The sequence below is a fragment of the Erwinia sp. E602 genome, from assembly GCF_018141005.1.
In the GTDB taxonomy this organism is placed as follows: domain Bacteria; phylum Pseudomonadota; class Gammaproteobacteria; order Enterobacterales; family Enterobacteriaceae; genus Erwinia.
This window is the reverse complement of sequence record NZ_CP046582.1, coordinates 2525221-3434776: the sequence shown is the minus strand read 5'-3', so window position 1 is coordinate 3434776 and position 909556 is coordinate 2525221. Positions and strand designations below refer to the sequence as shown.

Below are 909556 nucleotides of genomic sequence, written 5' to 3'. Positions count from 1 at the left end.
GTCCGCGCGGGTCAGCAGGTGCTTCACCACGCCGCGCACATAGTTGGCCCACATATATTCAGGGTGGCTGGTAATGGCGGCGTCCAGCGAGAAGCTGTCCTGCTGATTGTCGTAGTCGGCGGCAATGACCCGCACCTGACGGTCATCGCGCGGGCTGCAGGCGATCACCGTCTGATAATCAATCGCGCACGGCAGCACGAAGCCGTCGTTGTAGTCGGTGTGTTCGCCGATCAGGTTAACGCGGCCCGGAGCCTGGATGCTGTAGCCGGCGGCGTAGCCGAACTGGTCGTTAAAAATCTGTTGGGTGGTGCTCTTTAAGCTCATGCCTGGTCTCCGGTCTCGGTCTCGCGGAAGTGAATATCGCTGACGGCGCGCAGGCGTTCAGCCGCCTGCTCCGCCGTTAAGTCACGTTGGGTTTCGGCCATCATTTCATAGCCGACCATAAATTTACGCACCGTGGCGGAACGCAGCAGCGGCGGATAGAAGTGGGCGTGCAGCTGCCAGTGATCGCCGGCGTCTTCGGTAAACGGCGCGCCGTGCCAGCCCATCGAATAGGGGAACGAGCACTGGAACAGGTTATCATAGCGGCTGGTGAGCTTTTTCAGCGCCAGCGCCAGATCGTCACGCTGCGCGTCGTTCAGGTCGGTCAGGCGCTTAACGTGCGCTTTCGGCAGCAGCAGCGTTTCAAACGGCCACGCCGCCCACCAGGGGACCACCGCCAGCCAGTGTTCGGTTTCCACCACCGTGCGGCTGCCGTCCTGCCGTTCGCGGGCGCTGTAGTCAACCAGCATCGGCGAGCCGTGCTTTGCATAGTAGGTGCGCTGCAAATCGTCTTCGCGCCTGACTTCGTTCGGCAGGAAGCTGTTGGCCCACACCTGGCCGTGCGGGTGCGGATTGGAGCAGCCCATCGCCGCGCCCTTGTTCTCAAACACCTGTACCCACGGGTAGGTCTGCCCCAGCTCGGCGGTTTGCTCCTGCCAGGTTTTCACTACCGCCACCAGCCCGTCCAGCGTCAGCTCCGGCAGCGTTTTGCTGTGGTCCGGCGAGAAGCAGATCACCCGGCTGGTGCCGCGCGCGCTCTCACAGCGCATCAGCATATCCTCGCTCTGCGGCGCGTCCGGCGTGTCGGTCATCAGCGCGGCAAAATCGTTGGTAAACACGTAGGTGGTTTTATAGTCCGGGTTTTTATCACCGGTCACCCGCGTATTGCCCGGGCACAGGAAGCAGTCGGGATCGTGCGCCGGCAGTTTTTCCTGCGAAGGGGTTTCCTGCGCGCCCTGCCACGGCCGTTTGGCGCGGTGAGGGGAGACCAGCACCCACTGATCGGTCAGCGGGTTGTAGCGGCGATGGGGATGATCGACCGGGTTAAATTTTTCCATGGGGTTGAGTCACCTTCTGATGCAATAAGCCTGAAAGAAAAATAGCACACTGACCGGGCAGAAAGCGTGATCGGGTTGGAAAAAATGGAATCGTTTACACTGATTTTTTCTGCATGTCAGGCAGTAAATATAACCTTTAGTCGCGAAGGGGTCAGCCTGTGTTGTGTAAATTGTGGTAACGATTACACCAGCCTCTGTCAATGCTCTTCGGGAGGCGGGAGGTGTGTGCGTTGCGTAATGGGGGGACAGGAGCGACTGCGCAGGGCTGAGGAAGGATAACCCTGGGGAGATATGAAAAAATGGCCTGACAGGTTTGAGGAGAAGTCTGGCGACCCCGACGTCAGGGCACTGCGGGTTCCGCTCTCTGACGGCATGGATGTCGGGGCCACCGCTGAGTATATCGATAGCTATGTAAAGTTGCAGAACACCCGATAGGGGGCTAAAGAGATACGCTGTTGGAAGATCACTCCCTTAACTCCCCTCTTTCCACAGGCGAATTGCACAGGCGGCACAAATTTAGCCCGGCCGCTGAGAGAGTTCAGCGCCCGGGATTGTTTCATCTGCCGTCTTCCCGCAAGCCGCATTGTTCAGGTTACAGCGTCTCCTGCAGGTACCCGTAACCGTCACCTTCCGCCACAAAGCTCAGCCGGTGGGTGATGCTCTGCGGTGCATCCTCGGCATGATGCGAGACAAACAGCAGCTGGGTGCGGCCTTCGCCGATCAGCACGTCGACAAAACGCCTGACCAGCAGGCGGTTGATTGGATCCAGCCCCTGCAGCGGTTCATCGAGGATCAGCAGCGCCGGGTGTTTCACCAGCGCACGGGCGATCAGCACCAGCCGCTGCTGGCCCCACGACAGATCGTGGAACGGCGCGTTCGCCTGGGCCTGCATCCCCAGCAGATCCAGCCACTGGTTAGCCAGCATGATCTGCCGGTCCGAGACCGCCTGATAAATACCGATCGAATCGAAATAGCCGGAGATCACCACGTTGCGCACGCTGCTGCTGACCCGGTACTCCAGGTGCAGGCTGCTGCTGACGTAGCCGATATGCTGCTTAATATCCCAGATGGTTTCCCCGCTGCCGCGACGGCGGCCGAACAGCGTCAGGTCATTGCTGTAGCCCTGCGGGTGGTCGCCGGTCACCAGGCTGAGCAGGGTCGATTTACCGGCACCGTTCGGGCCGACGATCTGCCAGTGCTGGCCGCGATCCACCTGCCAGCTGAGGTGGTTGAGGATCGGCCGGTCGTTGTAGGCTACCACGCCGTCCTTCAGCACCACCCGTGGCTCTGCGTCCGCCAGCGTTGGAATGGCGCTGGCGTCATCGGGCTCCGGCAGGGTCATCCCGGCCAGCTGCTCGCTGTGCGCCAGCTGGGCGACCAGCGCCTGCTGCAGAATCGCCTCGCGCGGCCCGCTGTGGGTCAGCGTACATTCGGCCAGCACGCCGACCTGGCTGATAAACCCGGGGATATCGTCAAAACGGTTCAGCACCAGCACCAGGCTGAAGCCCGGCTGCTGCAGCTCACCCAGCACGCTGGCGAGGTTGGCGCGCGAATCAACGTCCAGCCCGTCAAAGGGCTCATCGAGGATCAGCAGGTCGGGCTGCGCCATCAGCGCCTGGCACAGCAGGGTCTTGCGCGTTTCGCCGGTGGAGAGGTACTTAAAGCGGCGATCCAGCAGTGCTTCAATACCAAAGCGTGCCGCCAGCGCGCGGCAGCGCTCTGCATCGCGCACCTCCTGCTGGATAATTTCGGCGGCGGTCAGGCCGGTATCGTCCTCATCCGCGCTGAGCATATCGGTGTTGTTGCGCTGCCACTCGTCGGCCACCAGCTTCTGCAGCTGCTCCAGCGACAGGCGGGCCGGGCGCTGGAACTGGCTGCTGACCCGGCCTTTTTCCGCCGGCAGCTCGCCGGAGAGGGCTTTTGCCAGCGACGACTTGCCGCTGCCGTTGGCACCGACCACCGCCCAGCTTTCGCCGGCGCGCAGGGTGAGATCGTTCAGGTTCAGGGTTCGGGTCGCGCTAAGGCGAAAGATGCCTTGCGTAATCTGCAATGTCGACATTATTCATTCCATTTTATGCATCACAAGGGTATTAACGTCCTGCGCTGCCGTGATGTCAAATTGCGCCAGAGGATTCAGAGCAGCGTCGCGACGATCGCCTTATCAGCATTAAAATATGCTGTCACCGGCACATCCGCCTGCAGTTTTAGCTGCTCAACCCGCGGGTTGCTGACCGTGGCACACAGCGTCTCTCCGCCAGGCAGGGCGATCAGCACCTCGCTGTGGCTCTCCCCCCGGAGGATCTGGGTCACCTGGCCGGCCAGCCGGTTATCCGCCTGTAACTGTTCCGGCGCATCGCGGCTCAGCTCAATCCACGGCGCTTTAATCAGCACCAGCACCTCTTTACCCGCCGCCAGCTGCAGGCGGTTGGCGCTGTGTTCGGTCAGCGCCACCCGGATGCGGGTCTGACCGTCGGCCAGCTCAATCTCCACGTGCTGCTGCACCGGCTGCGCATCGCGGGCCACCACCGTGCCAAAAAACTGATTGCGGGCGCTGGTCTGCAGCGAAAAACGGGCGATGGCCCCGAGCAGGCTGCCCGGGGGCACCCCGTCCTGCAGCACGTCAAACGCCTTCTGCTGGATCTGTTCCAGCAGCGCGTAGAGCTGCAGCAGGCGTTCGCCGTAGTCGGTGACCACCGCGCCGCCGCCGCCTTTGCCGCCGGTGGCCCGCTCCACCAGCGTGCGGTCCGCCAGCTGGTTCATCTCGTTAATCGCATCCCACGCGCTTTTGTAGCTGATCCCGGCCAGTTTCGCCCCCTGGCTGATCGAGCCGCTGGCCTGCACCTGCTTTAACAGTTCGATGCGGCGCGGATCGGCAAACAGCCGCTGTTGTAACTTCAGGATCAGGGAAATATCGGCCTGCATGGCATTCTCCGGGCTTAACCTAGCGTGGGGAAGAGTGTACCAGTTGCAGGCGGGCGTGGGCGGGGAATAAAAACAGCACGAAGGCACAAAAGGTCAGTGTAATCTTACTGACAGCCGCTACAATGGCTTCTTTGTTCAGCAAAATGAGGCTGCCATGCTGGAGTTACTGAAAGGCCTGGCCATAGCGATCCTGATGGTTCCTGTGGTGATGGCGATTATCCTTGGCCTGATTTACGGCCTGGGCGAAGTCTTTAACGTGATCTCGAAAGTGGGTCACCGCAACGACCAGCCGGCGAAAAACCGCCAGTAAACCCTGTTTTTCCGCGCCCGGCTCTGCCGGGCGTTTGCTTTTGAGCAGGCCTTGTGGCCCGCGATTCCTTCTCCCTCCGCTACGTTAATCTCTTCGTTTTTCCTGCCGGAACGGGTTCCTGCCTGATGGTACTCTTTCATCTGCCAGCAGGGTGACGTCTGCACGCGGGTGGGTGCTCAGTTTCTTTTCCTTTTCGACGTTTTTCCACCGCCCCTAAACTTCAGACCTGCTCTGCCGATATTTCCTGTGACGTCGCAGGCATGCATCGTTATATTATCAAGTAAATAACGCTCACCCCTCTCTGGAGAAAAGCATGTCTGTAAAATGGAATCATCTGCTGGCCGCGGCGGCCCTGACCTTCGGCAGCACCGGCCACGCGCTGGCTGCGGATAACATCACCGTGTTTGCGGCGGCTTCGCTGACCAACGCGCTGCAGGATATTGCCACGCAGTACGAACAGGGCAAAACGGTGAAGATCGTCTCCTCGTTTGCCTCCTCCTCAACGCTGGCGCGGCAGATTGAGCAGGGGGCGCCGGCCGACCTGTTTATCTCGGCCGACCAGCAGTGGATGGACTACGCCGTGGATAAAAAGAGCGTCGAGGTGGCCACCCGCTTCACCCTGCTGGGTAATGAGCTGGTGCTGGTGGCCCCGACCGCGGCGAAACCGCAGCCGGTCAGCATCAGCAAAACCACCGACTGGAAGAGCCTGCTGAAAGGCCAGCGGCTGGCGGTAGGCGACCCGGACCACGTGCCGGCAGGCATCTATGCCAAAGAAGCGTTGCAAAAGCTGGGTGCCTGGGATGAACTCTCTCCGCTGATGGCGCGCAGCAACAGCGTACGCGCGGCGCTGGCGCTGGTGGAACGCGATGAAACCCCGTACGGCATCGTTTACGGATCGGATGCGGTAGCCAGCCAGAAGGTGACGGTGGTCGGCACCTTCCCGGCCGACAGCCACAAGCCGGTGGAGTACCCGATGGCGGTGGTCAGAGACCATAACAACGCCAGCGTCACCGATTTCTACAACTACCTGAAAGGGCCGCAGGCCGCGGTCATTTTCAAAAAATATGGATTTACGCCTAAGTCATGATGTTACTCAGTGAACCCGAATGGCAGGCGGTCGCGCTCAGCCTGAAAGTGTCGGTGGTTGCCGTCGCCTGTAGTCTGCCGTTTGGGATCCTGATGGCATGGATCCTGGTACGTCGCCAGTTTCCCGGTAAAACCCTGCTCGACAGCCTGATCCACCTGCCGCTGGTGCTGCCGCCGGTGGTGGTGGGGTACCTGCTGCTGCTGGGGTTTGGCCGCCGGGGCGTGATTGGCGAGTACCTGTATGACTGGTTTGGCTTCAGTTTCGCCTTCAGCTGGCGCGGTGCCGCGCTGGCGTCGGCGGTGATCGCCTTCCCGCTGATGGTGCGGGCGATCCGCCTGGCGCTGGAAGCGGTGGATACTAAACTGGAGCAGGCGGCCCGTACCCTCGGTGCCGGTCGCTGGCGGGTGTTCTTCACCATCACCCTGCCGCTGACCCTGCCGGGGATTATCGTCGGCACGGTGCTGGCCTTCGCCCGTTCGCTGGGCGAGTTCGGTGCCACCATCACCTTTGTTTCCAACATCCCCGGCGAGACGCGCACGCTCCCCTCGGCGATGTATACCCTGATTGAAACGCCGGGCGCGGAAGGCGCCGCGGCGCGGCTGTGCGTCATCGCCATCGTGCTGGCGCTGGTCTCCCTGTTACTTTCTGAATGGCTGACCCGCTGGGGTCGCAAACGCTTAGGTCTCGGATGTTAGAACTCGATTTCAGCCAGCAGCAGGGCGATCATCTGCTCAGCGTGCAGGCCAGCCTGCCGGGGCAGGGGATTACCGCCGTATTCGGCGTCTCCGGTGCCGGTAAAACCTCACTGATCAACGCCATCGGTGGCCTGACCGTTCCGCAGCAGGGCAGCATTACGCTGAACGGCCGGGTGCTGAGCGACGCTGAACAGGGCGTATGGCTGCCGCCGGAGAAGCGGCGCGTGGGCTACGTCTTCCAGGACGCGCGGCTGTTCCCGCACTACCGGGTGCGCGGCAACCTGCAGTACGGCATGGCAAAAGCGATGCGGCCACAGTTTGACGCGCTGGTGCAGCTGCTGGGCATTGAGCCGCTGCTGAACCGCTTTCCGTGGACGCTCTCCGGCGGTGAGAAACAGCGGGTGGCGATCGGCCGCGCGCTGCTCACCGCGCCGGAAATTCTGCTGATGGACGAACCGCTGGCCTCGCTCGATCTGCCGCGCAAGCGCGAGCTGCTGCCCTATCTGCAGGCGCTGGCAAAACAGGTGAATATCCCGATCCTCTACGTCAGCCACAGCCTCGACGAGCTGCTGCAGCTGGCAGACAACGTGCTGGTGCTGGATAAAGGCGGGGTAAAGGCGTTTGGTCCGCTGGAAAAGGTGTGGGCCAGCAGCGTGATGCGGCCGTGGCTGCCCCGCGCCGAGCAGAGCAGCCTGCTGCGGGTGCAGGTGCTGGAGCAGCACCCGCACTATGAAATGACCGCGCTGTCGCTCGGCGACCAGCATATCTGGGTCAGCCGGGTCAACGCGCCGCTGCGGTCGCCGCTGCGCATCCGCATTCAGGCGGCGGACGTCTCGCTGATCCTGCAGCCGCCGGTGAACAGCAGCATCCGTAACGCGATCCCGGCGCAGGTGGTGGAGATGCTGGACATCGACCATCAGGTGGAGGTCAAGCTGCAGATCGGCCAGAGCGAGCTGTGGGCGCGTATCACCCCGTGGGCGCGCGATGAGCTGATGATCAAGCCGAAGATGTGGCTCTACGCGCAGATTAAGAGCGTGGCGATCGCGCCCTGATTACAGCACTTCGCGGTACAGCGTCTCGGCGATGCCCGGCTCGAGGTTGGTGCCGATCACCCGTCCGGCACGCGCCTTGATGGCATCGTCGGCGTTGCCCATCGCCACGCCCAGCCCGACGGTTTCCAGCATGCTGAGATCGTTATAATTATCGCCAAAGGCGATCACATCGCTCATCCGGTAGCCGTTGGCTTCCACCCAGCGCTGCAGGCGTTTGCCCTTGCTGTTACCGGCGCGGGCGATATCCACCTGATCGTGCCACGACCATTCGCAGGCCAGCCCCATCTCCGCTTCCACCCGTTCGGCAAACTGTTGCAGCTCGCGGGTATCGCCGTGGGACAGCGCAAACTTCCAGATCGCGGTGGCCGATTCGGCCGCCTCTGCCAGGCTGTTAACCTTGAGGAATGTCGGGCGCTGATGCTCAGGCAGCGACAGTCCCCAGTTAATGGTGCGGGTAACGTGGCCGGTCTCGGCCTGATAGAGCATCGCGTCATCAACGTACAGCAGGCCATGCATGCCCGATTCGTCGAGCATTTCGATCACCCGGCGGGCCTGATCTTTCGGCAGCGGATCGGATTCAATAACTCTTTTCGCCTGATAATCATACAAATAGGTGCCGTTACAGCAGATAGCAGGTGTGTCGAGCGCCAGCGCCTGATAAAAAGGGTGGATAGCCACGTGATGGCGACCGGTCACGATCAGCACTTTTACGCCGGCCTGGCGGGCCTTAGCCAGCGCGTCGAGGGATTCGGGGAGAATCGTTTTATTCGGCGTTAACAGCGTGCCGTCCAGATCAAGGGCGATGATGCGATAGCTCATAGTAGATTCCGTGATTGACAGGATAAGAAGACGTTGCCCGCGCCGTGATGGCGGCACTAACTGTGAAGTGGGGGGCAGCGCCTCAGTGTACACCTTGTGACGCCGGCCACAAACCGGCGACCGCATTCCATCCGCCGACGGTGGCCTGACGCTGCCACCGGCCTGATTATCCGTTCTTAACAAGGAGCATTCATGAAACAAGTTGTTTATACCGCCAGCCCGGAAAGCCAGCAGATCCACGCGTGGGATCTGAATGATGACGGCGCGCTGACGCTGCTGCAGGTGGTTGATGCCCCGGGCCAGGTTCAGCCGATGGTGGTCAGCCCGGATAAACAGTTCCTGTACGTTGGCGTGCGTCCGGATTTTCGCGTGGTGGCGTTTAAGATTGCCGCCGACGGCAAACTGACCGAAGCAGGCCACGCGCCGCTGCCGGGCAGCCCGACCCATATCTCCACCGATCGCGAAGGGCGCTTTATCTTCGTTGGCTCCTATAATGACGCCTGCGTCAGCGTCAGCCCAATCGGTGCCGACGGCCTGCCGGGCGCGCCGCTGCAGGTAGTCAAAGGTCTGGAAGGCTGCCACTCGGCGAATATCGATCTGAGCAACCAGACGCTGTTTGTGCCCGCGCTGAAGCAGGACCGCATTGCGCTGTTCTCGCTGGCGGAGAACGGTGAACTGACCCCGCGCGCGCAGGGTGAAGTGACCACCACCGCGGGTGCCGGCCCGCGTCATATGGTGTTCCACCCGAACCAGCAGTTCGCCTACTGCGTCAACGAACTGGACAGCAGCGTTGACGTCTGGCGCCTCGGCGACAGCGTCGAAAAAGTGCAGAGCCTGGATATGATGCCGGAAGGCTTCAGCGACACGCGCTGGGCGGCGGACATCCATATCACGCCGGACGGCCGCTTCCTCTACGCCTGCGACCGTACCGCCAGCATCATCACCGCGTTCAGCATCAGCGCCGACGGTGCCACGCTGACTATCGAAGGTTTCCAGCCAACCGAAACGCAGCCGCGCGGCTTCAACATTGACCACAGCGGCCAGTATCTGGTGGCCGCAGGGCAAAAGACCCACCATATCGAAGTTTACAGAATCACCGCTGAAAAAGGGCTGCTGCAGCCGCTGGCCCGTTATGCGGTCGGTCAGGGTCCGATGTGGGTGGTGATCCACGCGCTGTAAGTCAGCCAGGCTCGACCAAACGTAACAGCCAAAGGCGGGACGATCCCTAAGGCCGACAGGTTAAGGATCAGAAAATTTCCCGTTCAACGAATCCGAATCAACCCACCCTGAGGCGGGTTGATTCGTTTCTGGAAAGATGATTACGCATAGCAACAGAGGATCTCAAGAGGATCATTTACATCTGTCAGAAAATTTCGGTCAGAATGCATTATTCCTGAGACGGAAAGAACGGATGATTCGGTCCCATATTTCCACCAGTTCGGCATCGCTGTAAGCGGGTGGGGGCAGCGTATGGTTACTCAATGTCAGGTCAATAATCGGGTGTCGGAAATCCACTATTTTTTCATTGGCGATGACGTTAAAAAGTAGCTGTGCTGACGGATTGCCGGCTGATTTTTCTGACGGCGCGACGTTAAGCCATTCATCAGCCTCAAAGCCGGCTATCTCTGTTTTACCCTTCCGCAGCGTCCGTGCCTTAACTTCGGTAAGGTAAGGCTGAATTTCATGACTCCGCTCCAGCATACTCGTTGGATCACCAAGATAAGTATTGGTAGACACCGACAGAGAAAAAACCGGGCTGTGCGGATAGACAAAGGTAATATCTTCCTTCGGCTTGCCGTTGCCGTCGCGGATAAACCCCTCTGAGATACAGGTTCCCGGCTGCGTCGGGATTTCATCGTTTTTTCGGCCGCTCAGACGGGACATTACATCTTTCAGTTCCGCCAGTTTTGAGGGCTTAGTGTTAAGTTGATTTTCTCTCATCCCTCCGTTCAAATAATCAATGCGGTCCTGCTGGTATTTGGGGTCTGATACATCCCTTATCTCCGAGGAGATTATAAACGCCACCCCATTAACATACAGGTGCCCTTCCAAAATGCGCCCAAACCCCGCTGCGCTCTCATTTTTATTTCGGTCAAATATCACAGCATTCTCACTCAGCCGGTACACCTGCTTGAGAAAAGGCTGATCTACAGCATCAACCGTATGGCTGTCTTTCAGTCTCTGCTCCCGCAGCTCGATACGCTGCTCGAACGCCGGACGGTAGAGCCGCTGGCTGCTGATGTTCACCTCATTAATCTGAGCACGGTCCGTCAGGGTATTTTCGAATGATGCCGGAACCTCAAACACATAGCGCCCCACGCACTGGGCTTTGGTGGTGGCAAACAGGGTATCGACCATACGTTTTTCCTTGTCCGTTAACGCCGGTGGCGGATGCACAAACGTCACAAAATTGTGAATATAGAATCCTGCCGCCAGCAGCACTATCGCCAGCGGGATAAGCAGCTGAAACGGGATTTTTTTCATGGAGGCGGCACCTGCTGCACGATTTTCACCACCGAGCGGACCGTGAACACCAGGGCATCTGACAGGTCACTGTAAACCGAACGCGAGCGGTCCACGGGGTCAGCGGCATAGGCCCCTTCATGATCGACATCGGTCGCCAGCACGCCCCGAATACTGGAGGATGAGGTGCGGATCGCCGTGACCGGCACGGTGCCGTCACCGGGGGTTCCCGCCGAAATCAGCTTATGGGTTCTTAACGGGGAGAGCTCAAGCGGCTCTCCGGAATCCTTCCGGACCCTCTTCGCCTCCTTCACGTACGGCGGGATCCGCTCTTTCCACGTCAGGAATGCATCAGACGGATTGTCCGCACTGGCACCGTAAAACAGCCAGGTCTGCGGATGGTATTTGCTGTTCAGTTCCTCGATAAATTTTTTCACATCTACTTGTAATCTGTCCTGAAAAGCTGTCCATTCACCGTCAGTATCACCCAGCAGCAAATCCTGCTCACACAGCCGCCACCAGGCCGTTTTGTTCAGGTAAATTTCCTCATACGGGTTATCCACCGGCAGGGACAGCCGGGTACCGCTGCTCTCGATTTTCAGCCAGCCGGTGCCATAAGCACTGCCCGGCAGCAGCTGTAACGGACCGGGGGACTGGGCCAGCACCGGCATCAGCTTTTCTGCGCTGTCGCCGATAATCATACCGGTAATGCCGCGCTCGCCGGTTTTCATGCGCCGGTACGCTGCTGGTGAGCCCAGGTCCGGCATCACGCCGTGCACCATCCCCAGGATATTTTCCCGTCCGTTCATGTTCTCCGAGTAGTGCCGGGCCACCAGCCCCCCCATTGAGTGGGTGACCAGAATGACTTTTTTCACTGCCAGACGGTAGTAATACTGTCCCAGCACGCTGCGGATAAAGGTTCCCAGCATTGCTGCCGAATCAGCACAGGACTGCAGCCAGTTGTAACCAAAAACGTGCAGTGGAAATAAAAACCGGTGGCCGTGTGCCGCTTCTTCTTTCGTCAGCACCTGTTCCGCCGGCTCGTCGCCTATCCTGACGCCGGTAAAACGCTGTCGCGCCGTCTGCTGCTGGACTTCCCTGAAGTGATTTTCCGTCAGGATGTCGTCGTCACTGAGCAGGTACTGCAGCCGGTCGAGCGCCTCTCCGTAGCTCTTGTAAAACGCGCTTCCCCATCCCCGTTCGCGCCGGGAGGGGAATTTTTTCCCGTCCACGTCATCGTTAAAAATCGCTCCACTGTCGTCAACAGTTGTGGTCTTCGGATCCAGAAGCCGCTTTCTTGTTTTTGCGTTGGCAAGCGGCCATTTTTTTAGCGACGGAGCGCTGAACTGCCAGACCTCACCGTCCTCATTTTTCAGGTTTGACCCCATCACCCCCGGAATAAAAATCACCGGGATCACTTTGTCCGGCGGTTTAAGGCAGACCGCCACGTGATTTTTTTCTTTCGGATGGAAAGGGATCTCGAAATAAACCCGCCCGTTATCATCCCAGATCGGGCGATGATATGAACGGTTTTCAGTGTCGTCCATGCGTTAACCTCCTGTTATTTTCGCCGCAAACGGTATCAGCTCTGACCCTGTGCACGATGGTGTGTAAATGCTTTTTCTCAAAGCTGGCCGTTAAGGCGGTCACAGAACCCGACAGAAAAGCAACACATTGTTGTCTGTCAGTCCCTCAGCGGGCTGGGGGCGGATCCCGGTGCTGGTCAACGATGCCGAAATAAGAGTGCGGCCAGTAATACTGCCGGGGCGACGGGAACGATCGTCTGCAAGAGGGGGGAAGGAGTCGCGTTTTAAGCATCCGTTAGTAAAAGGAAAAAATGCCAGCCAGTCCTGACTGACTGGCATCAGGGTGATCCCCGCCTTAACTGTTTCTGTTGCCGGTGGCGGCCACCGCAGATGCGCTACAGGCCGGCTGCGGCCTTACTGTTTTACATCAGTTACACCATTTTCTGAACGGTCATTCCATTTCGCACAATTACCGTCCACCGCTGCTGGTTTTATAACCACGGCGCGGGTAGTGTCTGTAATTACCGCAATCAGGGAGGTGTAAGCATGGCAAAGCGTAAGCTTAAGGGGGATGACATCAGCCGGGAGTTGGCCCGCGTTATTGCGCCTTTTTTAGCCGATACGGCGTCGTTTCGCGGCATCAGGTTTCTGGCTGAACAGGCTGAAAAACCCAAACGTAAACTGGGCTTTCTCAAAGGCAAAGGGGCGGTTCCCGCCTGGTTTGACGAAATGGGCAGCCTGGATATTCTGGCAATGTTTGCAGGGAAATACGCATAAATGGATATTTTAATCGACACCAACGTACTGCTCTATATGGCCTACGCGCCGGCGCGCTTAACGCCAACGGTGGCCCACATCCTTGAAGATACCGATAAAACCCTCTGGTACAGCGCGGCCAGCATCTGGGAAGTGGTGATCAAAAGCCGCCTCAACCAGCCCGGCTTCATCGTCGACCCGGAACAATTCAGAATGGGCCTGTTCGAAGCCGGCCTGTTCGAACTGCCGATCAACGGTGAACACCTGCTGGAGGTTACCCATCTGCCAGAAAGCGTTTCCGAAGATCCCTTCGACCGCCTGATTGTCGCCCAGTCCCACTACAACCGGCTGCCGCTGCTCACCGGCGACGATAAACTGATTAACAGCGTAGGCGATTACATCACGATAATCCCTAACGGGTGATCGCCACCGGGAGTCACCGGATCCGCCCTCACAGCGCCAAATACCCTGCACCCGGCCGCCGATCCCGCAGCGAGGCCTTAGGACCGCAACACTACAGCCTGAAGGGGTGTGCGGTATGGGGACAGGTTAGCCGGGCGTATGCCGCACGGATGCGGCATCCGAGCCCCCATGGAGGGGTTCACGGCGACCCGGCGATCTGCCGCATACCGCGCACCCGGTCACCGATCCTCCAGCGAGTATTCACTGCCGCAAACCGCATACCGCGCACCCGGCCACCGAACCTGCAGCGAGGCTCCACTGCCGCATACCGCGCACGCGATCATCTATCCTGTAGTAACAAGGCTTCACTGCCGCAGATTACGGCGCAGGCTTATCCCCGGCCACGCGGATCACCACCTTACCGAAGTTTTTCCCCTCAAGCATACCGATAAACGCCTCCGGCGCATTGTCCAGCCCGTCGACAATATCCTCGCGGAACTGCAGCCGCCCCTGCGCCACCCACTGGCTCATCTGGCGGAAAAACTCATCGAAGCGATGGCCATAGTCCTGGGTAATGATAAAGCCCTGCACCCGCAGCCGCTTGCGCAGGATCGCGCTCTGCAACAGCGGCAGCTGGTCCGGACCGGCCGACGGCGCGGTACGGTTATAATCGGCGATCAGCCCGCACACCGGAATACGGCCTCTGGTGTTCATCAGCGGCAGCACCGCGTTAAACACCGCGCCGCCAACGCTCTCAAAATAAACGTCGATCCCTTCGCTACAGTGGCGGCTCAGCTGCTGGGCAAAGTTCGGGTCGCGGTGATCCAGACAGCGGTCGAAGCCCAGCACGTCCTCGGCGTAACGGCACTTGGCCGCGCCGCCGGCAATCCCCACCACGTGGCAGCCCTTGATTTTAGCGATCTGACCGACCAGCGAACCTACCGCACCGGTGGCGGCGGCTACCACCACCGTCTCGCCCGGCTGCGGATTGCCGATATCCAGCAGCCCCATATAGGCGGTAAAGCCCGGCATCCCCAGCATGCCCAGCGCCCACGACGGGTGCTGCAACACCGGGCCGCTGAGCTTCACCAGCCCGCTGCCGTCAGACAGCGCAAAATCCTGCCAGCCGCTGTAGCTCAGCACCCAGTCGCCGGATTTGAAATCGGCATGGTGAGACTGCTCAACGATCGACACCGTGCCGCCACAGATCGTCTCGTTAATCGCCAGCGGCGGCACGTAAGAGGGCGCATCGCTCATCCGCCCGCGCATATAGGGGTCAAGCGACAGCCACACGGTGCGCAGCAGCAGCTGGCCCTGGCCTGGCGTCGGCAGGTGCTGCGCCTCCTCGCGGAAGTCGGCGGCGGTGGGCGCGCCGTGCGGGCGGGATGCCAGTACGATGCGGCGGTTGGTTTGTCGGTCCTGCGGCATGAAAACCTCCGGTTAGCCAGAAAAGCGTCGGCCGTATTGCCGACTTTTTGCTGGCTAAAGCGTAGTGCATCTGCCGCGGAGTTTCCTTGCGCTACTGCGCGAAGCACGGCGTTTGCTTCCTGCGCCCTGCTGAATCCTGCTGAAACGGGCAGAACAAGCCGCAGGCAGATGCCCACGGTTTTGCCAGTCACCCGGGCCGCAGCGAGGCTCAGTCAGCACGACTGCCAGACACCCGGGCCGCAGCGAGGCTCAGTCAGCACGACTGCCAGTCACCCGGGCCGCAGCGAGGCTCAGTCAGCACGACTGCCAGACACCCGGGCCGCAGTAAGGCTCAGCCAGCGCTGAACAGCGCCGCACGCGCCACCGCCTGCGCGATGGCGTCCGTCAGCCGGGTCAGCGCCTCTGGCGTGATGATATACGGCGGCATCAGGTAGATCAGCCGGCCAAACGGGCGGATCCACACCCCCTGTTCGACAAAGAACTGCTGCATCGCCGCCATGTCAACCGGCCGCCGGGTCTCCACCACGCCAATCGCGCCAAGCACGCGCACGTCGGCCACCTCCGGCGCATCCCGCAGCGGCAGCAGCTGGTCGCGCAGCTGCTGCTCAATCGCCGCCACCTGCGCCGGCCAGTGGTTCTCCTGTAGTATCGCCAGGCTCTCGCTGGCCACCGCGCAGGCCAGCGGATTGCCCATAAAGGTCGGACCGTGCATAAAGCAGCCCGCCGCGCCGTTGCTGATGGTCTCCGCCACCCGGCGGGTGGTCAGGGTGGCGGACAGCGTCATCGCGCCGCCGGTCAGCGCCTTGCCGACGCAGAGAATATCCGGCGCGATGCCGGCGTGCCCGCAGGCAAACAGCCTGCCGGTGCGGCCAAACCCGGTGGCGATCTCATCGGCGATCAGCAGCAGACCGAAGCGGTCGCACAGTTCGCGCGCGCGCAGCAGATAGCGCGGATGGTAGAAGCGCATGCCGCCTGCCCCCTGCACGATCGGTTCGAGGATCACCGCCGCCAGCTGGCGGTGATGGCTGACGATAAGCTGCTCCAGCGCGTCGGCGTCCTGCTCGCGCCATGGCTGGTCAAAGCGGCAGTCCGCCGGGGCAAACAGCTGCTCTGCAAGGTAGCCCTGGTACAGGCTGTGCATCGAGTTCTGCGGGTCGCACACCGACATCGCGGCAAAAGTGTCGCCGTGATAGCCGTGGCGCAGGGTCAGGAAGCGTTGACGCTTTTCGCCGCGCGCCTGCCAGTACTGCAGCGCCATCTTCATCGCCACCTCCACCGCCACCGAGCCGGAGTCCGCCAGAAACACGCACTCCAGCCCGGCCGGGGTCATCGCCACCAGCCGGCGGCACAGCGCCACCGCTGCCGGATGGGTAATGCCGCCAAACATCACGTGCGACATCTCCGCCATCTGCGCCTGCAGCGCCCGGTTAAGCCGTGGGTGGTTGTAGCCGTGGATCGCCGCCCACCACGAGGACATCCCGTCGGTCAGCTGGCGGCCGTCGGCCAGCGTCAGCGACGTACCGCTGGCGGCAACCACCGGATAACAGGGCAGGGGGCGGGTCATCGAGGTGTAGGGGTGCCAGATATGGTCACGGTCAAAGGCGAGATCGTCTGGGGTCATAAATCACTTGTAAACCAAAAATAAAAAATTTAGTTTACAAGTATAACCAGGCCGTGAAGACAAATGACAGACTTTTTTGGAGCAAGCAATGGCAACACAATGGACCCTCTCTCAGGCACAGGCGCTGTTTGATAAGCCGTTTCTCGAACTGATGTTCGAGGCGCAGCAGATCCACCGTCAGCACTTTGACCCGCGCCAGGTGCAGGTCAGCACGCTGCTGTCGATCAAAACCGGAGCCTGCCCGGAGGACTGCAAATACTGCCCGCAGAGCGCCCGTTACAAAACCGGGCTGGCGTCAGAGCGGCTGATGGAGGTACAGGAGGTGCTCAGCTCGGCGCGTAAGGCGAAGGCCGCCGGCTCCGGCCGCTTCTGCATGGGCGCGGCGTGGAAAAACCCGCACGATCGCGATATGCCTTACCTGGAGCAGATGGTGCAGGGGGTGAAAGAGATGGGTCTGGAGACCTGCATGACCCTCGGTACCCTCAGCGACGAACAGGCGCAGCGGCTGGCCGGGGCCGGGCTGGATTTTTACAACCATAACCTCGACACCTCGCCGGAGTTTTACGGCAGCATCATCACCACCCGCAGCTACCAGGAGCGGCTGGACACGCTGGGCCGCGTGCGTGACGCCGGGATCAAGGTCTGCTCCGGCGGCATCGTCGGGCTGGGGGAAACGGTCAGCGATCGCGCCGGGCTGCTGGTGCAGCTGGCCAACCTGCCAACGCCGCCGGAGAGCGTGCCGATCAATATGCTGGTCAAGGTCAAAGGCACGCCAATGGCGGATAACGATGACGTCGATCCGTTCGATTTTGTGCGCACCATCGCAGTGGCGCGCATCATGATGCCGCGCTCCCACGTGCGGCTCTCCGCCGGGCGCGAGCAGATGAGCGAACAGACTCAGGCGATGTGTTTTATGGCCGGAGCCAACTCGATTTTCTACGGCTGCAAGCTGCTGACTACCGCCAATCCGGAGGAGGACAAAGACCTGCAGCTGTTCCGCAAGCTGGGCCTTAATCCGCAGCACACCGCCACCGAGGCCGGCGATAACGAGCAGCAGCAGGCGCTGGCCGCCCGGCTGCTGACCGCCGATACCGCCCTGTACTACAACGCGGCGCTGTGATGGGCTGGCCACAACGGCTGGACGCGGCGCTGAGCGCGCGTCATGAGCAGGGGCGCTATCGCCAGCGCACCGTCAGCGGCCAGGCGGACGGCCGCAGCCTGCAGGTGGACGGCTGCGACTATCTTAATTTCTCCGCCAATGACTACCTGGGCCTGAGCCACCACCCGGCGATCGTCCGCGCCTGGCAGCAGGGGGCGGATCGCTATGGCGTCGGGGCCGGCGGATCGGCGCATATCACCGGCTACCGCCAGCCGCAGGCGGAGCTGGAAGCAGAGCTGGCCGACTGGCTCGGCTACCCGCGCGCGCTGCTGTTTATCTCCGGCTTCGCCGCCAACCAGGCGACGATCCACGCGCTGGCGGGTAAACATGACCGCATCCTCGCCGATAAGCTCAGCCACGCTTCGCTGCTGGAGGCCGCCAGTCTCAGCCCGGCCACCCTGCGGCGCTTTCAGCACAACCGGCCGGACTCGCTGGCGACGCTGCTGGCCGGCGACTGCGCCGGCGAGACGCTGGTGGTCACCGAAGGGGTGTTCAGCATGGACGGCGACCGCGCGCCGCTGGCGGCGCTGCACCAGCTGGCGCAGGCGCACGGCGGCTGGCTGCTGGTGGATGACGCCCACGGCATCGGCACCTGCGGCGCGCAGGGGCGCGGCAGCTGTCAGCAGCAGGGGGTCAGGCCCGAGCTGCTGATCGTCACCTTTGGCAAAGCCTTCGGCGTCAGCGGCGCGGCGCTGCTGTGCGATGAGGCCACCGCCGACTACCTGCTGCAGTTTGCCCGCCATCTGATCTACAGCACCGCGATGCCGCCTGCGCAGGTCTGTGCGCTACAGGCGGCGCTGGCCTGCGTGCAGCAGGGTGACGAACGCCGCCAGCGCCTGCGGCAGAATATCGCCCGTTTTCGCGCCGGAGCCGCCGGACTGCGCGGGCGGCTGGCCGCCTCGGACAGCGCCATTCAGCCGCTGTTGTCCGGGGATGACGCGGCCGCCATGACGCTGGCCGCGAGACTGCGCCAGCAGGGCTGCTGGGTCAGCGCCATCCGCCCGCCCACCGTGCCGCCGGGCACCGCGCGGCTGCGCATCACCCTCAGCGCCGCCCATCTGCCGGACGATATCGACCACCTGCTGGAGGTGCTGCATGCTGCAGATCGTGAATAAACCGGCGGTGGCGGCGGCGTTTGGCCGCGCGGCCGGGCGCTACAACCAGCACGCGGAGCTGCAGCGGCTGTGCGGTGAACGGCTGCTGGCGTTTTCGCGCCCCGGAGAGGCGCTAACGGTGCTGGACGCCGGCTGCGGCACCGGCTGGTTCAGCCAGCGCTGGCAGCTGGGCGGCCACCGGGTGACCGCGCTGGATCTGTCGCCCGCCATGCTGCAGCAGGCGCAGGCCGGGGCGGTCGCCGACCGTTATCAGCTGGGTGATATCGAGGCGCTGCCGTTTGCCGACGGCGCGTTTGACCGCTGCTGGAGCAATCTGGCGGTGCAGTGGTGCAGCGATCTGGCGCAGGCGCTGGGCGAGCTGCGGCGGGTGACCCGGCCCGGCGGCCAGCTGCTGTTCTCCACCGTGGCGGCCGGATCGCTGCGTGAGGTCGGGCAGGCCTGGCAGGCGCTGGGCCAGGCGCCGCCGGTCAACCGGTTCCTCAGCCCGTCGCAGATCGCCGCAGCACTGCCTGCCGCCACGTTGCGGCCACTGACGGTGACGCTGGCCTTCCCGGACGTGCTCGGCGCCCTGCGCTCGCTGAAGGGCATCGGTGCCACCCATCTGCACGAAGGTCGCGGCGCGATGACGCTGTCGCGCCGCCGGCTGCGCCAGCTTGAAGCGGTGTGGCCACGTGACGCGCGCGGCTGCCTGCTGACCTATCAACTGATTTTAGGAGAGATTACCCGTGACTGAACGCTGGTTTGTAACCGGAACCGATACCGAGGTCGGCAAGACCGTCGCCAGCTGTGCGCTGCTGCAGGCCGCCGCATCCGCTGGCTACCGCTGTGCGGGCTATAAACCGGTGGCCTCAGGCAGCGTGCTGACCTCTGAAGGCATCCGTAACGAGGATGCGCTGGCGCTGCAGCGCCACAGCAGCGTCAGCCTGCCGTACGAGTGGGTGAATCCGCTGGCGTTTACCGAGCCGACCTCGCCGCATATCGTCAGCGCGGAAGAGCGGCGGCCGATCGACTTTACGCAGCTCTCCGCCGGGCTGCGGCGGATTGAGCAGCAGGCCGAGTGGGTGCTGACCGAAGGGGCCGGCGGCTGGCTGACGCCGCTCTCGGAGACCGCCACCTTTGCCGACTGGGTGGTGCAGGAGCGGCTGCCGGTGGTGCTGGTGGTGGGGATAAAACTCGGCTGCATTAACCACGCGCTGCTGACCGCGCAGGCGGTGATGGCCAGCGGGCTGCCGCTGGCGGGCTGGATTGCTAACGGTATTCAGCCCGCCGGGACACGCCACCGCGAGTACCTGGCCACGCTGACCCGGCTGCTGCCCGCGCCGCTGCTGGGGGAGATCCCGCATCTTGCAGGCGGCGAACGTGAGGCCGCCGGCAGGTATCTGTCGTTACCCTGACCCCTACACCGTCAGCCAGGTATCGATCATGCTGTCATCCAGCTGCGCCACCCGCCCGTGGGCGACGTTGCGGCCGCGGTGCAGCAGCAGAAAATAGTCCGCCACCCGGCGGATAAACGACGGCTGCTGCTCCAGCAGCAGAATGGTCATGCCAAATTCGTGATTGAGGCGGTGGATCAGGTTGCCCATCTCCTCCTCCAGCCACGGCGACATGCCGCCGGTAGGCTCATCAAGGATCAGCAGCTTCGGCATCAGCACCAGCGCCCGTGCCAGCGCCACCTGCTGCTGCTGGCTGATGGGCAGCTCGCCGCTGCGCGTATGGCGCAGCGACCACAGGGCCGGAAACAGGTCATAGACCATCGGCGGTATCGCCGGGTGACGCGCCGCTTCAACCCCCGCCAGCAGGGCGACCTGCAGGTTCTCCTCAACGCTCAGCTGTGAAAACAGCGGCCGGGTTTGTGGCACATAGCCAATCCCCAGCACCGCCCGTTTTTCCACGGGCAGCCCCAGCAGATCCTGCGGCTGCCCGTGCTCCTCCTGCCAGACCATCGACCCGCTGTTAACCGGCAGATGCCCCATAATGCAGTTCACCAGCGTGGTTTTGCCCATCCCCGGGCGGCCGATCACGCCGGTGCAGCTGCCCGCAGGCAGATCGAGGTCAACGTCCCATAAAATATGCTGCTGACCGTAAAACTGATTTACCGAGCGTAAACTGAGCATCAGACACTCTCCTTCAGACCGTTTTCGTGGGGCACCCGGCACGTCTGTGCCCCGGGTGGTGGCCGTCCGCCGGGCCAGTGACGCCGGCGGACGGAAAGCGGTAAGGGAGATACTGCAAATATCAGGCCAGGATGGGGTAAAAAAGCGCATTTTGTGATGGGGGAGGGGGTAATGCCGCCCGTTACGGGTAAGCCGGATTAATCAGTTTCCGGCAGTAATCGTCGCGCTGCACTGTGATGGTGCCGGGGATGAAGCGCTGGTGGTGCAGCCAGCGTTCACAATTGCAGCGGCTACGGCCCTGCGCGGTTCACCTGCAACATTCGCCACGGGAAAATGACGGATTAATGAGCAAAACTGTCGCCGGAGTGGGCTCGGGGATGACGAAAAAAAAGCAAAAAAAAATATTTAGCGGCTGTTAAGGGGGCAGGGGGAGAATTATGCACAGCCGATGCCCTGTGCGCTGCAAACACTTATCCACTATTCCTGTGGATAACCTTGTGCATTAGAGGATGAAAACCTGTGGCAGACGAGAGCGGGTGCGGCTTAGGCCTGGGTTGCTGCGAAACTCAGCTCAAAAGCAATCAGGTTTTTTTTCAACACGTTAACTAAAAGCAAGCCGCCCGTGGCCTGCAATCAATCCGTCACACTGTTTTCAGCCAGGGTGCTTGACAAATGTTAAAGATCCAGAATATCTGGGGATAACCTTTTGGCAGCAAAAACGCAGACGTTTGCGTGGCAAATGTGCGCCTCTGCGTTGCCGCCTGTGTCCCGCCATCATGCAGAATCACTGTTAATTTATCCAGTCTTTTTTGCTGGCAAAATCGGCAGGGCAGAGTAGAATTAGAAGCCGGTTCGCGAACAACGTCATCAGGTAGCCCGTCAATGAGCAAAGTTTTCACACTCAATTCAGATTTCAAACCCGCCGGCGACCAGCCTGAGGCCATTCGCCGGCTGGAAGAGGGGCTGGAAGACGGCCTGGCACACCAGACGCTGCTGGGCGTAACCGGCTCCGGGAAAACCTTCACCGTGGCCAACGTGATCGCCGACCTCAACCGTCCGACCATGCTGCTGGCGCCGAACAAGACGCTGGCCGCGCAGCTGTACGGCGAAATGAAGGAATTTTTCCCGGACAACGCGGTGGAGTACTTCGTCTCCTACTACGACTACTACCAGCCGGAAGCCTACGTGCCGAGCTCGGACACTTTTATCGAGAAAGACGCTTCGGTGAACGAGCACATCGAACAGATGCGGCTTTCCGCCACCAAAGCGCTGCTGGAGCGGCGCGACGTGATCGTGGTGGCCTCGGTATCGGCGATTTACGGCCTTGGCGATCCGGACCTCTACCTGAAAATGATGCTGCACCTGACCCGCGGCATGATCATTGACCAGCGCGCTATCCTCCGGCGCCTGTCTGAGCTGCAGTACGCCCGCAACGATCAGGCGTTTCAGCGCGGCACCTTCCGCGTGCGCGGTGAGGTGATTGACATCTTCCCGGCCGAGTCAGACGACTACGCGCTGCGCGTCGAGCTGTTCGATGAAGAGGTGGAGCGCCTGTCGATCTTCGACCCGCTGACCGGCCAGGTGACCCAGGATATCCCGCGTTACACCATCTACCCGAAGACCCACTACGTCACCCCGCGCGAACGTATTCTGCAGGCGATGGAGGAGATCAAGGTCGAGCTGGCGGATCGTAAGCAAGTGCTGCTGGCCAGCAACAAGCTGCTGGAAGAGCAGCGCATCAGCCAGCGCACCCAGTTTGACCTCGAGATGATGAACGAGCTGGGCTACTGCTCGGGCATCGAAAACTACTCGCGCTACCTCTCCGGCCGCGGGCCGGGGGAAGCGCCGCCGACGCTGTTTGACTATCTGCCCGCCGACGGCCTGCTGGTGATTGACGAATCCCACGTCACCATCCCGCAGATTGGCGGCATGTATCGCGGCGACCGGGCGCGTAAAGAGACGCTGGTCGAGTACGGCTTCCGCCTGCCGTCGGCGCTGGACAACCGTCCGATGAAGTTTGAAGAGTTCGAAGCGCTGGCGCCGCAGACCATCTACGTCTCCGCCACCCCCGGCAACTACGAGCTGGAGAAATCCGGCGGTGACGTGGTCGATCAGGTGGTGCGTCCGACCGGCCTGCTCGACCCGCTGGTCGAAGTGCGCCCGGTGGGCACCCAGGTCGACGATCTGCTCTCTGAGATCCGCAAGCGGGTGGCCATCAACGAGCGCGTGCTGGTGACGGTGCTGACCAAGCGCATGGCCGAAGACCTCACCGAATATCTGGAAGAGCACGGTGAGCGGGTGCGCTACCTGCACTCGGATATCGATACCGTCGAGCGCGTGGAAATTATTCGCGACCTGCGCCTCGGCAAGTTTGACGTGCTGGTGGGCATTAACCTGCTGCGTGAGGGGCTGGATATGCCGGAGGTGTCGCTGGTGGCGATCCTCGACGCCGACAAAGAGGGCTTCCTGCGTTCAGAACGTTCGCTGATCCAGACCATCGGCCGCGCGGCGCGTAACCTCAACGGGAAGGCGATCCTTTACGGCGATAAGATTACCCCGTCGATGGCGCGGGCGATTGGCGAAACCGAACGCCGCCGTGAAAAACAGGAGCAGTTCAACACAGACAACGGCATCGTGCCGCAGGGGCTGAACAAGAAAATTGCCGATATTCTGGAGCTGGGGCAGGGGCTGGCGAAGAACAAGGCCAAACCGCGCAGCATGAAGGGGCGCAGCGTGGTGGAGGACGATCCAACCTACGTCGACCTGTCACCCGCCGGGTTGCAGAAGCGCATCAACCAGCTGGAAGCGCAGATGCAGCAGCACGCGCAGAACCTCGAGTTCGAAGAGGCGGCCGCGGTGCGCGACCAGCTGCACGCGCTGCGCGAGCTGTTTATCGCCGCGTCCTGATGCCGGCTGAGGCGGACACCGGCTGTCCGCTTCAGGCTGGCCTGCCGCGAATGGCAGGCTGCGCAACGTCAGTGGTTTTCACCCAGCGACTGTACCGCCGTCTCCAGCGCCAGGCGCAGCAGCTGGCGGTCGTGGCGATAGGCGATATCGCCGGCTTCCAGCGGCTGTTTAATCACGATCCGCCCTGTCACCTCGCTGCAGTCGACCTTCGGCCCGACCACCAGCGCATCGATCGTCTCCCTGCCTATCGCCTTCTCCATTACCGCCAGTTTGTCATTAACGCTCAGCGCCGCCGCCGCCGGGCTGAGTTCGCGGCCAAGGTTGCCGATCCACACCATATGCGCCGGGGTGCGGCGCAGCGCCTGAGCGATCTCCGGCAGCAGCAGCACCGGCATCAGGCTGGTGTAGAAACTGCCGGGGCCGATCAGGATCAGGTCTGCTTCGCCAATCGCCACCACCGCTTCGCGGGTGGCGCTGACCTGCGGTGACAGCATCAGCTCCTGCGGCGCTTCCGGCATCAGGTCGATCTCGGTCTCGCCGTAGACCAGGTGACCTTCGTGACTCATCGCCACCAGGTCCACCGGCTGCTCTGACATCGGGATCAAAAAGGCATCGACCTTTAACAGGTTGCGGATCAGGTTGATCGCCTCCAGAGGGCGCACGCTGAGGTGATCCAGCGCTTTCAGCATCAGGTTGCCGAGGTTATGTCCGGCCAGCTCACCGTTGCCGTTAAAGCGGTACTCAAACATCGCTGAGGCGACGCTGGGTTCCGCGATCAGCTGGTTCAGACAGTTACGCATATCTCCCCAGGCGATGCCGCCTTCGGAGCGGCGGATGCGGCCGGTGGAGCCGCCGTTATCGGTGGTGGTGACGATGCCGGTCAGGCGGGAACCCAGCGGGGAAAGGGCGGACATCACGCGGCCGAGGCCGTGTCCACCGCCTAAAGCCACCACGCGATCCAGGTCGGCTAAGGTGCGATTACGCATTATGTGTTTTCATCTTGTTGTCAGGGTGTTTATCAGCTCTATTTTACGCTATCTGGCGCTAAACGGTCGGTAAAATACGCTATGCATCATAGTATATAGCGAAAAACCGTGCTGGAAAGCTGGCGCTATTAACGTTAGAATTTTTTTACCCGCGCTTACCCGGATGGGTAAGTCACACTTAGCCCTGAAACCTACGTCCGTCGCGGATAGGGTTTCCTGGCCGCAACCTTGAGTTGCCAGGGTGCAGAAAGAAATGCCTGCATCTCCCGAATCTGGAAAGGTGTCACGGTGCCACAATTTACTGACAGCTATGCGCGCAGGTTCTACTACCTGCGCCTGTCGATCACTGACGTGTGTAACTTTCGTTGCACCTACTGCCTGCCCGACGGTTACAAGCCGCAGGGCGTGCAGAACAAAAGCTTCCTGACGCTAGATGAGATCCGTCGCGTCACGCGTGCCTTTGCCGCCGCGGGCACCGAAAAGGTGCGCCTGACCGGCGGCGAGCCCTCAATGCGCCGCGACTTTACCGATATTATCGCCGCCGTGCGGGAGAACCCGGGCATTCGCCAGCTGGCGGTGACCACCAACGGCTACCGTCTGGCGCGGGATGTCGCGCAGTGGCGCGACGCCGGGCTGACCGCGCTTAACGTCAGCATCGACAGCCTCGACGCCCGCCAGTTTCACGCCATCACCGGCCAGGACAAGTTTCACGAGGTGATGCGCGGCATCGATGCCGCCTTCGACGCCGGCTTCAGCAGGGTGAAGGTCAACACCGTGCTGATGCGCGACGTCAATCACCACAGCCTCGGCACCTTCCTTGACTGGATCCGCACGCGCCCGATCCAGCTGCGCTTTATCGAGCTGATGGAGACCGGCGACGGCGGCGCGCTGTTCCGCAGGCACCATATCTCCGGTGAGGTAATTCGCGAGCAGCTGCTGCGCCAGGGCTGGGTGTGCCAGCCGCGCGCGCGCAGCGACGGCCCGGCGCAGGTGTTTCAGCACCCGGACTATCAGGGCGAAATCGGCCTGATCATGCCGTATGAGAAAGACTTTTGTGCCAGCTGTAACCGCCTGCGCGTCTCGGCGGTCGGCAACCTGCACCTGTGCCTGTTCGGCGACGGCGGCGTGCCGCTGCGTGACCTGCTGGCGGATGACGACCAGCAGCAGGCGCTGCAGGCGCGCATCGCCAGCAGCCTTGGTCAGAAAAAACAGACGCATTTCCTCCATCAGGGCAACACCGGCATTACGCAGAACCTGTCGTTTATCGGCGGATAAGGAATCACTATGGGTAAAGGTTTAGCCGAATTTGTGGCGCTTAACGTGGCGGTGCTGACCGTCTCCGATAAACATACCGCGGAGAGCGACAGCTCCGGCATCTACCTGCGCGAGGCGCTGAGCGAGGCCGGGCATCAGGTGGTCGACCGGCTGATCGTTGCCGATAACCGCTATCAGATCCGCGCCGCCGTCTCGCGCTGGGTCGCCAGCCGCGACGTGCAGGTGGTGCTGATTAACGGCGGCACCGGCTTTAACGCCAAAAACAGCACGCCGGAAGCGCTGCTGCCGCTGTTCGATCGCGAAATCGAAGGCTTCGGTGAGCTGTTCCGCATGGTGTCGTTTGAGGATATCGGCACATCCACCCTGCAGTCGCGGGCGGTGGGCGGCATCGCCAACCAGACGCTGATCCTCGCGGTCCCCGGCTCCACCAGCGCCTGTCAGCTGGCCTGGGAGCGTATTATCCAGGAACAGCTCGACGCCCGCACCGGGCCATGTAACTTCGTTTCCCACGTAAAGAAGCTCTGAATGTCACAGTTAACCCACATTAACGCCGCCGGCGAAGCCCATATGGTTGACGTCTCCGGCAAGGCGGAAACCGTACGCGAAGCCCGCGCCGAAGCGCTGGTGGTGATGGCACCCGCCACGCTGCAGATGATTACCGACGGCAGCCACCACAAGGGCGACGTGTTCGCCACCGCCCGCATCGCCGGCATTCAGGCCGCCAAGCGCACCTGGGAGCTGATCCCACTCTGCCATCCGCTGATGCTGAGCAAGGTGGAGGTGACGCTGGAAGCGCAGCCGCAGTTTAACCGGGTGCGGATTGAGACGCTGTGCCGCCTGACCGGCAAAACCGGCGTTGAGATGGAGGCGCTGACCGCCGCCTCGGTGGCGGCGCTGACCATTTACGACATGTGCAAAGCGGTGCAGAAAGATATCAGCATCGAGCAGTGCCGCCTGCTGAGCAAAAGCGGTGGCAAGTCCGGTGATTTCCAGGCGGTGGCGCATGATTAACGTGCTGTTTTTTGCCCAGGTGCGCGAGCTGGTGGGCACTGACCGGCTGACGCTGGCCGCCGACTACCCCAGCGTTGAGGCGCTGCGCGCTGCGCTGGCCGCGCGCGGCGACCGCTGGGCGCTGGCGCTGGAGTCCGGCAAGCTGCTGGCGGCCGTCAACCAGACGCTGGTTCCCGGCACTCACCCGCTTAACGTCGGGGACGAAGTGGCCTTCTTCCCGCCGGTCACCGGGGGCTGAGATGGATACACGTATTCGGGTCGGGGCAGAGCCCTTCAGCATGGCGCAGGAGTACGACTGGCTGGCGGACAGCCACGCCGACGGCGCGATCGTCACCTTTACCGGCAAGGTGCGTGACCACAATCTTGGCGACGACGTCAGCGCGCTGACGCTGGAGCACTATCCGGGAATGACCGAAAAGGCGCTGGCGGCGATCGTGCAGGAGGCGCGCGAGCGCTGGCCGCTGCACAGGGTGACGGTGATCCACCGGGTCGGCGCGCTGTATCCCGGCGATGAGATCGTGCTGGTCGGCGTCAGCGGCGCGCACCGTGGTGCGGCCTTTGCCGCCGCAGAATTTATTATGGACCTGCTGAAAACCCGCGCGCCGTTCTGGAAGCGCGAAGCCACGCCGGACGGCGAACGCTGGGTGGAGTCACGCGACAGCGATCGTCAGGCGGCCGAACGCTGGAAGGCGTGAGTGCCTCACCACAACGGCGGGCGCTGGATCGCATCACGCGACAGCGATCGTCAGGCGGCTGAGCGCCGGAAAGCGTCACTGCAGCGCTACGACGGTGGCAGCAGGCAAGGCATTATGCGCAGCGATAATCATGCGGCAGCGAGTCGCTATCCGCGTGCTGGCGTAACGCGCAGACAGGGTTCTGCGTTGGGCGATCCCCGTTGGCGGTCTGCAATCTTCGCTGCGACGATGTAAAATCGCTGCGGCAGGTTTTAAGCCGACAGGCAGTGGATATTGCCGTGCACAGCGGCTAGTCTTGGCTCATCGCATTTTGCCTCGCCCTGAAGGAACGCCATGACCCGCCGTTTTATGCATCGCTTCTCATTTATCGGCCTGCTGGTGCTGGCCGGCTGTAGCCAGCACCCCGCTAAACAGACTTCCGCCCCACGCCCGACCGACGTAAAGGTGCAGATCGCCCGCCTGCTGCCCGACAACGTCAGCAACCGTCAGGGCTGGTCAACGGATATGTACGCCGCGTTTAACGGCCTCAGTATCGACCCGTCCGCCAGCAATATCTGCGCGGTGATCGCGGTGACCGCCCAGGAGTCCAACTTCAACGCCGACGCGCCGGTGGCGGGGCTGCCGAAAATCGCCTGGGCTGAGATCGACCGCCGCGCCGGGCAGCTGCATATCCCGTCGTTCCTCGTGCATACCGCGCTGAAAATCGACTCCCCCACCGGCAAAAGCTACGCCGAGCGGCTGGACCGGGTAAAAAGCGAAAAAGAACTCAGCGCGATTTTTGACGATCTGATCGATACGGTGCCGATGGGGCAGAAGCTGTTCGGTAAGTTCAACCCGATCCATACCGGCGGCCCGATGCAGGTGAGCATCGCCTTCGCCGAAGCGCACGCCAGAGGCTACCCGTACCCGGTTGACGGTTCGATTCGCCGCGAGGTGTTCAGCCGCCGCGGCGGCATCTGGTTCGGCACCCAGCACCTGCTCGGCTACCCGGCCAGCTACAGCGCGCCGCTCTACCGCTTCGCCGACTTTAACGCCGGCTGGTACGCCAGCCGCAACGCGGCGTTTCAGGCGGCGGTGTCGCGCCTCAGCGGTATCAGGCTGGCGCTGGACGGCGATCTGATTGACTACGCTTCAGACAACGCCGGGGCGACCGAGAAAGCGCTGCGCACGCTGGGCAAACGCCTGGACTACAGCGACCGGGCGATCCGCCGGGCGCTGGAGAGGGGTGACAGCGCGGACTTTGAGAAAAGCGATCTGTGGCAGGCGGTCTTTGCGCTGGCCGACAAAGACGCCGGTAAGCGACTGCCGCGCGAGGTGCTGCCCGGCATTAAGCTGGAAAGCCCGAAAATCACCCGCAACCTGACCACCGCCTGGTTCGCCCATCGGGTGAACGGGCGCTACGAGGCGTGCCTGAAAAGGAATTAAGGACTCCGTTACGCGCTTTGGCGTTGCTGCCTGGGGCGTGGCTTTATGCCTGGTGCCTTGGTTGGTAATGCAAGCGCTGTAAGGAGCGTGGCTTTATGCCCGGTGCCTGGGTCGGCCGCTGGCAGCAAATCGCCGGGTCGCCTTAAATACCGTTGCTGGAGAGTGGGCAGACGACTTTGCATTGCTTGCCCGGCAAACCTGAAGCTTACTTCTCTCGTCAAGGTTTACTCGTGGCTGTGTAAAGTCATTCATTGCTATTGCCAGAAGTTGGGGGATACAGCAATTCTGCAACTATCTTGGTTGTGCCAGACCACTTTTGACTAAAAAATCCGAACCTAACGTATATAAATATCTAAGGGATAGGGGTGTGGAATTGTATGGATAATATAAAAAATCTATTAATTAATGACTTGGCTTTTTTTTATAAATGGTTTTTTATTTTGTTAACATTTTTCATAAAGGCATTAGATGTATAACCTATAAATAATAATTCGGTAAATATAGTGCTTCGTGTCTATAGCTTAAGGAAGCAATGTCATGGCTCTCTCTATGCCTTATGGTCATAAACCACGATTTAAAGACTTCGATCTCATTAGCATTTCAGATGAAACGATTCGAGAAGGTCTCGAAAGAGCACTTTTTGGTGCGCGTGATGAAGACAAGCTTGCTTTGGTTGAAATGATAGCCTGTACGGGTATAAAAGATATTGATATGGGGTCAGGACTCCAGGAAGCTAAGTTTCTATTGAGATGCCTTAATTCTCAGTGCCTTCTGAATAGAATTCCGCAAGATGTAAACTTCTTATTCAATCTAACCCTGAAAACATGGGAGCCGCTTAAAGAGTCATTGAAAATAATACCCAGAAAACTCCTGGAGAAAGTACATGTTAGTATTGGTATGGTTGAATTTCAGGAAGAGAAAAATTTACTGGCTAAAGCGCACGGTGAACTTTTCGATATTGGCATAAGGAATTTTAGATCGAGTATATTAAATGCATTTGATACTGAAATTGATAATGAACACTATGATTTTATATGCAGGCAAATTGAAAGAGTTAAAAAGCTTGGAATAGGTAAGGTAAGGATCAATGACTCAGTGGGAACATTGTATCCTGATGTTACGGCGATACTGGCCGCAAATTTGGTTAATGATTTCTCAAATATGACATTTTATCTTCATTCACATGACGACAGGGGATTGGGACTTGCAAACTCATTATCTTCCGTTTTCCATGGTTTTCAGATGATTGAAGGTGGAATAGCGGGATTCGGAAATCGGGCTGGGCTTGCAAATATAGAGGTTTTGAATCAGATATTTATCGAGAGGAATATTACGGTTAATGGAAAGAATCTCGATCCTCAGAAACTTAAAGATGCAGCGGGTTTGGCTGAAAAAACGTTTATTGTTATTCCTGATGTTTATAGGCCAGTCAGTGGTTTATTGGTTGAAAATGAAAATGCAGGAATAGTTAATGTGCCCGATTACCTAAACGTAAAACGGCCTGTAAAATATTTTGTTAATCAGGTGGGCTTGTTTGATGATACCGTGCGTCAGATCCTGAAAGATTCTGGGATGTTATCGGAGAAAATAGATGATCCAGATTTTATCTCGAAGGTTACAGGATATTTGGTGAATAAACTTGATTATGAAATCCTTCCGAAAAAACAAAGATTATGGCAAGAAATACATGACTCAATACTGTCTTTATATAGTGGTATTTTGAGAATTGATGATGTGGAAAAAACAGCTCTTCAAATATTACATCAGCAAGCAGTTGTGAATGAAATAAAAAGGAGGGAAGCATGAAAATTACCATGGTAGGGGCGGGCGGTGTTGGAGCTTATTTCGGTGCGGTGCTGCAGAGAGCCGGGCACAGCGTGCATTTTCTGGTGCGGGAACGCCATGCGGAAGCGATCAGGGCACGGGGGATTCAGGTAAGCAGCGGTGATGCGCCACCGTGGCAGGTCATGCCTGCTGGCGTAAGTACCCTGGCCAGTGACATCGGCGAATCGGATGCGGTGATCCTGGCGACGAAAGCGTTTCAGGTAAGCGATATGGCAGCCGGTCTGGCACCGCTGCTGCATGCCTCAACGCCGATACTGCCGCTACAGAATGGCATTACCGTTACCGATACGCTGGTGCAGGCCGTGGGTAAACAGCACGTGCTGGGCGGGGTATGCGTCATTATTTCCCATCTGCCTGAGCCGGGCCGCGTTCAACACCTGGGCGGCCAACCGGCGATTACCTTCGGTGAGCTGGATGGCAGCCGTTCACCACGCTGCGAATCGCTGGCTGCTGCGCTGACCGATGCCTCGGTAACTACGACACTCTCCGACGATATTTATCACGACATGTGGCGCAAGTTTATGCTGATCTCCTCTTACGGCGGTGTAGGCGCGCTCACCCGGCAGCCGGTAGGTAAAACCCGTAGCTTCCCGTTGACGCGTCAGCTGGTGCAGGATGCGATGCTGGAAGTCAGAGCGCTTGCTGAGGCATATGGTGTTCTGCTAACGGAGGAAGATGTGAAGTGGGCGATGTCACAGTTCGATGCCTTTACGCCGGACAGTACTGCATCAATGCAGCGTGACTTAGCCGCCGGGCGTAAATCAGAACTGGAAGATCAGAATGGCACGATCTGTCGGCTTGCAACGCAGGCCGGTGTCGCCGTGCCGGTACATGCCACTATTTATCGATCGATGGCACTACTGGAAAGCCTGCGCGGTGAATAAATTGCATTAATCCGGCACCCTCTGATGACCGGGTGCCGCTTAAAATAAACTTTTTTGCCGCATTGCTATCTGTCTGGATAACTTTTTCATTTTCCTGAACCTGAACCTGAACCTGAACCTGAACCTGAACCTGAACCTGAACCTGAACCTGAACCTGAACCTTGTGGCTTGCGAAGGGCTTTTACCTGATTTTTCGTCACCTTTGAAGCCTGATTGCCCCAGCTGTTACGTACAAAGGTGGCCAATGCGGCGATCTGGCTGTCGGAAAGCCGCTCCCCAAATCCCGGCATCGCCATCCCCGTCACAGACGTGGAGGTTACCGGTGCTTTGCCGCCGTAAAGGACCATACTGATTAATGAAGCGGGATCGTCTTCTGACAGCGCTGCGTTGTTGACCAGCGAGGGGTAGGTGCGTCGGTAACCCTCTCCATCCGATCGGTGGCAGGCTGCACAGTTATCTGCCCAGACCATGGCTCCCGCGATCATTATCTTATCCTGTTGTGTCAGGCCAGCATCAGCTGGCCTGGAACGATCCCCGCTGTTAGGCTGTGCGGGCGAAAGGCTTTTGAGATAGACAGCGATCGCCTGTAGGTCGCTATCGCTCATATACTGCGTACTGTTCTCCACCACTTCGGCCATTGAGCCAAATGCCATCTGATTTTCGGTCTGACCACTGTGCAGAAACGCGGCGATCTCCTGTTGCGACCAATGGCTAAGCCCCGCATATTTTCTGGCGTTAAGACTCGGCGCATACCAGCCCGCCACGGTATTGCCGGTCAGCCAGGCTGAGCTGCGCCCGTCAACATCCTTCTCCTGGTAAGCTATCCCGCGTGGCGTATGGCAGCTTCCGCAGTGGCCGGGTACTGCCACCAGCCAGGCACCTCGGTTCCATTGCTGGCTTTTAGTGGGATCGGCACGCCAGGGAGAATCGTCATGGAACAGCCAGTTCCAGACGTTAAGGGGCCAGCGAAAGTGCAGCAGCCAGGGGATCTCTGCACGCCGGTTTGGCTTTACCGCCGCCTTCACGTTCTGGTGAAAAAAGCTCCACAGCGCCTGAAGCTCCGCGTCGCTGAACTTACTGTAGGCGGTATAGGGCATCGCCGGATAGAGATTGTGGCCATCCTTAGCCCGACCATCACGCACCGCCCGGACAAAATCAGCATAATCGTAGTCACCGATGCCCGTGCGGCGCTCCGGAGTGATATTGGTGGAATAGACGATGCCAACAGGCGTGGCAAGAGCAACGCCTCCGGCGTAAGCAGCACCGCCCGATGCGGTATGGCAGCCGCCGCAGTCGGCAATCTGCGCCAGATAAGCGCCGCGAGTCGAAATGCTGTCCTGCGCCATTGCGCCGTGCAGGCCGCCGCCGAACATCAGCGGCAGCCACCACCAAAGCTTTATCTTCATAAACGGGTCCCTCTCACTAAACCAGCGACCCGGGTTGCTGAAAATAGCGAGTTTTAATGGCATGAGCCGCCCATAGCGCGGTTGCGCCCACCAGGCCGGTGGGGTTATAGGCCATATTTTGCGGAAATACCGATGCGCCGGTGACAAACAGGTTATGCACATCCCAGCATTGCAGGTAGCGATTTACCACGCTGGTGCGTGGATCGTTTCCCATCACCGTGCCGCCAGTGGTATGCGTGGACTGGTAAGGCCGTACGTCATAATGGGAGTGCAGATCCATAAAATTTGATTCAAAGCGTTGTGGCTGAATGGCCTCGGCAATCTCTGCCGCCCTGGCGGCAATAAAGCGCGTCATCATCAGTTCATTCTGCTGCCAGTCGAAGGTCATACGCAGCAGCGGCTGGCCGTGAACATCTCGCCAGGTTGGGTCGAGATCCAGATAACAGTGGCGGTAAGGCATCACCGATCCGGAAGAACCGATGCTCATAGTATGCAGATAGTGCTGCTGAATACCCTTTTTCCACGCTGAACCCCAGCGTGGCGTGTCGTGGGGCAATGGCATCTGTTGGATGGGGCGGCCACCGGTGATGGTGGCCGAAATCGTTGCGCCACCGATAAAACCTAATCCTGAGTGATCGAAATTTTCCGCATTGAAGTCATCAATAAAGGTGCCGGTACAGCCAGTAGCGCCGAACGGATTAAAGCAGGTCTCCTGACCGAAAAACAGGTTGATACCGCCGTTGATCTGATAGGCGTAGTTACGTCCGACCACACCTTCACCGCTGAGCGGATCGTAGGTTTTGCCGATCTTTGAAAGCAGCAGCAGCCGCACGTTATGCAGCTGAAAAGCGCTGAGCACCACTAACGCAGCGGGCTGAAAATGCGTCCGGCCCTGTGAGTCAATCCACTCGGCACCCACGGCCACCTTTTTGGCGGAATCAAGTACCACGCGCAGCACGTGGGCCTCGGTTCGCAACGAAAAGTTGGCAAACTGTCGCAATGAAGGCAACACCGCTGACTGCGGTGAGGCTTTAGACGCGTTAAAACAGCCGAAGCGCTCACAGTAACCGCAGTAATTACACACGCCTAGCTGCACGCCGTAAGGATTGGTCCAGGGTTCGCTGCAGTTGGCCGCAGGAACGGGAAACGGGCTGTAGCCCAGCCCTTCAGCGGCTTGCCCAAAAAGCGTACCGGCGTATTGCTGTTTCAGCGCTCGGGTCGGGTAGGGACCGGCGCGGGGGGCTTCGAACGGGTTGCCTCCGGCAATTTTGGTGCCATTGATGTTACCGGCCTGGCCTGCAGCCCCGCAGATTTTCTCAAATTTATCGAACCACGGCTCCATCTCCTGATAGCTAAACGGATAATCCTGAAGCTGCATATCTGCCGGAATTACGCCCGCGCCATAGCGTTCGCTGACCATCGATCGCATCTGCAAATCCGCTTCCAGCGGTCGCCAGAGCATCCCGTTCCAGTGCACCCCGGCACCGCCCACGCCATTACCCGGTAAAAAGGAGCCAAAACGTCGATAGGGCAGAGCGCGATCGGTCATCGAGTGACGTACAGTGACCGTCTCCCGGGCCGGATTCTGAAACAGTCGCAAACGCACGGCGTACGTCAGCTCGTCCATTATGCGCGGATAGGCGAAATCAGGCTGAGTATCGCGCTGTTCACCGCGCTCCAGCGCGAGGATCTTTAACCCACTGTCGGCCAGTTCGCGGGCCATCAATGAGCCCGTCCAGCCAAAACCGACGATCAGCACGTCAACCGGGGGATCGGTAATATCACTCATGCTTTTTCTCCCCGTTTGCCGCTGATATCCACCGGAGGCAGCGGATAGGGCTGGTTGGGGTGGTCCATTACCCACGGATAGTCCGCTCGTGCGCCGGGGAACCCGATCAGCCGCCAGCTGGCCATGCTCTGATTGCCCCCGTGAATCGGGTCGCTAAAGTAACCCTCCCGTGTATTCTCCAGCAGCTGCTCGAAAAACAGCGGTCCCGGCAGCATATCGAACTGCAGACGTCCGCTTTCCAGTGCCTGTAGCACCTCGTCCTGCTGAGTGGCGTAAAGGTTGGCAAACACCGCCTGAAAAAACTGCCGACAGTAGCCATCGACGGCGGCAATCCCCAAACGATACACCTGGCGCGGCACTAACGCTGACTGATAACCCAGCTCGGGTACGCCATCGGCAAACGGCGACTGCATATACCACAGCTGGCCGTATCCGTAGGGCAACTCCATCTGCTTATCAATAAACGCGGGTACCCCTTCTGCCAGAGCACCGGGGCCGAGTTCGTCGTCAGGGATCAGCCGCCGGCAGGCGGCACATAAGAAACGCCATTCGTCGGCGGTGAAAAACAGCGGCGCGTCTGCACGCAATCGCGGCGCTGCAGCTGCCACCGCTTCGGATGTGCGCAGTAGAGCGCTGCCCGCGCTGACCAGCGGAATCAGCGCCAGGCTGCGCTGTAAAAAACGCCTGCGCCCGGAGGCAATATCCTTCTGCTTCTTCATCGTTCACTTCCCTTATACAACGAACATGCGGCCCTGAGAGTCACTGCTCAACAGCTTTGCTTAAAACATGAACCAGCTACCACGCGGAGAAGATGAAAAGAGTAGGGCGAAAAGTAAAAATCAGGAGCGGCAGCACGTGCCGTGAAACAGGCATGATGTAGGAATAATAAGGATACTAAACGAGTCAGCGTGCTGATAATGCAGGGGATGATTCTTGAATGCCATTAGCACTAAATGAATAGAAGTATCGCTAATCGGAGCAACGATCTGCTGCGCAGAACAACCGGTTTAGTTGGATTGGTGGTGACGGGTGACTCTAAAGAGATGATCGCTCTACAGCGAAACAGAACTTAAAAGGCAATCGGGGTTTATCCGGGTTAGCGGACCTTCGGGCGCAGGGATGCGCCCGGCAGAGCCCAGGGACGTTACTGGCGTGTCCGCGATCCGGATAAACCCCGATTAGCCAGGCACCGGAACCCGCAGCGACCCGGCCTCAAAGCTACTCTTCCGATAGGCCATGCATCCAAACCCGCAGCGACCCGGCCCCAAAGCCACACATCGATTAGCCAGGCACCGGAACCCGCAGCGACTAAAGGCAGCGACGCCATAAGGGTGATGCCGCTGCCATACTCCGTTACGCCGCGTCCAGCTTAAACTGCTGCACGGTGTGCGCCAGCTGCTTCGACTGCTCCTCCAGCGAGGCCGCCGCCGCCGACATCTGCTGCACCAGCGCCGAGTTCTGCTGGGTGGCACCGTCCATCTGATTTACCGCCACCGTCACCTGACCGATGCCCTGCGACTGCTCGTCAGAAGCCGAAACGATCTCGCCAATAATGGTCTTCACCGAGGTCACCGCCTGCGTCATCTCCTGCATGGTCTGCCCGGCGCTCTGCACCAGCGTCACGCCCTGATCGACGCGCTCCGTCGACTCGGCGATCAGCGCTGAAATATCCTTCACCGCGTCGGCGCTGCGCTGCGCCAGGCTGCGCACCTCAGAGGCCACCACCGCAAAGCCGCGACCCTGCTCACCGGCGCGCGCCGCTTCCACCGCCGCGTTCAGCGCCAGAATATTGGTCTGGAAGGCAATACCGTTAATAATGCTGGTAATGGCCCCGATACGCTGCGAACTCTCGTCGATCTGCTGCATAATATGCACCACCTGCTGCACCAGCTGCTCGCCGCGCTGGGCAATATCGGTGGCGTTATCGGTCAGCGCGGTGGCCTGATGAGCGTTATCGGCGTTGTGCTTCACCGTCGCGGTCAGCTGCTCCATACTGGCGGCGGTCTGCTCCAGCGCGGCGGCCTGCTGCTCGGTGCGGGAAGCCAGATCGAGGTTGCCGCTGGCGATCTCTTCCGCCCCCTGACGCACCGAGTCGCTGGCGGCACCGATCTCCGCCACGATCGCGCGCAGCTGCTGCTGCATGGTGTGCATGGCGAAGAAAATACTCTGACGATCGTTAGCTTTGACCGGGATCTCTGAACGCAGATCGCCGTCGGCGACCAGCAGCGCGATATCCGCGGCCTGGCGTGCTTCACCGCCGATCGGCTTCACGATCTTACGGGTAAAGATCACCCCCAGCACCGCGCAGACGATGATGATGCTCAGCACCATCAGGATCAGCGCCTGGGTCAGCTGACGGTTAGCCGCCGCCATCACCTTATCCACCGGGGCCACCACGCCGAGATACCACGGCGTGGTACTGTTGCCGATATTCACCGGACGCCAGGTCTGCAGCACCTCTTCGCCGAGCACCGGATCGAAATGCTGCACGATCTGATTGCTGTAACCGTCGGTCTGCCCGTCGTAGGCCTTACCGGCCTGCTCTTTATTCGGGCTGGAGACGACCCGGCCGCCGTGGGAGATCAGCAGCGCATAGCCGGTGCCTTCCCACGGGGTGATTTTGCTTACCCGCTCCTGCAGAGAGGCAAGGGAGATATCGGAGGTCGCCACCGCCTTCAGCCTGCCGTCGTCAACGATCACCGCCGCAACCGACGTCAGCAGCGTAGGAACGCCGTTATAGGCATAGCTGTAAGGTTCGATCAGCATATCGCGCTGGGCTTTTTTCGGCAGAATATAATAATCGCCCTGGCCCGGTGTGAAGATCGAGGTCAGGTGGTGCAGGTTATAATTGCCGCCCGCATCGCGGTCGACAAACCGCGCGTAGCGCCCGCCAGGGGCCGGATCGGGCTGGGCGGCGAATTCCGCATCCCGGCCGTCGAAGGCGTTCTCCTCGAAGGTGATGGAGATCGACATATAATTTTGATTCTGCTTCAGCGCGTAGGTCAGCAGCTTATCGCCGACGGCACGATCGGTGATACCCGCCGCCGGCAGGGCCACCATGCTCTGGCCGACATCGCGCGCCACGGTGCGAGCGTAGTCCAGCTCGTTCTGGACCGCCAGCGCCTGGCTCTGGGCAATCTGCCCGAGATACTCTTCGGCCAGTCTCTTCTGCTGCTGGCCGGACTGCCAGCTCAGCAGGCCGATGGTGATGCTGAAGCCGAGGGTGATGGTGATCACTCCGGTAATCAGCATCAGCGTGCGGGTGCTCATTTTCTTTTTCTGACTCGACTGCGGCATCTGGCATTTCCCCGATTTAATAAGCTGTGTGCACGGACATTCCGTTAGTAGGCGAAATCCCTTGTGTACGATCTATCGGCTAAATCAGATCAATCTTTATCCGCCCTGGTGGCAAAAGGTGAACAAATACAACCGCTGCTCAATCAGCGCAAAACAGTCCGCTGCGCAACTGGCGCTAACCGGGTGGAATATGCCAGGCTTAGGCGAGTAATCACGCCTATTCAACTATTCATAAGGGGAGCATCATGGACCGATATCCGCGTTCCACGGATACCATCGTACAACGTGCCAGCAGCGGCCTGTCGACCTACATGGCACAGGTTTTCGGCTGGATGACCTGCGGCCTGCTGTTAACCGCGTTTGTTTCGTGGTTTGCCGCCAATACCCCGGCGGTGATGGAGCTGGTGTTTGCCAACCGCATCACCTTCTTCGGCCTGATTATCGTTCAGCTCGGGCTGGTGGTGGTGCTGTCGATGTGGGTGCAGAAGCTGAGCGGAGCGGCGGCCACCGCGCTGTTTATGCTCTATTCGGCGCTGACCGGCCTGACCATGGCCAGCATCTTCCTCGTCTACACCTACTCGTCGATCGCCAGCACCTTTGTGGTCACCGGCGGCATGTTTGGTGCGATGAGCCTGTGGGGCTACACCACCAAACGCGACCTCAGCGGCATGGGCAGCATGCTGTTTATGGCGCTGATCGGTATCGTACTGGCCTCGCTGGTCAATATGTGGCTGAAAAGCACCGCGCTGATGTGGGCTGTGACCTATATCGGCGTGGTGGTGTTTGTCGGCCTGACGGCTTACGACACCCAGAAGCTGAAAAACATCGGTGAAGGGATTAACGTTGAGGATAAGGAAAACCTGCGCCGCTTCTCGATCATGGGCGCGCTGACCCTCTACCTCGACTTTATCAACCTGTTCCTGATGCTGCTGCGCATCTTCGGCAACCGCCGCTAAAGCAAACGGGGCGCTGATTCAGCGCCCCGTTCACAATGGTCACCTGCATCTTTTCGTTCACTTCTGTGCACGAGTCTCTAAAAGCCACTCAGTCGCTAACAGGCAATCGGGGCGATCCGGATAAGCGGACTGTCAGCGCCCAGGGATGGGCGATGCCAAGCCTCCATGGATGGACTTGCGGCGTGTCCGCGTTCCGGAACGCCCCGATAAGCCAGGCATCGGAACCTGAAGCGACCCGGCCCCGGACCCAAAAGCCACGACTACTCCGCCGCCAGATTCTTCCTGCGCAGCGCCTTCGCCCGCCCCTCGAGCCACAGATAGAGCACCAGCGCCACCAGCAGCGGCAGAATAAAATAGATCAGCCGGTAGGCCAGCAGCGCTGCGATAATCGCCCCGTGGGTCAGATGCTCCCCGCGCAGCAGCGCCAGAAACACCGCCTCCAGCACGCCGATCCCGGCCGGAATATGGATAATCACCCCGGCAATGCTGCTGATTAACAGCACCCCCAGCACCTGCGGATAATCCACCTTCTGCAGCAGCAGCAGCCAGATAATCCCGCCCATCACCAGCCAGTTGGCGGTGGAAACCGCAAACTGTAACAGCGCCATCCGCAGCGACGGCAGCGCCAGCTTCTGCCCGCGCACCGTCCAGCGGCGGCGGCGTGAAAACGCGCACAGCCCCAGATAGAACAGCACAAAGGCCAGCAGTCCGATGCCGATAGCCCGCAGCGTGCCGCTGCCGATATACCAGCCGGACGGCACGCTCACCCAGCCGGCGCTGAACACGATCCCCGCCAGCAGCACGTAGCCCAGCCAGTTGGTGGCGATGCTCAGCGAAAAGATGCGCGTAATGGTGCTGCCGCTCAGCCCGAGCCGCGAGTAAAGCCGGTAGCGCATCGCCACGCCGCCTACCCAGGTGCTCAGCGTCAGGTTAAAGGCGTAACAGACAAACGACACCAGCATCACCTGGCGCTTAGCCAGCTTATGGCCGCAGTAGGCGCGGCCAATCAGATCGTAAACCCCGTAGGTCAGATAGCTGACCAGGGTCAGCGCCAGCGCCGAGGCGATCGCCACCCGGTTATAGCTGACCAGGTTCTGCCACACCTCCGCCCAGTCCAGCTTGCCGGCATACAGCACCAGCAACACCGTCACGGCGATAAAAAACAGCCAGGTGAGCACCTGCTTCAGTCGCGCAAAGCGCTTAGGTCGTTTGGCCATCAGGGCTTCACCTCATGATTATCGGTCGCGACCCGATCCTGGGTCTCCATCTCCGGCTGCACCGGCGGTGGCACCTGAGACAGCTTTGGGGTATGCGCGGGCAGCCAGCCGGCAATCGCCGGGAAATAGCGCAGGAAGTGGAAAACCACCACGCTTTTCGTCAGCTGCACCCAGCTCTTTGGCGGCAGCTGGCTCTCTTGCACCTGTTTACAGTCCTGCTGCAAAAGATGCTCAAGATTGTCGCGAAGCTGGCGGTTAAATTCGCGATCGTGAATGATCAGGTTGGCTTCCAGGTTCAGCGACAGGCTGAGCGGATCGAGGTTGCTGGAGCCAACGGTGGCCCACTGGCCGTCCTTCACCGCGATTTTCGCGTGCAGCGGACGGCGACAGTACTCGTGCACCTCCACGCCGCCTTCCACCAGATAGTTGTAGAGCAGCTCGGCGCCGACCTTTACGATCGGCATATCCGGCTCGCCCTGCACGATCAGCCGCACGCGCACCCCGCGCTGCGCGGCACGTTTCATCTCGCGCAGCAGGCGGTAGCCGGGAAAGAAGTAGGCGTTGGCGATGATCACGTCCTGGCGGGCGCTGCGCAGCATCTCCATGTAATGCTGCTCAATATCGTCACGGTGCGCGTCGTTATCGCGCCACACCAGCAGCGCCTGCGCGTCGCCCGGCGTGGCGTTTCTGGCCGGACGGTGGGCGCGGTGCCCCCACCAGCGTGAACTCTGCTGGCGGCTGCCCATCTGCTCGCGCACGAAGGCGGCGATATCATCGACTATCGGGCCTTTCACCTCCACCGCGTAGTCCTGCTTCGACTGCGGGCCGAAGCTGATATTGTGCTCCGCCGAGAAGTTAATACCGCCGACAAAGGCGATGCTGCCGTCCGCCACCACGATTTTGCGGTGCAGGCGGCGGAAGATGTTGGTGCGCATGCCGAACAGCGGCGGGCGCGGATCGTAGTAGAGAAAGCGCACCCCCTCCGAGGTCAGGCTGTGAACAAACTCGTCCGGCAGGTCGGGGGAGCCGTAGCCGTCGACCATCACCTCAATTTTTACCCCGCGCTTTGCCGCCGCCAGCAGCTCCGCGTGCAGCGCGTTGCCGACCTCGTCGTTAAACAGGATAAAGGTTTCCAGCAGCAGCGTATGCTGCGCCCGGCGGATCGCGCCAAACACGCGCGGGAAAAATTCTTCGCCATTCTCAAGCAACCGGATGCGGTTGCCGTCACGCCAGGTCAGATTCATAGATGGATTTCCACTGCCAGCGGTGCATGGTCGGACAGATGCGACCATGGCCGCAGGGGAAGGGTTTGCGGATGGCTGATGCCGACGTTACGCACGTAAATGCGGTCGAGGCGCAGCAGCGGAAAACGCGCCGGGAAGGTGCGTGCCGGGCGGCCGTTTTTACGGCTGAAGACCTCTTCCAGCCCGGCTTCGCGCAGCAACAGTCGGTTGGCCCGCTGCCGCCAGTCGTTAAAGTCCCCGGCCACCACCACCGGCGCGCCGGCGGGCAGGGCGTTAACCCGCTGGCTAATCTGCCGCAGCTGCGCCTGGCGATGCGCTTCACGCAGGCCAAGATGCACGCACATCACGTGCAGGGTCTCACCCCCCGGTATCGGGATCTGGCAGTGCAGAACGCCGCGCTTCTCGGTGCCGGCAACCGAAATATCCACGTTCTCATGGGCGGCGATAGGCAGGCGCGACAACACCGCATTGCCGTGGTGCCCCTGCGGATAGACGGCATTACGACCGTAAGCGTAGTTGCCCCACAGGCTATCCGCCAGATACTCATAGTGGGGGGCCTCCGGCCAGTTCGCCACCTGCAACGCGTGCAGCTCATGGCTGCCCATCACCTCCTGCAATAACACAATATCCGCCCCGGTGGCCCTCACCGCTTCGCGCAGCTCGGGCAAAATAAAGCGCCTGTTCAGCGCGGTAAATCCCATATGGGTATTGATCGTCAGAACGTTAAACGACAATCGCTGGCCGTTTTGTGACATACTAATGACGCTCTCCCTTTCAATTCATGAACAATAAAGTGTAGTCTTTGTCACAAAAGAGTGCTGAGAACGGCGTTTTTTTAAGGCATTGTCTGAAAGTTGAGTTAGTCTGAGAAAATCGTTACCGGCAGACGTCGGTAACTCGCCCGGCCGGCCCCGGTCGGTGCGATGCCAGGAGAAATACATGAAATGGTCTAACCGTATTCAGATTGTCACCGGACAAAACTGTGTACATATCGCACTGCACCTGCTGCTGATTGCCGCGCTGGTGTGGGGATGGCAGCATAAGATGTTGCTGCAGGTAAGCATGATTTTACTGGCGCTGTACGCCAGCGTGTTTGCCGCCATGCTGCTGACCCAGCGCTTACCGCGCCTGCGCCGCATCGGCGATTTCCTTGAAGATGTGACCACCACCTACTACTTCGGCGCGGCCATGCTGGTGCTGGTGCTGCTGTCTAAGGTTATCCACAACAACCTGTTGCTGGGTGCGGTGGGGGTGTTAATGCTGACCGGGCCGGCGATCGTTTCGCTACTGGCGAAAGAGCCCACGCGTTCGCGCCAGCGTTCACGCTAATGCTGACGGGCCACTTCGGTGGCCCGCTGTTTTTCGCACTCCGCATCCACCTTCTGCACGATCCCGGCACTGCTTTTTTTACTTTACAGACGCCTTTTACACCGCTCCGACGCACCCTTTTTACCGCACGCACGCCTTTTACTCGATTTTACACACCACCTGCAGGCGGATGTCGCCGCCTTGTGCCTGTCAGATCGCGGCCCTCTGACGGCAGGCGCTGTCACGCCCGGTAACGCATTTTCCGTGAAGAAGCCGAATAATAACTCCCTGTAACCGGTACGGATCTGTTATAATCCACCGCTTACGCACCGTGGTTTGTGCTCTCATTCAAGCGTCAGGCACCGCCTGGCGTCAACTCTCCCCCTGGAAACTACACCGCGACGCGGTCAGGGCGGATCCGGAGTCAGTCAACTTTATGTCATTTGATTCTCTCGGCCTTAATGCCGATATTCTGCGCGCTGTTGCCGAACAGGGCTATAACGAGCCTACGCCAATCCAGCGCCAGGCCATTCCAGTGGTACTGGCCGGCCGCGACCTGATGGCCAGCGCCCAGACCGGTACCGGTAAAACCGCCGGTTTCACCCTGCCACTGCTGCAGCGCCTGAGCAGCAGCAACCCGCACCCGAAAGGCCGTCGCCCGGTACGTGCGCTGATTTTAACCCCAACCCGCGAGCTGGCAGCGCAGGTTGCTGAAAACGTTCACGACTACAGCAAGTACCTCGACCTGCGTTCGCTGGTGGTGTTTGGTGGCGTCAGCATCAACCCACAGATGATGAAGCTGCGCAGCGGCGTTGACGTGCTGGTCGCGACCCCGGGCCGTCTGCTGGATCTGGAACATCAGAACGCGCTGGACCTGTCTAAGGTTGAGATCCTGGTGCTGGACGAAGCGGACCGCATGCTGGATATGGGCTTTATCCACGATATCCGTCGCGTGCTGGCCAAGCTGCCGGCCAAACGTCAGAACCTGCTGTTCTCCGCCACCTTCTCTGATGAGATCAAAGGGCTGGCGGAAAAACTGCTGCACAACCCTGAGCAGGTGGAAGTGGCTCGCCGCAACACCGCCTCCGAGCAGGTGACGCAGCACGTTCACTTCGTCGACAAGAAGCGCAAGCGGGAACTGCTGTCGCTGATGATCGGCAAGGGCAACTGGCAGCAGGTGCTGGTGTTCACCCGTACCAAGCACGGCGCTAATCACCTGGCCGAGCAGCTGAACAAAGACGGTATCACCGCCGCGGCGATCCACGGTAACAAGAGCCAGGGCGCGCGTACCCGTGCGCTGAGCGACTTTAAATCCGGCGGCATTCGCGTGCTGGTGGCAACCGACATCGCTGCCCGTGGTATCGATATCGAAGAGCTGCCGCACGTGGTCAACTTTGAACTGCCAAACGTGCCGGAAGATTACGTGCACCGTATTGGCCGTACCGGCCGTGCGGCCGCCGTCGGTGAAGCGCTGTCGCTGGTCTGCGTGGACGAGCACAAGCTGCTGCGCGACATCGAACGCGTGCTGAAGCGTGAAGTGCCGCGTATGGCGCTGGAAGGCTTCGAGCCGGACCCAAGCATCAAAGCCGAGCCGATCGTTAACGGCCGTCAGCAGCAGCGCGGTGGCGGCGGCGGTGGACGCGGTCGCGGTCAGGGCCAGGGTCAGGGGCGCGGTAACGGCGGCGGCGAGCGCAGCGGTAACCGGGGTGGCAACAGCGCTGCTGCCGGTACCGGTAACGGCGGTGAGCGTCGTCAGGCCAGCGGCGAGCGTCGTCAGGGCAACGGCGGCAACGCCGGTAACGGTTCTGCTGCCGCACGCGGCGGTCGTTCGGAAGGCGGCAGCGGTGCACCGCGCGTCAACCAGACCCGCCAGCGTCGTGGTAACTCCTCGAACAACGGCTAAGCAGACGCCGTGAGCGCGCCCCTCCCGGGGGCGCTGCGGCGGTCTGTTAACGTGGGGGGAGCCGCCCGGTTTCCCCCTTTAAACTCTGATCCACAGGTTTTTCCATGCGTGTGCTGTTAGCCCCGATGGAAGGCGTTCTCGACTCGCTGGTGCGTGAACTGCTGACCGACGTCAACGATTACGATCTCTGTATTACCGAATTTCTGCGGGTGGTGGATTCACTGTTGCCGGAAAAATCCTTCTATCGTCTTTGTCCTGAGCTGCATTATGCCAGCCGTACGCCTTCCGGTACGCGGGTGCGGGTGCAGCTGTTGGGGCAGTATCCGCAGTGGCTGGCGGAGAACGCCGCCCGTGCCGTGGAGCTGGGGTCGTGGGGCGTCGATCTGAACTGCGGTTGTCCGTCGAAGACGGTGAACGGCAGCGGGGGCGGGGCGACGCTGTTGAAGGATCCCGAGCTGATTTATCAGGGGGCGAAGGCGATGCGCGCGGCGGTGCCGGCACATTTGCCGGTGACGGTGAAGATCCGTCTGGGCTGGGATTCCGGCGCGCGTCAGTTTGAGATTGCCGACGCGGTGCAGCAGGCGGGGGCGACCGAGCTGGCGGTGCATGGGCGGACCAAGGAGGAGGGGTATCGCGCGGAGGCGATTAACTGGGCGGCGATCGGGGAGATCCGCCAGCGGTTGTCGATTCCGGTGATTGCCAACGGCGAGATTTGGGACTGGCAGAGTGCGCAGGATTGTATGGCGGCGACGGGCTGTGATGCGGTGATGATCGGGCGCGGTGCGTTGAACGTGCCGAATCTGAGCCGGGTGATTAAGTTCAATGAGCCGCGCATGCCGTGGGCGCAGGTGGTGGTGCTGTTGCAGAGGTATGTGCAGCTGGAGAAGCAGGGCGATACCGGGTTGTATCACGTGGCGCGGATTAAGCAGTGGCTGGGGTATTTGCGTAAGGAGTACGCGGAGGCCAGCGAGCTGTTTGCCCAGGTGCGGGCGTTGCCGACGTCGGCGCAGATTGCGGCGGCGATTCTGGCGGTGAGGGCGGAGTAGGTTGCCGGGCTGCTGGTCGCTTCAGGTTCCGGTGTCTGGCTAATCGGGGGCGTGGCTTCGGGGACGCTGGTCGCTTCGGGTTAAGGTGCCTGGCTAATCGGGGGCGTGGCTTCGGGGCCGGGTCGCTTCGGGTTCAGGTGCCTGGCTAATCGGGGCGTGGATTCGGGGCTGCTGGTCGCTTCGGGTTCAGGTGCCCGGCTAATCGGGGTTTATCCGGAACGCGGACACGCCAGTAACGTCCCTGGGCTCTGCCGGGCGCATCCCTGCGCCCGAAGGTCCGCTAACCCGGATAAACCCCGATTGCCTGCTATTTTCTGCGTCGCTGTGGTGTCGCTTCAGGTTTTGTACCTGGTTTGTCGCGGAGTAGCTTTGGGGCTGCTGGTCGCTTCGGGTTCAGGTGCCCGGCTAATCGGGGTTTATCCGGAACGCGGACACGCCAGTAACGTCCCTGGGCTCTGCCGGGCGCATCCCTGCGCCCGAAGGTCCGCTAACCCGGATAAACCCCGATTGCCTGCTATTTTCTGCGTCGCTGTGGTGTCGCTTCAGGTTTTGTACCTGGTTTGTCGCGGAGTAGCTTTGGGGCTGCTGGTCGCTTCGGGTTCAGGTGCCCGGCTAATCGGGGTTTATCCGGAACGCGGACACGCCAGTAACGTCCCTGGGCTCTGCCGGGCACGTCCTTGTGCCCGAAGGTCCGCTTATCCGGATAAACCCCGATTGCCTGTTATGTTCTGTGTGGCTGCCTTAAAAAACCGATCGAGTTAAATGAGTAATCAACCATCACCATTCATCATTCACAGTTCACAGTTCACAGTTCACAGTTCACAGTTCACAGTTCACAGTTCACAGTTCACAGTTCATCGTTCATCGTTCATCGTTCATCGTTCATCGTTCATCGTTCATCGTTCATCGTTCATCGTTCATCGTTCATCATTCACCGTTTATCAGTCATCATCAACGTCGCTATTATCAGGAAGCGAGGCTTTAGCGATCGCCTTTAATCAGCCGCCAGATCATCAGCAACATTGCCACCAGCACGATCCCGGCTGCCGCGAGGTAGATGGCGTCGACGCCCTGTCTGGCGATCAGCAGGCCGGCCAGCGGCCCGGTCAGGCCGAGGCCGCAGTCGAGAAAGGCGGAGTAGAGGCCCAGCGCGGAGCCCTGGTTCTGCGGTTTTACTTTGCGGATCGCCTCGACGCCCAGCGCCGGGAAGATCAGCGAGAAGCCGCAGCCGGTGAGGAACGCGCCAAGATCGACCTGCCAGACGCTGCCCGCCTGCCAGATTAGCAGCAGGCCGGCGCACTCCAGCATAAACGACAGCAGCGAGACGCGGATGGCGCCAAAGCGGGTGATGGTGTTGTTGAACAGCAGGCGCATCATGATAAAGCCGCAGCTGAAGAGCGTGAGCGCAAAGGCCGCGCCGTTCCAGCCGTGTTCGCTGAAGTAAAGGGTAATAAAGGTGGCGATGGTGCCAAAGCCGACGGTGCCGAGGCCGAGGCACAGGCCATACAGCCATATTTTGCCGAACACTTTGCTGAACGGGATGCGTTCGCCGACCGCAACCTGTACCGCCGGGCGGCGTCCGGCCAGCCAGTAGCCGAAGGCCGCCATCAGCATAATCAGCGTGGCGAAGCCGGGGATACCGGCCAGCGCGGTGAGCATGACGCCCAGCGGTGCGCCCAGCGCCATTGCAAGGTAGGTAGCCACGCCGTTCCATGAGATCACCCGCGCGCTCTGGGTGCTGCCGACCACGTTAATGCCCCACAGAATCGATCCGGTAGCGGTCAGGCTTTCGCCAAAGCCGAGCAGTACGCGTCCGGCGGCCAGCAGCAGCAGGCTGGTTAGCGGCGAGGCGTTAAGCCAGACCGCCAGCAGGGTCAGCAGACCGCTGCCGCCGCACAGTGCCAGCCCGACCCTGACCACTTTTTTCGGCCCGAGCAGGTCGGCATAACGCCCGGCCTGCGGGCGGCTGACCAGCGTGGCGAAGTACTGCAGGCTGATGATCAGCCCGGCGATAAACGAACCGTAGCCCAGCTGGTGGTGCACGTAGCCCGGCAGCACCGCCAGCGGCAGGCCGATCGACAGGTAACAGAAGAAGGTGAACACCACCACGGAGATAATGCGTTTGTTCAGTTGAGCAGAGGTCAGTGCAGCCGGTGCGGACATAAAGCGGAGCCAAAAACAGGATTAAGTAATCCACTATCATACCCTTAGCGTGCTAACAAAGCCTGCAAAGTTTGGCGACAAGTTATTACTATATATTGGGACAGAACGTAGGGACGCTAAAGCCGTGGCTTGCAGCTAAAAGCCTTGCTGTGGGTTAGGTGCCGGGGCTCGCAGTATGGGGGCGAAACGCCGGGAGGCTGAAGTCGTTGCTTAGCTAAAAGCACAGCTGCGGATTGGGTGCCGGGGCTCGCGGTATGGGGTCAGAACGCCGGGACGCCGTTGATGTATTGCAGCCCGAACATCCGGGCTGCAATACATCATCCGTCCATGGAGGCTCGGACGGCGCGTCCTGCGCCGTACGCCCGGCTAACCTGTCCCCATACCGCGAATCCTCCACGCAGCCGTTTCGCTGTTAGTAAAAACAAACAGGGTTTGTTGATTTCACCGGTATTACATTAGTTTTCGAGCCGTCTTCCATTTTCTTAAATTGGCTTGAATATCCACTGGCAATAAAGATATTCAGGCGTAAATTAGTTTTGTCGACACCAGTCGATATCAGAATTGGCGTTCTGATAACAGAGCAATGAGCGAGGGCGTTCTTGACGTCTTCCTGGCACAATCTCCCGGCTTAATTAAGCCGGGGAGGATTTGCGTCAGAATCATCATTTTCTCTGTGGCGAATGCCTGTTCTTTCTGGCAGATCTGAGAATACGAGTTTCTGACGTCAGTCCCGTATACAGAAGAGACGACATCATGATCAGAAAGACTATTTCTAATGAGACAGTTATCACCACTGTTTCAGCGCAATATCCAGCCACCTCTTTAAACGGAGGTGCAAAATGAACTACGGAATTTCCGATTCAGCCAGCCTGGACGATACCGAATTATGCGATCAGTGCCGGGCGCTGGCCTACGCGATAACTGAACTCCGTCAGCCGATAACGCGCGATGTACTCATGTGGATCCTGGTAGAGAAAATCGAGATGCTCAGCCTGCGCTTCGAAGATGAAAGTAGCATACTACCCGCAATCCCGGCTCTCACAGCGATCCACTAACGGACAAAAAACAGCCAAAAACACCTCACTAACAGCCACATGACTGCCAGAGCGAACGCCGCTGTAAAAGCAACACACCCGCAGCGACTCAGCAGCTCAAAGGCAATCGGGGATATCCGGATAAGCGGACTGTCAGCGCCCATGGATGGGCGATGCCAAGCCCCCATGGATGGGTTTACGGCGTGTCCGTGTTCCGGATATCCCCGATACGCCCGATCACGGCTCCCGCAGCGACTGACCGACAGCCACGTAATAACCCGACATGTCTGCTACCGCACCCGCAGCAACTAATCCACAGCAACCCAATAGCAACAATTAAACGCACAGCGATAAAAGCAACTCACCCAACAGCGACTCAGCAGCTCAAAGGCAATCGGGGATATCCGGATAAGCGGACTGTCAGCGCCCATGGATGGGCGATGCCAAGCCCCCATGGATGGGTTTACGGCGTGTCCGTGTTCCGGATATCCCCGATACGCCCGATCACGGCTCCCTTAGCGACTCACCCACAGCCACGCAATAACCCGCCACGTCTGCCACCGTTCCCGCAGCGACTAACCCACAGCAACGCAACAGCAACAAGTGAAAGCACAGCGACAAAAGCAACACACCCGCAGCGACTAACCGACAGCAACGCGATACCCCGATTCAGTACACCTCGGGCACAATCATCCCTTCCGGCACCGGGCTGCGACGATACTCATCGTGGCGCTCACGCTCCGGCAACGTAATCGACTTCGGCGCGGCATCCTCATACGGCACCTGACGCAACAAATGGCTGATGCAGTTCAGACGCGCCTTCTTCTTATCCACGCCCTGCACCACCCACCACGGCGCCTCATCAATATTGGTGCGCTCCAGCATCTCCTCCTTCGCCTCGGTATACTCCTCCCAGCGACGGCGGCTCTCCAGATCCATCGGGCTCAGCTTCCACTGCTTCAGCGGATCGTGAATACGGCTCAGGAAACGCAGCTCCTGCTCCTCATCGGTAATCGAAAACCAGTACTTCACGATCTGAATCCCGCTGCGGGTCAGCATCTTCTCAAACTCCGGCACGCTGCGGTAAAACTCCTCCACCTCCTGCTCGTTACAAAAGCCCATCACCCGCTCAACGCCCGCGCGGTTATACCAGCTGCGGTCAAACAGCACCATCTCACCGGCGGCCGGCAGATGGGCAATATAGCGCTGGAAATACCACTGCGTGCGCTCGCGATCGTTAGGGGCGGGCAGGGCGGCCACCCGGCAGGTGCGCGGATTCAGACGCTGGGTAATGCGTTTAATCACCCCACCTTTACCCGCCGCATCGCGCCCCTCGAAAATAATCACCAGCCGGTGGCCGGTACGCATCACCCAGTCCTGCATCTTCAGCAGCTCGCCCTGCAGACGCAGCAGCTCGCGGAAATAGTACTTACGCCACGCCTTCTCGTCCGGCGCCATCTCGCTGCCGTCGCCGAATCGAATGTCGTCAAGCTCCATCTCCAGCTCCTCATCGTAGCTGTCGTAAAACTCCTGCAACAGGCGCTGGTGAAAATTTTCTGATTTAAATTCATTGCCTTGCATAGACATGATCGGGCTCCGGAATCAAAGGCACCGTTGGGGGTGGCGGTGGTGCACCGCAGGGATGAAAAAAGTTACCCTTGGTAATACGCAGTTTGTGTGACAGAAAAATGACGGTGTCGGCGGGAATTTGCGCAAACGGTGCCGCCTGTAACAAAAACGTCATCAACCTGCGGCAGGATAGAGCCATTGCCGTCACCTGCCCCGCCGGGTACCCCTATGACCGAACGCCTGCCGCTGCTGCGGCAAAAAACTGACTTCAGTGACGATGTTTCCGGATTGATTTACGGCTATCGGTTTATCAGCGAACAGCCGCCCCAGGTACTGACGGTGCAGCAGTGTTGCGAAGCCTGGCAAGGCCCGCAGCAGGAGGGCAACTTCCTCTGGCTGCACGTAAACCTCAACCACGCCGCCGCGCCGCGCTGGCTGAAAACCCATTTCGCCGTCGATGATGATTTCTTTGATGAGATCCAGCACGGCTCGCACAGCACCCGCATTGAACGGCAAAACGACGCGCTGATGGCGGTGCTGAACGACGTCAACTTCGACCCGCGTGAAAGCGGCGAAGAGAACGCTACGCTGTGGATCTGGTGCCGCGACGGGCTGGTGGTCAGCGCACGACATAAACCGGTGCGGCTGGTCGAGCAGCTGCAGCGCCGTCTGCCCGAACTGGGGCTGCGATCTTCCACCGAACTGCTGGCCCAGCTGCTGGCGGAGCAGGAGGATCTGCTGGGGCTGATCGTGCGGCAGTCCAGCCTTTACGTCGATCGGATCGAAGAGCGCCTGCTCGGCCAGCACAGCAAAAGCAACCGCGCCGAGCTGGGGCGGCTGCGCCGCACGCTGATCCGCTACCAGCGCCTGCTGGCCCCGGAGCCGGCGGCGCTGTTTCGCCTGCTCAACCGGCCGCCGGCCTGGCTGCACTTCAGCGTGGTACAGGAGCTGCGCCAGTTCACCGAAGAGTTCACCGTGGTGCTGAACGACCTCAACGGCCTGACCGAACGCATCCGCCTGCTGCAGGAAGAGGTCACCGCGCAGCAGCTGGAGCAGAGCAACCGCACGCTGTTTACCCTGACGCTGATCACCGTGCTGGCGCTGCCGATCAACCTGGTGGCCGGCTTCTTTGGCATGAACGTCGGCGGCGTACCGCTGGCCAACAACCCGCACGGCTTCCTGCTGCTGGTGCTGCTGGTCACGCTGTTTACCGTCGCGGCGGCCTGGCTGGTACTGCGCAGGCGCGATAAAGAGTGATGAGGCGTAGGCGGATTATCCCGATTGCCCTGTAAATTTAAGTCGCTGACTCTAAGTCCCCTTTGATGCCGATCAACAGGATTTGGCCAGATTAAGGTCAGAACGCAATCCTGATCACTGGCCTGGATATCGATTATTGCTGGCTGCAGATTAGATTAGATTAGATTAGATTGGATTAAGACCTGTACCTGGACCTGTACCTGGATCTGGACCTGGACCTGGATTGATGTTTTGGTTTGGATTTTTTTGACTTATAAAACAGCGATTAGACAGCCTAAGTGGGAGGCCGTTGGGGGGACAGGTTAGCCGGGCGTATGCCGCAAGGATGCGGCATCCGAGCCCCCAGGGAGGGGTTCACGGCGACCCGGCGATCTGCCCGCCAACGGCCGACCTTGCACCAGGGCATACAACGATGCCCTGGCAGTTAAGTCTTTACTTCGGCTGGCTGTAGACCGGGCCAGGCTGGGTCAGGCCCTGAATGGCCGGAGCGGCAGTCTGATCGGCTGGCGCAGCGTCGGTTGCCGCAGGCTGTGCAGCATCGGTTGCAGGCTGAGCCGCTTCAGTGGTTACCGGCTGAGCGGCATCGGTCGCGGCCGGGGCCACCACGTTAGCGCCTTCGGTGGTCACCGGGGTCATTGGCTCCTCTTTCGGCAGCGCGCCATCCTGCTCCGGCACGGCGACCGGCTGGGTGATGTTCTCATCCGCCGGACCGTTAACCTTCACCGGCATACCGGAGCGCAGCTTCAGCGCGTCTTCCATCGCGGTGGTATTGACGCTGGCGTCGCTTACCACCTTGTTAACCGCCGCGCTCAGCGTCAGCGGCACCGGCTCACGGGATTTAAACTGCTCTTCGGTCTCGGACAGCGGATTGTGGATCTCGACGTAGCGCGAACCGTCCGGCTCAACCGAGGCCTTCACCGGCTGGTCGATAAACTGCACGCGGGTGCCGACCGGCACGTTGTCGAACAGCCACTTGATGTCGTCGGCGCGCAGGCGCACGCAGCCGTGGCTGACGCGCAGGCCGATACCGAAGTTGGCGTTGGTACCGTGGATGGCATACAGGTTGCCGATGTAGAGCGCGTACAGGCCCATCGGGTTATCCGGGCCGGCCGGGAACACCGGGGCCAGGGTCTCACCGCGCGCGGCGTACTCGGCGTGCATCTTTTTGGTCGGCGTCCAGGTCGGGCCGTCTTTCTTACGCTGAACGGTGGTGGTCCAGTTCACCGGGGTATCTTTACCCAGTTCGCCGATGCCGATTGGCAGCACCACCACGGTTTTCTTGCCTTTCGGGTAGTAGTAGAGGCGCATTTCGGCGCTGTTGATCACGATGCCCTCACGCGGCGCATCCGGCAGCAGCAGCTGCTGAGGGATGATCAGTTTGCTGCCCGCCTTCGGCAGGTAAACGTCCACGCCCGGGTTGGCTTCCAGAATATTGCTCAGCCCCATCTGATACTGGGCGGCAAAGGCTTCCAGAGGCAGCTTGCTGTCCTCAGGAATGGTGATTTCCAGGTTCTCTCCGGTCAGGCGGCTGTTGGCCGGCGGCAGGGGATAAACCACGGCAAAGGCGGAGTGGCTGACTGCCGCTGCGGCCAGAAACAGGGTGACAAACGCACGAATGGTCTTTTTCATAAATTCAGGTGTAGCGCCATGTAGACTGTTGATAAACGACCCAATCCGGCCTTTAAGGCCGGTTGCGCATTATATGTGCATTATTGCGTCAGGGGAAACCTGGATTTATCCTGCTGAACTATCTTTACGCTCAACTGTCGCTAAAGTCAGCAGTTCGCCGCCCCCGGGGCGGCTTTTTCAGGGCTGCCACTGCGGATCCTGATTGTCCAGGCGGCGGTTGAGGAAATAAGCCGCGCTGATCAGCGCCAGATGGGTTAGCGCCTGCGGGGTGTTGCCCAGCGCGTGCCCGCGGCTGTCGAACTCTTCGGCAAACAGCCCCAGCGGGTTAGCGTAGCTGAGCAGCTTCTCGAACTCAAAGTGGGCCTCCTCCAGCCGGCCGGCGCGTGCCAGGCACTCCACGTACCAGAACGAGCAGGCGGCGAACGCCCCCTCATCCCCCTGCAGCCCGTCGGCCGGGGTCTCTTCGACGTTATAGCGCCGCACCATGCCGTCGCGCACCAGATAGCGTTTGATGGCGTCCAGCGTTGCCAGCCAGTCCGGATCGGTGGCGGCGACGAAGCGTACCAGCGGCATCAGCAGCATCGAGGCATCGACAAACCTGCCGTTCTGCGTGGCGACAAAATGGCCGCGCTCCGGGCACCAGAAATTGTCCCAGATATCCTGGCGGATGGCGTCGCGCGCCTCGCGCCAGCGTTCGGCGGGCATCTGCAGCGAGCGTTTTTCACCGAGGCGCAGCGCGCGATCCAGCGCCACCCAGCACATCAGCCGCGAGTGCAGGAAGTGCTCCGGTTCACCGCGCATCTCCCAGATGCCGGCGTCCTTCTGCCGCCAGTGATCGGCAACGTAGTCAATCATCCGGCAGACGTGGTTCCAGCCGCGCTGCGAAATCGCCTCACCGTACTTGTTGGCGAGGTAGATGGCGTCCATCAGCTCGCCGTAAATATCCAGCTGGGTCTGCCGCCAGGCGTCATTACCGATGCGCACCGGGCTGGAACCGGCGTAACCGGCAAGGTGGGGCAGCTCGCTCTCGTGCAGCTCGGTGCCGCCGTCCAGCCGGTACATTACCTGCAGTTTTTCGACCTCGTGATGGCTGTTCTCCACGCAGCGGCCGACCCAGTGGGTAAAGCCGCGCGCTTCGTCGACGTAGCCGAGCCGCATCAGCGCGTACATGCTGAAGGAGGCGTCGCGGATCCACGCGGCGCGGTAGTCCCAGTTGCGCTCCCCGCCCAGCTCCTCCGGCAGCCCGAAGGTGGCGGCGGCGGCGATCGAGCCGTGCTGCCAGGAGGTCAGCAGCTTCAGCGTTAAGGCCGAGCGGTTGACCGCCTCGCGCCAGCGGCCACGGTAGTCGCTCTGCGCGCTCCAGCGCCGCCAGTACGCCAGGGTGTCGTGGAAGCAGAGGTCGTTATCGTCATCATCAAGGTGCGCATCGTCGGCGCTGCCGAAAATAAACTCGCGGCTCTCGCCGGCCTGCAGGGTGAAGCGCGCCACCGCCGCGGCCTCTTCCAGCTCAAACTCCACGTCGCCGGTCAGCCGCAGGCCGGGCTGGCCGTCGGCGCGAAACAGCACCGCACCGGGCTGCAGGGTGGCGCGGGTTTCAGCGCGGGCGTAGTCGTGCACCGGATTACAGCAGAGCTGAATAGTGGCGCTGCCGTGTACCACGTGGATGCGGCGGATGATGCGCGGCAGGCGGTCTTCCTGCTGACAGATCGGCATATAGTCGGTCACCTCGACCACGCCCGCGTCATCCAGCCAGCGGGTCTGCAGCAGGTTGGACTCCGGCAGGTAGATCTGCAGGCGGCGGGCGTCAGGCCAGTCGGGGCTGAGGCTGAACACGCCGGCGTCGTCGTTGTCCAGCAGGGCGCTGAACACCGACGGGCTGTCGAGGTTGGGCCAGCAGAGGTAGTCGAGGGTGCCGTCATTGGCGATCAGGGCGCAGGTGCGCAGGTCGCCAATCACACCATGATCTTCTATTGCACGTTTTACGTTTTTCATCGTGTTTCCTGAAGGAGTGGTGTTGAGGGCGTCACCTAACTATAGCCAAAAATAAGCCGGCAATTTTTGACGCCTTCAGGAAACGGCGTGGATCAGTCGTGCAGAAACTGCGCCTGCAGGGTGGCCTGCAGCGCCAGCATCGCCTGTTCGGCGTGCTGCATATGCGCGCGCATGATGCGTTCGGTGGCCGTGGCGTCGCCGCGGCGCAGCGCCTCGATCAGCTGATACTGATAGTCGATCCCCTGGCGGCGATCCACCGGTTCGGGCTGCTGGTAGATGTCTTTGCACACCGCCAGATCCTTCAGCAGCCGCTGCAGAAAGCGGCAGAAGAACGCCAGCAGCGGATTCGTCGAAAAACCGGCCACGACATGATGAAAGTCCAGCTCGGCCATGCGCTGGTCCCAGCGCTCCTGTTCGTCGGCAGGAGGGTGGTCGTAAATGCGGATCAGCTGATGCAGGCGGCTGAAGCCGGCCTCATCAATCTGCCCGATGGCGCTGACCGCCACCTGCGGCTCCAGCACCTTACGCAGCGCATAGATGTGTTCGATGCTCAGTTCGCGGGTAAACAGGTAGTTGCCCAGCAGGCTCATTGCGCGCGCTTCCGGCACGCTGTCGATAAAGGCACCGCCGCCGGGGCCGGTGCGGGTGCGGATTAAGCCTTCGGCTTCCAGCGCCTTAAGCGCCTCGCGCACCGTGCTTTTGCCGGCGGCAAAGCGTTCGGTCAGCGCCTTCTCCTGCGGCAGGCGGTCGCCGGGCAGCAGGTTATCGTCAATAATGCTCTGCTTAATGGCAGCGATAATTTCATCGGTGCGTTTGCGCCTGCCGCCTTCCGGCAGGCGTGATGAGATGTCGGACATAGTTACCTGTCTGTAGTACCGTTAATCGTGCCGGTTATCACGCAGTCAGCTGCGCAATAAACGGCACAAACGTTGTGCGACCAGGGCAGGCCAAAAACGCTACACCTGCACCCTGCGGCCGGGCGCGCTGGCCAGCAGCTGGCGGGTGTAGGGGTGTTCAGGAGCGCTGAACAGCGTGTCAGTCGTGGCGCACTCGACGATAGTACCAGAATTCATTACCGCCACGCGGTCGGCGATCGACTCGACCACCGCCAGATCGTGGCTGATAAACAGGTACGACAGGTTAAATTCGGCCTTCAGATCTTCCAGCAACAGCAGCACCTGCGCCTGCACCGATACGTCCAGCGCGCTGACCGGTTCGTCCAGCACCAGGATCTGCGCTTCGGCGGCCAGCGCGCGGGCAATCGCCAGCCGCTGCGCCTGGCCGCCGGAGAACTCGTGCGGGTAGCCGTGCAGCGCGTCGGCGGGCATCCCCACCGCCGCCATCAGCTGGCGCAGGCGCGGCGGGCAGGCCGATGCGCGGTAGCCGCACAGCCGCCGCAGCGGCACGCTGAGCTGCTGGCCGATGGTCCTGCGCGGGTTGAGCGAGGCAACCGGGTCCTGAAACACGTACTGGATGGTTTTGCCAAACGCCTGCACGCCGCGTCGGGCCAGGCGCGCGGCATCCTCGCCCTGAATGCGCAGCGTGCCGGCGGTCGGCGTTTCCAGCCCGACCAGCATCCGCGCCAGGGTACTTTTGCCGCTGCCGCTTTCGCCGACGATGGCCAGCGTTTCGCCCGGAGCAAGCGACAGCGAGATCGCCTTTACCGCCTCCACCGGCGGGGAGCGGCGCAGCCAGCCGCCGCGGCCGGGGTAGCTTTTACTCAGCTGCTCTGCCTCAATCACCTTATTCATGGTGCCTCCTTTGCGGCCAGCTCGCGCACCTGGCGCAGGAAGTCACGCCCCTGGCCGGGGCGCGGCACGCTGGCAATCAGCCGTTGGGTGTAGGCGTGCTGCGGCTGGCGCAGCACCTCGGCGGTGGTGCCGCTTTCGACGATCTGCCCCTGGCGCATCACCGCCACCCGGTCGCACATCTCGCCGACCACCGCAAAATCGTGGGTGATAAACAGCAGTGCCACGCCGCGTCTGTGACGCAGTTCATTGAGCATTGCGAGGATTTTCGCCTGCACGGTAACGTCCAGCGCGGTGGTGGGTTCATCGGCAATAATGAGCTGCGGATCGTTAGCCAGCGCCATGGCGATGCCGACCCGCTGGCGCTGGCCGCCGGAGAGCTGATGCGGCCAGGCGTCGAAGCGCTGGGCGGCGTCGCGGATGCCGGTATCCTCCAGCAGCGCGATCGCCTGCTGCCGGGCGGCCGTGGCGGAGAGCGGCTGGTGGCAGCGGATCGCCTCCACCAGCTGATCGCCGATGCGCATCAGCGGATGCAGCGAGGTCAGCGGATCCTGGAAAATATAGGCCACCCGCGCGCCGCGCCGCTGCTGCATCTGCGGCGCACTGAGGCCCAACAGCTCCTCACCGGCCAGCCAGACGCCGCCGCCGCTGATGATGCCGGGCGGTGAGGCCACCAGCCCGGCGATCGCCAGCGCGCTGACGCTTTTGCCGGAGCCGCTTTCGCCAATCAGCCCGAGGCACTCGCCGGGCTGCAGATGGAAACTGACGCCCTTCACCGTCGGCACCTGCCGGTTACCACGGGTGAAGTTCACCTGCAGATCGGCCACCTCCAGCAGCGCGCCGGGCTGGCGGCGATCAGGCACCGCCGGGCGCTGCACGGTGGTCATCGCCTGTGAGCGCAGCAGCGCGCCGGATTTCAGGCGCGGATCGAGCAGATCGCGCACGCCGTCGCCCAGCAGGTTAAAGCCGATCACCAGCAGGAAGATGGCCAGGCCGGGCACCAGCGCCACGTGCGGCGCGATAAACAGCTGACCGCGGCCCTGGCCGAGCATCGAACCCAGGTCGGCGTCCGGCGGCTGGGTGCCGAGGCCAAGGAACGACAGCCCGGCGGTTTCGAGGATCATCCAGCCGACGGTGGTCGAGAGCGCCACCACGATCAGCGGCAGCACGTTGGGCAGGATCTCGGTCAGCAGGATCTGCAGGTGGTTTTTTCCCGCCAGCCGCGCCGCCTGAATAAACGGGCTGTCGCGCAGGCTCAGGGTCTGGCCGCGCACGTTACGGGCAAAGAACGGGATATTAACCAGCGCGATGGCGTACAGCGCGTTGAGCAGGCCGGGGCCAAGCACCGCGACGATGGCCAGCGCCAGCAGGATATAGGGGAAGGCCATAATCATATCGATCAGCCGCATCAGCAGGCCGTCGGTGCGCCCGGCGGCATAACCGGCCACCAGCCCGATCAGCGTGCCGATCGTCGCCGCCAGCAGCGTGGCCCCCAGCCCCACCGCCAGCGACACCCGGGTGCCCCACAGCAGGCGCGACAGCATATCGCGGCCCAGCCCGTCGGTGCCGAGCAGGTGACCCGGCGTCAGCGGCGGGGCAAGCCGCTGCAGCAGGTTGGTGGCGTCCGGGTCGGGCAGCGGCAGCCAGGGGGCCAGCAGCGCGGCGGCGGCTGCCAGCAGCAGGATCAGCGCGCCCAGCGACGCCAGCCGGTTGTGCAGCAGCAGCGACAGGCCGCTGCGGCGGGATGAATACGCGTCGCTCATGATTTTATCCTCGGATCCAGACAGGCCTGCACGATATCGGTAACCAGGTTAATCAGCACACAGGCGACGGCGGCGACCAGCACGCCGCCCTGCACCAGCAGCAGGTCGCGGGTGGAGACCGCCTTGACCAGCATCGCCCCCAGCCCAGGCCACTGAAACACCGTTTCGATATAGACCGCGCCGCCGAGCACGAAGCCGGCCTGAATGCCGATGGCCGGCACCACCGCCACCAGCGCCACGCGGAAGGCGTGTCGCCAGATCACCCGCCGTTCGTTCAGCCCTTTGGCGCGGGCGGTGCGGATATAGTCCTGGCGCAGCACCTCCAGCATCGCGGTGCGGGTCAGGCGGGCGATCACCCCGGTGGCGACCAGCGCCAGCGCCACGCTGGGCATCACCAGGTGGTGCAGCAGATCGCTGAGGCCGCCGCCGCCGTAGACCGCCAGCATGCCGGAGGCCGGGAACCAGCGCAGGCTGACGGCAAACAGCATAATCATCAGCAGGCCGATCAGGAACGAGGGCAGCGAGATGCCGAGCAGCACCAGCAGGGTGATGATGCGGTCGCCCCAGCCAAACTGGCGCACCGCCGATACCACGCCGGCCAGCAGGCCGAGCACCACGCTGAGCAGCAGCGCGCAGCCGCCGAGCAGCAGGGTGGCGGAGAAGCGCTCCAGCACCTCGTCAATCACCGGCCGGTTCAGCACCCAGGAGTGGCCAAAGTCGCCGTGCAGCAGGTTATTGACCCAGATCAGGTACTGCTGCCACAGCGGCTTGTCCAGCCCCAGCTCCTGGCTGATGCGTGCGACGTTTTCCGGCGTGGCGTACGCGCCGAGCAGGGCCTGCGCCGGGTTGCCGGGGATCATCGCCATCAGCAGAAAGACGATCAGCGACAGGCCGATGACCACCGGGATCAGCCCGGCCAGCCGCTGCAGAATATATCGTGCCATCGTGCCTCCGTTACGGCTTGCTGACCTGATGCAGGATCAGGTTGAAGTTGGGTTGCAGCGCCAGGTTCTGCACCTGGCGCGAAGTGACCGCGTTCTGCTTCCAGTTGGCGACGAACAGCCAGGGCGCGTCGTCATGCACCACCGCCTGTACCTGACGATAAAGCGCCGCGCGCTGGCTCTGGTCGCTGGTGGCACGCGCTTTGTCCAGCAGTTCATCCACCTGCGGGTTGTGGTAGTAGCCGGAGTTAAAGCCGCCCTTGTCCGGCCAGGCGTCGCGGCGCAGGGTGAGGAACGGCAGGGTGTCCGGATCGTTGGTCATCCACGCCATTTCGGCCATCTGCGTCTGCGGCGTCAGGCCGGCGTTGACCTTGCTGAGGAAGGTGTTCCACTCCCAGGTCTGGATATTCACCTTCAGCCCGACGGCGCGCAGGTCGGCCTGGATGGCGGTGGCCATCGGGATCGGATCGAGCATGCCGGAGCCTCCGTCGGTGACGTAAAAGTTCAGCGTCGCCCCCGCGGCACCGGCGGCTTTCAGCAGCGCCCGTGCCTTGTCAGGATCGTAGGGATAAGGCTGCACCGCGTCGTTGCGCGCCCATGCAAAGGCGGAGGGGATCGGACCGTCGGCCACCTGCGCCGCGCCCTGCAGCACCTTATCGACCAGCGCCTGTTTGTTAACCGCATAGTTCACCGCCTGGCGCACCCGGCGGTCATCGAACGGCTTTTCGCGGTTGTTCAGCCAGACAAACCAGACGTGCGGCCCCACCGCCTGCTGCAGGCGGAACTGCGGGTCACCGGCGAAGCGCGCCACGGTATCCGGCGGCACTTCCACCATCACGTCCAGCCCGCCGGAGAGCATCTCGGCGGTGCGGGTGCTGCCGTCGGTGATTGGCCGGAACACCGCCGCCTTGAGTTTCGGCACGCCGTCCCAGTACGCCGCGTTGGCGTTAAGCAGCACCCGCTGGTTGGCCCGCCAGTCGCCGAAGCGGAACGCGCCGCTGCCCACCGGATGGCGGCCGAAGTCGCGGTCATACTTTTTCACCGCCGTCGGGGAGACGATCAGCCCGGTGGGGGTGGCGAGGTTCGACAGCAGCGGGGCGAAGGGTTTATCGAGGGTGAAGATCACCGTGTGGGCGTCCGGCGTGTCGATTTTCCGGATCGACGAGAAGAAGAAGCTCAGCGGGAACGGACCGGTGTGGTAGTACGGGTGCTGTTTGTTCAGCATCCGTTCAAAGGTAAAGCGCACGGCGTCGGCGTCCACCGGCGTGCCGTCGTGGAATTTCACCCCCGGACGCAGATGGAAGCTGTAGCGCAGGCCGTCCGGGCTGACTTCCCAGCGGCTGGCCAGCGCCGGTTCAATGGTCAGCGAGCCGGGCGCGTTGCGCACCAGGCCATCGTACAGGTTGACCAGAATGCGCGAATCGTTGGCGGCGGTGGCCACCTGCGGATCCAGCGACTGCGGCTCCGCCACCTGGCCGATAATCAGCACGCCGGGCGGCGTGGCCGCCAGCAGCGCCGGGGCCACCAGCGCCAGCCCGGCGTAAAGAGGGATCGCACGCAGCGTGGCGCGCAGCAGTCTGAGCATATTGACCTCGTTGTCGGTGCGCAGCGCGTGAACGCCGCTGGATACAATCTGTGCTGATTAATTTATGCGTATAAATAGCGAGATGTGCAATAATTTATCCATATAAATTTGATCTGGTACGCAGAAGAGGGGGCACTATGACCTTGTCGATCGTGGCGCGGGATGCGCTAAGCGGAGAGCTGGGCGCGGCCACCGCCACCGCCGGGCCGGCGGTCGGCGCACTGGTGATCCACGGCCAGAGCGGCGTGGGTGCCATCGCCACCCAGGCTTTTACCAATCCACTGTTTGGCCCGGACGGGCTGACGGGGCTGGCGGAGGGGCAGAGCGCGCAGGCGGTGCTGGAGAGCCTGCTGGCGCAGGATCCTGAACGGCAGCGGCGGCAGCTGATCCTGCTGGACGCCGCCGGCGGCAGCGCCCACTGGACCGGCGGTGAATGCGGCGGCTGGTGCGGCAGCCTGAGCGGGGAGGGCTTTGCGGTGGCGGGCAATCTGCTGGCGGGCGATACGGTGCTGCCGGCGATGTGCGATGCCTTTACCCGCCAGACCGGGCAGCCGCTGGCCGAACGGCTGCTGGCGGCGCTGCAGGCCGGGCAGCGCGCCGGTGGCGACCGGCGCGGCATCCGCTCCGCCGCGCTGAAGGTGTGGCAGCATCGCCGCTATGCGCAGATCGATCTGCGGGTGGACTGGTCCGCCGACCCGCTGACGCAGCTCGACGAGGTGCTGGCGCAGGTGCGCGCGCCGGATTACGCGGATTTTTTCCGGCAGCTGCCGGGGCGTGAGCCGGACTGGCAATAAAAAACCCGCGCGGCGGCGCGGGTTGGCGGGGAGTCATCTCTCCGGGGAACCGCAGCCTGGCAGGAGGGAATCATCCATTCTCTGCCTGGCTGGGCATTGCTCCACCCTCAGTCAGGGGTGCGGGAATAGCGTCCTGCTGCCCTGGCGGGCGTTATTCTACCGCCGCCGTTGTCTGCACCACGGGCTCAGCCTGACGTCCGGCCCGCCCTGCCGCCAGCTGGCGCATCTCATCCCACCACTGCTGCCAGCGTTCGGCAATCACCGGGGTGAAGAAGCGCGCGGCGCTGTTTACCGCGCCGGCGCGCAGGGCGCGCAGCTTGCCCGGATGTTGCAGCAGGTCGATCAGCGTGGCGGCCAGCGCCTCTTCGTCGCCGTCCGGCACCAGCTTACCGGCTTTAAAATTAGCCAGCAGATCGTGCGGGCCGTACTTGATATCAAAGCTGACCAGCGGCGTGCTCCACGCCAGCGACTCCAGGCCAAACAGCGGCAGCCCCTCCTGATCGGAGCAGATCACCGCGCAGCAGCTGTTGCGGTGGATCTCCGCCAGATCGCCGTTAAAGCCGTTGATGTGGATCTGTTTCTCCAGCCCTTTCTCTGCCACCTGCTGCTGCAGGCTGGCGCGCAGCCGCCCGACGCCGTAGGTGTGCAGCTCGGCGTCCGGCACCGCCTCCAGCACTTTTTCAAACACGCGTATCAGCAGGTCGTGACGTTTTTCCGGCGCGTAGCGCGCCATCAGCAGCACCCGCTTGCTGGCCTTTTTGCTGATTTTTTTCCCCGCCTGCGGGTTATCGATATGGTTAGGCAGCACCCGCATCTTCTCTGCCGGGAACCCTTCCTTCAGCAGGTCGCGATGCTGGGCTTCGGTCAGGACCAGCAGCCGGTCGTAAGCCGCATGGCTGTTCAGCACCTGCGAGTAGCTGTGCTTGAGGCGACCGTTGGTCAGGTAATGGGTGTTGTGCAGCACGCTGGTCAGGGTGCCGTTGCAGTACTTCTGCGGGCTGAGGCGCATAAACTCCAGCCACGGCCGGTTCTTATCCACCACAAAGTGCCACTCCACCGCCGGATCGAGGCACATGCCGGCCATCGCAGCGTTGAACAGCTCTTCGCTGGCCCAGCTGACGCTGTGGCCTGACGGCTGCCCGGCCTCGATGTCGTGCAGCTCGCTCTTCTGCTGACGCAGCTGATAGTGCCTGCGCAGCACGATGCGCTGACGGGCGTCGACCACGTCCTCATAGCACAGCTCTTTTTCCCGCCCCGGCAGGGCGTACTGCCGTACGTGCAGGCCGCCCGGCTGCGCGTCAGAACGCTTCAACAGCAGGCCATCGGCAAGGGCCGGCAGCGGGGCCAGTTTGCCGCCGTCACACAGCGGGGCCAGCCAGTCGTAGAGGCTCATTACCCGGGTGCGCTGCGGCAGTTTACCGCTGGCCTTAAAGCGGGCTACCGTCTCAGCCAGCTGCGGATTGAACGAGGAGATCAGGATCGTCGGGTCAAGGTTAAGATGGTCGTTAAACAGCCGCACGCGGCGCAGCGTCGCCACCTCAATGCCGTTGCCCACCTCACGCAGGTTTTCGCTGAGGAACAGGATGCGCGGCTCGCGCACGGCGGGCGTTAACCGCGCGGCGGGCAGGGCGCTGTCGCTGGCCTGCAGGCGTTTTGTCCGCGCGTCGGCCTTCGCTTTCGCCTGGTTCGCCCGCACGTACTTCAGGTAGGCGACATAGCCGGAGAGGTAGTGCTCGACGTCATCGATGCGCACGCGGAAGCCGTGGTGACGGATAAAGAAGCTGCCGGTGATACGCCCCGGGTTGCGGAAGAACATCGCCAGCTCCGGCCAGAAGAAGCCGTTCAGCAGGTAGCGGGCGCGGGCCTCCAGCGCCTGGTCGAACTTCGCCATATCGAAGCCGGCCAGCAGCGCCTGATGCTGCTCGTCCGCCGCGATTCGGGTAATCATCCGCTGTGCCGCCATCATCAGCTCCAGCAGCGTCGGGTAGGTGGTGATGCGGTTGGCGACAAAATCGAGGTGATCGCGCACGTTGTCGAGGCCGAACTGGTAGTAACGTGCCTCCGGGCGGTAGAGCGTCAGTTCGTTAACACAGTAGCTCAGCCAGTGGTCGTGGGCCTGCCAGTGCTTCTGCGCGATAAAGTAGTCGAAGGCGGTTTCAACCAGCTGCAGCCAGCGCGGGTTGCGGGTAATGCCGTACAGGCGCATCAGGGCAAAGGCGGCTTCGCCATCGTAGTAGATGATGCGGTGGGCGGCCTTCAGCGTCAGGTCCGGGTAGTTAAGCACGTGTACGAAGGATTTATCGGCCATCTGCATAAAGCCGATGCCGTTGGCCAGCCGCGCCATCTGCGCCAGGTACTGCTGGTCGCCGGTCAGTTCGGTGTATTTCGCCAGCGCGAGGATCGACACCGCGTTGCCGCCCAGCTTGATCTCATTGCCAACGTCCACCAGAAAATCGGCGTCGCTGCCGTCGGGCAGGGTCACCGTTTTGATCAGCTCGCGGCACAGGTGGCCCAGGGCGCGTTCAATGGCGGCCAGGTGCTGCGGGTCCTGGGTGACCTCCCAGCCTTCGAGCAGCGCATAGGTAGAGCTGGCGTGGCGCAGGGCGTTGGTCGAGGGGATCGGACGGTCAAAGCAGGGGAACCAGCCGTAGTTAAAGTCGCCCCCCGCGTTGATTTCACCCGCCAGATAGTGGCTGGCGCGGGTAATCACCTCCGGCAGCTGTGGCCCCGGCCACTTCTCCACCCGGCGATAGCCGTGGTGCCGCCCCTGATTTTCAATCGGCCAGATGCCGCTGGCGTCGGCGAACAGCCCACGGGTGTTGAAGGTCCACAGCGGCTGCTCGTCGTCAGTCGGCCAGCTCAGCGGCGTGCCAAACCGTTTTTTGCCGTAGTTTTCCAGGTTGCCGGCGTTTGGGATCGTCACCGGCGTGGCAGCGTCATACAGAATCGCCCAGGCACCCAGCTCCTGCGGCAGCATCGCCACGTTAAAACCGGCGTCAAAGGCCAGCCCGCGGCGGTAGTAGTTACGTTTGTTATTGCTCAGGCGACGCTGCAGCTCGCCCCACGCGCAGGGCATCACCTCATCGACCACGTCAACGCGCAGCCAGCGGATCTCCTGCTGCTGTCCGGCGTTCCACGCCTCCAGCAGCGCGCTGCCGCTGGCCCACGCCTGTTCAAAGCTGCTGCCGGTGGCGATCTGCGTATGGGCCTGCTGCTGCCCGTCGCTGACGCTAAAAAACAGCACCCACTGCGGGTAATTTTCCGGTAATGCGGCGACCACTAAGTTTTCCGCCGGCTGGCGGGCCGCCTGTAATAACGTGCTTAATAACATATCTTCTCCTCCAGAGATGATTAGCGCTCGCGCAGTGCTTCTTTGGCCCGGTTAAACGGTTTGAACAGATAGTCGATGACGGTTTTCTCGCCGGTCCTGATGTCAACGGTCGAGACCATGCCGGGGCTGATGGCGAAATGCTTGCCCAGCTTGTTGATCAGGAAGTCGACGTTGGTGCGGATAAACACCCGGTAGTAGTAGATTTCGGGTTTGGTCTCATCCTGAATGGTGTCGGGGGAGATCGACTCGACCACGCCGTCCAGCCCGCCGTAGATGGCGTAGTCGTAGGCGCTGATCTTCACCATCGCCTTCTGGCCCGGATGGATAAAGGCGATATCCCGCGGCGACAGCCGCGCTTCAATCAGCAGCTGATCGTTGAGCGGCACGATTTCCATCAGATCGCCGTTCGGGGGGATCACCCCGCCGATGGTGTTGACCTTGATATTTTTGACGATGCCGCGCATCGGCGAGCGCACGGTCAGGCGCTGTACCGAGTCGCTGCGCCCCTTAATCACCTCGGTGAGCGAAGCGGCTTCGGCATTGGCCTTCGCCAGCTCTTCGCGCGCCTGCACGTAGTACTGCGAGCGCAGATCGGTCAGCTTCAGGTCGAGGTCGGCCTTAGTGCGGCGCAGGCGCAGCACCTCCACGTTGCTGGCGGCGCCGCTGTTGGCCAGCCTCTCGGTCAGCGTCAGCTCGCGTTTTACCAGGTCCAGCGACTCTTTGATCTGCCGCTCCGAGTCGGTCATCTGCGCGCGGCGGGTGTTAAACAGGCGGCGCTCGGAGGCCAGCAGGTCAGGGTATTTTTCCAGCTCGGCGGGGAAGGTCAGCTTTTCATCGTTGACCTCGGCGGTCAGGCGGGTAGCCGACGCCAGCGCCGCCCGGTAGCGCGCCGCGCTTTCACCGACGCTCGACTCGGAACGGGTCGGGTCGAGCCAGGCGACGATCTGCCCGGCTTTGACCTCGGTGCCTTCACGCACGCTCAGCCCGGCGAGGATGCCGCCGTCCAGCGAGGAGAGGATCTGCTCGCGTGAGCTGGGGATCACCTTACCGGTGCCGGTGGAGACCTCATCCAGGGTACCGAACCAGGCCCAGGTGCCGGCCACCAGCAGCAGGGCGGCGGCCATCCACACCACGCGCACCGAACCGGCCAGCCTGCTCTCATCGCTGTTAGTGTTGTCCAGATCGGTGTCCAGCGAGATGGTGGCACCGTCAAAGCGGTTAGCGTCAGGCAGTTTTATTTTCATCGCTCAGCTCCTGATTGCGTTGCTTCTCATGGGCGCGGTTCATCGCCTTCTCTTTTGGCGCATCCATCACCAGCGCACCCTCTTTCAGCACCAGCACGCGGTTGGCCAGCTCAAGCACCGCCGCGCGGTGGGTGGCGACGATCAGCGTTCTGCCGTCCAGCCAGCCGTTCAGCCGCTGGATAAAGTCCCGTTCGGTGTGTTCATCCAGCGAGGCGGTGGGTTCATCGAGCAGGACGATATTCGGATCGCGCAGCAGCATGCGCGCCAGCAGCACCGACTGGCGCTGGCCGCCGGACAGCCCCAGCCCGCCCTCCATGATTTTATGCTCCAGCCCCAGCGACAGCTTTTTGATAAACTCCGCGCCGCCGGAGACCTCAAGGGCGGCAAAGATATCTTCATCACGCGCGTGCGGGGCACCCATGGTCAGGTTATCGCGCAGCGTGCCGTGAAACAGGCGGGCGTTCTGGGTCAGCAGGCCAATATTGCGCCGCAGGTCGGCGACGTCGATATGCGGCAGGCTGAGGTTGTCCAGCCGCAGCTCGCCGGAGATCAGATCCATACCGCCGGCCAGCGCCTGCAGGAAGGTGGATTTACCGGCACCGTTGCGCCCCAGTACCGCAATGCGCTCGCCGCGGCGGATCTGCAGCTTGGCGACGCGCAGCGCGTCCACGCGGGATTTCGGGTCATAGCGGAACACCGCCGAGTTGAACAGGTAGTCGCCGTACAGCGAGGCGCAGTGCACCCGCGCTTCGTCACCGCCGTTTTCCACCGGCAGCTGCATGATCGCGTCCAGCGCCTCTTTGGCCGATTTCACCTGCTGCCAGCGCGCCAGCACGCCGCACAGGCTGGCCATCGGGGCAACCATACGGGAAGAGAGCATGGAAGCAGCGACGATGGCACCGGTGGTGATCTGACCTTCAATCACCATCGGCGCACCGATCACGATCACCACCGCGTACACCAGGTTCTGAACGGTGCTGCCCCAGTTGATCAGCCCCTGGGTGATATGCCGGGTTCTGACCCCGGACTGCGCGGTAATCTGGATATAGCTGTTCCACTGCTGCTGGAAGCGCTGTTCGGCCTGCATCAGCTTGATATCTTCCAGCCCCTGCAGGCTCTCCACCAGAATGGCGTTACGCAGGGTGCTCTCCATCGTTGCCTGACGCGCCAGCCCCGCCAGCTTTTTCTGTAGCAGCAGGCCGGGGACGATCATCAGCACCGCGGCAACCGGCGCGATCCACGCCAGGTGCGGTGAAATAATCGCCAGCACGACAACAAACAGGAAGAAGAACGGCAGGTCGACGATCGCCGAGACGGTGCTGGAGGTGACCATCTCGCGCACCTGCTCCAGCTCGCGCACCTGGGAGATAAAGCTGCCGGTGGAGCGGGGCACGGCGCTGTTACGCAGCCGTAAGGCGTGGCCGAATACCCGGTCGGAGACGCGGATATCGGCACGCTTGCCGAGAATGTCGGTAATGTGGCTGCGCGTCTGGCGCATCATAAAGGAGAAGAACACGGCGATCAGCACGCCGCCAAACAGAACGTACAGCGTCGGGTAGGACTGCGCCGGGATCACCCGGTCGTACACCTGCATCGAGAACACGATACCGGCTAACGCCAGGGTGTTGATGATCAGCGCCGCCAGCATCACGTACCAGTAAGGCTTCAGGTCGCGCAGCACCAGGCTTTTCAGCCAGTCCGGCTTGTAGGTTTGCACATAGCTGTCGGCGCGCACGTCGCGGGCTACCGCAATCGGGCGGAAGGCGGCCACGTGGCGGATATCCGGCAGCAGCCCGCTGAACGACACTTCGGTGACCAGCTGGGCGTCGTTGATAAAGTTGATGCCGACGGTGTCCTTACCGTCGAAGCGCTCAATGACGCCGACCTGGCCGTCCTTTAACTCAACCGCCAGCGGCAGTCGCCAGCTGGAGATCTCGTCCTCTCGTGCATCCAGCAGCCGGGCGTTCAGTCCGGCCTGACGCCCGAGATTTTTAATCGTCGCTGCCAGCGGCTTCTGCTGCTGCCAGCCGGCGGCGGCCTTCAGGCCTCCGGGCGAGTACTCCAGCCGGTAGTGCGCGGCGATCAGCCCGATCGCCGCAACCCAGCTGTTGATCGGGCTTTTTTCGCCGTCGTCGGCGTCTGCCTGCGGTTCCTGTATCACCTGGCTCATGGCTGGATCTCCACTTGCTGAATGGTCTGGTTATCCAGAGCAAAGGCACTGCGAATATGGCCGGTGCTGTACAGACAGTCCAGCTGCAGGGTGCGCAACTGGGCGATGGTCTGCTGCTCGGTAAAACGTGACTGATAAATTTCCTGCTCGGCGTTCAACACGTCCAGCAGCTGACGGGTACCTAACTCCAGGTACTGTTGCTGATACAATTCGCGGGTTTTCTGGCCCAGCGCCTGCTGGCGTGCCTGGATCGCCAGGGTGGTGCTGAGGCTGAGCGCCTCATTCTGCGACGCGCTCAGCTGCTGACGCGCCTGCAGGCGGGCGGAGCGCACCTGGGCGTTGGCGGCTTCCAGCGTATGCTGGGCGGCGTTGCGTGTGGCGTCCAGCCCGCCGCCCTGGTACAGCGGCATCTCCACTCTCAGGTTGGCGGAGTACTGGGTGCGGTCGATGGTGGCGCTGTTCGGGTACTTGTCGTTAAGGTAGTGGGTGACCGTCGGCTCCAGCGAGATGGTCGGCATGCGCTGGGCGTTGGCGTAATCGACGCCGGCCTGCGCTTTATTGGCCGCCGCCCAGGCCGCCAGCACCGTCGGGATCAGCCGGTCATCCGGCTGCATCACCTGGCAGGCGTTCTGCAGTTTTTTCGGAAAATCGTCGCTGACTTTATTGACCGCCTGCCAGCCGAGATAGGTGGCCAGGGTGGCGCGCCAGCGGTCAAGGTTGGCACGATACTGCATTAAGGTCGCCCGCGCACCTTCGATACGGGTGTTGGTCTGCACCACGTCGGAGAGCGAGCTGGCGCCTTCATCGTTGCGCTGCTGCGCCAGGCCGCCGATGCTGTTGAGTGAATCTAACTGCTGCTGGGCAATGTTTACCAGCTGCTGATAACCCTGCACCTGGACTAAGGCAGCGGCGGTATCGTGGCCAATTTTATCGATGGACACCAGTACGTTAGCCTGCTGCTGCGCCACGCCGGCACTGGCGGAACGCACCGAGCTGTCGACTTTGCCAAAGTCATACAGCATCTGTGAAATGGATAACACCAGGCCGGGGCTGTAGCCGTGGCCGGCGTAGTTGTTGGCAATGCTGTTGTTAATGCCGCCGCTAATCTGCGGATAGTATTTGGAGCGGGCGTAGTTCACCTGCTCGTCCTGCTCAAACAGTTTTCCCACCTGTTCGGCAATATCAGGGTGCCACTGCACGGCGCGCTGCACCGCCTGGCTGATGTTCAGCGTCGGTGGGCTTTTATCCTGAAACTGCTCGGGGACCACGCCGGTCAGGCTGGGCAGATCCTGCTGGGGGACTAAACGATTGGCGCTGATGCGCGCGGGGGAGTCTTCATCCAGCGCTTCGGCGAAGGCTGAATGGTAAGGAATAAGTGCGCCGGTCAGCATCAGAAGGGCTGCCGCGCTGCGTTTACCGTGACGAAATCTTGACGTCATTGTTTTTCCTGTTTGCTGTTGTTGCTGTCTGACGTGTTGCCCTTTGATACGGCCAGGTACTTTTTTGTCATGTAACAATCCCAATTACTCCTTCAGCTAACCCTTAACAGGAAACAGGGGACCGGCGGCAGTCGCCACCGGCCCCTGGCAAATCCTTAGCGGCACGTCCCTGTGCCCGTTTTCATCCTCACCCCGCCGTTAAGACACGGTGTTGTTCTGCTGCTGTAACAACTCTTCCAGGGTAACGGTGGCATTCTCCAGCGTGACCAGTTCGGTAGAGCTGAACTGGGTGCCGTCGGTGCCGTCACGGTCGATGGAGACCACGGTGTTGCCGTCTTTGTGTTCCACAGAGACGAAGTTACCGATGGTATCCGCTGAACCATCCCAGCCTTCGAGCAGCTCGGAGACATCGATGTGGTCCTGACCGACGGTGAAGTCGGTAATGGTATCCACGCCGTTGCCACCCGTGGCGTCCTCTGCATCCAGCAGATGGAACACCACGGTATCCGCGCCGCCACCGAGGGTGAAGGTGTCGTTGTCAGCGGTGCTGCTGAGCTGGTCAGCTGCATCGGTGCCGGTGTGGATCGCAGTGTCAACACTGTGAATCTCACCGGTCAACGAGGCAGAGGTCGTCTGCAGCGCGCTGGCGGTCACGAGGCTGTCCGCATCCAGCGAGTCTGTGTCAGTTGACAGCAGGCTGAAGCTGGTGGCGGAGACGCCGTCATGCAGCGTGATGTTCAGCGTCGCGGTTGAGGTTCCGTTATGTGGGGTAGTAATCGCATACGTGAAGTGCTCAACTCCGGTTACCGACGAAGCCGCCACGCCCGGCGTCAGGGTATAGGTGTAACTACCGTCTGACTTGATCACCAGGTTACCGTGCAGCCCGGCGATGGTGGTGCCAGTGCTGCTGACCGCAGTACCGTTGACCGTGGTCACCAGGGTGCCCGCAGGAACGGTGCCCACGACGGAGCTGCTGTCGTTGGCCAGCACGTTTCCGATGGAGGTTGACGCGGTGGTCACCGGCAGATGGCTGATATCCGACGTCTCGGTGATGGTATTGGTAGGTAATACACCAATACCGCCGGTACGACCGAGCACCACCGCATACTGCCCGCTGTCCAGGTTGAGCGTGACGTTAGCCCCCGTTCCGCTAAGTCCAACCAGCCCCGTATAGATGTAATTCGCCTGCGACAGGCCAGTGTTGAGAACCCACTGTGTGCCGACCAGTTCATACACATACAGTGCCAGTGTCTGCGCTACCGCAACGCCAGTGGTAGAGCCGTGCAGCACCACCGTTTTCGAGCTGCCATCCGCCACATCGATCATCAGCGCATTGGTTGACGTCAGAACGCTAAGGTTGATGCTGCCTAACAGTGAAGCCCCGGCCAGTGACGTACTGACAACTGGCGCATGTACCGTATTGGTGACGTTACCGGCGACGCTGGTAAAGTCGAGTTCAATCAGGTCATTTGTTGCAATGACGTTGATTGCCCCCAGTACGGTGCCTGGCTGTGACACATGACCGACGCCATCCGTCAGGGTGACCGACAGGGTCGCTCCGGTGGTCTGCGCCGGGTTCAGCGTCACCGTGAAGCTGCCGTTAGCCGCAACGGTACCGGTGCCGATCGTTGCGCCGCCTGCGGTTTTCACCGTCACGGTGGTGCCCGCTTCACCGGTACCGCTCAGGGTCAGGCCGGTGTCCGCCACGCTCAGGTTGCCCGGTGCGGTTGGGGTAATGATATCGTCAGCGGTGACTGCCGCCACTGGCGATATATGACCCACGCTATCGGTCTGGGTGACCGACAGAACCTGACCATTGAGCTGCGCTGAGCTCAGCGGCACCGTGAAGTTACCATCCGTGTCAACCACGACGGTGCCCAGAATGGTGCCCGCAACGTTTTTAACGGTGATGGTGGTACCTGCTTCACCGCGACCCGTGAGGAACAGACCGTTATCTGAAACGTCCAGATTGGTCGGTGCCAGTGGGGTGCTGGTGTCGTCAGCGGCAACAGACGCCACCGGTGATACATGCGGCGGTGTCGCGTTATCGGTCAGCGTCACTGACAGCAGTTCGCCGTTGGTCTGCGCCGGGGTCAGGGTCACGGTAAAGTCACCGTTTGCATTGACCAGCGCGGTACCGAGGGTGGTGCCCGCCGCATTTTTGACGGTCGCCGTGGTGCCCGCTTCGCCGCGACCGGTCAGGAAGCCGCCGTTGTCGGAGACGTCGAGGTTGGTTGGGGCCAGCGGGACCGTGGTGTCGTCAGCGGTAACGGACGCCACCGGTGAGACGTGCGGCGGTGTTGCGTTATCGGTCAGCGTCACTGACAGCAGTTCGCCGTTGGTCTGCGCCGGGGTCAGGGTCACGGTAAAGTCACCGTTTGCATTGACCAGCGCGGTACCGAGGGTGGTGCCCGCCGCATTTTTGACGGTCGCCGTGGTGCCCGCTTCGCCGCGACCGGTCAGGAAGCCGCCGTTGTCGGAGACGTCGAGGTTGGTTGGGGCCAGCGGGACCGTGGTGTCGTCAGCGGTAACCGACGCCACCGGTGAGACGTGCGGCGGTGTTGCGTTATCGGTAAGCGTCACCGACAGCAGTTCACCGTTGGTCTGCGCCGGGGTCAGGGTCACGATAAAGTTACCGTTAACATCGACCAGCGCGGTACCGAGGGTGGTGCCCGCCGCATTTTTGACGGTCGCCGTGGTACCCGCTTCGCCACGACCGGTCAGGAAGCCACCGTTATCGGAGACATCCAGGTTGGTTGGGGCAAGAGGAACCGTGACATCGTCAGCCGTTACCGTCGCGGATGGTGAGCTCAGCACGCCGTCCGTAAGGGTGACTTTCAGGACTTCGCCGTTAAGCTGTGCCGCATTCAGAATCACGGTGAACGGCCCGCCTGGCAGTGCCGAACCGGTACCCACAATATCGCCTGCGGCATTGCGCACGGTGACATTTACCGGGACCAGATTAGAGTTAATGCCAGTGACCAACAGGCCGCCGTCGGCAACATCAAGGTTCGTTGCTGCATCGAGCGTGGTCGGGAAGTCCGCAGTTACCGTCGCATCCTGAGACTCATTATCTTTGGCATCGATCAGGTTAACGGTAAGCACTTCGCCGTTGATCTGTGCCGGGCTGATAGCGACCGTGAAGCTGCCATTCGCCAGTACCTGACCTTCGCCAAGCAGATCACCGGTGGCGCTGGTGATCCTGACGGTGGTCAATGGCTCACCACGACCGGTGACAACCAGACCATTATCTGAAACATCCAGATTGGTGGCGGCTAACGGTGCAGTGGTGTCTTCTGCCGTCACCGAGGCCGGAGGTGAAATATGATTCGCCCCGTCGGTCAGCGTTACTGACAGTACCTGGCCATTGGTTTGCGCCGGCGACAGCGTGACGGTGAAGTTACCGTCATTACCGACAAGGATGGACCCCAGCAGACTTCCTGTCGGTCCGTACACTTTCGCGGTGGTGCCCGGTTCACCGGTACCCGTCAGGATGGTGCCTTCAGGGTTGAGTGAGGTAATTTCCGGGGCATCCGGCGTGACCAGATCCTGCGCTGTCACCGTCACAGAGGCTGACTCGTGCAGAGCCGGGTCGGTCTGAGTGATCGTCAGTTGCTGACCGTTGATCTGCGCGGTTGGCAGTGTCACGGAGAAGCTGCCGTTCGGCAGAACGGTGGTGGTGGTGATGACGTTACCCAACGCATCGTAGACCTTGACGGTGTTACCCGCTTCACCATTGCCGCTGACGGTGGTTCCATCCGGCGTCAGTGTCACGTTGGTCAGTGCATCTGGCGTGGTGGTGTCAAGCGCCGTGATGGTATCCGGCAGTGAGGTATGGTTTGCGTCATCCGTCAGCGTAACCGACAGCACCTGGCCGTTGACCTGCGCCGGGCTCAGCGTGACGGTGAAGTTACCGTCTGCATCAACGCGCACTACGCCAACCACCAGGTTAGCACCCGCAGCATTCCAGACTTTGACAATGGTGCCCGGTTCACCGGTACCCGTCAGGATGGTGCCTTCAGGATTGAGTGAGGTAATTTCAGGGGCATCAGGTGTGTCAAGATCCTGCGCCGTCACAGTCACAGAGGCTGACTCGTGGTCGGCCGGGTCGGTCTGGGTGACCGTCAGTTGCTGAGCATTCGTCTGCGCCGTTGGCAGTGTCACGGAGAAGCTGCCGTTCGGCAGAACGGTGGTGGTGGTGATCACGTTACCCAACGCATCGTAGACCTTGACGGTGTTACCCGCTTCACCTTTACCGCTAATCACGGTTCCGTCCGGCGTCAGTGCGACGTTGGTCAGCGCATCTGGCGTGGTGGTATCCAGCGCTTTGACGGTTTCCGCAGCAGAGGTGTGCGTTGCATCGCTCAGGGTGACCGAAATCACTTCACCGTTGGTTTGCGCCGGGCTCAGCGTGACCGTGAAGTCACCGTTTTCATCGACGACCGTGGTACCCAGGTTGTTACCGGTAGGGCCGGTGACGTTAACCGTGGTGCCAGGTTCTCCGGTACCGGTGAGGGTGACGCCGTCAGGGGTCAGCTCCAGATCCTGCGGTGCATCCGGTGTTTCAGTGTCTGGTGCATTGATCGGAGTGGCCAGAGAGGTGTTAAAGCCATCGTTCAGCGTGACCGACAGCGCCTGTCCGTTAGTCTGGGCAGGTGTCAGATCGACGGAGAAGTTACCATCGGTATCGACCAGCGCAGATCCGAGCAGGGCGCCTGCGGCATTGGTGACCCGTGCCGTGGTGCCTGGTTCGCCTTTGCCTGTTACCACAGCACCGGCATCATCAATAGCAATATTGGTTGGTGCATTCGGTGTCTGAGTATCTGGCGCAGTAGCGATGCCTGGGACAGATGGATTGCCTGCACTGTCCGTCAGGATGACTGACAGTTTCTGGCCATTGGTCTGTGCTGCATTCAACGGTACGGTGAAGCTTCCGCCGTCACCGACCAGACCGGTGCCCAGCAGCGTACCTGTTGCGCTGTAAACAGCGACGCTGGTACCCGGTTCGCCCTGACCTGACAGCGACAGACCGCCCGCAGCAACGATCAGAGCCGTTGGTGCATCTGGTGCGTCGGCGTCTGCATCGGCGTCTGCATCCGCATCCGCATCGGCATCCGCATCGGCGTCCGCATCAGCGTCTGCATCGGCGTCGGCATCCGCATCGGCATCCGCATCAGCGTCGGCATCGGCGTCAGCATCAGCATCGGCGTCAGCATCGGCATCGGCGTCGGCGTCGGCGTCAGCATCGGCATCCGCATCGGCATCGGCATCGGCATCGGCATCGGCATCGGCATCGGCGTCCGCATCGGCGTCCGCATCGGCGTCCGCATCAGCGTCGGCGTCTGCATCCGCGTCAGCATCAGCATCAGCGTCCGCATCGGCATCGGCATCCGCGTCAGCATCAGCATCGGCATCCGCATCGGCATCGGCATCGGCATCGGCGTCCGCATCGGCGTCTGCATCGGCATCGGCATCCGCATCCGCATCCGCATCCGCATCGGCATCCGCATCGGCGTCGGCATCCGCATCGGCGTCGGCGTCCGCATCCGCATCGGCATCGGCGTCAGCATCCGCATCGGCATCGGCATCGGCGTCAGCATCCGCATCGGCATCGGCATCGGCGTCAGCATCCGCATCGGCATCCGCGTCGGCATCGGCATCCGCGTCGGCATCGGCATCGGCGTCAGCATCGGCGTCGGCGTCCGCATCGGCGTCCGCATCGGCATCCGCATCGGCATCCGCATCGGCGTCAGCATCGGCATCCGCATCGGCGTCGGCATCGGCATCGGCATCGGCATCAGCATCGGCATCGGCATCGGCATCGGCGTCAGCATCGGCGTCCGCATCGGCATCGGCATCTGCGTCGGCATCCGCATCGGCGTCAGCATCCGCATCCGCGTCCGCATCTGCATCTGCATCGGCATCGGCATCCGCATCCGCGTCGGCATCTGCGTCGGCATCCGCATCCGCGTCGGCATCGGCGTCGGCGTCCGCATCCGCATCGGCATCGGCGTCAGCATCCGCATCGGCATCGGCATCGGCGTCAGCATCCGCATCGGCATCCGCGTCGGCATCGGCATCGGCGTCAGCATCGGCGTCGGCATCCGCATCGGCGTCCGCATCGGCGTCCGCATCGGCATCCGCATCGGCGTCAGCATCCGCATCGGCATCCGCATCGGCGTCAGCATCGGCATCCGCATCCGCATCCGCATCCGCATCCGCATCGGCATCGGCGTCGGCGTCGGCGTCGGCGTCCGCATCAGCATCCGCATCGGCGTCGGCATCCGCATCCGCATCCGCATCGGCATCGGCATCCGCATCGGCATCGGCATCCGCGTCGGCGTCCGCATCGGCATCCGCATCGGCGTCAGCATCCGCATCGGCATCCGCATCGGCGTCAGCATCGGCATCCGCATCCGCATCGGCGTCGGCATCGGCATCGGCATCCGCATCGGCATCCGCATCGGCATCCGCATCGGCATCAGCATCCGCATCCGCATCGGCATCGGCATCGGCATCCGCATCGGCATCGGCATCGGCATCGGCATCGGCATCGGCATCCGCATCGGCATCGGCATCCGCGTCGGCGTCCGCATCGGCATCCGCATCGGCGTCAGCATCCGCATCGGCATCGGCATCCGCATCGGCATCCGCGTCCGCATCTGCATCTGCATCGGCGTCAGCATCCGCATCGGCATCGGCATCCGCATCCGCGTCGGCATCTGCGTCGGCATCCGCATCCGCGTCGGCATCGGCGTCGGCGTCCGCATCCGCATCGGCATCGGCGTCAGCATCCGCATCGGCATCGGCATCGGCATCGGCGTCAGCATCCGCATCGGCATCGGCGTCGGCGTCAGCATCGGCGTCAGCATCGGCGTCGGCGTCTGCATCGGCGTCCGCATCGGCGTCCGCATCGGCATCCGCATCGGCGTCAGCATCCGCATCGGCATCCGCATCGGCGTCAGCATCGGCATCCGCATCCGCATCGGCGTCGGCATCGGCATCGGCATCGGCATCCGCATCGGCATCAGCATCGGCATCCGCATCGGCATCGGCATCGGCATCGGCATCGGCATCGGCATCCGCATCGGCATCGGCATCGGCATCAGCATCCGCATCGGCATCAGCATCCGCATCGGCATCGGCGTCCGCATCGGCATCCGCGTCCGCATCTGCATCTGCATCGGAGTCAGCATCCGCATCGGCATCCGCATCGGCGTCCGCATCGGCATCCGCATCGGCATCGGCATCGGCATCGGCATCAGCATCGGCGTCCGCATCGGCATCCGCATCCGCATCGGCGTCGGCGTCGGCGTCGGCGTCCGCATCCGCATCGGCGTCGGCGTCGGCGTCCGCATCAGCATCCGCATCGGCGTCGGCGTCGGCATCCGCATCCGCATCCGCATCGGCGTCGGCATCGGCGTCGGCATCGGCGTCAGCATCCGCATCGGCATCGGCATCCGCATCGGCGTCCGCATCGGCGTCAGCATCCGCATCCGCGTCCGCATCTGCATCTGCATCGGCGTCAGCATCCGCATCGGCATCCGCATCCGCGTCGGCATCTGCGTCGGCATCCGCATCCGCGTCGGCATCGGCGTCGGCGTCCGCATCCGCATCGGCATCGGCGTCAGCATCCGCATCGGCATCGGCATCGGCATCGGCGTCAGCATCCGCATCGGCATCCGCGTCGGCATCTGCATCGGCGTCAGCATCCGCATCGGCATCCGCATCCGCGTCGGCATCTGCGTCGGCATCCGCATCCGCGTCGGCATCGGCGTCGGCGTCCGCATCCGCATCGGCATCGGCGTCAGCATCCGCATCGGCATCGGCATCGGCATCGGCGTCAGCATCCGCATCGGCATCCGCGTCGGCATCGGCATCGGCGTCAGCATCGGCGTCGGCGTCAGCATCGGCGTCCGCATCGGCGTCAGCATCCGCATCGGCATCCGCATCGGCGTCAGCATCGGCATCCGCATCCGCATCGGCGTCGGCATCGGCATCGGCATCGGCATCGGCATCCGCATCGGCATCAGCATCGGCATCGGCATCGGCATCGGCATCCGCGTCGGCATCCGCATCCGCATCGGCGTCAGCGTCCGCATCGGAGTCAGCATCTGCATCGGAGTCCGCATCAGCGTCTGAGTCAGCATCGGCATCCGCATCTGCGTCGGCATCGCTGTCAGCATCGGCATCGCTGTCGGAATCAGAGTCACTATCTGAGTCAGCATCGCTATCAGCGTCAGCATCACTGTCGGCGTCTGCGTCGCTGTCGGCGTCTGAGTCGCTGTCGGAATCGGAGTCGCTGTCGGAATCGGAGTCACTGTCGGAATCAGAATCGCTGTCGGAATCAGAATCGCTGTCGGAATCAGAATCGCTGTCGGAGTCTGAGTCGCTGTCGGAATCGGAGTCGCTGTCGGAGTCTGAGTCGCTGTCGGAATCGGAGTCGCTGTCGGAGTCTGAGTCGCTGTCGGAATCGGAGTCACTGTCGGAATCAGAATCGCTGTCGGAATCAGAATCGCTGTCGGAGTCTGAGTCACTGTCGGAATCGGAGTCACTGTCGGAATCGGAGTCGCTGTCGGAATCGGAGTCACTGTCCGCATCGGAGTCACTGTCCGCATCGGAGTCACTGTCCGCATCGGAGTCGCTGTCGGAGTCCGAGTCGGAATCACTTTCGTTGTTAGTATCGTTGTTGTCGCTATTCGATCCGCCAAGGCCGAGGGCCATGGCGCCGCCGCCCAGCAGGCCGGCACCGAGGAACGACAGACCGGCAGCATAGTTGCTGGATGCTTCGCCACCCAGCAGGCCTTCGATGCCGGCAATGGATGTGAAGTGGAAGCCGGTCGCGGGATCTTCAACCCACCAGAGTGCGCCCTGGCCATCCTGGATCACTAAATCACTGATATTGCCCTGGGCATCAGCGACAAAGAAATTCTGCAGTACGACTTTTTCGCCTGAATGTAGCGTTACGATCAAATCATTCCCGGAGCGGGTAGTGGCCGCGATATCGGCTCGCTCCAGGTTAAGCTTTACAACGCTGGGAGAGTTCAGCGTGACCGTTTCACCATTGATGGTGTTGGTCGCGCCGCTCTCCTTTCCGGTTACAGCTATGTTGTTCATAAACTTTTACTCCCATGAGGATTGGGCATTTGGCAGCGGAGAAGGCCCCGAGACAAATCGTTTACTTATTTGACTACGTGATGAAAAGACGTCATGCCTTGTTTTTATTAACCGTTCAAACTGTTAATTTTTATATGAAACTTAACTTTTAAAGGGCGATGAAAAACCACAGCCCGACAACTCCCTTTGCTGAATTCGTTAAACTGGTCTGACCGGTTACTCCTTTAGTAAACAGACAAGACGCTGCCGCCCCAGTTAAGGGGCATAAAAAAACAGGGTCCGGATCATTATTCCGGTTAGTTATAATTACATCTTCTTTTTATAATACTGACTTTCCATAGTCAGCTTGCTGCTAATACCGGGATATTACCGGGCTCCCAGACAAACCCCTGAACACCAGAAATATCGAAGGGTAATAAAATCTCTTTAAACTGATTATTTTCAACGCCATCGACAATCACCCCCTTACAGTAGGGGATCACATGTTCAATGATATTGCCGAAGGTATGGCTCTCGCCGTAGCGCCAGAAGAAGTTCTTATTGATCTTGACGTATTCAAAGTTGCCGTTGATCACCGTCACCAGGCTGGAGTTGCCCGCGCCGAAATGATCCAGCCACAGCGGGCAGTGGCGTGACAGCCGCTGCAGCATTTTCTCGCCACCCGGGGTGTTGAGATGGGAATACTCTTCGCTGATTTCAAAACGCAGCCTGCCGAGGGTGGCGATGCGGCGGGTGACGTCGCTGCTGCTTAACACGTGTTCGGCGATATCGGCGTCAACGTTGACGGAGATCAGCGGCAGCAGGTTGCCGCGGGTCAGACAGTCAACGGTGTCCAGCTGCTCTTCAAACAGGGCAATGCGCTGGCGGGCGGAAGCGGGGAACACCGGTTCGCCATGCCCGCCGCCCGGGACATCATTACCACGGGCGAGATCGACGTGAGTCAAAAGCTCAAAGGCAAACAGGTTTCCCTGCTGCGTATAGATGGGTTCAAGGACAAACTGCTCATTATCAGGCTTTACATTCATACTGCTGTCCTTTCCCATACCCAAAGAGTTAGTCGACCTGATGGATGGTGGTTTTCCATGCGCACGCAGACGCGAAGCCCACTGAAAGTGCCATTTATAGGTAAATTTGAGCTTAGTCATTTAATTCAGGCAATTGAAATTGGTTTGAATGTGATTGCAAGGGTTTTTTGATAGCTGATACCTATCATTTTACGTTGTATAGTAATAATCACCGATGTTGATTTGAGATTAGTCTCACTTAACGATGGGCCCGCGAGGCGGGAAGGGGACTAAAGTAGTAATTAAATGAAATTCATGGCTTTTTTCAATTAAGCATCTCTTAACAATTTGTCGACAATTGATGCGGCATTAAGATTAATCTTAGTTTTTCCGGTATTGATAAGTTTTACTACCCTTTTTTTGGTGAGATTCTGATGGTTTTTTGCTCGGATTTTCTGTTTCTTAATTGTGAAAATAGTAAAAAAGCTAAATTTTCTAACGCTGTTTTTGTGTAAAAGTGTGATTGGTATCACATTTATTTGGCTTAAATGGTCAAATTTGCTTTAAATTCAACGATGACAGGTGTGGGTGCGTTAAAGAATTGCTCGATGGACATAGACTATCTTTAACGCTGTGTGAAATTATTTTTTACAGGTTTAAATAAGTAAATCTTGTGAGTATTGTCACTTTATGGCGTTAATTATCACCTGAGGTCATTAGCGCGGGTGTCTGAGGTGCCGGTTCTTCAGCCAGCGCCTGGCGCCCCAGACCAGCCCGACGGCTAACAATAGCCAGACCAGATGTTTAAGGTGATGCTCAAGCTGGTGGAGCCAGGGGGCAATCACGCTACCGGCGAAAAAGCCCAGCGAGACAAAGAGAAAGGCCCACAGTGCGGCACCGCACAGGTTGAGCAGCAGAAAACGGCGCGGCGCAAGGCGGCTGGCACCGATGATCAGCGGGCCAATGAGGCGCAGGCCGTACATAAAGCGTACGCCGACAACGAACAGCACCGGCCGTTGATGGATCAACCTGTTGGCTCGTTCAATATGCTGCTGATGCCGCGTAAGCCGTTGCAGCAGGGATTCACCGTAGTAGCGGCCGATAAAGAACAGCGCGGTGTCGCCGAGCACGCCCCCGCACATCGCGGTGAGCACCACCCAGCCGTAGCGTAGCAGGCCTTCATGGGCGGCTACGCCGCCAAGCAGGGTAAAGGTTTCGCCTTCGGCCAGGCAGCCGATAAACAGCGCCCAGTAGCCGTACTGTGAAATAAGCGTATTAACATCGATCTGCACAATGAGACTCCCATGGATTTTCAGACGACTCAGTTTAGGCGTTAATTCGCGAGTCGGGGCAATAGCCTCTGCGGCAGATTATTTCTTATTGTTACTGAACCGCTTACTGATATTTATGCGTTGCCGCACAATAAAGCGTGGCGGCCTGCTTATACTTACCCTGATGCCGCCCGAAAAACAGACCGCTGGCGGTTCGTTGTTCAGAGGAGTGAAGATATGAACCATGTATGGGGACTTCTTGCGCATCCGAATCGTGAGATGCGTGACATCAAGCAGGAAAATGAAACGCTGTCTCACCATTTTACCCACCACGTGCTGTTAATGGCGCTGATTCCGGTGATCTGTGCCTTTATTGGCACCACCCAGATTGGCTGGAACGTCGGAGCCGGTGAGAATATTCTGTTGTCCTTTTCCAGCGCGCTGGGCCTGGCGGTGCTGTTTTATGCGCTGATGCTGGCCGGGGTGGCGGTGATGGGCCGGGTGATCTGGTGGATGGCGCGTGACTATCCGCAGCGGCCTTCGCTGCGCCACTGTATGGTCTTTGCCGGCTACGTGGCGACGCCGCTGTTCCTCAGCGGCCTGGTGGCGCTCTACCCGCTGGTGTGGCTGTGTGCGCTGGTCGGTACGCTGGCGCTGGCTTATACCGGCTATCTGCTGTACGTCGGCATCCCGCAGTTTCTCAGTATTGACCGGGAAGAGAGCCTGCGCCTGTCCGGCTCAACGCTGGCGATCGGTGTGCTGGTGCTGGAGGTGTTGCTGGCGCTGACCGTTATCATGTGGGGCTACGGTTATCAGCTGTTCTGACCGCTGTGCCGCCGGCCCGGCCGGCGGCAGTTGGTTACGCCCGGAAACGAATAATTCGTAGGAAAAGTCTTGGGTTGCGGCGTATTATTCCTGCGCCAGCCCCATCAGACCCTGTTTTTATGATGCGTGGCGGCGTGTGCACTCCACACCTGAACAACCAGCCGTTAAGTCCCTAACCGATGCCTGCAAAAATTCATTTATCTCTGTTAAGCCTCGCCATGTTGTTTTCAGCCCAGGGGATGCTGCCCTCTGCCATGGCCCGTACCGCGCCGGTTGAGTTAAAAACGGCTGCTCAGCCGGAAATTGCCTCCGGCAGCGCGATGATCGTTGACCTGAATAACGGCAACGTTATCTACGCCAACCATCCCGATCGCGTGCGCTCGATCGCCTCGATCACCAAGGTCATGACCGTGATGGTGGCGCTGGACGCGCAGCAGCCGATGGATGAGATGCTGAAGGTGGATATCAGCCACACCCCGGAGATGCGCGGCATTTACTCCCGCGTGCGGCTGAACAGCGAAATCAGTCGCAAAAATATGATGCTGCTGGCGCTGATGTCGTCGGAGAACCGCGCCGCCGCCAGCCTGGCACACCACTATCCCGGCGGCTATGACGCCTTTATCCGCGCGATGAACGCCAAAGCGCGCGCGCTGGGCATGAGCAACACCCGTTACGTTGAGCCGACCGGCCTGTCAATTCAGAACGTCTCCACCGCGCGCGATCTGACTAAGCTGCTGATCGCCACCAAGCGCTATCCGCTGATTGGCCAGCTCAGCACCACCCGCGAAGAGATGGCCAGCTTCAGCCACCCGAACTATACGCTGCCGTTCCGCAACACTAACCACCTGGTCTACCGCCCGGACTGGAATATTCAGCTGACCAAAACCGGCTTCACCAACGAAGCCGGCCACTGCCTGGTGATGCGCACGGTGATTAACCAGCGGCCGGTGGCGCTGGTGGTGCTGGATGCCTTTGGCAAATATACCCACTTTGCCGATGCCAACCGCCTGCGTAAGTGGATCGAAACCGGCAAGGTTTCCGCGGTCCCGGCCGCTGCGCTGAGCTATAAAAAGCAGAAGGCGGGGCAGGTGGCCCACAACGGCGTGGTCGACGACAGCGCCGTTGAGTGACGTGCGCGGCGGGGTGTCCCGCCGTTCTGTTCACCCTGCGCGGCAGGCGCATGCCGTCTGCCCGCATTCTCTGCTTATTCTTAGTGTATCGGCCAGGGCAAACGCCTAAACTGATCGGATTAAACTGGTGGTGCCGGCCGGCGCCTCTCTACAGGTATCAGGAACCTTTTCATGTCCCGCCTCTCAACGTTTCTTCGCGTCTTTCTGCTGATGCTGCTGGTGCTGTCACCGCAGTGGGCCAACGCGGCCGACAGCGACACCTCTCAGGCCAGCAGCGACGGCGCGCCAAAGGTGGTCAACGCCGCCGCCGAGCTGCCAAAAATGCAGAAGGTGCTGGATAAAATCAAACAGCAGGTCTCCGGCGAAACCAACGACGGGCGGCTGAATATCCTCAACGATATGTCGCTGGAGCTCTCCGGCGCGGCGGATACCCTGATGCAGGGCATCGTTCCGCAGCGCGCGCAGCTGGAGGCGCAGCTGGCGGTGCTTGGCCCGGCCCCCACCGCCGACAGCGGCGTAAAGGAGACTGCCGAGGTCACCAGCAAGCGCAGCAAGCTGGAAGCCCAGAAAGCGAAGATGGACGATCAGGTGAAACAGGCTGCCGCGATTAAAAGCGGGGCGATAAATCTGTCGGCGCAGATCGTTAACCTGCGCCGTGACGCGCTGAAGACCCAGCTGGCGCTGAACGCCGGCAGTATTTTTGGTCCGCGTTTCTGGGCACCGCTGTTTAACACCCAGGAGGAAGACAGCAGCAAAATCAGCGATTTTGTTGATGAACTGGCCACCACGGCGGCGCTCTCCTGGTCCGATGGCTGGCGTTTCGGCACTATCGCCTGGGCGCTGGCGGCGGTGCTGGTAGCCACCCTTGGCCGGCGTTATCTGGAAGAGTTTCTGGCCTGGGTGGGGATCAACCATCTGCCGGAAGGGCGCATGCGCCGCAGCTTCCTTGCGGCGGCGACGGCGCTGACCACCCTTGGCGCGGTGGTGCTGGCGTTTAACTTCCTCGATCAGGCGTTTACCCGCCATGACCAGGTGGTGGACGACGTGCGCACCTTTGCCGACAAGCTGGTGGGCCTGAGTATTTTCTGCGGGCTGATCGCCGGGCTGGGGCGGGCGTTTCTCTCCACCCGCCGGCCGTCGTGGCGCCTGCCGAATATCTCTAACGAGGTGGCGCTGGCGCTGAAACCCTATCCGCCGCTGACCGCCGCGCTGGTGTTTATCTTCCAGACGGTGGAGATCTTTAACAGCAGCGCCAACACCAGCGTGGGGACCACCATCTTTGCCAACGGCATGACCGCGCTGCTGGTCGGCGCGACCGCGCTGTCGATCAGCTTCCGTACCAACCGCGTGCGCCGGCGGATGCTGCTGGAAGGGCACCAGCCCGAAGCGCGTACCACGCTGGCCGGCCTGATCCAGATGGGCCTGACGCTGACCGGCGTGGCGATCATGATTACGCTGGTGATTGGCTATATCACCCTGGCGCGCTTCCTCAGCTATGAGCTGATCTGGGTGGGCATCGTCTTCGGCCTGTTCTACATCTTCAGCCAGCTGGTGGCGGACGGCTGTGAGAGCCTGTTCTCCACCAGCACCGCCTCCGGCAAGCGCATTCAGACCTCGCTGAACATTGATGCCCGCCATCTCGGCCAGGTCGCCGCGCTGCTCGGCGCGCTGGGTAAAACTATCCTGATCCTGGTCGCCGCGATGGCGATACTGAACGGCACCTTTGGTACCGCCACGCCGATTGAGCTGGTGCAGAAGGCGATTGAGTTCTGGGGCGGCAAGGGTCTGGAGTCGATGAATATCGTGCCGGCGCACGTGGTTAACGCGCTGGTGTGCCTGGTGGTCGGCATGTGGGTGCTGCGCTCGGTGAAGCGCTGGCTGGAGCACGATTTCCTGCCGAAAACCATGATGGACAAAGGCATGCGCGTGTCGCTGGTCACCCTGTTCAGCAATATCGGTTTTGTGCTGGTGATCCTGATGACGCTGTCGGTTATGGGCCTGCAGTGGAACAAGCTGGCGTGGATCGTCAGCGCGCTGTCGGTGGGTATCGGTTTTGGCCTGCAGGAGATCGTGAAGAACTTTATCTCCGGCCTGATCCTGCTGACCGAACGGCCGGTGAAGGTCGGCGATCTGGTGAGCATTAGCGGTATTGAGGGGGATATTCGCCGTATCAACGTGCGTGCCACCGAAATCCAGCTCAGCGACCGCTCGACGGTGATCGTGCCCAACTCGCAGTTTATCTCGCAGAACGTGCGCAACGCGACGATGGGCAACGCGCAGGGGGTGGCGACCATCACCCTGACCTTCCCGCTGGACATCGATCCGCAGCAGGTGCGCCAGCTGCTGCTCGACGTCTATGCCGATAATGAACGCATTCTGGAGACGCCAGAGCCGTCGGTGTCGTTTAAGGACCTCACCGCAACCGGAATCGTGCTGTCGGTGACCGGCAACGTCGCCAGCCCGCGCCAGGTCGGCGGGGCGAAAAGCGACCTGCTGTTCGATATCCTGACCCGCTTACGTAAAGAAGGGGTGATGCTGTCGACGCCGCAGACGATGATTATTGACCGGCCGCACCGCAGCCGCGGCGAGGATCTTCCACAGCCGTAACTCAGCGCGCGGGGAGTGACGAAGGGTCGGTCAGACGGCGCTCCCCATAATGAGGGGGTTAACGCGCCCCTGGCTGGCCGTCGATCCAGCTGACGATCTGGTGGAGTCCGGTGCTGTTAGAACCTTTAAACAGCACGGTGTCATCAGGCCGCAGCTGCGCCAGCAGCAGCGGCTTAAGCTGTTGCGGATCGTCGAGCAGGGCGATCCTTTTCTCCGGTTTGAGCTGCGCCCAGCAGCCTTGCCAGATCGCGCCGACCAGGCAGATGCCGTCGATGCTGCTGTCGTTAAGCTGCGCCGCCAGCTGGCTATGGTACCCTTCGCTTTCCGGCCCCAGCTCCTTCATCTCACTCAGCACCGCAATACGCCTGCCGCTGCAGGGCCGCTCGCTGAGCTGCTCCAGCGCGGCCTGCATTGAGCCAGGGTTAGCGTTGTAGGCGTCATCAATCAGTTCAAAGCCGGTGCCGTTGAGGGTCACCCGTTTTTGCTCGCCCCGCCCCGCCAGGGCGGTGAAGCCGGCCAGGCGCGCCAGGGCCGGTTCCAGCGGATAGCCGAGCGCCGAGACGGCCGCCAGCACGGCCAGGCTGTTGAGGGCCATATGCCTGCCGCCGGCCGCCAGCGAATAGTTTAGCGGCTGCCCGCAGACTTCGGCCGCCACGCGCTGCTGCACCGCATCATAGCCGATCAGCCGGGCGTCGCTGCTCTGATGGCTGCCGTAGTGCAGCACGCTGAGACCTTTCGCGGTGGCGGCCTGATGCACCGTTTCCCACTCCAGCATGTCGCGGTTCAGAATGGCGATACCGCCCGGCTGCATGCCGAAGAAGATGGCGCTTTTGGTTAACGCCACGTCGCGAACGGTGCTGTTCTCCCCGAGGTGGGCGGGCTGGATATTGGTGAAAATGGCGATGTCGGGCCGCGCCATGCGTGAACTGACCCCCATCCGCCCGATCGCCATCTCCAGTATGACGTGCGGGGTATCCCGTGGGACGGAGGCCAGGTTCCAGGCCACGCCGCGCGGCAGGTTGGCGTTGTGCGCACTTTTGCTGCTCGCCCCCCAGGCGGACAGGGCGTCCGCCAGCATCGCCACGCAGGTGGTTTTGCCGGCGCTGCCGGTAACGCCCAGCACCTTGCCCCGGATCTGGTCGCGCGCATAGCGGCCCAGGTTGATGATGGCGGTAAACCCCTCGCTGATTTTCAGCAGCGGCAGCCCGCTGTGCAGCAGCGGGGCCGGATCGGTGGTGATCAGGCAGGCGGGGGGCGGCACCAGCCGCAGGGCCGCTCTGGCCGGCATGCCGCTCTCATCCGCCTCGCTGCGGACCACCGCCATATTACCCGGCTGGCAGGCCGGCGCGTAAATCGATAAGCCGCTGGCCGCCCAGCCCGGCGGCGGCGGCGTCACCCACTCACCGCCGGTGGCGGCCTGCACTTCATCCGCCGTCCAGATCCGATCCTTATCTGCAAACAGGTGTTGCGTTGCTGGGGAAACACGCTTTTCTGCCTCTGCTGCCATAGTTCCTCCGCCACCCGGGTGGCCGATCCTGAGTCCGTGATAGTGTTGACTATTAACGCAAACCGCTGAAAAAACAATTCACCGCGCGGTTTTCAGCGCGGCGACGCGTCCGGCGCCGCCGCTTTCCCGCAGCCGCAGCCGCCCCAGTGCTTCTCGCGGGTGGTTTTGCCAATCCCCGGGTTAAAGCTGTTGGTGGGGTCAAGCCGCTGGTAAAACGCCTGCAGCTGCGGCTGGGCTTTGTACAGGTGGCCGACGTTGTGCTCGGCCGGGTATTCCGCGCCGCGTTCGTGCAGCAGCGCCAGCATTTTTTCCTTCAGCGCGTGCACGTCCGCCCCTTTTTTGACGATGTAGTCCTGGTGGAACACGTGGCAGAAGAAGTGCCCGTAGTAGAGCCTGTGGCTGATAAATTCGTCAAATTCAGCGGGCAGGGTTTCAAACCAGTCGCGATCGTTGCGGCGCAGCGCGATATCCAGCGCCAGAATATCCTCCACCTCCTCATGATGGACAGCGTGGTAGCGCACCGCCGCCCCGGCCGCCGCGAAGCGGTGCAGGAAGGCGTGGGCACCTTCTTTGCCTTCGCACTCGAAGAAATCGCCCTCTGCGTCGCGGAAAAAGTCCTGCAGGTACGCGCGGGCTTCGGCCACGCCGTCGCCGGACATTTTCAGCATCAGGTGGTGCGGGAAGCTGTCACGGTACGCCTTCATCCGTTTCGGCAGATGGGCGGGCAGCAGGGCGGTCAGCTTCTGCAGCAGGCGGTCGCTGAGGTGCGGCTTCACCCCTCTTAACTTTGCCAGCAGCGCGTCGGCGCGGCCTTTCAGCGCGAAGAACAGCGGCATTCTGTCGGTGCCGAGTTTGTCGATCATCACGAAGGTGTCTTTACCATAGCGCTCGGCGATATCAAAAATATCGCGGTGCATATACTCCCCGGCCACCGGCAGATGGCTGAAGTTCGCCAGTATATGGCGGCGGATCTGGTCGAGCACTGCGGTATCTGAGGTACCGATATAGAACACCTGCTGGTTGGGTTCGCTGACGAAGGTGTCCAGCCGCACCGCAAACAGCGCCAGCTTGCCGGCGCAGCCGGAGGCCTCATACAGGCGGCGGGCGTCGGCGTTAAAGCGCGACGGGGTGTCGGCGTCCACGTCGCGCACCCGTTCGGCGTAGTCGGGGTCGGAGGCGTGGCGCGGGTCCTGCCGCACGTCAGACGGCTGCCAGGTGTCGTCGTCCAGCCGGGTAAGGATCTGCTCGGCGCTGCTGCCGAGATCGATACCGAGGTGATTGACCAGCTGCAGTTTGCCGTCGGCGTTGATCTGCGCGTAGAGCGCCAGCTCGGTATAGGCCGGGCCGCGCCTGATCAGCGAGCCGCCGGAGTTATTACAGACGCCGCCGAGCACCGAGGCACCGATGCAGGAGGAGCCGATCACCGAGTGCGGCTCGCGCCCCAGCGGCTTCAGCGCCTTCTCCAGCTGATAGAGGGTGCTGCCGGGAAACGCCAGCACCTGTTTGCCCTCGTCCAGCAGGCGGATTTTGTCCATGCGCAGGGTGCTGATAATCACGATCTGGCGTGGATAGTCGCTGCCGTTCGGCGTCGAACCTTCGGTCAGGCCGGTATTGGCCGCCTGCATCAGGATAATCACGTCGGCGGCCACGCAGGCCTGCAGCACGCGCCACTGCTCCAGCAGCGAGCCGGGGAATACCACCGCCAGCGCGTCGCCCTCTCCCGAGCGGAAGCCTTTGCGGTAGCGCTCGGTCTGCGCCGGCTCGCTCAGCAGATGGGGGCGGCCGACGATGCGGCTCAGTTCAGCAATCAGGGCTTTTCCTGCAGGGGAGGGCGTGTGCATCGGCGGTCCTTTTCAGTGGTGGCTCCGCTGGCCGGGCGCTGTGCGCCGCCACGGAGAGGGGGGTTCATACAACATTCATAGTGCGCCAACTAGCTGCTATCCTCAAGGTATGACACACTGAATCAACTTGTTACCCCTGGGACAACAACAGTTAACCCTTCTGGTCACCTGAGAGAATCATCTGATGAAATGGATTTATGCGGCCAGCTTTGCTGCCACCCTCGTTCTGCAGCCTGCACGGGCTGAAACCGCCGCCGTGGCGCAGCCGCTGACCCCGGAAGCCCGCGACGCTTACGTTACCGGCCTGCTGAAGAAAATGACCCTTGATGAGAAGATCGGCCAGCTGCGCCTGATCAGCGTCGGGCCGGAGACGCCGAAAGAGGCCATTCGCGAGATGATCCAGCATGGCCAGGTGGGGGCAATTTTCAATACCGTGACCCGGCACGATATTCGTCAGATGCAGGATCAGGTGATGGAACTCAGCCGCCTGAAGATCCCGCTGTTTTTTGCCTATGACGTGATCCACGGTCAGCGCACGCAGTTCCCGATCCCGCTGGCGCTGGCCGCCAGCTGGGACACCGATGCGGTGGCGGAAGTGGGGCGGATCTCCGCGTATGAAGCCGCCGACGACGGCCTGAATATGACCTGGGCCCCGATGGTTGACGTGACCCGCGAACCGCGCTGGGGCCGGGGGTCGGAGGGCTTTGGTGAAGACACGTATCTGACCTCTGAGATGGGCCGGGTGCTGGTGAAGGCGATGCAGGGCAACAGCCCGGCGGATCGCTATTCGATCATGACCAGCGTCAAGCACTTCGCCGCCTACGGCGCGGTGGAGGGCGGGCGCGACTACAACACGGTGGATATGAGCCCGCAGCGGCTGTTCCAGGACTACCTGCCGCCGTATAAAGCGGCGCTGGACGCCGGCAGCGGCGGGGTGATGGTCGCGCTGAACTCGCTGAACGGCGTGCCCGCCAGCGCCGACAGCTGGCTGCTGAAGGACGTGCTGCGCGACCAGTGGGGCTTTAAGGGCATCACCATCAGCGATCACGGTGCGATTAAGGAGCTGATCAAACACGGCGTGGCCAGCGACCCGGAGGACGCGGTGCGGGTGGCGATCAAGTCAGGCGTGAACATGAGCATGAGCGACGAGTACTACAGCAAGTATCTGCCGGGGCTGGTGAAGCGCGGAGCGGTCACCGAAGCGGAAATCGACGACGCGGCGCGCCACGTGCTCAACGTCAAATACGATATGGGGCTGTTTAACGACGCTTACAGCCACCTCGGCCCGGCCAAAGATGACCCGGCCGACACCAACGCCGAAAGCCGCCTGCACCGGGCTGAGGCCCGTGACGTGGCGCGCAAAAGCCAGGTGCTGCTGAAGAACCGCCTCGACACGCTGCCGCTGAAAAACAGCGGCACCATCGCGCTGATCGGCCCGCTGGCCGACAGCCAGATCGATATGATGGGCAGCTGGTCGGCGGCCGGGGTGGCGAAACAGTCGGTTACGCTGCTGCAGGGGATGAAAAACGCCACCGCCGGCAAAGCGACCCTGCTGTATGCCAAAGGCGCCAACGTCACCGATAACAAAGGCGTGCAGGATTTCCTTAACCTCTACGAGCAGGCGGTCAGCGTTGACGCCGGCACGCCGCAGCAGCTGCTGGACGAAGCCGTGGAGACGGCGAAAAAAGCCGACGTGGTGGTGCTGGCGGTCGGTGAGGCGCGCGGTATGGCGCACGAAGCGTCCAGCCGCAGCGATCTGACCCTGCCGGAGAGCCAGCGTAAGCTGATTTCGGCCGTTAAAGCCACCGGCAAACCGCTGGTGCTGGTGCTGATGAACGGCCGCGCGCTGGCGCTGGTCAGGGAGAGCCAGCAGGCCGACGCGCTGCTGGAGAGCTGGTACAGCGGCACCGAGGGCGGTAACGCCATCGCCGACGTGCTGTTCGGTGACTACAATCCGTCCGGCAAGCTGCCGATGTCCTTCCCGCGTTCGGTCGGCCAGCTGCCGATCTACTACAACCATCTGAACACCGGGCGTCCGTACAACTTCGAGCAGCCGAACAAATACACCTCGCACTACTACGATGAGGCCAACGGCCCGCTTTATCCGTTTGGTTACGGCCTGAGCTACACCACCTTTACCGTTTCCCCGGTGACGCTGTCTGCCACCACGCTGCCGCGTGACGGCAAAATCGACGCCAGCGTGACGGTGACCAACAGCGGCAGGCGCGACGGTGCCACCGTGGTGCAGCTCTATCTGCACGACCAGGTCGCCAGCATCAGCCGTCCGGTGAAAGAGCTGAAGAGCTTCAGACGGATCATGCTGAAGGCCGGCGAGTCGCAGACGGTGACCTTCCCGATCGACGTCAATGCGCTTAAGTTCTGGAATGCCCGCATGCAGCAGGTGGCGGAACCGGGCAAATTTGACGTGATGATCGGGCTGGATTCGGTGCGTACGCAGAATGCAGAGTTCACTTATCAGTAAGGAACCGGGGTAAGGCGACGGAGATGCTGAACTTCAGAGACCGCATTCAGCAGCAGGTGTTTCGCGTTAACGGCCTGTCGCTGAACGAGTTTGACCTGTCGCAGCCGCCGGGCGATCCGGGCCTTTACGGCCCGGACAGCGCGGTCTGGCAGGTGCACGGCGATTTTCCCTCAATGCTGTGCGGCGGTATCGCCGCGCTGCTGTTGCAGATGCAGCACCCGCTGGCGCTGGCCGGCGTGTGGGACCACTCAACCTTCCGCGAAGATATGCTCGGGCGGCTGCGGCGCACCAGCCAGTTTATTGCCGTCACCACCTTTGGTAACCGGGCCGATGCGCAGACGCTGATCGAACGCGTGAAGCGGATCCACCTGCACATCACCGGCACCGACGCCGACGGCGTGCCTTACGCCGCCAGCGATCCGGCGCTGCTGACGTGGGTGCACGTGGCGGAAACCTGCTGCTTCCTCGCCGCCCATCTGCGCTACAGGAATCCCCACCTCAGCCTGGCCGACCAGGATCGCTATTACGCGGAAGCGGCGCTGGTCGCCGTAGCGCTGGGCGCGCGGCAGGTGCCGTCCAGCGTGGCGGAGGTGGCGGCCTACCTGCAGCGCATGCGCCCGCAGCTGCGCTGTGACGCGCGCACCCGCGAGGTGCTGGCGCTGCTGATGAACGCGCCGGCCCCCTCGTGGCAGGGGCGGCCGGCGATGAAGGCGATCCTGCTGGCCGGTACCGAACTGCTGCCTGAGTGGGCGCAGCAGGGGTTTTCGCTGCGTTTCAGCCCGCTGCGGCGGCGGGTGATCCGCGGCCGCATCCGGCTGATTGCCGCACTGCTGCGCTGGGCGGTGCGTCGTGGCGCGTACCAGAGGGCAATGGCGCGAATGGGGCGCTGAGGCTATTTTGAGACTTTTACCCTTGTTCTGAGCAGGCATAACGCGCGATTCTGCCCTATTCTCCGGGAAGACCCCGTACACTAATCATTGAGGCGTTATGACACAGCCCATCACCCTTGCTGAGGTCAGCAATCAGCAGCAGACGCTGATCGCCATCGTTGAGCAGGATGCGCGGACGGCCTACTTCTACATCTGGCCGGCTGAAGCATTTCGTAGCCAGTTTGCCGTGCGCGGCTGCTGGCTGCGCAACCTGCTGCCGGCCCCGGCGGAGGAAGATCTTGCCGCGATGCAGCAGGGCATTGCGCCGCTGCTCGGCGCCGAATACTGCCGCACCCTGCAGGCGGAGCCGATGCTCGACCCGGCCGCGCTGCAGGTGGTGTGGGAACCGGGTGACGACGGCGCGGCGCTGTGGTATCAGGGCCAGCTGCTGGCGGTGATCCCTGGCTGGAGCCTGTATCAGCAGGAGCAGGTGAGTTTCTCCGCCGGCTGCATCAGGCCGAACCGCCTGACCGCGCCGCTCGGTTCGGCCTCCACCAATCCTAATTACGCCAGCGCGCAACAGCATCGCCAGTTCTGGCGGGACTGGCAGGACGGCCAGCCGTGGGAGGCATTGCAGCAGGAGATGCTGCAGTGTTACGAGGCGCAGTTTGGCGAATCGTTAAAATATTACGCCATCGATCGGGGCAGCTGGCCACCGATGGCCATCTCTCAGCACTATCATCAGGGCTGCTGGGTGTTTCTGACGCTGGGGATGGGCATCCGGCCGATGCCGTGGGTGGATTACCTCTATCAGGAGCTGGCTCCACAGCACCGGCGCACCGAGCTGGCACTGGCCATTGATGCACAGGTGATGACCGAAGATAACGCGGTGCAGATGGCCAGCGGGCTGGCCAGCATTGCCCACCTGCCGTGGTCGCAGCTGAGCTGGCTGGGGGAGGGGCACACGGTGAGTTCGACGCAGGCTCCGGTCGGCTTTGAAGGCTTTATCCTCTCATCGGTTCTCGGGCGTGACGCCGGGCAGTTTACGCTGCCGAAACGCGAAGGGGACAAGGTTAATCTGCTGTGGGCCGCGCCGATTACCCGCCAGGAGCAGACGTTTGCCACCGCGACGGAGAGCGGCGGAGATGAGCTGGTGGCGCGGCTGCTGCAGTACGGCGTCGGGCACGTGTTCCGCGCCCGCCAGCAGGTGGTGGAAACGGAAGAGTAGGGCGGAGCCTCTGGCTGCGGGATCGGCGCATGGCGGTGGCCACCGCACGAATTTATGCGCAGGGATCGGCGTGACTATGCAAGAATAGCGCCGATTAGCCACGAGGAGTTCGCATGTCCGCAATTGAAGTGATCCTGGTCGATCGCCACGATCGCCCAACCGGTAAAATGGAGAAGCTGGAGGCGCATGAGAAGGGGCTGTTGCACCGTGCCATCACCGTCTATGTCTTTAACTCCCGCCATCAGCTGCTGTTGCAGCAGCGCGCCAGCGGCAAGTATCACTGTGGGGGATTGTGGAGTAACTCCACCTGTGGTCACCCGTACCCCGGGGAGCCGACGCAGCACGCGGCGGAGCGCCGTCTGCAGGAAGAGATGGGCCTGACGCTGACGCTGCAACCGGTATTTGAGCTGAGCTACAATCTGCCGTTATCCAACGGCCTGATTGAGCATGAGTACGGGCACGTGTTCTTTGCGCTGAGTGACCAGACACCGCAGGCTAATCCGCTGGAGGCCGACGGCTGGCGCTACGCCTCGCTGCCCGAGCTGGCGACAGAAATTGAACGCTTCCCGCAGCGCTTTACCCCGTGGTTTCTGCACACCTTTGCCCGTATTCCGGCTGAGTTCAGCCGTTTTCTCGCTGGCCGCTAGCCACGCGTGCGTCATCCGATCCTGCGATCGGCGCCGAGGTGTTCACTTCCTGCGGTAGGCGGGGGGCGGTTACGTCGGCCGCAGCCGACGACGGCGGACGATCAGGAGTAGAGGATCAGCGTATAGCCGGTCAGCATCACGCCACCAATCCCACCGAGTGCCATCAGCACAAACATCGTTACCACGCCAATTTTTTGCCAGTTCATTATGTAACCTGTTGAGTCCGGGGAGGGCGAATTATACCCCCTTCACCGGACAGAATTAAGCCGTAACGGCGATTTTATTGCGCCGTGCTGGCGGGTTTAGCAAAAAACAGCGTTACCCGCGCCACTTCCACGCCGAATTTTTTCATCGAAGTGACGTTCATCAGATGGCGGGCGTCCTGCTGGTAGATCCAGTCGTCGAAGTTCAGCTGGTAGCTGCTGCCGTCGGTTTTCACCGTCATGGCGTAGCGCCAGTTGAAGGCGTTGCCGCTGGCCCGTCCGCTGGCTACGCCGATAATATCGCCGGCGGTGCCGCGGTAGCTGCCGTCTGCCAGCCGGTGGATCTGCCAGACGCGGGTCTGCTTCTCACCGTCGTCATAGACGAAACGTTCATCCAGCGTCAGCGTGTCGCCGAGCACTTTGCCCTGAATGGTCACCTCGAAGCGGCGTATCTGCTTGCCGCGCCAGTCCTGCACCATACCCCAGGCGCGGGACTCACCGTTAAACCAGGCAAAAATATCGATTTTCGGCTCGGCGGCCTGATAGGACTCCAGCGCGGTGCCGCAGCCGGACAGCAGCAGGCACAGGGTTAACAACAGCGATCGCCACATTATTGATCTCCGGTAAGTTGCTGACGCAGGTCAGGGTACTGGGTTTTTTCTGACAGCCAGATAGCAAGGAAAGCGTCGCGGAACGCCGCGTCGAAGCGCGGCTCCAGCGGTTCGATCGGCGTGCGGGTGCCGGCCGGCTGCCAGAAGAACTGTCCGCCGCGCTCGTCCGCCTGGAACGCCAGCCGATCGCCGTTGCTGACGTCCGGCCACAGCGTGCTCAGCTGCTGCAGCCAGCGCTGGCGCTGCGGCGCGCTGCCGATCTGCTGCGCCTGCCACTGCTCCTGGGTTGCCTCCAGCAGCGACTGACGGGTGATATCGCGACGGTAGGTGATCACCAGCGCCAGCGGCCAGCGCTGCGGCTGCCAGCGTCCGTCGGGCGTCAGCAGCTGCGAGTCGTACAGAGTAAACGGCCCCCAGCTCAGCGTAGCCCGCCCGACGTTATGCCAGCGCAGCCAGTCGCTGGCCAGCAGCGGCGGTGTACAGAACAGCAACAGCAGGCACAGCATGGTTTTCATCGCAACCTCCGCAGCGCATTTTGGTCGTTACAGATTCAGATTCTGCCAGCAGACTTCAGATTTCAGGCTTCAGGCTTCAGGCTTCGGGCTTTGGGCTTCAGGCTCCAGGCTCCAGGCTTCGGGCTTCGGGCTTCAGGCTTCCGGCTTCGGGCTTCGGGCTTCGGGCTTCAGCCTTCAGGTACCCGGTATCAGCTTTCGGCTGGCGGGCAGCAGCAGCGCCCAGCCGATGGCAAGCAGAGTAAACACCTGCCAGCCCTGCTGGTGCAGCTGCATGGCGCCAAGACGCTCGCCAATGTAGTAAGAGAACGGGCCGCTCAGCGCGCCGAGCCCCATCAGCCACGGCCATGTCAGCCGGTAGCGCTGCAGAAACAGCGGCCACCAGCAGGCAAAGGCCAGCCAGAGCGCCAGCATCCAGCCGGGGAACGTGGCGCTGCTGTTAAAGCTGAACAGCCCGCACCGCAGCCACAGTCCGTCTATCGCCACCCCAAGGGCGGCCAGCAGCAGCAGCGGTAACCTGCGCGCCGGCGGGCTGCACAGCCAGGCCAGCAGCGCCAGCAGCAGCAGGGGGATAGTCGCCGCATCGCGCAGGCTCACCGCCAGCGTCCAGAACAGGTTGAACGCCAGGGTCAGGCCCGCAAAGCGGCGGCCGCTCATGGCCGCTGCAGGGTCAGTTGCACGGTGCCGATGGTGCGCGCGTGAAAACCGGCTTCGCAGTAGCAGAGATAGAACAGCCACATGCGGCGGAAGCGTTCATCAAACTGCCCCTGCGCCAGCTGCGGCCAGGCGCTGTCGAAACGCTGCCGCCACTGCTGCAGGGTGCGCGCATAGTCAGCGCCGATCTCCAGCCGGTCGGTGAGCACAAAGTCACTGACCTCGTTAACCGTTTTTTGCAGCAGGCTGATGGCCGGCAGAAAGCCGCCGGGGAAAATATAGCGCTGGATAAAGTCCACCCCGCGGCTGTAGCTGGTCAGCCGCTCTTCGCTGATGGTGATCGCCTGCAGCGCCAGCCGGCCACCGGGCTTCAGCAGCTGCTGGCAGCGGCGTATAAACAGCGGGATATAGGCTTTGCCCACCGCTTCAATCATCTCGATCGAGACGATTTTGTCGAACTGTCCGCTGAGGTGGCGGTAATCTTCGCACAGCACGGTGACCCGGTCGCTGAGTCCGGCGGCGGCAATACGCTGGCAGCACCAGGCATACTGTTCGCGCGAGATGGTGGTGGTGGTCACCCGGCAGCCATATTCGCGGGCGGCAAACTCCGCCATCGCCCCCCAGCCGCTGCCGATCTCCAGCAGGTGATCCTGCGGGCCGAGCGCCAGCTGGTCGCACAGCCGGCGCATTTTCGCCTGCTGTGCCTGCTCCAGCGTCATCTCCGGCTGCGGGTACCAGCCGCTGGAGTAGAGCATGGCATCATCGAGAAAGGCGCGGTAGAAATCGTTGCCGAGATCGTAGTGGGCGGCGATATTGCGCTGCGCCTGGCGCACGCTGTTGCGCCGCAGGGCGTGCAGCAGCTGGTTCAGCGGCGTGCTCAGCCAGCTGAAGCGGGACTCCATCCGGTCGGTGACCGCCATGTTCTGCGCCAGCGTCTGGATCACCGCGGTGAGATCCGGCGTGTGCCAGTCGCCATCCATCCAGCTTTCAGCCGCCGCAATGCTGCCGCCAAGCAGCACCCGGCGATAGACTCTGGAGCGGCTTACCACCACTTCCGCCTGCAGCGCCGCCTGTGGGTCGCCAAAGAACTGCCTGCCGAGCAGCGGGTCGTGCAGCAGCAGGCCCGCACCTTCAATATGCTGCAGCAGTGAAAACAGGATCCGTCGCGAGGCGGAAAAACGTTTGCCGCCTTTTGTGCGGCGCGTCAGGCTTACGTCGGTGCCAGGCATGTTTTATTTCTCCGGCTTGTGATGGTCATAGACCGGCGCACCCTTGCGCCATAATTTCCACGCCTGCCAGTAAATGGCCAGCGCGGTGCGAACGGTCATCAGCGGAAATCGCCAGAGAAAATGGCGCAGGTTAGGGCGGGTAAGCGGCTGGCTGCGCAGGTGCAGCGTGGCGTCAAACTCGCGACCTTCACGGTGATTTTCAATATGTACGGTCAGCGACCTGCCCGGCGGCGAGAGCCGCCAGTGATACACCATCTCCAGCGGGTTAAACGGCGAGACGTGAAACGCTTTTTCGGTGGTTTCACTGCCGTCCGGCTTAACCGCGTAAGTATGGCGCTCGTTCCACGGCGTGTTTCTCACCTCCGCCAGCATCCAGCGCAGTTCACCCGCCTCATCATAAAGGTAGTAGAAATTGACCGGATTGAATGAACAGCCGAAATAGCGCAGCTGGGTCAGCAGCAGCACCCGGCCGCTGAGCCGTTCGCCGGTCAGCTCCGCGATGCGCGTCTGCGCCCGCTGTTTGATGTCGCCGCCGCCGAGGTAATCGTCGGCGCAGAAGCTGGCGGCGTTGAAACGACGGCGGCCGATGCCTGCCTTATGCAGCAGCGGCAGCTCATCCAGATCGATCAGCGGCATAAAGATGCGGTAGCTGAACCGGTGATCGACCGGGGTAAAGCGGCGATGGCGCACGTGGCCGCTGTAGAGCAGGCTGTTCACAGCAGGCCCCGCTGTTCCATACCGGCCACCACGTCCAGCGCGCTGCGCACCCCGTCTTCGTGAAAGCCGTTGTAGCTCCAGGCTCCGCAGAACCAGCTGCGGTTATCGCCGTTGAGCTGCAGCCGCTGCTGCTGCGCCAGCGGGCTGCGCAGGCCAAACTGCGGATGGTGATAGCTGAAGCGGTGCAGAACTTTATCCGGATCGATGGTCTCGCTCGGGTTAAGCGTGACGCAGAAGGTGTGCGGTGCGCGGATCCCCTGCAGGATGTTCATGTTGTAGGTGACGCTGGCGCCGAGCAGTTCGTCGCCGCCGTCGCTGTCGTTCAGCCGGTAATTCCAGCTGGCCCAGGCGGCACGGGCGGTCGGCAGCAGCCGGGTGTCGGTGTGCAGCACCACCTCATTGGCGCGATAAGGGATGCCGCTGAGCATATCGCTCTCCGCTTCGCTGGCGTCCGCCAGCAACTGCAGCGTCTGATCGCTGTGGCAGGCGAAAATCACCTGGTCGTAGCGCTGGCTGCCGCGTGAGCTCTCCAGGGTGACGCCGTGCGCATCGCGGGTAACGCGGGTCACCGGCGTGTTGAGAAACACCTGGGTCTGTTCGCCAAGCCGCGGCATCAGGCGGCGAATATACTCGCGTGAGCCGCCGGGCACCACAAACCACTGCGGGCGATGAGTGACGTCCAGCAGCCCGTGGTGGTTGAAAAAGTGCAGAAACTGCGCCAGCGGCATCCGCCGCATTTCGGCCAGCGAGGTGGACCAGATCGCGGCGCCCATCGGCAGGATGTAGTGGCGGGCGAAAAAATCGCTGAAGCGGTGCTGGCGCAGAAATTCATCGAGGATGCTGCGATCGGTGCTGCGCGTCAGCCACTTTTTAGCACAGCGGTTAAAGCGCAGGATTTCGCTGAGAAAGTGCCAGAAGCCGGGTTTCAGCAGGTTGCTGCGCTGGGCAAACAGCGTGCTCAGCGTATGGCCGTTGTACTCCAGCCCGCTGCGGTTGTTGCGTACCGAAAAACTCATCTCGGTGGGCTGGCTGGTGATGCCTAACTCATCGAGCAGCGCCAGAAAGCGCGGGTAGGTACGGTCGTTATAGACGATAAATCCGGTGTCGATTGCCCACTGCTGCCCGTCCAGCTCGACGTCAACGGTGGCGGTATGCCCGCCGGGGCGCGGCCCGGCCTCGTACAGGTCAACCCCGGCGCGCGACGCCAGTTTCCAGGCGCAGCTCAGCCCGGCAATGCCACTTCCTATGATTGCTATCCTCAAGATGACCTCGTCATGCGCTGGGTAAGGCGGCGTTGCAGGCGCTGTGGCAGCCGGGAGGTCACCTGCAGAATAAACGCAAACAACCGCGGAAATGCGATTTCAGCCCGTCCGCGGGCGAGGCCGCGGCGGATGTACTTTGATGCCCGGCTGACGGTAATCATCATCGGCATCGCGAAATCATTACGCCGGGTCAGCGGGGTATCAACAAACCCCGGCAGCACCAGGCTGATGCCAATCTGCCGCCACTGCAGATCCTGCGCGAGGCTGCGGGCAAAATAGGCCAGCGCGGCCTTAGAGGCTCCGTACGCTTCCGCACGCGGCAGCGGGACCAGACCGGCGGTCGAGCCGACCAGCGCCACCCGGCTGCCGGCGGCCATCTGTGGCAGCAGCACCTCAAGGCAGTTGACCGGGCCGATAAAGTTGGTCTGCATCACCCGCTGGACTTTGGCCGCTTCCACCACGCCGTTGTCGAGGTACTCGCAGCTGCCCGCGCAGAGGATCACCAGCTCCGCCGTGCGGCCCTCTAACGCCGCGTGGGTATCGGCCAGATCGGTCATATCAAACAGGCACAGATCGATGCCCGGATGGCGGGCGGTCAGTGTCGCCAGCCGCTGCGCGTCGCGCCCGCAGGCGGTGACCTGCCAGCCGTCGGCAGCGTAGTCCAGCGCCAGCTGGTGGCCAATGCCGGAGCTGGCCCCGGTAATCAGTACACGATTCATGGTCGTAACCGCCGCTTAATCAGCCCGGTTACCGTCCCCAGTAGCGGCAGCCTGTCGTACAGCATCGCGCCCAGGTCGTAGTAATCCTGCTGGAAGTGAATTTTGTCATCGGTAAACTTCAGGTAGCTGCTGCCCTCCAGCTGCTGCGCGGCACCGCGCTGCAGGGCGGGGTGGGCAAAGTCCATCCGCCATAGCAGCAGTGCGTCATCGTCAAACTGACGGGCTAAGGTGACGTCAAACCGGCAGTAGCGCAGGTTTTTCAGCAGGCTGGCGAAGTAGTGTTCCAGCTGCGGCAGACCCTGGTGTACGCCCACCGGATCGCGCAGGCAAATCTCAGGATGATAAATCTCTGCCAGTTCTGACAGAGGGCGAGCGTCCAGCGACCGGTAAAAACTCACCAGCCGATCGAGTGTGGCCTGCTGCAACTGCGACATGGTTCACCCCTTACTCTCCGTGCCAGGCGATAAGGAACCCCTGTTCCTGCCACCAGGTCAACTGCTCCTGCTGACGCTTGGTTAACGGTTTACCGGTATAAACGAAAATCTGCTGGCCGGGGAACAGCTCCGGCCGCGGCGAATCCAGCGGTTCAGCCAGCACGTCGATGCGCCAGCCCTGTTGCGACAGCCGCCAGGCTTCCAGCCACAGGCGGGTACGATCCTCGTTACCCCAGCCGATCAGCAGCGCGTTATTGCCGGCGCGCTTGCGCGACCCGGCAAGGCAGAAGGTGACGTAGTCAATCAGCGCGCCGTCCAGCAGGCTGCACAGCGCACGTGCGGTGTTTTGATCGAGGTTCAGCCGCTGGCGGATCGGCACGTAGACCCGATCGATCATCTCAGCTGCCGGGTTCTCACGGCCGGTGGCGGCGATTTTTGCCCGCAGTTTTGCCGGCCGGACGGTGCGCAGAACGGTCAGGATCTCCTCCTGCAGCGCCCCCCATCCATCATCAAGGCTGATATTTTCGCCATCGAGCAGTGCCTTAACCTTACCGACCGGTACGCCGCTGCCGATCCAGCGCTTGATCTCTTCAATGCGCTGAATGTCGTCTTCATCAAACTGACGGTGGCCGCCTTCCGTGCGTTGAGGTTTAAGCAGGCCATAGCGACGCTGCCAGGCGCGCAGCGTAACCGGATTGATGCCGCAGCGTTCGGCAACGTCGCCGATGCTGAATAAGGTCATGGATTACCTCTTGAAGCTTAAAGAACAGTGAACAACCTAACCAATTATAGCAGTCTGTACAATAAATTTATTGGTGTACAACTTGTAAAGAATCTGAAAAACGCCTTAGCCGGTCTTTCGCCACGCGATATTCACGATAATTCACGCACCTGTACCGGCTCTCCTGCGGCGGCCGTGCGCGCCAGTGCGTCAGCCTGCGGCGCTACGCTGTTGAGCAGAAAAGAGTATACCCACCGGCGTTTTGCAGGCTGTATACCGGTGCACTCTGCCGGTCCCCGGCGGTCATCTTTAGCGGCGTGCCGCAGGAATCGTTTTTCAGGGCTGACGCGGTGGCGATACTGTGTAAAAATACAGCCCTGTTTCATCAATAGTGGTTGTTATGGCGTTAACTGCCGCGTTAAAAACGCAAATCGCCGGGTGGTACAAAGCCCTGCAACAGCAAGTTCCTGATTTTATCCCCCGTGCACCGCAGCGGCAGATGATTGCCGAAGTGGCAAAAACGCTCTCCGGGGAGGAGGGGCGGCACCTGGCGATCGAAGCGCCGACCGGGGTGGGTAAAACCCTCTCTTACCTGATCCCCGGCATCGCCGTTAGCCGCGCGGAAGAGAAACCGCTGGTGGTCAGCACCGCCAACGTGGCGCTGCAGGATCAGATCTACAGCAAGGATCTGCCGCTGCTGAAGAAGATTATCCCCGATCTGCGCTTCACCGCGGCCTTTGGCCGTGGCCGCTATGTCTGTCCGCGCAACCTGTCGGCGCTCTCCACCGACGAGCAGCAGCAGGGCGATCTGCTGCTGTTTCTCGACGACGAGATGACCGCCAGCAAGGCCGAGCGCGCCGTCTGCAGCGAGCTGCAGAAATCGCTCGATCGCCATCAGTGGGACGGCCTGCGCGATCACTGCGCGGAGAATATTGAAGACTCGCTGTGGCAGCGGCTGAGCACCGATAAGGCCAACTGTCTCGGCAGCAACTGCCACTGGTTCCGCGAATGCCCGTTTTACGTGGCGCGGCGAGAAATTGAGGATGCCGACGTGGTGGTCGCCAACCACGCGCTGGTGATGGCGGCGCTGGAGACCGAGTCGGTGCTGCCGCCGCCGAAAAACCTGCTGCTGGTGCTCGACGAAGGCCACCACCTGCCGGAGGTGGCGCGCGACGCGCTGGAGATGAGCGGCGAAATCACCCCCGGCTGGAATACCCTGCAGCTCGACCTGTTCTGCCGGCTGGTGGAGCAGTGCATGGCGCAGTTCCGCCCGAAACGACCGCCGCCGCTGGCCAGCCCGGAACGGCTGAAGGGCCACTGCGAAGAGGTCCGCGAGCAGCTGCAGATGCTGTCGCAGATCCTCGGCCTGTGGCTGCCGCCGGAGGGCCAGGAGGGCGAACACCGCTTTGAGATGGGGCTGCTGCCGGAAGAGGTGCTGACCATCTGCATGCGGCTGTTTAAGCTGACCGACGCGCTGCGCGGGCTGGCGGAAGGGCTGATGAACGATCTCAGCGAAAAGAGCGGCCAGTATGACGTGGTGCGCCTGCACCGCACGCTGCTGCAGATCAACCGCGCGCTGGGCTGGTTTGAGGCCGGCAGCAAGCTGTGGCGGCTGGCCTCGCTGGAACAGGCCTCCGGCGCGCCGGTGTCGAAATGGGTGACGCGCGAGGTGCGCGACGGCGCGGCGCATCTGCTGTTCCACTGCGCCGGCATCCGCGTCAGCGAGCAGCTGGAAAAACTGCTGTGGCGTAAAATTCCTCACGTGGTGGTCACCTCGGCAACGCTGCGTTCGCTGAACAGCTTCCAGCGGCTGCAGGAGATGTCCGGGCTCAGCGAGCGGGCGGACGACCGCTTTGTGGCGCTCGACTCGCCGTTTAACCATCGCGATCAGGGCAAGCTGGTGATCCCTGAGATGCGCTTCGAACCGCAGCTGGCCAACGAGGTGCAGCACCTGGCCGAAATGGCGCACTTTTTCCGCGACCAGATTAAACAGGGCGCGCACAAAGGCATTCTGGTGCTGTTTGCCAGCGGCCGGGCGATGCAGCAGTTTATCGCCTACCTGCCGGAGCTGCGGCTGACCATGCTGGTGCAGGGCGATAAACCCCGACCTTTGCTGGTTGCGCTGCACCGCAGGCGGGTAGAGGAGGGAGAGACCAGCATTCTGGTCGGGCTGCAGTCCTTCGCCGAGGGGCTGGATCTGAAAGGCGATCTGCTCTCCCAGGTACATATCCATAAAATTGCCTTTCCCCCGGTGGACAGTCCGGTTATTTTGACCGAAGGGGAATGGCTGAAGAGCCTGAAGCGCTATCCGTTTGAGGTGCAGAGCCTGCCGAGCGCGTCGTTTAATCTGATCCAGCAGGTCGGGCGGCTGATCCGCAGCCACCAGTGCTTTGGCGAGATCGTGATTTACGACCGCCGGCTGCTGAGCAAAAGCTACGGCGCGCGCCTGCTGGGGGCGCTGCCGGTGTTTCCTATCGAGCAGCCGCCGATGCCGGCGGGAGAGCTGCCGAAAGCCGTGACCCCCGCGCCGAAGAAGCGCGCCGCGCCGTACCGCCGGCGATAATCGTAACCCTGAGTGAGCCGATGCATGGAATATAACAAGATTATTAAAGAGGTCGGGCGCGGCAAGAACCATGCGCGTGACATTGACGCAGAAAGCGCCGCTGAGCTGTACCGCCTGATGCTGGCCGGTGAAGTGCCGGAGCTGGAGCTGGGGGCGATCCTGATCGCCCTGCGCATTAAAGGCGAAGGCGAGGAGGAGATGCTCGGCTTCTACCGTGCGATGCAGGAGCAGATGCCGCGCCTGACGCCGCCGGCGCATCTGCCGATGCCGGTGGTGATCCCCAGCTATAACGGCGCGCGCCGCCAGGGCAACCTGACGCCGCTGCTGGCGCTGCTGCTGCAGGCGCTCGGCTTCCCGGTGCTGGTCCACGGCGTCAGCAACGACGCCACCCGCGTGACCAGCGAGGCGGTGTTCCGTGAGCTGGGCATCGCCTCCCTGACTACCCCCGAACAGGTGCAGCAACGGCTGGACCACGGCCAGCTGGCGTTTATTACCATTGACCATCTGTGCCCGCCGGTGGCCCGCCAGCTGGACCTGCGCTGGCGGATGGGGGTGCGTAACAGCGCCCATACGCTGGCCAAGCTGGCCACGCCGTTCGCCGAGGACGCCGCGCTGCGCCTCGCCAGCGTTTCCCACCCGGAATATATTCCGCGGGTGGGCAAGTTTTTCAGCGCGGTGGGCGGGCGCGGGCTGCTGCTGAACGGCAGCGAAGGGGAAGTCTATGCCAGCCCGCAGCGCTGCCCGTCGGTCAGCCTGATCCACGGCGAGCAGCCGGAACAGCTGCTGTCGCGCCAGGAGGAGGTGACGCTGGCGGCGGGCGAACTGCCGGCGGCGAAGGATGCGGCGACCACCGCGGCGTGGATTACGCGCTGCCTGCAGCGCGAGGTGCCGGTGCCGCAGTCGCTGCGCCTGCAGGTCGCCTGCTGCTATCTGGCGACCGGCCGGGCGGTGGATCTCGACGGCGCGCTGGGGCAGATTGCCAGCGCCGGATATTGATACCGCAAGGGCTGCGCCAGCGCTGGCCGATCGAGGTCAGCCAGAGGTTGCGCCACATCTGCTGGCCTGCCGGGAGCAGTGGCGTTATTGACGGCCCGGCGCAGGACTGCTCACCGGGTGTGGCACGCTCAGCCGATCGGCAGCAGCCGCTCAACCAGCGTGCTCCACAGGCGGATGCCGGGGCCAATCAGCTCGTCATTAAAGTCATAATGCGCGTTGTGCAGCGGGCGGGACGGGGTGGCACCGTCGGCACCCAGCCAGAAGTAGGCACCGGGGCAGACGTCGAGCATACAGGCGAAATCTTCTGACGCCATCGACGGGCTGACGTTCCAGTGCACCTGCTCCGCCGGCAGCAGCGCCAGCGCGCAGTCGCGCACCCGGCCGGCTTCCACCGCGTTGTTGTGGGTGACCGGGTAGTCTCCCTGGTACACGATGCTGCCCTCGACGCCCAGCGGCGCGGTCAGGGTGGTGACAAACTCGTTGACCATCTGCTTCACCCTCGCCCGCACGTCCGCCTGCAGGCAGCGGATGGTGCCGCGCAGCACCACGATATCCGGGATGACGTTGATCGCCTCACCGCCGTGGATCTGGGTAATGCTCACCACCGCCGAGGCCAGCGGCGACAGGCGGCGGGCGGGAATGGTCTGCAGGGCGAGGATCAGCTGCGCGGCGGCGACGATCGGGTCGGCACCGTTCTCCGGCATCGCCGCATGGGTGCTGCGGCCGCGCAGGGTAATTTCAAACGAGTCCAGCGACGCCATCATCGCGCCGTCGTTAACCGCCACGTGGCCGGCGGGCAGCCCCGGCCAGTTATGCATACCGTAGATCGCGTCCATCGGGAACAGCGTAAACAGCCCCTCTTCGACCATTTTCCGCGCGCCGCCGAGGTTCTCTTCGGCGGGCTGGAAGACGAAGTGTACCGTGCCGCTGAAGTTTCGCGTCCGGCTCAGGTGGGTTGCCGCTGCCAGCAGCATCGCGGTGTGGCCGTCGTGGCCGCAGGCGTGCATCACGCCGGCACGGGTCGAGCGGTGTGGCGGGTGGCTCAGTTCGGCGATCGGCAGGGCGTCCATATCGGCGCGCAGGCCGATGGTCGGCCCCGGGCCGTTTTCCAGCGTGCCGACCACCCCGGTGCCCGCCAGCCCGCGATGCACCTGCAGCCCGGCGGCGGCCAGCTGTTCTGCAACCAGCTGCGCGGTCTGGTGCTCCTGATAACCCAGTTCCGGGTGCGCATGCAGCGCACGGCGCCAGGCGGTGGCTTCGGCGATCAGCGAAACGGAAATTGCCATTCATTACTCTCCTGTAGGGACTCAACCACCCGCTCTGTGGGCAGCAGCTAAGGTAGCATAAAACGCGGCGGGAAACGGGTAAAGGGGGGCAGGGGCGGCAGAAAAAGGGCCGGTTAACCCGGCCCGCTGTGTTACTTAATCATTGGCAGATTCAGCTCATGCTGCGCAGCGCAGCGTTTAGCAATATCGTAACCGGCATCCGCATGGCGCATCACCCCGGTGGCCGGGTCGTTCCACAGCACGCGGCTGAGGCGCTTATCGGCTTCAGCCGTGCCGTCAGCGACGATCACTACCCCGGCATGCTGTGAGAAGCCCATACCGACCCCACCGCCGTGGTGCAGGCTGACCCAGGTTGCCCCGCCTGCGGTGTTCAGCAGCGCGTTGAGCAGCGGCCAGTCGGACACCGCGTCCGATCCGTCCTGCATCGCTTCGGTTTCGCGGTTCGGCGAGGCCACAGAGCCACAGTCGAGGTGATCGCGGCCAATCACCACCGGCGCCTTCAGCTCACCGTTACGCACCATCTCATTAAATGCCAGCCCGGCCAGATGGCGTTCGCCCAGCCCCAGCCAGCAGATACGCGCCGGCAGCCCCTGGAAGGCAATGCGCTCCTGGGCCATATCCAGCCAGCGGTGCAGGTTTTTGTTGTCCGGGAACAGCGTTTTCAGCTTGGCATCGGTGCGGTAGATGTCTTCCGGGTCGCCGGAGAGCGCCACCCAGCGGAACGGTCCTTTCCCTTCACAGAACAGCGGCCGGATATAGGCGGGAACAAAGCCCGGGAAGTCAAAGGCGTTTTCCACCCCCTCTTCCAGTGCCACCTGGCGAATATTATTGCCGTAATCGACGGTCGGGATGCCCATGTTATGAAAGTCGAGCATCGCCTGGACGTGCACGGCCATCGAAGCGCGCGCCGCCAGTTCCACCGCTTTCGGCTGGCTGCTGCGCTCATCCAGCCAGCGAGCCAGCGACCAGCCTGCCGGCAGATAGCCGTTAACCGGATCGTGAGCGGAGGTCTGGTCGGTAACGATATCCGGCCGCATACCGCCGGCTCTGGCGCGTTTTACCAGCTCCGGCAGGATCTCTGCGGCGTTACCAAGCAGGCCGACGGAGATAGCGCGTTTCTCTTTACAGGCGTTGTCGATCATCGCCAGCGCGTCGTCAATGGTCTCTGCGCGGTAGTCGAGGTAGCGGGTGCGCAGGCGAAAATCAATACGCGAATCCTGGCACTCTATCGCCAGCACCGACGCCCCGGCCAGTACGCCGGCCAGCGGCTGTGCGCCGCCCATGCCGCCCAGACCGGCGGTGAGGATCCATTTGCCGCTCAGGTCGCCGTTATAGTGCTGACGGCCGGCTTCGGCAAAGGTCTCAAAGGTGCCCTGTACGATGCCCTGAGCACCGATATAGATCCAGGAACCGGCGGTCATCTGGCCGTACATCATCAGCCCGGCCTTATCCAGCTTGTGGAAATGGTCCCAGTTGGCCCAGTGCGGTACCAGGTTGGAATTGGCGAGCAGCACGCGTGGCGCATCAGCGTGGGTGCGGAAAATACCCACCGGCTTGCCAGACTGCACCAGCAGCGTTTCATCCGGCTGTAACGCCTGCAGCGAGCGCAGGATCTGTTCGAAGCACTCCCAGTTACGCGCGGCCTTACCGATGCCGCCATACACCACCAGATCTTCCGGGCGTTCGGCCACGTCCGGGTCGAGGTTGTTCTGGATCATGCGGTAAGCGGCTTCAATCAGCCAGTTGGCGCAGTGCAGGGTGTTGCCGTGCGGGGCGCGGATTGTGCGGGCTACCGCGTTGTTTACTGAATGAGTCATCTCTGTATTCCTTTTATCAAAGAGGGGTGTCAGAACAGCGGGTCGGTAACAGTGCCGCCAGACAATCCGGCCAGCCGTCGCGGGTGGCCCACTGACGCATATGCTCAAGATCCGGGGCCATCAGGCGGTCACGCTCAACAAAGGCCACCTGCTGACGGATGGTGGCCAGCGCCTGTTCCAGCAGCGGCGAGCTCTGCAGCGGACGCTGAAATTCAATCCCCTGGGCGGCGGCCATTGCTTCGATGCCGACCACGGCGGCGGTGTTAAAACACATCGCCCCCAGCCGGCGGGCGGCATAGGTGGCCATCGAGACGTGATCCTCCTGGTTCGCGGAGGTCGGCAGGCTGTCGACGCTGCCCGGATGGGCAAGGGATTTGTTTTCCGAGGCCAGAGCGGCGGCGGTGACCTGGGCAATCATAAAGCCAGAATTGACCCCGCCATCCTGCACCAGGAATGGCGGCAATCCGGAGAGGCTACTGTCAAGCAGCAGCGCCATCCGTCGTTCGGAGATCGCGCCGATTTCGGCTACCGCCAGCGCGATAATGTCGGCGGCAAACGCCACCGGTTCAGCGTGGAAGTTACCGCCGGAGATCACCTCGCCGGTGTCGGTGAACACCAGCGGGTTATCAGAGGCGGCGTTAGCTTCAATCTGCAGCACCCGTGCCGCGTGGTTGAGGTTATCGAGGCAGGCACCCATCACCTGCGGTACACAGCGGATCGAGTAGGGATCCTGTACGCGGCCGCAGTTGGCATGTGAGGTGAGGATCCCACTGCCGGCCAGCAGCTGGCTGACGGCCGCGGCAACGGCGATTTGCCCCGGCTGCCCGCGTGCCTCATGAATGCGCGAGTCGAACGGTTTCACCGAGCCTTTAATCGCCTCCAGCGACAGCGCGCCGGCCATCAGCCCGGCGGCAAAGACGTTTTCGGCTTCAAACAGGCCACGCAGCGCCAGCGCGGTGGAGACCTGGGTGCCGTTCAGCAGCGCCAGGCCCTCTTTCGGGCCGAGCACCACGGGCTGCAAACCGGCGATTGCCAGGCCTTCGCGGGCCGGGATCAGCTTGCCCGCCACCCGTACCTCGCCTTCGCCCAGCAGCATCAGCGACAGGTGCGCCAGCGGCGCCAGATCCCCGGAGGCACCGACCGAGCCTTTCTCCGGAATACAGGGCATCACGCCGGCGTTGAACAGGCTAATCAGCGCGTCGACCAGCTCGATGCGGATGCCGGAGTGGCCGCGCGCCAGGCTAATCACCTTGGTCGCCATGATCATCCTGACCACCTCATCGGGCAGTAATTCGCCCAGTCCAACGCTGTGCGACAGCACCAGGTTGCGCTGCAGCTCCGCCAGGCGATCTGCCGGGATCGTAGTCTGCGCCAGTTTGCCAAAACCGGTGTTGATGCCGTAGGTCACTTTGCCTTCGCTGACGATGGCGGCTACCGTCTCACGCGCCTGTTGAATGCGACCGCGCGCCTGTTCATCCAGCGCCAGCGTCACATTACCGCGCCAGATGGCTTTCAGGGTGGCCAGCGTAACCTGACCGGGGCTGAGCAGGCAGATAGGGGTCGTGGATGTCATGGTTTACTCCTGTAGTGACAACGATATGGGCAGCAATGTCTGGCGAACAAAACGGCCTGACGGAAGCGGCTGCAGCGTAGGTGTTAACAGGAGTGAAACACAATTGTATATTCTTGTCTATACAACTTGACCGGGGAGTTTCTGTCCCTCACAAAAATAGTTGAGCGCCCGTCCGGAGAGGATCGGCTTGCGGGTCAAACGCTGGCTTTGCCAGCGCGTCAGGATAGCAGGCAGGTGGGTTGCAGATGTCTATACATTTAAGAGTTTACCTACTACACTGCCGTCATTAATTTTATCAGGATAAAAACTATGGCCGGTCAGTCCGCCATTTCTCAACTTGCCGCCGTGATGAGCGATCGGCCAGCGCCGATCTATCTGCGCGTGAAGCAGGCGATTATCAGCCAGATTACGGAAGGCGTGTGGCAGGCCAGGCAGCGGGTGCCGTCGGAGAGCGAGCTGGTAAACGAGCTCGGCGTCAGCCGTATGACCATCAACCGCGCGCTGCGTGAGCTGACCAGCGAAGGCTATCTGGTGCGTATGCAGGGGGTCGGTACTTTTGTCGCCGAAACCAAAGGCTACACCGCGATGCTCGAAGTGCACAATATTGCCGATGAGATCGCCCAGCGCGGCCACCGCCACAGCTGTAAAATCGTCCAGCTGGGCGAGAGCCGCGCCGATCCTGAGCAGGCCGCGGTGCTGGGCATCGGCAGCGGGCAGCCGCTGTTTCAGTCGCTGATCGTGCATTATGAAAACGAGCTGCCGGTGCAACTGGAGGAGCGGCTGGTTAACCCGCAGGTGGCCGCGGAGTACCTGCAGCAGGATTTCAGCCTGCAGACCCCCTATACCTACCTGATGCGCGTGGCACCCTTAACTGCGGGTGAACACGTGGTGGAAGCGGTGCTGCCCGACGCCCGCCAGTGTGAGCTGCTGGCGATGGAGGCGCACCAGCCGTGCCTGCTGATCCGCCGTCAGACCTGGAGCGACAGCAAGATCGTTACCTACGCGCGGCTGCTCTACCCCGGCTCACGTTATAAGCTGTTGGGCCGCTTCAAGGGGCATGGCTGATCGCGGCGATGCTGCCCCATAACAGCAGTGCGTCGGGTGACAGCGGCGTAAAGCTGCCGTCGTCACTTTCCCACCACGCCCCCTGGCCGGCGGACAGCCGCACCTGCGGATGCTGCCACTCGCCCTCCAGCACGTAGACCACCCCGGCGCAGGACGACAGCGGGCTGAAGGGCTTACGGGTGACTCCGGCCGACGCCGAGTGGCTTTCCCGGCGTGACATGATGTTAAAGTCGCGGCTCGGCCCGGCCGACAGGCGTGCGGCGATCGGCTCCTCTCCGGTGAAGGCAAACGGCTGGTTCGGCTGGAGCTGCTGGCGGAGTTGGCCGTCGCCGTACAGCGCCACGCCGTCGCCGTCGAGCAGGGTAATGATCCTGTCGATGCCGGGAAACAGCGAGAAGTCGCCGTCGTGGGCGAGGGTGGCGATGCTGGCGCGCCAGGCAAAATCTGCCTGGCCCGGCGGAAAGCTGATGATTTCGCGCGTTTCACCGCCGCCGTTGCGCCAGCGGCTGACCGGCAGGCGGGCGCAGTCATAGAAATGAATCATCGCAGCGCCTCCAGTGCCTCACGGCAGGCAGCGTCGATCTGCTCCTGCTGCGCGTGCCGTCCGGCGGTGATGCGCGGCTGCCCTGCGACGTACACCTCCTGAATCTGGCCGCGATGGCCGGCAAACAGCCAGCGGTTGAGCAGGGCGGCGTCCGGCGTGGTGCAGAGCAGCGCATCCTCCTGCAGTACCAGCCAGTCTGCGCGCCAGCCCGGCTGGAGGCTGCCGATTTTCAGACCGCAGGCCTGCGCGCCGCCCGCCAGCGCCTGCTGGTAGAGCACGTCGCCGACCGAGGGCTGTTCTGCGGTAACGATGCGGTTTCGGCGGCGGTCGCGCAGTCGTTGTGCGTACTCCAGCCAGCGCAGCTCCTCGATCACGTCCAGCGACACGTGGCTGTCGGAACCGATCCCCCAACGCCCGCCCTGGGCAATGTAGTCGCTGGCCGGGAAAATGCCGTCGCCGAGGTTGGCCTCGGTGGTCGGGCAGAGACCGGCTACCGCGCCGCTGGCGGCCAGCCTTTTGACCTCCTGCTCCGTCAGGTGGGTTGCGTGGATCAGACACCAGCGCGTATCAACCGCAAAGCGGTCCAGCAGCCAGCTGACCGGCCGCTTACCGCACCAGGCCAGCGAGTCATTAACCTCTTTCTCCTGCTCGGCGATGTGCAGATGCACCGGCAGGTGCGTCGGGCTGGCGGCCAGCACCTCTCGCATCTGCGATTCGTTGACCGCGCGCAGCGAATGAAAACAGAGCCCCTGGCTGAGCAGCGGTCGTCCGGCGATCAGCTTCTGCAGGCGCACCTGCTGCGCAAGATACTGGCTGGTGGTCTGGATAAAGCGTTTTTGCCCCGGCAGCGGCGGCTGGCTGCCAAACCCGGCATAGCTGTACAACACCGGCAGCAGGGTCTGACCAATCCCGCTGCGTTCCGCCGCCGCCGCCAGTTCGCGCAGCATCTCATCATTCGCGTAGGGCTGGCCGTCGGGCTGGTGGTGCAGATAGTGGAACTCCGCGACCTGGGTATAGCCGCCTTTCAGCATGTCGACGTAGAGCGCGCTGGCGATGGCACCGACCTGCGGCGGCGTCAGGCGCTCCGTCATGCGGTACATCAGCTCACGCCAGGTCCAGAAACTGTCCTGCGGGTTACCGGCGATCTCCGCCAGACCGGCCATCGCCCGCTGAAAGGCGTGGGAGTGCAGGTTGGCGATGGTCGGCAGAACGGAGCCGTTCAGCCGCACCGCACCCTGTACGCTACTGTTGGGGGTCAGGGCGCTGATGACGCCCTGGTGGTCAACGTCAATTGTCACATTGTGTTGCCAGCCGTCGGCCAGCAGGGCGCGGGGCGCAAAATAGCGGATCATGGTTGCTTCCTGTACAGTGAGGTTGTATATACATATACATACTTATTATCAGGCCGTAAAGAACACAACGTGGGAGGGAGAATGGAGCCGCTAAGCTGCGATCGTTTATGGACCGGTGCCGATATTGTCACCATGCGGGAAGGGCGCTACAACATCATAGCAGACGGGGCGATCGGCGTGCGCGGCGAGCAGATCGTCTGGGTCGGTTCACGGCAGGAGGCCGCCGGCCTGCAGGCGGAGCGCATCACCGACCTCGGCGGCGGCATTGTCACTCCGGGCCTGGTGGACTGCCATACTCATCTGGTGTTTGGCGGCGATCGCAGCGATGAATTTGAACAGCGGCTGAACGGGGCCACCTACGCCGAAATCGCCGCCGCGGGCGGCGGCATTCTCTCTACCGTGCGTGCCACCCGCAGCGCCTCGCTGGCGCAGCTGGTGGCCAGCGCCCGCCAGCGGCTGACGTTGCTGCTGAACGAAGGGGTGACCACCGTTGAGATCAAGTCCGGCTACGGGCTGGAGGTTGCCAGCGAATTACGTATGCTGCAGGCGATTCGTCAGCTTGCGCAGCAGGTACCGGCGCAGATCCAGGCCACCTGCCTTGCCGCCCACGCCATTCCCCCCGAATTCAGCCAGCGTCCTGACGCGTGGGTCGATATGATCTGTGAGCAGCTGCTGCCGCAGGTGGTGGCCAGCGGGCTGGCGGATGCGGTTGATGCCTTCTGCGAACATCTGGCGTTTTCACCCGAGCAGGTCGCGCGCGTGTTCCGGGCGGCACAGCAGCTGGGCCTGCCGGTAAAACTCCACGCCGAACAGCTCTCCGCGCTGGGCGGCAGCCGGCTTGCGGCCAGCTTTGGTGCGCTGTCGGCCGACCATCTGGAGTATGCCAGCGAGCAGGACGTGGCCGCGATGGCCCAGAGCGGCACCGTGGCAGTGCTGCTGCCCGGCGCGTTCTATCTCCTGCGTGAAACCCAGCTGCCGCCGGTGGCGCTGTTCCGCCGTTACCGGGTGCCGATGGCGCTGGCCAGTGATGCCAATCCGGGGACATCACCGGCGCTGTCGCTGCGGCTGATGCTGAATATGGGCTGCACGCTGTTCGGCATGACGCCGGAAGAGGCGCTGGCGGGGGTGACGCTGAACGGCGCACGCGCGCTGGGGCTGGCCGACCAGCTTGGCTCGCTTGAGGCAGGCAAACGGGCTGATTTTGTCCACTGGCCGCTGGCACGCCCGGCGGAGCTAATCTACTGGCTGGGCGGGCAACTGCCCTGCCGGGTTATTTTCCGAGGAGAGGAACGATGAAACCATTTGAATTTAGTTCCGGCACGCTGCCGCTGCTGGTCAGTATTCCCCACGCCGGCACCGCACTGACCCCCGAAGTTGAGGCCGGCCTGACCGACGCCGCGCGGCTGCTGCCCGACACCGACTGGCATATTCCACGGCTGTACGAATTTGTGCAGTCGCTCGGTGCCAGCGTGCTGGTCGGCAACTACTCGCGCTTTGTGGTGGATGTGAACCGCCCGGCGGATAACCAGGCGCTGTACACCACGGCCACCACCGGGCTGTTCCCGGAGACGCTGTTTGACGGCAGCCCGACCTTCCGCACCGGCCAGGCTCCCGATGAGGCCATTCGTCAGCGTGACCTGCGGCAGATCTGGCAGCCGTACCATGACCAGCTGGCTCAGGAGCTGGCCCGGCTGAAACAGCGCTTCGGCTACGTGCTGCTGTTTGACGCCCATTCGATTGCCTCGGTTATCCCGCGGCTGTTTGACGGCCAGCTGCCGGATATCAACCTCGGCACCAATGACGGTGCCAGCTGCAGCCAGGCCATCGCCGATCGGCTGACCGGCATCTGCCAGCAGCAGTCGCAGTTTAGCTGGGTGCTGAACGGGCGGTTTAAGGGTGGCTATATTACCCGCGCCTACGGTCAGCCGGAAAATCGCCAGCAGGCGGTGCAGCTGGAGCTGGCACAGGTCAATTATATGGATGAGCAGCCGCCGTTTGGCTGGCGCGAGGATAAACAGCGCCAGCTACAGCCGCTGCTACAGGGCCTGATTGAGGGCTATCTGGAAGAAGCTGCGCGCTGACCTTACCGGCAGCAAGCCGCCAGCGCCGTGCTGGCGGAAGGCGGGTAGCCGGCAGGATTCGGTGCAGTCACCTTCAGGTAAGGTTCCGCCAGCGCCGTGCTGGCGGAAGACGGGTAGCCAGCAGGGCGCGGTGCAGTCACCTTCAGGTAAAAATCCGCCAGAGCAGCGCTGACGCAAGGCACCCAGCCTATGGCAGGATGCTTTCTCAAATGCGGCTACCCCCGCACCTTGTGCGTTGGCGTAGCCGCAGGCAGGCCGTTTATAGCAGCAGCGTTTCGATCTCCTGCCAGTTTTCCACCCGGCGATAGCCGGTCACATGGCGGTTATGCGCGGCGGAGTAGAGGATCCCTTCACCACAGAAATTCACGAAGTTCTTCGCATTATCGTCGATCATATAGTCGGCCCTGATAATACTTTTATCCCCGCAGAACACGATATTGCGCGGCTTGATATCCGGGAAATGGGTATTCAGCCAGCGGAATTTGGCGTTAAACGAGCTGGGTAGCTCCATCGCGGCGGTCGTGATAAAAATGTCGTAGTGCTGGCTGAGTCGGGCAATCACCCGCTGGCTGTCGGCAATCACCGCCAGGTCGCCAAAAAACTCCGGATCGCTGGCCAGCGCAAAAATCTCTGACAGCTTGTGCGGATCCTTCTGCTGCAGATCGAACAGGTTGAGCTCGTCTGCGGTGAGCTGCTGCGCGAAATGGTTGTTCCAGGTGGTGACCAGCTTGGGATGAAAATCGGCAATCACTTCATCCATGTCAATCGCGATACGTTTCATAATCACTCAATAATCGGGGGTTTTGGAGAAGGTTAGCATATCAAAAAAACCGTTGCCGACGCTGCTGGCTAATAAAGGCGCAGGCGCGGTCGGCAGACTACTGGGCTATCGTCAGCCCCCCTTCAGGCTTTACGCGCGTCCGGCCGCGTCATATCGAAACGCAGATCCTCACTGATGCCGTAGTAGGCGCTCGGCCCACCGGCGCGCAGAATCGGCTCCGCCTTCGCGGTCTGGTAGATGCCGTTTTCCAGCAGCGCCTCGTCGATATGGATCGCCACCGCTTCACCCAGCACCAGCCAGCTGGGCAGCTTTTCGCCGTCCGCCGACTGCAGCTGAATGCACTGGGTCAGACGACACTCAAAGTTGACCGGGCTTTCTGCCACCATGCTGACGTTAATCAGGCTGGCAGGCAGCGGCGTCAGGCCGGCAAAGGCGAACTCATCCTCGCCACGCGGCAGCGATGCCGAGCTCTCATTCATCGGCACCGCCAGCGTGCGGGTCGCCAGGTTCCAGACAAATTCCCCGGTTTCCACGATGTTGGCCACGCTGTCCTTCCAGCCGCTGCTGGCAAAGCCGATGATCGGCGGATGGTAGTTAAAGCAGTTAAAAAAGCTGTAGGGTGCCAGGTTACGCTGGCCGGCGGCGTTCTGCGAGCTGATCCAGCCGATCGGCCGTGGCCCGATAATGGCGTTCAGCGGGTCGTGCGGCAGGCCGTGGCCGCGTGCCGGTTGATATGAGTAGCGGGTCGTCAAAGCAGGCTCCTTGAGGTTCGTTGCGATCATACATTACATAAGTCAAATTTATTAATATAAAGAAATAATTTGAAACTTGTTGTACAGTAATGCCGCTATTTGTAGCGATATGTCATTCTTATTTCAATGGATTTAAATTTGATGGAGCTTTTCATGTTGTCAAAATTTGCACGTTTTACCTCAGCAACGGTACTGATTTCTGCCACCACGCTGTTTGCCAGCGCACTGGCCAGCGCGGCGGATAACAGCGCGTTTTTTGATGCGGCGTTATGCCAGCCAGCCTACACCACTAAAGCGGCCACCGCGCTGTACAATGAAGCAGAAAAAGTCTCAAAATATGAGCTGGTGGGGATGATGGCGGTTTATCCGCTGGCCGAAGCGGTGGTTAAAGACGGCTTCAGCGCCAAAGCCTTCGTGCTGGCTGGCACCACCTACGGCGTGCTGGTTGAAGGGCAGAAAGCCGATGAACTGGCAAAAGCGTATCAGTTAACCGCTGAAGCGCCGAACCCGATGATCGTGGCCACCAAAAGCTATATTCGCGTATTAGACGATGCCGACCAGCCTTCGCCGGAAACCGGCCGGGTGGCGATCACCGCCCGTGAAGCGCAGGGCATTCCGGGTAAAACGCTGCTGAGCTGTGAATTCACCTCACTGGCCGATCTTGCGGCGATGAAAGCGATGGCGAAATAATCGCCTGTTCTGAACATCAGGGCCGTAGGGCCCTTTTTTTTGCCTGCGTTCAGCATGGCGTGAAGCAAACCGCGGGAAATCCTGCGCTAGTGGTTTACGATTAATACTCCAGCAGGTATCTTACGCGCCTGCTGATAAGAGAGTGACTGATGAAAACCCCTGCCGAGAAAGACCTTCTCCACCCGCGTAACCGCCACCGCGGCCGCTATGATTTTGCTGCGCTGATCGCCAGCCACCCGCCGCTGGCGGCGTTTGTTGCCGTGAATAACTGGGGCAGCGAGTCGATCGACTTCGCTAATCCGCTGGCGGTGAAAACCCTCAACCAGGCGCTGCTGCGGCACTTTTATCAGATCGACCACTGGGATATTCCGGACGGCTTCCTCTGCCCGCCGGTCCCCGGCCGTGCCGACTATATCCATCACCTGGCCGATCTGCTGGCCGAAGATAACCGCCGCGTGGTGCCGCGTGAGATCAACGTGCTGGACGTCGGCTGCGGTGCCAACCTGATCTATCCGCTGATCGGCCATGCCGAGTACCGCTGGCGATTCACCGGCAGCGAAGTCAGCGAACAGGCGATGGCCTCGGCGAACGCGATTATCAGCGGCAATCCGGGGCTGAACCGCGCCATCCGCCTGCGCCGGCAGAAAGAGGCTAACGCCATTTTTAGCGGCGTGATTCACAAAAATGATTTGTATCAGGCCGTTCTCTGCAACCCGCCGTTCCACGCCTCCGCCGCCGACGCGCGCGCGGGCAGCCAGCGTAAGCTGCGCAACCTCGGCCTTGACCGCAGCGCGCCGCTGAACTTTGGCGGCCAGCAGGACGAGCTGTGGTGTGAGGGCGGCGAAGTGGCCTTTATCACCCGGATGATCGAAGAGAGCGCCGGCGTTGCACGCCAGTGCGTGTGGTTCACCTCGCTGGTGTCGCGCAAAGAGAACCTGCCGGCGCTGTGGCGGGCGCTGGAGGAGGCGGAGGTCGCCGCTGTGCGTACCATCGATATGGCCCAGGGGCAGAAGCAGAGCCGCTTTATCGCCTGGAGCTTTATGGAACAGCCGCAGCGCTCCCGCCTGCTGGGCAAGTCCCCCGCTTAAGGGACAGGTGCCGCCAGCGCCTGTACGCCGGCGGCACCGGCCACGTCCACTCCGCTCTGCATCACCTGCACCGTCTGATACGGTGCTTTGATGCCCGCCGCGTCAAAGTGTTTTTTCACCATCGCGTCCAGCGCAAAGCGCACCGTCCACTGCTTCAGCGGCTGGGTGGTGAACGACACGCGTACGGTAAACGCCTGGTTGCTCAGCCCCACCAGTCCGGCAAACGACGGCTCGCCGATCACCAGGCTGCGAATCGCGTTATCCTCCAGCAGCTCCTGCACCGCCGCCTGCAGCGTGGCGTTAACCTGTTCGCTGTCCTGCTGACGGTCGACGTCGTAGTTGGCGACAAACGAGCCGATGCCGCGCACGAAGTTTGCGAAGGTGGTGATCGAGGACCACGGAATGATGTGGTAGGCCCCGGTGTCCTGACGCACGCCGACCGAGCGGATCGACATGCGCTCCACGGTGCCGGTAATCGCGCCGATGGTCACCAGGTCGCCGGTGTTCATGCCGTTTTCAAACTGAATAAACACCCCGGTAATAATATCCTTCACCAGCGTCTGTGAACCGAAGGAGATGGCGAGGCCGAGCGCGCCGGCACCGGCCAGCAGCGGCGCGATGTTTACCCCCAGTTCAGAGAGCAGGATCATAATGGTGATGGTGCTGATCACCACCGCCAGCGCGTTACGGAACAGCGTCAGCAGGGTGCGGGTGCGCGCGCTCGGCATCTGCCGGCCGTGCGAGTCAGAGGCCAGCCGGCTCTCGATCAGGCTGGCCAGCAGGGTCCAGCCGACCGCCGAGAAGAACAGGATCACCACGATGCGGATCAGCACGTCCACCACCTTTTCGCCGGCCCCCACCGTCAGCCAGTGCCACAGGTCAAACAGGTGCCAGGCGCTGAGCAGCATCAGCGTTACCGCAAACACGCTGACGATGCGGGCCAGCTTGAGCAGTGCCGAGACCCAGCCGTTGATGCGCTGCTGCAGCGCCGGGTAGCTGCGCTGCGTCTCCGGCGAGAGGATGATGGTCTTGTTGATCCAGCGGGTCAGCATGCCGGAGACCAGCGCGCCGATGGCGACAATCGCCAGCGAACGCACGGTGGCCGACATCATAAACTGCAGGCTGTCGCCGGGGTTAAACAGCGACATAAAGAACAGCGCGATAAAGTAGGCGCTGGCCAGCCAGTGCCACACCAGGGCAAAGGCGCGAATAAACAGGCCAAAGAAGGCCAGCGAACGGTCGGCCAGCCGGTGCAGTTCGTGGCGGATATTCAGCCGGTTGTGGAAAATCAGGTACAGCGCCCAGACGGTAATCAGCCCCATAATCACCACGTTGGTCAGCGCGCCGATCTGCACGTTCACCTGGTTCGAGACGATCGGCACGATCACCAGCAGGCCGTAACCGATCAGCCCGCTCAGCCAGCTCAGGCGGGTATTCCAGTAGTGGGCGCGGTTATCCGCAAGGTGGAAGAAGCGCAGCTGCGGGTAGCGCGGGCAGAACAGCAGCCGCAGCACCGCCTTGAAGAACTCGATCAGGGCAAAGGCGTTGAGGAATAACCCCTGCTGGTAGGCGATGGTGCGGCTGCCGCCGTTCATATTGTCGATGAGGATCTGGCCTGTAAACAGCGCCAGCGCCAGCAGCAGCAGGTCGATCACGAACGCGCCGGCAATCATCGCCGGCAGCTGCAGCCAGTTGTTGCGCGCGCTGTTTTTCCTGTGCCCCCAGTCGCCCATGCGGCGATAGAGCGGCGTCACGGCCAGGCGTATCAGCCAGTAGAAGGCGAACAGCGCCGCCGCCAGCATGGCAAAGTGGCTGACCGCGTTGAAGAAGGTGGCCTGGTTAAACGGCTTGTGCGGCGCGTTGGTAATATTGTGGTGCAGCGCCTGCAGCCGGGCGGCAAACTCGCCGCCGAAGTGACGGCTGACGTCGGTAACGCCCTGCAGCACCGTTTTATCCTCCGCCTCCTGCGGCGGCGTCAGCACCGGCTCGTTGTTAACCGGTGGGGTAACAGAGGCGCTGCGCAGCTGGTCGATCAGCTCTTTTCTGGCGCTGTCGTTTTCCAGAATATTGGCCAGCGCGGCATAGGCGGCTTTTTTGTCCGCGATGTCCGGTGCGTTCTCGCTGGCGGCCGCAGGTTGCGTGCTTTGCGAAGCCGCCACGGCGGCGGCGGGCAGGGTAACGGCATGGGTAAACGGGCTGGCGAGCAGTAACAGTAACAGCATTGATTGCAGCAGCGCGCGAAGCGATGGCGTAATTCCTGACATCCGGTTCTCCTGAAGTCCGACGGCGACAACAGAACAGTATAGACGGCGTGAGTGGACGGAAGGGCAGAAGGGTACTGTACAGAAAGCAGGGCGGACTGAAAGAGAGCACAAAGAAAGCAGTATAGACAGAATGAGAGAAGCAGGGAGGAAAGAATGAGAGCGACAGAAGGCAGCATGGACAGAATGAGAACGAACAGAAAGCAGGGTGACAGATAAGGTCGGCAGGTAAATAAAACGGGGCAGGCGGATGCTGCCCCGGGAGTGCAGGATTAAGAAACGTGCTGCAGGAACTCGCGCAGGCGTGCGCTTGGCGGGTTAGTGATCAGCTCGTCCGGGTTACCGTCTTCGGCAATCCGGCCTTTATCGATAAAGATCAGCCGTGAGGCCACCTTCTGCGCGAAGCCGACTTCATGGGTCACGATCACCATGGTCATGCCCTCTTCGGCCAGGTCCTGCATCACTTTCAACACTTCATGACGGAGTTCCGGGTCGAGCGCGGAGGTCGGCTCATCAAACAGCATCATCTTCGGTTTAACCGCCAGCGCACGGGCAATCGCCACGCGCTGCTGCTGGCCACCGGAGAGCTCGGACGGGAAGTGGTTGGCGCGTTCGGCCAGGCCTACTTTACCCAGCAGCTCGCGCGCCAGGCGCTGTGCGTCTTCTTTCTTCGCACCGCGTACGCGGATCGGGCCAAAGGCGACGTTGTCCAGCGCGCTCATCTGCGGGAACAGGTGGAACTGCTGGAACACCATGCCGGCTTCCTGACGGATCAGGCGGTCATCCACTTTCGGGTCGTTAACCTTCAGGCCGTCGACGATCAGCTCGCCGCTGGTGATCTCTTCCAGCTTGTTGATGCAGCGCAGCAGGGTCGATTTACCGGAGCCGCTCGGGCCGATAATCACCACCACTTCACCCTGATTGATTTTCAGGTCGATGTCGTGCAGCACCTGGGTCTGACCGAAGTGCTTGGATACGTTTTTAAATTCAATCACAGGATTTTCATCCTTCTCTCAAGGCGACGCAGAACAAAGCTCAGCACCAGCGTAATAATCAGATAGATGACGGCAACGGCGCTCCAGATCTCCAGCGCACGGAAGTTACCGGCAATAATTTCCTGCCCCTGACGGGTCAGTTCAGCCACGCCGATCACGATAAACAGCGAGGTATCTTTGATGCTGACGATCCACTGGTTGCCCAGCGGCGGCAGCATACGGCGCAGCGCCAGCGGCATAATCACGTAGCGCAGCGTTTCGCGGCTGGAGAGGCCCAGCGCCAGGCCGGCTTCGCGGAAGCCGCGGTTAATCGACAGCACCGCACCACGGGTGATTTCAGCGATATAGGCACCGGAGTTGATCATTATGGTGACCACCGCCGCGCTGAACGGGTCAATGCGCAGGTCGGTGAAGGCCATCGGCAGCGCAAAGTAGATGAACATCACCTGCACCACGATCGGGGTGCCGCGGATCAGCTCAATAAAGACCAGCGCGACGTTGCGCGACAGCCAGCCGCCGTAGGCGCGGGCAAAACCCGCCGCCAGGCCGATAATGACGCCGCCGAGCAGACCGAGGACCGAGATCCACAGGGTCATCTTGGCGCCTTCAAGCAGGATTGGGATAGCAGGCCAGATGGCGCTCCAGTCAAACTGCATGTTTATTCTCCGGTTCAAAAACCATTTTGTTGATGTGGAAAAACGCAGGAGCGCCGTGTAACGCTCCTGTCATTAATGTATACCCTTCCTGCTTTATACCCGATGCCAGAGTTAACCGGCACCGGGGTCGAAAATCATTTGGGTATCTTCTGTTATTATTTTGGCTCAGTACCGAACCATTTTTTGTAGATCTGGTTATAGGTACCGTTGTCGCGAATAGTTTTCAGCGCGCCGTTAATCTTCTCACGCAGGTCATCACTGCCTTTTGGCAGAGCGATGCCGTACTGCTGGGCTTCAATAGACTCACCGACTGACTTGAACTGGCCTTTACCGGCGGTGTTGATGAAGTAGAGGATATTTGGCGTGTCGTGCAGCACCGCGTCAGCACGGTTGGTACCCAGTTCCATATAGGCGTTATCGATGTTCGGGAACTGACGCAGGTCTTTGGTTTTGATGTGCTGTTTCGCGTAGTCTACAGAACCGGTACCGCTCTTCACTGCCACCACTTTACCGTTCAGATCATCGATGCCTTTCACTTCGGTGTTGTTGGCTTTAACCATCACCAGCAGGCCGCTTTTGTAGTAGCCGTCGGAGAAGTCGATCGCTTTCTTACGTTCTTCGGTGATGGTGATACCGGCCAGCGCCACGTCAACGTTTTTGGTCTGCAGCGCAGGGATGATGCCGCTGAAGTCCATTGGCTTCAACTCGTAGGCAACGTTCAGCTGCTTAGCGACGGCGTCCCACAGGTCGATGTCGAAACCGACATACTTATCACCCTGCTTGAATTCGAAAGGAACAAAAGCGGTGTCGGTAGCGACAACCAGCTTCTTGTCAGCAGCGGTGGAAGTAACAGCGAATGCCAGCGTTAATGCGGCAAGTGACAGCTTGAAAATCGACTTCATCATTTTATCCTTTTTGCTTCTCGGGAACGGTAGTCGCCCAATGTTGTGCCTGCAGCGCTATGAAAAAATCGTGCCAGCTTTGCAATGGTAATAAAAAACAGTGGCTTGAACACGCTTTTTCTGACGATTCCTGGCGCGCACTGGGGTGCTGCACGAAAGTGGGGCACCGTTTTGGTGCGAATCATCTGTCGTGGTGCAGGTGAAGTTGTAGCAAACTGGCGGATAAAAACAACAGATAGTGCCGCAGGAAATGAATTTGTTGCTGTACAGCGCTGGTTTTGTAAAAAAATTCAGCGCAGCTGGCTGTCCTTACTGCCCCGGCGGTTGAACAGCGCCGCGTCATGACGCTCGTCGTGCGCCTGCTGGCACGCGATGCAGTAACGGACGCCGGGCAGCGCTTCACGGCGCGCATGCGGAATCGGCTCACCGCACTCCTCGCAGAACTCGGCGCTGGCCCCGTGGTGCAGCGCCCGGCGCGCGCGCAGCACGGCATCATCAATGGTTGAGTCAATCTGCTCCTGCACGGCATCATCCCGTGCCCACCCGCTGGCCATAGTTACCCCCTGAAATGCAAAAAAGCAGAGGAGTGAGCCTCTGCTTTGGTATCGTTCAGCTGGCCGCCGCGGGCGGCCGGCGTGGATTACTCAATATTGGCTTCGATAAACCACAGGAACTTGTCCAGATCGCGCGAGGCGGCGGTGAAGATATCGGCGGTGTCTTCATCAGAGACTTCGCCAATCGCCTTACGGGTGTCGTTGGCGACGATAGCATAACGATCGGCCAGCGCCTTCAGGTGGTCCTGCACGCTGTGAATGTTCAGCGGGTAGCTTTTCAGCGGGCTTTTGTCCGCCACGATCTGCGCGGTACCCAGCGCCACGCCGCCCAGCTGCACGGCACGTTCGGCGATGGTGTCCTGATGGTCGGTAATGGCGGTACGGAAGCCGTCCAGCATCTCATGGACGCCGATAAAGTTGGCACCGCGCATGTTCCAGTGCGCCTGTTTGGTGATCAGCGACAGGTCGATAAATTCAATCACCAGACGGTTAAGCACGTCGATGGTGGCTTTTTTCTCGTCGTCGGCCACGTCGTTACGGGTGTAAATCAGATCGGAAGATTTGGCTTTAACCAGTTTTGCGGTACTCATCATTAACGTCCTCTTAATAGTCGGGGTGTCCTGAATTTCTACGAGGTTAAGTATAGCACCGGATCCTGACTCTGCAGCGACGTTAACAGCTATCGCTTTAATAGCGGCTGACTGTCGCTGGTGAAGAGCTGATAATTTGGTAAAAGCGGAGAGGAAAGTATTATTGAGAATTATTACTATAATTGTTTGTGTTTTATGTTATTGATTTAAAATGTTTTGCTTCTGAGGTGATGGTGAGGTTGCGATATTTTATTCGCACCGGTAACAGAATGTTTCATGTAACCGGTGTGAGATCCGCAGATTAATTCACCGCTCAGCGCCTGCGCCGGCAAATAAGGCGCGGCACCCCATCAATCCGTTAACATTTCATTCACCCGACGGCTTCACCGGCACGATCTCAGATTTTGCCGGTCGCAGGGTCAGCGTTGAGCCGACCGAGGCGCTGATAATCGCCAGCAGCGCCAGCCACTGCACCGGGCTGAGCACTTCACCGAGAAACAGCATACCGGACAGCGCGGCCATCGCCGGCTCAAGGCTCATTAAGGTGCCAAAGGTGCGGGACGGCAACCGGGTCAGCGCCACCATCTCCAGCGAGTAGGGCAGCGCGCTGGAGAGAATGGCAATCAGCAGGCCGATCGGCAGCAGCGCCAGCGTCCAGGCTCCGCTGTTGGCCAGCGCCAGTCCCAGCGGCACAAACACCAGCGAGCCGATCAGCGAACCCATCGCTACCGTGGCCGGGCCGTGTTCACTGCCGGCGCGCTGGCCGGCGAGGATATAGACCACCCACAGCGCGCCCGCGGCCAGCGCCAGCAGGGCACCCTGAGGGTCGACGCCGTTAATCTCATTGCCGATCGGCAGCAGCCAGTACATACCCAGTATCGCCAGCGCCACCCAGACAAAGTCCAGCGGCCGCCGCGAGCCGAGCAGCGCCAGCGTCAGCGGCCCGATAAACTCCAGCGCTACCGCGATGCCCAGCGGCACGGTGCGCAGCGAGAGATAAAACAGAAAGTTCATCCCCCCCAGCGACAGGCCATAGAAAATCAGCGGCAGCGCCTGCTGGCGGCTGAAGCGCAGTCGCCAGGGGCGGAAGATGGCGCAGAGGATCAGCGTGCCCAGCCCCAGTCGCAGCGCGGTGATCCCCGGTGCGCCAACCTGCGGAAACAGCGTCTTCGCCAGCGCCGCGCCGCCCTGAATCGAGGTCATGGCGATAAGCAGCAAAAGCACCGAAAACCAGGGGGACTCTTTAACCGTTGGTGAGAACATCCTGTTTGCGCCTTCTATTCCAGTAATCAGTCGGGGGGGATCGGCCATGAGTGTAACGGATATGTCTGGCAAAACAGGAGAGGGAAGTAAGAAAAAAACGTTGCGGTAGGGCAAAAAGGGCGATTTTTGGTAAAGAAACGTCAGCTTTTGATTAGGATTACTCTTAATGAACTTTTTTTTACAACGGATGACAATAGCGCATTAATTCCGATAAATATAAGTAAAAAGAATGACATAGATTGTTTCATTAACTTCCTGTTACACCAAACATTCTATTGGACAACAAAATCAGGGCAGAGTTTCTCGCTGACCTTTGTTATATTTTCAGCGTTGTCAGGAGAGAAGTACTTTCACATTTGAGGTGGTTATGAAAAAAATTGCATGTCTTTCTGCGCTGGCTTGCGTACTGGCCGTTTCTGCTGGTTCTGCGATGGCACAAAGCACCGTCTCTGCCGGTTATGCTCAGGGTGATGCCCAGGGCGTGGCTAACAAAGCTAACGGTCTGAACCTGAAATACCGTTATGAGAACGGTAACGACCCACTGGGTTGGATCGGTTCCTTCACCTACATCAACAAAAACCGTACCGAGTCTGGCGACTACATCAAAGCCCAGTACTACGGCTTCACCGGTGGTCCGGCTTACCGTCTGAACGACTGGGCAAGCGTATACGGTGTTGTAGGTATCGGTTACGGTAAGTTCCAGTACAACGAACCAAACCGCGAAAAAAATGATTCAAGCGACGTAGGTTTCTCCTACGGTGCAGGTCTGCAGTTCAACCCAATCCAGAACGTTGCTCTGGACATGGGCTACGAGCAGAGCCGTATTCGTAACGTTGACGTTGGCACCTGGACTGCTGGCGTAGGCTACAGCTTCTAATCGCTGCTGCCTGACCCGCCAAGCGGGTCCGCGTGAAAATCCGCCCCCCGGGGCGGATTTTTTTTTGCCTGTTAACCGGCCGTGCGGCGCGATTAAGCGGCTATTTGAGGATCGGGTCCTGCTGCAGCTGGCTGAACGGCAGCCGTTTCAGCGCAAAGTTAGTCACCTCCACCGGCGGGGCTTTCTCAGCGGAGATAAAGCGGTAGCCTGGGGTGATTTCGCGGGTGCGGATCCCGGTCCACTGCGAGAACAGCGTTAAAAAGTCGTTTGCCGAGCGCGGCCGGTCAATCACCTGATGGTGGGTATCGCCGCTCGAGGCGACGAACAGCGGCACCTCAAAGTTCTGCCGGTACTTATCATCGTGGGTCAGGTATTCGTTGACGGTGCCTTTCTCTTTAAAGGCCAGACCGTGATCGGAAAAATAGATCATCGAATAGCTCAGGCCGCTGTTGTGCAGCTGCTGCCACAGCTGCTGCAGAAAACCGTCGGTCTGGGTGATGCTGTAGAGGTAGCAGGACGTCTCTTTCGAGTGCAGAAACTCGACGTAGCGCCCCCGGGTGCGGTCGCAGGCCTTAGGATGCGACCCTACCAGGTGATAAACCAGCAGGCGCGGGGCATCCACCGGGCGCGCCAGCGCGGCAGCGGTAAAAGGTAGCAGGTCTTCATCACGGGTGTTCTTGTCGGCTTCAAAATCGCCCTGCTTGAGGAAGTGAACGTTTTTCGCCCGCAGGGCGATGCTGGCTACCGGCGTATCGTACTGGCCGATCTGCCCCTGATTTGAGATCCACCAGGTGTCAAATCCGGCGCGGTTGGCGAGGCTGATGATGTTGTTCTGATACTGCGGCGTGCCGTTACTCACCAGGTTTAAGGTCAGCCCCAGCGATTTCTGCGTTGACGAGGCGGCAGAGGTATAACGGGTGAAAAACTGCCCCGGTAGCTGGCTGGCAAACGGCGTGTTATCCCAGTGGCCGCCAAAAGCGCCGAGCGCATCGCGGCGGGCGCTCTCACCGATCACCACCACGTAGATCTGCCGGTCAGGCTTCACGCCGAGCAGGTGCCAGTCGTCCTGCAGGGTGGAGAGCTGCTGCATGCGGCTGATTTCACGGTTGACCGACAGCTTGCTCTCCAGCGTGTCTTTCACAAAGCGCACCAGCGGAATACCGGCATCTTTCGGGTTAAACACGCCGCCGGTAAGCTGGTTAAGCACCGGCTGCGTCAGCCAGGCGATCGCCACCAGCGCCAGGCCGGCGCTGTGTAGATGACCCCAGCGCCGTCTGACCGGTGCTTTTCGCCACAGGGCGATCGCGCCACAGACGACGATCAGCAGCCCCAGCAGATAGTCATGCAGCGGGAAGATCAGCAGCGTTTCGCTGGCCTCTTCCACGCTGGTGGCGTGCATCGCCAGCAGGGTATTGAAGTTGGGCGGGCCGAACGCCTGGCCAAAAGGATAATAGAGCCCGGCGACCAGCGCGGTGCCTGCCACCAACACTTTCAGGCTGCGCGGCGCAACGGCGGCCAGCAGCAGCAGCAGCACGGTAAACGCCACGCTGTAGGGCAGGCTGAGCGGGTAGCCAAAAGCCAGATTAATTAAAACAGAAAACAGCAGGTACAGTCCGGTCCACGGGCTCAGCCACGCACGGTAGCGGCCTGCCGCGGCAGTTTTTATCAGTGTCAGATTCATTCTCGGTTCTTAATCAAAAGCCAAAGCGCGTCGCTTCAGAGGGCTGAAGTGGCAGAGTGCCTGAAACAGCTCGTCAGAAATGGGGGGGACGGGAGGAAGGTGATCCGGTCTGCCTGCACTCTTTACGAAAGGCTGGCAAGATAATCGCTGTTTTAAAGAAAGGCAACCAGTGAAATGAAGTCGTTATGTGAGGGACTAAACAAAAGTGTCATATTGGCCGGGGGTCAGGAAGCCTGACGGGCAGGCTTCCGATCGGTCAGCATTTCCAGCAGCATCAGGCGCAGGGTAAACGGCGAGCGGCAGAGCAGTTTCAGCAGCAGCGGTCGTTTCATGGCAATGTCCCTCCGGTTAATCGGGGTAAGGTCGAATTATCAACAGGTATAGCACAGGCTATACCCTATAGCCAGAGCTAATACGCTAAATTTTGTGCTTCTTTGAGCTTCGATTACAATGTCACTCCAACAGACCGACGCGGTGTTGAAAATGACGTCGGTTAATAAGAAGAGGAAGCTGAATGAGTCGTCGCGCAAAAGTTGCAGTGCCCGCGCCACTGAAAGAGATTGAAGAGCATGTCGAAGGCTTCCGCCAGGTACGTGAGGCCCACCGTCGCGAATTAATCGATGACTATGTTGAGCTGATTTCCGACCTGATCCGCGAGTTTGGCGAGGCGCGTCAGGTTGATATGGCCGCCCGCCTTGGCGTGTCACAACCCACCGTGGCGAAGATGCTGAAACGCCTTGCGGGCGGGGGCCTGGTCGAGCAGGTGCCGTACCGTGGCGTGTTCCTGACCCCGGAAGGGGAGAAGCTGGCGGAAGAGAGTCGCGAGCGCCATCACATCGTCGAGACCTTCCTGCTGGCGCTGGGCATCAGCCCCGATACCGCGCGGCGCGATGCGGAAGGCATCGAACATCACGTCAGCGACGAGACGCTGGCGATTTTCAGGCAGTTCAGCGACAGCCGTCAGTAATATCTATCACCTTTGCGAGCCAGTATGACAACCCTGCTCAGGCCTTTTTTGCACGATCGTTTTCTGCATCTGTTAGTGGTTCTGGGCCTGCTGCTGGCCTGCTATGTTCCGTTCACCTTCGCCGAGCTGCCGCGCGCCGTCGACTGGCCGACCATGGTAACCCTGTGTGGCCTGCTGATGCTGACCAAGGGCATCGAGGCCAGCGGCTATTTTGACGTGCTCGGCCGCCGCCTGGTACAGGGCTTTCACCGGCAGCGCTCGCTGGCGCTGTTTCTGGTGGCCGCCGCCGCGCTGCTCTCCACCTTTCTGACCAACGACGTGGCGCTGTTTATTCTCGTGCCGCTGACGCTGTCGCTGCGCAAGTACTCGGCGCTGCCGATCGCCCGGCTGATCATCTTTCAGGCGCTGGCGGTTAACGCCGGTTCGCTGCTGACGCCGATCGGCAACCCGCAAAACATTCTGTTATGGCGGCACGCCGGCAGCGGCTTTTTCACCTTTATCGGCCAGATGGCGCCGCTGGCGGCGATGCTAACCGCCAGCCTGCTGCTGCTGACCGCCTGCTGCTTCTCCGGTAAACGCATTGAGCGCCACGAGCACGTTGAGGAGAGCGGCTGGCAGCGACCGCTGCTGTGGACCAGCGCCGTGCTGTACGGCGTGTTTCTGGCGGCGCTGGAGCTGGATCTGGCGCTGTGGGCGCTGGGGCTGGTCGTGGTGGTGTTCCTGATGATGGCGCGGCGCATTCTGCTGACCATCGACTGGAGCCTGCTGGTGGTGTTTATCGCCATGTTTGTCGACGTGTTCCTGCTGACAAAGCTGCCGCTGCTGCAGACTGGCCTGCAGGCGGCGGGTTCGCTGTCGGAACTGCACGGCTTCCTTCTGGCCGCCGGGCTCTCCCAGCTGATCAGCAACGTGCCGACCACCATCCTGCTGTTAAGCAGCCTGCCGCCGACGGTGTTGCTGGCCTGGGCGGTAAACATTGGCGGCTTCGGTCTGTTACCCGGCTCGCTGGCCAACCTGATCGCGCTGCGGATGGCGAAAGATCGCCGGATCTGGTGGCATTTCCACCTCTACTCCGTGCCGATGCTGGCGTGGGCGCTGGTCAGCGGATGGCTGCTCTACCTGGCTATTTATGCTATTTAGCCACGCTTAGCACAAGTTTTGTCAGGAAAGCCTGGTATATGTCAATTTTGGCTCTATGTTTATATACCAGACTGACCACTTGCGGCCTCAGTTTGGGGCCGCCTTATCCTGACGGGAATTATGGCTAATCAAACATCTTCTGCGGACGACGCACATCGTCCGCAACACGCACCAGAGACTTCATCACAACCCGAACCGCAGCAAGACGATGACGCGCCGCGTAAAACCCCCGGCAAAAAGCCGCTGATTATTCTGGCTCTGGTGGTGGTGATAGCGCTGATCGTCGGCCTGTGGTTCTGGCTGACCACCCGCAATATCGAAACCACCGATGACGCCTTTACCGAAGCGGACGCGGTGACCATCGCCCCGAAAGCCTCCGGCTACGTTACCGAACTGCGGGTGAAGGATAACCAGCGGGTGAAGAAGGGCGATCTGCTGCTGGTGATCGACCCGCGTGACAGCACCGCGCAGCGCGATCAGGCGCAGGCACAGCTGGGGCTGGCCGAGGCGCAGCTGCATCAGGCTCAGGCGCAGCTGGCGCTGGCCCGCGTACAGTACCCGGCGCAGAAGGATCAGGCGCTGGCCCAGCAGGCGCGCGCCGAAGCGAACCTGAAAAATGCTCAGGCGGACGATAAACGCCAGCGCGGCGTCGACCCGCGCGCCACCTCGCAGCGTAATATCGACAGCGCCAGCGCCCAGCTGCTGAGCGCCAGAGCGGAGCTGGCCAACGCCCGCGCGCAGGTTGAAGTGGCCTCGCAGATTGCCCTGCAGATCCGCCAGCAGGAGACCAACGTTGAAGCGCGGCAGAGCCAGGTGCAGCAGGCACAGGCGCAGCTGAACACCGCTAACCTCAACCTCTCCTATACCGAAGTGCGCGCGCCGTACGATGGCTTTGTTACCAAGCGTAACGTGCAGGTCGGCACGCTGGTGCAGGCCGGCACCTCGCTGTTTTCGCTGGTGTCTGCCGATACGTGGATTGTCGCCAACTTTAAAGAGTCGCAGCTGGCGCGCATGAAGCCGGGCGACAAGGTTGAGATCAGCGTCGATGCCTGGCCGGATCGCCAGCTGCAGGGGCATGTTGACAGCGTACAGATGGGCAGCGGATCGCGTTTCTCCACCTTCCCGTCGGAAAACGCCACCGGCAACTTTGTGAAGATCGTCCAGCGCGTGCCGGTGAAAATCATCATCGACAGCGGGCTGGATGCGAATCAGCCGCTGCCGATCGGCCTGTCGGTTGAGCCGAAGGTGACGGTGGAATGAGCCCGCAGAGCTGGAAACCGGCCAGCAACCCCTGGCTGGTCGCCCTGACGGTGACGCTGGCGGTGTTTATGGAGATCCTCGACACCACCATCGTTAACGTTGCCCTGCCGCATATTGCCGGCTCGGTGTCGGCCAGCTATGACGAATCTACCTGGGTGCTGACCTCCTATCTGGTGGCTAACGGCATCGTGCTGCCGATCTCCGCCTTTTTCAGCCGCCTGCTGGGGCGTAAGCAGTTTTTCCTGATCTGCATCGTGATGTTTACCGTCTGCTCCTTCCTGTGCGGCATCGCCACCGAGCTGTGGCAGATCATCCTGTTCCGCATTATGCAGGGCTTTTTCGGCGGCGGCCTGCAGCCGGTGCAGCAGTCGGTGCTGCTTGACTACTTTAAGCCGGAGGATCGCGGCAAGGCGTTTGGCCTGTCGTCGATTGCCATCATCGTCGCGCCGGTGCTCGGGCCGACGCTGGGCGGCTGGATCACCGATAACTACAGCTGGCGCTGGGTGTTCTTTATTAATATCCCGGTAGGCATCATCAGCGTACTGGCGATTTACCAGCTGCTGGAAGATCCGCCGTGGGAACGCAAGTGGGCCAAAGGCAAACTGCGCGTCGACTATATCGGCATCAGCCTGATCACCCTCGGCCTCGGCTGCCTGCAGGTGATGATGGACCGCGGTGAGGACGCCGACTGGTTCCACTCCAGCTTTATCGTCACCTTTGCGCTGCTGGCCATCGTCGGGCTGGTGGGGGCCACCTACTGGCTGCTGTATGCCAAAAGGCCGGTGGTCAACCTGGAGGTGCTGAAGGATAAAAACTTCGCCGTTGCCACGCTGCTGATGTCCGGCATGGCGGCGATCCTTTACGGCAGCTCGGTGGTGATCCCGCAGCTGGCGCAGCAGGACCTTGGCTACACCGCCACGCTTTCCGGGCTGGTGCTGTCGCCGGGGGCGGTGCTGATCGTGCTGTCGATTCCGCTGGTGCTGAAGCTGATGCCGCTGGTGCAGACCCGGCTGCTGATCATGTTTGGCTTTCTGCTGCTGGGCGGGTCGTTTATTTACTCGACGCGGCTGACGCCGGATATTGATTTCGGCTCGCTGGTCATGCTGCGCAGCCTGCAGACCATCGGGCTGGGCTTCCTGTTTGTGCCGCTGACCACCGTGGCGTTTATCACCATCCCGCAGCGGCTGAACGCCGACGCCTCGGCGATCCTCACCATGTTCCGTAACGTGGCCGGCTCGATCGGCATTTCGCTGTCGACGGCGATGATCACCGAGCGCACCCAGGCGCACAGCGCGCACCTGGTGCACAATATGACGCCGCTTAACGAGCCCTTTAACCTGGCGGTGGAGCGCTGGGCGCAGGGGGTGCGCGATGCGGTGCATGCGGCGGGCGATCCGCTGGTGATTGCCACCGGGCAACTCTATAAGCAGATGATCGTGCAGGCGCGTTTCCTCGCCTATATCGACGTCTTTATGTACCTGAGCGTGGTTGCGCTGGTCATGATTCCATTTTGTTTATTGCTTTCGCCGATTCGTAGCGAAGGCAGTGCGGGAGCACACTGATATGCTGGCATTACCTCAATTTTCCCGCGCGCGCGGCGCGCTGTTGATTTCTGCGGCGTTGCTGCTGAGCGCCTGTGCCGTCGGGCCGGATTTTAAAGCCCCGAAGCCGGCCACGCCAGGCAGTTTTAACAGCCTGCAGTCGGACAGTGCCTCGACGCCGCTGGCCGCGAAGATTAACGCCCGCTGGTGGCAGTCGTTTAACGATGCGCAGCTCAACGGCCTGGTCGAGCGGGCGATGCGCGATAATCTGTCGCTGCAGCAGACGGTGCTGCGCATCGCCGGCGCGCGGCAGCAGCTGAACCAGGCGCGCGGTGCCTGGGCACCTTCCGTTAACGGCAACGCGCGGTTTACCCGCCAGCAGCTGGGGATTAAAGGCGAGCTGGAGTCGGAGGGCGTGTACGATCGGGTGCAGCAGGCCGGTGGCGATACCGATCTGACCCCGGTGCTCGACAGCCTGTCGCAGCCGGTCGGGCTGTATCAGGGCAGCCTGGATGCGTCGTGGGAGCTGGATCTGTGGGGCAAGGTGCGTCGCCAGGTGGAGATGGCCGGGGCGCAGCAGCAGCAGCAGGTTGAGAGCCGCAACGACGCGCTGGTGTCGCTGCAGGCCGAGGTGGTGCGCGCCTATCTGCAGCTGCGCGGCGCGCAGTCGATTAGCCAGACGTTGCAGACGCAGATTGACGTGGCGCAGCAGACGCTGGAGCTGACGCAGAGCCAGCAGCAGAACGGCCTGGCGCCGCAGACCAACGTGGAGAGCGCCCGCGCGCAGCTGAACGGGTTGCGTGCCCAGCTGCCGCCGTATCAGGCGCAGATCCATCAGGCGATGAACGGTCTGGCGGTGCTGACCGGCCGGGTGCCGGGGGCGCTGGACGGCGAGCTGACGGCGGTGAAGCCGCTGCCGTTGCTGCCGAAGGTGGTGCCGGTGGGGGTGCCGTCCGAGCTGGCGCGTCGTCGTCCTGACGTGCGTGAGGCGGAGGCGCAGTTGCACGCCGCCACCGCCAATATCGGCGTGTCGATTGCCCAGCTGTTCCCGAGTTTTTCGCTGACCGGGCAGTTTGGTATGCGAAACAGCGACGCCGGTTATCTGGATAACTGGAGCAGCCATTTTTACAGTTACGGGCCGTCGGTGAGTATTCCGATTTTCCAGGGCGGGCGGCTGGTGTCGAGCGTGAAGCTGGCGCGGGCGCAGCAGGCCAGCGCGGCGCTGGGTTACCGGCAGGCGGTGTTGACCGCGCTGCAGGATGTGGAGAATGCGCTGGTGAGCTATCGGAGCGATCAGCAGCAGGTGGACGGTCTGGATGAGACGGTGGCGGCGCAGCAGACGGCCTTTACGTTGGCCAGCGATAGTTACCGGCAGGGGATTTCCAGTTTTGTTGAGGCGCTGGATGCGCAGCGGCAGCTGGCGCAGGCGCAGCAGCAGGCGGAGCGGGCGCGGGTGCAGAGCAGTCTGGATTTGGTGGCGTTGTATAAGGCGCTGGGGGGCGGCTGGGAGGGGTATCAGCAGGTTTCGCTCCCGGAGTATAAGGTGTTTGGGGAGGCGGAGACGCCTTAACCTTTCTGGGAGGGGGGCTGCTAAGGTCAACGTCTACGTCAACGGCCTGTCGTCTGGCAGATCGAGACTGTCGGCCTTCCAAAAGCAACGTCAACGTCAACGGCCTGTGGTCTGCAGGATCGAGACTCACGGGCCTGTCAGCGGGCGACCCTGCGCGGGTTACCCCGCTCCGGGCTCATCCCGCTGCCCTCCCTGTTAATTGACACTTGTTTGGCCTGACTGGAGCAACGTCAAATGCTACGGTCTGGATCACGTCAAGTGCTTTAGTCCATTCAACGTCAAATGCAGGGCAGGGCGTGTTGTCTGGTTGATCGAGACTCACAGCCGTCATGCGGGCGACCCTCTGCGGGTTACCCCGCTGCCCTCCCTGTAATTTAGCTTCTTTTTGGCCTGCCTGGAGCTGCGGCCGCAGTTTTGGGCCTTGCTACAGGGTTGAACCGCAAATTTTTGACAAGGTCAGTAAAATGCATTTATTTTATAGACGACCGGTCGAATTGTTGTTATCTTAAGCTTATGAAAACTGCAACGTATCAACATAACCAGCAAGTCCGCGAACATATACTGGCCGTTGGCCAGCGGATTATGGCGGGTAAAGGCTTTTCAGCCGTTGGCCTGAAAGAGATCCTTGACGAGTCAGAGGTGCCTAAAGGCTCCTTTTACTATTACTTTGCGTCGAAAGAAGATTTCGGTGTGGCAATGCTGAGCCACTATTTCGCTGCCTATCTGCTGGAGCTTGATGAAATGCTGGCGGATAGCAGCATGAACCATGCTCAACGGTTGATGAACTACTGGTTGCAGTGGCGTAAAACGCAGTCCTGTGAAGATTGCCAGGGCAAATGCCTGGCGGTAAAACTGGGCGCTGAAGTATCCGATCTGTCAGACAAAATGCGTGCCGCCCTGATGAACGGTACGGCAGGGATCATTTCCCGGCTGGCGGATGCGCTGGAAGCTGGCGCTGCGGAAGGCTCTTTGCAGTTTGAAGGTGAGGCAGAAAAGGTGGCCGAAGCGCTTTATCAGCTGTGGGTCGGGGCCAGCATTATGGTGAAGATTGTCCGTACGGCCTCGCCGTTTGATGCAGCGCTGAGCCTGACCCGACAGACTTTACGTATCTCCCTCTGAGAGGGGGTATTTTTTTATCCATTTTATAGACGACCGGTCAGCTTTAAGTGGTGTATTAATCATCACCCGGTCTGCTAATCATCACCACCGCGATAAACAGGAGTGAGACAATGAAAGTTCTGATGGTACTGACCTCGCATGACAAACTGGGTGACACCGGCCTTAAAACCGGCTTCTGGCTGGAAGAGCTGGCGGCACCGTACTACGCCTTTAAAGATGCGGGCGCGGAAATTACGCTGGCTTCACCGCAGGGCGGCAAGCCACCACTCGATCCTAAAAGCAATGAACCTGACTTCCAGACCGATTTTACCCACCGTTTTGAAGCCGATGCGGATGCCAATGCCCAGCTGGCAACCACCGTTAAACTGGACAGCCTGTCTCAGGCTGATTTCGATGCCGTATTCTATCCAGGGGGGCACGGCCCATTGTGGGATCTGGCAGAAGATAAACACTCTGTCGCGCTGATCGAAGCGTTCTTTGCCGCTGGCAAGCATGTCGCCTTTGTCTGTCACGCGCCTGGCGTGTTGCGTCATGTGAAAACACCGGACGGCAAGCCGTTGGTGGCAGGGCGTCAGGTTACGGGCTTCACCAACACCGAAGAGGAGGCCGTAGGCCTGACTCAGGTGGTGCCATTCCTGGTCGAAGATGAGCTGAAAGCGAAGGGCGGTCTGTATTCAAAAGCCGCTGACTGGTCATCCTATGTTGTCACTGACGGCCTGCTGATCACCGGGCAAAACCCGGGTTCATCAGAAGCCACCGCTGCACAGCTGATTAAAGCGCTGGCGAAGTAAATGCAATAGACGGCTGAGCGTTATTTTTCGCTCGGCCAGTCTGCAGCAGTAATGAAGGATTGGTATGCAACCTGAAGCACGGTTACAGCTGGCGCGCTGGGCCCTTTGCCACTGAACGCGCTGAACGCCGAAATCTGTACGGTGGCGCGGAACAGGGCTTCACTGATTATCCGCTTTATCACTCTTCATTTAAGTCATTCACTCATATTCAAGGACACTCAAGATGAAAGCAGTAACCTATGCACGGCCTGGCGGCCCGGAAGTTTTGCAACTAGTGGATATCGCTGAGCCGGCCATCAAACCGCATGAACTGCTGGTAGCGGTAGAAGCCATCAGTGTTGAGGGTGGCGATATCATTTCGCGCAACAGCCAGTCTTTGCAGCCTGATGAATGCCTCGGCTATGCGGCTGCGGGCACCGTTCTGGCAACCGGTAGCGAGGTACAGGACTTTGTCGTGGGGCAGAAAGTGGCCACGTTTAACTGGCGTGGCGCTTACGCCGAGCGGCGTGCGGTTGCGGCGTATAATTGTTTTCCCATCCCGGAAGGCCTGGATCCGCGCGTAGCGGCAGCGATCCCGGTTGGCCCCGGCACTGCCGCATGGGCATACCATCTGGGGAAACTGCAGCCCGGCCAGACTGTCTTGATCCTGGGCGCAGCGGGTGGCGTGGGTGTAGCAGCAGTCCAGCTGGCAGCACGGATGGGCGCACGCGTTATCGGTACCGGAACGCGTGCTGAATCACTTGAGGCGCTGCGCCAGTTTGGCCTGAATGATGCGATCGTTGTCGGCGAGAAGCTGGCGGGTGAGCAGGTTAGTGAACTGCTTGGCGGTAACCACGTCGACCTGCTGATCGATACCATCGGTGGCGATGCGTTATCTGATGGCGTTAAAGTCCTGCGCGATGGCGGTACGGCGGTTATCATCGGTATTCTGGCCGGTCGTAATCATATGATCGATACCGAATATCTGCTGCTGCACCGCATCACGCTGATTGGCTGCCTGTTAGGCGTCGAGTGGGGCGAAAAACAGATTGCGCGCGACCTGGTGAATGAGCTGCTGCATATGGCAGCTAAAGGTGAGTTGATTGTGCCGATTGACAGTACGTTCCCGCTGGAACAGGCTGTGGAAGCACATCAGCGTGCAGAAACACGCGGACGTATGGGTAGGGTCTTCATCACGTTAGCGCCGTAAAAGAATCAGGTCTAATCCGTTACCGGATCTGCAAAGCATCTTTGGCAACTAAGGGTTCCAGTAACAGGCCCTCTGTTGTGAGAATGGGTGTCTGTATGTTTAATTATCCTTAATAATTAATAGGTTGCTGACCATTATAGCCTGCAAATCATATCCATACAGCGCAGATCCGTTTCGGTAAGACCTGATGGATAGAGGCTTTCTCTGACGAGAGTAAAACCGTGTTTTTCATAAAAAGACTGTGCATTCGGCGTTGAGGATAAAGTTAACTCCTCAAACCCCTGTCTCCTCGCTTCGTCTTTGATAGCCTCGATAATCAGGCTACCAAAGCCCTTCCCCAGGTGCTCTGGCAGAGTGAAAACAGCCTCAACGCTTCCCGCAGAAATGTCCAGGAAACCCGTGGCTACCGGTCTGTTACCCGGACAATCAACGACAAAAAAAGGATTTGCCGCGATAACTCTCCTGAAACTCTCGGGCATTGCTGCTGGCGTCCACGCTTCAATAACCGCAGCGTCGTAGCTGCATTTGCATCCATAGCGAATAGCCTGGTTCCTGATGTTCCAGCATTCTTCTGCCTCAGCAGATGTTGCGAGTCTGGCCTTCATAGCTTCCCCTTATCTTTTCTGTACCAGCAAGTTACCCGAATTTACCATAGCATTTGTTGCCCGCCATTGAGCCAGTCGGGTGCTTTATGGCGATGCAATGCCGCACTCTGTTGCTAAGGAGAGATTGCTCAGTTTCTGCTGCATGAAATCAATCAGCGCTCTTGTTTTGGCGGGCAGGTAACGCCGGTTTGAATAAACGGCGAACAACTGCAATGGGGCTGCCGATTGTTCAAACCCGACCTCGATTAACCGTCCATCGCTAATCCAGGGTTGGCAGCCTTGTTTCGATAGTATGGCGAAGCCGACACCCGCCAGCGCAGCGCGTCCTGCCATCTCTCCGCTGTTAACCCGGTAATGCCCCTTAACCTTAATGGTCTCGAACCCTCCCTTTGCGTTGACGAACTGCCAGGCAGCCCCTTTCAGTGCGCTTACCGTGGTTATACAGGGTAATTCTTCAAATTGGCGGATATGAGACGGGGTGCCATAACGCTGAATGACGGAGGGGGCTGCAACAATAGTGCAGGGGATAGTCAGCAGATGACGGGCTATATAGTCACTGTCATCCATCTGACCACGGGTAATAATGACCGCTAAATCCAGATCGTCTCGCAGGGAGTCGAAACCAGACAAATTGGTGATGCAGCTGATCTCCAGGTCCGGGTACTGACAGGCAAACTCAGCAATAACAGAACCCAATAATGCAGGACCTGATTCATTGGGAATACAGAGTCGTAAAGGGCCCTTGAGTTGCATCTGCCGCAGCGTTAATTCTGCCTCAGTTTGCTCGAGTGCCTCCAGCAAGGGCTTCGATCGGGTATAGAGCAGGTGCCCCGACTGGGTGAGTTTCATATGCCGGGTGCTGCGCTCAATAAGCTGAAGATTCAGTTTTTCTTCCAGCTGAGCAATACAACGGCTGACATTTGATGTGGGCATTTCAAGGACTTTCGCGGCACCGACAAAACTATCCCTTTCAACCACAGCAATGAACACTTTCAGCGTATTAAAATCAAGAGCCGGACGCATTGATTATCCCATTTATGGTAATGGTGTGTGCCATTTTTACCCTATTATAACCATCATTACCAGCGGTTAAACTCAGGTATCTTTCATCCACAGGTTGCTTGCTATGCCACTGGTCACACAAACGTTTAATCATAAAGCCTTTGCGCGGATAGCCATGGTAATGGCTTTTGTTCAGTTCACCAATGCGCTGGAGTACATGGCGTTCACGCCCGTATTTGCTTTTATGGCAGAGGGGTTTTCGGTTCCCGTAACATTTTCTGGCTATGTCTCTGGTATGTACACGCTGGGTGCTGTCCTTTCCGGAATTGCTGCTTTTTACTGGATCCACCGGTTTAATAAAAAACGGTTCCTGATCAAGAATATGCTGCTGCTGGGAGTGCTGACATTTTTGTCCACACTCACGGCTGATTTTGACACGCTGCTGGTGCTGCGATTTTGCGCAGGATTGGTGGGTGGCACAACAATGGGTGTGGGTATAAGCATTCTGATCAATGCGGCCCCGGAAAACTTACGTGGAAAAATGCTGGCAACGGTGATTGCATCATTTTCTATGGTCAGTATCGTCGGTATGCCGGCTGTCTTATTTCTTTGCACGCACTATGGCTGGCACACTGCGCTGTGGTTGATCGGTTTACTTTGTCTGGTGTCTGTACCCTTGATAATATTTATCCTTCCGGGAGATGCCGTACCATCAGACATGAAGTCCAGCCTGTCTGTTAATACCCGAACCTTGCTTTTCGCCTCCTGCACTGCACTGGTACAGTTTAGTCCGATGCTGATTATTCCTATTCTGACGCCACTAATGATGCAGTTTCTGGGGGCACAACAGCACCTGTTGCCATTATTGTTCTTAAGTGGCGGGGTTGCTGGTTATCTGGCGACAAAAATAACAGGGATCCTGACGTCACGTTTGTCTGCTCTGATGCTGGCAACCCTTTCAACGCTGCTCTTTATAGCCAGTTTGCTGATTCCTGCGCTGGGCTATCATCATGCATTTCTGTTTATAACCCTGTTTCTTGCGGCCTCATACAGCCGGCTTGTTTGCGCTTCGTCTGTCGCTGTGCGGTATCCTGAGGATGAACAACGCGCCAGTTTTTCTTCACTACAGTCAGCAATGATGTACCTGATAACCACTTTCGCATTCTTTCTGTGTTCCTTATTACTACCTGAGCAGGGCATAACAACGCAAAATCTAAACAGAGTGCTGGTTGTCAGTGCGTTGGCCGCATCCGGATTTCCCATATTAGTCATCATACTTCAAAAGAAACTGGCTAAACGCACTATCCAGCCTGACCACCCGATCGTTGATTAACGTAATGCCCGCTGTTGGCACAGGGTTGCGGTAGCAACCCTGAGAATTTCAAACCGCAAACTTCAGTCGATGCAGATGGCCGAGGCGCGTCAGGTACTGATGATCTTTGTCGGCCTCTGGCTGCCAGGGCGCATTGGCCGGCAACTTCTTCCCGGGGCGACGGCCTTCTGCTCACTGCGCTGTATTCATACCGTCCTTTTTGGCATAATGCGCGCTGACTCACATCCCCATACGCTAACGAAAGGCTATCTCTGTGCTAGTTTCCAGCAACGTCACCATGCAGTTTGGCAGTAAGCCGCTGTTCGAAAACATCTCTGTTAAATTTGGCGGCGGCAACCGCTATGGTCTGATCGGTGCTAACGGCAGCGGCAAGTCCACCTTTATGAAAATCCTCGGCGGCGATCTGGTGCCGACCGCCGGCAACGTCTCCCTCGATCCGAACGAGCGTCTGGGTAAACTGCGTCAGGATCAGTTCGCCTTTGAGCAGTACTCGGTGCTGGATACGGTGATCATGGGCCACGGCGAGCTGTGGGCGGTGAAGGAAGAGCGCGATGCCATTTACGCGCTGCCGGAAATGAGTGAAGAAGACGGCTATAAAGTGGCCGATCTGGAAGTTAAGTACGGCGAAATGGACGGTTATACCGCCGAGGCGCGCGCCGGTGAACTGCTGCTGGGCGTGGGTATTCCGCTGGAGCAGCACTACGGCCCGATGAGCGAAGTGGCACCCGGCTGGAAACTGCGCGTGCTGCTGGCACAGGCGCTGTTCTCTAACCCGGAAATTCTGCTGCTTGACGAACCGACGAACAACCTGGACATCGATACCATTCGCTGGCTGGAGCAGGTGCTGAACGAACGTAACAGCACCATGATCATCATCTCGCACGACCGCCACTTCCTGAATATGGTCTGCACGCATATGGCCGATCTCGACTACGGCGAGCTGCGCGTTTATCCGGGCAACTATGACGAGTATATGACTGCGGCGACCCAGGCCCGCGAGCGTCTGCTGTCGGATAACGCCAAGAAGAAGGCACAGATTAACGAACTGCAGTCGTTCGTCAGCCGCTTCAGCGCCAACGCCTCGAAATCCCGTCAGGCCACCTCACGCGCCAAGCAGATCGATAAGATCAAGCTCGACGAAGTGAAGGCCTCCAGCCGCCAGAACCCGTTCATCCGCTTCGAGCAGGACAAAAAGCTGTTCCGTACCGCGCTGACGCTGGAAGAGGTGACCAAAGGTTTCGACAACGGTCCGCTGTTTAAAAAACTGAGCATGCTGCTGGAAGTGGGCGAAAAGCTGGCGATCCTCGGCCCGAACGGTATCGGTAAAACCACGCTGCTGAAAACGCTGATCGGCGAGCATCAGCCCGATCACGGCACGGTTAAATGGTCCGAGAACGCGCAGATTGGCTATTACGGCCAGGATCACGCCCATGACTTCGCCGACGACCTCAACGTCTTCGACTGGATGAGCCAGTGGATGCAGGAGGGCGACGATGAGCAGGCGGTGCGCAGCATTCTGGGTCGCCTGCTGTTCAGCCAGGACGATATCAGGAAGCCGGCTAAGGTGCTGTCCGGTGGTGAGAAGGGCCGTATGCTGTTCGGCAAGCTGATGATGCAGAAGCCGAACGTGCTGATTATGGATGAGCCGACTAACCACCTCGATATGGAGTCGATCGAAGCGCTGAACATGGCGCTGGAGATGTACGAAGGCACGCTGATCTTCGTCTCCCATGACCGCGAATTCGTCAGCTCGCTGGCCACCCGCGTGATTGAGATGACTCCGGGCAAACTGAACGACTTCACCGGTAACTACGAAGACTACCTGCGCAGCCAGGGTATCGTTTAATCCTCCGGCGATGGGCCTGCGTTGTCAGGCTCATCGCCGTAAATTACCAGCCGGTTTTTCCCCGCCCGTTTTGCGGCATACAGCGCGTTATCCGCCTCTGCGACCAGTCGTGGCCCGCTGAGCGCATCCTTACCCCCTGTCATCACCTGTAGCCCGACGCTGATGGTCACCACCTGCTGGACCGCTGTGGCATCCCCGTGCGGAATTTGCAGTGCGGCAATCGCCGCAATCGCCCGGCGGGCAAAGGCCGCTGCGGCCGGCAGCGAACAGCCGGGCATAATCACCGCAAACTCTTCGCCGCCGTAGCGGGCGATCAGATCGTCGCTGCGGTGCGGCAGGGCGCTTAGCGCGCTGGCGATCTGCGTCAGACAGGCGTCGCCGGCCGGGTGGCCGTAGCGGTCGTTAAAGGCTTTAAACGCGTCAACGTCAATCATCATCAGCGCCAGCGGGGTATGCAGCTTCTGCGATCGCTCGATGCTGCGTTGCAACCACAGGTCGAAGTGACGGCGGTTGGCCAGCCCGGTCAGGCTGTCGATCAGCGCCAGCGACTGCAACGTATGGTTGCTGGCGGTGAGCTTATCACGTACCCGGGTCAGCTCCTGCTGGTTGGCGAGGTCAAGGCTGATATGGCGCAATAGCAGCAGGCCGAGCCACATCAGCAGCAGCAGCAGAATGGTACAGAGCGCAATATAGACGCTGATGGTCGGTAACCACGCCTGCATCAGCGGCTGCTTTGCGTAACCGGCGGCGACCACCAGCGGGTAGCGCGGCAGGCTGGCGTAGCCAAACACGCGTTCCACCCCGTCGAGCGCCGATTTGTAGATCGCGGTGCCGCTGGGGGCGTCCTTTAGCAGCCGGGTGAACAGCGGACTGCTGGCAATATTCTGGTTAACGGCGCTGTCCTGGAACGGCCGCAGGTAAAGGATGGTGCCGTCGTTCTGCATCAGCGCCAGCACGTCCTGCCGGCCGAGGTTGTAGTAGCCATACACGGTGCGGAAGAAATCCAGGCTGACCGAGGCCATCACCACGCCGCGGAAGCTGCCGTCGTCATTGTTCAGCCGCATCGATACCGGGATCACCAGCCGCCCGGAGGAGCGGCTGCGGATCACCGTGCCGATATGCACGCCCGGATCGTCATGGGTGGCGTGATAGCGAAAGTAGTTGCGGTCGCTGTTGTTGGCGCGCTGCGGAATGTTGCCGTCGGAGGTCACCACCCAGTTACCGGCAGCATCATAAATAAAGATGCCGCTCAGCTGCGGCAGCGCGGCCTTGCGCTCGGTGAGCATCGACTGCAGATAGCCGTTGCGTTCGTGGCGCAGGCCGATCAGCTTGATGCGATCGCGCAGATCCTGCAGCGTCAGGTCAACCTGGAGAAAGGTATCTTCCGCCTGGCGCGACAGCGACTGGGCGAGGTTGTGGGCGTTGTCTCTGGCGGTATTGAGGGCGCTGTTCCAGGAGTTCCAGATAATCCAGCCGTTCACCGCGGTTACCGCACCGGAGATCACCAGCAGAAAAACAATCATCATCTGACGTAATGACAGTTTTCCGCCGTAGGATGGGGTGCTGCGAAGGTGATCGGTCATCCAGCTGCGCCTCCTCGGCCAGGGTGATGGTTTAACTATAGCCTGGCTGTGCCGAACCCTTTGTTTTTCCTGCCAGGTATCCTGTAAATCGTCGCGGCCATCACGCTATCGTGGGGCCGAACACACGTCGCAGCCGGGGTCTTTCGCCACCTTCAGCGTGCGGAACTGCAGGGTCATGGCGTCGTACAGCAGCAGCTGGCCGGCGACCGTGCTGCCGTAATCGCTGAGCACGCGGATCGCTTCCATCGCCTGCAGCGAGCCGATCACCCCGACCAGCGGGGCCATTACCCCGGCTTCGACGCAGCTCAGGGTGGCGTCACCAAACAGGCGGCTCAGGCAGCGGTAGCAGGGCTCGTCGTCACCCCAGCGAAACACGCTGATTTGCCCCTCCATACGGATCGCCGCGCCGGAGACCAGCGGCGTTTTGCTGGCAAAGCAGACGCGGTTAAGTCGTTCGCGGGTGGCGACGTTGTCGCAGCAGTCGACCACCAGATGATGATCGTTAACCAGCGCGGCCAGTTCCGTTTCGCTCAGCCGCGCGTCCAGCGCGCGATAACCGACCTGCGAGTTGATCGCCTGCAGCCGCTGGCGGGCGGACTCGACCTTTGCCATCCCCAGCTGCGCCTCGCCGTGCAGCACCTGGCGCTGCAGGTTGGAGAGCGACACCCGGTCAAAATCCAGCAGGGTCAGATGACCGACCCCGGCGGCGGCCAGGTACTGGCTGGCGGCTGAACCCAGCCCGCCCAGCCCGACCACCAGCACCCTGGCGGCCTTCAGCCGTTCCTGGCCGTCAAAGTCAAACCCGCGCAGTACGATCTGGCGGTTGTAGCGCAGCATCTCTTCGTCATTCAGTTCCGCGTGCATTCAGCTCTCCAGCAGGGCGTTGAACGGTTCCACCTCAACCCACTCGCCCGCCTCCACGTTGCCGCGTTCGCGCTCCAGCACGATAAAGCAGTTGGCGTGCTGGTAAGAGCTGAACACGTGCGAGCCCTGATGGCCGCTGCTGGCCACCTGCAGCGAGCCGTCCTCCGCCCGCGACAGGACGCCGCGCTGGAAGTCGAGGCGGCCGGGGGATTTTTTCAGCGGGCCGGAGGCGCGCACCCGCTGGCGCGGCGGCAGCGCTGCCCCCTGCTGCCCGGCCAGTTTCGCCAGCAGCGGCTGCACCAGCTGGTAGAAGGTCAGCACGGCGGAGACCGGATTGCCCGGCAGGCCGCAGAACCAGCTGTTGGCCAGACGCCCGAAGGCGAAGGGTTTGCCGGGTTTGATCGCCAGCTTCCAGAAGGCGACTTCTCCCAGCTCCTCGAGCATCTGCCGGGTATAGTCGGCGACGCCCACCGAGACGCCGCCGCTGCTGATCACCACGTCGGCGACGGTATCGGCCTCGATAAAGGCGGCGCGCAGCGCGGCGGGGTCGTCGCGAATAATCCCGAGGTCGATGACCTCGCAGCCGAGCTTGTTCAGCATCAGATGTACCGCAAAGCGGTTGGTATCGTAGATCTGTCCGGGTGCCAGCGGCTGGCCCGGCGACTGCAATTCGTCGCCGGTGGAGAGGATCGCCACCCGCAGCGGCCTGACCACCGCGACGTCGGCAACGCCCAGCGAGGCCAGCAGCGGCAGCTCGGCCGGGCCGAGGCGTTGTCCGGCCTGCAGTACCACGTTGCCCTGACGGATATCTTCCCCCGCGCGGCGAATATTTTGCCCGGCGCTCACCGCCGCGGTGAGGATAATCCTCTCTTCCTGCTGCTGCGTCTGCTCCTGCATCACTACCGCCTCACAGCCCGGTGGGATCGGTGCGCCGGTCATAATGCGCAGGCAGCTGCCCGTCGGCCACTCGCCCTGCCAGGGGGCACCGGCCAGCACGGTGCCGGCCACCGGCAGCGGCGCGCCCGTCAGGTCGGCCATGCGCAGCGCGTAACCGTCCATCGCCGAGTTATCAAACGGCGGTACGTCGATTGGAGAGGTGACAGGACGGGCGGCGATGCGTCCGGCGGCGGCGGGCAGCGGCAGGGTTTCAGCGTCCTGCAGCGGCGTGATGCGTGCCAGCAGGGTATCGAGGGCCTGTTCGAACGAGATCAGGCCGGCGGTAAAGGGTTCCATAATATCTCCACGGGCGTGCGCGGCGGGCACGGCATGCATAAGTTGCCGTTATTATGGCGCTAATCCGGCTGCCGGTCACCTGTTGTCCCGGTCCGCAGCACGGCGGGGCGGGCGGGAAAAGTGAGACATGCATCTATGTTAGAACCATAAGTTATTATCAGGGAACCACGTTTCTTCTTTACATCCCCTGGCGCCCTACCTATATTCAAAAATGGATTTTTTCAAGTCAAAAAAAGCTAACTCAGTGTTTTGCCTGCTGATTTGCTGAACGGGACAGGGACTTATGGTCAAAGCTACGATTGCCATTCACGGCGGAGCGGGCGCGATTGCCCGCGCCAGCCTCGATGCTGAAACAGAGCTACGCTACCGCCGTGCGTTGCGCGACATTATCACCAGCGGCCAGCTGCTGCTGGCCGACGGTGCCAGCGCGCTGGAGGTGGTGACCGAGGCGGTGCGTCAGCTGGAAGAGTGCCCGTTGTTCAACGCCGGGCGCGGCTCGGTGTTTACCGCCGCGGCAACTCACGAGCTGGACGCCTGCGTAATGGAGGGCCACACGCTGCAGGCCGGCGCGGTGGCGTCGGTCTCGCGGGTGCGCAACCCGGTGCTGGCGGCGCGCGCGGTGTTGCAGCACAGCCCGCACGTGCTGTTCTGCGGCGCGGGCGCGGAATCGTTTGCGGCCAGTCATGGCCTGGCGCTGGTTGAACCGGGCTTCTTCTCCACCCCTGAACGGCGGGCGCAGCTGACGCGGGCGCAGGCCAGCGGCCAGACCCTGCTCGATCATGATGCCGCAGCAGGTGACCCGCTCGACCCGGATCGTAAATTTGGCACCGTCGGGGCGGTGGCGCTGGATGCCGCAGGCCACCTGGCGGCGGCGACTTCGACCGGCGGCATGACCAACAAACAGCCCGGCCGGATCGGCGACTCGCCGCTGCCGGGGGCCGGCTGCTACGCCAGCGACGGCGTGGCCGTTTCCTGCACCGGCACCGGCGAAGTGTTTATCCGCACGCTGGCCGCTTACGATCTCGATGCGCAGATGCGTTACGGCGGATTGTCGCTGCGGCAGGCCGCAGCCCGTCTGATAGATGAAAAAATTGTGCAATTCGGCGGCAGCGGCGGACTGATCGCCATCGATCGCGAGGGGAACGTGGTGCTGCCGTTTAACAGCGAAGGTATGTATCGCGGTTACGGCGTGGTCGGTGACGCCCCTCGCGTGGCGATCTACGCTGAGGACGTGCAATGAGCGACGTTCAGCCCCCGCGCATCCCGGTGCTGGAGGTCAACAACCTCAGCGTCAGCTTTCAGCACCAGCAGCAGCGCATCCAGGCGGTTAACGACCTGTCGCTGAGCGTAGGCCAGGGCGAAACGCTGGCCATCGTCGGCGAGTCCGGCTCCGGCAAGTCGGTCACCTCGCTGGCGCTGATGCGGCTGATCGAACAGGGCGGCGGACGCATCGACAGCGGTGAAATCTGGCTGTCGCGCCCCGGCCAGCCGCGCGTCGATCTGGCCCGCCTGCCGCAGCAGCAGATGCGCAGTCTGCGCGGTGCCGATATTGCAATGATCTTCCAGGAGCCGATGACCTCGCTGAACCCGGTGTTCCCGGTCGGCGAACAGATTGCCGAATCGATCCGCCTGCACCAGGGCAAAAGCCATCAGCAGGCGCTGCACGAGGCGCGGCGGATGCTCGATCTGGTGCGCATTCCCGATGCAAACAACGTGCTGACCCGCTATCCGCACCAGCTCTCTGGCGGCATGCGTCAGCGGGTGATGATCGCCATGGCGCTCTCCTGCCGCCCGGCGCTGCTGATCGCTGACGAACCGACCACCGCGCTGGACGTCACCATTCAGGCGCAGATCCTGCAGCTGATCCGCGTGCTGCAGAAAGAGATGCAGATGGCGGTGATCTTTATCACCCACGACATGGGGGTGGTGGCGGAGATGGCCGATCGCGTGCAGGTGATGCTGCGCGGCGACGTGGTTGAAACCGGCAGCGTGGAGGCGATCTTCTCCCGCCCGCAGCAGCCCTATACCCGGGCGCTGCTGGCGGCGGTGCCGACGCTCGGTGAAATGGCCGGACGGCCGCTGCCGGCGAAGTTCCCGCTGGTCGAAAACGGCCAGCGCGGCGACGAAACGCCGCAGGATACGGTAGTGAGCGGCGTGCCGCCGGTGCTGCAGGTGGCCAACCTGACCACCCGCTTTGACCTGCGCAGCGGGCTGCTCAATCGCGTGACCCGCCGCGTACACGCGGTGGAGAAGGTCAGCTTCGATCTCTGGCCCGGGGAGACACTGGCGCTGGTCGGCGAGTCCGGCAGCGGCAAGTCGACCACCGGCCGCTCGCTGCTGCGGCTGGTTGAGAGCCAGCACGGCACCATCACCTTTAACGGCCAGCGCATTGACCAGCTCAATGGTGCGGCACTGTCGCACCTGCGGCGCGATATCCAGTTTATCTTCCAGGATCCTTACGCCTCGCTCGACCCGCGGCAGACGGTCGGTTTTTCGATTATGGAGCCGCTGCTGATCCACGGCATCGCCCGCGGCCGTGAGGCGCAGCAGCGGGTGGCGGCCCTGCTGGAGCGGGTCGGGCTGCTGCCGGAGCACGCGCAGCGCTACCCGCACGAGTTTTCCGGCGGCCAGCGGCAGCGGATCTGTATCGCCCGCGCGCTGGCGCTGAAGCCGAAGGTGGTGATCGCCGATGAGTCGGTGTCGGCGCTGGACGTCTCGATCCGCGCGCAGATCATCAACCTGCTGCTCGACCTGCAGCGCGAAGACGGCATCGCTTACCTGTTTATCTCGCATGATATGGCGGTGGTGGAACGCATCAGCCACCGGGTGGCGGTGATGTACCTCGGCCAGATCGTCGAGATGGGGCCGCGCCAGGCGGTGTTCGAGAATCCGCAGCACCCCTACACCCGTAAACTGATGGCCGCCGTGCCGGTCGCCTGTCCCGGCCAGCGGCGGCGCGAGCGGGCGCTGCTGGTGGATGAGATCCCCAGCCCGCTGCGCGCGCCGGGGGATGAGCCGCTGGTGGCACCGCTGGTTGAGGTCAGCGCCGGCCACTTTGTTGCCCGGCACACCATCAGCCGCGCATAAAATTTGAGCATAACGATACTAAAGGACTGAGATATGATGAATCACTCGCGTAAATGGCTGTTAACCGCCGGTCTGCTCGGCAGCATGGCTGCCGTACCGGCCTGGGCGGCGAAAGATATTACCGTGGCGGTCGGCTCGAATTTCACCACGCTGGACCCGTACGATGCCAACGACACCCTGTCGCAGGCGGTGGCTAAATCCTTCTATCAGGGGCTGTTTGGCTTCGACAAAGAGATGAAGCTGCAGAACGTGCTGGCCGAGAGCTATCAGGTCAGCGACGACGGGCTGAACTACACCATTAAGCTGCGTCAGGGGGTGAAATTCCAGGACGGCACCGATTTCAACGCGGCGGCGGTCAAGGCCAACCTCGATCGCGCAAGCGCGCCGGACAACCACCTGAAGCGCGGCAACCTGTTCCGTCCGGTGGCCGGCACCAGCGTAGTGGACGACCATACGGTAAAAATTACCCTGAAGGCACCGTTCTCGGCGTTTATCAACACCCTTGCCAGCCCGGTGGCGGCGATGATTTCGCCGGACGCGCTGAAAAAGTACGGCAAGGATATCGGCTTCCACCCGGTGGGCACCGGCCCCTATGAGTTCGTCACCTGGAATCAGACCGATTTTGTGAAGGTGAAGAAGTTCGCCGGCTACTGGAAGCCGGGCTATCCGAAGCTTGACAGCATTACCTGGCGTCCGGTGGTGGACAACAACACCCGCTCGGCGATGCTGCAGACCGGTGAGGCCAACTTTGCTTTCCCGATCCCGTTTGAGCAGGCGAAGCTGCTGGAGAAAAACAGCAAGGTTGACCTGGTGACCTCACCGTCAATCATGCAGCGCTATATCAGCTTTAACGTTACCCAGAAGCCGTTTGACAACCCGAAGGTGCGTGAGGCGATTAACTACGCGATTAACCGTGAGGCGCTGGTGAAGGTGGCCTTTGCCGGTTACGCCACGCCGGCCACCGGCATTGTGCCGCCGTCGATTCAGTATGCGCAAAGCTATCCGGCCCTTGAGTACAACCCGGCGAAAGCGCGCGAGCTGTTGAAGGAAGCGGGCTACCCGAACGGCTTTACCACCGCGCTGTGGTCGTCACACAACCACAGCACCGCGCAAAAGGTGCTGCAGTTTACCCAGCAGCAGCTGGCGCAGGTGGGCATTAAGGTCGAACTGACGGCGATGGACGCAGGTCAGCGCGCCGCACAGGTGGAAGAGAAGGGGCAGAAAGAGAGCGGAGTCCGTATGTTCTACACCGGCTGGTCCGCCTCGACCGGTGAAGCCAACTGGGCGCTGACGCCGCTGTTTGCCACCCAGTCCTGGCCGCCAGCCATCTTTAACACCGCCTTCTACAGCAATCCGCAGGTGGATAAAGACCTGACCGACGCGCTGAACACCACCGACGGCGCGAAAAAAGCCGCGCTGTATAAGGATGCGCAGGACCGCATCTGGAACGATCGCCCGTGGGCACCGCTGGTGGTGGAGAAACTGGTCTCGGCGAACAGCAAAAACCTCAGCGGTTTTTACGTGATGCCGGACACCTCGTTCAGCTTTGATGATGCCGATCTGAAATAACAGAGCTTAACGCGCCCCCGCAGGGGGGCGCAGGGAAAAGCATGCTTAACTATTTTCTAAAACGCTTACTGGGCCTGATCCCCACGCTGCTGATCGTGGCGGTGGTGGTGTTTCTGTTTGTCCACCTGCTGCCCGGCGATCCGGCGCGGCTGATCGCCGGGCGGGAAGCTGATGCGACGGTGGTGGCAATGGTACGTCAGCAGCTGGGGCTGGATCTGCCGCTGCCGCAGCAGTTCTGGCGCTATATTACCCACGCGCTGCAGGGCGATTTTGGCCAGTCGATGGTCTCTAAGCGGCCGGTTTCCGAAGAGATCGCGTTGCGCTTTCTGCCGACGCTGTGGCTGACGCTGTGCAGCATGGGCTGGTCGGTGGTATTTGGAATGGCGATCGGCATCAGCTCGGCGGTGTGGCGCAACCGCTGGCCCGACCGGCTGGGGATGGCGCTGGCCGTGTCCGGTATCTCCTTTCCGGCGTTTGCGCTGGGGATCCTGCTGATGCAGGTGTTCTCCGTTGAACTGGGCTGGTTACCGACCGTCGGTGCCGACAGCTGGCTGCACTATATCCTGCCCTCGATGACGCTGGGTGCCGCGGTGGCGGCGGTAATGGCGCGCTTTACCCGCGCCTCGTTTGTCGACGTGCTGCAGGAGGACTATATCCGTACCGCCCGCGCCAAGGGGGTGCGCGAGTCGCTGGTGGTTCTCAAACACGGCCTGCGCAACGCGATGATCCCGGTGGTGACCATGATGGGCCTGCAGTTTGGTTTCCTGCTCGGCGGCTCGATCGTGGTCGAGGTGGTGTTTAACTGGCCGGGGCTCGGACGGCTGCTGGTCGACTCGGTGGAAATGCGTGATTACCCGGTGATACAGGCGGAAGTGCTGCTGTTTTCACTGGAGTTTATTCTGATTAACCTGGCGGTTGATATGCTGTACGCGGCGATCAACCCGACGATTCGTTATAAATAAGGGCAGATGATGATCAACTGGCGGCGCGACGCTGCGCTCTCCACGATGCCGGTTCTGGAACGGGATCGGATTCGTACACCCTGGCGTGAATTCTGGCGGCGCTTCCGCCGTCAGCCGGTAGCGCTGGCCGCGGCCGGCTTTGTGCTGCTGCTGCTGCTGGTGGCGCTGTTCGCCCCGCAGCTGGCCCCCTTTGATGCCGAAAACTACTTTGACTACGATCGGCTGAACGAGGGGCCCTCGGCGCTGCACTGGTTTGGCGTGGACGCGCTGGGGCGCGATATTTTCAGCCGGGTGCTGGTTGGTACCCGGCTGTCGCTGATCGCCGGCTTCTTCTCAGTGGCCGTCGGTGCCGCCATCGGCACGCTGCTGGGGCTGCTGGCGGGCTACTATGAGGGCTGGTGGGACCGCATCGTGATGCGCATCTGTGACGTGCTGTTTGCCTTTCCCGGCATTTTGCTGGCGATTGCCGTGGTGGCCATCATGGGCAACGGTATGGGCAACGTGGTGGTGGCGGTGGCGATCTTCAGCATCCCGGCCTTTGCCCGCCTGGTGCGCGGTAACACCCTGGTGCTGAAGCATCAGACCTTTATCGAGTCGGCGCGCAGCATCGGTGCCGGTGACGGCACCATTATTTTTCGCCATATCCTGCCCGGCACGCTCTCGTCGATCGTGGTCTACTTCACCATGCGCATCGGCACCTCGATCATTTCGGCGGCCAGCCTCTCTTTTCTCGGGCTGGGCGCGCAGCCGCCGACCCCGGAGTGGGGAGCGATGCTTAACGCGGCGCAGGCCGATATGGTGATGGCCCCCCACGTGGCGGTGTTCCCCAGCCTGGCCATCTTCCTCACCGTACTGGCGTTTAACCTGCTCGGCGATGGCCTGCGCGACGCGCTGGATCCGAAGCTGAAAAGCTGAGCCATAAGCTGAACAGCCGAACTTAAGCTTTTGTAAAAAACGCCGCGTTCTGCCGGTCATTCGCTAAATTTAGCAAGCCCCCCTTTTTTCTGGAGAATTTTTATGCGGCTTGCTGCCATTCTGTTCATTGCCTCTGCCGTGCTGCTTAGCGTCAGCGGCGCGCGGGCCGATAACGTCAAGGTTGAAGAACTGCTGGACGGGCTCGATCACCCGTGGTCGCTGGCATTTCTGCCGGACAATCAGGGGATGCTGATCACCGAACGTTCCGGTCAGCTGCGCTGGTGGCAGCCGGGCCACGCCCTCTCTGCGCCGATTAGCGGGGTGCCGCAGGTGTGGGCGCAGCGCCAGGGCGGGCTGCTCGACGTGGTACCGGCGCCTGACTTTGCCAGCAGCCGCCGCGTCTGGCTCAGCTACACGCTGAAGGGCGAGCAGGGCGCAGGGGCGGCGGTGGGCTACGGTACGCTGAGTGAAGATCATCGCCAGCTGCGCGATTTCCGCGAGGTGCTGCGCCAGCCGGGCCTCTCCTCCGGCGCGAATCTCGGTTCAAGGCTGGCCTTTGATCGTAACGGCGACCTGTTTATCACCTTCGGCGATAACTTCCACGCGGAGAAAGCGCAGGATCTCAACGCGCTGCAGGGGAAAATTGTGCGTCTGAAGGCCGACGGTTCGGTGCCTGAGGACAATCCGCTGGTCGGGCGTAAGGACGCCCGACCAGAGATCTGGAGCTGGGGAATGCGCAACCCGCAGGGTATTGCGCTTAATCCGTGGACGCATGAAATCTGGGAGAGCGAACACGGGCCGCGCGGCGGCGATGAGCTGAATATCCCGCGTAAGGGCCATAACTACGGCTGGCCGCTGGCCACCTGGGGCATTGACTACGGCGGCGACAAGGTACCGGGCTCGCAGGGGGGAGAGGTGAAGGGCACCGAGCAGCCGATCAAGTACTGGCCGGTCTCCCCGGCGCTCAGCGGCATGGCGTTCTATAACAGCGCGCGCTTCCCGCAGTGGAAAAACTCGCTGTTTATCGGCGCGCTGAAGGAGAAAAACTTGATCCGCCTGACGCTGAACGGCGACCGGGTGGTGGAAGAGCAGCGGCTGCTGGGCGACCGCGGCGAGCGCATCCGCGACGTGCGCAGCGGCCCCGACGGCTGGTTGTACGTGCTGACCGATGAGGCCAACGGCAGGCTGCTGAAGGTGGGACTGGCGCCCTGATTGCGGGCTCTTTTATCTCACCCAGCGATGCACTTCCCAGCCGTGCTGTTCTGCCAGCGCGTGCAGCGGTGGCGCGGGGTTAATCACCCACGCGTGGTCGGCGTGCGCCAGCATCGGCGCGTCGTTTATCGAGTCGCTGTAGGCCCAGGTTTTATCGAATACATGAGGCTGCTCCGCCTGCCACTCCGCCAGACGGGTCAGTTTACCCTGCTGGTAGGTGATGGTGCCGAAAATGCCGCCGCTGTAGCGTCCATCGACGATCGACACGCCCACCGCCAGCGCCACGTCGGCACCCAGCGCCGCGGCGATCGGGTTGACCAGCTGTTCACCGCTGGCGGAGATCACCAGGATCAGGTCACCGCGCTGGCGGTGCCACTCAAGCCGCTCGCGGGCCTGCGGATAGACGCGGGGCAGGATATCGCGCTGAATAAACCGGCCGATCCAGCCGTCCACGGTGCGGGTTGCCAGCCCGGCCAGCGGGGCTAACGTGGTACGCATATAGTCTTCCATCGACAGGCACCCCTGATAGTAGTGCTCCATCAGCACCCGCTCTTCATCCAGCAGGCCGGGCGGGGCGAAGCCTTCGGAGACCAGCCAGCGCAGCCACAGGCTGGTGCTGTCATCGCTGATCAGGGTTTCGTCGAGGTCGAACAGGGCTAAATCCATTTTTTTACTCCGGTAGGGGACTGGCGGCAGCCTAACGGATTTTTGTGACAGTCATAACCTTTTTGCCAGGAAAAACCCGTCAGCGTGCCCTCGCCAGCGATATTCGCACAAAAAAACGGCGACTCAGGCGGCAGGTTGGGCATTCCTCCTGTAAACTTTAGAAAACTTTACGGTTCTGCGGTTCAATTTAACGTCGTAACGCCTTAGTGTAGGACGGTTAATCGTCAGATTACGCTTCACCACTAAATGTCTTTCAAATGGATACCCGGTCCCGCCATGAAGAAAACGCGCCTGCTAACCAGCCTCACCGTGCTGGCCACCACCTCAACGCTACTGCTAACCCTCTCCACCGCTTACGCCGAGCAGGCACCTGCCGCGCCGCAGGTCGACGCCAAAGCCTGGGTGCTGATCGACTATCACAGCGGTAAGGTGTTAACCGAATCGAACGCCGATCAGCGTCTTGACCCGGCAAGTCTGACCAAAATGATGACCAGCTACGTCATCGGGCAGGCGCTGAAAAGCGGCAAAATTAACAACGACGATCTGGTCACCATCGGCAAAGATGCCTGGGCCACCGGTAACCCGGCGCTGAAAGGGTCGTCGCTGATGTTCCTCAAGCCCGGCGACCGTATTCCGGTCTCAGAGCTGAACAAAGGCATCGTCATCCAGTCGGGTAACGATGCCAGTATTGCGCTGGCGGACTACGTCGCCGGTAGCCAGGACTCGTTTGTCAGCCTGATGAACAACTACGTCAAGGCCTGGGGCCTGCAGAATACCCAGTTTAAAACCGTGCACGGGCTGGATTCAGAAGGTCAGTACAGCACCGCGCGCGATATGGCGCTGATCGGCCAGGCGCTGATCCGCGACGTGCCGGACGAGTACGCGCTGAACAAAGAGAAAGAGTTCACCTTTAACAAAATCCGCCAGTACAACCGCAACCGCCTGCTGTGGAGCACCAACCTGCAGGTTGACGGCATTAAAACCGGCCACACCTCCGGTGCCGGCAATAACCTGGTGGCCTCGGCGGTGGACGGCGACATGCGTCTGATCTCGGTGGTGCTGGGCACCGCCACGGACGCCATTCGCTTCCGTGAAAGCGAAAAGCTGCTCACCTGGGGCTTCCGCTTCTATGAGACCGTGACGCCGATTAAGGCCGATAAACCCTTTACCACCCAGCGCGTCTGGTTTGGTGACCGCAGCGAAGTCAGCCTCGGAGTGGCTAACGATGCGGCGGTAACGTTGCCGAAAGGTCAGCTGAAAAATCTGAAGGCCAGTTTCACGCTTAAAGATCCGCAGCTGACCGCGCCGCTGGCGAAAAATCAGGTGGTGGGCACCATTGATTTCCAGCTGGACGGAAAATCGGTGGAGCAGCGGCCGCTGGTGGTGATGGAAGAGGTGAAAGAGGGCGGCTTCTTCAGCCGCATCTGGGACTTCGTGATGATGAAACTGCACGGCTGGTTTGGCAGCTGGTTCGCGTAATCCAGACAACCCGTTGTTTGCTTAATCAATAAAAAACCCGGCATTTTTGCACTGCACCTGAATCAGTTGGCTAACCAACTTCTGGGGGGCAGGACAATTGCCGGGTTTCTTTATGAGCGAGTCAGGATCAGAACAGGGTGTAGGCCACTGCAGAGATGGCCACCAGGCCAACCAGCACCACAAACACGTTGCTCAGCTTGCCGCTGTACTGGCGCATCGCCGGTACTTTGTTAATGGCATACATCGGCATCAGGAACAGCAGCACGGCGATAATCGGGCCGCCCAGGCTTTCGATCAGGCCGAGGATGCTCGGGTCCAGCGTGGCGACGATCCAGGTGGTCACCAGCATAAACAGCGCGGTAAAGCGGTTCAGCTTGCTCTCGGTAATGCTCTTGCCGCGGCTGCGCAGCATCTTGTTCACCGTACCGTTAAAGCCTTCACGCGCGCCAAGGTAGTGGCCGAGGAAGGATTTGGTAATCGCCACCATGGCGATGATCGGTGCCAGCCAGGCCATCAGCGGCGTATCGAAGTGGTTGGCCAGGTAAGACAGAATTGAAATATTCTGCGCCTTGGCTTCCGCCAGGTTTTCCGGCGTCAGGCTCAGCACGCAGCTGAACACGAAGAACATCACCGTCAGCACCATCATGATATGGCTGCGCGCCAGGATGCGTGAGCATTTCTTCTCTGCCTGGTCGCCGTACTCTTCACGTTTTGCCACCGCAAAAGCGGAGATGATCGGCGAGTGGTTGAAGGAGAACACCATCACCGGGATCGCCAGCCACATTGTCATCATCAGCCCTTTACCGCTGCCGCTCAGGCTGACGTTGTCGAAAATCGCGCTGTTCCAGTGCGGGATCAGGTACAGCGCCAGCGCCATCAGCACCAGCACAAACGGATAGACCAGCACGCTCATGGTCTTCACGATCATCTCTTTACCGAAGCGCACGATGGTCATCAGGCCGACGATCAGCACCAGCGCCAGCAGCGCCCGTGGCGGGGCCTGCATATGCAGCTGGTGGGTCATAAAGCTTTCAACGGTGTTGGTGATCGCCACGCTGTACACCAGCAGAATCGGGTAAATGGCGAAGAAGTAGAGCAGGGTGATCAGCTTACCGGCACCGACGCCAAAATGCTCTTCCACCACCTCGGTGATGTCTTCGCCTGGTTTACGGCCGGAGAGCACAAAGCGGCACAGCCCGCGGTGGGCGAAGAAGGTCATCGGAAACGCCAGCAGCGCCATGATCACCAGCGGGATCAGACCACCGATGCCGGCGTTGATCGGCAGGAACAGCACCCCGGCACCGATAGCGGTTCCGTACAGGCCCAGCATCCACATGGTATCGCTCTTGTTCCAGCCGCTGGCATCCTGAGTTGCCTCCGGGCTGAGCACCGCCGTTTGTGAAGATTCCATCGATTTCTCCCGTGTTGAAAAGATAAATTGCTGTGCCAGACCGCTGGCTGACGTTTTGCTGCCCTGCAGGCAGGCGGCGCGTCGGCAATCAATCTGGCTTTAAATACGCCATCAGCGCGCTATCAGAATGGGCAATGACAATGCCGTTTTTATTAATCGCGCTAATTTAATGGCGCACACTCTACCATCAGAAAAAATAGAAGAAAGTGCTGCTTTGATAACTCCTGGTGATCCTAATCACACTTTCATCACCTTTTTTAGGGGTAATGTCTGTCAGCCCTGGCTTACAAGGGGGAATTGACCACTAAACTGGCTTTAAAACAGGGGTTTAAACTGAATTTCACTATTTTTAAATGGTGAAATAATGAGTGGGTTGCGTGTTTTAACAACAGGGTTTACTGATAATATATTAATTTACAACAGGTTATGAATTTTATCCTGCAGCAGGTTGTTGCGCTTTTAATCATTTGCGCAACATATTTGTCTGTAAGCCGGCAACAGTATTTCGGTTGCGCAAAACAGGCAGAGTGGGTAGGAACAGGCTTACGTGGCGTCAGTAAAGGCGGGAAGGGAAATAAGCGGCAGGCGGGGAGATGATTCTTACCCGCCTGCGTTTAAATCAGTCGCGTACCCAGCCCTTGCCAATGGGCACGGCAAACAGCAGGCGATATAGCGCAGACAGGCGGGGCAACAGGCGCTGGCCAAACAGCAGCCAGAAAATTTGCGCAAACAGGCAGGCGAGCATGCCCACCAGCAGCCCGCCGAGCATATCCAGCGGCCAGTGAATCCCCAGATAGACGCGTGACCAGGCGATCGCCGCACCACAGACCAACAGCAGTATGCCGGACCAGACGCGGTGCCAGCAGATAAACGCGATGGCGAAAGTAAAGATCACCGTTCCGTGGTCGCTGGGATACGAGTCATCCGGCGCGTGGTCGAGGAACTGATGGCCGAGGCCGATGGCAAACGGCCGCGGGTGGGGAAACAACTGCGCCAGGCACCAGGAGAACGCCAGTGCGTAAAGCAGCGCCACGGCGGTTTTCACCACCAGCACCCGCTGCGAGTGCAGCCGGCTGCGCGGCCCCCACAACCACAGGCCGACAATCAGCAGCGGCACGATGGCGATCAGATCGCGGGCAATAAACGTGGCCAGGGCGATTAGCCAGGCAGCAGAATCGCCGCTGGCGTTAATGGCCAGAAACAACCCGCGGTTTAACTCTTCCATCATAAAAAAATAATCCTCATCGATAGCCTGCGCATAAAGCGATCGCACCCGCCAGAGGCCCGTCGGTGCAGGCCCTGTGCAACGAAAAGTCGTTGTCAGGTGGGGGTATAGCACGAAATGCTTAAGGTAAAATTAGCGGCAGGCGACGTAAAGGGGGGGAGTCCCAAATCGCGTCTTTGTTTCAGTTGTGTTGAGGATTGATGACGGCTGGGTTACCGGAGGCATAAAAAAACCCGTTAAACAGAAGTTTAACGGGCTCCTCAATTTGGGGATTTCAAAGAAAAGCAGTGGCACTAATTAAGACTGTGACCCCTGCCGAAAGTTCGCTGAAATCGTCAAATTATTTTCAGCCACCCAGAACCGGCCAGAGTATCACGATCAGCGTTCCGGCCAGCGTCAGCAAAACGTTAGCAATGGCATAAGTTCCTGCATAGCCGAGTGCCGGAATATTGCTGCGCGCGGTATCGCTGATGATCTCCATCGCCGGGGCGCAGGTGCGCGCGCCCATAATCGCGCCGAACAGCAGCGCGCGGTTCATCTTCAGCACCCAGGCGCCAAACAGGAAGCAGATTACCACCGGCACCAGGCTGACCACCAGCCCGGCGCCGAGCATCAGCAGCCCTGTTTCGCCGATGCCGTGGCTGATGCCGCTACCGGCGCTTAAGCCCACGCCGGCCATAAACACCATCAGCCCGAACTCTTTCACCATGGTCAGTGCACCCTGCGGGATGTAGCCGAACGTCGGGTGGTTGGCGCGCAGGAAGCCGAGCATGATGCCGGCAAACAGCAGCCCGGCGGCGTTGCCGATGCCAAAGCTGAAGCTGCTGAACTGGAAGGTGATCATGCCGATCATCAGGCCGATGATAAAGAAGGCGCAGAACGCCAGCAGATCGGTGACCTGGCTGTGGATGGAGATAAAGCCGATACGGTCCGCCACCGACTTCACGCGGCGGGCTTCGCCGCTGATATGCAGCACGTCACCCTTGTTCAGCATGATGCTGTCGTCGATCGGCATCTCAATCTGGCTGCGGATCACCCGGTTGAGGAAGCAGCCGTGATCGGTGAGGTTCAGCTGGCTCAGGCGTTTGTTCACCGCGTTGTTATTTTTGACCACGATCTCTTCATTGACGATGCGCATGTCCAGCAGGTCGCGATCGAACACCTCTTTGCCGTTGCGGAAGCTGGGGTCCAGCCGCGAGTGGGCATCAGGATAACCGACCAGTGAGATCTCATCGCCAGGTTGCAGCACCGCGTCGCCGTCCGGGCTGGCCAGAATACCGTTACGGCGGATGCGCTCAATGTAGCAGCCGGTCTGGCGGTAGATACCCAGTTCGCGCAGATTTTTGCCGTCGCTCCAGGCCACCAGCTCCGGGCCGACGCGGTAGGCGCGGATCACCGGCAGGTAGACTTTACGTTTGCTGTCCGGGTCGAGGCCGCGTTCGCGGGCAATCTGCTGCGCGCTGGTGGGCAGGTCCTGATGCTGCAGCCTGGGCATATAGCGCGCGGCCACGATCAGGCTCACCAGGCCAATCAGGTAGGTCAGCGCGTAGCCGAGGCTCAGGTGATCCTGGGCCAGGCTCAGGCTGCTGCCCGGCGGCAGCGTTTGTCGCAGCGTATCCCCGGCCCCGACCAGCACCGGGGTGGAGGTCATCGCCCCGGCCAGCATGCCGGCGGTCAGGCCGATATCCCAGCCAAACAGCTTGCCCAGCCCCAGCGCCAGCGTCATGGCGCTGGTCACCATCACGATCGCCAGCATCAGGTAGTTTTTTCCGTCGCGGAAGAAGATCGAGAAAAAGTTCGGCCCGGCTTCGACGCCGACGCAAAAAATAAATAACATAAAGCCGAGGTTTAACGCCTCGGTATTAATCGCAAAATGCTGCTGGCCGAGCAACAGAGAAACAACCAAAACACCAATAGAATTACCCAGTTGAACAGGTCCCAACCGAATTTTTCCTAAACAGAGCCCTAAAGCCAGTACGACAAATAACAACAGAATGTAATTATTACTTAACAAATCTGCGACGTTTATATTCACGGTTTAACTTCTTGTTTACCAGTAAGCTATTGATGAGAAGCGGTTTATGGGATAAATTTAGCCGCCAGCACAGACGGTGGGGTACGGGTTAATACCGATAGTTCACCAGCGCTAAACAGGGACTATTTTAATCGCTCTGCTCCCTTTCAGCCAGTCTGCACCGTGCCTGAATTATGCCTTATTGTATAAAACAAAATCATTATTGTAACAATCTGTCAGGCCGTTGCGGGCGTTGAATTGAATTGGGTTAAAAATAACCTGGAGAAAATTCTATGAGGTTAGAAGACATTAAGTGGTCAGGCGTGATTGCCTGCAGTTCCCTGTACGGCGTGCTGTTTCTGGCGATCCGTTATCTGATAGCCGTCAGCGGTGATGGCCACGCTCAGCTCGGTCTGCTGCTGTTAATCCTGCCTGGCGCACTGGCCGCGCTGATGTCAAGAGACGCGCCGCTCACCGTGCTGCTGCTGGCGATGCTGCTGGCATCTCCTCCCTGCCTGGCGCTGATGCAGCTCAGCGTGTTTCACAGCATGGGCCTGGGCCAGGAGATCGCCCTGATCAGCAGCGCGGTCTTCTGGTGCGGTTCCGGCACGCTCGGCGTGATGCTGTGGCGCACGCTCACCAGCCTGCACCACCAGCAACATCAATAGGGGAAGGGGGCAAGGCGGCAAGCGAGAGAATCCCCGGGAGCTGACATCAGTCAGTGACCGGGGTGAACGAGTGCAGCCAACGCAGCTACGTCGCGAAAGACAGATCAATACCCGAGTATTTCGTGCTGTAGCAAGGCGGCAAGCAAGAGAATCCCCGGGAGCTGACATCAGTCAGTGACCGGGGTGAACGAGCGCAGCCAACGCAGCTACAGCGCGAAAGACGAAGGGTATTTACTGGAAGAGACCGAGGTGGGCTTTGGCATGGGCTTCGAAATCGGTAAACCCACCAATATGCGTTGAGTCCAAAAAGATCTGCGGCACGGTTTCAACCGGTTTACCGACGGTTTTTTCCAGGTCAGCTTTGCTAATCCCTTCCGCGTGAATATCAACGTAACGGAAGTTAAAGTCATCACGCTCTTCGGTCAGTTTCTCAGCCAGCTCTTTTGCGCGTACACAGTAAGGGCAGCCAGGGCGTCCAAAAATCACTGCAAACATTGATGTCTCCTCAGAATTCAGATTCGATTGTGTGATGCTTATCACAACTTATCGCTTAGTGGCGCTATGATGCCCGCAACAGGCCCTGAAAGAAAGAAGGAATTACCTGTTGGTCTGATACGCGCCGTCTATCCCCGGCCGCCTGGAAAGTCGCCTGTCGCCGGCCTGGCGTTTGGCATCCGCGCCGGATCCAGGCTTTAATAACGCACTGTTTCCCCTGAGCGGTGTTGCCTGCAGGAGTCCTCTATGCGTGCGTTTAGCCAGTTACCCCGGCCGGTTTTAATCCTCGAAGTGCTGGGTATTTTACTGCTGGTGCTCTCTTACCTGACATTACACGAAATGCTACCCTTGCCGGCACCGTTAAGCGGGCGGCTGGCGGCAACGGTGATGATTTTCGCCGGCATTGCCCTGATGCTGCCTGCGGCGCTGGTGATGATGTGGCGTACCGCCAGACTGATGGCCCCCGATCTATTTAACACGCGCCCTTCGCGTGACAAGAAACCACCAGGAGACAACCATGACGCCGACCATTGAGCTGCTCTGCAGCCACCGTTCCATTCGCGCCTTCACTGAGCAAACGCTGTCTCAGCCGCAGCGCGAGGCGATTCTGGCGGCCGCCCAGTCGGCCTCCAGCTCCAGCTTTCTGCAGTGCTCATCGATTATCCGCATCAGCGACCCAGTAGTGCGTGAGGCGCTGGTGCCGCTGAGCGGCGGCCAGCACTATGTCGCCCAGGCGGCCGAGTTTTGGGTGTTTTGCGCCGACTTTAACCGTCACCAGCAGATCTGCCCGCAGGCGCAGCTGGGGCTGGCGGAGCAGCTGCTGCTCGGCTGCGTGGATACCGCGCTGATGGCACAGAATGCCATGATTGCGGCCGAATCCCTGGGCTTTGGCGGCGTCTTTATCGGCGGCATCCGCAATCACATTGCCGGGGTGACCGAGCTGCTGGGGCTGCCGAAATACGTGCTGCCGCTGTTCGGCCTGTGCCTTGGTGAACCGGCGCAGGATCCGCTGCGCAAGCCGCGTATGCCGGTCAGCATGCTGGTGCATGAAAACCGCTATCAGCCGATCGACGCGGGCACGCTGGCAGAGTATGACCAGACGCTGGAAAACTATTATCAGCATCGCGACAGCAACCGCCGGGTGGAGAGCTGGAGCGAACATATCCAGAAAACCATTATTAAAGAGAGCCGCCCGTTTATTCTCGATTACCTGCATCAGCAGGGTTGGGCAACGCGCTAAGCGTATTTATGCCGGAGGTTACCGTTGAAGATTGCTTTGCTGTCCCGTGATGGTTCGCTTTACTCCTGCCAGCGTCTGCTGGAGGCCGCGCGTCAGCGGGGCCACAGTATGGAGGTGATCGATCCACTCTCCTGCTATATGAACATCAACCCCGGTGCCTCGGCGATCCACTATCGCGGGCGGCAGCTGGAGCCGTTTGACGCGGTGATCCCGCGCATCGGCTCGGCGACCACCTTTTACGGTACGGCGGTGCTGCGGCAGTTTGAGATGTGCGGCAGTTACCCGCTCAACGAGTCGCTGGCCATCGCCCGCGCGCGTGACAAGCTGCGCTCGCTGCAGCTGCTGGCGCGCGCCGGCATTGCTATGCCGGTGACCGGCTTTGCCCACTCGCCGGACGACACCAGCGACCTGATCAAGATGGTCGGCGGCGCGCCGCTGGTGGTCAAGCTGCTGGAGGGAACCCAGGGAATCGGCGTGGTGCTGGCCGAAACGCGGCAGGCGGCGGAGAGCGTGATCGACGCCTTTCGCGGGCTGAACGCGCATATCCTGGTGCAGGAGTTTATTAAAGAGGCGCAGGGGCGGGATATTCGTTGCCTGGTGATCGGCGGGGAAGTGGTGGCGGCCATCGAGCGCGAGGCGAAAGAGGGGGATTTTCGCTCAAACCTGCATCGCGGGGGGACGGCAAAGCGGGTCAATATTACCGCGGCCGAGCGGAACATTGCGGTGACCGCCGCCACCACGCTGGGGCTGGACGTGGCGGGTGTGGATATTCTGCGGGCCACGCGCGGCCCGCTGGTGATGGAGGTTAACGCCTCGCCGGGGCTGGAGGGGATTGAAAAGACCACCGGGCTGGATATCGCCGGTATGATGATTGAATGGATAGAGCGCCAGGCCAGACCCGGTTTTTGTCTAAAAACGGGTGGATGAGTTCATATTTCTGTCGTAAACGTGGTGTTCAGCGATGTTTTTACGTAAGCTAGTGCGCAATTTTATTGCGGCAAGAGAGTAAGCAAATGGATTCACTCGTCGTTCCGGACCTCGACGTGTTACGACGCTGGTTGGATCAGCAAAGCATTACCTGGTTTGAGTGTGACTCCTGTCAGGCGTTGCATCTGCCGCATATGCAGAACTTCGACGGTGTGTTTGATGCCAAGCTGGATCTGGTCGATAACGTGATCCTGTTTTCGGCGCTGGCAGAGGTGAAGCCCACCGCGCTGATCCCGCTGGTCGGTGACCTGTCGCAGATCAACGCCAGTTCGCTGACGGTAAAAGCGTTCCTGGATATTCAGGATGATAACCTGCCGAAGCTGATCGTCTGCCAGTCGCTGAGCATTGCCGCCGGGGTCACCTACGGTCAGTTCCTCAACTTTATGAAGCAGAGCGAAGAGCAGATCTCAATGATCGTGCTGGAAGCCTTTGCAAATAATCTGCTGATGGTCAGCGATGACGATGAGGATGCGCCTGGCGCGGTTGCGTCCGGCAATTCGATGCTGCACTGACCCGCTCAGTTCCATCACGCGATCCTGCGGGCAGCTCGGTAAGCTGCCCGTATTTTATTCTGCCCCACTGAATCCCTTCGTTTCCCGCGCCTGCTGACCCTTTTCCTGACGTTTCTCCCGTTATCGTTGCCACATTTTCTTCTGAATATTTCCGGTCTGTACCAGATTTTCTTCGGCGTTTAGGCCACTGAAGGCCTGTCACCGTGCGCAAACTTGCATAGAAAATCGATAAAAGCCGTTTTTTACGCTTGAGGACTGGTCTGAAAGGGTGACTGCGGCTATGCTGGCGGGGCTGCATAAAAGCGTGCAACGTCCCCGGAAATATAGGTTTTTAGTATTAACAACACCTTGAATAATGATTCAAAGTGAACCTGTATTGGCAGGCGCAAACCGGTTCGCCTGCCCGGCTTAAGACTATCTCAGTTCAGGAGGATGGAAGATGTTCAACCAACGTAAAAAATGGTTGTCAGGCGTGGTTGCAGGGTCGCTGATGGCGATCTCTGCGGGTTCACTGGCCGCAGACAAGACGCTGCACGTTTATAACTGGTCTGACTATATTGCCCCGACCACCGTGGCAGATTTTGAGAAGCAAACCGGCATTAAAACCGTTTACGACGTCTATGACTCCAACGAAGTGCTGGAAGGCAAACTGATGGCCGGCAGCACCGGCTATGACGTGGTGGTGCCATCCTCCAGCTTCCTGGCGCGTCAGCTGCAGTCTGACGTGTTTCTGCCGCTGGATCGCAGCAAGCTGCCGAACTATAAAAATCTCGATCCCGATCTGATGAAAAAGCTTGAGCAGCACGATCCGGGCAATAAATTTGCGATTCCTTACCTGTGGGCCACCACCGGCATCGGCTATAACGTCGAGAAGGTGAAAGCCGCGCTGGGCAAAGATGCGCCGGTCGACAGCTGGGACCTGGTGCTGAAGCCGGAAAACCTGGAAAAACTGAAGGGCTGTGGTGTCTCCTTCCTCGATGCCCCGGAAGAGATCTTCGCCACCGTACTTAACTACCTCGGCAAAGATCCTAACAGCAGCGATCCGAAGGACTACTCCGGTGCCGCTACCGATCTGATGCTTAAGCTGCGTCCGAGCATCCGCTATTTCCACTCTTCCCAGTACATTAATGACCTGGCAAACGGCAACATCTGCGTGGCCGTCGGTTGGGCAGGTGACATCCTGCAGGGCAAAAAACGCGCTGAGGAAGCGAAGAACGGCGTGGTGATTAACTATGTGATCCCGAAAGAGGGCGCGCTGGCGTTCTTCGATATGCTGGCGATCCCGAAAGATGCCAAAAACCCGGATGAAGCCTATCAGTTCATCAACTACCTGATGGAGCCGAAGGTGATGGCGAATATCTCCAACACCATCTTCTACGCCAGCGGCGTGAAGGCGTCACTGCCGTTTGTTAATGACGCTATTCGCAACAACCATGGCATCTATCCGACGCCGGAAACCATGGCAAAGCTGTTTATTCTGAAGGTTCAGGACCCGAAACTTGACCGTGTGCGTACCCGTGCATGGACTAAAGTTAAAAGTGGTAAATAACTGAATCACTGAGCCTGGCTCATTTGCTTACGCAACAGAGGTGCAGTTACCGGCCTCTGTTTTGTTATTTTCAGGGCTGACCACCCCGGTGGCACGGGTCAGTCTGCACAGCGCCGGAGAGTAATGGTAGTGAACGACGCAATCGTCCGTCCTCAACAAAAAGCTGGCAAGGCGTTAACGCCGCTGCTGGAGATCCGCAATCTGACCAAGTCGTTTGACGGCCAGCACGCGGTGGATGATGTTAACCTCACCATCTATCAGGGCGAGATTTTCGCGCTGCTGGGTGCCTCAGGCTGTGGGAAATCGACGCTGCTGCGTATGCTGGCCGGCTTTGAGCCGCCGACGCACGGGCAGATCGTGCTGGATGGCAAAGATCTCTCCCACGTGCCGCCCTATCAGCGGCCGATCAACATGATGTTTCAGTCCTACGCGCTGTTCCCGCATATGACGGTGGAGCAGAATATCGCTTTTGGTCTGAAGCAGGACAAGCTGCCGAAGGCAGAGATTGCCGAGCGCGTGGCCGAAATGCTGACGCTGGTGCACATGCAGGAGTACGCCAAACGTAAACCGCACCAGCTCTCCGGCGGCCAGCGGCAGCGCGTGGCGCTGGCACGCAGCCTGGCGAAACGCCCGCGGCTGCTGCTGCTGGATGAACCGATGGGCGCGCTGGATAAAAAGCTGCGTGACCGCATGCAGCATGAAGTGGTGGATATTCTTGAGCGCGTCGGTGCGACCTGCGTCATGGTGACCCACGACCAGGAAGAGGCGATGACCATGGCCGGGCGGATCGCGATCATGAACCGCGGAAAATTCGTGCAGATCGGTGAGCCGGAAGAGATTTACGAGCACCCGACCACCCGCTTCAGCGCCGAGTTTATTGGTTCGGTAAACCTGTTTGAGGGGCTGCTGCGCGAACGTCAGGACGATGGCCTGATTATCGACAGCCCGGGCCTGATCCATCCGCTGAAGGTGGCGTCGGATACCTCGGTGGTGGATGGCGTACCGGTGTCGGTAGCGCTGCGCCCGGAAAAAGTGATGCTGTGCGACGAAGTACCGGCCGACGGTTGTAACTTCGCGGTGGGCGAGGTGGTGCATATTGCCTATCTCGGCGACCTGTCGATCTACCACGTGCGTCTGCAGAGTGGCCAGATGATCAGCGCGCAGCTGCAGAACGCCGACCGCTTCCGTCAGGGTACGCCAACCTGGGGTGACGAGGTGCGCCTGTGCTGGGAGTCTGACAGCTGTGTGGTTCTGACGGTCTGATGGAGGAGTAATGAGCCAACTATTTACCGAACGCCGCGCCAGAGCGCCAAGCGGCCAGCAGACCGGTATTAAAGGGCTGCTGACCCGTCTGCAGATGGCGCACGGCCGCAAGCTGGTGATCGCGCTGCCTTACGTCTGGCTGCTGTTGCTGTTTTTACTGCCGTTCCTGATCGTGCTGAAGATCAGCTTTGCTGAGGTGGCGCGCGCCATTCCGCCGTATACCGAGCTGCTGAGCTGGGCGGACGACCAGCTGACCGTGGCGCTTAACTTCGCCAACTATTTCACCCTGACCGATGATGCGCTCTATATTGATGCCTATCTGCACTCGCTGCAGGTGGCGGCGATCTCAACGGCGATCTGCCTGCTGATCGGCTACCCGCTGGCGTGGGCGGTGGCGCACGCCAGGCCGTCGACGCGCAATATTTTGCTGCTGCTGGTGATCCTGCCGTCGTGGACCTCGTTTCTGGTGCGCGTCTACGCCTGGATGGGCATCCTCAACGATAACGGCATATTGAACCGTTTTCTGATGTGGACGGGTCTGACCGATCAGCCAGTTGCCATCTTATATACCAACCTGGCGGTGTATATCGGCATCGTTTACTGCTACCTGCCGTTTATGGTGTTGCCGATTTACACCGCGCTAACGCGCATCGATTACTCGCTGGTGGAGGCCTCGCTCGATCTGGGCGCGCGTCCGATGAAAACCTTCTTCAGCGTGATCGTGCCGTTAACCAAAGGCGGCATCATTGCCGGTTCAATGCTGGTGTTTATTCCGGCGGTAGGGGAGTACGTGATCCCGGAACTGCTCGGTGGCCCGGACAGCATTATGATCGGCCGCGTGCTGTGGCAGGAGTTCTTTAACAACCGTGACTGGCCGGTCGCCTCGGCGCTGGCGGTGATTATTCTGCTGATCCTGATCCTGCCGATTATCTGGTTCCACAAGCATCAGAATAAAGAGATGGGGGATAAAGCATGAATCAGTTGCCAACCATTCGTTCGAAGTGGCGCACGCTGATCCTCGCGGTATGCTTCTTCTTTCTTTACGCGCCGATGCTGCTGCTGGTGGTCTACTCGTTTAACTCCTCGCAGCTGGCGGCATGGGAGAGCTTCTCGCTGCACTGGTATAAGGTGCTGTTTAACGACGATGCGATGATAAGCGCGGTCACCCTCAGCCTGACTATCGCCGCGCTGTCGGCCACTGCCGCGGTGATCCTCGGCACCATCGCCGCGGTGATTATCGTGCGCTTTGGCCGTTTCCGTGGTCATACCGGCTTTGCCTTTATGCTCACCGCGCCGCTGGTGATGCCCGACGTGATCACCGGCCTGTCGCTGCTGCTGCTGTTTGTGGCGATGGCCAACGCCTTTGGCTGGCCGGCCGATCGCGGCATGCTGACCATCTGGCTGGCCCACGTCACCTTCTGTACCGCCTACGTGGCGGTGGTGGTTAACTCGCGGCTGCGCGAGCTGGACCGCTCGATAGAGGAGGCGGCGATGGACCTGGGTGCGGCACCGCTGAAGGTGTTCTTTGTGATCACCGTTCCGATGATCGCTCCGGCGCTGGTCACCGGCTGGCTGCTGGCGTTCACCCTGTCGCTCGATGACCTGGTGATCTCCAGCTTCGTCACCGGGCCGGGTGCCACCACGCTGCCGATGCAGATCTTTGCCACGGTGCGCCGCGGGGTTAACCCGGAGATCAACGCGCTGGCCTCGCTGATCCTGTTCGTGGTCGGACTCGTCGGCTTTGTTGCCTGGCGACTGATGGCCCAAGAAGAGAAGCAGCGCCTGAAAGATATTCAGCGGGCGCGCGGGCAGTAACCTGTAGCGGGAACGGTTCAGGCCGTTCCCGCTGTTTTTATCCCCCCGCACGGCCAGGTTATTCCGCCTGCCGGCGTACTGAGCGCTGAGCGACGTTTCTGCACCTTCCTCTTATTCCTCTTTTCCTGCTGTCATTATTAAATCGCACAAAAAAACAGCGTCATGGCTGGCAACTTCTGCCGTTTTGAACTAAATAAAATGAGGCAGGGTTATCTATAAGATAATACTTAAAAACAGGCATTATTTTTGAGGCTATTATTTAATTCCTGCTTTTATTCAGGCGGTTAGCGGAATATTCTGTCACTTCAGTCAGGAGTATTGTCACACGCTCAGTCAGGGTGACGGTAATGGGCAGCGCCATCGGCAAACAGCAGGAGAGCATAATGTCAGAGGTGTTCAGGGCCGGTTCGGTATTATCCGGGCGGGAAGCCGCTATTCCGGTGCCGGTATGGGTGGCGGCCAGCGCCATCATCGCCACGCGGCTGATCGGCGTGCTGCTGCTGGCCAACGAGCTGGGATGGCAGGAGGCGCTGAACTTTGTCCACCGCAGCGCGCAGTCATGGGATTCGACGCTGCTGTTTGTCGCCAGCCAGCTGCTGTTTTTTGCCGAACTGCGCTGTGCCTTTGCCGTGCTGCGCGGCCAGAACTGGGGGCGCTGGGGTTTTCTTGCCGCCCAGCTGTTAACGGTTATCTATATGCTGGTCGCCTCGGTCAGCGGCTTCTATCCGGAAATTTTCAGCCTTAACGGCGAGAGCACCCTGCAGATGGTGCGTTCGCTGGCCGCCAGCCGCTTCCCGGACCTGCTGGTGCTGCTGCTGCTGTTTGTGCCGCAGAGCAGCCGGGCGTTTTACCGCCGCCCGGGAAGATAGCGGAAGCTGCCATCCCCGGCGGTTTCAATGTATACTGGCGCACTGCACTTTTGTTCCCCGGATATCAACATGCATTGCGCGCTCTATGACGCCGGCCGCTGCCGCTCATGCCAGTGGCTTGAAACCCCATACCCTCAGCAACTTACACAGAAACAGTCGCATCTGCAGCAGCTGCTGGACGCTTTTCCCGTGGCGCAGTGGCGAGAGCCGGTGGTATCACCGCAGCAAAAATTCCGCAATAAAGCCAAGATGGTGGTCAGCGGCAGCGTTGAACGCCCGCTGCTGGGGATGCTGCACCGTGACGGCACGCCGGTTGACCTGGCCGACTGCCCGCTCTATCCCGACAGCTTTGCCGCCGTGTTTGCCGAACTGCGCCCGTTTATCGCCCGCGCCGGGCTGACCCCGTATAACGTGGCGCGCCGCCGCGGCGAGCTGAAGTACATCCTGCTGACCGAAAGCCAGTTCAGCGGCCAGCTGATGCTGCGCTTTGTGCTGCGATCCACCGCCAAACTGGCACAGCTGCGCGCGGCGCTGCCGGCGTTACGGCAGGCGTTGCCGCAGCTGGCGGCGATTTCGGCCAATATTCAGCCGGTGCCGATGGCGATTATGGAAGGGGAGGAGGAGATCCCGTTAACCGAAAATCAGGTGCTCAGCGAACGCTTTAACGACGTGCCGCTCTCGGTGCTGCCGAAAAGCTTCTTCCAGACCAACCCTCAGGTGGCAGCCGGGCTTTACGCCACCGCCCGCGACTGGGTGCGCGAGCTGAACATCAGCGCGATGTGGGACCTGTTCTGCGGCGTTGGCGGTTTTGGCCTGCACTGTGCCACGCCGCAGATGCAGCTGACCGGCATCGAGATCAGCAAAGAGGCGATCGCCTGCGCGCAGCGGTCCGCCGCTGAGATGGGGCTGGAACGGGTGAGTTTTGCCGCGCTGGATTCCACCGCCTTTGCCACCGCCGAAGGCAGCGTGCCGGAGCTGGTGCTGGTGAATCCGCCGCGTCGCGGTATTGGCGAAGCGCTCTGCGATTATCTGGAGAAGATGGCCCCGCCGTGGATCCTCTATTCGAGCTGTAACGCCGTCAGCATGGCCAGCGACATCGGCCGCCTCAGCGCTTACCGCATCGTGCGGGTGCAGCTGTTTGATATGTTCCCGCACACCGCGCACTATGAAGTGCTGACGCTGTTACAGCGCGTCTGAGGCGGCTGGTGCAGCGCAGGCCTGCCGCTGCGCCAGCCGCTCAGATCCGGGCGTGGCTTATTCCGGGAACCAGCGCTGGTTAATCTTATCGATAGTGCCGTTGGCGCGTAAGGTGTCGATCGCCGCGTTCAGCTTCGCCAGCAACGCGTCGTTATCCTTGCGTACGGCGATGCCCAGCCCGGTGCCGAAGTAGGCGCTGTCGGTAACGTGCTCACCGACGGTGCTCAGGTTCGGGTTGGCCTTCAGCCACTGATTCACTACCGCCGTATCGCCGAAGATGCCGTCCAGGCGGTTGTTCTTCAGGTCGAGGATCGCATTCTGGTAGCTGTCATAGGCCACCGCGGTGATCTCCGGGTGCTGCTCCTGCAGGTACTTCTGGTGAGTGGTGCCGTTCTCAATCCCCACGCGTTTACCCTTTAACTCTGCCAGGCTGTTGTATTTGCCTTTGCTGGCAATGACGACGGCCGAGTTGGCGTAGTAAGGCTGGGTAAAGCTGACCTGCTTGCTGCGCTCCGGGGTGATGTCCATACCGGAGATCACCGCATCGTAGCGGCGGAACTTCAGTGCCGGTACCAGGCTGTCAAACGGGTTGTTGGTAAAGCTGCACTCCGCTTTCATCTCGGTGCACAGAGCCTTCGCCAGGTCGATATCAAAACCGACGATCTGGTTATCGCTGCCCAGTGATTCAAACGGTGGGTAGGTGGCCGATGAGGCAAAACGGATCTTATCGGCGGCAAATGTCCCAAAGGTCACGCTGGCAAGCAGGGTGGCCAGAAGCAGTTTTTTCATTTTTTCTTTCCTTGCGCTAAAAATGTGCTGAACAGTATCGGTTATCGCCCGGCGAATGATTCGCCGATTAAGCGGACGGGAAGGGGGGTGATCCACCGATGCAGGCGCGCCTGCATCGGGCAGATCAGTGGCGTCGCTCGAAGGCCAGCGCGCGGCGCTCGATCAGCCGCATCATCAGCGTCAGCAGGCCGTTGACGCACAGGTACACCACGCCGGCGGCGGCGAATACCGTTACGTCATAGGTGCGGCCATACAGCATCTGACCGTGCCCCATCACTTCCATCAGCGTGATGGTATAGGCCAGCGAGGTGCTTTTAAACACCAGCACCACCTCGTTAGAGTACGAAGAGAGCGCGCGCTTAAAGGCGTACGGCAGCAGGATGCGCAGCTGGTCTTTGCGGCTCATCCCCAGCGCCGCACAGGACTGCCACTGCCCGGTCGGTATTGCCCGCACCGCGCCGTGGAACAGCAGCGCGGTGTAAGCGGCGCTGTTCAGCGACAGCGCCAGCAGGGCGCACAGCCACGGCTGCGACAGCAGCGCCCACAGCCACGGAATGGTCTGGATAGTCGGAAACTGCCCCGGGCCGTAGTAAATCAGGAAGATCTGCACCAGCAGCGGCGTACCGGTAAACAGGGTGATATAAGCCCGGGTCAGCAGGCTCAGCACCGGCGTCTTCAGCGCCAGAATCACCGTGAACACCAGCGCCAGTACCAGCGCCAGCAGCAGCGAGGCCAGCGTCAGCGTCAGGCTGGTCTGCAGCCCCTTCAGCAGCTCGGGAAAATAGCTCAGCATCAGCCGTTCCCCCGCTCGAACCGGGTGGTGCGCAGCTCAATACGTTTTAAAATCGCCTGGCTGAACAGGGTGATCAGCAGGTAGATCGCCGCGGCGATCGCGTACCAGGTAAACGGCTCCTGGGTGCGCACGGCAATACTTTTGGTTTGCAGCATAATATCGTTCACGCTTATCAGCGACACCAGCGCCGTGTCTTTCAACAGCACCAGCCACTGGTTACCCAGCCCCGGCAGCGCATGACGCCACATCTGCGGCATAATCAGCCGGAAGAAGATCGCCGATGCGCGCATGCCCAGCGCCTGGCCCGACTCCCACTGACCGGCGGGCACCGCCTGCAGCGCGCCGCGCAGCGTCTGCGACGCGTACGACGCATACAGCACCGCCAGCGCAACCACTCCGCAGAGGAACGGGCTGACGTCGAAGTTGTCGATCTGCATCTGCACCGGGATCTGCACCACCCCCAGATTGAGGGTAAAGCCGTCCGACAGGGTCAGCAGCAGCTGCGACGCGCCGAAGTAGACAAACAGTACCACCAGGATTTCCGGCAGCCCGCGAAACAGCGTGACCAGCAGGGTGCCGAGCCACGCCAGCGGCCGCCAGCGGGCAGACTCCCACACGGCGAAGATCATCGCCAGGCTTAACCCGGCGATCAGCGAACAGACGGCGAGGCCGACGGTCATCCCGGCGGCGCTGGCAAGAGAATAAAGTTCGTTCATTACTTACTGCTGGAACCACTTGCTGTAGATGGTTTTATAGGTGCCGTCGGCTTTCACCTTGTCCAGCGCCGCGTTGAATTTACCCTGCAGCTCGCTGTTGCCCTGACGCACGGCGATACCGAGACCGGTGCCGAAGTAGGCTTTGTCGGTCACTTTTTCACCCAGCGGGGCCAGGCTGGCGTTCTGCTTCAGCCACTCGTTGACCACCGCCGTGTCGCCGAACACCGCATCAATACGGCCATTTTTCAGGTCGAGGATGGCGTTCTGATAGCTGTCGTAAGGCACCACTTTCATCCCGGTCTGCTTGTCGCTGAGGTATTTCTGGTGGGTGGTCCCGTTCTGCACGCCGATGCGCTTACCGTTCAGCGCCGCCACGTCGCTGAATTTACCCTTCTGGGTAATAAACAGCGCGGAGTTGTCGTAATAGGCTTTGGTAAACAGCACCTGCTGCTCACGCTCCGGGGTGATATCCATGCCGGCCATTACCGCGTCGAAACGGCGGAACTTCAGGCTGGGGATCAGGCTGTCAAAGGCCTGGTTGGTAAAGGTGCACTCCACCGCCATTTCACGGCACAGGGCGTTGGCCAGATCGACGTCGAAGCCCTGGATTTTGTTGTCTGAGTCAACAAACTCAAACGGCGGATAGGAGGCTTCAGTGGCGAAGCGCAGGGTTTGCGCCGCGCCGGCACTCAGGCTGACGCTGGCAAGCAGGGCGGCAATAACCATCTTTTTCATCGTTGTATCCTGAATTAGTGCGAAAGATAACTGGCAAAGGCCGCGGTTTGCGGCTGAGAGAAGCAGCTGGCGTCCCCCTGTTCGACGATATAACCGTTTTCCATATAGACCACCCGGCTGGCGGTTTTGCGCGCCACTTCCACCTCGTGGGTGACGATCACCTGGGTGATCTGCGTTTCGGCCAGTTCGCGGATGATGCTGACGATCTGGGCGGTAATCTCCGGGTCCAGCGCGGCCGTCGGCTCATCAAACAGCAGTACCGCCGGTTCCATCATCAGCGCACGGGCAATCGCCACGCGCTGCTGCTGGCCGCCGGACAGGTGCAGTGGATAACGATCGGCAAACGGCGTCAGGCGCAGGCGATCCAGCAGCTTCGCGGCGCGATCGTGCGCCAGCGCTTTGCTGAGACCCAGCACCCGGCAGGGGGCTTCGATCAGGTTCTGCGCCACGGTGAGGTGCGGCCACAGATTATACTGCTGGAACACCATGCCGACGTTCTGGCGCAGTTCACGGATCGCCGCATCAGCGGGAGGCTTGCTGAAGTCAAAGTGGCTACCGGCGATGGAGAGCGTTCCGGTACGCGGCATCTCCAGCAGGTTTAATACGCGCAGCAGCGAGCTCTTACCGGCGCCGCTTGGCCCCAGTAAAACCAACGTCTCGCCCTGCGGGCAATCCAGTTGAATATCAAACAGCGCCTGGTGAGCGCCGTAGAAGCAGTTAATAGCGTTTAGTTGAATACTCATGCGCAAAAAGTGAATAGCAATTGATGCCGCGAATCTTAACGTCGACAGAATAGTTATGCAATCATCGTGGGTTAAAATTTATAAATGCGGGCAGGGTGGTTAAAGATTAGCACATCATAGCGTGATGTAAGCGATTTTGGGTAAATTTAGCTCTGGGGTTATGCAGTTGTGTGACTAATGTCGAAACCGGATGGGCCGCAGCGCCATATTCCACCGGGCGTTGTTTATTATCTGCTCACACCTGGCCGGGGATCGCCATTTTGCTGCTGAAAAATGGCGCAATGGCCGCAGGTGATTTGCTTCTGCTGGCGCAAAACGTACTATTACTCCCCGGACAACTTCCCCACTTCTGATGATAAGGTGCGTACGATGAAATTTTCCACAACACCCACGCTGGAAGGCCAGCCGATTCGCGAATACTGCGGCGTGGTCACCGGTGAGGCGATCCTCGGGGCCAACGTCTTCCGCGACTTTTTTGCCGGTATCCGCGATATCGTCGGCGGGCGTGCCGGAGCCTATGAGAAGGAACTGAATAAAGCGCGGAAAATTGCCTTTGCCGAGCTGGAACAGCAGGCACAGTCGCTGGGAGCGGATGCGGTGGTCGGCATTGATATTGATTACGAAACCGTGGGTAAAAACAGCAGCATGCTGATGGTCAGCGTGACCGGTACGGCGGTGAAACTGGCCCGTTGATGCGTTCTCTGCCCGCAATAAGACCGCTGGACGTGATTCGCCCGCTGCTGCTATTGCTGGCGGTGTGGCTGCTCACCTCAATCACCCCGCGCGGGCTGCAGCCGCAGCAGGGTTACACGGTCGACACCCGCCAGGAAGCGTACGGTGCCCGCCCGCGCATTAAGGTGCTGGTTCTCCACTATACCGCCGGTGATTTTTCACCCTCGCTGAATACGCTGACCAACCATGCGGTCAGCGCCCACTATCTGTTGCCGGCCAGCCCGCCGCAGTATGACGGGCAGCCGCTGGTGTGGCGGCTGGTGCCGGAGTCAATGCTGGCCTGGCACGCGGGGATCAGCTACTGGCGCGGGGCCACCCGGCTGAACGACACCTCGATCGGCATTGAGCTTGAGAACCCCGGCTGGCAAAAGACGGCCGGCGGCATCCGCTGGACGCCGTTTGCACCCGCGCAGATGGCGGCGCTGCTGCCGCTGGCCCGCGATATCGTTAAGCGCTACGGCATTCAGCCGCAGGACGTGGTGGCGCACAGCGATATTGCCCCGCTGCGCAAACAGGACCCGGGCCCGCTGTTCCCCTGGCAGTGGCTGGCTGAGCAGGGCGTCGGGGCCTGGCCGGATGCCGATCGCGTGGCGTTTTATCTGGGCGGCCGCCCGGCGGGTCAGCGGGTGGATAAGTCTAAACTGCTGGCGCTGCTGGCGCGCTACGGCTATGAGGTAACGCCGCAGCTGGCGGCCTATCAGCAGCAGGCCACCATCACGGCATTTCAGATGCATTTCCGCCCGACGGATTACCGTGGACTTGCCGATGCTGAAACCGAGGCGATTGCCGCCGCGCTGCTGGAGAAGTACGGCGGGCAGGAGTAATGCCCGCAGGGCGCTCCCCCCGCAGCGATAGCCGGGGAGTTGTAGCAGCGATCACTGGCGCCTGAGTCGTTCCCCCGGCAGCCGCAATCATCGGGGAGCTGCGTGCAGGCATCGCGCTGCCGTAAGCCGTCCCCCCCTGCGGCGGCCACTGCCGGGACCGGTTAGCGTTGTATCGCGACGAGGGCGCACAGGGTTACAAGGCTGTGCGCCTGAGCGTGCGCGCGCCGGTTCAGCGCAGCCAGTTGGTTTTAGCCAGCTCTACCACTTCATTGCCGCGTCCGTTGATGATCGCCCGCAGCATATAGAGGCTAAAGCCCTTCGCCTGCTCCAGTTTGATCTCCGGCGGCATCGCCAGCTCCTCTTTTGCCGTCACCACGTCAATCAGCGCCGGGCCGTCGTGGGCGAACGCCTGCTGCAGCGCACCGTCAAGCTCTGAGGCCTTCTCCACGCGCACGCCGTGCACGCCGCAGGCGCGGGCAATGGCGGCGAAGTCCGGGTTGTGCAGGTCGGTGCCGTCGGTCAGGTAGCCACCGGACTTCATCTCCATCGCCACAAAGCCCAGCGAACTGTTATTAAATACCACGATCTTCACCGGCAGCTTCAGCTGCGCCAGCGAAAGGAAATCCCCCATCAGCATGCTGAAGCCGCCGTCGCCGCACAGCGCCACCACCTGGCGCTGCGGGTCGATCGCCTGCGCGCCCAGCGCCTGCGGCATCGCATTGGCCATCGAGCCGTGGCTGAACGAGCCGATCAGGCGACGCCGGCCGTTCATCTGCAGGTAACGGGCGGCCCAGACGGTCGGCGTGCCAACGTCGCAGCTGAAGATCGCATCATCGGCGGCCAGCCGGCTAATCTGCTGCGCCAGATACTGCGGGTGGATCGGCTGCTTATCGTTAGCGGTGGCGAGATCGTCAAGATCCCTGCGCGCGGTGGCGTAGTGGGCCAGCGCCTTGTCGAGGAAACCGCGATCCTGCTTTTCCGTCAGCTGCGGCAGCAGCGCGTTAAGGGTGGTTTTGATATCGCCGACTAGCGCCATATTTACGTGGCTGTGGCTGCCGAGGCTGGCGGGATTGATATCGATCTGGATGATCTGCGCTTTCTCCGGGTAGAAGGCGCGATAGGGGAACTGGCTGCCGAGCACCAGCAGCGTGTCGGCGTTCATCATCGCATGGTAGCCCGATGAGAAGCCGATCAGTCCGGTCATGCCGACGTTATACGGGTTGTCGTATTCGATGTGCTCTTTGCCGCGCAGCGCGTGCACCACCGGCGCTTTCAGCGTCTCAGCCAGCGCCACCACCTCGGCATGCGCCCCGGCGCAGCCGCTGCCGCACAGCAGGGTAATGTTTTGTGCTGCGTTGAGCGCCGTCGCCAGCGTCTCCAGCTCGGCAGGCTGCGGTTGCACCTGCGGCAGCAGCGGTGGATACCACTCCGCGCTGGCACCTTCCGGCGCGGGCTGCAGCGCCACGTCGCCGGGGATCACCACTACCGAGACGCCGCGGTTGAGGATCGCCTGGCGCATGGCGATCCCCAGCACCTGCGGCAGCTGCTCCGGGTTCGACACCAGCTCACAGTAATGGCTGCATTCACGGAACAGCTCCTGCGGATGGGTCTCCTGAAAATAGTTGCTGCCGATCTCGCTCGACGGAATGTGCGCGGCGATCGCCAGCACCGGGACGCGGTTACGGTGACAGTCAAACAGACCGTTAATCAGGTGCAGATTACCCGGTCCGCAGGAGCCGGCGCAGACCGCCAGCTCTCCGCTGATGTGCGCTTCGGCACCGGCGGCAAAGGCGGCGACCTCTTCATGGCGGGTGGGCATCCAGTCGATGGTCCCCATGCGGTTGAGGCTATCGCTGAGGCCGTTCAGCGAATCGCCGGTAACGCCCCAGATCCGTTTAACCCCGGCGTTCTCCAGCGTTTTTGCCAGCAGTGCAGCAACGGTGTGTTTCATGCTTGTCTCCTTTTCTGTCGAGCCACAAGCATAGTTGACCTGGCGCTGCGTGCCTGGCATTACGTGAGATCGGGGTCCGGCGGCATGGTGAACCGCAGCCCTGGCGGGAAATCTGTGCTGGCAGCTTGACCGGCGTACGGCAGGCGACCATTCTCAATAAAACAGGGAGCCGCGGGGGCGCTATGATTCTGGAATTCATCGATATTGCCGGGTTTCGCGGCATCAGCCAGCTGCGGCTGCCGCTGGAAGAGGACAACCTGCTGATCGGCGAAAACGCCTGGGGGAAATCCAGCCTGCTTGACGTGCTGACGCTGATCCTCTCGCCACGCGCTGAACCTTATACGTTTAGCGCGCAGGATTTTTATCAGCCAGCCACAGGCCCTGCCGGCCAGCCGCAGCGCCTGTGGCTGGCGCTGACCTGGCGGGAAAGTGAGGCCGGTGAAGCCGCCACGCCGCGCTGGCAGGGGCTGAGCTCGCTGTGGCAGCGCGGCGAGGGCGGCCTGCAGCGCGTTCATCTGCGCATCGACGGCCAGCTGCAGGCCGACGGTGAGGTCACCACCCGCCGCCGGTTTGTTGACGCGCACGGCGAGCCGCTGTTAACCGAAGGGGAGGCCACGGCCGCCCTGGAAAGCCTGGTTCGTCTCTCGCCGGTGCTGCGCCTGCGTGACGCCCGCTTTAACGCGCGGTTGCCGCGGGAGGCGCTCGCCGGTAGCGATGAGGCACGCTTTAATGAGCTGGTCCGGCAGATGGAGAGCCTGACCCGCGATCACCCTGCGCTATCGGAACAGCTGAGCGAGCAGACGTTACGCCAGGGGCTGCGCACCCTGCAACAGCTGCTGGCGCACTATTTTTCCCTCGACCAGCATAGCGTAGCCGAGCCGGCCCGCCGGCTGACGCCGGGAGAACGTGACAACGATAACGGCTGGCGCCATCTGGACCGCATCCACCACCTGATCGCCGACGCCGACAGCCGCAGCCGCCGGCAGATCCTGCTGCGGCTGTTCGGCCTGCTGACCCAGGCGCGTGGCGCGTGGCAGCTGGACGCAAACGCGCGGCCGCTGCTGCTGATTGAAGATCCGGAAACGCGGCTGCACCCGATTATGCTCTCCGTCGCCTGGGGGTTATTCTCCCAGCTGCCGCTGCAAAAAATCACCACCACCAACTCCTCCGAGCTGCTGTCACAGGTGCCGATGGGCCAGGTGTGCCGGCTGGTGCGTGAAGCAGAACGGGTGGTCGCCTGGCGGCTGGGGCCGGGAGGAATGAGTGCCGAAGAGAGCCGGCGCATCGCCTTCCATATTCGCTTCAACCGGCCTTCGGCGCTGTTCGCCCGCTGCTGGCTGCTGGTCGAAGGGGAAACCGAAGTCTGGCTGATGAACGAGCTGGCCAGGCAGTGTGGTTATCACTTCGCCACGGAAGGGATCCGCATCATCGAGTTTGCCCAGTCCGGGCTGCGGCCGCTGCTGAAGTTCGCCCAGCGCATGGGCATTGGCTGGCACGTGCTGACCGACGGCGACGATGCCGGGAAGAAGTATGCTGCCACCGCCCGCAGCCTGCTGCACCCTGGCGACGAGGAGAAAAATCATCTGACCCAGTTACCCACACTGGATATGGAGCATTTCCTGTATAAGCAGGGTTTTTCCGCGGTATATCATCGCCATGCGCATCTGCCCGATAATGTGCCGATCGCCATGCGGCGGGTGATCGCGAAAGCGATCCACCACAGTTCCAAACCGGAGCTGGCGATGGCGGTGGTGCAGGACGCCGCCGAACGCGGGCCGGACGCGGTACCGCTGTTGCTGCAAACCCTCTTTGCCCGGCTGCAGCGGCTGGCGCGGCGCGGTGTGGAGTAAGCGGTGACTTGATATCTGCCGCGCGGTACCCATATTGAAAGAGGAAGAAAATAAAAATGCCAGCATCAGCGGCTGGCATTTTATGGCAGGGTTGTACAGAATGAGTGGTAGGGTCAGGCGCTGAGCGCGACCTCTTCCACGGGAACGATCAGGCTGGCGTGATTGCCCTTCGGACCCTGATGCACATCAAACTGGACTTGTTGCCCGGCTTTAAGCGTTCGGTAGCCCTCCATCTTAATGGTTGAGTAGTGGGCGAAGATGTCTTCTCCACCGCCAACCGGGCAGATGAAACCGAAACCTTTGGCATTATTAAACCATTTAACAGTACCCGTCTCCATGCTTCTACATCCCTCGCAAAACATTTCATTATTGAGTGGGGAAATCAGGTGATTAACCTGTTGGCGGGAAGATCTTCTCCGACCAGTTTCTGTACTGTAGAGAATTGCTCTCGCGGGTCAAGCAAACGGGGCTCGGGAATGGATACAAAATCGTCAAAATTTGAAGCAGTTAACGCTATTTCAAATTTTGTGATGAAGGTCGCGATTAAGGATTTTTGTACGAATTATCTGCTGCGCCACGCTGCATTCTGGCCGCGTTACTCATAGCCTGAATGGTGTTAGTCTGGCGTTAAGAAGCAACATGTTGATACTGGATTGGTATGGGAAAGACTAACGACTGGCTTAACTTTGAGCAGCTTGCCGATGACAAACTGAAAGAGGAGCTTAAGCCGCCGTCGATGTATCGGGTCATACTGCATAATGATGACTATACACCGATGGAATTTGTTATTGACGTTCTGCAGAAGTTCTTTTCTTATGATATTGAACGTGCAACGCAACTGATGCTGACGGTGCATTATCAGGGTAAGGCGATCTGCGGTGTTTATACCGCGGAGGTGGCGGAAACCAAAGTCGCCATGATTAACACTTACGCCCGTGAAAATGAGCATCCGTTGCTGTGTACGCTGGAAAAAGCCTGATAAGGCGATAATTGGGGGAGGTGCCAATGCTCAATCAAGAACTGGAACTCAGTTTAAACATGGCTTTCGCCAGAGCGCGTGAGCACCGACATGAGTTTATGACCGTCGAGCATCTGCTACTGGCACTGCTCAGTAACCCGTCGGCCAGAGAGGCACTGGAAGCCTGCACGGTAGATATCGTGGCGCTTCGTCAGGAACTTGAAGCGTTTATTGAACAAACCACCCCGGTGCTGCCGGCCAGTGAGGAAGAACGCGACACCCAGCCAACGCTCAGCTTCCAGCGCGTGCTGCAGCGGGCGGTATTCCACGTACAGTCATCAGGCCGCAGTGAAGTGGCCGGTGCGAATGTGCTGGTGGCGATTTTCAGCGAACAGGAATCTCAGGCGGCGTATCTGCTGCGCAAACATGAAGTCAGCCGACTGGATGTGGTGAACTTTATCTCTCACGGTACGCGCAAGGACGAGCCAGGCCCGTCCGCCAGCGCGGAAAATCCGGTTAACGAAGAGCAGGCAGGCGGGGAGGATCGTATGGAAAACTTCACCACCAACCTTAACCAGCTTGCCCGGGTAGGCGGAATCGATCCGCTGATCGGTCGCGATAAAGAGCTGGAGCGTACCGTTCAGGTGCTGTGCCGCCGCCGTAAAAATAACCCGCTGCTGGTAGGTGAGTCCGGGGTGGGTAAAACCGCCATCGCGGAAGGGCTGGCCTGGCGCATTGTGCAGGGCGACGTGCCGGAAGTGATGCAGGACTGCACCATCTACTCGCTGGACATCGGTTCGCTGCTGGCCGGTACCAAATATCGCGGTGACTTTGAAAAGCGCTTTAAAGCGCTGCTGAAACAGCTGGAACAGGATACCAACAGCATCCTGTTTATCGATGAGATCCACACCATCATCGGCGCCGGTGCCGCTTCGGGTGGCCAGGTTGATGCCGCTAACCTGATTAAACCGCTGCTCTCCGGCGGTAAGATCCGCGTGATGGGTTCAACCACCTACCAGGAGTTCAGCAACATCTTCGAGAAGGATCGTGCGCTGGCGCGCCGTTTCCAGAAGATCGATATCACCGAACCGTCCGTCGATGAGACGGTGCAGATCATCAATGGCCTGAAACCGAAGTATGAAGCGCACCACGACGTGCGTTATACCGCCAAGGCGATCCGCGCGGCGGTGGAGCTGGCGGTGAAATATATCAACGATCGCCACCTGCCGGATAAGGCGATTGACGTAATCGATGAGGCCGGTGCCCGTGCGCGTTTAATGCCGGTGAGCAAGCGTAAGAAAACCGTCAACGTGGCGGATATCGAAAGCGTGGTCGCCCGTATTGCCCGTATTCCGGAGAAGAGCGTGTCGGCCACCGATCGCGATACGCTGCGCACGCTGGGCGATCGTCTGAAAATGCTGGTGTTCGGCCAGGACAATGCCATTGAGGCGCTGACCGAAGCGATCAAGATGAGCCGTGCCGGACTGGGGCAGGATCGTAAACCGGTCGGCTCCTTCCTGTTTGCCGGCCCGACCGGCGTCGGTAAAACCGAGGTCACGGTACAGCTGGCGAAGGCGCTGGGTATTGAGCTGCTGCGTTTTGATATGTCCGAGTATATGGAACGTCATACCGTCAGCCGCCTGATCGGTGCGCCTCCGGGCTATGTTGGTTTTGACCAGGGCGGCCTGTTAACCGATGCGGTGATCAAACATCCGCACGCGGTGGTGCTGCTGGATGAAATCGAAAAAGCGCACCCGGACGTCTTTAACCTGCTGCTGCAGGTGATGGATAACGGCATGCTGACCGACAACAACGGCCGTAAGGCGGACTTCCGCAACGTGGTGGTGGTGATGACCACCAACGCCGGGGTGCGGGAAACCGAGCGTAAGTCGATCGGCCTGATCCAGCAGGACAACAGCACCGATGCGATGGAGGAGATCAAAAAGATCTTCACGCCGGAGTTCCGCAACCGTCTGGATAACATCATCTGGTTCAGACACCTCGATCAGGTGGTGATCCATCAGGTGGTCGACAAGTTTATTGTCGAACTGCAGGCGCAGCTGGACGCCAAAGGCGTGTCGCTGGAAGTCAGTGATGATGCCCGCGACTGGCTGGCTGAGAAAGGCTATGACAAGGCGATGGGTGCCCGTCCAATGGCCCGTACCGTGCAGGAGAGCCTGAAAAAACCGCTGGCTAATGAGCTGCTGTTTGGTTCACTGGTGGAAGGTGGCTCGGTATCGGTCACGCTGGATAAAGAGAATAATCAGCTGGCCTATCACTTCCTCAGCGCTGCAAAGCGTAAGGCGGAAGGCACGGTGCACTGACGGCACATCCCGGGAGGCTCGCTAAGCGCGGTGGGCTGAACGGGAATCGCAGATAAAGAAAAGGCCGGGTGAGAACCCGGCCTTTTTTATCGCTGCTGCAGGCGTGCGTAACGTAGCAGCAGAACTGAATGGGGCAATTTAGCGACTACGGAAGACAATGCGGCCTTTGCTCAGGTCGTACGGGGTCAGCTCTACAGTGACTTTGTCGCCCGTCAGGATGCGGATATAGTTTTTGCGCATTTTACCGGAGATATGAGCGGTAACCACGTGACCGTTTTCAAGTTCAACGCGGAACATGGTGTTAGGTAACGTATCAAGTACGGTACCCTGCATTTCAATATTGTCTTCTTTGGCCATCGAATCCTCTAGGTGGACTACCTTAGTTTTGAACCGGCAAGATAATGCCGAATTTCACGTATTAAGTAAAGAATTGCAGGCGAATAGATCGCCCACATCAACCCCTCTGAAAGACACGAGTGCAGACGGGTCACGAAGTAATCTGGAGTTAATGGCGTCAGCGCGGGGGTAAAACGGGCTAAGAATCTGTTTAAATCTGCTTCATTTCGCACGATTAAAACAGTTCTGACAAGTGCGTTGCGATTCCCAGCCTGGTATTCTGCGTTACCCTGTTGTTCAGGGGGCAGGCGGACGACATACCAAACGCGCGTATTATATCACTGTTCTGGCCCGGTTGGGCGAAAACATCTCGAAATAGCATTAAAAAAGCCGTTGTGGCCGCCAGCAACCCGTTGTAAGCAGGCTGTCTGCCAGCGTATTGACCTGTTGCAGATAGCTCGCGCGGGAAATTTCCACCGCGCCCAGCGACTGGGTATGTGCGTTCAGCACCTGGCAGTCGATCAGCCTGCCGTTCTGCTGTGCAAACCAGCGGCTGAACACCAGCAGCGCGGTCTTGGAGGCATTCTCCCGCAGGCTGAACATCGATTCACCGCAAAAGATCTGCCCGAGCGCCAGCCCGTACAGGCCACCGACCAGCTCGCCCTCCTGCCACACCTCTACCGAATGGGCATGCCCCAGCTCATGCAGCCGGTACCACGCCTGCTGCACTTCCCAGGTGATCCACGTGCCCTCCTGACGGTCGTGAGCACAGCCGGCGATCACCTCGCTGAAGCGCTGATTCAGCGTCACCTGGTAAGGGGATCGCTGGTGAAAGCGCTTCATGCTGCGGCTGAGGTGGAACTGCTCCGGCAGCAGCACCGCCCGCGGGTCGGGGCACCACCACAGGATCGGGTCTCCGATTGAGAACCAGGGGAAGATACCCAGGCGATAGGCCGCCAGCAGACGGGCAGGGCTGAGATCGCCGCCCATCGCCAGCAGGCCATTCGGGTCCCGCAGCGCCGACTCCGGCGGCGGGAAGTTGAGTGATTCACGGGACAGTTGCATCAGGCGCATCGACATCATCTCAGGTGTGCCACAGGCTAATGACTATAGCGCAAAGCGCTGCAGAAAAGTCCAGTACCGCCCCTGTTTCGCCACTAACTGCGCGTGATTACCCTGTTCGACCAGCGAACCGTTGTCCATCACGCAGATGCGGTCGAACGCCTCCAGGCCGCGCAGGCGGTGGGTAACCATGATTAGCGTCTTATCACGTGCCACTTCGCGCAGCAGGCTGAGGATCTGCCGTTCCGTTTCAGCATCCAGCCCTTCGGTCGGCTCATCCAGCAGCAGCAGATCGCCGCCGTGCAGCAGGGCACGCGCCAGCCCAAGACGGCGCAGCTCGCCGCCGGACAGCGCGCGGCCGCCTTCGCCCAGCCAGGCGTTCAGCCCCTGATCGTTGTCCAGCAGCTTCTCCAGCCCGACCGCCTGCAGCGCCGCGCTCAGCCGCGCGTCGTCGCTTTCCGGCGCGGCCAACAGCAGGTTATCGCGCAGGGTGCTGCTGAACAGATGTACGCGCTGGGTCACCACGCTGATGCGGGCGCGCAGCGCGGCTTCCGGCCAGGCGGCCAGCAGGTGGCCGTTCAGCGTGACTTCACCCTGCTGTGGGTCCCAGGCGCGGGTTAACAGCTGCAGCAGCGTTGACTTACCGCAGCCGGTACGGCCGAGCAGCGCGATATGCTCGCCGTGAGCGATCTGCAGCGTCACCGCGTTCAGCGCCGGTGCGTCGCCATCGGCATAGCGGAAGCTGACCGCATCGAGCGTTACGGCGGCGCCCGGGGTCAGCGGCAGCGTGGCGTCGCTAAAGGTGACCGCCGGGCGCTGATTGACGATCTGTGCGACGCGCCCGGCGGAGGCGATGACGTGGCCCATATGCAGGAAGGCGGTGCCGACCGGTGCCAGCGCCTCAAAGGCGGCCAGCGAGCAGAAGACAAACAGCGCCACCAGCGCGCCGGGCTGCAGGTCACCGCCGATGCCGGCGGCGCTGAGCCACAACAGCAGAGTGACGGCAACGCCGCCCATCAGCATCACCAGCGCCTGCGACAGCCCGGTCAGGCTGGCCTGGCGCTGCTGTGTGTTCAGCCACTGGCGCTCCGTGTCGTCGAGTTCAGCACGGTACGTTGCCGCCGCGCCGTACAGGGTCAGTTCGGCCTGGCCCTGCAACCAGCGGGTCAGCCCGCTGCGGTAGTTGCCGCGCAGGCGGGTCAGATCCTGGCCGACCGGCAGCCCGGCGCGATAAAACAGCGGCGGCAGCACCAGCAGGGTAAACAGCATCAGCCCGGCCAGGGTCAGCGCCAGGTTGACATCCAGCCAGCTTAAACCAACGGTGACCACCAGGATCACCAGCAGCGCCCCGACCAGCGGGGCAATCACCCGCAGGTAGAGGTGATCGAGGGTGTCGACGTCCCCCACCAGGCGATTAAGCAGCTCACCCTGACGGAAACGGGCAATGCCGGCGGGGGAGAGCGGCAGCAGCTTACTGAAGGTGTAAACGCGCAGGTGCGCCAGCACGCGGAAGGTGCCATCGTGGCTGACCAGGCGCTCCAGATAGCGGGCCACGGTACGGCTGATGGCCGCACCCCGCACCCCGGCCGCCGGCAGCATGTAGTTAAAGCTGTAGATACCGGCCACGCCGACCAGCGAGGTGGCGGCGAGGAACCAGCCGGACAGCGTCAGCAGGCCGATGCTGGCCAGCAGGGTGATCGCCGCCAGCAAAATGCCGCACAGCAGCCGCCAGAGATGGCGACGATAAAGCGTTAAAAACGGCAGCAGGGTTTTCATTCCAGCGATCCTCCACGTTGCGCCAGCAGCTCAGCAAACGGCCCCGGGCGATCGGCCAGCGTCTGCCGGTCGCCCTGCTGTACGATTTGCCCATCACGCATCAGCCAGATCTCATCCCACTCCTCCAGGCGGTTAAGCTGGTGGGTGATCAGCAGCGTGCTCTGCGCACGTGAGGCCTGCAGCAGCGCGCGGTTAACGTGCCGTTCGCTCTGCGCATCGAGGCTGGCGTCAGGTTCATCCAGCAGTAACAGCTGGCAGGGCTTCATCAGCGCGCGGGCGACGGCGACGCGTTGTGCCTGGCCCACCGACAGCCGCGTTGCCCCGTCGCCGGTTTCACTCTCCAGCCCGTTGGGCAGCCGCGGCAGGAACTCATCCACGCCCGACAGTGCCAGTACGCTGGCGAGGCGGGCGTCATCCCCGCCGTTGGGCAGAATATTTTCCCGCACGGTAGTGGCCGGCAGGTGCGGGTTCTGCCCGACCCACGCCAGCTGCCGCTGCCAGTGCTCAGGGGCGATATCGCGCAGCTCAGCGCCGTTAACCTGCAGCGAACCCTGATACGGCAGATAGCCCAGCAGCACGTTCATCAGTGAGGTTTTCCCCGCGCCGCTCTGCCCGACCAGCGCCACGCGCTGGCCGCGGTTAAGGGTAAAGTTCAGCGGACCGGCCAGCACGCTGCCGGCGGCGGTGATGATGGTCAGATCCTTCGCGACCAGCGTGAAGCCGTCGCTGAGGTCCGGCGTCTGCTCACCGCGGGCGATGGCGGCATCTTCACTCTCTGCGAGGAAGGTTTCCAGCGCATCCGCCGCGCCGATGGCCTGGGCCTTCGCGTGGTAGAAGGTGCCGAGATCGCGTAGCGGCTGATAAAATTCCGGCGCGAGGATCAGCACCAGAAAACCGGCAAACATCGTCACCGGGCCGCTGTAGTGGCCAAAATCAAACACGCCAAGGTAGGAGAAGCCGAAGTAGACGGCGATCAGCGCAATCGAAATTGAGGCAAAAAACTCCAGCACGGCAGAGGAGAGGAAGGCCATACGCAGCACTTCCATGGTGCGCTGACGGAACTGCTCCGAGGCGTCCTGAATGGTTGCCGTCTCCGCCCTTGCACGGTTAAACAGGCGCAGCGTTTCCAGGCCGCGCAGGCGGTCAAGGAACTGGCCGCTGAGGCGCGACAGCGCAAGGAAGTTGCGGCGGTTGGCATCGGCCGCCCCCATGCCGACCATCGCCATAAACAGCGGGATCAGCGGCGCGGTGGCCAGCAGGATCAACGACGCCGCCCAGTTAACCGGGAACAGCACCAGCAGCACCAGCAGCGGGATAATCCCCGCCAGCATCATCTGCGGCAGATAGCGGGCGTAATAATCCTGCATCTCTTCAATCTGCTCCAGCAGCAGGGTTGCCCAGCTGCCGGCCGGTTTACCCTGGATCCAGGCCGGGCCGAGCGCGGCCAGGCGATCGAGCACCCGGGCGCGCTGCGCCTGGCGGATCGCCTGGCCGGCACGGAAGCCGGCGCGTTCACGCAGCCAGGCCAGCAGCGCGCGGCCGGCAAAGCAGGCCAGCAGCAGCAGGAACGTGTGCAGCAGGCTTTCGCGCGGCAGGTGGTCACTCAGCAGTGACTGCAGCAGAGAGGCGAGGAACCAGGCCTGTGCGATCAGCAGCAGGGCGTTCAGCGTGCCCAGCATCAGCGAGATGCGCAGCCAGCGCTGACCGTACGCGCGTTGGCTTTTTAGCCAGCGGGTGAGCAGTTGTTGTCGTGATTTATTCATGATTTGCCGTGATGCCCTGACGTAAACGGTAGTGAGGCAAAAGCCACAGGAAGATCGGTGTCAAGCGCGGCAATGGTACAATGGGGAGGGTAAAAAGGCGACAATTGCTCGTCGCCTCAGGCAAGATTAGCTCAGAATTTTAACAACTTAACGATCTTTTTTAACCAGTCCGTCAAGATAGCGTTCAGCATCGAGGGCGGCCATACAGCCGGTACCCGCCGAGGTGATCGCCTGGCGGTAGATGTGGTCCATCACGTCGCCGGCGGCAAACACGCCAGGGATGCTGGTCTGGGTGGCGTTGCCCTGAATACCAGACTGCACTTTGATGTAGCCGTTTTCCAGCTCCAGCTGACCGTTGAAGATCGCGGTATTCGGGCTGTGGCCGATCGCCACAAACAGGCCGGCAACCTCCAGCTCTTCGATCTGCTGCTCGTCATTAACCGCGCGCAGGCGCAGACGGTTGACGCCCATCTGATCGCCCAGCACCTCATCCAGCGTGCGGTCGGTGTGCAGCACGATATTGCCGTTTTTTACTTTTTCCATCAGCCGGTCGATCAGGATCTTCTCAGCGCGGAAGCTGTCACGGCGGTGGATCAGATGCACTTCAGCCGCGATATTGGCCAGGTACAGTGCCTCTTCCACCGCGGTGTTGCCGCCGCCGATTACCGCGACTTTCTGGTTGCGATAGAAGAAACCGTCACAGGTGGCGCAGGCAGAAACGCCGCGACCTTTGAAGGCGTCTTCAGACGGCAGGCCGAGGTAGCGGGCCGACGCGCCGGTGGCGATGATCAGCGCATCCGCGGTGTACTCACCGCTGTCGCCGGTCAGGCGGAACGGACGGTTCTGCAGGTCGACGCTGTGGATATGGTCGAAGATGATTTCGGTATTAAATTTTACCGCGTGCTCGTGCATGCGCTCCATCAGCAACGGGCCGGTCAGCTCGTTGGCGTCGCCTGGCCAGTTTTCCACGTCGGTGGTGGTGGTCAGCTGACCGCCTTTTTCCAGGCCGGTAATCAGCACCGGGTTCAGGTTCGCGCGGGCGGCGTACACGGCGGCGGTGTAGCCAGCCGGGCCAGAGCCCAGAATCAGTAATTTACTGTGTTTAGCCGTACTCATGAGACCCTCATTATTTAACTGGCAAACAGACAAACGGATTGTAGGGAATTTAACACGGCAAAAAAAGTGTTGTGCCACGTTGTTAATGATTAATGAAAAAGGTTTTACCAATCAACGCCCCGGCGTTAAGGCATGAGCGATGAAAAAACCGCCGACGCCGGGCCGGGCCGGGTGCTTAAATGGCTAAATTATCATTGCAAAACAGGATCGCACGAGGTGGTTTGGCATGTTGTACTGGTTTTGGTTGTTTTACTTTGACAATCGGCTGCGCTTTTGCGAAAACATTATGCGAAGCAGAGAGTATTCACAATGACGTAACGGGGAATCGTTCCCTTTTTTACGCTCGGCGACGAATTTACTCAGCCTGGCATTTGGAATGACGCATGGTGTGGACAGACAGCATGCGTCATGCGGATGGACGCGGTTCACGCAACAGGCTCGATGTCTTCACTTAGAACGACCCGGGACGTACGCGTTCCAGGGTAGGCGGGTAAAGGGAAGGAATTAAGAGAGACAATAATAATGGTAGATAACAAAAAACGACCGGGTAAAGACCTCGACAGAATCGACCGTAACATCCTTAACGAACTGCAAAAAGACGGGCGCATTTCTAACGTCGAACTTTCCAAACGCGTGGGGCTGTCGCCGACTCCCTGCCTGGAACGCGTGCGCCGCCTTGAGCGTCAGGGCTTCATTCTGGGCTACACCGCGCAGCTGAACCCGCATTATCTTGATGCCTCGCTGTTGGTATTCGTTGAGATTACTCTGAATCGTGGCGCGCCTGACGTGTTTGAGCAATTTAACGCCGCTGTGCAAAAACTTGAGGAAACTCAAGAGTGTCACCTGGTTTCCGGTGATTTTGACTACCTGCTGAAAACCCGCGTGCCGGACATGTCCGCCTACCGTAAATTGCTCGGTGAAACCTTGCTGCGTCTGCCGGGAGTGAACGACACCCGCACCTACGTGGTCATGGAAGAAGTGAAACAAAGTAATCGCTTAGTGATTAAAACTCGCTAACACAGGGCAGGTGCAAAACCTGGTAGTTTTCGGTACACTCCTGTGAATTCATACAGGTTCAGCGTCGGGCTCGCCCGACGCTGTTGCCTTCATAGTTTACGGGCACCTGGAGAGAACTCTTGAGCCAGGAATACACAGAAGATAAAGAAGTTTCCCTGCAACCGCTGAGCAGTGGGCGTCGCCTGCTGGAAGCCTTGCTGATGATTGTTGCGCTGTTCGCCGTCTATCTGATGGTGGCGCTGGTGAGCTTTAACCCGTCCGACCCGAGCTGGTCGCAAACGGCCTGGCACGAACCGATCCACAATTTAGGTGGCGGCGTCGGCGCCTGGCTTGCTGACACCCTGTTTTTCATTTTCGGCATTATGGCTTACGGCATCCCGCCGGTGATCCTCGGCCTGTGCTGGCAAACCTTCCGTCAACGTCATTCGCAGGAGTACATCGACTACTTTGCCGTTGCGCTGCGCCTGATTGGCGTACTGGCGCTGGTGGTGACCGCCTGCGGCCTGGCGGCGCTCAATGCCGATGATATCTGGTACTTCGCCTCCGGCGGCGTGATCGGCAGCCTGCTGAGTAACGCTATGGCACCGTGGTTCAGCGGCCCCGGCGGCACCCTGACGCTGCTGTGCGTCTGGGCGGCCGGGCTGACGCTGTATACCGGCTGGTCGTGGTTAACTATCGCTGAGAAAATTGGCGGCGTGGTTATGGGCGTGCTGACCTTTGCCAGCAACCGTTCACGCAGTGATGAACAGTGGCGTGAAGAGGACGATGAAGAAGAGTATGACGACGCGGAACGCGCGCCTGAAACGCTGCGTGCGCGCGATGATGCCGACGATGCTGCTGACGTTCTGTTAAACAAAGCACAGAAAATCGATCTGCCGGTCAGCGGCGGTGATGACGACCAGGACCCGCTGTTTGCGCGTCCTGCTGCGCCTGCTGCCGACGGGGCGATCCCTGCCGCTACTGCCGCCGCCGAAGTGCTGCCTGCCGCTGGCGATGTTAACGCAGCGGTGACCGGTAGCGCGCCTGTCGCTAATGCGGCTTCAACGACGCTGGTTGCTGCGACCAGCGCGGGTAGCGAGGCTACTGCTGCCGCGACATTTGCTGCCGCTGCGCACCCGGCCAGCGCGGGCGTTCCGCCTCAGGCGGCTGCTGCCGCATCTCAGTACAGCCCGACGCCGCCTGACTACGGCAACCAGCCTGCGCCTGCTTATGCCAATCAGCCTGCGCCTGCCTATGGCAATCAGCCTGCGCCTGCTTATGGCAACCAGCCTGCACCTGCCCACGGCAGCCAGCACGCTGCACCGAACGTCTCTGGCTTCGGCAACAATGCGTCTGCTGCGTCATCTGCCTTTGGCAGCGAGGCGGCAACGGCTCAGCCTGGCGTAAACACTGATGCTGCCGCGCCGCCGCTGCACCGTTTTGATGTCCCGAGTGAAGCGCAAACGCCTGCACCGGCGCAGCCTGCCGTCGATCGGGACGACGGTCCGCAGATGGGCGACTGGCGAAACGCCTCGGCATCGCCGTTTGATTTTGCCACACCGGATACGCCGCACCATCCGGGGGCCGTTGCGGCCGCGACCAGCGGTGCTGCCGTGGCGGCGGCGGCGCAGTCCGCCAGCAGCGATATGCTGTTTATGCCGGGCTTCAGCGCCGTCAGCGGTGACGATCTGAATCCGCAGGTGAAGCAGGGCATTGGTCCTGAACTGCCGCGCCCTAAGCCGGTGAAACTCCCTACCCGCCGTGAACTGGCCTCGTACGGCATTAAACTGCCTTCACAGCGCATGGCGGAAGAGAAAGCCAGAGAGCAGGAAGAACAGCGTCTGCAGCAGGCAGCAGCGGCGGCAACCGGTGCCGTCGCTGCCTCGCCGGCAGCGGCCAGCGGCCCCGACAGTTATGGCGTAGAGGCCAGTGATGACGACCTGGCAGAAGCGCATCTGCGCGAAGCCTTCCTTGCCCGCGAACAGCAACGCTACGGCGACGAGTTTGCGGAACAGGACGAAGACGCGCTGCAGCAGGCCGCGCTGGCCAGCCAGTTTGCTCAACAGCAGCAGCAGCGTTACGGCGCTGAAGCCGACGAGTCGCCAACCTTTACGCCGGACACCCACGGTGCCTTCGACTTCTCGCCGCTGGACGACCTGGCCGATGACGGCCCGACAGAGCCGCTGTTTACCCTGCCGGCAGCCACGGAGCAGGCCGCCGTTGCGGCGTCAGCCCAGGCCACCGCGCAGTGGCAGCAGCCACAGCACGCGACCAGTCCGTCGCCACAGCCCGCAGCGGCTCAGTGGCAGCCGCCGCAGTCAGCGCAGCCTTCAGCCAGCCAGCCGGCGCAGCCGCAGGGCTCTCAGCCAACAGCCGCTCAGTGGCAGTCGTCGCAGTCAGCGCAGCACGCGACCAGCCAGCCGCAGCAGCCGCAGGCCTCGCAGCCTGCCGATTCACAGTGGCAACGTCCGCAGCCCACTGCTTCCAAGTGGCAACAGCCAGAGCCTGAGCCTGCCGCGACGCAGTGGCAGCAGCCCGCGTCGTCACAGCCTGTGCAGACTCAGAGCCAGTCTCCTGCTGCTGCTTCCTCGCAGTGGCAGCCTCAGGCTACGCAGCAGCCCGCTGCCCCGGTAGCGCAGCCTGTCGCGCCTCAGGAGCCGGATATGGACAGCCTGATCCATCCGTTCCTGGTGCGCCACGAGCGGCCGACGCATACGCCGACCACGCCGTTGCCAACGCTCGATCTGCTGGCTTCACCGCCGGCGGAAACCACCCCGGTCGATCAGTTCGCGCTGGAGCAGACCTCACGGCTGATCGAAGCGCGTCTGGCGGATTACCGGGTGAAAGCCGACGTGGTCGGCAGTTCGCCAGGCCCGGTGATCACCCGCTTCGAGCTGGATCTGGCGCCGGGCGTCAAGGCGGCCCGTATTTCTAACCTGTCGAAAGACCTGGCCCGTTCGCTCTCCGCCGTGGCGGTGCGCGTGGTGGAAGTGATCCCGGGGCGGCCTTACGTCGGCCTTGAGCTGCCAAACCAGCACCGGCAGACGGTTTATCTGCGCGAAGTGCTCGACTGCCCGGCGTTCCGCGATAATCCGTCGCCGCTGTCGATCGTGCTGGGCAAAGATATCTCGGGTGAGCCGGTAGTGGCGGACCTCGGCAAGATGCCGCACCTGCTGGTGGCGGGTACCACCGGTTCCGGTAAGTCGGTCGGCGTTAACGCCATGATCCTCAGCATCCTGTATAAAGCCACGCCGAAAGAGGTGCGCTTTATCATGATCGACCCGAAAATGCTGGAGCTGTCGGTGTACGAGGGGATCCCGCACCTGTTAACCGACGTAGTAACCGATATGAAAGACGCCGCCAACGCGCTGCGCTGGTGCGTGGTGGAGATGGAACGCCGCTACAAGCTGATGTCGGCGCTGGGCGTGCGTAATATTGCCGGTTACAACGAGAAGGTCGACCTCGCGGAAGCGATGGGCCGGCCGATCCCGGATCCGTTCTGGAAACCGACCGACAGCATGGATATGTCGCCGCCGGTGCTGGAAAAAGAGCCGTATATCGTGGTGATGGTCGACGAATTTGCCGATCTGATCATGACGGTAGGCAAGAAGGTGGAAGAGCTGATCGCCCGCCTGGCACAGAAGGCCCGCGCCGCCGGTATTCACCTGGTGCTGGCGACCCAGCGCCCGTCGGTGGATGTGATCACCGGCCTGATCAAAGCTAATATTCCGACCCGTATTGCCTTTACCGTGTCGAGCAAAATCGACTCGCGTACCATTCTCGACCAGTCGGGAGCCGAGTCGCTGCTGGGCATGGGGGATATGCTCTATCTGGCCCCTAACTCGTCAATTCCGGTGCGCGTGCACGGTGCCTTTGTGCGTGACCAGGAAGTGCATGCGGTAGTGAAAGACTGGAAGGCGCGTGAACGTCCTCAGTATAAAGAGGGCATCCTGAGCGCCGGCGAGGACGGTGAATCCGGCAGCGGCGGTGGGCTTGACGGTGATGAAGAGCTGGATCAGCTGTTCGATCAGGCGGTGGAGTTTGTGGTGGATAAACGCCGCGCCTCGATCTCCGGCGTGCAGCGCCAGTTCCGCATCGGCTATAACCGCGCGGCGCGCATTATCGAACAGATGGAAGCGCAGGGCATTGTCTCCTCACCGGGCCATAACGGTAACCGTGAGGTGTTAGCGCCGCCGCCGCACGAAATGTAATATTGTTAACGGGCCGGGTAACCGGCCCGTTGAATAGTCGGCCTCCGATCCCCATATCTGCCCCATGCTGCCGGGAGAATTCAGCCTATTCTCCTGTTATTCCGGCCAGCGCCTGGCTACAGTTATCCCCGTCACGCTTACCCGCTACGGGATGCACGAGTTTCAATAAGGATGCCGTAATGAAAAAATTGATCGTTTCCTGCTGCCTGCTGGCGGCATTTACCTCGGCTGGCGTGCTGGCCGATGCTTCCAGCGATCTGCAGCAGCGTCTGGACAAGGTGAAGAGCTTCCACGCCACCTTCAGCCAGAAGGTGACCGACGGCGGTGGTGCCTCGGTACAGGATGGCGAAGGCGAAATGTGGGTGCAGCGTCCGAACCTGTTCAACTGGCATATGACCGCACCGGACGAAAGCGTGCTGATCTCAGACGGGAAAACCCTGTGGTTTTACAACCCGTTTGTTGAGCAGGTCAGCGCCAGCTGGCTGAAAGACGCCACCGGCAACACGCCGTTTATGCTGATTGCCCGTAACCAGGCCAGCGACTGGAAGCAGTATAACGTTTCGCAGCAGGGCGACAGCTTCTCCCTGACGCCGAAGTCACCGGATGGCAATCTGAAACAGTTCAACATCAACGTGTCACCGAACGGCACCATCAACCAGTTCAGCGCGGTAGAGCAGGACGGCCAGCGCAGCAGCTATGCGCTGAAAAGCCAGCAGAACGGCACGGTGAGTGCGGATAAATTTAAATTTACCCCGCCAAAAGGCGTGACGCTGGACGATCAGCGTCAGTGAGGTCTGCGTGAGTAACCTGTCCCTCGATTTTTCCCGCAACGAATTCCAGCCGCTGGCCGCGCGCATGCGGCCACGCACGCTGGGGGAGTACATCGGTCAGCAGCACCTGCTGGCGGCGGGTAAACCGCTGCCGCGGGCGATTGAAGCGGGCCATCTGCATTCGATGATCCTGTGGGGGCCGCCGGGGACAGGGAAAACCACGCTGGCCGAAATTATCGGCCACTACGGCCAGGCGGACGTTGAGCGTATTTCCGCCGTCACCTCGGGTGTAAAAGAGATCCGCGAAGCGATCGAGCGGGCGCGGCAGAGCCGTAACGCCGGCCGCCGCACCATCCTGTTCGTGGATGAGGTGCACCGCTTCAATAAAAGCCAGCAGGATGCGTTTCTGCCGCATATTGAAGATGGCACCATCACCTTTATCGGTGCCACCACTGAAAATCCCTCCTTTGAGCTCAATTCGGCGCTGCTCTCCCGCGCCCGCGTCTATCTGCTGAAATCCCTTACCGCCGAAGATATCGCCGTGGTGCTGGACCAGGCGATGCAGGATGCAGAGCGCGGCTACGGCAATGACAACGTGGTGCTGCCGGCGAAGACCCGCGATATGATTGCCGAGCTGGTCAACGGTGACGCGCGGCGGGCGCTGAATACGCTGGAAATGATGGCCGATATGGCCGAAGTCAATACGGCCGCGCAGCGCGAGCTGACCCCGCAGCTGTTGAACGAAGTCTCCGGTGAACGTAGCGCGCGCTTTGATAATAAAGGCGACCGCTTTTACGATCTGATCTCCGCGCTGCATAAGTCGGTGCGCGGCTCGTCACCGGACGCGGCGCTTTACTGGTATGCGCGTATTATCACCGCCGGTGGCGATCCGCTGTACGTTGCCCGCCGGCTGCTGGCCATCGCCTCGGAAGACGTCGGTAACGCCGACCCGCGCGGCATGCAGGTGGCGATTTCCGCCTGGGACTGTTTCACCCGCGTCGGCCCGGCCGAAGGCGAGCGCGCCATCGCTCAGGCGATCGTCTATCTCGCCTGTGCGCCGAAAAGTAACGCCGTCTATACCGCCTTCAAAGCGGCGATGCGTGACGCGCGCGATAACCCGGACTATGACGTGCCGGAGCATCTGCGCAACGCACCGACCAGACTGATGAAGGAGATGGGGCTGGGCGCGGAGTACCGTTACGCTCACGATGAGCCGAACGCCTACGCCGCCGGCGAGGACTACTTCCCGCCGCAGATGGCGCAGACCCGCTACTATCGTCCGGTTTCCCGTGGCCTGGAAGGCAAGATCGGCGAAAAGCTCGCCTGGCTGGCTGAGCAGGATCAAATTAGCCCGACAAAACGCTACCGCTGACAGGTTTTATAAACTTTATAAACTTTATAAACTTGGATACATTTTGTTCATAGCAATCTCGGTGATAAGCGGATAGTTTACTTGGAAGTTTCAGAATTTCATCAAGGAAAGGAAGCCTTGCACTGACACGACTTTGGTCAGCCTGGGCTTTTCGGAATTCAAACAAGAAATTATCCAGGGGGGCATATGGAGCAAAGAACACTTCTCTATGATGAACGGTTTCTTGACAGCTATGCAGGAGCCATCATCACTGATCCCGCCACTGCTATAGTGGAGCTTGTCGCCAACTGCTGGGACGCTTATGCCACCGAAGTAAATATCACGTGGCCAGATATTCAGCGTAAAAGGCAGTTCAAAATCACGGACAACGGGCATGGTATGACCCGTGATGAGTTCCAATACATCTGGCGAACTATTGCCTACAATCGTCTCTCATCAGGTGTTAGCACAACACTCCCGCCAATGGGTGTGCAAGGTTCACCTCGCCTGGTATTCGGAAAGAACGGCAAGGGACGTTTTGCCAGCTTTTGCTTTGCTTGTGAATATCTTATCACCTCCCGCAAGGACGGGCAGGAATTTGTATGCCGCGTCCACCGAACAGCTACTGACCCACTTGTGCTTGAAGAGATTTCTTTTAAGGAAAAGGGAGTTCTGGGATATGGCACTGAGATTGTGGGAAGTGGCGCCATTCCGCATTTCCCGTTCACACCTGAAAACGCTCGTGAACTGATTGGGAGCCGCTTCCTTGCTAATCCAGCCTTCAAAGTGAAGTTGAATGGCAGTGAGATCACTTTTAACGATATTCCCGACTTGCTCTCCAGAGGAGTGGTGGATGTTGAGGGCTATGGCAAGGCAATCATCCTTCACATTGACACTAAGAAAGCTGACAAGACGACTAAGCAACATGGCCTGGCCTGGTGGGTTCAGGGTCGGGCTGTCGGACAGTGCAAATGGAGTCGCAGTGATTACGAGAGGATCCTTGATGGTCGTTCTTCAGAAGCGAAGCGCTTCACTTTCATCGTTCAGGCTGACTTTCTTAACAAATACGATGCAGTGCAGGGGGACTGGAGCGGTTTTAAAGAAGAAAACGATGTCTGGAATAAGACTCGTGAGGCAGTTCAAGACCGCGTCCGGCAGATCATTTTTGACGCGAGTAAAGCTGAAAGAGAAAACCGCCGTGATGCTGTGATTGAGAGAATCGGCACGACGATGAACACACTGTCCCCTGTAAGCAAGGACAGAGTTGAAGCCTTCGTTAATGCAGTAGTGGATACGTGTCCGAACTTTGGTGAAAACGAAATTGTTCAGTTATCCGGTATACTTGCAAAGCTGGAACAGGCCAAGTCACGTTATGGTTTGCTAGATTTACTTCACAAGTGCGAACCGAATGACTATGACACACTGCACGATATCCTTAAAGACTGGACGATTGGCATGGCAAAACTCGTATTAGACGAGATTCAAAATCGACTGAAGTTAATAGGCGAACTGCGAACTAAACTCAAGCAGGTTGGGGTTGATGAAGTTCATGAACTGCAGCCGCTATTTGAGCGGGGTTTGTGGATGTTCGGTGCTCAGTTTGAATCGATTGAGTTCACGTCCAATAAGGGCATGACGAATGTCATCAAGACTATCTTCAAAGACGAAGATGGTAAAGGCACGCGGAATCGTCCTGACTTCGTTGCCTTGCCTGACAGCAGTGTCGGTTTTTATGCCCGAGCCTCGTATGATGAGAACTACGATGAAGACGGAGTGGAACATCTGGTCATCATTGATCTGAAGACTACGGGGCTGGTGCTTGGTAACAAGGAAAAGGGCCAGGTCTGGAAGTATGTGAAAGAGTTGCGAGAGAAGGGCTATCTGAAAAAGCACACCCGTGTTGATGGATTCGTACTGGGTGACAAGATCGAGTATGGCGAAAATGATCCCACCACCCATGGTGAAGAGGTCAAAATTTCCCCTCTGCTGTACGAAACAATTTTGATACGGGCTGAAAAGAGGCTCTTGAACCTTCACAGAAAGGTTAAGGATGCACCTTTCCTTATTGAACAACAGGATGCATTGAACAAATTTTTGGAACCAGTCAAGGTCGTACAGCCGGAATTCATCGAGATTTCAGGGGGGAAGAGTTAAATGAATATCTCTGTGTACTGAAGCGATTTCTGTAACTATCTTATTTTGGCCTTTAACCACGTGAATCAAGATCTGTATGTCAACGGCACACCTTCAGCCGAATGATGAAGAAAATTTCTTTGCTATTAGAGCTTCTGGTTCGGAATTGTCGTTGAAATGACCATTCGTTAGCAACAGTTAGCTAGATGAAGAAAGGGGCTTAATGCCCCTTTTTCTATTATTTTCTCGCTGGCTCCCCAATGCTCTTTAACAGGGCATTATATTGGTGAGGATCTGCTGCATAGATTTTGTCCAAGACGAAGTTCGCTACCTTGGCGATCTCTGGTATCTCAACGGGTTTGAATCCGCGATCTGGGATTGACTCAAGGTGTGAAAATTCATTGTTGAGCCGGTTCACCAATGCGATTGCCGTTGCGTCTTCATCACCAAAGAACTTCTTAATTCGTTCAAACGCATCGTTCTTGTCATCGTGGTACGGGAACTTGAAGAACAGAAAGGCTTCCAGAAACTTGCGAAGGTTGTTCCCGAAGCCATAGAACGGCTCATGTGCGCCTTGTGCAGTGTCTTGGTTTCTGCACTTGTAGATTTGGTGAAACAGGTAGTTGAACTCAGTGACGTAATCCTTCAGGTAGGATGGCATCAGCATGATGTTGCTTTTTGGCCCATTCCGCTCCACCATAAAGTGCTCGTTATCATCTACGCTCCTGGTCTTGCCATCATCTCCGGCTGGCATCTTCTTTTTGGGGATGGAAAGACGCTTCAGATACTTCAGGAAGTCCAGGTTGTGGGTAGAGATGAAGAGCTGATTGTAACGATAGCCGTTGGAGCCATCCATGTTCTTGAACGGCTTGGCAATTAAACTTTCGATCAGGCTAAACATAAAGAAGATATGGTTTCCGTCCAGACTGGAAATTGGATCGTCAATGTAGATGATCAGCTCCTTGCCACTGCTGTCAGGTTCTTCCAGTTTGGCGATAAAGTAGCAAAAGGCAATCAGGCTACATTCACCTTCACTCAAGTTGTAGGCTGATTTGCCATCCCGCATGATCTCAAACTTGACGGCATTTTTCTCAGCGTTGTCCTTGGCTTCAAGCGTAATGCCATCGTGACCGAAGAAGTGGTTGAGCAAGGAATTGACCCGCTCTGCACCTTTGCGTTCATCCTTCTGTTGACCTTGCAGGCGGCTGACATCATTCTCCAACTTGATGATCTCGGATTCTACATTTGTATAGATCCTATTAGCAGTATCGGCGTCCGTTTTAAGACCAGCTATGCGGGTTAATTCCATGTCGTAGGCGATGTCACTTATGAAGGAAGCAACATCGGTGAGCCTCAATGCCTCTCGTGCGAAGCGTTTATCCTTCTCAAGTGTATTAGTACGGCCATTACTCTTTACGATCAGATCGTTGATGTCATCAACGCACTTCTGTATTGCTGCTGAATCGTACTTGGGTAACGGCATGGCAACTGACAGGAAGAGAGAAGTCTTCCTTGAGCCCAACGCACTCTTTAACGCTTCCAGGTCTTGCATGTATACCCTCAGGCAATCAGCAAGAGATTTTTTATTGGTTTCAAATGAGGCTTTTTCTTCGGCATAGAACTGCTCTCCGGTTAACGTCAGGAAGCCAGCAATGGCTTGAATTTCGCTGTTGACCGATGTCAGACATGAATTGATGGACGACTCCAGTTCAGCAGATTCCTTGCTGAAGTGGGAATCCAGAGCCTGCCATAGATCGTGAGGCAGATCCTGACGGCAAAAGGCGCATGTATCGCGTTTGCCCCTGTGCAGTGGGATACCTTGCTTTACCCAAGTTTGAAGGGCTGTCTCGTTCAAAAGCTCTTGAATGGCCTGCGTTGGCCTGATCGATCTAGAAAGAAGCTCTTCGGCTACTATTTTGATTGAATCAATCTTTAGACTAACCGAGACGGTATCAGTGATGTCAGGAAGGGCTTCCTGCTTCAAGAGATTGATCTTGATCGCTTGTTCTTCAGTCGTAAGCGGGGTGAACCCTACCGTCTTTACAGATGTTATGTCCTTCCTGATGCTATCAATGTTGTAGAGGGGAGGACCGTAGGTGCGATTCTGTTTGATTTTAATGTTGGCATGAGAGCGAAGCTTGCTTTCCAGAGCATCATAAGCCGTTTTATGGTCACTTTTGGTCCGATCTCTTTCCTTCTTCTTGGTATCCAGATCGTGCCTAAGACCTGCCTTGGCTTCAACACTGCCAAGTTTCGCGTAAATGGCAGCAATCTCATCGTCAATCTCTTTGTTCTTCTCCCCAACGATGGCGAAACTCTTTATTTCCCCATCAATAGTTTGATTGAATAAGAAACTTAGATTTTCACTCACAAAATCATGATTATAGACTCTTATCTCATATCCATGAGTGGCAATGTCAGCATGGGTCACATCTCCTTTGTCCCCATGAACGGTAAAGGATGGTTCTATATAGTTCAGCGGGATGCGCCCCATCTCAAGCGCACGGAAGATTCGGGAAAGGGTGGTTTTCCCCGAGTAGTTGCGCCCATAGAGAATGTTCAGGCGCTTGAAGTTCTGCACATTATTACCACCGTCACGAATACTTTTCTTCCAGCTCAGTCCATTGAAGCTGCCAAAGCTGGCAATGTCGATCTGATTAATCATTGGTTCGCTCCCTTATATACAAAACTTCCATAGTGGCGATATGACATGCATCTTAGTTTTGCTCAGTCTACTCCCGGATGGCGCAGACCCGCTACTATCGTCCGGTTTCCCGTGGCCTGGAAGGCAAGATCGGCGAAAAGCTCGCCTGGCTGGCTGAGCAGGATCAAATTAGCCCGACAAAACGCTACCGCTGACAGGGGCGTTGCGGTAAGGTTAGCAGTGAATTCAACGCAGCCGAACTCGGGTGCGTCCCCTCTTTTTATCAATCATAACAAGCACAGGACAAGCATGCTCGATCCCAATCTGCTACGTAATGAGCCAGAGGCCGTTGCTGAACAACTGGCACGCCGGGGCTACAAACTGGACGTTGACACACTGCGCGCACACGAAGAGCGCCGCAAGGTGTTGCAGGTAGAAACCGAAAATCTGCAGGCAGAGCGCAACTCCCGATCCAAATCCATCGGTCAGGCGAAAGCGCGCGGGGAAGATATTGAGCCGCTGCGTCAGGAAGTCAATCTGCTGGGCGAACGCCTGGATGCGGCCAAGGTGGAGCTGGATGAGCTGCTGACGAAGATTAACGAGATGGCCCTGGCGATCCCAAACATTCCTGCTGACGTGGTGCCGTTCGGTAAAGACGACAGCGAGAACCAGGAGATCGGCCGCTGGGGTGAGCCGCGCAAATTTGATTTTGCCGTGCGTGACCACGTTGAACTGGGTGAAATGGCAGCAGGCCTGGATTTTGCTGCCGCGGTGAAGCTGACCGGTTCACGTTTTATCGTGATGCGCGGACAGATTGCGCTGATGCACCGTGCGCTGAGCCAGTTTATGCTCGATCTGCACACCGAGCAGCATGGTTATCAGGAAACCTACGTGCCTTACCTGGTCAACCACGCCAGCCTGTACGGTACCGGCCAGCTGCCGAAGTTTGGTGAAGATCTGTTCCATACCCGACCGCTGGAAGAAGAAGCTTCCAGCAGCAACTATGCGCTGATCCCGACGTCGGAAGTGCCGCTGACTAACCTGGTGCGTGACGAGATCCTCGAAGAAGAGTCGCTGCCGCTCAAGATGACCGCACACACGCCGTGCTTCCGTTCTGAAGCCGGTGCCTACGGTCGTGATACCCGTGGCCTGATCCGTATGCACCAGTTCGATAAAGTTGAAATGGTGCATATTACCCGTCCGGAAGACTCGATGGACGCGCTGGAAGAGCTGGTCGGCCACGCTGAGAAAGTGCTGCAGCTGCTCAACCTGCCGTACCGCAAGGTGCTGCTGTGTACCGGTGATATGGGTTTTGGTTCGCACAAAACTTACGATCTGGAAGTGTGGCTGCCGGCGCAGGATACCTACCGTGAAATCTCCTCGTGCTCGAACATGGGTGATTTCCAGGCGCGCCGCATGAAAGCGCGCTGCCGTCCAAAAGGCGAGAGCAAAACCCGCCTGGTGCACACCCTGAACGGCTCCGGCCTGGCGGTGGGCCGCACCCTGGTGGCGGTACTGGAGAACTACCAGCAGGCTGACGGCCGTATCGAAGTGCCGGAAGTGCTGCGGCCGTATATGAAAGGGCTCGAGTTTATCGGTTAAGCCAGCCAGAGAAACCCGCCGCCCGGCGGGTTTTTTTTATCTGTAGTTTGAGAAAAAATGGTCATCGACTTTAATCGTCTTCAGGAACAATTTAACAGCAAATTCAATGAGATAATTTCTCGTAAAATCGCCAATTGCGTTATCTAACTAACTGTTAATAAGTAAATTAAATCATTGATATACAAATCGTGCTAATCCACGTTTTTTGTGCTTCTCCAAACCCCGGCGCGGTGGCATGATGCGCGCAAAATCCTACCCCCTTTTTGGTTTTTCACTACTATGTCCATCTGGTCGCGTCCCGTTGTGGTGCTGCTCAGCGGCCTGCTGCTGCTGACGGTTGCTATTGCCGTGCTCAATACCCTCGTTCCCCTGTGGCTGAGCCACGACGCGCTGCCGACCTGGCAAATTGGCATGGTGGGTTCGTCTTATTACACGGGAAATCTGCTCGGCACGCTGGTGGCCGGCTGGGTGATTAAGCGTTACGGCTTCAACCGCAGCTATTACCTCGCGTCGCTGATCTTTGCGGTTGCCACGGTGATGCTCGGGCTGGGCACCGGCTTCTGGAGCTGGACCCTGTGGCGCTTTATCGCCGGTGTCGGCTGTGCGCTGATCTGGGTGGTGGTGGAGAGCGCGCTGATGTCGAACGGCACCGTGCGCAACCGCGGGCGTCTGCTGGCGGCCTATATGATCGTGTATTACATCGCCACCGTGCTCGGACAACTGCTGGTCAGCGGCGGATCCACCGCGCTGCTGCAGGTGCTGCCGTGGATCACCACGCTGATCCTCACCGCTATCCTGCCGCTGGTGTTCTGCCGGGTGACGGCGCAGATGGCGGGGGAGGAGGCCCCGGCGGGGCGGATGTTGTCGATGCTGCGCCTGCGCAGCGCCCGGCTGGGCATCAACGGCTGCATTATCTCCGGCATCGTGCTGGGGTCGCTGTATGGGCTGATGCCGCTGTACCTGTCTCATCAGGGCATCGGTGACGCCAGCGTCGGTTACTGGATGGCGCTGCTGGTCAGCGCCGGCATTATTGGGCAGTGGCCGGTAGGTCGCCTGGCAGACCGCTATGGCCGCCTGCTGGTGCTGCGGGTGCAGGTGTTTGGCATTATCCTTGGCGCGATGGCGATGCTCGGCGGCACCGCGATGGCACCGGCGCTGTTCGTGCTGGGGCTGGCGGGCTTTACGCTCTACCCGGTGGCGATGGCCTGGGCCTGTGAAAAAGTCCCCCAGCACGAGCTGGTGGCGATGAACCAGGCGCTGCTGCTCAGCTATACCGTCGGCAGCCTGGCGGGCCCGACCATGACCTCAATGCTGATGCAGCACTACTCTGACCGCCTGCTGTTTGTGATGATTGCCGGCGTCGCGCTGGTCTATCTGCTGATGCTGCTGCGCAAGGCCGATCACCACGCCACGCCGGTGGCCCACGCCTGATCGAACAGAGGCCGCCCTTATGGCAGCCTCTCCCGCGTCGGTCAGGGGCGGCCAGCGCCGCGCCCTGTTCAGACTCTGTGCCGGTAACTCTGCTGATGGTTTACCGGCGATCGCCCATATCCGGCTCGCTTCTGCCATCCGCATGGCATATCGCCGGCTCAGGGTTCAGTACATCACCTGGTGACCGTAGCCTTCCAGAATGCTTTTAACGCGTTCCATAGTCTCTTTTTTCGGTGGATGCACGCCGTCCAGCTGGTACTCCTCGCCCATCGCCTCCCATTTATGTTTGCCCAGTTCGTGATAGGGCAGCAGCTCGATCTTCTCTACGTTGCCCATATCGCGGGTAAAGGCACCCAGCCGGTGGGCGGAGTCGTCGTCATCCGTGTAGCCCGGCACCACCACGTAGCGGATCCAGGTGCGGATATTGCGCTTGGCCAGATAACGGGCAAAGTCGAGCGTGCGGTGGTTGGGCACGCCAACCAGCACCTGGTGTACATCATCGTTGATCTGTTTCAGATCGAGCATCACCAGGTCGGTAACGTCGAGCAGTTCATCGATTACCGGGTCATAGCGGCGCACAAAGCCGTTGGTGTCGAGACAGGTGTGGATCCCTTCGGCCTTGCAGGCGCGGAACCAGTCACGCACAAACTCCGCCTGCAGGATCGCTTCGCCACCCGACGCGGTGACACCGCCGCCAGAGGCGTTCATGTAGTGACGATAGGAGACCACATCCTGCATCAGCGCCTCAACGGTGATTTCGCTGCCGCCGTGGGTGTCCCAGGTGTCGCGGTTGTGGCAGTAGAGGCAGCGCATCAGGCAGCCCTGGAAGAAGGTGATAAAGCGGATGCCGGGCCCGTCTACGGTGCCACAGGATTCAAAAGAGTGAATACGACCGGTGAGTGACATGCGATGGGTTCTCCTGGTTGGCGCGGTCTGTCGCCGCGCTACGTTAAGTCTGTTTTGCGCGCCGCCTGCGGCGGGGCAGAGGGCGGGCAAAAAAGGCTGGTAAAAAACCGGCCCCGGTGGGGGCCGGCGACAGAGCTTACAGGCTCTGGGTAAAGGTACGGGTAATCACATCCTGCTGCTGCTCTTTGGTCAGCGAGTTAAAGCGCACCGCGTAGCCGGAGACGCGGATGGTCAGCTGCGGATATTTTTCCGGATCGTTCATCGCTTCCAGCAGCATCTCGCGGTTCATCACGTTGACGTTGAGGTGCTGGCCGCCTTCCAGACCGGCTTCATGGTGGAAGTAACCATCCATCAGCCCGGCGAGGTTAGCTTTGCGCACGTCGTCGTTTTTACCCAACGCATTCGGTACGATTGAGAAGGTGTAAGAGATACCATCCTTCGCATAGGCAAACGGCAGTTTCGCCACTGAGGTCAGCGAGGCCACCGCACCTTTCTGATCGCGGCCGTGCATCGGGTTAGCACCCGGTCCGAACGGCGCGCCTGCCCGGCGTCCGTCCGGGGTATTACCGGTTTTTTTGCCGTACACCACGTTTGAGGTGATGGTCAGCACCGACTGGGTCGGCACCGCGTTGCGGTAGGTCTGCAGCTGCTGAATTTTCTTCATAAAGCGCTCGACCAGGTCGCAGGCGATATCGTCCACCCGTGCGTCGTTGTTACCAAACTGCGGGTACTCACCCTCAATGTTGAAGTCGATGGCCAGACCATCTTCATCACGTACCGGCGACACTCTGGCATACTTAATCGCGGAGAGGGAGTCGGCGGCCACCGACAGTCCGGCGATACCGCAGGCCATGGTGCGATAGACGTCACGGTCATGCAGCGCCATCAGCGAAGCTTCATAGCTGTACTTGTCGTGCATGTAGTGGATGACGTTCAGCGCGGTGACGTACTGTTTTGCCAGCCAGTCCATAAAGTGATCCAGGCGGCCCATGACTTTATCGTAGTCCAGCACCGCATCGGTCATCGGCGCTTCTTTCGGGCCGACCTGCATTTTCAGCTTCTCATCCATGCCGCCGTTGATGGCATACAGCATGGTTTTTGCCAGGTTGGCGCGGGCGCCGAAGAACTGCATCTGTTTGCCGACGATCATCGGGCTGACGCAGCAGGCGATGGCGTAGTCGTCGTTATCGAAGTCCGGGCGCATCAGGTCGTCATTTTCGTACTGCAGCGATGAAGTATCAATTGAGACCTTCGCCGCATATTTTTTGAAGTCTGACGGCAGCTGTTCTGACCACAGAATGGTCATGTTTGGCTCCGGTGACGGCCCCATGGTGTACAGCGTGTTGAGGAAGCGGAAGGTGTTTTTGGTTACCAGCGTACGGCCATCCACGCCCATACCACCCAGCGATTCGGTGGCCCAGATCGGGTCGCCTGAGAACAGTTCATCGTACTCCGGCGTACGCAGGAAGCGCACCATACGCAGCTTCATTACCAGATGGTCGATCAGCTCCTGCGCATCGGACTCGGTGATTTTACCGGCCTTCAGGTCGCGCTCGAAATAGATATCGAGGAAGGTGGAGACGCGGCCGAAGGACATCGCCGCGCCGTTTTGTGATTTCACCGCGGCCAGATAACCGAAGTAGGTCCACTGGACGGCTTCTGCCGCGCTGGTGGCCGGGCCGGAGATATCGCAGCCATATTTGGCGGCCATCTCTTTGATCTGCTGCAGCGCGTGGTGCTGGTCAGCAATCTCTTCCCGCAGGCGGATGGTTGCTTCCAGGTTAACGCCGTTTTCCATATCCGCCTGCAGTGAGGTGAACTGGGCAAACTTGTCTTTCATCAGCAGGTCGATACCGTACAGCGCCACGCGGCGATAGTCGCCGATGATGCGGCCACGGCCGTAGGCATCCGGCAGGCCGGTTAACACGCCGGACTTACGGCAGCGCAGGATGTCCGGGGTATAGACGTCGAACACGCCCTGGTTGTGGGTTTTGCGGTAGTCGGTGAAGATTTTTTTCAGCGCCGGGTCCAGCTCACGGCCGTAAACCTTGCAGGAACCCTCGACCATTTTGATGCCGCCGAACGGAATAATTGCGCGTTTCAGCGGTGCTTCGGTCTGCAGGCCGACGATTTTTTCCAGCCCTTTGTTGATGTAGCCGGCGTCATGTGAGGTGATGCTGGACGCGAGGTCGGTATCAAAGTCCACCGGCGCATGGGTGCGGTTTTCCTGCTTAATCCCTTCCATCACTTTGTCCCACAGCGCGGTGGTCGCGGCGGTGGCACCGGTAAGGAAAGCCTCGTCGCCTTCATACGGGGTATAGTTTTTCTGAATGAAGTCGCGGACGTTGATGCTGTTCTGCCATTCACCTGCAGCGAAACTTTCCCAGGCGTTTGCCAGTGTTTGATTACGATCGGTCATCTGATACCTGCCTTATTTTCGTGAAATTCGGTGGTGGGGGCCGGGAACAACGCCCGGCGTCCGCCCGTTCAGTCGTGGCCGCTGTGGCTGCGGTCGTCGCGTAAGTAAATGACCCAGTAGGTCAGCCCGACCAGCAAACCGCCGCCGATGATGTTGCCCAGCGTCACGGGGATCAGGTTGTCGCTAATAAAGTCGCTAACGGAAAGATGAGAAAACTGTGCGGCCGTGGCGCCGGTGGCCTGCCAGAACTCCGGCGACGCGAAGTCGCGGATGACGATGGCCAGCGGGATCAGGAACATATTTGCGATGCTGTGCTCAAAACCGCTGGCGACAAACATCGCTACCGGCAGCACCATGGCGAACATTTTATCCAGCAGGGTACGCCCGGAGTAGCTCATCCACACCGCCATACAGACCATCAGGTTGGCAAGAATGCCGAGGCTGGTGGCTTCAATAAACGTGTGGTGCATTTTGTGGTCGGCGGTCTGCAGCACGTTCAGCCCCCAGGCACCGCTGGCCGCCATATGCTGGCCGGCCAGCCAGATCAGCGCCACAAAGAAAATCGCGCCGACGAAGTTACCGATGTAAACGGTCAGCCAGTTGCGTGCCAGCTGCCCCCAGCTGATGCGACCGCTGGCTTTCGCCACCACGATCAGCACGGTAGAGGTGAACAGGTCAGCACCGCAGACTACCACCAGCATCAGCCCCAGCGAGAAGCAGACGCCGCCGACCAGTTTGGCCATGCCCCAGGGCAGCGCGCCGCTGCCGGTGGTGGCGGTGATGTAAAACGCAAAGGCGATGGAGATAAAAACGCCCGCGGTGATGGCGAGGAAGAACGTGGTGAAAGGCGCTTTGGTGGCTTTATATACCCCCGCATCTTCGGCAACTTTCGCCATCTCAGCAGGTAATAATAGTTCAAAAGGAGTGACCGTTTTCACACTCACATACTCCTAAAAAGTGTCAGCGAGGAAATTGTAACAAGCCCCTCCTTTTACAGACTTGATTTGGATCATATCTCGGGATTGTGAATGGATTAATTACGATTCATGTAACGCTGAAAAGAGAATATGTGTATGATTTATATGGAATAAATATTTTTTAATATATCAAAATAAATTGTGTTTGCCAGTGTGGTACAACGTCGTAAATGTTAATGACAAGTGGGCAATAAAGCCCGAAGGTAAAAAAAAACAGGTAACAACACAAAGCTGTTACCTGTTATTTACCGCTTTAACACGGTGACCCGTTAAGGCGAACCGCGCAGTCGGGTGCGCTTAGCGTCCTTATTTCCAGAAACGGCGTTTCGCGGCCTGTAACTTTTCATAGGCTGCCAGCAGCGACTGGTGCGCCGGGAAAGCCTGCAGGTCGCTGTCCACGCTCTGCAGGCCGTAGAACGGTGCTTCACCGCTGATTGCGGCAGAGGCCGCGTCCACGGCGTCCTGGCCGTACATACGCACGAATGCCGTATGGTACTGCAGCGGGTCACGTCCTTCTTCCTGGCTGAGCAGCAGCAGGGTCTGCAGGCAGCGGTAGTAGTTGGCACGCTCGGCAGAGAAGATCGACTGGTTGAACTCCATCGTCCACTCGGTCCAGATCAGCGCCTGTTCCAGGTCGCCGGCGGCCAGCGCCAGCATCGCCTTCAGCTCGCCGATGCGCAGAGTGTACCAGCCGTTATCCTTACCGGTCGCCAGGCCCAGCAGCTCGCGCACGCGGGTGAAGTCGTCGTGGCCGTCTTCATCCAGCTGCTCCAGCAGCGCCAGGTACTCTTCTTTTTCCCACTCGCTGGCTGGCAGGCTCAGCAGGGTGTCACGCAGGTACGCGCCCATGCTGTTATTGGCCAGCAGCAGGTCTTCGGCAGGGTAGATGTCTGACATACCCGGCACGATGATGCGGCAGGCGTACACGTCAAGATGTTCGTAGTCGGCAATGTAGACTTCCTGGTCTTCCGCCGTAAAGATCGCCATCAGGGTAGCGAACTCTTCTTCGGTGGTGCCTTTGAAGCTCCAGTCAGCGAACCCATAGTCCGCATCGTCCTTGAACATATCCCAGGAGATCAGGCCGCTTGAGTCGATAAAGTGGGTTTCCAGGTTGGCGTGCTCGGCCACTTCTTCGTCGTCGAAGGTTGGCGGGGTAAACACGTCCAGATCCTTCAGGCCACGGCCCTGCAGCAGTTCGGTGACGGTACGCTCCAGCGCCACGCCAAAGTCCGGGTGCGCGCCGAAGGAGGCGAAGCAGGTGCCGTTAGCCGGGTTGAACAGCACCACGCAGATCACCGGGTAGTTGCCGCCCAGCGAGGCGTCGTAAGAGAAGATCGGGAACCCTTCCGCTTCGAGGGTGTTAATGGCTTCCACCACGCCCGGATAGCGGTTCAGCACCTCCTGCGGGATCAGCGGCAGGCTGATCGACTCGGCAATGATCTTGTTCTTGATATGGCGCTCGAACACCTCGGACAGACCCTGTACGCGCGCTTCGTTGCGGGTGTTCCCGGCAGACATGCCGTTAGAAACGTACAGGTTGCCGACGATGTTCATCGGAATATAGACGGTCTGCTGGTCGGACTGACGGCTGAACGGCAGGCCGCAGATGCCACGGGTGGCGTTACCGGACTGCAGGTCGATCAGATCGCTGGCGCTCAGTTCGTTTTCCGGATCGTAGAATTTACGCAGGCGTGCATCAAGGATACCTTCCGGCAGCTGGTCATCTTCCGGCAGCGGGAACCACTTCTCGTTAGGGTAATGGACGAAGTCGCCGCCGGCGATTTGATTACCTAACCAGAAGTCGGCAAAGAAGTAGTTGGTCGACAGGCGTTCAAAATATTCGCCCAGCGCGGACGCCAGCGCGGCCTTTTTGCTGGCGCCTTTACCATTGGTAAAACAGAGTGGGCAGTCGCGGTCGCGAATATGCACTGACCAGACGTTAGGGACCGGATTCAGCCAGGAGGCTTCTTCGATATTGAAGCCCAGATCCTGCAGTTTTTGCTGAAAGCGTGCGATGGAGTCTTCCAGCGCGGCGTCTTTGCCTGGAATGTAAGTTTGAGTCATGTAGCCCACTTGTTTTGTGTTGTGCGTAAAGCGCGCAATGATACGGGTTTTCCATGACAATCGCTATCCGGGCACCCAAATTTCATCTGCTGCAGAATGCCCTTTTTGCCACCCCGCGTAACAGGTCTGATTCCTGATTCGGAAAACGCCTCACAAAATATCGTGTTGAGTTTCATTTGCCCTACAACCTGTTGCGGCACAGGATTGTAAACCGCATCGCCGGGCGGATAAATCGTTGCAGCAACCGGGTGGCAATGATAAAACCGATAGAGAAATCAAAACCGATTGTCAGAGAGTGGTGAGGGGAAATGAGTCAGGTTTTCAATTTTAGCTCCGGCCCGGCAATGCTGCCGGTAGAAGTGCTGCGTCGCGCGGAACAGGAACTCTGCAACTGGCAGGGGTTAGGGACCTCCGTTATGGAGATCAGCCACCGCAGCAAGGAGTTCATCCGGGTTGCCGAAGAGGCTGAACAGGATTTTCGCGATCTGCTGAAGATCCCCTCCAACTACAAGGTTCTGTTCTGCCACGGCGGTGCGCGCGCACAGTTCGCGGCAATTCCGTTGAATCTGCTGGGTAACCACGCCACCGCAGATTATATCGATGGTGGCTACTGGGCCTCCAGCGCGGTGAAAGAGGCGCAGAAGTACTGCACGCCGAACGTGATTGATGCCAAAACCACCGTTGACGGTAAGCGCGCTATTACCCCGATGAGCCAGTGGGCGCTGTCTGACGACGCCGCCTACGTTCACTTCTGCCCGAATGAGACCATTGACGGCATCGCCATCCACGAGACGCCAGATTTCGGCGACAAGCTGGTGGTTGCCGATCTCTCATCAACCATTCTGTCTACCCCGCTGGACGTCAGCCGCTATGGCGTACTGTACGCCGGTGCGCAGAAGAATATTGGCCCGGCCGGCCTGACGCTGGTGGTGGTGCGTGAGGATCTGCTGGGCCGCGCGCGTAAAGAGCTGCCTTCAATCCTTGATTACAAAGTGCTGGCTGACAACGACTCAATGTTCAACACGCCACCAACCTATGCCTGGTATCTCTCTGGCCTGGTGTTCAAGTGGCTGAAAGAGCAGGGCGGCGTTGCGGAGATTGATAAACGCAATCAGGCTAAATCTGACCTGCTGTACAGCACCATTGATAACAGCGACTTCTACCGTAACGACGTGGCCGATGCCAACCGTTCGCGGATGAACGTGCCGTTCCAGCTGGCGGATGCCGGGCTGGACAACCTGTTCCTCGATGAGTCGCTGGCGGCGGGCCTGCACGCGCTGAAGGGCCACCGCGTGGTCGGCGGCATGCGTGCTTCGATCTACAATGCGATGCCGCTGGCCGGCGTGAAGACGCTGACCGATTTTATGATCGACTTTGAGCGTCGCCACGGCTAAGGTGCCCGCCGCACGGTCTTACGCTGTAAACCTGAAACCCCGCAGCCTTGCGGGGTTTCACCGTAATTATTTTGGAGAACACGTTTCACATGCTGGAATCCCTGACGTTACAACCTATCGCGCTGGTCAACGGCACCGTTAATCTTCCCGGCTCCAAGAGCGTTTCTAACCGCGCTCTGCTGCTGGCTGCGCTGGCCAGGGGGACCACCCGTCTGACCAACCTGCTGGACAGCGACGACGTGCGCCACATGCTCAACGCGCTGCAGCTGCTGGGCGTTAAGTACCGGTTGTCTGACGATCGTACCGTCTGTGACGTCACCGGTCAGGGCGGAGCGCTGCAGGCCGACGGCGCGCTTGAGCTGTTCCTCGGTAACGCCGGTACCGCGATGCGCCCGCTGGCGGCGGCGCTGTGCCTCGGCGGCAATGATATTGTGCTGACCGGCGAACCGCGTATGAAAGAGCGGCCGATTGGCCACCTGGTTGACGCCCTGCGTCAGGGCGGCGCGCAGATTGACTATCTGGAGCAGACGGATTACCCACCGCTGCGCCTGAAGGGCGGCTTTAGCGGCGGCGACGTCACCGTTGACGGCAGCGTTTCCAGCCAGTTCCTGACCGCGCTGCTGATGACGGCACCGCTGGCCACCAACGATACGCGCATCGCGATCAAGGGCGAGCTGGTCTCTAAGCCCTATATCGATATTACGCTGAACCTGATGGCCGCCTTTGGCGTGCAGGTTGAGAACGATAACTACAGCGCCTTCATCATTCGCGGGCAGCAGCACTATCAGGCACCCGGCGACTACCTGGTGGAAGGCGATGCATCGTCGGCCTCCTACTTCCTGGCGGCCGCGGCCATCAAAGGCGGTACGGTGAAAGTGACCGGGATTGGCCGTAACAGTATTCAGGGCGATATTCGCTTTGCCGACGTGCTGGAAAAAATGGGCGCCAGCATCGAGTGGGGCGATGACTTTATTGCCTGTACGCGCGGTGAACTCAACGCCGTCGATCTGGATATGAACCATATCCCGGATGCGGCGATGACCATTGCCACCGCAGCGCTGTTTGCCACCGGCACCACGGTGATGCGCAACATCTACAACTGGCGCGTGAAGGAGACCGATCGTCTGGCGGCGATGGCCACCGAACTGCGCAAAGTAGGTGCCGAGGTGGAAGAGGGGCACGACTACATTCGTATCACGCCGCCGGCGTCGATCGCGTTCGCTGAGATTGCCACCTATGACGACCACCGTATGGCGATGTGCTTCTCGCTGGTGGCGCTTTCCGCCACGCCGGTCACCATCCTTGACCCGAAATGCACCGCTAAAACGTTCCCGGACTACTTTGAACAGTTAGCCCGGATTAGCACACTGGCCTAAGAGAACCTTCCGCCGTATTCAGGTACGGCGGAAAATGCTCCTTTTTTTTCCGTCACCTCGCCATACCGCTCTCTTTCTTGCCATATACAGACTAATTTCCTGTAGCCATCAGTTAAAAGTATAACCATCGTCGATGTAGCGGAGTATAATACGCCACGATATTTGTCCGGCACCGGCCCGCAGGCAATCAACCAACAGGAGAACGAGATGACGGCATTAGCCCCAGTGATCACCATCGATGGCCCAAGTGGCGCAGGGAAAGGGACATTGTGTAAAGCGATGGCCGAAGCGTTACAGTGGCACCTGTTGGACTCCGGCGCAATCTACCGGGTACTGGCGCTGGCTGCATTACACCATCAGGTAGATATCACTTCTGAAGAAGCGCTGGCCCCGATTGCGGCACATCTGGACGTGCGCTTTGTGGCCACCGACGGCGAGATGGCGGTGATCCTCGAAGGGGAAGACGTGTCGAATGAGATCCGCACCCAGGACGTCAGCAACACCGCCTCTAAAGTGGCCGCGTTTCCCCGCGTCCGTGAGGCGCTGCTACGCCGCCAGCGCGGTTTCCGCGAACTGCCGGGGCTGATTGCCGACGGGCGTGATATGGGCACGGTGGTATTTCCCGATGCACCGGTGAAAATTTTCCTTGATGCCAGCGCCGAAGAGCGTGCGCATCGCCGTATGCTACAGTTGCAGGATAAGGGCTTTAGTGTTAACTTTGAGCGCCTTTTATCCGAGATAAAAGAGCGTGACGATCGTGACCGCAATCGTGCGATTGCCCCGTTAGTCCCGGCAAACGATGCCTTAGTGCTTGATTCGACTACAATGTCTATTGAGCAGGTCATCGAAATTGCGCTAAAATATGCGCGCGAAAAACTCGCGCTGGCGTGATTTTCGGGTCTTTGACCCGGCGTTAAAATGAGCGTTGGCTCTCAGAATTTATCTAACCCTGTGATATGGACATCATCGGGCATGTGAAACAACCCCACCCGTCAGGACGTCAGGTGGACGTTAAATTGAAGAATCCTGAAGATTATCAATATGACTGAATCTTTTGCTCAACTATTTGAAGAATCCTTAAAAACAATCGAAACCCGTCCGGGTTCCATCGTTCGTGGCGTTGTTGTCTCTATCGACAAAGACGTAGTTCTGGTTGATGCGGGTCTGAAATCTGAATCTGCAATTCCTGCAGAGCAGTTCAAGAACGCAGCCGGCGAGCTGGAAATCCAGGTAGGTGACGAAGTTGACGTTGCGCTGGATGCGGTAGAAGACGGCTTCGGTGAAACCCTGCTGTCCCGTGAGAAAGCTAAACGTCACGAAGCTTGGATCACGCTGGAAAAAGCTTACGAAGACGCTGAAACTGTTACCGGTATCATCAACGGCAAAGTTAAAGGTGGCTTCACAGTTGAGCTGAACGGTATTCGTGCGTTCCTGCCAGGTTCACTGGTTGATGTTCGTCCGGTGCGCGACACGCTGCACCTGGAAGGCAAAGAGCTTGAATTCAAAGTGATCAAGCTGGACCAGAAACGCAACAACGTGGTGGTTTCACGTCGTGCGGTTATCGAATCCGAGAACAGCGCAGAGCGCGATCAGCTGCTGGAAAACCTGCAGGAAGGCATGGAAGTTAAAGGTATCGTTAAGAACCTCACTGACTACGGTGCATTCGTTGATCTGGGCGGCGTTGACGGCCTGCTGCACATCACTGACATGGCCTGGAAGCGCGTTAAGCATCCAAGCGAAATCGTCAATGTTGGCGACGAAATCAACGTGAAAGTGCTGAAATTCGACCGCGAGCGTACCCGTGTATCTCTGGGTCTGAAGCAGCTGGGCGAAGATCCTTGGGTCGCTATCGCTAAGCGTTATCCGGAAGGCACCCGCCTGACCGGCCGCGTGACCAACCTGACCGACTACGGCTGCTTCGTTGAAATCGAAGAAGGCGTTGAAGGCCTGGTACACGTGTCTGAAATGGACTGGACCAACAAAAACATCCACCCATCTAAAGTTGTTAACGTGGGCGATGTTGTTGAAGTTATGGTTCTGGACATCGACGAAGAACGTCGTCGTATCTCCCTGGGTCTGAAGCAGTGCAAATCTAACCCATGGCAGCTGTTCGCAGAAACCCACAACAAGGGCGACCGCGTTGAAGGTAAAATCAAGTCTATCACTGACTTCGGTATCTTCATCGGCCTGGACGGCGGCATCGACGGCCTGGTACACCTGTCTGACATCTCCTGGAACGCGACCGGCGAAGAAGCCGTGCGTGAATACAAGAAAGGCGACGAAATCGCTGCTGTGGTTCTGCAGGTTGACGCAGAGCGCGAGCGTATCTCCCTGGGCGTTAAGCAGCTGGCAGAAGATCCGTTCAACAACTACATCTCTCTGAACAAGAAAGGTGCCATTGTTAACGGTAAAGTGACTGCAGTTGACGCTAAAGGTGCTACAGTTGAACTGGCAGACGGCGTTGAAGGTTACCTGCGCGCTTCTGAAGCTTCAATCGACCGCGTTGAAGACGCAACTCTGGTTCTGAATGTTGGCGACGATGTTGAAGCTAAGTTCACCGGCGTTGACCGTAAAAACCGCGTTGTAAGCCTGTCTGTTCGTGCTAAAGACCAGGCTGACGAGAAAGAAGCAATTGCAACGGTTAACACCAAACCGGAAGAAGGCAACTTCTCTAACGCAATGGCTGAAGCTTTCAAAGCAGCTAAAGGCGAGTAATCGTTCTTCAGGGCAGCTCAGGCTGCCCTGTACCGTCGTTATCTGTCAGAACTATTCCTAGCGGATTAACCGGAGGTTTTATGACCAAGTCAGAACTGATTGAAAGACTTGCTGGCCAGCACTCTCATATTCCGGCGAAAGTCGTTGAGGATGCGGTAAAAGAGATGCTGGAGCATATGGCAACCACGTTGTCACAGGGCGAACGCATCGAAATCCGGGGATTTGGCAGCTTCTCATTGCACTATCGTGCACCTCGTACCGGCCGTAACCCGAAAACGGGCGACAAAGTGGAGTTGGAAGGTAAATACGTTCCACACTTCAAGCCGGGTAAAGAGCTGCGCGATCGCGCCAATATCTACGGCGGCTGATGTCCTGTTCCTTTGCACGCGAGTGTAAAGGTGGCCAGACAGAGCGAATTACCAATAAAACGACACTTCGGTGTCGTTTTTTTTTGCCTGTCGTTTGTGTCAGCCCGCTGCGGGCAGCGCCACGCCGCTGGAGAGTGCTTCACACCGCTGGCCGGGTTTGCTGTAAAGCCAGCAATTATTTGCGTGTCTGTTCTGAAAGTCACCCTCTGCCTGCAGCACCCTGATGACGGCTGGTGCACACTGCCCTGACGCCATCAGGGAGGAGCTATGCGTTTAACCGTCACCCGTCTGGCCGGCTGCATTATTGCCGGTACCCTGCCGCTGAACTTTCTCCCTTCGCTGCCTGGCTACCGCTATGACCTGCTGGCGCTGGGTCTGGCACTACTGTTGGCCGGCTTACCCCGAAGGGGCGCACTGCCGCTGGCGCTGGCGTTGCTGGCTTCGGTTTGGGCGGTTAATGCCGGCCGTACCACGCTGCAACAGATTGAACAGCTGACCCGCCGGCCGCTGCAGGTGGAGGTGAAGATCGAAAACCTGCAACCTGACGGGCAGCGAGCCCGCGTGCGCTTGCTGAGGCAGCAGGGGCGGCTGCTGTTTCCGCCGATCTCGGCGATGCTCAGCCTGCCGGAAACCGGCACCGCGCTCTGCGCCGGTCAGCGCTGGCTGCTGACGGTAAAGCTGCGCCCGGTACACGCCCGGCTGAACGAAGGAGGGTTTGACGCGCAGCGTTATGCGCTGGCCAACGGCGTGCCGCTGAGCGGCCGGGTCACTGACGCGCAGGTGCTGCAGTCGCGCTGCGGCTGGCGGGATGCGATAATCCATGCGGCAAAAGAGCGCTACGGGCATCTCCCCTGGCAGGGCACTCTTGGCGCGCTGGCATTTGGTGAGCGGGCCGAGGTCAGCGCCGATCTGACCCGACTGCTGCGGGAAACCGGTACCGCGCATCTGATGGCGATATCCGGGCTGCATATTGCGCTGGCGGCGGCGCTGGGCTGGTGGCTGGCGCGTCTCGTTCAGTTTGCTTTGCCGGCGTGGCGGATTGGCTATCGCCTGCCGCTGGTCAGTAGTCTGGTGCTGGCGTTCTGCTACTGCTGGCTCTCCGGTGGTAATCCCCCGGCGTTACGGGCGATGCTGGCGCTGCTGATCTGGAGCGGGCTGCGCCTGAGCGGCGTCAGTTGCCATGCGCTGCAGGTGTGGCTGATGTGCCTGGCGGTGATTCTGCTGTCTGACCCGTTGAGCCTGCTGTCAGACAGCCTGTGGCTGTCGGCGCTGGCGGTGGGCGGGTTGCTGCTGTGGTATCACAGTTTTCCGTTACCGCGGCGTTTTCAGCGCGGGAAACGCTGGCTGCCGCTGCGCTTACTGCATCTGCAACTGGGTATGCTGCTGCTGATGATGCCGTTGCAGGTATTGCTGTTTCACGGCATCAGCCTCAGTGCACCGCTGGCGAACCTGTGGGCGGTGCCGCTGGTCTCGCTGCTGACCGTGCCGCTGATCCTGCTGGCGCTGATCCTGCTGCCGCTGCCCTGGCTGAGCACGTCGCTGTGGTGGCTGGCCGATCGCTCGCTCAGCGCAGTGTTTCTGCCTCTACGGCAACTGCCCGACGGCTGGCTGCCGCTGGATGCAGCTCAGGCCTTCTACAGCCCTGGCTGCTGGCTGCTGCTGATGGCGCTGCGCTTTGGCTGGTGGCGCAGTTCACCGGCCAGCCTGTTGAGCCTGGTGCTGGGATTGGCCGCGGCCAGCGCCAGCGTAAAACCGCAGTGGCGGGTGGATATGCTCGATGTGGGGCACGGCCTGGCGGTAGCGATCTCCCGTTACGGCCAGGCGACGCTGTATGATGTCGGCAACCGCTGGCCTGGCGGGGATGCGGCACGCAGCCAGATCCTGCCCTGGCTGCGCTGGCAGGGGCTGACGGTGAGCCAGATTATTATCAGCCATGAGCACCTGGATCATACCGGCGGTCTGGCAAGCGTGCAGGCTGCGTTTCCCCGTGCCAGCGTGCGCAGCCCGCTGGGGCTGCCGGGGCACCGGCCCTGCCACCGCGGGCTGGCGTGGCGCTGGCAGGGCCTCGATTTTAAGGTGCTGTGGCCGCCGCCCGGCTATGCGCTGACGGGCAATAACCGCTCCTGCGTGGTGACGGTCAGCGACGGGCGCTGGCGGGTTCTGCTGACCGGCGACATTGAAGCGCCGGCGGAACGGGCGCTGGTGGCCGGGCAGCGCGGCAGCCTGGCCGCCACGTTGCTGCAGGTGCCGCACCACGGCAGCCGCACGTCTTCGACGCCGCCGCTGCTGCGCGCGGTCCATCCCGACGCCGCCATTGCCTCGGCGGCACGTTACAGCGCCTGGCGGCTGCCTGCGCGACAGATTATTCGGCGCTATGCGGATAATCAGATCATCTGGCGAGATACCGCGCTTTCCGGCCAGCTTAGCGCACGATTTTTTACAGATTACTGGCAGCTTCTGGGGTTAAGAGAACAATTAATGAACCGTTGGTACCATCAGTGGTTTGGCGTCACCCGCTAATCCAGGTAGAATGAGCGGCTATTTCAACTAATGCTGGATAACTATGCATCTGGATAAAGATCTTTCCACCTGGCAGACCTTCCGCCGCCTCAGTCCGATGATTGTGCCTTATAAGGCGGGGCTGATTGCCGCCGCAATCGCACTGATTATCAATGCGGCAGGCGATACGCTGATGCTCTCTCTGCTGAAACCTTTACTCGATGATGGTTTTGGTAAAGCTAACAGTTCCGTACTGGTCTGGATGCCGCTGGCTGTAATCGGCCTGATGCTGGTTCGCGGTATCACCAGTTATATCTCCAGCTACTGCATCTCCTGGGTTTCCGGAAACGTGGTAATGACCATGCGCCGTCGCCTGTTTGGCCATATGATGGGTATGCCGGTGGCGTTCTTCGATCAACAGTCCACCGGCACGCTGCTGTCGCGCATCACCTATGACACTGAGCAGGTTGCCTCCTCCTCTTCCAGTGCATTAGTGACCGTGGTGCGTGAAGGTGCCTCGATTATCGCGCTTTTCGTACTGATGTTCTGGAACAGCTGGCAGCTGTCGCTGATCCTGATCGTGCTGGCTCCCATCGTCTCCTTTGCCATCCGCTCGGTTTCTAAACGCTTCCGTAACATCAGCAAAAATATGCAGAACACCATGGGGCAGGTGACTACCAGCGCCGAGCAGATGCTGAAAGGCCATAAAGAGGTGCTGATTTTCGGCGGTCAGGAGATCGAAAACGAACGTTTCCACCGCGTCAGTAACCGCATGCGCCAGCAGGGCATGAAGCTGGTTTCCGCTTCTTCCATCTCCGATCCCATCATTCAGCTGATCGCCTCGCTGGCGCTGGCGTTTATTCTCTACGCCGCCAGCGTCCCGAGCGTGATGGAGACGCTGTCTGCCGGTACCATTACCGTGGTGTTCTCAGCGATGGTTGCGCTGATGCGCCCACTGAAGTCGCTGACCAACGTCAATGCGCAGTTCCAGCGCGGCATGGCTGCCTGCCAGACCCTGTTCTCAATTCTGGACAGCGAGCAGGAAGTGGATAACGGCAAGCGCACCGTGGAACGTGCGAAAGGCGATATTGAATTCCGCAATGTCACCTTCACCTATCCCGGCCGTGATATCCCGGCGCTGAAGAATATCAACCTGGCGATCCCGGAAGGCAAAACGGTGGCGCTGGTTGGCCGTTCCGGCTCCGGAAAATCGACCCTGGCCAGCCTGCTGACCCGTTTTTACGATATCCAGCAGGGCGAGATCCTGATGGACGGTCACGATCTGCGCGAGTACACCCTTGCATCGCTGCGTAATCAGGTGGCGCTGGTGTCACAGAACGTGCACCTGTTTAACGATACCATCGCCAATAATATTGCCTATGCGCGCCATGAGCAGTACAGCCGCGAAGATATCGAGAAAGCGGCCACCATGGCGCACGCTATGGACTTCATTAAGAAGATGGATAACGGTCTCGATACGGTAATTGGTGAAAACGGCGTGCTGCTCTCAGGCGGCCAGCGCCAGCGTATCGCCATCGCCCGTGCGCTACTGCGCGACTGTCCGATCCTGATCCTCGATGAGGCGACCTCCGCGCTGGATACCGAATCCGAGCGGGCGATCCAGTCGGCGCTGGACGAGCTGCAGAAAAACCGCACCTCGCTGGTCATTGCTCACCGCCTGTCGACCATCGAGAAAGCCGATGAGATCGTGGTGGTGGAAGATGGCCAGATCGTTGAGCGCGGAAGCCATGAACATCTGCTGGCCGAGAAGGGTGCCTATGCTCAGCTGCACAAAATGCAGTTTGGTCAATGATTGAACGCATCTGGAGCGGTAAATCGCCGCTATTTCTGCTGCTGCTGCCGCTGAGTTTTCTCTACGGCCTGGTCAGCAACCTGATCCGCCTCAGCTACCGCTGGGGATGGCGCAAAGCCTGGCGTGCTCCGGTGCCGGTGGTGGTGGTCGGCAATCTGACCGCCGGTGGTAACGGTAAAACGCCGGTGGTTGTCTGGCTGGTGCAGGTGCTTCAGCAGCGTGGCCTGCGCGTCGGCGTGGTGTCGCGCGGCTATGGCGGCAAGGCCGCAAGCTATCCGCTGGTGCTCGGCCCGCACACTACAACGGCAGAGGCCGGCGATGAGCCGGTGCTGATCTATCAACGCACCGGGGCGGCGGTGGCCGTGGCTCCCCGCCGCCGGCAGGCGGTGGAGGCCTTGCTGGCTGGCCAGGGGGTGGATATCATCATCACCGACGACGGCCTGCAGCACTATGCGCTGGCCCGCGACTGTGAAATCGTGGTGGTTGACGGTGAACGCCGCTTCGGCAACGGCTGGTGGCTGCCCGCCGGGCCGATGCGTGAACGCCAGGCGCGCCTGAAGGGCGTTACCGCAGTGATCTGCAACGGTGGCACGCCGCACGCCGGTGAATTAGCCATGCGGCTGCGGCCGGCGGCGGCGGTGAACCTCCTTTCCGGCGAATCACGGCCGCTGGCGTCACTGCCGTCGGTGGTGGCAATGGCCGGGATAGGCCATCCGCCTCGCTTCTTTACTACCCTGCGTCAGCAGGGTGTGACGCCGCTGCGCGAGGTGGCGTTTGCCGACCATCAGGCCTACAGCGCGGAGGCGCTGCAGGCGCTGACTCCGGCGGGCGAGACGCTGCTGATGACCGAAAAAGATGCGGTTAAAGCGCGGGCGTTTGCCCGGCAAAACTGGTGGTATCTGCCGGTGGACGCAGAGATTGCCGATGCCGGACCGCTGCTGGCCACAATCTCGGCCCTGGCCGAACCCGCCGGCGCCTGATTTTTATCATCATCTGCCAGACTGCTGGCAACCACGGGCAGGCCCGTCAGCGACAGAGGTTGCCTGATGAGACCGACCCGTTCAGGAGGATTTATGGATCATCGTTTACTTGAAATCGTTGCTTGCCCGGTGTGCCACGGCAAGCTCAGTTTTAACAAAGAGCAGCAGGAGCTGATCTGCAAGGCGGACGGCCTGGCCTTCCCGGTGCGCGACGGTATTCCGGTGCTGCTGGAAGTGGAAGCCCGTACGCTGACGTCAGAAGAGCATCCGGTATGAGTTTCGTCGCGATTATTCCAGCGCGCTATGCCTCCACGCGCCTGCCGGGTAAACCGCTGGTTGATATTCACGGTAAGCCGATGGTGGTGCACGTGATGGAGCGGGCGCTGGAGTCCGGCGCCGATCGGGTGATCGTGGCCACCGACAATCAGGACGTGGCGCGGGCGGTGGAAGCGGCGGGTGGCGAAGTGTGTATGACCCGTGCCGACCACCATTCGGGTACGGAGCGGCTGGCAGAAGTTATCGATCGCTATCAGTTCGCCGATGACACGGTGATCGTTAACGTGCAGGGCGATGAGCCGATGATCCCGCCGGTGATCGTCCGTCAGGTTGCCGAAAATCTGGCGCAGAGCAGCGCCGGCATGGCCACGCTGGCGGTGCCGATTACCTCTGCGGAAGAGGCATTCAACCCTAATGCGGTGAAGGTGGTGCGTGATGCCAACGGCTACGCGCTCTACTTCTCCCGCGCCACCATCCCGTGGGACCGCGAACGGTTCAGCGTCTCGAAAGAGACCGTTGGCGATAGCTTCCTGCGCCATATTGGCATTTATGCCTATCGCGCCGGCTTTATCCGCCGCTACGTCAGCTGGGAAGCCAGCCCGCTGGAGCAGATCGAGCTACTGGAGCAGCTGCGCGTGCTGTGGTACGGCGAGAAAATTCACGTTGACGTCGCCAAAGCGATCCCCAGCGTTGGCGTAGACACGCCGGAAGATCTGCTGCGGGTGCGCGAAGCGATGCGTTAACCCCCTTTCGGGGCGGCGACAGTCGCCCCGTATTTCCCTGCCGGTCAGGAGGGGCGTTTGGAACACCTCAGAACGGAATTAGCGCTGGTTCTTGGCGAACCGGTGAGTCGGGTTGAGTGCATCAGCCGCCAGCCCGACGCCAGTCTGTATACGCTCTACGATGATGAGGGCGATTCGCTGCCGATGGTGGCTAAATACTTTACCCTGAAAGACGCCGCCGCGCAGGAAGCACAAAAGCTGTCGCTGTTGGCGAAACAGGGCAAGGTGCGCGTGCCGCTGGTGTTCGGGGTCGTCAGCAGCGAGCAGCCGCCGCTGCACGAGGTGCTGCTGCTGGAGCGGCTGGGCGGCGTTTCGATCGCCGTTCCCGCGCGGACGGCCAAGCGTGAGCAGCAGCTGCGCAGGCAGATCGTCAGCGGCCTGCTGGCCTGGCATCAGATTGACAGCGGCGGGCTGGTGGGCACGGTAGACAGTCAGCAGAAGAACGGCTGGCCGGCATGGTATCGTCAGCGTATTGAGGTGCTGTGGGCGATGATCACCATGCGATGTCCGGCATTCCTCTGCATGGACGACCGGCGTATCCTGTATCGCAGCCGCGACCGTTTTGCCACACTGTTCGGTGATTTCAACGATCCCTGCGTGCTGATCCATGGCAATCTGTCGCCCGACAACATTCTGAAAAATCCGGGCCACGACCGGCTGCTGGCGATGGTCAATCCGGGGCCGCTGCAGTGGGCGCCGCGCGAGTTTGATCTCTACCCGTTCTGCGGCTTCGCCAGCGGAGACGCGCTGCTGAACGACTACTACCAGTACGCGCCGCTGGCCGAGGGCTTTGTTGCCCGACGCTGGCTCTATCTGCTGTGGGAAGAGATTGCACGCTGGCAGAACCACGGACAGTTTAACCGCCAGCGTTTCCGGCTGGCCGCAGAGTCACTGCTGCCGTGGCTGAGCTGATAAACTGGTAGCAGAGTCACTGCTGCCCTGGCTGAGCTGATGAACTGGCCGCAGAGTCACTGCTGCCCTGGCTGAGCAGATGAACTGGCGACATAGTCACTGCTGCCCAGGCTCATCTGCCGAACTGTGCGGTTTTACCGCCTGCCAGATCCTGCCCAGCCCTTCATAGACCGCACGCTCACTGTGCCCGAGCCAGAACGCCGCCGGCAGTATCTTTTCCCACAGGTTAAGCGGTGAGGTTACCGCCATCTGGTTGGCCGGAGCCGGCAAGGGATGCAGGCCTTCGCGTTCAAAAAAGATCATCGCCCGCGACAGATGGCTGGCAGAGGTGACCAGCGCGAACGGCCGTTGGCCGATAAGTCGGGCCACTTCACGCGCTTCCTGCTCGGTATCCCGCGGCCGGGTCAGGGCAATGATCGCCTCCTGTGGCACACCGAGCGACTGTGCCACCTTTGAGGTCACTTCCGCCGAGCTGACCGCGTTGCCGGTTGCCGCGCCACCGGTAACGATCAGCCGCGATCCCGGGTTCATCCGCCAGATGCGGATGCCCTCTGCCAGTCGCGGCAGGCTGTTATTCAGCATATTCGAGCTGGGGGCCCAGTCAGGGTTCCAGGTGTAGCCGCCGCCCAGTACCACCACGTACTCAACCTTGTGCTGTCCCTGCCACGTTGGCCAGCCCGCCTCGGTGGTCAGCAGCAGCCGATCGGCCACCGGCTGCAGGCTGAAAAGCAGCATGATTCCCCAGCCAAGTGAAATAACCACTTTGCCGGTTTTCTGCCAGCGGCTGAACCAGAGCAGCAAAATACCCACCGCGATCAGCAGCAGCAGCGCGGGCAGAGGCATCAGCAGGCCGCCGATCGCCTTTTTCAGCGTGAAAAGCATGGAAACAGACTCCTTTTGTCCGAAAAAACGCCATCCGGCGGCGAAGTGACACGGGAAAGCTTCATTATCTGCCAGTGTATGACAAAATACCCGGTGACTTTACTTTTAACGCGACGCCGGAGCGGGTATGCAGGATCGCAACTTTGATGACATCGCGGAAAAATTCTCGCAAAACATTTACGGCACCACCAAAGGCCGCATTCGTCAGGCGATCCTCTGGCAGGAGCTGGACGCGCTGCTGACCACGCTGCCTGCGGGGCCGCTGGCGGTGCTGGATGCCGGCGGCGGCGAAGGCCAGACCGGCTGCGGCATCGCCGGGCGCGGGCACCAGGTGCTGCTGTGCGATCTCTCCGCTGAAATGCTCAGCCGCGCCCGCCTGCTGGCGGAGCAGAAAGGTGTGAGCGGCAACATGCAATTCAAACAAATTAGCGCCCAGCAGGTTGGTCAACATTTGGATCGGCCGGTCGATCTGGTATTGTTTCACGCGGTGCTTGAGTGGGTGGCCGAGCCCCAGCAGGCGCTGCAGGCGCTGTATGATGTGCTGAAGCCGGGTGGCATACTGTCACTGATGTTCTATAACATTCATGGCCTCACTTTGCAGACCATGGTGCTGGGTAACTTCGGTTATCTGCAGGCCGGCCTGACCAAGCGTAAAAAGAAAACCCTGTCGCCGGACTACCCGCGCGATCCGCAGCAGGTATACGGCTGGCTGGCCGACTGCGGCTTTACCATTGAAAACAAAACCGGTATCCGCGTCTTCCACGACTACATGCGTGAGAAGCACAAACAGACGGAGCGGTTTGACGAGGTTCTGGCTTTTGAGAAGCAGTACTGCCATCAGGAGCCCTTTTTGAGTTTAGGACGTTATATCCACGTCACCGCACGGAAACCCTTTAAGGCGGACGCATTATGAGTGACTTTTCTCAGACCATCCCCGAGCTGGTGGCCTGGGCGCGAAAAAATGATTTTTCCGTTTCGCTGCCGACCGAACGTCTGACTTTTTTGCTGGCGATTGCCACCCTTAACGGCGAGCGCATGGATGGCGAAATGAGCGAAGGCGAGCTGACTGACGCATTCCGCCACGTCAGCGAAGGCTTTGAACAGACCAGCGAAACGGTGCTGGTGCGCGCCAACAACGCTATCAATGATATGGTGCGCCAGCGCCTGCTGAACCGCTTTACCAGCGAACAGGCCGAAGGCAATGCCATCTACCGTCTGACGCCGCTGGCGATCGGCATCACCGACTACTATATTCGCCAGCGCGAGTTTTCCACGCTGCGCCTGTCGATGCAGCTGTCGATCGTCGCCGGCGAGCTGAAGCGCGCCGCGGATGCGGCTGAAGAGGATGGCGATGAGTTCCACTGGCACCGCAACGTCTTTGCGCCGCTGAAATACTCGGTGGCGGAGATCTTCGACAGTATTGATATCACCCAGCGCATCATGGACGAGCAGCAGCAGTCGGTGAAGGACGATATCGCCCAGCTGCTCAACAAGGACTGGCGCGCGGCGATCTCCAGCTGTGAACTGCTGCTGAGTGAAACCTCCGGCACGCTGCGCGAGCTGCAGGATACGCTGGAAGCGGCGGGCGATAAGCTGCAGGCCAACCTGCTGCGCATTCAGGATGCCACCATGAGCAGCCCCGATCTCGGTTTTGTCGATAAGCTGGTCTATGACCTGCAGAACAAGCTCGACCGTATCATCAGCTGGGGCCAGCAGGCGATTGACCTGTGGATCGGCTATGACCGCCACGTGCATAAGTTTATCCGTACCGCCATCGATATGGATAAAAACCGCGTGTTTGCCCAGCGCCTGCGCCAGTCGTTGCAAACGTACTTCGACGCCCCCTGGGCGCTCACCTACGCCAACGCCGACCGCCTGTACGACATGCGCGATGAAGAGCTGACCCTGCGCAGTGACGAGGTGACCGGTGAGCTGCCTTCCGAGCTGGAGTACGAAGAGTTTAACGAAATTCGCGAGCAGCTGGCGGCGATGATTGAAGAGGCGCTGGCTATCTACAAGGCGCAGAAAAAACCGCTCGATCTCGGCCTGGTGGTGCGTGACTACCTGGTGCAGTATCCGCGGGTGCGGCATTTTGACGTGGCGCGGATTGTGATCGATCAGGCGGTACGCTTAGGCGTGGCCGAAGCCGATTTTACCGGCCTGTCGCCCGAGTGGCAGGCTATTAATGATTACGGAGCCAAGGTGCAGGCACATGTCATCGACAAATATTGAACAAGTGATGCCGGTTAAGCTGGCACAAGCCCTGGCGAACCCGATTTTTCCGGCGCTGGACAGCCAGTTACGGGCAGGACGCCACGTTGCGATTGAAGAGTTAGATCAACACGCTTTCCTGATGGACTATCAGGAGTTTCTGGAAGAGTTTTACGCCCGCTATCACGTTGAGCTGATCCGCGCGCCGGAAGGCTTTTTCTACCTGCGACCGCGTTCCACGACGCTGATCCCACGCTCGGTGTTGTCCGAAATGGACATGATGGTCGGCAAAGTCCTCTGTTACCTCTATCTCAGCCCGGAGCGGCTGGCCAATGAGGGCATCTTTACCCAGCAGGAGCTGCACGACGAACTGATGTCGCTGGCCGATGAGAACAAGCTGCTGAAGCTGGTGAACCAGCGCTCAACCGGATCGGATCTCGACCGGCAGAAGCTGCAGGAAAAGATGCGCGCCTCGTTAAACCGCCTGCGCCGCCTCGGCATGGTGTGGTTTATGGGCAACGACAGCAGCAAGTTCCGCATCACCGAATCGGTGTTCCGCTTTGGTGCCGACGTGCGCAGCGGCGATGACGCCCGCGACGCGCAGCTGCGCATGATCCGGGATGGTGAAGCGATGCAGCTGGAAGGCGGGCTGGTGCTGGATGAAGAGGGCGATAATGACGCCGAACAGGGCGCGCCGGACAGTGGAGAAGAAGAGTAATGATTGAACGTGGAAAGTTTCGTTCGCTGACGCTGATTAACTGGAACGGTTTTTTTGCCCGCACCTTTGACCTTGATGAGCTGGTGACTACGCTGTCGGGCGGTAACGGTGCCGGTAAATCGACCACCATGGCGGCGTTTATCACCGCGCTGATCCCCGATCTGACGCTGCTGCACTTCCGTAACACCACCGAAGCCGGGGCCACCTCCGGCTCGCGCGATAAAGGCCTGCACGGCAAATTACGTCCCGGCGTCTGCTATGCGGCGCTCGACGTGGTCAACTCGCGCCATCAGCGGGTGATCGTCGGCGTGCGCCTGCAGCAGGTCGCCGGCCGCGATCGCAAGGTGGATATTAAGCCGTTCAGCATCCACGGCCTGCCGGTAGCAATTAACCCGACCGAAATCCTCACTGAAACGGTGAACGCCCGCCAGGCGCGCGTGCTGCCGCTCAGCGAGTTGAAAGACAAATTTGAGGCGATGGAGAGCGTACAGTTTAAACAGTACAACTCGATCACCGACTACCACTCCGTGATGTTCGATCTCGGCATCGTGGCGCGTCGCCTGCGCTCCGCCGCCGACCGCAGCAAATACTACCGTCTGATTGAGGCTTCTCTGTACGGCGGTATCTCCAGCGCCATTACCCGCTCCCTGCGCGACTACCTGTTGCCGGAGAACAGCGGCGTGCGCAAGGCGTTCCAGGATATGGAAGGCGCGCTGCGTGAAAACCGCATGACGCTGGAGGCGATCCGCGTTACCCAGTCCGACCGTGACCTGTTTAAGCACCTGATTTCAGAAGCGACCAGCTACGTGGCGGCCGACTATATGCGCCACGCTAACGAGCGCCGCATCCATCTGGACGGCGCGGTGCAGGTGCGCGGCGAGCTGTTTACCAGCCGCCGTCAGCTGGCGACCGAACAGTATCGCCAGGTTGAGATGGCACGTGAGCTGGCCGAGCACAACGCCGCCGAAAGCGATCTGGAGACCGATTACCAGGGCGCCAGCGATCACCTGAACCTGGTGCAGACCGCGCTGCGCCAGCAGGAAAAAATCGACCGCTACGATGCCGATCTCGAAGAGCTGACCTTCCGTCTGGAAGAGCAGAACGAGGTGGTGGCGGAAGCGCGTGAACAGCACGAAGAGCTGGAAGCGCGCAGCGAAGGCGCCGAGCTGGAAGTCGACGAGCTGAAAAACCAGCTGGCCGACTATCAGCAGGCGCTGGACGTGCAGCAGACCCGGGCGATCCAGTATCAGCAGGCGCTGCAGGCGCTGCAGCGCGCGCGCGAAATTTGCCAGATTAACGACCTCAGCGTGGATAACGCCGACGAGTGGCAGGAGACCTTCCAGGTAAAAGAGCAGGAGGCCACCGAACAGCTGCTACGGCTGGAGCAGAAGATGAGCGTGGCCGAGGCGGCGCACAGCCAGTTTGAACAGGCGTTCGAGCTGGTGCAGCGCATTGCCGGCCCGGTCAGCCGCAGCGAGGCGTGGCAGGTCGGGCGCGATCTGCTGCGCGATGCGGCCAACCAGCAGCACCACGCCGGGCAGCTGCAGTCGCTGCGATCCAGGGTGTCAGAGCTGGAGCAGCGCCTGCGCGAGCAGCAGGATGCCGAGCGGCTGCTGGCGGAGTTCTGCAAGCGCCACGGTCAGAGCGTCGATGCCGCCGATCTGGAGGCGCTGCAGTATGAGCTGGAAGCGCGTATTGAACAGCTGGGTGAGAGCGTCTCCACCGCCGGCGAGCAGCGTATGGCTCTGCGTCAGGAGCAGGAGCAGTTGCGCGAACGCATTGCCCGCCAGACGCGCCAGGCACCGCAGTGGCTGGCTGCGCAGGAGATTTTAGCGCAGCTGAGCGAGCAGAGCGGCCAGCCGCTGGAGAGCAGCCAGCAGGTGACCGAATGCATGCAGCAGCTGCTGGAGCGCGAGCGTGAGACCACGGTTGAGCGTGACGACGTGGCCGCGCAGAAGCGCGATCGTGAACGGCAGATTGAACGCCTCAGCCAGCCGGGTGGCGCGGAAGACGCGCGGCTCAACGCGCTGGCCGAGCGTTTCGGCGGCGTGCTGCTGTCCGAAATTTATGATGACGTCACTATCGACGACGCGCCTTACTTCTCGGCGCTGTACGGGCCGTCGCGCCACGCTATCGTGGTGCCGGACCTGTCGCTGGTGCGCGAACAGCTGGACGGGCTGGATGACTGCCCGGAAGACCTCTACCTGATCGAAGGGGACCCGCAGTCGTTCGACGACAGCGTATTCAACGTCGAAGAGCTGGAAAAAGCGGTGGTGGTGAAGGCCGGCGATCGCCAGTGGCGCTACTCGCGCTTTCCGAAGGTGCCGCTGTTTGGCCGCGCCGCGCGTGAAACCCAGCTGGAGCGGCTGGACGCCGAGCGCGACGCGCTGGCCGAACGCTATGCCACTCTGTCCTTTGACGTGCAGAAAATTCAGCGCCTGCATCAGTCGTTCAGCCGCTTTATCGGCAGCCATCTTGGCGTCGCCTTTGAAGCGGACCCGGAAGCGGAGCTGCGTCAGCTGAACCAGCGCCGCGTGGAGAATGAGCGCGCGCTGGCCAACCATGAAAGCCAGAACCAGCAGCAGCGCCAGCAGTTTGAGCAGGCGCGTGAAGGCGTGGCTCACCTCAACCGCCTGCTGCCGCGCGTCAGCCTGCTGCTGGACGATACGCTGCAGGATCGCTACGAAGAGATCCTCGAACGGCTGGATGAAGCGCAGGAAGCGGCGCGCTTCGTGCAGCAGCACGGCGCACAGCTGGCGAAGCTGGAACCTGTTCTGTCGGTGCTGCAGAGCGACCCGGAGCAGCACGAGCAGCTGCGGCTGGACTACCAGCAGGCGCAGCTGCAGCAGCGTGCCGCCCGTCAGCAGGCGTTTGCCCTGACCGAAGTGGTGCAGCGCCGCGCCCACTTTGGCTACACCGATTCCGCCGGCATGCTCAACGGCACCAGCGACCTGAATGAAAAACTGCGCCAGCGTCTGGAGCAGGCCGAGGGTGAACGTGCCCGCGCCCGTGAACAGCTGCGCCAGCATCAGGGCCAGCTGACCCAGTACAGCCAGGTGCTGGCATCGCTGAAAAGCTCTTACGACGCCAAGCGTGAAATGCTGAAAGAGCTGCAGCAGGAGATGCAGGACATCGGCGTGCAGGCGGACGCCAGCGCGGAAGAGCGGGCGCGCCTGCGCCGCGACGAACTGTACAGCGCGCTGAGCAACAACCGCGCGCGCCGCAGCCAGCTGGAAAAACAGATCACCTTCTGTGAGGCCGAGATGGACGCGCTGCAGAAGAAACTGCGCCGCGTGGAGCGCGAATACCACATCGGCCGCGAGCAGGTGGTCAGCGCCAAAGCCGGCTGGGTGGCGGTGCTGCGGCTGGTGAAAGATAACGGCGTCGAGCGCCGTCTGCACCGGCGTGAGCTGGCCTATCTGGGCGGCGATGAACTGCGCTCCATGTCGGATAAGGCGCTGGGCGCGCTGCGTCTGGCGGTGGCGGATAACGAACATCTGCGTGACGTGCTGCGCCTGTCGGAAGATCCGAAGCGCCCGGAACGCAAGATCCAGTTCTTTATCGCCGTCTATCAGCATCTGCGCGAGCGTATCCGCCAGGATATTATCCGCACCGATGACCCGGTAGAAGCCATTGAGCAGATGGAGATTGAGCTGAACCGCCTGACCGAGGAGCTGACCGCTCGCGAGCAGATGCTGGCGATCAGCTCGCGCAGCGCAGCGAACATTATCCGTAAAACCATCCAGCGCGAGCAGAACCGCATCCGCCAGCTTAACCAGGGGCTGCAGGCGGTAAGCTTCGGCCAGGTGAAGAGCGTGCGGCTGAACGTCAACGTGCGCGAAGCGCACTCGACGCTGCTGGACGTGTTATCGGAACAGCACGAGCAGCATCAGGACCTGTTCAACAGCAACCGCCTGACCTTCTCCGAAGCGCTGGCGAAACTCTATCAGCGCCTCAACCCGCAGATGGATATGGGCCAGCGTACGCCGCAAACCATCGGCGAGGAGCTGCTGGACTACCGCAACTACCTGGAGATGGACGTTGAGGTTAACCGCGGAGCGGAAGGCTGGCTGCGAGCGGAGAGCGGGGCGCTCTCTACCGGCGAGGCCATCGGTACCGGGATGTCGATCCTGGTGATGGTGGTGCAGAGCTGGGAGGAGGAGTCACGCCGGCTGCGCGGTAAGGATATTTCACCGTGCCGGCTGCTGTTCCTCGATGAGGCAGCGCGTCTGGATGCCAGGTCGATCGCCACGCTGTTCGAGCTGTGTGACCGTCTGGAAATGCAGCTGATTATCGCGGCACCGGAAAACATCAGCCCGGAGAAAGGCACTACCTATAAGCTGGTGCGTAAGGTGGTTAACAATACCGAACACGTCCACGTGGTCGGGCTGCGCGGCTTTGCCGCCGAGCAGACGGTAACCGAGGCGGCGGCCCCGCTCGCCTGATCGGGTAAAAAATAGCTGGCGGAAAAGTGGTAAATTATTTGCCGCCAGATTACTCTCAGTAACGGCATTTGCGACACACTAAGCGAATGCCGTTTTCTTTTTATATACTTAAAGCATCAGTTAATGGCCGCTGAATTCCTCGTCGGCTGACTTTACAGGGGGCAGGGATGTTGCTGCAGAAATCGTTATCCGCGCAGGCTAAGCTGCTTAGCTACTGTGTCTTGCTTGGGCTGACCCAGGCGTTTCCTGCCGTGGCCGGTATTCCGCCGGTTTCCGCTCCCGTGACGCATCATCTCTCTGCCGCACAGAGCCAGTCTCAGCTGGCTGCGGCGCTTTCCAGCCACGTCGGGCAGGTGGTGTTCCTGAAACAGCTGGCTCCTCTTTACGCCAGCCACGGCATGCAGCCGATGTGGCAGGATCCCCAGGCAGTGCGTGCTTTTCAGCAGCAGCTGGCCGAAGTGGCGCTTTCCGGCGTGCAGCCGCAGTTTACCCAGTGGGTTAAGCTGCTGACCGACCCGTCGGTTAGCGGGCAGGCGCGGGATATTGTGCTGTCTGACGCCATGCTCGGCTATCTGCAGTTCACCTCCAGCATTCCCGCTCAGGGTGAGACCTGGCTCTACAACACGGCACCTTACAAGCTGGCCGCGCCGGGCGTTGCCGCAATTAATCAGTGGCAAACGTCGCTGACGCGCGGCAATCTGAGCGGCTTTATCCGGTCGCTGTCGCCGCAGCATCCGCAGTACGCGCGTATGCATCAGGCGCTGAAAACGCTGCTTGATGACAAACGGCCCTGGCCGCAGCTGACCGACCGTCAGACGCTGCGCCCCGGTCAGGTGAGCAACGACGTGCCGGCGCTGCGCGATATTCTGCAGCGCAGCGGCATGATGTCTGCCGCCAGCGAGCAGCCAAAGCCGGTGGATGAGGTGGTGGGCCAGGTGGATGCCCCGCTGGTGCATGACGATGACAATGCGCAGCCGGATGCGACGACCGCGCGCAACGCGGGTGGTGCGGCGGTGGTCAGCCCTTCAGCCGCTGCCGTTGATGGGACCCCTCTGGCGGTGACGCCGGAAAATCCGGGCAACGTGCTGACCGGCAGCGTGCCCGCCAACGGCGACAATATCTACACGCCGGAGCTGGTCGAGGGCTTGAAACGCTTCCAGCGCTGGCAGGGGCTGGAAGCCGACGGTGCGATAGGTCCGCGCACCCGCGAATGGCTGAACGTCTCGCCGCAGCTGCGCGTGTCGCTGCTGGCGCTGAATATTCAGCGTCTGCGTCTGTTACCGGACGATATGCATAACGGTATCATGGTCAACATCCCCAACTACTCACTGGCCTATTACGTCAACGGTAACGAAATCCTCTCATCAAGGGTGATCGTCGGCCGGCCGGATCGTAAAACGCCGCTGATGCGCAGCGCGCTGAACAACGTGGTACTTAACCCGCCGTGGAACGTGCCGACCACCCTGATACGCAAAGATATCGTGCCGAAGGTGAAACAGGATCCGTCCTACCTCTACAAGCACAACTACCAGCTGTTGTCTGGCTGGAGCAGTGAAGCAGAGGTCATTGATCCGTCGATGATTGACTGGAGCATGGTGTCGGCGTCGTCGTTCCCGTACCGCATTCGCCAGGCGCCGGGGCCAACTAACTCGCTGGGGCGCTATAAGTTCAATATGCCGAGTTCGGACGCCATCTATCTGCACGACACGCCTAATCACGGCCTGTTCCAGAAAGATATCCGTGCCCTGAGCTCCGGCTGCGTGCGTGTTAACCGCGCCTCCGATCTGGCCAGCCTGCTGCTGCGCGACGTCGGCTGGAACGACAACCGTATTTCCAGCACGCTGAAAGAGGGGGACACGCGCTTTGTCTCTATCCGCCAGCGCGTACCGGTCAACCTCTATTATCTGACCGCCTGGGTGGCCGATGACGGCCAGCCGCAGTTCCGTACAGATATTTACAATTATGATCAAACCGCGCGCTCCGGCGTTCAGGTGCTGGCGCGGGCTGGTCAGTTATTGCTCTAATGGTTGATTAATCAGCAGTTCCCACCGCCGCTGCGCGCTGCCTCCGGGCGAGTTCAGCGGCCACTCTCCTGACCGTGATCTCTATTGTCGCAGCCGGCGGTTGACGGCAAACGCCTCCGCGGTTATGGTTCGGAACGGTGTACAAAATGCGCCATTCCGACTTCTTTAGCCAGGTAATACAGATTAATGGATAAATTCGACTCTCATCGCCGTAAATTGCTGACGCTGGGTGGCGCAGCACTGGGTATGGCACTGCTTCCCGGACAGGCTTTCGCGTCACTCTCTACTTCGCGCCCGCGGGTTCTGACGCTGAGCAACCTCAACACCGGTGAATCCTTAAAGACTGAATTTTTCAACGGAAAAAGTTACGATAAGTCGGAGTTAACGCGCCTTAATCACTTTTTCCGCGACTACCGGGCCAATAAAACAAAAAGTATCGACCCCCAGCTGTTCGACCATCTCTTCCGCCTGCAGGCGTTGCTCGGCACGCGCAAGCCAGTCCAGCTAATCTCCGGTTACCGTTCGCTGAATACCAACAATGAACTCCGTTCGCACAGCAGGGGCGTGGCAAAACACAGCTATCACACCCTTGGCCAGGCGATGGATTTTCATATTGAGGGAATTGCATTAAACAATATTCGCAAAGCCGCCGTAGCCATGAAGGCGGGGGGTGTAGGATACTACCCGAGCAGTAACTTTGTGCATATTGATACCGGTCCGGTCCGGAACTGGTAAGAATGAGATTCCCGGCGCCACGAGGGCGCCGGTAACGGAGCGTTATGGATTATCATATTATCCCGGTCACCGCCTTTTCGCAGAACTGTTCGGTGATTTGGTGCCCGCAGACGCGGGAAGCCGCGCTGGTCGATCCCGGCGGCGATGCGGAAAAAATTAAGCAGGAGGTAGCGTCGCTCGGCGTTACGCTGACCCGGATCCTGCTGACTCACGGACACCTTGACCACGTGGGTGCCGCCGCCGAACTGGCCGGCCACTATGGTCTGCCGATCGTTGGTCCGCATAAGGCCGACCTGTTCTGGCTGGAAAATCTGCCGACCCAGAGCCAGATGTTTGGCTTTGCGCCCTGTGCACCGCTGACGCCGGACCGCTGGCTGGAAGAGGGGGAGACGGTGCAGGTGGGCAACACCCAACTGGAAATCCTGCTCTGCCCCGGCCATACGCCGGGCCATATCGTGTTCTTCGACCGTGCCGGCCGTCTGCTGGTTTCCGGCGACGTTATCTTTAACGGTGGCGTCGGGCGTTCTGATTTCCCGCAGGGCAGCCACGACGATCTAATCGCTTCTATTATTCACAAGCTGCTGCCGCTGGGCGATGACGTAACCTTCCTGCCGGGGCACGGGCCGATCTCAACCCTGGGCCGTGAGCGCATCAGTAATCCATTTTTGCAGTAGTCTGACGGTCTGCAGGTCAGCAAAAAAAGAACCCCGCGTACTACGCGGGGTTTTTCGTTGCGGGAAGCCTGCTGCTACGCAGGCTTTTTTATGGGCTGCGGTCCGCGGGTTACAGCACGGCGACGATGGCTTCGCACAGGGGTGCCATATTATCCGGCGTCATCCCGGCCACGTTAACGCGGCCGGAGTTGACGGCATACACGGCAAACTCATCGCGCAGGCGGATAACCTGTTCTCTGGTCAGGCCGCTGAACGAGAACATGCCGTTCTGGTTGATGATAAAGCTGAAGTCACCCTGTGCGCCTTTCTCCTGCAGCGTGTTCACAAACAGCTGGCGCATACGCTGAATACGCTGGCGCATATCGGCCAGCTCCTGCTCCCACAGGGCGCGCAGGTCGCTGTTGCCAAGGATGGTCGCCACCACCGCAGCGCCGTGTGACGGCGGGTTAGAGTAGTTGGCGCGAATGGTCGCTTTAACCTGGCTGAAGGCGGTGTCGGCAACGTCGGCCGTGGCGGCGACCAGCGTAAAGGCGCCCACGCGCTCATTATACAGGCCGAAATTTTTCGAATAGGAGCTGCAGACGATCAGCTCCTGATGCCCGGCGGCGAAAAGTCGCAGGCCGCCGGCATCCTCTTCCAGCCCACGGGCGAAGCCCTGATAGGCGAAGTCAAACAGCGGCAGCCAGCCTTTGCTCTGTGAAAGCGCGGCCAGCTGGGCCCACTGCTCTGCCGTCGGGTCGATCCCGGTCGGGTTATGGCAGCAGCCGTGGAACAGCACCACGTCACCGGCCTCGGCGGCGTTCAGGCTGTTCAGCAGGCCGTCGAAATCCAGCGCGTGTTTTTCAGCGTCGTAATAGTCGTATTCACACACTTCCAGACCGGCAGCGGCAAACACATTTTTGTGATTAGGCCAGCTTGGGTTACTTACCCATACGCGCTTAGCCGGGGTCTGGGTGGCGATAAAGTCTGCCGCCACGCGCAGCGCGCCGGTGCCGCCCGGGGTCTGAGCGGTACGCGCGCGCTTCGCGCGGGTCAGCGCGCTGTCAGCGCCGAACAGCAACGCCTGCGTGCAGCTGCCGAAGTCGGCAATGCCGTCGATGCCGAGGTAGTTTTTGGTGGTTTCGTTTTCCAGCAGGATCTGCTCAGCTTTTTTAACGCTGGTCAGCACCGGCGTTTTGCCGGTCTCATCTTTGTACACGCCGATGCCGAGATTGATTTTATGCGCACGGTCATCTGCGCGGAACAGGTCGGCTAAGCCGAGAATCGGGTCGGCGGGTGCGGCGGCAATACGTTCAAACATAGTCGGAGTCCGTTAAGCTTGGTTAAAGCGAAGAGAGGACTCAGGTTAACGCCAGCCGGGGGAAATTACCAACCGTTTGCGCTGAAAAAAACGCAAAAGCGGCGCAGGATCAAAACAACAGTTTAGCGGCGGTCATGCACAGTGCGGCGATACCGATGATGGTACCGATAACCCATTGGGTCTGGCTGGTCATCTGCTTATACAGTCCACCTACCTGTTGGTGGATGCCACCCACTTCTTTGCGCAGATCACCCACTTCTTTGCGGACATCACCCAATTCTTTGCGGACATCACCAACTTCTTTGCGGACATCACCCACTTCTTTGCGGACATCACCCACCTCCTTACGGATTTCTCCCATCCCTTGTTGCATCTCACCGCGCAACTGGCTGTGCTCTTGATGCATCTCACCGCGCAACTGGCTGTGCTCCTGATGCATCTCCCCGCGCAGTTGGTTGAAGCCCTGATGCATCTCGGTACGGAGTTCGGCGAGGTCGCTTTTGGTGGCAAAGGTTGCCGATCGTGCGTTGAGCACGGCAAGCTCCAGTGTACGCTGGGCGTTATCCTGTTCCAGTCGCTCTGTGCGCTGCATTAACATATCCATTGTTACTCCCTGGCGAAAGATTGAAATTCGAGTGTACCGCCTGAACAAAATAAGTACAGCCTCTGTGGCTGGGGAATTGGAAGTTAATCGAGGAGTTGAGAAACGGCTCGCAACCGTAGTGACGCTGTTTCAGTTACCTACATTGCTGGCGAGTGAGGAGGGGAAGTGCGGAAACGCAAACGGGGCCCGAAGGCCCCGTGGGATGCATGATGCGGCTGGCCTGAGCCATCCGCATTCAGCAATCAGAACTGGTACTGCAGGCCAACGCCAACTACGTCGTCGGTAGAGATACCGGCTGCGCGGGTGTTGTCATTAGCGTCCAGCAGGTTGATTTTGTAATCAACATAGGTGGACATGTTTTTGTTGAAGTAGTAGGTAGAGCCCACGGAAACGTACTTGTACAGATCCTGGTCGCCCACGCCTTCGATGTCCTTGCCTTTAGACTGAACGTAGGCCAGGGATGGACGCAGACCGAAATCGAACTGGTACTGAGCTACCGCTTCGAATTTCTGCTCTTTGTTCACTGCGCCGTTCAGCTCAACGCCGCCCACATCTGCAGAGATGTTGGTAGAGTTACGGGTTTCACCGTACATGGCTGCCAGGTATACGTTGTTCGCGTCGTATTTAACCGCGGTAGACCAGGCTTCAGCGTTGCTGCTGCCGTTAGCAAAGAACTCATTTTTCTGGTTGTTGGTACGGTCAGACTTAGAGTAAGCACCGGTAACCGCAACACCTACTGGAGAGGTGTAAGTTACAGAAGTGCCCCAGCCGTCGCCGTTAGCCTGAGCGGCGCCACGGCCGGTGCCTTCTTCGCTGTTCTTGCCCTGGTACTGCAGAGCGAAGTCCAGGCCGTCAACCAGACCGAAGAAGTTCTTGTTACGGTAAGTAGCCAGACCGTTAGAGCGGCCAACCATGAAGTTATCGTTGTAACCAGAGTCACCGCCGAATACTGGCAGCACGTCGGTCCATGCCAGTGGGTCGTAGCCTACACCGTAGTTACGGCCGTAGTCGAATGAACCGGCATCGCCGAATTTCAGACCTGCGAAGCCAACACGAGTTTTAGAACCCTTGGTGCCTTCTGCTTCAGCAACGTTCGCCTGAACGTTGTATTCCCACTGGCCGTAACCGGTCAGCTGGTCGTTAATCTGGGTTTCGCCTTTAAAGCCGAAACGAACGTAAGAAGCATCGCCGTCGTCGCCAGCGTTGTCAGAGAAGGTGTGACGCGCATCAACTTTACCGTACAGGTCCAGTTTGTTGCCATCTTTGTTATAGATTTCTGCAGCGTTAACGGCACCTGCTGCTAACAGAGCAGGGATAACTACTGCAAGAATGTTGCGCTTCATCATTTTATTACCCTCATTGGAGTTATTTTGGACACCTGCCACTGCCGTCAATAATTCTTTACAGAACTACGAAGAGAGTTTGGTGTCTTCCTGTGTCTGCACGCATCTTTCCACTCACAGATTACTTAAGCCAGCCCGAAAATGCTACTAATCTCCTATTCTTGTTGCAGAAAGAAAGTATGTGTTTCAAGATGTAAAAAACACGGAACTTTGTGAGTCAAATCAAAATTTACAGAAATAAAAAAAGGCCAGCTAAGCTGGCCTTAATATATATATGAATTTCTTATAATTAATGCTGAAATCAGAAGGTCGCACTGCGTGGCGTGCGCGGGAACGCGATAACATCTCTTACATTTTGTACGCCGGTGACATAGGCGATTAAACGTTCGAAACCTAAACCGAAACCAGAATGTGGCACGGTGCCGTAGCGACGCAGGTCACGATACCACCAGTAATCTTCTTTATTCAGACCCATCTCGGCCAGGCGCGCATCCAGCACGTCCAGGCGCTCTTCACGCTGCGAACCACCGATGATTTCACCGATGCCCGGGGCCAGAACGTCCATCGCCGCTACGGTCTTGCCGTCATCGTTGAGGCGCATATAGAAGGCTTTAATGTCTTTCGGGTAGTTTTTCACCACCACCGGCGCTTTAAAGTGCTTCTCGGCCAGGTAGCGCTCGTGCTCGGAGGAGAGGTCAATCCCCCACGAGACCGGGTTTTCAAAGTTCTGACCCGAGGCCAGCAGGATCTCTACCGCTTCGGTGTAGTCCACCTGGGCGAAATCGGTGGTGACAAAGCGTTCCAGGCGAGCAATCGCGTCTTTATCAATGCGCTCGGCGAAGAAGGCCATATCATCGGCACGCTCGGCAAGCACCGCTTTAAACACGTACTTCAGCATCGCTTCCGCCAGTGCGGCGTTGTCTTCCAGATCGGCGAAGGCCACTTCCGGCTCCAGCATCCAGAACTCGGCCAGATGGCGGCTGGTATGCGAGTTTTCCGCACGGAAGGTCGGGCCAAAGGTGTAGATCTTAGAGATGGCGCTGGCGTAGGTTTCGCCGTTCAGCTGACCGGAAACGGTGAGGAAGGCTTCTTTACCAAAGAAATCTTCATCGTAGTTGACCTTACCTTCAGGCGTGCGCGGCAGGTTTTCCAGGTCCAGCGTCGAGACGCGGAACATTTCACCGGCACCTTCGGTATCCGATGCGGTAATCAGCGGGGTGGAGACCCAGAAGAATCCCTGCTCATCAAAGAAGCGGTGCAGTGCCTGGGCCAGCGTGTGGCGCACGCGGGCGACCGCACCGATCAGGTTGGTGCGCGGGCGCAGGTGCGCCACTTCACGCAGGTACTCTATACTGTGGCGTTTGGCCGCCATCGGGTAGGTATCCGGATCGTCAACCCAGCCGACCACCTTCACCGCAGTAGCCTGAATTTCAAAGCTCTGGCCTTCGCCTGGAGATTCGACAATCTTACCGGTGATTTCAACCGAACAGCCGGTGGTCAGGCGCAGCACGTCTTCCTGATAATTATTCAGAGAATTATTGACGACGGCCTGAACGGGATTAAAGCAGGAACCGTCGTAAACGGCGATAAAGGAAATACCGGCTTTTGAATCTCTTCGGGTACGCACCCAGCCACGTACGGTGACTTCGCTGTCAACCGCGACCCGGCCGTGCAGTACATCCGCTACAGGCACAACGCTCATATCAGTCTCTCACTGTTAATCTGAAAGGAAAATTTACCCCGAATTTAGGGTGTTGCTATGTTACTTGCCAGGCGAGGAGAAACAAGCGGAATTAGAGGAACGGGGCAGATTTCTTGCAGGCCACGCTTGCAGGGACGGCTGCTGCCGGCCCTGCTGTGGCGATCAGCTGGCTTTTTTCACCCGTGGCAGGTCAAAGGCTTTACGCAGGGCGTGAACGAAGGCCTGATCCTCGCAGATGGTTTTGCCGGGGCTGTCGGAAAGCTTGGCCACCGGTTTGCCGTTGCACTCCACCAGCTTAATCACGATATTCAGCGGTTTCACCCGGGGAATATCGCAGGTCAGGCGGGTGCCAATGCCGAACACTAGGTTGACGCGCTGATCGAAATGGCGGTAGAGGGCGACCGCACTGTCGAGATCCAGGTTATCGGAGAAAACCAGCGTTTTGGTCAGCGGGTCAATTCCCAGCTGCTGATAGTGGGCGATGGCTTTCTCGCCCCATTCAAACGGGTCGCCGGAGTCATGGCGCAGCCCCTGGTAGGCGCTGGCAAAGTTACGGCCGAAATCTCGCAGGAAGGCGTCCATGGTAATACAGTCGGTCAGCGCAATCCCTAGCTGATCCGGGTACTCCTCCAGCCACGCCTGCAGCGCCGCCCGCTGGCTGTTGGCCAGTACCGGGCTGATCTGCTGATGCGCCTGGAACCACTCGTGGGCCTGGGTGCCGACCGGCGCAATGCCCAGCTGGCGGGCAACTTCATAGTTGCTGGAGCCCACCAGCCACGGGAAGCTCTGGTGCAGGGTGGTCACGATGGCCAGCTGCACGTCGTGGGAGAAACGGCGGCGGGTGCCGAAATCCATCAGCCGGAAACGCGACATATCCAGATCGGCGGTCAGTCCGGCAAACTGCGCCAGCTTGCTCTGCAGCTTCTCTACCGCCATTGCCGGCGTCACCTCAGGTGAACGGTGGCGGTGTACCACCTCACTGATTAACGCCAGCAACGGCACTTCCCACATGATCACTTCACGCCACGGACCGCTGATGCGGATATCCAGCCGCCCCTGCAGGTTGCGCACCCGCACCTGCTGCGGGTCATAACGAAACGCGCGCAGCCAGTCAAGGTAGTCCGCCTTAAAGAACGGCAGGCTGCTGAGATAGGCGTGTTCGTCCTCCGTTAACGCCAGCGACGCCATGCTGGCAATCTGCTGATTGATCTCATCAGCATAGATGCCTAACAGGTCGTCGCCGCGGCAGCGAAATTCAGCGGCCACGGTGACATCGTGATAGCGGTGGTACACCGCCTGCTGCATATGGAGCTTATAGGCGTCAGTATCGAGAAGCGTCTTTAAAATGGGGGAAGCGTGTCGTGTCATGGTGCGTTTCAGCATCCTCTGGCGAAGAGCGTTATCCCTGGAAAAAAGTAGCAAAAGTCGCAGGAGTATAACCTGATTACTTATTTAGTGAAGCCGATCACAGCACAATTAGGCCAGCCAGGTCGAGCATATTTTGCAGGCATGTTAACGCAATGTGTCAATTTGCCACATTGACGCCATTCGGTGTGATTCAACATGGCAACCGGACGCTAACAGGCATAGACTTGAAAAGGTTAACTAATTATCGACGTGAGAAGAACTTATGACGCAACTGCCGCAGGCCAAAAACCGCCATGATTATCGCGCACCCGATTTTACCATTACCGACATCGATCTGACCTTTATCCTGGACGCAGCCACCACCCGGGTCACCGCGGTCAGCCAGGTAAAACGGCTGGGCGCCCCTGATGCCGCGCTGCAGCTGGATGGAGCGGAAGAGCTGGCGCTGATCTCACTGCACGTCAATGACCAGCCGTGGCCGCACTACCGCCTGCAGGAGGGCGCACTGACCGTTGAGCAGTTGCCCGATGCCTTCACCCTGACCATCGTTAACGATATTCAGCCGGACAAAAATACCGCGCTGGAAGGGCTGTATCAGTCCGGCGAGGCGCTCTGCACCCAGTGTGAGGCAGAAGGTTTCCGCCATATTACCTGGTATCTCGATCGTCCGGACGTGCTGGCACGTTTTACCACCACGCTGATTGCCGATCGCGCCCGTTACCCGTATCTGCTCTCCAACGGCAACCGCCTTGACGGCGGGCAGCTGGAGGACGGCCGCCACTGGATGAAGTGGCAGGATCCGTTCCCGAAACCCTGCTACCTGTTCGCGCTGGTAGCCGGTGATTTTGACGTGCTGCGCGACAGCTTTACCACCCGTTCCGGCCGCGAGGTGGCGCTGGAGATCTTCGTCGACCACGGCAACCTCGATCGCGCCGACTGGGCGATGACCTCGCTGAAAAACAGCATGAAGTGGGATGAAGAGCGCTTTGGCCTCGAGTATGACCTCGACATCTTTATGATCGTCGCCGTCGACTTCTTTAATATGGGCGCGATGGAGAATAAAGGCCTCAACGTCTTTAACTCGAAATACGTGCTGGCGAAGGCCGCTACCGCTACCGATAAGGATTATCTTGGCATTGAGGCGGTGATCGGCCACGAATATTTCCACAACTGGACCGGCAACCGCGTGACCTGCCGCGACTGGTTCCAGCTCAGCCTCAAAGAGGGGCTGACCGTGTTCCGCGATCAGGAGTTCAGCTCCGATCTCGGCTCACGGCCGGTAAACCGCATCGATAACGTGCGCGTGATGCGCGGCGCGCAGTTTGCCGAAGACGCCAGCCCGATGGCGCATCCGATCCGCCCTGAGCAGGTGATCGAGATGAACAACTTCTATACGCTGACGGTATATGAGAAGGGATCGGAAGTGATCCGCATGCTGCACACGCTGTTGGGTGAAGCCAGCTTCCAGAAGGGCATGCAGCTCTACTTTGAGCGCCATGACGGCAGCGCGGCTACCTGTGACGACTTTGTGCAGGCCATGGAGGATGCGTCTAACGTCGATCTGTCGCAGTTCCGCCGCTGGTACAGCCAGTCCGGCACGCCGGTGCTGACGGTGCGGGATGATTACAGCCCCGAGCTGCAGCAGTATACGCTGCATGTGGCCCAGGCTACGCCGCCGACTGCCGACAGGCAGGAGAAGCTGCCGTTGCATATTCCGCTGGATATCGAACTGTATGACCCGCAGGGCAACGTTATCCCGCTGCAGCACAACGGTCATCCGGTGCACCACGTGCTTAACGTGACGGAGAGCGTGCAGACCTTTATCTTCGATCGGGTGCCGCAGCCGCCGGTGCCGTCGCTGCTGCGCGAATTTTCCGCGCCGGTGAAGCTGGACTATAACTGGAGCGATGCGCAGCTGACCTTCCTGATGCGCCACGCCCGCAATGACTTCTCGCGCTGGGATGCGGCACAGAGCCTGCTGGCAACCCATATCAAGCTGAACGTCGCACGCCAGCAGCAGGCGCAGCCGCTGTTGCTACCGCTGCACGTGGCCGATGCCTTCCGCGCGGTGCTGCTGGAAGAGAACAGCGATCCGGCGCTGATGGCGTTGATCCTGTCGCTGCCGGGTGAAAACGAGATCGCCGAGCTGTTTGACACCATCGACCCGCAGGCCATCGCGGCGGTCCGCGAGGCGCTGATGCGCACGCTGGCGGGCGAGCTGGCGGACGAGCTGCTGGCGGTGTATCGCGCTAACCACAGCACGGAGTACCGGGTGGAACATGATGAGATCGCGAAGCGTTCGCTGAAAAACGTCTGCCTGAGCTATCTGGCGTTTGGCGATGCGGAGCAGGCCGACAGGCTGGTCAGCGCCCAGTACCACGCGGCCAACAATATGACCGATACCATCGCGGCGCTCTCAGCTGCGGTTGCCGCGCAGCTGCCGTGCCGGGCTGCGCTGCTGGCCGATTTTGACGACCGCTGGCATCAGGATGGTCTGGTGATGGATAAGTGGTTTGTGCTGCAGGCTACCGGCCCGGGGGAGGATGTGCTGACGCAGGTGCGCGCGCTGTTAAACCATCGCTCCTTCACCCTTGGCAACCCGAACCGCGTACGTTCGCTGATCGGCGCGTTTGCCGCCAGCAACCCGGCGGCATTCCACGCTGCCGACGGCAGCGGCTATCAGTTCCTGGTAGAAATCCTCACCGATCTCAATACCCGCAACCCGCAGGTGGCGGCGCGAATGATCGAGCCGCTGATTCGCCTGAAGCGTTACGACAGCGGCCGCCAGGCGCTGATGCGTCAGGCGCTGGAGCAGTTGCAGGGGCTTGATAAGCTGTCCGGGGATCTGTTTGAGAAGATCAGCAAAGCGCTGAATGCCTGATCGTGGGTGAAATTGCCGGGCTTGCCCGGCAATTTCACCTTCTGTAACATCCGCTGAGTTCTTAACCCCCAACCGGCGACAGTTCACTGAACAGCGCCGGTTGTTTCAACAACGCTTCATCCAGCGCCGCCCGGCTCAGGTTATGGGCCGTGTTGCCGCCTTTCACCTGCACGATAATCTGCTGCAGCGCCTGCACGTTCGTTTTTCGTTTTGAGAAGTGATTGCGGTACAACCAGTCCTCCAGTTCATAGTTCTGACTGACGTTGACAAATTTATTGTCGGCCTTTGACATAACAGATCCCTCATTCTTCTTCCGGTAGTGATGTCGGTTAAGTGAACCTGCCACCAATCTGGCAGGTTGAGCAGGGTGCCCGCTCACTACAATGGGGATAAATGTGGCGCAATGCATTCGGCGGATCGTCCAAAATTACAGCAGCTGAGTGCTGCCGCGCAGGACACTGTCTGCCGATTTACAGCTGATTCCGGGCCACCTTGTCCGGCGCAAAATCGTGGGCGACCTGTTCGCCGTGTGCCCGCACCTGTTGCGGCTGGGGAATTTCGGGTATCTGCAGGTCAAGGTGCGGAAACAGCAGCTCGCCCACCCGGTACGCCTCTTCCAGATGCGGATAGCCGGAGAGGATAAAGGTTTCGATACCGAGATCGGCATACTCCTGCATGCGGGCGGCAATGGTTGGACCATCGCCCACCAGCGCCGTGCCGGCACCACTGCGTACCAGGCCGACGCCGGCCCACAGGTTCGGACTGATCTCCAGCCGGTCGCGTTTGCCGCCGTGCAACGCCGCCATCCGCTGCTGGCCGACGGAGTCGGTTTTCGCCAGTTTCGCCTGGGCCTGCGCAATAGTGTCGTCATCCACGTGGGCGATCAGCCGTTCTGCCGCCTGCCAGGCCTCTTCATTGGTTTCCCGCACGATAATATGCAGGCGAATGCCAAAACGCAGCCTGCGTCCCTGCGCGGCGGCCTTCGCCTGAACCCCGGCGAGCTTCTCTTTCACCTGCGCCGGCGGCTCGCCCCAGGTCAGATAGACGTCGACCTGCTCGGCGGCCAGATCCTGCGCCACCTCAGACGAACCACCAAACCACAGCTGCGGTCGCGGCTGCTGGACCGGCTTAAACATCAGCCGCGCACCGCGCACGTTAACATGCCTACCTTCGTAATCAACGGTCTCACCTTCAATCACCCGTCGCCAGACGCGGGTAAACTCGGCGGACTCCGCGTAGCGTTCGCGGTGGTCGAGGAACACGCCGTCGCCGGCCAGCTCTTCCGCATCGCCGCCGGTCACCAGGTTAAAGATCGCGCGTCCGCTGGAGAGACGATCGAGCGTGGCCGCCTGACGCGCCGCCTGGGTAGGCGAGGTGACGCCGGGGCGCAGCGCCACCAGAAAACGCAGGCGCTGGGTCACCGGGATCAGCGACGCGGCCACCAGCCAGGCATCCTCGCAGGAGCGGCCGGTCGGAATCAATACGCCACCAAAACCGAGCCTGTCGGTCGCCTGGGCAATCTGCTGCAGATAGGCATAATCCACCGGGCGGGCACCCTGGTTGGTGCCAAGATAATGACCGTCGCCGTGCGTCGGCAGAAACCAGAATACGGACAGGCTCATGATCGTGCTCCTTAATCAGTGTGGCGTTGGGCCGTAGCGGATGCGTTTGCCATTCCGGCCGGGCGGTAAACGGGTGAGGGCGATATACAGGCCCGGTTATACCGCTGTGGCCAGCGGGCGACGGCGTGCCAGCGCATGCCAGAAAGTATCGACCGCCTCTTCCAGCCGTGCGGCAAGGCCAGGGGTCAGTTCTGGCTGGCGGTCGTAATGGGCGATCTGGCTGTCATCGGCAAACACGCCGTGCAGCACTTCCTGCGCCTTCAGGGCGTTGAGCACCGGTTTCAACGCATAGTCGACGGCCAGCAGATGGGCGACGGTGCCACCGGTCGCCAGCGGCAGGACCACCTTGTGCTCCAGCGCGCGCTCCGGCAGCAGATCCAGCAGAGTTTTTAGCGCGCCCGCAAATGAGGCTTTATATACCGGCGTAGCGACGATAAAGCCGTCGGCACTGGCGAGGTCCTCCTTCAGCGCCAGCAGCGCCGGCGAGTCGAAACGGGCGTACAGCAGGTCTTCGGCGTGAAAGTTATGCACGTTCCAGGGGATTACCTCAACGCCGCGGGCTTCCAGCGCACGCTGGCAGACGGTGAGCAGGGCGGTGGACCGGGATGGAAAACGGGGGCTTCCCGCCAGAGTAATAACGCGCATAACCACTCCTTATAACTGAAAGTTATTGATTAAACAGTTTCAAAAAAAAGTTGGTCTTATCCTGACAGAGCGGGAAGGGGGGCTTAAATGATTTATCCGGCATTGAGAAGCTGTAAATCAGATAACGTGGTGCGTTCATCGCGGGTATCAGGCCAGATTATGGTTTTTTTGGCATTTTTATGCGGCAGGTCATTTCCCTTTACCGGGGGATTCCCGGATAATACGACCCCGATTTTATCCCGGGACCTCAGGAGTGACCATGTACTACCCTTTCGTACGTAAAGCGCTATTTCAGCTCGATCCTGAGCGTGTGCATGAGCTGACCTTACAGCAGCTGAAGCGCCTTTCCGGCACGCCGCTGCGCGGCCTGATCCGTCAGTCGCTGCCTTTCCGGCCGGTGAGCTGCATGGGGCTGACCTTTAAGAACCCGCTGGGCCTGGCGGCTGGCCTCGATAAAAACGGCGAATGCATTGATGCCTTCGGCGCGATGGGCTTTGGTTTTATTGAGATCGGTACCGTCACCCCGCGTCCGCAGCCGGGGAATGATAAGCCACGCATGTTCCGTATTGTCGAGGCGGGCGGCATTATTAACCGCATGGGCTTTAATAATCTGGGTGTCGATCACCTGGTAGAGAATGTCAAAAAGGCCCATTTCGACGGTATTCTCGGGATCAATATCGGCAAAAATAAAGATACCCCGGTAGAGCAGGGGAAAGACGATTACCTGATCAGCATGGATAAGATTTATCCTTACGCCGGGTATATCGCCATCAATATTTCTTCCCCTAACACGCCGGGACTGCGCTCTTTACAATATGGTGAGGCGCTGGATGATTTGCTGTCGGCGGTCAAAACCCGTCAGGCGGAACTGCAGCAGATCCACCATAAATATGTGCCGGTGGCGGTGAAGATTGCCCCGGATCTGACGGAAGAAGAGCTGATTCAGGTGGCTGACAGCCTGGTGCGGCATAATATAGACGGGGTGATTGCCACCAATACCACCCTCGATCGCTCGCTGGTGGCCGGATTAAAATATGCCGATGAAGCGGGTGGATTAAGCGGTCGTCCGGTGCAGTTACGCAGTACGGAAATTATCCGTCGTCTCTCTGCTGAACTGCAGGGCAGGCTGCCGATTATCGGCGTGGGCGGTATTGACTCCCTGGTCTCGGCGCGGGAAAAAATCGCCGCCGGGGCGACGCTGGTGCAAATATATTCCGGATTTATTTACCAGGGCCCGCCGCTGATAAAAGAAATTGTGACCCATCTCTAAGCCCATTCCGCGTTAACCAGGCCAGAGGCTTTATTTTTGCCTCTGGCTCGTTTATATTTTGTTCTGTTCGATAACTATTCATTTTTTGCTGCCGCGATCGCTGAGATTCAGAGGGGCGCAGATTTTTTCCGGCAGAACACGGCTGACCGGATGTATGTAACAATTTAATACGGGATCCATCATGAGGATAAAACCTGACGATAACTGGCGGTGGTTTTTTGACGCTGAGCATGACCGTATGATGCTGGATATGGCTGACGGTATGCTGTTCCGTTCCCGCTTCCCGCGCAAGATGTTAACGCCGGATGCCTTTAAGGTTTCCGGTTTTTGTGTTGATGACGCGGCGCTGTTTTTTACCTTTGACGAGCGCTGCCGTCAGGCCGGAATAAGAGGCGACCGCCGCGCCGAGCTGGTATTAAATGCGCTGGTGGCGATGCGTTTTCTGAAACCGCTGATGCCGAAAAGCTGGCATTTTGAAAGCTATATTCAGCATGACTGGCGGCCGGCGGAAGGCGAGCTGGTTAGCGTACGTGTTACCGACAGCGGCCAGCTGGCCAGCCTGCTGGTGGTGGAGCCGGGCGAGAGCGCCGCGCTGTGCCTGGTGGCGCAGCCGCAGATGACGGTCGCCGGGCGCGGTTTGCAGTTGGGTGACGCGATTAAAATCATGCACGATCGTCTGCTGCCGCAGCAGAAATCAGACGATCTGCGGCTGGCGCGCGCGGTGTAACCCGCGCGGCCGGTTCAGCGCAGCGTCAGGTCGCTGGCCGGAATGCAGCTGCAGCTGAGGATGGTGCCGTCCGCGCGCACCGCCCCTTTTTTCAACGCCTTCACTTCTCCGCTAACCAGCGTGACCTTACAGCTGCCGCAGATGCCGGCGCGGCAGGAGTAGGGGACGGCGATCCCCTGCAACTCCAGCTGCTCCAGCAGCACCTGCTGATTGTCGCCGCAAAAAGCCTTGCCCTGCCAGTTTAGCGTCAGCTCGCTGACCGCGCTGCTGGCGACCTCCAGCGTCTCCACCACCTCGCCCGCACCGTACAGGCGTGGCGCATGGTGGCTGAGCACTTCCAGCGCATCTCCCACCCGAACCACGCCGCTGTTGCGCGCCACCAGGTTCAGGCCAAAGTCGACGTCGCCGCTGCCGTCCTGCGCGCTGCGAAAGCCCTGTAGCGTGGCTAAGGGTTCGCCGGCGGGGTGTTTGCGCCCGTGCTGCGGGCTGACGGTGGTGAAAATGCAGCGGCTGCAGGGTTTAGGGACATCAAATTCTACTTCGCCGATTTTCAATGACGCCCAGCTGTCCTCCTGCCAGGCCGCGGCGCCGCTCACCACCAGGTTGGGGCGAAACTGTTCCATACGCACGCCTGCCGGGCAGCGCTGCTGCAGGGAGTGTAGCGAGGCTTCATTGACCAGCAGGAACGGGTAGCCATCGGCAAAGCCCAGCGGCGTCTGCTGATAGTGCTTAACCCGGCGGGTCATCTCCGGCCCAGCCCAGCGCAGCTGCACCGGGCGCGGGAAGAAGCCGCTCAGCCACTGGTTGATGCTGTCAGGCGCGATCAGCGCGGTAAAGTGGGTACCCCACACTTCGGTGGGCGCAGGGGCTGGGGCAAAGTCGCTGAACAGCACCGTGGCGCTGCTGCCGTCCGGCGCGCTGAGCTGCAGACCGTTCATAATCAGCGACGGGGTGAACAGCACCATCTCCGGATACTGGCGGGCGGTAATAAAGGTGCCGTCCGGATCGGTCAGCATAAACAGGCGATCGAACGCCAGCCCGCTGGCCAGGGCCTGCGCGTGCGAAACCTGCAGACCGCGCATCGATTTAACCGGATGAATAAACAAGCGTGAGAGAACGATCATGTCGAGACCGATCCTGAATTTAGCGATGAATGCCCGCATGGTAACAAGGGTTTTGCCGTAAAACACGCGATCTTTATGACATGGCGCTCCGATTAGCTATAATGCGCAGCAATTTTCTGAAGACGATAAGTGACGCTATGAATTCTCTGTTTGCCAGTACGGCGCGTGGGCTCGAAGAGCTGTTAAAAAGTGAACTGGAAGCGCTGGGAGCGGAAAGCTGCCAGATCGTCCAGGGCGGCGTACATTATCAGGGCGACGATCGTCTGATGTACCAGAGCCTGATGTGGAGCCGTCTGGCTTCACGCATCCTGCTGCCGCTGACCGAATGTGGGGTTTACAGCGATCTGGATCTTTACCTCGGCGTGCAGGCGATCGACTGGCCGGCGCTGTTCGGCAGCGATAAAACCTTTGCCGTGCACTTCAGCGGCCTGAACGAGGTGATCCGCAACAGCCAGTACGGTGCCCTGAAGGTGAAGGATGCCATCGTTGACAGCTTTACCCGTAAAAATCTGCCGCGTCCGGACGTGGATCGCGAGCAGCCGGATATCCGCGTTAACGTCTGGCTGAATAAAGATACCGCCAGCATCGCGCTGGATTTGAGCGGCGATGGCCTGCACCAGCGCGGCTACCGCCAGCAGACCGGTGCGGCCCCGCTGAAAGAGACGCTGGCCGCCGCCATCGTGCTGCGTTCCGGCTGGCAGGCCGGTAGCCCGCTGGTCGATCCGATGTGTGGTTCCGGCACGCTGCTGCTGGAAGCGGCGATGATCGCCTGCGATCGCGCGCCGGGCCTGCACCGCAACCACTGGGGCTTTACCGGCTGGAACAAGTTTGACGCCGGGCTGTGGCAGGAAGTCAAAACCGAAGCGCAGGTGCGTGCCCGTAAAGGAGCAAAAGAGACCACTTCGCGCTTCTTTGGTTACGATAACGATTCCCGGGTGATTGAAAGCGCGCGCGCTAACGCCCGTCGTGCCGGCGTGGCCGACCTGATCGCCTTCACCGCGCAGGACGTACTGAAGCTGACCAACCCGCTGCCGGAAGGCCCGGCGGGCACGGTGGTCAGCAACCCGCCCTACGGCGAGCGTCTGGAGAGTGAACCGGCGCTGATTGCGCTGCACAGCCAGCTGGGCCGTATTATGAAAAGCCAGTTTGGCGGCTGGAACCTGTCGCTGTTCAGCGCCTCACCGGAGCTGCTGAGCTGCCTGCAGCTGCGCGCCGATCGCCAGTTTAAGGCGAAAAATGGCCCGCTGGACTGCGTACAGAAAAACTATCAGCTGGCGGCCAACCCGTCAGGCGGCGCCGTGGCACAGCTGGCAGATGATTATGCCAACCGCCTGCGTAAGAACCTGAAGAAGCTGGACAAATGGGCGCGCCAGGAGGGCATTGAGTGCTACCGTATTTACGACGCCGACCTGCCTGACTACAACGTGGCGGTCGACCGTTACGCCGACTGGGTGATTATTCAGGAGTACGCACCGCCGAAAACCGTCGATGCAACCAAGGCCCGCCAGCGTCTGTTTGACGTGATCGCCGCTACGCTCAGCGTGCTGGAGCTGCCGGCCAACCGTCTGGTGCTGAAGACGCGTGAAAAGCAGAAGGGCACCAGCCAGTACCAGAAGATGAACGAGAAGGGCGACTTTTTCGAAGTGCGCGAGTTTGATGCGAAACTGTGGGTGAACCTGACCGACTATCTCGATACCGGGCTGTTCCTCGATCACCGCATCGCGCGTAAAATGCTGGGCAAGATGAGCGCCGGCAAAGATTTCCTTAACCTGTTTGCCTACACCGGCAGCGCCAGCGTGCACGCCGGCCTGGGCGGCGCGCGCAGTACCACCACCGTTGATATGTCGCGCACCTACCTGGAGTGGGCCGAGCGCAACCTGCGGCTGAACGGCCTGACCGGCCGCCAGCACCGCCTGATGCAGGCGGACTGCCTGAGCTGGCTGCGCGACGCCGACGAACAGTTCGACCTGATCTTTATCGATCCGCCGACCTTCTCCAACTCCAAACGCATGGAAGAGAGCTTCGACGTACAGCGCGATCACCTGGCTCTGATGAGCGATCTGAAGCGTCTGCTGCGCAATAACGGCACCATTATGTTCTCGAACAACAAGCGTGGTTTCAAAATGGATCTGGCCGGCCTTGCCGCGCTGGGCCTGGAAGCCCGCGAAATTACGGACAAAACCCAGTCACAGGATTTTGCCCGCAACCGTCAAATTCACAACTGCTGGCTGCTGACGCACGCCGGTAAGGAATAAAGAGTTATGTCATTAATCAGTATTCATGGCGCTTACCTCTCATTCAGCGACGCGCCGCTGTTGGATAACACTGAGCTGCACATCGAAGAGAACGAGCGCGTCTGTCTGGTCGGGCGTAACGGTGCCGGCAAATCCACGCTGATGAAAATCATCAACCGGGAACAGCCGCTGGACGACGGGCGCATTATTTATGAGCAGGATTTGATCGTTGCGCGTCTGCAGCAGGATCCGCCGCGCAACGTGCAGGGCTCGGTGTATGATTTCGTCGCCGAAGGCGTGCAGGAGCAGGCTGAACACCTGAAGGCGTATCACGCGATTTCCCATCTGGTGATGGAAGATCCGAGCGATAAGAACCTCAACGAGATGGCGCGTCTGCAGACCATCCTCGATCACCAGAACCTGTGGCAGCTGGAGAGCCGTATTCACGACGTGCTCAAGCAGATCGGTCTGGAGCCGGACGTTGAGCTGTCATCGCTCTCCGGCGGCTGGCTGCGTAAGGCGGCGCTGGGGCGTGCGCTGGTCAGCAACCCGAAGGTGCTGATGCTCGATGAGCCGACCAACCACCTGGATATTGAGACCATCGACTGGCTGGAAACCTTCCTGAAGACCTTCCAGGGCAGCATTATCTTTATCTCTCACGACCGTTCGTTTATTCGCAATATGGCGACGCGAATCGTCGATCTTGACCGCGGTAAGCTGGTCTCCTGGCCGGGCGACTACGACCTTTACCTGCTGAGCAAAGAGGAAGCGCTGCGCGTTGAAGAGATGCAGAACGCCGAATTCGACCGCAAGCTGGCGCAGGAAGAGGTGTGGATCCGCCAGGGCATCAAGGCACGCCGTACCCGTAACGAAGGTCGCGTACGTGCGCTGAAGGCGTTGCGTCGCGAACGTTCTGAACGCCGTGAAGTTATGGGCAAAGCCAACATGCAGGTGGAAGAGGCGAGCCGCTCCGGCAAGATCGTCTTTGAGCTGGAAGATGTCGCTTACGGCATCAACGGTAAACAGCTGGTGAACGGTTTCTCCCGTCAGGTACAGCGCGGCGATAAAATTGCCCTGATTGGCCCGAACGGCTGTGGTAAAACTACGCTGCTCAAGCTGATGCTCGACCAGCTGAAGGCCGACAGCGGCCGTGTACATATCGGTACCAAGCTGGAAGTGGCCTACTTTGACCAGCACCGTGCCGAGCTGGATCCGGACCGGACGGTGATGGACAACCTGGCGGAAGGCAAGCAGGAGGTAATGGTCAACGGTAAGCCACGCCACGTGCTGGGCTACCTGCAGGAGTTCCTGTTCCATCCGAAGCGCGCAATGACCCCGGTGCGCGCTCTGTCGGGCGGTGAGCGTAACCGCCTGCTGCTGGCACGCCTGTTCCTCAAGCCAAGCAACCTGCTGATCCTCGATGAACCGACCAACGACCTGGACGTTGAAACGCTGGAGCTGCTGGAAGAGCTGATCGACGGCTATCAGGGCACCGTGTTGCTGGTCAGCCACGACCGTCAGTTCGTCGATAACACCGTGACCGAGTGCTGGATTTTTGAAGGCAACGGCGAGATCGGTGCCTTCGTTGGTGGCTATCATGATGCCCAGCTGCAGCGCAGCGCCTTTAAACAAACCCGTGCGGTTACTAAAGGCAGCAGCGCCCAGCCGCGTCAGGAAAATGTAAAAGCGGAAACGGCCAAAAAACCGGTGGCAAAGTTGAGCTACAATCTACAGCGTGAGCTGGAGCAGCTGCCGCAGAAAATGGAAGCGCTGGAAGCCACCCTGGAGTCTTACCAGGCGCAGGTGGCGGACGCCAGTTTCTTCAATCAGCCCCGTGAGGTAACGCAGCCGGTACTGGATGCGCTGGCCGTTGCGGAAAAAGAGCTGGAAGTGGCCTTTGAGCGCTGGGAATACCTTGAGTCGTTAAGTAACGGCGAATAAGGCAGTGAGTTAAATTCACCGAGGGTCAGGTATGTGTTCGTCGCACCACGCGCATCACTGGATGCTCTGTCCGCAGTGTGACCTGATGACACAAATGCCAGAACTCCGGCCGGGCAGCAAAGCAAGCTGCCCGCGTTGTCATACCACACTCCAAATGAACTGGGTTGAGCCGCGCAGGCGGCCAACCGCCTATGCGCTGGCGGCGCTGTTTATGCTGCTGCTGGCCAACCTTTTTCCCTTCGTCAATATGCACGTTGCCGGTCTGAGCAGCGAAATTACCCTGATGCGTATCCCTTCGGTTATGGTTGCGGAGGACTACAGCAGTCTGGCGACGCTGTTCCTGCTGTTTGTCCAGGGCGTACCTGCACTGTGCATGGTGGCGATCCTGCTGCTGGTTAACCCGCTGCGGGTGCCGCCAGCGTTGAAAAAAACGCTGGCGCGCACGCTGTTTCAGCTGAAAAGCTGGGGCATGGCGGAGATTTTCCTCGCCGGCGTGCTGGTCAGCTTCGTCAAGCTGATGGCCTACGGCGATATCGGCATTGGCCTCAGCTTCGTGCCCTGGTGCCTGTTCTGCCTGCTTCAGCTGCGCGCTTTCCAGTGCATCGACAGGCGCACGCTGTGGCAGCAGGTGGCGCCGTTGCCGCTGTTGCCTACAAAACCGGTGCCGGCCATCAGCGGTCTGCGTCAGGGTCTGCGTTCCTGCACCTGCTGTACCGCGGTGCTGGCCAGCGACACCGCTATCTGCCCGCGCTGTGGCACGCACGGGCATGCGCGGCGCAAGCACAGCCTGCAGTGGACCATGGCGCTGCTGATTACCTCGCTGGTGCTCTATATTCCGGCTAACCTGCTGCCGATTATGGTCACTGAAGCGCTGGGCACTCAGATGAACTCGACCATTATGGCCGGGGTGATCCTGTTGTGGAGCGATGGCTCTTATCCGGTGGCGCTGGTGATCTTTATCGCCAGTATTATGGTGCCGTCGCTGAAAATGCTGGCGATAGCCTGGCTGTGCTGGGATGCCAACGGGCACAGCATGAAACCGCGAGACAGCGACCGTATGCACCGCATCTATGAGCTGGTTGAGCTGGTGGGCCGCTGGTCGATGATCGATGTGTTCGTGATTGCCGTGCTCTCTGCGCTGGTGCGTATGGGGCGGCTGATGAGTATTTACCCGGCCACCGGGGCGCTGCTGTTTGCGCTGGTGGTGATCCTGACCATGTTTGCTGCCATTACCTTTGATCCCCGCTTAATCTGGGATCGGACCAGAGAAAAAAGTCTTGAGGAGTCTTCACGTGACGGACAATAACCACGCTACCGCAAAGGTAGATCAGATTAAACGCTGGTCACCGGTGTGGATCATTCCGATCGTCACCGTGCTGATCGGTGCCTGGATCCTGTTTTACCACTTCAGCCATCAGGGGCCGCTGGTGACGCTGATCACCACCAACGCCGAGGGCATTGAAGGGGGGAAAACCACCATCAAAAGCCGCAGCGTCGACGTTGGCGTGGTCGAAAGCGCCGTGCTGACCGACGATCTGCACCATGTCGAGATCACCGCGCGGCTGAATTCCGGTATGGAAAAGCTGCTGCGCGAAGACAGCGCCTTCTGGGTAGTGAAGCCAGCCATCGGCCGTGAAGGCATCACCGGGCTGGGCACGCTGCTCTCCGGGGCCTATATCGAGCTGCAGCCGGGTTCAAAAGGCGAACGTGCCGAGCAGTATAAGCTGCTGGATGCGCCGCCGCTGGCACCGCCGGATGCGAAGGGTATTCGTATTACGCTGGACAGCAGCAAGGCCGGACAGCTTAACGCCGGCGATCCGGTGCTGTTCCGCGGCTACCGCGTCGGCTCCGTGGAGACCAGCGCCTTTGACGCCGACAAACGCCTGATGACCTATCAGCTGTTTGTCGCCGCGCCCTATGACCGCCTGATCACCACCAACGTGCGCTTCTGGAAGGACAGCGGTATCGCGGTGGATATGTCAGCGAACGGCATGCGCGTCGAGATGGGCTCGCTGACTACGCTGTTCAGCGGCGGGGTCAGCTTTGACGTCCCGGACGGCTGGGACCGTGGAGAGCTGGCGCAGAACAAGGCGGAATACAAGCTGTTCGACGACCAGCGCAGCACCCAGGATTCGCTGTATACCGACCATAAAGACTTCCTGCTGTTCTTCAACGACTCGGTACGCGGCCTGCAGGCCGGGGCGCCGGTGGAGTTCCGCGGCATTCGTTTGGGTACCGTGGCAGAAGTGCCGTTTACCGCGCCGGGCATCGCGCAGCGCCTGAACAACGACTACCGCATCCCGGTGCTGATCCGCATCGAACCGGACCGTTTCCGCAAGCAGCTGGGTGACGACTTTAACTTCGAAGAGCACCTTAAGGACGGGATCCGATCCGGCCTGCGCGCCTCGATGAAGTCTGCTAACCTGCTGACCGGTTCGCTGTACGTCGATCTGGATTTCTACGCTAACGCCAAAGCTGTTACCGGCCCGACCACTTTCGCTAACTATGAGCTGATCCCGACCACCAGCGGTGGCCTGGCGCAGATCCAGCAGAAGCTGATGGAATCACTGGATAAGATCAACGCGCTGCCGCTGAACCCGATGGTGAATGAGGCGACCGGTACGCTGAAAGAGAGCCAGCGCACGCTGCGCGAGCTGCAGAAAACGCTGGATAATCTGAACAAGATCACCTCCAGCCAGTCGATGCAGCAGCTGCCCGCCGATATGCAGGGCACGCTGCGTGAGCTGAACCGCAGCATGAAAGGCTTCCAGCCGGGCTCACCGGTTTACAATAAGATGGTCGGCGATATGCAGCGTCTTGACCAGGTGCTGCGCGAGCTGCAGCCGGTATTACGCACGCTGAACAGCAAGAGCAACGCGCTGGTATTTGAGGCCAAACCTGGCGAAGACCCACAGCCGAAGAGGGCGAAATAATGATGAAATGGATGCCGGTTGCGCTGGCACTGGTGCTGACCGCCTGTAGCAGCACCAGCGAGACCCGTTACTACCAGCTGCCAAACCTGACGGTAGCTGGTACCGCGGTTAGCAGTCAGGCGCAGATGCGCCCGCTGTGGGTTGAACACGTTGCGGTGCCCGATTCTCTGGCGGGCAACGGCGTGGTTTACCAGACCAGCGACGTGCAGTACGTGATTGCCAGCAGCAACCTGTGGGCCAGCCCGCTGGATCAGCAGCTGCAGCAGACGCTGGTCAGCAACCTGAGCGCCGCGTTACCCGGCGCGCTGGTGACCACCACTCAGCCCGCGGCGGACCACGATACGCTTAACGTGACGGTGACCGGCTTCCAGGGCCGTTATGATGGCCACGTAGTGGTCAGCGGTGCCTGGGTGCTGGAGCATGATGGACAGCTGCGCCGGCAGAGCTTCGCCATTACCCTGCCGCAGCCGGAGGATGGCTATGACGCGATGGTGCGTACGCTCGCGCAGGGCTGGCTGCAGGCCAGCCGGCAGATGGCTAATGCGATTGCTGCAAAACCTTAATTAAAATCATTACTTAGTGCCTAAGCCTTTGATTTTTGAAAATTCAGAATTTTCAGAATCAAAGGTTTTTTTTCGTCCCGTCAGCAGGTTAGGGTGCTTTTCGCTAAAAAAAGTCACGCTGATTACGATTTTTTTACGTCACTATTATGACGCTGGCGTGAAAATTGCGCGTTGATCTTTCATTTTAGCCGGGGTAAAACTGTCCTGTGGTTGCGCACAATCTAACCACTGTTTTCTTTCCACCAGATTCCAAGACTCAGATGAGGGAAACGCGGCATGAAGAGACAGAAACGAGATCGCCTGGATCGGGCACATTCAAGAGGTTATCAGGCCGGCATTACCGGGCGCTCTAAAGAGATGTGTCCATACCAATTACTGGATGCACGATCTCACTGGTTGGGAGGCTGGCGACAGGCCATGGAGGACAGGACGGTTAACGCGTAACCCCTGTTCACAGAAAAGGAATGAACCTCCGCTTAAGCGGAGGTTTTCGTTTTATACCCCGCGGTTTACCCGGCACGGCAATCTTCTGCCGGGGGTGAACGCGGGGGCAAAACTATCAGAACGCGGTGGTGTCTTTAAACAGGCCCACTTTCAGGTCGGTGGCTGTATAAATAACGTTACCGTCAACCAGCACTTCACCGTCTGCCACGCCCATTACCAGCTTGCGGTTGATCACGCGTTTGAAGTGGATGCGGTAAGAGACTTTCTTCGCGGTCGGCAGCACCTGACCGGTAAATTTCACTTCGCCCACGCCCAGCGCGCGGCCTTTACCTTCAGCGCCTAACCAGCCGAGGTAGAAGCCAACCAGCTGCCACATGGCATCAAGGCCGAGGCAGCCAGGCATCACCGGATCGCCGATAAAGTGGCAGCCGAAGAACCACAGGTCCGGATTGATATCCAGCTCTGCTTCCACGAAGCCTTTACCGTAGTTACCGCCGTCTTCGGTCATTTTAACTACACGGTCCATCATCAGCATATTGCCGGACGGCAGTGGCGGGCCTTCAGCACCGAACAGTTCACCGCGACCAGAAGCGATCAGGTCTTCTTTTGTATAGGATTCGCGTTTATCTACCATATTCTCTATAAGCCTTATTTTAATGAAGCACGAAGTTTAGCGAACACGTGTAAGCTGAGCAAGCCCTGTCAGCGCTGGTTGAACCAGTTTAACCAGCGCAGCGGCCAGGGGCGCTGACGCGCGTCTGGCAGGTTAAATTGTGCGATACGCTCCTGAATGGATTGTAGCAGGCAGGGCTGCTTCTCTTTATACCACTCCACGCCGGTTAACAGCGGCAGCGCCTCTTCCACGCCTGAGACGGCCCACAGGTGGAATTTACCCTCACGCACCGCGTCCACCACCTCCTGCTGTAACGAGAGATGACGCACGTTGGCCGTCGGGATGATAATCCCCTGGCTGCCTGACAGGGTGCGCTGGTTGCAGATGGCGAAGAAGCCTTCAATTTTTTCATTCAGGCCGCCGACCGGCTGCACGCGGCCAAACTGGTCTACGGAGCCGGTGACCGCAATCTGCTGATTGATCGGCTGGTCTGCCAGGGCACTGACCAGCGCGCAGAGTTCAGCCAGCGAGGCGCTGTCACCGTCCACTTCGGCGTAGGACTGTTCAAACACAATCGACGCCGAGAAGGGCAGTTGTTGATCCAGGTCCAGTTCGGCCATCAGCCACGCCTGCATGATCATCATGCCCTTGGCGTGAATATTACCGCCCAGCTCGGCCTTGCGCTCAACGTCGGTGAACTCACCGTCGCCGATGTGTACCACGCAGCTGATGCGTGACGGTTCGCCAAACGCCCGCGGATGGCCGGGAAATTCGATCACCGACAGGGCGTTAATCTGGCCAACGGCCTCACCCTCGGTTTCAATCAGGATCTGATCGAGCAGGATGTCATCACGGATCCGCTCACTAAGGAAGCCTTCACGCCATTCGCGGGTGGTCAACGCGTCGCTGAGGTTTTCACCGCTGAGCAGGCCGGCCTCACTGTACAGGGCGGCCTCCTGCAACTGGCTGGTCAGCCACAGGGGATCGAGCGGCAGCGTATCCTGATCGCCGGTGTAACGCGCGCCTTCACGCACCAGTAACGGCCAGAAGTCGGCAGCCGGGGCCTCATAGCCCAGATCCTGAGCGATACCGGTCACCCACTGTTGCCACTGGCTGAACTCTTCATCTTCCGCCAGCTGAATATTTTCTTCAAATTCAGCGTACAGCGCCTGCGCGGCCAGTTCCGGCTCGATCTCCTGGAAATCGGCCAGCACGTCGCGTTCGCCGATCAGCAGCAGGCGGAAACTCAACGGCATCGCGGGTATCGCCAACGGCAGCGGGCGGGTTTCATCCTGCGAGTACCAGATGAACTGGCCGGTGGTCAGCATCTGCTTCAGCCGCATCCACAGCAGCGGCTGTGCCACCAGCGTGCGCAGCGACAGGATCAGCACACCGCCGTTGGCCTGGTGAACCAGCCCCGGCGTCAGCTGGACGTTGCCCTGGTACTGGCGCACGCAGCCAAACAGCTGCTCGGCTTCAATCCAGTCGGCGCAATGGACGCCGCCTTCACTGGCGAACGGCTCGCCGGTGCTCTGTGCCGGATGCCAGTGAACGGTCGTACCGTCGATCTGATAAGAACCACCATACAGCGCACCCGGTTCATCCTCGTGCAGGGAGGAGAGGATACGGTGCAGTAAAGCCAGATATTCAGCACTTTCGGCACATTTAACCAGCATAAGCGGTACTTTTGCCGGGGTTTGCAGGAACAGGTTCAGGCCATTAAACAGGCGCGACTGTACCGAGGCAAAGCACTCTGCATCGGCAACAACGTCCTGGGAAAGAAGATGTTGAAAGCGTTCAGTATCGGGCTGTAGGGCACGCCACTCGAGTTGGTTGCTGGTCAAAGTTATCGTATTTTTCACATTGGAATAAAAGCAGCATTATACAATAATTCAGCCTGTTAAGCACCGCAGACATGCGCTTACGCGGCGGCAGACACATTATTCATCTCACCTCGTCGGTTTTCTTTACTGCCAGATGAAAAAAAGCTGTTATTCTTAAGTCGTTATGTGATCAGCATGAGATTCCGATGAAATATCAGCAACTGGAAAATCTTGAAAGCGGGTGGAAATGGAAGTACCTGGTGAAAAAACACCGCGAGGGAGAATTGATCACGCGTTATATTGAGCAGAGCGCCGCCCAGGCGGTGGTGGAGGAGCTGCTGGCGATGGAGAACCGGCCGGTTGACGTCGCCAACTGGATTGCTGCACACATCAATCCGCTGCTTGAAAACCGGATGAAACAGACCATCCGCGCCCGCCGCAAGCGTCATTTCAATGCGGAACATCAGCACACGCGTAAGAAATCCATCGATCTGGAGTATCTTGTCTGGCAGCGCCTTGCCGGTCTGGCCCAGCGTCGTGACAGCACGCTGTCGGAAACCATCGTGCAGCTGATTGAAGATGCCGAACGCAAAGAAGAGTACGCCAGCCAGATGTCTTCACTGAAGCAGGGACTAAAGGATATGCTTGGCAAACCGGAGTAACGTCAGGAACGGTACGTTAACCCGATGCAGGTATCGCCCGTACTGCACAAAATCAGGACAATAAAAAACCCCGCAGAGCGGGGTTTTTTTGCATCACGGGATGACTTAAGCCTGTGGCTGAGTCACAACGTCTTTGATGCCTTTAACTTCGATCTCTACACGACGGTCTGGCGCCAGGCAGTCGATCAGGGCCGCACGGCCTTTCACGCTGTCACAGGTGCTGCCGGTAACCGGGTTAGATTTACCCTGGCCACGTGCAGAAACTTTGTTAGCCGGGATACCTTTAGAGACCAGGTAGTCAACCACAGACTGAGCGCGCTGCTCAGACAGTTTCTGGTTGTACTGCTCTGAACCGATACGGTCGGTGTAGCCCAGAACAACTACTGAACCGTCTTTCGGATCCAGGTTGCTCAGCTGGGTGTACAGCTGATCCAGAGCCTGCTTGCCTTCTGGCTTCAGGGTAGATTTGTTGAAGTTGAACAGCACGTCAGACTTCAGAGTGAAACGCTTGGTTTCAACAACTGGAGCCGGGGCTGGTGCCGGAGCAACAACCGGTGCAGCAGCTTCTTCCTGACCGAAGCGGTAAGAAACACCTACGCTCAGCAAGGCGTTGTCAGGACGGGTGCCCACAGTACCGGCGTCGCCGATATTGTTGGTCCACTGGTAGTCCAGACGGGTAGCCCACTCAGGGGTCAGTGCGTATTCAACACCAACCGCGGCCAGTGGAGAAACACCGGTGTCGTGGTCAGAGATGCGGCTGCCATCAGAACGTTTCTGAGTGGAGTCTGCACGCCATACCATACCACCCAGACGGGTGTACACGTCCAGGTTGTCCAGCACTGGGTAGCTCAGTTTAGCTGCCAGCTGCACGCCCTGCGCTTTGAATGCGCCATTGGTCACGGTGCCTTTGTAAGGCATACGGCCCAGCCAGTCATAACCCAGCTCGAAGCCCAGGTACTGGTTAGCCTGATAACCACCGAATGCACCCGCGCCCAGCTGATTTTCGTGGGTAGGACCATTGTTGTTTTCGTAACCGTTACCGTAGTAACCTGTGTCATGGTACTGAGACCAGCCCAGTTTAGCACCGGTGTACCAGGTGTCATCTTTAGGGGCGGCCTGCGCTACGGTAGCGAAGCCAGCCAGTGCCACTGCAATTGCGATAGCTGTCTTTTTCATTTTTGCGCCTCGTTATCATCCAAATAGGCAATGAGCTTAAAATAAGCTCTTTGGTTATCCTTGCCGGGCTATGAGCTCATTTATGACTCTTCCAAAAAAGGAGGTTTTTGAGCACCCTGGCGAGATAAAGTCTACAACGTACCGGCAAACTTACAAGTAAGATGTGAGGCCACTCAGCAAAAAAAGGGCGTTTCTTACAAAACTTTTAACATTTCCGAGTGAATTCTGAGGGTGAATGACGGTCTAAATCCCCAGCCAAATCATCCCTGAGCCCCGGTATGACATAATCGGAGGCCCGCACGGCATTGCACAACGAAAAATCCTGAGAAAAATCCTATTTTTACTTAATGATACAAACTCGAGTGAATTTTTAATCCTTTTAACGGTCTCTCCTGCGCAGAAACTGAGCGTTCTGGCCGCATAATTAAACCAAGCGCCTGGCCTGAACCGGCGGCGTGCTCCAGCCGCTGCCGGTCGATTTCTGATATTTCCTCATCAAACCAGCCCAGCACCACACTGTAATTTCCGGTTTGCAACGCTTTGATCATCGCTTCCACGGTCGCAATCGAACCTGAGTGGGGGGCCTGCATCATTTTTTCCAACGGCAGCCCTGACTGCAGCAACCAGTGACGGCTTAGCTTTTGTTGCGGGTTTAGCCACAGCTGCCAGCGAGACTGGGTACTCAGTTGCTGCAGCAGCGGCAGAAGTAACAGCTGAGTCATGCCGGGTTGATTCTGACTGTAAACCAGTTCGCTGACCATGCCGCTGGCGCAGGCAGGGGAGGGGGTGCCGCGCGCTGCTCCATGCCAGGTGCTGTTAACAGACTGAGATTTCAGGGAATGAGTACGCATGATGTCTTCGCTCACGTTGTTACTGTATGAATGTACAGTATATGGCTGCTGAGCAAAGATCAACCTTATTTTTTGATGACGTCTCTCAAAATCGCAATCTAAAACGGCGTTATCTAAATTATTGATTGAACGAGTAACAGGGGAAGCGGCATCCTCAGTGCGTTGATTTAAAGGAAGTTGTGAGAGTTTTCTTAAGCTACGCGGAGGATGATGATGAAAAGTTCAAAGGATAGAATTGAAGCCACCAAACAGCGTCTGGCCGCGCTGGGCTGCGTGGAATCACGCACGCAATTTGGCGGCTATTGTCTCTCGGTAGAAAAGACCGTATTCGCGGTGGTGGCGGAGGGGGAACTCTACCTGCGGGCTTGTGAGCAGGTGCAGCCCTACATCGCGGAACGTAAAATGGTGCCGCTAAGTATGCATAAGCGCGGCGTGCCGGTTGAGATGAACTACTATCGGGTAGACAACGCGCTCTGGTCGGACAGCGATCAACTGGTGGCGCTCTCCAGCCTGTGCCTGAAAGGTGCCCAGCGGCAGCGCGAGGCGCGCATCAGCAACCGGCGGATCAAAGATCTGCCCAATATGGGGTTTCGTATGGAGATGCTGCTGCGCCAGGTGGGTATTTATACCATCAACCATCTTCGTCAGCAGGGAGCGAAACAGTGCTGGCTGAAACTACGGGCCTGCAATAAAAACCTTGGCCTTGCCGCACTCCTCGCGCTGGAGGGGGCAATTGTCGGCCGCCATTACGAAGCCCTGCCGCGTGCGGTGAAGGAGGAGCTGCGCATCTGGTTTTACATGAATGCGCAGCGCGATCGGCGATAACCGGTCTGGGCCGTTAACGGCTGGCGAGATGCCTGTTAAGCCGGGCAATTTCAGGCAGCAGATCGACCAGTAAACCGACCTGCTGCAGCACCAGCGGCTCTTTGGTATTAACCTGGCTCTCCTGGTGTTGAATACGCTCGGCGAGATTGTCGATCATCCTCTGCGCGCGGTCTTCACTGGCGACGTCCGCGTGCAGAATGTCATCGACATAGCAGACGGCATCATCCAGCAATTGCAGCATCTCGTCGCTTTCCAGCCGTTCACGGTGCGCGCCCAGTGCGGAAATATAGCTGAGGAACAGATGGTTCAGGCCCAGCAGTCGAAACGCCGCTTCCCGCAATGCCCGGTCGCTTTTGTTATCGGCTGACAGGCTGGATACCACCGATGCCAGCTCGGCGTCCGCATTGTGCGCATCGCGCCGGGCCACACGATAGTCGAGCCGGTTATCTTTACCCTGATGATACTGCACCAGAATCGCATCCAGATAGCGGCAGTTGGCGTTCAGGGTGCGCTGTGCCACGACGGGCAGCCGGCGGAATCGCCAGTCAGGCCAGATAAACATCACCGCCAGCCAGGCAATACCGCAGCCCAGCAGGGTATCGATGATGCGCGGCAGCGCCACCTCAAAGCCCTCGCCCAGCAGGTTGAAGCAGAACAGCACCAGCAGGGTGATAAACAGGGTGGCATGTGCGTACTGCACGGTGCGGAAGGCAAAAAACAGCACGCCGAACAGCACGATCAGCAGCAGTTGCCCCTCGGTGGAGGGAACCAGCCACAGCAGGGGCAGACCAATGGCGATGCCTGCCAGCGTACCGAGAATACGCAACGTCAGCCTTCGGCGCGTGGCGCTGTAGTTGGGCTGGCAGACGAACAGGCTGGTCAGCAGGATCCAGTAACCATGCTGCAGCCCGGTCAGCTGAATAAAGGCATAGCCGGTGCATAGCAGCAGCGACAGGCGCACTGCATGGCGAAACAGCGGAGATTCCGGGCTGAGATGGCGGCTGAGCCGCAGGCGGATATCCCCCCAGCCGGTCAGCCCGTCGCTGGACAGCCGCTGATCGGACGGCGCTGTGCCGGGCGGGCTCTGTTCGGACTCAATCGTGGCCAGCTGGGCGTCGATCGCCTTCAGGTTATTGAGCAGATAGTGCATCGCCTGCAGCTCGGTGCTGTCCGGCTGCTGGCCGTCCAGACGCGCCAGCGTGGCGTTGAGGTTGTGGAACATCCGCTCGAAGCGCACATCGTGCTGGTAGGGCACGCGTAGCAGGATCGCCTGCGACAGCTGCTCACAGGCGCGTGCCTGCAGCGTCAGCAGACGCTGGAAGCGAAACAGGATATCGCTGGCCCCCCATGACTGACGCAGGTGGTGGTACTGCACGTGCGACGAGCTGGCGCGTTCGTGTATATCCTGCGCGACAAAATAGAAGTGCAGCGTGCGCCGGGTGCCGCGCTGGCCCCGATCGCCGCGCAGGCGCGACTGAATCGAACTTTTCGCCTGGTTTAGCACAGCCACCAGTTTGCTGTTCTCCATCGCTACGGCTATCAGCGCCTGGCGGTCATCCTGCTCCAGGTCCGGGTCAAACAGGCTGGCTTTCGCTTCCAGGTACTGCGCCAGCTGGCTGAAGCAGCGGGATAGATTATCCTGCAGCGGGCGGATCGGAAACAGCAGGTGTCCGCTCAGGGTCAGCAGGTTGTACCACACGGCCCCCAGCAGCAGCAGCAGCGGCTGCAGATACCACTGCTCAAACAGGTTGATGCCAAGCATGGTATAAATAGCGATCAGCACGGCGCCAAAGGCGATTGTGGCGTAACGCGGCCCCAGTGCACCCAGTAAAATAAATCCCCAGCTGGAGATCGCCAGTCCGACCACAAACAGCCACGGATGGGGGAATAACAGCTCCACGGAGACCGAGGCGATGCAGAAACAGGTCAGGGTGATCAGCAGATTACGCAACCTGCCGCTCAGGCGATCGTCGAGGTCGGTCAGCGCCGCCGCCACCACACCAAGGGTCAGCGGAATGGTCCAGCTAATCTGATCCAGCCACCACGGCAGCGCCGCGGTGCCGGCCAGCGCCAGGGTAATGCGCAGGTTATACAGCCAGCTGGTATTGAAAGCGTAGCGGTGCAGCCCGCGGGTGATGAGTGCAGTCATTCCCGGATCTTAGCGGAACTGTCCGCGCGCACGGGCTTCGCGCGCGGCGCGGGCCACCTCGACCGACACCACGCGGCGGCCTACCGGCCACAGCGCAATGGCCGCGATTTTCAGATTGGCGATACCAACCGGAATGCCAATAATAGTGATGCACTGCGCGATACCCGCCATAATATGCATCAGGCACAGCCACCAGCCGAAAAAGATAAACCACAGGATATTCAGCAGCGTGCCGCCGGAGTTGAGCAGCGCGCTTTTGCCGCCCGGATTAAGTTCATCGACGTGAACGGCTTCGTTGCCAAAAGGCAGCAGCGACAGTTTGGTGATCTCCCAGCAGGAGCGGGTGAGCGGCAGCGTGAAGATGAAGATAATGCTGACTACGGTGGCCAGTAGCCAGGATAGCGTGGTCAGAAAGCCACCAAGAACAAAATTCAGAATATTGAGAACTGCGCGCATCGCGGGGCTCCTTCTCAGACAGGGTGTCAGGACAATCGCTTGATTGTAACGTGTTTTAGCACTGGAGCGGTATCGCCGCGCCCGTTAAACTGTCGTCAGAAGAAAATAACCGCAGCCCAGGGGCACCGGAATGGAACTGAAAGCAACGTCGCTGGGCAAACATCTGGCACAGCATCCCTATAATCGCGTGCGGCTGCTGAACGCGGGCGTCGAGGTGAGCGGCGAAAAGCATGAGTACGTTATCCCGTTTAACCAGCTTCTGGCCGTCAGGTGCAAGCGTGGGCTGGTGTGGGGAGAGCTGGAATTCTCCCTGCCGGATGACAAAGTGGTGCGTTTACACGGTACCGAATGGGGTGAAACTCAGCGTTTCTTCCACTACTTCAGCCAGGCGTGGCAGCAGTGGAGCGAAGAGATGAGCGGCATTGCCGCCGTCGTGCTGGAGGCGCAGGCCGGACGTCTGCGCGAGCTGGAACAGCAGGACCGCTGGCTGAAACGGGCGGATATCAGCAGCTTTCAACAGCAGATTGCTGACACCTTTGCCGCCCTGCCGCTGCCCGTTGACCGTCTGATGGACTTTGACGCCTGCAGCGAGCCCTATGAGTACTGCCTGCGGTGGCTGCAGGACAGCGAGAGCCAGCGGCAGACGCGTAACGGTGCATGGACCCGGCGCATGCTGCAGCAGTACGCTGATTTCTTCGACGGTGTGGAGAGCTCGCCGCTGAATGATGCACAGGCGCGGGCGGTGGTCAACGGCGAGGAGTCGGTGCTGGTGCTGGCCGGAGCGGGCAGCGGTAAAACCTCGGTGCTGGTGGCGCGAGCCGGCTGGCTGCTGCTGCGTAAGCAGGCGGTCGCCAGCCAGATCCTGCTACTGGCCTTCGGCCGCCAGGCGGCGCAGGAGATGAACGCGCGCATCAGTGAACGGCTGCACAGCGACGAGATTGAAGCCCGCACCTTCCATTCGCTGGCGCTGCTCATTATTCAGCAGGGCAGCAAGAAGTCCCCGAAGGTCAGCCGTCTTGAAAGCGATACCGACGCCCGCCATCGGCTGCTTATCGACGCCTGGCGTCAGCAGTGCAGCGAGAAGAAGGCGCAGGCCAGCGGCTGGCGGCAGTGGCTGACCGATGAGCTGGAGTGGCAGCTGGACGACGGCAGTTTCTGGCAGGATGACCGGCTGGCTAAAAAACTGGCCAGCCGGCTCGACCGCTGGCTGGGGCTGATGCGCACGCACGGCGGCGCGCAGGCGGCGATGATCGACAGCGCGCCGGAAGCGGTGCGCGATCTGTTCAGCAAACGTATCCGGCTGATGGCGCCGCTGTTGAAAGCGTGGAAAAACGCGCTGAAGGAGGAGGGGGCGGTGGATTTCGCCGGCCTGATCCATCAGGCGGTCAATATTCTGGAAAAAGGCCGTTTTGTCAGCCCGTGGAAGCATATCCTCGTCGATGAGTTTCAGGATATCTCCCCGCAGCGGGCCGCGCTGCTGTCTGCGCTGCGGCGGCAGAACAGCCAGACCACGCTGTTTGCCGTCGGTGATGACTGGCAGGCAATTTACCGCTTCAGCGGCGCCGAGATGACCCTGACCACCGCGTTCCATCACTACTTTGGTGAAGGTGATCGCTGCGTGCTCGACACCACCTACCGCTTTAACCAGCGCATCGGCGAGGTGGCCAACCGCTTTGTGCAGAGCAACCCGCATCAGTTAAAAAAGCCGCTCAACAGCCTGACGAAGGGCGGTGCTAAAGCGGTACAGCTGCTGCCGGATGACCAGCTGGAAGCGCTGATTAATAAAATGAGCGGTTACGTAAAAAGTGGCGAACGAGTGCTGCTGCTGGCGCGCTATCACTATCTGCGGCCGCCGTTGCTCGATAAGGCTGCGACCCGCTGGCCTAATCTGACGCTGGATTTTATGACCATTCATGCCAGTAAGGGGCAGCAGGCGGATTACGTGATCCTGCTGGGGCTGAGCGCGGGTAAAGAGGGCTTCCCGGCCGCGGCACGCGAATCGGTAATGGAGGCGGCGTTGCTACCCCAGGCAGAAGATTTCCCGGATGCGGAAGAGCGGCGGCTGGCCTACGTGGCGCTGACCCGCGCCCGTCACCAGGTGTGGCTGATGGTCGATCGCCAGCAGCCTTCGGCCTTTGTTGCAGAGTTAATTCGTCAGGGCGTTCCGCAGCTGAGAAAACCCTGACGTCAGCGGGCGTTACTTCAGACGTTGCTGCAGGTAACGCTCGTAGTCTGGGATCTGAATGGCCAGCTCGCCGGAGAACAGCGGTGAACTGATAATGAAGTCGGCCGTCGCCAGGTTGGTGGCCACCGGAATGTTCCAGACGGTGGCCAGCCGCAGCAGGGCCTTAACGTCAGGATCGTGCGGTACCGCGTTAAGTGGGTCCCAGAAGAAGATCAGCACGTCGATCCTGCCTTCTGAAATCAGCGCACCCACCTGCTGATCGCCGCCCATCGGGCCGCTGAGCATGGCGGTGACCGGCAGTCCTGTAGCGCGCTGCACCAGATTGCCGGTGGTGCCGGTAGCGTAAAGCGTATGGTGCTGCAGCAGCGTTTTGTGGGCGGCTACCCACTGCATCAGAGTGTCTTTACAGTGGTCATGCGCCACCAGCGCAATATGTTTACTCGGCGCGAGGGTACGGGTTGTCTGGTCCATTCAACTTTCCTGTGAGCAAAGAGGGTGATGTTATTATCAGGTCAAACAGGGAGTTGAGTGTAGCGCCAGCGGCAAAGCGGGATCAACTGGTATGCAGCGCCTTCAGCAGCATCACAAAACGCTGGCGGGTGGCGGAGTCCACCTGCTGATACCACAGGTGCAACATACGCTCGGCGGCGCTGTGGCTGTCGGCCATCTCTGCGGCCGGTGGGCCGGCCAGCGCTGAACGCTGCCCTGACTGTGCGAAACGCGGCACCGAGGCAATTTTACCGGTGAGGTTGTACTGGATCATCACCTGTTCCGCATCGCCGTTGATCGGCTGCAGCAGCCGGTCGCGCTTGCTGGCTATTTCATTACCCTGCTCATCGACCAACCTGAACTGCGGCTTTTTATCAAAGGCCCTGCCGTCGTGTGGCGTACCGATCGCCGGGAACTGGATCACTACCGAGCGGCTGTTGGTGATAAAGGTGACGATCTGTGGCGCTGAGCGCCAGGTGTCGCGCTGGTGGGCCAGCGGATTAAGGTTTTTTTCCAGGCGGAACAGCAGCTGATGTTCACCACGTTCCAGTTCCAGCCCGTCGGCGCCTTTCAGGAGAGATCCTGAAATCCGGCGCCCGTCAAGCACCAGCAGGTCCAGTTCAGGGGAGAGTTTTAACGTGGTGGCGGGTACCGCGGCGGCAACCAGCATCATGACCAACCCGGTGATAACCTTATACAACTTCATTGTTTCTCCAGCCCGGTCAGCGACGGCATAAATTCGAATGTATCAAAGTCTTTCAGTATGGCAGCATATTAACATTTTAAAATATTTAATCGTGCTATATATCATAAAACGCACAACCGGGATCGGCGATCCCCGGATGGCGTCGCCCGTGTCAGCCACACTCTCTGACACGCTTTATCAGCAAATGGAGACCTTAGATGAGCGATCAAACGATTACTGACGTGCTGAATACCACCCGCAGCATTGCGCTGGTGGGGGCCAGTGACAATCCGGCGCGCGCCAGTTACCACGTGATGGCGTTTCTGCTGGCGCAGGGCTATCAGGTGATCCCGGTCAGCCCGAAGCTGGCGGGAAAGGAGCTGCTGGGGCAGAAGGCGTACGCCAGGCTGGCCGATATTCCGCAGCCGGTAGACATGGTTGACGTATTCCGCAATTCTGAAGCCGCGTGGGGGGTAGCGCAGGAAGCGATCGCCATTGGCGCTAAAACGCTGTGGCTGCAGATTGGGGTGATCAATGAACAGGCGGGTGTACTGGCGGCTGACGCCGGACTGAAGGTAATAATGGATCGCTGCCCGAAGGTAGAGATACCGCGGCTGGGGCTGCTGAAAAGCGCCTGAAATCCGGCCCCGCCGATCGCGGGGCCGGACTTAGTTACGCAGGTGAGGCGCGCTTAGCTGCTGACGCACCGAGGCGGCCAGTTCATCAAGGGAGGAGTGCCCGGGATGGTCATCCGGGGCTTCCCACGAAAGCTGCGCCTCAGCCAGATAGGTGTGCACCGTCTGGCCCTCGTCATCTTCCATCACCACGTGATACCAGGGTGCGGTGCGAAACGCATCGTAACCGTCGATCTCGGTGACCGCCGGATCTTTCAGCGAGTACTCCGCGTCAACGTCCACCACCACGCCAGGGAAACCCAGCAGCTGGTGACGCACCTGCTGGCCAATACCGAATTTGCTGGCAATCATCATGACCTCCTGAAAAAGTTGCCCTGAACATAATATCGGGGCAGGACAACCTTTTTTCAAGTCACAGAACGTGGCAGGCAAATCCTTTCAGGTACAGCCCTTCCGGGTAGCTGGCCAGCACCGGGTGATCGGCCGCCTGGCGGAACTGCTCGATAAACTGCACTTCACGGCGGGCATCAATCGCGGCGTCAGCGACAATCTTCTGGAACAGGTCGGTGGTCATCAGGCCGGAACAGGAGAAGGTCAGCAGCGTGCCGCCCGGATTCAGCAGCTGCATCGCCAGCATGTTGATATCTTTATAACCGCGGCAGGCGCCCATAAGCTGATTTTTATTTTCAACGAACTTCGGCGGGTCCATCACGATCAGGTCAAACTTTTCACCTTCGTCGCGGTAGCGGCGCAGCAGTTTAAACACGTCATCACGCACAAACTGCGCCTTAGACAGGTCCAGCCCGTTCAGCTCAACGTTCTGTTTCGCAACGTCCAGCGCGTCCTGTGAGGTATCGACGCTGATCACTTCGCTGCAGCCGCCCATCAGCGCGGAAACGGCGAAGCCGCCGGTGTAGGAGAAGCAGTTCAGCACACGACCGTCTTTTGCGTAACGGCGGGTCGCCAGACGGCTGTCGCGCTGATCGAGGTAATAGCCGGTTTTGTGGCCGGTCTGAATGTCGACCAGCAGTTTCATACCGTGTTCGGTAATCGGCAGTAGCGCTGGCGGGGTGTCGCCCAGCACCACGCCCTGCGTCATATCCAGCCCCTCTTTTTTACGCACGCTGACGTCAGAGCGGTCGTAAATGGCACAGCCAGGGTAGCAGGTTTGCAGTGCGGTGATCAGCGCGGCGCGCTGGTATTCCGCACCGGCGGATAGCAGCTGTAATACCAGGAAGTTGCCGAAGCGATCAATGGTGACGCCCGGAAGACCGTCAGATTCCCCGGCGATAATCCGGTAGCTGTCGAGATCGTCACGTACCGCCAGCCAGTCGCGCAGCCGCTGGGCCGCCTGCAGGCGACGGACGAAGAAGTCGATATCAATGGATTCATCTGCGTCCCAGCTCCAGACGCGGGCGCGGATCTGTGATTCGGGAGACCAGGCGGCACGCGCCAGCCATTTTCCCTGGCTGTCGCAGACGTCAATGGTTTCACCCGAACTGGCTTTACCTTCCAGGCGGGCAACCGCGCCGGAAAAGACCCACGGATGGCGACGAAGTAAGGACTTTTCACGCCCTTTGGCAAGAATTAAACGAACGGTCATATTTGCTATGCTTATATTCAGAAAGATCGACGGGTATTGTCCGGTGCCGGTTGCCAAAAAGCAATCGCTGCCGGGGTAAGGAGGAAAAATGGCGATTGAGGCTCGAAAAATGTGGGTGCACGGCCGGGTACAGGGCGTCGGGTTTCGTTACAGCACGCGGAGTGAAGCGCTGCGGCTGGGGCTGCGCGGCTACGCGAATAATCTTGATGACGGCAGCGTGGAGGTGCTCGCCTGCGGCGAAACTGAACAGCTGGATGCACTGCTGGCGTGGTTACAGGCGGGTGGCCCGCGCAGCGCACGGGTCGATAAGGTGCTGGTGGAGCCGCACGTCGGCAATGCGCTACCCAGCGGTTTCACCACCGGGTAACGCTGCGCGTCCGCACCCGGCAGAGGGCGTGCGGCTGCACTCAGGGAATTGTTACTACAGCGTATAAGTCAGGCTGTTACTTCTTCCGCTTACGCGCATGTAGGGGGGTTACCTCGCGGGTGCGTATTACAGGCATTTGGCGGGCTTGGGCAGGCCGGCAATTTTGGTGGCCTGTTTGGCCGGGCCTTTAGGGAACAGGCGGAACAGATAGCGGCTGTTGCCTTTCTCTTCACCATATTTCTGCACCATCGCCTTGACCAGCATGCGTACGGCGGGGGAGGTATTGAACTGCAGATAAAACTCCCGCACAAAGCGGACCACTTCCCAGTGTGCCTCGCTTAACGCGATCTCCTCTTCGGCGGCCAGCAGCGGTGCCAGCGCTTCATCCCAGTCGGTGACCACCTTCAGGTAGCCTTCCGCATCGCGTTCGATCTCTTTACCGTTAAATTGCACTCTGTTGCCCCACGTCTTGTTTTGCGGCGCGCAGTGTAGCAAAACTCAGCCGCACTAAACAGAAAGCCCCGCACGAGGCGGGGCCGGATCTTGCGCCGTAAGGCTTAGTTGCTGCGTGACATACCCAGCAGGCTCAGCAGGCTGACAAAGATGTTGTAGATTGAAACGTACAGGCTAACGGTAGCGCGAATGTAGTTGGTTTCGCCGCCGTGAATGATGTTGCTGGTCTCCCACAGGATTGCGCCGGCGGAGAACAGGATAAACAGCACGCTGATCGCCATATGCAGAGCAGGGATGTTGAGGAAAATGTTGGCGACGACCGCCACCAGCAGCACCACAAAGCCCGCCATCAGCATACCTGACAGGAACGACATATCCTTACGCGTGGTCAGTACATAGGCCGAACAGCAGAAGAACACCAGCGCCGTACCGCCAAGCGCCAGGCCAATCACGTCACCCATACCCGCGGACAGGAAGCTGTTCAGCATCGGCCCCAGGCAGTAGCCAAGGAAGCCGGTAAAGGCAAAGGCGGCCAGAATCCCCGCCGGGCTGTTAGCCAGACGATAGGTCAGGAACATCAGTCCGTAGAAACCAACCAGCATCAGAATAAAGCCCGGCGCAGGCAGCGCAAACACCGTACTCATGGTGGCGGTGAACGCTGAAAACGCCAGCGTCAGCCCAAGCAGAAAGTAGGTATTACGTAATACCCGGTGGGTACTGAGCAGCGAGCTATCACTGGCGGAAGTAACAAGGCGATCCATAAAGCACCTCTCAAGGTCCAATAAATAAAAACGAGCATAAAGAGAGGCTTCCGTCAGGAAAAGGCGTTTTACCCTTCTTTACTCGCTTGCCCGCTTTATTTATCATCAATCCGGCGTTTTTTGCAGCAGTCGATAGCCGGATCGCTTTTTTTTGCTCACTGGCAGAAAAATCAACTTTACAAGCCGCAGGGGGATGTTTATAGTGCGCCCCAACGTGGAGGGATGGCCGAGTGGCTGAAGGCAACGGTCTTGAAAACCGTCGACGGGAAACCGTTCCAGAGTTCGAATCTCTGTTCCTCCACCATCAAATTCAACGGGTCAGCGCAAGCTGGCCCGTTTTGTTTTGTGCAGGAAAAATAACTGGCTTGCTGAAGCCTGCTCCGTCAGCATTGCCCCTGCGACCCTGCGACCCTGCGACCCTGCGACCCTGCGACCCTGCGACCCTGCGACCCTGCGACCCTGCGACCCTGCGACCCTGCGACCCTGCGACCCTGCATCCTCCCGGCGCGGATTTGCCCGGCTGACGTCAGAATAACCCGATCGTGATGTGAATTTGCGCATAACGGCGCTTTAATCAGCACCTGAATCTAAATGTTCATTAAATCAACAAACTAGAGAAAATTTTACTTGGCAACGTGTCCAATACTCCCTATACTTCGCTCCATCAGTTAGCGGATGTGTTCGCAGACTGATAGCGTGGAGGGATGGCCGAGTGGCTGAAGGCAACGGTCTTGAAAACCGTCGACGGGAAACCGTTCCAGAGTTCGAATCTCTGTTCCTCCACCATCAAATTCAAACCCCAGTCTCGAAAGAGACTGGGGTTTTTGCTTTGGTGCTGCGCATCAAATGTCGCTCATGCTGAAAAACGTCGATATAACCTGCGATTGTCTGCACAGGCCGCCGCCTGCCGCCCACGACCATTCAGGAGAACTCCATCATGGGAACCTTAACCCCCGTCAGACGCCAGCAAAAACCGCCGATCCCCGGCGTGTCGTTATCCGTCTCTGCCGTTTCCTGCCGTTTGCTCCAACTGCGTTTCAGCGCTGAGCTGACGCAACGCTTTCTGCAACAGTGCAGCAGCTGGCCGGTGCAGGCGCTGGAGTACAAGTCGATGCTGCGTTTTCGCGTTGCTAAAATTCTGGACGAACTGTGTGGCGGTCAGCTGCGCCCGCTGTTGTTAACCACCTTACTGGGCCGCGAGCAGGGAGCCTTGCTAATCGCCGCCGATGGGCTTAATCAGGTGGAACAGGCCGACGATATGGTGCGGCTGGCCACGGCAATTGCCCATCTTATTGGTCGCTCCAACTTCGATTCGATGAGCGGGCAGTATTACGCGCGCTTCGTGGTGAAAAATGTCGACAGCTCTGACAGCTACCTGCGTAAGCCGGATAAACCGCTGGAGCTGCACAACGACGGCACCTATGTCGAGCAAGCCACCGACTACGTGATGATGATGAAAATTGACGAGCAGAACATGCAGGGTGGCGACTCGCTGCTGTTGCATCTGGACGACTGGCCGCAGCTGGAAACCTTTTTTCACCACCCGCTGGCCCGCCGTAGTATGCGCTGGGCCTCGCCGCCGAGTAAGAATGCTCCGCAAAACGTTTATCACCCGATTTTCAGCACCGACGAGTGCGGCCGCCCGGTGATGAGCTATATCGATCAGTTTGTGCAGCCGCGGGACTTCAGCGAGGGGAACTGGCTGGCCGATCTGTCAGACGCGCTGGAGAACAGCCCGGCCAAATTCGCCCTCCCGGTGCCGGTGGGCAGTCTCCTGCTGATCAACAATCATTTCTGGCTGCATGGCCGCGATCGGTTTACCCCGCATCCCGATCTGCGGCGCGAGCTGATGCGCCAGCGTGGCTACTTCACTCCGCTGTGCGGGCAATAGTGGCCGCCAGGCACTGAGGGGCATCATCGTATGTATGATTTCGCGATTGCCGGCGGAGGAATTGTCGGCATCTCCACCGCCATGCAGCTTATCTCCTGTTACCCGGATGCCCGTATTGTGGTGCTGGAAAAAGAGCGCCGCCTTGCACAGCACCAGACCGGCCATAACAGCGGGGTGATCCATGCCGGGGTCTATTACAAGCCCGGTAGCCTTAAGGCACATTTCTGCCTGGCGGGAAACCAGGCGACCAAAGCCTTTTGCACCGCGCAGAAGATTCCCTGGCTGCAGTGCGGCAAGATGCTGGTGGCCACCACGCCGCTGGAGATGGAACGGATGGAAGCGCTGTGGAAGCGCAGCAAAGCTAACGGACTGGAGCGCGAGTGGCTTTCGGCCGGTGAGCTTGCCAGGCGCGAGCCGAATATCACCGGTCTCGGCGGGATATTCGTACCCTCCAGCAGCATCGTTGACTACCATAAGGTTACCGTTGCTATGGCGCGGGTGTTCACCGAAGCCGGTGGGGAGATACGTTTGCAGACGGAGATCCTCGGGCTGCGTGAAGAGGCTGACCGCGTCACCCTGGTAACCGCACAGGAGGAGCTGGCCAGCCGCTATCTGATTGCCTGCTCGGGTCTGATGGCAGATCGCCTGGTGAGCATGCTGGGCATCGAACCGGGTTTTATCATCTGCCCGTTCCGTGGCGAATATTTCCGCCTCGACGCCCAGCACAACCACTTCGTTAATCATCTGATTTACCCGATCCCGGACCCGGCCGTGCCTTTCCTCGGCATTCACCTGACGCGCACCATTGATGGCGGCGTCACCGTCGGGCCGAATGCGGTACTGGCCTGGCGTCGCGAAGGCTACCGGAAAAGCGCCATCAGCTGCCGGGACCTGTTCGAAATGGCGTGTAATGCGGGAGTGCGCAAACTGCTGAAACAAAATTTCTCACTGGGCATCAACGAGATGAAAAACTCGTTTTTCAAACAGGGCTATCTGCGGCAGGTACAGAAGTACTGCCCCAGCCTGCAACTGGCCGACCTGCAGCCGTACCCGGCGGGGGTCAGGGCGCAGGCGGTCTCTGCCGACGGCAAACTGATCGACGACTTTCTGTTTGTCGCCAGCGAACGCACCCTGCACGTGTGTAATGCACCGTCCCCGGCGGCCACGTCGGCGATCCCTATCGGCCAGCATATCGTTGAGCGGGTGAAAGAGATGGTGAAACGGCATCCGCTGTCCGTGGCCAGGCGTGGCCGTTTTAGCCGGAGCAGAAGAGGAGGGGAGTGTGGCTCTGCAGCAAAACACGGCTTTTAGAGATTACGCGGTGCGGCACCCGGGCAGGCTACGCGGCAGCCCTGGATAATGATGTGAGAGGATCTACTGGCCCCGTTCGCCATCTTCAGCCAGGTGCGGCGGCAGCATGGCCGTTAGCGCCGCCAGCAGCGGACGCGGATCGTCCTTTTTCCATACGCACCAGCCCTCAGACTGCGTGACAGCACAGTCGAGCTGCACAAATGTCACCCCGGCCATCGCCGCATGTTCCAGGCTGGCGGGCACCAGCGCCACGCCAAATCCTTTTGCCACCAGCGCAATGACGCTCAGCCAGTGGCGCGCTTCACAGCGGGCATCCGCGTCGATACTGGCAGCAAGCAGCAGCGACTGAATGCGATCGTAGTAAAACGGCGACAGCGCGCGGGAGAACACCACAAAGTGTTCCCCGCGCAGCTGGGTTAAACCGACCTTCGGCTGGCCTGCCAGCGGGTGCTGCTGCGGCAGACACAGGGCGATGCGGTCGCGGGAAAAGCGCTGCGCCGCAATGCCGGCCGGCAGCTGACAGTGATGGACAAAGCCCACGTCGAGGCCACCGTGCAGCAGGTCGCTCAGCTGTTCGCGGGTGTTCAGCTCCAGCAGGCTCAGCCGCAATCCTGGCCTCTGCTGCTGAAAGCGTTGCAGCAGCGCGGGCAATCCCTGATAGAGCAGCGCGCCGACAAATCCGACTCGCAGGTGGCCGGTCACCCCATTGCTGATATCGCGTACCTGCTCCATCGCGGTGTTCATGCCGGCAATCAGCGCCCGGGCCGCCGGGATCAGCGCCTGCCCGGCGTCGGTCAGCCGCACCTGCTGGTGGCTGCGCTCAAACAGCCGTGCGCCGATGCTCTCTTCCAGCTGGCGAATGCTCACGCTTAGCGGCGGCTGCGAGATCAGCAGACGTCTGGCCGCATGGCCAAAATGCAGCTCTTCCGCCAGCACCAGGAAGTAACGTAAATGCCGAATATCCATCTATTGCCTGCCTCAGTGTCCGTTGATGCACCACGATTTTTCCAGCCTATCAGCCGATAGTCAGACGGTATTAGACAATCCTGCGTAAACGGCAAAAGGTAGGGGCTGACGCAATGACAGGAGAAGGCCATGATGCCCTTGAACGATCAACACAACGCTATTCCGGACGCTTTCGGCACCAGCCTGTGGCAAACCGATCCCACGCTGGACGCGCTGATTAACGCCTATCTGCCCGCCGGGCTGGCCGATCATCTGCGACCCCTGCTGCAGAAGCTTGGGGCGCTGGCGGGGGGGCGGCTGAGTGAGCTGGCCGATCGCGCCGATAAAAATCCACCGCAGTTGCAGCAGCGCACCCGTACCGGCGACGACGTTCAGCAGGTGATTAAACACCCGGCGTATTGCGAGATGGAGCACTGCGCGTTCAGCGAGTTTGCGCTGGCGGCGATCTCTCACTGCCCGGACCAGCTCGGCTGGCAGGGACAGCTGCCGCCGCTGGTAAAATACCTGTTTACCTATCTGTTTGTGCAGGCGGAGTTCGGCCTGATGTGCCCGGTCTCAATGACCGACTCGCTGGCCCGCACCCTGAAAAAATTCGGCTCACCCCAGTTGGTTGACCGCTATCTGCCGCGCCTGACCTCGCGGGACCCTGCCAGCCTGTTGCAGGGGGCGATGTTTATGACCGAGCAGGGCGGCGGGTCCGATATCGCCGTCACCACCACCCGGGCGGTGGCGCAGGGGGAAAACTATCTGCTGTACGGCGACAAATGGTTCTGCTCTAACCCTGATGCCGGGCTGGCGATGGTACTGGCGCGCATTGACGGTGCCGTGGACGGGATGAAAGGCGTCTCGCTGTTTCTGCTGCCGCGCACGCTGCCGGACGGCTCGCTTAACGCCTACCGCATTCTGCGGCTGAAAGACAAGCTGGGCACCCGCTCGATGGCCAGCGGTGAGATTCGTCTTGAGGGGGCCAGCGCCTGGCTGGTGGGGGAAGCCGGACGGGGTTTTGTACAGATGGCTGATATGGTCAACAACTCGCGGCTCTCTAACGGCGTGCGTTCCGCCGGGCTGATGCGCCGGGCGGTCAGCGAAGCGTTTTTTATTGCCCGTCACCGTCGGGCGTTTGGCAAAACGCTGATTGAGATGCCGCTAATGCGCCGCCAGCTGCTGAAGCTGCTGCTGCCCGCGGAGCAGGCGCGCAGCATGGTGTTTCAGACGGCCTGCGTGCTGCAGCAGGCGGACGGCGGCGATAAGCAGGCCTATGCGCTGCTGCGGCTACTCACCCCGCTGATCAAGTTCCGCGCCTGCCGTGACGCGCGCAGGGTGACCGGCGACGCGATGGAGATCCGCGGTGGTTGCGGTTATATCGAAGAGTGGGGGGATCCGCGGCTGGTCAGAGACGCGCATCTTGGTTCAATCTGGGAAGGTACCAGCAATATCGTGGCGCTGGACGTGCGCCGTGCCGTGCTGCGCGAGCACTCGCTGGATGCGCTGCAGCCCTGGCTGGGCCGGTTGCTGGATGAGTCTCAGTTGCCCCGTTCGCTGCAGCAGCAGTTCCTCCACGCGCAGCAGCGGGTGTTTGCTCTGGTGCAGGCTGCCGTGGCCGATAACGCTGGCGGGCAGGTGCGACGAGCCGCAAGCGCCCTGTACCACCTGATCAGCGCGACGATTATGGCCTGGGAGAGCCAGCAGGCGCAGCTGCCAGACCGTCTGCTGCTGGCCGGGCTGGTGCTGCAGCACAAGCTGTTGCCCGCCGACCCGCTGGCGGCAGACGATGGCCTGAGCGCGGAAGACGAAGCGCGGCTGCTGGCGTCGGCGTGGGCACTGCCCGGGGAGGCCCGCTGATGACGCTCTCCGTCACCGGAGCCTTAGCCGGCGTCCGGGTTATCGATCTGTCACGGGTGCTGGGCGGCCCGTACTGCGGCCAGGTACTGGGCGACCACGGTGCCGATGTGCTCAAGGTTGAGCCGCCGAAGGGCGACGAAACCCGCTTCTGGGGGCCACCGTTCCAGGACGGCGTGGCCGCCTACTATCTTGGCCTCAACCGCAACAAACGCGGCACAACGCTGGATTTATCCACGCCTGCGGGCGTTGAAGCGCTGTATGAACTGCTGGCCGATGCCGATGTACTGATTGAAAATTTCAAAACCGGCACCCTTGAGAAGTGGGGCCTCGGTTTTGACCTGCTGTCGCAGCGATTTCCACGGCTGATCCACTGCCGCATCAGCGGCTTCGGTGCCGATGGTCCGCTGGGGGGAAGGGTGGGCTACGACGCGGCGATCCAGGCGCTGTGCGGCATTATGAGCGTCAACGGGGAGGCACAGGGTGAACCGTTAAGGGTCGGCATCCCGCTGGTCGATCAGTGCACCGGGATGAACGCGGTCAGCGGTATTCTGCTGGCGCTGTACGAGCGAACGCAGAGCGGGCTGGGTCAGTTCGTCGAGTGCAGCCTGTTCGACACCGGCATCTCGCTGCTGCACCCTTATTCATCCAACTGGTTTGCCAGCCGGCAGCCGCCGCAGCGCACCGGCAACGCCCACGTCAGCCTCTATCCCTATGACGTGTTCCCGACGGCCACCGTGCCGGTCTTTATCGGCGTTGGCAATAACCGGCAGTTTGCCCTGCTGTGCGACTGCCTTGATGCACCGGCGCTGCGTGACGACCCGCGTTTTGCGGAGCCGGCGCTGCGTTCCATCAACCGCATCCCGCTGCGCCAGCTGCTGGTGGAGCTGCTGGCCGATCGGCAGGGGGCTGCCGTGGCCGATCGGCTGTTGCAGAGTGGGGTGCCTGCCGCGCCACAGCTGGACGTACCGGCGGCGTTGAACCACCCGCATACCGCCCATCGTCAGATGCTGGTCACCATTGGTGACGGCTATCGCGGCGTGGCCTCGCCGATCAAACTCAGCCGCACCCCGGCCAGCTACCGGCTGGCCCCGCCGGTTGCCGCTCTGGAACGGAAAAAAAAGGAAAGTCATCATGGATAACGTCGAACGGCCTGTTGTGCACCTTGAACGCGATGGCGAGATCCTGATCGCCCTTCTCGATAACCCGCCGGTCAATGCCCTCAGCCATGCGGTGCGTGCCGCGCTGTGGGCCGCCGTGGAGCGGCTGGAAGCCGACGCCAGCCTGCGGGCGCTGCTGTTGCTGGGGGCGGAGGGGCATTTCTCCGCCGGGGCGGACATCCGCGAGTTTGCCCAGCCGCGCCAGCCGCCGGCGCTGCGCGACCTGTGCAATCTGCTGGAGTCCTGCGGTAAGCCGGTGATCGCCGCCATGGCCGGCAACACCCTGGGCGGCGGACTGGAAATTGCGCTGGCCGCCCACTACCGGCTGGCGGTGGACGGCTGCCGCCTCGGCCTGCCTGAGGTGCGGCTGGGGCTGTTGCCGGGAGCGGGCGGTACCCAGCGCGCCCCGCGGCTGATGGGGGCGCAGGCGGCTCTGGCGCTGATCCTCAGCGGCCGTCCGCTGAGTGCCACCCAGGCGGTAGCGCAGGGGCTGGCGGACCGGTTGGGAACCGAGGCACGCCGCGATGGCCTGGCGCTGGCACGGGAACTGTTGGCCAGCGGTTCAGGCCCGCGCCCGACCCGCCACCAGACGGCGGCGCTGAAGAACGTAGCGGCCTGGCATGCGGCGCTGGTCGCGGCGCGGGGCAGCCTGAGCAGCGCGTATCGCGGACAGTTCTCACCGGGGCTGATTGTTGAGTGCGTGGCCGCCGCCTGTGAATCGTCGTTTGACGAGGGGCTGCGAATGGAGGCCGCACAGTTTATGCGCTGTCAGCACAGCCCCGAGCATGCGGCGCTGCTCTACGCCTTTAACGCCGAACGCAGCACCGCGAAGCTGGCCAGGGCCGCACCGATGCCGCCGGTCGCCTGCCGTCAGGTGGCGGTAGTTGGCGGTGGCACCATGGGCAGCGGCATTGCCATTGTGCTGCTGGACGCCGGGCTGGAAGTGGTGCTGTGCGAACAGGATGAGCCGCGGCTGGCGGCCGCACGGCAACGAATTGAGGAACACTATCATCGCCAGGTGTCGAAGCAGCGGTTCACCGCTGCGGCGGTGAACGCCCGGCTGGCACGCTACGCCGGAACTACCCGCTATGCGGACCTCGCCAGCGCCGACTGGGTGGTGGAAGCGGTATGGGAGGATTTGGCTGCTAAGCAGGCGGTGTTCCGCGAACTTGACCACCACTGTAAACCCACCGCCATGCTGGCCAGCAACACCTCTTATCTGGACATTCGGGAGATCGCCCGCGTTACCGGCAGGCCGCGGCAGGTGATCGGCCTGCACTTTTTTTCGCCCGCTCCGGTGATGCGCCTGCTGGAGGTGGTAATCCCGCCGGAGACGCCCTGCGACGTGGTGTCCGCCGCCTTCGGGCTGGCGCGTCGCCTGGGGAAAATTCCGGTGCGCACCGGCATCTGCGACGGCTTTATCGGCAACCGGATACTCTCGGTGTGCCGGCGTGCCGCAGAGGCGATGCTGGAGGAGGGCGCCTCGCCCTATCAGATCGATGCTGCGTTAAGGCACTTTGGTTTTGCGATGGGTCCGTTCCAGACCAGCGACCTGGCCGGTGGCGATATCGGCTGGGCGACCCGCCAGCGCCGTGCGGGCAGCCGCAGCCCGCAGGAGCGCTATGTGCAGGTGGCCGACCGGCTGTGCGAACGGGGCTGGTTTGGTCAGAAAAGCGGGCGCGGCTGGTATCGCTACGATACCGGCGAACCCCGAGGTACCGCCGATCCGGAGGTGCTGGAGATCGTTGCGGCCGAGCGTCGGCGTGCCGGTGTTCGGCCACGCGCCTTCGGCGATGACGAAATCGTCCAGCGTTATCTGGCCGCGATGATCAATGAGGGTGCCCGTATTCTTGAGGAGGGCATCGCGGGCAGGCCGCTGGATATTGATGTGGTACTGCTGAACGGCTACGGTTTTCCGCGCTATCGCGGTGGGCCGATGTACCGGGCGGACGGGATTGGGTTAAGACAGGTCCTCGCTGATATCGCTGACTATGCCCGCGATGAGCCAGCATTCTGGCAGCCCTCTGCGCTGTTGCTGCGTCTGGTTGCCGCCGGCGAGACCTTTGCCAGCCTCAATCACCGCTAACTGTTGACCAGGGTGGGTAACACCGCCCTGACGCCCGTTTAATGCCTTCTGTTTTCCCCTGCTTCCTGTTATTTTCTTCAGTGCAGAGAGGGGCAGAGCATTGTGTAAACATCTTGTTTCGTTTCAACGCAGTGAAGCCTCTAAACCGCCGGGGTCAGAATCTGCTATATTACCCTCATTACACTTCAAGCGAGTATTGGAACCCACTTATGATCAATAAGTTAACTCTGTGTGCAGTCGCCGTTTGCTCTGCACTTTCCGGCTCCGCCGCGTGGGCGGCCGATAGCGACTATCAGCTGGAACAGGTACTGATGCTCAGCCGTCACAACCTGCGTGCTCCGCTGGCGGATAACGGCAGCGTGCTGGCGCAGGCGACCAAAAAGTCCTGGCCAAAGTGGGATGTGCAGGGAGGTCAGCTGACCACCAAAGGTGGCGTACTGGAGGTCTACATGGGGCGCTACACCCGTGAATGGCTGGCGCAGCAGGGGCTGGTGAAGGACGGCGAATGCCCGAATCCAGGCGCTATTTACGCCTATGCCAACAGCCTGCAGCGTACCGTGGCCACCGCACAGTTCTTTATTACCGGTGCTTTCCCCGGCTGTGATATCAGCGTTTCCCATCAGGATGAGATGGGCGTGATGGATCCGATCTTCAGTCCGGAGATCACAGACGGCAGCGATGCCTTCCACCAGCAGGCGCTGTCGGCGATGAACGCCGCCGGTGAGAAGCTGGCGCTGAAACCGGCGTTCCAGCGGCTGGAAAAAATCATTGATTACAAAAATTCTGCGGCCTGCGACGGCAAAAAGCAGTGCGATCTGAGCCGTGACGGGCAGAACAGCTTCAGTGCTGACAAGGGCAAGGAGCCGAACGTTGCCGGTCCGCTGAAGGTAGGCAATTCGCTGGTGGATGCCTTTACCCTGCAGTATTACGAAGGCCTGCCGCTGGAGCAGGTGGCCTGGGGGCAGATCAAAACCCCGGAGCAGTGGCAGGAGCTGTCGGCGATCAAAAATGGCTATCAGGATGCCCTGTTTACCTCGCCACAGGTGGCCCGCAACGTTGCCGCACCGCTGGTTGACTACATTCGCAGCCTGCTGGTAGAGCAGGATAAAAACGATACCCCGGCGGTGACGCTGATGGTTGGCCACGACTCCAACATTGCTTCGCTGCTGTCGGCGATGGACTTTAAGCCCTATGAACTGAACGGGCAGAATGAACGCACGCCGATCGGTGGTATGGTGCAGTTCCAGCGCTGGCACGACAAGAAAAACGACCGGGACCTGGTCAAGGTGGAGTACGTTTACCAGAGCAGCGAACAGCTGCGTGATGCACAACCGCTGTCGCTAGAGACCCCGCCGAAGCGCGTGACGCTGCAGATGGCCGGTTGCCCGACCGATGCCAACGGCTTCTGCTCGTGGGACACCTTCACCAAAGTGCTGACCGATACGCTGGAGGGCACGCCACTGCAGGTAGCGGCTCCGGCAGCTGCAGCGGCTGATGCGGCGAAAGCCCCGGCCGCGAATGCGGATGCGGCAGAGAAAGCGACCGCTGAAAAAGCAGCGGCAGAAAAAGCGGCTGGTGACAAAGCCGCAGCCGATAAAGCCGCAGCCGATAAGGCAGCGGCGGACAAAGCGGCAGCGGATAAAGCAGCGACTGAGAAAGCAGCTCAGGCTAAAGCCGCAGCGGATAAAGCAACGGCAGAGAAGGCTGCGCAGGCCAAAGCGTCTTCAGACAAGGCTGCGCAGGTCGCGAAAGAGAAAGATAAGGCCGCGGCGGATAAAGCCGCAACAGAAAAGGCGGCTAACGACAAAGCCGTGGATAAAGCGGCTGACCAGCCTGCGGCCAAAGAGGCTCAGCCTCAGGCAGAGGCGAAGCCGGCCCAGCCTGCGGCCGGCTAAGTTCCATTCGCTACAACCGCCGTACAGAAAGGCCGACGTGATGTCGGCCTTTTTTTATACGAACGGTTTACGATGCCACGACCACCAGCTTCTGATTCACAAACTCTTTGATGCCGAGATCGGACAGTTCGCGACCAAAGCCAGAGCGTTTTACGCCGCCAAACGGTAGCTCGGCGGCGGTGTCGCTGGCCGAGTTGATATAGACCATTCCGGTCTCAATCCGTGAGGCCAGCGCGCGTGCGCGGGCAATGTTCTGGCTGAACACCGCGCCGCCAAGGCCGTAGTGGGAGTCGTTAGCCAGCTTCACCACCTCGTCATCGTCTTTGACGATATACACCTGCGCCACCGGGCCAAAGAACTCCTCGAAATACGCCGGGTTATCGCGGGTGATGCCGGTCAGAATGGTCGGCTGGTAGAAGCAGCCGGGGCCGGCTACCGGACCGCCGCCGATCAGCAACTGCGCGCCGTTCTCCAGCGCCCGGCTGACCTGTTCCTGCAGGCTATCGCGCGCGTCCGCCGACGACAGCGGGCCAAGGGTGGTGGTTTCGTCCAGCGGGTCGCCAATTTTGACCGCTTTAAACGCCTCGGTCAGCTTCTGCAGAAAGGCATCGGCGACCTTTTCATGCACCAGGAAACGTTTTGCGGCGGTACACACCTGGCCGCAGTTGCTCAGGCGGGCGCCCGCGCCGTTTTTTACCGCTTTATCAAGGTCACAGTCATCCAGCACCACAAACACGTCGTTACCGCCCAGCTCCAGGGTGGTTTTCTTCAGGTGTTTACCGGCCTGCTGGGCAACAGCGCTGCCGGCGCGTTCGGAGCCGGTCAGCGCCGCTCCCTGCACGCGGTCGTCGGCGATCAGGTCGGCTATCTGTTCATTGCTGGCGAACAGGTTGGTCCAGGCCCCCTCCGGCGCGCCCGCTTCCCTGACCAGCTGCTCAAACAGCACCGCGCAGTGCGGCACGTTGGCGGCGTGCTTGGCCAGCACAGGATTACCGGCCGCCAGGTTCGGTGCCAGCACGCGCATCAGCTGGTAGAACGGGAAGTTCCACGGCTCTACCGCCACCAGAACGCCGATCGGATGGTGTTCGACCCAGGCTTCACCGAGGTCGGTGGGATAGGGGACAGGTGCCAGAAAACGCTCCGCGTTGTCGGCGTAATAACGGGCGATCTGCGCACAAAGTTGCACTTCGCCGCGGCTCTGCCGCAGCAGCTTGCCCATCTCGATGCTGGCGGTTTTGGCCAGCTCATCGACGCGCGCGTCAATCAGGTCGGCCAGCTTATGCAGAACCTGCAGGCGTGGCTGAATAGACCCTTTGGACCAGTCTGAATGGTAGAGGGCATCGGCCGTGGCCAGCGCCTGCTCGATCTGCCGATCGCTGTGGTCGGGCCAGGACTTAATCAGCGAATTGGTTGCGGGGTTAATGCTCTGATAGGACATTGCGCTCTCCTTGAGTCAGTTTTCAGCCTGAGTGGGCCATTGTGTTGCTGCACGGAATAAGCGTAGTAGGCAAAAAAGGGGACAGGCCGTGTTTCGGAGGACTCTCACGGCCGGTAAGGCAGTCCGGGGCAGAGACGCCTGCCCCGGCAGGCTACACGTTGCGGCGTTCGACCTGTTTGTTATCCCAGGTGAGAATATCCTGGTCGGTCTTTTCAAAGGCGCGTATCAGCACGTCGTCGCTGCCCTGCTGCGCCCAGATGGTTTCGGCCAGCCGCTCGTCGTAGTTGGCCACTTCAAAAATCGCTTCGGCGATCTCATGGGAGGTCAGCCGCAGATCGGCCCACTGTGCCACATGGTGGGCTTTTGCTTGATGCGTTGTCATTCCGTTCTCCTGATTGAATGATGAAGGATCGGACTCTCGCCACAGGCGGCGCACCGTCCGGTGCGCCTGACTCCTCAGTATAGAAGATCGCCGCCGGCGTGCCTGTCGGCGTGAAAATACGGTGTGCTCCCGCAACCCGCCATGCCGGCGCCTGTGGCGATGTGCTTGACCCGCCCGCACGAAGTGCGCACACTGGCGCAAATTTTTTTCCGGGTGGGCTATGGCTGGTTTTTTCTCGCGTTACAAACTCTCTCTCAGCCGTCAGGAGCTGATCCTGGTGCTGATCACTATCATCTGGGGCGGCACCTTTCTCACCGTCCACCATGCGATGAAGTTCAGCGGCCCGTTTTTCTTTATCGGCGTGCGTTTTGCCGCGGCGTCGCTGCTGCTGGGGGCGATCTTCTGGCGCAGCATGCGCGGCATGACCTGGCAGGAGGTCAAAGCCGGTACCCTGATCGGCCTGAGCATCAGCCTCGGCTACGGCCTGCAAACCTACGGCATGCAGACCATCACCAGCAGCCAGTCGGCGTTTATTACCGCCATGTACGTGCCGCTGGTGCCGCTGCTGCAGTGGATCTTCCTTGGGCGGATGCCGGGCCTGATGTCGTGGATCGGCGTACTGCTGGCTTTCATCGGCCTGCTGCTGCTGGCCGGCCCGAGCGTCGGATCGGTCGCCTTTAATGTGGGAGAGATCGTCACGTTGCTCAGCGCGCTGGCGATTGCCGCCGAGATCATCCTGATCAGCGCCAGCGCAGGGCGGGTTGACGTGCGTCGGGTAACGGTGGTCCAGCTGGCGACCGCCTCGCTGTTTGGTTTTCTGCTGATGCTGCCCAACCAGGAGTCGGTACCGCCCTTTAGCCCGTACCTGATGTGGAGCGCCGTCGGGCTGGGAGTGGCCAGCGCCATTATTCAGGTCACGATGAACTGGGCGCAGCGCAGCGTCTCACCGACCCGCGCTACGGTGATTTACACCGGGGAACCGGTGTGGGCCGGCATCGTCGGGCGGATCGCCGGCGAACGCCTGCCCGCCATCGCTCTGCTGGGGGGGGCGCTGATCGTGCTGGGGGTGCTGGTCAGCGAGCTGAAGCTGAAACGAAAAAAAGCGGCGCAGGAGCCCGCGCCGCTGAAGTGTGATAACGCTTAACTCTGCTGGCGGATGACGCTGTCAGCACGCGCTGCCGCGCCTTTACGGCTGAGCAGAGCGTTCAGCAGAATGGCACCGAAGGTGGCGGTGCCGATGCCGCCGAAGGTGAAGCCGCCGATATTCAGGGCAAAATCCCCCGCGCCCAGCACCAGCGTCACCGCCACCATAATCAGGTTGCCGTTCTGGCTGAGATCGACCTGATTCTGGATCCAGATGCGCGCGCCGGCCACGGCGATCAGGCCAAACACCACGATTGACGCACCGCCGATCACCGGGCCGGGAATGGTATGGATCAGCGCGCCAAACTTCGGCGAAAAGCCCAGCAGCAGCGCAATCAGCGCGGCGGCAACAAACACCAGCGTTGAGTACACCCGGGTCACCGCCATTACGCCGATATTCTCTGCATAGGTGGTGACCCCGCTGCCGCCGACGCCGCCTGACAGCATGGTTGCCAGCCCGTCACCGACAAAGGCCCGGCCGATATACGGATCGAGGCTGCGGCCGGTCATACCGGCTACCGCCTTCAGATGGCCGAGGTTTTCCGCCACCAGAATGATCGCCACCGGCGCGATGCTGAACATCGCATGGCTGCTGAAGGAGGGCGCGGTAAACTGCGGCAGGCCAAGCCAGGGCGCGGCGCTCAGCAGGCTGAAGTCCACCGGCTTACCGAGGCCAAAGCCGTTGGTCAGCAGCGCATAAAGCCCCCAGGCGACGATTAACCCGACCAGGATCAGCAGGCGTTGCACCATACCGCGGGTGAAGACGGCCACGGCACCGATGCACAGCACCGTCATCACCGCCATCCAGCTGTCAAAGGCGCTGGCCGACACGCTGCGCACGGCGATCGGCGCCAGGTTCAGACCGATCGCCATCACCACCGCGCCGGTGACCACCGGCGGCATCAGCGACTCAATCCAGCGGGTGCCGGACTTCATCACTATCACGCCGATCAGCGTATAGAGGGCACCGCAGGCGATAATGCCGCCCAGCGCCACGCCAAGGTTGGCATTCATCCCCTGGCCACTGTAACCGGTGACGGCAATCACCACCCCGACAAATGCGGCGCTGGAGCCAAGGTAACTCGGTACCCGGCCGCCGGTAATCACAAAGAACAGCAGCGTGCCCACGCCGGACATCAGGATGGCAAGGTTGGCATCCAGCCCCATCAGCAACGGCATCAGCACCGTGGCACCAAACATCGCCACCGCATGCTGCAGGCCCATTACCAACGTCTGTCCGGCAGGTAACGCTTCATCGGGGGCAACAATCTCCGCAGAGCCTGCCCGCGTTTTGGACCATTGAGGAAACCAGGAACTCGCCATCGTCTTCTCCAGAGTGAGGGAACTGCGTTAAGTGACGGCACCGCCGCCGGGTAGCCCGCGGCAGGGAAACCCTGCCCGCGGCGTTACGGTAAACTGGCGCTGCGCTGCAACGGGTGATAATTACGGTCGTAGTAGATCAGGCCGTGGGCCTGGTCGTTGCAGATCAGCGCCTGCGCTTCGCAGATCAGAATGTCGTGGGTGCCGACGCTGATGGTGCGGATCAGCGTGCAGTCAAACGATGCCACCGCGCCGCTGAGCACCGGCGACCCGGTGGCCAGCGTCGTCCAGCTGGCGGCGTTAAAGCGTTCCGCCATCGGCGTTTTGCCGCCGAACAGGTTCGACAGCGGCTGATGACCGTCGGCCAGGGTATTGACGCAGAGGCGGCCGTTGCGGGTAAAGGTCTCCCACACCGACGACGAGCGGTTCAGGCACACCAGCAGCGTCGGCGGCGTATCGGTGACGCTGCACACCGCCGAGGCGGTAAAGCCGGCGCGGCCGGCCGGGCCATCGGTGGTAATGATGTTGACCGCTGCCGCCAGCTGCGCCATCGCGTTACGAAACTGCTGCCGTTCCACGGCGGCGGAAGGGGAGGGATTCAGTGTGGCCAGGGACATTGCGGTTCCTTACCCGGTAACGGGAGTGGGGTGACGGTGGGGCATGGAGAACGGCGTGGTCTCCAGCCAGTTCAGCAACAAGCGGTTAAACGTCGGGCTGTCGGTCACGCTCATCGCGTGGCCGCCCCAGTCCATCAGCTGCAGGGTAGCGTCTGGCAGGGCCGCCTGCAGCCGTTCAGAGCAGGTCCAGGGCACCAGCAGATCGTCGCGTGAGCAGAGCAGCAGCACCGGCAGGGCGATCTGCGCGGCGCTGGCGCTGAAATCGCAGGCCATCAGCGCCTGCAGGCGTTTCAGCAGGTTATCCGTGCCCTGAAAATGGGCGATATGCAGGCTGTCCTCGGCTTCAATGCGCGCCTGATGCCGGGAAAGCCAGTCCGCCGGGTAAAGGAACAGCGGCTGGGCGCGGACGAAGGCCTCGACGCCGCTGTTCAGCAGCAGATCCTGGCGCACGCGGAAGCAGCGGCGGGTGTGGGCGTCCAGCTGCAGCCAGCCGTTGACCACCACCAGCCCGAGCAGGCGCTGCGGATGATCCAGCGCCAGCTGCAGACCGATCAGGCCGCCGAGCGCGTGGCCGACCAGCACAAATTTATCGATACCCTGCGCATCCAGCGCCGCGATCAGCTCATCGGCCATCTGCTGCATGCTGTAGCCGGCCGGCAGGCTATCGGCGCTGCGCCCGGTGCCGCGCTGGTCGTAGCTCACCACGCGATAGCGCGCGCGCAGCGCGTCCAGCTGCGGCAGCCAGAAACTGCCCAGCCCGCCCAGCCCGGCGGACAACACCAGCGTAGTGGCGGCCGCGTCGTCACGGCCGGAAAGCGTTATGTGCATGCGCAGCCTCCTTAACGACCGATGTGCGCCACGCTGGCGATTTCCACCAGCGCGTCGGGCTTCACCAGGCCACACTGAATGCAGTAGCGGGCCGGCTTCTCCCCCGGAAAGTAGTCGGCATACACCGCGTTGATCGCCGCATAGTGCTGCCAGTCGGTGAGGAAAATCGAGTTAAAGGTGACGTCCTCCAGCGTGCCGCCGGCGGTTTCGATCACGCTTTTAATCGTCTCCAGCACGTGGCGGGTCTGCGCCGCCGCATCGCCGACGTGCACCACGTTGTTGTCCTTATCGAACGGCAGCGTTCCTGATACATAGACCACGCCGTCTGCCAGCGTACCGGGGACGAACGGTGCAATCGGCACGCCGGTGCCCGGCGGGGTGATAATCGTTTTAGGCATGAGCGTGCTCCGGTTAAAGGGCGGTGGCCTGCGCCGCCGGGATGGGTTCTGCCTGCAGCGCGCTGCAGAAGCTGCTGACGTCAGACACCCAGCCGAAAAAGGTTTCGATATTAAACAGCGCGGCCTGCTGGGCAAACGCCGGCCCCGCCTGATGGGTGGCATCCTCCAGCACGATGCCGAAGTACTCGAGGAAGAAGCCGTCGCGCAGCGTCGACTCGACGCAGACGTTGGTGGCAATCCCGGTCAGCACCAGGTGACGGATGCCGCGGCTGCGCAGCATGCTGTCGAGCGCGGTGTTAAAGAAGCCGCTGTAGCGCGGTTTCGGCAGCACAATGTCGCCGGGGCCCGGCGTCAGCTGATCGACCAGCTGATAGTCCCAGCCGCCTTTGGCCAGCAGCGTGCCCTGCAGCTCCGGCTGGCGGCGCATGGTTTTCAGCGCGTTGGACTTATGCCAGTTGGGGGAGCCGGGGCCGCCCGCTTCGACATACTGTTCATCCCAGCCGTTCTGCAGCCAGATAATCTGCAGGCCGGCGGCGCGGGCGGCGGCGACCGCCACCTTAATCTGCTCGATCACCGGCCGGGTGGCCGAAACGTCAAAACCGGCCAGGTCGAGATAACCGCCAGCGCTGGCGTAGGCGTTCTGCATATCCACCACGATCAGCGCGGTCTGCTCCGGCGGGAACCGGATCGGCTCCGGGCGTGCCGGCAGGGTCACGGCATTGTGCTGGCTGGCGGTGGTGCACACTACAGGCTGTTTCGGGTTCATCAGGCCACCTCCTGTGCGGCATCAATAGCGTCTGTTCTGCAGCGCATCAGCGGCTGGATGCGCTGACCAAAGTTCTCAATGCCCTGCAGGAAATCGTCAAAGGTCAGCAAAATGCCTTCGGTGCCCTCCACGGTGGCCACCTCGTCCAGCATCCGCGCCACGCTCGCGTAAGATCCGACCAGCGTGCCCATATTGATATTGACCGCCGAGGTCGGGTCGGCCATCTGCCGCACGTTGGTGTCGCTGCCGGAGCGCTGGTCCTGCTGGCTCTGGGTGGTCAGCCAGGAGAGCGCCTGCTCATCGGCACCGGCTTTGTAATGCTCCCACTTCGCGCGGGCGGCTTCGTCGGTTTCATCGCTGATAATCATAAACAGCACGTAGGAGCCGACGTTACGGCCGGCGGCATCGGCGGCCTGCTTCATCCGCAGAGTGGTCGGCGCAAAGGCGGTCGGCGTGTTCACCCCTTTGCCGAAGCAGAAGTTGTAGTCCGCGTGGCGGGCGGAGAAGGCCATGCCGGCGTCGCTCTGCGCCGCACATACCACCTTCATCGGCTTTTGCGGCTGCGGGCTCAGGCGGCAGTCGTTCATGGTGAAGAACTCACCTTTTAAATCCGATTTGCCGGTGCCCCACAGATCGCGCAGCACGCTGACATATTCGGTCAGGTAGTCATAGCGGCGCGAGAAGTACTCATCGCCGGGCCACAGCCCCATCTGGTCATATTCCGGTTTTTGCCAGCCGGTCACCAGATTGACGCCGAAGCGGCCGCCGGAGATGGAGTCAATGGTCGATGCCATGCGGGCGACGATCGCCGGCGGCAGGGTCAGGGTAGCGGCGGTGGCGTAGATCTCAATGCGCGAGGTCACCGCCGCCAGGCCGGCCATCAGCGTAAACGACTCCAGGTTATGGTCCCAGAACTCGGTTTCGCCGCCGAAGCCGCGCAGCTTGATCATCGACAGCGCAAAATCGAAGTTGTAGTGCTCTGCCCGCTGCACGATCGCCTTGTTCAGCTCGAAGGTCGGCATGTACTGCGGTGCATTACGGGAGATCAGCCAGCCGTTATTGCCGATCGGGATAAAGACGCCCATTTTCATACGAAACCCCCTGGTTTAAGTGTGTGATGTTATCCCGGCGCTGCGTTGCTTCCTGCACTCCCCGATCGCGGCGCTCGTAAGAAAGATTGCAAAGGCCGTGCCACTATTTAAAAGTACAATCAGATCATGCATTTAATCTGTTACTGATTTCGGTGAATGGAGTGAATGGTCTGTAACAGACCATTTGGTCAAAAATGGCTGCACAACCAGCAGGCAGGCTGCCCGCTAAAAGTGCAGTGCGGACGGGAACCGGGAAGCAGGCGCGGCTCGCCTGTAAGCAGCGCATGGGTGAACAGGAAAAGCGGATCGGCCGGCAGAGGAACCGGTGGGGCAGCGCGCCGCGTCGAGTGGCTGCAGCGAACCGTCGAGCGGGGTAGGAGTGCGCCGGGCGATTTGCTATGATTCCGCGAGTCCCGTGGAAAAAGGAGTTACGGTGAATTCTGTTGATAACGTTCCGACAAAAACGGCCACGCGCCGTTCCCGTGCGGTAGCCGCCAAACGCACGGCGATCCTCGCCGCCGCGCTGGAGTTTTTTTCCCGTTTTGGCATCCACGGCACCAGCCTCGATAAGGTTGCAGAGCGTGCCGACGTCTCTAAGACCAATCTTCTTTACTACTTTCCCTCGAAAGAAGCGCTCTACATTGCGGTTCTGAAAGACCTGCTCGACGTCTGGCTGGCACCGCTGCGCGCGCTGCGAGCCGACCAGCAGCCGCTGGAAGCGATTCGTGACTATATCCGCCTCAAGCTGGAAGTCTCGCGCGACCACCCGCAGGCGTCCCGGCTGTTCTGCCTGGAGATGCTGCAGGGCGCACCGCTGCTGAAGGCTGAGCTGGCCGGCGATTTACGTCATCTGGTGGAAGATAAAGCGCAGGTGATTGAAACCTGGGTGGGGCAGGGCAAACTGGCGGCGGTCGAACCGCACCATCTGATCTTTATGCTGTGGGCAACCACCCAGCACTACGCCGACTTTGCCAGCCAGGTGGAAGCGGTGACCGGCAAAACGCTGGCGGATGAGGACTTTTTTGCGCAGACGGTGGAAAACGTGCAGCGGATGGTGATCGAAGGGATTCGGGTACGGTAATCAGAGGCCGGCAGATGCCGGCCTCCCTGAGGTATCAGGCTTTTTTACGGTTGCGCATAAACCAGCCAACGGCCAGCAGCAGGAACCACAGCGGCGTGACCATCAGCGCCTGGCGGGTATCATCCTCCAGCGTCAGCAGCACGATGACAAAGGCGAAGAACGCCATGCACACCCAGCACATCAGCTTACCCAGCGGCATCTTATAGGCAGACTCAGCGTGACGCTGCGGATGCTTTTTACGGTACGCCAGATACGAGCAGAGGATGATGGTCCAGACGAACATAAACAGAATCGCCGACACGGTGGTCACCAGGGTAAAGACCGTCATCACGTTCGGGATCAGGTAGATCAGCGCTACCCCACCCAGCAGGCAAAAGCAGGAGAAGAACAGCCCGGCGGTGGGAACCGCACGGCGGGACAGCATGCCAAAACGGCGATGCGCCACGCCCTGCTGCGACAGGCCATACAGCATACGGCTGGTAGAGAAGATACCGCTGTTAGCCGATGACGCCGCCGAGGTCAGCACCACAAAATTAACGATGCTGGCCGCGGCCGGCAGGCCAATCAGCACAAACATCTCCACAAACGGGCTGCGATCCGCCACCACCTGGTTCCACGGCGTTACCGCCATGATCACCAGCAGCGCCAGCACGTAAAACATAATGATGCGCAGCGGAATGGCGTTTATCGCGCGCGGCAGCACCACGCGCGGGTTGTGAGTTTCAGCCGCCGCCGTTCCCACCAGTTCGATACCCACAAAGGCAAACACCGCGATCTGGAAGCCGGCAAAGAAGCCGCTCAGCCCTTTCGGGAACATACCGCCGTGATCCCAGATATTGCTCAGCGCCGCATGGCCGCCGCCCGGTGAAGGGTAGTGCATGGCCACCAGCACAATGCCAGTCGCGATCAGCGCGACGATGGCGACGATTTTGATAATCGCGAACCAGAACTCCATCTCACCAAACAGCTTCACCGTGGCGATATTCAGCGACACGAACACCACAATACACAGCAGGGCGCTCATCCACACCTGGAACCCGGGGAACCACAGCTGGAAGTAGGAGCTGATCGCCACCACGTCGGCGATGCCGGTCACCACCCAGCAGAACCAGTAGGTCCAGCCGGTAAAGTAGCCGGCCCACGGGCCAAGCAGATCGGCGGCGAAGTCGCTGAATGACTTATATTCGAGGTTAGAGAGCAGCAGCTCGCCCATCGCACGCATGACGAAAAACAGCATAAAGCCGATGATCATATAGACGAAGACGATCGACGGACCGGCAAGGCTGATGGTTTTGCCCGATCCCATAAACAGGCCGGTGCCGATAGCACCGCCGATGGCGATCAGCTGAATATGACGGTTATGCAGACTACGCCGGAGTTCCACCGGCGCGTCTTCAGAGGGCGCGGCCTCTTTGAGTTGGTTTACCATAACGGGTTCCTGTCCTGTAATAACGAGTAAGCTCTGTTGGCTTTTCCTTGATCTGACGATGCCAGACATAAGTGACATAACATAATGTACTTAAGTCGTTACTGACTAATTCTTTTTAGCAATAGTGACGGCGACTGCGAAAGCCTGGTCCGTTACCACGGCTTTGGAGCTTAACGTAAAAAAGCGCCGGAAAGCGCAAAAAATGGAGCTAAACTGGAATCGATGCCTGTATATGAACATAAATCCGGCGCTGGCCGGTCTTCTGATGCGGCGGAGGAGCGATGCGCTGGCTCGTTACGCTGACCTTACTGGCCGCCCTCGCAGGGGGGGCCGCTATACTCTGGCCGCAGCTGCCGCCGTGGTGGAACCCGTTCGCTCCGCTGTCGGTCAGCGATCCTCCGACGCTGGTTACGCGTTATAAACTGCAAAGGCTAAGCAGCGATGCGGCCTGTATGGACGTGATGGCGAGGGCCCGCGAAGCCGGACTGGTCAGTTACAGCCGGCCTGGCCGTTCCGCGGGCAACTGTCCACTGGACGATCCGCTGCGCATCACCGGTTTCGGTGACGTGCGGCTCAGCGGCAGTTTTCTCAGCAGCTGCCCGCTGGCGGTCAGCAGCACCATGCTGGTCAGCCAGACGCTGCGGCCGCGTGCTCTCAGCGAACTGGGGTCGCCGCTGGTGCGGATCGAACATCTTGGCAGCTACGCCTGCCGCAACATTTACCATCGGGCACAGGGGCGGCTCAGCGAACACGCCAGCGCTGACGCGTGGGACCTGAGCGGGTTCCGGCTGGCAAACGGCCAGCGCATCGACGTGTTGCGCGAATGGCCGCGGGAGACCCCCGAGGGGCGCTGGCTGAGGCAGGTGTTCAGTGAAGGGTGCGTCTGGTTTGGTAATGCGCTCGGGCCGGAGTACAACGCTGCGCATGCTAATCACTTTCATTTAGGCATGCGGGGTTTTAATCTGTGCCGCTAGTCAATGGCCGGACCAGCGTGCGGCGTGGGCGCTGCCGCTAAAGTCCGTTATTCAGGCTGGCTTATCAATCTTCAAAAAACCAAACTTTTCGCATTTTAAAGTAAAGTTCTTACTTATCATTGTATTAAATCAGAGGATGAAGGGGGTTTGGCGCATAAAATGCCATTTATGATAAATTTGCAGTAGCAAACCTGGACTTAAAACTGCACGTAAGCGGGTCAAAATTATTGAATAGTAGTAGGAAAAATCCTATTCTTGTTATAGGTGATTTATCAGTATCTCTGTTCTGTTATTGCTGACGTGAGTGAACGCGGATGATACAAGGAGTAATGATAACCTCAGGTATTATTCATTCCTTAATTGAGGGTTCATTGATTACCGATCTGAATCAGGCAGAGGAAAAAGATCATCTTCTGTCTGTAATTGATTGCCCGGCGTTAAAATTCATCTTTAAAATTAATTTTCTTGCCATTAGCGGTGTGGGCGGTTCCCCGGCGGTGGTGGCAAACCGGGCGAGGATGTTCCTGGCTCCATTGAGGCATTGATGACTGCTGAGAACTATTTCAGTTGGCGAAACGAAGCGTATTCAGCCTTCGGTCAGGGCGCTGACGTTGCTCAGATTACCCGCGTAACAGAGCAGCAAATGCGCGAGATGGAATTCGATTTTTACGCGCTGTATATTCGGCAACCGGTGCCATTTACCCGGCCCAAAACGTTTCTTTACACCAATTATCCGCAGGCGTGGCTGGACTATTATTTGTTGCACGCGTTTTATGATCAGGATCCGGTGTTAAAAATTTGTCATCAGCCCGGCGAGCTGTGGGTATGGGATGAGACTCTCCCAGACAGCAATTCACGCGTGTTTGAGGCGGCCAGGCAACACGGCATTTATGCGGGCGTTTCGGCGTCCGCGATGGCAAGAAACAGGGCCATCGGTATATTGTCATTCTCGTCGGCGAGCAGCAAAAGAGAGGTCGTGCTGACCACCGAGCTGGAGCTTAAACTCAGGTATTTGCTGGATCTGTTTTTAACGGCATTAATCCGACTGAACGATATTTCCATGTCATCGACAAAACTGGAGCTGAGTAAAAGAGAGCTGGAGATTCTTAAATGGACGGCTGAGGGGAAAACGTCGATGGAAATATCTCTGATCCTCAGTATTTCGTTGAATACGGTTAATTTTCATCAGAAAAACATGCAAAAACGATTGAATGCACCGAACAAAACGCAAATTGCATCTTACGCCGCAGCTATCGGATTAATATGAAATGAAGTTGCAACTACTAACTTTAGTAGTTTCGTATTACCAATCGGTTGTCTACCCTGCGACAGGGGTAGCAACCCTGCGCGAACCGTTTAAACGGAATACATGAGCGAAAGCGACAGGGGAGCAGAGATGAAAATTATTCAGACCAGACTGAGGGATATGCCCTCATCGTTACTGGCCGAACTGGGAAGTTACCGCTACAGCGTTTTTGCCAGCGGCCAGGGCTGGTCAATTCCCTCCCGCCTCAGTACGCCGGGCCAGGAATTCGATCGCTACGATCGCTCCGAAGTGGTGTGGCTGATTGCCTGGTCAGCCCAGCACGGCATCTGCGGCTGTGCGCGGCTGATGCCGTGGCAGGATCCTGACCGTCACCGCATCCTCGCACCGGGAGAACACCCTCTTGCCGAAGGGCAGCGGGTCTGGGAGATGTCCCGCTTCTCCGCGCGTATGGAGATCGATGCGGAGCTGCCGTTAACTATCCTCTGGCATGCTGTACAGTTAGCCAGCCAGTCCGGCATCGATCTGCTGTTCAGCGCGGCCACCCCCCTGCTCGAAAATCTGTTCGACGCGCAGCGCGTGCAGTTCGATCCTCTGCCGCCGGGCATTATTCAGTCTGAAGACAACCTTTTTGCGGTAAAAATTCCGGTGGAGCAGCCGCATCTGGCGGAAAAATTCCACGGCGCCCGACGCTTCAGGCCGGAAGAGGTGCTGCCGACCCTTGGCGTTTCCGCCAACTGGGGGCAGCAGGTGCAGTGAGGTTATCCCTGCCACCTCGACCATAAGGTAATCAGCAGCCAGGCTGCCACGCACCAGCAGCAAACGGCGGCGAGCAGCGCCCAGGGAAGGCGCATCAGCGCCACGAAATACCACAGCGAAATCAGGTACGCCAGATAGGGAAGAACGGCCCACATGCCGAAAATCAGCGTGGCACGCAGTGCCTCAATGCCGCGCTCGCTGGCAACGATATAGTGGGCGATCAGGGCAAAAGTCGGAAACAGCGGGATCAGCCCGGCAATGTAGTAGTGGCGGGTACGGGCCAGAATGCCAATCAGCACCACCACCAGCGCGCCGATGGCGGCTTTAATCAGTAAACCCATGATGATCTTCGTCAGGTAAGGGAAGGCAGATACCGTGCCATTCAGCACGGTATCTGCGGCAGCGTTACTGGCGGAAGGCGACTTTAATCTGTTTCACCGTATTGCCCAGCACTTCAGCCTGCTCGGCGTCTTCCAGCTGGGCGATGTAGCGTTCCATATTAATGATCACCTTACCCGCATCAGCCTGGCCAATCGATTTCAGCATCAGGGTCACTAACTGCTTCAGACAGGTGACTTCGTGGGCCAGGGTTTTAGCATCATCGCTGGTTGAAAAATCAATCTGACTCATAATCGCTCCTGAAAATCATAAAGAAAAACAGGTTTCTGGCCGCGCGGCCGTCTGCCTGAAAGTGTTAAAAGCATACCATACTCTGCAGGAAAAAAATCGCGTGACGCGTTGGCCTGCTTCAGGATGCCTGGCGTGGAGAATCTGGCGTTTACCTGCCTGCCTGTCGCCACTGAATGGTGTGACTAAAAATGCAAAAATTGCGCAAAAGCTGAGCATGTTATTGCCGTTACGCATAATAAAAACTCATGGACTAATAATCATCTAATTGATTAATATGGTTTTTATTGATTCTGTTTGTCGGCGCTTTACTGAGTTTTTTATGGTAGCTAAAAAAGATTTCTGGAAAGGGATAATTATTATTATTACTTTTTTTCATGTCTGTTAAATAAACGTTTGCCTTAATGTGGCTATTATTTCTGTTCTTTCGTCGCCGGAAAAGGAGTAACATAATCAGCCTGCCTGTGTGACTAATCGTTACCTGCCTCAGCCATTTAGGGAGTTCCGTTTGATAAGCGTTTTTCTCGTTGATGACCATGAACTGGTACGCGCTGGGATTCGTCGTATCCTTGAGGATATTAAAGGTATCCAGGTAGTCGGTGAAGCCAACTGCGGTGAAGATGCCGTCAAGTGGTGCCGCGCTAACAACGTTGACGTGGTGCTGATGGATATGAACATGCCCGGCATTGGCGGGCTGGAAGCGACGCGCAAGATAATCCGCTACACGCCGGACAGCAAAATTATCATGCTGACCATCCATACTGAGAACCCGTTGCCGGCAAAAGTGATGCAGGCCGGGGCCGCCGGGTACCTGAGTAAAGGTGCCGCGCCGCAGGAAGTGGTCAGCGCTATTCGTTCAGTGAATGCGGGGCAGCGTTACATCGCCTCAGATATTGCGCAGCAGATGGCGCTTAGCCAGATTGAGCCGCAAAAGGCGGCCTCGCCGTTCAGCTGTTTGTCGGAACGCGAATTGCAGATTATGCTAATGATCACCAAAGGGCAGAAAGTGACGGAAATTTCCGAACAGCTCAGTCTCAGCCCGAAAACGGTTAACAGCTATCGCTACCGCATGTTCAGCAAGCTTAACATCAGCGGTGACGTCGAGTTGACCCACCTGGCCATTCGTCATGGTCTGTACAGTACGGAGCCGTAAATCAGTAGTGAGTGATGTGTTTGATGCTAAAACGTTCCTGAAAACCGTCACCAGCCAGCCGGGCGTGTACCGGATGTATGATGCCGAGGAAACGGTAATCTACGTCGGAAAAGCAAAAGACCTGAAAAAGCGTCTTGCCAGCTATTTCCGTGACAATCTCGCCAGCCGTAAAACCGAAGCGCTGGTGGCCCTGATCCGTCAGATTGACGTTACGGTCACCCATACCGAGACGGAAGCGCTGCTGCTGGAGCATAACTACATCAAGCTCTACCAGCCACGCTACAACGTGCTGCTGCGTGACGATAAATCCTATCCTTATATCTTTCTCAGCGCTGACGCGCATCCGCGGCTGGCCAGCCATCGCGGCGCTAAACATGCCAAAGGTGAGTACTTCGGCCCGTTCCCTAACGGCTACGCCGTAAGGGAGACGCTGTCGCTGCTGCAGAAGGTGTTCCCGGTGCGCCAGTGTGAAAACAGCGTTTACCGTAACCGCACGCGCCCCTGCCTGCAGTATCAGATTGGCCGCTGCCTGGGCCCCTGCGTGGCCGGCCTGGTCAGTGAAGAGGAGTACGCACAGCAGATCAACTACGTGCGGCTGTTCCTCTCGGGTAAAGACGATCAGGTGCTTAACCAGCTGGTTGCCCGCATGGAACAGGCGGCGCAGGGGCTGCGCTTTGAAGAGGCCGCGCGGCTGCGGGATCAGATCCAGGCGGTGCGTCGGGTCACCGAGAAGCAGTTTGTCTCCAACCAGGGCGACGATCTTGACGTAATTGGCGTGGCGTTCGAGTCCGGGATGGCCTGCCTGCACGTGCTGTTTATTCGTCAGGGCAAGGTGCTGGGGAGCCGCAGCTACTTCCCCAGGGTGCCTGGCGGCACCGAACTGGCGGAAGTGGTACAGACCTTCGTTGGGCAGTTCTACCTGCAGGGCAGCCAGGCGCGTACGCTACCCAGCGATATCCTGCTGGATTTCACCCTGCCAGAAAAAGATCTGCTGGCCGATTCGCTGACCGAACTGGCCGGGCGCCGGGTGACGATTCAGAACAAACCGCGCGGCGACCGCGCGCGTTACCTGAAGCTGGCGCGCACCAACGCCGCCACCGCGCTGGTGACCCGGCTGGCGCAGCACTCTACTATTCATCAGCGGCTGGAAGCGCTGGCGCAAACGCTGAAACTGCCGCCGATTAAACGGATGGAGTGTTTCGATATCAGCCACACCATGGGCGAGCAGACTATCGCCTCCTGCGTGGTGTTTGACGCCAACGGCCCGCTGCGCAGCGAATACCGTCGCTACAACATTAACGGTATCACCCCTGGCGATGACTACGCGGCAATGAATCAGGTGCTGCGCCGCCGCTACGGTAAAGCGCTGGAGCCGGGCAAAATCCCCGACGTGGTGCTGATCGACGGCGGTAAAGGGCAGCTGGCGCAGGCGAAAGAGGTGTTCGCCGGGCTGGAGGTGGAGTGGGACAAACACCATCCGCTGCTGCTGGGCATCGCCAAAGGCACCGATCGTAAAGCCGGGCTGGAAACGCTGTTCCTCGAACCGGAAGGGGAGGGGTTCTCGCTGCCGCCTGACTCGCCGGCCCTGCACGTGCTGCAGCATATTCGTGACGACTCTCACAATCATGCAATTACCGGCCACCGCAACAAACGGGCAAAAGTGAAGAACACCAGCTCGCTGGAGACCATTGAAGGGATTGGTCCTAAACGTCGGCAGATGCTGCTTAAGTATATGGGGGGCCTGCAACCGCTGACGAATGCCTCGGTGGAAGAGATAGCGAAAGTCCCGGGAATTTCTCAGGCACTGGCCGAAAAAATCTTCTATGCGCTGAAACACTAAGCATTGCAACACCCGGTGCAATGTAGGAACATAGAAACAAATTCGACTCTGTCCAAACAGTTAGCGTAATTATGCCACTAAATATTCCGACCCTGCTTACCCTGTTTCGCGTAGTGTTAATCCCATTCTTTGTGCTGGCATTTTACCTGCCATTTCAATGGGCTCCGCTGGTCTGCGCGCTGATCTTTATCGTGGCCGCGATCACCGACTGGTTTGACGGCTTCCTGGCGCGCCGCTGGAAACAGACCACCCGCTTCGGCGCATTCCTCGATCCGGTTGCCGATAAGGTGATGGTGGCCATCGCGCTGGTGCTGGTGGCGGAGTACTTCCACTCCTGGTGGATCACCCTGCCGGCGGCGACGATGATCGCCCGTGAGATCTTTATTTCTGCGCTGCGCGAGTGGATGGCAGAAATCGGTAAACGCAGCAGCGTGGCGGTGTCGTGGATCGGTAAGGTCAAAACTACCGCGCAGATGCTGGCGTTGTTTGCGCTGCTGTGGCGGCCGAATGCGCTGATTGAGGGCGTTGGTGTGGTGGCGTTATACATCGCGGCGGTGCTGACCTTCTGGTCGATGTATCAATATTTAAGCGCTGCACGAGGCGATCTGTTCGAAGGATGATCTAAGCGGTTCAAAAAGCAGCAAACAGATGCAAAGTAAGGATTATTTTATTGACTCAGTTCGCTATCTCAGTAGAATGCAACGCATCGAAAGGCAGCACGGTTTGCCAGACGAAAGCAGCAGTCAACGTCAGCAAGTAAGACGTTGAAAGCTAAGCGGGAATAGCTCAGTTGGTAGAGCACGACCTTGCCAAGGTCGGGGTCGCGAGTTCGAGTCTCGTTTCCCGCTCCAGATTAGTTCAGCAGAGAAATTTCTCTGATGACAACAGAATTAAGGCGCGTTGGCAGAGTGGCCATGCTACGGATTGCAAATCCGTCTACCTCGGTTCGACTCCGGGACGCGCCTCCAATTTATTCCCATGCCCAGATGGTGAAATCGGTAGACACAAGGGATTTAAAATCCCTCGGCTTATGGCTGTGTGGGTTCAAGTCCCACTCTGGGCACCATATTGAAATATCGAATAAAAACAAGCAGTTGAATGATGTCGTAACCGCCCCTTAAAGGCGGTTTTTTTGTGCCTGTAATTTGGCAGTGGCGATGAAATGGCGATGGGGTGGCGGTGGCGTTCCCGGCCCGCCGGCCAAAATAAACCCCGCAGCGAGCGGGGTTTGATTTTTACAGCACGAGATTGAGCTGGTCACGGCCATAGTGTGATGCGGGGAATGCATCTTGCGGGATGAAGTCTGGCGGCAACACTTCGCGCTGGGCACGCTTGGTCACCAGTTTCTCTACGCTGTTAAGGGTGGTAAACGACATGCTGCATTCTAAATTCTGACACTGATGATATTGCCGCACGGTTAATTCACTTAAACGGCGACTGGTGCGCGTGCGGGCGACGGCACCACAAATAGGGCAGGTAAACATGATGGCTCCCTCGTGGGAGTTGAACTCACCGATATTATGGCCGCTATGGTGTCGTTTCCGCAATCCATTCAGGTATTTTTGCTTCCAGTTCCAGCCGCGTTTTAAACCCGCCATCGTCAATAGAATGACTTACCCGCGAAATTACCCAATCCTGATTATCAATGTCAGTTTTAAATCCGGTAACGGTGCCGTGCATTTCCGGGTATAAATCAGCACGGCCGGCGGCCAGCGTTAACGAAAACTCGGCGGCACCTCGCTTTAACTGCTGCCATTTAGCCGCAGCGGCCCGGCGGGCAGCCGTTTCATTACTGTAGGTCGACCTCAGTACAAAAACGTTCCCGTCCTCTCCGGCAATATAATCCCCCTCACGGCTGCTGCTACGCGGCGCTTTCTCCGGCTTCGGTTTTGCCTTGCGCTTTTTAACGGTCACCGTTTTCTTTTTTCCCAAATCCAGATCCAGCCAGTTCGCCTGCACGCCGGTGTATGCGTCCCGATCAGCGATGCGAAATGAGTGGTGATCACCGCTGGAGCGGGTCAGCGCAAATTCGGGCAGCGCGACGCCTTTCGCGCTGACGCCGCCACCTGGCAGGATAAACAGCAGCGAGGCATTTTTTACCGTGGCAATCGCGCCCAGCAGCTCCGCCAGGCGGGTAAGAAACGACATATCGCTTTCCTGCGTCTGGTCGGCGTGGTCAATTTCGGCCGCCATCAGCTGCGCTGAAATAACCGGCGTCAGCTTATACCGTCTGGCAATTGCAGAGACGATGCGCTCAACGGTCACGTCATGCCAGGACACCTCCCGCTTAACGTTAAATTCATCGCGAAAATCAGCGCTGCGGGCGGTAATATACAGCCGATCCGGCGGCCCCGAATATGACACCTCATCAACGGTGTAGACCCCCTTATAAACCAGCGGCTCACCTGACCAGCCCAGCGACAGCGAAAGCTCGGCCCCGCGGGGCGGCAGCTCCAGTTTTCCGTCCGTGTCGTCGATTGAAATAGCCAGCTCGTCGGCCTCAAATCCGCGATTGTCGGTCAGCTCCAGCGATATAACGCGGGGATCGAGCTGCGTCAGCGTCTTTCCGCCCATCATGACGCTGAATGCCGGCACCCGTGACAGGCTGGCCTGATACTCCTGCAGGTTTTTCAGTCCGTCATCCAGCAGCGTTTTTGCTTTGTCGATTGTGTCTGTACTCAGGGCCATATTCACTCCTCCGCCGCTGATGTTTTCATGCGCGCGCGACGGCGGAAACCGCCCGTTGTTGTCGGCGAAAGGGGACAACCGCCGGCGCGTGTCCGGGGCGCAAAATTCAGCGAATATCACCCCGAACTCACAACAAACATGATGGCGGTACAGTATGACCGACAACTTTTTTCACGGGGCACGCGTCAAGGAAAACACCGACCTCCAGACGGCGATCAACGATGTTGATTCGACGGTCATTGGGCTGGTCGCGGTTGCCGATGATGCCGACCCCTTAACTTTCCCGCTTAACACGCCGGTGCTGGTGACGCGGGTGATCAGCGTTCTCGGCAAAGCCGGTAAAACCGGTTCGCTATACAAGTCGCTGAAAGCCATTTCCGACCAGGTCAGCACCCGCGTTATCGTCGTGCGTGTTGCCGCTGCCGGCACGGCTAACGGAGCACCGACGCAGTCCCAGCTCATCATTGGCGGCACGCAGGCCGACGGCAGCTACACCGGTATGTTTGCGCTGCTGACGGCAGAGCAAAAAACCGGATACCGTCCGCGCATTCTCGGCGTGCCGGACTATGACACGGAAGAGGTGACCGCCCAGCTGCGGGTTATCGCAAAGCAGCTGCGCGCGTTTTCGTACAGCTACTGTGACGGCTGCGAAACCATCGCGGAGGCGAAAACCTACCGTGAAACCTTCGCCGAACGTGAGGGGATGCTGCTGTGGCCGAACTTTATCGCGTTTAACCCGCTGACCGGCGTCAACGAAGAGTTTCCCGCCGTGGCCTATGCCCTCGGCCTGCGCGCGCTGATCGACAACGAGCAGGGCTGGCATAAGTCGCTGTCCAACGTTGCGGTTAAAAACGTGCTGGGTATCTCGAAAGATGTTTTCTGGGCTTTGCAGGCCGAAGACTCGGACGCCAACGAACTCAACGCCAATGAGATCACCACGCTCATTAAGCGGGACGGGTTCCGCTTCTGGGGTAACCGCACCACCGACACCGAAGAGTACATTTTCGAGGTGTACACCCGCACGGCGCAGATCCTGGCGGACAGCATCGCGGAGGCGCAGTTCTCAACGGTAGATAGCCCACTGACCCCGGCCAACGTGAAAGACGTGGTGAGCGGGATTAACGCCAAGCTCCAGGCGCTGGTGACGGCCGGTAAGCTTATCGGCGCGGCCTGCTGGTTTGATATCGTGGATAACCCGACGACCAGTATTCGCCAGGGTAAGGCGGTTATCCGCTACAACTACAGCCCGGTGCCGCCGCTGGAGGACCTGACGATGATCCAGACCTTCACCGATCAGTACTACGAGGCGGCGTTCGCGTCGCTGGGGAGCGCGTAAATGGCTATTCCAAAGAAACTCCGTCTGTTCACCCTGTATGTGGACGGCACCAACCATATCGGCAAAATCCCCAGCGTCACGCTGCCAAAGGTGACCCGCAAAACCGAAGACTATCAGGGCGGCGGTATGCTGGGCGCTGTGGCTGTGGATCTCGGTCTGGACTCCGGCGCGCTGGATGCCTCAATGATTGTCGGCGGCGTGGACGAAGAGCTAATCCTGAAATACGGCGGTGACATCGACGAGCTGCGCCTGCGCTTTGTCGGCGAATACTACAGCGGCGGCATCAGCTCACTGATTGAGGTGGAGATGCGCGGCCGCGTCACGGAAATCGATCCGGGTGATGCGAAACAGGGTGATGACACCAATCACACCTACGCCATCAAAAACACCTATTACAAGCTGTCGGTTGACGATAAACCGCTGCTGGAAATTGACCTGTTGAACTTTATTTATAAGCGCGGTGGCGAAAATCTTTACCCTGACCGTATCGCCTCAGCGCTCGGCCTCGGCAGTTAACACCTTTCAAACTAACCCATGATGGCGGCCAGCCGGCCGCCCGGAGAATGCTATGTCAGTCACCCTGAATACCCCCGTTACCCGCGGTAACCAGAAGATCGCCACCATCACCATCACCGACACCATCAAACAGGCAGGCTCACTGCGCGGTCTGCGTCTGGTAGACGTGCTGAACTTCGACTATGACGCCGTTTCAACCCTGCTGACGCGCGTTGCTTCGCCGTCACTGACGGCCGCAGATATTGCCGCCCTCGATACGGCTGATTTTGTCGCGCTGTGCGAAGCGATCACGCCTTTTTTAACGAAAGCGGCGCCGTCAGTATCGGCCTCGGCGGAGACGGCGAACAGCTGAGAGAAGCACGTTTTTCCGATGTCGACGACCTGATCGCCGACATCGCTGTAGTTTTTCACTGGCCGCCCTCTGCGATGTACGGCATGGAGTTGCGCGACCTGATGGCCTGGCGCGATAAGGCGGCCATCAGAAGCGGCAACCATGAAGAGGATGACGACGATGGATCTTAGTATTCGCGTTGCGTTCAGTGCAATTGACAGGCTATCCCGCCCCGTAAACGCGGCCAGCAACGCAGCTGGCCGCCTCTCCGAATCCCTCAAGCAAACCCAAAGCGCGGTGAAGGACGTCGAGCGCCAGGCGGTGGCGTTTAACCGGCTGCGCGACAGCGTTCAGAAAACCTCACGCCAGATTGACGGCACCAGCCAGACCCTTGAGGCATTGAACCAGGCACAACGATCCGGCGTTACGTTAACCGATAAACAGCAGCGGCAGATGACGCAGCTGGCCGCCAAACTGGACCGGCTCAAGGCAAAGCGCGATGCGGAGGTAAACGGGCTGCGCCTGGCGTCTGAGGCGCTGCGCCGCCACGGCGTTTCGCTGGCCGGCGGCAGCCAGACAACGGAAAGCGCGCGTCGCAGGGTAGAGCAGTTTAACGAGTCGCTGGAGCGAGAACGGCGGCAGCTGGCCGCGGTGACGCAGGCGCGTATGCGCTATGACCGCGCTCAGCAGCTGGCCGGCAAAATGCGTGGCGGTGGCCTGGCGGCAGTGGCCGGTAGCGCCGCCGGGATGTACGTTGGCGCGCGTCTGCTGGCCCCGCAGATGCAAACCCAGGAGCACGCCGCGAAGATTGCCGCGCAGAATGACGAGGGATCGGCGGCGAATGGCCGCTATGCGGGCATTATCCAGAACCTTAACAGCGCCGGCATCAGCACCGACCTTAACCGGATTGCCGAGTCGGTTTCCGCCGTGCGTAGCACGCTGGGATCGCTGGGTGAAGTGGGCGATGACGAGCTGACGCGGATCTCGCGCAAAGCGATGGATATGCAGTCCGTTCTCGGCGGGGATATGACGGAAACTATCCAGATGGCCGCGATCATGATGAAAAACGGCCTGGCGCGCAGCAGTGATGAAGCGATGGATCTGATTACGTCCGGCATGCAGCGCGTATCCACGCAGATGCGCGGGGAGCTGCCGGAAATCCTGCACGAATATTCGACGCACTTCCGCAGCATGGGTTTTACCGGCGCAGAGGCCATGTCGCTGCTGGTCAATATGTCGAAGCAGGGCAAGTTTGCGCTCGACAAAACCGGCGATGCGATCAAGGAGTTTTCGATCCGTGGCTCGGACATGTCGAAAAACAGCGTTAACGCCTACACCGAAATCGGGCTGAATGCGGCGGCCATGTCGTCGGCTATCGCCAGAGGTGGGGACAGCGCGCGGGCGGCTATGCAGAAAACGGCACAGGGGCTGCTCAAAATTAAGGACCCGGCGGCCCGCGCTAATGCGGCTATTTCTCTCTTCGGTACGCCGATTGAGGATCTGTCGGTAGACCAGATCCCGGCGTTCCTGTCGGCCCTGGGCAATGTGTCGAACCAGATGGGCGATACTCGCGGCAGCGCTGACCGCCTCGGCGTTACGCTGCGGGATAACCTGGCGGGTGACGTTGGTAAGCTTGGCGGTGCAATGGATGGCCTGCGTACCGCTGCGCTGGCAAGCGTATCGGATATGCTCAGACGTCTGGTGCAGGGCATTGCGTCCGGCGTGAACAGCATGCGCGAATGGATCAACGAGCATCCGCAGCTGACGCAGGCGCTGCTGGTTACCCTTGCCGCGCTCACGGCGCTGGTCGGCGTGATTGGTATCGCCAGCCTGGCGGCAGCGTTTATCCTGGGGCCGTTCGCGAAACTTAAACTGGGCCTCAGCATGATGGGGCTGTCCAGCGTGACGGCCAGCACCGGCATTTCCTCGCTCAGCCTGACGCTGAACGGCCTGCGGGCAATTCTGGCCGGCCTTCTGGGTGTGCCTGGCCTTATCGCTGCCGCGTTTATCGCAGCCGGCCTGCTCATCTGGAAATACTGGGAGCCGATCAAGGCATTTTTCGGCGGCTTCTTCTCTGGCATCTGGCAGGCGCTGACCCCACTTAGGGCCGCGCTGGCCCCGTTTGCCCCGATATTTACCGCCCTGGCTGATGGCGTCAGGTCGGTATGGGAATGGTTCAAAAACCTGCTGTCGCCCGTTCAGGCCAGCCAGGAGACGCTGGACAAGTGTGCTGTCGCAGGGCGGGTATTTGGCACCGTGCTCGCTGGGGCAATACAGCTGGTGATGACACCGGTGCGTTTGCTGCTGGATGCGCTGGGGTGGATTCTGGAAAAACTGGGTGTGTTGCCAGACGAGGCAGAGCGCGCCCGGAGAAAAATTGAAGAGGCTCAGGCCACCGCGCTACTGGAGGGCAAGGTTTCACTGCTGGCAGGTGATATAGCGGCGGCCACCAGAGGTAAACCCAAACCGCCAGCGGAATTCGTCGGCCCGCCTGCGCCGCCAGCGGGTGGGATACTGACCGGCAGCAATACGGCCGTCACAAAGAACCTGACGAAGATCGCAGATAACACGAAAGCGACCGCTGACAACACCAAAAAAGTCGGCCCCGGCGACATCGTGTTTAAGAATCTGCCGCAGGCGCTGGCACTGCGCGGAGCCTATCAGGAAACACGCGTTATCCCGCAGCCGGTGCCGCGCATCTCGGCTGCCGCGGGCGCTGTGCTCTCAGTTCCCGCGGCTAAAGAGCGCGCTGCAGCAGTACCGGTTTCCGTATCGACCGGCGGCACGCCGGTGTTTCAGATAATTTTCCAGGACACCGGAAAATACACGCAGCAGGAGCTGGAAAAGCTGGCGCGCAATGCCGTGAAAGAAGCGCTGGCCAGCACCCGCAGATCTAACCGTGGTTCGTTCCGCGACCGGGAATAAAGGTGATCGCTATGATGATGGTATTCGGAATGTTTGTATTCACGCTGCGCACGATCCCGTATCAGCAGCTGCAGCACTCGCAGGAGTGGCGGCACGTTAAAAACGACAGGGTAAACGCATCGGGGGCATTTCAGTACATAGGCCCCGGTGACAGCACCGTGACGCTCGACGGCGTGCTGTACCCGGAGATAACCGGCGGCAACCTGTCGCTGGCGGCGCTGAATACAATTGGGTACGCCGGTCGCCCCTGGCCGCTGATTGAAGGGGGAGGGCGGATTTACGGAATGTACGTGATGACGCACCTTGAGCAGGGCCGATCGGAGTTTGACCGCTACGGAAACCCAAGAAAGATTGAGTTCACGATAAGCCTGACCCGCGTCGATCCAGACTTCCGCGAGAAGCTGCAAAGTTCATCGGTTAGCGACGTGCTGAGCGACCTTAAAAACAGCGCTATGAAAGCCGTTAACTCAGTTTCCGACTCAGTAACCAGCCTGTTCTGACCAATAAAAAAGCCCCGTAAAGGGGCTTTCGGTACCGCACCGCCATTTCTGATCGTACTGCAGCAGCCTATTTTTACGCGGTACGCGCCCAGCACATCAACAGAGTGTGCGCCTCCACGATACTTAACGCCTGCCCTTCGCCCAGGTTAGCCGTCTTACCGTTCACCTGATGTTCATGCGATTCAAGATCGATAGTGTGCACATGATCCGTAATGCTTACGGGCACAGGGACATCACCCATCGCGACATCATCAAGGGAGAAATTGCCCTTGCTGTTTTCCCTGCCATCAGCACCGAAGCGGTAAACGGTAAAACTTGCTGCGCCGGCCGGTTTGGTTTGCTTCTCGCCGAGGTTTACCGATTCGGCTGTACCGGACACTGTTATCTGTTCAGCCGGCAGGTGTTTTTTCTGAATGGTTGCGGTATCGCTGCCGGCAGTCTGGCCGACGTTGGAACCGTCAGCCTTAGCGATGCGAATGGATTTATTCTCGCCGGTATAAACCCACGTTGACCAGGGATAGAGCGTGTTGGGGTTTGCCTTTGTCGCGAAAAATCGCACCGTGCCGACGGGATTGTCTCCCTCCCAAAAATCACGCCTGGCTGTGGTGATAGCGTCAGCGATGATAGATTTAAGCGAGGTGTCTAAATCGCCCGCCACCTGGTCGGTATAGTCCAGTGCCTCGGCCTTCACCTTGTTTAAACCGGTCACCGTTGCCAGCACGACATTGGGATTGTTAATCAGCTTTACGTCTGCCGTACTGCTCACGGCCAGCCACATCTGAATAACCTGATTGCGACCGGCCCCCTGCTCCAGCAGGGGCTTATAGGACTCCGGCATGTTGGCAATCGCCAGGCACACGCCGGCAGCGTCAAACAGCGCTACCTCTCGCTGCCAGAACCCGCCCACCTGCGGCGGCAGGATCATCTCGGCCTCAATGATATTCGCCTGATAGTCGGCAATTTCCAGCCTGTTGAGCGGCCCGCGATACTGCTCATTGACCAGGCCTGTGCTTTCCGGCACCGGCAGGGGTAGCACGCCGCCGCCGTCGCCCACGGCCATCTGCGTAAATCCCACCGTTTCGCCTGTCAGCGCCGCCTGTGCCATTGCTGCAACGCCGGCAGTGGTCAGGATGGCGAAGTACTTGTCAGCCATAAATCTACCCTCGAAATTCAGTAACGATTATCCGCCCGTTTATAGCGACAAAAGGTACTTGAGCAGGGTGATATGATCGGCCTGCCCGCTCGTTACCCCAATGTCTCCCTCAGCCACAAGTAGAGCGCGAACTTCCACGCTGGTAGCGGTGTTATTGGAATATTTAGCGCCAATCAGCGCACTGCGTACCGACTCCATCCGGGCGTAAGTTGTTGCTGCATTTTTGACGTTCAGCGTTTCGGTTTCGGGGTCATACATCGCAATGATGAGCACCTTATCTTTAACCGATACCGTGAATCCGGCCTTATCACCGACCTTAACCGACGCGGGGAAATCCACTTCGGTAAGCAGCGGGGCGGCTTCCCCGTTCTGATGATAAAGCGCCAGCTTACCGCTTGAGCGAACCGCCACGGCTAAACCATTACCGGCCGCGGCGGTGCCGGTGAAATCGGTCAGAATAAACGTGGTTTCCGTGGAAACAGGCGGCCTGCGAATGACACCAGCGACTGACACATAAGCAGGCAGCTTGATGGCAGTGTCGATATAACTTTGAGCGTTGAACGTTGCACCAAAGTCGCTGCGCACAGGACTGTTAAAGGCTTCCCCTGAATGCTCAGGGAAAAGCAAATTAGCCGCCATCTGAGGATTTTTGGGGCCAAAGAAATATCCTGCCCGCCAGTTCACTGCCGGCAGTGGCAGCCCTTCAAAAATATCAGGCATTTCAAAGTCACTGAGTTTCTTCATGCCGGGGATAACAGGAAGCGTGCCATTAATAAAAAGGGAAGTGATTGCCATAATTATTCCTTAAAAAAGTTGTCTTTAATCTGACGGGTCAGCACATAAGCGCCGAGGCTGCTTAGGTGAAGCGTGTCGATCCACGCGCCCTGGCTGTTGTCGTAGGCTTTTGGGAAGGTTTTGTACCCGCTCAGATAGCTAACGTTCTGCTCACGGGCGATCAGGCGCATCTCCTCATCGTAAGCGGACAGTGCCGGGGTTCCGGTGGCGCTGCACTGCGCAGGGGACACCAGGCAGATGCAGATCCCCGGCGTTGCGGCGCGGTACTTGCTGATAATGGTTTCAATGCCGCTTCTGTATTGCGCGGTTCCCATGCTTTTCCGGTAATCATTGGTTCCGATGACGATAAACAGCAGGTCAAGATCCAGTGATGACGCCACGGGAGCGATCCAGTCGCTCCATTTAAGGTAGTCTTTGGCGATAGCCCCGCCGTTACCCATACGGGATACGGTGACGCCGGGAGCCGCGCCGCTGTCGGTGCCGTGCATGCCAAAGATGGACACCACGCCGTTGCCGCTGCTCTGCACCCTTACGGTGTGGGCCTGTGATGCCAGCCCGTTAAGCGTCAGTTTTTTTGTCTTACCGGTGCCGCCGCCGGTCACCGTTACCGGCGCGCCGGTATCGACCGTTACCGTAAAACTTCCGCTGCCATCGTAATAAAACAGGTCAATCTCAGTAGCTTTTACCCCGGACCATATAAGCGTCCCCACGGCGTTGACGTTGTAATAGGCGTTACCATCCGGCCCGGCACCGTAAAGCGGTGCGGAGCTGCTGCTCTCATTATCGCCGTCGTACTTGGTGAAGCCAGTGACGGCCAGCGTAATCCCGGCCATCACACCGTCGGCGCGGGTTGAACAGGAAATCCATCCCGGATTTTTGCTGACGCCACCCAGCGCCTTGATTAGAGACAACGGGAGGGTGTTTTTTTCCGTCCACGAGTCCCCGGTAAACGCCACGTTCAGGCTGAGTTGCTGACCTGCGTCGATGCGAGCTTTTTTAAACAGGAATTTGTACAAATCGCCCGTGATGAAGGCGGTGCTTTTATCATCCTCCACCATCTCTTTGATCTGCGCCGTCAGTATCGGCCCCAGCCCGGCCGCATCCAGCTTCGCGTTGTCCAGCCACACCGGGACGTTACCATCCTTATCGAAGTGCAGGGGCAGGTAGTAAGGGCTGAAATCGAACTGACGCAGGTGCTGCTGTGCCCAGAGATTGGGAATAGCCGCAACGCAGTCCTGCAGAACCGGCCCAAGCCCTGCAGCATCAAACAGGCTGTTATCCAGCCACATTGGCACGTTGCCGGCGGCATCATGGTGCAGCGGTAAAAGTGCCGGGCTATAGTTCCCGGGCACCAGGCGCATGTCCATGTACATTTTACCAACGGATACGGCTACCTTTTCCGCGCTACCGCTCCGGTTCAGGTAGTAGGCGAAGGCGTCTTCGTTCTCAGCGCCTTGCGCTACGCGGAACATCCTGCCCGCTGGCGTAGCTGCCAACCCGGCAATCGTGCCGTCCGGGTCTTCCGGCGTAATGAAAAACGTGGATTCGTTGTAGTCGATGCCACCCTCAAGCATCACTTTTAAAAATGAGGTACGGTTTGCCAGCGCCTTTGCCTGGCGGTTGGCAACACCATCATTTCCCCCGGTTACGCTGTCAGCACGCTTGATAAGATAAACCTCATCTGCCCACTGACTTTCTTCGTTAATTTTTGACATCATCTTTCCCCGTATAAATCACATTGCCGTCGTAATGGCCGGTTCCGTCGTAAAGAATTCCACCGTCTGGCATATAGCCGGGCGGGTAAATCGTGGTGATATTTCCTTCCGCTACCGCAGCCCCCAGATACGCCGTACCCTTGGTGCGAACGACCAGAGACAGCTGCGCCACGTGCCTGCTGACCGGCTTTGCATCACCGATCAGGCGGTTTAATTCACTCAGCGTTTTGGGCGTTATGCCCACGTCGTTAACGTTGACCTCAAGCCGGAAGGTGCCCGGCGCATCGCCGGTGTCGAACCACTCCGCGAACGTGGCCGAAAACCCCATGCTTTCGATAACCCGCCGCACGGCGGCCCGCGTGCCTTTGCGTCGATGCAGCCAGTAGGACTGCTGGATTGCGGCTATTTTCCGGGAGGCCGGCCAGTCTTTATCCCAGCGGTCAACGGACAGCGCCCAGGCGAGATAGGGCAGCAGTTCCGTCGGGCAGTCGTCAGGCGTCCAGAGGGTACGCAGCGCAACGGTGATGTCCGACAGCCTGGCGGTGGCGGCCTCGGTGTAGCGCATCCAGTTGCCTGCCGAGGGTGGCAGCAGGGAGTTACTCATCCGTGCCGCCGTTGTCCACCGTGTAGCCGGTATTGCGTGCGGCCTGGGTGCTGCTGATTTGCAGGTCGGCTGCCGGTGAGGTGATCACCACGCGCTGTACGCCCTGCACGTGCAGGGAGGCGGACAGCGCCGAGCGCACAATGTCACGGCCAATCTTCTTATCGTTCGCGGCCAGAAACGCCTGCAGCGACGCCATCGCCGCGTTGATAATCGGCTCGGACTCCGGCCCCGGATACAGGTACAGCGTTGCGTCAATGGCGTACCCGATGATCTCCGCGCTCTGAACGGTCACCCGGTCGCCGAGGGGGCGCACCTCCTCATCGTTGACGGCAGCGGATACCGCGGCCAGCAGCTCGGCCGGTGCCGTGCCATCCCCATCCGTTGACAGGACGGCGATCACCACCTCCGCCGGTGCAGGGCTGGTTGCGTATGCATCCGCCACCTTGCCGCTGGCGCTGCGTGCAAAAAACTCGTAGGCCGCCGACGGCCCGGCCACGCTCATCCCCTCAAACGCCGACTGCGCGCGCAGGCGCAGCGCCTCATCGCTTTCCGTTACCGCGTCTGCGGTATCGGTGGCGGGCGTAATGACCAGGCGCGCGGTGTCGAGGTTCGCGGCGATGTTATCCAGATCGTCACCGGTCGCATGGCTGAGCATGCAGGCCGCCGCCCCTTCGTTGATGCGCTGGCGCAGCAGCAGCTCACGGTATGCCATCGCCTGGGCGATAACGTTCAGCGGCTCCGACTCCAGCCCCAGCGCTGCCGCCACGGTGCCCTGTTGTGCAGACGGGAAGGCGGCGATGATGACCGCTTTCACCTCGATCAGGATGGTTTCAAAGTCCAGCGCCTCTATGATGGTCGGTGAGGGCAGCTGTGAAAGGTCAATCGTCGCCATTGGTGCTGCTCCTTAACGTGATGGTGTTGCTGCTTTTCTCCAGCGTTTCGATCAGCATGCCGGTCAGCTCCGCTGTGACGGCGCCGCTGGCGGAGTAGCTCACGTCCACGGTGTCCAGGGCGATCCGCGGCTCCCATGCCGCCAGCGCGATCACCGCCGCGCTCATCAGCTGCATGCGCGTTACGTCGTTCTGCGGGCTGTCCAGCAGGTCAGGGCACAGAGATCCATAATTGCGGCGCATCAGTCGGCTGCCGACCGGCGTCAGCAAAATGTCATTCACCGACTGCCAGACGTGGTTTTCATCGGTCAGGGTGCCGGTGCCTACTGCGTTCATGCCGCGATAGCGCTCTGTCATCGTGTCCCCGCCGTCCAGCTGCCGCCGCTTTCCACGCCGCCGTGGTCGTGGTTATCGACCTGCACGCCGTTAGAGGTAAATTTCCCGCCGGTATGGGTGAAGTTGCCGCGCAGCGCGCCGCCGCCGGTAACGTCCAGATTTTTCGCCCTCAGCAGGTCAGTGCATTCGACAAGGGGTGTGCTGAGGGTAATTTTCACCTCCGCGCTGATGGTCGCCGATTTGATGCCGGCAACGGCCAGCGCGCCCGCTTCTGCGTCATAGCTGAACGTCGCGCCGTCCGGCGCTTTCACCACCATTGTTTTACGTGAAGATCCCGGGGGCGGGTTCTCACTGCTGTACAGGCTCCCGCCGATGATCGCCGTGTTGGTGTTACCGCCCATGCACAGCAGCCAGACCTGCTCCCCAACGGATGGGGGTATCCAGATGCTGAAATCCCCGGCGCGCTGCGCGTTCCAGCGCATCCACGTCATTTCCAGATCGCCGGAGCGCACCCGCACCCGCCACGTTTCCTCGTCAACTTCCGTCACCGTGCCGGTGCGCACCACGTTTTCCAGCAGGCGGATAAGTTCCGGCAGCTCCATCAGCGCACCTCCAGCGTGTCGATAACCTGGCGGGCGATAGCCAGCCGGTCGGCCTTGCTCATGCCCAGCAGCTCACGGCGCGGATAGCTGGCCATTGCGCCGCGGTCGTTAATCCTGTCGCGCAGGCCGAACTGATGGGCACGCGCGATGCGGGCAGCAACGCCGGAAAAACCGACCTCTGCACCCTCTGCCGTGGCGCGGGATTTCATAAAGCTGGCGGTGCGCAGCCGGCGAAACATCGGATCGGTTTTCGTGGTGTCGCGCCGGGTTTCGGTGACCCTGATATCCAGATAGCGCTCAATGTCTTCCCGGTAGAACGAGCGGACGGCCCCGCGCTCGGTGTCAAAGCCGGTCAGCATCCGCCCGCGGCTGCCACGGCTGGCGCGCCAGTTGCGCAGCTGACGGGTTTCCCCCTGCCAGATAAAGCTGATCCCTGCCTGCGCGCGCAGCACGCGCCGCCGGCGTTTGGGGTATTTGGTGCCGTCCGGGGCTTCCTGGCGACCGATGCGCTGGCTCTGACTGCGGCGCAGCATGGTGCCGATGCTGCGCGCCATGCGCAGGCGGCCGGCAGGGGCGATGCCCGCGAGGATGGTGGCAAAGACATCATCCAGCTGTTCAAAACGTGCCTGGTCACTCATGCCTTGTTCCCCTCTGACGCCGGGTCAAACACCGTTTCCCACTCGCTGCTGTTGATACGCATCGCCGATTCAGACAGGTGCTCCGCTGTAACTACGCCCCCCGTTTTTGTGACTATCACGCGCTCCCAGACGGGTACACGAAACAGAAAATCGGCGGTGTCATCGCTGATAATGTCGGCCTCAAATTCAATCTTTCGGTTACTGTCCGGGTTAAGCAGCAGATCGGGCTGCTGCTCCCATACCCACCCCAACAGCGGCAGCATGAGATCATCAACATCACCCGGAAAATCTGTCGCCAGCGCCTGGATGGTATAGCTGTACATAAAAGATGCTTCGCCCGTGGCCTGGGTCTCGATCCCAACCTTTTCCACCCAGACGGTTATCGCCTCCGGGTTGGCGCGGCACCAGGTATTCCCGGCAATCAGCGCATCGCGCAGCAGTTCAGCTTTTTTCACTTAATCCCCCTGGCTATGCGCCGTAATTCCAGTTCACGTATGCCGGCCTTATCGGCGTTACAGGTGTCAATCGCGTCCAGCAGCGAATCTGACCACATTGCCAGGCTGCCGTAAGACATGGGTCTGGCAGGCGGTGGCGGTGATTCAGTTTTTACCGTCAGGCTTTCGGGCAAAGGCTCCTGAATAATTTGCGGCGCTGACTTCTGCGGCGCGCCGGTACAGGCTGTCAGCGACAGCAGCAGGCACAGGAGCAGCGGCACACTGGTCACCGGCCAGCGCGGTTTTAATATTTTCACGGCGGGTCTCACCTGTTGCGTTGCGTTTTTGTCCCAGCGCCTTAACGCCGGCCTCAATCTCGCTGACGTCCCGGCGCAGTGCGCGTACCTCGGCCAATATGTCGCCGGTCTGTTTCAGCTCCCCGCGGGCTGTTGTCAGCTGCTTTTCAGCCGCTGCCCGCTGCTGTCGCTCCCATACCATCCCAGCGGTGGCAGCGGCCATCAGTACAAACAACACGATGCACAGCGCGCCCAGCGCCCTCATCGGGCCGCCTGCAGCGCCGGATCGGACAGGCACCACTCACGAAACTCTGCCCTGCGATTTACCAGCCCGGCCAGTTTCCGGCCGCCTGCGTTGACGAAGTCCGTCAGCCTTTCACAGACGCCCGTCCAGTTTCCCGCCTGCGCGTTGCGCCACAGGGTGGTGCGGACCTTTTTGCCCTGTTTATCCGTGTACCAGGCAAGGCCGGTGCAGCCGAGGTTAAACGCGCCGTCGGTCATGCCGTCAAAGACGCGCTGTGGGGCAGCTGACCCGTTAAACTCCCGGTCCACACACTTCTCAGCGCGCAGCAGGTCATTGCGCCAGCGCTCAGCGATCTCCGCTTCGCTGTGCAGCCTGTCCTGCACGCCGCCGGTGGATCCGATACCGACGGTAAGCACGCCCGCCGGGCAGTAATACGGGGTCTTGCGGCAGTCCTCGTATTTCGCCATCTTCTGCTGGGCCTCCGGACTGGTGCGCAGCGTCTGCGGCCACAGCGTCGAGACCAGGGCAATGATCGCGGCGGTTGAACAGGCGATGATGCGTCTTTTCATCGTGCCGCCCCCCGTATGGTGCTGATTAACTCCTTCACTTCCTGGCGGTTATCGGTATCTTCACGGACGGCAGTTATCAGTTGATTCAGCATCGCATTGGTTGTTTCATGAATCCGTGACATCCGGCGGCGATGCATCTCACCCATTACGAATGCCGCAACACCAATTACAGCGCCAATCGCGGCCAGCCAGTCCTGCTGCGTCATCATGCCGACGCCTGCCAGCATGGTTAACCACAGGTACGTCATCCAGCTCCAGATGCGGTCGATCAGTTCCATAGTTGCACCGTCTCCCTGACAGCCGGGTTGCTGACCTCGGGCAGTTCGACCAGCTGGCCGGCGTCAAGCCAGAGCTGACCGGCCAGTCCCTTATTGGCCTCCAGCGCGGCCTCAGTGACGCCCTGCGTGGTGCCGTAATGCCGCTGGCACAGCAAATCCAGCGTATCGCCCTGCAATGCCTGCACCTTCATCAGAAAGCCTCCGCAGAGTTACGCACGCTGCCCTGAATATCAGCGATAGCCCAGCGGGCATCACGCCAGTGATCGGCGGCCTGAGAGGACAGGGCGGCGGCGCGCTTCTCGCCGGCATCCCCGGTGGTGTCCACGTCGCGGAAGGTCTCGATCAGCAACGCCCTGGCGATGCTGTAGACGGCGCGGTGCCAGCGGTAGACCTTCGCGCTCTGGCCGTTAATCACCATCGCCGGCACGTCTTGCAGCTGCGCGTGACCCGCGGCCAGTTGCTCCGCCTGCCAGTCGTTGAGCTGGTCAGCAGCATGGATAACCGCCTCGGTCACCACCTGCATCAGCCGCGAGGTGGTAACCGCGCCGTTGATGCGCATTTCTTTGCGCACGTTGCTTAACAGCACCTCCGGCCAGAACGTGCCGGCGGTGACCTTTTCTCCACCGTCATCGGTGTCTGGCACATCCTCCGAAGAGGGGGCCACTTTGCGGCTGGCTACAAGACTCATGATGTCTCCTGAAAAAGGTGGCGGTGAGCGGACGGAAAAAAGCACTCGCATTGCGTTGCAGATCTCCGCCCGCGCCGCCAGCGCACAGGGCGCAAGTCGGTTTATTGTTCTTTCGGCGCAGCAGCTGCTTTGCGGGCAGCAGTCTTGCGGGCCGTGGTCTTACGGGTGGTCGCTTTTGCCGTCGTGGTTTTACGCGGTGCCCTTGCCGGTGGCTTTGTGGCCAGCACCGCCGTTTCTGACGCTGCTGCAGCGTTAGCGGCAGCATCAGCGGCAGCATCAGCGGCTGGCGTGCCTGCATCAGGTGCGCCAGCATCCGCCGTACTCCCGTCGCTTCCTGTGGGCGCTTCACCACCGGTCACCGTCGTTTGTGACGTTACTGCAGCTGCACTGCCTGCCGTGCCGGTGTCGCTGTCGCCGGGGTTGTTGCTGGCCGCGGCATCGGCGGCCGCTTTCTTCACCACCCGCGCCAGCCGGTCGATCTCTTTCTTCACCCCGGCACCCGCGTCAAGCCGCAGCGCCTGGCGCAGCAGCTCCAGCGCCTCGGCCTGCTGCGCAACGGTGCCGTTTCGCAGCGCAAACGCACGCGACTTGTGCAGCTTGGCGCGCACCACGTCCGGCATGTCCTGGCTACGGGTGATTTCCGCAACCTCATCGAGCATCGCCAGATATGGCGTGACGTCCGTGGTGTCATCGGCTTTCACCTGCACCAGAATCGGATCGCAGATTTCATCAACCAGCAGCGTGCCCGCGGTGCGGTTGAAGCGGTCAGGCATCGCCAGACCGTGGGTCACGACGTAGCGCCCGATGCGCACGGCCAGCGCGTAATCGCTGGCATCAATCGCCCAGACCATCAGCGTGGTGATCACCTCATCCTGGCGGCCGCCATCACCTTCCAGCGTTCCCTCGATCCAGCCCTCGTAATGCGGCAGCAGCTGACGTTTTAATTCGGCTTTCGCCTGGTCAGACTGCACCCGGCGCAGAGCACTCTGATCCATGCGCATCCGGTGCATAATCTGCTCATGCGCGGTGCGCGCCGTATCAGACTGCTCTTCGGTTCTGCCATGACGTTCAGCCATGACCTTCTGAAAATGTTTTTGTGCCGGTGTCAGCATGGTTCTTTCCCCGATTAGTGGCGGGCCGCAGCCCGCCCGGTGCGGTGTTACTGGCCGCCAGCGGCCTCGGCAAAGGTGATGCCGTCGATAAACGCAACGTTGCCGTAATCCTCGATCACGAAGTCATCGTTTGAGGACTGGTAGGTTGCGATGCGGTTGTACTGCGGCTCTTCGATAATCGTCCGACGCAGGCCGCCGCGCTGGTAGTACATCGACAGGTTTTTGAATGGGGTGATCAGCACGCCGTTCACCGGGAAGTACGGGGCGATAAAGGTCGGCATGTTGCCCACGCGTTCCTGCGCCACGATCAGCTGACCGGCCAGCATTTCGGTGTTCGGGTTGGTCTGACTCATGGCGTTAATGGCCGGGAAATTGCTGGTCGTCAGCAGATCGCCGGCAATAATCACCACGTTGTCCGGGTTACGCTTGTGCCATTCATCCATCAGGCTGTTTTTGGCGTCATAGACCGCCGCGCCGAGGTTGCCATAGGTGCCTTTGGCAATAACCTTGTTGTCCTCATCACGGGAAGTGACGGTGACGCCGGAGATAACGCGGTGCGGTGCCTCGTCGCGGATTTTCTGTAGCCAGCCGATACCGCAGTCCTGCAGCAGAGGATTTGCCACGCGGTTTGACGGGTCGGCGTAACTGGTGCCGTTAAAGCCGATCATGATGCGGTCAAGCGACATCTGACGGGCCATCGCGGCGCTGATCAGCGGCTGGAAGTTTGGTTGATGTGCCCAGGCATCCATCTGTTCATAGCTGATTCCGTAGTCATAGTTCACCTTGCGGCAGGTGTAGTTGTACGGCTCCAGCTGCTGGTTTTCACCAGGGTTACGGCGCGTGGTGTGGCTGTTGTTGACGCCGGCCATCGGGCCTTTGCTGCCGATCAACACCTTCTGGCCGATCTGCTGGGTAACGCCGAAGACGTTAATTTTGCTCAGCAGGGTGTCGCTTTCCTGGGCCGCGGCCTCCAGGCGCTGCTGCACGGTTGGGTCAACGGCAAACTTTGCCGCTATAGCCGCCGGCGACACGCCGTTAAGCTGCGCCTGTCGGGCGATGTACTGATCAAACAGTTGACGGGTAGTGTTTTCCATTCTCGTTACTCTCGTTGTGAATATCAGTAATCGGCCAGCTGTGCGTTGTTACCGCCCGTTGCCGCTGGTCGCTGGGTGAAGTTGCCCGGCGTCTTCTCCAGCTGCTGACGCAGCGCGGCCAGGTCACTGGTCAGCTTCTGGACTTCGGTTTTAACCTTTGCGTTATCCTGCTCAGCGGCACTGAATGCGTCGCTGATGTCAGCCTGCGACTGCGCCACAGCTTCAACAGCCTGATGCACCTGGCTGAATCGCTGGTCGTCGGTCTTCTGGCCCTTGCCGAGAATGCCCATGACGCGGGAAAACCACGCCTGACCGTTATCGCTGCGCCCCTGATTTTCCTGTGCGATTTCCACATCAAAGGACGGCGTGAAGAGGGTCGTTTCGGCGGTGGCCGAAGAGAAACGGATCACCTCAGCGCGCTTTTCAGAAGCAAATTTCAGCTTATCGGTGCCCAGGCTCGCCGGGGTGTCGGTCATCGCCAGGCCGACCAGGTAGGGGCCATTGGTCAGGGCGAAATTCGGGTGGATCTCGACGCTGGAATAAATCTTCTTGCCTTCGTCGGTCATCGTTTTCATGCGGGCAGTGGGTTCGATCTCCGCGAACAGCGCCACTTCACCGGCCAGCGCGCCCTCGGAAATATCTTCAACGGACAGCGCCACCACATCCCCCATCGCGCAGAAGGTGCTGTCCGGGATCGGCGAAAGATAGTGCTCAATGTTGACGCGGGCACCGTACACGGTCGGGTTGTAGGCCGCTGCCATCTGGCGCAGCTGGTCTGGCGTGGTCTTGCGGCCGTCAATCGTCGCGCCGCTGGTCATCACCTTGAATTTTTTACGGGTGTTCTGGGCCATGTTCATTTGCTCATGCTGTTGAGTTCGCAATGATGATGGCAGGGGCCTGGCCGCGCGCGCTATGCGTTGTTGTTGTCGCCGAACGGCCACAACCGGCAGGCAGCGAAAGCACCCGCGCGCGCGGGTTAATCTCCCCGGCAGGAAGCGAGGAGGGTAAATGGCGGTAGAAGAAGCGTTCATCATGCAGCGTGCGCGGCAGCTGTACTGGCAGGGGTATCCGCCGGCGGAGATCTCGCGCCTGATGGGTATCAACCAGAACACGATTTACTCATGGAAAAAGCGCGATGAGTGGGACACGACGCCCATTATCCAGCGCGTCACCACGTCGATTGACGCCCGGCTTATCCAGCTGACCGGCAAGGACAAAAAGAGCGGGGGTGACTTCAAAGAAATTGACCTGCTGACGCGCCAACTGAAAAAGCTGGATAACGGGACGGCGGTCACCCAGCCGAAAAAGAAGCTGCGGAAGAAGCAAAACTTTTTCTCAGATACGCAGATTGCCGCCCTGCGTAAAAACATCCTGGACTCGCTGCACTGGCATCAGAAGGGGTGGTATGAGAACCACCATCACCGCAACCGGGCGATCCTGAAAAGCCGACAGGTCGGCGCAACCTGGTATTTTGCCCGTGAGGCGCTGCTGCGGGCGCTCAGTGGCGACGTGAAGTACAAGCACCAGCTCAACCAGATATTTCTTTCGGCCAGCCGGCGCCAGGCGTATCAGTTCCGCAGCTTCATTCGCTCTGCGGCGGAAGAGGTGGACGTTGAGCTGAAAGGCGGCGACATGATCCAGCTGGCAAACGGGGCCGAGCTGCATTTCCTCGGCACCTCGGCGGCAACGGCGCAGTCCTACACCGGCAACCTGTATTTTGACGAATTTTTCTGGGTCGGGCAGTTCGCCAACCTGAAAAAAGTCGCCGGCGCGATGGCAACCCTCAAAGGGCTGACGCGTACCTACTTTTCCACGCCGTCAGCGGAAAGCCATGAGGCTTACCCGTTCTGGTCAGGTGAAGCGTTCAACAAGGGGCGCAGCAGCAAAGGACGCATTGAGTTTGATACAACCTGGAATACGCTGAACAGCGGGCTGATGTGCCCTGACCGGATCTGGCGGCAGATTGTCACGCTGCAGGATGCGGTTGATAACGGCTGGGATCTGACTGACCTGGAAGAGATCCAGCTCGAGAACAGCCCGGAAGAGTATGAGAATCTTTACAACTGCGTGTTCATCAAAAACGGTGAGACGGCGTTTGATTACAACCAGTTGCTGACCTGCGGCGCAGATGGCTTCGACGAATGGCTGGACTGGAAACCCTACGCTCTCCGCCCGATAGCGGATCGCCCGGTCTGGATTGGCTATGACCCGAACGGCTCCAGCGGTAAGGGCGACAGCGGGGCGATTTCGGTAAATGCGGTGCCACTGGTGCCCGGCGGCAAGTTCCGCACCATTGAAACCCAGCGGGTGCGCGGCATGGAGTTTGAGGCGCAGGCGCAGATGATTATCAACATGCTGACCCGCTATAACGTTCAGCATATCGGCATTGACGGCAGCGGCATCGGTGAGGCGGTTTACCAGCTGGTTAAGAAAAAATTCCCGGCCGCAGTCTGTTACCAGTTTTCACCGGCCAGCAAGCGGATGCTGGTACTGAAAATGCAGCAGCTGATCCGCGCCGGCCGCTGGGAGTATGACCGCGGCGAGTATGACCTTATCACCGCATTCAGTGCCGTTCGTAAAGTGGTAACGCCGGGCGGCGTGATTACCTATGACACTGACCGCGCACGTGGCGTTAGCCACGGCGACCTGGCCTGGGCAACCATGCTGGCAACCATCAACGAACCACTGGGCCATGATGGCAGCGGCGGCATGACAGTAACGGAGTATTGATGAGCAGACGACACCAACCCCGCGGACGACAGCAGGCCGCCGAACAGGCTGACCTGGCCGCATCCCTCAAGTCAGCGCCCGATCTGAGCCTGTTCACATTTGACGGGCCCTGGCCGGTCTCAAATGCGCATGACCTGCTGGACAGCATGTACTGTGCGAACAACGGGCGGTATTACGAGACGCCGATCAGCTGGTACGGCCTGGCCCGGCAGTTCGGCCACGCCAGCTGGCACCAGTCGGCGATTATCTTCAAACGCAACGTGCTGGCCGGCTGCTTTATCCCGCACCGGCTTCTGTCGCGTCAGGCGTTCTCCGCCTTTGCAATGGACTGGTTTGTTTTCGGAAATGCCTACCTGGAGTTGCAAAAGAACCGGATTAACGGGCCGCTGGGCTTTAAGCACTCGCTGGCGAAGTACACCCGCCGCGGCTCCGATCTCGACACCTACTGGTTTTTGCAGACCGGCCTGGCCGATCACCATTTTGAAACCGGCGCGGTGTGCCACGTCATCAATCCCGATATCCACCAGGATATTTACGGTATGCCGGAATACTTCGCCGGCCTGCTGTCAGCAAGCCTGTCGCACTCCGCCGATAAGTTCCGCAAGCTGTACTACGACAATGGCTCTCACGCGGGCTGCATCGTCTATGTGAACAGTGCAATTTCGGATCAGGAGAGTCTCGACAAGCTGAAACAGACGCTGACCGATACGCGGCGGGGCGGGGCGTTTAAAAACATCCTGCTGCATGCCCCGAACGGGGGTAAGGACTCTGTGCAGATCCTGCCGTTCAGCCAGATCTCGGCGAAGGATGAGTTTATCGGCGTGAAGTCATCAACGCGCGATGACATCCTGGCGGCACACCGTGTCCCGCCGCAGCTGATGGGCGCGATCCCGGAGGGTAACGGCTCGTTTGGTGATGTTGAAAAGGCGGCCCGGGTCTTTGCCATTAACGAGCTGACGCCGGTGATGGAAACCATGAAGCATGTAAACGACTGGCTGGGCGAAGAGGTGATCCGCTTTAACCCTTACGCGCTGCTGGAAGCGCAGGCGTAACACTCCGGTACCGCACCGCCATTCCCGGCGGTGCTGCAGCACCATCATAGCCGGCTGCACAGCACTCGCTCCCGCTATCAGACCCCACACCAAACGCCGCCAGCGCCACGCTGGCGCGTTTTGCCGTGCCCGGTCGCCGGAATGCGCTGTTGCAGCCAGAAGCCAGTACGTTGATTCTGGCGAAGCCTGACCCCCTCCCACACCCCAAAGCGCGGGCTTGCTCCCCCGCCTCGCCCGCACCTGAAACGTGCCTCTTTTTGTGCAGCCCTCAAAACCTAGCGGAGCGCCGCCAGCACTGGCAAGGAGGGGGATAGAAAATAGTTGATAAATTGTGCAGAATTGTGCATTTTCATGCATAAAAATAGTTCTATATACTCAAAACGATAGTGTGTTTTTTTGACCTGATTTGGTTAAGTTAAGTCAGGGGGGAAATGTCAGGGAAAGTTAAAAAAATGGAAGAATTTCGCTGTTCTCTAAATGTAATTTATGTATTGAATATGGCTAATTATCAAAATTTTTAATCTGGTGGTTAATTTATTTCATGCAAGTGACGGAGGTTTTATGGCTAGTAAAATGCTTGAGCAGAAATTGAAATCAGTATTGGCTATGTTGAATGCTAACTACGAAGCGAATCAGTATTCGGCGTCAGCTGTGAAAGGTTTGGCAAGAAGTGAATTTATTAATAACTTCCTTAAGAGTTCTGTGCCACAAGGTCTAAGGATCAGTACATCTGGAGAAATAATCGATAGCTACAATAATCAGACTGGTGAGCTTGATATTGTTTTGGAGAATGGTTATTTTCCAAACATCCCCACTTTAAATACGGACTCTTCACGACTTTTTTTTGCAGAGGGAGTCGCAGCTGTAGTTGAAGTAAAATCAAACTTACAGGGTCAATGGAATGAAGCTGTTGATACAGGAAGAAAACTTCAATCTATAAGAAGAGAGTTTGGCAGTACTAGTGTTTCAGCTCATGGGGTTTCTAACTTGATGATACTAGATGTTACTGTTAATGACCCAACATTACCTAAAATACCTATGCCTCCCGAAATGATGATGCTTAAGAAAACCCCATATTTTGTAGTTGGATATAAAGGATGGAATACCAATAAAACATTACTTGAAAAACTTAGAGAAAATGAGGATGTTATAACGGGTGTATTGCAATTGGATAGGGGGGTTTTTTATACCAATGATAGTTTCTCAGGGATTTCAGCTACAGGGCCTTTATGTCTGTTAGGTTTTTTGCATGCTATATATCAGTCTTATTCATTTATTAAAAGCACTAATGCTAATCTTCTGAACTATGGTATGTCGCGGCAGGTTTGAAATTAAATTAAGGCATTGTTTATATAATGCCTTAATTAGATAAAACGTAGAGTGAGAGGTTTATTAAGTCAACAGTTGTGTGAGTTTCTGTTTTTTATCTGGATTTTTTTTCTTAAACGCCTTAGGTTGTCAACCCTCGACAACAGTTCCTTTGTCTTTTCTTTGTTACCATTTGTATTTATAAGGTTCATGTCTTTAGTTGCATAGATTACACCGTCATTTCTTGAGAAGTATCTTATTCCTTTCAAGTAAATTTCTCCACCTGCAGAGATATATCTGGCAATTAGAGTTAGATTGTTTGATTTCCAGCCTAGTGATTGAACAAAATCATAAACTTCGGCCACTTTCTGGCTGTCCTCTGGTGAATAGACCGCTTTCTTCGCTGGTTTTGGCTTGGCACTTTCGCTGCGGACCCGCCGGAGGATGTCTCGACGTTCCTGCTGGGTCATTTTCGTCAGATCAGAAGGCCAGACTTCAGCAGCTGCCCCCCCCATTTCTGACAGATCGCTGTGGATAACCGTCCCGGTTCTGCTGGTTTTTTGTTCTGGGGGACAGTTATTGCCACGAGTCCAAGGGGCGCAAGCGCCCTGGTCGGCTGACGCCTCCTGAACGGCAACGGCCTTACGAACCTTTTTCCACTTCACCGCGTGCGTGCAGATCCGGCCCTCGGCAAGGCGTGACCACACCCCATAGATACGGATACTGTGATCGCCGTAGGTGTTCGCCTCGTCGTTAAGCTCGTAAGCGGTGCGGATCAGATGACGGTCGCGGGGAACCAGGACGCCACCCTGTTTCATTATGTACGTGGCGAAGCAGCCGACATCAGCAGCTGCCAGAACGGCATCAAGCCGGGGGTTTTGCAGCACTGGCGCGCCTGCTTTTTTATCGGTCTGCTGCCTGCCAGCCTGGCCGGCCAGTAAACGGAGTTCGCGGTAAGCCTGGCGGCTCGGAATGCCAAAGAACCGGAACTGCTGCACGCGGTGCAGCGATGCCCAAGCGGTGACATGCTCGGCATTGTCACGCAGTGATTTACCCGTCTCTTTGCTGATCTCGTTAGCCAACCCACGACCGTCGATATTCTTGCTGATGTATTTTGCGATATAGCTTGTCGGCGTGCCTTTGCGCGGATTGATAAGCAGGGATTTAAAACGCGGCCCGGTATTTTTGCCCAGCTCTGCACGGTCTTCCCGGATAGAGAATTTACGCAGCATGGCGGTAACCGCGCGGCGGTCTTTTTTGCGCATAAAGCACAGCAGATGCCAGTGCACTGTGCCGTCATGATGCGGTTCCGCCACACGGACGCCATACCAGCGCAGACCGGCCTTGTGCATCGCTTTGCGGAAAGAGGCGAACATGCCGACCAGGTAATCGCTGCTTTCCCTGACAGTGGCGCTTTTCCATGTCGGGTTAGGTCGTCCGTTGCTCAGAGTTGCATGGAAGCGAGAAGGGCAGGTGATGGTATAAAAAACAGCACAGTCACCGCGCATTTCCGCTATCAGCTCCAGGCCCTTCACGCAGGCCATCATCTCGTTACGCCGGTGCGCCGGGTTGCTGCTGCTGGCGTTAACAACATCCTCCATGCTTAGAGTGTCGCCGTCTTCGTTTACCAGCTCATGCGCGCGGAAAAACTCCAGCGCTTTCCGTCGCTGCTCACGCTTATGGATCACAGCTTCATAACTGACATAGGGTGAAGCCTTTTTGTTGACCAGGCATACTGCACGCAATTGCTCTTCTCGCCATTCGCAGCGCATCTGCCACATCTTCCGATACCACCAGTCGGCGCAACGCATCCGCGCCACCGATCCCGGTATGAGATCGTAAGGCACCGGGTTACGTCGGCGTTTTTTACGCCTTAGCTGTTCAAAGGCTGGCGGGATAACGTCAAGCCTCATCGCTTCCGCTGCCACGCGCTCCCACACGCGCCGGATCTGCTCAGGTAATTCATTATCACCAGTGAACAGCTCGTTGCATGCTGTCTCCAGACACATATCCATGTGAGCCGCGATAAAGGTGGAAAGGCGCTTAACCTGCTCCTGGTTCATTTCCGGCAAAGTAAGCAGGCCGGCCAGTCCCGCATAGCTGGCCATAAAGCGGAAAGAGGCCGAAATCTGCGTATCGCGAACATAGTCCAGGCGCTCCAGGCAAGGCCTTATCGTTTCGCGCAGATAGCGAGAGTAAGCGCGTGGCCTGTTGAGATTGTGTAGGTAGTCGATGCGCTGCAGCAGCGGCTTACTGATAAAAGATGGCTGCGCGTGAACGTTGGAGCGGATAACCAGATCCGGGTTAAACAGCTGCTGCTCACGTGCCATGTTCGCGCGGCTGAGGATTCTGTCCTGCTCAATTTCGCGTTGAACAGGGTCACGGGCCTCAGTATTAAAATAGCGATTCCAGACCTCATCGCTCAGCGCTTCGCGACGCAGCTGTTCGTGCTCGTTATCTTTTGCATAAAGAGCGATCAGGTTTGAAAGTGCGGATTCCGGCGCAGCGTCTTCCGCTGCCAGGTAGGGGTTAATTGCCTTTTTGGGGATATTCCATGAAAAGGCTGCGGTGCGCTCTTCGCATGTGCCATGGTATGGTACTTGCGTGGCTGTAGTTACGCCTGTTTTTCTAGGCATATTAACTACATCCCTGAAAAACAATAACTTCGTTGCGCCCTTTCTTGGAGTGAATTAACAGGAACAGGGATTTCCTTTTGTATGAACTTAGGTGATAAAAATGAAAGATGTGTACATTGATGGGGTTGCAAAATCTGGTCTTGATGACGAGATTTCCCAGATAGCTAAGAAAGCTAAACGCCGCGAACTCGGTGGAGGGGAAATGGTTACCGCAATTCAAAATGAACAGGGGGAAGTTTACCGGGTTATCTGTATTGATGGACTTGGGGGCTACATGTACCTGGCGATGGAAATCACGGGCATTGGTCTTGTAGATCTGCATGCTGAAAACCTCAATCCTGGTAAATACGATTCGCTGTTTGTCTTCAAAAAATGATTTCTGGCGGCCATGTGCCGCCAGTTACTATTTGTTTTTTTCGGTATACTTTTTTGTGTATTTATCAATCATTTCATGCCTTTCAGTAACAAGTTCCGCTCCGGCTTTTGGCCCCGATACTGCGATTATCTCCTTCCCCTTTTTGCTGTCACCGGCAGCAGCAGCAACGCTACGCGATGTGGTTATGTGATTCAGTTCAAAGGTGGAATATGCCTTGCGGATAAAGTCGGTATCGCTGTTGGAAACAACTACCGGATACCCCATCGCGGCCAGTCCATTGAGTCGGACTGCCAACTCCTCCTGCTCAGGACGGTTAAAACCTTCCGTGTGGTACTGACTGAAAGTGCCGTCATATGGCGAATCGCTGTAGATCACATCACCCGGTTTCACCAGCTGCAGGGTCTCGGTGAAATCCACGCAGAGGAATTGCGCCCGAGCAGCTTTGACTGCAAAGGCACGAATCTCGTCAGCGGGAAAGATTGGCCTAGCGGTTTTCTCGTAAGGCACGTTAAATCCGCCGCGCTGGTTATAACGACATACCCCGCGGTACCCGTGGCGGTTCAGATACAAAAATACAGCGGCGCGATAAAGCAGGGGCATCCACGGCTCGTTGTTAAACTCGGCACGCATCTTGTAGTAACCGTCCTCGCTGGCATGCTGCGCGAACAGTTTCGCGGCCAGCGCGGTAAACGCGTTCTCATGCTGCTGAATCTGCTGGTACATGTTGATCAGGTCGCAGTTGATATCAGCTACGAGATAAGCCGGATAATCTGTAGCCATCATGACAGCGCATGAGCCGCCAAACGGCTCAACGAGGCGCTGGCCGACGGGAAGGTGTTTGAGCAGTTCGGTCATCACTTTTGACTTGCTGCCTACCCATTTAAGAGGGGTTTTAACGATCATGCGGCACCGCCTTTGAAGTGGATTGCGCGACGCTCGATCAGCGTCTGGCAGTGATAGCAGGTTGAAACGCCAGGAAGTGCAGCGCGGCGGGTTTGAGATATTTCTAACCCGCAAGATTCACAGTGCAATGAACTGGCTTTACTCGTTTTTTGTCTGGCAGCCATGATGTAGCGCTCAAGGGTGACAGCTGCATGTTCTTGCGCGATGTCGATTACGTCAGCCATTAGCTAAGCTCCTGAGCCTGGTTATTCATGTTTTCCGCTTCCTGCCGGAGTAGCTCGGCAGCTTCTACGTAACCCAACTGGCGGGAGTAAATATGCGCGGCGAGGCTATCCAGCCGGGCTGAATGCGTGACAGCGCGACAGCGCCGCTCGTCAAGTCTTGTGTCGGCCAGCAGGGTATTGATCCCGGCGTCATCAGCGCCTGTTTTGATACTGCGTCTTTCGATATTTCGCACGTAGGTATCTCCTGATTTTTGGCAATAAAAATCCCGGCGAATAAATCGCCTCTTTGTTTCCACTGAATTATTAACTTGTTGGGTAATAGGTGGCTGCCTGCTCTATTGCAGCCCATTTTTTTATAAGGACGCGACCAGAAGCCAACCTATTTAATGAAGCACTAATTAATGCGTCAGTAGATAGGGCCGGTCTAAACCGGCAGAGGGGCAGGTTTATAGCGTTCCAGCGCAAGGTATTTCACCAGCGTTACATTTACTGATGATGGTTTCCAGCTGATCAGCACTTTCATCATCGCCTGCTGCTCGGGCCACGCTTAGTAGCCCCTCCATGCCAATACTCAGCCGAAAAGCATAATCATTCTGAGAAATTACACGCACTGCATCAGCAACTGCTGAGGCGCTGCGCATGTTTTCAAATTTTGAGTGATACTGATGAAGCAAATCTTTAGCGAGAATAGTGTAAACCTGTTTCATTTTTTCCATCCCCGATCATTTTATCTACGGTACACATCGCTTCGGCCAAAGCGAAATCACGGCCAAAGTAATTACCATCACTCAATAGCTGGTAAGAGGTTAATTCTGTCTTACTATTTCGCGGGCACTTGTGAATTGTGAATCCGCGATAAACAAAAGTGTGTTTTGAAAGCTGAACCAGTGCTCGTTGGCGGTTATTCATTGCCGCTTTCCTTTTCTAGCTATTAGCTATGGCATCTTTGAGCATTGCGACGAGGTTTACTTCCACCTTGTCTTTTGCCCTGATCTTGGGACGAATGATGATTCTGCCGTCACGCACCATGCGTTCGCAGGTACGCAAAGGGATTTGCACCATTTCGGCATAACATTTCAGAGAAACATAAGGGGTCGACATGGTCATGTTAATAATCACGTTGCTCATCAGGTTCCCTTACTTAGAGGTGAAGCATTCGAGGCCACGCAGGAAGATCAGGCGGGCCATGCTTGAACTGGAACGACTTTCACGATCCGCGATGGCATCCAGTTCTGCGCGTTCCTCTTCCGATAAGCGCATTGGGATGGGGTTTTTTGCGGCGATCCCCCGGGGCAAACGTGAGCGTGGCTCATGGAGTTCTTGTTTCATAGTGGTATATTGTGATCTGCTAAGAGTCTGTGGAAATCATTCTGGTACGAAAAAACGTACCAGTCAAGAGAAAAGGTATGAAAGTAGATATCGGAATTCGATTGAGAGAGGAACGTGAGCGTTTGGGATTCAGTCAGGTTGCTATGGGTGACTTGGGTGGCGTCAGAAAACAAACCCAGCTCAAGTACGAGAAAGGCGACAACAGTCCTGATGCGACATACTTAGCCATGTTGTCAAAATTTGGCTTAGATGTTCTGTACGTAGTTACAGGTATCCGTTCTGCAGAGGGGTTAAAAACTGATGAGCAGGAGCTTTTAGGCTGCTATCGAGTAGCACCCCTCGCCGTCAAAGCTGCGGCATTAGCAGCGCTTACCGCTGGAAGTTCGGTCACTGAATCAAGAGCAATCAATGTTTCCGGGGGGAGCGGTAACCGGATTGCTGGCAGGGACTATAACGAAAATAAGTCGTAAGGATGCTGTATGACGCTTAACTCCTCGGGAGATAGAAACCGCCTTAGTGGCCGAGACTTCAATGAAAACAATATTCAGATAGGGCGGTATGACGGAACTCACACCGTAAACATCGCAATACCTTCTGAAAGAATCAATGACCGCCCGTTAGTAAAGGCTCAAAGGAAAGAGCTTAATGCTCTCGTTGTCTCAATTTCGGCAAATGGCGGTTTGGAGTCTTATGAAATCTGGCAAAAAGTACATGCGGAGATAGGCGTTTCAAGTATTGAAGAGATGACGGTCAACCAGTACCAGACCGCAATTAGTTTTCTACAAGCATTTGCTGACAGGGATAAAGACAAAGATGCGAGTCGTATTCTTGTTAGTCTCCTTCTTCGCAACAGCAAAAGTAATGATGTTCGTCAACGCTTGATAAGGTATTGTCATGTCAGTTTTGGCACGGGACGATTGAATGATTTGAATCGTTCTCAACTTCAATTGGCACTTTCTTGGTTGGATCAACAGACTCATGAGATGAATAAACCTTCTTTAGATTCTATTGCAACATCGCGTGATTGGATAAGCTTTTTCCGAGTGCATAAAGTAGAAATTAGTATTGTATTTTTTTTGGGTTTCATTTTAGGTGCTTTTATTTTTTAATAAAAACTTACGATAAAATTTAGAGGGTGTTATGGAAAATATTCTTATCTTTGCTTCTTCCTTGTCTGTTCTTGCTTTTTGGATTGGCCTTATTAAACCTACCTGGGTAGGAATGCCGAACCGAAAGCGTTCATCTCTTATATATTTCTCTTTAAGCATAGTGCTGGCTGTCGTCACCAATTACTTGTTCCCGACAAAAAAGTCTGCGGAAGAAGTTGCTGCGGCAGCTGAAAGGTCAGCACAGTCTGCTCGTGAGGCGAAGGCATTCAAGCACTCAACTGTGACCCTCTCTAAATATCAGTCTAAGCCACAAGCAGAGCGGCGTGACATCGTCAGCAGTTTTCTAATTTCAGAGGATATACCTGAGTCAACACTATCCAAGTTTTATAATTGCTTAAGTGAATACTCAGCTACAAAAAGCGATGGTCTTCAAATTGGATTGGTTCTGGATTGGTGTAAAAAAGAGTATGTAAAAGACCCCAGTTCTCTTGATGCCAGGATGAATTTTGATAATTTTTTTGATAATTTCAGCCGTTGGGATGGATCTTACACCCCCTTAGTTACTGTAATAAAATCTGGGATGAACGATGAGGATTCTTACAAGCACGTAAAAACCTCATATAGATTGATTATGAATGATAAGCCTCATGCGTTTGTGACAACTATTTTTTCTGGTACTAATGCTTTTGGTGGGCGAGTTAAAAATACAATCATTGCAGATGTTGATATAAAAACGGGAAGGATAATCGATATTTTAGGTGATAACTGATGACGGTCAGAAAGCTCTCGTCAGGTAAATGGCTTTGCGAATGTTACCCATATGGGGCATCAGGTCGCCGTGAGCGTAAGCAATTTGCAACTAAGGGTGAGGCGCTCTCGTATGAGCGTCGCCTTGTTGGTCGTGCCAATGAAGCAGGTGTAACGGGCAGCACGCAAACACTGTCAGAGCTGGTTTCGCGTTGGTATGAAATGCACGGAAAATCACTGACATCAGGTTCAGAAAGAAAAGCCAAGCTGGACGCCATTTGCCAGCGGCTGAACGATCCGCTCGTTGATACCTTCGACAAAAATATGTTCGCCGTTTACCGTGAAAGGCGACTCCGCGGTGACTGGAACCCCAAAGGTAAAAAACAGCTCAAGGAGGCCACAGTAAACCGTGAGTATTCGTATCTGCACGCTGTCTTCAATGAACTGAAACGAATGGGGGAGTGGGCGAGAGAAAACCCGCTTGATGGTATCCGGCAGTTCCGTGAAGGTGATCAGGAACTGGCATTTTTATACGAAGATGAGATTAAGCGTCTGCTTTCTTCATGTGATGAGTCTGCGAATCCAGATCTCGGGGCGGTTGTGCGTATTTGCCTGGCAACAGGTGCGCGCTGGAGTGAGGCACAGGATCTGCGGCAGTCACAGGTAATGCCTGGCCGGGTTACCTTCACTCAGACGAAAAGCAAAAAGAACCGCACCATACCCATATCTAAAAAGGTGCAGGAACTTTTGCCCAAAAAGCGAGGCAACCTCTTTTCACCTTGTTATGAGGCTTTCGCATCCGCCCTGAAACGAGCTGGTATAGAGCTGCCAGCAGGCCAGCGCACTCATGTCTTGCGCCATACATTTGCCAGCCACTTTATGATGCGCGGTGGCAACATTCTGGTACTGCAGCAGATCCTGGGGCACAGCACGATTACCATGACAATGAGGTATGCGCACTTTGCGCCAGAGCACCTGGAAGCAGCGGTCAACCTCAACCCATTCGACAGCCTGGCTACTGCACCAGATCGGGCAGCAGAAGAGGCTTAAATGATGGCGATGAATATCGCATGCGCGAGAAAATGAGCAACCATGACATAAGAATTTAATGATAACTATCATAAGCTTATGATTTATAAAGGTGCTAAGTAGTTTTTAAAATCCCTCGGCTTATGGCTGTGTGGGTTCAAGTCCCACTCTGGGCACCATCTTCGTACTACCGATAAAAAAGAATAAAATCAAAGCAGTATGCAGTAATGTCGTAACCGCCCAAGGGCGGTTTTTTTGTTTCTCACCCTCATTTCACCCTACTACGCCATACTCTTTCGCCATTCACTTGCCTTTCATAATATCAGTTCAGAATATGATTCTGCTTGCTTCCATCATCCCCCTGGGAAAGCTCAATATAGCTTCTTAGCTTCTTAGCTTCTTAGCTTCTTAGCTTCTTAGCTTCTTAGCTTCTTAGCTTCTTAGCTTCTTAGCCACGTTACTCGTCTCTGCTCCAGATAACTGCCTGTGACCACATCTATCGCTATGATCCTTTAAGCCGCGCAGGTCGCAGATACGCACGCATAAAGTAACTTCGTACCAGACCAGACCAGACCAGACCAGACCAGACCAGACCAGACCAGACCAGACCAGACCAGACCAGACCAGACCAGGACCCGGAAACAACTAACATGCAGAAGGTTATTTATCACTAATGGAATTAAGCACTCTGATTGGAGCTGTTATTTAATATAAACACTCCTATTAAAACCATTATTGAAAGTTCAGTCATCACCTGCAATAATCACTCTCATGAAAACAGAAAAAAACGCTAAGCACTCTGATGGGAATGATAAAGTAACCTCACCGTTGCCACTGCCCGTTGAGCGAGCCATAATCAAGCTTGGTCACGATATTTCGCTGGCGCGCAGGCGTCGGCGGATTTCGCAGGCTTCGCTTGCCGAGCGGATGGGTGCGTCACTGTCCACCGTCCGGCGGATGGAAAAAGGTGATGTACGGGTGCCGATCCACTTCATTGCCCGCGCTCTTCACGTGTTTGGCGAGATACAGTCGTTGGCTGAACTACTGGATACAGCACGCGACGATATTGGCCTGACCTTGATGGACCAACAGTTGCCCAAAAGGGTTCGTAACAAAACACCAGGGACGGGAGCATTATGAAATCTTTGACCGCAGTGCGTCAGCAGGTTCAGGTCTGCATCGGCAAGACCGGCACCCCAGTCGGTCAAATGGTCTATGTACGGCAGGGTCGCCGTGAAAACAGTACGTTTGCCTATGATCAGGAATGGCTGGTCAATCCTGAAGGATTTAATGTGTCTGCCGACCTTGGGTTTATTTACGGTTATCAGCCGCACAGGGCGGCATCAGCCCATGACTCAGTTTTTCACTTTGCCCTTGCGGATACCGCACCTGATGCCTGGGGACGGCGGGTGATCGCCCGCGATCATGCTAAACGGCGTAAAGAGAATGCAACGCTTGCACCGCTAACCGAGGTGGATTATCTGCTGGCGGTTGATGATTTTAGCCGGGTCGGTGCGTTACGCCTGCGGGATCAGAACGGCCATTACTGCAGAACGGCCGGTGAAGGCCGGCGCAGTACGCCGCCGATCGTAGAGCTGCAGCGTATCTATCAGGCCAGCCAGGCGGTAGAGCAGGGGCGTGAGAGCAATGAAGATCTGCGTTATCTGCAGGGCAAAGGCACTTCTCTGGGCGGTATGCGGCCTAAAAGTACCATCATCGACGAAGATGGCGCCTTGGCGATCGGTAAATTTCCCAGCACTGGCGATACGCGCAGCGTTACACGTGGAGAGGTGCTGGCTCTGCGTCTGGCCAAGCGCGCCGGGATAAATGCGGCGATGGCTCGTATTGTCGATCTGGGCGGTGTGCCTGTTGCGGTGATCCGCCGTTTCGATCGTGACGCGGTTGACGGACGCATCCCCTATCAGTCAGCCGCCTCCCTGCTGCAGGCTTCTCGCGAAGAGGAGCGCAGCTATACCGAAATTGCCGATATGATCCGTTCAGTGGGCTATTCGCCTACCGCCGATCTCCAGCAACTGTGGCGTCGGTTGGTATTTAATCTCTTAATCACCAATGTGGACGATCACTTACAGAATCATGGTTTTCTACATGTAGAAAAAGGGCTCTGGCGGCTGTCACCGGCCTTCGATATTAATCCATTTCCGGACAAGGAGCAGGAGTCGAAAACCTGGTTGTCAGAGGAAGATGGTCCTGTAACCGACATTGATATGTTACTGGCTCGAAGCGCTTATTTTTCATTGAGCAGAAGAGATGCACTTAACGTGCTAGCTGAAGTGGTTAAGGCTGTAGAGCAGTGGCGGCAGATTGCTCTAAGCCCCGATGTCGGCTTACGGCCTGATGAGCTGGACGATTTTGTACTCGCCTTCGAACATCAACAGCTGTCGCTGGCGAGGCAGCTTATCGCGCGGGCAGCACCCTGAAAATAATTACCCACCCTGAGTACCATTAACTACAAAGTTAAGCTGTTGAATATTTTTTGTAAAAAGCGTATGGTAATATTGGTTTTTTATTTTATCAATAAATCGCTTTTTTGCCAAAAAATAATCTAGTGACTATTTACCTACCATAGATCAGGTTTTGGACGGATTTTATTGGTTTTTACTTGTTCACTTGTTCACTTGTTCACTTGTTTACTTGTTTACTTGTTTACTTGTTTACTTGTTTACTTGTTTACTTGTTTACTTGTTTACTTGTTTACTTGTTTACTTGTTTACTTGTTTACTTGTTTACTTGTTTACTTGTGTTGTGTGAATTTTATTTAATAATAAAGAGGAGGCGATTCAATGAGTGAAATAAAAAATGTATCAAAAGTAGTTCTTGCTAACGAAAAAATATTTACTGATGCAGAGGAATGGTTGGAAAGCATTGGTGTTAATTTTAATAATACGAGATTTGGAAACTCAAGACGTATTTATAACAATTGGATTAATGGCGATCAGACCTTGAATCTGAAAAATTTATGGGCATTCGCAGAGTTCACAGATTTAGCTGAGCTGGCAAGACTTTTCAAAGACTCATCTGAAATTGAGAGTTTTTTTGAAAAGGATCTCTTCAGGAACTAATCTTATTCAAGATGAAAATAAAACTATAGCCAGAGATTTATTTTTTGAAGCTAAAACTGCGGATCGCTTCAAGAGAGCGGGGTTTAATATTTTACCTGATAAATCGCATGATGTCGTAGTCGAGAAGAATGGCTTAATGTTTGGGGTTGAGTGCAAGAGACCATCCAGCTATGATAAGTTAATAACACTTTAAAGTTTGCTTATAAATCACAATTGAATAAGTTACCTAATCGAAATGAGCAAGGTGTAATTTTTATTGATTTAAGTAGAATGTTATATACCAGGTTTGCAGAATACTTACGTTTAAGTGAAAGTGATCTTCCTTTTTCTAATGAAGTAATTTTACAGAGATTTAGGGATGATTTTGATACTGAAATAAAAAATTTAATCCAAAAAAAGGCGCACAAAGTTGCTTCCGGCGTTGCTATGATAGTAATCCATTATAGATTTCCATTGTTAATTGATGGTGATGGTGATGGTGGTGTATGTAACTATTTAACGTTCAATCATTTCTGTATGATGTTTGGTAATGATAGCGATAAGGTTAAATTTTTAGCATCCTCGATGAGGGAAAGTGTCGGAAATCAATTTTTATAAGAAAATTGAGGGTTGAGTTTTTTATTTTATTCATGACGTTAGTGGTTTTAATATGAGATCTTTAGAATTAAAATTTTAGCTTTAAGCAGGTTAATTAAATCTGCTAACGTAACCCTAACTCTCATGGGAGCTATCGTATCGTTAAAGATGATAATCATCTGAAAAAAATCTAAGCTACCTTTTGATAGTTAAGGCCTTCATAATATTAATCACTTGGTACGGTAACTGATTGAGTTTATTTAGGTGGCTTTATGTTAGTTATGAAAAAATCCTAAAAAATGATTTTTAATCACTGAAAAACCATCGGTTTTGGTTGTGTGCGCCCAAAGTCCTACTCTGGGCAGCATCTTCGCATTACTGATGAAAACGAATAAAATAAAAGTGGGTATGCTGTCACAAGGGCCGTTTTTTGATGTTATCCACCCTGATGGCAATAAAAATATTTATGCATCAAGGGTGTTATGTCATTCGCTGATTTTTTGCGCTACCATTTTGGCAGTGTCACTAATCCGGGGTGGCGGGTCGATGAGCAGTAAAAAAAGAAAATATCCTCAATGGCAGCTGCACTTACTGTGGCTCTTGCCCCTGTGCCTGCCACCAGTATCGGGCATTACGACGTTTCTCTTTCCCGTTACACCTCCTCAACGCTATCGCTCCACAATGTCAAAGATTCTTTCGCCTTTTTACCGATTTACCAGGCAACGAGCTACATGTTCAATCTTGCCGATCGTCTGAAGATTCACAGAACCAACCTAAAAGTAAAGCAGGAAGAGAAGGGCATCCCTATCGTCCTTGGAACTAGAAAAAAGAAACACAGTAGGGCTTCGAAAGCCTGATTAGTCATCTTGTCCTGTGTGCGAGTTTTGGTGAGGCTGCCAGGCTCACACTGGAAAGCATCCCTGAAACGGACAAAAAATTACGCGGTGAGATAATGACCTTTACCCATACTGCTGCCACGTTACGGTACACCATTGAAGATATTCTATCGTTTATTGACATTACGCATCCCTGTGGCTACGGGAAGTAAAACCACGCTGTTGCAATGAGGTTATTTTTAACCTCGAATACCGCCATGCTTTCCAACGGCTCTGGAGACAGGCCGTGAATCAATTCGTGATCGAAAACCATATTGCCCAGTATGATTCTGGAAATAAGCTCCGCTCTAAGGTTCTGATTGTTGAAGCGATTTTTAACGTAAAATTCCCGTAATGATTCCTTCCCTGTGGTTGAAGGTGTCTCAGTTGGCATCCGGTATCCCTTAAACTCAGCTGAGAAACAGTCCATAAATGCTTCAATGTCATGAGCATTATAGGCTTCAAACTGTGCCTGAACGGGTGACTCTACTGACATGTTATCTCCAAATAAAGTGATTTTTTATTCATTTAATTTGCATATAAAATCACTAATCAAGACTAAACACAAGCCAAAAATTTAACTGAAATGAACATTTAAGGATTTCAGCACCTGGTACATAGCGGGGATTGAGAATATCACCATCGCTGCTCGTAGCCTGGTCATCGATCAATGAAGATTAAACAGGGCGATACTGTGGTATTAAAGCTGAAGCCACACTCTGAGAGGCGGGGAATTTAACCCCCGCCTTTTTATGGGCTAAACAAGCGCGTACCGCTTTCAGCTGCGGTGCCGACAACGTTCCCGCTGTGCTACAGTCATTTATCGCCGTAAAACCTACCGTTAAAAGGTGGCAGCTGCCTGTTATGACAGACGAAATCGCCAGCCTGTTCCCGTCAGGGGAGTTTACGGCATTTGATTTTACCCGGCCGGAGTATGCCGAGCCTCCGTTAGCCGGGTCTCCCCTTACCGGACTCCACAGCCTGTGTGGCAAGGTTACCCTCAGCAATGCCTTATGCTGCGATGTGCAGTTGCTGGAAAGCGACGGCGCTGTCGCGCTGGCGGGAAAAAGCGCCGGGGGGCAAGGGCTGACCGGATCGGCTCCGCTGGTGTCGCAACCCGACTCCCTGCTCAGCTTCAGCTATCGCTACCTTGATCCGGCCACGATGCAGCGTGTTATCTGGCAGCAGGCTACCGGGGCCGTCGCTCGCCTGCAAATCGTGCAGAACGGTGCCTTCAACGGTGTCGCACTGGCCCACCTCCCGACGCTGCTTGGCGTGTTTATTGCCGGTGCTTCAGGGGGAAAAGGGGCAGGGGGGATGCCGCAACCGGTGGCGGTATCGCCCGGCGTCTGGCACCGGGTCCAGCTGGTTCTCAGCGCGCAGCCTGATGCCTCACGGTTGATCGTCGATGGCAGAGAGATCGATACGTTTACGCTTAGCGCAATCCCTGCCACGCCTTTTACCCTGTTTGGCACCGTTGGCCGCCAGGTGCCGTCCAGCCCGCTGCTGTTAGGGCGGATAGTGGCGACCAGCCCGCTACCGGCAGAGCCGGTTATAGCGAAGATTCAGGCCTGGCTCGCGGCGGGGTATAAACCGGGTGGCGCTTCTTCGCCGGCTGGCTGGCCCGAAAAATACAATCCGCGTACGCTTCACCCGGTCAGTCAGGTATCGGTGACCACCTCACAGGCGCGTGTTGCCGCGATAATTAACCATGACGGCAGCATAAATCCGGAAAAGGTATTAATCGCTGATGGCGAAAACGCGATTCACCCGCTGGCTTCGCTGACTAAAATCATGACGGCCATCGTGTTACTTGACGGCCAGCCGGAATATAGCGAGAAACTTACCCGGCTTTCCTGCGATCCCGCCACCGGATCGGGCGCTAACCTGGCCGAAGGGGATACGCTCTGCCTGCGGGATGCGGTTTACAACCTGATGTTGCCCTCGTCCAACGTGACGGCGAATATGATTGCGCGGATTTATGGCGGCAAACTGCTGACGGCAGAAGGGCAGAGCGATTTCAGCGTCCCGCAGGCGGTCAGCCGCTGGATGGCACAGATGAACAGCAGGGCGCAGGCGCTGGGGATGCACTCGGCGCGTTTTACCACGCCCTCCGGGCTGGGGAGAAACAGCGCCAGCGCGCTTGATGTTCTGAAAATGGTCGCGGCGGCAACGCAATATCCTCTGATTATGCAGAGCTGGCGAACCCAGACTCACGCTATTAAGGTCTCGGGGAACGCGCCGCGGCGGGAATACATTATTAACACCAACGATCTGCTGTTTTCAGACCCGACGGTGATCGGCGGCAAAACCGGCACGCTGACCCCCCTGTTTAACCTGTTCTGTCTGGCGCAAATGCCGGACCATCAGCGATTAGTGGTCATCGCGCTGGCGGCCAGCGCGAAACAGGACCGGGCAACTGACTGTGCAGCGATGCTGGCAGCGATAAAGGCGCAGTACGACTAATTCTGCGCGTGCCGGTGCGGGATCACCTGTTTATTATAAATTTCATCACTTATCATAATATGGTTTTTCATTGCACCAAATCATTTGAAATGGTCTGGTGGCAAGCCCCCGGTATCTCCGGTCACCAGCCGGAAGCGCGTTTGCGAATATTCTTAATGAAGTTCAGATTTCCCCAACTAAGCTTATTCCTTCCAACGCCAACAGAAGGAAACAGGCATGTCAGAAGTTGAAAACAAAACTAAAGAGCAGTACCTCCATGACGTTCTTTCTCAGCTGAAGGAGATCCGTCACTACGCGCAGAATAATGCGGAGACCCTGTCTTCTCAATGGCTGGCTTTCGATACCGGCGAGTACAAAGATAAGGACCTGGCGGACAAGATCGATAAGCTGCTGAATGCCCAGGGCAAGCTGCATGATGAGATTGAATCGATCATCAGTGATATCGAAATTGAAGTGAACAAAGCCGCGTAACGATGCGGCCTCAGACGGATACGCCTGCCGCAGGCGTATCCGGCTATTACGGCTTCTGCACTCACCCTGAGTTAGCGCTGCCGCAGAACAATGATATTATCGCATTATCCCCGGCAATCAACGCCAACGCAGCGTCCTGAACAATGGCGGCTATCGCGTCAGCCCGGCAATCAACGCCAACGCAGCCTCCTGAATAATGACGGCTATCGCGTCAGCCCGGCAATCAACGCCAACGCAGCCTCCTGAACAATGGCGACTATCGCGCCAGCCCTGCACCAACGCCAATGCAGCCTCCTGAATAATGACGGCTATCGCGTCAGCCTGGCAATCATCGTTAGCGCAGCATCCATTTCAAAATTAACTGCTTGCGGATTACTCCTGAAGATCGCGGCGGATACAGTCTGCCAGGGAACTACAGCGCCCGCACCATCACCGATACCCACTCCCCGTTGACCTCGCGCTGCTCGACTTCGCGCCAGCCCAGGCGTTGATAGAGTGCCTGCCGATCCGGCGTATACAGCCATAGCTCTGCCACCCCCTGTTGCCGCGCGTGGGCGATACAGGCGTTGACCAGCCGTGAACCGATCCCCTGGCCGCGCCACTCGGCCAGGGTAAATACTTCGCCAAGCCAGTAGCGGCGGGCGGAGTTATCGCTCAGTTCATATTCAATGACGCTGGCCGTACCGCTCAGCTCATCGCCGTCGCTGAGGGCAAGCAGGGTAAAGCCGACGCTGCCCGGCAGATTACGCTGATGCAGACGTTCAGCCACCTCGAGAGGATCGGCCCAGTTATCCAGCTGGTGCCACTCCTGGAAGAGAAAATGCGCGATCTCCTCCGCACGCTGAGGCTGTTGGCTGAGGGGTATAATTGCGCTTGATGACATTTTTTTTCCTTTGTTTATCCGCCACGTGGCGCTGTGGTTCAGAATTATCTAAACTTTTTCTTAGCTCTTCCCTTGTTTAACCGCGCACGGTTATAATTGCAGGGCCATTTAGTTAGACCTCTAATCATTAGGTGCCTAAACATTGAATACGCAGGAACTTAACTTTTCCCGCCTGCTGCATCTTACCGCTCATGCCTGGCGCCAGGCGGTGGATCGCCGGGTCAAAGATAACGGCCTGAGCATGAGCAGCTGGATGGCCGTGGCCACCATTGCGATCCAGGAGACGCCAATCACCCAGAAGGCGCTGGCGCAGGCGCTTGGCCTGGAAGATGCCAGCGTGGTGCCACTGATCGACCGGCTGGTAAAACAGCAGCTGGTGGAGCGTGTGCAGCCGGCGGAAGATCGCCGCAAGCGCCTGCTCCACGTTACCCCACTGGGGGATGAACTGTACAGGGATCTGAAAATCCAGGCTGATGCGCTGCGCAGCGAGCTGCTGGCCGATATCGATCCTGGCGAGCTGCAGATCACTGAGCGGGTGCTGCAACAGCTGCTGGTGGCGACGGAAGGTAAGTAATGTGTCGCGTGTGAAAACCAACCCTTATGCGCCACGGGAGTGGGCGCCCGGCGAAAAGCCGATGCTGCCTGGTTCCCCCTCAACCCCGCAACACCCCACGCACAAACGGCTCGCTTTTGGCATCGTCGGCCTGCTGATTTCAATCACCGGCGCGCTGAGCAACGCGCTGGTCACCGCCAATCTCACCAACCTGCAGGGGGTGTTTGGCGCGTACAGCAATGAGATCGCCTGGCTGCCGGCCGTGTACGTAATGGGCAATATTTCGATCAACCTGTTACTGGTTAAGTTCCGCCAGCAGTTCGGGCTGCGGGTGTTCACCGAAGCCTTCCTGGTGCTCTACGTGCTGGTGGCGTTCTTTCATCTGCTGGTCAACGATCTCAGTTCGGCAATTATCGTACGCGCCGCGCACGGCATGGTTGGGGCCGCGCTCAGTTCGCTGGGCATCTATTACCAGGTGCAGGCGTGGCCGGCGAAGCACCGGCTGAAGGCGCTGGCGATCGGTATCGGCGCGTCGCAGCTGGCGATCCCGCTGGCGCGGCTGTTCTCCAGCGAGCTATTGCAGCTGGACGAGTGGCGCGGGCTGTATCTGCTCGAACTGGGCCTGGCGCTGCTGTCGCTGGGGGCGGTACTGATCCTCAAGCTGCCGCCGGGTGAACGAACCAAGGTTTTTGAAAAGAAAGATTTTCTCACCTTCTTCCTGCTGGCACCCGGCATGGCGCTGTTCTGTGCCGTACTGTCGCTGGGGCGCATCGAATGGTGGACCAGCACGCCGTGGCTGGGCGTCTGCCTGGCGCTGGGGCTGGTGCTGGTGATTGCCGCGGTGGTGGTGGAGCACAACCGCAGCAATCCGCTGATTAACACCCGCTGGCTGGGGACCGGGGCGATCGTGCGTCTCGGTATCGTGATGATCCTGCTGCGGATGATGCTGGCCGAGCAGAACACCGGGGCGATCGGTTATCTGCAGCAGGTCGGGCTGCTCAACGATCAGATGCAGGGGCTGGCGCTGGCGATTCTGGCCGGTGTGGCGAGCGGCATCGTGGTCAGCGCGCTGACCATCAACCCCAGACACCTTAACTGGCCGATCGTCCTGTCGCTGGGGATTGTGATGGTCGCGTCGCTGATGGACGCGCAGTCAAACCCGCTGACCCGCGCAGACAATATGCTGTTCAGCCAGTTCCTGCTTGGGTTCAGCACCGCCTTCTTTATCGCTCCGGCCATGCTCTTAGGCATTGGTGGCGTGGTCACCCAGCCGAAAAATCTGGTCAGCTTTGTGGTGCTGTTCGGCATGAGCCAGAACATCGGCGGGCTGATGGGCTCGGCGCTGCTCGGCACCTTCCAGACCTGGCGTGAGAAGTACCACTCCAGCCTGCTGGCCGACCAGCTGTCGCTGCTGGACCCTAACGTCACCGAACGGCTGGCGCAGTACAACAGCCTGTTTGCCAGCCAGCTGGGCGACGGCGTGCTGCTCGGTGCGCAGAGTACCAGCCAGCTGCAGACGGTGGCCACGTTACAGGCCAACGTGCTGGCCTATAACGACGTCTATTTGCTGACGGCGGCGATGGCCGGCGTCACCTTACTGTGGGTGACCTGGCGCATTGGTCGTCTGCGTTACCTCAGCTGGCAGCAGGCTAAACGTGAGGCGGAAGCCGAGCGCTTAGCGATGCAACAAACAACAACAATACCGGGGACGGGGAAAGCATGAGCCAACAGGAACAGCAGTTTGCTGAACGCCAGAGAAATAACAAGCTGCGGATCTTATCAATTACCCTCGGTGCCGGCATTGCGCTGGTCGGGGTGCTGGTGATCCTCTACGCCTGGAAGCTGCCGCCGTTTACCAGCCAGATGCAGTCGACCGAAAACGCCTACGTGCGCGGGCAGGTGACCTTTATCAGCCCGCAGGTCAGCGGCTATATCACCGCGGTCAGGGTGGTGGATCTGCAGCCGGTGCAGCAGGGGCAGCTGTTGATGACCATTGATGACCGCATCTACCGGCAGAAGGTCCACCAGGCGCAGGCGGCGCTGGAGATGAAGGTGGCGGCGCTGGCGAATAACCAGCAGCAGCAGCGCAGCGCGCAGGCGGTGATCGCCCGCAACGAGGCCGCGCTGCAGAATGCCCGCGCCCAGGCGCTGAAGGGGGGGCTGGATCTGAAGCGGGTGGAGAGCCTTGCCGCCGACGGTTCGCTGTCGGTGCGTGAACGCGACGCGGCCCGCGCCAGCAACGCGCAGACCCGTGCGGACGTGCAGCAGGCCCAGGCGACGCTGGACGTGTCAAAGCAGGATCTGCAAACCGCTATCGTGAACCGCGCCTCGCTGGCGGCCGACGTCACCAGCGCCCAGGCGGCGCTGGAGCTGGCAAAAATCGATCTGGCCAACACGCAGATCGTCGCACCGGCGTCCGGGCAGCTGGGGCAGATGTCGGTACGGCTGGGGGCCTACGTCAGCGCCGGTACCCGCCTGACCTCGGTGGTGCCTGAACAAAAATGGGTGATCGCCAATCTGAAAGAGACGCAGATGGCGCGCATCCGCCCAGGCCTGCCGGCAACTTTCCGCGTGGACGGGCTGAACGGCGAGCGTTTCAGCGGCGAGGTGGAGTTTATCTCGCCGGCGGCCGGGTCGGAGTTCAGCGCGATTTCGCCGGACAACGCCACCGGTAACTTCGTCAAAATCGCCCAGCGTATCCCGGTCCGTATCCGCATTACCGGCGGTAATACGGAACGGCTGCGCCCCGGCATGTCGGTGGAGGTGAGTATTGATACCGGAGCAGAGCCGGATGAAACGCAGCAGGGGAGTGTGTCGGACCGCAGCGCGGCCCCGGGCGCGTCAGCCGGCGCGGCCGGGAGTCAGCCATGATCCGCCGTCAGACCGGCGCGGCGCTGCTGCTGAGCGCGTTGCTGAGCGGTTGTGCTACCCACGTGGATCGGGCTCCGTCGTCGCTGATCATCCCAGAGCAGTGGCGCAACCAGGCGGGGCCGGCCGCCGCGCCGGAGGTCAGCTGGTGGCAGGCGTTTGGCGATGCGGATATGAACCGGCTGGTGGCGCAGGCGCTGCGCAATAACCCGGATATTCTCACCGCCCGCTCGCGGGTGGACGAGTACCGCGCCCGGCTGCGCGGGGCGGAGGGCGACAACTTCCCGACCCTCGATGCGGGAGTGGCGGCCACCCGGGCGCGTACGCTTTCGGCGGCCACCGGGCAGCCGGTGCAGTCCACGGTATTTCAGGGGCTGCTGCAGGCTAACTATAACGTCGACCTGTGGGGCGCGCGCAGCAGCAGCATTGATGCCGCCGGCGCCACGCTGGCCGCCATGCAGGCCGCGGCCGCGGCGGCCGAGCTGACCATCGCCAGTTCGGTGGCCTCCGGCTATATGACGCTGGTGTCGCTGGACGAGCAGCTGCGGGTGACGCAGGCGACGCTGGTTACACGCGAGAACTCGCTGCAGCTGGCACAGCGTCAGTTTGCCAGCGGGTACACCTCAAAGCTGGAGTGGGTGCAGTCGCAGTCCGAGTATCAGACCGCGAAAGCGCAGATCCCGCTGCTGCGTCATCAGATTGCCCAGCAGGAGAATGCGTTAAGCATCCTGGTGGGCATGAACCCGCGTGAGATCGCCCGCAGCCCGCGCTTCGACCGGCTGAAGCCGCAGACGCTGCCGGCGGTAATGCCGTCGCAGCTGCTGCAGCGGCGGCCGGATATTGTGCAGGCGGAGCGCCAGCTGCTGGCGGCCGACGCCACGCTGCAGTCATCGCGCGCCAGCCTGCTGCCGTCGCTGAACCTGACCGCCAGCGGCACGCTGCAGAATTCCGTACTGCACCAGCTGGTGGATAATCCGTTCCGCCTGTGGAGCATCGGCGGCAGCGTGCTGGCCCCGTTACTGAACCGCGAGGCGCTAACCGCGCAGGTCGATGTCTCGATGGCCGGTCGCAACCAGGCGCTGTACAACTATGAGAAGGTGGTGCGCAGCGCGTTCAGCGAGGTCAATGACGACCTGGACGCCATCCAGCGCTACGGCGAACAGCTGCAGGAGCTGCAGAGTCAGCAGCAGGTGGTCAGCGAGGCGTTACGCATCGCCACTAACCGTTACCAGAATGGTTACGCCTCCTACCTCGATCAGCTGGACGCGCAGCGCACCCTGTTTACCACCCAGCTCAGCGTGGTGCAGGCGAAGAACAACCTGCTGCTGGCGCAGGTCGATCTCTACCGCGCGCTGGGCGGTGGCTGGCAGCCGTGATTGATTGGATGAACAACGCCGTTGCCTGCCCCTCCCGCCGTCGCCTGCTGAAGCTGCTGGCCTGTACACCGCTGCTGAACTGCCGTTCACTGCTCGCCACCCCGATCGCTGCTGGCCGTATTGTGGCGCTGGAGTGGCGGCCGGTGGAGCTGCTGCTGGCGCTGGGGGTCATGCCGCTGGCGGTAGCCGATCTGCCCAACTATCGCCGCTGGGTGGTGGAGCCTGAACTTGCTGCGACGGTGCAGGATGTCGGCCTGCGCAGTGAGCCCAGTCTTGAACTGTTGCAGCGACTCAAGCCATCGCTGATCCTGCTCTCCAGCGGCTTCGGCCCCAACGCCGCGCGCATTGCGCCGCTGGCCCCACAGTGGGTCAGCCAGTTCAGCCGCGCGCCGCACGGGCCGTTAGCCACGACCGAACAGGATCTGCGTGCACTGGGCGGGCTGCTGGGACGTGAAGCGGCCGCCGAAACCTGGCTCGACGGCATGTCGCACCGGTTCGCTGAAGCCGCGCAGCGTCTGCACCGCTTTCGTGAGGAACCCCTGCTGCTGTTCAGCTTTCTCGACAGCCGCCGGGTGATGGTGTTTGGGCGCGGCAGCCTGTTTGCCGATGTGCTGGCGCGGCTGGGGCTGGTCAGCGCCTGGCAGGGGGAAACCAACGCCTGGGGCAGCGCCATTATCGGTATCGAGCGGCTGGCACAGGTCGAAGGGGTGAGAGCGCTCTGTTTCCTGCACGGCGACGACGATCCGATGCGCGAGATCGCCCGGGCGCAGCTGTGGCGCAGTATCCCATTCGTGCGTGAGAACAAACTGCACCTGCTGCCGGCGGTGTGGTTTTTTGGCGCTAACTACTCTGCGCTGCGTTTCAGTCAGCTGCTGACGCTGACGCTGGAGGAGGCAGCATGAGCCGTTCACTGCTGCTGTTGCTGCCGGCACTGGCGCTCATCCTGCTGTTCATCAACGGCCAGCAGCAGCTGGATCACCTGCTGTGGTGGCAGGCGCTGACCGCGCCGGACGAACATGACGTGCGGCAGATGCTGTTTCACTTCAGCCTGCTGCCGCGGACCGTGCTGGCGCTGCTGGTCGGTGCCGGGCTGGGCGTAGCCGGCACGCTGTTCCAGCAAATTCTGCGTAATCCGCTGGCGGAGCCCTCGACCCTCGGCGTGGCCGCCGGTGCGCAGCTGGGCCTGACGCTGATGACGCTGTACGCTGCCGGCTGGGGAGAGGGCGGCCAGCAGCTGGGCGCGCTGGCCGGTGGCCTGCTGGCCGGCGGGCTGGTGCTGAGCATCGCCTGGGGGCGGCAGCTGTCGCCGGTGACGCTAATCCTTGCCGGGCTGGTTTTTGGCCTGTACGGCGGCGCGGTCAAAAGCCTGCTGGCGCTGTTTAACCACGATCGGCTGCAGAATCTGTTTATCTGGAGCAGCGGCATGCTTAATCAGTATGACTGGAGCGCGGTACAGTTTCTCTGGCCGCGCATGCTGCTGGCAGGGGGGCTGATTGCGCTGATGATCCGTCCGCTGGCGCTGCTGGGCCTGGACGATGGCGTGGTGCGTAACCTGGGGATGCGGCTGGCGCTGGTGCGCGTTACCGGGCTGCTGCTGGCGGTGGCGCTCAGCGCGATGACCGTGGCCAGCGTCGGAGTGATCGGGTTTATCGGGCTGTTTGCGCCGATCCTCACCCGGCTGCTGGGCGTGCGCCGGCTGGCTTCGCGGTTGATCGGCGCCGCTCTGCTCGGGGCGCTGCTGCTGCTGCTCAGCGATCAGGCGGTGATACTGCTGACCCGACTGTGGCGCGAGCTGCCTACCGGTGCGGTGACCGCCCTGCTCGGCGCGCCGCTGATGCTGTGGTTGCTGCCGCGGCTGCGTCATGCGCGGGTGGCGCAGGCGGACGCCACGCTCGCCGTGCGCCGCGAGCGGCATCTGAACGCGCGCGGCCTGCTGCTGCTGGCCGCAGGTTTGCTGCTGCTGGTGCTGCTGGCTCTGTTCAGCGGCGACGGCGGCCGCTGGCTGATGCCCGACCCGTCACTGCTGCAGTGGCGCTGGCCGCGGGTGCTGGCGGCAGCGGTAGCCGGGGCGATGCTGGCCGCCGCCGGTATGCTGGTGCAGCGGATGACCGGTAATCCGATGGCCAGCCCGGAGGTGCTCGGCGTCAGCTCCGGCGCCGCCTGCGCCATCGTACTGCTGATGTTTCTGGTGCCGGGGGATATCAGCGTCTGGCTGCTGCCCGCCGGCGCGAGCGGGGCGGGGCTGACCCTCGCGCTGATGGTGGTGCTTGCCAGCCGCGGCGGGCTCTCTGCCACCCGCCTGCTGCTGGTGGGCATCGCCCTCAGTACGGTGTACGGTACGCTGCTGACGCTGTTTCTGGCCAGCGGTGACCCGCGCAGCGGCGAAGTACTCAGCTGGCTGGCCGGTTCGACATACCGGGTCACCGGCGGCCAGGCGCTGTCGGTGGCCGGGCTGGCGCTGGTGCTGCTGGCGGCGATCCCGCTGCTGCGGCGCTGGCTGACCATTCTGCCGCTCGGCGCTGACACCGCGTTAAGTACCGGCGTGCCGCTGCTGAAGTCACGGCTGCTGATCCTGTTGCTGGCCGCCGCGCTGATCGCCGCCGCCACGCTGATGATTGGTCCACTGAGCTTTGTCGGTCTGATGGCCCCGCATCTGGCACGCCTGCTGGGCTATCACCGGGCGCTGTCGCAGCTGTGCGTGGCGATCCTGCTCGGCAGCGCCATCATGCTGCTGGCCGACTGGCTGGGCAGGGTGGTGATTTTCCCCTATCAGATTCCGGCCGGATTACTGGCAACCTTTATTGGTGCCCCCTGCTTTATCTGGTTGTTACGGCAGCGATAATTGCTCAGTGGCTGCCGCAGTCCGCGTGACGGGCGGCCCGTCACTTAATTCGTGGCGCGTATTTCAGCTTGCATTTTCAGGAATGATTCGGATAATCGCAATCCCAATAATAAGCATTATCATTCCAGAACAAGCAGGATGGCCCATGCACGCATCTCTCCCCACCTCCGCCCGGTTCAAACTGAGCCTGCTGGCGCTGACCATCAGCGCAGCGACGCTTCCGGCTGCTGCCGCTGGCGGACTGACAACCTCCGCCAGCGACGATAAAGGCCCTGAGCAGACGCTGACCGTAGTGGCCACCCCCGCGGCGCAGTTTACGCCGGGCGGCGATCGGCTGGTACCGGCCTATCTGGACGGGCAGGTCGCTAACGGTGGCCGTATGGGCATGCTGGGTGAGCAGGATGCGCGCAACGTGCCGTTTAACGTGGTCAGCTACACCGCGAAGCTGATTCAGGATCAGCAGGCGAAATCGATTAAGGATGTGGTAGCGAACGATGCCTCGATCCAGAACGTGCAGGGTTACGGCAACTTCGCCGAGACCTACCGCATCCGCGGTTTCGACCTGGCGGGCGACGATATGACCTTTGGTGGCCTCTCGGGCGTGATGCCGCGTCAGGTGGTGTCCACCCAGATGGTTGAACGGGTGGAGGTGTTTAAAGGCGCTAACGCGCTGATGAACGGCGGCGCCGCTTCCGGCGTAGGCGGCATGATCAACCTGGAGCCAAAGCACGCTGAAGAGGTGCCGTTGACCCGCGTTGGCGTTGATTACACCAGCAAAAATCAGATCGGCGGCAGCCTGGACGCCGGCCGCCGCTTTGGCGACGACAACCAGTGGGGCGTACGCGTTAACCTGCTGGACCGTGAGGGCGATTCAGCGATTGATAATGAGAAGCGCCGCACCACGCTGGCTTCGCTGGGGCTGGACTACCGTGGAGATAAGCTGCGTACCTCGCTGGATATGGGCTACCAGAAGCAGGCCTATCACGGCGGCCGTCTTGGGGTGAACGTCAGCGGCGTTGATTTTATCCCGGAAGTGCCGAAAGCCACCAGCAACTACAGCCAGAACTGGGTTTACAGTAACCTGGAGAGCGAGTTTGGTATGGCGCGCGCCGAGTATGACGTGGCGCAGGAGTGGACCCTGTACGGTGCGGTAGGTGGTCAGCATTCACACGAGTACGGCGCTTACGGTACGCCGAAGCTGAGCAACGCCAGCGGTGATGCAAAAATCAGTCGTATGGATACCAATAAAGAGATCGACGCATTCAGCGGTCAGTTTGGCCTGCGTGGACAGTTAGCCACCGGCCCGGTGAATCACAGCATCAATCTGGGTTACTCCGCCACCACAAAACGTGAAAAAACGGCCTACGGTATGGATCTTAGCGGCGGCAACGCCACCAATATCTATAATCCGGGCAGCGTGGCCGAACCGGTTATGAACTACTTTGGCGGCGATCTCGACGATCCGCGCCCGACCAGCCGCGTGCGCAGCCAGGGGATCCTGCTGTCCGACACGTTGGGCATGCTGGATGACAAGGTACTGTTAACCGTTGGAGCCCGTCATCAGAAGGTAGTGGTACGCAACTATGCCTACGGCACCGCGGCGGAAAAAGTGAACGAACGCTTTACGCAAACCCGCTGGACGCCGGCGTACGGTATCGTGGTTAAGCCGTGGGAAGCGGTCTCACTCTACGCTAACCATATTGAATCGCTGGCCCCGGGGGAGTCTGCACCGTCCACGGCCTCAAACTCGGGGACGGTTTCCGGCATCTCACTGGCGAAGCAGAATGAAGTTGGCGTAAAGGTGGATACCGGCCGGGTAGGCGGATCGCTGGCGCTGTTTGAGATCAAAAAGCCGAAGGGGCTGACCGATCCGACCACCTCTTATTTCTCCCTCAACGGCGAACAACGCAACCGCGGCGTTGAACTGAACGTTTTCGGCGAGCCGGTGCTCGGCCTGCGCCTGAACGGCAGCGCCACCTGGCTGGATGCAACCATGACCAAAACGCAGAACGGTACCAATGACGGCAAAAAAGCCGTTGGCGTGGCCGGCTTCACCAGCGTGCTGGGCGCGGAGTATGATATCAAGCCGGTCGAGGGGCTGACCGCCACCGCGCGTCTGACCCACTCAGGTTCGCAGTACGCAGACCCGGCCAACAGCAAGAAACTGGATGCGTACACCACGCTGGATCTCGGTGCGCGTTACCGTATGAAGGTACAGGAGAACGATCTGGTCTGGCGTCTTGGCGTGGATAACGTCACCAACAAGCGCTACTGGTCAGGTGTGGAAACTTACGGCACCTACATCTATCAGGGTGCGCCTCGTCAGCTGAAACTGTCGATGTCTTACGATTTCTGACGGGCAGGGTTGCTGCCGCTACTTTCTCCCTGGTGCCCCGTGGTGCCAGGGAGGACCAGGGCGCGTCCGCTTCCATTTCCTCAGCTCACCGGGCGGTGTAAACCGTTACCCGGCACAGCCTGTTACCCTTACCCGGCTCAGCGATCTTCCTCAGTATCTGCCTGGCGCTCTGGCTGGCGCGATCGCCGTTTGCGTCACGGGTAACGCTCACATAAACAAACTCTGCACCTGATCCACCGGCAGCGATCGTGAAAACAGCCAGCCCTGAAAACGGTGGCAGCCAAGCTGGCACAGGGTGTCAAACTGCGCCCGGTTCTCTACGCCTTCGGCAACAATATTAATATCCAGCGCCTGACACATGGCGATAATCGCCCGGATGGTTTGCAGCTGCTGGGCGTTGCTGTTCATCTCCATCACCAGCGAGCGGTCAATCTTCACCTCATCGATCCCCAGACGGCGCAGCCCGGTCAGCGAGGCCATGCCGCTGCCGAAGTTATCCAGCGCAATCCCGAGCTGCATATCGCGCAGCGCCAGCAGCTTGCGCTGCACGTCGTCGATATCGGTTAGCGCGGTTTCCAGAATTTCAAAACTCAGCCGCTGCGGCACGATGCCGCTGCGGCTGACGATGCGTTCCGCCTGGGCGATAAAGTCGCTGCGCCGCAGGTGGCGAGGGCTGATATTGACCGAGACGTGTACCTGGTCCATGCCACGCAGCGACTGCCATGCCTTCAGCTGACGACAGGTCTGCTCCAGCACCCACTCGCTGATATTGAGGATCAGCCCGCTGTTTTCGGCTACCGGGATAAAGGTCGCGGGCGGCACCAGTTCACCGTCCGGCGTACGCCAGCGCAGCAGCGCTTCCAGACCGAGGGGGATCCCCGCCGGCGAAAACTGCGGCTGGTACTCGAGGAATAACTCGTCGTTGCTCAGCGCGCGGCGCAGGCCGCTCTCGATGCTGTCCCGCTGGCGCTGTTCAGCATGCAGGCGCGACGACCAGAACATCCACTTGCGCTGGTTACGCTTGGAGTAGTACTGCGCCATATCGGCTTTGTGCATCATCTCCGCGATTGGCGTGGTGTCGTCACGGTACAGGTAGATGCCAATGCTGCTGCTGATGTTGACGTGGCGTTCGGCGATCGTCGCATCCTGCTCCAGGCTGTGCAAAAGACGGTCGGCCAGCAGGATCAACTTTTCACGCGCGGGTGCGTGACTTTCGCCAAGGTTGGTCACCAGCACGGCAAACTCGTCGCCGCCAAGCCGGGCGATGGTGTCATGGCTGCGCAGGGTGGCACGCAGGCGCTGGGCGGTCAGCTTGAGCAGTTCATCACCGGCGCTGTGGCCGAGGCTGTCATTAACCTCTTTAAAGCGGTTGAGGTCGAGGTAGAGCAGGGCGGAAAACTGGCCGTTGTTAGCGTGCGTCCGCGCGGCTTCGACCTTATCGTAAAAGCGCGCGCGGTTGTCTAACTGGGTCAGCGGATCCTGCCAGGCCAGCTGTAACATCGCGCTTTCCCGGCGTTTTTTTTCGGTAATATCTTTGGCTTTACCCAGCATCTCCACCACCTGCCCCTGGCCGTCGTGACGCACCGCCTTACCGTGGCTCTGCACCCAGCGCTGGCCTGCGGCGGTCAGCACGCGGTACTCGCAGTGAAACTGCGAGGTCTGCCCGCTGAGGTGCGCGGAAAAATGCTGTTTTACCGACGCAATATCGTCAGGATGCAGCGTGGCGAACATCGCATCCTGATGGTGAGTCAGCTTGCCGTCGCTAAAACCAAACAGCGGGTTCCAGTCGCTGTTGTGTGAAATCATGCCGCTGGTGATATCCCACATCCAGAAGCCCTCTTCCGCCAGCTCCAGCGTCTTCTCCAGACGCCAGCGGGAGAGCCGCGCGTCCTGCTGTGCGACCACTTCGGTGGTGATGTCGCTGGCGATCAGCAGGGTATCACCGGCGTGAGGGGGAGCGTTCAGATTCACCACTCGGGTGCGCAGATAGCAGGGCTGTCGTGGGGAAGAGAGATCGCATTGCGGATCGTCCGCCAGCAGGGCATCGCGCAGCTTTCCGCTACTCAGCAGTTGCTGATAAAGCACTTCACCCGCCGGGTTAGCAAAGGTCAGCGCCAGAATGTTATCGACAATAAAAATCGCCTGGCTGCTCTGCTCAATAATCTGTTCAAAAATGAATAAACTCTCTTCAGGAAGGCGATGTCGATACATAATAAACCTGGTAGCGCTGCAAGAATCAGGGCGAAGCTGTCACGTTAGCGCCAGTATTATCAAGCCATTTCAGGCCTGAGTCCACGTCATCTGGCGAAAAACGCGGCGAAAACAGGCGTAATGACGCTGGTCGGCGCGTGACGTTAAGCGTGCGTAATCAGGCATTTTATCCGATACGACTCAGAGACTTGCATTAATTTATATAAACTGTTTCACAGCGCAAAGATCAGGAGGATGGCTAAACCTGCTGCGGGGGGCATTAAAAAAGGAATATCTTATTCCTGAATCAGCGGGTATAAGTCAATTTAATGCATTAATCTTTTTCACCGCTGTGTTATGATTATTCGCATCAGACAGAGTGGTGTTGCAGGCTGACGCTGCTATTTTATCTGGGTTCTGCGCTGATTTTACGTAAGCAATTCTTTATTTTGTTGCCCTGTCCGGACGGCGAATTTTGAATTTTATCTGACTGTATGAAATGGACGTCATTTAAATTTTACTGGTACCCGGGTGGGGTTTTTGCCAGTACGCTGTGGCTGAACATGAAAAAGAGTTCTGAATTAAAACCGGAAAGAGAGCCCCGGATCCCGCTGGATGATGCGCAGTTTGCCATTGTGGTACTTGCAGTCACCTCCCTAACCCTTATAATCTTCGTCCTGACTATTACATTGTGGCTGTCATAACCCCCGGCAACGGGCCGCTGCAATGCCGATACCACGGAGGGAGGCGTAATGGATTCCAGAGAAGACAAACTGCTGGCGCTGATTGGCCTGCTGGCCGCCGGGCTGATCACCGTGACGGTGCTGTTCACGCTCACCTGGCTTTCTGACGTTCGTACCCCCCCTGAACAGAAAATCGACGTTAAAACCTGCCAACTGTCTGATAACTCATCGCTCTGATCCTGAGCTATTCTGTATTGCCCGATCTCTGCGGCTGTGACGCCGCGCCCCTCCTGCTTTCAGTTAACTTCCGCCAGCGGCCGACGCCCGTGCTACGCTGATTGAGTCCTCCGTGCGCCGATCCTGCGGCGGGGGAGAGCAACGTGACCCGAAGACTTGTAAAGGAACAGTGATGAGCGACGTTGGCCCTGAGTCAATTGTGCGGCCCGGAGAGGCGCCGCGATTACAGCGGGCGATCATGCCGCTGGTGGCGGCGCATCCGCTGCACAGCGGGATCTATCCGCTGGCGGAAGGTCTGGATGCTTTTGCTGCCCGTTACCTGCTGATCGCCATGGCGCAGCAGACGCTCGATATTCAGTATTACATCTGGCAGAACGATATGTCCGGGCGGCTGCTGTTCAGCGCGCTGCTGGAGGCGGCGCAGCGTGGGGTAAAAGTGCGCCTGCTGCTGGATGACAACAATACCCAGGGGCTGGATGAGACGCTGAGCGAACTTAACCGCCATGAAAATATTGAGATCCGGCTGTTTAACCCGTTTTCTTTCCGCCTGCTGCGTGCGCTGGGCTATCTGACCGATTTCGCCCGGCTTAACCGACGGATGCACAACAAGAGTTTTACCGTCGACGGTGAAGCGACCATCGTCGGCGGACGCAATATCGGTGACGAATATTTTGGCGCGGGTGACGCGCCGCTGTTCTCCGATCTCGACGTGCTGGCCGTGGGGCCGGTGGTCAGCGACGTCTCGCGGGACTTCGGCCGCTACTGGCAGTGCCAGGCCGTGGCACCGCTGGCGTCGGTGATTGAAGAGGCGGCGGCAGACGCGCCCTCGGCGGTGTCACTGCCGGAGGCCTGGCGCGACAGCGAAAAGGTGCAGCGCTACCTGAGCCGCCTGCACAGTTCGACATTCGTCAGCGAGCTGGAGCAGCGCAGCCTGCCGTTTATCTGGGCGCATACCCGTCTGCTCAGCGACGATCCGCGTAAAGGGCTGGGGCGGGCAAAAACCAGCAGCCTGCTGCCGCAGCGGCTGCTCGAGGTGATCGGCCAGCCGCAGCAGCAGTTCGATATTATCTCAGCCTACTTCGTGCCGACCCGCTCCGGCGTGGCCCAGCTGCTGGCGCTGGTGCGCAAAGGGGTGAAGATCGCCATTCTCACCAACTCGCTGGCGGCCAACGACGTCTCGGTGGTGCACGCGGGGTACGCTAAGTGGCGAAAGAAACTGCTGCGTCATGGCATCACCCTCTATGAGCTGAAACCACAGGGTAACGCCCAGGATGCGCCGCACGACCGCGGGCTGACCGGTAACTCCGGCTCCAGCCTGCACGCCAAAACCTTCTCGGTGGACAATAAAACGGTGTTTATCGGCTCGTTTAACTTTGATCCGCGTTCTGCGGTGCTTAACACCGAGATGGGGCTGGTGATTGAGAGCGAGAGCCTCGCTTCCACCCTGCACCAGCGCTTTATCGATAACCTGCGCGAGCGGGCATGGACGCTGCGGCTGGATAAGTGGGGGCGGGTCAACTGGGTTGAGTATCCGGGCGAGGCGCGTGAACAGGTGCACAGGCACGAACCGCGCACCCGCCTGATGCAGCGGCTGCTGGTCAGGCTGGTGTGGCGTTTACCGATCGAGTGGCTGCTGTAACCGCAACGGCAGGGGGCATACTCACCCGTTGCCAGGCTGTCAGACCAGCAGGGGCAGCCAGTCGCGGGCCGCTCAACCTGGATGCCAGTGCAGTCCGCACTGGCACGATCGTCTGCGCCGGCAGCGTGAGTCAGGCAGCGGCTGACGGCCCGCTAGCTGCGCGCTTTGGCACCCTGCGGTTTACCGGAAAACAGGAAGCGCAGCAGCGGAATACGCAGGTGGATCTCATACAGCAGGAAGGCGGCGCCAAACACCATCACCAGCCCCAGCAGGAAGCCCAGCGTACTGCTGCCAATGGCCGGCACGACAAACACGCCGTACAGGATGGTCAGCGGGTGGTGGACCAGGTAGATAAACAGTGAGGCGTTAACCAGATAGGTGACCCGCGGTGAGTGTGAATTAAGCAGGCGGTAGCCCAGTGAGAACACCACGTTGACCATCCACAGCCCCATCAGCATCGCGCACAGCGCATCCAGTTCGTACAGCCAGCCGTCACCTTTATTCCAGGAAATGTTGGCCACATAGGCGGCGAACGCCAGCGCCGAGCCGATAAAGGTCCAGGGGTTGGGCTTCACAAACAGCGCCTTAATCGCCGGATATTTCCACGCCATCGCCCCGAGAATAAAGAACGGCAGAAATTGCAGCGACTGCATTACCGCCATGGTAAACAGACCGTCGCCCAGCACCTGCGGAGCCAGCAGCAGCATTACGCGGCGAAACGCCCCCCACGCCAGAGCAGAAAGCAGGATAAACAGGGTCAGTTTGCCCCAGCCGAGATCGGAATAGTCTGTTTTTGCCGGTCTGGCGTCGCGCAGCAGGCGGAACAGCCAGAAACCGGCCAGGGTCAGCACCACCAGCACCAGCAGGAACCACAGGTGGGAAATCAGATCCCACATCAGCGCATTATAACGCTGATAGGTGGTCATCTGCGTCCAGTCGCCAACCTTACTGGTCCAGGCCTTCAGCATAAAGAACTGTGGCAGCGTTACCAGCGGAATGGCGGCCAGCATCGGGATGCCAACCCGCTCCAGCCGCACCTTCAGCCAGGCGCCCGGCGCATAGCGCAGATAGAGCATATAAGAGAAATAGCCGGAGATAACAAAAAAAACCTGCATGCGGAAAGCGTGAATAAACTCGTTCAGCAGCGTCAGCCATTCTGAGGGGGCCGGGCTGTTTACTGACCAGTTTTGCGATGAATAAATCAGAGAAAGATGAAAAGGCACGCCTAATAACATCAGGTAGGCGCGAATGGAATCCAGAAAATATTCTCGTTGCGGCGTCGTTTTAGTCATATTTATCCACTATTCAACACGTTATCATTCCGGTTCACCCTGAACCGGCCTAAAGCTTACTGCTTACTTTAGAAGAGTAAAGGCGGGTATACTATCAGTCGATTCTGTTTCCGCTAAGCACTTGAGAAGTGGGACCTTAAGGATTCAGAATAGTGGAACAAAAACGTTGTCAGGCTGTCGGAAAGCCAGATTATCCATTAAGATGGATTGAATTGATTTACGCGCCCGGAAGGGGGAGATGTGCTGAGTAAAATGAACAATAAACCTAAGATGCTGTTGCGCTGGTCTTGCCTGGCCGTTTTGCTTTCAATGTACACCAGCGCCAGCTGGGCGTTTAACATTGATGACGTGGCAAAGCAGGCGAAGGAGTTAGCCGGTAAAGGCTTTGAGGCGCCGAAGAGTAATCTGCCCTCGCAGCTGCGCGACATGAAGTATGCTGACTATCAGCAGATCCAGTTTAACCATGATAAGGCCTACTGGAATAAACTGAAAACCCCGTTTAAGCTCGAGTTTTACCATCAGGGCATGTACTTCGACACCCCGGTACAGCTTAATGAAGTGACGGCAAACAGCGTTCGTCCGATCAAATACTCCGCGGATTATTTCAACTTCGGCAACGTTCCGCACGATCCTGACACGCTGAAAAACCTTGGGTTTGCCGGTTTCAAAGTGCTGTACCCGCTGAACAGCAAAGATAAGAAAGACGAAATTACCAGCTTCCTGGGTGCCAGCTACTTTCGCGTAATCGGCAACGGCCAGGTTTACGGTCTGTCTGCCCGGGGACTGGCGATCGACACCGCGCTGCCGTCCGGTGAAGAGTTCCCGCGCTTTAAATCATTCTGGATCGAGCGGCCAAAACCGCAGGATAAGCACCTGGTGATCTACGCGCTGCTGGACTCGCCGCGCGCGACCGGCGCGTACCGCTTCCTGATTACCCCAGGTAAAGACAGCACCGTTGACGTACAGTCAAAAGTGTTCCTGCGCGACAAAGTCGGCAAGCTGGGCGTGGCTCCACTGACCAGCATGTTCCTGTTTGGTGCCAACCAGCCGTCGCCGGTCACCAACTACCGCAAAGAGCTGCACGACTCCAACGGCCTGTCGATCCACGCCGGCAACGGAGAGTGGATCTGGCGTCCGCTGAACAACCCACGCCACCTGGCGGTTAGCACCTTTACCGTGGAAAACCCGCGCGGCTTTGGTCTGCTGCAGCGCGGCCGTAACTTCGAACAGTTCGAGGATCTGGACGACCGCTACGATCTGCGCCCGAGCGGCTGGATCGAGCCAAAAGGCGACTGGGGCAAAGGACGCGTAGAGCTGGTTGAAATTCCGACCTCTGACGAAACCAACGACAACATCGTTGCGTTCTGGACGCCAGAAACCCTGCCGGAGCCGGGCAAAGAGATGGACTTCAACTATCGCCTGCACTTCACCCGTGATGAGAACCAGCTGCACTCGCCCGAAACGGCCTATGTGAAAAGCACGCTGCGCTCGACCGGTGACGTGAAGCAGTCCAACCTGGTGCGCCAGCCGGACGGCACCGTCGCCTTTATCGTTGACTTCACCGGCCCGGAAATGAGCAAGCTGGCGGAAAATACGCCGGTGGCCCCGCAGGTGAGCATTGGTAATAACGGCGAGCTGGTTGAAAACAGCGTGCGTTATAACCCGGTCACCAAAGGCTGGCGTCTGGTGCTGCGCCTGAAGGTGAAGGACAATAAACAGCCAACAGAAATGCGTGCGGCGCTGGTTAACGGCGACAAAACGCTGACCGAAACCTGGAGCTATCAGTTGCCTGCCAATGAATAAATCGACCGTAATACCCGATCAATACATTGACGCGTTGCCCCTGACCGCCGAGCGGAAAGGGGCGCTGCGTGACGCGCTTCCCGCCGGGCCGCAGGAGAGCTTCAGCCAGCTGCACCATCAGCTGGCCGAGGATGGCCCGGTAGAAACCCGTGCGGACGACGCACCGCAGGAGTCAGTGAAAGCCCGCGTGCAGATGAGTTGGCCGGACTCGGTTGCCGACGGCGCGCAGTTTGATAAAGACGCGCTGGACCGCACCACGCTTAAGGCGATGCCGCAGCACACCCGCTCCTCGATGTATCCGGAGGAGTGGCGCACCAACCCGGTGGCCCGGGCGTGGAACTCGCTGCGCGGGCGCAAATCAACGCCCCGTTATGCCAACAAAGAAGAGCAGAAGACCGAAGATAAATGGCGCCACGTTGGCTCCATTCGTCGCTATATTTTGCTGGGGCTGACGCTGATCCAGACGGTGATCGCCACCTGGTACATGAAAACCATTCTGCCGTACCAGGGCTGGGCGCTGATCGATCCGCTGGAGATGATCAACCAGAACTGGCAGCAGTCGCTGATGCAGATCCTGCCTTACGTGCTGCAGACCGGTATTCTGTTCCTGTTTGCCATTCTGTTCTGTTGGGTCTCTGCCGGCTTCTGGACCGCGCTGATGGGCTTCCTGCAGCTGTTGATCGGTAAAGATAAATACAGCATCTCTTACCTGACTAACGGCGATGAGCCGATCAACCCGGAGCACCGCACCGCGCTGATTATGCCGATCTGTAATGAAGACGTCGGCCGCGTGTTTGCCGGCCTGCGCGCTACCTGGGAATCGGTGGTGCGTTCCGGCGAGCAGCAGAACTACGACGTTTATATCCTCAGCGACAGCTACAACCCGGACATCTGCATGGCAGAACAGAAGGCGTGGATGGAGCTGGTGCGTGACGTCGGTGGGGAAGGGCGCATTTTCTATCGCCGCCGCCGCCGCCGCGTGAAACGTAAGTCCGGTAACATTGATGACTTCTGCCGCCGCTGGGGTAGCCAGTACAGCTACATGGTGGTGCTGGATGCGGACAGCGTGATGAGCGGCGAGTGCCTTAACGGCCTGGTGCGGATGATGGAAGCCAACCCGAACGCGGGTATTATCCAGTCTTCGCCGAAAGCTTCGGGCATGGATACGCTGTACGCACGTTGTCAGCAGTTTGCCACCCGCGTCTACGGGCCATTGTTTACCGCCGGCCTGCACTTCTGGCAGCTGGGTGAGTCGCATTACTGGGGGCACAACGCGATTATCCGCGTGAAGCCGTTTATCGAACACTGTGCGCTCGCGCCGCTGCCGGGTGAGGGCTCGTTCGCCGGTTCGATCCTCTCCCACGACTTCGTGGAAGCGGCGCTGATGCGCCGTGCGGGCTGGGGAGTGTGGATCGCCTACGATCTGCCTGGCTCTTATGAAGAGCTGCCGCCTAACCTGCTGGACGAGCTGAAGCGCGACCGCCGCTGGTGCCACGGTAACCTGATGAACTTCCGCCTGTTCCTGGTGAAAGGCATGCACCCGGTACACCGTGCGGTGTTCCTGACCGGGGTGATGTCTTACCTGTCTGCGCCGCTGTGGTTTATGTTCCTGGCACTCTCCACCGCGCTGCAGGTGGTGCACACGCTGATGGAGCCGCAGTACTTCCTGCAGCCGCGCCAGCTGTTCCCGGTATGGCCACAGTGGCGGCCGGAACTGGCAATCGCGCTGTTCTCCACCACGCTGGTGCTGCTGTTCCTGCCAAAACTACTCAGCGTGGTGCTGGTGTGGTGCAAGGGAGCGAAGCCGTACGGTGGCGCGCTGCGCGTGCTGGTTTCGCTGTTCCTTGAGATGCTGTTCTCGGTGCTGCTGGCCCCGGTGCGCATGCTGTTCCACACGGTGTTCGTGGTCAGCGCCTTCCTGGGCTGGGAAGTGGTCTGGAACTCGCCGCAGCGTGACGATGACGCCACGCCGTGGAGCGAAGCCTTCCGTCGCCATGGTTCGCAGATGCTGCTGGGCCTGGTATGGGCCGGCGGTATGGGCTGGCTGGATCTCAACTTCCTGTGGTGGCTGTCGCCGATCGTCTTCTCGCTGATCCTGTCGCCGTTTGTCTCGGTGTGGTCAAGCCGGGGTACGCTGGGCCAGGCCTCCAAACGCGGCCGCCTGTTCCTGATCCCGGAAGAGTACGATCCGCCGAAAGAGCTGCTGGATACCGACCGCTACGTGGTGCTGAACCGTGAACGTCAGCTGGATAATGGCTTTATGCACGCCATGTTCCACCCGTCGTTTAACGCGCTGGCCAGTGCGCTGGCGACCTCGCGTCACCTGAAAAGCGATATTCTGGAATACGCCCGCGACCGCCGTGTCGATCAGGCGCTGAGCCAGTCGCCGGTGAAGCTGGGGCGTGACGATCGCCTGGCGCTGCTCAGCGATCCGGTGACGCTGTCGCGCATGCACTATCGCCTGTGGCAGAACGCCGATAAGTATCACGACTGGTTCGATCACTATCAGACCCTGAAGCTGAATCCGCAGGCGCTGAATAATCAGTAAGCCTGGTGGTAACAAAACCGGAACCCTGTGTTCCGGTTTTTTTTGCCTGCAAAACGGCGTCCGGCGTGGGGTGGGAAGATAAACAGCAGCGTTTTTACGTTTTCTTTGCACTTGATGCGCTGTTGCGGTAAAAAGCACGCTGTAGAATAGTGCGTTTTTTACTCCGGGGCAGAATGCAGTGACAAGGTTTATTCGCAGTGTGGCGGTGGGGCTTGCGGCGGTGATGCTGTGCGGCTGCGGCAGCATTATCAGCAGAGCCGTGCCCGGACAGGGGCACGGTAACCAGTACTATCCCGGCGTACAGTGGGACATTCAGGATAAGCCGTGGCGCTTTATTGCCATCATCGACCTGCCGCTGTCGCTGGTGGTCGACACCCTGCTGCTGCCGGTGGATGCGCAACACGGGCCCTACGAGTAAGCTGACGGAGCCTGCTGCGCATCACGGCCTGACCAGTAAGCCAGCCGGGTCAGAAGCGGTTTTCTGACTCGCTGTTGTCGTCTTCCCACTCTTCTGCCGCGGCGTCCGCCTCTTCAGTGCAGGCCGGCGGTTCCAGCTGAAACTCGCCTTCGTCCCATTCGTGCAGGGTATTTTCCGGCAGCCACTCCTGGCGCAGTTCGATCTCATCGAAATCGCCGTCAAAAATCGCCTGAGCGGCCTCACCGCTGGCGACCGGCAGGCCTTCGCCCTGATCGGCTTCCGTGGTCAGGAACTCCGCCTGCCACATAATGTCGCCGTCCTGCATCACGTACTTCTGCAGGTTAAACTGCTCAATCGACGCCTCTTCTTCATCGACTTCCGGATTGGCCGCCAGGTACTCCTCGCGTGCGGCGTCAATGGCTTCTTCCAGGGTTGCATACAGGTTCATGGGCATATCCTTGATATCTGGTGACTAAAACAAGGTTAATTGTTGTCGCTGATGGCAAAGATGCAAGGTAAGGGGCGGAAAAATTTCTCGGCGTGTTAGTGGAAAGTACTGACCGGATACAGTAGTCACATCCGGATGTGCGACAACTCATTAAACATCATCTGCAAATCCGTATGAGCACGATAAGTTTCTAAGCCAAGTCTTATATGGCGGTAAAGTAACCAACACCATCCGGATTATGTCTCGGCCTTACTGAGTTCGAATTCAGAGATGAATCATTGCGGGTATCGAAGCCAGGACATTTTTCAAATAAAAGATGCATATGAGCAGTGATTTGAACTTGTGTAATGGAGGGCCGAAACGATGGGTTTGAATAATTATACCGTACCAGCCATATTCAGTTTATTAATGGTTTGGTCTTTTAGAGAATACGTCAGGACAGCTGGTGTGCTGATAACTCTCTCTATTTATTACGTTTTCTCCTGTCTGAGTCTGGTTATTTATATTGCTGCGCATCTGTATTTTGGTTCGGGGCTGCAACGTGAGTTCCCGGATTTATTTGGCCGTAACGAGTTCATTGCCTCTGCTGTGATTGGTTTTATTAATCTGTTGTTTTTTAAGACTATTCATTTAATTAAGAAAAGGATGATTTAAATGAAAGAGTTGACACTGATTGAAAAAAACAAGGTTTCAGGTGCGAAAGGACCTGGTATGGATCCTGCTAATGCGCAGATCATTAAAGATATTGCCATTGATGCAGGAATAGGTGCACCCTTAACCCCAGGGTCCCCATGGATCGTCTGAAAAAGCAGGCCGGCGATTCGGCCTGCTGTCAGTAGAGTGAAGGCTGCCCTTCCGGACGGGTTTTGAAGCGGCGGTGCAGCCACATATACTGCTCTGGTGCCATCAGCACGCCCTGTTCGACCACCTGATTCATGGCGCGCGCGGTGCTGCTCTCATCGTCCAGCGGCACCTGTTGTTCAGGCAGGATCACCATTTCATACCCGCGGCCTTCCGGCAGGCGGCGCGGAACAAACGGGATCACCGCCGGATTACCCATGCGGATTAGCATATAGCTGCCTTTGGTGGAGGCGGCATCCTCAACGGCGAAGAACGGCACAAACACGCTGCTTCTTGGGCCGTAGTCGTGATCCGGCGCGTACCAGATAATGTCGCCATTTTTCAGCGCGCGGATCATGCCTTTCACATCTTTGCGATCCAGCATGCTCTTATTAGAGCGCATACGTCCCCAGGTCTGCAGCCAGTCGATCAGCGCATTGTCATTTGGCCGGTAAACGCCGATGCCGGGGTTGTGAATGCCAAAGATGCGCGCGCCCAGTTCCAGGGTCAGGAAGTGCATGCCAATCAGCAGCACGCCTTTATTATTCTCAGCCGCTTTGCTGATATGTTCCAGGCCGCTGACGGTAAACCATTTGCTGATGCGCCAGTCGGGCCAGAACCAGGCCATGCCGGTTTCGATTAAGCCCATGCCCAACGATTCGAAGTTGTGTTTTACCAGCGCCTCGCGTTCGGCGGCAGGCATCTGCGGAAAGCACAGTTCCAGATTGCGACGGGCGATGTTCACACGTGAGCGGAGGAAACGCATCGACAGGCGGCCGAGCCCGCAGCCCAGACGATACAGCAGAGGATAGGGAAGCAGCACCAGGGCATACAGCAGGACAATCCCAAACCAGGTGTGCCAGTAACGGGGATGCAGCAACGCGCGGCGAAATTGAGGCAGCTGAGTCATGAGTTTCCAGATCTCAAAAAGGGGGGACTATTATGCTGTCCGTTAAATTTTAATTATGACCTATTGTGCCATTTTTCGGATAGTTACTGAAAAAAAATGCCGATAAGCGATGAATATTTCACCATTTTAAGGAAGTAGCCTGCCTGAGCGAAAGCGTATGCAGTGAATTTAACGATTGTCGTTAAGGTCATGCTTCGTAAGGGTTGTGGTGACAAAACACCGGGGCATGAGACAATTCTCTCATCACTGCAAAAAATTGTTTATTGGTGTATGATTGCGCCGCAAAAATTTCTCTCATCGTAATCAGGAAAGTACACCATGCCAGTGTTACATAACCTCGTTTCCAATGAAGAGCTGAAGGCGCGCATGCTGGCTGAAACCGAACCGCGCACCACAGTCTCTTTCTATAAATACTTCACCATTGACGATCCGCGCGCCTTCCGCGACGCGCTGTACGTGGCGATGACCGCGCTGAAGGTGTTTGGCCGCGTTTATGTGGCCGCCGAGGGCATCAATGCCCAGCTTAGCGTGCCAGCCAGCCAGTATGAAGCCATGAAGGCGATGCTGTACGGCTTCCATCCGCAGCTCAACAACCTGCGCATGAACATCGCGCTGGATGACGACGGCAAATCCTTCTGGGTGCTGCGTCTTAAGGTTCGTGAGCGCATCGTGGCCGACGGCATCACCGATGAAAGCTTTGATGCCAGCGACGTCGGTGCTTATCTGAAGGCGGCGGACGTTAACGCCATGCTCGACGATCCGGACGCGGTGTTTGTTGATATGCGCAACCACTACGAGTACGAAGTGGGCCATTTCGATAACGCGATGGAGATCCCGGCGGATACCTTCCGCGATCAGCTGCCGATGGCGGTGGATATGCTGCAGGAAGACAAAGAGAAGAAGATCGTGATGTACTGCACCGGCGGCATCCGCTGTGAAAAAGCCAGTGCCTGGATGCGTCACAACGGCTTTGAAAACGTCTACCACATCGAAGGGGGCATTATTGAGTACGCCCGTCGCGCCCGCGAGCAGGGGCTGCCGGTACGTTTCAAGGGTAAAAACTTTGTCTTTGACGAGCGGATGGGGGAGCGCATCTCTGACGATGTGATCGCCAACTGCCACCAGTGCGGTGCGCCCTGTGATACGCACGTTAACTGCCTGAACGACGGCTGCCACCTGCTGTTTATTCAGTGCCCGAGCTGTGCGGAAAAGTACAGCCACTGCTGCAGCCCGCTGTGTCAGGAAGAGCTGGCGTTAACGCCGGAAGAGCAGCGCGCTCGCCGTGCGGGACGCGAGAACGGCAATAAAATCTTCAACAAGTCGCGCGGCATGTTGAATACCACCCTGAAAATCCCTTCCCCGGAAGAGTAACAGGGTTGCGCTTCCCGCGTTACGAGCGGGAAGCGCGCTTCAGCTTACTGGCGTACGCCTTCCACCGAGATAATCAGCTCAACCTCCTGTGACGCCGGGCCGAGATCGGATTTAACGTTGAAGTCTTTCAGCGCGAATTTACCTTCTGCTTCAAAGCCGGCACGATAGCCACCCCACGGATCCTTGCCTTCACCGGTCAGCTTCGCTTCCAGCTCGACAGGTTTGGTCACACCGTTCAGGGTCAGATTACCTTTCACCTTCAGCTCGTCACCCTCTTTGGTCACACCGGTCGACACGAAGGTGGCCTGCGGGAATTTGGCGGCATTCAGGAAGTCTGCGCTGCGCAGGTGCTTGTCACGCTCGGCATGGTTAGTATCGACGCTGCCGGTGTTGATGGTCACGTTGACTTTGTCCTTGCTCGGGTCCGCTTCGTCATAGCTGAAGCTACCGTCGAAATCTTTAAACGAGCCGTACAGCCAGCTGTAGCCGAGGTGTTTAATGCGGAACTGCACAAAGGCGTGCTGGCCCTCTTTATCAATTTTGTAGTCTGCGGCGGCGGCGGTACCCGCCGTCATCAGTAAGGCGGCGGTGGTTAATCCCAGAACGGTTTTTTTAAACATAACAACTCTCCATTTCCAAAGGTTAATCGGTGCGGCGACCCAGCATCCGGTTCAACGTAATATCGCGATCGATAAAGTGATGTTTCAGCGCGGCAAGCCCGTGTAATACGGACAACACCACCACGCTCCAGGCCAGCCACAGGTGAATGTCACCCGCCAGGTCGGCCTGTTCGCCCAGCCCGGCCACCACGGCCGGCACCGGTACAATGCCAAACACATTGATCGGCTTGCCTTCAGCGGTTGAGATCAGGTAACCACTGATTAAAATCGAAAACAGCAGCACATACAGCAACACATGGGCGGTAATCGCGCCGTGGCGCACCGCCGTGGAGTAACTGCTCAGGGGTTTGGGCGGCGGCGAAACAAAGCGCCAGACCACCCGGAGCAGCATCACGGCGAACAGCACCATGCCGATGCTTTTATGTAACTCAGGGGCTTTGTGATACCAGGTATCGTAGTAGCCCAGCGTGACCATCCACAGGCCCAGCGCGAACATGCCATAAACGGCCAGCGCCACTAACCAGTGAATGCTGATACTCAGTGAGCCATAACGGCTCTCGCTATTCTTCCACTGCATCTCAATGCCCGATAAACGTAGAGGGAATTAAAGATTGGCTAACGGAAAGGTTAAAAGCAACCACTAATTTCATAAGTTGCATAATTTATTAATTTGTTGAAATTTTTTGAATTATAAATTCATCAGATGCTCAGAAAATCAGAAGGGCGATCTCCTTTAAGGCGTTTTAGTCACGATTATATGCAGCGGATGCAAATGCCGGGCACATAATAATATTCATAATTTTTGTCGCAAATTTAAATTAACGTCAGTGTTTTGTCACTTTTTGTCAATGTGCGTTTTTTTGAGATATTAGGTTTACTGTACAATGTATGCGGGTGAGCAGGAAAGGGGGGGCGCGGGAAACGGCAGCGGGCAGCGGGTTGCCTGAGGGGCAATCCGGCCTGCCCGAAGGGCGGTCAGGCCGGTAGTCAGCCGGTCAGATCCCCGGCTGGTTGAAACGGGCAAGAGAGAACGGGGTCAGATCGAATTCACTGTCGATGCCCTGGGCAAACTGCGCGGCAATTTCCCCCAGCACGCTGGCAAACTTAAAGCCGTGGCCGCTCAGCCCGGTCACGATCATCCGGTTGGGCTGGCCGGGGAAGGTATCAATAATAAAGTCTTCGTCCGGCGAGTTGTCGTAGGTGCAGGACTCTCCGTGCAGGCAGACGCCAACGCCCGGCAGGAACTGGCGGATAAAGCCGAACAGTTCGCTGCCGTCCTCGCGGACGCTGCCGAACGGGGTGCGCTGTTCGGGGGAGGAGATCGGCTGGCCGCCCTGATGCTTGCCGATCTTGATAGCATTGTTATCCGCCGGGAAACCGTAGTAGTGATCGCCGTCCGGCATCTGCACGGCAAAGGCGGGGAAGCGGTTATTCTCGCTGTAGCGGCCGTCGGCCTGGTGCCAGGCAAACACCTTACGCACTGGCGTTACCGGCAGGGCCGGGTAGAGGGTTTTTACCCAGGTTCCGGCGGTCACCAGCAGCCGTCGCGCCTGGAAATCCCCCTCCGGGGTGCTGACGGTCTGCAGGCCGTTTTGTTCGCTAATTGCGGTGACCTCGCAGTTAAACAGCTGTGCGCAACAGGCATCTCTGGCCTGGACGATCCAGCTTTTAACCGCCACTTCTGATTTCAGATAACCGGAACGGGGTTCCCATACGCCGACGTAACCGGCGGGAACGCTAATCTGCGGCCAGCGCTGGCTGACCTCTTCCCCGCTCAACACCTCGACCTCCAGGCCGAACTGCTGCGCGCTGTGGATGACGTTTTGAATAAACTCAGCCTGCTGCGGTGCCAGATTGAGCACCCCGCTGCGCTGCATAATGCGTTCACCACTCTGCTGTTCCAGCTGGTCCCACAGCTGCTGGGCACGTAACACCATCGGCACGTAACGGGCGCCTTCGCCGTAGGCGTGGCGGATTAAGCGGCTCTCTCCGTGATGACTGCCTTCGCTGTGCGGCGGATGACCGCGGTCAATCATCAGCACGTTCAGCCCGGCTTCGGTCGCGTACCAGCCTGCCGCTGCGCCGACCGAGCCACTACCCACTATAATTAAGTCATACACCATATCCGTATTACTCCCTGAATTGCCGCGGCGCGGCAACGCTTATGCAATTAATTTTAAGGTGAGGATAACAAAACTGACGGGCATGAAAAAGGCACCCGTAGGGTGCCTTTTTCTGAACGGTTTAGCGCGGTCTAATGTTTCTTGTAATCGCGATCCTGGTATTCCGTCGCTTCAATCTTGGCGATGCCGGCCTCAAGTATTGAAATAAATTGTCTGGCAACGTCGGTGGTGAGCCAGTAAGTCTGGCCGACTTCTGCATCTTCAGCCTGCTGTTCATTAGAGGACAACGAGTGCAGGCGGATCATCATTGCGTCATAGCTGTCTACGGTGCTGATATCCCATCCAATGAGGGGATGTGTCTGGATTACGTCTTTGTTTCTGTCCATTTATAACCCCCTTTATTACTCGTGTTGATGATGACAACAAAGTGATTTATCGAGGTTCTTATACAGAATTTCCTTAGAGCTCCGTAATTATAACAGAAGTTTCACATTACGCCGACGAGGTTCATCGGCAGGACGCATCAGGACAGACTTGAAAACTCAGCGTCTTTTATTTCATACAGCCCTGCGGCCCCCGCTGAGCCGGGATACGTCAGGCCTCGCTCACGCCGCCGAGAGGCTCACCGCTGCGACGCTTCTCCAGCTCCCCGGCCAGCTGCAGAAAGTGCTGCTGGGTCTGCTCATCGCGGTACTGATTCTGCCCTTCAAGGCGCAGGCTGTGGATCAACAGCTGATTAGCCCGCTCATCCAGGCAGAAGGAAAGCAGCGAAAAGGCATTTTCCAGCACGTTCAGCCGACGTTGCTGATCGCCAATCATCGTCAGCAGCTCGCCAAAGGTCATTGCCTGTTCAGGATTATCGGCAGTCATAAACAAAACCTCAGTCATTAACCACAGCGGCAGGGAGAAAATCAGAGTAAGAGATTATTCGGGCGGCGTCCAGAGGGCAAGGCGTCAGCAGAAGGTAAAAAAGCCGGATGGCGACACCCGGCAAAATGGCACAACGGTAAAACGGGGGGACGCGGCAGGCAAACGGCGTGCGCGGTCAGATCAAGTCAGGGAATAAACCAGTCGTCGGCGCTCTCCCAGGTCTCCTGCAAAATATCGCTAATCTGATCTTTGGCTTCTTTGCCGCCACCCATTACCGTCAGGTTACTGGCGCTGGCATAGCGAACCGATACGGTATTATGGCCGTCGGGAAAATGGCGATCGATACGTTTGCTGAGCTCCTGCGTCAGGGCATCAAGCGCGCCGGCGGGGAGTGAGGTGGTTTTTGCTACAGTGACTTCAACACGCATGAGAGCCTCCGGTTAATATACTGTGAATGTATACAGTATTTTTCACGAAAGCAATGAGCAGGCATAAATATTTTCCGCCGCCGGCAGGGAGCCGGCGGCGGATAGCACCGGGAATTATGCCTGCACGCGCCAGTTCAGGGTTTCACCGGCGAGGAATGGCACCAGCGTATGGCCGTCGCTGCCCACCGCCACGCTCTCTGCTACCGTCCACGGCTCACGCACCAGCGTCACCGTGCCTTCATTCAGCGGCAGGCCATAAAACGCCGGGCCGTTCTCTGAGGTAAAGGCTTCGAAGTGTGCCAGCGCGCCGATCTCTTCAAACACCGTAGCGTAGGCGGCCAGCATCGACGGCGCGTTAAACACCCCGGCGCAGCCGCAGCAGGCCTCTTTGCGGTCACGGGTGTGCGGGGCGGTATCGGTACCGAGGAAGAAACGGTTATGGCCGCTGGCCACGGCGGCCCGTAGCGCCTCCTGGTGCACGTTGCGCTTCAGGATCGGCAGGCAGTAAAGGTGCGGGCGAATACCGCCGACCAGCATATGGTTGCGGTTGAACAGTAAATGTTGCGGGGTGATGGTGGCCGCCAGCAGCTCATTGCCCTCCAGCACGTAGGCCGCCGCCTCTTTGGTGGTGATATGTTCACACACCACCTTAAGCCCCGGGAACTGCTTACGCAGCGGTTCCAGCACCGTTTCAATAAAACGGGCTTCGCGATCGAAAATATCGATGTGGGCATCGGTCACTTCGCCGTGGATCAGCAGCGGCATGCCGATGTTCTGCATGCGCTCCAGCACCGGGGCAATGGCGGCAATGCTGGTGACGCCGTGCGCCGAGTTGGTGGTGGCATGCGCCGGGTAGAGTTTGGCGGCGGTAAACACGCCTTCGCGGAAGCCGCTTTCGATCTCGTTCGGATCCAGCCCGTCGGTCAGGTAGCAGGTCATCAGCGGGGTAAAGCGGTGCCCGGCCGGTACGGCGGCCTGAATACGTTCACGGTAAGCACGGGCAGCGGCCACGCTGGTCACCGGCGGTACCAGGTTTGGCATCACGATCGCCCGGCCACAGACCTCACTGGTAAAGGGCACTACCGCCTCCAGCATCTCTCCGTCACGCAAATGGATATGCCAGTCGTCTGGGCGGCGAATAACTAACTGCTGGGGTTGTGCGGTCATGCGATGTGCTCCGGCAAAAGTTGAAGAGATGGCAGGTTTTGGCCGGGGTCTAAGCATAGGGATAAACCGTGCTAATTGCATCTGCTTTATCAGGCCGCGAGCGGAATTATTGCCCGTATGACGGAGCGCGCTGAGCGCGATATGCGTGGTGCGCCACCAGCAGGTGGCGCGGGCACAGGCGATTTTGATGCAAATCGCGAGTATCCTGGCTATCTGACGGCAACGATTAATCGGTAAACGGAATAACCAGCTCACCCGGCTTGACTTCCAGCCCTTTGGCGAAGCGTTTCGCCAGTGATTCCGCCTTGCTGCGATCGCTGCTCAGCAGATAGGCGGGCTTCTGGTTGAAGTAGTCTTTCAGCGACTGGTTAAGATACGGCGTCAGGGTTTTCAGCACCCCCTGCATCTTCTCCGGCTGCACCTGCACCTCCACCAGCTCCATATCCTTCAGATAGATCGCGCCCTGCGGCTGGTCAAACACCGGCTGGGCTTTCATTTTCAGCTTCATCTCCGCCTGCTGCGGGCCGAACAGCGAGCTGATATTGACCTTTGCGGTGCCGTTCAGCGTCACCTTGTTGGGCTCTTCGCGGCCGATCTGGCTGCTGAGATCGTTCAGCACAATATGCGCGTCCACCAGCCCGGGCACCCCGAGCTGTTTTTCGTAATTGTTATGTTTCGCCAGCGCCTGGTTAATCTCCTGCTCGCTGATACTGTAGCTGGCAATCTGGCTGCAGCCGGCGATCAGGCCGGCCAGCAGCAGGGCCGCGGCGGCTAAAAAGGGTTTCTTCATGCTCTTCTTCCTCGTGAGTCAAACGGCGCATCCTGCCGCGATGCCACAGCATGCAACAGTTCACGGCCCGCGTCACCAGGACAACGCCGAATGGTTCGGGGGAGGGGCAGCGCACGGGCGTGTCTGTGCCGGGGCTGAATCAGAAGCGGCTGGCAGGACAGAGACGCAGAGATCAGGCAAGAGGACCGGGAGCACAGGCAGATGCACAGGGGATCAGGCACAGGGGCAGGAGCACATAAGCGCGGGCTGAAGAGCAGGACGACGTTGCGGCAGGGAAAGCGCCGGAGAAGAGGCGAACCGGCCGTTGCCGGTTCGCCACAGGGTCAGACGGCGACCGAGCTGAGCAGGTTAATCTGCGTCTGTTTCGCCATATTGTCGCGGTAGGCGGCGACGCGGCTCGGGTACTCAATGCCGGCCACCAGCGACAGCGAACGCAGCAGCGGGAACAGGTGGATATCATCCAGCGAAAGCTCGCCGTTGACCGCATTTGGCTGAACGATCAGCTTATCCAGCTTGCGCAGGTCGTCGTTGACGTTCTTAATCAAACCGGCAGAGTGCTTTTTCAGCTCCTCGAAATCACCGGCCACCTGCTGCTTTTTGTTTTTGAAATAGCTGCGCGCCTGCGGGGTGGCAAACTCGGCGAACGGCGCTTCGGCCACGCGCGGGTAGAGCAGCTTGCTGACGTAGGTGTGAATATGGCGCAGCCAGTCACCGATGGCCGGATTAAGCGGGCCGGTCAGCAGCGGCTGGTGGTCCAGATTATCGACATACCCGACGATATCCAGGCTCTCCGGCATAAAGCTGCCGTCCTGCTTCACCAGGATCGGGGCCATCTTCTGGCCGATCATGCGGATCGGCGTCTCTTCGTCATCGTTGAGCATCACCACCAGCTCAAGCGGCAGATTTTTCAGGCCGAAAATCATGCGTGCCTTCACACAGAACGGACAGTGATCGTAGATATAGAGTTTCAATATCGTCTCCTTTTTAGCGTCAGTGTGACAATTAATTGGCTGAATATATTCGCAAAGTATGGAAGAGAACAGGGGAGAGGGCAAACTTTAGCGGAAAGACGGTGTCGCTGCCAGCCGAGGGCGGTAACCTATTTTAGCTGTCGTGAGCCGTTTTCAGTGGTTTTATGATTGCATCATCATTATTTTGTTCGTCAGTGTTTTACCGCCAATCCGCCTGGCAGGTATAGTAAGCGTTATCACCGCTATTCCGGCCACCGATTTCAGGAGAAACGATGTTTGGCTATCGAACCGCTGCCCCGAAAGTGCGGCTGACCACCGATCGTCTGGTGGTCCGCCTGGTCCATGAGCGCGATGCCTGGCGGCTGGCCGATTACTATGCGGAAAACCGTCAGTACCTGAAACCCTGGGAACCGATCCGCGACGACAGCCACTGCTATCCCTCCGGCTGGCAGGCGCGTCTCGGGCTGATTAGCGATCTGCAGAAGCAGGGCAGCGCCTACTATTTTGCGGTGATGGATCCGGACGAAAATGAAGTGCGCGGCGTGGCCAACTTCAGCAACGTGCTGCGCGGATCGTTCCACGCCTGCTACCTCGGCTATTCGCTGGGCGAGAAGTGGCAGGGGCAGGGGATGATGTTTGAAGCGCTGCAGGCGGCGATCCGCTATATGCAGCGCCAGCAGCGCATGCACCGCATTATGGCCAACTATATGCCGCACAATCAGCGCAGCGGCGACCTGCTGGCCCGGCTCGGGTTTGAGAAAGAAGGCTATGCGAAGAACTACCTGATGATTGACGGACGCTGGCAGGATCACGTCCTGACGGCGCTGACCACCCCTGACTGGACGCCGGAGCGGCGTGGAGTATAACCCTGATGATCAAAAATCCGCTGTCCGCGCACGAAGCGCGGGTGATTGGCTGCCTGCTGGAAAAGCAGGTGACCACCCCGGATCAGTACCCGATGTCGCTGAACGCGGTAGTAACGGCCTGTAATCAGAAGTCGAATCGCGAACCGGTAATGGCGCTCAGCGAAGGCGAGGTGCAGAACACCCTCGATCTGCTGGTAAAAAAACACCAGGTTACCGGGCTCAGCGGATTTGGCAGCCGGGTAATGAAGTACGAGCAGCGCTTCTGTAACTCCGAGTTTGGTCAGCTGAAGCTGAGCCCGGGCGAGGTGGCGCTGGTCGCCACCCTGCTGCTGCGCGGCGCGCAGACGCCGGGGGAGCTGCGTACCCGCTGCCAGCGTATCCATGACTTTGCCGATATGGCCGAGGTGGAGCAGGCGCTGGCGCAGCTGGCGACGCGTGAGTCGGGCGCGCTGGTGGTGCGTCTGGCCCGCGAGCCGGGCAAACGCGAGAGCCGCTTTATGCATCTGTTCAGCGGCGAGGTGGACGCCGCCGCCGAAAACGACACTGACACCCCGGCGGCGTTGTCAGCCGGTGGGGCGAGCCTCGCCGACCGGGTCAGCCAGCTGGAGCAGCAGGTGGCGGCGTTACAACAGCAGCTGGCGCGGCTGACCGGCAATCAGGAGCAGGACGATGAGTAAGCTGAGAGTTGGCATCGTCGGGCTGGGGGGGATTGCGCAAAAGGCCTGGCTGCCGGTGGTCACCTGCACCGACGGCTGGGAGGTGGCCGGTGCCTTCTCCCCCAACCAGCAGAAGGCGCGGCCGGTTTGCGACAGCTATCGCATTCCGCTGTTCTCCTCGCTGGACGCGCTGGCATCAGCCTGTGATGCGGTGTTCGTGCACAGCAGCACCGCCACGCACTTCGCCATCGTCGATCGGCTGCTGCGCGCGGGCAAAGACGTCTGCGTCGATAAGCCGCTGGCCGCCACGCTGCGCGAAGCGGAACAGCTGGTAGAGCTGGCCGCCGCACGCGGCCGCAGGCTGATGGTGGCGTTTAACCGCCGCTTTGCCCCGCGCTATTTGCAGCTGCAGGCGGCACTGGTGCAGCCCGCCTCGCTGCGCATGGATAAACACCGCAGCGACAGCGTCGGCCCGCGCGACGCCGGTTTTACCCTGCTGGATGATTATCTGCACGTGGTCGACAGCGCGCTGTGGCTGGCCGGCGCGCCAGGCGTGGCGCAGAGCGGCACGCTGCAGACCAACGACGACGGCCACCTGTTGTATGCCGAACATCACTTTCGCGCCGGCGGCGTGCAGGTGACCACCAGCATGCACCGCCGCGCCGGCAGTCAGGCCGAACGCGTTAGCGCTATTGATGACGGTGCGGTTTACCAGGTCAGCGATATGCGCGACTGGCAGCAGGAACGGGGCGGGAAAGTGACTATTGACCCGATCCCGGGCTGGCAGACGACCCTGGAGCAGCGTGGCTTTGTCGGCGCGGCGCACCACTTTATCCGCTGTGCCGAAAACCAGACCGCCCCCAGCGTCAGCGGTGAACAGGCGCTGATGGCGCAGCGCATTGTCGAACGGCTGTGGCACGAGGCGCAGCGCGAGTAACGGCCCGGACGGTGGCGGTACCGATAAAAACGGTAACAAACGGCGGTGGTTATTTCGTTGCACATCAGTACACTATGCTCACCTTAATGCAGGCCGGTTTGTGCCGGGGCCGCCGCGTCACTCGCCGCCCGTGCTGAACCGGTCGATCGGCCGGAGAGGGATGACCCCCTCTCCGGCACGTCAGTCAGGAAACCCATGAACCTGTTGAAATCTCTGGCAGCGGTCAGCTCAATGACCCTGTTCTCGCGCGTGCTCGGCTTTGCCCGTGACGCGATTGTCGCCCGCGTGTTTGGTGCCGGCATGGCAACCGACGCCTTTTTTGTCGCCTTTAAGCTGCCGAACCTGCTGCGGCGTATTTTTGCCGAAGGGGCTTTTTCGCAGGCCTTTGTCCCGATCCTTGCCGAATATAAAAGTAAGCAGGGCGATGACGCCACCCGGGTGTTCGTCGCCTACGTCTCCGGCCTGCTGACCCTGGCGCTGGCGATCGTCACCGTGCTTGGCATGCTGGCCGCCCCGTGGGTGATCATGGTCACCGCGCCCGGCTTTACCGATACCGCCGACAAGTTTGCGCTAACCTCCTCGCTGCTGCGCATCACTTTCCCCTATATCATGCTGATTTCGCTGGCCTCGCTGGCCGGGGCAATCCTTAACACCTGGAACCGCTTCTCGGTGCCGGCGTTTGCGCCGACGCTGCTGAACGTCAGTATGATCGGCTTCGCGCTGTTTGCCGCGCCGCACTTTAACCCGCCGGTGCTGGCGCTGGCCTGGGCGGTGGTAGCGGGCGGGGTACTGCAGCTGGGCTATCAGCTGCCGCACCTGCGCAAGATTGGCATGCTGGTGCTGCCGCGGCTGAACATGAAGGACGCCGGGGTCTGGCGAGTTATGCGTCAGATGGGCCCGGCAATTCTCGGCGTGTCGGTCAGCCAGATCTCGCTGATCATCAACACCATCTTTGCCTCGTTCCTCGTCTCCGGCTCGGTGTCGTGGATGTATTACGCCGATCGGCTGATGGAGTTTCCGTCCGGGGTGCTGGGCGTGGCGCTGGGCACCATTCTGCTGCCGTCGCTGGCGAAAAGCTTTGCCAGCGGCAATCAGGTTGAGTACTCACGGCTGATGGACTGGGGGCTGCGGCTCTGTTTCCTGCTGGCGCTGCCCTGCGCGGTGGCGCTGGGGATCCTGGCCGAACCGCTGACCGTGGCGCTGTTCCAGTACGGCAAGTTTACCGCCTTTGACGCCTCAATGACCCAGCGTGCGCTGGTGGCCTACTCGGTGGGACTGATGGGGTTGATCGTGGTGAAAGTGCTGGCTCCCGGTTTCTACTCCCGCCAGAACATTAAAACGCCGGTGCGCATCGCCATGTTTACGCTGCTGATGACCCAGCTGATGAACCTGGCGTTTATCGGCCCGCTGAAGCATGCCGGGCTGTCGCTGTCGATTGGCCTGGGTGCCTGCCTGAACGCGGCGCTGCTCTACTGGCAGCTGCGCAAACAGGATATTTTCCAGCCGCAGCCGGGCTGGGCCGGTTTCCTGCTGCGCCTGCTGGTGGCGGTGATCCTGATGGCGGCGGCGCTGTTTGGCGTGCTGGCGCTGATGCCGGAATGGGCGACGGGGAATATGGCTGAACGGCTGCTGCGGCTGGCGGCGGTTTGCGCGGTGGGCGGCGGGGTCTATTTTGCCGCGCTGGCTTTACTCGGCTTCCGCGTACGTGACTTTGCCCGGCGCACCGTAGCGTAAGGATTGTGCGGGCGCCCGCCGCCCGCACGATAAACCGGCGCTGACGCACTCCCGGTTACACGCGTGACGGAAAAGCGAAAACCCCGCGACGCAGTGCGTGGCAGGGTGGGGGCGGTGCGGAGAGCATCAGGCTTTGCGGCTGAGGAACCCGCCCTGACGCGCCTGGCCATCCGGCCCGTAGAACTTCTGCGACTGATGCGGCTTCAGCATCTCCAGCGCCTGCTCGGTGTGCGTCATCTGATGATTCAGCAGCATGCCATTATGCAGGTTGACGTCGCGCAGTTTCACGGTCTGATCCTGAATCGCCGCCCAGCGGCGGGCCAGCTCAGGGTAGCGGCTGTAGGGCACATGCAGCGCGCTGGTTTTTTCCGCCTCGCGGCGCATCTCTTCAATAAAATTCAGCGTGCCGAGCAGCGAGTTTTTATCTTCGGTGATGCGCTGTAATAAACTACTGTCAACCTGACCTGCCGAAAGCTGTTGCTGTTCTGCTTCCATCACTTCAGCCAGCGATGCCAACACTTCCAGCATTTTATCCAGTGTGTTCAGTAGCTTATCCATTCATTAATTACCCTGAAGAGCGTCTTTAGCTTCCTGAATCAGCGCATCGGCAATTTTGCCGGTGTCCATTTTCAGTTCGCCGTTACGGATTGCTGTTTTTAACTGCTCCACGCGCGCGGTGTTGATATCCTGCGCGCTGGCTTTAGTCAGCTGTGACTGTGCGCCGCTCAGCATCACCTGAGAGGCTGCGGTGTCGGTACTTTTCCCGGCCGTCTGGCGGGCTTTTGGCGGCACGACATCATTGGTATCGCGCGTCTGTACCGTGCTGGCCGCGTTCAGTGCCTGGGTTCTGTCGATGCTCATAGTCTGGCTCCTGGAAACATCAGCCAGGGTGGCGGGGTACGCTGAAAAAGCGTGCCGGGCTACCGGGCCGAAGAGACTGAATTTATTTTGGCTATAGTACTACGTCTGCTATCCAGACTATCGGCAGAGCGGAAGATTTCTTTAATGGTTTATAACGAGATCAGAACATTCCCATCGGAACCCACCGGACCGCTGACGATCTGTCCTGAGCTCAGGCGCACCCGCACGTTCTGCGCCACGGTGGCGTTATTCATCGCCTTGCCCTCGTTGGTGATGTTAAACCCGTCGCCGCTGGCCACCACCCTGACCGTCTGCCCGGCTTTGACCCGCCACGGCTGACGCATCATCATCTGCGTTACCGGCTGCCCGGGGACCAGGTCGCGCAGGGCAATCGCCTCAACGCCCTGCTGCAGATCCAGCAACGTTCGGGCGGGCAGGGTGTCCAGCCGGCCGCGCATCAGCCGCAGGTCGCCGGCGGTCAGCGGGGTGCCACGCTGGACCGCGCGGGCGGCGACCACATAGCTTCCGGTGACCTGCACCTGCACCTGAATGTAGCGCCGGTCACGGTCACAGTTGGCCGCCACGCTCATATTTCCCCACATCCGGCCGTTGCCGGGCAGCGAAAACTGTGGCTTTTCGCAGGCAGGCCACAGCTTCTCAGGCGTTTTGATCGCCACGTTAAGGGTATCGGCAGGGCTGCCGCTTTGCCCATAGCGGGCCTTAAAAAACTGATTCAGCTGGCTGCTGAGGTCCCCGGCGCTGGCCGTCGCCGCCAGCAGCGTCAGCAGAACGGTTACGATGCGTATCACTTTTTGCACAGGCAGCCCCCTTTTTAAGAATGACCTGATTCTACCCGTGACCCATTCCTGTCAAGGCGCAAATTAGCGACCATTTTTAGCGCTATTCAAACGATAGGCTTTCCGGCGGGCGATTATGCTGTCAACTCTGAATACTCAGTAAGCGGAGGACGCATGCTCGACAAACTGGACGCAGCCCTTCGGTTTAATACCGAAGCGTTAAACCTGCGTGCACAGCGGCAGGAGATCCTGGCATCCAATATCGCCAACGCAGACACCCCTGGCTATCAGGCGCGCGATATTGATTTCGCCAGCCAGCTGAAACAGGTGATGGCGAACGGGCGCGCGCCGGGATCCGGCCTGGCGCTGGCGGTGACGTCGGCACGCCATATTCCTGCGGAAACCAGCAATCCCCCTTCACTCGATCTGATGTACCGCGTACCGGACCAGCCTTCGCTGGATGGCAACACGGTGGATATGGATCGTGAACGTACACAATTCGCCGATAACAGCCTGAAGTACCAGACGGATCTGACGCTGATCAGCAGCCAGATCAAAGGCATGATGTCGGTACTACAGGGGCAATAACGCATGGCACTGTTAAACATTTTTGATATCGCCGGTTCGGCGATGGCGGCGCAGTCACAGCGTCTTAACGTCAGCGCCAGTAACCTGGCCAACGCCGACAGCGTCACCGGCCCGGACGGGCAGCCGTACGTGGCGAAACAGGTGGTCTTTCAGGTTAACGCGGCACCGGGTTCACCGACCGGCGGCGTACGCGTGGCCAGCGTGATTGACGATCCGTCACCGGCCAAACTGGTTTACGAGCCGGGTAATCCGATGGCCGATGAAAAAGGCTACGTGAAGATGCCTAATGTGGACGTGGTGGGTGAAACGGTAAATACCATGTCGGCCTCGCGCAGCTATCAGGCCAACGTTGAGGTGTTAAACACCGTGAAGCAGATGATGTTGAAAACCTTAACGATGGGCCAATAAGGAGTTAACCGATGGGCATTGCAGTAGGCGTTAATGAGTCGCTGAGTACCACGACGATCGGTTCGTCCTCTTCCAGCGACACCAGTGCAGCGGATCTTCAGAGTAACTTTCTGACCCTGCTGGTCACCCAGTTGAAAAACCAGGATCCGACCAATCCGATGGATAACGCCCAGCTGACCAGTCAGCTGGCGCAGATCAACACCCTGAGCGGGATCGAGAAGCTGAACACCACGCTGGGCTCTATCTCCGGGCAGATTACCAGCGGCCAGACGCTGCAGGCTTCCACCCTGATTGGCCACGGCGTGATGGTGGCCGGCTCGCAGGTGCTGGTCGGCAACAGCACCACCTCGCCGTTTGGCGTGGAGCTGAGCGAAGCAGCGACCGCGGCGAAAGCCACCATCACCAACGCCAGCGGTGAAGTGGTGCAGACCATCGACTTAGGGGCGATGAGCGCCGGCGTGCATACCTTCCAGTGGGACGGTAAAACCACCGCGGGCACCGTCGCCGCCGACGGCAAATATACCGTTACCATCGCCGCCAGCAACGGCAACGGCCAGCTGGTTACGCAGCCGCTTAACTATGCCTACGTCAGCGGCGTGACCAAGACGTCGACCGGCGCGGTTCTGGATCTCGGCACCCTGGGTACCACTACCCTGGAAAACGTGCGTCAGATTATTTAACAACCCTATTTTCGGAGCGACATCATGGCTTTTTCCCAGGCAGTCAGCGGCTTAAACGCGGCATCCAGCAACCTTGACGTGATCGGTAACAACATTTCCAACTCCGCCACCTCCGGCTTTAAGGCCAGCAGCGTGGCTTTTGCCGATATGTTTGCCGGCTCAAAAATCGGCCTCGGTACCCGCGTTGCTGCCGTGGTGCAGGACTTCGGTGATGGCTCGACCAACACTACCAACCGTGGTCTGGACGTGGCGATCAGCAACGGCGGTTTCTTCCGCATGGCCGACAGCGCCGGTGGCGTTTACTACAGCCGCAACGGCCAGTTCACGCTGGATGAGAACCGTAATATCGTTAACATGCAGGGGCAGTTCCTGACCGGCTACCCGTCGGCCGGCAACCCGCTGACCGTGCAGACCGGTGCCAATCCGGTAGCGCTGAGCGTGCCGACTACCGCGATGCCTGCCAGTGCCACCACCCGAGCCGCTCTGGTGGCTAACCTGAACTCTACCGATAAGAGCCCGGCCAACGCCACGTTCGATCCGGACGATTCGACCAGCTTTACCGCCCACACCCAGATGACCGTGTATGACTCACTGGGTAACGAGCACGCCGTTGACCTCTATTTTGGCAAGAACAGCGACAACAACTGGACCGCTAACGCGGTAGACACCACCACCGGTCAGGCGGCGGGCACCTTTACTATGACCTTTAACAGTAACGGTCAGCTGACTTCCCAGGCCACGCAGACCCTGTCGCTGGGCAGCCTGAACGGCTCTGCTCCGCAGACCTTCACCTTCAACCTGACCGGCAGCCAGCAGCAGAACGTCGCCAGTAACTTCGGTAGCCCGACTCAGGATGGCTACAAGCCGGGCGCGCTGACCAGCTATACCATTAACGATGACGGTACCATCGTCGGTACCTACGCCAACGAAAAAACCCAGGTGCTGGGCCAGGTGCTGCTGGCGAACTTTGCCAACGTTGAAGGCCTGAAGGCAGTCGGCGATAACCTGTGGTCCGAAACCGCCTCCTCCGGGCAGGCGCTGGTGGGTCTGGCCGGTACCGGTAACCTCGGTACGCTGACCGCTGGCGCACTGGAAGCCTCTAACGTCGATCTGGCGAAAGAGCTGACTAATATGATCGTCGCGCAGCGTAACTACCAGTCGAACGCGCAGACCATCAAAACTCAGGATCAGCTGCTTAACACCATGGTTAACCTGCGTTAATTCGCTTAACAGGATTGTCCTATGGATCACGCTATCTATACCGCGATGGGGGCTGCCAGCCAGACTCTCAATCAGCAGGCGGTTACCGCCAGTAACCTGGCAAACGCCTCAACGCCGGGGTTCCGCGCCCAGCTTAACGCCGCGCGCGCGGTACCGGTCGAAGGCCTGTCGCTACCGACGCGAACGCTGGTGACGGCGTCAACGCCCGGTGCCGATATGTCGCAGGGCCCGCTCGACTATACCGAGCGCGCGCTGGACGTGGCGGTGCAGCAGGACGGCTGGCTGGCGGTGCAGACCGCCGACGGCAGCGAAGCCTATACCCGCAACGGCGGCATGCAGATTACCCCGACCGGCCAGCTGGCGGTGCAGGGCAATCTGGTGATGGGTGACGGTGGTCCAATCGCGGTTCCGGACGGGGCGGAAATCACCATCGCCGCCGACGGTTCGATTACCGCGCTGAACCCGGGTGATGCGCCTAACGCCACGGTCCAGCTCGGACGTCTGAAGCTGGTACAGGCCACCGGCAGTGAAGTGGTGCGCGGTGATGATGGCCTGTTCCGCCTTAACGCGACCGCTCAGGCACAGCGCGGCGCGGTGCTGCAGGCCGATCCGGCGGTCAAAGTGATGCCGGGCGTGCTGGAAGGCAGCAACGTTAAGCCGACCGAAACCATGGTGGACCTGATTGCCAACGCCCGCCGCTTTGAGATGCAGATGAAAGTCATCTCCAGCGTCGATGAAAACGAACAACGCGCTAACCAGCTGCTGTCAATGAGCTGAGCAGAGGAATAACAGATGATCCGTTCTTTGTGGATTGCTAAAACCGGTCTGGACGCCCAGCAGACTAATATGGACGTCATCGCCAACAACCTGGCGAACGTCAGCACCAACGGCTTTAAACGCCAGCGTGCGGTATTTGAAGATCTGATGTATCAGACCATGCGTCAGCCAGGCGCGCAGTCTTCTGAGCAGACCACGCTGCCTTCAGGCCTGCAGATCGGTACCGGTGTGCGTCCGGTCGCGACCGAGCGCCTGCACAATCAGGGCAACCTGTCGCAGACCGAATCGTCGAAAGACGTGGCGATCAACGGCCAGGGTTTCTTCTCGGTGCAGATGCCGGACGGCACCATCGCTTACACCCGCGACGGCTCGTTCCAGACCGATCAGAACGGCCAGCTGGTGACCAACGGTGGTTTCCCGGTGCAGCCGGCGATCACCATCCCGGCCAACGCCCTGAGCATGACCGTCTCCCGCGACGGCGTGGTCAGCGTGACCCAGCAGGGGCAAACCAACCCGGTGCAGGTCGGTCAGCTGACGCTGAGCACCTTCATTAACAATGCTGGCCTGGAAAGCATGGGTGAGAACCTGTATCAGGAAACCCAGGCCTCCGGTGCGCCAACGGAAAGTAACCCGGGCAACAACGGTGCCGGGCTGCTCTATCAGGGCTACGTTGAGACCTCCAACGTTAACGTGGCGGAAGAGCTGGTCAGCATGATCCAGACCCAGCGCGCCTACGAAATTAACAGTAAGGCGATCAGCACCTCCGATCAGATGTTGCAGAAGCTGAATCAGGTCTAAGCGGACGAGGTCAGTATCACGTCCCAGGTGCCGGGTTCGCCCGGCCCGTAATTCTATCATTCGTAACAAAAGGTTCATTTCCATGGCGATGCCGATTTCACTGCCTGGACGTCTGATGGTCGCCGCGCTGCTGCTGACGCTGAGCGGGTGTGCCTTAGTGCCACGTAAGCCGCTGGTCGAAGGATCAACCACGGCGCAGCCGCTGCCGGCTTCTCCTCCGGTGGTCAACGGCTCAATTTTTCAGGGCGTGATGCCGATGAACTACGGCTACCAGCCGCTGTTTGAGGATCGCCGCCCGCGTAATATCGGCGACACGTTAACCATCACGCTGCAGGAAAACGTCAGCGCGAGTAAGAGTTCTACCGCCAATGCCGGTCGTAACGGCAGCAGCAGCTTTGGCCTGACCGCTACGCCAAGTTCGCTCAGCGGCCTGCTGGGTGGAGATAAAACCACCTTCGCCGGCGCCGGTAAAAATGATTTCGAAGGTAAGGGCGGCGCAACGGCCAATAACACCTTTACCGGTACCATTACCGTTACCGTTAACCAGGTGCTGCCGAACGGCAACCTGAACGTGATCGGTGAGAAACAGATTGAGATTAATCAGGGAACCGAATTTATTCGCTTCTCCGGCGTGGTCAATCCGCGCACCATCAGCGGCAGCAACAGCGTGGTCTCCACTCAGGTGGCCGACGCGCGCATTGAGTACGTCGGTAACGGCTACATCAATGAAGCGCAGACTATGGGCTGGCTGCAGCGGTTCTTCCTGAATATTTCACCGATGTAAGAGGTAGCCATGCGTTATGTATTGAGTCGATTTGCCCTGCTGCTGGTACTGACCGCGCTCAGTTTACCGACCCGGGCGGACCGTATACGCGATCTGACCACCGTCGGCGGCGTGCGTGATAACTCGCTGATTGGCTATGGCCTGGTGGTGGGGCTGGACGGCACCGGTGACCAGACCACCCAGACGCCGTTCACCACCCAGAGTATGAACAACATGCTGTCGCAGCTGGGCATCACCGTGCCGGCCGGCACCAATATGCAGCTGAAAAACGTGGCGGCGGTGATGGTCACCGGCAAACTGCCGGCTTTTGGCCGTCAGGGGCAGGTGGTGGACGTGGTGGTCTCTTCAATGGGTAACGCCAAAAGCCTGCGCGGCGGTACGCTGCTGATGACCCCGCTGAAAGGGGTCGATAACCAGGTCTATGCGCTTGCGCAGGGGAATATCCTCGTGGGCGGCGCGGCGGCTTCGGCCGGCGGCAGCAGCGTGCAGGTCAACCAGGTTAACGGCGGCCGCATCACCGGCGGTGCCACCATTGAGCGGGAGTTGCCGAACAACTTCGGCACCAGTAACGTCATCAATCTGTTCCTGAATGCGGAAGATTTCAGCATGGCGCAGCGCATCAGCGATGCCATTAACAGCCGCGGCGGTTACGGTATGGCGCAGGCGGTGGACGGGCGTACCGTGCAGATCCGCACCACGGCCAACAATACCTCTCAGGTGCGCCTGCTGGCCGACATCCAGAATATCGACGTCTCGGTGCCGATTCAGGACGCGAAGGTGATCATCAACTCGCGTACCGGATCGGTGGTGATGAACCGCGAAGTGATGCTCAGCCAGTGCGCGATTGCGCAGGGTAACCTGTCGGTCACCGTTAACCAGACGCAGAACGTCAGCCAGCCGGATACGCCGTTTGGCGGCGGCCAGACGGTGGTGACGCCGCAGACGCAGATCGACATGCGCCAGTCCGGCGGCGCGCTGCAGAGCGTCAGCGCCAGCGCCAACCTGAACAGCGTGGTACGCGCGCTGAACGCGCTGGGCGCCACGCCGATCGACCTGATGTCGATTCTGCAATCGATGCAGTCGGCGGGCTGCCTGCACGCCAAACTGGAAATTATCTGATGGGTGACGCGCAGTCGATGACGGATGCGGCCTGGGACAGCCGCTCCTTAAACAACCTGAAGCGGCTGGCCGCCAGCGACCCGAAAACCCATGCCAAAGCGGTCGCGAAGCAGGTGGAAGGGATGTTCGTGCAGATGATGATGAAAAGCATGCGCGACGCGCTGCCGCAGGATGGCCTGATGAGCAGCGACCAGACCAGACTCTACACCTCGGTCTACGATCAGCAGATCAGCCAGCAGATTGCAGCGAGAGGGCTGGGGCTGGCGGACGTGATCGTTAAGCAGATGGCAACCCAGGCTCCGCCGGACGAGAAGGCCGGCACGGTGCCGATGCCGCTGGATAAAAGCTTTATCAACACGCTGCCGCCGCTGGAGATGGAACAAACCGTGCGCCGTGCGGTGCCGCGCCTGCCGACGCCAGGCACGCCCGACGGCCAGGCCTTTATCGCCCAGCTGGCGCAGCCGGCGCGCGAGGCCAGCGCACAGAGCGGGATCCCGCATCACCTGATCCTTGCGCAGGCCGCGCTGGAGTCAGGCTGGGGGCAGCGGCAGATCCTCACCCGCGACGGCAAGCCGAGTTTTAACGTCTTCGGTATCAAGGCCGGCGGCAGCTGGCAGGGTAAGACCACCGATATTATGACCACCGAGTATGAGAACGGTGAGGCGAAGAAGGTTAACGCGAAGTTCCGCGTCTATGACTCCTATTCCGAGGCGCTGCAGGACTACGTCAATCTGCTGAGTAACAACCCACGCTACGCGGCGGTGACCAGCGCCTCTTCACCGGAGCAGGGCGCACGGGCGCTGCAGGCCGCCGGCTACGCCACCGATCCGAAATATGCCCAGAAGCTGATGGGCATGATCCAGCAGTTTAAACACATCGGTGACAAGGTGGTAAAAGCCTACGGCCAGGACCTGAGCAAGCTGTTCTGACCCGGTTATGCAGCGGTTTCAGTCTGAAGAAACCGCTCAAGTTTGCCTGCTTTTTACCGATAACTGCTACAGGCCGGATGAGCTCTCTCCCGGCATCGTTTTCGTCATGGCTGGCACTGCCGCTGCCGGTAACAAAGGAACCGACATGTCTAACATCATTAATACCGCAATGACCGGCTTAAGCGCCGCTCAGGCCGCGTTAAGCACCACCAGTAACAACATCAGTAACTACAGCGTGTCCGGCTATTCCCGTCAGACCACCGTGCTGGCGCAGGGTAACAGTACGCTGCTCGGCGGCCAGTATTACGGCAACGGCGTTAAGGTGTCGGCGATTTCCCGCGAATATGACCAGTTTATTACCACCCAGCTGCGCACGGCCAGCGCGCAGAACAGCGCGCTGACCACCCAGTACAGCCAGATTTCTAACATTGACGATATGCTTTCCAGCACCAGCAACACGCTGTCGAGCAGCATCCAGAGCTTCTTCAGCTCGGTGCAGACGCTGGTCAGTAACGCCAGCGATCCGTCAGCGCGGCAGGCGGTGCTGGGTAAAGCCGAAGGGCTGGTGAACCAGTTTAAGGTGACCAATACCTACCTCAGCAATATGGACACCAGCCTGAACACTTCGATCTCGTCTACGGTCGATCAGGTCAACACCTACGCGAAATCGATCGCCAATATCAACCAGCAGATCGCTAAACTTACCAACACCAGCGCCGGCAGCGATCCGAACGATCTGCTGGACCAGCGTGACCGCCTGGTCAACGAACTGAACAACCTGGTGGGCGTGACCGTCAGCCAGCAGGATGGCACCAGCTACAATATCTCAATCGGTAACGGCATCTCGCTGGTGAACGGCAGCAGCTACTATCAGCTGGCGGCGGTGCCTTCCAGCAGCGATCCGGGCCGCATCACCCTGGCCACGGTCAACGCTAAAACCGGCAACACCAGCGAGATCCCTGAAAATCAGTTCAACACCGGTTCGCTGGGCGGCCTGCTGGCGTTCCGCAGCGATCTTGACAGTACCCGCAACCAGGTGAGCCAGCTGGCGCTGGCGCTGGGCGACAGCTTCAACACCCAGCACAAGGCGGGCGTTGACAGTAACGGCGACGTCGGTGAAGACTTCTTCAATTTCGGTGGCACCAGCGTGCTGTCGAATACCAAAAATACCAGCACTACTGAGGTAACGGCGGCCATTGCCGACAGCAGCAAAGTGCAGGCGTCTAACTACACCGTCACCTTTGGCGACAATGGCTGGAAGGTGACACGTCTCAGCGATAACGCCAGCATTACCGCCGCCAGCGGCACCGACGCCGACGGCAACGCAACGCTGAGCTTTGACGGCCTGAAGCTGACGGTTGACGGCACGCCGGCGGTAAAAGACAGCTTTACCGTGAAGCCGCTGGCAAACGTTATTACCAATATGAGCGTCAGTATTACCGACGAAGCCAAACTGGCGGCGGCAAGCAGCGCCAACGGTGTCAGCAACAATGAAAATGCCCAGGCGCTGGTTGACCTGCAGACCAAAGGCGTGATCAACGGTAAAAGCACCCTGACCCAGGCCTATGCCAGCATGGTGGCGGATGTGGGTAACAAAACCAGCACCCTGAAAACCACCAGCACCACCCAGACCAACGTGGTGACGCAGCTGAGCAACCAGCAGCAGTCCGTCTCCGGGGTTAACCTCGATGAGGAGTACGGTAATCTGACCCGCTATCAGCAGTACTACATGGCTAACGCGCAGGTGCTGCAGACGGCCTCCTCTATTTTCGATGCTCTACTCAGCGCCGTTCGCTGATAGCGCCAGAAGGACTACACCATGCGACTCAGTACCACGATGATTTATGACCAGCAGACGCGCGGCATCTCGACGGCTCAGCAGAGCTGGCTGGCGGCAGGCGATCGGCTCTCTACCGGCTTACGCGTTGTAAAACCGTCCGACGACCCGGTTGCCGCCTCGCAGGCGGTAGTGGTCTCCCAGGCGCAGGCGCAGCAGGATCAGTTTAAGACCGCGCGCGTCTTTGCCACTCAGGCGCAGTCGACGGAAGAAACCACCCTGACTCAGGTAACATCGGTGATTCAGAGCGCGCAGACCACTATCGTGGCCGCCGCAACCGGTACGCTGTCTGATGATGACCGCGCCTCTTACGCCACCCAGCTGGAAGGCCTGCGCGATCAGCTGCTGAGCCTGGCAAACAGCACCGACGGTAACGGCCGCTATATCTTTGGCGGTTACAAGAGTGACACTCCCCCCTTCAGCACCGATGCCAGCGGCAACGTCACCTATAACGGCGGCGATATTGCTATTACGCAGAAAGTGGACGCCAGCCGCACTATGACCACCAGCCACACCGGCGAAAAAGTCTTTATGTCGCTGACCAGTAACGCCAAAACCGAGCCGGACGGTTCTGCCGGTGAAAGCAATCTCTTTACGACACTGAGCACCGCGATTGCCTCACTGAAAGTTCCGCTGGCAGACGCTGACTCAGCCACGCGTACCGCGGCCAGCGACGCCATCGCTAAAACCAACCGTGGCCTGAGTAACTCACTGAATAACGTGCTGAGCGTGCGCTCTGAGAACGGTATTCAGCTCAAGGAGCTGGAAGACCTGGATGACCGTGCGGCGGATACTGCGCTGAATCTGAAAACTCAGATGAGCGGGCTGGTGGATGCAGATGTGACCGAAGCAGCATCCGACTGGACGATGAAGCAGGCGGCGCTGCAGGCTTCCTATACCGTATTCAGCCAGATGTCGAAGATGTCGCTGTTTGCGATGAACGCGTAATAAAGATTTAACTCTCGAACGCGCCTCAATACTGACGTTCAACCTGAACCGCTGCCCGCACTGACCTGCTGGCGGCGGTTTTTTTATGCCTGCTGTTTATCCTGCAGCACCGCACCAGCCGGTACGACACCGAGCGCAACCGGAAGGGAGTGGCAGACTCAGGCAGAATTCTGCGGCAGGCGGTTAACCCCTTATTGCGCCGGAGGTGGCACCCTGAGGCGGGCGTTACACAAGGCCGCCGTTACAGGCCGCAGCCTGATGTTATGCAGGGCAGTGAGGGGGGGATATTTTGCGCAAAAAAAAGCCCCGGCCAGCTGGCCGGGGCTTTTGCATCAGCTAACCCGTCGCTTAAGGACGCGTTGCCGGTGCGGTCGCCTGATGAGTGGCGGCGTGGCCACCCGCAGCGCCTTTACCTTCAAAGTTGAAGTCCGGGCGTACCCAGTCGCTGTTGCGGGCCGGTTCTGGCTGGAAGTCCGGCGCAGGTGCTTTGGTCATCGGTGCGGTAGCGTGGTGCTTGTAGACGCCCTGCGCCGGTGCAGCGTTCAGCTCAGCGGCGGGCAGATCGCGCCCCGGGACCGCAGCATGCGGTTCGCTGACTGCCGGCTGTTCAGCCACGGCAGCCTGCTGCGCTTCAACGATCTCAGCAACCTGCTGTGCCGTCTCTTCGCTGACGTCCGCAGCCTGCTGCTGCGCCAGTTCGCTGGCGGCTGCCGCATCCGCTGTCACAGGTTCTGCAACCTGTTCAGCCGCTGCAGTCACCCGGGCATCATCAGCGGCAACCGCCTGAGCAATCACCTCTTCAGCCACGCTCTCTTTCGCCGGTGGGATCACCGAAGGTACCTGGTCGGCAGCAACGTCGATAGCCGCGGTGTCATCGGTATTCACCACGCTCACCGGGGTCTCTGCCTGCGGTTCAGCGATGTGCACCGGCTCAGCTTCTGGCTGTGGTTCGGCAGCCGCCGCAACCGGTGCCTGAGCTTCGGCTTCGGCAGGTACTGCAACCGGCGCCTGAGCTTCGGCTTCGGCAGGTGCCGCAACCGGTGCCTGAGCTTCAGCTTCGGCAGGTGCCGCAACCGGTGCCTGAGCTTCGGCTTCGGCAGGAGCCGCAACCGGTGCCTGAGCTTCGGCTTCGGCAGGTGCCGCAACCGGTGCCTGAGCTTCGGCTTCGGCAGGTGCCGCAACCGGCGCCTGAGCTTCGGCTTCGGCAGGTGCCGCAACCGGTGCCTGAGCTTCGGCTTCGGCAGGAGCCGCAACCCGCGCCTGAGCTTCGGCTTCGGCAGGAGCCGCAACCGGCGCCTGAGCTTCGGCTTCGGCAGGAGCCGCAACCGGCGCCTGAACTTCGGCTTCGGCAGGTGCCGCAACCGGTGCCGGGGCTTCAGCCTGTTCTGGTGCAACTACAGCTGTTTCAGCTTCGGCCTGCTCAACGGCAGGGATCGCCGCGGTGGCAACGGTTTCGGCGACGGCAACGGCAGCAACATCATCCGCCGCGTCTTCCACGTCGGCGTGGCCATAGGCCGGTACGACGGACTGTTCGTGCTGATGATCGCCATCGGTTACCGGAGCCACCGGGTAAGACACCCATACTTTACCTGAGGCCATTTCCGGCGAAGCGCCAGCTGAAGCCAGCGGCATCGGTGACTGCGTCGGGTGATGCTCATCACGATAGCGACGACGGCGCTGACCGCTCACGCGCAGGTGGCGTGGTGAACGACGTGAACGGCGTGGCATGGTGTTGCCTTCGCGATCGTCGCTTTCTGCCGTTTCAGCAACCGGCGTTACGTCGGCAGGCTGGGCTGTCGGGGTTTCGTCAGCGGGTTCCGGCTGGAAGGCGCGAGCCGCCGTCTGCTCAGCGGTTTCGATACGCACTTTCTGGTTCAGCTGGCGCGGGTTACGGCGCGGCAGAACCTGGACGTTCTCTTCCTGATCGGCCTCATCCACCGCTGCCGGAGCAACGAAGGTCTCTTCCTGCACCGGCTGCTGCGTTTCATCCTGACGACGGGGTTTACGCTCGGCACGCGGTTCACGACGCGGCGCCTCGACCTGCGCGACATCTTCTTCAGTGCGCGCATCCGGCACCATACGTTCGCTGCGTGCGTCGGGCACCATGCGTTCGTTACGCGAATCCGAACCGTTACGGCGGTTACGGCGGTCATCACGGCCTTCGCGTGGGGCGCGTTCAGGACGCTCGCTGCGCTCTTCGTTACGATCGTTGCTGCGTTCGTTCCGGTCGTTGTTGCGCTCGTTCCGGTCGTTATTGCGGTCGTTACGGTCGTTATTGCGTTCGTTCCGATCGTTGTTACGGTCGTTACGGTCGTTATTGCGGTTGTTACGCTCGCCGTTGCGGTCGTTACGTTCACCGTTGCGATCATTACGTTCGCCGTTGCGGTCGTTACGCTCGCCGTTGCGGTCGTTACGCTCGCCGTTGCGGTCATTACGCTCGCCGTTGCGGTCATTACGCTCGCCGTTGCGGTCGTTACGGTCGCGGCGGGTGTTCTGACGACGGTTGTTGTTACGACGTTCACCACGTGGAGCCTGCGGCTCTGCAGGTTTCTGTTCAACCGCAACTTCTTCAACGGCAGCCGGTTTTTCTTCAGCGGCAAACAGCTTTTTCAGGCCGTTAACGAAGCGGCTAAACAGGCCAGGCTGCGCAGCAGCGGCCGGAGCCGTTGCAGCAGCGGCAACCTCTGCTTTAGTGCTCAGCGCTTCTTCTGCCGGTACTTCCTGTGGCAGCGGTGGGGCATCCGGCATCACGAAGGCGGCCAGTGCAGGCTGCTCAGGGCGTTTACGTTCGGCGTGCTCTTCTTCAGACGGCAGCGCCATTTCTGCTTCATGCAGTTTTGGCAGATGATAGCTCAGCGTCTGCGTCTCTTCACCGTTGCGCACGCGCAGTACGGAGAAGTGCGGGGTCTGCATCTGATCGTTTGGTACGATGATCGCGCGCACGCCGCCCTGGCGTTTCTCAATTGCGCTGACCGCTTCACGTTTTTCGTTCAGCAGGTACGATGCAATCTGCACCGGCACAATCGCGTGGACTTCTTTGGTGTTCTCCTTCAGCGCTTCTTCTTCAATCAGACGCAGAATAGAGAGTGACAGCGACTCGTTATCACGAATGGTGCCGGTACCGCTGCAGCGTGGGCAGACGTGATGGCTGGACTCACCCAGTGACGGACTGAGGCGCTGGCGTGACATCTCCAGCAGGCCAAAGCGGGAAATGTGGCTGATCTGGATGCGGGCACGGTCCTGACGGACGGCCTCACGCAGACGGTTTTCCACCGCACGCTGGTGGCGCACCGGGGTCATATCGATAAAGTCGATAACGATCAGGCCACCAAGGTCACGCAGACGCAGCTGACGTGCGATCTCGTCGGCGGCTTCCAGGTTGGTGTTGTACGCCGTCTCTTCGATATCGCCACCGCGGGTTGCACGGGCGGAGTTGATGTCGATGGCGGTCAGCGCTTCGGTGCTGTCGATCACGATAGAACCGCCGGATGGCAGGCGAACTTCACGCTGGAATGCCGACTCGATCTGCGATTCGATCTGATAGTGGCTGAACAGCGGGATTTCACCGGTGTACAGCTTGATTTTGCTGCTGAAGTCCGGGCGGCCCAGCGCAGCGATATGCTGACGCGCCAGCTCCAGTACCTTCGGGTTGTCGATCAGGATCTCACCGATGTCCTGACGCAGATAGTCGCGGAAGGCGCGAACAATCACGTTGCTCTCCTGATGGATCAGGAAAGGAGCAGGGCGGCTGTCGGCGGCTTTCTTAATCGCGTCCCAGTGCTTCAGGCGGAAGCTTAAGTCCCACTGCAGCGCTTCGGCAGATTTACCGACGCCAGCGGTGCGCACGATCAGGCCCATGCCATCCGGCAGCTGCAGGTCGGACAGGGCTTCTTTCAGATCGGTGCGGTCGTCACCTTCGATACGGCGTGAGATACCGCCAGCACGCGGGTTGTTAGGCATCAGCACCAGATAGCTGCCGGCGAGACTGATAAAGGTGGTCAGCGCAGCGCCTTTGTTGCCACGTTCTTCTTTATCAATCTGAACGATCACTTCCTGACCTTCACGCAGCACATCCTTAATATTCGGGCGGCCGTGTGCGGAGTAATTAGCAGGGAAGTATTCGCGGGAAATTTCTTTCAGAGGTAGGAAACCGTGCCGGTCAGCGCCGTAGTCTACAAAAGCGGCTTCAAGGCTGGGTTCAATGCGGGTGATCTTGCCTTTATAAATATTGGCTTTCTTCTGTTCGTGTCCAGGGCTTTCGATATCCAGATCGTACAGACGTTGTCCATCCACCAGGGCAACACGCAACTCTTCCTGCTGAGATGCGTTTATCAACATTCTTTTCATCGTAACTTACTCATTATTCTTACATTAGGGACAAAGCTGCGGGCAAAGTAACGCTGGACGCTATAAACCGATGGCCCCGTGTCTTATCGCAAAGCCGTCAACCTCCCGGATGTCGGCTGCTCAAGGGGCGCAAAATCTCGGTTGCCTGTTTTTCATATGGAAAAACAGCGCATTCAAGGGGGGGAACCGCCAGTAGAATACCAGGTGAACCAATCCCGTTGTGTGTCCAGGCTGCAACCCGCAGCCCGCTAAATGCCTGATGGTTCACTACGTCTTACGCCATTGCTGCGTGATATGAACTATCCGGCAAAATTTTGTTCACAAGCTTTCGCATAAAAAACGGAATCATTATTCCATTGCTACACTTGTGATCGCAAGGTGACTTTCTCCGCGATGAGAAGTTTCTCTCAGCTTTTAGAGCGAATTGCAGTGCTTTTCTGCAAATTGTCTAAAAACCGGTCACAACTTCCTGCGGCGACCGTCACTGCCAGTTAAGCACAGAAAAAGATGTGGCGCTATCACTGCGGGCTATTTAGAATCGCCAACCATGAAAACCAATACTCCAGCCGTACAGTATGTTGCCATTTCCGCTGATGAAGCGGGGCAGCGCATCGATAACTTTTTACGCACCCAGTTAAAAGGTGTGCCGAAAAGTATGATTTACCGCATCCTGCGCAAAGGCGAGGTGCGGGTGAACAAAAAACGCATTAAACCGGAATATAAGCTGGAGGCCGGCGACGAGGTGCGCATTCCGCCGGTTCGGGTGGCAGAACGTGAAGAGGAGGCGGTCTCGCCTAAGCTGGCCAAGGTCGCGGCGCTGACCGCTGCCATCCTCTATGAAGATGACCACATTCTGGTGCTGAATAAGCCGTCAGGCACCGCGGTACATGGTGGCAGCGGGCTCAGCTTTGGCGTGATTGAGGGCCTGCGGGCGCTGCGGCCGGAGGCGCGCTTCCTTGAACTGGTGCATCGCCTGGATCGTGATACCTCTGGCATTCTGCTGGTGGCGAAAAAACGTTCCGCACTGCGTTCGCTGCACGAACAGCTGCGGGAAAAGGGCATGCAGAAAGACTACCTGGCGCTGGTCAGCGGACAGTGGCCGTCGCACGTCAAATCGGTGCGCGCGCCGCTGTTGAAAAATATTCTGCAAAGCGGCGAGCGGATAGTGAAGGTCAGCGCTGAAGGGAAACCGTCGGAAACGCTGTTTAAAGTGGAAGAGCGCTACGATGTGGCAACGCTGGTCAAGGCCAGCCCGGTGACCGGGCGCACCCATCAGATCCGCGTCCACACCCTGCACGCCGGCCATCCGATCGCGTTTGACGATCGCTACGGTGAAGCCGGCTTTGATCAGCAGCTGGGCGGCACCGGCCTCAAGCGTCTGTTCCTGCACGCGGCAGCGCTGAAATTCACGCATCCGGGCAGCGGCGAAGAGATGCGGGTCGAAGCACCGCTGGATGATGAGCTGAAACGCTGCCTCGCCGTGCTGCGCAACAAGAGCAAGGCGTAACGCAGACGCTGGCCCAGCCGTAATAGCCGAGCCAGCGCTTTTCAGAGCGCGGTGCTGTTACGCCAGCGGATCTACTCCGGCATTACGTAGCATTTCCGCCAGTGCGATCAGCGGCAGGCCGACCAGCGTGTTCGGATCGCGGCCGGATAAGCGCTCAAACAGCGTAATCCCCAACCCTTCACTCTTAAAGCTGCCCGCGCAGTTGAGCGGCTGCTCCAGCGCAACGTAGCGGGCTATTTCCGCGTCGCTCAGCGGGCGGAAATCGACGCTGAATGGCTCAACCCGGCTCTGCACGCTGCCGTCGCGGCTGTCGAACAGCGCCAGTCCGGTATAAAACACCACGCTGTTGCCGCTGGCGGCGCGCAGTTGTGCGCGGGCATTCTCCTCGGTGTGGGGCTTGCCGCAGATCGCGCCGTTAAGCACGCAGACCTGGTCTGAACCCACGATCAGGCTATCGGGGAAAGCTTCCCCCAGCGCACGGGCTTTAGCGATCGCCAGCCGGAGCACCAAATCCTCAGCAGATTCACCGGGATGAGGCGTTTCGTCAGTTGACGGGGCGGCGGTGGTAAACGGCAGCTGAAGCTTTGCCAGCAGGGCCTGACGATAGGGTGAAGTGGACGCTAACACCAGTTGTCGCATAATTTTTTCCAGAATCTATAGCGTAACAGTGGCAGGCATTTTAAACTATGCGCCGCACTGGATGCGAATCATGGGTGAAAGATGTCGTTTTACGGCCTTTTTCTTTGACTCTATGTCGTTACAAAGTTAATATGCGCGCCCTATGCAAAAGGTAAAATTACCCCTGTCTCTCGACTTAGTACGTACTGCTCAAAAACGCCTGGACTACCAGGGTGTTTACACCCCTGATCAGGTTGAGCGTATTGCCGAGTCAGTAGTCAGTGTGGACAGCGATGTAGTATGCGCGATGTCGTTCGCGATTGACCCACAGCGTCTGGCAGTACTGGAAGGTACCGCTGAAGTTTCCGTTACGCTGTGTTGCCAACGCTGCAACAAGACGTTTGCTCACGAGGTCCACGTATCGTACTGTTTCAGCCCGGTCGTCACCGACGAGCAGGCAGAAGCTCTACCGGAAGCGTACGAGCCGATCGACGTCAACGAGTTTGGCGAAACCGATCTGCTGGCAATGGTTGAAGATGAAATCATCCTCGCCCTGCCTGTCGTTCCGGTGCATGATTCTGAACACTGTGAAGTGTCCGAGGCGGACATGGTGTTTGGTCAACTGCCTGCAGAGGCGGAAAAACCGAATCCATTTGCCGTATTAGCCAGTTTAAAGCATAAGTAATAGGAGTAAGGTCCATGGCCGTACAACAGAATAAACCAACCCGTTCCAAGCGTGGCATGCGTCGTTCGCACGATGCTCTGACCACTGCAACTCTTTCCGTAGACAAAGTTTCAGGCGAAACTCATCTGCGTCACCACATCACTGCGGATGGTTACTACCGCGGTCGCAAGGTCATCACTAAGTAATTCCGCGGATTTAACGCGGTACTACTTTGACACGATTGACCCTGGCGATAGATGCCATGGGCGGGGATTTCGGTCCCTGCGTGACAGTGCCTGCGGCAATGCAGGCACTGGCGTCTAATCCGCATCTGCACCTCCTTCTGGTCGGCGACCCCGACGTCATCTCGTCATCCCTTGCAAAAACTGATTCTGCCCTGCGGGCACGTCTGCAAATTATTGCTGCCGAGTCGGTTATTGCCAGTGATGCCAGACCGGCTCAGGCGATCCGCGCCAGTCGCGGTTCGTCGATGCGCATCGCGCTGGAGCAGGTAAAAGAGGGGCACGCCGCGGCCTGCATCAGCGCCGGCAACACCGGCGCGCTGATGGGGCTGGCGAAACTGTTGCTCAGGCCGTTAGACGGCATTGAACGTCCGGCGTTGATGACGGTGTTGCCGCATCAGCAGCAGGGCCGCACGGTGGTACTCGATTTAGGGGCCAACGTGGAATCCGACAGTGCCATGCTGGTGCAGTTTGCCGTTATGGGGGCGGTGATGGCTGAAGAAGTCCTGTCAATCACCAATCCTAGAGTGGCCCTGCTCAATATTGGCCAGGAAGAGACTAAAGGGTTAGATTCGATTCGCGGCGCGGCGGCTATACTGCGGCAGTCGCCGACGATTAACTATATTGGATACCTCGAAGGCAACGATCTTCTTACCGGAAAGACCGACGTGCTGGTCTGCGATGGCTTTGTGGGCAACGTCACGTTGAAAACAATGGAAGGCGTGGTAAGAATGTTCCTTTCGCTGTTGAAATCACAGGGCGAAGGTAAAAAAAAGGCGTGGTGGTTGAGAATTATTGGACGCTGGCTACAGAAACGTCTGGCGAAGAAATTCGGCCACCTCAACCCCGACCAGTACAATGGCGCCTGTCTGTTAGGATTACGCGGCACGGTGATTAAGAGTCACGGTGCTGCCAATCAACGCGCGTTTACCGTGGCGATAGAACAGGCAGTGCAGGCGGTGCGGCGGCAAGTTCCCGAGCGGATTGCCGCCCGCCTTCAGGCTGTATTACCTAAGAGTGACTGAGCGTACATGTATACGAAGATTATCGGTACGGGCAGCTATCTGCCCGAGCAGGTGCGGACTAACGCCGATCTGGAAAAAATGGTGGAAACAACGGACGAGTGGATTGTCACCCGTACCGGGATCCGTGAGCGTCGTATTGCCGGCCCGGATGAAACCGTCGCCACCATGGGCTTCCACGCCGCCGAGCGCGCGCTGGAAATGGCCGGTGTGGATAAAAATGACGTTGGTCTGATCGTGGTGGCCACCACCTCATCCAGCCATGCGTTTCCGAGTTCAGCCTGCATGATCCAGCAGATGCTGGGAATTGATGATGCCGCCTCTTTTGACCTGGCAGCGGCCTGCGCGGGCTTTACCTACGCGCTGAGCGTGGCCGATCAGTACATTAAAAACGGCGCGGTGAAAAATGCGCTGGTGATCGGTGCCGACGTGCTGGCACGCATGCTCGATCCAAACGATCGCGGCACGATCATTCTGTTTGGCGATGGCGCGGGAGCGGTGGTACTGGGTGCCAGCGAAGAGCAGGGCATTATCTCCACGCACCTGCACGCTGACGGCCGTTATGGTCAGCTGCTGACCCTGCCGAATCAGGATCGTGAACATCAGGATACCCCATCCTATGTCACCATGGCCGGTAATGAAGTGTTCAAGGTTGCCGTGACCGAACTGGCGCACATCGTCGATGAGACGCTGACGGCAAATAACCTTGACCGTTCTGCCGTCGACTGGCTGGTGCCGCACCAGGCTAACCTGCGCATTATCAGCGCCACCGCCCGCAAGCTGGGTATGGACATGGATAAAGTAGTGGTGACCCTCGATCGCCACGGCAATACCTCTGCCGCTTCCGTGCCAACGGCGCTGGATGAAGCGGTACGCGATGGCCGTATTCAGCGCGGTCAGCTGATTCTGCTGGAAGCCTTTGGTGGCGGGTTCACCTGGGGTTCCGCGCTGGTTCGCTTCTGATTAACAGGAAATGATGATGACGCAATTTGCAATGGTCTTCCCGGGACAGGGATCGCAGTCGGTCGGCATGCTGGCCGAACTGGCCGCTGAACATCCGCTGGTGGAACAGACTTTCGCCGAAGCTTCTGACGCGCTGGGCTACGATCTGTGGCAGCTGGTGCAGCAGGGTCCTGCTGAAGAACTGAACAAAACCTGGCAAACGCAGCCGGCTTTACTGGCTGCATCTGTTGCCATTTTCCGCGTTTGGCAGGAAAAAGGCGGAAAAGCGCCGTCAATGCTTGCAGGCCACAGCCTGGGTGAGTACAGTGCGCTGGTTTGTGCCGGGGTGATCGCGTTTGCTGATGCGATTAAGCTGGTAGAACTGCGCGGTAAACTGATGCAGGAAGCCGTTCCGGAAGGAACGGGTGCCATGCAGGCGATTATTGGCCTCGACAACGCGTCGATCGTCAAAGCCTGCGAAGAGTCTGCACAGGGGCAGGTGGTGTCACCGGTGAACTTCAACTCACCGGGTCAGGTGGTGATTGCCGGCAATAAAGAAGCCGTTGAGCGTGCCGGTGCCGCCTGTAAGGCTGCCGGCGCCAAACGTGCACTGCCGCTGCCGGTTAGCGTGCCGTCACACTGTGCGCTGATGAAACCCGCCGCCGACAAACTGGCGGAGGCGCTGCAGCAGCTGACCTTTAACGCGCCGCAGTTCCCGGTCGTCAACAACGTTGACGTACAGTGCGAAACCTCTGGCGAGGCGATTCGCAGCGCGCTGGTGCGTCAGCTGTACAGCCCGGTGCGCTGGACGGAGTGCGTAGAATTTATGGCCCGGCAGGGCGTGACGTCACTGCTGGAAGCGGGTCCGGGCAAGGTGTTGACCGGTCTGACAAAACGTATTGTTGACACACTGACGGCGGCGGCGGTAAACGATCCGGCCAGCCTGTCTGCAGCGCTTGAGCAATAAACGAGGAATAACATGAATTTCGAAGGTAAAATTGCGCTGGTAACCGGCGCAAGTCGCGGCATTGGCCGTGCTATCGCGGAAACGCTGGTCGCTAAAGGTGCCAAAGTTGTCGGCACCGCCACCAGCCAGAGCGGCGCTGATGCCATCAGCGAGTATCTGGGTGACAACGGCAAAGGGCTGTTGCTCAACGTCACTGACGCGGCTTCGATTGACAGCGTCTTAGAAAATATTCGCAGCACATTTGGCGAAGTGGATATTTTAGTCAATAATGCAGGCATCACGCGTGACAATCTTCTGATGCGCATGAAAGATGATGAGTGGCAGGATATCCTGGACACCAATCTGACTTCCGTATTCCGTCTTTCAAAAGCGGTAATGCGTGCGATGATGAAGAAACGCGCGGGCCGGATTATTACCATTGGCTCCGTCGTTGGAACAATGGGTAATGCGGGCCAGGCAAACTACGCGGCAGCAAAAGCGGGTTTGATTGGCTTTAGCAAGTCACTGGCGCGTGAAATCGCGTCACGTGGCATTACCGTTAACGTTGTGGCACCTGGTTTCATTGAAACCGACATGACGCGTGCGTTGAGCGAAGATCAGCGTGCGGGCATTCTGGCGGAAGTGCCTGCGGGTCGCCTTGGCGATGCGCAGGAAATCGCCAATGCTGTAGCATTTTTAGCCTCTGACGAGGCGGCGTACATCACAGGTGAGACGCTGCACGTCAATGGCGGAATGTACATGGTTTAATAATCACGAAAATCATTTGCGTTATTTGCGGCAATGGCCGCAAAATAGCGTAAAATCGTGGTTGGAACAGCCGGGATTTAGTTGCATCTTTTTCAACATTTTATACACTACGAAAACCATCGCGAAAGCGAGTTTTGATAGGAAATTTAATAGTATGAGCACTATCGAAGAACGCGTTAAGAAAATCATTGGCGAGCAGCTGGGCGTTAAGCAGGAAGAAGTTGTGAACACTGCCTCTTTTGTTGAAGATCTGGGCGCTGATTCTCTTGATACCGTTGAGCTGGTGATGGCTCTGGAAGAAGAGTTCGATACCGAGATTCCGGACGAAGAAGCTGAGAAAATCACTACTGTTCAGGCTGCTATTGATTACATCAATGGTCACCAGGCATAAGTGAACATCTCCAGGCGGTCATTCGACCGCCTGAGTTTTATCTGAACATCCCACATCCTGTCCTTTTTTCCCTCCCTGGAGGACGAACGTGTCTAAGCGTCGTGTAGTTGTGACCGGTCTTGGCATGTTGTCTCCTGTCGGCAATACCGTAGAGTCCACCTGGAATGCTCTTGTTGCCGGTCAGAGTGGCATCAGCCCGATCGACCATTTTGATACCAGTGCCTATGCAACCCGTTTTGCCGGTCTGGTAAAGGATTTTAACTGTGACGATTTCATCTCGCGTAAAGATCAGCGCAAGATGGACGCCTTTATTCAATATGGCGTCGTTGCAGGCATTCAGGCCATGCAGGATTCCGGCCTGGTCATTACTGACGAGAACGCCGAACGTGTGGGTGCTGCTATTGGCTCCGGAATTGGCGGCCTGGGTCTGATTGAAGAGAATCACGCGTCACTGGTTAACGGTGGCCCGCGTAAAATCAGCCCGTTCTTTGTTCCCTCAACCATCGTTAATATGGTTGCCGGACACCTGACCATCATGTTTGGCATGAAAGGTCCCAGTATTTCTATCGCTACCGCCTGTACGTCTGGCGTGCATAACATCGGCCACGCTGCGCGTATTATCGCCTACAACGATGCCGATGTTATGCTGGCCGGCGGAGCGGAAAAAGCCAGTACGCCGCTTGGCGTGGGTGGCTTTGGCGCGGCGCGCGCACTGTCGACCAATAACGATAATCCGCAGGCGGCCAGCCGCCCGTGGGACAAAGATCGTGACGGCTTCGTGCTGGGTGACGGAGCGGGTCTGCTGGTACTGGAAGAGTACGAGCACGCCAAACAGCGCGGCGCGAAAATCTATGCCGAAATCGTCGGCTTTGGTATGAGCAGCGATGCCTACCATATGACCTCACCGCCTGAAAATGGCGCCGGTGCGGCACTGGCGATGGTCAACGCGCTGAAAGATGCGCAGCTGAAACCTGAACAGATCGGTTATATCAACGCGCACGGTACCTCAACCCCGGCCGGTGATAAAGCGGAAACGCAGGCGGTTAAGTCGGTGTTTGGTGAGTCAGCCAGCACGGTGCTGGTCAGCTCAACCAAGTCGATGACCGGCCACCTGTTAGGGGCGGCGGGCGCGGTAGAGTCGATTTTTACCATTCTGGCCCTGCGCGACCAGATCGTTCCGCCGACCATCAATCTGGATAATCCGGACGAAGGCTGTGACCTCGACTTTGTGCCGCACACCGCGCGTAAAGTTGAAAACATGGAATATGCCCTGTGCAACTCCTTTGGTTTCGGCGGCACTAACGGCTCGCTGATCTTCCGTAAGATTTGAAGCTGAAGCAGTAACAACAGTGAGGCCCGCTTTTTAGCGGGCCTTTTTTTTAGCGCAGGCGCACCGGCCGCCCCCTCAGGCAGTTTCAGATGATTCTGTCGGCATTGGCAGGTAATCTGGCTGACATTCGGATAGCGGGAAGCAGGCATAATGTGGATTAACGGTATACGGCAGCAGACGATCGAGGCCAGCGATCGGGCGGTACAGTTTGGCGACGGCTGTTTCACCACCGCGCGCGTCAGGCAGGGGCAGGTAGAGTGGCTGGAGGCGCATCTGCAGCGGCTGCAGCAGGGCTGTGAACGGCTGCTGATCGCCGATGTCGACTGGGCGGCGCTGCGGTCTGAAATGATCGCCGCCAGCGCCACGCTGGCAGACGGCGTGCTGAAGGCAATCGTCACCCGCGGAAGCGGTGGCCGCGGCTACAGCGCCAGCGGCTGCGGCAGCCCGACGCGAATTATTTCGCTGGCCGCCTACCCGGCGCACTACGACGCTTTACGCCACAGCGGTGCCCGGCTGGCGCTCAGCCCGGTGCGGCTGGCGCAAAACCCGCTGCTGGCCGGTATTAAACACCTCAACCGGCTTGAGCAGGTGCTGATCCGCACACGGCTTGAACAGACGGGGGCCGACGAGGCACTGGTGCTTGACACTGATGCTATGCTGGTGGAATGCTGTGCGGCGAATTTATTCTGGCGCACCGGGGATCGGGTCTTTACCCCGGACTTAAGCGAATCAGGGGTCAACGGCATCCAGCGACAGCGGGTGATGCAGCAGATTGTCGCCCATGGCCTGTCACTCAGTGAGGTGCGCGTGGGAATTGATGCGCTGGCCGCTGCCGATGAGGTTTTCATCACCAATGCGCTGATGCCGGTGCTGCCTGTGCGTCAGGTCGAGTCATGGCACTATCCTTCGCGCCAGCTGTTTTCTCTGCTTTGCCCCCATTAGATAACGTGGAATTTTTATGACTACAACACGCAAAATCGTCGTCGGGGTGGTTGCGGCAGCACTGTTAGCCGCCGCATACGGTTACTGGCAGACGCGTCAGTTTGCCGATTCTCCCCTGACCATTAACCAGGAAACGATCTTTACCCTGCCCGCCGGCTCCGGCCGCGTGGTGCTGGAAGCCCAGCTGGAGTCAAAGCACATTATCAAACCCGGCCCGTGGTTTGGACTGTTGCTGAAGCTGGAGCCGGAGCTGGCGGAGTTCAAGGCCGGCACCTATCGCTTCGATGAAAAGATGACCGTGCGCCAGATGCTGGCGCTGCTGGCCTCCGGTCGCGAAGCGCAGTTCCCGCTGCGCTTTGTCGAAGGAACGCGCCTGCAGGAGTGGCTCAGCCAGCTGCGCAGCGCCCCCTATCTGAAACATCAGCTGGCAGACGACCAGCTGACGACCGTTGCCGCCGCGCTGCAGCTGCAGGGTGAAGAGCAGGGTGCCGAAGGCTGGTTCTATCCGGATACCTACCACTACACCGCCAATACCAGCGATGTCGCGCTGCTGAAACGCGCCCATCAGCGGATGGAAAAAGAGGTGGATGAGGCCTGGCAGGGACGGGAAGATAACCTGCCGTATAAATCGAAACTCGAGCTGCTGACCATGGCGTCGATCGTTGAGAAAGAGACGGCGGTCAGCGACGAGCGCGCTAAGGTGGCGTCGGTGTTTATTAACCGCCTGCGCACCGGCATGCGTCTGCAGACCGACCCCACGGTGATTTATGGCCTTGGCAGCGACTACAGCGGCACCCTTACGCGCAAGGATCTGGACACGCCCACGGCGTATAATACCTACACCATTAACGGCCTGCCGCCGGGGCCGATTGCCATGCCGGGCAGCGCCTCGCTGCAGGCTGCCGCCCATCCGCTGAAAACCAGCTATCTCTATTTTGTCGCTGACGGTAAGGGCGGGCACACCTTTACCACCAATCTGGCCAGCCACAATAAAGCCGTTCAGGTCTACCGGCTGGCGATGAAGGAAAAAAATGAACAGTAAATTTATCGTTATTGAGGGCCTGGAAGGGGCGGGTAAAACCACGGCACGGGATGCGGTGGTCGCTGAACTGCAGCGGCACGGAATTAACGATATTGTCTTTACCCGCGAGCCGGGCGGTACGCCTCTGGCGGAAAAGCTGCGCGAGCTGATCAAGCAGGGCATCGAGGGGGAGCGCGTCACCGACCAGGCAGAGCTGCTGATGCTCTATGCCGCCCGCGTACAGCTGGTCGAAAACGTGATTAAGCCGGCGCTGGCACGCGGTGCCTGGGTGGTTGGCGATCGTCACGATCTCTCATCGCAGGCTTACCAGGGCGGCGGCCGCGGCATGGACAGCGCGCTGATGCGCACGCTAAAGCAGGCGGTGCTGGGCGACTTTGCCCCCGATCTGACCCTGTACCTCGACGTGACGCCGGAAATTGGCCTGCAGCGGGCGCGGGCGCGTGGCGAGCTGGATCGGATCGAACAGGAGTCGCTGAACTTCTTTATCCGCACCCGTGACCGCTATCTGGCGCTGGCCGCCGCAGACCCACGCATCCTCACCATCGACGCCACCCGTCCGCTGGCGCAGGTCAGCCAGGATCTGCAGCAAACGCTGGCCGGCTGGTTACAGGACGTCCGATGAACTGGTATCCGTGGCTGAATCCGGCTTACCGACAGATCCTCGGCCTGCATCAGGCCGGGCGCGGGCACCATGCGCTGCTAATCCAGGCGCTGCCGGGCATGGGGGACGATGCGCTGGTATGGGGCATCGGTCGCTGGCTGATGTGCCGCCAGCCTGAAGGTCTGAAAAGCTGCGGTCACTGCCACGCCTGCCAGCTGATGCAGGCGGGTACCCACCCGGACTGGTACCGGCTGGAAGCTGAGAAAGGTAAAACCACGCTGGGCATCGACGCCGTCCGCAACGTGACAGAAAAACTCTACCATCATGCCCAGCAGGGTGGGGCCAAGGTGGTCTGGCTGCCGGATGCCGCCCAGCTGAGCGAGGCGGCGGCGAACGCCCTGCTGAAGACGCTGGAAGAGCCGCCGCAAAACACCTGGTTTATGCTCAGCTGCGAAGAGCCCGCGCGGCTGCTGGCCACGCTGCGCAGCCGCTGCCTGCTGTGGCATCTTCAGGTGCCGGACGAAGCGCAGAGCCTGAACTGGCTGCAGAAACAGTCGACGGCCAGCGCAGAGGAGCGCATGGCGGCGCTGCGGCTGGCGGCCGGGGCACCGGCCGCCGCGCTGGCGCTGCTGGAGCCAAAGGTGTGGCAGCAGCGGCAGGCGTTGTGCCAGGCGCTGCCCGCGGCGCTGCAGGGTGATATGCTGACGTTGCTGCCGGTGCTCAACCATGAGCAGGCGGCGCAGCGTATTGGCTGGCTCTGTTCGCTGCTGATTGATGCTGCCAAATGGCAGCACGGTGCCGGGGCGTACATCACTAACCCTGACCAGCAGGCGGCGGTCAACGGGCTGGCCAGCCTGCTGCCGGCGGCGGCGATCGATCGCAGCCTGCGTCACTGGATGGCCTGCCGCGATCGCCTGCTGCACGTGGTGGCGGTCAATCGCGAATTACTGCTTACCGACCAGCTGTTAGGCTGGGAAGAGACGATCAAACCGGCGGCTGCCGGTATCCACCTTTAAGAGTAGCGAACATGTTTTTAGTTGATTCTCACTGCCATCTGGATGGCCTGAACTACGAAACCCTGCACAAGGATGTGGCCGACGTGGCCGCCAAGGCGGCGGCGCGCGACGTAAAATTTATGCTGGCGGTAGCCACCACGCTGCCGGGCTATAAAGCGATGACCGCACTGATTGGCGATCGTCCCGACGTGGCTTACTCCTGCGGCGTGCACCCGTTGAATCAGGAAGAGGAGTACGACTTCGCCGAACTGCGCGCGCTGGCCGCCGAACCACGGGTGGTGGCGATGGGCGAGACCGGGCTGGACTACTTCTATCAGCAAGAGACCAAAGCACGTCAGCAGGCTTCCTTCCGGGAGCATATTCGCGTGGGGTGCGATCTGAACAAACCGGTGATTGTCCACACGCGTGACGCGCGCGAAGACACGCTGGCTATTCTAAAGGAAGAGCAGGCCGATCGCTGCGGGGGCGTACTCCACTGCTTTACTGAAGATCGGGAAACGGCGGAAAAACTGTTGGATATGGGTTTCTACATCTCTTTCTCCGGCATTGCCACCTTCCGCAATGCTGAGCAGATCCGCATCGCGGCGCGCTATGTGCCGCTGGACCGCATGCTGGTGGAGACGGATTCGCCGTATCTGGCCCCGGTGCCGCACCGTGGCAAAGAGAATCAGCCGGCCTGGACCCGTGATGTGGCGGAGTATATGGCGGTGGTGAAGGGCGTCAGCATTGAAGAGATGGCTCGCGCCACCACGGAAAACTTCTCGCGCCTGTTCCACGTGCCGATGTCGCGCCTGGGCGGTTGAATCCACTGGCTGATTTGTTTTATGCCTCGTAATTAATAGCGAAAAGTCGTAAAGTGCAGCGCCGAAAATTGGCGGCTGCACTTTTTTTTAGCGCAAAATTTAGCGGGTTTTGACGATTTTTCCTGGTTATCAGCGGATGGGCAGCGCGAAACGTGATAGCCATCAAACAAATTTTTACCAATTTATTTTACTCTTCGTAATAAATACCGAGAGCGTTAAGACTCTCTGAAAAAAGCAATGGATCCTCCCTCCTTTGCACCGCGTACCACGCGAACGAAAAGCACTCATACTCAGGAGCTTTACACTATGTTCAAAAATGCATTTGCGAACCTGCAAAAGGTCGGTAAATCGCTGATGTTACCCGTTTCGGTGCTGCCGATAGCGGGTATTCTGCTGGGCGTTGGTTCTGCCAACTTCAGCTGGTTACCGCTGGTCGTCTCACAGGTGATGGCGGAAGCCGGTGGTTCAGTCTTTGCCAACATGCCGCTAATTTTTGCCATCGGCGTGGCGCTGGGCTTCACGAATAACGACGGCGTTTCTGCCCTTGCGGCGGTGGTAGCTTACGGCATCATGGTGAAAACCATGGCCGTGGTCGCGCCGCTGGTGCTGCACCTGCCGGCGGAAGAGATCGCCAGCAAGCACCTGGCCGATACCGGCGTGCTCGGCGGGATTATCGCCGGCTCCATCGCCGCGTATATGTTTAACCGCTTCTACCGCATCAGGCTGCCAGAGTATCTTGGCTTCTTCGCCGGTAAGCGCTTTGTACCGATTATCTCCGGCCTGACGGCGATCTTCCTCGGCGTGGTGCTCTCCTTCATCTGGCCACCGATTGGTTCGGCTATCCAGACCTTCTCCCAGTGGGCGGCGTACCAGAACCCGGTGGTGGCGTTTGGCATCTACGGCGTGGTTGAGCGTTCTCTGGTGCCGTTTGGCCTGCACCATATCTGGAACGTGCCGTTCCAGATGCAGATCGGCGAATTCACCAACGCGGCAGGCCAGGTATTCCACGGCGATATCCCGCGTTATATGGCGGGTGACCCAACCGCAGGTAAACTGTCCGGCGGCTTCCTGTTCAAAATGTACGGCCTGCCTGCCGCAGCGATTGCCATCTGGCACTCCGCGAAGCCGGAAAACCGTGCCAAAGTGGGCGGTATCATGATCTCCGCCGCGCTGACCTCGTTCCTGACAGGTATCACCGAGCCGATTGAATTTGCCTTTATGTTCGTTGCGCCGATCCTGTATGTGATCCACGCAATTCTGGCCGGTCTGGCGTTCCCAATCGCTATTCTGCTGGGCATGCGCGACGGTACCAGCTTCTCGCACGGCCTGATCGACTTCATCGTGCTGAGCGGTAACGGTAGCAAACTCTGGCTGTTCCCGATTGTCGGTATCATCTACGGCATCATCTACTACACTATCTTCCGTGTTCTGATTGCCAAACTGGATCTGAAAACGCCGGGCCGTGAAGAGAGCTCCGGCGAGCAGACCAGCGCCTCGGCCAACGAAATGGCGGCCAACCTGGTTGCTGCGTTCGGCGGTAAAGAGAACATTACTAACCTCGACGCCTGTATTACCCGTCTGCGCGTCAGCGTGGCGGACGTGGCGAAAGTCGACCAGCCAGGGCTGAAGAAGCTTGGTGCTGCCGGCGTAGTGGTGGCAGGTTCCGGCGTTCAGGCGATTTTCGGCACCAAGTCCGATAACCTGAAAACCGACATGGACGACTACATGCGTAACGCATAAGCGCTAAGCATCAGTAAAATGAAAAGGGAGCGCAGGCTCCCTTTTTTACGTCTTAAGCAATAGTGTATGATCCTGTCCGCAGGTGAAGAAAAGAAAAACGGCGTTGAAAGTTGATAAAAAACGATTTTCTCGCTCATACTGCGATAATTGAACAGATGCTAAGGATATGCACCATGGCCGAAGAAACCATTTTCAGTAAAATCATCCGCCGCGAAATTCCGGCTGACATCGTCTATCAGGACGAACTGGTCACCGCCTTTCGCGATATCTCTCCGCAGGCACCCACCCATATTCTGGTGATCCCCAACCTGCTGATCCCAACGGCCAACGACGTGCAGGCGGCGCATGAGGCGGCGCTGGGTCGGATGATGACCGTGGCGGCGAAAATTGCCAAAGAAGAGGGCATTGCCGAAGACGGCTATCGTCTGATTATGAACTGCAATAAGCACGGCGGGCAGGAGGTGTACCACATCCACCTGCACCTGGTGGGCGGCCGCCCTCTCGGGCCGATGCTGGTCTCCTGACCCTGAACGGCTACGGAAGTCACCCGATGCGGCTCATCATTATCAGCGCGCTGATGCTGCTGGCACTCAGCGGCTGTTCCAGCGACCGCACCGCAATCAACACCGCGCAAACGCTGGTGATGGAGTCGTCGGTGCTGTCGGCCGGCATCACCACCGATGAGCCGACGATCCGCGAGGTCAACGGCCAGCAGCGTGCCTCAACCACCCTGTTTAACCAGCAGGACAAACCGGTCAGCGTCAACTGGCGATTCTACTGGTACGATGAAAAAGGGCTGGAGATCCTGCCTTTTGAACGCCCACAAACCGTGGTCGTTCCTGCCAACGGCAAGGCCGAAGTGGCCTCGCAAAACGGCAACCTGTCGGCGGGCAAAGTTCGTCTCTACCTGTATCTGTGAGGAGTGATAGCGTGCAACATAAATTTAAGCTGGCGGGCGTACTGGCGCTGGCCCTGTTACTGACGGGCTGTATTACCGGTGAACAGCAGCAGGGGCAGCAGCCTGCGCCGGTGGAACCGGTACAGCCGCAGCCGCAACCTGAGCCACAACCGGTACCAGCACAGCCTGCGCCGGTAGAGAACGTGCCGCAACCGCCGAAGATGCAATCCATCAACTGGCAGGCCAGCGTTTCTCCGCTGGTGGCGCAGATGCTGAAGGCGGATGGCGTCACCGCCGGCAGCGTGCTGCTGGTCGACAGCGTGAAAAACAGCACTAACGGCAGCCTGCAGAGCGCTAAGGCGACCGCGGCGCTGCAGGGTGCGCTGGCCAATAACAGCCAGTTCACGCTGGTCAGCCCGCAGCAGCTGGGCGTGGCTAAACAGACGCTGGGCCTGTCGGCGGAAGACAGCCTGGTTTCGCGCAGTAAAGCGATCGGTCTTGCCCGCTACGTTGGCGCACAGTATGTGCTGTACAGCAATGCCGAAGGCGACATCAAATCGCCGACGCTGCAGATGCAGCTGATGCTGGTGCAGACCGGTGAAATTATCTGGTCAGGCAGCGGTGCCGTTCAGCACTGATCCGGCACTCGGTCGGCTAATCAGGCAGCACTTTCCGGCGGCAGACATTGCCGCCGGATGCTTTACGGCGCAAAGCGGCCTGAGCGGTGGCAGCGTGCGCATCGCGCTGCCGGACGTTACGCTGCTGGCGCGACGGGCGGACGTTACCCCGCTGATGCCTGGCGTCTGCCGCCGTCGTGAGTACCGCATTTTACGCAAGCTGGCCGCCAGCGGTGTGGCACCGCAGGCGATAGGGCGCAACCCGCACTGGCTGCTGCTGGGCTGGCAGGCGGGGCAGGTGCTGCACCCCGACGCGCTGAATGACTGGCTGGAGCCGCTGGCCGCCACCGTGGCGCGACTGCATCAGCAGCCGCCGTGCGGTTACCGCTTAACCCTGCTGCCGCTGTTGCAATGTTACTGGCAGCGCAGCCAGCCTGCACGGCGCACGCTGACGTGGCTGCGGGCGTTACGGCGGTTAGCGCGTCAGGGTGAGCCGCGTCCGCTGCGGCTGGCACCGTTGCATATGGATATCCACAGCGGCAATCTGATTAATGCCGGCGGCAGGCTCAGGCTGATCGACTGGGAATATGCCAGCGATGGCGATGTGGCGCTGGAACTGGCCGCAATCATTAGCGGTAACGGGCTGGATATCGGGCAGCAGCAGCGGCTGATTACGGCTTACGCCGGACAGCAGCAGCTGCTGCCTGACGCCCTGAGCCAGCAGATTCACCGCTGGCTACCGTGGCTGACGCTGCTTGCCAGCTGCTGGTATGAACTGCGCTGGCAGCAGAGTGGCGAGACGAATTTTCTGGCGCTGGCCGAACAGGGCTGGCGGCAGGTTAAACACAATGTAGCCTGAATCATTCAGGTTGCCTGAAGCAAATGCCTGTGCGACCTGATGAATGACGGATATAGCCTGTAACAGCAGGATAAGAGGTGAACTGTGGGACCCGTAATGTTAGACGTGCACGGCTACGAACTGGATGCCGAAGAGCGTGAAATTTTACAGCATCCGCTGGTGGGCGGGCTGATTCTGTTCACCCGCAACTACCACGATCCGGCGCAGCTGGCCGAACTGGTGCGTCAGATCCGCGCCGCCTCACGCCAGCGGCTGGTGATCGCGGTCGACCAGGAAGGCGGACGCGTGCAGCGCTTTCGCGACGGCTTTACCCGGCTGCCCGCGATGCAGGCGTTTGCCGCACTGAATGACGCGGCGGCGGGGGAACAGCTGGCGCAGCAGGCGGGCTGGCTGATGGCCGCCGAGATGATCGCCATGGATATCGACATCAGCTTTGCGCCGGTGCTGGACATTGGCCACGGCAGCGCGGCAATTGGCGAGCGCTCATTCCATCAGGACCCGGCGATCGCGCTGGCGATGGCGCGGCAGTTTATCCGCGGTATGCACGATGCCGGGATGAAGACCACCGGCAAACACTTCCCGGGGCACGGCGCGGTCAGCGCCGACTCGCACAAAGAGACGCCGCGCGATAACCGCAGCGAAGCGGAGATCCGCCAGCAGGATATGCCGATTTTCAAACAGCTGATTGCCGAAGGCGCGCTGGATGCGATCATGCCAGCGCACGTGATCTATACCGAGGTCGACCCTAACCCGGCCAGCGGCTCATCGCACTGGCTGCAGACGGTGCTGCGCAGTGAGCTGGGCTTTAACGGCGTGATCTTCTCTGACGATCTGTCGATGGAAGGGGCGGCGGTAATGGGTAACTATGCCCAGCGTGGGCAGGCGGCGCTGAACGCCGGCTGCGACATGATTCTGGTCTGCAACCACCGTGCAGGCGCGGTGAGCGTGCTGGATAATCTGCCGCCGACCCGCAGCGAACGGATCAGCCAGCTGTACCACCGTGGTCATTTCAGCCGGCAGCAGCTTATCGACTCGCCGCGCTGGAAAGAGAGCCATAACGCGCTGGAAAAACTGCAGGATCGCTGGCTCACGCAGAAGGCGAATTCTGCCCGCTAATTCAAATCTCCACGTTGTTTTTTATATAAAAATTAACCCGCCAGCCGGCGGGTTAAATACCCCTGTTATTCGTAGTATTCCCGCTTTTATTAATAAAATTGACCAGGATCAATTTTCGTAGAACAGATGAATTCCCCCGTGTTATTCTGCCCTCAGCTCGCGAATTAACATCGCCAACCCTATGTTTGCTAAGGTTATTATTTAACTTTTAGTTAACGATTGGTTCACTTTTATGAGGGTCGTCAGACTGTATCTATGAAGAAAATTGTTATTATCGGCGGAGGCGCCGGAGGACTCGAACTGGCTACTCAGCTGGGCCACAAGCTGGGGCGCAAAAAGAAAGCGCAAATCACGCTGGTGGATCGTAACCAGACTCACCTGTGGAAACCGCTGCTGCATGAAGTGGCCACCGGATCGCTGGATGAAGGCATTGACGGACTGAGCTACCTGGCTCACGCCCACAAGCACGGCTTTGAGTTTCAGCTCGGTACCCTGACCACCCTGAACCGTGACGATAAGCGCGTGCACCTTGCGGAAATTCGCGATGAGAAGGGCGCTCTGCTGGTCGCCGAACGCGAACTGGAGTACGACACGCTGGTGATGGCTCTGGGCAGTACCTCTAATGATTTCGGTACGCCGGGCGTCAAGGATAACTGCATCTTCCTCGACAACCCGCATCAGGCGCGTCGTTTCCATAACGCCATGCTGAACCTGTTCCTTAAGTTCTCCGCCAGCAACGGTGCCACCGAAAAAGTGAACATCGCCATCGTCGGTGCCGGTGCCACCGGGGTGGAACTCTCTGCCGAGCTGCATAACGCGGTGAAAGAGCTGCACAGCTACGGCGTTAAGGGGCTGAACAGCGAAGCGCTGAACGTCACGCTGGTAGAAGCCGGCGAGCGTATTCTGCCGGCCTTACCGCCGCGCATCTCCGCCGCGGCTCATCAGGAGCTGAGCAAGCTGGGCGTGCGCGTTCTGACCCAGACCATGGTTACCAGCGCCGAAGAGAAGGGCCTGAACACTAAGTCCGGCGAGTTTATTGACGCCGACCTGATGGTATGGGCCGCGGGTATCAAGGCACCGGACTTTATGAAAGAGATCGGCGGCCTCGAAACCAACCGCATCAACCAGCTGGTGGTGGAGCCGACGCTGCAGACCAGCCGCGACCCGAACATTTACGCGATCGGCGACTGCGCGTCCTGCGCGCTGCCGGCGGGGGGCTTCGTGCCGCCGCGTGCGCAGTCCGCTCACCAGATGGCATCACGCGTGCTGGCGAATATCCTGGCAGAGATTAAAGGGCAGCCGCAGAAGCCTTACGTCTACAAAGACAACGGCTCGCTGGTTTCGCTCTCACGCTTCAGCACCGTCGGCAGCCTGATGGGCAACCTGATGCGCGGTTCGATGATGATCGAAGGCCGCATCGCACGTATCGTCTACATCTCGCTGTACCGCATGCATCAGATTGCCCTGCACGGCTACTTCAAAACCGGGCTGATGATGCTGGTGGGCAGTATTAACCGGGTGATCCGCCCGCGTCTGAAGCTGCACTAAGCCGCGCGGTAGTCCGCGTCTGAACCGGTCCTGCATCCTGTTCAGACCCTGAAAGGCCGGGAAGGGCGTCGCGAATGCGGCCCTGACCTGGCCTTTTTTTCTGCTGCAGGTGGGGGCATTACCGGTGCTCGGAACACTCCTAAAACCCCGTATCTTCGGTGCTTTCGCACGTTTTCCTCCCCTATTCTTATTGTCACACTCCCCGTCAGATTGCAAAATTCAGCTCATTACCCTGGTGCGTCGCGCACGCCGGGTAGGCCGTACCTGCCACGGATGTTGCAGCAGGCCAGTATGCGCGGTAACTGTCAGGAGGATTTCCTGTGAATAAATCAATGTTAGCGGGAATTGGAATCGGTGTGGCTGCCGCGCTGGGCGTAGCTGCCGTGGCCAGCATGAACGTGTTTGACCGTGGTCCGCAGTTTGCCCAGGTGCTCTCCGCCACGCCGATTAAACAGACGGTAAAAAACCCGCGTCAGGAGTGCCGTAACGTCACGCTGACCCACCGCCGCCCGGTGCAGGATGAAAACCGCATCGCCGGCTCGGTATTAGGTGCGGTAGCCGGTGGCGTGCTTGGCCACCAGTTCGGCGGCGGACGTGGGCGCGATGTCGCCACGGTCGCGGGTGCGCTGGCCGGCGGCTACGGCGGTAATCAGGTGCAGGGAGCGCTGCAGGATCGTGACACCTACACCACTACCGAGCAGCGCTGCAAAACGGTCTATGACAAGCAGGATAAAATGCTGGGTTACGACGTCACCTATAAAATTGGCGACCAGCAGGGTAAAGTCCGCATGGATAACGACCCGGGTACCCGCATTCCACTGGACAGCAACGGCCAGCTGATGCTGAATAATAAAGCCTGAGCCTGAGCCTGAAAAACGTTGACTGTTGACAGCCGCAAAGCTGTCGACAGTCAACGCGTTAATGATGGCACATCCGTATTACTTCCACTTCAGTCATGACGCCAATCTCAACCGCCCTGGCAAAATCACGCTGCTGAGCGCCGTTAAACCCGTAATATAGCGGGCATAATTCTGCAACCCTGCAACCCTGCAACCCTGCAACGCTCAGACACTGCAGGACATGCCTGCATAGCGATGGATTATTTCGCCACCAGCTGAAACTGCTTGCCTATCGCGCCGGCCATCGCCAGCAGCGCATCGAGGGTGAATTTTTCGGTTTTCTGATTCACCACGTCAGAGACGCGCGGGCGGGTAACGTGCATGATCTGCGCGGCCTGGTGCTGCTTAATATTGCCCGCTTTGATCCAGTCAGCGATCTCCGCCATCACCTGTTTTTTCATCGCCTGCAGGCGACGGATCTCCTCGTCAGAGTCGCGCAGCAGCGCTGCCGCCTGGGCATCATCAAACCCGAGGTCGCTAAAGATATTATCCTCCGCCCGGGTCAGATGGCGGCTGGCAGTGTCAATTTTATCGCTCATACTTTGCTCCTGGTCCTTTCCGCAATCACTTCGCGATAGCGGGTTTTGATGATAACAACATCTTCGTTACGCGTTTTCTGCGATTTTTTAATAAAGCTGTGCAGTACGTAAAGTCGTTCGGCAAACTTTGCCACATACACCACCCGGCCAGAGTGATGTTCGTCGTTCAACCGGATCTCCACCACTCCCGCCCCCCAGTCTGCAATCACTTTAAAGTCGGCGGGGTCTTCACCAAACTGAACCTTACGCAACTCCCTGCCTGCCAGCGCCCGCAGCGTCAGCGGCAGCTGTTTCAGATCGTCCAGTGAGCTGCCGCGCCAGTCGATCGTCTTCGGTCGCAGGTGTTGTTCCGTTGTGTGCGTCATTAAGCCTCCCTGAGTGTATAAGTTTTTGTACAACACGCAAGTGGGGCCAGCACGTTAAGTTCATTCGTGATGGCCGGCTCCGGCGGTTGACCGAGTGCACAGGGTAAGCCCTGAGCGGATGGCGGTCATCATCGTGGCGCAGGCGCGTGTCAGATCCTGATAGCGTTACGTAAAATTAGCGGGGAAGGGGCACGAAATGAGAATTCTGGCCCCTGCCGCATAGGAATTATCGCGGCAGGGGCCGGGGTGAAAGAACCGGCTGCGCTGAAAGGCGCAGGCCCGGCGGAGCTCAGGCATCAGGTCAGACCGCGTGCTCCTGAAGCTGCTGCATAAACGTCTGTACCCATTTTACGCGCAGCTTGCGCTCGTCAAGATCGCGCATAAACTTCAGGCGGGTCGGGCCGTCCAGCCGCCAGTGCTGCGGCTCCTTCTGCAGCAGACCGATCAGCCACATCGGGTCAACCTTATTCTTCTCGGCGAATTCGATATAGCCGCCTTTCTCGCTGGCCTCCAGCTTGCGAATACCCAACGCTCTGGCGGCCAGCCGCAGCCCGGCGATATCCAGCAGATTGCGGGCGGCATCCGGCAGCAGGCCAAACCGGTCGATCAGCTCCACTTTCAGGTCGTCCAGCTCGCCGGCCTGCTGGGCGCTGGCAATACGCTTATAGAACGACAGTCGGGTGTTGACGTCAGGAATAAAATCATCCGGCAGCAGCGACGGCATCCGCAGCTCAATCTCCGTCTGGTTGCTGGTCAGATCCTCCAGCGACGGCTCGCGGCCCTCTTTCAGCGCATCCACCGCGTTCTCCAGTAGCTCCATATACAGCGAGAAGCCGATGGTTTCCATCTGGCCGCTCTGGCCTTCGCCGAGCAGTTCGCCGGCGCCGCGGATCTCCAGATCGTGGGTGGCCAGCGCGAAACCGGCCCCCAGATCTTCCAGCGAAGCGATTGCCTCAAGGCGCTTATGCGCATCGGTGGTCATCGCTTTCGGGTGGGGCGTCAGCAGCCAGGCGTACGCCTGATGGTGCGAACGACCCACGCGACCGCGCAGCTGGTGCAGCTGTGCCAGGCCGAAGTGATCGGCGCGCTCGATGATAATGGTATTGGCGGTGGGGATATCGATGCCGGTCTCAATGATGGTGGTACACACCAGCACGTTAAAGCGCTGGTGGTGAAAATCGTTCATCACCCGTTCCAGCTCGCGTTCGCGCATCTGACCGTGGCCGATGGCCACCCGGGCCTCCGGCACCAGATCGCTGATGCGCTTCGCCGCTTTCTCGATATTTTCCACATCGTTGTACAGATAATAGACCTGGCCGCCGCGCAGCACTTCTCGCAGCAGCGCTTCGCGCACCACCAGCTCGTCGTACTCGCGGACGAAGGTTTTTACCGCCAGGCGGCGGGCCGGTGGCGTGGCGATAATCGACAGATCGCGCATGCCGCTCATCGCCATATTCAGGGTGCGCGGGATCGGTGTGGCGGTCAGCGTCAGAATATCGACGTCCGAGCGCATCGCCTTGATGCGCTCTTTATGGCGCACGCCAAAGCGGTGCTCTTCATCGACGATCAGCAGCCCCAGGTCGCGCCATTTGATCTCGCTCTGCAGCAGTTTATGGGTGCCGATCAGAATATCGACCTTGCCTTCCCGCGCCTCTTCCAGCACCTGCGCCTGCTCCTTTGCGGTACGGAAGCGGGACAGCACCTCGATGCGCACCGGCCAGTTGGCAAAGCGATCGCGGAAGTTGTCGTAGTGCTGCTGCGCCAGCAGGGTGGTCGGTACCAGCACCGCCACCTGCTTGTGGTTCTCTACCGCCAGGAAGGCGGCACGCATCGCCACTTCCGTTTTACCAAAGCCGACGTCACCACATACCAGCCTGTCCATCGCCAGCGGCTGACACATATCGCTGAGCACGGCGTTAATCGCCTGCGCCTGGTCCGGGGTGGTTTCAAACGGGAAGCTTTCACAGAACAGCTGGTACTGCTGCTTATCATGCTTAAAGGCAAAGCCGGTCTTCGCCGCGCGCTGGGCATAAATATCCAGCAGTTCGGCGGCGACGTCGCGCACTTTCTCTGCTGCTTTTTGTCGGGCGCGTGACCAGGCGTCGCTGCCCAGCTTGTGCAGCGGGGCGCTCTCATCGGCACCACCGGCATAGCGGCTAATCAGGTGTAGCGAGGAGACCGGCACGTAGAGTTTGGCGTCGCCGGCGTAGGCCAGCATCAGGTATTCGGCCTTGATACCGCCGGTTTCCAGGGTGGTCAGGCCAATATAGCGCCCGACGCCGTGCTCCAGATGCACCACCGGCTGCCCCGGATGCAGCTCGGCGAGGTTGCGGATCAGTACGTCGGGGTTAATGGTACGGCGACTGTCCTGGCGACGACGGCTGACCCGCTCGCCCAGCAGGTCGCTCTCGCAGATCAGCGCACGGTGGCGCAGGCCGTCGATAAAGCCATGCTCGCTGGCGCCGATCAGCAGGTAGTGACCCGGTTGGCGGGCATCATGCAGCGCGTCGATCGGCTGCGGTTTCAGCTTAATCCGCGCCAGCAGCTCCTGCAGCGTTTCGCGGCGGCCTTCACTCTCTACCGAGAACACCACCGGGCCGTCAAACTCTTCAAGGAAGCGGCGCAGCGCGTCCAGCGGCGCTTTCGCCTGGGCCTGCACCGCCAGGTCCGGCAGCGGCTGGTACTGCAGGTTACGGTTAGCGGCTTTATCGGCCAGCTGCTCCGTTGCCAGCTGTATCCGCGGCCACTGCTTCAGTTCGCCAAACAGCTCGTCCGCGCGCAGCCACAGTGAAGGGGGCGGCAGTAACGGGCGCATCGGGTCAACGCGGCGGTTCTCATAGCGGGCATTGACGTCCTGCCAGAAACGTTCGCTGCTGGCCTCAAGGTCGCCGGTGCTGACCAGCAGAGTTGAGGCGGGCAGATAGCTGAACAACGTCGGCAGTGGGCCGTCAAAAAACAGCGGCTGCCAGTACTCGATACCGGCAGGCAGGGTGCCCTTGCTCACCTGCTGGTAGATGTGTTCCGGTTCGCGCCTGACGTCGAACCGCTCACGCCACTGGCTGCGAAACAGTTCGATCGCATTTTTATCGGTAGGGAACTCATGGGCCGGCAGCAGATTGATCGCCGTCACCTCTTCCAGCGTGCGCTGGCTGTCGGTGTCGAACAGGCGCAGGCTGTCAATTTCATCATCGAAAAAGTCGATGCGGTACGGGCGGTCGCTGCCCATCGGGTAGAGGTCCAGCAGGGCTCCGCGGGTAGCGAATTCACCGTGGGCCATCACCTGATCGACGCTGCGGTAACCCGCCTGCTCCAGCTGGCTGCGCAGCGCGTCTCGCGACAGCTGCTGCCCTTTGCGCATCACCAGCGCATGGCCGTGCAGATAGCCGTGCGGGCAGACGCGCTGCATCAGCGTGTTCACCGGCAGGATCAGCAGGCCGCGGGTCATCGTTGGCAGCTGGTACAGCGTGGAAAGCCGCGAGGAGATAATCTCCTGGTGCGGGGAGAAGCTGTCGTAGGGCAGCGTCTCCCAGTCGGCCAGCGCGATCACCGGGCAGTCGGTAAACTGGCGTATCTCATCCTGCAGGCGCAGGGCATTTTGCATATCCGGCGCGATCAACATCACCGGACCGGCGTGGCGTTCAACAATTTCGGCACACTCTACGGCGCAGGCTGCGCCGGTTAACTGCCCCAGTTGGCGCAGGTCGCCCGCCTTTGCCGGCAGGTCATAACGGTAATGTTCAGGCATAATCAGTTCGGCGTTCTCATATCTCAAAGGAGAGCGGGAACCCGGCGGCCGGCCTGCCAGTTGACGGCTCTGTTGCCGCAGGGCTTTCCCATTTCAGCCCGGCGAGTATAACTCTAAATGGTTGAAGTTGCAGTGGCCAGGCGGATTATCCTGGCGTTAAACGCGCGCGGTTGCGCAGTCAGACGTCGCCGCTATTATCCTCCTCGACCGCCTGCTGGATGCGCTGCAAAATATCCGGGAATGCCGACTGGACACGGCTCCAGCTGGGGATAAAGGGTTTTTCATTAGGGCGCTCGATAAACGACTGACCGGCTTCCAGAATCGACTGGGTGAACATCTCCACCGCCGCCTCCTCAACGTGCTGATCAAATCTCAGGCCGTTCATCATCGCGTCATGGCTGTAAATTTCCATCACGTCCAGCGCGTAGCGGTAGTAGGTGGCTTTCAGCACGCGGAACGAATCGCTGGTGATGTTCACCCCCATGGTGGCCATTTTACGCAGCAGCGACTGTACGATATCGTTGCTCATGCGGCGCAGGCCGCCGCTGCCATCCTCTTCCGACAGCGGCTGGTGTTTATGATCGTAGTTGTCGGCGATCTCCACCTGGCAGCTCTGCCGGGTGGTGTAGTTGCGGTAAATCTCCGACAGGACGCCGATCTCCAGCCCCCAGTCGCCGGGAATTTTGATGCCGTTGAGCACCTGGGTGCGCATGGCAAACTCGCCGGAGAGCGGGTAACGGAAGCTGGCAAGATAGTCGAGGTACTCGGAGTGGCCGTAAACCTTCTGCAGCGCCCGCAGCAGCGGGCCGACCAGCAGGCGGCCCACGCGGCCGTTCAGCTTGCCGTCCGCCACCCGGGCGTAAAAGCCTTTGCAGAATTCGTACTCGAAATTCGGATTAGCCAGCGGATAGAGCAGACGCGCCAGCATGCCGCGCTCATAGGTGACGATATCGCAGTCGTGCAGCGCCACGCAGTGTGAGCGGTCAGAGGCGAGGGTGTAGCCGGTGCAGAACCAGACGTTGCGCCCTTTTCCGGGTTGCGAAGGCGACAGTCCCTCCTTATCCAGCTCGGCGTCCAGCGCTTTCAGCCGCGGCCCGTCGTTCCACAAAATGCGGTGACGCTGTGGCAGGCGGGAGAAGAACTCCCGCGCGTGCAGAAACTGGTCGCGGTCAGCGCGGTCCAGGCCGATCACAATCTCGGCCAGATAAGGCACTTTCGCCAGTTCGTCGACGATGTTTCCCAGCGCCGGGCCTTCAAGTTCGGAAAACAGCGAAGGCAGGATCAGCCCCATCTTACGTTTGCGTGAAAAGCGTACCAGATCCTTTTCCAGCTCTTTAAGCGGGCGATCGGTCAGATTGTGGAAATTGGTAATCACCCCGTTCTGGTAAAAATCGCTCATCGCATTCCCCTGTCAGACTCGTGAACACTCAGGTTTGAGTGATAAAAAAATCCAGCCCTTCGCTCCAGCCCTGCGGGCCGGCGTGCGCGGTGCGATACACCGCCGGATTTGCTGCGCGCTGCAGCAGCAGCGGGTTTTTACTGAAACCTTTGATCACCACGGCAAAATCGACGCTGTCCAGCATCGGGGCATCGTTAGGGCTGTCACCCAGGCCAATGGTCAGCGGGGCCGCAGCGCCAAACGGCGTCTCCTGCAGCAGCCAGCGCAGCGCGCTGCCCTTGTCCCGGCCCTGCGGCATCACGTGCCAGAAACGTCCTCCCTGCACCAGCGCCAGCCCTTCCTCCGCCAGACGTTGCCCGAATAGCGCGAAGCGCGCGTCGTCATCGCGCCAGATCAGGCTTTCTGACGCCTCGCGCATTTTAGCCAGCGCGGCGTCGCCCGGCGACAGGCCGGTCCAGTCGGCGATCTCTTTTTCGGTGACGTCAGAAAAACCGGTGAACTTAAACCCCTCACGCTGCCTGAGCCGCAGCAGGGTATGACACAGGCTGGCGTAATCCGGGCCGGGATGATGACGCAGCGGGCCGCCCGGCGCACCGTCCCACTGCACCAGCGCACCGTTCTCGCTGATAAACGGCGCGCTGCCAAGCCCCAGCGCCCGCTGCAGCGGCACAATCTCAGTGGCGGTTTTACTGGAGCAGATGACGATCGGGATCCGCGCTTCCTGCAGGCGGTCCAGCCAGGCCTGTGCAGGTTGCCAGCTGTAGGTGTGATGATCGAGCAGTGAGCCGTCGAGATCGGTGACGATCGTCAGTGGATCCTGCAGAGTCGGCATAGATACCCCCGGTTATCAAATCAGCAGGCAGCAGCAGTGCTGCGAAGGTGATGGCGAACGCGTTGCTGGTATTGGTAAACATAGCGCGGCAGCTCAGGCGCCGTTAGCAAGTATAGACGCTGTGACAGGAGGGGAATCGCGGGGAAAAAAAAGCCCGCGCTGCGCGGGCAAAATCCTTGTTACTTTTTAGGTTGACCGCACCTTTAGGGGTGATGCAGTGGGAACATTCTACGTTTTTCTGCGGACAGAAGTCTCATCACCAATTGTTAAGAAAACGAAAAAGTCAGCAATTACGCAGCTTTACCCGTCTTTACCGGCAGAACAGGCGATAGTGTCTATACTGGAACAGGTGCTGAGCACAGATAACACTGATAACGGAGAGAATATGGATTTTATTCGAATTGTGATTGCGATTCTTTTACCACCACTGGGCGTCTTTATGCAGGTCGGCTTTGCCGGTGCGTTCTGGCTTAACATCCTGTTGACGCTGTGCGGCTATATTCCGGGTATCGTGCATGCGGTGTGGATCATAGCGCGGCGATAATCTCGCTTATTCGTAAGAAAACCCACGTTAACGCGTGGGTTTTTTTATGGTCAGTAATAAAATCCAGGCAGAGAATTATCAGGTTAAGGGTTAGAAAGTCGTCAATAATTAGCCTTAAAGCTATTTTTTTAAAGCCGGTATCGTGGAAAACCGCCGGGGTTTAAACTGAATTCAGTTCATCATCGTCGGAAACTATCAGATCATAATTATCTTTGTGCCGGAATAAATATCCGTGCCTGACGAGATCCGATCGTTTAAATGAAGCGATTGCGCAAAAAAAACGGGCGCTCGTCTGCACGAGGCCCGTCAGGGTAATACTTTTTACTTATGACGTTCGTGAATCAGAACGTCTCCCAGTTATCCCCGTCAGCCAGCGCCGGCTTTGCCGTTACCGGCAGCGCTTTTTTACCGCTGACGCTGGCCGTGCGCAGCGGGGCAGCGGCGTAGGTGTTCAGCTTGAAGGTGGCAACCGCCTGGGTCAGGCGGGCCGCCTGTTCTTCCAGTGAGGCGGCGGCGGCAGAGGCTTCCTCCACCAGCGAGGCGTTCTGCTGGGTGACGTTGTCCATCTCGGTTACCGCCTGGCTGACCTGTTCAATGCCCCGGCTCTGCTCGTCTGAGGCGGCAGCGATCTCCGCCATAATATCGGTGACGCGGCGCACCGCGTCGACGATGCCGCTCATGGTATCGCCGGCGTGTGCCACTTCGCTGGAGCCTTTGCCGATCAGATCCACCGACTCGGCAATCAGGCCTTCAATCTCTTTTGCGGCACCGGCGCTGCGCTGCGCCAGGTTACGCACTTCGCTGGCCACTACCGCAAAACCACGGCCCTGCTCGCCGGCGCGCGCCGCTTCCACCGCGGCGTTCAGCGCCAGGATATTGGTCTGGAAGGCGATGCTGTTGATCACCGTGGTGATCTCAGCAATTTTCTTCGAGCTGGCGGAGATATTGTTCATGGTGGTCACCACGCCGTTGACGATAGCCCCACCGTCGCGCGCGCGGCCGGAGGCTTCTGCCGCCAGCTGGCTGGCATGGTGCGCGTTCTCGGCGTTCTGTTTCACCGTCGAGGTCAGCTGCTCCATGCTGGCGGCCGTCTGCTCCAGCGCGGCAGCCTGCTGTTCGGTACGTGAGGAGAGATCGGTGTTACCCGCGGAGATCTCACCTGACCCCTGGTAAATCGCCACCGCACCTTCACGTACGGTACCCACGGTGGTGACCAGCGACTGCTGCATCAGCTGCAGATGGTGGCCCAGCGTGCCAATTTCACTGCGTCCCCACTGCTGCTGCGGTGCGGTCAGATCGCCGGCGGAAATCTGCTCAATGCGTTCCACCGCGTGGCGCATCGGTGCAATCACCACGCGCTTGAGGAAGATAAAGGTCGCCAGCGTCAGCAACAGCGCCAGTGCAAAGGCCGCAGCCATCATGATAAAGCCAAGGCGGGTTTGCGCGGCCGCTTCAGCATTCATGCTTTCGGCGCGCTCGGTGCGGATCTTCACCGCTTTGAGCAGCACGGCGTTATAGGCGTCATCAAATTTACGGGTGTAGTCGGTTTCCTGGGCAATCACCCCTTCAAAGCTGCCGTCGTTGGCGCTTTTCAACATCGGCAGCAGGCCCTTCTCAAGGTACTCACCGAAGCGGGTCTTCAGCTCGGCGTCCAGCGCGGTGTCGGCCGGCGTTTTCACCCGGCGCTGCTCGTAGCGGGCAAAGCTGTCGCGCGCCTGCTGGATGCGCTTTTCTGTGGTGTCGAGATTGGCCTTAAACTCCTCCATTTCCCCAATGCGCGCCGAAGCACCCGCGTGGATCACCGTCAGGCGTGCCGTACGCAGATTATTAGAGCTGTTCGACAATGCCATACGCACCTGGATCTCTTCGGTGACGTCATTAAGCGACTGATTACTCTGGATAAGAAAGTAACTGGCGAGGCCGATACACAAGGCGAAAAGTAACAGAATGCCACCCAGAATGGTGGCAAACAGCGGGACCAGGCGGAGATGCTGCCAAAAACTAACGGTCTGCTGCGCGTCATTTTGTTGTAGTTTCATATCCTATGCTCTCTGATGGGGACGAAGATACGCTCCGGTCGTCCTGTTAACATCGGCATCGGAAAGGAAACGCTTAGCGGGGAAGTGGGAGGTGCTTCACAAAATTGACATTGAGTGCTGAAGCATTCAGACGGGACGTCTCCCGTCTGCGCCGGCGTTATCTCAGATTGACATAGATACCGCTGGTCACATTGTCTGCCAGCCGGACAACATGATAAATAACCTGCTTTTTGTGGGTTTTAATTTTGCGTTTTATATTTCCTTTGTGTGAGGAAACCGTTTTTGCTTTGATTTGCAGTTTGTCAGATATCTGAATCGTATCATGGCCTGACATCCACATTCTCAGCATGCAGGATTCCGTCCTGCTCAGCGTCAGCGGGTGAACGTCTGAACCCGACAGGTAGCGCGAGGCGTGGCCACAGCGCTGCTGGATGTAGGTGCTGAGCAGTTCGTCGAGGGTGCCGGGTTTGATCGACTTTGAGGTAATAATCAGGTTTTTTCGGACATATAAATACTCTTCAAAATGAATGTTCGAGATCGCCATAAATATAAAAAATAACGTATCCGGATGCTGCAGGATGATGTTTCTCAGTAACTGACTGGCATCGGCTTCGTGAATAAAAGAGTCTTCATTGATAAAAACTACGCCTGGCCTGTATTTTTTACAGTAACTTTGTAACTGACTGGTTTCCGTTACCGTAATAATGTTCTTTTTTCTCAGCCCTTTTCCGAGCAAGTAATCATTCAGTCCCAGCCGCGTATAGTTACATGAATCCATAATCATTGTTGGCATAATAGCGACCCTTAGAGAAATGAAGGCACGACCTGAGGGATATTCCTCAAAAGAGATGCAATTTCCGGACCTGTTATTGGGGTAAAACTCAGCCCCTCACAGGGCGCGGAACCTAAGTAAAATGCTGGTGTTGGCGAAAAAATAACAATTTAAAACATCACGATAAGAGGCATCCCTGAGCAGGTATTTTCAGACATGTCTTAGCGTTGCCATGTTTAAAATACGCTAACTGCCGATTAATAAAAATATTTTTCACTGTTAATTTACACTTATCAGAATTTCCTTATGGAAAAGTGTAAAGCTTTGAACCTATTACTGACGTAATACATTTGAATGACTTAAGTTTCCGAAGGGTTAGTCTGACGTTTATCTAGCGTGCCGGCATTTCATTCAGCAGCGTTGATAACAGGTCGAAGATCTCGCTAAACAGATGTTCGCAGAACGGCGCCAGCAGCGGCATCATCAGAATGATAAACACCATCCCCAGGGTTAGCGTGATGGGGAAGCCGATAGCAAATACCGAAAGCTGGGGGGCCACACGGTTGAGCAGGCCCAGAGAGAGATTAAGCGTCAGCAGCAGGGTGATCAGCGGCAGAGCCAGCTTCAGACCGTTAAGGAAAATCAGGCCGGCCGCGTTGGTAAGCGCAAAAAAAGCATGACTGTTCAGGGGTTCACCGCCTACCGGCAGGGTGTGGAAACTGTCGGCAAGCAGCGAAATCAGCCACAGGTGGCCGTTGAAGGTCAGAAACAGCAGCATGGCCAGCATATCGAGAAAACGGGCCAGCACCGGCATATTCAGGCGGCTGCCGGGGTCAAAGAAGGTGGCGAAAGAGAGCCCCATCTGCAGGCCGATTACTTCACCGGCGGTACGCACGGCGGCAAACGCCAGCTGCAGCGTAAATCCGGTGGCTACGCCAATCAGGATCTGCTGGATCAGCAGCCAGAAGCCGCCGACGGAGAACAGGGTGACGTTGGTCGGCGGTAAAGAGGGGATCAGCACCCAGGTGATCATCACGCCAAGGCCGAGTTTGACCTTGCGGCTGATCGACTTCTCGCTCAGCAGCGGGGCGGTCATGATCAGCGCCAGCACGCGCGCCAGCGGCCAGAAAAACTGACTGATCCAGAACAGAAGCTGGCTGCTGTCGAACTGAATCATCAGCCGATCATATAAGGCAAATTGCTGAACAGGGTGCGCATATAATCCAGCACCAGGCTCAGCATCCACGGCCCGGCGATCACAATAGTGGCGACCACGGCGAGGATTTTCGGGATAAATGACAGCGTCTGTTCATTGATCTGGGTAGCGGCCTGCAGCAGGCTGATAATCAGCCCGCTGAGCAGGGCGGCCAGCAGCAGCGGAGCGGCCAGCGCCAGCGCCACCTTCAGGGCGTCATGGCCAAGCTGCATTACCGATTCGGGTGTCATGCGTTGCTCCGGTTAGGAATAAAAACTCTGCGCCAGCGAACCCACCAGCAACTGCCAGCCGTCGACCAGTACAAACAGCATTAGCTTGAACGGTAGCGAGATGGTCGCGGGGGGCACCATCATCATCCCCAGCGCCATCAGCACGCTGGCCACCACCAGGTCGATAATCAGGAACGGAATAAATACGGTGAAGCCAATCTGGAACGCGGTTTTCAGCTCGCTGGTGACGTACGCGGGCACCAGAATCCGCATCGGTACCGCTTCCGGCCCGGCCAGCGGCGGCGTGTTGGCCAGCCGGGCGAACAGCGCCAGGTCAGCTTCACGCGTCTGGCGCAGCATAAATTCGCGCAGCGGCTGGGCGCCTTTATCCATCGCTTCCTGCATGCTGATTTTGTCTTCGCTGAACGGCAGATAGGCGTCGGAATAGATCCTGTCGAATACCGGGCCCATAATAAAGAAGGTCAGAAACAGCGCCAGACCGAGCAGCACCTGGTTCGGCGGTGCCGACGGCGTACCGAGGGCGTTGCGCAGCAGGCCAAACACGATAATGATGCGGGTGAAGCTGGTCATCATCAGCAGGATCGCCGGCAGGAAGGTCAGCGAGGTGATAAACACCAGCGTCTGCACCGGCAGCGACCAGCTCTGGCCGCCCCCGGCGAGCGGTTTGCTGATAAGCCCCGGTAACTGGGCATAGACGTTGGGTGCCAGCATCAGCAGCGACAGCACCAGCAGCGGCAGTATGCGTTTCATTTTTGCTTTTGGCCTTTAAGAAGCGACTGGAGGAGCTGACGGAAATCGGCCGGCGCCTGTGGCGGTGTGGATGAGGTCGGTTCAGGGGCCGGGGGCAGGGTGTGCAGATGGGTAATCTGCTGGGCGGTAACGCCCAGCACCAGCCGGGCGCCCTCAACATCCACTACCACGACGCGTTCGCGCTGCCCCAGCTGGCAGCTGGCGCTGACGTTCAGCGTTGCGCCCCGGCCACGTTTCGGTGTCAGGCCCACTCGCTTCGCCAGCCAGGCACAGGCAAGGATCAGCAGAATAATGGCGGCCAGCACGCCGCTGACCTGGGTAAGCACCGATGCGGAAGAGACCGCGGGCTGGCCGACCACCGGCTGTGACGGCTGGGTGGTGTTCACTTAGCGGCTCAGGCGGCGCATGCGTTCGGACGGGGTAATGATGTCGGTAATGCGCACGCCGTACTTATCGGCGACCACCACCACTTCCCCCTGGGCAATCAGATAGCCGTTGATCAGGATATCCAGCGGTTCACCCGCCAGGCCATCCAGCGCCACCACCGAGCCCTGCGTCAGGCGCAGCAGCTCCTTAATGGTCATCTTGGTGCGGCCCAGTTCCACGGTCAGTTTGACCGGAATGTCCATAATCAGGTCGATATCCTGCAGCGATCCGCTGACGTCACCGGCTTCCAGTGATTTGAAAATCCCCGCCGTTGAGGCAGAGGTGGTGCTCGCCTGCTCATTCATCGCATCAGCCCACAGGTCGTCCGCGGAGATGTCGTTGTCGGACGGCTTATTGATGTCACTCATGGGGCTGTTCCTCATTCATCGAGTTCAAAATCGGGTTAATCAGGTGTTCCACGCGCAGCGCATACTGCTTATTCAGCGTGCCGTACTGGCTGGTCAACACCGGTACGCCATCCACATGGGCGATAATGCGGTCCGGTTTTTCAATCGGCAGCACGTCGCCAGGTTTCAGCGCCAGCAGGCGGGAGATACGCATCGAAATGTCGGCGAAGTTAGCCACCAGCTCCAGTTCGGAGTGTTGCACCTGTTTCACCAGCGTATCGCGCCAGTTCTCATCTTCGCGCCGCGAGTTCTCCAGCGGCGGGTTGACCAGCGTTTCACGCAGCGGTTCGATCATGCTGAACGGGATGCAGATGGTGAACTCACCGGTCAGGTTACCCACCTCAACCTGGAACGGCGTGGTGACCACGATATCGTTCGGTGACGTGGTAATGTTGGTGAACTTGACCTGCATTTCGGAACGCACATACTCCACGTCCAGCGGATAGATCGGCTTCCAGGCATCGCTGTAGCCATCCAGCGCCAGCTTCAGCATGCGCTGAATCACGCGCTGTTCGGTATGGGTGAACTCGCGCCCCTCGACCTTAGTCGGGAAGCGGCCGTCGCCGCCGAACAGGTTATCTACCGCGATAAACACCAGACCAGGCGAAAACACCACCAGCGCCGTTCCGCGCAGCGGCTTAAGGTGGATCAGATTGAGGTTAGTCGGTACCGGCAGATTACGGGCAAACTCGTGGTAGGGCTGGATCTTGATCGCCCCCACGGTAATATCCGGACTGCGGCGCAGCAGATTAAACAGCGCCATACGATAAGAACGTGCAAAACGCTCGTTAATAATCTCCAGCGCCTGCAGGCGTTCACGCACCACGCGGCGCTGGGTATTGGGATCGTAAGGGCGAATGCCGTTATCGCTACCCTGACTAACCTGATCGTCTGCCGCGCTGTCGCTGTCGCCATTAAGCAGCGCGTCAATTTCTGCCTGAGAAAGAATGCTATCGCCCATAAATTTACATCACCGCAGTATGAAGGCCGTAAACAGTACGTCGGTCACGACCTGCTGGGGTTGTCCTTGCACCAGCGGAGGTGCCAGTACCTGTTTGATCTGTGTTACTAATTCCTGCTTACCCTGCTCATTGGCTAACGTAGCAGCGTTTTGACGCGATAACAGCAGCAGCAGTCGGCTGCGTACTTCCGGTAAATAATCATTCAGACGACGACGGGTATCTTCATCCGGCAAACGCAGGGTAAAGCCTACGTAGAGCACGCGATCCGGATCGTTGTCAGGATTGATCAAATTGACCGTAAAAGTGTCCAGAGCAAAAAACACCGGCGCCGGCGGTGGCTCCGGCTTAGCAGCCGCAGTGGCGTTAGCCGGAGAGTTCATCGAGCGCCAGACTGTATAGCCCGCCACGCTGCAAGCGACCAGAGTTACTACCAGCAACACCGGTATCAGGAGCTTACGTTTGCCGCTTTTGGCTTTAGCGTTATCAGTCATATTAGCTGTAACTTCCTGTGATTATTTTCGGGGGCGGTGCCACCTAATCCGCTAACCCACGGCGTTGCGGGCAAATTATCCCGCGTCCTGAGCCAAACAATAGGCTGAAAAGACGCGGATAATGCCGTCAGCTTACGCGTTTGTAGCCGTCAGGCGAAAATATCGACAGCGCTGGACCCTGCGGCGCGCGCCTGCAGGGCGGCAGGTACGGCAAGAGGCGTCACATCACTGCTATTTTCCGAAGCAAGACTAAACTGGCTTCCGCTGTTATTACGCTGCTGCTCCTGCTGCCCGGCGAAGGACTGGTTCTGCGGGAACGCATCGCTACTTACATTACTTTGACCCAGGTTGATGCCACTCTCAGCCAGGGCACTGCGCAGCTGTGGAAGCGCGGCTTCCAGCGCGGCGCGTACCTGACTGTGGTTCGACACCAGGCTCAACTGTGCCTGATCATTATCCAGCTTCAGGCTGATCTGGATACTGCCCAGGTCCTGCGGGTGCAGACGTAGTTCGGCGGTCTGCTGCCCGTTACGGCTGAACATCAGGATCTGCTGTCCCAGTGCCTGCTGCCACTCCGGGCTGCCGAGCTGAGAATTAAGCTGCGGCGTGGCCGGTGCGGTGACCAGCGAGCTACCCGCTGGCGTCAGCGGAGCGGTTGCGGCACTGATGGCATTTGTAGTTATCGTCGCATTAGTAGCAGAACTTGAATTTTCTTTATCGATATCTTTACCAATAGTGCTCATAACCTGCTGAAAAGCCGGGCCAGATGCCGATTCTGCCGCGTCTGTAGCCTGATTACCAGCATCGTTGTGGGCACTCAGCAGGGGCTGGCCGCTGCTGCGTGGCGTGCCGCTGGTGGTGGTGCTGGTCAGCAGGCCGGCTGCGCGCCCGTTTCCGGCATCGGTTTCATCGGTGGCGAGGCCTTCACCTTTACCTGCGGTCTGCGTCGTGCGCGGCACCAGCGTACTGGCCGGCAGCATCGCCTGCAGGGCTTGCAGGGCCTGTAAATCCATGTCGCTGAGCGCGATCGCCGGTTTGAGCTGGCTGTCGCTGTCGCCGGTGGCGGCAGGCAGCGTGCCGCTGGTCTGCGGCTGCAGCAGCGCGTTCAGCGCATCCGGTTTGTCCAGCGCGGAGAGCAGATCGCTGAGACGTGACTTCGCCGCGCTCTTGTCAGAGGCGCTCTGTTCCGTGCTGACGTCAGGCAGGGTAGGTTTACCGGTGCCGCTCTGCTGTGCCAGTGAGAGCAGACGGTTGCCCAGCAGGGTCAAAAATTCTGGCTGCGCGCCGTCGCCAGCGGTGGCGGCATCGGTGGATGCGTTGGTATCCGTCGCGAAGGTGCCGGAACGGCTGCTGGTAATCGGCGTGGCTGTCGCTGTCGTCGTGGACGCAGTAACCGGTGTTGGCAAAGGGATCATTCGCCTTTCCTCAATAGTGCCCGTTGGGCAAATTCATCCATCCGTTTCTGATCGAGACGGTTTTCTTGTAATAACGCGTTAGCGGCCGCGCGGGCCTGCAGCGTCTCATAGGCATGCAGCCGCTGCTGTTTGTCGCGCCACAGGTTAAGTGCACCTTCAACCCGTTGATTCCACTGCGTCAGCTGCTGGCGATGCTGCTGAATGGCCTTCTCCAGCGTCTCAATAAACTGGTGGTAGTTGTACCAGCGGGTGCTGGCAATCCCCTGAGTCATGGTGTTATTGAGATTACTGCGGTACTCATCCTGGTAGTTGAGCAGCATGTTCAGCTGCTCATCTGCCTGTTTCTGTGCGCGCCGCATATCGCCTAACTGGATAGCGGCTTTCTCGACATCTTTCAGCGCCAGGTCGCGCAGGGTGTCAATTGCTGAGGCCTGTTTAGCCATAAACCCTCCGGCGGCGAGCTACCCTGTGCTCAGGGCGCTAGCCGAAAATCGCCTGCAGATGCAGGCAGGCATCATCGAAACTGCTGCGCTCAAACATCCCCTGCTGCAGGAAGGCCTCCAGTTCGGGGTAAAGTCTGATCGCTTTGTCGAGCGTCGGGTCGGTGCCGGCGGCGTAGGCACCGACGCTGACCAGATCGCGGTTACGCTGGAAGCTGGACAGCAGCTGTTTAAACTGGCGCACCCGCGCGTAATGGGTGTCGTCGATCAGGTGCGCCATCACGCGGCTGATCGAGGCTTCAATATCAATGGCCGGATAGTGGCCGGACTCGGCTAAGCGGCGGGATAACACGATATGGCCATCCAGAATCGCACGCGCCGAATCGGCGATCGGGTCCTGCTGGTCATCGCCTTCGGTTAAAACGGTGTAGAAGGCGGTGATTGAACCGCCGCCGTCAATGCCGTTACCGGCGCGTTCCACCAGCGCCGGCAGTTTGGCAAACACGGAAGGCGGGTAGCCTTTGGTTGCCGGTGGCTCGCCGATTGCCAGCGCGATTTCGCGCTGTGCCATGGCGTAGCGGGTCAGCGAGTCCATAATCAGCAGCACGTGCTGGCCGCGATCGCGAAAATCTTCCGCAATCCGCGTGGCGTAAGAGGCACCCTGCATGCGCAGCAGCGGGGAAACGTCCGCCGGCGCGGCGATCACCACCGAGCGCGCGCGGCCCTCGGTGCCGAGAATATTTTCAATAAAGTCTTTTACTTCGCGGCCGCGCTCGCCGATTAAGCCCACCACGATCACGTCGGCTTTGGTGTAGCGCGCCATCATCCCCAGCAGCACGCTTTTGCCGACGCCGGAGCCGGCAAACAGCCCCATACGCTGGCCGCGGCCGACGGTGAGCAGGGCGTTGATCGCCCGCACGCCGGTATCCAGCACGTCGGTGATCGGCGTGCGCTGCAGCGGGTTAAACGGCGGCGTGGCCAGCGCGGCACGGTAGCCGGTTTCCGGTGCGGGCAGGCCGTCCAGCGGGCGTCCGCTGCCGTCCAGCACCCGGCCAAGCAGCTCCGGCCCGAGCATCATCTGCTTGCCGTTATGACTGCCGTCGCCGCTGACGCGGGCGTAAACGCGCGCGCCGGGCAGAATGCCTTCCACCTCTTCCAGCGGCATCATCAGCAGGCGCTGGCCGTTAAAGCCGACCACTTCGCTCTCCACCTCGCTGATGCCCTGGCCATCGTGACGTTCAATAACGCAGGTGGCCCCGAGCGGCAGCTGCAGGCCGGTTGCTTCCAGCACCAGGCCGGTAGCACGGGTCAGGCGGCCGTAACGACGCACCTCCGGCACCGACGCCATGCGCTTTTCAAAATTATCCAGCGTGCCGAGCCAGCGTGACAGTCGCGTGGTCATTACAGCTCTCCCGGCGCGGCCAGGCGGCACAGCTCATGCCAGCGGGTGGCAACGCTGGCGTCGAGATCGCCATCTTCCGCGCTGACCTTGCAGCCGCCGGGATGAATGCCCGGATCGGCCAGCAGCCGCCAGTCGTGCAGATTCAGGGTCGCCCCAAGGCTCTGCTCGATGCGCGGCAGGTCTTCCGGGCTGACCCGCAGCGTCGGCTTGCCGCTGAACATTGGCTCCTGCTGCAGCATGGTCTGGATCTGCCGCAGCAGGGCGGTACCGTCCACCTGCGGTGCCTGGCCAATCACCTGGCGCGCCGCTTCCAGCGCCAGCTGCATCAGCCGGGCGGCGATCACGCTGTCCAGCGCTTCCAGAGTATGGTGAAACTCTGATACCAGCTGCTGCATCCGCGCCTGCAGCGGGGCCTGCTGCTGCTGTGCCTCGCTGAGGCCCTGCTGCATGCCGCTGTCATAACCGGCCTTTTGCCCCTCGGCAAAGCCGCGCTGCTGGCCTTCCGCGTAGCCCTGGGCACGTGCGTCTTCCCGCTCGCGCGTCAGCCATTGCTCATGTTCGAGCTGCTGCTGGTCAACGGCGGGGGCTTCTTCGCCGAACTCCGGCAGCTGCGGGTCATCACTCAGCGTCAGCGGTGGAATAGCCGGCCGCTCGCGCGCCATCAGATCGTCCGGTACCCAGCGCTGCCAGGGCAGGGAAGCGTTATCAGACATAGGTCTCTTCGCCTCCGCCAATCACCATCTCGCCGCTTTCGGCCAGACGACGTACGATCAGCAGAATCGCTTTCTGCTCGCCCTCGACGGCAGACATACGCATCGGGCCGCGGTTGGCCAGGTCGTCGCGCAGGATATCGGCCGCACGCTGCGACATATTGCGCAGGAACTTCTCGCGCAGCGGCTGTTCGGAGCCTTTCAGTGCCACCAGCAGCGATTCGGATTCCACTTCCTGCAGCAGGCGCTGAATGCTGCGATCGTCGACCTCGATAAGGTTTTCGAACAGGAACATCTCGTCGACGATTTTCTGTGCCAGCTCGCCGTCGAATTCGCGTACCGCGTCGATAACCGCCTCTTCCTGTTGAGACTTCATCAGGTTGATAATCTCGGCCGCCGTACGCACGCCGCCCATCTTCGCCCGCTTGAGGTTCTGACCGTCCAGCAGGCCGTTGAGCACTTCGGTCAGCTCGGCCAGCGCCACCGGTTGTACGCCGCCAAAGGTAGCGATACGCAGCATCACATCGTGGCGTAAACGTTCGTCGAACTGTGCCAGGATATCGGCCGCCTGGCCACGTTTGAGGTGCACCATAATGGTGGCAATGATCTGCGGGTGTTCGTCGCGGATCAGATCGGCAGCCGCCTGCGGCTCCATAAAGTTGAGCGTTTCCATCCCGGTGGCGGTGCCGCGGGTTTCCAGAATATCTTCCAGCAGGCTGGAGGCGCGCTCTTCGCCGAGCGCCTTCACCAGCACGCTGCGCAGGTAGTCATTGGAGTTGATGCTCAGCGCCGCGAATTGTTCGGCGTCGATCTCAAATTCGCGCAGTACGTCGGTCAGCTGCTTGTGCGAGACCTGGCGCATGCTGGCAATCGCCGAGCTCAGATGCTGGACTTCGCGGGTGTCGAGGTGTTTGAACACCTCTGCCGCGCGGTCTTCACCGACCGTCATCATCAGAATGGCGCTTTTTTCAGTTCCGGTGAGACTCATAGCTCGTCCTTCATCCACTGGCGAATAACCAGAGCCACCACCCGTGGGTCATTTTCTGACATCTCACGGATACGCTGGCTCATCACCTCAGCGCTTACGCGGTGCTGAGATTTACGTTCCTGATCGAGCTCATCTTTCGACAGCTTGACCGACACACCTTCATCATCATTACCGCGTGACGTTGCTGCCACTGCGGCCGCTTCGGCGATCGCCTTATCCTGCGCGGCTTTACGCAGCAGCTGTGGACGAACCAGTTTGCGGTAGAGGATCCAGGCGACAATCAGCACCAGCAGCCAGCGTCCGGCTTCCAGCATCTGATCGATAAAGCGCTGCTGCTTCCAGAACGGCAGGGCATCGCCCAGGTCATCGCTGGCGGTAAACTGCGAATTAACCACGTTCAGGCTGTCGCCGCGCTGGCTGGAGAACCCCATCGCTTCGCGGGTCAAATCTTCAATCTGTTTCAGCTGAGCTTCGTTCAGCGCCACCGGCTTACCGGCGGCATCGCTGCGGTAGTTCACGACGACCGCTACCGACAGCCGCTGCACTTCACCGACGTTCATTTTGGTGTGCAGAATGGTGCGGTTGACTTCGTAGTTGGTGGTGTCGTCGTTACGGGTATTGGAGGGCACGGTGCTGGCCGCCGTGCTGGTGGCCGCGTTAGCCGTCGCGTTGTTCGCGGTCGGGTTAGCCCCGGCGGCGTTAGCGTTCGGGGTGGTAATTGGCCCGGAATTGGCCGGCGCGGGCTGGTTGGAGAGGGCACCCGGCACGCCGCCAGGGTACTGTCCGCCAAGCTGCTGACTGTTGCTGCTCTGACGCGAACGAACGGCCTGCTGGTCCGGGCTGCTGTTCGGCTTGTACTGCTCATCGGTCTGTTCACGCTTGTTGAAGTCGACCTGCGCGGTTACCTGCGCGTGCACGTTGCCGTTGCCGACAATCGGGCCGAGGATCGCTTCGATGCGCTGCTGATAACGGCTCTCAACGTCGCTGGTGTATTTCAGCTGGGTATCATTCAGATCGCGTCCGCTGGTATCCGACTGGGTCAGCAGGCGTCCGCCCTGATCGACTACGGTGACGTTGCCCGGCGGCATGCCGGCTACGCTGCTGGAAACCATATGCACCACGGCATTGATCTGACCTTCATCCAGCGCGCGGCCCGCCTGCAGCGCCAGCGTTACCGACGCGGACGGGGCCTTCTGCTCGCGCACGAACAGCGACGGTTTTGGCATCGCCAGGTGGACGCGCGCGCCTTTCACCGGGCCGAGGGTTTCAATGGTTCGCGCCAGTTCGCCTTCCAGCGCGCGCTGGTAGTTAACCTGTTCGCTGAACTGGCTGATGCCGAACTTCTCTTTATCCAGCAGCTCAAAGCCAACGGAGCCGCCTTTTGGCAGCCCCTGGGACGCCAGACGCAGGCGCAGCTCATGCACTTTATCGGCCGGCACCATCAGTGCCCCGCCCTTATCATCAAACTGATAGGGGATGTTCATCTGGGTCAGCTGGGTGACGATAGCACCGCCGTCTTCATTGCTCAGGTTGCTGTACAGGACGCTGTAGTTCGGCTGTTTTGCCCACAGCACCATGGCCATCACCACGGCGATTAGCGCAGCTACGGCGACGATAATGGGAATACGGGGGTTGGCGCGTAGGCGGGCGAACAGGTCGTTAAGACCCTTCTTTTCTGAGTTAGCCTGCGTGACAGTTGAATTCATGACCCTTTCCTGCCTGATCGTTGACCGGAACTTGTGCTGTTATTGTTATGTGGTAACAAAACTGACTCCCTGATGCGCTGGCTTAAAAAAAAATCCACCTCGATGGACTGCCATTATTTTCTGAAATGAGAAATTTAATGGGTGGATAAGCCGGGGTTTTTGCAGCTATTTAGCGGCTTTGTCTTATTGACACTGTGCTAACTTTGTTCACAACAGCAAAAACCAGGGTGCAGGACAGGGGAAATCATGGCGATTCAGGGTATTGAAAGTGTGGTGCAGGCGCTGCAGTCCACCGCGTTACAGGCCGGCGGTAAGAGCGCTGAGGCTGGCAATCAGGCGGATTTTGGCGCTGAACTGAAGGCGGCGTTAAACCGCATCAGCGAAACGCAAACCGCGTCGCGCCAGCAGGCGCAGGATTTTGAACTGGGTAAGGCGGGTATCTCGCTGAATGACGTGATGGTGGACATGCAGAAATCGAGCGTGTCGATGCAGATGGGCATTCAGGTGCGTAACAAGCTGGTCAGTGCGTACACGGAAATCATGAACATGACGGTGTAACTGATTGTTATAAGGCGATAAAGAAAGGGTTCTTTATCGCCAGTGGGGCGGCAGCGTAACGGGACAGAGAGCGATCAGATCTGGTCATCCGGCGTACGTTGTACCACCAGCTCCAGCGCATTACGGTAGATATCCAGCTGCACCACGTCGTTTTCCGATTCCAGCTTCTGCAGCAGATAAAAAATCACATCCTTATTGGTAACAAAACCTTTTTGCGCGGTAATCTGGGCCATGGCCAGCCGTACGACTTCCGCTTCACTCAGATGAAGGTCGTCTGACATTTTGAAGTATTCAGAAATTTGCGACTCGGTTGAAATTTCCTGCTGCATGGTCGTATCTCCAAAAGCTTCCCGTTTACCGCCCGGACAGGGGCAGGCAAAAACGGAGAAGCATGCTAAAATAGGAAGCGATCGTTAAAAAATTACCTCTGCAAGTAGAAATCCGAATACCTGCAGAGGCGATGCAAAGCATCATTCGTTACGCGAAGCCTTCTGGCTTCCCGTTAAATCTATACAATGATCGTAAGCTTGTACAACTTTACCGTAAAATATTTTACTGGTCAGATCTGTTGGCTGAAGTATAGTCCACTATCGCTGACTCATTTCACCCTTTCTGCTGAATGTTTCCCCGTTGCTGCCGATAACTGCTGATAGCGCCTGCTGTCACGGCCCCTGTCAATTACAGCCCGAGGATGAAATGGATAATTTCCAGAAAGAGATCGACGAGAGAGCGAACCTCGCCTTATCAAACAAGTTCGAACTGCTGCTGTTCCGCCTCGGGTGTGCTGAAGGGCAGGAAAAACCTGAACTGTTTGGCATCAACGTGTTTAAACTGCGCGAAATCGTGCCGATGACCGCCATCACCCGCGCGGCGGGCATGCACTCTCCGCTGCTCGGCATGGCTAACATTCGCGGCCAGCTGATCCCGGTGATTGACCTGCCGGCGGTGGCGGGCTGTATCCCGGCCACCGGATTAAATCTGCTGCTGGTCACCGAGTATGCCCGCAGCACCCAGGCTTTTGCCGTTGAGTCCGTGGAAGATATCGTGCGGCTCAACTGGAACCAGGTTCACGCCGCCGAGTCTGGCGTCAGCACCCACAACATCACCAGCATTGCCTGCCTGGATGAGGCTAACACCATGGCGATGGTACTGGACGTTGAACAGATCCTGCATGATGTGATCCCCTCCGTTCGCGAAGTCAAAGAGAACGACATCCAGCTGAAAAACTTCAAAATGAAGCCAGGCGCGGTGGCGATCGTCGCGGAAGACTCAAAGGTGGCGCGCTCGATGATCGAGCAGGGGCTGAAGGTAATGGGGATCCCGGCGCTGTCATTTACCACCGGGCTGGAGGCCTGGACGCAGATCAAACTGATGGTGGCGGACGCGCAAAAGGAGGGGGTATCGATTCACGACAAGATTGGCCTGGTGCTGACCGACCTGGAGATGCCGGAAATGGACGGCTTCACCCTGACGCGCAATATCAAAACCGACCTCGGACTGCAGCAAATACCGGTGGTGATCCACTCTTCGCTCTCCGGCAGCGCCAATGAAGATCACGTGCGTAAGGTCGGGGCCAACGGTTACGTGGCGAAATTTGAGATTGGCCAGCTCTCCGCGGTGATCCACCAGGTACTGGAGGACGCGGCGCGCTAAACGGCGTGGCGATCCCGGTCAGCCCGCGCAGGCGGGCCCGTAACGCCGGCTCCGGTCCGGAAGACGAACTCCGCGCTTACAATATAAACTCCGGGCGTACCTGATTACGTCCGCTGTGTTTGGCGATATACAGCTGCTGGTCGGCCTGGTCGATGGCCGCATCCAGACTCTGCACGTGATCGATATCCAGCGCGCTCAGACCGATACTGACGGTAACGCTCAGGTTGTTACCGTTGAGCAGAATTTCATTGTTTTCAATGCGGTGGCGCAGCCGGTTGGCCAGCAGGAACGCCCTCGCCGGGTTAATACCCTCAATCAGCACCAGAAATTCTTCGCCACCCATGCGGCAGATAATCGCCGACGGTTGCAGCGACTGACGGATGCACTCCGCGGTGCGGGCAAGTACGTGGTCGCCCGAGGCGTGGCCCCAGGTATCATTAATATTTTTAAAGCGGTCGATGTCCACCAGGAACGCCGCGCCGGTAAAGTTGCGCGTTTTCCCACGCGGCTTCATCAACGTTTCCAGCCGCGAAGAGAGCCCGCTGCGGGTCAGCGCCCCGGTCAACAAATCGTAGTCGGCACGCTGGGTCACCCGCGCTACCAGCTTTTTATTGGCGGTGGTGCTCAGGGCGACGATCAGCGGGCCAATCAGCATGGCCGCCACGCCCACCCGGGCTGACGACAGGCTGTCGATGCGAAACAGGTCATCTTTGCCCTGGATATTCAGCACGTTACTGGCCACGAGAATAATCTCGCTGATGCCGGTGATAAAGGTCAGGCAGCAGGTGACAAACAGCGGATAGCTGATGGCGCACCACAGCAGGGCGGGCAGCGGGAACAGCAGGCTGGCACCGCCGCCGACCCAGATGCCGGCCACCGTGGTGACAACCAGCGTCAGCACCGGCAGCAGCGAGCTCTCCTGCCGGGTCTTCTTCATCTCTTTCAGCTCATCGCGGCGCGGCAGGCTGATCACCAGCGGCAGCAGCAGTAATGAGGTGGAGAGCTGTTCGGAGAACCAAGAAAACAGCGCCTTAAACAGCTCGTCGTGGAAGTAACGCTCGCTGACGATGGCACCCAACACTGCACATGCGGCGGCACCGATCATCGACGCCGGGAACACCCTGACCAGCGCCTGCAGGCGGCGCGGCTGCGCGCGCGTGAAGCGATCGGTCAGCAGCACCCAGCGGGCGCAGGCTACAAAAGCCATATTGGCGATATTCAGGCCGACGGAAATCAGCAGCGGCGTGCCCCACAGCAGATCCACCGTCAGCATCCCGCAGAACATGATCAGCAGCGTGACCGGATGATCCAGCCGTGGAAAACGTATCAGCAGCCCGACCAGCAGGGCATTGCCGGGCCAGAAGATCGACAGGGATTCGAAGCTGCGCAGGCTTAACCCGGTAAGGGAAAGCACAACGGCAAGCGAAAAGAGCAAAGCAAGCTGTTTCAGGCTGAATGGTTGATTTTGCATGGCTTAGCTCAGGGCAGTTGGTAAGGCCGCTCATGCGATCGGTGCGTTAAGCTTTGCCCTGCGGCGAACAACAGACCTGATTCGAATGGGTGAGTTAAAATTACGCGCCCACACGATACGTGACAAGCCGGATTAACGCAATTTATTAAACTATCCTCATGAAAGGGATTAAAAAACCGCCATGGATTACGTTTTTTTGCGCTATCCGGGACGGGACAGGGTCCGAATGTTTCAGGCATTGACAAAACAATCAGCGCTTCATGGGCTTAGTGGTTCCATAACGCCGTGCTAACCTTTATCATCCCCGCTATTCAACGCTCCCGTTGCGGCCACCTTAAAGACGGATTTTATGTATCGACCTGTCGCCCTGTTTATTGGTCTGCGCTACATGCGCGGACGTGCTTCTGACCGCTTCGGGCGGTTTGTCTCCTGGCTGTCGGCCATCGGCATTACGCTGGGCGTGATGGCGCTGGTCACCGTGCTGTCGGTGATGAATGGCCTTGAGCACGAGCTTGAGAAAAACACCCTCGGGCTGATGCCGCAGGCGGTGCTCTCCGGCGCGTCCGGTTCCATCAATCCGCAGCAGATCCCCGCCAGCCAGCTGCAGCTGCAGGGGGTCAGTCGCATCACGCCGCTGACCACCGGTGAGGTGGTGATGCAGAGCGCTGCCAGCGTGGGTGTTGGCGTGATGCTCGGCGTCAACCCTGACGAACCCGACCCGCTGACCCCCTTCCTGGTGAATGTTAAACAGCAGCAGTTGCAGCCCGGTCAGTACAACGCGATCCTCGGTGAACAGCTGGCTGGCCAGCTCGGCGTTAAGCGCGGCGACAGCCTGCGGCTGATGGTGCCGTCAGCCAGCCAGTTCACGCCGATGGGGCGCATCCCCAGCCAGCGTCTGTTTACGGTGGCTGGCACCTTTGCCTCCAACAGCGACGTTGACGGTTATCAGATTCTGGTCAACCAGCAGGACGCCTCGCGCCTGATGCGCTACCCGGCGGGCAACATTACCGGCTGGCGTTTATGGCTGGATAAACCGCTGCAGGTGGACAGCCTCAGCCAGCAGACTCTGCCGGCCGGGCTGGTGTGGAGCGACTGGCGCGATCGCAAAGGCGAGCTGTTCCAGGCGGTGAAGATGGAGAAAAACATGATGGGGCTGCTGCTCAGCCTGATCGTGGCCGTGGCCGCCTTTAACATCATCACTTCTCTTGGCCTGCTGATTATGGAAAAGCAGGGTGAAGTGGCGATCCTGCAAACCCAGGGGCTGACCCGCCGGCAGGTGGTGGCGGTGTTTATGGTGCAGGGCGCGACCGCCGGCATCGTCGGCGCGCTGTTCGGTGCGCTGCTTGGCGTGTTGCTGGCCAGTCAGCTGAACAATTTAATGCCGGTCATTGGCGCGTTCCTTGACGGCGCGGCGCTGCCGGTAGAGATTTCCTTGGGCCAGGTGGCCACCATTACCGTGACGGCAATGGTGGTGGCGCTGTTGTCCACGCTGTACCCTTCCTGGCGCGCTGCCGCCGTTCAACCCGCTGAGGCTTTACGTTATGAGTAACACCATCCTGTTGCAGTGCGACAACCTGTGCAAACGCTATCAGGAAGGCAGCGTGCAGACCGATGTCCTGCGCAACGTCTCCTTCAGCATGGGCAGCGGCGAGATGACGGCCATTGTCGGCAGCTCGGGTTCCGGTAAAAGTACCCTGATGCACCTGCTCGGCGGGCTGGATACGCCGACCTCCGGCGAAGTGGTGTTTGACGGCCGCTCGCTGAACGGCATGTCTTCCGCCGCCAAGGCCGAGCTGCGCAACCGCGAGCTGGGCTTTATCTATCAGTTCCACCACCTGCTGCCCGACTTCAGCGCGCTGGAGAACGTGGCGATGCCGCTGCTGATCGGCAAAACCAGCAAAGCGGAGGCGCAGAGCCGTGCGCTGGCGATGCTCAAAGCGGTGGGGCTGGAGCACCGCGCCGCGCACCGTCCGGCGGAGCTCTCCGGCGGTGAGCGCCAGCGCGTGGCGATCGCCCGGGCGCTGGTCAACAAACCGCGGCTGGTGCTGGCCGATGAACCGACCGGTAACCTCGACGCGCGTAATACCGATGCCATCTTTGGCCTGCTCGGTGAACTGAACCGCAGCCAGGGCACCGCCTTCCTGGTGGTCACCCACGATCTGCAGCTGGCGAAACGCATGGGCCGCCAGATGGAGATGCGCGACGGGCAGCTCAGCGAACAGCCGACGCTGACGGGTAGCCTGTGATGGGGCAGCTCTCTCTTCTGCTGGCGCTGCGCTTCAGCCGCGGCCGTCGTCGGGGCGGCATGGTGTCGCTGATTTCGGTGATCTCTACCGTCGGCATTGCGCTGGGGGTCATGGTGTTGATTATCGGCCTCAGCGCGATGAACGGCTTCGAACGCGAGCTGAACAACCGCATTCTGGCGGTGGTACCGCACGGCGAGATCGAAGCGGTCAACCAGCCGTTTACCGGCTGGCAGAGCCTGCTGCCAAAAATCGAACAGGTGCCCGGCGTGGCCGCCGCCGCCCCCTATATTAACTTCACCGGCCTGATCGAAAGCGGCAGCAAGCTGCAGGCGGTGCAGGTGAAGGGCGTGGATCCGGCGCAGGAGAGCCGCCTGAGCGCGCTGCCGTCCTACGTACAGAACGGTGCCTGGCAGAGCTTTGCCGCCGGCAGGCAGCAGATCCTGCTGGGGCAGGGGGTGGCTAACAGCCTGAAGCTGAAGCAGGGCGACTGGCTGACCATCATGATCCCCAACAGCGACCCCGGGCATAAGCTGCTGCAGCCGAAGCGGGTGCGCCTGCAGGTCAGCGGCATCCTGAAGCTCAGCGGTATGCTCGATCACAGCCTGGCGCTGGTGCCGCTGGCCGACGCGCAGAGCCTGCTGGGCATGGGCGACAACGTCACCGGCATCGCGCTGAAGGCGAAAGATCCGTTTGACGCGCAGAAGCTGGTGCGCGCCGCCGGGGAGGTGACCCACAGCTACGTCTACATCCGTAGCTGGATTGGCACCTACGGCTATATGTACCGCGATATCCAGATGATCCGCGCGATTATGTACCTGGCGATGGTGCTGGTGATCGGCGTGGCCTGCTTCAACATCGTCTCCACGCTGGTGATGGCGGTGAAAGACAAAAGCGGCGATATTGCCGTGCTGCGCACCCTTGGCGCGAAAGACGGCCTGATCCGGGCGATCTTCGTCTGGTACGGCCTGCTGGCCGGGCTGGTCGGCAGCGTCAGCGGCGTGGTGCTGGGCGTGCTGGCCGCGCTGAATCTCACGCCGATCGTTCATGCGCTTGAAACCTTGACCGGCTACCATTTCCTGTCAGGTGATATCTACTTTATTGATTTTCTGCCAACCGAGCTGCACTGGCGGGATGTGTTCACGGTGCTCGCCACCTCGCTGCTGTTAAGCCTGATCGCCAGCTGGTATCCGGCCCGGCGCGCCAGCCGTATCGATCCGGCGCGGGTGCTGAGCGGGCAGTAAGGTCGGGAGGCGCGATGTACTACGGATTTGACGTCGGCGGCAGCAAAATTGCCCTCGGCGTTTATAACGAACAACGCCAGCTGGTGTGGAGCCGGCGCGTGCCGACCCCGGCAGACGACTATGCGCGGCTGCTGGACACGCTGTGTGCGCTGACCGCTGAAGCCGACGCGTTCTGCGGCCAGACGGGCAGCGTCGGCATCGGCGTGCCCGGCCTGCCGGTGCCCGACGACGGCACGCTGTTTACCGCCAATATCCCGGCAGCGCGCGGGCGCACGCTGCAGGCCGATCTCAGCCAGCGCCTCGGGCGCGCGGTGCGCATCGATAACGACGCCAACTGTTTTGCCCTGTCGGAAGCCTGGGACGATGAGTTTCAGGCCTACCCGGTGGTGCTGGGGATTATTCTCGGCACCGGCGTCGGCGGCGGGCTGATCGTCGAGGGTAAACCGGTCACCGGCCGCAACTACGTGGTTGGTGAGCTGGGGCATATGCGCCTGCCGGTGGACGCGCTGGAGATCCTCGGGCGCGACGTGCCGCTGCTGCCCTGCGGCTGTGGCAAACGTGGCTGTATTGAGGGCTATCTCTCAGGAACGGGTTTTGCCTGGCTGTGGCAGCACGTTTATCAGCAGAGTCTCAGTGCGCCGGAGATAATCACCCGGTATTATCAGGGAGATGCTGACGCACGGCAGCACACCGAGCGCTACCGCGACCTGCTGGCGGTGTGCCTCGGCAACTGGCTGACGCTGCTCGACCCGCACCTGGTGGTGTTCGGCGGCGGATTATCCAATTTTGACGCGCTGTATGAGGGGCTGGAGGAGCGGGTGGCACCTTTGCTGCTACCGGTGGCCCGGCCACCGCGTTTTGCCAAAGCCCGTCATGGAGACGCAGGCGGAATGCGCGGTGCCGCATTTCTGCATATTAAAAGCCTGTCCCGGTAAAATAACCTGATGGGATGGCTCAAAGGATTAAGGAGAGGTTATGATGCGTACACCCCGCCGCCGTCTGCGGCTGGCCCGCGACAAGAAGAACCGCCGCAAGGTTCAGCAGCGTTTTCGTCAGCGTATCTTCGAACGCGACCGTAACCTTGAAATCGCCATGCATCCGCTGCCGCGCGTGGTGGTGCTGACCGGGGCCGGGATCTCCGCCGAGTCCGGCATCCAGACCTTTCGCGCCGCCGACGGCCTGTGGGAGTCGCACCGCGTTGAGGACGTTGCCACGCCGGAAGGCTTTCAGCGTAACCCTGAACGGGTGCAGGAATTCTACAACGCCCGCCGTCAGCAGCTGCAACAGCCGGAGATCCAGCCTAACGCCGCGCACATGGCGCTGGCCGAACTGGAGTCCGCACTCGGCGACCGTTTCCTGCTGGTGACGCAGAATATCGACAACCTGCACGAACGCGCCGGCAACCGCAACGTGATCCACATGCACGGCGAGCTGCTGAAGGTGCGCTGCGTCTCCAGCGGCCAGGTGCTGCACTGGAACGACGACGTGAAACCGGACGACCGCTGCCACTGCTGCCAGTTCCCGTCGCGGCTGCGCCCGCACGTGGTGTGGTTTGGCGAAATGCCGCTGCATATGGAGGAGATCTACCAGGCGCTGGCCGAGGCCGACTACTTTGTGGCGATCGGCACTTCAGGGCACGTCTATCCGGCGGCCGGGTTCGTCAGCGAAGCCAGACTGCAGGGCGCGCATACGCTGGAGCTGAACCTGGAGCCAAGTCAGGTCGGCAGCGAATTCGCCGAAGCAAAATATGGTCTTGCCAGTGAAGTGGTACCCGCCTGGGTGCGCGGGCTGCTGGACGGGCTGAAGCGCTAACCGGGCTGCAACCATCGGCAGAGGATTTCAGCTGCCACTGTTGCTGCTCCCACACCGGCCTGAAAACACCCCGCTAATGCTGCTCTTGTTTAAAAGATCCCTGTCACTGATGTGACAGGAGAACGGTTAGATCTCATCACGTATGTTGCCTTACTGATTGCTGTCACGCTTGCCTGTCGGCAGCGAAAAAATCACATGTGCCACCACGCCGCCAGCCAGCCCCCAGAACGCCGCCCCGACGCCGAACAGGCTGACGCCGGAGGCGGTAATCAGAAAGGTAATCACCGCCGCGTCACGCTGTTTCTCATCGCCCAGCGCGCGCTGCAGGCTGCCGGCAATGGTGCCCAGCAGCGCCAGTCCGGCGATGGTGTGGATCAGCGGCAGCGGCAGCGCGTTAAGCAGGCCGCCGATCGCGCCGCCGAAAATACCCGCCAGGATATAGAACAGCCCGGCCATCGCCGCCGCCCAGTAGCGGCGCTGCGGGTCCGGGTGGACGTCCGGCCCCATGCAGATCGCCGCGGTGATCGCCGCAATGCACATCGTGAAACCGCCGAACGGCGCCAGCAGCAGCGCGGTCAGCCCGGTCCAGGCGATCAGCGGCGACACCGGCAGCGTATAACCGGCGGCCTTCAGCGTGGCGATGCCCGGCGCATTTTGCGAGGCCATGGTGACCACAAAAAACGGAATACCGATGCTCAGCAGGCTGGCGGGGTTAAAGTGCGGGGTGATCCACTGCGGCGTTACCACGCTCGGGCCGCCGCTGAAGTGGATCGCGCCCTGGCCCCAGGCCACCGCCAGCCCGCACAGCAGCGTCAGCACGATGGCGTAGCGCGGCAGCAGGCGACGGGCCAGCAGATACGTCAGCAGCATGCTGCCGCTGAGGGCAAAATTGACCTGCAGCGCGCCGAAGGCGTCAACGCCGAAGCGCAGCAGAATACCGGCCAGCATCGCGCTGGAGATTGCCAGCGGAATATAGTTCATCAGCCGGGCGAACAGCCCGGTCACGCCGCAGAAAACGATCAGCGCCGAGGCGAAGATAAACACGCCGATGGCATCGTTGATCGAGGTGCCGGGCAGGGTGGTGACCAGCAGCGCCGCGCCGGGCGTTGACCACGCGGTCAGCACCGGCGTGCGATACCACAGCGACAGCCCCAGCGAGGTTATGCCCATTCCCAGCCCGAGCATACTCAGCCAGCCGTTGATCTGCAGCGGCGTGGCTCCGGCCGCCGCTGCGGCCTGGAAGATAATCGCCGCCGAACTGGTATAACCGACCAGCACGGCAACAAAACCGGCCACCACGGCAGGAAAGGTGAGATGACTGAGGGACAGCGGCGGTCGCATGGCTAACTCCATATAAATCGTGCGTTATAGCGCACAAGCTAGCACCGTGCGTTATAGCGCACAAGCGGTTATACTGCCTTTTTTACCGGAGGTTTTATGCAGGCGCTGCAACACCATCTTGCCGACACCCTGAAGCGTGAACGCAGCCAGCGCGGCTGGAGCCTGACCCAGGCCGCCGACGCCACCGGCGTCAGCAAGGCGATGCTCGGCCAGATCGAGCGCGGTGAGTCCAGCCCGACCATCGCCACGCTGTGGAAGATTGCTACCGGCTTTAACCTCTCCTTCTCGGCGTTTATCAGCGCAGAGGCTGCGCCGCCGGATCCCGCCAATACGGCGCTATCCGCAGCGCAACAGGCCGCTGCGGCTCAACAGACAGAGGGTGATCCCGATCCTCGTCCGCCGCATTCTGGCGAGGGTGATCAGGTTTCCCGCCCATCCCGTCAAAACCGCGCCTCAGCCGTCGCGCCCGTTGAGCACCCCCAGCGCAGTCACCCGACCCCGGTCGCCTATCAGCAGTCCGATCGCGGTATGCAGGCCACGCTGCTGTTTCCCTTCGATCCCGAAACCGGCTTTGAGCTGCTGGTGATTGAGCTGGCCGCCGGGGCGCTGAGTGAATCCAGCGCCCACGAAGCCGGCATGATCGAGCACGTGATTGTGCTGGAGGGCGAGCTGGAAATCTGCCTCGACGGCGAGTGGCAGCGGCTGGCCTGCGGCGAAGGCGTTCGCTTCCGCGCCGATCGGCCACATGCTTACCGCAATCCTGGGGCGCAGCCGGTGAGGTTTCATGATGTGATCCATTACTCAGACAGACAGTAAGATGTCTGAAAATGTTAATCATATAAATTTATTAAATACTCCCAGATAAAAAATCAGCCTGAACATGCCGTTTGTCAGAAGAATGGTATGCAATCAGCTGCAACAGAATTCTGATGGATAGATAATTATCTTTATAGATGTAGTCAAAATAGATTAGATTTGATCCTGCTATCGCGAGAAGCATTATTTATTTATCATAGAAGTTCCTGCCTTTTATCACATCAAATGGCAAAAAAAGAAATGCCTAACAGGTATAATTTCTCTCAGTCATATCAATGTCGCCAGGTGTAATTGGTTTTTTAATATTTACATATATTTAAGTGGGGTGGCAATGTAAGTAAACCCTATTCTGGTTATGTGCAGAGTAAGAATTGATTCTTATGGGAAAATTAAAAGCTATATCAAGGGTGGGTATCATGAAACACGAACAGGGGGAGTTGATTGCATCTGAGGGGAATGTAAGATGGAGCCTGTCAAGTACTCTTGCCGTGGTACCACTCCTAATTGGCGCATTTCTACCGCCGCTCGATTATTTCATCGTTAATCTTAGCTTGCCTGCTATTCACAGTGATTTAAGTGTAAGTGACGAATCACTGCAACTTATCATTTCAGTTTATGCATGTTCTTATGCGGTTGGGTTAATTACAGCAGGTCGTATGGGAGATAGATTCGGCAGGAAACGACTTTTCCTGATTGGCGTGTTTCTCTTCTTACTCGCGTCCCTATTATGTGCTCTGGCAACCAGTTCTTCAGTTTTGATCGCTGGCAGATTAATACAGGGTATATCAGCATCAATTTTTGCACCGCAAGTTCTGGCTACGATTCGTGCCTCTTTTGATATGAGGTACCAGACAGTATTAACCGCCTTTTATGGATTCATTTTTGGCATTGCTGCCATCACAGGGCAGATCCTTGGTGGTGTAGTTGTAGATAATGACATTTTCGGATTAGGCTGGCGCCTGATTTTTATGCTTAACATACCAGTCGGTATAGTAGTATTAGTTATGGCATCCTTATTTGTTAATGAAAGTATTTCAGTTGCCGAAAGAAATGATAAAATCGACTTTGTTGGTTTGATTTTGCTGGTTATGCTATTCCTTGAAGTGTTAATTCCGATATCTCAAGGAAATATTTTTAGGTCTTTGTGGTCTTTAACTCTTTTGATGATGAGTATTCCTACATTATTTTTATTAATAAAGTATGAAGGTTCTTTCTCCCGTAATAGAGGTGATGCTCTTATTGATTTGAAGGTTTTTCATAATCCTGTTATCGCAATAGGCTTGCTGTTGGCATTTTTGTTTTATAGTGATTCAGCATTTATTTTTACGTTTGGAATTTATCTGCAGTCTGGATATCAATTATCATCAACTTATAGTGGCTTGTTGTTTTTACCTTTTGCTTTGGGTTTTATCATCGGTCCGTTACTCACCCCCTGGTTATACAATTCGTTGAAGAATGGCATCCTGATTTTTGGATATGTCATAATGCTTGCAGGTTTTGGATGGTTGTCTTTCACCACATTCTCTTCACCACCATCATTTGTTATACAGTCCATGGCGATTTTTTTAGCAGGAATAGGGCATGGTATAACCTTGTCAGTAGTCAATAAGGTGATTATCGCAGAAGCTAAAAAAGATCAGGCAGGGCTGGTGTCTGGTTTGATTATATGCACTTTGCAGGTTGGGTCTGCGCTAGGCGTTGCTTTATTAGGTCAAGTTTTCTTCTCAAATCTCAGAACGACAAAACTTCCTGGCGACTTTAGCTACGCTTTTCGTACCACGCTGTATTCACTGGAGGTCGTAATGATCATATGTATAGTTATGAGTATAATACTATGCTGCTTGAGGAGAAATTAAATCTGAAAGTTAACGGCATTGCGACCGACCCTTTAGCACTATTTTTATCGTCTTTCTTTACCCCTTTCCCTGACCTGTGACAAGATTCTCCTTAGCCACCGGCACCATAATCATACCAGGCACTCCAGAGGGATCACTGATGAACAATCTGCTAGAACGCTTCTTAAGCTATGTCGCTATCGACACCCAGTCCAGACCCGGCGCGCGGCAGACGCCGAGCAGCGAAGGGCAGTGGACGCTGCTGCGCCAGCTGCAGGATGAACTGAAGGCGCTGGGGCTGAGCGATATTACCTGCAGCGAACACGGGATCGTGATGGCTACGCTGCCGTCTAATGTCGCCTGGCCGGTGCCGACCATCGGCTTTATCTCACATGTGGATACCGCGCCGGATATGACCGGCAAAAACGTCAATCCGCAGATTATTGAGAACTATCGCGGCGGCGATATTGCGCTGGGGCACGGCGAAGAGATCCTTTCGCCGGTGACCTTCCCGGTGCTGCACCAGCTGCACGGGCATACGCTGATCGCTACCGACGGCAAAACCCTGCTGGGTGCGGACGACAAAGCCGGGGTGGCGGAGATTATGACCGCGCTGGCGCGGCTGGTCGCGGAAGGCAAGCCGCACGGCCCGATCCGCGTTGCTTTCACGCCGGATGAAGAGATTGGCAAAGGAGTGCGCCACTTTGACGTCGCCGCCTTTGCCGCCGACTGGGCCTACACCGTGGACGGCAGCGGCATTGGCGAATTTGAGTATGAGAACTTTAACGCCGCCTCGGTGACGGTAAGCATCACCGGTAATAACGTCCATCCGGGCAGCGCCAAAGGGGTGATGGTCAACGCGCTGGATCTGGCGATGCGCTTTCATCAGGCGGTGCCGGCGGAAGAGGTGCCGGAGAAAACCGCAGGCTACGAGGGCTTTTACCATCTGCACGGCAGCAAGGGCACGGTGGAACACGCCGAACTGCACTATATCGTGCGCGACTTTGACCGCGAAAGCTTCGCCGCCCGCAAGCACACCCTGCAGCAGATCGCCGACCGGCTGAACCAGACGCTGCCGGAATCGGCCAGCATCCGCCTGCAAATCGAAGATACCTACTTCAATATGCGCGAGAAGGTGGAGGCCTGCCCGCAGAGCATCGAACTGGCGCTGCAGGCGATCCGCGACTGCGGTATCACGCCTGATGTGAAGCCGATTCGCGGCGGCACCGACGGCGCACAGCTCTCCTTTATGGGGCTGCCGTGCCCGAACATCTTTACCGGCGGCTACAACTACCACGGCAAGCACGAGTTCGCCTCGCTGGACTATATGGAGAAGGCGGTGCAGGTGATTACCCGGATCGCCGCGCTGGCGTCAGAGCAGGCCAGGCCGCGCTGAGCGCCTCACCGTTAAACGCCCGCCAGAGCGTCGACTCTGGCGTGTCAGCCGCGCCCGGCGGCGGTGCGTAGCGCATTATCCGGCCGTGCGTTACCATTAGCTGTGTTATTTCCTCATTCAGCGATCGCGCCTGGCGCTGTGATAAGCAGTGCCGACGCGTCTGTCGGTAAAGGATCAAAAATGAACAAAACCGTTATGTCGTTGCTGTCTGTCATGCTGCTGGCCAGCCCGCTGGTGCAGGCATCAAGTGAGGCTGCCTGGAAGCAGAGCGGGCAGGATATGCAACAAGCCTGTATCAAAGCCAGCCAGCTCAGTAAGGTAAAAGTGGTGGGTAAGGCCATTGAGTATGACGACAGCGTGGGTTACAGCGCGCTGTTGCTGGAAGGGCGCTACCCGCAGAAACACATGAACAACCAGCGCGGGCGTGAGCTGTGCCTGTTCCAGCGCAGCAGCGGTAAAGCCGTAGTCAGTGAAGCCGATCGCCTGAGCGCGACAAAGTAATTCCCTCCTCCACGCCGCCCGTCCACCGGGTGGCGTCTCCCAGCCGTTCCCGTTTCACAAACGTCATCTGCCGTTAACCGGCCTGTCACACAGCGCGGGCAAAGTAGGGCGCATCCGCAGCTACGGAATCGTTTTCTCTGTGCTGCAACGGAAATGACGTTGTGGAGATTTTTTTTATGCTGAACATGTCCAGACATCCGACCACTTTATACCAGGCGATTGCCAGCCAGCTGGAGCAGGAGCTGCATCGCTACCGCTGTGGCGACTATCTGCCGCCGGAGAAACAGCTGGCGGCGCAGTATGCGGTTAACCGCCATACGCTGCGTCGGGCGGTGGACCAGCTGGTAGAGAAGGGGCTGGTGCAGCGCCGCCAGGGAGTGGGGATTCTGGTGCTGATGCGCCCGTACAACTACCCGCTGCATGCTCAGGCACGTTTCAGTCAGAACCTGCTTGAGCAGGGCAGCCATCCGACCAGCGAACGCCTGCTGGCGGTGCTGCGCCCGTGCAACAGCGACGTGGCGACGGCGCTGGGCTGTCAGGAAGGTGACACGGTGATCCATCTGCGCACCCTGCGCCGGGTCAACGGCGTGCCGGTGTGCGTGATCAATCACTGGCTGCCGGAGCTGAGCTGGTGGCCGCAGTTGCAAACGTTCACCAGCGGATCGCTGCATGACTTTATGCAGCAGCATCTGACCTCCGGCCTCAGCCGCAGGCAGACGCGGATCACCGCGCGCCGCGCGCAGGCGAAGGAGAGCCGGCTGCTGGAGGTGGCGCTGCACGCGCCGCTGCTCTGCGTGCGCACCCTGAACACCGAAACCGACGGCGGCAGAATGGCGGAATACTCCGTCAGCCTGACCCGCGCCGATATGATTGAACTGACGCTGGAGCACTAAATGGAAGCACAGAAGACCCGTCAGCACTGGCTGTCGGTGCTGGCCCACAGCACGCCGCAGCAGCTGCTGGCCCACTGGCCCGCTCAGCTTCAGCCGGCGTATCAGCTGCTGCGCGCACCTGAAACCGGCCTGACCCGCCTGCAGGCGCGGATGGGCGGCACCGGTAAACGCTTTATCCTCGGTGACACTACCGTCACCCGGGCGGTGGTCAGGCTGAACAACGGCTTATGCGGCTACAGCTACGTGCTGGGCCGTGACCATCAGCACGCCGAACGCTGCGCGCTGCTGGATGCGCTGCTGCAGGGGGAACAGTCTGCTGCCCTGCAGCAGCAGATTATTGCGCCGCTGGCGGCCCTGCGTCAGGAGCAGCTGACGCTGCGCTCGCGCGAGGTGGCCAGCAGCCGCGTCGACTTCTTTACCCTGGTCCGGGGAGATAACTAAATGACCTTACTTGCCAGCTTCAGCCATCCGGTTGCCGACGCGCAACGCGCCTTCCGTCGTATTCTCAAAGCCATGAGCGAGCCGGGGGTGATGGTCTCGCTGCCGGTACTGCCGGCGTGGGGGCAGACCTCCACCGCCGCCACGGCGGTGATGATGACCCTCGTCGACGGTGAAACGCCGCTGTGGATCGACGCCCGGCTGGATAACGACGCCCTGCGCAACAATCTGCGCTTCCACACCGGCGCGCCGGTGACGGACAGCACCCGGGCACCGTTTGCGCTGCTGCACGCGGAATCTGAGGCCGATATCGCCGGTTTTTCCGCCGGGGACAACCTCTCGCCGGAGAAGAGCAGCACGCTGATTATTGAAGTCCCGTCGCTGAGCGGTGGCCTGACCCTGCGCCTGCGCGGTCCGGGGCTGATGGAAACCCGCGCCATTGCGCCGAAGCTGCCGGAGAACGTGCTGCGCTATCTGCGCGACCGGTCGCATCGCTTCCCGCAGGGGATCGACCTGATCTTTACCTGCGGAGAAAATATGATGGCGCTGCCGCGCACCACCGACGTGGAGGTGTGCTGATGTACGTCGCGGTAAAAGGGGGCGAGAAGGCGATCGCCGCCGCTCATCAGCTGCAGGAGAGCCTGCGCCGCGGCGATCCGCAGCAGCCGGAGTTGCAGTGTGAACAGATTGAGCAGCAGCTGGGGCTGGCGGTGGATCGGGTGATGACCGAAGGCGGCATTCACGACCGCGAGCTGGCGGCGCTGGCGATCAAACAGGCCAGCGGCGACCTGGTGGAAGCGATCTTCCTGCTGCGCGCCTACCGCACCACGCTGCCGCGGCTGGCGGACAGCGTACCGCTGGACACGGCTAAAATGCGCGTCGAGCGCCGTATCTCGGCGGTGTACAAGGATCTGCCCGGCGGGCAGCTGCTCGGCCCGACCTACGACTACACCCACCGGCTGTTGGATTTCACCCTGCTGGCGGAGGGTAAAGCGCCCGCCGCGCCGCGTGCCGACCAGCCGCTGGAGCCGTGCTGCCCGCATATGTTCGACCTGATGACCCGCGAAGGGCTGGCGCTGCGCGAAGAGGATGACGGCAGCGAGCCGCCGGATATCACCCGCGAGCCGCCGTCCTACCCGCAGCCGCGCGCGGCACGCCTGCAGCAGCTGGTGCGCGGCGACGAAGGCTTTCTGCTGGCGCTGGGCTACTCCGGCCAGCGCGGCTACGGCCGCACCCATCCGTTTGCCGGCGAGATCCGCACCGGCTACGTCACGGTGGAGATCGTACCGGAGGAGCTGGGCTTCCCGCTGGAGATCGGTGAACTGCTGCTGACCGAATGCGAAATGGTCAACGGTTTCACCGCCCCGGAAGAGCGTGCGCCGCACTTCACCCGCGGCTACGGGCTGGTGTTCGGCCGCGCCGAGCGCAAGGCGATGGCGATGGCGCTGGTGGATCGCGCGCTGCAAACCGCTGAGCACGGTGAGCGGGTTACCAGCCCGGCGCAGGATGAGGAGTTTGTGCTCGCCCACGCGGATAACGTCGAAGCCTCCGGCTTTGTGTCGCACCTGAAGCTACCCCACTACGTTGATTTCCAGGCCGAGCTGGTGCTGCTGAAGCGCCTGCGCGCCGAATACGAGGAGCAGCACCGTGAGTGAACTGAACGGCTATAACCCCGGCTACCTCGACGAACAGAGCAAACGCACCCTCCGGCGGGCGATCCTCAAGGCGGTGGCCATTCCCGGCTACCAGGTGCCGTTCGGCGGCCGCGAAATGCCGATGCCGTACGGCTGGGGCACCGGCGGCATCCAGCTGACCGCCAGCGTGATCGGCGAGCACGACGTGCTGAAGGTGATTGACCAGGGCGCGGACGACACCACCAACGCGGTGTCGATCCGCCGCTTCTTCCAGCGGGTCAGCGGTGCGGCCACCACCGAACGCACCGTCGACGCCACGCTGATCCAGACCCGTCACCGCATTCCGGAAACGCCGCTGGCGGAGGATCAGATCCTGATTTATCAGGTGCCGATCCCGGAGCCGCTGCGCTTTATTGAGCCACGTGAAACCGAAACCCGCACCATGCACGCGCTGGAAGAGTACGGCATCATGCAGGTCAAACTGTATGAGGATATCGCCCGCTACGGCCATATCGCCACCACCTACGCCTACCCGGTGAAGGTTAACGATCGCTACGTGATGGACCCGTCGCCGATCCCGAAATTTGATAACCCGAAGATGAATATGATGCCGGCTCTGCAGCTGTTTGGCGCCGGGCGTGAAAAGCGCATCTACGCGCTACCGCCTTACACCCGCGTCGAGAGCCTCGACTTTGACGACCATCCGTTCAGCGTGCAGCGCTGGGAGCAGCCCTGTGCGCTGTGCGGCTCACGCGACAGCTATCTGGATGAAGTGGTGCTGGACGACGCAGGTAACCGCCTGTTTGTCTGCTCCGACACCGACTACTGCGGCGAACAGCAGCAGCTGCAGGGCCAGCGCCCGTCCCCGGAAGAGCAGCAAGATCCACAGGAGCCGTCCACATGATCGCAGAGTCACCGCTGCTGGCGGTTAACCAGCTGACCCACCTCTACGCGCCGGGCAAAGGCTTCAGCGACGTCTCATTTGAACTGTATCCGGGTGAGGTGCTGGGCATCGTCGGCGAGTCCGGCTCCGGCAAAACCACGCTGCTGAAGGCGATCTCCGCCCGGCTGACGCCGCAGCAGGGCTCGATTATCTATCAGGGCGAAGACCTCTACGCCCGCAGCGAAAGCGATCGTCGCCGCCTGCTGCGCACCGAGTGGGGCGTGGTACACCAGTATCCAATGGACGGGCTGCGGGCGCAGGTCTCCGCCGGCGGCAATATCGGCGAACGGCTGATGGCGGTGGGGGAACGCCACTACGGCCAGATCCGCGCCACCGCCGGCCAGTGGCTGCAGGACGTGGAGATCCCGCTGGCGCGCATTGACGACCTGCCGGGCACCTTCTCCGGCGGCATGCAGCAGCGCCTGCAGATTGCCCGTAACCTGGTCACCCGGCCGAAGCTGGTGTTTATGGATGAACCCACCGGCGGTCTGGACGTTTCGGTGCAGGCGCGCCTGCTGGATCTGCTGCGCACGCTGGTGCGCGATCTCAACCTGGCGGTGGTGATCGTCACCCACGATCTTGGCGTGGCGCGGCTGCTGGCCCACCGGCTGCTGGTGATGAAGCAGGGCGCGGTGGTGGAGAGCGGGCTGACCGACCGGGTGCTGGACGACCCGCACCATCCCTATACCCAGCTGCTGGTTTCATCGGTGCTGAGCTGACGCGTTATGCGGTCATCAGTCCCCGGTGCGGGCGGTGGCACCAGGCGGGTTACCGCCCGCCAGGCGCTGAATGGGGCAGTGAAACGTTGACTACTATTATCTGACGGTGATAACCCTCATGAGCTTAAAACTACGCGTTGAAAATCTGTCGAAAACGTTTGTGATGCACAACCAGCAGGGCGCACGCCTGCCGGTGCTGGAGAACGCCTCGCTGCAGGTGGCGGCGGGGGAGTGCGTGGTGCTGCACGGCCACTCCGGCAGCGGCAAGTCCACGCTGCTGCGCTCGCTGTACGCTAACTATCTGCCGGACAGCGGCCAGATCTGGCTGGATCATCATGGCGAATGGGTCGATCTGGTCAGCGCCCCGGCGCGACACATCCTCAGCATCCGCCGTGACACGCTGGGCTGGGTCAGCCAGTTTCTGCGGGTGATCCCGCGTATCACCACGCTGGAGGTGGTGATGCAGCCGCTGCTGGAGCGCGGCGTGGCGCGCGCCGAGAGTGAAGCGCGTGCCAAAGCGCTGCTTAGCCACCTTAACGTGCCTGAGCGGCTCTGGTCGCTGGCACCGTCCACCTTCTCCGGCGGTGAGCAGCAGCGGGTCAATATCGCCCGCGGGTTTATCGCCGAGTCGCCGATTCTGCTGCTCGACGAGCCGACCGCCTCGCTGGACGCCACCAACAGCGCCGCGGTGGTGGCGCTGATTGAGCAGGCGCGCCAGCGCGGCGCGGCCATCGTCGGTATTTTTCATGACCACGCGGTGCGCGAACGCGTCGCGGACCGTCTGCATGTGATGCAACCTGTTGCCGTGGAGCACGCCCTGTGATTATCAATAACGTTAAACTGATTCTGGAAAAGGAAGTGGTGGCCGGATCGCTGGCCTGCGAGAACGGCGTCATCACCGCGTACGCCGACACGCCCAGCCAGCTGCCGGAGGCGATCGACGGCGAAGGCGGCTGGCTGATGCCGGGCATGATCGAACTGCATACCGATAACCTCGACAGGTTCTTTGCGCCACGACCAAAGGTGGACTGGCCGGCCCACTCGGCGATGAGCAGCCACGACGCGCTGATTATCGCCAGCGGCATCACCACGGTGCTGGACGCGATCGGCGTCGGCGACGTGCGCGACGGCGGCCACCGCATGGATAACCTGCAGAAGATGATTAAGGCGATCCGTCACAGCCAGAAGCACGGGCTGAACCGTGCCGAGCACCGTCTGCACCTGCGCTGCGAGCTGCCAAATGATTCGACGCTGCCGCTGTTTGAACAGCTGATGTGCATCCCCGAACTGTCGCTGGTGTCGCTGATGGATCACTCGCCGGGCCAGCGTCAGTACGTGTCGCTGGCGGCGTGGCGCACCTACTTTGGCGGCAAGTATCAGATGAGCGACGCGCAGCTGGACGCCTACCAGGCCGACCAGCTGCGGCTGGCCGCCCGCTGGTCCGCGCCGAACCGCGAGGCGATCGCCGCCTGGTGCCGCCAGTACCAGATCCCGCTGGCCAGCCACGATGATGCCACCCACGCTCACGTGCAGGAGTCGCAGGCGATCGGCAGCACCATCGCCGAATTCCCGACCACCGCCGAAGCCGCACGCGCCTCACGCGAGCTGGGCCTGCAGGTGCTGATGGGGGCGCCGAATATCGTGCGCGGCGGCTCACACTCCGGCAACGTGGCGGCGGCCGACCTCGCCGCGGCGGGTCAGCTGGATATCCTGTCATCCGATTACTATCCCGCCAGCCTGCTGGACGCGGCGTTCCGGCTGGCGCACGACGAACGCAACGCCTTCGATCTGCCTGCCGCCGTTGCGCTGGTGACCCGTAATCCGGCACGTGCCATTAACCTGCACGATCGCGGGACGATCGCCGAAGGGCTGCGTGCCGATCTGGTGCTGGTGCACGAGCATCAGCAGCAGCCGTACGTCAGAAGCGTCTGGGCGCAGGGCAGGATGGTGTTCTGATGGCGCGGCTGATCTGGCTGATTGGGCCGTCCGGTGCCGGCAAGGACAGCCTGCTGCAGGCGCTGGGCGAATGCCCGCCGGCGAAGCTGCTGATTGCCCACCGCTATATCACCCGCAGCGCCGGGGCGGGCGGCGAGAACCACGTGGCGCTCAGCGAGCAGGAGTTTTTACGCCGCAGCGAGCTGGGGCTGTTTGCCATCGAGTGGCAGGCGCACCAGTGCTTTTACGGGCTGGGTTGCGAAACAGACCTGTGGCTGGCTAACGGGCTGAACGTGGTGGTCAACGGCTCGCGCCGCCACCTGCCGGTGGTGCAGCAGCGCTACGGCGAGCTGCTGCTGCCGGTGTGCCTGCAGGTCTCCCCGGCGGTGCTGGCGCAGCGACTGTTGCAGCGCGGGCGGGAGGATGCGGGTGCGATAGAGCGGCGTCTGGCACGGGCGCTGGAGCCGGTTCCGGCCTCCTGCATCACCCTGAACAACGACGGCGACCTGCGGCAGACGCTGGAAGCGTTCTCGCAGATTTTGCATAAAAACGCGGCGATCCGCTGACGCTGCACCGCCCACAGAGACGTTGTCCTGGTTCTCGGCGGAAATTTCCGCCTGGGTCAGACGCTATTCTACGGTCAATTCGTGCTTAAGAACGCATCCGGCCACCGCCCGCTGCGGGCACAGCAGAAGATTTCAGGGAACATACGTTAAGTGACAAAGCCGGGATTTTAAGATATAGATCTCAGCTCCCAGGGGGAGCCAGGCAGCTGGCTGAGAGATCGCAGGCGTACGCAGCGCGATGACCCTTATTACCTGATCCGGATAATGCCGGCGAAGGGATGGCGCAGCCTGGCTAACTCTCGCCGGTAGTCCGTTACCCAAGGACTACCTGATGACCCAACGTTTTACCGAACAGCTCCGTGAACTGAGCCAGCCCATCTGGTCGCAGGCGGTACAGCACCGCTTCGTGCGTGAACTCTGCCAGGGCGAAGTCGCCGATACGGTCATGGCCACCTACCTGATCCAGGACTACCGCTTTCTGGACAGCTTCCTCACCCTGATCGGCTCCGCCATCGCCAGCGCCGACAGCACCCTTGCACGACTGCGCTTTGGCCGCTTCGCCGGCATGGTCTCCTCCGACGAAAACACTTATTTCCTGCGGGGATTCGACGCGCTGGGCATCAGCGAACAGCGGCGTACCAGCTTGCCGGACAGCGCGCCCACCGCCGGTTTTAAAGCCATTATGCTGGAAGCCGCCGCTACCCGCTCCTACGCCGCGATCCTCTCCGTGCTCAACGTCGCCGAATGGCTCTACCGCGACTGGGCCACCCGCGCCCCGCGCCCGCTGCCGGAAAATTTCCTCTACGCCGAATGGGTCACGCTGCACGATAATCCCGACTTCAACGCCTTTGTCGACTTCCTGCGCGAAGAGCTCGACCGGGTCGGCCCCGCCGAACGCGATCGCTGCGAAGATTTCTTCCTGCGCGCCGTCACCCTGGAAAAAGCCTTCTTCGATGCGGCCTACGACTAAGCATTGAGTATGGCTGCACCCCGCTTGCCGCGCTAAGTAAGATCAACCATAAGCGTAACCTGTATAGCAATAAGCGTAACATTGCAGGTGTAACACTAAAAAGTTCGCTAGTTTAATAACGACTTCTTACTCTGACTCTCAATGGATGGTGTGCGTAATGAAACAAGAACTGCTGATTATTCAACCGCTGATGCCGGTGCTGAGCGAAGCGCTGCACCGTGACTACCTGTGCCACCGCCTGTATGAACAGCCGGATGCGGCCGCCTGGCTACGGCAGCACGGGCAGAGCATTCGTGCCGTGGCCACCCGTGGCGACGTCGGCCTGGCCCCGGAGGTGATGGCCGCGCTGCCGGCGCTGGAGATTATCTCGGTGTTTGGCGTCGGGACCGATGCCATCGACCTGGCGGCCGCCCGTGACCGCAATATCACCGTGACCGTCACCTCGGACATTCTTACCGATGACGTGGCCGACCTGGCGCTGGCGCTGATGCTCAGCGTCTCGCGGCAGATCGTGGCGCAGGACGCCTTCCTGCGCGCCGGCGAGTGGCCGCAGCGCCCGCCGGTGCTGGCCAGCAAACTGAGCGGTAAGCGCGTGGGTATCCTCGGCCTTGGCAGGATTGGTGCGGCCATTGCCCGCCGCTGTGCCGCCTTCGATATGCAGGTGGGCTACGTTAACAGCCGTCAGAGCGACCAGCCGGGCTGGCAGCGCTTCGGCGATCTGCACCAGCTGGCGCAGTTCAGCGACGTGCTGGTGCTGGCGGTGCCTGGCGACGCGCGCAACTATAAGGTGGTGGACAGCGAAATCCTCAGCGCGCTGGGCGAAAAGGGCATTCTGATTAACGTGGCGCGCGGCGCGGTGGTCAATGAAGATGACCTGATCGACGCCCTGCAGAATCGCACCATTCTCGGCGCGGGGCTGGACGTCTATGACAACGAGCCGGCCATCGATCCGCGTTTTGCCGCGCTGGAAAATACCGTACTGACCCCGCATATCGCCAGCGCCACCGGCGAGACCCGCCAGGCGATGGCCGATAACGTTGCCGGTAATCTGGCGGCCTGGTTCGCGCGCGGTGAGGCGCTGACGCCGGTGGGCTGAGAATCAGCGTCATCGTGAACAAACGTTAACCTTTACAGGGCCCTGGTGGGCCCTGTTTCGTTGGCTTTACTCAACCTGAAGACTTCCTGGTTGATGAAGTGTGCGGCTTGAAGGAGGGTTGATGAAGAAGGTTAACAGGGCAAACGTAAAAAGTGCGGCCATGCCGCACTTATCTGATGATGTTATAGCAGTAGCACTGGTGGTCTCAGTGGCAATCGCTAGCGAACGCGCGGCGCCTCAGTAGCGCCCGTCAATCACCTCAACGCCTTTCGCCTGCAGCGCCACGTCGATCCAGCTGCGCTCCAGCTCGCCGGTTTTGGCCAGCTCGAAGTTGCGTTCGTCGACGATCAGATAGGCCTGCGCCGCCTCCAGAATCCGCGCCGCGTCACCGTGCGGGATCACGATCACCCCGTCATGGTCGCCAAGGATAATGTCGCCCGGTGACACGTGGATATTGCCGCAGGCGATCGGCACGTTAATTTCCCCCGGTCCATCCTTGAACGGCCCGCCCGGCGTTACGGCGGCGGCATACAGGTGATAATCCATTTTGCCGATCCCTTCGATATCGCGGATCGCGCCGTCCAGCACCAGCCCCTCAATCCCGCGCTGGCGGGCAAAGGTGGTCATCACTTCGCCCATCAGCGCCTGGCTGGTATCGCCTTCGTTGTTCACCACTATCACGTCACCCGGCCCGGCCAGGTCCATCGCCTTATGCAGCATCAGGTTGTCGCCGGAGCGGGCTTTAACGGTAAACGCCAGCCCGCACATCACCGGGTTACGCGGTGCGCTCATCAGGTTAATCTTCTGCGACAGGGCGGGCAGGCGGCTCATACAGTCGGCCACCACCGCAGCCGGCAGCTGGCGGAAGGCCTCAACATACGCGGCAGCGCTGAGGTCGCGCTGTAAGAAAATTCGGTTTCCTACGCTCATAACGGATTCCTTAATATGAATTCAGGGTGGCGACGGCGGTGGCGATCTGTGCCGCGCCGGCCTGGAGTGTGGCGAGATCGGTGGCAATCGACAGGCGGAAGTAGGGCGACAGGCCGTAGGCAGAACCGGCCACCACCGCCACGCCGGCGCTCTCCAGCAGCCACAGCACTACCTCCGTGTCGCTTTTCAGCACCTGGCCGGTAGCGGTGGTTTTGCCCAGCAGCCCGGCGCAGTTAACGTAGAGGTAGAAAGCGCCGTCCGGCAGCTGGCAGTGCAGGCCGGGAATGGCGTTCAGGGCGGCGGCCATCGCGTCGCGGCGCTGGCGGTAAATTTCGCGGCTGTGGCTGATAAATTCCGTGCCGCTGTTCAGCGCCGCCAGCGCGGCCGCCTGGCTTACCGAGCTGGCGTTGCTGGTGGACTGCGACTGCAGCGTGCCCATCGCGGCGATCAGCGCCTTTGGTCCGGCGGCATAGCCGATGCGCCAGCCGGTCATGGCGTAGGTTTTCGACACGCCGTTGACCACCAGCGTGCGATCCGCCAGGCGTGGCTCCACCTCGAGCAGATGCACGTTCTCTGAGCCGTCGTAGCGGATATGCTCGTAGATATCGTCGGTCATAATTGCCAGGTGCGGATAGTCGAGCAGCACGTCGGCCAGCGCGCGCAGTTCGGCACGGCTGTAGGTCGCCCCGGTCGGGTTAGACGGCGAGTTGAGCAGCAGCCAGCGGCAGCGGCTGGTGATGGAGGCGCGCAGCTGCTCCGGCGTTAGCCTGAAACCTGCCGCTTCCTGGCAGGTGATAATCAGCGGGCGGCCGTCGCAGGCCAGCACCATATCCGGGTAGGAGACCCAGTAAGGTGCCGGGATCAGCACCTCGTCGCCGGTTTCCAGCGTGGCGGCAAAGGCGTTGAAAATCGCGCTCTTGGCCCCGTTAGTGACGATGATATCGTCGGCGGCGACGGTCAGGCGGTTCTCGCGCGCGAATTTGGCGGCAATCGCCGCCCGCAGCGCCGGGGTGCCGTTATTCTGCGTGTAGCGCGTTTCGCCGCGGTTAATCGCCTCGCAGGCCGCCTGGCAGATCGCCGGTGGCGTGTCAAAATCCGGCTCGCCGACCACCAGATTGATAATCGATTTGCCTTCGCGCTTCAGCGCGTTGGCGCGATCGGACGCGGTGCTGCTCGGCGATGGTTTGATGCGCGTGACGCGGCTGGCAATACGGATAGCACTCATGATGACTCCAGTCTGTTCCGGGATAGCACCACGTTACGAATTCAGGCGGCCGGCGGGTAACAGGGAATCGTTCTGATTCAAGAGCAAAAGCTTATGGATGGGGCACCGTCATAAGCAAACTGACCTGCAATAGTGCAGGCGCGGCCAGGGAGCAACTGGCTGATTTATAGGGGCATCCTGAGATAACACGATCTATCTCACTGTTTTGCATATTAACTTTTTTAACATCGCACTTTGTGGGGTGGGTAACAATCAGCCTGGCCTGACTCTTGCTACACTCCCGTTCACTTTTCCGTAACATATTGAACGTGAAACAGGGGTGTAACGATGAATCTCAGGCGGCTTAAGTATTTTATCAAAATTGTCGACGTTGGCAGTTTGACCCAGGCGGCCGATATTCTGCACATCGCCCAGCCGGCGCTCAGCCAGCAGCTGGCCTCGCTGGAGGGGGAGGTGGGTCAGCAGCTGTTGATCCGCACCAAGCGCGGCGTCACCCCCACCGAGGCCGGCAATATTCTCTACGCCCATGCTCAGGCGATCCTGCGTCAGTGCGAACAGGCGCAGAGCGCGATCGATGGTGCGGGCCAGGCATTGAGCGGGCAGGTTTCCGTGGGCCTGGCCCCCGGCACCGCCGCTTCGCTGCTGGCGCTGCCGCTGATGGAGGAGGTGCGTCGCCAGCATCCCGGCATCCTGCTCTACTTTAATGAGAGTTTTGGCACCACCCTCAGCGAGCTGATTATGAGCGGACGCATGGATATGGCGGTGCTGTACGGCAACCGCCAGGTGCACGGTCTGGCCTTTATCCCGCTGATGAAAGAAGATTTGTGGCTGGTGACGCCGCCGTCCGAGGCCCGCTTCGGTAAAACCGTGACCCTCGAACAGATCGCCCATCTTGACCTGTTCCTGCCGCGCATCTACAACATTATGCGTAAGCTGGTCGATGAAGCTTTTGTGCAGAAGAATCTTGCTTACAAAGTGACGTGCGAAATCGAGTCGGCCACCACGCTGGCCCAGGCGCTGGCCAGTAATCTGGGTTCCACCATTCTGCCGGAGTCGATCGCCCGTCAGATGCTGAAGCAGGCACCACTGCTGCGCATGAGCAAGATCGTCGAACCGATTCAGGCACCGCTCTCCTTCTGTACATCCGATCATCTGCCGCTGTCGCAGCCGGCCGAAGCGGTGAAGAAGATCCTGCTGTCGCTGATGGCCGAACGCACCCAGGACAACCGGCCGCTGACGCTGGTGAGCTAAGCCCCTCCCACCACCCAAAAGGCAGCACTCAGGCGTACTTTTTGTCGTTTCAGGTTCCGGTGCCTGGCCTGACGGGGTGTGGCTTTGGGACCGCTGGTCGCTTCGGGTTAAGGTGCCCGGCTAATCGGGGTTTATCCGGATCGCGGACACGCCAGTAACGTCCCTGGGCTCTGCCGGGCACGTCCCTGTGCCCGAAGGTCCGCTAACCCGGATAAACCCCGATTGCCTGTTATTTTCTGTGTTGCTGTTTTGAAACAAAATCAGATAAAACCAAACCAGGCAAAATTAAAGCCGACCAAACAGTCTCTGCTGTTTAGCCGCCAGAAGCACTGGCGAAAAGCGATGTCTTTAGCAGCAACGCAATAGCCAACAGGGAGGACGCGGGCGAAAAGGTTAGCCGGGCGTGCGGCGCAGGGAGCGCCGCACGAGCTTACATGGACGTACTTGCAGCGTCCCGGCGTTCTTTTCGCCCGCGGCTGAACCCGGCACGAGAACAGGAAGCTACGCCTTTAAGACAGCAACGCAACAACTGAACCCGGCACCAGAGCAGAAAGCCACGTCTTTAAGACAGCAACACAACAGCTGGCAGGGAGGACGCGGGCGAAAAGGTTAGCCGGGCGTGCGGCGCAGGGAGCGCCGCCCGAGCTTACATGGACGTACTTGCAGCGTCCCGGCGTTCTTTCGCCCGCGGCCGAACCCACCACCAGAGCAGAAAGCCACGCTTTTAAAACAGCAACGCAACAACTGAACCCACCACCAGAGCAGAAAGCCACGCCTTTAAAACAGCAACGCAACAACTGAACCCACCACCAGAGCAGAAAGCTACGCCCTAAGACAGCAACACCACAGCCAACAGTAATAAGGCTCTCTTATCACCCTAAAGCGAAACCCTCTTACACCCGGGCAAAAGCCACAAGATACAGTGTTCCCATCACGGTTTTTCCGTTAGCGGATACCACGTTGAGGAAATGGAATGGATCCAGCACGTCAGTTACAGACCCCGCAAATCAGCTGGCTTGGCACCCACGCGGTGCTGTTCGAAGCCCCCGGTGAACTCAGCCTGGAAAACCAGCAGCGCATCTGGGCGCTGGCGGACTACGCGCAGGAGCTCAACGCCATCCGTGGCGTCGTGCCGGGCATGAATAATCTGATGCTGGTGTTCGGCCCGCAGCTGCGCGAAGGCGCATCGCTGTTCGAACAATTGCAGCGCCAGTGGCAGCGCGGCGAGAGCAAAACCTTCTCCGGCCGCGTCATCGAACTGGACGTCACCTACGGCGGTGAGCCCGGCCCGCACATCTGTGACGTTGCCGAACACACCGGCATGACCATTCAGGAGATCGTCCAGCGCCACAGCGAACCGCTTTATCCGGTTTACGCCCTCGGCAGCCATCCCGGCTACTGCTACCTCGGCAATATGGATCCGGCGATCGCCACCCCGCGCCGCAGCACGCCGGTGCAGAGCATTCCCGGTGGATCGGTATCAATAGGTGGCGTGCAAACCGGCGTCTCGGCTTCGCCAGGCCCCAGCGGCTGGAACACCATCGGCCGCACTGATTTCGTCTTCTTTGATGCCCACGCCGAATCCCCGGTGCGGCTGCAACCCGGCGACAGCATTCGCTTTCGGGTAAGCCGGGTGCTGGCATGATCGTTATCGAACGTACCACCGCGCTGACCAGCGTGCAGGACACCGGCCGCTTTGGCGCGCTGCACTACGGCGTCGGCACCGCCGGTGCAATGGATCCGCTGGCGCTGCGCCTTGGCAACGCGCTGCTCGGCAATCAGCCGGACGACGCGGCCATCGAAGTGCCGCTGTTCCCGTTCCGTCTGCGCTTCACCCGCGACTGCGCCTTTGCCCTCAGCGGTGGCGACAGCAGCGCCACGCTGGGCGAGCGGCGCATCCCGGCCTGGTGGGTGGCGCAGGCGCGCGCCGGTGACGTGCTGACCCTGCACGCCTCGCGCTTCTCCGCACGCAGCTACCTGCACCTGCCGGGCGGCGTGGACGTACCGCCTGTACTTGGCTCGCGCAGCACCCAGCTGCGCGGCGAGTTTGGTGGTTTTCATGGCCGTGGCCTGCAGCAGGGTGACTGCCTCAGCCCGTGCCTGACGGACTGGCAGGGTGCTACCGACTTTGGTATCGCGCCGCCACGGCTGGCGCTGAGCGATAACCCGACCGGTATTCCGCAGGTGCGGGTGCTTCCCGCCGCCGAATACCGCGCCTTTACCGATGCCTCAGTAGCCCGATTCTGGCAGCAGCAGTGGCGCGTCACGCCGCAGAGCAACCGCTATGGCTACCGGCTGGAAGGCGAGGGCCTGGTGGCGAAAACCCCGCTGGAGATGCGTTCTCACGGCATCATCCCCGGGGTTATCCAGGTGACCCACAGCGGTCAGCCGATTATTCAGATGCGCGATGCCCAGCCCAGCGGCGGCTATCCGAAACTCGGCACGGTGATCGACGCCGATATGTGGCTGCTCGGCCAGGTGCCGGTGGGCAGCAGCGTGCAGTTTGTGGAAGTGAACTGGCAGCAGGCGGAGGGCGCCGGGCGCGAGCGTCAGCAGTGGCTTGATGCCCTGTGCCAGCGTATTGAAGACTACCGGCTGTGCCCACAGCAGGCCTGAGGAGGCAGGATGTTAGCATTTCGTGAAATTCAGGCGATTGCCCGCCGGCTGCGCCGCAGCGGGCTGGAGAGCATCGAGATCAAAGGTGCAGATTATGCCGTGCGGCTGACCTGCGAACCGGGCGGCGCATCAGCATTACCCGCCGCCGCCGCCGCCGGCGTGGCCGCGCCGGAACCACAGGCACCGCCAGCACCGCCGGAACCGCTGGCGCTGACGGCATCGATGCCCGGCCATATCTGGCTGCAGGACCCGCTCACCGGCAAGGCGCTGGCGGAGGAGCAGGGGACGGTGGCGGCGGGCGATCTGCTGGCGCTGCTGCAGGTCGGGCCGATCTGTCTGCCGTTACGGGCACAAACCGGCGGCAGGCTGGCGGGTTATACGGTCAGTCATGGACAGCGGGTGGAGTACGGCCAGCCGGTGGCACAGGTCATCACAGAGGAGACAGCAAATGAGAGCCATTGATCTTAACGCCGATCTCGGCGAAGGCTTTGGTGACTGGCGCATGGGCGATGACGCCGGACTGATGGCACTGATCAGCTCTGCCAACGTCGCCTGCGGGTTTCACGCCGGGGATGCGGCGATCATGGCGGCCAGCGTGGCGCTGGCCAGACGCCACGGCGTCGATCTCGGGGCGCACGTTGGCTTCCCCGACCTGGCCGGTTTTGGCCGCCGCCGCATGCAGATTGATACCGCCACCCTGGCGCATTATGTCACTTATCAGCTGGGAGCGCTGGCCGCCTTTGCCCGCGTAGAGGGCTACCCGCTCAGCCATATGAGCTTTCACGGCGCGCTGGGCAATATGGCCGCCGAGGACGACGCGCTGGCGCGACCGCTGCTGGCGGCGGTGCAGGCGTTCGATCCTGACATCATTATCAGCACCACCGCCGGTAACGCCGTTGAACGCTGCGCCCGCGAGCTGGGGCTGCGGGTGGCCTGTACCTTCCTGGCGGACCGCGCCTATCAGGCAAACGGGCTGCTGGTACCGCGCGGCGAGCCAGGGGCGGTGATCCACGATCCGTTGCTGGTCAGCCAGCGCGTGCTGACGCTGTTGCAGACCGGCAGCATCAACGCCATTGACGGCACGCTGCTGGCGATGGACATCTCGTCGGTTTTACTGCATGGCGATACCCCGGGTGCGCTGCAACTGATCGCACAACTGCGCCAGGATATTGCGAATGCGGGCGGGGAAATCATCCCGATATCGAAACATTCCTATGAATAAACAGTGGCATAGCTTATTACTATAGCCGCTATAAGGCAGCCTTATTGCCCTAAAGCCTTTCCCTCTTACCCCTCACCGCGATGAGCGGATAGAGTCAAAACAGAGCAAAAAGAACATCAGGAGAAGTCTATGCCGTTTGCAGATTATAAAACCGCGCTGGTTACCGGTGCTTCAGCCGGAATGGGTGAAGCGATCGTTGAGCGTTTGTGCCAGGAAGGGATCGTCGTTCATGCCGTGGCGCGTCGCCACAACGAACTGGAGCAGCTGGCCGCGCGTACCGGCTGTATTCCGCACGCCATCGACGTCTCTGACGTGGCGGCGCTGACTGAACTGTGCCAGAACCTGGAGATCGACATTCTGGTTAACAACGCCGGCGTCTCGCACCCGGGCTCAATCCTGCAGTCCGAAGCGCAGCATATTGAGACCCAGGTCGACGTTAACCTGCGTGCGGTGCTGCACCTGTGCCGCCTGCTGGTGCCGGGCATGGTCGATCGCGATCGCGGCCACGTCATCAACATCACCTCGATTGCCGCGATCTACAACTTCGGTGGCAACTCGATCTACCACGCCACCAAAGCCGGTGTACATGCGCTGTCGCGCCAGCTGCGCGTCGACTGCTACGGCAAGCGCGTGCGCATCACCGAAGTGTGTCCGGGACGCGTTGCCACCGACATCTTCGGCAACGTCAGCGGCGATAAAGAGGGCGCGCGTAAGCAGTTTATCGACGGCTTCGAGCTGCCGACGGCCAAAGACATTGCCGACACCGTGGCCTTCGCCATCGCGGCACCGGTGGCGGTGAACATTGGCAATATCGAGATCACCCCGACGCTGCAGGTGCCGGGCGGGCTGTCCATCATGCGTCCCGGTGATGCACCGCGCTAACGCGTAACTGACTGAGGGCCTTGCTGATGAACGGTTCACTCGATTTTAGCGTCATTCTGCACGGCCAGTACGGGCATATGATCCTTGACGGCATGTGGCTGACGCTGCAGCTGGCGGTGGGTGCCTGGCTGCTGGCGATGGTGCTGGCGATGGTGCTGGTGGTGATCCGCCTGACCAGAGTGCGGCCACTGGAGTGGCTGGTGGCGGCCTGGGTCTCTTACCACCGCAACGTGCCGACCCTGATCCAGCTGATGATGTGGTATTTCGCCATCCCCACGCTGCTGCCGGAGTCGGTGCAGATGTGGCTGAACGAGTTCAACGCCGAGTTCCTGTTCTCGCTGGTGGCGCTGGGCATGTGCCAGTCGGCCTACTTCTCGGAGGATATCCGCAGCGGCCTGCGCGCCACGCCGGACGGGCAGAGCGAGGCGGCACGCGCGCTGGGCATGAGCTACGTGCAGTCAATGCGGCTGATTATTCTGCCGCAGGGGGTGCGCAACGCGCTGCCGGCCCTGATTAACCACACCGTGCTGCTGTTTAAAAATACCAGCCTGGCGATGGTGATAGGCGTTGCCGACCTGACCTACGTGACCCGGGAAATCGAGAACTACACCTTCCGCACCTTCGAAGCGTATCTGGTCTCGACGTTCTGTTACCTGGTCTTCTCCCTGCTGCTGATGGCCGCAGGCGCGCTGCTGGCGCAGCGTTTCCACCGTGTCACTGCGAGGTAGGCTGAATGAGTGAAATGCTGACGATTTTACAGCAGAACGGCATGCTGTTCCTGATGGGGCAGTACCCCAACGGCCCGCTGGGCGGAGTGCTCTGTACGCTGCTGGTGTCGCTGTCGGCGATTGTGCTGGCGCTGCCGGTGGGCGTGCTGCTCGGTATGGCCCGTATCTCGCCGTTCCGCATTCTGCGCTGGCCGGCCACCGCCTGGGTTTACGTGCTGCGCGGCGTGCCGCTGCTGATGGTGGTGTTCTGGACCTACTTCTGCGTGCCGCTGGTGCTGGGGCACACGCTGAGCGGCTTCGGCACCATGCTCTGCACGCTGGTGGTGTATGAGAGCGCCTATATTGCCGAAATCGTGCGTGCCGGTATTCAGGCGCTGCCGAAAGGGCAGTACGAAGCCTCCCGTGCGCTGGGCATGAGCTACACCCGCACCTTCCGGCAGGTGATCCTGCCGCAGGCGCTGTTCAATATGCTGCCAAGCCTGGTCAGCCAGCTGGTCTCCATCATCAAGGACAGTACCCTCGGCTACGTGATCAACGTGCCGGAGCTGACCTATGCCGCCAACCAGGTCAACAACCAGCTGCTGACCAAGCCGTTTCAGGTGTTCGCCATTGTCGCCATCAGTTACTACATCATCTGCTTCAGCCTGACCTGGTTCGCCGGCTGGCTGGAACGACGCATCAATGCCAGGCGCAACCGGGCTGAGCAGGCCGCCGTGCCGCAGCGCAGTGTCTCACTGGCAACCAAATCCGCTATCGAGGAGTAACGCATGAATCCGATTATTCGCTTTAACCAGGTGAACAAATGGTACGGTGCCTATCACGCGCTTGCCGATCTCAATGCGGAAGTGAACAGCGGCGAGGTGGTGGTGGTGTGCGGGCCGTCCGGTTCCGGCAAATCGACGCTGATCCGCACCGTTAACCGGCTGGAGCCGATCCAGGAAGGGCAGATCGTCTTTGACGGCCAGGACATTCACGGCAGCAGCACCCAGCAGAACCAGTTGCGATCGCGCATCGGTTTTGTGTTTCAGAGCTTTAACCTGTTCCCGCACCTGTCGGTGCTGGACAACATCATGATCTCGCCAGTCAAAGTGCTGGGCGTGCGCAAAGCCGAGGCGAAGCAGCAGGCGCTGGCGCTACTGGATCGCGTCGGGCTGGCGCACAAGGCTAACGCGTGGCCGGCACAGCTCTCCGGCGGCCAGCAGCAGCGCGTGGCGATTGCCCGCGCGCTTGCGATGAAACCGCCGGTGATGCTGTTCGACGAGCCGACCTCGGCGCTTGACCCGGAGATGGTCGGCGAAGTGCTGAGCGTGATGCGCAGCCTGGCGAACGAAGGTATGACCATGATGTGCGTTACCCATGAGATGAATTTTGCCCGTGAAGTCGCCGACACCATCTGGTTTATGGATGAAGGCAAAATACTGGAGAAAGCCCAGCCGCAGAGCTTCTTCACCCAGCCGCAGCACCCGCGTGCGCAGCGTTTCCTCACTGACCTGCGTCAGCATTAAAATAATAACCGGAGCCTGAAAACGATGAGAAAACCTTTTCCGCTGTCACTGGCACTCTGTTTGCCATTACTGCTGAGCACCAGTCTCTCCGCCCGTGCGGACACCTTAAGCGACATCACCAGCCGTGGATCGCTGAACTGTGGCGTTTACAGCGACACGCCGCCGTTCTCCTCACCGGATCCGAAAACCCGCGAACTGGCGGGCATGGATGTTGACCTCTGCCACGCGCTGGCAAAGCAGCTGGGCGTAAAAGCTAACCTGATGCCGGTGTCGGTTGAGGCGCGCATCGCCATTCTGACCACCGGACGTGCTGACGTACTGATCGCCAACCTCGCTTACACCAAAAGCCGCGCGCGGCAGATCGCCTACAGCGACCCGTACTATATCGCCAAAGAGGTGCTGGTCGTTAAGGAGGCCAACGCGGCGAAAACCCCGGCAGATTTCAAAGACAAACGCCTCAGCTCGACGAAAGGCTCCACCTCAGAGCAGGCAATCCGCCTGGCCGGTGCCCGCCCGGTGACCTTCCAGGACACTGCCTCCGCCTACCTGGCGCTGCAGCAGAATAAGTCGCTGGGCTTTGTCACCAACGGGATGACCGCGCTGCAGATGGTTAACCGCGCCGGTGCCGACGGCGTGAAGCTGGCGATTATCAAAGAGCCGATGGCGCTGGAGCCGGTGGCGGTGGGGATGAAAAAGGATGACGACGCGCTGCTGAAAAAGGTCAACGAAAGTCTGGCGACGATGGAGAAGGACGGCGAGATCGACGCCATCTGGCAGCGCTGGCTGGGGCCGCAAACCGAATACAAAATGGTGCGTGAAGAGAAGGTGCAGCCGCTCAGCGGGCTGAAGTTTGAAGCGCTGGAATAATACCGCCGATCGCCGGGCGTGTGGGGGGATCCCACACGTCCTTACCGCACGCCAGCTCCCCCCGTAATCAGCAGGTCTCCGGGCATCCATACTTCAGCTTTAACCGAACAGGCCACGCATCCCTTATTTCAACGTTTGCCGAATGTGTCTCGCATCCCTAACTACTGACTTTCGCCGGATAGAGATGAAACGTTCTTCACAGGCCAAATGGCCGGTTTGCAGCCCGTGCAGAAGCGTTGCGTGGGGGCTCGCAAAGGTGCGCTACAGGCCTGGAATGAGGATTTTCACACGCGGAAAGCAGGTGTAGATTCGGTCAGGAAAGGAGTAACAGGATCACGAAGAACCTTTGCTGGCGGGGTGAAATGCCCCCTGCAGTCTGACGAAAAACAGATGTTCTGCTCAATCCTGCAGCTATAAAAACAACAAAACCCGCAGAGCGGGTTTTGTTGTACTTCTTACTATTGTCCCGGGGGGAGGCTTTCGCCCGCGAATCCCGTGGCTCACGTTGCAGACTATAAAACGAGGGAAGCGTACATGTCAACTCAGCAAGAATCCGTTATCCGGGCCGTTCGGCGGGCATTATCTGATGCCAGGCTGTCAACTTTTGAACGTGCAGTGGTGACGAAAAGTGTGGATGACCCCGCCCCGCTGGGCTTATATACCTGGAACGCGGTCATTTCGGGCGCGCTACTGGCACCTTTACAGGTATGTGAAGTGGTGATTCGTAATGCGGTTTCAGATGCACTTGAGAGCATTTATGGTTCAGAGTGGCCGTGGAATCGCTCTTTTGAAGGAAGCCTGCCTCATGGCAGAAAGAGCGATCTGCTGGAAGCAAGGAGGGTGGCAGAAGGCACGGATACCGTCATCCCTAAGAAAAGATGAGAACCAGATCCCATTCTGATCTCTCCAGACTTGCCAGGCCGCGCTAACGCTGACGATAATCGCGGCGCAACGGCAGTACAGGTTGCCGCTCGTTTTTATCACGGCATGTCACTGGTAATGCAGGCAAGACCAAAATAAAAATGCTCACCCTTATTTTTTGGGGGGCATTTCTATTTTGGTCTTTTTTTTTGGTTTTTTTCAGGGGTGAAGTATGAATTATAAACAGCTCGGCCACGACATTATCGCGCTGTGCGGCGGTAAGGCGAATATTATCAGGTTAACGCACTGCGCCACGCGCCTGCGTCTTGAATTCAGCGACCGCAGTCAGGTACAGGACAAAGCGATAGAGCAGCTGCCTGGGGTGATCGGGGTGGTGGAGAGCGGCGGCCAGTTTCAGATTGTGATCGGCAACCAGGTACAGCAAACCTACCGCACCATGCTGGATGCCGGCAGCGGCACAGCCGGCGTGAAGCCGGTGGCCAGCGCCAGCAAAGGCGGGGTGTTCAGCCAGATTATCAGCGTGATCTCCACCACCTTTACCCCGGTGATCCCGGCGATTACCGGGGCCGGGATGATCAAAGCGCTGCTGGCGATCCTCAAACTGAGCGGGCTGATTACCGCCGCCAGTACCACCTATCAGCTGCTGGATACCATTGCCGATGCCGCGTTTTTCTTCCTGCCGGTACTGCTGGCTTACGGCGCGGCGATCAAATTCGCCTGTAACCCAATCCTGGCGATGACCATAGCCGGGGCACTGCTGCACCCGAACCTGGCGCAGATGCTGGCGAAGGGCGGTGAGATTACCTTTATCGGTATCGACGTACGGCTGGCCGACTATGCCGGTTCGGTACTGCCGATCATCTTCACCGTGTGGATTATGTCGTGGGTGGAACGGTTCGCCGAGCGGGTGTCGCCGTCGATGATCACCTTCTTTACCAAACCGATGATCGTGCTGCTGGTTACCGCACCGCTGGCGCTGGTGGCAATCGGGCCGTTTGGCATTCTGCTTAACGACCTGGTGGCCACCGGCGCGGCGGCGATCGATGGCCGTGCCAGCTGGCTGATTCCGATGCTGATGGGCGGGCTGCAGCCGTTCCTGGTGATCACCGGCACGGCGTGGGCGATGACGCCGATTGCCACCATGCAGCTGAGCCGCCAGGGCTTTGAAACCATCAACGGTCCGGGGATGCTGGCGTCAAACATTGCCCAGGGTGCCGCTACCCTGTGCGTGGCGCTGAAAACCAAAAACAAAGATCTGAAGCAGCTGGCGTCGTCCGCCGGTTTTACCGCGCTGCTGGGGATCACCGAGCCTTCGCTGTACGGGGTGACGCTGAAGCTGAAACGACCGCTGATTGCCGCAATGATCGGCGGCGGCTGCGCCGGGATTTACGCCGGACTGAGCGGCGTAGTGCGTTACGCCTTTGTCTCACCGGGGCTGGCGGCGCTGCCGGCCTTTATCGGGGAAAATCCGATGAACATCGTCCACGCGCTGATCACCTGTCTGATTGCCATCGTGGTCACATTTGCGCTGACCTGGGTGCTCGGTTTTGACGATCCGCAGCCGGTTGCGGATGCACCACAACAGGATGCGGCAGAGACTGCGCGTCAGGGCGAAGCTACCCGCGCAGCGCAGGCTGCTGGCGTGACCGCTGCTCAGGCCGCGGGCGTTAATGGCTTAGCCAGCCAACCCGTGAAGGCCAGTATGATGGGCACCGTCCAGGCCCGGGCAACTTGTGCTTCAGTGCAGTCGTTGCCGGACAGCGGTGAGGGCGCCACGTTGGCAACTGCGTCCTGTAGTAGTGCGGTTCAGACACCGCAGGCCAATGCCCTGCGCAGCGAAACCCTGCTCAGCCCGTTAAGCGGACGGGTGCTGCCGCTGTCGGCGGTGCCGGATGACGTGTTCTCCCTTGGTCTGCTCGGCCAGGGCGTGGCGATCGAACCGGATCGCGGCGTGCTGGTCTCGCCGGTGGCGGGTGAGGTGATGACCTTCCTGCCGTCAAAACACGCGGTGGGCATCAGGTCTGACGGCGGGGCGGAAGTGCTGATCCATATCGGCATCGATACCGTTAATCTTAACGGTGAACACTTTACCTCGTCACTGCAGGTGGGCGATCGGGTCAGCGTCGGTGAGGTGCTGGTCACCTTCGATATCGCGGCGATCGCGGCGGCTGGCTATCCGCTGATAACGCCGGTGCTGGTGGTTAACAGTGAAGATTATCAGTCCGTCACTGCCGTCACTGCCGTCACCGCCAGCGGTCAGGTGGAGACCGGTGCAGCGCTGCTGGCGCTGAGCGCCCGGTCAGGGGAGAAAACAGCATGATCTATCAACAACCGTCGCCGTTTCCGGCAGGCTTTTTATGGGGTGCCTCCACTTCAGCGTATCAGGTGGAGGGGGCGTGGAATGAAGACGGCAAAAGCGCGTCTGTGATTGACATGTACCAGCATTCAGCCGACACCGCAGACTTTACCGTCGCCAGCGACCACTACCACCGCTGCATTGAGGATGTACGGCTGTTTGCCGAACTCGGACTGAAAGCCTACCGCTTCTCCATCGCCTGGACGCGGATCATTCCCGGCGGCACCGGCGAGGTGAACCCGGCCGGAGTGGCGTTTTACCGGCGGCTGATCGACGAGCTTAACCGCCACGGCATTGAGCCGATCGCCACGCTGTATCACTTTGATCTGCCCTGGTGCCTGCAGCAGCAGGGCGGCTGGGAGAACCGGGCAACCATCGACGCCTTTGTTGACTACGCGCGCACGCTGTTCAGCCTGTTTGGCGACAGCGTGCGCCACTGGCTGACCATCAACGAGCAGAATACGCTGATCCTGCACCCCGGCGCCGTCGGCCTGCCGCCGGGCGGGGTGCCACCGACGGCGAAATCGCTGTGGCAGCAGAACCACCATATGATGCTGGCGCAGGCGCAGGTAATGGCACTGTGCCACCGGATGCTGCCGGCGGCGAAGATCGGCCCGGCGATTAACACCACCTCAATGTATCCGGAACACTGTAAGCCGGAAGATGCCATCGCCGCGCATAACTGGGAAACGTTGCGCGGCTGGAGCTTCCTCGACCTGGCGGTGCACGGGCGTTATAACATGCTGCACTGGCGCTACCTTACCGATCGCGGCCTTGCCCCGGACATGGCCGAGGGGGATGCGGCGATCCTGCTGCAGGGCAAGCCGGACTATGTCGCCATCAACTACTACTCGACGGCGACCATTGCCGCCAGCCGCGGCGATGCGTCAGACGTCAGCGCACGCGCCGGGGATCAGCAGATCATGCTGGGGGAGCCGGGGGTGTACCGCGCGGCGGAGAATCCGTTCGTCGGCAAAACCCGCTACGGCTGGGTGGTTGACCCGGTCGGGCTGCGCCTGACGCTGCGCAAGACGTACGAGCGTTATCATCTGCCGATCCTGATCACGGAAAACGGCATCGGTGCGCCGGATGAACTGCAGGCTGACGGAACCATCGCCGATGATTACCGCATCGACTTTCTGCGCCAGCATATTCAGCAGGTGCAGCTGGCGCTGGCGGACGGCGTGCCGGTGATGGGCTACTGCCCGTGGTCAGCGATCGATGTGGTCAGCACCCATCAGGGGTACGGTAAACGCTACGGCTTTGTTTACGTTAACCGCGGCGAGCATGACCTGAAGGATCTGCGGCGCATCCGCAAGCAGAGTTTCGGCTGGTATCAGCGGGTGATTGCCAGCAACGGTCAGACCTTGTAAAACAGAGCCAGACAGATAATGGCCGGGTGGTGAAATGGAAAAAATGACGGTAGCCAAAGTGCTGAATAACAGTCTGGTGTTATCCAGCACGCCCGGCCATGACGAAGTTATTGTGATGGGTAAAGGCATCGGCTTTAACAGCAACGTCGGCGATACCCTGGACCCGGAGAAAATCGAGAAGATCTTCGTGGTACAGGGCAGCCAGACCTCGCGGGACTACCTGCGGGTGATCGCCAACTCGCCGGAATACCTGCTGCCGCTGGTGCAGGCGCTGATCGACGATGCCAGCACGCGGCTCAACGCCCGCTTCAGCGAGCAGCTGTTCTTTACCCTGGTGGACCATATCTGTTTTGCCATTGAGCGTTTCCAGAAGGGCATGGTGATCCAGAACCGTCTGCTGGCCGAGGTGAAACGTTTCTACCCGCGTGAGTTCAGCGTGGCGCAGCAGGCGGTCGCCGGCCTCAACCAGCAGCTGAATATCTGGCTGCCGGACGAGGAGGCGGGCAATATCGCCTTTCACCTGGTCAATGGCCAGACCGACGTGCAGAATATGGAATCGACCCTGCTGTCGGTGAAGATGCTGAAGGATATTTTCAATATCGTTAAGTATCACTTTAACGTGACGCTGGATGAGGATTCACTTAACTACCAGCGTTTCCTCACCCACCTGCAGTTCTTTATTCAGCGGATGATCGAGGGGCGGCAGATCGTCGCCAGAGAGGACTTTATCTTCGCCCAGGTCAGCCGCGAGTATCCGCGCCACTACCGCGCCAGCCAGCTGATCGCCGAATATGTTCATAACCTGCTCCAGGTAACGCTGACCAGCGACGAATTACTCTATCTGATGATCCACCTGGTGCGTATCGCCAGCCCGGATGAACCGTAGGCGGAGGAGGGGCAGGCGAAGCGCGCCTGCCACACTTGCCGCCTTTGCTTTAACTCGCGCCATCCTTTCCTGCACTGAGTCAGGTTGTGTACTTCCCGGCTGTCTTTGCTAACGATCCAAGGCTGAAAGCAACTGTCTGGCATCTGGCATCGTACATTTGTCCGTTCCCTTTGTCCTGTAACACTCTCCATCTGTCATCTGTCATCTGCCATCTGCCATAAAGCCTGCAGGCGCACCCTGCGCACCCTGCGGGCCGCGATAATCTCGCGTTCCTCCACGTTAAAAATTCGTGAATCGCGTCTCAAATCGGTGATTAATCCCTCACCCGGGCTTGCCGTCGCAGAAGCACAGTGATATTAATGCACTTGTTCACAAATAATCGTGAAGTTGTAAAGTAATTCACAAACAACCTGATCAAGGACATGCCATGTCGGAACTGAAATTTGCCACCCGCCTTAACTCCTTTGCCTCCGGGGCCTGGCGCTACTGGCCGGAGCTGAAGGGCAAGCCTACCGTGCTGCAGATGATTGAGCGTGCGGCCACCGCGAAGGGGCTGACCCACCTCGATTTAAACTATCCGCAGCACATCACTGACGATATCAACACCATGCGGCAGAAGATCGCGGACGTCGGGTTGGCGGTAAACGGCATGCAGATGCGCTGGGATGCGCCAGAATTTAAAATCGGTGCCTACACCAACCCGGACCCGAAAGTGCGCCGCCAGGCGATCGAGCTGACCAAGCGCGGCATCGACGCCGGTCGCGAGTTCGGTGCCAGCATTATGACCCTGTGGATGGGGCAGGATGGTTTCGACTACTGCTTCCAGGCGGATTACAAGAAGATCTGGGAAGACGCGGTCAGCGCCGTGCGTGAAGTGGCGGAATATGCCGGCGATATGGACGTCAGCATCGAGTACAAGCCCAACGAGCCGCGTGCCTTTGCCATCTTCCCCAACGTCACCACCTGCCTGCTGGCGGTGGAAGAAGCCGGTTGCCCGAACCTCGGTGTAACCCTCGATTTTGCCCACGTGCTGTTTGCCAATGAGGTGCCGGCCTTTGCGGCGGCGATGGTGGCACGCCGTTCGCGCCTGCTCGGGCTGGATCTGAATGACGGCTGGGGAAAACGTGACGACGGCCTGATGGTCGGTGCCGTTAACCCGCGCGCCACGCTGGAATTCCTCTGGCAGATGAAGCGCGACGGCTACAAGGGCGCCTACTACTTCGATACCTTCCCGGACGCCAGCGGCCTCGACCCGGTCCGCGAAGCCGAAACCAACATCGCCACGGTGACCCGTTTACTGAAACTGTGCGATCGGCTGGATAATAATACCGAATTGCATGATGCAATCAGCCGTCAGGACGCGGTGACCTCCCAGCAGATTATTAACGACATCATGCTGGCACGATAGTTTTTCTCTGGACAATCCATCTAACAACAATATCAGGATCGATCATGAAAAGAACCTTACTCTCTGTACTCGCCGTTACCCTGCTGAGCACCACCGCGTATGCCGCCGATCTGCCACCGTTGCAGTCTGACACCGAAGCGGATCGTACCGACTGGACGCAGCTGACGGAAAAATATGGCCCGTTACCGGCTCCGGCGAAAACGCTGAAAATTGGTGGCGTGTCAAAAACCCTGACCAACGAATACTGGCGATCGCTGGGCGATGGCTACAAGGCCAGCGGCGCGAAATATGGTTTCACCGTTGAGTACCAGGCGGCGGCGAATGAAGACGATCAGCTGGGCCAGCTGTCGATTGCGGAAACGCTGATCTCGCAGGGCTTTAACGGCCTGCTGGTTTCACCGCAGACCGACGCCAACCTGCAGCCGGCCTATGAGGTGGCCAAAAGCAAAGGCATCCCGGTGGTTAACGTTAACGATGCGGTGATGCCGAACGTGTCACACTACGTCGGCAACGTGCAGAAGGATAACGGCGTGCGCGTGGCGCAGTGGTTTATCCAGCACTATCCGCAGGGCGGCAAGGTGGCGATCGTTGAGGGGCAGCCGGGCGTCTATGCCGCCGGGCAGCGCACCAAAGGCTTCCGCGAAACCATCAGCAAAAACGGTAAGTTCACCGTGGTGGCCAGCGTGCCGGCCAACTGGAGTCGTGAGAATGCCTATAACGCCGCCTCCACCATCCTGCAGCAGCACCCGGATCTGATCGGCTTCTATGCCAACAACGACGGCATGGCGCTGGGCGTGGTGGAAGCGGTGCGGGCGCAGAATAAAAGCAGGCAGACCGCCGTATTTGGCACCGACGGCATCTCCGACGCCTATGCTTCCATCAGGCGCGGTGAGCTGACCGGTACCGTGGACAGTTTCCCGGTGCTGACCGGCGAGGTGGCGATGGAAGTGATGCTGCGTCTGATTAACGGCCAGAAAATCTCCCGCGTGGTCTCCACCCCGCAGGCGCTGATCACCAAAGACAACGCTGAGGCTTTCTCGACCAAAGACAACGCGAAGCTGCGTCAGCTGCTGGCACAGCAGCAGTAATGCGGGTGACGGAGGGGATAATGGAACAGTTCAGTTTAACCATGCGCGCTATCAGTAAAAGCTACGGCAGCGCGGCCGCGTTACAGGGCGTTGATTTTTCGGTGCGTCCCGGCGAAGTTCATGCACTGATCGGCGAGAACGGCGCGGGGAAATCCACGCTGCTGAATATTCTCTCCGGGGTGCGGCTGGCGGACGGCGGTGAGATCTGCGTTGACGGCGTCACCATCCAGATGAAAAACCCGCTGTCTGCCCGTCAGGCCGGTATTGCCATGATCCACCAGGAGTTACAGCACGTTCCTGAACTCTCCGTCGCGCAGAACATGTTTCTTGGCCGGCCACTGACGCGCGGGGCGGGTTTTTTCGTTGACCGTAAGGCGCAGTATGCCAGAGCCATAAGCATTCTGCGCCGCCTGGATCCGAGCATCGACCCGGACGAGCCGATCAAAAATCTCAAGGTTTCGCAGCAGCAGATTGTCGAGATCGCCCGTGCGCTGCTCGATGAAGCAAAAATCATCGCCATGGATGAGCCGACCTCAAGCCTGACGCCGCGCGAATTCGACCGCCTGGCCGAGTTGATCGGCGACCTTAAGGCGATGAACGTGGCGCTGATTTACGTGTCGCACAAGATGAATGAGATCTTCAAAGTCTGCGATCGCGCCACCATCCTGCGTGACGGCAGGCAGGTGGGAGTGGTTAACATCTGTGATGAAACCGAAGAGAGCATCGTCACCAAAATGGTTGGCCGTAAGATCGACAAGGTCCAGCATCAGTCGTATATCACCGACCGTGAGGTGCTGCGGCTGGAGGGCGTCGGGCGCGGCACGGCGGTGCTGCCCGCCAGCTTCAGCGTGCGCGCCGGCGAAGTGCTGGGGATTGCCGGGCTGGTCGGTGCCGGGCGCACCGAGTTGCTTAAGCTGATCGCCGGCATCGATAAGAAGAGCTGCGGTGAGGTGTGGGTCGACGGCGTGGCGGTGAAAAATCTCAACGTCAGCCGGGCGATTAGAGCCGGTATCGGGCTGGTGCCGGAGGACCGTAAAAAAGAGGGCATTATCAAACAGCGGGCGGTAAAGATGAATATGGCGCTGCCCTCGATGGCGCAGTTCACCCGTCAGGGGCTGCTGCGGCAGCGTAAGCTGGACGCCCTGGCGCTGCAGGTGATGACCGATCTGAATCTGCGACCGTTAAATATTGAAAAACCGATCGGCACCCTAAGCGGCGGCAATCAGCAGAAGGTGATTATCGGCCGCTGGGTGGCGGCGGATAATAAAGTCTTCCTGTTTGATGAACCGACGCGCGGTATTGATATTGGTGCCAAATCAGAAATCTATAATTTAATTGAAAAGCTGGCCCGCCAGGGGAAAGCCATTGTAGTGGTCTCCTCCGAGATGCCGGAAATAATGCGTATTTCAGACCGGGTTCTGGTGATGCGGGAAGGGAAAATAACCCGTGAACTGCAGGGTGATGCAATCACCGAAGAGAATATCGCCCGTTATGCAATTAACGAACTGGCTTAAGCATTGACTTTCTAAGGTAATAACATGATGACGCAAGATAAGACTCAACCTGGGCTGCCCACCGCCGCGCTGTTTAAATTTAATCTGCGCGATGCCGGTACGCTGATTGGCCTGATAATTATTGTCGTGACGTTCTCGCTGCTGTCACCGGTATTCTGGACGCTGCCAAATCTGCTGAATATTTTGCAGCAGTCCTCCATTAACGCGATTATTGCGCTGGGAATGACGCTGGTGATTATCTCCGGCGGTATTGACCTGTCGGTGGGGCCGACCGCAGCGCTGTCGGCGGTGCTGGGTGCCACGCTGATGGTCGCCGGCGTGCCGGTGCCGCTGGCGGTGATGGCCACGCTGGGCGTTGGCGCGCTGTGCGGGGTGTTCAGCGGCACGCTGATCGCCTATGCCGGGCTGCAGCCGTTTATCGTTACCCTCGGTGGCCTGTCGCTGTTCCGCGCGCTGTCGCTGATTTTCACCAACGGTAACCCGATTTTCGGCATTCCGATGGCGTTCCGTGACCTGATTAACAGCGCGCCTTTCGGCGTGCCGGCGCCGATTCTGATCGTAGTGGCGATTGCGCTGCTGCTGTGGGTGGTGATGAACAAGACTCCGCTGGGCGAGTATATTCTGGCGGTGGGCGGCAACGAAGAGGCGGCGCGGGTCGCCGGGGTACCGGTGAAACGTACCAAGGTTACGGTCTATGTGATCTCCGGGCTGCTGGCCTCGCTGGCCTCGCTGATCCTGATCGGCCGCCTTGGCGCGGCAGAGCCAACGCTCGGCAACCTGTGGGAGCTGGATGCGATTGCCGCCGCGGCGATCGGCGGCGCGTCGCTGATGGGCGGTAAAGGCAGCATTGTCGGTACGCTGATCGGCGCGGTGATCCTCGGTTCGCTGCGTAACGGCCTGACGCTGCTAAATATTCAGGCGTTTTATCAATTGCTTGCCACCGGCCTTATAATTATCATAGCGATGTTGATAGACAGAGCGACACGAGGCAAGTAATGAAGCAGGATCCGCGAGCCATTGGCGCTCAAATACGCATGAGATTACCCGGCCTGACCCCGCTGGAAAGAAAAGTGGTGGATTCAATCACCTCGAAAACAGATTTAACCGAGCAGACCTCAATTAAAGAGATCGCGCAGGCCAATAATGTTTCCGAGGCGATGGTGGTGAAAATTGCCAAGAAATTGAATTTCTCCGGTTTTCGTGAGTTCAGGAGCAGCCTGCTGTTCTACAACTATTCAGAAGTGGCCGGGCTGCATGCGGAAATTGAAGCGGATGACTCGTCGGAGCAATTACTGGCAAAAGTATTCAGAACCTCGATTCAGGCCATGGAAGAGACCATGTCGATTCTGGATATTTCTGAGTTCAACCGGGCGGCAGAGATCTTATTTAAGGCGCGGCATATCGATCTCTACGCGGTGGGGGGTTCAGCCACCGTTGCGCGGGATTTAAGCCACAAGCTGCTTAAGATCGGTATCAAAACCACCGTCTATGACGATGCGCATATTATGCTGATGTCGGCGGCGGTATTAGCGGATGATGATGCGGTGATCGCCATCAGCCATTCCGGTGCCACCCGTGCGGTGAATGACCCGATTAAGCTGGCAGCGCGTAACGGGGCCAAAGTGATTGCAATTACCAACTACGCCGAGTCGCCGATTGCGCGTAATGCGCAGGTGGTGCTCACTTCAACCTCTCAGGGATCGCACCTGCTCGGGGAAAACGCCGCGTCACGCATCGCCCAGCTGAATATTCTGGATGCCCTGTTTGTGGCGATAGCGCAGAAGGATCTGAAAACGGCGGAGAAAAACCTGATGAAGACCCAGCAGGCGGTCCAGGACCTCAGAGAATATTAGCATGAGTCAGATCTTAGTCACCGGCAGTCTCCATTACGACATTATGCTGCAGGCCGATCATCGCCCGGAAAAGGGCGAAACGGTGATCGGCAGCCGCTGCAGCTACAAATTCGGCGGTAAAGGTGGTAATCAGGCGGTGGCCGCCGCGCGGGCGGGGGCGGCAGTGCGCTTCGCGGGCGCGGTCGGCGACGATGCGCCCGGAGCATTTTTGCTGGCGGTATTAGACGAGCACGGCATTGACAGCCGGGTGGCGGTAAAAGCCGGTGAACCTTCCGGAATGAGCGTGGCGATTCAGGATGCCGAAGGCGACTACGGCGCGGTGGTGGTATCAGGGGCAAATACCCTGATCGAACCCCAGGCGCTGGCGGAAGCGTCGCTGTGGCAGCAGGTGGGGATGCTGGTGCTGCAGAATGAGGTCACGGACGCGGTGAACCTCGCCGCGGCGCAGGCTGCCCGCCAGCGGGCGATCCCGGTGTGCATCAACGCCGCCCCGGCACGGGCGTTAAGCCCAGCGCTGATCGCCTGCCTCGATCTGCTGGTGGTGAACGGCGTAGAGGCACGTGATATGAGCGGCATCAGCGTCAACAGCCTTGCAGATGCGCTGCAGGCCGCTCAGGCGCTGGGCCAGCACTATCCGGCGGTGGTGGTCACCGCCGGGGAACACGGCGTGGCCTGGATTGAAGCGGGCCAGCCTGCGCAGTCGCTGGCCGCACAAAAGGTAGTACTGGTCAGCACCCACGGCGCGGGGGACTGCTTTATGGGTATGCTGTGCGCCACGCTGTTGCAGGGCGAGCCGCTCTCCACCGCCGTTGCGCGTGCCAATCAGGCGGCCGCTGAACACGTTTCACGCCCGGCGGCGTAACACCGCCCGCCGTGACGGCCGGTTTCTCCAGTCTCAAGGCCCTGAATGCTGCTGCATTCGGGGCTTTTTATTGCCGTCAAATTGTTGCCCGGGTTTTTACTTCCGCGGATCCACACCCTGATGAAGGTGACCGAACCTGGCGCGAAAAGTTTTATCATCGGCTACGTAAGTCACGCATTTCACCCTGCGTCAGCCAGGGCGTAGCGCACCGGCTTAGTCCGACCGGCTCCATCTCTTTTCCAGCCGCCCGGAAAGCAGGCTTAACGGCCAGATTACCAGGAAGTAGATCAGCGCCACGCAGGTGAAGATCTCCAGCGGGCGGTAGTACGCGGCGCTGAGCAGCCGCCCCTGATACATAATCTCCTGCACCGACAGCACCGAACAGAGCGAGGTCATTTTTGCCATCTCGATGCCGCGGTTGGTCAGCGCGGGCAGCATGCGTTTGAACACCTGCGGGAAGATAATGCGCCGCAGGATCTGCGCTTTACGCATGCCGATCGCTTTTGCTCCTTCCCACTGCCCCTGTGCCACCGACTGAATACCGCTGCGGAAAATCTCGCAGCAGTAGGCGGAGGTGTTGAGGCCCAGCGCCAGCAGCGAGGCCTGCAGCGGCGACAGCTGCACGCCGGTCAGCACCGGCAGGGCGTAGTAGAACCAGATCAGCTGGATTAGCACCGGCGTATTGCGGAACACTTCGACCCAGGCGATGCTCAGGCCGTTTAACAGGCGGCTGCCCGAGGTGCGGCCAAGGCTGAACAGCGCGCCGGCCAGCATGCCCAGCGGAAAGGCGACAGCCCAAAGCTCCACGGTCAGTATAATGCCGCGCCCCAGCACCGGCAGGCTGGTCCATACCACGGCGCTGTCCCAGCTAAATTCCACGGCGGTTTACTCCCATATTTTAATCCTGCGCCCGGCTGTAGCGGGCGAGGCGGTATTCGGCGATGCGCGCCAGCTGGCTGAGCAGCAGTAGCGAAATAAAGAACAGCCCGGCGACCACGGTGTAGATCTCCAGCGGGCGGAACAGCATGCTGTTGACCTGCATTGCTTTATAGATCACGTCGCTGTAGGCGAGGGTGGAGGCCAGCGAGGTGGTTTTAATCAGTTCAAAGGTGCGTTCGACAAACGGCCCGCTCATCCGGCGCAGCGCCTGCGGCAGGATCACCCGCCACAGGGCGCGACGGTGGCTCATGCCGATCGCTTTTGCGCCTTCCCACTGGCCGCGCTCCACTGACTGGATGCCGCCGCGAAACACCTCGGCGTAGAAGGCACCGGACTGGGTGGAGAGGGCGATGGCCGCCGCCCAGTAGGGCGACAGCGTAATGCCGCTGACCAGCGGCAGGGCGTAGAAGCACCAGAAAAAGTGCACCAGCGGCGGCGTATTGCGGAAAAAGTCGATAAACACCTTCGCCGGCAGCCGCAGCGCGCGCTTAGGTGACATCATCATCAGCGCCACCAGCGCGCCGACCACAATGCCGATCAGGATTGCCGCCAGCGCCAGTTGCGCGGTGCCGAGCAGCCCCTCCAGCAGCAGCGCCCGCTGCTGCCAGACGCCGCTAAAATCCCACTGATACTGCATACCTTCTCCTGCTGCCCTTGCCACAGCGCAATGCGCCGGTTATCTGATGCACATTCTGTTGCCGGGCAGCGCACGGCGATTTGGCACGCTGCACCGGTCAGTTCACGGCGGGTCACCCTGTTGCTGGCGACCGCCTGGGTGCCGGCTGTATTACGCAGGCCGGTTACTGGTCTGCCGTCACGCCTGGGATGGTTTTGGCATCCAGCCCTTTAGAGGTCATATACTCGCTAAAGGTTTTCTGCACCTCGCCGCTGGCGTTCAGCTTGATCACTTCCTGGTTGATGTAGTTCAGGAAGCGCGGGTCGCTCTCTTTACGCAGGCCGATGCTGCTGGACAGCTGCACCACCGGGGTCGGCACGATCAGGTTGCCGGTACGGATGTGCGACAGGGCGATGGCCAGCGCCGGATGGTAGAAGGCAAAACCGTCGATGCGCTTCGACATAAAGGCGGCGACGGTCTCATCGGTGTTGGCGAAGCGCTGGATCTGCGCTTTCGGCAGACGCTGGGTCAGATCGCGGTCGGTTGAGCTGCCGAGGGTGACGCCAATGCGCACGTCAGGGCGGTTAAGGTCGTCCCAGCTGTCGGCTTTGATGCCGTCTTTCACCAGCACGCCCTGCTTGTACCACAGCAGCGGCGCTTCCGGGAAGGCCAGCGCTTTTTTACGTTCGGCGGTGGCGTCCAGCACCAGCAGCAGATCGATCTGATTGGCCTGAATAGCTGCCGCCACGTTGCCGTAGGTGGTCTCCACCGGCACCAGCTTCACGCCGAGATCGGCGGCGATCTTCTCACCCAGCTTGTAACCGACGCCGGTCCACTTGCCGCTGATCGGATCTTTGTAATACCACGGGTCGCCAGGCGCCACGCCAAGGCGCAGCTGTTTAGTCTCATGAATCTGATCCCAGGTGGAGTCAGCAGCGCTGGCCGCGGCTGAGAACAGCGTGCTGCCAAGCAGGGCGGCGGCAAACAGCCGACGCAAAGGACGATGCCATACGTTCATAAATTACCTCGGGTTATGGGCCGCTGTGGTGGCTTAACGCACCTTAGCCGGCCTGGGTGTAGTGTTCATAAAGGGCGGACAGGCGTGCGGTCAGCGCCCCCGGCTGGCCGCTGCCGATGGTCTTACCATCCACGCGCACCACTGGGGTAAGGCCGCCCAGCGTACCGGTAATAAAGGCTTCATCGGCGGTGTAGACCTCGGCGAGGGTGTAATCACCCACCACCAGGGTAATACCCGCCTCACGCGCCAGCCGCATCACCGTTTTATGGGTGATGCCGTTGAAGTTGAAGCGCCCGCTGGAGGTCCAGAGCTCATCCCCGCGCACGATAAAGAAGTTGGTGGAGTTACAGCTGGCGACAAAGCCGTGCGGATCGAGCATCAGCGCTTCGTCGGCACCGGCGTTGATTGCCTGGATCAGCGCCTGAATAAAGTTCAGGCGGCTGTGTGAGTTGAGGCGCAGGTCGAACACGTCCGGGCCGCTGCAGCGGTAGGTGGAGGTAAACAGCGACAGACCCTGACTTTTTTTCGCGTTATCAATCACCTTAAACTCGGCGACGATCACGATGGTCGCCTGGCCCAGCGCAAAGCGCGGATCCTGGTTTGGCGTGTGTTTTTTACCGCGGGTGACCATCAGACGGATATGCACGCCGTCGTGCATCTGGTTACGTCGCAACGTTTCTTCAATCAGTGCCAGCATGCCGGCCTTATCGACGCCGATATCCAGCTCAATCGACTTCGCCCCGTCGAACAGTCGGGTAAGGTGCTGGTCGATGGCCAGCAGCTTACCGTTAACCAGCCGCAGCCCCTCCCAGACGCCGTCTCCCAGCACAAAGCCGCTGTCAAAAATCGACACCGTGGCCTGATGTTTCGGCACAAACTCGCCGTTAACGTAAACAATCACGTTCTCGTTGCGCTCGTCAGGGATATAGCCCTGTGCGCTGGTGCCGGAAGGCGTAATGCTCATGATGGTTCCTTACGTAAAATGCCCTGGTGGAAGCGTCCCTGGTGCAGGCGCCGGGAATCAGCTAAAAGCTGAAGGTGGTAAAACGGTCGATAAACGCCCGGGTTTTCGGCCGCTGCGGGTGCTTCAGCACCTCGTCCGGCGTGCCGCTCTCGTAAAATTCACCGTCGGCAAAGAAGATCACCCGGCTGGCGAAGTGGTAAGCAAAACCCAGCTCGTGGGTCACCAGCAGCAGGGTGCGGCCCTCGTCAGCCAGGCTGCGGATGCTGGTCAGTACCTCACCGACCAGTTCCGGATCCAGCGACGAGGTCGGTTCATCAAACAGCATAATTTCCGGCTGCATCGCCAGCGCGCGGGCGATCGCCACCCGCTGCTGCTGCCCGCCGGAAAGGCGGCCAGGGTAAGCCTGCGCCTTATCGCCCAGCCCGACCTTATTCAGCTCGGCTAAGGCAATCTCCTGCGCCCGGGCTTTTTTAAGGCGCTTCACCTGTACCAGCCCCTCCATCACGTTCTGCAGGACGGTCATCTGTGGGAAGAGGTTGAACTGCTGAAACACCATGCCAATTTTTTTGCGCACCTCACAGAGTTCAGCCTCGCTGTACTGTACGCGTTTTTCACCGTTACCGGCCGGCGGCAGCGCCTTGCCAATCAGCCGGCCGTCGAGGGTAATCTCTCCGGCGCTGGGCAGTTCCATAAAATTCAGGCAGCGCAGCAGGGTGCTTTTACCTGAACCACTGCCACCGATAATCGCGATGCGATCGCCGGCATTTACCGTCAGATCGACGCCTTTCAGCACGTGGTGGTCACCAAAACGCTTGTGCAGCTGGCTGATGGTCAGCAAAGGGTGTGACATAAGCGGTTCTCTTATCAGGTTCTTTTGGCGGGAGCGATAAGCCCCTGGTGGATTTTCACTGACTCCACCACTTTTTCCACCCCGCGGTACACGTGCTCAGCGATATCTTCCCGCATCGCCTGCCAGTCATCGCCACAGGCCAGTGCGACATAGCTTTCATGGGCGTCCAGACGGGCGCCTTTACGGCCATGAATATCCTGGTGCAGCGACCAGTAAAGTTGCAGCCGGCCGGATAAGCTGCGCCAGGTACTGACTAACAACTCGTTGCCACAAAAGTCAAAGGCGGTGCCGTGCAGGTGCAACTCGGCCTTAATCGCCGCGAATTTGTCATCCTGTAGCAGGATCTGCAGCAGCGCTTCATGACGCTGATGCAGCGCGGCACGAAACGCCTCATCCCGCTTCGGCCACACCAGCTCAAAGGCGAAGGTTTCCAGCACCCGACGCATATCGTACAGATCGCGCAGGCTCTGCTCATTCAGCGACTGCACGTAGTAGCCCGCATAGGGTTTAGCCACCAGCAGCCCTTCTTCGACCAGCGCCGAAATGGCCTCGCGCATCGGCGCGCGGCTGACGCCAAACTCCTGGGCCAGCCGTGACTCGGTCAGCTTACTGCCCGGCGCCAGTTGACGTTCTATGATCGCCTGACGCAGCCGTTCACCCACTTCAGTACGCAGCGTTACGCGGGGAGTCACAGGGTTGATATCCATCGGGCATCCTTTTTTGTCGACTGTCGACAATCTTAAGAGACTATAAGATAAACTTAAGTAAAAGAGTAATAGCGGTTTGATCTAATTAATAGCATTTTATCCAAAGGAGGGAGAGGGGGGAGGGAAAACGGCCTGAGCCACTTTGAGTTACAGGCACAACAACCTGAACATTAACAGCATGAATTCCGCCTCTGGACTGTCGGCAGTCCTTTCGGCCCAGGCCCGACTGAAGCACTTCTTATCCCGTATGGCTTGCGCAAGCTTCTCCCTGAGCCGGGCGTTCTCTTCCTCTGGCGGCTCGGGATCGCCAGAAAGCAAAAACCCCGCTCAGGTTTCCCTGAGCGGGGTTTTCAAATTTGGCTCCTCTGACTGGACTCGAACCAGTGACATACGGATTAACAGTCCGCCGTTCTACCGACTGAACTACAGAGGAATCGTGTGAACGAGGCGCATATTAATCATCGCGGGTCGGGGTGTCAACGCGTAAACGTCATAAAAGTGACTGAGTGCCGATGTTTTCAACAAGCTGATGATTTGTCGTGCATTTACCGTCTAATCCCCCGGTGAAAAGCCGGGGGAAGACGAGGATCAGGCGCTGACCGTGCGGCTGTCCCGCAGCCGGGCATAGCTGAAGGCGAGGATAAACAGCAGGCTGAACAGCACCACAATGGTCGGTGCCGGGGCGCTGTCGAGGAAAAATGCCAGATATGTGCCGCTAAAACAGACCGCGACCGACAGCAGCACCGCGCAGATCATTACCGTGGCAAAGCGGCGCATCAGCAGCAGGGCGATGGCCCCCGGCGCGATCAGCAGCGCAATCGACAGAATAATCCCCACCGACGACAGCGTGGCTACGATGGTCATGGCAATCAGACACAGCAGGCCGTAGTGCAGCAGTCCGGTGTTCAGGCCGCTGGCCTTCGCCTGGCTTGGGTCGAAGGCGTGCAGCAGCAGATCGCGCCATTTCACCACGACCACCAGCAGCACCACGGCCGCAATGGTGGTGGTCTGCACGATATCCGCGACAGATACCCCGAGCATATCGCCAAACAGAATATGGTCGAGATGCACCTCCGACTGAATCGACACGTAAAGCACCAGCCCGAGCGCAAACATGCCGGAGAAGACGATGCCCATCACCGTGTCGCGCTTGATGCGGCTGTTGTCCGACAGCCAGCCGCTGGCCAGCGCGCAGAACAGCCCGGCGACAAAGGCACCGATCGCCACCGGAATACCGATAATCCAGGCCACCACCACGCCGGGAAACACCGCGTGGCTCATGGCATCACCCATCAGCGACCAGCCTTTGAGCACCATAAAGCATGACAGCAGCGCGCAGGGGATGGCGACCACCAGCGAGATGGTCAGCGCGTTGACCATAAAGTCGAACTCAAAGGGTTGCAGCAAAACGTTAAGCATCAGAGCCGCTCCTGAGATGAGCCAGGGTTGCGCCGCGCCTGGAGGCCACGCTGCCTGCGCGCCTGGAGGCCACGCTGCCTGCGCGCCAGCCAGCCGTGCTTCGGCGCAAAGATAAACGCCGCCAGGAACACCAGCGTCTGGGCCAGCACGATAATGCCGCCGGTCGCGCCGTTCAGCCAGTAACTCAGCCAGGCGCCGAAGAAGCTGGTCAGGCTGCCGATCAGTACCGCAATCAGCAGCAGACGTTCAAAGCGGTCGGTCAGCAGGTAGGCGGTGGCGCCCGGCGTGACCACCAGGCAGATCACCAGAAACGCGCCGACGGTCTGCAGCGCGGCGACCGTACAGGCGGCCAGCAGGGTAAAAAACAGCAGCTTGAGCCGTGGCGGGCTCAGGCCAATCGAGCGCGCGTGGCTCTCGTCAAAAAAGGCCACCATCAGGTCTTTCCACTTCAGCAGCAGGATCAGCAGTGAGACAAAGCCAATCACCGCCAGCTGCACAATATCCTCCGGGGCGATGGCCAGAATATTCCCCATAATGATGGTCTGAATATTTACCGACGTCGGGTTCAGCGACACCATAAACAGCCCCAGCCCGAAGAAAGAGGAGAAAATCAGGCCGATAATCGCGTCCTCCTTCAGCCGGGAGCGCTGGTTGAGGAACAGCATGCTGCCCGCCGCCAGCCCGCCGGAGAGAAACGCGCCGAGGGCAAACGGCAGGCCGAGCATATAAGCACCGGCCACGCCGGGCACGATCGAGTGGGAGAGGGCGTCACCGATCAGCGACCAGCCCTTTAACATCAGGTAGCAGGAGAGAAACGCGCAGACGCCGCCCACCAGCGCCGACACCCACATGGCGTTGAGCATGTACTGGTAGGTGAAGGGTTCAATGAGCCAGCTCACTTCAGGTTCTCCCAGTTGATCTCGCGCAGCGCGCCGCTGAAGGCGGCCTCAAGGTTTTCGCGGGTAAAGGTGGTGCGCGTCTCGCCGCTGGCCAGCACCGTGCCCTTAACGATCACCGTGCGATCGCAGTAGTCGGTAACCGAAGCCAGATTATGGGTGGAGACCAGCAGCGTACGGCCCTCGTCGCGCAGTTCACGCAGCAGGCTGATTATCTGCCGTTCGGTATTGACGTCAACGCCGGTAAAGGGTTCGTCGAGCAGGATCACCTCACCGCGCTGGGCGATGGCACGCGCGAGAAAGACGCGTTTTTTCTGCCCGCCGGAGAGCTCGCCAATCTGCCGCTTGCGGAACTCCAGCATATTGACCCGCGCCAGCGCCTCCTCCACCAGCCGGTGATCCTCGCGGCGGGCGATGCGCAGCCAGTTCATATGGCCGTAGCGGCCCATCATTACCACGTCCTCCACCAGCACCGGGAACGACCAGTCAACGTCCTCCGCCTGCGGCACGTAGGAGACCAGGTTCTGCTTCAGCGCCTGGCTGCCCGGCCGGTCGAGCAGGGTGATGCTGCCGCTGGCCAGCGGCACAAAACCCATAATCGCCTTGAACAGCGTCGATTTACCGGAGCCGTTAATCCCGACCAGTGCGCTAATGCTGCCGGTCGGCAGGGTCAGCGAGGTGTCGCGCAGCGCGGTGTGGCCGTTGCGGTAGGTGACCATCAGGTTATCAATGCGGATGCCGTCAGGCCGCACCACGCCGGCCGGGACGCCGGTCATTTTGCCATCCCCTGCTGGATACCCTTGACGATGGTGTCGCTGGTGACGCGCAGCAGGTCAAGGTAGGTGGGCACCGGACCATCGGCCGCGCTCAGCGAGTCAACGTAGAGCACGCCGCCGTAGTGGCTGCCCGTCTCGCGGGCCACCTGGCGCGCCGGTTTATCGGAGATGGTACTTTCGCTGAATACCGCCGGGATATGATGCTGTTTTACCGCATCGATCACTTTTCTCACCTGCTGCGGCGTACCCTGCTGATCGGCGTTGATCGGCCACAGATAGAGTTCTTTCAGCCCGTAGTCGCGGGTCAGGTAGGAGAAGGCCCCCTCGCTGCTGACCAGCCAGCGCTTATCCTCAGGGATCTGCGCCAGCGCCTGTTTCGCCGGGGCGACGGTGGCGCGGATCTGCTGCTTGTAGCGCTCGGCGTTCTGCTGGTAGCTGGCCACGTTGGCCGGGTCGTACTTCACCAGCGCGTCGCGAATGTTATCGACGTAGATCAGCGCGTTGTCGGCCGACATCCAGGCGTGCGGGTTAGGTTTACCCTGATACGGGCCTTCACCAATGCCCATCGGTACCACCCCTGAGGAGACCACCACTTCCGGCACCCCTTTCAGGTGCTGATAGAAGCGGTTAAACCACAGTTCCAGGTTCAGACCGTTGGCGAGGATCAGCTGCGCGCCCTGCGCCCGCTTAATGTCGCCCGGCGTTGGCTGATACTCGTGGATTTCTGCTCCCGGCCTGGTGATGGACGCGACGTCGGCGCTGTCGCCCGCGACGTTTTTCGCCATATCGGCAATCACCGTAAAGGTGGTGATGACTTTCAGCTTCTCCGCCGCCAGCGCGCCGGAAAGGGGCAGGACGGCAAGGGTGAGGGCGCAGAGCAGCCGGGGTAAGCGTAACAGTCGGGGCATTCGGATTCTCCTGAACGGGGTAATGACGCAGGGTGATTAGCTGATGCTATAAGGTATAGCACAGGCTATAACTCAGGGTGAGCATTTTTTGCTCCTGATTCGGTAAAAATTTGTCAGCTGAGCAGGTGGGGATGGGGAGCAGGCGCGTGGCGACCGGCCGGGTTGTCAGTGAGAAGGCAGGGAGCGGAGGGCTGGAAAGCGCAGTATCGCACAGTGAGATGACAGGAAAACGAAACGTCAGGGCGAGGCTGCTTATCCCGTTCAGGTTGCGTTGAATCGGAAGGCGCGGGTTATTTTCAGATGACTGATAACAGCGTGCAGGCTGCACCAAAAATAAAACGGGTTAATGTAACGCTGCAATTAAGGTTTTAATCGAGCTGCCCTTGATAAAATAAGGTGTTTTGTTTTTTCATCAGTAGAGCTGTAATTTATTATGTGAGTTTCTTTTGATTTTAAAATGGATATTTTACTATTTTTTAGTGGTTTAGGCAAAATGTGCTTTACCTGAAAAGTTCACTGAACCTTCCTTTTGTTTATCCGTCGTTGATTGTTGTAATTTTTTATATCAAATAAAATGCTGCTGTTTTTTTGAGCGGAAATAACATTAGCACAGAAGTTTAAGCGTTTTCTGGTTATTAAGCGGCAGGATGTTTCCATTTAATCTGGCATGGGAGTCATGGATGAACCTGTATTACCGAACTTTTTCAGCGGCGTCATTTGGCTGTGGCGCACTGTTACTCTGCTCAACCCCGCTGTGCGCCGCTCCCCCCGCCGCCAGCCCGGAGCAGCAGCGTGCGGCCGCGCTCAGGGATGCCAGTGAACAACAGCGCCAGCAGGAGCGTGAACGCGCCTTGCAACAGCAAAATACTCCACGCCCTGAGGTCCGCCTGAGCGTGCCGCCACTGGCGGTGACGGCGTATCCGGCCAACGAGAAGCCCTGTTTTCCGTTGCACAGCGTGCGGCTGGAGGGCGAAGACGCGGGCCGTTTTCAGTGGGCGCTGGCGGCGGTCAACGGTATTGACGGGCGTTGTCTGGGCGGGCGGGGCATTAAACTGGCGCTGGATCGCGTGCAGAACGCCATTCTTGCGCGCGGCTATGTCACCACCCGGGTGATGGCCCGGGAGCAGGACCTCAGCCACGGTGTGTTAACCCTGACGCTGCAGCCGGGGCGCATCGGTGTTGTTCGCTTCAGCGATCCGGTGGGCTGGCGTGGCCGGCTGTGGAATGCACTGCCGGCGCGGCGCGGCGATCTGCTTAATCTGCGCGATATTGAACAGGCGCTGGAGAACCTGCGCCGGGTGCCGAACGTGGCCGCCGATATCCGTATCGTGCCCGGCCAGCAGGAGGGCAGCAGCGACCTGCTGATCGGCTGGCAGGAGAGCCGCCCGCTGCACCTGAGCCTGGCCGTGGATGACGGCGGATCGAAGAGTACCGGGCGCTGGCTCGGCTCGGCCACCTTGTCGGTCGACGCGCCGTTTGCCCAGAACGATCTGTTCTATGCCAGCGTCGGGCGTGATCTGTTTCAGCACGGGCCGTTTGGCAATCGCTCGCATACGCTGAACTACATGATCCCCTATGGCTACTGGCTGTTTAGCGCCAACTACAACGACTACACCTACCATCAGAATCTGCCGAGCGCGGGCGATATCCTGACCTACAGCGGCAAAAGTGAAAACGCGCGTTTTACCGTCTCGCGCCTGCTGCTGCGCAGTCAGTCGCACAAAACGTCGCTCAGCCTCAGCGCCTGGGGCCGCCAGGCTACCAACGCCGTCGACGGCATTGATATCAGCCAGCAGCACCGCCGCACGCCAGGCTGGGAGGCAGGGATTAATCAGCACAGTTATCTGAACAGCGCAACGCTTGACGCCAGCCTGCGCTGGCGGCGCGGCACCGGCGCATTTGGCGCGCTGCCCGCGCCTGAAGAGTCTTATCACGGCGGCAGCGCCCGTACCGGCATCGCCAGCGGCGACCTGAACCTGAACCTGCCGTTGACGTCGGCCTGGCGTTACAACGGCACGTTGAGCGGCCAGTGGAGCCACCATGCCCTGACGCCGCAGGACCGGATGGCGATTGCCGGCCGCTACACCGTACGCGGCTTTGACGGTGAAGAACTGCTCTCTGGCGAACGCGGCGTGCAGTGGCGTAACGAACTGGCGTGGCGCGCGCCGTTACCCGGCCATGAGCTCTACTGGGCGGTCGACTATGGCCGTGTGGCTGGCCCCGGCACCCGCTATCTGGCCGGGCACCAGCTGGCGGGCAGCGCCGTTGGCCTGCGTGGCGCACTGTGGCACCGGCTGAGCTACGACCTGTTTGCCGGCGTGCCGCTGGTGAAGCCGCAGGGGTTTCATACCTCCGGGCTGACCAGCGGGTTTAGCGTCAGCCTGCAGCTGTAGCATCAGGCAACCGTTTTGCCTTTCATCCCCACGCCCCTGAAGGCGCAGGGTAATCGCCGTGCTGCTGACGGTAAATAACTGACTTATCAACCACTTTTTTCAGGGAAGAAAATCATGAACAAGCGCTGTTATCGTCATATCGTCAACCGCACACGCGGTGAACTGCAGGTGGTATCCGAGCTGGCGCGCGGCTGCGGCACGCCGCCCGCCCAGGGGCGCAATGGCGGCCGCAGGCGGTGGGTCGCGCTGCGTCCGCTGGCGCTGCTGGTCGGGCTGGCCGTCAGCGCCACGCCGGTGCTGGCGGCAGGTATTGTCGCCGACGGGCGTGCCCCCGCCAGCCAGCAGCCGCAGGTGATCGATACGCAGAACGGCCTGCCGCAGGTCAATATCAGCGCGCCAAACCAGGCCGGGCTGTCGCACAATCAGTACCAGCAGTTTGATGTGGATAAACGCGGGGCGATCCTTAACAACTCAGCGACCATGACGCAGACGCAGCTGGCAGGCATGGTTCAGGGCAATCCGAACCTGAACGGGCGTGCTCCGGCGCGGGTGATCCTCAACGAGGTCAACAGCAGTAACCCCAGCCAGCTGAGAGGTTATCTTGAGGTGGCGGGCGGTAAGGCGCAGGTAATTGTCGCCAACCCGGCCGGGCTGCTGTGCGACGGATGCGGCACCATCAACGCCGGGCGTATGACGCTGAGCACCGGCAGACCGCAGTGGAACCAGGACGGTAGCCTGGCGGGCTGGCAGGTGGAGCGCGGACGGATTGAGGTGGCGGGCGGCGGGCTGAATGATAATGCCCGTAACGACACGGCTTACGTTGAGCTGCTGGCGCGCACGGTGAAGATTAACGGCAGCATTCGCGCCACCCGTGAGGCCACGGTGGTGGCCGGGCGCAACCGCATCAGCGCCGATGGCTCGGTTATTCAGCCGCTGGCGGGGGAGAGTGGGCCAGCGGAACTGGCCATCGATATGGGCCAGATGGGCGGCATGTACAGCGGGGCGATCCGTATGATCGCTACCGAAGCGGGCGTTGGCGTGCGCAACCGTGGCGGCCAGCTGCAGGCGGACAAAACGCTGACCGTCAGCAGCAACGGGCGGCTGGTGTGGCAGGATAATGCGCATACCCAGGCCGGTGGCGATATTCGCCTGCAGGCTCGCGACGATATTGAACAGCACGGCACCCTCTATACGGGAGGAAAACTGCAGGTCAGCAGCACCAGCGGACATCTTCGCCAGTCCGGTACACTGGCTGCGGCCGGGGACGTGTCGCTGCAGGCTGCGCAGGGCATCGACAGCCGGGGAAATCTGCTGGCGGGTAGCGATATCAACAGTTCGCTGGTGCATAAGGCGGATCTGATCCTGAAGAGTAAAGGTACGGTTCGTGCCGGTGGCAGGCTGTTAAGTCGGGGAGACGTCACTGTCAGCGGCAGCCGGGTCGACCTGAGCGGCAGCCGGCTGGCAGCCGGACGCGCGATACTGCAAAGCTCAGACACGGACAGGCGGACAGAAAGAGCGAAACGCCGCGGATCGGCCACTCTGACCGAAAAACCGCAGCAGACCCCTGCAGCCCGGCTGGCGAATAATCCCCCTCAGACAGGCAATCATCAGCAGGCAGACCGGCAACAGTCTCCGGCAGACGCTGCACCGGCTGCCGTCTCACTGGCCGGCGCGACCCTCGACGTCGGCCAGCTGTGGCTGACCACCTCCGGTGATATTGCGGCACAGAACGCTTCAGTCAGCGCGGGAAGCTGGCAGATTACCGGCAACGATCTGTGGGCTGAGGGCGGCGTCTGGACGCAGACCGGTGATGCCCTCAGCCGCTTTCAGCTGACCGGCGCGCTGGATAACCGCAGCGGCAGCATTGAAGCGCAGGACCTCAGCCTGCAGGCGGCATCTCTGAACAATACCAACGGACGTCTGGTGGCGCTGGGGGAGCAGGCGCAGCGCTGGCAGACTGACGGCCCGATCGGTAATGATGGCGGCTTGCTCGGCAGCAACGGCGCGCTGGCGCTGGATGCCGGTAGCATCAGTAACGTCAACGGCACTCTGACCAGCCAGGGATCGCTGACGATGAATGCCCGTGACGGCATCAATAATCAGCAGGGAAAAATCATCAGCGGCGGCACGCTGGGTCTGAGCACCGCAGGCGTATGGGATAACCGCGATGCGCAGGTGATGGCAGAGAACCTGCAGCTGACGGCGCAAGGGCTGAATAACGCGGGCGGCAAGCTGCTGGCCGTTGAGCATCTCCGGCTTGATATTGACGGCGACACGGATAACCAGGGTGGCACGCTGCAGGCCGGCGAGCTGACGCTGAATGGCGGCGGTACTCTGGACAACCGCAACGGCCGCCTGTTCGGCCAGCAGGCGGTGCGGCTGCATACGGGTAATGTGAACAACAATGACGGCTGGATCGGCGGCCAGCAGATAGTGACGCTGGAGGCAGGACGGCTGGAAAATCGCAACGGCAGCGTGCTGAGCAGCGGTGATGCCACACTCAAGCTGAGCGAGCTGGATAACCGCAGCGGGCAGCTGAAAGCGAACGGCGTGATAAGCGTTAACGCCGGCAACATCGATAACCGCCACGGCGAGGTTTATGGTGGCAGCGAGCTTAAGCTGCTCGCCGCCCGGACGCTGGATAACCGTAACGGGCAGCTGACGGCAGACGGCAGCCTGCAGCTGCAGGCGCAGGATCTTGATAACCGCCAGGGGCATCTCACCAGCCGTCTGGCGGCGGTGATTGCGGCAACCGGCCTGGCCAACCGTGAAGGTCAGATCTACAGCAGCAGTTCGCTGAACATCGCCAGCGACCGGCTGGATAACCGCGAGGGTCGGCTGCTGGCAGAGGGCGATGTCACACTGCAGGGTCTGGCTAAGGCTGATGAGGCCAGGGCAGCGGATCACAGCGCAGCCGCGCTATCCGCCGCTGACCGTGCGCTTTCCACGGCAGATGCTGCCCCGGGCGTGGCTGAACTCCTGAATCAGCGCGGCACCATTGAGAGCGGCGGCACCCTGAATGCTACGCTGCGCGCACTGAATAATACCGGCGGTTCACTCACCGGCGGCCGGGCGCTGACGCTGGCACTGGGCGGCGACTACACCCATCGCACGGGCGACACGCTGACCAGCAACGGCAGGGTGACGCTGAGCGTGGCCGGGATATTAACCAACCTGGCACAGTGGCTGCTGCCCGGCGATCTGCAGCTCACCAGCAACGGCCTGAACAACAGCGGCAGCCTGGTCGGAAAAACGCTGCAGCTTACCACCGGTCTGCTGCAGAATGACGGCCGGATTGAGGCCGACAACCTGCAGATAGCCAGCGACCGGCTGGACAACCGCGCCACCTTAACCGGCGATCGCATTGCGGTAACCACTGGCACCCTCGACAATCACGGCAGCCAGGCGCTGATCGCCGCAACCGAACGCACCGATCTCACCGCCCGCCAGCGACTGACCAACCGTGACGACGCGCTGATCTACAGCGCGGGCGATCTGCAGCTGCGCAGCGGCGATCTGATTGAGAACCTTGCCGCCACCATTGAGGCGGATGGCAACGTTGCCTTCAACGCTGCCCGGCTGGAGAACCGCCGTATCGGCCTGGAAATCGAACGGGAAGCGGAAGAGGAGGATTACCGCTGGCACCGTTACAACTACTACTGGCGGTCCTACAAGTCCGGGGTCAACCGCGATAAAAACACCATGGCTCCGGTGACGCAGCATATTCCGTACCGGGATGATTCAGCGGTTAACAGCAGCCGCTATGGCACCATCCTCGATATCGATGCGGATAACAAACGCGCGAAGGTGCGGGTTAAGAACAATCACGGCAGGGAAATTGAGCTGTGGGTGAACTATCTGGCGCTGAAGCCGGGGGCTGAGGGGGGCTTTGACATGACCTTCTACGCCACGCGCGGCAGCCACCAGGATGACGTGCCCACCCCTTATCACAACACCTTCTGGCGTGAATTTAATCAGGGGAAAATCGAGCAGTGGGATCCGCAGCGCCACCTCGACATCTTCAACGCGCCGCAGGTGACCGATTACAACAACCTGCGCGAACGCAGTGCCAGCGGCAAAGTCCTCCGCGACAGGCTGGTTTCCGAGGGGAGCGCTGCCCGCATTCTGGCCGGCGGCAGTATGTCTTTAACTATCCGTAACGAATTGCTAAACGATGCCAGCACGATCGGTGCTAATGGCGATCTGGCCGTCAGCGGTGGCGGTGAAGTGAAAAATATCGGCTACTCGGTTAACGAACGGCGCCAGGAGCACATCGTCGATCACTACGATAAAGACACCGTGCACTGGCATCCTGAGTTCGATCGCGATGAGACCACCGCGCTCAGCACGATTGACGGCATCATCAGCGGTAATCGCAACACCACCATTACCGCCGTCAGCATTAGCAACACCACCGTTGGCCAGGCGCAGACCAGCCTTACCGAGGCGGCGCAGCAGGCCGCACAGGCGGCGCGCGAAGAGCGGGAACGTAACCCGCTGGCCACACAGGTGCAGGCGGGCGAGCAGCGTCCGGGTGAAACCGACCCGTCGCTGACCGCGCAGCAGCAGGCGGAGAAGGTCGCCAGCCATATTCCGGATAACGGCCTGTTCCATCAGCGCCCCGGGCCGGAAAGCCCGTATCTGGTGGTGACCGATCCGCGCTTTGCCGACCGCGGCAAATTTATCAGCAGCGACTATCTGCTGCAGCGGGTGGGTTACGATCCGGCTGCCGTGCACAAGCGCCTTGGCGACGGCTTCTATGAGCAGCGGGTGGTGCGTGAACAGCTGCTGAACCTGACCGGGCGGCCTTCGCTGCACGGCGAGGACGCGATGGCGCAGTATCAGGCGCTGATGAACAGCGGCGCGCAGGCGGCCAGCGATCTGCAACTGACAACCGGCGTGGCGCTGACCCCGGCGCAGATTGCCGCGCTGCAGCAGGATATCGTCTGGCTGGTGAGTGAAACGGTGCAGACCGCAGCGGGGCCACAGACGGTGCTGGTGCCGAAAGTCTATCTGGCCCCCGGTACGCTGCGGCTGACCGGCGATGGCGCGTTAATTGGCGGCGGCGAGCTGAAGCTGTCGGCAGAGAGCATTAACAATGCGGGTAATCTGTTTGCCGACGGGGCGCTGGAGGTCACCGCCGGCCAATTCCATCATCAGGGCGGTGACATTCGCGCCGATGCCGTGCAGGTCCGGGCGAATCTGATCGATATCAGTACCGATCTGCAGAACGCGCTGCGGCAGGCGGCAGTCAGCGCGCGGAAGATTGACCTCAACGGCGGCGATATCACGATGAAGGGCGCGAAGCTGGCGGCCAGAGAGGATCTCGCCATCAACGCCACCCATAACATCACTATCGGCAGCGCCCGAAGCAGCCATGCCGGCAGCTATGAGGTGATATCCGGTTCGCTGGGAGGGCGTGCGGCGGGCGATCGTGAAGAGGCAGGCTCACGCCTGGCGACGGTCAGCGGGGAGTGGCAGCAGGCGCTGGGCAGCAGTATCACCTCCGACGGCAGGCTCAGCATCAACGCCGGCAACGATCTGACTGTTAAGGGCAGCCAGCTCGCTGCCGGCGGGCAACTGAAGGCCAGCGCCGGGGGCAATATGAACCTGCTGGCCGAGGAGGTCAGCAGCTCCAGCCTGCTCAACGCCGCGAGCGGCAATACGCGGGTCAGCAACCAGTATGATGAGACCCGCCAGCAGCTCAGCAGCATCAGCGGTGCGGGCGGTGTGGATCTGCAGGCCGGTAATACCTTCCGGGCGGAGGGCGCACAGGTTGACAGCACCTCAGGCAGCGTCAGCGTTACGGCAAACCAGGTCAGCATTGGCGAAGTACATATCACCTCGTCAATTGCGGACGCTGAAAGTACCCGGCAGGGCAAAACGAAGGCCAGCCGCACGCTGGAAGCCCACCGCGATGGCGTGACTGGCAGCACCTTCAGCGGCCAGGAGGGGGTGCTGCTTAACGCGACCTCGGGCGATGTCACCCTGACGGCCAGCACCCTGCACAGTGAAAGTGGCGAGGTGGCGGTGTCGGCGAAGCGGGACGTAATCCTGAATACCGCGACCGAACGTGAAGAGCAGTCCAGCGACGTCCGGAGTACGAAGAAGGGCTTCCTGAACAAAAAAACCACTCATATTGCGCAGGAGGATCGCGTCACTCGTGAGCAGGGATCAACGCTCAGCGGCAACAGGGTAACCGTTACTGCCGGACATGATGTCAAGGTCAGCGGCTCGGCCGTCGTGGGTGATGACGATGTTAACATCCGCGCGGGCAACCGGGTTGATATCAGCGCCGCCACCGAAACCGACGCTCATTACCTGCTGGAGGAGAAGAAAAAAAGCGGGCTGTCTGGCACCGGTGGCATTGGTTTCAGCATCGGCAAACAGTCCAGCCGTCATGAGATTGACGAGAAGGGCACCACCCAGAGCCAGAGCGTCAGCACCATTGGCAGCCGCGATGGCAGCCTGAACATTACGGCTAACGATGCGGTACATGTCGCGGGTGCGGATCTGGTGGCCGGTAAAAATATGACGCTGAGCGGCAGCAGCGTGACCGTCGATCCGGGACATGACCAGCGTACCCGTGATGAACGCTTTGAACAGAAAAGCAGCGGCCTGACACTTGCGCTCTCCGGCGCGGCGGGTGGGGCCATCAACACGGCCGTCACCGCCGCGCAGGCCGCCCGTAAGGAGAGCGACAGCCGCCTGGCCGGATTGCAGGCAACCAAAACCGGGCTTGCCGCGGTGCAGGCGCAACAGGCGATGGAGATGGACAGCGCGAAAACCGGCGCGGCTGATGCACGCAATCAGGCTGCCGGGCTAAAACCTGGCGACGAAGGATTTGAAAAAGGCGCCACCGATACGATCGGCATCAGCGCCTCTCTCGGCAGCCAGTCGTCGAAAAGCGAAAGCCACAGCGACAGCAGCCGCGCGCAGGGCAGCACCCTCAGCGCCGGTGGCAATATCAGCATCACGGCCACCGGGCAGGGGAACGCGGGTGCCAGCGATAACGGCAATATCAGCATCAACGGCAGCCAGGTTGACGCCGGTGGCGATGTGGCGCTGAACGCGAAAAATGATATCTACCTCACCTCCGCGCAAAACCGCGAACAGAGTGAAGGGACAAACAGCAGCAGGGGCGGCAGCCTTGGCGTGGGGGTCACCGCCGGCTCCGGCGGGGCCGGGTTCAACGTCTCGGCGAACGTAAATGCCGGTAAAGGCAGCGAACACGGCAACAGCGTAACCCATACTGAGACCACCGTTAGCGCGGGCAATAATCTGGTTATCATCAGCGGCGGCGACACGACGCTGAAGGGGGCGCAGGCCAGCGGGAAAGCGATTGTGGCTGACGCTGGCGGCAACCTGACCATTGCTTCAGAGCAGGACAGCGACCGCTACGACAGCAGGCAGCAGAACGCCAGCGCGGGAGCCGGTTATACCCTGGGCGCGGGCGGCGCATCGGGCAACGTCAGCGCCAGCCGCGATAAAATCCACAGCAACTACGACTCGGTACGGGAGCAGAGCGGGCTGTTTGCCGGTGAAGGCGGCTTTAACGTTAACGTCGGTAAGCATACGCAGCTGGACGGCTCCGTCATCAGCTCCACCGCCACGGCGGATAAAAACAGCCTGACCACCGGCACGCTGGGCTGGAGCGATATCCACAACAGGGCCGACGTGAAGTCGGAACATCAGGGCGTGGGCCTGAGCAGCGGCGGCAGCATCGGCAGCCAGTTTGGCGGCAATATGGAAAACGCGCTGCTGGCGGGGGTAAACCACAAAGACAGCGCGGAAGGCGCCACCAAAGCGGCGGTGAGTGCGGGCAGTATCACCATCCGCGACGGGGATGCCCAGAAGCAGGATGTTTCTCAGCTGAGCCGTGACGCTGAGGGTGCTAACGGCAGCATCGGGCCGATATTTAACAAGGAGAAGGAGCAGAAGCGGTTACAGCAGGCGCAGCTTATTGCGGAGATAGGGAGCCAGGCGGCGGATATCGTGCGCACCCAGGGCACGATTAACGCCACGCGTGAGGCGACGGAGAAGCTGAAAAACCTCTCAGAGACGGAGCGGGAGAAAGCGGAGGCCGACTGGCAGAAGTCGAACCCGGGTAAAACCGCCACGGCAAAAGACATCGGCGACCAGGCGTACAAGACGTTCTTCGACCGGGCGATGAACGCCTCCGGCATGGGCACCGGCGGCTGGGCGCAGCGCGCGGTTCAGGCGGCGACGGCGGTGGTGCAGGGGCTGGCGGGCGGCGATATCGCGAAGGCCATCGCGGGCGGCTCCGCGCCGTATATCGCAGAAGTTATCGGCCATCAGAGCGGGCTGGACGCGAAAGGCAAACTGGCCGCGCACGCGGTGGTGAACGCGGTGCTGGCGGCGGTGCAGGGTAACAGCGTGCTGGCGGGCGCGGCGGGTGCGGTGACGGGAGAAGCGGTTGGCATCCTGGCGCAGGAGATGTATGGTAAGAACCCGGACGAGCTGAGCGAGAGCGAGAGGCAGACGGTCTCGGCGCTGGCCACGGTCGCGGCGGGTCTGGCGGGCGGCCTGGCGGGTAACGGCACGGCGGACGCGGTCGCTGGGGCGCAGGCGGGGAAAACGACGGTTGAGAATAATTTCCTGGGGGCCACATCCTCAGACAAACTCGACAAAGCCGTGGAGAAAATCAAACAGGGGGATAAGTCCCTGGCCGCTGCTAACGAGCTGATAAAGCTGGAGAACGCAGACAAACGCAGCGATGCGCTGGTGTCAAAATTCACCAAAGACCCTTCACAGATGAACAGCGCTGAGCGGGCTGAGCTGGCGGGTTATCTGCGAGTTTATGCCGCTGAAATGGAGAAAGAATATGGCTCAGCCGTCTCGCAGGAACTGGTTAAGGGGTTGCTGTCGGGACAGGATTATATAAAACGTAGCCCTGACTCTGAGGCGATGGCGAAAGCGCAGACAATAATGAATACCTGGGGCTACCATAAATCAAACGCCAGTATCGGCGACGCGCCGCTGTTATTTGGCGGCAGCGTGCTGGGAAATACCATTAGAGAAGGGATGGCGGTTAACGCGGCGATAGGTGCGGGTGTTAATACCGTGTCACAGCTCAGCGGGAACGACCCGTTCAGCTATGTTGACGTGATTATGGCCGGTATCACCTCAGCGGCGACCACGGGTAAAGGAATTGGCGCATCAGCCGGAATAAATATGGGTGGGGCTGCTATAGGTAGTGGGATTAAGGGAGAAGATCCAACTAATTCTGTCATTGGGGCTGGAGTTGGTACAATAGCTGGATCTGGGGCTGGGAAATTAATAAAAAATTCAGCCTCTAAAGTTATCCAAGATAAAGCTTCTGATATCACTGGTGCGATAGGAGGAAGCTATGTCAATGAAAAAACGAGTGGAGTAGTAAAAGAAACTCTTGATGTAAAGGATAAGAAAAATGATCGCTAATTTTATACTTTTAGTCAGGCTTATACTTCAATGTATGCTTTTGTTTTTATGGCTTGATGCTGTGTCTGTATTTCTTGCATCATTAATTGTGTATTTCAAAATAGGATGTTTTTCATTCTTTTTGAGTGATGTTTTTTCATCTTTTTTCGAGTCTGGATATGCAGGAGGACTGGGCTTAGCCATTGGACTCTGGATAAAAATCAGGCTGCAAGAGCGAAGTAGCAAAAAAGATCAACCTAAGTAAACGATCAATCCCGGCCACCGAGCCGGGATTTTACTTCACAACCAGCCAGTTACCGCTGCTCCACCCGCTTCTGTCCCCCCGGAATCACCTGAATAAATTCGGTAATCTGCCGCTGCTTGCGGGCTGAAAGCTTCCCGCAGGCCCGGCGTAGCGTCGCCAAAACTTCCGGCTCCTGGTCCGGCTGTGGCTCCTGCGCGGTCAGGATCAGGCAGCCGGGCGAGACCCGGACGTTAACCCGCGTGCCATCTCAAACCCCGCCTCCCTCAGCCAGCGCCCCCACAGGGTGATAGCCGGCAGCGGCTCAGACGTTGCCGCATCGCGGATATAGCTCAGGGTGCAGACTATTGCGGTTGAAGCATGAAACTAATATCCACTTAAATACAGTATAATCAGCACATTACTACCTCAGTCAGATTTCAAAATCCGGTATCATCATGCTCCGATAACCCTTGAGCCAGCCGGGTTAAATATAAAGCCGGCAAGGCACAACCTGCATTCCACTCATATAGCGTTCTTCTTAAAACGGGAGCGATGGCGGTAGCGTACTTATCTTCCGGGCTCCTGGGTCTCTTTACTGAGGTTCCCTCCGTCCGCGAACACGGCAACGGCCTGACCCATACTGAGACCACCGTTACCGCGGGCAATAATCTGGTTATCATCAGCGGCGGCGACACGACGCTGAAGGGGGCGCAGGCCAGCGGGAAAGCGATTGTGGCTGACGCTGGCGGCAACCTGACCATTGCTTCAGAGCAGGACGGCGACCGCTACGACAGCAGGCAGCAGAACGCCAGCGCGGGAGCCGGTTATAGCGTCGCATCGGGCAGCGTCAGCGCCAGCCGCGATAAAATCCACAGCAACTACGACTCGGTGCGGGAGCAGAGCGGGCTGTTTGCCGGTGAAGGCGGCTTTAACGTTAACGTTGGTAAGCATACGCAGCTGGACGGCTCCGTCATCAGCTCCACCGCCACGGCGGATAAAAACAGCCTGACCACCGGCACGCTGGGCTGGAGCGATATCCACAACAGGGCCGACGTGAAGTCGGAACATCAGGGCGTGGGCCTGAGCAGCGGCGGCAGCATCGGCAGCCAGTTTGGCGGCAATATGGAAAACGCGCTGCTGGCGGGGGGAACCAGCCAGTTACCGATGCTCCGCTTACTTCTGTTTCCCTGAAATTACCTGAATAAAATCAGTTGGATATAGATGATTGTGCGCCGAAATCATCCCGCAGGCCCGGCGCAGCGTGTTCAGACGCAACCGGCGGAGCAGAATCGAACCCGGGATGATGTTGAACTGTGAAATACTATCAGTTATTAACTGCGCTCGGTCAATGTGGCACGAAGATGTGAGGTTAAAGGAAAATAATGAAAAACATCACTGAACTCTGCGCTTCCGTGACAGAAAGTGCTTATGGATTATCGATGGGGACGATATGGCAACATATCTGCGTTGAATGCGTTGAATGCGTTGAATGCGTTGAATGCGTTGAATTGCCTGATAATTACCTGTTCAGAAAACACGCGTTTTTCGTGCTGCTAACCGCGTTGCTCAGTACCGGGAAAATAAAGCTAGCCGCGGAAGGCGTATTTTTGCCCGGCTCCGTTGAGCAGCAAATCACACTAATACAGCAGGCCTGGCCGCCGTATCCCTCTGTAGACGAAGACGACGAACTGGATCAGGTCGGCATGTGGTTTCTGGCTAACTCACCTGCCGGCGTGGTCTGGTTAACCCCGGATGGCACAGAGATTTGGACTTAAATGAATCCCGCTCTTTGCCAGATAAAACGTCGCAGAGGGATTTAATCCGGGAGTAAGCGAGCCCTGTAAGATCCTGTTCGACGTCTTTAGCCGCAGGCATAATGACCAGGCAGGCTAAAAACCGGTAGTCATGTAATGACCGAATTTCTCATTTAAATGGCTAATGGCATCCTCAGATAGAGGAAACTTATTTCTGGTCATCAGGCACTTAACCTCATTAAATAATGGGAGATCATATACAGCCTTTTCAGATGACATGTTGATGAGTTTTTTCATCTCGGTATTATTACTGAATAATCTATTAACCCCCAGTAAATCATCAAACGTTATTGCAGGAGGGGCATCTTTTTTGAAAAAAATCTCCACAGGAAAGTGTATGTTATCCATAGAAAGATAGGTTGTAAGTTGGAAGTAAAGCTTAAGATAAAGCCTGGTTGCTTTCATATCCTGATGGTGGTACATCTTTCGCTGAATCTTCCAGAAATTTATCATTTGCTCACTCATGTCGGCATGGGAGAATAAAATGTCATGAGTTTGTTCAACATAGCTCCCGGGAGAACTAATAGCTTTCATTAATTGTCCTGAATCATGTTTTGTACCAGATTGATTTATGCTTTTTCTTCTGACGACTTCATCAATTTTTTTTCCGTATTCAATCGGTTCAGCCGAAACTATGCGCAATATATGTTCCGGGAACTCAAGGTGCAAAGTGTCTGCAATGGCCTCTTGTTCATTGTGATTTTCAATGGGCAAAATTAAGAGGCTGGATTTAGCGCCACCTTTCCTGTGCAGGTATGCGAACTCTCCGCTGGTTCCTGCCCCAGCCGTTGTGATGCCATCAGCATCCGTCAGATAAGCCAGGTGCATTGCATTGTACCCAGGAATGGCATTTTTCCCGCAAAAAATAAACAGTTTGTCCAGATAATCAAGGTGCTTTGTTTTTAACTGCTTTTTCACATGTTCTGCTATGATGTTCGTTTTTTTATGGGCGTAGGTGTAAATCACCTTTTCAATAGCTTTAGGTGAGTCTACGCCATGACCTTTCAATACACAGCCGTTAACAATATCACAAGGTGAATCATCAGGTGATTTAGCAAACGGGTAAATGATTTTATTAATTATTGATTTTCGGTCATCTGAAGGGGTTTTTTCATCAACACCCAATTTCGTTGCAGTTTTCCATGCATCGATAAGCGTGTTTTTTCCGCCGAGTGCGATATGTGATATACCCGCTCCGCGGGCATCCAAAACTTTTGATAGCACGGCATTAGCCAAAAGTAAATTCGAATTGATATCATTTTCCTTTAATAAAATTGCATGGTTCTGCTGATCAACTCTGTGCTTACGAGGAATGCAATTTTTGTGAGCGGCTTTCTGCAGGCCTGGATCCATATCTGACAATACCCATATATTGTCTTTTTTTTGATCATTCATCCTGATGATGTTTTCCATCATGGTGAAAGCGGATATTCTCGGTAAATTTTCAAAATCATCCCCTGGAGTGTAATTTTTAAAAGAACTTTTCTGTGGAGGGAGTTGACAAGGGAAATATTTATTTAAAAAGGCATTCTTTCCAATCTTTTCTTTATCGCGTAATGGATGTAGCGCAATTCGTTTCAAAATCTCGGGATCGTTTGAGGAACCTGTTTTTTCATCCAGATATCCATAAACGGGTTTGTCCGACTCTGCGAGTATTACGCTAATGCCATTTGATAAAAGTGTCTTGGCTAATATCTCCAGTAATGCGGGTCTTGGTGTCCCTTCCCAGCGAGGAGGTACATGAAAATAGACCTGACTACCAGCAGGCAAAGACCCTCTTTGCAGCGCATGTTCAACGACGTTCAGTGTTCGTGCGGTATGCCCTCCGCCGGTAGGGGAGTAGCCAACTATCAATATTTTAGCAATGTTATTATTTACTATATTTAAATTCCGAAGGAGGCTGTTTTTATTCTCCTTTTCATCCCCCTCTGTTTTATGTGATTTTATTATATCTGGTTTGCTGATGCATTTATGGAACATAATTATCCTCCCTTTTAATTATTACTCTGTTAGCGATTAATTGACCGACCAATGCGGGCATAGGTATGCCTTACCCCGCGGATCGCGATACTGTATGCCAGAATGTTTTCTGGCAATGCCACCCCCATATAACCCGTGTCGCCAATATGATGCAGATCGGCTCCTGCCATTTTGCTCATCAGCGCTATCTGACGAATGGTGTTGATATCTGCCCCCTCCTGTGATGTACCAATCGCTGTCATTACCAGTGCGCCCTGGCTGTGCGCAGCATCAATAAGCGATGCGACGCGCTGCTGGCTCATTCCGGGCACCGTACCCGGTGCCGGAAGTAAAACAACATCAGCCCCCTGGGAGGCGAACCCGATCACGTCCTCTTCGTTAATAATGCGATTGCCGCTTTCCTGTACGATCCCCGCGCCGTGCATTTTTCCGGCGATGATAACAGCGCTTTCTTTAACCGCATCGCGAATATCTCTGACAGCCATTCCCAGAGCGTGATTGCTGACGCCATTATTGGGATTGCCGGTCAGCACCAGAAATTTCACACCCATATCAACTAACTTACGCGCATTTTCTACTGTTGCGGCGCGTCCCGGTTTCATTTTCCAGATATTGTCATGAGCAACGGCAAACTCAGGATCAACCGCCTCAAGATTTACGCCAATGAGACGCCCCGTCAGGCGTTGTAGTTCACGCAGTATTTGCGGTGGTGCAATGTTTGCAGGAAGCCCGCGGATCTGAGGGTTTTCAAGATCAAACATGTTAATCAGTAAGATATCCGCGCCTTGTGATGCAGCCAGTTCCGCATTTGTCACGTCGTTGAGCAGTGGCTGAGTTATTGCAATGGTTTCACTCACCATTACCCGGCCTTCACTGGCACGGATAGCATACAAAAGCGCTTTTTTATCCATCGACATATAATCAGAAGCACAGCAGTCCAGTAAGCGTTTGTTCGTCATGACAGTTTTACCTTATTGATTAACTAACGAGCGAATTTCATCAGCAATAGTTTCAGCCTGCGTCCCGACAATGACCTGCAGCCCCGTATTTCCACGTTTGACAATACCCATGGCACCCAGGTTTTTAAGCTCGTGCTCCTGAATATTGTCCATGCTGACTACCTCCAGCCGCAGGCGCGTAATGCAGGAGTCAATACGCGTTAAATTATTCCCGCCACCGAGCGCGGCGAGATAGGCCGCTGCACGGTGCGCCGAGGTAACAGGAGGCGAAAAAGACTTATCCGTTTCTTCTCTTCCCGGCGTGGCCAGATTGAAACGGCTTATAAAAAACCTGAACAAGAAATAATAGATCAGCGCCCACAGTATACCTATTGGAAATATCAACAAGGGGCGTGAAGAAAGCCCAAAGGACAGCACATAGTCAATCAGGCCAGCAGAGAAGGTAAATCCCATTTTGATGCCTAGGGCCTGGCATACGGCCATAGCGACACCGGTCAGTAAGGCATGGATACCGTAGAGCACAGGGGACAGAAACAGAAAGGTGTATTCAACGGGCTCAGTTATACCCGTCAGTAACGTTGTCAGTGCCAGCGAAAGAAACAGCCCTGCTACGGCAGAACGCGTTTTTTTCGGCGCGGCGTGATACATGGCCAGACATGCTGCTGGCAGCGCGAACATAAATACCGGGAAAAACCCCGTCATAAATGCCCCCGCTGACGGGTCGCCTGAAAAGAACCGGTGAATATCGCCGGTAATAACAGTTCCATCGGCAGTGGTATATGCACCAAACACAAACCAGACCAGCGAATTGACGATATGGTGCAGGCCCACGACGCGGAAGATAACGTTCAGCATACCGTAGACAAACGGGCCAACCGGACCCGATGCGATCAGCCAGTTTCCCACCGCATTCACGCCGTGCTGCACCGGTGCCCATGCCCATCCCAGCGCAACGCCGATGACCAGGCAGCTTAATCCCGTAGCGATCGGAACAAAACGCTTACCGCCAAAAAAAGCCAGGAATTCCGGCAACCTGATATTACAGAAGCGGTTGTAGATAAATCCGGCTAACAGCCCGGTCAGAATACCGGCCAGCACCCCCATATTCAGCTCGGGATTGATAGCCTGCATGACGGAAGTCAGAACCAGATAGCCAATGGTGCCCGCCAGGCTGGCAGCGCAGTGGTTATCTTTTGCCAGCCCACCGCTGATGCCCATGGAAAACAGCAGCGGAAGGTTGTCAAACAGCGTTTGTCCGGCTTTGGTGATAAAACTGATATCCAGAACATCAGGTTGCCCCAGGCGTAACAGCAACCCGGCTATCGGTAAAACGGCAATAGGCAGCATCAGAGCCTTACCCAGCCGTTGCATCATAAGAAAGACGTTTCCCTGCATAAAGTCACCTCAAAAGTACCCGTACAGATTATAAAAAATCGATATGTACCATTAATGCACCTTTGATAGACCTTTCATAAGCAACCGATGTTGTTTTTGAATCTGGATGAAAATTTGTGGTGCGGATCACGCTCAGCGGGTTGCAATATCATTCTGATGATGACAATCCCGCGTCACTGGATAACAATTGGTTCACTCATTCTGAACCAGTCAGGATATCCACGAAGACCTATGAGCACATCCTCACCAACTGAATTCCACCTTGATGAATCCAGCAGGCTGCCGCTGTATTTACAACTGGTGAATTGCATAAAAACTGCAATTAGCGAAGGTCGCTTACGTGCAGGCGATGTCCTGCCGTCAGAGCGGACGCTGGTAGAGATGCTGCAGGTTGCGCGTGGCACGGTTCGTAAGGCCCTGTTACAGCTGCTGGAAGAGGGCATTCTCTTACGCAATCAGGGAGTGGGAACATTTATTGCGCCGCATGTGCGTCAGTCCCTGCCGTTTCTGGAGAGCTTCAGTGAAATGGCTGCGGCCAGCGGCGGCACGGCGCAAAGTGATCTGATGGGGTATCTGCGGCGGCCATGCTCGCCGGATGAGCGTCGTGCCTTGCAAATGGCAGAGGGCAATGACGAAATAGTGGAACTGACCCGACTCAGAAAGGTTAACGGCATTGCCGTTTCCCTCCAGCTGGCGATTCTTCCGGCGCATTTGCTGGATAACGTCGGTGAGCTGGGTGAGTCTTTGTACCGGCACCTGGAAAAGAAAGGTGCCCGGGTACTGCGGGCAACCCAGAACTTTAGCGCAGCGATGACGGACGCTAAACTGGCATACTACCTTGGCACCGACGAGAATGAGCCCGTGTTACTGGTGACCCGGACGGGCTTTACACATAACGACCGGCCGGTTGAACATACCCGAACCTGGTGTCTTAACAATTACTGTGATTTTACGATTGAGCTGCATTCTAAAAACGAATGAAGACAATAATCAGTTTTAAAGCCTGATGAGATGGGCTCTTCATGCTCATCAAATGCCGCGGGAGGAGAGTGAGTCAGCCAGGAAACGGCCGGCTGAAACCGGTTGCCAGCCACACCCGCTGTTCACTGGGTTTTTACGTGATGGTGGAGTGTAAGGCTGCACCGGCACTCATTACTGCCAGCCATCCCATCTTCACCGATTTTTCCGTAAAGCCCACTGCGGCACTTGTTTGCCCACCCCGCCGGCACTATCCTCGCCCCAGCCATAAATGCCAACGCTTACCCGTTGCTTTACGGTTAGCGGGTGGCCGGTTCTGTCACACCTTCCGCCCGCGCTTTCGAATGCCATCCTTCCCTGCGCTGACCGTCTCGATTGTGCATCCTGGTCAGTGCCGGAATCCCTCTCAGCCCTCGCGTATCGTCCACCCGTTCATTCCGAGCCCTGCCCAGGCTTTACTTAGCGTTAATCAGGCGGGCGGCTTGCCGCCGTTCTGCACCGGTCCCCCTTTACGCCGCCGCCCGATCCTGCGGCAGCGGGATATCGGCGCTAATGCGTTCGCCGTCCGCGGCGAACACCATGCACTGGTGCGGATGGAACGCGGTCTGCAGCGTCTGGTAAGGGCGGAAATGCACGTCGCCCGGCAGCAGCAGCTTAAAGCCGTCCTGGCCGTGGCTCTGACCAAACAGGAAAGTGTTATTCCCCAGCCGCTCAACCACTTCGCAGTGGAACTCCAGCTGCAGCGGCGCGTCGCTGTTGATGCACAGATGCTCGGGGCGGATGCCTAAGGTCAGTTCGTCGCCGGGCCGCAGCTGGCGCAGCGGAGCGGGCAGGTTCAGGGTGCGTGCGCCGCCGCCGATGCTGACCACCAGTCCGGCCGCGCTGCACTCTTCCACCAGCGCGGGCAGGAAGTTCATCTTTGGTGAACCGATAAAACCGGCGACAAAACGGTTGACCGGGTTGTAGTAGAGCGCCATCGGCGAACCGGCCTGTTCTATCTTGCCGTAGTTCATCACCACGATCTTATCGGCCAGCGTCATCGCTTCGACCTGGTCGTGGGTGACATACACCATCGTGGTCTTCAGCTCCTGATGCAGTTTAGCGATATGCAGGCGCATCTCCACGCGCAGCTCGGCGTCGAGGTTCGAGAGCGGCTCATCGAACATAAATACCCGCGGATTGCGTACGATCGCCCGGCCAATCGCCACGCGCTGGCGCTGGCCGCCGGAGAGCTGTTTAGGCTTGCGGTCCAGCAGGTGAGAGAGCTGCAGGGTTTTTGCCACCATCTCCACCTGGTGACGGATGCGATCCTTCGGCACGCCGTTGACCTTCAGGCCATAGCCCATATTCTCCGCCACCGTCATATGCGGGTAGAGCGCGTAGGACTGAAACACCATCGCCACGCCGCGATGGGCAGGGGCCACGTCGTTGACCACTTCATCGCCGATCAGGATCTCACCGTCGCTGACCTCCTCCAGCCCGGCAATCAGCCGCAGCAGGGTGGATTTACCGCAGCCGGAAGGGCCGACGAAGACGGCAAACTCACCCGCCTCGATATCCAGTTGAATATTTTTGAGCGTTTCGGTTTTGTCAAAGCGCTTGCTGACGTTTCTCAGTCTGATACCGGACATGCGGACCTCATCGGAAGGAAGAATAACGGTAAAATGTATTACGTGTAACAAGTTGGCGTTTGATGACGCCAGCCTTGCACTGCCTGAGTTGACTATAACTCCCTGATGTTATGCCCCCTACCGGTGATTTCGATTTCTGTAATACCGATCACATATTAGCGCAGCAGGGCTGGAGCCGGGGCGCGGTTGCAGGTAGTTTGTAACACGACATAACCTGAAGTCCGACGCCCTACAGATAGTTTACATCGCGACTTTACAGGCTTAAGCGCCAAAAATTACGCCGCTAAATAACTAAAAATGTCATACCTTCACATGAGGTTAGCAATGAAAATGAAAACCCGTCTCTCGCTGCTGCTGTCAGCGCTGGTATTAAGTCACTCGGCGCTGGCCGCGCAGCAGTTGACCGTCTGGGAAGATATTAAGAAGTCGGCCGGCATCAAAACGGCGGTGGCCGACTTTGAGAAGCAGTTTGGCGTGCAGGTAAAGGTTCAGGAGACGCCGTTTGCCCAGCAGATTGAGAAACTGCGGCTGGATGGCCCGGCCGGCATCGGCCCGGACGTGCTGGTGATCCCCAACGATCAGCTGGGCAGCGCGGTGGTGCAGGGGCTGCTGACGCCGCTGACGCTGGATGCCGCGCACCAGGCGGCGTATACGCCGTCGGCGATGGCGGCCTTCAGCCTGAATAACCAGGCCTACGGCGTGCCGAAGGCGGTTGAGACGCTGGTGCTGATTTATAACAAAGACCTGCTGCCGTCGCCGCTGAAAACGCTGGAAGAGTACCGCCTGTTCTCGCAGAAGCAGCGCGAAGCGAAGCAGTACGGCCTGCTGGCCAAGTTTGACCAGATTTATTACAGCTGGGGCGCGATTGCGCCGATGGGCGGTTATATCTTCGGCAAAGACGGTAAAGGCGGGCTGAACACGCTGGACATCGGCCTGAACACCCCCGGCAGCGTAGAGGCGGTGACCTACCTGAAGCGCTTCTTCAGCGAAGGGCTGCTGCCGGGCGGCATCATCGGCGATAACGGCCTGAACGCCATCGACTCGCTGTTCACCGAGAAGAAAGCGGCGGCGGTGATTAACGGCCCGTGGGCGTTCCAGCCTTACCAGGCCGCCGGTATCAACTACGGCGTTGCGCCGCTGCCCGATCTGCCGAACGGCAAGCCGATGAGCTCGTTCCTCGGCGTGAAGGGCTACGTGGTTTCCACCTGGAGCAAGGACAAAGCGCTGGCGGAGAAGTTTATCAACTTCATCAACCAGCCGCAGTACGTGAAGCTGCGTTATCAGCAGACCCAGGAGATCCCGCCGCTGGTGGCGCTGATGGATGACCCGATCATCAAAGACGATGAGAAGGCCAGTGCGGTCGCCCTGCAGGCAGCGCGCGCGTCGGCGATGCCGGGCGTGCCGGAAATGCAGGAAGTGTGGGGCCCGGCCAACGCCGCGCTGGAGCTGAGCGTCTCCGGCAAGCAGGAGCCGAAAGCCGCGCTGGATAACGCCGTGAAGCAGATCCATATGCAGATCGAAGCGATGCAGGCCAGTAACCAGTAATCTCGCCGCGCGGCGGATCTAACCAGGAAGGATGAAGGTGTGACGATGTCTCCCAGTGAACCACTGATGCTTAATAAACCCTCGCGGCAGCACGCGATAACCGGCGTACTGCTGGCGCTGCTGCCCGGCTTCGGCCAGTTCTACCACCGGCAGTGGGCCAAAGGGCTGTGCTTTTTGATCCTGCTGGTCAGCTTTGCCGGGGTGTTTCACGATTTTCTGCAGCAGGGGCTGTGGGGGCTGGTGACGCTGGGTGAAACCGTGCCGCGCGATAACTCGATCTTCCTGCTGGCGGAGGGGATCATCAGCGTGCTGGTGATCGCCTTCGGCCTGGCGCTGTGGGGGCTGTCGCTGCGCGATGCCTGGCTGAACGGCCAGCGCCGCGACGCCGGCCAGCAGCTGCACAGCGTGCGTAAGCAGTATCAGATCCTGCTGCGCGAGGGCTTTCCCTACCTGATGATCACCCCCGGCTTTATCCTGCTGGTGTTTGTGGTGGTGTTCCCGATCCTGTTCGGTTTCGCCATCGCCTTCACCAACTACAACCTCTACCACACGCCGCCGGCCAAACTGGTGGACTGGGTGGGGCTGAAGAACTTTATCAACATCTTTACCCTGTCGATCTGGCGTTCGACCTTCTTCGACGTGCTGCAGTGGACGGTGGTGTGGACGCTGCTGGCGACCACGCTGCAGTGCGCCGTCGGGGTGATGCTGGCGATCCTCGTTAACCAGAAAGATCTGCCGTTTAAGGCGCTGATCCGCACCATCTTTATCCTGCCGTGGGCGGTGCCGGGCTTTGTCACTATCCTGGTGTTCGCCGGCATGTTTAACGACAGCTTTGGCGTGATCAACAACGCCATCCTCGACTTCTTTGGCATTGCGCCTAAGCCGTGGATGACCGACCCGTTCTGGAGCAAAACCGCGCTGATCATGATGCAGACCTGGCTGGGCTTCCCGTTTGTGTTTGCCATGACCACCGGCGTGCTGCAGGCGATCCCGGATGACCTGTACGAGGCGGCGAAGATGGACGGGGCCAGCGGCTGGACGCGGCTGAAAACCATCACGCTGCCGCTGGTGATGACCGCCATCGCGCCGATCATCATCACCCAGTACACCTTCAACTTTAACAACTTCAACATTATTTACCTGTTTAACAACGGCGGCCCGGCGGTGGCCGGATCCAACGCCGGCGGCACCGATATTCTCGTGTCGTGGATCTACAAGCTGACCATGTCGTCGTCGCAGTACGCGATTGCCGCCACCATCACCATCCTGCTGTCGATCTTCGTGGTGGGCGTGGCGCTGTGGCAGTTCCGCGCCACCAGTTCGTTTAAACAGGAAAGGGAGTAAGGGCATCGTGAAGGCTAAGTCAGTCAGTATCAAACGCGAAAAATGGGTGCGCCTGTCGCTCACCTGGCTGGTGGTGTTGCTGGTGTCGACCATCATCATCTACCCGCTGGTGTGGACGGTCGGTGCGTCGCTGAACGCCGGTAACAGCCTGCTCAGCAGCTCGATTATTCCGGAGAACGCCTCGTTACAGCACTACCGTAACCTGTTTAACGGCCAGGTGCCGTACCTCACCTGGTACTGGAACTCGATGAAAATCAGCTTCTTTACCATGGTGCTGACGCTTATCAGCGTCAGCTGTACCGCCTACGCCTTCTCGCGCTTTCGCTTTAAGGGGCGGCAGAACGGGCTGATGCTGTTCCTGCTGCTGCAGATGATCCCGCAGTTCTCGGCGCTGATCGCCATCTTCGTGCTGTCGCAGCTGCTGGGGCTGATTAACAGCCACCTGGCGCTGGTGCTGATCTACGTCGGCGGCATGATCCCGATGAACACTTATCTGATGAAGGGCTATCTCGACGCCATTCCGAAAGATCTCGACGAGTCGGCGCGGATGGATGGCGCGGGCAACTTCCGCATCTTTATCGAAATCATTATGCCGCTGTCGAAGCCGATTCTGGCGGTGGTGGCGCTGTTCTCGTTCACCGGCCCACTGGGGGATTTTATTCTCTCCAGCACCATTCTGCGCAGCCCGGAGCAGTTCACCCTGCCGATCGGCCTGTATAACCTGGTGTCGCAGAAGATGGGGGCCAGCTATACCACCTACGCGGCGGGCGCGGTGCTGATTGCCGTACCGGTCGCCATTCTTTACCTGGCACTGCAAAAATACTTCGTTTCCGGCCTGACTTCAGGCAGTACAAAGGGATAAACCATGAAACCAACCTCGCTGTTTCTCGCCCTGGCGCTGGCCTGGGCGACGCCGCTGCTCGCCGCCAGCCAGCCGGTGATTGCCCCGATCGGCCCGGTGCCGGCGGACTTTGTTAAAGGCGTAGATATCTCCACGCTGGCCGAGCTGGAGAAGCAGGGCGCAAAATTCTACAACGAAGGCAACCAGTTACAGGACCCGATCGCCATCCTCAAGGCCAACGGTATCAACACCGTGCGCCTGCGTCTTTGGGTCGACCCTTATGATGCGTCAGGCCACGGCTACGGCGGCGGCACCAACGACCTGGCCACCACCCTGGCGCTGGCCAAACGTGCCAAAGCGGCGGGCATGCACCTGCTGCTCGACTTCCACTACAGCGACTTCTGGACCGATCCGGGCAAGCAGTTTAAGCCAAAGGCGTGGGAAAAACTGAGCTTCCCGCAGCTGGAAACGCGCATTCACGACTACACCCGCGACACCATCGCCCGCTTTAAGGCCGAGGGCGTGCTGCCGGAAATGGTGCAGATCGGCAACGAGCTGAACGGCGGCATGCTGTGGCCGGAGGGTAAAAGCTGGGGGCAGAACGGCGGCGAGTTTGACCGGCTGGCCGGGCTGCTGAAGGCGGCGATTGGCGGCCTGCGCGAGAACCTCAGCGATCCTGCGCAGGTAAAAATCATGCTGCACCTGGCGGAGGGCACCAAAAATGACACCTTCCGCTGGTGGTTCGACGAGATCACCCGTCGTCAGGTGCCGTTCGACGTGATCGGCCTGTCGATGTACACCTACTGGAACGGCCCGATTAGCGCGCTGAAGGCCAATATGGATGACATCAGCCAGCGCTATAACAAGGACGTGATGGTGGTGGAAGCCGCCTACGCGTACACGCTGGAGAACTGCGACAGCGCGGAGAACAGCTTCCAGGCGAAGGAGGAGAAAGACGGCGGCTACCCGGCCAGCGTCACCGGGCAGGCCGACTACCTGCGTGACCTGATGAAGGCGGTGCTGGCGGTGCCCGGCCACCGTGGTAAAGGGGTGGTCTACTGGGAGCCGACGTGGATCCCGGCCGCCGGTAACACCTGGGCCACGCCGGAAGGCATGAAGTATATCCACGACGAGTGGAAGCAGGGCAACGCGCGCGAAAACCAGGCGCTGTTCGACTGCCGCGGCAAAGTGCTGCCCTCGATCAACGTTTTCCATTAATTCGCCGGCCTGCGGGCCGGTGCTTTTCTCTATTTAAGGAATCACCATGCGTAAATTTCCACCGCTGCTGCCAGGGGTGAACGGCCTGCTGCACGGCGCGGACTACAATCCGGAGCAGTGGCAGCACCAGCCGGGCATTATCGACGAAGATATGGCGATGATGCGCCAGGCCAGCTGTAACGTAATGTCGGTCGGCATCTTCAGCTGGGCCAAGCTGGAGCCGGAAGAGGGGCGCTATGATTTCGCCTGGCTGGACCAGGTGCTCGACAAGCTGCACGAAAACGGTATCTCCGCCTTCCTCGCCACGCCGAGCGGCGCGCGCCCGGCGTGGATGTCGCAGAAATACCCTGAAGTGCTGCGCGTGGGGCGCGACCGGGTGCCGGCGCTGCACGGCGGCCGCCACAACCACTGCATGACCTCGCCGGTTTACCGCGATAAGGTGCAGCAGATGAACCGTCAGCTGGCGGAGCGCTATGCTCACCATCCGGCGGTAATCGGCTGGCATATCTCTAACGAATACGGCGGCGAGTGCCACTGCGATCGTTGCCAGCAGGCGTTTCGCGGCTGGCTGCAGCGGCGCTATGAGACGCTGGAGCAGCTGAACCTCGCCTGGTGGAGCGACTTCTGGAGCCACACCTACGGCGACTGGTCGCAGGTGGTGTCGCCCGCACCGCAGGGCGAAGCCTCGATCCACGGCCTGAACCTTGACTGGCGGCGCTTTATGACCGACCAGGTGACCGACTTCTGCACCCAGGAAATCAAGCCGCTGAAGGCGGTTAACCCGCAGCTGCCGGCCACCACCAACTTTATGGAGTACTTCTACGACTACGACTACTGGAAGCTGGCGCAGCCGCTCGACTTTATCAGCTGGGACAGCTACCCAATGTGGCACAACCAGCAGGATGAGACCGGGCTGGCCTGCTACACCGCCATGTATCACGACCTGATGCGCACCCTGAAGCAGGGGCAGCCGTTCGTGCTGATGGAGTCGACCCCCAGCGCCACCAACTGGCAGCCGACGAGCAAGCTGAAGAAGCCGGGGATGCATATTCTCTCCTCACTGCAGGCGGTGGCGCACGGCGCGGATGCGGTGCAGTACTTCCAGTGGCGCAAGAGCCGCGGCTCGGTCGAGAAGTTTCACGGCGCGGTGGTCGATCACGTCGGCCACCTCGATACCCGCACCGGCCGCGAAGTGAGCGAGCTGGGCCGCATGCTGGCGGCGATGTCGCCGGTGCAGGGCAGCCGGGTTGCGGCGAAGGTGGCGATTATCTTCGACTGGGAGAGCCGCTGGGCGATGGATAACGCGCAGGGCCCGCGCAATCTCGGCCTGCACTATGAGCGTACCGTTAACGAACACTACCGCACCTTCTGGGAGCAGGGCGTGGCGGTGGATATCATCAACGCCGACGTCGATCTCACCCCTTACCAGCTGGTGATCGCGCCGATGCTGTATATGGTGCGTGACGGCTTCGCCGGACGGGTGGAGCGGCACCTGCGCGACGGCGGGCACTTTGTCGCCAGCTACTGGAGCGGCATCGTCAACGAAAGCGACCTCTGCCACCTCGGCGGCTTCCCCGGCCCGCTGCGGCCGCTGCTCGGCATCTGGGCGGAGGAGATCGACAGCCTGACCGACGATGAGTCCAACGCCGTGCAGGGCGTGGAGGGCAATGCGCTGGGGCTGAAAGGTCCGTATCAGGCGCGCGAGCTGTGCGAGCATATTCACCTGGAGGGCGCAACGGCGCTGGCCAGCTATCAGAGCGACTTCTACGCCGGGCAGCCTGCCGTCACGGTGAATAACGTCGGGCAGGGCAAGGCCTGGTATATCGCCTCACGCAACGATCTGGCCTTCCACCGCGACTTCTGCGGTGCGCTGATTCAGCAGCTGGCGCTGCCGCGTGCGCTGGAGGCAGAGCTGCCAGCGGGGGTGGTGGCCGCGCGGCGTACCGACGGTGAGCAGGCGTTTATCTTCCTGCAGAACTACACCGGCCAGCCGCAGACGCTGGCCCTGCCAGCCGGCATCAGCGATCTGACAGACGGTACGCCGCTGGTCGGTCAGCTGACGCTGGATGCATGGGGCTGCCGCGTGCTGCGTGGGCCGCGGCCAGGCTGAACTGACAGCACTCATCTGTACACGCGTCCCGCCCTGCGGGCGCGCTAATCGCGGGCTTCGGCCCGTTTTTTTATGGTGATAAGAGGGGATAAACATGAGCCTGAAAGCATTTAAGCACTACTTCAGCCGCCAGGGCGCAGCGAAGGAGATCGGCACCACGGACGCCGCCGCAGAGGCGACTGACCCGGCCGACGGCGTGCTGCTGGACCGGTTAATGCGCGACTTCGGCGGGCGCGACAATATCGTGCAGGTGGACGCCTGCCTGACCCGGCTGCGCGTTACGGTGAAGTCGCTGGCGGCGGTGGATGCCGCCGGACTGCAGCAGGCGGGGGCGATCGGCGTGGTGATCCTCGGCCATGAGGTGCACGCCATCTTCGGCACCCGCTCGGACAGCCTGCGCCAGCTGCTGGAGGCGCGCTTCTTCAGCCCGCGCTAAAAAAAAGGATAACCGGTAACGGTTATCCCAATTTACAGCCAGGTGCTTGCAGTCACAGGAAAAAACGACCGGAGAGGAGCAGGGCGAACGACGGCGGTAGCCTGTGCCGGCGTTCGCCTGAGAAATGCTGAGTACTCTGCCGCCCGCACGGTGGCGGGCGGCAGCAGATGATGGGGTCTCAGGCCAGGCTTACCACCACGCCTCAACCTGCACGCCGAAGTTCCAGGTGTTGCTGGCGGTGCCGTCCTGGAAGCTGTGGCCCTGTTCAGAGTCGTTCAGGTAGGAAGCAAACACGCGCAGCTCGGGGCGCGACATAAACTCCGGACCGGCCGCCAGGCCCAGCGCCAGGGTATATTTCTGCCCGGCCTGCTTATAGTCGCTGCCGTCTTTATTCTGGTCTTTCTGCCAGAAGCTGCCCGCCTCGCCGATGCCGCGCACGTAGTCGGTAAACTGGTACTGCGCGCGGCCGACCAGCGACAGCAGGGTGCTCTTGTCGGTGTACGCGGTCAGATCGCTGGCGGCACCCCAGGTGATCACCTGATTCAGTGACAGCTTATCGGTGATCGGCAGCAGGCCGGTGTTGATCACCCGGTAACCGGTGGCGTCGCGGGTGTCGTTCCACATGTCGTACCAGCCGCCGCCCTGCGAGATAACGTTCTGCGCCAGCCCTTTATTGGCGTACTGCAGCACCAGCTTCTGATAGCCGCCCCACACGTCCTGGCTGATTTCGCCGGTGAGCATCACGCCGTTGTCGGCCTCGTACAGCCCGCCGTACTCTTTCTGCTTGTTGGTCGGGTTAGGCATGGCGTAATCGACGCCAAACTCGGTCCAGGCACCGTTCCACGGCTTCCAGCCCGCGTAGCGCACGTCAAGGTAGTTGATGTTGACGTCGTTATCGCCGTCGGCGCGGTAGTCAACGTCGTTAGCATCGCCACGGATCCAGGCGACGGAGACGGCGCCCGGGCCAAGGGTATAGTTCTCAATACCGGCACCGGAGCCGGAGATATTCCAGTATTTGGTGTCGATGATATGCAGATCGTGGCGCTGGTAGTAGCGCTTACCGCCCCAGATCACCGCGTTCTTATCGCCGGGGATCAGCCCTTTGATCTGCAGGTTCAGCTGGCGCAGGCCAAACTCGGCGTCGTCGCCGAAGGTGGTTTCGTTATCGTTGGAGCCGTCAGAGAACATGCTGACCATGGTGTCGACGTAGAAGCTGACGTCATCCTTTTTGTACACTTCGCTGCCCAGCTCGATCTCACCGTAGGTGTCGTTCTCGTTGCCCAGGCGGCCGACCTTGTTTTTCTGAAACTGCTCCATACCGCCGTCACGCGAGACGCCGACGCCGCCGCGCAGGTAGCCGTGGAAGTCGATATTGTCGATCGCGGCGAAAACCGAAGGCGTAGCCAGTGCGGCGGCAAGTGCCACGGCGGTTGCGTGTAATCTAGTGTTCATGTCAGCCTCTTGTTATTTGTAATACGTTCACATAGTGGCGACAGTAAACGCCTGCTGACAAACATCCTGCAATTGCAATGTCAAAATTGTGTGATTTACTGCAAGTATTTTCCCTTAATTTGTAACGATCGGTGAGGCAGATCACCGATTTTGACATGTGAACGTCGTACTTATTTGTTATTCTGTTGCCATTGAGACTGAGTTGACCTGTCCCTTGATGCGGCTGTGTTACAATTCGTCCATCTGCCATCAGGGATGCCAGCCATGAAATCGAAGAGTGCCACTTTAGAGGACGTCGCCCGCCACGCTGGCGTCTCCTATCAGACCGTTTCGCGCGTGCTGAACAAGTCCGCCAACGTCTCGGAAACCACGCGCAGCCGGGTGGAGAAGGCCATCGAGGCGCTGCGCTACGTGCCGAACCGGCTGGCGCAGCAGCTGGTGGGCAAGCAGAGCACCACCCTCGGGCTGGTGACCACCTCGCTGGCGCTGCACGCGCCGTCGCAGGTGGCCGCCGCGGTGAAACGCTACGCCAACGCCGCCGACTATCAGGTGCTGATCGCCATGATCGATGAGAACGTCAGTCAAAGCCTGCAGTCGGCGATTAACGAACTGAAGTCGCAGCTGGTGGATAAGGTGATCGTAAACGTCCCGCTGGAGACGGCGGACGCAGAGCACATCGTCGAGCAGAACCAGGATATCCTCTGCCTGTTCCTCGACGTCGACCCGTTCAGCTCGGTGTTTAACGTTTCGTTTAACCCGGCCGACGGCACCCGCGCCAGCGTGAAATATCTCTATGAGCAGGGGCACCGCGAGTTTGCCCTGCTGGCCGGGCCGCAGGAGTCGGTGTCCGCCCGGCTGCGGCTGAAGAGCTGGCAGGAAACGCTGGAAAGCTACCGGCTGCAGCCGGTCAGCGTGGTGCACGGCAACTGGGACGCGCAGAGCGGCTACAGCGGCGTGCTGCAGATGCTGCATGAGTCGTCGGGCTTCACCGCGCTGCTGGTGGGTAACGATCAGATGGCGCTCGGCGTGCTCAGCGCGCTGCACCAGCGCGGCGTGGCGGTGCCGGGGCAGATTTCGGTGATCGGCTACGACGATACTTATGAGAGCGCCTTCTTCCATCCGTCGCTGAGTACCGTGTCGCTGGATCTCGATCGTCAGGGAAAAGAGGCGGTGGAGCATATCCTGCAGGCCAGCGATGATGACGTCAGCCGCTCGTCGTCGATCCTGCCGGCCCGGCTGGTGGTGCGCAATTCCAGCGGCGTGGCCGGTCAGGCGGAACGGGATTTACAGCAGATTGCCGAACAGCTGCGGGCGATTGCCAGCCGGCTGGGGTAAATACGGGTAACATCAGGCTGCGGGGGAGGAGAACGTTAATCTGCGGATGATTTACTGAGAAAGGATAATATCGGTCCGGAAAACAGAGACGTACGTGTACCGTTTCCGGACCTGAAATCACGCCGAATGGGCAGGTTGTCAGAAGGCCGTTAGTACAGGCCTGTCAGGGCCTGCAGTAAATACCTCGATTACAGCGTCCTGACCAGCATCTGGTACTGGTTGTTGTTAAAGCTGAAGCCACCGGCGGAAGCCAGCCCGACCTTATTCAGATGAAAGTGCATCGAACGCGGGTTGATCTCATTAACGAAGGTCACCAGCACCTTGTACTTCTGTCTGAAGATCGCGCAGTGCGCGTCAATCATCGCCTCGGCCAGGCCCAGGCCGCGCCAGGCTGAATCGACGCAGATCGGACCGTACTGATAGGAGTTATCGACGTTCAGCGTCAGCCCGCCAACCTGGTATTTATCCAGCTCGCCTGCCATATATTCAAACATCGGCCAGCGGCTGAGAAACTGCCATGAGCCGGCAATAATAAAGCCCACCACCCTGCCGTCGGCGTCGCTGCTGACGATCACCCCGCGTTCGTCCGCTATCAGGCTGGCCAACTGCTCCGCGTTAATGTTGGTGGTGACAAAACCCTGATCGCGCTCGTGGTCACTGATGGTGTTGGTGTGGTATTTCGCCAGCAGGCTGAGCAGCGAAGGGATATCGCCGGAGGTAGCTTCCCTGACCTGAACGTTATTGACCGCGTTTGACATTGATCCTTCCTTGCAAGTAATTGACTGAAGTCACTCTGTTTTCCTGATGTGCATAACAGATTAGCGGGCGTGAATTTTAAACACAACTGGAAAATAACGGCGTCGCGCGTCAGCTATCTGCCGCCGTTGTGGGCGACATCAGCCCTGTTGCTGGGCGCGTTATCCAGCGGCACCGAACCCCTGATGCTGGCGGAGCTCTGTCGTCGTCAGGCTTTCGTTATTTCACGCACGTCCTGCCGTCTGCGTTGGGTCCGCTATAACGCTGTCGCGGTGCCAGTACCTTATTAGCTGAGAATACGCGACCGGCACACGTCCAGAATCTCATCTGCCAGAGGATCGTCATCCGGGCAGGCGCGGGACAGTACCAGTGCACCCACCAGATGTGCGATGGTGTCGATCAGGTCGGCACGTGTCGCGCCATTTTCCGCTGCTAACAGGGTCAGCTGACGTTCAATCCCGGCGGCAAACGTCGCCTTAATAAGTCCGGGCTGGCGGGCGGTATCCGCGGCCAGCGCCGACATTACACAGCCGTTGCCCCGGCAGTCGCGGTGCTGCCGGGAGAGGTAAAATTCGACAAACTGTTCCCGGCTCACACCCTGAGTGCTCTCTGCGGATTGTGAAAACCCGCAGCTCATGGCCTCTGACATCAGGTCGGCCTTAGAGCCGAAGTGCTTGTAGAACCCGCCGTGCGTTAAACCGGCCGCCGACATCAGCTCTGCGACGCCGACACCGTCATAGCCCCGTTCGCGGAACAACGCCGAGGCGGTTTCAACGATACGCTTACGGTTTTCCCGCACCTGCTCTTTTGACACCTTCATGGCTGTTCCGACCCTCTTAAACAATGCAGGTCATAATTATACATTGATGATGACCATAATCAAACAGGTTGACTTTTTAGATGTCGACCATCATCATTAAGCCTGTACCACCCCTTCTCTCCGGCAGACAGGGGGAGGTCAGCGAGTCGTTCTGCGCTGCCACGACCTGGTTTTGGTCGCGCGTGACCAGGCCAGACTGGAAACGCTGGCCGGGCGTCTGCGACAGGAGAATGGTATTGCTGTGGATGTACTGCCTGCCGATCTGACGCAGTCGGCAGAGGTCGCAGAGCGCTATAAAACCCGTTAAATCATTCCGTATGGACGGTCTTCTCATCACGCAGAGGAGACCCTCACAACCTTAACAAAATGAATAATAAAACGATGAAAGCCTTTACCTTCAAACGCTATGGTAAATCCCCCGGGTTGGGATTCGAAGAGATCGCCTGTCCTGCACCCGGTCCCGGGGAGATTCTGGTCAGGGTGCATGCGGCCGGCCTGAATCCAATCGATAACATGATCCCAACCGGAATATTTAAGCCGGTGCTGCATTTTAAACTCTCTGCCACACTGGGAAGCGATCTGGCGGGTGTGGTGGTGGCCGTGGGACGCCGCGTAACGCGATTTGCGCCCGGCGACGAAATCTACGCCAGCACTTTCGATACGGGAACCGGCTCTCTGGCCGGATTTGCCGTGGTGCCTGAAAGTGCCGCTGCGTTAAAACCGGCAAACCTGGATTTCGTGCAGGCGGCTGCGCTGCCGATGGTGGCCCTGACCTCCTGGCAGGCCTTAAACGAGCGCGCCGGGCTGCGCGCGGGTCAGAAGGTTTTCATCCCGGCAGGTTCGGGGGGCATTGGTAGTTTTGCGATACAACTGGCGAAGCACCTTGGCGCAACGGTGGCCACGACCACCAGCACCGGCAACGTCGGGTGGGTAACGCAGCTTGGTGCTGACGAGGTGGTTGACTATAAAAAGGAGGCATTTGAAAACGTGCTGAGTGGCTATGATGTGGTGCTTGGCACGCTCAGGGGGGATGTGCTTGAAAAATCCACCCGGATCCTCAAGCCTGGCGGCAAGGTTGTTTCCCTTATCGGGCCGTTAGACGCCGCGTTTGCGCGGGAGCGTGGATTAAACGTCGTTTTACGGCTGGTCTTCGGGCTGATGAGCCGCAAAATAATGCGTTTAGCAAAACAACGCGGCCTGACGTATTCCTTTCTCTTTGTACATCCTGATGGCGGGCAGCTCAGCCAAATCAGCAAACTGATCGAAGCGGAACAGATCATACCCGTGGTAGACAGGGTGTTTCCATTTACTGAAACTGAGGATGCACTGGCTTACCTTGCGGCAGGGCGTGCGAAGGGGAAAGTGGTGATTGAGATGCCGAAGTCATAACGTTCGCTGGAAAATGAACAAAAAAAAACCGCACAAGGCGGTTTTTTTTATCACTTCACTTCGCTTATTGGCTCAGGCTTTAGCCTTCATCGCGACAAAAAGCGCCGGTGAGTGGCTGGTTATCAGAGCGCAACAACGTTGGCAGCTGATGGACCTTTAGCGCCGTTCTCGATAGAGAACTCCACTTTCTGGCCTTCGTCCAGGGTTTTGAAATCGTTGCTCTGGATAGCAGAGAAGTGTACGAACACGTCTTTGCTGCCATCTTCAGGAGAGATGAAACCGAAACCTTTCTCAGGGTTGAACCACTTTACTAAACCAGTCATTTTGTTAGACATAGATACTTCCTTTCATTTTTTGAGCCACTGACGTGGCGAACATGGCCTGTTTTGCAGATTTTGACTTATGCGGCACTTAGGAGGAGGCTCATGAAGAAGAGTATCTGGCGATATCACTTGAAATGAGGACTGCTTTACTAAAACTGCGTTCATAAGGTCTGTATTCCAAACCGATGACGCCATAGTAGTCTCGTTTGAGTTTACTTGTCAAGGTTTGATTTTATTAATGTTATTTGTCCGTAATGATGCCAGACGTTGCACAGCACGGGTTCAGTGTTTGTGCCAGTTTCTCTATACCTGCAACAATTTCTGCCGGGGAATGTGCCGCAAAACCTAACAGTATCGCCGGCTTAACGGGTTTTATCTGGCAGTACCGTGAAAGCGGTTGTGCGCCCAGACCCGCCTTACGGCACTGAGCGATCATATAAGATTCTTCAATCTCTGATGATAATCAACAGACGAGTTGATCCAGCCATTGCAGGGAAATAAATCACTGCAGCCGACGCCAATATTAAAGGTCATGTGGCTTCCGGCCTGCGGTAAGGTGGCGTCCCGGATGTTTTTCATCACCTGCCGGTGCGGGTTGATGTCGGCGGGGCCATTGAAGGGGCTGAACGGGTTAGTGGAGGAGCCTCCAGGGGCTTGTTGTGCTGGAAAAGCAAAAAGCCCGCACAGTTTCCTGAGCGGGCTTCTTAAATTTGGCTCCTCTGACTGGACTCGAACCAGTGACATACGGATTAACAGTCCGCCGTTCTACCGACTGAACTACAGAGGAATCGTGTGAACGGGGCGAATATTAACGATCTGTTCCCGCGCTGTCAACAGCAAAAAACATGTTTGCTTTCAACTGGCTGCGTTTACAGCAACCCGGCGCATAATTGAACATATACGTGGTCATTTCCCCCAGCTGGCGTATTCATTCTTAACACCCTTAACAAGGCTTTACCGCCGCCACTATGGCTGTGATGGGGGCGGCCTGCCGGCGTCAGCTAACAGGGATTGGCGCGGTAGCCGAACTGTCGCTAAAGCGTTGCAATCGTAAAGCGGGATCCTGGCGATAAAACTGGCAGAAACGCTGGTACAGCGAGGGAAAGCGTTCCACCAGCAGCTCGGGGGCGCTAAAGAAATATTCGGAGAGCACGGCAAAGCACTCGGCCGGATCGCTGGCGGCGTAGGCGTCAATGGTCGCCGCCTCTTCGCCCAGCAGGTCCACCTCTTCCTGAATCGCATCGATCGCCGCATGCAGGTCGCGCTCCCAGCCCGCGACTTCGCGCAGCGGGATCGCCGGAATGCCGGTCGCCTCACCGCTGCCGCGCGCGTCCAGCTTGTGCGCGACCTCATGCACCACCAGGTTAAAGCCGGAGCAGTCGAACGAGTCCTGAATATCCTGCCAGTTGAGCACCACCGGCCCCTGCTGCCAGCTCTGGCCGGACTGCACCATGCGTTCGCGGTGCACCAGGCCAAAGTCATCCTGCCACTCGTCCTCGACGATAAAGGGAGCGGGGTAGAGCAGCACCTCGTGGAAGCCGTCCAGCCAGTCGTAGCCGAGGTTAAGCACCGGCAGGCAGAACAGCAGCGCCAGCCGGCACTGCTGCAGGTCGTCAGCGACGAAACCCTGCAGTCCGGCCAGGCGTTTCTGGCGCAAAAAGCGGGCGGCCAGCGCGACCAGCGCCTGGCGTTCAGACTGATCCAGCGCCGCCAGCAGCGGGATAGCCAGCGCCTGCTGCCACGGCAGCTCCGCGCCTGCGGCGCGCTCGTCATCTTTCCACGGCCATTTAAACATGCTGTGCGGCTCCTGTCCGGTAGAGGCTATACCATGCCGCAGCCAGGGCGCGCGTGCAACCCCGGAGAAAATGGCAGCGTTGAAATGAAAACGAGAGGTATTCAATCAGTTATCGACAGAAATGTCTGTGACGGTGCGCAAAACGCGTTGAAAAAGACGGCAAACCGCAGCGCTTACAGGCGCTTAAAGTCGATCACCCACACCCACGGGTTGACCTCCCAGCTGGTATCACCGTACTGCGTGGCCCAGGCCCTGCGCCAGGCGTCCTGCGGCGCTACGCCGGGGGTTTGCGCAGCGAAGAAGCTGTTAAGGAAGTGGCTGGTGTACTGCACGCCTTCCGCCTCGATATCCTGCTCGCTGATCGCCTGCACTTTTTCTACCCGCACCCCGGTGATCTGCAGGGTGATGCGGCTGGCCCAGCGCGGCATATGGATCCCGGCCTGCCAGCCTGAGTGCTGGTTATCCGGTTCGCCGTCCCAGTCGCCGCTGTCGGCGCGGTACTGGCAGTAGGCGCTGTTTTCAAAGGCGGCCGGCTGCCGCTGATAGTGCGCCACCTCGGTGGGGGAGACCAGCGGGCCGCGCCAGGTTTCGCGGACCCACAGCCGATCGCCGGGCTGGCCAAACGGACAGTGAAAGCTGAGGTTTTCCATGCCGGTGACCCGATTGCCCTGCTGCTGATTATGCAGCACGTCAATGCCGTAGCAGCCTTCATGATTATCCTGGGCGGGGCCAGGCAGCTGTGATTTCATAATTCGACGGGTCTGCCGCTGGCGATCGGCCAGCAGAGCGCGGACGCGCTGTTCGCTGAAAAGAATCGGGCGTTCTTTCATGAGTGGTACCTCTGTGTTGCAGTCCCGTATCGAATCAGTGGTATGAAATAGCTGAAATTACAATACAGAATTTTCGAAACTCATGCTGCAAAAGTGAGTCACTTTTGCGCCATTTTAAACATCAGCATAGCTTATAAAAAACCAGCAGGGCGGCGGCAGATCACAATTCGCCAGAAGGATTGATTAGCCCACCGGGGCAGGACGCGATAAACGCGCTGTTTGGGCGTAAAATAACTGCAATATTAATGCATTACAATTCGGTTAAGCATCGTATTTTTCGGCAAGCGATAGGTAATTCCGTTGATGGTTAATTATTGCCGCAGTTTGCGATGCCAGCGAGGCGGAGCCGGTCGGCGATAAAAAGTCCGTTGTTCATTATCTGTTCTTACTCATCTTCGCGCGCGCCGATAAAACGTACAATCTGTGATGCAGCCCAATAAAGGGGTTGCTGAAACCGTTCCTCCAGGGCTATAAATTTGATACAGATCGCATTAAGTGATGAAACGAACCGCCTGTTGCAGTGGACAATCCCGCTGACATCTCGACAAGTCTGAATAACAAGGAGAAGTCTATGAGCCTGACCGACTGGCAATCCCGTTTTGAAACCTTCCTGCATGCGACCTGGCAGAAAGAGGATAAGGCGCATGATGTGGCGCACCTGACGCGCGTCTGGCAGACGGCGCAGCGCATTATGCAGGGCAGCGATGCCGATCCGCTGATCGTGCTGACCAGCTGCTACTTCCATGACATCGTCAATCTGCCGAAGAATCACCCGCAGCGTCATCTCGCTTCGGCGCAGGCCGCGGAGGAGGCCCGCCGCATTCTGCAGCAGACGTTCCCCGATTTCCCCGGCGATAAAATCGCGGCGGTGATGCACGCGGTACACGCCCACAGCTTTAGCGCGGCGGTAACGCCGGAGACGCTGGAAGCAAAAATCGTGCAGGACGCCGACCGGCTCGAGTCGCTGGGCGCGATTGGCCTGGCGCGGGTGTTCTACGTCTCCGGGGCATTAGGGCGTTCGCTGTTTGACAGCCACGACCCGCTGGCGCGCGAAAGGCCGCTGGATGATGCCGAGTGGGCGCTGGACCATTTCCAGCGCAAATTACTTAAGCTGCCTGAAACCATGCAGACCGCAGAAGGGCGGCGGCTGGCGCAGCATAACGCCGATTTTCTGGTCACCTATATGGCCAAACTGTGCGCCGAGCTTAAGGGCGACTTCTGCGGGCTCGATCGCGAGGTGCTGGCAGAGTTTGCGCAGAATTCAGCCAAATATTAAATTTTTATGACAGTATGGTGAATCACCCTCTAACAGGCTACGGTGTCTGAGAACATTCTTAGGAGAATCAGGTATGACCGACACCGTTAGCTTAACTTTGAAGATCGATCCCGCCTTAAAAGAGACCCTGAAAGCGCTGGCGCTGGAAAACCAGACCACTATCAGCTACGAAGTCAGCCAGCGCCTGATCCAGTCGCTCTCCACCGTGGCCGAACCGGAAGTGGATCACACTGAAACCACCGAAGAGGGCGCTCCGCTTACCGCGGCTGAACTGAAGCAGATCCGCACGTTGCTGAAAAAAGGCAAAAAGAAGAAGTAATCCACTGACGTTGCGCTGAACAGCCGATAGCGGGCTGGCGGGATAATCTTAACGGTTATCCTGCCAGCCCGCTTTTTTATTGCCTGGGTCAGCCTCTGTCCAGGACAAACTGGCTGACGCTGTGCGCCAGCCGGCTGGCGTGATCGACCAGCGCGCCGGCGGTATCGCCGCTGCGGCGGGTGAGCTGCTCGCTCTGCTGCACCTGTTCATTTAAGCGGCCGATTTCGCCGGCGATAGCGGTAACACGCTGGCTCTGCGCGTCGGCGTTCTGCTGCAGATCCGCCAGCTGGCTGACCACGCCGGAGACGGCCTGCGCAATCTGCTGATACAACCCCTCCAGCGACTGTACCTGACTAAAGCCGTGGCCGATATGCTGCTGGGTGTTGCCGATCAGTTGGTCAATGTCGCGCGTCGAGGCGCTGCTTTTGTGCGACAGCAGGCCAATCTCTTTTGCCACCACCGAGAAGCTCCGCCCCCAGGCACCGGCGTGCGCCGACTCGATGGCGGCGTTCAGCGCCAGCAGGCGGGTCTGCATTGAGATGCTGTCCAGCAGGGTGACGATACCGGCGATCTCACCCGAGGCATCGACGATCTGCCGCATCTGTGCCTCTACCGCCTGCACCACGTCGCCGCAGCGGCGGGTGAGGGCGTCAGCGTCCTGGCTCTGCTGGGTGGCGTGGCGGGTGAACGCCACGCTGTGACCGACCTCTTCCGCCACCCGATTCAGGCGCTGGCTGATATGGTCGAACGCCGCGCGCTGCTGAAGGTTATGGCTGCCAAACGCCTCGCTGTGCTGCGCCATGCTGTCGGCGGACCGGTGTACGGCACCGGCGATGGCGTTGATCTCCCCGACCATCTGCCGCAGGCCGTCCTGCATCGCCGCCACGCTGTGGCTGAGCTGGCGGATCTCAACGGCCTGCAGCCGCGACGGCGGCAGCTGGCGCGAGAGGTCGCCGGTGGCGATGTGGTTCAGCCAGCCGGCCAGCCGGTTCAGCGGCAGGACCACCCCGCGCAGCAGCAGCCCGCCGCCCAGCAGCAGCATCAGTGCCAGCAGCGCGGAAACCGCCAGCGACAGGTTGCGGCTGTTGGTCAGCGAGCTGAGGGTCGACTGGCTCAGCGCAGCTGACTGCTGAGCGGCCGCCCTGAGCTCGGCGTAATAAGCGTCATTAAACTGCTGCTGAAAGGCCTGCATCGGCACCATAAAGAAGGCGTCGATATTGCTGTCGTGCAGGCCCTTCAGCTGCTCCTGCAGCCCGTCGGCCAGCAGGCTGAAGTTCTGCTGCAGGGGGCCGCCCTGTTCCGCCGGGTAGCGGGCAAACAGCGCACGGGCGGCGTCCAGCGACTGCTGAGCGCCGTCGGCGAGGCTCTTCCAGCTGTCGACCGACCCGCTCTGCTGGTCCTGCATCAGATAGATGCCGGCGCGGTGGCTGTTATCACTGGCGGTTAACAGCTCCATTCGCGCCTTATCCAGCAGCGCCTGGCGGGCGCTGAGCTGCTGCGCGGTGGCCACGCCGTGTCCGGTGCTGGCCACCAGCCGGGTCAGCACCAGCACGCTCAGGCACTGCAACAGCACAAACAGCAGCAGAAACAGCGTAAAGCCGCCGCGCAGGCTCTTCAGCCCGGCGGGCAGGCGCAGCAGGGCAAGCGGTGAGAAACGAAGGCGGCGCAGCGGCAGAACCGAAAGCAGGGACATGAGGCATTCCTGAAAAGAAAAAACCGCAGTATTGGCGGCAATCATGACGGTTGTGTTACAGCGCTGGATTGTTGATGGCAAACGGCGGATCGTTGCGGATTAAGGCAAATTTGCCAATTTTTCAACGCGCTGATTTGAGTCCTCACTGGGTCAACTAAGTGATAGACTGGCACGCATTCACCCCTTATACATCGAGTGACGATGAGCGATTTTGATCAGGTAGCCAGCCAGCTGGCAGAGCAGGCGCGCCAGCTGGCCGAACAGAAGCAGCAGCAGGATCGTCAGCTGCTGCTGCGGGTTCTGGAGATCTATGACCAGAAGACCGTGGCGGCCACGCTGCGCAAGGTCAGCCAGCAGGAGTGGACGCGGGAGTCCATCAACCGCTGGGTAAAGGGCAACGGCCGTAAGGCCTTCAGCGAGGCGGAGGTCAGCCTGCTGCACTCGATGCTGCCCGCACCGCCGGCGCACCACCCTGACTACGCCTTCCGCTTTGTCGATCTGTTTGCCGGTATCGGCGGTATCCGCAGCGGCTTCGAGGCGATCGGCGGGCAGTGCGTGTTCACCAGCGAGTGGAACAAGCACGCGGTGCGCACCTACAAGGCCAACTGGTACTGCGACGAGCAGCAGCACCGCTTTAATCAGGATATCCGCGATATTACGCTGAGCGGCCAGACTGGGGTGGACGAGCAGCAGGCCTATCAGCATATCCGCCAGCAGGTGCCCGATCACGACGTGCTGCTGGCCGGTTTTCCCTGCCAGCCGTTTTCGCTGGCCGGTGTGTCGAAGAAAAACGCCCTTGGCCGCGCGCACGGCTTTGAATGTGAAGCACAGGGCACGCTGTTTTTCGACGTGGCGCGGATTATTACCGCTAAACGCCCGGCGATTTTCGTGCTGGAAAACGTTAAAAACCTGAAAAGCCACGATGGCGGCAACACCTTCCGCATCATTATGGCCACCCTTGACGAGCTGGGCTACGACGTCGCGGATGCCGATGTGACCGGAGCCGGCGATCCAAAAATTGTCGATGGCCGTCACTTCCTGCCGCAGCACCGCGAACGCATCGTGCTGGTGGGCTTCCGCCGCGATCTGCAGCTGCCCGCCTTCAGCCTCAGCGCGCTCCCCGGCCTCTATCCGCCGCAGCGCACGCCGCTCAGGGCGCTGCTGGAGCCGCAGCCGGACGAGAAGTACATCCTCACCCCGACGCTGTGGAACTATCTCTACCAGTACGCGAAGAAGCACCAGGCGCGCGGCAACGGCTTTGGCTTTGGCCTGGTCGACCCGGCGCATGAACAGGGCGTGGTGCGCACGCTCTCCGCCCGCTACTATAAAGATGGCTCGGAGATCCTGATCGACCGCGGCTGGGACCGGGAGCTGGGCGAAGTGGACTTCAACGACGCCGCTAACCAGCAGCGCCGCCCGCGCCGCCTGACCCCGCGCGAGTGCGCGCGGCTGATGGGCTTCGAGCAGCCCGGCAAGTATGCGTTCCGCATCCCGGTGTCCGATACCCAGGCGTACCGCCAGTTTGGTAACTCGGTGGTGGTGCCGGCCTTTGCGGCGGTAGCGAAACTGCTTAAGCCGTGGATCGAACAGGCGGTGGCGCTGCGCGGTAAGCCGGGCGACCGGTGAGCAGGGATATTTTCACCTGGGAGGATTGATGGCTGACGTACATTCCCCCGCCGTGCGCAGCAAGAATATGCGCGCCATCCGCACCCGCGACACGGCGCCAGAGCAGCGCGTGGCGCAGCAGCTGACGGCGCTGGATCTGGCGTTTACCGCTCAGGACCGCGCGCTGCCGGGCCGGCCGGATTTTGTGCTGGCGGAGTATCAGGCGATTATCTTCGTGCACGGCTGCTTCTGGCACCGCCATCACTGTTACCTGTTTAAAACGCCCGCCACCCGCACCGACTTCTGGCTGGGAAAAATCGACGCTAACGTGGCGCGGGATCGGCGGCATATCGCCGATCTGAACGCCGCGGGCTGGAAGGTGTTGCTGGTCTGGGAGTGCGCGCTGCGCGGCAAACACCGGCTTGACGAGGCGGCACTGCAGGCGCGACTGGAGGAGTGGATCTGCGCCGCCGACCATAACGGCGAGATCGACCAGCGGGGGATCCACCGGCTGGCCGGGTAGGACATCACGCCGCATAAAATAGGGTGATACGGCCAGGAATGCCATCTGCCAGCGCGGCGTAAACCTTACCTGAGGTTACCCGGCAGCTGAGCAGTGAAATGCAGCAACCTGTTGGTACGTTGAGGCTGCCCGCTACACGGCGGGCAGCAGATCCGCCGACGGCGTTTACTCACCGCTGTTACGGATCACCCCTTTCCCCGGAAACAGGTATTTCCCCAGCGTCACCAGCACCACCGCAAAGACGATAATCGCCAGCGCCAGCCACTCGCGGGCAATCAGGCTCTCGCCGGCAAAGGCGATACCGAGCAGCACCGCGACCACCGGATTGACGTAGGCGTAGCTGGTGGCCACCGCCGGGCTGACGTTGCGGATCAGGAACATATAGGCGTTGATGGCGATCACCGAGCCAAACAGCGCCAGGTAGCCCAGCGACAGGAAGCCGGAGAGCGCCGGTTTCTGCGTCAGCTGCTCACCGCTGATCGTGCTGGCAATCAGCAGCACCGCCCCGGCGGCCAGCATCTCCACCGCGCCGGCCATCATGCCGTTGGGCAGGACAATGCGCGACCCCCACACGCTGCCGAAGGCCCAGGTCATCGAACCGATCAGGATAATTACCGCCCCCCACGGGTTGCCCGCCAGGTGGCCGCTGCTGTTGAGCAGAATAATTCCCGCCAGCCCGACCGCAATCCCCAGCCACTCAATCCAGCGGGTCGGGATGCCAAACAGCCGGCTGAAGCACATGGCGAACAGCGGCACGGTGGCGACCATCAGCGCCGCCAGCCCGGAGGGCACGTGCTGGTGCTCGGCCACCGTCACCGCACCGTTGCCCATCGCCAGCAGCAGCACGCCGACGATCGCCGCGTTAAGCGAGGCGCGCAGCGAAGGCAGCTTCTCGCCGCGCAGCAGCAGAAACGCCAGCAGCACCGCACCGGCCAGGCTGAAGCGCAGGCCGGCCAGCAGCAACGGCGGCCAGCTCTCCACGCCGATGCGGATCACCAGATAGGTGGAGCCCCAGATAAAGTAGAGGGAAAACAGCGCTGCCACCAGCGACAGCAGGGCAGGGGAACGGCGTAGGGTCATGGTGTCTCAGTCCGATTGATCAGAAGTCCAGGGCAGGGATTTTCGTCCTTTTACCGCAGGTGGCAACCTGTTTTTCATTCCGGCGGCAAATTTTTTTACAAAATTTGCACTTGCCGCGCATAATTGTTTAGATCGATCCCTCTTGTTCTTTGTCTCCCTCAGGATGAAACATGGCCAGTGTAAAACTGACGGTAAGGCGTTTGTATCAGCTTAGCGGCGAACGTATGGTCAACGGCCGGGCCACGGCGCGGATATACGTTGGCGACAGGCTGATCGCCACCGAAGAGATTAGCGGGATGACGGAAAGCCCGGTCAGCAAGTATCTGCACCACCAGGAAGCGGCAGGCCAGCCGGTGCGCGTTGAGTGGGACTGTGACGGCATCGCCGATATGGCGGTAAGTGAGCTTGAGCTGTGCCCCTGTTGTCAGCATGATGTCGATGAATAAGGAAGGGTATTTTGGCAGGAAGTAGTTTACTGACGCTGTTGGATGATATCGCCACGCTGCTGGACGATATCTCGGTGATGGGCAAAATTGCGGCGAAGAAGACCGCCGGGGTACTGGGTGACGATCTGTCGCTGAACGCGCAGCAGGTCAGCGGCGTGAAGGCCAACCGCGAGCTGCCGGTTGTGTGGGGCGTGGCGAAAGGCTCGTTTATTAATAAGCTGATTCTGGTGCCGCTGGCGCTGCTGATCAGCGCCTTTGCCCCCTGGGCGATCACCCCGCTGCTGATGATCGGCGGTGCCTACCTCTGTTATGAAGGGGTGGAGAAGGTGCTGCACAGCCTGCATAAGGATAAGACGCAGGAGAGCCCGCAGGCCCGCGAACAGCGGCTGCTGCAGGTGGCGCAGCAGGACCCGAAAGCGTTTGAGAAGCAGAAGGTGAAAGGTGCGGTGCGCACCGACTTTATCCTCTCCGCCGAGATCGTGGCGATCACCCTCGGCATCGTCTCCGACGCGCCGCTGCTTAACCAGGTACTGGTGCTCTCCGGTATCGCCATCCTGGTGACCGTCGGCGTGTACGGCATCGTCGCCGGGATTGTGAAAATCGACGACCTCGGATTCTGGCTGCAGAAGAAGGGCTCGGCGCTGGCGCAGGCCACCGGCAACGTGCTGGTGGCGACCGCACCACGGCTGATGAAGATCCTCACCGTGGTCGGCACGCTGGCGATGTTCCTGGTCGGCGGCGGCATTATCGTTCACGGCCTGCCGCAGCTGCACCACCCGCTGGAGCAGTTCAGCCACGGCATGCACGGCGTGCTCAGCGCGCTGGTCAGCAACGGCGCTAACCTGGTGGTCGGTCTGATTGTGGGGTCGATTGTGCTGTTAGCGGTGAACGGACTTGCTAAACTACGCGGCAAATCGGTATAACGTGCGCCCGGCTGCGGTAATCCTTCGCCGCGGCCGGATTGACTTTAACGGGAGCAATGTGATGAAAGACGACATTTTTGATTTTGATATCGACGCCGAGCTGGAACAGGCCGAAGCCCACGCCGAGAAGAAGGCCAGCGAGCTGCCGGCCGACCTGGGCGATGAAGCCGACTGCGAAGGCTGCAAGATCTAAGCGTCCGTGACCGGCTTCACATTAAAAGCGAGTAATAAAAATTACTCGTTTTTTTTATATTTTAAAAATTAAGCGCTTATTTGAATTTAACATTTGATTTACCTTCTGTTAACGGCACTGCGATGACGCCGGTGCTATAACTAACGGGTCATTTAACCGAAAAGGAGGTGCTTTACGATGTTTTCAGTCAGCGATGAAGTGCAACATAAGGAAGGTGGCCCGGCGATGATCGTGACGGGTTATGCCAGCGGTATGGTCGAATGTCGTTGGTATGACGGCTTCAGCGTACGCCGTGAAGCCTTCCGCGAAGACGATCTCGCTTCGCTTGCTGCGGCGCGCGTGACCGACTAAGACGTGCTGCAGGGGGCGCACCGGCCAGCCCGGACGCCCCGAATTTTCGCCGGCGGCAGGCCGCTTGTGGTACGCCCGCCGCCGCGCCCGCAGTGATTACAGCTCGTTCTTAATGCAAAACTCTTCCCAGCTCATTCCCAGCGCCTCTGCATGGCTGCGCAGGTAGGTTTCGATCGCCTCGACCATCACCTCTTTGTCCGGTTCGGCCAGCTGAATGGCGAACAGCACCCCGTCCAGCTTTTTTTCGCGCACGTAGGCCGCGTAGGCGCGGTCTTTCTGCATCGCCTGCAGCTGCTCCAGGCTCATACCCACGGCGGCGGCCTGTTCTGCGGTCAGGTTAGCAATGCCGGACTGCAGTTCCGGGTGGGCTGCCAGGAAAAGATCTTTGGCAATGGCGTAATACTCTTCTACGGTTTTCATAACGATCCTGGATGGCTGATTGCGCCGCTAGTGTACACGCGCGGGCGGGGCAAAGGGAAGGAGAGGGCGGCCCGCGTAAAGCGGCCAATTCGGGGCGGATGGCGCTTGCTCAGCGGCAGGAAACCTTTTAACGTAGCGCGTAATGGCTTAACCAGGAACAAAAAAATGAAAAAGTGGATTGTGGCAGGCGTGGCAGTGGTTACCCTGAGCGGCTGTGCGCAGCTGACCGATTATAACAGCGCGGTAACTACCCCGCCGCCGTCGGCGCTTGTCGGCAACTGGCAGACCTTTGGCCCGCAAAAGGGGCTGGTCAGCCCGCAGGCGCAGGCCAGCCTGATCGTCACCGCCAGCGGTGAGACGCTGGACTGCCGCCAGTGGCAGCGGGTGATTGCCAAGCCGGGCAAAGTGACGCTGCTGGACGGTGACTGGGTCAACGTTAATAACCAGTCGCGGGTGATGCCGCTGGTGCTGGAGGGCAGCACGCTGCACTACGATAAGCTGCAGCTGCAGAAGGTGTCGCAGCCGACGGCAGAGTGCAGTGATGCGCTGGCGACGTTGCAGACAGCCCCGGTGGCGGTAAAGAAACCTGCTGTGGCAGGTGAAGAGCCAAAGAAAAAGCATCACAGCGGTATGATCTATACGCAGAAGAAATAGCTGACAGGCGAAGCAGGAGCCTGAAAGCGCTGTCTGGTGCTGCATCGTGCACGGCTCAGGTCGCCTGTAAAACCGTGACGGGCTCCTTTTGCTTCAGGATCTGCGTTGTCTGTAGGGTCGCCTGTTAATACCGTGACGGGCTCAGGGAGCCTGTACACTCCGCAAAGACGCAAAAAGCGTCATCCATGACAGCTCAGCGCGGGCCGTCCATGGCCCGCGATGCTTTGCTACGTGTACAGGCTCCCTTCGCTTCAGATTCTGAGATGTCTGCAGGAAGTGTCTGTCAGTACTATGACGAACTCAGGATCTGGTCCGAACAAAGGCAGCAACACCAGAAATTTCGGGCAGTCCCAATACGCCGGGCATCCGAGCCCGCCGCGATGCTTTACGCCGTGTAAAGGCTTTACTCGCTCAGAACCCAGACGCTGACGCTGCCGCCGTTGCAGCGGAAGGTGGCGTTGCCGTGTTCGTCGCTCTCCACGTTCTCCTCGCGGTGGCCCAGCAGGTCGTGCCACCGCTTGTTCGCCAGGCCCTCGCCGAGTTCCAGCGTTTTTTCGCCTTCATCACCGTTGGACATAATCACCACGCAGCCCGGCAGCTCCTCCGTGCCGCTGCGTGCGAAGGCCACGCAGTTGGGGTGATCGAACCACTCGGTCTGTACTCCGTGGGCGTAGTCGCGGCGGGCGCGGATCAGCGTATCCAGTTCGGGGATCACCGGCATCTCAATCCGGTACTGGCCGCCGTCGCCGCCTTCATCCTCGTAGCTGGCACCATACAGATCCGGGTAGAACACCGTCGGCACGCCGTTTTCACGCAGCAGGATCAGCGCATAGGCCAGCGGTTTAAACCACGCCTCAACCGGAGCCTCCAGCGACTGTAGCGGCTGGGTGTCGTGGTTGGCGACGATGGTCACCGCGTGCCACGGATCGCGGGCCACCAGCGTGTCGTTGAAGATCTGGCTGAGGTCGTAGTCCGCGCCCTGCAGCGAGGCCTGGTGGAAGTTCATATGCAGCGGCGCGTCGAACAGCATGGTTTTACCCTCCACCTGGTCGATGTACTGCATCAGCTTATCCACCTCAAACGACCAGTACTCGGCGACGATAAACAGCGGCTGCTCGGCCACCTCCTGCACGTGCTCGATCCACTCCTTGTAGAACCACGCCGGAATATGTTTTACCGCGTCGAGCCGGAAGCCGCTGCAGTGCACCTCGTCCATCACCCAGCGCGCCCAGTACTTCAGCTCCTCGGTCACCGCGTGGTTGCGGAAGTCGATATTGGCGCCCATCAGGTAGTCGAAGTTGCCCAGCTCGTCGTCCACCTGCTCGTTCCAGCCATCGCCGGTATAGTCGTTGACGATCTTAAACACGCCGTTTTCATCGGGGTTTTCGATATGGTCGACGCCGTTAAAGCACTTGTAGTCCCAGACAAATTTTGAGTGCTGGCCACCGCGCGCCGGGAAGGTAAAGCGCGTCCAGATATCGGCCTCAATTACCTCAGACGATATCTCCTCGCGGTTATCCGGGTTGGCGCGGTTCACCAGCACCCGCTCCTTCTCATCGGCCCCCATCTTATGGTTGACCACCACGTCAAGCAGGGTGCCGACGCCGTGTGCCTTCAGCGCCTCAATGGCCGCAATCAGCTGTTCTTTATCACCGTATTTGGTGGCACGCGATCCTTTCTGCTCAAATTCGCCGAGGTCGAACAGATCGTAGCTGTCATAGCCGACCGAGTACCCGCCGGATTCCCCTTTATACGCCGGCGGCAGCCACACCAGGCTGATGCCGGTTTCGGCCAGGCTGGCGGCGCGATCGGCCACTTCCGGCCACAGTTGGCCGCCTTCGGGATAGTACCAGTGAAAAAACTGCAACAGCGTGGGATTGCGCATATCCATGCTCCATTTTCATCAGACGGGAAAATTGAGTATGGAAGAGGGGGGAGGAAAAGATAGCGGGGCGCAAAGATAATTATTTTGTCTGTGCACCCCGGTATAACGGGAAAGTTAGCGGCTGGCGGTGGGGTGCATCAGTACGTTACCGGCCATATTGCCGTAGGCTTTCAGCACGTTTTTCTGCTGCGTGTTGTTGTTCATCAGCTGGCCCAGCTCATCCTGACGGCGTTTCACCAGACGACGAATTTCAATCTCGTTATCCAGCAGATGGCGCAGCAGCGGGCGCAGCTGTTGCAGCGCGACCGGGGTCAGCGGCGTCACAACAGTGACCGCTTCAATGCGTTTGACCGTGGCGGCATATTCGGCCTCTTCGGTCACCAGCGTATCCCAGTCGCCCTGATTCGCCAGCCGCAGCATGGTCTGACTCAGCTGCAGCAGATGCTGATAGTTCTGCTGTAAAGAGGGGGTTATTTTCATGATACGGCATCCTGAACCGGGGCCGGAAGATGACCCACTTCCTTCCAGGCATCGGCAATATTACGCACCAGCCCTTCAACCTCTTCCACCGCCGCCACGTCATTACGAATGTTGGCGTGCAGCAGACGCCGCACGCAGTAGTCGTACAGCGCCAGCAGGTTGTCCGCCAGTTCATCACCGCTGTTATCGGCCAGACCCTGCTTCAGGCCGTTTTCGATAATATTGATCGCCTTGGAGAGGGCGTTGCCTTTGCCCTCAATATTGCCATCCTGCATAAACAGACGGGCGCGCACCAGCGCACTGAGCGCCCCGTCAAACAGCAGGTTGATCAGCTGGGCCTGGCTGGCGCTCATCACGCTGCTCTCCAGCTCCACTTTCTGATATAACTGCGCGCCCGAATTTTTATACATATCAATGCCTTTTCGTCTTAGCTTGAAGAGGAGGACGATTCAAACTGCTGCGTCAGATAGTTAGACGTGTTGGTCAGCGAGTTCACTAATTTACTGAGGTTAGTAAACTGGGATTTATAGCGCGCCATGGTCACTTCAATGCTGGCCTCCATCGCGGTGTAGCGCTTGTCGAGATCTTTCAGGGTGGCGTTGATGCCGTCCTGAGCATTTTTGATAATGCCCTCTTTGCCGGAACTGGTGCTGAGCATATCGGTCAGCGTGCTGCCCATCTGGGTGGCAAAGCCGGTCTTCGTACCGTCGCCAACGAAGAAATCGCTGACCGCCTGCGGGTTATTGGTCAGCGCGGCGGTTAACTTGGTGTCATCAATGCTCAGCGCACCGACTGAACCGTCCGCCTGCTTGGTCGGGTTGGTGGTGATCCCCAGCTGCGAAAGCACCGCGTAAGAGCCGCTCTGTACGTTGCTCAGCATCCCGGCCAGGCGGGTCTGAATAGTGCGCACCGTACTGTCACCGAGCAGTACGCCGTTGCTGCTGGACTGATCTTCACCGGCGTCGACCGCGGTGTATTTGGTGACCGAGGCGATGGTGGACTGCAGGCTGTTGTAGGCGGTAACCCAGGCTTTGACCGCGGTGGTGGTGCTGTCGACCGAACGCGTCACGCTGAGGGTTTCACCCGAGGCGCTGGTGCTGGCGGCCTTCAGGTTGAAGGTCACACCGGTCAGCGCATCGCTGATGGTGTTGCTGCTGCGCTCCATAGCAACGCCGTTAACGCTGAGTTTGGCGTTCTGCGAAGCCGTCTGTACCGACATATTCTGCGTGCCGGTGGCGGTAGCGTCATAGCCAATCACCCCCTGCAGGGTGCTGTCGCCGGTAACGCTCAGGGTAATATCGCCGTCGGTGCCGGTAGTCTTGGAGCTCAGCATCAGGCGGTGGTCGCCGTTGCTGGCGGTAATAATGGTGGCACTGACGTTACCGGCGCTTTTGTTAATCGCATCGGCAATGCCGGTCAGCGTGGTCTGGCTGTTGCTCAGGGTGATTTCCAGCGGCTTGGTGGTGCCGGGCTGGGTGATGGTCAGCGTGCGCGTGCCGCTGGCGCTGTCGCCCAGCTGGCTGGTTTTGCTGGCAATAGATCCTGAAATCAGCGACTGCGCCTTGGCTACCTGCTCAACGTAAACGCTGTAATCACCAACGGTGGCGTTCGCATCGGTGGTGGCGGCGAAGGCGGTATTGGTGCTGGTGACGCTGGAGGCGCTAAAGGTGCTGGCTTTCGCCAGCGCCGCGGTCGCGGTCTGCAGGGCGGTCATTGAGCTTTGCAGCTTGCTGTAAGCGGTAAGCTGCGAATTATAGCTGGTCTGCTGCTTGGTGATCGTTGTCAGCTTGCTGTTTTCAGCAGTTTCCAGGTTGGTATAGAGGGTATCCAACTGAAGGGTGGTGCCTACCCCAAGGCTACTGATACTCGCCATCGTTAATCCTCAGTTTATGAGATGTACCAGAGTTATATCGGCCATCGTGGGCAGAAGTTTAATCAATGTGGAGAAAAACTGATAAGAAGAATAAAGCAGGGATATAGGGGTAATTAGCCTGATAGCCAGGTGTATGATAAGAATACTCTTAATTGGTCGCTTATCTGCACCATCAATAAGCGTTAACGATGGGTATTTTGTGCGTTATGGCGGTTTCTTGTGAAGCAATCAAACATAAAAGCTTTATTTATCAGTGGTTTTTTGTGATTTTTCCTTTTTTTCTAAAGTTAGGAAAAACTCAACCGATAACATTCATGACGGTGAGAGACGCCGTGAGCGTGTAAGGCTCAGCCCAAAACCTAACTGATTTAAGGAAAACACTATGGCCGTTATCAATACCAACATTATGTCCCTGACTACTCAGAACAATCTGAACAAGTCACAGTCTTCCCTGGGCTCAGCGATTGAGCGTCTGTCATCTGGTCTGCGTATCAACAGCGCAAAAGACGATGCAGCGGGCCAGGCGATTGCTAACCGTATGACTTCTCAGGTTAAAGGTCTGACTCAGGCTTCCCGTAATGCCAACGACGGTATCTCCATCGCTCAGACTACTGAAGGCGCACTGAACGAGATCAACACCAACTTACAGCGTATCCGTGAACTGACCGTACAGGCGAACAACGGTAGTAACTCTGCTGATGACCTGGTGTCAATCAACAACGAAATCGTTGACCGCGTTAAAGAAATTGACCGTGTCTCCAAACAAACCAGCTTCAACGGCATCAAAGTACTGGCTACCGCTCAGACTCTGAACATTCAGGTTGGTGCGCAGGATAAAGAAACCATCGGCATTTCACTGAAGAAAATCGATTCTTCCACACTGTTTACAGCAGCAGGTTTCACTGCCATCACTGAAGCATCTACTGGTGCTGCATCGGGTGTTGGTATCCTGAAAACTTATACTGCCGCGACCACTACTGGCGAAGCTAAAGCTACAGTTGATTCCAACCTGCTGTCTGCTCTGGATAAAGCGATTTCTGACGTTGACTCACTGCGTAGCAGCCTGGGTGCCAGCCAGAACCGTTTCGAATCTACCGTTAACAACCTGAGCAGCACCATCACCAACATCACCGCTGCTAAGAGCCGTATCGAAGACGCGGATTACGCGACCGAAGTGTCTAACATGAGCCGCGCGCAGATCCTGCAGCAGGCCGGTACTTCAGTACTGACCAAGGCTAACCAGGTTCCACAGGGCGTGCTGTCTCTGCTGCAGTAATTGCCGCTTAGCAATCCCTTTAATTAGCATAAAAAATAGCGGGTATTATACCCGTTATTTTTTTTTGCGTTATTTACACTGGTAATATCGTGGCGGTATGGCGGGGCACGGCCTCTGACGTACAGCGAAACTTATCAAGGTAAATGGCCCTATGAAGAAGTCCACCTCTGGTTCTGCTCTCTCTACCCCCCCTGCAACCGACCCCGCCGTGGCTGCGCAACTTCGGCGCGCGATGGAAATACTGAGTGAAAAGCCGCAGGAGTCGTTAGCCATTGTTACGCCGCTGCTGAAAAAAAATGCGCATAACAGTCTGGTCTGGGTGGTTGCCTCACGCACCTGGGAAAAACTGGGTAAATATTTTGACGCTGAGGAAGCGGTTGAAAAAGCCCTGACGCTGACCCCTGATTACAGCGAAGCGCTTTACGCTAAGGCTAACCTGTTATACGTCCGCGAACGTTTTGATGAGGCAGAAATATTCCTTGCGGAGGCGATCGGTCGGGTAAACGATGATGAATCACGGCCATTGCGCACCCTGCGGGCGACGATCCTGCAAAAGCAGAAAAAGTATGAACAGTCGATAGAGGAGTATACCCAGCTGACCCGGGAAGACCCGACCAACTGGCGTAACTGGAGCAACCTCGGTATGATTTACCAGGATTTGGCCGAATTCGATAAAATGGATGCCGCCTATCAGCAAAGCTGCCAGCTCTCCTCTGATAACCCCTCTTCCTGGTTTAACCGCATTGTCGGATCGCACTATAACCCGGCTGCTACACCTGAATCCATTCTGGATATTTGCCAGCAATGGCAGCAGGTATTTCGCCCGTCTCGTACAATTAAACGTGCGGTGGCGAAGAATCGGACAGCCGATAAACCGTTACGTATTGGCATGATTTCAGAAGGGTTTCGCTCGCACCCGGTCGGGAATATGATCACCCTGGGTTTATCACATATTCCGGATTCACAGATTGAGCTTTATGCCTACAGCACTAACCACATCGAAGACCATATTACCTACCGTATTCAGCGCATTGCTAAAAAATGGCAGGTGATTGACGGGCTGTCGGATAATGCGGTTGACGGATTAATTCGTGACGATGAGATAGATATTCTTTTCGACCTCTGTGGCTATAATGCAAACAGTCGGATGCTGACGTTACAGCAGCAGCCCGCGCCGTTACAGATTAAATGGGTTGGCGGGCTGATCAGCAGTACCGGCCTTGAGGGCATGGACTATCTGTTAAGCGACGGTATTGAAACACCTGAGGGCGTCGACCACCTGTACAGTGAAAAACTGATCCGTCTGCCCGGTGACTATATTTGTTACGATCCGCCGCACTACCTGCCGCCGCTGAGCGCCGGTCCGGTAACGGAAAACGGCTATATCACCTTTGGCTGTTTTAATAACGCCGCCAAGATTAACGATACTCTGCTGGAGCAGTGGGCGATCATACTGAACAGCGTGCCGGACTCCCGCCTGTTCCTGAAAAGCTTTAACTTTAAAAACCCAACGCTTTGCGAGCGGGTGCTGAGCACGCTGGAACGCCACGGGGTGGCGCGTGAGCGGGTGCTGCTGGAAGGTTCCTCGCCGCACCGTGAGCTGCTGGACAGCTATAACCGGGTGGACATCGCGCTCGACCCGTGGCCGTACTCCGGCGGCCTGACCACCTGTGAAGCGATGGCGATGGGCGTGCCGGTGGTGACCCTGCCAGGGCCAACGTTTGCCGGACGTCACTCCGCTTCTCACCTGGTCAATGCCGGCATGCCGGAGCTGGTGGCCGACAGCTGGCAGCAGTACATCGATATTACCGTTGGCATCACCCGCGATCTCACCAGCCTGGCGGTGATTCGCCAGCATCTGCGCGATATTCTGCTGGCTTCGCCGGTGTGCGACGGGCAGCGCTTTGCCAGACACTTCTCGGACGCCATGCGGGCGATCTGGCAGCGCTACTGCGAAGGTAAAGCACCGGCGGCGCTGACGCTGCAGGAAGAGGGCGCACCTTACTTCCTCGACGACGGGCAGCCGGTGACGCTGCAGCATCCGCCGGTGATGGAATCACAGAAGCTGACCCAGCCCGGCCAGGCGGATACCTTTGAGTTCCAGCTCTCCGGCAAGGTGCTGATGATGGACTACGGCGGCCAGTTCAGCCGCGCTGCTGCGTTTATCGACCTGGTCGCCACCGATGCGGTTCACGCGGTGATTATGGATCCGGTCGGTGTGGTGGAGCCGCAACATCTGCCGCTGCGTAAGAAATCCCTGCAGCATATCAAACTGCACCTGCTGGGTGACGGCCAGGAGGCTCCGCTCTATCTGTGCCTTGATTCGCGTTACAGCAGCGATCTGCCCGCCATCGGCGGCGAACAGGGGGATGAGGCCTGGGCGGGCCAGAAGGTGATTACCGAACTGAAGGTGCCGTCGAGCAGGCTGGATGAGATTAACGGACTCGATCGCCTCGAGTGGTTTGAAATCAGCAATACGCTGAATCTGCAACCGGTCTTCGAGCACGGTTCGCGGCTGTTAACCGGCTGCCTGTTTGTCAGCGTACATTATACCTTTGCCAACACCCACGCCGGCCAGATGTCCTTCAGCCAGCTGGAGGCGGCGCTGGCCGGCTACGGCTTCCGCTTCCACAGCGTTGCCGCGACAGAGCAGGGCGCTGCGCTGCCGCTGGCGGACGGCAGCACGCTGGCCTCTTCGCAGATGGTGGCGACGCGCCTGCTGTTTGTTCCCACCGCAGAGCGTATTGCGGCCATGAGCGTGGAGCAGCGCGAGAAGCTGGCGTTTATCCTGCACGCCGGTTATCAGCTGCGTGACGTGGCGTATCAGGTGCTGCAGGTCAGCTCGACTGCACGTGCCGAGGCCTATCTCGGTGACTTCCACGATACCGCGCCGCCGGCCTCGTCGCCTGCCGCTGTGCCAGCCCCGGTAAACATCATCCCGGAAATGCCGCGTATGTCAGCGGCGGAAACCGCGCTGTTTGAGCGCTGCATTACTCAGAGCAGCGCCTATTATGAGTTTGGCAGCGGCGGTTCGACCAAGCTGGCGACGCGCAATAACGTCACCGTCTACGGCGTGGAGAGTGACAAATTCTGGGTCGACACGCTGGCAAAAGAGGCCGGTCCGCTGTGTAAGGTCGATTACGTCGATATCGGGCCGACCAAAGAGTGGGGCTATCCGGTGGATGCCAGCCATCAGCAGCAATTCCCGCTCTACAGCGAGGCGATTCTGCAACATCAGCGGTGGTTTGATCTGATTCTGGTTGACGGGCGTTTCCGCGTCGCCTGTACCCTGAATGCGATTAAACACACGCTGGCCACCCGCAGGAATAACGCCGTGACGCAGATCTTTATTCATGATTTCTGGGACCGCCCTGACTACCACGTGGTGCTGGAGTTCCTCAATGTGGTGGATAAAGCGGAAACGGCAGGCGTATTTACCCTGAAGCCACAGATTGATGTCGTTAAGCTCGAAAAGCTGTTGGAGAAATTTAAATTTATCCCGGCTTAAGCCGTTAGCCCTTACCGGGAGCCCGCAGCGGGCTCCCTCACCGCATGTCCTCGTCAGCTAACAGAATAACCCCTCTTTTGCACCGCTATTCCACCAATCAATTTCCCCTACAGAAACCGATAATCTTGCCGATAACTTACATAACGCAAGGTAGTCAGAGTGAACGATCTCTATACCGCCGATGGGGTGATGGACAAGCATTCGCTGTGGCAGCGATACGTTCCGCTGGTACGCCATGAAGCGCTGCGCCTGCAGGTGCGGTTGCCGGCCAGCGTGGAGCTGGATGACCTGCTGCAGGCCGGCGGCATCGGCCTGCTGAATGCGGTTGAGCGCTACGACGCGCTGCAGGGTACGGCCTTTACCACCTACGCCGTACAGCGCATTCGCGGGGCGATGCTCGACGAGCTGCGCAGCCGCGACTGGGCACCGCGCAGCGTGCGACGCAACGCCCGCGAAGTGGCGGCGGCGATGCATCAGGTTGAACAGGTCCTTGGCCGCCCGGCCAGCGAGCAGGAAGTCGCTGCCCAGCTGGACGTGCCGCTGGAGGAGTACCGGCAGATCCTGCTGGATACCAACAACAGCCAGCTGTTCTCCTATGACGAATATCGTGAGGAGCACGGCGACAGCGCGGAACTGGTCACCGACGGCCATGAACAGGCTAACCCGCTGCACCAGCTGCTGGAAGGGAACCTGCGTGAACGCGTCATCGAAGCGATCGAGGCCCTGCCCGAACGCGAGAAGATGGTGCTGACGCTCTATTACCAGGAAGAGCTGAACCTGAAAGAGATTGGCGCCGTGCTGGAAGTGGGCGAGTCCCGCGTCAGCCAGCTGCACAGTCAGGCGATTAAACGCCTGCGCGCCCGGTTAACGGGAGCGCGCTGACGGAGTCAGTTTTGCACTTTCAATATTAACCGGGAATACGTAATGGCAACGAAATTAAGAACAAGGCCGTTAAGTCGCTATCTGAAGGACTATAAGCACAGCCAGAGCAACTGCTCGCACTGCGATAAGGTACTGGATCGCATGGCACTGGTGTTTCGTGGTCAGATAATTAATAAAGAGGCGATTGCCCGCATGGACCAGCCGATCGACGATCAGGTCTGGTGCAAACTGCAGAGTGAGCTGACGGCGCTGTGCCGCTTCTGCAGCGATATTTACTGTAATACCCATCCGACTTACTTTGATATTATGGCGTTTAAACAGTACCTGTTTGAGCAGACCGAAATGAGCCACAGCACCATTCGCGAATATGTTGTTCGCCTGCGTCGTCTCGACGATATGCTGTCGGCCCAGGGTTTCCCTGCCGAACGCCTGCGCGGCCGCAGCTGCCACGAATGCCTGGAAAACAGTCTGCCGGATGCCGGGAATAACAACTACCGCATCGCCCTGCGCAAATATGACCAGTTCCTCGGCTGGCAGCGCGCCTGATAGCCGATGACCGTTGTGGCCGGGGAGCCTGCCCCGGCACAACGCCGCACTAAGTTATGCCAATTCGATAATGACCGCCGCCGCATCTTCTGCAACACTGTACGCTATCATCTGATCCCCTCTCCCGGAGGCCGCGTTGTCCTTACATAATCTGGTTAATTTCCCCCGCGTTGAACTGCTGGGCGCGCCCACGCCGCTTGAGCATCTGCCGCGTTTTTCCGACTACCTTGGCCGCGATATCTTTATCAAGCGTGATGACCTGACGCCGGTGGCGCTGGGCGGCAATAAGCTGCGCAAGCTGGAGTTCCTGGCGGCGGATGCGTTACGCAACGGGGCCGACGTGCTGCTGACCGCCGGCGCCATCCAGTCGAATCACGTGCGCCAGACGGCGGCGGTGGCGGCGAAACTGGGGCTGAAGTGCGTGGCGCTGCTGGAAAATCCGATCGCCACTACCGCAGAAAACTACCTCGGCAACGGCAACCGCCTGCTGCTGGAGCTGATGGACTGCGAAATCGTGCTGGTCGACGCGCTGCACAATCCCACCGCCCAGCTGGAAGAGCAGGCCACCCTGCTGGAAGCGCAGGGCTTTCGCCCCTACTGCGTGCCGGTCGGCGGCTCTAACGCGCTGGGCGCGCTGGGTTACGTGGAGTGCGCGCAGGAGATCGCCCACCAGAGCGAAGGCGTGGTGGACTTTGCCGCGGTGGTGGTCGCCTCCGGCAGCGCCGGTACCCACGCCGGGCTGGCGGTGGGTCTGGAGCAGCTGTTGCCGCAGACCGAGCTGGTGGGGGTGACCGTCTCACGCCGGGTAGCCGAACAGTTGCCGAAGGTCGAGAGCATTCGCCAGCAGCTGGCACAGTCGCTTGAGCTGAACAGCACCGCGCCGATTACCCTGTGGGATGAGTACTATGGCCCGCGTTACGGCGAACCGAACGAAGAGGGAATCGAAGCCATTAAGCTGCTGGCGCGGCTGGAAGGGATTTTCCTGGACCCGGTTTACACCGGCAAGGCGATGGCCGGGCTGATTGACGGCGTGGCGCAGAACCGCTTCCGCCGTCAGGGGCCGCTGGCGTTTGTCCACACCGGCGGCGCGCCGGCGCTGTTTGCCTACCACCCGTTCAGCGGGTAAGAAACTGGCAGACCGCGTTGCTGAAGGTCTGCGGGCAGGCCACGTTGGAGAGGTGCGAGGCCGGCAGCACGGCCAGCTCGGCACCGGCGATCTGGCTCTGCAGCCAGCGCGCATCTTCAACGGTGGTCACCGGATCCTGTTCGCCGGCGATCACCAGCAGCGGCAGCAGGATCCGCCTGACCTCTTTGCGCAGATCGGCGGTGGCCAGCGCCCCGCAGCAGGCGGCATAGCCGGCCACATTACTGTTGGCCAGCTGTCTGATCAGCCGGCCGGCCTGCGGCGGGGCGGCGGCGAGGAAGTCCGGCGTGAACCAGCGGGCGGCGGCACCGGCCGCCACCTGACCCAGCCCCTCGTCGAGCACCTGGTGCGCTCGCTGCTGCCAGCCTTCGGCGCTGCCGATGCGCGCGGCGGTATTCGCTACCACCATGCGCCGGAAGCGCTGCGGATGGTAACGGGCCAGCCACAGCCCGGTCAGGCCGCCCATTGAAATGCCGCAAAAACTGGCCTGTTCCACCCCCAGCTCGTCCAGCAGGTCGACCACGTCCTGGCCCAGCCGCGCCAGGGTCAGTACCTGGCCCGGCAGCGGGCTGTGGCCGTGGCCGCGCGGGTTGTAACGCAGCACGCGGAAATGGGTGATCAGGGTAGCGATCTGCGGCTGCCACAGATCCCAGGTGGTGCCCAGCGAGTTGGACAACACCAGCAGCGGGGCGTCGTGCGCCCCTTCCAGCCGGTAGTCAATCGTCATCTCATACCCTCTCTATAATCATCGCGATCCCCTGGCCGACGCCGATGCACATGGCGCACAGCCCGTAGCGACCGCCGGTATTCTGCAACTGCCAGGCGGCGTTCATCACCAGCCTGCCGCCGGAGGCACCCAGCGGGTGGCCGAGCGCAATCGCGCCGCCGTTGGGGTTAACCTCAGCGGCATCGTCCGCCAGCCCGAGGGTGCGGGTCACCGCCAGCACCTGCGCGGCAAACGCCTCATTGAGCTCGAAGACGTCCATCTGTGCCAGCGTCAGCCCGCTCAGCGCCAGTACCTTGTGCACCGCCGGCACCGGGCCCAGCCCCATAACGGTCGGCTCAACGCCGGCGACCGCGCTGGCCACGATGCGCACCACGGGCTGCAGGCCGTTATCGGCCATCGCGCGCTCGCCGGCCAGCAGCAGGGCGCAGGCACCGTCGTTAAGCCCGGAGGCGTTGCCCGCCGTCACCGTGCCCTGCGGAGTGACCACCGGTTTCAGCTTAGCCAGCGCCTCCGGCGAGGTGGCGCGCGGGTGTTCGTCGGTTGCAAACAGCAGCGGCTCGCCGCTCTTTTGCGGCAGCGATACCGGCACCAGCTGAGAGGCATAAAAACCGCTCTGCTGCGCGCGCGCGGTTCGCTGCTGGCTGCGCAGGGCATAGGCGTCCTGATCCTCGCGGCTGATGGTCAGCCGCTGCGCCAGGTTCTCGGCGGTTTGCGGCATCGACTCGACGCCATACAGGCTTTTCATCAGCGGGTTGATCAGCCGCCAGCCCATGGTGGTATCTTCCAGCTTCATCTGCCGGCTAAAGGCTTTATCGGCCTTGCCGACGACGTAGGGGGCGCGGGTCATCTGCTCGACGCCGCCGGCGATCATCAGCCCACTCTCACCACTTTTAATGGTGCGTGCGGCGATCGCCACCGCGTCGAGGCTGGAGCCACACAGCCGGTTAACCGTGCTGCCGGGGACGGAGGTCGGCAGCCCGGCCAGCAGCAGCGCCATCCTCCCTACGTTGCGGTTATCCTCTCCGGCCTGATTGGCGCAGCCGTAGATCACATCATCCAGCCGCGCCCAGTCAATGCGGGGATAACGCTGCAGCAGGGCTTTCAGCGGGGCGGCGGCCAGGTCATCGGCGCGTACCCCGGAAAGGCTGCCGTTAATTCTGCCGAACGGCGTGCGCACGGCGTCACAGACGAAGACGTTATTCATAAGCGTGCTCCTGCAGGGCAAAGGTCAGCGCCACCGGGGTGACCTGTTGCAGCTGTTCTTCACTGATGTCGCCAAGGAGTTCACGCACCACCAGCCCGGCAGGCGTGACGTCGATCACCGCCAGATCGCTGTAGATGCGGTGGATGCAGGCAATGCCGGTCAGCGGGTAGCTGCAGTGCGGCACGATCTTGCACTCGCCGCCGCGCGTCAGATGTTCGGTCATCACCAGCACCCGCCGCGCGCCGATAGCCAGATCCATCGCGCCGCCGACCGCCGGAATGGCACCCGGCTGGCCGGTGCTCCAGTTGGCCAGGTCGCCCCGTTCAGAGACCTGATAGGCCCCCAGCACGCAGATATCAAGATGGCCGCCGCGCATCATGGCGAACGAGTCACCGTGGTGGAAAAAGCAGCCGCCCGGCAGCAGGGTCACCGGCTGCTTGCCGGCGTTAATCAGCTCGGGGTCTTCGCGACCAGGCTCCGGTGCCGGCCCCATCCCCAGCAGGCCGTTTTCGCTATGCAGGAAAATATCTTTGTTGGCCGGCAGGAAATTGACAATTCTGGTGGGCAGGCCGATGCCCAGATTGACGTACGCACCGTCGGGAATATCCTGTGCGATGCGTGCCGCCAGCGCATCGTGGCTGAGTCGGGTAAAATCCATCTCTGCTGCTCCTTTACGCGGTTGCGCGTGATAAATGATGCGGAACTTCAACCACCCGCTGGACAAAAATGCCCGGCGTCACCACCACTTCCGGGTTCAGATCGCCCAGCGCCACCCGCTGCTCAACTTCCGCGATGGTGCAGGTGGCCGCCATTGCCATAATCGGGCCGAAATTGCGCGCCGCCTTGCGGTACACCAGGTTGCCCCAGCGGTCGGCACGCTGCGCTTTGATCAGCGCAAAGTCGGCCTTTAGCGGTAGTTCGAACACATAGTGGCGGCCCTCGATTTCCCGGATTTCTTTGCCGGCGCTCAGTTCGGTGCCGTAGCCGGTCGGGGTAAAGATACCGCCAAGACCGCTGCCGCCCGCCTGGATCCTCGCCACCAGATTGCCCTGCGGCACCAGCTCCAGCTCCACCACGCCGCGCCGGTACAGGTCATCAAATACCCATGAATCGCTCTGGCGTGGGAATGAACAGATCATTTTGCGAACGCAGCCGGCCTTGAGCAGCGCGGCCAGGCCAGCGTCGCCGTTACCGGCGTTATTGTTGATTACCGTTAAGTCGCGCGGGCGCTGGCGGATCAGCGCCTCGACCAGCGTATAGGGCAGGCCGGCCGGACCGAAGCCACCGATCATCACCGTGGCACCCTCCCCAATGTCAGCCACGGCATCCCCGGCTGACGGCAGATATTTATTGATCATTGCTCCTCCTGAGTGCTGGCATCGTCGGGCCTAAATTAGGAGAGGATGAATACAGCAACAAGGGGCTGCCCCGCCGGTTTCCGGGGATTCTGGGGCGTATCGTGTTATTGCCGCGAAAAGTGTGATCCAGGCAACTGAACAGGCGGAATATCCCGCATTAAATGTGAATAATTGAGGTTGGTTATCATTTTATTGATGATTTATCAGTTCGTTAGCTGTTTCAGCGGGTGTGTTTTCCGTTGGTGAGACCCCCTGTTCGGCATAGAGTTGATAAATCATGCTCTCCAGCAGACGGATATCGGCTGACTCATCCAGCAGGCGGGTACTCATGATGATCGGTGAGACCAGCTGTGCCCCCTGCAGCGGTAAATAGCGCACGTCCTGACGCTGCAGGCTGCGCAGACACTCTGGTACCAGCGCCACCCCTTCACCGGCGGCCACCAGCCCCAGCGTGACCTGCAACTCACGGACTTCAACCACCCGTTGTGGCGTCAGACGCCGTTCACGAAAAATGGCCAGTACCTGGTCGGCAAAGCTGGGGCGCGGCATCTGCGGGTAGACCAGCAGCGTTTCCGCATGCAGCATGCTCAGGGTTACCGGGGAGCAGGCGCACAGCGGATGATCGGCAGCGACCGCCACCATCAGCGGTTCCTCACGCAGGATCACCCGGCGAATGCTGGCATCCTCAGAGCGAATACGGCCAAAACCGATATCGATCTCTCCCTCTTTCAGCGCCTGCAGCTGCTCCGTGGTCGACATCTCCAGCAGGGTAATCGCTACCTCAGGAGACTGCTGGCGAAAGCGGCGTATCAGCTGCGGTATCAGCCCGTACAGCGTGGAAGCGACAAACCCCACCGACAGCCTGCGCTCCAGCTGGCCGATACGGCGGGTCATGGTTTTCAGCTCCACGCTGCGCGCCAGAAACTGCTGCGCGTGGCCGAAGAAAAAACGCCCGGCGTCGGTCAGTTCCAGCGGGCGGCAGCCGCGTTCAAACAGCGTTACCCCCAGTTCGCCCTCCAGCTGCTGGATCTGGCGGCTGAGCGGCGGCTGGCTGATATGCAGGCGTCGGGCGGCGCGGTTGAAGTTACGCTCTTCGGCAACGGCGACAAAGTAGCGCAGGTGGCGCAGTTCCATAGCAATACCTCCTGGGTATCAAAACGATACTTGAACGGTGTTAGACGACCGTAGCTTATGAGGTATAGGGTCTTAGCCACGACTCATTCTCCAGGCTGTATACCTTAAAACTATGAAGATCAATATCGTAGAAACCCTGATTCTGGACGTTCCGGCGGTGCGACCACACCGTTTAGCCATGGTCACTCTGAATGTACAAAGCCTGGTGCTGGTGCGCATCGTGAGTGAAGACGGTATCGAGGGGTGGGGCGAAGCCACCACCATCGGCGGCCTCAGCTACGGCGAAGAGAGCCCGGAAAGCATCAAAGCCAACATCGACCGCTGGATGGCACCGCTGCTGGTGGGGCAGGACGCACGCCGGGTTTCGCTGCTGATGGCGCAGATCGGCCGCTCGGTGCAGGGCAACCGTTTCGCCAAATGTGCCATTGAAACCGCACTGCTGGACGCGCAGGCCCAGCGGCTGGGCATACCGCTCAGCGAACTGCTCGGCGGACGGCAGCACGACGCGCTGCCGGTCGCCTGGACGCTGGCCAGTGGCGATACCGCGCAGGATATTGCCGAAGCGCAAAAAATGCTCGATCTGCGCCGTCATCGCATCTTCAAACTGAAAATCGGCCGGCGCGAGGTGCAGGAGGACGTGGCGCACGTGCTGGCGGTCAGGCGCGCGCTGGACGATACGGTCAGCGTGCGGGTCGACGTCAATCAGGCGTGGGATGAACGGCAGGCCGAACGCGGCATTGCCGCGCTGGAAGCCGGCGGCATTGACGCCGTTGAACAGCCGATCGCGGCGCATAACCTGGCCGGGCTGGCACGGCTGACCCGGCGTTTTAGCGTCGCCATCATGGCGGATGAGGCGCTGAAAGGCCCGCAGGACGCGCTGGCGCTGGCCGTTCAGGGGGCCGCGGACGTCTTCTCGATCAAAATCACCCAGTCCGGTGGGCTGACGGCGGCACGCCAGGTGGCGGAGATGGCTCAGCTGTCCGGGATCGCCCTGTACGGCGGCACCATGCTGGAGGGGGCGATTGGTACCGCCGCTACCGCCCATCTCTGCGCCACCTTCAGCGACCTTCATTTTGGCACCGAGCTGTTTGGCCCGCTGCTGCTGACCGAAGAGATCCTCACCGGGCCGCTGGTCTACCGCGATTTTATGTTGCAGGTGCCGGACGGCCCTGGCCTGGGGATCGGCCTGGATCAAGACAAAGTGGCCGCACTCCGCCGCCGCTAAAGCCGCTACACCGAGGAGTAAAGACCATGCTGTTTCACGTACGAATGGACGTCAGTCTGCCCGCCTCCATGCCTGAGCCGGAAGCGCGCGCGCTGAAGGCGCGGGAAAAAGCGCAGGCGCAGGCGCTGCAGGCCAGCGGTCAGTGGCGCCATCTTTGGCGCATCGCCGGGCAGTATGCCAACGTCAGCCTGTTTGACGTCGACAGCGTTGAACAGCTTCATCAGCTGCTCTCCGAACTGCCGCTGTTCCCGTGGATGACGCTGCAGGTGACGCCGCTGTGCCGTCATCCCTCATCAATTCATGCAGACGATCGCTGACCCAGACCCCCACAGACTTGTGTCCTGAACCGATCGGGGCGGCGTCACGGGCCCCGATCGATAACAACAAACCCTACCGGGAGCAATGTGATGAATAACCGACAAATTGACCAACTGATCGACGATTTTTTAATTAAAACGGCCAGGGGGAAAGTGAATCCGCGCGTACAGCAGGTCACCGTGCGCCTGCTGGGCGACCTGTTTAAAGCAATTGAAGACCTTGACCTGCAGCCAAACGAAATCTGGAAAGGGCTGGAGTACCTGGCAGATACCGGTATCGCCCACGAAATGGGGCTGCTGGCCGCCGGGCTGGGTCTGGAGCGTTTTATTGACATCCGTGCCGACGAAGCCGACGCCCGCGCCGGGCTGCAGGGCGGCACGCCGCGCACCATTGAAGGCCCGCTGTATGTCGCCGGTGCACCGGTATGTCAGGGGGTTGCCAGGCTGGATGACGGTTCGGAGGACGGTAAAGCCGAGGTGCTGATGATGCAGGGTACGGTGCGTGATGAGCACGGTAAACCGCTACCGGGGGCGCAGGTTGAGGTATGGCACGCCAACAGCCTCGGTAACTACTCTTTTTTCGACAAGAGCCAGCCGGCGTTTAACCTGCGCCGCACCCTCATCGCCGACGCAGAGGGCTGCTATCAGTTCCGCAGTACGATGCCCTGCGGCTACGGCTGCCCGCCGGAGGGACCGGTGCAGCAGCTGCTGAACCAGCTGGGCCGCCACGGCCGCCGCCCGGCACATGTTCACTTCTTTGTCAGCGCGCCCGGCTACCGCATGCTCACCACCCAGATCAACATCGACGGTGATGAGTACCTGTGGGATGACTTTGCCTTTGCCAGCCGCGACGGGCTGGTGCCGGCAGTGAAAAAAATCAGCGATGCGCAGCAGTTAAAAACCCACGGCCTGAGTAAACCCTTCTCATCGATCGACTTTGATTTCACGCTGTACCAGGAGCGTTCAACACTACCGGGCAGTGAGGTTGAACGTCAGCGCGCCCGTGCCTGATGGTCGCTGGCCTGCCCCCGTTTCGGGGGCAGTTTCATTCACTCCCCACTCTGCAGGAGCACCTCCCATGAGCACACAAACGCTACGCAACTGGCAGAAAAAGATTGAACGCGGTCTGGATTTTCGGCCGGAAGAGGGCGTGTACCGACTCGCCCGCACGTTGTTTACCGATCGCGAGTTGTTCGATCTGGAGATGGAGCTGATTTTCGAGAAGCAGTGGATATTTGCCTGCCACGAAAGCCAGATCCCGCAGCCGCATGACTTTATTACCCTGCAGGCCGGGCGGCAGCCGATGATTATCACCCGCGATGGCAAGGGAGAGCTGCACGCGCTGTCCAACACCTGCCAGCATCGCGGCACCACCCTGACCCGGGTAGGCCACGGCAACCAGAGCACTTTTACCTGTCCATTCCACGCCTGGTGCTACAAATCGGACGGGAAACTGGCCAAGGTCAAAGGACCGGCGGAATACGGCAGCGATTTTGACAAACAGCAGCTGGGCCTGAAGCCGGCACGTATTGCCAGCTATCGTGGTTTTGTCTTTATCAGCCTGGATACCGAATCCACGCTTGGCCTGACCGATTTTCTCGGCGATGCCGCGCTGTTCTTTGACCTGATGGTGGAGCAGTCGGCAACCGGTGAGCTGGAGGTGCTGCCCGGCATCTCCTCCTACAGCTATCCCGCCAACTAGAAGCTGCAGAACGAGAACGGCCTGGACGGCTACCACGTCAGCACCGTGCACTATAACTACGTCTCCACCGTGGCGCACCGCCACGAGCTGGACAGCGCCCGGCCCGGACAGGGCGGCAGCACGCTCGACTACAGCAAGCTGGGGGCCGGCGACGCGGATACCGACGACGGCTGGTTCAGCTTCCATCACGGCCACGGCGTGCTGTTCAGCGACATGCCGAATGCGGCCGACGTGCGCCCCGGCTATGACGGCATTATGCAGCGGCTGCTCAGCCAGTACCCGCCGGAGCGGGCGCGGTGGAATATGCACCGCCTGCGGAACCTGAATATTTACCCCAGCCTGTTCTTTATCGATCAGATCAGCACCCAGCTGCGCATTATCCGCCCGGTGGCCTGGAATAAAACTGAGATCGTCAGCCTGTGCCTCGGAGTCAGGGGTGAGTCGGACCGCGATCGTGAAGGGCGTATCCGCCAGTTTGAGGATTTTTTCAACGTCACCGGAATGGGCACGCCGGATGACCTGGTGGAGTTTCGTGAACAGCAGCGCGGATTTGAAGCCCGCATCGCGCCGTGGAGTGATATCTCGCGCGGGCATCAGCACTGGCAATATGGCGAAACCCACAACAGTAAAGTGTTGAATATTAAACCGGTGATGACCGGCACCGAGCTGACTCACGAAGGGCTGTACGTCAATCAATACCGCGCCTGGCAGGGAATGATGCTGAAGGGGCTGGAGAACAAAATTGCGCAGTACGCCGCAGAGAAAAAGGAGGAGAGTCATGTCTGAGATCCGCACCGGGATGCAGCAACAGCAGTGGGCGGTGGAACAGCTGCTGTACCAGCTTTCTGACGCCTGCGATCGCCAGCAGTGGGATCGCTACCTGGATTTTTTTACCGAGGACACCGAGTTTCATATCCCGCAGTGGTGCAGTGAACATGAGTACACCCAGGACCCGCAGCGTGAAATGTCGCTGATTTACTACGCCAGCCGCGCCGGGCTGGAGGATCGCGTCTACCGCATTCGCACCGGTAAGTCGTCCGCCTGTACGCCGATGCCGCGCACGCTGCATCTGATCGATAACGTGTGCTGCCAGCCAGCGGCGGCGGGGGAGCTGGAGGCGTCGGCCAACTGGGTGACCCACCACTACCGTTTCGGTCAGAGCCAGCACTTTTTTGGCCGCGCCAGCTATCGTCTGCGCGAGCAGCAGGGTGGATGGAAGATCGCCCGCAAGCATGTGCTGCTGCTGAATGACAGGATCGACTCCGTGCTCGATTTCTATCATGTCTGAGGGCGCGCGAGTGACGATGCCAGGCCATCAGGCGACGCTGATTTTTCGTGACGGGCTGACGCGCCGTTTCCAGGTGCAGCCAGGGGAGAAGCTGCTGGACGCTGCCCTGCGCTGCGGCGTTCAGCTGCCGCTGGACTGTCGGGAAGGGGTCTGCGCTACCTGTCGCGGGCGCTGCGAATCGGGCAGCTTTGAGATGGAGTACGTCGATGAGGATGCGTTAAGCGAGAGCGAGCGGCAGCAGGGCGATATGCTGGCCTGCCAGACCGGGCTGACCTCGGCCTGCACCTTCTTCTTTGACGTTGACTCCGGCGTATGCAACATCAGCCAGCAGCGTTACTCTGGCCAGGTCAGCGCAGTCAGCATTGAGGGCGATCGGGTGGCGACGCTGGCGATCGTGCTGGATGCAGGCCAGCCCGAGCTGCACTACCTGCCCGGCCAGTACGCACGAATTCAGGTGCCGGGCAGCGAAGAGAGCCGCGCATTCTCATGGGCCAGCGCGCCAGCGGCCGGTGCGCCGGTGCGCTTTCTTATCCGTCTGCTGCCGCAGGGGGCCATGAGTGACTATCTGCGTCAGCGCTGCCGGCCGGGGGACCCGATCACCTTTACCGCGCCGTTCGGCACATTTTATCTGCGCGAGGTGACACGCCCTCTGCTGCTGATCGCCGGCGGCACCGGGCTGTCGCCGCTGCTGAGCATGCTGGAGAGCCTGGCCAGCGGCGGCTGCCCGCAGCCGGTAAGGCTCTGGTACTGCGTCAGCGAGGTCGCGGATATCAGCAGCCTGGCGCAGCTGGATGAACTGACGCAGCGGCTGGCCGATTTCCGCTACGAGGTGGTGGTCTCACGGCCGGACGCGGGCTGGGCCGGCAGGCGCGGGCGGATTACGGCGGTGCTGGAAGCCGATGCGCTGCAACAGCCGTTTGATGCCTACCTGTACGGGCCACCGGCGATGGTCGAGGCCACCTGCAGCTGGCTGAAGGCGAATCCGGTGGCAGAACATCAGCTGTGGTTCGAACCCTTTAAGGCGAGTTAGCCTGTTGGCTGGGCTGGCGGTTGTATCGCCAGAATCTGCATGTGACGATAAAAAAAGGGGCGATAATATTATCGCCCCTTACTCGTCCGCGGTGTTGCCTTAACCGATGGTCATCAGGCTGGCGTTACCGCCCGCGGCGGCGGTGTTGACGCTCAGCGAACGCTCCAGCAGCAGGCGCTCCAGCAGCAGATTGGTCTCGCCGCGGGCAAAGCCCTGCACCGAAACAATCGCGCCTTCGCGCGCCGCCACCGCTTCACACAGGGTGCGCAGCTGGTCGGCATCGCCGTGATAGATCACCGCGTCATACTCCGCGCTGACAGGCTGAGCAGAAACGTCCACCCGCTGCTGTACGGCGGCAGGCAGCTGCTGCCACAGGCCACGGTGCAGCTCGTCGTCCGGCCACAGCGCACGGCTGCCGACGGCGGTGACCGCCGCCAGCTGCACCAGCGCATCCTGCTCGCTGTCCGCCAGGCACAGTACCCGCTCGCGCGGCAGCAGGGTGAAGGTGTTGCGTTCGCCGGTCGGGCCCGGCAGCAGCCGCACGGTGCCGCCCTGCGCCAGTTCGGCAAAGCGGCTGCAGCAGGCGGCCAGCTCAGGGCGGCCTGCCGCCCACTCGCTCAGCGCCTGGTGCGCGGCCTGCAGCACCGGCCGCAGCCGCGCATCCAGCGGCAGCTGGCGATCCTGACGATCCAGCGTGACCGCCAGCGCACCGTCCGGCCTTGAGGCCAGCAGGCGGTAGAGGTACAGCGGACCACCGGCCTTCGGACCGGTGCCGGACAGGCCTTCGCCGCCGAACGGCTGCACGCCAACCACCGCACCGACCATATTACGGTTTACGTAGAGGTTGCCTACCTGAGCTTTCTGCGTCACCTGATGAATGGTTTCATCGATGCGGGTATGGATGCCCAGCGTCAGGCCGTAGCCGGCGGCGTTGATCTGCTCAACCACCTGCGGCAGCGTCGCGCGGCTGAAGCGCACCACGTGCAGCACCGGGCCGAACACTTCGCGGGTCAGGTCGGCCACGTTGTCCAGCTCAATCAGCGTTGGCAGCACAAAGGTGCCGTTGCGCCACTCGCGGCTGTCTTCTGCCCGCTGCTGCGCGCTCTGGAACACGGTAAAGCCTTTGCTGCGCATCGCCTGGATATGCTGGTCGATACTGGCTTTGGCCTCGGCGTCGATCACCGGGCCGATATCGGTCGACAGGCGTTCCGGGTTGCCCATGCGGCATTCGGCCATCGCGCCGCGCAGCATCTGCAGGGTATGCTCCGCCACGTCTTCCTGAATACAGAGCAGACGCAGGGCGGAACAGCGCTGTCCGGCGCTGTCGAAGGCCGAGGCGACGATGTCGGTGACCACCTGTTCGGTCAGCGCCGAGGAGTCAACGATCATCGCATTCATCCCGCCGGTTTCGGCGACCAGCGGCGTCGGACGGCCCTGCGGATCGAGGCGGCCGGCAATGCTGCGCTGCAGCAGGGTGGCGACGGCGGTCGAGCCGGTAAACATCACGCCGCGGACCCGCGCATCGCCGGTCAGCTGCGCGCCGACGGTTTCACCGTTGCCCGGCAGCAGCTGCAGCACGCCTTTCGGCACGCCGGCCTCGTGCAGGATCGCCACCGCCTGGGCGGCGATCAGCGGGGTCTGTTCCGCCGGTTTCGCCAGCACGCTGTTGCCGGCGGCCAGCGCGGCGGCAATCTGCCCGCTGAAGATGGCGAGCGGGAAGTTCCACGGGCTGATGCACACCACCGGACCCAGCGGGCGGTGGGTCTCATTATCGAAGTCATCGCGGACCTGCCCGGCGTAATAGTGCAGGAAATCCACCGCCTCGCGCACTTCGGCAATGGCGTTGCTGAAGGTTTTACCGGCTTCACGCACCAGCAGCCCGATCAGCTGCTGCAGCTGGCCCTCCATCATCACCGCCGCGCGCTGCAGAATGGCGGCGCGCTCCTGCGGCGGGGTGGCAAACCAGATCGGGCCGGCGCTGACGGCGGCATCCAGCGCGGCAGAAACCTCCTCTTCGCTGGCATGGCGCACGTAGCCCACAATATCAGCCGGTTCCGCCGGGTTGAGCACCGGCTGACTTTCTCCCTCTGCCAGCGGCGCGTCAATCAGCGGCGCGGCCTGCCAGCGCTGGCTGGCGCTGCTCAGCAGCGCGCTGGACAGCGACGCCAGGCGGTGCTCGTTGGCCAGATCCAGCCCGGCGGAGTTCTGCCGCTGTTCACCGTACAGCTCACGCGGCAGCGGGATCTTCGGATGCGGCAGGCCCAGCGCGCCTTCGGTCGCCGCCAGTTTTTCTACGGCGACAACCGGGTCGGCTACCAGCTCGTCCAGCGGCAGGGTGGCGTCGGCAATGCGGTTAACAAAGGAGGTGTTGGCACCGTTCTCCAGCAGGCGGCGCACCAGGTACGCCAGCAGCGTTTCATGGGTGCCCACCGGCGCATAGATGCGGCACGGGCGGTTAAGCTTGCCGTCGGCGATTTTGCCCACCACCTGCTCGTACAGCGGTTCGCCCATGCCGTGCAGGCACTGGAACTCATACTGACCGGGGTAGTAGTTGTTGCCCGCCAGCTGATAAATGGCCGCCAGCGTATGGGCATTGTGGGTGGCAAACTGCGGGTAGATCAGGTTCGGCACCGCCAGCAGCTTGCGGGCGCAGGCGAGGTAGGAGATATCGGTGTACACCTTGCGGGTGTAGACCGGATAACCCTCCAGCCCGTCGACCTGGGCGCGCTTGATTTCGCTGTCCCAGTAGGCCCCTTTCACCAGGCGGATCATCAGGCGGCGGCGGCTGCGCTGTGCCAGGTCGGTCAGGTAGTCGATCACCATCGGGCAGCGTTTCATATAGGCCTGAATCACGAAGCCGATGCCGTTCCAGCCCTCCAGCTCCGGTTCAAAGCACAGTTTTTCCAGCAGATCGAGCGACAGCTCGAGGCGGTCGGCCTCTTCGGCATCGATATTGATGCCGATGTCGTACGAGCGCGCCAGCAGGGTCAGCGACTTCAGCACCGGGTAGAGCTCGTCCATCACCCGATCGTACTGCGCGCGGCTGTAGCGCGGGTGCAGCGCCGACAGCTTGATCGAAATGCCCGGCCCTTCATAGATGCCGCGGCCGTTGGAGGCCTTACCGATGGCGTGAATCGCCTGCTGGTAGGAGAGCAGGTAGGCTTTAGCGTCTTTCTCCGTCAGCGCCGCTTCCCCGAGCATATCGTAGGAGTAGCGGAAGCCTTTCTCCTCCAGCTTGCGGGCGTTGGCCAGCGCTTCGGCGATGGTTTCGCCGGTAACGAACTGTTCACCCATCAGCCGCATCGCCATATCGACGCCTTTGCGGATCAGCGGCTCGCCGCTCTTGCCGATAATGCGGTTCAGCGAGGTGGAGAGGCTGGCCTCGTTATGGGTCGATACCAGCCTGCCGGTGAACAGCAGCCCCCAGGTGGCGGCGTTCACAAACAGCGACGGGCTGCGGCCAAGGTGCGACTGCCAGTTGCCGTTGCTGATTTTGTCGCGGATCAGCGCATCGCGGGTTGGTTTATCAGGAATACGCAGCAGCGCTTCGGCCAGACACATCAGCGCCACGCCCTCCTGTGAGGAGAGGGAGAACTCCTGCAGCAGGTTTTGCACCACGCCGGCGCGTCCGCCTGCACCTTTCTGGTGCCGCAGGCGGTCGGCCAGCTGATAAGCCAGCTTGTGGGTGGCTTCGGCCTGTGGGGCAGGCAGGCGCGCCTGCTCAAGCAGCATCGGTACCGCTTCCTGCTCCGGGCGGCGCCAGGCTGAGGTAATGGCAGCGCGGGCCACCGACTGCGGCAGAATGTGCTCCGCAAAGTCGAGGAACGGCTGGTGCGGCTGCTCCTGCAGCGGTTCGTCACCCTCCGCCGGGGCGTCCGGCGCCGCCAGCTCCGGCTGGCTGTTTCCCTGCTCCAGCTGCTGCAGGTAGTTGAAAATAGCCTGTTTAATCAGCCAGTGCGGGGTGCGGTCGATCTGTGCCGCCGCCTGCTTAATCCGTTCGCGCGTGGCGTCATCCAGCTTGACGCCCATCGTTGTCGTTCCCATGCCTGCTGCTCCTGCATTAAAGAGATAACCGTTCGTTGACAGCAATATCACTGATGTTGCAACTTTGTGCAACCTCGTTAAGTGTGACCCGGATCTCAACGTGTAAAAACCGAATTTCAGGCCGTTTTAGCAATACGGCACGCTTATTGCTGCAAAATCCCTGCCAGTTGAGAAGCCGCGTAAAGCCTGGTGATAGTAGGGTTATGTTAAGGTGCAACCCGCAGAAGTGTGATCGGGTGCAACCTGTAACAAGAAAGCAACAACTTCCTGGTGAATGCCCGACGGCGATGTGTTAAATCGTTTGTGCGTCGTAACCGTTTACGGCAGGATACCGCCCCCTCAGCACCGGCCCGCTGCGTCCGCTACGTTCCGGCCCGCGCAGCGCAGAGGCTGGGGATACTGATAATAAGTGGAGAACCTGAATGACTGTAAGTACGCCAATGATGGTGACATTTTGCGTTTATATTCTTGGGATGGTGTTGATCGGCTTTATCGCCTACCGCTCAACGAAAAACTTTGACGACTACATCCTCGGCGGCCGCAGCCTCGGCAGCGTGGTCACCGCGCTCTCCGCCGGTGCTTCTGATATGAGCGGCTGGCTGCTGATGGGCCTGCCGGGGGCGATCTTTATCTCCGGTATTTCGGAGAGCTGGATCGCCATCGGCCTGACCCTGGGCGCGTACCTGAACTGGAAAATCGTCGCCGGGCGCCTGCGCGTGCAGACCGAGCACCATGACAATGCGCTGACCCTGCCTGACTACTTCTCCAGCCGCTTTGAGGACAGCAGCAAACTGCTGCGGGTCATTTCAGCGCTGATCATTCTGGTGTTCTTCACCATCTACTGCGCCTCCGGCGTGGTGGCGGGCGCGCGCCTGTTTGAAAGCACCTTCGGCATGAGCTACGAAAGCGCCCTGTGGGCCGGCGCCGCGGCGACCATCGCCTACACCTTTATCGGCGGCTTCCTCGCGGTCAGCTGGACCGATACCGTGCAGGCCAGCCTGATGATCTTCGCGCTGATTCTGACCCCGGTGATGGTAATTTTTGCCGTCGGCGGCATCAGCGACTCGCTGCAGGTGATTGAGGCGAAGAGCATCGAGAATATCGATATGCTGAAGAACCTCAACTTTGTGGCGATTATCTCGCTGCTGGGCTGGGGGCTGGGCTACTTTGGTCAGCCGCACATCCTGGCGCGCTTTATGGCCGCCGATTCCCACCGTTCCATCCGCACCGCGCGCCGCATCGGCATGGCGTGGATGATACTGTGCCTCGGCGGCGCGGTGGCGGTGGGCTTCTTTGGTATCGCTTACTTTGAAAATAACCCCTCCGTTGCGGCCGGGGTGAACAACAACGCCGAGCGGATCTTTATCGAGCTGACGCATATCCTGTTTAACCCGTGGATTGCCGGTATCCTGCTGTCGGCGATTCTGGCGGCGGTGATGTCGACGCTGAGCTGCCAGCTGCTGGTCTGCTCCAGCGCGCTGACCGAAGATCTGTACAAGAACTTCCTGCGTAAAAACGCCAGCCAGAAAGAGCTGGTATGGGTCGGACGGCTGATGGTGCTGCTGGTGGCGGTGATCGCTATCGCACTGGCTGCTAACCCGGACAGCCGCGTGCTTGGCCTGGTCAGCTACGCCTGGGCCGGCTTCGGTGCCGCCTTCGGACCGGTGGTGCTGATCTCGCTGCTGTGGAAACGCATGACCCGCAACGGCGCGCTGGCCGGTATGGTGATCGGCGCGGCCACCGTGCTGATCTGGAAGCAGTACGGCTGGCTGGATCTGTACGAGATCATTCCAGGCTTCCTGTTCGCCAGTATCGCGATTGTGCTGTTCAGCCTGCTGGGCAAAGCCCCGTCAGTCGCCGCGCAACAGCGCTTTGACGCGGCCGAAGCCGAATACCGCTCGTAATACCTGTTGCTGCCGGGCACCCAGCCCGGCAGCCTCTTCAGCACTCAGCAACGCATCCCCCTCAACACCTCCCTGATATCTTTAGAGGTCGCCCTCAAATTTCAGCGATAGCGCTGGGCATCCCGCCTGGTTTCTGAGCGCATAGTTGCCCCGCGTTACAATTGCTTAATCATTCTGCCGTCACGGACCTGCGAAATATCCCACCGCCATCTTGTAATTGTGCAGGCCGATAATGATAATCGATATCGTTCTGATTTTACTTTTCTTTACCGCACCTGACTTAATTTCACAGTTTGAGGTTACCCGCATGTTTGTCCCGTTTCTGATTATGCTGCGTGAAGGGCTGGAAGCCGCGCTGATCGTCAGCCTGATTGCCAGCTACCTGAAGCGCACCCAGCGCAGCCGCTGGTTCGGCGCAATGTGGGTCGGCGTGGTGGTGGCGGCCGTACTGTGCCTGGCGCTGGGTTGGTTTATTAATGAAACCACCGGTGAGTTCCCGCAAAAAGAGCAGGAGCTGTTTGAGGGCGGTGTCGCGGTGGTGGCGGTGGTGATCCTCACCTGGATGGTGTTCTGGATGCGTAAAGTCTCCCGCAACGTCAAGGCCCAGCTGGAAGACGCGGTGGACAGCGCCCTGAATAAGGGCAACAGCAGCGGCTGGGCGCTGGTGATGATGGTGTTCCTGGCCGTAGCGCGTGAAGGCCTCGAGTCGGTGTTCTTCCTGCTGGCCGCCTTCCAGCAGGATGTCGGCTACGCGCCGCCGCTGGGGGCAATGCTCGGTCTTGCCACCGCCGTGGTGCTCGGCATGCTGATTTACTGGGGCGGCGTGCGCCTTAACCTGGCCGCGTTCTTCAAATGGACCAGCCTGTTTATTATTTTCGTGGCGGCCGGTCTGGCGGCCGGCGCCATTCGCGCTTTCCACGAGGCGGGCCTGTGGAACCACTTCCAGGACGTGGCCTTTGATTTCAGCAACCATCTCTCCACCCACTCGGTGTTCGGCACGCTGCTGGAGGGCATGCTCGGCTACCAGGAAGCGCCGAGCGTCAGCGAAGTGGCGGTGTGGCTTGCCTACCTGATTCCGGCGCTGCTGCTGTTTATGCTGCCAGCGCGCTCTGCGGTTAACCCGGCGCGCACGGCGCGCTAAGTTCTTCCGGCGCAGCCGCGCCGGGCTCACATAACAGACAGGGATTTACTCATGACTCAAACTTTCCGCCGTCAGGCTCTGAATGCCGCACTGCTGGCCGCGCTGACCTCTTCCGGTGCTGCGCTGGCCGCGACGGTTCCGCAGGTTAACGTCAGCGTGACCGACAAGCAGTGTGAGCCGATGTCGCTGACCGTTAACGCCGGTAAAACGCAGTTCATCATCAAAAACAACAGCCCGAAAGGGCTGGAGTGGGAGATCCTGAAAGGGGTGCTGGTGGTGGAAGAGCGCGAGAACATCGCGCCCGGCTTTACCCAGAAGCTGACCGCCAACCTGCAGCCCGGCGAATATGAGATGACCTGCGGCCTGTTAAGCAACCCGAAAGGCAGGCTGATCGTCAAAGACACCGGAGCCAAAGTCAGCAACGGCAAGCAGGACGTGCTGCAGCTGGCCGGCCCGATCGCGGAATACAAAGCCTACGTTACCGGGGAAGTGGTTCAGCTGGTAGCCGGCACCAAAGCCTTTACCGACGCGGTAAAAGCCGGCGATCTGGAGAAGGCAAAGTCGCTGTACGCGCCAGCCCGCCAGCACTACGAGCGCATTGAGCCGATTGCCGAGCTGTTCTCTGACCTCGACGGCAGCATCGACGCCCGTGAGGATGACTTCGAGAAGAAAGCAGAAGATCCGAAGTTCACCGGCTTCCACCGTCTGGAAAAAATCCTGTTTGGTGATAACACCACAAAAGGTGCGGATACGTTCGCAGACCAGCTGTACAAAGATACCCTCGATCTGCAGACCCGCATCAGCGAGCTGGCCTTCGCGCCGGGCAAAGTGGTGGGTGGCGCAGCAGGTCTGATTGAGGAGGTCGCTTCCAGCAAAATCTCCGGTGAAGAAGATCGCTACAGCCGTACCGACCTGTGGGACTTCCAGGCCAACGTTGACGGTGCGAAGAAGATCGTCGATCTGCTGCGCCCGCTACTGCTGAAAGCCAACCCGGAACTGCTGGCAAAAGTGGACGGTAACTTTAAGAAGGTGGATACCATTCTGGCTAAATACCGCACCAAAGACGGCTTTGAATCTTACGAAAAACTGACCGATGCCGACCGCACCGCCTTAAAAGGTCCTGTTACCAGCCTGGCTGAGGATCTGGCGCTGCTGCGTGGCACCCTGGGCCTGGACTAACCGATTATGGCAAAACCACTGGACGCGCCAGCTTCGGCCACGCGTCGTCGTTTACTGAAGGGCATGGGCATCCTTGGCGGTGCCCTCGCCGCGGCCGGCGGCTGCCCGGTCCATGCCGCACCGGCTGAAAATTCGTTTTCACCGGGCGCGTTATCGCCGGCGGCGCGTCAGCAGCGGCAGCCGTTTTACGGCCCGCACCAGGCCGGCATCGTCACGCCGCAGCAGGCGGCGATGATGCTGGTGGCGTTTGACGTGCTGGCCAGCGACAAAGCCGACCTGCAGCGCCTGCTGGCGCTGCTGACCCGGCGCATTGCCTTTCTGACCACCGGCGGTAAAGCGCCGGCGGTGACCAATCCGCAGCTGCCGCCGCTGGACTCCGGCATTCTGGGCGAGGATATCTTCCCGGATAACCTGACCATTACCCTGTCGGTCGGCTCGTCGCTGTTTGATGAACGCTTTGGCCTGCAGGGGCAGCAGCCGCTGAAACTGCAGCGCATGACCCGTTTCCCGAACGACGCGCTGGACGCGGCGCTGTGCCACGGCGACCTGCTGTTGCAGATCTGCGCCAATACCAACGACACGGTGATCCACGCGCTGCGCGATATTATCAAGCACACGCCGGACCTGCTCAGCGTGCGCTGGCGGCGCGAGGGGTTTATCTCCGATCACGCCGCGCGCAGCCAGGGTAAAGAGACGCCGATCAACCTGCTGGGCTTTAAAGACGGCACGGCTAACCCGGATTCGGCGGACGCCGCGCTGATGAACAACATCCTGTGGGTCACCGAAGGGCAGGGGGAACCGGCCTGGGCGGTGGGCGGCAGCTATCAGGCGGCGCGCATCATTCAGTTCCACGTCGAGTTCTGGGACCGCACGCCGCTGCGCGAGCAGCAGACCATCTTTGGCCGCGAAAAGCTCAGCGGTGCACCGTTAGGGATGACAAAAGAACACGACGTGCCGGACTACGTTGCTGACCCGGACGGCGAAGTGATCCCGCTGGACGCACATATCCGGCTGGCCAACCCGCGCACGGCGGAAACGCAAAGCAGCCTGATGCTGCGGCGCGGCTACAGCTATTCGCTGGGGGTGTCGAACAGCGGGCAGCTGGATATGGGATTACTGTTTGTCTGTTATCAGCACGACCTGGAGAAAGGCTTCCTCGCGGTGCAAAAGAGATTAAACGGTGAGGCGCTGGAAGAATATATCAGGCCGATTGGCGGCGGCTATTTCTTTGTGCTACCGGGGGTGGCGGACGCCCGGCATTACCTCGGGCAGTCGCTGCTTGAAGCGTGATGAATAGGCGATTATTGCGCCACTCCGGCAGGTTCCGGCGCTATTTCCGGCGATGTCTTAAAAGGTTCATATTGCCGTTAAAATAACTAACCTTTTGATTTATATGTGTTGTGTTAAAACTAACCGCCGTGGCTTATTTGCCAGGCGGTTTTTTATTCTCTCCGGGTAAATTTATTGTTGCATTCGCACTCAGTTTTGTTGCACTTTATTCACAGCGGTAGTCTGAATGTGTTTAAGTCCCACACAGGAGTCGCGAATGGTAACGTCCTTCTACGGACATAATGGTTACACTCTGAAACACAACGCCGGTAGTTGTGCTGGCCTCCCTCTCACTTCGCTCTTTTACTTCCTTACACTCCGATTTTTATCTGATGCAATGCTTTCCACCAGGCAACGGGCAATCGCCCCTCGTCCTCGTCAATCAATGGCAGTAACCGGCTTAACAGGAAGCCAAGACCTCTAAAGCGTTCACGTAATCGCATCGCCGTTGCTGATGCGGGAAATGAAACCAACTGTAAGGTGCCACTATGGGAAGACAGAAAGCAGTGATCAAAGCGCGTCGTGAAGCCAAACGTGTGCTTCGTAGTGATTCACGCAGTCACCGTCAGCGCGAAGAAGAGTCGGTCACCTCGCTGGTGCAGATGGGCGGGCTGGACTCGATTGGCATGGCACGCGACACCCGCGACCATTCGCCGATTGAAGCCAGAAATGAAGCTCAGGCGCACTATCTCCACGCCATAGAACACAAACAGCTGATCTTCGCCACCGGTGAAGCCGGCTGTGGTAAGACCTGGATCAGCGCCGCCAAAGCGGCCGAAGCCCTGATCCACAAGGACGTTGAGCGGATTATCGTCACCCGTCCCGTTCTGCAGGCCGATGAAGACCTCGGTTTCCTGCCTGGCGATATCTCCGAGAAATTTGCCCCGTACTTCCGTCCGGTTTACGACGTTCTGGTTAAACGTCTTGGCTCTTCCTTTATGCAGTACTGCCTGCGGCCGGAAATCGGCAAGGTGGAGATTGCGCCATTCGCCTATATGCGCGGGCGCACCTTTGAAAATGCCGTGGTGATCCTTGATGAGGCGCAGAACGTCACCGCCGCACAGATGAAAATGTTCCTGACCCGCCTTGGCGAGAACGTCACGGTGATCGTCAACGGCGATATCACCCAGTGTGACCTGCCGTCGCACGTCAAATCGGGCCTCAGCGATGCGCTGGCGCGCTTTGAAGAAGACGAGATGATCGGCATCGTCCGCTTCGGTACCCAGGACTGCGTGCGTTCGGAACTGTGCCAGCGGACGCTGCTGGCTTACAGTTAATCCCTATTGTGAACTATCCGGCCCGGTGCACGTGCACCGGGCTTTTTATTTTCTGCTTTATGCCGTAGCGCCAGGCGCCGCTTACTTATCGATGCCAAAGCCCTGCTGCAGCACCGCGCCGCGCACCTGCGGGAAGTAGATATGCTGATAGTAGCTGGCGGTATTGACCCCCCAGTTATCGCCATCTGCGCGTCCGCTCTCCTGCCAGTGACGCACCAGCACCTGGTTATAGGCCTTAATCACCTCCGGCAGATGCTGCGCGTCGTAGCGCTCTTCATGGCGGAAACCGGCCAGCGACATGCGCGGCTTCTGCAGCGCCGGGGTATCGATATAGCCGAGCACCACGCCCGCCACCGGGAAGGTCAGCTCCGGCAGTTCCAGCAGTTCAATCAGCGCCTGCGGATCGCGGCGGATGCCGCCGATCGGCACCACGCCGAGGCCGTGCGAACGCGCCGCCGCCATTACCGTCGCCAGCGCAATGCCGACGTCGGTAGAGCCGGAAATCAGGCTCTCCAGGCTCTGGTGGGCAATCTGCTGTTTACCTTCGGCTTCGATCGCCAGCTGGCTTTTATGCATATCCAGTACAAAGGTGATAAACACCGGTGCCTGGGCAATCCACGCCTGGCCGCCGGCCAGTTCAGCGATCTTCGCGCGGGTCGCCGGGTCGCGCACCACCACCAGGGAGACCTGCTGGGAGTTCACCGAGGTCGGGGCCAGCCAGGCGGATTCGACAATGTCGTCCAGCACCGCGTCATCGATCGGTTTAGAGAGGTAGCTGCGATCGCTGCGGTGGCTTTTAAGCAGTTGGGTGGTTTCGTTCATAGTGTTCTCGCGTCGCCAGCGGCGATTGTCAAAGGAAGTGGCGGGTAAGATAAGGGAAGCGGAGCGGGGTGCGCTGGTCAGTTTGTGCGGCAGATCACATTTTTAGGGCAAAAAAAAAGTCTGAACCGCAGTTCAGACTTTTCTTCAGAATGATGGTGGTGAGAGAGGGGTTCGAACCCTCGATACGTTGCCGTATACACACTTTCCAGGCGTGCTCCTTCAGCCACTCGGACACCTCACCACAGTTTTTCCGCCAGCCTCACCGGCTAACGGAGCGCTACTATAGGGATAGCACCTACAAGGGTCAAGTACTATTTCCCACGTTGATTCCATTCGCTTAAGCCGTGTACAGTGCAAGTACAGTCATTACTGATGTTTACCGTTTATTCACGCAAAACTTGCTACTTTTTGAGACGGTGAGAGGGTTTGAATACATTGATTTCGCCTGTTTTTTGTGCTAAAAAACGTGAGGAGTGTAATTAAATTGTGAGGGGGATTAGATGGCTGAAGCTAACAAAACGTCTAAAGACAGAGCCTATGATGTAGCCCTTGCCGTTGCATCCAGATCATCAACAGCAGTATCTGATATAAGTGCTGCTTCAAAAAAGATGGCTAAACAACGCGCCGAGAAACGCTCTGCTGATGAATTAAATCGCATGTTTGCACAAGCATTCGCTACAGTTTATAAGTAAGTGCTATTTTCTTAGGGCCCCTTTCAGGGGCCTTTATGTTATGGATGACCCGTCCTGAATAGCGTTGACACGTTTCCGACTTAATTCCGGAGAACGTGATGAATACTGAGTTCAAACGCACCCAACGAGATTACACTCTGTCTTTTAAACTGGCCGTTGTTGAGCAGGTCGAGAAAGGCGAACTGACCTACAAACAAGCCCAGCAGCGCTATGGCATCCAGGGACGTTCAACCGTTCTGTCCTGGTTACGCAAACATGGACGCCTTAACTGGAGTCCAACTTTGCCCAATCTCTCAACCAGGAGTCTGCCTGTGAATCAGCCCCCGACCCCTCTCACACCACAACAAAGAATCAAGGAACTTGAAGAACAGCTTGAACTGGTCAGCCAGAAAGCTGAGTTTTTTGAAGCGGTTGTGAACGTTTTAAAAAATGATTACGGGGTAAGCATCGTAAAAAAGCGGCCCGGGAAGTCCTCGCGCAAACTCCGGCCAAAAAGCTGACGGTCAGCCGTGTCTGTCAGTTTTTTGGGCACAGCAGACAGTCCTGGTACCAGCAAAACAAACGGGATATCGCCCGCCGGAGGCAGTCGGCTGAGGTCATACGTTTCGTGGCGAAAGTCAGGCTACGCCAGCCGCGAATAGGCACACGGAAACTTCATTACCTGCTTCACAGCCAGGCACAGATAGCCCCGCCAGTGGGGCGTGACAGGCTGTTCACACTGCTGTCTGAACACCGAATGCTGGTTCCCTGCAAGCGTGCATACCACAAAACAACTAACAGCCATCATCGGTTCCGCAGGCATCCAAATCTGCTAAAAAAGGGTCCAGACCAGGTGATAATTAGCCGTCCTGAACAGGCCTGGGTTGCAGATATTACATATCTTCCAACCCGGGGTGACATGGTTTATCTGAGTCTGATAACCGACGCCTGCTCACGTAAAATCATGGGCTACCACGTCCATGAAAGCCTTAAAACTGAAGAGGTTATGGAGGCGCTTCGCTGTGCCTTACGACACCGGCGCGGTCAACTGAAACTGATACACCACTCAGACAGGGGGATCCAGTATTGCTCGGAAAAGTATCAGGCGATGCATCAAAAATATGGAATAACCTGTTCGATGACCGATGGTTACGACTGTTATCAGAATGCGCTGGCAGAAAGAGTCAACGGGATACTGAAAACGGAATTTCTCCTGCACCGTCCGGCCGATCTGCATGAGGCAAAAAAAATGGTGGCGGAGTCGGTAGCAATCTACAACGGGGAGCGTCCACATCTGGCGCTAAAATATAAAACGCCTGATGAGGTTCATCAGGCGTTGATCGCTGGCTGAAGGTGTCAACTTATACCAGGACTAGTCAGGAGAACATAATTGTGGCCTTTAAAAAATGGGTTTTTCGTGAATTGGTCACCGATGAGAAAGACTACCTGGGACTTTTGGCTTATACCTGCTACAAATTAGAAAAAGATAACCTTGCACAAGACCTTCGTGATGCAGGTAATTCCGAAGAAAATGTCGCAGAAGCGTTAGAAAAATTCCATGATGCTTCTGTGACAAAAAGTCAATTACAGGAGTTTAGAGATAAGGGGTTGGGGCTAATGGCAGCCCTTACTGAGGAATTAGATGCAGCATTAATTAGCAAGCATGCTGATGATATTCAGGTATTAAAAAAACAACATCAAACTGCCATGAAAAACAAAGATGTCGCTCACATTAAAGCCATTGAGCAAGCTGTTAAGACAGCAAGATCTGATGTAAAGAAAGATATTTTATCCAAAATGCAGGCATACCCCTTAGCGAACGTATCGTTTCTAAAACAGTCGTTAAAATGGGTTTTCAATGGTTTTCAGAGTGTTGTGGCTGTTTTTATCTTAATCTTTTCCCTTCATGCTCTCGCCTATTGGACATCAGATGATGCTACAAAATCAGGTGTTATTTCTAGTTTTTGGGGCAGGGTACAGAATATGTTCACCAGTCCAATCCCATCGGCCAACGTCACTTCCAGCACTGGGAAATGAAACGCTTGTTGTTTTTTTAGTCGGGATCCACAAAGCGCCTACTGTGCCTGGTTGCCATATCCGGCAAGGTGAGGGCATCTGCACCAACATGAAGTTGCAGCAAAAAAAAAGTCTGAGCTTTCGCTCAGACTTTCTCTTTAAATATGGTGGTGAGAGAGGGGTTCGAACCCTCGATACGTTGCCGTATACACACTTTCCAGGCGTGCTCCTTCAGCCTCTCGGACACCTCACCAGCGTGTTGCCGCCTTACGGTGACAACGGGCGCTAATGTAGGGAAAATGCCTGCGCCGGTCAACTGATTTTCCACGCTATTTCGATCGTTTAGTCAGTTTTAACCCACTCTGACGCTTAATGCAGCAACTCAAGGGCGCTCTGCCGGTTTTCGCCCTGTCCGGCCGGGGCGGCAGCGCACCGGCGATGGCCCCCGTCCTGCCGATCCACCGGGCCGAAGCGCGATAACGCATTGCTGGCAGCTCGCTGCCCCAAATTTCCCTTGCCAGCGGCGACGTTTTAACCGAGCCTGTTAAAAAAACAGGAGAAAAAACGTGGATATCCTTTTTTACCATCCCTCTTTTAAAGCCGATAAATGGATTGACCTGTTACAGCAGCGCCTGCCCGGCGCGCGCGTGCGCCAGTGGCTGCCCGGCGACGATCGCCCGGCCGACTATGCGCTGGTGCGCAACCCACCGCCCGAGATGTTAAAAGGCCGCCGCCTGCGCGGCGTCTACGCGCTGGGGGCCGGGGTGGATGATATTCTCGAACAGCTGCGCCAGCATCCCGATATGCTCGGCGAAGGCGTGCCGCTGTTCCGGCTGGAAGATACCGGTATGAGCCTGCAGATGCAGGAGTATGCCGTCTACCACGTGCTTGGCTGGTTCCGCCGGTTCCCGGAGTACCAGCAGCAGAAGCGCGAAGCGCTGTGGCACCACCTGCGTAACCACCGCCGCGAAGAGTTTACCATCGGCCTGCTCGGGGCCGGAGTGCTGGGGGCCAGCGTGGCGCAGAGCCTGCAGGCGTGGGGCTTCCCGCTGCGCTGCTGGAGCCGCTCGCCGAAGCAGATTGACGGGGTGACCAGCTTCCACGGTGACGCGCAGCTCGGTGAGTTTCTCTCCGGCACCCGGGTGCTGATCAACCTGCTGCCCAACACGCCGCAGACCGTCGGCATTATCAACCGCGCGCTGCTCGGCCAGCTGCTGCCGGGCGCATTCCTGCTTAACCTGGCGCGCGGTGCCCACCTGGTCGAGGCCGACCTGCTGGCCGCGCTGGAGGCCGGTGAAGTCAGCGCCGCGGCGCTGGACGTGTTTAACCACGAGCCGCTGCCGGTGGAACACGCGTTCTGGTCCCATCCTGACATCGCCATCACGCCGCATAATGCGGCTGTAACCTTAAGAGAGGAAGCTTGCGACTACATCACGCGTTCGATTCTGTTGCAGGAACAAGGTGAGATGCCGTCCGGCCGCGTCGATCTGAGCCGCGGCTACTAACAGCAGGCGGGGCGGCGAGCGCCCCGCAGAAAGGAGATAACATGTACCCGGTCGATCTACATATGCACACCGTTGCCAGCACCCATGCCTACAGCACGCTGCGCGACTACGTGCTGCAGGCGCAGACCTGCGGCGTTAAGCTGCTGGCGATTACCGATCACGGCCCGGATATGGCCGACGCGCCGCACTACTGGCACTTCGTTAATATGAAAGTCTGGCCGCGCGTGATTGACGGCATCGGCGTGCTGCGCGGGATTGAAGCCAACATCAAAAACCTGCAGGGCGAGATCGACTGCAGTGGCCCGATGCTCGGCTCGATCGATATTATCGTTGCCGGCTTCCACGAGCCGGTGTTCCCGCCGCAGGACGAGGCCACCCACACCGAAGCGATGATCGCCGCGATGGCCGGCGGGCTGGTGCACATTATCAGCCACCCCGGCAACCCGAACTACCCGATCGACATTCGCGCGGTAGCGGAAGCGGCGGCGAAGTACGACGTGGCGCTGGAGCTGAACAACTCCTCGTTCACCACCTCACGCAAGGGCAGCGAACCAAACTGCCGCAAAGTGGCGGAAGCAGTGCGCGACGCCGGCGGACGCATCGCGCTGGGCTCCGATTCCCACACCGCCTTCACCCTCGGCCAGTTCGACCACTGCCTGCGCATTATGCAGGAAGTCGACTTCCCGCAGGATCGGGTGCTGAATGTCACGCCGCGCAGGCTGCTGGACTTCCTGGAAATGCGCACGGGTAAGAAGATTGCGGAGTTTGCGGCGTTCTGAGTAGGTTTTGAGTCAGCAGCGGTCGACCGGAAAAAGGGGGCCGCTGCCACTGCGTTTAGTAAACCTACGCTGTACCTGATAAGCCCGCACCACCTCACTGCGTGGCTTCTGCCCGTAATGCGGCCTGCACCACGTGGCGCGCACTGATACGCGCCATACAGGCAGATAACGCGGGCCAGTCAGTCAGTTCAATGGAGAAGAATTTACACCCGCTGCTTTACTGTTGCACGATCCGGACTACCGCAACGCCCGGATTTCAAGTGCAGCAAGGATGGCGGCTTCCATCTTCTCCGGGGTGGTGAAGGGGGCAAAACGCCTGAGCGGTTTGCCGTCGCGCCCGATCAGGAACTTAGTGAAGTTCCACTTTATCCGCCCACCCAGCACGCCGGGCAGGGCGTTTTTCAGATAACGAAACACCGGATGCGCCGCGCGTCCGTTGACCTCTGTTTTGCCGAACATCGGGAAGCTCACGCCGTAGTTGATATGGCAGGTCCGCGTAATGTCGTCAGCGCCGCCCGGCTCCTGCTTACCAAACTGGTTGCAGGGGAAGCCCAGCACCACCAGGCCCTGGGCGGCATATTTCTTGTAGAGCGCTTCAAGGCCGGCGTATTGTGGCGTGAAACCACAGTGGCTGGCGGTATTGACGACCAGAACCACCTTGCCCGCGTAGTCGCTCAAAGAGACAGGCTGGCCGGCCAGGCTGGTGGCCGTAAGTTGATAAAAGGGACTCATAACGGGATCCTCAGGGCAGAAGCTGTTCGATGCCGACTTTACCACGCAGCGCGTTGCTGTCACATTCCCGGCTGGAAAATCGGGTGATACGGCATCGAAGGCAGGTATCTGCATCAGTGATATGATATGTATCTCAATAACATCCTGATGGTATCCATGGCATCTCATGATTGAAACCCGGCTTCTTTTCCAGTTTATCGCCGTTGCAGAAGAGCTGCACTTCAACCGGGCCGCGCAGCGACTTAATATGGCGCAGCCCCCCCTGAGTCAGGCTATTCGCAGGCTGGAGCAGGAGATAGGGGTTTCGCTGTTTGCGCGTACAAACCGCAGCGTGTCGCTTACGCCTGCGGGAGTAAGTTTCCTCGAATCCGCGCGAGAGGTGTTGCGTACTCTTGATGAGGGCGTTGAAAAAACACGTCGCGTGTCGCAGGGAATTGAAGGCCACCTCACCCTGACCTTTATCAGCATTGCCGGTTATGTCCCCCTGCTGCGCGCACTGAGAAACTTTCGTGCTGCCTATCCGGCCGTCACCTTCACAATGCAGGAGGCAACGACCCAGGAGCAGATTGAAGCGCTTGAGCAGGGACGCGCGGATTTGGGATTTATGCGCCCGTCAGGCAGAAGTGCGCCTGACCTGCGTTTCGACTCCCTATTGCTTGAGCCTGTTGTGATCGCTCTGCCTGCCACACACCGCCTTGCATATTGTCGAACCATTCAACTCTCAGCACTTCAAGATGAGCACTTTGTTTCGGCCCCGCGCCACCTCGGGCACGGTTTTCATGACCAGATGATGCAGCTCTGCGAAGCCGCAGGATTCAGACCTCACATTTCACAACAGGCCCGGCAGCTGCAGACGCTCGTGGCGCTTGTTGCCAGCGGCTTCGGCGTTGCACTGCTACCCGCCTCACTGGCGCAGGAGGCGCGGGAAGACGTGATATTCAGGCCGCTCGAAGTCGATGCACCGGCAGAACTGCAGCACACAGAACTGCTGATGGGGTGGAATGCGCGATCGGACTCCCTCATCCGGGACAAATTAATCGAGGAGATACGCAGGGCCATGCAGCTTTGACTGGATTGAGACGACACAGATATTATTAAGCTACAAATAAGATATTTTACTGACTGCGTGAGCTATCCCATCATTGGGACATTCTTGTTCACGGAGATTCAGCATGAGTCATAAAAACCAACCTGCAGATGCGCTTTTAAAGGATAAGGTCGCGATCGTCACCGGTGCCGGGCAGGGGCTGGGACGCGCATATGCGCAGTTGTTGTTAGATCACGGTGCGCGGGTTGTTATCAGCGACCCTGGCACCAACCGGTCGGGTGAAGGAGCCACTGAGGATGTGATCGCAGAAGCTGTTCGCACCCTGCGCGCCGACAGCGGGCAACTGCTTTCACACAGCGGACGCCTGGATAACGAAGCGTGCTGCAGGGAGCTTATAGCGCTGGCGGTAACAGGGTTTGGTAAACTTGACATCCTGATCCACAACGCAGGCTGGGTGGACTACCAGCTTATCGAAGACCAGGATGAAGACTTCATTGAGCGAGCCGTTGCCATCAACCTTCGCGCACCGATCTGGTTGAGTAAATGTGCCTGGGCATACCTTAAGCACTCCTCTTCCCCGCGAATCGTGTTTACTACCTCCGATCGTGCCATGTTTCAGCGTTATGCGCAGCCCGGCCTTGTGGCTTACGCTGCGGGCAAGATGGCTCAGATAGGTATCATGAATGCCCTGAGCCAGGAAGGCGAACAGCATGGCATTCTGGTTAACAGCATCTCTCCGGTTGCCAGAACGCGCATGTGGGGGAGTGCGCAGCCCCCGCTTGACCTCAAACCGGAGTGGGTAGCCCCGGGAGCCCTTTACCTGGCGAGTCCGTTGTGTCAGGACACGGGCTACATCCTGCGTGCCAGCAATGGTCAGTTCACCGCAACACGTTTTTGTGAGAACCCTGGCGTTGTTTATCCCACCGATCTGACGCGTGTCGAATGCGAAAGCGTGGCGGACATTGCCCGTCAGTGGCAGCAGATAAAAGAGTCCTGAAATGCCTGATAATTACGGTTTACGCCGCATTGCCAGCGTCGGCGCTGAGCTCGGCGAAAGCCCGGTCTGGAATAACCAGAGCGGTGTTCTGTATTTTGTGGATATCACTGGCGGAAGGATAAATGCGTTGTTGCCCGACGGACGGTTTGCAACTGTTCATAAGTCAGCAGCGCGCACTGGCGCCCTGGCGCTGACCGACAAAGGCAATTTAATCTTCACTGAGGATGCAAGCGTTGCCATGCTCGACATCGGCACCGGTAACGTAAGCCAGATTCATGCAGGCGTTCAGGAGGGAGCGGGCTATCGTTTTAACGACGGGGCTTGCGATCCACAGGGGCGTTTTATTACCGGACTCATGCATGAGGGGCCGGAGCGCAAATCCGGTGCGCTGTACCAGTTCGATAACAGGGACAATGCCTGTTTAATCACGCCGGAGATTGCGTTGCCTAACGGGCTTGCATGGTCGGAAGATGGGAATACCCTGTATTTTGTCGATTCAGTTGCGTGCTCAATTTTTCAGGCAACCTATAACGCGAAGGGTATGCCAGAAAATATCAGGTTGTTTGTTAAAACACCGGCCAGGCTGGGACGCCCTGATGGTATCGCTCTGGATGAAGAAGGGGGTATATGGGTCTGTCAGTTCAATGGGGCATGTCTGTTACGCTATGACCGCAACGGATGCATGAGTGATTACGTGGCAATGCCGGTTCCGCGGCCAACCAGCTGCTGCTTCGGGGGAAAGGGGCTTGAGACGTTATTCATAACCACGGCACGTTTTGGAATGACGGCCGCGGAGCTGGTTAAATACCCTGATGCCGGAGATCTGTATGCCATTAATCCCGGAATTGCGGGTAATCCTGGATACCTGTTTAAAGAATAAGGGTAGAGCAGAAGGTGCCCGCTTCGTGTTGGCAATCAGAATGACTGGCGCACAGGGAATAAAGTCACTTCCTCACCCTACAGCTGTTATATACTTCGCGGCAATCCACCGCCGTCGGCCGTGCTCAGTCGGTCACTCTGACCCTGATAACGCCCGGCCTGATGTGACAGTGTCACTCAATTTAACCGGAATCCCATTATGAACGAATTCTCCATCCTTTGCCGCATTCTTGGTTCGCTGTACAACCGCCAGCCGCAGGACCCGCTGCTGGTGCCGCTGTTCACCCTGCTGCGTGAAGGCAAGCTGCAGCAGCACTGGCCGCTGGAGCAGGATGAGCTGTTAACCCGCCTGCAGCAGAACTGCGACCCGCAGCTGCTGGCCAGCGACTATAACGCGCTGTTCGTCGGCAGCGAGTGTAAGGTGCCGCCTTACGCGTCGCAGTGGGAGAACGGCCCGAAAGAAGCCGACGTGCGCGCCTTTTTATCCAGCCGTGGCATGCCGCTGAGCGATGCGCCGGCCGATCATATCGGTGCGCTGCTGCTGGCCGCCTCCTGGCTGGAAGACCAGTCGGAGGCCGATGAGTATCTGGCCCAGGTCACGCTGTTTGACGAGTATCTGCTGCCGTGGTGCGGTGCCTTCCTCGGTAAGGTGGAAGCCCACGCGGGCACCGCGTTTTACCGCACCCTGGCCGCAATCAGCCGCGAGGCGCTGCAGACCATGCGCGACGAGCTGGCCGAGCAGGAAGAGGGCGGCGAAGAAGAGACGGAGTAAGGGGGCAGGGATTACCCCCCGTAATCCCCGCTGTGCCTTCCCGCCAGATGCAGGCTCTGCCAGCGCGGCAGCGCCGAGCCTAACGGCGAGGGACTCCGCGACCATAGCAGCGGCGTGCCGGGCAGCCAGAACGGCGAACGCAGCCGGGCGGCAAGGCCCCACCCGGTGAGCGCCAGCTCCTGCTCTTCGTCGGCGGCGCTTTGCGGCGGCAGGCCGCCGGGCTGCACGGTCGGCGGATAGGGGTGCTCCTGCAGCAGGCAGGCGGTGCGCGCCAGCGACAGCCGGGCGCTGAAGCCGTTGTGATGCAGCACGCGCTGGCGCATCCCCTCCAGCACCGTCGCCGCCATCAGGTAGCCGGTGGCGTGATCCAGCGCCTGTACCGGTAAGGGAACCGGCGCATCGCCGCCGAAACGCTGGCGTCCGGCGTCCGCCAGCCCGCAGGCCATCTGCACCAGGCTGTCAAAGCCGCGCCGGTTGCGCCACGGCCCGCTCCAGCCCCAGGCGTTGAGGCTGACGTCAATCAGCCCCGGGCTCAGCTCCTGCAGCCGTTCTTCGTCATAGCCGAGGCGGCTTAACGCATCGGCCCGGTAGCCGTGGATCAGCACGTCGCTCTGGCTTAACAGCAGCTCAAACTGGCGACGTCCGTCGGCACACTTCAAATCAAGCCGCGCGCAGCGCTTGCCCAGCGTCACCTCCTGTTCCAGTACCGGCTCCTGCCAGCCCGGCGGATCCAGACGCAGCACGTCCGCCCCCAGCCCGGCGAGGAAGCGGCTGGCCACCGGTCCGGCAATAATCCGCGTCAGGTCAAGCACCCGCACGCCGTGCAGCGGGCGCGCGGGGGGCAGCGGCCAGCGCGGCGGCGGGCCGACGGGCTGCAGGTTCTGTTCAATCAGCGCTTCACGGCCGACCGTGTGCCCGTGGGGGTGGGCCAGCCACGCCGCTTCGCTGCGTAACGCGGCGGCGCAGCCCCCGGCGGCGACCACCTCCTCTTCCAGCGCGATGGCGTTATGCCGCTGCAGCGTCTCAGCCAGCTGCTGCCGGTCGCGGTGCCGCCCCAGCACCTGCTCCATCGCCTCGCGGTGGTGTGGGGCGTTGGTATGCAGGCGGATCCAGCCGTCGGCGGTGGCGTAATCACCGGCGAAGGCGTCCCAGAGGGAGGGAAGCGCGTGGCCGATCGGCCGCAGCGCCTGGTGGAACCAGCGCGAAGCCAGTATGCCATCGATACGTGGCGGCTGTGGATTGCCGGTCAGGCTGGCGGCCGCCTGTGCCGCCAGCGCGATGCTGGTAGCCGCCAGTTCACTGACCGGAAACGCGGCGGTTAACGCCGCGTCACCGCTGACCTGCAGCGGCGGTAGTGGGGTGGTATCGTAACGTAAACCATGCCACAGCTGCTGCCACAGCGTGGTCATCAGCTCACTCTCCATGCTTCCCTCCTGATATTCAGTGAGAACGGTTGCGGCGGCGCGGCAGCCGCAGCCTGGAGAGGCGGGCATGCATGCGCAGGTTGCGCAGGTTGAGCACCGCAATCGCGGTACCGAGAATCACCAGCAGCGCCCCGGCCACCTTAAAGCCGTTCAGGCTGTCGCCCAGAATGGTCACGCCCATCACCACAGCCAGCACCGGCGTCAGCAGTGAATAAGGCATGATCAGGTTGACATTATAGTGGCGCAGCAGGCTGTACCACAGCGAATAGGCGACAATCGACGAGCCGATGGCGCTGAACAGAATGCCAAACCAGCCGCGCCAGCTTGAGTGTAGCAGTAATGTCAGCTGGTCGGATTCGGTCAGCCAGGAAGCACCGCCGACCATCGGGATCGCCAGGAACGACAGCCAGCCGGTCAGGGTCAGCGGGCCGATCGGCGGCGATTTTTTAACGATCATATTGCTGACGGCCCAGCCGAAGGCGCTGGTCAGCAGAAGCAGCAGCACCCACCCGCTGGAGATGGTCGGGCTGCCCGAAAGCACCACCACCCCGGAGAGCGAAACGGCAATGCCCAGCAGCTGTACCAGCTTCAGCTTCTCTTTTAACACCACCATCGCCAGTAGCATGGCAATCGGCGTGCCCAGCTGTACGATCACCGCCGCCGTGCCGGCATCGGTCAGGCTCAGGCTGACGAACAGCAGCGAGAAATGCATAAAGCCGAAGGTAAAGGCCAGCGGCAGCAGGTAAGCCAGCTGGTGCCGCGTTACGCGGGTAAAGGGCAGCAGAATCAGCGCCACCACGATAAAACGCAGCGTCGTCATCAGCAGCGGCGGCAGATCCTGCAGCCCCCATTTAATGGCGATGTTATTGAAAGCCCAGATTGAAACCACCAGCAAAACCAGAAAAAAATGACGCAGAGCCACCGCAGGATCCTTAAACGCGCAGAAAACGTAACAGTGCTTATCATGGCATGAAATGACGTCGCTGAGAGCCGAAACGGCACCTTTATTTCATTTTTTGACCCCTTCAGCGCCCGTGTGGCCGCCCCGGCCGTAGGGCGAGCAGGATAAGGTCATCGGTAAAAGTTATAAGACAGCTTTTCAACGACATGCGATTATTTAATGATGATTCGAATCTCACAAGGCAGGAGCCAGCGACCATGAGCGTGAAATTACCCTTAGCCATTATTCAACTGGAAACCCCGCCGCAGCCGGTCAGCCGCGAGGTGGGCGAACAGCGTCAGTGGTTCGTCGAGGCGCTGGCGCTGCGCGAGGGCGAGTACGTGGTGGTGCAGCCGCATCTCGGCGAACCGCTGCCCGATCCGGCGACAATCTCTGCGGCCGTACTGAGCGGCTCCTGGGCGATGGTCACCGATCATGCGGAGTGGAGCGAGCGTACCGCCGCGTGGATCCGCGTAGCGGTGCAGGCCCGGCTGCCGCTGCTGGGCGTCTGCTACGGCCATCAGCTGATGGCCTATGCGCTGGGTGGCGAAGTCGGCGATAACCCGAACGGCTGGGAGCGCGGTCTGCAGCAGCTGCACCGCGATGATGCGTGCGGCCAGGATCCGCTGCTGGCCGCGCTGCCGGGGAGTTTTTCCGCCTGGCTGTCGCACCGCCAGTCGGTGCTGACGCCACCACCGGGCGCACAGGTGCTGGCCGCATCGGAGCTGGAACCCTGCCAGATCCTGCGCTACACCCCCCATGCGCTGTCGGTGCAGTTCCACCCGGAGTTCACCGGCAGAATCATGACCGCCTGCCTGCAGAACAGCCTGCCCGCCAGCGAAGTGGTGAGCCTGATGCAGCACCAGCAGGAAGCCCGCTGGCCGCTGCAGTTGATGCGCGAGTTTCTGCTCGGTGAACAGCCGCAGGCGCTGCGTGCCTGATCGCAAATTAATGTAATGCAAACGGCATACAACGTTATTTTGTATGTCGTCTTCCTGTTAATTACATTGCTTATGACAACAATTAAATAAGAGGGGTAAATTCAGAACCTGTATTCAGAGGGGATTTGTATGACTGAGTTTACGCAATTTATCCTTTCCCAATACTCGACGTTATCAGTGGCATTTTTTGAAACTAAAGGCGTCGAGTATCAGGTTAAGCTGCAACGCATATCTGCCGGGAATCTGTATGATTCATCGGTAATCTTCCCAAAATACTATCAGTTCAGTGCGAGAGGCTGCTGGGAAGTGACCTTTGATTTGGCTGAAAATATTACTAAAAATACGCGCTTTCAGCCACCGGCTCAACAAAGCGTGTCACCGGTGCTGGTTCTCAGGAAAATAGAGAAGGTCATTGACGATCATTACCAGCAATATCGTGGAGGAATGTACGTCTTCAGCGCCGAAAGAAAAGCGCTCGCTGAAGTCTATACCAGAATTATTAACCGCAGGCTGGGTAAAGGCACCACGCTGGAATCTGGCTTAGACCCAGACAGGAGAGGATATGTCATACGCACGCAAACGTGTTACCAGAAGGAAAGCTGAGCCCGTCAACGAGCGGAAATTGCGCAATGCAGCCCGACATGCAGAGATATGGCAGGCGTTCAAAAGAGGAGAAATTACCGGCACTATAAACACCCCTGAGGGCGTGAGAATTATACGTACCGAGGCGGAGATCAGAGAGATTTATAACCTGCCGCCGAAGCCTGCACCGCTGCTGAAGGAAGATTCACCAGGCAGCAATCTGTGCCGCAACGCACAGGATCCTGGCCGGCGTCCTTATCATAACCGCTCTGTTTTCCGACCCGCAGTAGGGGGCAGCCGCGGGTAGCATCACTTTCCTTACGCCTGCGTCACAGTTTCATCATCGCCTGTCTGACATTTCAGTATCGGTTGTTATTGTTAACTGTGAGTTATTCAATTGTTAACAATGGTTCGCTGCGGCGAGTGGATGATAAAGGGGAACGATGATGCGCTATGCCTATCCGGGAAACCACGATTCACTGATTACGCTGAAAAAGCATTACGGTAACTACATTAACGGTGAATTTGTCGCGCCGGTGAACGGCCTCTACTTTACCAATACCTCGCCGGTCAACGGCTCGACCATCGGTGAGTTCCCGCGTTCGGGTATTGCCGACGTGGAGAAGGCGCTGGATGCCGCCCACGCGGCGGCAGAGGCCTGGGGGAAAACTTCGGTGCAGGCGCGTTCGCTGGCGCTGCTGAAAATTGCCGACCGGCTTGAAGAACATCTGGAAACGCTGGCGGTGAATGAGACCTGGGATAACGGCAAGCCGGTGCGCGAAACGCTGGCCGCCGACCTGCCGCTGGCCGTTGACCACTTCCGCTACTTCGCCGGCTGCATTCGCGCCCAGGAAGGATCGGCGGCGGAAATCGATGAGTTTACCGCCGCCTACCATTTCCACGAACCGCTGGGGGTGGTGGCGCAGATTATTCCGTGGAACTTCCCGCTGCTGATGGCGGCGTGGAAACTGGCCCCGGCGCTGGCCGCCGGTAACTGCGTGGTGCTGAAACCCGCCGAGCAGACCCCGCTGTCGATCACCCTGTTTGTGGAGCTGATAGGCGACCTGCTGCCGAAGGGCGTGCTTAACGTGATCCACGGCTTTGGTCGCGAAGCCGGTGAAGCGCTGGCGTCACATCCGCGCATCGCCAAGGTGGCGTTCACCGGCTCCACCGCCACCGGCGGTCATATCCTCGAGCTGGCGGCGAAAAACCTGATCCCGTCCACCGTTGAACTGGGCGGCAAGTCGCCGAATATCTTCTTCGAAGACATTATGCAGGCGGAAGAGTCCTTTATTGAGAAAGCCGCCGAAGGGGTGGTGCTCGGTTTCCTCAACCAGGGCGAAATCTGTACCTGCCCGTCGCGTGCGCTGGTGCAGGAGTCAATCTACGAGCCCTTTATCGCCGCGGTGATGAAGCGGGTGAAAACCATTAAGCGCGGCGACCCGCTGGATACCGACACCATGGTCGGCGCGCAGGCGTCGCAGCAGCAGTTTGATAAGATCCTCTCTTATCTGGAGATTGCGCAGAAAGAGGGGGCGGAAATCCTCACCGGCGGTGGGGTGGAAAAACTCGGCGAGGGTCTGGACAGCGGCTACTACATCCAGCCGACCCTGCTGAAGGGCACCAACAGCATGCGCGTGTTCCAGGAGGAGATCTTCGGGCCGGTGATCGGTATTACCACCTTTAAGGATGAAGCGGAGGCCATCGCCATTGCCAATGACTCTATTTACGGGCTGGGGGCAGGGGTGTGGACGCGGGATATTAACCGCGCCTATCGCGTCGGGCGGGCGATCAAGGCGGGGCGGGTGTGGACCAACTGTTATCACCTTTACCCGGCGCACGCCGCGTTCGGCGGCTACAAGAAATCCGGCATCGGCCGTGAAACCCATAAGATGATGCTCGATCACTACCAGCAAACCAAAAACCTGCTGGTCAGCTACAGCGTGCAGCCGCTGGGCTTCTTCTGAGGCCGTGACGGCAACAGAGTGAAAACTGATAAGTCATCAGGCCGGGAAATCCCGGCCTGATTGTTATTTCACACAGATATTTTCGGCCCGGCAACGATTTAGCTATCCTGCACTGAGGCAACCATCATATTTTTCCTGAGCCTGAGCCTGAGCCTGAGCCTGAGCCTGAGCCTGAGCCTGAGCCTGATTCCGGCTAACCCTGCGTCACCGGTTCCGCTTCCGTTTCCTCCCCGGCGTTCTGCGTCATCAGCTCTTCTGACACGCGCAGTTCGGCCCCTACCGGCGTCATCTGCGTCAGCGGTTCAAACGGTGCTACCGGCACCGGTGCCGGCCGTTCGTTGCGCCGCCAGATAAAGAACAGCATCAGCGCCAGGTGCAGCAGGGCCAGCACCCAGAACAGCGCGCCGGTACCCGCCGCCGTCATGACCGGAGCAATACTCAGCGGGCTGACCGCCGCTCCCAGCGAATTGACCAGCAGCATTCCCTGAATCAGCTTCACCATGGTATCCGGCGGTGCGAAGTCGGCCGAGTGGCTGACGGCCACCGGATAGAGCGAGAAGATGCCGCCGCCAAGCAGAAACAGCGCCACGGCCAGCCCGGCCGGGACGGAAGCCAGCGCAAGGATAGCCAGCGACAGCACGGCGCAGAAGGCGCACAGCGCGATCATCACCACCTGACGGCTGGTTCTGTCCGACCAGCGGCCGACCGGATACTGCAGCAGCATTGCCCCCAGAATCACGCTGGACATCATATAACCGACGTAATCAACCGACAGCCCCTGATGCTGCAACCACAGCGGCAGCAGCGTATAGACCGCCGCAATCGCCACCCCGGAACCCAGGCAGCCGGCAACGCCGGAGGGCGAGCTGCGCAGCAGCTTACGGGCGGAGGCCGGTGCCACCGGCTCGAGCAGCGGTGAAACGCGGGGGATCATAACCACCGGCAGCACCGACAGTGAAGCCAGAACTCCGGCGATAAGGAACGGCTGGGTCACTCCCAGGCTGTCGATCCACCCCAGCGCGGCCTGCCCGCCGGCGCCGGAGCCGTAAAGGGCGATCATATACAGCGCCAGCAGGCGGCCGCGGTTCTCCTTATCTGCCGACATCAGCAGCCAGCTCTCAATAACCAGATAAACGCCAACCGAGGCCCAGCCACAGAGTAAACGCAGGGTGAACCACATCCAGGGATCGAAAATCAGCCCCTGCAGCAGGATGGTCACGGCAATCAGCGAGGCAAAGCTGCTGTAGGCACGAATATGCCCGGTGCGGGTAATAAGACGATCGCTGAATATGGCTCCCAGCGCCAGCCCGATAAAATAGGCTGAAGAGACCAGACCGGTCAGGGTTACCGGTACGCCTGCCGCGTCGAGCCGCAGTGAGGTCAGCGATGAAATAAAGCCATTGCCCAGGCTGATAATCAGCAGCCCGAGGATTGGCCCAAGAATAGCAAGCAGCAGCTGGCGGGACATGACACTTTCCTTATCAGACAGACGGCGTAAAACGTTAGCGTCCGTGCAGTGTAGCCGGATCTTCCCCGCGTGCATAACGCGCTGAGTTGATGAACAGCACAACCGTCAGCCTGTCCTGCGGGCATCAATCATCCCGGCAATCTGCTCCTCCGATACCGCCTGCGAAAAAAGATAGCCCTGCAGCTGATTACAGCCCGCTTCGGCCAGCGCGTTCATCTGCGCATCGTTCTCCACCCCCTCAGCCGTCACCGTCAGGCCCATCGCGTGGCCCAGCCTGACCACCGACTCGACGATGGCGCTGGAATTTTCGGTGACGCCCAGCGACTGGGTAAAGGAGCGGTCAATTTTGATTTTATCCACCGGGAAACTGCTCAGATAGTTAAGGCTGGAGTAGCCGGTTCCGAAATCGTCGAGGGCAATGCGGAACCCCACCTCACGCAGCTGGTTTATAATGCTGTGGGCCGCTTTCTCATCCTCGATCAGCACGCCTTCGGTGATCTCCAGCTCAATATGCGAAGGGGGGATCCGGGCATCGCGCACGATGGTGGTAAAGCGTTCCACAAAGCCGCTGGCGCGGAACTGCAGCGGTGAGACGTTAACGGCGACGGTAATATGCGGCCAGCGTTTTGCCACCCGGCAGGCCTGCTCCAGCACCCATTCGCCCAGCGATGAAATCAGCCCCATCTCTTCGGCAATCGGAATAAACTCGGTGGGGGAAATGGCGCCATGAACCGGGTGCTGCCAGCGCATCAGTGCCTCCAGTCCTACCACCTGCTGGCCCTGAATATCCATCAGCGGCTGGTAGAAGACGCTGAGGTCGCGTTTGTTTTGCAGCGCCACCCGCAGGTCAGCGCCGACCTGCTGACGGGTTTTCACCGATTCGTCCATTTTACGCTCAAAGAAGCGGTACTGGTTGCGCCCATGGCTTTTCGCCTCATACAGCGCGATATCGGCCTTGCGCATCATCTCCAGCCGCTCTGCCGCGTCATCCGGGGCGAGGGTGATGCCAATGCTGACGCCGATCCACGTCTCGTTACCCAGCAGCGTAAAGGGCTGGTTTAACGCCTCCAGCACCCGTGTTGCCAGGGCAATCGCGTCATGCGGCGTCTCCACGTCATTTTGCAGAATCACGAACTCGTCGCCGCCAAGACGGCCCACGGTATCGCTCTCCCTGATCAGCGCACTCAGCCGGTGGGCAACTTCAACGATCAGCTCGTCACCGGCGTGGTGGCCGTAGGTATCGTTAATGATTTTAAAGCGGTCGAGATCCAGCAGCAGCAGCGCCACCCGGCCCGGCTGGTGGCTGATGCGGGCGAGGGCATGATTCAGCCGTTCATCCACCAGCGCGCGGTTGGGTAGCCCGGTCAGCACGTCATGAAAAGCGAGATGCTGCGCCTGGGCCTCGCTGGCCCCCAGCTGCAGCAGAGAATCAGACAGACTCAGTGAGGAGACCCACAGGCGACGGATCATAAACACGCAGATTAACGTAATCACCAGCACCACGCCGGCGACCAGCGGCGCAATCATCTGCATCATGCGTGAGCCGGGGCGGTCCGCCAGCCACTCCAGCTGGCCGATCGCTGCACCGTCAACGCTGGTCAGCAGATAGCTCAGCTGCTCCCGGGCGGGTTTACCGCTCGGGCGGAAGCGCAGATCGGTCAGCATATTGCGCTGTGCCATGGCTTTCAGCCAGCCGTCATCAATAAACTTCACGCTGGCCATCAGCATGCTGCCGCGGCGGCCGTCATCGCCGCTGATTTCGCCTACGGCCAGCATCGCCGGGCGATTGTTGATCAGCGCAAAACTGACCCGATCGCGACGACCGGCTGCAGCAGGCGTGGCGTTTTGCAGGTCGTGCAGCAGCAGACGGACGGGCTGCGCCACACGGGAGAACTCAGCGGGGGAGACCTGTACACCCCGATCCCACAGAAATCGCGGCACGCCGTCGGTGGTAAGCAGATAGATCAGCTGATGCTCGAACATGCCGGAGAGCCAGCTGCCGACGTTATCATTCAGCCAGCCGCTGTCGGGTTGCGGTTGTTCCAGCTGGCTGGCCAGCGGCTGCCAGCGGGTCAGGCTGCGCTGCTGTTTCAGCATCTCTTCCAGATTTTGCGTCAGCGTGGTCTGAATGATCTTCTGCTGCTGCAGCGCCTCGTCATGATTGGTACGGTCGGAGGCCCAGTACACCGCGAAGCAGGCGGTGGTTAATGTAATCAGTAAAACGGTCACCAGAGGCAGTAGTACGTCACGAATAAAAAGGGCTCGAAAGCTTTCGGAAATCTTCATGTTAATTATCATCCTGGCTAATTATTTTAGAACCAGAAACCCTCTTAGATGCTAGCAGAAAACCAGTATCGTCACGGATTTAGGGTAAACAATTATTTGAAGGATGATAATTAAATAGCTTGACTATTAAGTATGCTTTAACAAATCAGCGTTTTTTCTGAGTGAGCCGGGACTGCCGCCAGTTAAGCAGCGGCGTTACCGACATGCCGTGCAGCAGCACGCTGGCTACCACCAGGGTTAGCGCCATATCGCTTAAGCGCGCGGCCTCCGCACCGGCTAAACCGTGGGTATAGGCCCAGGCCAGATAGTTGATACTGCCGATGCCGCGAATGCCCAGCCAGCCGATCGTCAGGCGCTGCATAGCGCTCATTCCGGCTCCGGCGGTGGCCAGCCACACCGAAAGCGGGCGGATCGCCACGAACAGCAGCAGCGCCATCCACAGCCCGTTGGCATCCCAGTGGTGGGCGAGAGTTACCCCCAGCACGATAATGATCGCGGCGGCAAACAGCCGTTCGATGGTATCGCCGAACGACAGCGCGTCGCTCACCACCAGCCCGACCGATCCGGTGGGATTGGTTTCCGACAGGCTGTGGCGGGCATTGGGGTTAACCAGTTCTTCGGCGGGTGGACGGCAGTCGCTGTCGCGGTACTCCTCCGGCGGATAAAAGCGGCTGACGCGGATCTCTGCCCGGCGCAGCCCGACCCCGGCGGCAAAGGCGGCCAGAAAGCCGGATGCATCCACCGCCTGGGCAGCGGCGTAGCTCAGGGCGATCAGCGCCAGCGCCAGGAAGTCATTCGGTGCCACATCCTGATGGCTGTGGCGCAGATGGGTGGCGTACTGGCCGATCAGCCGGCCAAAGCCGAAGCCGATCAGGCAGCCCGCACCGATCGCCCACAGCACGTCAACCAGCCCCCAGCGGCCGAAGGCCGTCCAGGACAGCGCTCCCTGCTGCTCAAACAGCAGCATCGCCAGCATCAGCAGCGGCAGGGCGGTGCCGTCATTCATCCCGGCCTCGCTGGAGAGCGACACGCGCAGGTGGTCGCTGTCACGGGCGTCATTGACCGAGATCAGGCTGGCCAGCACCGGATCGGTGGGCGCGACGATGGCACCAAACGCCAGCGCCAGCGGCCAGCTGAACCCCGCCAGCCAGTGGGCGGCCAGCGTGACGCCGCCCACCGTCAGCAGCATCGCCGGAAAGGCCAGCCGCAGGCCGATCCGCCAGCCGTGGCTGTTCAGCGGCAGCCGCAGCTTCAGGCCGGTGATAAACAGCGACGCGGCCATGGCGATTTCGGTCAGATTTTTAGTCAGTTCGGCGTGCGCGGCAATATCCACCGACAGCAGGCCCAGCACCCAGGGGCCGCACAGCAGCCCGGCCAGCAGATAGAGTGCAAAGCCGGTCACCGGCCCGCGGCTGATCCAGCCCGAGGCCAGCGACATCAGTAACAGCAGGCCGCCGGTGGCGGCCGTCCAGCCCAGAAAGCCCATTTTTTTCCCCACAGTGATCGAGTAACCCTTCAGTATGGACGCCATAGGGGAAATTTGTTAACGGTAACATTTACACATACGCATTCTGTGCCCCTGGCCGCGCGGGAAAGTGCCGAAGGTTGTCAATTTCGGTGCAAAAGAGTAGTGTTAGCGCACTATTCATCCCTGTCACCATCGGTGCTGATGCGCCGGTGGCTGATGCGCGAAACCGAGGTCGTTTTGTCCATTTATACTCCTTCCCAGCGCCCAAGACGCTTACGCCAGACCGCTTCTCTCCGCTCCCTGTTCCAGGAAAGTGCTCTCAGCATCAACGATCTGGCGCTGCCAATCTTCGTTGAAGAGGGTCTTGACGACTACAAACCGATCGCCGCCATGCCGGGCGTGGTACGTATTCCGGAAAAACGGCTGGCGTATGAAATCGAGCGTATTGCGAAAGCGGGCATTCGCTCGGTGATGACCTTCGGTATTTCCCACCATACCGACGCCGACGGCAGCGATACCTGGAATGAGAACGGGCTGGTGGCGCGCATGTCGCGCATCTGTAAAGAGACGGTGCCGGAGATGATCGTGATGTCCGACACCTGTTTCTGTGAATACACCAGCCACGGCCACTGCGGCGTGCTGCACGACCACGGCGTGGATAATGACGCGACGCTGGTTAACCTCGGTAAGCAGGCGGTGGTGGCCGCGGCGGCGGGTGCCGACTTTATCGCTCCGTCTGCGGCGATGGACGGTCAGGTCGGGGCGATTCGCCAGGCGCTGGACGCGGCGGGCTTTACCGACACGGCGATCATGTCCTACTCCACCAAGTTCGCCTCCTCCTTCTACGGCCCGTTCCGCGAAGCTGCCGGCACCTCGCTGAAGGGCGATCGTAAAACCTATCAGATGAACCCGATGAACCGCCGCGAGGCGATCCGCGAGTCGCTGATTGATGAAGCCGAAGGGGCGGACGCGCTGATGGTCAAACCGGCCGGTGCCTACCTCGATATTCTGCGCGACGTGCGCGAGCACAGCCGCCTGCCGTTAGCGGCTTACCAGGTGAGCGGTGAGTACGCGATGATCAAGTTTGGCGCGCAGGCCGGTGCAATCAGCGAGATCGACGTGGCGCTGGAGAGCCTGGGGGCGATCAAGCGCGCCGGTGCGGACATTATCTTCAGCTACTTCGCACTCGATCTGGCCGAGAAAAAAATTCTGTAATCGGTGATGGCGGCGGCCCGGAGCATCGGGGGCAGAGCGAAATCTGGTTTTGATATTGAGATCGGCAAATCAGCGACTTCTTCTGTCGGCCAACGAGGCTGACAGAGTAGCCGGTTAGCTAACGGGGTTTTTGGGGGGTGCTATAGCGGATGCGATCCTCAGCCCTCAGCCCGCCTTCAGCACCATCACCGCATAACGGCAGGGCTGCCCGCTCCGGTTGCTGAACACGCAGTCGGCCGGGTCGCCCAGCTCAAGGCAGTCGCCTGCCGCCATCTCGTACACACTCTCCCCTTCGTGGAAGGTCAGCGCGCCCTCCAGCACCCAGATCAGCTGCCGCCGCGAAAAGTAGGAGATCGCCGCCATCGGTACCGTCACGCCGGCCGGCAGCTCAACGTTAACCACGTCCAGCGGCAGCGTGCCGGGGGAGACGTGGCGGCGGATGTAGCCGCTTTCCGGGTCCTGCCACACCGGCTGCTGCGCGTGGCGCAGCAGGGTGCCGGGCTGGATCTCGCTCTGGGCAATCAGCTGCGACATACTCATACCAAAGGCGCCGGAAAGCCGCGCCAGCAGCGCGGCGGTCGGGCTGCTCTCGCCGCGCTCCACCTTGTGGATCATCGCCCGCGACACGCCGGACTGCTGTGCCAGTTCGGTCAGCGACCAGCCGCGCGCTTCCCGCTCCAGCCGTACCCGCTGACCGATACGGCGGTTGATATCGTCTTCTTTACTGGACAATTCGTCTGTCATAGTGGATAACTACCATAGTAAAACATTCGTCTACTTTAGTGACATAATCCCGGGGTGTCCAGCCATGCAGATTCGTGATGCAGCCAAACGCGATGCGGAAGTGCTCGCAGAGATTTACAACGACGCCGTACTGAACGGCAAAGCGATCTGGACCGACCGGACGGTGGACAGCGCCGACCGGGTAGCCTGGATCACCCAGCGTCAGCAGGGCGGTTTTCCGGTGCGGGTGATGGTCGATGCCGCTGACCGGGTGCTGGGCTACGCCTCTTACGGCGACTGGCAGTCGAAGGACGGCTACCGTTTTACCGTGGAACATTCGGTGTACGTGCACAAAGACGCACGCGGCCAGGGTATCGGGCGTCAGCTGATGATTGACCTTATCCGGCTGGCCCGCGAGCACGGCAAACACGTGATGGTGGCGCTGATTGAATCGGGCAACCGGGCATCGATTGCCCTGCATCAACAGCTGGGCTTTGTCGACTGCGGGCGGGTGAATCAGGTCGGCTGCAAGTTTGGCCAGTGGCTGGATCTCACCTTTATGCAGCTGCTGCTGGATGAGCGCGAAACGCCGTAAGGCGGCAACGCAGCCTGTACAGCGCTGCCGGATCTCCTTCAGCGCGCAGCGCTGAGCTGGCCATTAACGCGTAACGGCTCCTGCTCAGCGCCTTTCCCCCAGTCCGTCGTGGCCAGCAGCTGGCGGGTGTAAGGGTGCTGCGCCGCGGTCAGCAGCTGCTCCGGGGTAGCCGTCTCGACAATTTCCCCCGCCTTCATCACCGCGATGCGGTGGCTCATATGCTGCACCACGCCAGGGTCGTGGGAGATCAGCAGGATCGACAGCCCGAGCTGCTGCTGCAGGCGGCACAGCAGATCGAGGATCTGCGCCTGGGTGGTGACGTCCAGCGCCGATACCGGCTCGTCGCAGATCAGAATATCCGGTTCTGCGGCCAGCGCCTGGGCAATTGCCACGCGCTGGCGCTGGCCGCCCGACAGGGCAGAAGGGCGGCGGTCAAGCAGCGCGGCGGGCAGGCCGACCTGCTGCATCAGCGTAAGCAGGCGGGCGCTGCGCTGTTCACGGCTGAGGTCGCGCTTCAGCTTCAGCGGCTGCTCCAGCAGCTGCGCAATGCGGTAGTGCGGATTGAACGAGCCGAGCGGATCCTGGGTAATGGTCTGGATGCGCGGGCGCAGCGGACGACGCAGCCGTTCGGGCAGCCGGTTCCACGGTTGGCCGTTCAGCAGCACTTCACCCTGCTCCACCGGTTGTAGCGCCAGCAGAATTTTACCCAGCGTAGTTTTGCCCGAACCGGATTCCCCGACCAGCCCCAGCGTCTCGCCCCGGCGCAGCTGCAGCGACACGCCGCGCAGCACCTGTTGCAGGCTACCGTCCGGCTGGCGGAAGCCCAGTGACAGGTTCAGCGCTTCCAGCACCGTTTCACCCGGTGCGTAATCGCCCGGCCGATCGCCTGGCGACAACCCGGCGGCTGAATGCCAGGGAGCGGCCGCGTAACGATCCCGGACGATCTGCTTTAAACGTGGCTGTGGCGCTGTCACTGTTGCGGCAGTCGCGGTATGTGCAGCATGTACACCAGGTGCTACAGGTGCATCAGGTGCATCAGGTACAGCAGCAGCAGGCCCGGCATTATCCACCACCAGCGTGGGGGAGGGGGCGTCTGCGCTCCGTTCGCTCAGCCAGCGGCCGCGGGTGTGCATCCCCGGGATCGCCGCCAGCAGCTGGCGGGTGTAGGGGTGCTGCGGCTGCGCCAGCACCCGGGCGGCCTCGCCCTGTTCCACGCAGTGGCCGTGCTGCATCACCAGCACCCGGTCCGCCACCCGCGACACCACCGCCAGGTCGTGGGTAATCAGCAAAATGGCGTGTCCGTTGTCGGCCAGCTCGCGAAACAGCGCCAGAATGCGCAGCTGCACCGTGGCGTCCAGCGCGGTGGTTGGCTCATCGGCGATCAGGATCTGTGGCCCGCCCGCCAGCGCCGAGGCGATCAGCGCCCGCTGGCGCAGGCCGCCGGAGAGCTGATGCGGGTACTGCTGCATGCGCTGCTGCGCATCGGGGATACCGGCCGCGGCCAGCAGCTCTGCCACCCGCCGGGCGCTCTCCGCCCGCGATAACCTGCGGTGCAGCTGCAGGGCTTCCGCCACTTCGCTGCCCACGGTGCGCAGCGGATCGAGCGAGGTCAGCGCATCCTGCAGCACAAAACCGATTTCGCCGCCGCGGATCTGCGGCCAGCGGGTGGCCGCCGCGCGCAGGTCGAGCGGCTCGCCCTGACGGCTGGTCAGCTCAAGCCGCTGCGCCTGCACCCGGGCGTTGTCGCCCGCCAGCCCGACCAGCGCCCGGGCGGTGACCGACTTGCCGGAACCGGACTCGCCGACCAGCGCCACGATTTCACCGACGTTAAGCTGAAAAGTGAGGCCTTTAACCGTTTCCGTCAGCCCTGCGGGCAGCCGGAAGCTGACCCGCAGATCCTGAACGTCGAGCAGGGTGGTTGGGCGGTTTGGATGAACGGGCATGATATTAGTCTCCGGTAGTCAGTAGCGACTGCAGACGGCGGCCGGCCAGGGTCAGGGTAATCACCGACAGCGCCACCACGCTGGCGGGCAGCAGGCTGATCCACGGGGCGATGTCGAGGAAGTCACGTCCTTCCGCCAGCAGCGCGCCCCACTCGGCGGTGGGCGGGATCACGCCGAGGCCAAGGAAGCTCAGCGATGAAGCGCTCAGCACCGAATGGCCGATGCCGAGGGTCACCACGATCACCAGCGGCCGCAGGGTGTTGGGAATGATATGGCGCAGCAGAAGGGTCAGCGGCGATTCGCCGATCGCCACCGCCTGCTGCACGTAGCCGGAAATTTTCACCTGTAAGATCTGCGAGCGCAGCAGGCGGGCATAGCCGGCAATGCCGGAGAGCCCCACCGCCAGCAGGGTGTTGGTCGGGCCGCGCCCGAGCACCGCGATCACCAGCAGCGCCAGCAGCAGTTCAGGGAACGCCAGCAGAATATCCAGCAGCCGTACCACCAGATGCCTCACCGGTCGCGGCCCGAGCGAGGCGAGGATGCCCAGCACCACGCCGCCGCCGCAGGCGATCAGCGTGGCCCCAAGGCCGATGCTCAGCGACAGCGCCGTGCCGTAGATCACCCGGGTAAACACGTCACGGCCCAGCGTATCGGTGCCGAAGAAGTGCTGCAGCGACGGCGGCTGCAGCACGGCGCTGATATCAATCTCGTCCGGCAGGCGGGCGGTAAACCACTGCGGAGCCAGCGCAATCACCAGCAGCAGCAGCACGATCGCCGCCGGCAGCAGGGTGCGCAGCGCCAGCCAGGGGTGAACCACGCGGTCGCGCCGCGCCGTGCGGCGCAGCAGGGGGTGCAGATTGTCGCTCATCGGTGGCTCCCGGCGCGCAGGCGCGGGTCGATCAGCAGATAGAGCGCATCGACCAGCAGGTTAACGATAACAAACAGCAGCGCCGACAGCATCACCAGCCCGAGGATCAGCGGCATATCGCGGCTGGCGATCGCCTGCAGGGTGATTTTGCCAAGGCCGACGCGGCCAAAGACGGTTTCGGTGAGTATCGAGCCGCTCAGCAGGTTGGCCAGCAGCGTGCCGGTCAGCGTGGAGGCCGCCAGCGCCGCGTGGCGCAGGCCGTGGCGCAGGCGCAGCAGGGTTTCGCCGGCGCCGCGCGTGCGTACGGTGAGGGCAAAGGGCTGCTGCAGCGCCTGCTCCAGCCCGTCGCGCAGCACCTGGCTGAGGGTGGCGGCCAGCGGCAGGCTCAGGGTAATCACCGGCAGCACCAGCGATTGCCAGCCGTCGTTGCCGGTCACCGGGAACCACTGCAGATGGAAGCTGAAAATGCTCAGCAGAACAATACCGGTCCAGTAGACCGGGGTGCTGAGCAGGCACAGCTCCAGGCTGCTGTTAAACAGCCGCAGCAGCGGCCAGCGCCCGGCGGTGGCCAGCGCGTTCAGCACCGCCAGCAGCAGGGCTAACGTCAGCGCCAGACCGGCGAGTACCAGCGTCTGGCCTAGCGCGTCGGTAATCACCTGCACCACCGGCGCGCGAAACTGATAGCTTTCACCCAGATGCCCGCTCAGCGCCTGGCCGCAGTAGCGCAGGTACTGCAGCCAGACCGGCTTATCCAGGCCAAAGCGGGCGGTGAGTTCGGCGCGATAATCATCCTCCACCACGCTGTCGCCGCCGCTGAGGATCAGTACCGGGTCGCCGGGGATCAGCTTAACGGCCACGAAGGTGAGGGTGGCCGCCCCCCACAGGACGGCCAGAATGGTGAACAGGCGCTTCAGGACGGTCAGCGCCATCTTACTTGCCGATCCACGCGTCATAGAAGGTCGGCTTGGCGTTGGTGGACCAGCCGACGCCGTGCACCTTTTTGCTCACTCCGAACTGATAGGCGGGCACATACACCGGCACCACGTAAGCCTGGTCGATAATGCGCTGCTGGATCTGGCCGTAAAGCTGCTTACGTTCACCGTCGGCGGCGCCGATCGCCCGGGTCAGCTGGTCATCCAGGGTGTTAACGCGGCTGTAGTTGGCCCCTTTCGGCGGGATATAGCCGGAGTGGAACACGGTGCGCAGGATATCCGGCTCGGCGCGCACGTAGAAGTTCGACTGGATATCGTAATCATTGCTGGCACCGCGGGCGCTGAACACGCCGGCGTCCACCGGATCCAGCTGCAGGTCAAAACCGGCCTTTTTCGCCTGGAACTGCAGCGCCTGGAACAGCGTGATATCGGCGCTCTCCGCCGACTTCGGGTCGTAGACGAAATGCACGGTCAGCGGCTGACCGTCTTTGCTGCGGATACCCGCCGCATTTTTGGTTTTCCAGCCCGCTTCGTCCAGCAGTCGCGCCGCTTTCGCCGCATCAAAGCCCCAGCGCGCGGCCACCGACGGATCGTAATAGAGCGTCTGCGGCCCCAGCACGTTATCCGCCGCCTTCAGCGTGCCGAAGAATGCCACTTTTACCGCTGAGGCCGGGTCCAGCGCCGCCTGGAAGGCCTGGCGCACGGCCAGATCCTGGAACGGGCCTTTTGAGGTGTTCAGATAGAGCACGCGGTTAACGCCGGGATTCTCTTTGGTGAGGATCTGCAGCTGAGCGTTGCTTTTCAGCGAGCGGGCGCTGGCCGGCGGCACGGCGTCGATCGCCTGCACCTGGCCGCTGGTCAGCGCGCCGAGGCGCACCGAGGATTCCGGCAGGTATTTAAAGTTGATCGCCTCCAGATACGCCGGCCCCTGATGCTGCGCATAGCCCGGCCCCCAGTTGTAGTCCGCGCGACGGGTCAGCTGGCTGCCGCTGCCCTTAACAAAAGATTTAAGAATAAACGGCCCGGACCCGACCACGGTATTGCTGGTGTTGGCGGTGTTCTGCAGATAGGTCGGCGACTGAATGCCGAGGTAGGGCAGGCTCAGCCCCTGCAGCAGCGAAGCGAACGGCGTTTTATAACGGATAACCACGGTAAAGTCGTCCGGGGTGACGATCTCGCTGATGGGGCCGAGCAGCGACTTGCCGTAGCTGGAGGTGGTTTTCGGATCGAGAATGCGCTCGAGGTTATATTTCACCGCCGCCGCGTCCAGCCGGGTTTTATCGCTGAAGGTGACGTCGCGGCGCAGGTGGAAGGTGTATTCGGTATGGTCGTCGTTGATCTGCCACTTCTCCGCCAGCCATGGCGTAAAGCGGTTGTCTTCCGCCTGGCCGACCAGCGAATCGACCACGTTGCGCGTTACCAGCGCGGTGACCGAGTAACCGGTGATTGACGGGTCAATAATCGGCGTGTCGCTGCCCAGCGCCACGTTCAGCGTGCCGCCGCTGACCGGCTTTGGCTCCGCCGCGCTGACCGCAAAGGCCTGGGTAGCCAGCACGATGCCCGCCACGATCTGTTTAAGCGCAAAATGTCCGGTTACTGCTGTTTTCATTGTTATCTCCGCTGTGTGTCTGAATGCACCCTGTATGCCATCACCCTACGAACAGTGACCGCCGGAGAAAACCAATAAAAACAGCTTATTAATCCTGTTAATTGACTAAAGCCCCGCTGGCTTCGCCCCACAGGCTACGCCCGGCCGCGCCGGTGGACTTTACGTTTCCTGAAATCTTCTGAAAGTTGTTGAAAAATATCCAGGGTCGATGGCCGGGAATGCAGACAAATCTCAGGATCTTCAGGCTTCAGCGCGGCCTATACTGAGCAGATGCGGCATGAGGCCGCCCCCCTGACCCTTTTTTGCCGTTCAGCCTGCCGGGAGTACTATGCTGATAAAAAAGAAGAAGATCCGCTCGCACCGCGAAGACCGTTATCTGGCGCTGGTGCTGGCCACCACCGCCGGCATCCTCAACGCCATGGCGCTTGGCGCCTTTGGTTTTTTCCCCTCGCATATGAGTGGCAACGCGTCACAGCTCTCCACGGAGGTGACCAGCCTCGATCTCAGCGACCTGACGCTGCTGGCCGCGCTGCTGGCGGCCTTTGTGCTTGGCTGTACGCTGTCGCGCGTGCTGACGATCGTCGGGGAGAAACGCCAGATGCGGACCATTTTCTGTCTGGTTCTGCTGGCGGAAGGGGTGGTGCTGACGCTGGCGGCGCTGTATGAGAGTCTGTTTTTTTCGCCGGGCAATAACCGCGAGTTTCTGACGCTGCTGGCGCTGCTGATGGGCGTTCACAACGCCACGTCCACCCAGCTTTCCGGCGGCCGGGTGCGATCGACCCACATAACCGGCACGCTGACCGATGCCGGTATCGCCTTTGGTTCGGTGCTGTTCTCGCTGTTCAGCCGCACTATCGCCGCCGAACGGCGCTTCTATATTAAGCAGCTGTTCACCCACCTGACCACGGTGTTCTCCTTTCTCGGCGGCTGCATCGCCGGGCTGCTGCTGTTTAAAACCTTCGGCTTCCCGGCGATGACCGGTCTGGGGGTATTTCTGATGCTGGTGGCATTAAGCGCGGTGGCGGTAACGGTGCAGGCCACCGCGCGGCGGGCCTGCTGACCGCGCCCGCGCTGCTCAGCCGACCGGCCGCAGCGCCAGCGCGATAAAGGCGGCGATATCCTCGCTGGCGGCGCGGTGCTTCAGCGGGCTGGGGGCGACGATCAGCTGCTCGGCGTAGCCGTTAACCATCGCGCTGAGCTGGCGGGTAATCTGCTCCGGGTCGCCGTGGCGGAACTCGCCGGCCGCCAGGCCGGCGCGAATGATGTCGGCCATGATCTCATGCCAGCGGGTCATCAGCGTCTGTGCCATCTCCGCCCACTCCGCGTCATGGATCGCCAGCTGCCACAGCGAGCTGTACAGCGACCAGCTGGCGTGGGGTTCCGCGGGCAGGTAGTCGCTGACAAAGGCCATCAGCCGCGCGCGGGCGTTAAGCCCCTGCAGGCGGGCGGTAAAATCGGCTTCATCCTCGCGCATAAACTGCGTCATCGCTTCCCTGCACAGCGTCTCCCAGTCGCGAAAGTAGTGATAAATATGGCTGCGTGAGATGCCGAGGCGTTCGGTCAGCTCGCGGGTGGTGACCCGTTCCACGCCGCGCTCGATAAACAGCGCGATCGCGCCGGTTAAAATTCTGCCCCGCAGGGCCTCCGCCGTCTCTTTCATTTTTACCCTCGTTGACTTTGAGCGGTTGCTCAAATAGACTGCTCCCGTAGTTTGAGCAGGTGCTCAAACGCACTTTAACAGATAATGAGTATGAACACGGAAAAAATCCTGCAGCCGGATGCTGCATCCCACAGTGCCTTCGGCACGCTGAAACTGATCGGCCGCCGTCACAGCCGCAAGCTGTGGCTGACGCTGCTGCTGGTGGTGGCGGAAAACGTCACCTATCTGCTCTACCCGCTGCTGGCGGGCTTCGCGATCAACGCCATCCTTGAGGCAAAGCCGCTGCACGCGGTGCTCTATGCGCTGATGGTGCTGGTGATGTGGGCGATCGGTGCGGCGCGGCGCAGCGTTGATACCCGCACCTTTGCGCGCATTTATGCCGAACTGGCGGTGCCGGTGATCCTCACCCAGCGCGGGCAGAACCACAGCCACTCGACGGTGGCGGCGCGGGTGGCGCTCTCCCGCGAGTTTGTCGACTTCTTTGAGAAACACCTGCCGGTGCTGATCACCACGCTGGCCTCGATCAGCGGCGCGGCGGTGATGCTGCTGGTGATTGAGTTTCACACCGGGCTGTTCTGCCTGGCGGTGCTGCTGCTGTTCGCCTGCTTTCTGCGCGGCTATACCAACAAAAACGAGTGGCTGTTTAACCGTCTGAATGACCGGCTGGAGAAAGAGGTCGGGCTGGTGGGCACGGCACCGCCGTCGCTGCTGACCCGTCACTACCGCGTGCTGTCGCGGTTGCGCATCAGCCTGTCTGACCGGGAAGCGCTGGGCTACCTGGCGATCGGCGGCGCGGTGGCGCTGATGTTTGCCGGCACTATCCTCGCCATGACCTTTCGCGGCATCAGCGACGCCGGGCATATCTATTCCGTGATGACCTATATGTGGATGTTTGCCATGAGCCTCGACGACGGCCCGACGCTGCTGGAAAAGTACTCGCAGCTGAAGGACATTGGTAAGCGGGTTAATACCGGTATTGTCTGATCGCCGGCGGGCGGGGACGTTCTGCTGCGGGCGAAGCGTTTCGCCCGCAGCAGGTGGCACACCGCGATAAAGGTTTTTAACGTTCTTAAGCTTCTTAAGCTTTTCCTAAACTTTCTTTGCGATGCTGGCCGCCTCAGAACATTAAGGACGGCCAGATGCCACGTTTCTCTCTCTCCCGCCCGGCGGTCAGCCGGTTTACCTTTATCGCGCTGTTTGCGCTGTTAATCTCGGTCGGGCTGAATATTGCCTTCTACCGCCAGGTGCTGGTGGCGATGCCGCCGGACAGCCTGCGGAACGTACTGGTGTTTCTCACCATGCCGCTGGTGGCGTTCAGCGTGATCAATATTGTGGTTACGCTGGCCTCGCTGCTGTGGCTGGACAGCCTGGTCATCGCGCTGTTTGTGCTGGTCTCCGCCCCGGCGCAGTACTTCATCATCAACTACGGCATCATTATCGACCGTTCGATGATCGTTAATATTATCGATACCACCGCCTCCGAAAGCTTTGCGCTGTTAACCACCCAGCTGCTGCTGGTGCTGCTGTTCACCTGCGTGCTGCCGCTGCTGCTGATGGTCTGGCTGCGCGTGCGCAAACCCGCCGTGTTGTGGAAACACCTGGCCGGGCGGCTGCTCAGCGTGCTGGCCTCCGTCGCGGTGATCCTGCTGGTGGCGCTGCTGTTCTATAAAGATTACGCCTCGCTGTTCCGCAACGATAAAGAGCTGGTGAAGTCGCTGAGCCCGTCGAACACCATTGCCGCCACGCTCTCCTGGTATCGCCACCAGCAGATGCAGAACCAGCCGCTGGTGCGCATCGGGCTGGACGCACGCCAGAATCCGGATCGCCTGAACGGCGCGAAAAAGAGCCTGACCATTCTGGTGGTGGGGGAAACCTCGCGCGCGGCTGACTTCTCGCTCTCCGGCTACGGGCGGCAGACCAACCCGCTGCTGGCGCAGGACGGCGTCAGCTATTTCCCGAATACCGCCTCCTGTGGAACCGCCACCGCCGTCTCACTGCCGTGCATGTTCTCCGGGATGCCGCGCGTGCACTATGATGACGCGCTGGCCGCGCACCAGGAAGGGCTGCTCGACGTGGTGCAGCGCGCCGGGATCAGCGTGCTGTGGAACGAAAACGACGGCGGCTGCAAAGGGGCCTGCGACCGCGTGCCGCATCAGGATATGACCAGCCTGAATCTGCCCGGCATGTGTACCGACGGCGAATGCTACGATGAGGTGCTGTTCCACGGTCTTGAGGACTATATCAGCCAGCTGCAGGGCAACGGCGTGATCGTGCTGCACACCATCGGCAGCCACGGGCCGACCTACTTCCGCCGCTATCCGGACGCGTTCCGCAGGTTCACACCGACCTGCGACACTAACCAGATCCAGGACTGTTCACAGCAGCAGCTGGTCAACACCTACGACAATACCGTGCTCTACGTGGACTATATTGTCGATAAGGCGATTAAGCTGCTGCAGGCGCACCAGCAGCAGTTCACCACCAGCCTGGTCTATCTCTCCGATCACGGCGAATCGCTGGGGGAAAATGGCGTTTACCTGCACGGAATGCCGTATGCTATCGCCCCGGAGGCGCAGAAACACGTGCCGCTGCTGGTCTGGCTGTCGCCCGACTATCAGCAGCGCTTTGGCGTCAGCGCCGCCTGTCTGAGCAAACGGGCGGCGACGCAGGCGGCCTCGCAGGATAATCTGTTCGCCACCGTGCTGGGCCTGACCGATACGCAAACCCAACTCTATCAGCCTGCCGATGACTTACTGACGGCGTGCCGGAGCCAAAACCCATGAAAATCCTGGTAGTCGAAGATGATGCCCTGCTGCTGCAGGGGCTGGTGCTGGCGCTGGAGGGCGAGGGCTACGTCTGCGACGGCGTCACCACCATCCGCGACGCGGAGGCCTGGCTGGCCGCCAGCCAGTACAGCCTGCTGATCCTCGATCTTGGCCTGCCGGACGAAGACGGCCTGCACTTTCTGCTGCGCCAGCGGCGGCAGAAAAAAATGCAGCCGGTGCTGATCCTCACCGCGCGCGATACGGTGCAGGAGCGCATCGCCGGGCTCGACGCCGGCGCGGATGACTATCTGATTAAGCCCTTTGCCCTTGACGAGCTGCTGGCGCGCATCCGCGCCTTAATTCGCCGCAACGTCAATCAGGGCGATACCCGGGTTATCGTCGGCGACCTGGCGCTGGATATGACCCACCGCCAGATCACCCGCGGCGACGCGCCGCTGGAGCTGACGCCGAAGGAGTACGCGATTCTGGCGCGGCTGATGCTGAAGGCCGGGCAGCCGGTGCACCGCGAGGTGCTCTACAACGATATCTACAACTGGGAGACCGAACCGGCCACCAACACGCTGGAGGTGCATATTCACCACCTGCGCGACAAAATCGGCCGCACCGCGATCCGCACGGTGCGCGGCTTTGGCTACTCGCTGGTGAAAAACGGCGGTGAAGGCTGATGGCGGGCGGTACGCTGCCGGAGGTGCGGCCGGCGACGCTGCGTTTCCGCCTGCTGCTGGCGATTGGCCTGATCCTGGTGGTGTGCCAGGTGATCAGCGTGCTGTGGCTGTGGCACGAAAGCAAAGAGCAGATCCAGCTGCTGGTGGAGGCGGCGCTGAACCACCGCGACGTGCAGCGCAGCGTTCAGAAGGAGATCCGTGAGGCGATTGCCAGCCTTGCGCTGCCGAGCCTGGTGATTATTACCCTGTCACTGCTGCTGTGCCGGCAGGCGATTAAGTGGATCACCCGGCCGCTTTCCGATCTGCAGCAGGAGCTGGAGCGCCGTGGCGAAAACAACCTGGAGCCGGTGCCGTTTCAGCCCTCGGTCAGCGAGATCGACGCGGTAACGCTGGCGATCAACCGGCTGGTTTCCCGGCTGACCGTCAGCCTGGAACGCGAACGGCTGTTTACCGCCGACGTGGCGCACGAGCTGCGCACGCCGCTGGCCGGTCTGCGCCTGCACCTTGAGCTGATCGAGCGTAAGCACCACATCGACGTCCGGCCGCTGATTGAACGGCTGGATCAGATGACCCACAGCGTGTCGCAGCTGCTGCAGCTGGCCCGCGTTGGCCATGCCTTTACCGCCGGCAACTATCAGCACGTGTCGCTGCTGCTGGAGGTGTTCAGGCCGATGCAGCAGGAGCTGCAGGCGATGCTCGACGATCGTCAACAGACGCTGATTATCGATCCGCAGCAGGAGGCGCTGGTGCGCGGCGACGCCACGCTGCTGCGGCTGGTGCTGCGTAACCTGGTGGAAAATGCCCACCGCTACAGCCCGCCCGGCAGCCGCATCACCGTGGGCATCAGCGCGGAGCCGGAGCCGACGCTGACGGTCAGCGACGAGGGGCCGGGGATTGACGACAGCAAACGCGGCGAGCTGAGCAAGGCCTTTGTGCGTATGGACAGCCGCTACGGCGGCATCGGCCTCGGGCTGAGTATCGTTACCCGCATCGTACAGCTGCATAAGGGTGCGTTTCACCTCGACAACCGCACTGACGGCCGTGGCTGCCAGGCGCGGGTGGTGCTCACCGCCGCGGCCGACGGCCCGCCACCCCCCTGACGCGGCGTTCCCCTTAAGGTCTGCATCGCGTCTGGCAGAGATCGAAACCTCAACTATACTTAAACGCGATGTTGTTGTGCGTTAAGGGTCGACGCGGTGGCGTAACGCCATGGCGGTGGTGAATTTCGGGTTTTACAGGGAGCTTTGCGTTCTGCCTTTTTCTGGCCAGCCGCCGGTGCTGGTAACACCTTTCCCGCCTTATCCCCGCATCAGGCCATCGGGCCTGACGCTTCTGAGCGATCCCTTTCAGCGCCGCAGCATCCTTACGCAATGTTTTTTCAGGAGGAACGTGGTGAGCGAGCAAGCACAGTGGATATCCCCAACGGCCAGCCCCGGCTACGCCTTCTTTTTTGACGTCGACGGTACGCTGGCGGCGATCCAGTCGCGCCCCGATGAAGTCTTTATTCCCGCTGCGGTGCGCCAGCGCGTGGCCGACCTGGCCCTGTGCTGTCAGGGCGCGGTGGCGCTGGTTTCAGGGCGGCCGATCGCCGAACTGGACGCGCTGGTGGCCCCGCTGGTGCTGCCGGCGGCCGGCATTCACGGCGCGGAACGACGCATCGGCGAGGATCAGATCCAGCGCGTTACGCTGCCGCAGCCCCTGCTGCGTGAGCTGGCGGCGGAGCTAACCCGGCAGATGGGCGCGCTCGACGGCGCGGAGCTGGAGGATAAAGGCATCGCCTTTGCGCTGCACTACCGCCGCGCGCCGCAGCATCAGCCGGCGATTGAGCGGCTGGCGGCGGAGATGGTCGCCCGTTACCCGGCTTTCTACCTGCAGCCCGGCAAATGCGTGGTTGAGCTGAAGCCGGCCGGGGTGAGCAAAGGGGAGGCGATTAGCGCCTTTATGCAGCAGCCGCCGTTTGCCGGGCGTATCCCGGTATTTCTCGGTGATGACCTTACCGACGAGGCCGGTTTTGCGGTGGTGAACGCGCTGGGCGGCGTCTCAGTTAAAGTCGGTGAGGGTGAAAGCGTGGCAGGTCACCGTCTGCAGAACGTGGCGGCCGTCTGGCAGTGGCTGGAAACAACACAATTACAATTAAATCAGGGCGTGACAACGTCAGAGGAGCAAAAAGTATGAGTCGCTTAGTGGTGGTGTCTAACCGTATCGCTCTCCCTACCGGCAGTAAAAGCAGTGCCGGGGGGTTAACCGTGGGCATCGTCGACGCGCTGAAAACCACCGGCGGGCTGTGGTACGGCTGGAACGGAGAGATTAACGAAATTGGCGAAGAGGACGAGGACGATCTGGCGATGCTGGATCATGACGGCATTACCTACGCCTCCTTTGGCCTTGACCAGAACGATTACGACCTCTATTACCTGCAGTTTTCCAACGCGGTGCTGTGGCCGGCCTTCCACTATCGCCTCGATCTGGTGAACTTCCAGCGCGAGGCCTGGGAGGGCTACTGCCGGGTCAACACCCGGCTGGCCGAACGCCTGCTGCCGCTGCTGCAGCCGGACGACGTACTGTGGATCCATGACTACCATCTGCTGCCGTTTGCCGCCGAGCTGCGCAAACGCGGGGTCACCAACCGCATCGGCTTCTTCCTGCATATTCCGTTTCCGACCCCGGAGATCTTCAACGCGCTGCCGCCGCATCAGGAGCTGCTGGCGATGATGTGCGAATACGACCTGCTGGGCTTCCAGACCGACAGCGATCGCAGCGCCTTCCTCGACAGCGTGGGGCAGCTGACGCCGCTGGTCAGCACGGACAACGTCCACCAGGCGCTGGGCCACACCTTCAGCACCGGGGTCTACCCGATCGGCATCGAGCCGGACAGCATCAAACAGATGGCGGAAGGGCCGCTGCCGCCGAAAATGGTGGCAATGAAGAAGGACCTGGGTGATGCGAAGAACATCATCGCCTGCGAGCGGCTGGATTATTCGAAGGGGCTGCCGGAGCGCTTTCTTGCCTACGAGGCGCTGCTGGAGCACTATCCGCAGCATCGCGGCAACATTCGCTATTCACAGATTGCGCCAACCTCGCGCGGCGACGTGCAGGCCTATCAGGATATTCGCCACCAGCTGCAGACCGAAGCCGGGCGCATCAACGGCAATTACGGCACGCTGGGCTGGACCCCGCTCTACTATCTGAATCAGCACTTTGACCGTCGTCTGTTGATGAAAATTTTCCGTCTGACCGATATCGGGCTGGTGACGCCGCTGCGCGACGGCATGAACCTGGTGGCGAAAGAGTACGTCGCCGCGCAGGACCCGGACGACCCCGGCGTGCTGATCCTGTCGCGGTTTGCCGGCGCGGCCAACGAGCTGACCGCCGCGCTGATCGTCAACCCTTACGATCGTGATGAGGTGGCCGCGGCGCTGGATCAGGCCCTGACCATGTCCCGCACCGAGCGCATCTCCCGCTACAACGACATGATGGCGGTGCTGCGCCGCAACGACATCACCCGCTGGCGTACCGACTATCTGCAGGATCTGCGGGCGGTGAACGCCAGCCAGAGGTCGTCAGGGTGACCGGCCGCGCTGACCGGCGTTAATCCGGGTGATAACGGCTGCCCGCGCAGGCGGGTAGCAGCGTGAAAATCCGCGTCCGGTACACAATTCCGCCTGAAAAACATCTTCAGGCGGCTGCATTCTGGCGTAAAAAGCAGCAGTTGAAGCATAAGTAATAAAAATAGTCACCTTTCCCCTCAAGAAAGCGCACGTCCTGCCGATAGTGGAGTGTTACTTTCCTGAAAAAATCCGCAAATCATTCATAATGCTTATGTAACCTCCATTTACATCTGTTTTCCCCTTACAGACATTAGTTGCACTGTGCTTACAAACAACTGTGTAAATCCAACGTAAAGGCGGCTTTGCTGCACTTTATCGCTCAGCGGCGTCAATCAGTGCGCAGAGACTATTTCTGTTTTTAAATGCAGTTAAAATGCATATTTATCTATTTAACCGGTTTCTTTCCGCCGGTTTATTGCATTTATATTTCTTTTTTGCGCTTTTATTAACCAGTCCGGTCGTTCAGGTCATCAGAGAGGGTGATTTATCCCCAGCGGGAGCAGTTGCGGGTGTTGATGTTACAAAATTTGCGCAAAAAGGTTAATTAGCGACCTAATGAACAGCGGCGCTGATGCTTTTTTAGGAACTATTTCCATCAAAAGTGTGATCTGTGTCACACTTTATCTAAAATTTCGCCGTGTTTGCGTTGTATGTCGAAATCATAGGGGATAGAGTTGCTCTGTTTTAAGAATAGTCTTATAAGAATGTAACAAGAAGTCATGAACACCAGCAGGGAAGAACAGGCGCAGAAGCAACGGCCAGCAAGACGGATCCACTCCCGATATGCTGCCTGTTAGCTCTAAGGATCTGACGAACGGTTTCACGCGTTGGCTTCAGCCATAAATTTTTGCCATCTTTAGATTTACCAACCAGCAACCATGGTAGCGGCACACAGACCGCGAACGTTAAAAGTAGTGTCAGTCAGGATGGAAAAAAAATGGGTACATCCGAATTACTCAAACACATTTATGACATCAATTTGTCGTATTTACTGCTCGCGCAGCGTTTAATTAACCAGGAAAAAGCATCTGCAATGTTTCGCTTAGGGATCGACGAGCCAATGGCCGACGCTCTTGCGCGACTCACATTGCCTGAAATGGTCAAACTGGCGGAAACCAATCAGCTGGTCTGCCAGTTTCGCTTTGACGACCACAATGCAATTAGCCGTTTAACCCAGGAGTCACGGGTCGACGATCTGCAACAGATCCACACCGGTATCCTGCTATCCAGTCGTTTGTTACGTGACGTCTCGAAAGCTGATGAGACGCCGAAAAAGAAGGCTGCGAGTTAATGAGCGAAAAGAGTATTGTGCAGGAGGCGCGCGACATCCAGCTGGCGATGGAACTCATCACCCTGGGCGCCCGTCTGCAAATGTTGGAAAGCGAAACACAGTTAAGCCGTGGCCGCCTGATCAAGCTGTATAAAGAACTGCGCGGCAGTCCACCTCCGAAGGGCATGCTGCCTTTCTCCACCGACTGGTTTATGACCTGGGAACAAAATATCCATGCGTCGATGTTCTGCAACGCCTGGCAGTTCCTGATCAAAAGCGGAATGTGCAGCGGTGTGGATGCGGTGATCAAAGCCTATCGTCTGTACCTCGAACAGTGTCCGCAGCAGGATGATGCGCCGCTTCTGGCGCTGACCCGTGCCTGGACGCTGGTGCGTTTCGTTGAGAGCGGCATGCTCGAGCTTTCCGACTGCAAATGCTGCGGCGGCAGCTTTATTAACCACGCACACCAGCCCGTTAACAGCTTTACCTGCAGCCTCTGCCAGCCGCCATCTCGCGCGGTAAAAAGACGTAAACTTATCGCAGAATCTGCCGATAACAGTTCACAACTGCTGGATGAACAGGTTAAACGAGCCGTTTAATAGTGTTCGCCATAGAGAGTGAATCCAGCAGCGGTCATTGACCGCTGCTTTTTTTTTGCTCGGGCATGGCGTTCCACCTGCGGCTTTCCGGCTTACCTTCCACCCACACGTTTACAGACGTAAGGATTCGTTGTGCTGGTAATTTTGGGTTATATCCTCGTTCTGGGCTCGGTGCTGGGCGGCTACGCAATGGTAGGCGGCCACCTCGGAGCCCTGTATCAACCGGCTGAACTGCTGATTATCGGCGGGGCAGGTATCGGTGCCTTTATCGTCGGCAACAATGGTAAGGCGATCAAAGCGACGCTGAAGTCGCTGCCGTTGCTGATGCGCGGCTCGAAATACAACAAAGCGGTCTATATGGACCTGATGGCGCTGCTGTACCGCCTGATGGCCAAATCGCGTCAGCAGGGCATGCTGTCGCTGGAGCGGGATATTGAAAACCCGGCCGAGAGCGAAATTTTCGCCAGCTATCCGCGCATTGTCTCTGACAAGCGGCTGGTCGATTTTATCACCGACTATCTGCGCCTGATGATCAGCGGCAATATGAACGCCTTTGAAATTGAGGCGCTGATGGATGAAGAGATCGAAACCTACGAGCACGAGTGCGACGTGCCGGCCACCGCGCTGGCGACGGTCGGTGACTCGCTGCCGGCCTTTGGCATCGTGGCGGCGGTAATGGGCGTGGTGCATACGCTGGCATCAGCCGACCGCCCGGCGGCAGAACTCGGCGGACTGATCGCTCACGCGATGGTCGGTACTTTCCTCGGTATTCTGCTGGCTTACGGCTTTATCTCGCCGCTGGCGGGCGTGCTGCGCCAGCAGTGCGCTGAATCGACCAAAATGATGCAGTGCATCAAGGTGACGCTGCTCTCCAGCCTGAACGGTTATGCACCGCAGATCGCGGTGGAATTTGGCCGCAAGACGCTCTATTCGACCGAACGCCCGTCGTTTACCGAACTGGAAGAGCACGTGCGTAATGCGAAAGCCACCAAGCAGACTTCGGATCAGGACGCATGAAGAACAACCACCCCATTGTGCTGGTAAAGCGGAAAAAAGGTAAAAAACATGAGGCCGGACACGGCTCATGGAAAATTGCCTACGCCGACTTTATGACGGCGATGATGGCCTTCTTTATGGTGATGTGGTTGATCTCAATTTCCAACCCGCAGCAGCTGGTGCAGATTGCTGACTACTTTAAAACGCCGCTGAAGGTCGCGCTGACCGGCGGCCAGCGCAGCAGCGACAGCGAAAGCCCGATCCCCGGCGGCGGCCAGGACCCGACGGAAAAGCTCGGCGAAGTGAAAAAGGTGGTCGATATTGATGAAGCCAAGCGGGCGCAGAAGCGCCAGCTGGACGAAACGCGGCTGAAGAAGCTGCGCGACAAGCTGGATCAGCTGATTGAAGCCGATCCGCGCCTGCGCGCGCTGCGTCCGCACCTGCTGATCAACATGGTAGAGCAGGGGCTGCGCATTCAGATTATCGACAGCCAGAACCGGCCGATGTTCAAAACCGGCAGCGCGCAGGTGGAACCCTACATGCGCGATATTCTGCGGGCGATTGCGCCGATCCTGAACGATATTCCTAACCGGATCAGCCTGGCCGGTCATACCGATGACTTCCAGTATGCCGGCGGTGACCGCGGCTACAGCAACTGGGAGCTCTCCGCCGACCGTGCTAACGCCTCGCGCCGCGAGCTGATCAGCGGCGGGCTGGACGGTGAAAAAGTGCTGCGTGTGGTCGGCATGGCCGCCACCATGAAGCTGAAAAATCGCGGTGCAGACGATGCCGTTAACCGCCGCATCAGCCTGCTGGTGCTGAATCACGATACCGAAGAGCAGATAGAAAAAGAAAATGCCGAAGGTGATGCGGTCAATATCAGCAGCCCGGACAGCCTGAAACAGATTGCCGCGCCGGAACTGCCGGCGACACAGACGGTTCAACCCGAAAAACAACCCGATTCTCAACCCCAACCACAGGCTGAACCCGCAGCCAGCCCGTCGCCGGTAACCACGTTACCGGCGGCACCGGCTGTGATTCAGACCGATCGCGACTCACAGCCGAGGTGATACCGTGAGCATGGATATCAGCGATTTTTACCAGACGTTCTTTGATGAAGCCGACGAACTGTTGGCCGATATGGAACAACACCTGCTGGGGTTAGACCCGCAGGAGCCCGATTCGGAACAGCTTAACGCGATCTTCCGCGCCGCCCATTCCATTAAGGGGGGGGCCGGCACCTTCGGCTTCTCGGTGCTGCAGGAAACCACGCATATTCTGGAAAATATTCTTGACGATGCTCGTCGCGGCGAAATGCAGCTGAGCACCGATATCATCAATCTGTTTTTGGAAACCAAAGATATTATGCAGGAACAGCTAGATGCCTACAAAACGGCGTCAGAACCGGATGCTGAGGCCTTCACCTACATTTGTCAGGTGCTGCGCCAGCTGGCGCTGGAAGCCAAAGGCGAGAGCGTTGCCGCCCCCGCCGCACCGCGCGTGGCGCTGGTTGAAGTGCCGTCAGAAGAGGCTACTGTGCCAGCCGCAGCCGGTCTGCGCATTCGCCTGAGCGCGCTGAAAGCGGGTGAAGCTGACCTGATGCTCGACGAGCTGGCCAACCTCGGCACCGTGCTGGACGCGGTAAAAGGCGAGAACGTGCTGGAAGCCACGCTGGACTCCTCGGTGGGCAAAGATGACATCGTGGCGGTGCTGTGCTTCGTGCTCGACGAATCGCAAATCGACTTCCCTGAACCGGTCGCCGTTGCGGCACCGGTTGCGGTGGCGGCGGTGGAGCCGGCGGCAGACGAGCCTGAAGACGAGGCCGAAGAGAGCCATCCGCTGGCTACCGTCAGCGATATCTCGCCGAAGCGTGAAGCGCATAAAAAGCAGCCGGCCGCCAAAGCCAGCGAGTCCAGCAGCATCCGCGTTGCGGTTGAGAAGGTCGATCAGCTGATCAACCTGGTCGGTGAGCTGGTGATTACCCAGTCGATGCTGGCGCAGCGCTCCGGCGCGCTGGATCCGGTACACCACGGCGACCTGCTGAACAGCATGGGTCAGCTGGAGCGTAACGCCCGCGACCTGCAGGAATCGGTAATGTCGATTCGTATGATGCCGATGGAGTACGTCTTCAGCCGCTTCCCGCGCCTGGTGCGTGACCTTGCCAGCAAGCTGGGCAAAGAGGTGGAACTGACGCTGATGGGCAGCTCCACCGAGCTGGACAAGAGCCTGATCGAACGCATTATCGATCCGTTAACCCACCTGGTGCGTAACAGCCTCGATCACGGTATCGAGTCGCCGGAAACCCGCCAGGCCGCCGGGAAATACCCGGTCGGTAACCTGACGCTCTCCGCCGAGCACCAGGGCGGCAACATCTGCATCGAAGTGACCGACGACGGTGCCGGGCTGAATCGCGAACGCATTCTGGCCAAGGCGCTCTCGTCCGGGCTGCCGGTCAGCGAGAACATGAGCGACGAAGAGGTCGGCATGCTGATCTTCGCGCCGGGCTTCTCCACCGCCGAGCAGGTGACCGACGTTTCCGGCCGCGGCGTGGGCATGGACGTGGTGAAACGTAACATCCAGGAGATGGGTGGCCACGTTGAAATCTCATCGAAGCAGGGCAAAGGCACCACCATTCGCATCCTGCTGCCGCTGACGCTGGCGATCCTTGACGGCATGTCGGTGCGGGTGGCGAACGAGGTGTTTATCCTGCCGCTGAACGCGGTGATGGAATCCCTGCAGCCGCTGGCGGACGACCTGAAGGCGCTGGCCGGCGGTGAACGCGTGCTGGAAGTGCGCGGCGAATACCTGCCGCTGGTGGAGCTGTGGAACGTCTTTGAGGTGCAGGGGGCCAAAACCGAAGCCACCCAGGGCATCGTGGTGATCCTGCAGAGCGCCGGTAAACGCTATGCGCTGCTGGTCGATCAGCTGATTGGTCAGCACCAGGTGGTGGTGAAAAACCTTGAAAGCAACTACCGCAAGGTGCCGGGCATTTCTGCCGCCACCATCCTCGGCGATGGCAGCGTGGCGCTGATTGTTGACGTTTCTGCACTGCAGTCTCTGAACCGTGAAAAGCGTGTGGCGGGAGCCGCAGCCTGATAATAACTGATTAAGGGTAGAACTATGACTGGCATGGCCACTGTCACTAAAATCACCGGAGAAACCGTCGGCCAGGAGTTTCTGGTCTTCACGCTGGGTGCCGAAGAGTACGGCATCGATATCCTGAAAGTTCAGGAGATCCGTGGCTACGATCAGGTGACCCGCATCGCCAACACGCCGCCGTTTATTAAAGGCGTCACCAACCTGCGCGGCGTGATCGTGCCGATTATCGATCTGCGCATTAAGTTTGCCCAGCCTGACGTGGTCTATAACGACAACACCGTGGTGATCGTGCTGAACCTTGAGCACCGCGTGGTCGGCATCGTGGTTGACGGCGTCTCTGACGTACTGTCGCTGATGCACGAGCAGATCCGCCCGGCACCGGAGTTTGCGGTCACCATGTCCACCGAGTATATGACCGGGCTGGGGGCGCTGGGCGACCGCATGCTGATTCTGGTCGACATCGAAAAACTGCTGAGCAGTGAAGAGATGGCGCTGGTGGATAACCTGCGCAGCGCCTGAGTCTGACGGAAGCAGCAGGCAGCACAAAGGCAGAACGCTGTGGTCTGATGCCGATCGGTTAAGGATCGGCTGACCAACCCAGCGGCTGTGTGAAAATCCGTAATCTCATGGAAGATTACGGATTTTTTTTGCAGTTTTCCCAGCACCTCACCGCCATTTCTCACTACGACTCTCTGCGTAACCCGCTTCACACCCCTGCCGGTTTTCCCCGTCCCGAACTGATTTCACGCTGCCTTGTTCTTTTCTGCCATGACGCTAAACAGTTAATTTTTTCTGATGAAAAAATCGAAAAAATGGCGGTTTATTCTGGTGCAAGGGCCTGATGAGCTTATTAACATTTCAGATAAAACAGTGCCTGCTTAGCTTTAATTTTAGTGGCTCTAGTAATCTTATGGGAAAATTCCTATATAAATCAGATCACATTTTATGAATCTGCCTGTTGATTGCCTTAAGCTGGCTACTTTATAGTCACACCTGTACACAGGGAAAGTATACATATTGTCCGCTTTCCGCGTCATTTTTACAGGAGTAACTATGAGTAATTCTTATCAGAGTCGGGCCCCGAAAGCGGTCGTCAGCATCCGCAATAAAAACAACGTCGCCAGCGCGCCGGCGGCGTTTTCCCCGTCAGTAAACCTCCCCGTTGAACACACCTTCGCCGCCGGCGGCAGCAACGCATAAGGCGGAGGCCTGATGAAAATTGAACAACCGCTGTGGGGCCGTGGCGTGATGATCTCGCCGCAGCATTTCCAGCAGCAGGCCGCGTATGCGGCCTGGTCAGCAGAGTGTATTGCGCAGATGGGACTGAATCACCCCTGGGGCGTTATCCGCGCTGAATTTGACGCAGATGTGCTGAAGTTCGGCCGTCTGCAGGCGCGGCATCTGCACGTGCGTTTTCAGGACGGTACGCTGATTGACACCAGCAAGGGTGACGATCTGCCGCCGGTATTGATACCCGAAGGTGATGATGTGGTGGTGGTGCTGGCACTGCCGCTGCTCAGGGCGAACGGCGGCAACTGCCTGCAGCCGGATGACGTTGCCGAACGGCCAATCCGTTATCGCCAGCGCTGGCGTGATATCCGCAATCAGTTTGGCGATGACACGCGCCAGATTGCGGTGATCAAACCCGAGCTGACGCTGCGTTTTGCCGATCGGAACAACGCTGATTACCTGGTCTGCCCGGTGGCGCGTCTGCAGCAGGACAGCCAGGGGGGCTGGACCCAGGACGACACCTTTCTGCCGCCGCCGCTGACCGTGCAGAGCAGTCCGTGGCTGCTGACCCAGCTTGACCAGCTGATCACGCAGCTGCGTGCCCGCCTCAGCCGCCTGATGGCGATGCGCCGCGAAAGCAACGAACGCATGGCCGACTTTGCCGTTGCCGATGTCTCGCTGTTCTGGCTGCTCAACGCGCTGAACAGTGCGGAGCCGGTGCTGGGGCAGTTCCTGCGCTTCCCGCAAAGCGCGCCGGAGCGCCTGTATACGGAGCTGGCTCGTCTGGCTGGCAGCCTGCTGACGTTCTCGCTGGCGCATCAGGTCAGCGCCATTCCTGCCTATCAGCACGCGCGGCTGAACGCTGTTTTCCCGCCTCTGTTCGATCTGCTCAGCGACCTGCTGGAAGCCAGCCTGCCGTCACGCGTGGTGTCGATTGAGATGGAACACGACAGGCGGCTGCACCAGTGGCTGGCCCGTCTGCAGGATCCGCGCCTGCGCGAGGAGGCCGATTTCTACCTTTCGGTGCGCTCTCCGCTGCCGGTGGCGCAGCTGCAGGAACAGTTCCCGCGCCAGTGCAAGGTCGGCAGCCCGGACTCCGTGACCGATCTGGTGAATGCGTCGCAGCAGGGCATTCCGCTGAGGCCGCTGCGCCACGTTCCTGCCGCGATCCCCCTGCGTCTGGAAAACCACTATTTTGCCCTCGACCTCTCGCACCCGGCGGCGGCAGAGATGCTGGCGGGCGGCAGCTGCATGTTCTACGTACCGGGCATGCTGGGTGAACCTGAACTTGAACTGTTTGCGGTGCTGAGAACATGAGCCAGAGAAACGCGTGTGATATCGATGCGCTGTTGCAGAACAGCTGGCTGCAGGTCATCAGCCTGCGTCACGGCCCGGTATTTAAGGAGGGGGAAGGGCGCGTGCTGTGGGAGCACTGCGTCTCTGAAGTGGAAAAGGTGCAGCTGGCGCTGCAACAGGCCGGCTGCGACGCGCAAAGCCGTGAGCACATTCTTTATGCCCAGTGCGCGCTGATTGATGAAGTGGTGAAGGGGCGCGGCGAGCAGGATGACGCCTGCCTGCAGTGGTATCACCTGCCGCTGCAGGGGCACTTTTTCGGCACGGTGGAGGCCGGTGACAGGCTCTGCAACCGCATGCGCGAGGTGCTGCATGAGCCAGCGCCGGATGCCGCGGTGCTGACCTGCTTCCAGCGCGTGATGCTGCTGGGCTTCCTGGGCGGCTATCGCTCGCTCAGCGACCCGGAGCGGGAAAAGCTGGTAAAGGCGCTGAATGCGCAGGTTGCGCCCTTCAGCGGCGTGCAGGGGCAGAGCGTGCTGGCAGAGAGCCGGAAGGGCCGGGGCATCAGCGGCTGGCTGTCCGGCTGGCCGCCGCGCATTGGCGTATCGGTCCTGCTGCTGGCCGCCGTCTGGTGGGGGCTGAATCACTGGCTGAGCCGCCTGGTGGCTTCGCTGCTGCCGGGAGTCGGTCAGTGATCGGCCCCGCGCTACAACGCATGCTGGCGCTGTGGGCCGCGCTGCTGTCCGCCGTACTGTGTCTGGCTTTTCTGCCGGTCTCACGGATGGCAGCCGTGCTGCTGATGCTGCTCTGCTGGGCGCTGATAGTCGTGGTGCTGGCGACCCGCCGTCGCCCGGCGCAGGTAAACGTGCTGAGCGTGGATGACCTGCCGGATGCCGCATACCGCCGGCCGGTGGTGCTGGTGTGTGGCGACGGCATGCAGGCGTGGCCGCAGGGTTCATCTGTGCTGACCGTGCCGCACGGCTGCTGGGTGCGGGTGGCCAGGCATCAGGAGCTGGACGTCGTCGCCCGCCAGCTGCTGGCGCTGCGCCCGGCGTGGGGGCGTCAGCTGGCGGTGATGGTCAGCATCTGTCCTCAGCAGCATCAGGACACCGAGGCGCTGGCCAGCCGGCTGCTGGCGCTGCGCTGGCAAACCGGCCAGCTGCGGCGTGAAACCGGCTGCTCACTGCCGCTGCTGCTCCATGCTCAGGCGGGTAGCGCACTGGCCGGTGAGCCGCTGTGGCAGGGCGCGATGCCCGGTGAGCCGGTGCGCGTCTGGCGTGAAAACGCCGCGCCCGGCACGCTGAACGGCGGACTGACGGCGGGCGCGGCCCTGCAGCAGCAGGTGCTGATGAACAGCCTGGCGGCGTGGTTGCAGCATCACGCTGAACCGCTGTTTACCGACGACGACCCGCATATGCCGCCGGTAGTGCCCGCGTGCAGGGTCTGTGGGCTGAGTGCCGCCATGGACGCCGCGTTACCGTCTTCACTCTGGACCCGCTGGCTGCAGCAGCACACCGCGCTGCAGCAGGTGGCGGGCTGGCACCCGGCGGCAGAAGGCGCATTATCGCCGCCGCTGCCGGCGTTTGTTATGCCGCTGCTGCCGCAAGGCCGCGGCCTGACGCCGGGCCAGCGCGCCTGGCGTGGCGGGCTGGGGCTGCTGGTTGTCGCGGGTATTGCCGCGCTGTGCAGCAGCGGCGGGCACAACCGCCAGCTGGTGCAGCGCATCGCGTTTGATATCCGCGACTACCGGCGGATTGCGATAAACGACGCTGCGCCGAGAGCGGCGGCGGTGGCGGTCCTGCATCAGGACGCTGCCGAACTGGATAACTACGCCCGCAACGGCGTGCCGCTGCGCCTCGGCCTCGGGCTGTACCAGGGGGAACGGCTGTATCTGCCGCTGCTGGACGCCATCCGCGCGTATGTTCCATCGCCTGCGCCGCTGCCGGTGGTGAAGGAAGCCCCCGGAACCGTGCGACTCGACAGCCTGTCGCTGTTTGACACCGGCAGATACCGCCTTAAACGCGGCTCGCTGAAGAGGCTGGTAACGGCGCTGGAGGATATCAAAGCCCGGCCGGGCTGGCTGATTGTGGTGGCCGGGCATACCGACAGCACCGGCGATGCGCAGGCCAACCAGCAGCTGTCGCTCAAGCGTGCCGACGCGCTGCGCGACTGGATGCTTTCCACCAGCGACGTCTCGCCCACCTGTTTTGCGGTGCGGGGCTATGGCGCCACGCGCCCGGTTGCGACGAACGACACTCCGGAAGGCCGTGCGCTTAACCGCCGGGTCGAAATCAGCCTGGTGCCACAGGCGGATGCTTGCCGGGAAACGACAGCGCCGCCCGCACCCGGCGCTGAACGGGGGGCGGTACCAGGGCGGGAGTAACACACGCCCGGCACCGCCACTATCAACGCCGCCGCTGACGGGCGGCGGAACGGACCACGACAGACCCTGACTGTTTTTCGACCTGATGCGCTCGGGTTTACAGCGAAGGGCGGTAGCGTGTCTGTCACTGACTTCCGGCAGCAAAACATAAGGACATCATCATGAGCAGCAACCCGGTCTCTTTTTTCAGCCACAGCCACCATCTGCTGGCGGTGCGCGGCTGCGACGCGCAGCCCGACGTGCTGGCGTTTAGCGGCGAAGAGCGCCTGAGCGAGCCGTTCCGCTGGCGCATTGAGTTCACCAGCGCCGACCCCGCCATCACCCGCGAGGCGATGCTGATGCAACCCGCCTCGCTGACCTTACAGGCTCCGCCGGACCAGGGCCGGGGCATAAAGGTGCAGCAGCCGGTGCGCGTGGTGCAGGGCGTGGTCACCGGTTTCGAACGTTTCGGCACCTCCGCCGACCAGACCCACTACGCCGTCACCCTGCAGCCGCGGCTCGCCCTGCTGTCGCGCAGCCGCCAGAACGCCATTTACCAGCAGATGTCGGTGCCGCAGATCGTGGAGAAAATCCTGCGCGAGCGCCACGGAATGCGCGGCCAGGACTTTGTCTTCACCCTCAACAACGCCTACCCGCCGCGCGAGCAGGTGATGCAGTACGGCGAGGATGACCTGACGTTTATCACCCGCCTGCTGGGGGAGGTCGGCATCTGGTTCCGCTTCACCCCCGACGCCCGCCTGCACATTGACGTGGTGGCGTTTTACGACGGTAAGCAGGGCCACGTTAAAGGGCTGACGCTGCCCGCCGTACCGCCCTCCGGCATGCACGATGCCGCCACGGATTGCGCGTGGGGCTTCGCCAGCCGCTTTGCGGTGGTGGAGAAAAGCGTCAGCGGGCGCGACTATAACTACCGCAACGCTCTGGAAGATATGAACGTGCAGGCGGACGTCACCGGCGGCGACGACACCACCTACGGCGAGTCTTACCACTGGGCCGACAACTGGCTGACGCCGGGCGACGGCTACAGCCCCCATCCGGAACCCGAGAGCGGCGCGTTCCACGCCCGCCTGCGCCACGAGCGCTACCTGAACGGCCAGGCGCGGGTCTCCGCGCTCACCACCTGCCCGCAACTGACCTGCGGCTGCGAGCTGACGGTCAGCGGCGGTGAGGAGGTCAGCGGGGCGTTCCGCAGCGGCGTGCTGGTCACCGCCATCACCTGTACCGCCCGGCGCGACCGCAGCTTTGAAACCGCCTTTGAGGGCATCCCGCTCGGCAACCGCTACGGCTTCCGCCCTGAACCGCCCCCGCACCCGGTGATGGCGGGCACGTTACCGGCGCGCGTTACCAGCACCACGGTGAACGACACCTACGGCCACATTGACCGCGACGGGCGCTACCGCGTGAATATGCTGTTTGACCGCGCGGGCTGGGAAACCGGCTTTGAGAGCCTGTGGGTGCGCCAGGCGCGGCCCTACGCGGGCGACACGTACGGCCTGCACCTGCCGCTGCTGGCGGGCACCGAGGTGGCGATAGCCTTTGAGCACGGCAACCCGGACCGGCCGTATATTGCCGGGGTGCTGCACGACTCGGCGCACGGCGACCACGTCACCATCCGCAACTACAGGCGCAACGTGCTGCGCACGCCGAAGAACAACAAGCTGCGCCTCGACGACACGGCGGGCCAGGAGCATATCAAGCTCAGCACCGAGTACGGCGGCAAAAGCCAGCTGAACCTCGGGCACATGGTGGACAGCGAAAAGCAGAAGCGCGGTGAAGGTTTTGAGCTGCGCAGCGACAGCTGGGGCACGCTGCGGGCGGAGAAAGGACTGTTTATCACCGCCGACGGCCAGCCGAAGGCGCAGGGTGAACAGCGGGAGATGCAGGCGGCGATTAGCCTGCTGAAGGGCGCGCAGGCACAGATGCAGGGGATATCCGATGATGCGCAGGCCGCCAGCGGCAGTCCGGCCAGCCTGCAGGCGCAGATAGCGCTGCTGGAGCAGCGTCTGAATGAACTGAAGCAGTCGGTTATCCTGATGAGCGCCCCGGACGGCATGGCGCTGGTGAGCGGGAACAGTCTGCAGCTGACGGCGGACGAAAACCTGACGGCCACCGCCGGAAAGCACGCGGACATCAGCGTGGTGAAAAACCTGTTTATCGGGGTGGGCCAGGCGCTGAGCGTGTTCGTCAGGAAGATGGGGATCAGGCTCACCGCCAACCAGGGTCCGGTACAGATACAGGCGCAGAACGACCTGCTGGCGCTGCTGGCGCGCAAAGAGATCGGCATTATCAGTACGGAAGATGAAATAAAAATCATCGCGAAAAAGAGAATCACGCTGAACGGCGGCGGAAGCTACATCACGATTGACGCCAACGCCATCGAGTCCGCCACGCTCGGGGATCACCGCGTCCGGGCGGGGCACTATGAGCGGCAGGGGCGCGCACAGCAAAATGTGGATTTGGTACCAATGGCTAACGCAATAGATGACGGCAGCCATAACATCTCTTATCTGTGTTTAGATGATAATGCCCAGCCATTGAAAAACACGCCTTATCATGCATTTCTTGCCGATGGAACAACCCTTCATGGTGTAACCGACAATGACGGATACTCAAAATTATTCACATCGGCGCAGGCTCAGGATGTTGTAATACATATGATGACGGAGGAAAGAAATGGCTAAATATAAGATATCTACTCAAATAGTGTCGAATGCACCGGTATCAGAACTTTTTTATGACTTAACCGTTTACCGGACTGATGGAGAGAATAAAAAACATACGTTACTGTCGGTTGCTCAGCAACCTCTTTACGCCGATTACCGTACAGAAGGGCATGAAACAAATGACACTGACGATGATCTTTCCGTAATTTATCTGATGGAAATCATGTTGTACCGCAGGCACGGCGGTAAACTGATACGTGCACTTTCAGTGCCCTCAACAAAAATGTATACGCTGGGAGAAATGGTCTCCGGGAGGGCAAAGTCGAAAAATAAACGAGAAAACGTCTGTTACTTCGAAACTACAGCCCGGACAAAGCTCGTCAAAGAGGACGGTAAAGATAATATACACAGCGTAAAGATAACCTGTCAGGAAAGGGCCTTTGTTGCCAGAGAATACCCGGTCGGAGATCCCGATGATCCATTCGAAAAGGGTAAAATTGAGAATCAGATTGCATCAAGACTGAGTCGGGGAAGCTATCCGAATCAGGGACAGACGAGTTTGTGTGGACCCGCCTGTTTCTTTTATTGCCTGCAAATGGACAGGCCTGATATTTATGCACAAGCGGCCAGAGAACTTTGGCAGTATGGGAGGACTAAGATTGGATCCCTCGAAATATCACCGGGGAAGGGGTGCAGGAATCCAGGAGGGAGTTTCTATGATGACTATGGTGATAGAATATCAGGGCTTGACTGGATAACTATGGCAAGTCTGCGCGACGCAGAAAATTCCATTTTCAGCTATGATGAGATAGATGATCAAATGGCTGGGATAACTATGTGGGGGAAACTTTCCGAATGGTTCGAAAAAGCTGGATATGAAAAGGTTTTTAGTAATGTCGGGATTGCTCATGTTGGCATTAATGGCCTTTGTGATTTAAATAAATATGCTGATGGTAGTCATAAAATTGTCACATTGATATCCGCTGGTATTTTGGTTGGGTACGACTCACTTATTCCATTAAAGAATCATTGGATAACATGGAGTGGTAAGGTTGGTGATCTAAATGGGAATGATATTGCGCTTAACACAGATGCCAATGAGTTTATTGAGTTGAAATTATTCTCATGGGGTAAGGTTAAAAACCAAATAAAGCCAATGTTAAGTTTGAAAAAAACAATGAGAAGTATTTTTGGAGGTGTGGTTTTTAAACCACTAAAATGAAATTACTCTTAAAAAACGTCATGATTTTATTTATTTATTTGATATCTTCTTGTTCTTCTGGTCAGGTCATTTTTACACCTCAAGAAGAAAAACTACCAGATGCTAAAGTTGGCAGTTTTTATGTCTATTACATTGGGTTGGCGTCTAAGGATAGTGGTGAGAGTTTTTACCTGAGTGAGGATAACATCAGGCTAAGTATTAGCCCGGAAAATTCCGGGATTACCATTAAGCCAGCTTTTGAACATTGTTCTTTCGAGTATGAAAAAAGGAAATGTAGTGGTTTCAATAAATTTATTGTCAAAGGTAATCCTCTGCTTCATGGGGTGGTGAGAATTGATATAATTGGTCGGACTTATGGATCAATGGTTGATAAAGGTTATATTTTCAAAAAGAAATATTTCATAAAAATAAATTAGTTTGTAATTTTACTAAGCGATTTCTCTAAAGTTATAATTTAGATGAAAGAATGCTGCGCACGCCGAAGAACAACGAGCTGCGGCTCCATGACACGGCGGGCCAGGGGTATATCAAGCTCAGCACCGACTAAGGCGGCAAGAGCCAGCTGAACCCCGGCCACCTGGTGTATAGCGAAAAGAAGCTGCGCGGTGAGGGGGGCGAGCTACGCAGCGACCGCTGGGGTACGATTCGTGCAGAGAAGGGGTTGCTGATCACGGCGGACGAAAACCTGACGGCCACCGCCGGAAAGCACGCGGACATCAGCGTGGTGAAAAACCTGTTTATCGGGGTGGGCCAGGCGCTGAGCGTGTTCGTCAGGAAGATGGGGATCAGGCTCACCGCAAACCAGGGCCCGGTACAGATACAGGCGCAGAACGACCTGCTGGCGCTGCTGGCGCGCAAAGAGATCGGCATTATCAGCACGGAAGATGAAATAAAAATCATCGCGAAAAAGAGAATCACGCTGAACGGCGGCGGAAGCTACATCACGATCGATGCCAACGCCATCGAGTCCGCCACGCTCGGGGATCACCGCGTCCGGGCGGGGCACTATGAGCGGCAGCAGAGGCACAGTGTAAATGAGCCGCTGCACGAGCTGCCTGAGAAAGCGAAAGATCCCTCTCTGAAATTCTTCGTTTCATAACAAAGGAGTGTACCCATGTTAATCAGCCCGCCATTTTTGCGCATAAAAAGTGATTCAGAAACGGATGAAGCGTGGATTGAGCGCATGATGCCGGTCGATCCCCGGCGCGGCTATCCGCTGAACGCGCACCGCTCCTGGCATGGCGGTATCCATCTCCGGCATGCGGATTCGGGAAGCCGGCCTGAGATGCTGCGCGCGATTGCCGACGGCCGGATCGTCTCATTCCGCCATTCTGATATCGCAAAACGCCAGCATCCGCCCCTGAATTACAACGGCAAAACCGACAACGGCTACGTGCTGATCAGGCACGTGGCCGAAACCGGCAGCCAGCCGGAGGATAAAATCACCTGGTACTCTCTGTATATGCATATCAAGGATCTTGCTCCGTCGGTTGCCGTCGGCCAGCGGGTGAAACGCAAATCCCCGCTGGGCACGGTGGGCATGGTGGATGACAGGAGTGGCGTGCACTTCCAGATATTCTGCGACGACGGGAACATTGCCCGGATAACCGGGCGCACAACTCCGGAGCTGGATCTGAGCAAAAATGGCCGCACCACCGCCTGTTACGGCGATATGCACTTTTACATTCCGGCCGGAACGCCGGTTTACGGCGCGGTGCCGGGGCAAAGCAGCGATGAACCGTTGAGGACGACAGCGGCTGATTTGTTCGTCTCAATGACCCTGGGCGGCGGGCACTGCATCATGAAAACCCGCAGGCAGAACGTTATCGACCCGCTTCAGTACGACGAGGTGGGCGACGCGCTGACCGACGCAGACGGGGCGGAATATGAATACGGCCTGTACAAAAATGCGCTCAAGCTTTACCCCGGCAGCCCGAGCGCCGGTTATGAGCTGCTGCGCTTTGGCCGGGTGATCAACACCCGGTATGAAACGCTGTCTCCGGCGGATGCGCCGCTTTGGCGAACCATCAATACGCCGGAGGGAAAAGGCATCGTCAACCTGGCGGCGGAAAGCATAAAGAAATACAGCGATGCGGATTTTCCGCACTGGGCGGGCTGGAGACTGGTGGATGACGACGAGGACAGCAACAGCCAGTGCAGTTCGCCGACGATACTGGGTTCCGGCCGTATGGATCTGAGCCGCACGATCTGCCATTTCCCGCTGGAGTGGGACACCGACACGGTGGAAAGCCGCTACGGCTGGCTGAAGCAGCCCAACGCCGTGCTGGAAGAGCCGATGAGCCGGCAGGACTGGGGCTCACTGGTGGCGCTGGCGAAAGCACTGGCACTGGAGAACTGCGCAGAGATACCAACGGGCCGGGTCTGGCATTTTGACCCGAGGCGGTTTATCGCACATTTCAGGAAATGTGGATGGCTGGAGTGTGAGGTGATTGAGAGAATAATGACGTCGACTACAAGTATTGGACGTAAATCTGAAATTGAAAAAATCAAACGTAAGTCGGAAGGGTTTCTTTTTTCAATAAATGTAGTAATGAGGAAATACAATATCACTGGCTTAAACAGAGTAAGCCACTTCCTGGGGCAGGGAGCGGTGGAATCAGGCTATTTACTCGAAATGCAGGAAGCCAGTCAGATCCAGCGTACAGAAAATGGTAGACACTTCGGCGGGGCCATAATAGGCGAATCTAAAAAGAATGAGCCAGACGAACTTGGCCACTGGTATGGTGCGATAGCTTCTGAAGTGGATGTCTATTTCTCCGGAGATAAATACAACAGCAGTGGGGTTAAAATTGCCAGCTCATACAGTTGGCGTAATGGCAACTGCGGCGATGTGGATGCGCAGAAGTTTCGCGGGCGTGGGTTTAAAATGCTTACCGGGCTGGATACCTACTCCAGCTACTGGGTATACCGGGGATGGTTATCAAAAAGCAGTTTTGACGCTTCATGGTGGACAGATCCTCAGTACAGGAGAAAAAATCTTCCCGGGATGATCAAAAGGCCCCCTCAGATAGATGATCCGCAAAAAGTGATGGAAACTCCCTATAACAGCATTGATACCGGTGCATTTTATATCGTGTGCTTTAAAAATAAAACCCTGAGAGTGATGGACTCAGATAAGGTCGTCTCGCAGGATGATACTGATGTTGCTGAACGCGTTACCCGGGCCATTAACGGCGGTACCATCGGTCTCGAAGAAAGGAAAAAAACGACAAAGGCGGCTAAGGAGGCCCTCAATGATGAATTGTAAAACAGTATTTTTCATTCTGATATTTATGATCTTTCCTGCCAGTGCTAATGATATCATTAGTTATGGTGATTTCACAATTTATATGGATAAAAAAGAACGTTCCATTATCCATATTGTTAATGATAACGGGAAAAGTGATGTCTTATGTAAGATAAAAAACTGGGAGAGTGAATATAGTCAGGGGGGCGGATTTATAGCCATCACTAATGATGAAAAAGGTATTCTTATATACCAAACCAATAAATACCTGTCAACTGATGAACTCATGCAGTGTAATGCAAGTGGCATTGAACTGCATACCATACCGCAGTCAGATGAATGGCGGTATACGATTATAGATATAAACTTCAAAAAAAGGCTGGCTTTGTTAGTTGTTCTGGAAGATGTGAGGCGTTCGACGTATACAGCGATAGTTTCAAATTTTGACAGTAATAAAAACTTACTCTCCGGTCCGGGTTTTTTTAGCGGAAAAAGTAGCGATACTCCTTTCGGTACGGGGGGGGGCTGGTATGGTGGTAAAATTTCGTTAGATGGAAAGTATGCCGCGCCATCTGATCTTGATTGCTCAGTAGATTCATTCCCCGGGCTCTGGGATATCAGGAAAAACAAAAGGGTAGTCTTTGATACTTCACTCGGAGACGATGAAATTAAGGATAGATGTCAGAAGCTATTCGACGGTAAAGCCACGCTTGAAGAATTAGGTGGAAAACTGATTCGTCCTAAAAAGTAGCCTGTCTTTTTTGACGGCAGTGATGAGTCATGCCGTTATTTTATTCAAGGGGTGTTATTTCTGTTTTTCAGCGTAATAGCGGGTATCCGAATGCCTTACTCACTCAAAAATCCACCTGATTTATATAACAGACCGAAACCACCAAAGTTGTCACGCTGGATGACCGCACTGGCCATCATAGCAGCCGTCAGTTTTTTACTGATGCACTTTTTCGGTGGTGATATTGAAGATAAGCCCTTCTGGTGGCTGGCGCTGGGGGCTCCCGCAGCATTATGGCTTACTACCGGTGTTGCACGGCTTATTATCTGTTTACTTCAAAACATTATGGCTAACGGTTATGACGAAAGGCGCGAACGCTGGATTTTAAGTGAAACACGTAAGTCCCGGCGAGCGTTACAGGTGCTTAACGTGTCGTTTATCACCGGGCACCCTCAGGAAGATCCTCGTGAAGTCGTACAGGCATTGATCAGCCATCAAAATATTATACGTTCTCAGCCGGACTGGAGGGGAGAGAACGGGCACCGGCTTACCCGCTTCAATACTGGAAGTGATTTGAGTGCTGATGCCGTAATTCGTCATGTTTTTTCTCATCTGATTACCGATCTGCCGGTTAATCAGTTTACCGAAGACAGCCGCCTGGTCGTGGCATTTGATCTTTCATCGTCTCTGTCGGAAGAATGCATCAGTGATATCTGGAAAAAAATCTGGCAGGAAACCAATATTCACTGCGCTGTGGAATACAGCATCTGCAACGGACTGACAATGATTGACCACTGGTTGAATCACCGTATTACACAAAACGAAATGCTGTTGGTTGTTGCGCTGCAGGTCATGCCTGAAGAAACGGATTACAGCGCCGAAGTCGCGGTCGCCCTGCTGCTGGGCAACCGGCTGAAGCAGAATATCCTGCAGCCGCTTGCACTCCTTCACCGTCCTGAATTGTCATTACCCGGTCAGCTTGGCACGGGTATGAATATGGCCGCATATAACGTGCCGCTGAAGAATAACATAATCAGTCAACTCTGGCTGGCCGGGCTTTCTGAAGGCCAGCATGAAGAAATGATTATAAATCAGCATTCGAATCCGGCCGGTGCTGTCGAAAATGAGGCCATTATTTTACTGGACAGGCTGACTGGACATGCGGGAGCCGCAGGGACATGGCTGGCCATCGCTGCTGCTGTTTTTGCGGCGGAAAACACCCGAACGCCTCAAATCACCATTACTGGTGAGAGGACAACGGGAATAATGTGGAGCACCGTGATCACGCCAGTGGATCCGGTACAGGAGATGGACACTTGAAACCTTACACATCCTTTCTAATCCCTAAATCATCTGAATTCTGGTTCCTGACTATTCTGCTGCTCCTGCTGACGTGTGCGGTGGCCCTGGGCTTTATCTCATGGCAGCAGCCTGAGCGACTTGGTCTGCTGGCAGAAAGCGTAGCCCGGCAGCGCTGGATGTCATCCTCTTTTACCGTTGCGGTGATTCTGGCGTTATTAACCCTGACCTCCGTTTTTGTCTTGCATCATGCAGGGAGCAGGAGGTTTGAGGATGAATTAAATGCGGTGGAGGGTGATGATATCGCCGGAACGACGGATGAAAAAAAGCAGCCTGCTTCTCAGGCAGTCCTGATGGTACAGGCGATAACGCGCCACCTCCGCACCCGCTACCACCCGTTCTGGCGCTACAAGGTGCGTCTGCTGCTGGTGGTCGGAGATGACGCCGCCCGCGAAGCCCTGCTTCCCGGCCTGCAGGAAAATCAGTGGCTGGAAGGGGCGCGCACCGTGCTGATTGATGGCGGCACTCTTAGCGCCGCGCCGGATGCTGAAAAATTTGCCGCGCTGCGCAGGCTGCGTCGTGGCCGTCCGCTGGACGGCGTTATCCGCGTGCTGGCCAGCGGGCAGAGCCTGACCCCGCAGCAGAGCGATCGCGACCTGCGCGCGCTGGAAGCGCTCGGCACGCTGCTGGGTTATCAGCCGCCGGTGTGGCTGTGGCAGCTGTGCAGCAGCGACTGGTCGCAGGCCGGGCGCGCTGAGCAGGCGGTGGGGGCGACGTTTCCGCCGCGTGCGCAGCCGCAGGATATCACCTTACAGCTCAACGGCCTGCTGCTGCCGCTACGCGAGCTGGGCATGGCGCAGATTGCGCAGAATCAGTCGCATGATTTTTTGCTGCGCCTCGGGCAGCGGCTTGAGCAGGGCGGGTGCGGGCGCTGGCAGACCCGGCTGACGCCGTGGCTGTACGCCGCACAGCAGCGTATTTTCCTGCGCGGCCTGATGTTCAGCCTGGCGGAGAACGGCGCGGCGGCGGCATCCTCTGACGGTGCGCTGCCGCGCCATGCCCTGACGCTGCCCGCCAGCTGGCAGGGGGTGGTAAACGACTGCACCCGGCTGCGCGGCCGCCGCGTTGGTATGCCCTGGCAGCAGACGCTGGCCTGGGGGCTGATGACCCTTATCGGCGTGTGGGGTGCGGGGCTGCTGCTCTCCTTTGCGCTCAACCGCCAGCAGATTGTCAGCGTGGCGCAGAAAGCCCGCGCCCTGGTGCAGACGCCAGAGGTGTCAGACCGGCAGCTGACCGGCCTGCATGCGCTGCGTAACGAGGCCGGGCGGCTCAGGCGCTGGCATCAGCACGGCGCGCCCTGGTATCAGCGCTTTGGACTTGACCATCATGCACCGCTGCTGGCGGCGATGATGCCGTGGTACGGCGTGGCGAATAACCGCCTGCTGCGCGACCCGGCCAGCGCCGCGCTGCAGCAGCAGCTGACCACGCTGGCGGCGCTGCCGCCGGGCAGCCCGCTACGTGCGAAACGGGCAACGTCCGGCTACGACCAGCTGAAGGCCTGGCTGATGATGGCGCGCCCGGATAAGGCTGACGGCGCGTTCTATGCGCAGGTGATGAAGAGGGTGCAGCCGGAGCGCGCAGGCATCTCCCCCGGCCTGTGGCAGAGCCTGACGCCGGACCTGTGGGCGTTTTACATCAGCGAGCTGCCGTACCAGCCGCAGTGGAAAATTACCCCGGACCCGGTGCGGGTCAGCCAGAGCCGCCAGGTGCTGCTGCAGCAGATTGGGCAGCGCAACGCTGAAAGCACCCTGTATGAGAACATGCTGAAGTCGGTGCGCCGCAATTTTGCCGACGTCACGCTGGAGGAGATGACCGGCGGCACTGACGCCCGCCGCCTGTTCACCACGCAGGAAGTGGTGCCCGGCATGTTTACCCGCCAGGCGTGGGAAGGCGGCGTGCAGCAGGCGATAGTCAACGCGGCGAGGTCGCGCCGCGATGAGATTGACTGGGTGCTGAGCGACAGCCGCCAGAGCATCAAAGCCAGCCTGTCGCCGGAAGCCCTGAAGGAACGCCTGACGCAGCGTTATTTCACCGACTTTGCCGGCAGCTGGCTTAACTTCCTTAACAGCCTGCGTCTGACCCCGGCAGCCAGTATTGCCGCCGTCACCGACCAGCTGACGCTGATGAGCGACGTGCGCCAGTCGCCGCTGATTGCGCTGATGAATACCCTGGTGTGGCAGGGAGAGACCGGGCAGCAGGGTGAAGCGCTGTCGGACTCGCTGATCAGATCGGCGAAGGCGCTGGCAGGCAGCAGCAAAAAACCGCTTACCGACCCGCGCGCCGCCGGTCCGCAGGGGCCGCTCGACGCGACCTTCGGGCCGCTGCTGGCGCTGACGGGCCGTAACAAAACCGCCAGCGCCCTTGCGGGCGACGACAGCCTGAGCCTGCAGGCGTACCTGACGCGCATCACCCGCGTGCGCCTGCGCCTGCAGCAGGTGGCGGCCAGCCCGGATCCGCAGGAGAGGATGCAGACCCTGGCGCAGACGGTGTTTCAGGGCAAAAGCGTCGACCTGACCGACACCCGCCAGTACGGCAGCCTGATGGCCGCCAGCCTCGGCGAGGAGTGGAGCGGCTTCGGCCGGACGCTGTTCGTCCGGCCGCTGACCCGGGCGTGGGAGACGGTGCTGCAGCCGTCAGCCGCCAGCCTGAACGACAAATGGGCGCGGTCGGTGGTGGCGCTGTGGCACGGCGCGTTTGACGGGCGCTACCCGTTTGCCGCCAGCAATAATGACGCCTCGCTGCCGATGCTGGCCGAGTTTATCCGCCGCGACAGCGGGCGCATTGAGCGCTTCCTGAACGCGGAGCTGGGCGGCGTGCTGCATAAAGAGGGCAGCCGGTGGGTGCCGGACCGCACCAGCAGCCAGGGGCTGACCTTTAATCCGGCGTTCCTGAAGGCGGTGGACCAGCTGAGCCAGCTGTCGGACGTGCTGTTCACCGACGGCAGCCAGGGCATCAGCTTTGAGCTGCAGGCGCGGCCGGTGCCGGGCGTGGTGCAGACGCAGCTGACCATCGACGGCCAGCGGCTGAAGTATTTCAACCAGATGGCGCAGTGGCAGACCTTCCGCTGGCCGGGGGACACCTTTAAACCGGGGACGATGCTTACCTGGAGCACCGCGCGCGCCGGGGCGCGGCTGTTTGGCGACTGGAGCGGCAGCTGGGGCTTAATTCGCTGGCTGGAGCAGGGCACACGTCAGCAGCTTGACCGCAGCCGGTGGATGATGCGCTTCAGCGCCCCTGACGGCAGCACCCTGCAGTGGGTGCTGCGCTCGCAGCTGGGCAGTGGCCCGCTACAGCTGCTGCAACTGCGTAACTTTCAGCTGCCGCCGGAAATATTCAGCGTCAATGCCGCGCAGGCGGCCCGGGTATTGTCGGGCAACGATAATGAGATACCCGCCACGGATGGAGGATCTGAATGACAACCTTACAAAACTCAGTCACCGCCTGCCGCACAGAAGAGGGCCCGCTGGCTCAGCGGGGACGGGCGTACAGGGTTAACTTCCGGCATAAGGGGTTCGTTCATGGCTAAAGGTTATTATCTGGTGCAGGGCGACAAAACGACCTGCGGCGGGCGCATTATTGAAGGGGCAACCGACCACACGCTGTCTGGCAAAGCCGTGGCCCGGGAAAGAGATAAGGCCACCTGCGGTCAGCATCCCGGCATCTTTATGATTGCCGGCGGGATCCGGAATGACGCTATTCAAGGGCGCAGGATGGCGGGAACGCTGGACAGTACCAGTTCCTGCCCCTGCAGGGCGCGTTTTGTGCCGTCGATGATGCAGGATACCTATGAGAAAGCAGGAGAGTGTTCAAGCACTTCTTTTTCATCCGATGGGCTTATAACTTCCTTACTGACCCCCTATAAAAATCTGCAACCGGAAGAGAAGAATGAGCGTCATTGTAATCACACTGACGGAGCAATAAGGGTGGCTGAGTATATATTTAGTGAGATTAGGATGAATGTCAGAAGTGAAACGTCAGAAAAAATACGATATTTAATCGACCAGGAGACAATAAAGCAAAGGCGTGCCGAATGGAATAAGCTTCCATTTTATGCCAGATTGGCTCCGGTTCCTCAACCTGATTTACTCGCTGCAATGGCCATATGGTATCAGATGGTTAAAACGGGTTCTACCTGGGATCATAAACCTAAGATACGTGATAGATTTTCGGCGATTGCGGTTGCGCGACCTTTGCCAAACACAGGAAAACCATCAAAGTCTTATTACCACAAGTTCAAAAAACATGATTATTTTTATGATGTCTGGTCGAATATACATTATGGATACGTCGGGTTGAGCGTTGGTTTTTCGGAGTCACTTCTCTTAAAAGGTTCAACATGGGAACAAAATATGACACCAGGTGCAATGGGAGACGACACTCTGGATGATGTTACGAGTATAAAAATAGGGTTTAGACTTTTTTATCAGCATGGGAAGTATGCTGAAGGTCTGAACGTTAATAGCATACTTAGTGCATTAGAAAATACACCGAATCAGCTATTTCCCAATTCCAGGGGGATGCATTGGTGCTGGAGTGCGGATAATCCGGAAAGGTTTGAGGAGTAGGTGTGAAAAAGAACGTGATGCTGTTTTGTTATTGTATTATTTGCCTGGTTTTTATAGTGGGGTTTTTTATTCAGATAAGACCTGTAATTACAATTGTAAATAATACTGGTAAGGTGTTGTACATATATAAAACTGAGAGTGTCTATGGCGTTGAGCCTGAGCCTTATGAAGTTGGTGAGATTGTAAAGTCAAGACCAAGGATATTAGTAGCTGGTAAAAAATTCAAACTGACGACCTCCTTTATGTCGTTATTAAAAAAGGATGCAGAAATCGATGTTGGGTGGAGGGTTGGTGGTCGATATGAATACAATTCGATCGGTGGGGGGAGTCAGGGTTTTATCCTTTCATCAACGGAAGGTGTTTGCTCTGTGTCGATTGAAATACAGAGTGGTCTTAATAAAAACATCATTAAAACCGTTGCTGGCAATATGTGCTTAAAAAAAATAAAAGCATTTAATTATAAGTATTAACTTTGTGTCGGTAAGGTCCTGGTGATTTCAGTTAATAACTGGAATCTGAATTATTCAATAATTAATACTAAATTAGGAAAATATGGACGACTTAACCCTGCGTTATTACGACGCTGAAATGCGCTACCTGCTAGAAGCCGGTGAAGAGTTTGCCCGCGCCCACCCGGACCGGGCGGCGGCGCTGAATCTGGATAAATCGGGCGCGCGCGACCCGTTCGTTGAGCGCCTGTTTGAAGGCTTTGCCTTTATGATGGGCCGCCTGCGCGAGAAGCTGGACGACGACCTGCCGGAGCTGACCGAAGGGCTGGTCACGCTGCTGTGGCCGCACTACCTGCGCACCATTCCGTCGATGTCGGTGGTGGAGTTCAGCCCTGACTGGCGCGAAATGAAAGAACCGATGCCTCTCGCGAAAGGGTTTGAAGTGCTCTCGCGCCCGATTGGCGAGAAGGCGACCCGCTGTCGCTATACCACCACCCGGGAAATCAGCCTGCAACCGCTGGCGCTGGAGCAGGCTACGCTCTCCACCGACCCGGACGGCCGTTCGGTGGTGCGCCTGCGCTTTATCTGCAGCAGCCTGGCCGACTGGAGCCGCGCGGATCTCAGCCTGATCCCGTTCTACTTCAATGCCGATGCGCCGCTGGCCTGCGCGATGCACGAAGCGTTCACCTTAAATACCGCCGGCATCTGGCTGCGCCTGCCGGGAGACCCGGATCGCCGCCCGCTGGATGCGCGCTTTACCGCCCTCGGCTTTGCTGAAGATGACCGGCTGTGGCCCAAGGGCGACAGCAGCTTCAGCGGTTATCAGCTGCTGCTGGAGTATTTCACCTTCCGCGAGAAGTTTATGTTCACCGGCCTGCGCGGGCTGGAGAGCGTATCGCTACCTGCCGGATTACCCTGGTTTGAAATCGACGTGGTGCTGGCCCAGCGCTGGGAGCACGACTTCACCTTCAGCGGTAAGCACCTGCGGCTGCACTGCGCGCCGGTGATTAACCTTTTTCCGCTGGAGTCCGATCCGCTGACGCTGAACTCGCTGCAGACGGAATATCTGCTGCGTCCGATGCGCGTGCAGGACGGGCATACCGAAATTTATTCCGTTGATTCGGTGAGCTCCTCCGGCAATCACAGCTGGGTGCCGTTCTCCAGCTTTCGCCACAAGGGCGGCATGATGCGCCATGAGGCACCGGAATATTACTACCATACCCGCGTGCGGCGCGGGGCCTCCGGGCTGCATAACACCTGGCTGATCCCCGGTGGTGAAGCCTTTGATAACCATACGGTGCCGGGCGACGAGAGCCTGTCGCTGACGCTGACCGGCACTAACGGCCAGCTGCCGCGCCGCGCCCTGCAAAGCACGCTGCTGGATACCGCGACAAAAATCAGCCCGAGCCGCGTCACGGTGCGCAACCTCTGCGCACCGACGCTGCCCTGTTATCCGCCGAACCGTGACCGCTTCCACTGGCGCGTACTCAGCCACCTTGGCAGCAACTTCCTGTCAATGATGGACAATGCCGACGTGCTGCGCGGTACCCTGGCGCTGTACGAGTGGACCGACAGCGAGATGAACCGCCGTCGTCTTGAAGCGATCCTCAATGTCAGCCACAGCGAAACCGAGCGTTTTGAGCAGGGCTACCTGCTGCGCGGCGTACAGATTGAAGTGACGCTCGACGGCCACGGCTTTGCCGGGCATGGCGATATCTGCCTGTTCGGCGAGATGCTCAGCCACTTTTTTGCTCTTTATACCGATATCTATCTGTTTAACCGCCTGATTATCATCCTGCAACCCACCGGAGAGCGCCTGGAATGGCAAGAGAAACACAACCGCCGTATTCCCGGCTGAGTCCGCGCATGGAAGCGGAGCTGACGCGGATGAATTTTTACCGCTTCTGCCAGCTGCTGGAAAAACTGCACCCGGACCGGCCGCCGCTCGGCAGCACCAGCCACCCGCAGGACGATGCGGTGCGCCTCACGCCGTGGCCGGGGATGGGCTTTCCCGCCAGCGAGCTGAAAAGCGTTGAATACAGCGGGGACGACGCCACGGAAGCACCGAAAGTGCGCACCACCTTTATGGGGATGTACGGGGTCGACTCGCCGCTGCCGACGGCTTACCTCAACGACATCAGCCAGCGGCGGGAAGGGCACGAGGCGCTGCAGGCTTTTCTCGATATCTTCAGCCATCGCATCCTGACGCAGTTTTACCGCATCTGGCGGAAATACTCTTATCCGGCCACCTTCGAGCGTGGCGGCACGGACAGCATCTCCCGCTCGCTGCTCGGGCTGGTCGGCCTGGGTATTCCCGGTACCGCCAGCCATATCGCCACGCCGGTGTCGCGCTTTCTGGCGCTGCTGGGCGTGCTGCGCCAGCCGGCGAAAACCCAGGAGGGCGTGCAGGCACTGGTGCGCCTGCTGGCCCCGGAGACGCGGGCGCGGGTCAGCCCGTACTGCCTGCGCCCGGTTGCCATCAGCCGGCCGACCGGTTTTTACGGCGATGAAGATTTTTTGCTGGATGGCAGCACGCCGCTGGGCGATGAAGTGATGGAGACCAGCAGCCAGCTGCTGATTGAGCTGATCACCGACAGCGAAAGTGAAGCGCAGGGCTGGATGCCGGACGGCCAGCTGTATCAGGACTTTATGATCATGCTGCGGGTGTATCTCGGCTGGCGCTTTAAAGCAACAATCCGCCTGACCGTCAGCACCGCGCTGCTGGCGGTGGTGCCCCTCGGCGATGCCCCGTTCCGGCTGGGGATGAGCGGCGTGCTGGGCGTGGAAGGGAAAAACGTCCCGGCCGACGTTCCACAGACGTTTACCACGGAGCCGGGCAGCTATCGCGGCCTGCAACCGACCCCATACGTACAAGGAAATCAGCGTGTTAACTATCTCTTTGACTAACTTTGCCCGCTGGCTGTTGCCGTTGCTGGCCGTGACCCTGAACGGCTGCGGGCTGACGCAGAGCGTTGCCGATGGCACCCGATCTGCCGTGTCCGCCGTGTTCTGTAAAAAAATTAAGGTGCTGCACCTCGATTTTATCGCCCGTGAAGCGCTGAATACCGACACGCGTGAAAGCCATACCCGCCCGCAGTCCGTGGTAATACGTGTTTATCAGCTTAAAGATCGCAGGGCCTTTGACAGGCTGGTTTACCCGCAGCTGGCGACCGGCGGCGATACGCTGTTGGCTGAGGATCTGCCCGCCAGCCGCGACGTGGTGCTGACACCCGGCGGTGCGGTCAGCCTGAATATGCCGATGGAGCCGCAGGCACGTTTCGTGGCGGTGGTGGGGCTGTTCCGCCAGCCGGATCTGACAGGCAACGGCTGGAAGCAGGTGCTGGATCGCGAAGCGCTGGACCCTGACACCGCGCGCGTGCTCGAAGCGAGCGAAAACAGCCTGACCCTGTTGCCGCTTAAGGATCGGTAATGCCGCCGTGGTCAGCCTTTTTTGTGCTCAACGCTGGCGCATTCTGGAGTGTTAAATGCTGTCTTTTATCTCCGGATGCAGCATAAAGATCGGCGTCAGGCTGCCGATAACAGCGGCGGGAGCCCGCTAATCAGGATGGGCCATGTCTTCTCATTCAGGCAATAAGGAACCGCATGTTTAAGCGTATGAAGGTTGTCACCACACTGATTCTGGTATTGGTGTTTTTTGGTGCTTTGCAGTTAATCACCGGTGGGCTGTTTTTCCAGGCCCTGAAGGGTGATAAAGACAATTTTGCCGTGTCGCAGCAGCTGCGGCTGCAGCAGTCGGCGCTGAACGAATCCTGGGTGGCGCTGATTCAGGCACGTAACACCCTTAACCGTGCCGGTATCCGCTATATGCTCGATGCCAACAACATGGGCAGCGGCAGCACCGTGGCCGAGCTGGTGACGATGGCTCAGGGTCAGCTGAAAGAGGCGGATAAAAACTTCACGGATTGGAACGGGCTGCTGAGCGAGCAGGGGAAGAGCGCCGAAAACGTGCTGGCGATCCAGCAGAACTATAAAATCTTCAGCGGCGCGCTGAACGAGCTGATCGCGCTGATGAACGCCGGCAAGATCAACGAGTTCTTCGACCAGCCGACCACCGGCTATCAGGACGGCTTTGCTAAGGCGCTGCGCAGCTGGCTGGATCGCAACGATGCCCAGGCGGCGGCCGGGGCCGAACACAACCTCGAATCCTATCATCAGGCGATCTGGGTGCTGGCCGGCGTGCTGCTGGTGTCGCTGCTGGCGATTGCCATGGTATGGCGCGGCATCCGTCATATTCTGCTGACGCCGCTGAACGCCAGCATTGCCCATATTCGCCGCATCGCCAGCGGCGATCTGACCCAGCCGATCCCGGTTGAGGGCCGCAATGAGATGGCCCAGCTGGCCGCCAGCCTGGAGCATATGCAGCAGGAGCTGGTGAAAACCGTCAGCGTGGTGCGCGACGGGTCGGACGCCATCTACACCGGCGCCAGCGAAATCGCCGCCGGTAATAACGACCTGTCGGCGCGTACCGAACAGCAGGCCGCCTCGCTGGAGCAGACCGCCGCCAGCATGGAACAGCTGACCGCCACCGTGAAGCAGAACGCCGATAACGCCCGTCAGGCGTCGGTGCTGGCGAAAAACGCCTCGGAAACCGCGCAGAAGGGCGGCCGGGTGGTGGACGGCGTGGTGAAGACCATGAACGACATCGCCGGCAGCTCGAAGAAGATCGCCGATATCACCAGCGTGATCGACGGTATCGCCTTCCAGACCAACATTCTGGCGCTGAACGCGGCGGTGGAAGCGGCGCGCGCCGGCGAGCAGGGCCGTGGTTTTGCGGTGGTGGCCGGCGAAGTGCGTAACCTGGCGCAGCGCAGCGCCCAGGCGGCGAAAGAGATTAAAGGTCTGATCGAAGACTCGGTGGCGCGCGTGGATACCGGCTCGGTGCTGGTGGAGAGCGCCGGTGAAACCATGAATGATATCGTCAACGCGGTGACCCGCGTGACGGACATCATGGGCGAGATCGCTTCGGCCTCCGACGAGCAGAGCCGCGGCATCGACCAGGTGGGCACCGCGGTGACCGAGATGGACCGGGTGACCCAGCAGAACGCCTCGCTGGTGGAGGAGTCCGCCTCTGCCGCGGCGTCGCTTGAAGACCAGGCCAGCCGCCTGACCCAGGCGGTGGCGGTGTTCCGCATCAACAAACAACAGGCCGCGCCTGCCGCGGTGCTGAAGCGCCCGGCGGCGGTATCGCAGCCCGCCCGCATCGCCAGCACGCCGGCGTCCGCCGACAGTAACTGGGAAACCTTTTAACTGAGCTAACGGGCCGCCTGCCGTGTGCAGGTGGCCCGCCTTCGCGCTTTTCCTCCGCAGCCATAAAGATTTGCCGCCGATGGCCGATAAAACAATGCAGTAGCTATCCAACAACAATGCAGTAGCTATCCAATCGGGGAAAGGTATGTTGAAGCGTGTGAAAGTGGTCACCAGTCTGGTGCTGGTTTTGGTGTTATTTGGTTCATTACAGTTGATCTCCGGCGGCCTGTTCTTTCAGTCGCTGAAGGGTGACAAAGAAAACTTTACTCTGACGCAGAAGATCCGTGGCGAGCAGGCCAGTCTGACGTCCGCATGGATTGCACTGGTACAAACCCGCAACACGCTCAACCGCGCCGCCACCCGCTACCTGCTGGATACCAAAGGTAATGGCACCGGTGCCGGCATTACTGAACTGCTCGACATGGCGAAAGGCAAGCTGGCCGACGCTGATAAAGAGTACAACGTCTACATTAACAGCCTGACGCCGGAGGTGGCCAGCCAGCCGCACGTGCAGGCCGTTGCCGAGAAGTACAAAGCGCTGCATGCCGCCCTGGCCGAGCTGATCGTGATGCTGGTGGGGAATAACTTCCAGGGCTTTGTCGATCAGCCAACGCAGGGCTACCAGAACGGTTTCGAAGAGGCCTACAACGCCTGGCTGAAGAACTCTGACGCGCTGCTGGCGGCCGGTTCGGCGCAAAACGAGCGCGCCTACGAGCAGGCAATCTGGGTGCTGGCCATCGTGCTGCTGCTGTCGGTAGGCCTGGTGGTAGTGGCCTGGTCAGGGATGCATAAAATCCTGCTGCGCCCGCTGAAAGAGAGCATTGAACACATTCGTCATATCGCCAGCGGCGATCTGACCCGCGACATTGACACCGAAGGCAGGAATGAGATGGCCCAGCTGGCCGCCAGCCTGCAGCATATGCAGCAGGAGCTGGTGAAAACCGTCAGCGTGGTGCGCGACGGGTCGGACGCCATCTACACCGGCGCCAGCGAAATCGCCGCCGGTAATAACGACCTGTCGGCGCGTACCGAACAGCAGGCCGCCTCGCTGGAGCAGACCGCCGCCAGCATGGAGCAGCTGACCGCCACCGTGAAGCAGAACGCCGATAACGCCCGTCAGGCGTCGGTGCTGGCGAAAAACGCCTCGGAAACCGCGCAGAAGGGCGGCCGGGTGGTGGACGGCGTGGTGAAGACCATGAACGACATCGCCGGCAGCTCGAAGAAGATCGCCGATATCACCAGCGTGATCGACGGCATCGCCTTCCAGACCAACATTCTGGCGCTGAACGCGGCGGTGGAAGCGGCGCGCGCCGGCGAGCAGGGCCGCGGCTTTGCGGTGGTGGCCGGCGAAGTGCGTAACCTGGCGCAGCGCAGCGCCCAGGCGGCAAAAGAGATTAAGGGGCTGATCGAAGACTCTGTGGCGCGCGTGGATACCGGCTCGGTGCTGGTGGAGAGCGCCGGTGAAACCATGAACGACATCGTCAACGCGGTGACCCGCGTCACCGATATTATGGGTGAGATCGCTTCGGCCTCCGACGAGCAGAGCCGCGGCATCGACCAGGTGGGCACCGCGGTGACCGAGATGGACCGGGTGACCCAGCAGAACGCCTCGCTGGTGGAGGAGTCCGCCTCTGCCGCGGCGTCGCTGGAAGACCAGGCCAGCCGCCTGACCCAGGCGGTGGCGGTGTTCCGCATCAAGAAACCGGTGCTGAGCGGCGTGCTGCAGCAGCGGCCGCACGCCGCACCGGCGGCCGCGCCGCGTAAGGCGCTGGCAGCCCCGGCTTCGGCCTCGGACGATAACTGGGAAACCTTTTAAGTGAAGAAATCGCCGCTGTTGGCTCCACAGGAAACCGCCACGCTGCTGACCCAGATGGTTCAGCGGCTGCCGTTATCCGATACGCATTTTAAGCGTATCAGTCAGTTGATCTATCAGCGAGCCGGCATCGTTCTCGCCGATCACAAGCGGGAAATGGTTTATAACCGTCTGGTGCGCCGCCTGCGCACCCTTGGCCTTGACGATTTTGGCCGCTATCTGGCGTTGCTTGAGAGCGAGCAGAACAGCGCGGAGTGGCAGGCGTTTATCAATGCGCTGACCACCAACCTGACCGCCTTTTTCCGCGAGGCGCACCATTTTCCGCTGCTGGCCGAGCACGCTAAACGCCGCAGCGGCAGCTTTAACGTCTGGTGTGCCGCGGCGTCGACCGGCGAAGAGCCTTACTCGATCGCCATGACGCTGGCGGAAACGCTGGGCAGCGGGCCGGGGAAATTTCAGGTCACCGCCAGCGATATCGACACCCAGGTACTGGAGACCGCGCTGGCCGGCGTCTACCGCCAGGAGGAGCTGCGTACGCTCTCGCCCTCGCAGCTACAGCGCTTCTTCCTGCGCGGCACCGGCCCGCACGAGGGCAAAGTACGGGTGCGCCCGGAGCTGGCCAGTATGGTCAACTTTATGCAGCTCAACCTGCTGGCCAACGAATGGACGCTGCCGGGACCGTTTGACGCTATTTTTTGTCGCAACGTGATGATCTACTTCGATAAAGAAACCCAGGAGAAGATTTTACGGCGCTTTGTACCGCTGCTGAAACCCGGGGGCCTACTGTTCGCCGGTCATTCAGAGAACTTCAGTCAGATCAGCCGCGAGTTCTATCTGCGGGGTCAGACAGTCTATGGACTGACTAAGGAAAGGTAATGAGTAAAATCAGAGTGTTATGCGTTGATGACTCGTCGCTGATGCGTCAGCTGATGACCGAGATCATCAACAGCCACAGCGATATGGAAATGGTGGCCACCGCCCCGGACCCGCTGGTCGCCCGTGACCTGATCAAACAATACAACCCGGACGTGCTGACGCTCGACGTTGAGATGCCGCGCATGGATGGCCTCGATTTTCTGGAAAAGCTGATGCGCCTGCGGCCGATGCCGGTGGTGATGGTCTCTTCGCTGACCGGTAAAGGGTCGGAGATCACCCTCAGGGCGCTGGAGCTGGGCGCGGTGGACTTTGTCACCAAGCCATCGCTGGGGATCCGCGAAGGGATGCTGGCCTACAGCCAGATGATTGGCGATAAGGTGCGTGCCGCCTCGCGTGCGCGGCTGCATACCCGCAGCCCGCTGCCCGCGCCGGTCATGCTGAAGGCCGGGCCGCTGCTCAGTAGTGAAAAGCTGATCGCCATCGGTGCCTCCACCGGCGGCACGGAGGCGATTCGCCACGTGCTGCAGCCGCTGCCGCCGACCAGCCCGGCGCTGCTGATCACCCAGCATATGCCGCCCGGCTTCACCAAGTCGTTCGCCGAGCGGCTGAACAAGCTGTGCCAGATTACGGTGAAAGAGGCGGAAGACGGTGAGCGTGTCCTGCCAGGTCATGCCTACATCGCACCGGGTGCCATGCATATGGAGCTGGCGCGCAGCGGCGCGAACTACCAGATCAAACTGAATGACGGACCGCCGGTCAATCGTCACAAGCCGTCGGTCGATGTGTTGTTTAACTCAGTGGCGCAGTTCGCCGGACGGAACGCCGTAGGCGTGATCCTCACCGGCATGGGCAACGACGGTGCTGCAGGGCTGCTGGCGATGAGTAAAGCCGGCGCCTGGACCATCGCCCAGAACGAAGCGAGCTGTGTGGTATTTGGCATGCCGCGAGAGGCAATCGCCCTCGGGGGAGCCAGTGAAGTGGTGGATCTCCACCAAATCAGCCAGCATATGCTGGCAAAAATTAGCGCCGGACAGGCATTACGTATCTGATGCGGTCCCGTGGGGCTGTTGCAAACAGGAGTAGGTATGGCAGATAAGAATATGCGGTTTCTGGTGGTCGACGATTTCAACACGATGCGTCGTATCGTCCGTAACCTGCTGAAGGAACTGGGTTTTAACAACGTTGAAGAGGCAGAAGATGGCCAGGACGCGCTGAACAAGCTGCGCACCGGCGGTTTTGACTTCGTCATCTCCGACTGGAATATGCCGAACATGGATGGCCTGCAGCTGCTGCAGGCGGTGCGCGCCGATGCGACCCTGTCGTCGTTGCCGGTACTGATGGTCACCGCGGAAGCGAAGAAAGAGAACATTATTGCAGCTGCCCAGGCGGGCGCCAGTGGTTACGTTGTGAAACCGTTCACCGCGGCGACGCTGGAAGAGAAACTGGGTAAGATCTTCGAAAAGCTGGGTATGTAAGGAGCCGAGATGAGCACTTTTCCGCAACCAAATGTTGATGCTGCTTCGGCGCAGGACATTATCTCCAAAATAGGTTCACTGACGCGGATGCTGCGCGACAGTCTGCGAGAGCTGGGTCTGGATCAGGCAATCGCCGAAGCGGCGGAGGCTATTCCGGATGCCCGTGACCGCCTGGATTATGTGGTACAGATGACCGCGCAGGCGGCCGAACGTGCGCTGAACTGCGTGGAGGCCGCTCAGCCACGCCAGTCTCAGCTGGAGAGTGAAGCGAAAGCACTGAAAGGGCGCTGGGATGAGTGGTTTGAACATCCTGTTGAACTTGCGGATGCTCGCGCTCTGGTTACGGATACCCGTGGGTATCTTGATTCTGTGCCGCAGCATACTGCCTTTACCAACGCGCAGCTGCTGGAAATTATGATGGCGCAGGATTTCCAGGATCTCACCGGGCAGGTGATCAAACGCATGATGGACGTGATCCAGGAGATTGAGCGCCAGCTGCTGATGGTGTTACTGGAGAACATGCCGGAGCCTAACGCACGTGCGAAACGTGAGAATGATAATCTGCTGAACGGCCCGCAGATTAACGCCGCCGCACCAAACGTGGTGGCGAACCAGGATCAGGTTGATGACCTGCTGGACAGTCTCGGTTTCTGATTTTCCGGGGCGGAGCTTCCTCCGCCCCTGCTTCCTCCGCCCCTGCTTCCCTTCCCGATAAGCTGAATAACCCCCGTTTTACGCGTTTACTCGCGGCATTACCCCTGCCTGAATTTGGCATGCTAGTGCCTGAAAATCCGCACGCAAAGGTTAAATGCCGTGTCCCAGGACAGTGACGAGGAAAAAACAGAATCCCCCACGGCGCACCGACTAGAAAAGGCGCGCGAAGAGGGGCAGATCCCGCGATCCCGTGAGCTGACCTCGATGCTGATGCTGCTGACCGGTCTGGGCATTCTGTGGGCCGGCGGCGAGTGGATGGGGCGCAAGCTGGGCGCGCTGGTGGCCGACGGGCTGATGTTTAACCACTCGGTGGTTAGCGATACCAGCCAGATGCTGCACCAGATCGCTAACCTGATTAGCCAGGCGGTGGTGGCGATCCTGCCGATGATGATCGGGCTGGTGCTGGTGGCCATTGCGGCACCGATGCTGCTGGGCGGAGTGAATATCAGCAGTAAGGCGATCAAGTTTGACCTCGGCAAGATGAACCCGCTGAAAGGGCTGAAGAAGATGGTCTCCGCCCAGACCGCCGCCGAACTGCTGAAGGCGGTGCTGAAGGCGGTACTGGTCGGTTGCGTCGCCGGCTTTTTCATCTGGCGACACTGGTCTGAAATGCTGCACCTGATCAGCGAGTCGCCGGTCACCGCGCTGGCCGGATCGCTGAATATGATTGCGCTGTGCTGCGTGCTGGTGGTGCTTGGGCTGACGCCGATGGTCGGTTTCGACGTCATTTTCCAGCTGTGGACCCACATCAAAAATTTACGCATGTCGCGGCAGGATATCCGCGATGAGCATAAGCAGAACGAAGGTGACCCGCACGTCAAAGGGCGTATCCGCCAGCAGATGCGTGCGGCGGCGCGGCGGCGCATGATGGCCGACGTGCCGAAGGCCGACGTGATCGTCACCAACCCGACCCACTACTCGGTGGCGTTACAGTACGACGAGAAAAAGATGAGCTCACCCAAAGTGGTGGCCAAAGGGGCCGGAGAAGTGGCGCTGCGCATTCGTGAACTCGGTGCCGAGCACCGGGTGCCGATCCTGGAAGCGCCGCCGCTGGCGCGCGCCCTGTTCCGACACAGTGAGATAGGCCAGCATATTCCCGGCACCCTGTATGCCGCGGTGGCGGAAGTGCTTGCCTGGGTATGGCAGCTGCGGCGCTGGAAGATGGAAGGCGGCCTGATCCCGAAAAAACCTGATAATTTGCCGGTGCCGGAAGGGCTGGACTTTGCTGGAGAACAGAAATCTGATGTCTAACCTGGCCGCCCGACTGCGCTTGCCTGACAACCTTAAAGACACCCAGTGGAAGGTACTGGCCGGTCCGATACTGATCCTGCTGATCCTGTCGATGATGGTGCTGCCGCTGCCGCCGTTCGTTCTCGACCTGCTGTTCACCTTCAATATCGCCCTGTCGATTATGGTACTGCTGGTGGCGATGTTTACCCAGCGCACGCTGGAGTTTGCCGCCTTCCCGACTATCCTGCTGTTCTCCACCCTGTTACGCCTGGCGCTGAACGTTGCCTCCACCCGTGTGATCCTGATGGACGGGCACACCGGGGCGGATGCGGCAGGAAGGGTGGTCGAGGCCTTCGGCCACTTCCTCGTCGGCGGTAACTTCGCCATCGGTATCGTGGTGTTTGTGATCCTGGTGATTATCAACTTTATGGTTATCACCAAGGGTGCCGGACGAATTGCCGAGGTCGGCGCGCGCTTCGTGCTCGACGGCATGCCGGGCAAACAGATGGCGATTGACGCCGACCTTAACGCCGGGCTGATCGGCGAAGAGGAGGCGAAAAAGCGCCGCAGCGACGTGACCCAGGAAGCGGACTTCTACGGCTCGATGGACGGTGCCAGTAAGTTTGTCCGCGGCGATGCCATCGCCGGTATTCTGATTATGGTGATCAACGTCTTCGGCGGTCTGCTGGTCGGCGTGGTGCAGCACGGGATGGATATGGGACACGCGGCCGAAACCTACACCCTGCTGACCATCGGTGACGGCCTGGTAGCGCAGATCCCGGCGCTGGTGATCTCCACCGCGGCGGGTGTGATTGTCACCCGCGTCGGCACCGACCAGGACGTGGGTGAACAGATGGTCACCCAGCTGTTTAACAACCCGCGGGTGATGCTGCTGAGCGCCGGCGTGCTGGGCCTGCTGGGCCTGGTGCCGGGCATGCCAAACCTGGTGTTCCTGCTGTTTACCGGTGCCCTGCTGGGCCTGGCCTGGTGGATGCGCGGCAGGCAGATGAAGCCGCAGGCGGCCGTCGCCATGCCGGTACAGCGGCCGCAGGAGAATGCGGCCAACACCGAAGCCACCTGGAACGACGTACAGCTGGAAGACTCGCTGGGGATGGAGGTCGGCTACCGGCTGATCCCGATGGTCGACAGCCAGCAGGACGGCGAGCTGCTCGGTCGTATCCGCAGCATTCGTAAGAAATTCGCCCAGGAGATGGGCTTCCTGCCGCCGGTGGTGCATATCCGCGACAATATGGATCTGCCGCCGGCGCGCTACCGCATCCTGATGAAGGGCGTGGAGATCGGCAGCGGCGATGCCTATCCGGGGCGCTGGATGGCGATCAACCCGGGCACCGCCGCGGGCAGCCTGCCGGGTGAAGTGACCGTCGATCCGGCCTTTGGCCTGGCGGCGATCTGGATCGACAGCGCGCTGAAAGAGCAGGCGCAGATCCAGGGCTTTACCGTGGTTGAGGCCAGTACCGTGGTGGCCACCCATATGAACCACCTGATCGGCCAGTACGCCAGCGAGCTGTTCGGCCGCCAGGAAGCGCAGCAGCTGCTGGACCGCGTCAGCCAGGAGATGCCGAAGCTGACCGAAGATCTGATCCCTGGCGTGGTGCCGCTGACCACGCTGCACAAGGTGCTGCAGAACCTGCTGGCCGAACGGGTACCGATCCGCGATATGCGCACCATTATTGAAACGCTGGCCGAACACGCCAGCGTGCAGACCGACCCGCAGGAGCTGACCGCCGTGGTGCGCGTGGCGCTGGGCCGCGCCATTACCCAGCTGTGGTTCCCTGGCAACGGCGAGGTGCAGGTGATAGGACTCGACACCGCGCTGGAACGCCTGCTGCTGCAGGCGCTGCAGGGCGGCGGCGGCCTGGAGCCGGGCCTCGCCGACCGCCTGCTGGCGCAGGCGCAGAACGCGCTGCAGCACCAGGAACAGCTGGGCGCGCCGCCGGTGCTGCTGGTGAACCACCCGCTGCGCGCGCTGCTGGCCCGCTTCCTGCGCCGCTCGATGCCGCAGCTGATGGTAATCTCCAATATGGAGCTGACCGACAACCGGCAGATCCGTATGACGTCTACGATCGGTGGCAACTGATGCGCGGCTGGCTGTTGGGCAGGGGGAAAGGCGTGAGAGGATTTCACCGTGACGGTGTTGAACCGCTGACCAGCACGCTGGCGCGCCGTAGTCTGTGGATCGGCGTGCTGTTGCTGGTGCCGGGGCTCTGCCAGGCGGTGGCCAGCAGCTGGTCCGCCAGCGATATCGGCCCCGGCATCGGCAACCGCGGCGTGCAGGCGTCATCGCGCCCGCTGTCCCCGCGCCAGCCGGTGCAGGGCGCGATTAACCAGATCGCCTGGCGTTATCAGCTGGCATCCCCGGCCCCGGCCGGCCTGCAGGTAAAGCTCTGCTCATCCAGCCGCTGCACGCCGCTGGAGGGCGGCAGCGGCGTCACCAGCGGCCTGACCAACGTCGCCGCCGGCGATACCCTGCGCTTTGTCTACCTCGTCGAGGGCAAAGGGCGGCTGTTCCCGCCGCTGCGGGTGGTGAGTAATGGGGTGATGGTGAATTACCAGTAGCCAACTTCCACTGGCATCAGTGGCGAGAGGTGTCAGGCGGATCGGTCAGGCTTAAATCTGCAGGCAGAAGGTAGGTAACGGCGTTTAAAAAGTGAAGGGGCCAGGCATTGCGCCCGGCCCCTGTCGTGCATTACATCCGTTCTACCGTCTGAATACCCAGCGTATCAAGGCCTTGCTTCAGGGTCTTCGCGGTCAGCAGCGCCAGGCGCAGGCGGCTCTGCTTCGTGGCGTCGTCTTCGGCGGTCAGGATCGGGCAGTGTTCGTAGAAGCCGGAGAACAGGCCGGCCAGCTCGTAGAGGTAGGCACACATCACGTGCGGGGTGCCGTCGCGGGCCACCTGGGTGATGGTCTCTTCGAACTGCAGCAGGCGCACGGCCAGCGCGCTTTCGCGATCTTCGCTGATGTTAATTGCGCCTGAGATGCCGCTCTCGTCAATGCCCGCCTTGCGGAACACCGACAGCACGCGGGTGTAGGCGTACTGCATATACGGCGCGGTGTTGCCTTCAAACGCCAGCATATTGTCCCAGTCGAAGATGTAGTCGGTGGTGCGGCTTTTTGACAGGTCGGCATACTTCACCGCACCGATGCCCACCACGTTGGCCAGCGCGTTCAGTTCGTCGGCCGGCATCTCCGGGTTTTTACCGGCGATCAGTGTGGTGGCGCGATCTACCGCTTCGTCAAGCAGGTCAGACAGCTTGATGGTGCCACCGGCGCGGGTTTTGAACGGTTTGCCGTCTTTGCCCAGCATCATGCCGAACATATGGTGTTCCAGTGGTACGGAATCCGGCACGTAACCCGCTTTACGCACGATAGTCCACGCCTGCATCAGGTGCTGGTGCTGGCGCGAGTCGATGTAGTAGAGCACGCGATCGGCCTTCAGCGTTTCATAACGGTATTTGGCACAGGCGATATCGGTGGTGGTGTAGAGGTAGCCGCCATCCTTTTTACGGATGATCACCCCCATCGGTTCACCTTCCTTGTTTTTGTATTCGTCAAGGAACACCACGGTGGCGCCTTCGCTCTCCACCGCCAGGCCTTTGGCCTTCAGATCGTCAACGATGCCCGGCAGCATGTCGTTATACAGGCTTTCACCCATGACGTCGTCGCGGGTCAGGGTGACGTTCATACGGTCGTAGATTTTCTGATTCTGCGACATGGTGATGTCGACCAGCTGCTTCCACATTTTACGGCAGTGTTCGTCGCCGCCCTGCAGCTTGACCACGTAGCCGCGCGCGCGCTCGGCAAACGCCGGATCTTCGTCATAGGTGCGCTTCGCTTCGCGGTAGAAGGCTTCCAGGTCAGACAGCGCGATATCATCGTGATGCTCGTTCTGCTGTTTCTCAAGGAAGGCGATCAGCATGCCGAACTGGGTACCCCAGTCGCCGACGTGGTTGGCGCGGATCACCTTATGGCCGAGGAACTCCAGGGTACGCACCGCCGCATCGCCAATGATGGTGGAGCGCACGTGGCCGACGTGCATCTCTTTTGCCACGTTCGGGGCCGAGTAGTCGATCACGATGGTCTGCGGCGTGACCGGTGCCACGCCGAGTTTATCGGCCAGCAGCACGCTGTCCGCTTGCGCGGCCAGCCAGGCGTTGTCGAGGAAAATATTGATGAAACCCGGCCCGGCGATCTCCACTTTGCTGGCGATGCCGCTCAGATCCAGCTGCTCCAGTACTTTTTCTGCCAGTTGTCGCGGTGGCATGCCCAGGGTTTTCGCCACGGCCATCATGCCGTTGGCCTGATAGTGACCAAACTGTGCTTTTGCCGACTGACGTACCTGAGGCTCGCAGTCTGCCGGAGCACCCACTGCGATCATCGCCTGACTGACTTTTTCTGAGAGGAGGGCCTGAATATTCACCGAGTTACCTTAATTTTGCTGAAAATGGCTCGCGCATCAACGCTGGCCGTTGTCATGACGCCGCCGGCGGCGACATTTTGCCCCGACCGGCAGCGCTTTAAAAAAGAAGGGGAAAAGTATACTGCATTTGGCCCTGAATTATCCAGGAACCTGAGTACGCGCCGCCGGGGCCTTTCAGGTAAGATAGCGCGCGGGTGACGCCGGGTCACCGCACTTCGCCGTGAACGTTGTTACCCGGGCGGCGACGGGGTTATCAGGAGTTTGTACAATGGCAGGTTTTCATCAGGTGGCCGGGCTGAGCGATCTCAGCGAAGATCTTCCGCGCTTTGAGCAGGCCTTAGCGGAACTGGCGGCGCGGCTGGGTCTCGATCTCAGCACGCTGGCGGCCGATCATATCGCGGTGCGCTGCCATCAGAACGCCACGGCGGAGCGCTGGAAAGCGGGGCTGCTGCAGTGCGGGGCGCTGTTTTCCGAGAAACAGATCGCCGGGCGGCCGATTGCGCTGTTTGAACTGGACGAGCCGCTGAACGTCGGCGGCTGGCAGGTAGCGGTGGTGGAGCTGCCGTGGCCGGGGCAGCGGCTCTATCGCCATGAAGGCTGGGAGCACGTGGAGATCGTGCTGGCGGGCGACCCGCAGACGCTTGGCAGCCGGGCGATGGCGCTGATGTCCGATCAGGGGCTGATGCAGCAGGGGATTTCGTTTAAAACCAGCGCGCCAAAAGGGGAGGGGGAACGCCTGCCGAACCCGACGCTGGCGGTGACCGACGGGCAGATAACGATTAAATTCCACCCCTGGAGCCTGCAGGAGATCGTCGCCAGCGAACGGGCGTCATCAGCGCCGTGACGCTACCGCCACGCTGAGACGCCGCAACGCCTCTTCCAGCAGCAGGCGGTGGCAGCCAAAGTTAATGCGCACAAAGCGATCGTCGCCGAAGTCGACCCCCGCTGAGAAGCCCAGCCCGTGCCGCTCAAAGAACAGCGCCGGGCTGGCGACGCCCAGCGCGCTGGCATCGATCCAGCCGAGATAGCTCGCCTCGGGGGAGACCATGCTTAATCCCGGCAGCGTATTCACGTGCTGCGTCAGCCGGTCGCGGTTGGCGCGCAGATAGTCCAGCTGCGCGTCCAGCCACGGCTGGCCGTCGCGCCAGGCGGCGGTTGCCGCAACATAGGCCAGAACATCCACGTCCGGGACCATACCTTTGCGCTGACGAATAAAGCGCTTGCGCAGCTCCGGGTTGGGGATCACCGCCAGCGACGCGCCCAGCCCGGCGATATTGAACGCCTTCGACGGGGCCAGCAGGGTGACGGAACGCTGTGCGGCGTCCTCACTCAGGCTGGCAAAGGGAATATGCTGCGTGCCCGGCTCCAGCAGCAGGTCGCCGTGGATCTCATCCGAGCAGACCACCATATCGTGGCGCCGGGCAAAGCGCAGCTGGGCCTCAAGCTCGCTGCGCCGGTAGACGGTGCCGCCGGGATTCTGCGGGTTACACAGCAGCAGCAGCTTCTGCGAGCCGTCCATCTGCGGCTCCAGCGCGTCGAAGTCGACCACCCAGCGCTGCTGACGCAGGGTCAGCGGCGCACTGAGATGCGAACGCCCGGCCTGGCTGGCGGCGGTGCGAAACGGGGGATAGATCGGCGTGGGGGCCACGGTGCCCTGATGCGCTTCGGTAAAGGCCCGCACGCTGATATGCAGACCGCAGACCACGCCGGGCAAAAAGACCAGCCACTCCGGCTGGATGCGCCAGCCGAAACGGTCTGCCATGCGGGCGACGGTGACCCTGGCCAGCTCGTCAGACGGCACGCCGTAACCGAACACGCCCTCGGCGACGCGCGCCTGCAGCGCCTCGGTAATACAGTCGGCGGAGCGGAAATCCGTGTCGGCGATCCACAACGGAAGGATATCGCGATCACCATATTTGCGCCATTTGAGGCTATCGCTGTGACGGCGGTCTATCCGTTGGTCAAAATCGAAGTCCATAAGAGTGATTCCCGTTAAGATAAATGCCAGTTCTTTAAGGTCAGACTAATCATCAGGCGGCAAATACACAACTGGCCAACGGGAATTAACGGGGGGATGGGATGCTGAAACTTGAAGTATGTTGCTATGGCGTCGACTGCGCGCTGACGGCGGAAAGTGCCGGTGCCGACCGCATTGAGCTCTGCGCGTCACCGGCGGAAGGCGGGCTGACGCCCTCGGCCGGTGCGCTGCACCTTGCCCGCCAGCGGGTGCGCGTTCCGGTACATCCGATCGTGCGGCCACGCGGCGGGGATTTCTGCTATAGCGCCATCGAATTTGAGCAGATCAAATCCGATATCGCGCTGCTGCGCGAGCTGCAGTTTCCCGGGCTGGTAGTCGGTATTCTCGACGCCGACGGCCATATCGATCTGCCGCGGATGCAGCAGCTGATGGCGCTGTGCGACGGTATGGCGGTGACCTTTCACCGCGCCTTCGATCTCTGCCACAGCCCGCTGACCGCCCTCGAGCAGCTGACCGATCTCGGCGTGGCGCGGATACTGACCTCCGGTCAGCAGCAGAGCGCGGAGAGTGGTTTACCGTTATTGCGGGAACTTAATCACCTCACCCGTGGTCCAAAGATTATGGCGGGTGCGGGAGTGCGTCTTAGCAACCTGCAGAAGTTTATTGATGCCGGATTAACCGAACTCCACAGCTCGGCCAGCCAGCGGGTACCGTCGCTGATGCGCTACCGCAAGGCCGGGGTGTCAATGTGTTCTGAGACCGAAAATGATGAGTTCAGCCGCACCGCCGTCGATGGCGATGTCGTCGCCGCCATGAAGAGCGCCATGCTGTTCAGCTCGCCGGTGAGAGTGGCCTGAATCCTGACCGATTTTGCCGCGCACCACGCCGAATCCTGACGTGATGTTTGCAAGTACCAGACCCCAGCATGCTTTGTTGGGGTTTTTTTTGTCTGAAAAAGCAAACGTGTATCACTATGAAGCACAAAAACTTTTACACTAAGAATACGGGTTGAGCGACGAGTGATGAGAGCGGCAATGGCAAAGTGGATTAGCGGCAGTCTGTGTTTGGCGGGGGTGCTGCTGGCCGGGCAGGCGATGGCGGCACCCTGCAGTGGCGTTAACGCGCAGGTTAATGAAAATAACAACATCATCCTGCTTGGTGGCACGTCAAAGGGGCCGATTAAGCAGGTGGTGATCGGTGAGTTTGGCAAGGATGTCAACGTGCAGAAGCGGCTGCTGGCGCAGTTTGACCGCTGCGGCGTGCTCAGCGTGGCCGATATGACTTACGACAAGCAGGACGGCCGCACGCTGCTGAAGCTGGTGCAGAAAATTGTGCGGGTCAGCGACGGCTGGCAGATGACCTATGATATTTCGTTATCGGTGCTGAAGGCTGGCCGGCCGGTGGAGGTGAGCCGCAAGCAGGGTGAGGCCAGCTATCTGACCGGGCGCAGCGGCGGCATCACCAGCGCCAGCGACGCCTTTATTCTGCAGGGGGAGAAAGGCTTCACCACCAGCGTGTACGACTTTGACCGCCAGCGGCGGCTGGTGAGCGGCTGGTCGCGCGGGTCGGATGCGCTGAGCAACGATGAGACCCACTACAGCTGGTCTGATACGCATCAGCTGACCGGCATTCAGTCGGGGCAAACCACCACCACGCTGCGTTACGACGCGCAGGGGCGTGAGCTGCAGATGAGCCAGCGGCGTACCGATCCGTTCAGTCAGGAAACCACGGTCGATACCTGCCAGCTATGGGACGATCGCGGCAACTGTACGCTGAGCTACTCCCATCAGATGGAGCTACGTAACAGCGGCATCTGGAGCCGCAATCTGGCCGCCGCGTACCGGTTTGAATACTGGGATCGGCCGGAAGAGCCGAAGGAGGAGTAACGCCGGGGCACTGCTGCCCCGGTCAGGATCGGCCTGCGCAGGCCGATCCGGTTTACGGTTTGGTCGCCATCAGCACCGCGCGCAGCGGCGCCGGGTAGCCTTCCACGGTTTTGCTGCTGTCCGCAGGATCGAGGAACTCGGCCAGCGATTCGCTGGTCATCCAGTCGGTGCGGCGCTGCTCTTCGGTGCTGGTGACCGAATAATCAACGATGCGCACGTCGACAAAGCCGCACTTCTCCAGCCAGTTTTTCAGCGCGCCGGTTGAGGGGATAAAGTAGACGTTACGCATCTGCGCATAGCGTTCACCCGGCACCAGCACCTGCTGGTCATCGCCCTCAATCACCAGCGTCTCCAGCACCAGCTCGCCGCCGCTGACCAGCTGGTTTTTCAGCTGCATCAGGTGATCCAGCGGCGAACGGCGGTGGTAGAGCACGCCCATGGAAAACACCGTATCAAAGGCCTTCAGCTCCGGTAGCTGCTCAATGCCCAGCGGCAGCAGGTGGGCGCGCTGGTCGTTGCCCAGCAGCTTACGCACCGCTTCAAACTGGCAGAGGAACAGCTGCATCGGGTCGATGCCGACCACCAGCTGCGCGCCTGCGCCGATCATCCGCCACATGTGATAGCCGCTGCCGCAGCCGACGTCCAGCACCGTGCGCCCGGCCAGCGAGGAGATGTGCGGAGCCACGCGATCCCACTTCCAGTCGGAGCGCCACTCGGTATCAATGCTGACGCCATACAGCGAGTAGGGGCCTTTACGCCACGGCATCAGGTTACGCAGCAGCTTCTCGATGCCGCCGCGCTGACGCTCGCTGAGCTGGCTGTTATCAACGCTGACGCTGTGCAGCAGATCCAGCGTTTCCGGAGTCAGCAGCGGCAGGTGCTCCACCGAGCGTTCCCAGTTTTTAAAATGGCCGTGCAACGCCTCGCGCTGCCAGCCGGCGATCTGCGCCGGCAGGGTCTCCAGCCAGGGAGCCAGCGGGCCTTTGGCGATCAGCTGATAAAAGTTACCGAAGTCCATCAGACGCTACCTGCCTTGAGTGCCACCAGTGAGCCAAAGTTAAAGCACTGGAACCACAGTTCAGCGTGCTGAAAGCCGGCCGTTTTCAGGCGTTGTTTATGGGTTTCCACGCTGTCGGTCAGCATCACGTTCTCTAACATGCTGCGCTTCTGGCTGATCTCCAGCTCGCTGTAGCCGTTGGCCCGCTTGAAGTCGTGGTGCATATTGAAGAGCAGCTCGCCGACGTCGGCGTCTTCAAAACTGAATTTTTCTGACAGCACCAGCGCGCCGCCCGGGCGCAGGCCCTGGTAAATGGTGTTCAGCAGCTGCTGGCGCTCTTCCGGCTCAAGAAACTGCAGGGTAAAGTTCAGCACCACCAGCGAGGCGTTTTCCACCGGGATCTGGCGGATGTCGGCTTCGATGACCTCGACCGGCGTGTCGGCGCGAAAGGCGTCAATGTGGCGGCGGCAGCGCTCGACCATTGCCGGGCTGTTATCGACGGCAATGATTTTACAGCCGCTGGCGGTGATGTTGCGGCGCACCGACAGCGTGGCGGCACCCAGCGAGCAGCCGAGATCGTAGACCTGAGAGTCGTTTTGCACAAAGCGTTCGGCCAGCATGCCAATCATCGAAATAATGTTGGAGTAGCCGGGCACGGAACGCTGAATCATATCGGGGAAGACTTCAGCAACGCGCTCGTCAAACGTCCAGTCGCCGAGTTTGGCAATCGGCGCAGAGAACAGCGTATCGCGGTTAGACATAGTGGTAAGTCCGGGGAAGCTAACGGAAAGGGCATATTCTGGCAGAAAGCGGCGCGGGCTGCACCTTTTCTGCCTCAGCGGGCTTAATGCAGGGTCAGCACCAGATCCCAGGGCAGGTAGATCAGATTGACTACGATCATGCCCGCCAGCGACAGCAGCGTCAGCAGCATGCCGTTGCGCCGCCACAGTAGCGTGCGGCTGCGCAGGCCAAGCGCGTGCAGCATGCGGCCGAAGAAGAAGAACATACCGGCCAGATGAATCATCCAGATATCGGCGCCGTTCATCTCCATCACGATCAGCAGCAGCACCGCCAGCGGGATATACTCGACGGCGTTGCCGTGGACGCGGATCGCCAGCTGCAGGTCGGACACGCCACCGTCGCCGATCGAGACGCGGTACTGACGGCGCAGGCGGACCACATCCAGTGACAATTTAATAATGAACAGTGCGCCGAACACCGCATAGAGAGCGCTGACCATCCCTGACTCCGAATTATAAGTATTATCTTAGGCACCATCATAGCGGGCAAACGCGATACTGTCGCCAGGCAGACTGCTCGTCGGATCAGAACAGCGAGTCCTGGCGCGGCCAGTCGGGGGCGTCGCCCACCCCGGGCATCACCCGTTGCAGATCGGGCCACAGGGCGCTGACCAGCTCGGGGGCAAAGGCGATATCCGGGGTATGAATAAACAGCCACGGCTGGCTGGTCTCAGCCCACTGCGGCAGGCGATGGAGCCACGCCTGAAACCACTGCAGGTTGGCCTGCATATCATCGCCGCCGATAAATCGCACCATCGGCGCGCCGGCGGTCACCACCGCGTGCACCGGCAGGCGCGGTTTTTTACGCTGCGCCTCGATGATTTCCGGGGTGGTGGGGCGGGCGGCATGCACGCCGCGGGTGTCGAGGATCACCCGGTTGACTCCGCGCTGGTGCAGCCCGCGGTTGAGCGCCAGCTCCGCCTCGCCTTTGGCAAAGAATTCCGCGTGACGCACTTCAACGCCGTACTGAAAACGGTCGGGCAGCGCGTCGAGAAACTGCCACAGGATCGGCAGGTCGGCGGGGGCAAAGCGGGCGGGCAGCTGCAGCCAGTACTGGCCGATACGATCGGCCAGCGGCTCCAGCAGCGTAAAAAATTCGGCGGTCAGGTCACCGCACTGGCGCAGCGCGGCGTGGTGGGTGATGGTGGCCGGGAACTTAAAGCAGAAGCGGAAGTGGTCGCCGGTCATTGCCCGCCAGCGCTGCACCACCTCCGGCCGCGGCAGGGCGTACAGCGTGGTGTTGCCCTCCACGCAGTTAAAGTAGCGGGCATAGTCTTCCAGCGTGACCATGCCCAGTTTTTTCCACTGCGGGTGCTGCCACTGCGGCAGGCCAAGATATAACGACGTCATCACAGCGCCGCGATAATCTCTGCGCTGCTGCGCACGCGGCCGATGCGCGGGAAGATCCAGTTAACGCTGCTGTTGTGCTGCTCGGTGCTGAAGGCGCTGCAGATATCCTCCGCGATTACCAGGTTAAAGCCCTGCTCCCAGGCGTTACGCGCGGTCGACTCTACGCCAATATTGGTCGAAATGCCGCCCAGTACGATGGTGTCAATACCGCGACGGCGCAGCTGCAGCTCCAGGTCGGTGCCGTAGAACGCGCCCCACTGGCGTTTGGTCACTTCGATATCGCCCTCCTGCGCGCCCAGCGCCGCCGGATAGCGCCACCAGTTCTCCGGCAGAGCACCGGCGTGCGCGCTATCAACCGGTTGCTTCAGCGCTTCGGCATAGTCGGCCGACCAGCCAACGCGCACCAGTACCACCGGCGCACCCACTTCGCGGAACTTAGCGGCCAGCACGGCGGCACGGTCAACCACGTCGCTGGCGCTGTGCGGGCCGCCGGCAAACGGCAGAATACCTTCCTGCAGGTCGATTAATACCAGCGCGGTCGATTGAGCGGAAAGTTGTAGCATGGGTTTCTCCAGAAAACAGGGGCAAAGAGGATGATATTACAGGAAATCAGGTGACGGGAATGACGCTGATTATGTGGAGGAACTCAGGTGATTTGTTAGCGGGTGTTTCGCTTAAACCGAAAGAAGAGGGGCCGATGGCCCCTGTTAATACCTGCTCTGAGTCAGGGTTTACGCCTGTTATAACCGGATAATACCTCGCCAGGCTCACCCAGATTGCCATTGCGGCGTAGTTCTTCGGCCAGCTCAATCCTGGACTGCTGGTACTGGCGTAACAGGACGTTCTCTTGCCAGGAACGGGGTTTCACCCGGCGTCCCGGCGCGCCATCGCGATTCGATAACATATAATCCAACCTCCTTTTGAATGTCGCTACGGTAGAGGGAGCCTACGGCCGTTGCGTATTTTTTCAACAGATAATTGTAGTATCGAGCCAGTGCCGGTCGTGTGGCAGCCCAAAACACGATTTTAGCGCCTGTCCCCAACCTGACAACGGAGCCAGCTGAAATCTTCACCACTTAACTGTTCCTGAAGCCGTTTCGCGGTTTTTCTGCTGCCTGCTGCAACGGACTCACTTATCCTGTGCGCCGTTTTCCATTATAATGGCAGCCATTTTTCGCGGCAGCAGCCCCCAGCGGGCCGGGTAGTTTGCCACTCTGTCGCGCCCGCAGCGGCGAAGTTAAAAGGATATCGTTATGCGTACTGAGTATTGTGGACAGCTTAATCTGTCTCATGTAGGGCAGCAGGTTACACTCTGTGGCTGGGTCAACCGCCGCCGCGACCTCGGCAGCCTGATCTTCATTGATCTGCGTGACCGTGAGGGCATCGTGCAGGTGTTCTTCGATCCCGAACGCCAGCAGGCGTTTACGCTGGCGTCAGAGCTGCGTAATGAGTTCTGCATCCAGTTAACCGGCACCGTGCGTGCGCGTGATGAAAAAAATAAGAACAGCGACATGGCGACCGGCGAAGTGGAAGTGTTCGCGACGGATCTGACCATCATTAACCGTTCTGAACCGCTGCCGCTGGACTCGAACCACACCAATACCGAAGAGGCGCGCCTGAAGTACCGTTATCTGGATCTGCGTCGTCCGGAGATGGCTAACCGCCTGAAAGCACGTGCGAAAATCACCAGTTTCGTCCGCCGCTATATGGACGATCACGGCTTCCTTGATATCGAAACGCCGATGCTGACCAAAGCCACGCCGGAAGGCGCGCGTGACTATCTGGTCCCAAGCCGCGTGCACAAGGGCAAATTCTATGCGCTGCCGCAGTCGCCACAGCTGTTTAAACAGCTGCTGATGATGTCCGGATTCGATCGCTACTATCAGATTGTGAAGTGCTTCCGTGATGAAGATCTGCGCGCCGACCGTCAGCCTGAGTTCACCCAGATCGACGTGGAAACCTCGTTCCTGACCGCGCCTCAGGTGCGTGAACTGATGGAACGGCTGGCACGTGAGCTGTGGCTGGAGATGAAATCTGTCGATCTCGGTGAGTTCCCGCAGATGACCTTCGCTGACGCGATGCGCCGTTTCGGTTCAGATAAGCCGGACCTGCGTAACCCGATGGAGCTGGTGGACGTCGCCGACCTGCTGAAAGAGGTGGAGTTTAAGGTGTTCTCCGGCCCGGCCAACGATCCGAAGGGTCGCGTTGCCGCACTTAAGGTGCCGGGCGGCGCGCAGCTGAGCCGCAAGCAGATTGACGAGTACGGCAAGTTTATTGAAATCTACGGCGCGCGTGGCCTGGCCTGGATCAAGGTTAACGAGCGTGCTAATGGCCTGGAGGGGATCACCAGCCCGGTCGCCAAGTTCCTCAGCGCGGAGATCGTCGAAGCGATCCTGGCGCGTACCGGCGCTGCCGACGGCGATATGATCTTCTTTGGCGCAGACAGCGCGAAAGTGGTCACCGATGCGCTGGGCGCGCTGCGTCTGAAGCTGGGCCGCGATCTGGGCATTACCGACGAAGCCGCCTGGGCCCCGCTGTGGGTGGTCGACTTCCCGATGTTCGAAGAGGATGGCGAGGGTGGCCTGAGCGCGATGCACCACCCGTTCACCGCACCAAAGGACATGTCACCGGAAGAGCTGAAAGCCGCACCGGAAACCGCGGTAGCCAACGCCTACGATATGGTGATCAACGGTTATGAAGTGGGCGGCGGTTCCGTGCGTATCCACCATGGCCAGATGCAGTCGACCGTGTTTGACATCCTCGGCATTACCGAGCAGGAGCAGCGCGAGAAGTTTGGCTTCCTGCTGGACGCGCTGAAGTACGGCACGCCGCCGCACGCCGGCCTGGCCTTTGGCCTGGATCGTCTGGTGATGCTGCTGACCGGCACCGATAACATCCGTGACGTGATCGCCTTCCCGAAAACCACCGCGGCCGCCTGCCTGATGACCGAAGCGCCAAGCTTTGCCAATCCGGCGTCGCTGACCGAGCTGGGTATTGAGGTAGTGAAGAGAGAGAAGCCTGCTGCACCAGAGCAGTCAGAGAACGACTAATGGGCTATAAGCATCCGGTTTCGGTGCTGGTGGTGGTCTATGCCCTGGAGAGCCGACGGGTGCTGATGTTGCAGCGGCGCGACGATCCGCAGTTCTGGCAGTCGGTTACCGGCAGCCAGGAGCCAGGCGAGAGCCTGGCAGCGACCGCCCGGCGGGAAGTGCTGGAAGAGCTGGGGATTGACGTTGACGCCTGCGGGCTGACGCTGACCGACTGCCGGCGGCAGATCGAGTTCGAGATCTTCGCACACTTCCGCCACCGCTATGCGCCGGGCACCACCCATAACCGGGAACACTGGTTTACCCTGGCGCTGCCGGCAGAGTGTGACGTGGCCCTGAGCGAGCATCTGGCCCTGCAGTGGCTGGATGCGCCGGCCGCTGCTGCGCTCACTAAGTCCTGGAGTAACCGCCAGGCGATAGAAGAATTTGTGGTCTGATTATTATTTGAACAGAGCTAAACGTTCAGGCGTTATCAGCGCAGCGAGGTTGCCTACCGCCAGCGTGCAGGAAGCGCAGCGTACTGAAGTACGCGACCCTTCCGGGCACCGCCGCGGGGCAACACCGCCAGCAGAATAGCCTGTCCGCTGCCAATCTGGAGAAAAAGAGAACATGGCTGGACATAGTAAGTGGGCGAATACCAAGCACCGCAAGGCGGCGCAGGACGCAAAACGCGGTAAAATTTTTACCAAAATCATCCGTGAACTGGTTACCGCGGCCAAAATTGGCGGCGGCGATCCCGGATCTAACCCGCGTCTGCGCGCGGCGATCGATAAGGCGCTGGCCAACAACATGACCCGCGACACCCTGAACCGTGCCATCGCGCGCGGCGTCGGTGGGGATGATGACAGCAATATGGAAACCATCATCTATGAAGGCTACGGCCCGGGCGGCACCGCCGTGATGGTTGAATGCCTGAGCGACAATCGTAACCGCACCGTGTCTGAAGTGCGTCACGCCTTTACCAAGACCGGCGGCAACCTCGGTACCGACGGTTCGGTGGCTTACCTGTTCACCAAGAAAGGCGTGATCTCCTACGCGCCGGGTCTGGATGAAGACACGGTGATGGACGCGGCGCTGGAAGCCGGTGCCGATGACGTGACCACCTATGACGACGGCGCGATTGACGTGTTCACCGCCTGGGAGTCACTGGGTCAGGTCAAGGATGCGCTGGATGCCGCAGGCCTGCAGGCCGAAGGGGCGGAAGTGACCATGATCCCGTCCACCAAAGCGGATATGGATGCGGAAACGGCACCGAAACTGCTGCGCCTGATCGATATGCTGGAAGACTGTGACGACGTGCAGGAAGTGTACCATAACGGTGAAATTTCCGACGAGGTGGCGGCGACGCTGTAATGGCGTTTCGGCTCTCACTGCGCGTGCTAACCGGGGGCGCATAATGGCGATTATTCTGGGTATTGACCCCGGTTCGCGCGTCACCGGTTACGGCGTCATCAGTCAGGTAGGCCGGCAGCTGATTTATCTCGGTAGCGGCTGTATTCGTACCAAAGTTGACGATCTGCCGTCCAGGCTCAAGCTGATCTATGCCGGGGTGTGTGAAATTATCACCCAGTTTCAGCCGGATCAGTTTGCTATAGAACAGGTGTTTATGGCGAAAAACGCCGACTCGGCGCTGAAGCTGGGCCAGGCGCGTGGCGTGGCGATCGTCGCTGCGGTCAACCACGACCTGCCGGTGTTCGAATACGCCGCGCGTCAGGTTAAGCAGACCGTGGTCGGCACCGGTGCGGCTGAAAAGAGCCAGGTGCAGCATATGGTCCGCTCGCTGCTGAAGCTGCCGGCCAACCCGCAGGCGGATGCGGCGGATGCGCTGGCGATCGCCATCACCCACTGCCACCTGAGCCAGAACGTGGCCCGGCTGGGAGAGGGCAACCTGAGCCTGGCGCGCGGGCGTCTGCGTTCCTGAGGGCTGGGTATCCATCCAGCCTTTTTTATGCTATACCCTTCTTCATTCTCTTTGCAGGGGCGCGTTCCGCGACCTTCTGCCCACAGATTTAACTCTTAAGGAAGCGCGCGTGATTGGTCGTCTCAGAGGCATTATCCTGGAAAAACAGCCGCCGGCGGTAGTGATTGAAGCCAGCGGGGTCGGTTATGAGGTGCAGATGCCGATGACCTGTTTTTATGAACTGCCTGACCTCAACCATGAAGCGGTGATTTTTACCCATTTTGTGGTCCGTGAAGATGCCCAGCTGCTGTTTGGTTTTAACAGCAAGCAGGAGCGTGCGCTGTTCCGCGAGCTGATTAAGGTGAACGGCGTCGGGCCGAAGCTGGCGCTGGCGATCCTCTCCGGCATGTCGGCGCAGCAGTTTGTCACCGCCGTCGAGCGGGAAGAGATCGCCGTGCTGGTGAAACTGCCGGGCGTCGGTAAAAAGACCGCCGAACGGCTGGTGGTCGAGATGAAGGACCGCTTTAAAGGTATGCACGGTGACCTGTTTGCCGCCGACGCGCCGTTTGCACTGACCAGCGAAATGCCGCCGGAAAACAGCAACGATGCGGAAAGCGAAGCGGTGGCCGCGCTGGTAGCGCTGGGTTATCGCCCGCCGGAGGCCAGCCGCATGGTCAGTAAAGTCGGTAAACCAGACGCCGACTGTGAAACGTTAATCCGTGAAGCGCTGCGCGCGGCGATTTGAGGTAGAGCATGATTGAAGCCGACCGCCTGGTCTCCGCCGCGGTAATCACCGAAGAAGAGACCATTGACCGCGCCATTCGCCCGAAGATGCTGGCAGAGTATGTCGGCCAGCCGGTGGTGCGCGAACAGATGGAGATCTTTATCCAGGCCGCAAAACTGCGCGGTGACGCCCTCGACCATCTGCTGATTTTCGGGCCGCCGGGCCTCGGTAAAACCACGCTGGCCAACATCGTTGCTAACGAGATGGGCGTTAACCTGCGCACCACTTCCGGCCCGGTGCTGGAGAAAGCGGGCGACCTGGCGGCGATGCTCACCAACCTTGAACCGCACGACGTGCTGTTTATCGATGAGATCCACCGCCTGTCGCCGGTGGTGGAAGAGGTGCTTTACCCGGCGATGGAAGACTATCAGCTGGATATCCTGATCGGCGAAGGGCCGGCGGCGCGCTCGATTAAACTCGATCTGCCGCCGTTCACGCTGATCGGTGCCACCACCCGCGCCGGCTCGCTCACCTCGCCTTTGCGTGACCGTTTCGGCATCGTTCAGCGCCTGGAGTTCTACCGGGTGGAGGATCTGCAGCATATCGTCGGGCGCAGCGCCGCCTGCCTCGGGTTGCCGCTGACCGCTGAAGGTGCGCTGGAGATCGCCCGTCGCGCGCGGGGAACCCCGCGTATCGCCAACCGCCTGCTGCGCCGGGTGCGCGACTTCGCCGAGGTGCGTGCCGCCGGGGAGATGAGCGGGGAGGTCACCTCCCGCGCGCTGGATATGCTGAGCGTCGATACCGAAGGCTTCGACTATATGGATCGCAAGCTGCTGCTGGCGATTATCGACAAGTTTATGGGCGGGCCGGTGGGGCTGGATAACCTGGCCGCCGCCATCGGCGAAGAGCGGGAAACCATCGAAGACGTGCTGGAACCCTTCCTGATCCAGCAGGGTTTTATCCAGCGCACGCCGCGCGGGCGTATCGCCACGCAGCACGCCTACAAACACTTCGGCATCACCCGCCCTGAGTCAACCTGACCGCATGACGTGGCTTTAGCAGCCTGTGCACCGCGTAAAAAAAAACGCCTGACCATCGATGTCAGGCGTTTTTTTATTGGCTTAACGGGTCTTACCCGGTTCAGCCCGATCGGTGACGTGTCCGCCGGTACAGGTCGTTTACACCGCCGGCTTCTTCACCATGCTCAGCATAAACAGCGCCGCTGCGCTCAGCACCACGGAAGGGCCGGCCGGGGTATCGTAGAAGGCGGAGAAGGTCAGGCCGGCGGTTACCGCCAGGATGCCGACCACCACCGCCAGCCCCGCCATCTGCTCCGGCGAGCGTGAGAAGCGGCGGGCGGTGGCGGCCGGGATAATCAGCAGCGAGGTGATGATCAGCGCACCGACAAACTTCATGGCCACGCCGATGGTCAGCGCGGTAATCAGCATCAGGATCATTTTGGTGCGCTGGATATTGACGCCGTCGACCTGCGCCAGCTCCGGGCTGATGGTCAGCGACAGCAGGGCACGCCACTGCCACGCCAGCAGGCCGAGCACCACCACCACGCCGGACGCGATGGTCAGCAGGTCAGCGGGGCTGACGGCCAGCAGGTCGCCAAACAGATAGGCCATCAGGTCCACCCGCACGTTGGACATCAGGCTCACCACCACCATACCAAGGGAGAGCGCGCTGTGCGCCATAATCCCCAGCAGCGTATCAATCGCCAGATGCGGACGGCGTTCCAGCCACACCAGTACCAGCGACAGCAGCAGCGTCACCGCAATCACCGCATAGAACGGGCTGACGTTGAGCAGCAGGCCAAACGCCACGCCGAGCAGCGAGGCGTGCGCCAGCGTATCGCCGAAATAGGACATGCGGCGCCAGACCACAAACGAGCCCAGCGGACCGGCGGCCAGCGCCAGCAACATCCCCGCCAGCCAGCCGGGTAACAACAGTTCAATCATGACGGCCAAATCCTTTGCGCAAAACGATCCGCCCCTGCAGGTCGTGACGGTGGTTGTGGTGATGGCGGTAGATCGCCAGTTGCTCAGCGCCTCGCTGGCCAAACATTGAGATAAATTCCGGATGACGTGAAACCGCTTCCGGCGTGCCGGAGCAGCAGATGTGCTGGTTAAGGCACAGCACCTCATCGGTTTTGGCCATCACCAGGTGCAGATCGTGGGAAACCATCAGCACGCCGCAGTTGAGCTCGTGGCGCAGGCAGTCGATCAGATCGTACAGCGCCACCTGCCCGTTGACGTCCACCCCCTGCGTGGGTTCATCCAGCACCAGCAGCTGCGGCTGGTTGAGCAGGGCACGCGCCAGCAGCACGCGCTGCATTTCGCCGCCGGAGAGTTTCTGCAGCGGATAGTGAAGCAGCTGGGCGGCGTGCACGCGCTTCAGCGCCGGCAGGATATCGCTGCTTTTGACCCCTGGACGCAGGCGCATAAAGCGCTCAACGGTCAGCGGCAGGGTGACGTCGAGGTGCAGCTTTTGCGGCACGTAGCCGATGCGCAGCTGTTCGGCTCGGGTCACGCTGCCGGAGGTAGCGGCGACCAGGCCGAGCACCACCCGCACCAGCGTTGACTTACCGGCACCGTTCGGGCCAAGCAGGGTCAGAATACGGCCGGGCTGCAGATCCAGCGACACGCCGGACAGGACGTTACGCTGGCCAAACGAGACCGAAATGTTTTTAAGGGCAATCAGAGATGACATGTCGATTACAGGTTGCGAAAACTTTAGGATGTTATAATATCACAATCCATCTGCACTTCACGATGGAAAGTATCATTATGTTACATAAAAATAAGCGTCTCACTTCTCTGCTTGCTGGCCTCGGTCTGGCCGCCGCGATTGCCCCTGCAGCCCATGCCGCCGTGGTCGCTTCTGTGAAGCCGGTCGGCTTTATCGCTGCCGCCATTGCCGACGGGGTCACCCCGGTTGAGGTTCTGCTGCCGGACGGCGCCTCGGAGCACGATTACGCGTTGCGTCCATCTGACGTAAAACGCTTGCAGGGCGCGGATTTAGTGGTGTGGGTTGGGCCAGAGATGGAAGCCTTTATGACCAAATCTGCCGCCGCATTACCGGCGCAAAAAAACCTCGAAATGGTGCAGATCGACGGCGTAAAAGCGCTGCTGCTGAAGGGCGGTGAAGACGAGGAAGAGGAGCATGAAGGCCATGCTCACGGCGCCGGTGAGGATGAGCACCACCACCATCATGGCGAGTACAACATGCATCTGTGGTTGTCACCGGAGATAGCTAAGAAAACTGCGGTTGCAATCCATGCAAAATTATTGGAACTTATGCCGCAAAGCAAGGCCAAACTTGACGCGAACCTGCAGCACTTTGAGGCAGCGTTGTCGTCAGCCGATGCGAAAATCGGTAATCAGCTGGCACCGGTCAGAGGTAAAGGGTACTTCGTTTTTCACGACGCTTACACGTACTTTGAAAAACACTACGGTTTGACCCCGCTGGGGCATTTTACCGTCAACCCTGAGATCCAACCGGGCGCGCAGCGTTTACATCAAATACGAACAGAGCTGGTTGAGCAGAAGGCCGCATGCGTCTTTGCTGAACCACAATTCAGGCCGGCCGTGATCGAGGCGGTAGCCAGAGGGACCAGCGTGCGTTCAGGTACGCTTGACCCCCTCGGCACCAATATCATGCCAGGTAAAGACAGCTATGTGACATTCCTCTCGCAGTTGTCCAGCCAGTATTCGAGCTGCCTGAAAGGAGAATAGAGGAAACTTTAGTGCAGCAGATATCCCGCGCTGTCGCCTTAGCGTTCAATAACTTACCACGACCTCACCGCATTCTGCTGGGGTCGCTGACCGTCGTTACTCTGGCCGTCACCGTGTGGCGGCCTTACGTCTATCATCCGGGCCACGAAAGCCAGATCGTCAAAACTATCGAGCTGGATAAAAACGAGCTGCGTACGCTGCTGCCCGAGGCCAGCGAACCCCTCGATCAGGACACCCCTGAGCCCGAAGATGATGCCCCGAAAGATGAAATCGACGAAGACGTGCCGAACGAAGCCGGAACGCATGACTACGTCATTTCTACCGGTGATACGTTAAGCAGCGTACTGAACCAGTATGGCATTGATATGTCAGAAATCGGCCAGCTGGCGAAAGCCGATAAAGAGTTGCGTAACCTGAAGATCGGCCAACAGCTGTCATGGACGCTGACCGATGACGGCCAGCTGCAGCGCCTGACGTGGGAAGTCTCCCGCCGTGAAACCCGTACCTACGACCGCAGCGGTGACGGTTTCCGTCGCTCGTCGGAAATGCAAAAAGGTGAGTGGCAGAACAACGTACTGAGCGGCGTGGTTAACGGCAGCTTTGTCACCAGCGCTAAACAGGCCGGGTTAACCAGCGGTGAAATCAGCGCGGTGATCAAGTCGCTGCAGTGGCAGATGGACTTCCGCAAGCTGCGCAAAGGCGACCGGTTCTCGGTGCTGATGTCGCGTGAAGTGCTGGACGGCAAAAACGAGCAGAGCCAGCTGTTAGGCGTGCGCATGCAGAGCGGTGGCCAGGACTATTATGCCATCCGTGCGGAAGACGGTAAGTTCTACGACCGCAGCGGCTCCGGCCTGGCGCGTGGCTTTATGCGTTTCCCGACGGTGAAACAGTATCGCGTCTCCTCCAACTTTAATCCGCGTCGTCTCAACCCGGTCACCGGGCGTATTGCTCCGCATAAAGGGGTGGATTTTGCCCTGCCGGTTGGTACGCCGGTGCTGGCGGTCGGCGACGGTGAGGTGATCGTGGCGAAGCGCAGCGGTGCCGCAGGTAACTACGTGGCGGTTCGCCACGGCCGCCAGTATACGACGCGTTACATGCATCTGAAAAAGCTGCTGGTGAAACCGGGCGAGAAGGTTAAGCGCGGCGATCGTATTGCGCTGTCGGGTAACACCGGGCGTTCTACCGGGCCGCATCTGCACTTTGAAATCTGGATCAACAATCAGGCGGTTAACCCGCTGACGGCCAAGCTGCCGCGGATGGAAGGTCTGACCGGTAAAGACCGCAGTGATTATCTCGCGCAGGTGCGTGAAGTGGTTCCGCAGCTGCGTCTGAAGTAGGCCGAAACGCGTCAGAAAAACCGGTGGAGTTTTCACCGGTTTTTTTATTGGCGGTCAGCCCTGCTTCTCTGCTATTTTCCCTTCAGCAATCCGACATGCTGAAAGATAAGGGGAATTGATTGCATTATTGCCCGTCAGCACTATCATTAGCCCCTTATTGTTTGAGGCCGGTGCATGGAAAAGAGTAAAAAAAGTCCTACGGAGTTTATTCCCGTCTTTCAGAAATCCTTTTTAGCTCCCCGCCACTGGGGTAGCTGGCTGGCGATTGGCGCCTGCGCCGGCATTGCGCTGGTGCCACCGCGGCTGCGCGATCCGCTGCTGGGTGGCCTGGGGCGATTTGCCGGCAAAATTGCCCGCAGCGCCCGCCGCCGTGCGCAGATCAACCTGCTGTACTGCCTGCCTGAGCGCTCCGAAGCCGAGCGGGAAGCGATTATCGACCAGATGTTTGCCACCGCGCCGCAGTCGATGGTGATGATGGCCGAACTGGCGCTGCGCCCGAAAAAAGCGCTGACGCGCATTCGCTGGCACGGCCGCCAGCAGATTGATCAGATGCGTGATGAAGGTCAGAACGTGATCTTCCTCGTGCCGCACGGCTGGGCGGTGGATATCCCGGCGATGGCGCTGGCCTGTGAAGGGCAGAAGATGGCGGCGATGTTCCACAATCAGCGCAATCCGGTGATGGATTACATCTGGAACGCGGTGCGCCGCCGCTTTGGTGGCCGCCTGCACGCGCGCAACGACGGTATCAAACCCTTCATCAGCTCGGTGCGTCAGGGATACTGGGGCTACTACCTGCCCGATCAGGATCACGGTGCCGAGCACAGCGAATTTGTCGATTTCTTTGCCACCTATAAGGCGACCCTGCCGGCGGTAGGGCGGCTGATGAAGGTGTGCCGCGCGCGGGTGGTGCCGCTGTTCCCGGTCTATGACGTGAAGACGCACAGCCTCGACATCTTTCTGCGTGAGCCGATGGACGACCTGCTGGAAGCCGACGACGTTACGCTGGCGCGGCGGATGAATGAAGAGGTGGAACACCTGGTTCGCCCGAACCCGGAACAGTACACCTGGATCCTCAAGCTGTTGAAAACCCGCCGGCCGGGCGAAGTTGAACCCTACGATCGCGACGAGCTCTACCCGAAAAAATAGAGCCGCCGTACAGCGGCTCTTTACATCCGTAAGCCGCCGGCGGCTTACGGATTCAGCACCGAACGGCGCTGCCATTCGCGCAGGAAAGCCCTGACCAGCACCAGCCATATCAGGATCAGCGCCAGCGTCACCACGCTGAAGCCGCCGGTACCCAGGCTGAAATAGGCCCATTTCACCAGCTCAATCCCCAGCGTAAACAGGCTTAACGACACCATTCCCAGCATCGCCGCCACGCTACCTTTCCCTTCGCTGCTGGAGAACAGGGTCAGCCGGTACAGCCCGGCGTTCACCAGCCCGGTGCCAAAGCCGTACAGGCTCAGACCGGCGGTCAGCCACAGATAGCTGTGCGGGTTAACCAGCGTGGCAACGGTAGCGATCAGCAGCCCGCCGATCAGCGGCCAGGCTCCCAGCCGCAGCGGCTTATCAATCGCCAGCCGGCCGGAGAGCAGGCTGAGGGTAAAGTTACCGCCGATCATGGCAATAAACACCGGCAGCTGCAGCAGCGCATACTCAATCCGCGTCAGCCCTTCATCGTGGATCAGCACCACCGGCGCCAGCGCCACCCAGGCGAGGCCGGGAATGTTGACCAGGCCGATAGCCACCGAGCCGCTCATCACCTGGCTGTCGCGCAGCAGGGTGCGGTAGCCGCGGGCCAGCGAGCCGGCGGAGATCTTCATCAGCGGATCGCCTGCGGTTTCCGGCATCGCCCGCCACAGGCCCACCAGCGCCACGGCGCTGACGATGCCGAACAGCCAGAACATGTTGCGCCATTCGCCAAATTCCAGGAACGCCGCGCCGGCAATCGGGCCAATCAGCGGGGCCAGCAGCGCCACGTTGGCCATCAGCGCCATGATTTTGACGCTCAGTTTCTCATCAAAGGCTTCCTGAATTGCCGCATAGCCGACGGCGCCGATAAAGCACAGGCTGGTCCCCTGCAGAAAGCGCAGTAATACAAACTGTTCAATACTCTGCACCCAGTGGGTGGCGATGCAGGTCAGTACAAAGAAGGCGACGCCGGAAAGGATCACCGGGCGCCGGCCCAGCTTGTCCGACAGCGGGCCGAGCAGCCACTGCAGCACAATCCCGCCGATCAGATAGGCGGTCAGCGACGAGGAGACCCACTCCGGGCCGACGTTGAACTCACGGGTGACCAGCAGCATGCCGGGCTGGATCATATCGTGGGCGATATAGGTAGCGAACTCAAATAACACCAGCGACAGGGGGAAAATAATATGCCTGCGCGTGAGGCTTGAAACAGGGGTGGTTGATGCCATTCTGGCTCCTTCCGTAGATGTATCGGTCGTTCCCGCTCTGCTTTGGCGGAGCGCTAAGATAGCGCATTTTATACGAAAGATGCTGCATTATTATGAGGATGTAACGCGAGAGTGGCTCTGCGTTGCCGTCCGTAATAGTTAGCATGCGTATTGATTGGCGTGGCTAATGAGAGTGACGAATTGTTCCTTACATGCCTTCGCGAGCATATTCGAAAAAAAACAGCATAAGAAAATTCTTAAAATCATTTAGTCAAAACAAATGAAATCAATGATTTGCGTTAAGTTCACTTTTTCATTACCTTGTATCTTTAAAAAAACCAATATATTACAACATCTTGCGTTGAGATAAAAAAATCAGGCAACCGTTTGTACTGTGCTATTGTAAAACGGCACTTTCCTTGAATTAAAAAGAATGAACTCCTAATCCTATCCACCCCATTTTGCAAGGGTTCTCAATGAAGGCAAAAATAGCATTGTTTTTATTAATGTCATCTCTGGCTGCGGGCGCTTCTGCCGCTACAGAAACGGGAGTGGCAGCGGGATCTGACGCGGCTGCTATGTCAACGGGTACCTCCACTGCCGTGGGTGTGGGTGTCGTCGCTGCGCTGGCGGGGGTATTTATCGCATCTTCTGGCGGCGGTGATGGTTCCAATACCGGCACCACGACCACCACCACGACCTCGACAACCCGTTAAGAGTCCGCGGCAGGGCAGGTTGTACCGCGTTGAGTGCTGCAACTGACTCTTTCCGGCCTGCACGATCGGTAAATCAGGGAGACCTGCTTTACCGATTTTTTTTGTGTGAAAGCCGCTGGGCCAGCAGTAAACGGCTAAGCCGTTGCGCCTTAGAGTGAAGGCGTCGCGGGAAGGTTACTGACATCAAAGAACGCAATGTGATCCGGGGGCGCCTGACGCTGCAGGAGCCCCCGTAAGTTGCTTTTACTCGACGCGCAGCACGCGGCTGGTATTGGTGGTGCCGGTGGTGCTCATGACGTCGCCCTGGGTGACAATTACCAGGTCGCCGGAAACCAGGAACCCTTTGTCACGCAGCAGGTTGACGGCGTCGTGGGCTGCCGCCACGCCATCGTTATTGCTGTCAAAGTAAACCGGGGTGACGCCGCGGTACAGGGCGGTCAGGTTGAGCGTGCGCTCGTGGCGTGACATGGCAAAGATCGGCAGGCCGGAGGTGATACGCGAAGTCATCAGCGCGGTACGGCCGGATTCGGTCATGGTGATGATCGCCGTGACGCCCTGCAGGTGGTTGGCGGCGTACATCGCCGACATGGCAATCGCTTCTTCGATATTGTCGAACTGCACGTCCAGGCGGTGCTTGGAGACATTGATGCTGGGGATCTTTTCAGCACCCAGGCATACTTTGGCCATCGCTGACACCGTTTCCGCCGGGTACTGGCCCGCCGCGGTTTCTGCCGACAGCATCACCGCATCGGTGCCGTCGAGCACGGCGTTTGCCACGTCCATCACTTCGGCGCGGGTCGGCATCGGATTGGTGATCATCGATTCCATCATCTGAGTGGCGGTGATCACCGAGCGGTTCAGCTGACGGGCGCGACGGATCAGCGCTTTCTGAATACCCACCAGCTCCGGATCGCCGATCTCAACGCCCAGGTCGCCCCTGGCGACCATCACCACGTCAGAGGCAAGGATGATGTCATCCATCGCCTCCTGAGACGCGACGGCTTCCGCACGCTCAACTTTAGAGACCAGCTTCGCGTCGCAGCCTGCTTCACGCGCCAGGCGACGCGCGTAGTGCATATCTTCGCCGCAGCGCGGGAAAGAGACGGCCAGGTAGTCAACGCCAATTTTCGCCGCCGTCAGAATGTCGGCCTTGTCTTTTTCGGTCAGCGCTTCTGCTGACAGGCCGCCGCCCAGTTTGTTGATCCCTTTGTTGTTCGACAGCGGGCCGCCGACGGTGACTTCGGTGAACACCTTCATGCCCTGAACTTCCAGCACCTTCAGCTGCACGCGGCCGTCATCCAGCAGCAGGATATCACCCGGGACCACGTCCGCCGGCAGACCTTTATAGTCAATGCCGACCTTCTCTTTGTCGCCTTCGCCTTTACCCATGCTGGCATCCAGCAGGAATTTCTCACCGATGTTGAGGAAGACTTTGCCCTCCTTAAAGGTGGATACGCGAATTTTAGGACCCTGCAGATCGCCGAGGATCGCCACGTGGCGGCCTAATTTGCTGGCGATGGCGCGCACTTTGTCGGCGCGCAACTGGTGATCTTCCGCGGTACCATGGGAGAAGTTCAGACGAACAACGTTGGCGCCCGCAGCGATGATCTTTTCCAGGTTATTATCGCGGTCGGTGGCAGGCCCAAGCGTGGTTACAATCTTGGTTCTTCTGAGACGTCTTGACATGTATAACTCCGTTGGCTTTAAACGTTGTACTGCAGGTGCAGGCACAACCAGGCTGACTCTGTCGTTTCAGGTTAAGGGCCAGGCTGGCCCTTACGGGACTGCTGCTTAAATTCATTCACGGGAGCGGGCAAGCGGGCCGTCTTTATCCAGACGGGACTCTTTTAATGCGTCCTTAACCCGTTTCAGGTTGTCACGAAATTTGGCACCGCGCCGCAGGGTGAAGCCGGTGGCCAGCACGTCGACCAGCGTCAGTTGCGCCAGGCGGGAGACCATCGGCATGTAGATGTCGGTATCCTCCGGGACGTCCAGCTCCAGGGCCAGGGAGGCTTCGCGGGCCAGCGGCGAGTCGGGGGAGGTGATCGCCAGCACCGTTGCGTCGTTTTCCCGCGCCAGGCGGGCCAGTTCAACCATCGATTTGGTGCGGCCGGTATGCGAAATCAACACCACCACGTCTCCCTCTCCGCTGTTGATACAACTCATGCGCTGCATCACAATATCATCAGAATAGAAAACCGGTACATTGAAGCGGAAAAATTTATTCATTGCATCGTGCGCTACCGCGGCGGAGGCACCCAAACCAAAAAAAGCGATCTTTTTTGACTGGGTGAGCAGGTCAACGGCGCGGTTTACCGCCTGGGTGTCCAGCCCCTGTCTGACCTGATCCAGCCCGGCCATCGCCGACTCGAAAATCTTGCTGGAGTAGGCGTCCACGCCGTCATCCTGATCGACAATGCGGCTGACATAAGGCGTGCCGTTGGCCAGGCTTTGCGCCAGCTGCAGTTTGAAATCGGGGAAGCCGCGGGTGCCAAGCCGGTGACAGAAGCGGTTCACCGTCGGTTCACTGACCGCAGCGGCCCGCGCCAGCGTGGCGATGCTGGAGTGCATGGCGGTGGAAGGGGAAGCGAGAATGACTTCGGCGACTTTGCGTTCAGATTTACTCAGTTTTTCCCACTGAGATTGAATTTTTTCCAATACATTCATAGAGATATTTACTCATACATTTTGCCGATTTCAATCACAGGTGAAATCAATCTCATTTTGTAGAGAATATACAACGCATTATGCGAATGAAGGCAACCAGGAACGTGATAAAAGGCCCATTTTTTACCAGAGTTTGAGCTGGGTCAGATTTCACAACGGTAATAACGGTAACAAAAACGATGGAAAATTACGCATAATTTATCGCCCGCCCGGAAGGTGGGGCGGTATATTGCCCGATAACTGAATACATTGTGCCAGAGTGGCCTGCCCTGGTTTACGCGCACCGGGCAAAGCAGTACATTGTATTGAAACAAAATTACAATAAGAGTCTGTCCACTTACGGAATCACCAGGACGGGCTAATCCTGCAACGAGGAGAATGAAATGGCGGTTACACAAACAGCTCAGGCATGCGATCTGGTGATTTTCGGTGCCAAAGGCGACCTGGCGCGCCGGAAACTGTTGCCCTCTCTGTATCAACTGGAGAAAGCCGGACAGATCCATGAAGAGTCCCGCATCATCGGCGTTGGCCGTGCTGAGTGGGATAAAGCAGCCTACACCAAGGTAGTGCGTGAGGCGCTGGAAACCTTCATGAAGGAAAAAATCGATGAAGCGCTGTGGGATAAACTCAGCAGCCGTCTCGATTTCTGCAACCTGGACGTTAACGACAGCAGCCACTTCCCGCGCCTGGGCAAAATGCTTGACCAGAAAAAACGCGTAACTATCAACTACTTTGCCATGCCGCCAAGCACCTTTGGCGCAATTTGCAAAGGCCTTGGCCAGGCAAAGCTGAATGCTAAGCCGGCGCGCGTGGTAATGGAAAAGCCGCTGGGTACTTCACTGGCGACCTCGCAGGAAATTAACGACCAGGTCGGTGAGTTCTTCGAAGAGAGCCAGGTGTTCCGTATTGACCACTATCTCGGCAAAGAGACGGTGCTGAACCTGCTGGCGCTGCGCTTCTCCAACTCGTTGTTTGCCTCTAACTGGGATAACCGCACCATCGACCACGTGCAGATTACCGTGGCGGAAGAGGTGGGAATCGAAGGGCGCTGGGGTTACTTCGACCAGGCCGGCCAGATGCGCGATATGATCCAGAACCACCTGCTGCAGGTGCTGACCATGATCGCCATGTCACCGCCGGCCGATCTGTCGGCTGACCGCATCCGTGACGAGAAAGTGAAGGTGCTGCGTTCACTGCGCCGCATTGACCACACCAACGTGCGTGAAAAAACCGTGCGCGGCCAGTACACCGCTGGCTTCGTGCAGGGCAAAAAAGTGCCGGGCTACCTGGAAGAAGAGGGGGCCAATAAGAACAGCAACACCGAATCTTTTGTCTCTATCCGCGTGGATATCGACGACTGGCGCTGGGCGGGCGTGCCGTTCTACCTGCGTACCGGTAAGCGACTGCCGACCAAATGTTCAGAAGTGGTGGTCTACTTCAAGAACCCGGCGCTGAACCTGTTCAAAGACTCCTGGCAGGAACTGCCGCAGAACAAACTGACCATTCGTCTGCAGCCGGACGAGGGCGTGGAAATCCAGATCCTCAACAAAGTGCCGGGCCTGGATCACAAGCACAACCTGCAGACCACCAAGCTGGATCTGAGCTTCTCTGAGACCTTCAATCAGTCGCACCTGGCGGACGCCTACGAGCGCCTGCTGCTGGAAACCATGCGCGGCATTCAGGCGCTGTTCGTGCGCCGTGACGAAGTGGAAGAGGCCTGGAAGTGGGTTGACTCCATCATGGACGCATGGTCTGCGGATAAAGAAGCGCCGAAGCCTTATCAGGCCGGCACCTGGGGCCCGGTCGCGTCGGTGGCGATGATCACCCGCGACGGCCGTTCGTGGAACGAGTTCGAGTAATCTGCTGATGTTCTGAAACCCGCTACGGCGGGTTTTTTTTATTACAAGGAGACTGAGCAATGAGTAACTGGAAAATCAGCGCCCGCCAGATCCTGGAGACGGGCCCGGTGGTACCGGTGATCGTGGTCAACGACGTTGCGCACGCGGTGCCAATGGCCAAAGCGCTGGTGGCAGGGGGGATCCGCGTGCTGGAGGTTACCCTGCGTACCCCCTGCGCGCTGGAGGCGCTGCAGGCGATGGTGCGCGAGGTGCCGGAAGCGATCGTCGGGGCCGGCACGGTGCTGAACGCGCAGCAGCTGCAACAGGTGACCGACGCCGGCGCGCAGTTTGCTATCAGCCCGGGCTTAACCGAACCGCTGCTGCGTGCCGCCGTTGACGGGCCGCTGCCGCTCATTCCGGGTATCAGCAGCGTATCGGAGCTGATGACCGGGCTGGATTACGGGCTGCGGGAATTCAAGTTCTTCCCGGCGGAAGCCAACGGCGGCGTGAAGGCGCTGCAGGCGATTGCTGGCCCGTTCCCGCAGGTGCGTTTCTGCCCGACCGGCGGTATCTCCCCGGCCAACTATCGTGACTATCTGGCGCTGAACAGCGTGCTGTGCATCGGTGGATCCTGGCTGGTGCCGTTGGACGCGCTGGAGGCAGGAGATTATCAGCGGATTACGCAGCTGGCGCGGGAAGCGGTGGCCGGCGCGCGGCAGTGATGAGCGCAGGTGATTTTCGGGGCGGCGCACACCGCCCCGGATTCGGCGTTAGCCGCTGACCTTCACGCTGGCCGCTGCCGCCACCGCGCGGGCGACCGCTTCATCAACGTTGTCGCCGGTGGCCAGCGCTACGCCCATACGACGCTGACCGCGCACTTCCGGCTTGCCGAACAGGCGCAGCTGCAGGCCGGCACCCAGCGCGGCGGAGAGATTGCCAAACTGTACGTTGTCGCTGTCCAGCTCCGGCAGGATCACCGCCGAGGCCGACGGGCCGTACTGGCGAATGCCGCCAACCGGCAGGCCGAGGAAGGCGCGCACGTGCAGGGCGAATTCGGAAACGTCCTGCGAGATCAGCGTAACCATGCCGGTATCGTGCGGGCGCGGTGACACTTCGCTGAACACCACTTCATCACCACAGACAAACAGCTCGACGCCGAACAGGCCGCGGCCGCCGAGGGCGGTGACCACTTTTTCTGCGATTGCCTGGGCACGTTCCAGCGCCAGCGCGCTCATCTGCTGCGGCTGCCAGGATTCGCGATAGTCGCCCTCTTCCTGACGGTGGCCGATCGGCGCGCAGAAGTGGATACCGTCTACCGCACTGATGGTCAGCAGGGTGATTTCGAAATCGAATTTCACCACGCCTTCGACAATCACCCGCCCGGCACCGGCGCGGCCGCCCTGCTGGGCGTACTCCCAGGCCGCATCCAGCTGAGCCGCATCACGGATAAAGCTCTGGCCTTTGCCGGACGAGCTCATCACCGGCTTGACGATGCACGGGAAGCCGATTTCATCGGCGGCGGCAAGAAACGCCGCGTGGCTGTCGGCGAAGCGGTAGGTTGAGGTCGGCAGCGCCAGTTCTTCGGCCGCCAGGCGACGGATGCCTTCGCGGTTCATGGTCAGTCTGGCCGCGCGGGCGGTCGGCACCACGTGCTGGCCCTGCTTTTCCAGCTCAATCAGCATATCGGTAGCGATGGCTTCAATTTCAGGCACCACAAAGTCGGGCTTCTCAAGGGCAACCAGCGCGGCGAGCGCGGCGCCGTCCAGCATATTGATAACGTGGCTGCGGTGAGCCACGTGCATCGCTGGCGCATCGGCATAGCGATCGACGGCGATCACTTCCACCCCAAGACGCTGGCACTCCAGGGCCACTTCTTTACCCAGCTCGCCCGATCCTAACAGCATTACGCGTGTCGCAGCAGGGCGCAGCGCGGTTCCTAAAGTCGTCATAATGTCTACCTGATTGGATGAAAAATAACGCGCGCAGTATAAACGAAAACGTTTGCGCGATCATCTGTTACGGGAAGCTTGAGTCAAAAAACCGTTGCTGTTATACTGTATATAAACACAGTTAACCGGAGTGAACATCATGGCTGTTGAGATTAAATACGTTGTCGTCAGAAAAGGTGAGGAAAAGATGACTTTTGCCAGCAAGAAGGAAGCCGATGCGTACGACAAAATGCTCGATATGGCGGAAGTGTTCTCTGACTGGTTAACCACCAGCCAGCTTGAACTGGACGAACAGCAGGGCGAGGCGCTGGGCCTGTTCCTGGCGGAGAACAAAGACGCCCTGCAGCATATCCTGCGCAGCGGCAAGCTGCCGGAAGAGAGCAGCGACAGCGCCGAAGACGACGCCACTACGCTGCGCGCGGTAAAATCGGCCTGATGGCTGACCGGGCGTCAGGTCGGCATAATGACGGGGAGCATTTTTTACTACCGATAGCCTGCGCTGTCCAGCACCCTGCGCAGTGACTGCATTGCCGCATCAGCCGTCAGATGCGCATCGGCTGCCTGGCGCTCGTCATTAAATACCTCCAGCCCGACGGGGCCGCGATAATCCAGCGTTTTCAGGTGCTGCAGCAGCGATGTCAGGGGGAAGTTTCCCTCGCCGGGTAACAGGCGATGGTGACGCGCGGTTTCAACCAGCTGGTTTTTCTGCGGCCGGGTGCTGAGATCTGACAGCTGCACCAGGTAAATTTTTTCCGCCGGGATCCCCGCCAGATCGTCAAGCGTCCGCCCGCCGGCAAAGATATGAAAGGCATCCACCACCAGCCCGATATTTCCGGCGCCGGTCTTTTGTATCAGATGCCAGGCGGCATCGGTGGTATTGATATGCTGGCTCCAGGCCATCGCTTCATAGGCGACCCGCAACCCGCGCTCTGCCGCCTGTGCCGTCAGCCAGCGCAGGTCCTGCAGTACGCAGCCGGCATCGCAGCAGGGATCGGTGGAGGCTGGGGTCAGTATCGTGTTTGCTCCCAGCTTAACGGCGTTGTCCATCATCGTCAGCGCCTCACGTCGCTTATCCTCACGTTTGTCGCCGCGCGCGCCGTCAAAATCCAGCAATACCTGATAGTCGGTCAGCCCCAGCTGCAGTTCGTGCAGCAGCGGCGCCAGCGTGAAGGCACCCCCGCCGGCGGCCTGCACATCCTGTTGCCACAGTTCAACCTGATCAAAGCCCGCTGACTTCGCCGCACGCAGCTTCTGCTGCGGCGTGCCGCCGGTGAGAATGGTGTTAAGAAACAGCGGGGAAGCGTGCTGCGTCATCAGTGCTCCTGAAAACTTACGAACCAGGTAGTACAGAGTAGAAGCCCTGTAGCGGTCCGGCAAGTTCAGCGCCCGAAAGCGCTATGGCGGCATCTTCTTTAACCGGCCTTTGCATCCTTTGACGTTTCCTGACGCGCCTTCGCCTATTGTGGTGTTTTTCGGCCAGAAGGAACCACTATGAGCAACTGGTTACAGCAGATTCAATCGGTACTGGGTAAGGCGGGTAAATCCTCCGGCGGAGAAGGGCTGAGCAAAATGCTGGCTCCCGGCGCGCTGGGCGGGCTGGCGGGCATGCTGATTGCCAGCAAGTCGTCACGTAATCTGCTGGCTAAGTACGGCAAAAATGCGCTGATCATTGGCGGTAGCGCGGCGGCGGGTGCTGTGCTGTGGAACAGGTACAAGCAGCGGGTCAGCGAAACCCACCGCGACCAGCCGCAGTTCGGTCAGCAGAGCACGCCGGTGGACCGCCGCGCCGAACGGCTGATTGAAGCGCTGGTGTTTGCCGCCAAAAGCGATGGCCATATCGACAGCTCAGAGCGTCAGGCCATCGATGAACATATCCGCCAGTCGGGCCTCGGCGAACAGGCCGAACGGCTGGTGCAGCAGGCGATTGAGCGTCCGCTGGATCCACAGCGGCTGGCGGCGGATGTCAAAAATGAAGAAGAGGCGCTGGAGGTCTATTTCCTCAGCAACCTGGTGATTGACGCCGACCACTTTATGGAGCGCAGCTACCTGCAGGCGCTGGGTGACGCGCTGAACATTCCGCAGGACGTGCGGGATTCGATTCTGGGTGACATCCGCGAAGAGAAACTGAAACTTATTGCCTGACGCTGACGCTGAGCCGGGCGATTTCCCGTCGCCCGACCTTTTTGTGTTCCCACCCGCATAATTCCTTGGCATTTCGTCCGCTTACTGCCAGTCTTTCAGACAGGCACAGCAACCGCGAAGAGACTATGACCCCTCCATTAGCGAAAAAAATCCCCCATCAGATGACCCTGCATGGTGAAACCCGTACCGACAACTACTACTGGATGCGTGACGACGAGCGCGCTGACCCGGAAGTGCTGGCCTGGCTGCAGGCTGAGAACGATTACGGTCAGCAGCTGCTGGCCCCGCAGCAGGCGCTGCAGGCCGAGCTGCTGAAAGAGATTGTCGATCGTATTCCGCCGCGTGACCAGTCGGTGCCCTATGTGAAGCGCGGCTGGCGTTACCAGAGCCGCTTTGAAGAGGGCGACGAGTACGCGATCCACAGCCGCCAGCCGGCGGATACCGCCACGCCGGAGCAGTGGCAGACGCTGGTCGACGGCAATCAGCGCGCGGCGGACAGCGAATTCTATACGCTGGGCGGCATGGCCATCAGCCGTGATAACCAGATTCTGGCGCTGGCGGAGGATTTCCTCTCACGCCGTATCTACAGCATTCGCCTGCGTAATCTCAGCACCGATCGTCAGTATGACGAGGTGCTGGAGCAGGTCTCCAGCAGCATGACCTGGGCCAACGACTCGCAGACGCTCTACTACGTGCGTAAGCACCCGCAGACGCTGCTGCCGTACCAGGTGTGGCGACATACCCTCGGCACCCCGCAGCAGCAGGACCAGCTGGTGTATGAAGAGGCGGACGATACCTTTTACGTCGGCGTATATAAAACCACCTCTGAGCAGTACATCGCCATCTCGCTTAACAGCAGTACCACCAGCGAGATCCTGCTGCTGGACGCCGGCGATCCGCAGGCGCAGCCGCAGCTGTTCAGCCCGCGGCGTAAAGATCATGAGTACAGCGTCGATCACTACCAGCAGCAGTTCTTTATCCGCTCCAACCGCGACGGGAAAAACTTTGGCCTTTACCGCAGCGCAACCGCGGATGACGCGGCCTGGCAGCCGGTGATCGCCCCGCGGGGGGATATCGTGCTGGAGGGCTACAGCCTGTTCCGCGACTGGCTGGTGGTGGAAGAGCGCCAGCGCGGGCTGACCAGCCTGCGGCAGATCCACTGGCAGAACGGCAAAGAGGTGCGTATCGCCTTCGACGATCCGACCTACGTTACCTGGGTGGGCCACAACCCGGAGCCGGAGACCAGCAAGCTGCGCTACGGCTACTCGTCGATGACCACGCCGGATACCCTCTACGAGCTGGATATGGACAGCGGCGAACGCAGCGTGCTGAAGCAGACCGAGGTGAAAGGTTTTGACGCCACGCGTTACCGCAGCGAGCGCCACTGGGTGACCATGCGCGACGGCGTTGAGGTGCCGGTGTCGCTGGTTTACCGCCAGGACAGCTATACACCGGGCCACAACCCGCTGCTGGTCTACGGCTACGGCTCGTACGGCAGCAGCATGGATGCGGATTTCAGCGCCAGCCGCCTCAGCCTGCTCGACCGCGGCTTTGTCTTCGCCCTGACCCATATCCGCGGCGGCGGCGAGATGGGGCAGCAGTGGTATGACGACGGCCGCCTGCTGAACAAGATGAACACCTTTAACGACTTTATCGACCTGACCGAGGCGCTGGTGGCACAGGGTTACGGCGATCCGGCAAAACTCTACGCGATGGGCGGCAGCGCCGGTGGCCTGCTGATGGGCACGGTGATCAACCAGCAGCCCGCGCGCTTCCACGGCGTGGTGGCTCAGGTGCCGTTTGTTGACGTGGTGACCACCATGCTGGATGAGAGCATTCCACTGACCACCGGCGAATACGATGAGTGGGGCAACCCGGCCGACGAGCAGTACTACCGCTATATTCGTCAGTACAGCCCGTACGACAACGTCACCGCGCAGGCCTATCCGCATCTGCTGGTGACCACCGGGCTACACGACTCGCAGGTACAGTTCTGGGAGCCGGCCAAATGGGTGGCAAAACTGCGTGAGCTGAAAACTGATGACCATCTGCTGGTGCTGCACACCGATATGGATGCCGGCCACGGCGGCAAATCGGGGCGTTATAAGGTGTGGGAAGAGGTGGCGCTGGAGTACGCCTTCCTGATTGGGCTGGCGAACGGAACGCTCGCCGGCCCGGCCGCTTAATCGGCGGCGCTTAAGGCGCGCAGCAGGGCACCGCGCAGGTCGGGCTTCAGGTCCGGGATATTTTTCAGCATCCACTGACAGTATCCCGGATCTTTTTTCGCCACGTCGTCAACCTTCTGCCCGCGATACTTACCAAACGGCAGGCTGTTGACCGAGCCTTTGACCTGCATGCGGCGCAGCATTTCCGCAGCATCCCAGCCGCTGTAGTCCATGATGCGTATCAGCAGCGCGGCGGTGACGTAGCAGTCGTACAGCGCCCGGTGGGCGTGCAGCTCCGGCGGCGGTGACACCTCCAGCTGCAGCGACTCGCGCAGCGCCTGGTTGCCGTACTTGCGCCCCGGCCACAGCGCGCGGGCGAGGGTCATGGTACAGATCCACTCTCCGTGCATCTCCGGCAGCATCCGCCGGTCAAAGCTGGCGTTGTGCGCAACGTAAAACGCGCTGCCGTGATAACGGCCGATCGCCTGCTCGATGGTCGGCTTGCCGCGCACCATCGCTTCGGTAATGCGGTGAATGGCCATCGCCTGGCGGCCAATTGGCCGGTCCGGCAGGATCAGGTCGCTCATCGGGTTAACGATCTGCCCGTCGACCACGTCCACCGAGGCCACTTCGACAATGCCGCCCTGCAGACCGCAGGTTTCGGTGTCGATCACTCGTAACATACTCACTCCTTTCTAGCGCTCCGCCGTGGCGTGCAGCGCATGCACTTCGCCGTGCCACTGGCTGCCCTGGCGGCGGGCGATAATCAGCTGCTCACCGTCGCCACCGCGCACCACCTGCTGCCCGTCGGGGCTCCAGAACGCGCTCTTGCCGGCAGAGACGTAGGCGCCGGTCGGCCAGGCATGGTTGGCCATCAGTACCGCCATCTGATACGTCTCTGACCAGCGGCCCAGCAGCGCGCAGTCGGCTTCATATCCCTTTTCTGATACCAGCACGCTGGTGGCATAGAGATCGGCCCCCTGCTGCGCGGCGTCGCGGGCGAACTGTTCGACGCTGATGTCGGCGCAGATCGCCAGCACCACGTTCTGCTGCGGCTGGCCGAACATCGGCACCGGGCTGCCCTGGCTGAAAATCTGCCGCTCGTCGCCAAACAGGTTGCGCTTGCTGTAGGCAAAACGCGTGCCGTCCGCGAGGAAGGTGGCGGCAGAGAGCATCACATCCTGCTGGTTTTTCAACGGCAGGCCAACACAGATACTCATCCCGTACTGCTGTGCTGCGTCCGCAAACACCTGCAGGCGGGGATCGTCCGCGGCCATCGCCAGCTCCACCATCAGCGGCAGCTCATAGCCGGTCAGCGACAGCTCCGGGAACACCAGCAGATCGACGTTAAGTTCGGCAGCCTGGCGGATAAACGCCAGGTGGTGCTCAATATTCCATGTGATATTGCCCGCGCGCGAGCCTGACTGTGCAGCAGCGATATTCCAGCCGGACATTGACCTTACCTTTCAACCTGAAACAGAGGCTGACAGCGTAACGCAAGTCGGGCGTGAACGAAACGCACCACCCTGTTTTTGTTTGGGTTGATATGGCGGAATGGAACGGAGCAACGCGCTATTTTTGTTTTGGCTCATACGGCAGTCGGGACAGGGACAGCGACGCCTGCCGGTAGTGCGTCAGCCGCTGGCGGAACCAGTCACGCAGTGCTTCCGGCTGCTCGCGCTCCACCATCTCGGCGATCGCCGGCATATTGTAGCGTTCCTTAAACGCCACGCCGGCGGCGGCCAGCTCGACGTTGATTTTGTCCTTTTCCTGCTGCGGTAAAGTTGCCAGATTGTTACTCATGATCTTCTCCTGCTAGTCTGCGGCAGAAAATAATGCAGAAGGCACGGATTAGCAAGTTTAGTGGCCAATTGATCTCCGCTGTCGCCTCGACACCCGTTTTTAAGCGGGGTATTCTTTCGGCCTCAGGCAGCGACGTGCTGCGTCCCGTTATGGATGATTAAGCAATATGCGTAATTTCTGCAGGGTCTCCGGGCTGCTGGTTGCCGCGCTGTTCGCGCAACAGGCCGCCGCTCATGCTCATCTGAAAACCCAGTATCCGGCCGCCGACGCCGTGGTTACCGCCTCGCCGCAGGCGCTGACGCTGACCTTCTCGGAAGATATCGAGCCCGCCTTTAGCGGCCTGGACGTCACTGCCGCAAATCAACAGCCGGTGGCGCTGGGCAAGGCGCAGCGTGACGCGAAAATGCACAGTCAGCTGATCGTGCCGCTGGAAAAACCGCTGACCAGCGGCAGCTACCAGGTGAAGTGGCACGTGCTTTCCGTGGACGGCCACAAGACCAAAGGAAGCTACCGCTTCTCCGTGAAGTAACATGTCGCTGACCGCGCTCTATATTCTCTGCCGCTGGCTGCACTTTGGCGCGCTGATGTCGCTGGCGGGGGCCGGGTTTTACACCGTCCTGCTGGCGCCTTCGCGCTATCGGCCGCATCTGAGCGGGCGTTTACGCCCCTTGATGGTCGCCGCCAGCGGCGTGACGCTGATGAGCACGCTGCTGCTGCTGACGGCCCAGACCGGGCTGATGGGCGACGGCTGGGGCGATATGCTCAGCGCTGAGGTCTGGCAGGCGGTGCTGAACACCGGCTTTGGCCGGGTCTGGCAGTGGCAGTGCCTGATTGCGCTGTGCGGCTGCCTGGCCTGGCTGCTGCGCGGTGCCGCAGGCCAGCGCCTGCTGTTGCTGATGGCGCTGCTGCAGCTGGCCGGTCTGGCGTTTGTCGGCCACGCGGCGATGCTGGACGGCTGGGCAGGGGGCGTTCAGCGGGTTAACCAGATGGTGCACCTGATCGGCGCGGCGTTCTGGGCCGGCGGCCTGCTGCCGCTGGTGGTGGTGATGCGCGAAGCGCGTGGCGCGGCCCACCGCTATGATGCCATCCGCACCCTGATGCGCTTCTCCCGTTACGGCCATCTGGCGGTCGCGCTGGTGGTGCTGAGCGGTGTGCTGAACTCGCTGCTGCTGCTCGGCTGGCCACCGGCCAGCTTCCGCCTCTACAGCCAGCTGCTGCTGGTAAAAGTCGCTCTGGTGGCCGCTATGACGCTGATCGCGCTGGTTAACCGCTACTGGCTGGTACCGCGTTTTCAGCGCAGCGGTCAGCGGGCACAGCAGCTGTTTATCCGTACTACGCTGGCGGAAATCGTGCTGGCGGCGCTGGCGCTGCTGGCGGTGAGCCTGTTTGCCACGCTGCAACCGGGTTGAGCCCTGGCGGCGCACAGACGCACTGAAAAAATACACTTAAGACATCGTGTTAAGGTAAAAATCGTAATGAAAAATTGGGCATTGCTGTTTATTGCACTGGGCGTGAGCACCAGCGCGCTGGCTGGCGTTGAAACGGTCAGTCGTTTTGATATGGGCAAGGATAACTGGCCGTTTACCCGCGAAGAGATGATGCTGAGCTGCGAAAAGGGTAACGTGCTGTTTGCGATCAACGACGGTACGCTGATGCAATATCCATTGAACGAAGAGGCGATCGCCAAAGTGCAGGCCGGGCAGACGCACGGCGTGCCGATTGAGAAAGTGCTGGCGGATGACCCGAACAATCCGGGCCATAAAAAGAGCCTGGCACCGATTATCGCCCGCGCCGAGAAGCTCTGTAACTGACTGCCGGGGCAGGGGGAGGCTCCTCTGCCGCCGTTGGTAAACCCGCGCTGCGACGGTTAACGCCGTGTTAACTTCAGCCCGGCGGATGATCGGCCTGTCTCGCCAGCGTTGTGAACGTGCTGTCGATCTCACCTGCTGCTGCTCCTGTCGGTCGCCGTATAGTTAGCGCGCACGGCGTTTTGCCGCCAGTCTCCGGCGGCGGACGCCCGTTTCTGCCGCTTCGATCACAATGCTAACATTAAGTTAACATCTTCATTTCCACCGGCTGGAATTCCCCTGCCGGTGGTCTATCTTTTAAGAGTCAGGCACACCGCCTGCATTAATGCCAACTTTTAGCGCACGGCTCTGCAAAGAGCCATTTCCCTGGACCAAAGGCAGGATTGGCCTTTGGTCTTTTTTTATGTCGGTACCTTAATAAACCGCTCGGTAGCCGCACGCGCCAGAAACTCGGAACGGCTGCGATACCCAGGATGGTTTGCCACAAACCGATTGATACGCCGGATCGGCAGCATCGGAAGCGTCACGTTAATTTTTCCGGCTTTGCCCATCAGGGGAGTGACATCCACGTCAACCAGCGCCCGGATAGTTCCTGCATATTCCCCGTCATCAATGAACGCCTCAATACAGGTGGTGGAAGGCAACAGTTTCACCTTCTTCTACCAAAAGTTCTGTATGGCCCTCAATGGCTTCGCGAACGCTATCAATCGCATCCTGATAGCTATCGCCAGAATCCTTTAAGCATGTTCACCCCTGCGTAGTTAAATCCCACCGTTCATCAACCGCATAGTTCGTCGCCCGTGAAAAAGGGTTGATCGTTGGTAATGATCGATAATACTGTATATATATACAGATATTTCTTATGTGGTGTTCTATGCAAATTTTTAAGGCCTGCGAGTGGCCCTCTCTGCTGGCTTTACCCCTGTTCCTTGAACGGGTGCCGTGCGGCTTTCCGTCACCGGCGCAGGACTATATTGAGACGCGCATCAATCTTAACGACGTATGCATTGCTCACCCCAGTGCCACTTACTTTATCCGCGTCAGCGGCGATTCGATGATAGGGGCGGGCATCGGCGACGGCGATATGCTGGTGGTCGACAGCTCGCTGACCGCGGTGCACGGTGATATCGTGGTGGCCTCCATCGACGGCGAGTTTACGGTAAAAAAACTGCAGCTGAGTCCGGTACCGCGGCTGGTGCCCATGAATCGTGCTTACTCGCCGATCGTCATCAACCCTGAAGAGGGGCTGAGTCTGTTCGGCGTAGTGACCTTTGTGATTAAGCCGACCCGCTGATGTTCGCGCTGGCTGATGTGAACAGCTTTTACGCCAGCTGCGAAACGGTGTTTCGCCCGGACCTGCGCGGTAAGCCGGTGGTGGTGCTGAGCAATAATGACGGCTGCGTGATTGCGCTGTCGGCGGAGGCGAAGCGGCTCGGGATCGTAATGGGTGCGCCGTACTTCCAACAAAAAGCGCTGTTTCAGCAGCACCGGGTCAATGTCTTCAGCTCGAATTATGCGCTCTACGCAGATATGAGCCAGCGGGTGATGACACTACTGGAAGAGATGGCACCGGGCACCGAGATCTACTCGATCGATGAGGCATTCCTGAACCTGACCGGCGTCAGCCACTGCATGCCGCTGGCGCAGTTTGGCCATCAGGTGCGGGACCGTATTAAGAAGGAGGCGCATCTGACCATCGGCGTCGGCATTGCGCCGACCAAAACGCTGGCCAAGCTGGCTAACCACGCGGCCAAGAAGTGGCCGCAGACCGGCGGTGTGGTCGATCTCTCCAGCCCGGAACGGCAGCGTAAACTGCTGGCCCTGGTCGAAGTGGCCGACGTGTGGGGCGTAGGCCGGCGAATCAGTAAAAAACTCAGTCTGCTGGGGATCGACACGGCGTTGCAGCTGGCGGAGAGTTCGCCGTGGATGATTCGTAAGAATTTTAACGTGGTGCTGGAGCGCACTGTGCGTGAACTGCGTGGCGAACCCTGCCTTGCGCTGGAGGAGTTTGCCCCGGCGAAACAGCAGATCGTCTGCTCGCGTTCGTTCGGCAGCCGCATCACCGATTACCAGCATATGCGTCAGGCGGTGTGCGCCTATGCCGAACGGGCGGCGGAAAAACTGCGCCAGGAGCGCCAGTACTGCCGCCAGGTCTCAGTCTTTGTGCGCACCAGCCCGCACACGCCTGGCGAGGTGTTTTACGGCAATCAGGCGGGGGGATACCTGCCGCTGCCGAGTAATGATACTCGTGACATTATCCGACTGGCGATGGCGGCGCTGGATCGCATCTGGATCGACGGGCACCGCTATATGAAGGCCGGTGTGATGCTCGGCGACTTCTTCAGCCAGGGAGTGGTACAGCTGAACCTGTTTGATGAGTGCCAGCCGCAGGCCAACAGTGCCGCGCTGATGCAGATCCTCGACGGTATTAACCAGCAGGGGAAGGGCAAGCTGTGGTTTGCCGGACAGGGGATGCAGAAAAGCTGGGCGATGAAGCGTGAGATGCTGTCGCCTGCCTATACCACCCGTTGCGCTGACCTGCCCGTCGCAAAGTGAAACAGGGCAACGTTGCGGGGAGTGTTCTCCCCTGAGCATCTCCCGCGCAGTAGCGCCGAACCGGTGCGCCGTGTTACAAAGAACCCCCGGCGGGCAAATCCGACGGATAACCGGTTGAGAAGGCGCGGATAATGGAAACGGTTTTAGGTTTTATGGGGTTAATTCTCGGGGCATGGGCGGTCAGGGTCATCTGCCGCCGGCCGCCGACTACCGGCTGGACGATTGCAAAAGCCGTCTTTGCCGCCGGTTACTTCCTGGCGGCAGGCGGGATTGGCGGTACGCAGCCCGAGAACCGCGTTTACGCCATCGTCGCGCTGCTGCTCGGTGCCGCCGTCGTGCTGTTGCTCAGCCGCCGTGGTCAGGCAGCGCCAGCCGCTTAGCCTGCTGGCGGCTACGGCCGCTCCGGACGACAGGCTGATTCGTCCGATCGCGTATAAAAAGGCGGGTGCTTAAGACCGGCCGCCGGCAACAGCGGTTGGCGGGGAGGCGCCTCCCCGCCGTTTGCCTTTATCTTATGGATTCGTAAGCCATAAAGACGGCAACAACTTCCGTTTGCCCGCTTCGGATGCGCAGCTCACAGAGGTCTTTCCTGTTGAGCACCACCACCACCGTAATAATGATGATGATCAGAATGGCGATCGGGATCGCCGCGTGCTGTCTCATGGTTACTCCTCCTTGTCTTTCGACGGATAAAGGACTAACCTGCATGTTGTGACGCATTAGGGTCAGGCCTCATTTGATGGATATCGAATGGGGCTTTTCTCTTTCTGCCGTCAACATAACTATGCTTAAGGCAGAAAGCCTCAAGCACCCGCCTGCACACTACGCCTTTTTTCTGCACCCGCCTAACGCCAGTTTGGCACCGAATGCTGTCGCTCTGAAAACTTCCTGATAATGTCGAAAATTGCGCATTTTTTGTATTCTGAAGTGGCGGCGTGCAGGGCGTTGTTGGCCCGTTAGCCCTGCCGTTACTCGGTTTTATCGTGCTGGCTCAGCCCTTCTTCAAAGAAGTCCGGGTCGATCTCGTCGGTGTTGCCCTTATGGTCGCGGCCGGAGAGCAGGTTCCAGCAGGAGATAAACAGCGCGGCGATCAGCGGGCCGATCACAAAGCCGTTGATGCCGTAAATCTCCATGCCGCCGAGGGTGGTGATCAGGATCAGGTAGTCCGGCATTTTGGTGTCTTTACCCACCAGCAGCGGGCGCAGGATATTATCGATCAGGCCAATGACTACCACAAAGAAGAACGCCAGCACCAGCCCCTTCACCAGCGCACCGCTGAACAGGAAGTAGAGCACCACCGGCAGCCAGATAATCGCCGAGCCGACCGCCGGGATCAGCGACAGGAACGCCATCAGCGAGCCCCATAAAATGCTGCCCTGAATATCCGCGAAGAAGAAGGCAATGCCCCCCAGCGTTCCCTGAACCACCGCCACCACCACGGTGCCTTTAACGGTTGCGCGGGAAACGGCGGCAAATTTGACAAACAGATGGTGTTTAACGTGATCGGTCAGCGGAATGGCCTTAAAGGCCAGGCTGACCAGGTAGGCGCCATCTTTCAGCAGGAAGAACAGCAGGTAGAGCATCACGCCAAAGCCGATGGTGAAACTGAAGGTACTCTTGCCAATCAGCATAATGCTGCCGGCGAAGAACTGACCGCCTTTCATCGCCGCGCCGGAAAGCTGCTGCTGGATATGGTCCGGGTTGTTGAGGTTGTTTTCAGCAAGGAAGTGGCGCGCCCAGCTCGGCAGGTGATTGATAACGCCGCTGACCACCGTGGCCAGTTCGGTCTGGTTATTCTGCAGCCGGTTATAGAGGGCGTTACACTCCACCGCCAGCGACGACGCCACCAGCGCGAGGGGGATAAATACGATCAGGCAGATCGCCAGCAGCGTAAGCAGCGCGGCGATGCCGTTTTTATCCCCCAGCGCGTTGCGCAGGCGGGTTTTTAACGGGTGGAAAATAATCGCCAGGATCGCGGCCCACAGGATCGCGGAAAAATAGGGCCCCAGCACGTGTAAAAAGGCCAGCGTGGTTATGGCCAGAATAAAGATAAAGAATCCCTTACTAATACCTTTGATCAGCATCTGATAGTCTCGTTTTAACTTATTGATTACAGTGCTGAACATAGTACAGGTTTGGCTAACCGGCAACGTGGCGCGGGGAATAATTGAGTGAACGCAAGGTTCACCGTGCTTGCTTGTTACCGCAGATTAACCGATAAAAGAGCGCGTACCCGATCGTCGCGCGAAAACGCGGGCGGCCGCTGCATCGGGTACCCCCGTTATCCGCCGTCTGGAGTTTGTGATATGAGCAACGATAAAGAGATTTCGATCGACCAGTTTACCGCCGAAGAGAAGCTGCTGGTGGAACTGCGCGTTAAAACGCTAACGACGAAGCTGGGCCACGTTGCCAGTAAGAAAGAGGAGAAGGAGATCCTGAAAGAGGCCAAAAAGCTGGTGATGAAGGAGCGGCTGGCGAAGGAGGCTAACAAAAAGACGCCGGTAAAACGGGTGAAAAAACCTTCTGCGGCAAAAGAGAGCGAAGTGAAGGACTTTAGCTGGAGCGGTTCGCTGCGAAAAAATCCGCGCGCGGTGAAATAGCCGGGCAGGGCCTGTTGCCGGATGCCGGCATAAACGCGTACCGGCATCGGTTTAAAACGGCGCGTGCAGGGCACCGTTCAGGCAGGGTACCTTACCGGTGCGTTCTCCCGGACAGGGTACCTTACCGGTTAGCATTCCGGCTGCGTTCTCCCGGACAGGGTGCCTTACCGGTTAACGTTCAGACTGCAACCGTCCGGACAGGGCGCGTTACCGCTGCTCCTGCCTCGGCAGGGCGTCCGATCTCTCAGACGCCGAACAGCTTGCCGTCGCGCACCAGCTCGCGCGGGTAGTTGTTTTTAATGCGGCTGCCCACCGTTTTTGCCAGCCCGATCGGCTGCTGCTGATGGCAAATGATCAGCTCACCGGCCGGCAGCGGGCGTTCCGGATAGATATCCCGCCCGCGATACCACTCTTCCGCTTCACCGCTGCTCAGTTCCACCGCGTTGGCCGCCTGCGTGCTGGCCAGTGCCACCACGGCTTCATGCTGCCAGCGGTAGCCTTTGGCAAAGGTCTCGGCCAGCTTCAGGCCGATACGGGAAAAACGCACGCGGTTCAGCAGCGGCTCGATGGCCGCCGGAAAGAGCCACAGCTCTTTGTCGCGCTGCCACAGCGTCAGATCTTCGCCCCACTGCAAACCGACTTTTGCCGCCGCGTCGGCCACCTCCTGCTGTAGCTTACGGCTCAACGGGCTGAACGGCAGTTTGCCGAGCTTATAGCCGGGCACCGGCAGCTGTGCAACGCCGGCGGTCTTGCGCAGGCGGGCCACAAAGAACCCCTCGCTGTCGAACACCTGCGGGAAGACGTGCAGGAAACCTTCCGGGGTCGCCACCTGCTCCGCGCCGCTAAACAGCTGGTTCAGCGGCTCCACCTCTACAGCGTCCGGATAACGCGCCAGCAGCCAGGCGATCACCTGCTGGTTTTCGCTGCGGTTCAGCGTGCAGGTGGAGTAGACCAGCGTGCCGCCCGGACGCAGGGCATGGAACGCGCTGTCGATCAGCTCGCACTGGGTGGCGGCGATTGCCGCGGTGCTTTCCTCGCTCCAGTTGCGCAGCGCGTCCGCATCCTTGCGCACCACGCCTTCGCCGGAGCAGGGGGCATCCAGCAGGATCGCATCAAAGGACTCCGGCAGCGCCGCACCAAACACCCGGCCGTCGAAGTGGGTCATGGCGGTGTTGCTGATTCCGCAGCGGCTGAGGTTGGCGTGCAGTACCTTAACCCGGCTGGCCGAGTACTCATTGGCCAGGATGGCACCGGTGTTGTTCATACGCGCGGCGATCTGGGTGGTTTTTGAACCTGGCGCGGCGGCCACGTCCATCACCCGCCCGGGCGACGGGCTGCCGTCAAACAGCGCGGTCACCGGCAGCATCGAGCTGGCTTCCTGAATGTAGAACAGCCCGGCCAGGTGCTCGGCGGTGCTGCCCAATGGCAGGGTGTCCGCATCGTCGCGGCTGATCCAGAACCCCTCTGCGCACCACGGCACCGGAGTCAGCGCCCACTGATAGGGCGCGACCTGCGCCAGGAAGTCCGCCACGCTGATTTTCAGCGTGTTGACGCGCAGGCTGCGGCGCAGCGGCTGCTGGCTGATGGCGATAAAGCGCGCAAATTCTGCGCTGTCAGGCAGCAGTTGCTGCATCTCATCAAGAAACGGCTGGGGAAAAAAGACGCGGGAAGAGGACACAGACGGGTTCCGGGAAAGTCAAAAGAGAGTGCAGTCTACCACAGTTGGCGGCGGGCGTGGAAAACGACGGGAGCGGCGAGAAGTCAGGACGGGAAACCCCGTCCTGAGGTTGCGGTGGAGCACAGGCCAGCGCTTATTTCGGCAGGGCGGTGCCCCATTTACGCCACTCTTTCGGCTCTTCGTCCTCCAGCAGGAAGTGCTTGCCGGAGGTGGCCTGCGGCGCAAGCGGCACCGTTGGCGGGGTGGCAAAGGCGATGCCGCCCTGAATAAACTGCTGGAAGGTGCCGGTTTTCACCACGCCGCCGATCAGGCCAAACTTCAGGTTGTAGCCGGAAGCCAGCCAGAATACCGAGTTGTTACGTACCAGGTGCTGGTATTTCTGGCTGATGCGCAGGGTAATCTGTACGCGGTCGGCCATGGATCCCAGTGAAGTGCCGGTGACGGTACCGACCTCGACGCCGCGGAACAGCACCGGCGTGCCCACCGACAGCGAGCCGCCTTCAGCAGCGTCAACCACCACGTTCAGCCCGTCGAGGTAGCGCGCATCGGTGATGGTGGACTCCTGCAGCTCGAAGGTGCGCAGCGCGCGGCCTTTACCCGGATCGACGTTGATATAGGGCTGCAGCAGCGTCTCCAGGTGGTTAACCCCGGCGGCGGAAATCTGCGGTGAAACCACCGAGAAGCGGCTGCCGAGGCGGGCAAAGTTGTCCACGTACTCCGGGTAGAGCACCGCTTTGGCGATCACCTGATTGTTGTCGACCCCCAGCGCCAGCGACTCCAGCTGGCCGATGGTGATGCCGAGATAGCGGATCGGCATGCCTTCAGAGAGCTTGCTGGCGTCAAAGGTACGCAGGGTGATCTGGCTGCCGACGGCGCGGGCGGCGGTTTCTGAGGCGTAGAGGACGCGCTTATCCTGACGGGTCAGCCCGGCACCGGCGCCGCTCAGGTTGTCAAAGCTGATCGCCCCTTTCAGCGCGCGATTAAGCGGCGAAGCCTGCACGGTCAGCCCGCTGCCGTTCAGCTGCACCCGCGCGCCGCCTTCGGCCCAGAAGACGCTGTTGGCGGTCAGCAGACGGCGGTACTCCGGCTTGATATGCACGCTGACGTCAAAGGCGTCCGCACGTGGGGTCACGCCGACGATCTCGCCGACCTGGAATTTACGGTACAGCACCACGGAACCGGCCTGAATATCCGGCAGGCTGCCCGCGGTCAGCGTCAGGGTGGTCGGCAGCGTATCGCCGGTGACGCCTTCCTCGGCTTTTTCCGCGTTAGCATAGAGCGGGTAGCGGCTTTTTGGCTCGCCTTTGCCGCCCGGATCGAGGCGGATACCGCCATCCACCCATTCACGCGCGCTGGCACCCAGCACTTCCATGCCGTCGATGCCCAGCTTCACGTCCAGACGGCTGTTGATGATAAATTTACTGTCGCCATGCACCAGGCCACGGTGTTCCGGGGCGACGGCAACGTCGAAGCTGACGCCTTTCTCGGTCAGGGTGCGTTTCACCACCTGGCCGATGCGCATGCCGTACAGCACCAGCGGCTGGCCGGCGTCAATGCCGTAGCTCTCCGGCGCGCTCAGGGTCAGCTGCAGGGTGTTCGCCTGCTGCAGCAGCGACTCGTTATCCGCCAGCACCACAAAGTGGTGCTGCGGTTCGCCGTCGCCGGGCACCAGCTCCAGCGTATTGCCGGTCAGCAGGTTACTCAGGCTGCTGTCGCTGAGGCTGATTTTCGGGCTGCGCATCTCAATGCGCGTGCCGCTGCGCATCAGGCCGCTGACCGAAGGGTCGAGCGTCAGTTCACCGCTGACCTTGCCGCCGTCCAGCAGGTTCAGTCTGGTCAGCGTACCGACCTCCAGCCCCTGATACATCAGCGGCGTGCGTCCGGCCTTCAGGTTCTTACCGTCGGGCAGGTCAAGGGTGATTTGCACCCCGCGCTGGCTCTGCGCCAGGTCCGGGTAGAGCGGGTAGCTGTCGTCGGTTTTGGCTTCTGCCGACTGCGCCGGAGAGTCGAAAGCGATTGCTCCGTTAACCAGCGCCGCCAGGCTCTCCAGTTCGACCTTCGCGCCGCTCAGGCTGACGTCCGCCTTCACGCCGGAAACGTTCCAGAAACGGCTCTCTTTTTTCACCAGGTTGGTAAAGCGGCGTTCGATCAGCACGTCGATGGTGACGCCGCCGCTGCCGCTGTTAATGCTGTAGTCGTAAACGCGGCCTACCGGGATTTTGCGGAAATAGACCAGCGAGCCGCTGTTCAGCGCGCCGAGATCCGGCGCGTGCAGGTGGATCAGCATCTCGCCGGTGTTGACACGGTACTTCGGCTGGGTATCCAGCGCGACGAAGTTCTCCCGCGGTTCGCCCTTGCCCGGCATCATGCCGATGTAGTTACCGCCCACCAGCGCATCGAGGCCGGAGACGCCCGCCAGCGAGGCCTTCGGCGTCACCAGCCAGAACTGGGTCTGTTCGCGCAGCGCGTCTTTCATATCACTTTTGATACTGGCCTTGATCTTAATGGTGCGCAGATCGTCGGTCATGCTGATACCCTGCACCTGGCCGACCTCAACCCCCTGATAGCGCACCGGCGTGCGGCCCGGCACGATGCCGTCCGCGGTGGCGAAATCGATGGTCACGGTGGTGCCGCGCTCCTGCCAGGTGGTCCACACCAGCCAGCCGGCGATCAGCAGGGCAATAAACGGCAGCAGCCAGAACGGCGAAATTTTTCGCCGGCGGATCAGGCGTGCGCTAGTCGGTATAGTCGGCGTTTCCTGTTGCATGTGCATCCCAAAGTAAACGGCTATCCAGCCACTCAACGGCAAGGATAGTTAAGATAACCGCAGAACCGAAGTAGAAAGCCGCCGGTCCCATAGTGAAGGCCAGAAGCTGGTCGCGATTGACCAGCGACATGGTTAACGAAATAACAAACAGATCGAGCATCGACCAGCGGCCCACCCACTGCACCACGCGCAGCAGGCGAATGCGGGTTTTCAGGCCCTGTTCGCAGTTGAAATGGATGCTCAGCAGCAGGGTCAGCATCACGAGAACCTTGGTAAACGGCACCAGAATACTGGCAATGAACACCACCGCCGCCACCGGAATATTGCCTGCCGCCAGCGACATGATGCCGGAGAGAATGGTGTCCTCCTGGCGCGCGCCGTTCAGATAGATTACCGAAATCGGCAGCAGGTTGGCCGGCAGCAGCAGCACGATGGAGGCGATCAGTGCCGCCCAGCACTTCTGCAGGCTGTACGGGCGGCGCAGGGTCAGCGGCGTATGGCAGCGCGGGCAGCGGCCACGTTCGTCGGCCACGCCGGTAAAGTGGCAGCTCAGACACACGCGCAGATCCTCGACGCGGGCGACGTCCTGCCTGTGCTGCTGCGGGTAAAAACGGCACCACAGCTGCTCGACGTTAAGGTGGATCAGCGTCAGCAGGCTGAGCACGGTCAGAACCAGAAACGCCACCAGCCCCGGACCGGGATCGAGATCGGCATAATCCTGCACTTTAATCGAGGCGACGGCCAGCCCGACCAGGTAGATGTCCAGCATTACCCACTCTTTGAGTCGATCGAGCATCAGCAGCACCGGGCGCAGGTTCATGCCCAGCTTTTCGCCAAACGACAGGTAGCATATCGAGGCCACCAGGGTCAGCGGCGCGCCCAGCGTACAGAACGCCACCATTGAGGCGGCAATCAACTCGCCCTGCTGGGTCATCTGCATTATGCCGCCCAGCAGGCTGGCGCTGATATTGGTACCGAGCAGGCGGATCGACATCAGCGGCAGGCCGAAGGCGAACGGCATCAGCAGCAGCATCGTTACCGCCATTGCGGTCAGCCGGGTCATCGACCAGTCGCGGCCGTTGAGGATGCGCGCGTTGCAGCGCGGGCAGTGCGCCGACTCGCTGGATTTCACATCTGGTAAGGAAAAAAGGGTATCGCACTGCGGGCATCGCTGATAACGTGCCTGGGGCAGAGCATGAGTGATAGCGTGTATTTTCATCGTTCCGATCGCGCTCAGGCCCTTGGTATACGGGAGCAGGGCAGTGTTATGACAAGATAGTATGACACGTCAGCGCCATCAGGGTTCAGCATCCTGCTAAGGGTATCCTAAGCCACCGCATGTTGCATCTTGTCCTGACGGACAACAGCTGATTATTTTATTACACGGGGCCGCCAGGTGGCTCCGCAACATTATATAGTGATGAACCGTGAATAAAGCAGAATTTTACAACGACCTCAACCGTGATATGACCGCGTTACTTACCGGCGAAACCAGCTTCCTGGCGGTACTGGGTAACTGCGGCGCACTTCTGTATGAACGCCTGAACGGCGTTAACTGGGCGGGCTTTTATCTGCTGACCGAACAGGACACCCTGGTACTCGGACCGTTTCAGGGCAAAATCGCCTGCGTGCGTATTCCGGTAGGCCGGGGCGTCTGCGGTACCGCGGTGGCCACCCGCAGCGTGCAGCGCGTTGATGACGTGCACGCCTTCCCGGGCCATATTGCCTGTGACGCCGCGAGTAATGCTGAAATTGTGCTGCCGCTGGTGGTGAACGGCGAAATAATCGGCGTTCTTGATATCGACAGCGTAGAGTACAACCGCTTTGATGGTGAGGATGAAGCAGGGCTGAAAGCCTTGACTGACGGGCTGTGCAGGGTGCTGGCCGCGACGGATGTGGAAAAATTTATTCACATGAAACGCGCCTAAAGCGCTGGATCACGTAGCATTTACTGATGGGCGCATTATAATGGCGCCTGTTCATGCCTGCGCTGATTGGCAAACCCGTTGTAATCAGGAAATTTCATGGAAAATCAACCTAAGTTGAATAGCACCAAAGAAGTCATTGCCTTTCTGGCAGAGCGTTTCCCACAATGCTTTAGCGCCGAAGGCGAAGCACGACCACTGAAGATCGGAATCTTCCAGGACCTGGTCGACCGCGTGCAGGGTGAAATGAATCTGAGCAAAACTCAGCTTCGTTCTGCACTGCGTCTTTATACCTCCAGCTGGCGTTATCTGTACGGCATCAAAGCCGGTGCCGACCGCGTTGACCTTGACGGCAACGCCTGTGGTCAACTGGATGAGCAGCATGTTGAGCACGCCCGCAAACAGCTTGAAGAAGCCAAAGCGCGCGTGCAGGCACAGCGTGAGCAGCAGCAGGCGAAAAAACGTGAAGCCGGTGAAGAGACCGCCCCACGCCGCCCGCGTAAACCTGCCCGCAAGCCTGCCGAAGGCGAGCAGCCGCGTAAACCACGCAGCAGCAAACCGGCTCGCCCTCAAGCGGAACAGGCACCTGCCGCCGCCGCCGTACGTGAAGAACGTCAGCCGCCGCGCAAGCCGGTTACCGACACCTCTGCATTGCAAGTGGGTCAGAACATCAAAGTCACCGCAGGCAAAAGTGCCATGGACGCCACCATTCTTGAAATCAGTAAAGAAGGTGTCCGGGTACAGCTGGCTTCCGGCCTGGCAATGATCGTACGCGCAGAACACTTGCAGTTCTGATACGGAGGCTAATCAGGGCATGAACACTCTTTTTAAAAGCACCATCATTGCGGGCCTGCTGATTGCAGGCAACGTATTCGCCGCTGACAATATCACGCGCGCCGATCAGATCCCCCAGCTGCATCAGGAAGCGCAACATGCCACCGTCAGTGAGCGCGTTACGTCGCGTTTTACCCGTTCGCACTACCGTCAGTTCGATCTTGACCAGAATTTCTCTGCCAAAATCTTTGACCGTTACCTGAACCTGCTCGATTACAGCCACAACGTGCTGATGGCTTCCGACGTTGACCAGTTTGCGGCGAAAAAAACCACGCTGGGCGACGAGTTCAAAACCGGGCAGCTGAATGTCTTTTACGACCTGTACAACCTGACGCAGAAGCGCCGCTTCGAGCGTTACCAGTACGCGTTGTCTGTCCTGAATAAGCCGATGAACTTTACCGGCAACGACACCATCGATATTGACCGTAAAAATGCCCCGTGGCCGAAGAACAGCGATGAGCTGAACGCGTTGTGGGATGCCAAGGTCAAATATGATGAGCTGAGTCTTAAACTGACCGGCAAAGATGAAAAAGAGATCCGCGAGGTTCTCACCAAACGTTACCAGTTTGCCATCCGCCGCCTGGCGCAGAGCAACAGCGAAGACGTATTCCAGCTGGCGATGACCGCCTTTGCGCACGAAATTGATCCGCACACCAACTACCTGTCACCGCGAAACACCGAGCAGTTCAACACCGAAATGAGCCTCTCCCTGGAGGGTATCGGTGCCGTATTGCAGATGGATGACGATTACACGGTAATCAACTCGATGGTCGCCGGTGGTCCGGCTGCCAAGAGTAAGGCGATCACCGTTGGCGATCGTATCGTTGGCGTTGGCCAGCCCGGCAAGCCGGTAGTGGATGTGATCGGCTGGCGTCTGGATGACGTCGTCGCGCAGATCAAAGGGCCGAAGGGCAGTAAAGTGCGGCTGGAGATCCTGCCTGCCGGTAAGGGCACCAAGACCCGCACCATTACCCTGACCCGCGAGAAGATCCGCCTGGAAGACCGTGCGGTGAAGATGACCGTGCACAACGTCGGTAAAGAGAAGGTCGGCGTGCTGGATATTCCGGGCTTTTACGTCGGGCTGACCGATGACGTGAAGGTGCAACTGCAGAAGCTGCAGAAGCAGAACGTCGACAGCATCGTTATCGACCTGCGCACCAACGGCGGCGGGGCGCTGACCGAAGCGGTCTCCCTCTCCGGCCTGTTTATCCCGGGTGGCCCGGTGGTGCAGGTGCGTGACAATATTGGCAAGATCCGCGAGGACAGCGACACCGACGGTGTGACCTACTATAAAGGTCCGCTGGTGGTGCTGGTTGACCGCTTCAGCGCCTCGGCGTCTGAGATCTTTGCCGCCGCGATGCAGGACTATGGCCGCGCGCTGATCGTCGGTGAGCCGACCTTCGGTAAAGGCACCGTTCAGCAGTATCGTTCGCTGAACCGTATCTACGATCAGATGCTGCGTCCGGAGTGGCCGGCGCTGGGTTCCGTGCAGTACACCATTCAGAAGTTCTACCGTATTAACGGTGGCAGCACCCAGCGTGAAGGGGTTACCCCGGACCTGCTGATGCCAACCGGCGTTGAAGCGGTGGAAACCGGTGAGAAGTTTGAGGATAACGCCCTGCCGTGGGACAGCATCAGCGCGGCGACCTACACCAAAACCGGTGAGCTGAAATCGCTGGAGCCGCAGCTGATCAAAGAACATCAGGATCGTATCGCGAAAGATGCCGAGTTCCAGTACATCATCAAGGATATCGCCCGCTTTAACGCCACCAAAGACAAGCGTAATATCATTTCGCTTAACCTGGCCGAGCGTGAAAAAGAGAACCGGGAAGATGACGCGCTGCGCCTGGAGCGCATCAACGCCCGGCTGAAGGCGGACGGCAAGAAGCCGCTGGCTAAGCTGGACGACCTGCCGAAAGACTATAAAGAGCCGGACCCGTATCTGGATGAAACGGTCAAAATTGCCAATGACCTGGCCCAGCTGGATAAACAGCAACCCGCAGCCACCCCCGCTGCGGTGAAGTAAGCGAAAGGGCACAGCGCAGGCTGTGCCTTTTTTATTCTGCCCCCCGCATTGATGCGCCGTATCGCCTTCACTGAAAAAGTAATAAAAAATGTAAAGTTATGTCTTTTTAAACACTTAAAGGTTAAGAGTGCTTGAAAAGCACCGGGATGACCTTACGATGTGAAGGAGGACTATACCGGCGGCTTAACGATGCGGGTATACCGAGTGACTAACTGAGGATAGAGAAATTTTATGATGCGTATTGCGCTTTTCCTGTTAACTAACCTGGGTGTGATGGTGGTGTTCGGCCTGATCCTCAGCCTGACAGGGATCCAGTCAAGCAGTGTGATGGGCCTGATGATTATGGCGGGTCTGTTTGGCTTCGGCGGTGCGTTCGTCTCACTGCTGATGTCAAAATGGATGGCGCTGCGTTCCGTTGGCGGTGAAGTGATTGAGCAGCCACGTAATGAGACCGAGCGCTGGCTGATGGACACCGTCGCCCGCCAGGCGCAGCAGGCCGGCATTGCCATGCCGCAGGTGGCGATTTACCACGCGCCGGACATTAACGCCTTTGCCACCGGCGCGCGCCGTGACAAATCGCTGGTGGCGGTCTCCACCGGCCTGCTGCAGAACATGAGCCGTGACGAAGCGGAAGCGGTGATGGCGCACGAAATCAGCCATATCGCTAACGGCGATATGGTGACCATGACCCTGATTCAGGGCATCGTGAACACCTTCGTGATCTTTATTTCGCGCATTCTGGCACAGCTGGCGGCGGGCTTTATGTCCGGCAACCGCGATGGTGAAGAGAACAGCAACGGTAACCCGCTGGTCTACTTTGCCGTGTCGATGGTGCTGGAGCTGGTGTTCGGTATCGTGGCAAGTATTATCACCATGTGGTTCTCGCGCCATCGCGAATTCCATGCGGATGCCGGTGCAGCGCGTCTGGCCGGTCGTGAGAAGATGATTGCCGCGCTGCAGCGCCTGAAAACCAGCTACGAGCCGCAGGAAGCCAGCAGCATGATGGCGCTGTGCATCAACGGCAAGTCGAAGTCGATGAGCGAGCTGTTTATGTCGCACCCGCCGCTGGATAAGCGTATCGAAGCGCTGCGCAGCGGTGAGTACCTGAAATAGTCCGCCGGAAGTACGGGCGAAGATAAAAAACCGGGCATCTGCCCGGTTTTTTTATGCGTGAAGCGGCCTGATGCGCAGCGCGCTGAACACCATGGCGAGGCTGGCAAAGCCGCCGGCCAGCAGCAGGGCGTAGTGGCTGCCGCCGGTGGAGAACAGGTTAAACAGCAGGGCCACCAGCGCGGCACCGCTGCTCTGCCCCAGCAGGCGGGCGGTGCCGAGCATGCCGCTGGCGCCGCCGCTGCGGTGGCGGGGCGCGGACGAGATAATGGTGTGGTTGTTCGGCGACTGGAACAGGCCGAAACCGGCACCGCACAGCATCATCCGCCAGATGATATCGAGGTCCGTCGGCATCGCCGGCAGCAGCGCCAGCGCAAACAGCCCGCCGGCAAACATCGCCAGCCCGACCGCGCCGAGCAGCCCGGCGTGCACCTTCTCAATCAGTCGTCCGGCGATCGGGGCCATCACCATGGTCGCCAGCGGCCAGGGGGTCAGCAGCAATCCGGTCGCCACTTCACTCTTCTGCAGCACGCCCTGCAACATAAACGGCAGCGAGACCATCGCCAGCATCTGTGCGCAGAATGAGCATACCGAGGTGCAGAGCGACATGGCAAAAATTGGGATGCGCAGCAGGTCAACCGGCAGCAGCGGCACGCTCATCGTCAGCTGGCGGCGGATAAACAGCGTGCCGACCGCCAGCAGCCCCACCAGCTCCGCCAGCAGCAGCCGGCCGTCCACCCCCTGTGCAAAGCCGCTAAGCAGCGACAGCAGCAGGCCGAAGGTTAGCGCGTTCATGATGCCGCTCAGCAGGTCGAAACGTTGCCCCTGGCTTTTTTGCGCGTTAGCGGGCAGGAAACGCAGCGCGAGCCACAGTGCCGGCATACCGATAGGGATATTGATCAGGAACAGCCACTGCCAGGAGGCCACCGACAGCACCGCCGCCGCCACCGTTGGCCCGGCCGCGACGGAGACGGCAACGATCAGCGAATTGATGCCCATGCCGCGGCCCAGGTGGCGCTGCGGATAGATGATGCGGATCAGCGCGGTGTTGACGCTCATCAGCGCGGCCGCGCCAAACCCCTGCAAAACGCGGGCGAAAGTCAGCATGCCCAGCGAGTCTGAGAGTGCACAGAACAGCGAGGTGGCGGTAAACAGTACCAGGCCGCACTGATAGACGCGCCGGTAACCGACCATATCGCCGAGGTAGGAGAGCGACAGCAGCGAAATGATAATCGCCAGCTGGTAGGCATTAACGATCCAGATCGACTCCGCCGGGCTGGCGTTCAGCTCGCGGGAAATGGTCGGCAGCGCCACGTTGGCGATTGCGCCGTCGAGCACGGCGACGGTAATACCCAGCGCGATCGCCAGGATCGCGCCGTAGCGCTGCGGTAACGGCAGGCCGTCAGTAACAGAAGAGGACATAGTGAAGTGCAGGCTAAGAGAAGAATGTAAGCATGCTAAGGGTTTTTACGATTTCTACCAATCTGTAAATGAGATAAGAATTGCAAGAATGTTTGTTATACGCCACGCCCTGAGAAGACATAGCGGTCTGCCGGGCCGCCGGCAAGGCGGCCCGACCGGTTAGTTATCCACCACTTCGCTGCTTTTGCGCAACAGCGGGCAGTCGGTGACGCCGACGATGCCGCTGTCAGTGTGCAGATACTGCGCCACCACCATCCCACGGGCGGTCAGATACTGGCACTGCAGGCCCAGGCCCGCGACGTTTTTGGTACTGCCGGTCAGAACGCCGTAACCGGTAAACAGCATCGCCAGCCAGATAATCACCAGCAGCGCGACCAGACGCGTTAAGATTTTCATCCTGTCCCCTTATTATTGTCTGTTGAACTGTGTGCGGGCCGTGACTGCCGGCCCGGTGATCAGCATGACCTGAATCTGGCCTGGTGGCACTCAGAGGATGCTGAATCTGTGGCGGTTTTCCGCCGCACGCCGGTAAATTTTTGTGAGGAAACTATCAATTATCGCGGTTGTGAGTAGAATCACTGCCGCAGCGCTGCCGGGCATGATGGCAGCCATTACTCCCTCAGAGGTTTGTATGAACGAAACAATGAACGGCGCGTTCAGCATCGCGTCGGCCTGTATTGGAGCCGCCCTGACGATCGTCGGGCTGGTGGTCTGGTTTTATGTTAACCGCGCCAGCGTGCGGGCCAATCAGCAGATCCAGCTGCTGGAGCAACTGCTGGAAGAACAAAAGCAACAAAACGCGCTGTTGCGACGGCTGAGTGACAAAGTGGTGGGTAACGAGCCGGCGGCGCAGGAAGAGCAGAGCGCTGAAAAAGATTTTATCCGTATGATCCCTGAACGCTGAGCCGCTGGAGTTAACTAACCGCAATGGCCTGGAATAATCCCTGGTACGATCCCTCACTGGCCCACCACACTCCGGAAGGCTTCTGTAACCCTGAACCCGATCTGCGCCAGCCCGGTGACCTGCGGCGCTGGCAGCGCGAGCGCAAAGCCCAGGGGCTGCCGCTGCCGCCGGCGCAGGGCTACCCGCAGTTTACGGCGCAGTGGTGGCAGCCGGCCGACCTCAGCGGCAACGATGACCGGGTGTGGTGGTTAGGCCACGCCTGTCTGATGCTGCGCACCGGCGGCAAGATCACGCTGATTGACCCGGCGCTCTCCCTGCGAGCGTCACCGCTGCGTTTTTACGGGCCGCAACGGAAAACCCCGGCTGCGCTTGCGATCGCCGATTTTCCGCGCGTCGACTGCGTATTGATTTCGCACAATCACTACGATCACCTGGACCTGCCAACCATTAAGGCGATTATCAAACGCTTCCCGCAGACCGAGTTCGTGGTGCCGCTGGGGCTGGCCCGCTGGTTCCGCAAGCGTGGCGCGCGGCGCGTGACCGAGCTGGACTGGTGGCAGTTTACCTGCATCGGCGGGCTGCGGGTGCATGCGGTGCCCGCCCGGCACTGGAGCATGCGCACGCTGTGGGATCGTAACCGCTCGCTGTGGTGTGGCTGGGTGGTGCAGTACCAGGCGCTGAACTTCTGGTTCAGCGGCGACAGCGGCTATTCGGAGAATCTGCTGGAGATCCCGCGGAGGCTCGGGCCATTTAACCTGGCCGCGCTGCCGGTCGGGGCCTATGCACCAGAATGGTTCATGCAAGGGCAGCATATGGATCCGCAGCAGGCCGTCTCGCTGTATGGCGATCTCGGTCAACCGCTCACCGTTCCTATCCACTGGGGCGTATTTGAGCTGGCCGACGAGTCGCTGGATGCCCCGCCGCAGGTGTTGTCAGATGCGCTGCAGGCGTCCGGCATGGACGGTGAGCGCTTCGCCGCCTGGCGGATTGGCGAAAGCCGCGGGCTGGCTAATATCTGTCAAGAGTAATGCTACAGTATTTTCTTATATCTAATGCCGAAAATGAGAGCAGCATCTAATTATGCGCTAATAATTGAACCAGAAGGGAACATCTATTCTACGCGGCCTTTGCGATTAAATGGGGCAGAGTGGAAGGATTTTCCTTTTTTTGGTGCAGCGTATTTATTCAGCAAATATTCATTGTGCATACATTCAGGAAAAAATCTTATAAGGCAATGGTTTATCCTGAGGGGGGCGCTCCGGTGGAATTAGGGTATCGCGTTGTCATCAGCAGGCAACAATCACAGCATAAAGTAGAGCCCTGGCGGTGAGGGCAGGTTTTTTGTGCTGTCCTGTCATCGACGCGCTCACCAGACGGGGCGCACGTCGGCGTAACATTTGAGCACTAAGTGTACGGTTTGTTTGCATGATAATTACCCTGAATGTGCACTTTGTCGCAGCTATTGTTTCAAATCTGTGCGAAGCCGCAAGTTGAGTTAAAAATAACTTGCCATTAATTGGCGAATATGTGATAAACCAAATGGGTAAAACGAGGTACAATCCTGTTTATGTGTGGCATCTTCAGTAAAGAAGTTCTGAGTAAAGACGTTGACGTTGAATACCGCTTCCTTGCCGAGCCTTAATTAATGCCTCATGCAGTAATGTCTCTGGTTTTTCTGTACGGTTATGCCCACGGGCGAAAAAACACTCTAAGGAATTTGCAAAATGGCAAAGATTAAAGGTCAGGTTAAGTGGTTCAACGAGTCTAAAGGTTTTGGTTTCATTACTCCTGCTGACGGCAGCAAAGACGTGTTCGTACACTTCTCTGCAATCCAGGGTAACGGCTTCAAAACTCTGGCCGAAGGCCAGAACGTTGAGTTCGAAATTCAGGACGGCCAGAAAGGCCCTGCTGCTGTGAACGTCACCGCAATCTAATTTTCGATCTGAGCCTGATGCGCGCCCGGTGCGTGATGAAGGCTGAAATCTGAATGCTAAAGCCCGGTCAGCGATGACCGGGCTTTTTTGTTGCCTGCAAGATTTGGCTGCCCCTGCCAGCGGATTTGCAGTAGACTGCCGCCGTCATTTTCCCCGGAGAGTCTTTATGTCGTATCAGTGCCCCCTCTGCCAGCAGCCGCTGACCTTTGAGCAGCGCAGCTGGCGCTGTGCCAACCAGCATCAGTTCGATCGTGCGAAGGAGGGGTATGTCAATCTGCTACCGGTACAACATAAACGCTCACGCCAGCCTGGCGACAGTGCGGAGATGATGCAGGCGCGGCGTGATTTCCTCGACGCCGGTCACTATCAACCGCTGCAGCAGCAGGTGTGCGATCTGCTGGCCGGCATCCTGCCGTCGGGCGCGGCGAAGGTGCTTGATATCGGCTGTGGGGAAGGGTACTACACCCAGGCGGTGGCCAGCCGGCTGCAGGCGCAGGGTGAGGCGGTAGTCTGGGGGCTGGACGTGGCGAAGATCGCCGTACGCTCCGGGGCTAAACGCTATCACAACGTTGAGTTTTGCGTTGCGTCAAGCCACCGGCTGCCGTTTGCCGAGGCGCAGTTTGACGCGGTGCTGCGCATCTATGCCCCCTGCAAGGCCGAAGAGCTGGCGCGGGTGGTGAAACCGGGCGGCTACGTGCTGACCGTCACCCCCGGCCCGCGACATCTGATTCAGTTTAAAGCGCTGATTTACCAGGACGTACAGCTGCACGACACCACGCCGGAGCAGATGCCCGGTTTCAGCCTGCAGCAGGAGCAGTCGCTCAGCTACCCGATGACGCTGAACAGTGAGGAGTCGGCCGCGTTGCTGCAGATGACGCCATTCGCATGGCGGGCGCGCCCGGAAGTGTGGGGCATTCTGGCCACCACCGACGCTTTTGCCTGCGAGGCCGACTTTACCCTGCGCCTGTGGCAGCGGGCGGCCGGGGCACTGCCTGTGGCCGAGCTGGCCCGGGAGCAGGACGCTGAGGGGCAGCAGGATGCTCAGGAACAGCAGAAGCAGCAGGAAGATCGGGAACAGCAATAAAAGCGGCGGCCTGAACTACCTGATGCACCGTATCAGAGGGGCTGACCTTCCTGGCTGCTGGTCAGCATAAACCGGTAGATGGTCTCCAGATCGTCGAGCTGACGCACGTGGATCAGCAGGCGTCTTTTTTCCAGCGTAATCACCAGCACGCCGTCTTCCGACAGGTTGATGGCGCTGATGCGCTCATTGCGGATAAAGACGTTGGCGTAAAAAAAGCCCTGGTCTTTAAACAGCAGTTTTGGAGCGCGGATCCAGAACAGCCAGATGGCAAGTACCGCCAGCGCCATCAGCAGCAGCAGGGTCAACTGCGGTCCGGCGTTACTCAGGTTCTGCCAGATCAGGATCGCCAGCAGGCCGAGAAAGATCAGGCTGTCCAGCTTGCTGCGGCGCTGCAGTAAAATTCTGAGCCGGGTGGGGCCGTGCCGTAGCGGCATCACCAGCTCGTCGTAAAGACCATAAAGCAGAATCAGCAGGATAAAGACCAGTAATACAACGTCAGTCAGTGACATAACCACCTCCATAATAAGGGCCGGCAAAAGCCGGCCCGATGACAGCATACTCTGACGGCGCGCTTATACGCCCAGCAGGCCCACCCAGTAACCAAAGATACCAATCACAAAGAAGCCGATGATGATCCACAGCGGGTTGACCTTACGGCGCAGCAGCCACATACAGCCGAAGGTCAGCAGCAGCGGGATCAGCCCCGGCATCAGCTGATCGAGAATCGACTGGACGGTGGTGACGGTGGTTTTGCCGGTCTGGTCGGTTATGCGCGAGACCACCAGCGGCACGTCAACGTGGGTCCATTTGTTAACCAGCGCCCCCATCACAAACAGGCCGAGAATCGACGCTCCTTCCGTCAGTTTCTGCAGGAAGCCGCCGCCCATATCGTTAACGATATCCACCCCTTTACGATAGCCGTAAGCCACGCCGTAATAACGCACCAGCAGACGTACCAGGTTAAACAGCACGAAGAACAGCAGCGGTCCCAGCAGACTGCCGCTCATGGCGATCCCGGCCCCCAGCGCGGCAAACACCGGCCGCACGGTGCCCCAGAAGATCGGGTCACCGACCCCGGCCAGCGGCCCCATCAGGCCAACCTTGATGCCGTTGATCGCCGCGTCGTCGATCGCCGCGCCGTTGGCACGCTGCTCTTCCATCGCCATGGTGACACCGAGCACCGGGGCGGCCACGTAAGGATGGGTGTTAAAGAACTCCAGATGGCGTTTGATCGCCTGTTTACGCTCGTCGTTGTTCTCCGGGTAGAGGCGTCTGATCACCGGTACCATCGAGTAGCAGAAGCCCAGCGCCTGCATACGTTCAAAGTTCCACGATCCCTGGAACAGGTTAGAGCGCAGAAACACGCTGCGGACGTCGCCCGGCGTCAGTTTTTTTGGCGTTGTGATGTCACTCATTGTTCACCGCTCCTTAATCGAGTTCGTTGTCGAGGTCGTTATGAACCGGAGAGGCGGACTGCGCACCGGCAACACGGTTATATTTCGGTGCCAGCTGGATGTACAGAATCGCCATCACCACGCCAATCACCCCCAGCGCCACCAGGTTAAAGCTGGTAAAGGCGGCGGTGACGAACCCCAGGTAGAAGAACGGCATCAGATAGCCGGCACGCATCATGTTGATCACCATCGCGTAACCGACCACCACGATCATCCCACCGGCGATATTCAGGCCGTTGGTCACCACATCAGGAATGGCGTTAAGCATCTCCTGCACGGCGTGGGTGCCGACGGAAACCGCCACGATCAGCGCCGGAATAGCGATACGCATCGCCTGCAGCACCAGCGCCGAGACGTGGATCCACGAAATAGCGCTGAGGTTGCCTTTCTCCGCCGCTTTATCCGCCGCGTGCTGGAAGGCCACGGTAACGGTACGCACGATGATGGTCAGCACCTGGCCCGCCGCGGCCAGCGGGATCGCCAGCGCAATACCCGCGCCAACGCTCTGCCCACCGGCGATAACCAGAATGGTGGAGATAATTGACGCCAGCGCGGCATCCGGTGCCACCGCGGCACCGATATTCATCCAGCCCAGCGCAATCATCTCCAGCGTACCGCCGATAATAATCCCGGTTTTCATATCGCCGAGCACGATACCGATCAACGTACAGGCCACCAGCGGCCGGTGAAACTGAAATTCATCGAGGATTGATCCCATGCCCGCAATACAGGCGACGATAAATATCAGCACAATTTGTAGCGTGGTAATCTCCATCACACTTCTCCTCTGGATTGCCAGAACGGCGCGGCTACGCGCGCCCGGCAGCACCGGTTACGGATTGAGTTTGGCCAGTAAATCCATCATTTTCAGCCGCGGGTCGCCGGACACCTTACGCACTTCCAGCTCAATACCCCGCGCGTGCAGTTTTTTAAACGCGGCGATGTCTTTCTCGTCTACCGAAACGGCATTGTTCACCTGGGTTTTGCCCTGGCGAAAAGCCATGCCGCCAATATTGACCGTGGTGATCGCCACGCCCTGTTCCACCAGGCGCTCGACGTCGGTCGGATTGGTGAACAGCAGCATCACTTTTTCACCGGCGTATTTCGGGTTATCCCACACGCGGATCATTTTTGCTACGTCGACCACGTGGGCGGTGACGCCGGGTGGTGCCACCTGGGTGAGCAGCGTTTTGCGCACGTGGTCGGCGGCCACCTCGTCACTGACCACGATAATGCGGCTGACGTTGGTCTCTTTGGTCCAGCGGGTGGCAACCTGGCCGTGGATCAGGCGATCGTCAATGCGCGCCAGGCCAATCTTCATCCGCTCACCGGGTTGCAGGGGGGCCGCCGGGGCAGTGGTGGCATTTGGGGCGGGGCGCGTAACGACGGCTTCCGCCGCCGGGGCCTTCAGCGCTTTTACGCCTTCGCGGCCGGTTTCCACCGCCAGCGCCACCAGTTCGTCGAAGGTCGGGTTGTCATCCCGCGCCATCAGCACTTCCACCAGCATCGGAATATTCACCCCGGCCACCACGTCGTGCTGGGCCTGATCCACCACCAGCCGGCTGGCGGCGTTGAACGGGCTGCCTCCCCAGGTGTCCACCAGGAATAACACCCCCTGAGCGGTATCCAGCTGGCTCAGTCGTTGTTGATACTTCTCAATCAGCGTTTCCGCGTTCTCACCGTGAACAAAGTCGATCCAGCCAACGTTGTCCTGTTCTCCCAGCAACATTTCGGCGGTTTTCAGCAGTTGTTCCGCTGCCCAGCCGTGTGTGCCAATTACAATCGCAATAGTCACTTGCACCCTCCTTTCCGGTTGGCGACGACCCCTGGAGTCAGGGCCGCATCAGATTTTCTGTCTTTTTCAGCTTGCTAGCCTGTCCTTCTGTAGAACGGTGATCGGTTGATTATTCAGCATAGCTAACCAAAGCCAGCGATACCGGGATTTATTTTAGTAGGTGAAAAAATAAATTATGTGACCTTGCTCAGTAATTTAGAGGCTTTATGCGCACAATACCGCCGTGGTCGACCTGCATTGACAATGGTTTACCCGGTGCGGGTGATAAAAGATTTGACCGGCCGTTTTCTGCTGCTAAAGTAAGGATCCTTTTTCAAACAGGAGTAACGGGCCTCAGCCCTCCCCATGGACTGTCACCGAAGTCGTTTAATCATGCCGCCGGGCTCTACGGATCTGCTTATCTCTGCCGACACCACCCTGTCGTTTACCCCAGTTAATGCCTGCTGCACGCTCATGCGAACGTCTGCTGCGTCTTCCTGTACCTTTTTCCGGAGTCTGTCATGGAATTTCTCTTAGACCCCTCAATCTGGGTAGGTCTTCTCACGCTGATCGTACTGGAGATCGTGCTCGGTATTGATAACCTGGTGTTTATCGCCATCCTTGCCGACAAGCTGCCGCCTAAGCAGCGTGACAAAGCGCGACTGATCGGACTCTCGCTGGCGCTGATAATGCGCCTGGGCCTGCTGTCGCTGATCTCATGGATCGTGACGCTCACCACGCCGCTGTTCAGCGTGGGCAGCCTGACCTTCTCCGGCCGCGATCTGATCCTGTTGCTGGGGGGGCTGTTCCTGCTGTTTAAGGCGACGATGGAGCTCCATGAACGGCTGGAAAACCGCGATAGCCACGGCGGGGGTAACAAAGGTTATGCCAGTTTCTGGGCGGTGGTGGTGCAGATCGTGATCCTCGATGCCGTCTTCTCGCTGGACGCGGTGATTACCGCCGTAGGCATGGTAAATAACCTGGCCGTGATGATGACCGCCGTGGTGATCGCCATGGGCGTGATGCTGCTGGCCTCAAAGCCGCTGACCCGCTTCGTCAACGCGCATCCTACCGTGGTGGTACTGTGCCTCAGCTTCCTGCTGATGATCGGCCTCAGCCTGATGGCGGAAGGCTTCGGTTTCCACATTCCGAAAGGCTACCTGTACGCGGCGATCGGTTTCTCGGTGCTGATTGAGCTGTTTAACCAGATTGCGCGCCGCAACTTTGTGCGCCACCAGGCGCACCGGCCGATGCGTGAACGTACCGCAGAGGCGATTCAGCGTCTGATGGGCGGCCGTCGCCAGAGCGAAAACCACAGCAGCGAGAGCAGCGAAGTCTCTGCCGCGCTGCCGCAGGAAGCGTTTAAAGACGAAGAGCGTTACATGATTAACGGCGTGCTGACCCTGGCCTCGCGCTCGGTGCGCAGCATTATGACCCCGCGCGGCAATATCTCGTGGGTGGATGCCAGCCGTCCGGCGGATGAGATCCGTATTCAGCTGCTCGACACCCCGCACAGCCTGTTCCCGGTGTGCCGCGGCGAGCTGGATGAGGTGATCGGCGTGGTGCGGGCGAAAGAGCTGCTGGTGGCGCTGGATCACGGCGTGGACGTGGCCACCTTCGCGGCGGCGACCCCGCCGATTATCGTGCCTGATACTCTTGACCCGCTGAACCTGCTGGGCGTGCTGCGCCGTGCCAAGGGCAGCTTTGTGGTGGTCACCAGCGAATTTGGCGTGGTACAGGGGCTGATTACGCCGCTGGACGTGCTGGAAGCGATCGCCGGTGAGTTCCCGGACGAGGATGAAACCCCGGATATTATCGCCGACGGCGACGGCTGGCTGGTGAAGGGCGGTACCGACCTGCACTCCCTGCAGCAGCTGCTGGATACCGACGTGCTGGTGAAGCCGGAAGATGACCACGCTTCGCTGGCGGGCCTGCTGATTGCACAGAAAGGTCAGCTGCCGCAGCCGGGCGAGGTGATTGAGATGGCGCCGCTAAGCTTCCAGATTATCGAAGCCACCGACTATCGTGTCGATCTGGTCAGGGTGACCCGCCAGCGCGATGAGCACGAAGGCGAGCACGACGAGTAATCTGCCCGCGTTGCGGGAAATAAAAAGGCCGGGTTATTGACCCGGCCTTTTCTTTATCCTTCACGCTGTCATACTGTCATACTGTCATACTGTCATACTGTCATACTGTCATACTGTCATACTGTCATACTGTCATACTGTCATACTGTCATACTGTCATACTGTCATACTGTCATACTGTACTGTCATACTGTCATACTGTCATACTGTCATACTGTCATACTGTCATACTGTCATACTGTCATACTGTCATACTGTCATACTGTCATTCTGGCACTAAGCAGCTAAGCAGCTAAGCAGAACACCAGCCCCGCAACTCAGCCAGTCTGTGAATCAGGTCCTTTCCTGGCTTTCAGCGCTCAGTACTCACCGATCGGTAATCAGCAATTCAGACGTGCACCGGCGTACGCAGATGCGCCTCATGATCCACCAGCCAGTCCGGAATATCTGCCAGCGGCATCGGGCGGGCGTAGAAATAACCCTGCAGCACGTCGACGCCGCGTTCGCGCAGATACTCAGCCTGCTCCGCGGTTTCCACCCCTTCGGCCACCAGGCTGATGTTCAGCCGCTGGGCGAGAGAAATCACCATATCGGTTACGGTGGCGTTAATGGCGTCAGTGCCGATGGCGGCGGTGAACACCTTATCAATTTTGAGAATATCCGGGCTGAGGGTCTTCAGGTAGGAGAGCGAGCTGTGGCCGGTGCCAAAATCATCGATCGCCAGCTGCACGCCGATTTCGTGCAGGTGTGACACCACCCGCTGATCGACCACCGGCAGCGAGTCGCGCTCGGTCAGCTCGACGATCAGCTGCGGTTTTGGATTGGCCGGCCACCACAGGCTCTGCAGGTCGTCGATAATTGCTTTGTCATGAAAGTGGCTGGCGGCAACGTTGATGGCGATATGGAAGCTGTTGCGGGCTGGTAAGGAGGGCAGGTGGCGCACCGCTTCACCGATCACAAAGCGGGTCAGCGGCGCAATCAGATTCTGCCGCTCGGCCAGCGGGATAAACACGTCAGGCGGGATCCATCCCTGGCGCGGGTTGTGCCAGCGCAGCAGCAGTTCGATGCCGTCGCAGGCCCCGGTGCGGGCGTTGATCAGCGGCTGGGCATAGACCATAAATTCGCGGGCGGTGATGCCGTAGCTGATCTGCCAGGAGAGGCTCATACGGTTAGCGGTGGCCAGCCAGACGATGTAGCCCATCAGCATGCTGAGCAGCAGCGCCAGCGGCAGCTGCGAAGGCACGGTGACCAGCGCCAGCCGGGCCGGTGACGGGCCAAACAGGGTAATGGTGAACGGATAACGCAACGAGGCCTGCTCTACGCTGACCTCGTCTTCTGAGGGAACCGCCTCTTCGATCATCGGGTTGCCGTACTCAAGGCTCTTGCCGGCGACCTTAAAAATCGCCCTTTCAACCCACGGCAGCGTCGGTTCCAGCAGGTAGTTGGTCATCAGCTCAATGTTCACCACCTGCATAATGCCTGAGCGGTTATCCAGCGAGCGCGGCGTCCAAAGCAGCAGCACCGGCGACCCTTTCAGCAGGTCCTGATCCACCGCCAGCTTCATGCGCTGATTATTGACCGCCAGTTCCGGGTAGGTATCGCTGAAGGGGATGCTGACGCTGCCGTAGATACTTGAGCAGTAGATGCGGTCGTCATCGACCAGCAGCACCGAACGAACGGTCTGCAGCATCGCCAGTTTTTCAACCAGCGGGAAACGCACCTGTTCGCAGCTTAATCCGACCAGGCCGAGGGTGTTATTAGCTGCAACGTCAAGCGGCGAGAACATACGGTCAAAGCGTTGAATGGCGTTGTAAGCAAAGGTGCGTGACTGCTGCTCGATTCGACCTTTCTCTTCCATATAGCGCAGAGAGAGGGTGAGAATAAGCACCAATGCGGCAACAACCGCAGCGATAAGAAATCGCTTACGGCGAAACTGTCCTAAAACTTCCTGGGACATTTGCATCAGTAACCACCCTCAGAGCAAGACGCGTATACAGAGACCGAATAACTGTTATCGGCCAGTGAGACATTAAGTTTAGTAGTGCTGAAGAGAAAAGCTGAGTGGCAGTAAAACAGGCACTTACTCTCACAAAACACGCGCAGACACTCTAGCCGTTTCCCGGATTGGGAGATAGCGGGTAGCGGAAGTTTTTTTTACAAAACAACAAAAAAACGCCACCGTTGCGGTGGCGTTTTCGGGTCAGTCACACTGGACTTTAATGGCCAGCCCGCCACGCGAGGTTTCGCGATATTTGGCGTTCATGTCTTTACCGGTTTCGTACATGGTCTCAATGACTTTATCCAGCGAAACACGGGCTTCGCTGGTGCGGCGCATCGCCATACGCGCGGAGTTGATCGCCTTCACCGAGGCAATCGCGTTACGCTCAATGCACGGCACCTGCACCTGGCCCGCTACCGGGTCGCAGGTCAGGCCGAGGTTATGCTCCATGCCGATCTCTGCCGCCACGCACACCTGCTCCGGGCTGGCTCCCAGCAGCTCGGCAAGGCCCGCGGCCGCCATCGAACAGGCCACGCCCACTTCGCCCTGGCAGCCGACTTCGGCACCGGAGATTGACGCATTCATCTTATAAAGGATGCCGATCGCGCCGCAGGCCATAAAGTAACGTACGAAAACATCGGTCGTCACCGGCTGAATAAAGTGGTCATAGTAGGCCAGCACCGCCGGCACGATGCCACAGGCGCCGTTAGTCGGTGCGGTGACCACCCGGCCACCGGCGGCGTTCTCTTCGTTGACCGCCAGCGCGAACATGTTCACCCAGTCAATCACGTTCATCGGGTCGCTGGAGAGTTTGTCCGACGAAACCAGCAGGCGGCGCAGCGCCGAGGCGCGACGCGGAACGCGCAGCGGGCCGGGCAGTACGCCTTCGGTGTTCAGGCCGCGATCGATACAGTCGCGCATGGTCTGCCAGACGGCGGCGAAGTAGCCTTCGATCTCTTCGCGGGTGTGCAGCGCCAGCTCGTTTTTCATCACCATGCCGGAGAGCGACATGCCGTTCTGCTGGCAGTGGCCCAGCATCTCTTTAGCCGAGTGGAACGGGTAGGGCACCGACACCGTGCTCAGCGTAGATTTACCGTAGTTCTCTTCATCAACGATAAAACCACCGCCGACCGAATAGTAGGTCTTGCTGTAGATTTTCAGTTCGCCGGCGTAAGCGTGGATGCTCATGCCGTTTTCATGCAGTGAGAGGTTATCGCTACGGAACACCATGCCGCCTTCGCGCGGGAAGTCGACCTCGTGGGCACCGTTGGCCAGCAGCAGGCGCTGGCGTGCTTCCACGTCACGGATAAAGCCGGGAATGCTGTCGATGTCCACGGTATCCGGCATCGCGCCGGAGAGGCCCATAATAATGGCGATATCGGTGTGGTGGCCCTTCCCGGTCAGTGACAGGGAGCCATAGACGTCGACGGCGATCCGCGTAACCGAGGACAGCTGGCGGTTGTTAACCAAATCGTCGACAAACTGTTTGCCGGCTTTCATTGGGCCAACCGTGTGCGAACTGGACGGGCCAATGCCGATCTTAAACATGTCGAAAACGCTAATCACGTTAAACGCTCCTTAGGGGTATTGATACGCTGTGACCTGGTGTACTCACAAAATTGGGTGAAATATAAATGAAAACCCACAGACTTGCAGTGATTTGGATCGCCATACGGCAACAAAGCAGTTAAATATAACGGAAAGACGCGATTCTGACCGACATATGTTGCTATTTTAACCGCTTTGCGCCGTTTTTGCCACCTGCAGGCTCAGCTGGCGGATGATACCGGCGGTCATACCCCAGATAAAGTAGTCGTCGAACCATGACAGCCAGACGCGCTGGTCGCTGCCGTTGCGGATGAAGTCGAACGGCGAGTAGCGCCCGGTGCGCAGCGCCTCCTCCAGCGGCATCTCAAAAACAGACTCCACTTCGCCGGCGTTCGGCTGCCAGGGGATACCCGGCGACACGATGCCGAGCACCGGGGTGACGGCAAAGCCGGTGCTGCTGGTCACCGGCGGCAGCACGCCGACCACCCGGACCGCCGAAGCGGGCAGCGCCACCTCCTCTTCGGCTTCCCGCAGCGCGGTCATCACCAGCGAGCTGTCGCTGCTGTCGCGCATGCCGCCGGGAAAAGCCACCTGGCCGGCGTGTTTACGCAGGCTGGCGGCGCGGCGGGTCAGCAGCAGGGTCGGTGACGGATGCGCCACCACCGGCACCAGCACCGCGGCCTGGCGCAGCGGCCGCAGCGGCGCGGCTTTGTGCGGCGGCTGCAGCACAAAGCGCGCCAGAAAGCGCTCCAGCGGCAGGTTAGCGTTCATCGTGCGCCTCCTCGTCATCGCCGGTCAGGCGGGGCAAAATACGTCTCACCTTGTCGAAGGTCTCCTGGTACTCGGCGGCTTCCTCGCTGTCGGCAACGATGCCGCCGCCGGCGGCACAGTAAAGGCTACCCGCTTCGGCAATCAGCGTGCGAATAGTGATGCTGCTGTCCATCCGCCCGCACAGGCTGAGGTAGCCGATGCTGCCGCACCAGGCGTTACGCCGCTGCGGCTCAAGTTCCTCAATGATCTGCATCGCCCGCACCTTGGGCGCGCCGGTGATCGAGCCTCCAGGGAAGCAGGCGCGCAGCAGATCGCAGGCGCTCAGCTGCGGCTGCAGGGTGGCAGTAATGGTGCTGACCAGATGGTGCACGGCCGGGAACGGCTCCACCACAAACAGCTCAGGCACCTTAACGCTGCCGGGCGTCGCCACCCGGCCGATGTCGTTACGCAGCAGATCGACGATCATCAGGTTTTCGCTGCGGTCTTTTGGCGAGCGGGCGAGCCGTTCGGCCTGCAGGCGATCGGCGGCGGCATCGTCCAGCCGGGGCAGGGTGCCCTTAATCGGCCGGGTTTCGATTTCGCCCTGCTCCAGGCGGATAAAACGCTCCGGCGACAGGCTGAGCACCGCGCTGTCGGCAAGACGGATAAAGGCGCTGAACGGCGCGCGGTTGGCGGCGCACAGCCGGCGGAAGGCCTGCCATTCGTTACCGCGGTACGGGGCGGTGAAGCGCTGTGCCAGGTTAACCTGATAACAGTCGCCGGCCAGCAGCCACTGCTGGATCTGGCGGAATTTATCGCCGTACTCTTCGCGCGACATATTCGACTGCCAGTCGCCGGTCAGGCGAAAATCCTCAACGGCCGGGGCCTGCTGCACCTGCAGCCAGTCGAGGCGCGCTTGCAGATCGCCGTGCACCACCAGCGTCAGCGCCTGCCGATGGTGATCGGCGATCAGCGCCCAGTCGTAGATGCCCACCGCCATATCTGGCGTGGTCAGCTGCGCCGTCGCCTGTTGCGGCAGCGTTTCAAAGCGGCGGCCGAGATCGTAGCCGAACAGGCCGAGCGCGCCGCCCTGGAACGGCAGATCCTCGCGCCAGTCGGCGGTCAGCCCGCAGGCGCCCAGCTGCTGCTGCAGCAACAGCAGCGGATCCTCACCGGAGACCTGCTGCCGGTCGCCGTCGGCGATGGTCGTGCTGTCGCCGCGGGTGGTCAGGGTGATGCGCGGCTCGGCGACCAGGATATCGAAACGGTTGTCGGCGTGCTCGGCAAATCCGGAGTGCAGCAGCATCGCCCACGGCAGATGGGCGAGACGGGCAAACAGCAGCCCGGCGGCGTCGGGCGTATAGGGAAGCGCATGATAAACAGGTAACATGAGATTTCAGCAGGGTGATCGGTTACAGGGCTGCCAGCCTGGCATATTTTTCTGCCGCTGGCATCTCTTTGTCAGCCGTGGAATAATCCGCCGGGCAAATTAACAGGAGTCATTATGTTTTCAGGTTTACCCGCGCTCAGCTATGAGCAGCAACAGCAGGCCGTCGAGCGCATTCAGGAACTGATGGCGCAGGGGATGAGCAGTGGCCAGGCGATCGGTCTGGTGGCGGCGGAGATCCGCAGCACCCACACCGGCGGCCACGTTGCGGTGATGTTCGACGACGATGAAGAGGACTATGTCGCCGATCCAGACCGTGACGATAAAGACGACGAAGACGAAGACGACCAGTACTGAATCATTATCATTGCTCCGGATCGGGGTGCCGGCCTGCCGCACCTGGCCGATCCGCACGAAGACGAGGGCGCGCGTAGCGCCGCTGCCCACGCCCCGACTGTGCGCCGGTGTTACTTCGCGGCGATCACTTTGATCTCAACCAGATACTGCGGGTGCATCAGATTAGCCTGCACCGTACAGCGCACCGGCGCGTTGCCCGGTGATACCCACGCATCCCACGCCCGGTTCATGGCGGCGAAGTCCTCTTTGTTCACCAGGAAAATGGTCGCATCCAGAATGCGGCTCTTATCGGATCCGGCGCGCGCCAGGATGCGGTCGATCACCGCCAGCGCGTTGGCGGTCTGGGCTTCCGCGTCGGCGTCGAGGTTTTCCGGCACGCTGGTGTAGTAAATGGTGTCGTTATGAATGACGGCTTCCGACATGCGGTGTTCTACTGGCTCAATTCTGATTATTTCTTTAGACATTTCATTACCTTATCAATCATTAGTTCCATCCCTGAAATCAACATGGGACAGATTTGGGACATTTTTACTAAAAATATCATCGATAAGCTTTGCATGCAGGGATAAATGACCTGATGAAAAGTGTGCGTACCTCCTCACCATGTCTATGGTTTGCCACCCGCCCATTTCCTGAAGGACAGAAATCGGCACGCCTGCCATGATTAACCAGGTCGCCCACGTATGCCTGAGATCGTGAAACCTGAAATCCTCAATGCCAGCTCTTCTCAATGCTGATTTCCACCCAGTGTTTGAGTTTGAACTAACCGGCCTTGTAGTTTTAGATTTATCATTTCCTCCCCTTCTCTCAGTATCCAGATAGACAAACACGTACTCATCATGCCTGCCAATGTTTTTCCTCAACACTGCACAGGCTGTATCATTAAGGGCAACGCCAATTGCCCTTCCTGACTTGCTGTCATCTGCATAAATCCATGCCATCCTTTTCTGCAGATCAATCTGCTCCCATTTTAGCCGGGTGATGTTTGACCGCCTTAACCCAGTGCAAAGTGCAAACTCGACGGTAGATTTTAGTGGCTCTGAACATGCCTTTATCAATCGCTGGGCTTCTTCTGGTTTAAGCCAGCGTATCCGTCGATTTTTGGCGATTGGAACTCGAATGAATGGTGCTCTGTCAAGCACCTTCCATTCCCGCTCAGCAGCTCTCAGCAGCGACCTGATGAAAGACAAGCGCTTAATTTTCGTCCCTTGCGCCGCTGGCTTAGGTGTATAAACCGGCGGCTCTTTTCCCTTTTTCCTGCAGGCGGCCGATATTTGCACCCACCTGTTGTAGTGGTTGCGATTTATCGTGGTAGCAACCGCAGCATAAATTTCCCTCTCCGTAATCTCCCTCAACTGCTTCCCAGCGAGGAACGGCAGCCAGAATGACATCTGGTGCCTGTCCTCAAGGATTGTCTTTTTCTCGGTTTTTTCGTTAAGCCAACGAACGCAGGCCTCCTCAAAAGTTATGCTCTCCGGCTCTCCAAGCCGGACAACGCGCCATGAATCGGCCTTCAACTTGTCGTGGAGTTCTTGCGCTTGCTGCTTGTCGGTCGTGCCAAGAGATTGTTTAATTCTCTTACCGCCCGCTGGTGTGAAACTGGCGTACCATGTTTCGCCCCTACGAAAGATTGACATGATCTTCCCTCATGTTTATCTGCCGCGCTCACGGCGACAGTGTGCAACGGATTATTCAGTGCGGCAATACATGCCTGGCGGGTAACGAGATAGGGTGATTTTGATTTACTGGGGTCTTTGCGCGTAGCCGCGAGACGTCCCGACCTGATCCAGTTGCTGGCCGTTGGCCGGGATATGCCAAGAAACGCGCAGGCCTGATCCAGCGTTAGGGAGTACGCTTCCATAATTATTCCTTAGAGATAATGGGTTTTAGGCGACCTGCTGATCGCGATTGGTGCACAGCTCTGGCAGGTTTGCCCGCACCAGCGCCTCGGCGAACTGCGGCGGCACGGCGTTGCCGCAGCGCGCTACCTGCTTATCCTTCGAATAGGTGTTGCCGCGGTAATCGCGGTCGATGACATACCAGGACGGGAAGCCCTGCGCGGCGTAGAGCTCTTTCGGCTGCAGCATGCGCATGCCGATGTCGACGATCCGGTACGTCACGCCCTCCACCTGAACAAACTCGCTCATGCCGTGCTGGTGGAGGAACTCTGCCGCCAGCGCCGCACGCTCCTCGTCGTAGTCGTGAACCGCCAGGCAGGTGCGCACCTCGCCGACGTGCTGGCCGCCGGCCGTGATGGTTGGCATTGGCTGGTCGGTGCGCTGACCGTCTTTGCAGGTGCCGCGCAGTTTTACCAGGTTGGACGTCACCACGGCGTGGTGATTGCCGGTGGTAACCGTGTGGGCTGGCTGGTCAGCAGCGCCGCCAGGGTGGCCGGTGTTGTTGACCAGCAGCTGCGCCGTCACCAGAGCGTGGTGATCAGTGGTGGTGACAGTGTGGGCCGGGCCGTCCAGCGGCGCGCCGGGGCCGGTGTAGTTCCCGCCGAAATGTTTGGCCAGAAACGCGCTGGCGATCGCAAACTTGTTGCCGCCGGCGGTGACCGTCCCGACTGGCTTATGGATGTCCAGCACCCGCGGTGCCTGGCCCGGCCGTTCGCCGTAGCCCATCTGGATCAGCGTCGGGCTCACCAGCTGGCTTTTACCTCCACCGCCGGCGGTAATGGTGCCGCTGGGCTGATCCACCGCGTGACCGATGCTGCTGCCGAACTGCCGGGCAATGAACGGTGACAGATGCGCCTCAACCATCCCCAGTGCGTGGCCGTTGCCGCCTGGCCGCGCTGACGTGCCGGCGGTTACCGTTGGCAGAGGCTCGGTAACTTCCTGCCCGGTGGCTCCGGTACGGAACTTGGTGATATGTGGGGTGACGACCGCATAGCCGTGCTTGCGGGTGATCGTCTGCAGCGGGGTATCCAGCGCCTGGCCCCGGAAGCAGTCGTAACTGCCTTTGCTGGTGGTGTGGTTACACTTCACGATAAACGGCGTCGGGTTGTCGATCACGAAGCGCTGGATGCCGCGGGCGATGCGCCGCATGGTGTTCTCCGCCAGCGACTTCTTACGGCCAAAGATGGACGGGCAGGGGATTTCCCACTCAATACACTCCGCCGCGGTGCGCCAGGGTTTGAGCTGGCCGCTCTGCACCGCAAGGCTTTTTGGATCGCCGTGGGTAGCGTCCGGCCACACCACCGGCCGCCCGTCGCAGCGCATCACCATGAAGAAGCGTTTGCGGATCGTCGGCGCGCCGTAATCGCACGCGCGCATCTCCCGGTATTCGACATCGTAGCCAAGTCCGACAGTCAGCCGATGCGCTTCCGGCCCGTTCCGGTCTATCTGCAGGAATTCGCATGCCTCATTGAGCGCAGGGTGATCAGCTGGCACGCCGGTACTCAGCATACCGACAAATGCGGTGAAGGTTTCCCCGGTGCGGGACGGGTCTGGCCGGTCCTCGTCTGCCAACAGAGGGCACCATGTTTTAAATTCGATCACGTTTTCGAGCATCATCGCCCGGGGCCGGGCCGCCAGTGCCCAGCGGATCACAATCCACGCCAGCCCGCGAATCTCTTTCTTCACCGGGGTGCTACCTTTGGCCTTGCTGAAGTGCCGACAGTCTGGAGAGAACCAGGCGAGCGCAACCGGCGCGCCGGCGGTGGCCGCCACCGGGTTGATGTCAAAGACCGATTCGCAGTAGTGCAGCGTCTCCGGGTGGTTGGTGCTGTGCATGGCGATCGCATTCGGGTCGTGGTTGATGGCGATATCCACGCTGCGGCCAATTGCCGCCTCGATGCCGGTACTGGCTCCGCCGCCGCCGGCGAAGTTGTCGACGATAATTTCTCTCATGCTGGAATGTTCCCGAAAGTGTTGGTGAGGGCCTGCGCGGTAGCGATGATTACGCCGGATGGCGCGCGCTCGAGCAGCAGGGTGTTGATGTGGTGCTGCACTTTGCGCTGGTGCTCCGGCTCCAGATCGGCGAGGTGCTCAATTTGTCCGGCCAGGCGGTTGACTTCGATCGGCCACACGTCATTCTCCGCTGCTGGCGCTGCTGGCGCTGCTGGCGCTGCTGGCGCTGCTGGCGCTGCTGGCGCTGCTGGCGCTGCTGGCGCTGCTGGCGCTGCTGGCGCTGCTGGCGCTGCTGGCGCTGCTGGCGCTGCTGGCGCTGCTGGCGCTGCTGGCGCTGCTGGCGCTGCTGGCGCTGCTGGCGCTGCTGGCGCTGCTGGCGCTGCTGGCGCTGCTGGCGCTGCTGGCTGACTGCAGGAGGCACACAACTCTGCAGGCGGTGCAGGAGTGGCTGCCACCGGCGGGTGCAGGCGCACCGCTGCCAGCTCAATCTGCCGCATGAGCACCGTGCCGCGCTCCTCCAGCTCGTCGCGGCTGGTGTAGCCGAACCGTTCGCCCCGCCAGGTCTTATCAAACACGGCGATCGCCGCGCCGAATCCTGCCGATGATTCCGACGGCTGGCCGGCCGCTGGCCGGTACCACTCCGGCAGGTCAAAGCTGATGCGCCCGCGGATAAACGAAACGTGATCCGCATTCTCCGGCCACCACACCTCGCCGGTGGCGGCCTTAATCAGAAACACGTACCGGCCGCCCAGTTCGCGCATAGCCAGCGTGTGGGTCATGATTTGACGCATCCCGGTGATGTACTGGCCATCGTGCTGGCTGGCGCGGGAATAGGGTGGGTTGGCATAGGCCGCACCGCGCAGCTCCGCAAGGCGAGCGCTCCAGTCCTGCGTCAGCGCGTTATCCTCGGCGCTGTAAAACGCCTCGCATTTGGCGTTGCTGGCGTCCGCAAACAGGTCGAGCACAAAGGGGCCGAACATCGCGTTGATACCCCACCAGAGCGTGTCCGGTGTTCGCCACTGGTCGCCGACTTCCTTGAGCTTGTGCGTGGGTGCTGCGCGCAGGGCGGCCAGCGCCGCGCAGTAGGGATTTTCATCTACCGCTGGCGGTTCGACATCTTCAGCTACAAACACTTCACAGCTTTCTGAACAAGAGCCGGCGTCATAACCACCGCCTCCCCGAATTGTTGAGGCAATATCCTCACGACTTAAATCGGAATACATGGCTATTACTCCCTCCAAGGAATTATTCCCCCGGTACATGACTTTGTTTTCTTGCTGTCTACGATCGACAACTCTCACGCTGTCGCTGTTTATCACCGCCTGAAACTGGGCTGCCATGTCCGGTTCATCGCGAGCGGCCAGTGCAACTTTGTTAATACCTTTTTTAATACAGAAAAAGCAGTTTCCAAGATGCTCGGGGATTCCCAGATCGAAATCCTGACTTGCCCACCAGTTGATGATGTCGCGCTTTTCCATATCACAGATATCCGCCAGGTAACTCACGCCATCTTTTTTAGTGAGCCTTCTTGGTTCGTCTACACGGATACCCAGCCATGTGTGATATTTGGGGAAATTGTCTTTGCAATAGCGCTCAAATGGTTCAAGTTTCATCGTTCTGGTGCAGAAAGGACCGTGAATGTAAGGCGTGCCATACTTGTCACAGATTTCTTTCCATGGGCCGAGGTCAGGGCCGATTTCATCAATTCCGATTTTTTTATAGCTATTACCTTTGCCGAGTTCTGGATTAACCACTACGCGCAGACAAATGAGTTTAATTCCCCAGTATTTGACGATATTTCTTATGAATTCATAGGTTTTTGGATGTTCTGCACCAGTATCCAGAAAGATGTATTCAACCAGTTGACCAGCAGAGCGACGCTTTTCCATCTCATAAACAAGCCGGCCAGAGGTTCTTCCTCCTGAGAAGCTGACCACGTCTATGCATTGACTTTCATTTCTACGTGGGGAATCCGAACTCACTGAGCTCTTTAGGTGATCGGTTGTCATAATTGTTTGCCTCGACAGCCAGCTATTTCAGGCCGGTCAGGAGAGTTTGATTTGGTAGTAGGTGCAAAAATCCAGCACGTAGGGGCATTCGAAGGGGCTTTCAGTCTCGTTCATTACGTCACACCCGCCAGCGTGCAGGCAGTTGCAGTTCATGCAGCGGAGGCGGTTCTCAAAGCAGTTTTTCGCCATGGCGTAGCCATTGCACCGGCCACCGCTGAACCGGTGCGGAAAATCATACGCGGAACAGCGGCATGTGACCTGCCGGCCGTCCCAGTACGCTTTCCCGCGGGGATCTGAGTTTGCATGACCTCACCTTGTCAGAGATACAGCTCTGCAGTTAACGCCGCGATAAGCAGCAGGATCAGCACGGCCGCCGGGCGGATGCTGGCATAGAAGATTTGGTGGCGGGAGAAGTGCCGCCGGAGTCTTGTTTTCATGGGGAGAGGGCAAAAAAAACCGCCAATTTGGCGGCGGTATGAATCTCTAACTATCAGTGTTTTATGAGCTCTTTTTCTATATTTTCGGTGGGGATATTTGAGTGGCAGAGAGCAATATAATGATATTTTTCACCGAGAGTATACTTTTCAATAGGCATTCCCATACTTGAAATGCTGCCATTCTCACCACCGATATTTATCGTAAGATAATTTAAGTTTTCCTCAACGAAAAAAACCTCTACCTTGTCATGCGGTAAGAACGCTATAACTTTTTTGCTCATCTAATTAGTCCCTATTTTAACTGTCGTGACATGTCACAATAGTTATATCACTAGTTTCAACCCCTGCCACCCGTTTGTTACCCAGCACGCCGAGTCGCCGGCGCACGGACAGCTGATAACCGGTGCTTTGTCGCCACATTTGCCGCAGTTACCTACCATTTTTAGTAGGTCTTGCAGCTCTGCGTTGTCTCTGCGGATCAGCATGGTCAAGTACTCGCTCAGCTCATACGGTTCGCGGCCGGGCCGCCGGGTGGCGCAGTTATGCTCCAGCATTACCATCTCCTGCTGGTCGAGCTGCAGCTCAAGTTTCCGGGTGCCGCTGGCCGACTGTCGGGCGCGCTGCGCGGCTTTGCGTTCGGCGGGGGATTTAGCCATCACAACCTCCCGGCAAGCCGAACAGAATACGGTGCTCCCACCCCTCACTGCTGACGCTGGCGTGATACTCACCTTCATCGACCTCTTCCCACTGCTGCCACTCTTCGCTGCCGTCGAGCTTACGTATCTGGTAAACCTTGCCGGGTGAGTCTTGCAGCGCCAGCACCCGCACCTGCTCACTCAGCGCGTCACGCTCAGCGTAAACGGCCATAACCGCCTCGGCGCTACTGCGGTCGGAAAAGTCTGCAAGCCACTCACTCTCGCCGTTCGCCTCCCGCGCATACAAGGTCCAGAACTCAGCGTCCTGGTCTTCAACCTGATCAACATCCAGGCCGTTATCAACGCAGCCGGCCACGTAGTATTTTTCGGTCATTTCTCTCTCCCGCCGACCGTAGTCAGCCAGTGCCGACCAGGCGGCCGGCAGGTGAATTTCGGTTACTCCGCCGCGGTCATTTCATCGGTGCGGATGTTGTAAATGTCGGTGGCCTTGTCCAGAAGGTCGGTGTTTGCAGCCAGTTTATGGGCGGCGTAACGGTAGGCCTTATCCAGATCAGCTGTGCTCTTTGCATTGCCTGCAGCCACGGTAAAATCGGCCAGCAGCTCATCCAGCGATCGGGATTCAACGGGCACTGATTCGGTGGTCGTGCCGACCACATCCTTTTCGGCTGGCTTCTGGTTGATCAGATTGTTGAGGTCCTGCCGGGTGCGCGCAGGTGTGACATCGCGTTCGGAACGCTGCTGTTCGAACTCGTCCGGGGTGTAGACGCCAAGAATGACGTCAGGGCAGTACAGACGCGCCCAGTATTTTACTGCCAGATAAGCCAGCTGCTGCTTCGGTGCCGTTTTCCAGAGCGGGGAGTTACGGGTGGTGACGAACTCCATGTAAAGCCATTCGCCCCAGGTGATTTCCGTTTCACCGCGCAGCACTGCGCCCACACGAACGCACAGGCCTTTTTCACCACTCGCGTTTTTGTCGCCGGGCCGGAAGGTTTCCCAGCTGCCGCCGTACTCATACTTGAAGCGCCCCTGCACAGCGGTGGAGCTGGTGATCACCGCATTCACCAGCTGCGCCTCGTAACCAAGCGTGCCGTTGACCAGATGGGTTTTCTGCGCCACGGCGTAGGGATTCATTCCCCACTGCGCCGCCTGCAGCGCGATAGCCAGGCAATCAGCTGGCTTGCCAGAAAGGTGTACCGGAACGGTAGCTTTGCCCTGGGCCATGATTTCAGCAAATGCCTGCAGCTTCTGCAGGCCGGACGGGCTGAAGATAGCCGCTTTCGTGTCGGCTTCGCCCTGGCTGTGATGGGTGATCTCGATGGTCATAATCAGTCCTTTTTCTTCGCCCAGGCGGGGCGGGTGATTTCTTCGATACCGCCCCAGCTGTCGCTGACCCGGCATTCGTGATAGGTGTTCAGGCTGCTGCGGAACAGCTCATAACCCGCGTCGGTATCTTCCGGTTTGATTTGGAAAGTGCGCACCGGGTAGCGACCGCAGTCGATGGTTTCGCTCACGCAGAGGAAAATAAACATCGGGTCTTCGCCGAAGTGCCGCAGGTATCCTTCGCGGTACATGGCATCCTGCATGTGATAGCGGAACTCTTCGATGTGGCGCGGGAAGCGATCCATGTCGGCCACTTTTTTCACGTCGACGATGATCGGCTGACCAGTCAGGAATTTGTCTGGCCGGATGCGGCACAGCTCTTCGGTTTCGGCATCCTTCCAGTAAATGGAACCTTCACAGTGGCCGTCTGCTTCCAGCAACCACCGGGCTGCCGGGTGCGCCAGCGCGCTCTCACGCATCAGTTTTAGCTTTCGACCCTGCTCGGCGTCCATCACCGTCATGCCGAGGCCTTCACAGTCTTTCAGGAAACGCGCTTCATCCTCTTTCCCGGCGTTGGTGCGACGGTTGAATTCAGGCGCAACAATAAAGCGTTTATCGAACTCCAGCGGCTCAAGCAGCAGGCAGTGCAGGGCGGTGCCCATGTCCAGCGCTTTCAGCTTTTCGGTATCGACCGGGGCAGCTTTGCGCCATTTGAAGATCGCCGGGTTTGTGGCGATGTCGTCCAGCTGTGATTTACTGACGCCAGCGCCAGCGTGATAATCTTCGTTGCTGATATCCAGATACAGTCCGGGTTCCATCAGGCCACCTCACCTAAAAAATATTTATCGCTGTAAAGTTTCTCCGCCTGAGCCAGGCAGACCGTTTCGACGAATGCCGCGTAGGCATCCTGTGCTTTGTCGGTGTTCAGGCCGACGTCGTAGGGGGACAGGGCCAGGGAGGTGCGATAAAAGTCCATCGCGCACTCCGGGAACTGGCGGGCGAGCTTATCCGCTTTGTCGCGAATCCATTCTTTGCGCCGAGCCTCAGCTGCAGCGCCGTCGTTGCGCATCTGCTCAACGCGGTCAAAATTCAGGAATCGCCTCATGGCTGTATCCTCCGGTTCAGGAACTCAATTAGGCGCTGCCACGGTGATTTCGGTGGCGGCGGCGAAAAGCTGGCGCCGGTCAGTATGTTGGCAGGGTGAAACTGGATAGATTTAAACGCGTCAAAGCCGGAGCCACCCACGCGGGCAGCCCCTGCAGTTGCTAATTGCATGGGTGATTCCTCAGTTTGAATTAGTAGGTAATGCTGGCGTGCGGGATGCGGTTGTCTTTCAGGGCTGTCAGGGTGGCGATAGCCTGCTCTCGGTTTAGTCCGGCATTCGACATCAGGGCGTTTACCACCGCGGTGCCGATCTGCTTACGGTGCGTTTCGTTCGCTGCACGCTCAGCTGCTTCATCGGCGATCCGCTTTTCTTCCGCCAGGCGTGCAGCTTCGGCCTGTTCAGCGCGAAGACGTTCGGCGGCGATAGCTTCCTGCTTCTCACACTCAGCCTGCTCACGCGCCTGCTGCGCCAGCAGGGCGGTGCGCTCCAGCGCTTCGCGGGCTTCACGTTCAGCCTGTTCTGCCTGCGCTCTCAAATCAGCCTCACGGCGGGCAGCTGCTTCACGCTCGATGCGCTGTGCCTCTTCGGCTTCCTTGCGGGCCTGCTCTGCTGCCTGACGTGCTATTTCCTGCTCATGGGCAACGCGCTGGCGCTCGGCCTCCGCTTTCTTCTCGGCTGCATCCCGGTCGAACTTATCGTTCAGCAGCAGGGCAATTTCGTGATCGGATTCGAAGCGGTCGGCCAGCGCCTTATCCCACAGCTCGTTATCCGCCAGTGCTTCGGTGTGCCAGTCCAGCATCTGCTGATCGGCTTTGATGCGTTCCTGCTCGTCCTCCCACTCGGTCAGCGGCCGGCGGACTTCATCGCGGAGGTTGTCGCACTCGGTCACAAAGCGCCGTAATTCCGCCTCAGCGGGCTTAACGGCCTCTTTCAGGTGTTTGAGATACTCACGGCCCGGTTTTTCGATCAGGGTCTTGCTGCGCGATACCTGAGCCGACAGTGACGCCACCCGGGCGCGGCCTTTCGCCGTGGTAAGGTCTGGCACTTCGTTCGCCATCTGGCGAATCAGCTCCAGATACTGATCAAGCCCGTTTGCCACATACAGCACTGGAGCCTGTTCAGGCTTAATCTCCAGCACCGTTAAGTCCGTTACTTCGCTCATTTCCTCTCCTTACTCAGGGCATAAAAAAGCCCTCCGGAGAGGGCGAATAACTTCACTCATGGATGGCTAACAGCGCAATGCCGTCACGTATAACGGCATTGCGGTGTCACTCAATGTCATGGATATACTCAAAATCACCACAAGAGCTGCCCCCGTCCGTCAAATCAGATAGCACCGGTGCTCTTACCAGAACCGCGTCCATGCCGCCCCAGTCTCGCCTCAACTTCCATACCTGCAGCAGCGTTCTTCCCAGCGCTTCGAAAACTGCTGCACGCTCAGTATCAAATCTGGCTCGTGCGTCCATAACGAAATATTCAAATTCCTGCCCCATAAATCCCCCAATAAACACCCATCCCCACACCCCACCAAAACAGGCAGCAGATAACCAACATCGCCAGCCATACACGACCCCGATAGCTCATGGTGTGCTCCAATAAAAAAGGCCGCATGAGCGACCTGATTGATATGAATGCCGGGATGTTTAGCCACGCCCGGCGCGTGGTTTCCCTGCTTTCCACAGACAAAGGAAACTGATAAGTTGCTCATTCCACAGACAATGAAAGGAATGCAGTCATGGCTAATTTTCTCGTGCGTGTAGAGCTTTATGGTGCTGATTCAGAACGCTACGATGCCTTATACGAAAAAATGAAAGCGCTGGGATTTTCAAAAGAAATCCTTTTCAATAACGCTAGTTACAGCCTTCCCACTGGAACCTATTTTGGTTCTTTTAGTGACAGTGCTGAGGTCGTAAAAAACTCCGTTAAAAAAGTTGCAGATCCACTTTCAACAAAGGCAGCATCTATTTTCGCTTGTTCATTTGGTGACTGGTCTGCCTTTCTCTATCCACCCTCCTGAAAAGCCTTCCCCTTGACCTCCAGGCTCTGAGAGTTTGAAACTCTTTCTACGCTGAACTTCTTGTTTCAGCGTATTTATTGCTGCATCTATTGCCTCACTAAAGCTGATTCCTTCCTCGGTTGCCAGCTCCTGCACAACTTTCCTAAAATCATCATTCAAGTTTTCCATTCTCACCTCGCTGTTACTGATTCTGATTTACGATGCCCGGCTGCGAATATCGCTACCTCGGGCAGGCACATCGCACCTTCCAGCACCGGTTTACGGTTGAACTCATGGTTAAACAGGTAGGTGGCGCGGATGATCTGGTTTCGATACTCCTTCACCTGCTTAGCCGCTTTGGTTGCCACCGCATTAAGGGTTGATGGCGTGTAGTCAGCGCGCTTTAAGCTGAGCGTTACCCGGCTTGGAGTAGGGCGGTGCAACACTTCTGAGCTGATGCTGACCTCACTCTGCAGGTGAGCGCGACGCTCACGGCGGCGGCCAGCTGCGGAACCTGCAAATGCCGTTCTGCGTGTCATAGATACCTCCTGAGTGAATTTTGGTGATTGGATGGCCGGTGCTGATCTCCGGCTTTCGGAATTCGGCAGCTTGTTCATAGCCTGAGCCGTGTCCGCCACGCTCACATCCGGCTGAAATCATTGCCGGTATGGGTGCCGCTGCCTTATCGCGCATCAGCCTGCGCATCCATCCAATCCCAAAACTCACGCTTTGGTACTAATCTGGCTTTTCAGCCACGTAGGTGATCCGTCACCGTTGTAGGTACTGCTGATCTCCGTTTCGTATTGCTCCAGCTCCTTGCTGTGGAGTTAAATTTAAGTCTTCTTAAGAATTGGCGCAAGTGTTATTTTTAGAAAACTTAAGATTCAAGGCGTGTAAAAACTTAAGAGCATGAAAATAAAGACGAAAAAAAACCCGCAATGCGGGCTTCTCTTAATAGGGGGGTGCTCTAGCGGCGGCGGCGGTACTTTCGATGCTCCATCATTGTACCGACTATGCGGATCGGAGAGGTGTCTGAGCGCAGGGTAGGCCAGTCTTCATTTAGCGGAACAAGCTCAAAAACTTCTTTTCCGTCAATGATGCCCCTCGGCCTGAATTTTTTGAAAAGCGCTTCATCTTCGCCGTTTTTTGCTACTACGAAGTCACCCGGTAGCGGGTAGACGTTTGGGTCGATAACAACCGCATCACCTTCATGAAAATCCGGCTCCATCGATCGGCCGCGAATAATCAAAGTAAACGCGGAATCAGACACGTCAATGTTAGTCTGTAAGTAATCCACTTCACCTTCCAGGTTTCTTAAAGTGGACTCTGCGGTCCATTCTCCCGCCTGAACGTAGCTGATAATCGGTATCAGCTGCGAGTCAGGTGCGGCGGGCTCAACGTTAGAAAAAGAGCTCTCGCCGTACTGAATGTATTCTGGCGCGCACTGCAACGCTTTCGCCAAAGAAAGCAAATTCTCCCCTGTCGGTTTTGTCTTGTCATCTTCCCATTGCGAGATAGAACCACCCTGGACGCCGATTTTTGCGCCCAATTTAGCCTGTGTCAGCCGCAACTCTTTTCTGCGCGTGCGGATGCGCATTCCGATGGTTTCATTTTTCATAGTTAAGACATCTTAAGATCAGTTGACTTAAGAATCCTTTTGCTGAATAATTTAAGACTACTTAATAAAAGGACGTGGACATGAAGAAGACTGAAGTCATCGCCCACTTCGGGAGCCAGCGTGCGGTTGCTAAGGCACTACGCATTAGCGACTCAGCGGTTTCCCAGTGGAAAGAGGTTATCCCTGAGAAAGACGCCTACAGGCTCCAATGTGTGACTGATGGAGCACTGAAATATCATGAGGCAGCTTACCGCCGCGTCGCTGCTTGATTAACAGACCACCCCCACCTTAAAACGGCACCCGCCTACGTCGCTGAAAAGCGAAATCTCATAAAAAACCATTACTACACGTGGCTCTAGCTACGGCTTTGTCACGTCTAAATCATTAATCAATAAGGACAAGTGTTAACTATGGAAACTGCAAACAACAGCAAGTTGATTAACCAGGTGGAAACCGAACTGCGCTCACGCCTGACCCACAAAGGGCAGCGCGTTCTGGCTGCTGAAGCTGGCTGGCACGAATCGAAGGTAAGCCGCCTGAACCTGCGCGATATGGCGACGGTGTTCGTGCTGCTGGAAAAGGTGTGGGAGACCAGCCTGATCGCCGAAGTGGCGCGCCAGGCGGTAGAGGCGGTAATGACCAAAGAAAAAGCCCCGAGCTGCGGTTACAGCTTCGAGGCCTGATTGCGAAAAGACTGGATCAATTCACAGGAGTAATTATGACAACGCTTTCCCAGCTTTACAACAACCGGAAGAAAAACGGCAGCGGTACGACCACGAAAAAGACCTTCAGCGTGCCGATCGAGGAGCTTTACCTGGAAGAGGGCAGCAACATCCGTTCCGTTGACAAGGAGCACGCCGAATACATGCGTGACTGCTGGATTGACGGGTCTGATCTGCCGCCGCTGTCGGTTGAAGTGACGGAGAAGGGCATCAAGGTGATCGACGGCCAGCACCGCTTTATCGGCGCGCAGCTGGCTATCGCTATGGGCCACAGCATCCCGCGTATCGAGTGCAAAGACTTCGTTGGCACCGAACTGGATAAGCTGGCCCACATGGCGAAATCGTCACAGGGCAAGCCGATCACGCCAATTCAGCGCGCCGGTGCGTACAACCGTGCCCGCAACCAGGGTCATACCTCAGCGGAAATCGCCAGGGCGTTTGGCCGTTCGGTTGCTGACGTGGAAGACCACCTGCAACTGCTTTCATCTGGTGAGGTGCTGATCGGCATGGTCGCAGCTGGAGAAGTGGCCGCAACCACTGCGGTGGCACTGTCACGCGAGCATGGCGTCAAGGCTGGCTCAGTCGCTGCTGCAGGGCTGGCAAAGGCCAAAGCTGCCGGTAAGTCTAAGCTGACAAAATCGGCCGCTATGCAGCAATTCAGCGCCCGTAAAGCGCGTCGCCTGGTGGAGCTGCTGGTGGATGCTGAGTACCTCTTCGAAGAGGGCTTCGGCACGATCACGCTTGCAGATGGTACCGACGACGAAATTAACCGCATTCTCGCTGAATACCGTTCTGGCATCAGCACCAACGCAGACGGGGGGAATCATGAACCTCGCCTATGACAACGTAACACCCTTAAGGCCCGATCTCCGGGCCGTGGAGCAACGCGTGGCTGACCTTGATGACGGATACGTCAGGCTGGCAACGATGATTCTGGAAGAGATGGCCGGGGCCGATTTCACCAAGCGTCAATTCAAGGTGATTTTGGCCGTAATCCGGCTTACCTACGGATGGAACAAAGCGCGAGACAGGATAGCGAACTCCCAGATTTCAGAGATTGCCAAACTGCCGGTTAAGCGGGTTAGCGAAACCCGTGTACAGCTGTTGAAAATGAACGTCTTAACGGCTTCCGGGCAGCAGCTTGGGCTTAACAAAAACGTTTCAGAATGGGCGATCCCTCAAAACGAGGGATTATCCCTCAAAGCAGGGGATAAAAAATCCCCCAAAATGAGGGATTTCAATCCCTCAAATCAGGGGGACACCATAGACATAAATATTAAAGACAAAATAAAAGATCATTCGTCAGAGAATTCTGGCGAACTCTCCGACGACCCGCCTGCAGCCCTTCCAGCTCTCCGACCTGACGCAGCCACGCAATCACCAAAAGGCGAGAAGTGGGGCACTGCTGACGACCTGCGGGCGGCAGAGTGGATGTTCGGGAAAGTCCTGACCGTTTCACCCACTGCCCAGCCGCCAGCCTGGTACGCATGGGCAAACGACATCCGCCTGCTGCGCACCGCGCTGAACACCACCCACCGCGAAATCTGCGAGGTGTTCGGCTGGGCCAATGCTGACGGCTTCTGGCAGACCAACGTCATGAGCCCTGCAAAGCTGCGCAAGCAGTGGCAGACGCTGGTGGCGCAACGCAGCCAGGGCAGAGGTGCCGCGCGCTCCTCCGGTCCTGCGCTGGACTACGATAACACTGACTGGGCAGAGGGGTTACAGGTATGAGACATATCGCAACAGCCATCCAGAACCGTGACGGGCGATCGCTGCAGCGGATTTACGCCGCGGCTGAGCAGCCAGGGCAGCAGGTAACGAAGCAGGACGCCGAGATATTCAACGAGCTGCTGCGCCAGCTGAAAGGGACATTCCCGGCGATGATGGCGCAGATTAAAGATCAGGCTGAGCTGAACGAGCTGCGCCGGCAGTGGGTACTGGCGTTTGCCGAGAACGGCATCACCAGCATCGCCCAGGTGAACGCCGGAATGCGGATCGCCCGCCAGCAGGAAACGCCGTTCCTCCCGTCGCCCGGGCAGTTCGTCGCCTGGTGTCGTGAGGGTGAGGCCAGCAAATACGGCCTGCCGGACGCCGACGAGCTGTACGCGATGGTAATGGATTACAGCGCGCGCCGCGGACTGTACGACGGCCCCGAGCATTTCTCCTGGCAGAGCAACGAGTGCTGGCTGATGGTGCCCGCGCTGTACTCGCAGATGCGCTCCGGCAACCTGACGGCATCAGAGCTGCGCCAGAAGTGCGTGAAGGAACTGCGCAACATGACCCGTCGGCTGGATGCCGGAGAGAAAATCAGTGCGCCGGTGGCTCAGCTGCCAGTGCTGGCCTGCCCGCTCAGCAACGAGAAGGGGCTGGATAAAATCGCGGAGTTACGCCGCAAGCACGGCATGCAGGGGAAATCGTGATGCAGGCTGAAAGAGAAAAAAACCAATTCGCTGAGGATCGGGAGCGCCTGTCACGCCAGCTCATTCGGCTGGGGGACATGATCGGTGATGGTCTGCACCTTGAGCCTGACGGCAAATGGATCAGCAAAGAATATCGCCGTGTTGCTAAGGCGCTGGGTTATGAACTTGGTAAGCGACCGCGCCGGAACAACGGTGATGCAATAAACCAGCGGATGGCTGAACGGGTCAATGAGGTCAGATGCCAGAAGTGTGGCGGAAGCCTCAAGCAAACCCGATCAGGAAGTCTGCAGGCCAAATGCGAGAGCTGTGGCGCGCAGTGCCAGTTACTGAAATCTGTTCGGAGGAAAGCCACAGGAGGCTGAACGTGAATAAACAAACCTACTTCCTGATCGACAACGTGCGACGGCAGAACTGCACAGAGTTCATCAGGCAACTACCCACCAACCCCGACACACCCCTCGTAGTAACCATCCAGGAACGAACCCGCACCCTCGACCAGAACGCCAAGCTATGGGCCTGCCTGAACGACGTATCAGAGCAGGTCAACTGGCATGGCCGGAAGCTGACCAGCGAGGAGTGGAAGCACGTGTTTACCGCGGCGCTGAAGCGTCAGGACGTGGTACCGGGCATTGACGGCGGTTTCGTGGTGCTGGGCCAGTCAACGAGCCGGATGACCGTCGGGGAAATGCGGGACTTAATCGAGCTTATCAGCGCCTTCGGTGCAGATCATGACGTGCGCTTCGGTGATGATGCGTCGTGTGCCATGCGCTGGGCGGCGCATTACGGGAGAGCGGCATGACAGCACGTCAACACATCATCGCATTACTCAGCCAGCGCACCGGCTATGTCCCGTCGTCAGAAATACACGATTACGTCTGCGGGAAGACCGGCATTAACCGCAACGGCAGCCATACCAGCCTGCGGCGTATGTGCGACCGGGGCGTCATTACCCGGCGCGGTACCGGACCGCATTCAGTGTGCCGCCTGGCAGATAAAAATCAGGTGAGCACCGTTCGCATGTTCGATCAACTTCGCGGGGTAAAGCCATGATCGGAACACTCAGCACCATTCCTGAACTGCTCGTTGTAACACGCGGCAATCAGACTGAGGCTGCACGACAGCTGAACTCGAACAGGGCCACCGTCAAAAAATATTCGCGTGATTTTCAAGCCACGCATCACGCCATCGTGAACGGTGTGCTGATGATTTACCGCGGGCAACTCGGCGAGCACAAACGGAGGAAGCCATGAGGTCAGGATTCCAGCAGTGCCTCGACCACGCCATGATCCGCTCTACCAGCCGCAGCCGGCGCAAACCAAAACCCCAGCCCACCGCCAGCCAGATACCGACGTTTGACTACCTGCACGGTCTTCTCCAGGCGAAGTGGAACCGCATGAGGAGGACGCGATGACAAAGGCTACAAAGCCGAAACCACCCAAGCCGAAGAAATGCCGAGTATGCCCCGAGAAGTTCCTCCCCCGTAACACCCTGCAAACCGTCTGTTCCCCCCAATGCGGCATCCAGCTGGCCAGACAGCAAACCGTACGCAAAAAACAGGGCGAGGAAAAAGCCGCACGTGCGGCGTGGAACAAACGCAAATCAGACGCCAAGCCGTTAAGCCACTGGATCAGCATGACCCAGCGGGCGTTTAACGACTTCATCAGGGCTCGGGACGGCAATATCTGTATCAGCTGCGGCAGCACCACTGCAATCAACTTCCACGCCGGCCACTTCAGGACGACGGCAGCGGCATCACAGCACCGGTTCAACGAGGACAACTGCAACAGCCAGTGTTCGGCCTGCAACATCCATCACTCCGGCAACATCGGGCCATACCGCATCAGCCTGATAGCGAAAATCGGCCTCCAGCGCGTCACAGCGCTCGAAACAGACAACAACCCTCACCGATACACCCGCGAAGATCTCGACGCCATCAGGGCGCGTTACAGAGCGAAATTACGGGCACTGGTAAAACAGCAGGAGCAGGCAGCATGACCGACTACCTCCGGCAGAAATGGCGCTACCTGCGGATGTTCCGCGCGCGCCGAATGTTCGAGATTAATTACCGCATTCTGCGGAACACCGAAAAACTTATGGGGATAAAACATGCCGGTACGTGAACTGAATCTGACGAAAGACCAGCACGATTGGCTGAATAACTGGCTGGAACTGTGGGGTGCGTGGGTGTACAGCGGCAGGCTAGAGAAGCGAATGAGCAGCATGATCGCTCAGTGGATGGAGAGCGTCGAACCCTCCCGGGTGATGTCGCGCCCGATGTGCAATGACGATGACGGAATGTTGATTTCTCAGGTCGTGGATTCCGTCATGTGCATTGACCAGCGGGCGTTCGGTATTCTGCTCAGCTACTACTCTCACGGGTCATCTAAACGAGCCATTGCATCGTACTACCATGCCACTGCAAAACCCCGCAAGTTCGTCTGTGGCCGCAAGGGGGAGGGATGGCGCAAGCCATCAGAGGAGACCTGTCGAAAGGAAGTGGCGCAGATCATCAATGCCAGCCTGTACTTACTCTATTCCCCACTCAAAAATGCGCTTAATAGCCGCAAACGTGTCGAGAAGATTAGGCATGTTGCGTGAGTTTGCGTGAAAGTGCTTGACGTCTATATACCCATTTACCCATAATAAGTAGGTAAGCTGCCGTAAGTGTTCTTAGTGAATGCCACGGCAGCTTTTTTATTGGCATTATCGGAACGAAAGCCGCTAATCGGTCATGAGGTGCATCGGCTCGGAATGCACGAAAGCGCGGCATCCGGCAAAATCGCGTTACGGTGGCAGCGCCGAAAAAGTCTGCCAGTTCGTAAAGCACATCAGTGTGCGCATCCGAACCATGCTGGCTGGAAGGTCAGCGCACCATATTTCAAGCCCTGGCTAACCGCCGGGGCTTTTTCATTTCCCCCTTTCAACCAGCACACAGCACCCACCCGGACAAACCGGAGGTGAGAGATATGCGTATGGAAAAATTCACAAATGGTGCTGCCCTCGGTACCGGCTCGACCACGGTGTTGTTTGGTGCCCTGTCGCTGAACGAGTGGGCGATTGTTATTGGCATCATCTGCACGCTGGGAACCTTCGGCGTGAACTGGTATTACCGCTGGCGCGAGTACCAGCTGAAGCGTAGCGCGGGGTGATCGATGGCAAGCCTGAAAACTAAAATCAGCGCTGCCGTGCTGGGGCTAATTCTGGCCGGCGCTCCGGCATCCGTCATTCTGGATCGGTTCCTGGACGAGAAAGAGGGCAACCGGCTGGTGGCCTATCTCGACGGCTCCGGCATCTGGACTATCTGCCGTGGGGTGATCCGCGTTGACGGCAAAGCGGTGGTGAAGGGCATGCGGCTGACCGCCGAGAAGTGCGCAGAGGTTAACGGCATCGAGGAGCGTAAAGCGCTGGCCTGGGTGGAGCGCAACGTCAAGGTGCCACTGACCGAGCCGCAGAAGGCGGGCATTGCCTCGTTCTGCCCGTACAACATCGGCCCCGGCAAGTGCCTGCCCTCAACGTTCTACAAGCGCCTGAATGCTGGTGACCGCAAAGGTGCCTGCGAGGCGATGCGCTGGTGGGTCCACGACAAGGGCCGCGACTGCAGGCTGACCAAAGGCCAGGCCAGCGGTTGCTATGGGCAGGTTGAGCGTCGGGATCAGGAAGCTGAGCTGGCGTGCTGGGGGATCGACAAATGACAGCACGCGCCTGGGTAATTATTGCCATAGAGCTGCTGCTGTCTGCGCTGGTGGTTTACGTGCTGCTGGGGCAGGTCAGTGCCGAGAAGCAGCGCGCTGACGATGCCGAGCTGCTGGCAACCCAGCGTCAGCAGACTATCGACGACATGCAGGTACGCCAGCGCGATGTTGCTGCGCTGGACGCCAAATACACCGGAGAACTGGCTGATGCCAAAGCTAAGCTTGATGATCTGCAGCAGTGTGTTCGCTCTGGCAAGTGTGGGCTGCGCGTCAACGCCTCCTGCTCAAAGAGTAGCGCCACCACCGCCGGCAGCGTGGGCGATGCAACCAGCCCCCGACTTACTGACTCCGCTGAACGGGATTATTTCACCCTCAGAGAGCGGATCAGCACCATCACTGGACAGGTGAGCTACCTGCAGCAGTACATCAGGGAGCAATGCCTGAAATGATCAGGCATTAAAATTATCTATCAAGAAGGGGTTAAAGAAGCTCGAGGATTCTAGATTTCAGCTTCTCTTCATAACCTTCTTCTACTGGGAATTCAAACTTAATAGGCGATGCTTTACTCGAACCCTCCAAGAATGCCTTTTTGAGCATCTCTCTATCGCCACCTTGGGCGTTGATACAAGTTGATAAAATCGTTATGGCCACGCGAGAAGCATGTAAAGACAGGTGAACATCCTCAAGCGCAACTTCCAAAAACGCGACTCTTTCTTCTAAATCAGACATTTCATCTCCCAGAGAATATAAATGGCACTCACCGACAAACAAAGCTTGTTCTGTCGCGAGTACCTCATCGATTTGAACGCCACGCAAGCGGCAATTCGGGCGGGGTACAGCGCAAATACCGCCCGGAAGATTGGTAGTGAGAACCTCACAAAACCAGACATCCAAAACAGAATCGCCGAACTTCAGCAGCAACGCAATGAGCAAGTTAGTATTGATGCTGCTTATGTGTTACGCCGCCTGGTAGAGATAGACCAGATGGACGTGATCGACATCATGACCGACGACATGAGCATTAAGCCGGTATCCGAATGGCCGCTGTCCTGGCGTCGCTATCTGAGCGGCTTTGACCTGGCTGATATGTTCGAGGGCAGGGGTGAAGATCGGGAAATGGTCGGCATTCTGAAAAAGATAAAGTGGCCGGACAAGGTGAAGAACCTTGAGCTGCTCGGCAAGCACGTCACTGTTCAGGCCTTCAAAGATAACGTGAAAAACGAACTGGTCGGCAAAGATGGCCTGCCACTGGCTACACCAACGTTCGTTGTCAGCTTTGGAGAGGATGATGACAGCGGAGATGAATCTCAGGTTTCCCCCGAAGTTTAAGCCTATATTCAAACCGAAGCGTTACAAAACGTTCCACGGCGGGCGCGGTGGCGCTAAGTCATGGGCAGTTGCCCGCGCGCTGGTGATGATGGCCTCGGCCAAAAAACTGCGCATCCTCTGCACCCGCGAGGTACAGAACTCGATCAAGGATTCAGTGCATAAGCTGCTGAAAGACCAGATCGAGATGCTGGGGCTTAACCCCTGGTTCCGTATCACCAACGAGAGTATTACCAGCGCCACTGGCAGCGAATTCCTGTTCAAAGGGCTGCGCTTCGACCCGCTCGGCATTAAGTCGACGGAGGGTGTCGATATCTGCTGGGTGGAAGAGGCGCAGTCGGTATCGTCAGATTCCTGGTCAATCCTGATCCCCACCATCCGTAAGGAAAGTTCAGAGATTTGGGTGACGTTTAACCCGGGTGAAGAGTCAGACCCTACCTACCAGCGGTTCATCGTCAGCCCGCCGGACGACAGCGTGACCGTCGAGGTGAACTACTACGACAACCCGTATCTGCCGGAAACGCTCCGCAAGGAGATGGAGTACTGCAAGCGAGTCGACTATGACGCCTACGAGCATATCTGGCTGGGCAAGCCTAAGTCGATCAGCGATTCGGTGATATTCCGTAACCGCTACCGCGTGGAGGCGTTCCCGGATGACCTCTGGCAGCAGGCTGATCGGCTGTTCTTCGGCGGTGACTTCGGTTTCGCGAATGACCCCAGCACGCTGATCCGCATGTTTATGCTCGGCACCCGGCTCTACATCGAGTATGAGGCCTACGGCGTCGGCGTGGAGCTGGACGAAATGCCCCAGTTTTATGACTCCATACCGGAGGCGCGCCGCTGGCCGATTAAAGGCGATAACGCCCGCCCTGAGACGATCAGCTATATCGCCAGACAGGGGTTCGCTATTGAGGCTGCGGCTAAGTGGAAAGGCAGCGTTGAGGATGGCGTGACCTACCTGAAAGGGTTCGAGCAGATCATCATCCACGAACGTTGTAAGCATACCGCCGACGAGTTTCGGCACTACTCCTACAAAGTCGACAAAAAGACCGGGGAAATACTCCCGATCATCGTCGACAAATTTAACCACTGCATCGACGCCATTCGCTACGGTCTGGACGGGTATATCACCAGTTCGGATAGCCTTGGCACGTGGGCGCAACTTGGCAGAGGCTGAACATGTCCGAAAAAGAAAGCGTGTCGCAGCCTGTACCGACGCGCGACAGCTACGAAAACTTTGTGGCCCGGCTGGGGCTGAATGAGTCGAACCAGTCCGGTGCCAGCACCTATAAGAACAACTGGACCTCGCGCAACCGGCTGCTGGTCGAACAGGCCTATCGCTCGTCATGGCTGGTTGGCGCTGGCGTGGATGCCATCCCCGACGATATGACCCGCAAGGGAATCACCATCACCTCAAAGCTGGAAGACGGCCGCAAGAAGCAGCTGGACAATGCCTGGGATGAGATGGGGCTGTGGGAGGCGTTGAACGACACGCTCAAGTGGGCGCGTCTGTATGGCGGCGCCGTTGGTGTGATCCTCATTGACGGCCAGAACTACTCCAAGCCGCTGCGCGTCGAGACGATCGGCAAAGACGCCTTCAAGGGCATCATGGTCATGGACCGCTGGATGCTTAACGCGCAGACCGAGCAGCGCGTGAAAGAGCTGGGGCCGGACTTTGGTATGCCGGAGTTCTACCGCGTTGTGACGTCTGCCACCGGCATCCCGCCGTGGAAAATTCACCACTCTCGCCTGATCCGCTTCGACGGTATCGCGCTGCCGTACCAGCAGAGGCTGACGGAAAACGACTGGGGCATGTCGGTGATTGAGCGTTGCTTTGACCGCCTGCTGGCGTTCGACAGCACGACTACCGGTGTTGCCCAGCTGGTTTACAAAGCCCACCTGCGAACTTACAGCATTAAAGACCTGCGAAAAATGCTCGCTTTTGGCAAAGACAACCCCGCTTTCAAGGGGCTTATGTCCCATATGGACATGATCCGCCAGTACCAGAGCAACGAAGGCATGACGCTCATGGACGCCGAGGACACCTTCGAAGCGCACACCTACACCTACGCAGGCCTGAGCGACGTGCTGGCGCAGTTCGGCCAGCAGGTATCCGGCGCATTCGGCATTCCGCTGGTGCGCCTGTTTGGGCAGTCGCCGGCCGGATTCTCCACCGGTGATACCGACCTGGCCAACTACTACGACAACGTGTCGACCCAGCAGGAGCGCAAGCTGCGCCGCCCGGTACGTAAGCTGTTCGAAGTGTTGCATATGAGCATGTTCTCAACGCCGCTGCCGGATGACTTCTCTTTCGAATTTAACGAGCTGTGGCAGACGCCGGACAGTGAGCGCGCGGAAACCGCTAATAAAGTGGTCGATGCCACCGTGAAGGCGGTCGACGCTGGCCTGATGACCGAGAAAGCTGGCGCTATGCACCTGCAGGAAACGGCCCGCGTAACCGGCATCGGCTCAACCATCAGCGACGAGGATATTGATAATGCCAGTGACCTCCCGCCGCCGAGCGAGAAAGACCTCGATAACATCGAAACCACCGAACCTGAAAAGGGCGGAGCGGCAGCTAAGAACACAGCTACGAAAGATAGCGCAGGCGGTCGGGGCGATCGTCGAGGGTTCTTACGATGGTTCAAACGATAGCGTCACCGACATCATGGCGAGGCTTGAGCGCTACGCCGACCTGATCGAACCGTGGGCTGAGTCGGTGTCACGGCGCCTGATTGACACGCTGGAGATTGCTGACGATGCGATGTGGCGTGACAGGTCACAGCGGATATCGGCCGGAATGCGTGAGCTGATGGCCGGCAGTCAGGGGCAGGTGACGCGCAGCATCATCAGTGAGCAGGTGAAACTGTTCAAATCGCTGCCGCTTCAGGCTGCGGATCGGGTCTACGACATTCAGAACCAGGCGATTGAGGCCGTGGTGTCCGGCAAGCGCTCCAGCGCGCTGATGCAGGAAATCATGCGCACCGGTGAAGTAACCGAAGCGCGGGCACGCACCATCGCCCGGACGGAGGTGGGCCGCGCTTCTACCGCCATCACACAAGCCCGCTCAACCGCTATTGGCTCCCGCGGTTATATCTGGCGCACAGCCGAGGATAGTGACGTGCGGCACTCCCACCGCCTGATGGAAGGTCAGTATGTCGACTGGTCAAAGCCTCCCACCCTGGACGGTATGACCGGCCATGCCGGGCAGTTCCCTAACTGCAGGTGCTACTGCGAGGTGGTCATTCCAGAGGAATAGCAATGCAATACTTTTTCACCTCACGCATCGGCAATTCCCGCTTTGAGCTGGCCGATGGCTCCCTGCTGTGCCGTGACGTGCCGATCGCACGGACAGGCCTGCAGGTGTACGACGAGAGCGAGTTAGGGCTGGAGGGCGACAGCGACGGCGAGGTGGTGATCACCCGCGCTGCTGACGAGGTGTTCCGCCCTGAAACGCTGGCATCGTTCGAAGGCATGACATTTACCCTGCTGCACCCCAGCGAAATGGTTAACCCCGGCAACTGGAAGGATCACGCGCAGGGGCATATCCAGAACGTGCGCCGCGGTACCGGCGACCAGAGCGACCTGATGCTGGCCGACATCCACGTTAAAAGCGCTGACGGCATCCGGGCGATCATCAGCGGCCAAGACGAAATCTCCTGTGGTTACGATGCCGAGTACGAGCAGACGGAGCCGGGGAAAGCCAGGCAACACACCATCATTGGTAATCACGCTGCGCTGGTCCCCAATGGCCGCGCCGGCAAACGCTGTTCAATAGGAGATAGCTTATTCATGGCTAACAAAGATCAGGGCTGGTTCACCCGGCTGAAACGAGCGGTCAAAACCAAAGATGCCGATGGCATTGCTGAGCTGGTAGAGAACGCACCCGAGGGTTTTACCGCAGATTCTGACGATCTGCCGCATGGCGTTAACCTCAACATCAACCTCTCTCCGCAGCAGCCGCTGCCACCGGAGAAGCCGCTGGGCGGGCTGACCACCGACAACGAAGGCATTACGCTGGAAAGCCTGGCCGCGCAGGTCGCTGCACTGACTGAACTGCTCAAAGGCGGCTCTCCCTCGTCCACAACTGACTCCGATGATACGGACGAAGAGGAAGAGAAGAAAAAAGCCACGACTGACGCGGCATACCAGCAGGGCGTGATTTCGCGCGCTGAGCTGATCCTGCCGGGCGTTGCGCTGCCGGAAGGTGGCAAGCTGGCGGCGTTTAAGCGCGCCACGATGGACCAGGCATTTAAAACGCCGGAAGGCCATGCTCTGCTGCTGCCGCTGGTTGGCGCAGCGCCAGACTTCGCGAAAATGCCGAAAGCTACGCTTGACGCCACGTTTGTGTCCGCCAGTGAAATCGCGAAGGTACGCAACAGCACCGCTGCTGCTCCAGCGCGCGTCAGCGCCTTCGACGCCTCCAACAAAAACTCCCCGGCCGCCCTGAACAAGGCCTTCGCTGAACACTGGAAAAAATAAGGTAACCCAATGCCATCATTACTTTACCGGATGCCCGTGGGCATCGCCGGGGCTATCTCACGCCCGCAGGACCTGACCACCGAACCGGTGATCCTCAATGCTGCTAACACCTTCAGCCAGTACGGTCTGGTGGGTAAGGACAGCGCCGACGGCAAGTTTATCCCGCTGGCGGCCAGTGATGCAGCCACCGTGATCACCGGCCTGTACGTTCGTCCGTACCCGACCACCTCGACGCCTGATCTGGTTCGCCAGGTGGGCACCGCCAGCAACTTTACTGGCGATGTGATGAAGCGCGGCTACATGACCGTGAACATCGGCAGCACGGCGGTGAATCTGGTGAAAGGCGGGGTGGTTTACGTGCGTAACGCCAACCCGACCACTGCCAGCCCGCTGGGTTCTATCCTCGGCGCTGCGGTGACTAATGAAACGGTTGTCCTGCCGAACGCAACATTCACCGGCGCTGGCGATGCTGCCGGCAATGCCGAAATCGCTTACAACATCTAAGGGAAGCGCTGAACATGTTTACTTATGACCAAGCCACCGTTGACAGCACCGGTACATTCCTGGTCGGGGAGCTTGAGCGTCTCGATCCGACACTCAACCTACCGCTGGTTGGTTACACCTGGTCGCGCGATGTCCAGCTGCGCGAAGACGTTTCAATCGCTGATGACATCAGCTCATTCACCAACACTTCATTCGTTGCGCCCGGTACGCCTAACCCGAATGGTAAAAACTGGATCGGCAAAGACTCTACCGCCATCTCTGGTCCGATGCTCGACATTGGAAAAACCGGCTTCCCGCTGACCTTATGGGGCATGGAGCTGAACTGGACCATCATCGAGTTGCAGGCCGCTGCACAGGTTGGCCGCCCAATCGACACGCAGAAGTACGACGCCATGCAGCTGAAATGGAACATGGACACCGACGAGCAGGTGTATCGCGGTGATGCCCAGTTGGGTGTCAAAGGCCTGTTCAACTACAGCAACGTGTCGCTGGGTAACGCCACGAAGACCTGGGCGACCTCGACCAACCAGGAAATTCTGGACTCCATCAACAAAATCCTGACGGATGCATGGCTGGCGACGGGCTACACGCTGGTGCCTACCGATCTCCGCTTGCCGCCGAAAGCATTCGCGCTGCTGTCTCAGCGGATTGTGTCTGACGCGGGTAATCAGTCGCTGCTGACCTATCTGTCCATGAACACCATTGCATTCCATCAGAACGGCAAGCCGCTGAACATCTACGCGGTGAAGTGGCTGGAAGGCGCGGGCGTGGGCGGTACCGATCGCATGGTGGCCTACACCAACGACAAAAAGTACGTTCGCTTCCCGATGATCCCGCTGATGAACGTGCCGGTACAGTACCGCGGCATTTTCCAGCTGACGACCTACTACGGCAAACTGGGTGCGGTCGAGTCGCCATACCCTGAAACGATGGCCTATCTGGACGGCATCTAACCCACAATGGCCCCGCAAGGGGCTTACAGGAGCAATTCATGCCTAAGAAAAAAATCCGCGTTCACACGCCGTTCAACTTCAACGCCGCCGACGGCAGCAGCCAGCGTTTTGAGGTGGGTGAGCACACGGTGGATGAGTCGGTTGCCGAACACTGGTTTGTTGTGGCCCATGCCGACGCCGCGGGAGATGTGAAAAGCGACGATGATGGAAAGCTTCTACTGACGCAGATCGAGAGCCTGACCGCGCAGCTGGCTGACAAAGACAGCACCATCGGCAAGCTGCAGGCGGAAGGGGTGGAGAAGGACACGCAGATCGAGAGCCTGACCGCGCAACTGGCTGCACTGGTTGCCCCGGCCCCGGCCGCAGAGGTAAAAGCCGATGGCACGAAACCGAAACCTGCCAGCAGTAAGTGATTTTCGCCGCGACTTCCCGCAGTTCTCCGACACCACGAAGTTTCCTGATCCGGTAATCCAGTTTCGCCTCAACCTCGCCGACACCCTGATCGACGGCTCCGCTATGGGGGATATGTTCCCCTATCTGGCGGAGCTGTTCGTAGCGCATTACATGGTGCTGCACGCGCAGGATGCGGCAGCCGGTGCGCTGGGTGGAGCCGGTGGCTCAACCAGTGGTGTGGTGGCGTCAAAGTCGGTGGATAAGGTCAGCGTCAGCTATGACAACAGCGCGACGCTTAACGCAGATGCTGGCTTCTGGAATTTCTCGCGCTACGGCGCCGAGTTCTGGCAGATGCTCATGCTGTTCGGTTATGGCGGTATCCAGTTATGAAATCAGGCGTAACGGTCCGTACCGATAACGCGCAGGCCATTCTCGACTCCCTCAAGGCGTTAACCCGAAAGGATGTGCTGGTCGGCATCCCGGAGGCTGAAAGCGCCCGTGAGGATGGGGAGTTCGGCAATGCGGGGATCGGCTACATCAACGAATACGGATCACCGAAGCAGAACATCCCCCCGAGGCCGCACCTGAAACCGGGTGTTGCCTCTGTTCAGCAGCAATACCTCCCGCATCTGAAGGCAGCGGCGCAAAAAGCACTGGACGGCGATCAGGAGGGGGCCATTCGTTCACTGGATGCCGCCGGTACCGTCGCTGCTAACGGTGTAAAGCGTTACATGACGGTTACAGGGTTCACGCCGCTGGCTGACACGACGCTGGCAGCACGCCGGAGCCGGGGGCGAACTGGCGATAAGCCGCTGATCGACACCGGGGAATACCGCCGTTCCATAACCCACATTGTGAGAGATAAAGATGCCGACGCTTGATGTCTCGGATGTGCTGCTGTCGCCGGAGTTCTGCGACACCAACCTGTTTTACCGCCGTAACGGGCAGGCGGTCGATGACGACGGCATCGCCGTTAACACGGCCACGCGGCAGCAGTTCGCCGGTGTGGTGACGGTTGATCGCTCCCTCGAAGCACGGCGCATGCAGGCCGGGCAGGTCATCGGTGGCGCAATTCTGGTCATCACGCAAACCCGCTTAACCAGCGGTAAAACAGGCCTTGACGCCGACATCGTGGAATACGCCGGCGCTGACTACCGCGTGACGTTTGTCGATCCGTATACCCGCTACGGTGCCGGTTTCGTTCAGGCGCACTGTGAAATGCTGCCGTTTGACGGGGGAGCCAATGAGCAATGACAGCACCACGCCAGGGTATCTGACGCCCACTGGCACGGTCCCGCTTTACGATGAGGCGCTGGAGCGGGAATTAAGCCGCTGGGTGCGCGCGGTCACCGGGCTGCCGGCGGGCATGGTTCGGCCACGCTGGACGCCAGAGCAGGCAGCACAACCAGCAGCCAGCGTTAACTGGTGCGGATTCGGCATCATCGGCGTTGAGCCTGACGCCAGTCCGGCGCTGGTGCAGGGCGATGACAGCAGCGAACTGTGGCGGCATGAAACCATCGAGTGCATGGCATCGTTCTACGGCCCCGGTTCGCAGGGCGTCGCCGGAATGTTTCGTGACGGTATCTCGGTGCCGCAGAACAATCTCGCGATGACTGGTATTACCGGCCTCTCACTGGCCGACTGCTCGGGCCTGACCTCTTTCCCTGAACTCATCAATAACCAGTGGGTGCGGCGCTATGACGTCACGGTGCGGCTGCGCCGGAAAGTCATCCGCACCTATGGCATCAAGCCGCTGGCCGAAGCAGGCCAGATAACCTTCGGAGAAGAACCATGACGCAGGGATTACCTGTCTCAAATGTCGTTAACGTTGACGTCATCCTGTCAGCGACGGCGGCAACCGGGCGCAATTTCGGCTCACTGCTGATCCTCGGTTCGTCCATGGTGATCCCTGTCACCGAACGAATCCGCCTTTTTACCGCGAATGAAGACGTGGCCGATGCCTTTGGCGAAGACAGCCCGGAATACGCGGCTTCAACCGTCTTCTTCTCGCAGTCACCGCGCCCCACTCAGGTATTCATCGGGCGCTGGGCTAAAACCTTGGCATCCGGCGAAACCGGCTCCGTGGAGACGCTGCAGCAGGCTGTAACGGCGGTCCTGCAGTTCACCAACTGGTACGGGCTGGCCGTGGCCGACACTGTCGACCCGGACGATACGGCGGTGCTCGCCGTGGCCGCCGCCATCGAGGCATCGTCGCTGAGCCGCGTGTTTGCGCATACCAGTGATGACGTGGGAATTTTGTCAGCCTCAACCACCACGGATATTGCCTCGAAGCTGAAAGCCGCTGGCTATGCCCGCACGTTCACGCAGTACTCATCAACCAGCAAGTACGCCGCCATCTCGGCGTTTGGCCGCGCCTTCACCGTTGACTACACCGGCAACAATACGGTGCTGACGCTGAAGTTTAAGCAGGAGCCGGGCATTACCTACGAAACGCTCACCAGCCCGCAGGCGGCCGCGGTGGACGCCAAGAATGCCAACGCTTACGTCTACTACCAGAACGACACGGCGATCCTGCAGCAGGGCGTAATGGCTAATGGCGACTTCTTCGACGAGCGTCACGGACTGGACTGGCTGCAGAACTACGTGCAGACCAACTATTTCAACCTACTCTACACCTCCCCCATCAAAATCCCGCAGACGGAAGCAGGTTCCACGCGTCTGCTGGCCAACGTCGAGCAGTCGCTGGATCAGGCGGTCAATAACGGCCTGCTGGCACCGGGTGTATGGAATGGCGGACCGTTGGGAGAACTGGCCAGCGGCGACACGCTGACGAAGGGCTATTACGTTTACGCGGTGCCGATGTCACAGCAACCGCAGGCTGACCGGGAGAAGCGCAAAGCGCCCACCCTGCAGGTGGCCTGTAAGCTGGCCGGTGCCGTTCACTATGGCGATGTCCAGATCAACGTCGTCCGCTAAGGGGAACTGAATGTCTACTTATTCTTTCATGGACGTTACGGCGTCCCTCACCGGCCCGACTGGCGTTGTGGACCTCGGATACGGATCGGCCAACTCGGAAGAGGGCGTGGTGGTTGCGATGTCCGAGGCTAAAAACACCATGACCATCGGTGCTGACGGCGAGGGCATGCACAGCCTGCACGCGGGCAAATCCGGTACCGTGACCATCAGCCTGCTGAAGACGTCGCCGGTGAACAAAAAGCTGTCGCTGATGTACAACGCGCAGTCGCAGTCATCCGCGACCTGGGGTAACAACGTGATCGTCCTGCGCAACAATGCATCGGGCGACCTCGTCACCGCGCGCGGCGCGGCGTTCCAGAAGCAGCCTGACTGGCAGAACGCGAAAGTCGGCTCTACCGTCGCCTGGGTGTTCGACTGCCTGAAAATTGACGAACTGCTCGGGGAGTTTTAACCGATGGAATTTGAAATTAATGGCGTGGAGTACCGCGCCGCAAAACTGACCGTCTTCGACCAGCTTAAGGTGTCCCGCAAACTGCTGCCGGTGCTGGCGGGCGTGGTGGGTGACCTGCAGCAGCTGCGTGATGCGGCCGCCGGCGGCGAGGCGGTGATCACCAACTCTGTTGATTCTCTGCTGCCCAAAATCGCGCAGGTGGCCGCCGACATGACCGATGAGGATGTGAACGCCATCCTCCACCCATGTCTTGCGGTTGTATCCCGTCGGCACGAAAAAGGCTGGGTGCCGGTGTTCCGTTCCGGCCAATTGATGTTTGACGACATCGACCTGATGGCGCTGCTGCAGATCGCCGGGCGGGTGGTTGGTGACAGCCTGGGAAATTTTTTGCCCGCAGCCCCCGCGAAGCCAGCGGTATCAGCGGACCCGGCAGCCTGACGCTGGAATCCCTGCCTGACGGTGAAGACCTCCTGATGCGCCCGGTTGATGCCGGGTACATCTCTTTCACCGCGCTGAAAGACGGATCGGTAGACCTGGCCGACGTTGCCAGGATGAACGACTGGCTGGATGTGAAGGCAGAAAACCAGTACCGCATTGAAAAGTGGAGAGCAGACCGTGAGCGTTGAAACTATCAAGGATTTTCTGGTCGGCCTTGGCTTTCAGATTGACGATGCAGGCGCTCGTAAATTCGAGGCCACGCTGGCCGGAGTAACGGCGCAGGCGGCGAAGGTGGCCGTTGCCGTTGAAGCGTCGGCGCTGGCCGTGGTGGCCTTCACAGCAAAGATTGCCAGCGGGCTGGATAACCTCTACTGGGCGGGGCAACGCACCGGTGCGACCGTGCAGGGCATCCAGCAGATCGGCTTTGCGGTCAGCCAGATGGGCGGCTCAGTCGACGCCGCGCGCGCCTCACTGGAGAGCCTGTCACGCTTTGTGCGCAATAACCCCGGTGCGGAAGGATTCCTGAACCGGCTTGGCGTACAGACGCGCGACGCCAGCGGCAACATGCGGGACATGGCCTCCATCTTCACCGGCGTAGGCCAGCGGCTCAGCACCATGCCGTACTACCGCGCGAATCAGTATGCGCAGATGCTGGGCATCGACGAGAACACGCTGATGGCAATGCGCCGCGGTGTGGGACAGTTCAGCGCGCAGTACAGCCAGATGGCGAAAGCGATCGGCTATAACGCTGATACGGCGGCGGTCAGCTCCAACAAATTCATGACCTCGCTGAATTCCTTCGCGCAGATGGCAGGCATGGCGCGGGATAAAATCGGCTCTAACCTGGCCGAGGGTCTGACGGGCTCGCTGGATAGCCTGCGCAAACTGGTACTGGATAACTTCCCGAAAATCGAGGGGGTGATCACCTCTGGCATCAAAGGCCTGCTGTGGCTGGCTGACGTCATCGGGCGGGTGATATTCCGGCTTATGGAAGCGGCCGGCGAGATTATGGACTGGTGGGACGGGCTGGACAAAAGCACGAAGCAGCTGATCGAGATATTCGGCGGCCTGGTGGTCGCCTGGCGCGTGCTGAACAGTGCGTTTCTGACCTCGCCTATCGGGATCATCACGGCGCTTGGCGTCGCTATCCTGGCCCTTTATGACGACTACAAGACCTGGAAAGAGGGCGGGAAGTCGCTCATCGACTGGGCAAAGTGGGAGCCGGAGATCACCAGCGCCATTAATGGCATTGTCGACCTGCGCGACAAGGTGCTGGCGCTGCTCAACATCGATCCGCAGACCTGGACCGCTAAGTGGGACCTCAGCAACCTGACGCAGAACCTGGGCGGCCTGGTGAAGATGCTGGACGGCATTGCGCGCCTGCTGAATGCCATCAAAGATGGCCGCTGGAGCGACGCCTACGCCGTGGGCAGGGAATTACTGCAGCAGGGCAGTGATCAGCCCGATGCGCTGCCGGCGGTCACTGACAGCGCCAACGGGGCGGCAGACTGGCTGCAAAACAAAACCGGGTTTGATCCGCGCAGCATTGGCCGCTGGGCGCGTAGCCAGTTCGGCGGTCGCCCTGAGCCGACAAAAGCAGGTGCCGCGGTACTGGGCTGGCTACAGCCAACACTTAGCAGCCTGGAGAATCTTTACCGGCTGCCGGAGGGGGTGCTGCGCGGCGTGGCTTTGGCTGAGTCTAATGGCGATCAGTTTGCCGTTGGGCCAAAGACAAAGTACGGGCAGGCGAAGGGCATGTTTCAGATTGTTGACGGAACCGCCCATGAGCTGGGGCTGCGCGGTAATGATGTGTTTGACCCGGTTAAGTCGGCGCAGGCAGCGGCGAAATACCTTAGCCAGCTCCTCCAGGCGAATGGTGGAGACCTGCCGAAGGCGCTGGCGTCCTACAACTGGGGGATCGGCAACGTCCAGAAGCACGGTATGGCCCTTATGCCGCAGGAGACGCGCAACTACATCCCGCGGGTGATGAGCAATATGCCAGGCGGCGGCATCAATCAGGAGACCAATATTCACATTCACGGCGTTTCCGACCCGATGCAGGCTGCCCGCGAGGTATCTGAGCGTCAAATCAATGTCAACTCCCGACTGGTTCAGTCGATCGAAACGGACCCTCGCTGATGGATATTATCTCCACGCTGTTTTCACTGCAGAGTCGGAAAATTGGCATAGTCATACCAGACGTGGTAATCACCGAGAAGCACAGCGACACGCTGGAAATCACGGAGCACCCAGTTGAAAGTCCGACTAAAAAAAGTGGGGGTGCCAGCGCAGATGATTCTGGCTACATAGCGGATCACGCCTACAGGCGTCCGTCTGAACTGGTGATGGAGGTGGGCTTTGCTGGCGGCGGTTCGCTACTGGATTTGGTCAATACCAGCAATGTCGGTTTGTCGATCGGCATGAGTCCAAAAGAGACTTACGAGAAGCTGCTTGACCTGCAGCGAAAGCGTGAGCCGTTTGATGTGGTTACCGGAAAACGGATGTACAGCAACATGCTGATCCGAGTGCTGGACGTGACAACCGACAAGCACACGGAAAACGTGCTGATGGCAACACTGGTATTGCGGGAAATTATCATCACAGAGTCTAAAAGTATCACTGGTGCAGGGAAGGCCAATATGAAGGAGGGTGTCAGCACCAGCGCGATTCAGGACACCGGCGTTAAGACGGCAAAGCCGGTAACAAACGAGTCGATGATCTCCCGATTAAAATCTGCCATCACAGGATAGGCGTATGAATTATTCAGAAATCCCGATCTTCCCCGATAATCAGACGTTCAGCATCACTCTCAGCGACCGGGTATACAAAGCCAGCGTTACCTGGCGCGAGACGTGTTGGTTTATGGACCTGATGGATAATGCTGGAGGCCTTATCATCGGCTCCCTACCACTGGTCATTGGCGCTGATCTCCTTGGGCAATACCACCATCTTGGTTTAGGTTTTTCGCTGCATGTGCTTTGCGATGCCGAAGGTCAGGAATACCCCACAAAAACAGACCTGGGTACCGGAAGCCATCTCTACGTTGTTACGGAGTGATCAATGTCAAAGAACTGGATGCGCAATTTCGAGCTGCAACTGCTCGATGATAACGGAAACGGGGTCAGCCTGTCTGACATGAAGGTGAACTTCAATATTCAGAAAACTCCTGCCACCATCTTCAATGGTTTCGTGGGAGATTTCAAAATCTACAATCTCTCAGCTATAACGCAAAACCGGATCATGAAGAAGGAATTTACCCGCATCCGAGTAATCGCCGGATATGATGGCAACCCTGACGACGAAGGGAGATATCCAGACCGAAATACCGGGATGATTTTCAACGGAGACATCCGTTTTACCATTACCGGCAAAGACAATATCACTGACACCTGGGTGCTGTTGCAGTGTATCGACAGCTGGGAAGGGCATCTTTATGCCGGGGTGCGCACGACAGTAGCGGCTGGCTGGAAACACCGGGATTTGTTTGAGCTAGGGATGCGGTCATACTCTCCCTTCAACATTAGCGAGGGCATAGTTCCCGATATGCCGGAGACGGTTTTTCCCCGAGGACGAACCATCGTAAGTCGCACATCCGACCTTATGTACAGGCTTGCTGGCCAGTGCAAAGCTAACTGGTGGTATGAGAATAATCAGGTTCATATCCTCCCTGAGACGCGCTATCTCGATACTGCCGTGGTGTTGAGTGCCAACACCGGGCTGATCGGTATGCCTCAACAGACGCTGGGTGCTGGGGTTAACGTGCGTTGCCTGATAAACCCGAACATCAAACTGGGTGGGCTGATAAAGCTGGATCAGGCCTCGGTATATCGTGCCTCGCTGGGAGTGGAACAGATAGCCGGGGCTCAGGGTGCTGGCGGCCGGCTGGAAGAAACAACGACAGATGGTAACCGCTATGTTGAAGGTCTCACCGGGTCGCAACCTGCTGCAATAAACACCGATGGTGATTACATCGTGGGCAGCATTGATTATACTGGCGATACACGGGGGCAGGCTTGGTACATGGACCTGCTTTGTCTGGCAAAAGGGGCTGCTGAGAAACAGTCTCAGGCTACAATCAACAAGGTGTATACGGATCAATGAAAAAGGTATTGGCGATACTGCTATTGCTGCCTGCAGTATCTTTTTCAAAAGGGATGCAATGCGGGCCTTTCCATCTTGAATCTGCTAATGACGGCTTCATGCACATCAACGGCCAGAAGCCTGAAACACAGAAAATGACATTCCTGAAGCAAAAGGACGACTTTGATAACGTCATGATGCAGTGGATGCTGCCTGACGCGAACGTTGGCCGCTGGCTGGGTATCGACTACGTGAAGCGCAACAAGAAAGCGATCCTCAACGTCGAAGTAGTCCGCACGAACATGAGCCAGCCGAGAGAGTTCTGGACGTATGACTGTGAGAGGGTTAAATGAGATTAACTCTATTAGCTGTAACAATGTTTCCGCTGATCTGCTCAGCAGGGACGTTGGCAGATTTTTTCAAAAGCCATCCAGATTTGGATAGCAACTTTCCAGTGCATACAGCCATATCAAAAGCTTCTCGTTTTGAGGCTGCTGGTTTTGCAAGGCGTGAAGGCGGTGACGAAGGCGAGCTGATGGATGCGCGCGGCGATGACTTTGCGCTACTGGGTTTCCGCCGCATCAAAAATGCATGTCAGTATCCGGAAGCTGCTAAGGTGATTGGTCTCAGTCAAAGTGACTGTGCTCTGGTGCTGAACAAAGAGCTTTAGCCGAGACTGTTCCGGACTTACGACTGTAAGCGAGTGAACTAGTTACCATAAAGTTCTACATTTTCTTGACGATAATTAGAGGAATGGTAGAGTGACGCGCCAAATGTTCAAGTTCAAACAGCAACTTTGGCAACACACGCTATCGATTTTTCTAATATCATAGGTGATAGTCCAGGATGGCAATTATCGGCTTTCATGGCACAGACGCGAACAACGAAAAGTCGATCTTAGAGCACAACTTTTCCGTCAGTGCTAAAGATGACGACTGGCTTGGCACAGGCGCTTACTTCTTCATCGAAGGTATAAGCGATCCGATAGTTGATGCCAGAAACTGGGCTAAGCTTCAGTCTTACGATACCGAGATGGGCAAGAACAGTTACAGTCGGTATGTCGTTATCAAGGCGACTATTGAGGTCACCAACGTACTGAGGCTTGACGAAAGGGATGGGCAAATCGCCTACAATTATTTTAGAAATTATCTTATAGGTAAGATGAAGAAAGAGCGCGTCCCGCCAAAGGTCGGAGCGATTCGTAACGATTGCGAAGTCTGCAATCACATACTTGAAAACACAGAGTTTGAAGCCATCATTAACCCTGAGTACATAAAACTTGATAAGTGGTCCAGGGTTAAAAGGTATGCATCTCGCATTCCCACGTGCAGAATTATCAGCGTGAAGGAACCTAAAGCTGCCATTGATGTCTGTGATTTACAGGTGGTTGAGAGAGGAAAGGTATGAAGTCACAAATGCAGATTGTTCAGGAAGCCATCGAACGTTTGGAAAAGATGAACCGTGAAGAATTTGTTCAGACGTTGGTTTCCGCTGGTTTAGCTGATCCTGAGCCAGTCCAGCATGAGATTTTTCATCGCACTATGACTGTTGCAGACGTAGTAGAGGTGGGATTTATACCTGATGTTCAGGAACTATCTCTATGCAAGAGCCATACGGGTTGTGTCCTGACTTTTGCTTTTTAAAGGATTATTATGAAGCTAAACATCGCTCCGATGGTAGTGACTTCGGCTACTCTTTCGCTGAATGCTGATAAACCAAGTGATGGGCACACGAACACTTTTGGAATGAATGGAAGTGTCAGCTTTATCGAAGATAACAAGACATTAGCGAAACTAACAACTGAAGCTGAGTTGATTAGCTATGGTAAGTACGAAGTACATATCACAGCTGAGTTTATTCTTAATTTTGGCAGGGAAGTAACTGAAGAAGAAGCCGAAAAAATCACAGAGCAGGCACTTGGTGAGGCTAACATTTTTCCTTACATATCCGCTTACATCAGTACTTTTGTTGCCCTGTCGGGCTTTCAAAGGCCAAGCATCCCTGTAGTCATTTTCAAAGAATGAATTTTATTTAATAAATTGATTTGAAAATAAAACCCGCCAATGAGCGGGTTTTTTTACGCCCGGAGAAACCCATGCCTGTAGCACTTAACTCGCAGGTTGGCAGTCGCGATCAGCTCGATGCCATCCTTTCCCGCCAGATTATGTCAGCTATGCGGGTATCCACCCCCGGCATCATCCAGTCCTACAACCCGATCGCTATGACCTGTACTGTTCAGCCGGCCATAAAAGGCGTTGAATCTGACGGCAACGGCGGAATGGTATCCGCCAGCCTGCCGCTGCTTGTTGACGTGCCGCTGGTATTCCCCAGCGCTGGCGGGTGCACCATTACCTTCCCGGTGAAGGAAGGCGATGAGTGCCTGCTGGTGTTTGGTGATAACTGTATCGATTTCTGGTGGCAGAGCGGCGGCGTTCAGGAACCTGTAGACGATCGCCAGCACGACCTGTCAGACGCCTTTGCTATTATCGGCCCGCGGTCACAGGCCAGAAAGCTGGCCAACATCAGCACCAGCACGCTGCAGATGCGCACCGATGACGGACTGGCCTACATCGAGCTCGACCCGGCATCACATAAGGTGAACATCGTGGCGCCTGGCGGCGTCAACGTAACCGCGCCGCTGGCGGAGTTCAGTGACGCGGTGACCATCAAAGGCCTTCTGTCGTGGATGGGTGGGATGGTGGGCTCGATAACCGATGGTGTTGCGGCGCGGATCACAGGAGCCATTGAATTCATCGGCACCCTGAAATCAAACGGCAAGAACATTAGCGACAGCCATACCCACGGCGGCGTTGAACGTGGCGGCGGCAATACTGACGGGGTTAACTGATGCGCTACAGACGCGAGGACGACAACGGCGATTACACGTTTGGCCGGGGTGATAACACCTGGCTAATCAACTCCCCGGAGTGTGTCGCCCAGGCGGTGAAAACCCGCTTCCTGCTGTGGTACGGCCAGTGGTTCCTCGATACCACCGAGGGCACGCCGTGGATTCAGTCAGTGCTGGGTAAGCAGCGCCCGGAGGTCTATAACCTGGCTATCCGCCAGCGCATCCTCGAAACACAGGGCGTGAACTCGATCACTGCTTTCGACACCTTCCGCAACACCACCACCCGCCGCGTAACGTTCACGGCGACCATCGACACCATCTACGGATCGACGACAGTCACCAGCGAGGCATAAATGGCTTTGAACCTCGACACGCTGGGGTTATCGGCAACGGTAACCGCCCAGGGGATCAGTGCGCCCGATTATCAGACGGTGCTCAGCACGCTGACCGGTTACTTCCGGCAGATTTACGGCACAGATGCCTATCTGGAGCCTGACAGCAAAGACGGCCAGATGATAGCGCTGGTAGCGCTGGCGGTGCACGACGCCAATAACACGGCGATCGGTGTGTACCGCTCATTCTCTCCGGCTACGGCGATGGGTGATGCGCTGTCCAGCAACGTGAAAATCAATGGCATCGCCCGGCGGCCGGCGACTAACTCCACGGTCGACCTGCTGCTGACCGGCGCTATCGGCACGAACATAACCAACGGCGCGGTGCGTGACGCTAACAGCGTGCTCTGGAACCTGCCGGCCACCGTGGTAATCGGCACCGACGGCACTGCACTGGCAACGGCCACCTGCTCGCGTTCTGGCGCGGTTGCGGCGGTGGCCGGGTCGGTAATACAGATCGCCACGCCGACGCGCGGCTGGGTTTCCGTGACCAACCCGCAGGCTGCAGCTGTTGGCGTGCCGGTGGAGACTGACGCAGAACTGCGCGCCCGGCAGGGTAAAAGCGTCGGGCTAGCCTCTGTCACCCCGTTCGATGCTCTGGATGGCGCAATAGCCAACGTAAGCGGCGTGACACGTCACAAGCTCTTTGAGAATGACACCGGGCTGACAGACAGCAACGGGCTGCCCGGCCACTCTATTTCGGCGATTGTGGAGGGCGGCGACGCCACGGTGATTGCCGACACCATTCGGGGTAAGAAGGGGCAGGGCGTCAGCACATACGGCACCACCGCGATCGTGGTGGCGGACAAGTACAATAACCCGCACACCATCCGGTTTTCCCGCCCGGTGGATGTGCCAATTTTCGTGGCGATCAACCTTCGAGCTTTCACCGGTTACACCTCACAGGTTGGTGACGAGATGAAGGCAGAGGTAGCGGCCTACATCAACAGCCTGGCGATTGGGGACAGCGTGCTGCTGAGCCGTGTTTACTCGCCAGCCAACCTTGGCGTCGTCAGTGGTGGTAACGCGCGGTATTACGACATCATGGAACTTAGCATCGGCACCGCATCCGGGAGCGTGGCGGCGGCGAATGTGCCGATCGCCTATGACCACTCGGCCTCCTGCAGCGTGGACAACATCCTGCTGACGGTGACCACATGAGCAAATACACCGAGCTGATCACCAACTACCACGCGGGGAAGCCGCTCTACTTCCAGCACATCGACCTGTCTACCCGGCCCCTGTCGGACACTGCTGCAGCTGCCGCCGGCATGATAACTGCATTCGACATTGATACCGCCGCGGGTGAGCAACTGGACATTCTTGGCCAGTGGATCGGCAGGGCGCGTTCGGTGGCGCGACCAATCACCGGCATTTACTTCGAGTTTGACGCCGAGCGCGTTGGGTTTGAACAGGGTATATGGCAGGGGCCATTCGACCCTGACGACGGGTTTATCAACCTTTCCGACGACGTGTACCGGGTGGTACTGAAAGCGAAGATAGGCATTAACAACTGGAACGGCCAGAACGACACGCTGCCGCCGATCATCGAAAGCGCACTTGCCGGCACCGGCATTGTGATGTCGATCGTGGACAACCAGGATATGACCATTTCGGTGCTGATCACGGTCGATGCGGAGTATCTGATGCCCGTCATCGACCGGCTGATATTCGACTCGGGCATTAACCACGGCCCGTACATACCGCTCCCTGATGATTACAAGCCTTCCCGGTACGACATCAACCCGATCGAGAAGTTACCCGCCGAACTGGTGTTTGTTATTCGCAGTGGATTTTTGACCGTAAAGGCTGCCGGGGTGCGTGTCCGGGAGGTGGTCACGCCTTCCAACGGATACAAATTCTTCGGCTTCGATATTGATAACGACTACATGGCCGGATTTGATGCGGGCGCGTGGGGAGAGAATTTCTGATGGCACAAAATGATTTTAAGGCATTTGCTGTAGCATCCGGCGCCAACGTTTCAACGCAGGCAGAGTGGGAATCCCTGATGGCGTTAAGTTCGGGGTTTACCGCGGGCGTGGCCCGCTCTGCGCAGATCAATAAAGCACTGAGGCAGGGCACTACGATGGCAAGCGTGCTGGGGCAGTTCATCGCTGACACACTCGGCTCTGACGTGCTCGATGATGGCAATACCTCTTCGCTGCTTACGCAGCTTAAGGGTGCCTTCAACACGCTACTGGCTTCATCTGCCACGATGCCGGTAGGTTCGCCGATCGCCTGGCCGTCGGCATCTATCCCTGCCGGGTACGTGATTATGCAGGGGCAGGCGTTCAGCACCGCGACTTATCCGAAGTTGGCCGCCGCATACCCGTCTGGCACGCTGCCGGATATGCGCGGGCAGACCATCAAGGGCATGCCTGCCTCCGGGCGAGCGCTGCTGAGCCTTGAGGGAGATGCTCTTAAGGCTCACAACCACCCTGTAGAGATTGATGCAACTGACTTAGGAACGAAACAGACAACTATAAATGGCGCCACCACCTTCAACGTTTATAAATTCGGAGCAGATTTCAGAGAGGATACCGTAGGCCGGTTCTCGCTGGACGACGTAGCGATGGGAAATATCCCCGTACAAATTTCCACACCAATTGTTGCTCTAGGAACTCACGGGCATACGGGCAGAACATTAAGCTTTGGTGGAGCCGAAAACACCGTTAAAAACATCGCATTTAATTACATCGTGAGGCTTGCATGATGACTTTTGAAATGACAGAAGAAGAACAAACGGTTCGGGTATTTAATTTCAACTTCCAGACGTTTGAATTTGTTGGGGCGGAAGAGTTAATCATCCCTCCTTATACGGGCCTCCCTGCCAGTTGCACACAGCTGCTCCCGCCAGATGAAATCCCCGCAGGACGAGTGGCACTGTTCGATGTGGAAAATCAGTCCTGGTCATTCGCGGAAGATCATCGCGGGGAGATGGTATACAGCCAGGAAACAGGCGATTCCGTGCTGATCACTGAGCTGGGAGCGCTGCCGGATGGCGTTGTTACGGTGTCTCCATCGGGAAATTACCGTAAGTGGGATGGCACTGAATGGGTGCTGGATGAAGAGGCTGAAAAGCTGGCACTGATGCTTGAGGCTAAGTCCAGAAAAGCCACATTAATGCAGGTTGCCACAGATGCTATCGCACCGCTGCAGGATGCACAGGATCTGGATATAGCGACAGGTGAAGAAAAAGAAAAATTAACAGAATGGAAGGCATACCGAATTGCGTTGAATCGCATCGATATTACTTCTGCCCATGATATTGAATGGCCTGTATCGCCAGTTTAAATTCTGAGGTAATAATGTCTCGTTATAATACCAATGTTCCAGTCCCATCGTCAGATATGAGAAACGTGTGGGATAATGCCCAGGTGCAGGATGAAATACTTAACAGCCCGGAAACCACAACAACAGATCGGCTCGGTAATGAGCGTCCGACATGGACAGGCATTGAGGTAGGAATAAATTCCATTATCACCTCACTCGACAGCGCTGGGGTGATAACCGTTCCGGATGCTGCAACCGGCCTGGCTGCCACCACGAACGGACAGTATTTTCGCGTGATCATCGGTTCCGGCAGTAGCACGGCTTTTCGCTACTATCGCAATCTGGCCTCTGCGGCTGTAGAAATCACCTCCCTGGCTTCCAAAGCCTACGTCGACGCCGGTTATAAATCGACGGGGATGCTGTCAAAAGAACTGGGTGGCGGCGATACGATCCTCAACGAAGTAGCCAAAAACAACCAGTACGCTGCTACAACAATGAGCGGCTGGGCGGTGGGCGTTACCTCTACCGGCAGAACGCTTAACTATATTGAGATGTGGCTAAGCAACCTCTCCGTGTTGAAAACTATCCGCCTTGACGTGTACCGGCGTGAAACGGACGGGGCTGCCGTGCTGCCGGGTGCCGCATCGGATACGCTCCTGCAGACCATCAGCTTTACGCCGTCTGACATCGGCGTCAGTGATGCCCTGGTGCAGGGGTTCCAGCTGGCGCGGATGCCGTTCAGTGATATTACTCTGCCGGACGGGGCGATCGCTTTCTTCGTGGTGCAGGCTTTCGACGCCTCAGGCACGGCTGTTTACGTTGGAAGCGCGAGGCAGGACATTACGCAGGCGGAAGCCTCGGGCCTTGTAAACTCGCTGGGCGGCTTTTACAAGTCGCTGTCCGGCGGAGCCTGGCAGCCGATCGCCGGGACGACAACCAACCCGTTCCGGCTGGCTTACCGCATCGGCTATAACAGCCCGGTAAAAAAAGACGCGGGAATGATCAGCACGCGCAGGGACGTCTCATCCCGCGCGCCGAACAGTACCAGCTTTGCGCTGGGCGCGGCGGCGAATGCCCGCTGGTATGCCTGGGCGGTCGGGTTTCCCGGTATCACCGATGCTTTCGATTTGATAACCCTGTATCACAGCAATCTGCCGTCGATCAGCAGCATCTATTACCGCATCATTCTGCGTGCGAACGCCGACCTGCCGGGCACTAACTCGCCCGGCGTTGCTGCCGGAGACAGGCATGTCTTCAGCGGCAGGGTGACACCGCCCTCTGCGGCATCAGCCGCTGAATTTACCGCCGTTGAGTATCCCGTTCCAGGGCTTGTTGTACCGTCCGGTTACTTCGCCATGATCGAGGTGCACGCATACGATGCGTCAGGTGCTACCGTCGATATCGGCACACAAGCCAGAGACTACGCCGCCGCCGGAGAAACAGCCCCCGTCAGCAATGCGAAGGGGTATTTCGTCAACCGGCTTAACAATGCTTGGGCTTCAATGGGTGCCAGTCTGGGCCTGGCGTGGAAACTTTCGGTTGCCGGATACATTCCGGTGAAAGATAAGGTTCAGCAGGTTGCCGCGCTGTCGGCAGAGAACGCCACGAAAATCGCGTCCATCTCTGCGGCGGCATCAACCCTGACCCTGACCCGTTATTATCCGACCCTGACGGTGACCGGGCGGCAGGTGGCGATCGGCGGATCGGCGGTGGTGAACGGCGTAACGAAAGCGCTGGCGGCCACGCTGACGCTTGCGATAACGACAGTGGGGACGAAGACGGTTACCACCGTACTGAAACAGGCGTCGTCTTCAACTGTGCAATGGCCTTCGAACGGTAACGAGTGGCTGGGAGAAAAACGCATCAGCGCGGTCACCGTTACCGACACGGCAACGTCAACGCCGCTGACGGCAGGCACGCACTACAACGTTGACGGCTATGGCGGCAAGCTGCGCGGGCTGACGGCCACGCAGTACAACGCCAGCGTGGCGTTTACCTACACGCGTGAGCGTTACGACCTGATTCAGATTGACCCGCATACGCTGGTCATGTCTGTGGTTAAGGGTACCGAACGCGCATTTGACGTGCAGGAGTATCGTCCGGTTCCGGCGGCGGGACAGGTGGCGCTGTACTACGTGCTGGTGGCCGGTGACGTGCTGGAGTTTGAGCCGGTTTACCGCTACCCGGAAACCGGTTATGAAATTCTGGACAACGGTGACGCCGCGGTAATGCGTCAGCACAACCGCCGCTGCCTGCAGAAGACGCTGGCGCGGATGGCCCGGGGCCAGGCAATCACGCTGCTGGGGTACGGCGATTCAATCACCGCCGTGTCGAACATCAGCAACCCGCTTACAACGCCGGGAGGAACGTCACGTGATCGCCAGCTGTTCCTGCAGGGCGGGTATGGAACTGACACGCTCAGCAACCTGTACCCGTCGGAAAACTGGAACGATGGTGGTGGAACTATCCACATTAAAATCGGCTGGAACTGGAAGCTGAAAGCACACCTGGAAGACGCCTGGGGCTGCACGGTGACCTACGTTAATTTTGGCGTGTCCGGATCGAACTCGGCCAGCGGCGCGACGGCAGAGCGCCTGAACGCTGCGGTTGCCGTGACGCCAAACCTTGCCGTGGTCTGCTTCGGCATGAACGACAACGCGGTCGCGACTACCTACGCGTCGATGATGACCATCATCAGCACGCTTAAGGCTGCAGGCGCTGACGTGGTTGTGGTGCCGGTGCCGAGAACGTCGGTAACGGAGGATGGGCGCTACAGCCTGGAGCAGTGGCGCTACACCAACCGGCAGGTTTACCGGGCCGCCATCGACGCCGGCGCGGCATACGTGCCGACCGACTGGCTGGCCGACGAAATGAGCCGTGGAGGCATGGGCGTTGTCACCACTTCGCTATGCGGTGCCGACCTGCGCAACCACCCCGGCGGTTATGAGATGAGCGTGTACGGAAAAGCGCTGGTCAATGTGTTCTGCTAAAAGATACGGGAAGGACCCCGTAATTAAATTTTTCCCCCAATCACCCACTTATACCTATCTCCGCATTTCCCGCTTGATCAATTACCCTCTGCAATAATACTGTATATGTATACAGTTAATTACAGGAGGGTATCATGCCCCGTCGTTACGAAATCCCACTCGCATTCAGAGCAGCCATCAAACACGAGCACGGCCGCCGTACGGTCAGCACCGTCGACTTTCAGGCCGAACTCGCCAAAGTTAACCACCACTTCACCCTGCGGGAGGCCAACCTCTGGATAGAGTTCTACCAAACCAGCTTCACGGACATCTCCACCGAAGAGGGGGAGCGGCGCATCTTCTCCCTGTTCAGCCCGAACGCGGGGTACTGACATGGCCTTTCCATCGCCGGCAACAGACTATGCAGAAAAAGAGCTCTGCCTGAACGAGCTAATGATCTCCCATCCCTCGGATACAACGATGATTCACGTGCCTGGCCGTGTCCTGGTTGTCGATCGGTCGCTGCAACCAGAACAGGGAGACAAAGTAGCTTTTGAGTTACTCGGGAGTGGGTATGTCGGTAAGCTGATGGGCGGAGCGCTGATCACGGAAGACGGCGAAGCGATAGAGGGGCAGGCGCTGGAAGATGTCCAGTTGCTGGGCGTGGTGACGTGGGTACTGCATGAGGCGCGGGAGTGGCTCAGGCCGACTATTTAGTAGAACACCAGTTTTTAGTGCGAGTAAATAGAATAGCGAGCTGAGACGGATTTGGGACACACAACACTTTTTGAGGCTTGTTATCTCTTTTCATACTTTTGCATCCTGGGACGTGTGAGCGAGGCAGAATGCGTTAAGTTACTGTTCTAAATTATAGGTTTCAGCTTCCGACATGCGGTGCTCGGGGTCGAGACGTTCAATGGTCATGTGCTGCTCCTTTTGCAGAATGCGAAACCGCGCTAGCCTGGCATAAAGGGCCGGTTGCTGTCACGCCGCATTGCAACGCGGTGGCAGGGTGTGCAGACGCACTACGGGCATTTTTCCCCCGTTGCTGCCCGCAGGCGGTAGCCCATCCCCCGCAGGGCCGGTGCCGCCTGCTTTTGCATCAGTCGGGCAATACTGACATAATCCACAGTAGTTTTTAGTAGCCGGTGAGGTAATGTGGCAGACGATTTTGCAGTAGACGGCGCGCTGGCGAAGGCGATTCCCGGCTTTAAACCGCGTGAGCCGCAGCGGCTGATGGCCGCCGCCGTTGAGCGGGCGATTGACGGTCGCCACGAGCTGGTGGTGGAAGCGGGGACCGGGACCGGCAAAACTTACGCCTACCTGGCTCCGGCGCTGCGCGCCGGCAAAAAAGTGATCGTCTCCACCGGTTCCAAGGCGCTGCAGGATCAGCTCTACAGCCGTGACCTGCCCACCGTGGCAAAGGCGCTGAAGTTTAAAGGGCAGCTGGCGTTGCTGAAAGGGCGCTCCAACTACCTCTGCCTGGAACGGCTGGAGCAGCAGTCGCTGGCCGGCGGCGATCTGGCGGTGCAGGCGATGAGCGACCTCGTACACCTGCGCGGCTGGTCAAATGAAACCGTCGAAGGCGACATCAGCACCTGCGGTGGCGTGGCGGAAGACAGCCCGATCTGGCCGCTGGTGACCAGCACCAACGATAACTGCCTTGGCAGCGACTGCCCGCAGTATAAAGAGTGCTTTGTGGTTAAGGCGCGCCGTAAGGCGATGGAGGCCGACGTGATCGTGGTCAACCATCACCTGTTCCTCGCCGATATGGTGGTTAAGGAGAGCGGCTTTGCCGAACTGATCCCCGAGGCTGACGTGATGATCTTCGATGAAGCCCATCAGGTACCGGACATTGCCAGCCAGTATTTTGGTCAGCAGCTCTCCAGCCGCCAGCTGCTGGACCTCGCCAAAGACATCACCATTGCTTACCGCACCGAAGTGCGTGACGTGCAGCAGCTGCAGAAATCCGCTGACCGGCTGGCGCAGGCGGCTGCTGATTTCCGCCTGGCGCTGGGCGATCCCGGCTTTCGCGGTAACCTGCGCGATCTGCTGGCGGATAAAAACATTCAGCGCGCGCTGCTGCTGCTGGACGATGCGCTGGAGCTCTGTTACGACGTGGCTAAACTGTCGCTGGGCCGCTCGGCGCTGCTCGACGCGGCCTTTGAGCGCGCGGCGCTCTACCGTGGCCGGCTCAAGCGGCTGAAACAGGTTGACCAGCCGGGCTTCAGCTACTGGTACGAATGTAACGCCCGCCACTTTATTCTGGCGCTGACCCCGCTCTCCGTCTCCGAACGCTTCCGTGAGGTGATGGACGAGCGCCCGGCCAGCTGGATCTTCACCTCGGCCACCCTGGCGGTCAACGGCCAGATGGGGCACTTCGTCGAGCGGCTGGGCGTTGGCGAGGCCGAGACGCTGATCCTCGACAGCCCGTTTGACTACGCGCAGCAGGCGCTGCTGTGCGTGCCGCGTAACCTGCCGGTGCCCAACCAGCCGGGTGGCGCACGGCTGCTGGCGCGCACGCTGCGCCCGCTGATCGAGGCCAACGGCGGGCGCTGCTTCTTTCTCTGCACCTCGCATCAGGTGATGCGCGAGGTGGCTGCGGAGTTTCGCGCCACCCTGACGCTGCCGGTGCTGCTGCAGGGGGAGACCAGCAAAGGCCAGCTGCTGCATCAGTTTGTCAGCCTGGGTAACGCGCTGCTGGTGGCCACCAGCAGCTTCTGGGAAGGGGTGGACGTGCGCGGCGACGTGCTGTCGCTGGTGATCATTGACAAGCTGCCGTTCACCTCACCGGACGATCCGCTGCTGAAGGCGCGCATGGAGGACTGTAAGCTGCGCGGCGGCGAGCCTTTTAACGACGTGCAGCTGCCGGATGCGGTGATCACCCTGAAGCAGGGGGTGGGGCGGCTGATCCGCGACGTCTCCGATCGCGGCGTGCTGGTGATCTGCGACGGGCGGCTGGTGATGCGCCCGTACGGTGCGGTGTTTTTAAACAGCCTGCCGCCGGCGCCGCGCACCCGCGATCTGGCCCGCGCCATCGACTTTCTTAAACCGCTGACGCAGCAGTAATTCACCGCGCGCTATGCTATCATGCGCGCCGAAAAATTTTATCCCCAGAGGTTGCGATGTCCACGCGAATTTTAGCCATTGATACCGCCACGGAAGCCTGCTCGGTTGCGTTGCTCAACGGCCAGCAGCAGCTGGCGCATTTTGAACTCTGCGCCCGCGAACATACCCAGCGCATTCTGCCGCTGGTGCAGCAGATCCTGCAGCAGGGTGAACTGCAGCTGCAGCAGCTTGACGCGCTGGCGTTTGGCCGCGGGCCGGGCAGCTTTACCGGCGTACGCATTGGAATAGGCATCGCGCAGGGGCTGGCGCTGGGTGCCGGGCTGCCGCTGGTGGGTGTCTCCACGCTGAAAACCATGGCCGAGAGCGCCTGGCGGCTGCACGGGGCAACCCGGGTGCTGGTGGCGATCGACGCCCGCATGGGGGAAGTCTACTGGGCGGAATATCAGCGCGATGCGCACGGCGTCTGGCAGGGTGAGCAGAGTGAAGCGGTGTTGAAACCGGAGGCCGCCGCGGCGCGGATGGCGGCGCTGGAGGGTGACTGGGCCTGCGCCGGTACCGGCTGGAAGGCCTGGCCGCAGCTGGCAGAGGCCAGCCCGCTGACGCTGACGATGAGTTCGGTAGAGCTGCCGTGCGCGCAGGATATGCTGCCGCTGGCCGTACAGGCGCTGGCCGCGGGCCTGAGCGTAGCACCGGAACACGCCGAGCCGACCTATCTGCGCAATGAAGTGGCGTGGAAAAAATTACCGGGCCGCGACTAACGTTACGGCAACTATTTGCAGCGCGTGCAGTCAAAAGAGTGATGTTATCAGGGGAGAACAACATAATGCGTAGAACCGCTCTTTTACCCGGCAGCCTGCTGCTGGCGGCCGCGCTGCTGCTGGCCGGCTGCGTCAGCGTGCCGGATTCGATCAAAGGTTCGTCGCCGGTGCCGCAGCAGGACCTGGCCCGCGTCCTGGGCGCGCCGCAGCTGTTTACCGGCCAGGAGTCGCGCTTCGGCGGCAAGGTGGTCAACGTGCTCAACCAGACCGGTAAAACCCGGCTGGAGATCGCCGCCATGCCGCTGGATGAGGGGGCCCGTCCGCGTCTGGGGTCCGCCTCGATCGGCCGCATTTATGCCGACATTAACGGCTTTGTCGATCCGGTCGATTTCCGCGACCAGATGGTGACGGTGGTCGGCCCGATCAAAGGCACCGAGAAGGGCAGCATCAACGGCGCGTCCTATAACTTTGTGGTGGTTAACGTTAGCGGCTACCAGCGCTGGCACCGGGTGCAGCAGATTGTTTCACCACCGGCACCGATCGACCCGTGGATCTGGTACGGACCGGGCTATCGCCACCGTGGCGGCTACTGGGGGCCACCACCGGCCTTCTATTACAATACTGGCCCTTCCCAGGTACAGACCATTCTGACCGAATAGGCGGCCTGTGCGGACTGATTCACGGCATATCCGCTGTGTGATGGCGGATATGCCTTTTTTTTATCTGTTTTCTCCCTGACGGAGAAATTTAGTGATGGGCTTCGCAACCTCTTAACAGTTTGCTCAGCAAACTGGTACGCTGAGTTAAAATAATGTTAACAAATGCCGACGTGCCGAGGCTGCGATGACAACCAATAATAGTTTCCGAGGTGATAGCTTGCATAAGGTTTGGTTAAAACGTTACCCCGCCGATGTTCCGGCTGAAATTAATGCCGATCGTTATGCTTCTCTAATCGACCTGTTCGAGTACGCTTCTGCCCGTTACGCGCAGCAGACCGCCTTTATCAATATGGGCCAGAGCATGACCTACGCGCAGCTGGACGCGCGCAGCCGGGCGTTCGCCGCCTACCTGCAGCAGGAGCTGGGGTTGAAGAAGGGCGACCGCGTGGCGCTGATGATGCCAAACCTGCTGCAGTATCCGGTGGCGCTGTTCGGCGTGTTGCGCGCCGGTATGATCGTGGTCAACGTTAATCCGCTGTACACCCCGCGCGAGCTGGAGCATCAGCTCAACGACAGCGGTGCCAGCGCGATTGTTATCGTCTCGAATTTTGCCCATACGCTGGAAAAAGTGGTGGCCCGCACCGCGGTCAAACACGTGATCCTCACCCGGCTGGGTGACCAGCTTTCGCCGGTCAAAGGCACGCTGGTGAATTTTGTGGTCAGATACATAAAAAAAATGGTGCCGAAGTACCATCTGCCGGGGGCGATTTCGTTCCGCCACGTGCTGCAGCGCGGCGCAGAACTGCCTTATCAGAAACCGGCGATTACCAACGACGACCTGGCGTTTCTGCAATATACCGGCGGCACTACCGGCGTGGCCAAAGGGGCGATGCTTACCCACCGCAATATGCAGGCCAACCTCGAGCAGAGCCGGGCCACCTATGGCTCACTGCTGAAAGAGGGGCAGGAGACGGTGGTCACCGCGCTGCCGCTGTACCATATCTTTGCTCTGACGGTGAACTGCCTGCTGTTTATCGATCTGGGCGGGGCCAACCTGCTGATCACTAATCCTCGCGATATTCCGGGGCTGGTGAAGGAGCTGGCGCGCTATCCTTTCACCGCCATCACCGGGGTGAACACCCTGTTTAATGCGCTGCTCAACGACGCCAACTTTAACCAGCTCGATTTCTCGTCCCTCAGCCTGTCGGCAGGCGGCGGCATGGCGGTACAAAAGGCGGTCGCCGAGCGCTGGGAAAAGCTCACCGGCCACTATCTGCTGGAGGGCTACGGCCTGACGGAGTGCTCGCCGCTGGTCTCGGTGAACCCCTATGATATTAAGTGCCACAACGGCAGCATCGGCCTGCCGGTGCCCTCGACCGACATCCGCCTGGTCGATGACGCCGGCAACGACGTGCCGGAAGGGGAACCGGGCGAGCTGTGCATTAAAGGGCCACAGGTGATGCTCGGCTACTGGCAGCGGCCGGATGCCACCGACGAGGTGATGAGAAACGGTTGGCTTCGCAGCGGCGATATTGTTACCGTTGACCCTGAAGGCTTTATGCGTATTATCGATCGCAAAAAAGATATGATCCTCGTCTCCGGCTTTAACGTCTATCCGAATGAGATTGAAGACGTGCTGATGCTGCATCCTAAGGTGCGCGAAGCCGCTGCCATTGGCGTACCGAGCGAGGTCAGTGGTGAAGCGGTCAAAATTTGCGTGGTGAAGAAGGATCCGTCGCTGAGCGAACAGGAGCTGATCGCCCACTGCAAAAAACACCTGACCGGCTATAAGGTGCCGAGGATCGTGGAATTCCGCGACGAGCTGCCCAAAACCAACGTCGGCAAGATCCTGCGCCGTGAACTGCGGGATGAAGTCATTAAACAGGCCGGCTCAACGGCTGCCTGAACAGGAAACCTAACGGCCGGAGTCCCGGCCGTTAACCGTTAACGCCAGCTGACCGCGGCCTGAACCAGCGCTGCGGCGAGAGAATGCAATTTTGAATTACACCATGATCACCACCGATGACGCGCTGGCCGAAGTCTGCCTGCGTGCCCGTCAGGTACCCGCGCTGGCGCTGGATACCGAATTTGTCCGTACCCGTACCTACTATCCCCGCCTTGGATTGATCCAGCTATTTGACGGCGAAACCATCTCGCTGATTGACCCGCTCACCATCGGTGACTGGACGCCGTTCCGCGACCTGCTGCTGGACGCCGGGGTAACCAAGTTTCTGCACGCCGGTAGCGAAGATCTTGAGGTGTTTCTGCACCAGTTTGGCGTGCTGCCGCAGCCGATGATCGACACCCAGATCCTCGCGGCGTTCAGCGGACGTCCGCTCAGCTGCGGCTTTGCCACCATCGTCGAGTCTTTTACCGGCATCGCGCTGGACAAGAGCGAGTCGCGTACCGACTGGCTGGCGCGTCCGCTGACCGAAAAACAGTGCGTCTACGCGGCGGCGGACGTCTTCTATCTGCTGCCGGTTGCCCACAAGCTGATGGCGGAAACCGAGGCCGCCGGCCAGATGGCCGCCGCGCTGGATGAGTGCCGCCTGCTGTGTCAGCGCCGCACCGCGCAGCTCGATCCGCAGGAAGCCTGGCGTGAAATGACCAATGCATGGCAGCTGCGTCCACGTCAGCTGGCGGCACTGCGTCTGCTGGGAGCCTGGCGGCTGAACCTGGCACGTGAAAAAGATATGGCGGTTAATTTTGTGGTGCGCGAAGAGAACCTGTGGAAGGTAGCGCGCTATCTGCCGGGTTCGCTCGGTGAACTGGAGCACCTGGGCGTACCGGGGCAGGAGATCCGCTTCCACGGTCGCGCGCTGCTGGCGCTGGTAGCCCAGGCGGAGGCCCTGCCGGAAGAGGCGCTGCCGGCTCCGCTGGTAAATCTGATCGATCAGCCGCAGTACAAACAGATATTTAAGGCGCTGAAGGCGCTGGTGGCCGAGACGGCAGAAAAGCACGGAGTCAGCCCTGAGCTGCTGGCGTCACGCCGTCAGATCAATCAGCTGCTGAGCTGGTACTGGAAGTTAAAACCGCAGGAGCATAAGCCGGAGCTGGTGGATGGCTGGCGCGGGGCGCTGCTGGAGCCGGAGATCAACCGCCTGCTGGCGGCGGGTTAAACGCGATATTCCCCTGCCTGACAGCAGGGGAATATCATGAGCAGCCGTCGGTCATTTCGGGGCGTCTTCCGCTTCCGGTAAGGTGACGTTCAGCTCGAGAATCGAAATATCATCCTCTTTTTGATCCAGCTTCACGCTCAGCATCTCCGGGTCAATCTTCACGTAACGGCAGATCACCTCCAACAGATCTTTCTTCAGCTGCGGCAGATAGTGGGGCTCACTGTCGCCCCTCCTGCGTTCTGCAACGATGATCTGCAGCCGTTCCTTGGCTATGTTGGCTGTGTTCTTTTTTCGGGATAAAAAGAAATCGAGTAAGGCCATGGTTTATCCCCCAAACAGGCGTTTCAGGAAACCCTTCTTCTCTTCTTCAATGAAGCGGAAGGGACGTTCTTCTCCGAGCAGGCGGGCAACGGTATCGGCATAGGCTTTGCCGGCATCAGACTCGGCATCAAGGATCACCGGTTCACCCTGGTTAGAGGCGCGCAGCACGGACTGGTCTTCCGGAATAACGCCGGCCAGCGGGATGCGCAGAATTTCCAGCACGTCTTCCATGCTCAGCATATCACCACGGCTGACGCGGCCCGGATTGTAGCGGGTCAGCAGCAGGTGCTCTTTAATCGGGTCCTGGCTGTTTTCGGCCCGGCGGGATTTTGACGAAAGGATCCCCAGAATACGGTCCGAATCGCGTACCGAAGAGACTTCCGGGTTGGTGGTGATAATGGCTTCGTCGGCGAAATAGAGCGCCATCAGCGCACCGGTTTCGATGCCGGCCGGCGAGTCACAGACGATAAAATCAAAGTCCATCTTGCCGAGATCGTCCAGCACCTTCTCCACGCCGTCGCGGGTCAACGCGTCTTTATCACGGGTTTGCGACGCCGGCAGGATAAACAGGTTTTCGGTACGTTTGTCCTTAATTAACGCCTGGTTCAGCGTGGCATCACCCTGAATCACGTTAACAAAGTCATACACCACGCGCCGCTCGCAGCCCATGATCAGATCCAGGTTGCGCAGACCAATGTCGAAATCGATCACCACGGTCTTTTTACCTTTCTGCGCTAAACCGGTAGCGATGGCCGCGCTGGAGGTGGTTTTACCGACGCCTCCTTTACCAGATGTAACAACAATAATGCGTGCCATAAAATGATTTTCCTTAAGAAAAGAAAAGAGTGAGCCTTGCTCAGTTCAGTGTCTGTATAGTCAATGCGCCGTCTGCAAGACGCAGACGGGACGCTTTCCCAAAAAACTCAGCCGGAATTTGATCCATAATCCAGTATTCACCGGCGATAGAGACCAGCTCGGCTGACAGGTGGGTACAAAAAATCTGGCAATTTTTATCACCGCCGGCACCGGCCAGGGCCCTGCCGCGCATCATGCCGTAAATATGAATATTGCCATCCGCAATCAGCTCTGCGCCGGCACTCACGTTATTGGTGACGATCAGGTCACAGTTTTTGGCATAGATTTGTTGCCCGGAACGGACAGGGGTAGCGATCACCCGGGTACGGGCGCTCTCTTCAACCGGTTCAGGCACCGCGACCGGTGCAGGCGCAGGTTCAGGGGCCGGCTCCGGCTTCTGCTCCTTGCCTTCGCTCAACACCGGCAGCCCGGAACGGGCAATGATGCGCTTCAGCTGTTCATCTTTACAGCCGCTGATGCCGACAATGTGCAACCCGGTAGACAGGATCGCCTGCTGCATCATCCGCCAGTTAATGTTGTTTGGCAGCGCAGAGACGTTGACCACAACCGGCGCATTTTTCAGAAACGCCGGTGCCTGACTCACCTTCGCCGCCAGCGCTCTGCGCACGGTTTCAGGATCGGTGTGGTGCAAATGAACGACTGACAGCGTGAAACTGCTGCCTTTAAACTCGATTGGCGATTGTGACATCTGTCCCGCTCAGTCCTGTTATTTCTCATCCTTACTTAATCGGCGGCACGTTGTGCCAGCTAATCATGGCAGGACAATATTCCGAAGGTCTGCAAGCATGTTATAGTTACTGTAATATTCAGGCAAGTCACCTTCCAGGTTAATTCGAGTAAAAAATATGTTTTGTGTGATCTACAGAAGTCCAAAGCGCGACCAGACTTATCTTTATGTCGAAAAAAAGGACGATTTCTCGCGGGTGCCTGAGGCGCTGATGCAGGGGTTCGGTAAGCCGCAGCTGGCGATGCTGTTGCCGCTGGACGGCAGCCGCAAGCTGGTTAGCGCAGATATTGATAAGGTTAAAACCGCATTACGCGATGAGGGTTTTTATTTACAAATCCCACCGCCGATTGAAAGCCTGCTTAAGATCCATCTGAAAAATGAGGATGGCGTTAAATAACGTTCATTTGCAGCCTGCTGTCCGCTGCTCATTTACGCTTTAAAACAATTTCTGTCGCCCGGCACCGGGCAATCGGGCTTATTATTTTGTTCAGGGTATCGGCACATCGCCGGTGCGGCCGCACACTTAACGCGCGATGGTCGTCGCCAAGGCTGACCGCTCGCGCATCATGCAGGGGAACAGTATGTATCAGCATCACAACTGGCAGGGCGCGTTGTTGGATTATCCGGTGAGCAAGGTGGTCTGCGTCGGAAGCAACTATGCCAGACACATTAAAGAGATGGGCAGCGTCACCCCGACCGAGCCGGTGCTGTTTATCAAGCCGGAAACGGCGCTGTGCGACATCAAACAGCCGCTGTCGATTCCGGCTAACCTCGGTGCGGTGCACCATGAAGTCGAGCTGGCGGTGCTGATCGGCGCAACGCTGAAGCAGGCGACGGAAGCACACGTGGCGCAGGCGATTGCCGGTTACGGCGTGGCGCTGGATCTGACGCTGCGTGACGTGCAGGCGGGGTGTAAAAAAGCCGGCCAGCCGTGGGAAAAAGCCAAGGCCTTTGACAACTCCTGCCCGATCTCCGGTTTTATCCCCGTCGCTGAATTTGACCATGACCCGCAGAACGTCGAACTGCAGCTGGTCGTCAACGGCGAGCTCCGTCAGCAGGGCAGCACCGCGGATATGATCCACCGTATCCTGCCGCTGATTGCCTATATGAGTCAGTTCTTTACCCTGCGCGCCGGGGACGTAATCCTGACCGGCACGCCGGAGGGCGTTGGGCCGATGGTGTCCGGTGACCGTCTGGAGGTTTCGCTGGGCGGGCGCAGCCTCTCCACCCGCGTACTGTAACCCTGCCACGGGCTGCCCCCTCGTGGCAGCCTGAAACCCCGCCCTTGCATCCGGCTGCCAAACCCTCTATAAGAGTCGGGTTTTTTACACTTAAGCGGATCCCAACATGACTGATACCCCTTTCTGGCAGCGTAAAACGCTGGAACAAATGAGCGACGACGAGTGGGAGTCCTTATGTGACGGCTGTGGCCAGTGCTGCCTGAACAAGCTGCAGGATGCGGACACCGATGAAATCTATTTCACCAACGTCGCCTGTAACCAGCTCAATATCAAAACCTGCCAGTGCCGTAACTACGAGCGGCGTTTTGAGCTGGAAGAGGACTGTATCAAGCTGACGCGGGATAATCTGCCGACCTTCGCCTGGCTGCCGCCCAGCTGCGCCTATCGTGTGCTGGCAGAGGGCAAGACGCTGCCGGCGTGGCACCCGCTGCGCCACGGTTCGCGCGCGGCGATGCATGCGGCGCGCATTTCGGTGCGCCATATTGCGGTGCATGAGAGCGAAGTGGTGGACTGGGAAGAGCACATCATTAACCGCCCGCGCTGGTACGGCAAATAAGTCAGGAAGATCTGAGCCAGCGCACTGGCTCAGACGGTATTAGCGGTTAAACAGATCGCGGCGTTTCGGCCGGAAGGCCTGGGCAATCAGCACCAGCACGCCGGCCAGCAGGTAGGCGGCAAAAATGCCCACCATCCACTGCGGCATGCTCAGCGTCAGGAAGGTCCAGCCTTTTTCTGCACAGTCGCCGCTGGCAACAAACACCGACGGCAGCCACTTGTCCAGCGGCAGCCAGGACGGGAAGCGCGCGGCAAAATCACAGGTGACAAACGGAGAAGGGTGAAGCTGAATCATGGTATGTTCCCAGGAGAGACGCACCCCTTCCCAGGCACTGTACAGCCAGACCGCAATCGCTACCCAGCGCAGCGGCGTTTTTGGCGCAACGGCCCCGACGATGCCGGCACCCATCACGCCAAACAGCGCGCAGCGCTCATAAATACACATAACGCACGGCTTTAGCCCCATCACGTGTTGAAAGTACAGCGCAACCATTTCAAGTAAAAAAGCCGTAAACGCCATCAACAGCCAGGCGCCCCGGCCGTACGAGCAGCGATTCAAATATCTCAACATAAGTCTGTCCATGTAGTAAGCGTTGAACCGGCAGTGTAAACCAAAACGCCGGCGATGAGAGCCTCGGCACCCTAAATTTTAAGCATCAGGATGACCTGAATTAAACTTCGGTTTGAAAAAGCGTTGCCGGCAGCGCACGTGGGCGGTTCAGCCGCTGGCGACCCCGCTGACCGGACCCGTTTGGGCGGTAAACAGGTGAAACCGCGTTGCTTTTTTTTGCAGGGGATCGCCTTTTTACGTAGTGGCTAACTAGGTGTTGCAGGGGGGGTCTGCTATGATGAGCTGAAATTTTGTAGCCGGAAACAAAACGCTATGGTTATTAAGGCGCAGAGCCCTGCGGGTTTCGCTGAAGAGTACATTATTGAAAGTATCTGGAACAGTCGTTTCCCGCCAGGTTCTATTCTTCCCGCCGAACGCGAACTCTCTGAGCTGATTGGGGTAACACGTACCACGCTGCGTGAAGTGCTGCAGCGCCTGGCGCGTGACGGCTGGCTGACAATTCAGCACGGCAAACCAACCAAAGTGAACAACTTCTGGGAAACCTCCGGCCTGAATATTCTGGAAACTCTGGCGCGGCTTGACCACGACAGCGTGCCGCAGTTAATTGACAACCTGCTCTCCGTTCGCACCAATATTTCGTCGATCTTTATCCGTCGTGCGATTCACAACCACCCGGATAAAGCGCGTGAGGTGCTGGAGACGGCAGCGCTGGCGGACGATCACGCCGAAGCCTACACCGAACTTGATTACAACATCTTCCGTGGGCTGGCCTTCGCGTCAGGCAACCCTATTTACGGGCTAATCCTCAACGGACTGAAGGGGTTGTATACCCGCGTCGGGCGCCACTACTTCTCCAATCCGGAAGCCCGGCAGCTGGCGCGAGATTTCTATCAGCAGCTGCTCGGCTACTGCCAGAGCGGTGACTATGAACAGGTGGTGGACAGCGTGCGTGACTACGGCCGCCGCAGCGGTGAGATCTGGCACGCCATGCAGGTCAACATGCCGACCGATCTGCCGCCGCCGCGCCGTTAAGCGGAACGCCCAGTAAAAAGCCGGTCAGCGTAAGCTGACCGGCTTTTTTCATGCCGGCTGCGTTACAGCGGGACACCCGGCCGCGGCGGGCAGCGGTCCAGCAGTTCGGTACCGCCATCTTCATTCTGCTGCTCCAGGTGCACGTCAAACCCCCACAGGCGGTGGACGTGTTTCAACACTTCACGGCGGCTTTTGTCCAGCGGCGCGCGGTTGTGCGGCACGTAGCGCAGCGTCAGCGAACGATCGCCGCGCAGATCGACGTCCCATACCTGAATATTCGGCTCCAGATTGCTCAGATTGTACTGCGCCGACAGCTGCTGGCGGATGGCGCGGTAGCCGGCCTCGTCGTGGATCGCCGCGATCTCCAGGTAGTTATTGCGGTCATCGTCCATCACCGTAAACAGGCGCAGGTCGCGCATCACCTTCGGCGACAGGAACTGGCTGATAAAGCTCTCATCCTTAAACTCACGCATCGCAAAGTGCAGCGTCTCCAGCCAGTCCTTACCGGCAATGTCCGGGAACCAGTAACGGTCCTCCTCGGTAGGCTCCTGACAGATGCGCTTAATATCCTGGAACATGGCAAAGCCGAGCGCGTAGGGGTTAATGCCGTTATACCACTGGCTGTTATACGGCGGCTGAAACACCACGTTGGTGTGGCTGTGCAGAAACTCCAGCATAAAGCGTTCGGACACTTTGCCCTCGTCATAGAGATGGTTGAGGATAGTGTAGTGCCAGAAGGTGGCCCAGCCTTCGTTCATCACCTGGGTCTGCTTCTGCGGGTAAAAATACTGGCTGACCTTTCTGACGATGCGCAGGCACTCACGCTGCCAGGGTTCGAGCAGCGGGGCGTTTTTCTCCATAAAGTACAGCAGGTTTTCCTGCGGCTCGGCCGGATAGCGCGCGGCAGCAAACTGTGCCTCTTCGCGCTCGCGCCGCGGCAGGGTGCGCCACAGCATATTCACCTGGCTCTGCAGATACTCCTCACGGCTTTTCTGCCGCGCTTTCTCCTCCTGCAGGGAGATTTTTTGCGGGCGTTTATAACGGTCGACGCCGTAGTTCATCAGCGCGTGGCAGGAGTCCAGCAGGCGTTCCACCTGTTCCTGGCCGTAGCGCTCCTCACATTCGCTGATGTAGTTACGGGCAAAAATCAGATAATCGACGATCGAGCTGGCGTCCGTCCAGCTGCGGAACAGATAGTTATTTTTGAAGAAGGAGTTATGGCCATAACAGGCGTGCGCCATCACCAGCGCCTGCATGGTGATGGTGTTCTCTTCCATCAGGTAGGCGATGCAGGGGTTAGAGTTGATGACGATCTCATAGGCCAGCCCCTGTTGCCCGTGCTTATAACGCTGTTCGGTTTCGATAAACTTTTTACCAAACGACCAGTGGGCGTAGTTGATCGGCATGCCGACGCTCGAGTAGGCATCCATCATCTGCTCGGAGGTGATCACCTCAATCTGATGGGGGTAGGTGTCCAGGCGGTAAGATTTCGCTACCCGGTCGATCTCTTTCAAATAGACGTCCAGCAGGTCGAAGGTCCAGTCGGGACCGTCACTGAGGCGTTGGCGGGTCGTGGTTGGCTGGTCAAAGATCATGGTCATAGCGCACCCCTTTTTATAAAACCGGTATCTGCGGTACTTCACGTAGCGGCAAAACGTCCGTTTTCATGGCAACGCGCTGGCGTGAAAACACGCGTGGCGGGTCTGGAATTAAAGCCAGTCTTCTCAATGATAGTTCACTGTCTCTTATCCCTGTGCTGAAAACAAATGAAATATTTGGCAGAAAATACAGAGTCGTTATAAAAAAGACTGCAACATAATGTGAAAGCTGATTTTGGTGGTCATTTTCAGAATAAAGTTCTGTATATAAGCGCAAACTATGGAGCAATAACTTTCTGCTGAAATTGGGTTTTTTTGTCCTGAAAATGGCTTTCTGATGCTAATAAGGCCGGTAAAGCAGGATTTTTGACTTAATTGTGTAGGGTATCTTGTTTTTTTTCACTGAAACTGTGAAAAATATGTGAAATTTACTGCGGTGGTCTGTGGGTGGTCATTGGTGTTTTACACCGCCAATCAGGCCAGGTTGCAGTGAAATACCCTTTCAACCTGTTATGCGGAGTCGCTATGCGTATTGTCATCCTTGGGAGTGGAGTGGTTGGCGTGGCCAGCGCCTGGTATCTGGCCCAGGCCGGCCACCAGGTCACGGTTATCGATCGCCAGTCGGGTGCGGCGCTGGAAACCAGCGCGGGCAACGCCGGACAGATCTCTCCCGGCTATGCCGCCCCCTGGGCCGCGCCCGGCGTGCCGCTGAAAGCGGTGAAGTGGATGTTCCAGCGCCACGCGCCGCTGGCGATCCGCCTCGACGGCAGCCGCTTCCAGCTGCAGTGGATGTGGCAGATGCTGCGCAACTGCGATATGCGCCACTATCAGCAGAACAAAGCCCGTATGGTTCGTATCGCTGAGTACAGTCGTGACTGCCTGAAAACGTTGCGCGAGCAGACCGGAATCGCCTATGAAGGCCGCCAGGGCGGCACCCTGCAGCTGTTCCGCACCGAGCAGCAGTTCCTTAGCGCCAGCAAGGATATTGCGGTGCTGAAAGAGGCGGGGGTGCCTTATCAGCTGCTGGAGGCCGCCGGGCTGGCCAGCGTCGAGCCGGCGCTGGCGGCGACCGCGCACAAGCTGACCGGCGGTCTGCGCCTGCCCAACGATGAAACAGGGGACTGCCAGCTGTTCACCCAACGGCTGGCGGCGATGGCGGCGGAGGCCGGCGTCACCTTCCGTTATAACCTGAGCATCGACGCGCTGCTGCAGGAGGGCAATCAGATCCGCGGGGTGAAGTGCGGCGATGAGATTATCACCGCCGACAGCTACGTGGTGGCGCTGGGGTCGTTTTCCACCGGGCTGCTGGACAATCTGGTGAAGGTGCCGGTCTATCCGCTGAAGGGCTACTCGCTGACCATTCCAATCCGCGATGAGCAGGCCGCGCCGGTCTCTACGGTGCTGGATGAAACCTATAAAGTGGCGATTACCCGTTTTGATAACCGCATCCGCGTCGGCGGCATGGCCGAAATCGTCGGGTTTAACAGCCAGCTGCTGCCGGCACGCCGCGCCACGCTGGAGATGGTGGTGCGCGATCTCTATCCGCAGGGCGGGCATATTGAACAGGCTACGTTCTGGAGCGGGCTGCGCCCGATGACGCCGGATGGTACGCCGATTGTCGGTCGTACCCCATTGAAAAACCTGTTCCTTAATACCGGTCATGGTACTCTGGGCTGGACGATGGCCTGCGGATCCGGCCAGCTGCTGGCGGACCTGATCTCCGGTAAAACACCGGATATTGCCGCCGACGACCTGTCGGTGATGCGCTATCTGCCCGGCTATACCCCGGCCGTTCGCCCCCTGCACAGCGCGCCTGTGCGTTAACTTATCGTATTGCTGGTACAAGGAGTTACTATGTCACGCCCGATTGTCGCAACGATTGACAGCGCCGCGTTGCGGCATAACCTGGCGGTCGCCCGCCGCGCGGCCGCGGGTTCGCGCCTGTGGTCGGTGGTGAAGGCCAACGCTTACGGTCACGGTATCGAACGCGTCTGGCAGAGCCTGCAGGAGACCGACGGCTTCGCCCTGCTGAACCTGGAAGAGGCGGTGCTGCTGCGCGAGCTGGGGTGGCAAAAACCGATCCTGCTGCTGGAGGGGTTCTTCCATTCACAGGATCTGGCGCTACTGGATCGCTACCGGCTGACCACCAGCGTGCACAGCGCGTGGCAGATTGCGGCGCTGGCCGAGGCCCGGCTCAGCGCGCCGATTGATATCTACCTGAAGGTAAACAGCGGCATGAACCGCCTTGGCTTCCCGCCTGAGCAGGTGCATCAGGCGTGGCAGCAGCTGCGCGCGCTGGACAACGTCGGTGAGATGACGCTGATGGCACATTTCGCCGCCGCCGAAACCGCAGAGGGCATCGTTGAGCCGCTAAAGCGCATTGCGCAGGCGGCGGAAGGATTACAGTGCCCGCGCTCGCTGGCCAACTCGGCAGCCACGCTGTGGCACCCACACACCCATCATGACTGGGTGCGCCCCGGCATTATCCTTTACGGCGCGTCACCCAGCGGTCAGTGGCAGGACATCGCCGACAGCGGGCTGCAGCCGGTGATGACCTTAAGCAGCGAGATTATCGGCGTGCAGCAGCTGAACGCAGGCGACGCGGTCGGCTACGGCGGCCACTACCGCGCGGCCTCTGCCCAGCGCATCGGCGTGGTGGCATGCGGCTATGCCGATGGCTATCCGCGCCTGTCGCCGACCGGCACGCCGGTGTGCGTGGAGGGTGTGATGACGCAGGTCGTCGGGCGGGTGTCGATGGATATGATCACTGTCGACCTGACGCCGTGCCCGCAGGCGGGTATCGGCAGCCAGGTTGAGCTGTGGGGCAATAACGTGAAGATAGACGACGTGGCTGCGGCGTCCGGTACCGTGGGCTACGAGCTGATGTGCGCGCTGGCCCCACGGGTACCGGTTATCGTAAAGTAACGATCAGAGCGCGGTAATCGTACCGCGCGCTGATTTGCTGGTGCGCCAGGCGAAAAACGCCAGCAGCGCGCCCAGCAGCATCATCAGCGCCAGCGCGTTCTTCTCCGCCAGCGGCAGCGCCATCACCAGCAGACCCGCCGACGATCCCCCTGCCATCTGAATAAACCCGGCCAGCGCCGAGGCCACACCGGCCTGCTGCTGGTAAGGCTCCAGCGCGTAGCTGGTAGCCGGGCCGACGGTAAAGGCCAGACCGGCTACCGACACCGCCACCGGCAGCATATACAGCGCCCAGTGGTTCTGCAGGCTTGCCGAGAACAGCAGCATGCCGCCGATCAGCATCGCGCACCCCAGCAGCATCGCCAGCGCGCCGATGGCCAGGCACACCGGCCGCCCCAGCTTGCGGATCACCTTATTGACCACCACGCTGACGGCCATAATCCAGAAGCCGTTGGCGCCGAAGGCGATGGAGAACGCCAGCGGGCTGAGCCGGCCTTCGGTCATCAGCACGTGCGGCGCCAGCGAGACGTAGGTCAGCACCATACCCAGCGCGCCGGCGTTAGCAAAGGCGAAGGCAAGGAAGCGCCGCTGGCGCAGGATCGCCAGGTACTGCCCCAGCGGCAGGCCGCTGACCTTCTGCGTGTTGGCCGGGCGGGTTTCGGGCAGGAAAAACACTACCAGCACGCCGATCGCCACCGCGTAGGCGGTGAGGAACCAGAAGTTCGCACGCCAGCCAAAGGCTTCCGCGAGGATACCGCCAAGCAGCGGGGCCAGCGCCGGCACGATATTCAGCGCGCCGTTGAGAAAACCGTAGGCGCGCGCCGCGTCGTCACCGTCCAGGCGGTCGCGGACGCCGCTGAAGGCCACCACGGCGGTACAGCATACGGCGCAGCCCTGGATAATGCGCGCGCCGAGGAACTGCGGCCAGGCGGTGGCGGTGGCGGCGAGGATGCTGCCGCCGACGTAGAGCAGCAGGCCGATCAGGGCGATCGGTTTACGTCCGAGATTATCCACCAGCGGGCCGGCAACGATCTGCCCCAGCCCCATCACCAGCAGAAACAGCGGGATGGTGGTCTGGATCAGGCTGACCGGGGTGTTCAGCCCGGCGGCGATCTCCGGCAGGGTGGGCAGATAGAGATCGATGCCCAGCGGTGCAAGCAGCACCAGGCTGAGCAGCAGCAGCGTGAATTTTTGCATAACAGGCAGGTGTCCATTTTGAAGCGAGCCGCACAGGGTAGTTTTAAGCGCAGGAAAAGAAAAGCAAAAAGTGAAAATAAGTCAGGGTAACCCTGACTGCGTTACGGGCGGGCTGATTACCGTTCATGGCGTTAAACGGTAATCAGCCGGCTTCAGGCGGGTTTATTGAGGATCCAGCGGTCGGACGATGTATCGTAATGGCCCAGCGCCAGATCGACGGATTTGCCATCGACGATCGCCGGTACGCTGGTCTGCGCGTCCCAGCCGTCCAGCTGCACGCACAGCCCCGGATTGGTGTGGCAGGGGATGCTGACGGTGCTGAAATGCTGCCCGTCCAGCTCGGCGTCGACCACGTCATAGCGACCAATTTTGACGATATTTCCCATGCTTTACTCCTCAGTTAAACAACATCAGCAGTAAGCATAGTGGCTAATTGCCGCACAGGGGCGGCAATTAGCCAGGATTAATCCCGATCTTCCTGCACCCGAACGCCAATCTTAATGATTTCATTGTCCGCTTTCTCTGCCACGGTCCAGACCATGTTTTTCCACTCTACCTGGTCCCCGACCACCGGTGCGCCGCCGATCATCTCCAGCACCAGCTGCCCCAGCGTCTGCTGGGTATCGGTCTCTTCATCCAGATCGATGCCGTAAATTTCGGAGATATCATGCAAACGCGCGGTGGCCTGCAGAATAAAGTCGCCGAAGAAGCGCTGGTCCATCGCCAGCGGCGGCGACTCGCTGAACAGCTTACCGAGGTCCGGCAGGTCGCGTTCGCGGCCAATCACGCAGAGCACGTCGCCCTCGCGCAGGCGGGTGTTACCGGTCGGGTGCAGCAGCTGGTTGTCGCGGAACAGCGCGGCAATGCGCGTTTCGCGCGGCATTTTCAGATCGCGCAGCGCGGCACCGACGCACCACTTATCGGCACCCAGCTGGTAGACGAACTGCTCCCACGGGTTCTCCGGGTGGATATCCAGCCCGACGCGTGAGATCGGCGAGGCGGTCGGCGGTACGATCACCCGCGCCTTACGCGCGGCGTAGCCGAGCGAGGTGCCCTGAACCATCAGCGACACCAGCACCACGAAGAAGGCGATATTAAAGAACAGCGAGGCGTGCGGCAGGCCGGCCATCATCGGGAATACCGCCAGGATAATCGGTACCGCGCCGCGCAGCCCCACCCAGCTGATAAAGAAGCGTTCGCGGATATTGAAGCCGCGGAACGGCAGCAGGCCGACCAGAATTGACAGCGGGCGGGCGACCAGAATCAGCCACAGCGACAGCAGCATCGCCGGCAGGGCGATACTCCACAGATCGGCCGGATTGACCAGCAGTCCGAGCACCAGGAACATGCCGATCTGGCTCAGCCAGGCCATGCCGTCAAAGGTCTGCAGAATGCCGTGGCGGTTGCGGATCGGCCGGTTGCCCAGCACAAAGCCGCACAGGTAAACCGCCAGAATGCCGCTGCCCTCCATCACCGTGGTCAGGGCGAACACCAGGATGCCACCGCTGACCGCCAGCAGCGGATAGAGGCCGCTGGCGAGAGGAATACGGTTAATCAGCTGCTGAATGCCCCAGCCGCCGCCCATGCCCAGCACGATGCCGAGGCCAAACTGCTGGACCAGGTGCACGACAAACATCCAGCTCAGTCCGGTCTGCCCCTGCTGGATCATCTCAATCAGCGTGATGGTCAGAAACACCGCCATCGGGTCATTGCTGCCGGACTCAATCTCCAGCGTGGCGCTGACGCGCTCGTTAAGGCCTTTACCGCCGAGCAGGGAGAACACCGCCGCGGCGTCGGTAGAGCCGATAATTGCCCCGACCAGGAAGCCGTTGATCAGGTTCAGGTCAAACAGCCAGGCCGCCGCCAGCCCGGTCAGCCCGGCGGTGATCAGCACGCCGACGGTGGCCAGCGACAGCGCCGGCCCCAGCGCGACGCGAAACGAACTGGCTTGGGTGCGCATGCCGCCGTCCAGCAGGATCACCGCCAGCGCCAGGTTACTGATCAGATAGGCGGCCGGATAGTTATCAAAAACGATGCCGCCGATGCCATCGACGCCGGCCAGCATGCCCAGCGCAAGGAAGATCACCAGAATCGGAATGCCGAGGCGGGATGAAAAAGAACTGAGCAGAATGCTTGCGGCAACCAGCACTGAACCAATGATAAATAAACTGTAAATCGCGCTGGCTTCCAATCGGGGCTACTCCTGGCAGTGATATGATTTTTTAACAGTGTGTTTTAAGTGCGGGTAAAAAGTCAAAAACTGAACGCCAGTCTACCCCAATCAGCGCAGAGAACGGCACTCTGCAACAGGGTAACCTAAAAAAAGCACGCTAAACGGCCGCTGAGGGGATAAGTTTGCTTTTTTTTCAGCGGATTGCTGACAGGACCGGCGGCGGAGAGCCGCCGGTAGGGCAGGAGGTTAATAGCTCTCTTCCACCTGTTTGCGGAACAGTTCACGGAACACCGGATAGATATCCTCCGGCTCACGTATATGCTGAATGGCAAAATTATCGAAGGTTGACTGCAGATGTTCATACTCGCGCCACAGGGTCTGGTGCGCACGTCGGGTAATTTCGATATAGCTGTAGTAACGCACCACCGGTAGGATCTCTTTCGCCAGTATCTGATGACAGAGCGGCGAATCATCCGCCCAGTTATCGCCGTCAGAGGCCTGTGCGGCGTAGATATTCCACTGCGCCGGGTCGTAGCGCTCTTTTACCACCTCCGCCATCAGCTTCAGCGCGCTGGAAACGATGGTGCCTCCGGTTTCCTGTGAATAGAAAAACTCCTGTTCATCAACCTCTTTCGCCTGCGTATGGTGGCGAATATAGACCACGTCGACGTTCTTGTAGGTGCGGCTCAGGAACAGATAGAGCAGGATATAAAAACGTTTGGCCATATCCTTGGTGGCCTGATCCATCGAGCCGGACACGTCCATCAGGCAGAACATCACCGCGCGGCTGGACGGCTCCGGGCGCTTCTCATAGTTGCGGTAGCGCAGGTCAAAGGTATCGATAAACGGCACCCGCTGAATGCGGGCACGCAGTTCCGCAATCTCCTGGCGCAGCCGCTCCTCTTCCAGCAGCTGCGCCGGCTCGCTGTTTTCCGCCAGCTGCAGTTCGGCTTCCAGCTCCTGCAGCAGACGTCGCTTGCCGGCGGTCATTGCCGTACGCCGTGCCAGCGAGTTCTGCAGCGAGCGCACCACGCTGATATTCGCCGGTACGCCGTTGGCGGTATACCCCGCGCGGTGGGTTTTGTACTCGTTAAGCTGACGATGCTGGTTGCGCTTCAGGTTCGGCAGCGCCAGGTCCTCGAACAGCAGGTCGAGGTACTCATCTTTGGAGATCTGGAAGACAAATTCATCCTGACCTTCGCCGTCCTTGCCGGCCTGGCCCTGACCGCCACCGCCGCCACCGCCGCCGCCCTGTGGCCGCTCTACGCGATCGTTCTGCACGAAATGGTCGTTGCCGGGGTGCACGCGGTAACGCTCCCCGCCGCGCCCCTGGTGAAAAATCGGTTCGTTGATGTCTTCAATCGGGATCGAGACGGACTCGCCGCTCTCAACGTCGGTAACCGAACGCTTGTTAATGGCCCCGGCGATTGACTGTTTAATTTGCGACTTGTAGCGGCGCAAAAAACGCTGGCGGTTAACCGCGCTTTTGTTTTTGCCGTTCAGTCGCCTGTCGATAAAGTAGGCCATAGCTCCCCCAAACACCGTTGCAGCTCGGGCCGGAGGTGAACCCCCGGCCCGTTGTCAGGCATATCCTGTGCAGGATAGCGCCGGTTACGATGATTTTCTTACCCGCAGATACCATTCGCACAGCAGGCGCACCTGTTTACGCGTATAGCCTTTCTCCATCATGCGGTCGACAAAGTCATCGTGCTTTTTCTGCTCGTCGGTCGAGGTTTTCGCATTAAACGAGATCACCGGCAGCAGCTCCTCGGTATTGGAAAACATCTTCTTCTCGATCACGGTGCGCAGTTTTTCGTAGCTGGTCCAGTTTGGATTGCGGCCGCTGTTGTGCGCCCGGGCGCGCAGCACAAAGTTAACGATCTCATTACGGAAGTCTTTCGGGTTACTGATCCCGGCCGGCTTCTCAATTTTCTCCAGCTCGGCGTTCAGCGCTTCGCGGTCAAACAGCTGGCCGGTATCCGGGTCGCGGTACTCCTGATCCTGGATCCAGAAGTCGGCATAGCTGACGTAACGGTCGAAGATGTTCTGGCCGTACTCGGAATACGACTCCAGGTAGGCGGTCTGGATCTCCTTGCCGATAAACTCGGCGTACTTCGGAATCAGGTAGCCCTTCAGGTGTTCCAGATACTTCTCCGCCTGATCCTGCGGGAACTGCTCGCGGTCGATCTGCTGCTCCAGCACGTAGAACAGATGCACCGGGTTGGCCGCCACTTCCGCGTGATCGAAGTTAAACACCCGCGAGAGGATTTTAAAGGCAAAACGGGTGGATAAGCCGTTCATCCCTTCATCCACGCCGGCGTAATCGCGATACTCCTGATATGACTTGGCCTTCGGATCGGTATCCTTCAGGCTTTCGCCGTCGTACACGCGCATTTTCGAGTAGGTGCTGGAGTTCTCAGGCTCTTTCAGACGTGAAAGGATTGAGAAGCGGGCCAGCGTTTCCAGCGTGCCGGGCGCGCAGGGTGCATGGGTCAGCTCGCTGTTGACCAGCAGCTTCTCGTAAATTTTCATCTCTTCAGACACGCGCAGGCAGTAAGGCACCTTGACGATATAGACGCGGTCGAGGAAGGCTTCGTTATTCTTGTTGTTGCGGAAGGTCACCCACTCCGATTCGTTGGAGTGCGCAAGGATAATACCGTTAAACGGCAGGGCGGAGATGCCCTCGGTACCGTTATAGTTGCCTTCCTGAGTGGCGGTCAGCAGCGGATGCAGCACCTTGATCGGCGCTTTAAACATCTCGACGAACTCCATAATCCCCTGGTTAGCCCGGCACAGCGCGCCGGAATAGCCGTAGGCGTCCGGATCGTTCTGCGCGTGGTTCTCCAGCTTGCGGATGTCAACTTTACCCACCAGTGCGGAGATATCCTGATTGTTTTCATCGCCCGGTTCGGTTTTGGCAATCGCCAGCTGTTCCAGAATTGACGGCCAGACCTTCACTACTTTGAAGCGGGTAATATCGCCGCCGAAGTCGTGCAGGCGTTTAGCGGCCCACGGTGACATGATGGTGCCGAGGTAACGGCGCGGAACGCTGTACTCTTTTTCCAGAATCTGCGCATCCTCCTGCGGATTAAACAGGCACAGAGGATGGTCGTTAACCGGGCTTCGTTCGCCGTCGGCGCTCAGCACGTAGATCGGCACGCGCTGCATCAGCGACTTCAGGCGTTCTGCCAGCGAGGATTTACCGCCGCCGACCGGGCCAAGCAGATAGAGGATCTGTTTTTTCTCTTCCAGGCCCTGGGCAGCATGTTTGAGGTAGGAGACGATCTGTTCAATTGCCTCTTCCATGCCGTAGAACTCTTCAAACGCCGGATAACGCGCAATCACGCGGTTGGAAAACAGACGGGAAAGACGCGGCTCCTGGGCAGTATCGACCATCACTGGCTCACCAATCGCCATTAACAGTCGTTCCGCCGCATTGGCGTAAGCACTGCGATCTTGCCGGCAAATGGTAAGATATTCCTGCAGTGTGAACTCTTCGTCCTTGGCAGCTTCGTAGCGCTGACGATAGTGATCGAATATATTCATAGAGATGCCCGTCCTGTTAGAATCATTGGGAACACAAGGGTCAAACTGTATTTCTCAGTTATGCCAACCAATCGAATCAAGGTCAAAAATGCGTCTGGGTCCTTATTGTTATGAGCGTGTATCCTCGAAAGATCAAGTATTAACGGGCAACGCATAATCTGAATGGAGCTCACATTTTGTGCGAGAATTAGCATAAAATGCTGCCAAAGGCCGTCTGTTCAGTGGATGAATGGCGAATGTGGCGGTGTCAGCCTTTAAAGATTCGAATATAACGACGAGGGCAATTGTTAGTAAATTCTTGTATGCCGTGGGCGATCACAAAATGACGCAGAACCTAACGCATTCCATAGCTTAACGGAGCTGCTAACCCGTGCTGAGGGCAGGCGGTGGTAATTATCACCTGGGAAATTTTCCCGTCAGTACATTAGCGTACTTAATTGATTATAAGTGCTGTATTTGATGTAAATTTATTACTGACGCGGTATTTGTGGCTAAAATATCCTGTCTTTTTTTTTTAGGGATTGAAAAACCTGTGAGCACCTTAAAACTCTCTGTTCTGAGCGCCTCCGTTTCGCTCTGCCTGGCGTCCTCTTTCGTGCACGCTGCCCCGTTAACCCTTGGCGCTTCGCTGCTGTACAGCGAAAGCCCGTACAAAAGCGGCCAGGACCGTTACTATCCGGTCCCGGTCATCAACTACGACGGTGACAGCTTCTATCTTAAGAGCCTGCAGGCGGGCTACTACCTGTGGAAAGATCCGACTAATCAGCTGTCGCTGACTGTGCTGGGTTCGCCGCAGAACTTCGACCCGAACGACGTTGACGATGGCGACATGCGCGAGCTGAACAAGCGCCGCTGGACGCTGATGGGCGGGCTGGCTTATCGGCACAGCGCGGACTGGGGTATCGTGCGCACCACGCTGGTCGGCGATATGCTGGACAACAGCAACGGGATCATCTGGGACTTGACCTACCTGTACCGCTTTGAGTTCGGTCAGTTCAGCCTGACGCCGGGCATCGGTGCGCTGTGGAACAGTTCAAATCAGAACGATTACTACTACGGCGTCTCGTCTGGCGAATCTCAGCGTAGTGGCCTGAACCGCTATGAGGCCGATGACAGCTGGAGCCCCTATCTGGAGCTGACCGGCGCATGGAGCATCAGCGAGCACTGGAACGCCACCGTCTCCGGCCGCTACATGCGCCTGGGCGATGAGATTAAAGACAGCCCGATGGTTGATAAGAGTTCCCAGATGCTGCTGTGGACAGGGATCAGCTACACCTTCTGATACGGCGAGAGATCGTGTCAACATGAAACAGGGCGCTTAATGCGCCCTGTTTTTTTTGCTGCCGCAGGACAGGCTTTTCAACAGGCCAGCGTTTCAACGCTGACCCGTAACCCCAGGCTCAGTGCACGGCCATCTGAGGCTGTGCAGCCATCCGATTAGCCCTGTACCGCCGTACGTTTACGCAGGCGGAAGGTCGTCGCCAGCCTGGCGGGTTGTTCACCGGCGCTCTGCAGCGGCTCAGAGATGCGCGCGGTCTCCACGCAGACCATGGTTTTATACCCTTCGTTCGCCATATCCCCCATGCTGCAGGAGAGTTCCGGGCCGGGGTTCCAGGTGACAACGTCACTTTGATAGTGATGATAAACCTCGACAACGCGTTCACCGCGCGCATCGTCAATGATGCTGCAGTCCGCCGGGGCGGTGAAGACACGGTCAATGCGGCCCGGATAGGTCTGACGGCCGTCCGTCGCGGTGCCCGCCGCGCCGTTGTTAACCTTGTCCAGATAGTCCGGCCCCAGCCCGCTAACGGTGACGCCGGCGATGTCGGCCACCGCAAAGTAGCTGTGCAGGGCGGCCGTCGCCTGGTAGTCACCGTGGGCTTCCAGTTCAATTTCGCAGTGCTCGCCGAGGCGGAAGCGGGCCAGCAGCGTAAAGTCATGCGGCCACAGCTTTTTGGTCTGCTCGCTGCTTTCCAGGCTGAACGTCAGCATCACACATTCGTCGTTTTCATCATGGGCGGAGAGCGTCCAGGGCAGATTACGCGCAAAGCCGTGCGCCGGCTCGCCTGCCGGGCCAAACCATGGCCAGCAGATCGGCACGCCACCGCGAATTGCCTTGCCCGCGGTCAGCGGGGTCTTCTCACTCAGCCAGATAACCGGCCGTTCGCCGGAGGGTTGCCAGGCGACCAGGTGCGCGCCCTGTAGGGTGACGGCGGCGCGCACCTTCGGATGGGTGACCACCACCACCGGCAGTTCGCCGAGCTGGCGCTGGGAAAGGTAAGGGCTAATCTGATTGATGACCGGCAGTGAAAAAAGGGATTCGTTCATGATGATCCTCAGACGTTAAGCAAAAAAAAAGGGCGACCGTAGTCGCCCTCAGATTTAGTTCACGTCGCTTATTTTTTAGCGATGTGAGCAACCAGGTCCAGGACCTTGTTGGAGTAACCGGTTTCGTTATCGTACCAGGAAACCAGCTTAACGAAAGTGTCGCTCAGTGCAATACCGGCTTTCGCATCGAAGATAGAGGTCAGCGTTTCACCGTTGAAATCGGTAGAAACCACTTCGTCTTCAGTGTAGCCCAGCACGCCTTTCATTTCGCCTTCAGCAGCGTCTTTGATCGCGGCACAAATTTCTTTGTAGGTCGCAGGCTTAGCCAGACGCGCGGTCAGGTCAACCACAGAAACGTTAGGGGTTGGAACGCGGAACGCCATACCGGTCAGTTTGCCGTTCAGCTCAGGGATCACTTTACCTACCGCTTTAGCTGCACCGGTAGAAGAAGGGATGATGTTCTGAGATGCGCCGCGGCCGCCGCGCCAGTCTTTGTGAGACGGGCCATCAACGGTTTTCTGAGTCGCGGTGGTGGCGTGTACGGTGGTCATCAGCGCTTCAACGATGCCGAACTTGTCGTTGATGACTTTAGCCAGCGGTGCCAGGCAGTTGGTGGTACAGGACGCGTTTGACACGATATCCTGGCCGGCGTATGACGCGTGGTTAACGCCCATAACGAACATTGGGGTGTCATCTTTAGACGGGCCAGTCAGAACGACTTTCTTGGCGCCAGCTTCGATGTGTTTACGCGCGGTGTCGTCGGTCAGGAAGATACCGGTGGCTTCAGCAACCACGTCAACGCCCGCTTCGTTCCACTTCAGGTTAGCTGGATCGCGCTCAGCGGTAACACGGATGGTTTTGCCGTTAACAACCAGATGGCCGTCTTTGACTTCCACGGTGCCCTTGAAGCGGCCGTGAGTGGAGTCATATTTCAGCATGTAAGCCATGTACTCGGCGTCGAGCAGATCGTTGATGGCAACGATTTCTACATCAGAACGTTCCTGAGCAGCACGGAAAACGATGCGGCCGATACGGCCAAAACCATTGATACCTACTTTGATAGTCATATATTCCACCAGCTTGTTGATAGTGAATAAAAGGTTGGCAGTAAAATTACAAAAACCGCGCCAGGCGTCAAGCGGAATCGTGTCAATTGTTGCGACAGGTCAAACCTTGAGACAGGAATAATTCAAAAAATGTGCGTTCCTCTGGCGCGTGCCAGTGCTACATATTGGGGCTTTTTCCCGGAAAGAAAGCAACTCTTTCGTCAAAGGGTGATCTGGCTCACACTTCTTCGGAAGAAGCGTTTTCCGCTCACGGGCTGCAAGAAAAATTCACCTGATGTTGTTATGTCTTTGTTAGAATCAGGGTTCAGATTGACAGAATAACCTAGCCAGAGAGCAGACCATGGCCGATAACACTTCCCCTCATTCACCCGAAAACGAACTGACCGAGATGCAGCGCTACGTGACCCAGCAGCACGGCACCGAACCGCCATACTCCGGTAAACTGCTGCACAATAAAAGCGAAGGCCTTTACCACTGCCTGATCTGCAAGGCACCGCTGTTCTATTCGACCACCAAATATGATTCAGGCTGCGGCTGGCCGAGCTTCTATCAGCCCTGTAGCGACGACGCCATTCGCTATCTGGAAGACGATACGCACGGCATGCAGCGCGTTGAGATCCGCTGCGGCAGCTGCGATTCGCACCTGGGGCACGTGTTCCCGGACGGACCGCAGCCGACCGGCGAACGTTACTGCGTCAACTCCGCTTCGCTGAGTTTTACCGATGATGAAGGCAACACCACCCAGGGGTAACGGAGCAGCAATGGAACTTAACGAGATGATTGCCGGCATGACCGAAGAGGTCTATCAGCGGCTGGCCACGGCGGTGGAAACCGGCAAATGGGCCGACGGCGTGGCGCTGACGCCGGAGCAGAAGGAGAACAGCCTGCAGCTGGTGCTGTTGTGGCAGGCGCAACACAATGATAACCCCCAGCATATGAGCGTGGCGAAGGGCGGTGAGATGGTGATGAAGAGCAAAAAACAGCTGAAAGAAGAGTTCGGTATCAGCGATCCAGACGTCACCCGCATCCGCCTGCAGTAATTATTCCAGAATCTATTCCTGAAGGAATAATTTTACCCGAAAAGCGCTAAACCTGTTCAGCAGATTGCTGAACAGGTTGGCTGCCCGCCGACGGTGAATTTAGTCCGCCGTCAGCTCACCGCGCAGGTTGGTTTGCATCAGCCTGCGGATCTCATCACTGCTCAGGTCCTGGCTCAGCAGCCAGTGCAGTTTGGTCAGCGTGGCTTCGACGGTCAGATCGGCCCCGCTGATCACCCCGGCGTGCGCCAGCGCGTTGCCGGTGGCATAACCGCCCATATTCACCTTACCGGACATGCACTGCGTCAGGTTGACCACCACAATCCCGCGCGCCGACGCGTCCCGCAGTTCCTGCAGAAACTCTTTGTTCTGCGGCGCGTTACCGACGCCGTAGGAGCGCAGGATCAGCGCCTTCACCGGCTGCTGCAGGAAGTTACGTACCACCTCGGCAGAAATCCCCGGATAAATGGTTACCACGCCGATCGGCTGTGGGGTGATAGGATGCACGATCAGCTCGCCCTGGCCGGCCGGTGCCGGCGGGGTGTTCAGGCGGCGAATGTGGATGCCGGCTTCCAGCAGCGGCTCCAGGTTCGGGGAGTCAAAGGCGTTGAAGCCATCTGCGTGCGCTTTGGTGGTGCGGTTTCCACGGTACAGGGTGTTATTAAAGAACAGGGTCACTTCGTTAATCGGGTAGTTGGCGGCCACGAACAGCGAGTTCAGCAGGTTCTGCTGACCGTCGGAGCGCAGCTGCTCCAGCGGTATTTGTGACCCGGTCACAATAACCGGTTTAGCCAGGTTCTCCAGCATAAAGGAGAGGGCAGACGCGGTGAAGGCCATGGTGTCGGTGCCGTGCAGGATCACAAAGCCATCATAGCGGTCGTAGTTGTCGCGGATATCATCCGCAATCGATTGCCAGTCCTGCGGCGTCATATCTGATGAGTCGATCAGCGGTTGATACTCATGGATGGTAAAGTCCGGCATCTCCGGGCGGTGGAACTCCGGCATGTTCGCCACCTGCTGCTGCAGGTGGCCGGAAACCGGGATAAAACCCTGTTCGGAACGCTGCATGCCGATGGTTCCGCCGGTATAGGCGACATAAATCGATTTTTTTTGCATGGATAAAAACTCAGGCTTGGCGAAAACGCGCAGTATAAGGGGATTGGCGGGGAAAAACAGCCCGGCAACGCGTTGCCGGGCGGAATAGTGAGTTACTTCACATCACCACAGGTCAGACAGTACGCATAGCGGTTCTGCGGGTCGTTGAGGCTGCCCAGCAGGCCGGGTTGCTTCTTCATCGACGCCATCACGTCATACAGCGGGGCCGGCAGCCACGCCTGCAGCGCGGCGGGCAGAACGGCCTTTGCTGAGGCGTCCATCTGGCTGAACAGCAGGTCGATCATCCCCGGCTGATCCTGATACCAGTTCAGCTCCGGTTGGCTGATTTTCGCCAGCTCGGCGGCCTTAGCCACCGCGTCGTCGAAGTCGCCCAACGCGTCCACCAGACCGTTGGCTTTGGCATCGCTACCGGTCCACACGTGCCCCTGCGCAATCGCATCAATCTGCTCCGGAGTTTTATGACGCGAGTCCGCCACCAGGCCGAGGAAGTTCTTATAGCCGTACTCAATGCTCAGCTGCATCATCTGCTGCACTTCCGGCGGCAGGGCCTTGGTGGTGGCGATGTCCGCCAGCGGAGAGGTGGCCACGCCGTCGGTATGCACGCCGATGCTGTCCAGCGAGTTCTCCACGGTGTTTATCACCCCGAAGATGCCGATCGAACCGGTCAGGGTGTTCGGACTGGCGATAATGTAGTTAGCCGGCGTTGAGATCCAGTAGCCGCCTGAGGCCGCCAGGCCGCCCATCGACACCACCACCGGCTTACCGGCCGCTTTCGCCGCCGCCAGCTCTTCACGGATGGTTTCCGACGCGGTCACGCTGCCGCCGGGGCTGTTGACCCGGAGGACGATCGCCTTAATCTCTTTATCCAGACGCGCTTCGCGGATTTCCGCCGCGGTGGTGTCGCCCCCGACGCTGCCCGGTGTCTCTTCACCGTCCATGATCGCGCCGCTGGCCACGATCACCGCAATATTGCCTTTTTTGTCGGCCGTCGCGGTGGGTTTCAGCGGATAGTTGTAAATGCTGGTGCCGGCGTAAGACTTCGCGTCTTTATCCCAGCCGAAGGCCTTCACAAGCTGCTGTTCGGTGGCGGCCGGCCCGGCCAGTTCGTCGACCAGCTTGTTCTCTTTGGCATACTGAGCGGTATCGCCGCCCAGCTTCTGCAGGTTGTCGAGAACCCCCTGCGCGCCCGGGAACACCTGTTGTGCGGTCAGCTGACGGTTAGCGGCCAGCTGGTTCAGGTAGTTCTGCCACAGTTCGCCGACCCAGCGGCTGTCCGCATCGCGTGCCGCCGGTGACATATCGTCACGCAGGAACGGCTCCACCGCCGATTTGTAGGTGCCGACGCGGAACACGTGTGAGCTGACCTTCAGCTTATCCAGCAGCGTTTTGTAGTAGAGACTGTTGGTGGCGAAGCCGTGCAGGTCGACGCCGCCCTGCGGCGACAGATAGATCTTATTCGCGAAGCTGGCGAGATAATACTGCGCCTGGCTGTAGCTCTCCCCGGTGGCGTAGATCGGCTTGCCCGCGTCGCGGAACTCGCGCAGCGCCTTACCGATGTACTGCAGCGAAGGCTGATCAGCGCCGGCAAAGTTGCGCAGATCCAGCACCATGCCGGTTATCTTATCGTCACTTTTCGCCTGACGAATCGCATCCACCACGTCAAACAGCGAGTTCTCCTGCAGGCGGTCGCTGCCTGCACCCAGAAGCTGGCGGCCAATTTTGCTTAACTTATTGCTGACCGACGGGTCGTCAACCACCACCCCGGTCAGATCGACAGTCAGCGCGCCTTTCTGCACATCTGACGGCGCGTCGCTGCCGTGCAGCTGGACCCAGATCCCGGCACCGACCAGGATCAGCAGGATCAGAAACAGATTGAGGATAAACTCGCGGATAAAATTCAGTACCCGCCAGCTCCATTTAAAAATGCCAGTGACAACTCGCCACAACACGCGCATACGCTCTCCATCGTCGCCATGAATACCCGGCCGCGCCTGCATCAGGGGACGCAGGTCGCAGAGCGGGCAGTAATGCAGACATCCTAATTAGCAGGGGCGGAATTGTCAGCATTAAAAAGCGCAAAGCTGTAACAAATCATCATCCTGTGCTAGTTTCAGCGCAACGTTTCCCAAGTCAGGAGAAAGTGATGGACGCTCTGGAATTACTGGTTAATCGCCGTTCGGCATCACGGTTAGCGGCGCCGGCACCGGCAGGTGAGGCGCTGGACAACATTCTGCGCGCGGGCATGCGCGCCCCGGACCACGGCGCGCTGCAGCCGTGGCGCTTTATCATCGTTGAAAACGACGGCCGCGAGCGCTTCAGCGCCCTACTGGAGCAGGTGGCCCGCGACGGCGGCCAGGACGATAAGGCGATTGAGAAAGCGCAGCAGGCCCCGTTCCGCGCGCCGATGATCATTACCGTGGTGGCGCACTGCGACGACCATCCGAAGGTGCCGCGCTGGGAGCAGCTGGTCTCTGCCGGCTGTGCGGTGATGGCGATGCAGATGGCCGCCGTGGCCCAGGGCTTTAACGGCATCTGGCGCAGCGGGGCCTGGACGGAAAATCAGGCGGTACGTGAGGCGTTCGGCTGCCGCGATGAGGATGCCATCGTCGGTTTCCTCTATCTCGGCACCCCGCAACTGAAGTCGTCCACCACCGTGCTGCCGGCCGACAGCGCGCCGTTTGTCCGCTATTTCTGAGTGGCAAGCTGAATGCGTCTGTTTATTGCCGAAAAACCGAGCCTGGCCCGTGCCATCGCGGACGTGCTGCCCAAACCCCACCGGCGCGGTGACGGTTATATTGCCTGTGGCAACGACCAGGTGGTTACCTGGTGCGTCGGCCACCTGTTAGAACAGGCGCAGCCTGACAACTACGACAGCCGCTTTGCCCGCTGGTCGCTCGCCGACCTGCCGATCGTGCCCGAGAAGTGGCAGCTGAAGCCGCGTCCGTCGGTGGCGAAGCAGCTGGGGGTAATTAAAAAGCTGCTGGCGGAGGCCAGCGAGGTGGTGCACGCCGGTGACCCGGACCGTGAAGGCCAGCTGCTGGTGGATGAGGTGCTCGACTACCTGACGCTGCCGGCGGAGAAGCGCAGCCGCGTGCAGCGCTGCCTGATCAACGACCTTAACCCGCAGGCGGTAGAGCGTGCTATCGGCCGCCTGCGCGAAAACCGCGAATTTATCCCGTTGTGCGTCTCGGCGCTGGCCCGCGCGCGCGCCGACTGGCTGTACGGCATCAATATGACCCGCGCCTACACGCTGCTCGGGCGCAACGCCGGCTACGACGGCGTGCTGTCGGTCGGTCGGGTGCAGACGCCGGTGCTCGGGCTGGTGGTGCGTCGTGATGAAGAGATTGAAAACTTTATCCCGCGCGACTACTTCGAGGTCAAAGCGCATATCGTCACGCCGCAGGATGAGCGTTTTGTGGCGCTGTGGCAGCCGAGCGACGCCTGTGAGCCTTACCAGGATGAAGAGGGGCGCTTGCTGCGCCGCGATCTCGCCGATCACGTGGTGGCACGCATCGGTGGCCAGCCCGCCAACGTCACCAGCTATAACGACAAACGCGAAAACGACACCGCGCCGCTGCCGTTCTCCCTCTCCGCGCTGCAGATCGAAGCGGGCAAACGCTTCGGCCTGAGCGCGCAGACGGTACTGGATACCTGCCAGCGGCTTTATGAAACCCACAAGCTGATTACCTACCCGCGTTCGGACAGCCGTTACCTGCCGGACGAGCATTTTGCCGGCCGCCACGCGGTGCTGAACGCCATCAGCGTGCATCAGCCGCAGCTGACGCCGCCGGCCGATTTCGACAGCGATCGCCGCAACCGCTGCTGGGATGACGGCAAGGTCGATGCCCACCACGCGATTATTCCCACCGCGCGCAGCAGCCGCTGCAACCTGAACGAGAACGAGCAGCAGATCTACCGGCTGATCGCCGTGCAGTACCTGATGCAGTTCTGCCCGGACGCGGTGTTCCGCAAGTGCGTGATCGAGCTGGAGATCGCCGGCGGCAAGTTCGTGGCAAAAGCGCGCTTCCTGGCCGAAGCGGGCTGGCGCGCGCTGCTGGGCAGCAAAGAGCGCGACGAGGAGAACGACGGCACGCCGCTGCCGGTGGTGGCGAAGGGCGACCAGCTGCTGTGCGAGCGCGGCGAGGTGCTGGAGAAACAGACCCAGCCGCCGCGGCCGTTTACCGACGCCACGCTGCTGTCGGCGATGACCGGCATCGCCCGCTTTGTACAGGATAAAGAGCTGAAAAAGGTGCTACGCGCCACCGACGGCCTCGGCACCGAGGCCACCCGCGCCGGTATCATTGAGCTGCTGTTCCGCCGCACCTTCCTGTTTAAGCAGGGGCGCTACATCCACTCCAGCCCGGCGGGACGGGCGCTGATCCACTCGCTGCCGGAGATGGCGGCCCGGCCGGATATGACCGCTCAGTGGGAGTCAACGCTGACCAAAATCAGCGAGAAGCAGTGCCGCTATCAGGACTTTATGCATCCGCTGGTTGAGACGCTGCATAACCTGATTGGCCAGGCCAAACGGCAGCCCGCCGCGCACGCCTTCCGTGGACTGCCGGCACCTGCCGCCGCCGCGAAAAAACCCCGCCGTAAAGCGACCACAGCGAAGAGGAGCCCGACATGAAAGGTGTAGTGAACGCGGTATTATTGCTGGCGACGCTGACGGCAGCGGCCCAGGCGCAGCAGAGCTATATCAGCAGCGGCCATAACGGCCAGCAGGGCGGTGCGGTGGTGGTTGACGTGCCGCCGGAGGTATTTAACCGCGGCGGCGACAGCGCGGCCCCCTGCCAGCGCTGCTGCATTTATGAGAACCGCAGCTACAGCGAAGGTGCGGTGCTGAAGACGGAAGGGGTACTGCTGCAGTGCGTGCGCGATGAGCAGAGCCTGGGCACCAGTAATCTGATCTGGCGGATAGTGAAATAACCCTGCAATCAGAAGCTGAACTCTGCCCATACCGGCGCATGGTCTGAAGGTTTTTCCATGCTGCGGATCTCATAGTCGATGCCGGTCGCCGTACAGCGATCGGCCAGCGACTGGCTGGCCAGCAGCAGATCGATGCGCAGGCCGCGGTTGTCGTCAAAGCCCTTCGAACGATAGTCAAACCAGGAGAAACGGTCGTTGACCCCGGCGTTCTGTACCCGCCAGGTATCGACCAGCCCCCAGCCGAGCAGACGGTCCATCCACTCACGCTCTTCCGGCAGGAACGAGCACTTGCCGGTGCGCAGCCAGCGCTTGCGGTTCTCTTCACCAATACCGATGTCGAGGTCGGTGCTGCTGATATTCATATCGCCCATGATCAGCACCGGGTTGCTGGCCTGCTGCTGCTGCAGCAGATAGTCCTGCAGGTCGCGATAAAACTTCTCCTTGGCCGGGAACTTGGTCGGGTGGTCACGGCTTTCGCCCTGCGGGAAGTAGCCGTTAATTACCGTCAGCGGCCCCAGCGGACTGTCGATATCCGCCATGATGATGCGGCGCTGCGCGTCTTCTTCATCGCCGGGAAAACCGCGGCGTACGGCGATTGGCGCGGCTTTGGTCAGCAGCGCCACGCCGTAGTGGCCTTTCTGCCCGTGATAAAACACGTGGTAGCCGAGTTTTGCCACCTCTTCCAGCGGAAACATATCATCGTGGACCTTGGTTTCCTGCAGGCCGATCACGTCAGGCTGGTGCTGTTCTACCAGCGCCTGCAGCTGGTGCGGACGGGCGCGCAGCCCATTGATATTAAACGAGACAAATTTCATAGTGGCGGCCAGGTAGCATTCAATTGAGGCGGGAATGGTAGCAAAATCTGCCGGGAAAATGAATGACGGCAGATCGAAAGACCGGATAAGGTACGCCCTGACCCGATCGGTCCTCGCAGGGCTGAGTTGTGACGGACAGAGATGCAGCGGAAAGGCAACGGCAAGCCGGCAACGGGATCGGCATGGAAGACAGAACGCGTATGACTCAGGCAACCGGGAAATAAATATGGAGCGGGATGATTACAGTGGAGCAGGGTGATAACAGGTAAAAAGGGAGATCAAAGTGAAACAGAGAGATTCAGGTGAAAGAAGGTAACGCAGAGGGCGGTCAGAAATGGTGGTGGGGGAAGGATTCGAACCTTCGAAGTCGATGACGGCAGATTTACAGTCTGCTCCCTTTGGCCGCTCGGGAACCCCACCAGGGGAAGCGTGTTAACTCAGCAACAGCGGTATCAGTGCCTGCTGTCCGTCAGGACTTAAGCGTCTTATCAACCCGGCCCGGGTGATAAATCTGAGAAGCCATCTTCAGCCGCTGGTCAGGTGAAGAAGATGGTGGTGGGGGAAGGATTCGAACCTTCGAAGTCGATGACGGCAGATTTACAGTCTGCTCCCTTTGGCCGCTCGGGAACCCCACCACTACTGGCCTTGCTGCTGTGCGTGTTAAGCGGGGCGCATCATATCAAATGCGATGACGCTGTAAAGCCCCGATTTGCATAAATGAATCCGTTTGCAGGATTTTTGCACATGATGCTGTTTTGTCAGCCAAAACAGCATCATGTGGCTTACAGAATAATGGTGCGGTTACCGTAGACAAACACCCGCTGCGCCAGTACCTGGTACAGCGCACGGCTGAGGGCGTTTTTCTCCACGTCACGACCGGCGCGCATCATATCTTCGGCGGTGTAGGTGTGATCGACGTGGATCACGTCCTGCATGATGATCGGGCCTTCATCCAGATTGTCATTCACGTAGTGCGCGGTGGCACCGATAATCTTCACGCCGCGCTCATATGCCTGGTGATACGGACGCGCACCGATAAACGCCGGCAGGAACGAGTGGTGAATATTGATGATCTGGTTCGGATAACGCTGCACAAAGCCCGGCGTCAGCACGCGCATATATTTTGCCAGCACCACGTAGTCCGGCTGATAGCGGTCAATCTCTGCGGCCATTCTGGTGTCGTGATCGTCGCGGGTCAGACCTTCGTGACTGACCAGCACGAACGGAATATCAAAACGTTCGACCAGCGTGCGCAGCGTTTCATGGTTGCCGATCACCGCAGCGATCTCCACGTCGAGCCCGCCGTATGCGCTTTTCATCAGCAGGTCGCCGAGGCAGTGCGCCTCTTTGGTCACCAGAATCACGATGCGGCGGCGGCCGGCAGGCTGCAGCTCACGCACGGAACCGACCGGCAGCGCGCTGTCGAGATCGGCCAGCAGGGTGCTGTCGTTAAAGATGCCTTCCAGCTCGGTGCGCATAAAGAAGCGCCCGGTGCGGTGGTCGACGAATTCATTGTTCTGCACAATGTTCAGTTCGTGCTTGTAACAGATATTGGTGATCTTGGCGATCAGCCCTTTAGCATCCGGGCAGATGGTGCGTAGTACTTTTCGTTGCATGGTTTGCGCTTGCATTGCGATGGTAATCCTGTCGATACAAAAGGGAAATCAGGGGTCAAGACTGACCACAGCACTTCTTATATTTACTGCCGGAACCGCACGGGCAGCGGTCGTTGCGGCCGACCGGCGGGAACACGCCGTCGATATAGTACCAGCGTTGATCCTCACGAAGGAAGCGTGAACGTTCATATATAAAGCGTTTATCTTCTTTTTCGAGGAATTGCGCGCAGAACGTCACGTAGCCCTCGTTGCCGCCGGGCTGCAGGGCGGTTTCAATCACCCGCAAACCCAGCCAGCGCGTCTGCGCGTAGCTCTCTTCGATACTGTCGGCGAAACGGGCGGCGTTACAGCTGGGGTGCCAGCTGGCCACCAGGTAGCCCGTCTGCTGCCTGACATAGGCGCTGTAGCGCGAGCGCATCAGCGCTTCAGGCGTCGCGGGATGGGACGTCCCGTTTAGATACGGCTCGCAACATAGGTTATACTGCGATCCGCTCCCGCATGGACAAGGTTCAGACACGGTTGACTCCGGTGATATGGGTCGTAAAAGTGGATGGCGCATGGTAACTGACGCAATGCGGTGATGTCATTTTTGTTATGTAAGACCAGGGGTGGAATGCGACAGATAAAAATCGGACTGGCGCTGGGCGCGGGCGCGGCCAAGGGCTGGTCACATATCGGGGTGATCCACGCGCTGGAACGCGCCGGCATCCGCATTGACGTCGTCGCCGGCTGCTCGGTTGGCGCGCTGGTCGGGGCGGCGTATGCCTGCCACCGGCTGAAACCACTGGAAAAATGGGTGCGCTCCTTCAGCTACTGGCAGGTGCTAAGGCTGATGGACTTCTCCTGGCAGCGCGGCGGCCTGCTGCGCGGCGAACGGGTGTTCAGCCACGTGCGCCGGCTGATCGCGGAAGATCAAATTGCCGGCTGCGCATTGCCGTTTGGTGCGGTGACGACTAACCTCAGTACCGGTCGCGAGCTGTGGCTGACCGAAGGCGACCTGCATCAGGCGGTTCGCGCTTCCTGCAGTATGCCGGGGCTGCTGGCTCCGGTCAGCTGGAACGGCTACTGGCTGGTGGATGGCGCGGTGGTTAACCCGGTGCCGGTGTCGCTGACCCGGGCGCTGGGGGCCGACATAGTCATCGCGGTGGATCTGCAGCACGACGCGCACCTGATGCAGCAGGATCTGTTCTCGGTGACGCCGCAGCCCGACGATACGCCACAGGCGAGCAGCTGGGGCGGCCGGCTCCGTCAGCAGCTGGGCCGCATGACCCAGCGCCGCAGCGTGCAGTCGCCGGGTGCGATGGAGATCATGTCGACCTCGATCCAGATCCTTGAGAACCGTCTGAAACGTAGCCGTATGGCCGGCGATCCGCCGGACGTTCAGCTGCAGCCGTTCTGTCCGCAAATATCGACGCTGGACTTCCACCGCGCGGACGAAGCCATAGAGGCCGGGCGTCTGGCGGTGGAGAAAAAGCTGGATGAACTGTTACCTCTGATTCGTGACAGACAATAACGTGGTCAAATGAGACTGTTACTTAGGCCAATTCTGACAGGCACAATGTCAATTTTTGAACCACTATATAGGTATCTGTTATGCCGGGGGGAGCAATGGAAAAACCGTTAAGTGGGAAACGCATTCTAATCGTCGAGGACGAAGCCGTTTTCCGCACCCTGCTGGATAATTTTCTTGTGGCGCTGGGTGCGGTTACCAGCCTGGCTGAAGACGGCGTGCAGGCGCTGGAAAGCCTGAACCATATCATGCCGGATCTGATGATTTGCGACCTGGCGATGCCGCGTATGAACGGTATGGCGCTGGTCGAGCATCTGCGCAGCTCCGGCAATACTTTACCGATTCTGGTGATCTCGGCCACCGAAAATATGGCTGATATCGCCAAAGTTTTACGGCTGGGCGTGCAGGACGTGCTGCTAAAACCGCTGAAAGATCTGGCTCGCCTGCGGGAAGCGGTGTTCGAGTGCCTCTATCCGTCGATGTTTACCTCGCAGGTTGAAGAAGAGGAGCAGCTGTTCCAGGACTGGGACGCGCTGGTCAGCGATCCCCAGGCGGCGGCTAAGCTGCTGCAACAGCTGCAGCCGCCGGTGCAGCAGACCCTCGCCAGCTGTCGCGTTAATTACCGTCAGCTGACCATGGCCGAGCAGCCGGGGCTGGTGCTTGACGTGGCCGCGCTGTCCGAACGCGATCTGGCATTTTACTGCCTTGACGTCACCCGGGCCGGGGATAACGGCGTGCTGGCCGCGCTGCTGCTGCGCGCGCTGTTTAACAGCCTGCTACACGAACAGCTGTCGGGGATGTCGCAGCGGTTGCCGCAGCTGAATACGCTGTTAAGGCAGGTCAACCTGCTGTTGCGGCAGGCTAATCTGCAGGGACAGTTCCCGCTGCTGGTTGGCTATTATCACCGCGAACTGCGCAATCTGATCCTCGTTTCCGCTGGCCTGAACGCCACGCTGACCATTCCCAATCACCAGATCCAGCTCAGCAACGGCGTGCCGCTGGGCACGCTGGGCAGCACCCATCTTAACCAGATCAGCCAGCGCTGTGACGGCTGGCAGTGCCAGGTATGGGGTGCCGGCGGGCGGTTGCGGCTGATGTTGTCTACGGAGTAGGCGGTTCGCCGCCATTTGTCGCGCCGCGGGCAGACAGCGCCTAAGATAACCTTTACAATTGGGTAAAAGTCCTAATTTATGCACAAATGAATATCCAGGATAAATCCGCGTGAATTTGGCTGGTATACTCATTTCGTTTTTAACCAGACAGATCAAGCAATAACTTGAACGGCCTAACGAGAGGTATTTTGATGTCTGCCTATAAGTCTAAAGTAAAAAAAGCGGTTATCCCGGTTGCTGGTTTGGGAACGCGTATGTTGCCTGCTACCAAAGCTATCCCGAAAGAGATGTTGCCTCTGGTGGACAAGCCGTTAATCCAGTACGTGGTTAACGAGTGCATCGCAGCCGGTATCAACGAAATTGTTCTGGTTACCCACTCGTCTAAAAACTCGATCGAAAACCACTTCGATACCAGCTTCGAGCTGGAAGCGATGCTGGAAAAGCGCGTTAAACGTCAGCTGCTGGAAGAGATCCAGTCAATCTGCCCACCGCACGTGACCATCATGCAGGTGCGTCAGGGTCTGGCCAAAGGCCTTGGCCACGCGGTGATGTGTGCCCAGCCGGTGGTTGGCAACGAGCCGTTTGCGGTGATCCTGCCGGACGTGATCCTGGATGAGTACGAATCCGATCTGACCAAAGATAACCTGGCCGACATGATGAAGCGTTTCGATGAGACGGGCCACAGCCAGATCATGGTTGAGCCGGTTGCGGACGTGACCGCTTACGGCGTGGTCGACTGCCAGGGCGCTGAGCTGCAGGCGGGCCAGAGCGCACCGATGGTTGGCGTGGTTGAAAAACCGAAAGCCGATCAGGCTCCCTCTAACCTGGCGGTCGTCGGGCGTTACATTCTCTCTGCCGATATCTGGCCGCTGCTGGCGAAAACCCCTCCGGGCGCCGGTGATGAGATCCAGCTGACCGACTCCATCGCCATGCTGATGGAAAAACAGACCGTCGAAGCCTATCACCTGAAAGGCGTCAGTCACGACTGCGGCAACAAGCTGGGCTACATGCAGGCCTTCGTCGAGTACGGCGTTCGTCACAGCACGCTGGGCGATGATTTCAAGGCGTGGCTGGAAAGCGCCGTCGGCATTAAAAAGTAAGTTTCATTTTAACCGGGACAACTCAATGAAAGTCACCGTATTTGGTATCGGCTATGTCGGTCTGGTTCAGGCTGCGGTTTTAGCCGAAGTCGGCCATGACGTTCTTTGTATCGATGTCGACGCTAACAAAGTCGAGAATCTGAAGAAAGGGATCATTCCAATTTTTGAACCAGGGTTGACGCCGCTGGTTATGCAAAACTATGAGGCCGGTCGCCTCAGGTTTTCCACCAACGCTGAAGAGGGCGTTAACCATGGCGTAATGCAGTTTATCGCCGTGGGCACCCCTCCGGACGAAGACGGCTCTGCGGACCTGAAGTACGTAACCGCCGTCGCCCGCACCATTGCGCAACACATGCGGGACCATAAAGTGGTGCTGGATAAGTCTACCGTGCCGGTCGGCACCGCGGACCGCGTGCGCAAGGTAATGGAAGAAACGCTGCAGGCGCGTGGCCAGAATCTGACCTTTGACGTGGTGTCAAACCCTGAGTTCCTGAAAGAAGGTGCCGCCGTCAGCGACTGCATGCGTCCTGAGCGCATCGTCATCGGTACGGACAATGACGACGTCGTTGAGTTGTTACGCGAGCTGTATGAGCCGTTTAACCGTAATCACGATCGCATGATCCTGATGGATATCCGCAGCGCCGAGCTGACCAAGTACGCCGCGAACTGCATGCTGGCGACCAAAATCAGCTTTATGAACGAAATCTCCAACCTGGCCGAAAGGCTGGGGGCAGATATCGAAAAAGTGCGTCAGGGCATCGGTTCTGACTCACGCATCGGCTACTCGTTTATCTATCCTGGCTGCGGCTACGGTGGATCCTGCTTCCCGAAAGACGTGCAGGCGCTGATCCGCACCGCAGAGCAGATCGGCTACACGCCGCGTCTGCTGCAGGCCGTGGAAGACGTCAACGACGCGCAGAAGAACAAACTGCCGACCTTCATCAAGCATCATTTCGGTGACAATCTGCAGGGCAAAACCTTTGCGCTGTGGGGGCTGTCATTTAAGCCGAATACCGATGACATGCGTGAAGCCTCCAGCCGCGTGCTGATGGAAGCGCTGTGGCAGGCGGGTGCTAAGGTGCAGGCGTTCGATCCGGAAGCTATGGATGAAGCCCAGCGCGTCTACGGCCACCGTGACGATCTGAAGCTGATGGGCACCAAAGAAGCGGCGCTGCAGGGCGCAGATGGCCTGGTGATCTGCACCGAATGGCAGAACTTCCGCGCTCCGGACTTTGACGTGATTAAAAATTCACTGAAAGAAGCCGTGATTTTTGACGGTCGTAACCTGTATGATCCGGAAAGAATCAGCAAGCGCGGCTTCGTTTATTATGCAATCGGCCGCGGAGCATCTCTGAACATTGCATAATATTTGAGGCGAGTATGAAATATCTGGTCACCGGCGCAGCAGGTTTTATTGGCTTTCACGTCACGCAACGTCTGCTTGCCGCCGGTCACCAGGTTGTCGGTCTCGACAACCTGAACGACTATTACGACGTTAATCTGAAGACCGCACGCCTGGCATTGATCGCCGACTGTCCCGACTTCATCTTTATTAAAGCCGACCTTGCCGACCGTGAGGGCATTGCGGCGCTGTTTCGTACCCACGCTCCTCAGCGCGTTATCCACCTGGCTGCCCAGGCCGGGGTGCGTTATTCGCTGGAGAATCCGCTGGCCTATGCTGACGCTAATCTGATCGGGCACCTTAATATCCTGGAAGGCTGCCGTCATCAGCGCGTTGAACACCTGCTGTACGCCTCCTCCAGCTCGGTGTATGGCCTGAACCGCAAGCTGCCGTTCTCTACCGACGATTCCGTAGACCATCCGGTCTCGCTGTATGCTGCGACCAAAAAAGCCAATGAGCTGATGGCGCACACCTATTCCCATCTGTATGCTATTCCGACCACCGGGCTGCGCTTTTTTACCGTTTACGGCCCGTGGGGCCGTCCGGATATGGCGCTGTTCAAATTTACCCGAGCGATGCTGGCGGGCGATGCTATCGACGTCTATAACAACGGCGAAATGCAGCGCGACTTTACCTATATCGATGATATTGCCGAGGCGATTATGCGCCTGCAGGACGTTATTCCCGCAGCGGATAATAACTGGACGGTAGAGAGCGGCAGCCCGGCGACCAGTTCTGCACCTTACCGCGTCTATAATATCGGTAACAGCCAGCCGGTGAAGCTGATGGACTATATTCAGGCGCTGGAGAAGGCGCTCGGTATCGTGGCGGTAAAAAATATGCTGCCGATGCAGCCGGGAGACGTACTGGACACCAGCGCCGATACCCGTGCGCTGTATCAGGCGATCGGATTTAAACCCGCCACCGACGTTGAGCAGGGTGTGGCACGCTTTGTCGACTGGTACCGTGATTTTTACCGGGTCTGATGCCGAAAAGATGCCAAAGAAAAAAGGAAGCCTGAGCTTCCTTTTTTTGTGCCTGGATAAAAATCAAAACAAAAATGGGACCAAATCCCCATCCGGGACGGGGATAATAAGCAGGCCCTGAGCGGTTTACCGCCAATTACAGCAGGAAGTCTTCCAGCTGTTTACCTTGTTCTTCGATCGCTTTTTTAATCACGGCTGGGGTACGGCCCTGGCCGGTCCAGGTTTTCACTTCGCCGTTCTCTTCGGTGTACTGATATTTAGCCGGACGCGCAGCACGTTTCGCTTTACCCGGAGCTTTCGCAACGGTCAGGCTGTTCAGCAATTCGTTAGGGTCGATACCGTCGGCCAGCAGCATTTCGCGGTACTGCTGCAGTTTACGGGTGCGTTCTTCAACTTCAGCCTGGGCGTGGCTGTCTTCCTCACGACGCTCGTTAACCACCACTTCCAGTTTCTCAAGCATCTCTTCCAGGGTTTCCAGGCTGCATTCTCTTGCCTGCGCACGCAGGGTGCGGATATTGTTTAATACTTTAAGCGCTTCGCTCATGGGCCAATTCTCTTAATAATATTGATGGGGATCGTTCTGTCCTGGCAATAATAGTGATGGCGTTTGCGAACTGCAATAGATAATTTTGTAAGAAGTTAAAAACTGCTAATTTCCAGGCATTTTCCCGGTTATGGCAATGCTAAATAGTCACAGACTATAAATAGCGGGCACGGAAGATGTCCACGGCGCCTCGCCGGCAGACAATAAACCAAAAGTGGTGCATCCACCTTCGCCGCGGCTTCATGATACACTGGCGGCCTACAGTTGACTTCCGGAGTGGGGCTTGATGGCTCAGCTATATTTCTATTACTCGGCGATGAATGCCGGTAAATCCACCGCATTACTGCAATCTTCCTATAATTATCAGGAGAGGGGGATGCGTACGCTGGTGTATACCGCAGAAATTGATAACCGCTACGGCGTGGGGACGGTCAGTTCGCGGATTGGCCTTTCTTCTCCAGCCCGGCTTTATAATAACAGCAGTGCATTATTTGACGAAATTAGTCAGCAGCATCAGCTGGAACCGGTTCACTGCGTGCTGGTGGATGAAAGTCAGTTTCTGACCCGTGAACAGGTCAGGGCGCTGGCAGATGTGGTGGATATTCTGGATATACCTGTACTTTGCTACGGCCTGCGTACAGATTTTCGCGGCGAGTTATTCACCGGCAGCCAGTATCTTCTGGCCTGGTCAGATAAGCTGGTGGAGCTGAAAACCATTTGCCACTGCGGCAGGAAAGCCAGCATGGTGCTGCGCCTCGATGAAAAGGGTAAACCCTTTAACGAAGGGGAGCAGGTACAAATTGGCGGGAATGAACGTTACGTTTCGGTGTGCCGTAAACATTATACCGAAGCACTGAACGGCGGTTCAACGCAGGCCATTTTCGGCGGCAAAAAAACCTGATTCTGGAATAATTCCCAACCGTCCACCGGCGTATCGATCCGGCAGGGTGGTCTTTAGTTGATTAGCGCAGCTAACGAATTAAAAAAAACAAACCCGCCGGATGGCGGGTTTATTCGGCTTACAGCGCGATTATCTTCTCGCTTTTTTTAATGCTTTGACGTTGCTGTCAGCGTCAGCCAGCGCCTCTTCAGGCTTAACCCCTTCGCTAAACTTGCGGCCGTAATAGCTGTCCAGCAGGATCTGTTTCAGCTCGGCAATCAGCGGATAACGTGGATTGGCCCCGGTACACTGGTCGTCAAAGGCGTTTTCCGCCAGCTGATCCACCTTCGCCAGGAAATCGGCCTCCTGTACGCCAGCCTCGCGAATCGACGCTGGAATATCCAGCTGTACTTTCAGCTCGTCCAGCCACGCCAGCAGCTTTTCAATTTTCTGCGCGGTGCGGTCGCCCGGTGCGCTGAGGTTCAGATGGTCAGCGACCTCGGCGTAACGACGGCGCGCCTGCGGGCGGTCGTACTGGCTGAACGCCGTCTGCTTGGTCGGGTTATCGTTGGCGTTATAACGAATGACGTTACACAGCAGCAGGGCGTTGGAGAGGCCGTGCGGAATATGGAACTCTGAGCCCAGCTTGTGTGCCATCGAGTGGCAGACGCCAAGGAAGGCGTTGGCAAACGCGATGCCGGCGATGGTGGCGGCATTGTGCACCCGCTCCCTGGCCTGCGGATTTTTCGCCCCTTCACGGTAGCTGGCCGGCAGGTTTTCCTGCAGCAGTTTCAACGCCTGCAGCGCCTGGCCGTCGGAAAACTCGTTGGCCAGTACCGACACGTAGGCTTCCAGCGAGTGGGTAACCGCATCAATACCGCCGAAGGCACAGAGTGATTTCGGCATATCCATCACCAGGTTGGCATCGACAATCGCCATATTCGGGGTCAGCGCATAGTCGGCCAGCGGGTATTTCTGCCCGGTGGCATCGTCGGTCACCACCGCAAACGGCGTCACTTCAGAACCGGTGCCGGAGGTAGTGGCAATCGCCACCATTTTGGCTTTCACGCCCATTTTTGGGAATTTATAGATGCGTTTACGGATGTCCATAAAGCGCAGCGCCAGCTCTTCGAAATGGGTTTCCGGGTGCTCGTACATTACCCACATGATTTTCGCCGCGTCCATCGGGGAACCGCCGCCGAGGGCGATAATCACGTCAGGCTTAAAGGCGTGCATCTGTTCTGCGCCTTTACGCACCGTGGTCAGCGTCGGGTCCGCTTCCACTTCGAAGAACACGTCCGTTTCCACGCCGTGCGACTTCAGCACGCGGGTTACCTGCTCGGTATAGCCGTTGTTAAACAGGAAACGGTCGGTAACGATAAACGCGCGTTTTGCGCCGTCGCTGGCCACTTCATCCAGCGCGATGGGCAGGGAGCCGCGGCGGAAGTAGATGGATTCAGGAAGCTTGTGCCACAACATATTTTCTGCTCGCTTAGCCACGGTTTTTCTGTTGATCAGATGTTTCGGGCCAACGTTCTCAGAGATAGAGTTGCCCCCCCATGAGCCACAGCCCAGCGTCAGCGACGGTGCCAGCTTGAAGTTGTACAGATCGCCGATACCACCCTGGGACGCTGGCGTGTTGATCAGGATACGCGCCGTTTTCATCCGCTCGCCGAACAGGCCCACGCGCTCGCGCTGGTTATCCTGGTCGGTATACAGGCAGGAGGTATGGCCGATGCCGCCCATCGCCACCAGCTGTTCGGCTTTGCCGACCGCATCGCTGAAGTCTTTCGCCCGGTACATCGCCAGCAGCGGCGACAGTTTTTCGTGGGCAAAAGGTTCAGACTCATCAATCAGCTGTACTTCACCGATCAGAATTTTGGTGCCGGCCGGCACGCTGATACCGGCTAAGGCAGCAATCTGCTCCGCCGACTGGCCGACGATCGCCGCGTTCAGCGCGCCGTTTTTCAGGATCACCGCCTGCACCGCCCTGAGCGCATCGCCCTGCAGCAGGTAGCCGCCGTGGCTGGCGAAACGTTCGCGCACCGCATCATAGACGCTGCCGACCACGATCACCGACTGCTCGGAGGCGCAGATCACGCCGTTGTCGAAGGTTTTTGACATCAGAATCGACGCTACTGCACGTTTGATATCGGCGGTTTCATCAATCACCACCGGCGTGTTACCCGCGCCGACGCCGATGGCCGGTTTACCGGAGCTGTAAGCGGCTTTCACCATGCCCGGACCACCGGTGGCGAGGATCAGGTTGATATCCGGGTGGTGCATTAACTGACTGGAGAGATCAACTGTGGGCGCATCGATCCAGCCGATAATATCTGCCGGGGCACCGGCCGCCACGGCGGCACGCAGCACAATCTCAGCGGCTTTATTGGTGGCATCTTTAGCACGCGGGTGCGGGGAGAAAATGATGCCGTTGCGGGTTTTCAGGCTGATTAGCGCTTTAAAGATCGCGGTGGAGGTTGGGTTGGTGGTTGGCACGATGCCGCAGATCAGCCCGACGGGCTCGGCGATAATCATGGTGCCGAAGGTGTCATCGCTACTCAGCACGCCGCAGGTCTGTTCATCCTTGTAGGCGTTGTAAATGTACTCTGAGGCGAAGTGGTTTTTGATCACCTTATCTTCAACGATGCCCATGCCCGACTCGGCAACGGCCAGTTTGGCCAGCGGAATACGCGCATCGGCGGCGGCGAGGGCGGCAGCGCGGAAAATCCGGTCTACCTGAGACTGGGTGAAGCTGGCGTACTGCTGCTGAGCCAGTTTGACCCGGGCGACGAGCGCATTCAGTTCAGCGACATTAGTAACGGCCATAATAGCTCTCCTGATGGAAGTTTAAACTCTGTTAGTAAACCGGCTGCTGCCCGAGAGAGGGAAAGGCCATCCGGTTCAGACAAGGTCTGCGAAATGGCGTCAGGGCGGTTTACTAACAGCGTCTTTGTGGCTCTCCTCAGTGCCTGTATTCCGTGTCGAGGTTAGATTTATCTGATGCCTAAGCATAGTCACTGCCACCCGGGAAAATACTGATGCAGATCATGAAAAGTGCAAGCTGACACCATTCAGCATGGATAAAAAACGATCCGGATCAATAACGCCTGCCCGTCAGCGGCGTGCAGCGGGCCTGGGCGCTGCACGCCGAGAGCTGGCAGCAGCAGGCATGGTGAGAAAATGCGTTATTTCAATAAATTGCAGGATAACTGACGGTGTCGTCCCTGCTTCAGATATACTTTACGCCAGCGCGTTACCTCATTTTATTACGTTTGTTCAGGAGCTGCCGTGAACCCTGCTATTTCAGACCTCTCCGTCTATATCAAATTCTTTATCGGCCTGTTTGCCCTGGTCAACCCGATCGGCATCATCCCGGTGTTTATCAGTATGACCAGCTATCAACCGCCTGCCGCCAGAAACAAAACCAACCTGACCGCCAACCTGTCGGTGGCGATCATTCTGTGGACCTCGCTGTTCCTCGGCGACGCCATTCTGCGCGTATTCGGTATCTCCATCGACTCGTTCCGTATTGCCGGCGGCATCCTGGTGGTGACCATAGCCATGTCGATGATCAGCGGCAAGCTGGGGGAGGATAAACAGAATAAACAGGAGAAGTCGGAGACGGCGATCCGCGAAAGTATCGGCGTGGTGCCGCTGGCGCTGCCGCTGATGGCCGGGCCGGGTGCCATCAGCTCGACCATCGTCTGGAGCAGCCGTTATCACAACTGGCAGAACCTGCTGGGCTTCAGCCTGGCGATCGCGCTCTTTGCCTTCTGCTGCTGGCTGGTGTTCCGCGCCGCACCCTTAATGGTGCGGCTGCTGGGGCAGACCGGCATCAACGTGGTCACGCGCATAATGGGCTTGCTGCTAATGGCTCTGGGGATTGAGTTTGTCGTCACCGGGGTGAAGGCGCTGTTCCCCGGACTGTCGGCCTGAACGAATTATCCTGTGTAAAATGCAAAAGGCGCATAATATGCGCTTTTTTTTTTATGCGTTGAATTTGATGCACCATAACGGTGCATAAAAGGGATTATTTGCACCATTTTAGGATCGTTATCTGATTTTCTTATTTAACCCACCTCTGAATTAGTTGTTTTAATGAAAATGACTTTTCATCGCAGGTCGTTATGGCGGCATGTGATCTCTCTCACCTTTTTGTTATTCCTTAAAAAGTCACAAATGCAGCATTATTGTCTGGTTAAAAATAGCAATGCTGATTTTTGCGCTGTTTTGCACTTCTCTGGCGATGTTGAATAAATTTTTCCCTTGAATTAGTCTTTCTGCGGTAAAAATGCACTTATTTATGTTTTTGTGATTATATATCAATGAGTTATATGATATTTTCCGTTAAAAAATAAGTAAGTGTCCCCGGCATTGATGCGGATAAAAGAGAAATGGTTAACATTTTTGTTAATTGGTCTTAGGGAAAAGGCCTTTGCTCTGCTAGTTTTTTCCAAAAGGTGCAACAACTGGCACCGGATGTGCAGTATCACAACGGACTCGGCTGCCAAAGCCTGAGGTAAGTCGATGGAGGGATTCATAATGAACCAGTTTTTGTCAGCCTGTGCCGCAGGCAGCGGTGTGCTGTTGCTGGCGTCCGCTGCACTGCCGGTGACGGCGGCGCAGGTCCCCGCCGGGGTCACGCTTAACCCTGCACAGCAGATGGTGATCAATAACGGCACCGAGGTGGCGACCCTCGACCCGCAAAAGAATCAGGGCGTGCCCGAGAGTAACGTGATGGTTAACCTGCTGGAGTCGCTGGTCGGCACCGACAATCAGGGGCGGCTGGTGCCGGGCGTGGCGGAGAGCTGGCAACAGCAGCAGTTTAAAGTCTGGACCTTTACGCTGCGCGACGATGCTAAATGGAGCAACGGCGACCCGGTCACCGCCGCCGACTTCGTCTGGAGCTGGCAGCGCCTCGGCGATCCTAAAACCGCCTCGCCCTATGCCAGCCTGCTGCATGACGCGCATCTGCTGAACGCCGACGCGGTCATCGCCGGCAAGCTGCCGGTCAGCGAGCTGGGGGTGAAGGCGCTGGACGACCGCCACCTGCAGGTGACCCTGAGCGCGCCGGTGCCCTGGTTCCTGGCGATGGCGGCCAACACCGCCCTCAGCCCGGTGCACCGTAAAACGGTGGAGCAGTGGGGCGATAAGTGGACGCTGCCTGAGCACTACGTTGGCAACGGTGCCTACCGGCTCAGCCAGTGGGTGGTTAACGAAAAAATCGTGGTGACCCGCAATCCGCACTACTGGAACAACGCCAGAACGGTAATTGAGCAGGGCACCTTTCTGCCGATCGCCTCATCATCCAGCGCCATTAATCGCTACCTGAGCGGTGAAATCGATATGACCGAAGGGGCGCTGCCGCCGGAACGCTTTGCACAGCTGAAAAAAGATCTCGGTAGCCAGGTACACGTCAATCCGCTGCTCTGCACCTTCCTCTATCAGCTGAACAGCGGCCGGCCGCCGTTTAACGATCAACGGGTGCGCACGGCGGTGAAGATGACGCTGGATCGCGACATTATCGCCAACAGGATTATGGGCCAGGGGCAGATCCCGGCGTACTCGCTGACGCCGCCGTTCACCCGCGGCGCCAGCCTCAGCCCGCCGGCCTGGTTCGGGCTGAGCCAGGCCGAGCGCAATCAGCAGGCGCGGGCGCTGCTGGCGGAAGCCGGCTACGGCGCGGCCAATCCGCTGCGCTTCTCGCTGCTTTACAACACCTCCGACGTGAATCAGAAGCAGGCGATTGCGGCGGCCTCGATGTGGAAAAAGAACCTCGGCGCCGAGGTCACGCTGCAGAACCAGGAGTGGAAAACCTCGCTGGACAGCGTGCGACAGGGGCAGTATGACGCGGCGCGCGCCACCTGGTGCGGCGACTATAACGACCCCGCCAGCTTTCTGACCATGATGCTCAGCCACTCGTCCAGCAACACCTTTTTCTATCGCAGCCCGGCGTTTGACCAGCTGATGCAGCAGTCGCTGACCGCCGGCGATGATGCCGCCCGTGCGGCGATCTACCAGCAGGCCGAACGCCAGCTGGATAACGACTCTGCGCTGGTGCCGGTCTACTACCGGGTCAGCGCACGGCTGATTAAACCCTGGGTCGGCGGCTTTACCGGCCGCGACCCGGCCGATCTCACCAACCTGAAATACTATTATCTGACCCAACACTGACCCTGGGGCGTTGCCGTGGGGCGGGGTGATAGCAGCAGTACCACAATAATAAGCAGTAACACGATAACAGGAAGCACCGGGCGGCATCGTTCGTCGCCCGCAGACAGTATCCCGCTAAGGGGGCCGTTCGACGCCCTCACGGGTCATGACCATAACTGGAGTAGGACAATGATCAACATCACGAAAAAAAGTCTGATTGCGGCAGGCATCCTTACCGCGCTGGCGGGCACGGCGGTGCAGGCGGCGGTCGTACCGGCAGGAGTACAGCTGGCGGAAAAGCAGGAGCTGGTCAGGGGTAACGGCGCCGAAATCCAGTCGATGGATCCGCATAAAATTGAGGGCGTGCCGGAGTCAAACGTCAGCCGCGACGTGCTGGAAGGGCTGGTGATTACCGACGAAAGCGGCAAGCTGGCACCGGGCGTTGCGGAAAGCTGGGAGAGCAAAGAGGGCGGCAAGGTGTGGATTTTCCACCTGCGCAACACCGCCAAATGGTCAAACGGCGAGCCGGTGACCGCGAAAGACTTTGTCTACAGCTGGCGACGACTGGCCGACCCGAAAACCGCCTCGCCTTACGCCAGCTACCTGCAGTACGGCCACCTGCTGAACGTCGATCAGATCATTGACGGTAAAGCCGCGCCGGATACGCTGGGCGTAAAAGCGCTGGACGACCATACGCTGGAAGTGACGCTGAGCGAAGCGGTGCCGTACTTCGACAAGCTGGTGATCCACCCGCCAATGTCACCGCTGTATCAGCCGGTGATCGACAAGTTCGGTGAGAAGTGGACCCAGCCGGCCAACTTCGTCGGCAACGGCGCGTTTAAACCAAAAGAGTGGGTGGTGAATGAGCGCATCGTACTGGAGCGCAACCCGCAGTACTGGGACAATGCGCACACGGTGCTGAACAAGGTCACCTTCCTGCCGATCCCGTCTGAAGTTACCGACACCAACCGCTACCGCAGCGGCAGCAGCGACATGACCTACAACTACCTGCCCATTGAGCTGTACCAGAAGGTGAAAAAAGAGATCCCGCAGGAGATCCGCGCCGAGCCTTACCTCTGCACCTACTACTATGAGATCAACAACCAGAAGCCACCGTTTAACGACGTGCGCGTGCGTACCGCGCTGAAGCTGGGCCTGGATCGCGACATCATGGTCAAGAAGGTCAAAGCGCAGGATGAAGATCCGGCCTGGAGCTTCACCCCGCCGTACATCGACGACATCAAGCTGCAGGCGCCGGAGTGGACCACCTGGACCCAGGAAAAACGCAACGAGGAGGCGAAAAAGCTGCTGGCCGAAGCGGGTTATACGGCGGATAAACCGCTGACCTTCGACCTGCTGTACAACACCTCCGATCTGCATAAAAAGCTGGCGATCGCCGCCGCCTCGATCTGGAAAAAGAACCTTGGGGTCAACGTTAAGCTGCAGAACCAGGAGTGGAAAACCTTCCTCGATACCCGCCATCAGGGCAACTTTGACGTCGCGCGTGCCGCCTGGTGTGCCGACTACAACGAACCGAGCACCTTCCTGAACATCATGCAGTCGGACAGCAGCAGTAACACCTCGCACTATAAGAGCGCGGAGTTTGACAAAACGCTGGCCGAAGCGCTGACGGTGGCGGACGAAGGCAAGCGTGCTGAAGTCTATGCCCGCGCTGAGAAAATTCTTGATAACGACTCTGCGATTGCCCCGGTCTATTACTACAAAAACATCCGCCTGGTGAAACCGTACGTCGGTGGCTACACCGGTAAAGATCCGCTGGATAATATCCGCGACAAGAATCTGTACATCATTAAACATTAAGAAGCGCGGGTAACCGGGTTGCCCCTTTTAAGCAATGTCGCCGCAGCGCCTGTGCGCTGCGGCATCAGCCAGCAGGTACGGCAATGTTAAAATTTATTCTACGACGCTTCCTTGAAGCGATCCCGACGCTGTTTATTCTGATCACCATCTCGTTCTTTATGATGCGGCTGGCACCCGGCAGTCCGTTTACCGGCGAGCGGGTGCTCAGCCCGGAGGTGATGGCCAATATCGAGGCCAAATACCACCTCAACGATCCGATGTGGAAGCAGTACCTCAGCTACCTCGGCCAGCTGGCCCACGGCGACTTTGGCCCGTCGTTTAAGTACAAAGACTATTCGGTCAACGATCTGCTCGCCACCTCGTTCCCGGTTTCCGCTAAGCTCGGCGCGGCCGCCTTCCTGTTTGCGCTGGTGATCGGCGTAACCGCCGGCACCATTGCGGCGCTGAAGCAGAACACCCGCTGGGACTACGCGGTAATGGGAGTGGCCATGACCGGCATCGTCATCCCCGGCTTTGTGGTGGCGCCGCTGCTGGTGCTGCTGTTCTCGATCACCCTCAAGTGGCTGCCCGGCGGCGGCTGGAACGGCGGGGCGCTGAAATATATGATCCTGCCGATGGTGGCGCTGTCGCTGGCCTATATTGCCAGCATCGCCCGTATCACCCGCGGGTCGATGATTGAGGTGCTGCACTCCAACTTTATCCGCACCGCGCGCGCCAAGGGGCTGCCGATGCGCCGCATCATCCTGCGCCACGCGCTGAAGCCGGCGCTGCTGCCGGTGCTCTCCTATCTCGGCCCGGCCTTTGTCGGCATCATTACCGGCTCGATGGTGATTGAAACCATCTACGGCCTGCCGGGCATCGGCCAGCTGTTCGTTAACGGCGCGCTGAACCGGGACTATTCGCTGGTACTCAGCCTGACCATCCTGGTCGGGGGGCTGACTATCCTGTTTAACGCGATTGTTGACGTGCTGTACGCCGTGATCGATCCGAAAATCCGTTACTGAGCAGGGGGCGGATAATGATTTTAAGTAAAAAAAACAGCCAGACCATGGAGAACTTCAGCGAAAAGCTGGAGGTGGAAGGGCGCAGCCTGTGGCAGGACGCCCGCCGGCGCTTTATGCACAACCGCGCGGCGATCGCCAGCCTGGTCCTGCTGCTGCTGATTGCGCTGTTCGTGGTGCTGGCCCCGCTGCTGTCGCCGTTCACCTACGATGATACCGACTGGGCGATGATGTCGGCCGCGCCGGATCTCAGCAGCGGCCACTACTTCGGCACCGACTCCTCGGGGCGCGACCTGCTGGTGCGGGTGGCGATCGGCGGACGCATCTCGCTGATGGTCGGCCTCGCCGCCGCGCTGGTGGCGGTGGTGGTCGGCACCCTGTACGGCACGCTGGCGGGCTACCTTGGCGGTAAAACCGACGCGGTGATGATGCGCCTGCTGGAGATCCTCAACTCCTTCCCGTTTATGTTCTTTGTGATCCTGCTGGTGACGCTGTTTGGTCAGAACATCCTGCTGATCTTTATCGCCATCGGCATGGTGTCGTGGCTGGATATGGCGCGTATCGTGCGCGGCCAGACGCTGAGCCTGAAGCGCAAAGAGTTTATCGAAGCGGCCGAAGTCGGCGGCGTCTCCACCTTTGCCATCGTGATGCGCCACATCGTGCCTAACGTGCTTGGCGTGGTGGTGGTCTACGCCTCGCTGCTGGTGCCGGGGATGATCCTGTTTGAATCCTTCCTCAGCTTCCTCGGCCTTGGCACCCAGGAGCCGCTGAGCAGCTGGGGCGCGCTGCTCAGCGACGGGGCGAACTCCATGGAGGTCTCGCCGTGGCTGCTGCTCTGGCCTGCCGGCTTCCTGGTGGTGACATTGTTCTGTTTCAACTTTATCGGCGATGGCCTGCGTGATGCCCTCGACCCGAAAGATCGTTAAGGAAAGTGCTGATGAACAACACAGAAACGACGGCGGCTGAACCCCGCCTGCTGGAAGTCAGCGACCTGCGCGTTACCTTCCGCACCCCGGACGGTGACGTCACCGCCGTTAACGACCTGAACTTCAGCCTCAGCGCCGGTGAGACGCTGGGCATCGTCGGCGAGTCCGGCTCCGGGAAATCGCAGACCGCCTTTGCGCTGATGGGGCTGCTGGCCGCCAACGGCGTCACCGGCGGCTCGGCGCGCTTTAACGGCCAGCAGATCCTCAACCTGCCGGAAAAGCAGCTGAATACACTGCGCGCGCAGCAGATGGCGATGATCTTCCAGGACCCGATGACCTCGCTGAACCCCTATATGCGCGTCGGCGAACAGCTGATGGAAGTACTGAAGCTGCACAACGGCCTCAGCAGCGCGCAGGCGTTTGAAGAGTCGGTACGCATGCTCGATGCGGTGAAGATGCCGGAGGCGCGCAAGCGCATGCGCATGTTCCCGCACGAATTCTCCGGCGGCATGCGCCAGCGCGTGATGATCGCCATGGCGCTGCTGTGCCGGCCAAAGCTGCTGATCGCCGATGAACCGACCACCGCGCTGGACGTCACCGTCCAGGCGCAGATTATGACCCTGCTGAACGAACTGAAGCGTGAGTTCAACACCGCGATTATTATGATCACCCACGATCTGGGGGTGGTGGCCGGGATCTGCGATCGGGTGCTGGTAATGTACGCCGGGCGCACCATGGAGTACGGCAGCGCGCGCGACGTGTTCTATCAGCCGTCGCACCCTTACTCGATCGGCCTGCTTAACGCGGTGCCGCGGCTGGACGCCGACGAAAACGACACGCTGGTGACTATTCCCGGCAACCCGCCCAACCTGCTGCGCCTGCCGAAAGGCTGTCCGTTCCAGCCGCGCTGCGCCCACGCCACCGAGCGCTGTGCCGACACGCCGCCGCTCAGCCCGTTTGGTCAGGGCCGCCTGCGCGCCTGCTTTAAATCACCGGAGGCACTGGTATGACGCTGCCTGCTGAGAAGAAGGTGCTGCTGGAGATCGCCGATCTGAAGGTGCACTTTGAGATAAAAGACGGGCGCCAGTGGTTCTGGCAGCCGCCGAAAACGCTTAAGGCGGTCGACGGCGTCAGCCTGCGGCTGTACGAGGGCGAAACCCTCGGCGTGGTCGGCGAGTCCGGCTGCGGCAAGTCGACGCTGGCCCGGGCGATCATCGGGCTGGTGAAGGCGACCGAAGGGCGGGTGGCCTGGCTGGGGCGCGATCTGCTGGGGCAGAGCGCGGAGCAGTGGCGCGAGGCGCGCAGCGATATCCAGATGATTTTCCAGGATCCGCTGGCTTCGCTCAACCCGCGCATGACCATCGGCGACATTATCGCCGAGCCGCTGCGCACCTACCACCCGGAGCTGACCCGGGCGCAGGTGACGGAGAAGGTGCGCACCATGATGCAGAAGGTCGGCCTGCTGCCCAACCTCGTCAACCGCTACCCGCACGAGTTCTCCGGCGGCCAGTGCCAGCGCATCGGTATCGCCCGCGCGCTGATCCTTGAGCCGAAGCTGATTATCTGCGATGAACCGGTCTCGGCGCTCGACGTATCGATCCAGGCGCAGGTGGTTAACCTGCTGCAAAAGCTGCAGCGCGAGATGGGCCTGTCGCTGATCTTTATCGCCCACGATCTGGCGGTGGTGAAGCATATCTCCGACCGCGTGCTGGTGATGTACCTTGGCCACGCGGTGGAGCTCGGCACCTACAGCGAGGTGTACCAGAACCCGCAGCACCCTTATACCCGGGCGCTGATGTCGGCGGTGCCGGTGCCGGATCCGGATCGGGAGCGGAATAAAACCCTGCAGCTGCTGGAGGGGGAGCTGCCTTCGCCGATCAACCCGCCGTCCGGCTGCGTGTTCCGCACCCGCTGCCCGGTGGCCGGGCCGGAGTGCGCCATCACCCGGCCGCTGCTGGAGGGCAGCTTCCGCCACGCGGTCTCCTGCCTGAAGGTCGATCCGTTGTAATACCGCGCCAGGCGGGGGGTGGCGTCTGTCACCACCCGCTTCAACGGGCATCTCTTTTCCTGCGCGACAGGCAATAAAAAACGGCTACCGTTGACCGGTAGCCGTTTTTAATCGTCTGGCAGAGAGGAGCAGACCGCCGGTTACACCCTGCAGACAGCCTGCCTCACTGCGCTGGCAGCGGCTTACTCACGCCACAGAATATGGCACAGCTTGTGATCTTTCTCGCGGCACAGCAGCACGCGGGCAAACACGTCGGTGATCGGCTCACCGTCTGCCTCACCCAGCCCAATCACCACCTCGGCGAAGAAGTCCGGGTTCAGATCGAAATCAACGTGCTCGGCCCAGTCTTCGGCCGGGTCAAACAGCTCCGCGCCGCCGCGCTCCTCAAACTGCAGGTTGAACAGAATCACATCGGCCGGATCGAGGTTATCGACGGCCAGCTCAAGAAAAATATCGTAAGCCTGTTCCAGCGTTTCATCTTCGGTAAGGCGGTTGTTTAAATCCATAACATTTCCTGTAAGCCCGCGGGCTGGTGAACAACTTCGCCCGTTTTACAGCAAAGGGCTGAAGAAGTAAAACAGACGTTCGACGATGCGCTGCCACCAGGCGCGGCGGTTCCAGCGGCTGGCGTCCAGCAGCCGTGAGCGGGCGATATAATCCGCCTGTACGCAGGCCAGATCGGTACCGAAACCGTCATCGTCCACCACCAGCGTCACCTCAAAGTTCAGCCACAGGCTGCGCATATCGAGGTTAACGGTGCCGACCAGACTGAGCTGACCGTCGACCAGCACGCTTTTGGTGTGCAGCAGGCCGCCCTCGAACTGGTAGATTTTCACCCCCGCCTCCAGCAGTTCGGCGAAGAAGGCGCGGCTGGCCCAGCCGACCAGCAGCGAATCGTTGTGGCGCGGCACGATAATGCTCACCTCAACGCCGCGCCAGGCGGCGGTGCAGATGGCGTGCAGCAGGTCATCGCTGGGAACGAAATAGGGGGTGGTCATAATCAGCTGTTCGCGCGCCGAATAGATGGCGGTCAGCAGCGCCTGGTGGATCATATCCTCCGGGAAGCCCGGCCCGGAGGCGATGGTCTGGGTGGTATGGCCGCTTTCGGCTTCAAACGGCATCATATTGGCGTCCGGCGGCGGCGGCAGGATGCGCTTGCCGGTTTCAATCTCCCAGTCGCAGGCGTAGATAATGCCCATGGTGGTGGTCACCGGGCCTTCCATCCGCGCCATCAGATCCACCCACTGGCCGACGCCCGCGTCCTGTTTAAAGAAGCGCGGGTCGACCATATTCATACTGCCGGTGTAGGAGATGGCGTTGTCGATCAGCACCATCTTACGGTGCTGGCGCAGGTCCATACGGCGCAGGAACACGCGCAGCAGGCTGACCTTCAGCGCTTCCACCACGTCGACGCCGGCGTTACGCATCATCGCCGCCCACGGGCTGCGGAAAAAGGCCACGCTGCCGGCCGAGTCCAGCATCAGACGGCAGTGCACGCCGCGCCGGGCGGCGGCCATCAGCGCTTCGGCCACCTCATCCGCCAGCCCGCCCGGATTCCAGATGTAAAACACCATCTCGATATTGTGCCGCGCCAGCCGGATATCGCGGATCAGCGCCTGAAGCGTCTCATCGGTGCTGGTCAGCAGCTGCAGCTGGTTGCCCTTAACCCCGCCAATGCCCTGGCGGTGTTCACACAGCTGAAACAGCGGGCGCGCCACGTCGCTGTTACCCTCGGCAAAAATCGCCCGGGTGGACTTCAGCTCGTTGAGCCAGCGGGCGGTAAACGGCCACATGGTACGGGCACGTTCGGCCCGGCGCTTGCCGAGGTGCAGCTCGCCGAACGACAGATAGGCGATAATGCCGACCAGCGGCAGAATGTAGATCACCAGCAGCCAGGCCATCGCCGAGGTCACGGCGCGGCGTTTCATCAGGATGCGCAGCGTCACGCTGGCGATCAGCAGCCAGTATCCGAAAACCAGTAGCCAGCTCATCACGGTGTAAAAAGTGGTCATTAAGTGGAAATCCTGTTCGCGCCCGGGTGCTCAGAGTTTACGTGCAGATGACAGCGCAGGGAACCTTTTCGAAAGTATTCACCGATTTAACAGGTCTGATTGGGTACGGCGGAAAAAAAGGCTATACTCGCGCCGCAGGTTTTGCCGGTCCACAAATCCGAGAGAGGGTGTCATGAGGAAGAGCAGGAATGAAGTCGCGCGCTGGCGCATGATGCGGCAGGTGCACCGCCGCCGGTCGCGCTGGTTAGAAGGGCAGTCCCGCCGCTATGGCCGTATGCACTCCTTCCGCCACCAGGTGGCCCAGCAGCAGCGCCGTTCTATCCTGTTTATTACCCAGATCCCCTGAGCGTGAGTGACCGGGCGACAGACGCGCCCGGTTGACCCGATGGGTGAGCGTGGGCGGCAAAGCCGACCGCGCGCCACGGGTCAGAACACCCGTTTGTATGGCTTCACCGCCACCTGCCGGTAAACACCCGCCGCGACATACGGGTCGTCCTGCGCCCAGGATTGCGCCTCTTCCAGCGAGGTGAACTCGGCGATCACCGTTGAGCCGCTAAAGCCTGCGGCACCGGGGTCGTTGCTGTCTACCGCCGGCATCGGACCGGCGATAATCAGGCGTCCTTCATCGCGCAGCAGCTGCAGCCGGGCCAGGTGTGCAGGGCGCACCGCCAGCCGTTTTTCCAGTGAATCAGCATGATCTTCAGCGTATATTACGTAGAGCACCTTCGAACCCCTGTCGGAATAAATAGTTGCGCCACGTTAAGTGATCACCAGCGTTTGTGCAAACGAAAGATAAACGGAGGGAATCTGACCCGCCGATCGGCGATTTAAGGGCTTATTGTCAATTGGATGCTGCTGGTTGTTGAAATTGATTGCTATTTGCATTTAAACTCACCCCTTCACATTTTGACCATAAAGACTATGACGACGCTGACAACCCCACTACCAGGCCGCTCACCCCTCTCGTTGCTGGTTTCCGTTGTACTGCACGGTACGGTGATCGGTGCGCTGCTTTACGCCTCGTACCACCAGACGACTGAGATGCCGAAACCGGCACAGCCCATCAGCGTGTCGATGGTCGCGCCGGAAGTGCAGCCGGAAGTGCAGCCTGCGCCGCCAGAGCCGGTGATCGAACCTGAGCCGGAACCTGAGCCAGAAATCGTTCCCGAGCCGCCAAAAGCCGAGCCGGTTCCGATTCCGATCCCCGAGCCGAAGCCCAAACCGAAGCCGAAGCCGAAACCGAAACCGAAGAAGGTGGAAGAGAAGCCGAAGCCGCAGGTGAAGCCGCGTGAAACGCGTCCGCCAGCCCCGGTTGAAAAGCAGGTCACCGAAGCACCAAAAGCGTCTACCGCGCCGACAACCAACCCGGCGCCGCCGTCGAATACCGTCTCAACCGGTACGCGGGCGATTAGCCAGGGCAACCCTGATTATCCGTCGCGGGCGCTGGCGCTGCGCGTGGAGGGTGCGGTCAGGGTGATGTTCGACGTCAACGCCAGCGGGCAGGTAGAGAACGTGCGTATTGTCTCCGCCGAACCGCGCAATATGTTTGAGCGTGAGGTGAAATCAGCGATGCGTAAGTGGCGTTACGAACCCGGCAGGCCGGGGAACGATCTGAAAATGACCATCAAGTTCAGGATCAACGGCACCACCAGCCTGGAATAAACGGCCGGAGTCAATCAACAGGGCGCAGCCCCTGCGGACGGGTAAACACCCCCCACCTGGCGGTGGAGGGGCTGTTTACCCGTCTTTTTCTTTATTTTGTGCTTAGTGCGCTGCAACCTGCTGTAAATTGCCCGACGATACCTGCCGGCCCTGCAGTTTCATCCCATTCCACCCTGTTCTGTGGCTGTTCAACCCACCCGTTTCCGCAAAAAAAACTGACCTGTTAAACGCTAAGCTGACGGTAAATGACGCTGTTTTCAGTCGCTCAGGGGCATCCTGCTGAAGGCCGTAAACCATTAGCACCTTCTGACGGCAACCCATACCAGGAGGTTATATGTCGTTAATTGTAATCGGGAGTGCGGAACTCAAAGCACTGGGTGCCTTCCCGCTCAGCTTTGACGTGGAAGAGCGGGTGTCCGGCAACGCGTAATACCGGCTGGATGTCCAGTGCCGCAGTGCGTCGATAGATTTTGACGTGCTGCTCGGTAATAAGATGACGAGACGCAACAGCGAGCGTCATGGTCGCTTTGCCTGACGAACGCAGCAGCGCCGACCTGTTGAATTCCCTTTTCCCCCTCTTTCTGACTCATGCTCGGGCACGCCGGGTATGAGCATTTCTGCGCAGGTAACAGTTTTTTCAGTTAATACTCTATCCACGTGAAGGGTGAGGGTACGTGGCGAATGATTCATTTTACTTATGAATTCAGCAAAGCTGAGGGATTTTGTCGGACGGGAATTAACGCTTATCGTAAAACATCCGGTCACCGGAAGAGCATCTCTCCTGAAGTTAAAAAAAGCTCATGGAAAATATATTGTTTAAAAACATGATGTTATACTCACTGCCGTTCTGTATTTATCACATTAACGCCCGATAAAAATCATTTTTTCAATGATTTCAACATGTCCAAAATTTTTATACTGCATTTGCAAAAAAAAGATTTCACTGCTGCAATTGTAGCCAGAAAATGAGGATTCATTTTTTTTAATGATTTTAACTTACGGAAAAACCTTATTTTTAGTTAACAAATATTATGATTATAATCATATTTGATTAAAAAATGTTTTTATCGAAGTAATTATACGATTTTAACAGGTGGTTTTTTAGTAAAAACGATGACATGAAAAAACTTAAATGAACCGTTAATAATGCTTATTGCTTTTGACGATCGATATCAATTTATTGATAGCTGAAATCTATAATTGAGTGCTGATTAATTCTCACAAACAATTGGATGTTAATTAATTCTGTTTGATAAGGTGATTTATACAAGGACGAGCTATGCATGCCCCTGTGACAGAAAAAGTACTGCTAATCCACGCTGAGGGTAGAATTATGGATGATTGCGCTTCTTCTTACGGACCGAATGAAGATATCAAGTTTGACCCACTCTATGTTGATGTTGAATTATCTCTGGCTAAATTCGATGAAATCGACGATCCTCTGGGCTATACGCTTCCGGAAGAAAAGTTTGACTGGTATAAAATCAGAGATAACTGCAGTCACTTAATATCAAAAAATTTTGACCTGCGGGTTGAACTCTGGTTACTTCGTGCGGAGTTGAATCTGCGCGGTGGGATCGTACTCTTTGAGAGTATAAAAAAAATAGAACATTATCTTCTTGACCTGTCAATAACGGAAGTCGCTGAGGATAAGACGCTGTTACTCAATGGTGATGGAGCCGCAGCGCTGAGCTGGATTTCATCAGTACCGTGCCTGAGCCTGATAAAAAAGAGTCAGTTAATCCCTGGGGGAGGATTATCTTATGATGATATTTTTTCACGCGGACTCTCATCCGACAGTACGGAATTGAGTTATTCACAAATTGTATCCGCTGTTTCTCAGGTAAATGAAGTCTACCATCAGGCCGGACTGCCGGCGTTATCAGAGCAGCTGCTGCTGATTCATGGTTCGCTGAAAAACATAGAGTTTTTGGTCAATAAGGATAACGAAGGATATCAACTGGATTGTCGGTTGCTGCTGGAATGGATTGATGTCCTGCGGAATAAAATAGCTCATATCACTGCAAGTAGTGATGACGACGCGGTTTTATTGGAAAGTCAGAGTTTGCCAGCACTCACGCCAGACGGTTTTTCGAGTCGTCAGGATGTGATTATCATGCTGGATAAAGTTATCGACTATTTTGAACGGTGTGAGCCGGGTCATCCGGCACCGGTGCTGATTCGGCGGTCGCAAAAAATGATCGGTATGGATTTTTTAGCGATCGTTGAAGATATGCTGCCGGACTCACTGTCGACGTTACAGCAGTTTATTGGTAATAAATAAAATACCGAGGAGAGGCTGATGGCCAGGGATACTGATTCACAAAAGTTTATCGGCAAGAACAATGCACCCCGCGTTCAGATTGAGTATGACGTTGAGCTTTATGGTTCGCAAAAGAAGATCGAGCTACCTTTTGTCACCGGTATCATGTCCGATCTTTCCGGTAATCGTAAAACCGATCTGCCTGCTATTGAAAAACGTAAATTTCTGACCTTCGATCAGGATAATTTTAATGACCGCATGCGGGCAATAAAACCCCATTTGCAATTCTACGTGGAAAATACGCTGAGTGAGGGCGATGACCTGATCGATATCGATCTGGAATTCGAATCCATGGAGGACTTTTCTCCCGCAGAACTGGCACGGCGCATTCCACAGATGGCGGCACTGCTGCAGGCCCGTGAACATTTTTCCCAGCTGATCACCTATATGGACGGGAAAGCCAGCGCGGAAGAGGTGGTAAAAAATCTGTTAGAACGTCCCGATTTTCTTAACGATCTGATCGTAAAAGGCGCGGATATCTTCAGTGAGGGCGAAGGCGAGCCGGATCCAGGCAGTAGGACAGAGGAAGGGGAAGGGCAATGACAGAGACTAATCCGCTGGCTGAACATCTCAGTCACGATCGGCGTGAATATGATGAACCCGTAGACGTCGGCGATGAGCTGGACGCGCTGTTGAAAAAGAGCTTTCGCCCACGCACGCAGGAAGCATCGCTGGCGGTACGCAGTGCGATCGGCACCCTGTCGGACTACGTGAGCCGAAGCCAGGTCAGGGTCAGCAAAGACGTGATTTTCACCCTCGAGCGTTTGATTGCTGAAATCGACGAGAAGCTGTCACAGCAGATGAACCTGATCATTCATCAGCCGGCTTTTCAAAAACTGGAGGCGGCATGGCGCGGTCTTAGCTATCTTGTTGATAATACGAATGTTAATGAAACACAGAAAATCCGTGTTCTTAATATTACTCAGCAGGAACTCATGAGCACGCTCAGCCGCTACCGGGGTACGGCCTGGGATCAGAGCCCGATTTTCAAACAGATCTATGAAAATGAGTATGGGCAGTTTGGCGGTGAACCCTTTGGCTGTCTGGTGGGCGATTACCCGTTCGATCACAGCCCGATTGGCGTGTCGCTGCTGAGTGAAATTGCCAAAATTGCCGCCGCTGCGCACTGCCCGTTTATTGCTGCGGCGTCACCGGCGCTGCTGCAGATGAACAAATGGGCCGAACTGGGCAACCCGCGGGATATTGGCAAGATTTTTACCACGCCGGAATATGCGGCATGGCGACGATTGCGGGAAAGCAACGACGCGCGCTATCTGGTGCTGACGCTGCCCCGCTTCCTGGCCCGCCAGCCTTACGGGGCCAAAACCAATCCGGTAGAGGCGTTTTCTTTTGAAGAAGTGGTTCGCCCCGAGCAGAGTGACGATTTCTGCTGGGCCAACTCGGCCTATGCCATGGCGCTGAACATCAACCGGGCCTTCCATGAATATGGCTGGTGCTCAAGAATTCGCGGCATCGAATCCGGCGGCGCGGTGGAAGAGCTACCGGCGTATGCCTTTCCCTCGGAGGAGGGCGGTTATGAACTGACGTGTCCCACCGAAGTCGCTATTTCTGACCGGCGGGAACAGGAGCTGTCGGATGCGGGATTTCTGCCGCTGGTTTACCGTAAACACTCTGACTTTGCCGCTTTCATTGGTTCATGCACGCTGCATGCGCCCAGGCGCTATGAAAATGATGATGCGACGGCGAATGCGAAGTTATCATCGCGATTGCCCTATATTTTTGCCACCTGCCGTTTTGCCCACTATCTGAAATGTATTGTCAGGGACAAAATAGGATCATTTCGCTCTCGCGATGATATGCAGTTGTGGCTGAATGACTGGCTGATGAATTATGTTGACGGCGATCCTACAGTATCTACCGAAACTACCAAAGCTCGCCGCCCTCTCGCCGCAGCGGAAGTCAGCGTGGAAGAGGTGGCTGACGATCCGGGATATTATCGTGCGCATTTTTATTTGCGCCCCCATTACCAGTTAGAAGGCATGACCGTTTCATTACGGTTAGTGTCCAGACTTCCCTCTGCCAACATGGATGGGAAAAGATGAAAATGAATCAGAGTGATGAAAGCCGGATAGTGCGTTAAAGCACAAAATCCTGGCGTTCTGCACTGTGCATTTTTATCCGGATATCTGCCGGTACAAACCGGCGTAACGCAATCAAGGAGATTAAGATGGCAGCGTTAGTTGATTATTTTTTAAAAATAGATGGCGTTGATGGTGAATCGCCTGATGAACATTATCGTGGCTGGATCCAGCTTGATGCCTGGCAGTGGTCAGAAGAGAATGCCGGCCGCTGGGGAATGGGCAGCGGCGGTGGAGCAGGAAAAGTTGAAATGAAAGATTTTGAATTTCGCATGATCAATAACAAATCCTCCCCCAAACTCTTTCTGATGTGTGCAACGGGGGCGCATATTGAAAAAGCCCGGCTGGTCTGCCGTAAATCCGGTCAGGGTCAGCAGGACTTCCTCACGGTGGTGTTCAGCAACTGCCTGGTGTCGTCCTATAAAACCGTGGGTAATATGCCTATTGATCCTATGTATATTCACAAGGTCGATACGGTTTTGCCAACCGATCTGATCAGGCTTAATTTTGCCAGGATAGAGATTGAATATAAGGAGCAGAATAATGACGGAAGTATGGGGGCCGTTATCCAGTCCGGCTATGATCTTAAGCGGAATATAAAAATCTAATCCGCTCCCTGGCTGCCCGTTTACGGGTGGCCAGGATAAAGGAAAATACAATGATAATATCACGGCCTGCGTTATTCGATAAGCTCAGCACGCTACCTGTGGCCATGAATATGGCGGGGTGGCGGGAAATATTGCTGCGTGATATTGAAAGACTGCTGAATGATGCCACGCGCAGCGGCACGTTATCGTTAGAACATTACTCATTCTGCGCAGGCTCGGTGATCAATTACGGACTGCCTTCGCTGAGTAAACAGATCCCGATCAGTGAAAATGTATCGGCGTTGGCCAGACACATACATCGCATCCTGGTGACGTTCGAGCCGCGTCTTGATCCGGTGAGAATTACCGTGAAGCCGGTATTTGAAACGCGACAAACGCTGGCACTGGCGATCTTATTTGATATCAGCGGCGTTCTGGCCGTTCCACAAGACGCCACGGTCATCAATTTACGCATTGCGCTGGATTACTCATGTGGTGCCATTCAGGTTATTTGAGGCGAAAATCATGCCCGACGACGACTTTTTAGCCCTGTACAACGATGAACTCTGTTACTTCCTGCAGGCCGGTGAGCAGTTCTCACGTGAAAATCCGCAGGTCGCCAGGCATCTGGGGATGCATCATGACGGGGTACGCGATCCTTTTGTTGAGCGACTGCTGGAGGGCGCAGCCTTTCTCAGCACCCGCGTTCAGCAGCGCCTGAATTATGAGCAGCCTGAGTTCGCGCTCAATATGCTGGCCCGGCTGGCACCCTACTGGTCGGCTCCGGTGCCCTCAATGGCGCTGATCGCCATTCGTCCCGATCTGACTTATCCGCAGTGGGACACGCACACCACGCTGCCTCGCGGCAGTAAGGTGGTGTTAAGCGATCCGTCACTGCACGGCAGGACGGCAACCTTCTCAACCGGCACATCGCTGCATCTTCAGCCGGTGGTGATTGAGGAAGCCAGCTACGCGCTGCTGGCCCCCGCGTCCCTGCCTGAAGGGGTGGCACGCCATTTTCAGCTCAGTCAGTCCCACCTGCGCATCCGGCTCAGCACCCGGGGCGTGGTTGCCGTCTCACAGCTGAGATTTTCACCGCTGCAACTGACGCTGGCCGGTCACCAGGTCAAAGCCAGCCAGCTGCTCTCGCTGATCCTGCTGCACACGCAAAAAATAGTCGCCTGGGCGACCTGCGACCGGCAGACAAAGGTTGCAGAACTGCCCGCCAGCGCATTACGTCTGGGCGGGCTGGGTGATGAGGATTCACTGCTGCCGCAGGTCACGGGCGAGCTGCCGGGCTGCCGGATCCTGCGCGAGTACTTTGCCGCACCCGGCCTGTTCTGCCGTGTTGATATCGCCGGGTTGCAGCCTTTCCTCAGTGAGTGCCGGCAGGCGCGGGAGTTTGAACTGTTTATTCTGCTCGATCGGAAGGTGGTGACGCTGCTGAACCAGATTGGTGCAGCCGATTTCGCCCTGTTTGCCACGCCGGTGATTAACCTGTACCGCCGTCGCTGTGACCCGGTATTACTCAACCACGATCGCGTTGAACATCCGCTGATTGTCGACCGGTTGAACGCGTCGCTTTACGACGTTCACAGCCTGTGTCAGGTACAGGGCGTGAACCCGCAGGGGGAACCGATCCCGCTGGCCTCACCGCAGGGCGATCGCCGTTATCATCAGCCGGGCATTCCGGCCGTCTGGTCGTTACGCCGTCGGCGTGAGCCACGCGCATCGCGCTATCACAACAGCGGGTTACCGGAAGAAGAACTTTTTATCGCGCTCTCGATGGGGGAAGCCAGTGGACCAGCGCACGCGCTGAAAGCGCTGGCGGTGGAGGCGCTGGTCTGCGAACGGCATCTGATCCCGGCCGGGTTACAACAGCCGGTGTTCCAGCTGCAACAGACGTTGCCGGTGCATCAGACAGAGATTATTCGTCATCCCTCCAGCCCACAGGCGGTGCCGCCAGCGGATAAGAGCTGGCAGGCGTTACAGCTGCTGGCCGTTAACCCGCTGCACTATGCCCGGCCGCAGGTGGCGGACTGCTCTGCCTTACTGAAGGAGTGGCTGATGCTGTTTGCCGATCCCCTGCAGCCCACCCATCAACGCCGTCTGGACAGCATTGAGCACAGCGCGATCGGCCACCGCTTTGAGCGCTATCGCGGGGCGGGGCCGCTGGCCTGGACCCGCGGGGCAGAGATCGCGCTCAACCTGCGGCGCGACCATCATGCCGATCACGGTGCGGTGGTCTTCGCGGCGGTGATCCATCATGCGCTGAGCCAGTACTGTGAGCTAAGTCAGACGCTGCGCATGACGCTCTCTCTCGATGGCGAGCCGCAAATCAGCTGGGAGAACGACCGTGTCGGCTAAGCCAGAGGCGTGGAGCGCGCTCAGTGCCAGCCAGGACTTTTTCGCCCTGCTGCGGGAATTTGAACATCTCTGCGGCGGCGAGCCGCAGCTGGGGCAGAGTCGCGATGGCTCGTTGTCGCGCATACGCATTACCCAGCGGGCAGACGCGGCGTTCGCCCCGCGTGAGGTGGCGGATGTACAGATAAACGACGGCCGGCTGGAGGTGATCACCCGCTGCTTTGGTTTTTTTGCGCCATACGGCCCGTTACCCCTGTACGTCACCGAACACGCGCATGCAGAGGCCTTTTCACAGCGCAACCGGGCCTTTGAGGCCTTTATGGCGATTTTCAGCCAGCGGCTGGCGCTGTTTTTTTACCGCGCATGGAGCCAGCTTAACCCGATAGTCGGGCACGATCGCCCGCCGGAGCAGAACCGGTTTGACCGCCGCCTGCGGATGGTCGCCGGGATACCGGCGGCCCAGCCTCTGGAAACTCACCTGAGCCGTCTGCGCCTGGCCTGGCCCGGCGCGTGGCTGCCGGGGCGGGGTTCGGTAGCGGAGTTGCAACGGATGCTGACCCACTACTTCTCCGTCCCGGTGCGGGTGCGCACCCGACAGGGCAGGTGGATTGGCGATGAGCCTGGCGTTCATCCGGTGGGCAACCTGCTGGGCGCCACCCGACTCGGAAGGCGTTTCTATGATGCGCAGCACGCCGTGCGGATAGATATTGGCCCGCTGGACGCCAGCGAGTATTCGACATTTCAACGCGGGGCACCGGCATTGCTCTCTCTGGCGCACTGCTGCCGGGCTTTTTTCCGCCACCGGTACGTGATGGATATTGTGCTGCTGATCCGCACCTCACCTGCGATGGCCTGCCGTCTGGGGCAGGGGCGTGCGGGGCGCAGCGGCTGGTTGCAGGCCAGGGAAAAGATCGTCTCCCAGCCTGTCTGGTATTCGACAACCTGAAATAAGGAAGGTTAAAGGTGTATCAGCGAGAACGTCTGTTTTCCCTGTTGGGAGCGTTTGCCAGGGCAACCTTTGTTGACGCAACCCGGCTGTGCCGCAGTTTCCGCCACGAGACCGTGGAGCTGGAGCACTGGCTAAGCGTGCTGGTCAGCGAGGATCGCGGTGATATCCCGCTGCTGTTCAACGCCTGTGAGGTCAGCCAGTCACGGGTGGCGAACGCGCTGAAGAAGATCCTGCACACTCAGCCAAACCGCGAGGGGACGGTGAGCGACCTGTCAGCCAGCCTGATCCGTGCGGTAGAGCACGGGGTGGTGGTCAGCCAGCTTAACCCGGCCGGTGGCCCGGTGCGCACCGCCCATATTCTGCTGGGTATCCTGCAGGATCCGGCGCTGCAGCGCGTGTTGTACCGACTCTGCGATGAGTTCAAAAAGCTGCCGCTGCCCAAAATTTTTGACGACTATCCGGCGATTATTGCCTGCTCCATTGAGCAGGTGAACGCTGACCCGTTGTCGGTCAGCCCGCCGCCCGCGGCCGCAGACGCAGGGGCAGAGAGCGCCGTGCTCACCCGCTGGTGTGCCGATCTGACCGCCCAGGCCGCCAGAGGTGAGATTGATCCGGTCATCGGTCGTGAGCAGGAACTGCGCCAGCTGATCGATATTCTGCAGCGCCGGCGGCAGAACAACCCGATGCTGGTGGGCGAGGCGGGCGTGGGCAAAACGGCGGTGGTCGAGGCGCTGGCCAGCCAGATCGTCAGCGGCCAGGTGCCGCCACGCCTGCAGGGGGCGCGCCTGCTGTCGCTGGATCTCGGCAGCCTGCAGGCGGGTGCCACGGCGCGCGGGGAGTTTGAAGCCAGAATCTGCGCGCTGCTGGATGCCATCCGTGCTTCCGGCAGCCCGGTGGTGCTGTTCTGTGATGAGGCGCACAGCCTGGTCGGTGCGGGGGGGCAGGCCGGAACCGGTGATGCGGTGAATCTGCTCAAGCCGATGCTGGCGCGCGGCGAGCTGAGGATGATTGGGGCCACTACCTGGTCGGAATATAAGCAGTTTATTGAGCCGGACGCCGCGCTGACCCGCCGTTTTCAGACCGTGCTGGTCAGTGAACCTGATGAAGCCCGCGCGGTCGCCATGCTGCGCGCCATCGCGCCGAAATTTTCCGCCTTTCATGAGGTGTCGATCCGCGAATCCGCGCTGCTGGCGGCGGTGCGCCTGTCACAGCGCAATCTTCCCGCGCGGCAGCTGCCCGATAAGGCGATTGCCCTGCTGGACACCGCCTGCGTGCGGGTTGCCCTCAGCCAGCACGGGCAACCTTACGCTATTAGTGACGCCCTGGCCGAACGGGATGCGCTGCGGCGGGAAAGCGACAATCTGCAGCAGGAACCGCTGGCGGCGGAGGAGAAAGAACCACGGCTGGCGGCGCTGCAACAGCGACAGTCTGCGTGCCGGCAACGGCTGGACAGCCTGCGCCAGCAGCATCAGCAGGAGCAGCAGATCCTCCAGCGCTACCGTGCCAGGCAGCAGGAAGGGGCAGAGCCAGCGCTGGCGGAACTGTCGGACGGGCTGAACGAAACGCCGCTGATCTCCCCGTGGGTGGATGAGCGGGTGATTGCCGACGTGCTGTCCGACTGGACCGGTATCCCCTCCGGGCGCATGTTGCAGAGCGACATCGACAACGTGCTTCAGCTGGAATCACGGCTGGAGGCGCAGATCTTTGGCCAGCCTGCGGCAGTACGGCAGCTGGCTCAGGCGATACGGGTTTCGCGGGCAGGGTTGCAGTCGCCGGAACGCCCGTCAGGGGTCTTTCTGCTGGCCGGGCCAACCGGCACCGGGAAAACGGAAACCGCCCACGCGCTGGCCCAGGCGATTTATGGCGGAAGCCATAATCTGATCGCCTTTAACATGAGTGAATTTCAGGAAGCGCACAGCGTCTCCACGCTGAAAGGTGCGCCGCCAGGCTATATCGGCTACGGCAAAGGAGGAAAGCTAACCGAGGCGGTCAGGCGTAAACCCTGGTCAGTTGTCCTGCTGGATGAGTTTGAAAAAGCGCACCCGGATATTCATGACCTGTTTTACCAGGTGTTTGATAAAGGGCTGATGGAGGATGGGGAAGGGCGGCAGATCAGCTTCCGCCACTGCTTCTTCCTGCTGACCTGCAATGCCGGCGGTGATGAAATTGAGGCCGCCGCCGCCGAACAGTCGCTCACGCTGTCCACGCTGCGGCCGCGGGTCCATCAGGCGCTTAGCCGGGTGTTCTCTCCGGCGTTGCTGGCGCGAATGACCCTGATCCCGTATCTGCCGCTCAGCGACGAGGCTCTGCGGGCGATTGTCCGCTACCAGCTGGACGCACTCGACGCCCGGCTGACGGCCGGTGCCGGGGCCGGAACCCGGCTGACGGTGGCGGCAGACGTCATGGACTGGCTGACGGCCCGCGCCCGACAGCATCCGTCCAGCGGGCGTGCCGTCGAGGGATTACTGCAACAGACGGTGCTGCCGCCGATCGGCCTTGAGCTACTGCAACGCCAGCGCACCCGGCAGGTATTGCACGAAATTCAACTGAGTATCGAAGACGACTGCCTGACGCTGCATTTCGTCTGAACCGCATCACCCTGTACAAGGAGGTTGTATGTCTTTGCTTGAAATCGTAAGTGATGAGCTGAACGCGCTGGACGCCTACCCGCTCAGTTTTAAGGTAGAGGAGGGGATGTCCGCGAATGCCGCGTACTCTCTGGACGTCGAGTGCCGCAGCGCGGAGGTCGATTTCGACCCGCTGCTGGGTAAGAAGGTCACCGTCTCCGTTGAGTTGCCCGGCGGCAGGCGGCGGCCGTTTAATGCCTGGATTATCGCCGGGGCCGATCGCGGGCAGCAGGGCACGCATTTTGTTTATCAGTTCAGGCTGAGTGGCTGGCCGTGGTTTCTGCAGCAGAACCGCAACTGCCGGATCTTCCAGAATCTGAACGTGCCTGACATTGTCACGCAGATTTTCTCGCGTTATGGCGCGGCGGATTACCGCTTCGAGCTGGAAGGCACCTATCCGCCGCGGGAGTACTGCGTGCAGTTTTCCGAAAGTGACTTCGATTTCGTCAGCCGCCTGCTGGAGGATGAAGGCATCAGTTACGTGACGGAACACGGCGAGGATCGCCACACGCTGGTGATCCAGGACCGGCAGACCTGGCCCCTGCTGGATGCCCCCTGGCAGGCGCTGAGCTACATCCCCGACGGCGAAGAGGGGCGCGCCATTCGCGAAGGCATTCAGCGCATTCGTCGCCAGCGCAGGGTCAGCCCGAATGAGATTGTCCTGCGTGATTTTGACTATCTCAATCCGCGCAATAACCTGCAAACCCGGGCCGAACAGCAGGACAACCGGCTGCCGGAGACGCCGCTGCAGTGGTATGACTATGCCACGGGTTACCGGGATACCGAACGGGGCGAACGGCTGGCGCAGATACGCCTGCAGGAACTGCAGGCCCAGGGCCTGCTGCTCAACGGCGAAAGCAACGCCACGGGCCTGCGGCCCGCCCGCCGTTTTGCGCTCTCGCTGCACCCTGACCCGCAGCGCAACCGCGGCTACAAACTGCTGCGCTGCGACTATGACTTTATTCAGGACGGGCCGGACAGCAGCAGCCAGGGGCGCAACGTCATCTGCCGTTTTATCGCGATAAATGACGACATCGCCTGGCGGCCGCCCCGCGTCACGCCACGGCCACAGATGCCCGGTTTGCACAGTGCCACCGTGGTCGGCCCGGCTGAGTCCGAAGTGCACACCGACAAACACGGGCGCATCCGCGTGCATTTTCACTGGGACCGTGACAAGAGCCGTGAGGAGGACTGCTCATGCTGGATGCGGGTGGTGCAGGCCTGGGCGGGCAAAGGCTGGGGCGTGCTGGCGATGCCGCGCGTCGGGCAGGAAGTGCTGATCACCTATCTTGACGGCTCACCTGACCGGCCGGTAGTGACCGGCATCGTCTACAACGGTGATAACCCGCCCCCTTACCGGCTGCCGGAGCAGATCAACTACAGCGGCCTGGTTTCGCGCTCGCTGAAGTTTGGCCAGCCGCAGCATGCCAGCCAGCTGACGTTTGATGATAAGCGCGGCGGTGAACGGGTAATGATGCACGCAGAGCGCGATCTGCACACCTCGGTTGAGCGCAACAGCGTCAGCGACGTCGGGCAGGATCTCTATCAGGTGGTCACCCGCACGCTGACGGAACAGCTGCAGAACGCCGTTTCTTACAAAGCTAACGCCATCGGGCTGACCGGCAACAATGTTACCGCAACCGGTAATCAGGCAGCGCTGACGGGCAACGCGGTTTCAATGACCGGAAACACTCTCTCTGTCACGGGGAGCGGGACCTCTTTTACCGGGATAAGCAGTGCGGTGATTGGTCAGAGCCTTTCTGCCACCGGCAACAGTATCAGTTTAACCGGCTGTAACAGCAGCTGTACCGGCAGCTCAACCGCCGTGATCGGCGATGCCAGCAATTTCACCGCCAGCTCCACCTCGTTTCTCGGGGAAGGAACCGCCTTCACCGGCGTGTCATCGTCGATGACCGGCACCGAGGTGGTCATGACCGGGGCCAGCACCATGTTCTACGGCTCACTGGTACAAATGTTAGGTTCATGGGTGAACTTCACCGGTTCCGTGTTTATGAACAATGGCTCAAATATCACCAATATCGGCTCAAGCATTGTGACCACCGGTTCGAGTATCACCACCACCGGTGTCGGCGTCTCTGTGAGCGGTGCCAGCATGCAAACCGTCGGCGTGAAAATGTCGAACTAAGGAAGGGTAAAGCGATGAGAATCATTAAACCGCAGCAGCTGATTGTGCTGAAGTCGGGCTATCAGATCGGTCAGGAAAGTTTTCTGGGGATCAGCGTGGTAGCAGGGTGCTACCTCAGCCGCCCTGACCAGTTTGCCACCGAGGCAAAAATCTGGCACGCCTGGAACAGTGCGCCGCACATGATGTCAGTGCTCGACTGCGCCGAGCCGAAACCGCATGCGGAATATCTGCTGGCAGGCCAGGTGTTGCGCGATCCTCCCGCCACGCACGCCGAGGTGAGCATCGCGGTGGGGCGGCTGAGAAAAAGCTGGCATATCGTTGGCGATCGCGACGCCGGGCGCCTCAGCCCTGAAGCGTTTACCCGGATGCCGCTCGATCACCCTCAGGGGTGGTGCGGTGACGATGGCAGGCTCAACCCGGCCGGTAAACCGCTGGCCAATATCGAACTCGCCGGTACACCGCTGGCGTCTAAGCTGGCCGCGGCCACGCCGGTACCCCATCATTTCCCTGAGCGCGATATCTACCTGCAGCCGGTACGGGCGGAGATGAACGGCGCCGCTTACCGCGATACGGTTTTTCCCGGCTTACCGGACGGCATCGATCCGCGTTACTTCCAGATGGCCGCAGCCGAACAGTGGCTGAACGCGCCGGAGTGGCCTGACGATGTCGCCGTAACGCTGACCGGTTTCAGTAATGACAGCGAGGTAAACTGCACGCTGCCTGCGGTTCGGGCCGTGGTGCTGGCGCGCTATGGCGACAGGCCCGTCGAGCCGGTCAGGCTGGAACGTAAGACGCTGTGGCTGTTGCCGGACAGTGACCTGGCGTTAATTATTTTCACCGGCCGGCTGCCGCTGGACGATGCTCTGGATGAGTCGGTGAGCCTGATTATGGCCGGTCTCGATGCCGTGCAGGCACCGCGTACCGCGCAGCACTACGCCGGGATCGTGGCGCGGCGGACGGCGACGGACGCCCCGCCGCTCAGTTTCCTCTACGATCCGGAGCTGATGCCGGAAGGGGCCGCGCTGGACGTGATCGCCTCTGCTGAGCAACATCCTGATTCAGCTGAAGCCCCGCGCGGCCCGCAGGATCCGGCCATTGCCCGTGAATTTTATCAGCAGATCCAACAGCTGATCGCGGCGGACCATGCCAGGCCGGCACCGCTCTCCGCGCGGGATTTTACCGACTGTCATTTACCCGGTACGCCTGACGCCCTGTCACTGCTCCGGCAGCACAGCCTGCTGGAGGATAAGAGCTTCTCAGCGCTGACCCTGAGCCAGCTGCACGGGAAAACGTTCCGCCGTTGCCGCTTCAGCCAGGTCAGTTTTCTGGCGGCCACGCTGCAGCAATGCCGGTTTGAGCACTGCAGCTTTGACCAGTGCTGCTGGCAGGGCAGCCGGCTGGAGGGGGTGCAGTTTGAACATGTCACCCTGACGGCGTGCGACCTGCGCCGCGCGCACTGGCAGCAGGTCAGCGCACAATTTTTCAACGCCGAGCGCTGCCTGGTTGGCGAAATCTGCTGTGATAACTGCCAGTGGACCCACAGCCAGTTTGTGAAGTGCGATCTCACCCAGAGCCGCTGGCACGATAATCACTGGCGGGGCGTTTCACTGGATGAGAGTCAGTTACCGGCGGCACACCTGCTGCACAGCACCCTGACGCAGTGCCTGTTTAACCAGTGCGACGCGGCGCAGCTGCAGATGACCCGGGTCACGGCCACGGCCACGTCATTACTGGGCGGCAACTGGCAAAAAAGCGTGTTTAGCGAATGTCAGCTGGTCAGCCTGACCGCCGCGCTGGAGGGCGATTTCACCGGCGTTCACTTTTCTCACTGCTGGCTGCAGAAAATGGGCTTTAAAGGCGGAATATTGCCCGAAGCCCTGCTGGAACACTGCGTGGTCGAAGAAGGCAACTTCGACCGGTGCAGGTTAACCGGCAGCCGTTTTCTGCGCTGTGATATGGCGGGGAGCCGCTGGAAAGATGCCCGGCTGGAAAACACCTACTGGCTTGACTCCAGCCTGCAGCAGGGTCAGTTCTACCGGGCCAATCTTTGTGCTGCCCACTTCCGCGACTGCAATCTGATTGGCGCGAGCCTGGCCAGAACCCGCTGCGACCGGGCCACGCAGTTCAGCGACTGTCTGCTGGAGGGAGCAACCCGTCTGCCTGCGCTGCCCCCGGAGATGCCGAAGAAACGGGGGAGCGTATGACGGATAACCCGCAGATACCGCCGCAGGACCCGATGTGCAAACCGCCGGACGCGGCGCTGGCCGGCGTGCCGGAGAGCCCGACCGTGCTCAGCGGGCAGCACTTCAGCCCGCTCAACCCGCCCGCCGGGGCGTGGCGCAATATGCACGTCACCGACTGCCAGTTTAGCGGGCTGAGCCTGCAGGGGTGGCAGCTGGAAGGGGTACGCTTTGAACGGTGCCAGTTCACTGACGTCAGGGTCAGCGGCGGATCCTTTGATCGCTGCGATCTCTTTCAGTGCCGGCTCAACAACGTCAGCCTGCATCAGCTGGAGGTCAGCCACCTCTACAGCCATCAGAGCCGGTGGGAAAACCTGCAGCTGACGCAAAGCCGGCTGAGCCACGTCACCCTGCAACAGGATCGCGGCCAGCTGCTGTGCGCGGAGCAGTGTCACACCGCCCACTGGACGCTGATTGAGGTCACGCTCAGCCAGCTGCGGCTGCTGAACGGCCAGGCGGAGGACTGGAATTTCAGCGACTGCACCCTTGAGCACGGGCACTTCCAGGCGCTGGCACTGATCCGCTGGGTGGCCGCCAGCAGCCGCTTTGCGCACTGCCGCTTCAGCCTGCTACCGGGGCGCGGGCCGGTGTGGTTCAAATGCCAGCTGGAGGCGTGCGTGCTGCGGCAGCAGACGCTGCCGGGCATCAGTTTCCACCAGAGCCGGTTAACCGGCTGTGACCTTTCCGCTAGTGATTTCAGCGGCGGGATCTTCAGCGCCGCCTGTCTGACGCACTGCCTGCTCAACGATACGGGGCTGCAGGCGGTGCAGGGGGCCGATCTGCAACTGGCGCAGTGCCAGCTGCGCGGGGCGCGGTTGACGGCAGCCCATCTGCAGCGGGCTGCGTTGAGCCATTGTACGCTGGCCACCAGTGACTGGACGCGGGCTGACCTGCGCGATGCCTGCCTGGACAGGCCCGACGCCGCTGAACTGGCGACGGCACGACTGTACGGCAGCCATCTGCCGGAAGGCGAACCCGCCAGGCCAGACGACCCGCTGCTGCAGGCCATCGATCGCTGGTATGCGCAGTTCCAACCGGGGCCGCACGCCGGCCTCTCATTTCCTTCTCTACCTTCAGGAGTCAGTCGTTATGTCTGATCACGCAACAGTATCACGCTTCAGAAAACTATCCCGCCGTCAGCCAGGGGGGGCGCCCGTTGCCCCCACTGCCCCCGAGTGTATTGCCAGGCTGGCGACGCTGGAGGCCGATAAAACCGGGCTGCTCTATATCGCGGGTTATCGTCATCGGGTGTTGAAAATTGCCGTCAGCTGCCTGACCCAGCCCGAGGTGGGCGATCGGGTCAGATTTATTGAAGAGGGTGACAATCTGATCGTTCTCGATCTTCTGTACTGCGCCGATGCCGGGCGCTGCCTGACGCTAAGCAGCCAGCAGCCCAGGATGAAAATTTACTCGCAGCAGCTGGATATTGAGGCGCGTGATGCGCTCAGCCTGACCAGTGACCGGCTCTCGGTGGTCTCACGCAGCTGCCGCTGGCTGGCGGATCACCTGCAGCAGTGCGTCCGTTACCTGCAACAGCGCTCGGTTCACGCCGAGCGGCGGGTGGAACAGTGCGACACCGTGCTGGCAAAACACCTTGTGCAGTCTGCTGAACAGAGCTACCGGCTGGAAAGCAAGCTTGCCGCCATCAATGCCAGCGCCGTGCTGAAGATCGACGGCGCTCAGATCCATATGGGGTGAACGATGACCGCAGCCAACAACAACGCCGGCGGGCTGAGCTTCGCCGGCTGTGACCCGATGATCCCGGCACCCGGCCCCAATATCGCGCCAAACGCCACCGGCGTGCCTAACGTGGCGAACTACTTTCTGATGGGCAGCAACCAGCAGAATATGGCGACGATCCGCACCACCACCGTGGACAGCGGCAGCGTGGTGGGAACCTGCTCGGGCACCCACTCTGCGCAGATGCAGCCGATGCAGGGGTCAGGAAAGTATTTCCTGCAGGGGATGCCGGTGACGCGCCTCGGCGATATGAGCATGACCAACAACAACAACACCGTTGCTGCTCAGATCGCACCCAGCCAGACCAAATACTTTATCAACGCCTGATGGACACCAGACAGACTGACGCAGGGAGCAGCTAATGGAACGATTTTCTACACAACGTATCGCCTGGGTTGAAGGCATGCTGATGGAACCCCAGCATTTTCAGCAGCAGGAACGTTTCTTTGAGCACCGCATCAACCAGCGGGTGGACGCGCTGGAGCCCTTCCACTGGGGCTTCAGCCAGATTGAGATCAATCACTCGCTGCTGGAGCAGGGTAAATTCGCCCTGACCCGCGCGCGGGGTATTTTCCCGGACGGCACGCCGTTCAGCCTGCCGGACGATGCTCCCTTACCGCTGCCGCTGGTGGTGGATGAAAACAGCCGGGGCAAATGCATCTGCCTGGCGGTGATGATGGACCTGCCCGGCGTTCCGCTGATGGATCTTAACCGTCAGAGTGAAAAAAGCCGCTTTAACACCACGGACGCCGATATCGCCGACAGTAACCTCGGCGTCAGCAGCGAAGGCTCGCCGCGCACGGTCACGCTGGAGCTGGGGCGGCTGAACTGCCGGCTGCTGCTGCAGGAGGAGGTCAGCAGCGCCGAGTCGTCGCTGGCGATCGCGATGATAGCGGACCGACAGCGTGATGGCCGGGTACAGCTGGCCGAGGAGATACTGCCCCCTCTGCTGGATGTGCATGCCTCCCGCTGGCTGGTGGCGGCCACGACGGAGCTTCTTGGGCTGATTACCCAGCGGCTGGAAAATGTGTCCCGCGCCGACGTGCCCGCGGCGGTCGGGGGGCTGTCGGAACTGCTGGAACTGCTGCTGTTGCAGCTGCTCAGCGAATATCAACTGCGCTTCAGCCATCTGCTGGAAAGCCCGCAAACCCATCCGGAAAAACTTTACCAGGCGCTGCTTGGGCTGCTGGGCCGGCTGAGCATCATCCCCGACGGTGAGAAAACGTGGGCCCGCAGCGACCTTCATTATCAGCACGGTGCGCCACACCGCTGCTTCTTTCCGTTAATGCAGGCGATCAGGCGGGCGTTGTCACTGATAATCGAAGCGCCTGCCGTGGCCCTGAACTTCAGCGAGCGTGGCGACAATATCCTGGTGTGCCAGAACGACGGCCAGCTGAGGCTGGAAAAAGTGGTGTTTGCCGTCAGCTCCGCCTTACCGGGTGATATTCTGCGCAGCTATTTCCCGGCGCAGGTGAAACTGGGGCCGGTGGAAAAAATCGTTCACCTGATCGACCTGCAGCTGCCGGGCGCGCGCATTATGCCGATGTCAACGCCGCCGAGGCATGTGCCCTGGTACCCGAACAGCGTCTATTTCGAAACCGACACCGCAGACCCGCTCTACCGGGAGATGATGGCGGGGCCCGCGATGGCGCTGAGTATCGTCGGCGACTTCCCGGAGCTGCGTATTGACAGCTGGGGCCTGCGCCAGGGACGAATTGGATGAGTAACGCTGAGCGCAGGATGAATGCCGTGATCGCGGGTGGCGTCAAACCGGGCGACGGTGCGGAGACATTCGCCGCCGTGATGGCTGACGGCGACCCGGCGGCGATCGCGCCACGCAGCGCGCTGGCCCGCCCGGGGAACAGCTGCGGAAGCTGGACTAATCCGATCATCAAGGCGGCGATGCCCGCGCTGCTGCTGATGGAACGCAATCGCGGCCATCAGCAGGACGATGGCGGAGCCACGCGTGCTCAGTTTATCCGCGAAGCACATCTCTTTCAGCAGGTGCTGCAGGTACGGTATCCGGCGGATGATATCCACCGCCTGGTCTATCTGCTCTATTCCTGTATTGATGAAACCCTCGGGGATACCAAAAGCAAGGATGCGCTGGGCATCACGCTGGGCGTGGAGTTTTATCAGAATGCCTGGGGAGGTGAAAAATGCTTTGAACACCTGCAACAGTACTGTCGCGAACCTGAAAAGCACGGCGACATTCTCGCTTTCTACGACCTGATCCTCTCCCTCGGGTTTACCGGGAAGTACCGCATCATGGAGCGCGGAATCGTGCTGCTGGCGGACTTGCGGCATCAGCTGGACAAGCTGCTGTACGGCCAGGACCCGCTGCAAAGTCTGGCACAGGTTGAAGATATTAGCCCTCCACGTAAGGTCAGGCGGCTGCGGCCGCGCCACCTGTTCTGTGGCGGCGTACTGCTGTTACTGACGGCCTGGGGCATCGCCGCCTGGTCTCTGCATGATGCCTCCCGCGCGCTGCGTAGCGCGATCCTCGCGTGGACGCCTGCTGCACCCCGGCGCATCAACCTGATGGCTACGTTACCCCAGCCTCTGCCACGCATTCTCAGCGAAGGCTGGCTGGAGGTGAGGGAAGATCCGCGCGGCTGGCTGCTGATTTTTACCTCGGACGGGGCGTTTGCCACCGGAAAATCCGTGCTTTCCGCCGATTTTCAGCGCAGGCGTAACATTGAACGACTGGGCGAAGCGTTGGCTCCCTGGCCCGGGGATCTCGAGGTCATCGGCCACACCGACAGCCAGCCTTTCAGAAACAATACCCGGGACTCGAACCAGAGACTCTCTGCCGCCCGGGCGGCAACCGTGGCCAGCGTATTACGCGCGGTGATGCAACCGGCGGACGGGGTGCCGAGGGCGATCGTGTCGCTGGGAAAAGGCGAGAGCGAGCCGATCGGTGATAATGCCACCCCGCAGGGGCGCAGTAAGAACCGGCGTGTCGATATTCTGTGGAAGATTGGCCATCGCGACAACGGCCATAGTGGCGCGGATGGCGAGGATAACAGTGACGTCAGACAGCTGTTGCGCGACATCCGTGAGAAGAGACGTCAGACACCATAAGGAAGTGCTATGTTACGGCGAACGTTTATTTTGCTGCTGGCGCTGCTGCTGAGCGCCATTATCTGGTGGATCGGGCCGCTGGTTTCCGTCGGCAGCTGGCGGCCTCTGAGCAGCGTTGTTGTCCGGCTGCTGCTGATTACCGCCCTGATCCTGCGGGCAGTCTGGCCGTGGATCGCGCAGTTTACCGGCGGGCTGTTCCGCCAGGCGCAGGCCAGGCGTTCTGCCCCGGAAAAGAGCCGCGCGCGCGATCGGGTCAGCCAGCGGTTTTATGATGCCATGAGCACCCTGAAAAGTGCCGGCCTGGCGCAACAGCGCAGCGGCTGGCAGCGGCTGCGCTATCGTGTTTTTCAGCGTTACCTGGACGACCGCCCGTGGTTTATGATCCTCGGGCCAGCCGGCAGTGGCAAAACCGCACTGCTGAGCGAGAGCGATCGGCGGTTTATATTTGCCGGGCACTACGGCATGACGTCGACCGTGGAGCCTGGGCCGACCCGGGATTGCAACTGGTGGCTGACGGAGCAGGCGGTGTGGATCGACACCGCCGGTGACTGGGTGCAGCTTAACGGCCTGAGTGATGAGACGGCAACAGGGCTTCCGCAGCTGTTCAGGCTATTGCGCCGCTTTCGCAAACGTCCGGTGCTGGACGGCGTTTTCCTCTGCCTGAACGCGCATGAAATCCTGCATGCCTCGCTGAACGAACGCAAATCGCTGGCGGATGCCTTACGCGTCCGGCTGCTGGAGATCCCCCTGCTGGCCTGCAGCGATCAGCCGGTGTACCTGATGCTCACCCATCTCGATAGGCTGACCGGTGGCGAGACGCTGCTGACGCTGCTCAGCGCGGATCTGTTGCAGAAAGGCCTCGGTTTCAGCGTGCCTCCCGGCAACAGCGGGTTACAGAACTGGCCTGTCGCTGAACAGGGTTACCAGCAGATGGTCAGCCGCGTGAGTCAGTATACGCTGGAGCGGCTGCATGACATTTCATCGGTGCAGCAGCGCCAGCAGCTGCTGTTTCTTATCGAGGCGCTCGGCGCGCTTGGCAGGCCGCTGTTCAGCCTGCTGGAACAGATCTTCCCTGCGTCCTCGCGGGGCTACATGGCCCGCCTGCAGCAGGTGTGGCTGGGCAGCACGCGCACGCTGGGCGAAGACAATGCCGCTGCCGGTGGCAGCAATCCTGACGCAGCGAGGCCTGCCGGAATCCTTTACAACGCCGCCTGGCAACAGGCAATCGCCCGCCGCTATCTGCCGCTGCGCAACCACGGCAACGTGCCGGCGGGCGTGCGGTGGCGCAGGGTGGCAAACTATGCCGCCGTGCTGCTGCTGTTAGCCGCTGCCGCCGGACTACTGGTAAGCCGCTACGCCTGGGAAAATGACTATATCGCATGGGTCGCTGCCCGTTTTGATGAGAGTCGCCGGCTCTCCGTCGAGGTGCCGGTGACCAACCGGGTCGGCGACGGTCTGGTCGTGGCTTACGGTCAGCTCGACTATATGAACGTACAGCTGCAGGCGCAGCCTTCACCGACGGCCAACCCTTACTTTGAACACCGGCTGGTCAACGAGGCCTCGCGGCACAGCTATCAGCGCCATCTGCGGACGTTTTTCTGGCCCGCGGTAGAGAATTATGTCGCCTGGTCGCTGGCGCAGGACACGGCCGCAAAGGATGACGATGTTTACAGCACGCTGAAAGTCTACCTGATGCTGGCAGAGCCGCAGCACCGTGAGGCGGACGCGCTGGTCAGCTGGTTTATGGCCCGCTGGGATCGCTTTGCCCCGCAGCAGGGGGGCGGCATGGACAAACGCCTGTTCCGTTATCATCTGCGGCAGCTGTTTGCTTCCGCTGGCACACCGGCGATGAAAGCCGATGACGCGCTGGTGCGGCGGGCGCGGGGTAAAGCGGCTGCTATCCCGCTGCAGCAGCGCGTCGTGCGCCGCGTTGAACAGAGCCTGGCCGATTCAGTTCTGCCGGATATCACGCTGGCCCTGGCGGCCGGATCGGACGTTACGCTGACCCTGCGCCGCAAAAGCCAGGCCACGGTCAGCGATGTGGCGGTCAGCAAATTTTACACCCGCGCCAGCTACCGCGACCTGTTCCTGCCGCAGGTACAACCGATGGCGGAAAGCGTCATTAAAGAGCAGGCCTGGGTAATGGGCAGCAGCGGCAGCGCCGACAACGTCAGGACGCTATTGTCAGGGCAGAAGCTGGCGGATGAAGCGCGTAAGCTCTACCTGCTGGAGTATGCCAACGGCTGGAGCGCCTTCCTCACGGATATTCGCGCCCGGCCGGTCAATGGCCTGGAGGATGCCGCCCAGCTGGCGCGTCAGCTGGGGGATCCTTCTTCTTCACTGGCTAACCTGGTGCGCTTTGCCACGCGTGAAACCAGCCTGACCGGGAAAGATTCGGCCGGGGCAACCAGCTGGTTTGACCGCCAGCGCTATCGCTTCGAACGGCAAAAGCGCGACGTGGTGGATGAACTGAGCGGGGAGCGAAGCCGCTTCCGCCTGACGCCGGAAGACGCGGTGGAAGACCGTTTTCTGACGCTACGGCGTACCGGCCTGGCGCTGTCACAGGCTAACCGCACCGCTGGCGATCCGCTGACGCGCCTGTTTGACGAGCTGTTTAACCAGCTCTCCGCGCTGGCGACCTCACAGCACAGCGGTCAGCGGCTGCCGCAGGGGGGGCTGGAGCGCGCCAGGCTGGATGCCGCCCGGCAGCCGGAACCGATCCGCAGCGTGGTGATGGATCTGATCCAGCAGGGCAGCCATGAAAGCCAGCGGCAGAACCGTCTGAGCATCGGTAAAGGGGCCTCGTCGCTGGCGTCGGGTTTATGTAACAGCACCGTCAGCCGTCGTTATCCGTTTTCGCGAAACGCACGCACTGAAGTGGGCATTGACGACTTTGCCCGCCTGTTTGGCCCCGGTGGGGCAATGAAAACCTTCTTCGACAGCCAGCTGGCCGACCTGATTGATATTAATGCCGACCCCTGGAAGGCCCGCGACGGCGGGGCGATTAACGCGGCCACGGTGCGGGCATTTGAGAATGCGGCGAAAATCCGTGAAACCTTCTTCGCCGGCGGCGAGCGTCCCGCCTTTACCCTGTTTATCCGCCCGGTCAGCCTCTCGTCTGACATTGCCCGCGCCACGCTGGATATTGATGGCCAGCCAATTGAGTACGCTATCGGTGAGTCTCAGCCGGTACGTATCGACTGGCCGGGGCCGAAAGGCGGCAGCTATATCCGGCTGAGCTTTAAAACCGCACAGGGAGATATCCACACCGCCCTGTTTGAAGGCCCCTGGGCGCTGTTTCACCTGTACGACGCCAGCGACGTCATGCCGGTTGACGGCAACCGGCGTCAGCTGCGGATGCGGATGGCGGGCGTCAGCGGCAGCCTGCTGGTGGAGCTGCGTTCCACGATGAAAGATTTTCCACTGTGGTCGCGGGCACTGGGCAACTTCAGCTGCCCGCAGGCCCTGTAACGGGCTGGCCGGGTGGTCAGCTTATACGTGAGTGTTATCAAGGAGAGAGAAAACTATGTTAGATCCCAAAGCAATTATTGCCACCATCGAAGCCGCCATGAGCCACGTCCAGGGGGCGCAAGCGTCACTTTCCGAACAGTTTATGTCCGGGGTCAGCGGCATGAATTTGTCAGGAAGCGACTCGGCCAGCGCGGTGATGGACAGCACCAGCCAGAGCTGCCGGCAGATGATGGAGCAGATGGAGAAAACCTTCGCCAGCCTGCAAAGTAATCTGGATGCGCATCAGGCGATGCAGCGGCAGGAGGTGACGGCCGATTTTAACCAGCAGAAGAACGATCTGCGGGACACCCTTGCCCGCGGCTTCCCGGCGGAGGATCCGGCATTTCTGCAGGGTAAACCCAGGCTGTAGAGCGGGTAACCGATGCTGATACGGGCTTAACGTGATGCCTGAAAACGCCTGAAAGCACTTTTCAGGCGTTTTATTCACCGTGCCGTAAGGCGGTTCGTCCGCACGGAGAGGACATCAGGCTTCAGTTATCCTCGAGCTGCTGTTTGTCCTCGGGCAGCGGGCGCGGTTTGCCTTCATTATCCACGGCAACATAGAAAAATACCGCCTCGGTGGTGCAGTAGCGCTGGCCGATCGGCTCCGATGACACCTTCTTGATCCACACTTCAATATTAATGGTCATCGAGCTGGTGCCGGTGCGGATGCAGCGGGCGTGGCAGCTGACCACGTCGCCGACCGCCACCGGTTTCAGAAAGGTCATACCGTCGGCACGCACGGTGACCACGCGCCCGCCGGCAATCTCTTTGGCGAGGATGGCGCCGCCCATATCCATCTGTGACATCAGCCAGCCGCCAAAGATATCGCCGTTGGCGTTGGTATCCGCCGGCATGGCCAGGGTGCGCAGCACCATCTCGCCCTGTGGTGTTCGAACTGCTTCGCTCATGGTTTGCTTCCGGTTAATTCCCTGTGACACGCCTCTGCCGCCGGGATGAGGGCAGAGTGCGCAGTTAAGGGAGGGAGTAAAAAATCCCGCTCAGAATAGCGGGACTGGCAGCTTATTTTTCTTCTTGTTGTGGCATTAAGCGGTAGATATAGATCCCGCTGAGCAGGGTAAACAGCAGCGTCAGCGCCGTCAGGCCGAACACCTTAAAGTTCATCCACACATCCTGCGACAGCCAGAAGGCGACGTAGATGTTCGCCAGGCCGCAGACAAAGAAGAACAGCGCCCAGGCCAGGTTCAGGCGACGCCACGCAAACGCGGGCAGCTGCAGCTCTTTGCCCAGCATCTTCTGGATCAGCGGTTGCTGCATAAAGAAGTGGCTGAACAGCAGCGCGAGGGTGAACAGACCGTAGATAATGGTCACTTTCCACTTGATAAAGTCCGGGTTATGCAGCGCGATGGTCAGGGTGCCGAACACCGCCACCAGGCCAAAGGTCACCAGGCTCATCTTTTCCACCTTGCGGTAGATCATCCAGCCGGCGGCCAGCGCCAGCGCCGAGGCGACGATAAGCGCGCCGGAGGCAACAAAAATGTCGTACATCTTGTAGAACACAAAGAAGACGACCAGCGGGATAAAGTCGAGTAACTGCTTCATAGGGCTTCCAGATTACGGACGGACATGCGTTATCATCATCCAGGAAAATGCCTCCTGTCGAGGCATTCCCGCACAATTAACGTAACAACATGGTCAGTCGTGACAGATAGATAATCAGCAGCGCGGAGACCACGTTGCTCAGGCCGTTCAGCACTACCGATGCCACGTTGGCCGGCAGTATGGTCAGCGACGACGCCAGCAGCATCAGGATCAGCTTGGCGACGATCCACAGCAGCACCGCCGGGGCGACCAGTTTCACATGGCCCCAGACCAGCCGCAGGCTGGCGCGCATGGCGGCAAACACGCCGATCTTCTCATTGACCATAATCATCGGCGACAGCGCCAGCAGCACCGCAAGGATAATCCCCGGCAGTACCAGCACCATAAAGCCGAGCTGGATAACCAGCGTCATCAGGAAGGTCAGCAGCAGCAGGCGCGGCAGCATCGGCGCGGAGGCACCGATCGCCCGCAGGGCGCTGATGCGCTGGCCGCCGGAGACCAGCGGGATCAGGCTCAGCATGCCGCCCAGCAGCAGGGCGTTGCCGATCAGCGCGGCAAAGGTGCCCGCCGCCGAGGCGCGCAGCAGAACCTGCTGCTGCTCCGGCGACATATTCTGCACCATCTCCATCAGCGTGGCGGCCGAGCCGGCGTCGCCCTGGCTGAGGATTGCCATCTGATCGGCTCCCGGCGTCAGCGCCTGGCCGATCATCACGCTGATCAGCGAGGTCAGCATCGCCATCAGCACGATGGTAACTAACTGGTGGCGGAAAAAGTTTCCGGTGTCACGGTATAGCGAGGCCGCCGTGATAGACATGTACTCTCCTTGAAAGAAAACCGATTTAGACCGGAGGATTGTACATGCTCCGGCAAGGTGCTGGCACCTGAATAGACATAACTTTTGATTAATGACGGTGTTAGCGCAGAAGAGGGGCCCACCGCGGTGCGTGGGCAGAATCCGGTCTTAATTAGCGGTGAAAAAAAATCTGTAAATTGATCCAAATCAACTCATTGTTTTATATCAACTTTGCCGCAAATGATCTGCATGACCTTTCCGAAAAAAGAGCGTAAACCTGTGTCGCAACAATTTCTTGTGGCCTTAACGGCTTTCCGTGGAACTTTTACAGGAGTGATCATGAAACTCAGAGCAGCAGTGCTGGCGGTCATCGCCTCTTTACCGGTGGTGGCTTCCGCCCATCAGGCCGGCGACTTCTTTATCCGTGCCGGTTCCGCCACGGTACGCCCGACCGGCGGTTCTGACGACGTGCTCGGCCTCGGTGAATTTAAGGTCAGCAACGACACCCAGCTGGGCCTGACCTTTACTTATATGGCCACCGACAACATCGGCATCGAGCTGCTCGGGGCCACGCCGTTCCGCCACAAGGTTGGCCTGCAGCCGACCGGCACGCTGGCCACCGTTCGCCAGCTGCCGCCAACGCTGATGGCGCAGTGGTACTTTATGGGCAACACCAGCCCGTGGCAGCCGTACGTTGGCGTTGGCGTCAACTACACCATGTTCTACGACACCGACTTTAACCAGACCGGCCGCGCAGCGGGCTTAAGCAACCTCAGCGTGAAAAATTCCTGGGGCGTGGCCGGTCAGGCGGGCCTCGACTACCAGCTGAACGACAGCTGGATGCTTAACGCCTCGCTGTGGTACATGGATATCAACACCAAAGTGCGCTTTGACGCCGGTGACCAGCGCCAGAGCATCGATACCCATATCAACCCGTTTGTGTTCTTCTTTGGGGCGGGCTACAAGTTCTGACCTAAAGTAAGGCATTAAAAAAGGCGCGATTGCTCGCGCCTTCTGTCGGATCATGCTGGTTAGCTGGTGGCCGAATCACCGGTCAGTCGCTCAGTGGGGCAGCAGGCTATCCAGCCAGCATCAGTCACCTTTACTTGATCTGCATATTGTTAACGACCGACTTCACGCCCGCCACGCCCTGCGTGATCTGTACCGCACGCTTAGCCGACTGCGGCGAGCTGACAAAGCCGCTCAGCTGAACGCGGCCTTTAAAGGTCTCCACGTTGATCTCGGTCGACTTAAGTGAATCATCACGCAGCAGTTCACCCTTCACCTTGGTAGTGATGATATACTCACAATCATGAAAAAGGGGAAGTGGGTTCAATCATGAAGATTCCAGTGATTTACATCAGGGTGAGTACCAAAGAACAGGCGTTGAACGGCGGGGGGCTAGAACAGCAGCAGGCAGCGGCACACACCTACATGAACAGCTTACCGGGTCAGTTTGACTTGTCACGCGTTCAGGTACTTATCGATGATGGCGTATCGTCTTACAAAGGGGGAAACCTTACCGAAGGTATGCCCCTCTTCGATTTTGTGGAAGGTTGTAAAGCACGTAAGGATGGTAGTAATTATGCCATCATCGTTTTCTCAGTAGATCGTATTTCGCGAATGAACGTATGGGCCTCGTCTCAGTTTGTAGGGCAGGCGATCATGTCTGGTATAGAGATTCACGATCTGATGACAAGGCAAGTACTCAAAGCTGATGATCAGATAGGTGTACTTCTGAGTTCAATCAACCTTATGCGAGCTAATAGTGAATCTCAGGCAAAATCAATACGTCAGTTGAGCAACATTGAAAGTAGTATTAAAAAATCGATTGAAACAGGTAAGGCATGGCGATGGAAATTGCCACGTTGGTTAACGATTGAAAATGACCAATACGTACTAGTAGATTTTTATGCATCAATGGTGAGGGATGCAATCGATTGGTATATCGAAGGATGGACAAGCGGGCAAATAGTCGCGGAATTGAACAGAACTGGCCGAACTTACGGGGACAAACTTTGGACTTGTGCATACCTTATAAAACTTATTAAGGGTAAAAATATTATCGGTACTATGACCCGCATCAAGGAGGGTGATAAAGCCAATCCAATATATTACGAAAACTTCTACCCGGCTTTAGTTACTACTGAGAAGTACAATGCACTGTTGAGTACCATTGCGAGTGTTAAAGCAGGATATACACACAAACCCAAGTCTACTAAAGGAAGAATCACGAATATAGTATCAGGATTAATCCATTGTGCGGGCTGCGGTGGAGTTATACATATCAACCGTTCTCGTATAGATCAAAAGTACTTCTATTGTTCCCGTAATTATGGAGCGAAAACCTGTAATGAAACTAAAGGGAATTACATATCTTTCGAACGAGCCTTACTAACCCACTTACAGCAGTTTGACCTTTCACAAGTTTTAGGAGTTTCTGCAAATGATGAACGTATACAAGTTGAAACTGAACTAAATGAAGCTCGCGGGATATTGAAAGACGTTGAAAACAGTATCACTAAAAGAAAGGCTATGGGGAAGTTAGTGCAGATGGAAGCACTGGACGCATTGAACGAAACACGCGATAAAGTACATGAACTTGAAAGCAGATTGATTTTTGAGTTCCAGACAGTGGAAGTACCTAAGATTGATTACGATATTGAAAAAATAATACTCGACACTGATAACACTAGAGCTAAGGTCTATAAAGAAATACAAAGTGTTGTTAAAGATATCAAGGTACGCCGCAATGGTAGTACAGCGTACATGCTTATTATCTATAAGAATGATGCAAAACATTTAGTACAGTATTTGAACAAAACAGGGGAAGTGCTCACTAGTGTTTATATTGATGATGACAACATTGATGTGTTTGGTGGGTCAGATGCATTTGCTGATATAGCCCTTATCGTAGGAAGTACCGATAAAGGCTACGACAAGCTAGTTAGAAAGTGATATCAGGTCTGTACGCAAGTTAAATTGATTGATTTGCGTACAATGGGAAAGTAGAGGAAGTCGTAGAACTACTAAATGATGTTTCCATTATGGAGCATTTTTCCTAACTTTTGATAAATAATCAAAAGGGGATGATATGGAATTTCTAATACAATCGGCAGTACTCGCATTCTTAATGATTATATTTGTATTCACGTTTGAGTACATCTACATTGGTTTCATTTTATTTTTAATCTTATGTCTCATATCAGAGGTATTACGAGCGATTTTGATAAATAAAGAAGATAAATGAAACGCTAAAAAATAATGTGGTATAATATCGCTATCTCTACATTAAATAACCCCGTTTGTGACATTACGGGGTTTTTCTCGTCGAGAAATTTAGGGAAAAAGAAATCATTATGGGGAAGTTAAAATGAGTTATAAGAAAGAATCAGAGTTAAAATCAAAGACAATCACGGTAAGACTAACTGAAAGTCAACAGGAGGCTGTAGATAGTCTTATCAGTACAGGTAAAGCTAAAACAAATGCTTCCGCGATCCAGTATTTGATCAACCAGTATATGATTTTAGGAAAGTAACGTACCAGGATGGTACTAACAGAGGAAAGGAATTCCATGAGTAAATTTGAAAAGAAGTTCACATTACAACAAAACGAGTATCTCAGTAGTATTATTGGTGAAATGGAAGTATCCGATGGCGTAACTGCTATCGTAGCATCCGTGGGATCAGGTAAGACTACCGATTTCGTAAACAAGCCAGATGTAATGATTGCCGTACCACTTATCGCTATCAAACAAAGTGAAATTGATAAAGGTGCTAACAATATCTTTACTTGGCAGGCTGCTGTACTAAAGGTACAGGCATCAAATAAATTAGAATTGAGGAATAAAACTTTAGTAGTAGATGAAGCTCATGGTCTATATATGGACTTCAATTATAAACCAGGTGCCATCCGTGATCTGATTGGAATCTTTCAATACTTCAAGTCAGTAGTTATCATGACCGGTACTGCCAGTCCTGAGTACTTCAATAGCTTCCCAATTACACGTGCCTATAGCGTCTATAAGCCACAGAGAGCGGATAAGATACTTAGTACATACCTTTATGACAAAAACGGAAAGGCGGCCTTAGAATCATTTATACACTCACGTATAGGGCAACGTAAGGCTATCGCGTTGGTCAATAACAAAAGTGATTGTAACCAGTTTGTTGAAAGGTATGGTGACAGGGCATTGATAGTAAATGCTGATGAAAAGATGAATGATGATGTTCTAGAGTTATATGCAAGTAGATTGATGGGTGATAAGTGGGATATCATTTTTGGTACTAACTCTATTCGTGAAGGTCTGAGTATTGAGGATAAGTTAGATGAAGTAGATATTTTCATTTTTGGACACACTGACCCCGATGTTATCGAGCAGTTTACCAATAGGTTCCGTAATGTATCAGGTGTGAAGCATGTTCATTACTTTGTTTCTAAGAGTGAAGTACGGGAAATTGCCGACTTCGATATTGAAGCATTTACCGATAATGTATCAAGGTTCGGTAGTTTACTAAATGACTTTTATAAATCTGAAGCAAATGATGATAACTACCGTGAGTATTTGCGTAGTGCCTATAACTCTGAAACTAAAGGTAGTCATTTGCGATATGACAAAGAGTCAGATTCTTTTGAAGTTGATTTGATTTCAATAGATGGTATGTACTATGAACATCGAAAGAAACAAATCCTATCAGATCCAGTACTCTTTGAAAGTAAAATGATGGACTATGATTTCAGTATCAATCCTACTCGCGTGATTTCTGGAGATTCTCAAATCGCACAAGATCTAAAGGATGGTAAGAGAGTAATAAAAGATAAACAACAGTCAGACCGTAAAGAACGTCTTTCAACGATCACTGAAAGTTTCAGTAGTGGAGTTTTCGAATATACTGGCGATGAAGAATATGATTATGTAGTAGATTCTATTAGGAAACTTTTGAAGAAAGGTTTACACCAAGATCAGATTGCTCATGTTATCGATGGAGTAATTGAAGATAAGGAATACATCCGTAAGCGTGTATGGCCTGATTTCAACTATGTAGATTTACAGTCAAATATTCGTAATCAGATTCTGTATTATATTGCCAAGGAATGTCCAGATGATGAACTTCATATGATGGATACCGGAATTTTGGCAAACATGGCTATCGGTACTACTTTGAAAGAATTCTTTATGAATGATGAAGTAGAAATGAAAAAAAATAAGGAGTGGAGATCGTTAGTAGAATGGAGGGGAGGCCAGTTAGTACCTAAAGATGGATGTGAAGTGAAAATCATCAATAGGTACATCACATTGGGTAAACGTAAAGATAAACGAGTATCTGCCAGTACAGACCCGGTTTTGAAAGCGTATCTAAACTACAAGGGAAAAGACCGCTACCAAGTCTATCCAGTCAAGTATACAAATCTGTCTGGGCTTGAGATTGAAAAGATTGAACCGTCAAATGTAGTAGAGTTCGCAGCCAAGACCGAAGCAACGATTTCGGTACTACAGGAGCGTTTACTTGCACTTCGTGCCGTAGCATAAGAAGTATGTACACACCAAAAACATCTTATTATAAAGAAATTATTGTTTTTTGGTGTGTACATGATTACTTTTTAAGCAGTTATACTATTAGATTTAGGAAAAAACGATGACAGAAGAAGAAATGAAGAATCTAATCATGGCAATCCGTGAGCAGAACGACACCGAGAACAGCACAATGGAAATTTTGGCGGCGGTTCTCAAGGCCAAACACAGCGAGAAACAGCACTCAGATGTGTTCAGTTTCCCAAGTGTGCGGCCAAACCAATGAAGTATGTACCCACTGAAAACATCATATTATAAAGAAAATAATGTTTTTTGGTGGGTACATGATTACTTTTTAATTTAAACCGGCAATAAAAAGGCGACCCGAAAGCCGCCCCATGTATTAAGCACACTATTTATTGCCTCAATAGAGGGCAACCCCCATGAAAGAACAATTCCTATATGTACTAAAATTACGAAACTACTACACTGGAAACCGGTACGTAAAAGTTGGTTACAGTGCTGATGTTGAAACGCGTATTATGCAATTAATAAGGAATAATAAACACTTCGAATTTTTAAACATCCAACTTTACCAGCACAAAGAGAAAAAATTAGGGTACTTGTATGATGAAAAGAAATTACATGAGAAGCATAAGAAACACCGGGCAGGGATACACAAAGATTCTATGCCAGATGGGAGTACAGAATGCTATGACTCATTTTACAGTAGTGAGATAACGACAGATTTAGGAAAGATGGGCTATCAATGTGTATTTGATAGTGAAATGATGGCTCAAATCCCCGAACCGATGTTCACGTGGTAGCCTCGTATCAATAGATTTTTAGATTAAACCACTTTATACTCTATAAAATATGTATTAGAACATTAAGTGAGTTGATACATTTTATATATTAAGTGGTTTCTAGCTGTGATGTTATAAAGAGCTAATCTCAAAATTATCTAAGATAGATTCGCAGTAGTTATCAAACTCACTAATTTCACTGACCATTTTCTTTTTCCTATCTACAATTAATTTTATTTTTGTAACTACCATCTCACATCTTTGAGGAATGAGCGAAGAACTCATGTCATGTTGGATTGCTTTTATGTATTGTAAAATCATGAAACATTCATGAGACTGTAGCTCGAAATCGTTTTTAATGCTTCTATGTAGATGGGATTGTCTATGTTTCAATTTCCATCCTAACTTTGATAGAACAATTTCCTTTCTTTTGATATTTGAATAATTTTTTCTCGATTCGATCAATTTTAGTTCTAATTTTTCAATATCTTTAGGGGGCACTATGTGAAGAATGTCGGTTGCATTGAAGTCGTCAATATCTAAAACAAAATCGAAGTTGGCGTAAATACCTTCAAGTGAATTTAATATCTTCTCATGATCGAATAGTATAAGTTCTTTAGAGAGATTAAAAGCATCCTGGTCTTTATGTTTGGCTATCCAGTTAGGGGCTGCCCTAAATGCCATAATGGCTATTATGGTAGTAACTAGCGTGCTAGCAGTGGTAATCCAATCAGATAATGTACCAGCCTGCAAAGAAGGAAATACACTGTTTTTTATCAGAAATAAAGACAAAAGCCAGATAGGTGATAAAAAAATAAAGAGTGCTGACCACAGCAAATACTTGATGGATTTTTTCATAAACAAAAAATTGTGAGGGATTTTCAGTAATTAAATCACAAATCATAGGAGTGGTAAACGGGTTTAAGAATTTGTATCATCCAATCCCCCTTACCTGAACTATCGTCAATCACTGATAGGAAACGTTCTGTCAAACGTCAGGTAAGGGGAACACTCAGAAAGGCAATTCGCACTGGTCTACGAAGTCGTTATCCTGATGTAACTCGGCTACTTGATTTTCACTTCTCAAGTGAAACACTCCTACCATGACTGACTCTATCGGCTCCTGGAACTCAAGCCAGTACATGTTGTGGTAGGTACGTCCGTACCAGAAGGTGTTGTCAGACCGCTGGATGAAGACAACCTCACCATTGACGATACCGCTGCCGGGTAGCTCTGATCCAGCGTATAGAACCGTCATACGCTCCTTCTCCTCGTAGAAGTATTGAATCCCGGTACTTTGACCAGGGTTAAACCCATTCTTACCCATAAAATGCCCTCCGCATGGATGTACTGTATAAATATACAGTTGTTTGGTAGTGTAATCCAATCCGATTTTGAATCCTTAATTATCAGTAAGATAGCTCAGTACGATAAAAATCATTTGTTGTTATGATCAAAATAAATGATCAATAATCTGTTTTTAATCGATAAAACAGGTAAAGGAAATGGAAGCAGTACCTATCAGTACAAAGGACGGCAAGATATTCGCGGTTGAGTTAAGCGGAGGGACACTAGCTGAACAGTTACCAGCAATCGAAAGGAAGAGAGTAGTTTTCGAACATCACCAGCTACTGGCCGTTCTCAAGGTGAGTTACCGCGATGCCCTGTACCTACTGAATATGGATACCAAACTACCGGCATTCGTGCGATTGATGATCTCTGAGGACTTCCCCAATCTTCATGATGGAATGAGTAATGCTCTTCTACGGGATTTGATGAAGTTTGCTCCCTTATGGCTGGGTAACTTAGGGGCAGGGAATAGCAACGTACAGGCACTACAGGATCGTATGTTCGAAGCTGCTGTACTGGATCGTCAGTTCATCTTGGCAAACATCGATAAACAAATCTTTCAATCGGTACTGGTGCAGGGAGGACGTTTCTGCCAGATCATAACCCCAATGCCAACAAATGCCCGTACCTGGACATACGGAATCAGGCCAATCAACTTTGAAAAATTAGAGCTGCTTGTCAGCTAAGGAAAGCTATGAAAAAACTACTACTAACACTACTTCTTCTGTTCACGTTGTCAGGATGTACGACACATAGCTACATGGATACGGCCTATATCGGTACAGTGGAAGGGAAGGTATTAGTTCTGAAGAAGGTAGACTTCATCAGGAATGGGCAGGTAATGTACCGCCCACAGTTCAACACAGATTGCCCGTATGGCGGCCAGTACATAGGAGACTATACAAGCACCAACTGCTACATAAGGGAAAGCCGGATAAGTAACCTTACGCCGTACCGTGAACATAAGCAGGCAGTACCAGAACGTAACGTAAGAACATCATTAGGCTACGTAGAAGAACTACCAGAAGTCCCCGGCGAATACTAATAAATACCCTCATAGAAACACACTATGAGGGTTTTTTTATGCTTATCTACTATCACTACACTAACGGTACTACAACCTCACAGAATGGCGTACAGACAGGATATGAGCCAGATCGCCGTGAGTCCCCGATACACATCCATATCGATCTATCCCCCTATCAAATCCACATTGACCCGTACTACATTTCAGTACAGTACAAATACATAAGACTCATATATGAACAGTATTTCACTGTAGGCCGCTGGCGTTATCCTATCGAAGCAATGCATACCAATGCAGAACGTAAACACTTACAGTACATGCAAGAATTGATTAATAACATGATAAATAATAATACGATTGATGATGAACCTATCAAGGAATGGAAACTACTAAGAGTACTCGATACTCATAAGGACTAACAATGAGAGAATACATTAACGCACCGCATATAATCGAACTACTCAAAGATACACACCCTGATGTACTGGATTACGTCAAGAGTATCGAAGACGAGTTAGTACACATAATGACACTTACACTTACTTTTATGGATGGTAATGATCCTTTAAATAACTCACCGTGGAATAGTATGGATGATTTGAGAGAAGACCTCAATAAATCTATTGAACACATTAATGGATTAAAATAAACAATGTTACTTAATGAGTGATGGAAGGTATTGATATAGTACAAAAAGTATGGATGAGAGTTGAAGTACTTTCGAAAAATAAATTAAAAAATTAATGAAATACGATTGATATATTGAAAATCGATAGGTTCTCCCAGAAAGTTCAAACTCAAACGAGTTTCCGCAGCCCGTGGATTTTCATATATGAAATTCACGGTATATAAAACAAGCAATAAGGAATTAACATGAATACTACTAACACCTTAACACTAACCGAACTTCAAAATAGATACGGTTTTGATGTAAGTGTGATCTCACGCTGGCAGGACAAGGGATTAGATCTAACCTGGCCGGAGGGTCAGATTAGTTCATGGGTAGTACAGAACATTATTACACCTATGCGTAAGACTGACGCCAATCTTAAAAATGAAAAATTGGTTGAAGAAATCCGACTTACAAAAGCGAGGGCAGACCAGCAGGAGATTGATACGAAACGTGCAGCCGACGAGCTTGTACTTGTTGAGGAAGTTGCAGATGAACTGATGCGGTACTGCCTACTGTTCAAAACCAGTATGCGTAATCTGCCAACGCAAATTTACCTAGACCTTGCCGCATTATCAGATGATTCAATTGCCATGCGTAATTTCCTATCGGAAAAGATAGACGAGGTATTAAACGAATTAGGACAATTAGAATATGAAGCACCTAAACCAAAAACTAAAAGAAATTATAAAAAAAGGGACGGAAGCACTAAGGCCGCCACAGAAGATACTACCGAGTGATTGGGTAGAAGAACATACGTACTTTACATCAGGTCCACTAAGACAGAATAAAACTCAATTGTTTTCATTCCAGCGGGAGCCACTTAATCAGATAGTAAATCCGAAAGTACGAAAGATTGTACTGGTAAGTTCAGCCCAACTTTTGAAAACTACAACACTTGTAAATGCCAGCTATTATCTGATGGCTAATAATCCTGCCAATATGTTACATGCAAGTATTACCGGACAAATGCTTAAGAAATTCAAGACCGGCACTTTCGAACAGGGAATCAAGATTAGCAGTACATTAAGTAATCTTGTCACAAGTAAGAGTGCAAGAGACAGTACAAACGATCAACATCAAATTGAAAACCGTGACGGTACAATGACCTATTTTGCAAGTCTAGGGGCACCATCACAACTACGTGCAGTAAGTGCAAAGTACCTTTTCCTTGATGAAATATCGGGAGCTACTGAAACAGATGAAGGTGATCCGATTACGTTAGTATCGCAACGTGCGGCAACCTTTAATGATTCTTTAATCATGATGGCGAGTACTCCAATTCATCCAACAGATCCAATCATGATTGAATATAACAAATCAGATATGCGTAAGTTCTTTGTAAACTGCCCGCACTGCAATCATGAGCATACACTAGAATGGGAGAACATTAAATTTGAATGGGATGTAATTGAAGGTGGTCGCCGTAAAAAAGCAAATGCAGAATCAGCCCGGTTAGAATGTCCATCATGTAAAGCTACTATCACCGATGTTGAACGTCACCGAATTGTACGGGATGGCAGATGGATTGCAACACGGCCAGAAGTAATCGATACAGTGGGCTATAACGTTAGCCGTATCTATTCCCCTTTATCTTCAATTAAAAAGATTGTACAAGATTTTTCAGATGCACACTTTAACTTCGATTTGCGTACTTTCGTCAACACTAGCTTAGGTCGCCCATACGAAGATGCAGTGAATAAGGAAATCGATTTAACGCTACTGGAAAACCAGCGTGACGATTCATTCAACATTCGAAACATACCTGATGATTGCCTAGGTTTATTCTGCGGTATTGACGTTCAGTTAGACCGTATCGAATGTACTACCATCGGCATTACCGATAATGAGAAAAAGATTTATGTACTCGATCACCGTAGCTTCCATGCAGTAGACACAACTAAACGGGAAAGCCCAGCTTACCGCGAACTTATCCAGTTTCTGAAGTATGACTTTAAGACGGTCAACGGTAAGCCTGTAAGACGTTTTACGGGGTTCATTGATGCCGGAGACGGTAAGTCTACCAATACAGTACAAGCGATTGCAGGGCAGTACAGGCAGCATGGTGACACTGTTCTACGTGCGATCAAGGGTGACGGCCAGGTACATGCCGAATTGTTCCGACGCCGTAAATCAAGTGGCAAATCTTTGATACTACTGAACGTCAATGAAGGCAAGAACATGATAGCCAAATTGATAAGCCAGTCAGTCACTGAACAGCATGGTGACTATGCATCGAACATTTACTTTTCGGCAAGTCTACCAGATGACTACTTTCTTCAGATTACTTCAGAGAAACGTATATTCAAGAATGGTAGCTATGTATGGGAAAAGAAATCTAAATCGAATAATGATCGTAACGAATGTTGGGATACTTTGAACTATGCATTTATTTCAGTACGTTGGTTACTATCCCGATTGAATGCAAATCCATTCAAAGAACTTCGAATATATAACAGTAACAATCTGAAGAAAATAGAATCAACTGACAGTACAGATATTGATTACTCAGATGTAGATGTAAGTAATGAAGATACACCAGTACAGGCACAACCTGATAAATATAAAGTACCTAATCGGAAACGAAGATCATTCATACAGAAGTCCGACAAACTATACTTTAACTAAGGAAAAGAAATGGCACCACGTAAATTAGTAGCAACTAATTCCGGGCGTCAAACAGATTTCACAGACCAGATTTACATCGGGGAAACCATTCAACCGTCATTCCCCGAAGGTAGTTCAATTGAAATCATTGACTCAGCGGCAAATCGCTACACATTCCAATACCCATACAGCACTATCAAAACCGATACGTGGGCTGAAGGTATGGCAACAATTATTATTAAGACCAGTACAAATACGGTGCGGTACTTCCAGATCATCGATCCAATCAGTACCGCAGACAAATACAATCAACTTATGAAAATCCTAAATGAGATTGACAAAGTTATTGAAAGTCGCCTATCCGGCGGTGGTCAAATTTCAATCACAATAAATAACAAGACATTGACCAATGAATCACTATCACAATTATATCTAATTCGTGCTTCATACGTCAATCGAATCAATGCTGAACTTGCAAAGATTAAGGGTAAAAATCCTGACAATCCGATCAAGAGTATTACGAACTTTAAAGGATACCGCTAATGAGTAAAAAGAATGGAAAGGGTAAGCGTGAACAGCTTGTAAGCAATCCAACGATGAAACGTGAATTGCAATCTATCCGTACTTCCCAAAACAGTGTACGCGGTTTAGGTCTAGGTGCGGCATACATTGATTACAATCTGAATGCAATGATTAATACTCGCCTGCAATCATTGGTAATAGAGTCCCGTACTTTAGTGACACATAATCCAATTGCCAATAAATATTGTCGCGAAAGTGCAAATGCGGTAGCAGGTGCAGACGGTATCTACATTCGCCCGAATATTACTATGTATGAGGATGAAAACGAGAACATTAAATTATCTCAGGAGCTTGAGAGACGTTTTGATAATTGGTCAGAAGACCCGGCAGCATTTGATATTTGCGGTAGTTTGAACTTTGCATCATTTCAAAACCTACTGGAATATGAACGTGCCAGTACCGGAGAATGTTTTGTACGAATTCATAAGCGAGATACTGGCCTATACGTCGAACTTATTCAAGGTTCGCGAGTACCTATCAATAACAACAAGCTACTGGACGATGGCCGATATGTAAGTAACGGTATTGAATTTAGTCCAGAAGGTAAACCGATTGCATACTATATCAGTCGATATAATCCTAGTACCTACTCATATGAATATTCAAATCCTGAACGTGTTGAAGCCAGTGAAATTCTACACTACTTCATTCCTCAACAGGCAAAGCAGGAGCGAGGATTGCCAGACATTCTACCAGGCAAAGAGCTACTAAGAGAACTTGATAGCTTCCTTGAGGCAAGTCTAATTACAAAGAAAATCGGTAGTGCAGTAATGGCATTCATTGAAAATGATTTAGGCAACAAGGATGAAGACAACGTAGATCTAAATCAAGGTGTTCCGAACTACTTCGAAAATGAGACATTGGAACCGGGTTCAATCGTTGAACTAAACGCAGGACAGACATTAAAAGACTTCAACCCAAAAGCAGCTACTGACGGCGTGAAAGACTATGTAGACCAGCAATTGACTTTGATTGCCATATCACTAGGTATCACTAAACAGAGCCTTACAGGGGACACTGCCGGGGCAAGTTACTCAGCCGCACGTTTGAGCGACAAGATCCAATTGAATACATATCAGACTCGTATTAATCAATTGAAGTACCGAGTACTCAAGCCTTTATATCGCATTTGGTTATCGTATGAATTACTAAATAATAATGACTTAGGTCTGAGTTTTAGCGATTTTGATAGTTTGCTCGAAGCACAGTATCACAGTCAACGCCAAGTTTCCTTAGATCCATTGAAGGATGCTCAATATGAAACACTACTTCTAAGCTACGGATTAAAGAGTAAAGCAGAAATCATTGCAGAATCTGGAAGAGATCCGGCAGTTATATTTGCTCAAATTGAAGCTGAGAAACAGGATGGAGAACTAAATACAATTAATGACAAGGTAATAACTAATGAAGAAGAAAATGAATCTGATGAAGAATCAGATGAAGAGGGAAATCAATCTAGCGAAGATATCTAATAGTATCGATCTAGAATCCCGTACTGTTCAAATCTCTTTCATGTCAGAAGCACCTGTAAAACGTTTCATTGATGGCAACATGTATGACGAGGTGTTAATTACTACACCTCAAACTGTAGACCTTTCAAGACTAAATAACGGTGCAGCACTTCTATTCAATCACAATCTTGATGATTTGATTGGAGTAGTCGAACGTGCATGGATTGACGAGGATCGAGTAGGTAGGGCAGTAGTACGTTTCAGTAATACTAAATACTCAGATGATAAATTCAAGCAGGTTATTGAAGGTGTACTTACACATATTAGCGTAGGTTACAACATCGATAATTACTATCAAGAAGGTAATACCCTCTACGTAGATAAGTTAACTCCCTTTGAATTATCGTTTGTATCCGTACCTGCTGATGTTAATGCAGGAGTTGGAAGATCACTAAACACAAATGAAGAAATGAAGGAAAACAAAATGAATGAACAAGAACATTCTGACGATATCGAATTACGGGCAGAAGAAACTGACGCAGAAGAAGTTGAAGTAGAAGCGGAAGAAGAAGTAAAGCCAGAAGATAGCGGTACTGAAACTGAAACTGAAACGGAAGAAGATTCTGAAGAAGAAGATGAAGTAGAAGCAGAACGTCAACTACAAGAAGTTCGTAAAGCAATCAAACTTGCAAAACGAAATCAGGTAGCACAGGAAGCACTAAATAAAGCACAGGCAGAACTTGATCAAATTAATGATTCAGCACGTCGCCGTGAAATTGAAAGCATTGCCAAGGTATTCAACGTAGATTCCGCCGAAGCGATAAATAATAAAGTATCTGTAGATGAATTTAAACGTTCTATCGATGCGAAGAAAGAAAAAACTATTACCCCAAAGGAAAATAAAGAAATGACTAAACAAACTCGTACCATTGATGTACTTGCGGCAAATGCACTAAATCCAGCCGTTGATATTTCTGGTCTAAAAACTAATGGCCGTGGCTTCGAAGTCACTTCAGCCGAACTTGCACAAGGTCTACGTGCTAGCACCACTACTACCACCGCTGCCGGTGCAATTGAAACTAACTACTCTGATGACTTCATTCGCCCGCTATTGGCGGAATCGATTCTAGGCCGTCTGAATGTAGAAGTTCTAACTGGCATGGGTAATCGTGAATTTACCATTCCACGTCTAACCAGCCTAGACAGTACCTCATCTTTCCGTTTCTATGCAGAAGGTGAAGAGATTGAAACTACCGCAGCACACTTTGACCAGGTTGTACTAAAGCCTCGTATCTTTGCAGGTGAGATTCCAGTAACCAAGAGTCTACAACTTTCAAGTCCAAATATCGGTACTTACATTCAACGTGCTCTACTTGAGAACGTAGGTCATAGTCTTGAGAAAGCTATCATTGCAGAAGTTGAAGATACTGCAACTAAAATGACTACCGCTGCATCTGGCGTACTTGACGAAGCTGATATTGAATCTGCGATTCAGAAATTACTAGAATCTAATATTCGTACCAAAGATTCCGTTGCAGTATGTTCACCTTCGATGTATGCCCGTCTACGTCAAACCGCATTCCTATCGAATATTGCAGGCGTTGCACTAGCTCAAGGTATGCGTTTCTCAGATTCTCAGTGGCTATGTGAAGAAATTCCTCTAATTGTCTCTAACTTTGTTGCAGATGGCACCATCCTTATGGGTAATTTCTCATTCGTAACTATCGCACAATTTGAGTCACAGTATCTCGATGTGGACACCACAACTTTACGTAATCGTCTGACCACGATTTACCGTCTAGTTGCTGCACTAGATGTTGTACAGAAGCATCCAGAGTCTGTAATCCAACTTTCTGTGAAGGCATAAAACTATGAGGGCATTTGATGAAGTTCAACAAATGAGTTTCTTAAATGCCTTCGGTGAAAAAATTCAACTACCAAATGGGGACACCTTCAAGGCAATAATTGAGGTTGTCCCCTTTTCTATTGATAGTGGTAGTAGTTCTTTCATAGAAGGTGAAGAAACTTATCTTTCAATGAAGAAGGATGAATTACTAAAATATAATATTGTTGTAGATTCAATAGTACTCGTAAGAGGTATTGAGTATTCAGTTTATAACATCATCGATGATCTTTCGGCAATCGTTAATGTTTACTACAGAACTACGGAAGCACAACATTTCGCAGAGGATTACTAATGATTAAAGAACTACGAAAGACTATGAAGCAAGTCTTTGATGCAACGAAACGATTGAAGGTTAGCCGTAGTGTTGATGTATTTGCAGAAACTGATTGCTCATTCAACCTTGAACGTATTGACTACGATACAAACCGCAAGCTATGTAATGCAAACTTTTCATATATTGTCAGTCCTGAACCAAATAGTAATAGCACTGCACCAAGTATTACCTTTGATGATATTGTCACAAACTTTGAAGAATCTACAACCCTATCAATTTTCAATGATAACAAATTGAAGGTACTGAATTATTCCTTCGAACAAGGTGATGTTGTTACAGATCCTACAACTGGTACAGTTAGTCTAGGGTTCCAGATAAATATAAGGGTAATCAATATCAATTAAGGAGTAAAACAGTGGACATTATTTTAGCTAATGATTTTCGACTTTCATACAATTTAGATCTAGGTAATGGTAACACACAGGTAAGTTCACAAGTGGTAATTGATAATCTAACATCGATGCCACAATTTACGATTGATACTGAAGTATCTAATTTTAAAACTTATGATAGTGAGTACATTACTCAACTGATGGGACGACAGGCAGTACAGGCAATGCAATTCAGTGTTGCATATGTTGCAAGTAATCCAGTACATCAGATGTTAGATCAATTCGCACAGACTAAACAAGAGTTTCAATTAATTCTTCGGTACTATCAGGATTCAGAGCAAACTGTTTCGTCAATGGTAAATGGTATCATTTCCCAAACAGCCCTAAACGGTGCCCGCGATGATGTTCTAACTAAAACATATACATTCAATATTACACAATTAAAGGTTAGGGCAATGGCATCCGCAACTACTCAAAACTTATTTGTCGGTGATTATGGCGTCGGTAGTAATGGTACTATCCCACAATACACTGGTACAGAAGGTAACGCATTCATTAAGATTCCTTCAGCGTCTGCACCAGCAGGTACTGACATGATGGGAATCAATCTGATTGACAATGGCACCGTTAGTCAATTCGCAATCACAAAAGGCGGGGCACTGTCTATGTTCGTCAAGAATGGCGGTACTGCATGGACTCGAATTTATACCTCAACACAAAGTGATGCAGTATATGCAAAACTTGCAAGTAACCTATCTGACTTGCCAAATAAATTGACTGCACGTCAGAACTTACAGGTCGATAGCATTACTCAGGGTACAACAGAAAACCAATTCAGGGCACCGGGCGGTACTTCATATCTATACGCACGTGCGGATGATTGGGGCTACTTCAGTACAACAAATGGTGTAATCCCATTGGCAGTTAACCGAGGCGGCACAGGGGCTACTACAGCAGCAGCAGCAAGGGCAAATCTAGGTCTGACAATCGGTACATCTGGTGCAACCGTTCCATTGCTAAATGCAAATAACACGTGGTCAGGTACTAATACATGGACACAAACCCCATATTTCGACGGGGCAGAATTTAACATCGGTCGAAACAGTACAAATGGTACGGCAATCGGGGTTAAGTTAGGCAGTACAGCAACCGCTAAACAATCATTCTTAGATTTCCGTTCTTCAGGTATGGGTAATGACCGTGATGCACGTATTATCTGTTCAGGTGGCGATACTGGAAACAATAACGGTACTTTGACTATTGCCGCAGCAACTTTAAACCTTTCTGCGATCAACTATTCAGTAGCTAGCTCGACTAACTTTAAAACTGCTATCGGTCTAAATGCGGTTGAAAACTATCGCCAGTTCCAACAGTACAGTATTCAGCCAAGTACATCAGCTGGTCCGGTATTCCTAAAAGTTGCGACGATTGCAGATCCTACCAGTGGTTCAGCACAGTTTGCTTTTGAAATCAGTGGTGCAAGTGATATTGGCGTAAATGCACAAGGTCACTACAAGGACTTTTGTACTGTCAGTGGACGTTCATTAGTTGCGGCAGGTGGCGTAACAGCTACTAATATTAATGACTTCATGACAGTACGCCGTACTGGTAATATTGCCGATTCAACATTAGCTAAAGCTTGTCGCTATTGGATCTGGAATAACAGTTCTAAGAATGCCTTTGAGGTATATATTGAAGTACCACGCTATTCAGTTAAAACCTATGCATCTGTATGGAACTTTGCACCGGGTGGATCTGTAATCAGTGGTCAGGATTCCGTAATCTCATGGTTCGATAATCCAAGTTCATACTCTACTTTACCTTCTGGCTGTATCCAAGTACCGACAAACTTTAGCTATGATGAATTTAATAAGCCTAACTTGAATGTATTGCCCGGTACTTTATCAATAGCAAATGGCGGTACTGGAGCAACTACCGCACCATTGGCACGTACTGCCCTTGGATTAGGTTCAGTCAGTACACTAAACACTGGTAATACTATCGGAAATGCAATGACAGTAGGTCAATTTGGTTTTGGTGGAACAGGTTCAGTACAAAGTTATAACTCACTACAGGCATTTTTCACTAATAACTCTGGTCAGTCTCGTATTGTTCGTAATGATTTAGCAGTTACTGGACTTTATCGTTATAGTCCAACTCTTTTCATGAGTTCAGGCGACAATCACGGTTCATTGAGTATCGAATATAATACTGGTAATGTTGTAGTATCGGCAGGTAATAATACTGCAATTACTAATAACCAAGTAGTAACTAATACATTATACGGTACTGCCAATAAGCCAAGTCTAACGGCAGATGTATCGGGTATTCTACCTGTAGCAAATGGCGGTACTGGCGGAAATACAGTAGCAGGTTCATATCGTAATCTGGCACGTAATAGTATCATCCGTGCTGGTATGAGTCTAAATAATAATACTACATCAGCATGTAAGATTACTATGGCATCAGTACCAACAGGTGATGCTACCTACATTCGTTTTGCATCTTTCGGTTCATATAGTCCAAATGATGGATCATATGGTGAATATGAGATTGTAGTACGTGGTACTAACGGCACTCCTACAGTAACCTTGAATCATGTAAACGGAAGCAAGCCAATCTATGCCGATGTGATGATTGACCCTGCTACAGAAGCAAATGGTACTTGTACTTTATATGTAATCCCGTCAGTAGCATGGGGTGGATATCTTACGTTCTGGATTGATCAGGCATGGCAGAATAATATTCCAGAAACGAGTGCTTTCGAAAATATACTAAGAAGTGCAATCCCAAGCACAGCAATCAGTTTGAAAACAAGTACAGCAGCTAATCATAGTTTTGGCAGTACCTGGACTTCATACAATACTTCAGTTGATGTAAATGGATTTATCAAAAAAGCAAGTCCAGTAATTCGTATCGTTAAGAGCCAGGAAGAAAGTGAACGTACTGATGTAGTTGATTACTCTGAATTCCGATGGTCAGGCTCAGGTACTGTAAATCGTGAAGCCGATGGAGTCTATATTGAACGTACTGCAATTGGAGTATACAAGGTAACTGGTTCCCTAGGTTTTGCTAAGGAAGGATGGAAACTATCAAATCCTAAAGATCCTATGACTGGTTCAGAAATGGGTATGGTTGAAAGTGAAGTAGCAGATGATGGTACTATTACAATCAGTCTATTCAAGCGTAAATTAGTAATGATTGAAGATGAAGATGGTGAAGATGAGTATGTTTATATCAAAGGAAAACCAATGGATGTACCACTAAATTCATGGATCGATGCTCGTTTAGAGATGGCCGAGAAAGAAGAAGTACCGCCAGAATTTATACCTGAACCTGAAAGTAATTACGAAGAAACACTAAATACAGATGATTCAACCGAATCAGAAACTGATGAAGAATCAGAATAAGTAACTAAATAGAAGGGGAAAATAGTTTCCCCTATACAAAGGATAATACAAATGGATATTCAAACTGGCGGCTTTTTACGCCTAGAAATTGGTACAGCTGGTTCAGTAGTTTCAACTACATGGAAAGCTGTTCCATCAATCAATTCTTTCATTACAAGCGGAAGTTCGGCTGAAGTGATTGACGTCGATCAATTCGATTCCCAATGGAACCGTACATTAATCGGGCATAAGTCAACTCCACCGATTGATATCGTACTGAATTATATCGCCGATAATGAACAACACAAGGCACTTGATGGCTACGCAGTATCAAACAAACCACTACAAATTAGAATTTCATATTTCGATAGTTCTGATATGGTGACAGGTTTTTATATTGTCTACAATGGCCGAATTTCATCTGATACCGTTGCAGGCGGTCGCGATGAGGTACTAACTAAAACCTATACCTTTAACGTTGATGCAGGCCCAGTAGCTACTGGCGTACTAACTACCAAATAATAAACAGGGGAAAGTACTTTCCCCTTTAAGGATTTAAAATGAATTTATATGAATTACAACAGGCACTAAAGCCTAAATCAAAAGAATATGATCTCGAAGGTTTTAAAGTATATCTTACTGCCCCTTCTGCACGTTCCCGTACCAATCTAACTACTGCCTCTGCTGCAATTGTTGAATGTGTACGTGACGAAAATGGCGATGAACTTTTCAGTACCGAAGACATTGAAGGACGTATTAACGTTGAATCGGTAGATTACCGCTTAGCTGATAAACTATACCGTGCAATTGTTGAGTACCTTGTAGATTCAGAATCGGTAGAAAATATCGAAAAAAAATAAGATCCGAGCCTTCATTGTACTTTTATCTTAAGATGGTGAATAAGAGAGGTTTATCACCAAGTGAGTTTAACGATTTACCTGAAGGTCTATTCAACTATCTTCAGGTATTTGATGCACTCGTCGAACCATCTGGCGTACATATCGATATGCTTTATCATTGCTATAGTCAGTACAATAATACAATGCTTTCTCCAAACATTACGAAAGAAACTCGTAAGAAGATATCACTATCTGATTATGATTTCATGAATATTATCGGTGATAACAATGGATTAACTAGTGGTGAAAAGAAAGAGTTTGCAGATAAGAAGTTACAAGAGAAGAAAGATAATTCAGTGAAGTTACTCGGAGAACGAATTAAACAGGCAGCTATGAACCAAGGATAATTTATGGCAGACAATAGAATTAGGGTCGATCTTGATGCCGACGTATCGCCCCTTGAAAGAGCCTTACGCCGTGCAACGGGATCGATTGATGACTTCGGTAGTAATGCTGGCGGAGTAATTGAAGACTTTGCAGGTAACTTTTCAGGCGGTATGAGCAAGGCAGGTTTAGCCGCGACAGGTCTAGTCGGAGCGTTGGCCGTATCTATAGGCGGTTTTGCGATGGCAGTACAGAGCAGTCGCGACTATGTAAAAGAACTGAACAATATCAGTAGAAGTACAGGATTATCTGTAACTCAACTACAACAACTACAGAACGTATTCCAGGGACTCGATTTAAGTATAGAATCTTTTGGTAGTTTTAACAAAGACACGCTTGATAAACTAGGGGACGCGTTCCGTGCCGGTGGTGGTGTCGGTGATGACTTGAAAGAGTACGGCCTAAACCTCCAGGACTTCAATAGGTATCTGAATCAAACCGATGGAGGCCTAAAGGCAGTAATTCATACTTTCTATGAGATGCAAAAGGCTGGTAAGACTCAGGCAGAAATAGTTAACGTTATGGAAACGTTGGCATCAGATAGTTCCCATTTGATCCCGGTACTGAAAGAATTGGGTACTGAACAGAATGCATTGAGCACAATTAGTCAGGCACATGCAGGTATCACAAATGAAGCTGCCCAAAAGTACGCAGAATTTGAAAAGAAAGTTGATAGCATGACTGGCAAGTTCCAGCAATGGCAAGCCAACGCACTTGCACCTACTGTAGCAGAATTAAGTAATTTACTTGATGTTCTTAATCAGGACTGGACAGGTACTAAATTTGCAGATTTCCTTGAGAAACAAGGTAAACAGTTCCTTTTCAGTGGTGACAATGGCATTGCAAAAGGTATGCGTAAACTATTCGATCAAGCTGATTCTGATTACGATACTGAAGCAGGCAGGAATCTAAACAACCTTGTAGATAACTTTGTAAATGATGTTAATAAAGCAACTGAGAAAAAGAAAGTTAATGTTATTCCTACTGGCGGTTGGGTAGATGTTAAAGGTGAAGCGGACAAAGCAGAAGCAGCAGCAAAGGCCGCCGCAGCCAAAGCGAAAGCCCTACAGGAGAAGAATGATAGGGAACGTCTAAAGGCACAGGAGACTTTAAACAAGGCGATTAGCGATTCAGTAGTGGGAAGTAATGCCCGTCAATTGGCCGAGTTTGACCGCCAACAGAAAGAGCTTATTGCTAAAGTACAAGAAGCCGCTAAGACATTGGGTTTAAGTCAGGCAGATACCCTATCGAAAGTACAGCAAGTACAAGAAGGTGGTGCGTATAAGAAAGAGCAAATGATCAATGGAATGATTGGTTATACAGATCCTAATCAAGGTATCAAAGACCAGAATAGTCTAATTGCTTCAGGTCAGCTTAATCAGAATCAGACTACTTTCTTAGCTAATCAACAGAATCAACGTATCAATGGTGATAATCCATTTAGTGATGCTGCAAAACAGAATACTGACCAACAGCTAACCGATAACAATGCAGCGATGCAGGCAGAATTAGCTCAAAATGACCTATTACTAAAAGGACATGAAGACTATGAAAAAATGAAGTCGCAAATTACTGCAAAGTACAATGCACAGGCAATGACAATTAGTCAGCAGAATGCACAGGCTCAATTATCGATTTTCTCCAATGCCAGTACACAACTCACTGGATTGATGGTAGACGCTTTTGGTGAAGGTTCAGGAGCTGCGAAAGCTGCTTTTGCCGTACAAAAAGGCATTGCAATGGCACAAACTATCTTGTCACTACAGAGTGCAATGGCAACTGCCTTAGCCAGTGGTCCATTCCCATCGAACATTCCCGCATATTTGCAGGTTGCCACATTGGGTATGAGTATAATTTCTACTGCAAGAAGTGCGGCAAGTGGACAGTTCCACGGCGGTATTGACTCAGTACCATCAAATTTAGATAACAAATCGTTTGTACTAAAGGCTGGCGAAAGGGTTATTATGCCCCAGCAAAATAAACGCTTGACTCAATTCCTTGACGAACAAGATAGTACCGATGACAGTACCAGTAGTAATGGTGATACAGTTATCAATGCCCCATTTGTAGTACAAGGAAATGTACGTGCCAATGATCAAGAATTCAATGATATGTTGAAACAGTACAATGCCAACGTAATGCAGGCAGTTAAAAATGCCGAAAGGCGAAATTCATAAAAGGGGCTACGGCCTCTTTTTTATTATAAATAATAAAAACATAAGGAATATATATGAATTTTTCAAATAATATCAAGGTAAGTGACTTCACTATCAAAGACACAAAGCCTATGTACAGTAACCAATCATGGACAGGTCAACGAATTGTACGGGATACAGGAATCCAATACTATGAAATTTCGTTTGTACTAAACTTCAATATCGAAAATCGTGGTGAAGTACAGACATTCTTAGCCCAATATCAACACGGCAGACCTTTCTCAATGTCGTTAGGATACTATGGCACCTATGCAGGTAAACAGACTGGCGGCCTTGTGGCATCGGCACAGACGGGCAAGGGCAATATGGTAGTGAATACCAATAACAAACTTGCAGTAGGGGAGCTTGTACAGTTCACCAATCACAAGAAAATCTATCAAGTAATTGAACGTACGGATACATCGATAACCGTATTCCCTGCACTACAAAACATCGTACTTGTAAATGAACCAATCATCTATGAAAACATCGAAATCGAAGCGGTACTTAACCCCGATAACGAGTACCAGATGCAGGTTGGAATGATTACCAGTATCAAACTTAACGCAATGGAGAACATCGTATAATGGACAATAGTACATTAACCAATTCCAATCTAGTGAAGTATTGGAAACTTATGAAAGGTACAACCAAAACTGTACTAACTGAAATGGAAGTCTTTAGTCTAGGTGTTCATGTACTATGTTTCGATGTACTGCCAGTAGGTTCATCTGCATATTACTGGACAGATGGACTAACTGATATTCGGGTCAAAGGTAATAACTATACCAGCTTCCCCGATGTTGTGAAGAACAGTCTACCGAACTTCAGTGAATCGAAAAGTATTGAGAATAACAGTATTGCATTCAAGGTAAGTAATGTAAACGATTCAGTACGGGCGATTGCCCTTGCAGGTGGTTTAAAGAATGCACAGATGAACTTTAGGGTAGCTATCCTAAATCCATATAATAGTGAAGTTCTATATGATGAATTACTATTCTCAGGATTCATTGACTACGTTCAAAGTAGTGCAGATCCAGTAGCTGCAACTAACGAGCTTACCATAAATATCAATACCGTTTACAAGAAGCTAGACCGACAGCCACCTGTGATTTGTGCCAACTCAGTGTATCAGAGTTACTTTCCGGGTGATGAATGCATGTCCCTACTAGGTCAAATGGTAACAGGTCAACAATGGAAATATAACTAATGAATAATTTAATCATGGAAATACTATTCTATTCAATGGATACGCCATATGAATTCGGAGTAAATGACTGCAATCTACAGGCGATGAAGATTACGGATCTATTCTTAGGTACTGAGTACTCAAAAGTTCAGTACAGTACCGTGAAGGAAGGAATTGAGAAATATCAAGAATTAGGATTCAAATGTCCATCTGAGATTGTACTTAAACATGGGGTAGAAGTTTCCCCCCGTCAATTACTGGATGGTGACATTTGGATTAGTGACGAAAACCCCTTAATCATGGCAGTAGTTGCCAGTGATCGAATTTTGGGAGTAGACGAAGAACACAATAATTTTAAACTAGAAAGAAAGCCCGAAGATGGCAAGTTTTATAGAATAAGGAAAGAACATGGGTAAAATAGGCTTAGGGAATATTATCGGGGCTGTAATTACTGCGGTCGTCGTTGCGGCCGCGTTGTACTTCACCGGGGGGCTTGCGTTATCGGCCGCCGCATGGTGGGGGGCCGGTGCAGGGGCACTATCTTTAGTATCAACAGCAATGATGGGAACACTTGCGAAAACCGGGGTAACGCCATACTCTGACGTAGTTCAGAGTCTTAGTCGATCTGTATCAAATGCAACAGGTCTACCGGTAATTTACGGCGGGCAGATGCCACATAGAAATGGTGTTAGTGGTGGTTCGTTCGTAATGACGGGTTCAATCAATACATGGAGTTCCGTTTATAAAGACAGTTCACAATTCTTCTTCAGTGAACAGGTAGTAGCTTATACTGGTACTGAAAAACATATTGAACAACTTTACTTCGATAATGAACCAGTATTGATCAATCCAATTAAAGAAGATGGAGTAGTATCTGCCGATAACATCATTTCCAAGTTCCGTAGTTATCTGCAATTGGAAGTACGATTCGGTGGTAATTATACTACTACTAAAACTCTTCCTAAAAAGTATGCTGGCGATAAATGGAAAGATACTTTCCTTTCGAAGGGTGTTGTATCAATTTCAGTAGTGATTAAGAAAACTCAATCAAGTACAGAAAACAATGTACTAGTAAATGATAAGTTCACCCTTAACTGTGAAATGAAAGGTCAAAAGATCTATGATTTCAATACAAAGACAACTGTAGCGAGTAGTGATCCGCCAAGTATCATTTACGATTATCTTACCAACAATATCTATGGTATGGGAATCGATCCAAATCTAATTGACCAGGATAGTTTCACTGCTGCAAGTGCATACTGTAAAACCAATTCATTTTATGCAAATGGTGCAATCAATTATCAATCCTCTTTCAAAGAGAACGTAGAACTTATTCTACAGGCATTTGGTGGTATCATGGGTGTTCATAGTGGGCGTATTACTATTAGCCTTGACCGTGTATCATTACCTGTAGCAAGTTTTGATGAAAGTAACTGTTTCGGTACTATCAATGTTACAACCAGTGGTAATACTGATTACTTCAATACCATCGATGCAAAGTACAAGAATACTGCATCAGGTTCACGCTATCAGGAAGATGTATTACGTATTCCAAGTGATATATCGAAGGATGATGTTATCCGTAGTGATGGACAAGTAATTACTCTATCGCGTGATTACTCATGGGTTTATGATACTTCAACTATTACCAAATTGGTTAACATTGAAGTATTGAAGGCAAAGTACTCGCTAAGAACTATTTCATTTACAACTAATGTCGGTGCAGATTTAAAGGTATGGGATACTTTCAATTTCTCAAATAAAGAAACTGGCGTAAGTGGACAGTTCAAGGTACTAAGTAAAGAGTTCAGTACAAGCCAGGATAAAATGGGCTATGTCACTATCACAGGTGTTGAAACAAATGCAGGTATCTACAACGGTACAGATCCGGGCGTGTTCAGTCCTGGCGGTAGTATCGTCTCAGACGCACAGATTGTCATGCCACCGAGCAACCTACAGGTTGTACGCAAAGGTACATTGACTACTGGATCATACGTTACAATGTCATGGACGGCCTCTGAAGACCCTTATCTAAGGGGTTATCGCGTGTTCAGTCGCAAGACGGGTGAAACTACCTGGTCAGTCCTAGGCACAACCGATGTATACCGCCTATCGTTCGATATTCTGAATCTGAATGATGTTGATTCATACGATTTCGCAGTATGTGCCTATAATAACTTAGGTCTACAAAGTCAGTACGTTACATTATCGGGACTTGTTCCAAGTTATAACTTTACTCTACCTGCTGTAACTGGCGTCAACTTGACCAATAAAACGGTATCGGCACTTGTTACCGATTCAGGCGACTTTAACATTGCATGGGATAGCCAGAAGAATATTCAAGTGAATGGTAAGCCATTTGCCGAATTCTTCAAATATTACGTTGTCAAGGTTTATGACGGTACTAAACTTGTAGATACACTTTATACCGATAATAACATCTTCAACTATACATACGAAATGAATACCAATAAGATCCGTAAGCCTACTTTCGGTATCACGGCACAGGGATTCAATGCAGGTACATATAGTGCAGAAGTGAAGATTACCGTTGAGAACAAGCAGTGTGTACAAGCTACTAACGTATCTGTAAGTGGTGGTTTCGGAAATATGTTTGTCGAATGGGGTAAGAGTACAGAACGAGATTACGCAGGGGCATTAATCAGTGTTGCAAGTCCAGTCAAGACTACTGTCTATACCAGTACAGCAGATCAGTTTGATACTGTAAAAGTTACAGATGGTGAGTATAAAGTTAAGGTAGGATTCTACGATATTTTCGGTACTGATAACATCTTTTACAGTCCTGAAGTTACCGTATCAATCAAGTCAGTATACAACTATGATCAAGCAGATGCCGATGCAATTAACAGTATCTTAAATCTAGATAATCGTTTCCAGGAAACTGTACAAGCGTCAAAAGATTATAGTAATACTCAATTGGATGTTGCAAAAGGTTATGCCGATGGTCAGATGCAGGAAGCAATCAAGGAAGCAAATTCAAATACTGCAACCGTTGTAACGGCAACAAAGACCCAAATTACAAATGAGACAAATACTAAAATTAGTGCATCTGAAACTAAATTGAGTACTCAAGTCGCAAATGGGGATACTGCATTACAACAACAGATCAATTTGACAAATGCAAGTGTAGGTAAGAATACTGCCGACATTACTAATCTAACAAAAAACGTAGCTGATAATAACACTGCTAGTTCAACGCAGATTAGTAATCTTCAGACCAGCGTGACAAAGACGCAGAATGATCTGAATTCTACAAATACCAAATTGGGCACAGTGGAAAACACTGCAAATAATGCAGCAACGAAATCTTCATTAGCCGAAACAAATAATAAAGTATCGGGAATTGATACGCGAGTAACTACTAACAGTACAAACATCACTAACCTTAATCAGGCGGTGAGTACTCAGAATTCTGCAAATGCAACTCGATTCCAGAACATTGAATCAAGTGTAACGAATGTTACCAACACTGCAAATAATTCAGCAACCAAGGGTGATTTGACAAACACGAATACGATTGTTACTCGTCATACTTCTGAGATTAGTAACTTACAGACTACAGTAGCTTCAAATGATAGTGTCACTACTGAAAATATTAACCGTTTAACTGCGGCATTCAATCAGACAGAAGGTAACATTGTAACAAATGATAGCTTCGAAATCGGCTCTACAAACAGTGCTACGGGCTGGAATATCTATAACGGTAGTAACGTATCTATGACCCTAACACGGCCAGCAGGACGCGTACAAGGCGTTGCAGTACAGGTTATGGCCAATGCCAGTACGTCAAGTACACACGGCATTAATTCAACCACGAACATTCCGCAGTTTACGCAAGGTCAAACCTACGTCTGTTCTTTTTTTGCGAAGAAAGTTAATGGGGCAGGATTTACACGCTGTGACATGGGATTCTCAGGTACAGTACCTACACGTACAACTATCTTGAATCCAGAACTTACAACGTCATGGCAACGCTACGCTTTTCGTTTCGTATGGGAAGGTACTAACCCTAACATTGTTCGCCAGCTACAGATTACTCGCAGCGGTACGAGTGTGTCCGGGGATGCAATTGTAATTGATGACGTATCGGTAACATTAGGTTCCGAATTAATGGGTTATACCCGCCGTGATGATGATGGAGCGAGATCGCAGATTATCGACCTATCTAGTGCATTCTCAGATGCCAATAGTTCTAACGCAAGTCGTTTCACCAGTATTGAGTCATCCGTTACTTCAGTAAATACTAAAGCAACGAATGCCGATACCAAGGCAACGAATGCGGCCAGTGCAGCGGCAACTGCCGATACGAAAGCCAGCAATGCAAAATCAGCCGCAGACGCTGCTCAAACTACTGCTAACACTGCGAATACTCAGGCACAGACGAACAAGGCAAGCATTAGCGGCCTTCAAACTACTGTAGCCGATAACAAACAGGCAGCAGCAGATCAGACTACACAATTGCGTACAGAAATGAACAATAATGTGGGTACTATCAATACTTCATTATCTACGAAAGCAGATAAGGATACTGTTAATAGTTCATATAGTCTTAGTGTGAATGCTAATGGTACTGTAGCTGGATTTAAACTATTGGCAAACGCAGGTGCGGCAAATAATAGTGCAATCTATTTTGCAGCCGATAAGTTCATTGTTAGTGGTACTTCTGCTGCAACAGTTGGAGGTACTGCACCGTTTGCAATTGTTAACGGTACTACCTATCTGAAAACAGCAATGATTCAACTGGCGAGTATCGGCACAGCTTTCATAGCGGACGCCGCCATAACCACATCAAAAATTGGGGCATTACAAGTGACGCGAGCTTGCATCGCGGATGCCTCGATCGATAGTATAAAGCTAAGCGGAATTATCCAGTCAGATAACTTTGTGGCTAATACTTCTGGTTGGCAGTTTACTAAGTCCGGCGATCTATTGATTAATGGTACTGGCGGTACAGGCAGAATGTCAATTCACAACAATTTAATACAAATCTTCGATAATAATGGAACCTTACGTGTACGTATGGGACTATGGTAACAGGGGGAGTAGTCCCCCATAAGGATTAAATATGAGTCAAGGTTTACAATGTTGGGATGAAAATGCTCAACTTGTAGTAGATTTAACAGATTATAGTATGCGATATATGGGTACTATCAATGTAAATATAACTGCCACACAGCGAGCATGGACAGTACCTTTTTCAGGTATGCGTCCTACAGGTTGGTTAGTAGTTCACCGCACAAGTAATATGACGGGTTTATTCATTGAATTTTACGCAATACCTGCGACTAATCAATTTGAAATTCGTTATCTTCAAAACGCGGCACCTACTGCACAAACTTTAGTATGTGATGTATATTCATATGATACGGGGGTCTAATGGCAGGATTTCAAGTATATAATGCAGCAGGGGCATTAACAATTGATAGTGAAGCAGGAAGGGCAGTAGTGCGGAGTGAGTTGAAGACAATTGGCCATTTAAGTGATAAAGGTTACTATGCTATTTCAAGTGCGTTTGGTAATGGGTCTACTTTAGGATTTCTTCAACCTAACTTTTTACCTGTATCTGGATTACGTTGGTTTCAGATGCGAACTGATGGCGAATATTGTATGCCTGGCTGTACATTATTTGAGGAAAAAAACGGAAGATTTATGATTAGTTCAAATACTGCCGCTATACAATCTGGTTACCTAGATGTTTTCGACGCATCAGGTAATCTCACCTGGTCTGCCGTTAGTGCTTCCTCAATGCCGCGTGTACGCGGACTGTTCACAGTACCAGCAAGCCACGATCTCAGTAGTCCGATTACCCTGACTTCACCTTTTTCAGATCCCTGGATTTGCGTAAGTCAAATGCCAGGGGCTATATCGGATGATGGTACTGTCACAGGTTATTCAGGAGTACTCATTCGAAGAAATAGCAGTACCAGTTATTCACTACAGTATGTAAGCCGTTATCAAAATAGTTATACTGCTGCAATGGGTAATAATGGGTTCAGTATTGCTTTAGCATCATTCGTAGGATACTAACTATAAATAGGAGTACATAGGACATTAAAGGAAAAGCAATGGACATTTTCACCATCGCCGGAGTATTGATTATCCCTCTTTTAGGTTTTCTATGGAAAATATACAGCTTCATTTCAGTTAAGAATGCACTTTTAAAAGAACGTATTTCTGACGCTGAAAATAAGTTAGTAATTATAAGCGGAAAAATAGACGCACTAGAGAACCAGCAAGAGAAATTGGAAGTTAAATTTGATACTTTAGATAGTCGCATTGATGCGATCAATTTGAAGATTGAAAGGATATTGACGATACTTGAGAAGCAATAAGAAAGGGGCGTATGCCCCTTTTTTTATTTGTTTGATATATATGAAATCATGTCATTTAGACGATTTGGTGTCTGTTCATACCATAGGCTGTCTTTTGCCTGGCGAATTGCTTCCTTCCAGTCTTGTACTGCCAAGGCGGCCAACATCTTACGGAAGCGTTTAACGCCCATCAAGCCAAGTTGGAAAATCATGATGATCATGAATTCTTCCCAATCTTTAGGCAGATTAAGGCCAAGGGTACGGTACTGGTTTCGTGCAATACGAATATCTTCCCGTAGTAATGCTTCAGCTTCAACTGGCGTCATACCATCGTCAAAGTTTTCATATGGGGTAATAAGGTGGCCGTATCCGACTGTCTTATAGCCCAATGAATCCTTGTAGGGGTAAAACTTATCGTTTCGAAAATACCCAATTGATTTTTGGTACGTTTGAGTACCTTCATATTGTTTCAGTCTGTTAATTAGTTCCATTTCATTTTTCCCATAAATATAAGTATGAATATTTAGGGGAAATCAAAGTGAAAAAGTGGCATATGAACAACCCTAACGAGTGGGATATATCTGATGTAAACAGTGGACGTTATGCCGCTTTCGTCTATGTCATTCGTTTTGGTGAACAGTTTTATATTGGAATGAAGCACATCTATGTAAAGATTAGAGATATAAAGAATTTAAAGCACAGTACAAAAGAGTCCAACTGGGAAAAATACACTGGCAGTAGTAAATCAGTGAACCAGATGATTGCCGATGGCTGTGAATATGAAAAGTACATTCTATGGTGTTTTCGCACATCGGCAGAAGCTGCCATTATTGAAACTGCCCTAATATCATATTTCGGATTAAATCCAGACAATCTAAATAAAGCGATCATATGTCGTACAAGATTACCGAAAGACAGAACAGAACTTTTTAAAGTATTACAACAACTCGTTGAGGAATTAAAATGATTAACGGAACCAATAGCGTAAAGTCTTATATAAATAGGCAGGGTCAAAACTTTGGAAAGACCTTCAAAAAAGAGATAATCAACAGGACAAGACGCCTGGCGGTTCAAATGCAGAAAGACCTGAACGAACATGTAGATAAAGGACCGGTGCCATTCACTGCCCGTAGTTTCCTTTTCACATACAAACAGACGGCTACGGGAGTAACTACAAGCATTATTGTCAAGGATTTACAGGCAAAGTACCTACGCGATATTATTACCGTACCGAAAAGCGAACTTGAATTTATACCTACATCATTTGCACGTATGAACAAGTTCGGTAACATCGCTGGCCTACGGGCAGGTATCAAGAGTGGGAAATTTAAAGTAGTGAAATCGGGCAATAAGAAACGCCTGATTGACACTAAGAAAAAGAAAAACAGGGTAGTCGCAGTCCGTGCGGCAAAGAAACGTAAACAAATATATGACTTCTACGAAGAAGGTACTAAAGGGATGCGGGCGATTGTGTCCGGCGTTCGAGGTCATTTCACAGTCAGGAAACTATAATGAACAATACATTTGAACAACATTACGAAGAACAAACGCCATACATTGCACTGGACGGTATTACCCCAACGGCGAATAGTGTCCCATTGACTACATCATTCCTATCTAAGAAGTTGCGTAAACAGATTAGTAAGGAAAGTATTCAGTGTGATAACTATATGAATGTCATTTTCGAAAAGAAACAGACATTCGAGAAAGTACTCAAATGGACTTTAAGAGAATTAGAGCTAGATGTTGTACTATTAGAAGAAAAACAACTTTTTGTAAGGGGTAAGCCATTTTGGGCTTACTGTGTGGTAATTATATGCTAAGTACAATAATTGACCTTGTAAAAGTCGGAATTGAATTTTTCACAAAAAGAAAAACACAAGAACAGCAAGTACAGGTCACCCGTGAAAACGGACAAGTAGAAACAAACATTCATGAAATCGAAAAAGTGGGGTTCCACTGGCGTAACTTCCTAGGTTTTGTATTATCAACCGTCATTCTATATAATTGGATCATTGTTCCAATTTTAGATTGTTTTGGCGTAGTGTTAATTCAAGTACCTTTTGGGCAGTTAATTCAGATTTTGGTTTTAATGGTAGGAGGTTCATAATCACAACTCCGCACCACGCAGTATGGGTGTAACTATCATAGTAATAAACATAATCTCCTTCAGCACTATGAACAAAAGATCGGTTAAAAGCGTTGTCGATTTAATGATCTCGATTTTTTATAATTAGTCTATTCAATTAATTTTTAAGAATACAAAGCTAATTCGCAAGTGGTTTTTTCAAAGAAAAGTCAGCTTGATAGTCAGATTTAATTAGCGTTGCTTTTCAATCATTAAGCAACAGAGATTGACGCAGTGGTATCGTTTGCGTTCTTACTAGTTTTTCTAACTATATAGAAGTGTTAAATCAGACAATAATTGTGGCGTTTGTTTCTCTTTTATAGTCCATGCTATCATTTAGTGTAAGAATTTTCTGAAAATTATGATTGGCGTTTTCTTCCTTTTATAGTACATTAGATATTCTTCCTTCTAAAACAGGGGGTCGTAATGGACTCTAAAACTAGTATCTGGCTTAATGAGGCTTTGCCTAAATTCGAACTCTTAGGAAAACATGTTGCTTTCATTATCGAGAATATTTTACAGCAAAATAAAATTGATTACCTTTCGGTGAGCTACCGAACAAAAACGAAAGAAGGAATAGTCGAAAAAATAGAAAGGAAGAGTTATAAAAAATTAGAATCTGACATGACTGATATTTCTGGTGTTCGTGTGATTCTATACTTAGACTCCGATATTCCCAAAGTTTGCTCGCTTATTTCTGATGTTTTCAAGGTTGATGTCGATAATAGTACAAATAACGATCAAAGACTTTCATCAGATCGTATTGGATATCGTTCCATGCATTTTGTATGTGAAATTGGCAATGAAAGAGAGCATCTGAGAGAATATCAATACATAACCAATTTGAAGTTTGAAATACAAGTCCGTACTATGCTTCAGCATGCCTGGGCTGAATTAACACATGATCGGAATTACAAGCTCGGTAAAAACCTACCAATGCATATTCAGAGGAAGATTAATCTGTTCTCAGCTGTACTTGAAGTTGCGGACCAGGGTTTTACTGAAATTGTTAAAATGATCGATGACTATACAGATTCCTTTAAAGAGCAGAATTATGAAGAAATTCTTGATCGAGAAATTGATTCGATCTCTTTATATGAATTCGTACAAAAGTTTGACGAAGAAAATGGCGTTGATTTTAAACCGGTGAGTAATTGGGGTGGCTCGATTACTGACCAACTACTAAAAGAATTAGATCACATGGGTATTAATACTTTAAAAGATCTGTCAGCAATAATTCCTGATAACTACAAAGAGAATCTTGAATCTTCGTCCATTAGACCAAATATATATAGTTTTGTAAGAAACATTTTGACTATCAAAGATTATCAAAGATTAAGAACTGCTCCTGGTCTTAATTGGAGGATGGCGGAATCCGATGATTTCTCTAAAATTGAAAAACTCGAAAAGTTCTATTCTCACTATCTTAGTCCTGAGCAAATAACTCATATGCTTTCTATGTTTACATGGACTCCAGAGGACGAGGAAGTTGATTAGAACGATTGACCTTCGATACACGCATTAATAAAAGTTTTTAATTTATTAATATTCAGTGTCAATGGATTGACGCTGATTACCACAACTAATGTGTTTTATACTCATCCATTTATGACCTATCTTCAGACTATAAATTTACTTTTGGCCATAAAAAAGTTGTTTACTATTCATACCCCTGCTTTATTTCAGTACCAATTGATGTGTCGGGATATAACTGTATAGGAACAGATGTTAACACTGATTTTCATGATTGCTATACGTTAGTAGTCACTACCGTGTCATCAATATAACCGCCGGTTCCCTCATGTGTCGCAGTCGGCGCACAGCCGCTCACGCCCAGTGCCAGTACCGCCGCCACCGCCATTGCCGACAAGACTTTAAATAACTTCATTGCTGTTCTCCCTGTTATCGATAAAAAAGCCTGAACCACCTGCTTAGGGGTCGGTTTAAGTGTTGGATAAGGTGGAGGAAATCGCAAGGGTGCGGCGATGAAAAACAGGTGGGAAATGTGCGGTGGGGCGGGGATGCATAGTGCGGTTCCAGCAGGTTTGATGGTCGGAGGCGTAAAGTTAGCCTGATGACCCCTTCTTAAACATAATGCGCGGACTGCCAGATATTTAGGGAGAGCTAAAGCGTCAGGAGATCGGTTGGTTAGTCGGATCATCCATCAATCATCCTTATCTTAACCATGAGCGTTCGCTTTAACTAATAGTCAAATTCCATACAAAGAATAAGCCATCAAAGCCGAGCGTGGTGTGGTGAAGGACGCGAATTTTGCCCAATCCAAAACCAGACGTGATGAGGTTTACAGCCTTCAGGGGCGTGAACATTACAGTAAGTTGGCTGGAGTCCCGATAAATAATATTGATGATATGGTGGCCGCAATCCGCAGCGGTCGTGTTCATCCCAGCCAGTTGCCGGTAGACTTTGTAGAAATGAACGGAGTGAAGCTGATACTGAACACACGCACTTCAGTGACGCTCAACCGTGCTGGTATCCCAAAATCTGAATGGTATGGTGTTGATAAGACTAATGTTAAAGTCCCGGATGGTGCTGGCATAACCTTTAACGATCTGGCCAGCGATCAGTTAAAAACAAACAAGCTGCCGCCAACCGGCAGTCCCGATATTCCCCAGGGAGGTAAAAAATGAAATCCGGTCGTGGCGTGGTATATCTTGATCCCTATGAATGGCTGCCAGGTTATGGCGAAAATGCCGTTGCCCTAATTTATCAGGGTTCGGATCTGAGTGTGAGGATTGAGTACGACGATGAAGAGGGCGATGCTGCCTACTGCTATCGAGAATTGCATTTTAAACATGCCTGCGAATTCCGCAAGGCTGCTTTCCCTGGAGCCACTCATTCGGGTTGTGAACTTGAACTGGGGGATGGCAGGGTTAGTACACTTAATATCTACCCGGAGTCAGAAGTGGCTAAAGCGTGGAATCTTCACTTCAATAACCTATTCAGATTCAACCACTATACTCTCTGGTTTACAGCGGAAAACGTGAGTGTTGAGGTGATTGCCTGCGATGTGGAATTAAGTGATGTTGTCTACGTTCCCCGGGGCGTCTCGTAAAATCATGCCTGCTAGCCGCTTCTTAAAATTTTTTTCATCTGTGATTTAAAAGTCCCGGCCTTATGGTCGGGTTTTTTAACCATTATGACGAAATGCTAAATCTTCCAAAATTGGGGTTTTATCTTTACTGGCTATGTGATTTGCATTTTTTGTGGTGAGCATCCATTTTGAACTGTTATCTTGCAGATGGTTTTATTTTGAGATAAATTCAGTGGGAACCGTTTCAGTCAGCAAGACACCATTTTCAGACTTGTAAAGTTAAAGCCTAACCGGAGCGCTAATAGATTGAGAATCATTGGCTATTATCTATCGCAATCTTTCACTTGCCAGATTATACACTTCGCTGCGTTCCCGTTTACCAACAGCAACAACGGCGATAACAAGTTCGCCATCTATTACCTGATAAACCAGCCGAAAACCTGACGCACGCAGTTTTATTTTGTAGCAGTCCTTTATCCCACGCAGTTTTGCCGAGGGAATATGTGGGTTTTCACTGCATTTTTTCAGTTTTTTTGCAAACTGCTGTTGAATGGCTTTGTCCAACTTATGCCATTCCTTCAGCGCATCTTCCCTGAATTTGACCCGATACGTCACAGATAGCTATCCAGATCGACATCGATTAACGGCTGGTTACTGCGTTCGGCAACCTGCTTTACCAACTCCTGATCGTCCAGCGCATCAAGTAGCTTTTCATAAAGCTCAGCCGGGACGCAGTAAAAGGCGGGCTGGTTACGGTTCAGAATAGCAACAGGGAAGCCGTCTCCGGCGCTGACCGTTGCCATCGGGTTTTTCTTTAACTCGCTGATGCTGGCACTTGTGTCACTCAGAATGATAGCCGGCATATTGCCTCCATAAAGACCATTTAACAGGTCTTTACAGTACCTTCGAAAGGACCTGTTAACAAGTCTTTTATTATCTGCAATCAATTCAGCCAATTGGCCTTCTCTGCTGAAGACTGCCTGGTCGGTATTTTGCATGCAAACAAGCATCTGCACACGGCATATCCCTCATGTCCCGTATGGATACCAGCCATCCTGCACAAAGCTATTGAACGACACCAGACAGGCTAAATCAGGTGCGGCGAACATTGATTCCCGGCTTAAAAACTACAAAAAACCCCAAAATGAGATCTGGATCAAAATTTTTAAACGTCCGCCTCTTTCACCTAGGATCTCCCTGTTGTCGGACAAATCCTAATACTCTAGTATCGGTAGAACGTTCTACTAGAACGTTCTACTCACAAAAAAAAACAGCGTGTGATCGACACTCAACGGGGTTACAACTCAGGGGAATCAGCATGAGTCTGGCATCAGGTTTCATGAAGTCACTATCTAAACTTTCAATGATCGGGCGGGCGTTAATGCTGCCGATTTCATTGCTTCCCGCCGCCGGTCTGCTGCTGGCCTTTGGCGATAAATTCAATCTGCCGCTGATGATGCACGCCGGCGGGGTAATTTTTGATAACCTGCCGATGCTGTTCGCCATCGGCTCTGCGGTGGGGCTGGCGTCGGAATCCGGTATTGCCGCGCTGTCGGCGGCGGTGTCGGTGTTTGTCACCAACATCACCATCAGTACCGTGCTGGGCATCACCCCGGAGATGGCCTCGCAGGGCGGAAAATATGCCATGGTGGTCGGTATCCCGTCGCTGCAGATGGGGGTGTTCGGTGGCCTGCTGTGCGGTATTCTCGCCGCCTGGTGTTATAACAAGTTCCATACCATGCGCCTGCCGGAGTTTCTCGGCTTCTTCGCCGGTAAGCGGTTTGTCGCTATCGCCACCGCGATCCTGTCGTTTGGTATGGGCATGCTGCTGCCGTATATCTGGCAACATATCCAGGCCGGTATCGATTCACTGTCGGTGATCGTCAACGGCGATAATCAGGCTGCCTCGACCTTTATCTTTGGCCTGGTTGAGCGCGCGCTGATCCCGCTGGGTCTGCACCATATCTGGTACCCTTCATTCTGGTATTCGTTTGGCGACTACACCACCCAGGCCGGCCAGGTGATCCACGGTGACCAGACCATCTGGTTCAAAATGCTGGAAGAGGGCGTCAAGTCGTTCAGCACCGACTCCTACCAGAACGCCGGCAAGTTTATGCAGGGTGAGTTCCCGCTGATGCTGTTTGCCTTACCTGCAGCCTGCCTGGCGATGTACCATGAGGCCCACAGCAAAAACAAAAAAATCGCCGCGGGTATTCTGTTCTCCGCCGCGCTGACCTGCTTCCTGACCGGGATTACCGAGCCGGTTGAATTTACCTTTATCTTTGTTGCGCCGATCCTGTACGTCTTTAACGCCATCATGGCCGGCCTGGCCTATATGTGTATGTACCTGCTGCATGCGCATATTGCTAAATCCTTCTCTGCCGGATTTATTGACTATCTCTCGTTCGGTATTCTGCCGTCGTTTAACGGTTACCAGACCAACTATCTCAGCGCGGTCATTATCGGCGTGCCGATGGCGCTGATTTACTACTTCACCTTCCGCTTCGTGATCCGTCGTTTTAACGTCAAAACGCCGGGGCGTACCGACGTCTCTACCACGGCGAACGACAAGTCAGATGAAGAGCTGGCCAGCGAGATTATCGGCCTGTTAGGCGGTGAAAAGAACATCACCTCTGTCGGATCCTGCATCACCCGCCTGCGTCTTGAAGTGGCGCAAGGCGAGGCGGTGGATAAAGAGGGGCTGAACGCGCTGGGCGCGCGCGGCGTGGTCTTCGTCGGCGACAACGGGATTCAGGTTATCTTCGGCGCCCGGGCCCAGTTCATTGCACAAACCATGTCGAAAAAGACTGGAAAATGATAGGCTAAGCGGCCCTCCACCCAGGGTGGGTGGCCGCTGAATCTGGCTGGAAATGGCATTGAGTGAAAGGAGTTGATTTGAAGAAGGTGAGCATTATCGACGTGGCTAAACAGGCCGGTGTATCTGTTTCCACCGTCTCTCTGGTGCTGCGCCAGAAGGGAAAAATCTCCGATGCCACCATCAGTAAAGTTCGTGCCGCCATCGACGCGCTCGGCTACGTGCATAACGTGGCGGCGGCTAACCTTCGTTCAAATACCTCTAATCTGATTGGGCTGATCCTGCGTGACTTCAGCGACAGTTTTTCCATTAAGGTGATGGCGAGCATCGTGCAGTATCTGGAGCAGGAAGGCTATATGGTGTTCCTTGGCCAGCCTGCCGACGAAGATGAGCATCTTGAACGCTGCCTGCTGTCGTTTCAGCAGCAGGGCGTCGCGGGGGTGATCTACCTTGCGTCTGACCCGACGACGAAGCATCTGCCGGAAAAAATTCGCCAGTGCCCACTGCCGTTAGTGGTCGTTTCACAGTCGCTGATGGAGGAGAACTGCAATCTGGTGATGCGCGACAATCGTCAGGCGGCCAGCCTGGCGACCCGCTATCTGATCGAACGCGGCCACCGCAGCATTGCCTATATCGGCGGTGATGAAAATGACCGCATCCGCCAGCAGCGGCTGGCGGGTTTCTACGGCGCGCTGAAGCAGTACGGGCTGGTGATGCGCGATGAGTCGACGCCGGCGTGCAGCGGCGGCACCCACGCCGCCGGCAGTGCCGCCCGCCAGCTGCTGGAGAGTAATAACAACATCACCGCGCTGCTCTGCCACTCGCCGGACGCGATGATCGGCTGCATCAGCGGTATTCATCAGGCCGGTCGTACGGTGGGTAAGGACGTATTCCTTGCTCAGCAGGTCGCCCTGGTCGGGTTCGAGGATATGTTGCATGTTAATTTAACCTCTCCCTCGTTTACCTATGTTTCGTCGGCCAGCGAAGAGAACGGCCGTCAGGCCGGGTCGCTGATGATCCGCAGGCTGAAAGATCCGGAACTGCAGTTCCAGCGGATTACCCTGTCCGGGGAGCTGGTTATTCGCGAGTCGGCCTGATGCGGATAATAATGCGCGGGATTGATATTATTTAAATGTGATAATTTTTTAGTCTTTATAGAGTGCCGTTAAATTTAATTTATGCGCCGTCTCCTGATTATCAGGCGGTTCGCGCACGTCATAATATTGTTTAAACAGTGCAGAGCTATGCTATCTGCATTCTACTTTACGCATAAGGTTACGTATGAGACTGATCCCCCTGGCAACAGCTGAACACGTCGGTAAATGGGCCGCGCGCCATATCGTCAAGCGCATCAACGCTTTTAATCCAACGGCGGAACGTCCGTTTGTTCTGGGCCTGCCCACCGGCGGCACGCCGCTTAGCGCCTATAAAGCGCTGGTGGCGATGCACCAGGCCGGCCTGGTCAGCTTTCAGCACGTCGTCACCTTTAATATGGATGAGTACGTGGGCCTGCCGCAGGAACATCCGGAAAGCTATCACAGCTTTATGCACCGCAACTTCTTTGACCACGTGGATATTCAGCCGGAAAATATCAATCTGCTGAACGGCAACGCGCCGGATATCGACGCTGAATGCCGTCGCTACGAAGAGAAAATCCGCAGCTACGGCAAAATTAACCTGTTTATGGGCGGCGTGGGTAACGACGGCCATATCGCCTTTAACGAACCTGCCTCGTCGCTGGCTTCCCGCACCCGGATTAAAACCCTGACCCATGACACCCGCGTGGCCAACTCCCGCTTCTTCGGCGGCGACGTTAGCCTGGTGCCGAAATGTGCGCTGACCGTTGGCGTCGGCACGCTGCTGGACGCCGAAGAGGTGATGATCCTGGTGCAGGGGCACGCCAAAGCGCAGGCGCTGCAGGCGGCGGTGGAGGGCAACGTCAACCATATGTGGACCATTACCTGCCTGCAGCTGCACCCGAAAGCGCTGATCGTCTGCGATGAACCCTCGACCATGGAGCTGAAGGTGAAGACGCTGAAGTACTTCACGGAAATCGAGGCTGAGAACGTTAAGGGGCTGTAGTTGAGATAGCCGGTGCATTTCGTGTCAACACTCGCACTTTAAGGCAAAGAGCTGACTTGAGTTAGTCCCGTTATGGGACTAGCATGAGTGCATGAAAATTATCTCTATCCGCACTCTTAAAGACTTTTGGGAAAGGAATCCTGACTCTGAGCAGGCGATCAAGTCATGGATTGATGAAGCTTCGAAAGCGACCTGGCAGTCGCCGGCTGATATCAAGTCCCATTATCGCAGTGCCAGTATTTTGAAGAATCGGCGGGTAGTGTTTAATATTAAAGGCAATAATTATCGACTTATCGTCGCTATTGCTTACAAGCGCGGTTGGATGTTTGTGAAGTTCATTGGTACTCACCGTCAGTATGACAATATCGATGCCGAAACCGTCGAGTTGGAGTAATTTATGATTCAAATCAAGCCTATTCGTACAGAAGCCGACTACGAAGCCGCATTAAAGCTGATTGAACCCCTGTTCGACAACGAGCCAGAGCTGAATACTCCGGAAGGTGATTTCTTTGAGATCATGTGCTTGCTGATCGAGGACTGGGAGAAGAAGCACTACCCCGTCGATTCGCCCGATCCCATTGAAGCGATTAAATTCCGCATGGAACAGCAGGGACTCACTGCGAAAGATCTCGAACCTGCTATTGGGCGCAGAAACCGGGTCTACGAAGTGCTCAACGGTACGCGCAATCTCACCCTGCCGATGATTCGTGAGCTTCATCGGCAGTTTAATATCCCGCTGGAGTGTCTGATTGGCTGCCGCGAGTAAGTTGTGCAGCGACCTGAACGCGCTACGGCAGTGGATTACAATCTGCGCAACAACCTTGCCGGATTTCCGGCATAAATCCCTTTTATCTCAACCGGCCTGACCACCACGCTGCCCGCTCCGATTACCGCGCCGCTGCAGACAGATGGCGTCAGGATGGTTGCGCCGCTGCCAACGGTAACATGGTCGCCCAGGGTGATGGCGATCCAGCTCTCTGCCGAGGCATCAGGCGCTCCGCTGCGAAACAGGTCGTTGGCAAAAGTGACGTTGTGGCCGATAAAACAGTGCCGGCCAATGGTGACGTTTTCACAGATAAAGCTGTGTGACTGGATGCGGCTGCCCTGGCCGATCACGCTGCCTTTTTGAATTTCAACAAAGGGGCCAACAAAGACATCATCATGCAGTTCGCACTGGTAAATGTTGGCGGGCTGGATAATGGTGACGTTGTTTCCCGCCACCACGTCGCGGACAGCGCATTCGAGCAGTTTCATCAGTTCAGCCTGAAAGTGGTCGGCTTACGGCTGGGTGAAGCCGGGAGCCGGAGTAACATTAAGCTCACTGTAGGTAATCGGCCAGGAGCTGTCCAGCGAGCTGCTCAAACTGCTGCGTAACATGCTGTCTGAGAGACGGAACGGCCTGAGTAACAACTGTGCTACGCGACAGGACAATTTTACGCAGTTGCGGAAAGGGAAAATAGTTGCGGCGACAGCGCGGAGCACGGTGTAAACCGAGCTGAGAAGATAGAGCATTTTTTGAGCGGAAATCTTGAGGCTCAGATCAAAAAAAAGACAGTCGTCGCGAAAACTAAGAAAAGCAACGATTGATCGCGGGTGGGGATGTGCGTTTTAGTTATTTATACAGGGCGGCTCAAGCAGCTATTTTGACACTGTCGCCTCATTCTACAGGGGGATGACATGAAACTTGGCGCATTTATGATGCCAGCGCACCCGCAGTATCGCACACCCGCTGACGGAAACTTCAGGAAAACGCGATGAACAGAACCACATTCCGCGGCTGGCATATGGTGGCGGCCGTGCATCTTTTACTGGCGTTGATTTTCGGTGCGGCCTACTCCTTTGGGGCATTCTTCAGTAGCCTGCAGGAGAATTTTGATGCAGATCGTTTTTCGACCGCATCGATATTCTCACTGACCGCGCTAATCTATTACGTCGTGGGCGTTTTCTCCGGTTCGTGGAGCGACAGAACCTCGGTTCGTACCGTTACAGGCCTCGGAATTGTGCTGCTCGCGCTTGGCTTTCTGGTCAGTAGCCTGATGTCATCCTCACTGTCACTGTTCCTGGCAACCTTTTGTAGCCTGGTCGGGCTGGGCGTTGGCCTGGTCTACGTACCGGCAGTATCGACCATTCAACGCTGGTTCATTGTACATCGCAGTTCGGCTTCGGGTCTTGCCCTGGCCGGAACGGGGCTGGGCACGCTGGTCGGGCCGATGGTTGCCGGGTGGCTGATGCGGCATCTGTCCTGGCAGAGCACCATGCAGATTTATGCCGCAGCCATTGTCGTGCTGGGGCTGACTGCGGCGGTTTATCTGCGTGGAAAACCACAGGATATTGGGCAGCAACCTGACGGACTGACCCCTGAAGCGTTCAACGATGTGAAATCACCTGCATCTAATCGCAGCGTTACGCTGGGTGAAGCGGTGCGTCAGCCTGCTTTCTGGTGGTTTTTTATGGCGATTTTCTTCGGATCGATCGGCCTGTTCCTCGCGCTGGTCCATATCAATCCCTATGCCCGTCAACAGGGGATTGAAGCCACCCAGGCCAATCTGCTGATTGGTCTTATAGGTGTGGGCAACATTGCTGGCCGGCTGGTACTCGGGCGTCCAGGCGATCGCATAGGTGCCCAGCGTTTTCTGATCGTGGTCACGTTAAGTCTGGTCGTGCTGTGCGGTCTGTGGAGTGTGGCACACAGCTTTATGGCTCTCGCTGTGTTCGCACTGCTGTTTGGCGCGGCTAACGGCGGGTGCATCGCGCTGTATCCGGCGGTCGCCAGTAGTTGGTTTGGCACTGCCAACCTGGGTGCCATCCTCGGTGCCCTGTACATCGCCGTCGGTATCGCCGCCGTTGCGGGCGGAAGTTTCGCCGGGCTGCTGTATGATTTTTACCGAAGCTATACGCTGTCCATCGTTCTGGCGGGGGGCGCGGCCTTGCTGTCGGTTGCCGGTATCGTGCTGGCCGCAAGGCACGCTGCGCGTCATGTGTGATCCCACAACACAGCCCAGGCGGCGAACAGGGGCTCAAACCCTGCGTTGATGGAGCCAGCAGAGCAACATGGAGCATCTCGGCTGAGATCAACGCGCGGTATCGCAGTACCGGTGTATGCAAAAACCACCGGCTGGTGTTAAACATTGCGCGAAGCCACTACAGATAATTGACTGTAATATAAGGCTTAATTTTAACGTGGATTTTTTCCAGTTTTCAACGATTGATCGCAAAATTTCAATAGGCAAAATCTAAAGATAACTACCGGGCAACCCGGCAAAATCGTCTGTGCGTTAAGTTGAACACAAATCTGTTCGCCAGGGGCGATAAAGACCCCGCATAAAAACAATAACCATAATGAATGACAGCATGGAACCCGTCGATATGCTTAGTACTTTTCCTGTTACTTACCGCGATGCGGTGCAAATTGTCAGCAATGGAAAGCCGTTACCGGACTTTATGCGTCTGGTGATCTCCGAAGATTTTCCCAACCTGCACGACGGTCTCGATAACCCGCTGCTGCGCGATCTCTCCGGCTACTGCAAGCTGTGGCTGGGCAACCTCGGGGCAGGGCACACCACCCTCAAGGCCCTGCAGGACGGCATGTTTGAAGCGGCGCGCCTGGACGCCGGCTTTATGGCCGACAATATCGATAAACCGACCTGGCCGGTGCTGTTCGGGCACCTGCGCGGCTACTGTGAGCAGATTTTGCCGCCGCTGGACGCCACCCCGGCGCAGATGGCCAGACTGGATTTAGCCGGTTAAGCCAAATGAAGGTGAGCGGCATGCGCAGTCCGGCCTGACCGACCAGCCTGACCTGCCGCGGTGTACCTGCCAGTGCGTCCCCGCGAGCAAGGTTCACCCTGGCTTTGTGGCACGAAACCCATCAGTTAAGCAGATAAAAAAAGAGGACGCTGTCACCAGCGTCCTCTTTCTGTTTTCGCGCCCGGCCCACGGTTAATGGCGGGTGCCGGCCTTCAGCCTACTGACAAACGCCGTCAGCTCGCTGAGCATCACGTCCGGCGTCTGGTGATGCTGCTCGATGATTTTCACAATCGCCGAACCGGAGATCGCCCCGGCCGCGCCGGCGGCGATGGCTTCCGCCACCTGCGACGCTTCCGAGATACCAAAGCCCTGCAGCGGCGGCGCGGCGTGATACTCGGCCAGCTTATCCACCAGGTGCTTCAGCGGCAGGCTGGCGCGGGTCTCTGAACCGGTTACCCCGGCGCGGGAGAGCAGATAAGTGTACCCGCGCCCGTGCGAAGCGATCTCGCGCAGCAGATCGTCATCGGCGTTCGGCGGGCAGATAAAGATCGGTGCCACGTTGTGGCGCAGCGCCGCCTGGCGGAACGGGGCCGACTCTTCCACCGGCACGTCGGCGATCAGCACCGAGTCAACGCCGGCCTGCTGGCAGCGGGCGTAAAAGTTGTCGATACCGTTGGAGAACACCAGGTTGGCGTACATCAGCAGGCCGATCGGCATCTCCGGGTACTTCTGGCGGATGGCCGCCAGCATCTCAAAGCAGACCGCCGGGGTGGTGCCTGCGGCGAAGGCGCGCAGCGCGGCGTTCTGAATGGTCGGGCCGTCGGCCAGCGGATCGGAGAAGGGGATGCCCAGCTCCAGCGCGTCGGCGCCGCCGGCCACCAGCGCGTCGATAATTTTCAGCGACAGCTCGGGCGTCGGGTCGCCGAGGGTGACGAAGGGCACAAAGGCACCTTCGTTGCGGTCTGCCAGACGTTTAAAACAGCGTTCGTAACGTTCCATCACAGCTCTCCCTTCGCGGTGAAAATGTCGTGCACGGTGAAAATATCTTTATCGCCGCGGCCGGAGAGGTTGACCACCAGCAGCTGCTCTTTTTCCGGGTTCTCACGCGCCATCTTCAGCGCGTGGGCCAGCGCGTGGGAGGACTCCAGCGCCGGAATAATCCCCTCGCTGCGGCACAGGGTTTTAAACGCGTCCAGCGCCTCGTCATCGGTAATTGAGACATATTCGGCGCGGCCGATGCTGTTCAGGTGGGCGTGCTGCGGCCCGACCGACGGGAAGTCCAGCCCGGCGGAGATCGAGTAAGACTCTTCGATCTGGCCGTCTTCGGTCTGCATCATCGGCGCTTTCATGCCGAAGTAGATGCCGACGCGGCCGTGCTTCAGCGGCGCGCCGTGCTCGCCGGACTCGATGCCGTGGCCGGCCGGCTCGACGCCGATCAGCCCGACGCTTTCGTTATCAATAAAGTCGGCAAACATGCCGATGGCGTTCGAACCGCCGCCGACGCAGGCGATCACCGCATCCGGCAGTCGGCCCTCTTTTTCGAGGATCTGCGCTTTGGTCTCTTCGCCGATCATCCGCTGGAACTCGCGCACGATGGTCGGGAACGGGTGCGGGCCGGCGGCGGTGCCGAGCATATAGTGCGCGGTGTCGTAGCTGCCGGACCAGTCACGCAGCGCCTCGTTACAGGCGTCTTTCAGCGTCGACGAGCCGCTGTGCACCGGGATCACCTCGGCGCCCATCAGCTTCATGCGGAACACGTTCGGCGACTGGCGTTCAATATCCTTGGCACCCATATAGATGCGGCACTTGAGGCCGAGCAGGGCGCTGGCCAGCGCCGACGCCACGCCGTGCTGACCGGCACCGGTCTCGGCAATAATCTCTTTTTTACCCATCCGCTTCGCCAGCAGCGCCTGGCCCAGCACCTGGTTGGTTTTGTGTGCGCCGCCGTGCAGCAGGTCTTCACGCTTCAGGTACAGGCGGGTTTTGGTGCCGCGGGTCAGGTTGTTACACAGGGTCAGCGCGGTCGGGCGGCCGGCGTAGTTTTTCAGCAGGTCGGTAAATTCCGCCTGGAAGGCCGGGTCGCTCTGGGCGCTGATAAACGCCTCTTCCAGCTGCAGCAGCGCGGGCATCAGGATCTGCGGCACGTACATGCCGCCGAACTCACCAAAATAGGGATTTAACTTAGTCATGACCGTCTCTCTTCAATAGGTGGGCCGGGTGCAGCACCCGGCCTGCAATCAGTAAGCTTTCAGCGTGGCAAATACGGCGGCGACTTTTGCCGGGTCTTTAATACCCGGGGCGCTTTCCACGCCGGAGTTGAAGTCCAGGCCGCTGCTGCCGAGGCGGGCGGCCTCAACACAGTTGTCCGCGCTCAGGCCACCGGCCAGCAGCACGTTGTCGAGGCTCTGCCCCTGCAGCAGCGACCAGTCAAAGGTCTTGCCGCTGCCGCCGTTACCGTTATCAAACACGTAGCGATCAACAAACGGCCAGTCGCGGTCGGGAAGGCGATCGCTAATGCTGAACGCCTTCCAGATTTGCACCTCTTCAGGCAGCTGAGCACGCAGCTGGCTGACAAATTCGCGGTCTTCATCGCCGTGCAGCTGTACCGCTGCCAGGCTTAGCTGTCGCGCGGTAGTGACAACGTCACTTAAAGGGTTGTTGCGGAATACGCCAACGTATTTCAGCGCTGCACCGGCCATCACCTGCTGCGCCTGCGCCACGTCCACCCTGCGCGGTGAGCCGTCAGCGAAGATCAGCCCGCCATAAATTGCGCCGCTCTCCCGCGCGCTGCGGGCGTCTTCCGCCCGGGTCAGGCCGCAGACCTTATTGGCCCCGAGGATCACCCGGCGCACGGCGGCGTTGAGATCGTCCTCGCCCATCAGTGCGGAGCCGATCAGGAAACCGTTGGCGTAGTGGCTGAGCTGGCGCACCTGCGCATAGCTGCTGATGCCGGACTCGCTGATCACCGTCACGCCGTGCGCCACCTTTGGTGCCAGGCGACGGGTGCGGTCGAGGTCGATCGACAGGTCACGCAGGTCGCGGTTGTTGATGCCGACCACCTTCGCGCCCAGCGCGGTGGCGCGCTCCAGCTCGTCATCGCTGATCACTTCGGTCAGCACGCCCATATTCAGGCCGTGCGCCACCTCGGCCAGCTGGCGGTACTGCTCATCGTTCAGCACCGACAGCATCAGCAGGATGGCGTCCGCCTGGTAGTGGCGTGCCAGGTAAATCTGATAGGGATCGATAATAAAGTCTTTGCACAGCACCGGCTGGGTGACCGCCGCGCTGACCAGCGGCAGAAAATCAAAGCTCCCCTGGAAATATTTTTCGTCGGTCAGTACCGAAATCGCCGAGGCGTAATGTTTGTAGACGCCGGCGATCGCCTCCGGGTCGAAGTCGTTGCGGATTAATCCTTTCGAGGGCGAAGCTTTCTTGCACTCGAGGATAAACACCGTGCGGGCACCCTGCAGCGCGTCGTAAAAACTGCGCGTGGCGGGGACGATCTGATCCTTAAATGACGCCAGCGGCTGCTGCTGCTGGCGCTCTGCCAGCCAGTCAGCTTTATCGCGGACGATATTATTCAGTACGGTTTCCTGCTGCATCATTATCCTCTCGCCGCCAGTGCGGTCACGTGTTGATAAGCGCGGCCGCTGCGGATCACTTCCAGCGCCTGCTGCGCGTTCTGCCGCAGATCTTCGTGGCCAAAAATCTTCAGTAACAGCGCGACGTTAGCCGCTACGGCTTCTTCGTGCGCCAGCTCGCCATTACCCTGGAGTAAACGCGTCAGAATGTCACGGTTTTCTTCCGGCGTGCCGCCGGCCAGCGCCTCCTGCGGGTGGCTGTTCAGGCCAAAATCGTCCGGCGTCAGCTGGTAGCGGGTGATCTCGCCTTCGCGCAGTTCGGCTACGTGGGTGACGCTGTGCAGCGCGACTTCGTCCATGCCGCCGCCGTGCACCACCGCCGCGCGCTTATAGCCCAGCACCCTGAGGGTTTCGGCAATCGGCTGCACCAGATCCGCGCTGTAGACGCCGATCACCGCCAGCGGCGGCCGCGCCGGGTTAATCAGCGGCCCGAGCACGTTAAAGATGGTGCGGGTTTTCAGCTGCTGGCGCACCGGCATCGCATGGCGGAAACCGCTGTGGTACTGCGGCGCAAACAGGAAGCAGACGTTAAGGTCGTCCAGCGCCTGGCGCGCCTGGTCAGCGGGCAGGTCGAGGCTGATGCCGAAGGCCGCCAGCAGATCGGACGAGCCGGACTTGCTGGAGACGCTGCGGTTGCCGTGTTTGGCCACCTTCAGCCCGCAGGCCGCCGCCACAAAGGCGCTGGCGGTGGAGATATTAATGCTGTTGCTGCCATCGCCGCCGGTGCCGACGATATCGGCAAACGGATAGTCCGGGCGCGGGAAGGGTCTGGCATCCGCCAGCAGCGCGCTGGCCGCGCCGGCGATCTCCGCCGGCTTCTCACCGCGCAGCTTCATGGCAATGAGTGCGCCCGCAAGCTGGGTGGGTTCCAGCTGGCCGGTAATAATCGCTGCAAACAGCTGGTGGCTCTCGGCCTGCGTCAGCGTCTCACCCTGGTAAAGTCGTTCAAGAATGCTATTCATTGATATCTCCGTAATTACGCCAGCGCCCAGGCGAGGGTTTGTTCCAGCAGGCGTGCCCCCTGGGAGGTGAGAATGGATTCCGGGTGGAACTGGAAGCCGCACACCCGGCGTGCGTCGTCGCGCACCGCCATCACCATGCCGTTAAAGGTGGCGTTGACCGTCAGGCCTTCCGGCAGGTTGCTGCCGACCAGCGAGTGGTAGCGGGCCACCGGCAGCGGGTTGCTCAGGCCGGCAAACATGCCTTCGCCGTCGTGCTGAATGGCGGAGGCTTTGCCGTGCAGGATCTCGCCCGCCTGGCCGACGTGGCCGCCGTAGGCTTCAACAATGGCCTGGTGACCGAGGCAGATGCCGATAATCGGCAGCTGGCCGCGCAGGCGCTGCAGCAGCTCCGGCATGCAGCCCGCCTCAGAGGGTGCACCGGGGCCGGGGGAGAGCATCAGCACCGGGTTTTCCATCTCCTGCAGGCGGGCGATCAGGGTGTCCGCCGGGACGCTGTTACGGTAAATCACCACGTTATGGCCAAAGGTGCGTAACTGGTCGACGAGGTTATAGGTAAAGGAGTCGACGTTATCGAGCAGCAGAATATCGGCCATCAGAAAATCTCCTGGCAGTGGTGGGCGGTGGCGATGGCGCGCAGCACGGCGCGCGCTTTATTACGGCTTTCGTCGGCTTCGGCCTGCGGGTCAGAGTCAAGCACCACGCCGGCACCGGCCTGTACGGTGGCCACGCCGTCTTCCACGTAAGCGGAGCGGATGACGATGCAGGTATCGAGGTCGCCGCTGGCGGTGAAGTAGCCCACCGCGCCGCCGTAGCTGCCGCGGCGGGTGCCTTCTGCGCGGGCGATCAGCTGCATCGCCCGTACCTTCGGCGCGCCGCTCAGGGTGCCCATATTCATGCAGGCGCGGTAGGCGTGCAGCACGTCGATATCGCCGCGCAGCTGGCCGACCACGCGGGAAACCAGGTGCATCACAAAGGTGTAACGGTCGACTTTGGTCAGGTCGGCGACGTAGCGGCTGCCCGCCTCGCAGATGCGCGCCAGGTCGTTGCGCGCCAGGTCGACCAGCATCAGGTGCTCGGCCAGCTCTTTATGGTCGGTGCGCATCTCCAGCTCAATGCGGCTGTCGAGGTCGCGATCCAGGGAACCGTCAGCATGGCGGCCGCGCGGGCGGGTGCCGGCAATCGGGTAGATCTCAATCTGGCGGCTGCTGGCGTCATACTTCAGCGAACTCTCCGGCGAGGCACCAAACAGGCTGAAATCGCGATCCTGCATAAAGAACATATACGGGCTGGGGTTGCTGTTTTTCAGCGTCTCATAGGCGGCCAGCGGCGACGGGCACGGCAGCGAGAAGCGGCGCGACGGCACCACCTGGAAAATTTCGCCGACGCGGATCGCCTGCTGCATCTCGCGCACCACCCGGCAGTAATCCTCATCGCTCTGGCTGACCGTCAGCGTCATCTGCGCCACCGGCTGCACCGGCAGCGCAGGTGCCGGCTGCATCATCTGGCTGTGCAGCTGCTCAATGCGGCTCTGCAGACGCAGGAACTCGGCCGGCGAGTGGGTAAACAGGCTGGCCTGCAGGCGGGCGCTGCGGGTTTGGTGGTCGATCACCAGCAGCGTTTCGGCCAGGTAGAAGCAGTAATCGGGGCAGCGCTGCTGGTTGTGCAGCTCGGGCAGCGTCTCAAAGCCGGCCACCAGGTCGTAGGCAAACAGGCCGCCGAGCAGCATCGCTTCGCGCTCTTCCTCCGGGGCGCTGACCAGGGTTGGCAGCAGGCGCAGCGCGTCAAACACCGACAGCGCCTTCAGATTAGCGTCCTCATCCTGCACCGCCGTATTGACCGGGAACAGCAGCTCACGGCCGTCCGGGCGCACGCTGTTCTGCACCGAAGCGGGCAGGGCGGCGTCCAGCAGCGGCAGCAGCGCGCGGCCGTTTTCCGACAGCGCCTGAATGGTCACCGTCTTATCCAGCGCGGTAATGCGCAGCGCGCTGTCGACGATCAGCAGGCTCTTCAGGTTGCGCTTGCTGTCGACGTCTGCCGACTCCAGCAGCAGCGTTTCGCTGCGAGCGCCGCACAGCTGATGAAACACCGCCGCCGGATCTTCACGGTACGGGGCGCTGCCGGTGATTAACTTCACTCCAGGTCTGGCGTTTTGCATAAGAGGTTCCCGATATTTTGCTCAAAAAAAAGCCCGCATTCAGCGGGCCTGGGGTTTGCACGACTCATCTGTGCAGAACAACTCCGCCCGTTCAGGGAGAAGTGTGCCACCAACCGGTATTAACGCGAATAAGGTTGAACATGATCGTGACCCCTGTGTTTGTGAACTTGTGTACTAGTTAACTGGTTCGCAGGAAAAAAGTCAATACTCTTTTTCTCTTAGCACGGAATGGCGGTATTATGCAGCCAATTTTAATGTAGCGCCGGAGTCGTTTTGACCGCAGACAGTCCTTCAACCTCAGTCTATTCCCTGTTTGACCTGCACAGCCACAGCCAGGCCTCCGACGGCCTGCTCAGCCCGGAAGCCCTGGTGCTGCGCGCGGTGGAGCAGCGCGTTACCGTGCTGGCCATCACCGATCACGACAGCACCGACGGCGTTCGGCCGGCGCGTGAGGCGATCGCCAGGCACCAGCTGCCGCTGCAGCTGATTGCCGGGGTGGAGATCTCCTCGCTGTGGGAAAATCATGAGATCCATATCGTCGGCCTCGGCGTGGATATTGTCCATCCGGCGCTGACCGCGTTTCTGGCTGAGCAGGCGGAACGGCGGCTGGCGCGTGCGCGGCTGATGGCGGAGCGGCTGGAGAAGGCGCTGATCCCCGGTGCGCTGGAGGGCGCGCTGGCGCTGGCCGCCGGCGGTGCGGTTGGGCGCGGCCACTTTGCCCGTTTCCTGATCGCCCAGGGCAAGGCCAGCAACATGCAACAGGTGTTCAAAAATTACCTGGCGCGGGGCAAAACCGGCTACGCGCCGCCACAGTGGTGTACAATTAAACAAGCCGTTGATGTGATTCAGCAATCCGGCGGCCGTGCGGTGCTGGCGCACCCGGCCCGCTACGGGCTGTCGGCCAAGTGGCTGAAGCGGCTGCTGGCCCATTTTGCCGAACAGGGCGGCGAGGCGATGGAGGTGGCGCAGTGCCAGCAGGCACCGAACGAGCGCACCCAGCTGGCGCAGTACGCCCGTGACTACGGGCTGGCCGCGTCCCAGGGATCTGATTTTCATCAGCCCTGCCCGTGGATCGAACTGGGCAAAAAATTATGGCTGCCCGGCGGCGTTGAGGCCGTGTGGCAACGTTTTCCTGACATCCTGCAATAAGTTCACCCGCACCGGGTAAACGAGAGGTTTTTATGAGTCAGTTTTTCTATATTCACCCCGAGAATCCGCAGCCGCGGCTCATTAAGCAGGCGATTGAGCTGCTGAACAAGGGCGGCGTGGTGGTCTATCCGACCGATTCCGGCTATGCGCTGGGCTGTAAGCTGGAAGATAAAGGCGCGATGGAGCGCATCTGCCGCATCCGCCAGCTGGACGGCAACCACAACTTTACGCTGATGTGCCGCGATTTGTCGGAGCTGTCGACCTATGCGCAGGTTGGCAACAGCGCGTTCCGCTTAATCAAAAACAACACGCCGGGCAACTACACCTTTATTCTGAAGGCCACCAAAGAAGTACCGCGCCGGCTGATGAACGACAAGCGTAAAACCATCGGCCTGCGCGTGCCGTCAAACCCGATCGCGCTGGCGCTGCTGGAAGCGCTGGATGAGCCGATGATGTCCACCTCGTTGATGCTGCCGGGCAACGATTTTACCGAGTCCGATCCGGAAGCGATCCAGGATGAGATCGGCAAGCTGGTGGATCTGATTATCCACGGCGGCTATCTCGGCCAGCAGCCAACCACGGTGATCGATCTGACCGATGACAGCCCGCAGGTGGTACGTGAAGGGGTGGGGGACACCGCGCCGTTCCTCTGATCCCGTTCAGTGGCCCGTCTCTTATTCAGGCGTCAGGAGGTTGACGCCGCCAGCCACTCTTTAAAGCCCTGATAAGGGATATACAGCGAGACGTCCTTCAGCGGCTCGTTGGGCTTCAGCCGCTGGCGTACCTTGCTGGTATAGCCGACGATCACCCCGCTGATGGTATCATCCGCGTTATACACCGCGCCGCCGGACATACCCTGCACCACGCCGGCGTTAGAAGCCATCGCCGCGCACGGCTTTTTGTTAAAACCGTTGCGGATGCCGGTCAGCGCCAGGTTGACGCCTGACGACTCCACCGGCATCGCTGAGACAAAGCTGTAACCGTACATCTTCACCGGTTCGCCAACCTCACTGCTGCGGAATTTCGGCAGCGTCTTCAGGTCATTTTTGTGGTAGATGATCGCCAGGTCGCAATAAGGGTGGTACGCCTTGACGCGCTGCACCGCAAAACGCGCCACGTGGGCGGCGGTCAGACTGTATTCGGGGGTAAGGGGAATGCTGGTACCTAATGAGCCGATACCGAGCACCGTCGGGATGCCGGTAAAACTCATATCGACGCGTTCCATCGCCGTGCTGCTGTAATTATATTTGCCGACGGAACAGCCGGTCAGCGTCAGCGCGGCCAGTGCCGCAATCGCGTTAAATTTCATCATTTTCGTTTTGTCCTGACACGCAATGAAGTTTCCCTGGTGAGGAGTTCTGCGTGCAAAATGGGTGCTGAGAGTCACTCAGCGCTTGTTCGGGAGACACACTTCCTCCCCGTGACCTCTGTTTATTTAAAGAAACAATGTTGTAAATTATTTGTAGTCGTCGGGATGCGACTTATTATTTATATTTAACAGTGCGTCGATCGTTATCTGTACGCCGTGCGAAGTTTACACAACCTTAACGGTGGTTAAAACAGCTTATTGGCCCGAACAGAGAAAAAGCGTTAATAATCTGCCACTAAGCAAACCACTGTCCGAATAGCCTGGTCATTTGATATTGCATTAACTTTATGATGATGAATTTGATTTAAGTTGGATATTGGTGCTGCGATAAGGTTTCGGGCTGGCGTTAACCGCTGAGCTGACCTGCAAAGCTGGCGTCACCTGCTAATGATGAACACTAAAACAGCAATAGTATCAATACAACTAATGCTTACCTCTCCAGGTGCAGGAGGGAAATAATCCGTACGCCGCGATTTATAATAATAAACTCAGTAAGTAACCCTTCCTGTGATACGCGAAGGTCACACTGCGGATATTAATTTGGGTTAACGGTATTTACCGGGCCGGATATGCTGTTTTATCTCCACGCTGTTCTCCCACGGTATTCCTCTTTCGGCTAATCCATACCGTACGAATACCCTCAGAAGAAAAGCGAGGGGCTGACCGGCCCGCTGGTGCGACTGTAGCAGGATGCGCAGCTCAGCCGGGCAGATCTGGCCGTCAGAAGCTGTAGTTCAGCGACACCCAGTAGTTACGGCCTGGCATCACGTAGCCGCTGGTGGAAGCGGAGGTACTAAAGTAATCACCGCCGTACAGCGTGCTTTTGCCCACCTTATAGGTGTTCACCTCGGAGAAATCCTTATCCAGCAGGTTATTCACCGATCCGTTCACCTTCAGCGCTTTGGTCAGCTGGTAGGTGGCTCCCAGGTTGACCACCGTCCAGGCCTTGAGGTCACCACCTTTATCGTTATAGAGCGTTTTTTGCACCGGGGTAAGGTTGGCATAGTTGTTGGTAAAGCGCGGCGTCCTGCCGTGATACTCCACCGCCAGCCAGGTATTCAGCGCCGGCGTAGCACGCCAGTTCAGGCGCGCGTTAGCGGCCTGGTGGGGCGTACTGGTCAGCGGTGCGCCCGGATTTTTGCCGCCGATCTGCGCGGTATCGGTATAGGTATAGTTGGCGTTGAGGGTCAGCTCCGGCAGGCCCAGCGGCACGCCGCCGGCGATTTCGACGCCCTGGGTGCGGGCTTTACCGACGTTAACGTAGCTGGAGGTAGTGCTGGTCAGATCCACCGACTGAATCGCATTGCGGAAATGGTTAATAAAGCCGGTGACGTTAAAGTTCGTGCCGTCGCCGTTATCGTAGTAGACGCCGGTTTCGATATTGGTGCTGGTCTCCGGCTTCAGGTTCGGGTTGCCGAGGGTGCTGGTGGTGCCGTTGCCCCCCACGCCGCTGACGCCGTTATGCAGCTGTGCCAGCGACGGCGCTTTGTAACCGGTGCTGACGCCGCCTTTAACCGTCCAGTTATCCAGCGCGTTCCACACCAGGTAGGCGCGCGGGCTGACGTGGCCGCCGAAGCTGTCGTGCTTTTCGTAGCGCGCCCCCCAGGTGAGGCTCAGCGGATCGATGATCTGCCAGTCATCTTCGCTGTACAGTGACCAGGTTTTCTGTTCAAAAGTGTCGCCGCTGTTGGCCAGCACGATGCCGTCCTTCAGCTTCGCCTGCCAGTACTGCCCGCCGACGGTCAGCAGGTGGTCGTCGCCGATCGGCGCCACCAGCGAGGTGTCAAAAATGGCGTTGGTGTTCTTCAGCTGGCGATCGTCGCCGATGCGGCCAGCGTTGGCGGGGCTGAGGGTTTTGGCGGTCAGCACGCGGCCTCTGTTCTCGGTGCTGTCGAAGGTCAGCGTCGAGCTCCAGCGGCCGAAGCTCATGTCGGTATTATGGCCGGCCATCACCTTATTCTTCTCAAAGCGCAGCGAGTCGCGGTAGCCACCGCCGGCTACGCCAACCGGGCCGAGCTGGCCATCGCTGTTGTTGTACCACTGGCGCGACGCTTCGCCATCGATCCACAAGGTATTCTTATCGCTGGTCGCCCAGCTGATTTTGCTGCCGAGGTCGTAGTTATCGCTTGCGGTCGGGAAGGGCACGCGGCTGTCGCCGGTCGGGCTGAGCGAGGTGATGGCGGAGCCCTGGCGGTGCAGGAAGCTGCCGCGCAGCGTCAGGTCGACGCCGCCGCCGAGCGGGCCACTGGCGTACAGGTCATACTTGCTGCTGTCGCCCCACTTGCTGCGTTGCTGAAAGCCGTGGCCGATATCCAGCGCGCCGTGCCACGCCTTGCCCTCTTTTTTGGTGATGATATTGATCACCCCGCCCATCGCGTCGGAGCCGTACAGCGTCGACATCGGTCCGCGGATCACCTCGATATGGTCGATGGCGGACATCGGCGGCAGCACCGCGGTGTTCAGCGTGCCGAAGCCGTTGGGGGTCAGGTCCGCGCTGGCCGACTGGCGCACGCCGTCGACCAGAATCAGCGTATAGCTGCTGGCCATGCCGCGGATGCTGATATCCAGCCCGCCGGTTTTGCCGGTGCCGCCGCGCACGTTGACGCCTTCAATGCCGCTGAGCGCCTCGCCGAGATCCTGGTAATTCGTCTCCTGCAGCTTCTGCTGGCTGACTACCGAAACGGACGCCGGGGCGTCGGTCAGCTTCTGCTCATAGCCGCTGGCGGTGACCACCAGCGTATCGTCGGCGGCCTGCACGGGGGCGGAAATGCACAGCACACCGGTCAGTGCCAGGCTGGATAAAATGGATAATTTACTAATTTCCATGAGATTTTCCTCTTATTCGCTGTAAATGATAATGCACCCAAGAATGATAATAAAAATTGTTCGCATTAAAAGTGATGAGTTCCCGGCTCCGGAGCCTGTTCAGGACCCGTTGATGATTGGTTGAGGCAGTCCGCTAAGTCAGCGCCCCTCAGTCAGATAAATCATTTGCCAAAGGGCTGTGATGGGGGGAGTGCGGTTCAGATCAACGGGGGATGCGTCACGCTGGCACAGAGGAGCAAACAGGGGCTGCCAGCCTGACTCGATCTGAACTATGCTTATACGCGCTATAAAACGGGTTACAGCACCGGTAAAACCCTGTATAATAGCCCGCGAGTTTCTATTTAAGTTATTGAAAATAAAAGAATTTTTTATTTTCTTCATGACGCCTGGGAAGGCGACAAAGAGGGTGCTCCATGAGCGAGAAGTTACAAAAAGTTTTAGCACGCGCCGGGCACGGTTCCCGTCGTGAAATCGAAACCATGATCTCTGCCGGGCGCGTCAGCGTTGACGGCAAGCTGGCGACGCTGGGCGATCGCGTGGTGCCCAGCGCATCACTGAAGATCCGTATCGACGGTCACGTGGTGCCGGTCAGCGAATCCATTACCGAAGTGTGCCGCGTTCTGGCCTATTACAAGCCGGAAGGCGAGCTGTGTACCCGTAACGACCCGGAAGGGCGTCCAACGGTGTTTGACCGTTTACCTAAGCTGCGCGGCGCGCGCTGGATCGCCGTTGGCCGTCTTGACGTCAACACCTGCGGGCTGATGCTGTTCACTACCGACGGTGAGCTGGCCAACCGCCTGATGCACCCGAGCCGTGAAGTTGAGCGCGAATACGCCGTGCGCGTGTTTGGTCAGGTCGATGATGAGAAGATCAAACAGCTGAGCCGTGGCGTGCAGCTGGAAGACGGCCCGGCCGCTTTTAAAACGCTGAAGTTCTCCGGCGGTGAAGGCATCAACCAGTGGTACAACGTCACCCTGACCGAAGGGCGCAACCGCGAAGTGCGTCGCCTGTGGGAAGCGGTGGGCGTGCAGGTGAGCCGCCTGATCCGCGTGCGTTACGGTGATATCGACCTGCCGAAAGGCCTGCCGCGCGGCGGCTGGACCGAGCTGGAGCTGGCACCGACAAACTACCTGCGTGAGCTGGTGGGCCTGCAGCCGGAAACCGTCAGCAAGGTGGCGGTAGAGAAGGATCGCCGTCGCACCAA

At 58.5% G+C, this 909556-nt stretch carries 846 protein-coding genes, 11 tRNA genes, 10 pseudogenes, 2 riboswitches and 1 other annotated feature (2 of these 870 running past the window's edge); of the genes and pseudogenes, 528 read left to right on the top strand and 339 right to left on the bottom strand.

What is annotated here, in order from left to right:
• The 4 genes from galK to modE all read right to left on the bottom strand — a co-directional run.
• Window positions 1–324: the beginning of a galactokinase gene (galK, locus tag GKQ23_RS17220; RefSeq protein WP_212408982.1), read on the bottom strand. 822 nt of this gene lie to the left of the window's left edge; only the first 324 of its 1146 coding nucleotides appear in the window; the start codon lies at window positions 322–324; its stop codon lies off the left edge, out of view.
• A complete protein-coding gene (gene galT / locus GKQ23_RS17215; RefSeq protein WP_212408981.1) occupies window positions 321–1379 on the bottom strand; it encodes a galactose-1-phosphate uridylyltransferase in 1059 nt (352 codons plus the stop codon). Before galT ends, galK begins: the two co-directional genes overlap by 4 nt.
• Window positions 1380–1971: 592 nt before the next feature.
• Window positions 1972–3438: a molybdate ABC transporter ATP-binding protein ModF gene (modF, locus tag GKQ23_RS17210; protein WP_212408980.1), complete on the bottom strand. Its 1467-nt coding sequence runs from the start codon at window positions 3436–3438 to the stop codon at window positions 1972–1974.
• A 74-nt stretch (window positions 3439–3512) separates the two neighbouring features.
• Window positions 3513–4301 carry a molybdenum-dependent transcriptional regulator gene (modE, locus tag GKQ23_RS17205; RefSeq protein WP_212408979.1) on the bottom strand — a complete coding sequence of 263 codons (789 nt, stop codon included), beginning with the start codon at window positions 4299–4301 and terminating at the stop codon, window positions 3513–3515.
• Window positions 4302–4455: 154 nt separating this feature from the next.
• On the opposite strand from modE, the gene GKQ23_RS17200 reads away from it, so the two are divergent.
• The 4 genes from GKQ23_RS17200 to modC all read left to right on the top strand — a co-directional run bounded on the left by GKQ23_RS17200 (window position 4456) and on the right by modC (window position 7445).
• Window positions 4456–4611 carry an AcrZ family multidrug efflux pump-associated protein gene (locus GKQ23_RS17200; RefSeq protein ID WP_101506214.1) on the top strand — a complete coding sequence of 52 codons (156 nt, stop codon included), beginning with the start codon at window positions 4456–4458 and terminating at the stop codon, window positions 4609–4611.
• A 313-nt stretch (window positions 4612–4924) separates the two neighbouring features.
• On the top strand, window positions 4925–5698 hold the full coding sequence (modA, locus tag GKQ23_RS17195; RefSeq protein WP_212408978.1) for a molybdate ABC transporter substrate-binding protein: 774 nt from the start codon (window positions 4925–4927) through the stop codon (window positions 5696–5698).
• Entirely contained in the window at window positions 5698–6393 is a 696-nt protein-coding gene (gene modB, locus GKQ23_RS17190; RefSeq protein WP_101506220.1) for a molybdate ABC transporter permease subunit, read from the top strand. Before modA ends, modB begins: the two co-directional genes overlap by 1 nt.
• Window positions 6387–7445, top strand: coding sequence for a molybdenum ABC transporter ATP-binding protein ModC (modC, locus tag GKQ23_RS17185; protein WP_212408977.1), 1059 nt, complete (start codon window positions 6387–6389; stop codon window positions 7443–7445). Before modB ends, modC begins: the two co-directional genes overlap by 7 nt.
• Here the strand turns inward: modC and GKQ23_RS17180 are convergent, their stop codons facing one another.
• On the bottom strand, window positions 7446–8264 hold the full coding sequence (locus GKQ23_RS17180) for a pyridoxal phosphatase (RefSeq protein ID WP_101506217.1): 819 nt from the start codon (window positions 8262–8264) through the stop codon (window positions 7446–7448).
• A gap of 192 nt (window positions 8265–8456) precedes the next feature.
• Here GKQ23_RS17180 and pgl point away from each other — a divergent pair, with 192 nt between their 5' ends.
• Window positions 8457–9443: a 6-phosphogluconolactonase gene (pgl, locus tag GKQ23_RS17175; protein WP_212408976.1), complete on the top strand. Its 987-nt coding sequence runs from the start codon at window positions 8457–8459 to the stop codon at window positions 9441–9443.
• A 198-nt stretch (window positions 9444–9641) separates the two neighbouring features.
• Here pgl and GKQ23_RS17170 read toward each other — a convergent pair whose 3' ends face one another.
• Window positions 9642–10748: a T6SS immunity protein Tli4 family protein gene (locus tag GKQ23_RS17170; protein WP_212408975.1), complete on the bottom strand. Its 1107-nt coding sequence runs from the start codon at window positions 10746–10748 to the stop codon at window positions 9642–9644.
• Complete coding sequence (locus GKQ23_RS17165) at window positions 10745–12274, bottom strand: triacylglycerol lipase (protein WP_212408974.1); 1530 nt, start codon at window positions 12272–12274, stop codon at window positions 10745–10747. The genes GKQ23_RS17170 and GKQ23_RS17165 overlap by 4 nt, the downstream gene beginning before the upstream one ends.
• A gap of 525 nt (window positions 12275–12799) precedes the next feature.
• Between GKQ23_RS17165 and GKQ23_RS17160 the strand changes: the two genes are divergently transcribed.
• Window positions 12800–13030 carry a hypothetical protein gene (locus GKQ23_RS17160; RefSeq protein ID WP_056237146.1) on the top strand — a complete coding sequence of 77 codons (231 nt, stop codon included), beginning with the start codon at window positions 12800–12802 and terminating at the stop codon, window positions 13028–13030.
• Window positions 13031–13432: a type II toxin-antitoxin system VapC family toxin gene (locus GKQ23_RS17155; protein ID WP_212408973.1), complete on the top strand. Its 402-nt coding sequence runs from the start codon at window positions 13031–13033 to the stop codon at window positions 13430–13432. It begins immediately after the preceding gene.
• A gap of 357 nt (window positions 13433–13789) precedes the next feature.
• Here GKQ23_RS17155 and GKQ23_RS17150 read toward each other — a convergent pair whose 3' ends face one another.
• Window positions 13790–14839: an NADP-dependent oxidoreductase gene (locus tag GKQ23_RS17150; protein ID WP_212408972.1), complete on the bottom strand. Its 1050-nt coding sequence runs from the start codon at window positions 14837–14839 to the stop codon at window positions 13790–13792.
• Between the two features lie 331 nt (window positions 14840–15170).
• Complete coding sequence (gene bioA, locus GKQ23_RS17145; RefSeq protein WP_056237141.1) at window positions 15171–16460, bottom strand: adenosylmethionine--8-amino-7-oxononanoate transaminase; 1290 nt, start codon at window positions 16458–16460, stop codon at window positions 15171–15173.
• 88 nt (window positions 16461–16548) lie between these two features.
• Here bioA and bioB point away from each other — a divergent pair, with 88 nt between their 5' ends.
• Genes bioB through bioD form a run of 4 tightly spaced genes read left to right on the top strand, consistent with a single transcriptional unit; the run spans window position 16549 to window position 20128 of the window.
• Complete coding sequence (bioB, locus tag GKQ23_RS17140; RefSeq protein WP_056237139.1) at window positions 16549–17580, top strand: biotin synthase BioB; 1032 nt, start codon at window positions 16549–16551, stop codon at window positions 17578–17580.
• The gene (gene bioF, locus GKQ23_RS17135; RefSeq protein WP_212408971.1) at window positions 17580–18734 is read left to right on the top strand and encodes an 8-amino-7-oxononanoate synthase; all 1155 of its coding nucleotides are present in this window, start codon (window positions 17580–17582) and stop codon (window positions 18732–18734) included. The genes bioB and bioF overlap by 1 nt, the downstream gene beginning before the upstream one ends.
• Window positions 18715–19467 (top strand): malonyl-ACP O-methyltransferase BioC, encoded by a 753-nt coding sequence (gene bioC / locus GKQ23_RS17130; protein WP_212408970.1) that lies wholly within the window; start codon window positions 18715–18717, stop codon window positions 19465–19467. The genes bioF and bioC overlap by 20 nt, the downstream gene beginning before the upstream one ends.
• Entirely contained in the window at window positions 19460–20128 is a 669-nt protein-coding gene (bioD, locus tag GKQ23_RS17125; RefSeq protein WP_212408969.1) for a dethiobiotin synthase, read from the top strand. Before bioC ends, bioD begins: the two co-directional genes overlap by 8 nt.
• Window positions 20129–20131: 3 nt before the next feature.
• On the opposite strand, the gene GKQ23_RS17120 is transcribed toward bioD, so the two are convergent.
• The gene (locus GKQ23_RS17120) at window positions 20132–20848 is read right to left on the bottom strand and encodes an ABC transporter ATP-binding protein (protein ID WP_212408968.1); all 717 of its coding nucleotides are present in this window, start codon (window positions 20846–20848) and stop codon (window positions 20132–20134) included.
• Between the two features lie 882 nt (window positions 20849–21730).
• Between GKQ23_RS17120 and uvrB the strand changes: the two genes are divergently transcribed.
• Window positions 21731–23755, top strand: coding sequence for an excinuclease ABC subunit UvrB (gene uvrB / locus GKQ23_RS17115; protein WP_212408967.1), 2025 nt, complete (start codon window positions 21731–21733; stop codon window positions 23753–23755).
• 68 nt (window positions 23756–23823) lie between these two features.
• On the opposite strand, the gene yvcK is transcribed toward uvrB, so the two are convergent.
• On the bottom strand, window positions 23824–24741 hold the full coding sequence (yvcK, locus tag GKQ23_RS17110; protein WP_212408966.1) for a uridine diphosphate-N-acetylglucosamine-binding protein YvcK: 918 nt from the start codon (window positions 24739–24741) through the stop codon (window positions 23824–23826).
• Between the two features lie 163 nt (window positions 24742–24904).
• A riboswitch (molybdenum cofactor riboswitch) is annotated at window positions 24905–25040 on the top strand.
• Between yvcK and moaA the strand changes: the two genes are divergently transcribed.
• The 8 genes from moaA to GKQ23_RS17070 all read left to right on the top strand — a co-directional run bounded on the left by moaA (window position 25030) and on the right by GKQ23_RS17070 (window position 31876).
• Entirely contained in the window at window positions 25030–26016 is a 987-nt protein-coding gene (moaA, locus tag GKQ23_RS17105) for a GTP 3',8-cyclase MoaA (RefSeq protein ID WP_056237127.1), read from the top strand. Its footprint overlaps the riboswitch before it by 11 nt.
• 9 nt (window positions 26017–26025) lie before the next feature.
• Window positions 26026–26541 (top strand): molybdenum cofactor biosynthesis protein B, encoded by a 516-nt coding sequence (gene moaB / locus GKQ23_RS17100; RefSeq protein WP_212408965.1) that lies wholly within the window; start codon window positions 26026–26028, stop codon window positions 26539–26541.
• On the top strand, window positions 26542–27027 hold the full coding sequence (gene moaC / locus GKQ23_RS17095; RefSeq protein WP_056237124.1) for a cyclic pyranopterin monophosphate synthase MoaC: 486 nt from the start codon (window positions 26542–26544) through the stop codon (window positions 27025–27027).
• Window positions 27020–27265, top strand: coding sequence for a molybdopterin synthase sulfur carrier subunit (gene moaD / locus GKQ23_RS17090; protein WP_212408964.1), 246 nt, complete (start codon window positions 27020–27022; stop codon window positions 27263–27265). Before moaC ends, moaD begins: the two co-directional genes overlap by 8 nt.
• Window position 27266: 1 nt before the next feature.
• Window positions 27267–27722: a molybdopterin synthase catalytic subunit MoaE gene (gene moaE, locus GKQ23_RS17085; RefSeq protein ID WP_056237120.1), complete on the top strand. Its 456-nt coding sequence runs from the start codon at window positions 27267–27269 to the stop codon at window positions 27720–27722.
• Window positions 27723–28055: 333 nt separating this feature from the next.
• Entirely contained in the window at window positions 28056–29147 is a 1092-nt protein-coding gene (locus GKQ23_RS17080; protein WP_212408963.1) for a DUF1615 domain-containing protein, read from the top strand.
• Between the two features lie 537 nt (window positions 29148–29684).
• A complete protein-coding gene (locus GKQ23_RS17075) occupies window positions 29685–30953 on the top strand; it encodes an isopropylmalate synthase (protein WP_212408962.1) in 1269 nt (422 codons plus the stop codon).
• Entirely contained in the window at window positions 30950–31876 is a 927-nt protein-coding gene (locus GKQ23_RS17070) for a ketopantoate reductase family protein (RefSeq protein WP_212408961.1), read from the top strand. Before GKQ23_RS17075 ends, GKQ23_RS17070 begins: the two co-directional genes overlap by 4 nt.
• A gap of 86 nt (window positions 31877–31962) precedes the next feature.
• On the opposite strand, the gene GKQ23_RS17065 is transcribed toward GKQ23_RS17070, so the two are convergent.
• From GKQ23_RS17065 to GKQ23_RS17050, 4 genes are all read right to left on the bottom strand, one after another.
• A complete protein-coding gene (locus GKQ23_RS17065; protein WP_249168422.1) occupies window positions 31963–33345 on the bottom strand; it encodes a cytochrome c in 1383 nt (460 codons plus the stop codon).
• Window positions 33299–35071, bottom strand: coding sequence for a GMC family oxidoreductase (locus tag GKQ23_RS17060; RefSeq protein ID WP_212408960.1), 1773 nt, complete (start codon window positions 35069–35071; stop codon window positions 33299–33301). Before GKQ23_RS17060 ends, GKQ23_RS17065 begins: the two co-directional genes overlap by 47 nt.
• Window positions 35068–35790, bottom strand: a complete 723-nt coding sequence (locus tag GKQ23_RS17055; protein ID WP_212408959.1) for a gluconate 2-dehydrogenase subunit 3 family protein — start codon at window positions 35788–35790, stop codon at window positions 35068–35070. The genes GKQ23_RS17060 and GKQ23_RS17055 overlap by 4 nt, the downstream gene beginning before the upstream one ends.
• Before the next feature lie 634 nt (window positions 35791–36424).
• Window positions 36425–38368, bottom strand: a complete 1944-nt coding sequence (locus GKQ23_RS17050; RefSeq protein ID WP_212408958.1) for a methyl-accepting chemotaxis protein — start codon at window positions 38366–38368, stop codon at window positions 36425–36427.
• Window positions 38369–38613: 245 nt separating this feature from the next.
• Here GKQ23_RS17050 and GKQ23_RS17045 point away from each other — a divergent pair, with 245 nt between their 5' ends.
• Window positions 38614–39324, top strand: a complete 711-nt coding sequence (locus tag GKQ23_RS17045; RefSeq protein WP_212408957.1) for a Bax inhibitor-1/YccA family protein — start codon at window positions 38614–38616, stop codon at window positions 39322–39324.
• A gap of 260 nt (window positions 39325–39584) precedes the next feature.
• Here the strand turns inward: GKQ23_RS17045 and GKQ23_RS17040 are convergent, their stop codons facing one another.
• The 3 genes from GKQ23_RS17040 to GKQ23_RS17030 are packed head-to-tail and all read right to left on the bottom strand — an operon-like array spanning window position 39585 to window position 42540.
• Window positions 39585–40541: a lysylphosphatidylglycerol synthase domain-containing protein gene (locus GKQ23_RS17040; RefSeq protein WP_212408956.1), complete on the bottom strand. Its 957-nt coding sequence runs from the start codon at window positions 40539–40541 to the stop codon at window positions 39585–39587.
• Window positions 40541–41785 carry a cardiolipin synthase ClsB gene (gene clsB, locus GKQ23_RS17035; protein WP_212408955.1) on the bottom strand — a complete coding sequence of 415 codons (1245 nt, stop codon included), beginning with the start codon at window positions 41783–41785 and terminating at the stop codon, window positions 40541–40543. The genes GKQ23_RS17040 and clsB overlap by 1 nt, the downstream gene beginning before the upstream one ends.
• Window positions 41782–42540, bottom strand: a complete 759-nt coding sequence (locus tag GKQ23_RS17030; protein WP_212408954.1) for an endonuclease/exonuclease/phosphatase family protein — start codon at window positions 42538–42540, stop codon at window positions 41782–41784. Before GKQ23_RS17030 ends, clsB begins: the two co-directional genes overlap by 4 nt.
• 184 nt (window positions 42541–42724) lie before the next feature.
• Between GKQ23_RS17030 and GKQ23_RS17025 the strand changes: the two genes are divergently transcribed.
• The 3 genes from GKQ23_RS17025 to dusC all read left to right on the top strand — a co-directional run bounded on the left by GKQ23_RS17025 (window position 42725) and on the right by dusC (window position 46042).
• Window positions 42725–43114 carry a YbhQ family protein gene (locus GKQ23_RS17025; RefSeq protein WP_056237105.1) on the top strand — a complete coding sequence of 130 codons (390 nt, stop codon included), beginning with the start codon at window positions 42725–42727 and terminating at the stop codon, window positions 43112–43114.
• 415 nt (window positions 43115–43529) lie between these two features.
• A complete protein-coding gene (rhlE, locus tag GKQ23_RS17020; protein WP_212408953.1) occupies window positions 43530–44996 on the top strand; it encodes an ATP-dependent RNA helicase RhlE in 1467 nt (488 codons plus the stop codon).
• Between the two features lie 104 nt (window positions 44997–45100).
• Window positions 45101–46042 (top strand): tRNA dihydrouridine(16) synthase DusC, encoded by a 942-nt coding sequence (gene dusC / locus GKQ23_RS17015; protein ID WP_056237102.1) that lies wholly within the window; start codon window positions 45101–45103, stop codon window positions 46040–46042.
• A gap of 981 nt (window positions 46043–47023) precedes the next feature.
• Here dusC and GKQ23_RS17010 read toward each other — a convergent pair.
• Entirely contained in the window at window positions 47024–48205 is a 1182-nt protein-coding gene (locus GKQ23_RS17010) for an MFS transporter (protein WP_212408952.1), read from the bottom strand.
• 839 nt (window positions 48206–49044) lie between these two features.
• On the opposite strand from GKQ23_RS17010, the gene GKQ23_RS17005 reads away from it, so the two are divergent.
• Window positions 49045–49260, top strand: a complete 216-nt coding sequence (locus GKQ23_RS17005; RefSeq protein WP_233209069.1) for a hypothetical protein — start codon at window positions 49045–49047, stop codon at window positions 49258–49260.
• Window positions 49261–49908: 648 nt separating this feature from the next.
• Here the strand turns inward: GKQ23_RS17005 and ppk2 are convergent.
• Entirely contained in the window at window positions 49909–50826 is a 918-nt protein-coding gene (gene ppk2 / locus GKQ23_RS17000; RefSeq protein ID WP_056237098.1) for a polyphosphate kinase 2, read from the bottom strand.
• A gap of 210 nt (window positions 50827–51036) precedes the next feature.
• Between ppk2 and GKQ23_RS16995 the strand changes: the two genes are divergently transcribed.
• The gene (locus GKQ23_RS16995; protein ID WP_056237097.1) at window positions 51037–52065 is read left to right on the top strand and encodes a transporter; all 1029 of its coding nucleotides are present in this window, start codon (window positions 51037–51039) and stop codon (window positions 52063–52065) included.
• A gap of 432 nt (window positions 52066–52497) precedes the next feature.
• On the opposite strand, the gene GKQ23_RS16990 is transcribed toward GKQ23_RS16995, so the two are convergent.
• From GKQ23_RS16990 to GKQ23_RS16960, 7 genes are all read right to left on the bottom strand, one after another.
• On the bottom strand, window positions 52498–53694 hold the full coding sequence (locus tag GKQ23_RS16990; RefSeq protein WP_056237095.1) for a L,D-transpeptidase family protein: 1197 nt from the start codon (window positions 53692–53694) through the stop codon (window positions 52498–52500).
• Between the two features lie 177 nt (window positions 53695–53871).
• Entirely contained in the window at window positions 53872–55686 is a 1815-nt protein-coding gene (locus tag GKQ23_RS16985) for a glycoside hydrolase family 15 protein (protein WP_212408951.1), read from the bottom strand.
• 92 nt (window positions 55687–55778) lie between these two features.
• Window positions 55779–56543, bottom strand: coding sequence for a FadR/GntR family transcriptional regulator (locus GKQ23_RS16980; RefSeq protein ID WP_056237092.1), 765 nt, complete (start codon window positions 56541–56543; stop codon window positions 55779–55781).
• 99 nt (window positions 56544–56642) lie between these two features.
• A complete protein-coding gene (locus GKQ23_RS16975) occupies window positions 56643–57437 on the bottom strand; it encodes an ATP-binding cassette domain-containing protein (protein ID WP_212408950.1) in 795 nt (264 codons plus the stop codon).
• Window positions 57434–59197, bottom strand: coding sequence for a dipeptide/oligopeptide/nickel ABC transporter permease/ATP-binding protein (locus tag GKQ23_RS16970; RefSeq protein ID WP_212408949.1), 1764 nt, complete (start codon window positions 59195–59197; stop codon window positions 57434–57436). The genes GKQ23_RS16975 and GKQ23_RS16970 overlap by 4 nt, the downstream gene beginning before the upstream one ends.
• Window positions 59194–60141, bottom strand: coding sequence for an ABC transporter permease (locus GKQ23_RS16965; RefSeq protein WP_212408948.1), 948 nt, complete (start codon window positions 60139–60141; stop codon window positions 59194–59196). The genes GKQ23_RS16970 and GKQ23_RS16965 overlap by 4 nt, the downstream gene beginning before the upstream one ends.
• 10 nt (window positions 60142–60151) lie before the next feature.
• On the bottom strand, window positions 60152–61723 hold the full coding sequence (locus tag GKQ23_RS16960; protein WP_212408947.1) for an ABC transporter substrate-binding protein: 1572 nt from the start codon (window positions 61721–61723) through the stop codon (window positions 60152–60154).
• Between the two features lie 137 nt (window positions 61724–61860).
• Here GKQ23_RS16960 and GKQ23_RS16955 point away from each other — a divergent pair, with 137 nt between their 5' ends.
• A complete protein-coding gene (locus tag GKQ23_RS16955) occupies window positions 61861–62517 on the top strand; it encodes a DUF1028 domain-containing protein (RefSeq protein WP_212408946.1) in 657 nt (218 codons plus the stop codon).
• 151 nt (window positions 62518–62668) lie between these two features.
• Here the strand turns inward: GKQ23_RS16955 and GKQ23_RS16950 are convergent, their stop codons facing one another.
• From GKQ23_RS16950 to GKQ23_RS16920, 7 genes are all read right to left on the bottom strand, one after another.
• Complete coding sequence (locus GKQ23_RS16950) at window positions 62669–65848, bottom strand: glycosyltransferase (RefSeq protein ID WP_212408945.1); 3180 nt, start codon at window positions 65846–65848, stop codon at window positions 62669–62671.
• A gap of 20 nt (window positions 65849–65868) precedes the next feature.
• Entirely contained in the window at window positions 65869–66972 is a 1104-nt protein-coding gene (locus GKQ23_RS16945; protein WP_249168537.1) for an HlyD family type I secretion periplasmic adaptor subunit, read from the bottom strand.
• Window positions 66973–67072: 100 nt separating this feature from the next.
• Window positions 67073–69262 carry a type I secretion system permease/ATPase gene (locus GKQ23_RS16940; RefSeq protein ID WP_212408943.1) on the bottom strand — a complete coding sequence of 730 codons (2190 nt, stop codon included), beginning with the start codon at window positions 69260–69262 and terminating at the stop codon, window positions 67073–67075.
• Complete coding sequence (locus tag GKQ23_RS16935) at window positions 69259–70653, bottom strand: TolC family outer membrane protein (RefSeq protein WP_056237191.1); 1395 nt, start codon at window positions 70651–70653, stop codon at window positions 69259–69261. The genes GKQ23_RS16940 and GKQ23_RS16935 overlap by 4 nt, the downstream gene beginning before the upstream one ends.
• A 246-nt stretch (window positions 70654–70899) precedes the next feature.
• Window positions 70900–79818, bottom strand: coding sequence for an Ig-like domain-containing protein (locus GKQ23_RS16930; RefSeq protein WP_212408942.1), 8919 nt, complete (start codon window positions 79816–79818; stop codon window positions 70900–70902).
• A 341-nt stretch (window positions 79819–80159) separates the two neighbouring features.
• A complete protein-coding gene (locus GKQ23_RS16925) occupies window positions 80160–80843 on the bottom strand; it encodes an EAL domain-containing protein (RefSeq protein WP_212408941.1) in 684 nt (227 codons plus the stop codon).
• A gap of 695 nt (window positions 80844–81538) precedes the next feature.
• A complete protein-coding gene (locus GKQ23_RS16920; protein WP_212408940.1) occupies window positions 81539–82114 on the bottom strand; it encodes a DedA family protein in 576 nt (191 codons plus the stop codon).
• Window positions 82115–82330: 216 nt separating this feature from the next.
• On the opposite strand from GKQ23_RS16920, the gene GKQ23_RS16915 reads away from it, so the two are divergent.
• From GKQ23_RS16915 to GKQ23_RS16905, 3 genes are all read left to right on the top strand, one after another.
• A complete protein-coding gene (locus GKQ23_RS16915) occupies window positions 82331–82918 on the top strand; it encodes a Yip1 family protein (protein WP_212408939.1) in 588 nt (195 codons plus the stop codon).
• 179 nt (window positions 82919–83097) lie between these two features.
• A complete protein-coding gene (gene pbpG / locus GKQ23_RS16910; protein WP_212408938.1) occupies window positions 83098–84048 on the top strand; it encodes a D-alanyl-D-alanine endopeptidase in 951 nt (316 codons plus the stop codon).
• A 171-nt stretch (window positions 84049–84219) separates the two neighbouring features.
• Window positions 84220–86655: a DUF3772 domain-containing protein gene (locus GKQ23_RS16905; protein ID WP_212408937.1), complete on the top strand. Its 2436-nt coding sequence runs from the start codon at window positions 84220–84222 to the stop codon at window positions 86653–86655.
• Between the two features lie 58 nt (window positions 86656–86713).
• Here GKQ23_RS16905 and murF read toward each other — a convergent pair whose 3' ends face one another.
• Together murF and dld are read right to left on the bottom strand one after the other, a co-directional pair.
• On the bottom strand, window positions 86714–88162 hold the full coding sequence (murF, locus tag GKQ23_RS16900; protein ID WP_212408936.1) for a UDP-N-acetylmuramoyl-tripeptide--D-alanyl-D-alanine ligase: 1449 nt from the start codon (window positions 88160–88162) through the stop codon (window positions 86714–86716).
• 92 nt (window positions 88163–88254) lie between these two features.
• Window positions 88255–90003: a D-lactate dehydrogenase gene (dld, locus tag GKQ23_RS16895; protein WP_212408935.1), complete on the bottom strand. Its 1749-nt coding sequence runs from the start codon at window positions 90001–90003 to the stop codon at window positions 88255–88257.
• A 184-nt stretch (window positions 90004–90187) separates the two neighbouring features.
• Here dld and bglX point away from each other — a divergent pair, with 184 nt between their 5' ends.
• The 4 genes from bglX (at window position 90188) to idi (ending at window position 95229) form a co-directional block, all read left to right on the top strand.
• Window positions 90188–92485 (top strand): beta-glucosidase BglX, encoded by a 2298-nt coding sequence (gene bglX, locus GKQ23_RS16890; protein ID WP_212408934.1) that lies wholly within the window; start codon window positions 90188–90190, stop codon window positions 92483–92485.
• A gap of 23 nt (window positions 92486–92508) precedes the next feature.
• Complete coding sequence (locus tag GKQ23_RS16885; protein ID WP_212408933.1) at window positions 92509–93375, top strand: oxygenase MpaB family protein; 867 nt, start codon at window positions 92509–92511, stop codon at window positions 93373–93375.
• Between the two features lie 97 nt (window positions 93376–93472).
• Entirely contained in the window at window positions 93473–94582 is a 1110-nt protein-coding gene (locus GKQ23_RS16880; protein WP_101506039.1) for a suppressor of fused domain protein, read from the top strand.
• Between the two features lie 113 nt (window positions 94583–94695).
• Window positions 94696–95229 (top strand): isopentenyl-diphosphate Delta-isomerase, encoded by a 534-nt coding sequence (idi, locus tag GKQ23_RS16875; RefSeq protein WP_056237055.1) that lies wholly within the window; start codon window positions 94696–94698, stop codon window positions 95227–95229.
• Window positions 95230–95330: 101 nt separating this feature from the next.
• On the opposite strand, the gene GKQ23_RS16870 is transcribed toward idi, so the two are convergent.
• The 10 genes from GKQ23_RS16870 to GKQ23_RS16825 all read right to left on the bottom strand — a co-directional run bounded on the left by GKQ23_RS16870 (window position 95331) and on the right by GKQ23_RS16825 (window position 102312).
• The gene (locus tag GKQ23_RS16870) at window positions 95331–95435 is read right to left on the bottom strand and encodes a protein YohO (protein WP_072166379.1); all 105 of its coding nucleotides are present in this window, start codon (window positions 95433–95435) and stop codon (window positions 95331–95333) included.
• Between the two features lie 74 nt (window positions 95436–95509).
• On the bottom strand, window positions 95510–96043 hold the full coding sequence (locus tag GKQ23_RS16865; protein ID WP_212408932.1) for a DUF3833 domain-containing protein: 534 nt from the start codon (window positions 96041–96043) through the stop codon (window positions 95510–95512).
• On the bottom strand, window positions 96043–96558 hold the full coding sequence (locus tag GKQ23_RS16860; RefSeq protein ID WP_056237051.1) for a chalcone isomerase family protein: 516 nt from the start codon (window positions 96556–96558) through the stop codon (window positions 96043–96045). The genes GKQ23_RS16865 and GKQ23_RS16860 overlap by 1 nt, the downstream gene beginning before the upstream one ends.
• Window positions 96559–96732: 174 nt before the next feature.
• Window positions 96733–97212, bottom strand: a complete 480-nt coding sequence (locus GKQ23_RS16855; protein ID WP_212408931.1) for a DUF2878 domain-containing protein — start codon at window positions 97210–97212, stop codon at window positions 96733–96735.
• Entirely contained in the window at window positions 97209–98438 is a 1230-nt protein-coding gene (locus tag GKQ23_RS16850; protein WP_212408930.1) for a cyclopropane-fatty-acyl-phospholipid synthase family protein, read from the bottom strand. The genes GKQ23_RS16855 and GKQ23_RS16850 overlap by 4 nt, the downstream gene beginning before the upstream one ends.
• Before the next feature lie 3 nt (window positions 98439–98441).
• The gene (locus GKQ23_RS16845; RefSeq protein ID WP_056237046.1) at window positions 98442–99155 is read right to left on the bottom strand and encodes a DUF1365 domain-containing protein; all 714 of its coding nucleotides are present in this window, start codon (window positions 99153–99155) and stop codon (window positions 98442–98444) included.
• A complete protein-coding gene (locus GKQ23_RS16840; RefSeq protein WP_212408929.1) occupies window positions 99152–100417 on the bottom strand; it encodes an NAD(P)/FAD-dependent oxidoreductase in 1266 nt (421 codons plus the stop codon). Before GKQ23_RS16840 ends, GKQ23_RS16845 begins: the two co-directional genes overlap by 4 nt.
• Window positions 100414–101136 carry an SDR family NAD(P)-dependent oxidoreductase gene (locus tag GKQ23_RS16835; RefSeq protein ID WP_212408928.1) on the bottom strand — a complete coding sequence of 241 codons (723 nt, stop codon included), beginning with the start codon at window positions 101134–101136 and terminating at the stop codon, window positions 100414–100416. The genes GKQ23_RS16840 and GKQ23_RS16835 overlap by 4 nt, the downstream gene beginning before the upstream one ends.
• Window positions 101133–101570 carry a nuclear transport factor 2 family protein gene (locus GKQ23_RS16830; protein ID WP_212408927.1) on the bottom strand — a complete coding sequence of 146 codons (438 nt, stop codon included), beginning with the start codon at window positions 101568–101570 and terminating at the stop codon, window positions 101133–101135. The genes GKQ23_RS16835 and GKQ23_RS16830 overlap by 4 nt, the downstream gene beginning before the upstream one ends.
• Before the next feature lie 10 nt (window positions 101571–101580).
• Complete coding sequence (locus tag GKQ23_RS16825; protein WP_056237039.1) at window positions 101581–102312, bottom strand: MerR family transcriptional regulator; 732 nt, start codon at window positions 102310–102312, stop codon at window positions 101581–101583.
• A gap of 379 nt (window positions 102313–102691) precedes the next feature.
• Here GKQ23_RS16825 and dinG point away from each other — a divergent pair, with 379 nt between their 5' ends.
• Entirely contained in the window at window positions 102692–104854 is a 2163-nt protein-coding gene (dinG, locus tag GKQ23_RS16820) for an ATP-dependent DNA helicase DinG (RefSeq protein ID WP_212408926.1), read from the top strand.
• A 24-nt stretch (window positions 104855–104878) separates the two neighbouring features.
• Window positions 104879–105850: a DNA-binding protein YbiB gene (ybiB, locus tag GKQ23_RS16815; RefSeq protein ID WP_212408925.1), complete on the top strand. Its 972-nt coding sequence runs from the start codon at window positions 104879–104881 to the stop codon at window positions 105848–105850.
• A gap of 128 nt (window positions 105851–105978) precedes the next feature.
• On the opposite strand, the gene GKQ23_RS16810 is transcribed toward ybiB, so the two are convergent.
• From GKQ23_RS16810 to hutH, 3 genes are all read right to left on the bottom strand, one after another.
• Complete coding sequence (locus tag GKQ23_RS16810) at window positions 105979–107136, bottom strand: M20 aminoacylase family protein (RefSeq protein WP_056237033.1); 1158 nt, start codon at window positions 107134–107136, stop codon at window positions 105979–105981.
• Window positions 107137–107267: 131 nt separating this feature from the next.
• Window positions 107268–108953 carry a urocanate hydratase gene (hutU, locus tag GKQ23_RS16805; protein ID WP_212408924.1) on the bottom strand — a complete coding sequence of 562 codons (1686 nt, stop codon included), beginning with the start codon at window positions 108951–108953 and terminating at the stop codon, window positions 107268–107270.
• A gap of 16 nt (window positions 108954–108969) precedes the next feature.
• Window positions 108970–110526, bottom strand: a complete 1557-nt coding sequence (gene hutH / locus GKQ23_RS16800) for a histidine ammonia-lyase (protein WP_212408923.1) — start codon at window positions 110524–110526, stop codon at window positions 108970–108972.
• A gap of 309 nt (window positions 110527–110835) precedes the next feature.
• Here hutH and hutC point away from each other — a divergent pair, with 309 nt between their 5' ends.
• Window positions 110836–111591, top strand: a complete 756-nt coding sequence (gene hutC / locus GKQ23_RS16795) for a histidine utilization repressor (protein WP_101506030.1) — start codon at window positions 110836–110838, stop codon at window positions 111589–111591.
• Here the strand turns inward: hutC and GKQ23_RS16790 are convergent.
• Both GKQ23_RS16790 and GKQ23_RS16785 read right to left on the bottom strand, forming a co-directional pair.
• A complete protein-coding gene (locus GKQ23_RS16790) occupies window positions 111575–112135 on the bottom strand; it encodes a HutD family protein (RefSeq protein WP_212408922.1) in 561 nt (186 codons plus the stop codon). The two genes, hutC and GKQ23_RS16790, sit on opposite strands and share 17 nt — an antisense overlap.
• On the bottom strand, window positions 112132–113487 hold the full coding sequence (locus tag GKQ23_RS16785) for a formimidoylglutamate deiminase (RefSeq protein WP_212408921.1): 1356 nt from the start codon (window positions 113485–113487) through the stop codon (window positions 112132–112134). The genes GKQ23_RS16790 and GKQ23_RS16785 overlap by 4 nt, the downstream gene beginning before the upstream one ends.
• 81 nt (window positions 113488–113568) lie before the next feature.
• On the opposite strand from GKQ23_RS16785, the gene hutI reads away from it, so the two are divergent.
• Window positions 113569–114783, top strand: coding sequence for an imidazolonepropionase (gene hutI / locus GKQ23_RS16780; RefSeq protein ID WP_212408920.1), 1215 nt, complete (start codon window positions 113569–113571; stop codon window positions 114781–114783).
• Window positions 114780–115568, top strand: a complete 789-nt coding sequence (gene hutG / locus GKQ23_RS16775) for an N-formylglutamate deformylase (RefSeq protein WP_212408919.1) — start codon at window positions 114780–114782, stop codon at window positions 115566–115568. Before hutI ends, hutG begins: the two co-directional genes overlap by 4 nt.
• 259 nt (window positions 115569–115827) lie before the next feature.
• Here the strand turns inward: hutG and GKQ23_RS16770 are convergent, their stop codons facing one another.
• Both GKQ23_RS16770 and GKQ23_RS16765 read right to left on the bottom strand, forming a co-directional pair.
• On the bottom strand, window positions 115828–116349 hold the full coding sequence (locus tag GKQ23_RS16770) for a 5'-3'-deoxyribonucleotidase (protein ID WP_101506028.1): 522 nt from the start codon (window positions 116347–116349) through the stop codon (window positions 115828–115830).
• A gap of 122 nt (window positions 116350–116471) precedes the next feature.
• The gene (locus GKQ23_RS16765; RefSeq protein ID WP_212408918.1) at window positions 116472–117131 is read right to left on the bottom strand and encodes a flavin reductase family protein; all 660 of its coding nucleotides are present in this window, start codon (window positions 117129–117131) and stop codon (window positions 116472–116474) included.
• Between the two features lie 123 nt (window positions 117132–117254).
• Here GKQ23_RS16765 and GKQ23_RS16760 point away from each other — a divergent pair, with 123 nt between their 5' ends.
• Entirely contained in the window at window positions 117255–117791 is a 537-nt protein-coding gene (locus GKQ23_RS16760) for a hypothetical protein (RefSeq protein ID WP_212408917.1), read from the top strand.
• 149 nt (window positions 117792–117940) lie between these two features.
• Window positions 117941–118879 (top strand): 23S rRNA (adenine(1618)-N(6))-methyltransferase RlmF, encoded by a 939-nt coding sequence (rlmF, locus tag GKQ23_RS16755; protein WP_212408916.1) that lies wholly within the window; start codon window positions 117941–117943, stop codon window positions 118877–118879.
• Here rlmF and ybiO read toward each other — a convergent pair.
• The 7 genes from ybiO to rhtA all read right to left on the bottom strand — a co-directional run bounded on the left by ybiO (window position 118876) and on the right by rhtA (window position 126100).
• Complete coding sequence (ybiO, locus tag GKQ23_RS16750; RefSeq protein ID WP_212408915.1) at window positions 118876–121143, bottom strand: mechanosensitive channel protein; 2268 nt, start codon at window positions 121141–121143, stop codon at window positions 118876–118878. The genes rlmF and ybiO overlap by 4 nt on opposite strands.
• 269 nt (window positions 121144–121412) lie before the next feature.
• On the bottom strand, window positions 121413–122135 hold the full coding sequence (gene glnQ / locus GKQ23_RS16745; RefSeq protein WP_056237006.1) for a glutamine ABC transporter ATP-binding protein GlnQ: 723 nt from the start codon (window positions 122133–122135) through the stop codon (window positions 121413–121415).
• A complete protein-coding gene (gene glnP / locus GKQ23_RS16740) occupies window positions 122132–122791 on the bottom strand; it encodes a glutamine ABC transporter permease GlnP (RefSeq protein ID WP_056237004.1) in 660 nt (219 codons plus the stop codon). Before glnP ends, glnQ begins: the two co-directional genes overlap by 4 nt.
• 155 nt (window positions 122792–122946) lie before the next feature.
• On the bottom strand, window positions 122947–123693 hold the full coding sequence (gene glnH, locus GKQ23_RS16735; RefSeq protein ID WP_056237002.1) for a glutamine ABC transporter substrate-binding protein GlnH: 747 nt from the start codon (window positions 123691–123693) through the stop codon (window positions 122947–122949).
• A 290-nt stretch (window positions 123694–123983) separates the two neighbouring features.
• Window positions 123984–124247 carry a DksA/TraR family C4-type zinc finger protein gene (locus GKQ23_RS16730; RefSeq protein ID WP_212408914.1) on the bottom strand — a complete coding sequence of 88 codons (264 nt, stop codon included), beginning with the start codon at window positions 124245–124247 and terminating at the stop codon, window positions 123984–123986.
• A gap of 86 nt (window positions 124248–124333) precedes the next feature.
• Window positions 124334–124837 (bottom strand): DNA starvation/stationary phase protection protein Dps, encoded by a 504-nt coding sequence (gene dps / locus GKQ23_RS16725; protein ID WP_212408913.1) that lies wholly within the window; start codon window positions 124835–124837, stop codon window positions 124334–124336.
• Between the two features lie 366 nt (window positions 124838–125203).
• A complete protein-coding gene (rhtA, locus tag GKQ23_RS16720) occupies window positions 125204–126100 on the bottom strand; it encodes a threonine/homoserine exporter RhtA (RefSeq protein ID WP_212408912.1) in 897 nt (298 codons plus the stop codon).
• A gap of 367 nt (window positions 126101–126467) precedes the next feature.
• On the opposite strand from rhtA, the gene ompX reads away from it, so the two are divergent.
• A complete protein-coding gene (ompX, locus tag GKQ23_RS16715; protein WP_056236997.1) occupies window positions 126468–126977 on the top strand; it encodes an outer membrane protein OmpX in 510 nt (169 codons plus the stop codon).
• Between the two features lie 100 nt (window positions 126978–127077).
• Here the strand turns inward: ompX and GKQ23_RS16710 are convergent, their stop codons facing one another.
• Window positions 127078–128658: a phosphoethanolamine transferase gene (locus GKQ23_RS16710; RefSeq protein ID WP_212408911.1), complete on the bottom strand. Its 1581-nt coding sequence runs from the start codon at window positions 128656–128658 to the stop codon at window positions 127078–127080.
• Between the two features lie 514 nt (window positions 128659–129172).
• On the opposite strand from GKQ23_RS16710, the gene mntR reads away from it, so the two are divergent.
• The 8 genes from mntR (at window position 129173) to GKQ23_RS16670 (ending at window position 138235) form a co-directional block, all read left to right on the top strand.
• A complete protein-coding gene (gene mntR / locus GKQ23_RS16705) occupies window positions 129173–129625 on the top strand; it encodes a manganese-binding transcriptional regulator MntR (RefSeq protein ID WP_056236994.1) in 453 nt (150 codons plus the stop codon).
• Window positions 129626–129649: 24 nt separating this feature from the next.
• Window positions 129650–130765, top strand: a complete 1116-nt coding sequence (locus tag GKQ23_RS16700) for an SLC13 family permease (RefSeq protein WP_212408910.1) — start codon at window positions 129650–129652, stop codon at window positions 130763–130765.
• 120 nt (window positions 130766–130885) lie between these two features.
• Window positions 130886–132025, top strand: a complete 1140-nt coding sequence (locus GKQ23_RS16695; RefSeq protein WP_056236990.1) for an HlyD family secretion protein — start codon at window positions 130886–130888, stop codon at window positions 132023–132025.
• A complete protein-coding gene (locus tag GKQ23_RS16690) occupies window positions 132022–133587 on the top strand; it encodes a DHA2 family efflux MFS transporter permease subunit (protein WP_212408909.1) in 1566 nt (521 codons plus the stop codon). Before GKQ23_RS16695 ends, GKQ23_RS16690 begins: the two co-directional genes overlap by 4 nt.
• Before the next feature lies 1 nt (window position 133588).
• Entirely contained in the window at window positions 133589–135136 is a 1548-nt protein-coding gene (locus tag GKQ23_RS16685) for an efflux transporter outer membrane subunit (RefSeq protein WP_212408908.1), read from the top strand.
• A gap of 513 nt (window positions 135137–135649) precedes the next feature.
• Window positions 135650–136255, top strand: a complete 606-nt coding sequence (locus tag GKQ23_RS16680) for a TetR/AcrR family transcriptional regulator (protein ID WP_101506023.1) — start codon at window positions 135650–135652, stop codon at window positions 136253–136255.
• A 110-nt stretch (window positions 136256–136365) separates the two neighbouring features.
• Window positions 136366–137046 carry a type 1 glutamine amidotransferase domain-containing protein gene (locus GKQ23_RS16675; RefSeq protein ID WP_056236983.1) on the top strand — a complete coding sequence of 227 codons (681 nt, stop codon included), beginning with the start codon at window positions 136366–136368 and terminating at the stop codon, window positions 137044–137046.
• A 223-nt stretch (window positions 137047–137269) separates the two neighbouring features.
• Window positions 137270–138235: a zinc-binding alcohol dehydrogenase family protein gene (locus tag GKQ23_RS16670; protein WP_212408907.1), complete on the top strand. Its 966-nt coding sequence runs from the start codon at window positions 137270–137272 to the stop codon at window positions 138233–138235.
• A gap of 134 nt (window positions 138236–138369) precedes the next feature.
• On the opposite strand, the gene GKQ23_RS16665 is transcribed toward GKQ23_RS16670, so the two are convergent.
• Together GKQ23_RS16665 and GKQ23_RS16660 are read right to left on the bottom strand one after the other, a co-directional pair.
• Window positions 138370–138840 carry a GNAT family N-acetyltransferase gene (locus GKQ23_RS16665; protein WP_056236980.1) on the bottom strand — a complete coding sequence of 157 codons (471 nt, stop codon included), beginning with the start codon at window positions 138838–138840 and terminating at the stop codon, window positions 138370–138372.
• An 84-nt stretch (window positions 138841–138924) separates the two neighbouring features.
• On the bottom strand, window positions 138925–139863 hold the full coding sequence (locus tag GKQ23_RS16660; RefSeq protein ID WP_212408906.1) for a LysR family transcriptional regulator: 939 nt from the start codon (window positions 139861–139863) through the stop codon (window positions 138925–138927).
• 103 nt (window positions 139864–139966) lie between these two features.
• On the opposite strand from GKQ23_RS16660, the gene GKQ23_RS16655 reads away from it, so the two are divergent.
• Both GKQ23_RS16655 and GKQ23_RS16650 read left to right on the top strand, forming a co-directional pair.
• The gene (locus GKQ23_RS16655; RefSeq protein WP_212408905.1) at window positions 139967–141175 is read left to right on the top strand and encodes an MFS transporter; all 1209 of its coding nucleotides are present in this window, start codon (window positions 139967–139969) and stop codon (window positions 141173–141175) included.
• A 253-nt stretch (window positions 141176–141428) separates the two neighbouring features.
• Complete coding sequence (locus tag GKQ23_RS16650) at window positions 141429–143021, top strand: ABC-F family ATPase (protein WP_056236975.1); 1593 nt, start codon at window positions 141429–141431, stop codon at window positions 143019–143021.
• On the opposite strand, the gene GKQ23_RS16645 is transcribed toward GKQ23_RS16650, so the two are convergent.
• The 3 genes from GKQ23_RS16645 to moeA form a co-directional block, all read right to left on the bottom strand.
• Window positions 143018–144604 (bottom strand): sensor domain-containing diguanylate cyclase, encoded by a 1587-nt coding sequence (locus GKQ23_RS16645; protein ID WP_212408904.1) that lies wholly within the window; start codon window positions 144602–144604, stop codon window positions 143018–143020. The genes GKQ23_RS16650 and GKQ23_RS16645 overlap by 4 nt on opposite strands.
• 105 nt (window positions 144605–144709) lie before the next feature.
• Window positions 144710–145468, bottom strand: a complete 759-nt coding sequence (moeB, locus tag GKQ23_RS16640; RefSeq protein WP_056236972.1) for a molybdopterin-synthase adenylyltransferase MoeB — start codon at window positions 145466–145468, stop codon at window positions 144710–144712.
• On the bottom strand, window positions 145469–146701 hold the full coding sequence (gene moeA / locus GKQ23_RS16635; protein WP_249168421.1) for a molybdopterin molybdotransferase MoeA: 1233 nt from the start codon (window positions 146699–146701) through the stop codon (window positions 145469–145471).
• Between the two features lie 283 nt (window positions 146702–146984).
• Here moeA and GKQ23_RS16630 point away from each other — a divergent pair, with 283 nt between their 5' ends.
• The 6 genes from GKQ23_RS16630 (at window position 146985) to GKQ23_RS16605 (ending at window position 154446) form a co-directional block, all read left to right on the top strand.
• On the top strand, window positions 146985–147941 hold the full coding sequence (locus tag GKQ23_RS16630) for an isoaspartyl peptidase/L-asparaginase (RefSeq protein WP_212408903.1): 957 nt from the start codon (window positions 146985–146987) through the stop codon (window positions 147939–147941).
• On the top strand, window positions 147938–149788 hold the full coding sequence (gene gsiA / locus GKQ23_RS16625) for a glutathione ABC transporter ATP-binding protein GsiA (protein ID WP_212408902.1): 1851 nt from the start codon (window positions 147938–147940) through the stop codon (window positions 149786–149788). The genes GKQ23_RS16630 and gsiA overlap by 4 nt, the downstream gene beginning before the upstream one ends.
• A gap of 33 nt (window positions 149789–149821) precedes the next feature.
• Window positions 149822–151357, top strand: a complete 1536-nt coding sequence (gene gsiB / locus GKQ23_RS16620) for a glutathione ABC transporter substrate-binding protein GsiB (RefSeq protein ID WP_212408901.1) — start codon at window positions 149822–149824, stop codon at window positions 151355–151357.
• 41 nt (window positions 151358–151398) lie between these two features.
• A complete protein-coding gene (gene gsiC, locus GKQ23_RS16615; protein WP_056236967.1) occupies window positions 151399–152319 on the top strand; it encodes a glutathione ABC transporter permease GsiC in 921 nt (306 codons plus the stop codon).
• Window positions 152320–152328: 9 nt separating this feature from the next.
• Window positions 152329–153234, top strand: coding sequence for a glutathione ABC transporter permease GsiD (gsiD, locus tag GKQ23_RS16610; RefSeq protein ID WP_056237184.1), 906 nt, complete (start codon window positions 152329–152331; stop codon window positions 153232–153234).
• Between the two features lie 102 nt (window positions 153235–153336).
• On the top strand, window positions 153337–154446 hold the full coding sequence (locus tag GKQ23_RS16605; RefSeq protein WP_212408900.1) for a PQQ-dependent sugar dehydrogenase: 1110 nt from the start codon (window positions 153337–153339) through the stop codon (window positions 154444–154446).
• 12 nt (window positions 154447–154458) lie between these two features.
• Here the strand turns inward: GKQ23_RS16605 and GKQ23_RS16600 are convergent, their stop codons facing one another.
• Window positions 154459–155112, bottom strand: coding sequence for an HAD family phosphatase (locus GKQ23_RS16600; protein ID WP_212408899.1), 654 nt, complete (start codon window positions 155110–155112; stop codon window positions 154459–154461).
• A gap of 276 nt (window positions 155113–155388) precedes the next feature.
• On the opposite strand from GKQ23_RS16600, the gene GKQ23_RS16595 reads away from it, so the two are divergent.
• On the top strand, window positions 155389–156591 hold the full coding sequence (locus tag GKQ23_RS16595; protein WP_056236962.1) for a serine hydrolase: 1203 nt from the start codon (window positions 155389–155391) through the stop codon (window positions 156589–156591).
• A 127-nt stretch (window positions 156592–156718) separates the two neighbouring features.
• On the opposite strand, the gene GKQ23_RS16590 is transcribed toward GKQ23_RS16595, so the two are convergent.
• From GKQ23_RS16590 to GKQ23_RS16580, 3 genes are all read right to left on the bottom strand, one after another.
• A complete protein-coding gene (locus GKQ23_RS16590) occupies window positions 156719–158002 on the bottom strand; it encodes an HAAAP family serine/threonine permease (RefSeq protein WP_056236960.1) in 1284 nt (427 codons plus the stop codon).
• Window positions 158003–158621: 619 nt separating this feature from the next.
• The gene (gene ybjG / locus GKQ23_RS16585) at window positions 158622–159227 is read right to left on the bottom strand and encodes an undecaprenyl-diphosphate phosphatase (RefSeq protein ID WP_212411866.1); all 606 of its coding nucleotides are present in this window, start codon (window positions 159225–159227) and stop codon (window positions 158622–158624) included.
• Window positions 159228–159573: 346 nt separating this feature from the next.
• The gene (locus GKQ23_RS16580) at window positions 159574–161262 is read right to left on the bottom strand and encodes an aspartate:alanine antiporter (protein WP_056236959.1); all 1689 of its coding nucleotides are present in this window, start codon (window positions 161260–161262) and stop codon (window positions 159574–159576) included.
• A gap of 272 nt (window positions 161263–161534) precedes the next feature.
• Between GKQ23_RS16580 and ybjM the strand changes: the two genes are divergently transcribed.
• The gene (gene ybjM, locus GKQ23_RS16575; protein ID WP_056236957.1) at window positions 161535–161909 is read left to right on the top strand and encodes an inner membrane protein YbjM; all 375 of its coding nucleotides are present in this window, start codon (window positions 161535–161537) and stop codon (window positions 161907–161909) included.
• Window positions 161910–162140: 231 nt separating this feature from the next.
• Here ybjM and GKQ23_RS16570 read toward each other — a convergent pair whose 3' ends face one another.
• Window positions 162141–162404, bottom strand: coding sequence for a GrxA family glutaredoxin (locus tag GKQ23_RS16570; protein WP_056236956.1), 264 nt, complete (start codon window positions 162402–162404; stop codon window positions 162141–162143).
• A gap of 246 nt (window positions 162405–162650) precedes the next feature.
• Between GKQ23_RS16570 and GKQ23_RS16565 the strand changes: the two genes are divergently transcribed.
• The 10 genes from GKQ23_RS16565 to rlmC all read left to right on the top strand — a co-directional run bounded on the left by GKQ23_RS16565 (window position 162651) and on the right by rlmC (window position 171836).
• Window positions 162651–162938, top strand: coding sequence for a YbjC family protein (locus tag GKQ23_RS16565; protein ID WP_056236954.1), 288 nt, complete (start codon window positions 162651–162653; stop codon window positions 162936–162938).
• Window positions 162922–163644, top strand: coding sequence for an oxygen-insensitive NADPH nitroreductase (gene nfsA, locus GKQ23_RS16560; RefSeq protein WP_212408898.1), 723 nt, complete (start codon window positions 162922–162924; stop codon window positions 163642–163644). Before GKQ23_RS16565 ends, nfsA begins: the two co-directional genes overlap by 17 nt.
• A gap of 24 nt (window positions 163645–163668) precedes the next feature.
• Entirely contained in the window at window positions 163669–164571 is a 903-nt protein-coding gene (gene rimK / locus GKQ23_RS16555; protein WP_056236950.1) for a 30S ribosomal protein S6--L-glutamate ligase, read from the top strand.
• Window positions 164572–164657: 86 nt separating this feature from the next.
• A complete protein-coding gene (locus GKQ23_RS16550; RefSeq protein ID WP_056236948.1) occupies window positions 164658–165143 on the top strand; it encodes a YbjN domain-containing protein in 486 nt (161 codons plus the stop codon).
• Window positions 165144–165582: 439 nt separating this feature from the next.
• Complete coding sequence (potF, locus tag GKQ23_RS16545; protein ID WP_056236946.1) at window positions 165583–166692, top strand: spermidine/putrescine ABC transporter substrate-binding protein PotF; 1110 nt, start codon at window positions 165583–165585, stop codon at window positions 166690–166692.
• 129 nt (window positions 166693–166821) lie between these two features.
• Window positions 166822–167955: a putrescine ABC transporter ATP-binding subunit PotG gene (gene potG / locus GKQ23_RS16540; RefSeq protein ID WP_199177659.1), complete on the top strand. Its 1134-nt coding sequence runs from the start codon at window positions 166822–166824 to the stop codon at window positions 167953–167955.
• A gap of 10 nt (window positions 167956–167965) precedes the next feature.
• Window positions 167966–168931 (top strand): putrescine ABC transporter permease PotH, encoded by a 966-nt coding sequence (potH, locus tag GKQ23_RS16535; protein ID WP_056236942.1) that lies wholly within the window; start codon window positions 167966–167968, stop codon window positions 168929–168931.
• The gene (gene potI / locus GKQ23_RS16530) at window positions 168928–169770 is read left to right on the top strand and encodes a putrescine ABC transporter permease PotI (RefSeq protein ID WP_212408897.1); all 843 of its coding nucleotides are present in this window, start codon (window positions 168928–168930) and stop codon (window positions 169768–169770) included. The genes potH and potI overlap by 4 nt, the downstream gene beginning before the upstream one ends.
• Before the next feature lie 383 nt (window positions 169771–170153).
• Window positions 170154–170639, top strand: coding sequence for a YbjO family protein (locus tag GKQ23_RS16525; RefSeq protein WP_212408896.1), 486 nt, complete (start codon window positions 170154–170156; stop codon window positions 170637–170639).
• A 69-nt stretch (window positions 170640–170708) separates the two neighbouring features.
• Window positions 170709–171836: a 23S rRNA (uracil(747)-C(5))-methyltransferase RlmC gene (rlmC, locus tag GKQ23_RS16520; RefSeq protein ID WP_212408895.1), complete on the top strand. Its 1128-nt coding sequence runs from the start codon at window positions 170709–170711 to the stop codon at window positions 171834–171836.
• Window positions 171837–171893: 57 nt separating this feature from the next.
• Here rlmC and GKQ23_RS16515 read toward each other — a convergent pair whose 3' ends face one another.
• From GKQ23_RS16515 to artP, 5 genes are all read right to left on the bottom strand, one after another.
• On the bottom strand, window positions 171894–172625 hold the full coding sequence (locus GKQ23_RS16515; RefSeq protein WP_212408894.1) for an arginine ABC transporter substrate-binding protein: 732 nt from the start codon (window positions 172623–172625) through the stop codon (window positions 171894–171896).
• A gap of 124 nt (window positions 172626–172749) precedes the next feature.
• Window positions 172750–173418 (bottom strand): arginine ABC transporter permease ArtM, encoded by a 669-nt coding sequence (gene artM / locus GKQ23_RS16510; RefSeq protein ID WP_212408893.1) that lies wholly within the window; start codon window positions 173416–173418, stop codon window positions 172750–172752.
• Window positions 173418–174134, bottom strand: a complete 717-nt coding sequence (artQ, locus tag GKQ23_RS16505) for an arginine ABC transporter permease ArtQ (protein ID WP_212408892.1) — start codon at window positions 174132–174134, stop codon at window positions 173418–173420. Before artQ ends, artM begins: the two co-directional genes overlap by 1 nt.
• A 3-nt stretch (window positions 174135–174137) precedes the next feature.
• Window positions 174138–174869, bottom strand: coding sequence for an arginine ABC transporter substrate-binding protein (gene artJ / locus GKQ23_RS16500; protein WP_212408891.1), 732 nt, complete (start codon window positions 174867–174869; stop codon window positions 174138–174140).
• Window positions 174870–174883: 14 nt separating this feature from the next.
• Window positions 174884–175612 carry an arginine ABC transporter ATP-binding protein ArtP gene (artP, locus tag GKQ23_RS16495; protein WP_212408890.1) on the bottom strand — a complete coding sequence of 243 codons (729 nt, stop codon included), beginning with the start codon at window positions 175610–175612 and terminating at the stop codon, window positions 174884–174886.
• Between the two features lie 170 nt (window positions 175613–175782).
• On the opposite strand from artP, the gene GKQ23_RS16490 reads away from it, so the two are divergent.
• Genes GKQ23_RS16490 through GKQ23_RS16480 form a run of 3 tightly spaced genes read left to right on the top strand, consistent with a single transcriptional unit; the run spans window position 175783 to window position 177168 of the window.
• Entirely contained in the window at window positions 175783–175965 is a 183-nt protein-coding gene (locus GKQ23_RS16490) for a hypothetical protein (RefSeq protein ID WP_212408889.1), read from the top strand.
• Between the two features lie 16 nt (window positions 175966–175981).
• A complete protein-coding gene (locus GKQ23_RS16485) occupies window positions 175982–176305 on the top strand; it encodes a heavy metal-binding domain-containing protein (protein WP_056237178.1) in 324 nt (107 codons plus the stop codon).
• 17 nt (window positions 176306–176322) lie between these two features.
• The gene (locus GKQ23_RS16480) at window positions 176323–177168 is read left to right on the top strand and encodes an N-acetylmuramoyl-L-alanine amidase (RefSeq protein WP_249168536.1); all 846 of its coding nucleotides are present in this window, start codon (window positions 176323–176325) and stop codon (window positions 177166–177168) included.
• Window positions 177169–177397: 229 nt separating this feature from the next.
• On the opposite strand, the gene poxB is transcribed toward GKQ23_RS16480, so the two are convergent.
• Window positions 177398–179119 (bottom strand): ubiquinone-dependent pyruvate dehydrogenase, encoded by a 1722-nt coding sequence (gene poxB, locus GKQ23_RS16475; RefSeq protein ID WP_212408887.1) that lies wholly within the window; start codon window positions 179117–179119, stop codon window positions 177398–177400.
• 182 nt (window positions 179120–179301) lie between these two features.
• Between poxB and GKQ23_RS16470 the strand changes: the two genes are divergently transcribed.
• Window positions 179302–180969, top strand: a complete 1668-nt coding sequence (locus GKQ23_RS16470; RefSeq protein ID WP_212408886.1) for an ATP-dependent endonuclease — start codon at window positions 179302–179304, stop codon at window positions 180967–180969.
• A gap of 113 nt (window positions 180970–181082) precedes the next feature.
• Here the strand turns inward: GKQ23_RS16470 and cspD are convergent, their stop codons facing one another.
• The gene (cspD, locus tag GKQ23_RS16465) at window positions 181083–181307 is read right to left on the bottom strand and encodes a cold shock-like protein CspD (RefSeq protein WP_056236922.1); all 225 of its coding nucleotides are present in this window, start codon (window positions 181305–181307) and stop codon (window positions 181083–181085) included.
• 320 nt (window positions 181308–181627) lie between these two features.
• Here cspD and clpS point away from each other — a divergent pair, with 320 nt between their 5' ends.
• Both clpS and clpA read left to right on the top strand, forming a co-directional pair.
• A complete protein-coding gene (clpS, locus tag GKQ23_RS16460; RefSeq protein ID WP_056236920.1) occupies window positions 181628–181948 on the top strand; it encodes an ATP-dependent Clp protease adapter ClpS in 321 nt (106 codons plus the stop codon).
• A gap of 26 nt (window positions 181949–181974) precedes the next feature.
• Entirely contained in the window at window positions 181975–184251 is a 2277-nt protein-coding gene (clpA, locus tag GKQ23_RS16455) for an ATP-dependent Clp protease ATP-binding subunit ClpA (protein ID WP_212408885.1), read from the top strand.
• Between the two features lie 138 nt (window positions 184252–184389).
• On the opposite strand, the gene infA is transcribed toward clpA, so the two are convergent.
• The 5 genes from infA to trxB all read right to left on the bottom strand — a co-directional run bounded on the left by infA (window position 184390) and on the right by trxB (window position 190304).
• Window positions 184390–184608, bottom strand: a complete 219-nt coding sequence (gene infA / locus GKQ23_RS16450) for a translation initiation factor IF-1 (protein ID WP_002211347.1) — start codon at window positions 184606–184608, stop codon at window positions 184390–184392.
• Between the two features lie 360 nt (window positions 184609–184968).
• Window positions 184969–185661 carry a leucyl/phenylalanyl-tRNA--protein transferase gene (gene aat / locus GKQ23_RS16445; RefSeq protein WP_056236916.1) on the bottom strand — a complete coding sequence of 231 codons (693 nt, stop codon included), beginning with the start codon at window positions 185659–185661 and terminating at the stop codon, window positions 184969–184971.
• A 33-nt stretch (window positions 185662–185694) separates the two neighbouring features.
• Window positions 185695–187425 carry a cysteine/glutathione ABC transporter ATP-binding protein/permease CydC gene (gene cydC, locus GKQ23_RS16440; RefSeq protein ID WP_212408884.1) on the bottom strand — a complete coding sequence of 577 codons (1731 nt, stop codon included), beginning with the start codon at window positions 187423–187425 and terminating at the stop codon, window positions 185695–185697.
• Window positions 187422–189188, bottom strand: a complete 1767-nt coding sequence (cydD, locus tag GKQ23_RS16435; protein WP_212408883.1) for a cysteine/glutathione ABC transporter permease/ATP-binding protein CydD — start codon at window positions 189186–189188, stop codon at window positions 187422–187424. Before cydD ends, cydC begins: the two co-directional genes overlap by 4 nt.
• 147 nt (window positions 189189–189335) lie before the next feature.
• Window positions 189336–190304, bottom strand: a complete 969-nt coding sequence (gene trxB / locus GKQ23_RS16430) for a thioredoxin-disulfide reductase (protein ID WP_212408882.1) — start codon at window positions 190302–190304, stop codon at window positions 189336–189338.
• A gap of 522 nt (window positions 190305–190826) precedes the next feature.
• On the opposite strand from trxB, the gene lrp reads away from it, so the two are divergent.
• The 5 genes from lrp (at window position 190827) to GKQ23_RS16405 (ending at window position 199786) form a co-directional block, all read left to right on the top strand.
• Entirely contained in the window at window positions 190827–191321 is a 495-nt protein-coding gene (gene lrp / locus GKQ23_RS16425; RefSeq protein ID WP_006118610.1) for a leucine-responsive transcriptional regulator Lrp, read from the top strand.
• A 119-nt stretch (window positions 191322–191440) separates the two neighbouring features.
• A complete protein-coding gene (locus GKQ23_RS16420) occupies window positions 191441–195511 on the top strand; it encodes a DNA translocase FtsK 4TM domain-containing protein (RefSeq protein WP_212408881.1) in 4071 nt (1356 codons plus the stop codon).
• 179 nt (window positions 195512–195690) lie between these two features.
• Window positions 195691–196302 (top strand): outer membrane lipoprotein chaperone LolA, encoded by a 612-nt coding sequence (lolA, locus tag GKQ23_RS16415; protein ID WP_056236907.1) that lies wholly within the window; start codon window positions 195691–195693, stop codon window positions 196300–196302.
• A 7-nt stretch (window positions 196303–196309) separates the two neighbouring features.
• Window positions 196310–197653, top strand: a complete 1344-nt coding sequence (locus GKQ23_RS16410) for a replication-associated recombination protein A (RefSeq protein ID WP_212408880.1) — start codon at window positions 196310–196312, stop codon at window positions 197651–197653.
• A gap of 186 nt (window positions 197654–197839) precedes the next feature.
• Window positions 197840–199786, top strand: a complete 1947-nt coding sequence (locus GKQ23_RS16405) for an ATP-binding protein (protein WP_212408879.1) — start codon at window positions 197840–197842, stop codon at window positions 199784–199786.
• Window positions 199787–200003: 217 nt separating this feature from the next.
• On the opposite strand, the gene GKQ23_RS16400 is transcribed toward GKQ23_RS16405, so the two are convergent.
• Window positions 200004–202430, bottom strand: coding sequence for an AAA family ATPase (locus GKQ23_RS16400; protein ID WP_212408878.1), 2427 nt, complete (start codon window positions 202428–202430; stop codon window positions 200004–200006).
• A gap of 77 nt (window positions 202431–202507) precedes the next feature.
• On the opposite strand from GKQ23_RS16400, the pseudogene GKQ23_RS23955 reads away from it, so the two are divergent.
• The 3 genes and pseudogenes from GKQ23_RS23955 to GKQ23_RS16390 form a co-directional block, all read left to right on the top strand.
• Window positions 202508–202624, top strand: a pseudogene (locus GKQ23_RS23955) (hypothetical protein); the annotation flags it as partial.
• Between the two features lie 94 nt (window positions 202625–202718).
• Entirely contained in the window at window positions 202719–204011 is a 1293-nt protein-coding gene (gene serS / locus GKQ23_RS16395) for a serine--tRNA ligase (RefSeq protein ID WP_101505608.1), read from the top strand.
• Window positions 204012–204290: 279 nt separating this feature from the next.
• The gene (locus tag GKQ23_RS16390) at window positions 204291–205442 is read left to right on the top strand and encodes an MFS transporter (protein WP_212408877.1); all 1152 of its coding nucleotides are present in this window, start codon (window positions 204291–204293) and stop codon (window positions 205440–205442) included.
• A 165-nt stretch (window positions 205443–205607) separates the two neighbouring features.
• Here the strand turns inward: GKQ23_RS16390 and pflA are convergent, their stop codons facing one another.
• The 4 genes from pflA to ycaO all read right to left on the bottom strand — a co-directional run bounded on the left by pflA (window position 205608) and on the right by ycaO (window position 211808).
• On the bottom strand, window positions 205608–206348 hold the full coding sequence (gene pflA / locus GKQ23_RS16385; protein WP_056236901.1) for a pyruvate formate lyase 1-activating protein: 741 nt from the start codon (window positions 206346–206348) through the stop codon (window positions 205608–205610).
• A gap of 136 nt (window positions 206349–206484) precedes the next feature.
• Entirely contained in the window at window positions 206485–208767 is a 2283-nt protein-coding gene (pflB, locus tag GKQ23_RS16380; RefSeq protein ID WP_056236899.1) for a formate C-acetyltransferase, read from the bottom strand.
• 68 nt (window positions 208768–208835) lie between these two features.
• A complete protein-coding gene (gene focA, locus GKQ23_RS16375) occupies window positions 208836–209705 on the bottom strand; it encodes a formate transporter FocA (RefSeq protein ID WP_056236897.1) in 870 nt (289 codons plus the stop codon).
• Between the two features lie 345 nt (window positions 209706–210050).
• Entirely contained in the window at window positions 210051–211808 is a 1758-nt protein-coding gene (gene ycaO, locus GKQ23_RS16370; RefSeq protein WP_212408876.1) for a 30S ribosomal protein S12 methylthiotransferase accessory factor YcaO, read from the bottom strand.
• A gap of 308 nt (window positions 211809–212116) precedes the next feature.
• Here ycaO and serC point away from each other — a divergent pair, with 308 nt between their 5' ends.
• From serC to GKQ23_RS16315, 11 genes are all read left to right on the top strand, one after another.
• Complete coding sequence (gene serC / locus GKQ23_RS16365) at window positions 212117–213202, top strand: 3-phosphoserine/phosphohydroxythreonine transaminase (RefSeq protein WP_056236896.1); 1086 nt, start codon at window positions 212117–212119, stop codon at window positions 213200–213202.
• A 92-nt stretch (window positions 213203–213294) separates the two neighbouring features.
• On the top strand, window positions 213295–214578 hold the full coding sequence (gene aroA / locus GKQ23_RS16360; protein ID WP_101505615.1) for a 3-phosphoshikimate 1-carboxyvinyltransferase: 1284 nt from the start codon (window positions 213295–213297) through the stop codon (window positions 214576–214578).
• Between the two features lie 207 nt (window positions 214579–214785).
• Window positions 214786–215469, top strand: coding sequence for a (d)CMP kinase (cmk, locus tag GKQ23_RS16355; protein ID WP_101505607.1), 684 nt, complete (start codon window positions 214786–214788; stop codon window positions 215467–215469).
• A 150-nt stretch (window positions 215470–215619) separates the two neighbouring features.
• Window positions 215620–217293, top strand: a complete 1674-nt coding sequence (gene rpsA, locus GKQ23_RS16350) for a 30S ribosomal protein S1 (RefSeq protein ID WP_056236891.1) — start codon at window positions 215620–215622, stop codon at window positions 217291–217293.
• Window positions 217294–217373: 80 nt separating this feature from the next.
• Window positions 217374–217661 carry an integration host factor subunit beta gene (gene ihfB / locus GKQ23_RS16345; RefSeq protein WP_056236889.1) on the top strand — a complete coding sequence of 96 codons (288 nt, stop codon included), beginning with the start codon at window positions 217374–217376 and terminating at the stop codon, window positions 217659–217661.
• 267 nt (window positions 217662–217928) lie between these two features.
• On the top strand, window positions 217929–220181 hold the full coding sequence (locus GKQ23_RS16340) for a ComEC family protein (RefSeq protein ID WP_212408875.1): 2253 nt from the start codon (window positions 217929–217931) through the stop codon (window positions 220179–220181).
• 43 nt (window positions 220182–220224) lie between these two features.
• A complete protein-coding gene (gene msbA, locus GKQ23_RS16335; RefSeq protein WP_212408874.1) occupies window positions 220225–221973 on the top strand; it encodes a lipid A ABC transporter ATP-binding protein/permease MsbA in 1749 nt (582 codons plus the stop codon).
• Window positions 221970–222953 (top strand): tetraacyldisaccharide 4'-kinase, encoded by a 984-nt coding sequence (gene lpxK / locus GKQ23_RS16330; RefSeq protein WP_056236883.1) that lies wholly within the window; start codon window positions 221970–221972, stop codon window positions 222951–222953. Before msbA ends, lpxK begins: the two co-directional genes overlap by 4 nt.
• Before the next feature lie 93 nt (window positions 222954–223046).
• The gene (locus GKQ23_RS16325) at window positions 223047–223229 is read left to right on the top strand and encodes a Trm112 family protein (RefSeq protein ID WP_056236882.1); all 183 of its coding nucleotides are present in this window, start codon (window positions 223047–223049) and stop codon (window positions 223227–223229) included.
• A complete protein-coding gene (gene kdsB / locus GKQ23_RS16320) occupies window positions 223226–223972 on the top strand; it encodes a 3-deoxy-manno-octulosonate cytidylyltransferase (protein WP_212408873.1) in 747 nt (248 codons plus the stop codon). The genes GKQ23_RS16325 and kdsB overlap by 4 nt, the downstream gene beginning before the upstream one ends.
• A 57-nt stretch (window positions 223973–224029) precedes the next feature.
• Window positions 224030–224923, top strand: a complete 894-nt coding sequence (locus GKQ23_RS16315; RefSeq protein ID WP_056236878.1) for a phosphotransferase — start codon at window positions 224030–224032, stop codon at window positions 224921–224923.
• Between the two features lie 96 nt (window positions 224924–225019).
• Here GKQ23_RS16315 and elyC read toward each other — a convergent pair whose 3' ends face one another.
• Window positions 225020–225805, bottom strand: a complete 786-nt coding sequence (gene elyC, locus GKQ23_RS16310; protein WP_212408872.1) for an envelope biogenesis factor ElyC — start codon at window positions 225803–225805, stop codon at window positions 225020–225022.
• Between the two features lie 127 nt (window positions 225806–225932).
• Between elyC and cmoM the strand changes: the two genes are divergently transcribed.
• The 7 genes from cmoM (at window position 225933) to GKQ23_RS16275 (ending at window position 236612) form a co-directional block, all read left to right on the top strand.
• The gene (gene cmoM, locus GKQ23_RS16305; RefSeq protein WP_212408871.1) at window positions 225933–226718 is read left to right on the top strand and encodes a tRNA uridine 5-oxyacetic acid(34) methyltransferase CmoM; all 786 of its coding nucleotides are present in this window, start codon (window positions 225933–225935) and stop codon (window positions 226716–226718) included.
• Complete coding sequence (mukF, locus tag GKQ23_RS16300; RefSeq protein ID WP_056236872.1) at window positions 226715–228037, top strand: chromosome partition protein MukF; 1323 nt, start codon at window positions 226715–226717, stop codon at window positions 228035–228037. The genes cmoM and mukF overlap by 4 nt, the downstream gene beginning before the upstream one ends.
• Window positions 228018–228734 (top strand): chromosome partition protein MukE, encoded by a 717-nt coding sequence (mukE, locus tag GKQ23_RS16295; RefSeq protein WP_072166378.1) that lies wholly within the window; start codon window positions 228018–228020, stop codon window positions 228732–228734. Before mukF ends, mukE begins: the two co-directional genes overlap by 20 nt.
• Window positions 228734–233179: a chromosome partition protein MukB gene (gene mukB, locus GKQ23_RS16290; protein WP_212408870.1), complete on the top strand. Its 4446-nt coding sequence runs from the start codon at window positions 228734–228736 to the stop codon at window positions 233177–233179. The genes mukE and mukB overlap by 1 nt, the downstream gene beginning before the upstream one ends.
• A 167-nt stretch (window positions 233180–233346) precedes the next feature.
• Window positions 233347–235203: a L,D-transpeptidase gene (gene ldtD / locus GKQ23_RS16285; RefSeq protein ID WP_212408869.1), complete on the top strand. Its 1857-nt coding sequence runs from the start codon at window positions 233347–233349 to the stop codon at window positions 235201–235203.
• Between the two features lie 186 nt (window positions 235204–235389).
• Entirely contained in the window at window positions 235390–235938 is a 549-nt protein-coding gene (locus tag GKQ23_RS16280) for a YcbK family protein (RefSeq protein WP_056236865.1), read from the top strand.
• A 44-nt stretch (window positions 235939–235982) separates the two neighbouring features.
• Window positions 235983–236612, top strand: coding sequence for an MBL fold metallo-hydrolase (locus GKQ23_RS16275; RefSeq protein WP_212408868.1), 630 nt, complete (start codon window positions 235983–235985; stop codon window positions 236610–236612).
• A 109-nt stretch (window positions 236613–236721) separates the two neighbouring features.
• Here GKQ23_RS16275 and GKQ23_RS16270 read toward each other — a convergent pair whose 3' ends face one another.
• The 5 genes from GKQ23_RS16270 to pncB form a co-directional block, all read right to left on the bottom strand.
• Window positions 236722–237912, bottom strand: a complete 1191-nt coding sequence (locus tag GKQ23_RS16270; protein WP_212408867.1) for an amino acid aminotransferase — start codon at window positions 237910–237912, stop codon at window positions 236722–236724.
• A gap of 109 nt (window positions 237913–238021) precedes the next feature.
• Entirely contained in the window at window positions 238022–238516 is a 495-nt protein-coding gene (locus tag GKQ23_RS16265; protein WP_212408866.1) for a DUF1640 domain-containing protein, read from the bottom strand.
• Window positions 238517–238758: 242 nt separating this feature from the next.
• Window positions 238759–239862, bottom strand: a complete 1104-nt coding sequence (gene ompC / locus GKQ23_RS16260; RefSeq protein WP_056236859.1) for a porin OmpC — start codon at window positions 239860–239862, stop codon at window positions 238759–238761.
• 298 nt (window positions 239863–240160) lie between these two features.
• Complete coding sequence (gene asnS / locus GKQ23_RS16255) at window positions 240161–241561, bottom strand: asparagine--tRNA ligase (protein ID WP_056236857.1); 1401 nt, start codon at window positions 241559–241561, stop codon at window positions 240161–240163.
• 162 nt (window positions 241562–241723) lie between these two features.
• The gene (pncB, locus tag GKQ23_RS16250) at window positions 241724–242929 is read right to left on the bottom strand and encodes a nicotinate phosphoribosyltransferase (RefSeq protein ID WP_212408865.1); all 1206 of its coding nucleotides are present in this window, start codon (window positions 242927–242929) and stop codon (window positions 241724–241726) included.
• Between the two features lie 262 nt (window positions 242930–243191).
• Between pncB and pepN the strand changes: the two genes are divergently transcribed.
• Window positions 243192–245810: an aminopeptidase N gene (gene pepN / locus GKQ23_RS16245; RefSeq protein ID WP_212408864.1), complete on the top strand. Its 2619-nt coding sequence runs from the start codon at window positions 243192–243194 to the stop codon at window positions 245808–245810.
• 61 nt (window positions 245811–245871) lie between these two features.
• Here the strand turns inward: pepN and GKQ23_RS16240 are convergent, their stop codons facing one another.
• The 3 genes from GKQ23_RS16240 to ssuE form a co-directional block, all read right to left on the bottom strand.
• Complete coding sequence (locus GKQ23_RS16240) at window positions 245872–246102, bottom strand: hypothetical protein (RefSeq protein ID WP_212408863.1); 231 nt, start codon at window positions 246100–246102, stop codon at window positions 245872–245874.
• A gap of 178 nt (window positions 246103–246280) precedes the next feature.
• Window positions 246281–247432: an FMNH2-dependent alkanesulfonate monooxygenase gene (gene ssuD, locus GKQ23_RS16235; RefSeq protein ID WP_212408862.1), complete on the bottom strand. Its 1152-nt coding sequence runs from the start codon at window positions 247430–247432 to the stop codon at window positions 246281–246283.
• A 96-nt stretch (window positions 247433–247528) separates the two neighbouring features.
• On the bottom strand, window positions 247529–248077 hold the full coding sequence (ssuE, locus tag GKQ23_RS16230; protein WP_056236850.1) for an NADPH-dependent FMN reductase: 549 nt from the start codon (window positions 248075–248077) through the stop codon (window positions 247529–247531).
• 259 nt (window positions 248078–248336) lie between these two features.
• On the opposite strand from ssuE, the gene pyrD reads away from it, so the two are divergent.
• Entirely contained in the window at window positions 248337–249347 is a 1011-nt protein-coding gene (gene pyrD, locus GKQ23_RS16225; RefSeq protein WP_212408861.1) for a quinone-dependent dihydroorotate dehydrogenase, read from the top strand.
• 181 nt (window positions 249348–249528) lie between these two features.
• The gene (locus tag GKQ23_RS16220) at window positions 249529–250074 is read left to right on the top strand and encodes a cell division protein ZapC (RefSeq protein WP_212408860.1); all 546 of its coding nucleotides are present in this window, start codon (window positions 249529–249531) and stop codon (window positions 250072–250074) included.
• Window positions 250075–250088: 14 nt separating this feature from the next.
• On the opposite strand, the gene GKQ23_RS16215 is transcribed toward GKQ23_RS16220, so the two are convergent.
• Window positions 250089–251198 carry a YcbX family protein gene (locus GKQ23_RS16215; RefSeq protein ID WP_056236845.1) on the bottom strand — a complete coding sequence of 370 codons (1110 nt, stop codon included), beginning with the start codon at window positions 251196–251198 and terminating at the stop codon, window positions 250089–250091.
• 137 nt (window positions 251199–251335) lie between these two features.
• On the opposite strand from GKQ23_RS16215, the gene rlmKL reads away from it, so the two are divergent.
• From rlmKL to rmf, 6 genes are all read left to right on the top strand, one after another.
• A complete protein-coding gene (rlmKL, locus tag GKQ23_RS16210; protein WP_212408859.1) occupies window positions 251336–253453 on the top strand; it encodes a bifunctional 23S rRNA (guanine(2069)-N(7))-methyltransferase RlmK/23S rRNA (guanine(2445)-N(2))-methyltransferase RlmL in 2118 nt (705 codons plus the stop codon).
• 6 nt (window positions 253454–253459) lie between these two features.
• Window positions 253460–255373: an ABC transporter ATP-binding protein gene (locus GKQ23_RS16205; protein ID WP_056236842.1), complete on the top strand. Its 1914-nt coding sequence runs from the start codon at window positions 253460–253462 to the stop codon at window positions 255371–255373.
• Window positions 255374–255404: 31 nt separating this feature from the next.
• Entirely contained in the window at window positions 255405–256679 is a 1275-nt protein-coding gene (pqiA, locus tag GKQ23_RS16200; RefSeq protein ID WP_212408858.1) for a membrane integrity-associated transporter subunit PqiA, read from the top strand.
• Entirely contained in the window at window positions 256666–258306 is a 1641-nt protein-coding gene (gene pqiB, locus GKQ23_RS16195) for an intermembrane transport protein PqiB (protein ID WP_056236838.1), read from the top strand. Before pqiA ends, pqiB begins: the two co-directional genes overlap by 14 nt.
• The gene (gene pqiC, locus GKQ23_RS16190) at window positions 258306–258869 is read left to right on the top strand and encodes a membrane integrity-associated transporter subunit PqiC (protein WP_212408857.1); all 564 of its coding nucleotides are present in this window, start codon (window positions 258306–258308) and stop codon (window positions 258867–258869) included. The genes pqiB and pqiC overlap by 1 nt, the downstream gene beginning before the upstream one ends.
• Window positions 258870–259145: 276 nt before the next feature.
• The gene (rmf, locus tag GKQ23_RS16185; protein ID WP_072166377.1) at window positions 259146–259313 is read left to right on the top strand and encodes a ribosome modulation factor; all 168 of its coding nucleotides are present in this window, start codon (window positions 259146–259148) and stop codon (window positions 259311–259313) included.
• A gap of 115 nt (window positions 259314–259428) precedes the next feature.
• Here rmf and fabA read toward each other — a convergent pair whose 3' ends face one another.
• Together fabA and GKQ23_RS16175 are read right to left on the bottom strand one after the other, a co-directional pair.
• Window positions 259429–259947, bottom strand: a complete 519-nt coding sequence (gene fabA / locus GKQ23_RS16180) for a bifunctional 3-hydroxydecanoyl-ACP dehydratase/trans-2-decenoyl-ACP isomerase (RefSeq protein ID WP_056236835.1) — start codon at window positions 259945–259947, stop codon at window positions 259429–259431.
• 68 nt (window positions 259948–260015) lie between these two features.
• Window positions 260016–261770, bottom strand: coding sequence for a Lon protease family protein (locus GKQ23_RS16175; protein ID WP_212408856.1), 1755 nt, complete (start codon window positions 261768–261770; stop codon window positions 260016–260018).
• 185 nt (window positions 261771–261955) lie between these two features.
• Between GKQ23_RS16175 and matP the strand changes: the two genes are divergently transcribed.
• Window positions 261956–262411 carry a macrodomain Ter protein MatP gene (gene matP / locus GKQ23_RS16170; protein ID WP_056236831.1) on the top strand — a complete coding sequence of 152 codons (456 nt, stop codon included), beginning with the start codon at window positions 261956–261958 and terminating at the stop codon, window positions 262409–262411.
• 105 nt (window positions 262412–262516) lie between these two features.
• Here matP and ompA read toward each other — a convergent pair whose 3' ends face one another.
• Both ompA and sulA read right to left on the bottom strand, forming a co-directional pair.
• Window positions 262517–263587: a porin OmpA gene (gene ompA, locus GKQ23_RS16165; RefSeq protein WP_056236830.1), complete on the bottom strand. Its 1071-nt coding sequence runs from the start codon at window positions 263585–263587 to the stop codon at window positions 262517–262519.
• A 344-nt stretch (window positions 263588–263931) separates the two neighbouring features.
• Window positions 263932–264438 (bottom strand): SOS-induced cell division inhibitor SulA, encoded by a 507-nt coding sequence (sulA, locus tag GKQ23_RS16160; protein WP_212411864.1) that lies wholly within the window; start codon window positions 264436–264438, stop codon window positions 263932–263934.
• A gap of 213 nt (window positions 264439–264651) precedes the next feature.
• On the opposite strand from sulA, the gene GKQ23_RS16155 reads away from it, so the two are divergent.
• Complete coding sequence (locus GKQ23_RS16155; protein WP_056237169.1) at window positions 264652–265263, top strand: TfoX/Sxy family protein; 612 nt, start codon at window positions 264652–264654, stop codon at window positions 265261–265263.
• Window positions 265264–265276: 13 nt separating this feature from the next.
• Here GKQ23_RS16155 and yccS read toward each other — a convergent pair whose 3' ends face one another.
• Entirely contained in the window at window positions 265277–267412 is a 2136-nt protein-coding gene (gene yccS, locus GKQ23_RS16150; protein WP_212408855.1) for a YccS family putative transporter, read from the bottom strand.
• Window positions 267413–267421: 9 nt separating this feature from the next.
• Complete coding sequence (locus GKQ23_RS16145) at window positions 267422–267868, bottom strand: YccF domain-containing protein (RefSeq protein ID WP_101505598.1); 447 nt, start codon at window positions 267866–267868, stop codon at window positions 267422–267424.
• A gap of 130 nt (window positions 267869–267998) precedes the next feature.
• Between GKQ23_RS16145 and helD the strand changes: the two genes are divergently transcribed.
• Window positions 267999–270053: a DNA helicase IV gene (helD, locus tag GKQ23_RS16140; RefSeq protein WP_212408854.1), complete on the top strand. Its 2055-nt coding sequence runs from the start codon at window positions 267999–268001 to the stop codon at window positions 270051–270053.
• A 12-nt stretch (window positions 270054–270065) separates the two neighbouring features.
• Here the strand turns inward: helD and GKQ23_RS16135 are convergent, their stop codons facing one another.
• On the bottom strand, window positions 270066–270524 hold the full coding sequence (locus GKQ23_RS16135; protein WP_212408853.1) for a methylglyoxal synthase: 459 nt from the start codon (window positions 270522–270524) through the stop codon (window positions 270066–270068).
• 82 nt (window positions 270525–270606) lie between these two features.
• Window positions 270607–271248 (bottom strand): DUF2057 family protein, encoded by a 642-nt coding sequence (locus tag GKQ23_RS16130; RefSeq protein WP_056236822.1) that lies wholly within the window; start codon window positions 271246–271248, stop codon window positions 270607–270609.
• A gap of 197 nt (window positions 271249–271445) precedes the next feature.
• Here GKQ23_RS16130 and GKQ23_RS16125 point away from each other — a divergent pair, with 197 nt between their 5' ends.
• Window positions 271446–271865: a CoA-binding protein gene (locus GKQ23_RS16125; RefSeq protein ID WP_056236820.1), complete on the top strand. Its 420-nt coding sequence runs from the start codon at window positions 271446–271448 to the stop codon at window positions 271863–271865.
• Between the two features lie 30 nt (window positions 271866–271895).
• Here GKQ23_RS16125 and hspQ read toward each other — a convergent pair whose 3' ends face one another.
• Both hspQ and rlmI read right to left on the bottom strand, forming a co-directional pair.
• Window positions 271896–272213, bottom strand: coding sequence for a heat shock protein HspQ (hspQ, locus tag GKQ23_RS16120; RefSeq protein ID WP_056236819.1), 318 nt, complete (start codon window positions 272211–272213; stop codon window positions 271896–271898).
• A 61-nt stretch (window positions 272214–272274) separates the two neighbouring features.
• The gene (rlmI, locus tag GKQ23_RS16115) at window positions 272275–273465 is read right to left on the bottom strand and encodes a 23S rRNA (cytosine(1962)-C(5))-methyltransferase RlmI (protein WP_056236817.1); all 1191 of its coding nucleotides are present in this window, start codon (window positions 273463–273465) and stop codon (window positions 272275–272277) included.
• Window positions 273466–273553: 88 nt separating this feature from the next.
• Between rlmI and yccX the strand changes: the two genes are divergently transcribed.
• The gene (yccX, locus tag GKQ23_RS16110; protein ID WP_056236816.1) at window positions 273554–273832 is read left to right on the top strand and encodes an acylphosphatase; all 279 of its coding nucleotides are present in this window, start codon (window positions 273554–273556) and stop codon (window positions 273830–273832) included.
• 126 nt (window positions 273833–273958) lie between these two features.
• Here yccX and tusE read toward each other — a convergent pair whose 3' ends face one another.
• Window positions 273959–274285, bottom strand: coding sequence for a sulfurtransferase TusE (tusE, locus tag GKQ23_RS16105; RefSeq protein ID WP_212408852.1), 327 nt, complete (start codon window positions 274283–274285; stop codon window positions 273959–273961).
• Window positions 274286–274389: 104 nt separating this feature from the next.
• Window positions 274390–275046, bottom strand: a complete 657-nt coding sequence (gene yccA, locus GKQ23_RS16100) for an FtsH protease modulator YccA (RefSeq protein WP_056236813.1) — start codon at window positions 275044–275046, stop codon at window positions 274390–274392.
• Between the two features lie 216 nt (window positions 275047–275262).
• On the opposite strand from yccA, the gene GKQ23_RS16095 reads away from it, so the two are divergent.
• From GKQ23_RS16095 to lhgO, 4 genes are all read left to right on the top strand, one after another.
• Window positions 275263–275350 (top strand) — tRNA-Ser (locus GKQ23_RS16095).
• Between the two features lie 394 nt (window positions 275351–275744).
• Window positions 275745–275832: transfer RNA gene (locus GKQ23_RS16090), tRNA-Ser, on the top strand.
• Window positions 275833–275983: 151 nt separating this feature from the next.
• Window positions 275984–276937, top strand: coding sequence for a glutarate dioxygenase GlaH (glaH, locus tag GKQ23_RS16085; RefSeq protein ID WP_212408851.1), 954 nt, complete (start codon window positions 275984–275986; stop codon window positions 276935–276937).
• 30 nt (window positions 276938–276967) lie between these two features.
• The gene (gene lhgO, locus GKQ23_RS16080; RefSeq protein ID WP_212408850.1) at window positions 276968–278248 is read left to right on the top strand and encodes an L-2-hydroxyglutarate oxidase; all 1281 of its coding nucleotides are present in this window, start codon (window positions 276968–276970) and stop codon (window positions 278246–278248) included.
• A 63-nt stretch (window positions 278249–278311) separates the two neighbouring features.
• On the opposite strand, the gene GKQ23_RS16075 is transcribed toward lhgO, so the two are convergent.
• Window positions 278312–279214: a LysR family transcriptional regulator gene (locus GKQ23_RS16075; RefSeq protein ID WP_072166376.1), complete on the bottom strand. Its 903-nt coding sequence runs from the start codon at window positions 279212–279214 to the stop codon at window positions 278312–278314.
• A 129-nt stretch (window positions 279215–279343) separates the two neighbouring features.
• Between GKQ23_RS16075 and GKQ23_RS16070 the strand changes: the two genes are divergently transcribed.
• The 4 genes from GKQ23_RS16070 to agp all read left to right on the top strand — a co-directional run bounded on the left by GKQ23_RS16070 (window position 279344) and on the right by agp (window position 286194).
• On the top strand, window positions 279344–281056 hold the full coding sequence (locus tag GKQ23_RS16070; protein ID WP_212408849.1) for an acyl-CoA dehydrogenase family protein: 1713 nt from the start codon (window positions 279344–279346) through the stop codon (window positions 281054–281056).
• Window positions 281056–282195 carry a CaiB/BaiF CoA-transferase family protein gene (locus GKQ23_RS16065; protein WP_212408848.1) on the top strand — a complete coding sequence of 380 codons (1140 nt, stop codon included), beginning with the start codon at window positions 281056–281058 and terminating at the stop codon, window positions 282193–282195. The genes GKQ23_RS16070 and GKQ23_RS16065 overlap by 1 nt, the downstream gene beginning before the upstream one ends.
• Entirely contained in the window at window positions 282188–284299 is a 2112-nt protein-coding gene (locus GKQ23_RS16060; RefSeq protein WP_212408847.1) for a 3-hydroxyacyl-CoA dehydrogenase NAD-binding domain-containing protein, read from the top strand. The genes GKQ23_RS16065 and GKQ23_RS16060 overlap by 8 nt, the downstream gene beginning before the upstream one ends.
• A 209-nt stretch (window positions 284300–284508) precedes the next feature.
• Entirely contained in the window at window positions 284509–286194 is a 1686-nt protein-coding gene (agp, locus tag GKQ23_RS16055; protein WP_212408846.1) for a bifunctional glucose-1-phosphatase/inositol phosphatase, read from the top strand.
• A 67-nt stretch (window positions 286195–286261) separates the two neighbouring features.
• Here the strand turns inward: agp and GKQ23_RS16050 are convergent, their stop codons facing one another.
• Together GKQ23_RS16050 and GKQ23_RS16045 are read right to left on the bottom strand one after the other, a co-directional pair.
• Complete coding sequence (locus GKQ23_RS16050) at window positions 286262–287632, bottom strand: NAD-dependent succinate-semialdehyde dehydrogenase (protein ID WP_212408845.1); 1371 nt, start codon at window positions 287630–287632, stop codon at window positions 286262–286264.
• A gap of 151 nt (window positions 287633–287783) precedes the next feature.
• Window positions 287784–288014 carry a YccJ family protein gene (locus GKQ23_RS16045; protein WP_056236801.1) on the bottom strand — a complete coding sequence of 77 codons (231 nt, stop codon included), beginning with the start codon at window positions 288012–288014 and terminating at the stop codon, window positions 287784–287786.
• Window positions 288015–288234: 220 nt separating this feature from the next.
• Here GKQ23_RS16045 and GKQ23_RS16040 point away from each other — a divergent pair, with 220 nt between their 5' ends.
• Window positions 288235–289158, top strand: coding sequence for a DMT family transporter (locus GKQ23_RS16040; RefSeq protein ID WP_212408844.1), 924 nt, complete (start codon window positions 288235–288237; stop codon window positions 289156–289158).
• Here the strand turns inward: GKQ23_RS16040 and rutG are convergent.
• The 6 genes from rutG to rutA form a co-directional block, all read right to left on the bottom strand.
• On the bottom strand, window positions 289155–290480 hold the full coding sequence (gene rutG, locus GKQ23_RS16035; protein WP_212408843.1) for a pyrimidine utilization transport protein G: 1326 nt from the start codon (window positions 290478–290480) through the stop codon (window positions 289155–289157). The two genes, GKQ23_RS16040 and rutG, sit on opposite strands and share 4 nt — an antisense overlap.
• 83 nt (window positions 290481–290563) lie before the next feature.
• Window positions 290564–291094: an NADH-dependent FMN reductase RutF gene (gene rutF, locus GKQ23_RS16030; protein ID WP_056236796.1), complete on the bottom strand. Its 531-nt coding sequence runs from the start codon at window positions 291092–291094 to the stop codon at window positions 290564–290566.
• Window positions 291095–291103: 9 nt separating this feature from the next.
• Window positions 291104–291922: a pyrimidine utilization protein D gene (gene rutD / locus GKQ23_RS16025; protein ID WP_212408842.1), complete on the bottom strand. Its 819-nt coding sequence runs from the start codon at window positions 291920–291922 to the stop codon at window positions 291104–291106.
• 11 nt (window positions 291923–291933) lie between these two features.
• Window positions 291934–292320: a pyrimidine utilization protein C gene (gene rutC / locus GKQ23_RS16020; protein WP_056236792.1), complete on the bottom strand. Its 387-nt coding sequence runs from the start codon at window positions 292318–292320 to the stop codon at window positions 291934–291936.
• A 13-nt stretch (window positions 292321–292333) separates the two neighbouring features.
• Window positions 292334–293086 carry a pyrimidine utilization protein B gene (gene rutB / locus GKQ23_RS16015; RefSeq protein WP_056236790.1) on the bottom strand — a complete coding sequence of 251 codons (753 nt, stop codon included), beginning with the start codon at window positions 293084–293086 and terminating at the stop codon, window positions 292334–292336.
• Entirely contained in the window at window positions 293086–294177 is a 1092-nt protein-coding gene (gene rutA, locus GKQ23_RS16010) for a pyrimidine utilization protein A (protein WP_056236789.1), read from the bottom strand. Before rutA ends, rutB begins: the two co-directional genes overlap by 1 nt.
• Window positions 294178–294610: 433 nt before the next feature.
• Between rutA and rutR the strand changes: the two genes are divergently transcribed.
• Window positions 294611–295258, top strand: coding sequence for an HTH-type transcriptional regulator RutR (gene rutR, locus GKQ23_RS16005; protein WP_056236787.1), 648 nt, complete (start codon window positions 294611–294613; stop codon window positions 295256–295258).
• A 34-nt stretch (window positions 295259–295292) separates the two neighbouring features.
• Here the strand turns inward: rutR and cycA are convergent, their stop codons facing one another.
• A complete protein-coding gene (gene cycA / locus GKQ23_RS16000; RefSeq protein ID WP_056236785.1) occupies window positions 295293–296687 on the bottom strand; it encodes a D-serine/D-alanine/glycine transporter in 1395 nt (464 codons plus the stop codon).
• 281 nt (window positions 296688–296968) lie between these two features.
• Between cycA and GKQ23_RS15995 the strand changes: the two genes are divergently transcribed.
• From GKQ23_RS15995 to GKQ23_RS15980, 4 genes are all read left to right on the top strand, one after another.
• On the top strand, window positions 296969–297661 hold the full coding sequence (locus tag GKQ23_RS15995) for an extensin family protein (RefSeq protein ID WP_056236783.1): 693 nt from the start codon (window positions 296969–296971) through the stop codon (window positions 297659–297661).
• Window positions 297662–297975: 314 nt separating this feature from the next.
• The gene (locus GKQ23_RS15990; protein WP_199177633.1) at window positions 297976–298206 is read left to right on the top strand and encodes a hypothetical protein; all 231 of its coding nucleotides are present in this window, start codon (window positions 297976–297978) and stop codon (window positions 298204–298206) included.
• The gene (gene sdiA, locus GKQ23_RS15985) at window positions 298206–298928 is read left to right on the top strand and encodes a transcriptional regulator SdiA (protein ID WP_212408841.1); all 723 of its coding nucleotides are present in this window, start codon (window positions 298206–298208) and stop codon (window positions 298926–298928) included. Before GKQ23_RS15990 ends, sdiA begins: the two co-directional genes overlap by 1 nt.
• Before the next feature lie 129 nt (window positions 298929–299057).
• Window positions 299058–299684 carry an acyl-homoserine-lactone synthase gene (locus GKQ23_RS15980; RefSeq protein WP_056236778.1) on the top strand — a complete coding sequence of 209 codons (627 nt, stop codon included), beginning with the start codon at window positions 299058–299060 and terminating at the stop codon, window positions 299682–299684.
• Between the two features lie 2 nt (window positions 299685–299686).
• Here the strand turns inward: GKQ23_RS15980 and GKQ23_RS15975 are convergent, their stop codons facing one another.
• Together GKQ23_RS15975 and GKQ23_RS15970 are read right to left on the bottom strand one after the other, a co-directional pair.
• Window positions 299687–300025, bottom strand: coding sequence for a GlpM family protein (locus tag GKQ23_RS15975; RefSeq protein ID WP_212408840.1), 339 nt, complete (start codon window positions 300023–300025; stop codon window positions 299687–299689).
• A 64-nt stretch (window positions 300026–300089) separates the two neighbouring features.
• Entirely contained in the window at window positions 300090–300314 is a 225-nt protein-coding gene (locus GKQ23_RS15970; protein ID WP_056236774.1) for a DUF2594 family protein, read from the bottom strand.
• 505 nt (window positions 300315–300819) lie between these two features.
• Between GKQ23_RS15970 and uvrY the strand changes: the two genes are divergently transcribed.
• The 6 genes from uvrY (at window position 300820) to GKQ23_RS15940 (ending at window position 304370) form a co-directional block, all read left to right on the top strand.
• A complete protein-coding gene (gene uvrY / locus GKQ23_RS15965) occupies window positions 300820–301464 on the top strand; it encodes a UvrY/SirA/GacA family response regulator transcription factor (RefSeq protein ID WP_056236772.1) in 645 nt (214 codons plus the stop codon).
• Window positions 301465–301471: 7 nt separating this feature from the next.
• Window positions 301472–303304 (top strand): excinuclease ABC subunit UvrC, encoded by a 1833-nt coding sequence (gene uvrC / locus GKQ23_RS15960; RefSeq protein ID WP_212408839.1) that lies wholly within the window; start codon window positions 301472–301474, stop codon window positions 303302–303304.
• A 71-nt stretch (window positions 303305–303375) separates the two neighbouring features.
• A complete protein-coding gene (gene pgsA / locus GKQ23_RS15955) occupies window positions 303376–303924 on the top strand; it encodes a CDP-diacylglycerol--glycerol-3-phosphate 3-phosphatidyltransferase (RefSeq protein ID WP_056236768.1) in 549 nt (182 codons plus the stop codon).
• Window positions 303925–304079: 155 nt separating this feature from the next.
• Window positions 304080–304155, top strand: a tRNA-Gly gene (locus tag GKQ23_RS15950).
• Window positions 304156–304198: 43 nt separating this feature from the next.
• Window positions 304199–304272: transfer RNA gene (locus GKQ23_RS15945), tRNA-Cys, on the top strand.
• Between the two features lie 12 nt (window positions 304273–304284).
• Window positions 304285–304370, top strand: a tRNA-Leu gene (locus GKQ23_RS15940).
• A gap of 169 nt (window positions 304371–304539) precedes the next feature.
• Here GKQ23_RS15940 and GKQ23_RS15935 read toward each other — a convergent pair.
• Both GKQ23_RS15935 and GKQ23_RS15930 read right to left on the bottom strand, forming a co-directional pair.
• Entirely contained in the window at window positions 304540–304788 is a 249-nt protein-coding gene (locus GKQ23_RS15935; RefSeq protein ID WP_212408838.1) for an ogr/Delta-like zinc finger family protein, read from the bottom strand.
• A 43-nt stretch (window positions 304789–304831) separates the two neighbouring features.
• Window positions 304832–305992, bottom strand: a complete 1161-nt coding sequence (locus GKQ23_RS15930) for a phage late control D family protein (RefSeq protein WP_212408837.1) — start codon at window positions 305990–305992, stop codon at window positions 304832–304834.
• Window positions 305993–306146: 154 nt separating this feature from the next.
• Between GKQ23_RS15930 and GKQ23_RS15925 the strand changes: the two genes are divergently transcribed.
• Genes GKQ23_RS15925 through GKQ23_RS15900 form a run of 6 tightly spaced genes read left to right on the top strand, consistent with a single transcriptional unit; the run spans window position 306147 to window position 311600 of the window.
• Window positions 306147–307328 (top strand): phage tail sheath subtilisin-like domain-containing protein, encoded by a 1182-nt coding sequence (locus GKQ23_RS15925; protein ID WP_212408836.1) that lies wholly within the window; start codon window positions 306147–306149, stop codon window positions 307326–307328.
• Window positions 307329–307844, top strand: a complete 516-nt coding sequence (locus GKQ23_RS15920) for a phage major tail tube protein (protein WP_212408835.1) — start codon at window positions 307329–307331, stop codon at window positions 307842–307844. It begins immediately after the preceding gene.
• A gap of 52 nt (window positions 307845–307896) precedes the next feature.
• On the top strand, window positions 307897–308196 hold the full coding sequence (locus tag GKQ23_RS15915) for a phage tail assembly protein (RefSeq protein WP_212408834.1): 300 nt from the start codon (window positions 307897–307899) through the stop codon (window positions 308194–308196).
• Window positions 308193–308366, top strand: a complete 174-nt coding sequence (locus GKQ23_RS15910) for a GpE family phage tail protein (protein ID WP_212411862.1) — start codon at window positions 308193–308195, stop codon at window positions 308364–308366. The genes GKQ23_RS15915 and GKQ23_RS15910 overlap by 4 nt, the downstream gene beginning before the upstream one ends.
• On the top strand, window positions 308356–311100 hold the full coding sequence (locus GKQ23_RS15905) for a phage tail tape measure protein (protein ID WP_212408833.1): 2745 nt from the start codon (window positions 308356–308358) through the stop codon (window positions 311098–311100). The genes GKQ23_RS15910 and GKQ23_RS15905 overlap by 11 nt, the downstream gene beginning before the upstream one ends.
• An 11-nt stretch (window positions 311101–311111) precedes the next feature.
• Window positions 311112–311600 (top strand): phage tail protein, encoded by a 489-nt coding sequence (locus GKQ23_RS15900; protein WP_212408832.1) that lies wholly within the window; start codon window positions 311112–311114, stop codon window positions 311598–311600.
• 73 nt (window positions 311601–311673) lie between these two features.
• On the opposite strand, the gene GKQ23_RS15895 is transcribed toward GKQ23_RS15900, so the two are convergent.
• The 18 genes from GKQ23_RS15895 to GKQ23_RS15815 all read right to left on the bottom strand — a co-directional run bounded on the left by GKQ23_RS15895 (window position 311674) and on the right by GKQ23_RS15815 (window position 323899).
• The gene (locus GKQ23_RS15895) at window positions 311674–312753 is read right to left on the bottom strand and encodes a phage tail protein (protein WP_212408831.1); all 1080 of its coding nucleotides are present in this window, start codon (window positions 312751–312753) and stop codon (window positions 311674–311676) included.
• 39 nt (window positions 312754–312792) lie between these two features.
• Complete coding sequence (locus tag GKQ23_RS15890) at window positions 312793–313548, bottom strand: hypothetical protein (protein ID WP_212408830.1); 756 nt, start codon at window positions 313546–313548, stop codon at window positions 312793–312795.
• A gap of 2 nt (window positions 313549–313550) precedes the next feature.
• Window positions 313551–315266 carry a GDSL-type esterase/lipase family protein gene (locus GKQ23_RS15885; protein ID WP_249168420.1) on the bottom strand — a complete coding sequence of 572 codons (1716 nt, stop codon included), beginning with the start codon at window positions 315264–315266 and terminating at the stop codon, window positions 313551–313553.
• A complete protein-coding gene (locus GKQ23_RS15880) occupies window positions 315250–315867 on the bottom strand; it encodes a phage tail protein I (RefSeq protein WP_212408829.1) in 618 nt (205 codons plus the stop codon). The genes GKQ23_RS15885 and GKQ23_RS15880 overlap by 17 nt, the downstream gene beginning before the upstream one ends.
• The gene (locus tag GKQ23_RS15875) at window positions 315860–316759 is read right to left on the bottom strand and encodes a baseplate J/gp47 family protein (RefSeq protein ID WP_212408828.1); all 900 of its coding nucleotides are present in this window, start codon (window positions 316757–316759) and stop codon (window positions 315860–315862) included. Before GKQ23_RS15875 ends, GKQ23_RS15880 begins: the two co-directional genes overlap by 8 nt.
• Window positions 316746–317114, bottom strand: coding sequence for a GPW/gp25 family protein (locus GKQ23_RS15870; protein WP_212408827.1), 369 nt, complete (start codon window positions 317112–317114; stop codon window positions 316746–316748). The genes GKQ23_RS15875 and GKQ23_RS15870 overlap by 14 nt, the downstream gene beginning before the upstream one ends.
• Window positions 317111–317695 (bottom strand): phage baseplate assembly protein V, encoded by a 585-nt coding sequence (locus GKQ23_RS15865; RefSeq protein WP_212408826.1) that lies wholly within the window; start codon window positions 317693–317695, stop codon window positions 317111–317113. Before GKQ23_RS15865 ends, GKQ23_RS15870 begins: the two co-directional genes overlap by 4 nt.
• Window positions 317695–318333, bottom strand: coding sequence for a phage virion morphogenesis protein (locus GKQ23_RS15860; protein WP_212408825.1), 639 nt, complete (start codon window positions 318331–318333; stop codon window positions 317695–317697). Before GKQ23_RS15860 ends, GKQ23_RS15865 begins: the two co-directional genes overlap by 1 nt.
• Entirely contained in the window at window positions 318330–318788 is a 459-nt protein-coding gene (locus tag GKQ23_RS15855) for a phage tail protein (RefSeq protein WP_212408824.1), read from the bottom strand. The genes GKQ23_RS15860 and GKQ23_RS15855 overlap by 4 nt, the downstream gene beginning before the upstream one ends.
• A complete protein-coding gene (locus tag GKQ23_RS24090) occupies window positions 318785–318907 on the bottom strand; it encodes a hypothetical protein (RefSeq protein ID WP_256442796.1) in 123 nt (40 codons plus the stop codon). The genes GKQ23_RS15855 and GKQ23_RS24090 overlap by 4 nt, the downstream gene beginning before the upstream one ends.
• Before the next feature lie 25 nt (window positions 318908–318932).
• Window positions 318933–319328 carry a DUF2570 domain-containing protein gene (locus tag GKQ23_RS23950; RefSeq protein ID WP_249168419.1) on the bottom strand — a complete coding sequence of 132 codons (396 nt, stop codon included), beginning with the start codon at window positions 319326–319328 and terminating at the stop codon, window positions 318933–318935.
• On the bottom strand, window positions 319325–319876 hold the full coding sequence (locus GKQ23_RS15845) for a lysozyme (protein WP_212408822.1): 552 nt from the start codon (window positions 319874–319876) through the stop codon (window positions 319325–319327). The genes GKQ23_RS23950 and GKQ23_RS15845 overlap by 4 nt, the downstream gene beginning before the upstream one ends.
• Window positions 319873–320154: a hypothetical protein gene (locus GKQ23_RS15840; RefSeq protein ID WP_212408821.1), complete on the bottom strand. Its 282-nt coding sequence runs from the start codon at window positions 320152–320154 to the stop codon at window positions 319873–319875. Before GKQ23_RS15840 ends, GKQ23_RS15845 begins: the two co-directional genes overlap by 4 nt.
• Window positions 320145–320345 (bottom strand): tail protein X, encoded by a 201-nt coding sequence (locus GKQ23_RS15835; RefSeq protein ID WP_212408819.1) that lies wholly within the window; start codon window positions 320343–320345, stop codon window positions 320145–320147. Before GKQ23_RS15835 ends, GKQ23_RS15840 begins: the two co-directional genes overlap by 10 nt.
• Window positions 320345–320842 carry a head completion/stabilization protein gene (locus GKQ23_RS15830; protein WP_212408818.1) on the bottom strand — a complete coding sequence of 166 codons (498 nt, stop codon included), beginning with the start codon at window positions 320840–320842 and terminating at the stop codon, window positions 320345–320347. The genes GKQ23_RS15835 and GKQ23_RS15830 overlap by 1 nt, the downstream gene beginning before the upstream one ends.
• 101 nt (window positions 320843–320943) lie before the next feature.
• Complete coding sequence (gpM, locus tag GKQ23_RS15825; RefSeq protein WP_212408816.1) at window positions 320944–321954, bottom strand: phage terminase small subunit; 1011 nt, start codon at window positions 321952–321954, stop codon at window positions 320944–320946.
• A gap of 47 nt (window positions 321955–322001) precedes the next feature.
• Complete coding sequence (locus tag GKQ23_RS15820; protein ID WP_212408815.1) at window positions 322002–323048, bottom strand: phage major capsid protein, P2 family; 1047 nt, start codon at window positions 323046–323048, stop codon at window positions 322002–322004.
• A 23-nt stretch (window positions 323049–323071) separates the two neighbouring features.
• Window positions 323072–323899 carry a GPO family capsid scaffolding protein gene (locus tag GKQ23_RS15815; RefSeq protein WP_212408814.1) on the bottom strand — a complete coding sequence of 276 codons (828 nt, stop codon included), beginning with the start codon at window positions 323897–323899 and terminating at the stop codon, window positions 323072–323074.
• 157 nt (window positions 323900–324056) lie between these two features.
• Between GKQ23_RS15815 and GKQ23_RS15810 the strand changes: the two genes are divergently transcribed.
• From GKQ23_RS15810 to GKQ23_RS15800, 3 genes are all read left to right on the top strand, one after another.
• Complete coding sequence (locus tag GKQ23_RS15810) at window positions 324057–325778, top strand: terminase large subunit domain-containing protein (RefSeq protein WP_212408813.1); 1722 nt, start codon at window positions 324057–324059, stop codon at window positions 325776–325778.
• On the top strand, window positions 325778–326830 hold the full coding sequence (locus tag GKQ23_RS15805; RefSeq protein WP_212408812.1) for a phage portal protein: 1053 nt from the start codon (window positions 325778–325780) through the stop codon (window positions 326828–326830). Before GKQ23_RS15810 ends, GKQ23_RS15805 begins: the two co-directional genes overlap by 1 nt.
• A 561-nt stretch (window positions 326831–327391) precedes the next feature.
• A complete protein-coding gene (locus tag GKQ23_RS15800; RefSeq protein ID WP_212408811.1) occupies window positions 327392–328159 on the top strand; it encodes a DUF6602 domain-containing protein in 768 nt (255 codons plus the stop codon).
• A gap of 544 nt (window positions 328160–328703) precedes the next feature.
• Here GKQ23_RS15800 and GKQ23_RS15795 read toward each other — a convergent pair.
• A pseudogene (locus GKQ23_RS15795) lies at window positions 328704–330774 on the bottom strand (replication endonuclease); the annotation flags it as partial.
• Between the two features lie 100 nt (window positions 330775–330874).
• Between GKQ23_RS15795 and GKQ23_RS15790 the strand changes: the two are divergent.
• Window positions 330875–331150, top strand: a complete 276-nt coding sequence (locus GKQ23_RS15790) for a hypothetical protein (protein WP_212408810.1) — start codon at window positions 330875–330877, stop codon at window positions 331148–331150.
• 27 nt (window positions 331151–331177) lie between these two features.
• Here the strand turns inward: GKQ23_RS15790 and GKQ23_RS15785 are convergent, their stop codons facing one another.
• The 7 genes from GKQ23_RS15785 to GKQ23_RS15755 form a co-directional block, all read right to left on the bottom strand.
• A complete protein-coding gene (locus GKQ23_RS15785) occupies window positions 331178–332053 on the bottom strand; it encodes a Dam family site-specific DNA-(adenine-N6)-methyltransferase (protein WP_212408809.1) in 876 nt (291 codons plus the stop codon).
• The gene (locus GKQ23_RS15780; protein WP_212408807.1) at window positions 332050–332277 is read right to left on the bottom strand and encodes a TraR/DksA C4-type zinc finger protein; all 228 of its coding nucleotides are present in this window, start codon (window positions 332275–332277) and stop codon (window positions 332050–332052) included. The genes GKQ23_RS15785 and GKQ23_RS15780 overlap by 4 nt, the downstream gene beginning before the upstream one ends.
• On the bottom strand, window positions 332277–332510 hold the full coding sequence (locus tag GKQ23_RS15775) for a DUF2732 family protein (RefSeq protein WP_212408806.1): 234 nt from the start codon (window positions 332508–332510) through the stop codon (window positions 332277–332279). The genes GKQ23_RS15780 and GKQ23_RS15775 overlap by 1 nt, the downstream gene beginning before the upstream one ends.
• 213 nt (window positions 332511–332723) lie before the next feature.
• Window positions 332724–332993, bottom strand: a complete 270-nt coding sequence (locus tag GKQ23_RS15770) for a hypothetical protein (protein ID WP_249168418.1) — start codon at window positions 332991–332993, stop codon at window positions 332724–332726.
• Entirely contained in the window at window positions 332956–333186 is a 231-nt protein-coding gene (locus GKQ23_RS15765; RefSeq protein WP_212408804.1) for a DUF4761 family protein, read from the bottom strand. Before GKQ23_RS15765 ends, GKQ23_RS15770 begins: the two co-directional genes overlap by 38 nt.
• Before the next feature lie 15 nt (window positions 333187–333201).
• On the bottom strand, window positions 333202–333405 hold the full coding sequence (locus GKQ23_RS15760; protein ID WP_212408802.1) for a DNA-binding protein: 204 nt from the start codon (window positions 333403–333405) through the stop codon (window positions 333202–333204).
• Between the two features lie 9 nt (window positions 333406–333414).
• Window positions 333415–333606 carry a hypothetical protein gene (locus GKQ23_RS15755; RefSeq protein ID WP_212408800.1) on the bottom strand — a complete coding sequence of 64 codons (192 nt, stop codon included), beginning with the start codon at window positions 333604–333606 and terminating at the stop codon, window positions 333415–333417.
• 77 nt (window positions 333607–333683) lie between these two features.
• Here GKQ23_RS15755 and GKQ23_RS15750 point away from each other — a divergent pair, with 77 nt between their 5' ends.
• The 9 genes from GKQ23_RS15750 to GKQ23_RS15710 all read left to right on the top strand — a co-directional run bounded on the left by GKQ23_RS15750 (window position 333684) and on the right by GKQ23_RS15710 (window position 341004).
• Entirely contained in the window at window positions 333684–334076 is a 393-nt protein-coding gene (locus GKQ23_RS15750; RefSeq protein ID WP_212408799.1) for a helix-turn-helix domain-containing protein, read from the top strand.
• A 9-nt stretch (window positions 334077–334085) separates the two neighbouring features.
• Window positions 334086–334715 carry a hypothetical protein gene (locus GKQ23_RS15745; RefSeq protein WP_212408797.1) on the top strand — a complete coding sequence of 210 codons (630 nt, stop codon included), beginning with the start codon at window positions 334086–334088 and terminating at the stop codon, window positions 334713–334715.
• Window positions 334716–334746: 31 nt separating this feature from the next.
• Window positions 334747–335484 carry a hypothetical protein gene (locus tag GKQ23_RS15740; protein ID WP_212408795.1) on the top strand — a complete coding sequence of 246 codons (738 nt, stop codon included), beginning with the start codon at window positions 334747–334749 and terminating at the stop codon, window positions 335482–335484.
• Entirely contained in the window at window positions 335484–336512 is a 1029-nt protein-coding gene (locus GKQ23_RS15735; RefSeq protein WP_212408793.1) for a tyrosine-type recombinase/integrase, read from the top strand. Before GKQ23_RS15740 ends, GKQ23_RS15735 begins: the two co-directional genes overlap by 1 nt.
• 750 nt (window positions 336513–337262) lie before the next feature.
• Window positions 337263–337631, top strand: a complete 369-nt coding sequence (locus GKQ23_RS15730) for a helix-turn-helix domain-containing protein (protein WP_212408791.1) — start codon at window positions 337263–337265, stop codon at window positions 337629–337631.
• Complete coding sequence (locus GKQ23_RS15725) at window positions 337628–338929, top strand: type II toxin-antitoxin system HipA family toxin (protein ID WP_212408789.1); 1302 nt, start codon at window positions 337628–337630, stop codon at window positions 338927–338929. Before GKQ23_RS15730 ends, GKQ23_RS15725 begins: the two co-directional genes overlap by 4 nt.
• A gap of 363 nt (window positions 338930–339292) precedes the next feature.
• The gene (locus GKQ23_RS15720) at window positions 339293–339571 is read left to right on the top strand and encodes a hypothetical protein (protein ID WP_212408787.1); all 279 of its coding nucleotides are present in this window, start codon (window positions 339293–339295) and stop codon (window positions 339569–339571) included.
• Window positions 339572–339784: 213 nt separating this feature from the next.
• Window positions 339785–340168 carry a hypothetical protein gene (locus GKQ23_RS15715; protein WP_212408786.1) on the top strand — a complete coding sequence of 128 codons (384 nt, stop codon included), beginning with the start codon at window positions 339785–339787 and terminating at the stop codon, window positions 340166–340168.
• Window positions 340169–340722: 554 nt separating this feature from the next.
• Window positions 340723–341004 (top strand): hypothetical protein, encoded by a 282-nt coding sequence (locus GKQ23_RS15710; RefSeq protein WP_212408784.1) that lies wholly within the window; start codon window positions 340723–340725, stop codon window positions 341002–341004.
• A gap of 178 nt (window positions 341005–341182) precedes the next feature.
• On the opposite strand, the gene GKQ23_RS15705 is transcribed toward GKQ23_RS15710, so the two are convergent.
• Complete coding sequence (locus GKQ23_RS15705) at window positions 341183–341518, bottom strand: nuclear transport factor 2 family protein (RefSeq protein ID WP_212408783.1); 336 nt, start codon at window positions 341516–341518, stop codon at window positions 341183–341185.
• 368 nt (window positions 341519–341886) lie between these two features.
• Between GKQ23_RS15705 and GKQ23_RS15700 the strand changes: the two genes are divergently transcribed.
• Together GKQ23_RS15700 and GKQ23_RS15695 are read left to right on the top strand one after the other, a co-directional pair.
• Window positions 341887–343488 (top strand): D-alanyl-D-alanine carboxypeptidase family protein, encoded by a 1602-nt coding sequence (locus tag GKQ23_RS15700; protein WP_212408781.1) that lies wholly within the window; start codon window positions 341887–341889, stop codon window positions 343486–343488.
• Window positions 343489–343704: 216 nt separating this feature from the next.
• The gene (locus GKQ23_RS15695) at window positions 343705–343959 is read left to right on the top strand and encodes a hypothetical protein (protein WP_056236675.1); all 255 of its coding nucleotides are present in this window, start codon (window positions 343705–343707) and stop codon (window positions 343957–343959) included.
• Between the two features lie 412 nt (window positions 343960–344371).
• Here the strand turns inward: GKQ23_RS15695 and GKQ23_RS15690 are convergent, their stop codons facing one another.
• On the bottom strand, window positions 344372–344842 hold the full coding sequence (locus GKQ23_RS15690) for a GNAT family N-acetyltransferase (protein WP_212408780.1): 471 nt from the start codon (window positions 344840–344842) through the stop codon (window positions 344372–344374).
• Between the two features lie 142 nt (window positions 344843–344984).
• On the opposite strand from GKQ23_RS15690, the gene GKQ23_RS15685 reads away from it, so the two are divergent.
• The 7 genes from GKQ23_RS15685 (at window position 344985) to GKQ23_RS15655 (ending at window position 354837) form a co-directional block, all read left to right on the top strand.
• A complete protein-coding gene (locus tag GKQ23_RS15685; RefSeq protein WP_212408778.1) occupies window positions 344985–345416 on the top strand; it encodes a MarR family winged helix-turn-helix transcriptional regulator in 432 nt (143 codons plus the stop codon).
• A gap of 61 nt (window positions 345417–345477) precedes the next feature.
• Window positions 345478–347118 carry an MFS transporter gene (locus tag GKQ23_RS15680; RefSeq protein ID WP_369814378.1) on the top strand — a complete coding sequence of 547 codons (1641 nt, stop codon included), beginning with the start codon at window positions 345478–345480 and terminating at the stop codon, window positions 347116–347118.
• A complete protein-coding gene (locus GKQ23_RS15675) occupies window positions 347115–348266 on the top strand; it encodes an HlyD family secretion protein (protein ID WP_212408776.1) in 1152 nt (383 codons plus the stop codon). Before GKQ23_RS15680 ends, GKQ23_RS15675 begins: the two co-directional genes overlap by 4 nt.
• Window positions 348263–349639: an efflux transporter outer membrane subunit gene (locus GKQ23_RS15670; RefSeq protein ID WP_212408775.1), complete on the top strand. Its 1377-nt coding sequence runs from the start codon at window positions 348263–348265 to the stop codon at window positions 349637–349639. The genes GKQ23_RS15675 and GKQ23_RS15670 overlap by 4 nt, the downstream gene beginning before the upstream one ends.
• Before the next feature lie 8 nt (window positions 349640–349647).
• On the top strand, window positions 349648–350541 hold the full coding sequence (fhuD, locus tag GKQ23_RS15665; protein WP_212408773.1) for a Fe(3+)-hydroxamate ABC transporter substrate-binding protein FhuD: 894 nt from the start codon (window positions 349648–349650) through the stop codon (window positions 350539–350541).
• Window positions 350538–352481, top strand: coding sequence for a Fe(3+)-hydroxamate ABC transporter permease FhuB (fhuB, locus tag GKQ23_RS15660; RefSeq protein ID WP_212408772.1), 1944 nt, complete (start codon window positions 350538–350540; stop codon window positions 352479–352481). Before fhuD ends, fhuB begins: the two co-directional genes overlap by 4 nt.
• Before the next feature lie 145 nt (window positions 352482–352626).
• The gene (locus GKQ23_RS15655) at window positions 352627–354837 is read left to right on the top strand and encodes a TonB-dependent siderophore receptor (RefSeq protein ID WP_212408771.1); all 2211 of its coding nucleotides are present in this window, start codon (window positions 352627–352629) and stop codon (window positions 354835–354837) included.
• Between the two features lie 207 nt (window positions 354838–355044).
• On the opposite strand, the gene GKQ23_RS15650 is transcribed toward GKQ23_RS15655, so the two are convergent.
• Window positions 355045–357048: a bifunctional diguanylate cyclase/phosphodiesterase gene (locus GKQ23_RS15650; protein ID WP_212408770.1), complete on the bottom strand. Its 2004-nt coding sequence runs from the start codon at window positions 357046–357048 to the stop codon at window positions 355045–355047.
• A gap of 731 nt (window positions 357049–357779) precedes the next feature.
• Between GKQ23_RS15650 and GKQ23_RS15645 the strand changes: the two genes are divergently transcribed.
• Together GKQ23_RS15645 and GKQ23_RS15640 are read left to right on the top strand one after the other, a co-directional pair.
• Window positions 357780–357947: a hypothetical protein gene (locus tag GKQ23_RS15645; protein ID WP_212408768.1), complete on the top strand. Its 168-nt coding sequence runs from the start codon at window positions 357780–357782 to the stop codon at window positions 357945–357947.
• Window positions 357948–358185: 238 nt separating this feature from the next.
• Window positions 358186–359586 carry a phospholipase D family protein gene (locus GKQ23_RS15640; RefSeq protein WP_371820219.1) on the top strand — a complete coding sequence of 467 codons (1401 nt, stop codon included), beginning with the start codon at window positions 358186–358188 and terminating at the stop codon, window positions 359584–359586.
• Window positions 359587–359738: 152 nt separating this feature from the next.
• Here GKQ23_RS15640 and mdoC read toward each other — a convergent pair whose 3' ends face one another.
• On the bottom strand, window positions 359739–360878 hold the full coding sequence (gene mdoC / locus GKQ23_RS15635; protein ID WP_212408766.1) for a glucans biosynthesis protein MdoC: 1140 nt from the start codon (window positions 360876–360878) through the stop codon (window positions 359739–359741).
• 252 nt (window positions 360879–361130) lie between these two features.
• Here mdoC and GKQ23_RS15630 point away from each other — a divergent pair, with 252 nt between their 5' ends.
• The 3 genes from GKQ23_RS15630 to GKQ23_RS15620 all read left to right on the top strand — a co-directional run bounded on the left by GKQ23_RS15630 (window position 361131) and on the right by GKQ23_RS15620 (window position 365647).
• The gene (locus tag GKQ23_RS15630) at window positions 361131–362681 is read left to right on the top strand and encodes a glucan biosynthesis protein G (protein WP_212408765.1); all 1551 of its coding nucleotides are present in this window, start codon (window positions 361131–361133) and stop codon (window positions 362679–362681) included.
• Entirely contained in the window at window positions 362674–365229 is a 2556-nt protein-coding gene (gene mdoH / locus GKQ23_RS15625) for a glucans biosynthesis glucosyltransferase MdoH (RefSeq protein WP_212408763.1), read from the top strand. The genes GKQ23_RS15630 and mdoH overlap by 8 nt, the downstream gene beginning before the upstream one ends.
• 223 nt (window positions 365230–365452) lie before the next feature.
• Entirely contained in the window at window positions 365453–365647 is a 195-nt protein-coding gene (locus tag GKQ23_RS15620) for a YceK/YidQ family lipoprotein (protein ID WP_233208941.1), read from the top strand.
• Window positions 365648–365696: 49 nt separating this feature from the next.
• Here GKQ23_RS15620 and GKQ23_RS15615 read toward each other — a convergent pair whose 3' ends face one another.
• The gene (locus tag GKQ23_RS15615; protein ID WP_212408761.1) at window positions 365697–366095 is read right to left on the bottom strand and encodes a MysB family protein; all 399 of its coding nucleotides are present in this window, start codon (window positions 366093–366095) and stop codon (window positions 365697–365699) included.
• Window positions 366096–366458: 363 nt separating this feature from the next.
• Between GKQ23_RS15615 and GKQ23_RS15610 the strand changes: the two genes are divergently transcribed.
• Window positions 366459–366749: a hypothetical protein gene (locus GKQ23_RS15610; protein WP_212408759.1), complete on the top strand. Its 291-nt coding sequence runs from the start codon at window positions 366459–366461 to the stop codon at window positions 366747–366749.
• Window positions 366750–366899 carry a hypothetical protein gene (locus GKQ23_RS15605; protein WP_212408757.1) on the top strand — a complete coding sequence of 50 codons (150 nt, stop codon included), beginning with the start codon at window positions 366750–366752 and terminating at the stop codon, window positions 366897–366899.
• Window positions 366900–366927: 28 nt separating this feature from the next.
• On the opposite strand, the gene GKQ23_RS15600 is transcribed toward GKQ23_RS15605, so the two are convergent.
• Window positions 366928–367845 carry a Kdo(2)-lipid IV(A) acyltransferase gene (locus GKQ23_RS15600; RefSeq protein WP_212408756.1) on the bottom strand — a complete coding sequence of 306 codons (918 nt, stop codon included), beginning with the start codon at window positions 367843–367845 and terminating at the stop codon, window positions 366928–366930.
• A 318-nt stretch (window positions 367846–368163) separates the two neighbouring features.
• On the opposite strand from GKQ23_RS15600, the gene GKQ23_RS15595 reads away from it, so the two are divergent.
• Window positions 368164–369216 carry a rhodanese-related sulfurtransferase gene (locus GKQ23_RS15595; protein ID WP_212408754.1) on the top strand — a complete coding sequence of 351 codons (1053 nt, stop codon included), beginning with the start codon at window positions 368164–368166 and terminating at the stop codon, window positions 369214–369216.
• Window positions 369217–369260: 44 nt separating this feature from the next.
• On the opposite strand, the gene GKQ23_RS15590 is transcribed toward GKQ23_RS15595, so the two are convergent.
• From GKQ23_RS15590 to grxB, 9 genes are all read right to left on the bottom strand, one after another.
• Entirely contained in the window at window positions 369261–369836 is a 576-nt protein-coding gene (locus GKQ23_RS15590) for a YceI family protein (protein WP_056236648.1), read from the bottom strand.
• A gap of 22 nt (window positions 369837–369858) precedes the next feature.
• On the bottom strand, window positions 369859–370413 hold the full coding sequence (locus GKQ23_RS15585) for a cytochrome b (protein ID WP_056236647.1): 555 nt from the start codon (window positions 370411–370413) through the stop codon (window positions 369859–369861).
• 418 nt (window positions 370414–370831) lie between these two features.
• Window positions 370832–371959, bottom strand: coding sequence for an N-methyl-L-tryptophan oxidase (gene solA, locus GKQ23_RS15580; protein WP_056236646.1), 1128 nt, complete (start codon window positions 371957–371959; stop codon window positions 370832–370834).
• Between the two features lie 131 nt (window positions 371960–372090).
• Window positions 372091–372345: a biofilm formation regulator BssS gene (bssS, locus tag GKQ23_RS15575; RefSeq protein WP_056236645.1), complete on the bottom strand. Its 255-nt coding sequence runs from the start codon at window positions 372343–372345 to the stop codon at window positions 372091–372093.
• 208 nt (window positions 372346–372553) lie between these two features.
• Window positions 372554–372829: a hypothetical protein gene (locus GKQ23_RS15570; RefSeq protein WP_056236644.1), complete on the bottom strand. Its 276-nt coding sequence runs from the start codon at window positions 372827–372829 to the stop codon at window positions 372554–372556.
• A 185-nt stretch (window positions 372830–373014) separates the two neighbouring features.
• Window positions 373015–373257, bottom strand: coding sequence for a DNA damage-inducible protein I (gene dinI / locus GKQ23_RS15565; protein ID WP_056236643.1), 243 nt, complete (start codon window positions 373255–373257; stop codon window positions 373015–373017).
• Between the two features lie 114 nt (window positions 373258–373371).
• A complete protein-coding gene (gene pyrC, locus GKQ23_RS15560; RefSeq protein WP_212408753.1) occupies window positions 373372–374424 on the bottom strand; it encodes a dihydroorotase in 1053 nt (350 codons plus the stop codon).
• Window positions 374425–374650: 226 nt separating this feature from the next.
• Window positions 374651–375214: a lipoprotein gene (locus tag GKQ23_RS15555; RefSeq protein ID WP_056236641.1), complete on the bottom strand. Its 564-nt coding sequence runs from the start codon at window positions 375212–375214 to the stop codon at window positions 374651–374653.
• 323 nt (window positions 375215–375537) lie between these two features.
• Complete coding sequence (gene grxB, locus GKQ23_RS15550) at window positions 375538–376185, bottom strand: glutaredoxin 2 (protein ID WP_212408752.1); 648 nt, start codon at window positions 376183–376185, stop codon at window positions 375538–375540.
• 272 nt (window positions 376186–376457) lie between these two features.
• On the opposite strand from grxB, the gene rimJ reads away from it, so the two are divergent.
• The 4 genes from rimJ (at window position 376458) to murJ (ending at window position 380378) form a co-directional block, all read left to right on the top strand.
• Complete coding sequence (gene rimJ / locus GKQ23_RS15545; RefSeq protein WP_212408751.1) at window positions 376458–377051, top strand: ribosomal protein S5-alanine N-acetyltransferase; 594 nt, start codon at window positions 376458–376460, stop codon at window positions 377049–377051.
• An 8-nt stretch (window positions 377052–377059) separates the two neighbouring features.
• Window positions 377060–377728 (top strand): DUF480 domain-containing protein, encoded by a 669-nt coding sequence (locus GKQ23_RS15540; protein WP_212411850.1) that lies wholly within the window; start codon window positions 377060–377062, stop codon window positions 377726–377728.
• Window positions 377721–378644, top strand: a complete 924-nt coding sequence (locus GKQ23_RS15535; protein ID WP_056236635.1) for a Gfo/Idh/MocA family protein — start codon at window positions 377721–377723, stop codon at window positions 378642–378644. Before GKQ23_RS15540 ends, GKQ23_RS15535 begins: the two co-directional genes overlap by 8 nt.
• A gap of 195 nt (window positions 378645–378839) precedes the next feature.
• Complete coding sequence (gene murJ / locus GKQ23_RS15530; RefSeq protein ID WP_056236634.1) at window positions 378840–380378, top strand: murein biosynthesis integral membrane protein MurJ; 1539 nt, start codon at window positions 378840–378842, stop codon at window positions 380376–380378.
• Window positions 380379–380504: 126 nt separating this feature from the next.
• Here the strand turns inward: murJ and flgN are convergent, their stop codons facing one another.
• The 3 genes from flgN to flgA form a co-directional block, all read right to left on the bottom strand.
• Window positions 380505–380936 (bottom strand): flagellar export chaperone FlgN, encoded by a 432-nt coding sequence (flgN, locus tag GKQ23_RS15525; protein ID WP_056236632.1) that lies wholly within the window; start codon window positions 380934–380936, stop codon window positions 380505–380507.
• Between the two features lie 3 nt (window positions 380937–380939).
• Window positions 380940–381239 (bottom strand): flagellar biosynthesis anti-sigma factor FlgM, encoded by a 300-nt coding sequence (flgM, locus tag GKQ23_RS15520; RefSeq protein WP_056236629.1) that lies wholly within the window; start codon window positions 381237–381239, stop codon window positions 380940–380942.
• A 149-nt stretch (window positions 381240–381388) separates the two neighbouring features.
• Window positions 381389–382057, bottom strand: a complete 669-nt coding sequence (gene flgA, locus GKQ23_RS15515) for a flagellar basal body P-ring formation chaperone FlgA (protein WP_212408749.1) — start codon at window positions 382055–382057, stop codon at window positions 381389–381391.
• A 153-nt stretch (window positions 382058–382210) separates the two neighbouring features.
• Here flgA and flgB point away from each other — a divergent pair, with 153 nt between their 5' ends.
• From flgB to flgL, 11 genes are all read left to right on the top strand, one after another.
• Complete coding sequence (gene flgB, locus GKQ23_RS15510) at window positions 382211–382624, top strand: flagellar basal body rod protein FlgB (protein WP_056236625.1); 414 nt, start codon at window positions 382211–382213, stop codon at window positions 382622–382624.
• Between the two features lie 3 nt (window positions 382625–382627).
• Window positions 382628–383032: a flagellar basal body rod protein FlgC gene (gene flgC, locus GKQ23_RS15505; protein WP_056236623.1), complete on the top strand. Its 405-nt coding sequence runs from the start codon at window positions 382628–382630 to the stop codon at window positions 383030–383032.
• Window positions 383033–383043: 11 nt separating this feature from the next.
• The gene (gene flgD / locus GKQ23_RS15500; protein WP_056236622.1) at window positions 383044–383712 is read left to right on the top strand and encodes a flagellar hook assembly protein FlgD; all 669 of its coding nucleotides are present in this window, start codon (window positions 383044–383046) and stop codon (window positions 383710–383712) included.
• A gap of 24 nt (window positions 383713–383736) precedes the next feature.
• Window positions 383737–384933 carry a flagellar hook protein FlgE gene (flgE, locus tag GKQ23_RS15495; protein ID WP_056236620.1) on the top strand — a complete coding sequence of 399 codons (1197 nt, stop codon included), beginning with the start codon at window positions 383737–383739 and terminating at the stop codon, window positions 384931–384933.
• A 21-nt stretch (window positions 384934–384954) separates the two neighbouring features.
• Window positions 384955–385710, top strand: coding sequence for a flagellar basal body rod protein FlgF (locus GKQ23_RS15490; protein ID WP_056236618.1), 756 nt, complete (start codon window positions 384955–384957; stop codon window positions 385708–385710).
• Window positions 385711–385725: 15 nt separating this feature from the next.
• Complete coding sequence (gene flgG, locus GKQ23_RS15485; RefSeq protein ID WP_056236616.1) at window positions 385726–386508, top strand: flagellar basal-body rod protein FlgG; 783 nt, start codon at window positions 385726–385728, stop codon at window positions 386506–386508.
• Between the two features lie 82 nt (window positions 386509–386590).
• Entirely contained in the window at window positions 386591–387292 is a 702-nt protein-coding gene (locus tag GKQ23_RS15480; RefSeq protein ID WP_056236614.1) for a flagellar basal body L-ring protein FlgH, read from the top strand.
• Window positions 387293–387301: 9 nt separating this feature from the next.
• On the top strand, window positions 387302–388411 hold the full coding sequence (locus tag GKQ23_RS15475; protein WP_212408747.1) for a flagellar basal body P-ring protein FlgI: 1110 nt from the start codon (window positions 387302–387304) through the stop codon (window positions 388409–388411).
• Complete coding sequence (flgJ, locus tag GKQ23_RS15470; protein ID WP_101505562.1) at window positions 388411–389340, top strand: flagellar assembly peptidoglycan hydrolase FlgJ; 930 nt, start codon at window positions 388411–388413, stop codon at window positions 389338–389340. The genes GKQ23_RS15475 and flgJ overlap by 1 nt, the downstream gene beginning before the upstream one ends.
• Window positions 389341–389485: 145 nt before the next feature.
• Entirely contained in the window at window positions 389486–391138 is a 1653-nt protein-coding gene (gene flgK / locus GKQ23_RS15465; protein WP_212408746.1) for a flagellar hook-associated protein FlgK, read from the top strand.
• A 21-nt stretch (window positions 391139–391159) separates the two neighbouring features.
• Window positions 391160–392125: a flagellar hook-associated protein FlgL gene (gene flgL, locus GKQ23_RS15460; RefSeq protein ID WP_212408744.1), complete on the top strand. Its 966-nt coding sequence runs from the start codon at window positions 391160–391162 to the stop codon at window positions 392123–392125.
• 348 nt (window positions 392126–392473) lie between these two features.
• On the opposite strand, the gene rne is transcribed toward flgL, so the two are convergent.
• Window positions 392474–396472: a ribonuclease E gene (gene rne, locus GKQ23_RS15455; RefSeq protein ID WP_212408742.1), complete on the bottom strand. Its 3999-nt coding sequence runs from the start codon at window positions 396470–396472 to the stop codon at window positions 392474–392476.
• A gap of 547 nt (window positions 396473–397019) precedes the next feature.
• Here rne and rluC point away from each other — a divergent pair.
• Entirely contained in the window at window positions 397020–397979 is a 960-nt protein-coding gene (gene rluC / locus GKQ23_RS15450) for a 23S rRNA pseudouridine(955/2504/2580) synthase RluC (RefSeq protein WP_056236603.1), read from the top strand.
• A 57-nt stretch (window positions 397980–398036) separates the two neighbouring features.
• Here the strand turns inward: rluC and GKQ23_RS15445 are convergent, their stop codons facing one another.
• The gene (locus GKQ23_RS15445; protein WP_212408741.1) at window positions 398037–398618 is read right to left on the bottom strand and encodes a nucleoside triphosphate pyrophosphatase; all 582 of its coding nucleotides are present in this window, start codon (window positions 398616–398618) and stop codon (window positions 398037–398039) included.
• 142 nt (window positions 398619–398760) lie between these two features.
• On the opposite strand from GKQ23_RS15445, the gene yceD reads away from it, so the two are divergent.
• The 21 genes from yceD (at window position 398761) to GKQ23_RS15340 (ending at window position 416944) form a co-directional block, all read left to right on the top strand.
• Window positions 398761–399282, top strand: a complete 522-nt coding sequence (gene yceD / locus GKQ23_RS15440) for a 23S rRNA accumulation protein YceD (RefSeq protein ID WP_056236599.1) — start codon at window positions 398761–398763, stop codon at window positions 399280–399282.
• A gap of 14 nt (window positions 399283–399296) precedes the next feature.
• Window positions 399297–399467 (top strand): 50S ribosomal protein L32, encoded by a 171-nt coding sequence (rpmF, locus tag GKQ23_RS15435; protein ID WP_017348070.1) that lies wholly within the window; start codon window positions 399297–399299, stop codon window positions 399465–399467.
• Between the two features lie 26 nt (window positions 399468–399493).
• Window positions 399494–400528, top strand: coding sequence for a phosphate acyltransferase PlsX (gene plsX, locus GKQ23_RS15430; RefSeq protein ID WP_072166369.1), 1035 nt, complete (start codon window positions 399494–399496; stop codon window positions 400526–400528).
• 6 nt (window positions 400529–400534) lie between these two features.
• Window positions 400535–401488 carry a beta-ketoacyl-ACP synthase III gene (locus tag GKQ23_RS15425; RefSeq protein ID WP_056236595.1) on the top strand — a complete coding sequence of 318 codons (954 nt, stop codon included), beginning with the start codon at window positions 400535–400537 and terminating at the stop codon, window positions 401486–401488.
• A 16-nt stretch (window positions 401489–401504) separates the two neighbouring features.
• A complete protein-coding gene (gene fabD, locus GKQ23_RS15420) occupies window positions 401505–402434 on the top strand; it encodes an ACP S-malonyltransferase (RefSeq protein WP_212408740.1) in 930 nt (309 codons plus the stop codon).
• 12 nt (window positions 402435–402446) lie between these two features.
• Window positions 402447–403181 carry a 3-oxoacyl-ACP reductase FabG gene (gene fabG / locus GKQ23_RS15415; protein WP_056236592.1) on the top strand — a complete coding sequence of 245 codons (735 nt, stop codon included), beginning with the start codon at window positions 402447–402449 and terminating at the stop codon, window positions 403179–403181.
• A gap of 154 nt (window positions 403182–403335) precedes the next feature.
• On the top strand, window positions 403336–403572 hold the full coding sequence (gene acpP, locus GKQ23_RS15410) for an acyl carrier protein (RefSeq protein WP_004157115.1): 237 nt from the start codon (window positions 403336–403338) through the stop codon (window positions 403570–403572).
• Between the two features lie 88 nt (window positions 403573–403660).
• Entirely contained in the window at window positions 403661–404902 is a 1242-nt protein-coding gene (gene fabF / locus GKQ23_RS15405; protein WP_056236589.1) for a beta-ketoacyl-ACP synthase II, read from the top strand.
• A gap of 147 nt (window positions 404903–405049) precedes the next feature.
• Window positions 405050–405844, top strand: coding sequence for an aminodeoxychorismate lyase (gene pabC, locus GKQ23_RS15400; protein WP_056236588.1), 795 nt, complete (start codon window positions 405050–405052; stop codon window positions 405842–405844).
• A 16-nt stretch (window positions 405845–405860) separates the two neighbouring features.
• Entirely contained in the window at window positions 405861–406886 is a 1026-nt protein-coding gene (gene mltG, locus GKQ23_RS15395; protein ID WP_056236585.1) for an endolytic transglycosylase MltG, read from the top strand.
• Complete coding sequence (gene tmk, locus GKQ23_RS15390; RefSeq protein ID WP_056236583.1) at window positions 406876–407508, top strand: dTMP kinase; 633 nt, start codon at window positions 406876–406878, stop codon at window positions 407506–407508. The genes mltG and tmk overlap by 11 nt, the downstream gene beginning before the upstream one ends.
• Window positions 407505–408503: a DNA polymerase III subunit delta' gene (gene holB / locus GKQ23_RS15385; RefSeq protein WP_212408739.1), complete on the top strand. Its 999-nt coding sequence runs from the start codon at window positions 407505–407507 to the stop codon at window positions 408501–408503. Before tmk ends, holB begins: the two co-directional genes overlap by 4 nt.
• 11 nt (window positions 408504–408514) lie before the next feature.
• Entirely contained in the window at window positions 408515–409306 is a 792-nt protein-coding gene (locus tag GKQ23_RS15380) for a metal-dependent hydrolase (protein ID WP_212408737.1), read from the top strand.
• 306 nt (window positions 409307–409612) lie between these two features.
• Complete coding sequence (gene ptsG / locus GKQ23_RS15375; protein ID WP_212408735.1) at window positions 409613–411046, top strand: PTS glucose transporter subunit IIBC; 1434 nt, start codon at window positions 409613–409615, stop codon at window positions 411044–411046.
• A 173-nt stretch (window positions 411047–411219) separates the two neighbouring features.
• Window positions 411220–411570: a purine nucleoside phosphoramidase gene (gene hinT, locus GKQ23_RS15370; protein ID WP_056236576.1), complete on the top strand. Its 351-nt coding sequence runs from the start codon at window positions 411220–411222 to the stop codon at window positions 411568–411570.
• Window positions 411571–411596: 26 nt separating this feature from the next.
• The gene (locus GKQ23_RS15365; protein WP_212408734.1) at window positions 411597–411965 is read left to right on the top strand and encodes a YcfL family protein; all 369 of its coding nucleotides are present in this window, start codon (window positions 411597–411599) and stop codon (window positions 411963–411965) included.
• Between the two features lie 11 nt (window positions 411966–411976).
• Window positions 411977–412582, top strand: coding sequence for a penicillin-binding protein activator LpoB (gene lpoB / locus GKQ23_RS15360; RefSeq protein WP_056236572.1), 606 nt, complete (start codon window positions 411977–411979; stop codon window positions 412580–412582).
• A complete protein-coding gene (gene thiK / locus GKQ23_RS15355) occupies window positions 412542–413420 on the top strand; it encodes a thiamine kinase (protein WP_249168417.1) in 879 nt (292 codons plus the stop codon). Before lpoB ends, thiK begins: the two co-directional genes overlap by 41 nt.
• Before the next feature lie 96 nt (window positions 413421–413516).
• Window positions 413517–414536 carry a beta-N-acetylhexosaminidase gene (nagZ, locus tag GKQ23_RS15350; RefSeq protein WP_212408733.1) on the top strand — a complete coding sequence of 340 codons (1020 nt, stop codon included), beginning with the start codon at window positions 413517–413519 and terminating at the stop codon, window positions 414534–414536.
• 255 nt (window positions 414537–414791) lie between these two features.
• A complete protein-coding gene (locus GKQ23_RS15345) occupies window positions 414792–416084 on the top strand; it encodes an NAD(P)/FAD-dependent oxidoreductase (protein WP_212408732.1) in 1293 nt (430 codons plus the stop codon).
• Window positions 416085–416404: 320 nt separating this feature from the next.
• Window positions 416405–416944, top strand: a complete 540-nt coding sequence (locus tag GKQ23_RS15340) for a glycine zipper 2TM domain-containing protein (RefSeq protein ID WP_056236565.1) — start codon at window positions 416405–416407, stop codon at window positions 416942–416944.
• Between the two features lie 239 nt (window positions 416945–417183).
• On the opposite strand, the gene GKQ23_RS15335 is transcribed toward GKQ23_RS15340, so the two are convergent.
• From GKQ23_RS15335 to GKQ23_RS15315, 5 genes are all read right to left on the bottom strand, one after another.
• The gene (locus GKQ23_RS15335) at window positions 417184–417522 is read right to left on the bottom strand and encodes a helix-turn-helix domain-containing protein (protein WP_056236563.1); all 339 of its coding nucleotides are present in this window, start codon (window positions 417520–417522) and stop codon (window positions 417184–417186) included.
• Window positions 417519–417887 (bottom strand): type II toxin-antitoxin system RelE/ParE family toxin, encoded by a 369-nt coding sequence (locus tag GKQ23_RS15330; protein WP_056236561.1) that lies wholly within the window; start codon window positions 417885–417887, stop codon window positions 417519–417521. The genes GKQ23_RS15335 and GKQ23_RS15330 overlap by 4 nt, the downstream gene beginning before the upstream one ends.
• 301 nt (window positions 417888–418188) lie before the next feature.
• A complete protein-coding gene (gene mfd / locus GKQ23_RS15325; RefSeq protein ID WP_101505848.1) occupies window positions 418189–421632 on the bottom strand; it encodes a transcription-repair coupling factor in 3444 nt (1147 codons plus the stop codon).
• Between the two features lie 178 nt (window positions 421633–421810).
• On the bottom strand, window positions 421811–423031 hold the full coding sequence (locus GKQ23_RS15320) for a glycosyl transferase (RefSeq protein WP_212408731.1): 1221 nt from the start codon (window positions 423029–423031) through the stop codon (window positions 421811–421813).
• Between the two features lie 28 nt (window positions 423032–423059).
• Window positions 423060–423863 carry a mannosyl-3-phosphoglycerate phosphatase-related protein gene (locus GKQ23_RS15315; protein WP_212408730.1) on the bottom strand — a complete coding sequence of 268 codons (804 nt, stop codon included), beginning with the start codon at window positions 423861–423863 and terminating at the stop codon, window positions 423060–423062.
• 385 nt (window positions 423864–424248) lie between these two features.
• Between GKQ23_RS15315 and GKQ23_RS15310 the strand changes: the two genes are divergently transcribed.
• The gene (locus GKQ23_RS15310; RefSeq protein ID WP_072166368.1) at window positions 424249–424407 is read left to right on the top strand and encodes a YqaE/Pmp3 family membrane protein; all 159 of its coding nucleotides are present in this window, start codon (window positions 424249–424251) and stop codon (window positions 424405–424407) included.
• 341 nt (window positions 424408–424748) lie between these two features.
• On the opposite strand, the gene GKQ23_RS15305 is transcribed toward GKQ23_RS15310, so the two are convergent.
• The 15 genes from GKQ23_RS15305 to fliF all read right to left on the bottom strand — a co-directional run bounded on the left by GKQ23_RS15305 (window position 424749) and on the right by fliF (window position 438361).
• Window positions 424749–426446 (bottom strand): methyl-accepting chemotaxis protein, encoded by a 1698-nt coding sequence (locus GKQ23_RS15305; RefSeq protein ID WP_212408729.1) that lies wholly within the window; start codon window positions 426444–426446, stop codon window positions 424749–424751.
• 157 nt (window positions 426447–426603) lie between these two features.
• The gene (rcsA, locus tag GKQ23_RS15300; RefSeq protein WP_056236553.1) at window positions 426604–427239 is read right to left on the bottom strand and encodes a transcriptional regulator RcsA; all 636 of its coding nucleotides are present in this window, start codon (window positions 427237–427239) and stop codon (window positions 426604–426606) included.
• Window positions 427240–427609: 370 nt separating this feature from the next.
• Window positions 427610–428395: a flagellar biosynthetic protein FliR gene (gene fliR, locus GKQ23_RS15295; RefSeq protein WP_056236552.1), complete on the bottom strand. Its 786-nt coding sequence runs from the start codon at window positions 428393–428395 to the stop codon at window positions 427610–427612.
• Window positions 428395–428664: a flagellar biosynthesis protein FliQ gene (gene fliQ / locus GKQ23_RS15290; RefSeq protein ID WP_056236550.1), complete on the bottom strand. Its 270-nt coding sequence runs from the start codon at window positions 428662–428664 to the stop codon at window positions 428395–428397. The genes fliR and fliQ overlap by 1 nt, the downstream gene beginning before the upstream one ends.
• Window positions 428665–428676: 12 nt before the next feature.
• Entirely contained in the window at window positions 428677–429414 is a 738-nt protein-coding gene (gene fliP, locus GKQ23_RS15285) for a flagellar type III secretion system pore protein FliP (RefSeq protein WP_056236547.1), read from the bottom strand.
• Window positions 429411–429800, bottom strand: coding sequence for a flagellar biosynthetic protein FliO (gene fliO / locus GKQ23_RS15280; RefSeq protein ID WP_056236545.1), 390 nt, complete (start codon window positions 429798–429800; stop codon window positions 429411–429413). The genes fliP and fliO overlap by 4 nt, the downstream gene beginning before the upstream one ends.
• Window positions 429801–430208, bottom strand: coding sequence for a flagellar motor switch protein FliN (fliN, locus tag GKQ23_RS15275; protein ID WP_056236542.1), 408 nt, complete (start codon window positions 430206–430208; stop codon window positions 429801–429803). It abuts the gene before it with no gap.
• Entirely contained in the window at window positions 430201–431208 is a 1008-nt protein-coding gene (fliM, locus tag GKQ23_RS15270) for a flagellar motor switch protein FliM (RefSeq protein ID WP_056236540.1), read from the bottom strand. The genes fliN and fliM overlap by 8 nt, the downstream gene beginning before the upstream one ends.
• Window positions 431209–431217: 9 nt before the next feature.
• A complete protein-coding gene (gene fliL, locus GKQ23_RS15265; protein WP_056236539.1) occupies window positions 431218–431700 on the bottom strand; it encodes a flagellar basal body-associated protein FliL in 483 nt (160 codons plus the stop codon).
• Window positions 431701–431849: 149 nt separating this feature from the next.
• Complete coding sequence (locus tag GKQ23_RS15260; RefSeq protein WP_212408728.1) at window positions 431850–433115, bottom strand: flagellar hook-length control protein FliK; 1266 nt, start codon at window positions 433113–433115, stop codon at window positions 431850–431852.
• Complete coding sequence (gene fliJ, locus GKQ23_RS15255; protein WP_056236535.1) at window positions 433112–433558, bottom strand: flagellar export protein FliJ; 447 nt, start codon at window positions 433556–433558, stop codon at window positions 433112–433114. The genes GKQ23_RS15260 and fliJ overlap by 4 nt, the downstream gene beginning before the upstream one ends.
• 37 nt (window positions 433559–433595) lie before the next feature.
• Window positions 433596–434957: a flagellar protein export ATPase FliI gene (gene fliI / locus GKQ23_RS15250; RefSeq protein WP_212408726.1), complete on the bottom strand. Its 1362-nt coding sequence runs from the start codon at window positions 434955–434957 to the stop codon at window positions 433596–433598.
• A complete protein-coding gene (gene fliH, locus GKQ23_RS15245; RefSeq protein ID WP_212408724.1) occupies window positions 434957–435670 on the bottom strand; it encodes a flagellar assembly protein FliH in 714 nt (237 codons plus the stop codon). Before fliH ends, fliI begins: the two co-directional genes overlap by 1 nt.
• Entirely contained in the window at window positions 435663–436655 is a 993-nt protein-coding gene (gene fliG, locus GKQ23_RS15240) for a flagellar motor switch protein FliG (protein ID WP_056236529.1), read from the bottom strand. The genes fliH and fliG overlap by 8 nt, the downstream gene beginning before the upstream one ends.
• The gene (gene fliF, locus GKQ23_RS15235; protein WP_056236527.1) at window positions 436652–438361 is read right to left on the bottom strand and encodes a flagellar basal-body MS-ring/collar protein FliF; all 1710 of its coding nucleotides are present in this window, start codon (window positions 438359–438361) and stop codon (window positions 436652–436654) included. Before fliF ends, fliG begins: the two co-directional genes overlap by 4 nt.
• 246 nt (window positions 438362–438607) lie before the next feature.
• Here fliF and fliE point away from each other — a divergent pair, with 246 nt between their 5' ends.
• Window positions 438608–438919, top strand: coding sequence for a flagellar hook-basal body complex protein FliE (gene fliE, locus GKQ23_RS15230; RefSeq protein WP_212408723.1), 312 nt, complete (start codon window positions 438608–438610; stop codon window positions 438917–438919).
• Between the two features lie 74 nt (window positions 438920–438993).
• Here the strand turns inward: fliE and GKQ23_RS15225 are convergent, their stop codons facing one another.
• On the bottom strand, window positions 438994–439200 hold the full coding sequence (locus GKQ23_RS15225) for a biofilm/acid-resistance regulator YmgB/AriR (RefSeq protein WP_235514999.1): 207 nt from the start codon (window positions 439198–439200) through the stop codon (window positions 438994–438996).
• Between the two features lie 415 nt (window positions 439201–439615).
• Here GKQ23_RS15225 and GKQ23_RS15220 point away from each other — a divergent pair, with 415 nt between their 5' ends.
• A complete protein-coding gene (locus tag GKQ23_RS15220) occupies window positions 439616–440572 on the top strand; it encodes a chemotaxis protein (protein WP_212408722.1) in 957 nt (318 codons plus the stop codon).
• A 76-nt stretch (window positions 440573–440648) separates the two neighbouring features.
• Here the strand turns inward: GKQ23_RS15220 and GKQ23_RS15215 are convergent, their stop codons facing one another.
• Window positions 440649–442043, bottom strand: a complete 1395-nt coding sequence (locus tag GKQ23_RS15215; protein ID WP_212408721.1) for a GGDEF domain-containing protein — start codon at window positions 442041–442043, stop codon at window positions 440649–440651.
• A 349-nt stretch (window positions 442044–442392) separates the two neighbouring features.
• Between GKQ23_RS15215 and lolC the strand changes: the two genes are divergently transcribed.
• The 5 genes from lolC to cobB are packed head-to-tail and all read left to right on the top strand — an operon-like array spanning window position 442393 to window position 447342.
• Window positions 442393–443592, top strand: a complete 1200-nt coding sequence (gene lolC / locus GKQ23_RS15210) for a lipoprotein-releasing ABC transporter permease subunit LolC (protein ID WP_212408720.1) — start codon at window positions 442393–442395, stop codon at window positions 443590–443592.
• A complete protein-coding gene (lolD, locus tag GKQ23_RS15205) occupies window positions 443585–444289 on the top strand; it encodes a lipoprotein-releasing ABC transporter ATP-binding protein LolD (RefSeq protein ID WP_056236517.1) in 705 nt (234 codons plus the stop codon). Before lolC ends, lolD begins: the two co-directional genes overlap by 8 nt.
• Window positions 444289–445530 carry a lipoprotein-releasing ABC transporter permease subunit LolE gene (lolE, locus tag GKQ23_RS15200; RefSeq protein ID WP_371820010.1) on the top strand — a complete coding sequence of 414 codons (1242 nt, stop codon included), beginning with the start codon at window positions 444289–444291 and terminating at the stop codon, window positions 445528–445530. The genes lolD and lolE overlap by 1 nt, the downstream gene beginning before the upstream one ends.
• 14 nt (window positions 445531–445544) lie before the next feature.
• Window positions 445545–446465, top strand: a complete 921-nt coding sequence (gene nagK, locus GKQ23_RS15195) for an N-acetylglucosamine kinase (RefSeq protein ID WP_212408718.1) — start codon at window positions 445545–445547, stop codon at window positions 446463–446465.
• Window positions 446466–446508: 43 nt separating this feature from the next.
• A complete protein-coding gene (gene cobB, locus GKQ23_RS15190) occupies window positions 446509–447342 on the top strand; it encodes a Sir2 family NAD+-dependent deacetylase (protein WP_212411846.1) in 834 nt (277 codons plus the stop codon).
• 150 nt (window positions 447343–447492) lie between these two features.
• On the opposite strand, the gene GKQ23_RS15185 is transcribed toward cobB, so the two are convergent.
• Entirely contained in the window at window positions 447493–448683 is a 1191-nt protein-coding gene (locus tag GKQ23_RS15185) for a benzoate/H(+) symporter BenE family transporter (protein ID WP_212408717.1), read from the bottom strand.
• Window positions 448684–448779: 96 nt separating this feature from the next.
• Here GKQ23_RS15185 and GKQ23_RS24200 point away from each other — a divergent pair, with 96 nt between their 5' ends.
• The 15 genes from GKQ23_RS24200 to GKQ23_RS15105 all read left to right on the top strand — a co-directional run bounded on the left by GKQ23_RS24200 (window position 448780) and on the right by GKQ23_RS15105 (window position 462425).
• A complete protein-coding gene (locus GKQ23_RS24200) occupies window positions 448780–449499 on the top strand; it encodes a helix-turn-helix domain-containing protein (RefSeq protein WP_371820009.1) in 720 nt (239 codons plus the stop codon).
• Between the two features lie 416 nt (window positions 449500–449915).
• A complete protein-coding gene (locus GKQ23_RS15170) occupies window positions 449916–451355 on the top strand; it encodes an MFS transporter (RefSeq protein WP_212408716.1) in 1440 nt (479 codons plus the stop codon).
• 139 nt (window positions 451356–451494) lie between these two features.
• Window positions 451495–452730 carry a peptidase T gene (pepT, locus tag GKQ23_RS15165; RefSeq protein ID WP_212408715.1) on the top strand — a complete coding sequence of 412 codons (1236 nt, stop codon included), beginning with the start codon at window positions 451495–451497 and terminating at the stop codon, window positions 452728–452730.
• Between the two features lie 180 nt (window positions 452731–452910).
• Complete coding sequence (locus GKQ23_RS15160) at window positions 452911–453231, top strand: hypothetical protein (protein ID WP_212408713.1); 321 nt, start codon at window positions 452911–452913, stop codon at window positions 453229–453231.
• 176 nt (window positions 453232–453407) lie between these two features.
• Complete coding sequence (gene phnF, locus GKQ23_RS15155; protein ID WP_212411843.1) at window positions 453408–454124, top strand: phosphonate metabolism transcriptional regulator PhnF; 717 nt, start codon at window positions 453408–453410, stop codon at window positions 454122–454124.
• A complete protein-coding gene (phnG, locus tag GKQ23_RS15150) occupies window positions 454125–454565 on the top strand; it encodes a phosphonate C-P lyase system protein PhnG (RefSeq protein WP_212408712.1) in 441 nt (146 codons plus the stop codon).
• A complete protein-coding gene (gene phnH, locus GKQ23_RS15145; RefSeq protein ID WP_212408710.1) occupies window positions 454566–455141 on the top strand; it encodes a phosphonate C-P lyase system protein PhnH in 576 nt (191 codons plus the stop codon). It abuts the gene before it with no gap.
• Window positions 455141–456217: a carbon-phosphorus lyase complex subunit PhnI gene (locus GKQ23_RS15140; protein ID WP_212408708.1), complete on the top strand. Its 1077-nt coding sequence runs from the start codon at window positions 455141–455143 to the stop codon at window positions 456215–456217. Before phnH ends, GKQ23_RS15140 begins: the two co-directional genes overlap by 1 nt.
• Entirely contained in the window at window positions 456210–457100 is an 891-nt protein-coding gene (locus GKQ23_RS15135) for an alpha-D-ribose 1-methylphosphonate 5-phosphate C-P-lyase PhnJ (protein WP_056236499.1), read from the top strand. The genes GKQ23_RS15140 and GKQ23_RS15135 overlap by 8 nt, the downstream gene beginning before the upstream one ends.
• Entirely contained in the window at window positions 457097–457858 is a 762-nt protein-coding gene (gene phnK, locus GKQ23_RS15130) for a phosphonate C-P lyase system protein PhnK (protein ID WP_101505825.1), read from the top strand. Before GKQ23_RS15135 ends, phnK begins: the two co-directional genes overlap by 4 nt.
• A 118-nt stretch (window positions 457859–457976) precedes the next feature.
• A complete protein-coding gene (gene phnL / locus GKQ23_RS15125) occupies window positions 457977–458681 on the top strand; it encodes a phosphonate C-P lyase system protein PhnL (protein WP_212408707.1) in 705 nt (234 codons plus the stop codon).
• Entirely contained in the window at window positions 458678–459814 is a 1137-nt protein-coding gene (phnM, locus tag GKQ23_RS15120) for an alpha-D-ribose 1-methylphosphonate 5-triphosphate diphosphatase (RefSeq protein WP_212408705.1), read from the top strand. Before phnL ends, phnM begins: the two co-directional genes overlap by 4 nt.
• A complete protein-coding gene (gene phnN / locus GKQ23_RS15115; protein WP_212408703.1) occupies window positions 459814–460359 on the top strand; it encodes a ribose 1,5-bisphosphokinase in 546 nt (181 codons plus the stop codon). The genes phnM and phnN overlap by 1 nt, the downstream gene beginning before the upstream one ends.
• A 181-nt stretch (window positions 460360–460540) precedes the next feature.
• Window positions 460541–460655, top strand: a riboswitch (TPP riboswitch).
• 35 nt (window positions 460656–460690) lie between these two features.
• On the top strand, window positions 460691–461329 hold the full coding sequence (locus GKQ23_RS15110; RefSeq protein WP_212408701.1) for a TenA family protein: 639 nt from the start codon (window positions 460691–460693) through the stop codon (window positions 461327–461329).
• Window positions 461330–461486: 157 nt separating this feature from the next.
• A complete protein-coding gene (locus GKQ23_RS15105) occupies window positions 461487–462425 on the top strand; it encodes a 2-hydroxyacid dehydrogenase (RefSeq protein WP_233208959.1) in 939 nt (312 codons plus the stop codon).
• A 237-nt stretch (window positions 462426–462662) separates the two neighbouring features.
• Here GKQ23_RS15105 and GKQ23_RS15100 read toward each other — a convergent pair whose 3' ends face one another.
• Window positions 462663–463355 carry an RraA family protein gene (locus GKQ23_RS15100; RefSeq protein WP_056236486.1) on the bottom strand — a complete coding sequence of 231 codons (693 nt, stop codon included), beginning with the start codon at window positions 463353–463355 and terminating at the stop codon, window positions 462663–462665.
• 10 nt (window positions 463356–463365) lie between these two features.
• Window positions 463366–464580 (bottom strand): aspartate transaminase, encoded by a 1215-nt coding sequence (locus GKQ23_RS15095; RefSeq protein ID WP_212408700.1) that lies wholly within the window; start codon window positions 464578–464580, stop codon window positions 463366–463368.
• A gap of 327 nt (window positions 464581–464907) precedes the next feature.
• Here GKQ23_RS15095 and nac point away from each other — a divergent pair, with 327 nt between their 5' ends.
• The 20 genes from nac (at window position 464908) to GKQ23_RS14995 (ending at window position 485873) form a co-directional block, all read left to right on the top strand.
• On the top strand, window positions 464908–465831 hold the full coding sequence (gene nac / locus GKQ23_RS15090) for a nitrogen assimilation transcriptional regulator NAC (RefSeq protein ID WP_056236482.1): 924 nt from the start codon (window positions 464908–464910) through the stop codon (window positions 465829–465831).
• 973 nt (window positions 465832–466804) lie between these two features.
• Complete coding sequence (gene pxpB / locus GKQ23_RS15085; RefSeq protein WP_212408699.1) at window positions 466805–467476, top strand: 5-oxoprolinase subunit PxpB; 672 nt, start codon at window positions 466805–466807, stop codon at window positions 467474–467476.
• Entirely contained in the window at window positions 467473–468447 is a 975-nt protein-coding gene (locus GKQ23_RS15080) for a biotin-dependent carboxyltransferase family protein (RefSeq protein ID WP_212408698.1), read from the top strand. The genes pxpB and GKQ23_RS15080 overlap by 4 nt, the downstream gene beginning before the upstream one ends.
• A gap of 9 nt (window positions 468448–468456) precedes the next feature.
• The gene (locus GKQ23_RS15075) at window positions 468457–468909 is read left to right on the top strand and encodes a hypothetical protein (RefSeq protein ID WP_212408697.1); all 453 of its coding nucleotides are present in this window, start codon (window positions 468457–468459) and stop codon (window positions 468907–468909) included.
• Entirely contained in the window at window positions 468896–469669 is a 774-nt protein-coding gene (locus GKQ23_RS15070) for a LamB/YcsF family protein (protein WP_212408696.1), read from the top strand. The genes GKQ23_RS15075 and GKQ23_RS15070 overlap by 14 nt, the downstream gene beginning before the upstream one ends.
• A gap of 129 nt (window positions 469670–469798) precedes the next feature.
• Entirely contained in the window at window positions 469799–470551 is a 753-nt protein-coding gene (locus GKQ23_RS15065; RefSeq protein WP_212408695.1) for an SDR family oxidoreductase, read from the top strand.
• Window positions 470552–470577: 26 nt separating this feature from the next.
• A complete protein-coding gene (locus GKQ23_RS15060; protein ID WP_056236469.1) occupies window positions 470578–471279 on the top strand; it encodes an amino acid ABC transporter permease in 702 nt (233 codons plus the stop codon).
• 5 nt (window positions 471280–471284) lie between these two features.
• Window positions 471285–472043 (top strand): amino acid ABC transporter permease, encoded by a 759-nt coding sequence (locus GKQ23_RS15055; RefSeq protein WP_212408693.1) that lies wholly within the window; start codon window positions 471285–471287, stop codon window positions 472041–472043.
• A gap of 3 nt (window positions 472044–472046) precedes the next feature.
• Window positions 472047–472784, top strand: coding sequence for an amino acid ABC transporter ATP-binding protein (locus GKQ23_RS15050; protein ID WP_056236466.1), 738 nt, complete (start codon window positions 472047–472049; stop codon window positions 472782–472784).
• Between the two features lie 24 nt (window positions 472785–472808).
• A complete protein-coding gene (locus tag GKQ23_RS15045; RefSeq protein ID WP_056236464.1) occupies window positions 472809–473651 on the top strand; it encodes an ABC transporter substrate-binding protein in 843 nt (280 codons plus the stop codon).
• Between the two features lie 534 nt (window positions 473652–474185).
• On the top strand, window positions 474186–474533 hold the full coding sequence (locus GKQ23_RS15040; protein WP_212408691.1) for a hypothetical protein: 348 nt from the start codon (window positions 474186–474188) through the stop codon (window positions 474531–474533).
• Window positions 474534–474744: 211 nt separating this feature from the next.
• The gene (locus tag GKQ23_RS15035; RefSeq protein ID WP_212408690.1) at window positions 474745–476853 is read left to right on the top strand and encodes a glucose PTS transporter subunit IIA; all 2109 of its coding nucleotides are present in this window, start codon (window positions 474745–474747) and stop codon (window positions 476851–476853) included.
• On the top strand, window positions 476850–478262 hold the full coding sequence (locus tag GKQ23_RS15030; protein ID WP_212408688.1) for a glycoside hydrolase family 1 protein: 1413 nt from the start codon (window positions 476850–476852) through the stop codon (window positions 478260–478262). Before GKQ23_RS15035 ends, GKQ23_RS15030 begins: the two co-directional genes overlap by 4 nt.
• A gap of 43 nt (window positions 478263–478305) precedes the next feature.
• Window positions 478306–479148 (top strand): BglG family transcription antiterminator LicT, encoded by an 843-nt coding sequence (gene licT / locus GKQ23_RS15025; RefSeq protein WP_212411841.1) that lies wholly within the window; start codon window positions 478306–478308, stop codon window positions 479146–479148.
• A gap of 427 nt (window positions 479149–479575) precedes the next feature.
• Window positions 479576–480556 carry a TIM barrel protein gene (locus GKQ23_RS15020; protein WP_056236459.1) on the top strand — a complete coding sequence of 327 codons (981 nt, stop codon included), beginning with the start codon at window positions 479576–479578 and terminating at the stop codon, window positions 480554–480556.
• Between the two features lie 44 nt (window positions 480557–480600).
• Window positions 480601–481644 carry a substrate-binding domain-containing protein gene (locus GKQ23_RS15015; RefSeq protein WP_212408687.1) on the top strand — a complete coding sequence of 348 codons (1044 nt, stop codon included), beginning with the start codon at window positions 480601–480603 and terminating at the stop codon, window positions 481642–481644.
• Window positions 481645–481664: 20 nt separating this feature from the next.
• On the top strand, window positions 481665–483158 hold the full coding sequence (locus GKQ23_RS15010) for a sugar ABC transporter ATP-binding protein (RefSeq protein ID WP_212408685.1): 1494 nt from the start codon (window positions 481665–481667) through the stop codon (window positions 483156–483158).
• A 24-nt stretch (window positions 483159–483182) separates the two neighbouring features.
• Complete coding sequence (locus tag GKQ23_RS15005; RefSeq protein ID WP_212408683.1) at window positions 483183–484154, top strand: ABC transporter permease; 972 nt, start codon at window positions 483183–483185, stop codon at window positions 484152–484154.
• Window positions 484154–485011: a MurR/RpiR family transcriptional regulator gene (locus GKQ23_RS15000; protein ID WP_056236451.1), complete on the top strand. Its 858-nt coding sequence runs from the start codon at window positions 484154–484156 to the stop codon at window positions 485009–485011. Before GKQ23_RS15005 ends, GKQ23_RS15000 begins: the two co-directional genes overlap by 1 nt.
• A gap of 1 nt (window position 485012) precedes the next feature.
• Window positions 485013–485873 (top strand): PfkB family carbohydrate kinase, encoded by an 861-nt coding sequence (locus GKQ23_RS14995; protein WP_056236450.1) that lies wholly within the window; start codon window positions 485013–485015, stop codon window positions 485871–485873.
• Window positions 485874–486086: 213 nt separating this feature from the next.
• Here the strand turns inward: GKQ23_RS14995 and GKQ23_RS14990 are convergent, their stop codons facing one another.
• From GKQ23_RS14990 to GKQ23_RS14940, 11 genes are all read right to left on the bottom strand, one after another.
• Complete coding sequence (locus tag GKQ23_RS14990) at window positions 486087–486752, bottom strand: amino acid ABC transporter permease (RefSeq protein WP_212408681.1); 666 nt, start codon at window positions 486750–486752, stop codon at window positions 486087–486089.
• A gap of 19 nt (window positions 486753–486771) precedes the next feature.
• Window positions 486772–487449, bottom strand: a complete 678-nt coding sequence (locus tag GKQ23_RS14985; RefSeq protein WP_212408680.1) for an amino acid ABC transporter permease — start codon at window positions 487447–487449, stop codon at window positions 486772–486774.
• Window positions 487450–487612: 163 nt separating this feature from the next.
• A complete protein-coding gene (locus GKQ23_RS14980; RefSeq protein ID WP_212408678.1) occupies window positions 487613–488446 on the bottom strand; it encodes a transporter substrate-binding domain-containing protein in 834 nt (277 codons plus the stop codon).
• Between the two features lie 43 nt (window positions 488447–488489).
• Window positions 488490–489410, bottom strand: coding sequence for an aminotransferase class IV (locus GKQ23_RS14975; protein WP_056236440.1), 921 nt, complete (start codon window positions 489408–489410; stop codon window positions 488490–488492).
• A 61-nt stretch (window positions 489411–489471) separates the two neighbouring features.
• Window positions 489472–490260 (bottom strand): amino acid ABC transporter ATP-binding protein, encoded by a 789-nt coding sequence (locus GKQ23_RS14970; protein WP_056236439.1) that lies wholly within the window; start codon window positions 490258–490260, stop codon window positions 489472–489474.
• A 14-nt stretch (window positions 490261–490274) separates the two neighbouring features.
• Entirely contained in the window at window positions 490275–490967 is a 693-nt protein-coding gene (locus GKQ23_RS14965) for a GntR family transcriptional regulator (RefSeq protein ID WP_056236437.1), read from the bottom strand.
• 357 nt (window positions 490968–491324) lie between these two features.
• Window positions 491325–491400: transfer RNA gene (locus tag GKQ23_RS14960), tRNA-Asn, on the bottom strand.
• Window positions 491401–491555: 155 nt separating this feature from the next.
• Window positions 491556–492389, bottom strand: coding sequence for a metal ABC transporter permease (locus tag GKQ23_RS14955; protein ID WP_212411839.1), 834 nt, complete (start codon window positions 492387–492389; stop codon window positions 491556–491558).
• Entirely contained in the window at window positions 492386–493285 is a 900-nt protein-coding gene (gene sitC / locus GKQ23_RS14950) for an iron/manganese ABC transporter permease subunit SitC (RefSeq protein WP_212408676.1), read from the bottom strand. Before sitC ends, GKQ23_RS14955 begins: the two co-directional genes overlap by 4 nt.
• Window positions 493282–494058, bottom strand: a complete 777-nt coding sequence (locus GKQ23_RS14945; RefSeq protein ID WP_212408675.1) for a manganese/iron ABC transporter ATP-binding protein — start codon at window positions 494056–494058, stop codon at window positions 493282–493284. The genes sitC and GKQ23_RS14945 overlap by 4 nt, the downstream gene beginning before the upstream one ends.
• On the bottom strand, window positions 494055–494966 hold the full coding sequence (locus GKQ23_RS14940) for a metal ABC transporter substrate-binding protein (protein ID WP_212408673.1): 912 nt from the start codon (window positions 494964–494966) through the stop codon (window positions 494055–494057). Before GKQ23_RS14940 ends, GKQ23_RS14945 begins: the two co-directional genes overlap by 4 nt.
• A gap of 680 nt (window positions 494967–495646) precedes the next feature.
• Between GKQ23_RS14940 and GKQ23_RS14935 the strand changes: the two genes are divergently transcribed.
• From GKQ23_RS14935 to GKQ23_RS14925, 3 genes are all read left to right on the top strand, one after another.
• On the top strand, window positions 495647–497359 hold the full coding sequence (locus tag GKQ23_RS14935) for a ShlB/FhaC/HecB family hemolysin secretion/activation protein (protein ID WP_212408671.1): 1713 nt from the start codon (window positions 495647–495649) through the stop codon (window positions 497357–497359).
• A gap of 114 nt (window positions 497360–497473) precedes the next feature.
• The gene (locus GKQ23_RS14930; RefSeq protein ID WP_212408670.1) at window positions 497474–506800 is read left to right on the top strand and encodes a hemagglutinin repeat-containing protein; all 9327 of its coding nucleotides are present in this window, start codon (window positions 497474–497476) and stop codon (window positions 506798–506800) included.
• On the top strand, window positions 506790–507044 hold the full coding sequence (locus GKQ23_RS14925) for a hypothetical protein (protein ID WP_212408669.1): 255 nt from the start codon (window positions 506790–506792) through the stop codon (window positions 507042–507044). The genes GKQ23_RS14930 and GKQ23_RS14925 overlap by 11 nt, the downstream gene beginning before the upstream one ends.
• Window positions 507045–507248: 204 nt before the next feature.
• Here the strand turns inward: GKQ23_RS14925 and GKQ23_RS24195 are convergent, their stop codons facing one another.
• The gene (locus GKQ23_RS24195; RefSeq protein ID WP_371820218.1) at window positions 507249–507341 is read right to left on the bottom strand and encodes a hypothetical protein; all 93 of its coding nucleotides are present in this window, start codon (window positions 507339–507341) and stop codon (window positions 507249–507251) included.
• A gap of 297 nt (window positions 507342–507638) precedes the next feature.
• Here GKQ23_RS24195 and GKQ23_RS14920 point away from each other — a divergent pair.
• Window positions 507639–508181: pseudogene (locus tag GKQ23_RS14920) on the top strand (hemagglutinin repeat-containing protein); the annotation flags it as partial.
• Between the two features lie 224 nt (window positions 508182–508405).
• Window positions 508406–508798 (top strand): DUF596 domain-containing protein, encoded by a 393-nt coding sequence (locus GKQ23_RS14915; protein ID WP_249168416.1) that lies wholly within the window; start codon window positions 508406–508408, stop codon window positions 508796–508798.
• Between the two features lie 114 nt (window positions 508799–508912).
• Here the strand turns inward: GKQ23_RS14915 and GKQ23_RS14910 are convergent, their stop codons facing one another.
• Genes GKQ23_RS14910 through nagE form a run of 3 tightly spaced genes read right to left on the bottom strand, consistent with a single transcriptional unit; the run spans window position 508913 to window position 513171 of the window.
• The gene (locus tag GKQ23_RS14910) at window positions 508913–510817 is read right to left on the bottom strand and encodes a hypothetical protein (protein WP_212408667.1); all 1905 of its coding nucleotides are present in this window, start codon (window positions 510815–510817) and stop codon (window positions 508913–508915) included.
• Between the two features lie 29 nt (window positions 510818–510846).
• Window positions 510847–511776, bottom strand: a complete 930-nt coding sequence (locus GKQ23_RS14905; protein ID WP_212408666.1) for a haloacid dehalogenase-like hydrolase — start codon at window positions 511774–511776, stop codon at window positions 510847–510849.
• Window positions 511777–511788: 12 nt separating this feature from the next.
• Complete coding sequence (nagE, locus tag GKQ23_RS14900; RefSeq protein ID WP_212408665.1) at window positions 511789–513171, bottom strand: N-acetylglucosamine-specific PTS transporter subunit IIBC; 1383 nt, start codon at window positions 513169–513171, stop codon at window positions 511789–511791.
• Window positions 513172–513402: 231 nt separating this feature from the next.
• On the opposite strand from nagE, the gene GKQ23_RS14895 reads away from it, so the two are divergent.
• On the top strand, window positions 513403–514152 hold the full coding sequence (locus tag GKQ23_RS14895) for a GntR family transcriptional regulator (RefSeq protein ID WP_212408664.1): 750 nt from the start codon (window positions 513403–513405) through the stop codon (window positions 514150–514152).
• Between the two features lie 506 nt (window positions 514153–514658).
• Here GKQ23_RS14895 and GKQ23_RS14890 read toward each other — a convergent pair.
• Window positions 514659–515780 (bottom strand): ABC transporter ATP-binding protein, encoded by a 1122-nt coding sequence (locus tag GKQ23_RS14890; RefSeq protein ID WP_056234256.1) that lies wholly within the window; start codon window positions 515778–515780, stop codon window positions 514659–514661.
• A gap of 324 nt (window positions 515781–516104) precedes the next feature.
• Here GKQ23_RS14890 and GKQ23_RS14885 point away from each other — a divergent pair, with 324 nt between their 5' ends.
• The 6 genes from GKQ23_RS14885 (at window position 516105) to GKQ23_RS14860 (ending at window position 523274) form a co-directional block, all read left to right on the top strand.
• On the top strand, window positions 516105–517325 hold the full coding sequence (locus tag GKQ23_RS14885; protein WP_056234253.1) for an extracellular solute-binding protein: 1221 nt from the start codon (window positions 516105–516107) through the stop codon (window positions 517323–517325).
• Between the two features lie 39 nt (window positions 517326–517364).
• A complete protein-coding gene (locus tag GKQ23_RS14880) occupies window positions 517365–518669 on the top strand; it encodes a carbohydrate ABC transporter permease (protein WP_072166324.1) in 1305 nt (434 codons plus the stop codon).
• A gap of 7 nt (window positions 518670–518676) precedes the next feature.
• Window positions 518677–519531, top strand: coding sequence for a sugar ABC transporter permease (locus GKQ23_RS14875; RefSeq protein WP_056234249.1), 855 nt, complete (start codon window positions 518677–518679; stop codon window positions 519529–519531).
• 3 nt (window positions 519532–519534) lie between these two features.
• Complete coding sequence (locus tag GKQ23_RS14870) at window positions 519535–520728, top strand: arabinogalactan endo-beta-1,4-galactanase (protein WP_212408663.1); 1194 nt, start codon at window positions 519535–519537, stop codon at window positions 520726–520728.
• Between the two features lie 46 nt (window positions 520729–520774).
• The gene (locus GKQ23_RS14865) at window positions 520775–522838 is read left to right on the top strand and encodes a beta-galactosidase (protein ID WP_212408662.1); all 2064 of its coding nucleotides are present in this window, start codon (window positions 520775–520777) and stop codon (window positions 522836–522838) included.
• A 94-nt stretch (window positions 522839–522932) separates the two neighbouring features.
• Window positions 522933–523274 carry a glucose PTS transporter subunit EIIB gene (locus GKQ23_RS14860; RefSeq protein ID WP_101505798.1) on the top strand — a complete coding sequence of 114 codons (342 nt, stop codon included), beginning with the start codon at window positions 522933–522935 and terminating at the stop codon, window positions 523272–523274.
• 189 nt (window positions 523275–523463) lie between these two features.
• Here GKQ23_RS14860 and GKQ23_RS14855 read toward each other — a convergent pair whose 3' ends face one another.
• On the bottom strand, window positions 523464–524726 hold the full coding sequence (locus tag GKQ23_RS14855; RefSeq protein WP_056234239.1) for a maltoporin: 1263 nt from the start codon (window positions 524724–524726) through the stop codon (window positions 523464–523466).
• 264 nt (window positions 524727–524990) lie between these two features.
• Here GKQ23_RS14855 and GKQ23_RS14850 point away from each other — a divergent pair, with 264 nt between their 5' ends.
• Window positions 524991–526061 carry a LacI family DNA-binding transcriptional regulator gene (locus GKQ23_RS14850; protein WP_056234236.1) on the top strand — a complete coding sequence of 357 codons (1071 nt, stop codon included), beginning with the start codon at window positions 524991–524993 and terminating at the stop codon, window positions 526059–526061.
• A 188-nt stretch (window positions 526062–526249) separates the two neighbouring features.
• Here the strand turns inward: GKQ23_RS14850 and GKQ23_RS14845 are convergent, their stop codons facing one another.
• Both GKQ23_RS14845 and GKQ23_RS14840 read right to left on the bottom strand, forming a co-directional pair.
• Entirely contained in the window at window positions 526250–526819 is a 570-nt protein-coding gene (locus tag GKQ23_RS14845) for a GNAT family N-acetyltransferase (RefSeq protein ID WP_212408661.1), read from the bottom strand.
• A gap of 284 nt (window positions 526820–527103) precedes the next feature.
• Complete coding sequence (locus GKQ23_RS14840) at window positions 527104–527637, bottom strand: TetR/AcrR family transcriptional regulator (protein ID WP_212408660.1); 534 nt, start codon at window positions 527635–527637, stop codon at window positions 527104–527106.
• Window positions 527638–527788: 151 nt separating this feature from the next.
• Here GKQ23_RS14840 and GKQ23_RS14835 point away from each other — a divergent pair.
• Together GKQ23_RS14835 and GKQ23_RS14830 are read left to right on the top strand one after the other, a co-directional pair.
• Window positions 527789–527923, top strand: a pseudogene (locus GKQ23_RS14835) (SDR family oxidoreductase); the annotation flags it as partial.
• An 80-nt stretch (window positions 527924–528003) separates the two neighbouring features.
• Complete coding sequence (locus GKQ23_RS14830) at window positions 528004–529026, top strand: NADP-dependent oxidoreductase (RefSeq protein WP_212408659.1); 1023 nt, start codon at window positions 528004–528006, stop codon at window positions 529024–529026.
• A gap of 122 nt (window positions 529027–529148) precedes the next feature.
• Here GKQ23_RS14830 and cspA read toward each other — a convergent pair whose 3' ends face one another.
• From cspA to GKQ23_RS14805, 5 genes are all read right to left on the bottom strand, one after another.
• Entirely contained in the window at window positions 529149–529361 is a 213-nt protein-coding gene (cspA, locus tag GKQ23_RS14825) for an RNA chaperone/antiterminator CspA (protein WP_056234222.1), read from the bottom strand.
• 420 nt (window positions 529362–529781) lie between these two features.
• Entirely contained in the window at window positions 529782–530093 is a 312-nt protein-coding gene (locus GKQ23_RS14820; RefSeq protein WP_212408658.1) for a hypothetical protein, read from the bottom strand.
• Window positions 530061–530136 (bottom strand) — tRNA-Asn (locus GKQ23_RS14815). Before GKQ23_RS14815 ends, GKQ23_RS14820 begins: the two co-directional genes overlap by 33 nt.
• Window positions 530137–530346: 210 nt before the next feature.
• Window positions 530347–531144: a DgsA anti-repressor MtfA gene (gene mtfA / locus GKQ23_RS14810; RefSeq protein WP_056234219.1), complete on the bottom strand. Its 798-nt coding sequence runs from the start codon at window positions 531142–531144 to the stop codon at window positions 530347–530349.
• 173 nt (window positions 531145–531317) lie between these two features.
• The gene (locus GKQ23_RS14805; RefSeq protein ID WP_212408657.1) at window positions 531318–531974 is read right to left on the bottom strand and encodes a hypothetical protein; all 657 of its coding nucleotides are present in this window, start codon (window positions 531972–531974) and stop codon (window positions 531318–531320) included.
• 571 nt (window positions 531975–532545) lie between these two features.
• Between GKQ23_RS14805 and GKQ23_RS14800 the strand changes: the two genes are divergently transcribed.
• Together GKQ23_RS14800 and GKQ23_RS14795 are read left to right on the top strand one after the other, a co-directional pair.
• Window positions 532546–533250, top strand: coding sequence for a phosphohydrolase (locus GKQ23_RS14800; RefSeq protein WP_056234212.1), 705 nt, complete (start codon window positions 532546–532548; stop codon window positions 533248–533250).
• Window positions 533251–533323: 73 nt separating this feature from the next.
• A complete protein-coding gene (locus GKQ23_RS14795) occupies window positions 533324–533569 on the top strand; it encodes a hypothetical protein (RefSeq protein WP_056234208.1) in 246 nt (81 codons plus the stop codon).
• 88 nt (window positions 533570–533657) lie between these two features.
• Here the strand turns inward: GKQ23_RS14795 and GKQ23_RS14790 are convergent, their stop codons facing one another.
• A complete protein-coding gene (locus tag GKQ23_RS14790; protein ID WP_212408656.1) occupies window positions 533658–535262 on the bottom strand; it encodes a methyl-accepting chemotaxis protein in 1605 nt (534 codons plus the stop codon).
• Between the two features lie 201 nt (window positions 535263–535463).
• Here GKQ23_RS14790 and GKQ23_RS14785 point away from each other — a divergent pair, with 201 nt between their 5' ends.
• Together GKQ23_RS14785 and GKQ23_RS14780 are read left to right on the top strand one after the other, a co-directional pair.
• Window positions 535464–536888 carry a DNA cytosine methyltransferase gene (locus GKQ23_RS14785; RefSeq protein WP_212408655.1) on the top strand — a complete coding sequence of 475 codons (1425 nt, stop codon included), beginning with the start codon at window positions 535464–535466 and terminating at the stop codon, window positions 536886–536888.
• A gap of 28 nt (window positions 536889–536916) precedes the next feature.
• Window positions 536917–537390: a very short patch repair endonuclease gene (locus GKQ23_RS14780; protein WP_212408654.1), complete on the top strand. Its 474-nt coding sequence runs from the start codon at window positions 536917–536919 to the stop codon at window positions 537388–537390.
• 165 nt (window positions 537391–537555) lie between these two features.
• Here GKQ23_RS14780 and yedA read toward each other — a convergent pair whose 3' ends face one another.
• Window positions 537556–538470 carry a drug/metabolite exporter YedA gene (yedA, locus tag GKQ23_RS14775; RefSeq protein WP_056234198.1) on the bottom strand — a complete coding sequence of 305 codons (915 nt, stop codon included), beginning with the start codon at window positions 538468–538470 and terminating at the stop codon, window positions 537556–537558.
• A gap of 170 nt (window positions 538471–538640) precedes the next feature.
• Between yedA and GKQ23_RS14770 the strand changes: the two genes are divergently transcribed.
• The 4 genes from GKQ23_RS14770 (at window position 538641) to GKQ23_RS14760 (ending at window position 540383) form a co-directional block, all read left to right on the top strand.
• Window positions 538641–538916, top strand: a complete 276-nt coding sequence (locus tag GKQ23_RS14770; protein WP_056234195.1) for a hypothetical protein — start codon at window positions 538641–538643, stop codon at window positions 538914–538916.
• An 11-nt stretch (window positions 538917–538927) separates the two neighbouring features.
• Window positions 538928–539839 (top strand): DUF808 domain-containing protein, encoded by a 912-nt coding sequence (locus tag GKQ23_RS14765; RefSeq protein WP_056234193.1) that lies wholly within the window; start codon window positions 538928–538930, stop codon window positions 539837–539839.
• 61 nt (window positions 539840–539900) lie between these two features.
• Window positions 539901–540032 (top strand): hypothetical protein, encoded by a 132-nt coding sequence (locus GKQ23_RS24085; protein WP_256442794.1) that lies wholly within the window; start codon window positions 539901–539903, stop codon window positions 540030–540032.
• Window positions 540033–540209: 177 nt separating this feature from the next.
• Window positions 540210–540383, top strand: a complete 174-nt coding sequence (locus GKQ23_RS14760; RefSeq protein ID WP_072166322.1) for a YodC family protein — start codon at window positions 540210–540212, stop codon at window positions 540381–540383.
• 96 nt (window positions 540384–540479) lie between these two features.
• Here the strand turns inward: GKQ23_RS14760 and GKQ23_RS14755 are convergent, their stop codons facing one another.
• Window positions 540480–540803, bottom strand: coding sequence for a DUF6388 family protein (locus GKQ23_RS14755; protein WP_056234187.1), 324 nt, complete (start codon window positions 540801–540803; stop codon window positions 540480–540482).
• 165 nt (window positions 540804–540968) lie between these two features.
• Here GKQ23_RS14755 and yedD point away from each other — a divergent pair, with 165 nt between their 5' ends.
• A complete protein-coding gene (gene yedD / locus GKQ23_RS14750; protein WP_212408653.1) occupies window positions 540969–541457 on the top strand; it encodes a lipoprotein YedD in 489 nt (162 codons plus the stop codon).
• 403 nt (window positions 541458–541860) lie between these two features.
• On the opposite strand, the gene amyA is transcribed toward yedD, so the two are convergent.
• From amyA to fliD, 4 genes are all read right to left on the bottom strand, one after another.
• Entirely contained in the window at window positions 541861–543348 is a 1488-nt protein-coding gene (gene amyA, locus GKQ23_RS14745; protein WP_212408652.1) for an alpha-amylase, read from the bottom strand.
• 108 nt (window positions 543349–543456) lie between these two features.
• Complete coding sequence (gene fliT / locus GKQ23_RS14740; RefSeq protein ID WP_212408651.1) at window positions 543457–543822, bottom strand: flagellar protein FliT; 366 nt, start codon at window positions 543820–543822, stop codon at window positions 543457–543459.
• Window positions 543819–544232, bottom strand: a complete 414-nt coding sequence (gene fliS, locus GKQ23_RS14735; RefSeq protein WP_212408650.1) for a flagellar export chaperone FliS — start codon at window positions 544230–544232, stop codon at window positions 543819–543821. Before fliS ends, fliT begins: the two co-directional genes overlap by 4 nt.
• Before the next feature lie 17 nt (window positions 544233–544249).
• The gene (gene fliD, locus GKQ23_RS14730; RefSeq protein ID WP_101506655.1) at window positions 544250–545695 is read right to left on the bottom strand and encodes a flagellar filament capping protein FliD; all 1446 of its coding nucleotides are present in this window, start codon (window positions 545693–545695) and stop codon (window positions 544250–544252) included.
• A 382-nt stretch (window positions 545696–546077) separates the two neighbouring features.
• On the opposite strand from fliD, the gene GKQ23_RS14725 reads away from it, so the two are divergent.
• The 5 genes from GKQ23_RS14725 (at window position 546078) to GKQ23_RS14705 (ending at window position 553033) form a co-directional block, all read left to right on the top strand.
• Window positions 546078–546971: a flagellin gene (locus tag GKQ23_RS14725; RefSeq protein ID WP_101506654.1), complete on the top strand. Its 894-nt coding sequence runs from the start codon at window positions 546078–546080 to the stop codon at window positions 546969–546971.
• A 208-nt stretch (window positions 546972–547179) separates the two neighbouring features.
• Entirely contained in the window at window positions 547180–550479 is a 3300-nt protein-coding gene (locus GKQ23_RS14720; protein WP_212408649.1) for a glycosyltransferase family 41 protein, read from the top strand.
• 159 nt (window positions 550480–550638) lie between these two features.
• The gene (locus GKQ23_RS14715) at window positions 550639–551361 is read left to right on the top strand and encodes an RNA polymerase sigma factor FliA (protein ID WP_101506652.1); all 723 of its coding nucleotides are present in this window, start codon (window positions 550639–550641) and stop codon (window positions 551359–551361) included.
• 42 nt (window positions 551362–551403) lie between these two features.
• Complete coding sequence (fliZ, locus tag GKQ23_RS14710) at window positions 551404–551907, top strand: flagella biosynthesis regulatory protein FliZ (protein ID WP_056234163.1); 504 nt, start codon at window positions 551404–551406, stop codon at window positions 551905–551907.
• 136 nt (window positions 551908–552043) lie between these two features.
• Complete coding sequence (locus tag GKQ23_RS14705) at window positions 552044–553033, top strand: D-cysteine desulfhydrase (RefSeq protein ID WP_056234160.1); 990 nt, start codon at window positions 552044–552046, stop codon at window positions 553031–553033.
• Here the strand turns inward: GKQ23_RS14705 and pcaD are convergent.
• The 5 genes from pcaD to GKQ23_RS14680 form a co-directional block, all read right to left on the bottom strand.
• A complete protein-coding gene (pcaD, locus tag GKQ23_RS14700) occupies window positions 553023–553778 on the bottom strand; it encodes a 3-oxoadipate enol-lactonase (RefSeq protein ID WP_056234157.1) in 756 nt (251 codons plus the stop codon). The genes GKQ23_RS14705 and pcaD overlap by 11 nt on opposite strands.
• A gap of 1 nt (window position 553779) precedes the next feature.
• Window positions 553780–554982 (bottom strand): 3-oxoadipyl-CoA thiolase, encoded by a 1203-nt coding sequence (gene pcaF, locus GKQ23_RS14695; RefSeq protein WP_212408648.1) that lies wholly within the window; start codon window positions 554980–554982, stop codon window positions 553780–553782.
• Complete coding sequence (locus GKQ23_RS14690) at window positions 554975–555640, bottom strand: 3-oxoacid CoA-transferase subunit B (RefSeq protein ID WP_212408647.1); 666 nt, start codon at window positions 555638–555640, stop codon at window positions 554975–554977. Before GKQ23_RS14690 ends, pcaF begins: the two co-directional genes overlap by 8 nt.
• Window positions 555641–555653: 13 nt before the next feature.
• Window positions 555654–556340 carry a 3-oxoacid CoA-transferase subunit A gene (locus GKQ23_RS14685; RefSeq protein ID WP_212408646.1) on the bottom strand — a complete coding sequence of 229 codons (687 nt, stop codon included), beginning with the start codon at window positions 556338–556340 and terminating at the stop codon, window positions 555654–555656.
• A 189-nt stretch (window positions 556341–556529) separates the two neighbouring features.
• Window positions 556530–557474 (bottom strand): LysR family transcriptional regulator, encoded by a 945-nt coding sequence (locus GKQ23_RS14680; RefSeq protein WP_212408645.1) that lies wholly within the window; start codon window positions 557472–557474, stop codon window positions 556530–556532.
• A gap of 112 nt (window positions 557475–557586) precedes the next feature.
• On the opposite strand from GKQ23_RS14680, the gene GKQ23_RS14675 reads away from it, so the two are divergent.
• The 7 genes from GKQ23_RS14675 to GKQ23_RS14650 all read left to right on the top strand — a co-directional run bounded on the left by GKQ23_RS14675 (window position 557587) and on the right by GKQ23_RS14650 (window position 563036).
• Window positions 557587–558699 (top strand): muconate/chloromuconate family cycloisomerase, encoded by a 1113-nt coding sequence (locus tag GKQ23_RS14675; protein ID WP_212408644.1) that lies wholly within the window; start codon window positions 557587–557589, stop codon window positions 558697–558699.
• A 26-nt stretch (window positions 558700–558725) separates the two neighbouring features.
• A complete protein-coding gene (catC, locus tag GKQ23_RS14670) occupies window positions 558726–559016 on the top strand; it encodes a muconolactone Delta-isomerase (protein WP_212408643.1) in 291 nt (96 codons plus the stop codon).
• A 90-nt stretch (window positions 559017–559106) separates the two neighbouring features.
• A complete protein-coding gene (gene catA, locus GKQ23_RS14665; RefSeq protein WP_212408642.1) occupies window positions 559107–560027 on the top strand; it encodes a catechol 1,2-dioxygenase in 921 nt (306 codons plus the stop codon).
• 67 nt (window positions 560028–560094) lie between these two features.
• Window positions 560095–560718 carry a Rieske 2Fe-2S domain-containing protein gene (locus GKQ23_RS23940; RefSeq protein ID WP_249168415.1) on the top strand — a complete coding sequence of 208 codons (624 nt, stop codon included), beginning with the start codon at window positions 560095–560097 and terminating at the stop codon, window positions 560716–560718.
• Window positions 560719–560763: 45 nt separating this feature from the next.
• Window positions 560764–561504: a hypothetical protein gene (locus GKQ23_RS23935; RefSeq protein ID WP_249168414.1), complete on the top strand. Its 741-nt coding sequence runs from the start codon at window positions 560764–560766 to the stop codon at window positions 561502–561504.
• Entirely contained in the window at window positions 561497–562006 is a 510-nt protein-coding gene (antB, locus tag GKQ23_RS14655; RefSeq protein ID WP_249168413.1) for an anthranilate 1,2-dioxygenase small subunit, read from the top strand. Before GKQ23_RS23935 ends, antB begins: the two co-directional genes overlap by 8 nt.
• The gene (locus GKQ23_RS14650) at window positions 561999–563036 is read left to right on the top strand and encodes a 2Fe-2S iron-sulfur cluster-binding protein (protein ID WP_212408641.1); all 1038 of its coding nucleotides are present in this window, start codon (window positions 561999–562001) and stop codon (window positions 563034–563036) included. Before antB ends, GKQ23_RS14650 begins: the two co-directional genes overlap by 8 nt.
• A 99-nt stretch (window positions 563037–563135) precedes the next feature.
• On the opposite strand, the gene putA is transcribed toward GKQ23_RS14650, so the two are convergent.
• Complete coding sequence (gene putA, locus GKQ23_RS14645) at window positions 563136–567080, bottom strand: trifunctional transcriptional regulator/proline dehydrogenase/L-glutamate gamma-semialdehyde dehydrogenase (protein ID WP_212408640.1); 3945 nt, start codon at window positions 567078–567080, stop codon at window positions 563136–563138.
• Window positions 567081–567502: 422 nt separating this feature from the next.
• Here putA and putP point away from each other — a divergent pair, with 422 nt between their 5' ends.
• From putP to phoH, 5 genes are all read left to right on the top strand, one after another.
• On the top strand, window positions 567503–568984 hold the full coding sequence (gene putP / locus GKQ23_RS14640) for a sodium/proline symporter PutP (protein WP_212408639.1): 1482 nt from the start codon (window positions 567503–567505) through the stop codon (window positions 568982–568984).
• Between the two features lie 307 nt (window positions 568985–569291).
• Entirely contained in the window at window positions 569292–570125 is an 834-nt protein-coding gene (gene efeU / locus GKQ23_RS14635; RefSeq protein WP_212408638.1) for an iron uptake transporter permease EfeU, read from the top strand.
• A 51-nt stretch (window positions 570126–570176) separates the two neighbouring features.
• Window positions 570177–571304, top strand: coding sequence for an iron uptake system protein EfeO (gene efeO / locus GKQ23_RS14630; RefSeq protein ID WP_212408637.1), 1128 nt, complete (start codon window positions 570177–570179; stop codon window positions 571302–571304).
• Between the two features lie 6 nt (window positions 571305–571310).
• Entirely contained in the window at window positions 571311–572594 is a 1284-nt protein-coding gene (gene efeB, locus GKQ23_RS14625; protein WP_212408636.1) for an iron uptake transporter deferrochelatase/peroxidase subunit, read from the top strand.
• Between the two features lie 527 nt (window positions 572595–573121).
• Window positions 573122–573910, top strand: coding sequence for a phosphate starvation-inducible protein PhoH (phoH, locus tag GKQ23_RS14620; RefSeq protein WP_056234139.1), 789 nt, complete (start codon window positions 573122–573124; stop codon window positions 573908–573910).
• 81 nt (window positions 573911–573991) lie between these two features.
• Here the strand turns inward: phoH and GKQ23_RS14615 are convergent, their stop codons facing one another.
• Together GKQ23_RS14615 and GKQ23_RS14610 are read right to left on the bottom strand one after the other, a co-directional pair.
• Window positions 573992–574732, bottom strand: coding sequence for a nitroreductase family protein (locus GKQ23_RS14615; protein ID WP_101506792.1), 741 nt, complete (start codon window positions 574730–574732; stop codon window positions 573992–573994).
• A gap of 153 nt (window positions 574733–574885) precedes the next feature.
• Window positions 574886–574973, bottom strand: a tRNA-Ser gene (locus GKQ23_RS14610).
• Between the two features lie 259 nt (window positions 574974–575232).
• Between GKQ23_RS14610 and GKQ23_RS14605 the strand changes: the two genes are divergently transcribed.
• The 3 genes and pseudogenes from GKQ23_RS14605 (at window position 575233) to GKQ23_RS14595 (ending at window position 577440) form a co-directional block, all read left to right on the top strand.
• On the top strand, window positions 575233–575424 hold the full coding sequence (locus tag GKQ23_RS14605) for a hypothetical protein (protein ID WP_212408635.1): 192 nt from the start codon (window positions 575233–575235) through the stop codon (window positions 575422–575424).
• Window positions 575425–575522: 98 nt separating this feature from the next.
• Window positions 575523–576779, top strand: a pseudogene (locus tag GKQ23_RS14600) (IS3 family transposase).
• Window positions 576780–576795: 16 nt separating this feature from the next.
• Window positions 576796–577440 carry a hypothetical protein gene (locus tag GKQ23_RS14595; RefSeq protein ID WP_212408634.1) on the top strand — a complete coding sequence of 215 codons (645 nt, stop codon included), beginning with the start codon at window positions 576796–576798 and terminating at the stop codon, window positions 577438–577440.
• 144 nt (window positions 577441–577584) lie between these two features.
• On the opposite strand, the gene GKQ23_RS14590 is transcribed toward GKQ23_RS14595, so the two are convergent.
• Window positions 577585–577672 (bottom strand) — tRNA-Ser (locus tag GKQ23_RS14590).
• 313 nt (window positions 577673–577985) lie between these two features.
• Between GKQ23_RS14590 and ghrA the strand changes: the two genes are divergently transcribed.
• Window positions 577986–578924, top strand: a complete 939-nt coding sequence (gene ghrA / locus GKQ23_RS14585; protein ID WP_056234131.1) for a glyoxylate/hydroxypyruvate reductase GhrA — start codon at window positions 577986–577988, stop codon at window positions 578922–578924.
• A gap of 41 nt (window positions 578925–578965) precedes the next feature.
• Window positions 578966–579703, top strand: coding sequence for a phosphatase (locus GKQ23_RS14580; protein ID WP_212408633.1), 738 nt, complete (start codon window positions 578966–578968; stop codon window positions 579701–579703).
• Window positions 579704–579940: 237 nt separating this feature from the next.
• Here GKQ23_RS14580 and GKQ23_RS14575 read toward each other — a convergent pair whose 3' ends face one another.
• Window positions 579941–580435 carry a glutathione peroxidase gene (locus GKQ23_RS14575; RefSeq protein ID WP_056234113.1) on the bottom strand — a complete coding sequence of 165 codons (495 nt, stop codon included), beginning with the start codon at window positions 580433–580435 and terminating at the stop codon, window positions 579941–579943.
• Window positions 580436–580601: 166 nt separating this feature from the next.
• Between GKQ23_RS14575 and GKQ23_RS14570 the strand changes: the two genes are divergently transcribed.
• From GKQ23_RS14570 to GKQ23_RS14555, 4 genes are all read left to right on the top strand, one after another.
• Window positions 580602–581504: a LysR substrate-binding domain-containing protein gene (locus GKQ23_RS14570; protein WP_212408632.1), complete on the top strand. Its 903-nt coding sequence runs from the start codon at window positions 580602–580604 to the stop codon at window positions 581502–581504.
• 103 nt (window positions 581505–581607) lie between these two features.
• Window positions 581608–582480, top strand: a complete 873-nt coding sequence (locus GKQ23_RS14565) for an SDR family NAD(P)-dependent oxidoreductase (RefSeq protein ID WP_212408631.1) — start codon at window positions 581608–581610, stop codon at window positions 582478–582480.
• Between the two features lies 1 nt (window position 582481).
• Window positions 582482–583360 carry an SMP-30/gluconolactonase/LRE family protein gene (locus tag GKQ23_RS14560; RefSeq protein WP_212408630.1) on the top strand — a complete coding sequence of 293 codons (879 nt, stop codon included), beginning with the start codon at window positions 582482–582484 and terminating at the stop codon, window positions 583358–583360.
• Between the two features lie 198 nt (window positions 583361–583558).
• A complete protein-coding gene (locus GKQ23_RS14555; RefSeq protein WP_056234103.1) occupies window positions 583559–584131 on the top strand; it encodes a molecular chaperone in 573 nt (190 codons plus the stop codon).
• An 11-nt stretch (window positions 584132–584142) separates the two neighbouring features.
• Here the strand turns inward: GKQ23_RS14555 and GKQ23_RS14550 are convergent, their stop codons facing one another.
• A complete protein-coding gene (locus GKQ23_RS14550; protein ID WP_212408629.1) occupies window positions 584143–585555 on the bottom strand; it encodes a CoA transferase in 1413 nt (470 codons plus the stop codon).
• Window positions 585556–585571: 16 nt separating this feature from the next.
• Window positions 585572–586477, bottom strand: a complete 906-nt coding sequence (locus GKQ23_RS14545; RefSeq protein ID WP_056234099.1) for a DMT family transporter — start codon at window positions 586475–586477, stop codon at window positions 585572–585574.
• Window positions 586478–586713: 236 nt separating this feature from the next.
• On the opposite strand from GKQ23_RS14545, the gene GKQ23_RS14540 reads away from it, so the two are divergent.
• From GKQ23_RS14540 to GKQ23_RS14530, 3 genes are all read left to right on the top strand, one after another.
• A complete protein-coding gene (locus GKQ23_RS14540) occupies window positions 586714–587436 on the top strand; it encodes a glutamine amidotransferase (protein WP_056234096.1) in 723 nt (240 codons plus the stop codon).
• Window positions 587437–587565: 129 nt separating this feature from the next.
• Entirely contained in the window at window positions 587566–588039 is a 474-nt protein-coding gene (locus GKQ23_RS14535) for a hypothetical protein (protein WP_212408628.1), read from the top strand.
• A 425-nt stretch (window positions 588040–588464) separates the two neighbouring features.
• A complete protein-coding gene (locus GKQ23_RS14530) occupies window positions 588465–589985 on the top strand; it encodes an aldehyde dehydrogenase family protein (RefSeq protein WP_212411834.1) in 1521 nt (506 codons plus the stop codon).
• A 193-nt stretch (window positions 589986–590178) separates the two neighbouring features.
• Here the strand turns inward: GKQ23_RS14530 and GKQ23_RS14525 are convergent, their stop codons facing one another.
• The 3 genes from GKQ23_RS14525 to GKQ23_RS14515 all read right to left on the bottom strand — a co-directional run bounded on the left by GKQ23_RS14525 (window position 590179) and on the right by GKQ23_RS14515 (window position 595225).
• A complete protein-coding gene (locus GKQ23_RS14525) occupies window positions 590179–591453 on the bottom strand; it encodes an MFS transporter (RefSeq protein ID WP_082502308.1) in 1275 nt (424 codons plus the stop codon).
• Between the two features lie 105 nt (window positions 591454–591558).
• Complete coding sequence (locus GKQ23_RS14520; RefSeq protein WP_371820005.1) at window positions 591559–593682, bottom strand: putative bifunctional diguanylate cyclase/phosphodiesterase; 2124 nt, start codon at window positions 593680–593682, stop codon at window positions 591559–591561.
• Between the two features lie 202 nt (window positions 593683–593884).
• Window positions 593885–595225, bottom strand: a complete 1341-nt coding sequence (locus GKQ23_RS14515; RefSeq protein WP_212411832.1) for a sodium:proton antiporter — start codon at window positions 595223–595225, stop codon at window positions 593885–593887.
• Between the two features lie 219 nt (window positions 595226–595444).
• Here GKQ23_RS14515 and hemB point away from each other — a divergent pair, with 219 nt between their 5' ends.
• A complete protein-coding gene (gene hemB, locus GKQ23_RS14510) occupies window positions 595445–596422 on the top strand; it encodes a porphobilinogen synthase (RefSeq protein ID WP_056234291.1) in 978 nt (325 codons plus the stop codon).
• A 165-nt stretch (window positions 596423–596587) separates the two neighbouring features.
• On the opposite strand, the gene GKQ23_RS14505 is transcribed toward hemB, so the two are convergent.
• Window positions 596588–597166 carry an XRE family transcriptional regulator gene (locus tag GKQ23_RS14505; RefSeq protein WP_212408626.1) on the bottom strand — a complete coding sequence of 193 codons (579 nt, stop codon included), beginning with the start codon at window positions 597164–597166 and terminating at the stop codon, window positions 596588–596590.
• Window positions 597167–597230: 64 nt separating this feature from the next.
• On the opposite strand from GKQ23_RS14505, the gene GKQ23_RS14500 reads away from it, so the two are divergent.
• Complete coding sequence (locus GKQ23_RS14500; protein ID WP_212408625.1) at window positions 597231–597740, top strand: GNAT family N-acetyltransferase; 510 nt, start codon at window positions 597231–597233, stop codon at window positions 597738–597740.
• Between the two features lie 38 nt (window positions 597741–597778).
• On the opposite strand, the gene GKQ23_RS23925 is transcribed toward GKQ23_RS14500, so the two are convergent.
• From GKQ23_RS23925 to GKQ23_RS14475, 4 genes are read right to left on the bottom strand one after another with little or no spacing between them, the layout of a single operon-like run.
• Window positions 597779–599683: an ABC transporter ATP-binding protein gene (locus GKQ23_RS23925; protein WP_249168412.1), complete on the bottom strand. Its 1905-nt coding sequence runs from the start codon at window positions 599681–599683 to the stop codon at window positions 597779–597781.
• A gap of 4 nt (window positions 599684–599687) precedes the next feature.
• Entirely contained in the window at window positions 599688–600551 is an 864-nt protein-coding gene (locus GKQ23_RS14485) for an ABC transporter permease (RefSeq protein ID WP_056234066.1), read from the bottom strand.
• On the bottom strand, window positions 600548–601504 hold the full coding sequence (locus GKQ23_RS14480) for an ABC transporter permease (RefSeq protein ID WP_212408624.1): 957 nt from the start codon (window positions 601502–601504) through the stop codon (window positions 600548–600550). The genes GKQ23_RS14485 and GKQ23_RS14480 overlap by 4 nt, the downstream gene beginning before the upstream one ends.
• On the bottom strand, window positions 601482–603092 hold the full coding sequence (locus GKQ23_RS14475) for an ABC transporter substrate-binding protein (protein WP_212408623.1): 1611 nt from the start codon (window positions 603090–603092) through the stop codon (window positions 601482–601484). The genes GKQ23_RS14480 and GKQ23_RS14475 overlap by 23 nt, the downstream gene beginning before the upstream one ends.
• Before the next feature lie 328 nt (window positions 603093–603420).
• Here GKQ23_RS14475 and GKQ23_RS14470 point away from each other — a divergent pair, with 328 nt between their 5' ends.
• On the top strand, window positions 603421–604152 hold the full coding sequence (locus GKQ23_RS14470; RefSeq protein WP_212408622.1) for a YoaK family protein: 732 nt from the start codon (window positions 603421–603423) through the stop codon (window positions 604150–604152).
• Between the two features lie 15 nt (window positions 604153–604167).
• On the opposite strand, the gene GKQ23_RS14465 is transcribed toward GKQ23_RS14470, so the two are convergent.
• On the bottom strand, window positions 604168–604752 hold the full coding sequence (locus tag GKQ23_RS14465; protein ID WP_212408621.1) for a TetR/AcrR family transcriptional regulator: 585 nt from the start codon (window positions 604750–604752) through the stop codon (window positions 604168–604170).
• Between the two features lie 90 nt (window positions 604753–604842).
• On the opposite strand from GKQ23_RS14465, the gene GKQ23_RS14460 reads away from it, so the two are divergent.
• The 40 genes and pseudogenes from GKQ23_RS14460 to GKQ23_RS14265 all read left to right on the top strand — a co-directional run bounded on the left by GKQ23_RS14460 (window position 604843) and on the right by GKQ23_RS14265 (window position 650869).
• Window positions 604843–605736, top strand: a complete 894-nt coding sequence (locus GKQ23_RS14460; RefSeq protein WP_056234288.1) for an ABC transporter six-transmembrane domain-containing protein — start codon at window positions 604843–604845, stop codon at window positions 605734–605736.
• A 155-nt stretch (window positions 605737–605891) separates the two neighbouring features.
• Window positions 605892–607535 carry a phosphoethanolamine transferase EptA gene (gene eptA / locus GKQ23_RS14455; protein ID WP_212408620.1) on the top strand — a complete coding sequence of 548 codons (1644 nt, stop codon included), beginning with the start codon at window positions 605892–605894 and terminating at the stop codon, window positions 607533–607535.
• Complete coding sequence (pmrA, locus tag GKQ23_RS14450; RefSeq protein ID WP_212408619.1) at window positions 607532–608203, top strand: two-component system response regulator PmrA; 672 nt, start codon at window positions 607532–607534, stop codon at window positions 608201–608203. Before eptA ends, pmrA begins: the two co-directional genes overlap by 4 nt.
• The gene (gene pmrB / locus GKQ23_RS14445; protein ID WP_212408618.1) at window positions 608203–609303 is read left to right on the top strand and encodes a two-component system sensor histidine kinase PmrB; all 1101 of its coding nucleotides are present in this window, start codon (window positions 608203–608205) and stop codon (window positions 609301–609303) included. The genes pmrA and pmrB overlap by 1 nt, the downstream gene beginning before the upstream one ends.
• Before the next feature lie 292 nt (window positions 609304–609595).
• Window positions 609596–610378, top strand: coding sequence for a trehalose-phosphatase (otsB, locus tag GKQ23_RS14440; protein WP_249168411.1), 783 nt, complete (start codon window positions 609596–609598; stop codon window positions 610376–610378).
• Window positions 610375–611772, top strand: a complete 1398-nt coding sequence (otsA, locus tag GKQ23_RS14435; RefSeq protein WP_212408616.1) for an alpha,alpha-trehalose-phosphate synthase — start codon at window positions 610375–610377, stop codon at window positions 611770–611772. The genes otsB and otsA overlap by 4 nt, the downstream gene beginning before the upstream one ends.
• A gap of 412 nt (window positions 611773–612184) precedes the next feature.
• Window positions 612185–612355: a hypothetical protein gene (locus tag GKQ23_RS14430; RefSeq protein ID WP_212408615.1), complete on the top strand. Its 171-nt coding sequence runs from the start codon at window positions 612185–612187 to the stop codon at window positions 612353–612355.
• A 393-nt stretch (window positions 612356–612748) separates the two neighbouring features.
• Entirely contained in the window at window positions 612749–613102 is a 354-nt protein-coding gene (gene flhD / locus GKQ23_RS14425) for a flagellar transcriptional regulator FlhD (RefSeq protein ID WP_056234044.1), read from the top strand.
• Entirely contained in the window at window positions 613102–613680 is a 579-nt protein-coding gene (flhC, locus tag GKQ23_RS14420) for a flagellar transcriptional regulator FlhC (RefSeq protein WP_101506681.1), read from the top strand. Before flhD ends, flhC begins: the two co-directional genes overlap by 1 nt.
• A gap of 132 nt (window positions 613681–613812) precedes the next feature.
• Window positions 613813–614697 carry a flagellar motor stator protein MotA gene (motA, locus tag GKQ23_RS14415; protein ID WP_056234038.1) on the top strand — a complete coding sequence of 295 codons (885 nt, stop codon included), beginning with the start codon at window positions 613813–613815 and terminating at the stop codon, window positions 614695–614697.
• A complete protein-coding gene (gene motB, locus GKQ23_RS14410) occupies window positions 614694–615746 on the top strand; it encodes a flagellar motor protein MotB (protein WP_212408614.1) in 1053 nt (350 codons plus the stop codon). Before motA ends, motB begins: the two co-directional genes overlap by 4 nt.
• Window positions 615747–615756: 10 nt before the next feature.
• A complete protein-coding gene (gene cheA / locus GKQ23_RS14405; protein ID WP_212408613.1) occupies window positions 615757–617772 on the top strand; it encodes a chemotaxis protein CheA in 2016 nt (671 codons plus the stop codon).
• Between the two features lie 24 nt (window positions 617773–617796).
• Window positions 617797–618294 carry a chemotaxis protein CheW gene (cheW, locus tag GKQ23_RS14400; protein ID WP_056234028.1) on the top strand — a complete coding sequence of 166 codons (498 nt, stop codon included), beginning with the start codon at window positions 617797–617799 and terminating at the stop codon, window positions 618292–618294.
• 89 nt (window positions 618295–618383) lie between these two features.
• Complete coding sequence (locus GKQ23_RS14395) at window positions 618384–618617, top strand: hypothetical protein (RefSeq protein ID WP_212408612.1); 234 nt, start codon at window positions 618384–618386, stop codon at window positions 618615–618617.
• 211 nt (window positions 618618–618828) lie between these two features.
• Window positions 618829–618975 (top strand): hypothetical protein, encoded by a 147-nt coding sequence (locus GKQ23_RS14390; RefSeq protein WP_212408611.1) that lies wholly within the window; start codon window positions 618829–618831, stop codon window positions 618973–618975.
• Window positions 618976–618984: 9 nt separating this feature from the next.
• Window positions 618985–620322, top strand: coding sequence for a type VI secretion system baseplate subunit TssK (tssK, locus tag GKQ23_RS14385; protein WP_212411828.1), 1338 nt, complete (start codon window positions 618985–618987; stop codon window positions 620320–620322).
• Window positions 620319–620993: a type VI secretion system protein TssL, short form gene (gene tssL, locus GKQ23_RS14380; protein WP_212408610.1), complete on the top strand. Its 675-nt coding sequence runs from the start codon at window positions 620319–620321 to the stop codon at window positions 620991–620993. Before tssK (GKQ23_RS14385) ends, tssL begins: the two co-directional genes overlap by 4 nt.
• On the top strand, window positions 620990–622681 hold the full coding sequence (locus GKQ23_RS14375) for an OmpA family protein (protein ID WP_249168410.1): 1692 nt from the start codon (window positions 620990–620992) through the stop codon (window positions 622679–622681). The genes tssL and GKQ23_RS14375 overlap by 4 nt, the downstream gene beginning before the upstream one ends.
• Before the next feature lie 161 nt (window positions 622682–622842).
• Window positions 622843–625362, top strand: a complete 2520-nt coding sequence (locus GKQ23_RS14370; protein WP_212408609.1) for a type VI secretion system Vgr family protein — start codon at window positions 622843–622845, stop codon at window positions 625360–625362.
• Entirely contained in the window at window positions 625355–626566 is a 1212-nt protein-coding gene (locus GKQ23_RS14365; RefSeq protein WP_212408608.1) for a hypothetical protein, read from the top strand. The genes GKQ23_RS14370 and GKQ23_RS14365 overlap by 8 nt, the downstream gene beginning before the upstream one ends.
• A complete protein-coding gene (locus GKQ23_RS14360) occupies window positions 626563–626982 on the top strand; it encodes a hypothetical protein (RefSeq protein ID WP_212408607.1) in 420 nt (139 codons plus the stop codon). The genes GKQ23_RS14365 and GKQ23_RS14360 overlap by 4 nt, the downstream gene beginning before the upstream one ends.
• A 35-nt stretch (window positions 626983–627017) precedes the next feature.
• A pseudogene (locus GKQ23_RS14355) lies at window positions 627018–627665 on the top strand (DUF2345 domain-containing protein); the annotation flags it as partial.
• Window positions 627666–627680: 15 nt separating this feature from the next.
• Window positions 627681–629834 (top strand): M23 family peptidase, encoded by a 2154-nt coding sequence (locus GKQ23_RS14350; RefSeq protein ID WP_212408606.1) that lies wholly within the window; start codon window positions 627681–627683, stop codon window positions 629832–629834.
• On the top strand, window positions 629821–630564 hold the full coding sequence (locus tag GKQ23_RS23920; protein ID WP_249168409.1) for a hypothetical protein: 744 nt from the start codon (window positions 629821–629823) through the stop codon (window positions 630562–630564). Before GKQ23_RS14350 ends, GKQ23_RS23920 begins: the two co-directional genes overlap by 14 nt.
• A 90-nt stretch (window positions 630565–630654) precedes the next feature.
• The gene (locus GKQ23_RS14340) at window positions 630655–631863 is read left to right on the top strand and encodes a hypothetical protein (RefSeq protein WP_212408605.1); all 1209 of its coding nucleotides are present in this window, start codon (window positions 630655–630657) and stop codon (window positions 631861–631863) included.
• Complete coding sequence (locus tag GKQ23_RS14335) at window positions 631860–635318, top strand: ImcF-related family protein (RefSeq protein ID WP_212408604.1); 3459 nt, start codon at window positions 631860–631862, stop codon at window positions 635316–635318. The genes GKQ23_RS14340 and GKQ23_RS14335 overlap by 4 nt, the downstream gene beginning before the upstream one ends.
• A 102-nt stretch (window positions 635319–635420) precedes the next feature.
• On the top strand, window positions 635421–636467 hold the full coding sequence (locus tag GKQ23_RS14330) for a polymorphic toxin type 44 domain-containing protein (protein WP_212408603.1): 1047 nt from the start codon (window positions 635421–635423) through the stop codon (window positions 636465–636467).
• A gap of 2 nt (window positions 636468–636469) precedes the next feature.
• On the top strand, window positions 636470–636937 hold the full coding sequence (locus tag GKQ23_RS14325) for a hypothetical protein (protein ID WP_249168408.1): 468 nt from the start codon (window positions 636470–636472) through the stop codon (window positions 636935–636937).
• A gap of 82 nt (window positions 636938–637019) precedes the next feature.
• On the top strand, window positions 637020–638774 hold the full coding sequence (gene tssF / locus GKQ23_RS14320) for a type VI secretion system baseplate subunit TssF (RefSeq protein ID WP_212408602.1): 1755 nt from the start codon (window positions 637020–637022) through the stop codon (window positions 638772–638774).
• On the top strand, window positions 638738–639823 hold the full coding sequence (tssG, locus tag GKQ23_RS14315) for a type VI secretion system baseplate subunit TssG (protein ID WP_212408601.1): 1086 nt from the start codon (window positions 638738–638740) through the stop codon (window positions 639821–639823). The genes tssF (GKQ23_RS14320) and tssG (GKQ23_RS14315) overlap by 37 nt, the downstream gene beginning before the upstream one ends.
• Window positions 639801–640346: a type VI secretion system lipoprotein TssJ gene (gene tssJ / locus GKQ23_RS14310; protein ID WP_056241807.1), complete on the top strand. Its 546-nt coding sequence runs from the start codon at window positions 639801–639803 to the stop codon at window positions 640344–640346. The genes tssG (GKQ23_RS14315) and tssJ overlap by 23 nt, the downstream gene beginning before the upstream one ends.
• 173 nt (window positions 640347–640519) lie before the next feature.
• Window positions 640520–642184 carry a methyl-accepting chemotaxis protein gene (locus GKQ23_RS14305; protein ID WP_212408600.1) on the top strand — a complete coding sequence of 555 codons (1665 nt, stop codon included), beginning with the start codon at window positions 640520–640522 and terminating at the stop codon, window positions 642182–642184.
• A gap of 145 nt (window positions 642185–642329) precedes the next feature.
• Complete coding sequence (locus GKQ23_RS14300; protein WP_056241815.1) at window positions 642330–644000, top strand: methyl-accepting chemotaxis protein; 1671 nt, start codon at window positions 642330–642332, stop codon at window positions 643998–644000.
• 54 nt (window positions 644001–644054) lie between these two features.
• Window positions 644055–644873 (top strand): protein-glutamate O-methyltransferase CheR, encoded by an 819-nt coding sequence (cheR, locus tag GKQ23_RS14295; protein ID WP_369814411.1) that lies wholly within the window; start codon window positions 644055–644057, stop codon window positions 644871–644873.
• Window positions 644873–645922: a chemotaxis response regulator protein-glutamate methylesterase gene (locus tag GKQ23_RS14290; protein ID WP_056241823.1), complete on the top strand. Its 1050-nt coding sequence runs from the start codon at window positions 644873–644875 to the stop codon at window positions 645920–645922. The genes cheR and GKQ23_RS14290 overlap by 1 nt, the downstream gene beginning before the upstream one ends.
• A gap of 36 nt (window positions 645923–645958) precedes the next feature.
• On the top strand, window positions 645959–646348 hold the full coding sequence (gene cheY / locus GKQ23_RS14285) for a chemotaxis response regulator CheY (protein ID WP_056241826.1): 390 nt from the start codon (window positions 645959–645961) through the stop codon (window positions 646346–646348).
• Between the two features lie 9 nt (window positions 646349–646357).
• Window positions 646358–647002 (top strand): protein phosphatase CheZ, encoded by a 645-nt coding sequence (gene cheZ, locus GKQ23_RS14280; protein WP_056241829.1) that lies wholly within the window; start codon window positions 646358–646360, stop codon window positions 647000–647002.
• Window positions 647003–647161: 159 nt separating this feature from the next.
• Window positions 647162–648313 (top strand): flagellar biosynthesis protein FlhB, encoded by a 1152-nt coding sequence (gene flhB, locus GKQ23_RS14275; protein WP_056241832.1) that lies wholly within the window; start codon window positions 647162–647164, stop codon window positions 648311–648313.
• Complete coding sequence (gene flhA, locus GKQ23_RS14270) at window positions 648306–650390, top strand: flagellar biosynthesis protein FlhA (protein WP_056241834.1); 2085 nt, start codon at window positions 648306–648308, stop codon at window positions 650388–650390. Before flhB ends, flhA begins: the two co-directional genes overlap by 8 nt.
• Window positions 650391–650422: 32 nt before the next feature.
• On the top strand, window positions 650423–650869 hold the full coding sequence (locus GKQ23_RS14265; RefSeq protein WP_371820004.1) for a flagellar protein FlhE: 447 nt from the start codon (window positions 650423–650425) through the stop codon (window positions 650867–650869).
• 130 nt (window positions 650870–650999) lie between these two features.
• Here GKQ23_RS14265 and argS read toward each other — a convergent pair whose 3' ends face one another.
• Window positions 651000–652730: an arginine--tRNA ligase gene (gene argS / locus GKQ23_RS14260; RefSeq protein WP_056241843.1), complete on the bottom strand. Its 1731-nt coding sequence runs from the start codon at window positions 652728–652730 to the stop codon at window positions 651000–651002.
• Between the two features lie 268 nt (window positions 652731–652998).
• Between argS and GKQ23_RS14255 the strand changes: the two genes are divergently transcribed.
• Window positions 652999–653574 (top strand): VOC family protein, encoded by a 576-nt coding sequence (locus GKQ23_RS14255; RefSeq protein WP_056241846.1) that lies wholly within the window; start codon window positions 652999–653001, stop codon window positions 653572–653574.
• Here GKQ23_RS14255 and GKQ23_RS14250 read toward each other — a convergent pair.
• On the bottom strand, window positions 653563–654708 hold the full coding sequence (locus GKQ23_RS14250; protein WP_056241850.1) for a MalY/PatB family protein: 1146 nt from the start codon (window positions 654706–654708) through the stop codon (window positions 653563–653565). The two genes, GKQ23_RS14255 and GKQ23_RS14250, sit on opposite strands and share 12 nt — an antisense overlap.
• Before the next feature lie 101 nt (window positions 654709–654809).
• Here GKQ23_RS14250 and cutC point away from each other — a divergent pair, with 101 nt between their 5' ends.
• Window positions 654810–655565, top strand: a complete 756-nt coding sequence (gene cutC, locus GKQ23_RS14245; protein WP_212408598.1) for a copper homeostasis protein CutC — start codon at window positions 654810–654812, stop codon at window positions 655563–655565.
• A gap of 177 nt (window positions 655566–655742) precedes the next feature.
• Window positions 655743–656594, top strand: coding sequence for a hypothetical protein (locus GKQ23_RS14240; RefSeq protein ID WP_212408597.1), 852 nt, complete (start codon window positions 655743–655745; stop codon window positions 656592–656594).
• 52 nt (window positions 656595–656646) lie between these two features.
• On the opposite strand, the gene cmoB is transcribed toward GKQ23_RS14240, so the two are convergent.
• The 5 genes from cmoB to GKQ23_RS14215 form a co-directional block, all read right to left on the bottom strand.
• Window positions 656647–657615, bottom strand: coding sequence for a tRNA 5-methoxyuridine(34)/uridine 5-oxyacetic acid(34) synthase CmoB (gene cmoB / locus GKQ23_RS14235; protein ID WP_212411814.1), 969 nt, complete (start codon window positions 657613–657615; stop codon window positions 656647–656649).
• A complete protein-coding gene (cmoA, locus tag GKQ23_RS14230) occupies window positions 657612–658352 on the bottom strand; it encodes a carboxy-S-adenosyl-L-methionine synthase CmoA (RefSeq protein ID WP_056241860.1) in 741 nt (246 codons plus the stop codon). Before cmoA ends, cmoB begins: the two co-directional genes overlap by 4 nt.
• 83 nt (window positions 658353–658435) lie before the next feature.
• Window positions 658436–658831 (bottom strand): MAPEG family protein, encoded by a 396-nt coding sequence (locus GKQ23_RS14225; protein WP_056241863.1) that lies wholly within the window; start codon window positions 658829–658831, stop codon window positions 658436–658438.
• An 85-nt stretch (window positions 658832–658916) separates the two neighbouring features.
• The gene (locus GKQ23_RS14220) at window positions 658917–659741 is read right to left on the bottom strand and encodes a DUF72 domain-containing protein (RefSeq protein WP_056241865.1); all 825 of its coding nucleotides are present in this window, start codon (window positions 659739–659741) and stop codon (window positions 658917–658919) included.
• Window positions 659741–660304, bottom strand: coding sequence for a hydrolase (locus GKQ23_RS14215; RefSeq protein WP_212408596.1), 564 nt, complete (start codon window positions 660302–660304; stop codon window positions 659741–659743). Before GKQ23_RS14215 ends, GKQ23_RS14220 begins: the two co-directional genes overlap by 1 nt.
• A gap of 690 nt (window positions 660305–660994) precedes the next feature.
• Here GKQ23_RS14215 and aspS point away from each other — a divergent pair.
• The 6 genes from aspS to ruvB all read left to right on the top strand — a co-directional run bounded on the left by aspS (window position 660995) and on the right by ruvB (window position 666452).
• Entirely contained in the window at window positions 660995–662791 is a 1797-nt protein-coding gene (gene aspS / locus GKQ23_RS14210) for an aspartate--tRNA ligase (protein WP_212408595.1), read from the top strand.
• On the top strand, window positions 662791–663225 hold the full coding sequence (nudB, locus tag GKQ23_RS14205) for a dihydroneopterin triphosphate diphosphatase (protein WP_056241873.1): 435 nt from the start codon (window positions 662791–662793) through the stop codon (window positions 663223–663225). Before aspS ends, nudB begins: the two co-directional genes overlap by 1 nt.
• A 172-nt stretch (window positions 663226–663397) precedes the next feature.
• Window positions 663398–664141, top strand: coding sequence for a YebC/PmpR family DNA-binding transcriptional regulator (locus GKQ23_RS14200; protein WP_056241875.1), 744 nt, complete (start codon window positions 663398–663400; stop codon window positions 664139–664141).
• A 43-nt stretch (window positions 664142–664184) separates the two neighbouring features.
• The gene (gene ruvC, locus GKQ23_RS14195; RefSeq protein ID WP_212408594.1) at window positions 664185–664709 is read left to right on the top strand and encodes a crossover junction endodeoxyribonuclease RuvC; all 525 of its coding nucleotides are present in this window, start codon (window positions 664185–664187) and stop codon (window positions 664707–664709) included.
• 109 nt (window positions 664710–664818) lie between these two features.
• Window positions 664819–665433 carry a Holliday junction branch migration protein RuvA gene (gene ruvA / locus GKQ23_RS14190; protein WP_056241881.1) on the top strand — a complete coding sequence of 205 codons (615 nt, stop codon included), beginning with the start codon at window positions 664819–664821 and terminating at the stop codon, window positions 665431–665433.
• 8 nt (window positions 665434–665441) lie between these two features.
• Window positions 665442–666452 carry a Holliday junction branch migration DNA helicase RuvB gene (gene ruvB, locus GKQ23_RS14185; RefSeq protein ID WP_056241883.1) on the top strand — a complete coding sequence of 337 codons (1011 nt, stop codon included), beginning with the start codon at window positions 665442–665444 and terminating at the stop codon, window positions 666450–666452.
• A gap of 138 nt (window positions 666453–666590) precedes the next feature.
• Here ruvB and znuB read toward each other — a convergent pair whose 3' ends face one another.
• Window positions 666591–667376: a zinc ABC transporter permease subunit ZnuB gene (gene znuB, locus GKQ23_RS14180; RefSeq protein WP_101505706.1), complete on the bottom strand. Its 786-nt coding sequence runs from the start codon at window positions 667374–667376 to the stop codon at window positions 666591–666593.
• Window positions 667369–668127, bottom strand: coding sequence for a zinc ABC transporter ATP-binding protein ZnuC (gene znuC, locus GKQ23_RS14175; protein WP_056241888.1), 759 nt, complete (start codon window positions 668125–668127; stop codon window positions 667369–667371). Before znuC ends, znuB begins: the two co-directional genes overlap by 8 nt.
• A gap of 77 nt (window positions 668128–668204) precedes the next feature.
• Between znuC and znuA the strand changes: the two genes are divergently transcribed.
• The 3 genes from znuA to lpxM all read left to right on the top strand — a co-directional run bounded on the left by znuA (window position 668205) and on the right by lpxM (window position 671635).
• Complete coding sequence (znuA, locus tag GKQ23_RS14170; RefSeq protein ID WP_056241891.1) at window positions 668205–669152, top strand: zinc ABC transporter substrate-binding protein ZnuA; 948 nt, start codon at window positions 668205–668207, stop codon at window positions 669150–669152.
• An 11-nt stretch (window positions 669153–669163) separates the two neighbouring features.
• On the top strand, window positions 669164–670489 hold the full coding sequence (gene mepM, locus GKQ23_RS14165; protein WP_056241898.1) for a murein DD-endopeptidase MepM: 1326 nt from the start codon (window positions 669164–669166) through the stop codon (window positions 670487–670489).
• 174 nt (window positions 670490–670663) lie between these two features.
• Window positions 670664–671635, top strand: coding sequence for a lauroyl-Kdo(2)-lipid IV(A) myristoyltransferase (gene lpxM, locus GKQ23_RS14160; protein WP_101505707.1), 972 nt, complete (start codon window positions 670664–670666; stop codon window positions 671633–671635).
• Between the two features lie 44 nt (window positions 671636–671679).
• Here lpxM and GKQ23_RS14155 read toward each other — a convergent pair whose 3' ends face one another.
• Window positions 671680–672909, bottom strand: coding sequence for an MFS transporter (locus tag GKQ23_RS14155; protein ID WP_212408593.1), 1230 nt, complete (start codon window positions 672907–672909; stop codon window positions 671680–671682).
• A 455-nt stretch (window positions 672910–673364) separates the two neighbouring features.
• Here GKQ23_RS14155 and yjbE point away from each other — a divergent pair, with 455 nt between their 5' ends.
• Window positions 673365–673604 carry an exopolysaccharide production protein YjbE gene (yjbE, locus tag GKQ23_RS14150; RefSeq protein ID WP_072166474.1) on the top strand — a complete coding sequence of 80 codons (240 nt, stop codon included), beginning with the start codon at window positions 673365–673367 and terminating at the stop codon, window positions 673602–673604.
• 243 nt (window positions 673605–673847) lie between these two features.
• Here the strand turns inward: yjbE and pyk are convergent, their stop codons facing one another.
• Window positions 673848–675290, bottom strand: a complete 1443-nt coding sequence (gene pyk, locus GKQ23_RS14145) for a pyruvate kinase (protein ID WP_056241908.1) — start codon at window positions 675288–675290, stop codon at window positions 673848–673850.
• A 111-nt stretch (window positions 675291–675401) separates the two neighbouring features.
• Window positions 675402–676271: a MurR/RpiR family transcriptional regulator gene (locus tag GKQ23_RS14140; protein ID WP_101505709.1), complete on the bottom strand. Its 870-nt coding sequence runs from the start codon at window positions 676269–676271 to the stop codon at window positions 675402–675404.
• Window positions 676272–676654: 383 nt separating this feature from the next.
• On the opposite strand from GKQ23_RS14140, the gene zwf reads away from it, so the two are divergent.
• Window positions 676655–678130, top strand: a complete 1476-nt coding sequence (gene zwf / locus GKQ23_RS14135; RefSeq protein ID WP_056241915.1) for a glucose-6-phosphate dehydrogenase — start codon at window positions 676655–676657, stop codon at window positions 678128–678130.
• Between the two features lie 59 nt (window positions 678131–678189).
• Window positions 678190–678831 carry a bifunctional 4-hydroxy-2-oxoglutarate aldolase/2-dehydro-3-deoxy-phosphogluconate aldolase gene (locus tag GKQ23_RS14130; RefSeq protein WP_056241917.1) on the top strand — a complete coding sequence of 214 codons (642 nt, stop codon included), beginning with the start codon at window positions 678190–678192 and terminating at the stop codon, window positions 678829–678831.
• 48 nt (window positions 678832–678879) lie between these two features.
• On the opposite strand, the gene purT is transcribed toward GKQ23_RS14130, so the two are convergent.
• Window positions 678880–680058: a formate-dependent phosphoribosylglycinamide formyltransferase gene (gene purT / locus GKQ23_RS14125; protein WP_212408592.1), complete on the bottom strand. Its 1179-nt coding sequence runs from the start codon at window positions 680056–680058 to the stop codon at window positions 678880–678882.
• 139 nt (window positions 680059–680197) lie between these two features.
• Here purT and GKQ23_RS14120 point away from each other — a divergent pair, with 139 nt between their 5' ends.
• Window positions 680198–680494 (top strand): YebG family protein, encoded by a 297-nt coding sequence (locus tag GKQ23_RS14120; protein ID WP_212408591.1) that lies wholly within the window; start codon window positions 680198–680200, stop codon window positions 680492–680494.
• 47 nt (window positions 680495–680541) lie between these two features.
• On the opposite strand, the gene GKQ23_RS14115 is transcribed toward GKQ23_RS14120, so the two are convergent.
• Entirely contained in the window at window positions 680542–681372 is an 831-nt protein-coding gene (locus GKQ23_RS14115; RefSeq protein ID WP_212408590.1) for a sugar phosphate isomerase/epimerase, read from the bottom strand.
• A gap of 177 nt (window positions 681373–681549) precedes the next feature.
• Between GKQ23_RS14115 and GKQ23_RS14110 the strand changes: the two genes are divergently transcribed.
• Together GKQ23_RS14110 and GKQ23_RS14105 are read left to right on the top strand one after the other, a co-directional pair.
• Window positions 681550–682200 carry a tellurite resistance TerB family protein gene (locus tag GKQ23_RS14110; protein WP_212408589.1) on the top strand — a complete coding sequence of 217 codons (651 nt, stop codon included), beginning with the start codon at window positions 681550–681552 and terminating at the stop codon, window positions 682198–682200.
• Window positions 682201–682325: 125 nt separating this feature from the next.
• The gene (locus GKQ23_RS14105) at window positions 682326–684386 is read left to right on the top strand and encodes a S9 family peptidase (RefSeq protein ID WP_212408588.1); all 2061 of its coding nucleotides are present in this window, start codon (window positions 682326–682328) and stop codon (window positions 684384–684386) included.
• Here GKQ23_RS14105 and exoX read toward each other — a convergent pair.
• The 3 genes from exoX to GKQ23_RS14090 form a co-directional block, all read right to left on the bottom strand.
• Window positions 684383–685048, bottom strand: coding sequence for an exodeoxyribonuclease X (gene exoX, locus GKQ23_RS14100; protein ID WP_101505716.1), 666 nt, complete (start codon window positions 685046–685048; stop codon window positions 684383–684385). The two genes, GKQ23_RS14105 and exoX, sit on opposite strands and share 4 nt — an antisense overlap.
• A 12-nt stretch (window positions 685049–685060) precedes the next feature.
• Entirely contained in the window at window positions 685061–685819 is a 759-nt protein-coding gene (locus GKQ23_RS14095; RefSeq protein ID WP_212408587.1) for a carbon-nitrogen hydrolase family protein, read from the bottom strand.
• Window positions 685820–685937: 118 nt separating this feature from the next.
• The gene (locus GKQ23_RS14090; RefSeq protein ID WP_212408586.1) at window positions 685938–686168 is read right to left on the bottom strand and encodes a DNA polymerase III subunit theta; all 231 of its coding nucleotides are present in this window, start codon (window positions 686166–686168) and stop codon (window positions 685938–685940) included.
• 166 nt (window positions 686169–686334) lie between these two features.
• On the opposite strand from GKQ23_RS14090, the gene yobA reads away from it, so the two are divergent.
• The 3 genes from yobA to GKQ23_RS14075 all read left to right on the top strand — a co-directional run bounded on the left by yobA (window position 686335) and on the right by GKQ23_RS14075 (window position 687979).
• Window positions 686335–686697, top strand: a complete 363-nt coding sequence (gene yobA, locus GKQ23_RS14085) for a CopC domain-containing protein YobA (protein WP_212408585.1) — start codon at window positions 686335–686337, stop codon at window positions 686695–686697.
• 1 nt (window position 686698) lies between these two features.
• Complete coding sequence (copD, locus tag GKQ23_RS14080) at window positions 686699–687577, top strand: copper homeostasis membrane protein CopD (RefSeq protein ID WP_212408584.1); 879 nt, start codon at window positions 686699–686701, stop codon at window positions 687575–687577.
• 66 nt (window positions 687578–687643) lie between these two features.
• Entirely contained in the window at window positions 687644–687979 is a 336-nt protein-coding gene (locus GKQ23_RS14075) for a YebY family protein (RefSeq protein ID WP_101505720.1), read from the top strand.
• Window positions 687980–688377: 398 nt separating this feature from the next.
• On the opposite strand, the gene GKQ23_RS14070 is transcribed toward GKQ23_RS14075, so the two are convergent.
• Window positions 688378–688620: a type II toxin-antitoxin system HicB family antitoxin gene (locus tag GKQ23_RS14070; RefSeq protein WP_072166475.1), complete on the bottom strand. Its 243-nt coding sequence runs from the start codon at window positions 688618–688620 to the stop codon at window positions 688378–688380.
• Between the two features lie 230 nt (window positions 688621–688850).
• Here GKQ23_RS14070 and umuD point away from each other — a divergent pair, with 230 nt between their 5' ends.
• From umuD to GKQ23_RS14055, 3 genes are all read left to right on the top strand, one after another.
• Complete coding sequence (umuD, locus tag GKQ23_RS14065) at window positions 688851–689270, top strand: translesion error-prone DNA polymerase V autoproteolytic subunit (RefSeq protein WP_212408583.1); 420 nt, start codon at window positions 688851–688853, stop codon at window positions 689268–689270.
• Window positions 689270–690532: a translesion error-prone DNA polymerase V subunit UmuC gene (umuC, locus tag GKQ23_RS14060; RefSeq protein ID WP_212408582.1), complete on the top strand. Its 1263-nt coding sequence runs from the start codon at window positions 689270–689272 to the stop codon at window positions 690530–690532. Before umuD ends, umuC begins: the two co-directional genes overlap by 1 nt.
• A 131-nt stretch (window positions 690533–690663) precedes the next feature.
• Window positions 690664–690912 carry a hypothetical protein gene (locus GKQ23_RS14055; RefSeq protein ID WP_072166476.1) on the top strand — a complete coding sequence of 83 codons (249 nt, stop codon included), beginning with the start codon at window positions 690664–690666 and terminating at the stop codon, window positions 690910–690912.
• 127 nt (window positions 690913–691039) lie between these two features.
• Here the strand turns inward: GKQ23_RS14055 and GKQ23_RS14050 are convergent, their stop codons facing one another.
• Window positions 691040–691195 (bottom strand): Hok/Gef family protein, encoded by a 156-nt coding sequence (locus tag GKQ23_RS14050; RefSeq protein WP_212408581.1) that lies wholly within the window; start codon window positions 691193–691195, stop codon window positions 691040–691042.
• A 305-nt stretch (window positions 691196–691500) separates the two neighbouring features.
• Window positions 691501–692616, bottom strand: a complete 1116-nt coding sequence (locus GKQ23_RS14045) for an AI-2E family transporter (protein WP_056242475.1) — start codon at window positions 692614–692616, stop codon at window positions 691501–691503.
• 222 nt (window positions 692617–692838) lie between these two features.
• Between GKQ23_RS14045 and GKQ23_RS14040 the strand changes: the two genes are divergently transcribed.
• Entirely contained in the window at window positions 692839–693132 is a 294-nt protein-coding gene (locus GKQ23_RS14040; protein WP_056241958.1) for a hypothetical protein, read from the top strand.
• A 244-nt stretch (window positions 693133–693376) separates the two neighbouring features.
• Here GKQ23_RS14040 and rsmF read toward each other — a convergent pair whose 3' ends face one another.
• The 3 genes from rsmF to yebS form a co-directional block, all read right to left on the bottom strand.
• The gene (gene rsmF / locus GKQ23_RS14035; protein ID WP_212408580.1) at window positions 693377–694810 is read right to left on the bottom strand and encodes a 16S rRNA (cytosine(1407)-C(5))-methyltransferase RsmF; all 1434 of its coding nucleotides are present in this window, start codon (window positions 694808–694810) and stop codon (window positions 693377–693379) included.
• A gap of 133 nt (window positions 694811–694943) precedes the next feature.
• Window positions 694944–697577, bottom strand: a complete 2634-nt coding sequence (locus tag GKQ23_RS14030) for a PqiB family protein (protein WP_056241961.1) — start codon at window positions 697575–697577, stop codon at window positions 694944–694946.
• Window positions 697546–698796, bottom strand: coding sequence for a membrane integrity lipid transport subunit YebS (gene yebS / locus GKQ23_RS14025; RefSeq protein WP_056241964.1), 1251 nt, complete (start codon window positions 698794–698796; stop codon window positions 697546–697548). The genes GKQ23_RS14030 and yebS overlap by 32 nt, the downstream gene beginning before the upstream one ends.
• A gap of 208 nt (window positions 698797–699004) precedes the next feature.
• Here yebS and GKQ23_RS14020 point away from each other — a divergent pair, with 208 nt between their 5' ends.
• The 4 genes from GKQ23_RS14020 to htpX all read left to right on the top strand — a co-directional run bounded on the left by GKQ23_RS14020 (window position 699005) and on the right by htpX (window position 703475).
• Window positions 699005–699505, top strand: a complete 501-nt coding sequence (locus GKQ23_RS14020) for a GAF domain-containing protein (RefSeq protein WP_212408579.1) — start codon at window positions 699005–699007, stop codon at window positions 699503–699505.
• A gap of 96 nt (window positions 699506–699601) precedes the next feature.
• The gene (proQ, locus tag GKQ23_RS14015; RefSeq protein WP_056241972.1) at window positions 699602–700297 is read left to right on the top strand and encodes an RNA chaperone ProQ; all 696 of its coding nucleotides are present in this window, start codon (window positions 699602–699604) and stop codon (window positions 700295–700297) included.
• Window positions 700298–700316: 19 nt separating this feature from the next.
• Complete coding sequence (prc, locus tag GKQ23_RS14010) at window positions 700317–702362, top strand: carboxy terminal-processing peptidase (protein WP_056241975.1); 2046 nt, start codon at window positions 700317–700319, stop codon at window positions 702360–702362.
• A gap of 231 nt (window positions 702363–702593) precedes the next feature.
• Entirely contained in the window at window positions 702594–703475 is an 882-nt protein-coding gene (htpX, locus tag GKQ23_RS14005) for a protease HtpX (protein ID WP_056241978.1), read from the top strand.
• Window positions 703476–703526: 51 nt separating this feature from the next.
• Here the strand turns inward: htpX and GKQ23_RS14000 are convergent, their stop codons facing one another.
• Both GKQ23_RS14000 and GKQ23_RS13995 read right to left on the bottom strand, forming a co-directional pair.
• Complete coding sequence (locus GKQ23_RS14000) at window positions 703527–704894, bottom strand: MFS transporter (protein WP_056241981.1); 1368 nt, start codon at window positions 704892–704894, stop codon at window positions 703527–703529.
• Between the two features lie 159 nt (window positions 704895–705053).
• Window positions 705054–705290, bottom strand: coding sequence for a YobH family protein (locus GKQ23_RS13995; protein ID WP_056241985.1), 237 nt, complete (start codon window positions 705288–705290; stop codon window positions 705054–705056).
• 235 nt (window positions 705291–705525) lie between these two features.
• Between GKQ23_RS13995 and GKQ23_RS13990 the strand changes: the two genes are divergently transcribed.
• The 5 genes and pseudogenes from GKQ23_RS13990 to rlmA all read left to right on the top strand — a co-directional run bounded on the left by GKQ23_RS13990 (window position 705526) and on the right by rlmA (window position 708816).
• Complete coding sequence (locus tag GKQ23_RS13990; RefSeq protein ID WP_056241989.1) at window positions 705526–705798, top strand: YebO family protein; 273 nt, start codon at window positions 705526–705528, stop codon at window positions 705796–705798.
• Window positions 705799–705821: 23 nt separating this feature from the next.
• Entirely contained in the window at window positions 705822–706826 is a 1005-nt protein-coding gene (locus GKQ23_RS13985) for an MBL fold metallo-hydrolase (RefSeq protein WP_212408578.1), read from the top strand.
• A gap of 539 nt (window positions 706827–707365) precedes the next feature.
• Window positions 707366–707502 (top strand): annotated as a pseudogene (locus tag GKQ23_RS23915) (DUF2627 domain-containing protein); the annotation flags it as partial.
• Between the two features lie 20 nt (window positions 707503–707522).
• A complete protein-coding gene (gene cspE / locus GKQ23_RS13975) occupies window positions 707523–707732 on the top strand; it encodes a transcription antiterminator/RNA stability regulator CspE (RefSeq protein WP_001062678.1) in 210 nt (69 codons plus the stop codon).
• Window positions 707733–707898: 166 nt separating this feature from the next.
• The gene (gene rlmA / locus GKQ23_RS13970) at window positions 707899–708816 is read left to right on the top strand and encodes a 23S rRNA (guanine(745)-N(1))-methyltransferase (protein WP_212408577.1); all 918 of its coding nucleotides are present in this window, start codon (window positions 707899–707901) and stop codon (window positions 708814–708816) included.
• 32 nt (window positions 708817–708848) lie between these two features.
• On the opposite strand, the gene GKQ23_RS13965 is transcribed toward rlmA, so the two are convergent.
• The 4 genes from GKQ23_RS13965 to manX form a co-directional block, all read right to left on the bottom strand.
• Window positions 708849–709325, bottom strand: coding sequence for a DUF986 family protein (locus tag GKQ23_RS13965; RefSeq protein ID WP_212408576.1), 477 nt, complete (start codon window positions 709323–709325; stop codon window positions 708849–708851).
• Between the two features lie 63 nt (window positions 709326–709388).
• The gene (locus GKQ23_RS13960; RefSeq protein WP_056242004.1) at window positions 709389–710231 is read right to left on the bottom strand and encodes a PTS mannose transporter subunit IID; all 843 of its coding nucleotides are present in this window, start codon (window positions 710229–710231) and stop codon (window positions 709389–709391) included.
• Between the two features lie 13 nt (window positions 710232–710244).
• Window positions 710245–711045 carry a PTS mannose/fructose/sorbose transporter subunit IIC gene (locus tag GKQ23_RS13955; protein ID WP_056242007.1) on the bottom strand — a complete coding sequence of 267 codons (801 nt, stop codon included), beginning with the start codon at window positions 711043–711045 and terminating at the stop codon, window positions 710245–710247.
• 57 nt (window positions 711046–711102) lie between these two features.
• Window positions 711103–712065, bottom strand: coding sequence for a PTS mannose transporter subunit IIAB (gene manX, locus GKQ23_RS13950; RefSeq protein WP_212408575.1), 963 nt, complete (start codon window positions 712063–712065; stop codon window positions 711103–711105).
• 500 nt (window positions 712066–712565) lie between these two features.
• On the opposite strand from manX, the gene GKQ23_RS13945 reads away from it, so the two are divergent.
• Complete coding sequence (locus GKQ23_RS13945; protein ID WP_056242014.1) at window positions 712566–714131, top strand: TerC family protein; 1566 nt, start codon at window positions 712566–712568, stop codon at window positions 714129–714131.
• Between the two features lie 388 nt (window positions 714132–714519).
• Here the strand turns inward: GKQ23_RS13945 and GKQ23_RS13940 are convergent, their stop codons facing one another.
• From GKQ23_RS13940 to pabB, 4 genes are all read right to left on the bottom strand, one after another.
• Entirely contained in the window at window positions 714520–716094 is a 1575-nt protein-coding gene (locus tag GKQ23_RS13940; RefSeq protein ID WP_212408574.1) for an EAL domain-containing protein, read from the bottom strand.
• A 237-nt stretch (window positions 716095–716331) separates the two neighbouring features.
• Window positions 716332–717696, bottom strand: a complete 1365-nt coding sequence (locus GKQ23_RS13935) for an L-serine ammonia-lyase (RefSeq protein ID WP_101505725.1) — start codon at window positions 717694–717696, stop codon at window positions 716332–716334.
• A 168-nt stretch (window positions 717697–717864) separates the two neighbouring features.
• A complete protein-coding gene (locus tag GKQ23_RS13930; protein ID WP_212408573.1) occupies window positions 717865–718449 on the bottom strand; it encodes a CoA pyrophosphatase in 585 nt (194 codons plus the stop codon).
• Complete coding sequence (pabB, locus tag GKQ23_RS13925) at window positions 718439–719818, bottom strand: aminodeoxychorismate synthase component 1 (RefSeq protein WP_101505727.1); 1380 nt, start codon at window positions 719816–719818, stop codon at window positions 718439–718441. Before pabB ends, GKQ23_RS13930 begins: the two co-directional genes overlap by 11 nt.
• 114 nt (window positions 719819–719932) lie before the next feature.
• Between pabB and GKQ23_RS13920 the strand changes: the two genes are divergently transcribed.
• Window positions 719933–720172 (top strand): YoaH family protein, encoded by a 240-nt coding sequence (locus GKQ23_RS13920; protein ID WP_056242029.1) that lies wholly within the window; start codon window positions 719933–719935, stop codon window positions 720170–720172.
• A 110-nt stretch (window positions 720173–720282) separates the two neighbouring features.
• Here GKQ23_RS13920 and GKQ23_RS13915 read toward each other — a convergent pair whose 3' ends face one another.
• The 14 genes and pseudogenes from GKQ23_RS13915 to GKQ23_RS13850 all read right to left on the bottom strand — a co-directional run bounded on the left by GKQ23_RS13915 (window position 720283) and on the right by GKQ23_RS13850 (window position 731258).
• Window positions 720283–720636, bottom strand: coding sequence for a RidA family protein (locus GKQ23_RS13915; protein ID WP_212408572.1), 354 nt, complete (start codon window positions 720634–720636; stop codon window positions 720283–720285).
• 12 nt (window positions 720637–720648) lie between these two features.
• Complete coding sequence (locus GKQ23_RS13910) at window positions 720649–721803, bottom strand: site-specific integrase (RefSeq protein ID WP_249168532.1); 1155 nt, start codon at window positions 721801–721803, stop codon at window positions 720649–720651.
• Window positions 721686–722033, bottom strand: a complete 348-nt coding sequence (locus GKQ23_RS13905; protein WP_212408570.1) for a helix-turn-helix domain-containing protein — start codon at window positions 722031–722033, stop codon at window positions 721686–721688. The genes GKQ23_RS13910 and GKQ23_RS13905 overlap by 118 nt, the downstream gene beginning before the upstream one ends.
• A gap of 25 nt (window positions 722034–722058) precedes the next feature.
• Window positions 722059–724023, bottom strand: coding sequence for a DNA cytosine methyltransferase (locus GKQ23_RS13900; RefSeq protein ID WP_212408569.1), 1965 nt, complete (start codon window positions 724021–724023; stop codon window positions 722059–722061).
• A 434-nt stretch (window positions 724024–724457) separates the two neighbouring features.
• Window positions 724458–725156, bottom strand: a pseudogene (locus tag GKQ23_RS23910) (phage N-6-adenine-methyltransferase); the annotation flags it as partial.
• A 1366-nt stretch (window positions 725157–726522) separates the two neighbouring features.
• A complete protein-coding gene (locus GKQ23_RS13890; protein WP_056242198.1) occupies window positions 726523–726750 on the bottom strand; it encodes a hypothetical protein in 228 nt (75 codons plus the stop codon).
• A 42-nt stretch (window positions 726751–726792) separates the two neighbouring features.
• A complete protein-coding gene (locus GKQ23_RS13885; protein ID WP_212408568.1) occupies window positions 726793–727125 on the bottom strand; it encodes a hypothetical protein in 333 nt (110 codons plus the stop codon).
• On the bottom strand, window positions 727118–727498 hold the full coding sequence (locus tag GKQ23_RS13880) for a hypothetical protein (RefSeq protein WP_212408567.1): 381 nt from the start codon (window positions 727496–727498) through the stop codon (window positions 727118–727120). Before GKQ23_RS13880 ends, GKQ23_RS13885 begins: the two co-directional genes overlap by 8 nt.
• A gap of 62 nt (window positions 727499–727560) precedes the next feature.
• Window positions 727561–728448: a RecT family recombinase gene (locus GKQ23_RS13875; protein ID WP_212408566.1), complete on the bottom strand. Its 888-nt coding sequence runs from the start codon at window positions 728446–728448 to the stop codon at window positions 727561–727563.
• 2 nt (window positions 728449–728450) lie between these two features.
• On the bottom strand, window positions 728451–729263 hold the full coding sequence (locus tag GKQ23_RS13870) for a PD-(D/E)XK nuclease-like domain-containing protein (protein WP_212408565.1): 813 nt from the start codon (window positions 729261–729263) through the stop codon (window positions 728451–728453).
• Window positions 729263–729550 (bottom strand): host nuclease inhibitor GamL, encoded by a 288-nt coding sequence (gene gamL / locus GKQ23_RS13865; protein ID WP_212408564.1) that lies wholly within the window; start codon window positions 729548–729550, stop codon window positions 729263–729265. Before gamL ends, GKQ23_RS13870 begins: the two co-directional genes overlap by 1 nt.
• Window positions 729547–729720 (bottom strand): hypothetical protein, encoded by a 174-nt coding sequence (locus GKQ23_RS13860; RefSeq protein WP_212408563.1) that lies wholly within the window; start codon window positions 729718–729720, stop codon window positions 729547–729549. The genes gamL and GKQ23_RS13860 overlap by 4 nt, the downstream gene beginning before the upstream one ends.
• Window positions 729721–729740: 20 nt before the next feature.
• Window positions 729741–730712 (bottom strand): hypothetical protein, encoded by a 972-nt coding sequence (locus tag GKQ23_RS13855; RefSeq protein WP_212408562.1) that lies wholly within the window; start codon window positions 730710–730712, stop codon window positions 729741–729743.
• A gap of 219 nt (window positions 730713–730931) precedes the next feature.
• A complete protein-coding gene (locus tag GKQ23_RS13850) occupies window positions 730932–731258 on the bottom strand; it encodes a hypothetical protein (RefSeq protein ID WP_212408561.1) in 327 nt (108 codons plus the stop codon).
• Window positions 731259–731285: 27 nt separating this feature from the next.
• Here GKQ23_RS13850 and GKQ23_RS13845 point away from each other — a divergent pair, with 27 nt between their 5' ends.
• Entirely contained in the window at window positions 731286–731567 is a 282-nt protein-coding gene (locus GKQ23_RS13845; RefSeq protein WP_212408560.1) for a hypothetical protein, read from the top strand.
• A gap of 170 nt (window positions 731568–731737) precedes the next feature.
• On the opposite strand, the gene GKQ23_RS13840 is transcribed toward GKQ23_RS13845, so the two are convergent.
• The gene (locus GKQ23_RS13840; RefSeq protein WP_212411807.1) at window positions 731738–732085 is read right to left on the bottom strand and encodes an antitermination protein; all 348 of its coding nucleotides are present in this window, start codon (window positions 732083–732085) and stop codon (window positions 731738–731740) included.
• 428 nt (window positions 732086–732513) lie between these two features.
• Window positions 732514–733164, bottom strand: a complete 651-nt coding sequence (locus tag GKQ23_RS13835; RefSeq protein WP_212408559.1) for a LexA family transcriptional regulator — start codon at window positions 733162–733164, stop codon at window positions 732514–732516.
• Between the two features lie 80 nt (window positions 733165–733244).
• On the opposite strand from GKQ23_RS13835, the gene GKQ23_RS13830 reads away from it, so the two are divergent.
• From GKQ23_RS13830 to GKQ23_RS24190, 16 genes are all read left to right on the top strand, one after another.
• Window positions 733245–733433 carry a Cro/CI family transcriptional regulator gene (locus tag GKQ23_RS13830; RefSeq protein ID WP_212408558.1) on the top strand — a complete coding sequence of 63 codons (189 nt, stop codon included), beginning with the start codon at window positions 733245–733247 and terminating at the stop codon, window positions 733431–733433.
• A 141-nt stretch (window positions 733434–733574) separates the two neighbouring features.
• Window positions 733575–733847 carry a CII family transcriptional regulator gene (locus GKQ23_RS13825; protein ID WP_212408557.1) on the top strand — a complete coding sequence of 91 codons (273 nt, stop codon included), beginning with the start codon at window positions 733575–733577 and terminating at the stop codon, window positions 733845–733847.
• A gap of 35 nt (window positions 733848–733882) precedes the next feature.
• Complete coding sequence (locus GKQ23_RS13820) at window positions 733883–734728, top strand: DNA-binding protein (RefSeq protein ID WP_212408556.1); 846 nt, start codon at window positions 733883–733885, stop codon at window positions 734726–734728.
• A complete protein-coding gene (locus GKQ23_RS13815) occupies window positions 734712–735617 on the top strand; it encodes a replication protein (protein ID WP_212408555.1) in 906 nt (301 codons plus the stop codon). Before GKQ23_RS13820 ends, GKQ23_RS13815 begins: the two co-directional genes overlap by 17 nt.
• Window positions 735614–736306, top strand: a complete 693-nt coding sequence (locus GKQ23_RS13810) for a replication protein P (RefSeq protein WP_212408554.1) — start codon at window positions 735614–735616, stop codon at window positions 736304–736306. Before GKQ23_RS13815 ends, GKQ23_RS13810 begins: the two co-directional genes overlap by 4 nt.
• Window positions 736306–736668, top strand: coding sequence for a hypothetical protein (locus tag GKQ23_RS13805; RefSeq protein ID WP_212411805.1), 363 nt, complete (start codon window positions 736306–736308; stop codon window positions 736666–736668). Before GKQ23_RS13810 ends, GKQ23_RS13805 begins: the two co-directional genes overlap by 1 nt.
• Window positions 736669–736670: 2 nt before the next feature.
• Window positions 736671–737105 carry a recombination protein NinB gene (locus GKQ23_RS13800; RefSeq protein WP_212408553.1) on the top strand — a complete coding sequence of 145 codons (435 nt, stop codon included), beginning with the start codon at window positions 736671–736673 and terminating at the stop codon, window positions 737103–737105.
• The gene (locus tag GKQ23_RS13795) at window positions 737102–737356 is read left to right on the top strand and encodes a hypothetical protein (RefSeq protein WP_212408552.1); all 255 of its coding nucleotides are present in this window, start codon (window positions 737102–737104) and stop codon (window positions 737354–737356) included. The genes GKQ23_RS13800 and GKQ23_RS13795 overlap by 4 nt, the downstream gene beginning before the upstream one ends.
• Window positions 737353–737556, top strand: coding sequence for a protein ninH (locus GKQ23_RS13790; protein WP_212408551.1), 204 nt, complete (start codon window positions 737353–737355; stop codon window positions 737554–737556). Before GKQ23_RS13795 ends, GKQ23_RS13790 begins: the two co-directional genes overlap by 4 nt.
• Entirely contained in the window at window positions 737553–737717 is a 165-nt protein-coding gene (locus GKQ23_RS13785) for a NinE family protein (protein ID WP_212408550.1), read from the top strand. Before GKQ23_RS13790 ends, GKQ23_RS13785 begins: the two co-directional genes overlap by 4 nt.
• Complete coding sequence (locus tag GKQ23_RS13780; RefSeq protein WP_212408549.1) at window positions 737714–738301, top strand: recombination protein NinG; 588 nt, start codon at window positions 737714–737716, stop codon at window positions 738299–738301. The genes GKQ23_RS13785 and GKQ23_RS13780 overlap by 4 nt, the downstream gene beginning before the upstream one ends.
• A complete protein-coding gene (locus GKQ23_RS24080) occupies window positions 738298–738426 on the top strand; it encodes a hypothetical protein (RefSeq protein ID WP_256442789.1) in 129 nt (42 codons plus the stop codon). Before GKQ23_RS13780 ends, GKQ23_RS24080 begins: the two co-directional genes overlap by 4 nt.
• Window positions 738413–738904, top strand: a complete 492-nt coding sequence (locus tag GKQ23_RS13775; RefSeq protein ID WP_056242288.1) for an antiterminator Q family protein — start codon at window positions 738413–738415, stop codon at window positions 738902–738904. The genes GKQ23_RS24080 and GKQ23_RS13775 overlap by 14 nt, the downstream gene beginning before the upstream one ends.
• Window positions 738905–739272: 368 nt before the next feature.
• Entirely contained in the window at window positions 739273–739455 is a 183-nt protein-coding gene (locus GKQ23_RS13770; RefSeq protein ID WP_212408548.1) for a phage holin family protein, read from the top strand.
• 3 nt (window positions 739456–739458) lie between these two features.
• On the top strand, window positions 739459–739998 hold the full coding sequence (locus GKQ23_RS13765) for a lysozyme (RefSeq protein ID WP_212408547.1): 540 nt from the start codon (window positions 739459–739461) through the stop codon (window positions 739996–739998).
• 225 nt (window positions 739999–740223) lie between these two features.
• The gene (locus GKQ23_RS24190; RefSeq protein WP_371820215.1) at window positions 740224–740406 is read left to right on the top strand and encodes a lysis system o-spanin lipoprotein Rz1; all 183 of its coding nucleotides are present in this window, start codon (window positions 740224–740226) and stop codon (window positions 740404–740406) included.
• Between the two features lie 72 nt (window positions 740407–740478).
• Here GKQ23_RS24190 and GKQ23_RS13755 read toward each other — a convergent pair whose 3' ends face one another.
• Complete coding sequence (locus tag GKQ23_RS13755) at window positions 740479–740727, bottom strand: hypothetical protein (RefSeq protein ID WP_212408545.1); 249 nt, start codon at window positions 740725–740727, stop codon at window positions 740479–740481.
• A 21-nt stretch (window positions 740728–740748) separates the two neighbouring features.
• Here GKQ23_RS13755 and GKQ23_RS13750 point away from each other — a divergent pair, with 21 nt between their 5' ends.
• The 39 genes from GKQ23_RS13750 (at window position 740749) to rnd (ending at window position 772649) form a co-directional block, all read left to right on the top strand.
• Window positions 740749–741327 (top strand): terminase small subunit, encoded by a 579-nt coding sequence (locus tag GKQ23_RS13750; protein ID WP_212408544.1) that lies wholly within the window; start codon window positions 740749–740751, stop codon window positions 741325–741327.
• The gene (locus GKQ23_RS13745; protein ID WP_249168407.1) at window positions 741299–742501 is read left to right on the top strand and encodes a PBSX family phage terminase large subunit; all 1203 of its coding nucleotides are present in this window, start codon (window positions 741299–741301) and stop codon (window positions 742499–742501) included. Before GKQ23_RS13750 ends, GKQ23_RS13745 begins: the two co-directional genes overlap by 29 nt.
• 2 nt (window positions 742502–742503) lie before the next feature.
• A complete protein-coding gene (locus tag GKQ23_RS13740) occupies window positions 742504–743979 on the top strand; it encodes a DUF1073 domain-containing protein (protein WP_212408543.1) in 1476 nt (491 codons plus the stop codon).
• A 13-nt stretch (window positions 743980–743992) separates the two neighbouring features.
• On the top strand, window positions 743993–744583 hold the full coding sequence (locus GKQ23_RS13735; protein WP_212408542.1) for a phage minor head protein: 591 nt from the start codon (window positions 743993–743995) through the stop codon (window positions 744581–744583).
• Between the two features lie 2 nt (window positions 744584–744585).
• Entirely contained in the window at window positions 744586–745806 is a 1221-nt protein-coding gene (locus GKQ23_RS13730; protein ID WP_212408541.1) for a DUF2213 domain-containing protein, read from the top strand.
• Between the two features lie 9 nt (window positions 745807–745815).
• Window positions 745816–746310, top strand: a complete 495-nt coding sequence (locus tag GKQ23_RS13725; protein WP_212408540.1) for a hypothetical protein — start codon at window positions 745816–745818, stop codon at window positions 746308–746310.
• 14 nt (window positions 746311–746324) lie between these two features.
• Window positions 746325–747263 (top strand): DUF2184 domain-containing protein, encoded by a 939-nt coding sequence (locus GKQ23_RS13720; RefSeq protein ID WP_212408539.1) that lies wholly within the window; start codon window positions 746325–746327, stop codon window positions 747261–747263.
• A 38-nt stretch (window positions 747264–747301) separates the two neighbouring features.
• Entirely contained in the window at window positions 747302–747676 is a 375-nt protein-coding gene (locus tag GKQ23_RS13715) for a hypothetical protein (RefSeq protein WP_212408538.1), read from the top strand.
• Window positions 747642–748046, top strand: a complete 405-nt coding sequence (locus GKQ23_RS13710; RefSeq protein WP_212408537.1) for a DUF4054 domain-containing protein — start codon at window positions 747642–747644, stop codon at window positions 748044–748046. The genes GKQ23_RS13715 and GKQ23_RS13710 overlap by 35 nt, the downstream gene beginning before the upstream one ends.
• A complete protein-coding gene (locus GKQ23_RS13705) occupies window positions 748043–748537 on the top strand; it encodes a hypothetical protein (RefSeq protein WP_212408536.1) in 495 nt (164 codons plus the stop codon). Before GKQ23_RS13710 ends, GKQ23_RS13705 begins: the two co-directional genes overlap by 4 nt.
• Window positions 748524–748910, top strand: coding sequence for a head-tail adaptor (locus tag GKQ23_RS13700; RefSeq protein WP_212408535.1), 387 nt, complete (start codon window positions 748524–748526; stop codon window positions 748908–748910). The genes GKQ23_RS13705 and GKQ23_RS13700 overlap by 14 nt, the downstream gene beginning before the upstream one ends.
• The gene (locus GKQ23_RS13695) at window positions 748900–749451 is read left to right on the top strand and encodes a hypothetical protein (RefSeq protein ID WP_212408534.1); all 552 of its coding nucleotides are present in this window, start codon (window positions 748900–748902) and stop codon (window positions 749449–749451) included. The genes GKQ23_RS13700 and GKQ23_RS13695 overlap by 11 nt, the downstream gene beginning before the upstream one ends.
• On the top strand, window positions 749448–750593 hold the full coding sequence (locus GKQ23_RS13690) for a DUF3383 family protein (RefSeq protein WP_212408533.1): 1146 nt from the start codon (window positions 749448–749450) through the stop codon (window positions 750591–750593). Before GKQ23_RS13695 ends, GKQ23_RS13690 begins: the two co-directional genes overlap by 4 nt.
• A 10-nt stretch (window positions 750594–750603) precedes the next feature.
• On the top strand, window positions 750604–751044 hold the full coding sequence (locus tag GKQ23_RS13685) for a DUF3277 family protein (RefSeq protein ID WP_212408532.1): 441 nt from the start codon (window positions 750604–750606) through the stop codon (window positions 751042–751044).
• Between the two features lie 3 nt (window positions 751045–751047).
• Window positions 751048–751482 carry a phage tail assembly chaperone gene (locus tag GKQ23_RS13680; protein WP_212408531.1) on the top strand — a complete coding sequence of 145 codons (435 nt, stop codon included), beginning with the start codon at window positions 751048–751050 and terminating at the stop codon, window positions 751480–751482.
• A gap of 35 nt (window positions 751483–751517) precedes the next feature.
• Window positions 751518–751670 carry an NTP pyrophosphohydrolase gene (locus GKQ23_RS13675; RefSeq protein ID WP_212408530.1) on the top strand — a complete coding sequence of 51 codons (153 nt, stop codon included), beginning with the start codon at window positions 751518–751520 and terminating at the stop codon, window positions 751668–751670.
• On the top strand, window positions 751660–753621 hold the full coding sequence (locus GKQ23_RS13670; protein ID WP_212408529.1) for a transglycosylase SLT domain-containing protein: 1962 nt from the start codon (window positions 751660–751662) through the stop codon (window positions 753619–753621). The genes GKQ23_RS13675 and GKQ23_RS13670 overlap by 11 nt, the downstream gene beginning before the upstream one ends.
• Window positions 753621–754232, top strand: a complete 612-nt coding sequence (locus GKQ23_RS13665) for a phage baseplate protein (RefSeq protein ID WP_212408528.1) — start codon at window positions 753621–753623, stop codon at window positions 754230–754232. Before GKQ23_RS13670 ends, GKQ23_RS13665 begins: the two co-directional genes overlap by 1 nt.
• Window positions 754233–754236: 4 nt before the next feature.
• Window positions 754237–754539 (top strand): hypothetical protein, encoded by a 303-nt coding sequence (locus GKQ23_RS13660; protein ID WP_212408527.1) that lies wholly within the window; start codon window positions 754237–754239, stop codon window positions 754537–754539.
• Window positions 754540–754542: 3 nt separating this feature from the next.
• Entirely contained in the window at window positions 754543–755583 is a 1041-nt protein-coding gene (locus GKQ23_RS13655) for a hypothetical protein (protein ID WP_212408526.1), read from the top strand.
• Window positions 755580–755915 carry a hypothetical protein gene (locus GKQ23_RS13650; protein WP_212408525.1) on the top strand — a complete coding sequence of 112 codons (336 nt, stop codon included), beginning with the start codon at window positions 755580–755582 and terminating at the stop codon, window positions 755913–755915. The genes GKQ23_RS13655 and GKQ23_RS13650 overlap by 4 nt, the downstream gene beginning before the upstream one ends.
• Window positions 755912–756232, top strand: coding sequence for a hypothetical protein (locus GKQ23_RS13645; protein WP_212408524.1), 321 nt, complete (start codon window positions 755912–755914; stop codon window positions 756230–756232). The genes GKQ23_RS13650 and GKQ23_RS13645 overlap by 4 nt, the downstream gene beginning before the upstream one ends.
• A gap of 176 nt (window positions 756233–756408) precedes the next feature.
• Window positions 756409–756969, top strand: a complete 561-nt coding sequence (locus tag GKQ23_RS13640; RefSeq protein ID WP_212408523.1) for a hypothetical protein — start codon at window positions 756409–756411, stop codon at window positions 756967–756969.
• Window positions 756966–757205: a hypothetical protein gene (locus tag GKQ23_RS13635; RefSeq protein WP_212408522.1), complete on the top strand. Its 240-nt coding sequence runs from the start codon at window positions 756966–756968 to the stop codon at window positions 757203–757205. The genes GKQ23_RS13640 and GKQ23_RS13635 overlap by 4 nt, the downstream gene beginning before the upstream one ends.
• A gap of 9 nt (window positions 757206–757214) precedes the next feature.
• Window positions 757215–757586, top strand: a complete 372-nt coding sequence (locus tag GKQ23_RS13630; RefSeq protein ID WP_212408521.1) for a hypothetical protein — start codon at window positions 757215–757217, stop codon at window positions 757584–757586.
• A 71-nt stretch (window positions 757587–757657) separates the two neighbouring features.
• A complete protein-coding gene (locus GKQ23_RS13625) occupies window positions 757658–758410 on the top strand; it encodes a Gp138 family membrane-puncturing spike protein (protein ID WP_212408520.1) in 753 nt (250 codons plus the stop codon).
• On the top strand, window positions 758410–758763 hold the full coding sequence (locus GKQ23_RS13620) for a hypothetical protein (protein ID WP_212408519.1): 354 nt from the start codon (window positions 758410–758412) through the stop codon (window positions 758761–758763). The genes GKQ23_RS13625 and GKQ23_RS13620 overlap by 1 nt, the downstream gene beginning before the upstream one ends.
• Window positions 758764–759963, top strand: a complete 1200-nt coding sequence (locus GKQ23_RS13615) for a baseplate J/gp47 family protein (protein WP_212408518.1) — start codon at window positions 758764–758766, stop codon at window positions 759961–759963. It begins immediately after the preceding gene.
• Window positions 759960–760733, top strand: coding sequence for a DUF2612 domain-containing protein (locus GKQ23_RS13610; RefSeq protein WP_212408517.1), 774 nt, complete (start codon window positions 759960–759962; stop codon window positions 760731–760733). Before GKQ23_RS13615 ends, GKQ23_RS13610 begins: the two co-directional genes overlap by 4 nt.
• On the top strand, window positions 760733–761515 hold the full coding sequence (locus GKQ23_RS13605) for a phage tail protein (protein WP_212408516.1): 783 nt from the start codon (window positions 760733–760735) through the stop codon (window positions 761513–761515). The genes GKQ23_RS13610 and GKQ23_RS13605 overlap by 1 nt, the downstream gene beginning before the upstream one ends.
• On the top strand, window positions 761515–762096 hold the full coding sequence (locus GKQ23_RS13600; RefSeq protein ID WP_212411801.1) for a tail fiber assembly protein: 582 nt from the start codon (window positions 761515–761517) through the stop codon (window positions 762094–762096). Before GKQ23_RS13605 ends, GKQ23_RS13600 begins: the two co-directional genes overlap by 1 nt.
• 56 nt (window positions 762097–762152) lie before the next feature.
• Window positions 762153–765065 carry an SGNH/GDSL hydrolase family protein gene (locus GKQ23_RS13595; protein ID WP_212408515.1) on the top strand — a complete coding sequence of 971 codons (2913 nt, stop codon included), beginning with the start codon at window positions 762153–762155 and terminating at the stop codon, window positions 765063–765065.
• A 134-nt stretch (window positions 765066–765199) separates the two neighbouring features.
• The gene (locus tag GKQ23_RS13590) at window positions 765200–765436 is read left to right on the top strand and encodes a DNA polymerase V (RefSeq protein WP_212408514.1); all 237 of its coding nucleotides are present in this window, start codon (window positions 765200–765202) and stop codon (window positions 765434–765436) included.
• Window positions 765437–765533: 97 nt separating this feature from the next.
• Window positions 765534–765761: a hypothetical protein gene (locus GKQ23_RS13585; RefSeq protein ID WP_212408513.1), complete on the top strand. Its 228-nt coding sequence runs from the start codon at window positions 765534–765536 to the stop codon at window positions 765759–765761.
• A gap of 441 nt (window positions 765762–766202) precedes the next feature.
• Window positions 766203–768113 carry an ATP-dependent DNA helicase gene (locus GKQ23_RS13580; RefSeq protein ID WP_212408512.1) on the top strand — a complete coding sequence of 637 codons (1911 nt, stop codon included), beginning with the start codon at window positions 766203–766205 and terminating at the stop codon, window positions 768111–768113.
• Window positions 768114–768169: 56 nt separating this feature from the next.
• Complete coding sequence (gene tsaB / locus GKQ23_RS13575) at window positions 768170–768871, top strand: tRNA (adenosine(37)-N6)-threonylcarbamoyltransferase complex dimerization subunit type 1 TsaB (protein WP_056242038.1); 702 nt, start codon at window positions 768170–768172, stop codon at window positions 768869–768871.
• Between the two features lie 65 nt (window positions 768872–768936).
• Window positions 768937–769530: a Slp/YeaY family lipoprotein gene (locus GKQ23_RS13570; protein WP_056242041.1), complete on the top strand. Its 594-nt coding sequence runs from the start codon at window positions 768937–768939 to the stop codon at window positions 769528–769530.
• Between the two features lie 217 nt (window positions 769531–769747).
• A complete protein-coding gene (gene fadD, locus GKQ23_RS13565) occupies window positions 769748–771436 on the top strand; it encodes a long-chain-fatty-acid--CoA ligase FadD (RefSeq protein WP_146005465.1) in 1689 nt (562 codons plus the stop codon).
• A 103-nt stretch (window positions 771437–771539) separates the two neighbouring features.
• A complete protein-coding gene (rnd, locus tag GKQ23_RS13560; protein ID WP_056242046.1) occupies window positions 771540–772649 on the top strand; it encodes a ribonuclease D in 1110 nt (369 codons plus the stop codon).
• Between the two features lie 51 nt (window positions 772650–772700).
• Here rnd and minE read toward each other — a convergent pair whose 3' ends face one another.
• From minE to minC, 3 genes are read right to left on the bottom strand one after another with little or no spacing between them, the layout of a single operon-like run.
• Window positions 772701–772970, bottom strand: a complete 270-nt coding sequence (gene minE / locus GKQ23_RS13555; RefSeq protein WP_056242049.1) for a cell division topological specificity factor MinE — start codon at window positions 772968–772970, stop codon at window positions 772701–772703.
• A gap of 3 nt (window positions 772971–772973) precedes the next feature.
• Window positions 772974–773786 carry a septum site-determining protein MinD gene (gene minD / locus GKQ23_RS13550; protein WP_056242053.1) on the bottom strand — a complete coding sequence of 271 codons (813 nt, stop codon included), beginning with the start codon at window positions 773784–773786 and terminating at the stop codon, window positions 772974–772976.
• 40 nt (window positions 773787–773826) lie between these two features.
• A complete protein-coding gene (minC, locus tag GKQ23_RS13545; protein ID WP_212408511.1) occupies window positions 773827–774534 on the bottom strand; it encodes a septum site-determining protein MinC in 708 nt (235 codons plus the stop codon).
• Between the two features lie 157 nt (window positions 774535–774691).
• On the opposite strand from minC, the gene GKQ23_RS13540 reads away from it, so the two are divergent.
• The 3 genes from GKQ23_RS13540 (at window position 774692) to GKQ23_RS13530 (ending at window position 776370) form a co-directional block, all read left to right on the top strand.
• Window positions 774692–774970 carry a YcgL domain-containing protein gene (locus GKQ23_RS13540; protein ID WP_212408510.1) on the top strand — a complete coding sequence of 93 codons (279 nt, stop codon included), beginning with the start codon at window positions 774692–774694 and terminating at the stop codon, window positions 774968–774970.
• Between the two features lie 184 nt (window positions 774971–775154).
• Window positions 775155–775814: a fumarylacetoacetate hydrolase family protein gene (locus GKQ23_RS13535; RefSeq protein WP_212408509.1), complete on the top strand. Its 660-nt coding sequence runs from the start codon at window positions 775155–775157 to the stop codon at window positions 775812–775814.
• Window positions 775815–775920: 106 nt separating this feature from the next.
• Window positions 775921–776370 carry a YcgN family cysteine cluster protein gene (locus tag GKQ23_RS13530; RefSeq protein WP_101505729.1) on the top strand — a complete coding sequence of 150 codons (450 nt, stop codon included), beginning with the start codon at window positions 775921–775923 and terminating at the stop codon, window positions 776368–776370.
• Window positions 776371–776409: 39 nt separating this feature from the next.
• Here the strand turns inward: GKQ23_RS13530 and dsbB are convergent, their stop codons facing one another.
• On the bottom strand, window positions 776410–776940 hold the full coding sequence (gene dsbB, locus GKQ23_RS13525; protein WP_212408508.1) for a disulfide bond formation protein DsbB: 531 nt from the start codon (window positions 776938–776940) through the stop codon (window positions 776410–776412).
• Between the two features lie 312 nt (window positions 776941–777252).
• Here dsbB and fadR point away from each other — a divergent pair, with 312 nt between their 5' ends.
• Complete coding sequence (gene fadR / locus GKQ23_RS13520) at window positions 777253–777972, top strand: fatty acid metabolism transcriptional regulator FadR (RefSeq protein WP_056242074.1); 720 nt, start codon at window positions 777253–777255, stop codon at window positions 777970–777972.
• Between the two features lie 62 nt (window positions 777973–778034).
• Here fadR and GKQ23_RS13515 read toward each other — a convergent pair whose 3' ends face one another.
• A complete protein-coding gene (locus GKQ23_RS13515; protein ID WP_056242077.1) occupies window positions 778035–779573 on the bottom strand; it encodes a SpoVR family protein in 1539 nt (512 codons plus the stop codon).
• A 522-nt stretch (window positions 779574–780095) separates the two neighbouring features.
• Here GKQ23_RS13515 and GKQ23_RS13510 point away from each other — a divergent pair.
• Window positions 780096–781394: a D-amino acid dehydrogenase gene (locus GKQ23_RS13510; RefSeq protein ID WP_101505731.1), complete on the top strand. Its 1299-nt coding sequence runs from the start codon at window positions 780096–780098 to the stop codon at window positions 781392–781394.
• Between the two features lie 30 nt (window positions 781395–781424).
• Entirely contained in the window at window positions 781425–782495 is a 1071-nt protein-coding gene (dadX, locus tag GKQ23_RS13505; protein WP_212408507.1) for a catabolic alanine racemase DadX, read from the top strand.
• Between the two features lie 3 nt (window positions 782496–782498).
• Here dadX and GKQ23_RS13500 read toward each other — a convergent pair whose 3' ends face one another.
• The 5 genes from GKQ23_RS13500 to yeaG all read right to left on the bottom strand — a co-directional run bounded on the left by GKQ23_RS13500 (window position 782499) and on the right by yeaG (window position 789408).
• On the bottom strand, window positions 782499–783689 hold the full coding sequence (locus GKQ23_RS13500) for a multidrug effflux MFS transporter (RefSeq protein WP_212408506.1): 1191 nt from the start codon (window positions 783687–783689) through the stop codon (window positions 782499–782501).
• Window positions 783690–783841: 152 nt separating this feature from the next.
• Entirely contained in the window at window positions 783842–784075 is a 234-nt protein-coding gene (locus GKQ23_RS13495; protein ID WP_212408505.1) for a DUF1480 family protein, read from the bottom strand.
• 77 nt (window positions 784076–784152) lie between these two features.
• Window positions 784153–785880 carry a potassium/proton antiporter gene (locus GKQ23_RS13490; RefSeq protein ID WP_212408504.1) on the bottom strand — a complete coding sequence of 576 codons (1728 nt, stop codon included), beginning with the start codon at window positions 785878–785880 and terminating at the stop codon, window positions 784153–784155.
• A 228-nt stretch (window positions 785881–786108) separates the two neighbouring features.
• Window positions 786109–787389, bottom strand: coding sequence for a YeaH/YhbH family protein (locus tag GKQ23_RS13485; RefSeq protein WP_212408503.1), 1281 nt, complete (start codon window positions 787387–787389; stop codon window positions 786109–786111).
• An 84-nt stretch (window positions 787390–787473) separates the two neighbouring features.
• Entirely contained in the window at window positions 787474–789408 is a 1935-nt protein-coding gene (yeaG, locus tag GKQ23_RS13480) for a protein kinase YeaG (protein ID WP_056242098.1), read from the bottom strand.
• A 556-nt stretch (window positions 789409–789964) separates the two neighbouring features.
• Here yeaG and GKQ23_RS13475 point away from each other — a divergent pair.
• Window positions 789965–790690: a MipA/OmpV family protein gene (locus GKQ23_RS13475; RefSeq protein ID WP_249168528.1), complete on the top strand. Its 726-nt coding sequence runs from the start codon at window positions 789965–789967 to the stop codon at window positions 790688–790690.
• Between the two features lie 155 nt (window positions 790691–790845).
• On the opposite strand, the gene GKQ23_RS13470 is transcribed toward GKQ23_RS13475, so the two are convergent.
• Window positions 790846–791736 carry a D-hexose-6-phosphate mutarotase gene (locus GKQ23_RS13470; RefSeq protein ID WP_056242105.1) on the bottom strand — a complete coding sequence of 297 codons (891 nt, stop codon included), beginning with the start codon at window positions 791734–791736 and terminating at the stop codon, window positions 790846–790848.
• 68 nt (window positions 791737–791804) lie between these two features.
• Window positions 791805–792803 (bottom strand): glyceraldehyde-3-phosphate dehydrogenase, encoded by a 999-nt coding sequence (gene gapA, locus GKQ23_RS13465; RefSeq protein WP_056242109.1) that lies wholly within the window; start codon window positions 792801–792803, stop codon window positions 791805–791807.
• A 340-nt stretch (window positions 792804–793143) separates the two neighbouring features.
• Between gapA and msrB the strand changes: the two genes are divergently transcribed.
• Together msrB and GKQ23_RS13455 are read left to right on the top strand one after the other, a co-directional pair.
• On the top strand, window positions 793144–793554 hold the full coding sequence (msrB, locus tag GKQ23_RS13460) for a peptide-methionine (R)-S-oxide reductase MsrB (RefSeq protein WP_056242111.1): 411 nt from the start codon (window positions 793144–793146) through the stop codon (window positions 793552–793554).
• A 10-nt stretch (window positions 793555–793564) separates the two neighbouring features.
• Window positions 793565–793843 (top strand): YeaC family protein, encoded by a 279-nt coding sequence (locus GKQ23_RS13455; RefSeq protein ID WP_056242114.1) that lies wholly within the window; start codon window positions 793565–793567, stop codon window positions 793841–793843.
• A gap of 99 nt (window positions 793844–793942) precedes the next feature.
• On the opposite strand, the gene ansA is transcribed toward GKQ23_RS13455, so the two are convergent.
• Complete coding sequence (ansA, locus tag GKQ23_RS13450; RefSeq protein WP_212408502.1) at window positions 793943–794956, bottom strand: asparaginase; 1014 nt, start codon at window positions 794954–794956, stop codon at window positions 793943–793945.
• Between the two features lie 92 nt (window positions 794957–795048).
• Complete coding sequence (gene sppA / locus GKQ23_RS13445) at window positions 795049–796911, bottom strand: signal peptide peptidase SppA (RefSeq protein WP_056242119.1); 1863 nt, start codon at window positions 796909–796911, stop codon at window positions 795049–795051.
• 188 nt (window positions 796912–797099) lie between these two features.
• On the opposite strand from sppA, the gene GKQ23_RS13440 reads away from it, so the two are divergent.
• From GKQ23_RS13440 to GKQ23_RS13430, 3 genes are read left to right on the top strand one after another with little or no spacing between them, the layout of a single operon-like run.
• Window positions 797100–797651: an NAD(P)H nitroreductase gene (locus tag GKQ23_RS13440; protein WP_212408501.1), complete on the top strand. Its 552-nt coding sequence runs from the start codon at window positions 797100–797102 to the stop codon at window positions 797649–797651.
• A gap of 12 nt (window positions 797652–797663) precedes the next feature.
• Window positions 797664–799586: a DNA topoisomerase III gene (locus GKQ23_RS13435; RefSeq protein WP_056242125.1), complete on the top strand. Its 1923-nt coding sequence runs from the start codon at window positions 797664–797666 to the stop codon at window positions 799584–799586.
• On the top strand, window positions 799583–799885 hold the full coding sequence (locus GKQ23_RS13430) for a DUF1496 domain-containing protein (RefSeq protein WP_056242129.1): 303 nt from the start codon (window positions 799583–799585) through the stop codon (window positions 799883–799885). The genes GKQ23_RS13435 and GKQ23_RS13430 overlap by 4 nt, the downstream gene beginning before the upstream one ends.
• Before the next feature lie 8 nt (window positions 799886–799893).
• On the opposite strand, the gene xthA is transcribed toward GKQ23_RS13430, so the two are convergent.
• The 5 genes from xthA to GKQ23_RS13405 all read right to left on the bottom strand — a co-directional run bounded on the left by xthA (window position 799894) and on the right by GKQ23_RS13405 (window position 802833).
• The gene (gene xthA / locus GKQ23_RS13425) at window positions 799894–800700 is read right to left on the bottom strand and encodes an exodeoxyribonuclease III (protein WP_101505734.1); all 807 of its coding nucleotides are present in this window, start codon (window positions 800698–800700) and stop codon (window positions 799894–799896) included.
• A 335-nt stretch (window positions 800701–801035) separates the two neighbouring features.
• A tRNA-Tyr gene (locus GKQ23_RS13420) sits at window positions 801036–801120 on the bottom strand.
• Between the two features lie 130 nt (window positions 801121–801250).
• Window positions 801251–801335, bottom strand: a tRNA-Tyr gene (locus tag GKQ23_RS13415).
• Window positions 801336–801482: 147 nt separating this feature from the next.
• Window positions 801483–802331 carry a formyltetrahydrofolate deformylase gene (gene purU, locus GKQ23_RS13410; protein WP_056242134.1) on the bottom strand — a complete coding sequence of 283 codons (849 nt, stop codon included), beginning with the start codon at window positions 802329–802331 and terminating at the stop codon, window positions 801483–801485.
• Between the two features lie 40 nt (window positions 802332–802371).
• Window positions 802372–802833 (bottom strand): YchJ family protein, encoded by a 462-nt coding sequence (locus GKQ23_RS13405; protein ID WP_056242138.1) that lies wholly within the window; start codon window positions 802831–802833, stop codon window positions 802372–802374.
• 96 nt (window positions 802834–802929) lie between these two features.
• Here GKQ23_RS13405 and rssA point away from each other — a divergent pair, with 96 nt between their 5' ends.
• From rssA to GKQ23_RS13380, 5 genes are all read left to right on the top strand, one after another.
• Window positions 802930–803829, top strand: a complete 900-nt coding sequence (rssA, locus tag GKQ23_RS13400) for a patatin-like phospholipase RssA (protein WP_056242141.1) — start codon at window positions 802930–802932, stop codon at window positions 803827–803829.
• A 95-nt stretch (window positions 803830–803924) separates the two neighbouring features.
• Window positions 803925–804938 (top strand): two-component system response regulator RssB, encoded by a 1014-nt coding sequence (gene rssB, locus GKQ23_RS13395; protein WP_212408500.1) that lies wholly within the window; start codon window positions 803925–803927, stop codon window positions 804936–804938.
• A 191-nt stretch (window positions 804939–805129) separates the two neighbouring features.
• Window positions 805130–806038, top strand: a complete 909-nt coding sequence (galU, locus tag GKQ23_RS13390; protein WP_056242148.1) for a UTP--glucose-1-phosphate uridylyltransferase GalU — start codon at window positions 805130–805132, stop codon at window positions 806036–806038.
• A 25-nt stretch (window positions 806039–806063) separates the two neighbouring features.
• On the top strand, window positions 806064–807404 hold the full coding sequence (locus GKQ23_RS13385) for a UDP-glucose/GDP-mannose dehydrogenase family protein (protein WP_212408499.1): 1341 nt from the start codon (window positions 806064–806066) through the stop codon (window positions 807402–807404).
• Window positions 807405–807418: 14 nt separating this feature from the next.
• Entirely contained in the window at window positions 807419–808426 is a 1008-nt protein-coding gene (locus tag GKQ23_RS13380) for an NAD-dependent epimerase (RefSeq protein WP_212408498.1), read from the top strand.
• Between the two features lie 136 nt (window positions 808427–808562).
• Here GKQ23_RS13380 and hns read toward each other — a convergent pair whose 3' ends face one another.
• Window positions 808563–808970 carry a histone-like nucleoid-structuring protein H-NS gene (gene hns / locus GKQ23_RS13375; protein WP_056242155.1) on the bottom strand — a complete coding sequence of 136 codons (408 nt, stop codon included), beginning with the start codon at window positions 808968–808970 and terminating at the stop codon, window positions 808563–808565.
• 286 nt (window positions 808971–809256) lie between these two features.
• Here hns and tdk point away from each other — a divergent pair, with 286 nt between their 5' ends.
• Window positions 809257–809871, top strand: coding sequence for a thymidine kinase (tdk, locus tag GKQ23_RS13370; protein ID WP_056242158.1), 615 nt, complete (start codon window positions 809257–809259; stop codon window positions 809869–809871).
• Between the two features lie 129 nt (window positions 809872–810000).
• Here tdk and adhE read toward each other — a convergent pair whose 3' ends face one another.
• Entirely contained in the window at window positions 810001–812679 is a 2679-nt protein-coding gene (gene adhE, locus GKQ23_RS13365; protein ID WP_212408497.1) for a bifunctional acetaldehyde-CoA/alcohol dehydrogenase, read from the bottom strand.
• A gap of 462 nt (window positions 812680–813141) precedes the next feature.
• Between adhE and GKQ23_RS13360 the strand changes: the two genes are divergently transcribed.
• The 7 genes from GKQ23_RS13360 to oppF all read left to right on the top strand — a co-directional run bounded on the left by GKQ23_RS13360 (window position 813142) and on the right by oppF (window position 821762).
• Window positions 813142–813789, top strand: a complete 648-nt coding sequence (locus GKQ23_RS13360; protein ID WP_056242164.1) for a YchE family NAAT transporter — start codon at window positions 813142–813144, stop codon at window positions 813787–813789.
• A gap of 606 nt (window positions 813790–814395) precedes the next feature.
• Entirely contained in the window at window positions 814396–816027 is a 1632-nt protein-coding gene (locus GKQ23_RS13355; RefSeq protein ID WP_212408496.1) for an ABC transporter substrate-binding protein, read from the top strand.
• A 168-nt stretch (window positions 816028–816195) separates the two neighbouring features.
• The gene (gene oppA, locus GKQ23_RS13350; RefSeq protein ID WP_212408495.1) at window positions 816196–817827 is read left to right on the top strand and encodes an oligopeptide ABC transporter substrate-binding protein OppA; all 1632 of its coding nucleotides are present in this window, start codon (window positions 816196–816198) and stop codon (window positions 817825–817827) included.
• Window positions 817828–817910: 83 nt separating this feature from the next.
• Window positions 817911–818831 carry an oligopeptide ABC transporter permease OppB gene (oppB, locus tag GKQ23_RS13345; RefSeq protein WP_056242173.1) on the top strand — a complete coding sequence of 307 codons (921 nt, stop codon included), beginning with the start codon at window positions 817911–817913 and terminating at the stop codon, window positions 818829–818831.
• A gap of 14 nt (window positions 818832–818845) precedes the next feature.
• Entirely contained in the window at window positions 818846–819754 is a 909-nt protein-coding gene (gene oppC, locus GKQ23_RS13340; RefSeq protein WP_101505737.1) for an oligopeptide ABC transporter permease OppC, read from the top strand.
• An 11-nt stretch (window positions 819755–819765) separates the two neighbouring features.
• Window positions 819766–820764: an ABC transporter ATP-binding protein gene (locus GKQ23_RS13335; protein WP_056242180.1), complete on the top strand. Its 999-nt coding sequence runs from the start codon at window positions 819766–819768 to the stop codon at window positions 820762–820764.
• Window positions 820761–821762, top strand: coding sequence for a murein tripeptide/oligopeptide ABC transporter ATP binding protein OppF (oppF, locus tag GKQ23_RS13330; RefSeq protein ID WP_056242183.1), 1002 nt, complete (start codon window positions 820761–820763; stop codon window positions 821760–821762). The genes GKQ23_RS13335 and oppF overlap by 4 nt, the downstream gene beginning before the upstream one ends.
• A gap of 182 nt (window positions 821763–821944) precedes the next feature.
• On the opposite strand, the gene GKQ23_RS13325 is transcribed toward oppF, so the two are convergent.
• The gene (locus GKQ23_RS13325) at window positions 821945–822268 is read right to left on the bottom strand and encodes an HI1450 family dsDNA-mimic protein (RefSeq protein WP_056242186.1); all 324 of its coding nucleotides are present in this window, start codon (window positions 822266–822268) and stop codon (window positions 821945–821947) included.
• 45 nt (window positions 822269–822313) lie between these two features.
• Complete coding sequence (cls, locus tag GKQ23_RS13320) at window positions 822314–823774, bottom strand: cardiolipin synthase (protein ID WP_056242190.1); 1461 nt, start codon at window positions 823772–823774, stop codon at window positions 822314–822316.
• Between the two features lie 172 nt (window positions 823775–823946).
• Here cls and GKQ23_RS13315 point away from each other — a divergent pair, with 172 nt between their 5' ends.
• The gene (locus GKQ23_RS13315) at window positions 823947–824120 is read left to right on the top strand and encodes a YciY family protein (RefSeq protein ID WP_146005466.1); all 174 of its coding nucleotides are present in this window, start codon (window positions 823947–823949) and stop codon (window positions 824118–824120) included.
• A gap of 80 nt (window positions 824121–824200) precedes the next feature.
• Here the strand turns inward: GKQ23_RS13315 and GKQ23_RS13310 are convergent, their stop codons facing one another.
• Window positions 824201–824497: a YciI family protein gene (locus tag GKQ23_RS13310; protein WP_212408494.1), complete on the bottom strand. Its 297-nt coding sequence runs from the start codon at window positions 824495–824497 to the stop codon at window positions 824201–824203.
• A 198-nt stretch (window positions 824498–824695) separates the two neighbouring features.
• Between GKQ23_RS13310 and tonB the strand changes: the two genes are divergently transcribed.
• From tonB to GKQ23_RS13220, 18 genes are all read left to right on the top strand, one after another.
• Window positions 824696–825436, top strand: coding sequence for a TonB system transport protein TonB (tonB, locus tag GKQ23_RS13305; RefSeq protein WP_212408493.1), 741 nt, complete (start codon window positions 824696–824698; stop codon window positions 825434–825436).
• A gap of 1279 nt (window positions 825437–826715) precedes the next feature.
• Window positions 826716–827720, top strand: coding sequence for an ImpA family type VI secretion system protein (locus tag GKQ23_RS13300; protein ID WP_212408492.1), 1005 nt, complete (start codon window positions 826716–826718; stop codon window positions 827718–827720).
• An 18-nt stretch (window positions 827721–827738) separates the two neighbouring features.
• A complete protein-coding gene (tssB, locus tag GKQ23_RS13295; RefSeq protein WP_212408491.1) occupies window positions 827739–828302 on the top strand; it encodes a type VI secretion system contractile sheath small subunit in 564 nt (187 codons plus the stop codon).
• The gene (gene tssC, locus GKQ23_RS13290) at window positions 828299–829822 is read left to right on the top strand and encodes a type VI secretion system contractile sheath large subunit (RefSeq protein ID WP_082502405.1); all 1524 of its coding nucleotides are present in this window, start codon (window positions 828299–828301) and stop codon (window positions 829820–829822) included. Before tssB ends, tssC begins: the two co-directional genes overlap by 4 nt.
• 125 nt (window positions 829823–829947) lie before the next feature.
• Entirely contained in the window at window positions 829948–830466 is a 519-nt protein-coding gene (locus tag GKQ23_RS13285) for a type VI secretion system tube protein Hcp (protein ID WP_056242405.1), read from the top strand.
• 50 nt (window positions 830467–830516) lie between these two features.
• Window positions 830517–830960: a type VI secretion system baseplate subunit TssE gene (locus tag GKQ23_RS13280; RefSeq protein ID WP_212408490.1), complete on the top strand. Its 444-nt coding sequence runs from the start codon at window positions 830517–830519 to the stop codon at window positions 830958–830960.
• Between the two features lie 10 nt (window positions 830961–830970).
• Window positions 830971–832812 (top strand): type VI secretion system baseplate subunit TssF, encoded by a 1842-nt coding sequence (gene tssF, locus GKQ23_RS13275; protein WP_212408489.1) that lies wholly within the window; start codon window positions 830971–830973, stop codon window positions 832810–832812.
• Window positions 832802–833755 (top strand): type VI secretion system baseplate subunit TssG, encoded by a 954-nt coding sequence (gene tssG / locus GKQ23_RS13270; RefSeq protein WP_212408488.1) that lies wholly within the window; start codon window positions 832802–832804, stop codon window positions 833753–833755. Before tssF (GKQ23_RS13275) ends, tssG (GKQ23_RS13270) begins: the two co-directional genes overlap by 11 nt.
• A gap of 17 nt (window positions 833756–833772) precedes the next feature.
• The gene (tssH, locus tag GKQ23_RS13265; RefSeq protein ID WP_212408487.1) at window positions 833773–836346 is read left to right on the top strand and encodes a type VI secretion system ATPase TssH; all 2574 of its coding nucleotides are present in this window, start codon (window positions 833773–833775) and stop codon (window positions 836344–836346) included.
• A 28-nt stretch (window positions 836347–836374) separates the two neighbouring features.
• Window positions 836375–838531: a type VI secretion system Vgr family protein gene (locus tag GKQ23_RS13260; RefSeq protein WP_212408486.1), complete on the top strand. Its 2157-nt coding sequence runs from the start codon at window positions 836375–836377 to the stop codon at window positions 838529–838531.
• Between the two features lie 14 nt (window positions 838532–838545).
• Window positions 838546–840735, top strand: coding sequence for a pentapeptide repeat-containing protein (locus GKQ23_RS13255; protein WP_212408485.1), 2190 nt, complete (start codon window positions 838546–838548; stop codon window positions 840733–840735).
• On the top strand, window positions 840732–841868 hold the full coding sequence (locus tag GKQ23_RS13250; RefSeq protein ID WP_212408484.1) for a pentapeptide repeat-containing protein: 1137 nt from the start codon (window positions 840732–840734) through the stop codon (window positions 841866–841868). Before GKQ23_RS13255 ends, GKQ23_RS13250 begins: the two co-directional genes overlap by 4 nt.
• On the top strand, window positions 841861–842469 hold the full coding sequence (locus GKQ23_RS13245; RefSeq protein ID WP_212408483.1) for a DUF3540 domain-containing protein: 609 nt from the start codon (window positions 841861–841863) through the stop codon (window positions 842467–842469). Before GKQ23_RS13250 ends, GKQ23_RS13245 begins: the two co-directional genes overlap by 8 nt.
• 3 nt (window positions 842470–842472) lie before the next feature.
• On the top strand, window positions 842473–842838 hold the full coding sequence (locus GKQ23_RS13240) for a PAAR-like domain-containing protein (protein ID WP_212408482.1): 366 nt from the start codon (window positions 842473–842475) through the stop codon (window positions 842836–842838).
• Between the two features lie 34 nt (window positions 842839–842872).
• A complete protein-coding gene (tssK, locus tag GKQ23_RS13235; protein ID WP_212408481.1) occupies window positions 842873–844234 on the top strand; it encodes a type VI secretion system baseplate subunit TssK in 1362 nt (453 codons plus the stop codon).
• Window positions 844231–845595: a DotU/TssL family secretion system protein gene (locus GKQ23_RS13230; RefSeq protein WP_212408480.1), complete on the top strand. Its 1365-nt coding sequence runs from the start codon at window positions 844231–844233 to the stop codon at window positions 845593–845595. The genes tssK (GKQ23_RS13235) and GKQ23_RS13230 overlap by 4 nt, the downstream gene beginning before the upstream one ends.
• A gap of 9 nt (window positions 845596–845604) precedes the next feature.
• Entirely contained in the window at window positions 845605–849066 is a 3462-nt protein-coding gene (gene tssM, locus GKQ23_RS13225; RefSeq protein ID WP_212408479.1) for a type VI secretion system membrane subunit TssM, read from the top strand.
• A gap of 55 nt (window positions 849067–849121) precedes the next feature.
• Window positions 849122–849475, top strand: coding sequence for a DUF6277 family protein (locus GKQ23_RS13220; RefSeq protein ID WP_212408478.1), 354 nt, complete (start codon window positions 849122–849124; stop codon window positions 849473–849475).
• A gap of 121 nt (window positions 849476–849596) precedes the next feature.
• On the opposite strand, the gene yciA is transcribed toward GKQ23_RS13220, so the two are convergent.
• The 3 genes from yciA to GKQ23_RS13205 form a co-directional block, all read right to left on the bottom strand.
• Window positions 849597–850016, bottom strand: a complete 420-nt coding sequence (gene yciA / locus GKQ23_RS13215; protein WP_212408477.1) for an acyl-CoA thioester hydrolase YciA — start codon at window positions 850014–850016, stop codon at window positions 849597–849599.
• A gap of 112 nt (window positions 850017–850128) precedes the next feature.
• Window positions 850129–850668 carry a septation protein A gene (locus GKQ23_RS13210; RefSeq protein WP_056242444.1) on the bottom strand — a complete coding sequence of 180 codons (540 nt, stop codon included), beginning with the start codon at window positions 850666–850668 and terminating at the stop codon, window positions 850129–850131.
• Window positions 850669–850744: 76 nt separating this feature from the next.
• Entirely contained in the window at window positions 850745–851482 is a 738-nt protein-coding gene (locus GKQ23_RS13205) for a YciC family protein (protein ID WP_212408476.1), read from the bottom strand.
• A 318-nt stretch (window positions 851483–851800) separates the two neighbouring features.
• On the opposite strand from GKQ23_RS13205, the gene ompW reads away from it, so the two are divergent.
• The gene (ompW, locus tag GKQ23_RS13200) at window positions 851801–852433 is read left to right on the top strand and encodes an outer membrane protein OmpW (RefSeq protein ID WP_056242450.1); all 633 of its coding nucleotides are present in this window, start codon (window positions 851801–851803) and stop codon (window positions 852431–852433) included.
• A 130-nt stretch (window positions 852434–852563) separates the two neighbouring features.
• On the opposite strand, the pseudogene GKQ23_RS13195 reads toward ompW, so the two are convergent.
• Window positions 852564–852761: pseudogene (locus GKQ23_RS13195) on the bottom strand (BON domain-containing protein); the annotation flags it as partial.
• A 38-nt stretch (window positions 852762–852799) separates the two neighbouring features.
• Here GKQ23_RS13195 and GKQ23_RS13190 point away from each other — a divergent pair.
• The 5 genes from GKQ23_RS13190 (at window position 852800) to GKQ23_RS13170 (ending at window position 857800) form a co-directional block, all read left to right on the top strand.
• Window positions 852800–854419 carry a recombinase family protein gene (locus tag GKQ23_RS13190; protein ID WP_212408474.1) on the top strand — a complete coding sequence of 540 codons (1620 nt, stop codon included), beginning with the start codon at window positions 852800–852802 and terminating at the stop codon, window positions 854417–854419.
• 415 nt (window positions 854420–854834) lie between these two features.
• A complete protein-coding gene (locus GKQ23_RS13185) occupies window positions 854835–854999 on the top strand; it encodes a hypothetical protein (protein WP_212408473.1) in 165 nt (54 codons plus the stop codon).
• A 36-nt stretch (window positions 855000–855035) separates the two neighbouring features.
• Window positions 855036–856991, top strand: coding sequence for a hypothetical protein (locus GKQ23_RS13180; RefSeq protein WP_212408472.1), 1956 nt, complete (start codon window positions 855036–855038; stop codon window positions 856989–856991).
• A gap of 106 nt (window positions 856992–857097) precedes the next feature.
• The gene (locus tag GKQ23_RS13175) at window positions 857098–857259 is read left to right on the top strand and encodes a hypothetical protein (RefSeq protein ID WP_212408471.1); all 162 of its coding nucleotides are present in this window, start codon (window positions 857098–857100) and stop codon (window positions 857257–857259) included.
• Between the two features lie 157 nt (window positions 857260–857416).
• Window positions 857417–857800, top strand: a complete 384-nt coding sequence (locus GKQ23_RS13170) for a hypothetical protein (protein WP_212408470.1) — start codon at window positions 857417–857419, stop codon at window positions 857798–857800.
• 111 nt (window positions 857801–857911) lie between these two features.
• Here GKQ23_RS13170 and GKQ23_RS13165 read toward each other — a convergent pair whose 3' ends face one another.
• Together GKQ23_RS13165 and GKQ23_RS13160 are read right to left on the bottom strand one after the other, a co-directional pair.
• Window positions 857912–858637, bottom strand: coding sequence for a hypothetical protein (locus GKQ23_RS13165; protein ID WP_212408469.1), 726 nt, complete (start codon window positions 858635–858637; stop codon window positions 857912–857914).
• 154 nt (window positions 858638–858791) lie between these two features.
• On the bottom strand, window positions 858792–859106 hold the full coding sequence (locus tag GKQ23_RS13160; protein ID WP_212408468.1) for a hypothetical protein: 315 nt from the start codon (window positions 859104–859106) through the stop codon (window positions 858792–858794).
• A 178-nt stretch (window positions 859107–859284) separates the two neighbouring features.
• On the opposite strand from GKQ23_RS13160, the gene GKQ23_RS13155 reads away from it, so the two are divergent.
• The 21 genes from GKQ23_RS13155 to GKQ23_RS13055 all read left to right on the top strand — a co-directional run bounded on the left by GKQ23_RS13155 (window position 859285) and on the right by GKQ23_RS13055 (window position 882447).
• Window positions 859285–859815, top strand: coding sequence for a hypothetical protein (locus GKQ23_RS13155; RefSeq protein ID WP_212408467.1), 531 nt, complete (start codon window positions 859285–859287; stop codon window positions 859813–859815).
• A gap of 8 nt (window positions 859816–859823) precedes the next feature.
• Window positions 859824–860174 carry a lipoprotein gene (locus GKQ23_RS13150; RefSeq protein WP_212408466.1) on the top strand — a complete coding sequence of 117 codons (351 nt, stop codon included), beginning with the start codon at window positions 859824–859826 and terminating at the stop codon, window positions 860172–860174.
• A gap of 855 nt (window positions 860175–861029) precedes the next feature.
• On the top strand, window positions 861030–861566 hold the full coding sequence (locus GKQ23_RS13145) for a hypothetical protein (RefSeq protein WP_212408465.1): 537 nt from the start codon (window positions 861030–861032) through the stop codon (window positions 861564–861566).
• On the top strand, window positions 861481–863454 hold the full coding sequence (locus GKQ23_RS13140; protein ID WP_212408464.1) for a terminase gpA endonuclease subunit: 1974 nt from the start codon (window positions 861481–861483) through the stop codon (window positions 863452–863454). Before GKQ23_RS13145 ends, GKQ23_RS13140 begins: the two co-directional genes overlap by 86 nt.
• 9 nt (window positions 863455–863463) lie before the next feature.
• The gene (locus GKQ23_RS13135; RefSeq protein WP_212408463.1) at window positions 863464–863976 is read left to right on the top strand and encodes a hypothetical protein; all 513 of its coding nucleotides are present in this window, start codon (window positions 863464–863466) and stop codon (window positions 863974–863976) included.
• Complete coding sequence (locus tag GKQ23_RS13130; protein ID WP_212408462.1) at window positions 863976–865487, top strand: phage portal protein; 1512 nt, start codon at window positions 863976–863978, stop codon at window positions 865485–865487. Before GKQ23_RS13135 ends, GKQ23_RS13130 begins: the two co-directional genes overlap by 1 nt.
• Window positions 865420–867333: an HK97 family phage prohead protease gene (locus tag GKQ23_RS13125; protein WP_249168406.1), complete on the top strand. Its 1914-nt coding sequence runs from the start codon at window positions 865420–865422 to the stop codon at window positions 867331–867333. The genes GKQ23_RS13130 and GKQ23_RS13125 overlap by 68 nt, the downstream gene beginning before the upstream one ends.
• 4 nt (window positions 867334–867337) lie before the next feature.
• The gene (locus tag GKQ23_RS13120; RefSeq protein ID WP_212408461.1) at window positions 867338–867664 is read left to right on the top strand and encodes a hypothetical protein; all 327 of its coding nucleotides are present in this window, start codon (window positions 867338–867340) and stop codon (window positions 867662–867664) included.
• The gene (locus GKQ23_RS13115) at window positions 867664–868050 is read left to right on the top strand and encodes a hypothetical protein (RefSeq protein WP_212408460.1); all 387 of its coding nucleotides are present in this window, start codon (window positions 867664–867666) and stop codon (window positions 868048–868050) included. Before GKQ23_RS13120 ends, GKQ23_RS13115 begins: the two co-directional genes overlap by 1 nt.
• A gap of 11 nt (window positions 868051–868061) precedes the next feature.
• Window positions 868062–871448, top strand: coding sequence for a hypothetical protein (locus GKQ23_RS13110; protein WP_212408459.1), 3387 nt, complete (start codon window positions 868062–868064; stop codon window positions 871446–871448).
• Between the two features lie 51 nt (window positions 871449–871499).
• The gene (locus GKQ23_RS13105; RefSeq protein ID WP_212408458.1) at window positions 871500–871949 is read left to right on the top strand and encodes a hypothetical protein; all 450 of its coding nucleotides are present in this window, start codon (window positions 871500–871502) and stop codon (window positions 871947–871949) included.
• A 38-nt stretch (window positions 871950–871987) separates the two neighbouring features.
• A complete protein-coding gene (locus tag GKQ23_RS13100; RefSeq protein WP_212408457.1) occupies window positions 871988–872287 on the top strand; it encodes a hypothetical protein in 300 nt (99 codons plus the stop codon).
• 32 nt (window positions 872288–872319) lie between these two features.
• Complete coding sequence (locus GKQ23_RS13095; protein ID WP_212408456.1) at window positions 872320–872673, top strand: hypothetical protein; 354 nt, start codon at window positions 872320–872322, stop codon at window positions 872671–872673.
• A 3-nt stretch (window positions 872674–872676) separates the two neighbouring features.
• On the top strand, window positions 872677–874887 hold the full coding sequence (locus tag GKQ23_RS13090) for a hypothetical protein (RefSeq protein ID WP_212408455.1): 2211 nt from the start codon (window positions 872677–872679) through the stop codon (window positions 874885–874887).
• A gap of 53 nt (window positions 874888–874940) precedes the next feature.
• Complete coding sequence (locus tag GKQ23_RS13085; protein ID WP_249168405.1) at window positions 874941–875492, top strand: hypothetical protein; 552 nt, start codon at window positions 874941–874943, stop codon at window positions 875490–875492.
• 50 nt (window positions 875493–875542) lie between these two features.
• Complete coding sequence (locus GKQ23_RS13080) at window positions 875543–876115, top strand: DUF2163 domain-containing protein (protein WP_249168404.1); 573 nt, start codon at window positions 875543–875545, stop codon at window positions 876113–876115.
• On the top strand, window positions 876115–876510 hold the full coding sequence (locus GKQ23_RS13075; protein ID WP_212408453.1) for an ornithine carbamoyltransferase: 396 nt from the start codon (window positions 876115–876117) through the stop codon (window positions 876508–876510). Before GKQ23_RS13080 ends, GKQ23_RS13075 begins: the two co-directional genes overlap by 1 nt.
• On the top strand, window positions 876503–881149 hold the full coding sequence (locus GKQ23_RS13070; protein ID WP_212408452.1) for a fibronectin type III domain-containing protein: 4647 nt from the start codon (window positions 876503–876505) through the stop codon (window positions 881147–881149). The genes GKQ23_RS13075 and GKQ23_RS13070 overlap by 8 nt, the downstream gene beginning before the upstream one ends.
• A 31-nt stretch (window positions 881150–881180) precedes the next feature.
• A complete protein-coding gene (locus GKQ23_RS13065; RefSeq protein WP_212408451.1) occupies window positions 881181–881492 on the top strand; it encodes a hypothetical protein in 312 nt (103 codons plus the stop codon).
• Window positions 881492–882142 (top strand): hypothetical protein, encoded by a 651-nt coding sequence (locus GKQ23_RS13060; RefSeq protein WP_212408450.1) that lies wholly within the window; start codon window positions 881492–881494, stop codon window positions 882140–882142. Before GKQ23_RS13065 ends, GKQ23_RS13060 begins: the two co-directional genes overlap by 1 nt.
• A 38-nt stretch (window positions 882143–882180) precedes the next feature.
• Window positions 882181–882447 (top strand): hypothetical protein, encoded by a 267-nt coding sequence (locus GKQ23_RS13055; RefSeq protein WP_212408449.1) that lies wholly within the window; start codon window positions 882181–882183, stop codon window positions 882445–882447.
• 23 nt (window positions 882448–882470) lie between these two features.
• On the opposite strand, the gene GKQ23_RS13050 is transcribed toward GKQ23_RS13055, so the two are convergent.
• Window positions 882471–882917: a glycoside hydrolase family protein gene (locus GKQ23_RS13050; RefSeq protein WP_212408448.1), complete on the bottom strand. Its 447-nt coding sequence runs from the start codon at window positions 882915–882917 to the stop codon at window positions 882471–882473.
• 47 nt (window positions 882918–882964) lie between these two features.
• Between GKQ23_RS13050 and GKQ23_RS13045 the strand changes: the two genes are divergently transcribed.
• The 5 genes from GKQ23_RS13045 (at window position 882965) to GKQ23_RS13025 (ending at window position 886051) form a co-directional block, all read left to right on the top strand.
• The gene (locus GKQ23_RS13045; protein ID WP_212408447.1) at window positions 882965–883393 is read left to right on the top strand and encodes a hypothetical protein; all 429 of its coding nucleotides are present in this window, start codon (window positions 882965–882967) and stop codon (window positions 883391–883393) included.
• Window positions 883390–883938, top strand: a complete 549-nt coding sequence (locus tag GKQ23_RS23900) for a hypothetical protein (RefSeq protein WP_249168403.1) — start codon at window positions 883390–883392, stop codon at window positions 883936–883938. The genes GKQ23_RS13045 and GKQ23_RS23900 overlap by 4 nt, the downstream gene beginning before the upstream one ends.
• Window positions 883938–884249 (top strand): hypothetical protein, encoded by a 312-nt coding sequence (locus GKQ23_RS13035; protein WP_212408446.1) that lies wholly within the window; start codon window positions 883938–883940, stop codon window positions 884247–884249. Before GKQ23_RS23900 ends, GKQ23_RS13035 begins: the two co-directional genes overlap by 1 nt.
• Window positions 884243–884536: a hypothetical protein gene (locus GKQ23_RS13030; RefSeq protein ID WP_212408445.1), complete on the top strand. Its 294-nt coding sequence runs from the start codon at window positions 884243–884245 to the stop codon at window positions 884534–884536. Before GKQ23_RS13035 ends, GKQ23_RS13030 begins: the two co-directional genes overlap by 7 nt.
• 444 nt (window positions 884537–884980) lie before the next feature.
• Window positions 884981–886051, top strand: a complete 1071-nt coding sequence (locus GKQ23_RS13025; protein WP_212408444.1) for a GTP pyrophosphokinase family protein — start codon at window positions 884981–884983, stop codon at window positions 886049–886051.
• A 253-nt stretch (window positions 886052–886304) separates the two neighbouring features.
• Here the strand turns inward: GKQ23_RS13025 and GKQ23_RS13020 are convergent, their stop codons facing one another.
• Entirely contained in the window at window positions 886305–886442 is a 138-nt protein-coding gene (locus tag GKQ23_RS13020; RefSeq protein WP_212411972.1) for a hypothetical protein, read from the bottom strand.
• A 367-nt stretch (window positions 886443–886809) separates the two neighbouring features.
• On the opposite strand from GKQ23_RS13020, the gene GKQ23_RS13015 reads away from it, so the two are divergent.
• Both GKQ23_RS13015 and GKQ23_RS13010 read left to right on the top strand, forming a co-directional pair.
• A complete protein-coding gene (locus tag GKQ23_RS13015; RefSeq protein WP_212408443.1) occupies window positions 886810–887202 on the top strand; it encodes a hypothetical protein in 393 nt (130 codons plus the stop codon).
• Complete coding sequence (locus tag GKQ23_RS13010; RefSeq protein ID WP_212408442.1) at window positions 887199–887627, top strand: hypothetical protein; 429 nt, start codon at window positions 887199–887201, stop codon at window positions 887625–887627. Before GKQ23_RS13015 ends, GKQ23_RS13010 begins: the two co-directional genes overlap by 4 nt.
• A gap of 306 nt (window positions 887628–887933) precedes the next feature.
• Here the strand turns inward: GKQ23_RS13010 and GKQ23_RS13005 are convergent, their stop codons facing one another.
• Both GKQ23_RS13005 and GKQ23_RS13000 read right to left on the bottom strand, forming a co-directional pair.
• Window positions 887934–888221, bottom strand: coding sequence for a type II toxin-antitoxin system RelE/ParE family toxin (locus GKQ23_RS13005; RefSeq protein WP_212408441.1), 288 nt, complete (start codon window positions 888219–888221; stop codon window positions 887934–887936).
• On the bottom strand, window positions 888218–888469 hold the full coding sequence (locus tag GKQ23_RS13000; RefSeq protein WP_212411791.1) for a type II toxin-antitoxin system Phd/YefM family antitoxin: 252 nt from the start codon (window positions 888467–888469) through the stop codon (window positions 888218–888220). Before GKQ23_RS13000 ends, GKQ23_RS13005 begins: the two co-directional genes overlap by 4 nt.
• Window positions 888470–888924: 455 nt before the next feature.
• Between GKQ23_RS13000 and GKQ23_RS12995 the strand changes: the two genes are divergently transcribed.
• From GKQ23_RS12995 to GKQ23_RS12975, 5 genes are all read left to right on the top strand, one after another.
• Window positions 888925–890424 carry a PTS transporter subunit EIIC gene (locus GKQ23_RS12995; RefSeq protein WP_212408440.1) on the top strand — a complete coding sequence of 500 codons (1500 nt, stop codon included), beginning with the start codon at window positions 888925–888927 and terminating at the stop codon, window positions 890422–890424.
• A gap of 77 nt (window positions 890425–890501) precedes the next feature.
• Complete coding sequence (malI, locus tag GKQ23_RS12990) at window positions 890502–891518, top strand: Mal regulon transcriptional regulator MalI (protein ID WP_212408439.1); 1017 nt, start codon at window positions 890502–890504, stop codon at window positions 891516–891518.
• Window positions 891519–891702: 184 nt separating this feature from the next.
• Window positions 891703–892503, top strand: a complete 801-nt coding sequence (nagB, locus tag GKQ23_RS12985; protein ID WP_212408438.1) for a glucosamine-6-phosphate deaminase — start codon at window positions 891703–891705, stop codon at window positions 892501–892503.
• A 91-nt stretch (window positions 892504–892594) separates the two neighbouring features.
• Complete coding sequence (locus GKQ23_RS12980; RefSeq protein ID WP_212408437.1) at window positions 892595–892897, top strand: type II toxin-antitoxin system HigB family toxin; 303 nt, start codon at window positions 892595–892597, stop codon at window positions 892895–892897.
• 3 nt (window positions 892898–892900) lie between these two features.
• Complete coding sequence (locus GKQ23_RS12975) at window positions 892901–893269, top strand: type II toxin-antitoxin system HigA family antitoxin (RefSeq protein WP_212408436.1); 369 nt, start codon at window positions 892901–892903, stop codon at window positions 893267–893269.
• A gap of 35 nt (window positions 893270–893304) precedes the next feature.
• Here the strand turns inward: GKQ23_RS12975 and GKQ23_RS12970 are convergent, their stop codons facing one another.
• Window positions 893305–893757: an acyltransferase gene (locus GKQ23_RS12970; protein WP_212408435.1), complete on the bottom strand. Its 453-nt coding sequence runs from the start codon at window positions 893755–893757 to the stop codon at window positions 893305–893307.
• 500 nt (window positions 893758–894257) lie between these two features.
• Here GKQ23_RS12970 and GKQ23_RS12965 point away from each other — a divergent pair, with 500 nt between their 5' ends.
• Complete coding sequence (locus GKQ23_RS12965; RefSeq protein ID WP_212408434.1) at window positions 894258–895487, top strand: MFS transporter; 1230 nt, start codon at window positions 894258–894260, stop codon at window positions 895485–895487.
• Between the two features lie 382 nt (window positions 895488–895869).
• Window positions 895870–896250, top strand: a complete 381-nt coding sequence (locus GKQ23_RS12955) for a hypothetical protein (protein ID WP_146005476.1) — start codon at window positions 895870–895872, stop codon at window positions 896248–896250.
• Window positions 896251–896442: 192 nt separating this feature from the next.
• On the opposite strand, the gene trpA is transcribed toward GKQ23_RS12955, so the two are convergent.
• From trpA to GKQ23_RS12925, 5 genes and pseudogenes are all read right to left on the bottom strand, one after another.
• Complete coding sequence (gene trpA, locus GKQ23_RS12950) at window positions 896443–897249, bottom strand: tryptophan synthase subunit alpha (protein ID WP_212408432.1); 807 nt, start codon at window positions 897247–897249, stop codon at window positions 896443–896445.
• A complete protein-coding gene (gene trpB, locus GKQ23_RS12945) occupies window positions 897249–898439 on the bottom strand; it encodes a tryptophan synthase subunit beta (RefSeq protein ID WP_212408431.1) in 1191 nt (396 codons plus the stop codon). The genes trpA and trpB overlap by 1 nt, the downstream gene beginning before the upstream one ends.
• A gap of 48 nt (window positions 898440–898487) precedes the next feature.
• Complete coding sequence (gene trpCF / locus GKQ23_RS12940; RefSeq protein ID WP_371820214.1) at window positions 898488–899852, bottom strand: bifunctional indole-3-glycerol-phosphate synthase TrpC/phosphoribosylanthranilate isomerase TrpF; 1365 nt, start codon at window positions 899850–899852, stop codon at window positions 898488–898490.
• Window positions 899853–899854: 2 nt separating this feature from the next.
• Window positions 899855–901446, bottom strand: a pseudogene (trpD, locus tag GKQ23_RS23895) (bifunctional anthranilate synthase glutamate amidotransferase component TrpG/anthranilate phosphoribosyltransferase TrpD).
• A complete protein-coding gene (locus GKQ23_RS12925) occupies window positions 901446–903008 on the bottom strand; it encodes an anthranilate synthase component 1 (RefSeq protein ID WP_056238349.1) in 1563 nt (520 codons plus the stop codon). The pseudogene trpD and the gene GKQ23_RS12925 overlap by 1 nt, the downstream one beginning before the upstream one ends.
• A gap of 23 nt (window positions 903009–903031) precedes the next feature.
• Window positions 903032–903126 (bottom strand) — a sequence feature (Trp leader region).
• Between the two features lie 155 nt (window positions 903127–903281).
• On the opposite strand from GKQ23_RS12925, the gene GKQ23_RS12920 reads away from it, so the two are divergent.
• Window positions 903282–904157, top strand: coding sequence for a PHP domain-containing protein (locus GKQ23_RS12920; protein ID WP_212408427.1), 876 nt, complete (start codon window positions 903282–903284; stop codon window positions 904155–904157).
• 32 nt (window positions 904158–904189) lie between these two features.
• Window positions 904190–904810: an L-threonylcarbamoyladenylate synthase gene (locus GKQ23_RS12915; RefSeq protein ID WP_212408426.1), complete on the top strand. Its 621-nt coding sequence runs from the start codon at window positions 904190–904192 to the stop codon at window positions 904808–904810.
• A gap of 32 nt (window positions 904811–904842) precedes the next feature.
• Here GKQ23_RS12915 and GKQ23_RS12910 read toward each other — a convergent pair whose 3' ends face one another.
• Together GKQ23_RS12910 and GKQ23_RS12905 are read right to left on the bottom strand one after the other, a co-directional pair.
• Entirely contained in the window at window positions 904843–905469 is a 627-nt protein-coding gene (locus GKQ23_RS12910; RefSeq protein WP_371819995.1) for a serine protease, read from the bottom strand.
• A 777-nt stretch (window positions 905470–906246) separates the two neighbouring features.
• Window positions 906247–908352, bottom strand: a complete 2106-nt coding sequence (locus GKQ23_RS12905) for a TonB-dependent receptor (RefSeq protein WP_212408425.1) — start codon at window positions 908350–908352, stop codon at window positions 906247–906249.
• Window positions 908353–908765: 413 nt separating this feature from the next.
• On the opposite strand from GKQ23_RS12905, the gene rluB reads away from it, so the two are divergent.
• Window positions 908766–909556: the 5' portion of a 23S rRNA pseudouridine(2605) synthase RluB gene (gene rluB / locus GKQ23_RS12900; protein WP_056238337.1), read on the top strand. 100 nt of this gene lie beyond the right edge of the window; 791 of the gene's 891 nt are visible here — the first part of the coding sequence; the start codon lies at window positions 908766–908768; the stop codon falls past the right edge of the window.

Excerpts from the sequence above, each read along its gene's own strand:
- GKQ23_RS14200 (WP_056241875.1), top strand. The coding sequence starts at position 663,398 with ATGGCTGGACATAGTAAGTGGGCGAATACCAAGCACCGCAAGGCGGCG.
- GKQ23_RS13650 (WP_212408525.1), top strand. The coding sequence starts at position 755,580 with ATGAAAAAGGTATTGGCGATACTGCTATTGCTGCCTGCAGTATCTTTT.
- GKQ23_RS16600 (WP_212408899.1), bottom strand. The coding sequence starts at position 155,112 with ATGGATTTAGCCCTGTTCGACCTCGACGAAACCCTGATCAGCGATGAC.
- ihfB (WP_056236889.1), top strand. The coding sequence starts at position 217,374 with ATGACCAAGTCAGAACTGATTGAAAGACTTGCTGGCCAGCACTCTCAT.
- GKQ23_RS13930 (WP_212408573.1), bottom strand. The coding sequence starts at position 718,449 with ATGAACGCTAACCTGCCGCTGGAGCGCTTTCTGGCGCGCTTTGTGCTG.
- rssA (WP_056242141.1), top strand. The coding sequence starts at position 802,930 with ATGCGACAGATAAAAATCGGACTGGCGCTGGGCGCGGGCGCGGCCAAG.
- GKQ23_RS16270 (WP_212408867.1), bottom strand. The coding sequence starts at position 237,912 with ATGTTTGAACGTATTGCCGCCGCACCCGCCGACCCGATTCTCGGCTTA.
- GKQ23_RS13245 (WP_212408483.1), top strand. The coding sequence starts at position 841,861 with ATGTCTGATCACGCAACAGTATCACGCTTCAGAAAACTATCCCGCCGT.
- tssG (WP_212408601.1), top strand. The coding sequence starts at position 638,738 with ATGGCAAGAGAAACACAACCGCCGTATTCCCGGCTGAGTCCGCGCATG.
- GKQ23_RS15615 (WP_212408761.1), bottom strand. The coding sequence starts at position 366,095 with ATGAACCTGTATGCAACCCTGGAAGAAGCCATTGACGCCGCACGCGAG.
- GKQ23_RS13120 (WP_212408461.1), top strand. The coding sequence starts at position 867,338 with ATGAGGGCATTTGATGAAGTTCAACAAATGAGTTTCTTAAATGCCTTC.
- GKQ23_RS13155 (WP_212408467.1), top strand. The coding sequence starts at position 859,285 with ATGGAAGCAGTACCTATCAGTACAAAGGACGGCAAGATATTCGCGGTT.
- GKQ23_RS14975 (WP_056236440.1), bottom strand. The coding sequence starts at position 489,410 with ATGAGCATTACGCCTTCCGGCACCAGCGCACAGGGCTATATCCCTGAC.
- yjbE (WP_072166474.1), top strand. The coding sequence starts at position 673,365 with ATGAAGGCAAAAATAGCATTGTTTTTATTAATGTCATCTCTGGCTGCG.
- GKQ23_RS14500 (WP_212408625.1), top strand. The coding sequence starts at position 597,231 with ATGCAGATTCGTGATGCAGCCAAACGCGATGCGGAAGTGCTCGCAGAG.
- GKQ23_RS15785 (WP_212408809.1), bottom strand. The coding sequence starts at position 332,053 with ATGATCGTTAAAACCCCTCTTAAATGGGTAGGCAGCAAGTCAAAAGTG.
- flhC (WP_101506681.1), top strand. The coding sequence starts at position 613,102 with ATGAGCGAAAAGAGTATTGTGCAGGAGGCGCGCGACATCCAGCTGGCG.
- flgE (WP_056236620.1), top strand. The coding sequence starts at position 383,737 with ATGGCTTTTTCCCAGGCAGTCAGCGGCTTAAACGCGGCATCCAGCAAC.
- GKQ23_RS13815 (WP_212408555.1), top strand. The coding sequence starts at position 734,712 with ATGAACCTCGCCTATGACAACGTAACACCCTTAAGGCCCGATCTCCGG.
- glnP (WP_056237004.1), bottom strand. The coding sequence starts at position 122,791 with ATGCAGTTTGACTGGAGCGCCATCTGGCCTGCTATCCCAATCCTGCTT.
- minE (WP_056242049.1), bottom strand. The coding sequence starts at position 772,970 with ATGGCCTTACTCGATTTCTTTTTATCCCGAAAAAAGAACACAGCCAAC.
- trpCF (WP_371820214.1), bottom strand. The coding sequence starts at position 899,852 with ATGCAGCAGGAAACCGTACTGAATAATATCGTCCGCGATAAAGCTGAC.
- motB (WP_212408614.1), top strand. The coding sequence starts at position 614,694 with ATGAAGAACAACCACCCCATTGTGCTGGTAAAGCGGAAAAAAGGTAAA.
- GKQ23_RS13385 (WP_212408499.1), top strand. The coding sequence starts at position 806,064 with ATGAAAGTCACCGTATTTGGTATCGGCTATGTCGGTCTGGTTCAGGCT.
- GKQ23_RS15805 (WP_212408812.1), top strand. The coding sequence starts at position 325,778 with ATGAGCAGACGACACCAACCCCGCGGACGACAGCAGGCCGCCGAACAG.
- GKQ23_RS13240 (WP_212408482.1), top strand. The coding sequence starts at position 842,473 with ATGACCGCAGCCAACAACAACGCCGGCGGGCTGAGCTTCGCCGGCTGT.
- GKQ23_RS15800 (WP_212408811.1), top strand. The coding sequence starts at position 327,392 with ATGGCTAGTAAAATGCTTGAGCAGAAATTGAAATCAGTATTGGCTATG.
- GKQ23_RS13190 (WP_212408474.1), top strand. The coding sequence starts at position 852,800 with ATGAAGATTCCAGTGATTTACATCAGGGTGAGTACCAAAGAACAGGCG.
- gsiD (WP_056237184.1), top strand. The coding sequence starts at position 152,329 with ATGATCAACTGGCGGCGCGACGCTGCGCTCTCCACGATGCCGGTTCTG.
- ldtD (WP_212408869.1), top strand. The coding sequence starts at position 233,347 with ATGTTGCTGCAGAAATCGTTATCCGCGCAGGCTAAGCTGCTTAGCTAC.
- GKQ23_RS14845 (WP_212408661.1), bottom strand. The coding sequence starts at position 526,819 with ATGTCAAACGCGGTCAATAACGTTCAGGTCAGGGAAGCTACCTCCGGC.
- phnF (WP_212411843.1), top strand. The coding sequence starts at position 453,408 with ATGCTGAACATGTCCAGACATCCGACCACTTTATACCAGGCGATTGCC.
- GKQ23_RS13665 (WP_212408528.1), top strand. The coding sequence starts at position 753,621 with ATGGATATTATCTCCACGCTGTTTTCACTGCAGAGTCGGAAAATTGGC.
- fliL (WP_056236539.1), bottom strand. The coding sequence starts at position 431,700 with ATGACTGATAACGCTAAAGCCAAAAGCGGCAAACGTAAGCTCCTGATA.
- GKQ23_RS13285 (WP_056242405.1), top strand. The coding sequence starts at position 829,948 with ATGGCAGCGTTAGTTGATTATTTTTTAAAAATAGATGGCGTTGATGGT.
- GKQ23_RS16240 (WP_212408863.1), bottom strand. The coding sequence starts at position 246,102 with ATGTCAAAGGCCGACAATAAATTTGTCAACGTCAGTCAGAACTATGAA.
- GKQ23_RS16470 (WP_212408886.1), top strand. The coding sequence starts at position 179,302 with ATGATTCTGGAATTCATCGATATTGCCGGGTTTCGCGGCATCAGCCAG.
- GKQ23_RS15915 (WP_212408834.1), top strand. The coding sequence starts at position 307,897 with ATGTCAGTCACCCTGAATACCCCCGTTACCCGCGGTAACCAGAAGATC.
- GKQ23_RS17055 (WP_212408959.1), bottom strand. The coding sequence starts at position 35,790 with ATGAAGAAGCAGAAGGATATTGCCTCCGGGCGCAGGCGTTTTTTACAG.
- GKQ23_RS13090 (WP_212408455.1), top strand. The coding sequence starts at position 872,677 with ATGGCAGACAATAGAATTAGGGTCGATCTTGATGCCGACGTATCGCCC.
- clpS (WP_056236920.1), top strand. The coding sequence starts at position 181,628 with ATGGGAAAGACTAACGACTGGCTTAACTTTGAGCAGCTTGCCGATGAC.
- GKQ23_RS15770 (WP_249168418.1), bottom strand. The coding sequence starts at position 332,993 with ATGGAAAAAATGAAACAGGTTTACACTATTCTCGCTAAAGATTTGCTT.
- GKQ23_RS16125 (WP_056236820.1), top strand. The coding sequence starts at position 271,446 with ATGAGCGATCAAACGATTACTGACGTGCTGAATACCACCCGCAGCATT.
- GKQ23_RS16280 (WP_056236865.1), top strand. The coding sequence starts at position 235,390 with ATGGATAAATTCGACTCTCATCGCCGTAAATTGCTGACGCTGGGTGGC.
- moeA (WP_249168421.1), bottom strand. The coding sequence starts at position 146,701 with ATGGAACCCTTTACCGCCGGCCTGATCTCGTTCGAACAGGCCCTCGAT.
- phnN (WP_212408703.1), top strand. The coding sequence starts at position 459,814 with ATGGCGCGGCTGATCTGGCTGATTGGGCCGTCCGGTGCCGGCAAGGAC.
- serS (WP_101505608.1), top strand. The coding sequence starts at position 202,719 with ATGCTCGATCCCAATCTGCTACGTAATGAGCCAGAGGCCGTTGCTGAA.
- nagE (WP_212408665.1), bottom strand. The coding sequence starts at position 513,171 with ATGCAGGGAAACGTCTTTCTTATGATGCAACGGCTGGGTAAGGCTCTG.
- GKQ23_RS13770 (WP_212408548.1), top strand. The coding sequence starts at position 739,273 with ATGCGTATGGAAAAATTCACAAATGGTGCTGCCCTCGGTACCGGCTCG.
- yccA (WP_056236813.1), bottom strand. The coding sequence starts at position 275,046 with ATGGATCGCCTTGTTACTTCCGCCAGTGATAGCTCGCTGCTCAGTACC.
- GKQ23_RS14550 (WP_212408629.1), bottom strand. The coding sequence starts at position 585,555 with ATGGAGAGTGAGCTGATGACCACGCTGTGGCAGCAGCTGTGGCATGGT.
- GKQ23_RS13900 (WP_212408569.1), bottom strand. The coding sequence starts at position 724,023 with ATGAGAGAAATTATCGTCGACAACTTCGCCGGCGGCGGCGGAGCCAGT.
- rlmC (WP_212408895.1), top strand. The coding sequence starts at position 170,709 with ATGCATTGCGCGCTCTATGACGCCGGCCGCTGCCGCTCATGCCAGTGG.
- GKQ23_RS13315 (WP_146005466.1), top strand. The coding sequence starts at position 823,947 with ATGAGGAAGAGCAGGAATGAAGTCGCGCGCTGGCGCATGATGCGGCAG.
- GKQ23_RS15170 (WP_212408716.1), top strand. The coding sequence starts at position 449,916 with ATGAAACACGAACAGGGGGAGTTGATTGCATCTGAGGGGAATGTAAGA.
- GKQ23_RS14465 (WP_212408621.1), bottom strand. The coding sequence starts at position 604,752 with ATGAAAGAGACGGCGGAGGCCCTGCGGGGCAGAATTTTAACCGGCGCG.
- GKQ23_RS14565 (WP_212408631.1), top strand. The coding sequence starts at position 581,608 with ATGAGTCATAAAAACCAACCTGCAGATGCGCTTTTAAAGGATAAGGTC.
- yvcK (WP_212408966.1), bottom strand. The coding sequence starts at position 24,741 with ATGCGTAATCGCACCTTAGCCGACCTGGATCGCGTGGTGGCTTTAGGC.
- znuA (WP_056241891.1), top strand. The coding sequence starts at position 668,205 with ATGTTACATAAAAATAAGCGTCTCACTTCTCTGCTTGCTGGCCTCGGT.
- GKQ23_RS15875 (WP_212408828.1), bottom strand. The coding sequence starts at position 316,759 with ATGGCGACGATTGACCTTTCACAGCTGCCCTCACCGACCATCATAGAG.
- pgl (WP_212408976.1), top strand. The coding sequence starts at position 8,457 with ATGAAACAAGTTGTTTATACCGCCAGCCCGGAAAGCCAGCAGATCCAC.
- GKQ23_RS15365 (WP_212408734.1), top strand. The coding sequence starts at position 411,597 with ATGCGGCTCATCATTATCAGCGCGCTGATGCTGCTGGCACTCAGCGGC.
- GKQ23_RS15330 (WP_056236561.1), bottom strand. The coding sequence starts at position 417,887 with ATGACGCACACAACGGAACAACACCTGCGACCGAAGACGATCGACTGG.
- GKQ23_RS13645 (WP_212408524.1), top strand. The coding sequence starts at position 755,912 with ATGAGATTAACTCTATTAGCTGTAACAATGTTTCCGCTGATCTGCTCA.
- GKQ23_RS16155 (WP_056237169.1), top strand. The coding sequence starts at position 264,652 with ATGAAAAGTTCAAAGGATAGAATTGAAGCCACCAAACAGCGTCTGGCC.
- GKQ23_RS17080 (WP_212408963.1), top strand. The coding sequence starts at position 28,056 with ATGACCCGCCGTTTTATGCATCGCTTCTCATTTATCGGCCTGCTGGTG.
- GKQ23_RS16830 (WP_212408927.1), bottom strand. The coding sequence starts at position 101,570 with ATGTCGCAGTTGCAGCAGGCCACACTCGATCGGCTGGTGAGTTTTTAC.
- GKQ23_RS15675 (WP_212408776.1), top strand. The coding sequence starts at position 347,115 with ATGAGCCAACAGGAACAGCAGTTTGCTGAACGCCAGAGAAATAACAAG.
- holB (WP_212408739.1), top strand. The coding sequence starts at position 407,505 with ATGAACTGGTATCCGTGGCTGAATCCGGCTTACCGACAGATCCTCGGC.
- GKQ23_RS14675 (WP_212408644.1), top strand. The coding sequence starts at position 557,587 with ATGAAGATCAATATCGTAGAAACCCTGATTCTGGACGTTCCGGCGGTG.
- GKQ23_RS16570 (WP_056236956.1), bottom strand. The coding sequence starts at position 162,404 with ATGTTTGCAGTGATTTTTGGACGCCCTGGCTGCCCTTACTGTGTACGC.
- GKQ23_RS13355 (WP_212408496.1), top strand. The coding sequence starts at position 814,396 with ATGAACCAGTTTTTGTCAGCCTGTGCCGCAGGCAGCGGTGTGCTGTTG.
- GKQ23_RS16955 (WP_212408946.1), top strand. The coding sequence starts at position 61,861 with ATGACCTTGTCGATCGTGGCGCGGGATGCGCTAAGCGGAGAGCTGGGC.
- fliN (WP_056236542.1), bottom strand. The coding sequence starts at position 430,208 with ATGAGTGACATCAATAAGCCGTCCGACAACGACATCTCCGCGGACGAC.
- GKQ23_RS13995 (WP_056241985.1), bottom strand. The coding sequence starts at position 705,290 with ATGAAAATCTTAACGCGTCTGGTCGCGCTGCTGGTGATTATCTGGCTG.
- GKQ23_RS14945 (WP_212408675.1), bottom strand. The coding sequence starts at position 494,058 with ATGACCGGCGTCCCGGCCGGCGTGGTGCGGCCTGACGGCATCCGCATT.
- GKQ23_RS14360 (WP_212408607.1), top strand. The coding sequence starts at position 626,563 with ATGAAATTACTCTTAAAAAACGTCATGATTTTATTTATTTATTTGATA.
- GKQ23_RS24190 (WP_371820215.1), top strand. The coding sequence starts at position 740,224 with ATGATCTGCAGCAGTGTGTTCGCTCTGGCAAGTGTGGGCTGCGCGTCA.
- GKQ23_RS13010 (WP_212408442.1), top strand. The coding sequence starts at position 887,199 with ATGAAATCCGGTCGTGGCGTGGTATATCTTGATCCCTATGAATGGCTG.
- ruvC (WP_212408594.1), top strand. The coding sequence starts at position 664,185 with ATGGCGATTATTCTGGGTATTGACCCCGGTTCGCGCGTCACCGGTTAC.
- fliZ (WP_056234163.1), top strand. The coding sequence starts at position 551,404 with ATGGCAACGAAATTAAGAACAAGGCCGTTAAGTCGCTATCTGAAGGAC.
- GKQ23_RS13915 (WP_212408572.1), bottom strand. The coding sequence starts at position 720,636 with ATGTCTAAAGAAATAATCAGAATTGAGCCAGTAGAACACCGCATGTCG.
- GKQ23_RS13790 (WP_212408551.1), top strand. The coding sequence starts at position 737,353 with ATGATCGGAACACTCAGCACCATTCCTGAACTGCTCGTTGTAACACGC.
- rnd (WP_056242046.1), top strand. The coding sequence starts at position 771,540 with ATGATCACCACCGATGACGCGCTGGCCGAAGTCTGCCTGCGTGCCCGT.
- GKQ23_RS13780 (WP_212408549.1), top strand. The coding sequence starts at position 737,714 with ATGACAAAGGCTACAAAGCCGAAACCACCCAAGCCGAAGAAATGCCGA.
- mdoC (WP_212408766.1), bottom strand. The coding sequence starts at position 360,878 with ATGACTAAAACGACGCCGCAACGAGAATATTTTCTGGATTCCATTCGC.
- GKQ23_RS13735 (WP_212408542.1), top strand. The coding sequence starts at position 743,993 with ATGGCGAGGCTTGAGCGCTACGCCGACCTGATCGAACCGTGGGCTGAG.
- copD (WP_212408584.1), top strand. The coding sequence starts at position 686,699 with ATGTCGCTGACCGCGCTCTATATTCTCTGCCGCTGGCTGCACTTTGGC.
- GKQ23_RS13680 (WP_212408531.1), top strand. The coding sequence starts at position 751,048 with ATGGAATTTGAAATTAATGGCGTGGAGTACCGCGCCGCAAAACTGACC.
- GKQ23_RS23900 (WP_249168403.1), top strand. The coding sequence starts at position 883,390 with ATGATTAACGGAACCAATAGCGTAAAGTCTTATATAAATAGGCAGGGT.
- bioB (WP_056237139.1), top strand. The coding sequence starts at position 16,549 with ATGGCAACACAATGGACCCTCTCTCAGGCACAGGCGCTGTTTGATAAG.
- efeB (WP_212408636.1), top strand. The coding sequence starts at position 571,311 with ATGGCAAAACCACTGGACGCGCCAGCTTCGGCCACGCGTCGTCGTTTA.
- rutD (WP_212408842.1), bottom strand. The coding sequence starts at position 291,922 with ATGCACATAACGCTTTCCGGCCGTGACGACGCGGCCGCCACTACGCTG.
- GKQ23_RS24080 (WP_256442789.1), top strand. The coding sequence starts at position 738,298 with ATGACCGACTACCTCCGGCAGAAATGGCGCTACCTGCGGATGTTCCGC.
- GKQ23_RS14855 (WP_056234239.1), bottom strand. The coding sequence starts at position 524,726 with ATGAACACTAGATTACACGCAACCGCCGTGGCACTTGCCGCCGCACTG.
- GKQ23_RS15720 (WP_212408787.1), top strand. The coding sequence starts at position 339,293 with ATGAGTGAAATAAAAAATGTATCAAAAGTAGTTCTTGCTAACGAAAAA.
- cheW (WP_056234028.1), top strand. The coding sequence starts at position 617,797 with ATGACTGGCATGGCCACTGTCACTAAAATCACCGGAGAAACCGTCGGC.
- GKQ23_RS15730 (WP_212408791.1), top strand. The coding sequence starts at position 337,263 with ATGAAAACAGAAAAAAACGCTAAGCACTCTGATGGGAATGATAAAGTA.
- GKQ23_RS13055 (WP_212408449.1), top strand. The coding sequence starts at position 882,181 with ATGGACATTTTCACCATCGCCGGAGTATTGATTATCCCTCTTTTAGGT.
- GKQ23_RS12910 (WP_371819995.1), bottom strand. The coding sequence starts at position 905,469 with ATGATGAAATTTAACGCGATTGCGGCACTGGCCGCGCTGACGCTGACC.
- GKQ23_RS16205 (WP_056236842.1), top strand. The coding sequence starts at position 253,460 with ATGTCATTAATCAGTATTCATGGCGCTTACCTCTCATTCAGCGACGCG.
- GKQ23_RS13075 (WP_212408453.1), top strand. The coding sequence starts at position 876,115 with ATGAATAATTTAATCATGGAAATACTATTCTATTCAATGGATACGCCA.
- GKQ23_RS13635 (WP_212408522.1), top strand. The coding sequence starts at position 756,966 with ATGAAGTCACAAATGCAGATTGTTCAGGAAGCCATCGAACGTTTGGAA.
- putP (WP_212408639.1), top strand. The coding sequence starts at position 567,503 with ATGACTGTAAGTACGCCAATGATGGTGACATTTTGCGTTTATATTCTT.
- GKQ23_RS15095 (WP_212408700.1), bottom strand. The coding sequence starts at position 464,580 with ATGAGTGCTATCCGTATTGCCAGCCGCGTCACGCGCATCAAACCATCG.
- GKQ23_RS16940 (WP_212408943.1), bottom strand. The coding sequence starts at position 69,262 with ATGAGCCAGGTGATACAGGAACCGCAGGCAGACGCCGACGACGGCGAA.
- GKQ23_RS13890 (WP_056242198.1), bottom strand. The coding sequence starts at position 726,750 with ATGAGCAAAAAAGTTATAGCGTTCTTACCGCATGACAAGGTAGAGGTT.
- rlmA (WP_212408577.1), top strand. The coding sequence starts at position 707,899 with ATGTCGTATCAGTGCCCCCTCTGCCAGCAGCCGCTGACCTTTGAGCAG.
- elyC (WP_212408872.1), bottom strand. The coding sequence starts at position 225,805 with ATGCTTTTCACGCTGAAAAAGGCGATCGGCGGCCTGCTGATGCCTCTG.
- ybjG (WP_212411866.1), bottom strand. The coding sequence starts at position 159,227 with ATGGAAGAGTTAAACCGCGGGTTGTTTCTGGCCATTAACGCCAGCGGC.
- GKQ23_RS15475 (WP_212408747.1), top strand. The coding sequence starts at position 387,302 with ATGCGTTATGTATTGAGTCGATTTGCCCTGCTGCTGGTACTGACCGCG.
- GKQ23_RS13785 (WP_212408550.1), top strand. The coding sequence starts at position 737,553 with ATGAGGTCAGGATTCCAGCAGTGCCTCGACCACGCCATGATCCGCTCT.
- GKQ23_RS15070 (WP_212408696.1), top strand. The coding sequence starts at position 468,896 with ATGAGAGCCATTGATCTTAACGCCGATCTCGGCGAAGGCTTTGGTGAC.
- GKQ23_RS16700 (WP_212408910.1), top strand. The coding sequence starts at position 129,650 with ATGACAACCCTGCTCAGGCCTTTTTTGCACGATCGTTTTCTGCATCTG.
- GKQ23_RS16835 (WP_212408928.1), bottom strand. The coding sequence starts at position 101,136 with ATGAATCGTGTACTGATTACCGGGGCCAGCTCCGGCATTGGCCACCAG.
- GKQ23_RS14240 (WP_212408597.1), top strand. The coding sequence starts at position 655,743 with ATGGCAAAGTGGATTAGCGGCAGTCTGTGTTTGGCGGGGGTGCTGCTG.
- GKQ23_RS16485 (WP_056237178.1), top strand. The coding sequence starts at position 175,982 with ATGAAATTTTCCACAACACCCACGCTGGAAGGCCAGCCGATTCGCGAA.
- GKQ23_RS14650 (WP_212408641.1), top strand. The coding sequence starts at position 561,999 with ATGTCTGAGGGCGCGCGAGTGACGATGCCAGGCCATCAGGCGACGCTG.
- lolE (WP_371820010.1), top strand. The coding sequence starts at position 444,289 with ATGGGGCAGCTCTCTCTTCTGCTGGCGCTGCGCTTCAGCCGCGGCCGT.
- mtfA (WP_056234219.1), bottom strand. The coding sequence starts at position 531,144 with ATGTTTAAATGGCCGTGGAAAGATGACGAGCGCGCCGCAGGCGCGGAG.
- GKQ23_RS16065 (WP_212408848.1), top strand. The coding sequence starts at position 281,056 with ATGACGCTCTCCGTCACCGGAGCCTTAGCCGGCGTCCGGGTTATCGAT.
- GKQ23_RS13080 (WP_249168404.1), top strand. The coding sequence starts at position 875,543 with ATGAAAGGTACAACCAAAACTGTACTAACTGAAATGGAAGTCTTTAGT.
- GKQ23_RS17050 (WP_212408958.1), bottom strand. The coding sequence starts at position 38,368 with ATGCCGCAGTCGAGTCAGAAAAAGAAAATGAGCACCCGCACGCTGATG.
- fliH (WP_212408724.1), bottom strand. The coding sequence starts at position 435,670 with ATGTCTGATAACGCTTCCCTGCCCTGGCAGCGCTGGGTACCGGACGAT.
- cspA (WP_056234222.1), bottom strand. The coding sequence starts at position 529,361 with ATGTCTAACAAAATGACTGGTTTAGTAAAGTGGTTCAACCCTGAGAAA.
- gapA (WP_056242109.1), bottom strand. The coding sequence starts at position 792,803 with ATGACTATCAAAGTAGGTATCAATGGTTTTGGCCGTATCGGCCGCATC.
- GKQ23_RS14970 (WP_056236439.1), bottom strand. The coding sequence starts at position 490,260 with ATGTCACACCCTTTGCTGACCATCAGCCAGCTGCACAAGCGTTTTGGT.
- GKQ23_RS16675 (WP_056236983.1), top strand. The coding sequence starts at position 136,366 with ATGAAAGTTCTGATGGTACTGACCTCGCATGACAAACTGGGTGACACC.
- agp (WP_212408846.1), top strand. The coding sequence starts at position 284,509 with ATGATCAATAAGTTAACTCTGTGTGCAGTCGCCGTTTGCTCTGCACTT.
- GKQ23_RS16915 (WP_212408939.1), top strand. The coding sequence starts at position 82,331 with ATGAACCATGTATGGGGACTTCTTGCGCATCCGAATCGTGAGATGCGT.
- pxpB (WP_212408699.1), top strand. The coding sequence starts at position 466,805 with ATGGATCCAGCACGTCAGTTACAGACCCCGCAAATCAGCTGGCTTGGC.
- GKQ23_RS15740 (WP_212408795.1), top strand. The coding sequence starts at position 334,747 with ATGGAAAATATTCTTATCTTTGCTTCTTCCTTGTCTGTTCTTGCTTTT.
- lpxM (WP_101505707.1), top strand. The coding sequence starts at position 670,664 with ATGGAAAAGAGTAAAAAAAGTCCTACGGAGTTTATTCCCGTCTTTCAG.
- xthA (WP_101505734.1), bottom strand. The coding sequence starts at position 800,700 with ATGAAATTTGTCTCGTTTAATATCAATGGGCTGCGCGCCCGTCCGCAC.
- GKQ23_RS14965 (WP_056236437.1), bottom strand. The coding sequence starts at position 490,967 with ATGGATATCAACCCTGTGACTCCCCGCGTAACGCTGCGTACTGAAGTG.
- tssL (WP_212408610.1), top strand. The coding sequence starts at position 620,319 with ATGAGCCAGAGAAACGCGTGTGATATCGATGCGCTGTTGCAGAACAGC.
- ybiB (WP_212408925.1), top strand. The coding sequence starts at position 104,879 with ATGGAATATAACAAGATTATTAAAGAGGTCGGGCGCGGCAAGAACCAT.
- fhuB (WP_212408772.1), top strand. The coding sequence starts at position 350,538 with ATGAGCCGTTCACTGCTGCTGTTGCTGCCGGCACTGGCGCTCATCCTG.
- GKQ23_RS14580 (WP_212408633.1), top strand. The coding sequence starts at position 578,966 with ATGTACCCGGTCGATCTACATATGCACACCGTTGCCAGCACCCATGCC.
- GKQ23_RS14830 (WP_212408659.1), top strand. The coding sequence starts at position 528,004 with ATGAATAATAAAACGATGAAAGCCTTTACCTTCAAACGCTATGGTAAA.
- GKQ23_RS13500 (WP_212408506.1), bottom strand. The coding sequence starts at position 783,689 with ATGCAAAAATTCACGCTGCTGCTGCTCAGCCTGGTGCTGCTTGCACCG.
- pcaF (WP_212408648.1), bottom strand. The coding sequence starts at position 554,982 with ATGAATAACGTCTTCGTCTGTGACGCCGTGCGCACGCCGTTCGGCAGA.
- GKQ23_RS14935 (WP_212408671.1), top strand. The coding sequence starts at position 495,647 with ATGAACCTGTATTACCGAACTTTTTCAGCGGCGTCATTTGGCTGTGGC.
- GKQ23_RS16630 (WP_212408903.1), top strand. The coding sequence starts at position 146,985 with ATGGTCAAAGCTACGATTGCCATTCACGGCGGAGCGGGCGCGATTGCC.
- GKQ23_RS14250 (WP_056241850.1), bottom strand. The coding sequence starts at position 654,708 with ATGGACTTCGATTTTGACCAACGGATAGACCGCCGTCACAGCGATAGC.
- GKQ23_RS14370 (WP_212408609.1), top strand. The coding sequence starts at position 622,843 with ATGAGCAGCAACCCGGTCTCTTTTTTCAGCCACAGCCACCATCTGCTG.
- GKQ23_RS15060 (WP_056236469.1), top strand. The coding sequence starts at position 470,578 with ATGAACGGTTCACTCGATTTTAGCGTCATTCTGCACGGCCAGTACGGG.
- GKQ23_RS12995 (WP_212408440.1), top strand. The coding sequence starts at position 888,925 with ATGAGTCTGGCATCAGGTTTCATGAAGTCACTATCTAAACTTTCAATG.
- GKQ23_RS14155 (WP_212408593.1), bottom strand. The coding sequence starts at position 672,909 with ATGGCATCAACCACCCCTGTTTCAAGCCTCACGCGCAGGCATATTATT.
- sppA (WP_056242119.1), bottom strand. The coding sequence starts at position 796,911 with ATGCGCGTGTTGTGGCGAGTTGTCACTGGCATTTTTAAATGGAGCTGG.
- GKQ23_RS14255 (WP_056241846.1), top strand. The coding sequence starts at position 652,999 with ATGGCAGGTTTTCATCAGGTGGCCGGGCTGAGCGATCTCAGCGAAGAT.
- GKQ23_RS14515 (WP_212411832.1), bottom strand. The coding sequence starts at position 595,225 with ATGGGCTTTCTGGGCTGGACGGCCGCCACCGGCGGCCTGCTGTTACTG.
- GKQ23_RS14925 (WP_212408669.1), top strand. The coding sequence starts at position 506,790 with ATGATCGCTAATTTTATACTTTTAGTCAGGCTTATACTTCAATGTATG.
- clpA (WP_212408885.1), top strand. The coding sequence starts at position 181,975 with ATGCTCAATCAAGAACTGGAACTCAGTTTAAACATGGCTTTCGCCAGA.
- GKQ23_RS15735 (WP_212408793.1), top strand. The coding sequence starts at position 335,484 with ATGACGGTCAGAAAGCTCTCGTCAGGTAAATGGCTTTGCGAATGTTAC.
- GKQ23_RS15990 (WP_199177633.1), top strand. The coding sequence starts at position 297,976 with ATGATACAAGGAGTAATGATAACCTCAGGTATTATTCATTCCTTAATT.
- GKQ23_RS15630 (WP_212408765.1), top strand. The coding sequence starts at position 361,131 with ATGAACAATAAACCTAAGATGCTGTTGCGCTGGTCTTGCCTGGCCGTT.
- GKQ23_RS15065 (WP_212408695.1), top strand. The coding sequence starts at position 469,799 with ATGCCGTTTGCAGATTATAAAACCGCGCTGGTTACCGGTGCTTCAGCC.
- GKQ23_RS15595 (WP_212408754.1), top strand. The coding sequence starts at position 368,164 with ATGCCAGTGTTACATAACCTCGTTTCCAATGAAGAGCTGAAGGCGCGC.
- GKQ23_RS14390 (WP_212408611.1), top strand. The coding sequence starts at position 618,829 with ATGAGTAATTCTTATCAGAGTCGGGCCCCGAAAGCGGTCGTCAGCATC.
- GKQ23_RS16960 (WP_212408947.1), bottom strand. The coding sequence starts at position 61,723 with ATGCTCAGACTGCTGCGCGCCACGCTGCGTGCGATCCCTCTTTACGCC.
- GKQ23_RS16695 (WP_056236990.1), top strand. The coding sequence starts at position 130,886 with ATGGCTAATCAAACATCTTCTGCGGACGACGCACATCGTCCGCAACAC.
- GKQ23_RS15220 (WP_212408722.1), top strand. The coding sequence starts at position 439,616 with ATGGATAATTTCCAGAAAGAGATCGACGAGAGAGCGAACCTCGCCTTA.
- acpP (WP_004157115.1), top strand. The coding sequence starts at position 403,336 with ATGAGCACTATCGAAGAACGCGTTAAGAAAATCATTGGCGAGCAGCTG.
- GKQ23_RS13625 (WP_212408520.1), top strand. The coding sequence starts at position 757,658 with ATGCCTGTAGCACTTAACTCGCAGGTTGGCAGTCGCGATCAGCTCGAT.
- nagK (WP_212408718.1), top strand. The coding sequence starts at position 445,545 with ATGTACTACGGATTTGACGTCGGCGGCAGCAAAATTGCCCTCGGCGTT.
- gsiC (WP_056236967.1), top strand. The coding sequence starts at position 151,399 with ATGCTTAACTATTTTCTAAAACGCTTACTGGGCCTGATCCCCACGCTG.
- GKQ23_RS15710 (WP_212408784.1), top strand. The coding sequence starts at position 340,723 with ATGGCAGCTGCACTTACTGTGGCTCTTGCCCCTGTGCCTGCCACCAGT.
- GKQ23_RS14785 (WP_212408655.1), top strand. The coding sequence starts at position 535,464 with ATGAGCGATTTTGATCAGGTAGCCAGCCAGCTGGCAGAGCAGGCGCGC.
- GKQ23_RS16930 (WP_212408942.1), bottom strand. The coding sequence starts at position 79,818 with ATGAACAACATAGCTGTAACCGGAAAGGAGAGCGGCGCGACCAACACC.
- yobA (WP_212408585.1), top strand. The coding sequence starts at position 686,335 with ATGCGTAATTTCTGCAGGGTCTCCGGGCTGCTGGTTGCCGCGCTGTTC.
- GKQ23_RS14760 (WP_072166322.1), top strand. The coding sequence starts at position 540,210 with ATGTTTTCAGTCAGCGATGAAGTGCAACATAAGGAAGGTGGCCCGGCG.
- GKQ23_RS15310 (WP_072166368.1), top strand. The coding sequence starts at position 424,249 with ATGGATTTTATTCGAATTGTGATTGCGATTCTTTTACCACCACTGGGC.
- hutU (WP_212408924.1), bottom strand. The coding sequence starts at position 108,953 with ATGACTCATTCAGTAAACAACGCGGTAGCCCGCACAATCCGCGCCCCG.
- GKQ23_RS16865 (WP_212408932.1), bottom strand. The coding sequence starts at position 96,043 with ATGTGGCGATCGCTGTTGTTAACCCTGTGCCTGCTGCTGTCCGGCTGC.
- GKQ23_RS13535 (WP_212408509.1), top strand. The coding sequence starts at position 775,155 with ATGTATCAGCATCACAACTGGCAGGGCGCGTTGTTGGATTATCCGGTG.
- rlmKL (WP_212408859.1), top strand. The coding sequence starts at position 251,336 with ATGAATTCTCTGTTTGCCAGTACGGCGCGTGGGCTCGAAGAGCTGTTA.
- GKQ23_RS16685 (WP_212408908.1), top strand. The coding sequence starts at position 133,589 with ATGCTGGCATTACCTCAATTTTCCCGCGCGCGCGGCGCGCTGTTGATT.
- fliM (WP_056236540.1), bottom strand. The coding sequence starts at position 431,208 with ATGGGCGATAGCATTCTTTCTCAGGCAGAAATTGACGCGCTGCTTAAT.
- GKQ23_RS14905 (WP_212408666.1), bottom strand. The coding sequence starts at position 511,776 with ATGACGAACAAACGCTTACTGGACTGCTGTGCTTCTGATTATATGTCG.
- rhtA (WP_212408912.1), bottom strand. The coding sequence starts at position 126,100 with ATGTTCTCACCAACGGTTAAAGAGTCCCCCTGGTTTTCGGTGCTTTTG.
- GKQ23_RS17005 (WP_233209069.1), top strand. The coding sequence starts at position 49,045 with ATGAACTACGGAATTTCCGATTCAGCCAGCCTGGACGATACCGAATTA.
- dld (WP_212408935.1), bottom strand. The coding sequence starts at position 90,003 with ATGCACACGCCCTCCCCTGCAGGAAAAGCCCTGATTGCTGAACTGAGC.
- GKQ23_RS15845 (WP_212408822.1), bottom strand. The coding sequence starts at position 319,876 with ATGAAAAGACGCATCATCGCCTGTTCAACCGCCGCGATCATTGCCCTG.
- GKQ23_RS23920 (WP_249168409.1), top strand. The coding sequence starts at position 629,821 with ATGATGAATTGTAAAACAGTATTTTTCATTCTGATATTTATGATCTTT.
- GKQ23_RS15105 (WP_233208959.1), top strand. The coding sequence starts at position 461,487 with ATGAAACAAGAACTGCTGATTATTCAACCGCTGATGCCGGTGCTGAGC.
- GKQ23_RS16605 (WP_212408900.1), top strand. The coding sequence starts at position 153,337 with ATGCGGCTTGCTGCCATTCTGTTCATTGCCTCTGCCGTGCTGCTTAGC.
- GKQ23_RS15080 (WP_212408698.1), top strand. The coding sequence starts at position 467,473 with ATGATCGTTATCGAACGTACCACCGCGCTGACCAGCGTGCAGGACACC.
- rmf (WP_072166377.1), top strand. The coding sequence starts at position 259,146 with ATGAAGAGACAGAAACGAGATCGCCTGGATCGGGCACATTCAAGAGGT.
- GKQ23_RS15755 (WP_212408800.1), bottom strand. The coding sequence starts at position 333,606 with ATGAAACAAGAACTCCATGAGCCACGCTCACGTTTGCCCCGGGGGATC.
- yciA (WP_212408477.1), bottom strand. The coding sequence starts at position 850,016 with ATGAGCGAAGCAGTTCGAACACCACAGGGCGAGATGGTGCTGCGCACC.
- GKQ23_RS15765 (WP_212408804.1), bottom strand. The coding sequence starts at position 333,186 with ATGAATAACCGCCAACGAGCACTGGTTCAGCTTTCAAAACACACTTTT.
- GKQ23_RS14050 (WP_212408581.1), bottom strand. The coding sequence starts at position 691,195 with ATGAGACAGCACGCGGCGATCCCGATCGCCATTCTGATCATCATCATT.
- rne (WP_212408742.1), bottom strand. The coding sequence starts at position 396,472 with ATGAAAAGAATGTTGATAAACGCATCTCAGCAGGAAGAGTTGCGTGTT.
- GKQ23_RS16980 (WP_056237092.1), bottom strand. The coding sequence starts at position 56,543 with ATGTCCGACATCTCATCACGCCTGCCGGAAGGCGGCAGGCGCAAACGC.
- yccS (WP_212408855.1), bottom strand. The coding sequence starts at position 267,412 with ATGACTGCACTCATCACCCGCGGGCTGCACCGCTACGCTTTCAATACC.
- lolA (WP_056236907.1), top strand. The coding sequence starts at position 195,691 with ATGAAAAAATTGATCGTTTCCTGCTGCCTGCTGGCGGCATTTACCTCG.
- GKQ23_RS17060 (WP_212408960.1), bottom strand. The coding sequence starts at position 35,071 with ATGAGTGATATTACCGATCCCCCGGTTGACGTGCTGATCGTCGGTTTT.
- GKQ23_RS15810 (WP_212408813.1), top strand. The coding sequence starts at position 324,057 with ATGGCGGTAGAAGAAGCGTTCATCATGCAGCGTGCGCGGCAGCTGTAC.
- GKQ23_RS13050 (WP_212408448.1), bottom strand. The coding sequence starts at position 882,917 with ATGGAACTAATTAACAGACTGAAACAATATGAAGGTACTCAAACGTAC.
- GKQ23_RS16050 (WP_212408845.1), bottom strand. The coding sequence starts at position 287,632 with ATGTCCTATCAGAGCATTAACCCCGCAACCAATTCGCTGATTAAGTCC.
- cydC (WP_212408884.1), bottom strand. The coding sequence starts at position 187,425 with ATGAAAACCCTGCTGCCGTTTTTAACGCTTTATCGTCGCCATCTCTGG.
- potH (WP_056236942.1), top strand. The coding sequence starts at position 167,966 with ATGAGCCAACTATTTACCGAACGCCGCGCCAGAGCGCCAAGCGGCCAG.
- GKQ23_RS15750 (WP_212408799.1), top strand. The coding sequence starts at position 333,684 with ATGAAAGTAGATATCGGAATTCGATTGAGAGAGGAACGTGAGCGTTTG.
- glnH (WP_056237002.1), bottom strand. The coding sequence starts at position 123,693 with ATGAAGTCGATTTTCAAGCTGTCACTTGCCGCATTAACGCTGGCATTC.
- GKQ23_RS14220 (WP_056241865.1), bottom strand. The coding sequence starts at position 659,741 with ATGACGTCGTTATATCTTGGCCTGCCGCAGTGGCAGCACCCGCAGTGG.
- GKQ23_RS14980 (WP_212408678.1), bottom strand. The coding sequence starts at position 488,446 with ATGAACGTATGGCATCGTCCTTTGCGTCGGCTGTTTGCCGCCGCCCTG.
- GKQ23_RS13455 (WP_056242114.1), top strand. The coding sequence starts at position 793,565 with ATGGAACTTAACGAGATGATTGCCGGCATGACCGAAGAGGTCTATCAG.
- hspQ (WP_056236819.1), bottom strand. The coding sequence starts at position 272,213 with ATGATTGCCAGCAAATTCGGTATTGGCCAGCAGGTGCGTCACCAGCTG.
- GKQ23_RS13775 (WP_056242288.1), top strand. The coding sequence starts at position 738,413 with ATGCCGGTACGTGAACTGAATCTGACGAAAGACCAGCACGATTGGCTG.
- tssB (WP_212408491.1), top strand. The coding sequence starts at position 827,739 with ATGGCCAGGGATACTGATTCACAAAAGTTTATCGGCAAGAACAATGCA.
- antB (WP_249168413.1), top strand. The coding sequence starts at position 561,497 with ATGTCTGAGATCCGCACCGGGATGCAGCAACAGCAGTGGGCGGTGGAA.
- GKQ23_RS15380 (WP_212408737.1), top strand. The coding sequence starts at position 408,515 with ATGTTTTTAGTTGATTCTCACTGCCATCTGGATGGCCTGAACTACGAA.
- GKQ23_RS14820 (WP_212408658.1), bottom strand. The coding sequence starts at position 530,093 with ATGTCACTGGTTCGAGTCCAGTCAGAGGAGCCAAATTTAAGAAGCCCG.
- modB (WP_101506220.1), top strand. The coding sequence starts at position 5,698 with ATGTTACTCAGTGAACCCGAATGGCAGGCGGTCGCGCTCAGCCTGAAA.
- GKQ23_RS16405 (WP_212408879.1), top strand. The coding sequence starts at position 197,840 with ATGGAGCAAAGAACACTTCTCTATGATGAACGGTTTCTTGACAGCTAT.
- GKQ23_RS15000 (WP_056236451.1), top strand. The coding sequence starts at position 484,154 with ATGAAGCAGGATCCGCGAGCCATTGGCGCTCAAATACGCATGAGATTA.
- GKQ23_RS13210 (WP_056242444.1), bottom strand. The coding sequence starts at position 850,668 with ATGAAGCAGTTACTCGACTTTATCCCGCTGGTCGTCTTCTTTGTGTTC.
- GKQ23_RS12975 (WP_212408436.1), top strand. The coding sequence starts at position 892,901 with ATGATTCAAATCAAGCCTATTCGTACAGAAGCCGACTACGAAGCCGCA.
- idi (WP_056237055.1), top strand. The coding sequence starts at position 94,696 with ATGTCCGCAATTGAAGTGATCCTGGTCGATCGCCACGATCGCCCAACC.
- fadR (WP_056242074.1), top strand. The coding sequence starts at position 777,253 with ATGGTTATTAAGGCGCAGAGCCCTGCGGGTTTCGCTGAAGAGTACATT.
- cmoA (WP_056241860.1), bottom strand. The coding sequence starts at position 658,352 with ATGTCTAACCGCGATACGCTGTTCTCTGCGCCGATTGCCAAACTCGGC.
- rutG (WP_212408843.1), bottom strand. The coding sequence starts at position 290,480 with ATGGCGAGTTCCTGGTTTCCTCAATGGTCCAAAACGCGGGCAGGCTCT.
- GKQ23_RS13170 (WP_212408470.1), top strand. The coding sequence starts at position 857,417 with ATGAAAGAACAATTCCTATATGTACTAAAATTACGAAACTACTACACT.
- helD (WP_212408854.1), top strand. The coding sequence starts at position 267,999 with ATGGAACTGAAAGCAACGTCGCTGGGCAAACATCTGGCACAGCATCCC.
- rlmF (WP_212408916.1), top strand. The coding sequence starts at position 117,941 with ATGAAAACCCCTGCCGAGAAAGACCTTCTCCACCCGCGTAACCGCCAC.
- GKQ23_RS15640 (WP_371820219.1), top strand. The coding sequence starts at position 358,186 with ATGCCGCTGGTGGCGGCGCATCCGCTGCACAGCGGGATCTATCCGCTG.
- GKQ23_RS14045 (WP_056242475.1), bottom strand. The coding sequence starts at position 692,616 with ATGCTGATCAAAGGTATTAGTAAGGGATTCTTTATCTTTATTCTGGCC.
- GKQ23_RS13065 (WP_212408451.1), top strand. The coding sequence starts at position 881,181 with ATGAGTCAAGGTTTACAATGTTGGGATGAAAATGCTCAACTTGTAGTA.
- GKQ23_RS14755 (WP_056234187.1), bottom strand. The coding sequence starts at position 540,803 with ATGAAAACCGTAGAAGAGTATTACGCCATTGCCAAAGATCTTTTCCTG.
- GKQ23_RS14570 (WP_212408632.1), top strand. The coding sequence starts at position 580,602 with ATGATTGAAACCCGGCTTCTTTTCCAGTTTATCGCCGTTGCAGAAGAG.
- GKQ23_RS15835 (WP_212408819.1), bottom strand. The coding sequence starts at position 320,345 with ATGAAGGTGCAGGCATTGCAGGGCGATACGCTGGATTTGCTGTGCCAG.
- umuC (WP_212408582.1), top strand. The coding sequence starts at position 689,270 with ATGTTCGCGCTGGCTGATGTGAACAGCTTTTACGCCAGCTGCGAAACG.
- dsbB (WP_212408508.1), bottom strand. The coding sequence starts at position 776,940 with ATGTTGAGATATTTGAATCGCTGCTCGTACGGCCGGGGCGCCTGGCTG.
- GKQ23_RS15345 (WP_212408732.1), top strand. The coding sequence starts at position 414,792 with ATGAAGAAAATTGTTATTATCGGCGGAGGCGCCGGAGGACTCGAACTG.
- GKQ23_RS13095 (WP_212408456.1), top strand. The coding sequence starts at position 872,320 with ATGGTGAATAAGAGAGGTTTATCACCAAGTGAGTTTAACGATTTACCT.
- GKQ23_RS13885 (WP_212408568.1), bottom strand. The coding sequence starts at position 727,125 with ATGGCTAAATCCCCCGCCGAACGCAAAGCCGCGCAGCGCGCCCGACAG.
- tssM (WP_212408479.1), top strand. The coding sequence starts at position 845,605 with ATGTTACGGCGAACGTTTATTTTGCTGCTGGCGCTGCTGCTGAGCGCC.
- GKQ23_RS13725 (WP_212408540.1), top strand. The coding sequence starts at position 745,816 with ATGCCATCATTACTTTACCGGATGCCCGTGGGCATCGCCGGGGCTATC.
- GKQ23_RS14865 (WP_212408662.1), top strand. The coding sequence starts at position 520,775 with ATGCGTAAATTTCCACCGCTGCTGCCAGGGGTGAACGGCCTGCTGCAC.
- GKQ23_RS15905 (WP_212408833.1), top strand. The coding sequence starts at position 308,356 with ATGGATCTTAGTATTCGCGTTGCGTTCAGTGCAATTGACAGGCTATCC.
- GKQ23_RS14680 (WP_212408645.1), bottom strand. The coding sequence starts at position 557,474 with ATGGAACTGCGCCACCTGCGCTACTTTGTCGCCGTTGCCGAAGAGCGT.
- GKQ23_RS12925 (WP_056238349.1), bottom strand. The coding sequence starts at position 903,008 with ATGCAAAACGCCAGACCTGGAGTGAAGTTAATCACCGGCAGCGCCCCG.
- GKQ23_RS14940 (WP_212408673.1), bottom strand. The coding sequence starts at position 494,966 with ATGCCCCGACTGTTACGCTTACCCCGGCTGCTCTGCGCCCTCACCCTT.
- GKQ23_RS17180 (WP_101506217.1), bottom strand. The coding sequence starts at position 8,264 with ATGAGCTATCGCATCATCGCCCTTGATCTGGACGGCACGCTGTTAACG.
- GKQ23_RS15695 (WP_056236675.1), top strand. The coding sequence starts at position 343,705 with ATGTCAGAAGTTGAAAACAAAACTAAAGAGCAGTACCTCCATGACGTT.
- GKQ23_RS13590 (WP_212408514.1), top strand. The coding sequence starts at position 765,200 with ATGCCCCGTCGTTACGAAATCCCACTCGCATTCAGAGCAGCCATCAAA.
- GKQ23_RS14530 (WP_212411834.1), top strand. The coding sequence starts at position 588,465 with ATGCGCTATGCCTATCCGGGAAACCACGATTCACTGATTACGCTGAAA.
- GKQ23_RS13710 (WP_212408537.1), top strand. The coding sequence starts at position 747,642 with ATGGCACGAAACCGAAACCTGCCAGCAGTAAGTGATTTTCGCCGCGAC.
- GKQ23_RS16870 (WP_072166379.1), bottom strand. The coding sequence starts at position 95,435 with ATGAACTGGCAAAAAATTGGCGTGGTAACGATGTTTGTGCTGATGGCA.
- flhD (WP_056234044.1), top strand. The coding sequence starts at position 612,749 with ATGGGTACATCCGAATTACTCAAACACATTTATGACATCAATTTGTCG.
- GKQ23_RS15160 (WP_212408713.1), top strand. The coding sequence starts at position 452,911 with ATGAACAAAACCGTTATGTCGTTGCTGTCTGTCATGCTGCTGGCCAGC.
- GKQ23_RS16670 (WP_212408907.1), top strand. The coding sequence starts at position 137,270 with ATGAAAGCAGTAACCTATGCACGGCCTGGCGGCCCGGAAGTTTTGCAA.
- GKQ23_RS15075 (WP_212408697.1), top strand. The coding sequence starts at position 468,457 with ATGTTAGCATTTCGTGAAATTCAGGCGATTGCCCGCCGGCTGCGCCGC.
- GKQ23_RS15690 (WP_212408780.1), bottom strand. The coding sequence starts at position 344,842 with ATGTCATCAAGCGCAATTATACCCCTCAGCCAACAGCCTCAGCGTGCG.
- GKQ23_RS16985 (WP_212408951.1), bottom strand. The coding sequence starts at position 55,686 with ATGAAAAACGTAAAACGTGCAATAGAAGATCATGGTGTGATTGGCGAC.
- GKQ23_RS16810 (WP_056237033.1), bottom strand. The coding sequence starts at position 107,136 with ATGGCAATTTCCGTTTCGCTGATCGCCGAAGCCACCGCCTGGCGCCGT.
- GKQ23_RS16860 (WP_056237051.1), bottom strand. The coding sequence starts at position 96,558 with ATGAAAACCATGCTGTGCCTGCTGTTGCTGTTCTGTACACCGCCGCTG.
- hutI (WP_212408920.1), top strand. The coding sequence starts at position 113,569 with ATGGAGCCGCTAAGCTGCGATCGTTTATGGACCGGTGCCGATATTGTC.
- GKQ23_RS13610 (WP_212408517.1), top strand. The coding sequence starts at position 759,960 with ATGAGCAAATACACCGAGCTGATCACCAACTACCACGCGGGGAAGCCG.
- nac (WP_056236482.1), top strand. The coding sequence starts at position 464,908 with ATGAATCTCAGGCGGCTTAAGTATTTTATCAAAATTGTCGACGTTGGC.
- msrB (WP_056242111.1), top strand. The coding sequence starts at position 793,144 with ATGGCCGATAACACTTCCCCTCATTCACCCGAAAACGAACTGACCGAG.
- GKQ23_RS16680 (WP_101506023.1), top strand. The coding sequence starts at position 135,650 with ATGAAAACTGCAACGTATCAACATAACCAGCAAGTCCGCGAACATATA.
- GKQ23_RS15995 (WP_056236783.1), top strand. The coding sequence starts at position 296,969 with ATGCGCTGGCTCGTTACGCTGACCTTACTGGCCGCCCTCGCAGGGGGG.
- ybjM (WP_056236957.1), top strand. The coding sequence starts at position 161,535 with ATGAGGTTAGAAGACATTAAGTGGTCAGGCGTGATTGCCTGCAGTTCC.
- GKQ23_RS15870 (WP_212408827.1), bottom strand. The coding sequence starts at position 317,114 with ATGACAGAGCGCTATCGCGGCATGAACGCAGTAGGCACCGGCACCCTG.
- GKQ23_RS14480 (WP_212408624.1), bottom strand. The coding sequence starts at position 601,504 with ATGACGCGTGGATCGGCAAGTAAGATGGCGCTGACCGTCCTGAAGCGC.
- GKQ23_RS13830 (WP_212408558.1), top strand. The coding sequence starts at position 733,245 with ATGAAGAAGACTGAAGTCATCGCCCACTTCGGGAGCCAGCGTGCGGTT.
- yedA (WP_056234198.1), bottom strand. The coding sequence starts at position 538,470 with ATGACCCTACGCCGTTCCCCTGCCCTGCTGTCGCTGGTGGCAGCGCTG.
- GKQ23_RS16645 (WP_212408904.1), bottom strand. The coding sequence starts at position 144,604 with ATGACCGATCACCTTCGCAGCACCCCATCCTACGGCGGAAAACTGTCA.
- cmk (WP_101505607.1), top strand. The coding sequence starts at position 214,786 with ATGACGGCATTAGCCCCAGTGATCACCATCGATGGCCCAAGTGGCGCA.
- GKQ23_RS13860 (WP_212408563.1), bottom strand. The coding sequence starts at position 729,720 with ATGCAATTAGCAACTGCAGGGGCTGCCCGCGTGGGTGGCTCCGGCTTT.
- pbpG (WP_212408938.1), top strand. The coding sequence starts at position 83,098 with ATGCCTGCAAAAATTCATTTATCTCTGTTAAGCCTCGCCATGTTGTTT.
- GKQ23_RS15110 (WP_212408701.1), top strand. The coding sequence starts at position 460,691 with ATGACCCAACGTTTTACCGAACAGCTCCGTGAACTGAGCCAGCCCATC.
- GKQ23_RS13700 (WP_212408535.1), top strand. The coding sequence starts at position 748,524 with ATGCCGACGCTTGATGTCTCGGATGTGCTGCTGTCGCCGGAGTTCTGC.
- GKQ23_RS13605 (WP_212408516.1), top strand. The coding sequence starts at position 760,733 with ATGGCACAAAATGATTTTAAGGCATTTGCTGTAGCATCCGGCGCCAAC.
- flgD (WP_056236622.1), top strand. The coding sequence starts at position 383,044 with ATGGGCATTGCAGTAGGCGTTAATGAGTCGCTGAGTACCACGACGATC.
- fliD (WP_101506655.1), bottom strand. The coding sequence starts at position 545,695 with ATGGCGAGTATCAGTAGCCTTGGGGTAGGCACCACCCTTCAGTTGGAT.
- GKQ23_RS15320 (WP_212408731.1), bottom strand. The coding sequence starts at position 423,031 with ATGAGCGATTTTTACCAGAACGGGGTGATTACCAATTTCCACAATCTG.
- GKQ23_RS14540 (WP_056234096.1), top strand. The coding sequence starts at position 586,714 with ATGAGCGTGAAATTACCCTTAGCCATTATTCAACTGGAAACCCCGCCG.
- GKQ23_RS16040 (WP_212408844.1), top strand. The coding sequence starts at position 288,235 with ATGGCTGGTTTTTTCTCGCGTTACAAACTCTCTCTCAGCCGTCAGGAG.
- GKQ23_RS16515 (WP_212408894.1), bottom strand. The coding sequence starts at position 172,625 with ATGAAAAAACTGCTTCTGGCCACCCTGCTTGCCAGCGTGACCTTTGGG.
- yeaG (WP_056242098.1), bottom strand. The coding sequence starts at position 789,408 with ATGAATATATTCGATCACTATCGTCAGCGCTACGAAGCTGCCAAGGAC.
- GKQ23_RS13280 (WP_212408490.1), top strand. The coding sequence starts at position 830,517 with ATGATAATATCACGGCCTGCGTTATTCGATAAGCTCAGCACGCTACCT.
- GKQ23_RS12915 (WP_212408426.1), top strand. The coding sequence starts at position 904,190 with ATGAGTCAGTTTTTCTATATTCACCCCGAGAATCCGCAGCCGCGGCTC.
- GKQ23_RS13335 (WP_056242180.1), top strand. The coding sequence starts at position 819,766 with ATGAACAACACAGAAACGACGGCGGCTGAACCCCGCCTGCTGGAAGTC.
- GKQ23_RS16590 (WP_056236960.1), bottom strand. The coding sequence starts at position 158,002 with ATGGAATCTTCACAAACGGCGGTGCTCAGCCCGGAGGCAACTCAGGAT.
- GKQ23_RS15585 (WP_056236647.1), bottom strand. The coding sequence starts at position 370,413 with ATGCAGTGGAAGAATAGCGAGAGCCGTTATGGCTCACTGAGTATCAGC.
- cls (WP_056242190.1), bottom strand. The coding sequence starts at position 823,774 with ATGACCACTTTTTACACCGTGATGAGCTGGCTACTGGTTTTCGGATAC.
- GKQ23_RS15820 (WP_212408815.1), bottom strand. The coding sequence starts at position 323,048 with ATGGAAAACACTACCCGTCAACTGTTTGATCAGTACATCGCCCGACAG.
- cspE (WP_001062678.1), top strand. The coding sequence starts at position 707,523 with ATGGCAAAGATTAAAGGTCAGGTTAAGTGGTTCAACGAGTCTAAAGGT.
- fliS (WP_212408650.1), bottom strand. The coding sequence starts at position 544,232 with ATGTATAAAAATTCGGGCGCGCAGTTATATCAGAAAGTGGAGCTGGAG.
- GKQ23_RS15790 (WP_212408810.1), top strand. The coding sequence starts at position 330,875 with ATGAAAGATGTGTACATTGATGGGGTTGCAAAATCTGGTCTTGATGAC.
- sdiA (WP_212408841.1), top strand. The coding sequence starts at position 298,206 with ATGACTGCTGAGAACTATTTCAGTTGGCGAAACGAAGCGTATTCAGCC.
- GKQ23_RS13965 (WP_212408576.1), bottom strand. The coding sequence starts at position 709,325 with ATGTCACTGACTGACGTTGTATTACTGGTCTTTATCCTGCTGATTCTG.
- GKQ23_RS14895 (WP_212408664.1), top strand. The coding sequence starts at position 513,403 with ATGAGCACATCCTCACCAACTGAATTCCACCTTGATGAATCCAGCAGG.
- ssuE (WP_056236850.1), bottom strand. The coding sequence starts at position 248,077 with ATGCGCGTTATTACTCTGGCGGGAAGCCCCCGTTTTCCATCCCGGTCC.
- GKQ23_RS16215 (WP_056236845.1), bottom strand. The coding sequence starts at position 251,198 with ATGATCGTTCTCTCACGCTTGTTTATTCATCCGGTTAAATCGATGCGC.
- GKQ23_RS15315 (WP_212408730.1), bottom strand. The coding sequence starts at position 423,863 with ATGCCGACTCTGCAGGATCCACTGACGATCGTCACCGATCTCGACGGC.
- mukF (WP_056236872.1), top strand. The coding sequence starts at position 226,715 with ATGAGTGACTTTTCTCAGACCATCCCCGAGCTGGTGGCCTGGGCGCGA.
- GKQ23_RS13855 (WP_212408562.1), bottom strand. The coding sequence starts at position 730,712 with ATGAGCGAAGTAACGGACTTAACGGTGCTGGAGATTAAGCCTGAACAG.
- GKQ23_RS15055 (WP_212408693.1), top strand. The coding sequence starts at position 471,285 with ATGAGTGAAATGCTGACGATTTTACAGCAGAACGGCATGCTGTTCCTG.
- nudB (WP_056241873.1), top strand. The coding sequence starts at position 662,791 with ATGGGCTATAAGCATCCGGTTTCGGTGCTGGTGGTGGTCTATGCCCTG.
- GKQ23_RS14430 (WP_212408615.1), top strand. The coding sequence starts at position 612,185 with ATGCATATTTATCTATTTAACCGGTTTCTTTCCGCCGGTTTATTGCAT.
- trpB (WP_212408431.1), bottom strand. The coding sequence starts at position 898,439 with ATGACTAAGTTAAATCCCTATTTTGGTGAGTTCGGCGGCATGTACGTG.
- GKQ23_RS16765 (WP_212408918.1), bottom strand. The coding sequence starts at position 117,131 with ATGATCGCAACGAACCTCAAGGAGCCTGCTTTGACGACCCGCTACTCA.
- GKQ23_RS14805 (WP_212408657.1), bottom strand. The coding sequence starts at position 531,974 with ATGAAAGAACGCCCGATTCTTTTCAGCGAACAGCGCGTCCGCGCTCTG.
- GKQ23_RS16965 (WP_212408948.1), bottom strand. The coding sequence starts at position 60,141 with ATGGCACGATATATTCTGCAGCGGCTGGCCGGGCTGATCCCGGTGGTC.
- moaC (WP_056237124.1), top strand. The coding sequence starts at position 26,542 with ATGTCACAGTTAACCCACATTAACGCCGCCGGCGAAGCCCATATGGTT.
- eptA (WP_212408620.1), top strand. The coding sequence starts at position 605,892 with ATGCCACGTTTCTCTCTCTCCCGCCCGGCGGTCAGCCGGTTTACCTTT.
- glaH (WP_212408851.1), top strand. The coding sequence starts at position 275,984 with ATGGGAACCTTAACCCCCGTCAGACGCCAGCAAAAACCGCCGATCCCC.
- GKQ23_RS14340 (WP_212408605.1), top strand. The coding sequence starts at position 630,655 with ATGCCTTACTCACTCAAAAATCCACCTGATTTATATAACAGACCGAAA.
- GKQ23_RS14910 (WP_212408667.1), bottom strand. The coding sequence starts at position 510,817 with ATGTTCCATAAATGCATCAGCAAACCAGATATAATAAAATCACATAAA.
- flgC (WP_056236623.1), top strand. The coding sequence starts at position 382,628 with ATGGCACTGTTAAACATTTTTGATATCGCCGGTTCGGCGATGGCGGCG.
- GKQ23_RS16945 (WP_249168537.1), bottom strand. The coding sequence starts at position 66,972 with ATGGCCGCCGCCCTGCTGCTGGTGGCCGGCACCTGGGCCTGGTTCGGT.
- lhgO (WP_212408850.1), top strand. The coding sequence starts at position 276,968 with ATGTATGATTTCGCGATTGCCGGCGGAGGAATTGTCGGCATCTCCACC.
- GKQ23_RS16145 (WP_101505598.1), bottom strand. The coding sequence starts at position 267,868 with ATGCGCGCAGTTCTCAATATTCTGAATTTTGTTCTTGGTGGCTTTCTG.
- GKQ23_RS13820 (WP_212408556.1), top strand. The coding sequence starts at position 733,883 with ATGACAACGCTTTCCCAGCTTTACAACAACCGGAAGAAAAACGGCAGC.
- GKQ23_RS13850 (WP_212408561.1), bottom strand. The coding sequence starts at position 731,258 with ATGAGCAACTTATCAGTTTCCTTTGTCTGTGGAAAGCAGGGAAACCAC.
- GKQ23_RS13825 (WP_212408557.1), top strand. The coding sequence starts at position 733,575 with ATGGAAACTGCAAACAACAGCAAGTTGATTAACCAGGTGGAAACCGAA.
- GKQ23_RS15700 (WP_212408781.1), top strand. The coding sequence starts at position 341,887 with ATGACAGACGAAATCGCCAGCCTGTTCCCGTCAGGGGAGTTTACGGCA.
- znuB (WP_101505706.1), bottom strand. The coding sequence starts at position 667,376 with ATGATTGAACTGTTGTTACCCGGCTGGCTGGCGGGGATGTTGCTGGCG.
- tssC (WP_082502405.1), top strand. The coding sequence starts at position 828,299 with ATGACAGAGACTAATCCGCTGGCTGAACATCTCAGTCACGATCGGCGT.
- GKQ23_RS13940 (WP_212408574.1), bottom strand. The coding sequence starts at position 716,094 with ATGCAAATGTCCCAGGAAGTTTTAGGACAGTTTCGCCGTAAGCGATTT.
- fabD (WP_212408740.1), top strand. The coding sequence starts at position 401,505 with ATGACGCAATTTGCAATGGTCTTCCCGGGACAGGGATCGCAGTCGGTC.
- GKQ23_RS14860 (WP_101505798.1), top strand. The coding sequence starts at position 522,933 with ATGAGCCTGAAAGCATTTAAGCACTACTTCAGCCGCCAGGGCGCAGCG.
- fliG (WP_056236529.1), bottom strand. The coding sequence starts at position 436,655 with ATGAGTCTCACCGGAACTGAAAAAAGCGCCATTCTGATGATGACGGTC.
- rlmI (WP_056236817.1), bottom strand. The coding sequence starts at position 273,465 with ATGACCGTTCGTTTAATTCTTGCCAAAGGGCGTGAAAAGTCCTTACTT.
- cycA (WP_056236785.1), bottom strand. The coding sequence starts at position 296,687 with ATGGTAAACCAACTCAAAGAGGCCGCGCCCTCTGAAGACGCGCCGGTG.
- oppF (WP_056242183.1), top strand. The coding sequence starts at position 820,761 with ATGACGCTGCCTGCTGAGAAGAAGGTGCTGCTGGAGATCGCCGATCTG.
- GKQ23_RS13430 (WP_056242129.1), top strand. The coding sequence starts at position 799,583 with ATGAAAGGTGTAGTGAACGCGGTATTATTGCTGGCGACGCTGACGGCA.
- flgB (WP_056236625.1), top strand. The coding sequence starts at position 382,211 with ATGCTCGACAAACTGGACGCAGCCCTTCGGTTTAATACCGAAGCGTTA.
- flgM (WP_056236629.1), bottom strand. The coding sequence starts at position 381,239 with ATGAGCATCGACAGAACCCAGGCACTGAACGCGGCCAGCACGGTACAG.
- GKQ23_RS14305 (WP_212408600.1), top strand. The coding sequence starts at position 640,520 with ATGTTTAAGCGTATGAAGGTTGTCACCACACTGATTCTGGTATTGGTG.
- GKQ23_RS14780 (WP_212408654.1), top strand. The coding sequence starts at position 536,917 with ATGGCTGACGTACATTCCCCCGCCGTGCGCAGCAAGAATATGCGCGCC.
- GKQ23_RS15885 (WP_249168420.1), bottom strand. The coding sequence starts at position 315,266 with ATGATGTCAAAAATTAACGAAGAAAGTCAGTGGGCAGATGAGGTTTAT.
- GKQ23_RS13025 (WP_212408444.1), top strand. The coding sequence starts at position 884,981 with ATGGACTCTAAAACTAGTATCTGGCTTAATGAGGCTTTGCCTAAATTC.
- cspD (WP_056236922.1), bottom strand. The coding sequence starts at position 181,307 with ATGGAGACGGGTACTGTTAAATGGTTTAATAATGCCAAAGGTTTCGGT.
- GKQ23_RS15045 (WP_056236464.1), top strand. The coding sequence starts at position 472,809 with ATGAGAAAACCTTTTCCGCTGTCACTGGCACTCTGTTTGCCATTACTG.
- nagB (WP_212408438.1), top strand. The coding sequence starts at position 891,703 with ATGAGACTGATCCCCCTGGCAACAGCTGAACACGTCGGTAAATGGGCC.
- modF (WP_212408980.1), bottom strand. The coding sequence starts at position 3,438 with ATGTCGACATTGCAGATTACGCAAGGCATCTTTCGCCTTAGCGCGACC.
- pabB (WP_101505727.1), bottom strand. The coding sequence starts at position 719,818 with ATGTTACCTGTTTATCATGCGCTTCCCTATACGCCCGACGCCGCCGGG.
- GKQ23_RS16950 (WP_212408945.1), bottom strand. The coding sequence starts at position 65,848 with ATGTTATTAAGCACGTTATTACAGGCGGCCCGCCAGCCGGCGGAAAAC.
- GKQ23_RS15890 (WP_212408830.1), bottom strand. The coding sequence starts at position 313,548 with ATGGCAATCACTTCCCTTTTTATTAATGGCACGCTTCCTGTTATCCCC.
- fhuD (WP_212408773.1), top strand. The coding sequence starts at position 349,648 with ATGAACAACGCCGTTGCCTGCCCCTCCCGCCGTCGCCTGCTGAAGCTG.
- bioF (WP_212408971.1), top strand. The coding sequence starts at position 17,580 with ATGGGCTGGCCACAACGGCTGGACGCGGCGCTGAGCGCGCGTCATGAG.
- GKQ23_RS17160 (WP_056237146.1), top strand. The coding sequence starts at position 12,800 with ATGGCAAAGCGTAAGCTTAAGGGGGATGACATCAGCCGGGAGTTGGCC.
- ptsG (WP_212408735.1), top strand. The coding sequence starts at position 409,613 with ATGTTCAAAAATGCATTTGCGAACCTGCAAAAGGTCGGTAAATCGCTG.
- GKQ23_RS14350 (WP_212408606.1), top strand. The coding sequence starts at position 627,681 with ATGTTAATCAGCCCGCCATTTTTGCGCATAAAAAGTGATTCAGAAACG.
- pmrA (WP_212408619.1), top strand. The coding sequence starts at position 607,532 with ATGAAAATCCTGGTAGTCGAAGATGATGCCCTGCTGCTGCAGGGGCTG.
- GKQ23_RS16995 (WP_056237097.1), top strand. The coding sequence starts at position 51,037 with ATGACCGAACGCCTGCCGCTGCTGCGGCAAAAAACTGACTTCAGTGAC.
- fliQ (WP_056236550.1), bottom strand. The coding sequence starts at position 428,664 with ATGACACCCGAATCGGTAATGCAGCTTGGCCATGACGCCCTGAAGGTG.
- GKQ23_RS16825 (WP_056237039.1), bottom strand. The coding sequence starts at position 102,312 with ATGACCTTATTCAGCATCGGCGACGTTGCCGAACGCTGCGGCATCAAT.
- dinI (WP_056236643.1), bottom strand. The coding sequence starts at position 373,257 with ATGCGTGTTGAAGTCACTGTAGCAAAAACCACCTCACTCCCCGCCGGC.
- fliR (WP_056236552.1), bottom strand. The coding sequence starts at position 428,395 with ATGATTCAGTTCGACAGCAGCCAGCTTCTGTTCTGGATCAGTCAGTTT.
- rutA (WP_056236789.1), bottom strand. The coding sequence starts at position 294,177 with ATGAAAATGGGCGTCTTTATCCCGATCGGCAATAACGGCTGGCTGATC.
- GKQ23_RS13435 (WP_056242125.1), top strand. The coding sequence starts at position 797,664 with ATGCGTCTGTTTATTGCCGAAAAACCGAGCCTGGCCCGTGCCATCGCG.
- GKQ23_RS15815 (WP_212408814.1), bottom strand. The coding sequence starts at position 323,899 with ATGGCCCAGAACACCCGTAAAAAATTCAAGGTGATGACCAGCGGCGCG.
- yccX (WP_056236816.1), top strand. The coding sequence starts at position 273,554 with ATGGCGATTGAGGCTCGAAAAATGTGGGTGCACGGCCGGGTACAGGGC.
- GKQ23_RS12905 (WP_212408425.1), bottom strand. The coding sequence starts at position 908,352 with ATGGAAATTAGTAAATTATCCATTTTATCCAGCCTGGCACTGACCGGT.
- pflB (WP_056236899.1), bottom strand. The coding sequence starts at position 208,767 with ATGACCGATCGTAATCAAACACTGGCAAACGCCTGGGAAAGTTTCGCT.
- bssS (WP_056236645.1), bottom strand. The coding sequence starts at position 372,345 with ATGGACAGAAACAAAGACGTAATCCAGACACATCCCCTCATTGGATGG.
- pcaD (WP_056234157.1), bottom strand. The coding sequence starts at position 553,778 with ATGACGATTGACTACCGGCTGGAAGGGGCGCACGACGCCCCGCTGCTG.
- tssK (WP_212408481.1), top strand. The coding sequence starts at position 842,873 with ATGGAACGATTTTCTACACAACGTATCGCCTGGGTTGAAGGCATGCTG.
- GKQ23_RS17120 (WP_212408968.1), bottom strand. The coding sequence starts at position 20,848 with ATGCTCAGTTTACGCTCGGTAAATCAGTTTTACGGTCAGCAGCATATT.
- GKQ23_RS13845 (WP_212408560.1), top strand. The coding sequence starts at position 731,286 with ATGGCTAATTTTCTCGTGCGTGTAGAGCTTTATGGTGCTGATTCAGAA.
- GKQ23_RS16785 (WP_212408921.1), bottom strand. The coding sequence starts at position 113,487 with ATGATCCGCTATTTTGCGCCCCGCGCCCTGCTGGCCGACGGCTGGCAA.
- cydD (WP_212408883.1), bottom strand. The coding sequence starts at position 189,188 with ATGAATAAATCACGACAACAACTGCTCACCCGCTGGCTAAAAAGCCAA.
- GKQ23_RS15555 (WP_056236641.1), bottom strand. The coding sequence starts at position 375,214 with ATGAAGAAACCCTTTTTAGCCGCCGCGGCCCTGCTGCTGGCCGGCCTG.
- amyA (WP_212408652.1), bottom strand. The coding sequence starts at position 543,348 with ATGGATATGCGCAATCCCACGCTGTTGCAGTTTTTTCACTGGTACTAT.
- GKQ23_RS15975 (WP_212408840.1), bottom strand. The coding sequence starts at position 300,025 with ATGGGTTTACTGATTAAAGCCGCCATCGGCGCGCTGGTGGTGGTGCTG.
- GKQ23_RS15645 (WP_212408768.1), top strand. The coding sequence starts at position 357,780 with ATGGATTCCAGAGAAGACAAACTGCTGGCGCTGATTGGCCTGCTGGCC.
- licT (WP_212411841.1), top strand. The coding sequence starts at position 478,306 with ATGACGGTAGCCAAAGTGCTGAATAACAGTCTGGTGTTATCCAGCACG.
- GKQ23_RS13540 (WP_212408510.1), top strand. The coding sequence starts at position 774,692 with ATGTTTTGTGTGATCTACAGAAGTCCAAAGCGCGACCAGACTTATCTT.
- GKQ23_RS13730 (WP_212408541.1), top strand. The coding sequence starts at position 744,586 with ATGCAATACTTTTTCACCTCACGCATCGGCAATTCCCGCTTTGAGCTG.
- GKQ23_RS13690 (WP_212408533.1), top strand. The coding sequence starts at position 749,448 with ATGACGCAGGGATTACCTGTCTCAAATGTCGTTAACGTTGACGTCATC.
- rhlE (WP_212408953.1), top strand. The coding sequence starts at position 43,530 with ATGTCATTTGATTCTCTCGGCCTTAATGCCGATATTCTGCGCGCTGTT.
- GKQ23_RS12970 (WP_212408435.1), bottom strand. The coding sequence starts at position 893,757 with ATGAAACTGCTCGAATGCGCTGTCCGCGACGTGGTGGCGGGAAACAAC.
- GKQ23_RS15680 (WP_369814378.1), top strand. The coding sequence starts at position 345,478 with ATGCTGCCTGGTTCCCCCTCAACCCCGCAACACCCCACGCACAAACGG.
- moeB (WP_056236972.1), bottom strand. The coding sequence starts at position 145,468 with ATGCACGCGGAACTGAATGACGAAGAGATGCTGCGCTACAACCGCCAG.
- GKQ23_RS17165 (WP_212408974.1), bottom strand. The coding sequence starts at position 12,274 with ATGGACGACACTGAAAACCGTTCATATCATCGCCCGATCTGGGATGAT.
- dadX (WP_212408507.1), top strand. The coding sequence starts at position 781,425 with ATGTCACGCCCGATTGTCGCAACGATTGACAGCGCCGCGTTGCGGCAT.
- modC (WP_212408977.1), top strand. The coding sequence starts at position 6,387 with ATGTTAGAACTCGATTTCAGCCAGCAGCAGGGCGATCATCTGCTCAGC.
- dinG (WP_212408926.1), top strand. The coding sequence starts at position 102,692 with ATGGCGTTAACTGCCGCGTTAAAAACGCAAATCGCCGGGTGGTACAAA.
- GKQ23_RS13955 (WP_056242007.1), bottom strand. The coding sequence starts at position 711,045 with ATGGAGATTACCACGCTACAAATTGTGCTGATATTTATCGTCGCCTGT.
- GKQ23_RS12980 (WP_212408437.1), top strand. The coding sequence starts at position 892,595 with ATGAAAATTATCTCTATCCGCACTCTTAAAGACTTTTGGGAAAGGAAT.
- putA (WP_212408640.1), bottom strand. The coding sequence starts at position 567,080 with ATGGGAACGACAACGATGGGCGTCAAGCTGGATGACGCCACGCGCGAA.
- GKQ23_RS15670 (WP_212408775.1), top strand. The coding sequence starts at position 348,263 with ATGATCCGCCGTCAGACCGGCGCGGCGCTGCTGCTGAGCGCGTTGCTG.
- GKQ23_RS13165 (WP_212408469.1), bottom strand. The coding sequence starts at position 858,637 with ATGAAAAAATCCATCAAGTATTTGCTGTGGTCAGCACTCTTTATTTTT.
- GKQ23_RS15260 (WP_212408728.1), bottom strand. The coding sequence starts at position 433,115 with ATGATCCCTTTGCCAACACCGGTTACTGCGTCCACGACGACAGCGACA.
- GKQ23_RS14795 (WP_056234208.1), top strand. The coding sequence starts at position 533,324 with ATGACCGACACCGTTAGCTTAACTTTGAAGATCGATCCCGCCTTAAAA.
- GKQ23_RS13085 (WP_249168405.1), top strand. The coding sequence starts at position 874,941 with ATGAATTTTTCAAATAATATCAAGGTAAGTGACTTCACTATCAAAGAC.
- GKQ23_RS15140 (WP_212408708.1), top strand. The coding sequence starts at position 455,141 with ATGTACGTCGCGGTAAAAGGGGGCGAGAAGGCGATCGCCGCCGCTCAT.
- phnG (WP_212408712.1), top strand. The coding sequence starts at position 454,125 with ATGGAAGCACAGAAGACCCGTCAGCACTGGCTGTCGGTGCTGGCCCAC.
- modE (WP_212408979.1), bottom strand. The coding sequence starts at position 4,301 with ATGCAGGCCGATATTTCCCTGATCCTGAAGTTACAACAGCGGCTGTTT.
- mntR (WP_056236994.1), top strand. The coding sequence starts at position 129,173 with ATGAGTCGTCGCGCAAAAGTTGCAGTGCCCGCGCCACTGAAAGAGATT.
- GKQ23_RS14985 (WP_212408680.1), bottom strand. The coding sequence starts at position 487,449 with ATGCAGTATCAGTGGGATTTTAGCGGCGTCTGGCAGCAGCGGGCGCTG.
- GKQ23_RS13615 (WP_212408518.1), top strand. The coding sequence starts at position 758,764 with ATGGCTTTGAACCTCGACACGCTGGGGTTATCGGCAACGGTAACCGCC.
- GKQ23_RS14225 (WP_056241863.1), bottom strand. The coding sequence starts at position 658,831 with ATGGTCAGCGCTCTCTATGCGGTGTTCGGCGCACTGTTCATTATTAAA.
- tonB (WP_212408493.1), top strand. The coding sequence starts at position 824,696 with ATGACGACGCTGACAACCCCACTACCAGGCCGCTCACCCCTCTCGTTG.
- catC (WP_212408643.1), top strand. The coding sequence starts at position 558,726 with ATGCTGTTTCACGTACGAATGGACGTCAGTCTGCCCGCCTCCATGCCT.
- GKQ23_RS14290 (WP_056241823.1), top strand. The coding sequence starts at position 644,873 with ATGAGTAAAATCAGAGTGTTATGCGTTGATGACTCGTCGCTGATGCGT.
- GKQ23_RS13220 (WP_212408478.1), top strand. The coding sequence starts at position 849,122 with ATGTTAGATCCCAAAGCAATTATTGCCACCATCGAAGCCGCCATGAGC.
- pgsA (WP_056236768.1), top strand. The coding sequence starts at position 303,376 with ATGCCACTAAATATTCCGACCCTGCTTACCCTGTTTCGCGTAGTGTTA.
- GKQ23_RS15010 (WP_212408685.1), top strand. The coding sequence starts at position 481,665 with ATGGAACAGTTCAGTTTAACCATGCGCGCTATCAGTAAAAGCTACGGC.
- GKQ23_RS13260 (WP_212408486.1), top strand. The coding sequence starts at position 836,375 with ATGTCTTTGCTTGAAATCGTAAGTGATGAGCTGAACGCGCTGGACGCC.
- GKQ23_RS13250 (WP_212408484.1), top strand. The coding sequence starts at position 840,732 with ATGACGGATAACCCGCAGATACCGCCGCAGGACCCGATGTGCAAACCG.
- GKQ23_RS17155 (WP_212408973.1), top strand. The coding sequence starts at position 13,031 with ATGGATATTTTAATCGACACCAACGTACTGCTCTATATGGCCTACGCG.
- fliE (WP_212408723.1), top strand. The coding sequence starts at position 438,608 with ATGGCGATTCAGGGTATTGAAAGTGTGGTGCAGGCGCTGCAGTCCACC.
- GKQ23_RS17010 (WP_212408952.1), bottom strand. The coding sequence starts at position 48,205 with ATGTCCGCACCGGCTGCACTGACCTCTGCTCAACTGAACAAACGCATT.
- GKQ23_RS13530 (WP_101505729.1), top strand. The coding sequence starts at position 775,921 with ATGACTGATACCCCTTTCTGGCAGCGTAAAACGCTGGAACAAATGAGC.
- pflA (WP_056236901.1), bottom strand. The coding sequence starts at position 206,348 with ATGTCACTCACCGGTCGTATTCACTCTTTTGAATCCTGTGGCACCGTA.
- GKQ23_RS14365 (WP_212408608.1), top strand. The coding sequence starts at position 625,355 with ATGGCTAAATATAAGATATCTACTCAAATAGTGTCGAATGCACCGGTA.
- GKQ23_RS14115 (WP_212408590.1), bottom strand. The coding sequence starts at position 681,372 with ATGACGCAGCACGCTTCCCCGCTGTTTCTTAACACCATTCTCACCGGC.
- GKQ23_RS13020 (WP_212411972.1), bottom strand. The coding sequence starts at position 886,442 with ATGAAGTTATTTAAAGTCTTGTCGGCAATGGCGGTGGCGGCGGTACTG.
- gamL (WP_212408564.1), bottom strand. The coding sequence starts at position 729,550 with ATGAGGCGATTCCTGAATTTTGACCGCGTTGAGCAGATGCGCAACGAC.
- GKQ23_RS16855 (WP_212408931.1), bottom strand. The coding sequence starts at position 97,212 with ATGAGCGGCCGCCGCTTTGCGGGCCTGACCCTGGCGTTCAACCTGTTC.
- oppB (WP_056242173.1), top strand. The coding sequence starts at position 817,911 with ATGTTAAAATTTATTCTACGACGCTTCCTTGAAGCGATCCCGACGCTG.
- GKQ23_RS13000 (WP_212411791.1), bottom strand. The coding sequence starts at position 888,469 with ATGCCGGCTATCATTCTGAGTGACACAAGTGCCAGCATCAGCGAGTTA.
- GKQ23_RS14685 (WP_212408646.1), bottom strand. The coding sequence starts at position 556,340 with ATGATCAATAAATATCTGCCGTCAGCCGGGGATGCCGTGGCTGACATT.
- cmoM (WP_212408871.1), top strand. The coding sequence starts at position 225,933 with ATGCAGGATCGCAACTTTGATGACATCGCGGAAAAATTCTCGCAAAAC.
- GKQ23_RS13795 (WP_212408552.1), top strand. The coding sequence starts at position 737,102 with ATGACAGCACGTCAACACATCATCGCATTACTCAGCCAGCGCACCGGC.
- potI (WP_212408897.1), top strand. The coding sequence starts at position 168,928 with ATGAATCAGTTGCCAACCATTCGTTCGAAGTGGCGCACGCTGATCCTC.
- rutC (WP_056236792.1), bottom strand. The coding sequence starts at position 292,320 with ATGCCTAAAACGATTATCACCCCGCCGGGCACCGGCGTGCCGATTGCA.
- GKQ23_RS13440 (WP_212408501.1), top strand. The coding sequence starts at position 797,100 with ATGGACGCTCTGGAATTACTGGTTAATCGCCGTTCGGCATCACGGTTA.
- trpA (WP_212408432.1), bottom strand. The coding sequence starts at position 897,249 with ATGGAACGTTACGAACGCTGTTTTAAACGTCTGGCAGACCGCAACGAA.
- GKQ23_RS16975 (WP_212408950.1), bottom strand. The coding sequence starts at position 57,437 with ATGAATAAGGTGATTGAGGCAGAGCAGCTGAGTAAAAGCTACCCCGGC.
- poxB (WP_212408887.1), bottom strand. The coding sequence starts at position 179,119 with ATGAAACACACCGTTGCTGCACTGCTGGCAAAAACGCTGGAGAACGCC.
- GKQ23_RS15590 (WP_056236648.1), bottom strand. The coding sequence starts at position 369,836 with ATGTTTAAAAAAACCGTTCTGGGATTAACCACCGCCGCCTTACTGATG.
- GKQ23_RS16760 (WP_212408917.1), top strand. The coding sequence starts at position 117,255 with ATGTTGTCAAAATTTGCACGTTTTACCTCAGCAACGGTACTGATTTCT.
- ssuD (WP_212408862.1), bottom strand. The coding sequence starts at position 247,432 with ATGAGCCTGTCCGTATTCTGGTTTCTGCCGACGCACGGCGACGGTCAT.
- GKQ23_RS14870 (WP_212408663.1), top strand. The coding sequence starts at position 519,535 with ATGAAACCAACCTCGCTGTTTCTCGCCCTGGCGCTGGCCTGGGCGACG.
- clsB (WP_212408955.1), bottom strand. The coding sequence starts at position 41,785 with ATGAATCTGACCTGGCGTGACGGCAACCGCATCCGGTTGCTTGAGAAT.
- GKQ23_RS15535 (WP_056236635.1), top strand. The coding sequence starts at position 377,721 with ATGAGTAAGCTGAGAGTTGGCATCGTCGGGCTGGGGGGGATTGCGCAA.
- GKQ23_RS13960 (WP_056242004.1), bottom strand. The coding sequence starts at position 710,231 with ATGAGTGACATCACAACGCCAAAAAAACTGACGCCGGGCGACGTCCGC.
- GKQ23_RS15980 (WP_056236778.1), top strand. The coding sequence starts at position 299,058 with ATGAAAATTATTCAGACCAGACTGAGGGATATGCCCTCATCGTTACTG.
- GKQ23_RS14555 (WP_056234103.1), top strand. The coding sequence starts at position 583,559 with ATGAACGAATTCTCCATCCTTTGCCGCATTCTTGGTTCGCTGTACAAC.
- GKQ23_RS14770 (WP_056234195.1), top strand. The coding sequence starts at position 538,641 with ATGGCCAGTGTAAAACTGACGGTAAGGCGTTTGTATCAGCTTAGCGGC.
- GKQ23_RS14885 (WP_056234253.1), top strand. The coding sequence starts at position 516,105 with ATGAAAATGAAAACCCGTCTCTCGCTGCTGCTGTCAGCGCTGGTATTA.
- GKQ23_RS16935 (WP_056237191.1), bottom strand. The coding sequence starts at position 70,653 with ATGCTGACCGGCGCACTTATTCCTTACCATTCAGCCTTCGCCGAAGCG.
- GKQ23_RS14095 (WP_212408587.1), bottom strand. The coding sequence starts at position 685,819 with ATGTCCGGCTGGAATATCGCTGCTGCACAGTCAGGCTCGCGCGCGGGC.
- infA (WP_002211347.1), bottom strand. The coding sequence starts at position 184,608 with ATGGCCAAAGAAGACAATATTGAAATGCAGGGTACCGTACTTGATACG.
- GKQ23_RS13595 (WP_212408515.1), top strand. The coding sequence starts at position 762,153 with ATGAGAAACGTGTGGGATAATGCCCAGGTGCAGGATGAAATACTTAAC.
- pyrD (WP_212408861.1), top strand. The coding sequence starts at position 248,337 with ATGTACTACCCTTTCGTACGTAAAGCGCTATTTCAGCTCGATCCTGAG.
- GKQ23_RS13750 (WP_212408544.1), top strand. The coding sequence starts at position 740,749 with ATGGCACTCACCGACAAACAAAGCTTGTTCTGTCGCGAGTACCTCATC.
- nfsA (WP_212408898.1), top strand. The coding sequence starts at position 162,922 with ATGACGCCGACCATTGAGCTGCTCTGCAGCCACCGTTCCATTCGCGCC.
- GKQ23_RS23940 (WP_249168415.1), top strand. The coding sequence starts at position 560,095 with ATGAGCACACAAACGCTACGCAACTGGCAGAAAAAGATTGAACGCGGT.
- GKQ23_RS13230 (WP_212408480.1), top strand. The coding sequence starts at position 844,231 with ATGAGTAACGCTGAGCGCAGGATGAATGCCGTGATCGCGGGTGGCGTC.
- GKQ23_RS15900 (WP_212408832.1), top strand. The coding sequence starts at position 311,112 with ATGATGATGGTATTCGGAATGTTTGTATTCACGCTGCGCACGATCCCG.
- GKQ23_RS14850 (WP_056234236.1), top strand. The coding sequence starts at position 524,991 with ATGAAATCGAAGAGTGCCACTTTAGAGGACGTCGCCCGCCACGCTGGC.
- GKQ23_RS15780 (WP_212408807.1), bottom strand. The coding sequence starts at position 332,277 with ATGGCTGACGTAATCGACATCGCGCAAGAACATGCAGCTGTCACCCTT.
- pqiA (WP_212408858.1), top strand. The coding sequence starts at position 255,405 with ATGTGTTCGTCGCACCACGCGCATCACTGGATGCTCTGTCCGCAGTGT.
- GKQ23_RS16925 (WP_212408941.1), bottom strand. The coding sequence starts at position 80,843 with ATGAATGTAAAGCCTGATAATGAGCAGTTTGTCCTTGAACCCATCTAT.
- yceD (WP_056236599.1), top strand. The coding sequence starts at position 398,761 with ATGCAAAAGGTAAAATTACCCCTGTCTCTCGACTTAGTACGTACTGCT.
- tssF (WP_212408602.1), top strand. The coding sequence starts at position 637,020 with ATGGACGACTTAACCCTGCGTTATTACGACGCTGAAATGCGCTACCTG.
- GKQ23_RS13685 (WP_212408532.1), top strand. The coding sequence starts at position 750,604 with ATGTCTACTTATTCTTTCATGGACGTTACGGCGTCCCTCACCGGCCCG.
- GKQ23_RS15705 (WP_212408783.1), bottom strand. The coding sequence starts at position 341,518 with ATGTCAGTAGAGTCACCCGTTCAGGCACAGTTTGAAGCCTATAATGCT.
- ybiO (WP_212408915.1), bottom strand. The coding sequence starts at position 121,143 with ATGTCAGGAATTACGCCATCGCTTCGCGCGCTGCTGCAATCAATGCTG.
- GKQ23_RS15215 (WP_212408721.1), bottom strand. The coding sequence starts at position 442,043 with ATGCAAAATCAACCATTCAGCCTGAAACAGCTTGCTTTGCTCTTTTCG.
- GKQ23_RS13640 (WP_212408523.1), top strand. The coding sequence starts at position 756,409 with ATGGCAATTATCGGCTTTCATGGCACAGACGCGAACAACGAAAAGTCG.
- GKQ23_RS13870 (WP_212408565.1), bottom strand. The coding sequence starts at position 729,263 with ATGGAACCCGGACTGTATCTGGATATCAGCAACGAAGATTATCACGCT.
- phnH (WP_212408710.1), top strand. The coding sequence starts at position 454,566 with ATGACCTTACTTGCCAGCTTCAGCCATCCGGTTGCCGACGCGCAACGC.
- GKQ23_RS14930 (WP_212408670.1), top strand. The coding sequence starts at position 497,474 with ATGAACAAGCGCTGTTATCGTCATATCGTCAACCGCACACGCGGTGAA.
- fliI (WP_212408726.1), bottom strand. The coding sequence starts at position 434,957 with ATGACCACGCGACTGTCACGCTGGCTCGGCACGCTGGATAATTTTGAA.
- GKQ23_RS13755 (WP_212408545.1), bottom strand. The coding sequence starts at position 740,727 with ATGTCTGATTTAGAAGAAAGAGTCGCGTTTTTGGAAGTTGCGCTTGAG.
- GKQ23_RS13185 (WP_212408473.1), top strand. The coding sequence starts at position 854,835 with ATGAGTTATAAGAAAGAATCAGAGTTAAAATCAAAGACAATCACGGTA.
- GKQ23_RS16075 (WP_072166376.1), bottom strand. The coding sequence starts at position 279,214 with ATGGATATTCGGCATTTACGTTACTTCCTGGTGCTGGCGGAAGAGCTG.
- GKQ23_RS15880 (WP_212408829.1), bottom strand. The coding sequence starts at position 315,867 with ATGAGTAACTCCCTGCTGCCACCCTCGGCAGGCAACTGGATGCGCTAC.
- GKQ23_RS13325 (WP_056242186.1), bottom strand. The coding sequence starts at position 822,268 with ATGGATTTAAACAACCGCCTTACCGAAGATGAAACGCTGGAACAGGCT.
- GKQ23_RS15480 (WP_056236614.1), top strand. The coding sequence starts at position 386,591 with ATGGCGATGCCGATTTCACTGCCTGGACGTCTGATGGTCGCCGCGCTG.
- hinT (WP_056236576.1), top strand. The coding sequence starts at position 411,220 with ATGGCCGAAGAAACCATTTTCAGTAAAATCATCCGCCGCGAAATTCCG.
- GKQ23_RS15925 (WP_212408836.1), top strand. The coding sequence starts at position 306,147 with ATGACCGACAACTTTTTTCACGGGGCACGCGTCAAGGAAAACACCGAC.
- GKQ23_RS15920 (WP_212408835.1), top strand. The coding sequence starts at position 307,329 with ATGGCTATTCCAAAGAAACTCCGTCTGTTCACCCTGTATGTGGACGGC.
- matP (WP_056236831.1), top strand. The coding sequence starts at position 261,956 with ATGAAATATCAGCAACTGGAAAATCTTGAAAGCGGGTGGAAATGGAAG.
- GKQ23_RS14090 (WP_212408586.1), bottom strand. The coding sequence starts at position 686,168 with ATGAGTAACAATCTGGCAACTTTACCGCAGCAGGAAAAGGACAAAATC.
- GKQ23_RS12955 (WP_146005476.1), top strand. The coding sequence starts at position 895,870 with ATGCTTAGTACTTTTCCTGTTACTTACCGCGATGCGGTGCAAATTGTC.
- GKQ23_RS24090 (WP_256442796.1), bottom strand. The coding sequence starts at position 318,907 with ATGTCTTACGGCAGCCTGGCAATGTGGTCAGATTCGCTGCTGGACGCG.
- GKQ23_RS13485 (WP_212408503.1), bottom strand. The coding sequence starts at position 787,389 with ATGGCCTACTTTATCGACAGGCGACTGAACGGCAAAAACAAAAGCGCG.
- GKQ23_RS13175 (WP_212408471.1), top strand. The coding sequence starts at position 857,098 with ATGACAGAAGAAGAAATGAAGAATCTAATCATGGCAATCCGTGAGCAG.
- GKQ23_RS16070 (WP_212408849.1), top strand. The coding sequence starts at position 279,344 with ATGATGCCCTTGAACGATCAACACAACGCTATTCCGGACGCTTTCGGC.
- GKQ23_RS12965 (WP_212408434.1), top strand. The coding sequence starts at position 894,258 with ATGAACAGAACCACATTCCGCGGCTGGCATATGGTGGCGGCCGTGCAT.
- lolC (WP_212408720.1), top strand. The coding sequence starts at position 442,393 with ATGTATCGACCTGTCGCCCTGTTTATTGGTCTGCGCTACATGCGCGGA.
- GKQ23_RS13630 (WP_212408521.1), top strand. The coding sequence starts at position 757,215 with ATGAAGCTAAACATCGCTCCGATGGTAGTGACTTCGGCTACTCTTTCG.
- GKQ23_RS13840 (WP_212411807.1), bottom strand. The coding sequence starts at position 732,085 with ATGACACGCAGAACGGCATTTGCAGGTTCCGCAGCTGGCCGCCGCCGT.
- GKQ23_RS14470 (WP_212408622.1), top strand. The coding sequence starts at position 603,421 with ATGCTGATAAAAAAGAAGAAGATCCGCTCGCACCGCGAAGACCGTTAT.
- GKQ23_RS13920 (WP_056242029.1), top strand. The coding sequence starts at position 719,933 with ATGTTTTCAGGTTTACCCGCGCTCAGCTATGAGCAGCAACAGCAGGCC.
- GKQ23_RS13990 (WP_056241989.1), top strand. The coding sequence starts at position 705,526 with ATGAACGAAACAATGAACGGCGCGTTCAGCATCGCGTCGGCCTGTATT.
- bglX (WP_212408934.1), top strand. The coding sequence starts at position 90,188 with ATGAAATGGATTTATGCGGCCAGCTTTGCTGCCACCCTCGTTCTGCAG.
- gsiB (WP_212408901.1), top strand. The coding sequence starts at position 149,822 with ATGATGAATCACTCGCGTAAATGGCTGTTAACCGCCGGTCTGCTCGGC.
- cutC (WP_212408598.1), top strand. The coding sequence starts at position 654,810 with ATGCTGAAACTTGAAGTATGTTGCTATGGCGTCGACTGCGCGCTGACG.
- GKQ23_RS16565 (WP_056236954.1), top strand. The coding sequence starts at position 162,651 with ATGCGTGCGTTTAGCCAGTTACCCCGGCCGGTTTTAATCCTCGAAGTG.
- flgJ (WP_101505562.1), top strand. The coding sequence starts at position 388,411 with ATGGGTGACGCGCAGTCGATGACGGATGCGGCCTGGGACAGCCGCTCC.
- GKQ23_RS14110 (WP_212408589.1), top strand. The coding sequence starts at position 681,550 with ATGAGCAACTGGTTACAGCAGATTCAATCGGTACTGGGTAAGGCGGGT.
- GKQ23_RS13600 (WP_212411801.1), top strand. The coding sequence starts at position 761,515 with ATGACTTTTGAAATGACAGAAGAAGAACAAACGGTTCGGGTATTTAAT.
- galT (WP_212408981.1), bottom strand. The coding sequence starts at position 1,379 with ATGGAAAAATTTAACCCGGTCGATCATCCCCATCGCCGCTACAACCCG.
- GKQ23_RS14690 (WP_212408647.1), bottom strand. The coding sequence starts at position 555,640 with ATGGATTTTACCCGACTCAGCCACGATGCGCTGGCGGCACGCATCGCA.
- GKQ23_RS15655 (WP_212408771.1), top strand. The coding sequence starts at position 352,627 with ATGCACGCATCTCTCCCCACCTCCGCCCGGTTCAAACTGAGCCTGCTG.
- GKQ23_RS16550 (WP_056236948.1), top strand. The coding sequence starts at position 164,658 with ATGGATTCACTCGTCGTTCCGGACCTCGACGTGTTACGACGCTGGTTG.
- GKQ23_RS13300 (WP_212408492.1), top strand. The coding sequence starts at position 826,716 with ATGCATGCCCCTGTGACAGAAAAAGTACTGCTAATCCACGCTGAGGGT.
- fabG (WP_056236592.1), top strand. The coding sequence starts at position 402,447 with ATGAATTTCGAAGGTAAAATTGCGCTGGTAACCGGCGCAAGTCGCGGC.
- GKQ23_RS14915 (WP_249168416.1), top strand. The coding sequence starts at position 508,406 with ATGAAAAACATCACTGAACTCTGCGCTTCCGTGACAGAAAGTGCTTAT.
- GKQ23_RS15335 (WP_056236563.1), bottom strand. The coding sequence starts at position 417,522 with ATGAGCGATAAAATTGACACTGCCAGCCGCCATCTGACCCGGGCGGAG.
- tssF (WP_212408489.1), top strand. The coding sequence starts at position 830,971 with ATGCCCGACGACGACTTTTTAGCCCTGTACAACGATGAACTCTGTTAC.
- moaB (WP_212408965.1), top strand. The coding sequence starts at position 26,026 with ATGGGTAAAGGTTTAGCCGAATTTGTGGCGCTTAACGTGGCGGTGCTG.
- rssB (WP_212408500.1), top strand. The coding sequence starts at position 803,925 with ATGGAAAAACCGTTAAGTGGGAAACGCATTCTAATCGTCGAGGACGAA.
- GKQ23_RS16525 (WP_212408896.1), top strand. The coding sequence starts at position 170,154 with ATGTCAGAGGTGTTCAGGGCCGGTTCGGTATTATCCGGGCGGGAAGCC.
- GKQ23_RS14075 (WP_101505720.1), top strand. The coding sequence starts at position 687,644 with ATGAAAAATTGGGCATTGCTGTTTATTGCACTGGGCGTGAGCACCAGC.
- GKQ23_RS15050 (WP_056236466.1), top strand. The coding sequence starts at position 472,047 with ATGAATCCGATTATTCGCTTTAACCAGGTGAACAAATGGTACGGTGCC.
- GKQ23_RS14575 (WP_056234113.1), bottom strand. The coding sequence starts at position 580,435 with ATGAGTCCCTTTTATCAACTTACGGCCACCAGCCTGGCCGGCCAGCCT.
- ompW (WP_056242450.1), top strand. The coding sequence starts at position 851,801 with ATGAAACTCAGAGCAGCAGTGCTGGCGGTCATCGCCTCTTTACCGGTG.
- GKQ23_RS17045 (WP_212408957.1), top strand. The coding sequence starts at position 38,614 with ATGGACCGATATCCGCGTTCCACGGATACCATCGTACAACGTGCCAGC.
- dusC (WP_056237102.1), top strand. The coding sequence starts at position 45,101 with ATGCGTGTGCTGTTAGCCCCGATGGAAGGCGTTCTCGACTCGCTGGTG.
- GKQ23_RS17040 (WP_212408956.1), bottom strand. The coding sequence starts at position 40,541 with ATGGCCAAACGACCTAAGCGCTTTGCGCGACTGAAGCAGGTGCTCACC.
- rutB (WP_056236790.1), bottom strand. The coding sequence starts at position 293,086 with ATGAACCCGAAACAGCCTGTAGTGTGCACCACCGCCAGCCAGCACAAT.
- murF (WP_212408936.1), bottom strand. The coding sequence starts at position 88,162 with ATGGCAGCAGAGGCAGAAAAGCGTGTTTCCCCAGCAACGCAACACCTG.
- moaD (WP_212408964.1), top strand. The coding sequence starts at position 27,020 with ATGATTAACGTGCTGTTTTTTGCCCAGGTGCGCGAGCTGGTGGGCACT.
- GKQ23_RS17170 (WP_212408975.1), bottom strand. The coding sequence starts at position 10,748 with ATGAAAAAAATCCCGTTTCAGCTGCTTATCCCGCTGGCGATAGTGCTG.
- GKQ23_RS23950 (WP_249168419.1), bottom strand. The coding sequence starts at position 319,328 with ATGAGGGCGCTGGGCGCGCTGTGCATCGTGTTGTTTGTACTGATGGCC.
- GKQ23_RS13745 (WP_249168407.1), top strand. The coding sequence starts at position 741,299 with ATGAATCTCAGGTTTCCCCCGAAGTTTAAGCCTATATTCAAACCGAAG.
- otsA (WP_212408616.1), top strand. The coding sequence starts at position 610,375 with ATGAGTCGCTTAGTGGTGGTGTCTAACCGTATCGCTCTCCCTACCGGC.
- GKQ23_RS16885 (WP_212408933.1), top strand. The coding sequence starts at position 92,509 with ATGCTGAACTTCAGAGACCGCATTCAGCAGCAGGTGTTTCGCGTTAAC.
- GKQ23_RS14535 (WP_212408628.1), top strand. The coding sequence starts at position 587,566 with ATGACTGAGTTTACGCAATTTATCCTTTCCCAATACTCGACGTTATCA.
- GKQ23_RS13880 (WP_212408567.1), bottom strand. The coding sequence starts at position 727,498 with ATGACCGAAAAATACTACGTGGCCGGCTGCGTTGATAACGGCCTGGAT.
- GKQ23_RS15620 (WP_233208941.1), top strand. The coding sequence starts at position 365,453 with ATGCTGTGCGGCTGCGGCAGCATTATCAGCAGAGCCGTGCCCGGACAG.
- GKQ23_RS13660 (WP_212408527.1), top strand. The coding sequence starts at position 754,237 with ATGAATTATTCAGAAATCCCGATCTTCCCCGATAATCAGACGTTCAGC.
- pncB (WP_212408865.1), bottom strand. The coding sequence starts at position 242,929 with ATGACACGACACGCTTCCCCCATTTTAAAGACGCTTCTCGATACTGAC.
- GKQ23_RS13105 (WP_212408458.1), top strand. The coding sequence starts at position 871,500 with ATGGATATTCAAACTGGCGGCTTTTTACGCCTAGAAATTGGTACAGCT.
- GKQ23_RS14890 (WP_056234256.1), bottom strand. The coding sequence starts at position 515,780 with ATGTCCGGTATCAGACTGAGAAACGTCAGCAAGCGCTTTGACAAAACC.
- GKQ23_RS16655 (WP_212408905.1), top strand. The coding sequence starts at position 139,967 with ATGCCACTGGTCACACAAACGTTTAATCATAAAGCCTTTGCGCGGATA.
- mukE (WP_072166378.1), top strand. The coding sequence starts at position 228,018 with ATGTCATCGACAAATATTGAACAAGTGATGCCGGTTAAGCTGGCACAA.
- flgG (WP_056236616.1), top strand. The coding sequence starts at position 385,726 with ATGATCCGTTCTTTGTGGATTGCTAAAACCGGTCTGGACGCCCAGCAG.
- GKQ23_RS13705 (WP_212408536.1), top strand. The coding sequence starts at position 748,043 with ATGAAATCAGGCGTAACGGTCCGTACCGATAACGCGCAGGCCATTCTC.
- GKQ23_RS15040 (WP_212408691.1), top strand. The coding sequence starts at position 474,186 with ATGTCAACTCAGCAAGAATCCGTTATCCGGGCCGTTCGGCGGGCATTA.
- GKQ23_RS14525 (WP_082502308.1), bottom strand. The coding sequence starts at position 591,453 with ATGTCCCGCCAGCTGCTGCTTGCTATTCTTGGGCCAATCCTCGGGCTG.
- GKQ23_RS13030 (WP_212408445.1), top strand. The coding sequence starts at position 884,243 with ATGCTAAGTACAATAATTGACCTTGTAAAAGTCGGAATTGAATTTTTC.
- GKQ23_RS16340 (WP_212408875.1), top strand. The coding sequence starts at position 217,929 with ATGCGTTTAACCGTCACCCGTCTGGCCGGCTGCATTATTGCCGGTACC.
- GKQ23_RS15030 (WP_212408688.1), top strand. The coding sequence starts at position 476,850 with ATGATCTATCAACAACCGTCGCCGTTTCCGGCAGGCTTTTTATGGGGT.
- cheZ (WP_056241829.1), top strand. The coding sequence starts at position 646,358 with ATGAGCACTTTTCCGCAACCAAATGTTGATGCTGCTTCGGCGCAGGAC.
- GKQ23_RS13515 (WP_056242077.1), bottom strand. The coding sequence starts at position 779,573 with ATGACCATGATCTTTGACCAGCCAACCACGACCCGCCAACGCCTCAGT.
- GKQ23_RS15605 (WP_212408757.1), top strand. The coding sequence starts at position 366,750 with ATGAAAGAGTTGACACTGATTGAAAAAAACAAGGTTTCAGGTGCGAAA.
- mdoH (WP_212408763.1), top strand. The coding sequence starts at position 362,674 with ATGAATAAATCGACCGTAATACCCGATCAATACATTGACGCGTTGCCC.
- flgK (WP_212408746.1), top strand. The coding sequence starts at position 389,486 with ATGTCTAACATCATTAATACCGCAATGACCGGCTTAAGCGCCGCTCAG.
- serC (WP_056236896.1), top strand. The coding sequence starts at position 212,117 with ATGAGTCAGGTTTTCAATTTTAGCTCCGGCCCGGCAATGCTGCCGGTA.
- GKQ23_RS14475 (WP_212408623.1), bottom strand. The coding sequence starts at position 603,092 with ATGAAAACAGCAGTAACCGGACATTTTGCGCTTAAACAGATCGTGGCG.
- GKQ23_RS13695 (WP_212408534.1), top strand. The coding sequence starts at position 748,900 with ATGAGCAATGACAGCACCACGCCAGGGTATCTGACGCCCACTGGCACG.
- phnK (WP_101505825.1), top strand. The coding sequence starts at position 457,097 with ATGATCGCAGAGTCACCGCTGCTGGCGGTTAACCAGCTGACCCACCTC.
- GKQ23_RS13205 (WP_212408476.1), bottom strand. The coding sequence starts at position 851,482 with ATGTCTATCACGGCGGCCTCGCTATACCGTGACACCGGAAACTTTTTC.
- catA (WP_212408642.1), top strand. The coding sequence starts at position 559,107 with ATGAATAACCGACAAATTGACCAACTGATCGACGATTTTTTAATTAAA.
- GKQ23_RS16970 (WP_212408949.1), bottom strand. The coding sequence starts at position 59,197 with ATGAGCGACGCGTATTCATCCCGCCGCAGCGGCCTGTCGCTGCTGCTG.
- GKQ23_RS16390 (WP_212408877.1), top strand. The coding sequence starts at position 204,291 with ATGTCCATCTGGTCGCGTCCCGTTGTGGTGCTGCTCAGCGGCCTGCTG.
- pmrB (WP_212408618.1), top strand. The coding sequence starts at position 608,203 with ATGGCGGGCGGTACGCTGCCGGAGGTGCGGCCGGCGACGCTGCGTTTC.
- GKQ23_RS15185 (WP_212408717.1), bottom strand. The coding sequence starts at position 448,683 with ATGCGACCGCCGCTGTCCCTCAGTCATCTCACCTTTCCTGCCGTGGTG.
- GKQ23_RS13035 (WP_212408446.1), top strand. The coding sequence starts at position 883,938 with ATGAACAATACATTTGAACAACATTACGAAGAACAAACGCCATACATT.
- GKQ23_RS15445 (WP_212408741.1), bottom strand. The coding sequence starts at position 398,618 with ATGCGACAACTGGTGTTAGCGTCCACTTCACCCTATCGTCAGGCCCTG.
- phnL (WP_212408707.1), top strand. The coding sequence starts at position 457,977 with ATGAGCTTAAAACTACGCGTTGAAAATCTGTCGAAAACGTTTGTGATG.
- GKQ23_RS16665 (WP_056236980.1), bottom strand. The coding sequence starts at position 138,840 with ATGAAGGCCAGACTCGCAACATCTGCTGAGGCAGAAGAATGCTGGAAC.
- GKQ23_RS14030 (WP_056241961.1), bottom strand. The coding sequence starts at position 697,577 with ATGCAACAGGAAACGCCGACTATACCGACTAGCGCACGCCTGATCCGC.
- pepN (WP_212408864.1), top strand. The coding sequence starts at position 243,192 with ATGACGCAACTGCCGCAGGCCAAAAACCGCCATGATTATCGCGCACCC.
- GKQ23_RS16660 (WP_212408906.1), bottom strand. The coding sequence starts at position 139,863 with ATGCGTCCGGCTCTTGATTTTAATACGCTGAAAGTGTTCATTGCTGTG.
- GKQ23_RS14840 (WP_212408660.1), bottom strand. The coding sequence starts at position 527,637 with ATGAAGGTGTCAAAAGAGCAGGTGCGGGAAAACCGTAAGCGTATCGTT.
- ompA (WP_056236830.1), bottom strand. The coding sequence starts at position 263,587 with ATGAAAAAGACAGCTATCGCAATTGCAGTGGCACTGGCTGGCTTCGCT.
- solA (WP_056236646.1), bottom strand. The coding sequence starts at position 371,959 with ATGGTGTATGACTTAATTATAGTGGGTAGTGGCTCGGTCGGCGCAGCG.
- rluC (WP_056236603.1), top strand. The coding sequence starts at position 397,020 with ATGAAAACCAATACTCCAGCCGTACAGTATGTTGCCATTTCCGCTGAT.
- flgN (WP_056236632.1), bottom strand. The coding sequence starts at position 380,936 with ATGGATAAGCTACTGAACACACTGGATAAAATGCTGGAAGTGTTGGCA.
- sulA (WP_212411864.1), bottom strand. The coding sequence starts at position 264,438 with ATGCGTACTCATTCCCTGAAATCTCAGTCTGTTAACAGCACCTGGCAT.
- tdk (WP_056242158.1), top strand. The coding sequence starts at position 809,257 with ATGGCTCAGCTATATTTCTATTACTCGGCGATGAATGCCGGTAAATCC.
- GKQ23_RS13135 (WP_212408463.1), top strand. The coding sequence starts at position 863,464 with ATGGCACCACGTAAATTAGTAGCAACTAATTCCGGGCGTCAAACAGAT.
- GKQ23_RS14615 (WP_101506792.1), bottom strand. The coding sequence starts at position 574,732 with ATGAACGAAACCACCCAACTGCTTAAAAGCCACCGCAGCGATCGCAGC.
- flhA (WP_056241834.1), top strand. The coding sequence starts at position 648,306 with ATGTCTAACCTGGCCGCCCGACTGCGCTTGCCTGACAACCTTAAAGAC.
- GKQ23_RS13875 (WP_212408566.1), bottom strand. The coding sequence starts at position 728,448 with ATGACCATCGAGATCACCCATCACAGCCAGGGCGAAGCCGACACGAAA.
- GKQ23_RS15100 (WP_056236486.1), bottom strand. The coding sequence starts at position 463,355 with ATGAGCGTAGGAAACCGAATTTTCTTACAGCGCGACCTCAGCGCTGCC.
- pepT (WP_212408715.1), top strand. The coding sequence starts at position 451,495 with ATGAACAATCTGCTAGAACGCTTCTTAAGCTATGTCGCTATCGACACC.
- GKQ23_RS13765 (WP_212408547.1), top strand. The coding sequence starts at position 739,459 with ATGGCAAGCCTGAAAACTAAAATCAGCGCTGCCGTGCTGGGGCTAATT.
- GKQ23_RS15225 (WP_235514999.1), bottom strand. The coding sequence starts at position 439,200 with ATGTCAGACGACCTTCATCTGAGTGAAGCGGAAGTCGTACGGCTGGCC.
- GKQ23_RS13675 (WP_212408530.1), top strand. The coding sequence starts at position 751,518 with ATGCGCCCGGTTGATGCCGGGTACATCTCTTTCACCGCGCTGAAAGAC.
- GKQ23_RS13150 (WP_212408466.1), top strand. The coding sequence starts at position 859,824 with ATGAAAAAACTACTACTAACACTACTTCTTCTGTTCACGTTGTCAGGA.
- adhE (WP_212408497.1), bottom strand. The coding sequence starts at position 812,679 with ATGGCCGTTACTAATGTCGCTGAACTGAATGCGCTCGTCGCCCGGGTC.
- purT (WP_212408592.1), bottom strand. The coding sequence starts at position 680,058 with ATGACGACTTTAGGAACCGCGCTGCGCCCTGCTGCGACACGCGTAATG.
- aat (WP_056236916.1), bottom strand. The coding sequence starts at position 185,661 with ATGCGCCTGATGCAACTGTCCCGTGAATCACTCAACTTCCCGCCGCCG.
- gpM (WP_212408816.1), bottom strand. The coding sequence starts at position 321,954 with ATGCTGACACCGGCACAAAAACATTTTCAGAAGGTCATGGCTGAACGT.
- GKQ23_RS15830 (WP_212408818.1), bottom strand. The coding sequence starts at position 320,842 with ATGAGTCTTGTAGCCAGCCGCAAAGTGGCCCCCTCTTCGGAGGATGTG.
- GKQ23_RS13715 (WP_212408538.1), top strand. The coding sequence starts at position 747,302 with ATGCCTAAGAAAAAAATCCGCGTTCACACGCCGTTCAACTTCAACGCC.
- GKQ23_RS14120 (WP_212408591.1), top strand. The coding sequence starts at position 680,198 with ATGGCTGTTGAGATTAAATACGTTGTCGTCAGAAAAGGTGAGGAAAAG.
- ompX (WP_056236997.1), top strand. The coding sequence starts at position 126,468 with ATGAAAAAAATTGCATGTCTTTCTGCGCTGGCTTGCGTACTGGCCGTT.
- GKQ23_RS14605 (WP_212408635.1), top strand. The coding sequence starts at position 575,233 with ATGGCTGAAGCTAACAAAACGTCTAAAGACAGAGCCTATGATGTAGCC.
- ycaO (WP_212408876.1), bottom strand. The coding sequence starts at position 211,808 with ATGACTCAAACTTACATTCCAGGCAAAGACGCCGCGCTGGAAGACTCC.
- GKQ23_RS13655 (WP_212408526.1), top strand. The coding sequence starts at position 754,543 with ATGTCAAAGAACTGGATGCGCAATTTCGAGCTGCAACTGCTCGATGAT.
- asnS (WP_056236857.1), bottom strand. The coding sequence starts at position 241,561 with ATGAGCGTTGTGCCTGTAGCGGATGTACTGCACGGCCGGGTCGCGGTT.
- GKQ23_RS15860 (WP_212408825.1), bottom strand. The coding sequence starts at position 318,333 with ATGAGTGACCAGGCACGTTTTGAACAGCTGGATGATGTCTTTGCCACC.
- proQ (WP_056241972.1), top strand. The coding sequence starts at position 699,602 with ATGGAAAATCAACCTAAGTTGAATAGCACCAAAGAAGTCATTGCCTTT.
- ppk2 (WP_056237098.1), bottom strand. The coding sequence starts at position 50,826 with ATGTCTATGCAAGGCAATGAATTTAAATCAGAAAATTTTCACCAGCGC.
- GKQ23_RS24085 (WP_256442794.1), top strand. The coding sequence starts at position 539,901 with ATGAAAGACGACATTTTTGATTTTGATATCGACGCCGAGCTGGAACAG.
- GKQ23_RS13470 (WP_056242105.1), bottom strand. The coding sequence starts at position 791,736 with ATGAACGAATCCCTTTTTTCACTGCCGGTCATCAATCAGATTAGCCCT.
- GKQ23_RS13985 (WP_212408578.1), top strand. The coding sequence starts at position 705,822 with ATGGCCTGGAATAATCCCTGGTACGATCCCTCACTGGCCCACCACACT.
- GKQ23_RS24200 (WP_371820009.1), top strand. The coding sequence starts at position 448,780 with ATGCAGGCGCTGCAACACCATCTTGCCGACACCCTGAAGCGTGAACGC.
- lolD (WP_056236517.1), top strand. The coding sequence starts at position 443,585 with ATGAGTAACACCATCCTGTTGCAGTGCGACAACCTGTGCAAACGCTAT.
- GKQ23_RS15760 (WP_212408802.1), bottom strand. The coding sequence starts at position 333,405 with ATGAGCAACGTGATTATTAACATGACCATGTCGACCCCTTATGTTTCT.
- GKQ23_RS16060 (WP_212408847.1), top strand. The coding sequence starts at position 282,188 with ATGGATAACGTCGAACGGCCTGTTGTGCACCTTGAACGCGATGGCGAG.
- GKQ23_RS16265 (WP_212408866.1), bottom strand. The coding sequence starts at position 238,516 with ATGGATATGTTAATGCAGCGCACAGAGCGACTGGAACAGGATAACGCC.
- artM (WP_212408893.1), bottom strand. The coding sequence starts at position 173,418 with ATGCTGAGCTATTTTCCCGAGCTGCTGAAGGGGCTGCAGACCAGCCTG.
- bioC (WP_212408970.1), top strand. The coding sequence starts at position 18,715 with ATGCTGCAGATCGTGAATAAACCGGCGGTGGCGGCGGCGTTTGGCCGC.
- GKQ23_RS13510 (WP_101505731.1), top strand. The coding sequence starts at position 780,096 with ATGCGTATTGTCATCCTTGGGAGTGGAGTGGTTGGCGTGGCCAGCGCC.
- GKQ23_RS14485 (WP_056234066.1), bottom strand. The coding sequence starts at position 600,551 with ATGAGCGACAATCTGCACCCCCTGCTGCGCCGCACGGCGCGGCGCGAC.
- pyk (WP_056241908.1), bottom strand. The coding sequence starts at position 675,290 with ATGTCAAGACGTCTCAGAAGAACCAAGATTGTAACCACGCTTGGGCCT.
- fliJ (WP_056236535.1), bottom strand. The coding sequence starts at position 433,558 with ATGGCTAAACAGGCCTCAGCAATTGACACCCTGCGCGACCTGGCGCTG.
- ruvB (WP_056241883.1), top strand. The coding sequence starts at position 665,442 with ATGATTGAAGCCGACCGCCTGGTCTCCGCCGCGGTAATCACCGAAGAA.
- tsaB (WP_056242038.1), top strand. The coding sequence starts at position 768,170 with ATGTCCACGCGAATTTTAGCCATTGATACCGCCACGGAAGCCTGCTCG.
- murJ (WP_056236634.1), top strand. The coding sequence starts at position 378,840 with ATGAACCTGTTGAAATCTCTGGCAGCGGTCAGCTCAATGACCCTGTTC.
- ansA (WP_212408502.1), bottom strand. The coding sequence starts at position 794,956 with ATGCAAAAAAAATCGATTTATGTCGCCTATACCGGCGGAACCATCGGC.
- GKQ23_RS14800 (WP_056234212.1), top strand. The coding sequence starts at position 532,546 with ATGAGCCTGACCGACTGGCAATCCCGTTTTGAAACCTTCCTGCATGCG.
- GKQ23_RS15865 (WP_212408826.1), bottom strand. The coding sequence starts at position 317,695 with ATGGAGCTGCCGGAACTTATCCGCCTGCTGGAAAACGTGGTGCGCACC.
- GKQ23_RS13130 (WP_212408462.1), top strand. The coding sequence starts at position 863,976 with ATGAGTAAAAAGAATGGAAAGGGTAAGCGTGAACAGCTTGTAAGCAAT.
- GKQ23_RS13720 (WP_212408539.1), top strand. The coding sequence starts at position 746,325 with ATGTTTACTTATGACCAAGCCACCGTTGACAGCACCGGTACATTCCTG.
- potF (WP_056236946.1), top strand. The coding sequence starts at position 165,583 with ATGTTCAACCAACGTAAAAAATGGTTGTCAGGCGTGGTTGCAGGGTCG.
- GKQ23_RS16790 (WP_212408922.1), bottom strand. The coding sequence starts at position 112,135 with ATGATTCATTTCTATGACTGCGCCCGCCTGCCGGTCAGCCGCTGGCGC.
- GKQ23_RS13160 (WP_212408468.1), bottom strand. The coding sequence starts at position 859,106 with ATGGGTAAGAATGGGTTTAACCCTGGTCAAAGTACCGGGATTCAATAC.
- GKQ23_RS14790 (WP_212408656.1), bottom strand. The coding sequence starts at position 535,262 with ATGTCCCTGCTTTCGGTTCTGCCGCTGCGCCGCCTTCGTTTCTCACCG.
- rcsA (WP_056236553.1), bottom strand. The coding sequence starts at position 427,239 with ATGCCAACAATGATTATGGATTCATGTAACTATACGCGGCTGGGACTG.
- GKQ23_RS14215 (WP_212408596.1), bottom strand. The coding sequence starts at position 660,304 with ATGCTACAACTTTCCGCTCAATCGACCGCGCTGGTATTAATCGACCTG.
- lrp (WP_006118610.1), top strand. The coding sequence starts at position 190,827 with ATGGTAGATAACAAAAAACGACCGGGTAAAGACCTCGACAGAATCGAC.
- pyrC (WP_212408753.1), bottom strand. The coding sequence starts at position 374,424 with ATGACCGCACAACCCCAGCAGTTAGTTATTCGCCGCCCAGACGACTGG.
- hutH (WP_212408923.1), bottom strand. The coding sequence starts at position 110,526 with ATGACATCCACGACCCCTATCTGCCTGCTCAGCCCCGGTCAGGTTACG.
- efeO (WP_212408637.1), top strand. The coding sequence starts at position 570,177 with ATGACTCAAACTTTCCGCCGTCAGGCTCTGAATGCCGCACTGCTGGCC.
- GKQ23_RS14995 (WP_056236450.1), top strand. The coding sequence starts at position 485,013 with ATGAGTCAGATCTTAGTCACCGGCAGTCTCCATTACGACATTATGCTG.
- GKQ23_RS16690 (WP_212408909.1), top strand. The coding sequence starts at position 132,022 with ATGAGCCCGCAGAGCTGGAAACCGGCCAGCAACCCCTGGCTGGTCGCC.
- yedD (WP_212408653.1), top strand. The coding sequence starts at position 540,969 with ATGAAAAAGTGGATTGTGGCAGGCGTGGCAGTGGTTACCCTGAGCGGC.
- GKQ23_RS13180 (WP_212408472.1), top strand. The coding sequence starts at position 855,036 with ATGAGTAAATTTGAAAAGAAGTTCACATTACAACAAAACGAGTATCTC.
- bioA (WP_056237141.1), bottom strand. The coding sequence starts at position 16,460 with ATGACCCCAGACGATCTCGCCTTTGACCGTGACCATATCTGGCACCCC.
- cheR (WP_369814411.1), top strand. The coding sequence starts at position 644,055 with ATGGTTCAGCGGCTGCCGTTATCCGATACGCATTTTAAGCGTATCAGT.
- moaE (WP_056237120.1), top strand. The coding sequence starts at position 27,267 with ATGGATACACGTATTCGGGTCGGGGCAGAGCCCTTCAGCATGGCGCAG.
- GKQ23_RS15895 (WP_212408831.1), bottom strand. The coding sequence starts at position 312,753 with ATGGCTGACAAGTACTTCGCCATCCTGACCACTGCCGGCGTTGCAGCA.
- GKQ23_RS13255 (WP_212408485.1), top strand. The coding sequence starts at position 838,546 with ATGAGAATCATTAAACCGCAGCAGCTGATTGTGCTGAAGTCGGGCTAT.
- purU (WP_056242134.1), bottom strand. The coding sequence starts at position 802,331 with ATGCAAGCGCAAACCATGCAACGAAAAGTACTACGCACCATCTGCCCG.
- GKQ23_RS13060 (WP_212408450.1), top strand. The coding sequence starts at position 881,492 with ATGGCAGGATTTCAAGTATATAATGCAGCAGGGGCATTAACAATTGAT.
- GKQ23_RS13570 (WP_056242041.1), top strand. The coding sequence starts at position 768,937 with ATGCGTAGAACCGCTCTTTTACCCGGCAGCCTGCTGCTGGCGGCCGCG.
- GKQ23_RS13115 (WP_212408460.1), top strand. The coding sequence starts at position 867,664 with ATGATTAAAGAACTACGAAAGACTATGAAGCAAGTCTTTGATGCAACG.
- GKQ23_RS15840 (WP_212408821.1), bottom strand. The coding sequence starts at position 320,154 with ATGGAACTGATCGACCGCATCTGGAGCTGGATGACGTACCTGTGGTTA.
- GKQ23_RS16710 (WP_212408911.1), bottom strand. The coding sequence starts at position 128,658 with ATGAATCTGACACTGATAAAAACTGCCGCGGCAGGCCGCTACCGTGCG.
- galU (WP_056242148.1), top strand. The coding sequence starts at position 805,130 with ATGTCTGCCTATAAGTCTAAAGTAAAAAAAGCGGTTATCCCGGTTGCT.
- flgL (WP_212408744.1), top strand. The coding sequence starts at position 391,160 with ATGCGACTCAGTACCACGATGATTTATGACCAGCAGACGCGCGGCATC.
- GKQ23_RS13620 (WP_212408519.1), top strand. The coding sequence starts at position 758,410 with ATGCGCTACAGACGCGAGGACGACAACGGCGATTACACGTTTGGCCGG.
- GKQ23_RS13805 (WP_212411805.1), top strand. The coding sequence starts at position 736,306 with ATGCAGGCTGAAAGAGAAAAAAACCAATTCGCTGAGGATCGGGAGCGC.
- GKQ23_RS14130 (WP_056241917.1), top strand. The coding sequence starts at position 678,190 with ATGAGTAACTGGAAAATCAGCGCCCGCCAGATCCTGGAGACGGGCCCG.
- GKQ23_RS16220 (WP_212408860.1), top strand. The coding sequence starts at position 249,529 with ATGAGGATAAAACCTGACGATAACTGGCGGTGGTTTTTTGACGCTGAG.
- GKQ23_RS16905 (WP_212408937.1), top strand. The coding sequence starts at position 84,220 with ATGTCCCGCCTCTCAACGTTTCTTCGCGTCTTTCTGCTGATGCTGCTG.
- GKQ23_RS16045 (WP_056236801.1), bottom strand. The coding sequence starts at position 288,014 with ATGACAACGCATCAAGCAAAAGCCCACCATGTGGCACAGTGGGCCGAT.
- GKQ23_RS13740 (WP_212408543.1), top strand. The coding sequence starts at position 742,504 with ATGTCCGAAAAAGAAAGCGTGTCGCAGCCTGTACCGACGCGCGACAGC.
- oppA (WP_212408495.1), top strand. The coding sequence starts at position 816,196 with ATGATCAACATCACGAAAAAAAGTCTGATTGCGGCAGGCATCCTTACC.
- tmk (WP_056236583.1), top strand. The coding sequence starts at position 406,876 with ATGAACAGTAAATTTATCGTTATTGAGGGCCTGGAAGGGGCGGGTAAA.
- GKQ23_RS15970 (WP_056236774.1), bottom strand. The coding sequence starts at position 300,314 with ATGAGTCAGATTGATTTTTCAACCAGCGATGATGCTAAAACCCTGGCC.
- GKQ23_RS15015 (WP_212408687.1), top strand. The coding sequence starts at position 480,601 with ATGAAAAGAACCTTACTCTCTGTACTCGCCGTTACCCTGCTGAGCACC.
- rpmF (WP_017348070.1), top strand. The coding sequence starts at position 399,297 with ATGGCCGTACAACAGAATAAACCAACCCGTTCCAAGCGTGGCATGCGT.
- GKQ23_RS16770 (WP_101506028.1), bottom strand. The coding sequence starts at position 116,349 with ATGAAACGTATCGCGATTGACATGGATGAAGTGATTGCCGATTTTCAT.
- GKQ23_RS15935 (WP_212408838.1), bottom strand. The coding sequence starts at position 304,788 with ATGTTTACCTGCCCTATTTGTGGTGCCGTCGCCCGCACGCGCACCAGT.
- GKQ23_RS13495 (WP_212408505.1), bottom strand. The coding sequence starts at position 784,075 with ATGGGAAATATCGTCAAAATTGGTCGCTATGACGTGGTCGACGCCGAG.
- uvrB (WP_212408967.1), top strand. The coding sequence starts at position 21,731 with ATGAGCAAAGTTTTCACACTCAATTCAGATTTCAAACCCGCCGGCGAC.
- GKQ23_RS14300 (WP_056241815.1), top strand. The coding sequence starts at position 642,330 with ATGTTGAAGCGTGTGAAAGTGGTCACCAGTCTGGTGCTGGTTTTGGTG.
- gsiA (WP_212408902.1), top strand. The coding sequence starts at position 147,938 with ATGAGCGACGTTCAGCCCCCGCGCATCCCGGTGCTGGAGGTCAACAAC.
- GKQ23_RS17150 (WP_212408972.1), bottom strand. The coding sequence starts at position 14,839 with ATGCCGCAGGACCGACAAACCAACCGCCGCATCGTACTGGCATCCCGC.
- umuD (WP_212408583.1), top strand. The coding sequence starts at position 688,851 with ATGCAAATTTTTAAGGCCTGCGAGTGGCCCTCTCTGCTGGCTTTACCC.
- zwf (WP_056241915.1), top strand. The coding sequence starts at position 676,655 with ATGGCGGTTACACAAACAGCTCAGGCATGCGATCTGGTGATTTTCGGT.
- GKQ23_RS15930 (WP_212408837.1), bottom strand. The coding sequence starts at position 305,992 with ATGGCCCTGAGTACAGACACAATCGACAAAGCAAAAACGCTGCTGGAT.
- GKQ23_RS14055 (WP_072166476.1), top strand. The coding sequence starts at position 690,664 with ATGGAAACGGTTTTAGGTTTTATGGGGTTAATTCTCGGGGCATGGGCG.
- mltG (WP_056236585.1), top strand. The coding sequence starts at position 405,861 with ATGACTACAACACGCAAAATCGTCGTCGGGGTGGTTGCGGCAGCACTG.
- GKQ23_RS14105 (WP_212408588.1), top strand. The coding sequence starts at position 682,326 with ATGACCCCTCCATTAGCGAAAAAAATCCCCCATCAGATGACCCTGCAT.
- GKQ23_RS15570 (WP_056236644.1), bottom strand. The coding sequence starts at position 372,829 with ATGACTGCCGATAATCCTGAACAGGCAATGACCTTTGGCGAGCTGCTG.
- aspS (WP_212408595.1), top strand. The coding sequence starts at position 660,995 with ATGCGTACTGAGTATTGTGGACAGCTTAATCTGTCTCATGTAGGGCAG.
- artP (WP_212408890.1), bottom strand. The coding sequence starts at position 175,612 with ATGAGTATTCAACTAAACGCTATTAACTGCTTCTACGGCGCTCACCAG.
- GKQ23_RS15035 (WP_212408690.1), top strand. The coding sequence starts at position 474,745 with ATGAATTATAAACAGCTCGGCCACGACATTATCGCGCTGTGCGGCGGT.
- htpX (WP_056241978.1), top strand. The coding sequence starts at position 702,594 with ATGATGCGTATTGCGCTTTTCCTGTTAACTAACCTGGGTGTGATGGTG.
- GKQ23_RS16595 (WP_056236962.1), top strand. The coding sequence starts at position 155,389 with ATGAAGAAAACGCGCCTGCTAACCAGCCTCACCGTGCTGGCCACCACC.
- GKQ23_RS14330 (WP_212408603.1), top strand. The coding sequence starts at position 635,421 with ATGGCTAAAGGTTATTATCTGGTGCAGGGCGACAAAACGACCTGCGGC.
- GKQ23_RS14560 (WP_212408630.1), top strand. The coding sequence starts at position 582,482 with ATGCCTGATAATTACGGTTTACGCCGCATTGCCAGCGTCGGCGCTGAG.
- GKQ23_RS16325 (WP_056236882.1), top strand. The coding sequence starts at position 223,047 with ATGGATCATCGTTTACTTGAAATCGTTGCTTGCCCGGTGTGCCACGGC.
- fabA (WP_056236835.1), bottom strand. The coding sequence starts at position 259,947 with ATGGTAGATAAACGCGAATCCTATACAAAAGAAGACCTGATCGCTTCT.
- lpxK (WP_056236883.1), top strand. The coding sequence starts at position 221,970 with ATGATTGAACGCATCTGGAGCGGTAAATCGCCGCTATTTCTGCTGCTG.
- GKQ23_RS15745 (WP_212408797.1), top strand. The coding sequence starts at position 334,086 with ATGACGCTTAACTCCTCGGGAGATAGAAACCGCCTTAGTGGCCGAGAC.
- rimJ (WP_212408751.1), top strand. The coding sequence starts at position 376,458 with ATGTTTGGCTATCGAACCGCTGCCCCGAAAGTGCGGCTGACCACCGAT.
- hns (WP_056242155.1), bottom strand. The coding sequence starts at position 808,970 with ATGAGCGAAGCGCTTAAAGTATTAAACAATATCCGCACCCTGCGTGCG.
- trxB (WP_212408882.1), bottom strand. The coding sequence starts at position 190,304 with ATGAGTACGGCTAAACACAGTAAATTACTGATTCTGGGCTCTGGCCCG.
- GKQ23_RS16130 (WP_056236822.1), bottom strand. The coding sequence starts at position 271,248 with ATGAAGTTGTATAAGGTTATCACCGGGTTGGTCATGATGCTGGTTGCC.
- GKQ23_RS23925 (WP_249168412.1), bottom strand. The coding sequence starts at position 599,683 with ATGCCCGTTCATCCAAACCGCCCAACCACCCTGCTCGACGTTCAGGAT.
- ompC (WP_056236859.1), bottom strand. The coding sequence starts at position 239,862 with ATGATGAAGCGCAACATTCTTGCAGTAGTTATCCCTGCTCTGTTAGCA.
- GKQ23_RS14725 (WP_101506654.1), top strand. The coding sequence starts at position 546,078 with ATGGCCGTTATCAATACCAACATTATGTCCCTGACTACTCAGAACAAT.
- fliF (WP_056236527.1), bottom strand. The coding sequence starts at position 438,361 with ATGAATTCAACTGTCACGCAGGCTAACTCAGAAAAGAAGGGTCTTAAC.
- GKQ23_RS16730 (WP_212408914.1), bottom strand. The coding sequence starts at position 124,247 with ATGGCCAGCGGGTGGGCACGGGATGATGCCGTGCAGGAGCAGATTGAC.
- GKQ23_RS15305 (WP_212408729.1), bottom strand. The coding sequence starts at position 426,446 with ATGAAACTACAACAAAATGACGCGCAGCAGACCGTTAGTTTTTGGCAG.
- cobB (WP_212411846.1), top strand. The coding sequence starts at position 446,509 with ATGCGTACACCCCGCCGCCGTCTGCGGCTGGCCCGCGACAAGAAGAAC.
- yebS (WP_056241964.1), bottom strand. The coding sequence starts at position 698,796 with ATGAAAATACACGCTATCACTCATGCTCTGCCCCAGGCACGTTATCAG.
- kdsB (WP_212408873.1), top strand. The coding sequence starts at position 223,226 with ATGAGTTTCGTCGCGATTATTCCAGCGCGCTATGCCTCCACGCGCCTG.
- GKQ23_RS17075 (WP_212408962.1), top strand. The coding sequence starts at position 29,685 with ATGGCTCTCTCTATGCCTTATGGTCATAAACCACGATTTAAAGACTTC.
- GKQ23_RS15005 (WP_212408683.1), top strand. The coding sequence starts at position 483,183 with ATGATGACGCAAGATAAGACTCAACCTGGGCTGCCCACCGCCGCGCTG.
- GKQ23_RS13125 (WP_249168406.1), top strand. The coding sequence starts at position 865,420 with ATGAAGAAGAAAATGAATCTGATGAAGAATCAGATGAAGAGGGAAATC.
- exoX (WP_101505716.1), bottom strand. The coding sequence starts at position 685,048 with ATGTTACGAGTGATCGACACCGAAACCTGCGGTCTGCAGGGCGGCATT.
- minC (WP_212408511.1), bottom strand. The coding sequence starts at position 774,534 with ATGTCACAATCGCCAATCGAGTTTAAAGGCAGCAGTTTCACGCTGTCA.
- efeU (WP_212408638.1), top strand. The coding sequence starts at position 569,292 with ATGTTTGTCCCGTTTCTGATTATGCTGCGTGAAGGGCTGGAAGCCGCG.
- GKQ23_RS16880 (WP_101506039.1), top strand. The coding sequence starts at position 93,473 with ATGACACAGCCCATCACCCTTGCTGAGGTCAGCAATCAGCAGCAGACG.
- GKQ23_RS14460 (WP_056234288.1), top strand. The coding sequence starts at position 604,843 with ATGAACACGGAAAAAATCCTGCAGCCGGATGCTGCATCCCACAGTGCC.
- msbA (WP_212408874.1), top strand. The coding sequence starts at position 220,225 with ATGCATCTGGATAAAGATCTTTCCACCTGGCAGACCTTCCGCCGCCTC.
- GKQ23_RS16990 (WP_056237095.1), bottom strand. The coding sequence starts at position 53,694 with ATGAAAAAGACCATTCGTGCGTTTGTCACCCTGTTTCTGGCCGCAGCG.
- GKQ23_RS16850 (WP_212408930.1), bottom strand. The coding sequence starts at position 98,438 with ATGCCTGGCACCGACGTAAGCCTGACGCGCCGCACAAAAGGCGGCAAA.
- GKQ23_RS13810 (WP_212408554.1), top strand. The coding sequence starts at position 735,614 with ATGAGACATATCGCAACAGCCATCCAGAACCGTGACGGGCGATCGCTG.
- GKQ23_RS14140 (WP_101505709.1), bottom strand. The coding sequence starts at position 676,271 with ATGAATGTATTGGAAAAAATTCAATCTCAGTGGGAAAAACTGAGTAAA.
- artQ (WP_212408892.1), bottom strand. The coding sequence starts at position 174,134 with ATGAACGAACTTTATTCTCTTGCCAGCGCCGCCGGGATGACCGTCGGC.
- GKQ23_RS13145 (WP_212408465.1), top strand. The coding sequence starts at position 861,030 with ATGAATACTACTAACACCTTAACACTAACCGAACTTCAAAATAGATAC.
- GKQ23_RS17070 (WP_212408961.1), top strand. The coding sequence starts at position 30,950 with ATGAAAATTACCATGGTAGGGGCGGGCGGTGTTGGAGCTTATTTCGGT.
- cheY (WP_056241826.1), top strand. The coding sequence starts at position 645,959 with ATGGCAGATAAGAATATGCGGTTTCTGGTGGTCGACGATTTCAACACG.
- mukB (WP_212408870.1), top strand. The coding sequence starts at position 228,734 with ATGATTGAACGTGGAAAGTTTCGTTCGCTGACGCTGATTAACTGGAAC.
- pqiC (WP_212408857.1), top strand. The coding sequence starts at position 258,306 with ATGATGAAATGGATGCCGGTTGCGCTGGCACTGGTGCTGACCGCCTGT.
- GKQ23_RS13140 (WP_212408464.1), top strand. The coding sequence starts at position 861,481 with ATGAAGCACCTAAACCAAAAACTAAAAGAAATTATAAAAAAAGGGACG.
- GKQ23_RS15650 (WP_212408770.1), bottom strand. The coding sequence starts at position 357,048 with ATGTATCGACATCGCCTTCCTGAAGAGAGTTTATTCATTTTTGAACAG.
- GKQ23_RS14040 (WP_056241958.1), top strand. The coding sequence starts at position 692,839 with ATGAGCAACGATAAAGAGATTTCGATCGACCAGTTTACCGCCGAAGAG.
- GKQ23_RS13380 (WP_212408498.1), top strand. The coding sequence starts at position 807,419 with ATGAAATATCTGGTCACCGGCGCAGCAGGTTTTATTGGCTTTCACGTC.
- GKQ23_RS16135 (WP_212408853.1), bottom strand. The coding sequence starts at position 270,524 with ATGGACCAGACAACCCGTACCCTCGCGCCGAGTAAACATATTGCGCTG.
- GKQ23_RS14505 (WP_212408626.1), bottom strand. The coding sequence starts at position 597,166 with ATGACAGACGAATTGTCCAGTAAAGAAGACGATATCAACCGCCGTATC.
- cheA (WP_212408613.1), top strand. The coding sequence starts at position 615,757 with ATGGATATCAGCGATTTTTACCAGACGTTCTTTGATGAAGCCGACGAA.
- GKQ23_RS13905 (WP_212408570.1), bottom strand. The coding sequence starts at position 722,033 with ATGGAAGCGTACTCCCTAACGCTGGATCAGGCCTGCGCGTTTCTTGGC.
- GKQ23_RS16275 (WP_212408868.1), top strand. The coding sequence starts at position 235,983 with ATGGATTATCATATTATCCCGGTCACCGCCTTTTCGCAGAACTGTTCG.
- oppC (WP_101505737.1), top strand. The coding sequence starts at position 818,846 with ATGATTTTAAGTAAAAAAAACAGCCAGACCATGGAGAACTTCAGCGAA.
- GKQ23_RS16400 (WP_212408878.1), bottom strand. The coding sequence starts at position 202,430 with ATGATTAATCAGATCGACATTGCCAGCTTTGGCAGCTTCAATGGACTG.
- mfd (WP_101505848.1), bottom strand. The coding sequence starts at position 421,632 with ATGCCTGAACATTACCGTTATGACCTGCCGGCAAAGGCGGGCGACCTG.
- GKQ23_RS14000 (WP_056241981.1), bottom strand. The coding sequence starts at position 704,894 with ATGTCCTCTTCTGTTACTGACGGCCTGCCGTTACCGCAGCGCTACGGC.
- hutG (WP_212408919.1), top strand. The coding sequence starts at position 114,780 with ATGAAACCATTTGAATTTAGTTCCGGCACGCTGCCGCTGCTGGTCAGT.
- GKQ23_RS17025 (WP_056237105.1), top strand. The coding sequence starts at position 42,725 with ATGAAATGGTCTAACCGTATTCAGATTGTCACCGGACAAAACTGTGTA.
- GKQ23_RS15610 (WP_212408759.1), top strand. The coding sequence starts at position 366,459 with ATGGGTTTGAATAATTATACCGTACCAGCCATATTCAGTTTATTAATG.
- GKQ23_RS13835 (WP_212408559.1), bottom strand. The coding sequence starts at position 733,164 with ATGAAAAATGAAACCATCGGAATGCGCATCCGCACGCGCAGAAAAGAG.
- GKQ23_RS17065 (WP_249168422.1), bottom strand. The coding sequence starts at position 33,345 with ATGCCATTAAAACTCGCTATTTTCAGCAACCCGGGTCGCTGGTTTAGT.
- dps (WP_212408913.1), bottom strand. The coding sequence starts at position 124,837 with ATGAGTACCGCAAAACTGGTTAAAGCCAAATCTTCCGATCTGATTTAC.
- phoH (WP_056234139.1), top strand. The coding sequence starts at position 573,122 with ATGGGAAGACAGAAAGCAGTGATCAAAGCGCGTCGTGAAGCCAAACGT.
- GKQ23_RS15425 (WP_056236595.1), top strand. The coding sequence starts at position 400,535 with ATGTATACGAAGATTATCGGTACGGGCAGCTATCTGCCCGAGCAGGTG.
- znuC (WP_056241888.1), bottom strand. The coding sequence starts at position 668,127 with ATGTCATCTCTGATTGCCCTTAAAAACATTTCGGTCTCGTTTGGCCAG.
- rutF (WP_056236796.1), bottom strand. The coding sequence starts at position 291,094 with ATGTCCCTGGCCACACTGAATCCCTCCCCTTCCGCCGCCGTGGAACGG.
- hutC (WP_101506030.1), top strand. The coding sequence starts at position 110,836 with ATGGCCGGTCAGTCCGCCATTTCTCAACTTGCCGCCGTGATGAGCGAT.
- minD (WP_056242053.1), bottom strand. The coding sequence starts at position 773,786 with ATGGCACGCATTATTGTTGTTACATCTGGTAAAGGAGGCGTCGGTAAA.
- GKQ23_RS15725 (WP_212408789.1), top strand. The coding sequence starts at position 337,628 with ATGAAATCTTTGACCGCAGTGCGTCAGCAGGTTCAGGTCTGCATCGGC.
- artJ (WP_212408891.1), bottom strand. The coding sequence starts at position 174,869 with ATGAAAAAGATGGTTATTGCCGCCCTGCTTGCCAGCGTCAGCCTGAGT.
- GKQ23_RS13100 (WP_212408457.1), top strand. The coding sequence starts at position 871,988 with ATGAATTTATATGAATTACAACAGGCACTAAAGCCTAAATCAAAAGAA.
- GKQ23_RS17200 (WP_101506214.1), top strand. The coding sequence starts at position 4,456 with ATGCTGGAGTTACTGAAAGGCCTGGCCATAGCGATCCTGATGGTTCCT.
- nagZ (WP_212408733.1), top strand. The coding sequence starts at position 413,517 with ATGTTAGACGTGCACGGCTACGAACTGGATGCCGAAGAGCGTGAAATT.
- fliP (WP_056236547.1), bottom strand. The coding sequence starts at position 429,414 with ATGAAACGCATACTGCCGCTGCTGGTGCTGTCGCTGCTGATGCTGGCA.
- prc (WP_056241975.1), top strand. The coding sequence starts at position 700,317 with ATGAACACTCTTTTTAAAAGCACCATCATTGCGGGCCTGCTGATTGCA.
- GKQ23_RS13945 (WP_056242014.1), top strand. The coding sequence starts at position 712,566 with ATGGAATTTCTCTTAGACCCCTCAATCTGGGTAGGTCTTCTCACGCTG.
- fliT (WP_212408651.1), bottom strand. The coding sequence starts at position 543,822 with ATGAAAATAACCCCCTCTTTACAGCAGAACTATCAGCATCTGCTGCAG.
- rpsA (WP_056236891.1), top strand. The coding sequence starts at position 215,620 with ATGACTGAATCTTTTGCTCAACTATTTGAAGAATCCTTAAAAACAATC.
- GKQ23_RS17030 (WP_212408954.1), bottom strand. The coding sequence starts at position 42,540 with ATGTCACAAAACGGCCAGCGATTGTCGTTTAACGTTCTGACGATCAAT.
- GKQ23_RS13070 (WP_212408452.1), top strand. The coding sequence starts at position 876,503 with ATGGGTAAAATAGGCTTAGGGAATATTATCGGGGCTGTAATTACTGCG.
- GKQ23_RS15020 (WP_056236459.1), top strand. The coding sequence starts at position 479,576 with ATGTCGGAACTGAAATTTGCCACCCGCCTTAACTCCTTTGCCTCCGGG.
- modA (WP_212408978.1), top strand. The coding sequence starts at position 4,925 with ATGTCTGTAAAATGGAATCATCTGCTGGCCGCGGCGGCCCTGACCTTC.
- GKQ23_RS15490 (WP_056236618.1), top strand. The coding sequence starts at position 384,955 with ATGGATCACGCTATCTATACCGCGATGGGGGCTGCCAGCCAGACTCTC.
- GKQ23_RS15600 (WP_212408756.1), bottom strand. The coding sequence starts at position 367,845 with ATGACTCAGCTGCCTCAATTTCGCCGCGCGTTGCTGCATCCCCGTTAC.